Origin of the sequence: Latilactobacillus curvatus JCM 1096 = DSM 20019 (assembly GCF_004101845.1) — a bacterium.
In the GTDB taxonomy this organism is placed as follows: domain Bacteria; phylum Bacillota; class Bacilli; order Lactobacillales; family Lactobacillaceae; genus Latilactobacillus; species Latilactobacillus curvatus.
The window spans coordinates 287,952-1,210,697 of sequence record NZ_CP026116.1 but is presented as its reverse complement, the minus strand read 5'-3'; the positions used below and the strand labels follow the sequence as shown (position 1 = coordinate 1,210,697).

917 protein-coding genes, 13 tRNA genes, 3 rRNA genes, 3 other RNA genes, 24 pseudogenes, 2 CRISPR repeat arrays, 6 riboswitches and 6 other annotated features (1 of these 974 cut by a window edge) are annotated in these 922,746 nt (G+C 41.6%); of the genes and pseudogenes, 584 read left to right on the top strand and 376 right to left on the bottom strand.

From position 1 onward, the window contains the following. Positions 1–182: the beginning of a lipoate--protein ligase family protein gene (locus LCU_RS06300; protein WP_054644393.1), read on the bottom strand. 649 nt of this gene lie to the left of the window's left edge; the window shows 182 of its 831 coding nt (coding positions 1–182); it begins with the start codon at positions 180–182; the stop codon falls past the left edge of the window. Positions 183–347: 165 nt separating this feature from the next. Between LCU_RS06300 and LCU_RS06295 the strand changes: the two genes are divergently transcribed. Then, the gene (locus LCU_RS06295; protein ID WP_004270642.1) at positions 348–788 is read left to right on the top strand and encodes a YwiB family protein; all 441 of its coding nucleotides are present in this window, start codon (positions 348–350) and stop codon (positions 786–788) included. Between the two features lie 88 nt (positions 789–876). Further along, complete coding sequence (gene rpoE, locus LCU_RS06290; protein ID WP_218023510.1) at positions 877–1,437, top strand: DNA-directed RNA polymerase subunit delta; 561 nt, start codon at positions 877–879, stop codon at positions 1,435–1,437. A gap of 82 nt (positions 1,438–1,519) precedes the next feature. Here rpoE and LCU_RS06285 read toward each other — a convergent pair whose 3' ends face one another. Further along, positions 1,520–2,476, bottom strand: coding sequence for an ROK family protein (locus tag LCU_RS06285; protein WP_054644392.1), 957 nt, complete (start codon positions 2,474–2,476; stop codon positions 1,520–1,522). Between the two features lie 270 nt (positions 2,477–2,746). On the opposite strand from LCU_RS06285, the gene LCU_RS06280 reads away from it, so the two are divergent. The 3 genes from LCU_RS06280 to LCU_RS06270 all read left to right on the top strand — a co-directional run bounded on the left by LCU_RS06280 (position 2,747) and on the right by LCU_RS06270 (position 6,519). Further along, positions 2,747–4,339, top strand: coding sequence for a CTP synthase (locus LCU_RS06280; RefSeq protein ID WP_056966663.1), 1,593 nt, complete (start codon positions 2,747–2,749; stop codon positions 4,337–4,339). 504 nt (positions 4,340–4,843) lie between these two features. Further along, the gene (locus LCU_RS06275; RefSeq protein WP_056967017.1) at positions 4,844–6,103 is read left to right on the top strand and encodes a UDP-N-acetylglucosamine 1-carboxyvinyltransferase; all 1,260 of its coding nucleotides are present in this window, start codon (positions 4,844–4,846) and stop codon (positions 6,101–6,103) included. Positions 6,104–6,255: 152 nt separating this feature from the next. Further along, entirely contained in the window at positions 6,256–6,519 is a 264-nt protein-coding gene (locus tag LCU_RS06270; protein WP_004270647.1) for a type B 50S ribosomal protein L31, read from the top strand. Positions 6,520–6,601: 82 nt separating this feature from the next. Here the strand turns inward: LCU_RS06270 and LCU_RS06265 are convergent, their stop codons facing one another. Further along, complete coding sequence (locus LCU_RS06265; protein ID WP_056967019.1) at positions 6,602–7,831, bottom strand: chloride channel protein; 1,230 nt, start codon at positions 7,829–7,831, stop codon at positions 6,602–6,604. An 88-nt stretch (positions 7,832–7,919) separates the two neighbouring features. Between LCU_RS06265 and LCU_RS06260 the strand changes: the two genes are divergently transcribed. Both LCU_RS06260 and LCU_RS06255 read left to right on the top strand, forming a co-directional pair. Further along, the gene (locus LCU_RS06260) at positions 7,920–8,561 is read left to right on the top strand and encodes a TMEM175 family protein (RefSeq protein ID WP_056967020.1); all 642 of its coding nucleotides are present in this window, start codon (positions 7,920–7,922) and stop codon (positions 8,559–8,561) included. Position 8,562: 1 nt separating this feature from the next. After that, on the top strand, positions 8,563–9,240 hold the full coding sequence (locus LCU_RS06255; protein WP_056967022.1) for a DUF2238 domain-containing protein: 678 nt from the start codon (positions 8,563–8,565) through the stop codon (positions 9,238–9,240). 166 nt (positions 9,241–9,406) lie between these two features. Here the strand turns inward: LCU_RS06255 and LCU_RS06250 are convergent, their stop codons facing one another. Together LCU_RS06250 and LCU_RS06245 are read right to left on the bottom strand one after the other, a co-directional pair. Then, entirely contained in the window at positions 9,407–10,648 is a 1,242-nt protein-coding gene (locus tag LCU_RS06250; RefSeq protein ID WP_039099179.1) for a multidrug efflux MFS transporter, read from the bottom strand. A 26-nt stretch (positions 10,649–10,674) separates the two neighbouring features. After that, positions 10,675–11,409, bottom strand: coding sequence for an SMI1/KNR4 family protein (locus LCU_RS06245; RefSeq protein WP_004270631.1), 735 nt, complete (start codon positions 11,407–11,409; stop codon positions 10,675–10,677). 145 nt (positions 11,410–11,554) lie between these two features. Between LCU_RS06245 and LCU_RS06240 the strand changes: the two genes are divergently transcribed. The 10 genes from LCU_RS06240 (at position 11,555) to LCU_RS06195 (ending at position 20,772) form a co-directional block, all read left to right on the top strand. Beyond that, the gene (locus LCU_RS06240; protein WP_054644389.1) at positions 11,555–12,118 is read left to right on the top strand and encodes a LemA family protein; all 564 of its coding nucleotides are present in this window, start codon (positions 11,555–11,557) and stop codon (positions 12,116–12,118) included. A gap of 13 nt (positions 12,119–12,131) precedes the next feature. Beyond that, complete coding sequence (gene htpX / locus LCU_RS06235) at positions 12,132–13,031, top strand: zinc metalloprotease HtpX (protein WP_004270645.1); 900 nt, start codon at positions 12,132–12,134, stop codon at positions 13,029–13,031. Positions 13,032–13,158: 127 nt separating this feature from the next. Next, entirely contained in the window at positions 13,159–14,397 is a 1,239-nt protein-coding gene (locus LCU_RS06230; RefSeq protein ID WP_056966360.1) for a DUF3114 domain-containing protein, read from the top strand. Between the two features lie 122 nt (positions 14,398–14,519). Continuing rightward, the gene (locus LCU_RS06225; RefSeq protein WP_056966363.1) at positions 14,520–15,899 is read left to right on the top strand and encodes a UDP-N-acetylmuramoyl-tripeptide--D-alanyl-D-alanine ligase; all 1,380 of its coding nucleotides are present in this window, start codon (positions 14,520–14,522) and stop codon (positions 15,897–15,899) included. A gap of 250 nt (positions 15,900–16,149) precedes the next feature. Next, a complete protein-coding gene (gene cshA / locus LCU_RS06220; RefSeq protein WP_004270638.1) occupies positions 16,150–17,721 on the top strand; it encodes a degradosome RNA helicase CshA in 1,572 nt (523 codons plus the stop codon). Positions 17,722–17,856: 135 nt separating this feature from the next. Then, the gene (gene acpS / locus LCU_RS06215) at positions 17,857–18,210 is read left to right on the top strand and encodes a holo-ACP synthase (protein ID WP_004270646.1); all 354 of its coding nucleotides are present in this window, start codon (positions 17,857–17,859) and stop codon (positions 18,208–18,210) included. A gap of 4 nt (positions 18,211–18,214) precedes the next feature. Then, positions 18,215–19,357, top strand: coding sequence for an alanine racemase (gene alr / locus LCU_RS06210; RefSeq protein WP_054644386.1), 1,143 nt, complete (start codon positions 18,215–18,217; stop codon positions 19,355–19,357). Between the two features lie 77 nt (positions 19,358–19,434). Further along, positions 19,435–19,695, top strand: coding sequence for a hypothetical protein (locus LCU_RS06205; RefSeq protein ID WP_054644385.1), 261 nt, complete (start codon positions 19,435–19,437; stop codon positions 19,693–19,695). Positions 19,696–19,716: 21 nt separating this feature from the next. After that, positions 19,717–20,082 (top strand): type II toxin-antitoxin system PemK/MazF family toxin, encoded by a 366-nt coding sequence (locus LCU_RS06200; RefSeq protein ID WP_056966366.1) that lies wholly within the window; start codon positions 19,717–19,719, stop codon positions 20,080–20,082. A gap of 111 nt (positions 20,083–20,193) precedes the next feature. Further along, positions 20,194–20,238: riboswitch (PreQ1 riboswitch) on the top strand. Between the two features lie 6 nt (positions 20,239–20,244). Then, entirely contained in the window at positions 20,245–20,772 is a 528-nt protein-coding gene (locus LCU_RS06195; RefSeq protein ID WP_004270765.1) for a QueT transporter family protein, read from the top strand. A 43-nt stretch (positions 20,773–20,815) separates the two neighbouring features. Here LCU_RS06195 and cbpA read toward each other — a convergent pair whose 3' ends face one another. The 3 genes from cbpA to LCU_RS06180 all read right to left on the bottom strand — a co-directional run bounded on the left by cbpA (position 20,816) and on the right by LCU_RS06180 (position 24,339). Beyond that, positions 20,816–21,493 (bottom strand): cyclic di-AMP binding protein CbpA, encoded by a 678-nt coding sequence (gene cbpA, locus LCU_RS06190; RefSeq protein WP_004270771.1) that lies wholly within the window; start codon positions 21,491–21,493, stop codon positions 20,816–20,818. Positions 21,494–21,767: 274 nt separating this feature from the next. Beyond that, on the bottom strand, positions 21,768–23,147 hold the full coding sequence (locus LCU_RS06185; RefSeq protein WP_056966369.1) for a L,D-transpeptidase family protein: 1,380 nt from the start codon (positions 23,145–23,147) through the stop codon (positions 21,768–21,770). A gap of 208 nt (positions 23,148–23,355) precedes the next feature. Continuing rightward, entirely contained in the window at positions 23,356–24,339 is a 984-nt protein-coding gene (locus LCU_RS06180) for an L-lactate dehydrogenase (protein ID WP_371857635.1), read from the bottom strand. A 223-nt stretch (positions 24,340–24,562) separates the two neighbouring features. On the opposite strand from LCU_RS06180, the gene pth reads away from it, so the two are divergent. From pth to LCU_RS06090, 18 genes are all read left to right on the top strand, one after another. After that, positions 24,563–25,120 (top strand): aminoacyl-tRNA hydrolase, encoded by a 558-nt coding sequence (gene pth, locus LCU_RS06175; protein WP_004270761.1) that lies wholly within the window; start codon positions 24,563–24,565, stop codon positions 25,118–25,120. A 201-nt stretch (positions 25,121–25,321) separates the two neighbouring features. After that, positions 25,322–28,846 (top strand): transcription-repair coupling factor, encoded by a 3,525-nt coding sequence (gene mfd, locus LCU_RS06170; RefSeq protein ID WP_056966371.1) that lies wholly within the window; start codon positions 25,322–25,324, stop codon positions 28,844–28,846. A 22-nt stretch (positions 28,847–28,868) separates the two neighbouring features. Further along, positions 28,869–30,461 carry a polysaccharide biosynthesis protein gene (locus LCU_RS06165; RefSeq protein ID WP_128486113.1) on the top strand — a complete coding sequence of 531 codons (1,593 nt, stop codon included), beginning with the start codon at positions 28,869–28,871 and terminating at the stop codon, positions 30,459–30,461. Continuing rightward, complete coding sequence (locus LCU_RS06160) at positions 30,461–30,727, top strand: RNA-binding S4 domain-containing protein (RefSeq protein WP_004270760.1); 267 nt, start codon at positions 30,461–30,463, stop codon at positions 30,725–30,727. Before LCU_RS06165 ends, LCU_RS06160 begins: the two co-directional genes overlap by 1 nt. A 155-nt stretch (positions 30,728–30,882) precedes the next feature. Next, on the top strand, positions 30,883–31,269 hold the full coding sequence (locus LCU_RS06155) for an FtsB family cell division protein (protein ID WP_004270764.1): 387 nt from the start codon (positions 30,883–30,885) through the stop codon (positions 31,267–31,269). A 131-nt stretch (positions 31,270–31,400) separates the two neighbouring features. After that, positions 31,401–31,841, top strand: a complete 441-nt coding sequence (locus LCU_RS06150) for a S1 domain-containing RNA-binding protein (RefSeq protein ID WP_004270775.1) — start codon at positions 31,401–31,403, stop codon at positions 31,839–31,841. Positions 31,842–31,936: 95 nt separating this feature from the next. Next, positions 31,937–33,307, top strand: a complete 1,371-nt coding sequence (gene tilS / locus LCU_RS06145) for a tRNA lysidine(34) synthetase TilS (RefSeq protein WP_056966726.1) — start codon at positions 31,937–31,939, stop codon at positions 33,305–33,307. Positions 33,308–33,329: 22 nt separating this feature from the next. Further along, complete coding sequence (hpt, locus tag LCU_RS06140) at positions 33,330–33,875, top strand: hypoxanthine phosphoribosyltransferase (RefSeq protein ID WP_004270773.1); 546 nt, start codon at positions 33,330–33,332, stop codon at positions 33,873–33,875. A gap of 88 nt (positions 33,876–33,963) precedes the next feature. Beyond that, positions 33,964–36,060, top strand: a complete 2,097-nt coding sequence (gene ftsH / locus LCU_RS06135) for an ATP-dependent zinc metalloprotease FtsH (RefSeq protein ID WP_056966724.1) — start codon at positions 33,964–33,966, stop codon at positions 36,058–36,060. Between the two features lie 73 nt (positions 36,061–36,133). After that, entirely contained in the window at positions 36,134–37,012 is an 879-nt protein-coding gene (gene hslO / locus LCU_RS06130; RefSeq protein WP_004270767.1) for an Hsp33 family molecular chaperone HslO, read from the top strand. Between the two features lie 88 nt (positions 37,013–37,100). Beyond that, positions 37,101–38,090, top strand: coding sequence for a tRNA dihydrouridine synthase DusB (gene dusB / locus LCU_RS06125; RefSeq protein ID WP_004270768.1), 990 nt, complete (start codon positions 37,101–37,103; stop codon positions 38,088–38,090). A 71-nt stretch (positions 38,091–38,161) separates the two neighbouring features. Further along, complete coding sequence (lysS, locus tag LCU_RS06120) at positions 38,162–39,673, top strand: lysine--tRNA ligase (RefSeq protein WP_162255691.1); 1,512 nt, start codon at positions 38,162–38,164, stop codon at positions 39,671–39,673. Positions 39,674–40,208: 535 nt separating this feature from the next. After that, positions 40,209–41,778 (top strand): 16S ribosomal RNA (locus LCU_RS06115). A 222-nt stretch (positions 41,779–42,000) separates the two neighbouring features. Next, a 23S ribosomal RNA gene (locus tag LCU_RS06110) occupies positions 42,001–44,919 on the top strand. Positions 44,920–45,009: 90 nt separating this feature from the next. Then, positions 45,010–45,126: ribosomal RNA gene (gene rrf, locus LCU_RS06105) — 5S ribosomal RNA — on the top strand. Together the 16S, 23S and 5S rRNA genes with 3 tRNA genes alongside form the textbook arrangement of a ribosomal RNA operon. 8 nt (positions 45,127–45,134) lie before the next feature. Next, positions 45,135–45,207: transfer RNA gene (locus tag LCU_RS06100), tRNA-Asn, on the top strand. Positions 45,208–45,246: 39 nt separating this feature from the next. Then, positions 45,247–45,318: transfer RNA gene (locus LCU_RS06095), tRNA-Glu, on the top strand. An 8-nt stretch (positions 45,319–45,326) separates the two neighbouring features. Continuing rightward, positions 45,327–45,399, top strand: a tRNA-Thr gene (locus tag LCU_RS06090). 144 nt (positions 45,400–45,543) lie between these two features. On the opposite strand, the gene LCU_RS06085 is transcribed toward LCU_RS06090, so the two are convergent. Further along, positions 45,544–46,122 carry an NUDIX hydrolase gene (locus LCU_RS06085; RefSeq protein ID WP_235805455.1) on the bottom strand — a complete coding sequence of 193 codons (579 nt, stop codon included), beginning with the start codon at positions 46,120–46,122 and terminating at the stop codon, positions 45,544–45,546. Positions 46,123–46,460: 338 nt separating this feature from the next. Between LCU_RS06085 and LCU_RS06080 the strand changes: the two genes are divergently transcribed. The 4 genes from LCU_RS06080 to proC all read left to right on the top strand — a co-directional run bounded on the left by LCU_RS06080 (position 46,461) and on the right by proC (position 49,104). Beyond that, positions 46,461–47,921 (top strand): peptide MFS transporter, encoded by a 1,461-nt coding sequence (locus tag LCU_RS06080; protein WP_056967110.1) that lies wholly within the window; start codon positions 46,461–46,463, stop codon positions 47,919–47,921. 119 nt (positions 47,922–48,040) lie between these two features. Then, positions 48,041–48,121 (top strand) — tRNA-Tyr (locus LCU_RS06075). 6 nt (positions 48,122–48,127) lie between these two features. Next, positions 48,128–48,199 (top strand) — tRNA-Gln (locus LCU_RS06070). Between the two features lie 101 nt (positions 48,200–48,300). Beyond that, positions 48,301–49,104 carry a pyrroline-5-carboxylate reductase gene (proC, locus tag LCU_RS06065; RefSeq protein ID WP_056966783.1) on the top strand — a complete coding sequence of 268 codons (804 nt, stop codon included), beginning with the start codon at positions 48,301–48,303 and terminating at the stop codon, positions 49,102–49,104. Positions 49,105–49,170: 66 nt separating this feature from the next. Here proC and LCU_RS06060 read toward each other — a convergent pair whose 3' ends face one another. Further along, the gene (locus LCU_RS06060) at positions 49,171–50,085 is read right to left on the bottom strand and encodes a Gfo/Idh/MocA family protein (RefSeq protein WP_056966780.1); all 915 of its coding nucleotides are present in this window, start codon (positions 50,083–50,085) and stop codon (positions 49,171–49,173) included. Between the two features lie 141 nt (positions 50,086–50,226). On the opposite strand from LCU_RS06060, the gene nagA reads away from it, so the two are divergent. The 8 genes from nagA to LCU_RS06010 all read left to right on the top strand — a co-directional run bounded on the left by nagA (position 50,227) and on the right by LCU_RS06010 (position 60,214). Next, complete coding sequence (gene nagA / locus LCU_RS06055; RefSeq protein WP_035187159.1) at positions 50,227–51,366, top strand: N-acetylglucosamine-6-phosphate deacetylase; 1,140 nt, start codon at positions 50,227–50,229, stop codon at positions 51,364–51,366. Between the two features lie 18 nt (positions 51,367–51,384). Beyond that, positions 51,385–52,086: a GntR family transcriptional regulator gene (locus tag LCU_RS06050; protein ID WP_039099505.1), complete on the top strand. Its 702-nt coding sequence runs from the start codon at positions 51,385–51,387 to the stop codon at positions 52,084–52,086. A gap of 106 nt (positions 52,087–52,192) precedes the next feature. After that, positions 52,193–53,824, top strand: a complete 1,632-nt coding sequence (locus LCU_RS06045) for a glycosyltransferase family protein (RefSeq protein WP_056966778.1) — start codon at positions 52,193–52,195, stop codon at positions 53,822–53,824. A gap of 94 nt (positions 53,825–53,918) precedes the next feature. Beyond that, on the top strand, positions 53,919–54,380 hold the full coding sequence (locus tag LCU_RS06040) for a hypothetical protein (RefSeq protein WP_056966777.1): 462 nt from the start codon (positions 53,919–53,921) through the stop codon (positions 54,378–54,380). Between the two features lie 12 nt (positions 54,381–54,392). After that, positions 54,393–56,312, top strand: a complete 1,920-nt coding sequence (locus tag LCU_RS06035) for a peptidoglycan recognition protein family protein (RefSeq protein ID WP_056966775.1) — start codon at positions 54,393–54,395, stop codon at positions 56,310–56,312. 1,296 nt (positions 56,313–57,608) lie between these two features. After that, entirely contained in the window at positions 57,609–59,051 is a 1,443-nt protein-coding gene (locus LCU_RS06025) for an ArnT family glycosyltransferase (RefSeq protein WP_056966539.1), read from the top strand. 434 nt (positions 59,052–59,485) lie between these two features. Beyond that, a complete protein-coding gene (locus LCU_RS06015; protein ID WP_056966544.1) occupies positions 59,486–59,812 on the top strand; it encodes a sulfatase-like hydrolase/transferase in 327 nt (108 codons plus the stop codon). Between the two features lie 150 nt (positions 59,813–59,962). Beyond that, positions 59,963–60,214 (top strand): hypothetical protein, encoded by a 252-nt coding sequence (locus LCU_RS06010; protein ID WP_056966546.1) that lies wholly within the window; start codon positions 59,963–59,965, stop codon positions 60,212–60,214. Between the two features lie 80 nt (positions 60,215–60,294). Here LCU_RS06010 and tagD read toward each other — a convergent pair whose 3' ends face one another. Further along, on the bottom strand, positions 60,295–60,684 hold the full coding sequence (gene tagD / locus LCU_RS06005; RefSeq protein WP_056966548.1) for a glycerol-3-phosphate cytidylyltransferase: 390 nt from the start codon (positions 60,682–60,684) through the stop codon (positions 60,295–60,297). Between the two features lie 161 nt (positions 60,685–60,845). Here tagD and LCU_RS06000 point away from each other — a divergent pair, with 161 nt between their 5' ends. The 12 genes from LCU_RS06000 to LCU_RS05945 all read left to right on the top strand — a co-directional run bounded on the left by LCU_RS06000 (position 60,846) and on the right by LCU_RS05945 (position 77,773). After that, a complete protein-coding gene (locus LCU_RS06000) occupies positions 60,846–62,024 on the top strand; it encodes a CDP-glycerol glycerophosphotransferase family protein (RefSeq protein ID WP_128486111.1) in 1,179 nt (392 codons plus the stop codon). 22 nt (positions 62,025–62,046) lie between these two features. Beyond that, on the top strand, positions 62,047–63,483 hold the full coding sequence (locus LCU_RS05995) for an oligosaccharide flippase family protein (RefSeq protein ID WP_056966552.1): 1,437 nt from the start codon (positions 62,047–62,049) through the stop codon (positions 63,481–63,483). A gap of 24 nt (positions 63,484–63,507) precedes the next feature. Then, positions 63,508–64,209 carry a WecB/TagA/CpsF family glycosyltransferase gene (locus LCU_RS05990; RefSeq protein WP_054644167.1) on the top strand — a complete coding sequence of 234 codons (702 nt, stop codon included), beginning with the start codon at positions 63,508–63,510 and terminating at the stop codon, positions 64,207–64,209. A 5-nt stretch (positions 64,210–64,214) separates the two neighbouring features. Continuing rightward, a complete protein-coding gene (locus LCU_RS05985) occupies positions 64,215–65,300 on the top strand; it encodes a glycosyltransferase family 4 protein (protein WP_056966553.1) in 1,086 nt (361 codons plus the stop codon). 22 nt (positions 65,301–65,322) lie between these two features. After that, a complete protein-coding gene (locus LCU_RS05980; RefSeq protein ID WP_056966556.1) occupies positions 65,323–68,022 on the top strand; it encodes an O-antigen ligase family protein in 2,700 nt (899 codons plus the stop codon). A 2-nt stretch (positions 68,023–68,024) separates the two neighbouring features. After that, the gene (locus LCU_RS05975) at positions 68,025–68,723 is read left to right on the top strand and encodes a glycosyltransferase family 32 protein (protein ID WP_056966558.1); all 699 of its coding nucleotides are present in this window, start codon (positions 68,025–68,027) and stop codon (positions 68,721–68,723) included. Between the two features lie 94 nt (positions 68,724–68,817). Next, on the top strand, positions 68,818–70,281 hold the full coding sequence (locus LCU_RS05970) for a nicotinate phosphoribosyltransferase (protein WP_056966560.1): 1,464 nt from the start codon (positions 68,818–68,820) through the stop codon (positions 70,279–70,281). Positions 70,282–70,312: 31 nt separating this feature from the next. Further along, a complete protein-coding gene (nadE, locus tag LCU_RS05965) occupies positions 70,313–71,140 on the top strand; it encodes an ammonia-dependent NAD(+) synthetase (RefSeq protein WP_056966561.1) in 828 nt (275 codons plus the stop codon). A 393-nt stretch (positions 71,141–71,533) separates the two neighbouring features. Continuing rightward, entirely contained in the window at positions 71,534–74,197 is a 2,664-nt protein-coding gene (locus LCU_RS05960) for a cation-translocating P-type ATPase (RefSeq protein ID WP_056966804.1), read from the top strand. 443 nt (positions 74,198–74,640) lie between these two features. Then, entirely contained in the window at positions 74,641–75,075 is a 435-nt protein-coding gene (locus LCU_RS05955; protein WP_054644173.1) for a hypothetical protein, read from the top strand. 66 nt (positions 75,076–75,141) lie between these two features. Further along, positions 75,142–77,319, top strand: a complete 2,178-nt coding sequence (locus LCU_RS05950; protein WP_056966802.1) for a Tex family protein — start codon at positions 75,142–75,144, stop codon at positions 77,317–77,319. Continuing rightward, a complete protein-coding gene (locus tag LCU_RS05945) occupies positions 77,312–77,773 on the top strand; it encodes a SprT family protein (RefSeq protein ID WP_056966800.1) in 462 nt (153 codons plus the stop codon). The genes LCU_RS05950 and LCU_RS05945 overlap by 8 nt, the downstream gene beginning before the upstream one ends. A gap of 36 nt (positions 77,774–77,809) precedes the next feature. Here LCU_RS05945 and LCU_RS05940 read toward each other — a convergent pair whose 3' ends face one another. Then, positions 77,810–78,274, bottom strand: a complete 465-nt coding sequence (locus tag LCU_RS05940; protein WP_004270164.1) for a GNAT family N-acetyltransferase — start codon at positions 78,272–78,274, stop codon at positions 77,810–77,812. Positions 78,275–78,364: 90 nt separating this feature from the next. On the opposite strand from LCU_RS05940, the gene LCU_RS05935 reads away from it, so the two are divergent. After that, positions 78,365–78,449 (top strand) — tRNA-Leu (locus tag LCU_RS05935). A gap of 122 nt (positions 78,450–78,571) precedes the next feature. Further along, a complete protein-coding gene (locus LCU_RS05930) occupies positions 78,572–79,171 on the top strand; it encodes an ECF transporter S component (RefSeq protein ID WP_056966798.1) in 600 nt (199 codons plus the stop codon). A 107-nt stretch (positions 79,172–79,278) separates the two neighbouring features. On the opposite strand, the gene LCU_RS05925 is transcribed toward LCU_RS05930, so the two are convergent. After that, positions 79,279–79,917, bottom strand: a complete 639-nt coding sequence (locus LCU_RS05925; protein ID WP_056966795.1) for a hypothetical protein — start codon at positions 79,915–79,917, stop codon at positions 79,279–79,281. A gap of 310 nt (positions 79,918–80,227) precedes the next feature. Here LCU_RS05925 and LCU_RS05920 point away from each other — a divergent pair, with 310 nt between their 5' ends. Next, positions 80,228–80,428 carry a cold-shock protein gene (locus LCU_RS05920; protein WP_004270163.1) on the top strand — a complete coding sequence of 67 codons (201 nt, stop codon included), beginning with the start codon at positions 80,228–80,230 and terminating at the stop codon, positions 80,426–80,428. Between the two features lie 77 nt (positions 80,429–80,505). Next, positions 80,506–80,961, top strand: coding sequence for a GNAT family N-acetyltransferase (locus LCU_RS05915; RefSeq protein ID WP_054644174.1), 456 nt, complete (start codon positions 80,506–80,508; stop codon positions 80,959–80,961). Positions 80,962–80,998: 37 nt separating this feature from the next. Here the strand turns inward: LCU_RS05915 and LCU_RS05910 are convergent, their stop codons facing one another. Then, a complete protein-coding gene (locus tag LCU_RS05910; RefSeq protein ID WP_056967028.1) occupies positions 80,999–81,985 on the bottom strand; it encodes a Gfo/Idh/MocA family protein in 987 nt (328 codons plus the stop codon). Between the two features lie 157 nt (positions 81,986–82,142). Here LCU_RS05910 and LCU_RS05905 point away from each other — a divergent pair, with 157 nt between their 5' ends. From LCU_RS05905 to purB, 4 genes are all read left to right on the top strand, one after another. Continuing rightward, positions 82,143–82,820, top strand: a complete 678-nt coding sequence (locus LCU_RS05905; RefSeq protein ID WP_004270158.1) for a glycoside hydrolase family 73 protein — start codon at positions 82,143–82,145, stop codon at positions 82,818–82,820. A 230-nt stretch (positions 82,821–83,050) separates the two neighbouring features. After that, a complete protein-coding gene (locus LCU_RS05900) occupies positions 83,051–83,632 on the top strand; it encodes a xanthine phosphoribosyltransferase (protein WP_056967026.1) in 582 nt (193 codons plus the stop codon). A gap of 140 nt (positions 83,633–83,772) precedes the next feature. Further along, a complete protein-coding gene (locus LCU_RS05895) occupies positions 83,773–84,885 on the top strand; it encodes an ATP-grasp domain-containing protein (RefSeq protein ID WP_235805446.1) in 1,113 nt (370 codons plus the stop codon). 280 nt (positions 84,886–85,165) lie between these two features. Continuing rightward, positions 85,166–86,458, top strand: coding sequence for an adenylosuccinate lyase (gene purB / locus LCU_RS05890; RefSeq protein ID WP_004270142.1), 1,293 nt, complete (start codon positions 85,166–85,168; stop codon positions 86,456–86,458). Between the two features lie 53 nt (positions 86,459–86,511). Here the strand turns inward: purB and LCU_RS05885 are convergent, their stop codons facing one another. Together LCU_RS05885 and LCU_RS05880 are read right to left on the bottom strand one after the other, a co-directional pair. After that, positions 86,512–87,450, bottom strand: coding sequence for a LacI family DNA-binding transcriptional regulator (locus LCU_RS05885; protein ID WP_056967037.1), 939 nt, complete (start codon positions 87,448–87,450; stop codon positions 86,512–86,514). A gap of 4 nt (positions 87,451–87,454) precedes the next feature. Continuing rightward, the gene (locus LCU_RS05880; protein ID WP_004270166.1) at positions 87,455–88,279 is read right to left on the bottom strand and encodes an HAD-IIB family hydrolase; all 825 of its coding nucleotides are present in this window, start codon (positions 88,277–88,279) and stop codon (positions 87,455–87,457) included. Between the two features lie 200 nt (positions 88,280–88,479). Between LCU_RS05880 and pcrA the strand changes: the two genes are divergently transcribed. The 5 genes from pcrA (at position 88,480) to LCU_RS05855 (ending at position 95,433) form a co-directional block, all read left to right on the top strand. Beyond that, the gene (gene pcrA, locus LCU_RS05875) at positions 88,480–90,702 is read left to right on the top strand and encodes a DNA helicase PcrA (protein WP_371857631.1); all 2,223 of its coding nucleotides are present in this window, start codon (positions 88,480–88,482) and stop codon (positions 90,700–90,702) included. A 269-nt stretch (positions 90,703–90,971) separates the two neighbouring features. Then, on the top strand, positions 90,972–93,005 hold the full coding sequence (gene ligA, locus LCU_RS05870) for an NAD-dependent DNA ligase LigA (RefSeq protein WP_056966634.1): 2,034 nt from the start codon (positions 90,972–90,974) through the stop codon (positions 93,003–93,005). A 36-nt stretch (positions 93,006–93,041) separates the two neighbouring features. Continuing rightward, positions 93,042–94,172: a CamS family sex pheromone protein gene (locus tag LCU_RS05865; protein ID WP_056966636.1), complete on the top strand. Its 1,131-nt coding sequence runs from the start codon at positions 93,042–93,044 to the stop codon at positions 94,170–94,172. A 213-nt stretch (positions 94,173–94,385) separates the two neighbouring features. Beyond that, complete coding sequence (locus tag LCU_RS05860; RefSeq protein WP_174795736.1) at positions 94,386–94,658, top strand: hypothetical protein; 273 nt, start codon at positions 94,386–94,388, stop codon at positions 94,656–94,658. Next, entirely contained in the window at positions 94,651–95,433 is a 783-nt protein-coding gene (locus LCU_RS05855; RefSeq protein WP_056966638.1) for an SIR2 family NAD-dependent protein deacylase, read from the top strand. The genes LCU_RS05860 and LCU_RS05855 overlap by 8 nt, the downstream gene beginning before the upstream one ends. A gap of 166 nt (positions 95,434–95,599) precedes the next feature. Here LCU_RS05855 and LCU_RS05850 read toward each other — a convergent pair whose 3' ends face one another. Both LCU_RS05850 and LCU_RS05845 read right to left on the bottom strand, forming a co-directional pair. Continuing rightward, positions 95,600–96,049, bottom strand: a complete 450-nt coding sequence (locus tag LCU_RS05850; protein ID WP_004271312.1) for an Rrf2 family transcriptional regulator — start codon at positions 96,047–96,049, stop codon at positions 95,600–95,602. Positions 96,050–96,532: 483 nt separating this feature from the next. After that, positions 96,533–97,066 carry a hypothetical protein gene (locus LCU_RS05845; protein WP_056966640.1) on the bottom strand — a complete coding sequence of 178 codons (534 nt, stop codon included), beginning with the start codon at positions 97,064–97,066 and terminating at the stop codon, positions 96,533–96,535. A gap of 314 nt (positions 97,067–97,380) precedes the next feature. Here LCU_RS05845 and gatC point away from each other — a divergent pair, with 314 nt between their 5' ends. The 7 genes from gatC to LCU_RS05810 all read left to right on the top strand — a co-directional run bounded on the left by gatC (position 97,381) and on the right by LCU_RS05810 (position 105,757). Beyond that, the gene (gatC, locus tag LCU_RS05840) at positions 97,381–97,677 is read left to right on the top strand and encodes an Asp-tRNA(Asn)/Glu-tRNA(Gln) amidotransferase subunit GatC (RefSeq protein WP_004270869.1); all 297 of its coding nucleotides are present in this window, start codon (positions 97,381–97,383) and stop codon (positions 97,675–97,677) included. A 2-nt stretch (positions 97,678–97,679) separates the two neighbouring features. Further along, positions 97,680–99,146 carry an Asp-tRNA(Asn)/Glu-tRNA(Gln) amidotransferase subunit GatA gene (gene gatA, locus LCU_RS05835; RefSeq protein WP_056966642.1) on the top strand — a complete coding sequence of 489 codons (1,467 nt, stop codon included), beginning with the start codon at positions 97,680–97,682 and terminating at the stop codon, positions 99,144–99,146. Further along, complete coding sequence (gene gatB, locus LCU_RS05830) at positions 99,146–100,576, top strand: Asp-tRNA(Asn)/Glu-tRNA(Gln) amidotransferase subunit GatB (RefSeq protein WP_056966643.1); 1,431 nt, start codon at positions 99,146–99,148, stop codon at positions 100,574–100,576. The genes gatA and gatB overlap by 1 nt, the downstream gene beginning before the upstream one ends. Positions 100,577–100,597: 21 nt before the next feature. Continuing rightward, complete coding sequence (locus LCU_RS05825; RefSeq protein WP_054644181.1) at positions 100,598–101,626, top strand: diacylglycerol kinase; 1,029 nt, start codon at positions 100,598–100,600, stop codon at positions 101,624–101,626. Positions 101,627–101,742: 116 nt separating this feature from the next. Then, entirely contained in the window at positions 101,743–103,107 is a 1,365-nt protein-coding gene (rlmD, locus tag LCU_RS05820) for a 23S rRNA (uracil(1939)-C(5))-methyltransferase RlmD (RefSeq protein ID WP_056966645.1), read from the top strand. A 474-nt stretch (positions 103,108–103,581) separates the two neighbouring features. Continuing rightward, complete coding sequence (locus tag LCU_RS05815; protein ID WP_056966695.1) at positions 103,582–104,874, top strand: PTS transporter subunit EIIC; 1,293 nt, start codon at positions 103,582–103,584, stop codon at positions 104,872–104,874. 67 nt (positions 104,875–104,941) lie between these two features. Further along, positions 104,942–105,757, top strand: a complete 816-nt coding sequence (locus LCU_RS05810; protein ID WP_080563413.1) for an alpha/beta hydrolase — start codon at positions 104,942–104,944, stop codon at positions 105,755–105,757. 58 nt (positions 105,758–105,815) lie between these two features. Here the strand turns inward: LCU_RS05810 and LCU_RS05805 are convergent, their stop codons facing one another. Together LCU_RS05805 and LCU_RS05800 are read right to left on the bottom strand one after the other, a co-directional pair. Continuing rightward, positions 105,816–106,739: an SPFH domain-containing protein gene (locus LCU_RS05805; protein ID WP_004270863.1), complete on the bottom strand. Its 924-nt coding sequence runs from the start codon at positions 106,737–106,739 to the stop codon at positions 105,816–105,818. A 24-nt stretch (positions 106,740–106,763) separates the two neighbouring features. Then, positions 106,764–106,958 carry a hypothetical protein gene (locus LCU_RS05800; RefSeq protein ID WP_056966697.1) on the bottom strand — a complete coding sequence of 65 codons (195 nt, stop codon included), beginning with the start codon at positions 106,956–106,958 and terminating at the stop codon, positions 106,764–106,766. A 149-nt stretch (positions 106,959–107,107) separates the two neighbouring features. Between LCU_RS05800 and LCU_RS05795 the strand changes: the two genes are divergently transcribed. Further along, entirely contained in the window at positions 107,108–107,857 is a 750-nt protein-coding gene (locus LCU_RS05795; protein WP_004270871.1) for a GH25 family lysozyme, read from the top strand. Positions 107,858–107,873: 16 nt separating this feature from the next. Beyond that, a complete protein-coding gene (locus tag LCU_RS05790) occupies positions 107,874–108,239 on the top strand; it encodes a YxeA family protein (RefSeq protein WP_056966700.1) in 366 nt (121 codons plus the stop codon). 52 nt (positions 108,240–108,291) lie between these two features. On the opposite strand, the gene LCU_RS05785 is transcribed toward LCU_RS05790, so the two are convergent. Beyond that, positions 108,292–108,636, bottom strand: a complete 345-nt coding sequence (locus tag LCU_RS05785; RefSeq protein WP_056966702.1) for a DUF4828 domain-containing protein — start codon at positions 108,634–108,636, stop codon at positions 108,292–108,294. A gap of 201 nt (positions 108,637–108,837) precedes the next feature. On the opposite strand from LCU_RS05785, the gene LCU_RS05780 reads away from it, so the two are divergent. The 10 genes from LCU_RS05780 (at position 108,838) to LCU_RS05735 (ending at position 117,671) form a co-directional block, all read left to right on the top strand. Beyond that, positions 108,838–109,830, top strand: coding sequence for a Gfo/Idh/MocA family protein (locus tag LCU_RS05780; protein ID WP_054644183.1), 993 nt, complete (start codon positions 108,838–108,840; stop codon positions 109,828–109,830). Positions 109,831–109,847: 17 nt separating this feature from the next. Continuing rightward, positions 109,848–111,185, top strand: coding sequence for a DEAD/DEAH box helicase (locus tag LCU_RS05775; RefSeq protein ID WP_056966704.1), 1,338 nt, complete (start codon positions 109,848–109,850; stop codon positions 111,183–111,185). Between the two features lie 302 nt (positions 111,186–111,487). Beyond that, entirely contained in the window at positions 111,488–111,817 is a 330-nt protein-coding gene (locus tag LCU_RS05770) for a PTS lactose/cellobiose transporter subunit IIA (RefSeq protein ID WP_054644184.1), read from the top strand. Between the two features lie 103 nt (positions 111,818–111,920). Further along, the gene (locus tag LCU_RS05765) at positions 111,921–112,340 is read left to right on the top strand and encodes a DUF3284 domain-containing protein (protein ID WP_054644185.1); all 420 of its coding nucleotides are present in this window, start codon (positions 111,921–111,923) and stop codon (positions 112,338–112,340) included. Between the two features lie 37 nt (positions 112,341–112,377). After that, positions 112,378–113,823 (top strand): glycoside hydrolase family 1 protein, encoded by a 1,446-nt coding sequence (locus LCU_RS05760; RefSeq protein ID WP_035186699.1) that lies wholly within the window; start codon positions 112,378–112,380, stop codon positions 113,821–113,823. Positions 113,824–114,256: 433 nt separating this feature from the next. After that, positions 114,257–114,781, top strand: a complete 525-nt coding sequence (locus LCU_RS05755; protein ID WP_039098240.1) for a transcription repressor NadR — start codon at positions 114,257–114,259, stop codon at positions 114,779–114,781. A 71-nt stretch (positions 114,782–114,852) separates the two neighbouring features. Next, positions 114,853–116,046: an MFS transporter gene (locus tag LCU_RS05750; protein WP_004270787.1), complete on the top strand. Its 1,194-nt coding sequence runs from the start codon at positions 114,853–114,855 to the stop codon at positions 116,044–116,046. 58 nt (positions 116,047–116,104) lie between these two features. Continuing rightward, positions 116,105–116,178 (top strand) — tRNA-Arg (locus LCU_RS05745). 199 nt (positions 116,179–116,377) lie between these two features. Next, entirely contained in the window at positions 116,378–117,241 is an 864-nt protein-coding gene (fba, locus tag LCU_RS05740; RefSeq protein ID WP_054644186.1) for a class II fructose-1,6-bisphosphate aldolase, read from the top strand. 85 nt (positions 117,242–117,326) lie between these two features. Next, complete coding sequence (locus LCU_RS05735) at positions 117,327–117,671, top strand: iron chaperone (protein ID WP_054644187.1); 345 nt, start codon at positions 117,327–117,329, stop codon at positions 117,669–117,671. 29 nt (positions 117,672–117,700) lie between these two features. Here the strand turns inward: LCU_RS05735 and LCU_RS05730 are convergent, their stop codons facing one another. The 4 genes from LCU_RS05730 to LCU_RS05715 all read right to left on the bottom strand — a co-directional run bounded on the left by LCU_RS05730 (position 117,701) and on the right by LCU_RS05715 (position 120,508). Continuing rightward, a complete protein-coding gene (locus LCU_RS05730) occupies positions 117,701–118,021 on the bottom strand; it encodes a DMT family transporter (RefSeq protein WP_054644188.1) in 321 nt (106 codons plus the stop codon). Positions 118,022–118,161: 140 nt separating this feature from the next. Further along, on the bottom strand, positions 118,162–118,866 hold the full coding sequence (locus LCU_RS05725) for a VIT1/CCC1 transporter family protein (protein ID WP_004270792.1): 705 nt from the start codon (positions 118,864–118,866) through the stop codon (positions 118,162–118,164). Between the two features lie 227 nt (positions 118,867–119,093). Next, on the bottom strand, positions 119,094–119,276 hold the full coding sequence (locus tag LCU_RS05720) for a hypothetical protein (RefSeq protein ID WP_004270777.1): 183 nt from the start codon (positions 119,274–119,276) through the stop codon (positions 119,094–119,096). Next, entirely contained in the window at positions 119,276–120,508 is a 1,233-nt protein-coding gene (locus LCU_RS05715) for an aminopeptidase (protein WP_054644189.1), read from the bottom strand. Before LCU_RS05715 ends, LCU_RS05720 begins: the two co-directional genes overlap by 1 nt. A 162-nt stretch (positions 120,509–120,670) precedes the next feature. Here LCU_RS05715 and LCU_RS05710 point away from each other — a divergent pair, with 162 nt between their 5' ends. Both LCU_RS05710 and wecB read left to right on the top strand, forming a co-directional pair. Beyond that, complete coding sequence (locus LCU_RS05710; RefSeq protein WP_054644190.1) at positions 120,671–121,213, top strand: TetR/AcrR family transcriptional regulator; 543 nt, start codon at positions 120,671–120,673, stop codon at positions 121,211–121,213. A 146-nt stretch (positions 121,214–121,359) separates the two neighbouring features. Beyond that, on the top strand, positions 121,360–122,502 hold the full coding sequence (gene wecB, locus LCU_RS05705; protein ID WP_056966806.1) for a non-hydrolyzing UDP-N-acetylglucosamine 2-epimerase: 1,143 nt from the start codon (positions 121,360–121,362) through the stop codon (positions 122,500–122,502). Positions 122,503–122,635: 133 nt separating this feature from the next. Here the strand turns inward: wecB and LCU_RS05700 are convergent, their stop codons facing one another. From LCU_RS05700 to LCU_RS05685, 4 genes are all read right to left on the bottom strand, one after another. Then, on the bottom strand, positions 122,636–123,568 hold the full coding sequence (locus LCU_RS05700; protein WP_004270786.1) for a glycosyltransferase family 2 protein: 933 nt from the start codon (positions 123,566–123,568) through the stop codon (positions 122,636–122,638). Between the two features lies 1 nt (position 123,569). Beyond that, entirely contained in the window at positions 123,570–123,992 is a 423-nt protein-coding gene (locus tag LCU_RS05695) for a GtrA family protein (RefSeq protein WP_056966808.1), read from the bottom strand. Then, positions 123,985–124,467, bottom strand: coding sequence for a GtrA family protein (locus LCU_RS05690; RefSeq protein ID WP_056966811.1), 483 nt, complete (start codon positions 124,465–124,467; stop codon positions 123,985–123,987). Before LCU_RS05690 ends, LCU_RS05695 begins: the two co-directional genes overlap by 8 nt. 446 nt (positions 124,468–124,913) lie before the next feature. Further along, complete coding sequence (locus LCU_RS05685) at positions 124,914–125,366, bottom strand: flavodoxin (protein ID WP_004270785.1); 453 nt, start codon at positions 125,364–125,366, stop codon at positions 124,914–124,916. A 224-nt stretch (positions 125,367–125,590) separates the two neighbouring features. Here LCU_RS05685 and map point away from each other — a divergent pair, with 224 nt between their 5' ends. The 17 genes from map (at position 125,591) to rfbD (ending at position 142,500) form a co-directional block, all read left to right on the top strand. Continuing rightward, positions 125,591–126,388: a type I methionyl aminopeptidase gene (gene map / locus LCU_RS05680; protein WP_004270776.1), complete on the top strand. Its 798-nt coding sequence runs from the start codon at positions 125,591–125,593 to the stop codon at positions 126,386–126,388. 169 nt (positions 126,389–126,557) lie between these two features. After that, entirely contained in the window at positions 126,558–127,493 is a 936-nt protein-coding gene (locus LCU_RS05675) for a YihY/virulence factor BrkB family protein (protein ID WP_004270789.1), read from the top strand. 449 nt (positions 127,494–127,942) lie between these two features. Beyond that, a complete protein-coding gene (locus LCU_RS05670; RefSeq protein ID WP_054644499.1) occupies positions 127,943–128,908 on the top strand; it encodes an LCP family glycopolymer transferase in 966 nt (321 codons plus the stop codon). Between the two features lie 86 nt (positions 128,909–128,994). Next, a complete protein-coding gene (locus LCU_RS05665; RefSeq protein WP_056966525.1) occupies positions 128,995–129,741 on the top strand; it encodes a YveK family protein in 747 nt (248 codons plus the stop codon). 4 nt (positions 129,742–129,745) lie between these two features. Next, positions 129,746–130,489 carry a CpsD/CapB family tyrosine-protein kinase gene (locus LCU_RS05660; protein WP_056966524.1) on the top strand — a complete coding sequence of 248 codons (744 nt, stop codon included), beginning with the start codon at positions 129,746–129,748 and terminating at the stop codon, positions 130,487–130,489. 80 nt (positions 130,490–130,569) lie between these two features. Continuing rightward, entirely contained in the window at positions 130,570–131,208 is a 639-nt protein-coding gene (locus LCU_RS05655; RefSeq protein WP_244924714.1) for a sugar transferase, read from the top strand. A gap of 16 nt (positions 131,209–131,224) precedes the next feature. Next, positions 131,225–132,400 (top strand): beta 1-4 rhamnosyltransferase Cps2T, encoded by a 1,176-nt coding sequence (gene cps2T, locus LCU_RS05650; protein WP_056966521.1) that lies wholly within the window; start codon positions 131,225–131,227, stop codon positions 132,398–132,400. A gap of 1 nt (position 132,401) precedes the next feature. Further along, a complete protein-coding gene (locus tag LCU_RS05645; protein WP_056966518.1) occupies positions 132,402–133,553 on the top strand; it encodes a glycosyltransferase family 4 protein in 1,152 nt (383 codons plus the stop codon). Positions 133,554–133,603: 50 nt separating this feature from the next. Continuing rightward, positions 133,604–134,599, top strand: a complete 996-nt coding sequence (locus LCU_RS05640; protein WP_056966516.1) for a glycosyltransferase family 2 protein — start codon at positions 133,604–133,606, stop codon at positions 134,597–134,599. A gap of 22 nt (positions 134,600–134,621) precedes the next feature. Continuing rightward, complete coding sequence (locus LCU_RS05635) at positions 134,622–135,482, top strand: glycosyltransferase family 2 protein (RefSeq protein ID WP_056966514.1); 861 nt, start codon at positions 134,622–134,624, stop codon at positions 135,480–135,482. A gap of 387 nt (positions 135,483–135,869) precedes the next feature. Beyond that, a complete protein-coding gene (locus LCU_RS05630; protein ID WP_128486110.1) occupies positions 135,870–136,760 on the top strand; it encodes a hypothetical protein in 891 nt (296 codons plus the stop codon). After that, on the top strand, positions 136,720–137,649 hold the full coding sequence (locus LCU_RS05625; protein WP_056966509.1) for a glycosyltransferase family 2 protein: 930 nt from the start codon (positions 136,720–136,722) through the stop codon (positions 137,647–137,649). The genes LCU_RS05630 and LCU_RS05625 overlap by 41 nt, the downstream gene beginning before the upstream one ends. A 28-nt stretch (positions 137,650–137,677) precedes the next feature. Then, positions 137,678–139,075, top strand: a complete 1,398-nt coding sequence (locus LCU_RS05620) for an oligosaccharide flippase family protein (RefSeq protein WP_056966507.1) — start codon at positions 137,678–137,680, stop codon at positions 139,073–139,075. 18 nt (positions 139,076–139,093) lie between these two features. Beyond that, positions 139,094–139,963, top strand: a complete 870-nt coding sequence (gene rfbA / locus LCU_RS05615; protein ID WP_054644491.1) for a glucose-1-phosphate thymidylyltransferase RfbA — start codon at positions 139,094–139,096, stop codon at positions 139,961–139,963. Positions 139,964–139,975: 12 nt separating this feature from the next. Continuing rightward, positions 139,976–140,557, top strand: a complete 582-nt coding sequence (gene rfbC, locus LCU_RS05610) for a dTDP-4-dehydrorhamnose 3,5-epimerase (RefSeq protein WP_054644490.1) — start codon at positions 139,976–139,978, stop codon at positions 140,555–140,557. A 15-nt stretch (positions 140,558–140,572) separates the two neighbouring features. Further along, on the top strand, positions 140,573–141,601 hold the full coding sequence (gene rfbB / locus LCU_RS05605; RefSeq protein WP_054644489.1) for a dTDP-glucose 4,6-dehydratase: 1,029 nt from the start codon (positions 140,573–140,575) through the stop codon (positions 141,599–141,601). A 56-nt stretch (positions 141,602–141,657) separates the two neighbouring features. Then, positions 141,658–142,500: a dTDP-4-dehydrorhamnose reductase gene (gene rfbD / locus LCU_RS05600; RefSeq protein ID WP_111447420.1), complete on the top strand. Its 843-nt coding sequence runs from the start codon at positions 141,658–141,660 to the stop codon at positions 142,498–142,500. A 46-nt stretch (positions 142,501–142,546) separates the two neighbouring features. Here rfbD and LCU_RS05595 read toward each other — a convergent pair whose 3' ends face one another. Both LCU_RS05595 and LCU_RS05590 read right to left on the bottom strand, forming a co-directional pair. Then, entirely contained in the window at positions 142,547–143,095 is a 549-nt protein-coding gene (locus LCU_RS05595; RefSeq protein ID WP_054644487.1) for a sigma-70 family RNA polymerase sigma factor, read from the bottom strand. Between the two features lie 182 nt (positions 143,096–143,277). Beyond that, entirely contained in the window at positions 143,278–144,102 is an 825-nt protein-coding gene (locus LCU_RS05590) for a hypothetical protein (protein ID WP_054644486.1), read from the bottom strand. A gap of 191 nt (positions 144,103–144,293) precedes the next feature. Between LCU_RS05590 and galU the strand changes: the two genes are divergently transcribed. Then, positions 144,294–145,196 carry a UTP--glucose-1-phosphate uridylyltransferase GalU gene (gene galU / locus LCU_RS05585; RefSeq protein ID WP_039098587.1) on the top strand — a complete coding sequence of 301 codons (903 nt, stop codon included), beginning with the start codon at positions 144,294–144,296 and terminating at the stop codon, positions 145,194–145,196. A 58-nt stretch (positions 145,197–145,254) separates the two neighbouring features. On the opposite strand, the gene LCU_RS05580 is transcribed toward galU, so the two are convergent. Continuing rightward, positions 145,255–145,665, bottom strand: coding sequence for a peptide deformylase (locus LCU_RS05580; protein ID WP_054644485.1), 411 nt, complete (start codon positions 145,663–145,665; stop codon positions 145,255–145,257). 268 nt (positions 145,666–145,933) lie between these two features. Between LCU_RS05580 and LCU_RS05575 the strand changes: the two genes are divergently transcribed. The 3 genes from LCU_RS05575 to LCU_RS05565 all read left to right on the top strand — a co-directional run bounded on the left by LCU_RS05575 (position 145,934) and on the right by LCU_RS05565 (position 149,058). Next, positions 145,934–147,370 carry an amino acid ABC transporter substrate-binding protein/permease gene (locus LCU_RS05575; protein ID WP_004270990.1) on the top strand — a complete coding sequence of 479 codons (1,437 nt, stop codon included), beginning with the start codon at positions 145,934–145,936 and terminating at the stop codon, positions 147,368–147,370. Beyond that, positions 147,370–148,104 carry an amino acid ABC transporter ATP-binding protein gene (locus LCU_RS05570; protein WP_004270985.1) on the top strand — a complete coding sequence of 245 codons (735 nt, stop codon included), beginning with the start codon at positions 147,370–147,372 and terminating at the stop codon, positions 148,102–148,104. Before LCU_RS05575 ends, LCU_RS05570 begins: the two co-directional genes overlap by 1 nt. A 135-nt stretch (positions 148,105–148,239) precedes the next feature. Then, entirely contained in the window at positions 148,240–149,058 is an 819-nt protein-coding gene (locus tag LCU_RS05565; protein WP_081038327.1) for a TIM barrel protein, read from the top strand. Here LCU_RS05565 and LCU_RS05560 read toward each other — a convergent pair. From LCU_RS05560 to LCU_RS05545, 4 genes are all read right to left on the bottom strand, one after another. Further along, complete coding sequence (locus LCU_RS05560; protein WP_039098583.1) at positions 149,047–149,346, bottom strand: hypothetical protein; 300 nt, start codon at positions 149,344–149,346, stop codon at positions 149,047–149,049. The two genes, LCU_RS05565 and LCU_RS05560, sit on opposite strands and share 12 nt — an antisense overlap. Continuing rightward, entirely contained in the window at positions 149,333–150,139 is an 807-nt protein-coding gene (locus LCU_RS05555) for a hypothetical protein (RefSeq protein ID WP_054644484.1), read from the bottom strand. The genes LCU_RS05560 and LCU_RS05555 overlap by 14 nt, the downstream gene beginning before the upstream one ends. 134 nt (positions 150,140–150,273) lie before the next feature. Continuing rightward, complete coding sequence (locus tag LCU_RS05550; protein ID WP_004270996.1) at positions 150,274–150,495, bottom strand: DUF2922 domain-containing protein; 222 nt, start codon at positions 150,493–150,495, stop codon at positions 150,274–150,276. A 32-nt stretch (positions 150,496–150,527) separates the two neighbouring features. After that, entirely contained in the window at positions 150,528–150,740 is a 213-nt protein-coding gene (locus LCU_RS05545; RefSeq protein ID WP_004270991.1) for a hypothetical protein, read from the bottom strand. Between the two features lie 204 nt (positions 150,741–150,944). Between LCU_RS05545 and LCU_RS05540 the strand changes: the two genes are divergently transcribed. From LCU_RS05540 to LCU_RS05530, 3 genes are read left to right on the top strand one after another with little or no spacing between them, the layout of a single operon-like run. After that, positions 150,945–152,147, top strand: coding sequence for an acetyl-CoA C-acetyltransferase (locus LCU_RS05540; protein ID WP_054644483.1), 1,203 nt, complete (start codon positions 150,945–150,947; stop codon positions 152,145–152,147). Beyond that, positions 152,134–153,402 (top strand): hydroxymethylglutaryl-CoA reductase, degradative, encoded by a 1,269-nt coding sequence (locus LCU_RS05535; RefSeq protein WP_056966584.1) that lies wholly within the window; start codon positions 152,134–152,136, stop codon positions 153,400–153,402. Before LCU_RS05540 ends, LCU_RS05535 begins: the two co-directional genes overlap by 14 nt. A 14-nt stretch (positions 153,403–153,416) precedes the next feature. Continuing rightward, a complete protein-coding gene (locus LCU_RS05530) occupies positions 153,417–154,583 on the top strand; it encodes a hydroxymethylglutaryl-CoA synthase (protein ID WP_056966587.1) in 1,167 nt (388 codons plus the stop codon). Positions 154,584–155,226: 643 nt separating this feature from the next. Here LCU_RS05530 and LCU_RS05525 read toward each other — a convergent pair. Both LCU_RS05525 and LCU_RS05520 read right to left on the bottom strand, forming a co-directional pair. After that, positions 155,227–156,156 (bottom strand): IS30-like element ISLpl1 family transposase, encoded by a 930-nt coding sequence (locus LCU_RS05525; protein ID WP_065825252.1) that lies wholly within the window; start codon positions 156,154–156,156, stop codon positions 155,227–155,229. A 157-nt stretch (positions 156,157–156,313) separates the two neighbouring features. Next, entirely contained in the window at positions 156,314–156,787 is a 474-nt protein-coding gene (locus LCU_RS05520; protein ID WP_054644691.1) for a nucleoside 2-deoxyribosyltransferase, read from the bottom strand. A 92-nt stretch (positions 156,788–156,879) separates the two neighbouring features. Between LCU_RS05520 and LCU_RS05515 the strand changes: the two genes are divergently transcribed. Beyond that, positions 156,880–157,407 (top strand): DUF805 domain-containing protein, encoded by a 528-nt coding sequence (locus LCU_RS05515; RefSeq protein ID WP_004270988.1) that lies wholly within the window; start codon positions 156,880–156,882, stop codon positions 157,405–157,407. A 147-nt stretch (positions 157,408–157,554) separates the two neighbouring features. On the opposite strand, the gene rlmD (LCU_RS05510) is transcribed toward LCU_RS05515, so the two are convergent. Beyond that, on the bottom strand, positions 157,555–158,940 hold the full coding sequence (gene rlmD / locus LCU_RS05510; protein ID WP_056965951.1) for a 23S rRNA (uracil(1939)-C(5))-methyltransferase RlmD: 1,386 nt from the start codon (positions 158,938–158,940) through the stop codon (positions 157,555–157,557). A 171-nt stretch (positions 158,941–159,111) separates the two neighbouring features. On the opposite strand from rlmD (LCU_RS05510), the gene LCU_RS05505 reads away from it, so the two are divergent. The 4 genes from LCU_RS05505 (at position 159,112) to ntdP (ending at position 161,812) form a co-directional block, all read left to right on the top strand. Further along, positions 159,112–159,291 (top strand): hypothetical protein, encoded by a 180-nt coding sequence (locus LCU_RS05505; RefSeq protein WP_004271245.1) that lies wholly within the window; start codon positions 159,112–159,114, stop codon positions 159,289–159,291. Position 159,292: 1 nt separating this feature from the next. After that, the gene (recX, locus tag LCU_RS05500; protein ID WP_056965949.1) at positions 159,293–160,099 is read left to right on the top strand and encodes a recombination regulator RecX; all 807 of its coding nucleotides are present in this window, start codon (positions 159,293–159,295) and stop codon (positions 160,097–160,099) included. Continuing rightward, positions 160,086–161,189, top strand: coding sequence for an A/G-specific adenine glycosylase (gene mutY / locus LCU_RS05495; RefSeq protein WP_056965955.1), 1,104 nt, complete (start codon positions 160,086–160,088; stop codon positions 161,187–161,189). Before recX ends, mutY begins: the two co-directional genes overlap by 14 nt. Before the next feature lie 80 nt (positions 161,190–161,269). Continuing rightward, on the top strand, positions 161,270–161,812 hold the full coding sequence (ntdP, locus tag LCU_RS05490; protein WP_128486108.1) for a nucleoside tri-diphosphate phosphatase: 543 nt from the start codon (positions 161,270–161,272) through the stop codon (positions 161,810–161,812). A 64-nt stretch (positions 161,813–161,876) separates the two neighbouring features. Here ntdP and LCU_RS05485 read toward each other — a convergent pair whose 3' ends face one another. Further along, positions 161,877–162,350, bottom strand: coding sequence for a hypothetical protein (locus LCU_RS05485; protein WP_004265668.1), 474 nt, complete (start codon positions 162,348–162,350; stop codon positions 161,877–161,879). 62 nt (positions 162,351–162,412) lie between these two features. Then, positions 162,413–162,850 carry a GNAT family N-acetyltransferase gene (locus tag LCU_RS05480; RefSeq protein ID WP_056965947.1) on the bottom strand — a complete coding sequence of 146 codons (438 nt, stop codon included), beginning with the start codon at positions 162,848–162,850 and terminating at the stop codon, positions 162,413–162,415. Positions 162,851–162,981: 131 nt separating this feature from the next. Between LCU_RS05480 and LCU_RS05475 the strand changes: the two genes are divergently transcribed. From LCU_RS05475 to LCU_RS05465, 3 genes are all read left to right on the top strand, one after another. After that, positions 162,982–164,088: an AI-2E family transporter gene (locus LCU_RS05475; RefSeq protein ID WP_056965945.1), complete on the top strand. Its 1,107-nt coding sequence runs from the start codon at positions 162,982–162,984 to the stop codon at positions 164,086–164,088. A gap of 103 nt (positions 164,089–164,191) precedes the next feature. Further along, positions 164,192–165,529: a hemolysin family protein gene (locus tag LCU_RS05470; RefSeq protein WP_056965943.1), complete on the top strand. Its 1,338-nt coding sequence runs from the start codon at positions 164,192–164,194 to the stop codon at positions 165,527–165,529. Positions 165,530–165,627: 98 nt separating this feature from the next. Continuing rightward, a complete protein-coding gene (locus LCU_RS05465; RefSeq protein ID WP_004265653.1) occupies positions 165,628–167,205 on the top strand; it encodes a peptide chain release factor 3 in 1,578 nt (525 codons plus the stop codon). An 87-nt stretch (positions 167,206–167,292) separates the two neighbouring features. Here the strand turns inward: LCU_RS05465 and LCU_RS05460 are convergent, their stop codons facing one another. The 4 genes from LCU_RS05460 to LCU_RS05445 form a co-directional block, all read right to left on the bottom strand. Next, complete coding sequence (locus LCU_RS05460) at positions 167,293–168,384, bottom strand: MucBP domain-containing protein (protein ID WP_004265709.1); 1,092 nt, start codon at positions 168,382–168,384, stop codon at positions 167,293–167,295. Positions 168,385–168,513: 129 nt separating this feature from the next. Then, positions 168,514–168,933 carry a PPC domain-containing DNA-binding protein gene (locus LCU_RS05455; RefSeq protein ID WP_004265759.1) on the bottom strand — a complete coding sequence of 140 codons (420 nt, stop codon included), beginning with the start codon at positions 168,931–168,933 and terminating at the stop codon, positions 168,514–168,516. A 124-nt stretch (positions 168,934–169,057) separates the two neighbouring features. Beyond that, positions 169,058–169,354, bottom strand: a complete 297-nt coding sequence (locus LCU_RS05450; RefSeq protein ID WP_004265700.1) for a DUF1827 family protein — start codon at positions 169,352–169,354, stop codon at positions 169,058–169,060. A 97-nt stretch (positions 169,355–169,451) separates the two neighbouring features. Further along, complete coding sequence (locus LCU_RS05445) at positions 169,452–171,653, bottom strand: ATP-dependent Clp protease ATP-binding subunit (protein WP_056965941.1); 2,202 nt, start codon at positions 171,651–171,653, stop codon at positions 169,452–169,454. A 242-nt stretch (positions 171,654–171,895) separates the two neighbouring features. Between LCU_RS05445 and LCU_RS05440 the strand changes: the two genes are divergently transcribed. The 8 genes and pseudogenes from LCU_RS05440 (at position 171,896) to LCU_RS05405 (ending at position 181,260) form a co-directional block, all read left to right on the top strand. Continuing rightward, entirely contained in the window at positions 171,896–172,084 is a 189-nt protein-coding gene (locus LCU_RS05440) for a hypothetical protein (protein WP_004265745.1), read from the top strand. Between the two features lie 143 nt (positions 172,085–172,227). Continuing rightward, complete coding sequence (locus LCU_RS05435; RefSeq protein WP_004265632.1) at positions 172,228–172,494, top strand: phosphocarrier protein HPr; 267 nt, start codon at positions 172,228–172,230, stop codon at positions 172,492–172,494. After that, positions 172,494–174,218, top strand: coding sequence for a phosphoenolpyruvate--protein phosphotransferase (ptsP, locus tag LCU_RS05430; protein WP_056965939.1), 1,725 nt, complete (start codon positions 172,494–172,496; stop codon positions 174,216–174,218). The genes LCU_RS05435 and ptsP overlap by 1 nt, the downstream gene beginning before the upstream one ends. Before the next feature lie 142 nt (positions 174,219–174,360). Further along, a complete protein-coding gene (locus LCU_RS05425; protein ID WP_056965937.1) occupies positions 174,361–174,807 on the top strand; it encodes a CopY/TcrY family copper transport repressor in 447 nt (148 codons plus the stop codon). Beyond that, positions 174,804–176,972: a heavy metal translocating P-type ATPase gene (locus LCU_RS05420; protein ID WP_371857632.1), complete on the top strand. Its 2,169-nt coding sequence runs from the start codon at positions 174,804–174,806 to the stop codon at positions 176,970–176,972. The genes LCU_RS05425 and LCU_RS05420 overlap by 4 nt, the downstream gene beginning before the upstream one ends. Positions 176,973–177,167: 195 nt before the next feature. Continuing rightward, entirely contained in the window at positions 177,168–179,375 is a 2,208-nt protein-coding gene (nrdD, locus tag LCU_RS05415; RefSeq protein ID WP_056965935.1) for an anaerobic ribonucleoside-triphosphate reductase, read from the top strand. 33 nt (positions 179,376–179,408) lie between these two features. Further along, positions 179,409–179,990, top strand: a complete 582-nt coding sequence (gene nrdG, locus LCU_RS05410) for an anaerobic ribonucleoside-triphosphate reductase activating protein (RefSeq protein WP_004265762.1) — start codon at positions 179,409–179,411, stop codon at positions 179,988–179,990. Positions 179,991–180,257: 267 nt separating this feature from the next. After that, a pseudogene (locus LCU_RS05405) lies at positions 180,258–181,260 on the top strand (PTS sugar transporter subunit IIC). Between the two features lie 51 nt (positions 181,261–181,311). Here the strand turns inward: LCU_RS05405 and LCU_RS05400 are convergent. From LCU_RS05400 to LCU_RS05390, 3 genes are read right to left on the bottom strand one after another with little or no spacing between them, the layout of a single operon-like run. Continuing rightward, positions 181,312–182,529: a hypothetical protein gene (locus LCU_RS05400; protein ID WP_056965933.1), complete on the bottom strand. Its 1,218-nt coding sequence runs from the start codon at positions 182,527–182,529 to the stop codon at positions 181,312–181,314. Positions 182,530–182,543: 14 nt separating this feature from the next. Beyond that, on the bottom strand, positions 182,544–183,614 hold the full coding sequence (locus LCU_RS05395) for a sensor histidine kinase (RefSeq protein ID WP_076787067.1): 1,071 nt from the start codon (positions 183,612–183,614) through the stop codon (positions 182,544–182,546). A gap of 9 nt (positions 183,615–183,623) precedes the next feature. Beyond that, positions 183,624–184,298 carry a response regulator transcription factor gene (locus tag LCU_RS05390; RefSeq protein ID WP_004265750.1) on the bottom strand — a complete coding sequence of 225 codons (675 nt, stop codon included), beginning with the start codon at positions 184,296–184,298 and terminating at the stop codon, positions 183,624–183,626. Positions 184,299–184,440: 142 nt separating this feature from the next. Between LCU_RS05390 and LCU_RS05385 the strand changes: the two genes are divergently transcribed. The 7 genes from LCU_RS05385 (at position 184,441) to LCU_RS05355 (ending at position 191,592) form a co-directional block, all read left to right on the top strand. Next, on the top strand, positions 184,441–185,217 hold the full coding sequence (locus LCU_RS05385; protein ID WP_004265660.1) for an ABC transporter ATP-binding protein: 777 nt from the start codon (positions 184,441–184,443) through the stop codon (positions 185,215–185,217). Next, positions 185,195–187,297, top strand: a complete 2,103-nt coding sequence (locus LCU_RS05380; RefSeq protein WP_056965929.1) for an ABC transporter permease — start codon at positions 185,195–185,197, stop codon at positions 187,295–187,297. The genes LCU_RS05385 and LCU_RS05380 overlap by 23 nt, the downstream gene beginning before the upstream one ends. Before the next feature lie 17 nt (positions 187,298–187,314). Then, positions 187,315–188,100 (top strand): DUF975 family protein, encoded by a 786-nt coding sequence (locus LCU_RS05375; protein WP_054644405.1) that lies wholly within the window; start codon positions 187,315–187,317, stop codon positions 188,098–188,100. Between the two features lie 114 nt (positions 188,101–188,214). Then, positions 188,215–188,994, top strand: a complete 780-nt coding sequence (locus tag LCU_RS05370) for an MBL fold metallo-hydrolase (protein WP_056965927.1) — start codon at positions 188,215–188,217, stop codon at positions 188,992–188,994. A gap of 282 nt (positions 188,995–189,276) precedes the next feature. Further along, positions 189,277–189,675: a transcriptional regulator SpxA gene (spxA, locus tag LCU_RS05365; RefSeq protein ID WP_039098959.1), complete on the top strand. Its 399-nt coding sequence runs from the start codon at positions 189,277–189,279 to the stop codon at positions 189,673–189,675. A 160-nt stretch (positions 189,676–189,835) separates the two neighbouring features. Beyond that, the gene (locus tag LCU_RS05360) at positions 189,836–190,525 is read left to right on the top strand and encodes an adaptor protein MecA (protein WP_004265698.1); all 690 of its coding nucleotides are present in this window, start codon (positions 189,836–189,838) and stop codon (positions 190,523–190,525) included. Between the two features lie 71 nt (positions 190,526–190,596). After that, positions 190,597–191,592: a competence protein CoiA gene (locus LCU_RS05355; protein ID WP_056965925.1), complete on the top strand. Its 996-nt coding sequence runs from the start codon at positions 190,597–190,599 to the stop codon at positions 191,590–191,592. 2 nt (positions 191,593–191,594) lie between these two features. Here the strand turns inward: LCU_RS05355 and LCU_RS05350 are convergent, their stop codons facing one another. After that, a complete protein-coding gene (locus LCU_RS05350; RefSeq protein ID WP_223315742.1) occupies positions 191,595–192,230 on the bottom strand; it encodes a DsbA family protein in 636 nt (211 codons plus the stop codon). 113 nt (positions 192,231–192,343) lie between these two features. Further along, on the bottom strand, positions 192,344–192,925 hold the full coding sequence (locus tag LCU_RS05345) for a CYTH domain-containing protein (protein ID WP_004265767.1): 582 nt from the start codon (positions 192,923–192,925) through the stop codon (positions 192,344–192,346). 153 nt (positions 192,926–193,078) lie between these two features. Between LCU_RS05345 and yjbM the strand changes: the two genes are divergently transcribed. Genes yjbM through LCU_RS05320 form a run of 5 tightly spaced genes read left to right on the top strand, consistent with a single transcriptional unit; the run spans position 193,079 to position 197,055 of the window. After that, positions 193,079–193,753, top strand: coding sequence for a GTP diphosphokinase (gene yjbM, locus LCU_RS05340; protein ID WP_004265740.1), 675 nt, complete (start codon positions 193,079–193,081; stop codon positions 193,751–193,753). Beyond that, on the top strand, positions 193,750–194,556 hold the full coding sequence (locus tag LCU_RS05335) for an NAD kinase (protein WP_056965921.1): 807 nt from the start codon (positions 193,750–193,752) through the stop codon (positions 194,554–194,556). The genes yjbM and LCU_RS05335 overlap by 4 nt, the downstream gene beginning before the upstream one ends. Next, the gene (locus LCU_RS05330) at positions 194,546–195,475 is read left to right on the top strand and encodes an RluA family pseudouridine synthase (protein WP_039098979.1); all 930 of its coding nucleotides are present in this window, start codon (positions 194,546–194,548) and stop codon (positions 195,473–195,475) included. The genes LCU_RS05335 and LCU_RS05330 overlap by 11 nt, the downstream gene beginning before the upstream one ends. A gap of 58 nt (positions 195,476–195,533) precedes the next feature. Beyond that, on the top strand, positions 195,534–196,388 hold the full coding sequence (locus tag LCU_RS05325) for an undecaprenyl-diphosphate phosphatase (RefSeq protein WP_050802262.1): 855 nt from the start codon (positions 195,534–195,536) through the stop codon (positions 196,386–196,388). 31 nt (positions 196,389–196,419) lie between these two features. Beyond that, on the top strand, positions 196,420–197,055 hold the full coding sequence (locus tag LCU_RS05320; protein ID WP_054644401.1) for a copper homeostasis protein CutC: 636 nt from the start codon (positions 196,420–196,422) through the stop codon (positions 197,053–197,055). Positions 197,056–197,370: 315 nt separating this feature from the next. On the opposite strand, the gene mnmM is transcribed toward LCU_RS05320, so the two are convergent. Both mnmM and LCU_RS05310 read right to left on the bottom strand, forming a co-directional pair. After that, a complete protein-coding gene (gene mnmM / locus LCU_RS05315; RefSeq protein WP_056966761.1) occupies positions 197,371–197,931 on the bottom strand; it encodes a tRNA 5-(aminomethyl)-2-thiouridylate-methyltransferase MnmM in 561 nt (186 codons plus the stop codon). Between the two features lie 3 nt (positions 197,932–197,934). After that, positions 197,935–198,573: a phosphatase PAP2 family protein gene (locus tag LCU_RS05310; RefSeq protein ID WP_004265683.1), complete on the bottom strand. Its 639-nt coding sequence runs from the start codon at positions 198,571–198,573 to the stop codon at positions 197,935–197,937. 207 nt (positions 198,574–198,780) lie between these two features. Between LCU_RS05310 and LCU_RS05305 the strand changes: the two genes are divergently transcribed. The 3 genes from LCU_RS05305 to LCU_RS05295 all read left to right on the top strand — a co-directional run bounded on the left by LCU_RS05305 (position 198,781) and on the right by LCU_RS05295 (position 205,319). Continuing rightward, positions 198,781–200,715, top strand: coding sequence for a muramidase family protein (locus LCU_RS05305; protein WP_056966763.1), 1,935 nt, complete (start codon positions 198,781–198,783; stop codon positions 200,713–200,715). 23 nt (positions 200,716–200,738) lie between these two features. Beyond that, positions 200,739–200,947: a binding site (T-box leader), on the top strand. 104 nt (positions 200,948–201,051) lie between these two features. Continuing rightward, positions 201,052–203,475: a leucine--tRNA ligase gene (gene leuS / locus LCU_RS05300; protein ID WP_056966765.1), complete on the top strand. Its 2,424-nt coding sequence runs from the start codon at positions 201,052–201,054 to the stop codon at positions 203,473–203,475. Between the two features lie 491 nt (positions 203,476–203,966). Beyond that, complete coding sequence (locus tag LCU_RS05295; protein WP_039099102.1) at positions 203,967–205,319, top strand: amino acid permease; 1,353 nt, start codon at positions 203,967–203,969, stop codon at positions 205,317–205,319. A gap of 16 nt (positions 205,320–205,335) precedes the next feature. Here the strand turns inward: LCU_RS05295 and LCU_RS05290 are convergent, their stop codons facing one another. Next, on the bottom strand, positions 205,336–205,734 hold the full coding sequence (locus tag LCU_RS05290; protein ID WP_056966767.1) for a winged helix-turn-helix transcriptional regulator: 399 nt from the start codon (positions 205,732–205,734) through the stop codon (positions 205,336–205,338). Positions 205,735–205,884: 150 nt separating this feature from the next. Here LCU_RS05290 and LCU_RS05285 point away from each other — a divergent pair. The 3 genes and pseudogenes from LCU_RS05285 to LCU_RS05275 all read left to right on the top strand — a co-directional run bounded on the left by LCU_RS05285 (position 205,885) and on the right by LCU_RS05275 (position 209,404). Then, positions 205,885–206,674: pseudogene (locus tag LCU_RS05285) on the top strand (MFS transporter). 385 nt (positions 206,675–207,059) lie between these two features. After that, positions 207,060–208,697, top strand: coding sequence for a putative polysaccharide biosynthesis protein (locus LCU_RS05280; RefSeq protein ID WP_004265748.1), 1,638 nt, complete (start codon positions 207,060–207,062; stop codon positions 208,695–208,697). Next, a complete protein-coding gene (locus tag LCU_RS05275; protein ID WP_056967072.1) occupies positions 208,694–209,404 on the top strand; it encodes a pseudouridine synthase in 711 nt (236 codons plus the stop codon). The genes LCU_RS05280 and LCU_RS05275 overlap by 4 nt, the downstream gene beginning before the upstream one ends. Positions 209,405–209,439: 35 nt before the next feature. Here the strand turns inward: LCU_RS05275 and LCU_RS05270 are convergent, their stop codons facing one another. Beyond that, positions 209,440–210,276: an NAD(P)H-hydrate dehydratase gene (locus LCU_RS05270; RefSeq protein WP_056967070.1), complete on the bottom strand. Its 837-nt coding sequence runs from the start codon at positions 210,274–210,276 to the stop codon at positions 209,440–209,442. Positions 210,277–210,376: 100 nt separating this feature from the next. Between LCU_RS05270 and LCU_RS05265 the strand changes: the two genes are divergently transcribed. The 4 genes from LCU_RS05265 to LCU_RS05250 all read left to right on the top strand — a co-directional run bounded on the left by LCU_RS05265 (position 210,377) and on the right by LCU_RS05250 (position 213,806). Next, positions 210,377–210,460: transfer RNA gene (locus LCU_RS05265), tRNA-Leu, on the top strand. Positions 210,461–210,534: 74 nt separating this feature from the next. Then, positions 210,535–211,907 (top strand): IS3 family transposase gene (locus LCU_RS05260; RefSeq protein WP_128486107.1). Its coding sequence is split into 2 segments (ribosomal slippage): positions 210,535–210,988 and positions 210,988–211,907, totalling 1,374 coding nucleotides; the frame shifts between segments, so codons are not numbered across the junction. Between the two features lie 489 nt (positions 211,908–212,396). Beyond that, the gene (locus tag LCU_RS05255) at positions 212,397–212,849 is read left to right on the top strand and encodes a MarR family winged helix-turn-helix transcriptional regulator (RefSeq protein WP_039098849.1); all 453 of its coding nucleotides are present in this window, start codon (positions 212,397–212,399) and stop codon (positions 212,847–212,849) included. 168 nt (positions 212,850–213,017) lie between these two features. Then, positions 213,018–213,806 (top strand): HAD family hydrolase, encoded by a 789-nt coding sequence (locus LCU_RS05250; protein WP_056965978.1) that lies wholly within the window; start codon positions 213,018–213,020, stop codon positions 213,804–213,806. Here LCU_RS05250 and LCU_RS05245 read toward each other — a convergent pair. The 4 genes and pseudogenes from LCU_RS05245 to LCU_RS05235 all read right to left on the bottom strand — a co-directional run bounded on the left by LCU_RS05245 (position 213,760) and on the right by LCU_RS05235 (position 216,789). Next, positions 213,760–214,353: pseudogene (locus tag LCU_RS05245) on the bottom strand (serine aminopeptidase domain-containing protein). The gene LCU_RS05250 and the pseudogene LCU_RS05245 overlap by 47 nt on opposite strands. After that, the gene (locus tag LCU_RS10170; RefSeq protein WP_235805389.1) at positions 214,331–214,699 is read right to left on the bottom strand and encodes an alpha/beta hydrolase; all 369 of its coding nucleotides are present in this window, start codon (positions 214,697–214,699) and stop codon (positions 214,331–214,333) included. The pseudogene LCU_RS05245 and the gene LCU_RS10170 overlap by 23 nt, the downstream one beginning before the upstream one ends. A gap of 121 nt (positions 214,700–214,820) precedes the next feature. Beyond that, a complete protein-coding gene (locus tag LCU_RS05240; protein ID WP_004265676.1) occupies positions 214,821–216,413 on the bottom strand; it encodes an APC family permease in 1,593 nt (530 codons plus the stop codon). Positions 216,414–216,591: 178 nt separating this feature from the next. Then, positions 216,592–216,789: a hypothetical protein gene (locus tag LCU_RS05235; protein ID WP_004265738.1), complete on the bottom strand. Its 198-nt coding sequence runs from the start codon at positions 216,787–216,789 to the stop codon at positions 216,592–216,594. Between the two features lie 130 nt (positions 216,790–216,919). Here LCU_RS05235 and LCU_RS05230 point away from each other — a divergent pair. The 23 genes from LCU_RS05230 to rplT all read left to right on the top strand — a co-directional run bounded on the left by LCU_RS05230 (position 216,920) and on the right by rplT (position 245,241). Then, positions 216,920–216,990, top strand: a tRNA-Gly gene (locus LCU_RS05230). Between the two features lie 228 nt (positions 216,991–217,218). Then, positions 217,219–219,156 carry an ABC transporter ATP-binding protein/permease gene (locus LCU_RS05225; protein WP_039098853.1) on the top strand — a complete coding sequence of 646 codons (1,938 nt, stop codon included), beginning with the start codon at positions 217,219–217,221 and terminating at the stop codon, positions 219,154–219,156. A 264-nt stretch (positions 219,157–219,420) separates the two neighbouring features. After that, positions 219,421–221,112, top strand: a complete 1,692-nt coding sequence (gene argS / locus LCU_RS05220; protein ID WP_056965980.1) for an arginine--tRNA ligase — start codon at positions 219,421–219,423, stop codon at positions 221,110–221,112. Positions 221,113–221,590: 478 nt separating this feature from the next. Next, positions 221,591–222,340, top strand: coding sequence for an alpha/beta fold hydrolase (locus LCU_RS05215; protein WP_056965982.1), 750 nt, complete (start codon positions 221,591–221,593; stop codon positions 222,338–222,340). A gap of 641 nt (positions 222,341–222,981) precedes the next feature. Next, entirely contained in the window at positions 222,982–225,147 is a 2,166-nt protein-coding gene (locus tag LCU_RS10085; protein ID WP_244924700.1) for a M60 family metallopeptidase, read from the top strand. A 191-nt stretch (positions 225,148–225,338) separates the two neighbouring features. Further along, positions 225,339–226,913, top strand: coding sequence for a ClC family H(+)/Cl(-) exchange transporter (locus LCU_RS05205; protein ID WP_056965984.1), 1,575 nt, complete (start codon positions 225,339–225,341; stop codon positions 226,911–226,913). A gap of 79 nt (positions 226,914–226,992) precedes the next feature. After that, positions 226,993–227,229, top strand: coding sequence for a preprotein translocase subunit SecG (gene secG / locus LCU_RS05200; RefSeq protein WP_004265318.1), 237 nt, complete (start codon positions 226,993–226,995; stop codon positions 227,227–227,229). 110 nt (positions 227,230–227,339) lie between these two features. Next, positions 227,340–228,098, top strand: a complete 759-nt coding sequence (locus LCU_RS05195; RefSeq protein ID WP_081038307.1) for an alpha/beta hydrolase — start codon at positions 227,340–227,342, stop codon at positions 228,096–228,098. 15 nt (positions 228,099–228,113) lie between these two features. Next, complete coding sequence (gene rnr, locus LCU_RS05190; protein WP_056965986.1) at positions 228,114–230,468, top strand: ribonuclease R; 2,355 nt, start codon at positions 228,114–228,116, stop codon at positions 230,466–230,468. Positions 230,469–230,476: 8 nt separating this feature from the next. After that, a complete protein-coding gene (gene smpB / locus LCU_RS05185) occupies positions 230,477–230,950 on the top strand; it encodes an SsrA-binding protein SmpB (protein WP_004265281.1) in 474 nt (157 codons plus the stop codon). Positions 230,951–231,180: 230 nt separating this feature from the next. Beyond that, on the top strand, positions 231,181–232,242 hold the full coding sequence (locus LCU_RS05180; protein WP_056965988.1) for a 3D domain-containing protein: 1,062 nt from the start codon (positions 231,181–231,183) through the stop codon (positions 232,240–232,242). Between the two features lie 334 nt (positions 232,243–232,576). After that, complete coding sequence (locus LCU_RS05175; RefSeq protein WP_056965991.1) at positions 232,577–233,068, top strand: transcriptional regulator, SarA/Rot family; 492 nt, start codon at positions 232,577–232,579, stop codon at positions 233,066–233,068. Positions 233,069–233,198: 130 nt separating this feature from the next. Beyond that, positions 233,199–235,859 carry a DNA polymerase I gene (polA, locus tag LCU_RS05170; RefSeq protein WP_039099394.1) on the top strand — a complete coding sequence of 887 codons (2,661 nt, stop codon included), beginning with the start codon at positions 233,199–233,201 and terminating at the stop codon, positions 235,857–235,859. Positions 235,860–235,870: 11 nt separating this feature from the next. Then, positions 235,871–236,710, top strand: a complete 840-nt coding sequence (gene mutM, locus LCU_RS05165) for a DNA-formamidopyrimidine glycosylase (RefSeq protein ID WP_004265356.1) — start codon at positions 235,871–235,873, stop codon at positions 236,708–236,710. Next, the gene (gene coaE / locus LCU_RS05160; protein ID WP_056965993.1) at positions 236,707–237,297 is read left to right on the top strand and encodes a dephospho-CoA kinase; all 591 of its coding nucleotides are present in this window, start codon (positions 236,707–236,709) and stop codon (positions 237,295–237,297) included. The genes mutM and coaE overlap by 4 nt, the downstream gene beginning before the upstream one ends. A gap of 184 nt (positions 237,298–237,481) precedes the next feature. Further along, positions 237,482–237,955, top strand: a complete 474-nt coding sequence (gene nrdR / locus LCU_RS05155; RefSeq protein WP_039099004.1) for a transcriptional regulator NrdR — start codon at positions 237,482–237,484, stop codon at positions 237,953–237,955. A 17-nt stretch (positions 237,956–237,972) separates the two neighbouring features. Then, complete coding sequence (locus LCU_RS05150; protein ID WP_056965995.1) at positions 237,973–239,355, top strand: replication initiation and membrane attachment family protein; 1,383 nt, start codon at positions 237,973–237,975, stop codon at positions 239,353–239,355. Next, positions 239,355–240,275, top strand: a complete 921-nt coding sequence (dnaI, locus tag LCU_RS05145; protein ID WP_056965997.1) for a primosomal protein DnaI — start codon at positions 239,355–239,357, stop codon at positions 240,273–240,275. Before LCU_RS05150 ends, dnaI begins: the two co-directional genes overlap by 1 nt. Before the next feature lie 312 nt (positions 240,276–240,587). Beyond that, positions 240,588–242,555: a threonine--tRNA ligase gene (gene thrS / locus LCU_RS05140; RefSeq protein WP_056965999.1), complete on the top strand. Its 1,968-nt coding sequence runs from the start codon at positions 240,588–240,590 to the stop codon at positions 242,553–242,555. A 134-nt stretch (positions 242,556–242,689) separates the two neighbouring features. Continuing rightward, complete coding sequence (locus tag LCU_RS05135) at positions 242,690–243,796, top strand: lactate oxidase (protein ID WP_302682159.1); 1,107 nt, start codon at positions 242,690–242,692, stop codon at positions 243,794–243,796. A 70-nt stretch (positions 243,797–243,866) separates the two neighbouring features. Next, positions 243,867–244,003, top strand: a sequence feature (ribosomal protein L20 leader region). A gap of 55 nt (positions 244,004–244,058) precedes the next feature. Next, positions 244,059–244,562, top strand: a complete 504-nt coding sequence (infC, locus tag LCU_RS05130; RefSeq protein ID WP_004265288.1) for a translation initiation factor IF-3 — start codon at positions 244,059–244,061, stop codon at positions 244,560–244,562. Between the two features lie 34 nt (positions 244,563–244,596). Beyond that, positions 244,597–244,797, top strand: coding sequence for a 50S ribosomal protein L35 (gene rpmI, locus LCU_RS05125; RefSeq protein ID WP_004265303.1), 201 nt, complete (start codon positions 244,597–244,599; stop codon positions 244,795–244,797). Between the two features lie 84 nt (positions 244,798–244,881). Further along, positions 244,882–245,241 (top strand): 50S ribosomal protein L20, encoded by a 360-nt coding sequence (gene rplT / locus LCU_RS05120; protein ID WP_004265372.1) that lies wholly within the window; start codon positions 244,882–244,884, stop codon positions 245,239–245,241. A 71-nt stretch (positions 245,242–245,312) separates the two neighbouring features. On the opposite strand, the gene LCU_RS05115 is transcribed toward rplT, so the two are convergent. Continuing rightward, complete coding sequence (locus LCU_RS05115; protein ID WP_035185948.1) at positions 245,313–246,248, bottom strand: NADP-dependent oxidoreductase; 936 nt, start codon at positions 246,246–246,248, stop codon at positions 245,313–245,315. Positions 246,249–246,804: 556 nt separating this feature from the next. On the opposite strand from LCU_RS05115, the gene LCU_RS05110 reads away from it, so the two are divergent. The 12 genes from LCU_RS05110 to LCU_RS05055 all read left to right on the top strand — a co-directional run bounded on the left by LCU_RS05110 (position 246,805) and on the right by LCU_RS05055 (position 257,248). Next, the gene (locus LCU_RS05110) at positions 246,805–247,335 is read left to right on the top strand and encodes a YqeG family HAD IIIA-type phosphatase (protein ID WP_039099012.1); all 531 of its coding nucleotides are present in this window, start codon (positions 246,805–246,807) and stop codon (positions 247,333–247,335) included. Next, entirely contained in the window at positions 247,328–248,461 is a 1,134-nt protein-coding gene (gene yqeH, locus LCU_RS05105) for a ribosome biogenesis GTPase YqeH (RefSeq protein ID WP_039099013.1), read from the top strand. Before LCU_RS05110 ends, yqeH begins: the two co-directional genes overlap by 8 nt. Before the next feature lie 21 nt (positions 248,462–248,482). After that, entirely contained in the window at positions 248,483–248,800 is a 318-nt protein-coding gene (locus LCU_RS05100; protein ID WP_004265227.1) for a YhbY family RNA-binding protein, read from the top strand. A 15-nt stretch (positions 248,801–248,815) separates the two neighbouring features. After that, positions 248,816–249,457, top strand: coding sequence for a nicotinate-nucleotide adenylyltransferase (locus LCU_RS05095; RefSeq protein WP_004265265.1), 642 nt, complete (start codon positions 248,816–248,818; stop codon positions 249,455–249,457). Beyond that, the gene (gene yqeK, locus LCU_RS05090; RefSeq protein WP_056966063.1) at positions 249,450–250,052 is read left to right on the top strand and encodes a bis(5'-nucleosyl)-tetraphosphatase (symmetrical) YqeK; all 603 of its coding nucleotides are present in this window, start codon (positions 249,450–249,452) and stop codon (positions 250,050–250,052) included. The genes LCU_RS05095 and yqeK overlap by 8 nt, the downstream gene beginning before the upstream one ends. A 12-nt stretch (positions 250,053–250,064) precedes the next feature. Continuing rightward, on the top strand, positions 250,065–250,424 hold the full coding sequence (rsfS, locus tag LCU_RS05085) for a ribosome silencing factor (protein WP_004265185.1): 360 nt from the start codon (positions 250,065–250,067) through the stop codon (positions 250,422–250,424). After that, complete coding sequence (locus LCU_RS05080; protein WP_004265190.1) at positions 250,421–251,152, top strand: class I SAM-dependent DNA methyltransferase; 732 nt, start codon at positions 250,421–250,423, stop codon at positions 251,150–251,152. The genes rsfS and LCU_RS05080 overlap by 4 nt, the downstream gene beginning before the upstream one ends. Positions 251,153–251,163: 11 nt before the next feature. Further along, a complete protein-coding gene (locus tag LCU_RS05075) occupies positions 251,164–252,339 on the top strand; it encodes a nucleotidyltransferase (RefSeq protein ID WP_056966061.1) in 1,176 nt (391 codons plus the stop codon). After that, on the top strand, positions 252,333–252,893 hold the full coding sequence (locus LCU_RS05070; protein WP_004265358.1) for a DUF177 domain-containing protein: 561 nt from the start codon (positions 252,333–252,335) through the stop codon (positions 252,891–252,893). Before LCU_RS05075 ends, LCU_RS05070 begins: the two co-directional genes overlap by 7 nt. A gap of 162 nt (positions 252,894–253,055) precedes the next feature. Further along, positions 253,056–254,477, top strand: a complete 1,422-nt coding sequence (gene gndA, locus LCU_RS05065; RefSeq protein ID WP_056966059.1) for an NADP-dependent phosphogluconate dehydrogenase — start codon at positions 253,056–253,058, stop codon at positions 254,475–254,477. A gap of 585 nt (positions 254,478–255,062) precedes the next feature. Further along, a complete protein-coding gene (locus LCU_RS05060) occupies positions 255,063–255,749 on the top strand; it encodes a response regulator transcription factor (RefSeq protein ID WP_035185953.1) in 687 nt (228 codons plus the stop codon). Continuing rightward, the gene (locus LCU_RS05055) at positions 255,749–257,248 is read left to right on the top strand and encodes a HAMP domain-containing sensor histidine kinase (RefSeq protein ID WP_004265274.1); all 1,500 of its coding nucleotides are present in this window, start codon (positions 255,749–255,751) and stop codon (positions 257,246–257,248) included. Before LCU_RS05060 ends, LCU_RS05055 begins: the two co-directional genes overlap by 1 nt. A gap of 57 nt (positions 257,249–257,305) precedes the next feature. Here the strand turns inward: LCU_RS05055 and yidC are convergent, their stop codons facing one another. Further along, complete coding sequence (gene yidC / locus LCU_RS05050; RefSeq protein ID WP_004265351.1) at positions 257,306–258,298, bottom strand: membrane protein insertase YidC; 993 nt, start codon at positions 258,296–258,298, stop codon at positions 257,306–257,308. A gap of 62 nt (positions 258,299–258,360) precedes the next feature. Beyond that, the gene (locus tag LCU_RS05045; protein ID WP_054644053.1) at positions 258,361–258,639 is read right to left on the bottom strand and encodes an acylphosphatase; all 279 of its coding nucleotides are present in this window, start codon (positions 258,637–258,639) and stop codon (positions 258,361–258,363) included. A 123-nt stretch (positions 258,640–258,762) separates the two neighbouring features. Here LCU_RS05045 and LCU_RS05040 point away from each other — a divergent pair, with 123 nt between their 5' ends. The 12 genes from LCU_RS05040 (at position 258,763) to LCU_RS04985 (ending at position 269,978) form a co-directional block, all read left to right on the top strand. Next, a complete protein-coding gene (locus LCU_RS05040) occupies positions 258,763–259,524 on the top strand; it encodes a TrmH family RNA methyltransferase (RefSeq protein ID WP_039099024.1) in 762 nt (253 codons plus the stop codon). Between the two features lie 114 nt (positions 259,525–259,638). Continuing rightward, complete coding sequence (locus LCU_RS05035) at positions 259,639–260,145, top strand: HD domain-containing protein (RefSeq protein ID WP_004265191.1); 507 nt, start codon at positions 259,639–259,641, stop codon at positions 260,143–260,145. A 77-nt stretch (positions 260,146–260,222) separates the two neighbouring features. Beyond that, complete coding sequence (locus LCU_RS05030; RefSeq protein WP_004265207.1) at positions 260,223–260,579, top strand: winged helix-turn-helix transcriptional regulator; 357 nt, start codon at positions 260,223–260,225, stop codon at positions 260,577–260,579. Positions 260,580–260,613: 34 nt separating this feature from the next. Then, positions 260,614–260,815: a binding site (T-box leader), on the top strand. A gap of 45 nt (positions 260,816–260,860) precedes the next feature. Beyond that, positions 260,861–261,907, top strand: a complete 1,047-nt coding sequence (gene pheS / locus LCU_RS05025) for a phenylalanine--tRNA ligase subunit alpha (RefSeq protein ID WP_004265294.1) — start codon at positions 260,861–260,863, stop codon at positions 261,905–261,907. A 3-nt stretch (positions 261,908–261,910) separates the two neighbouring features. Then, on the top strand, positions 261,911–264,331 hold the full coding sequence (gene pheT / locus LCU_RS05020; RefSeq protein ID WP_056966057.1) for a phenylalanine--tRNA ligase subunit beta: 2,421 nt from the start codon (positions 261,911–261,913) through the stop codon (positions 264,329–264,331). An 84-nt stretch (positions 264,332–264,415) separates the two neighbouring features. Then, positions 264,416–265,567 (top strand): endolytic transglycosylase MltG, encoded by a 1,152-nt coding sequence (mltG, locus tag LCU_RS05015; RefSeq protein WP_081038309.1) that lies wholly within the window; start codon positions 264,416–264,418, stop codon positions 265,565–265,567. 86 nt (positions 265,568–265,653) lie between these two features. After that, the gene (gene udk / locus LCU_RS05010) at positions 265,654–266,286 is read left to right on the top strand and encodes a uridine kinase (protein WP_056966054.1); all 633 of its coding nucleotides are present in this window, start codon (positions 265,654–265,656) and stop codon (positions 266,284–266,286) included. Positions 266,287–266,362: 76 nt separating this feature from the next. Next, on the top strand, positions 266,363–266,836 hold the full coding sequence (greA, locus tag LCU_RS05005; RefSeq protein ID WP_004265286.1) for a transcription elongation factor GreA: 474 nt from the start codon (positions 266,363–266,365) through the stop codon (positions 266,834–266,836). A 379-nt stretch (positions 266,837–267,215) separates the two neighbouring features. Next, on the top strand, positions 267,216–267,974 hold the full coding sequence (gene liaF / locus LCU_RS05000; protein WP_004265216.1) for a cell wall-active antibiotics response protein LiaF: 759 nt from the start codon (positions 267,216–267,218) through the stop codon (positions 267,972–267,974). Continuing rightward, a complete protein-coding gene (locus LCU_RS04995; RefSeq protein ID WP_056966052.1) occupies positions 267,971–269,035 on the top strand; it encodes a sensor histidine kinase in 1,065 nt (354 codons plus the stop codon). Before liaF ends, LCU_RS04995 begins: the two co-directional genes overlap by 4 nt. After that, on the top strand, positions 269,036–269,668 hold the full coding sequence (locus LCU_RS04990; protein ID WP_035185961.1) for a response regulator: 633 nt from the start codon (positions 269,036–269,038) through the stop codon (positions 269,666–269,668). It abuts the gene before it with no gap. Positions 269,669–269,684: 16 nt separating this feature from the next. After that, a complete protein-coding gene (locus tag LCU_RS04985) occupies positions 269,685–269,978 on the top strand; it encodes a HesB/YadR/YfhF family protein (RefSeq protein WP_056966050.1) in 294 nt (97 codons plus the stop codon). Here the strand turns inward: LCU_RS04985 and LCU_RS04980 are convergent. After that, a complete protein-coding gene (locus tag LCU_RS04980) occupies positions 269,953–270,966 on the bottom strand; it encodes a YhdH/YhfP family quinone oxidoreductase (RefSeq protein WP_054644051.1) in 1,014 nt (337 codons plus the stop codon). The genes LCU_RS04985 and LCU_RS04980 overlap by 26 nt on opposite strands. A 158-nt stretch (positions 270,967–271,124) precedes the next feature. Here LCU_RS04980 and LCU_RS04975 point away from each other — a divergent pair, with 158 nt between their 5' ends. The 7 genes from LCU_RS04975 to glmM all read left to right on the top strand — a co-directional run bounded on the left by LCU_RS04975 (position 271,125) and on the right by glmM (position 278,330). Then, positions 271,125–272,216, top strand: a complete 1,092-nt coding sequence (locus LCU_RS04975) for an ABC transporter ATP-binding protein (RefSeq protein ID WP_004265322.1) — start codon at positions 271,125–271,127, stop codon at positions 272,214–272,216. Between the two features lie 5 nt (positions 272,217–272,221). Next, a complete protein-coding gene (locus LCU_RS04970; protein WP_004265260.1) occupies positions 272,222–273,037 on the top strand; it encodes an ABC transporter permease in 816 nt (271 codons plus the stop codon). Further along, entirely contained in the window at positions 273,034–273,843 is an 810-nt protein-coding gene (locus LCU_RS04965) for an ABC transporter permease (RefSeq protein ID WP_056966048.1), read from the top strand. Before LCU_RS04970 ends, LCU_RS04965 begins: the two co-directional genes overlap by 4 nt. A 1-nt stretch (position 273,844) precedes the next feature. After that, complete coding sequence (locus LCU_RS04960) at positions 273,845–274,912, top strand: ABC transporter substrate-binding protein (protein ID WP_004265347.1); 1,068 nt, start codon at positions 273,845–273,847, stop codon at positions 274,910–274,912. A gap of 70 nt (positions 274,913–274,982) precedes the next feature. Then, a complete protein-coding gene (gene cdaA, locus LCU_RS04955; protein WP_004265257.1) occupies positions 274,983–275,822 on the top strand; it encodes a diadenylate cyclase CdaA in 840 nt (279 codons plus the stop codon). After that, the gene (locus LCU_RS04950) at positions 275,819–276,934 is read left to right on the top strand and encodes a CdaR family protein (protein WP_081395394.1); all 1,116 of its coding nucleotides are present in this window, start codon (positions 275,819–275,821) and stop codon (positions 276,932–276,934) included. The genes cdaA and LCU_RS04950 overlap by 4 nt, the downstream gene beginning before the upstream one ends. A gap of 43 nt (positions 276,935–276,977) precedes the next feature. Next, on the top strand, positions 276,978–278,330 hold the full coding sequence (gene glmM / locus LCU_RS04945; protein WP_004265339.1) for a phosphoglucosamine mutase: 1,353 nt from the start codon (positions 276,978–276,980) through the stop codon (positions 278,328–278,330). Between the two features lie 142 nt (positions 278,331–278,472). Here glmM and LCU_RS04940 read toward each other — a convergent pair whose 3' ends face one another. Next, the gene (locus LCU_RS04940) at positions 278,473–278,808 is read right to left on the bottom strand and encodes a hypothetical protein (RefSeq protein ID WP_004265305.1); all 336 of its coding nucleotides are present in this window, start codon (positions 278,806–278,808) and stop codon (positions 278,473–278,475) included. 205 nt (positions 278,809–279,013) lie between these two features. On the opposite strand from LCU_RS04940, the gene glmS reads away from it, so the two are divergent. Then, positions 279,014–280,828 (top strand): glutamine--fructose-6-phosphate transaminase (isomerizing), encoded by a 1,815-nt coding sequence (glmS, locus tag LCU_RS04935; protein WP_054644050.1) that lies wholly within the window; start codon positions 279,014–279,016, stop codon positions 280,826–280,828. Between the two features lie 46 nt (positions 280,829–280,874). On the opposite strand, the gene LCU_RS04930 is transcribed toward glmS, so the two are convergent. The 3 genes from LCU_RS04930 to thiD (LCU_RS04920) are packed head-to-tail and all read right to left on the bottom strand — an operon-like array spanning position 280,875 to position 282,741. Next, complete coding sequence (locus tag LCU_RS04930; protein ID WP_039099117.1) at positions 280,875–281,438, bottom strand: TIGR01440 family protein; 564 nt, start codon at positions 281,436–281,438, stop codon at positions 280,875–280,877. 12 nt (positions 281,439–281,450) lie between these two features. Then, positions 281,451–281,954 carry an ECF transporter S component gene (locus LCU_RS04925; protein ID WP_039099118.1) on the bottom strand — a complete coding sequence of 168 codons (504 nt, stop codon included), beginning with the start codon at positions 281,952–281,954 and terminating at the stop codon, positions 281,451–281,453. Beyond that, positions 281,944–282,741: a bifunctional hydroxymethylpyrimidine kinase/phosphomethylpyrimidine kinase gene (thiD, locus tag LCU_RS04920; RefSeq protein ID WP_056966493.1), complete on the bottom strand. Its 798-nt coding sequence runs from the start codon at positions 282,739–282,741 to the stop codon at positions 281,944–281,946. Before thiD (LCU_RS04920) ends, LCU_RS04925 begins: the two co-directional genes overlap by 11 nt. A 117-nt stretch (positions 282,742–282,858) precedes the next feature. Between thiD (LCU_RS04920) and LCU_RS04915 the strand changes: the two genes are divergently transcribed. The 3 genes from LCU_RS04915 to LCU_RS04905 all read left to right on the top strand — a co-directional run bounded on the left by LCU_RS04915 (position 282,859) and on the right by LCU_RS04905 (position 285,592). Next, positions 282,859–284,280, top strand: coding sequence for an aminotransferase-like domain-containing protein (locus LCU_RS04915; RefSeq protein WP_056966495.1), 1,422 nt, complete (start codon positions 282,859–282,861; stop codon positions 284,278–284,280). 14 nt (positions 284,281–284,294) lie between these two features. Then, on the top strand, positions 284,295–284,966 hold the full coding sequence (locus LCU_RS04910; protein WP_004265199.1) for a beta/alpha barrel domain-containing protein: 672 nt from the start codon (positions 284,295–284,297) through the stop codon (positions 284,964–284,966). Between the two features lie 62 nt (positions 284,967–285,028). After that, positions 285,029–285,592, top strand: coding sequence for a GNAT family N-acetyltransferase (locus LCU_RS04905; RefSeq protein WP_004265201.1), 564 nt, complete (start codon positions 285,029–285,031; stop codon positions 285,590–285,592). A gap of 42 nt (positions 285,593–285,634) precedes the next feature. Here LCU_RS04905 and LCU_RS04900 read toward each other — a convergent pair. From LCU_RS04900 to LCU_RS04890, 3 genes and pseudogenes are all read right to left on the bottom strand, one after another. Continuing rightward, positions 285,635–286,362, bottom strand: a pseudogene (locus LCU_RS04900) (DUF554 domain-containing protein). 160 nt (positions 286,363–286,522) lie between these two features. Continuing rightward, entirely contained in the window at positions 286,523–287,038 is a 516-nt protein-coding gene (locus tag LCU_RS04895) for an LURP-one-related/scramblase family protein (RefSeq protein ID WP_004265205.1), read from the bottom strand. Between the two features lie 6 nt (positions 287,039–287,044). Further along, the gene (locus LCU_RS04890) at positions 287,045–287,932 is read right to left on the bottom strand and encodes a Cof-type HAD-IIB family hydrolase (RefSeq protein ID WP_054644049.1); all 888 of its coding nucleotides are present in this window, start codon (positions 287,930–287,932) and stop codon (positions 287,045–287,047) included. A 115-nt stretch (positions 287,933–288,047) separates the two neighbouring features. Here LCU_RS04890 and LCU_RS04885 point away from each other — a divergent pair, with 115 nt between their 5' ends. The 5 genes from LCU_RS04885 (at position 288,048) to LCU_RS04865 (ending at position 291,817) form a co-directional block, all read left to right on the top strand. Then, positions 288,048–288,734 (top strand): uracil-DNA glycosylase, encoded by a 687-nt coding sequence (locus tag LCU_RS04885; protein WP_054644048.1) that lies wholly within the window; start codon positions 288,048–288,050, stop codon positions 288,732–288,734. A 90-nt stretch (positions 288,735–288,824) separates the two neighbouring features. Further along, positions 288,825–289,811: a phosphate acetyltransferase gene (pta, locus tag LCU_RS04880; protein WP_056965866.1), complete on the top strand. Its 987-nt coding sequence runs from the start codon at positions 288,825–288,827 to the stop codon at positions 289,809–289,811. A gap of 114 nt (positions 289,812–289,925) precedes the next feature. Beyond that, positions 289,926–290,390, top strand: coding sequence for a tRNA (adenosine(37)-N6)-threonylcarbamoyltransferase complex ATPase subunit type 1 TsaE (gene tsaE, locus LCU_RS04875; protein WP_004265209.1), 465 nt, complete (start codon positions 289,926–289,928; stop codon positions 290,388–290,390). Beyond that, a complete protein-coding gene (locus LCU_RS04870; RefSeq protein WP_054644047.1) occupies positions 290,380–290,916 on the top strand; it encodes a GNAT family N-acetyltransferase in 537 nt (178 codons plus the stop codon). Before tsaE ends, LCU_RS04870 begins: the two co-directional genes overlap by 11 nt. Before the next feature lies 1 nt (position 290,917). After that, complete coding sequence (locus tag LCU_RS04865) at positions 290,918–291,817, top strand: DMT family transporter (protein ID WP_054644046.1); 900 nt, start codon at positions 290,918–290,920, stop codon at positions 291,815–291,817. Positions 291,818–292,008: 191 nt separating this feature from the next. On the opposite strand, the gene LCU_RS04860 is transcribed toward LCU_RS04865, so the two are convergent. Together LCU_RS04860 and LCU_RS04855 are read right to left on the bottom strand one after the other, a co-directional pair. Beyond that, on the bottom strand, positions 292,009–292,545 hold the full coding sequence (locus LCU_RS04860) for a 3'-5' exonuclease (protein WP_054644045.1): 537 nt from the start codon (positions 292,543–292,545) through the stop codon (positions 292,009–292,011). Between the two features lie 36 nt (positions 292,546–292,581). Next, positions 292,582–293,346, bottom strand: coding sequence for an exodeoxyribonuclease III (locus LCU_RS04855; RefSeq protein ID WP_056965868.1), 765 nt, complete (start codon positions 293,344–293,346; stop codon positions 292,582–292,584). A 130-nt stretch (positions 293,347–293,476) separates the two neighbouring features. Here LCU_RS04855 and murB point away from each other — a divergent pair, with 130 nt between their 5' ends. After that, positions 293,477–294,391, top strand: a complete 915-nt coding sequence (gene murB / locus LCU_RS04850; RefSeq protein ID WP_056965870.1) for a UDP-N-acetylmuramate dehydrogenase — start codon at positions 293,477–293,479, stop codon at positions 294,389–294,391. 85 nt (positions 294,392–294,476) lie between these two features. Beyond that, the gene (locus tag LCU_RS04845; protein ID WP_056965872.1) at positions 294,477–296,591 is read left to right on the top strand and encodes a cation:proton antiporter; all 2,115 of its coding nucleotides are present in this window, start codon (positions 294,477–294,479) and stop codon (positions 296,589–296,591) included. 58 nt (positions 296,592–296,649) lie between these two features. Here LCU_RS04845 and LCU_RS04840 read toward each other — a convergent pair whose 3' ends face one another. Continuing rightward, the gene (locus LCU_RS04840; RefSeq protein ID WP_056965875.1) at positions 296,650–299,262 is read right to left on the bottom strand and encodes a YfhO family protein; all 2,613 of its coding nucleotides are present in this window, start codon (positions 299,260–299,262) and stop codon (positions 296,650–296,652) included. A 276-nt stretch (positions 299,263–299,538) separates the two neighbouring features. On the opposite strand from LCU_RS04840, the gene LCU_RS04835 reads away from it, so the two are divergent. The 7 genes from LCU_RS04835 to LCU_RS04805 all read left to right on the top strand — a co-directional run bounded on the left by LCU_RS04835 (position 299,539) and on the right by LCU_RS04805 (position 304,864). Further along, a complete protein-coding gene (locus LCU_RS04835; protein ID WP_056965876.1) occupies positions 299,539–301,644 on the top strand; it encodes a peptidoglycan D,D-transpeptidase FtsI family protein in 2,106 nt (701 codons plus the stop codon). A 108-nt stretch (positions 301,645–301,752) separates the two neighbouring features. After that, a complete protein-coding gene (gene rpmG / locus LCU_RS04830; protein ID WP_011375028.1) occupies positions 301,753–301,902 on the top strand; it encodes a 50S ribosomal protein L33 in 150 nt (49 codons plus the stop codon). 66 nt (positions 301,903–301,968) lie between these two features. Continuing rightward, on the top strand, positions 301,969–302,514 hold the full coding sequence (locus tag LCU_RS04825; protein WP_054644044.1) for a 5-formyltetrahydrofolate cyclo-ligase: 546 nt from the start codon (positions 301,969–301,971) through the stop codon (positions 302,512–302,514). 10 nt (positions 302,515–302,524) lie between these two features. Beyond that, entirely contained in the window at positions 302,525–303,184 is a 660-nt protein-coding gene (locus tag LCU_RS04820) for a rhomboid family intramembrane serine protease (RefSeq protein ID WP_056965878.1), read from the top strand. 32 nt (positions 303,185–303,216) lie between these two features. Continuing rightward, the gene (locus LCU_RS04815) at positions 303,217–303,450 is read left to right on the top strand and encodes a YqgQ family protein (RefSeq protein ID WP_035185973.1); all 234 of its coding nucleotides are present in this window, start codon (positions 303,217–303,219) and stop codon (positions 303,448–303,450) included. Beyond that, positions 303,447–304,418: an ROK family glucokinase gene (locus LCU_RS04810; RefSeq protein ID WP_054644041.1), complete on the top strand. Its 972-nt coding sequence runs from the start codon at positions 303,447–303,449 to the stop codon at positions 304,416–304,418. The genes LCU_RS04815 and LCU_RS04810 overlap by 4 nt, the downstream gene beginning before the upstream one ends. 23 nt (positions 304,419–304,441) lie before the next feature. Beyond that, positions 304,442–304,864, top strand: coding sequence for a rhodanese-like domain-containing protein (locus tag LCU_RS04805; protein WP_004265272.1), 423 nt, complete (start codon positions 304,442–304,444; stop codon positions 304,862–304,864). 353 nt (positions 304,865–305,217) lie between these two features. Here the strand turns inward: LCU_RS04805 and LCU_RS04800 are convergent, their stop codons facing one another. Beyond that, positions 305,218–305,397, bottom strand: coding sequence for a DUF3042 family protein (locus tag LCU_RS04800; RefSeq protein ID WP_004265196.1), 180 nt, complete (start codon positions 305,395–305,397; stop codon positions 305,218–305,220). 102 nt (positions 305,398–305,499) lie between these two features. On the opposite strand from LCU_RS04800, the gene miaA reads away from it, so the two are divergent. The 8 genes from miaA to LCU_RS09960 all read left to right on the top strand — a co-directional run bounded on the left by miaA (position 305,500) and on the right by LCU_RS09960 (position 312,052). Further along, positions 305,500–306,432: a tRNA (adenosine(37)-N6)-dimethylallyltransferase MiaA gene (gene miaA / locus LCU_RS04795; RefSeq protein WP_056965879.1), complete on the top strand. Its 933-nt coding sequence runs from the start codon at positions 305,500–305,502 to the stop codon at positions 306,430–306,432. A gap of 21 nt (positions 306,433–306,453) precedes the next feature. Continuing rightward, a complete protein-coding gene (locus tag LCU_RS04790) occupies positions 306,454–307,710 on the top strand; it encodes a methionine gamma-lyase family protein (RefSeq protein WP_004265189.1) in 1,257 nt (418 codons plus the stop codon). 168 nt (positions 307,711–307,878) lie between these two features. Further along, on the top strand, positions 307,879–308,739 hold the full coding sequence (locus tag LCU_RS04785) for a helix-turn-helix domain-containing protein (protein ID WP_054644040.1): 861 nt from the start codon (positions 307,879–307,881) through the stop codon (positions 308,737–308,739). Further along, the gene (locus LCU_RS04780) at positions 308,733–309,278 is read left to right on the top strand and encodes a DNA-3-methyladenine glycosylase I (RefSeq protein WP_056965881.1); all 546 of its coding nucleotides are present in this window, start codon (positions 308,733–308,735) and stop codon (positions 309,276–309,278) included. Before LCU_RS04785 ends, LCU_RS04780 begins: the two co-directional genes overlap by 7 nt. A gap of 122 nt (positions 309,279–309,400) precedes the next feature. Beyond that, a complete protein-coding gene (locus tag LCU_RS04775) occupies positions 309,401–309,772 on the top strand; it encodes a MerR family transcriptional regulator (RefSeq protein ID WP_004265234.1) in 372 nt (123 codons plus the stop codon). Positions 309,773–309,786: 14 nt separating this feature from the next. After that, a complete protein-coding gene (glnA, locus tag LCU_RS04770; protein ID WP_054644038.1) occupies positions 309,787–311,130 on the top strand; it encodes a type I glutamate--ammonia ligase in 1,344 nt (447 codons plus the stop codon). Between the two features lie 59 nt (positions 311,131–311,189). After that, positions 311,190–311,885 (top strand): NAD(P)H-dependent oxidoreductase, encoded by a 696-nt coding sequence (locus LCU_RS04765; RefSeq protein ID WP_039098816.1) that lies wholly within the window; start codon positions 311,190–311,192, stop codon positions 311,883–311,885. Further along, positions 311,885–312,052 carry a hypothetical protein gene (locus LCU_RS09960; protein WP_004265345.1) on the top strand — a complete coding sequence of 56 codons (168 nt, stop codon included), beginning with the start codon at positions 311,885–311,887 and terminating at the stop codon, positions 312,050–312,052. Before LCU_RS04765 ends, LCU_RS09960 begins: the two co-directional genes overlap by 1 nt. A 58-nt stretch (positions 312,053–312,110) precedes the next feature. Here LCU_RS09960 and LCU_RS04760 read toward each other — a convergent pair whose 3' ends face one another. Beyond that, positions 312,111–312,662: an NADPH-dependent FMN reductase gene (locus tag LCU_RS04760; RefSeq protein WP_004265197.1), complete on the bottom strand. Its 552-nt coding sequence runs from the start codon at positions 312,660–312,662 to the stop codon at positions 312,111–312,113. Between the two features lie 206 nt (positions 312,663–312,868). On the opposite strand from LCU_RS04760, the gene LCU_RS04755 reads away from it, so the two are divergent. Together LCU_RS04755 and LCU_RS04750 are read left to right on the top strand one after the other, a co-directional pair. Next, positions 312,869–313,762, top strand: coding sequence for an RluA family pseudouridine synthase (locus LCU_RS04755; RefSeq protein ID WP_004265292.1), 894 nt, complete (start codon positions 312,869–312,871; stop codon positions 313,760–313,762). 18 nt (positions 313,763–313,780) lie between these two features. Beyond that, positions 313,781–314,581, top strand: a complete 801-nt coding sequence (locus LCU_RS04750) for an alpha/beta hydrolase (RefSeq protein WP_004265186.1) — start codon at positions 313,781–313,783, stop codon at positions 314,579–314,581. Between the two features lie 47 nt (positions 314,582–314,628). Here the strand turns inward: LCU_RS04750 and LCU_RS04745 are convergent, their stop codons facing one another. Beyond that, the gene (locus LCU_RS04745) at positions 314,629–315,945 is read right to left on the bottom strand and encodes an MATE family efflux transporter (RefSeq protein ID WP_056965883.1); all 1,317 of its coding nucleotides are present in this window, start codon (positions 315,943–315,945) and stop codon (positions 314,629–314,631) included. Between the two features lie 10 nt (positions 315,946–315,955). Next, a complete protein-coding gene (locus tag LCU_RS04740) occupies positions 315,956–316,783 on the bottom strand; it encodes a LysR family transcriptional regulator (RefSeq protein WP_054644033.1) in 828 nt (275 codons plus the stop codon). A gap of 108 nt (positions 316,784–316,891) precedes the next feature. On the opposite strand from LCU_RS04740, the gene LCU_RS04735 reads away from it, so the two are divergent. Next, positions 316,892–317,905, top strand: a complete 1,014-nt coding sequence (locus LCU_RS04735; protein WP_004265264.1) for a YeiH family protein — start codon at positions 316,892–316,894, stop codon at positions 317,903–317,905. A gap of 90 nt (positions 317,906–317,995) precedes the next feature. Here LCU_RS04735 and LCU_RS04730 read toward each other — a convergent pair whose 3' ends face one another. Then, complete coding sequence (locus LCU_RS04730; protein WP_004270892.1) at positions 317,996–318,235, bottom strand: cytochrome b5 domain-containing protein; 240 nt, start codon at positions 318,233–318,235, stop codon at positions 317,996–317,998. Between the two features lie 194 nt (positions 318,236–318,429). On the opposite strand from LCU_RS04730, the gene LCU_RS04725 reads away from it, so the two are divergent. After that, positions 318,430–318,765, top strand: coding sequence for a hypothetical protein (locus LCU_RS04725; RefSeq protein ID WP_056965886.1), 336 nt, complete (start codon positions 318,430–318,432; stop codon positions 318,763–318,765). Positions 318,766–318,822: 57 nt separating this feature from the next. Here the strand turns inward: LCU_RS04725 and LCU_RS04720 are convergent. Beyond that, positions 318,823–318,895 (bottom strand) — tRNA-Ala (locus tag LCU_RS04720). 50 nt (positions 318,896–318,945) lie between these two features. Continuing rightward, positions 318,946–319,323 carry a hypothetical protein gene (locus LCU_RS04715; RefSeq protein ID WP_056965888.1) on the bottom strand — a complete coding sequence of 126 codons (378 nt, stop codon included), beginning with the start codon at positions 319,321–319,323 and terminating at the stop codon, positions 318,946–318,948. 102 nt (positions 319,324–319,425) lie between these two features. Here LCU_RS04715 and LCU_RS04710 point away from each other — a divergent pair, with 102 nt between their 5' ends. The 14 genes and pseudogenes from LCU_RS04710 (at position 319,426) to ssrA (ending at position 327,775) form a co-directional block, all read left to right on the top strand. Beyond that, positions 319,426–319,926, top strand: coding sequence for a VanZ family protein (locus LCU_RS04710; protein ID WP_056965890.1), 501 nt, complete (start codon positions 319,426–319,428; stop codon positions 319,924–319,926). An 89-nt stretch (positions 319,927–320,015) separates the two neighbouring features. Then, positions 320,016–320,747: a YebC/PmpR family DNA-binding transcriptional regulator gene (locus LCU_RS04705; protein WP_004270897.1), complete on the top strand. Its 732-nt coding sequence runs from the start codon at positions 320,016–320,018 to the stop codon at positions 320,745–320,747. A 103-nt stretch (positions 320,748–320,850) separates the two neighbouring features. Continuing rightward, the gene (gene comGA, locus LCU_RS04700; protein ID WP_039099523.1) at positions 320,851–321,726 is read left to right on the top strand and encodes a competence type IV pilus ATPase ComGA; all 876 of its coding nucleotides are present in this window, start codon (positions 320,851–320,853) and stop codon (positions 321,724–321,726) included. After that, a complete protein-coding gene (locus tag LCU_RS04695) occupies positions 321,716–322,717 on the top strand; it encodes a type II secretion system F family protein (protein ID WP_056965892.1) in 1,002 nt (333 codons plus the stop codon). Before comGA ends, LCU_RS04695 begins: the two co-directional genes overlap by 11 nt. Next, a complete protein-coding gene (locus LCU_RS04690) occupies positions 322,714–323,022 on the top strand; it encodes a competence type IV pilus major pilin ComGC (RefSeq protein ID WP_004270901.1) in 309 nt (102 codons plus the stop codon). The genes LCU_RS04695 and LCU_RS04690 overlap by 4 nt, the downstream gene beginning before the upstream one ends. 31 nt (positions 323,023–323,053) lie before the next feature. Beyond that, positions 323,054–323,446 carry a hypothetical protein gene (locus tag LCU_RS04685; RefSeq protein ID WP_004270899.1) on the top strand — a complete coding sequence of 131 codons (393 nt, stop codon included), beginning with the start codon at positions 323,054–323,056 and terminating at the stop codon, positions 323,444–323,446. Next, positions 323,433–323,738, top strand: a complete 306-nt coding sequence (locus tag LCU_RS09955) for a hypothetical protein (RefSeq protein WP_056965894.1) — start codon at positions 323,433–323,435, stop codon at positions 323,736–323,738. Before LCU_RS04685 ends, LCU_RS09955 begins: the two co-directional genes overlap by 14 nt. Then, positions 323,704–323,787 (top strand): annotated as a pseudogene (locus tag LCU_RS10235) (type II secretion system protein); the annotation flags it as partial. The gene LCU_RS09955 and the pseudogene LCU_RS10235, both read left to right, overlap by 35 nt. A gap of 21 nt (positions 323,788–323,808) precedes the next feature. Then, on the top strand, positions 323,809–324,189 hold the full coding sequence (locus LCU_RS04680; RefSeq protein WP_004270914.1) for a ComGF family competence protein: 381 nt from the start codon (positions 323,809–323,811) through the stop codon (positions 324,187–324,189). After that, entirely contained in the window at positions 324,167–324,490 is a 324-nt protein-coding gene (locus LCU_RS04675) for a hypothetical protein (protein WP_039099486.1), read from the top strand. The genes LCU_RS04680 and LCU_RS04675 overlap by 23 nt, the downstream gene beginning before the upstream one ends. Positions 324,491–324,614: 124 nt before the next feature. After that, entirely contained in the window at positions 324,615–325,625 is a 1,011-nt protein-coding gene (locus LCU_RS04670) for a class I SAM-dependent methyltransferase (RefSeq protein WP_054644024.1), read from the top strand. Between the two features lie 21 nt (positions 325,626–325,646). After that, complete coding sequence (locus LCU_RS04665; protein ID WP_004270911.1) at positions 325,647–326,840, top strand: acetate/propionate family kinase; 1,194 nt, start codon at positions 325,647–325,649, stop codon at positions 326,838–326,840. A 59-nt stretch (positions 326,841–326,899) separates the two neighbouring features. After that, positions 326,900–327,352, top strand: a complete 453-nt coding sequence (locus LCU_RS04660) for a hypothetical protein (protein WP_056967146.1) — start codon at positions 326,900–326,902, stop codon at positions 327,350–327,352. A 53-nt stretch (positions 327,353–327,405) separates the two neighbouring features. Next, positions 327,406–327,775, top strand: a transfer-messenger RNA (tmRNA) gene (ssrA, locus tag LCU_RS04655). A 126-nt stretch (positions 327,776–327,901) separates the two neighbouring features. Here the strand turns inward: ssrA and LCU_RS04650 are convergent. From LCU_RS04650 to LCU_RS04630, 5 genes are all read right to left on the bottom strand, one after another. After that, a complete protein-coding gene (locus LCU_RS04650; protein WP_004270896.1) occupies positions 327,902–328,267 on the bottom strand; it encodes a DUF805 domain-containing protein in 366 nt (121 codons plus the stop codon). A 154-nt stretch (positions 328,268–328,421) separates the two neighbouring features. Next, a complete protein-coding gene (locus tag LCU_RS04645) occupies positions 328,422–329,237 on the bottom strand; it encodes a TraX family protein (protein ID WP_056966943.1) in 816 nt (271 codons plus the stop codon). Positions 329,238–329,368: 131 nt separating this feature from the next. Continuing rightward, entirely contained in the window at positions 329,369–330,196 is an 828-nt protein-coding gene (locus LCU_RS04640; protein WP_035186727.1) for a DNA/RNA non-specific endonuclease, read from the bottom strand. Positions 330,197–330,199: 3 nt separating this feature from the next. Next, a complete protein-coding gene (locus LCU_RS04635) occupies positions 330,200–330,799 on the bottom strand; it encodes a hypothetical protein (RefSeq protein WP_004270898.1) in 600 nt (199 codons plus the stop codon). A gap of 101 nt (positions 330,800–330,900) precedes the next feature. Continuing rightward, positions 330,901–331,209 (bottom strand): hypothetical protein, encoded by a 309-nt coding sequence (locus LCU_RS04630; protein ID WP_004270905.1) that lies wholly within the window; start codon positions 331,207–331,209, stop codon positions 330,901–330,903. A gap of 151 nt (positions 331,210–331,360) precedes the next feature. Here LCU_RS04630 and LCU_RS10165 point away from each other — a divergent pair, with 151 nt between their 5' ends. Together LCU_RS10165 and lepA are read left to right on the top strand one after the other, a co-directional pair. After that, positions 331,361–331,486: a hypothetical protein gene (locus LCU_RS10165; protein WP_004270909.1), complete on the top strand. Its 126-nt coding sequence runs from the start codon at positions 331,361–331,363 to the stop codon at positions 331,484–331,486. 136 nt (positions 331,487–331,622) lie between these two features. Then, positions 331,623–333,461, top strand: a complete 1,839-nt coding sequence (gene lepA, locus LCU_RS04625; RefSeq protein WP_004270915.1) for a translation elongation factor 4 — start codon at positions 331,623–331,625, stop codon at positions 333,459–333,461. 130 nt (positions 333,462–333,591) lie between these two features. On the opposite strand, the pseudogene LCU_RS04620 reads toward lepA, so the two are convergent. Beyond that, a pseudogene (locus LCU_RS04620) lies at positions 333,592–333,870 on the bottom strand (tyrosine-type recombinase/integrase); the annotation flags it as partial. Between the two features lie 66 nt (positions 333,871–333,936). On the opposite strand from LCU_RS04620, the gene LCU_RS04615 reads away from it, so the two are divergent. The 6 genes from LCU_RS04615 (at position 333,937) to LCU_RS04595 (ending at position 338,207) form a co-directional block, all read left to right on the top strand. Beyond that, positions 333,937–335,006, top strand: a protein-coding gene (locus LCU_RS04615; protein WP_128486106.1) for an IS3-like element IS1520 family transposase whose coding sequence is annotated in 2 segments (ribosomal slippage) — positions 333,937–334,153 and positions 334,153–335,006 — 1,071 coding nt in all. Because the reading frame shifts where the segments join, the coding sequence is not laid out codon by codon here. A gap of 836 nt (positions 335,007–335,842) precedes the next feature. After that, positions 335,843–336,649, top strand: a complete 807-nt coding sequence (locus LCU_RS04610) for a hypothetical protein (protein WP_004271278.1) — start codon at positions 335,843–335,845, stop codon at positions 336,647–336,649. 95 nt (positions 336,650–336,744) lie between these two features. Beyond that, positions 336,745–336,873 (top strand): hypothetical protein, encoded by a 129-nt coding sequence (locus tag LCU_RS10160; protein ID WP_004271280.1) that lies wholly within the window; start codon positions 336,745–336,747, stop codon positions 336,871–336,873. A 172-nt stretch (positions 336,874–337,045) separates the two neighbouring features. Further along, positions 337,046–337,357: a bacteriocin immunity protein gene (locus tag LCU_RS04605; RefSeq protein ID WP_004271277.1), complete on the top strand. Its 312-nt coding sequence runs from the start codon at positions 337,046–337,048 to the stop codon at positions 337,355–337,357. 68 nt (positions 337,358–337,425) lie between these two features. After that, positions 337,426–337,599, top strand: a complete 174-nt coding sequence (locus LCU_RS04600) for a hypothetical protein (RefSeq protein ID WP_004271279.1) — start codon at positions 337,426–337,428, stop codon at positions 337,597–337,599. Further along, positions 337,599–338,207: a terminase small subunit gene (locus LCU_RS04595; protein ID WP_128486105.1), complete on the top strand. Its 609-nt coding sequence runs from the start codon at positions 337,599–337,601 to the stop codon at positions 338,205–338,207. Before LCU_RS04600 ends, LCU_RS04595 begins: the two co-directional genes overlap by 1 nt. A 46-nt stretch (positions 338,208–338,253) precedes the next feature. On the opposite strand, the gene LCU_RS04590 is transcribed toward LCU_RS04595, so the two are convergent. The 5 genes from LCU_RS04590 to LCU_RS04565 form a co-directional block, all read right to left on the bottom strand. Next, a protein-coding gene (locus tag LCU_RS04590; RefSeq protein WP_128486104.1) for an IS3-like element IS1520 family transposase occupies positions 338,254–339,323 on the bottom strand; the annotation gives its coding sequence in 2 pieces (ribosomal slippage) (positions 338,254–339,107 and positions 339,107–339,323; 1,071 coding nt in all). Positions 339,324–339,464: 141 nt separating this feature from the next. Beyond that, positions 339,465–340,394 carry an IS30-like element ISLpl1 family transposase gene (locus tag LCU_RS04585; RefSeq protein ID WP_003592463.1) on the bottom strand — a complete coding sequence of 310 codons (930 nt, stop codon included), beginning with the start codon at positions 340,392–340,394 and terminating at the stop codon, positions 339,465–339,467. 246 nt (positions 340,395–340,640) lie between these two features. After that, on the bottom strand, positions 340,641–340,850 hold the full coding sequence (locus LCU_RS04575) for a DUF378 domain-containing protein (protein ID WP_054644718.1): 210 nt from the start codon (positions 340,848–340,850) through the stop codon (positions 340,641–340,643). Positions 340,851–341,017: 167 nt separating this feature from the next. Then, positions 341,018–341,212 (bottom strand): hypothetical protein, encoded by a 195-nt coding sequence (locus LCU_RS04570; protein WP_054644717.1) that lies wholly within the window; start codon positions 341,210–341,212, stop codon positions 341,018–341,020. 87 nt (positions 341,213–341,299) lie between these two features. Further along, positions 341,300–342,211, bottom strand: a complete 912-nt coding sequence (locus tag LCU_RS04565) for a tyrosine-protein phosphatase (RefSeq protein ID WP_056967003.1) — start codon at positions 342,209–342,211, stop codon at positions 341,300–341,302. A 190-nt stretch (positions 342,212–342,401) separates the two neighbouring features. Here LCU_RS04565 and LCU_RS04560 point away from each other — a divergent pair, with 190 nt between their 5' ends. The 3 genes from LCU_RS04560 (at position 342,402) to LCU_RS04550 (ending at position 344,676) form a co-directional block, all read left to right on the top strand. Further along, on the top strand, positions 342,402–342,911 hold the full coding sequence (locus LCU_RS04560; RefSeq protein ID WP_039099494.1) for a DinB family protein: 510 nt from the start codon (positions 342,402–342,404) through the stop codon (positions 342,909–342,911). Between the two features lie 147 nt (positions 342,912–343,058). Continuing rightward, positions 343,059–343,667: a WxL domain-containing protein gene (locus LCU_RS04555; RefSeq protein ID WP_054644716.1), complete on the top strand. Its 609-nt coding sequence runs from the start codon at positions 343,059–343,061 to the stop codon at positions 343,665–343,667. A 28-nt stretch (positions 343,668–343,695) separates the two neighbouring features. After that, complete coding sequence (locus tag LCU_RS04550; RefSeq protein WP_056967005.1) at positions 343,696–344,676, top strand: WxL domain-containing protein; 981 nt, start codon at positions 343,696–343,698, stop codon at positions 344,674–344,676. A gap of 79 nt (positions 344,677–344,755) precedes the next feature. On the opposite strand, the gene LCU_RS04545 is transcribed toward LCU_RS04550, so the two are convergent. The 3 genes from LCU_RS04545 to galE all read right to left on the bottom strand — a co-directional run bounded on the left by LCU_RS04545 (position 344,756) and on the right by galE (position 346,568). After that, entirely contained in the window at positions 344,756–345,082 is a 327-nt protein-coding gene (locus LCU_RS04545; RefSeq protein ID WP_039099495.1) for a heavy metal-binding domain-containing protein, read from the bottom strand. Between the two features lie 15 nt (positions 345,083–345,097). Beyond that, complete coding sequence (locus LCU_RS04540; RefSeq protein ID WP_054644713.1) at positions 345,098–345,463, bottom strand: DUF1304 domain-containing protein; 366 nt, start codon at positions 345,461–345,463, stop codon at positions 345,098–345,100. 109 nt (positions 345,464–345,572) lie between these two features. Next, on the bottom strand, positions 345,573–346,568 hold the full coding sequence (gene galE / locus LCU_RS04535) for a UDP-glucose 4-epimerase GalE (protein ID WP_111447570.1): 996 nt from the start codon (positions 346,566–346,568) through the stop codon (positions 345,573–345,575). Positions 346,569–346,720: 152 nt separating this feature from the next. Between galE and recJ the strand changes: the two genes are divergently transcribed. Together recJ and LCU_RS04525 are read left to right on the top strand one after the other, a co-directional pair. Further along, positions 346,721–349,015 carry a single-stranded-DNA-specific exonuclease RecJ gene (gene recJ / locus LCU_RS04530; protein ID WP_056966771.1) on the top strand — a complete coding sequence of 765 codons (2,295 nt, stop codon included), beginning with the start codon at positions 346,721–346,723 and terminating at the stop codon, positions 349,013–349,015. Between the two features lie 34 nt (positions 349,016–349,049). Beyond that, positions 349,050–349,568 carry an adenine phosphoribosyltransferase gene (locus LCU_RS04525; protein ID WP_004270038.1) on the top strand — a complete coding sequence of 173 codons (519 nt, stop codon included), beginning with the start codon at positions 349,050–349,052 and terminating at the stop codon, positions 349,566–349,568. A 218-nt stretch (positions 349,569–349,786) separates the two neighbouring features. Here LCU_RS04525 and lexA read toward each other — a convergent pair whose 3' ends face one another. Further along, on the bottom strand, positions 349,787–350,401 hold the full coding sequence (lexA, locus tag LCU_RS04520; RefSeq protein WP_039098729.1) for a transcriptional repressor LexA: 615 nt from the start codon (positions 350,399–350,401) through the stop codon (positions 349,787–349,789). A 135-nt stretch (positions 350,402–350,536) separates the two neighbouring features. Here lexA and LCU_RS04515 point away from each other — a divergent pair, with 135 nt between their 5' ends. From LCU_RS04515 to LCU_RS10070, 10 genes and pseudogenes are all read left to right on the top strand, one after another. Beyond that, positions 350,537–350,779 (top strand): DUF896 domain-containing protein, encoded by a 243-nt coding sequence (locus LCU_RS04515; RefSeq protein WP_004270057.1) that lies wholly within the window; start codon positions 350,537–350,539, stop codon positions 350,777–350,779. Between the two features lie 80 nt (positions 350,780–350,859). Next, positions 350,860–351,087, top strand: coding sequence for a YneF family protein (locus tag LCU_RS04510; RefSeq protein ID WP_004270078.1), 228 nt, complete (start codon positions 350,860–350,862; stop codon positions 351,085–351,087). Between the two features lie 156 nt (positions 351,088–351,243). Continuing rightward, positions 351,244–352,989, top strand: coding sequence for an ABC transporter ATP-binding protein (locus tag LCU_RS04505; RefSeq protein WP_054644335.1), 1,746 nt, complete (start codon positions 351,244–351,246; stop codon positions 352,987–352,989). Between the two features lies 1 nt (position 352,990). Then, complete coding sequence (locus LCU_RS04500) at positions 352,991–354,781, top strand: ABC transporter ATP-binding protein (RefSeq protein WP_004270058.1); 1,791 nt, start codon at positions 352,991–352,993, stop codon at positions 354,779–354,781. Between the two features lie 59 nt (positions 354,782–354,840). Then, positions 354,841–355,773, top strand: coding sequence for an alpha/beta hydrolase (locus LCU_RS04495; protein WP_056966773.1), 933 nt, complete (start codon positions 354,841–354,843; stop codon positions 355,771–355,773). Positions 355,774–355,832: 59 nt separating this feature from the next. Beyond that, positions 355,833–355,996, top strand: a riboswitch (M-box (ykoK) riboswitch). A 74-nt stretch (positions 355,997–356,070) separates the two neighbouring features. Next, positions 356,071–356,631 carry a P-type ATPase actuator domain-containing protein gene (locus LCU_RS10255; RefSeq protein ID WP_054644336.1) on the top strand — a complete coding sequence of 187 codons (561 nt, stop codon included), beginning with the start codon at positions 356,071–356,073 and terminating at the stop codon, positions 356,629–356,631. Positions 356,632–356,658: 27 nt separating this feature from the next. After that, positions 356,659–357,258 (top strand): HAD-IC family P-type ATPase, encoded by a 600-nt coding sequence (locus LCU_RS10250; protein ID WP_004270054.1) that lies wholly within the window; start codon positions 356,659–356,661, stop codon positions 357,256–357,258. Between the two features lie 3 nt (positions 357,259–357,261). After that, positions 357,262–357,831: an HAD family hydrolase gene (locus LCU_RS10075; protein WP_054644338.1), complete on the top strand. Its 570-nt coding sequence runs from the start codon at positions 357,262–357,264 to the stop codon at positions 357,829–357,831. Between the two features lie 15 nt (positions 357,832–357,846). Further along, a pseudogene (locus tag LCU_RS10155) lies at positions 357,847–358,110 on the top strand (HAD-IC family P-type ATPase); the annotation flags it as partial. 3 nt (positions 358,111–358,113) lie between these two features. Next, a complete protein-coding gene (locus LCU_RS10070) occupies positions 358,114–358,617 on the top strand; it encodes a cation transporting ATPase C-terminal domain-containing protein (protein ID WP_255313584.1) in 504 nt (167 codons plus the stop codon). Between the two features lie 39 nt (positions 358,618–358,656). Here the strand turns inward: LCU_RS10070 and LCU_RS04485 are convergent, their stop codons facing one another. Beyond that, on the bottom strand, positions 358,657–359,280 hold the full coding sequence (locus LCU_RS04485; RefSeq protein ID WP_056966576.1) for a lysophospholipid acyltransferase family protein: 624 nt from the start codon (positions 359,278–359,280) through the stop codon (positions 358,657–358,659). Positions 359,281–359,384: 104 nt separating this feature from the next. Between LCU_RS04485 and LCU_RS04480 the strand changes: the two genes are divergently transcribed. The 7 genes from LCU_RS04480 (at position 359,385) to frr (ending at position 364,310) form a co-directional block, all read left to right on the top strand. Further along, positions 359,385–360,128: a tRNA1(Val) (adenine(37)-N6)-methyltransferase gene (locus tag LCU_RS04480; RefSeq protein WP_004270062.1), complete on the top strand. Its 744-nt coding sequence runs from the start codon at positions 359,385–359,387 to the stop codon at positions 360,126–360,128. Continuing rightward, complete coding sequence (locus LCU_RS04475; protein WP_004265409.1) at positions 360,121–360,396, top strand: GIY-YIG nuclease family protein; 276 nt, start codon at positions 360,121–360,123, stop codon at positions 360,394–360,396. The genes LCU_RS04480 and LCU_RS04475 overlap by 8 nt, the downstream gene beginning before the upstream one ends. Positions 360,397–360,411: 15 nt before the next feature. Next, on the top strand, positions 360,412–360,951 hold the full coding sequence (locus LCU_RS04470; RefSeq protein ID WP_054644341.1) for a GNAT family N-acetyltransferase: 540 nt from the start codon (positions 360,412–360,414) through the stop codon (positions 360,949–360,951). Positions 360,952–361,112: 161 nt separating this feature from the next. Further along, the gene (gene rpsB, locus LCU_RS04465) at positions 361,113–361,907 is read left to right on the top strand and encodes a 30S ribosomal protein S2 (protein ID WP_054644342.1); all 795 of its coding nucleotides are present in this window, start codon (positions 361,113–361,115) and stop codon (positions 361,905–361,907) included. A 106-nt stretch (positions 361,908–362,013) separates the two neighbouring features. Beyond that, positions 362,014–362,889 carry a translation elongation factor Ts gene (tsf, locus tag LCU_RS04460; protein WP_004270050.1) on the top strand — a complete coding sequence of 292 codons (876 nt, stop codon included), beginning with the start codon at positions 362,014–362,016 and terminating at the stop codon, positions 362,887–362,889. 136 nt (positions 362,890–363,025) lie between these two features. Then, positions 363,026–363,751, top strand: coding sequence for a UMP kinase (pyrH, locus tag LCU_RS04455; protein WP_004265421.1), 726 nt, complete (start codon positions 363,026–363,028; stop codon positions 363,749–363,751). A gap of 1 nt (position 363,752) precedes the next feature. Next, on the top strand, positions 363,753–364,310 hold the full coding sequence (frr, locus tag LCU_RS04450) for a ribosome recycling factor (protein WP_004265410.1): 558 nt from the start codon (positions 363,753–363,755) through the stop codon (positions 364,308–364,310). 53 nt (positions 364,311–364,363) lie between these two features. Here the strand turns inward: frr and LCU_RS04445 are convergent, their stop codons facing one another. Next, positions 364,364–367,111: a YhgE/Pip domain-containing protein gene (locus LCU_RS04445; protein WP_056966578.1), complete on the bottom strand. Its 2,748-nt coding sequence runs from the start codon at positions 367,109–367,111 to the stop codon at positions 364,364–364,366. A gap of 313 nt (positions 367,112–367,424) precedes the next feature. Here LCU_RS04445 and LCU_RS04440 point away from each other — a divergent pair, with 313 nt between their 5' ends. From LCU_RS04440 to pglX (LCU_RS04400), 9 genes are all read left to right on the top strand, one after another. Continuing rightward, positions 367,425–368,177: an undecaprenyl pyrophosphate synthase gene (locus LCU_RS04440; protein WP_004265407.1), complete on the top strand. Its 753-nt coding sequence runs from the start codon at positions 367,425–367,427 to the stop codon at positions 368,175–368,177. A gap of 14 nt (positions 368,178–368,191) precedes the next feature. Then, positions 368,192–368,980: a phosphatidate cytidylyltransferase gene (locus LCU_RS04435; RefSeq protein ID WP_004270081.1), complete on the top strand. Its 789-nt coding sequence runs from the start codon at positions 368,192–368,194 to the stop codon at positions 368,978–368,980. A gap of 264 nt (positions 368,981–369,244) precedes the next feature. Beyond that, entirely contained in the window at positions 369,245–370,516 is a 1,272-nt protein-coding gene (gene rseP, locus LCU_RS04430; RefSeq protein WP_056966581.1) for an RIP metalloprotease RseP, read from the top strand. 25 nt (positions 370,517–370,541) lie between these two features. Continuing rightward, on the top strand, positions 370,542–372,263 hold the full coding sequence (locus LCU_RS04425; RefSeq protein WP_039098737.1) for a proline--tRNA ligase: 1,722 nt from the start codon (positions 370,542–370,544) through the stop codon (positions 372,261–372,263). A 336-nt stretch (positions 372,264–372,599) separates the two neighbouring features. Further along, complete coding sequence (locus LCU_RS04420; protein WP_056966686.1) at positions 372,600–376,940, top strand: PolC-type DNA polymerase III; 4,341 nt, start codon at positions 372,600–372,602, stop codon at positions 376,938–376,940. Between the two features lie 441 nt (positions 376,941–377,381). Further along, positions 377,382–377,987 (top strand): DUF1819 family protein, encoded by a 606-nt coding sequence (locus tag LCU_RS04415; protein ID WP_056966684.1) that lies wholly within the window; start codon positions 377,382–377,384, stop codon positions 377,985–377,987. Next, complete coding sequence (locus tag LCU_RS04410) at positions 377,988–378,575, top strand: DUF1788 domain-containing protein (RefSeq protein ID WP_056966682.1); 588 nt, start codon at positions 377,988–377,990, stop codon at positions 378,573–378,575. Between the two features lie 11 nt (positions 378,576–378,586). Continuing rightward, positions 378,587–382,234, top strand: coding sequence for a BREX system P-loop protein BrxC (gene brxC / locus LCU_RS04405; RefSeq protein WP_056966680.1), 3,648 nt, complete (start codon positions 378,587–378,589; stop codon positions 382,232–382,234). Between the two features lie 17 nt (positions 382,235–382,251). Beyond that, positions 382,252–384,909, top strand: coding sequence for a BREX-1 system adenine-specific DNA-methyltransferase PglX (gene pglX / locus LCU_RS04400; protein ID WP_128486103.1), 2,658 nt, complete (start codon positions 382,252–382,254; stop codon positions 384,907–384,909). A gap of 2 nt (positions 384,910–384,911) precedes the next feature. On the opposite strand, the gene LCU_RS04395 is transcribed toward pglX (LCU_RS04400), so the two are convergent. The 3 genes from LCU_RS04395 to LCU_RS04385 are packed head-to-tail and all read right to left on the bottom strand — an operon-like array spanning position 384,912 to position 388,211. Then, complete coding sequence (locus tag LCU_RS04395) at positions 384,912–385,589, bottom strand: hypothetical protein (protein ID WP_056967053.1); 678 nt, start codon at positions 385,587–385,589, stop codon at positions 384,912–384,914. Next, complete coding sequence (pglX, locus tag LCU_RS04390; protein WP_056967056.1) at positions 385,571–387,238, bottom strand: BREX-1 system adenine-specific DNA-methyltransferase PglX; 1,668 nt, start codon at positions 387,236–387,238, stop codon at positions 385,571–385,573. Before pglX (LCU_RS04390) ends, LCU_RS04395 begins: the two co-directional genes overlap by 19 nt. A gap of 37 nt (positions 387,239–387,275) precedes the next feature. Then, positions 387,276–388,211 (bottom strand): tyrosine-type recombinase/integrase, encoded by a 936-nt coding sequence (locus LCU_RS04385; protein ID WP_056966489.1) that lies wholly within the window; start codon positions 388,209–388,211, stop codon positions 387,276–387,278. Positions 388,212–388,337: 126 nt separating this feature from the next. Between LCU_RS04385 and LCU_RS04380 the strand changes: the two genes are divergently transcribed. The 4 genes from LCU_RS04380 to LCU_RS04365 are packed head-to-tail and all read left to right on the top strand — an operon-like array spanning position 388,338 to position 394,883. Next, complete coding sequence (locus LCU_RS04380) at positions 388,338–389,273, top strand: BREX-1 system adenine-specific DNA-methyltransferase PglX (protein ID WP_056966487.1); 936 nt, start codon at positions 388,338–388,340, stop codon at positions 389,271–389,273. Positions 389,274–389,287: 14 nt separating this feature from the next. Further along, positions 389,288–391,825, top strand: coding sequence for a BREX-1 system phosphatase PglZ type A (gene pglZ / locus LCU_RS04375; RefSeq protein WP_056966485.1), 2,538 nt, complete (start codon positions 389,288–389,290; stop codon positions 391,823–391,825). A gap of 12 nt (positions 391,826–391,837) precedes the next feature. Then, on the top strand, positions 391,838–393,871 hold the full coding sequence (gene brxL / locus LCU_RS04370) for a protease Lon-related BREX system protein BrxL (protein ID WP_056966481.1): 2,034 nt from the start codon (positions 391,838–391,840) through the stop codon (positions 393,869–393,871). Positions 393,872–393,917: 46 nt separating this feature from the next. After that, a complete protein-coding gene (locus tag LCU_RS04365; protein ID WP_056966479.1) occupies positions 393,918–394,883 on the top strand; it encodes a restriction endonuclease in 966 nt (321 codons plus the stop codon). Positions 394,884–395,119: 236 nt separating this feature from the next. Here LCU_RS04365 and LCU_RS04360 read toward each other — a convergent pair whose 3' ends face one another. After that, positions 395,120–395,470, bottom strand: coding sequence for a DUF2200 domain-containing protein (locus LCU_RS04360; RefSeq protein ID WP_056966477.1), 351 nt, complete (start codon positions 395,468–395,470; stop codon positions 395,120–395,122). Positions 395,471–395,675: 205 nt separating this feature from the next. Between LCU_RS04360 and LCU_RS04355 the strand changes: the two genes are divergently transcribed. From LCU_RS04355 to LCU_RS09950, 10 genes and pseudogenes are all read left to right on the top strand, one after another. Continuing rightward, a complete protein-coding gene (locus tag LCU_RS04355; RefSeq protein ID WP_054644350.1) occupies positions 395,676–396,716 on the top strand; it encodes an AEC family transporter in 1,041 nt (346 codons plus the stop codon). A gap of 15 nt (positions 396,717–396,731) precedes the next feature. Next, entirely contained in the window at positions 396,732–397,742 is a 1,011-nt protein-coding gene (locus LCU_RS04350) for a 2-hydroxyacid dehydrogenase (RefSeq protein ID WP_004270060.1), read from the top strand. A gap of 141 nt (positions 397,743–397,883) precedes the next feature. Then, complete coding sequence (gene rimP / locus LCU_RS04345; RefSeq protein ID WP_004270055.1) at positions 397,884–398,357, top strand: ribosome maturation factor RimP; 474 nt, start codon at positions 397,884–397,886, stop codon at positions 398,355–398,357. Between the two features lie 18 nt (positions 398,358–398,375). Then, the gene (nusA, locus tag LCU_RS04340; RefSeq protein WP_056966475.1) at positions 398,376–399,548 is read left to right on the top strand and encodes a transcription termination factor NusA; all 1,173 of its coding nucleotides are present in this window, start codon (positions 398,376–398,378) and stop codon (positions 399,546–399,548) included. A 14-nt stretch (positions 399,549–399,562) separates the two neighbouring features. Further along, positions 399,563–399,862: an RNase P modulator RnpM gene (gene rnpM, locus LCU_RS04335; protein ID WP_035186055.1), complete on the top strand. Its 300-nt coding sequence runs from the start codon at positions 399,563–399,565 to the stop codon at positions 399,860–399,862. Further along, positions 399,859–400,164, top strand: a complete 306-nt coding sequence (locus tag LCU_RS04330) for a L7Ae/L30e/S12e/Gadd45 family ribosomal protein (RefSeq protein WP_004265406.1) — start codon at positions 399,859–399,861, stop codon at positions 400,162–400,164. The genes rnpM and LCU_RS04330 overlap by 4 nt, the downstream gene beginning before the upstream one ends. Positions 400,165–400,181: 17 nt before the next feature. Next, positions 400,182–402,968, top strand: coding sequence for a translation initiation factor IF-2 (infB, locus tag LCU_RS04325; protein ID WP_056966473.1), 2,787 nt, complete (start codon positions 400,182–400,184; stop codon positions 402,966–402,968). Between the two features lie 22 nt (positions 402,969–402,990). Continuing rightward, entirely contained in the window at positions 402,991–403,347 is a 357-nt protein-coding gene (rbfA, locus tag LCU_RS04320; protein WP_004270040.1) for a 30S ribosome-binding factor RbfA, read from the top strand. Positions 403,348–403,571: 224 nt separating this feature from the next. Then, positions 403,572–404,875 (top strand): annotated as a pseudogene (locus LCU_RS04315) (glycosyltransferase family 2 protein). Further along, on the top strand, positions 404,868–405,023 hold the full coding sequence (locus LCU_RS09950; RefSeq protein ID WP_164905609.1) for a hypothetical protein: 156 nt from the start codon (positions 404,868–404,870) through the stop codon (positions 405,021–405,023). The pseudogene LCU_RS04315 and the gene LCU_RS09950 overlap by 8 nt, the downstream one beginning before the upstream one ends. Here LCU_RS09950 and LCU_RS04310 read toward each other — a convergent pair. Then, positions 404,953–405,873: pseudogene (locus LCU_RS04310) on the bottom strand (IS30-like element ISLsa1 family transposase). The gene LCU_RS09950 and the pseudogene LCU_RS04310 sit on opposite strands and share 71 nt — an antisense overlap. A 270-nt stretch (positions 405,874–406,143) precedes the next feature. On the opposite strand from LCU_RS04310, the gene truB reads away from it, so the two are divergent. The 8 genes from truB (at position 406,144) to LCU_RS04270 (ending at position 415,088) form a co-directional block, all read left to right on the top strand. After that, positions 406,144–407,061, top strand: coding sequence for a tRNA pseudouridine(55) synthase TruB (gene truB / locus LCU_RS04305; protein ID WP_054644699.1), 918 nt, complete (start codon positions 406,144–406,146; stop codon positions 407,059–407,061). A gap of 19 nt (positions 407,062–407,080) precedes the next feature. Further along, positions 407,081–408,034: a riboflavin biosynthesis protein RibF gene (gene ribF, locus LCU_RS04300; protein ID WP_056966838.1), complete on the top strand. Its 954-nt coding sequence runs from the start codon at positions 407,081–407,083 to the stop codon at positions 408,032–408,034. Then, the gene (hemW, locus tag LCU_RS04295) at positions 408,034–409,173 is read left to right on the top strand and encodes a radical SAM family heme chaperone HemW (protein WP_004265424.1); all 1,140 of its coding nucleotides are present in this window, start codon (positions 408,034–408,036) and stop codon (positions 409,171–409,173) included. The genes ribF and hemW overlap by 1 nt, the downstream gene beginning before the upstream one ends. A 293-nt stretch (positions 409,174–409,466) precedes the next feature. Continuing rightward, the gene (gene hrcA / locus LCU_RS04290) at positions 409,467–410,525 is read left to right on the top strand and encodes a heat-inducible transcriptional repressor HrcA (RefSeq protein WP_004270039.1); all 1,059 of its coding nucleotides are present in this window, start codon (positions 409,467–409,469) and stop codon (positions 410,523–410,525) included. Between the two features lie 15 nt (positions 410,526–410,540). Beyond that, positions 410,541–411,152, top strand: coding sequence for a nucleotide exchange factor GrpE (grpE, locus tag LCU_RS04285; RefSeq protein ID WP_081038336.1), 612 nt, complete (start codon positions 410,541–410,543; stop codon positions 411,150–411,152). Positions 411,153–411,188: 36 nt separating this feature from the next. Next, positions 411,189–413,024: a molecular chaperone DnaK gene (dnaK, locus tag LCU_RS04280; protein ID WP_039098750.1), complete on the top strand. Its 1,836-nt coding sequence runs from the start codon at positions 411,189–411,191 to the stop codon at positions 413,022–413,024. 123 nt (positions 413,025–413,147) lie between these two features. After that, positions 413,148–414,296: a molecular chaperone DnaJ gene (gene dnaJ / locus LCU_RS04275; RefSeq protein ID WP_056966840.1), complete on the top strand. Its 1,149-nt coding sequence runs from the start codon at positions 413,148–413,150 to the stop codon at positions 414,294–414,296. A gap of 600 nt (positions 414,297–414,896) precedes the next feature. After that, on the top strand, positions 414,897–415,088 hold the full coding sequence (locus LCU_RS04270) for a hypothetical protein (RefSeq protein WP_056965807.1): 192 nt from the start codon (positions 414,897–414,899) through the stop codon (positions 415,086–415,088). Between the two features lie 64 nt (positions 415,089–415,152). Here the strand turns inward: LCU_RS04270 and LCU_RS04265 are convergent, their stop codons facing one another. Next, positions 415,153–416,538, bottom strand: a complete 1,386-nt coding sequence (locus LCU_RS04265; RefSeq protein WP_004271196.1) for an APC family permease — start codon at positions 416,536–416,538, stop codon at positions 415,153–415,155. Positions 416,539–416,655: 117 nt separating this feature from the next. After that, entirely contained in the window at positions 416,656–417,429 is a 774-nt protein-coding gene (locus LCU_RS04260) for a Cof-type HAD-IIB family hydrolase (RefSeq protein ID WP_056965804.1), read from the bottom strand. 176 nt (positions 417,430–417,605) lie between these two features. Between LCU_RS04260 and LCU_RS04255 the strand changes: the two genes are divergently transcribed. Together LCU_RS04255 and LCU_RS04250 are read left to right on the top strand one after the other, a co-directional pair. Then, positions 417,606–418,349 (top strand): response regulator transcription factor, encoded by a 744-nt coding sequence (locus LCU_RS04255; protein ID WP_004271200.1) that lies wholly within the window; start codon positions 417,606–417,608, stop codon positions 418,347–418,349. Then, the gene (locus LCU_RS04250; protein WP_056965802.1) at positions 418,346–419,785 is read left to right on the top strand and encodes a sensor histidine kinase; all 1,440 of its coding nucleotides are present in this window, start codon (positions 418,346–418,348) and stop codon (positions 419,783–419,785) included. Before LCU_RS04255 ends, LCU_RS04250 begins: the two co-directional genes overlap by 4 nt. A gap of 58 nt (positions 419,786–419,843) precedes the next feature. Here LCU_RS04250 and codA read toward each other — a convergent pair whose 3' ends face one another. Then, on the bottom strand, positions 419,844–421,079 hold the full coding sequence (codA, locus tag LCU_RS04245; protein ID WP_035187053.1) for a cytosine deaminase: 1,236 nt from the start codon (positions 421,077–421,079) through the stop codon (positions 419,844–419,846). 210 nt (positions 421,080–421,289) lie between these two features. Here codA and LCU_RS04240 point away from each other — a divergent pair, with 210 nt between their 5' ends. The 3 genes from LCU_RS04240 to LCU_RS04230 all read left to right on the top strand — a co-directional run bounded on the left by LCU_RS04240 (position 421,290) and on the right by LCU_RS04230 (position 423,948). After that, a complete protein-coding gene (locus LCU_RS04240) occupies positions 421,290–422,645 on the top strand; it encodes a cytosine permease (RefSeq protein WP_056965799.1) in 1,356 nt (451 codons plus the stop codon). A 107-nt stretch (positions 422,646–422,752) separates the two neighbouring features. Then, on the top strand, positions 422,753–423,484 hold the full coding sequence (locus tag LCU_RS04235; protein ID WP_054644355.1) for a hypothetical protein: 732 nt from the start codon (positions 422,753–422,755) through the stop codon (positions 423,482–423,484). Positions 423,485–423,489: 5 nt separating this feature from the next. Continuing rightward, positions 423,490–423,948 (top strand): hypothetical protein, encoded by a 459-nt coding sequence (locus LCU_RS04230; RefSeq protein ID WP_056965809.1) that lies wholly within the window; start codon positions 423,490–423,492, stop codon positions 423,946–423,948. 54 nt (positions 423,949–424,002) lie between these two features. Here LCU_RS04230 and LCU_RS04225 read toward each other — a convergent pair whose 3' ends face one another. Both LCU_RS04225 and LCU_RS04220 read right to left on the bottom strand, forming a co-directional pair. Next, a complete protein-coding gene (locus tag LCU_RS04225; RefSeq protein WP_164905621.1) occupies positions 424,003–426,171 on the bottom strand; it encodes an LTA synthase family protein in 2,169 nt (722 codons plus the stop codon). Between the two features lie 94 nt (positions 426,172–426,265). Further along, entirely contained in the window at positions 426,266–427,321 is a 1,056-nt protein-coding gene (locus LCU_RS04220) for an LTA glycolipid anchor biosynthesis glycosyltransferase, IagA/BgsA family (protein ID WP_054644356.1), read from the bottom strand. A gap of 372 nt (positions 427,322–427,693) precedes the next feature. On the opposite strand from LCU_RS04220, the gene LCU_RS04215 reads away from it, so the two are divergent. From LCU_RS04215 to LCU_RS04205, 3 genes are all read left to right on the top strand, one after another. Further along, positions 427,694–428,155: a VanZ family protein gene (locus tag LCU_RS04215; protein WP_232505292.1), complete on the top strand. Its 462-nt coding sequence runs from the start codon at positions 427,694–427,696 to the stop codon at positions 428,153–428,155. Between the two features lie 219 nt (positions 428,156–428,374). Continuing rightward, positions 428,375–429,241, top strand: a complete 867-nt coding sequence (locus LCU_RS04210; protein WP_004270033.1) for a GRP family sugar transporter — start codon at positions 428,375–428,377, stop codon at positions 429,239–429,241. A 97-nt stretch (positions 429,242–429,338) separates the two neighbouring features. Further along, complete coding sequence (locus LCU_RS04205) at positions 429,339–431,867, top strand: YfhO family protein (protein WP_056965793.1); 2,529 nt, start codon at positions 429,339–429,341, stop codon at positions 431,865–431,867. Positions 431,868–431,920: 53 nt separating this feature from the next. On the opposite strand, the gene LCU_RS04200 is transcribed toward LCU_RS04205, so the two are convergent. After that, positions 431,921–433,261, bottom strand: coding sequence for an MFS transporter (locus LCU_RS04200; protein ID WP_056965791.1), 1,341 nt, complete (start codon positions 433,259–433,261; stop codon positions 431,921–431,923). A gap of 193 nt (positions 433,262–433,454) precedes the next feature. Here LCU_RS04200 and LCU_RS04195 point away from each other — a divergent pair, with 193 nt between their 5' ends. Further along, the gene (locus tag LCU_RS04195) at positions 433,455–433,904 is read left to right on the top strand and encodes a hypothetical protein (RefSeq protein WP_054644360.1); all 450 of its coding nucleotides are present in this window, start codon (positions 433,455–433,457) and stop codon (positions 433,902–433,904) included. Between the two features lie 50 nt (positions 433,905–433,954). Here LCU_RS04195 and treR read toward each other — a convergent pair whose 3' ends face one another. Further along, positions 433,955–434,668 carry a trehalose operon repressor gene (gene treR / locus LCU_RS04190; protein ID WP_056965789.1) on the bottom strand — a complete coding sequence of 238 codons (714 nt, stop codon included), beginning with the start codon at positions 434,666–434,668 and terminating at the stop codon, positions 433,955–433,957. A gap of 199 nt (positions 434,669–434,867) precedes the next feature. Here treR and LCU_RS10230 point away from each other — a divergent pair. The 5 genes and pseudogenes from LCU_RS10230 (at position 434,868) to LCU_RS04165 (ending at position 439,921) form a co-directional block, all read left to right on the top strand. Beyond that, positions 434,868–436,330: pseudogene (locus LCU_RS10230) on the top strand (PTS transporter subunit EIIC). Between the two features lie 25 nt (positions 436,331–436,355). Beyond that, positions 436,356–438,002: an alpha,alpha-phosphotrehalase gene (locus LCU_RS04180; RefSeq protein ID WP_056965787.1), complete on the top strand. Its 1,647-nt coding sequence runs from the start codon at positions 436,356–436,358 to the stop codon at positions 438,000–438,002. Between the two features lie 16 nt (positions 438,003–438,018). Beyond that, on the top strand, positions 438,019–438,507 hold the full coding sequence (locus LCU_RS04175) for a PTS sugar transporter subunit IIA (protein WP_056965785.1): 489 nt from the start codon (positions 438,019–438,021) through the stop codon (positions 438,505–438,507). A 10-nt stretch (positions 438,508–438,517) separates the two neighbouring features. Then, on the top strand, positions 438,518–439,312 hold the full coding sequence (locus tag LCU_RS04170; protein WP_054644365.1) for a ChbG/HpnK family deacetylase: 795 nt from the start codon (positions 438,518–438,520) through the stop codon (positions 439,310–439,312). A gap of 3 nt (positions 439,313–439,315) precedes the next feature. Then, on the top strand, positions 439,316–439,921 hold the full coding sequence (locus LCU_RS04165) for an SGNH/GDSL hydrolase family protein (protein ID WP_056965783.1): 606 nt from the start codon (positions 439,316–439,318) through the stop codon (positions 439,919–439,921). A 94-nt stretch (positions 439,922–440,015) separates the two neighbouring features. On the opposite strand, the gene LCU_RS04160 is transcribed toward LCU_RS04165, so the two are convergent. Further along, positions 440,016–440,723 (bottom strand): VIT1/CCC1 transporter family protein, encoded by a 708-nt coding sequence (locus tag LCU_RS04160; protein WP_004270030.1) that lies wholly within the window; start codon positions 440,721–440,723, stop codon positions 440,016–440,018. A 21-nt stretch (positions 440,724–440,744) separates the two neighbouring features. Continuing rightward, positions 440,745–441,425, bottom strand: coding sequence for a VIT1/CCC1 transporter family protein (locus LCU_RS04155; protein ID WP_004269989.1), 681 nt, complete (start codon positions 441,423–441,425; stop codon positions 440,745–440,747). A gap of 116 nt (positions 441,426–441,541) precedes the next feature. Between LCU_RS04155 and LCU_RS04150 the strand changes: the two genes are divergently transcribed. The 7 genes and pseudogenes from LCU_RS04150 (at position 441,542) to pnuC (ending at position 445,910) form a co-directional block, all read left to right on the top strand. After that, positions 441,542–442,243, top strand: coding sequence for an NAD(P)H-binding protein (locus LCU_RS04150; RefSeq protein WP_076786894.1), 702 nt, complete (start codon positions 441,542–441,544; stop codon positions 442,241–442,243). Between the two features lie 57 nt (positions 442,244–442,300). Further along, positions 442,301–442,720 carry a MerR family transcriptional regulator gene (locus tag LCU_RS04145; protein ID WP_004270020.1) on the top strand — a complete coding sequence of 140 codons (420 nt, stop codon included), beginning with the start codon at positions 442,301–442,303 and terminating at the stop codon, positions 442,718–442,720. An 18-nt stretch (positions 442,721–442,738) separates the two neighbouring features. Continuing rightward, positions 442,739–443,146: a cupin domain-containing protein gene (locus LCU_RS04140; RefSeq protein WP_039098772.1), complete on the top strand. Its 408-nt coding sequence runs from the start codon at positions 442,739–442,741 to the stop codon at positions 443,144–443,146. Between the two features lie 20 nt (positions 443,147–443,166). After that, positions 443,167–443,490: pseudogene (locus tag LCU_RS04135) on the top strand (carboxymuconolactone decarboxylase family protein). 94 nt (positions 443,491–443,584) lie between these two features. Next, positions 443,585–443,965 (top strand): winged helix-turn-helix transcriptional regulator, encoded by a 381-nt coding sequence (locus LCU_RS04130; protein ID WP_081038301.1) that lies wholly within the window; start codon positions 443,585–443,587, stop codon positions 443,963–443,965. Between the two features lie 158 nt (positions 443,966–444,123). Continuing rightward, the gene (locus tag LCU_RS04125) at positions 444,124–444,870 is read left to right on the top strand and encodes an SDR family oxidoreductase (protein WP_054644368.1); all 747 of its coding nucleotides are present in this window, start codon (positions 444,124–444,126) and stop codon (positions 444,868–444,870) included. 281 nt (positions 444,871–445,151) lie between these two features. Further along, positions 445,152–445,910: a nicotinamide riboside transporter PnuC gene (gene pnuC / locus LCU_RS04120; RefSeq protein ID WP_004270003.1), complete on the top strand. Its 759-nt coding sequence runs from the start codon at positions 445,152–445,154 to the stop codon at positions 445,908–445,910. A 69-nt stretch (positions 445,911–445,979) separates the two neighbouring features. Here the strand turns inward: pnuC and spxB are convergent, their stop codons facing one another. The 4 genes from spxB to trpX all read right to left on the bottom strand — a co-directional run bounded on the left by spxB (position 445,980) and on the right by trpX (position 450,624). Beyond that, the gene (spxB, locus tag LCU_RS04115) at positions 445,980–447,806 is read right to left on the bottom strand and encodes a pyruvate oxidase (protein WP_056965781.1); all 1,827 of its coding nucleotides are present in this window, start codon (positions 447,804–447,806) and stop codon (positions 445,980–445,982) included. Positions 447,807–448,010: 204 nt separating this feature from the next. After that, the gene (locus LCU_RS04110; RefSeq protein WP_056965779.1) at positions 448,011–448,766 is read right to left on the bottom strand and encodes an ABC transporter ATP-binding protein; all 756 of its coding nucleotides are present in this window, start codon (positions 448,764–448,766) and stop codon (positions 448,011–448,013) included. Continuing rightward, positions 448,763–449,626: an ABC transporter permease gene (locus LCU_RS04105; protein WP_004269968.1), complete on the bottom strand. Its 864-nt coding sequence runs from the start codon at positions 449,624–449,626 to the stop codon at positions 448,763–448,765. Before LCU_RS04105 ends, LCU_RS04110 begins: the two co-directional genes overlap by 4 nt. Beyond that, positions 449,623–450,624, bottom strand: coding sequence for a tryptophan ABC transporter substrate-binding protein (gene trpX / locus LCU_RS04100; RefSeq protein WP_056965778.1), 1,002 nt, complete (start codon positions 450,622–450,624; stop codon positions 449,623–449,625). Before trpX ends, LCU_RS04105 begins: the two co-directional genes overlap by 4 nt. A gap of 554 nt (positions 450,625–451,178) precedes the next feature. On the opposite strand from trpX, the gene LCU_RS04095 reads away from it, so the two are divergent. Then, positions 451,179–452,525, top strand: coding sequence for a glucose-6-phosphate isomerase (locus tag LCU_RS04095; RefSeq protein ID WP_004265399.1), 1,347 nt, complete (start codon positions 451,179–451,181; stop codon positions 452,523–452,525). Positions 452,526–452,762: 237 nt separating this feature from the next. Continuing rightward, a complete protein-coding gene (locus tag LCU_RS04090) occupies positions 452,763–452,963 on the top strand; it encodes a hypothetical protein (protein WP_035186022.1) in 201 nt (66 codons plus the stop codon). A gap of 86 nt (positions 452,964–453,049) precedes the next feature. Here LCU_RS04090 and LCU_RS04085 read toward each other — a convergent pair whose 3' ends face one another. The 9 genes and pseudogenes from LCU_RS04085 to LCU_RS04050 all read right to left on the bottom strand — a co-directional run bounded on the left by LCU_RS04085 (position 453,050) and on the right by LCU_RS04050 (position 458,062). After that, positions 453,050–453,286, bottom strand: coding sequence for a hypothetical protein (locus LCU_RS04085; RefSeq protein WP_004269975.1), 237 nt, complete (start codon positions 453,284–453,286; stop codon positions 453,050–453,052). A gap of 138 nt (positions 453,287–453,424) precedes the next feature. Beyond that, positions 453,425–453,739, bottom strand: coding sequence for a hypothetical protein (locus tag LCU_RS04080; RefSeq protein ID WP_004265405.1), 315 nt, complete (start codon positions 453,737–453,739; stop codon positions 453,425–453,427). Positions 453,740–453,758: 19 nt separating this feature from the next. After that, entirely contained in the window at positions 453,759–454,556 is a 798-nt protein-coding gene (locus LCU_RS04075) for a hypothetical protein (protein WP_056965776.1), read from the bottom strand. 22 nt (positions 454,557–454,578) lie between these two features. Then, complete coding sequence (locus LCU_RS04070; RefSeq protein ID WP_056965774.1) at positions 454,579–455,220, bottom strand: C39 family peptidase; 642 nt, start codon at positions 455,218–455,220, stop codon at positions 454,579–454,581. 75 nt (positions 455,221–455,295) lie between these two features. Further along, positions 455,296–455,589, bottom strand: a pseudogene (locus LCU_RS04065) (DUF1905 domain-containing protein). Positions 455,590–455,661: 72 nt separating this feature from the next. Further along, entirely contained in the window at positions 455,662–455,805 is a 144-nt protein-coding gene (locus LCU_RS09945) for a hypothetical protein (protein ID WP_164905620.1), read from the bottom strand. Between the two features lie 90 nt (positions 455,806–455,895). Beyond that, positions 455,896–456,333 (bottom strand): universal stress protein, encoded by a 438-nt coding sequence (locus LCU_RS04060; RefSeq protein ID WP_052202729.1) that lies wholly within the window; start codon positions 456,331–456,333, stop codon positions 455,896–455,898. A 253-nt stretch (positions 456,334–456,586) separates the two neighbouring features. Continuing rightward, on the bottom strand, positions 456,587–457,276 hold the full coding sequence (locus LCU_RS04055; protein ID WP_054644372.1) for a hypothetical protein: 690 nt from the start codon (positions 457,274–457,276) through the stop codon (positions 456,587–456,589). 114 nt (positions 457,277–457,390) lie between these two features. Beyond that, positions 457,391–458,062 carry a hypothetical protein gene (locus LCU_RS04050; RefSeq protein ID WP_004270031.1) on the bottom strand — a complete coding sequence of 224 codons (672 nt, stop codon included), beginning with the start codon at positions 458,060–458,062 and terminating at the stop codon, positions 457,391–457,393. Positions 458,063–458,290: 228 nt separating this feature from the next. Here LCU_RS04050 and LCU_RS04045 point away from each other — a divergent pair, with 228 nt between their 5' ends. Continuing rightward, positions 458,291–459,010, top strand: coding sequence for an MIP/aquaporin family protein (locus tag LCU_RS04045; RefSeq protein ID WP_004269980.1), 720 nt, complete (start codon positions 458,291–458,293; stop codon positions 459,008–459,010). Positions 459,011–459,396: 386 nt separating this feature from the next. Further along, a complete protein-coding gene (locus LCU_RS04040) occupies positions 459,397–460,770 on the top strand; it encodes a glycoside hydrolase family 1 protein (RefSeq protein WP_056967041.1) in 1,374 nt (457 codons plus the stop codon). Positions 460,771–460,813: 43 nt separating this feature from the next. On the opposite strand, the gene LCU_RS04035 is transcribed toward LCU_RS04040, so the two are convergent. Both LCU_RS04035 and LCU_RS09940 read right to left on the bottom strand, forming a co-directional pair. Beyond that, entirely contained in the window at positions 460,814–461,293 is a 480-nt protein-coding gene (locus LCU_RS04035; RefSeq protein WP_004270037.1) for a nucleoside 2-deoxyribosyltransferase, read from the bottom strand. A gap of 144 nt (positions 461,294–461,437) precedes the next feature. Next, on the bottom strand, positions 461,438–461,605 hold the full coding sequence (locus LCU_RS09940) for a hypothetical protein (RefSeq protein ID WP_004270002.1): 168 nt from the start codon (positions 461,603–461,605) through the stop codon (positions 461,438–461,440). Between the two features lie 138 nt (positions 461,606–461,743). Between LCU_RS09940 and LCU_RS04030 the strand changes: the two genes are divergently transcribed. From LCU_RS04030 to LCU_RS04010, 5 genes are all read left to right on the top strand, one after another. Next, positions 461,744–463,777 carry a KUP/HAK/KT family potassium transporter gene (locus tag LCU_RS04030; protein ID WP_004269996.1) on the top strand — a complete coding sequence of 678 codons (2,034 nt, stop codon included), beginning with the start codon at positions 461,744–461,746 and terminating at the stop codon, positions 463,775–463,777. 225 nt (positions 463,778–464,002) lie between these two features. Then, positions 464,003–464,611: an aggregation-promoting factor gene (gene apf / locus LCU_RS04025; RefSeq protein WP_054644374.1), complete on the top strand. Its 609-nt coding sequence runs from the start codon at positions 464,003–464,005 to the stop codon at positions 464,609–464,611. Positions 464,612–464,749: 138 nt separating this feature from the next. Beyond that, a complete protein-coding gene (locus LCU_RS04020; RefSeq protein WP_004270016.1) occupies positions 464,750–465,019 on the top strand; it encodes a hypothetical protein in 270 nt (89 codons plus the stop codon). Between the two features lie 31 nt (positions 465,020–465,050). After that, the gene (locus LCU_RS04015) at positions 465,051–466,316 is read left to right on the top strand and encodes a Y-family DNA polymerase (protein ID WP_050802251.1); all 1,266 of its coding nucleotides are present in this window, start codon (positions 465,051–465,053) and stop codon (positions 466,314–466,316) included. Beyond that, complete coding sequence (locus LCU_RS04010) at positions 466,309–466,689, top strand: hypothetical protein (protein WP_004269998.1); 381 nt, start codon at positions 466,309–466,311, stop codon at positions 466,687–466,689. The genes LCU_RS04015 and LCU_RS04010 overlap by 8 nt, the downstream gene beginning before the upstream one ends. A 102-nt stretch (positions 466,690–466,791) precedes the next feature. Here the strand turns inward: LCU_RS04010 and LCU_RS04005 are convergent. After that, positions 466,792–466,864, bottom strand: a tRNA-Glu gene (locus tag LCU_RS04005). A 69-nt stretch (positions 466,865–466,933) separates the two neighbouring features. Continuing rightward, positions 466,934–467,188, bottom strand: a complete 255-nt coding sequence (locus tag LCU_RS04000; RefSeq protein ID WP_235805445.1) for a hypothetical protein — start codon at positions 467,186–467,188, stop codon at positions 466,934–466,936. A 104-nt stretch (positions 467,189–467,292) separates the two neighbouring features. On the opposite strand from LCU_RS04000, the gene LCU_RS03995 reads away from it, so the two are divergent. Further along, a tRNA-Gln gene (locus tag LCU_RS03995) sits at positions 467,293–467,365 on the top strand. Positions 467,366–467,445: 80 nt separating this feature from the next. Here LCU_RS03995 and LCU_RS03990 read toward each other — a convergent pair. From LCU_RS03990 to LCU_RS03975, 4 genes are all read right to left on the bottom strand, one after another. Next, positions 467,446–468,624: a tyrosine-type recombinase/integrase gene (locus LCU_RS03990; protein WP_056967011.1), complete on the bottom strand. Its 1,179-nt coding sequence runs from the start codon at positions 468,622–468,624 to the stop codon at positions 467,446–467,448. A 182-nt stretch (positions 468,625–468,806) separates the two neighbouring features. Beyond that, entirely contained in the window at positions 468,807–469,691 is an 885-nt protein-coding gene (locus LCU_RS03985) for a toxin Cry1Ac domain D-VI-related protein (protein ID WP_128486101.1), read from the bottom strand. 127 nt (positions 469,692–469,818) lie between these two features. After that, positions 469,819–470,976, bottom strand: a complete 1,158-nt coding sequence (locus LCU_RS03980; protein ID WP_056967156.1) for an ImmA/IrrE family metallo-endopeptidase — start codon at positions 470,974–470,976, stop codon at positions 469,819–469,821. Positions 470,977–470,987: 11 nt separating this feature from the next. Next, a complete protein-coding gene (locus LCU_RS03975) occupies positions 470,988–471,311 on the bottom strand; it encodes a helix-turn-helix domain-containing protein (protein ID WP_056967154.1) in 324 nt (107 codons plus the stop codon). A 288-nt stretch (positions 471,312–471,599) separates the two neighbouring features. On the opposite strand from LCU_RS03975, the gene LCU_RS03970 reads away from it, so the two are divergent. From LCU_RS03970 to LCU_RS03750, 49 genes are all read left to right on the top strand, one after another. Then, the gene (locus LCU_RS03970) at positions 471,600–471,788 is read left to right on the top strand and encodes a hypothetical protein (protein WP_056967152.1); all 189 of its coding nucleotides are present in this window, start codon (positions 471,600–471,602) and stop codon (positions 471,786–471,788) included. Between the two features lie 13 nt (positions 471,789–471,801). Further along, positions 471,802–472,554 carry a Rha family transcriptional regulator gene (locus tag LCU_RS03965; protein ID WP_128486100.1) on the top strand — a complete coding sequence of 251 codons (753 nt, stop codon included), beginning with the start codon at positions 471,802–471,804 and terminating at the stop codon, positions 472,552–472,554. Positions 472,555–472,579: 25 nt separating this feature from the next. Continuing rightward, positions 472,580–472,768, top strand: coding sequence for a hypothetical protein (locus LCU_RS03960; protein ID WP_054644643.1), 189 nt, complete (start codon positions 472,580–472,582; stop codon positions 472,766–472,768). 186 nt (positions 472,769–472,954) lie between these two features. Continuing rightward, complete coding sequence (locus LCU_RS03955; RefSeq protein WP_054644642.1) at positions 472,955–473,221, top strand: hypothetical protein; 267 nt, start codon at positions 472,955–472,957, stop codon at positions 473,219–473,221. Positions 473,222–473,662: 441 nt separating this feature from the next. Beyond that, on the top strand, positions 473,663–474,148 hold the full coding sequence (locus LCU_RS03950; protein WP_056966825.1) for a siphovirus Gp157 family protein: 486 nt from the start codon (positions 473,663–473,665) through the stop codon (positions 474,146–474,148). After that, a complete protein-coding gene (locus tag LCU_RS03945) occupies positions 474,139–475,518 on the top strand; it encodes a DEAD/DEAH box helicase (RefSeq protein WP_081038335.1) in 1,380 nt (459 codons plus the stop codon). The genes LCU_RS03950 and LCU_RS03945 overlap by 10 nt, the downstream gene beginning before the upstream one ends. After that, a complete protein-coding gene (locus LCU_RS03940) occupies positions 475,515–476,240 on the top strand; it encodes an AAA family ATPase (protein ID WP_056966822.1) in 726 nt (241 codons plus the stop codon). Before LCU_RS03945 ends, LCU_RS03940 begins: the two co-directional genes overlap by 4 nt. Before the next feature lie 2 nt (positions 476,241–476,242). Next, a complete protein-coding gene (locus LCU_RS03935) occupies positions 476,243–476,755 on the top strand; it encodes a hypothetical protein (RefSeq protein ID WP_056966820.1) in 513 nt (170 codons plus the stop codon). Between the two features lie 80 nt (positions 476,756–476,835). Next, positions 476,836–477,030, top strand: coding sequence for a helix-turn-helix transcriptional regulator (locus LCU_RS03930; RefSeq protein ID WP_056966818.1), 195 nt, complete (start codon positions 476,836–476,838; stop codon positions 477,028–477,030). Next, positions 477,027–477,869 (top strand): bifunctional DNA primase/polymerase, encoded by an 843-nt coding sequence (locus LCU_RS03925; RefSeq protein WP_056966816.1) that lies wholly within the window; start codon positions 477,027–477,029, stop codon positions 477,867–477,869. Before LCU_RS03930 ends, LCU_RS03925 begins: the two co-directional genes overlap by 4 nt. Beyond that, positions 477,817–479,052, top strand: coding sequence for a VapE domain-containing protein (locus tag LCU_RS03920; RefSeq protein WP_056966814.1), 1,236 nt, complete (start codon positions 477,817–477,819; stop codon positions 479,050–479,052). Before LCU_RS03925 ends, LCU_RS03920 begins: the two co-directional genes overlap by 53 nt. Before the next feature lie 294 nt (positions 479,053–479,346). Then, positions 479,347–479,667 carry a VRR-NUC domain-containing protein gene (locus tag LCU_RS03915; RefSeq protein ID WP_054644636.1) on the top strand — a complete coding sequence of 107 codons (321 nt, stop codon included), beginning with the start codon at positions 479,347–479,349 and terminating at the stop codon, positions 479,665–479,667. Positions 479,668–479,672: 5 nt separating this feature from the next. After that, a complete protein-coding gene (locus LCU_RS03910) occupies positions 479,673–479,870 on the top strand; it encodes a hypothetical protein (RefSeq protein WP_054644635.1) in 198 nt (65 codons plus the stop codon). Next, positions 479,867–480,298 (top strand): hypothetical protein, encoded by a 432-nt coding sequence (locus LCU_RS03905; RefSeq protein ID WP_128486099.1) that lies wholly within the window; start codon positions 479,867–479,869, stop codon positions 480,296–480,298. The genes LCU_RS03910 and LCU_RS03905 overlap by 4 nt, the downstream gene beginning before the upstream one ends. Beyond that, a complete protein-coding gene (locus LCU_RS03900; protein WP_056966812.1) occupies positions 480,288–480,695 on the top strand; it encodes a hypothetical protein in 408 nt (135 codons plus the stop codon). The genes LCU_RS03905 and LCU_RS03900 overlap by 11 nt, the downstream gene beginning before the upstream one ends. Further along, positions 480,688–480,933: a hypothetical protein gene (locus LCU_RS03895; RefSeq protein ID WP_056967166.1), complete on the top strand. Its 246-nt coding sequence runs from the start codon at positions 480,688–480,690 to the stop codon at positions 480,931–480,933. The genes LCU_RS03900 and LCU_RS03895 overlap by 8 nt, the downstream gene beginning before the upstream one ends. After that, positions 480,884–482,173 carry a DNA cytosine methyltransferase gene (locus tag LCU_RS03890; RefSeq protein ID WP_174795743.1) on the top strand — a complete coding sequence of 430 codons (1,290 nt, stop codon included), beginning with the start codon at positions 480,884–480,886 and terminating at the stop codon, positions 482,171–482,173. Before LCU_RS03895 ends, LCU_RS03890 begins: the two co-directional genes overlap by 50 nt. Positions 482,174–482,328: 155 nt before the next feature. Beyond that, positions 482,329–482,505, top strand: a complete 177-nt coding sequence (locus LCU_RS09930; protein WP_155519280.1) for a hypothetical protein — start codon at positions 482,329–482,331, stop codon at positions 482,503–482,505. Beyond that, positions 482,492–482,854 (top strand): YopX family protein, encoded by a 363-nt coding sequence (locus LCU_RS10225; RefSeq protein ID WP_054644630.1) that lies wholly within the window; start codon positions 482,492–482,494, stop codon positions 482,852–482,854. The genes LCU_RS09930 and LCU_RS10225 overlap by 14 nt, the downstream gene beginning before the upstream one ends. Next, complete coding sequence (locus tag LCU_RS03880; protein ID WP_054644629.1) at positions 482,844–483,197, top strand: hypothetical protein; 354 nt, start codon at positions 482,844–482,846, stop codon at positions 483,195–483,197. Before LCU_RS10225 ends, LCU_RS03880 begins: the two co-directional genes overlap by 11 nt. A gap of 169 nt (positions 483,198–483,366) precedes the next feature. Further along, complete coding sequence (locus LCU_RS03875; protein ID WP_056967162.1) at positions 483,367–483,831, top strand: kinetochore Spc7 family protein; 465 nt, start codon at positions 483,367–483,369, stop codon at positions 483,829–483,831. 11 nt (positions 483,832–483,842) lie between these two features. Then, entirely contained in the window at positions 483,843–484,001 is a 159-nt protein-coding gene (locus LCU_RS09925; protein ID WP_164905619.1) for a hypothetical protein, read from the top strand. Beyond that, positions 483,982–484,395 (top strand): hypothetical protein, encoded by a 414-nt coding sequence (locus LCU_RS03870; RefSeq protein ID WP_054644628.1) that lies wholly within the window; start codon positions 483,982–483,984, stop codon positions 484,393–484,395. Before LCU_RS09925 ends, LCU_RS03870 begins: the two co-directional genes overlap by 20 nt. Before the next feature lie 661 nt (positions 484,396–485,056). Next, positions 485,057–485,320 carry a DUF6275 family protein gene (locus tag LCU_RS03865; RefSeq protein WP_054644737.1) on the top strand — a complete coding sequence of 88 codons (264 nt, stop codon included), beginning with the start codon at positions 485,057–485,059 and terminating at the stop codon, positions 485,318–485,320. 9 nt (positions 485,321–485,329) lie between these two features. After that, positions 485,330–485,485, top strand: coding sequence for a hypothetical protein (locus tag LCU_RS09920; RefSeq protein ID WP_164905618.1), 156 nt, complete (start codon positions 485,330–485,332; stop codon positions 485,483–485,485). 5 nt (positions 485,486–485,490) lie between these two features. Next, positions 485,491–486,078, top strand: a complete 588-nt coding sequence (locus LCU_RS03860) for a polysaccharide deacetylase family protein (protein ID WP_128486098.1) — start codon at positions 485,491–485,493, stop codon at positions 486,076–486,078. Further along, complete coding sequence (locus tag LCU_RS03855; RefSeq protein ID WP_054644626.1) at positions 486,068–486,313, top strand: hypothetical protein; 246 nt, start codon at positions 486,068–486,070, stop codon at positions 486,311–486,313. The genes LCU_RS03860 and LCU_RS03855 overlap by 11 nt, the downstream gene beginning before the upstream one ends. Positions 486,314–486,432: 119 nt before the next feature. Then, a complete protein-coding gene (locus tag LCU_RS10220) occupies positions 486,433–486,798 on the top strand; it encodes an HNH endonuclease (protein WP_056966328.1) in 366 nt (121 codons plus the stop codon). A gap of 124 nt (positions 486,799–486,922) precedes the next feature. Next, positions 486,923–487,384, top strand: a complete 462-nt coding sequence (locus tag LCU_RS03845) for a phage terminase small subunit P27 family (protein ID WP_054644624.1) — start codon at positions 486,923–486,925, stop codon at positions 487,382–487,384. Then, positions 487,377–489,086 (top strand): terminase large subunit, encoded by a 1,710-nt coding sequence (locus LCU_RS03840; protein WP_056966330.1) that lies wholly within the window; start codon positions 487,377–487,379, stop codon positions 489,084–489,086. The genes LCU_RS03845 and LCU_RS03840 overlap by 8 nt, the downstream gene beginning before the upstream one ends. A gap of 182 nt (positions 489,087–489,268) precedes the next feature. Further along, positions 489,269–490,459, top strand: coding sequence for a phage portal protein (locus tag LCU_RS03835; protein ID WP_056966332.1), 1,191 nt, complete (start codon positions 489,269–489,271; stop codon positions 490,457–490,459). Beyond that, on the top strand, positions 490,431–490,982 hold the full coding sequence (locus LCU_RS03830; protein ID WP_054644621.1) for an HK97 family phage prohead protease: 552 nt from the start codon (positions 490,431–490,433) through the stop codon (positions 490,980–490,982). The genes LCU_RS03835 and LCU_RS03830 overlap by 29 nt, the downstream gene beginning before the upstream one ends. A gap of 36 nt (positions 490,983–491,018) precedes the next feature. Further along, positions 491,019–492,143 (top strand): phage major capsid protein, encoded by a 1,125-nt coding sequence (locus LCU_RS03825; protein WP_056966334.1) that lies wholly within the window; start codon positions 491,019–491,021, stop codon positions 492,141–492,143. Positions 492,144–492,175: 32 nt separating this feature from the next. Continuing rightward, positions 492,176–492,394 carry an Ig-like domain-containing protein gene (locus LCU_RS03820; protein WP_056966336.1) on the top strand — a complete coding sequence of 73 codons (219 nt, stop codon included), beginning with the start codon at positions 492,176–492,178 and terminating at the stop codon, positions 492,392–492,394. A 13-nt stretch (positions 492,395–492,407) separates the two neighbouring features. Then, positions 492,408–492,737, top strand: coding sequence for a head-tail connector protein (locus LCU_RS03815; protein ID WP_054644617.1), 330 nt, complete (start codon positions 492,408–492,410; stop codon positions 492,735–492,737). Continuing rightward, positions 492,715–493,029, top strand: a complete 315-nt coding sequence (locus LCU_RS03810; protein ID WP_056966338.1) for a phage head closure protein — start codon at positions 492,715–492,717, stop codon at positions 493,027–493,029. The genes LCU_RS03815 and LCU_RS03810 overlap by 23 nt, the downstream gene beginning before the upstream one ends. Next, positions 493,026–493,382, top strand: coding sequence for an HK97-gp10 family putative phage morphogenesis protein (locus tag LCU_RS03805; protein WP_056966340.1), 357 nt, complete (start codon positions 493,026–493,028; stop codon positions 493,380–493,382). Before LCU_RS03810 ends, LCU_RS03805 begins: the two co-directional genes overlap by 4 nt. Then, the gene (locus tag LCU_RS03800; RefSeq protein ID WP_056966342.1) at positions 493,375–493,797 is read left to right on the top strand and encodes a hypothetical protein; all 423 of its coding nucleotides are present in this window, start codon (positions 493,375–493,377) and stop codon (positions 493,795–493,797) included. The genes LCU_RS03805 and LCU_RS03800 overlap by 8 nt, the downstream gene beginning before the upstream one ends. After that, positions 493,784–494,353 carry a major tail protein gene (locus LCU_RS03795; RefSeq protein WP_056966344.1) on the top strand — a complete coding sequence of 190 codons (570 nt, stop codon included), beginning with the start codon at positions 493,784–493,786 and terminating at the stop codon, positions 494,351–494,353. The genes LCU_RS03800 and LCU_RS03795 overlap by 14 nt, the downstream gene beginning before the upstream one ends. Before the next feature lie 90 nt (positions 494,354–494,443). Further along, the gene (gpG, locus tag LCU_RS03790; RefSeq protein ID WP_056966346.1) at positions 494,444–494,746 is read left to right on the top strand and encodes a phage tail assembly chaperone G; all 303 of its coding nucleotides are present in this window, start codon (positions 494,444–494,446) and stop codon (positions 494,744–494,746) included. Positions 494,747–494,796: 50 nt separating this feature from the next. Next, entirely contained in the window at positions 494,797–494,949 is a 153-nt protein-coding gene (locus LCU_RS09915) for a hypothetical protein (RefSeq protein ID WP_155519249.1), read from the top strand. 17 nt (positions 494,950–494,966) lie between these two features. Next, positions 494,967–499,271, top strand: coding sequence for a phage tail tape measure protein (locus LCU_RS03785; protein ID WP_056966349.1), 4,305 nt, complete (start codon positions 494,967–494,969; stop codon positions 499,269–499,271). Next, the gene (locus LCU_RS03780) at positions 499,264–499,980 is read left to right on the top strand and encodes a distal tail protein Dit (protein ID WP_056966351.1); all 717 of its coding nucleotides are present in this window, start codon (positions 499,264–499,266) and stop codon (positions 499,978–499,980) included. The genes LCU_RS03785 and LCU_RS03780 overlap by 8 nt, the downstream gene beginning before the upstream one ends. Beyond that, entirely contained in the window at positions 499,962–503,993 is a 4,032-nt protein-coding gene (locus LCU_RS03775) for a phage tail spike protein (protein WP_081038318.1), read from the top strand. Before LCU_RS03780 ends, LCU_RS03775 begins: the two co-directional genes overlap by 19 nt. Next, positions 503,990–504,421, top strand: a complete 432-nt coding sequence (locus LCU_RS03770; RefSeq protein WP_056966355.1) for a DUF1617 family protein — start codon at positions 503,990–503,992, stop codon at positions 504,419–504,421. Before LCU_RS03775 ends, LCU_RS03770 begins: the two co-directional genes overlap by 4 nt. Next, positions 504,421–504,648: a hypothetical protein gene (locus tag LCU_RS03765; RefSeq protein WP_054644603.1), complete on the top strand. Its 228-nt coding sequence runs from the start codon at positions 504,421–504,423 to the stop codon at positions 504,646–504,648. The genes LCU_RS03770 and LCU_RS03765 overlap by 1 nt, the downstream gene beginning before the upstream one ends. Positions 504,649–504,666: 18 nt before the next feature. Beyond that, complete coding sequence (locus tag LCU_RS03760; protein ID WP_056966357.1) at positions 504,667–505,140, top strand: phage holin family protein; 474 nt, start codon at positions 504,667–504,669, stop codon at positions 505,138–505,140. Next, the gene (locus LCU_RS03755; RefSeq protein WP_056966358.1) at positions 505,137–505,415 is read left to right on the top strand and encodes a phage holin family protein; all 279 of its coding nucleotides are present in this window, start codon (positions 505,137–505,139) and stop codon (positions 505,413–505,415) included. The genes LCU_RS03760 and LCU_RS03755 overlap by 4 nt, the downstream gene beginning before the upstream one ends. After that, positions 505,415–506,224, top strand: coding sequence for an N-acetylmuramoyl-L-alanine amidase (locus LCU_RS03750; protein WP_081038319.1), 810 nt, complete (start codon positions 505,415–505,417; stop codon positions 506,222–506,224). Before LCU_RS03755 ends, LCU_RS03750 begins: the two co-directional genes overlap by 1 nt. Positions 506,225–506,279: 55 nt before the next feature. Here the strand turns inward: LCU_RS03750 and LCU_RS03745 are convergent, their stop codons facing one another. From LCU_RS03745 to LCU_RS03730, 5 genes are all read right to left on the bottom strand, one after another. After that, positions 506,280–506,819: a helix-turn-helix transcriptional regulator gene (locus LCU_RS03745; RefSeq protein ID WP_128486097.1), complete on the bottom strand. Its 540-nt coding sequence runs from the start codon at positions 506,817–506,819 to the stop codon at positions 506,280–506,282. A gap of 14 nt (positions 506,820–506,833) precedes the next feature. Continuing rightward, positions 506,834–507,268 carry a hypothetical protein gene (locus LCU_RS03740; RefSeq protein ID WP_128486096.1) on the bottom strand — a complete coding sequence of 145 codons (435 nt, stop codon included), beginning with the start codon at positions 507,266–507,268 and terminating at the stop codon, positions 506,834–506,836. Positions 507,269–507,389: 121 nt separating this feature from the next. Beyond that, entirely contained in the window at positions 507,390–507,845 is a 456-nt protein-coding gene (locus tag LCU_RS03735; protein WP_056967185.1) for a hypothetical protein, read from the bottom strand. Positions 507,846–507,873: 28 nt separating this feature from the next. Then, positions 507,874–508,047, bottom strand: a complete 174-nt coding sequence (locus LCU_RS09910) for a hypothetical protein (protein WP_164905617.1) — start codon at positions 508,045–508,047, stop codon at positions 507,874–507,876. Positions 508,048–508,290: 243 nt separating this feature from the next. Then, positions 508,291–508,494 carry a hypothetical protein gene (locus LCU_RS03730; protein ID WP_054644438.1) on the bottom strand — a complete coding sequence of 68 codons (204 nt, stop codon included), beginning with the start codon at positions 508,492–508,494 and terminating at the stop codon, positions 508,291–508,293. A 310-nt stretch (positions 508,495–508,804) separates the two neighbouring features. Here LCU_RS03730 and apf (LCU_RS03725) point away from each other — a divergent pair, with 310 nt between their 5' ends. The 4 genes from apf (LCU_RS03725) (at position 508,805) to LCU_RS03710 (ending at position 511,526) form a co-directional block, all read left to right on the top strand. After that, the gene (apf, locus tag LCU_RS03725) at positions 508,805–509,422 is read left to right on the top strand and encodes an aggregation-promoting factor (RefSeq protein ID WP_054644439.1); all 618 of its coding nucleotides are present in this window, start codon (positions 508,805–508,807) and stop codon (positions 509,420–509,422) included. A gap of 107 nt (positions 509,423–509,529) precedes the next feature. After that, positions 509,530–510,291, top strand: coding sequence for a flavodoxin family protein (locus LCU_RS03720; RefSeq protein WP_056965833.1), 762 nt, complete (start codon positions 509,530–509,532; stop codon positions 510,289–510,291). Between the two features lie 11 nt (positions 510,292–510,302). Beyond that, the gene (gene mgsA, locus LCU_RS03715; protein WP_004269993.1) at positions 510,303–510,725 is read left to right on the top strand and encodes a methylglyoxal synthase; all 423 of its coding nucleotides are present in this window, start codon (positions 510,303–510,305) and stop codon (positions 510,723–510,725) included. A 105-nt stretch (positions 510,726–510,830) separates the two neighbouring features. After that, positions 510,831–511,526, top strand: coding sequence for a YoaK family protein (locus LCU_RS03710; protein WP_223315678.1), 696 nt, complete (start codon positions 510,831–510,833; stop codon positions 511,524–511,526). Between the two features lie 171 nt (positions 511,527–511,697). Here the strand turns inward: LCU_RS03710 and LCU_RS03700 are convergent, their stop codons facing one another. Both LCU_RS03700 and LCU_RS03695 read right to left on the bottom strand, forming a co-directional pair. Further along, a complete protein-coding gene (locus LCU_RS03700; protein WP_004265400.1) occupies positions 511,698–512,018 on the bottom strand; it encodes a hypothetical protein in 321 nt (106 codons plus the stop codon). 23 nt (positions 512,019–512,041) lie between these two features. Then, entirely contained in the window at positions 512,042–512,692 is a 651-nt protein-coding gene (locus LCU_RS03695; protein WP_235805381.1) for a CPBP family intramembrane glutamic endopeptidase, read from the bottom strand. A 115-nt stretch (positions 512,693–512,807) separates the two neighbouring features. Between LCU_RS03695 and LCU_RS03690 the strand changes: the two genes are divergently transcribed. From LCU_RS03690 to LCU_RS03650, 9 genes are all read left to right on the top strand, one after another. After that, on the top strand, positions 512,808–513,866 hold the full coding sequence (locus tag LCU_RS03690; RefSeq protein WP_056965834.1) for an ABC transporter permease: 1,059 nt from the start codon (positions 512,808–512,810) through the stop codon (positions 513,864–513,866). 1 nt (position 513,867) lies between these two features. Further along, positions 513,868–514,527, top strand: coding sequence for an ABC transporter ATP-binding protein (locus tag LCU_RS03685; protein WP_004269986.1), 660 nt, complete (start codon positions 513,868–513,870; stop codon positions 514,525–514,527). Positions 514,528–514,610: 83 nt separating this feature from the next. Continuing rightward, positions 514,611–514,838 (top strand): CsbD family protein, encoded by a 228-nt coding sequence (locus LCU_RS03680; protein ID WP_004269974.1) that lies wholly within the window; start codon positions 514,611–514,613, stop codon positions 514,836–514,838. Positions 514,839–514,984: 146 nt separating this feature from the next. Then, entirely contained in the window at positions 514,985–515,623 is a 639-nt protein-coding gene (locus LCU_RS03675) for a TetR/AcrR family transcriptional regulator (RefSeq protein WP_004270032.1), read from the top strand. 20 nt (positions 515,624–515,643) lie between these two features. Further along, a complete protein-coding gene (locus LCU_RS03670) occupies positions 515,644–517,374 on the top strand; it encodes an ABC transporter ATP-binding protein (RefSeq protein ID WP_056965836.1) in 1,731 nt (576 codons plus the stop codon). Then, on the top strand, positions 517,374–519,251 hold the full coding sequence (locus tag LCU_RS03665) for an ABC transporter ATP-binding protein (RefSeq protein ID WP_056965838.1): 1,878 nt from the start codon (positions 517,374–517,376) through the stop codon (positions 519,249–519,251). Before LCU_RS03670 ends, LCU_RS03665 begins: the two co-directional genes overlap by 1 nt. A 101-nt stretch (positions 519,252–519,352) precedes the next feature. Next, positions 519,353–520,378, top strand: a complete 1,026-nt coding sequence (locus LCU_RS03660; RefSeq protein ID WP_004269990.1) for a serine hydrolase domain-containing protein — start codon at positions 519,353–519,355, stop codon at positions 520,376–520,378. Between the two features lie 86 nt (positions 520,379–520,464). Next, the gene (gene manA, locus LCU_RS03655; protein ID WP_004270017.1) at positions 520,465–521,439 is read left to right on the top strand and encodes a mannose-6-phosphate isomerase, class I; all 975 of its coding nucleotides are present in this window, start codon (positions 520,465–520,467) and stop codon (positions 521,437–521,439) included. A gap of 74 nt (positions 521,440–521,513) precedes the next feature. Continuing rightward, positions 521,514–522,158: an HD domain-containing protein gene (locus LCU_RS03650; protein ID WP_004269994.1), complete on the top strand. Its 645-nt coding sequence runs from the start codon at positions 521,514–521,516 to the stop codon at positions 522,156–522,158. Between the two features lie 119 nt (positions 522,159–522,277). Here the strand turns inward: LCU_RS03650 and LCU_RS03645 are convergent, their stop codons facing one another. The 3 genes from LCU_RS03645 to LCU_RS03635 form a co-directional block, all read right to left on the bottom strand. Then, positions 522,278–522,517: a hypothetical protein gene (locus tag LCU_RS03645; protein ID WP_004270001.1), complete on the bottom strand. Its 240-nt coding sequence runs from the start codon at positions 522,515–522,517 to the stop codon at positions 522,278–522,280. A 151-nt stretch (positions 522,518–522,668) separates the two neighbouring features. Beyond that, the gene (locus tag LCU_RS03640) at positions 522,669–523,412 is read right to left on the bottom strand and encodes a type 1 glutamine amidotransferase (protein ID WP_056965840.1); all 744 of its coding nucleotides are present in this window, start codon (positions 523,410–523,412) and stop codon (positions 522,669–522,671) included. Next, positions 523,409–524,758 (bottom strand): Mur ligase family protein, encoded by a 1,350-nt coding sequence (locus tag LCU_RS03635; protein ID WP_004270013.1) that lies wholly within the window; start codon positions 524,756–524,758, stop codon positions 523,409–523,411. Before LCU_RS03635 ends, LCU_RS03640 begins: the two co-directional genes overlap by 4 nt. A gap of 177 nt (positions 524,759–524,935) precedes the next feature. Here LCU_RS03635 and LCU_RS03630 point away from each other — a divergent pair, with 177 nt between their 5' ends. The 28 genes and pseudogenes from LCU_RS03630 to cas2 (LCU_RS03495) form a co-directional block, all read left to right on the top strand. Continuing rightward, positions 524,936–525,529, top strand: coding sequence for a thymidine kinase (locus LCU_RS03630; protein WP_056965842.1), 594 nt, complete (start codon positions 524,936–524,938; stop codon positions 525,527–525,529). 6 nt (positions 525,530–525,535) lie between these two features. After that, the gene (gene prfA / locus LCU_RS03625) at positions 525,536–526,633 is read left to right on the top strand and encodes a peptide chain release factor 1 (protein ID WP_004265393.1); all 1,098 of its coding nucleotides are present in this window, start codon (positions 525,536–525,538) and stop codon (positions 526,631–526,633) included. Beyond that, on the top strand, positions 526,611–527,477 hold the full coding sequence (gene prmC / locus LCU_RS03620) for a peptide chain release factor N(5)-glutamine methyltransferase (RefSeq protein WP_004269973.1): 867 nt from the start codon (positions 526,611–526,613) through the stop codon (positions 527,475–527,477). The genes prfA and prmC overlap by 23 nt, the downstream gene beginning before the upstream one ends. A 33-nt stretch (positions 527,478–527,510) precedes the next feature. Continuing rightward, positions 527,511–528,530: an L-threonylcarbamoyladenylate synthase gene (locus LCU_RS03615; RefSeq protein ID WP_056965844.1), complete on the top strand. Its 1,020-nt coding sequence runs from the start codon at positions 527,511–527,513 to the stop codon at positions 528,528–528,530. 33 nt (positions 528,531–528,563) lie between these two features. Next, the gene (locus LCU_RS03610; RefSeq protein WP_056965845.1) at positions 528,564–529,811 is read left to right on the top strand and encodes a serine hydroxymethyltransferase; all 1,248 of its coding nucleotides are present in this window, start codon (positions 528,564–528,566) and stop codon (positions 529,809–529,811) included. Between the two features lie 161 nt (positions 529,812–529,972). Further along, on the top strand, positions 529,973–530,602 hold the full coding sequence (gene upp / locus LCU_RS03605; protein WP_004269972.1) for a uracil phosphoribosyltransferase: 630 nt from the start codon (positions 529,973–529,975) through the stop codon (positions 530,600–530,602). A gap of 339 nt (positions 530,603–530,941) precedes the next feature. After that, complete coding sequence (atpB, locus tag LCU_RS03600) at positions 530,942–531,655, top strand: F0F1 ATP synthase subunit A (RefSeq protein WP_004270012.1); 714 nt, start codon at positions 530,942–530,944, stop codon at positions 531,653–531,655. An 18-nt stretch (positions 531,656–531,673) separates the two neighbouring features. Then, on the top strand, positions 531,674–531,886 hold the full coding sequence (gene atpE, locus LCU_RS03595; protein ID WP_004269983.1) for a F0F1 ATP synthase subunit C: 213 nt from the start codon (positions 531,674–531,676) through the stop codon (positions 531,884–531,886). 64 nt (positions 531,887–531,950) lie between these two features. After that, complete coding sequence (gene atpF / locus LCU_RS03590) at positions 531,951–532,472, top strand: F0F1 ATP synthase subunit B (protein ID WP_056965847.1); 522 nt, start codon at positions 531,951–531,953, stop codon at positions 532,470–532,472. Continuing rightward, entirely contained in the window at positions 532,459–533,001 is a 543-nt protein-coding gene (gene atpH / locus LCU_RS03585; RefSeq protein WP_039099365.1) for an ATP synthase F1 subunit delta, read from the top strand. The genes atpF and atpH overlap by 14 nt, the downstream gene beginning before the upstream one ends. 27 nt (positions 533,002–533,028) lie before the next feature. Continuing rightward, positions 533,029–534,567, top strand: a complete 1,539-nt coding sequence (atpA, locus tag LCU_RS03580; protein WP_054644444.1) for a F0F1 ATP synthase subunit alpha — start codon at positions 533,029–533,031, stop codon at positions 534,565–534,567. Positions 534,568–534,579: 12 nt separating this feature from the next. Beyond that, complete coding sequence (locus tag LCU_RS03575; RefSeq protein ID WP_004270029.1) at positions 534,580–535,530, top strand: F0F1 ATP synthase subunit gamma; 951 nt, start codon at positions 534,580–534,582, stop codon at positions 535,528–535,530. Between the two features lie 25 nt (positions 535,531–535,555). Continuing rightward, the gene (gene atpD / locus LCU_RS03570; RefSeq protein ID WP_056965849.1) at positions 535,556–536,986 is read left to right on the top strand and encodes a F0F1 ATP synthase subunit beta; all 1,431 of its coding nucleotides are present in this window, start codon (positions 535,556–535,558) and stop codon (positions 536,984–536,986) included. A 15-nt stretch (positions 536,987–537,001) separates the two neighbouring features. After that, on the top strand, positions 537,002–537,436 hold the full coding sequence (locus LCU_RS03565; RefSeq protein ID WP_056965851.1) for a F0F1 ATP synthase subunit epsilon: 435 nt from the start codon (positions 537,002–537,004) through the stop codon (positions 537,434–537,436). A gap of 128 nt (positions 537,437–537,564) precedes the next feature. Further along, positions 537,565–537,798 carry a DUF1146 family protein gene (locus tag LCU_RS03560; RefSeq protein WP_004270934.1) on the top strand — a complete coding sequence of 78 codons (234 nt, stop codon included), beginning with the start codon at positions 537,565–537,567 and terminating at the stop codon, positions 537,796–537,798. Between the two features lie 28 nt (positions 537,799–537,826). Beyond that, positions 537,827–539,128: a UDP-N-acetylglucosamine 1-carboxyvinyltransferase gene (murA, locus tag LCU_RS03555; protein ID WP_056965853.1), complete on the top strand. Its 1,302-nt coding sequence runs from the start codon at positions 537,827–537,829 to the stop codon at positions 539,126–539,128. A 128-nt stretch (positions 539,129–539,256) separates the two neighbouring features. Continuing rightward, a complete protein-coding gene (gene mreB / locus LCU_RS03550) occupies positions 539,257–540,246 on the top strand; it encodes a rod shape-determining protein (protein ID WP_056965855.1) in 990 nt (329 codons plus the stop codon). Between the two features lie 32 nt (positions 540,247–540,278). After that, positions 540,279–540,461 carry a DNA-directed RNA polymerase subunit beta gene (locus LCU_RS03545; protein ID WP_004270937.1) on the top strand — a complete coding sequence of 61 codons (183 nt, stop codon included), beginning with the start codon at positions 540,279–540,281 and terminating at the stop codon, positions 540,459–540,461. A 25-nt stretch (positions 540,462–540,486) separates the two neighbouring features. Then, positions 540,487–540,744 (top strand): membrane protein insertion efficiency factor YidD, encoded by a 258-nt coding sequence (gene yidD / locus LCU_RS03540; protein ID WP_039099359.1) that lies wholly within the window; start codon positions 540,487–540,489, stop codon positions 540,742–540,744. A 29-nt stretch (positions 540,745–540,773) separates the two neighbouring features. Then, positions 540,774–541,004, top strand: coding sequence for a DUF2969 domain-containing protein (locus LCU_RS03535; protein ID WP_004270939.1), 231 nt, complete (start codon positions 540,774–540,776; stop codon positions 541,002–541,004). Between the two features lie 93 nt (positions 541,005–541,097). Next, a complete protein-coding gene (locus LCU_RS03530; protein WP_056965858.1) occupies positions 541,098–542,297 on the top strand; it encodes an FtsW/RodA/SpoVE family cell cycle protein in 1,200 nt (399 codons plus the stop codon). Positions 542,298–542,310: 13 nt separating this feature from the next. Continuing rightward, positions 542,311–542,619: a glycine cleavage system H family protein gene (locus LCU_RS03525; protein WP_004270931.1), complete on the top strand. Its 309-nt coding sequence runs from the start codon at positions 542,311–542,313 to the stop codon at positions 542,617–542,619. Positions 542,620–542,703: 84 nt separating this feature from the next. Further along, positions 542,704–542,947: a binding site (T-box leader), on the top strand. 63 nt (positions 542,948–543,010) lie between these two features. Next, the gene (locus LCU_RS03520) at positions 543,011–544,045 is read left to right on the top strand and encodes a methionine ABC transporter ATP-binding protein (RefSeq protein ID WP_004270940.1); all 1,035 of its coding nucleotides are present in this window, start codon (positions 543,011–543,013) and stop codon (positions 544,043–544,045) included. Next, positions 544,038–544,727, top strand: coding sequence for a methionine ABC transporter permease (locus tag LCU_RS03515; RefSeq protein ID WP_035186770.1), 690 nt, complete (start codon positions 544,038–544,040; stop codon positions 544,725–544,727). Before LCU_RS03520 ends, LCU_RS03515 begins: the two co-directional genes overlap by 8 nt. Positions 544,728–544,746: 19 nt before the next feature. Then, positions 544,747–545,568: a MetQ/NlpA family ABC transporter substrate-binding protein gene (locus LCU_RS03510; protein ID WP_004270942.1), complete on the top strand. Its 822-nt coding sequence runs from the start codon at positions 544,747–544,749 to the stop codon at positions 545,566–545,568. A gap of 128 nt (positions 545,569–545,696) precedes the next feature. Then, complete coding sequence (gene cas9, locus LCU_RS03505) at positions 545,697–549,803, top strand: type II CRISPR RNA-guided endonuclease Cas9 (protein ID WP_056965860.1); 4,107 nt, start codon at positions 545,697–545,699, stop codon at positions 549,801–549,803. A gap of 230 nt (positions 549,804–550,033) precedes the next feature. Further along, positions 550,034–550,939 carry a type II CRISPR-associated endonuclease Cas1 gene (cas1, locus tag LCU_RS03500; RefSeq protein WP_004270938.1) on the top strand — a complete coding sequence of 302 codons (906 nt, stop codon included), beginning with the start codon at positions 550,034–550,036 and terminating at the stop codon, positions 550,937–550,939. Further along, positions 550,917–551,024 (top strand): annotated as a pseudogene (cas2, locus tag LCU_RS03495) (CRISPR-associated endonuclease Cas2); the annotation flags it as partial. The gene cas1 and the pseudogene cas2 (LCU_RS03495), both read left to right, overlap by 23 nt. A gap of 12 nt (positions 551,025–551,036) precedes the next feature. On the opposite strand, the gene LCU_RS03490 reads toward cas2 (LCU_RS03495), so the two are convergent. Beyond that, complete coding sequence (locus tag LCU_RS03490; protein WP_003592463.1) at positions 551,037–551,966, bottom strand: IS30-like element ISLpl1 family transposase; 930 nt, start codon at positions 551,964–551,966, stop codon at positions 551,037–551,039. A gap of 99 nt (positions 551,967–552,065) precedes the next feature. Here LCU_RS03490 and cas2 (LCU_RS03485) point away from each other — a divergent pair. Together cas2 (LCU_RS03485) and csn2 are read left to right on the top strand one after the other, a co-directional pair. Continuing rightward, positions 552,066–552,269: pseudogene (gene cas2, locus LCU_RS03485) on the top strand (CRISPR-associated endonuclease Cas2); the annotation flags it as partial. Beyond that, the gene (csn2, locus tag LCU_RS03480; RefSeq protein WP_056967177.1) at positions 552,266–552,937 is read left to right on the top strand and encodes a type II-A CRISPR-associated protein Csn2; all 672 of its coding nucleotides are present in this window, start codon (positions 552,266–552,268) and stop codon (positions 552,935–552,937) included. The pseudogene cas2 (LCU_RS03485) and the gene csn2, both read left to right, overlap by 4 nt. Before the next feature lie 26 nt (positions 552,938–552,963). Continuing rightward, a CRISPR array of direct repeats spans positions 552,964–553,857; the repeat unit is 36 nt; unit sequence GTTTTAGAAGAGTATCAAATCAATGAGTAGTTCAAC. Between the two features lie 88 nt (positions 553,858–553,945). On the opposite strand, the gene LCU_RS03475 is transcribed toward csn2, so the two are convergent. Beyond that, a protein-coding gene (locus tag LCU_RS03475) for an IS3-like element IS1163 family transposase (protein WP_112234043.1) occupies positions 553,946–555,015 on the bottom strand; the annotation gives its coding sequence in 2 pieces (ribosomal slippage) (positions 553,946–554,787 and positions 554,787–555,015; 1,071 coding nt in all). A gap of 120 nt (positions 555,016–555,135) precedes the next feature. Then, a CRISPR array of direct repeats spans positions 555,136–556,097; the repeat unit is 36 nt; unit sequence GTTTTAGAAGAGTATCAAATCAATGAGTAGTTCAAC. 147 nt (positions 556,098–556,244) lie between these two features. On the opposite strand from LCU_RS03475, the gene sufC reads away from it, so the two are divergent. The 6 genes from sufC (at position 556,245) to LCU_RS03445 (ending at position 561,904) form a co-directional block, all read left to right on the top strand. Next, entirely contained in the window at positions 556,245–557,027 is a 783-nt protein-coding gene (sufC, locus tag LCU_RS03470) for a Fe-S cluster assembly ATPase SufC (protein WP_056966921.1), read from the top strand. 12 nt (positions 557,028–557,039) lie between these two features. After that, positions 557,040–558,341: a Fe-S cluster assembly protein SufD gene (sufD, locus tag LCU_RS03465; RefSeq protein WP_004271204.1), complete on the top strand. Its 1,302-nt coding sequence runs from the start codon at positions 557,040–557,042 to the stop codon at positions 558,339–558,341. Further along, positions 558,322–559,560, top strand: a complete 1,239-nt coding sequence (locus tag LCU_RS03460) for a cysteine desulfurase (RefSeq protein WP_004271203.1) — start codon at positions 558,322–558,324, stop codon at positions 559,558–559,560. Before sufD ends, LCU_RS03460 begins: the two co-directional genes overlap by 20 nt. After that, positions 559,547–560,038, top strand: coding sequence for a Fe-S cluster assembly sulfur transfer protein SufU (gene sufU, locus LCU_RS03455; protein ID WP_054644705.1), 492 nt, complete (start codon positions 559,547–559,549; stop codon positions 560,036–560,038). Before LCU_RS03460 ends, sufU begins: the two co-directional genes overlap by 14 nt. Continuing rightward, positions 560,035–561,438, top strand: coding sequence for a Fe-S cluster assembly protein SufB (gene sufB / locus LCU_RS03450; RefSeq protein WP_035187061.1), 1,404 nt, complete (start codon positions 560,035–560,037; stop codon positions 561,436–561,438). The genes sufU and sufB overlap by 4 nt, the downstream gene beginning before the upstream one ends. 175 nt (positions 561,439–561,613) lie before the next feature. Then, the gene (locus LCU_RS03445) at positions 561,614–561,904 is read left to right on the top strand and encodes a hypothetical protein (RefSeq protein ID WP_016619706.1); all 291 of its coding nucleotides are present in this window, start codon (positions 561,614–561,616) and stop codon (positions 561,902–561,904) included. A gap of 69 nt (positions 561,905–561,973) precedes the next feature. Here LCU_RS03445 and LCU_RS03440 read toward each other — a convergent pair whose 3' ends face one another. The 4 genes from LCU_RS03440 to LCU_RS03425 form a co-directional block, all read right to left on the bottom strand. Further along, a complete protein-coding gene (locus LCU_RS03440; RefSeq protein WP_011373852.1) occupies positions 561,974–562,894 on the bottom strand; it encodes an IS30-like element ISLsa1 family transposase in 921 nt (306 codons plus the stop codon). Positions 562,895–563,139: 245 nt separating this feature from the next. After that, positions 563,140–564,018, bottom strand: coding sequence for an IS3 family transposase (locus tag LCU_RS03435; RefSeq protein WP_280525414.1), 879 nt, complete (start codon positions 564,016–564,018; stop codon positions 563,140–563,142). A gap of 17 nt (positions 564,019–564,035) precedes the next feature. Then, positions 564,036–564,287 (bottom strand): IS3 family transposase, encoded by a 252-nt coding sequence (locus tag LCU_RS03430; protein WP_002816285.1) that lies wholly within the window; start codon positions 564,285–564,287, stop codon positions 564,036–564,038. Positions 564,288–564,406: 119 nt separating this feature from the next. Then, positions 564,407–565,237 (bottom strand): helix-turn-helix domain-containing protein, encoded by an 831-nt coding sequence (locus LCU_RS03425; protein ID WP_004271273.1) that lies wholly within the window; start codon positions 565,235–565,237, stop codon positions 564,407–564,409. Positions 565,238–565,474: 237 nt separating this feature from the next. Between LCU_RS03425 and LCU_RS03420 the strand changes: the two genes are divergently transcribed. From LCU_RS03420 to LCU_RS03405, 4 genes are all read left to right on the top strand, one after another. Next, complete coding sequence (locus LCU_RS03420) at positions 565,475–566,851, top strand: GHKL domain-containing protein (RefSeq protein ID WP_054644681.1); 1,377 nt, start codon at positions 565,475–565,477, stop codon at positions 566,849–566,851. Continuing rightward, on the top strand, positions 566,844–567,602 hold the full coding sequence (locus LCU_RS03415; RefSeq protein ID WP_056966746.1) for a LytR/AlgR family response regulator transcription factor: 759 nt from the start codon (positions 566,844–566,846) through the stop codon (positions 567,600–567,602). Before LCU_RS03420 ends, LCU_RS03415 begins: the two co-directional genes overlap by 8 nt. An 81-nt stretch (positions 567,603–567,683) precedes the next feature. Further along, positions 567,684–568,238, top strand: a complete 555-nt coding sequence (locus tag LCU_RS03410) for a cob(I)yrinic acid a,c-diamide adenosyltransferase (protein ID WP_039099163.1) — start codon at positions 567,684–567,686, stop codon at positions 568,236–568,238. Between the two features lie 107 nt (positions 568,239–568,345). Then, positions 568,346–568,813: a GAF domain-containing protein gene (locus LCU_RS03405; RefSeq protein WP_302682543.1), complete on the top strand. Its 468-nt coding sequence runs from the start codon at positions 568,346–568,348 to the stop codon at positions 568,811–568,813. 57 nt (positions 568,814–568,870) lie between these two features. Here the strand turns inward: LCU_RS03405 and LCU_RS03400 are convergent, their stop codons facing one another. After that, positions 568,871–569,416 carry an ECF transporter S component gene (locus LCU_RS03400; protein WP_004271027.1) on the bottom strand — a complete coding sequence of 182 codons (546 nt, stop codon included), beginning with the start codon at positions 569,414–569,416 and terminating at the stop codon, positions 568,871–568,873. A 10-nt stretch (positions 569,417–569,426) separates the two neighbouring features. Then, complete coding sequence (locus LCU_RS03395; RefSeq protein ID WP_056966744.1) at positions 569,427–570,401, bottom strand: nucleoside hydrolase; 975 nt, start codon at positions 570,399–570,401, stop codon at positions 569,427–569,429. An 18-nt stretch (positions 570,402–570,419) separates the two neighbouring features. Continuing rightward, positions 570,420–570,464, bottom strand: a riboswitch (PreQ1 riboswitch). Between the two features lie 138 nt (positions 570,465–570,602). Here LCU_RS03395 and LCU_RS03390 point away from each other — a divergent pair. Continuing rightward, positions 570,603–570,693: transfer RNA gene (locus LCU_RS03390), tRNA-Ser, on the top strand. Positions 570,694–570,789: 96 nt separating this feature from the next. Here LCU_RS03390 and LCU_RS03385 read toward each other — a convergent pair. Continuing rightward, entirely contained in the window at positions 570,790–571,392 is a 603-nt protein-coding gene (locus LCU_RS03385; RefSeq protein ID WP_056966742.1) for a nitroreductase family protein, read from the bottom strand. 141 nt (positions 571,393–571,533) lie between these two features. Continuing rightward, entirely contained in the window at positions 571,534–571,914 is a 381-nt protein-coding gene (locus LCU_RS03380; protein ID WP_004271025.1) for a YxeA family protein, read from the bottom strand. Between the two features lie 205 nt (positions 571,915–572,119). Between LCU_RS03380 and LCU_RS03375 the strand changes: the two genes are divergently transcribed. Together LCU_RS03375 and LCU_RS03370 are read left to right on the top strand one after the other, a co-directional pair. Next, entirely contained in the window at positions 572,120–573,094 is a 975-nt protein-coding gene (locus tag LCU_RS03375) for a DUF2785 domain-containing protein (protein WP_004271014.1), read from the top strand. Positions 573,095–573,118: 24 nt separating this feature from the next. Next, positions 573,119–573,766, top strand: a complete 648-nt coding sequence (locus LCU_RS03370; protein WP_004271015.1) for an HAD family hydrolase — start codon at positions 573,119–573,121, stop codon at positions 573,764–573,766. Between the two features lie 254 nt (positions 573,767–574,020). Here the strand turns inward: LCU_RS03370 and LCU_RS03365 are convergent, their stop codons facing one another. Then, entirely contained in the window at positions 574,021–574,941 is a 921-nt protein-coding gene (locus LCU_RS03365; RefSeq protein WP_011373852.1) for an IS30-like element ISLsa1 family transposase, read from the bottom strand. A 131-nt stretch (positions 574,942–575,072) separates the two neighbouring features. Between LCU_RS03365 and LCU_RS03360 the strand changes: the two genes are divergently transcribed. Further along, the gene (locus LCU_RS03360; RefSeq protein WP_056967180.1) at positions 575,073–575,915 is read left to right on the top strand and encodes a helix-turn-helix domain-containing protein; all 843 of its coding nucleotides are present in this window, start codon (positions 575,073–575,075) and stop codon (positions 575,913–575,915) included. 57 nt (positions 575,916–575,972) lie between these two features. Here LCU_RS03360 and LCU_RS03355 read toward each other — a convergent pair whose 3' ends face one another. The 4 genes from LCU_RS03355 to LCU_RS03345 form a co-directional block, all read right to left on the bottom strand. Continuing rightward, complete coding sequence (locus LCU_RS03355) at positions 575,973–576,470, bottom strand: universal stress protein (protein WP_039098570.1); 498 nt, start codon at positions 576,468–576,470, stop codon at positions 575,973–575,975. 62 nt (positions 576,471–576,532) lie between these two features. Then, positions 576,533–576,808 carry a hypothetical protein gene (locus LCU_RS03350; protein ID WP_004271026.1) on the bottom strand — a complete coding sequence of 92 codons (276 nt, stop codon included), beginning with the start codon at positions 576,806–576,808 and terminating at the stop codon, positions 576,533–576,535. 73 nt (positions 576,809–576,881) lie between these two features. Then, a non-coding RNA gene (gene ssrS / locus LCU_RS10215) (6S RNA) lies at positions 576,882–577,070 on the bottom strand. A 51-nt stretch (positions 577,071–577,121) separates the two neighbouring features. After that, entirely contained in the window at positions 577,122–578,402 is a 1,281-nt protein-coding gene (locus LCU_RS03345; RefSeq protein ID WP_035186837.1) for a replication-associated recombination protein A, read from the bottom strand. A 133-nt stretch (positions 578,403–578,535) separates the two neighbouring features. Between LCU_RS03345 and gshAB the strand changes: the two genes are divergently transcribed. Then, positions 578,536–580,833 carry a bifunctional glutamate--cysteine ligase GshA/glutathione synthetase GshB gene (gshAB, locus tag LCU_RS03340; RefSeq protein WP_054644554.1) on the top strand — a complete coding sequence of 766 codons (2,298 nt, stop codon included), beginning with the start codon at positions 578,536–578,538 and terminating at the stop codon, positions 580,831–580,833. Positions 580,834–580,883: 50 nt separating this feature from the next. On the opposite strand, the gene LCU_RS03335 is transcribed toward gshAB, so the two are convergent. After that, the gene (locus LCU_RS03335; RefSeq protein ID WP_056966611.1) at positions 580,884–581,327 is read right to left on the bottom strand and encodes a YueI family protein; all 444 of its coding nucleotides are present in this window, start codon (positions 581,325–581,327) and stop codon (positions 580,884–580,886) included. Between the two features lie 70 nt (positions 581,328–581,397). On the opposite strand from LCU_RS03335, the gene LCU_RS03330 reads away from it, so the two are divergent. Then, positions 581,398–582,003 (top strand): DUF1054 domain-containing protein, encoded by a 606-nt coding sequence (locus LCU_RS03330; RefSeq protein WP_056966613.1) that lies wholly within the window; start codon positions 581,398–581,400, stop codon positions 582,001–582,003. 98 nt (positions 582,004–582,101) lie between these two features. On the opposite strand, the gene rpsD is transcribed toward LCU_RS03330, so the two are convergent. Beyond that, positions 582,102–582,707 carry a 30S ribosomal protein S4 gene (gene rpsD / locus LCU_RS03325; RefSeq protein ID WP_054644552.1) on the bottom strand — a complete coding sequence of 202 codons (606 nt, stop codon included), beginning with the start codon at positions 582,705–582,707 and terminating at the stop codon, positions 582,102–582,104. A 371-nt stretch (positions 582,708–583,078) separates the two neighbouring features. Here rpsD and ezrA point away from each other — a divergent pair, with 371 nt between their 5' ends. The 16 genes from ezrA (at position 583,079) to cls (LCU_RS03245) (ending at position 601,718) form a co-directional block, all read left to right on the top strand. Continuing rightward, positions 583,079–584,791 (top strand): septation ring formation regulator EzrA, encoded by a 1,713-nt coding sequence (gene ezrA, locus LCU_RS03320; RefSeq protein WP_056966616.1) that lies wholly within the window; start codon positions 583,079–583,081, stop codon positions 584,789–584,791. A 140-nt stretch (positions 584,792–584,931) separates the two neighbouring features. Continuing rightward, positions 584,932–586,080 (top strand): cysteine desulfurase family protein, encoded by a 1,149-nt coding sequence (locus LCU_RS03315; RefSeq protein WP_056966618.1) that lies wholly within the window; start codon positions 584,932–584,934, stop codon positions 586,078–586,080. Between the two features lie 24 nt (positions 586,081–586,104). Then, entirely contained in the window at positions 586,105–587,322 is a 1,218-nt protein-coding gene (gene thiI, locus LCU_RS03310; RefSeq protein ID WP_004270694.1) for a tRNA uracil 4-sulfurtransferase ThiI, read from the top strand. Positions 587,323–587,448: 126 nt separating this feature from the next. Continuing rightward, positions 587,449–587,666 (top strand) — a binding site (T-box leader). 55 nt (positions 587,667–587,721) lie between these two features. Continuing rightward, positions 587,722–590,367 (top strand): valine--tRNA ligase, encoded by a 2,646-nt coding sequence (locus LCU_RS03305; RefSeq protein ID WP_004270689.1) that lies wholly within the window; start codon positions 587,722–587,724, stop codon positions 590,365–590,367. A 471-nt stretch (positions 590,368–590,838) separates the two neighbouring features. Then, positions 590,839–592,140: a bifunctional folylpolyglutamate synthase/dihydrofolate synthase gene (locus tag LCU_RS03300; RefSeq protein WP_004270682.1), complete on the top strand. Its 1,302-nt coding sequence runs from the start codon at positions 590,839–590,841 to the stop codon at positions 592,138–592,140. Between the two features lie 3 nt (positions 592,141–592,143). After that, the gene (locus LCU_RS03295; RefSeq protein ID WP_004270678.1) at positions 592,144–592,794 is read left to right on the top strand and encodes an HAD family hydrolase; all 651 of its coding nucleotides are present in this window, start codon (positions 592,144–592,146) and stop codon (positions 592,792–592,794) included. A gap of 72 nt (positions 592,795–592,866) precedes the next feature. Then, positions 592,867–593,541, top strand: coding sequence for a RadC family protein (radC, locus tag LCU_RS03290; protein ID WP_004270679.1), 675 nt, complete (start codon positions 592,867–592,869; stop codon positions 593,539–593,541). A gap of 165 nt (positions 593,542–593,706) precedes the next feature. Next, a complete protein-coding gene (locus tag LCU_RS03285) occupies positions 593,707–594,711 on the top strand; it encodes a rod shape-determining protein (RefSeq protein ID WP_004270676.1) in 1,005 nt (334 codons plus the stop codon). 158 nt (positions 594,712–594,869) lie between these two features. Continuing rightward, complete coding sequence (mreC, locus tag LCU_RS03280) at positions 594,870–595,730, top strand: rod shape-determining protein MreC (RefSeq protein WP_035186589.1); 861 nt, start codon at positions 594,870–594,872, stop codon at positions 595,728–595,730. Position 595,731: 1 nt separating this feature from the next. Then, positions 595,732–596,262 (top strand): rod shape-determining protein MreD, encoded by a 531-nt coding sequence (mreD, locus tag LCU_RS03275; RefSeq protein WP_004270677.1) that lies wholly within the window; start codon positions 595,732–595,734, stop codon positions 596,260–596,262. 16 nt (positions 596,263–596,278) lie between these two features. Then, positions 596,279–596,950 carry a septum site-determining protein MinC gene (locus LCU_RS03270; RefSeq protein WP_004270692.1) on the top strand — a complete coding sequence of 224 codons (672 nt, stop codon included), beginning with the start codon at positions 596,279–596,281 and terminating at the stop codon, positions 596,948–596,950. 2 nt (positions 596,951–596,952) lie between these two features. Beyond that, positions 596,953–597,747 (top strand): septum site-determining protein MinD, encoded by a 795-nt coding sequence (gene minD, locus LCU_RS03265; RefSeq protein WP_004270675.1) that lies wholly within the window; start codon positions 596,953–596,955, stop codon positions 597,745–597,747. 424 nt (positions 597,748–598,171) lie between these two features. Further along, positions 598,172–598,816 (top strand): amino acid ABC transporter permease, encoded by a 645-nt coding sequence (locus LCU_RS03260; protein ID WP_039098561.1) that lies wholly within the window; start codon positions 598,172–598,174, stop codon positions 598,814–598,816. A 12-nt stretch (positions 598,817–598,828) separates the two neighbouring features. Beyond that, the gene (locus LCU_RS03255; RefSeq protein ID WP_056966678.1) at positions 598,829–599,482 is read left to right on the top strand and encodes an amino acid ABC transporter ATP-binding protein; all 654 of its coding nucleotides are present in this window, start codon (positions 598,829–598,831) and stop codon (positions 599,480–599,482) included. Beyond that, the gene (locus LCU_RS03250; protein WP_056966676.1) at positions 599,469–600,275 is read left to right on the top strand and encodes an amino acid ABC transporter substrate-binding protein; all 807 of its coding nucleotides are present in this window, start codon (positions 599,469–599,471) and stop codon (positions 600,273–600,275) included. Before LCU_RS03255 ends, LCU_RS03250 begins: the two co-directional genes overlap by 14 nt. Before the next feature lie 12 nt (positions 600,276–600,287). After that, entirely contained in the window at positions 600,288–601,718 is a 1,431-nt protein-coding gene (gene cls / locus LCU_RS03245; RefSeq protein WP_056966675.1) for a cardiolipin synthase, read from the top strand. A 58-nt stretch (positions 601,719–601,776) separates the two neighbouring features. On the opposite strand, the gene LCU_RS03240 is transcribed toward cls (LCU_RS03245), so the two are convergent. Both LCU_RS03240 and LCU_RS03235 read right to left on the bottom strand, forming a co-directional pair. Continuing rightward, positions 601,777–603,149, bottom strand: a protein-coding gene (locus LCU_RS03240; RefSeq protein ID WP_128486093.1) for an IS3 family transposase whose coding sequence is annotated in 2 segments (ribosomal slippage) — positions 601,777–602,696 and positions 602,696–603,149 — 1,374 coding nt in all. Because the reading frame shifts where the segments join, the coding sequence is not laid out codon by codon here. Positions 603,150–603,215: 66 nt separating this feature from the next. Beyond that, positions 603,216–604,547, bottom strand: a complete 1,332-nt coding sequence (locus LCU_RS03235) for an N-acetylmuramoyl-L-alanine amidase family protein (protein ID WP_035186956.1) — start codon at positions 604,545–604,547, stop codon at positions 603,216–603,218. A 383-nt stretch (positions 604,548–604,930) separates the two neighbouring features. Between LCU_RS03235 and hisS the strand changes: the two genes are divergently transcribed. The 7 genes from hisS to LCU_RS03200 all read left to right on the top strand — a co-directional run bounded on the left by hisS (position 604,931) and on the right by LCU_RS03200 (position 611,917). Beyond that, positions 604,931–606,223 carry a histidine--tRNA ligase gene (gene hisS / locus LCU_RS03230; protein WP_054644543.1) on the top strand — a complete coding sequence of 431 codons (1,293 nt, stop codon included), beginning with the start codon at positions 604,931–604,933 and terminating at the stop codon, positions 606,221–606,223. A gap of 165 nt (positions 606,224–606,388) precedes the next feature. Continuing rightward, a complete protein-coding gene (msrB, locus tag LCU_RS03225; RefSeq protein WP_004271139.1) occupies positions 606,389–606,820 on the top strand; it encodes a peptide-methionine (R)-S-oxide reductase MsrB in 432 nt (143 codons plus the stop codon). Then, positions 606,820–607,338, top strand: coding sequence for a peptide-methionine (S)-S-oxide reductase MsrA (msrA, locus tag LCU_RS03220; RefSeq protein ID WP_004271144.1), 519 nt, complete (start codon positions 606,820–606,822; stop codon positions 607,336–607,338). Before msrB ends, msrA begins: the two co-directional genes overlap by 1 nt. A gap of 107 nt (positions 607,339–607,445) precedes the next feature. Continuing rightward, a complete protein-coding gene (locus LCU_RS03215; protein ID WP_174795741.1) occupies positions 607,446–608,294 on the top strand; it encodes a YitT family protein in 849 nt (282 codons plus the stop codon). A gap of 114 nt (positions 608,295–608,408) precedes the next feature. Further along, entirely contained in the window at positions 608,409–609,311 is a 903-nt protein-coding gene (locus LCU_RS03210; protein ID WP_056966123.1) for a deoxyribonuclease IV, read from the top strand. Then, positions 609,308–611,173 (top strand): DUF2207 domain-containing protein, encoded by a 1,866-nt coding sequence (locus LCU_RS03205; RefSeq protein WP_056966120.1) that lies wholly within the window; start codon positions 609,308–609,310, stop codon positions 611,171–611,173. The genes LCU_RS03210 and LCU_RS03205 overlap by 4 nt, the downstream gene beginning before the upstream one ends. 102 nt (positions 611,174–611,275) lie before the next feature. Then, positions 611,276–611,917 (top strand): nitroreductase, encoded by a 642-nt coding sequence (locus LCU_RS03200; protein ID WP_056966118.1) that lies wholly within the window; start codon positions 611,276–611,278, stop codon positions 611,915–611,917. Positions 611,918–611,963: 46 nt separating this feature from the next. On the opposite strand, the gene LCU_RS03195 is transcribed toward LCU_RS03200, so the two are convergent. Beyond that, positions 611,964–612,806, bottom strand: a complete 843-nt coding sequence (locus tag LCU_RS03195; protein ID WP_056966117.1) for a pyruvate, water dikinase regulatory protein — start codon at positions 612,804–612,806, stop codon at positions 611,964–611,966. 209 nt (positions 612,807–613,015) lie between these two features. On the opposite strand from LCU_RS03195, the gene rpsU reads away from it, so the two are divergent. From rpsU to rpoD, 12 genes are all read left to right on the top strand, one after another. Further along, the gene (gene rpsU, locus LCU_RS03190; RefSeq protein WP_004270806.1) at positions 613,016–613,192 is read left to right on the top strand and encodes a 30S ribosomal protein S21; all 177 of its coding nucleotides are present in this window, start codon (positions 613,016–613,018) and stop codon (positions 613,190–613,192) included. Positions 613,193–613,217: 25 nt separating this feature from the next. Continuing rightward, positions 613,218–613,661 carry a GatB/YqeY domain-containing protein gene (locus LCU_RS03185; protein ID WP_004270808.1) on the top strand — a complete coding sequence of 148 codons (444 nt, stop codon included), beginning with the start codon at positions 613,218–613,220 and terminating at the stop codon, positions 613,659–613,661. Positions 613,662–613,954: 293 nt separating this feature from the next. Further along, complete coding sequence (locus tag LCU_RS03180) at positions 613,955–614,926, top strand: PhoH family protein (RefSeq protein ID WP_174795740.1); 972 nt, start codon at positions 613,955–613,957, stop codon at positions 614,924–614,926. Between the two features lie 10 nt (positions 614,927–614,936). Then, positions 614,937–615,413 carry an rRNA maturation RNase YbeY gene (gene ybeY / locus LCU_RS03175; protein ID WP_004270819.1) on the top strand — a complete coding sequence of 159 codons (477 nt, stop codon included), beginning with the start codon at positions 614,937–614,939 and terminating at the stop codon, positions 615,411–615,413. Next, entirely contained in the window at positions 615,391–615,786 is a 396-nt protein-coding gene (locus LCU_RS03170; protein WP_056966115.1) for a diacylglycerol kinase family protein, read from the top strand. The genes ybeY and LCU_RS03170 overlap by 23 nt, the downstream gene beginning before the upstream one ends. 13 nt (positions 615,787–615,799) lie before the next feature. Further along, positions 615,800–616,702 carry a GTPase Era gene (gene era / locus LCU_RS03165; protein ID WP_056966113.1) on the top strand — a complete coding sequence of 301 codons (903 nt, stop codon included), beginning with the start codon at positions 615,800–615,802 and terminating at the stop codon, positions 616,700–616,702. 9 nt (positions 616,703–616,711) lie between these two features. Beyond that, a complete protein-coding gene (gene recO, locus LCU_RS03160) occupies positions 616,712–617,530 on the top strand; it encodes a DNA repair protein RecO (RefSeq protein ID WP_004270817.1) in 819 nt (272 codons plus the stop codon). A gap of 238 nt (positions 617,531–617,768) precedes the next feature. After that, a complete protein-coding gene (glyQ, locus tag LCU_RS03155) occupies positions 617,769–618,686 on the top strand; it encodes a glycine--tRNA ligase subunit alpha (RefSeq protein WP_004270813.1) in 918 nt (305 codons plus the stop codon). After that, entirely contained in the window at positions 618,679–620,760 is a 2,082-nt protein-coding gene (gene glyS, locus LCU_RS03150; RefSeq protein WP_054644536.1) for a glycine--tRNA ligase subunit beta, read from the top strand. Before glyQ ends, glyS begins: the two co-directional genes overlap by 8 nt. A 23-nt stretch (positions 620,761–620,783) precedes the next feature. Further along, positions 620,784–621,149 (top strand): DUF488 domain-containing protein, encoded by a 366-nt coding sequence (locus tag LCU_RS03145; RefSeq protein ID WP_004270800.1) that lies wholly within the window; start codon positions 620,784–620,786, stop codon positions 621,147–621,149. A gap of 153 nt (positions 621,150–621,302) precedes the next feature. Beyond that, the gene (gene dnaG / locus LCU_RS03140; protein ID WP_004270801.1) at positions 621,303–623,183 is read left to right on the top strand and encodes a DNA primase; all 1,881 of its coding nucleotides are present in this window, start codon (positions 621,303–621,305) and stop codon (positions 623,181–623,183) included. Positions 623,184–623,200: 17 nt separating this feature from the next. Continuing rightward, positions 623,201–624,310, top strand: coding sequence for an RNA polymerase sigma factor RpoD (gene rpoD, locus LCU_RS03135; RefSeq protein WP_039099449.1), 1,110 nt, complete (start codon positions 623,201–623,203; stop codon positions 624,308–624,310). 299 nt (positions 624,311–624,609) lie between these two features. Here rpoD and LCU_RS03130 read toward each other — a convergent pair whose 3' ends face one another. Together LCU_RS03130 and LCU_RS03125 are read right to left on the bottom strand one after the other, a co-directional pair. Continuing rightward, a complete protein-coding gene (locus LCU_RS03130; RefSeq protein ID WP_054644534.1) occupies positions 624,610–624,807 on the bottom strand; it encodes a hypothetical protein in 198 nt (65 codons plus the stop codon). 92 nt (positions 624,808–624,899) lie between these two features. Then, a complete protein-coding gene (locus tag LCU_RS03125; protein ID WP_004270816.1) occupies positions 624,900–625,103 on the bottom strand; it encodes a hypothetical protein in 204 nt (67 codons plus the stop codon). 175 nt (positions 625,104–625,278) lie between these two features. On the opposite strand from LCU_RS03125, the gene LCU_RS03120 reads away from it, so the two are divergent. Genes LCU_RS03120 through pepT form a run of 3 tightly spaced genes read left to right on the top strand, consistent with a single transcriptional unit; the run spans position 625,279 to position 628,393 of the window. After that, the gene (locus tag LCU_RS03120) at positions 625,279–625,986 is read left to right on the top strand and encodes a tRNA (adenine(22)-N(1))-methyltransferase (protein WP_056966111.1); all 708 of its coding nucleotides are present in this window, start codon (positions 625,279–625,281) and stop codon (positions 625,984–625,986) included. Continuing rightward, positions 625,974–627,107, top strand: coding sequence for a Nif3-like dinuclear metal center hexameric protein (locus LCU_RS03115; RefSeq protein WP_056966109.1), 1,134 nt, complete (start codon positions 625,974–625,976; stop codon positions 627,105–627,107). Before LCU_RS03120 ends, LCU_RS03115 begins: the two co-directional genes overlap by 13 nt. Before the next feature lie 44 nt (positions 627,108–627,151). Next, entirely contained in the window at positions 627,152–628,393 is a 1,242-nt protein-coding gene (pepT, locus tag LCU_RS03110) for a peptidase T (RefSeq protein WP_056966107.1), read from the top strand. Between the two features lie 57 nt (positions 628,394–628,450). Here pepT and aroD read toward each other — a convergent pair whose 3' ends face one another. Further along, complete coding sequence (gene aroD, locus LCU_RS03105; RefSeq protein ID WP_054644533.1) at positions 628,451–629,170, bottom strand: type I 3-dehydroquinate dehydratase; 720 nt, start codon at positions 629,168–629,170, stop codon at positions 628,451–628,453. Positions 629,171–629,363: 193 nt separating this feature from the next. Further along, positions 629,364–629,771, bottom strand: coding sequence for a Tim44 domain-containing protein (locus LCU_RS03100; protein ID WP_004270815.1), 408 nt, complete (start codon positions 629,769–629,771; stop codon positions 629,364–629,366). Between the two features lie 324 nt (positions 629,772–630,095). Between LCU_RS03100 and LCU_RS03095 the strand changes: the two genes are divergently transcribed. Then, positions 630,096–631,025, top strand: a complete 930-nt coding sequence (locus LCU_RS03095; RefSeq protein ID WP_128486092.1) for an IS30-like element ISLpl1 family transposase — start codon at positions 630,096–630,098, stop codon at positions 631,023–631,025. A 2-nt stretch (positions 631,026–631,027) separates the two neighbouring features. Further along, the gene (gene rpoN / locus LCU_RS03090; RefSeq protein ID WP_081038340.1) at positions 631,028–632,251 is read left to right on the top strand and encodes an RNA polymerase factor sigma-54; all 1,224 of its coding nucleotides are present in this window, start codon (positions 631,028–631,030) and stop codon (positions 632,249–632,251) included. Between the two features lie 54 nt (positions 632,252–632,305). Here the strand turns inward: rpoN and LCU_RS03085 are convergent, their stop codons facing one another. Next, entirely contained in the window at positions 632,306–633,124 is an 819-nt protein-coding gene (locus tag LCU_RS03085) for an alpha/beta hydrolase (RefSeq protein WP_056966888.1), read from the bottom strand. A gap of 154 nt (positions 633,125–633,278) precedes the next feature. Here LCU_RS03085 and aroE point away from each other — a divergent pair, with 154 nt between their 5' ends. The 8 genes from aroE (at position 633,279) to LCU_RS03045 (ending at position 640,486) form a co-directional block, all read left to right on the top strand. After that, positions 633,279–634,142 carry a shikimate dehydrogenase gene (aroE, locus tag LCU_RS03080; RefSeq protein WP_056966886.1) on the top strand — a complete coding sequence of 288 codons (864 nt, stop codon included), beginning with the start codon at positions 633,279–633,281 and terminating at the stop codon, positions 634,140–634,142. Between the two features lie 6 nt (positions 634,143–634,148). Continuing rightward, positions 634,149–635,150 (top strand): 3-deoxy-7-phosphoheptulonate synthase, encoded by a 1,002-nt coding sequence (gene aroF, locus LCU_RS03075; protein WP_054644702.1) that lies wholly within the window; start codon positions 634,149–634,151, stop codon positions 635,148–635,150. Further along, positions 635,150–636,250, top strand: coding sequence for a 3-dehydroquinate synthase (gene aroB, locus LCU_RS03070; RefSeq protein ID WP_004270919.1), 1,101 nt, complete (start codon positions 635,150–635,152; stop codon positions 636,248–636,250). The genes aroF and aroB overlap by 1 nt, the downstream gene beginning before the upstream one ends. A 97-nt stretch (positions 636,251–636,347) precedes the next feature. Further along, positions 636,348–636,875, top strand: coding sequence for a shikimate kinase (locus LCU_RS03065; protein WP_004270923.1), 528 nt, complete (start codon positions 636,348–636,350; stop codon positions 636,873–636,875). Positions 636,876–636,964: 89 nt separating this feature from the next. Beyond that, a complete protein-coding gene (locus LCU_RS03060; RefSeq protein WP_004270927.1) occupies positions 636,965–637,564 on the top strand; it encodes a superoxide dismutase in 600 nt (199 codons plus the stop codon). A 455-nt stretch (positions 637,565–638,019) separates the two neighbouring features. Next, on the top strand, positions 638,020–638,277 hold the full coding sequence (locus LCU_RS03055; RefSeq protein ID WP_128486090.1) for a M60 family peptidase N-terminal accessory domain-containing protein: 258 nt from the start codon (positions 638,020–638,022) through the stop codon (positions 638,275–638,277). Between the two features lie 53 nt (positions 638,278–638,330). Continuing rightward, a protein-coding gene (locus tag LCU_RS03050; RefSeq protein ID WP_128486089.1) for an IS3-like element IS1520 family transposase occupies positions 638,331–639,400 on the top strand; the annotation gives its coding sequence in 2 pieces (ribosomal slippage) (positions 638,331–638,547 and positions 638,547–639,400; 1,071 coding nt in all). Positions 639,401–639,649: 249 nt separating this feature from the next. Further along, on the top strand, positions 639,650–640,486 hold the full coding sequence (locus LCU_RS03045) for a hypothetical protein (protein WP_054644456.1): 837 nt from the start codon (positions 639,650–639,652) through the stop codon (positions 640,484–640,486). 44 nt (positions 640,487–640,530) lie between these two features. Here LCU_RS03045 and LCU_RS03040 read toward each other — a convergent pair whose 3' ends face one another. Next, a complete protein-coding gene (locus LCU_RS03040; protein ID WP_054644457.1) occupies positions 640,531–641,967 on the bottom strand; it encodes a C69 family dipeptidase in 1,437 nt (478 codons plus the stop codon). A 109-nt stretch (positions 641,968–642,076) separates the two neighbouring features. Here LCU_RS03040 and LCU_RS03035 point away from each other — a divergent pair, with 109 nt between their 5' ends. Next, a complete protein-coding gene (locus LCU_RS03035) occupies positions 642,077–642,289 on the top strand; it encodes a 2-hydroxymuconate tautomerase (RefSeq protein ID WP_301289936.1) in 213 nt (70 codons plus the stop codon). A gap of 290 nt (positions 642,290–642,579) precedes the next feature. Here LCU_RS03035 and LCU_RS03030 read toward each other — a convergent pair whose 3' ends face one another. After that, positions 642,580–643,386 (bottom strand): Cof-type HAD-IIB family hydrolase, encoded by an 807-nt coding sequence (locus LCU_RS03030; RefSeq protein ID WP_004270926.1) that lies wholly within the window; start codon positions 643,384–643,386, stop codon positions 642,580–642,582. Between the two features lie 152 nt (positions 643,387–643,538). Between LCU_RS03030 and LCU_RS03025 the strand changes: the two genes are divergently transcribed. The 3 genes from LCU_RS03025 (at position 643,539) to LCU_RS03015 (ending at position 645,727) form a co-directional block, all read left to right on the top strand. Beyond that, complete coding sequence (locus LCU_RS03025; RefSeq protein WP_004270916.1) at positions 643,539–643,874, top strand: metal-sulfur cluster assembly factor; 336 nt, start codon at positions 643,539–643,541, stop codon at positions 643,872–643,874. Between the two features lie 78 nt (positions 643,875–643,952). Next, positions 643,953–644,735, top strand: coding sequence for a class I SAM-dependent methyltransferase (locus tag LCU_RS03020; protein WP_056966192.1), 783 nt, complete (start codon positions 643,953–643,955; stop codon positions 644,733–644,735). Positions 644,736–644,758: 23 nt separating this feature from the next. Continuing rightward, the gene (locus LCU_RS03015; protein WP_056966190.1) at positions 644,759–645,727 is read left to right on the top strand and encodes a hypothetical protein; all 969 of its coding nucleotides are present in this window, start codon (positions 644,759–644,761) and stop codon (positions 645,725–645,727) included. Positions 645,728–646,091: 364 nt separating this feature from the next. Here the strand turns inward: LCU_RS03015 and LCU_RS03005 are convergent, their stop codons facing one another. Together LCU_RS03005 and LCU_RS03000 are read right to left on the bottom strand one after the other, a co-directional pair. Further along, on the bottom strand, positions 646,092–646,307 hold the full coding sequence (locus tag LCU_RS03005; RefSeq protein WP_004271286.1) for a helix-turn-helix transcriptional regulator: 216 nt from the start codon (positions 646,305–646,307) through the stop codon (positions 646,092–646,094). A gap of 106 nt (positions 646,308–646,413) precedes the next feature. Further along, on the bottom strand, positions 646,414–646,782 hold the full coding sequence (locus tag LCU_RS03000; RefSeq protein ID WP_004271289.1) for a winged helix-turn-helix transcriptional regulator: 369 nt from the start codon (positions 646,780–646,782) through the stop codon (positions 646,414–646,416). 147 nt (positions 646,783–646,929) lie between these two features. Here LCU_RS03000 and LCU_RS02995 point away from each other — a divergent pair, with 147 nt between their 5' ends. Further along, positions 646,930–647,946: a zinc-binding alcohol dehydrogenase family protein gene (locus tag LCU_RS02995; RefSeq protein ID WP_004271287.1), complete on the top strand. Its 1,017-nt coding sequence runs from the start codon at positions 646,930–646,932 to the stop codon at positions 647,944–647,946. 51 nt (positions 647,947–647,997) lie between these two features. Here LCU_RS02995 and fni read toward each other — a convergent pair whose 3' ends face one another. The 4 genes from fni to mvk are packed head-to-tail and all read right to left on the bottom strand — an operon-like array spanning position 647,998 to position 652,098. Further along, entirely contained in the window at positions 647,998–649,047 is a 1,050-nt protein-coding gene (gene fni / locus LCU_RS02990) for a type 2 isopentenyl-diphosphate Delta-isomerase (protein WP_054644462.1), read from the bottom strand. Positions 649,048–649,057: 10 nt separating this feature from the next. Beyond that, a complete protein-coding gene (locus LCU_RS02985; protein ID WP_056966195.1) occupies positions 649,058–650,128 on the bottom strand; it encodes a phosphomevalonate kinase in 1,071 nt (356 codons plus the stop codon). Between the two features lie 36 nt (positions 650,129–650,164). Next, a complete protein-coding gene (gene mvaD / locus LCU_RS02980) occupies positions 650,165–651,139 on the bottom strand; it encodes a diphosphomevalonate decarboxylase (RefSeq protein ID WP_056966188.1) in 975 nt (324 codons plus the stop codon). A 20-nt stretch (positions 651,140–651,159) separates the two neighbouring features. Further along, the gene (mvk, locus tag LCU_RS02975; protein WP_035186511.1) at positions 651,160–652,098 is read right to left on the bottom strand and encodes a mevalonate kinase; all 939 of its coding nucleotides are present in this window, start codon (positions 652,096–652,098) and stop codon (positions 651,160–651,162) included. Positions 652,099–652,300: 202 nt separating this feature from the next. Here mvk and LCU_RS02970 point away from each other — a divergent pair, with 202 nt between their 5' ends. From LCU_RS02970 to nth, 7 genes are all read left to right on the top strand, one after another. Continuing rightward, on the top strand, positions 652,301–655,840 hold the full coding sequence (locus tag LCU_RS02970; RefSeq protein ID WP_056966186.1) for a PD-(D/E)XK nuclease family protein: 3,540 nt from the start codon (positions 652,301–652,303) through the stop codon (positions 655,838–655,840). Continuing rightward, complete coding sequence (addA, locus tag LCU_RS02965) at positions 655,833–659,549, top strand: helicase-exonuclease AddAB subunit AddA (RefSeq protein WP_056966184.1); 3,717 nt, start codon at positions 655,833–655,835, stop codon at positions 659,547–659,549. The genes LCU_RS02970 and addA overlap by 8 nt, the downstream gene beginning before the upstream one ends. A gap of 64 nt (positions 659,550–659,613) precedes the next feature. Next, entirely contained in the window at positions 659,614–662,451 is a 2,838-nt protein-coding gene (locus LCU_RS02960) for a helicase C-terminal domain-containing protein (RefSeq protein ID WP_056966182.1), read from the top strand. 78 nt (positions 662,452–662,529) lie between these two features. After that, positions 662,530–663,006 carry a cell wall elongation regulator TseB-like domain-containing protein gene (locus LCU_RS02955; protein ID WP_004270558.1) on the top strand — a complete coding sequence of 159 codons (477 nt, stop codon included), beginning with the start codon at positions 662,530–662,532 and terminating at the stop codon, positions 663,004–663,006. Positions 663,007–663,114: 108 nt separating this feature from the next. Next, the gene (gene asnS / locus LCU_RS02950) at positions 663,115–664,413 is read left to right on the top strand and encodes an asparagine--tRNA ligase (RefSeq protein WP_039099577.1); all 1,299 of its coding nucleotides are present in this window, start codon (positions 663,115–663,117) and stop codon (positions 664,411–664,413) included. Positions 664,414–664,801: 388 nt separating this feature from the next. Beyond that, positions 664,802–665,425, top strand: a complete 624-nt coding sequence (locus LCU_RS02945) for a DnaD domain protein (RefSeq protein ID WP_056966872.1) — start codon at positions 664,802–664,804, stop codon at positions 665,423–665,425. A 20-nt stretch (positions 665,426–665,445) separates the two neighbouring features. Continuing rightward, positions 665,446–666,096 (top strand): endonuclease III, encoded by a 651-nt coding sequence (gene nth, locus LCU_RS02940; RefSeq protein WP_054644465.1) that lies wholly within the window; start codon positions 665,446–665,448, stop codon positions 666,094–666,096. A 59-nt stretch (positions 666,097–666,155) separates the two neighbouring features. On the opposite strand, the gene LCU_RS02935 is transcribed toward nth, so the two are convergent. Further along, complete coding sequence (locus LCU_RS02935; RefSeq protein ID WP_056966874.1) at positions 666,156–668,441, bottom strand: transglycosylase domain-containing protein; 2,286 nt, start codon at positions 668,439–668,441, stop codon at positions 666,156–666,158. A 6-nt stretch (positions 668,442–668,447) separates the two neighbouring features. Then, positions 668,448–669,080: a Holliday junction resolvase RecU gene (gene recU / locus LCU_RS02930; protein ID WP_039099581.1), complete on the bottom strand. Its 633-nt coding sequence runs from the start codon at positions 669,078–669,080 to the stop codon at positions 668,448–668,450. A 73-nt stretch (positions 669,081–669,153) separates the two neighbouring features. On the opposite strand from recU, the gene LCU_RS02925 reads away from it, so the two are divergent. The 5 genes from LCU_RS02925 to LCU_RS02905 all read left to right on the top strand — a co-directional run bounded on the left by LCU_RS02925 (position 669,154) and on the right by LCU_RS02905 (position 672,846). After that, entirely contained in the window at positions 669,154–669,714 is a 561-nt protein-coding gene (locus LCU_RS02925; RefSeq protein ID WP_035186509.1) for an SLOG family protein, read from the top strand. A gap of 61 nt (positions 669,715–669,775) precedes the next feature. Next, complete coding sequence (gpsB, locus tag LCU_RS02920; protein WP_004270560.1) at positions 669,776–670,168, top strand: cell division regulator GpsB; 393 nt, start codon at positions 669,776–669,778, stop codon at positions 670,166–670,168. A 39-nt stretch (positions 670,169–670,207) separates the two neighbouring features. Further along, an RNA gene (gene rnpB, locus LCU_RS02915) (RNase P RNA component class B) lies at positions 670,208–670,568 on the top strand. 79 nt (positions 670,569–670,647) lie between these two features. Then, positions 670,648–671,790: a THUMP domain-containing class I SAM-dependent RNA methyltransferase gene (locus LCU_RS02910; RefSeq protein ID WP_056966876.1), complete on the top strand. Its 1,143-nt coding sequence runs from the start codon at positions 670,648–670,650 to the stop codon at positions 671,788–671,790. Positions 671,791–671,892: 102 nt separating this feature from the next. Continuing rightward, on the top strand, positions 671,893–672,846 hold the full coding sequence (locus LCU_RS02905) for a phosphoglycerate dehydrogenase (protein ID WP_056967175.1): 954 nt from the start codon (positions 671,893–671,895) through the stop codon (positions 672,844–672,846). A 53-nt stretch (positions 672,847–672,899) separates the two neighbouring features. Here LCU_RS02905 and LCU_RS02900 read toward each other — a convergent pair. The 3 genes and pseudogenes from LCU_RS02900 to LCU_RS02890 form a co-directional block, all read right to left on the bottom strand. Continuing rightward, positions 672,900–673,067: pseudogene (locus LCU_RS02900) on the bottom strand (IS3 family transposase); the annotation flags it as partial. Between the two features lie 11 nt (positions 673,068–673,078). Continuing rightward, positions 673,079–674,008 carry an IS30-like element ISLpl1 family transposase gene (locus tag LCU_RS02895; protein ID WP_003592463.1) on the bottom strand — a complete coding sequence of 310 codons (930 nt, stop codon included), beginning with the start codon at positions 674,006–674,008 and terminating at the stop codon, positions 673,079–673,081. A gap of 97 nt (positions 674,009–674,105) precedes the next feature. Further along, positions 674,106–675,307, bottom strand: a pseudogene (locus LCU_RS02890) (IS3 family transposase); the annotation flags it as partial. Positions 675,308–675,682: 375 nt separating this feature from the next. Between LCU_RS02890 and LCU_RS02885 the strand changes: the two are divergent. Both LCU_RS02885 and LCU_RS02880 read left to right on the top strand, forming a co-directional pair. Continuing rightward, on the top strand, positions 675,683–676,267 hold the full coding sequence (locus LCU_RS02885; RefSeq protein ID WP_056967050.1) for a tyrosine-type recombinase/integrase: 585 nt from the start codon (positions 675,683–675,685) through the stop codon (positions 676,265–676,267). 76 nt (positions 676,268–676,343) lie between these two features. After that, the gene (locus tag LCU_RS02880) at positions 676,344–677,381 is read left to right on the top strand and encodes a zinc-binding dehydrogenase (RefSeq protein ID WP_004270825.1); all 1,038 of its coding nucleotides are present in this window, start codon (positions 676,344–676,346) and stop codon (positions 677,379–677,381) included. A gap of 49 nt (positions 677,382–677,430) precedes the next feature. Here LCU_RS02880 and LCU_RS02875 read toward each other — a convergent pair whose 3' ends face one another. Beyond that, on the bottom strand, positions 677,431–678,192 hold the full coding sequence (locus LCU_RS02875; protein WP_056967052.1) for a DUF3307 domain-containing protein: 762 nt from the start codon (positions 678,190–678,192) through the stop codon (positions 677,431–677,433). Beyond that, complete coding sequence (locus tag LCU_RS02870) at positions 678,189–678,986, bottom strand: hypothetical protein (RefSeq protein WP_004270833.1); 798 nt, start codon at positions 678,984–678,986, stop codon at positions 678,189–678,191. Before LCU_RS02870 ends, LCU_RS02875 begins: the two co-directional genes overlap by 4 nt. Before the next feature lie 159 nt (positions 678,987–679,145). On the opposite strand from LCU_RS02870, the gene LCU_RS02865 reads away from it, so the two are divergent. The 3 genes from LCU_RS02865 to LCU_RS02855 are packed head-to-tail and all read left to right on the top strand — an operon-like array spanning position 679,146 to position 681,121. Then, positions 679,146–679,517: a GntR family transcriptional regulator gene (locus LCU_RS02865; RefSeq protein WP_076790321.1), complete on the top strand. Its 372-nt coding sequence runs from the start codon at positions 679,146–679,148 to the stop codon at positions 679,515–679,517. Then, positions 679,510–680,382, top strand: a complete 873-nt coding sequence (locus LCU_RS02860) for an ATP-binding cassette domain-containing protein (RefSeq protein ID WP_056967064.1) — start codon at positions 679,510–679,512, stop codon at positions 680,380–680,382. Before LCU_RS02865 ends, LCU_RS02860 begins: the two co-directional genes overlap by 8 nt. Continuing rightward, positions 680,375–681,121, top strand: coding sequence for a hypothetical protein (locus LCU_RS02855; protein WP_004270831.1), 747 nt, complete (start codon positions 680,375–680,377; stop codon positions 681,119–681,121). Before LCU_RS02860 ends, LCU_RS02855 begins: the two co-directional genes overlap by 8 nt. A gap of 54 nt (positions 681,122–681,175) precedes the next feature. Here the strand turns inward: LCU_RS02855 and lplA are convergent, their stop codons facing one another. From lplA to LCU_RS02840, 3 genes are all read right to left on the bottom strand, one after another. After that, complete coding sequence (lplA, locus tag LCU_RS02850) at positions 681,176–682,189, bottom strand: lipoate--protein ligase (RefSeq protein WP_056967062.1); 1,014 nt, start codon at positions 682,187–682,189, stop codon at positions 681,176–681,178. A 110-nt stretch (positions 682,190–682,299) separates the two neighbouring features. Beyond that, positions 682,300–682,506 carry a helix-turn-helix domain-containing protein gene (locus tag LCU_RS02845; protein ID WP_004270834.1) on the bottom strand — a complete coding sequence of 69 codons (207 nt, stop codon included), beginning with the start codon at positions 682,504–682,506 and terminating at the stop codon, positions 682,300–682,302. A gap of 11 nt (positions 682,507–682,517) precedes the next feature. Then, on the bottom strand, positions 682,518–682,985 hold the full coding sequence (locus LCU_RS02840; RefSeq protein ID WP_004270821.1) for a DUF2975 domain-containing protein: 468 nt from the start codon (positions 682,983–682,985) through the stop codon (positions 682,518–682,520). A 165-nt stretch (positions 682,986–683,150) separates the two neighbouring features. On the opposite strand from LCU_RS02840, the gene LCU_RS02835 reads away from it, so the two are divergent. The 3 genes from LCU_RS02835 (at position 683,151) to LCU_RS02825 (ending at position 685,471) form a co-directional block, all read left to right on the top strand. Continuing rightward, the gene (locus LCU_RS02835; RefSeq protein WP_004270835.1) at positions 683,151–683,633 is read left to right on the top strand and encodes a hypothetical protein; all 483 of its coding nucleotides are present in this window, start codon (positions 683,151–683,153) and stop codon (positions 683,631–683,633) included. A gap of 232 nt (positions 683,634–683,865) precedes the next feature. Next, positions 683,866–684,935, top strand: a protein-coding gene (locus LCU_RS02830) for an IS3-like element IS1520 family transposase (protein ID WP_128486087.1) whose coding sequence is annotated in 2 segments (ribosomal slippage) — positions 683,866–684,082 and positions 684,082–684,935 — 1,071 coding nt in all. Because the reading frame shifts where the segments join, the coding sequence is not laid out codon by codon here. Between the two features lie 284 nt (positions 684,936–685,219). Further along, entirely contained in the window at positions 685,220–685,471 is a 252-nt protein-coding gene (locus LCU_RS02825) for a hypothetical protein (protein ID WP_004270840.1), read from the top strand. Positions 685,472–685,521: 50 nt separating this feature from the next. Here the strand turns inward: LCU_RS02825 and LCU_RS02820 are convergent. Beyond that, positions 685,522–686,288, bottom strand: a pseudogene (locus tag LCU_RS02820) (ABC transporter permease). A 21-nt stretch (positions 686,289–686,309) separates the two neighbouring features. Then, positions 686,310–687,245: an ATP-binding cassette domain-containing protein gene (locus LCU_RS02815; protein ID WP_056967060.1), complete on the bottom strand. Its 936-nt coding sequence runs from the start codon at positions 687,243–687,245 to the stop codon at positions 686,310–686,312. 138 nt (positions 687,246–687,383) lie between these two features. On the opposite strand from LCU_RS02815, the gene LCU_RS02810 reads away from it, so the two are divergent. Further along, positions 687,384–687,890: a MarR family winged helix-turn-helix transcriptional regulator gene (locus LCU_RS02810; protein ID WP_004270828.1), complete on the top strand. Its 507-nt coding sequence runs from the start codon at positions 687,384–687,386 to the stop codon at positions 687,888–687,890. A 53-nt stretch (positions 687,891–687,943) separates the two neighbouring features. On the opposite strand, the gene nrdF is transcribed toward LCU_RS02810, so the two are convergent. The 5 genes from nrdF to LCU_RS02785 form a co-directional block, all read right to left on the bottom strand. Then, the gene (gene nrdF / locus LCU_RS02805) at positions 687,944–688,900 is read right to left on the bottom strand and encodes a class 1b ribonucleoside-diphosphate reductase subunit beta (RefSeq protein WP_004270820.1); all 957 of its coding nucleotides are present in this window, start codon (positions 688,898–688,900) and stop codon (positions 687,944–687,946) included. 326 nt (positions 688,901–689,226) lie between these two features. Continuing rightward, positions 689,227–691,398 carry a class 1b ribonucleoside-diphosphate reductase subunit alpha gene (gene nrdE, locus LCU_RS02800; protein WP_056966989.1) on the bottom strand — a complete coding sequence of 724 codons (2,172 nt, stop codon included), beginning with the start codon at positions 691,396–691,398 and terminating at the stop codon, positions 689,227–689,229. Positions 691,399–691,512: 114 nt separating this feature from the next. Further along, a complete protein-coding gene (nrdH, locus tag LCU_RS02795) occupies positions 691,513–691,743 on the bottom strand; it encodes a glutaredoxin-like protein NrdH (RefSeq protein ID WP_004270829.1) in 231 nt (76 codons plus the stop codon). Positions 691,744–692,064: 321 nt separating this feature from the next. Beyond that, positions 692,065–693,522 carry a cardiolipin synthase gene (gene cls, locus LCU_RS02790; RefSeq protein ID WP_056966991.1) on the bottom strand — a complete coding sequence of 486 codons (1,458 nt, stop codon included), beginning with the start codon at positions 693,520–693,522 and terminating at the stop codon, positions 692,065–692,067. 73 nt (positions 693,523–693,595) lie between these two features. Continuing rightward, a complete protein-coding gene (locus LCU_RS02785) occupies positions 693,596–693,991 on the bottom strand; it encodes a ribonuclease HI family protein (protein ID WP_004270838.1) in 396 nt (131 codons plus the stop codon). A 77-nt stretch (positions 693,992–694,068) separates the two neighbouring features. On the opposite strand from LCU_RS02785, the gene LCU_RS02780 reads away from it, so the two are divergent. After that, a complete protein-coding gene (locus LCU_RS02780; RefSeq protein WP_054644481.1) occupies positions 694,069–694,479 on the top strand; it encodes an EbsA family protein in 411 nt (136 codons plus the stop codon). Between the two features lie 68 nt (positions 694,480–694,547). Here the strand turns inward: LCU_RS02780 and LCU_RS02775 are convergent, their stop codons facing one another. After that, a complete protein-coding gene (locus LCU_RS02775; RefSeq protein WP_004270420.1) occupies positions 694,548–694,754 on the bottom strand; it encodes a cold-shock protein in 207 nt (68 codons plus the stop codon). Between the two features lie 160 nt (positions 694,755–694,914). Here LCU_RS02775 and LCU_RS02770 point away from each other — a divergent pair, with 160 nt between their 5' ends. From LCU_RS02770 to pyrE, 13 genes are all read left to right on the top strand, one after another. Further along, complete coding sequence (locus LCU_RS02770) at positions 694,915–696,588, top strand: formate--tetrahydrofolate ligase (RefSeq protein WP_056967149.1); 1,674 nt, start codon at positions 694,915–694,917, stop codon at positions 696,586–696,588. A gap of 203 nt (positions 696,589–696,791) precedes the next feature. Continuing rightward, on the top strand, positions 696,792–697,247 hold the full coding sequence (lspA, locus tag LCU_RS02765; RefSeq protein ID WP_054644480.1) for a signal peptidase II: 456 nt from the start codon (positions 696,792–696,794) through the stop codon (positions 697,245–697,247). After that, positions 697,240–698,145 carry an RluA family pseudouridine synthase gene (locus LCU_RS02760; protein WP_004270422.1) on the top strand — a complete coding sequence of 302 codons (906 nt, stop codon included), beginning with the start codon at positions 697,240–697,242 and terminating at the stop codon, positions 698,143–698,145. Before lspA ends, LCU_RS02760 begins: the two co-directional genes overlap by 8 nt. A gap of 169 nt (positions 698,146–698,314) precedes the next feature. After that, complete coding sequence (gene pyrR / locus LCU_RS02755) at positions 698,315–698,857, top strand: bifunctional pyr operon transcriptional regulator/uracil phosphoribosyltransferase PyrR (RefSeq protein WP_004270432.1); 543 nt, start codon at positions 698,315–698,317, stop codon at positions 698,855–698,857. A 163-nt stretch (positions 698,858–699,020) separates the two neighbouring features. Continuing rightward, positions 699,021–700,328, top strand: coding sequence for a uracil-xanthine permease family protein (locus tag LCU_RS02750; protein ID WP_004270434.1), 1,308 nt, complete (start codon positions 699,021–699,023; stop codon positions 700,326–700,328). Beyond that, complete coding sequence (locus tag LCU_RS02745; RefSeq protein WP_054644479.1) at positions 700,315–701,232, top strand: aspartate carbamoyltransferase catalytic subunit; 918 nt, start codon at positions 700,315–700,317, stop codon at positions 701,230–701,232. Before LCU_RS02750 ends, LCU_RS02745 begins: the two co-directional genes overlap by 14 nt. A 14-nt stretch (positions 701,233–701,246) precedes the next feature. Continuing rightward, positions 701,247–702,548 (top strand): dihydroorotase, encoded by a 1,302-nt coding sequence (locus LCU_RS02740; RefSeq protein ID WP_056966421.1) that lies wholly within the window; start codon positions 701,247–701,249, stop codon positions 702,546–702,548. 116 nt (positions 702,549–702,664) lie between these two features. Beyond that, entirely contained in the window at positions 702,665–703,741 is a 1,077-nt protein-coding gene (locus LCU_RS02735; RefSeq protein WP_004270433.1) for a carbamoyl phosphate synthase small subunit, read from the top strand. Positions 703,742–703,759: 18 nt separating this feature from the next. Beyond that, entirely contained in the window at positions 703,760–706,942 is a 3,183-nt protein-coding gene (gene carB, locus LCU_RS02730) for a carbamoyl-phosphate synthase large subunit (RefSeq protein WP_056966418.1), read from the top strand. Between the two features lie 72 nt (positions 706,943–707,014). Continuing rightward, positions 707,015–707,803: a dihydroorotate dehydrogenase electron transfer subunit gene (locus LCU_RS02725; protein ID WP_054644478.1), complete on the top strand. Its 789-nt coding sequence runs from the start codon at positions 707,015–707,017 to the stop codon at positions 707,801–707,803. Then, a complete protein-coding gene (locus LCU_RS02720; RefSeq protein ID WP_056966416.1) occupies positions 707,803–708,729 on the top strand; it encodes a dihydroorotate dehydrogenase in 927 nt (308 codons plus the stop codon). The genes LCU_RS02725 and LCU_RS02720 overlap by 1 nt, the downstream gene beginning before the upstream one ends. Continuing rightward, positions 708,722–709,441 (top strand): orotidine-5'-phosphate decarboxylase, encoded by a 720-nt coding sequence (gene pyrF / locus LCU_RS02715; protein ID WP_056966414.1) that lies wholly within the window; start codon positions 708,722–708,724, stop codon positions 709,439–709,441. The genes LCU_RS02720 and pyrF overlap by 8 nt, the downstream gene beginning before the upstream one ends. Further along, the gene (pyrE, locus tag LCU_RS02710; protein ID WP_004270431.1) at positions 709,438–710,076 is read left to right on the top strand and encodes an orotate phosphoribosyltransferase; all 639 of its coding nucleotides are present in this window, start codon (positions 709,438–709,440) and stop codon (positions 710,074–710,076) included. Before pyrF ends, pyrE begins: the two co-directional genes overlap by 4 nt. Before the next feature lie 111 nt (positions 710,077–710,187). Here pyrE and LCU_RS02705 read toward each other — a convergent pair whose 3' ends face one another. After that, a complete protein-coding gene (locus LCU_RS02705; protein WP_004270426.1) occupies positions 710,188–711,903 on the bottom strand; it encodes an NFACT RNA binding domain-containing protein in 1,716 nt (571 codons plus the stop codon). 151 nt (positions 711,904–712,054) lie between these two features. Between LCU_RS02705 and LCU_RS02700 the strand changes: the two genes are divergently transcribed. Further along, complete coding sequence (locus LCU_RS02700) at positions 712,055–712,477, top strand: MarR family winged helix-turn-helix transcriptional regulator (RefSeq protein ID WP_056966412.1); 423 nt, start codon at positions 712,055–712,057, stop codon at positions 712,475–712,477. A 99-nt stretch (positions 712,478–712,576) separates the two neighbouring features. Then, on the top strand, positions 712,577–713,446 hold the full coding sequence (locus LCU_RS02695) for a DegV family protein (RefSeq protein WP_004270417.1): 870 nt from the start codon (positions 712,577–712,579) through the stop codon (positions 713,444–713,446). 42 nt (positions 713,447–713,488) lie between these two features. Here the strand turns inward: LCU_RS02695 and LCU_RS02690 are convergent, their stop codons facing one another. After that, positions 713,489–714,007: a DUF1836 domain-containing protein gene (locus LCU_RS02690; protein ID WP_035186420.1), complete on the bottom strand. Its 519-nt coding sequence runs from the start codon at positions 714,005–714,007 to the stop codon at positions 713,489–713,491. A gap of 154 nt (positions 714,008–714,161) precedes the next feature. Here LCU_RS02690 and trhA point away from each other — a divergent pair, with 154 nt between their 5' ends. From trhA to thiT, 11 genes and pseudogenes are all read left to right on the top strand, one after another. Next, positions 714,162–714,806 (top strand): PAQR family membrane homeostasis protein TrhA, encoded by a 645-nt coding sequence (trhA, locus tag LCU_RS02685; protein ID WP_004270416.1) that lies wholly within the window; start codon positions 714,162–714,164, stop codon positions 714,804–714,806. 20 nt (positions 714,807–714,826) lie between these two features. Beyond that, complete coding sequence (locus LCU_RS02680; RefSeq protein WP_054644475.1) at positions 714,827–715,669, top strand: DegV family protein; 843 nt, start codon at positions 714,827–714,829, stop codon at positions 715,667–715,669. Between the two features lie 130 nt (positions 715,670–715,799). Beyond that, positions 715,800–716,381 carry a TetR/AcrR family transcriptional regulator gene (locus LCU_RS02675; RefSeq protein WP_004270413.1) on the top strand — a complete coding sequence of 194 codons (582 nt, stop codon included), beginning with the start codon at positions 715,800–715,802 and terminating at the stop codon, positions 716,379–716,381. A 1-nt stretch (position 716,382) separates the two neighbouring features. Continuing rightward, a complete protein-coding gene (locus LCU_RS02670; RefSeq protein WP_056966410.1) occupies positions 716,383–716,562 on the top strand; it encodes a zinc-binding alcohol dehydrogenase family protein in 180 nt (59 codons plus the stop codon). Positions 716,563–716,656: 94 nt separating this feature from the next. Next, positions 716,657–717,040, top strand: a pseudogene (locus LCU_RS02665) (IS30-like element ISLpl1 family transposase); the annotation flags it as partial. A gap of 79 nt (positions 717,041–717,119) precedes the next feature. Next, positions 717,120–718,189 (top strand): IS3-like element IS1163 family transposase gene (locus LCU_RS02660; protein WP_112234043.1). Its coding sequence is split into 2 segments (ribosomal slippage): positions 717,120–717,348 and positions 717,348–718,189, totalling 1,071 coding nucleotides; the frame shifts between segments, so codons are not numbered across the junction. Positions 718,190–718,218: 29 nt separating this feature from the next. Next, positions 718,219–718,515, top strand: a pseudogene (locus LCU_RS02655) (IS30 family transposase); the annotation flags it as partial. A gap of 2 nt (positions 718,516–718,517) precedes the next feature. Further along, on the top strand, positions 718,518–719,369 hold the full coding sequence (locus tag LCU_RS02650; RefSeq protein WP_244924710.1) for an NADP-dependent oxidoreductase: 852 nt from the start codon (positions 718,518–718,520) through the stop codon (positions 719,367–719,369). Between the two features lie 5 nt (positions 719,370–719,374). Continuing rightward, a complete protein-coding gene (locus LCU_RS02645; protein WP_054644474.1) occupies positions 719,375–720,208 on the top strand; it encodes an alpha/beta fold hydrolase in 834 nt (277 codons plus the stop codon). A 645-nt stretch (positions 720,209–720,853) separates the two neighbouring features. Next, complete coding sequence (xerS, locus tag LCU_RS02640) at positions 720,854–721,915, top strand: tyrosine recombinase XerS (protein ID WP_004270419.1); 1,062 nt, start codon at positions 720,854–720,856, stop codon at positions 721,913–721,915. 142 nt (positions 721,916–722,057) lie between these two features. Next, a riboswitch (TPP riboswitch) is annotated at positions 722,058–722,154 on the top strand. Between the two features lie 48 nt (positions 722,155–722,202). Further along, complete coding sequence (thiT, locus tag LCU_RS02635; protein ID WP_004270421.1) at positions 722,203–722,805, top strand: energy-coupled thiamine transporter ThiT; 603 nt, start codon at positions 722,203–722,205, stop codon at positions 722,803–722,805. Positions 722,806–722,863: 58 nt separating this feature from the next. Here thiT and LCU_RS02630 read toward each other — a convergent pair whose 3' ends face one another. From LCU_RS02630 to parE, 8 genes are all read right to left on the bottom strand, one after another. Beyond that, the gene (locus LCU_RS02630) at positions 722,864–724,657 is read right to left on the bottom strand and encodes a heavy metal translocating P-type ATPase (RefSeq protein ID WP_004270430.1); all 1,794 of its coding nucleotides are present in this window, start codon (positions 724,655–724,657) and stop codon (positions 722,864–722,866) included. Positions 724,658–724,755: 98 nt separating this feature from the next. Continuing rightward, positions 724,756–725,109 (bottom strand): hypothetical protein, encoded by a 354-nt coding sequence (locus LCU_RS02625; RefSeq protein WP_056966140.1) that lies wholly within the window; start codon positions 725,107–725,109, stop codon positions 724,756–724,758. A 57-nt stretch (positions 725,110–725,166) separates the two neighbouring features. After that, entirely contained in the window at positions 725,167–726,090 is a 924-nt protein-coding gene (locus tag LCU_RS02620) for a manganese-dependent inorganic pyrophosphatase (protein WP_004271208.1), read from the bottom strand. Positions 726,091–726,143: 53 nt separating this feature from the next. Continuing rightward, entirely contained in the window at positions 726,144–727,109 is a 966-nt protein-coding gene (locus LCU_RS02615) for a LysR family transcriptional regulator (RefSeq protein WP_056966137.1), read from the bottom strand. Positions 727,110–727,220: 111 nt separating this feature from the next. Beyond that, entirely contained in the window at positions 727,221–728,039 is an 819-nt protein-coding gene (gene pflA, locus LCU_RS02610; RefSeq protein WP_089556762.1) for a pyruvate formate-lyase-activating protein, read from the bottom strand. A 104-nt stretch (positions 728,040–728,143) separates the two neighbouring features. Continuing rightward, positions 728,144–730,405, bottom strand: a complete 2,262-nt coding sequence (gene pflB / locus LCU_RS02605) for a formate C-acetyltransferase (protein ID WP_004271209.1) — start codon at positions 730,403–730,405, stop codon at positions 728,144–728,146. A gap of 282 nt (positions 730,406–730,687) precedes the next feature. Beyond that, positions 730,688–733,150, bottom strand: coding sequence for a DNA topoisomerase IV subunit A (gene parC / locus LCU_RS02600; RefSeq protein WP_081038310.1), 2,463 nt, complete (start codon positions 733,148–733,150; stop codon positions 730,688–730,690). A gap of 18 nt (positions 733,151–733,168) precedes the next feature. Then, on the bottom strand, positions 733,169–735,181 hold the full coding sequence (gene parE, locus LCU_RS02595) for a DNA topoisomerase IV subunit B (RefSeq protein WP_004270294.1): 2,013 nt from the start codon (positions 735,179–735,181) through the stop codon (positions 733,169–733,171). Positions 735,182–735,382: 201 nt separating this feature from the next. On the opposite strand from parE, the gene plsY reads away from it, so the two are divergent. Beyond that, on the top strand, positions 735,383–736,000 hold the full coding sequence (gene plsY / locus LCU_RS02590) for a glycerol-3-phosphate 1-O-acyltransferase PlsY (protein WP_004270300.1): 618 nt from the start codon (positions 735,383–735,385) through the stop codon (positions 735,998–736,000). 39 nt (positions 736,001–736,039) lie between these two features. Here plsY and LCU_RS02585 read toward each other — a convergent pair whose 3' ends face one another. Together LCU_RS02585 and LCU_RS02580 are read right to left on the bottom strand one after the other, a co-directional pair. After that, the gene (locus tag LCU_RS02585; RefSeq protein ID WP_056966135.1) at positions 736,040–736,801 is read right to left on the bottom strand and encodes an ABC transporter permease; all 762 of its coding nucleotides are present in this window, start codon (positions 736,799–736,801) and stop codon (positions 736,040–736,042) included. Beyond that, the gene (locus LCU_RS02580; protein WP_056966133.1) at positions 736,785–737,444 is read right to left on the bottom strand and encodes an ABC transporter ATP-binding protein; all 660 of its coding nucleotides are present in this window, start codon (positions 737,442–737,444) and stop codon (positions 736,785–736,787) included. Before LCU_RS02580 ends, LCU_RS02585 begins: the two co-directional genes overlap by 17 nt. Positions 737,445–737,601: 157 nt before the next feature. Between LCU_RS02580 and thiD (LCU_RS02575) the strand changes: the two genes are divergently transcribed. Further along, on the top strand, positions 737,602–738,396 hold the full coding sequence (gene thiD / locus LCU_RS02575) for a bifunctional hydroxymethylpyrimidine kinase/phosphomethylpyrimidine kinase (protein WP_056966130.1): 795 nt from the start codon (positions 737,602–737,604) through the stop codon (positions 738,394–738,396). 44 nt (positions 738,397–738,440) lie between these two features. Here the strand turns inward: thiD (LCU_RS02575) and budA are convergent, their stop codons facing one another. The 11 genes and pseudogenes from budA to LCU_RS02520 form a co-directional block, all read right to left on the bottom strand. After that, positions 738,441–739,160, bottom strand: a complete 720-nt coding sequence (gene budA / locus LCU_RS02570; RefSeq protein WP_004270316.1) for an acetolactate decarboxylase — start codon at positions 739,158–739,160, stop codon at positions 738,441–738,443. Positions 739,161–739,177: 17 nt separating this feature from the next. Then, complete coding sequence (gene alsS / locus LCU_RS02565) at positions 739,178–740,860, bottom strand: acetolactate synthase AlsS (protein ID WP_004270314.1); 1,683 nt, start codon at positions 740,858–740,860, stop codon at positions 739,178–739,180. A gap of 158 nt (positions 740,861–741,018) precedes the next feature. Further along, positions 741,019–741,897 carry an aldose 1-epimerase family protein gene (locus LCU_RS02560; RefSeq protein WP_056966128.1) on the bottom strand — a complete coding sequence of 293 codons (879 nt, stop codon included), beginning with the start codon at positions 741,895–741,897 and terminating at the stop codon, positions 741,019–741,021. Between the two features lie 23 nt (positions 741,898–741,920). Further along, complete coding sequence (gene hslU, locus LCU_RS02555; RefSeq protein ID WP_004270302.1) at positions 741,921–743,339, bottom strand: ATP-dependent protease ATPase subunit HslU; 1,419 nt, start codon at positions 743,337–743,339, stop codon at positions 741,921–741,923. Between the two features lie 11 nt (positions 743,340–743,350). Then, on the bottom strand, positions 743,351–743,896 hold the full coding sequence (hslV, locus tag LCU_RS02550; protein WP_004270318.1) for an ATP-dependent protease subunit HslV: 546 nt from the start codon (positions 743,894–743,896) through the stop codon (positions 743,351–743,353). 483 nt (positions 743,897–744,379) lie between these two features. Next, positions 744,380–745,285 carry a tyrosine recombinase XerC gene (gene xerC / locus LCU_RS02545; RefSeq protein ID WP_056966859.1) on the bottom strand — a complete coding sequence of 302 codons (906 nt, stop codon included), beginning with the start codon at positions 745,283–745,285 and terminating at the stop codon, positions 744,380–744,382. A 66-nt stretch (positions 745,286–745,351) separates the two neighbouring features. Next, on the bottom strand, positions 745,352–746,662 hold the full coding sequence (gene trmFO, locus LCU_RS02540; protein WP_004270308.1) for an FADH(2)-oxidizing methylenetetrahydrofolate--tRNA-(uracil(54)-C(5))-methyltransferase TrmFO: 1,311 nt from the start codon (positions 746,660–746,662) through the stop codon (positions 745,352–745,354). Positions 746,663–746,684: 22 nt separating this feature from the next. Next, complete coding sequence (topA, locus tag LCU_RS02535; RefSeq protein ID WP_056966857.1) at positions 746,685–748,769, bottom strand: type I DNA topoisomerase; 2,085 nt, start codon at positions 748,767–748,769, stop codon at positions 746,685–746,687. A 234-nt stretch (positions 748,770–749,003) separates the two neighbouring features. Beyond that, positions 749,004–749,447, bottom strand: a complete 444-nt coding sequence (locus LCU_RS02530) for an Rrf2 family transcriptional regulator (RefSeq protein WP_056966855.1) — start codon at positions 749,445–749,447, stop codon at positions 749,004–749,006. 32 nt (positions 749,448–749,479) lie between these two features. Further along, a complete protein-coding gene (locus tag LCU_RS02525) occupies positions 749,480–750,334 on the bottom strand; it encodes an SDR family oxidoreductase (protein ID WP_054644470.1) in 855 nt (284 codons plus the stop codon). Between the two features lie 94 nt (positions 750,335–750,428). Then, a pseudogene (locus LCU_RS02520) lies at positions 750,429–750,668 on the bottom strand (DNA-processing protein DprA); the annotation flags it as partial. A 228-nt stretch (positions 750,669–750,896) separates the two neighbouring features. Here LCU_RS02520 and LCU_RS09900 point away from each other — a divergent pair. Further along, on the top strand, positions 750,897–751,070 hold the full coding sequence (locus LCU_RS09900) for a hypothetical protein (protein WP_164905615.1): 174 nt from the start codon (positions 750,897–750,899) through the stop codon (positions 751,068–751,070). A gap of 30 nt (positions 751,071–751,100) precedes the next feature. Here LCU_RS09900 and LCU_RS10010 read toward each other — a convergent pair whose 3' ends face one another. Together LCU_RS10010 and LCU_RS02510 are read right to left on the bottom strand one after the other, a co-directional pair. Beyond that, positions 751,101–751,643 carry a hypothetical protein gene (locus LCU_RS10010; protein WP_056966851.1) on the bottom strand — a complete coding sequence of 181 codons (543 nt, stop codon included), beginning with the start codon at positions 751,641–751,643 and terminating at the stop codon, positions 751,101–751,103. Between the two features lie 15 nt (positions 751,644–751,658). Next, entirely contained in the window at positions 751,659–752,147 is a 489-nt protein-coding gene (locus LCU_RS02510; RefSeq protein WP_201779017.1) for a hypothetical protein, read from the bottom strand. A 200-nt stretch (positions 752,148–752,347) separates the two neighbouring features. Between LCU_RS02510 and LCU_RS02505 the strand changes: the two genes are divergently transcribed. Together LCU_RS02505 and LCU_RS02500 are read left to right on the top strand one after the other, a co-directional pair. After that, entirely contained in the window at positions 752,348–752,782 is a 435-nt protein-coding gene (locus LCU_RS02505) for a hypothetical protein (protein ID WP_128486086.1), read from the top strand. A gap of 13 nt (positions 752,783–752,795) precedes the next feature. Next, positions 752,796–753,335 carry a helix-turn-helix transcriptional regulator gene (locus tag LCU_RS02500; protein ID WP_128486085.1) on the top strand — a complete coding sequence of 180 codons (540 nt, stop codon included), beginning with the start codon at positions 752,796–752,798 and terminating at the stop codon, positions 753,333–753,335. Positions 753,336–753,551: 216 nt separating this feature from the next. Here the strand turns inward: LCU_RS02500 and LCU_RS10060 are convergent, their stop codons facing one another. The 46 genes and pseudogenes from LCU_RS10060 to LCU_RS02285 form a co-directional block, all read right to left on the bottom strand. Further along, the gene (locus LCU_RS10060) at positions 753,552–753,986 is read right to left on the bottom strand and encodes a hypothetical protein (RefSeq protein ID WP_056966373.1); all 435 of its coding nucleotides are present in this window, start codon (positions 753,984–753,986) and stop codon (positions 753,552–753,554) included. Between the two features lie 3 nt (positions 753,987–753,989). Next, positions 753,990–754,451 carry a Panacea domain-containing protein gene (locus LCU_RS02490; RefSeq protein WP_054644574.1) on the bottom strand — a complete coding sequence of 154 codons (462 nt, stop codon included), beginning with the start codon at positions 754,449–754,451 and terminating at the stop codon, positions 753,990–753,992. A 266-nt stretch (positions 754,452–754,717) separates the two neighbouring features. Continuing rightward, positions 754,718–755,626 (bottom strand): SH3 domain-containing protein, encoded by a 909-nt coding sequence (locus LCU_RS09895; protein ID WP_056966376.1) that lies wholly within the window; start codon positions 755,624–755,626, stop codon positions 754,718–754,720. Further along, the gene (locus LCU_RS02480) at positions 755,623–755,832 is read right to left on the bottom strand and encodes a phage holin (protein ID WP_056966378.1); all 210 of its coding nucleotides are present in this window, start codon (positions 755,830–755,832) and stop codon (positions 755,623–755,625) included. Before LCU_RS02480 ends, LCU_RS09895 begins: the two co-directional genes overlap by 4 nt. Then, positions 755,829–756,104 (bottom strand): hypothetical protein, encoded by a 276-nt coding sequence (locus LCU_RS02475; RefSeq protein ID WP_232325280.1) that lies wholly within the window; start codon positions 756,102–756,104, stop codon positions 755,829–755,831. Before LCU_RS02475 ends, LCU_RS02480 begins: the two co-directional genes overlap by 4 nt. Positions 756,105–756,219: 115 nt before the next feature. Then, positions 756,220–756,357 (bottom strand): XkdX family protein, encoded by a 138-nt coding sequence (locus LCU_RS02470; RefSeq protein ID WP_235805406.1) that lies wholly within the window; start codon positions 756,355–756,357, stop codon positions 756,220–756,222. Beyond that, a complete protein-coding gene (locus LCU_RS02465) occupies positions 756,354–756,671 on the bottom strand; it encodes a DUF2977 domain-containing protein (RefSeq protein ID WP_056966380.1) in 318 nt (105 codons plus the stop codon). Before LCU_RS02465 ends, LCU_RS02470 begins: the two co-directional genes overlap by 4 nt. A 2-nt stretch (positions 756,672–756,673) precedes the next feature. Then, entirely contained in the window at positions 756,674–757,693 is a 1,020-nt protein-coding gene (locus tag LCU_RS02460; RefSeq protein WP_056966383.1) for a hypothetical protein, read from the bottom strand. Continuing rightward, on the bottom strand, positions 757,693–759,138 hold the full coding sequence (locus LCU_RS02455; protein ID WP_056966385.1) for a glycoside hydrolase family 113: 1,446 nt from the start codon (positions 759,136–759,138) through the stop codon (positions 757,693–757,695). The genes LCU_RS02460 and LCU_RS02455 overlap by 1 nt, the downstream gene beginning before the upstream one ends. Positions 759,139–759,170: 32 nt before the next feature. Next, positions 759,171–760,691 (bottom strand): phage tail protein, encoded by a 1,521-nt coding sequence (locus LCU_RS02450; RefSeq protein ID WP_056966388.1) that lies wholly within the window; start codon positions 760,689–760,691, stop codon positions 759,171–759,173. Further along, positions 760,691–761,416 carry a phage tail domain-containing protein gene (locus LCU_RS02445; protein ID WP_056966390.1) on the bottom strand — a complete coding sequence of 242 codons (726 nt, stop codon included), beginning with the start codon at positions 761,414–761,416 and terminating at the stop codon, positions 760,691–760,693. Before LCU_RS02445 ends, LCU_RS02450 begins: the two co-directional genes overlap by 1 nt. After that, positions 761,400–763,724: a phage tail protein gene (locus LCU_RS02440; RefSeq protein ID WP_056966392.1), complete on the bottom strand. Its 2,325-nt coding sequence runs from the start codon at positions 763,722–763,724 to the stop codon at positions 761,400–761,402. The genes LCU_RS02445 and LCU_RS02440 overlap by 17 nt, the downstream gene beginning before the upstream one ends. Then, entirely contained in the window at positions 763,717–764,325 is a 609-nt protein-coding gene (locus LCU_RS02435; protein ID WP_054644587.1) for a Gp15 family bacteriophage protein, read from the bottom strand. Before LCU_RS02435 ends, LCU_RS02440 begins: the two co-directional genes overlap by 8 nt. Before the next feature lie 11 nt (positions 764,326–764,336). After that, positions 764,337–764,801 carry a hypothetical protein gene (locus tag LCU_RS02430; protein WP_056966394.1) on the bottom strand — a complete coding sequence of 155 codons (465 nt, stop codon included), beginning with the start codon at positions 764,799–764,801 and terminating at the stop codon, positions 764,337–764,339. Between the two features lie 139 nt (positions 764,802–764,940). Next, positions 764,941–765,393: a phage tail tube protein gene (locus LCU_RS02425; protein WP_056966396.1), complete on the bottom strand. Its 453-nt coding sequence runs from the start codon at positions 765,391–765,393 to the stop codon at positions 764,941–764,943. 10 nt (positions 765,394–765,403) lie between these two features. Further along, entirely contained in the window at positions 765,404–765,796 is a 393-nt protein-coding gene (locus LCU_RS02420; protein WP_056966398.1) for a minor capsid protein, read from the bottom strand. Next, positions 765,796–766,122 carry a minor capsid protein gene (locus LCU_RS02415; protein ID WP_054644598.1) on the bottom strand — a complete coding sequence of 109 codons (327 nt, stop codon included), beginning with the start codon at positions 766,120–766,122 and terminating at the stop codon, positions 765,796–765,798. Before LCU_RS02415 ends, LCU_RS02420 begins: the two co-directional genes overlap by 1 nt. 8 nt (positions 766,123–766,130) lie before the next feature. After that, complete coding sequence (locus LCU_RS02410) at positions 766,131–766,475, bottom strand: putative minor capsid protein (protein WP_054644589.1); 345 nt, start codon at positions 766,473–766,475, stop codon at positions 766,131–766,133. Continuing rightward, on the bottom strand, positions 766,468–766,872 hold the full coding sequence (locus tag LCU_RS02405; protein ID WP_056966400.1) for a hypothetical protein: 405 nt from the start codon (positions 766,870–766,872) through the stop codon (positions 766,468–766,470). Before LCU_RS02405 ends, LCU_RS02410 begins: the two co-directional genes overlap by 8 nt. A gap of 8 nt (positions 766,873–766,880) precedes the next feature. Next, positions 766,881–767,102 carry a hypothetical protein gene (locus LCU_RS02400; RefSeq protein ID WP_054644591.1) on the bottom strand — a complete coding sequence of 74 codons (222 nt, stop codon included), beginning with the start codon at positions 767,100–767,102 and terminating at the stop codon, positions 766,881–766,883. A gap of 67 nt (positions 767,103–767,169) precedes the next feature. Continuing rightward, positions 767,170–768,036 carry a hypothetical protein gene (locus tag LCU_RS02395; RefSeq protein ID WP_056966403.1) on the bottom strand — a complete coding sequence of 289 codons (867 nt, stop codon included), beginning with the start codon at positions 768,034–768,036 and terminating at the stop codon, positions 767,170–767,172. A 1-nt stretch (position 768,037) separates the two neighbouring features. Then, the gene (locus tag LCU_RS02390) at positions 768,038–768,610 is read right to left on the bottom strand and encodes a phage scaffolding protein (RefSeq protein ID WP_056966405.1); all 573 of its coding nucleotides are present in this window, start codon (positions 768,608–768,610) and stop codon (positions 768,038–768,040) included. Positions 768,611–768,703: 93 nt separating this feature from the next. After that, on the bottom strand, positions 768,704–769,828 hold the full coding sequence (locus LCU_RS02385) for a phage minor capsid protein (RefSeq protein WP_054644593.1): 1,125 nt from the start codon (positions 769,826–769,828) through the stop codon (positions 768,704–768,706). Next, the gene (locus LCU_RS02380; RefSeq protein ID WP_054644594.1) at positions 769,828–771,300 is read right to left on the bottom strand and encodes a phage portal protein; all 1,473 of its coding nucleotides are present in this window, start codon (positions 771,298–771,300) and stop codon (positions 769,828–769,830) included. Before LCU_RS02380 ends, LCU_RS02385 begins: the two co-directional genes overlap by 1 nt. Positions 771,301–771,359: 59 nt before the next feature. Continuing rightward, entirely contained in the window at positions 771,360–772,670 is a 1,311-nt protein-coding gene (locus LCU_RS02375; protein WP_056966408.1) for a PBSX family phage terminase large subunit, read from the bottom strand. Continuing rightward, positions 772,654–773,160 carry a phBC6A51 family helix-turn-helix protein gene (locus LCU_RS02370; protein WP_054644595.1) on the bottom strand — a complete coding sequence of 169 codons (507 nt, stop codon included), beginning with the start codon at positions 773,158–773,160 and terminating at the stop codon, positions 772,654–772,656. Before LCU_RS02370 ends, LCU_RS02375 begins: the two co-directional genes overlap by 17 nt. A 38-nt stretch (positions 773,161–773,198) precedes the next feature. Continuing rightward, positions 773,199–773,426 carry a hypothetical protein gene (locus LCU_RS02365; protein ID WP_054644596.1) on the bottom strand — a complete coding sequence of 76 codons (228 nt, stop codon included), beginning with the start codon at positions 773,424–773,426 and terminating at the stop codon, positions 773,199–773,201. Continuing rightward, entirely contained in the window at positions 773,407–773,577 is a 171-nt protein-coding gene (locus tag LCU_RS09890; protein ID WP_164905614.1) for a hypothetical protein, read from the bottom strand. The genes LCU_RS02365 and LCU_RS09890 overlap by 20 nt, the downstream gene beginning before the upstream one ends. A 9-nt stretch (positions 773,578–773,586) precedes the next feature. Beyond that, complete coding sequence (locus LCU_RS02360; RefSeq protein WP_054644737.1) at positions 773,587–773,850, bottom strand: DUF6275 family protein; 264 nt, start codon at positions 773,848–773,850, stop codon at positions 773,587–773,589. A gap of 460 nt (positions 773,851–774,310) precedes the next feature. After that, positions 774,311–774,387 (bottom strand): annotated as a pseudogene (locus LCU_RS09885). 79 nt (positions 774,388–774,466) lie between these two features. After that, entirely contained in the window at positions 774,467–774,898 is a 432-nt protein-coding gene (locus LCU_RS02355; protein WP_056967183.1) for an ArpU family phage packaging/lysis transcriptional regulator, read from the bottom strand. A gap of 77 nt (positions 774,899–774,975) precedes the next feature. Continuing rightward, positions 774,976–775,128, bottom strand: coding sequence for a hypothetical protein (locus LCU_RS09880; RefSeq protein ID WP_164905613.1), 153 nt, complete (start codon positions 775,126–775,128; stop codon positions 774,976–774,978). A 292-nt stretch (positions 775,129–775,420) separates the two neighbouring features. Next, positions 775,421–776,416 carry a DNA cytosine methyltransferase gene (locus tag LCU_RS02350; RefSeq protein ID WP_056967173.1) on the bottom strand — a complete coding sequence of 332 codons (996 nt, stop codon included), beginning with the start codon at positions 776,414–776,416 and terminating at the stop codon, positions 775,421–775,423. 74 nt (positions 776,417–776,490) lie between these two features. Beyond that, positions 776,491–777,201, bottom strand: a complete 711-nt coding sequence (locus LCU_RS02345) for a hypothetical protein (protein WP_054644661.1) — start codon at positions 777,199–777,201, stop codon at positions 776,491–776,493. A gap of 11 nt (positions 777,202–777,212) precedes the next feature. Beyond that, on the bottom strand, positions 777,213–777,653 hold the full coding sequence (gene ssb / locus LCU_RS02340) for a single-stranded DNA-binding protein (RefSeq protein WP_056966940.1): 441 nt from the start codon (positions 777,651–777,653) through the stop codon (positions 777,213–777,215). Between the two features lie 11 nt (positions 777,654–777,664). Beyond that, positions 777,665–777,877, bottom strand: coding sequence for a hypothetical protein (locus LCU_RS02335; RefSeq protein WP_054644662.1), 213 nt, complete (start codon positions 777,875–777,877; stop codon positions 777,665–777,667). Further along, the gene (locus LCU_RS02330) at positions 777,867–778,280 is read right to left on the bottom strand and encodes a RusA family crossover junction endodeoxyribonuclease (RefSeq protein ID WP_056966938.1); all 414 of its coding nucleotides are present in this window, start codon (positions 778,278–778,280) and stop codon (positions 777,867–777,869) included. The genes LCU_RS02335 and LCU_RS02330 overlap by 11 nt, the downstream gene beginning before the upstream one ends. Before the next feature lie 108 nt (positions 778,281–778,388). Next, positions 778,389–779,225, bottom strand: coding sequence for an ATP-binding protein (locus LCU_RS02325; RefSeq protein ID WP_054644663.1), 837 nt, complete (start codon positions 779,223–779,225; stop codon positions 778,389–778,391). Continuing rightward, positions 779,206–779,910 (bottom strand): conserved phage C-terminal domain-containing protein, encoded by a 705-nt coding sequence (locus LCU_RS02320; protein ID WP_056966936.1) that lies wholly within the window; start codon positions 779,908–779,910, stop codon positions 779,206–779,208. The genes LCU_RS02325 and LCU_RS02320 overlap by 20 nt, the downstream gene beginning before the upstream one ends. Then, positions 779,900–780,586 carry a putative HNHc nuclease gene (locus LCU_RS02315; protein WP_054644666.1) on the bottom strand — a complete coding sequence of 229 codons (687 nt, stop codon included), beginning with the start codon at positions 780,584–780,586 and terminating at the stop codon, positions 779,900–779,902. The genes LCU_RS02320 and LCU_RS02315 overlap by 11 nt, the downstream gene beginning before the upstream one ends. A 2-nt stretch (positions 780,587–780,588) precedes the next feature. Continuing rightward, positions 780,589–781,221 carry an ERF family protein gene (locus LCU_RS02310; protein WP_056966934.1) on the bottom strand — a complete coding sequence of 211 codons (633 nt, stop codon included), beginning with the start codon at positions 781,219–781,221 and terminating at the stop codon, positions 780,589–780,591. Between the two features lie 2 nt (positions 781,222–781,223). After that, complete coding sequence (locus tag LCU_RS02305; RefSeq protein ID WP_128486084.1) at positions 781,224–781,496, bottom strand: hypothetical protein; 273 nt, start codon at positions 781,494–781,496, stop codon at positions 781,224–781,226. Between the two features lie 62 nt (positions 781,497–781,558). Next, positions 781,559–781,750: a hypothetical protein gene (locus LCU_RS02300; protein WP_056966932.1), complete on the bottom strand. Its 192-nt coding sequence runs from the start codon at positions 781,748–781,750 to the stop codon at positions 781,559–781,561. A gap of 95 nt (positions 781,751–781,845) precedes the next feature. Then, entirely contained in the window at positions 781,846–782,127 is a 282-nt protein-coding gene (locus tag LCU_RS02295; protein ID WP_056966931.1) for a hypothetical protein, read from the bottom strand. Positions 782,128–782,129: 2 nt separating this feature from the next. Further along, on the bottom strand, positions 782,130–782,834 hold the full coding sequence (locus LCU_RS02290) for a Rha family transcriptional regulator (RefSeq protein WP_128486083.1): 705 nt from the start codon (positions 782,832–782,834) through the stop codon (positions 782,130–782,132). Positions 782,835–782,846: 12 nt separating this feature from the next. Continuing rightward, a complete protein-coding gene (locus LCU_RS02285; RefSeq protein ID WP_056967170.1) occupies positions 782,847–783,077 on the bottom strand; it encodes a helix-turn-helix transcriptional regulator in 231 nt (76 codons plus the stop codon). A gap of 165 nt (positions 783,078–783,242) precedes the next feature. On the opposite strand from LCU_RS02285, the gene LCU_RS02280 reads away from it, so the two are divergent. The 3 genes from LCU_RS02280 to LCU_RS02270 all read left to right on the top strand — a co-directional run bounded on the left by LCU_RS02280 (position 783,243) and on the right by LCU_RS02270 (position 786,322). After that, positions 783,243–783,914 (top strand): XRE family transcriptional regulator, encoded by a 672-nt coding sequence (locus LCU_RS02280; RefSeq protein WP_056967171.1) that lies wholly within the window; start codon positions 783,243–783,245, stop codon positions 783,912–783,914. Positions 783,915–784,049: 135 nt separating this feature from the next. Beyond that, positions 784,050–784,979: a YPYG domain-containing protein gene (locus LCU_RS02275; protein WP_056966228.1), complete on the top strand. Its 930-nt coding sequence runs from the start codon at positions 784,050–784,052 to the stop codon at positions 784,977–784,979. Positions 784,980–785,167: 188 nt separating this feature from the next. Continuing rightward, a complete protein-coding gene (locus LCU_RS02270; protein WP_056966229.1) occupies positions 785,168–786,322 on the top strand; it encodes a tyrosine-type recombinase/integrase in 1,155 nt (384 codons plus the stop codon). A gap of 85 nt (positions 786,323–786,407) precedes the next feature. Here the strand turns inward: LCU_RS02270 and LCU_RS02265 are convergent, their stop codons facing one another. From LCU_RS02265 to LCU_RS02205, 13 genes are all read right to left on the bottom strand, one after another. After that, entirely contained in the window at positions 786,408–787,055 is a 648-nt protein-coding gene (locus LCU_RS02265) for a DNA-processing protein DprA (RefSeq protein ID WP_235805399.1), read from the bottom strand. Between the two features lie 50 nt (positions 787,056–787,105). After that, entirely contained in the window at positions 787,106–787,867 is a 762-nt protein-coding gene (locus LCU_RS02260) for a ribonuclease HII (protein WP_039099416.1), read from the bottom strand. After that, positions 787,867–788,718, bottom strand: a complete 852-nt coding sequence (gene ylqF / locus LCU_RS02255) for a ribosome biogenesis GTPase YlqF (protein ID WP_162145192.1) — start codon at positions 788,716–788,718, stop codon at positions 787,867–787,869. The genes LCU_RS02260 and ylqF overlap by 1 nt, the downstream gene beginning before the upstream one ends. Positions 788,719–788,962: 244 nt before the next feature. After that, complete coding sequence (gene lepB, locus LCU_RS02250; RefSeq protein WP_004270310.1) at positions 788,963–789,517, bottom strand: signal peptidase I; 555 nt, start codon at positions 789,515–789,517, stop codon at positions 788,963–788,965. Continuing rightward, complete coding sequence (locus LCU_RS02245; protein WP_004270292.1) at positions 789,517–789,741, bottom strand: YozE family protein; 225 nt, start codon at positions 789,739–789,741, stop codon at positions 789,517–789,519. The genes lepB and LCU_RS02245 overlap by 1 nt, the downstream gene beginning before the upstream one ends. Before the next feature lie 9 nt (positions 789,742–789,750). After that, the gene (locus tag LCU_RS02240) at positions 789,751–790,383 is read right to left on the bottom strand and encodes a YpmS family protein (protein WP_004270315.1); all 633 of its coding nucleotides are present in this window, start codon (positions 790,381–790,383) and stop codon (positions 789,751–789,753) included. Positions 790,384–790,397: 14 nt separating this feature from the next. Beyond that, complete coding sequence (locus tag LCU_RS02235; protein WP_065825696.1) at positions 790,398–791,303, bottom strand: SGNH/GDSL hydrolase family protein; 906 nt, start codon at positions 791,301–791,303, stop codon at positions 790,398–790,400. 94 nt (positions 791,304–791,397) lie between these two features. Next, on the bottom strand, positions 791,398–792,240 hold the full coding sequence (locus tag LCU_RS02230; RefSeq protein WP_056966233.1) for a DegV family protein: 843 nt from the start codon (positions 792,238–792,240) through the stop codon (positions 791,398–791,400). 200 nt (positions 792,241–792,440) lie between these two features. Then, entirely contained in the window at positions 792,441–792,935 is a 495-nt protein-coding gene (locus LCU_RS02225) for a dihydrofolate reductase (protein ID WP_004270296.1), read from the bottom strand. A gap of 15 nt (positions 792,936–792,950) precedes the next feature. Next, positions 792,951–793,901: a thymidylate synthase gene (locus LCU_RS02220; protein WP_056966235.1), complete on the bottom strand. Its 951-nt coding sequence runs from the start codon at positions 793,899–793,901 to the stop codon at positions 792,951–792,953. Positions 793,902–794,281: 380 nt separating this feature from the next. Beyond that, positions 794,282–796,165, bottom strand: coding sequence for an ABC-F family ATP-binding cassette domain-containing protein (locus LCU_RS02215; protein ID WP_128486160.1), 1,884 nt, complete (start codon positions 796,163–796,165; stop codon positions 794,282–794,284). Positions 796,166–796,307: 142 nt separating this feature from the next. Then, complete coding sequence (locus LCU_RS02210; protein WP_004270303.1) at positions 796,308–796,769, bottom strand: hypothetical protein; 462 nt, start codon at positions 796,767–796,769, stop codon at positions 796,308–796,310. Positions 796,770–796,832: 63 nt separating this feature from the next. After that, positions 796,833–798,032: a CCA tRNA nucleotidyltransferase gene (locus LCU_RS02205; RefSeq protein ID WP_054644422.1), complete on the bottom strand. Its 1,200-nt coding sequence runs from the start codon at positions 798,030–798,032 to the stop codon at positions 796,833–796,835. A gap of 147 nt (positions 798,033–798,179) precedes the next feature. On the opposite strand from LCU_RS02205, the gene LCU_RS02200 reads away from it, so the two are divergent. Next, the gene (locus tag LCU_RS02200; RefSeq protein ID WP_056966673.1) at positions 798,180–799,037 is read left to right on the top strand and encodes a YitT family protein; all 858 of its coding nucleotides are present in this window, start codon (positions 798,180–798,182) and stop codon (positions 799,035–799,037) included. Between the two features lie 45 nt (positions 799,038–799,082). Here LCU_RS02200 and LCU_RS02195 read toward each other — a convergent pair whose 3' ends face one another. Further along, positions 799,083–800,291, bottom strand: a complete 1,209-nt coding sequence (locus LCU_RS02195) for an MFS transporter (protein ID WP_056966671.1) — start codon at positions 800,289–800,291, stop codon at positions 799,083–799,085. Between the two features lie 147 nt (positions 800,292–800,438). Here LCU_RS02195 and LCU_RS02190 point away from each other — a divergent pair, with 147 nt between their 5' ends. Continuing rightward, positions 800,439–800,972: a PadR family transcriptional regulator gene (locus LCU_RS02190; RefSeq protein ID WP_056966669.1), complete on the top strand. Its 534-nt coding sequence runs from the start codon at positions 800,439–800,441 to the stop codon at positions 800,970–800,972. Between the two features lie 42 nt (positions 800,973–801,014). Here the strand turns inward: LCU_RS02190 and LCU_RS02185 are convergent, their stop codons facing one another. The 11 genes from LCU_RS02185 to LCU_RS02135 form a co-directional block, all read right to left on the bottom strand. Next, positions 801,015–802,016 carry a hypothetical protein gene (locus LCU_RS02185; RefSeq protein ID WP_054644420.1) on the bottom strand — a complete coding sequence of 334 codons (1,002 nt, stop codon included), beginning with the start codon at positions 802,014–802,016 and terminating at the stop codon, positions 801,015–801,017. A gap of 48 nt (positions 802,017–802,064) precedes the next feature. Continuing rightward, positions 802,065–802,388, bottom strand: coding sequence for a hypothetical protein (locus LCU_RS02180; protein WP_056966666.1), 324 nt, complete (start codon positions 802,386–802,388; stop codon positions 802,065–802,067). A 3-nt stretch (positions 802,389–802,391) separates the two neighbouring features. Further along, positions 802,392–803,120 carry an ABC transporter ATP-binding protein gene (locus tag LCU_RS02175; RefSeq protein ID WP_054644418.1) on the bottom strand — a complete coding sequence of 243 codons (729 nt, stop codon included), beginning with the start codon at positions 803,118–803,120 and terminating at the stop codon, positions 802,392–802,394. A gap of 131 nt (positions 803,121–803,251) precedes the next feature. Then, a complete protein-coding gene (locus LCU_RS02170; protein WP_056966665.1) occupies positions 803,252–804,517 on the bottom strand; it encodes a tetratricopeptide repeat protein in 1,266 nt (421 codons plus the stop codon). A 95-nt stretch (positions 804,518–804,612) separates the two neighbouring features. Further along, positions 804,613–804,888 (bottom strand): HU family DNA-binding protein, encoded by a 276-nt coding sequence (locus tag LCU_RS02165; protein ID WP_004270407.1) that lies wholly within the window; start codon positions 804,886–804,888, stop codon positions 804,613–804,615. A 205-nt stretch (positions 804,889–805,093) separates the two neighbouring features. After that, complete coding sequence (gene der / locus LCU_RS02160; RefSeq protein ID WP_004270389.1) at positions 805,094–806,404, bottom strand: ribosome biogenesis GTPase Der; 1,311 nt, start codon at positions 806,402–806,404, stop codon at positions 805,094–805,096. Between the two features lie 188 nt (positions 806,405–806,592). Then, entirely contained in the window at positions 806,593–807,804 is a 1,212-nt protein-coding gene (gene rpsA, locus LCU_RS02155; RefSeq protein WP_004270399.1) for a 30S ribosomal protein S1, read from the bottom strand. Between the two features lie 94 nt (positions 807,805–807,898). After that, positions 807,899–808,558 carry a (d)CMP kinase gene (gene cmk / locus LCU_RS02150; protein ID WP_004270391.1) on the bottom strand — a complete coding sequence of 220 codons (660 nt, stop codon included), beginning with the start codon at positions 808,556–808,558 and terminating at the stop codon, positions 807,899–807,901. A 66-nt stretch (positions 808,559–808,624) separates the two neighbouring features. Beyond that, entirely contained in the window at positions 808,625–809,290 is a 666-nt protein-coding gene (locus LCU_RS02145; protein ID WP_056966211.1) for a LysM peptidoglycan-binding domain-containing protein, read from the bottom strand. A 68-nt stretch (positions 809,291–809,358) separates the two neighbouring features. Then, on the bottom strand, positions 809,359–810,804 hold the full coding sequence (locus LCU_RS02140; RefSeq protein ID WP_056966209.1) for a RecQ family ATP-dependent DNA helicase: 1,446 nt from the start codon (positions 810,802–810,804) through the stop codon (positions 809,359–809,361). Further along, positions 810,801–811,832, bottom strand: a complete 1,032-nt coding sequence (locus tag LCU_RS02135; RefSeq protein WP_004270409.1) for a YpbB family protein — start codon at positions 811,830–811,832, stop codon at positions 810,801–810,803. Before LCU_RS02135 ends, LCU_RS02140 begins: the two co-directional genes overlap by 4 nt. Before the next feature lie 34 nt (positions 811,833–811,866). On the opposite strand from LCU_RS02135, the gene LCU_RS02130 reads away from it, so the two are divergent. Further along, a complete protein-coding gene (locus LCU_RS02130) occupies positions 811,867–812,097 on the top strand; it encodes a ferredoxin (RefSeq protein ID WP_035186399.1) in 231 nt (76 codons plus the stop codon). A 60-nt stretch (positions 812,098–812,157) separates the two neighbouring features. Here LCU_RS02130 and LCU_RS02125 read toward each other — a convergent pair whose 3' ends face one another. The 12 genes from LCU_RS02125 to dnaE all read right to left on the bottom strand — a co-directional run bounded on the left by LCU_RS02125 (position 812,158) and on the right by dnaE (position 824,891). Next, positions 812,158–812,739 carry an ECF transporter S component gene (locus LCU_RS02125; RefSeq protein WP_056966207.1) on the bottom strand — a complete coding sequence of 194 codons (582 nt, stop codon included), beginning with the start codon at positions 812,737–812,739 and terminating at the stop codon, positions 812,158–812,160. Positions 812,740–812,863: 124 nt separating this feature from the next. Then, a riboswitch (FMN riboswitch) is annotated at positions 812,864–812,999 on the bottom strand. A gap of 55 nt (positions 813,000–813,054) precedes the next feature. Then, entirely contained in the window at positions 813,055–813,825 is a 771-nt protein-coding gene (locus tag LCU_RS02120; RefSeq protein ID WP_004270400.1) for a pseudouridine synthase, read from the bottom strand. Then, the gene (scpB, locus tag LCU_RS02115) at positions 813,826–814,455 is read right to left on the bottom strand and encodes an SMC-Scp complex subunit ScpB (protein ID WP_004270387.1); all 630 of its coding nucleotides are present in this window, start codon (positions 814,453–814,455) and stop codon (positions 813,826–813,828) included. Next, a complete protein-coding gene (locus LCU_RS02110; protein WP_004270404.1) occupies positions 814,439–815,191 on the bottom strand; it encodes a segregation and condensation protein A in 753 nt (250 codons plus the stop codon). Before LCU_RS02110 ends, scpB begins: the two co-directional genes overlap by 17 nt. An 8-nt stretch (positions 815,192–815,199) precedes the next feature. Further along, a complete protein-coding gene (locus tag LCU_RS02105) occupies positions 815,200–815,568 on the bottom strand; it encodes a hypothetical protein (protein ID WP_004270408.1) in 369 nt (122 codons plus the stop codon). Between the two features lie 75 nt (positions 815,569–815,643). After that, positions 815,644–816,528: a site-specific tyrosine recombinase XerD gene (gene xerD / locus LCU_RS02100; RefSeq protein WP_004270410.1), complete on the bottom strand. Its 885-nt coding sequence runs from the start codon at positions 816,526–816,528 to the stop codon at positions 815,644–815,646. Positions 816,529–816,540: 12 nt separating this feature from the next. After that, positions 816,541–817,059 (bottom strand): Fur family transcriptional regulator, encoded by a 519-nt coding sequence (locus tag LCU_RS02095; RefSeq protein ID WP_004270398.1) that lies wholly within the window; start codon positions 817,057–817,059, stop codon positions 816,541–816,543. A gap of 33 nt (positions 817,060–817,092) precedes the next feature. Continuing rightward, a complete protein-coding gene (locus LCU_RS02090; protein ID WP_004270403.1) occupies positions 817,093–818,001 on the bottom strand; it encodes a CvfB family protein in 909 nt (302 codons plus the stop codon). Positions 818,002–818,026: 25 nt separating this feature from the next. Next, complete coding sequence (locus LCU_RS02085) at positions 818,027–818,488, bottom strand: DUF441 domain-containing protein (protein WP_004270392.1); 462 nt, start codon at positions 818,486–818,488, stop codon at positions 818,027–818,029. Between the two features lie 135 nt (positions 818,489–818,623). Continuing rightward, positions 818,624–820,384 carry a pyruvate kinase gene (gene pyk / locus LCU_RS02080; protein WP_056966205.1) on the bottom strand — a complete coding sequence of 587 codons (1,761 nt, stop codon included), beginning with the start codon at positions 820,382–820,384 and terminating at the stop codon, positions 818,624–818,626. A gap of 80 nt (positions 820,385–820,464) precedes the next feature. Continuing rightward, positions 820,465–821,424 carry a 6-phosphofructokinase gene (pfkA, locus tag LCU_RS02075; RefSeq protein WP_004270386.1) on the bottom strand — a complete coding sequence of 320 codons (960 nt, stop codon included), beginning with the start codon at positions 821,422–821,424 and terminating at the stop codon, positions 820,465–820,467. A 128-nt stretch (positions 821,425–821,552) separates the two neighbouring features. Further along, positions 821,553–824,891 (bottom strand): DNA polymerase III subunit alpha, encoded by a 3,339-nt coding sequence (gene dnaE / locus LCU_RS02070; protein ID WP_056966202.1) that lies wholly within the window; start codon positions 824,889–824,891, stop codon positions 821,553–821,555. A gap of 121 nt (positions 824,892–825,012) precedes the next feature. Here dnaE and LCU_RS02065 point away from each other — a divergent pair, with 121 nt between their 5' ends. Then, positions 825,013–825,189: a YjzD family protein gene (locus LCU_RS02065; RefSeq protein WP_004270393.1), complete on the top strand. Its 177-nt coding sequence runs from the start codon at positions 825,013–825,015 to the stop codon at positions 825,187–825,189. 45 nt (positions 825,190–825,234) lie between these two features. Here LCU_RS02065 and LCU_RS02060 read toward each other — a convergent pair whose 3' ends face one another. The 5 genes from LCU_RS02060 to clpB all read right to left on the bottom strand — a co-directional run bounded on the left by LCU_RS02060 (position 825,235) and on the right by clpB (position 831,773). Further along, on the bottom strand, positions 825,235–826,110 hold the full coding sequence (locus tag LCU_RS02060) for a hypothetical protein (RefSeq protein WP_056966199.1): 876 nt from the start codon (positions 826,108–826,110) through the stop codon (positions 825,235–825,237). 146 nt (positions 826,111–826,256) lie between these two features. Further along, positions 826,257–827,789: a glutamate/gamma-aminobutyrate family transporter YjeM gene (yjeM, locus tag LCU_RS02055; RefSeq protein WP_056966197.1), complete on the bottom strand. Its 1,533-nt coding sequence runs from the start codon at positions 827,787–827,789 to the stop codon at positions 826,257–826,259. Between the two features lie 197 nt (positions 827,790–827,986). Beyond that, on the bottom strand, positions 827,987–828,538 hold the full coding sequence (locus LCU_RS02050; protein WP_004270388.1) for a DUF1836 domain-containing protein: 552 nt from the start codon (positions 828,536–828,538) through the stop codon (positions 827,987–827,989). 107 nt (positions 828,539–828,645) lie between these two features. Beyond that, positions 828,646–828,828: a 50S ribosomal protein L32 gene (gene rpmF / locus LCU_RS02045; protein ID WP_004270395.1), complete on the bottom strand. Its 183-nt coding sequence runs from the start codon at positions 828,826–828,828 to the stop codon at positions 828,646–828,648. 359 nt (positions 828,829–829,187) lie between these two features. Further along, entirely contained in the window at positions 829,188–831,773 is a 2,586-nt protein-coding gene (gene clpB / locus LCU_RS02040; protein WP_004270385.1) for an ATP-dependent chaperone ClpB, read from the bottom strand. A 238-nt stretch (positions 831,774–832,011) separates the two neighbouring features. Between clpB and LCU_RS02035 the strand changes: the two are divergent. After that, positions 832,012–833,380, top strand: a pseudogene (locus LCU_RS02035) (IS3 family transposase). Between the two features lie 44 nt (positions 833,381–833,424). Here the strand turns inward: LCU_RS02035 and LCU_RS02030 are convergent. The 6 genes from LCU_RS02030 to LCU_RS02005 form a co-directional block, all read right to left on the bottom strand. Continuing rightward, entirely contained in the window at positions 833,425–833,829 is a 405-nt protein-coding gene (locus LCU_RS02030) for a LapA family protein (RefSeq protein ID WP_039099451.1), read from the bottom strand. 12 nt (positions 833,830–833,841) lie between these two features. Next, positions 833,842–834,651: an SDR family NAD(P)-dependent oxidoreductase gene (locus LCU_RS02025; protein WP_054644652.1), complete on the bottom strand. Its 810-nt coding sequence runs from the start codon at positions 834,649–834,651 to the stop codon at positions 833,842–833,844. A gap of 4 nt (positions 834,652–834,655) precedes the next feature. Beyond that, positions 834,656–835,594: a ribonuclease Z gene (gene rnz / locus LCU_RS02020; protein ID WP_054644651.1), complete on the bottom strand. Its 939-nt coding sequence runs from the start codon at positions 835,592–835,594 to the stop codon at positions 834,656–834,658. A gap of 33 nt (positions 835,595–835,627) precedes the next feature. Then, positions 835,628–837,556 carry an acyltransferase family protein gene (locus LCU_RS02015; protein ID WP_056966498.1) on the bottom strand — a complete coding sequence of 643 codons (1,929 nt, stop codon included), beginning with the start codon at positions 837,554–837,556 and terminating at the stop codon, positions 835,628–835,630. 142 nt (positions 837,557–837,698) lie between these two features. Further along, a complete protein-coding gene (gene obgE, locus LCU_RS02010) occupies positions 837,699–838,991 on the bottom strand; it encodes a GTPase ObgE (protein ID WP_054644650.1) in 1,293 nt (430 codons plus the stop codon). A gap of 156 nt (positions 838,992–839,147) precedes the next feature. Further along, the gene (locus tag LCU_RS02005; protein ID WP_056966500.1) at positions 839,148–840,242 is read right to left on the bottom strand and encodes a DUF871 domain-containing protein; all 1,095 of its coding nucleotides are present in this window, start codon (positions 840,240–840,242) and stop codon (positions 839,148–839,150) included. A gap of 251 nt (positions 840,243–840,493) precedes the next feature. Here LCU_RS02005 and LCU_RS02000 point away from each other — a divergent pair, with 251 nt between their 5' ends. The 3 genes from LCU_RS02000 to LCU_RS01990 are packed head-to-tail and all read left to right on the top strand — an operon-like array spanning position 840,494 to position 844,122. Then, a complete protein-coding gene (locus tag LCU_RS02000; RefSeq protein WP_004270879.1) occupies positions 840,494–841,249 on the top strand; it encodes a DeoR/GlpR family DNA-binding transcription regulator in 756 nt (251 codons plus the stop codon). Then, a complete protein-coding gene (gene pfkB / locus LCU_RS01995) occupies positions 841,246–842,163 on the top strand; it encodes a 1-phosphofructokinase (protein ID WP_054644649.1) in 918 nt (305 codons plus the stop codon). The genes LCU_RS02000 and pfkB overlap by 4 nt, the downstream gene beginning before the upstream one ends. 24 nt (positions 842,164–842,187) lie before the next feature. Beyond that, the gene (locus tag LCU_RS01990) at positions 842,188–844,122 is read left to right on the top strand and encodes a PTS fructose transporter subunit IIABC (RefSeq protein WP_056966501.1); all 1,935 of its coding nucleotides are present in this window, start codon (positions 842,188–842,190) and stop codon (positions 844,120–844,122) included. Between the two features lie 33 nt (positions 844,123–844,155). On the opposite strand, the gene LCU_RS01985 is transcribed toward LCU_RS01990, so the two are convergent. The 5 genes and pseudogenes from LCU_RS01985 to LCU_RS10200 form a co-directional block, all read right to left on the bottom strand. Further along, positions 844,156–845,496 (bottom strand): replication-associated recombination protein A, encoded by a 1,341-nt coding sequence (locus LCU_RS01985; protein WP_056966503.1) that lies wholly within the window; start codon positions 845,494–845,496, stop codon positions 844,156–844,158. 4 nt (positions 845,497–845,500) lie between these two features. Further along, positions 845,501–848,011, bottom strand: a pseudogene (locus LCU_RS01980) (excinuclease ABC subunit UvrA). Between the two features lie 13 nt (positions 848,012–848,024). After that, positions 848,025–848,507: a MarR family winged helix-turn-helix transcriptional regulator gene (locus LCU_RS01975; protein ID WP_056966505.1), complete on the bottom strand. Its 483-nt coding sequence runs from the start codon at positions 848,505–848,507 to the stop codon at positions 848,025–848,027. 101 nt (positions 848,508–848,608) lie between these two features. Continuing rightward, positions 848,609–849,448 (bottom strand): YitT family protein, encoded by an 840-nt coding sequence (locus LCU_RS01970; protein WP_004270886.1) that lies wholly within the window; start codon positions 849,446–849,448, stop codon positions 848,609–848,611. A gap of 129 nt (positions 849,449–849,577) precedes the next feature. Further along, entirely contained in the window at positions 849,578–849,655 is a 78-nt protein-coding gene (locus LCU_RS10200; RefSeq protein ID WP_336275717.1) for a GH32 C-terminal domain-containing protein, read from the bottom strand. A 222-nt stretch (positions 849,656–849,877) separates the two neighbouring features. Here LCU_RS10200 and LCU_RS10145 point away from each other — a divergent pair. Next, a pseudogene (locus tag LCU_RS10145) lies at positions 849,878–850,201 on the top strand (helix-turn-helix domain-containing protein); the annotation flags it as partial. 121 nt (positions 850,202–850,322) lie between these two features. Here the strand turns inward: LCU_RS10145 and LCU_RS01960 are convergent. From LCU_RS01960 to LCU_RS01930, 7 genes are all read right to left on the bottom strand, one after another. Then, positions 850,323–850,754: an IS3 family transposase gene (locus LCU_RS01960; protein ID WP_280525411.1), complete on the bottom strand. Its 432-nt coding sequence runs from the start codon at positions 850,752–850,754 to the stop codon at positions 850,323–850,325. A 24-nt stretch (positions 850,755–850,778) separates the two neighbouring features. Beyond that, positions 850,779–851,708, bottom strand: coding sequence for an IS30-like element ISLpl1 family transposase (locus tag LCU_RS01955; RefSeq protein WP_003592463.1), 930 nt, complete (start codon positions 851,706–851,708; stop codon positions 850,779–850,781). 87 nt (positions 851,709–851,795) lie between these two features. Then, a complete protein-coding gene (locus LCU_RS10050; RefSeq protein WP_244924708.1) occupies positions 851,796–852,212 on the bottom strand; it encodes an IS3 family transposase in 417 nt (138 codons plus the stop codon). Between the two features lie 53 nt (positions 852,213–852,265). Beyond that, positions 852,266–852,517, bottom strand: a complete 252-nt coding sequence (locus tag LCU_RS10045) for an IS3 family transposase (protein ID WP_002816285.1) — start codon at positions 852,515–852,517, stop codon at positions 852,266–852,268. A 176-nt stretch (positions 852,518–852,693) separates the two neighbouring features. Beyond that, positions 852,694–854,472 (bottom strand): excinuclease ABC subunit UvrC, encoded by a 1,779-nt coding sequence (gene uvrC, locus LCU_RS01940; RefSeq protein WP_056966001.1) that lies wholly within the window; start codon positions 854,470–854,472, stop codon positions 852,694–852,696. A gap of 69 nt (positions 854,473–854,541) precedes the next feature. After that, positions 854,542–855,273, bottom strand: coding sequence for an amino acid ABC transporter ATP-binding protein (locus LCU_RS01935; RefSeq protein ID WP_056966004.1), 732 nt, complete (start codon positions 855,271–855,273; stop codon positions 854,542–854,544). After that, entirely contained in the window at positions 855,266–856,687 is a 1,422-nt protein-coding gene (locus LCU_RS01930; RefSeq protein ID WP_371857630.1) for an ABC transporter substrate-binding protein/permease, read from the bottom strand. Before LCU_RS01930 ends, LCU_RS01935 begins: the two co-directional genes overlap by 8 nt. Positions 856,688–856,864: 177 nt before the next feature. On the opposite strand from LCU_RS01930, the gene LCU_RS09870 reads away from it, so the two are divergent. Next, positions 856,865–857,017, top strand: coding sequence for an SPJ_0845 family protein (locus LCU_RS09870; protein ID WP_004271218.1), 153 nt, complete (start codon positions 856,865–856,867; stop codon positions 857,015–857,017). A gap of 112 nt (positions 857,018–857,129) precedes the next feature. Here LCU_RS09870 and LCU_RS01925 read toward each other — a convergent pair whose 3' ends face one another. From LCU_RS01925 to rpsO, 8 genes are all read right to left on the bottom strand, one after another. Further along, a complete protein-coding gene (locus LCU_RS01925; RefSeq protein WP_004271114.1) occupies positions 857,130–857,423 on the bottom strand; it encodes a nucleoside triphosphate pyrophosphohydrolase family protein in 294 nt (97 codons plus the stop codon). Beyond that, positions 857,423–858,022 carry a ribosome biogenesis GTP-binding protein YihA/YsxC gene (gene yihA / locus LCU_RS01920; RefSeq protein WP_004271111.1) on the bottom strand — a complete coding sequence of 200 codons (600 nt, stop codon included), beginning with the start codon at positions 858,020–858,022 and terminating at the stop codon, positions 857,423–857,425. The genes LCU_RS01925 and yihA overlap by 1 nt, the downstream gene beginning before the upstream one ends. A 197-nt stretch (positions 858,023–858,219) precedes the next feature. Beyond that, the gene (gene clpX / locus LCU_RS01915) at positions 858,220–859,473 is read right to left on the bottom strand and encodes an ATP-dependent Clp protease ATP-binding subunit ClpX (protein ID WP_039099649.1); all 1,254 of its coding nucleotides are present in this window, start codon (positions 859,471–859,473) and stop codon (positions 858,220–858,222) included. 207 nt (positions 859,474–859,680) lie between these two features. Continuing rightward, positions 859,681–860,976: a trigger factor gene (gene tig, locus LCU_RS01910; RefSeq protein WP_056966007.1), complete on the bottom strand. Its 1,296-nt coding sequence runs from the start codon at positions 860,974–860,976 to the stop codon at positions 859,681–859,683. A gap of 208 nt (positions 860,977–861,184) precedes the next feature. Beyond that, positions 861,185–862,375, bottom strand: a complete 1,191-nt coding sequence (tuf, locus tag LCU_RS01905; RefSeq protein WP_039099648.1) for an elongation factor Tu — start codon at positions 862,373–862,375, stop codon at positions 861,185–861,187. A gap of 220 nt (positions 862,376–862,595) precedes the next feature. Continuing rightward, positions 862,596–863,540, bottom strand: a complete 945-nt coding sequence (locus LCU_RS01900; protein WP_056966010.1) for a hypothetical protein — start codon at positions 863,538–863,540, stop codon at positions 862,596–862,598. An 82-nt stretch (positions 863,541–863,622) separates the two neighbouring features. Beyond that, entirely contained in the window at positions 863,623–865,341 is a 1,719-nt protein-coding gene (locus LCU_RS01895) for a ribonuclease J (protein WP_056966011.1), read from the bottom strand. Between the two features lie 202 nt (positions 865,342–865,543). Then, the gene (gene rpsO, locus LCU_RS01890) at positions 865,544–865,813 is read right to left on the bottom strand and encodes a 30S ribosomal protein S15 (protein WP_004271112.1); all 270 of its coding nucleotides are present in this window, start codon (positions 865,811–865,813) and stop codon (positions 865,544–865,546) included. 276 nt (positions 865,814–866,089) lie between these two features. Here rpsO and rpsT point away from each other — a divergent pair, with 276 nt between their 5' ends. Further along, a complete protein-coding gene (rpsT, locus tag LCU_RS01885) occupies positions 866,090–866,344 on the top strand; it encodes a 30S ribosomal protein S20 (protein ID WP_004271117.1) in 255 nt (84 codons plus the stop codon). A 54-nt stretch (positions 866,345–866,398) separates the two neighbouring features. On the opposite strand, the gene holA is transcribed toward rpsT, so the two are convergent. The 19 genes from holA to LCU_RS01790 form a co-directional block, all read right to left on the bottom strand. Beyond that, positions 866,399–867,427: a DNA polymerase III subunit delta gene (gene holA, locus LCU_RS01880; RefSeq protein ID WP_004270758.1), complete on the bottom strand. Its 1,029-nt coding sequence runs from the start codon at positions 867,425–867,427 to the stop codon at positions 866,399–866,401. Beyond that, positions 867,428–869,542 (bottom strand): DNA internalization-related competence protein ComEC/Rec2, encoded by a 2,115-nt coding sequence (locus tag LCU_RS01875; RefSeq protein ID WP_235805391.1) that lies wholly within the window; start codon positions 869,540–869,542, stop codon positions 867,428–867,430. A gap of 140 nt (positions 869,543–869,682) precedes the next feature. After that, positions 869,683–870,171 (bottom strand): ComE operon protein 2, encoded by a 489-nt coding sequence (locus LCU_RS01870; protein WP_111447701.1) that lies wholly within the window; start codon positions 870,169–870,171, stop codon positions 869,683–869,685. Positions 870,172–870,229: 58 nt separating this feature from the next. Next, positions 870,230–870,901 carry a helix-hairpin-helix domain-containing protein gene (locus LCU_RS01865; protein WP_056966017.1) on the bottom strand — a complete coding sequence of 224 codons (672 nt, stop codon included), beginning with the start codon at positions 870,899–870,901 and terminating at the stop codon, positions 870,230–870,232. A 76-nt stretch (positions 870,902–870,977) separates the two neighbouring features. After that, positions 870,978–872,024, bottom strand: a complete 1,047-nt coding sequence (locus LCU_RS01860; protein ID WP_080563410.1) for a SepM family pheromone-processing serine protease — start codon at positions 872,022–872,024, stop codon at positions 870,978–870,980. Position 872,025: 1 nt separating this feature from the next. Further along, positions 872,026–872,520, bottom strand: coding sequence for a pantetheine-phosphate adenylyltransferase (gene coaD, locus LCU_RS01855; protein WP_004270756.1), 495 nt, complete (start codon positions 872,518–872,520; stop codon positions 872,026–872,028). Positions 872,521–872,531: 11 nt separating this feature from the next. Continuing rightward, complete coding sequence (rsmD, locus tag LCU_RS01850) at positions 872,532–873,086, bottom strand: 16S rRNA (guanine(966)-N(2))-methyltransferase RsmD (protein WP_004270750.1); 555 nt, start codon at positions 873,084–873,086, stop codon at positions 872,532–872,534. A gap of 5 nt (positions 873,087–873,091) precedes the next feature. Then, complete coding sequence (locus LCU_RS01845; RefSeq protein ID WP_004270748.1) at positions 873,092–873,382, bottom strand: YlbG family protein; 291 nt, start codon at positions 873,380–873,382, stop codon at positions 873,092–873,094. A 19-nt stretch (positions 873,383–873,401) separates the two neighbouring features. After that, the gene (locus LCU_RS01840; protein ID WP_004270757.1) at positions 873,402–874,490 is read right to left on the bottom strand and encodes a CAP-associated domain-containing protein; all 1,089 of its coding nucleotides are present in this window, start codon (positions 874,488–874,490) and stop codon (positions 873,402–873,404) included. A 12-nt stretch (positions 874,491–874,502) separates the two neighbouring features. Next, positions 874,503–875,690 (bottom strand): FtsW/RodA/SpoVE family cell cycle protein, encoded by a 1,188-nt coding sequence (locus LCU_RS01835; RefSeq protein WP_004270744.1) that lies wholly within the window; start codon positions 875,688–875,690, stop codon positions 874,503–874,505. A gap of 8 nt (positions 875,691–875,698) precedes the next feature. Next, positions 875,699–875,992 (bottom strand): DUF1507 family protein, encoded by a 294-nt coding sequence (locus tag LCU_RS01830; RefSeq protein WP_004270743.1) that lies wholly within the window; start codon positions 875,990–875,992, stop codon positions 875,699–875,701. A 109-nt stretch (positions 875,993–876,101) separates the two neighbouring features. Further along, positions 876,102–877,937 (bottom strand): translational GTPase TypA, encoded by a 1,836-nt coding sequence (gene typA / locus LCU_RS01825; protein WP_004270745.1) that lies wholly within the window; start codon positions 877,935–877,937, stop codon positions 876,102–876,104. Positions 877,938–878,088: 151 nt separating this feature from the next. Continuing rightward, positions 878,089–878,880 carry an inositol monophosphatase family protein gene (locus LCU_RS01820; RefSeq protein ID WP_056966028.1) on the bottom strand — a complete coding sequence of 264 codons (792 nt, stop codon included), beginning with the start codon at positions 878,878–878,880 and terminating at the stop codon, positions 878,089–878,091. A gap of 17 nt (positions 878,881–878,897) precedes the next feature. Then, a complete protein-coding gene (locus LCU_RS01815) occupies positions 878,898–879,200 on the bottom strand; it encodes a UPF0223 family protein (protein ID WP_235601711.1) in 303 nt (100 codons plus the stop codon). 144 nt (positions 879,201–879,344) lie between these two features. After that, entirely contained in the window at positions 879,345–880,751 is a 1,407-nt protein-coding gene (gene lpdA, locus LCU_RS01810) for a dihydrolipoyl dehydrogenase (RefSeq protein ID WP_056966019.1), read from the bottom strand. A 7-nt stretch (positions 880,752–880,758) separates the two neighbouring features. Beyond that, complete coding sequence (locus LCU_RS01805) at positions 880,759–882,378, bottom strand: dihydrolipoyllysine-residue acetyltransferase (protein WP_056966022.1); 1,620 nt, start codon at positions 882,376–882,378, stop codon at positions 880,759–880,761. Between the two features lie 29 nt (positions 882,379–882,407). Beyond that, positions 882,408–883,385, bottom strand: coding sequence for an alpha-ketoacid dehydrogenase subunit beta (locus tag LCU_RS01800; protein ID WP_004270755.1), 978 nt, complete (start codon positions 883,383–883,385; stop codon positions 882,408–882,410). Position 883,386: 1 nt separating this feature from the next. Further along, entirely contained in the window at positions 883,387–884,496 is a 1,110-nt protein-coding gene (gene pdhA / locus LCU_RS01795) for a pyruvate dehydrogenase (acetyl-transferring) E1 component subunit alpha (RefSeq protein ID WP_056966025.1), read from the bottom strand. Positions 884,497–884,804: 308 nt separating this feature from the next. Beyond that, complete coding sequence (locus LCU_RS01790; RefSeq protein ID WP_056966027.1) at positions 884,805–885,467, bottom strand: hypothetical protein; 663 nt, start codon at positions 885,465–885,467, stop codon at positions 884,805–884,807. A 224-nt stretch (positions 885,468–885,691) separates the two neighbouring features. Then, positions 885,692–885,857: riboswitch (M-box (ykoK) riboswitch) on the bottom strand. Positions 885,858–885,970: 113 nt separating this feature from the next. Here LCU_RS01790 and def point away from each other — a divergent pair. Next, positions 885,971–886,522: a peptide deformylase gene (gene def / locus LCU_RS01785; RefSeq protein WP_004270742.1), complete on the top strand. Its 552-nt coding sequence runs from the start codon at positions 885,971–885,973 to the stop codon at positions 886,520–886,522. A 241-nt stretch (positions 886,523–886,763) separates the two neighbouring features. Here the strand turns inward: def and LCU_RS01780 are convergent, their stop codons facing one another. The 3 genes from LCU_RS01780 to LCU_RS01770 are packed head-to-tail and all read right to left on the bottom strand — an operon-like array spanning position 886,764 to position 890,773. Next, positions 886,764–888,533, bottom strand: coding sequence for an ABC transporter ATP-binding protein (locus LCU_RS01780; protein WP_056966086.1), 1,770 nt, complete (start codon positions 888,531–888,533; stop codon positions 886,764–886,766). Next, positions 888,520–890,259: an ABC transporter ATP-binding protein gene (locus LCU_RS01775; protein ID WP_056966088.1), complete on the bottom strand. Its 1,740-nt coding sequence runs from the start codon at positions 890,257–890,259 to the stop codon at positions 888,520–888,522. The genes LCU_RS01780 and LCU_RS01775 overlap by 14 nt, the downstream gene beginning before the upstream one ends. Before the next feature lie 28 nt (positions 890,260–890,287). Further along, the gene (locus LCU_RS01770) at positions 890,288–890,773 is read right to left on the bottom strand and encodes a hypothetical protein (protein ID WP_039098717.1); all 486 of its coding nucleotides are present in this window, start codon (positions 890,771–890,773) and stop codon (positions 890,288–890,290) included. 196 nt (positions 890,774–890,969) lie between these two features. Between LCU_RS01770 and LCU_RS01765 the strand changes: the two genes are divergently transcribed. The 3 genes from LCU_RS01765 (at position 890,970) to LCU_RS01755 (ending at position 893,956) form a co-directional block, all read left to right on the top strand. Beyond that, the gene (locus tag LCU_RS01765) at positions 890,970–891,182 is read left to right on the top strand and encodes a DNA-directed RNA polymerase subunit epsilon (protein ID WP_004270493.1); all 213 of its coding nucleotides are present in this window, start codon (positions 890,970–890,972) and stop codon (positions 891,180–891,182) included. Between the two features lie 4 nt (positions 891,183–891,186). After that, complete coding sequence (gene rnjA, locus LCU_RS01760; RefSeq protein WP_004270489.1) at positions 891,187–892,875, top strand: ribonuclease J1; 1,689 nt, start codon at positions 891,187–891,189, stop codon at positions 892,873–892,875. Positions 892,876–893,005: 130 nt separating this feature from the next. Next, positions 893,006–893,956: a diacylglycerol/lipid kinase family protein gene (locus LCU_RS01755; protein WP_054644295.1), complete on the top strand. Its 951-nt coding sequence runs from the start codon at positions 893,006–893,008 to the stop codon at positions 893,954–893,956. A gap of 161 nt (positions 893,957–894,117) precedes the next feature. On the opposite strand, the gene LCU_RS01750 is transcribed toward LCU_RS01755, so the two are convergent. The 15 genes from LCU_RS01750 to larA form a co-directional block, all read right to left on the bottom strand. Further along, the gene (locus LCU_RS01750) at positions 894,118–895,329 is read right to left on the bottom strand and encodes a GNAT family N-acetyltransferase (RefSeq protein ID WP_056966091.1); all 1,212 of its coding nucleotides are present in this window, start codon (positions 895,327–895,329) and stop codon (positions 894,118–894,120) included. A 42-nt stretch (positions 895,330–895,371) separates the two neighbouring features. Then, positions 895,372–897,903, bottom strand: a complete 2,532-nt coding sequence (recD2, locus tag LCU_RS01745; protein ID WP_056966093.1) for an SF1B family DNA helicase RecD2 — start codon at positions 897,901–897,903, stop codon at positions 895,372–895,374. Positions 897,904–897,906: 3 nt separating this feature from the next. Next, the gene (locus LCU_RS01740) at positions 897,907–898,566 is read right to left on the bottom strand and encodes a tetratricopeptide repeat protein (RefSeq protein ID WP_004270488.1); all 660 of its coding nucleotides are present in this window, start codon (positions 898,564–898,566) and stop codon (positions 897,907–897,909) included. An 11-nt stretch (positions 898,567–898,577) separates the two neighbouring features. Next, positions 898,578–899,237 (bottom strand): histidine phosphatase family protein, encoded by a 660-nt coding sequence (locus tag LCU_RS01735; protein WP_004270482.1) that lies wholly within the window; start codon positions 899,235–899,237, stop codon positions 898,578–898,580. A 255-nt stretch (positions 899,238–899,492) separates the two neighbouring features. Further along, the gene (locus tag LCU_RS01730) at positions 899,493–900,827 is read right to left on the bottom strand and encodes an FAD-dependent oxidoreductase (RefSeq protein ID WP_004270480.1); all 1,335 of its coding nucleotides are present in this window, start codon (positions 900,825–900,827) and stop codon (positions 899,493–899,495) included. A 280-nt stretch (positions 900,828–901,107) separates the two neighbouring features. Continuing rightward, complete coding sequence (gene mnmA / locus LCU_RS01725) at positions 901,108–902,247, bottom strand: tRNA 2-thiouridine(34) synthase MnmA (protein ID WP_107504406.1); 1,140 nt, start codon at positions 902,245–902,247, stop codon at positions 901,108–901,110. A 182-nt stretch (positions 902,248–902,429) separates the two neighbouring features. Continuing rightward, a complete protein-coding gene (locus tag LCU_RS01720) occupies positions 902,430–902,777 on the bottom strand; it encodes a DUF1831 domain-containing protein (RefSeq protein WP_056966094.1) in 348 nt (115 codons plus the stop codon). A 57-nt stretch (positions 902,778–902,834) separates the two neighbouring features. After that, the gene (locus LCU_RS01715; RefSeq protein ID WP_039098712.1) at positions 902,835–903,998 is read right to left on the bottom strand and encodes a cysteine desulfurase family protein; all 1,164 of its coding nucleotides are present in this window, start codon (positions 903,996–903,998) and stop codon (positions 902,835–902,837) included. 139 nt (positions 903,999–904,137) lie between these two features. Continuing rightward, positions 904,138–904,974, bottom strand: coding sequence for an ATP-dependent sacrificial sulfur transferase LarE (gene larE / locus LCU_RS01710; protein WP_056966096.1), 837 nt, complete (start codon positions 904,972–904,974; stop codon positions 904,138–904,140). 24 nt (positions 904,975–904,998) lie between these two features. Next, positions 904,999–905,304 (bottom strand): hypothetical protein, encoded by a 306-nt coding sequence (locus LCU_RS01705; protein ID WP_004270481.1) that lies wholly within the window; start codon positions 905,302–905,304, stop codon positions 904,999–905,001. 20 nt (positions 905,305–905,324) lie between these two features. Further along, positions 905,325–906,038, bottom strand: a complete 714-nt coding sequence (larD, locus tag LCU_RS01700; RefSeq protein ID WP_004270477.1) for a D/L-lactic acid transporter LarD — start codon at positions 906,036–906,038, stop codon at positions 905,325–905,327. 63 nt (positions 906,039–906,101) lie between these two features. Further along, positions 906,102–906,587 (bottom strand): nickel pincer cofactor biosynthesis protein LarC2, encoded by a 486-nt coding sequence (gene larC2, locus LCU_RS10140; protein ID WP_056966098.1) that lies wholly within the window; start codon positions 906,585–906,587, stop codon positions 906,102–906,104. Beyond that, on the bottom strand, positions 906,569–907,420 hold the full coding sequence (larC, locus tag LCU_RS10135) for a nickel pincer cofactor biosynthesis protein LarC (RefSeq protein WP_056966100.1): 852 nt from the start codon (positions 907,418–907,420) through the stop codon (positions 906,569–906,571). The genes larC2 and larC overlap by 19 nt, the downstream gene beginning before the upstream one ends. Then, positions 907,417–908,199: a nickel pincer cofactor biosynthesis protein LarB gene (gene larB / locus LCU_RS01685; protein ID WP_056966102.1), complete on the bottom strand. Its 783-nt coding sequence runs from the start codon at positions 908,197–908,199 to the stop codon at positions 907,417–907,419. Before larB ends, larC begins: the two co-directional genes overlap by 4 nt. An 11-nt stretch (positions 908,200–908,210) precedes the next feature. Continuing rightward, positions 908,211–909,485, bottom strand: a complete 1,275-nt coding sequence (gene larA / locus LCU_RS01680; RefSeq protein ID WP_056966104.1) for a nickel-dependent lactate racemase — start codon at positions 909,483–909,485, stop codon at positions 908,211–908,213. A gap of 232 nt (positions 909,486–909,717) precedes the next feature. Here larA and LCU_RS01675 point away from each other — a divergent pair, with 232 nt between their 5' ends. From LCU_RS01675 to LCU_RS01660, 4 genes are all read left to right on the top strand, one after another. Beyond that, positions 909,718–910,383, top strand: a complete 666-nt coding sequence (locus LCU_RS01675) for a Crp/Fnr family transcriptional regulator (protein WP_004270499.1) — start codon at positions 909,718–909,720, stop codon at positions 910,381–910,383. A gap of 97 nt (positions 910,384–910,480) precedes the next feature. Beyond that, entirely contained in the window at positions 910,481–911,488 is a 1,008-nt protein-coding gene (cbiM, locus tag LCU_RS01670; RefSeq protein ID WP_056966105.1) for a cobalt transporter CbiM, read from the top strand. 76 nt (positions 911,489–911,564) lie between these two features. Next, positions 911,565–912,281: an energy-coupling factor transporter transmembrane component T gene (locus LCU_RS01665; RefSeq protein ID WP_054644310.1), complete on the top strand. Its 717-nt coding sequence runs from the start codon at positions 911,565–911,567 to the stop codon at positions 912,279–912,281. Between the two features lie 4 nt (positions 912,282–912,285). Further along, the gene (locus tag LCU_RS01660) at positions 912,286–913,011 is read left to right on the top strand and encodes an energy-coupling factor ABC transporter ATP-binding protein (RefSeq protein ID WP_004270501.1); all 726 of its coding nucleotides are present in this window, start codon (positions 912,286–912,288) and stop codon (positions 913,009–913,011) included. A 119-nt stretch (positions 913,012–913,130) separates the two neighbouring features. Here the strand turns inward: LCU_RS01660 and LCU_RS01655 are convergent, their stop codons facing one another. The 6 genes from LCU_RS01655 to LCU_RS01630 form a co-directional block, all read right to left on the bottom strand. Beyond that, positions 913,131–913,478, bottom strand: coding sequence for an LD-carboxypeptidase (locus tag LCU_RS01655; RefSeq protein WP_054644292.1), 348 nt, complete (start codon positions 913,476–913,478; stop codon positions 913,131–913,133). After that, positions 913,475–913,945, bottom strand: a complete 471-nt coding sequence (locus LCU_RS01650; protein WP_004270498.1) for an ASCH domain-containing protein — start codon at positions 913,943–913,945, stop codon at positions 913,475–913,477. The genes LCU_RS01655 and LCU_RS01650 overlap by 4 nt, the downstream gene beginning before the upstream one ends. A 104-nt stretch (positions 913,946–914,049) precedes the next feature. Then, positions 914,050–914,310 carry a zinc ribbon domain-containing protein gene (locus LCU_RS01645; protein WP_004271133.1) on the bottom strand — a complete coding sequence of 87 codons (261 nt, stop codon included), beginning with the start codon at positions 914,308–914,310 and terminating at the stop codon, positions 914,050–914,052. Positions 914,311–914,715: 405 nt separating this feature from the next. After that, positions 914,716–915,408: a 5'-methylthioadenosine/adenosylhomocysteine nucleosidase gene (locus LCU_RS01640; protein WP_054644291.1), complete on the bottom strand. Its 693-nt coding sequence runs from the start codon at positions 915,406–915,408 to the stop codon at positions 914,716–914,718. 41 nt (positions 915,409–915,449) lie between these two features. After that, positions 915,450–915,740: a hypothetical protein gene (locus tag LCU_RS01635; RefSeq protein ID WP_004271135.1), complete on the bottom strand. Its 291-nt coding sequence runs from the start codon at positions 915,738–915,740 to the stop codon at positions 915,450–915,452. 11 nt (positions 915,741–915,751) lie between these two features. Then, positions 915,752–916,294, bottom strand: coding sequence for an NUDIX hydrolase (locus LCU_RS01630; protein ID WP_039099553.1), 543 nt, complete (start codon positions 916,292–916,294; stop codon positions 915,752–915,754). Positions 916,295–916,470: 176 nt separating this feature from the next. Here LCU_RS01630 and LCU_RS01625 point away from each other — a divergent pair, with 176 nt between their 5' ends. Both LCU_RS01625 and LCU_RS01620 read left to right on the top strand, forming a co-directional pair. Next, the gene (locus LCU_RS01625; RefSeq protein ID WP_004271132.1) at positions 916,471–917,151 is read left to right on the top strand and encodes a 5-bromo-4-chloroindolyl phosphate hydrolysis family protein; all 681 of its coding nucleotides are present in this window, start codon (positions 916,471–916,473) and stop codon (positions 917,149–917,151) included. Continuing rightward, positions 917,151–918,344 carry a toxic anion resistance protein gene (locus LCU_RS01620; protein ID WP_004271134.1) on the top strand — a complete coding sequence of 398 codons (1,194 nt, stop codon included), beginning with the start codon at positions 917,151–917,153 and terminating at the stop codon, positions 918,342–918,344. The genes LCU_RS01625 and LCU_RS01620 overlap by 1 nt, the downstream gene beginning before the upstream one ends. Positions 918,345–918,399: 55 nt before the next feature. Here the strand turns inward: LCU_RS01620 and LCU_RS01615 are convergent, their stop codons facing one another. Then, positions 918,400–919,833, bottom strand: coding sequence for an MFS transporter (locus tag LCU_RS01615; RefSeq protein WP_056966999.1), 1,434 nt, complete (start codon positions 919,831–919,833; stop codon positions 918,400–918,402). 168 nt (positions 919,834–920,001) lie between these two features. On the opposite strand from LCU_RS01615, the gene LCU_RS01610 reads away from it, so the two are divergent. Beyond that, complete coding sequence (locus LCU_RS01610; protein ID WP_128486080.1) at positions 920,002–920,922, top strand: IS30-like element ISLpl1 family transposase; 921 nt, start codon at positions 920,002–920,004, stop codon at positions 920,920–920,922. 234 nt (positions 920,923–921,156) lie between these two features. Here the strand turns inward: LCU_RS01610 and tyrS are convergent, their stop codons facing one another. Continuing rightward, a complete protein-coding gene (gene tyrS, locus LCU_RS01605; RefSeq protein ID WP_056967161.1) occupies positions 921,157–922,419 on the bottom strand; it encodes a tyrosine--tRNA ligase in 1,263 nt (420 codons plus the stop codon). Between the two features lie 54 nt (positions 922,420–922,473). Next, positions 922,474–922,688, bottom strand: a binding site (T-box leader). Between the last annotated feature and the right edge of the window lie 58 nt (positions 922,689–922,746).

The following is a 922,746-nucleotide window of genomic DNA, read 5'->3' as shown; positions in this document are numbered from 1 at the left end:
ATCATGCCCAAAATAACATTGTCAGCAAGCGTCCAAAAATGAATAATAGGTTGTTGTAATTCGCGGCTCAAAGCTAAGAGGCTATTAGCATGAGCAAAAGCGAGTGGTCCAGCCGCTTTTTCAAAATGTTGGGTTAAAATAGCCCATTCTTGATTGGCAGATAAAGTCGCTAAATCATCCATGGTAATCACCTCCGAAAATTAAAAACTCTTCTTAATTATAGCGTAAATTCTAGGCGCTGTCTGCAATCGGTACGTTGGTCAAAGAGAATTGGCGGATTATTCTGGCGCTCAAATTTTGAATGGCTTATAATAGAACTACTTAATTAAAATTAAAGGAAGTTATTTATGGCAAGTCAAAGCGGAATTCCGGTCAAGGTACACCTTGAAACGCAAATTCAACAAGATGGGCAACTTGAAAAACACGTTTTCGATGAGGATGGTCAAGTTGTCAAAATGGGAGAGTCACTTTACTTACGTTATCTGGAACACGGTGGTGAACAAGCCACCGCGGTACGGTTTAAATTGGCTGCTGACGGTCAAATTCAATTAACGCGGGGCACAGAAGAAGACGAGACGCAATTGCGGTTGTACTTTAAGCAAGGCGAAGACCTCGGATCAATTTACCAAACAAAATATGGCAACATGCCAGTGCTCACAACGACAACCCATTTATTATCGATGGTGAAGGAACAACCGTTATCAGGTGAAATTACGGTTCATTACCAACTTGCCATCAATAATCAAGCCGTGGGGGATTACAAATTACGATTGATTTTTACAGCTTAAGCTAGTATGATTAAGGATAGACTGTTGAAAGGACGTGTACTGGTTGAAATTAGACGTTTTTAAAGGCCAAAATAAAGAAGAACTATCAATGATTGAAGTCGCACATGCAATTTTAGAAGAAAAAGGCGACACGATTGCATTCGCTGACTTAACGAATGAAATTCAAAACTATTTAGGCAAAAGTGATGAAGAAGTGCGTGCACGCTTATCACAATTTTATACGGATTTAAATGAAGATGGTAGTTTCATTTCTTTAGGCGAAAACGTTTGGGGCCTCCGTTCTTGGTACCCATATGAATCTGTCGATGAAGAAGTTAACCATCCAGAAGATGAAGAAGACCAACCAACTAAGAAGAAACGTCGTAAGAAGGTTAATGCATTCTTAGCAGATGTTACCGACGATGACGATGTGATTGATTACAGTGACGATGATCCAGAAGACGAAGACTTAGATGCTGATGATGGTGTTGATTTAGCAGCTACAGATGACGTTGCTGGTGATGACTTAACTGAATACAAAGCTGACTTACAAAACATCGGTGACGATGACGATGATGAAGACGACGATGCCTTAGAAGACGGTATCGAAGGTCAATTATCTGAATTTAGCGATGATGAAGACGAAGAAGACGAAGATGACGAGCTTTAATTAGACGTTTCCGATTCGTTGCCATAAAAAAAGACGTCAAAGTTAACTTTGGCGTCTTTTTTTTGCGTTTAATATTTTTAAGCTAATCCTCGTCGGATACCCGACTTACGACACACTCTCGTTCAAGAAAATGGTAAACCGCGCCGATTAAGTTGGCGTCTTGGTTGAAGTGACAAATTTCGATGTGTGGCACAGGAATAGGGGTGGTTGCCCCTGCACGGCGTTGCCAGTAACGATTAATACTACTATTGTCATCGGCTAAAAGTGCGTCAATCGCAGCGTTTAATTTTGGTAGTAGGTCAGTTCGCTGACTAATGCCACCACCGACACCAATAATCTCGGGCGTGTAAGCAACGTTTAAAAAGAGCATGATTTCCGCAAGGGCAGCATACATCTGTGCGACTTCTAGGGTGGCAATCGGATCCCCTTGATCGGCAAGTTCGAAGACGGTTTTGCCGTCGATTGTATTGGGGAGTTTAAAATTACGGAGGGAGACAGTCTTGCCAATTTGGACGGGTGAGACTTTTGAATTATTGAGTGTTTTAATGGCATCTGCGATGAATTTTTCGAAGTTATCGATTTTATCAGCAGTCGTTTTGAGAATGGTCCCATTTTCGATAATGGATAAGCCAATCCCAGAACCAATTATTGTGAATAAGGCGCTCAGATGACCTTGACCAATCCCAGCTGTCATCTCGGCGAATGCTGCACTGTCGGCATCATTTTGGAGAGAGACGGGCAGACCAAGGCGCGTTGCAAATTCAGTTTGAAATTCACCGAGGTGCAAAAATGGCACATAACTCATGCCATGGATGATGCCAGTCTGTTCATCTGGATCACCAGGACAACTCACCGCAATTCCAGTTAAATGAAAGTCGGTCGCAAATTGATCACGTAATTGTTCAACTTCGGAATAGAAGCGATTGCGTGTTAGCGGTGTAGGGAATTGCGCTTGGTTAATTAGTTGGTGTTTCGTCCAAATCCCATATTTGACGGCAGAACCGCCGATATCTAAAGCTAGTAACGCGTCTTGTAGCATGGTGGGCCATCCTTTCAAAGTAGGTCATGCAAATAGTGTAGCATAGGCGATTTAAAATCGGCGCAGAAATGACTAATTTTTTTGCTTGACGCTAATTGCCATTTCTTGTATTATATTCTTTGGGCGCTTTGCAGTTACTTTAATTGCGAAGCCAGAATCGGTTAACAGGCTCCCTGTTCATTTTGAATAGGGAGCTTGTTTTTGTTTTTGGTTGTTTCCCAAAAGCATGAATGTTTAGCGTAATGCTAAGAAGAAAAGGAGAATATTTATATGACCAAATATGTTTTTGTAACAGGTGGCGTTGTTTCTTCACTTGGTAAAGGGATTGTTGCGGCTTCACTTGGTCGTTTGTTAAAGAATCGTGGATTAAAGGTGACGATTCAAAAATTCGATCCATATATCAACGTGGATCCCGGTACAATGAGTCCTTACCAACATGGTGAAGTTTTCGTAACAGATGATGGTACTGAAACTGATTTAGATCTTGGCCATTACGAACGTTTTATCGACAATAATTTAAATAAATATTCTAACGTGACGACAGGTAAAATTTATTCAGAAGTTTTACGTAAAGAACGTAAAGGTGAATACCTTGGCGCAACTGTTCAAGTCATTCCACACATCACAAACATGATTAAAGAAAAAATCATGCGTGCTGCTACAACGACTGATTCAGATATCGTGATTACTGAAATCGGTGGGACTGTTGGTGATATTGAATCACTACCATTCTTAGAAGCACTTCGTCAAATGAAGGCGGATGTTGGCGCAGAAAACTGCATCTACATTCATACGACATTAGTCCCTTACTTGAAGGCTGCCGGTGAAATGAAGACCAAACCAACACAACACAGTGTTAAAGAATTACGGAGCATCGGGATTCAACCAAACGTCTTGGTTTGTCGGACTGAAAAACCAATTCCTGATGACATGCGGAACAAGATTGCCCAATTCTGTGACGTTGAACCAGAAGCCGTTGTTGAATCGCGCGATGCTGAATCAATCTACGATATTCCATTGTTATTGAAGAACCAAGGCTTAGACGACTTTGTCTTGAACCACTTCAAGATGACAGCACCAGAAGCTGACATGACAGAATGGATTGATATGTTACACACCATCAAGAATCTTCAAGGTACAAAGAAGATTGCCTTGGTTGGTAAATATATCGAATTACAAGATGCTTATATCTCAGTGAACGAAGCATTACGTCATGCTGGTTATGCTTATAACACCGACGTTAAAGTAACACCAATCCAATCAGAAGACATTACGAAAGAAAATGTTGCTGAAACATTAGCTGGCTTTGATGGGATTATCGTCCCTGGTGGTTTCGGTGATCGTGGTTTAGAAGGGATGATCCTTTCAATTCAATATGCGCGTGAAAATGATGTACCATATCTTGGTATTTGTTTAGGGATGCAAATGGCAAGTATTGAATTTGCCCGCAACGTTGCTGGGATTACAGATGCCACAACTGGTGAAGTGCACCCAGAAGCAAAACATAAATTAATCGACATCATGTCAGATCAAAAAGATCTTGAAAACATGGGTGGGACACAACGTCTTGGCTTGTATCCATGTAAATTAAAACCAGGTACAAAGACTGCTGCTGCTTATGATAACCAAAGTGTTATCCAACAACGTCACCGTCACCGTTATGAATTCAATAACGAATACCGTGAATTGTTGACAGACAAAGGCTTAGTCTTTGCCGGGACTTCACCTGACAATCGTTTAGTTGAAGTGATCGAAATTCCAGAAAACAAATTCTTCGTGGCAGCTCAATATCACCCAGAATTCCTATCACGCCCAAACAAACCAGAAGGCTTGTTCAAGGCATTTATTGGCGCAACAATGTAGAGTGCTGACTCGAACGGGTTGGCTTTGAGGATTAGCCACATCAGGCGGATTATCGACAAGGTCGGTAGTATGACTGATGTGGCTAACCGGAATATGGAGCACGTCTCATAAAAGACGCTACTAGTCAGCACGACAAAGTAGCGTCTTTTTGTATGCCGAAAAATAGTTGTGAAAATGGAGATGATCCGTTTTGAAAAGCCTTACATTTTTAGACTTCTACAGCCCAATTGAATGCGATGATTAGCTTTTACTAAGTATGAAAATTAAAAAGTAAATGTTATCCCTAAATGCCTTGTAATTTATGTGCTGATTAATTATTATTATACATGTATGACTAATTATCAACGGCATTGAGTAGATTGGAGCCGTTTTTCAATTTTAAAAAATAAAACTAAAAAATTAAAAAACTTAAAAATATCAAAAGCGCCTTCTGGTTTAAACCACAGGAGAAGTGGGAAACTGAAGGCGGTTCTTTTGTTGCAGAGCGAACGGGGAAATCTAAAAATGAAAAAAATGTTAATTCAAGGTGGCAATCTCTTATCTGGAGAGGTCACAATTGGCGGTGCAAAGAATAGCACGGTTGCGATTATTCCCGCTGCTATTTTGGCGGAGTCGAAAGTCGTTTTAGACTGTGTGCCGCACATTAAAGACGTCAACAGCCTACTATCCATTCTAGAAGATATGTCTGTCTCATCTACTTTTGTTGATGACACGGTTGAAATTGATCCAACCCACATTATTTCGACACCACTTCCAAGCGGGAAGATTCAAAGTTTACGCGCCTCATATTATTTCATGGGGGCTTTATTAGGTCGTTTTGGGGAAGCAATCGTTGGGTTGCCAGGTGGCGATGATATTGGTCCACGACCAATTGATCAACATATTAAAGGGTTTGAAGCACTTGGTGCGACAGTGACTAATAACCACGGTGCTATCCTAATTAAGGCACCAAACGGCTTACACGGTGCTAAAATTTATCTTGATATGGCATCAGTTGGCGCAACGATTAATTTATTATTAGCCGCTGTCCGTGCTGAAGGACAAACTGTCATTGAAAATGCAGCACGCGAACCCGAAATTGTGGATATCGCGACATTCTTGAACAATATGGGTGCTAAGATCCGCGGTGCTGGGACTGACATTATCCGCATTGATGGGGTTGAACATCTGTATGGGCGCAATACACACACCATTATTCCTGATCGGATTGAAGCGGGAACTTATTTAAGTATGGCTGCAGCCATCGGGGATGGTGTGAACGTCAAGAACATCATCAGTGAACACATGGACGCTTACCTCGCTAAGTTAGAGGAAATGGGCGTTAAGATGGATGTTAAGGAAGATAGTATCTTCGTTTATCCATCACCTAATTTAAAAATGGTTCAAATTAAAACTATGCCATATCCTGGCTTTGCAACGGATTTGCAACAACCACTAACGCCGCTCTTATTAAAAGCGCAAGGTGAAGGCATTGTGGTTGATACCCTTTATCCTAAACGAACACGCCACGTCCCAGAATTAATTCGGATGGGTGCAGATATCTCAATCGAAAATGATGTGATTATTTTACATCATGCCGACAAGTTACAAGGTGCCGAAGTATCCGCCGATGAAATTCGGGGCGGTGCTTGTTTAATGATCGCTGGCTTAATGGCCAATGGTGTGACAACGATTGATAACGCAAGTAATATTTTGCGGGGCTATGACCGCGTTGTTGATAAACTAACGGGTCTGGGCGCAATCGTCAAAATGGTTGAAGAATAAGTTAACCATCTATTGTTTTTTGTTAGCATTCATGCTAATATTTAATGGTTATGTAAACAAATATCTCTGACATAGCAAATATCTCAGGGCAAGACTTAAGTTGTGCATCTGAATTGATGCAGATAACTTTAGCAAAAAGGAGCGGAAAAGACATGAAACAAGGTATTCATCCAGATTATCACAAGGTAGTATTTATGGATTCATCAACTGGCTTCAAGTTCATCTCAGGTTCAACTGCTAACTCAGCTGAAACTGTTGAATGGGAAGACGGTAACACATATCCATTAATCCGTGTTGAAATTTCATCAGATTCACATCCATTCTACACAGGTAAACAAAAGTTTACTCAAGCAGATGGTCGTGTCGATCGTTTCAACAAAAAATATGGTTTTGCAGACAAGAACGCTGCCAAATAATTATTTTGAAACCGGGGAATTTTTCCCTGGTTTTTTTTTGCCTTTTTTTCCATAAAAATAGCCAATTGCAAACGGCAATCAGCTATTTAATCAACATTTTTTGAATTCGATGACTAGCGAGACACGCTAGCAAAATGACTGGGAAAAATTGAATCGGGAAAAGAAAGAGTAACAAAGTAGCAGTGACGTACGGTTGTGCCACAATCACCGTACAACTGACAGCGACAACCGTGGCAACCAGGAGGCCGGGAGTGTATGGCAACACAACGGCGAGACTTAAACCGATTGCCGCACTTGCAAAAATGGCTGGGAAAATTTTACCGCCCCGCCAACCAAAGGCAAATAGCAGATTGGTTAGAACGGTTTTTCCAAGTCCGATTAAGAGTAAATAAATGAATGATTGATCTAAACCGGATTTGGTAAAGGTGAACAAGTAGTGTTCTCCAGAAAAGAGTAAATAAGGCGACAATAGACCACAAGCACCCAAGAACACACCAGCGACCATTGCAAGTAAGACCGGCCGCTGAATCGTATCAAAGAGCCACTGGCACCATTGTTCTATTTTTAAGAATAGATTGCCAAAAACTAAACCGACAATTAATGCTAAAATAAGAAGTGGCCAAACTATTAATGTCCAATGAATGATTGGTGTGTGCAGTGTAAATGGACTTTCTTTGGGGAAGAGTTGGTTGACCAAGGCGAAACCAAGAATCCCAGTTGCGGTTGTGAGAATGTATAATAGAACTTGATTGAAGTGTGATTTGAAATGATCGCGCAAGGAGGTTGTCTCAATCGCCTCACCAACACCGGCTAGCGGTGCGTGGAAGATGGCCGCTAGCATGGCACCAATCCCCATCGTCAAAAACGTTTCTTTTTGCTGAGCGGTTAGTTTAAGTCGATCGCCCAACCAAGTGATTAGGCCGCCGACGTTGGTCGAGAGCGCGGCTTCAGGGCCAAGGCTAGCGCCGCAGGCTAATACAACTAAGGCGGCGATAATGTTTTTACCGACTTGCTGTTGGTAGGCAACGGACCCGGTTTGTTTAAATTCGCTGAGTGTTTCATGCATTGTTTTAGGATAAGGCCCCCAATAACGTTGCATTAAGCCGACGAGTAATCCGCCAAATAGACCAACAAGCAACGGATAAAATGGCTGGTTGAAATGCGAATAACCGACTTGCCAAATTAAGTGTGTACTGAAATTAATGAGGGCTAAAAAGGCGGCCGCTATGCCACCAATCAACAATCCTAAAAGTAAGCTATATAAAACAAAAATAATTTTAAACTGCGTGGTTTTAGTGGTAGGTGATGACATAGAGCCTCCTAGTTAAGGGAATTATTTATGAACTATTATGCACTACCCACGCTAGTTTGACCATAGTCGAATTGTGAGGGAAAGAATAATGAAAATCGATCGATTACAAGCATTTAGCGATGGCGTTTTTGCCATTTTATTAACACTATTAGTGTTAGACTTTAAAGTGCCGGACTATCAAGCAGGGCATTTGAGTCAAGCGGTGATTGCACAGTGGCCAACTTTGGCTGCCTATGTACTATCCTTTTTTTATGTGGGGACATTATGGTTGTTTCATCACGATTATTTTGCGAAAATAAAACAAACTAACTGGCAGTTAAACGTGATCAATCTCAGTATTTTATTTGCAGTGACACTGATTAATTACCCAACTAGTTTGTTGTCGGAATCGATTGCTCAACAAAATGGCGCTGATATTCGATTTGCTTTTACATCGTATGCGATTGTTGCATTAGTCATCTCAGCTTTGTTTTGGGTATTATATCGGTATATGGCACTGCATCATGAACTAATGCGTCAGTATGAACAGCGACACGAGGAATTTTATCAAACGATTAAAAATGATCCCTTACGAAGTGTCTTGATTTACGCCATTGCCATTGTCGGAATTCAGATTAATAGCTGGCTAGGGGCACTGTTGATTTTGCTGGGCAATATCTTTCATTTCATCGCATACTTGCGACTTAGTCGGAGTGTCACGCTGTATCATTTGAATGGAAAGGATGAATAACATGGCAAAACAAAAAACAAATTGGCGGTGGGTAGATTGGCTTTATGTCTTCACCATTGTGAGTCAATTAATCTATATTGGTTATTACTTAGAACAAATGCTGACTAACCCCAAAGACAACGGAACATTGTCTTTTGCCGTTTTACAAGTGGTTGCAGGCCTGGTGATTGCGACCTTACCTATTATCATTGAACGCTTTATGCCATACCGGTTTCCAGAGATTCTATATGCAGTTTATTTAATCTTTGTATACTGTTCGATTTTATTGGGGACGGGATTACATTTTTATAGTCGCTTATACTACTGGGATAAATTCTTGCATGTCTTGAGTGCCGGGTTATTGGCGGGCTTAGGGTATACGGTCTTTAACGTATTGATTTCAAAACAACTCCGTCAAACCATTTCAGCCTTACTCATGAGTTTGTTTGCGGCAACGTTTGGGAGTACGATTGGTGTGTTGTGGGAATTCTATGAATTTACCGGCGATAGTTTGTTAGGCTTAAACATGCAACGTTATATGGCAAAAGGTCACCTTTTATTAGGCCAAGCAGCCTTGTTAGACACGATGGGGGACTTACTAGCGGATGTCTTGGGATCATGTTTAATCGCCATTATCGGCTATTTCTGTATTAAACATAACCGGGACTGGTTAGATAAACTGACGTTTACCAAAAAATAGAGTGCGTTTGTGGCGCTTATATTTTGAGCATTAACTGGATTTGACGAATTGGCGATTGTAATCACCGATTTGGCAAATTCTGTTAAGCGCAGAAATATGCCACAAAAAGCACGTTTCAACAAAAAAGTGGTGTCGCTCTGAAAATGAGCGACACCACTTTTTTGTATTATTTTTGTATTTCATGTTCTTCGCGTAAGACTTTTGTATTCTGACGCACCCAGAAGAGGTTGACGATTACTAAAACGGTTGTCGATAGGAAAACCCCGCTGTAACCGAATAGGCCAGAAACGCTGGAACCAATTAAAGGTCCGGCGACATTCCCCATTGCTTGGAAGGATTGGTTATAACTGAAAATCCGTCCGGCGGAACTATGGGGTGAGTACTTCGCAAGAATCGTTTGAACTTGCGGTAACAATGCGGCATCGGCGACCCCAACCAGCAGACGCAGGGCACCGAGTTGCCAAACATTTTGAACGAAAGCTTGCGGAACGTAAACGAAGACGGCGAAGATCAAGCCACCGAGTAAAATTTTCTCGGAACCGATCCGATCGCCAAGTGCACCAAAACGCGGCGCGGCAATTAAGGTTGCGATCCCTGGAGTAGCCGCGACAACTCCGCTGACTAACGCTACGTTATTGCCATGATGCATTAATTGACGGACATATAAACTCAACAGCGGGCTAATTGAGTTGTTGGAGGCTTGAATAATCATTGTGGTGACGAACATGCCGATAATTAAATGCGGGTATTTCAATTCATGAATCAGTTGCCGACCGGGTACTTGATCGCCTTTTTCTACTGGCGTGAAGTCTTCGTGAACGAAAACCAGACAGAGGATAAAGACGATGAACAAGATGGTACCGGTAATGAAGAAGGTTGTTCGATAGCCGGTTGCTTGGGCGATAATCCCACCCAACAACGGGCCTAATAAGGTTCCGGAAACACTTCCGGTGGTCAGGGTGCCTAAAGCTTGACCACTTTTTTCTTGTGGTGCTGAAGTGGCAATTAAGGCGTTTGAATTACTGATATAACCCGAGAAGAAGCCTTGTAATAGTCGCAAACCAATTAATTCATAAATATTTTGGACTAAGCCCATCGCACCCAGGACAATCGCTAGTCCTAATGAGGCGCGGAGTAACATTAATTTGCGACCACGGCGGTCAGCAATTTTGCCCCACCATGGTGAAATCAGAGCGGTAACCAAGAAGGTAATAGAATAGGTCACCCCACTCCATAAACTCAGTTGGGCCGTTGTAAAGTTGCCAAGTGTGTCAATGTATAACGACATAAATGGCATAATCAAACTAAAAGCAACCCCGGCCATGAAATTACCAAACCATAAAACGACGAGGTTCTGTTCCCATTGTGCGCGGCGTCTGAATAAACGTTGACGAATGTTAGTCAACATGGTGTCATCATCTCGATTCTAAAAAGTTAAAGCGGCGACCACGCTTGCTGATGTGCGTGGTAGGCGTCTTTTAAGTGTGGGAGTTGTTCAAAGAGGGCAGTCAGTTGCGCATCTTTAGCTCGTGGCAGCTGGCGTTTAAAGTACAACCGCTGAGTGTCGTAGGCAGTCAATGCGCTTGCTTGTTGGGCTGGTGTACCGTGTTCGGCAAAATAGAGTAGCCAATCAAACAGCCATTCTTTATCAGCATCGGCTTCATAACGGGCTAGCAAAGTGTCTAGCTGTGCTCCCTGTGCCACTAACAAGTAATGGTTACGCTGCAAAGGGGTTAACTCATTATCTGGATTTAGATCAATTACTTTGGGACCTAATTGTTCGAGAAAACTATCCAGCGAATCAGCAACGGTTAACCATTGATCGACCTCAGTATCTATGTAGCGAATCGGTGGTTCAGCTGAGGCTTGTTGGCAATCAAATACAAAGTACTGCTGTTGATGCTGACTAAAAGGGACTAAGTAATCGGGCAAGTCGGGGGCTTGGATGACTGCTTCACCGTTGTGAGCAATGCCAGCTAAATAATGACACTCAACGTCGGCGAGACCATCACTTGTTGGCTCACTCGTAGGAAGGCTAAAGTTAGTCAAAAAACCGCCATTGGTTGTTTGACAAAGTGCCTGATAACTCATGGGAATCCGAGGGTCATCGACAATCATCCGTGGTGCAGTTAAATCAACATTCGCAATTGCTGGCTGTGCAGTAAACATGCAAGTATCCCTCCCAAAATTGGTAACTCTTTAATTTTACCATTTATGTCAAACCAAGGTTTTGTTAAGGTTGGCAACCTATTCTTTATTTGTTGTAGCGAGTCTGATAATATGAAGACAACATTAAAGAAAAGAGGATACGCGTATGTTATGGTTTATTATTATCATTATTTTGTTAGTGGTTGGCGCAGTTGGCTTCTATATCAGCACCTACAATAACATGGTCAAGAGTCGGAACTGGACAGATGAAGCATGGAGCCAAATCGATGTACAACTCAAACGGCGGAATGACTTGATTCCAAACTTAGTATCGACCGTGAAAGGTTATGCTAAGCATGAACAAGACACGTTGGAAAAAGTCATCAAGATGCGGAATCAATTGGTTGAAATGCCAGCTGATAATCGGCAAGCAACAATGGAGGCTTCTAATCAATTAACGGATTCATTGAAAAGCGTTTTCGCCTTGTCAGAAAGCTATCCAGATTTAAAAGCGGACGCAGAATTTACGAAGTTAATGGAAGAATTGACGAATACGGAAAATAAAATTGCGTATGCACGTCAATTGTTTAACTCAAGTGCTACCCGTTACAACAACCAAATTCAAACTTTCCCTGGTAATATTTTGGCAGGTGCTCACAATTTCCAAAAGACAGCTTACTTAGAAACGCCAGTTGAGGAAAAAGTAGCACCTAAAGTTTCCTTTGAATAGGGTGTGATTGGGAATGTTATTTGAACAAATTCAACAGAACAAACGTAAAACGGTATATGTGATGATTGGCTTTTTTGCTTTAGTATTGGCAATTGGGGCTGCATTAGGGTATCTGTTTATGCGTAATTTGATTAGTGGTGTCGTGGTGGCGGCTATTTTAGCCGCCGTTTATATGGCGATGATGATTGGAAACTCAACCAACGTTGTTATGCAGATGAATCATGCGACCGAAGTCCATGATGCTAGCGAATATCCTGATTTATGGCACATTGTTGAAGACATGGCGATGGTCGCCCAAGTACCGATACCCCGGGTTTTCATTGTTGACGATCCTAGCCCAAACGCGTTTGCAACAGGCAATGATCCACAACACGCTGCGGTGGCGGTCACGACTGGCATCATGGCGCGTTTGAATCGGGAGGAACTCGAGGGGGTAATTGCTCACGAAGTCTCCCATATTCGCAATTACGATATTCGGTTACAAACGATTGCCTTGGCACTTTCTGCGGTGATTTCAATGCTCGTGAACATCGGCAGCAACATGTTATGGTGGGGCGGCGGCCGCAGTCGTGATAACGACCGTGAAGAAGGTGCAAGTAATATCATCGGTTTGGTTTTTTCGATCCTATTGTTGATATTGGGACCTTTGGCGGCTAGTATTGCACAGATGGCGTTGTCGCGAAATCGGGAATACTTGGCTGATGCATCTGGTGTCGAATTAACGCGGAACCCACAAGGTTTGATCAATGCGTTATTAAAGATTTCTGACAGTGAGCCAATGCAAGCTGCGGATCCATCAAGCGCAGCTTTGTATATCTCAGATCCATTTAAAGGACTTAGTCGGTCGGGTGCTCATTTATTTGATAGTCATCCACCGATTGAAGAACGAGTCGCTAAATTAAGAGCGATGTAATGTTTTAAAGACATAACGCATCAGCTGTAGGTAATAGTTGATAGAACACGTTTTATATAGAGGGAGGCAAAATTCATTTTTGTCCCTCTCTTTTTTTGTATAATAAAGGAAAAGAGGAGTGATCAGTGTGCGATTATCCCCAATCCAGCAGTTAATGGCGTTACAATCTACTCTAATAATGCAATTGAATGAGACACCGAGCAAACAGATTACCATGATTGATTTACCGGTTGTGCGTGGGCAATTATTATTGGCATTGCATGCGCGTCACCAGCTAACATTATCGACGCAACAACGCACAATGATTCAACGCGCCATCATCACAACGCTGGCAACTAAAACGGATGGCACTCAATTAATGGATCTTTGGCGGCAAACACTACCGCAGCGGTATCGGATTGTTGATCAGGTAGAGGTGGTGGCCCATTTTGAACAGTTAGAACGCGCTAATTGGGACGTTGCGAGTTTACGCGCTTATGCAACCCATTTAACGGGACAACTTGCTGCGCAACCAACAGCGCTTAAAAGGATTTTGCAACACAATTGGCAAGCATTACATCAAGTAGGCTCAGCACTTTATCAAATGCTTTTTGAAGCATACGGGGACCGAACTGCACAACCAGTAATTAATTACCAGCGGATCAATTTAGTGCTCACGCATTTAGGGGCGCAGTTGGATGAGCATGCGTTTTTGCAATTAACAGCACGTGATTATCAACTTGACCCGCAATTAGCACCAGATGCGCCTTTTTTAGCAACCTTTGCGCAAAGTGTGCAACGTGCATTTGTCGGTCGAGTTTTAACCGATAAACGGATTCATCAATTCAGAATGTATTTAGATCGGCAGAATCTACGCTATATCCGCCATTATTTTCAACACTCTGGTGAAACAGATGAACAAGCCTTAGCGCGGTTTGTGCGAAAACGACAAGCGACCCAGCCACATTATTGGCTGCGGCGTGAACCAGCTCGGCTCCATAATAAATACCGCAACGGACAGCGCCCAACAACGCATTGGAATCGAAAACGACTCACGCCGGATTTTCATAGTGAATTTATTCTAGCACCATCTGGAGCATTTATCAGTCAATGGCAAGTGCTTAAATTAAAGGCTGATGGTCTGATTGATAGTAATCCTGACCATTACCAGCTAGATGATGGCACACTCCGGCAACTACTAAACGGTGAATCGTTTAATTATGCTAATCGGAATGATCGGCAACACGCCCGGTTAGATAGCCAACCACCGCTGCAAAATGATCATGCACTACGCAAAACAGCTTTTAAAGGGTGGCGGAGTCCGACTAAGCAACAATATCGACCAAATGATAAACAGGTTGATGACTATTCACGGTGGTACTCTTAATTGGTGGTCAATCATTTTTGGGGCTTTTTTGAAACTATGGTACAATATTGCGTAGTATTTTAAGCCATAACTAAAAAAAGCGTGCGTAAAAATGCACACAGAGTAATAGGAGTTATTGAGATATGAAAATGCAGTTGGGTGAAATTGCACGAGTCACTGGGGCTAAAAACGATATTGAACAATGGGCAACCATTGAAGTGACGAATGTTGCGTTTGACGCACGTCAATTAAATGCGGGCGCTTTGTTTGTACCGTTAGCTGGTATGCGTGATGGTCACGACTTTGTTGGACAAGCTAAGGAAAATGGGGCAGTGGCAACTTTTTGGGCTGCCAATCATGATGCACAGCCAACTGATTTTCCTGTATTAGTGGTTACAGACCCACTAGCGGCTTATCAGAAGTTAGCCATGCATTATCTCCAAAAAATTAATCCCAAAGTGGTTGCGATTACCGGTAGTAATGGTAAAACAACGACGAAAGATATGACAGCTGCTGTTTTAGGTAGTCAGTACAATATGCACAAGACACAAGCTAACTTTAATAATGAAATTGGTGTGCCACAAACGATTTTATCGATGGAAGCTAATACTGAAATTTTAGTGATTGAGATGGGGATGGATCGCCCAGGTCAATTAAAAGCGCTCAGTGAATTAGCCATGCCAGATGTCGCAGTCATTACGATGATCGGGGAAGCCCATATCGAATTTTTCAAGACGCGTGATAAGATTGCCGATGCTAAGATGGAAATCACAGATGGGCTCAAAGAAGATGGTCTATTAATTTACGCTGGCGACGAACCGCTATTGACTGAACGGGTTGGCGAACTCACAACCGAGACATTCGGTAATTTGACGACCAATGACTTATATCCCTTACAAGTCCGTGCAGGTGAAACTGAAACGTCATTCAAGTTGAATGCTTGGCCAGAGATGACGTTTACGATTCCAATGATGGGTGCTTATAATGTCAATAATGCGTTGGCCGCAATTTTGGTTGGGCAACGGTTCCATATTAAACCAGAATTAATGAAAAAAGCCTTGGCGAATTTTGAAGTCACAAGTAATCGGACAGAGTGGCTTGTTGGTCAAAAGGGTGAACGGATGTTGAGTGATGTTTACAATTCAAACCCAACGGCTGCCAAAGAAGTTTTACACAATTTCAGCCATTTTGAGACTGACGGGCGGCGGATTGCCGTCTTAGGCGACATGTTGGAACTTGGTACTGCCAGCAAGAAATTACACGAAAGTTTGGCCCAAGAATTAGATCCCACGATGATTCAAGAGGTCTTCTTGTTCGGGGATGAAATTGAACCATTATATGTGACGTTAAAAGAGCGTTATGCACCAGAACGCCTCCATTACTTTAACCGCCATGAACAAACGCAATTAATTGCTGGCTTGCAAGCGCAGGTACAACCTGACGATTTAATCGTTTTAAAGGCAAGTCATGGCTTACATTTAGAAAAAGTAGTCGCTGCTTTACAAGATACTGAAGTTAATTAATGATTAGCAATTGACAGACAACTGCACAGGCACGCTGTTTAGCGATTGAAGCTATGGAATTAGATTAACAATTGGAGCAATTCCGTTTGCTAATTAAGTTGTGGCATGATAAGCTATTAAGGAGCTTTTTTAATGAAAAAGGCTTTTGAAAACAATTATATTACAAGACAGATTTTTGAAAATGGTGCAATTGACGAAGTGGACCTGTTTTGTAATGGCATGTTTTTTACAAAACAAGGAGGAACACTATTTGAAATTCGCAGAATTAGGTTTATCAGAACCAATTATGAAAGCCATCGAACGCGCTGGCTTTGAAGAAGCAACACCCATCCAAGGCGAAACAATCCCATTGGCATTAGCTGGTAAGGATGTTATCGGTCAAGCACAAACTGGTACCGGTAAGACAGCCGCTTTTGGTTTACCAATCTTACAAAACTTAGACTTAGACAATCCTAACATTCAAGCATTGATCATTTCACCAACGCGTGAATTGGCAATCCAAACACAAGAAGAACTCTATCGCTTAGGTCGCGACCGTAAAGCGAAAGTACAAGTTGTATACGGTGGGGCTGACATTCGTCGCCAAATCCGCTCATTAAAAGATCACCCACAAATTCTTGTTGGGACACCGGGTCGTTTATTGGATCATATCAACCGTCGCACAGTTAAATTAGACCACGTGAAAACATTGGTCTTAGATGAAGCTGACGAAATGTTAGACATGGGCTTCGTTGATGATATCGAAAGCATCATCAAACAAGTGCCAGACCAACGTCAAACACTTTTATTCTCAGCAACATTACCAGCACCAATCATGAAAATCGGTAAGAGCTTCATGACTAACCCTGAAATGATCAAAGTGAAGTCAAAAGAATTAACGGCTGACTTAATTGATCAATACTATGTGCGGGCAAAGGACTTCGAAAAATTCGACATTATGACGCGTTTATTCGATGTTCAATCACCTGAATTAACATTAATCTTTGGTCGGACAAAACGGCGTGTTGATGAATTAACACGCGGTTTGAAGGCTCGTGGTTACAATGCTGAAGGGATTCACGGTGATTTATCACAACAAAAACGGATGAGCGTCTTGAAATCATTTAAGGCTGGCCGTTTAGATATCTTAGTGGCAACAGACGTTGCTGCTCGTGGTCTTGATATCTCAGGTGTGACCCATGTTTATAACTACGATATTCCTCAAGATCCTGATAGTTATGTTCACCGGATTGGCCGGACAGGTCGTGCCGGTAAGTCAGGCGTTTCAGTTACTTTTGTAACACCAAACGAAATGGAATACTTACACATCATCGAAAACTTAACGAAGAAACGGATGTTACCATTACAACCACCTACAGAAAAAGAAGCCTTCAAGGGCCAATTAGCTGCAGCGGTTGCAGACATCAACTCAATGATTGAAAAAGGCCAATTGGCTAAATTCAGCGAAGAAGCTGAAGAATTATTGAAACAATTCTCTGACGTTGAATTAGCTTCAGTGCTTTTGAAGACAATCAGCAAGGAATCAGTTCCTGTTAAGATAACACCAGAACGTCCATTGCCTTCACGTAAAAAAGGTGGCAATCGTAGCGGCAACCGGAATGGCGGCGGCAATCGTCGTGGCGGTAACGGTGGCGGCTATCGCGGTGGCAATCGTCGTGGTAATGGCGATGGCAAACGTCGTGGTAATGACAACAAAGACGGTCGTCGCAACAGTGGCAACGGCGATAGCAGCAAACGTCGTAGCAATGACAATCGTGACAACCGTAAGAAGACTGATGGCCGTTCAAAACGGAACTTCACAATTCGTACAAACGATAAATAAGACTTTTTAAAAACAGCGGGCGGCCAACTTGGTCGGCCGCTGTTTTCATATAGTCAATTGTGACAGAGATGTAAGTTCAGTCTCTGTCTTTTTTGTGGTAAACTAATTAAAAATAGGGTACTAGGGGCGAAGACGATGATTGCTGGATTAGGCATTGATTTAGCCGAAATTGATCGATTTGAAAAAGCACAGAGTAAGAATAGTCATTTTGCTGAAAAAGTATTAACAGCTAAGGAATATGAACTGTTTAAACGGTATACGGGGCGCCGTGCGTTAGAATTTTTAGCGGGGCGCTTTGCAGTGAAGGAAGCTTTTAGTAAAGCTTATGGGACTGGTATTGGACAGGTACAACTGCAAGCGATTGAAACGTTAAATGATGCAAAGGGCAAACCCTACATCAAACAAGATTTATTTGAGGGAACTGTCCACGTATCACTTTCGCATACAACGACGTTAGTGATGGCAGAAGTTATTTTGGAAAGAGGTTGAGACGATGACAGTCGGCTACTTACGACCAACACGCATTCTAGTTGATCAAAACGCAATTTATGAAAATATTCAAAATGAACTAAAGGATTTAAAAGGCACAGATGCAGTGATTTTCCCTGTCTTAAAAGCAAATGCTTATGGGCATGGCATGATTCCTGTTGCAGAAGCGGCCCAAGCGGCTGGTGCTGCAGGATTTTGTGTGGCTATTTTAGATGAGGCCTTAGCTTTACGGCGTGCTAACTTTACGGAACCCATTTTGGTGCTAGGGATTACACAGCCCACCGAAATCGAATTGGTGATTGCCAACCAAATCTCCATTACGGTCGGATCACTCGAATGGTTGCAAGCTGCTTACGAAATTGCCCAACAAATACCTTATCCACAACCAATGCACATTCATTTGAGTGTGGATAGTGGTATGGGGCGAATTGGTTTTAGAAATGCGACTGAATTACTAGCAGCAGCCACATTTATCAAAGCACATGCGAAATATTTTGATTTAGAAGGGATTTTTACCCATTTCGCAACTGCGGATGATCCCGATGATACTTATTTTAAAGAACAAAGTGCCCGGTTTAATGAACTAGTAGCCGTGTTACCAGAATGTCCACGATTTGTGCATGTTTCGAATTCAGCCACGAGTTTATGGCACTCAGCTTGCAATGAGAATTTAATTCGAATGGGAATTAGTATGTACGGATTGAATCCTTCAGGGAATGCGATTCCTGAATTGCCTTATGCATTGAAACCGGCGCTAAGTCTTGAATCAGAATTGGTCTTTGTTAAGCAAGTTGAAGCCGGAAGTAAGATTGGTTACGGTGCGACTTATGAAGCGAGTGAATCTGAATGGATTGGGACGATTCCAATCGGTTACGCCGATGGTTGGTCTAGACGGATGCAAGGCTCAACCGTTTTGGTGGATGGACATCGGTGTGAAATTGTCGGTCGGGTCTGCATGGATCAATTGATGATTCGGTTACCTAAGCAATATCCAGTGGGGACCAAAGTAGTTTTTGTTGGTAAAAGTGGTGATGACGAAATTACTTTACAAGAGATCGCAGATTATGCAGGGACGATTCACTATGAAATTATCTGTGGTTTATCTGATCGGTTACCACGGGTTTACAGTGGAATTGATGAACATTAAGGATTAAGAATTTGATTATCGCCAGTTCTGTGGTAGGATGAATAAAGGTTAAAGTGTTGATTCGGAGGTTGATGCAGATGAAAGCTAACCGTGAACAACTATCCGTTAAATTAGACGTTGAGTTGGTCCAAGCAATTAAGCAGTATTGTGAGGTGTATGCCCTTGATGAGAGTGATTTGATTCAAGATGCGCTTCACGAATTCATGGCGACCAGACAGTCAAAAGTAGATAACGTCATTAACGGGTACGCTGAGATGGCTAGCATCAACAGTCAAATTGCGGCTGAATTTAACGCTTGCGAAAGTGAGGCGTACGCACACATTCGCGTAGTTGATTGATCCTAATTGGAGGGAGAACAAGTGGGAGAATTAATACAGCGTGGCGATATTTTTTATGCGGATTTATCACCAGTGGTCGGTTCAGAACAAGGGGGCATGCGTCCTGTTTTAATCATTCAAAATGATGTGGGTAATCACCATAGTCCAACCGTAATCGTTGCCGCGATTACAGCAAAGATTCAAAAACCGAAATTACCAACACACGTTGGGATTACGGCCAAGGATAATGGTGTCGAACGCGACTCCGTGATTTTATTAGAACAGGTACGAACGATTGATAAACAACGCTTGAAAGATCGCGTCACACATTTAGTGGCGGATAAGATGGCACAAGTCGATCGGGCGCTCACCATTAGTGTTGGACTTAAAGCGGTCTTAAATCCTTAATACATAAATACCAAAAAGAAAGAATGAAGAGAACCCGCTTATAAAAGCGGGTTCTCTTTTTTTTGACCTTTATCAACAGCCGGTAAATATGATATGATGGTAGCTGTTCGAAAAAACGTGGTTCGTAACCATCCCACGCAAAAAAACTAGGAGGATTCAAAGATGACGAATCAAAGTCGATTAAAAACGGTGATTCTAAACGGGTTAGTGGCAGCATTATACGTTGTTTTATCGTTATTCCCAGGTATGTTGGGATTTGCTTCAGGAGCCATTCAATTTAGAATTTCGGAAGGCTTAAACCATTTAGTGGTCTTCAATAAGAAATATCTATGGGGTGTTTTCGGTGGGGTATTAGTGTTCAATTTCTTTTTCAGTTCTGAAAACAAGTTACTCGATACGCTTTTTGGTGGCGGGCAAACTTTATTGGCGCTGCTTGTATTAACGCTTGTGATGCCCTATTTAAAACAAACTTGGCAAAAAATGGTGGTCAATATTCTCTTGTTCACCGTTTCGATGTGTATGATTGCGTGGATGATTGTGTTAACCGGTTCTACTGCTAGCACACACATTCCATTCTGGCCAACGTATATTTCGTTGGCACTTTCAGAAGCAGTCATCATGGTGATTACCGCACCAGTAATGTATGCTGTGGATAAAGTTGTGCACTTTGATGCACAAATGAAATCATAAAGATTAAAAAGGGCAGTCCTAATTAGGACTGCCCTTTTTTGCGTTAAACTAAATCATCAAGTTTGGAGTCATCACGGAGCGCCTTATCAGATTGTAAATCATCGATTTCAGGAACACGATAGCCTTTTTTCTCGAGCTTATAAACAATCTTTTTCAAAATCTCAAGATCAAGTCCAGCAGGCAAGGTGAAAAGGGTGCGTCGTACGAATTCATCTTGCTTAGCATCTAAGGTGATGCAGCTGGCGATTGAGGTATATTTAGCGATAATCTTCGACATGGCAACCAAATCACCTTGTTCACCAGAAGAAAGCACAGTGAGTACATAGCTACTTAATTCGAGATTCCACGCTTCAGAAAGCATATTTAATAACGTGCTATGCGTGAGAATTCCGTAAAAATTGCTATCTTCGTCTAATACGGCGATGTATGGCAAATCTTTAATGTTGAAGAATACTTTGAAAAACGGTGCGTCAACTGGAATATACTTGGTCATATTCTTCAATAAGCTGGTCACGGGAAGCTGCATATCGCCCCCTTGAGACTTATGACGGTAGATGTGCATCTTATAGATGTTACCGCGGAAAATCTTGCCGCTAGCATCTAGGACGGGCACACAACGGTAACCAGACTCTTCTAGTAGCTGTAATGCTTCTTCTAAGGTCACCGATTCAACAATTGTGGTGAGACGTTCTTTAGGTAAAACTAGGGATTTAATGAGCATAGGCTTTCTCCTTAGATTAAAATTCTCTCATATACTAATGTAATCATAGCATACCACCAAGCAGATTAAAATAACTAGTTTTTCGACTCAGCGAAAACTTGATTAGTAATCGATGAGAAAGAACGTGAAATCTAAGCAATAAAAAAGCAGGGATAAAAGTTAATTTTATTCCTACTTTGTATTTAATCGTTGAGCTTACTTTTTCTAAACGAATTCTGTAGGTCAGCTACCTCTGGTTAATCCGTAGAGGAGAGGTGTTGCTAGTACACTACGTCTAAATCACTACAACTGGAATGCCTTCGCTAACAGTATCGTAGAGTTTAGCCATTGTGCCAGGTGGGGTATTGATACAGCCGTGTGAGCCGTGTTCTTTATACCAGTCACCACCGTACTTAGGTTGCCATGGCGAATCATGAATCCCAACGCCAGTTTCATCGATTGGCATCCAGTAATTAACTGGGCTTGCGTATTCGCTGACCCCATCAAAGTTCTTCCCCTTCAATGTGGCATTGCGTTCTTTCTTCCAAACGCTCCAAACACCGGTTGGGGTGACTTGTGGTGGACGTGCTGAAACGATATCAGTGTCAATTGTGACCTTACCATCTTGATAGAGCCACATATGTTGGGCTTTTAAATCAATTTCGATGTAGGTTGAACCGACACTACGCGTTTTCTGATCAGTTCCGGAACCACGGATAACAGCTGTTCTTGAGAAATCTTTGCCCTTAGGCACTTCTGTCATTAAGGCGTGGATTTCATCGGCAGGAGAGATACTCCACCCATAAATTCCAGCTGGGACAGCGACTGTGCCTTCTTTTGTAGAATTGAAGGTCAAATCTTTGTCAAAAGTATCATACTTTGCCTTTAATTGATAAACGTATTTGGTAACGGCAGCTTTATCTAGACTAATTGTACCGTTGTTATACGTTAACCAACTTTGGATGTCTTCTTTAGGAACTTGGAAATCATTACCATTAACTGAATAGCTGATTTTTTCATTAGCAATCGTCTTCAATTGATCGGCAGTTTTTTTCAATTGCTTGTCCGTAGATTTCACTTCAGGTTGCGCATAATCGTTTTTTAAGTCGATTGTTGCTTGACCTTGGTTAATACCGTGGGCAACTGCTTTTTTGAACTTAGCGGCATCAATTGTGTTCCCGTAGACTTCTTTTACGAGATCGAACTGATGATTCTCGAGGTTAATATGGGCATTCTCTGAAGGTTTGCGATCAGCGTTGACCTTTTCGAGGGTTTCCGTTGAGAATTTGTCAAAATCAGCGGCATTTAAAATGAGTGCGTCTTCTGATTTAGTTGTTTGTTCACTGGCAAAAACGTGGCCTAGCCAAGACCAACCGTTTTGGCTTTTTTCAATCTTTTCCAATAACGGTTTAAAATTATGGCTAAAGCCAGCTTCTTGACCGCTAAAAGTTAGCAATGTTTGATTGTTATCCTTTAGCGTATATTTTTGACGATTCACTTTTTTTAAGAGTTCTGTGTTAGCGTCTGCGACTGATTGGCCACTAATGTTGACACCGGCAACGGTCGTATGTGGCAAGAATGCTTTTTGATAATGAAGACTGACTGCCGAGTAACCTCCAACAAGGATAACGGCTGCTACGCCAAGGGCGACGTAGGCTTTCTTCGTAAGTTTCACAACCTCAACTCCAATCTCTGCATAGGTTAATCATACCCCAGTATCACATAAAATACAAAGGCGTTAACTAATAGTTAGCATACAAGATATGCACCCAAAAAGAAATAAAAAAGTATTATTTTTAATAAAAAATATGTAGTTGATAATATTAACACCATAAAAAAACGACTCTCATTAAATGAGAGTCGTTTGACCAACAGCAAAGAGCTTATTGGCGAGTTTCGATATCTAATTCAGCAAATGCTTTTGTAACGATATCTTTTAATTGTTTTGCAGAACTGTGCATGCTTTCCATTTCGTGGTCTGTCAATGGAATTTCAAGGATGCTTGTGATACCTGAGCGGTTAATAACAGCAGGTGAACCGATAAAGATATCGTTCAAGCCGTATTGGCCTTCCATGTATACAGATAATGGTAAGACAGCATTTTCGTCGTCTAAGATAGCCTTAGTAATACGAGCTAATGCAGTACCGATACCGTAGAATGTAGCACCTTTTAAGTTAATGATTGTGTAAGCAGCGTCACGAACACTTTCGAAGATCTTAACAAGTTCTTCTTCTTTAATTTCTGGATGAGCTTTAACCCATTCAGAAATCTTGATACCACCGATGTTAGCGTGTGACCATACAGGGAATTCTGTATCACCATGTTCACCCATGATATAAGCATGGACCGAACGTGCGTCAACGTTAACCATTTCAGCGATGTCTTTACGGAAACGAGCTGAGTCAAGTGATGTACCTGAACCGATAACGCGTTCTTTAGGGAAACCTGATAATTTCCATGTAGCGTATGTCAAGATATCAACTGGGTTAGCAGCAACTAAGAAGATACCGTTAAAGCCAGATTCAACGATTGGGTCAACGATTGTCTTCAAGATTTTAAGGTTTTTACTTACTAAGTCTAAACGTGTCTCACCTGGTTTTTGTGGTGCGCCAGCTGTGATAACAACAACGTCAGCATCTTTTGCATCTGAGTATTCAGCAGCATAGATTTTCTTAGGAGAAGTGAAAGCTAATGCATCAGATAAATCGATTGCATCACCTTGTGTTTTTTCTTTAAAGATATCTACGATACCAACTTCTTGTGCAATACCTTGTAAAGTTAATGCATAAGCGTAACTAGAACCTACAGCGCCGTCGCCGACGAGGATAACTTTTTGGTGATCTTTTTCAATGTTTGCCAATATAATGACGTCCTTTCTGTAAATCAATTCTTCATTTCGAAAACCAGTATAGCATAATTTACACCAAAGTTCGCGATTTTTGGTTAAATTTTCAGAAAACTATTTCTTTCACAAAGAGAGAAATAAACTGAATATGGTATAATGGTTCTTAATATCAACTGGCGACTGGGGAGAATTAACTGCTCAGAATTTTTGCGTGATAGCGCCAGTCAAAAAGAGGACGTTAATAATGAAAATGATTGTTGGCTTGGGAAACCCAGGCAGTAAGTATGCAAAGACAAAACACAACATTGGTTTTATGGTGATTGATCAATTATGCGAACGGTTTAATGTGACCTTAAACAAGCATGATTTTGAAGCTGAATACGGGAGCTTTAAATATGAAGGGGAAACGATTTTCTTAGTGAAACCACTAACGTTTATGAATGATTCCGGTCGTTCAGTCGGGCCTTTAATGAAATACTACCAAGTTAACCTAGATGAATTAGTAGTTATCCAAGATGATATGGACTTAACGCTAGGCAAGTTGCGCTTACGGCAAAAAGGTTCAGCGGGAGGCCACAACGGCATTAAGAGTATCATCGCAAGTGTCCAAAGCTCAGAATTTAAGCGTGTCAAAGTTGGGATTCAACATCCACAAAAAAGTACAGTCGTTAACTGGGTCTTAACGCCGTTTGACAAAGACAGCGCACCAATTATCAATCAAGCACTAGACCAGGCATGCGAAGCACTAGAAGACTGGTGCCAAAACGACGACTTCATGAAAACGATGAATAAATTTAATTAGAGTGTCGTTGGCAGTTGGTCAGATTCTGAGCATTTGCCTAACTTGGCGAATTGACGCTGCAAGCGGCGATTTGAAAAGTGTAGCAAAGCGCAGGAATCTACTGCCAATGACACGTTTCAAAAACAGAGTGCGTTTGGTTGCGGTTAGCAACAGAGCACGTTTCTTCGCGCCATCATAATAAGAAAGTAAAGGAACTTTTACATGGATTTAATGACAATGCTGGGGCAGACCAAACAGGTGCAATTCGTTTTAAAGAATCAACGACCAGGGATTAAACAACTACTTACAGGGCTTTCGGGATCAGCGAAAACCCTGTTTTTGGCGACGATTTATAAACAACAACCCTTATTGATTATTGAGAGTAATACGTTCCAAGCCAATCAAGTTGCTGATGATTTGAGTAATTTACTCAATAGTGATCAGATTTACACTTTCCCAGTTGAAGAAGTGATGGCGGCTGAAATGGCAGTTAGTTCACCTGAGTCCAGAGCGGAACGTGTGCGAACGTTGAGTTTTTTAGCAACAGGCAAAAAAGGAATTGTGATTACATCGGTCGCGGGCATGCGGCGGTTATTACCTACAGCGCGTCAGTGGCAAGATAGTCAACTCACAATCAATACAGATAGTGAAGTTGATCCCCAGGCACTTGCTGCGCAACTTGGTGAAATGGGTTATTTCCGAGATAAGTTGGTTGGTAAACCTGGTGAGTTCGCAATGCGGGGGGATATTATTGACATTTTTCCACTGGACGCGGAAAATCCGGTCCGGATTGAACTCTTTGATACTGAAGTGGATTCACTGCGTTCTTTTGAAGCAGATACGCAACGGAGTATTGAGAATTTAGATAGTGTTCAAATTATGCCGGCGACTGACTTATTGGCCAACACAGCACAATTGGAAATGGCTGGTGAGGCATTACAAGCAGCTTATGAGGCGGTTGCGGCCAAAATAACGGATAAAACTGAACAAAAACAATTGGCGACAAACTTTGAAACACCGATTGAACGGTTGTTGGCCGGTGAACGCGTTGAGAATTTAGCGTTGTTTGTTGATTATCTGTATCCAGATCAATCAAGTCTGATTGATTACTTTAAAAAGAGTGGCTTAGTGATTTTTGATGACTATCCGCGCATTTTAGAAACGCAGCGGATTTTGACTGAAGAAGCGGCCAACTGGCAAACCGATATGTTGGAAACCCACCGCATGTTGCCAGACCAACGACTCATGATGGATGCCCAAGCGCTCATCAAAAAAGATACACATGCGCATCTCTATCTATCACTGTTCCAAAAGGGAATGGGGAAGTTAAAACTCGATGCACTCAACAATTTACCCACGCGGACGGTGCAACAATTCTTTAGCCAAATGCCGCTTTTGAAAACCGAGATTGCGCATTGGCAAAAGCAAAAACAAACGGTCATTGTGCTCGTGTCTGATCCTAAACGGGTCAAGAAGATTGATCAGACGTTCCACGACTTTGAAATTGATGCCGTCATCGCCAATAAGACTCAGTTGGAGACGGGGCGGACACAAATCATTCAAGGGTCACTTCAAAATGGCTTTGAATTACCGGATTTAAAACTGGTGGTCTTAACTGAAAAGGAACTGTTCAATACGGCGCCGAAGAAAAAAGTCCGGCGGCAAACCTTGGCCAATGCAGAACGGTTAAAGAGTTATAACGAATTAAAACCAGGTGATTACGTGGTCCACGTCAATCATGGGATTGGCGAATACGTCGGCATGGAAACCTTGGAAGTCGATGGGGTTCATCAAGACTACATCACCATCTTGTATCGGGATAATGGGAAGTTATTTATCCCAGTCACTCAACTCAATATGGTGCAAAAATACGTCTCTGCCGAGGCCAAAACACCGAAGATTAATAAGCTTGGCGGTGGCGAGTGGCAAAAGACTAAGAGTAAAGTTTCGGCAAAGATTGAAGATATCGCCGATGATTTAATCGAACTTTATGCGCAACGGGAGGCTGAAAAGGGATTTGCCTTTCCAAAAGATGATCGATTACAGGCTGAATTTGAAGGCCAGTTCCCCTATCCTGAAACAGATGATCAATTACGCAGTACCGCTGAAATCAAGCATGATATGGAACGCGTCCGTCCAATGGATCGATTATTAGTCGGCGACGTTGGCTTTGGGAAAACGGAAGTCGCCTTGCGGGCGGCTTTTAAGGCTGTTGAAGCCGGTAAACAGGTGGCCTTTTTAGTGCCAACAACGATTCTGGCGCAACAACATTATGAAAACATGCTGACACGCTTCGCGGATTTTGCGGTCGAAATTGGTTTACTGTCACGGTTTAAAACGCGCAAAGAAGTGACGGCAACGCTCAAAGGCTTAGCAGAGGGCAAAGTCGACATCGTGATTGGCACCCACCGCTTGTTATCGCAAGACATCAAGTTTAAAGATCTTGGCTTGTTGATTGTCGATGAAGAGCAACGCTTTGGTGTAAAACACAAAGAACGACTTAAGCAGTTGAAGGCACAAGTTGACGTGTTAACGTTGACGGCAACGCCGATTCCACGGACGTTACACATGTCGATGCTCGGTGTGCGTGATTTATCTGTGATTGAAACGCCACCGACTAACCGCTATCCTATCCAAACGTATGTCATGGAACAAAATGCCGGTGCGATGCGCGAAGCGATTGAACGGGAATTAGAACGGAATGGTCAAGTGTTTTACCTCCATAATCGAGTGAGTGACATTGAACGCACGGTCGATGAGATTCAAGCGCTGGTTCCTGAAGCAACGGTTGGGTTCGCACATGGTCAGATGACCGAGGCACAACTAGAAGGTGTCATCTACGACTTTGTCCAAGGTAAATACGACGTCTTGGTGACAACCACGATTATTGAAACCGGGGTTGACATGCCTAACGTCAATACGATGATTGTTGAAGATGCTGATCATTACGGTCTTTCACAGCTCTATCAATTACGCGGCCGGATTGGACGTAGTAGCCGGATTGCTTACGGTTACTTTATGTATAAACCCGATAAGGTTTTAACGGAAGTTAGTGAGAAACGACTTCAGGCCATCAAGGACTTTACCGAATTAGGGTCCGGGTTTAAAATTGCGATGCGTGATTTATCGATTCGGGGAGCTGGTAATTTATTAGGTAAGCAACAACATGGTTTTATCGATTCTGTTGGGTTTGACCTATACTCGCAAATGTTGGGTGAGGCCGTCGCTAAGAAACAAGGGAAGCAAGTCGTTGCTAAAACGAATGCCGAAATTGATCTTAAACTGGAAGCTTACTTACCAGACGCGTATATTAATGATCAACGCCAAAAAATTGAAATTTATAAACGGATTCGCCAGATGGATTCAGAAGCGGCCTTTGATGAAATTCAGGCCGATTTAATTGACCGGTTCGGTGATTATCCAGATCAAGTCGCTAATTTATTAGCGATTGGTCAGTTGAAGATGAATGCAGATGACGCGTTAATCGAAACCATCAAACAAACGAAAGAAATCATTCAAGTCACCTTATCGGCGAAGGGCAGTCGCCTTGTTTCAGGTGAACAAATTTTTGAAGCGTTATCGACAACCCGCTTGAAAGCAACGGTCGGGTTTGAACAAGAACAATTAAGCGTGAAACTCGTAATCCAGCCGAAGATGCAACCGGCAGATTGGTTGAGTGAAGTGGCAACTTTTGTTACAAGTCTCTTGAAGATAGAACAAAAGCACACGGAACAACCAACGGATTAGGCACGCTAAGTGGAGGCCAGGCATGCAAAATAAACAGATGCAACATCTGATGAAAGGCGCGGTCATTTTATCAATTGCGTCGTTTATCGCGAAGGTATTAAGTGCCGTTTATCGGATTCCATTTCAAAATATGGTCGGTAACACCGGCTTTTACGTGTATCAACAAGTCTATCCAATCTATGGCATTGGCATGACGTTTGCACTTAGTGGCTTTCCAGTTTATATTTCGAAACTGGTTGCTGAACAAGTCAATCCGGAGGAACAAACGCAGCTGTTAAGACGCTCATTTGCACTGTTAGGCATCTTTGGTGCTGCAATCTTCATTTATTTACAGTATCAAGCGCCGAAAATTGCGGGGGCGATGGCGGATCCAGCATTAACACCGCTGATTGAAATGGTATCGTTTATGTTTTTATTGATGCCGTTTCTAGCGGTGACGCGGGGGTACTTCCAAGGAATTTTCAATATGGTACCGACGGCGGTTTCACAAGTTGCTGAGCAACTCGTGCGGGTCGTGGTCATCTTGGCGGCAGCGTGGCTATCTTTGAAACTGCACTGGTCAGTGTATGAAATGGGCACATGGGCGATGTCAGGCGCCTTCTTTGGCGGCTTGGTTGCAACCTATATTTTATTACGGCCAGCAGAAACCGCCTTTCAACTCAAGGCGCCACACCGTGGTGGCATCGATTTTAAGGCGTATCAACAATTGGCAAAACGCTTAGCGATTGAAGGCGGGTCAATTTGCCTCTTTGCTTCATTAATTGTGTTATTACAGCTGGTTGATTCCTTCACAGTTAAAAAAGGGTTGGTCCTCAGTGGATTATCGGAAGAACTTGCTAAGAATATGAAGGGGATTTTTGACCGTGGGCAACCACTTGTCCAGCTGGGATTAGTCGTGTCACTTGCCTTCTCATCAACGTTGATTCCGAGTCTGTCACAAGCGCGGCAACGGCGGCAACAATATCAATTTCAACAAGTTGCTGAAGCGCTGATTCATATCAGTTTAGGTTTATCGGCAGCAGCAACCACCGGCCTAATGGTTTTGATGCCGCAGATTAATTATTTCTTATTCGGGGATGCTGATGGTAATCAGGCATTGGTTTGGTATATGTTGAGTATCGCAATCATCGCGCTGATCAATGCTTGCAACTCGGTGCTCCAAAGTCTTGATCAGTTCCATAAAACAACGGCAGCCTTAATTGTTGGGTTAATCGTTAAAGTAGCAATCAATCAATGGCTTGTGCAACACTATCAAATTGTTGGCGCGAGTGTCGGGACTGTTATCAGCCTCGGTGTTGTGTTAGCCTTAATTTTACGGCAATCACCAGTGATTGTACGGCAAGCGCTTGGTTTGCAACGCTTTACCGGTAAGTTACTTGCGATTTGTGCAGTGATGTGGCTGGGTGTTAAGATTGCGCTACAGTTTGCACCACAATCACTTAGTTCCAGAGGACATGCGATTTTAGGGACGGGCCTTGGCGTACTCGTTGGTGTGCTCCTATTTGGCGGATTAGCATTACGGTGGCAATTATTCTCGATTCGAGAATGGCTGACGATGCCAGGTGGCCGGCAACTATTGCGCCTTTCGAAAAAAATAAAAGGTAGGACAAAATAATGCGCTTAGATAAATTTTTGAAAGTATCACGAATCATTAAACGACGTTCAGTTGCGAAAGAAATTGCAGACAAGGGTCGAATCATGATTAATGATCGCCCTGCAAAATCTTCAAGCAATGTCATCGTGGGTGATAAACTGGAAATCGGATTTGGTAATAAAACGATGGTCGTACGCATCACACAGATCATCGAAACTACGAAGAAAAGCGATGCAGCTGAAATGTATGAAATTTTGGAAACAAGACAAGCTGAAAACTTTGATTAAGGAAAAAGCGCTGGCCGAATTAATATGGGCCGGTGCTTTTTTTTGTGACTTTGTTGAGCATCTTAATAAAAGTCATTAAGAATCTGGGATCTTAGTTGACGACCTTTTTGTGAAATTGCTATAATGAACTTAATTCCGAGATGGGGGGCTTCTAAGTGAGTCGAAAAATTGCGAAAATCGAGAATGCATTTACCCAGCAACAAGCAGCCCAGAAAATCGTGCAAGACAAGGCAGCCCATGTTAAGCGTGTTCATAAACGCCGCTTATGTGGCTTGGGGATTGTTGCAGTATTAGTCGTCTTAATTTGTGGTGTGCAGATTTTCCAAACCCATCATTCATTGGCCGAGATTAGAGAAACAACGGCAGCTAAAGAAAAGACATTAAAAAAAGCTAAAGCAACTGAATCTGATTTAAAGATTCAAGTGCAACAGCTGCATGATAATGATTACTTGGCCAAATACATTCGGTACAAGTATTACTATTCTAAAGACGGTGAAACCATCTTCAGTTTGCCCCAGGACAAGGCGCCTAATTTAAATTAGCAACAAAAATAATTCAGAATACGACCTTGTTTCAAGGGCAAAGCGTGCTATACTTATTTTATTAAATATCACGCTTAAGTGATTAAAAGTTTGACGAGTTCAAACGACCATTTAGGAGGACGTAGTTTTATATGGCAGTTGAAGTTGGTTCAAAAGTTGCTGGTAAAGTAACGGGCATTACGAATTTTGGTGCTTTTGTAGATTTAGGTGAAGGCAAAACCGGGTTGGTACATATTAGTGAAGTGTCCGATAGTTATATCAAAGATATTCATGATGTTTTAACCGTTGGTGATGAAGTCACGGTGAAGGTTATGTCAGATCAAAACGGTAAGATTGGTTTATCAATCCGCAAAGCCGTTGATCAACCTAAAGTGCAAGAACATCCGCGCCCTCAAAGTCGTCCAAATAATAATCGCGGTGGATATCGCAAACCAGAGCATTCAAGCGCACCTAAAAAAGAAGGCTTTGATGATTTATTATCAGGGTTCTTAAAAGATAGTGAAGATCGCTTATCAACGATTAAACGGAATACAGAAGGTAAACGTGGTGGCCGTGGCGGCCGTCGCAGTTAATAGAACAAATTGATAAAGGTTGGCTTGAAAGTTTAGTGATAGACTTTCGGGGCAACCTTTATTTCATTTCAAGTCTGTGTTGGAGAGGAATCGGTATGTTAGAACAAGCATTTCAAATACATCTTCAAAAAGAGCAGTTCTGGCAAGCCGGCGACAAGGTTGTGGTGGCAACGTCAACGGGAGTCGATTCAATGGTTTTATTGTGGTTATTGACTCATCTGCCCCAAAAACAACGACCCCAAGTCGTTGTGGCTCACGTTAATCATGAATTGCGTGCGCAAAGTACGGCTGAAGAAAAATATTTAACCCAGTTTTGCCGATTGCATGCCATCCCGTTACGCATTCAACATTGGCCAAAAGCGAGTCATCCTGAAACAGGGGTTGAAGCGGCGGCACGTCAATTTCGCTATGCTTTTTTTGATCAAGTCATGCGAACCGAATCGGCGCATTACTTGGTGACCGCGCATCACGGCGACGATCAACTAGAAACCTTGCTCATGAAATTAGTTCGTAGCGGTGAATTGCATGAAATGCGGGGGATTCGGCAAGTCAGACCGTTTAAAACGGGGACGTTAATTCGCCCGCTATTACCTTTTAGTAAGCAACAACTGCGTGATTACGCTGATCAGATTGGTTTGAGGTATTACGAAGATCAAACCAATCAGGAACAAACTGTTCTTCGTAATCGGATGCGACATGCGGTGGTGCCACTTTTAAAACGAGAAAATCCACACTTGATTCAAAATGCCAATCGGTTCAGTCAAAGTCTGACCCAAATGGTGGCACACCAAGATGATCTAACCGCGGCGTTACTGCCATTGTTGGCAATCAAAAAACAGCCGGCGGCAATTGAAGGGCGTTTAGACCAACTCGATGGCTTGAACCAGACACAACAAAGGGCGCTCTGGCAATTGGTGTGGCAACGATATTTCAAGACTTTACCGGCGTTAAAGGCAGCCCAGTTAATGCAAGTGCAACAATTGTTGGCGAACCCGCAGAAACCGCAAGGCCAAGTGGCATTGAACAATGGCATCATTTTTGAAAAGCAGTATCGGTGTTTTCGGATTGGTGTCCACCAAATAGTGGATTCTTTGGTCAAAACACGAACATTAGCGATTAATGAATGGCTGCGGTTAAAAAATGGCGAACAAGTTGGTGTTTTCGATATCGACCATCTACCTAATCAAGTTCAACGGCAACAGGTCGTTTGGTTAGCACCAGAGGAATGGCCACTGCAACTCAGGGCGCTACAAGCAACAGATCGAATAATGCTTGATAAGGCACACCACAAAACCATTCAACGGTTATGGATTGATACTAAAACCCCACAGGCAAAGCGCCAAAATGCATGGGCGGTTTGGACCCCAAATCAATTGCTTGGCCGGCCGGATTTACGGATTTCGGCGTTGTTTAATCGCGAACAAACTGGTAAAATACGGTACATACTATGTTATTTAGATGATTAAGCAAATTACGGAGGCTGGCACAATGTTAGAAAAAGATATTGAACGCGTATTATATTCAAGAGAAGACATTCAAAAGGTTAATCAGCGCTTAGGAAAACAAATTACAGCGGATTATCAAGGTAAAAACCCGTTATTAATTGGTATTTTAAAGGGTGCGATCGTCTTCATGACAGATTTGATTCGCGAAATTGACCTCCATGTTGAAATCGACTTTATGGATGTGTCAAGTTATGGTGCTGAGACCATCTCGTCAGGTGAAGTTAAAATCATCAAAGATTTAGATACGAGTGTTAAAGGCCGCGACATTATCATTATCGAAGATATTGTAGATACTGGGCGCACGTTGAATTACTTAATGGCAATTCTTAAAACACGTCAAGCAAACTCAATTAAAGTCTGCACGTTAATGGACAAACCAAGCCGTCGAATTGTGCCAGTTCATTCGGATTATGTTGGGATGGAAGTCCCAAATGAATTCGTTGTGGGGTACGGATTGGACTATGCCGAACGATACAGAAATATGGGAACAATTGGCGTTTTGAAACCTGAAATTTATTCGGGTAAATAAATGGTCAATAAAAGTCAGATATGTTATAGTTTAACAGTGTCAAAAGGACACTGTGTCACAAATGATGAGAAGCTTCAGGAGGTCACGTATGAACAACAAAAAGAATGGACTGTTTAGTAATAGTCTGTTTTACATTATTATCTTAGTGGCTTTAGTCGGTGTGTTCTCGTTCTTCATGAACGGTAACGCTGGATCAGAGTCTAAGGAAGTTCAATCAAGTACATTTTTAAGTGAATTGAAGACCAATAAGGTCAAGTCATTCTCAATTCAACCAACGAATGGTATTTATAAAATTTCTGGAGAATATCGTAAAGCACAAAAAACAGAACAGCCTAAAAAGAATCTTTTAGGACAAAAAACAAAAGCAAGATCAGTTAAACACTTCACAACAACCTTATTACAAAGTGATTCACAAGTTGGGGCAATGACCAAGTTAGCTGACAAATCAGCAACCAAGGTTGAAACCCTTCAAGAACCACAATCTGGTTGGTGGGTAAGTATTTTAAGTCTTGTATTGCCATTGATCATCATGTTTGGTTTATTCTACATGATGATGGGCCAAGCGGGTCAAGGTGGCGGTCAAGGCGGTCGGATGATGAACTTTGGTAAGTCCAAAGCTCAAAAAGCCGACAAGAAAGCTAATAAAGTACGTTTCTCTGATGTCGCTGGTGCGGAAGAAGAAAAACAAGAATTAGTCGAAGTTGTTGAATTCTTAAAAGATCCACGGAAGTTTGCTGCATTAGGGGCTAGAATTCCAGCGGGTGTTCTTTTAGAAGGACCTCCAGGTACTGGTAAAACCTTATTAGCTAAAGCCGTTGCCGGAGAAGCAGGTGTGCCATTCTTCTCAATCTCTGGTTCTGACTTCGTTGAAATGTTTGTCGGTGTCGGTGCAAGCCGTGTCCGTGATTTATTCGAACAAGCCAAAAAAGCAGCCCCATCAATTATCTTTATTGATGAAATTGATGCTGTTGGTCGCCAACGTGGTGCCGGCATGGGCGGTGGGCACGATGAACGTGAACAAACATTGAACCAAATGTTAGTTGAAATGGATGGGTTTACGGGGAACGAAGGCGTCATCGTCATCGCTGCTACTAACCGTTCAGATGTCTTAGATCCAGCGCTTTTACGTCCAGGTCGTTTTGACCGGAAGATCCTAGTTGGTCGTCCAGATGTTAAGGGCCGTGAAGCCATCTTGAAAGTCCATGCTAAGAACAAACCTTTAGCCGATGATGTTGATTTGAAAGAAATTGCGCAACAAACCCCAGGGTTCGTTGGTGCTGATCTTGAAAACTTATTGAACGAAGCTGCTCTAGTAGCCGCTCGTCGTAGCAAGACCGATATCGATGCTTCTGATGTTGATGAAGCTGAAGATCGTGTGATTGCGGGTCCTGCTAAGCGGGATCGCGTGATTAATCCTAAAGAACGTGAAACCGTGGCTTACCACGAAGCTGGTCATGCGATCATTGGTTTAGTTCTTAGTGATTCTCGTGTTGTTCGGAAGGTAACAATTGTCCCTCGTGGCCGTGCTGGCGGATATGCCATCATGTTACCGAAGAATGATCAGTTCTTAATGAGTAAGAAAGAATTAACAGAACAAATTGTTGGGTTACTTGGTGGTCGGACAGCTGAAGAAATTATTTTCAACTCTCAATCAACTGGTGCTTCTAACGATTTCGAACAAGCAACGGATATTGCCCGCGGGATGGTTACTCAATATGGGATGACTGATAAGCTCGGGACAGTGGCCCTTGAAAAAGAAGGTCAACCATTCGTTGGGGCAGCTTACGGTCAAGGCCCAGCCTTCTCCGAAACAACTGCGGCTGCAATTGATAGTGAAATTCGTCGGATTATTGACGAAGCACATCAACAAGCACACGAAATTATTGAAGCGCACCGTGAACAACATAAGTTAATTGCGGAAATGCTCTTGAAGTACGAAACATTAAACGAAAAAGAAATCTTGAGCTTGTTCAATGATGGTAAGATGCCAGAAAAGAACGCTGAAGAATTCCCAAGCGAAAAAGCAGCTACTTTTGAAGAAGCTAAGAAGGCGCTTGAAGCAAAAGAAGCCGCAAAAGAAGATTCAGAAAAAGAAACTGATAAAAAGGATGTGACAATCACACCTGATGAAGATGATCAATCGACACCAGCTGAGGATAATCAACATCCAGACGATGAAGCATAAATTGTTACACCAAAAAGGTCGACACGATTAGTGGTCGACCTTTTTGCATCAATCCATAAAAGAGGTTATTTAGATGACAGATTATTTAATTAAACAAATTTCAGAAGATGGCCAACTTCGTGCTTATGCAGTGAACGCAACTGATGTTGTAACGGATGCGCAAGAAAAACATGACACATGGTCAACTTCATCAGCAGCGTTTGGGCGGACGATTGTCGGCACCCTTTTATTGAGTGCCGCTGGCTTAAAAGGTGATACGAAGATGACAGTCAGAGTTGAAGGTGACGGCCCAGTCGGGAAGATTGTTGTCGATGGGAATGCGCAAGGCACAGTTAAAGGGTATGTGACGAATCCACACGTTAACCTACCATTGAACGACAAAAATAAAATTGACGTTAAAGGTGGCGTTGGGACAACTGGTACGTTGAGTGTCACGAAAGATCTTGGCTTAAAAGAACCGTTTACCGGTCAAGTACCATTGGTATCAGGAGAATTAGGTGAAGACTTTACTTACTACCTTGCTAAATCAGAACAAACACCATCTGCAGTTGGCGTTTCAGTCTTCGTTAATGAAGATAACTCAATTGGTGTCGCTGGGGGCTTCATGATTCAAATTCTCCCAGGGGCGGATGACCGGTTAATCGATATCTTAGAAGCGCGGCTGAAAGAAATGCCGCTGGTGTCTGAATTACTCCAACAAGGGATGAGCCCAGAGGAAATTATCACTGAAATTGTGGGCGAACTCCCAATGAAGACGTTAGAAAAAATACCTGTTAAATACGAATGTGATTGTTCAAAGGATCGGTTTGCAAAGGCACTCAGTTCTGTTGCGCCAGCGGATTTACAACAATTAATCGATGAAGACCACGGTGCTGAAGCGGTTTGTCGTTTCTGTGGCAAGCAATATCAATTTACAGAAGCAGAACTAAAGGCAATTTTAGCCGCGCAATAGAATAGTCGCAAATTTTTGCCTGAATACTATTTTTTTGCTATGATAATTTGGATATTGTCGGAAGACACGAAGGGAATGGGTTGGCATTATGACATGGCAAATAGGAGACGTGACGATTCCAAATCAAGTAGTCGTCGCACCAATGGCTGGTATTACAAACGCAGCATTTCGCGTAACTGCAAAGGAATTTGGCGCAGGTTTAGTGGTCTGTGAAATGATCAGTGATCGCGGAATTATGCACAATAATCAAAAGACAATGGGGATGATGTTTGTTGATCCGAACGAACATCCAGTTAGCATCCAAATTTTTGGTGGTTCAAAAGACACCTTAGTGGAAGCCGCTAAATTTGTGGATCAACATACACAAGCTGATATTATTGATATCAACATGGGTTGTCCAGTGAATAAAGTCGTTAAGACAGATGCTGGCGCGCGTTGGTTATTAGATCCAAATAAGGTTTATGAAATGGTCTCATACGTGACAGACGCCGTGAAGAAGCCAGTAACGGTTAAGATGCGGACAGGCTGGGATGAAGATCATATTTTCGCTGTTGAAAATGCACTTGCTGCCGAACGTGCTGGTGCTTCAGCACTTGCAATGCACGGTCGGACACGGAAACAAATGTACACCGGGCAAGCAGACTGGGACATTTTAAAACAGGTTAAATCTGAATTAACGATTCCATTTATGGGTAACGGTGATGTCCGGACACCACAAGATGCTAAACGTATGCTAGACGAAGTGGGTGCTGATGCTGTCATGATTGGCCGGGCTGCGCTCGGTAATCCATGGATTTTAAGCCAAGTGGAAACCTACTTACGAACAGGTGAATTGATTGCTGAACCAACCCCATGGGAAAAAATTGCAACGGCCAAGTTACAATTACACCGTTTAGTCGAACTTAAAGGTGAAAATGTGGCTTGTCGTGAATTCAGACAACAAGCTGCCTATTACTTGAAAGGGATTCCTCGTGCGGCTAAGACCAAAGCGGCGGTTAACGAAGTGGAAACGGAACAAGCCGTTGGCGATATTTTAGACCGCTTTGTAGAAGAAACCGAAGCGAGAATGGCAAATTAGGTTCCTTATGTTGGTGTTTTCGTGTTAAAATCAACATTAGTAGATAATTGAATGTATGGAGGAATTGTCAGTTGGGACAAAAAGATAATCAAAGAGAAATGAACGACCAACTAAAGGTCCGGCGTGAAAAGTTACAATTGTTAAAAGATGAAGGAATTGATCCTTTTGGTAGTCGTTTTGATAGAACACATATGGCTGCGGAATTACACAGTGAATTCGAAGCAATTGAAAAAGACGATTTAGATGCTAAGAATCTAGAAGTCACAATTGCAGGGCGGATGATGTCTAAACGGGGGAAAGGGAAAGTTGGCTTTGCTGACATCCGTGACCGTTCAGGTAAAATCCAAATTTACGTGCGTAAAGATGAAGTTGGCGAAGAAAACTATTTAATTTTCAAAAAGGCTGACTTAGGTGATCATTTAGGGATTACTGGGCAAATTATGAAGACTGACATGGGTGAGTTAACTGTTAAAGCAACGCACCTGACTTTCCTATCAAAAGCATTACGACCATTGCCAGATAAGTTCCATGGTTTAACCAACGTGGAACAAATCTATCGTCAACGTTACTTAGATTTAATCGCAAATCCAGAGAGCTTGGATCGGTTCACGAAACGCAGCAAGATTATTTCTGCTGTCCGTGAATATTTAGATAACAATGGCTTTACTGAAGTTGAAACACCTGTCTTGCATGGTCAAGCTGGTGGTGCATCAGCACGGCCATTTATTACCCATCACAATGCGCTAGACATAAACTTGTACTTGCGGATTGCGCTTGAACTTCATTTGAAACGATTAATCGTTGGTGGGATGGAACGTGTCTATGAAATTGGCCGCGTATTCCGGAATGAGGGGATTGATACGAAACACAATCCTGAATTTACGATGCTAGAAACATATGCTGCATACTTTGATTATAAAGACGTTATGGATGAAACAGAAGGGATCATCCGATTTGCAGCGCACAAGGTTTTAGGAACTGGTCAGATTTCATATCAAGGACAAGCGATTGATCTTGATGGTGATTTTGGACGGGTTCACATGGTCGATGCAATTAAGGAAAAGACGGGTGTCGATTTCTGGCAACCAATGACGGTTGAAGCAGCGCGTGAATTAGCTGATCAACACCACGTGAAGTATGAATCATACTGGCAAGTGGGGCACATCATTAATGCGTTCTTTGAAGAATTCGTGGAAGATACATTGGTACAACCAACCTTCATCTATGGTCATCCAGTTGAAATCTCACCATTGGCTAAGAAGAATGCTGAAGATGATCGTTTCACAGACCGTTGGGAATTATTTATGCACGGTAACGAATATGCAAATGCCTTTACTGAATTAAACGACCCTATCGATCAACGTGAACGGTTTGAAGCACAAGCTAAAGAACGTGAAAATGGGAACGATGAAGCCGAAGGAATCGATGAAGATTACATCGAAGCATTGGAATACGGAATGCCACCGACTGGCGGACTTGGAATTGGGATTGATCGGTTAGTCATGTTACTGACAGATGCCGCATCAATTCGAGATGTCTTATTATTCCCAACAATGCGTCCAGACAACAATAATAACGATTAAGATTAACTAAAGCCCGCAAACAGACGATTTGCTTGCGGGCTTTTTTTATTGAAAAAAATTGGGATTATAAAAAGTTTTTTTAGTGTATTTTGTGGGTGAATAAGCTTCAACTTTCGGTATATTATGTTGTTTGCGCGAGTTGTTCGTTTAATAGTTCATTTATTTGCATAAATTGCGGATACTAGCGACTGTTTAGATTATGAAAGTTCATAAATAACAGTTGAGATTAATAGTTGACGAAAGGCTGTAGAGCTGATATAGTAGTCTATGTTGTCAGCGAGATAAAACATTGTTGCTAACGAGTCAGGTAATTAAATCAGTTTGAATATTTATTCAAAAAGTATTTAAAAACGCTTGACAGTGTTCGTTAGAAATGGTATATTAATTAAGCTGTTTCAACACAGTAGATCTTTGAAAACTGAACAAAGTTTCGACAAACCAAATGTGTAGGGTCGCCCTTCGGGGCACAAAACATATTTGCAAAGTCAATTTCGCTAGCAAATAAATTAAGTAACAAAACAAGAGCTACAAACTTTTAATCGAGAGTTTGATCCTGGCTCAGGACGAACGCTGGCGGCGTGCCTAATACATGCAAGTCGAACGCACTCTCGTTAGATTGAAGAAGCTTGCTTCTGATTGATAACATTTGAGTGAGTGGCGGACGGGTGAGTAACACGTGGGTAACCTGCCCTAAAGTGGGGGATAACATTTGGAAACAGATGCTAATACCGCATAAAACCTAGCACCGCATGGTGCAAGGTTGAAAGATGGTTTCGGCTATCACTTTAGGATGGACCCGCGGTGCATTAGTTAGTTGGTGAGGTAAAGGCTCACCAAGACCGTGATGCATAGCCGACCTGAGAGGGTAATCGGCCACACTGGGACTGAGACACGGCCCAGACTCCTACGGGAGGCAGCAGTAGGGAATCTTCCACAATGGACGAAAGTCTGATGGAGCAACGCCGCGTGAGTGAAGAAGGTTTTCGGATCGTAAAACTCTGTTGTTGGAGAAGAACGTATTTGATAGTAACTGATCAGGTAGTGACGGTATCCAACCAGAAAGCCACGGCTAACTACGTGCCAGCAGCCGCGGTAATACGTAGGTGGCAAGCGTTGTCCGGATTTATTGGGCGTAAAGCGAGCGCAGGCGGTTTCTTAAGTCTGATGTGAAAGCCTTCGGCTCAACCGAAGAAGTGCATCGGAAACTGGGAAACTTGAGTGCAGAAGAGGACAGTGGAACTCCATGTGTAGCGGTGAAATGCGTAGATATATGGAAGAACACCAGTGGCGAAGGCGGCTGTCTGGTCTGTAACTGACGCTGAGGCTCGAAAGCATGGGTAGCAAACAGGATTAGATACCCTGGTAGTCCATGCCGTAAACGATGAGTGCTAGGTGTTGGAGGGTTTCCGCCCTTCAGTGCCGCAGCTAACGCATTAAGCACTCCGCCTGGGGAGTACGACCGCAAGGTTGAAACTCAAAGGAATTGACGGGGGCCCGCACAAGCGGTGGAGCATGTGGTTTAATTCGAAGCAACGCGAAGAACCTTACCAGGTCTTGACATCCTTTGACCACTCTAGAGATAGAGCTTTCCCTTCGGGGACAAAGTGACAGGTGGTGCATGGTTGTCGTCAGCTCGTGTCGTGAGATGTTGGGTTAAGTCCCGCAACGAGCGCAACCCTTATTACTAGTTGCCAGCATTTAGTTGGGCACTCTAGTGAGACTGCCGGTGACAAACCGGAGGAAGGTGGGGACGACGTCAAATCATCATGCCCCTTATGACCTGGGCTACACACGTGCTACAATGGATGGTACAACGAGTCGCGAGACCGCGAGGTTTAGCTAATCTCTTAAAACCATTCTCAGTTCGGATTGTAGGCTGCAACTCGCCTACATGAAGCCGGAATCGCTAGTAATCGCGGATCAGCATGCCGCGGTGAATACGTTCCCGGGCCTTGTACACACCGCCCGTCACACCATGAGAGTTTGTAACACCCAAAGCCGGTGAGGTAACCTTCGGGAGCCAGCCGTCTAAGGTGGGACAGATGATTAGGGTGAAGTCGTAACAAGGTAGCCGTAGGAGAACCTGCGGCTGGATCACCTCCTTTCTAAGGAATAATACGGAAAACCTTGTACATTTGCGAAGTCGAAACTTTGTTTAGTTTTGAGAGGTCTACTCTCAAACTTTGTTCTTTGAAAACTGGATAATAAGTAATATATTAGTTTTAAAAGCCGAGAAAACATTGCGTTTTAAAGAGTTTTTTAATAGAAATATGAATTAGTTCATATCGCTAAACTCAAATAATAACCCTTTACCGTAGGTAAAGTTAGGTTAAGTTATAAAGGGCGCACGGTGGATGCCTTGGCACTAGGAGCCGATGAAGGACGGTACTAACACCGATATGCTTCGGGGAGCTGTAAGTAAGCTTTGATCCGGAGATTTCCGAATGGGGGAACCCAATACCTTTAGTCGGGTATTATCATTAAGTGAATACATAGCTTAATGAAGGTAGACGCGGGGAACTGAAACATCTAAGTACCTGCAGGAAGAGAAAGAAAAATCGATTCCCTAAGTAGCGGCGAGCGAACGGGGAAGAGCCCAAACCAAGAAGCTTGCTTCTTGGGGTTGTAGGACAGAACATTGGAGTTACCAAGTTAAGTTGTAATCGAATCAGCTGGGAAGCTGAGTCAAAGAGTGTGATAACCACGTAGATTAAACAACTTAACCTCCGTTCTGGATCCTGAGTACGGCGGAACACGTGAAATTCCGTCGGAATCCGGGAGGACCATCTCCCAAGGCTAAATACTCCCTAGTGACCGATAGTGAACCAGTACCGTGAGGGAAAGGTGAAAAGCACCCCGGAAGGGGAGTGAAATAGATCCTGAAACCGTGTGCCTACAATTAGTCAAAGCTCGTTAATGAGTGATGGCGTGCCTTTTGTAGAATGAACCGGCGAGTTACGTTTATATGCGAGGTTAAAGTGAAAAGCTGGAGCCGTAGCGAAAGCGAGTCTGAAATGGGCGAGTGAGTATATAGATGTAGACCCGAAACCAAGTGACCTACCCATGTCCAGGTTGAAGGTGTGGTAAAACACACTGGAGGACCGAACCCACGTCAGTTGAAAATGGCGGGGATGAGGTGTGGGTAGCGGTGAAATTCCAATCGAACTTGGAGATAGCTGGTTCTCTCCGAAATAGCTTTAGGGCTAGCCTCGGAATATTGGATCATGGAGGTAGAGCACTGTTTGGACTAGGGGCCCGTCATGGGTTACTGAATTCAGATAAACTCCGAATACCATTGATTTAGTTCCGGGAGTCAGACTGCGAGTGATAAGATCCGTAGTCGAAAGGGAAACAGCCCAGATCACCAGTTAAGGTCCCAAAATTTATGTTAAGTGGAAAAGGATGTGGCGGTGCACAGACAACTAGGATGTTGGCTCAGAAGCAGCCACCATTTAAAGAGTGCGTAATAGCTCACTAGTCGAGTGCCGCTGCGCCGAAAATGTACCGGGGCTAAACATAATACCGAAACTGTGGGTGGACACGTAAGTGTCCGCGGTAGGAGAGCGTTCTAAGGGCGATGAAGCTAGATCGTAAGGACTAGTGGAGCGCTTAGAAGTGAGAATGCCGGCATGAGTAGCGAAAGATCAGTGAGAATCTGATCCACCGTATGACTAAGGTTTCCTGGGGAAGGCTCGTCCTCCCAGGGTTAGTCGGGACCTAAGGCGAGGCCGAAAGGCGTAGTCGATGGCCAACAGGTTGAGATTCCTGTACTAGTTTATTTTGTTTGAACGATGGAGGGACGCAGGAAGCTAAGGAATGCACACGACTGGAAATGTGTGTCTAAGCAACAAGTCTTGAGTTGAGTGAAATGCTTGATTCTTTAAGGACAAGTTGTGATGGGGAGCGAAATTAAGTAGCGAAGTTCCTGATGTTACACTGCCAAGAAAAGCTTCTAGTGAGAAATAAACTACCCGTACCGTAAACCGACACAGGTGGTCGAGGAGAATATCCTAAGGTGAGCGAGTGAACTCTCGTTAAGGAACTCGGCAAAATGACCCCGTAACTTCGGGAGAAGGGGTGCTGACCGTCAGGTCAGCCGCAGTGAATAGGCCCAAACAACTGTTTATCAAAAACACAGGTCTCTGCAAAATCGAAAGATGACGTATAGGGGCTGACGCCTGCCCGGTGCTGGAAGGTTAAGAGGATGAGTTAGCGTAAGCGAAGCCCAGAATTGAAGCCCCAGTAAACGGCGGCCGTAACTATAACGGTCCTAAGGTAGCGAAATTCCTTGTCGGGTAAGTTCCGACCCGCACGAAAGGCGTAATGATTTGGGCACTGTCTCAACGAGAGACTCGGTGAAATTATAATACCCGTGAAGATGCGGGTTACCCGCGACAGGACGGAAAGACCCCATGGAGCTTTACTGTAGCTTGATATTGAGTGTTTGTACAGTTTGTACAGGATAGGTAGGAGCCGTAGAAATCGGAACGCTAGTTTCGATGGAGGCGTTGGTGGGATACTACCCTAACTGTATGACCACTCTAACCCGCGCCACTTAGCGTGGCGGGAGACAGTGTCAGGTGGGCAGTTTGACTGGGGCGGTCGCCTCCTAAAGTGTAACGGAGGCGCTCAAAGGTTCTCTCAGAATGGTTGGAAATCATTCGTAGAGTGTAAAGGTATAAGAGAGCTTGACTGTGAGATTGACAAATCGAGCAGGGACGAAAGTCGGACTTAGTGATCCGGTGGTTCCGTATGGAAGGGCCATCGCTCAACGGATAAAAGCTACCCTGGGGATAACAGGCTTATCTCCCCCAAGAGTCCACATCGACGGGGAGGTTTGGCACCTCGATGTCGGCTCATCGCATCCTGGGGCTGTAGTCGGTCCCAAGGGTTGGGCTGTTCGCCCATTAAAGCGGTACGCGAGCTGGGTTCAGAACGTCGTGAGACAGTTCGGTCCCTATCCGTCGCGGGCGCAGGAAATTTGAGAGGAGCTGTCCTTAGTACGAGAGGACCGGGATGGACATACCTCTGGTGTACCAGTTGTGCCGCCAGGCGCATCGCTGGGTAGCTATGTATGGACGGGATAAACGCTGAAAGCATCTAAGTGTGAAGCCCCCCTCGAGATGAGATTTCCCATTCCTTTATGGAAGTAAGACCCCTGAAAGATGATCAGGTAGATAGGCTAGGAGTGGAAGTACAGCGATGTATGGAGCGGACTAGTACTAATCGGTCGAGGACTTAACCAAAGGTGCAATGTTAGGCTTTTGAAATGAAATATTACTTATTATGCAGTTTTGAGAGAACGAAGTTCTTCTCAGTGCGCAAGCACAAAATAGTGTGGTGGCGATAGCAAGAAGGATACACCTGTTCCCATGTCGAACACAGAAGTTAAGCTTCTTAGCGCCGATAGTAGTTGGTGGGAAACTACCTGCGAGGATAGGACGTTGCCGCGCTTTTTCATTCCGGTTTAGCTCAGTTGGTAGAGCGCATGACTGTTAATCATGATGTCGTCAGTTCGAGCCTGACAACCGGAGTCATTGAACGGTTGAGAATTTTCAATCGTTTTTTATTTCGGCCCGTTGGTCAAGTGGTTAAGACACCGCCCTTTCACGGCGGTATCATGGGTTCAAATCCCGTACGGGTCATCAATAATGCCGGCTTAGCTCAGTTGGTAGAGCATCGGTATCGTAAACCGAGGGTCACAGGTTCGACTCCTGCAGCCGGCATCAATAGCATGTTTCTACCAAGTGCTAATCGGGATAATCAGCATTGTACTGACGTTTTGTTAGTATAATGCTTTTTTAATATTCAATTTGATTGAAAAGCAACCACTAAAATAGCCAGTTACGATTTTCGTAACTGGCTATTACTTATTGTTCATTTGCCCATTGCCATAATAGAATCTGAGTGCGTCCAGTCATTTTTTCATTGGCTAAGATCGTCTGTGCTTCAGCACGATTAACCCACAGGATACTTAAGGCTTCATCCACTTCAAGTGTACGGTCTGTTTGTTTAGCTTGATCAAGAGTACAGATTGCTAGACTAACGGCGCCATCAGTAAGGCCTGGTGAGGAATAACTTGGCGCAAAGCAATGTTCAACCTCAATAAGAGAGTAACCTGTTTCCGCCATTAACTCACGGGAAATGGCTTGTTTAATCGACTCAGTTGGTTCAACTAAACCGGCGGGATTACCATAGACAAAATCATTAAGGGGCTGTCTAAATTGTTTAGTCAGTAAGACCTGTGAGTGATTTTGATTGTAGCAGAACATTGCAACCGCTGAGGCATTAGCTGGTCGTTTTAAAGTCTCGATGGTTAAGTTAGAGTCACGACTGACAAAATGATAAGGCATTAAATCGCCGTGTTCATTTTGATACATTGCTTCGTAGTAAGTTAGCCAACGATCAGGTCGTAATGGAATAAGAGATGTTAGTGTAAAAGGGTTCATCGGAATCAGCTCGCTTTCTATTAGTTCATTGTACTACTGTTTAAAGGCAACAAACCAGTTTTCTAAGAACATGTTAGGTATCATGAGCATTTTCTCATTTAAGAATAAGCATTAGTCATTTTGAATCATAAAATAACTTATTTTAATGAAAAAATCAGTGCAAACAATGCAGTTAATGTTGAAAAAAGAATTGATTTAAGATTAAAATAAGATTATAATAGCCCTTATAGATTCTAAGCGAATGATAAGAGACTTCTTGTATAGATGAGTCGATTCAATTTAATAACTATCAAATTCTTAGTTTCCGTAATAATAAAGTTTTAAAGTGGGGTATTACAATGGAAGAGAAACAAGAAAAAACATTCTTTGGGCAACCGCATGGGCTATCAACACTGTTCTTCACTGAAATGTGGGAACGGTTTAGCTACTACGGGATGCGTGCAATTCTATTATTCTATATGTATTTTGCTTTAGATAAGGGTGGTCTTGGCTTTGACAAGACGACTGCAATGTCTGTGATGGCAATCTATGGTTCGATGGTTTACCTAGCCAGCGTTGTTGGTGGTTGGTTAAGTGATCGGATCTGGGGGAGCTTCAAAACCGTCTTCATCGGTGGTGTCTTGATTATGTTAGGCCATATTGCCTTAGCAATGCCGATGGGTGCGACAGCTTTATTTATTTCAATTGCTTTGATTGTTGCAGGGACTGGGTTATTAAAACCTAACGTTTCTGAAATGGTTGGTAGTTTGTATAGTGAAAATGATCGTCGCCGTGATGCTGGTTTCAGTATGTTCGTCTTCGGGATTAACTTGGGCTCATTTGTCGCTCCAATTCTTGTTGGGGCTGTCGGTCAAAAAATTGATTTTCACTTAGGCTTCTCATTAGCCGCTGTCGGGATGTTCTTTGGTTTAATCCAATACTACCGCGGTCGTTCTCAATTCAGTAAAGAAAATTCAAAACCTAATGATCCAATTGCGCCAGAAGAATTATCAAGCGTTATTCGTAAAATTGTGATTGGTGTTGTGGTCGTCGTTGCCGTAGTATTAGGTATGCAATTTACAGGCAACTTAAACATTGATAACATTGTCTTGATGATTTCAATCATTGCGATTGCATTACCAATTGTGTACTTCTCACGGATGTTGGGCAGCAAGAAAGTGACTAAGAAGGAACGTTCACGCGTTATAGCTTATATTCCACTCTTTATTGCAGCTGCTATTTTCTGGGGAATTGAAGAATCTGGCTCCGTTGTTCTGGCTTTATTTGCAGAAGATCGGACAATTCTAAACATTGGTGGGCATAGCTTAGCTGCATCAAATTTCCAATCATTGAATCCATTATTTATTATGCTTCTAACGCCATTCTTTGTATGGTTATGGAGTGCTTGGAAGAAACAACCATCTGCACCTGGTAAGTTTGCTGTTGGTTTAATCTTCGCTGGTTTATCATACATGTTTATGGCACTTCCTGGATTATTACACGGTACCGCTGGCCGAGTTAGCCCATTCTGGTTAATCGGTTCATGGTTCATCGTTGAAATTGCTGAAATGTTAATTTCACCAATTGGGTTGTCAATTACAACAAAATTAGCGCCAAAGGCATTCCAATCACAAATGATGAGTATGTGGTTCTTAGCAGATGCTGCGGGCCAAGCAATTAATGCACAGCTTGTGCGTTTATATTCACCACAAACAGAAATTAGATATTTCTTAGGGATTGGGATTGTGAGTGCAATCTTCGGGATCGTCTTAATCTTCTTCGTTAAACCAATTCATAAGTTAATGGAAGGCGTTAACTAAATATTAGAAAAAATCTTGATTATTTATGCAATAATCAAGATTTTTTTTGCATTTTGGGGTTGATTTTTCTGTCAGAATTTTGTAAACTAATATAGTTGAATCGATGAGATGAAACGTATGGAGGAGTAGCGAAGTGGCTAAACGCGGCGGACTGTAAATCCGCTCCTTCGGGTTCGGTGGTTCGAATCCACTCTCCTCCACTTGATTGGGCTATGGCCAAGCGGTAAGGCAACAGGTTTTGATCCTGTCATGCGCTGGTTCGAATCCAGCTAGCCCAATACTTTAAAGACATCTTGCTAAGATGTCTTTTTTTGTGTCCTGGATTGACTTTCCTCCGCTCGTTCGGTATCCTTGGATAAATAAAAAAAGGGGTGGCAGAATGAAAATTGGATTTATTGGTGTCGGTAACATGGCACAAGCAATGATTAAAGGCTTAGTGAAAGCTAATCAAGTCGCAACAACGGATATTTTAGTGCATGGCGGACATCCGGCGAACTATGCGGATTTTGTGGCTGAACAACGGATTACAGCTGTTGCGGATAACAATTCAGTGGTTGAACAAGCCGATATCGTTTTTTTAGCGGTAAAACCATATATTGTGCCACAGGTTTTAGCAGAAACAAATGCAGCCTTTAAAGCACATCAACCATTGATGGTTTCAATGGCAGCAGGTTTATCACTTGATAAATTAGCAGAACAATCTGCCGCAGATTTACCAATTCTACGCATCATGCCAAATGTTAACGTGGCCAACCGTGCAGGGATTGCAGCTGTTGTTGGTAACGAACAAGTCAATGCAGACCAATTGGCTCGTGTGAAAGATGTCCTTGCACAACTGGGGGGCGTGGTTGAAATCGGCGAAAAAGATTTCACAACTTTCAGTGCGCTTGCCGGTAGTTCACCAGCATTTGTTTACCTATTCATTGATTCAATGGCGCGGGCCGGCGTTAAACACGGTTTAACAAAGAAAGCCGCAACTGAAATTGCAGCCCAAGCTGTTTTAGGGAGTGCCCAAAACGTGCTTATGAGTGATGATTCACCTTGGGACTTAGTGGATCAAGTTTCATCACCAGGTGGCACAACCGTTGCTGGCTTGTTAGCAATGGAAGAAGCCGGCTTAATGACAGCAGTGGTTAAAGGCATCGACGCAACAATTGCGAAGGATTTAGAAAGCCAAAAATAGAGTGCTCTCAAGCATGTAAAAAGCGTAACCTGATACAAATACTGTATTGGGTTACGCTTTTTTATATTATTTTGTAAAGTGGACCATCTCATGACAGAGTTGGTGGGTGAGTAAGCTACTTTCTAGTGGGATAGGATTTGCGCCGTTAGTTTCAAGGGCAGTAATAAACGCATCAATCATTGGCGCAAAGCCCCGCGTTTCAAGCGTAGGCGTCCAGTCAGCTGCAGTTTGAATACGACTGTCTTCTGCCGCTTGTGTTGTGTAGCGCGTTAGATTATCGACAGTGAATAACCCGTGTGGTGTCTGGAGACTTGCAATTTCTTGATTGGTACCACTTTGCATATTTAAAGTCGCGCTGATTAATTGGCGCGGTGTTTCAATGGTTAATTGCGCGAGTTGTAAATTGCCGTTTGCATCCTGCTGACAGTATGGACGGATTTTGTAATTGGTACCTAGTGAATCAGCCAAGAAAAGCGCCGTATCAATGGTATGAATCATCAGGTCATAAATGGCAAAGGGCGTTGGTTGGCTCGTTGCCACGCGTGTTTTAGTGATGTTGATCAGTTGTTTATCGGGTAAGTGATTTAATTTTTGCAAAAATGGGGCAAAACGGCGGTTGAAGCCGACCGTTAAGAGCCGTTCTTTGCTAGCCGCGAGTTTGTATAATTCGGCGACTTCCAGTGGATTTTCACTTAAGGGTTTATCGACAAAAACGTGTAAACCATGGAGCAAGGCCTGTTTAACATATTGATAGTGGGTTGCAGTTGGGGTGTGAATGAAAACTGCGTCGAGTGGTTGTTCGAGTAATGTGTCAAATGATAGGCAGCCACTTTCTAAATGATATTGCGCTTGAAGCTGCGCTAATTTAGCCGGTTGGCGCGTACATAAGACCCAATCGACCCGGTCTTGCATCTGCGCCATTACAGGTAAATATGCTTTTTGTGCAATGTTTCCTAGTCCAATAACACCGATTTTTAACATCGTTAAACTCCTTAATATGAATGGATAAATATAGTATAGCAAATTAACAAGAAAACGGTTCAAAGTTTAGTCGGAATCCCTTGTTATTTTGGTCTATACCATTTATACTAGAGGTAATTTAAAGATAGAGGTGGATGGATAATGGCAGTAAAAGTATTAAAACATGCGGTAATCTATACAGGTGACGACGTTATCGAAGACGGTTATATTCGTTTCGATGATAAAATTTTGGCAGTGGGCCCAATGTTCGACTACAAGGCACAAGCTGGCGAAGAAATTCAAGACGTTAAAGGCAAGACAATCATTCCTGGCTTTATTGACGTTCACTGTCACGGTGGTTATGGTTTTGATGCAATGGACGGCGATGCTGACCAAATCGACGAAATGGCAACTAAGATGATGCAAAATGAAGGGGTCACAACCTTATTTGCAACAACGATGACGCAATCAAACGAAAACATTGCTAATGCTATGCGCGGTGTTAAAGCAGCGGCTGAAAAGAACCCATTAATTCAAGGTGTTCATTTGGAAGGCCCATTCATCGCACCAATCTTCAAGGGTGCTCAACCAGAACAATTCATTAAAGATCCAGACGTTGACTTATTGGACGAATGGAATAAGTTATCAGGTAACCGCGTGCGTTTAATTACTTATGCACCAGAAGATCCTGGTTCAAAAGCATTCGAAGACTACTGCTTAGCACACAACATCGTGCCTTCAGTTGGTCATAGTAATGCAACGCGTGAACAAATGCTTGAAAGTAAAGCAACGCATGTTACCCATTTATACAATGCCCAACGTGAATTCAAGCACCGCGAACCTGGTGTTACAGGTCACGCAATGTTAGAAGACAACATGTACGCTGAATTAATCGCTGATGGTTTCCATATCGTGCCTGACATGATTAAATTAGCTTACGAACAAAAAGGTGCAGAACGGATCGACCTTGTGACTGATTCAATGCGGGCTAAAGGGATTGCTGAAGGCGAAAGTGAATTAGGCGGCCAAAAAGTCATTGTTAAAGACAAACAAGCTCGCTTAGAAGATGGCACTTTAGCCGGATCAGTGTTAACATATATCGATGCCTTCAAGAACATCCAAACATTCACAGGTTGTGAAACGTTTGAAGCCGTTATGATGTCAAGTGTCAACCAAGCCGAAGAATTTGGCTTAACACAAAAAGGTAAATTAGAAGAAGGTCGGGATGCTGATTTCAACATCTTAGATCATCAACAAAACTTAGTCGCAACTTACAGCTTTGGGAACGGCTATCAACATTAATATTTAGGAGTGTGTCCCATGGAATCACCTGTTTATATTCAAATTCATAATCAACTCAAAAAGGATATTGAAGCCGGCAAGTGGTCGATTGGAGATCGAATTCCTTCAGAACGGGAGCTTGCTTTAAATTTCGAAGTGTCGCGAATGACGTTACGACAAGCCGTTCAAACATTAGTCGACGAAGGAATTTTGGAACGCCGCATCGGGGCCGGGACATATGTCGCTAACCAAAAGGTGCAAGAAAAAATGTCCGGCGTCACTAGTTTTACCGATCTAATGACTGCCCAAGGTAAGCAGCCATCTAGTAAAACCATTTCGTTCCACATTGCCAACCCATCACTTAGCGAAGCTGAAAAGCTCCAGTTAAAAGATGGCGAGCAGGTGCTCCGCATGGAACGGATTCGCTATGCCGACAATGTGCCCATCTGTTTTGAAGTGGCAACCGTGCCACAAAGCTTAGTTGCAGATTTCAGTAAAGCTGAAATCACGTCTTCCTTCTATAAAGCATTAGCCGAAAAAGGGGGCTACGAAATGGGCGGCGCACAACAAACCGTCTCAGCCCAACTCGCCTCAGAACGAATTGCCGAATATCTCGACATTAAGCGTAATGGCCCAATCTTGAAATTACGACAAGTTTCCTTCTTATCAAACGGCGAACCTTTCGAGTATGTCCGCACCCAATATGTGGGCGAACGATTTGAATTTTATTTGGAAAGATAACTACGGAAAAGCACAAGATGTTACCCATTAAATCGGGGTGCATTTTGTGCTTTTTTTGGGTATAATTAGACTGAAAATAAATTGGTAGATAAAAAAAGGTGACTGAATGGTTAAAGTTATTAAGAAAAATAATAAATTAATAGGTATTATCATTTTATTCGTTGTACTAAGTATTTTTTATACTTATTTGATGGCACCCCAGCATACATTAATTGCTCGCGATAGTTTAGATGGTTATTTTCATCTGAATCGCGCTTTATCATTAAGACATATTTGGTATTCTCCAATCAATTTTAATGATTGGGGCGGTGTTGGAAATGCCACAGCATTATTCTATCCATGGTTGACAATTTACCCGATGCATTTATTGACAGTAATATTCGGACCGGTGTCTGGATTTTTACTATTTCTAACCTTAGTAACTTTTTTAACACTAGTTTCTAGTTATATATCAGCAATTAAATTCTCAGGGGAACAGTTATTTGGCATATTATTTGCATTGATTTATACTTTTTCTTTCATTCGTAATTCTAGTGTAATGTACCGTTGGGGGTTAGGTGAATACATTGCTTACATATTTATACCGCCGTTATTTTTGTGCTTTTATAATTTATTACGACAACAGCCAAAACAGTTACGTTGGGTGATTATTTTCTTTAGTCTTATTTTGTATTCTCATGTACTTTCTATTGTAACGACTAGTTTTGGTTTATGCTGTGTTTTATTCAGCTTTTTAGTTCAAAAAAAATTTAATCGTACTTACTTAATCTATATAACGAAAAAATTTTTGTTATTTGTAGCTGGTTGTTTGACTATGACAATGGCTTATTGGGGACCAATGTTGGAACAAAAAAGATTTCAAACGATTAATATGCCTCAACCATTTGATTTTAAGCAAGTAACCAAGAGCTTAGAACAATTAATTAGGTATTCATTTTCATTAGATTTTAGAACCTATACGATAGGGATTGTTTTTCTGAGCACGGTGGTAATAATACTTATGACAGTCTGGTTAGAAAAAACATTATATCGAACGATAGGGATAATTTCACTAGTGATTTTAATAATGACTACGACGGTTATACCGTGGTGGGCATTGCAGCAAACACCAGTCAGCATTATTCAATATCCTGGTCGTTTTTTAAATATTTTTTGCTTTTTTGTAGCACTTTATTTAGCGCATTTATGTTCAGTTGGGGCTAAATATATGGGAAAGTTCTGGAGATTAGTTCCGTCGTTAGTCATAATCATTTTGATGATAACGTTGATTTCAGGTGCTAGAATTCTTTGGCATGCCCAGACATCAGTTCCCCCTGAATTATCAGTAATCAGAAATAATGATTTAAATAAAATCAAACGCTTTAGACAAAAAGATTACTATCCTAAAGCGGCTCTTTTAAATACAGAACATCTAATAGTTAAAAAAGAATACAATGGTGGTCAGATTAAACCAATGAGAATCATTAGTAAGGATCATTTTAAAATGACGGTTAAGTCAACTAAGAATAGTAAAATTAAATTACCAATTCTTTATTATAAAGGAATTATTACTAGAATTAATAATCAAAATACCGTACCTGATAGAACAAAATTTGGGACAGTAAGTCTTAATTTGAAAAAAGGGATTAATCAAATTGATGTCAGTTATGGATATACAGTGGTCGCTAAAATTAGTTTTTTAATCAGTTTTTTGACAGTATTTTGTTTATTTTCAAACCAGTTTATTATCGAAGAGTAACTGCCTAAATAATTAAAGATGTGAAGGAAAATATTTAAATATTTCTTAAGATATGCTATATTTTTATAGGAACTGAAAAAGTGGGGGGATTTATTTGAAGAAAAGAAGCGTGGGGGTCACTATTATTTTAATGAGCTTACTGTTGGTTGCTTGTGGGAATAAAACTGATCAGGCCAAGGTAAGTTCTAGTAAAAAAAGTGTAACGGTACAAAAAAACGAAAAGAGCAGTACTAAAAAATCGGCGACAAGTTCAAGTGCTCAATCGACAACTTCTGGGAAAAATACGGATGGAAAATTTCAATATTCAATACTTGGTACCTGGTATAGTAACGATACTAAAGTTACATATAATGAAGATGGCACAATTGTTCAGGTATCGGATGCGAGTGGTATGACTAACCGGGGGACCTATCAAATTTTAAAGGAAACGAAAGATAGTTTGATTATTGAACAAATACTTAAGGTTAAAAATGCTGGTAAAGACAAGCAGCAAGAAACATTTAAGTTTACCGATAAAAATCATTTTAATGACGGGCTAGTCGATTGGAAAAAATAGGGAGTTTACGTATTGAATAAAAAGAAAATTTCACTAATAATGGTCAGTTCCATTGCTTTATTGCAGGTGATCAGTGCGCATTCTGCTGAAGCAGCTACTCAAAATGTGAGTCAAGCCAACGTTGTATCTAAGCAGCTGACGAGTACAAGTCAATCAGAGCTTACTACGAGTGCTAGTAATCAAGTATCAAGTTCAGACCAGTCGAGTGCTTTAACTCAGTCTGACACACAGAGTAACACTCAAGCTGCTAGTAGTAGCTCTGCTCAATCGGTACAGGAGACCCTAAAGGGTGAAACAAAAGCGGCACAAGTGTCTGGATTGACGCAGATTACAAATATTCAAGGTAAAATTAGAGTTAAGAATAAACAGGGAACAACATTAATGGATGAGAAAACCGGTGCTAGAACTAGAGTACTGGGATTTAAGTCAGCCTGGTTAATCAGTAAAAAAGCAATCGATAAATCTGGTCAGGTTTGGTATAAAGTTAGTGGCACAGAATATATTTTAGCAAAAGATGTCTTTTTATACGGAACCAATATGATGGTTTCAACCTCAAATATTAAAGGCATTGTAAAAGTCAAAGCAGCCCAGGGAACTGCTATGGTTTCTAATTCTGGCGAGATGTTCCGCTACTTAGGCATGAATTCCAGATGGCAAACTTTCCGAAAAGGGACTGATGTCTTTGGGGATGTTTGGTATATGGTCTCAACAAATGCTTATATCCGTGCTAGTGACTGTTATTTAGAGGGTCAATCAGTATTTCATAATCCCCAAAAAATTGGAACGGTAACGCTGTCAATCACTAACGGTGCTGGTGGTAATCTTATGACAAATAATGGACAAATCACTCGTAAGTTACCTTATAAGTCCAATTGGTTAGCTTCTTCAACAGTCCAAGCCGCTGATGGGACAGTTTATTATAAGGTTAGCGGAGAAGAATATCTTTCTTCAAAAGATGTGAGAGTGTTAGATGGTACCGAAAAACACATTAATAACATTCAAGACCAAAAGGGAATTGTTACTGTTTTAAATAATAAAGGAACAGATACTAGAAATTCAGTTGGTAAAGTCAATGGTCATTTGAAGTATCAAACCCGCTGGCAAGTTAGCGGTATTGGTACAGATGGTTATGGAACTAAGTGGTACAAAGTTAGTTCAGATCAATTTGTCAATGCTAACGAAGTCACAAATCAACAAGAAAGTATGTTTCAACGTTTTGAAGGATATTCTGGTGTGCTGATGGTTTCAAACTATAATGGCGCTGTTACGCGCGATAGCCTCAATAATAAAGTTAAAAATCTACCAGTATATTCTAGTTGGGTGATCACTCAAAAGGCAATTGATAAGACTGGTGCCATTTGGTATAGAGTTGGAACTAATCAATACGTTTCAGCTGCTGATATGCATGCTAAAACGATTACAGTTAATAAAGATATGATTAGTGGACTACCTAATAATACTAGTTCCAATGAATTTATTGTTGCACATGAATCTGGTACACCAGCTGAAGCAAGTAACCCTAATGCATTAGAAAATGAAGTTGCTTACATGAAAGATCACTGGACCAGTGCATACGTTACTCATTGGGTTGGTCACGGTGGTCGGATTATTCAGACAGCACCAGTAGGACGGATGAGCTGGGGATGTGGTCCAACAGGAAATGGTAAGGCTTTTGCTCAAGTAGAGTTAGCGAGAACTAACGACCAAGCAACGTTTGCAAAGGATTATCAGGCATATGTACGGTTGCTAAGATTCCTGGCTGACCAAGCAGGAATATCATATAAGCTTGACCAAGATGGAAAAGGCATTAAAACACATCTTTGGATTTCTAATGCTTATCATGAAGTTGATCATGTTGATCCTTATGGGTATCTGCAATCTATGGGTGTTTCTAAGGCAAAATTCGCACGTGATTTAGCTAATGGTATTTAAGTAAATATCATGTTAATGTATTTTAGAAATATCAATAGAGCTTGAAGTTAAAGGGCCTCATAATTGTTGGACAAAGAGTCTAATAATTATGAGGTTTTTTTTGCAAGTTCTAAAATTAATTCGAACAGAAAAAGCCCAAAGTAATCTCTTAGTAATGATTGTAATTTAATCCAATCATAAAGGAGGATATTACTTTGGGCACTCTTAACACAATTCTAACGTGGACGATTAGGACAACTTGACTTTGAAGGTAGTATTAAGTTATGGGCGCTGCTAAATCAACTATTCACTATGAATTACAACGTATTCACTCTTATAATGCTGAATTAGGCAGCTTGATGTCAAATTAAAACGAAAAGCTTACGGTCGCTATCCAATTTTAAACCCTGATAAACAACACTTGATTGAAAATTAAGATTTACCTGATCACTTGAAATGATTGCTAATATGTTTAATTTTGGATTGGTTTCATTTATCATCGGCTTAATACTGATCAACTCAAATTTGACTTAACCAATTTACCGAACCGTAATATTTATCAGAAACTCACTAAAGAAAAACGATTGATATTTATGACTGGTAAATCAATTAAATAACGTCCAATCAATGTTAATAATCGTTATGATTTTGGGTATTGAGAAGTTGACACTGTTTTATAAAGACGAGGTGAGTCTAAAGCTTATTTGGGCACATTTATTGAATGTAAATCATGTTTATTACGGCACTTAAAGTGACAAATCCTACTTCAGAGGCATCAAATACTGTATTTGATAGTATTATGGAAGTCTTTGGTTCGCAAGTGAAATCGATCACCGTTGACCATGGAAAAGAGTTTTCAAACCACCAAGTACTTGAGGATAAATGTAACGTGATGTTTATTTCTGGCATGCCTATTTACCATGGAACGTGGTTGTAACCGGTATTTTAACTGTAGGTTACGCTGGTTCTTGTCAAAGTGTACAAACTTCAGTTACTTTACTGGACTTGATTAATAATTACCCATTAAAGATTAACCAGAGACAAAATGTTATTGAGAAATTCCGAGCTTGTTCGGATTAAACTTGTAATTTACCTTATGATTAAATATAAATCCAACTTTAAATAATTTAGACTATCAGTGAAGGCCTGAGGACTTTTTTTTAAACAGTAGGATTAATAACGACATAGAAATCAATACTAATTAATACATTTAGAAAGTGTTAAAAAGAGAGAGATTCTCGAAAAATATAAAAGGTTCCAATGATTATTGGTATAATGGTGGATATATAGTCAATTATTTGATAGGGAGACAGGTTAATGAATTTTGAAAAAATAAACCAACTTATTACAAATAAAGTGTTGGTAATAATTACCCTAGTGTTGTGGGGAAGTGTAGCATTGGGTGCAATATGGTTTGAGGGAAAGGAAGTTGCAAGTCGGTCCCTTAAGCTCAATATATTTGTAATTACAATGGTAATTATTGGAATAGTAATCATTTTTCTACTACAGCGCTTTTTTACGATTAAGCAGGCGATGTTAATTGTTTTGGTAGCCAGCTTTATTATTAAGTTGATTTGGGTTCTAAGAATCGATACCCAACCAACATCTGATTTTTTGGTATTACATAATGCTGCATTAAAAGCTGCCAGTGGTGATTTTTCATTCATGAAGAATAATTATTTTTTGAATTGGCCTTATCAATTAGGTTTTGTATTATATGAAGCAGGTATTATTCGAATATTTGGAACCAGTGTTATGATCATCAAATTTATAAATATTATATTGTCATTGTTCATAGCCCTAATAATCTATCTGCTGGGTAAGCAATTGTTTAATCAGAAAATTGGTCTGATTGGATTAACCCTAGTTGCGTTTTATCCGCCGTTTATTTTTTACACTAATGTACTGACAAACCAGTATATTGCGACTCTATTTTTTTATATTGGTTTTTATTTACTGATTAAATATGATACCTGGGGAATGGTATTTTGTAGCGGGTTATTCTTAGGGTTAGGGAATATTGTCCGACCATTAGGGCCATTTATAATCCTTGCGGTTTTATTATTTATTATTTTTTATAAAAACCATGCTAAATATCATAGTCACTGGCTAACTAAATTAATATTGATAATTGCAATTTTAAGTGGTTATCAGTTAGTTGTTAGTGGTGTAAATGTCAGTGTTCAAGCAACACAGATTAGTCAATATAAATTAGAAAACCGGTCAAATACTTGGAAATTCGTAACGGGGCTTAATTATGAAACCAACGGAATGTATTCGAATAAAGACTTACAATTATTGGATAAATACCCGATTGGTCGGCAACGCGATAAGGTTGGGAGAAAAATAATTAAGGAGCGGCTTTCTGATGAGACACAATTAATGAAATTATTTGTAAAAAAGAGTTTTATCATGTGGTCCTATCAGGATTCTGCATTAAGTTGGAGTGGTGCACGGCAAAAAGTGACAGAAAAAAATTATCAAGTGTTACTAGCCGTGCAGATGCTTTTTTATACGTTGATGATTTGTCTATCGGTAGTGGGCGTATTTAGGTTATTATTTCAGAAACGGCAATCAGGACAACTTTTTATGATTTTAATGATTGGTTATTTTCTAGTTCATTTATTGATTGAGATTCAAACGCGGTATCGATTCTTTATTGTACCAACTTTATTATTATTTAGCGCAATTGAATTAAACAGTATTCTTAGTCGAAATAATCGAAAAAGAAGTAGCATAAGTAATGAAGGGGAAAAGTAAAAATCATCAAAAATTGATAGTGTTAATGATTGTTTTTTTAATCGTTTTGGGTAACTTAATTATGTTTTCTGGGTGGGTTATCCCTAATAAACTAGTACCAAGTACGCTAGGAATAATGGCATTGGGAAGTACTAAGGAGCTAGGAATCGATTTGCTAGTGATCGTTAGTGCTCATTTTCTAATTAACAAGTCGTTAGAGTTAAAGTATTTAAAGAAATTATGGTTAAAATCATGGATTTATTCATTTTCACTAACGCTATTGGCGATAGCGCTACTAATTTCGGTATATAGTAATCGAGTGCTGTTTCAATCATTATTACCTAACCTATTAAATAGTAACCCAATTATGACCACTATTTTATTATTAGTTCTCTTAAATCCAGTTTTAAAAAAGGGCTTGGGAGCGGTTGACGAGAGTAACCTACTGATAATAAATGGTAGATTGTAAAGATAAATTGGCTTATACGAATAAAATTCAAAACTCAAATTATATTTCCGATGATTCTGCTTTTAAAGAGACATTGAAGCAGGTTGATCGAACCAAAAAAGGGCAATTTATTCAGTTAACAACAATGCAAAATCACATGCCTTATTTGACAAACGACTATCAAAACACAATAAAAGTTTCAGGGGATCTAACGAAGAATAGCAAGTCAGAATTAGAAACCTATACACAAGGAATTAATTTTACTGATAAAGCTTTAAAAAGGTTTATCAGTGAAATTAATAAAATAGATAAAAAAATCACGGTTGTTTTTTAGGGGGATCATCTACCATCCGTTTATGATTTCAAAACAGATAATGATGTAAAACAGGCAAAATATGATCAAATATTGCATCAAACAGATTTCTTTATCTATAGTAATTTTAAAAGCTCAGTAGTATCTCAAAATAAAGTAGTGAGTCCATATATGTTTACACCGATGATGTTGGCTCAAACTAATAGTCAGGTTTCACCATATTATGCATTATTAACTGATGTTTGGGAGGAGACACCGGCAGCAGAACGAGAAAAAATTATGGGTGACGATGGCAATTATTTATCGACTAAGACTTTAAATAAAAATACTAAGCAAATAATGTCGGATTATAAAATGATCCAGTATGATATTACGAGTGGTAATCAATATACGTATCAAACCGATTTTTATAAAACTAAATAACACATAAAAAAACCTAAATCAAAAAATTAGAGAACAGACCTCTAATTTTCATAATTTAGGTTTTTTGGATGGATGCATTATTAATTATTTTCTAAATCTGTCTTAATTTGGGTAGTAGAAATACCACTTGTTCTAGGGAGGTAGATAACTTCACAGTAACTCTTTAAAAAGTCGAATTTTCCTGCCCAATCATCACCCATAACAAAAATATCAATATCGTACTTTTGGACATCTTCAATTTTTTGATTCCAATCACTTTCAGGGATGACTTGATCAACATAACGAATAGCTTCTAAGATATATTTCCGATGTTCGTAACTATGATAAGATTCTTTATGTTTGATAGCGTTAAATTCGTCGGTTGAAAGACCAACGATTAGTTCGTCACCTAGCGATTTAGCGCGTTCCAAGAGTCGGATATGACCCCAATGTAGTAAATCAAAAGTACCATACGTTAAAATTCGTGTCATTAGAAATCTCCTCGTTAGTAGTAATGGTAAAAGCATAGTTGATTTTATATACGAATTCAAGTAAATAGTAACTTTTATTAAAAATATGAAATAAGATAACGAAGTTTTATAATATTTGCTATAATTAGGAACATATCAATAGAATGGGGTGAGTGGTGCTTGTGTTGAAAAATAAACTTTTTACATTATACATAAAAATTTTAAGTACTCTTTTAAAGTTAATACCTGTAAAAAAAGGTAGAATATGCATTCTGAATGGTTCGGGATACTCAGGCTCAAATGGCTTAGCTATGTACAAATATTTAAAAGAGGAACAAGATTATGAAGATGTATGGTTGATTGAAAACTTTCCAAGCAGCCACTTACCATTTAAAGTATGGTTCAAAATTGCCTCGGCAGAAGTAATTTTAGGAACGCATGATCCGTATAAGGTTTCAAAAAAACAGGCCTATATTCAACTATGGCATGGTGTACCTTTAAAAAGAATGGGTTTCTTAGCTAAAAATATTGAGAAAAGTTCAATAGAAGTCAGCCATAAGCACTGGGGTAAAACAGTTAATTATATCACTTCATCTTCAGATACTTATGATACTTTAATGAGTGCGTGTGAGGGGATAACTAATGATAAGTTTATTCATCTCGGCTTTCCAAGAAATGACTTTTTTAATATTGATGAAGCCAAAAAAACAAGACGCCGACAAGAACTTGAACGTTTATTTGAACCAATAATTATAGAAAATAAGCCACGAATCTTATTTTATTTACCAACATTTAGAATGGAAGATAACAATGAGCTGTTATCAGAAATGTTAAAAGCTGGTAATATTTTCGGCTTGTCTGATTTTGATCAAGACGATTTTGAAGCGGTCCTTGAACGAGAGAATATCATTATTGTAGCTAAGTTACATCCTGTTGAAGAGAAAAAAGTTAATACCGAAGCGTTAAATAAGCTAAAGCATATGAAAATTATCGATGGCGATTGGTTACGAGGGAACGAGCACGATTTATATGAATATTTAGCTGTAACTGATGCTTTAATTACAGATTATTCAAGTGTTTACTTTGACTACCTATTAATGAACAAGCCATTATTATTTTTAGTTAATGATTTACAAAACTATAACACAAATCGGGGTTTCTTATTGAATCCCTATAGAACTTTTGCACCTGGGTTAGTTGCTGAAGATTGGCATACCTTTGAGAGGGCACTTATACAAGTATTCAGAGTGAATTTACAAGATGAGCGTAATCGTGTAAAAGAAATCATTTATCAAGATGAATACTTAGAAAGCAGTGCCTCTGAGCAAATCTGGGAACAACTGATTCAAAAATTAATTTAAGATAGTAAATAATGAGGTTGAAATGCGAAAATTATTTAAAGATTTCTTTTATAATGCAATCTATCAGGTTTTCTTAGTAATTATCCCCTTAATTACAGCACCATACTTATCTCGAGTGCTAGGTCCGGGGCCACTAGGGATTAACAGTTCGGTTAATTTTACAATTCAATTTATTATGGTATTTTGTGCATCCGCAATGGGACAAATTGGGACAAGAACGATTGCTAGAGCGCGGGCAGCGAAGAATCAGTCAGAGTTTGAATCTGCATTTTGGGGGTTATGGTTAATTCAAGTAACTCTTAGTGCAATAACAATCGTTTTATTCATTACAGTTTGTTTAGTTTTTAAACCAAAGTATTATATTTATTTCTTATTACAATTACCATTTCTTTTAGGCACAATGATAGATATTTCGTGGTTCTTCCAAGGAATCGCTGAATTTGGAAAGGTTGTTGTCCGTAATACAATTATTAAATTATTTAGTGTGGTCTTAATTTTTATTTTTGTCCATCGTCCAGAGGATTTAGGATTGTACATGCTGATAATGTCTATGGGTAATCTATTAGGAAATTCAGTATTTTGGTTACAAATACGAAAATATGTCCCACACTTCGTAGGACACTACTACCATTTTAAAGCTTCTATTGTTATGATTGCGACGTTAATATTGCCACAGATAGCAACTCAAGTGTACACTTCTTTAGATAAACCAATTTTGGGATTGTTTCACAGTACAACGCAAGTTTCATATTATGACCAATCGCAGCGAATTGCGAATATTATTTTAGGGGTAATTACATCGATTACTATTGTTATGATGCCTAAGATGGCTGCCAGTTCGGAAAAAAATCAACAATTATTTCTAAAAAAATCTTATGAAACGACACTTGCTTTAGGCTTAGCATTCATGATAACGGTAATGTGTAACACAAATCAGTTTGTGCCGTGGTTCTTTGGAGAGAAATTTATTCCAATGGAACATTTAATGTTTCTAATCAGCTTTTCGATTATTCTTATTCCAATCGGTGGTGTTTTTTCGAATCAGTTTGCATTGGCAATTCGAAAAGATAAAGAATTTGCAATTCCGTTACTAATTGGGGCTATTTTGAGTTTGATTTTAAACTTTACAATAGATCCTATTCTCGGTGCGCTTGGCGCGACGATTAATATTCTGACAGTTGAAGCAGTTGTTTGCTTATTACGAATCTGGATCGTCAGGGAGTATTACGATGCGCGTTATATTTTCAAAGATACACCGAAGTATTTTATTCTTGCAGCAATAACTTTTATTATCGGATTCTTGATGCCAAATTTGATACCAAATGTGTTTATCAATATGGTATTTAAATCAATTCTGATTTTAGCAATCTATATTGGGTTGTTTTTACTAGGCAGATTCGAATTAGCGACTGACGTAAAACAGATAGCCAGAAATATGATAAATAGAGGGAGAAAATAACGAGTGAAAGTAAATATTTTAAATATGGCGTTTGATAATTATACAAAGGCTGAGTTTATTGAGAAATTTGAGAATAGAATTCATCAACAAGAGAAGACATTAGTTGTGACGGCTAATCCTGAAATTGTGATGTATGCAAAGGATAATCCAAAATACAAAACATTACTGTCAAATGAAGCGGATTACATTACAGCTGATGGTATCGGTGTTGTTAAGGCAGGAGAAATATTAAAGACGCCAATTAAAGAACGCGTAACAGGATATGATTTATTTTTAGATTTACTCAACATGGCGAATCAAAAGCACCTTAGTATATATTTAATTGGGGCTAAACAGGAAATTATTGAATTAGCTGTCAAAAGAGTTCAAGAAGAATATCCTAATATCAGTTTAGTAGGGTACCGCAATGGTTATTTTGATTTGGATGATCAAACGGTACAACAAGCGATTATTGATAAAGCACCAGATATGGTTTTTGCAGCATTAGGATTCCCAAGACAGGAATATTTCTTAGCTGATTTAAAGCATAAGTTAAATAAAGGCTATTTAATGGGTATTGGTGGGAGTTTTGACGTATTTTCAGGGATAACGAAACGTGCACCAGTATGGATGCAAGATTTACATTTAGAATGGTTTTATAGACTTTTAAAAGAACCAACAAGATTTAAGCGAATGTTGGTATTACCAAAATTTATCCAAGAAGTTAAAAGAGTTGGAAAGAGGTAAGACTTGTGAAAGTACTACATATTAATGCCGGATTGGAAAACGGTGGTGGATTAAGCCATATTATTGGACTGTTAAGTCACTTACCTGAAGATGATGTTGAATTATTGACGTTTGCAGACGGACCGGTTGCTAAAGCTGCGAAGGACAAAGGCATTAAAGTTAAGATTCTTGGTAAAAATAGTCGGTATGATTTTAGCTTATTGAAGGTACTAGCGAAATATATTAATGATGGAAATTTTGATTTAGTGCATACACATGGTGCTCGCGCCAATCTGTTCATTAGTTTGATCAAGCGTAAAATTAAAGCAAGATGGATAATAACCGTGCATAGTGATCCAAGGTTAGATTTTATGAATAGGGGAATGCTGGGCCGAATTTTTACTAATCTAAACGTTAAAAGTTTGAAGAAGTCCGATGGTATTTTTGCGGTCACTAATAACTTTAAAGAGATTTTATTGGCATTAGGCCTTCCAGATAGTAAAATTAAGGTCATTTATAACGGTATTGCGTTCAGCAAAAAGGCACCTCAACTACAAGAACATAAAAACTTTGAAATCGTAATTGTTGGTCGCTTGCATCCCATTAAGGGACATGCGGTATTACTTGAAGCTTTTCAGGCCGCTAATATGACCAGTGCGCACTTAACAATTATTGGTGACGGCGAATTAAAATCAGAATTGCAGGCCGATGTTAAGAAATTAGGTTTGGATAATCAGGTTCTGTTTACTGGATTACTAACACAAGATGAGATTAACCTACGCTATCTAAAAACAGATTTGGCAGTTCTTAGTTCCTTTAGTGAGAGTTTTCCGTTAGTCTTGCTAGAAGCTGCAAACTTTGCAATCCCAGTTATCGCTACTGATGTTGGTGATATGCGGCAATTAATTCCCAATAGTTCTTATGGCTGGATAGTACCGACCCACAATGTTAAGGCAATGAGTTTAGCGCTAGAAGAAGCATATGGTAAATGGCAATCTGGGGATTTGAAAAAGACAGGCTTTGCGTTAGAAACACATGCAAAAAAATATTTTTCAATAGATAGACTTTGTAAAACAACGATGGATGGTTATCGATATTTCTTGAGTAAATAATGCAATAATGGGAGGAAGTACTGTGTATTCAAAATTAAAAACAACTATTCTTTGGTTTATTATTATCCAACCTTTTTTAGATATTTTTTATTTGTATCAACCGCCAATATCGACAATTCTAAAGTTTTCACCAGCGACTATGCTTAGAATAATCTTAGTAGGAATTATAAGCATTTTATTTTTATGGTCTAATAAAAATAAAAAAATGAAACTCTTTCTTGGAATTTATATGGGTTTACTGATAGTGTATTTCATTGGGCATCATTTAAATGCAATGCAATTTCATTCATTAGTTGATGGCAACTTTGGTTATTCAATTACAGGAGAAATTTTTTATCTGATTAGAATGGTGCTACCATTAATTATTCTAGTTGTTTCTTATAATGTTAAATTCACCGATAATCAATTGGAATCAATTATTTCATGGTTAGTTGCCTTAATATCAGGGAGTATTGTGGTAACCAACTTATTCAAAATTAGTTTAGCTTCATATACAAATCAACGAATTACGGGTAGCATCATTAATTGGTTCTTTGACAATAGACATGGTAGTTATTTTCAGTTAGCATCGAAAGGATTCTTTAACTTTGCTAATTCAACAGCAGCTGTAGAGGTTCTATTGCTACCAGTAATGTTGTATTACTTAATTAAACATACAAACGTGAAGAATTTCATCTTAAGTTTAGTACAAGTCTTAGCGATGTTTATGTTAGGGACAAAGGTATCGACGTTAGGCTGTATTGGGATGGTTATTTTAATGACAGGGATGTACTTATTCTTCACACTTATTAAGCAAGATCTTGTTTTAAAAAAATCGGTGCTAGGTATTTTATTACTATTTATTGTGCTATGTGGCATTATTTATCCCGTCTCACCAGCAATTAATAGAACCAACTTTGATGCACAGATTCAACAAGAACGTGATGGGGATAAAGCGGAGGTAGAGAAACGTGAAAAGAAATTAGAGGAAAAAAGTAAAAAAGGCGATTCAAAGAAAGAAATAAATAAGCATGAAACACCATTAATCCGGTATATTAGAAAACATTATAGCGAATACTCGATTAATGCCAGATTTATTGAGGTTTCGTACCCATACTATGATGATCCTGGATTTTGGAAAGAGATTATGAAGTGGCCTATTCAAGATCGGATTAGTTTCCGGAAAATCGAAATTGCGATGCTTAATCGTGTCAAAGAAGTGAACGACAATCCAAAAGATGAGTTATTTGGAATTACGTATACACGAATGAATAATATCTTTAATGTTGAAAGAGATTTTATTTCTCAATACTATTCAATGGGGATACTGGGCGTTATATTATTAGTATTGCCTTACATTCTAGGTGTTATCTATTTAATTTATACAATATTAAGATATTTTAGAACAAAATTTACTTTTAGAAATATGTCATTTTTATTAGGCATTCTTGGTATTCTAAGTGTGTCATTGTATAGTGGTAATGTGATGGATTTTCTAACAGCAACTTTTATTTTAGCTTTTATTGAAGGCCAGTTATTAGCAAGAGTTAAGACTCAAACATTTAGTGAACAGGAAAAAATCAGTTTATTGATGCCAACCTACAATGATCAAGAAACAATTTTAGAGTCACTAGAATCAATTAGAAATCAAACCTACACAAACTGGGAATTAATAATTATTGATGATGGTTCAACTGATAATACCAAACAAGTTGTCAATGATTATATTAATTGCTTTAATTTAGAGCATAAGGTGCGGTATCTCTACGAATCAAATAGCGATCAATTGAACGCATTGAAATTAGGGGTAAAATACTTATCGGGAACAATTGTCTATATTATTCATTCCGACGATATTTTTAGTAATAGAAAAGTATTATCGCGTGCAATTCATATTTTGGAGAGTGATGATATTGATGGGATTTTGGCAGATATTAGTATTGATAATGGTAACCATACAAAAATAAGGAAACAGTCCACACTAGATTATCTGGGTAATAGTAGGCAGTTAAAAATACAGACCTTATGGTTGGGCCGTAACTTATATTTAGATTTTGCTTTTTGGCGAACGCCAGTTTTTGAAAATCAAGTTCATCGTAATTATTTATCTTGGAATACGCCTAACTGGATCAATCTACAGGATGAATTAATAAATTCATTAAATCTTGAGAATGCTAATTTTAGTGTCATAAATTATCGTGTTCATGATGGGAATTATATTAACTCCGAAGTAGGAAATTTAAATGTATTGAATGGCGAGTTACGAACACTGGTTAGTCTGTTGAGTCGGTATCAAATTCCTAATTATCAATTTCAGTATCGTATTTTCAGGATATTTAATAAGCTTAACTTACTATCAATTTATTGGCCAGTTGCTTTTAAAGGGCAAACGGCGAAAAAAGCGGTTGGTGAGATTGTAGGATTCGCCATCAGTAAAAGAGTGCCTGATTTTAATAATCAGCCTTACTTAAAAGCATTGATTGCATTTTATAAAGCGGACCAAGATCGTACTGTAGATTTGAAGATACCGGTAGAATTGCCAATTTATTACGGCTCTGATATGCGCCAGTTTAACCAAAAAATGATTAATGGTACTTTAGAACCGTTTTATGGTGAGCTTTTTGAAGAAATGCAAAAGGGATTTACTAAGATTAAGGTTTCAAAGGAGGATCTTGTTAAATGGCAAGTAATCATCCAATTCTTGAATATAAAACCATATGTTGACTTAGAGGTGAGAAATTAATTATGATTCCAAAAAAAATTCATTATGTATGGGTAGGCGGCCACGAAAAAACAGCGGATATTGAGCGATGTATGAAAACGTGGCGATCAAATCTTAAGGATTATGAAATTATTGAGTGGAATGAAGAAAATTTTGATATGAACATGAATGAATATATCAAAGTTGCATATGAACAAAAAAAATGGGCTTATGTGAGTGATTATATTCGAGCATATGTTATCTATCATGAAGGCGGTATTTATTTAGATACCGATGTGCTTGTTTTAGATAATTTAGATCAATTCTTGGATAATCGCGCGTTTGTAGGATTTGAAAATCCACAATATCCTTTTACAGCTGCATTTGGTGCAGAACCTAAGCATCCGTTTGTGAAAGACATGTTAGATTTTTTTGAAGGCGAATCATTTACATTTGATAGAGAAAATCAAATGAAAAACGTAAATACTAAAACAGTTTCCGATATTTTAATTGACAAATATCATTGTCAATTAGGTAATAAGGAACAAATATTAGATGAGGGTATTCATGTTTACCCATCCGGTATTTTATGTAATCCATCGGGAGATTCATCAACTATCCATGTTTTTACTGGTACTTGGATGGAAGGGCAAAAGCCACTAAAACGAAAGTTAAATAAATGGTTCAAAATACGAACAACTTCTAAGAAAAAAGCTAAGTTGTATCAAAAGTTATTTGGATAGTAGTAAAAAGGACGGTAAAAACCGTCTTTTTTTGATTGCTTGTTTTATTTTATGATATAGTTATACCAAATATATCTCTAATTAGGAGTGCGACATGCAAAAATTATATCCTGATGATAGTTTGTTGTTACATACAGACTTGTATCAGCTCAATATGATGTTAACTTATTTTAAAAAGGGACTCCATAATCGGACAGCGGTTTTCGAATGCTATTTCAGAAAACTACCTTTTGAAAATGGGTATGCTATTTTTGCTGGCTTAGAACATATCGTTAATTATCTTGAGAATCTCCGCTTTACCGAGAGTGATTTAGCTTATTTACGGGATGAAGTCGGCTATCCTGAGGATTTTTTGACGTATCTAGCAGAATTAGATTTTGATTTAACGATTCGTTCAGCCGTTGAAGGTGAGCTTGTTTTTGGTAATGAACCGATTATTCAAGTAGAAGGCCCATTAGCTCAATGTCAGTTAATCGAAACGGCGCTATTAAACATTGTTAATTATCAAACCTTAATTGCAACTAAGGCTGCGCGGATTAAATCAGTCGTTGGCAAAGATCCAGTGCTAGAATTTGGCACGCGCCGGGCACAAGAATTAGATGCGGCATTATGGGGCACCCGGGCGGCTTATATTGGTGGTTTTGATGCGACGAGTAATGTGCGAGCTTCTAAAATTTTTGGAATCCCAGCAAGTGGGACGCATGCGCATTCATTAGTCCAAGCCTATCGTAACGATTACGAATCGTTCCGGGCCTATGCTGAAACACATCGGGACTGTGTCTTCCTTGTGGATACTTATGATACTTTGAAAAGTGGTGTGCCGAGTGCGATTCGGGTTGCGCGCGAATTCGGTAGCCGGATTAATTTCCAAGGCGTGCGGATTGATAGTGGCGATATGGCCTATATTTCTAAGCGTGTGCGCCAACAATTGGATGAAGCGGGCTTCACGGATGCTAAAATCTACGCTTCTAACGATTTAGATGAAAAGACAATCCAAAACTTGAAGATGCAAGAAGCTAAAATCGATGTTTGGGGCGTTGGGACGAAGTTAATTACCGCTTACGACCAACCAGCTTTGGGCGCGGTTTATAAACTCGTTTCAATTGAAAATTCAGATGGCAAGATGGTCGATACGATTAAATTATCAAGTAATGCTGAAAAAGTCTCAACACCAGGCCGCAAGCAAGTTTGGCGAATTACCAAACAAGTTGACGGTAAATCAGAAGGGGACTACATCACGTTATGGGATGAAGATCCACTTGAACAAGATACGATTTACATGTTCCACCCTAATTACACGTACATCAATAAGACCGTGACCGACTTCAATGCCCGACCAATTTTACGGACTATTTTTGAAAATGGTAAACGGGTCTATACGTTGCCTGAATTAGCGGCGATTAAGAAGTTCTGTGCTGAAAACCTTGATTCACTCTGGGATGAATACAAACGGGACTTGAATCCACAAGATTATCCAGTCGATTTATCACAACGGACTTGGGATAATAAGATGAATTCAATTCGCAAAGTCAGAGAAGACGTTAATTTAATGCACTAGAATCGATTATTTTTGAAGGAGTATCTGGCAAATGAACGCTTTACAAGCAGAAATTATTGCAGCCTTAAAAACACAACCAACGATTGACCCCGCCAAAGAGATCCGCCGCTCGGTTGATTTTATGAAGGCTTATCTAAAGAAAAATACATTTTTAAAAACCTATGTCTTAGGCATTTCAGGCGGCCAAGATTCAACTTTAGTGGGCGCACTTGCTGAAAAAGCCATGCAAGAAATGCGGGCTGAAACTGGCGATGAAAGTTATCAATTTATCGCAATGCGATTGCCTTACGGCGAACAAGCTGATGAATCGGATGCAATGGCGGCGATTGAATTTATGGCAGCTGATCAAGTCAAACGGGTCAACATTAAAGGCTCAGTGGATGCAATGGTCCAATCCCTTGCGGAAACCGGTGTAACCGTTAGCGATTTTAATAAGGGTAATATTAAAGCCCGCGTGCGGATGATTGCCCAATATGGGATTGCTGGTGAAAATAGTGGCGCTGTTTTAGGAACGGATCACTCAGCCGAATCCATCACTGGTTTTTATACGAAGTTTGGGGATGGCGGCGCAGATTTAGTGCCAATCTTCAGACTTAATAAGCGTCAAGGCAAGGCCATGTTAGCCGAACTCGGTGCGCCTAAACACCTCTATAAAAAAGTACCAACGGCGGATCTTGAAGAAGACCGTCCAGCATTACCAGATGAATTAGCATTGGGCGTCACGTACGATCAAATTGACGACTATTTAGAAGGTCGTCAGGTCAGTGAAGAAGCCGCAACGAAGATTGAAAACTGGTACAAGAAAACGGCCCACAAGCGTCATTTACCAATAACAATCTACGATACGTTCTGGCAATAAAACCGAGTGCGTTTCAGGCGGTTATATTGTGGCGGCTTAGCCTAGGCTCGTGAAATAAGCGACGCAGTCGATTGTTTGCTAGACGTAGCTAACTGCAACAATATACCTGAAAGAGCACGTTTAAAAAACAGAGTGCGTTGTCAGTGGTTAGCTTTCGAGCCTAGTTTCGTAAACTAATTTAGTTATTAAAATAACTATTTACTTGCCTTTTAGATTGTCTATACCTTATAATGAGGTTAACGATAAGGGAGTAACTGGCAGCTTGTCTGCGATAACGCCACCAACAAGGCAATATTCTGGTGTTATCTTAATTAGTGAGACTTATGGGGGATTCTTTGAATTCTCTATAGGTCTCTTTTTTTACCCCGAAATCTATCTATAGGAGGCACGACAATGACAGATCAACCAAGTTCATTCTTTACCCAATCAACGGATGAGACTTTAAAAAGTTTAGCCACAACAACTGATGGGCTAACGCAAGACCAAGTTGCTGAACGACTCGCTAAATACGGGCGTAATCAGTTGACTGAGACTAAACGAAAAAGCTTGTTCGTTCGTTTTTTAGAACAGTTCAAAGATTTCATGATTATCGTCTTATTAGTAGCGGCAATGATTGCCGGCTTTTTAGCACATGAATGGCCAGATGCGATTATTATTCTCGCCGTTGTTATCTTGAATGCCGTTTTTGGTGTTTTCCAAGAAGCCAAAGCGGAACAAGCAATTGATGCTTTAAAAGAGATGGCAACCCCGGACGCACATGTACGCCGTAACGGGCAGATTGTTAAAATCAAGAGTGAAGAACTGGTTGTCGGTGATATCGTGCTATTAGAAGCGGGCGATATCGTCCCAGCTGATTTACGCTTGTTAGAATCAGCGGCTTTGAAGATTGAGGAATCGGCTTTGACGGGTGAATCGGTACCGGTTGATAAGACTGTTGCAACGTTAACCGATCCTGAAAGTGGGATTGGCGATCGGACCAACATGGCATTCATGAATAGTAATGTGACTTACGGTCGTGGTGTCGGGGTTGTGACGGGCACTGGGATGCAAACTGAAGTTGGTAAAATTGCTGGGATGTTAAATCAAGCTGGTGAAACCACAACACCATTGCAAATGAATTTAAGTCAACTTGGTAAGAGTTTAACGATTATGATTTTAATCATTGCGGCTGTTGTATTTGTGGTCGGCTACTTACGCCACGCGCAATCACCAATTAACATGTTATTAACCTCAATCTCATTAGCGGTTGCCGCAATTCCAGAAGGATTACCGGCAATTGTGACGGTTATTTTAGCCCTTGGGACACAGAAGATGGTTAAACGAAATGCGTTGGTACGGAAGTTACCTGCTGTGGAAACACTGGGGAGTACCGACATTATTGCGTCCGATAAAACTGGGACGTTAACGATGAATCAAATGACGGTAGAAAAGATTTTTACCAATAATCAGTTGCAAGAAGCATCAGCCGACTTGGCAGGCGATGATTTAGCGTTAAGCATTATGAACCTTGCCAACGATACGAAAATCACAGAGGATGGCCAGTTAATTGGTGATCCAACGGAAACGGCTTTAATTGCTTATGGGCGTGATAAAGGTTTCGTGATCCAAGATGCCCTAGCAGCAGCACCACGCGTGGGTGAAGTACCGTTTGATTCAGAACGGAAGCTGATGACAACGATTCATCAAGCCAAAGATGGTCAATTATTAATGACCACTAAGGGTGCACCGGATGAATTACTCAAACGCGTGAGTCATTTTATTGATGCCAATGGCGATGTTCAACCGTTAGATGAAGATGAACGGCAATTTTTACTCAAAACAAACCACGATTTAGCTAAACAAGCGTTACGTGTCTTGGCATTAGCGTATAAACCGTTAGATAGCTTACCAGCAACAATTGATCCGACGATTGAAGATGAGTTAATCTTTGCTGGTTTAGTCGGGATGATTGATCCAGAACGACCAGAAGCCAAACAAGCTGTAACTGATGCGCATTCAGCAGGGATTCGGACGTTAATGATTACCGGTGATCACCGGGATACTGCAGAAGCCATCGCCCTTCGTTTAGGGATTATTACACCTGAACAAGATGCGGATGCGGCCGTTGTGACAGGTGCCGAACTGGATCAAATGGATGACGAGACATTTGCTAAAAAAGTCAGTCAGTACGCAGTTTATGCGCGAGTTGCGCCAGAACATAAGGTGCGGATTGTTAAAGCTTGGCAAAAACATGGTAAAGTCGTTGCGATGACCGGGGATGGTGTCAATGATGCGCCAGCCTTGAAGTCCGCAGATATCGGGATTGGGATGGGGATTACCGGGACAGAAGTATCAAAAGGCGCCAGTGATATGGTGCTTGCCGATGATAACTTCTCAACGATTGTCGTGGCTGTTAAAGAAGGTCGTAAAGTCTTTGCCAACATTCAAAAATCAATTCAATATTTATTGTCAGCTAACCTAGGTGAAGTCCTTACCTTATTCATGATGACGATTTTAGGCTGGCAAATTCTGCAACCGGTGCACATCTTATGGATTAACTTAGTGACGGATACATTCCCAGCGATTGCGTTGGGGGTTGAGCCCACTGAACCGGGGATTATGAATCAAAAACCACGTGGGCGCAAGTCAAACTTCTTCTCCGGCGGTGTCTTCCAAGCGATTATCTATCAAGGTCTCTTAGAAGGTGGGATTACGCTTGGTGTGTATGCCTTAGCGATTACGTACCCAGTGCATCAAGCGAGCGGCTTAGCACATGCTGATGCGTTAACGATGGCCTATGCAACGTTAGGGATGATTCAACTCTTCCACGCGTTTAACGTGAAGTCAGTGCACCAATCAATCTTTACAGTTGGTTTTTTCAAGAATAAAGCTTTCAACTGGGCTGTCTTAGCTTCATTCCTCCTGTTAGCCGCAACGATTATGGTACCTGGCTTAAACGGCCTATTCCACGTGTCACATCTCGATATTCACCAATGGGGAATTGTCCTAGCAGCCTCATTCTCATTGATTGTGATTGTGGAAATTGTGAAGTTCTTCCAGCGGAGAATGGCTAAATAATTTGTTGCCGACCTTGTAAAGTGCTTGTCAATTAAACTATAATAAAGGTGATTAAATAACTTTTATGTTAGTGAGTTTTGTAGGGAGGATTACGTATGCAAATATTCTTACAGTTTCTGATATCACTTTTCATCTTTGGTGGTCTGGAACGGATTACTCACGTTCAAAATAATTAGTTGTTGAGTTTCTTACTTTATTTAGTTATTTTCGCTTGTATCGACTTATTGACAAAGTTAATGTTTGGTCAGTCGTGGACGAGTAGAATGTTGAAGAGAAGATAGGTAATAATCGACGCTAGTGACAAACGAGATTTTGTCGCTAGCGTTTTTTTAATGAGGTAAATGTCCTTTGATGAACTAAGCATGCCTTTTCGCTTTAATATTTTAATTGCAAGCCGATTGGGAAATTAGTATACTAAACCATAGGAAACTAGGAGGATGGACATGAATAAAACGCAACAAAAGCTTGCCAAATACGGCCAAGCTGTCAACGATTTAATCGATAATACTGAAAAAGTACAAGAAGGGATGAGTAAGTATTTCACCCCTTTAAAAGCAGCCGTTGCTGATGGTAAGTTAGCCGAAATGAGCGAACAAGACTATCAAAAGACAGCACAAATCTTCAGAGATGGTGTTGATCAATATCACGAATTCTTAGCACAATTCAAAACAGTTGTTGCGCCCGCTCGTTTGATGGGGAACAACCAACGTTTAATCGGTGCTTACGCTGATTTCATTCAAGGCTGTGAAGATTTAATTACAAGCATGCATGATGATGAAACCGTTGATATGCAAGCTTTTGCAGCTTCAGAAATGAATCAAGACAAAGCAACGGAACGGATTTCTAAATACATCCAAAATATTTCAAGAATCGCTTAGGGCGAAAGTTGACAGTTCCCAAGTCGGGGGCTGTTTTTTTAATTGAAGCAAAAGGAGTGCAATCAGATGCCTGATATTCAAAATCTTGTGATTCAACAATTAACACAGTATCGACCACAACAAATCAAAGCAACGTTAGGTCTTTTAGAAGAAGGCAATACCGTACCGTTTGTTGCGCGGTATCGAAAAGAACGAACGGGAAGCCTCGATGAAGTTCAAATTCGTGAAATTGAAAGCACATTTCAATACTTAACGACGCTCGAAAAACGTAAAACCGATATTTTGAAAAATATCGCTGAACAAGAAAAATTAACGCCAAAACTCAAACAACAAATTGAAACGGCAACGCAACTGCAAGCTTTAGAGGATCTGTACTTACCCTATAAACAAAAACGACGGACCAAAGCAACCATCGCTAAAGAAGCCGGCTTGGAACCTTTTGCGCAGTTTATCGCAGGGTTACCTAGCTTAACCGAACAAGCATTATTGGCAAAAGCTGAAGCTTACCTCAATCCAGATCAAAAAATCAATGATACAGCTGCTGTTTTAGCTGGTGTTCATGAAATATTGGCGGAAAATATTAGTGAAACAGCAAAATATCGGAATTGGGTGCGCCAATATACTTGGCAAAATGGTCAGTTGGCCAGTCAAGTTAAAGACGAAGCAGCCGATGAGAAGCAAGTTTATCAAATCTATTATGATTTCACTGCCGATTTAACGAAGGTAGCGGAACATCAATATTTAGCGATTAATCGTGGTGAAAACGAAGGTATTTTGAAAGCTAAAATTATGATTGACGATCAAGTAATTGCCAGTCGGATCAGCCAAGATCTGTTGTATGGACAAGATTCAGCGTCAGCAATGGTCATCAAGTCTGCGGTTGAAGATGCCTATAAGCGGTTTATTGGACCGGCAATTGAGCGTGAATTACGCAAGCAATTAAAGGAAAAAGCTGATCAACAAGCGATTAGTGTCTTTGGTGATAACTTGAAGCATCTCTTGTTGCAACCACCATTGAAGGGTAAAGTTGTATTAGGCTTTGATCCCGCTTATCGGACTGGGTGTAAATTAGCCGTTGTCGATGGTACTGGAAAATTCTTGGATAAGTTAGTCATTTACCCACACAAACCAGCTTCAGCTGACAAACGATCAAAAGCGGCGGATGAATTCACTGCTTTACTCGAGAAATATCAAGTTGAAATGATTGCAATCGGTAATGGGACTGCGAGTCGTGAATCAGAAGAATTCGTAACGACGTGTTTGAAATCTATTTCCCGGGAAATTTTCTATGTGATTGTCAATGAAGCGGGGGCTTCTGTTTATTCTGCGAGTGATGCAGCACGGGCAGAATTTCCAGATTTACACGTTGAAGAACGAAGTGCGATTAGTATTGCCCGTCGTTTGCAAGATCCGTTAGCTGAATTGATCAAGATTGATCCACAAGCAGTGGGGGTTGGACAATATCAACACGATGTGGCGCAAAAAGAGCTCACTGTGCAACTCGATACAGTGATTGAGGATGTCGTGAATAGTGTGGGAGTCAACCTGAATACGGCTAGCCCTCAGCTGCTACAACATATCTCAGGGTTGTCAGCAACTACTGCTCAAAACATTGTGCAATATCGCAATGAAAACGGCCTTTATCAAAAGCGGAGTGCTTTGAAGAAAGTACCACGCTTAGGGCCTAAAGCTTATGAACAATCGGTCGGATTCTTGCGGATTATTAATGGGGACAATCCACTCGATAATACTGATATTCATCCAGAAAGTTATCCAACGGCTAAAGCCATTTTGAAATCATTTGGGTTAACCGTTGCTGCTTTAGGAAGCGATGCGTTGAAGACGGCGATTGCACAAATGCAAGTACCGGCTCTAGCGGCTGAATTAGAGGTCGGGATTGAAACAATCACCGACATCTTAAGTAGTTTGCAAAAACCAGGGCGTGATTTACGGGATCAGATGACGGCGCCATTGTTACGTCATGATGTCTTAACCTTGGCGGATTTGAAACCGAATATGGCGTTAGAAGGCACAGTCCGCAACGTGATTGATTTTGGGGCCTTTGTCGATATTGGTGTGAAACACGATGGCTTAGTGCACATTTCTCAACTGGCAAACCACTTTGTTAAACATCCTTCTGATGAAGTGGCAGTTGGCGACGTCGTTCAGGTTTGGGTGATGAGTGTTGATCAAGAACGTGAACGCGTACAACTGACAATGAAAGCGCCAAAGGCAAATGACTGATCAAGCCTTAACTGAATTGATTGAACGGTTATCGTTGCAGTTTTTTAATCGGCCGTTTGTGCATCAAGCAAATCTCAATCGGCGTTTAAAAACAACCGGCGGGCGCTATCATTTACAGGATCATCATATCGATATCAATCCAAAGATGTTGACCGAACATGATACACAGACCTTAGAAGGGGTGATTAAGCATGAGCTTTGCCATTATCACCTGCATCTGTTGCATCGCGGTTACCGTCATCGAGACGCAGAGTTTAAACAATTACTTGCACAAGTCGGGGGTGCGCGCTATGCACCAGCTGCACAAAAGACAGCTAAATCGAGCAAAATTGTGATTTATAAATGTTCAGACTGTGGACAAGTCTATCCACGTCGCCGTCGAATGAATACGGCTCGCTATGTTTGTCGGCGGTGTCATGGACGACTGATTTATCAAACCACACAAATTCAATGAAAAAAGGCCACCCCTATGTTTAGGGGTGGCCTTTTTTTAGTTGGCGCGTAAAGTTTGATTCTGAGTGGTGTAGCCCAGCTTCTGATAGAGGGCCAACGCAGCCGGATTATTCCCTAACACGGTTAGTTCTAAATAATCGAGCGCTTGTGTTTGTTGCCATTGCTTTGCGGACGATAGCAGTTGTGTAGCGACGTGGTGGCGGCGTGCCTCTGGTGCAACATACAGTGTTGTGAGATAAGCAAAGCGGTGTGCGATAAACAAGGGTGAGGGACTTGTTTGGGCTGTTGTAACGTGACAAAAGGCATCGATTTGCGCATCTTGGTTTTGATGAACAAAGACTGCTTGTAGTGGATCAGTTATCATTTGTTGCCAGTCAAAGAACTCAGGCGTGTAATCAGCTTGGTAATTAGTGGGTTGTAGCACATGCATTTCAGTCGTTAATTGTTGATACAGGGTGGTTAATTTGGCAATATCGGTTAGTTTAGCGGGGATAATGGGCATGTAATCGTCTCCAAAGTAAAATTTTAATTGACTTCAATCATCGTTTCTCTTATACTAATGTACGTGGCTTAAAGTGATAAAGCAAGTTACGCGGGTGTGGCGGAATGGCAGACGCGCAAGATTAAGGATCTTGTCGGGAATTTTCCCGGTGGAAGTTCGAGTCTTCTCACCCGCATCATAATTCAGTTAGGTAATTCCAATTGGAATTACCTTTTTTTGTCCCTTGATGTAAATGATTGAAACTAGGGTGACAAATCGCTATAATGAGCAATAAATTCAGTTTAGGAGTCAGTTAGGATGACACATAAAAATTCAGCAGCTTATACGATTAGTATTATGGCGATTTTAACCGCTTTTTTAATCATTCAAAGTTTTATTCCGATGGTCGGTTATATTAATATCATTCCTGGGCTACCAGCCGTAACAACAATTCATTTAACGGTCATTATTGGGGCCGTGATCCTGGGCACACGCCAAGGGGCGATTCTAGGATTAATTTGGGGTTTGATTTCATTATTTAGAGCCTATACCTCTCCAGGCGATCCGCTTTCACTTTTAATCTTTCAAAATCCAATTATCGCTATTTTACCGCGGTTGATGGCTGGGATGATTGCTGGCTTTACGTTCCAACACTTATATCAAACTAAAATTCGTAAAACCGGTGCAATGGCTTTAGCTGGGATTTTCGGGGCTTTAATCAATACCATTTTAGTGATTGGCTTAACGCGTGTGCTTTACGGACACCAAGCGGCAGGGATGTATCATACTGATCCGACCCATTTAATCATCGTGATGCTTGGCGTTGTTGCGTTAAATGCTGTAATGGAAGCAACCTTAGCAGCTGTGGTGACACCACTAGTCGCAACACCACTCATGCGGTTTAAACGGACGCAATAACAAGTGCGGGTAGCTACAGCCGACGATTGTGGTCCGCCACGGGTTGAATAATTAAAGATTGAAAAAAGGAGTTGGACAAACGTGACTTTGTCCAACTCCTTTTTTGTTTATTCCAGTTGTTTTTGCACTTTCTTAGCATGCGCAGCAACTGTGTTCATGTTGACCTTAGCAATTTCGGCTTGTTGATAAACTGAACTGTAATATTGATTTAAACGATTGATTGGTGATTTAAGACTGTCTTCGTCTGCATCAGCATCTGTATGGTCGCTGTAAAATTCATCAGATGCTTTAGTGGCCGCGTTGTAGAAGGTGGCCAAGGTTGTATAATCAAGTGTCGAAATCTTAAGACTTTGATTTAAATCTTTGACTTGTTCAATCGGCAATTCATCGTTTTCTTGCTTGACCAGTTTGGTGAGGCGTTTAATGACCGGTTTGAGCACAGCTTGTTGTTCTTTAAGACTTTGAAAGGCTGCTTCGCGCTTGGCCGCAGTCGTCGCAATCTTAGTATCTTCAATCGTTAATAGATTTTCGTCGGGATATTTTTTTTGAATCGTGAGATAGTTATCAGGAACTGGATCGCCGATTGTTTCGAGGGTTGAAAGAGCTGTTCGTTGTTGCTTAGTCGCATCTTCAACGGTTTGCATATCGGCTTGGAGTTGATGTTTAGTATCCATCGGTTTTTGGCAAGCGGCTAGGCTCACCCCGATGAAGATAATTGGTAATAGCCGTTTCAATAGTTTTAGCATAAGCAAGTACTCCAATGAGAAAAAGTTATACTGCTATCTTAACGTAATTAAAGCAAAAAGCCAAATCATTTGGGGCATGATTCAACATATAAAATAACACTTGTCTAAAAACACGGATGCTGATTGTCCGTGATAGAAAACGGTTTATTTTTATTGCCAAATGGTTGCCAATGGTTGTTGCCTGTGTTACACTATGTTTGTACTTTTTGAATGGTTGCGGTACGAATGTTTCCAAAAGAACTTTCTTCCATCGGACCACCAGAAATACACAAATTTATAATGTGTCATCGACACAAGGAGGATTTTTCTCATGGAAAACGGAACTGTAAAATGGTTTAACGCAGAAAAAGGTTACGGCTTTGTAACTCGCGAAGATGGTAGTGATGTATTCGTACATTTCTCAGCTATCCAAGGTGAAGGCTACAAGACTCTTGAAGAAGGTCAAAGCGTTTCTTTCGATATCGAAGAAAGCGACCGCGGCCCACAAGCTGTTAACGTAAACAAAAACTAATTTAAAAATTAACCTAGGGGTCGCGGCAAAAGCAATTTTGTCGCGACCCCTTTTTTTGATTGGGTGGTGAGCTGGAGATGTTAACGTATCAATTGATTGAGGGCGCAGCACGGCGACAGTGGCTGGATGATCTATTGTTAGCGGATGAAGAAGTCGGCATGATTGAACGCTATTTGATGCATGGGCAATTTTACACCGTAAGCGATCAGCAGCAAGTCATCGGGGTCTTCCATCTGATGGCACTCAACAATCAGCAGGTAGAACTTAAAAATATTGCGGTACGGCCAGAATGGCAGCATCGAGGATTCGGTGGGCAAATGATGACTCAAATTCAGACGATTGCAATTGACCAAGGGTTTCAATCATTGCTAGTTGGCACTGGGGACGGCAGTTTGGCAGCAATTGGTTGTTATTTGCGTCAAGGCTTTCGGTTCGAACAAATTCGCAAAAACTTCTTCGACCAATATCAAACGCCAATCTATGAAAATGGGATTCGCCTAAAAGATATGGTGGTTCTCGCTAAAATACTCTAAAAAAACCTGACCAAATTGGCCAGGTTTTTTGAATGGATTAATCGAGATCAGTGCGTTTTTCAAATGGATAGACAAAGCCCCATTCAGCACGTGCGTCTGACATGATGTCCATGACATCGCTTGATAATTCGAGGGTATCGTTTGATTGATTTCCGCGCACTGTTTCTTGGAAATCATGGAGTTCATAGTTCATTGCGTTGGTTGCGTCACCCGCTTGAATGGTCTCAACGCGACCATCTGGGAAAGTGAGGGTGGCTTTGTCAGGCCGTGGATAATCGTCAACGGTGACATAGCCATTTTCATAAACGAGAACACCTTGTTTAGGCATCTTCGCATGAATGTTTAAGGTAACAGTCACCATTTCATGCTTGGCATTATTTAAAAGTAATGTTGATTGCTGATCAACACCGGATTCTGATGGCACCCATTGCGTCGCTACAAGTTCTGGTTTAGCAGTTAACATCCGACGTGCAAATGAGAGGGCATAAACACCAATATCAAGCATTGCACCGCCGGCAAGTGCGGGACTGAAGAAGCGATTGTTTGGATCAAGCTCTTTATAACTTCCAAAAGAGACTTGAATTGATTTTAAAGCGCCCAAGTGATTAGCGACTTGTTGGCGTTCAATCTCAGCAAACAATGGCATGTGATAAATGGTCATTGCTTCAGCTAATATCAAGTGCTTTTCGTTAGCAAGAGCCTTTGCTACATTGAGTTCGCGGCGGTTCATCGTAATCGCTTTTTCACAGAAGACGTGTTTACCGGCTTCAAGACTCGCCATAATGCTTTCGAAGTGATAATTGTGGGGGGTTGCAATGTAGACGATGTCGATGTTGTCATCACCGAGCATGTCGGCATAACTACCGAATGCATGTGGAATATTGTATTGGTCGGCAAAGGCTTGTGCCTTATCGAGTGAACGAGAAGCAGCCCCATAAATGTGACCATCAGGTTGGTTAAAATAAGTTGCGAAACTATTGGCGATATTGCCTAAGCCGATAATTCCCCAGTTAAGCGTTGTCAATAAAATCAGTCCTTTACTATCGTAATCGGTTACAGCCAATATTATAGCAATAAAAGCGCTAAATAGAAATTAAAGGGGGGTTACAAATTAAAGATTGGTGTTCTGAATGAATTTGTGTACAATATAGAATAGATTCAGATAAAGTTGAGGCAGAGGATTGGCAAAAAAACGTAAACGCAAGACGACAAAACGCAAACCAACAGCTAACTACTATTCTAAGAAGAGACGCCACCCAACCGATTGGCTAGTGGTCGTTTTAGTGAGTCTATTTATTCTCGGAATTGGGCTCGTTTTATTAGTTCGGTATAATGGACAAAAGGCCCAAGAAGAACTTGCCGATCAAGCCAGACAGGAACAACAATCGCGCCAAGCTAAGAAGCAAGCGTTTATTAAAAAAATGGTGCCATATGCCCAAGAATTACAGACGAAATATCATGTTTTACCAAGTATTACTTTAGCGCAAGCTATTTTAGAAAGTGATTGGGGGAAGAGCTCACTTGCTGCGCAATACCATAATTATTTCGGTATTAAGGGTGATAATGAGGCCAACACTAAGGAAATGACGACCAAGGAATATTTAAATGGTCAGTGGGTAACGACAACAGCGCGTTTTAGAGTATATAACAATTATCAAGAATCGATGCTTGACCATGTACAATTGTTTGCTTATGGGACCTCTTGGAACCGGACGCAGTATGCACACGTAATCGCGGCCACTAATTATGAGCAAGCTGCCCATGCTTTACAGCAAGACGGCTATGCGACTGACCCTGATTATCCAGCGAAGTTAATTGAGCTCGTTAAGGCTTACCACCTCGACCAATATGATCAATAAAGAATGCTATGAAACAAATCATGGGAAATCTGCTACTAATTAATCTCAAAAGAGATTGCCACAAATTCCGGTTTGTGACAGGCTCTTTTCAAATCGCTGAATAACTGGATTTGAGCTTGTTGTGTTGCTTTTTTTGTGGTAATCTATTTTTAATTCAATTTCAGAAAACATTATTAGTCGTTACTACTATCGGTAGTGATGTTTAACGATGCTACAAAGGAGAGCTCAGCGTGCGACTATTAGAGGAACGCATTAAAAAAGATGGTCAAGTATTAGGTCAAGACGTATTGAAGGTCGATAACTTCTTAAATCACCAAGTGGATCCAGATTTAATGGCTGCAATGGGTGAAGAATTCCAACGCTTATTTAAGGATAAGAAGATTACTAAAATCCTAACGGTTGAATCATCTGGCATTGCGCCCGCTGTTTTCGCGGGCTTAGCATTCCACGTTCCCGTTGTTTTTGCAAGAAAGCACAAGAGTTTGACGTTACAAGATAACATGTACAGTGCAACGGTTTATTCATATACGAAGAAAGTGAATAACCACATTTCAATTTCGAAGAAGTTTCTGAATGCAGACGATCGCGTTTTAGTGATTGATGATTTCTTAGCCAACGGGCAAGCGGTTGAAGGCTTACTTTCTATTATTGAAGAAGCCGGCGCACAACTTGAAGGTGTCGGGATTGTCATCGAAAAGACTTTCCAAAAAGGTCGCGAATTGTTAGATCAACGCGGCATTCAAGTGGAATCTTTAGCACGAATTGCAGCGTTTGAAGACGGTCAAGTCGTCTTTTTAGACGAAAATAAATAAATGTTATTTAACGGAGTGCTGATAGGCACTCTTTTTTTGTCTAAAAATTTGTTATCATGGAGGAAAGTATTAGGCAGACAACGCTTAAATTCGCTATAATAAGGGTATACAGTTTGGTGAACAGGAAAGCAGGTAATATGATGCCAGTTATTTATCCAGGACAAACCATCGGAATTATTGGAAATGATCAACGGGCCTATATGTTGGCGCTCAAAGCAAAAGAAATGGGGTATCGGGCAGCCGCGATTGTGACCCCGCAGATGCAAAATACCTCATTTGCACGTTTAATTGATAGTCAGATCGATGGTGAATTCAATGATTATCAAACATTAGTCCAACTCGGTGAAGTCAGTCAAGTGTTGACCTATACGAATGAATTATTAGATGAGACAGTGCTCGAACAACTGGCACAACATTATTATCTACCTCAAGGCAGTAGTGTGTTGTCTGTGACGCAAGATCGGTACCTCGAAAAAGTCTTTTTGAGTGATTTAAATATCAATATTCCGCCCTATGCGACAGTTGTTGATGTAGATGATATTCAAGATGCAATCGATTCAATCGGATATCCATGTATCTTAAAACCCATTCAAAAAGGTTACGGTAAGCAGTATCAACGTTTTATTCAACAACCGAGTGACCTTGAAAACATTGAAGCTGCCCTTGAGTTGGGGACTTATATTTTAGAATCTTGGATTCCCGACGCACAAGAACTATCAGTGATGGTCGTTAAAACTGAAGATGGTAAGTGTGTGACACTGCCAGTCATCGAAAATGAGTTTGAAGATCATCGCTTGAAAATGTCGCTTGTGCCAGCACGGATTAATCAAGATGTTGCGACTGAAATTAATCGATTAGCCCACTTAATTGGGGAAAAATTAGACTATACAGGTGTTTTTGGGGTTGAATTCTTTTTAACACCCGCTATGAATATTTATGTGAAACGAATTATGCCAACACCGCACGCAACGGGCGATGTCTTGACACATACCTTGAATTTCTCGCAATATGAATATCATTTGAAGGCCATCTGTCAGTTGGCAGTCGGCCCATCACGCCTCAATAATGCGGGGATGACCTTAGGGATTCAAGAAGCACAACGGTCATTAATTCAAACACAGATGAAGATCAAACCGGATTGGTACTTTAATTTGCACAACGTCACGACCAATCAACAGATTGGATCGGTCACAGCAACCGGACAAGCCATCCAACCCTTAATCGATAATTACGAAGCGGCAGACTTATATTAGAGTGCGACAGCGGGCGGTTATCTTTTGAGGACTAGCATAGGCCGGCGAATGAGCGACGCAGTCGATCGTTGGACGGACGTAGCTAGCCGCAGAAAGATGCCCGATGGAGCACGTTTCAAAACAGAGTGCATTTGTGGCGGTTATCTTTTGAGCATTAACTGGATTTGACGAGTTGGTGATGCAATCGCGAATTTGGCAAATTTGGTTAAGCACAGAAAGATGCCACAAAAAGCACGTTTTACCATCACCAGCATTTAGGTATTATTTGGAGGAGAAGTTTATGTTAGAACGTTATACACGTCCCGAAATGGGCGCCATTTGGACAACGGAAAATCGGTATCAAGCTTGGTTGGAAGTTGAAATTCTAGCTGTCGAAGCGTGGGCAAAATTAGGCGATATTCCCACAGAGGATGCGCAGAAAATTCGCGCGAATGCTAGCTTTGATTTGGCAGAAGTCAATCGCTTAGAAGCCATCACACACCATGATGTGGTCGCATTCACCCGTGCCGTTTCAGAATCCTTAGCGGATGAAAAAAAGTGGGTCCACTATGGTCTAACTTCAACGGACGTTGTTGATACAGCACAAGGGTATATTTTGAAACAAGCGAACGATTTAATCCGGGCTGATATCGCCAATTTTATGGCTGTTCTAAAAGATAAAGCTTACGAATACCAAAATACCGTGATGATTGGGCGGACGCATGGCGTGCATGCTGAACCAACGACGTTTGGGTTAAAACTAGCAACCTGGTATGCTGAAATGAAACGCAATCAAGACCGTTTCGAACGCGCAGCAAAAGGCGTTGAAGCCGGTAAAATCAGTGGTGCAGTTGGGACTTTCGCCAATATTCCGCCTGAAATTGAAGCCTATGTGACAGAACACTTAGGGATCCGGGCCCAAGATATTTCAACGCAAGTGCTCCCACGAGATCTACATGCTGATTACATTAACACGATGGCGGTCGTGGCGACCTCAATCGAACATTTTGCGACTGAAATCCGGCATTTACAACGAACAGAAGTCCGCGAAGTGGAAGAATTCTTTGCTAAAGGTCAAAAAGGCTCATCAGCGATGCCGCATAAACGCAATCCAATTAGTTCTGAAAACGTTAGTGGCTTAGCCCGTGTGATTCGCGGTCATGTGATTACCGGGATGGAAGATGTGTCATTATGGCACGAACGCGATATCTCACATAGCTCAGCTGAACGGATTATTTTACCCGATACTACGATTTTATTGGACTACATCTTGAATCGCTTCACGCGGATTGTGAAGACGTTGACGGTCTTCCCTGAAAAGATGAAGGCTGACATGAACATCACCCATGGTTTAATTTACAGCCAACGTGTCTTGTTGAAGTTAGTGGATGCGGGTCTGAGCCGTGAAGCAGCCTATGATTTGGTCCAACCGAAGACAGCCTTAGCATGGGATGAACAAAAAGATTTCCGCCAATTATTAGAAGCCGATCCGAAAGTGACGAGTGAACTTTCAAAAGCCGATTTAGACGACGCCTTTGATTACCAATGGCACTTAAAACAAGTTCAAACAATTTTTGATCGGGTGTTTGCATAAGCATCCGACATAAAAAGCCACCTTAGCCTAAAAGTTAGGTTAAGGTGGCTTTTTTATGGCAAAATAAATTCTGATTCGAAACGACAAACTTGGTGATGGTTACTGAGGGCGACTTCAAACGCTTTTTGCCCTAGGGTGAAGAAGTGATGGTCAATTGTTGGCAGTTGCAATAAAAAACTGGATAATTGTTTTTCTTGACCAATTAAAAGCGGGGTCGGCAGTTGATGATCCAGATGATATTGGCGGACACCAGCGGCAATGTCGTCGCCATTTGTAAAATAGCAAGCGAGGGTTGGCTGTTTTTCAACCAGTTGTTCAGCGGCGCGATAGCCATCTTCAAATGAGCGCATGCCACCGACCATTAACTCGGAATCAGGTTGGCAGTTGAAAACTTGTTGATAAGCGTTCGTGACGGCAATCCAGGTCGGGCTTTGCGCTAAATTACGACTTAATAGTAGACCAATTTGCTGTGCTTTGTGGGCTTTAAGGTACTTGAATGCCGCTAAATAGGCGGGCTCACGGTGAGAATAAACGGCCGAGATATGATGGGTCCCCGGGTCTTCACAACAGACAATTTGACCATAACGCGTGTACTCTGCTAAGACTGAGAGTGCAATACCATGTGAAGTAAAAATGAGTGCGGTAAAATTCTTACGTTTTAATTGTTCGAGATAATCTAGTTCGACTGCTTGATTATATTCGGAAGGTAGGAGCACAACGTGATAGCCGCTTGAAAACGCAGCATCCATAATCCCGTTTAAGAGTTGGTTGAAATACGGATGGTCATTGTGCGGTAGGACGACCCCAATATTTTTATTTTGACCGAAGCTTAAATCGCGCGCTAAGCTATTAGGCACGTAATCGAGTTGTTTAATGACCGCTTCGATTGCCGTTTTGGCAGGTTCAGAGACGTATTTTTGATGATTTAACACACGGGAGACGGTCGAAACCGAATAGCCGCTTTTGCGGGCAATATCACGAATTGTTGGCATAATCCTAACCTACTTTTTGATTAACTTTAGTAATGTATTTCTTTAGACCATAGCTGAAGCCACTGTGATGATTAGTCTTCGTAATGAATTGACCCGCCATCTGGATTTGATCACTGGCATTGCCCATGACGATGGGGTGGCCAACTAGCGATAACATGGCTAAGTCGTTTTGACCTTCACCAAACGCGGCGCAATCAGCGACTGTTAGTCCAGTGTTTTCTAAGATGGTGGTTAATGCGTTAGCTTTAGTGGCTTCATGACTCGTAATTTCTAAGGTCATTGTACCTGATTGTTGTACTGAAAGACCAGGCAAGTGGCATTGGTTGATGAAATCAGCAACAGTTGCCCGTTGTTGTGTCGTTTGCATAATCAGTTGAATTTTGAAAAGCTTGAGAAATGGATTTTGCAATTGATCACTAAAATTGATGAGCGTCGGCAATTGACCGGTTTGCTTAGCGATTGCCTCAATACCAGCGTCAATTGTCTGCGTGTACCAGTGGTGTAAGTCATACGCACTTAAACTGATGTCACTAAATTCAGATTGTAATGCGGCAATTAATGTTGCGACAGCAGAGGTTGCAAGTGGATATTCTGCTAAAACCATTGGGAAAAGATCTGTCGGTTGATAAATTAACCCCCCGTTAAAAGCGACTTGGGGTGTCGTTAACGCTAACTGATCAATCGTAGCTTGCATTTCTTGTGGTGAACGCGCAGAAATCAAGGAAATTGGGAGTGGGCTTGCTTTGACAGCCGCAATATCTTTTTCAGAAAGCTGTCCGTCTTGGTTTAACAATGTACCATCTAAGTTAGAAAAAATGTATTTAATCATGATGCATACCACCTTTCTTGGATTAAGGTGAGTATAATTTATGAAACGCGTCCCAGGTCAAGGCAGAAGATTGCGAAAAATTAGAATCCGTTTTACTAGGTCGTGTTCGCTTTTTTCTACCTATCTAGTTTGGTATAATATAGGCTGATTGCATTTACGGAAGGATGACTAATTTGTCTGAAAAAGAATTGTTACAAGGGATGAACGATAAGCAAGCTGAAGCGGTCCTCACAACAGAAGGCCCACTTTTAATCATGGCGGGTGCTGGTAGTGGGAAGACCCGGGTGTTAACGCATCGGGTCGCTTATTTAATTGAAGAAAAGCACGTTTTACCATGGCGCGTGCTGGCGATTACGTTTACGAATAAAGCGGCGCGTGAAATGCGTGAACGGGTCGGTAACTTACTCGGCGAAGGGGCTCAAGATGTTTGGGTATCTACCTTCCATGCCCTTTGTGTGCGGATTTTACGTCGGGAGATTGAACAAATTGGCTACAATCGCGCGTTTACAATCGCGGATCCTTCTGAACAATTGACGTTAATGCGCCATGTTTGTCGGGATTTAAACATCGACACGAAGAAGTTTGAACCAAAGGCGATTTTAGGCACGATTAGTAACGCCAAAAATGAACTCCAAACACCAAGCGACTATGCGGGTCTAGCAAACGGACCATTCGAAAAAATTGTGGCCCAATGCTACACCGAATATCAAAAACGACTCCAACAAAATCAAGCGCTCGATTTCGATGATTTAATCATGCAAACGATCCGCTTATTTAAAGAAAACAAACCAACGCTTGAACATTATCAAGAAAAATTCCAATACATCCACGTTGATGAATACCAAGATACCAATGAAGCGCAATACACATTGGTTAACATGTTAGCTGATAAATACAAGAATCTCTGTGTTGTTGGGGATGCCGATCAGAGTATTTATGGTTGGCGGGGCGCTAACATGGACAACATCATGAACTTCGAACATGATTATCCAGATGCTAAATCAGTGATGTTGGAACAAAATTACCGTTCAACCAAAACGATTCTAGAAGCAGCCAACGGTGTGATTAACAATAATCAATATCGTAAACCTAAGGAATTGTGGACTGAAAATAACGAAGGACAACCAATTACTTATTATCGGGGTCAAAGTGAACGTGACGAAGCACTCTTTGTCATTACGAAGATCCAAGAAGAAATGCAAAAGAACCAACGTAAATTCGGCGACTTTGCCGTTTTATACCGGACAAATGCCCAATCACGGTCAATTGAAGAAGCGTTTGTCAAAGCCAACATGCCATACAAGATGGTCGGCGGGCATAAGTTCTACGATCGTAAAGAAATCAAGGATATCTTGGCTTACTTACGCCTAGTCGTGAATGCGTCTGATTCAATGAGTTTTGAACGGGTTGTTAACAGTCCGAAACGGGGAATTGGCCCCGGCACTCTCGAAAAATTAACGCAATTCGCGGATGATCATCAATGGTCATTACTTGAAGCAGCGCAAAATGCGGAACTCTCAACCATTCCAGGTAAGAGTCGCAAGACGTTGATCGATTTTGGCAACGTCATTGGTGACTTAGCGAAGATGCGCGAATTTTTAAACGTGACGGAATTAACGGAACAATTATTGGATAAGACTGGCTACAAAAAAGCGCTCGAAGTTGAAAACACCCTCGAAGCGCAAAGTCGTTTAGAAAATATTGAAGAATTACTCTCAGTTACCAAACAATTCGACGAACATTATGAACCAGAAGAAGATGACAGTGATTTATTTGTGGACTTCTTAGCCGAATTATCATTGGTCTCTGATTTAGATTCAGTCGAAGAAGAAGCCAGTGAAGTGACCATGATGACCTTGCATGCTGCTAAAGGACTTGAATTCCCAGTTGTTTTCTTGATGGGGATGGAAGAAGGCATCTTCCCACTATCACGTGCTTTATTAGAAGAAGACGAACTGGAAGAAGAACGCCGTTTGGCATATGTTGGGATTACCCGTGCTGAAAGCAAATTGTACTTAACCAACGCTTATTCACGGATGTTATACGGCCGTCAACAAAGTAACCAAGCGTCCCGATTTGTCGGCGAAATCGATGATAAATTATTGGATTACGCAAATGGCAATGCTGGCAGTATTCCAGAACGCAATGTGCCATTTGGTAAGAGCAATCGTTATGCACGCGCAACGGCTACAACGTATAATGCAAATAAAACAACGACGAGTCACAAGATTGCCGACACAACTGGCGGCGATAACAGCGGTGCTTGGACAGCCGGCCAAAAAGTCCAACACAAGAAGTGGGGCATTGGCACAGTTGTCAAGGTCAACGGGACCGGCAACGACCAAGAACTAGATATCGCCTTCAAAGAACAAGGCGTTAAAAGACTACTAGCAAGCTTCGCACCAATTGAAAAAGTAGAATAGAGTGCGTTTCCGACGGTTATCTTCTGAGGATTAGCACAACTCGGCGAATAACTGCTGCAAGCAGTTGTTTGACGAGTAGCGCTAAGCGGAAGTTGTTGCAACCAAAAAGCACGTTTCAAAACAGAGTGTGTTTAAAGCGGATTTGACTCTGAGCATTAGCACAGTGTTGTGAATGACCGACAAAGTCGGTCGTTTGCAATACGAAGCTAAGCACAAGAGTCAGCTTTAAAAAGCACGTTTCAAATCATAAACAGTGAGGAGTCTTCATTATGGGATTAGCTAAACCGATCGATCAATATACGCAAACTGAAGCGGCAGCGGCGGCCCAAGAACTCCGCCAGACATTAGCTGAATACAGCGAAGCCTATTACACCAAAGATGCCCCAGTTGTCGAAGATCACGTGTACGATGAATTGTATCGCGACTTAGAAACGTTAGAAGCGGCCTTTCCAATCATTGTTACTAATGACTCGCCCACTCAAAAAGTCGGTGATCAAGTTCTGCCTGGCTTTAAGAAAGTGACGCATGAAGTACCGATGTTATCAATGGGCGATGTTTTTTCTGAGGAAGAACTCGCGACTTTTGATAATCGACTTCAAAAAAACGTTGAGCATGCCATCGAATATAATGTCGAATTAAAAATTGATGGACTCGCGATTGACTTGATCTATGAAAAAGGGCAATTTGTCCGTGGTGCGACGCGAGGCAATGGGACGATTGGGGAGGACATTACCCAGAATCTTAAGACCATCAAGGCGATTCCGCAAACATTAACCAAGCCAGTCTCTATTGAGGTCCGTGGTGAATGTTACATGCCCAAAGCCTCTTTTGCGGCATTAAATGAAAAACGGGAAGCAGAAGGCCAACCGCCATTTGCAAACCCGCGGAATGCGGCTGCTGGTAGTTTACGGCAATTAGATGCCAAAATAGCGGCTGAGCGAAATTTGAGTGCCTTTATGTACACGATTGTCACCTTTGACGATGTGCAAGCGACAACCCAGTACGAAGCGCTTGAAGTGCTTGCAGAACTCGGCTTTAACGTCAATCCAACCGCTGAAGTTTGTCATAATATGACAGAGGTAAAGACCTTTATCGAGCGCTATCAAGCAACGCGGGATGACTTAGAATACGGCATCGATGGGGTTGTGTTAAAAGTTAACGACTTAGCTTTACAACGCCAACTCGGTAATACGGTTAAAGTGCCACGGTGGGAGATTGCTTATAAATTCCCGCCTGAAGAAGCGGCAACCATTGTTCGTGACATCGAATGGACAATTGGTCGGACAGGGGTTGTCACGCCAACCGCTGTGATGGATCCTGTCCAGTTGGCTGGTACAACAGTCGCGCGCGCTTCATTGCATAACGCTGATATGTTACGTGATAAAGATGTCCGTTTGTTGGACACGGTTTTATTACACAAAGCGGGCGACATCATTCCAGAAATTTCACAAGTAGTACTGGCTAAACGGCCGGCTGACAGTCAACCGTATGTGATTCCGACAGAATGTCCTTCGTGTGGTCATGAATTGGTTCATTTGGATGAAGAAGTTGCATTGCGGTGTATTAACCCAATGTGTCCGGCACAAGTGAAGGAACAGTTAACGCATTTTGCTTCCAGAAATGCGATGAATATTGACGGCTTAGGTCCACGGATTATTGCCCAATTATTGGATCAAGGATTGGTCCATGATGTTGCCGATTTATACCGCTTAACGGCCGATCAACTTGCGCAACTGGATAAGTTTAAAGAAAAATCTATTAATAATTTGTTAAATGCAATTGAAGCTAGTCGCCAGAATTCGCTAGAAAGGTTATTATTTGGATTAGGGATTCGCCATGTTGGTGCCAAAGCAGCCCGTTTATTAGCGGAACATTTCTTGACGATGGAGGCTTTGATGGTCAGTGATCAAGAAGAAATTATGTCGGTTGATACGATTGGCGAGACGATTGCGGATAGCTTAGCGACTTATTTTGCTGATGATCAAGTACAAACTTTAATTCGTGAATTGGCTGAAGTGCAAGTCAACCTGACCTATACTGGGGTGACAAAGGCACAAGCTGAAAATAGTGATAGTTACTTTAACGGAAAAACGGTTGTCTTGACCGGTAAACTATCGCAATATACCCGCGGTGAGTTGAAACAACAACTTGAAGATAACGGCGCTAAAGTGACCGGCTCAGTTTCGAAAAAAACAGATATTTTGATTGCTGGAGAAGATGCCGGCAGTAAATTAACCAAGGCGCAAGCATTGGAGATTCCAATTATCAACGAAGCAGACCTAGATAGTTATTTGGCGCAATAAGCGAATCAATTAGGACTTATAAGGAGGCCATTTTCAGTGGCAAAGTATAAATTATGGGTAGTTGCAGCCGCAACGGTTTTATTGTTGGCAGGTTGTACAAGTTTACAAAGCAATTCGAGTTCGTCATCATCAACTAAGTCGACTAAAAAGCTACAAACGACCGGGAAAGTGACTGACAGCATGTATGAAGGGGTTATTGATAATAACCAATACAAGACAAGTCAGACACGTGGATTAACCACACAACAAAGTAACACGGCATTTGATGTGAAGAGTTTGGAAAGTGGCTTATTAAACATTTCTAAAAAACAATTCCCTACTGATAAATACCTCTACCAAGAAGGTCAAACCATCAAAACGGCGGAAGCGCAAAAATGGTTGGCACGTCAATCAAAAGATAATACACTTGGCTTAAATCCAGAAGATAATGGTGAAAAAGAACCGGATAAGCGGAATCCACTGTATCTCCAACAAATCTTAGAACAAGACTTCTTAGGGGCAGATGGTGCGCTTGAAGGGATGAGTATTGGTCTTGGGATGAATCAAGTGGATTACTATACCAAGGAACAATATGGTGCTACTTTTGAAACCAAAATTTCTAGTGCCATGATGGCGCAACAAGGTAAACAAATGGCCAATAAGGTCTTAACGCGTTTACGGCAGAAAAAAGGTTTGAGTAAGACAACCATCGTGGTGGGGCTTTACAAACAAGCGCCTAAGGATAGTTTAGTGGGCGGAACCTTCTTCGCTTATGGGGTCAGCAAAAACGGTAGTACAACGATTGATTCATGGCACAAAATGAACCAAGCCAACCAAGTTTTCCCACTCGTTAATGATGAAAAAGCGGTCAATCAAAGTGATGCGGACGCGTTTACTAGTTTTAAAGAACAAGTCCAAACCTTCTTCCCGAACTTGAGTGGTGTCACGGCTCAAGCACACTATGAAGATGGTGTATTGGCTGGGATGAACATCACCGTTAATACACAATTCTACAGTGAAACAGAAATCATGAGTTTCACACAATACATTGCAACCGCTGCTGATAAATATTTACCACAAAATATTCCATTAGATATTTCAATCTCGTCTGCAGAGGGGATGCAAGCTTACGTAGGCCGAGCAGCCGGCAGTAAAAGGTTCTCAACCCACGTATTCGGGAGTTATTAATTAAAGAGTGCGACAACAGTCAGTTATGACTGATAGGCAAAAAAATAGCGTCGACAACTAACGCAGTTGTCGACGCTATTTTTTTGGACCTTTAAAAGTCAGTGGTTGTAATAAATAAAATAACAACAATATCGCATATTGTTGTTATTTTATTTATTACACCAAAGGAGAGCATCATGAACGAGTTTAAAACAGCACGGAATTGGCTAGACAATGCCGATGATTCAAAAGCAACAAGCTAAGTTTAACGCATTTGTTCAAAAGTATCGTTCACAAAACGTGGTGATTCTGGAATTAGGAATTGGTGCTAATAATCAGTTAATTAAGGCGCTCCTCATGCAATTGGTGGCGCAAAGTCTAAGTTACCGTTACATCACGTTGAATTTACCGCACGAAATCAATATTCCCGCAGCCATTGAACAACGGTCAATCGGCCTTGCTGGATCAATCGATGATAATTTTAAGGAGCTCCTCAAAAATGACTAATTCAGACTATCAAGCAACACTACAAAAAATGGCTACGACGATTAAAGAGGCGGACTACGTCATCGTGGGAGGCGCAGCCGGTATGTCGGCTGCGGCTGGCCCTGATTGGTATAATCCCGGCGATTTATGGGGCTTTAAGCTGTCTTTAATTCATTTTGTTTTACATGAACCAGTTTACCAACCGTATCAGGACTTGAAAGCCATTTTAAAGGATAGAGACTATGATTTGATAACGACGAATCAAGACGTGCAATTCTCGAAAGCTTTTCCAGATAAAGATGTCGCCACGATTCAGGGTGACTGGTCCTATTTTCAATGTGCCGATAAATGTCATGATCAAGTCTATCCTAATCAGACAGTTGTTGATCAATTATTTCCGCAAATTGAAAATGGCCATTTACCCGAAAACTTAATTCCGCGGTGCCCTAAATGTGGTGCTGAAATGTTGGAATGGGTCCGTGGTTATGAATTCCTTGAAGGACAGCACTACAACAAGCAATACGCAAAGTATCGTCAATTTATTCAAAAAGCTGAAGGTAAAAAAACGGTCTACTTAGAACTAGGTGTGGGTATGATGACACCGATGTTTATTAAGGAACCGTTTATGAATCTGACGTACCAAAATCCACAAGCAACATATATCACCGTTAATCCCAAAGATGCGATTGTGCCACGTGAATTAATGGACCGCGGTATTGCAGTTAAGTATGACTTAGTAAAGGTACTAGCAAATCTAAAAGAGTGCGGCATCAGCCGGGTATCCGCTGAAGATTAACACAGAATGGTGAATAACCGGGTTAGCGATTGTTTGCCATTCAGGGTTAACCGGAAGCGGTTGGCTGATAGAGCACGTTTAAAAGAAAAGAGTGCGGCATCAGCCGGGTATCCGCTGAGGATTAACACACAAAAAGGTTGGGCAATTTACCCAACCTTTTTGTGTGTTAGTTTTCGTAAAGTTTTAATTCTGGATTTTCAACGAGACGTTGTTGATATTGTTCGATAATGTCGGCTAGTTTGATGGCTTGCATTTGCTGTTCAGCAGTTTCTTGGATTTGATCGTAATAGGTAGCAAGCGATAATTGAATATTTTGTCCGGGGCCGCAACTAGGATCAATTTGGGTATCGATGTTCAATAACCGGGTATCATCGACGGCTTTATAGATATCACAGAGCGAAATTTGGTCAGGAGCTTTCGTTAGTTTGGGTTCGGCATGGCCCTTAACGCTCGTCAATAGGCCAGCTGTCTTAAGTTGCCCCATGATTTGGCGAATAAAAGAGGGGTTAGTATTGATGCTTTTAGCAATGCGCTGACTAGAAAGGTTATCAAACGGGTTTAAAGCAATCAGGGTCATCAGGTGGACGGCATTGCTTAAACGGACTGATTTTTTCATGATAGACTCCTTTTAAAAAGATGTTATTAAGAGTATAACACCTATTGAGGTGTTCTGCTGTAATCAGGCTAGCCAGAGTCTGCCGTAAATGAAAATTACATGAAGGGAGTTCAGACTGGATACCGATAATACAGCCCGATAATCAATTAAGTTGCTTCTATCAGTAGGTTTGGGTTCTTTTATGAGCATGAAATAAGTTGTGAAATGTCTATTAAAATTAGACTTATTTTTGAAAAATAATTAAGCAATAAAAAAATTCACCCAAAATTTTGGGTGAACGCATCAAACTTTAATGAAATTATTTTAGCAGTGGAGTGGTTATAAACGTTTAAAATAGGAAAAAAACAATTCTAAATAGTTTAGTAACTTCTAGTATGGGTAAATCCGTAAGTTACACCGACAGACTATTGAGTGTTGCTTTTGAAACTACTCAAAACTGGGGACGCTTGGTTACGATACTTGCCGCTTAGCTAATACTGAGTGTTATTTGTTAAGTTGGAAAGCCTTAGTGATTAAGTCTTCCAATGATGACATGATTTGATTGCTAGCCCAATCTGTTGTGAGTTGTTTGAAAGCAATTGCTTTTTGATCGATGTCATGTTTCTTAGGCATTGGTTTGAAGTTTTCGGCTGGTTGGTCTTCTTCAACTGCTGTTTCTTCAAATTGTTCAGGTGCTACTTCCGGTGCGGCTACTGTTTCGTCTTGAACTTCTGCGGGGGCAGTTGTGCTTCGTGAGCCATCTGCTGATTCCCAGTAGTGAGTTGTTTGACCGCCAATTGTTTCGGTAACTTCTACAGGTTCGCTGTCATCGATTTCTGTTTGTAACCATGCTTCTTCTAAAGCGGCTTGTTCTGCGGCTGCTTCTTTGGCTTTAGCGGCCATTCCAGGTGTTACACCAGTGATAGTTACACCAACCGAAGTGGCCGCTGCTGAAACGGTCGTACTTTGTAAGACAATGCCACCCATTAAACTTAAAACTGCTACTGCTACAAGGTGTTCCGAGATATTGATTTTCATATTATAACACTCATCTATAAGTTAATGATAATCTTGTACATTATTCACAACTTATTATCTGTACTCGGTATATAATATTAAACGAATGCTTATCTATGATAAACTCTTATAAATCATATCGTCTTCTAATGAATTGCATAACATTCAATTACGCTTTTAAAAAGAAAGTAAAAATATATTTCAATATCTGCTGAAACCGGTAAAGATTAGGAAAAACTGGTAAATTCCAAGGGATGTCACTTTCTTATACGTTAATATATGGTAAAATTAATCAGAATGGATAAAAGTGACAGAATTAGAAGAGGGGTTTACTCATGATTGATAAAACACAAGTTCAGCATGTCGCAGAACTTTCAAAACTAGCTTTTAGCGATGCTGAGTTAGAACAATTTACTGAACAACTTGCAGACATCATGAAAATGACTGATGAATTAAATAAAGTTGATACAACGGGTGTCCCAGTGACGACCCACGTGAATAACCTTCAAAATATTGTCCGCGAAGATGTGGCTCAAGCTGGCACAGATCGCGAGATTTTAATGAAGAATGCACCAGATTCAGCGGACGGCTTATTGAAAGTCCCTGCCATTATGGATAAGGAGGAAGACTAGCCGTGAACTACTTATATGAAGATTTACAAAGTATCCATGCCAAATTAGTGGCTGGTGACTTAACTGCTAGCCAATTGGTAACTGAAACAGTTGCTGAAATTGACAAGAGAGAACCACAAGTTGATGCTTTTTTAGTAATCGATGAAGCTGGTGCACAAGCTGCGGCTGCCAAAGTGGACGCCCAACCAATTGATGCAGATAACTTATTAGCTGGGATGCCAATTGGGATTAAAGATAACTTATTAACAGATGGCTTAACAACTACTGCTGCCAGCAAGATGCTTGAAAATTTCACGCCGGTTTTTGATGCAACGGTTGTTGAAAAATTAAAAGCTAAAGATGCAATTGTGATCGGTAAAAACAACATGGATGAATTCGCAATGGGTTCATCAACAGAAACATCAGCCTTCAAGAAGACAAAGAACCCTTGGAACTTAGACAAAGTACCTGGTGGTTCATCAGGTGGTTCTGCAGCAGCAGTTGCGGCCGGTGAAGTCGTTGCTTCTTTAGGGACAGATACGGGTGGCTCAATTCGCCAACCAGCTGCATTTAATGGGATTGTCGGCATCAAACCAACATACGGTCGTGTGTCACGCTGGGGTGCGATCGCTTTTGCTTCAAGTCTTGATCAAGTTGGGGTCTTTAGTCGGACAGTTGCTGATAATGCGACTGTTTTACAAGCCATCAGTGGTCATGATGAAAAAGATAGTACGAGTGCTGATATCCCAGTGCCTGATTTCCGTGCCGCTTTAAATGGTGACATCAAAGGCATGAAGATTGCTGTTGCCAAAGAATACATGGCAGAAGGTGTCGAACCAGGCGTTAAAGCCCAAATCGAAACAGCCATTGAAACTTTGAAATCATTAGGGGCAACCGTTGACGAAGTCAGCTTGCCAAATTCTAAGTATGCCGTCCAAACTTACTACATTATGGCTTCAAGTGAAGCTTCATCTAACTTGTCACGTTTTGACGGGATTCGTTATGGTTATCGTTCACCTGAAGCCAAGACACTTGAAGATGTGTATGTTAAATCACGTTCTGAAGGTTTCGGTGATGAAGTGAAACGGCGGATTATGTTAGGGACGTTTGCCCTTTCATCAGGCTTTTACGATGCTTACTTCAAGAAGGCTGGTCAAGTGCGGACATTAATCGTGCGCGACTTTGAAAAAGTTTTCGCAGACTACGACTTAGTGGTTGGACCAACAACACCAACCACCGCTTTTGACTTGGGTCGCAAAGTATCAGATCCAGTGACAATGTATATGAACGATATCTTAACAATTCCTGCTAACATGGCTGGCTTACCAGCAATGTCAGTGCCTGCCGGCTTAGTAGATGGCATGCCAGTTGGTTTACAAATTATTGGGAAAGCATTTGATGAAGAATCTGTTTATCGCGCAGGTTATGCCTTTGAACAAGCAACTCAATTTAACAAGAACGTTCCAAGCTTCAAAGGAGGAAAAGCCTAATGAATTTCGAAACAACAATCGGACTTGAAGTGCATATTGAATTAAAAACCAATTCAAAAATGTACAGTCCATCTCCTGTAAACTATGGTGCAGAACCGAATACTAACACGAATGTGATTGACTGGGGTTATCCTGGGACATTGCCAACCTTGAATAAAGGGGCATACACACTTGGGATGATGGTTGCGACTGCCTTGCACGCTGATATTGCGCGCGATACGCATTTCGACCGGAAGAATTACTTCTATCCAGATAATCCAAAAGCTTACCAAATCACACAATACGAACAACCCCTTGGTAAAGATGGCTATATCGAAGTCGAAGTCGATGGCCATGCAAAGCAAATCGGGATTGCCGAATTGCACGTTGAAGAAGATGCCGGGAAGAATACCCATGGCTCTGACGGCTATTCATATGTCGATTTAAACCGTCAAGGGACTGCCTTGATTGAAATTGTTTCAAAACCTGATATGTCAACGCCTGAAGAAGCCTATGCTTACCTTGAAACGTTACGCCAAATTGTTCAATTTACTGGCGCATCTGACGTTAAGATGGAAGAAGGTTCAATGCGGGTAGATACTAACATTTCTGTGCGACCAATCGGTGCGAAGCAATATGGTGTGAAATCAGAATTGAAGAACTTGAACTCCTTTAATCACGTCCGTTTGGGGTTAGCTTATGAAATCAAGCGTCAATCACAACTTTTGATTGCTGGCGAAACAGTGCGCCCTGAAACCCGTCGTTTTGACGAAAAAACGGGCGAAACATTCCTCATGCGGGTTAAGACCGGTGCGGATGACTATCGTTATTTCCCAGAACCAGATCTACCACCATTACACATTGGTGATGATTGGTTACAAGAAGTTCAAGACAATATGCCTGAAATGCCGGCTAAACGGCGTGCACGCTATGTGGATGAATTGGGCTTGCCTGAATACGATGCGGGTGTCTTGACGAACACCAAGGAAATGTCTGACTTCTTTGAAGCAGCTGTTGCTGATGGCGCCGCACCAAAACAAGTTTCTAACTGGTTGATGGGTGAAGTGAATGCTTACTTGAACGACAAACAAATTGACCTTCAAGAAACAGCCCTCACACCTGCCCACTTAGCCCAAATGATCAATTTAATTAAAGACGGGATTATTTCATCGAAGATTGCTAAGAAAGTCTTCCAAGAAATTATCCAAAATGACACGGATCCAAAAGCCTGGGTTGAAGCTAAAGGCATGGTCCAATTATCAGACCCTGCTAAGTTGACACCAATCATCACAGGTATTTTAGATGACAACCAACAATCAATTGATGATTTCAAGAACGGTAAAGACCGCGCAGTTGGGTTCTTAGTCGGTAAGATTATGAAGGAAACACGGGGTCAAGCTAATCCGAAAGTTGTCAATGACTTGTTGATGGCCGAATTGAACAAACGATAATTGATATTTTAGGAGATTCGAATGCAAAAACGTGCACGGTTAATTTATAATCCAACTTCAGGACATGAAGTGATGAAACGTAGTGTCGCTGATATTCTGGATATTTTGGAACAAGCGGGTTATGAAGCGAGTGCTTTTCAAACAACGCCTGAAGAAGCTTCAGCGCAAAAAGAGGCCACAAGAGCAGCAAAGGCGGACTTCGATTTAATCGTTGCCGCTGGCGGTGATGGGACAATTAATGAAGTCGTCAACGGCATTGCCGGCTTGGAAAAACGCCCAATGATGGCCGTCATTCCGGCTGGGACAACAAACGATTATGCTCGGGCTTTGAAGATTCCGCGTGATAATCCGGTTGAAGCAGCCCGCGTGATTTTGAAGAACCAAACGCTTAAGATGGATATCGGTCAAGCCAATGACAATTACTTCATGAACATTGCTGGTGGTGGTTTGCTAACCGAATTGACCTATGAAGTCCCCTCAGACTTTAAGTCAATTTTTGGCTATCTCGCGTATGTCGTAAAAGGTGCTGAGATGTTACCCCAAATTAAACCGATTAAGATGCATCTGGAATATGATGAAGGTACGTATGATGGGGAAGCTTCCCTATTCTTACTCGGTTTAACCAATTCAGTTGGTGGATTTGAACAGATTGCGCCGGATGCACAACTGAATGATGGTAATTTCTCATTGATTGTGGTTAAGACAGCCAACATGGCCGAATTAGTCCATTTAATCGCACTCGTCATTAAAGGTGGCAAACACGTTAATGATCCACGGGTCATTTATACCAAGACGTCAAAACTAGTTGCGCGTCCTGGTGATGATGACGTTAAGATGATGATTAATTTAGATGGCGAATACGGTGGCGATGCACCAATGACCTTTACTAACTTGCAACAACATATCGAGATGTATGTGAATAAGGAAGATATTCCAGATCACGCTATTACATCAGAAACCCCTACTCAGCAGTCTGCCGAAGATTTATTCGTAAAGGAAGTCGAAGCAATTTCTGAAGAAGACATAGACGGCGATGGTAAAATAGGTTAAACTGGAACATTGGATAACGTGGGCGGATTGACCGCACACTTGTAGCTAAGAAAAGAGTCCGAAGCAAAACTCAGTTTTGTCTCAGACTCTTTTTACACAATTAAAAAGAGGTAACTATGAAAATACAAGCACCTGTAAGAAAAAATGAAACATTGACGGTTGATATTATGGATTTAACCTATGAAGGCATGGGTGTCGCTAAAGTCGACAACTATCCGTTGTTTATCGAAGGCGTTTTGCCCGATGAACAAGCAGAAATCCAAGTCACAAAGGTCAATAAACAATATGGTTTTGCGCGCTTAGTTAATTTATTGAAGAAAAGCCCAGACCGCGTTGAATCAAAAGCTAACATTTACTCACAAACTGGGATTGCGCCATTACAACACTTGGCATACCCAGCCCAATTAGATTTCAAGCGTAACCAAGTCTTGAACGTCTTCCAAAAAGCCCATTTAGATATTCCAGTGCAACCTGTTTTAGGGATGGATGATCCAACAGGTTACCGGAACAAGGCGCAAGTTCCTGTTCGGTTTATCGATGGTGCTTTAACAACTGGTTTCTACCGGAAACACAGTCATCAAGTGATGCCAATGGAAGACTTCTACATTCAAGATCCTAAGATTGATGAAGCTATCAAGGTCATTCGTGATATCTTGCGTCGTTTCTACATTGATCCATACAACGAAGATACGCATAAGGGTGTTTTGAAGACCATTATGGTTCGCCGCGGTTATTACAGCCACGAAATGATGATTGTCTTCATCACGCGGAGTAAGAAATTACCGGCTGCCCGTGAAATCGCCGTTGAAATCAAAAAAGCTTTACCAGAAGTGGTCAGCATCATGCAAAACGTCAATGCTGCTCAAACGAACGTCATCTTTGGTGACGAAACAAAATTAATCGCTGGCCGCGACTTTATTCGTGATGAATTAATGGGCTTGAAGTTCGAAATTTCAGCCCAATCATTCTACCAAGTGAACCCAGTGCAAACGGAAGTCTTGTATAATAAGGCAATCGAAGCTGCTGAATTAACGGGGAACGAAACAGTCATTGATGCTTATTCAGGGATTGGGACGATTTCATTAGCAGTCGCTAAACATGCTAAGCAAGTTTACGGTGTTGAAGTTGTTGAATCAGCTGTTATGGATGCGCGGCACAATGCCAAGATTAACGGCATCGAAAACGTTGAATTTACACTCGGTAAAGCCGAAGAAGTGATGGCGCAATGGCAAGCAGATGACTTAAAAGTCGATGCTTTGATTGTTGACCCACCACGTAAAGGGTTGGAAACTAGCTTCATTGAAGCCGTTGGTCAATTAAAACCAGCCAAGATGGTCTATGTCAGCTGTAATCCAGCAACATTGGCGCGTGATTTAGAACTATTGGCAGCCCAAGGCTACCAAGCAGAAAGCACACAACCAGTCGACATGTTCCCACAAACGCTACACGTCGAAAGTGTCACTAAATTAGTATTAAAATAAAGTGCGTTTGTGGCGGTTAACTTCTGAGTATAGCCTAGGCTGGCGAATAACCAACAAGTTGGTGATTTGACAGACGTAGCTAGACGGAAGAAGTTGCCACAAAAAGCACGTTTCAAAATAAAGTGCGTTTGTGGCGGTTAACTTCTGAGTATAGCCTAGGCTGGCGAATAACCAACAAGTTGGTGATTTGACAGACGTAGCTAGACGGAAGAAGTTGCCACAAAAAGCACGTTTCAAAATAGAGTGCGTTTGTGGCGGTTAACTTCTGAGTATAGCCTAGGCTGGCGAATAACCAACAAGTTGGTGATTTGACAGACGTAGCTAACCGGAAGAAGATGGTTTATGGCGCACGTTTTAGCGGGTCGTTATTATCCAGAGATGGAAAGTAGCGACCCGTTTTTTGCGTTCAGACGTGCATTTAAGCGGAAGGTCGGCTAGAATGAAATTATCAAAACATGTTTAGAGGGTTAACGCATGAATGTCAAAAAACAATCTATAATGATGCGCTTAGCGCAACATTTTAACCGATTCCAATCCGCGGCGGTCTATCAGATTATGCAGCGAAGTTTAACGTTGTTATTTCCATTTGTCTTGATTGGGAGTATCAGCCAACTCATCCAGCTAGCACTTTTTAACCGGAATAGTTTTGTTGTGAATGTATTTCATCTTTCGAATTGGTTGAGTAAACGGAATATCTTTCAGATGATGTTTGACAGCATTACGAGTTTGACGTTAGGAATCGTTGCGGCATTAGCAGCGATGTGTGCGGCGCGCTATACAGCCAAACACTATAAGCGTGATGAACAATTAGCCAGCATTACGGGGCTTATTGCCTATTTAATCTTAGCGTTACGGTTGACGCCAAATGAGGGCTTATCTTTCAACAGCCAGATGTTGGGAATGGGGGGCTTATTTTTTGGCCTATTAGTCGGCTATCTGACTGGATTAGCCTTCAAAAAATTAGGACGACCTCATCGGCGCGATTTACCGTTGAATGGGTCAGCAGTAGGACGTTCATTGGATTCTATGTGGGCGATTTTATTGGTGCTCGGCGTCATTTTAGGGCTGAGTGTCCTGCTAAATTGGTTGGCGATTTCAATCTTGCCAGATCAAGTCATCTTACGATTACAATCACTAAAAGCAAATCAAACGGGTCTGCTTTTCACGTTGGGGACTGGTTTAGCGGCCACTAGCTTAACTTTTTTTGGATTAACGAGTATGCCAACATTGGCCCAATTTGGGCGTGAGGGAATCGCATCCTCGGCCAACTTAAACTATGCATTTAGTCATCACACGGCTTGGCACGTTCCATATCCGTTCACGTTAGGGACTTTGTATGAACCCTTTGGTGCGATTGGCGGGACGGGTGGGACATTAGCCTTAGTGATTGCCGTTTTCATCTTCAGCAAACAAAGGGATTATCATTTGATTGGTCGATGGTCGTTGTTGCCCGTTTTATTTAACTTTAATAGCGCGGTCCTTGTGGGAATGCCTGTCATTGGAAATGGCTTGTATGTGATTCCATTCTTATTGGTACCACTGGTAAACATGGGGATTGCATCGGCAGCAGTTGCATTGAATCTCATGCCGTCGGTAGTCTTCACGGTTCCACTTGGGACCCCCGGCTTATTGCAAGCGTTCATGGGCACCAACGGTGATTTAGTCGCGCTGGCGGTGACGGTATTAAACGTTGTCGTCGGCGTGATGATCTACAAGCCGTTTGTCCAATTGGCAGATCAATTAGCACTCGTAAAGGAGGCGGCATAAATTGGCCAAATTAAGAAAAAAAAGCCTCTGGTTGTTAGTCATTAGTTTGGCCTTGATCGGCGGATTAATGTGGCCAGCTGCTCAATGGAGTCGCCAGAGCGTGATGACCTTAGCTAAGCGCCATGATTCACGAATGTCACCGGTAATTTTTATTCCAGGGAGTAGTGCAACCCAAAATCGGTTTGATGAATTAGTGGCTAAATTGAACGCTAACCGCGGGAATCGGCACAGCTTGTTAAAACTAACTGTGCATGAAAATAATCAGATTAGCTATTCAGGGGAAATTAAACCGCGGGATAATGAACCGTTTATCGTGGTTGGTTTTGAAAATAATAAGGACGGTTACAGTAATATTCAAAAGCAAGCTAAATGGTTTTCGCTGGCGTTTACCGCGTTGACTAAGAAGTATCAATTTAATAACTTTAAAGCGGTTGGCCATTCCAATGGTGGCTTAATTTATACAGCTTTTTTAGAAGATTATTTTAATCGCGATGATATTACAGTGAAGAAGTTGATGACGATTGGTTCGCCGTATAACTTTTCCGAAACGTCGATTACGCATAAGTCACAGATGCTGACGGATTTCATTAAGAAACGTAAAAATATTCCGACGAACTTATCGATGTATTCAATTGCGGGAACGGAAAACTTTGAAAATGATGGGATTGTACCCGCGCGTAGTGTAGAGGCGGGGAAGTACATTTATCAAGGGCAAGTCAAGCACTACACCGAAATTACAGTGACAGGTGACCAAGCACAACACTCTGATCTACCACAGAATCAACAGATTGTGGCCTTGTTAGAACAGTACATTCTCAGCAAAAAGAACACCCGCAATGCACAACCAACACCTAAGGATTCAACACCTTCAGAAGACCAATAAAAAAAGCCCCAGAATAGCAGTAAGGTTGTTATTCTGGGGCCTTTTTTATTGGCACTCATTAATTAGAATGCTTGGTACTTTCTTTTTGAACTAGAGCACCAATTGCTGGCAAATTACCCAAGCTATCGATTGACTTATTTGGCAAGACAATGGTGTTATTTTGACCGTCTGCGATGTGTTCCATCGCTTCAATATTCTTATATTGAAGATAGAGTTCGCCGTTATTGACTAAGCTGGCGTTGATCAAATTAATTTGATCTTTAACAGCTTCGGCAATTGTTCGTTCACTTTGAGCTTTCCCTTCAGCTTCCAAAATTTGTGTTTGTTTATTGGCTTCGGCTTCTAGAATATTCGCTTCTTTTAACCCTTCAGCTTTACGGATTGCGGCGGCTTTGAGCCCTTCGGCTTCCATAATGTTGGCTTCTTTTTCACGCGAAGCACGGAGCAATTTATTCATTGATTCTTGGATATCGTGGGCCACTTGAATTGAATCGATATTGACCCGATCAACGTTTAAGCCGTAGCCGGCTGTTACTTCGCTAAGTTGTTCAAAAAGGGTTTGGTTAATTTTTTCGGTGCCATTTAAAACATCGTTCAAGTCCATGTTCCCAATAATCCCACGTAATTGTGCACGGGTGTCTTGGACCATACTTAGAACGGAATCTTTATTTTTATAAACGTACGCATTGACGTCAGTGATGTGATATTTAATCGTTTCCGAAATCATAACAACCACGTTGTCTTTGGTAATGACTTCTTGTTCAGCGACTTTTAAGGGGATTTGTTTCATATTAACGATTTCTGTGATGTGATAAATGAATGGAATGACCAAATGGAAACCAGGATCAAGCGTTTTAACGTAGACCCCTAAGCGTTCCAAAATCCCAACTTCCCCGGTATGAATCAAGGCAAATGATGAAAAGAGGGTGACTGCAACAATAACTAAAACAAGAATGACTAAAATACTGATGAAAATACCCATAATAAAAACTCCCTTTTGTCTGGCTTAATACGCCAGAATATTGTGGTGCGCTGTCACGATTAAAGCTAAAGGTGTGACGGCCGTTACCATGACGAGTAAGCCAGCGCTAGCTGGTCCTTCGACACGGTAATGATATAAGATGCCAAAAAAATTAACGGCGCCGGTTGATTTAGCATCCTGTAAAGTAAACGTTAACCCCACTAAGCGTTCATCTAACATATTCCGCCTCCCTTTGTTCACATTGTATCTGATTACCAATAAAAGGCAACTCTAAGTGACAGTAACGAACAAAATTGTTAGGTGGCTTGTCTCGAATGCATGAAGATAGTAAACTAAGCGTACTAAGGCTGGAAATGGAGGAACCGTGGATGAGACGAAAAGTGACGCCGATTTTTCAAGACAGTTTCCAAAAGCGCTATTGGCGACAAATAATTATCGGCATTATCGCGGTAGCTCTGTGTCTTGGTGGTGCTATCTGGTGGTTGAAACACCGTTCGGATCGACCAAGCGCGACGCAATATCCGATTCTAGGGATGCAATTAAGTCAGTCAGATGGTTACCAAGATTTTGACGGGTTAAAAAAGGACGGTATTCAGTTTGTTTATTTAAAAGCAACTGAAGGGGCCAGTTACAAGGATGATAATTTCGACACCAATTACAGTCGAGCAAGTGGCACTGGCTTACGCGTGGGCATCTTTCATTTTTTTAGTTTTGATAGTTCGCCTGAACGCCAAGCTGACCAACTTTTTAAAGCAGTTGGCAGCCAGACGGGTGATTTACCAATTATGATCTATTTGGATTATTATAACGACTATGCACAACAACCGCCCGCACAAAAGAAAACGCAAATGGCACTGGCGCAGCTAGTGACCTTGATTAATCAACATTATCATCAAAATTGTCTCATTGGTGGTGCACCCAGCTTATTAAAACGGTATGTGCCACACAAAGGAGACTATCCATTGTGGCAAACTACGCGGGAACAGCCAACATTGGCGACTAAGAACGGGTTCTGGCAATACACAATGGCTAGTCAGATTCCAAACAGTGATAATCAGACGAACTATCAGTTAGCAGTTTTTACTGGCACCAAGCAACAATGGCAGACTATTAAATAGAAACGGAGAGAAAATAATGATTAAACACAAAGGCTGGTTATTATTAATCGCAATCGTGGTGATTTTCATCGGTGGTAGTTGGGGAATTCATAGCTATTATTACGGTGGGGAAGCCTACTATACACAGATTGTTTCAAACGGAACACGAATGGAAGAAAAGGATTCAGCAGGGGAAACGGTTATCGATTATAACTATCAACAAGCAGCCTACAATGAAGATGGTGTTACCAAAAAAGTTGATTTTAATGGTAATAAATCAACGCCGCTTAAACGAAATGCGTACCTCAAATTAATCGTCAATAAAAATAAGGGTGTGGTTTCATGGGAAAAGGTTGCCAAAAACGAAGTCCCAGATAAAGCTCAAAAAATGTTGAACAAATAAAGAATAACTAAAAAGGCCCATAACGCTAAGCGTTATGGGCCTTTTTTAATAGCTATTCGATTGGATAATCCATATCTTCGGCTTCATCGTAAACTGAAACGGGCCGTTGATTTTCACAAGTAATTTTTAATTGATAGCCGTAGTGATCGAGAAAGACCAATTCGTTTTCCGTGAGGGAGATGACTTGACCACTCAATGGCTTATGATCGATTTGCACCAACAAGTTCGGAGTAATTTCTAATGTGTGTTTTTTTCGGGTTTGGTTGTCATTAAAAGACCAGTGTCCAGCATAAAAAGTCGCTACTTTACTCGCTTGAGTCGTCCGAACTTTTTGCTGATACTGGTGAATGGTTCGATTTAAAATTGCTTGTGGTTTTTGAAATTTAAAAAATCGCATAAGTCACACCCCAACTTACTATTATTCTACCACGAAATAGTTAGTTTGCGGACAATTAATTATCGGACTCACGACTGTTTTTTTAAGGAATGGTTAAAGAAGTGAATAGTGGCGGAATTCTTATCAGTAGAAAAACTTTTCGATAGGCTTCTAGATCTAAATCCCGTATACTGGCAGTATTAAATAAGGGAGCTGATTATAATGCAAACACTTGGGATTATTGGGACTAACTGGATTACGGGACAATTTGTTGATGCGGCCCGGGAATCTGAATCATTTAAGTTAACAGCTGTTTATTCACGGACGGCAGATAAAGCTGACCAATTTAAAACGAAGTATCACGCACCAGAAGCCACAAGTTACACTGACTTAGACGGGTTTATGAATGCCAATGAATTTGAAACCGTCTACATTGCATCACCTAATAGTCTGCACTTTGAACAAGCGAAGCAAGCAATTTTAGCGGGTAAAAATGTCATCGTGGAAAAACCTGCCTTCAGTAATCCGGCTGAAATGGCAGCCATGCAAACATTATTAAAGCAACATCCAGACCAATTCTTATTCGAAGCAGCACGTCATATTCATGAGGCCAACTTTAAGATTGTACAACAAGCCATCAACGCATTACCGGCGATCAATGGCGCGACCTTGAGCTATATGAAATATTCATCACGCTATGACGCTGTTTTAGCGGGTGGAGAACCGAATATTTTCTCACCACATTTTTCTGGAGGAGCTTTACAAGATCTCGGCGTGTATGTCGTCTATGATGCCGTCAGCTGGTTTGGTGTGCCCGATTCAGTCGATTATCAAGCTGAATTGTTACCAACTGGAGTGGATGGTAAAGGGGTCGCAACACTGCGTTATCCAACCTTTAACGTCACGTTGATTTTTGGCAAAACCGTTGATTCCTATCTAACGTCTGAAATTTATGGTGGCCAAACGACGATTGTCCTCGATAATGCCGGCACAATCGGCAGTGTTGACCGCTACAGCGAAGGTGGGCAAAAGATTGAGTCACTAGGGGAACAATCACTTGCTAATCCAATGGTTGCTGAGGCAGAAAATTTCGCGGCGATGATTGCTAATCGTGACACAAAACGGTATCATGAATTATTACAGCTAAGTGAATCGGTCAACCAAGTTTTATATCAATTAAGACAGTCGGCCGGAATAACATTTGATGCAGATTAACATGACGGAGGCAATACATGAGCGTTTCACCACTATTTCAAGCACTATGGGATGAACAAGGATTTACAGAAATGTCACCCATCCAAGAGGCAGTTTATCAACCACTGAAAAAAGACCAATCAATTCTAGGACTGGCACCCACGGGTTCTGGGAAAACCCTCGCGTTTTCATTGCCGTTATTAGAAAAAATTATGCCGGGCGAAGGGCTACAAGTCTTAATTTTGGCCCCTTCACAGGAATTGGTGATCCAAACACGGGACGTCATTCAACCTTATGCCAAGGCAATCGACTGTAATGTCCAAGCGATTACGGGGAAGGCGAATGTTAAACGCCAAATCGAACGGCTTAAGGCCAAACCAGAGATTATCGTGGCAACGACTGGTCGGTTATTAGAATTGAGCGAACAACGGAAAGTGAAATTCCATACACTCCAAGCGATTATTATGGACGAAGCTGACGAATTATTGACGGATAGCGGGCTTTCAGAAACCCGCCATATCGTGCAAGAATCACCTGCCGATGTGCAACTTGGCTTCTTTTCAGCGACATCAACCGATATCTTATTAGAGTTGGAAACATGGTTCGGCGTGCCAATCGAAACAATCGACGTGCGTGGGATTGATAAGACGGGTGGGGAAGTGTTGCATGCATTTATCCCAACTGGTAACGCTCAAAAAGTGAACGTCTTACGCCATTTAGCACATCAAAAGAATTTTAGAGGTTTGGTCATTTTTAACCAATCCGCGCAACTCTTACAAGCTGCACAAACGTTAAAACATCAAAAAGTAACGTATGCCGCACTCTCAGGGCAAGGTCGCCAAACAGAACGCCAAAAAGCGCTCAAAGATTTCCGTGAAGGTAAGATTCAACTCTTACTAGCAACGGACGTGGCTGGCCGTGGCTTGGATATCACCGACTTACCTTATGTGATTAATTTTGATGTACCAAACGCAAAAATCACTTACATTCATCGTGCTGGTCGGACTGGTCGGATGGGACGCACCGGGACTGTTTTGACGTTGGGCAATCAACACGATGGGCGGAATTTGCGTAAGTTATTGGCGCCTGAATATGATCTTGTGACCCGTTATTTGGTTGGTGATCATTTGGAAGCCGAAAAACCAGTGACGCCTAAAGTAGCACCAGTTGCTGCAACGAAAGCAACATCTGCTGTACCAACTACTGGTGAAGCAACAGAAGGACAAGTACAAAAGGCTACGCCGACGACAAGCGCGCGCAAAGCCAAATTAGTACCAGTTCGCCAACAGCCAGCTGCACCATTAAAACCAAAACATAAGAAAAACCGTAAACGAAATCAAAAGAATAAGGGCTACCATAAGAAAAATAATGACTAGTGGTCTAATCCAGATTGAGCGAGAAACCTTAACAACCTGTTAAGGTTTCTTTTTTTTGGACTAGTCCGTTTGTGAAAAGGTTATCAGTAATTAATTGACAAATCTTAGGAAGCGATTACAATATAAGTAAGGGTTTTCTTTCGCTTCGTAAAATGCGATAGTGGCGAACTCTCACAATCAGGAACTAATTTTTGAAAGCCTTTTAATGGATTGGTTAGTCATTCTCGAAGAAATATCTAGACCAATTAATGAATGGTTACGAAAGTGGTTCACGATGAGATGATCATAGGAGGTGCCATACTATGGCAGAAGAACAGAACTTAGAAGCAATCATGGGCTTAATTATCAACGGTGGGAACGCCAAGAGTAGCTCAATGGAAGCAATCATGGCCGCTAAGAAAGGTGACTTCGAAACAGCAGCTGCCAAACTTGCAGAAGCGGATGCTGCTTTATCAGAAGCCCATAATTCACAAACAGATATGTTAACCAAAGAAGCAAGTGGCGATCACATGCAAGTGACATTATTGACGGTTCACTCACAAGATCACTTGATGAACGCAATTACTTTCCGCGATTTAGCAGGCGAAGTCGTTGACGTTTACAAGAAGATGGCCGGTGTACCAGTCGATTAAAGTTTGGCTAATGAACAAAAGGGCTAAGACAAAATGACTTTTGTTCGAGCCCTTTTTAGTTAAAAGCAACAAATGGCACATTGAAGAGAAGAGTGGGAACGGGATGGAAATTAAATTAAATTTAAAAATGCCAGCTAGTTATTTTTATCAGAAGATTCTGGAATCAGTGTTGTTTGATATTAAGCAACAAACTGGGGATAAACTAACTGAAGCGCAGTTGCCTAATTATTCGTACGACAAGCAATTTGGCAAGAATCGGGCGACATTGAAGATTACGCAACTGATTAAAGATCAGAGTTATCACTACGAAACGACTTCTACCCGGGGGAGCTATCAATCAAGTTACGATATTTTCGCGAATGGACCGCAGTCTATTGAAGTTATCTATCGCGCAAATGCCAAAGCAAATGGTAAATTACAACAAACCAATGATATGTTGATGGCCTTTGTCATGGGTTTCATGCGTAAACGCGGCTTTAAGAAAATGTTGAAACAAATCGAAAAAGCATATCAAGCAGAATAATAAGCAATGACTTTGAGAGAAAGTAGGATGACCAGTAATGGAATACCATCAATTAGCACCATTTCCTAAAGATTTTTTGTGGGGTTCAGCTTCTGCGGCCTATCAAATTGAAGGGGCCTACCAAGAAGATGGTAAGGGCCGTTCTGTGTGGGATGAATTTGTCCGCATTCCAGGCAAAACGTTCAAAGCCACGAATGGTGATGTAGCGGTGGATCACTATCACCGTTTCGAAGAAGACGTGGCGCTAATGGCACGCGCTGGGCTCAAAGCCTATCGTTTTTCGATTTCATGGCCACGGGTCTTACCAAATGGTAAAGGCGCTGTGAATGAGGCGGGCTTAGCCTTTTATGATCGTTTAATTAATACATTAATTGCCAATGATATTGAACCAATCGTGACGATTTATCATTGGGACTTACCGCAAGCGTTGCAAGCCGAATATGGCGGTTGGGAATCGCGTCAAATTATTGAAGATTTTACCAACTACGCAGGCTTATTGTTCGAACGCTTCGGCGATCGTGTGCAACATTGGGTTACCTTGAACGAACAAAATGTCTTCATCACTCACGGCTATTTAACAGCGGAGCATCCGCCAGCAGTGACTGATGCTAAGCGAACTTATCAAGCTAATCATATGGCAAACCTTGCCAATGCTAGTGCGATTAAATTATTCCATGAAAAAGGCTATCAAGGGGGCATCGGACCTAGTTTTGCCTACAGCCCAACTTATGCGCTGAATGCGGACCCAGAAAATCAAATTGCGGCTGATAATGCCGAACAAATTAACGCTGATTTGTGGATGGACGTTTATGCTTGGGGCCGTTATCCGAAATTAGTGATGACTTATCTCGAACGAAACGGGATTGCACCCGAAATTACTGAAGCGGACCAAGCTTTATTAGCCGATCCACTCGCACATCCCGATTTTATGGGGTTGAATTACTATCAGACGATGACAGTTACGACTAACCCACTAGAAGGTGGCGTTGGTTTGACCAAGCAAAATACTTCCGGTAAAAAGGGCACTAGCCAAGCAAGTGGGTTGCCAGGCGTCTACAAGACCGCTGATAACCCCTATATGCAACAAACTGACTGGGATTGGAATATTGACCCCGAAGGACTTCGAATCGCACTCAGACGTATTGAGAGCCGTTATGGACTGCCGGTCTTAATTACTGAGAACGGTTTAGGGGCTTATGACACCTTGAAAGAAGGCGGGCAAGTGCACGACGACTACCGGATTGCCTTTTTAAAGGCGCACGTTCAAGCCATCCACGAAGCTATTACCGATGGCGTTTCGGTCATCGGTTACACGACATGGAGCTTCACAGATTTATTAAGTTGGACAAACGGCTATCAAAAACGCTATGGCTTCGTCTACGTGGATCGCGACGAAACAGAAGAAAGAGAACTAAACCGCTATCCAAAAGACAGTTTCTACTGGTACCAAAAAGTCATTAAAAGCAACGGGGAAATACTATAGAGTGCGCAGTCGAACGGGTTGGCTTTGAGGATTAACAGAAAAATACATATTATGGCGGGTTTAAGCCATAGTATGTATTTTTAGGTTAACCGGAAAAGGCAGTTCGAAGCAGCACGTTTAAAACAAGAGTGCGTAGTCGAACGGGTTGGCTTTGAGGATTAACAGAAAAATACATATTATGGCGGGTTTAAGCCATAGTATGTATTTTTAGGTTAACCGGAAAAGGCAGTTCGAAGCAGCACGTTTAAAACAAGAGTGCGCAGTCGAACGGGTTGGCTTTGAGGATTAACAAAAAATACATATTATGGCGGGTTTAAGCCATAATATGTATTTTTAGGTTATCCGGAAAAACGAGTTCGTTTCAACCCTCCACTTTCTTTTTGCCTTTAGAACGCTTAGAATATAGCGTAAGAAATCAAGACGAGGTGGCAATATGACAACGCAAGAACGACGTACAGCAATTCTGAATGCAATTCAAAAGAGTGCGCAACCCATCAGTGCCAAAGTATTAGCGCAACAATATAAAGTTAGCCGGCAGACAATTGTTGGGGATATCGCCTTACTTCGCGCACAAGGGGCCCAAATTATTGCGACAGTTAGCGGTTATTACGACCAAACGCAGACGCAACAAACAATGCCATATCAGGCACAAGTTGCCTGTCAGCATAATCAGGGGCAGACTGAACTCGAATTGACAACGATTGTTGAAAATGGGGGGCGCGTGATCGACGTGACCGTTGATCATCCATTGTATGGTGAACTGACCGGTCAACTGGGAATCGGCACCTTGACAGATGTCAAAGGCTTTATGCAAAAAATGGCCACAATGCCCCATCAGAAATTACTTTCAACATTAACCGACGGCATTCATTTACACACGATTGAATGCGCGTCAGAACAACGATTTAAGCAAATTGTCGCAGCGCTTAAACAGATAAATATTTATTATAATGCATAATTAGGTGTCTTGACATCTGTAAACTCTTTTTGTATGATAGGACCATTCATAACATAAGGGAGTAATGCGGGATGACAAAAGAACATAGGACACTTTTATGGGCTGCAGGTGGTGCATGGTTGTTCGATGCAATGGATGTGGGGATGCTATCGTTTGTGATTGCTGCGCTTGCCAAAGAGTGGCAACTCAGTAGCGCACAAATGGGATTAATTGGGAGTGTCAGTTCAATTGGAATGGTTTTTGGCGCCGTTATTTTCGGCATTTTAGCTGATAAAATTGGTCGAAAAAACAGTTTACTTTGTTCCTTATTAGTATTTTCGATTGGCAATGGGATATCTGCCTTTAGTACATCGTTGAGTCTATTTCTAGTACTCCGGTTATTGGTCGGTGCTGGGTTGGGTGGCGAGCTACCGGTAGCCTCGACATTAATCTCGGAGAATACGCCAACGGCATCGCGCGGTCGGGCTGTCGTATTGTTAGAAAGTTTTTGGGCAGCCGGGTGGTTAGTTGCCAGTTTACTCGCCTATTTTGTCATTCCAGTTTGGGGCTGGCGAGTGGTCTTATTGATCACGTCATTGCCCGCCATCTACACACTTGTGTTACGGAAACATGTTAAACAAGAGCATGAACCGACGACGATTAACCGTAAGGTACCATTCATGCAACGATTGCGTGTTTTATTTGAACCAGCGTATCGCCAAAGAACAATTATGTTATGGCTCGTATGGTTTTTAGTGGTCTTTTCATACTATGGGATGTTTTTATGGCTCCCCAGTGTGATGGTCTTAAAAGGGTTCAGCTTGGTTAAAAGTTTTGAATATGTGCTGATTATGACCTTGGCACAATTACCAGGCTACTTTGTAGCAGCATGGTTGATTGAAAAATGGGGGCGGAAACGTGTTTTAGGTGGCTTTCTAATCGGAACAGCACTCAGTGCATTATTGTTTGGCAATGCAAACTCAGTTGCCATGTTACTCGTGGCCGGTGCGCTGTTATCCTTTTTCAATCTTGGTGCATGGGGGGCGCTATATGCTTATACCCCAGAACAATATCCTGCACTTGTCCGTGGAAGTGGGAGTGGTTTAGCAGCTGGCATCGGGCGAATTGGCGGTGTGGTTGGGCCATTTTTAGTTGGTGCGCTAATTCAGCAGGGGGTATCAGTAGCCGTGATTTTTACACTTTTTACGGGTGCGATACTATTAGCGGCTGGTGCCGTGTTCTTTTTAGGTCAAGAAACGATGAACGCCGTTTTAACGGATGAATAAAGATTTATTAAAATCAACTTTACAATTAAAACAACAGATGCGACAATATGACTCATAGGCGCTCGTGGCTCAACTGGATAGAGCAATCGCCTCCTAAGCGATAGGTTGCGAGTTCGATTCTCGCCGGGCGCACTTTGAAGCAATTGTCGTAAAAGCACACTAGATTAACTAGTGTGCTTTTTAATTGGTGTAAAATAATCAAGCGGAATGATTACGCTTTCACTTTCAGAAAGTTACGGATTTATGATTTATATTAGGTGAAAATATGTTAAAATAGATTCGTATTCAAAAATCGCAACGCAAAAGTTGCAATTAATCTGGAGGCTTTTTCATGTCATTAGTTAATGGTACAGAAATCTTTAAAGCTGCTCGTGAAGGTCATTACGCTGTTGGTGCTTTCAACACAAACAACCTTGAATGGACACGTGCTATCTTAGGTGCTGCTCAAGAAACTAACACACCAATCTTGATCCAAACATCAATGGGTGCTGCTAAATATATGGGTGGTTACGAATTATGCAAGAACTTGGTTGAACAAACAATCAAGTCAATGAACATCACAGTTCCTGTTATCATGCATTTAGATCACGGTAACTACGAAGCTGCTAAAGAATGTATCGAAGTTGGTTACAACTCAGTTATGTTCGATGGTCATGATTTACCATTCGAAGAAAACTTAGCAAAGACAAAAGAAATCGTTGCTTTAGCACATGCTAAAGGCATCTCAGTTGAAGCCGAAGTTGGTTCAATTGGTGGCGAAGAAGACGGTATCATCGGTGCTGGCGAATTAGCTGACGTTGAAGAAGCTAAACAATTAGCAGCTGCTGGTCCTGACTACTTAGCAGTTGGTATTGGTAATATTCATGGTGTATACCCTGAAAACTGGCAAGGTTTAAGCTTTGACCGTTTACAAGAATTAGCTGACGTTATTGACTTACCACTTGTATTACATGGTGGTTCAGGTATTCCTAAGGAACAAATCCTTAAAGCAATCGAAATGGGTATCTCAAAAGTTAACGTTAATACAGAACAACAAATCGCATGGTCAAACGCTGTTAAAGAATACTATGCAGAAAACAAAGATCAAGCTGAAAAAGGCTTCGATCCTCGTAAAGTTCTTGCACCAGGTACAAAAGCAATCAAAGACACAGTTGAATCACGTATCGAATGGTTCGGTACACCAGCTGTTAAATAATTATTGTTTTTCAAGAGTCCAACTTCGGTTGGGCTTTTTTTGTGGTTTCATGCTAGAATGAGAGCAAAATAAAGGTGGGGATAAGATGACAGTTATTGAGCAATATAATGCAGGCCTTACAACTGATGCTGATCGAACACTCGCACTGGCAATGCACACCATTCTTTGGGCAGTGTTACCGGACGCAGAGATGAAGCTGGCTTATGGTTTGGTTGGGTATTATCAGCCTAAAGCAGTTTGCTATTTTGGCATTAATAAACGGCACATTGGGTTTTATCCCACTAATCAACCGATGGCCCATTTTGCAAAAGCTGTCGCACCATGTCAGACCGGCAAAGGGACACTACAATTCGAAAAAGATGTAACGGCATTACCAATCGAGTTGATTCAAACTATCGCGAGTTGGCAATTAGAACACGTTAATAAATAAGGCTTACCCAAAATGGGTAAGCCTATTTTTTAATGACCACTCGTCATTTTAATGCCGAGAATTCCGATTACTAATAAAATAACGAATAGCCAGGTTAATAAAGAAATGTGTTCATTGAATAAGATGATGCCGACTAAAATAGCTCCCACTGCGCCAATTCCGGTCCAAACCGGATAAGCAATGCTCAATGGTAATCCCTTCGTCGCACGAATTAGAAAACCGAAGCTGACGAGCATGCTAGCAATCGTCAGTAATGTGTAATTGAGCTTAGTGAACCCACTACTCATTTTCATAGTCGTTGCCCACCAAACTTCTGCCAATCCTGCAATCAATAAATCAACCCATGCCACACAATAGAACCTCCTAATAATATCGGCCACAAAAAAAGGACAGCCAATCACTTCTTCTTTGACCTAATGAAGTGATTAACTGCCCGGTGGCGACGATTAAATTAGTTATAGCATAGCAAATTTTAGGTTAAAAGTGAAGCTTAGCCGATAGAACCACCAATTAAATAGGTGACGACCATGGTTAAGACGCCGGTTAAGACGTTGCGCAAAACACCTTTGAGTCGGTTTGCCTTGCCTAACGTTGCACTCGTGTAACCGGTCGCGATAAGGGCAAGGACAATTGAACCAATAGTTCCACTGACTTTGTAAGGGTATGGAATTGCTAGGATGGCGATGATTGGCAGCAATGAGCCTAACATGAATGAGAAAAATGATGAAAAGGCGGCATGCCACGGGTTGAAGTAATGGTGTAATTCAATATTGTATTTTTCGCGGAGTGTGATGTCAAGACTGTCTTTTTGCATGAACGCTGAAGCTACCTGATGTGCAAGTGGAGTGGGTAAGCCTTTTGATTCGTAAGTCCGTTGTAGACTGGCCACTTCAGCAGCGTATTCGTTTTGGATGGCTTCTTTTTGAAGCCGCATCATGGATTTCTGCGTATCACGTTGCGTGCTGACCGAGACGTATTCACCGCCACCCATTGAAAAGGCGCCAGCAAGCATGCCAGAAATACCAGCAAGAAAAATCGTGTACTGACTTTGGTGGGCGCTCGCGACACCGACTACGATTCCAGCTACAGAGATAATGCCATCATTTGCACCTAAAACGCCGGCGCGGATAATGTTCAAACGTTCTGATAAATGGAAACGATGTTCGAGTGGTGCACTGGCGGATAATTCTTTCATAATGGCGGACTCCTCTGGTTGATTTAACTTCATTATAGCTAATTGAGAAGGATTATCAATTATTTTTGAGCAATTGTTCACAACAAAAACATTGTATAAAACCTGTTATACCAGTACATACGAATCATTATTACTAACGAATAATGATATAGTGAACAAAAAGTATGCCAACAGTCTAGCACATCAAAAAGGGTCGCAACAAAAAATTTTGTCGCGACCCTTTCGAATTATAAATGTGTCAGTGCTTGGTAGTAGAAGAATGCCGTGATTGCGGTTAAGACTAAACCGGCAACGCACACAATGATTAGACCACCAATCGCTTGTTTCTGGTAGGCGCTATAGGCGGTTAGTCCAATGAAGAAGGTGGTTAGACAAACGCAGACGCCAAGGAGCATGAGCCATGTAATCATTAGTCAGCCCAGTCACCGTTTCTGAAAATGGGGACAATCTGACCGTCGTGTGTTAAGCCATCGATGTTCATTTGACTGGAACCGACCATGAAGTCAACGTGGGCTTGACTTCGGTTTAAACCAGCTGCTTTTAATTCCTCTTCAGACATATCTGTGCCGCCTTCAATTGAAAAGGCGTAAGCAGAGCCGAGTGCCAAATGGTTTGAAGCATTTTCGTCAAATAAGGTATTGTAGAAGGTGATCTTTGATTGTGAAATTGGTGAAGGATCTGGTACAAGTGCGACTTCACCTAAGCTCTTGACCCCAGCATCGGTTTGTAAGAGTTTTTGTAAGACATCGTTGCCTTCTTCAGCGGTGGCTTTGACCACTTTACCGTTTTCAAAAGTAAATTGCATGTTGTTGAGTGTGTTACCAGCGTAACTCAATGGTTTCGTAGAAGAAATGTAGCCATCGATGTTGTTGGCATCAGCTGCTGAGAAAACTTCCTCAGTAGGCATGTTAGCGACGAATGAACGACCATCACTACTACGGCTAGGACCACCCATCCAGATGTGGTTTTCAGGTAACCCAATTGTGAGATCAGTGCCAGGGGCTGTGTAATGGAGTGCTTTGTATTGCGCAGCGTTTAATTCAGCGGCTTTGGCTTGCAGTTTCTTACCATGTTGTTCCCAAGCAAGGATTGGGTCTTCTTTATCTACTCGGGTTGTTTTGAAAATCTCTGTCCATAACTTATCAGTTGCGACTTGTTCGTCCATATCAGGAAAGACTTTCTTTGCCCAAGCGGGACTAGCTGCGGCAATTACAATCCAACTATTTTTGTTGGCTTGTGTTGCTTGGCGAACTTTAAGCATTGCTTGACCGTTTGCCTTTTGAACAGCAGCGACCCGATCACCATCGAGGCCCTTAAGGTTATCAGGATTGCTCGACATCACCGAAATCCGTTTGGCGTTATTTGCTAACCAGTAATCGTATTCTTGTTTCTGGAAGTCTGGCACGTTAACGAGGCGATCTTCGGCTTTGTGTTGCATATTGATTCGATCGATGTCATCATCTTGCCATTTAATGATCACTTCTGCTGCTCCGAGATCGTAGCAAGCAGCTGTCATATCACGGGCGAATTCAGCTTGCGTAACAGCGATTTGGAGCACCACTGTATCACCAGGTTGGACGTTAATTCCTGTTTTAGCGACTAAAGCGGCGTATTTTTCAAGATTATGTTGGAAAGTAGTCATCAAAAATTCCTCCTTAAGGGCGATTTAATATGTTTATCATAGCACATGGCGATTTAAAAAACTCGTAAAACAGATAAAAACGTTTTCATGTTATTTAATTTTGTGGTAGAGTGACAGTAGATAATATTGAAAAACGGATTGATCGGTTAAGGAGTGGGAACGATGGCACGGACAAAACGGATTAAAGCGGAGCAAATTCTGGATAAAGCATACGAAATGGTATTAGCGGATGGTTTAAAAGCAATTACAGCGCGCAGCCTTGCCAAGGCACTAGACTGTTCGACACAACCCATCTATTTAGAATTCGGTAATATGGCCAATCTCAAGCAAGCCATTTTGGAACAAGCCAAGGCGCGTTTGGTGTGGTATGTCAGTGAAGAACAACGAACAGATGATGCCTTAGTCAATCTCGGGATTGGCTATATTCATTTTGCTACAATCGAACCAGAACTTTACCGTGCGTTATTTATTGATAACCACTTTGGTAAGGATGAAGCACAACTTTTCATGGGGCAATTGACGCAAACTAGATTGCAGGACTATCAACCGTTAAAAACGGTTAGTGAGTCAGAACACGAACGCATTATTAACGAAGCGTGGATCATTATTACGGGTTTGGCGACCCTAACGAATGCGAAGTTGGTACACTATAGTGACGCAGAAATAGACGCGATGCTCAAACGAATGTTGAAGCGATGTTTTTAAAAAGAGACGCCTAAAAAGGCGTCCTTTTTAATATTCAGACTGTTATTCATTTGACTCAAGGGAATAAGACTGCAATGGATTGGCAAACCCTTATAAAACGTGTAATATAGGAGGTGTTAACTTATTAAATGGTAGGAGGCAAATTTGTGTCTAAAATTAAAGTAATGACTGTTTTTGGGACACGACCAGAAGCAATTAAGATGGCGCCGCTAGTATTAGCATTGAAAGAACGCGCAGATGAATTCGAAGCTGTGACGGTGGTAACTGCCCAACATCGTCAAATGTTAGATCAAGTGCTTGAAATTTTTAAAATTAAACCAGATTACGATTTGGACGTTATGAAACAACGACAAACACTTAGTGAAATTACTAGTAACGTATTAATGAACCTTGATAAAGTGATTGCAACTGAAAAACCGGATATCGTATTGGTTCATGGGGATACAACCACTACTTTCGCAGCAAGCATTAGTGCATTCTACAATCAAACAGCGATTGGCCATGTTGAAGCAGGACTAAGAACTTGGGATAAGTATTCACCATTCCCAGAAGAAATGAATCGCCAATTAACAGATGTACTCAGTGATCTTTATTTTGCACCAACCAGTCAAAGTGAAGCCAACTTATTACAAGAAAATCATCCACAAAAGGCTATTTATATTACAGGGAATACTGCAATTGATGCATTGAAGCAAACGGTTCAAAGCGACTACAATCATTCAATCTTGGATGTTGTTGATGCTGACAAACGAATGATTCTAGTAACAATGCATCGACGTGAAAACCAAGGTGAACCAATGAAACGGGTCTTCAAGGTAATGCGCCAAGTTGTTGAAACCCATGATGATGTTGAAATCGTCTATCCAGTGCATTTGAACCCTGTTGTGCAAGAAGCAGCGCAAGATATCTTAGGCAATCACCCACGGATTCATTTAATCGATCCATTGGATGTTGTTGATTTCCACAACTTAGCTGCACGGAGTTTCTTCATCATGTCTGATTCTGGTGGTGTGCAAGAAGAAGCACCGTCATTAGGCAAACCTGTGTTGGTCTTACGGGACACAACTGAACGCCCTGAAGGGGTTGAAGCAGGCACGTTGAAGTTGGTTGGGACACAACCAGAACAAGTTCATGATGCGATGGTTGAACTGTTAGATGACCAAGCTGTGTATGATGCAATGGCCCATGCCAAGAATCCATATGGTGATGGACAAGCATCTCAACGGATTTTAGATGCAATTGCTTATCATTTTGGTCAATCAAAAGAAAAACCAGAAGCGTTTAAATAATGAGCATTGAAAAAGCCCTCGACCATTATCATTTTGACTGATAATGGCGAGGGCTTTTTTTGATGAGATAAACGTGCGGATTCAAACTGTTTTTTGTCTTAATACTCAGTTGCTAAGTGCAACCAAACGCACTTTATTTCTTTTCTTTCACAATATACACTGGTCTGTTTTTAACTTCTAGGTAGATTTTGCCGATGTATTTGCCGACAATCCCTAGGCATAGGAGTTGTAAACCGCCGACCATTAGGATAACTGAAATGAGTGATGGCCAACCGTTTGTTGGATCACCAAAAATCAAAGCACGAATAACGATGAAGATTAATGCAAGCAGGGCAATCACGAATGAGAAAAAGCCGACGAAGGACGCAATGGCTAATGGTGTTTCTGAGAAAGTTACAATCCCATCCAATGAATATTTGAAGAGTCCCCAGAATGACCAACTGGTTTGACCAGCAACGCGGTCTTGGTTCTTATATTCTAAGTACTTGGTGTCAAAGCCGACCCAACTGAAAATCCCTTTTGAAAAGCGGTTGTATTCAGACATCTCTAAGATGGCATTGACCATCTGCCGAGTCATCAAGCGATAATCACGAGCGCCATCCACGATTTCAGTTTGTGAAATTCGGTTGATAATCTTGTAAAATTGTTTAGCGAAGAACGAACGAACGGGGGGTTCGCCCGCACGTGTTGTCCGGCGAGTGCCGACACAGTCGTAGCCTTCGACTTCAATGCCGTGAATCATTTCGGGTAATAGTTCAGGCGGATCTTGTAAGTCAACATCCATCACTGAAACGTAGTCGCCAGTTGCGGCTTGTAAGCCAGCATACAAGGCAGCCTCTTTACCGAAGTTCCGAGAGAATGAAATGTAGTGAACGTGTTCAGGGTCTTGTGCCTGTAACGCGCGCATTTCCGCCAGGCTTTCATCAGCAGAACCATCGTTAACGAAGATGTATTCGATGCGGTGGTCGGCTAGAGTAGCCGCTACTTTCTCAACTGCTGCGTAGAAAAGCGGAATTGATTCTTGCTCGTTATAACAGGGTACAATAATTGAAATCGTCTTAGTCATCTTAATCCTCCGAAGTATCTTTGAAAATCCATTTGCTAAATACATAGTTCGCTAAAATCACGATAATCTGATCTAGCACTTTAACAAGCATGTTGGGCCATACCAATAAGGAAATCCCAACAAACATCATTGCTGTATCCATTATAAATGATATACCACGGAAGAAAAAGAAACTAGCCATCTCGCGGGAAAAGTCCTTTAAAGTTGTATATTTTGACTGAAAGACCCACGTTTTATTGGTGAAAAAGGCAAATAGCACGGATAAGAACCAGGCAATCGTGTTGCTGACGAGATAATTGATAGTTGTATAGTGGTCTAATCCGAAGAAAACGACCATGTTGACCAGAGTCGTTAAGACACCAAAGACCAAGTACATTAATTGTTCCCAGTATTTTTGAATGAGTTGTTGAATGGCTTTAATCATTGTGACCTCTTTTCAAAATGGCATTGTATCGCCGGAGAATCCGCCCCCGGAGTACCATTTGTTGTTCTGTTCTTTTGAAAGTGTAGCGGGTGGTGATGTAGTTGACAATGCCGACAATTAACTGATCGATAATCTTGGCGGTCATACTCTGCCACCCTAAGAAGGAGATGGCGACAATCATCAAACCGTTATCCAAGAAAAAGGATACACCACGGAAAAAGAAAAACGAAAGCACTTCACGACACACAGCGCCAAACGTGGTGTATTTGGATTGGAATACAAGCGACTTATTGGTAAAAAAGCCAAATAAATTCGCGACAAACCACGCCATTGTATTGGCGAGTAAATACGGCCAAATAATGGTGTGGCGAAATACCCAGTAAGTAAAAATATTAACCAACGATGCTAAAAAACCAAAAATCGTATAGGTCAAAAAATCGCGGTATTTAAACACTAACCGTTTAATGAAAGCCATAAAGACAGCTCCTAGTTTGATTTATTAAGGTCTAAAAGACCAAAAGAAGGGCCGCGGTAAAAAGGGACGTAACCGCGGCCCAGGGAAGATTGGTTGAAACGTGCTTGTTGAAACATACTTCTGCGCTTAACCAAATTTACCAAATAGGTGATTGCATCACCTATTCGGCAAATCCAGTTAATGCTCAAAGCATAACCGTTTCAAACGCACTCTGACTTGAAACGTGCTTGTTGAAACATACTTCTGCGCTTAACCAAATTTACCAAATAGGTGATTGCATCACCTATTCGGCAAATCCAGTTAATGCTCAAAGCATAACCGTTTCAAACGCACTCTGACTTGAAACGTGCTTTATAAGCTAGTATCCTGTGCCTAGCTACGTCCGGCAAATAGCCAACAAGTTGGCTGTTTGCCAGACTAGGTTAGTGCTCGGATACTGACCGAGCTTATAGTGCACTTTGTTTTGCAACAATCTCTGATACGAATTTTTCAAGATGTTCAATATCTTCTGCTTCTGCTGATAGATCGACTTTGACAACGTCTGAACCCTTTGTTGCGCCGGTTTGTTCGAAGACGGCTGCAAAATCATCAACCACTTTACAGAAGTCATCGTAGAACGTATCACCGGAGCCACAGACACCGTAGACTTTACCAGTTAAATCAATATCCTTGAGATCTTCGTAGAAATCAACGGCTTCATCGGGGAGATCGCCATCATCGCCATAGGTGTAGCTGCAGACGATACAGATATCGCTGTCTTCAAAATCGGCAGGATCTGCTTGAGAGATTTCAGTGGTTTCAACGTCGACGTTCAAACTTTCGAGGGCTTCTTCAACGATTTCGGCAATTTCCTCGTTATTGCCGGTCATACTTGCATAGACTACTTTAGCAGTTGCCATTATTGGGACATCCTTTCACGTACGCGGCGCTCAGTGGCCGCAATTAACGAATTATACTATAAGGCATTATAGCAAAAGCCCCTTATTAAGAAAAGGTGCAACGGCTCTTTCACGGTTAATTGAACTAAAAAGCGACGATTCGTCCATTTTAATGGCAGATAGCGTATAATATAGAAATAGATACAATTAAAGGCTACAATGGTAACAATATTGGAGGTTTCATTTTGATTACATTAAAATCTGAACGAGAAATTAAAGGGATGGCTGCTTCTGGCGCCATTATTGCCGGCGTTCATCGCGGTTTGCGCGACATCATCAAACCAGGTATTTCGAGCTGGGTAATTGAAGAATTCGCAAACGACTACATCGAACAACACGGTGCCAAAGCATCTGAAAAAGGCTTTGAAGGCTACAAGTACGCAACTTGTGTCTGCGTGAATGAAGAAGTGGCACATGCCATTCCACGGAAGAACTTAATTCTAAAAGAAGGCGACATTGTCAGTGTCGACATGACCGTTAACTTGGACGGTTATGAAAGTGATTCTTGCTGGACTTATGCGGTTGGCGAAATCGCACCAGAATTACAAAAATTAATGGACGATACGCGCAAAGCACTTTACTTAGGCATTGATCAAGCCGTTGTCGGCAATCGCCTAGGTGATATCGGCCACGCCATCCAACAATATACCGAAGTTGAAAACAGCTACGGTGACGTCCGTGAATTGATTGGACATGGTATTCAACCAACGATGCACGAACAACCAAACGTGCCTTCATACGGTGAAGCGGGCAAGGGCTTGCGCCTTAAAGAAGGGATGACCATCACAATTGAACCAATGGTCATCTTAGGTGGCACATGGCACATCAAGTCAAAAGAAGTCCCTGGCGAAGACTGGGAATATTACGTCTCAGCAGATGGCACACCATGTGCGCAATATGAACACACAATTGCGATTACCAAAGATGGTCCTAAGATTCTAACCTCACAAGATCCAGAAATGGATGCTAAATATTTACTATAAAATCACGAACCTTCTCTAAAATGAGAAGGTTTCTTTTTTTGCTTTCAGAAAACTATTAGCCCATAGTTAATTCGTGTATAATAGAAATGATAAACATGCCTTAAGAAGTCGGGAAAATAAGCCTTTCAGGTAGAACGACTAATGTGTAAAAGAGAATTTGGAGTGACATATGACAGTAGACAATCAAAACCAGTTACCGGTGGTAAAACAGGACTTATCCAGACGGCAGAAGTTGATTGCTGTGGTGAAGTTAATGATGTTGCGTTCATCAGAAGCAAGCATTACTGATAATTCGAAGGTAATCGCATATTATTCGTTATTATCAATCTTCCCACTATTAATCGTTATCGGGAACATCTTACCGTACTTCCAGTTAGATGTAATGAGTGTGGCGGATTACGTCCAAACGGCGGTGCCGCCCACGATATTCGACAAGATTATGCCAGTTCTGCAGTCCCTATTGAAGAAACGCAATGATGGCTTATTGTCCGTCGGGATCTTGGGGACGTTGTGGGCAGCGAGCATGGGGATTAATGCCTTAAAAAATAGTATTAACCGCGCGTATCGTGTTGAAAAAGTTCAGAACTTTGTTTTAAAACGCCTGATTTCTTTGGGGAGTACATTATTATTACTTCTATTATTAGTCGGTTTAATTGTTGTTTTTACATTCGGGCAACAAGTTTTGGAATTATTAGTCCCAATCTTTAACATTCCTAAGACATACGTTAATATTTTTAGTAGTTTAAAATGGCCAGTGACGGGGATCGCCTTGTTCCTACTGCTGATTTTCATCTATTTCTTCGTTCCGAATGTGAAAATGCGATTGCGAAGTGTTCTGCCAGGGGCAGCACTGACAACGGTTGGCTGGTTAATTCTTGCACAAGCCTTCTCATTGTATATTCGTTACTTCGGCACGTCATGGAATAGTTACGGTGCAATCGGTGCGGTGATTATCTTACTCTTGTGGCTGAATTATTCCGCAACGATTCTGATGGTTGGGGCTGTCTTGAATGTTGTGATTGAAGAAGCACTGCATGGGCATGTTAACGCCAGTCGCGGTAAGGTTCATGACTTCATTGCGCGTCGGCGCGATCAAAATGAATGACAGCCGAAAAATTAATGAGACAAAGCACAAATATGAATTGAAACGTTAACCAATTATATAGGTTGTAAGAATTCGGGAATCAACCGGATGATTACAACCTATTTTTAGTCTCTAAAATTAAAATTATTTATCTCAACCGATATGTCAAACTAATGTTTTTACATATCGGTTTTTTGATGGACTTAGATTTCGTAAACCACTTTCACTTTCGATACTTTAAAAATATTTAATTATTTAAAAATCTTGAATATTGAATTACCGCCCAATGTTAAGGGAGTTGTGCACAATCTAGTGTGAAAACTAAGTGTTTTTTATTAAGGTGTATTCCAGAAAAGGATTTCTTTTTAATAAAAGTTATACTATGATAGAATAGAAATATCGTGATTATAAATAGTAAATAATGTGATTGATTATTTTTTTGTTTAGTTTTCGAGGGGGATACGAAACGGATGACTGCAGAAGAACAGAAGCGACACCATCATCATAAACACCGGCGTAGAGGCTGGACATTAACAAAAGTGATTTTAGTTGTTCTTGGGGTATTGATTCTTGCCGGAGGTGCATTCGCAGCTAAGGTCTATATGGATGTTAATCAAACCGCCAAGACAGTATATAAACCTAAAGGTAAGACACAAAATAAGCGCAAAGTTTCAGAAAAAGTCGAACTAAATAAGAAGACGCCTTTCTCGATCCTCTTACTCGGTACAGATACAGGGGAACTAGGCCGAACCGAAAAAGGCCGGACTGATACAATGATGCTCGCAACGGTCAATCCAACGACTAAGGAAACCAACATGTTGAGTATCGCCCGGGATTCACGGGTACCAATCGTTGGCTATGATCAAACGGCTAAGGTTAATGCCGCGTATGCCTATGGCGGCATTCCGATGGCAGTTAATACTGTCCAAGCCTTCTTAAACGTACCGGTCGATTATTACGTACTAGTTAACATGAAGGGCTTAGAACAATTGGTGGATGCTGTTGGTGGCGTGACTGTGGAAAATGATTTGGACTTTACCTACGAAGGTCACCATTTCGAAAAGGGAACAGTCAGTCTTGATGGACCAACTGCTTTGAAATTCTCACGGATGCGCTACGACGATCCACGCGGAGACTTTGGTCGGCAACTTCGCCAACAAGCAATTGTTCAAGCTGTTTTGAAGAAAGCAACTTCATTAAATATGGTGACAAACTATAACCAAATCTTACAGGTGCTAGCGAATAATATGCAAACTAATATCACCTTGAAGGATGTCTTGAACATTCAACAAAATTATGGGGATGCGATGAACTTCAAGACATTACAATTGAAAGGGACTGGGCAGATGATTGACGGGCAATCGTTCCAAGTCATGAATCCAACTGAGGTATCAAAGATGTCGACACTTCTAAGAAAACAACTAGATTTAAAATAACCACGGAAGAAGCTAACCAGTATTGGTTAACTTCTTTTCGTATGGACAAAGTAGTTATAACTGTTAATTAATTTCTGGAGGGTATCATGGAACAAACAATTAATATTGAACAGATTTTCGGCATCTTGCGCAAGTATCGCCGCCTTATTCTATCATCAACGGTTGTATGTACGCTGTTAGCAATCATTGTTACGTTTTTCTTGATTACACCACAATATAGTGCTTCAGCAGAGTTATTGGTTAACCGTAAACAAAGCACTGATGCTGGTGCACAATGGAACCAAGTACAAACTGATGTTCAAATGATTAACACCTACAAGGATTTAATTACAAAACCGGTCATTATGGATTCAGTGGTAAGTAAGATGAATAAGGGAAATGGCCACAAACTTACTGCTGGTGAACTTGCTAGCATGATTAGTGTTGCTAATAATCAAAATTCGCAAGTCTTCTCAATTACAGCTAAGTCTGATAATGCCTATACTGCGGCAGATATTGTCAATACAACGGCACAAACATTTCAGAAAAAAGTACCGAAAATTATGAGTGGGACTGACAACGTCTCAATCATTTCAGAAGCCAAACCGAATTTAACACCAGTGTCACCCAAAAAGAACTTGAACGTCTTAATTGGTCTGGTGCTAGGGTTGTTATTAGGAATTGGGTTTGCCTTTGTACGGGAATTAATGGATAAGACGGTTAAAGAAGAAAGTTTCTTAACAGAAGAACTTGGTTTAACCAGTTTAGGAATCGTCAATAACATTGCTGATAAAGATTTGATTAAAAAAGCGATTATCAATGTAAGTAGTAGTCGCTTATCGAGAAGAGGATAGGAAAATGAGCTTATTTAGAAAAGAAAAGGGTTTAGACCAAGCAAGTATGAAAGAAGGGGTTGGCTTAATTACGTTAACGGAACCGACTTCAGTCATTGCGGAACAATTCAGAACGGTTCGAACGAATATTCAATTCTCATCAATTGATCAAAAATTACGGAGTGTTGTCTTTACATCTGCTGGCCCATCACAAGGCAAGTCCACGGTTAGTGCGAACGTCGCAGTTACTTGGGCTGATCAAGGGGTTGATGTGTTACTAGTTGATGCTGATATGCGGCGGCCAACAGTGCATCAAACCTTTCAAGTACCGAACAAACGTGGACTAACATCACTCTTAACCGACGAAACCTTTGATTTAACTAATACGATTCAAAAAACACCAGTTGATCATTTATTTGTTCTACCATGCGGGGTTGTACCACCTAATCCATCTGAATTACTGAATACGAAGAAGATGGATAAATTAATCCAAGAGTTAACAAAGCATTTTGATTTAGTGATTTTTGATGTACCGCCTGTAATATCGGTGACGGATGCACAAATCCTTGCTAGCAAAGTTGATGGGACAATTTTGGTGGTACCACAAGGGATTGTTGAAAAGGGTTCGGTTGCCAAGGCAAAAGAGTTGTTAGAAGTCGTTAATGCCCGAATTTTAGGAACCATTATGAACCGCGTGAAGGCTGAGAATACGGGCGGCTATTATGGCGGTTATTATGGTGGGTACTATGGAGCAGAGGAAATAAAGTAATAAACCTGGGGGGTATAAATATGGAAGTACAAAAGCAGAACCTTGATAAAGCGATAGAGGTCGAGAATACACGCCAAGTCATGCTTTTTAACCAAGCTGTTATTGATCAACGGTATGGTTATCGTATTATCAAAAGACTTTTCGATATCATAGCGAGTTTGGTAGGACTAATCCTACTGAGCCCGCTTTTTCTTGTGCTTGCGATTTTGATCAAAATGGATGATCCTGCAGGCGGCGTTTTTTATTCGCAAACGCGCTTAGGATTAAAACAGCGAACGTTCAAAATGTACAAATTCCGCTCAATGTGTACGGATGCAGATGAAAAATTAAAGAATCTGTTGAAGTACAACGAGGTCGAAGGTGCGATGTTTAAAATGAAGGAAGACCCGCGCATTACTAAGGTTGGTAAGTTCATTCGTAAATATAGTATTGATGAGTTACCGCAACTGTGGAATGTCCTAATTGGTAACATGACATTGGTTGGCCCACGACCACCATTAGAACGGGAAATCAAGGATTATACGGATTATGACTGGCAACGACTCATGGTTAAACCTGGTTGTACAGGTTTATGGCAGGTTAGTGGTCGGAATAGTATTGGTTTCCATGAGATGGTTGAAATTGATTTAAAATATATTAAAAAAAGTAGTTTGGTTTATGATTTGGGTATTCTCTTCAGAACAGTCAAAATTATGATTATGCCAAATGATGCATACTAAGCTGGGGAGAATAGAAATGACTAAAAATATATTTATCATCGGGGCAAAAGGAATCCCTGCTAATTATGGTGGGTTTGAATCCTTTGTGGAACAGTTGACTGCACGTAAAGAGAGTCAAGATATTCGTTATTATGTTGCTTGTCGACGGGATTTATCTGAGAATAAGGCTGATACATTTGAGTATAATGATGCGACTTGTTTCAATGTGGATGTACCAGATGTTGGCCCAGCTAAGGCAATTTTATATGATGTTAATGCATTCAAATGGACAATGAAATATATTAAGAAAAATAACATTCAAAATGCGATTGTATATGTACTCGCATGCCGAATGGGCCCATTTATTAAGCATTTTAAAAATCAATTGCAACAATACAACGGTACGTTATTTGTCAATCCAGATGGTCATGAATGGTTACGTGCTAAATGGAGTGTACCTGTTCGTAAATACTGGAAATATTCAGAACGTTTAATGGTAAAACATGCTGACTTATTAATTTGTGATAGCCAAAATATTGAGAAGTATATCCAAAACGATTATAAGCAATATTCACCTAAGACAACGTATATTGCCTATGGATCAGATATTGTTAAAACCACTTTATCAACAACTGATCAAGTGGTAACTGATTGGTATGGGAAACATAATGTACGGTTAAATGAATATTATTTAATCGTTGGACGGTTTGTACCAGAAAATAACTATGAAACAATGATTAGAGAATTTATGAATTCTAACACTGATAAAGATCTAGTTATCATTACCAATGTCGAAAAAAATAAATTTTATTCTGAATTACAAGCTAAGACTAAATTTGAAGCAGACAAAAGAATTAAGTTTGTTGGAACTGTGTATAACGGAGAACTATTAAAATTTATTCGTGAAAATGCATTTGCGTACCTACATGGACATGAAGTTGGTGGAACGAATCCGTCATTGTTGGAAGCCTTAGGAAGTACAAAAATTAACTTATTACTTAATGTTGGCTTTAATCAAGAAGTTGGTAAAGATGGTGCAGTTTATTGGGATAAAACACATGGTAATTTGTCAAACGTGTTAAATCATGCAGATTTATTTTCTAGTTTAGAGATTGAGGATTTAAATAATAAATCAAATTTACGAATTACAAACCAGTTTGATTGGAAATTAATTATCGATGCTTATGAGAATCAGTTTCTGAAGGAGAATTAAAATGAAAACAATTTTATATTTGCATGCTGGCTCTGAGATGTACGGGGCTGATAAAATTCTTTTGGAAATAGTAACTGGAATTGATAAGAAAAAATATATGCCAATCGTTGTATTGCCAAGTGAAGGGATTTTAGCGGAAAAGTTAAGAGAAAATGAAATTGAAACATATATCATAGATTATCCTATTCTACGAAGAAAGTATTTTAATCCAAAAGGTATATTACAATATATTAGTCAGTATCGTCACAAAAGTAATGAAATTGAAAAAATAGTTAAAAAAAGGAATATTTCGATAATACATGTAAATACCGCTGCTGTACTTGAGGGTATTACCTTAAAACGAAAGCTCAGTACAAAAATCATATGGCATATTCATGAAATTATTTTGAAGCCTAAAATAATAAATTACCTTTTAAGCTATCTAATCGGAAAGTATTCAGATGAAGTTCTTGTCGTTTCAAAAGCGGTAAAAAAACATTTGCTGTCAACTAATTTAATAAAGGAAGATAAAATTAAGGTTTTATACAATGGCGTTGAGAACAATGAGGTATCTTTAGAGGATACAGAGTATCTGTATGATGAATTTAATATTGAAGAAGATACTCTGAAAATTGGAATGGTTGGTAGAATCAATGCTTGGAAGGGACAAGATGATTTTTTAAAAGCGGTTGAACCTGTCTTGCGATTTAATCCTAAAGCACACGCCTTTCTAGTTGGTGGAGTTTTCAGTGGTGAAGAGTGGCGAAAAGAGGAATTGAAAAAGGCTATTTCAGAATCGAGTGTGAAAAATAGAATCCATTTTTCCGATTTTAGAAATGATACACAAGAGTTGTTTGAATTTTTTGATATTTTCGTATTACCAAGTACTAATCCAGATCCGTTACCGACAGTGGTCCTAGAAGCTATGTCTGCTGGGAAACCTGTAATTGGTTACAGGCATGGTGGCGTAAAAGAAATGGTTATTGATGAATTTAATGGACTTTTGGTTAACGTTAAAAATACCAAATTACTTAGTGAAGCGATTTGCATATTGTCAGATGATTCTGATAAAAGAAAATTGTATGGTGACCGTTCTTTACAAAGACAAAGGGAGCTTTATTCTATAAGCGGATTTATTACAAATGTAGAAGAACTTTATTCTCAGTGGGATTAAGTATGATGTGTAATCGACAGTTATCTGCTCTAAAAATTTAAGGAGTTAATATGAAAGAAAAATTAAAAAACAACTTAAAAAAAATCGTGTTCCAAACAAAATTTCAAGGGTACAGTAATCCAAAATTTTTAGATAAAGCAGTAAATAAGACTCTAAAGTTTATGATTGGATTCCCCATACTTATAAAAAACAATTTAAAATTTCGTAAATCTAGTAATACTAATTTTAACTCAAAGAATCGACCTATATATATACTCGCAATTATGAAAGATGAGGGAGAGTACCTATCTGAGTGGATACAATATCATATTGATAGAGGGATAACCAAATTTATTCTCTATGATAATGAGTCGTCAGATGATACTAAGTCAATAATAGAAGAGTTCCAAAAAAAGGTAGATATCGACTATCGTTATTGGCCGGGGAAGAATCAACAAAAAAAAGCTTATAATGATGCAGTAAATCGATATAAAACTGAACATGTTTGGATACTAACGATTGATATTGACGAGTTTTTATTTCCGATAAATAGTTTAGACATTTTTACATGGTTAGATAAATTGCCTAGTAATGTTGCACAGGTATTAGTTGGTTGGCGTATTTTTGGTTCAAATCATCACATTAATAAGCCGAAAGGGCTTGTAATTCAGAATTATATCAGGAGAGCTCAAGATTCATATGTAGCTGATTATAAGCCAATCATTAAACCAGATATGACCGTTGGTGCAAGAAATCCACATATCTTTGATACGATTGGGAAAACAATAAATACATCGAAAGAACGTCAATGGTATTATCCTTATATGGCATTGATAGGTAGCGAGGCCGCTCCAAAAGATAAAATCGTTATAAATCACTACTACAACAAATCATTAGAAGACTATAAAGCTAAAATTAAGAAGGGCGATGCATTCGATGTAACTAAGCAGACTAGAAAAATGGATAACTTTACTATGCAGGATCGTAATGAGGTTTTTGATGATAGTATGGCTCCCTTTGGGGAAAAAATATTAGTCGAATTGAAGAGTAATCAAATGAATATTTAAGTTTAAGATGAGGTTTAACATAGTGAAAATTGCGATATTAATATTAAATTACAATAATTATGAAGATACAAAGGAATGCATAGAGCGTTTAACTAAATTATCTATAGATAATAGTAGGATAATCGTTATTGATAATCATTCATCTGACGATTCCCTCGTCAAACTTCGTAAACTATCAAATAGTAAGAGTTTTGAATTGTTGTCTGCAAAAAGAAATAAGGGCTTTGCTGCTGGCAATAATATGGGTATTAAATATGCAATTAAAAAAGGGATGGACTATGTTGTCATTCTGAATAACGATTTTATTCTAAATGAGGACATAATTTCTCCAATGACGGAATATCTTAATCAAAACAGAAATGTTGGAGTTGTTGGACCAAGTATTTGGAGTCAAAATGTACTTATAAATATCGGAAATAAAGTGAATTTTAGAAATGTGAAGTATGATAATTCTATAAGTTTGGATAACGCTAGTAATATAATCGATGCTGATTATATTGTAGGGGCCTGTATGGTTAGTCGAGTTGAAGCAATAAAGAAAGTTGGACTACTTCCAGAAGAATATTTTTTGAATTTTGAAGAAACTAGTTGGTGTTTAATGTTCAAACGAAAGGGATACAGAATTGAATGTTTGACTCAATTTAGTGGGAATCATCTTGGTAATGGAACAATTGGGAAAATTAGTGGTATGCAGGTGTATTTTTTAAGAAGAAACATTGTACTTTTTGTACGACGTAATGCAGATCCATTGAATAAAATATTGTTTTTTTTAAAATTAATTCCATATGGAATACTGCAGAGTATCCACGCTAAGAGTTTTTTACCATTAAGGAGCTATATTGACGGTATTACTGAACGTAACCGATATGACTATCTTGAATAGTTAGGAGAATGAAGATTGAACAGAATAACTAAAATACTGCTATATACCTTAATAGTTATGCAAACAAATTTCTTTTCACTGCAACCAAGTTGGGAATTTGGTCGATTACTAAATTCATACACCTCTAAATATTTATCGTTAATAATTGTGATTAGCATTATAATTATTAACCTCAGCTCAATTACAAAAAATATATTAAAAAGACGAGTAACTTTTTTTATTCCGATAGCGTTTCTTTTAATTAGTAACTTATGTATTGAGTTTTGGAGTTCAATTTCCTACCAACAAAGTTTTTTTTCATCGTTTACAGCATCGTATTATTATTATTTAATAATCTTATATTATTATCTAGTAACGTTAATTACAGATAAAAGCGAAACTCTAAGAATGTTTACATTTATTATTACGTTAAGTGGGATATATTCTTTTTTATTAATTCTTCAGGATCTTCTTCTAAATAAAGAAATTGAATTTATGAATATTGGGGATACAGGTCTGGGAGTCGAAGTAGGAAATAATTTACTGGGATTTTTAAGAATAAAAGCACCATCAGATTTTATTGCATTTGGAACAATGGTTATAATAGTTTATATGTTAATCGATTCAAAAAAAACGAAACAAAATCTTATTCCGTTAACGATTAATACCGTTTACTTAGTGGTTGTTTCTCAAACTAGAATGTATATTATTACAATCTTGATACTAGAAATTTTTATGGTTTTATATAAGGTTAATAAAATCAATAAAGTCTTCACTGTTGTATTTATGTACATAGTTGGATTTTTTGGAATAGCAATGATTCCTAAAATTTTCTCTACTTTCATAAATGGTGAAAGAAAAACAAGTTATACGGTGAGGATTGAAGCTATAAATTTTTATTTTAATGAAATATCTTTGAGAAAAATAGTAGGAATAGGGTTTCCAAATACTTTTTCAACCGAGTACTTGTTACATGGTGGCATGCTGAATATTTTAGGATATCAATACTATTTGGATGATATTGGGATACTTGGATTTATAGTAACTTTTGGAGTAGTAGGTTATATCATTTTGGGAATATTTATTATTCAATTAATAAGAGAATTTATGAGAACCCCAAATAAATTAGTGTCATTAGTTCCAATAAGTTATATATTATTAACTTCTATTTCATTATCACTAGTGAACGTTCAGAGAATTATATATCTGCCATTTATTCTTTTTATCATTAGCTTTATAAGAAATGAGGGTGATAAACATGGAAAAGAAAGAAATAACAATTATTATTCCAACTTATAATAATGCGGCAATAATTGAAGTTTGTTTAAAAAGTATTAGAGAGCAAACCTATTCAAATTTTAAAGTATTTATAGTAGATGACGGATCGACAGATAATACAAAGGAGGTTTGTCAAAACTATTGTGATTATGACATTAGGTTTAAATACTACAATCAAAAAAATAAAGGGGTTAGTGCAGCCCGTAATTTTGGTATAGATAATTGTGATTCTGAATTTATTACTTTTATTGATGCAGATGATTACGTTGATAAAAATCATCTGCAATGTTTAGTGACATCCTTCGATATGGATATTGAGTTGAGTGCATGTGGATTAATATATGAAGATGGAAAGCAGTCAGAGATGAAATCCAGTAGTAAAGAAAAACTTTACTACTCTAAAAGCACAGTAGAGGCCTCGTTTGAAAGATTTGGTATGCAGGGGCTTGTTACAAATAAATTATTTAAATTTGAAATTATTAAGAAAAATAATATCAGATTTTCAGAGGATATAAAAAAATTCGAGGATCATTTATTTTGTATTGAATATATGCTGCATGTAAATCAAAGCTTTTATACGGGGAAATTAACTTATCATTATGTTAAGCGTCAAAATAGTGCATTACAAAAATCAGTAGGAATAAATATTACGGAAGATATGCGCGCATATAATCGTTTAGATCAGTACGATTTATCACAGCAAGTAATAAGTCTTATAGGAATTACAAAAAATAATATTGCTATTAATGTTTTTGTGAATTCTATTGATAAAGATAATAAGCGAGATGCGTTTAATTATTTAAAAATGAATTATAAATTTAAAGACTTATTGAGTAGTTATTCTTTAAAGAACTTTTTAAAAAAAACCACTATTTATCTGTTAATTAAAACTTCTTTAGTTGGCAACTAAAAAAGTTTTAAAACCTGAGGGGGGAATTATGAAAGCTAAACAGTTTTTTAAGAATTTTGCATATGCAATTTCATCAAATTTAGTATCCTTATTAATATCTACGATTGTTGTTTTCATTGTTCCTAAAATAATTTCTATAGAACAATACGGCTTCTTTCAGTTGTATATATTTTATACCTCGTATGTTGGAGTACTACATTTCGGGTGGTTTGATGGAATCTACTTGCGATATGGTGGAACTGAGTATCGGGAGATAAATTACAGTAAGTTTAATTCTCAATTTGTTATGTCATTCATATTAGAAATTATTGTGGCGTTAGTAATTTGGAGTATTGCCCTATTTAAAGGGGGAGCAAATAACCAATTTATTTTAGAAATGTGTGCGATTGCTGTAGTTTTAGTGAATATGCAGCAAATGTTACTATATATTCTGCAAGGAACTAATCGTATAAAGGAATATGTAATTGTAACAGTGACTAATAGATTTATATATCTAGGTGGAATACTGTTATGTTTAATATTTAGTTGGACTGATTATCGTTACTTTGTTGTAAGTGACTTATTGGGGAAACTTGTTACTTTTGGATTAGCAATTTATTTCTGTCGAGAGATTGTATTTGCTAAATTTAGTGGTTTTGATTTTGAAGAAATGCGAGAGAATATAGTTGTGGGTTCGAAACTAGTGTTCGCAAACTTTACAAGTATGTTGATTATTGGGATTGTTCGATACGGGGTTCAATACAGATGGGGAGTTAAAGAATTTGGAAAACTATCGCTGACAATGAATATTTCTAATATGATGATGGTTTTTGTAACGGCAATTAGTTTGGTTCTATTTCCTGTGTTAAGAAGAGTTTCGTCTGAAAAATATAGACTAATTTATGGTCATATGAGAACGATTATAATGCTTGTTTTGTTCACGGGGTTACTGATTTACTACCCTGTTGCGACAGGACTTGAGATTTGGCTTCCAAAGTATAAGGAAAGTTTAATTTATATGGGATTGTTATTTCCAATATGTATATTTGACGGGAAATTTGAACTGCTGGTAAATACGTTTATGAAAACTTTAAGAATGGAGAAGATATTATTAAACGTTAATATGATTTCTCTAATCATATCTATTTTGTTAACTATTTTGAATACGTTTGTATTTAAAAGCTTTTCTTTCATTATGATTTCTATTGTTATTATCTTAGGTGTACGAAGCACTATTGGCGAATATTATTTGCAAAGTAAATTAAATATTAATTTAACAGCAAGAATGATTGAAGAATGGGTGATGGTTGGTTTATTTATGTTAATTAGTTGGAGCGTAAGTTTCCCATTCAGCATGATTATCTATGCTGCTGTACTAATGATTTATGTATTAATAAATATACGAAATATCAAGGATGGGTATTATTACATTAAAAAAATTGTTTAACTCTGGGGTGTTTTTATTATGAAAGGTATTATTTTAGCAGGCGGTTCTGGGACACGTTTGTATCCCATCACACGCGCTTTATCAAAACAATTGATTCCAATCTATGACAAACCAATGATTTACTATCCAATGTCAGTGCTGATGTTGGCCGGGATTCAAGAGATTATGATTATCTCAACCCCAACTGACACACCACGGTTTAAAGAGTTATTTGGCAACGGCAATGACTTAGGGTTAAATATTGAATACGCCGTTCAAGAACAACCCAATGGTTTGGCAGAAGCTTTCGTGATTGGGGCGGATTTCATCGGCGATGATTCAGTATGCTTAATCTTGGGCGACAACATCTATTATGGTGATAATTTGTCAGAAATGCTTCAAAGAACAGCTCAAAAAGAATCAGGCGCAACCGTTTTTGGTTATCATGTGAATGATCCAGAACGCTTTGGCGTTGTTGATTTTGATGAAAATATGCATGCTAAATCAATCGTTGAAAAGCCAGAACATCCGGCAAGTAACTATGCGGTGACGGGGTTATACTTCTACGACAACCAAGTTGTCGACATTGCGAAGAATATTAAACCTTCACCACGTGGCGAACTAGAAATTACAGACATCAACAAAGCGTATCTTGAAAAAGGCCAGCTAGATGTTGAATTAATGGGCCGTGGGTTTGCTTGGTTAGATACTGGGACTCACGATTCATTACAAGAAGCAAGTAGTTTCATTGCGACCGTTCAAAAGCGGCAAAACTTGAAGGTGGCGTGTTTAGAAGAAATTGCTTACCGCATGCATTACATCGATAAGGCAAAAGTCATTGAATTAGCGCAACCACTCAAGAAAAACGACTACGGTCAATATTTATTGCGATTAGTAAAAGAAGATTAGGGGTAGGCAATCATGGGTAAGTTAAAAGTCACAACAACTAAATTACAAGACGTTAAAATTATTGAACCAGCTGTCTTTGGCGATCATCGTGGATTCTTCACAGAATCTTATTCAGAACGCGATTTTAAAGAAGCGGGCATTGATGTTGATTTCATTCAAGATAATCACTCACTTTCAACGCAAGCAGGCGTTTTACGAGGTTTACATTTCCAACGTGGCAAAGCTGCGCAAACGAAATTAATTCGCGTAGTGACTGGGGCTGTCTTAGATGTCATCGTTGACGTTCGTGCAGGTTCACCAACTTACAAACAATGGGAAGGGTACATCCTTTCTGCCAGCAATCACCGTCAATTACTTGTTCCAAAGGGCTTCGCCCATGGCTTTGTCACTTTGACGGATAACGTTAACTTCTTGTATAAATGTGATGGCTACTACGATGCAGAAGCCGACGGCGGCATTTCATTCAAGTCGCCAGAATTAAATATTGATTGGCCAATCGATTTTGATCAAGCCATTACGTCTGAAAAAGATGCCAACCAACCAACCTTTACTGAATTTGAAAAAGATAATCCGTTTGTTTACGGTGAAATTTAAGGAGATCAACACACTATGAAAAATATTATTGTTACTGGTGGGGCCGGCTTTATCGGTTCTAACTTCGTGCACTATGTGGTCAATAACCACCCAGAAGTTCACGTGACGGTTTTAGATAAATTAACTTACGCTGGGAACCGTGCGAACTTGGCCGGTTTACCCGCAGACCGTGTGGAATTAGTTGTTGGCGATATCTGTGACGCTGAATTAGTCGATAAGTTAGTTCAAAAGACAGACGCAGTGGTACACTATGCTGCCGAAAGTCACAATGATAACTCTCTAAAGGATCCTTCACCTTTTATTCAAACGAACATTATCGGTTCATATACGTTGATCGAAGCTTGTCGGAAGTATAATGTGCGTTATCATCACGTTTCAACCGATGAAGTATACGGTGATTTACCATTGCGTGAAGACTTACCAGGACACGGCGAAGGCGTTGGTGAAAAATTCACGCCTGAAACGCGTTATAACCCAAGTAGCCCTTATTCATCATCAAAGGCGAGCTCAGACTTGTTAGTCCGAGCTTGGGTCCGTTCATTCGGCTTACAAGCAACCATTTCAAACTGTTCAAATAACTACGGTCCTTATCAACACATTGAAAAATTCATTCCCCGTCAAATTACCAATATTTTAAGTGGGATTCGACCAAAACTTTACGGTTCAGGTCAAAATGTGCGTGATTGGATTCATACGAATGATCATTCAAGTGCCGTTTGGGCAATTTTAACCAAAGGCAAAATCGGTGAAACTTATTTAATCGGTGCCGACGGCGAACAAAACAACAAAGATGTTTTGGAATTAATCTTAGAATTAATGGGGCAACCCAAAGATGCTTACGATCAGGTGAAAGACCGTCCAGGTCATGACTTACGGTATGCCATCGATTCAACGAAATTACGGGAAGAATTAGGCTGGCAACCAGAATTCACTGATTTTAAATCAGGCTTACAACATACCATCGACTGGTATCGTAAACATGAAGACTGGTGGCAAGCAGAAAAATCAGCCGTGGAAGCCAACTACGCTAAAAACGGTCAATAAATATAATTAAATGAAAGTAGGCGAGTGCCTACTTTTTTTAAGGAGAATAGTTAATGATGAAAATTTTAATCACTGGTGCTAATGGTCAATTAGGGACCGAATTACGACATTTATTAGACGAAAACCAAATCGAATATGTGGGGACAGATGCTACTGAGTTAGATATTACTGATTCAGCGGCAGTCACAACTTACTTCGAAAAGAATAAGCCGGAATTGGTTTATCACTGCGCAGCTTATACAGCTGTCGATGCTGCTGAAGAAGAACCTGGCAAGTCAATCAATTACAAAGTGAACGTGGTTGGAACGCAAAACATTGCCAATGCTGCTGAAGCAATCGGCGCAACGCTTGTTTACATTAGTACGGATTATGTCTTTGATGGTACAAATGATCAAATGTACACAGAAGAAACCCCAGCTGCACCTAAGAATGAATATGGTCGCACAAAATTGGCTGGTGAAGAAGCCGTTGCAAATACAATGAGCAAATACTACATCATCCGGACTTCATGGGTCTTTGGTGAATATGGTAAGAACTTCGTTTACACGATGTTAAATCTTGCGAAGACGCATGATCATTTAACGGTTGTGAGTGATCAAGTCGGTCGTCCAACTTGGACCCGGACGTTGGCTGAATTCATGTTATACGCTGTTCAAAACGACGTACCGTATGGCTTGTATCAACTTTCAAATGACAATTCATGTACTTGGTATGAATTTGCGAGCGAAATCTTGAAGGATAAAGACGTAGAAGTGAGTCCAGTAACATCCGACGAGTATCCACAAAAAGCATTCCGTCCAAGACATTCAATCATGGATTTAACGAAGGTTAAGGCAACTGGATTTGAAGTACCAACCTGGCAAGATGCATTACAAAAATTTATGGCAAAAATCGATTAGTATAATTAAAAAGGTGAGTAATCATATGATTGCTCACCTTTTTTAATTATACTAATAACGCACTAAACTTCTTCTGCACCTTAAACTTAATATTATTGGCTGTTCGCCGTGTGATGTTTAAGTCTGCGGCGATTTCTTTTAGGCTGGCGTTGTAGAAGTAGCGGAGGACTAAGAAGCGTTTTTCGCGTGGGGTACAGACTTGATAGAGACGCTCGAAGAGGTCGTTACAGATGGCGGCCTCTTCTGGGTTACAGTATGGATCTGCGACTTGGTCGAGGTAGTCCATCACGGAATCATCATCGTTTGTACGGTTAACGAAGCCGATTCGCTTGTCATGGTTATTATCCTTGCGGAAGGTCATCATAATCGCCCATTTAACGGCCTGATACGCGTAAACCATGAAGTGGTGGGTTTCGACTTCAATATTGCCTGGGAAATGATCGTAGGCTTCGACAAAGGCAATCACGCCAATTTGGTAGAGATCGGCGAAGTTGCTACGCTGTCTTGGAACGTGGAGATCTTTGAGAACGCCATAGATGAGGGTGTCGTCTTGTATAATAAAATCAAAGGCAGTTTGTAAATCTGATTGGGTCATTGTAAAGCATCCTGTCTACTATGAGCTCACAGTGTGAATTACCGGTAAGTTCACTATAGCGGGTTTGCATAAGGAAGGGTAATCGCCGATTTTAGCGGTAAATCAATCCGTTTCAGCTTTAATTTGCGCAAATGCATTGAAATACAAATGAAAACTATTGTAAATAGCGACTTCGGGTTAATTTATAATTGGCGTAATTTTTGAATTAGTGCTTTAACACTTTTGATATAGCACTGAATGTCAAATACGCTGAATTCGGGGTATTCATGGATTACGGCTTGGTAAATGAAATTTTCCTTATGCATTTTAAGTGCGTTGAGTAATCCGAGTAGTTCAGTAGCTGTTTTCGGAACATTCGAGCACAGATGGCAATGGCAATCATCGAAGCGATGGACGATGCTTGGCTTGAAACAAGTTTTGAGCTTGATTTGATAGCCGAAATTAGTGGCACACACAGTGAGACAGCCAAGTTGGACTTTGCCAATGGCTGCACATTGGTGGATTTCAGTATCGATTTGACGGCCTTTATAAGGGAGGATACAGGTACAGTCATTTAGCAATGTCACGTAGAGATGGTTATCGCTAACTTCGTAATCACGGACGTAGTGGAGCGCTAACCACGGTGCGTTTTGATGAGCCGTGCCACTTAATGGTAAATACTGATATTCGCCATTGATGTGTGGAATCTTACGATACCAATTGAAACAATGGCAAAGGTACCGGGGTTGTGAGAAGTCCATGATCTGATGGCGATTATAAGCGCGCATTAGTTGCCGGGTAGAACGCGGACTAATCTGGAGACCGGTTATGCGGCCTAACACAAGACTTTGCGATCTTTTATAGGGAATAATCACCATTGTGTCACTCGTAATACTAGTTTGGTAAGAACGGGGAATTGACGATTGATCCAGCTCACAGAAGTTATAATCAATACCACGTTTGATGATGAGTGGCACGGGAAGACATTCATGGGATGTATTGACATGTTTGGGATGTAGTAGAAACATCGAAGACCTCCTTTATTGTTAACATCTTGAGAATACCAATGATGGGAATCGCTTACAAAACAATTGTGAAAAGATTGATAAAATCCTAAGTGCTTGTTAATCTTTTCCTCATTTTCGGCATATAATTGGTGCAAATCCACTTTTTTATGGCATACTGTTATTAGACTATAAGTTATGGGGGATTTTAGCAGATGAAAGTACGTAAAGCAGTTATTCCAGCAGCCGGATTGGGCACTCGTTTTTTACCAGCTACCAAAGCGATGGCGAAGGAAATGTTGCCAATTGTTGATAAACCAACGATTCAATTTATCGTGGAAGAAGCGAAGGCTTCAGGGATCGAAGATATCTTAATTATTACTGGTAAGGGCAAACGCCCAATTGAAGATCACTTTGATTCAGCACCAGAGTTGGAACAAAACTTGAAAGCCAAGAATAAGACCGCTATGTTGAAGATGGTCAACGAAACGACTGATATGGGTGTTAACTTGTACTTCATTCGCCAATCACATCCAAACGGATTAGGGGATGCAGTGCGCCTTGCAAAATCATTCGTTGCTGACGAACCTTTTGTCGTTATGTTAGGTGATGACTTGATGGAAGATAAGGTGCCATTGAGTAAACAACTAATCAATGAATATGAAGAAACACATGCATCACAATTAGCCGTTATGAAGGTGCCACATAATGAAGTGGACAAATACGGTGTGATTAACCCAGAAAACAAAGTTAAAGACGATTTATACAACGTTAAGAACTTCGTTGAAAAACCAGCTGTTGATAAGGCACCTAGTGATTTAGCAATCATTGGTCGTTACCTGTTAACGCCTGAAATTTTTGATATTTTAGAAAACCAAAAACCAGGGCTTGGTGGTGAAATTCAATTAACCGATGCGATCGATGAATTGAACAAGACCCAACGCGTCTTCGCTCACGAATTCAAAGGCCGTCGTTACGATGTTGGTAACAAATTCGGTTATTTAGAAACAAGTATTGAATATGGGTTAAAACACCCAGAAGTGAAAGATGATTTGAAGAAATACATCATCGACTTAGCAGAAGAATTAAAAAAAGACACTAAAAAAGAAAATAAATAACCTGTAAAAAACGTTCAACCACTCCGTACATTGGAGTGGTTGAACGTTTTTTGTTGTTTTAAATGATAAGCCCTTCACAGTGATCCACCTCATGTTGAATAATCTGTGCAATCCAGCCTGAGAAAGCCTGCTTGTGCGGCTTAAAGGATTGGTCTTGGTAAGTGACCTCAATTGTTTCATAACGCGTTGTCGGGCGTTCTCCGTTTAATGAGAGGCAGCCTTCAGTCGTTTGATAAGGTTTGGCTTGGCGCACAATCTGTGGATTCACAAGAATCACAGGTAAGACGCCCATTTGAACGATGATAATCCGTTTATTGATGCCAATCATGTTGGCAGCCATTCCGACGCAACGTTCTGTGTTGGCTTGTAAAGTATCACGTAAATCGGTCAGCACATCGGTATCAGCTGGTGTTGCTGGAACTGCTTTTTGAGCTAAGAATTGCGTGTCACGCATAATGGGTTTAATCATAGTAGACTCCTTGAGTAGTAGTTCTTCCATTATAGCAGAAAATAAACTCATTCAATTCTCATTTAGTGAAAGTCCGCCTTATCTGCGGGCTTTTTTAATGCGATTATTTAGGGATTAGAGTCTGCTTTTCAATATTGTGGTAAAAAATTCGACAAATTTGGATTTTATGCTTATAATTATTAACATACTATTATAAAACGTCTAATCTAATCTTAATAACGCGTTAAGAGCGATGAGAGAAGTTGGTCAGGCATTAGGGGAGGATCACATGAAGAAATTACTCGTATTTTTAGGCAGCTGTTTACTCGCAGGCTTATTTGTATTTGGGAGTCAAGTGAATAATCAGGTTCAAGCCGCTGAAAAAACTTATGAAATCGGTACGGATGTGACCTATCCACCATTCGAGTTTGCGAATGAGAAGAATCAATATGTCGGTATTGATATTGATATCATGAAGGCAGTTGCGAAGTCCGAGGGCTTTAAAGTGAATATTAAACCGTTGGGGTTCAACGCAGCGGTTCAAGCCGTTCAATCGGAACAAATTGACGGCGTGATTGCTGGGATGACAATTACACCTGAACGGCAAGCAAAATTCGATTTCGCTGATCCTTACTACAAGACCGGGGTTGTAATGGCCGTTCAAAAGGACAGTAAGATTAAAGGCTTAGAAGGGTTGCGCGGTAAACGTGTTGCGATTAAAACAGGGACTGCCGCTGGGGCCTATGCGACGGCCAAAGCGAAAGAATATGGCTTTACCACCGTTACGTTTGATGATTCAGATAATATGTATAATGATGTTGTGAATGGTAATTCGGCAGCTTGTTTTGAAGACGAACCCGTTATGCAATATGGGATTAAGACGGGCTTGAAACTCAAGATTGTCACCAAACCTGCTCAAGGTGGCGAATATGGATTTGCCGTTAAGAAAGGGAGCAATCCTGAACTCATCGCTAAATTCAATAAAGGTCTTGCTAAATTAAAAGCAAATGGTCAATACGACAAAATTAAAGCAAAATATTTAAGTACAGAATCAACTAAAAAAGCAACCGTTGATCACAGCTTTTTTGGATTATTGAAAGAAAATAAAGATGCGTTGTTGAGCGGTTTAGGCCAGACGTTATTATTAACAGTCATTGCGATTTTCTTCGCAACGATTTTCGGGGTTTTCTTCGGATTACTCGGCGTATTACCTAACCGGTTTGCGCGTGGCGTTTCAGATACGGTCATCTATATTTTCCGTGGGTTACCCCTCTTGGTGCTTGCATTATTCATCTATACTGGGATTCCAAGTTTAACTGGGCAGAAGATTCCAGCGATTGTGGCTGGGGTCATCACGCTGATGTTCAATGAAGGGGCTTATACTGCAGCCTTTGTCAAAGGGGGCATTGGCGCGGTTAGCACCGGACAAATGGAAGCAGCGCGGAGTTTAGGGTTACCATATGGTAAAGCAATGCGGCGCGTTGTGTTACCACAAGGGATCCGCATTATGATTCCATCCTTCATTAACCAATTCATCATCACATTGAAAGATACGTCAATTTTATCAATCATCGGGATTCTCGAATTGACACAGACGGGTAAAATTATCATCGCCCGCAACCTTGAAGGGTTCAAAATCTGGGCAATGATTGCCTTAATCTATCTGATCGTTATCACGTTACTCACGTGGTTATCGAAGTACATTGAGGGGAGAATAGATAACTAATGAATAGAATTGAAGTGTCTCATCTTATTAAGAATTACGGCAGTAACGAAGTGTTAAAAGATTTGGACTTAACGGTCGGTGATAATGAAGTGGTTGTCATGATCGGCCCCTCAGGTTCAGGAAAGAGCACGTTCTTGCGCTGCTTGAATCGCTTAGAAGAACCCACGAGTGGTGAGATTATCGTTGATGGGTACAACCTCAGTGATCCCAAGAGTGATTTGAATCAAATTCGCGAAAAAATCGGGATGGTATTCCAACACTTTAATCTTTTCAAAAATCTAACGGTCGCTGAAAATATTACACTCGCACCAGTGGAACTCGGTAAAATGACGCCGGCAGAAGCAAAAGAAACCGCCAAGAAACTACTTGAAACGGTTGGTTTATCAGAGAAATTCGATGCAAAACCACAATCGCTATCAGGTGGTCAAAAACAACGGGTCGCCATTGCGCGTGCCTTAGCGATGAAACCTGATATTCTCTTGTTCGACGAACCAACATCAGCGCTCGATCCTGAAATGGTCGGCGACGTGTTGGCCGTTATGAAGCGGTTAGCCAAAGAAGGGATGACGATGGTTGTCGTGACTCACGAAATGGGCTTTGCCAAAGAAGTGGCAGACCGCGTCATCTTCATGGCAGATGGACACATTGTCGAACAAGGCACACCACAGGAAATCTTTGACACCCCACAAAACGAAAGAACAAAAGACTTCCTGAACAAGGTACTAAATGCATAGCGTGCGTTTCAAAAAGCACGTTTAACGCCAACCAAAAAAGCGGCCCACCATTACTTGGTGAGCCGCTTTTACGATTCTTAGGTCTTTAGAATGTTAGAATAGAAATAGGAACTAGTAGAGAAAAGAGGGATGACGATGCGATTAGGCTTAAAAGCAGGGATTAACGATCAGCAAATTGCTGATCGAATGCAGTATCAGCCAACGTATTTTGAATTTCATCTAACAGCCGAAGATGTCACGCCAACTGGGCTAGTACGTTTACGCGAAAAAATTCGTTATGTACGCAGTCAGCAGGTTGAACGGATTATTTTACACCACCCAATGAGTTTCGAAGGGCATCATATTGAACTGTCGATGAATGAAGCAAGTTCGCCAGCCCGATACCGCTTTTTATGGCAATCAACACTCGATTTATTGCAGTTAGCGAAAGCTGAAGATGTCCAACTATTGGTGCATGGCTCTTATGATGATCCAATTGAAGAATTGACGACGGGTTACAGTAATATTACGGATGCCATTCGTGTTTTGTTCAAGCGCCTCGATTATTTACAGCGGATTGGCGGACAAAATATTATGTTCGAAAATTCAATTTCACCGATTTTCTATTATGGCAATCCGATTTTTGATCAGGCCATCTTTGATAAAGGTTACCGCTTAGCGTTTGATACGAGTCACTGTTTTATCAAGTTGCAGGGTGATCAGAATGCTTTCTTGCAGAGTCTGGCAACTTTGCGTGAGCACGTCGTTCATTATCATCTGGTTGATTCGATGGGTTTGAAGCATGATGGGTTGCAATTAGGGACTGGCAAAATTGACTGGGCCCGCGTATTGCCATTGTTAAATCCTGATGCCAGTTCGATCTATGAGATTCAATTAGCCGATCAAAATGATGCACGAGAAATGATTGCGAGTCATCGTTATTTAACGCAACTTGAACAAACATTATCCGAGTAGAATTTTGTCAGCAGCAACGCGAAAACCAAACAAAGGATAGTCACCCGTCTTTGTTTGGACATACATATAATGTTGGTAGTAGTTTTTTTGATTTAATAATAGGCTAAATTCCCACTGCTTCAGCGGCTTTTTGTCTGCGGCCTTTAACTGCAGTAATAGTCGTGGCTGTTCGTCAACGACGGTGAGCTCAAAGTGGGCGATAGGTTGGAGCTCTTCAGGGCCTTCGAAGTAGATGCCATCGTTTTTGGGTGTATCAGCTAATAGCTGTAGTAAGTCAATGACGCGCATGATAAGTCGTCCTTTCTAATAGTGCGAAAATCCCGGCAATGATCAGCCAACAAACACCCGACAAGCTAACGGCGATGGTTAGGGTAATTGCCATTGGTGTTAGAACACCAATGAGCCAAGTCGTGGTGTTGACTGTTGGCACAAATGAAAACAGACCAGTAACGAGGCAGACCGCGATGACTGTGGCAATAATCCCTGGAATCGTGCCTTTAAAATCAGCTGCGGATAAGTCATAACCACCGATGGCAATCATGCTAGTTAAGATTAACCAGAGCAAGAGAGCACCCGGTTGCGTCGTCCAGAGCTGGCTGAACAAGGGGCCGATGGCGTTTAACTGCCAAGTGGGATGTTCAGCAAAGGTCATCCACGTTGCAAAAGTGGGCCGTGCTAATAACCAAGTCAGTCCGAAAATGGCGGCTGAACAACCAAAAATCGGGGCAATCCCAATCCAGAGATTACCAATTGTTGGCCAAAGACGGCCGGAATGGTATCGGTGATTGACATGGCCAAGCGAGTGATCGGGGTTATCCCGTAAATTTAATTTTAAGAGTTGCATATCGATAATTTGGTGTTGGAAGATTAAACAGGCAACAGCATGGCTGAGTTCATGAATCACAGTGCCTAGGCCGCCAATTAAAAGTTGTGAGTAATCCCACCAATGGGCTAAGCGCCGTTTAGTTGAACGATTGATTAGTGTTAGAATCCCGGCAAAAGCTAGTGGCAGCGCAATTACCAGTAAACAATTAAGCAACATTGATTGCAATATTTGCGATAAGTTAAATGAATTGGGCATGATAACTCCTTTGAACGACTTTATGTAAGCCTACACCAAAGTTTATCGCGGAAACAAGGGGTGTTAATCAATTTATGTAAAACGCAAAAAAAGCCCCCAAATCAGATTCGATTTGGGGGCTGTATGCTGCTTAATTATTTGTCAGAAAAGATTGGTGTTTCAATCCGTTCAACGTATTTGGCACCAACTGGTTCTTTGTAGAGTTCAATCCCTTTTTTAATAAACATATTGGCTGCTGCGATTTTAGTCATCGCACTTCTAACTGTTTCGGCGTCTAAGTTGTCATCAATATTGTTTAAGCGCAATACACGACTCTTAGCATCACTGTTTTTAAATTCTAAGCAAAGTTGTTTCATCTTGAATTCCTCCTCAAAGATTGGTATGTTTTTTATTTAGCGATATAAGCGGATTTAGTGGTTAGAGTAGCTGTTGCAAATGTGTCACCTGCGTGGAGACTTGCGAGGGCTTCGCCAACTGCTTGGATTTCCGTGGCTTGAACGTCTTCTTTTACGGCGGTCATACGACGTTGTAAACTTTCATTTGGATAGTCTGTATTTTGTAATTCAAAAGCGATCGATGTTGCTAACCATGATGTTTGCATGTGGATTCCTCCTAAAGATTAGTTGTAAGCGTCACCGGTGAATGACTTACGCTAATGAGTAATGCACGATGCCGATAAAATGGTAAAATAATCTCAGCTTACCAAGCGGATTTCTAAAAAAAGTTAAAGAAATTATGAATTACCAGACGTTTCATGAAAATTTAGTTATAGTAATAATTAGACTTATAGATGAAGAGGGATATTATGCAAGAAGTGGTTATTATCAGTGCAAAGCGGACACCGATTGGTAAATTGGGGGGCCAACTTGCAAGTTTAAGCGCGGTTGAATTGGGGACAGTTGCTGCTAAAGCGGCGATTGAAGCAGCCGGGATTGATCCAACTCAGATTGATCAAGCAATTTTCGGGAATGTCTTACAAGCCGGTTCTGGGCAAAACGTTGCACGGCAAATTGCTTTGAAGAGTGGGATGACACAATCAAGCACAGCAATGACAGTTAATGAAGTTTGTGGCTCCGGCCTAAAAGCAATTCGGTTGGCGCAGAGTGCAATCGTCATGGGCGATGCTGACATCGTCTTAGTTGGCGGTACAGAAAGTATGTCACAAGCGCCTTATTTGAATAAACAAATGCGTTTTGGGAGTAAATTTGGGGATCAAACAATGATTGATAGCATCAGTAGCGAAGGGTTAAACGATGCGTTTACGCACCAGCCAATGGGGATTACAGGCGAAAATGTAGCAGCTAAATACGGCATTACGCGTGAAATGCAAGACGCTTTTGCACTCGCTTCTCATCAAAAAGCCGCGCAAGCGACCCAAGCTGGTTGGTTTAATGAAGAAATTGTGCCTGTAACGGTGCAACAACGCAAAGCAACGCTTGAAGTGCAACAAGATGAAGGTATCCGCCCAACGACAACCATCGAAGCAATGGCGAAGTTGCGCCCAGCTTTTCAACAAGATGGGACTGTAACACCTGCCAATGCTTCCGGCATTAACGATGGCGCTTCTGCCATGATCGTTATGAGCAAGGAAAAAGCTGCTGCACTCGGATTAGTTTACCAAGCCACTTTGGTCGGCTATCAAGAAGTCGGTGCTGATCCAGATTACATGGGGTACACGCCGGTCGATGCAATTCAAAAATTATTAGCGCAACAAAATCAAACATTAGCCGATATCGATTTATTGGAAATTAACGAAGCGTTTGCCGCTTCAAGTGTGGCCGTTCAAAATGGGTTACAAGTCGATCCTGCTAAAGTTAATGTGGCCGGTGGCGCTATTGCGTTGGGCCATCCAATCGGTGCTTCAGGCACGCGCATCATGACAACGTTAATGCACCAATTGAAACGGACGCACCAAACAACAGGGATTGCTTCGTTATGTATTGGTGGCGGGTTAGGAATTGCTTTTGAAATTCAATTAAATGAGGCATGGTGTAATGAAAAAGCCTAAGTTCTATCAATTAACGAAGGATGAACGTTTAGCAACGCTTGTTGAACAAGGTCACCTAAGTCAGACGGATGCTGATTGTTTAGCAGCTGCAGAACCCTTGTCAGATGAGATCGCTGGTAATATGATTGAAAACCAAATTGGCCAGTACCAAGTACCGCTTGGTGTGGTGCAAGATTTATTAGTCAATCAGCAAGTCTATCAAGTCCCGTTTGCGATCGAAGAACCATCCGTTATTGCGGCGGCTAATAATGCGGCTAAGATGGCACGAGCTAATGGCGGCTTTGTGACTGAACAACTGACGCGGCTGATGACTGGTGAAGTCGTGTTAGAGAAGCTAGTTGACTTAGTAGCGGCTAAAGCTTGGATTAGTGGCAACAATGACCATTTATTTGAAGTTGCGCGGGCTGCGCATCCATCAATTGTTAAACGCGGTGGTGGTCTTCAAAAAATCACGCCGACGATTATTGACGACCGCTTTTTGAAACTTGAATTGCAAATTGATACCAAAGAAGCGATGGGTGCCAACATTGTGAACACAATCTGTGAAGCCATCGCACATGCTGTGCAAGAACAGTTGGGCGGCAACCTTTTATTGAGTGTTTTGACCAATGCCGCGTTTGAATCCGTGGTGACCGCAAGTGTGACGATTGATCCAGCTACCTTAACAACTGCGACGCTTGCTGGCGAAACAATTGCCGAAAAGATGATTGCGGCGAGTGACTTTGCCAAAGTGGATGTGGCGCGCGCAGCAACCCACAATAAAGGGATTATGAACGGCATCGATGCAGTGGTGTTAGCGACGGGCAACGATTGGCGCGCAATTGAAGCCGGCGTGCATAGTTATGCTGCTAGAAAGGGTGCTTACCAACCGCTTTCGAGTTGGGAATGGACAACTGATCAGCAACTACGCGGTCGAATCGAACTACCACTGCCAGTTGGGATGGTTGGCGGATCGATTGGTATTCTACCAACCGTGCAGATTAATCAGCGCTTGTTAAAAGTTCAGAATGCGCGTGAATTAGCCGGCATTATCGCAGCTGTTGGCTTAGCACAAAATTTTGCCGCGCTCAAAGCACTTGTGTCAGACGGGATTCAAAAAGGACACATGGCGCTTCAAGCGAAGTCGTTGGCGATTGCTGCTGGCGCAAGCGAGACTGAATTAACGCAATTATTACCATTATTATTGAAAGCGACACATTTAAATACAGCAACAGCCACCGAGCTGTTAGCGCAACTGCGTGCTGAAAACAAATAGATTGGAAGTTTATTATGCAAATCGGAATTGATAAGATGGGCCTTTTTACGCCTAATACCTACTTAGATTTAGTGATGCTAGCTAACGCGCGAGGCGTTGATCCTGACAAATACACAATTGGAATTGGTCAAGATCAAATGGCAATTGCCCCCCTCAGTCAAGACAGTGTCACAATGGCGGCTAACGCGGCTCTTGAAGTGTTGGATGATGATAATCGTGATTCAATTGGTTTATTAATTTTAGGCACTGAATCAGGAATCGATCAGTCAAAAGCCGGTGCCCTTTATGTACAACGCTTATTAGGATTAAAAAATGCCCGTGCTTTTGAAATTAAAGAAGCTTGTTACGGGGCAACCGCTGGTTTGATGACCGCTTATGACTTTGTAGCGGCGCATCCAGAGCAAAAAGCATTAGTCATCGGTTCCGATATCGCCCGTTATGGGCTGGATACACCAGGTGAAGTGACACAAGGTGCCGGCGCGGTTGCAATGATCGTTAGTGCAGCACCACGTTTGTTGGCGTTAGAACCGGCAACGGCCATTCACAGTGATGACATTCAAGATTTCTGGCGCCCTAATTATTCAAAAGAAGCTTTTGCGCGTGGCAAATATTCAACTGAACAATACATCGAATTTTTCCAAGCAACTTGGGCAGACTATCGCGCTCAAACTGGCCGCACAATCTCAGATTTCAAAGCCTTAACGTTCCATTTACCATACACAAAGATGGGGTTGAAGGCATTGCGGACAATCTTGCCAGAAGCAACGGAAACAGAACAAGCATATTTATTAGACCGTTATCAAGAAAGTACATTGTATAGCCGTCAAATTGGTAATATCTATACTGGCGCGTTATACCTAGGCTTCCTTTCATTGTTGGAACAATCAACGCAATTGGCAGCCGGCGATCGAATTGGTTTATTCAGTTACGGTTCAGGTGCAATCAGTGAATTCTTCACCGGTATTTTGCAACCCGGATTTGAAAAACAATTAGCCGGTGCGGACCACAAAGCAATGCTTGCTGCACGACGTCAATTGACGATGGCTGAATACGAAAATCAATTCCAAGCAGAACTACCAGAAGACGGTAGCGAATATGAAATTGATTTGGCAATGGACAACGCGCCAATCATTTTAAAAGGTGTTAAGGAACACGAACGCAATTATCAAGTTAGAGATTAATAAAAAAACAGCTATGTATCCTAAAAACTGCCATTAACAGTATTGTTAATGGCAGTTTTTTTAGCTATTTCTGATAAAAATAACAAGTCAGAAATGATGGAAAAACTTTTTTAAATTTAAGAGCATTTTGATTGTATCCGGTCACAGAAGGTGCTATATTAATGGTGAGGAAAGATAGCTTGGTAAGTGAAACCAAGTTAGCTTTAAATAGATTTACCACTTTAAAACACAAGCACCAGATTTGAATGTACGACACATCAAGATTTAAAGTACGAAAAAGAAATTGCAAGGCGTGGTTCCAATGGAAACATAAGTGTAACTCTTCGTAGTATTAAGATCTAAGTATATCGGAGGCTGATGTCTGTTAAAGAATATCGCTCAAGTAGTAAACACGAATTTAATCGTCATCGCTAAAACTGCACATGCGGGTCAAAGATAGACGACCAAACTAGATCGAGTGAAACGATTAGCAGTGGGCTAGACCAACGATTAAAAACAATTGAATAAAAGTATGAGGTGTAACATTATCCAGAATGTAAAACAGAATCAGCTCGTAACAACCAAGCTATCAACCTCAACCTAGGGGATTCAAGCATATCAAAGCTTGAATCCTTTTTTTATGCTCAAAAGGTAGATTGCAAATTTAATCCGAATTTTCGGACAAATTTGTCAGCATAACCTGATACGGTGTTTGCCAGTCGAGTATTTTAAGCGGTCGCTGGTTAATTTGGAGTAACGTCGTCGTTAAATCTTGAGCACTAATGTGCTCAAAACGAGTCCCTTTAGGATAAAAATAACGTAAATTCCGATTAAAGCGTTCATTACTACCACGTTCAGCTGGCGTATAAGCATGGCAGTAATAGGTCTTAATACCATATTGTGATTCAAGTGATACTAGCCCACTAAACTCAGTGCCACGGTCCACAGTAAAGCTGTGCACCGGACCATTAAAAGTGGTTAGGAACTTAGTTAGTGCTTCATTAACAGTCGCTGTCGTCCGATCTTTTAACCGGTATGCCCAAAGGAACCGTGATTTGCGATCGATTAAAGTTAATAAAACTGCCTTACTATGCCCACGAGGACCAACGACTGTATCTAGTTCAAAATCGCCGATGCGCTTACGTTGATTAATCATCATGGGACGCTGTTCAATTGATCGCCCCAAAGATTGATTATATTTGGATCGTTGGTCAACGTTACGCCGTTGGCGTACGCCATGTTCAGGTAGATCATTCAAGGAGAAACCAATTCTCCCCTGATTTAGCCAATTATAAATAGATTTAGTAGCTAGTTTAAATTCGTGAGCAATCATTCCTGGTGACCAGCTTAGACGTAAATGGTTGAGAATTTTTTGCTTTAACTCATCGCTCAGCTTAGTTTTCCGACCACATCGTGATCGCTTGTATTCGGCATCTGTTTGTGCTAATTCAGCCTGATAAGGTTGACATCGAGATAATTCATAAGAAATTGTTGACGGTGATCGGTTCAGCCGAACGCCCATTTGGATATTGGACAGCCCTAGTTCACAAAAGGTTTCGATTTTAATTCGTTCGGAATAGGTTATACTAGACAAAAGATCAGCTCCTAAAAGATGGGTTTGTGGTAAACACCATTTTAAAGGAAGCTGATCTTTTTTGTCCGAACAGCGTTCGGATTAATTTTACAATCTACCAAAATACAATATAAATAGCCATTCACTATAGATAACAAAAGAATGGCTTTATTTTTAATTAGGCATGGGCTTGCACTGCCTCAATCAACGCGTCTACATTATTCACAATCGTGCCGTTTTGTTTAATTAAGCCGGTTGTGTAAAGGTTTAAGTAATGGAATTGGTTTTCGGCGATCTCTTGTAAAGCCGCTAGTTTTTGTGGATTTGTAGCACCTTGTTGGCGGCTGTCGGTGTATAATCCGATCATTGGAATTTGGCGACCGTATGCCACACCGATTTCACTAGCAACGCCAACATCGATGGTAGGACCATCCAAAACAGCAATGACGAGATCGCTAGCAACGAGTTCGTCTGTATCGGCTTGTGCGATCATTTCAGAGCTGGCATAAGCATTTTTGGCGTTAATTGCGGCGTTTTCTTGTGGAAGATAGATATCGATACCATGAATTGCTTGGCGCAGTTGAGCAACAACCTTAGCATTATAATCAAAGTCTGCTGCTGAGAATAGAGCGTTTGCGAAATAAATTTTCATAGGAATTCCTCCAAGTTGATTTCCTTTATTGTATCAAATTAGTGGTGAAATGCGGTACAATTAAGTTAATCAGTTTTGGAAGGGGATTCACAATGCGCGAGATTCAAGAAACACCAGGGCAAGTAACGTTTAAGTCAGCTTGGCGAGATTATTTTAAAGGTTATTTTGATTTTACGGGGCGAACAACACGTGCGGGTTATTGGTGGGCGATGTTGATTTTAATGATTGTTTGGTTCATGCCATTTTTCGCTTTGCTATTTGCACAAGCTGCAAAGGTGCAACTGAAGATGAGCGGTGCATTAGTGCTGTACATAATCGTTATCGGGTTGCTTGGGGTACTCACGTTTATTCCAACGTTGGCGCTTAGTGTACGGCGTTATCGGGATGCTGGGTTAAATGGTCGCGGAGCAGTTGTATTGTGGTTATTGAACGGGTTTGCATCCCGTTTTACATCGGGCAATCAGGGGCGCGCATGGACGTTAATTTCGGCGTTGATCGGTTTAACTTTATTTATAATCACGTTATTGAAAACAGACACGATTACAACCAACAGCGACAATCCACTAGTTGCTTTCTTCTTAAGAAAGAGTGCGTCACAACCGAAACGGTCTGAGCATTAACGAAGTTTGGCGAATGATTGTGAAGCAATCGTTTGCCATTCAGGGTTAACCGGAAGGATATGACTTATAGAACACGTTTAGGCGATTAAAGTCCAAATAAAAAAGCGGTCCATCAACAAACACATGTTGATGGACCGCTTTTTTGCGTTATAGGTCGCGTTTTAGTGTTAATGTCACAACTGCTTCAACTCGTGCCGTTTGGGGGAACATGTCCAATGGTTGGATTTTTTCCACTTGGTACGTATGCACAAGGGCTTTTAAATCCCGTGCAAGGGTTGATGGATTACATGAGACGTAGACAAATTTCAATGGCCGACTGTCTAAAATGGCATCAATTAATTTTTGATCTAAGCCAGTGCGTGGTGGGTCAACCACCAAGGCAGTTGGGACAAAGCCATTATCCAACCATTCTGGGAGGAGGTCTTCGGCAGCCCCTACGGCATATTCAACGTTTTGAATGTCATTGATGGCTGCGTTGTGTTTAGCCGCTTCAATTGAATCGGCAATCGTGTCCATGCCGCGTACTTCTGCGACTTGATTGGCAAGACTCAAGCCAATTGTACCCACCCCACAATAAGCATCGACGAGACGATCTTCAGGTGTGAGATCAAGTGCATCTTGAACTAAGTTATACATCTTAGCCGTTTGAACTGGGTTCAATTGGAAAAAGGCGCGGGCAGTCAATTCGAAGTGAACGCCGTTTAAAGTTTCCATAATCGTTTCTTGACCAGCCAGATGAATCGTTTGGTCGCCCCAAACGAGCACGTTTTTCCCTTTGTTGATATTTTGCATGATTGAAACCACTTCGGGCAATTCAGCTTGGATGGCTGTAATCAAGGCGTGCTTTTGCGGTAGTTTAGGGGAGTTGGTAATGAAGGTCAGTTGCGCTTCACCGGTTGAAAAAGATTCGCGAACGACCAATGTTTTTAAAATCCCAGCATTCTTAGTTTCATCAAAGACGGGAATTCCGAGTGATTCGACTAATTTCAAGACGGTTCGGATGATTTTCATTGTTAAATCGGTTTGGGTTGCGAATTCAGGCAAATCAATTAAAGTATGGCTACTTGGAGCGTATAAGCCAGCTGCTAAATGACCGTCGATTTCGCGGACTTGGAATTGTGCTTTGTTGCGATAATGCCAGGGGTTTTCCATTCCGACTGTATCGGTAATATTGTATTTGGCGTAGCCTTGTGGTTTGAATTTTTCAAGCGCTTGGACGACGACGTCTTTTTTGAAGGCAAGTTGGCCAGGATAGCTTAAGTGTTCAAGCTCAATCCCACCGACTTGGCCGTAAGTGGCATCCTTAGGGGTAACCCGTTGTGGTGAAGCTTGGCGAAGTTTGTGGACTTTTGCTTCAATGAAACGAGGGGCAACGTTGGTGACTTCTGCGACAACCACTTCTTCAGGAAGTGCGCCTGGAATAAAGACAATTTTGCGTTTGTAATAGCCAATCCCTTCACCATTGATGCCGATTCGTTTAATCGTCAATGGAAAACGTTGGCCGACTTCGACTTGGTTTGTTTGTTCTGGCATTTAATCCGCTCCTATTAATATAAAATAATGATACTCGTTTTTCTCATTGCATTCAGTATAACAGACTTAGCACTGAAAAATCGCTTCAATAGTGGGAATTAAGCAGTGACTTTTGTCCGGGTGCGCCATTTATGCTATGCTACAGGAAGTCAAAGTAAGGAGCGAAGCCACATGAATTTTTGGGAACGAAATCAATTTTTAATCGCCATGCTGATTGTACTCGGAATTGGCGTTTATGCCTTCCAACACAAGAGCTTACCACTGATCATCGGGACTTTAGTGCTCGCCGTCGTGGTCATTGGATTTAAAGTCTATTTAAACATCAAAGCAACACGTAACAAGGGAGAATAACATGCCGAAGATTACCAAAATAACGGCACAGAAAAAATCAGGCCGCTATAATATTTTTATCGATGAGCAATTCGCTTTCGGCGTGACCGAGAGTGTCTTGATTAAATACCGTTTAGCGAAGGATTTAGAGATTGATAGTCAACTGCAACGCGACATTCAAAAAGACGATGATAATGCCAAAGCGTATCAATTGGCGCTCAATTATCTGAGTCACCAATTGCGGACGGAAAAGGAACTAACGCAATATTTACGCGAACACGAGATCACTCCAGAAGGGATCCAGACTAGCTTGGCAAAACTACGCGAGTTACATTATATCGACGATCAGGATTACGCCGATAGCTACGTTCGTACTGTGATTAATACCGCTGATAAGGGCCCCAAAGTAGTCCGCCAGAAATTAATCCAAAAAGGTGTTAGTGCTGCCCATATCGATCAAGCACTTAGTCATTATTCAGTGGATGATCAAGTTGCGGTTGGGTTAGCAGCTGCTAAGAAGTTGGCGAAGAAATACCGTCATAGTTCATTCTTTGAACAGCAGCAAAAAGTCAAACAAGGTTTAATGCAAAAAGGGTTTGGCGGTGACAGCCTTAGTTTAATTATTGAAGTGTTGGCCCTTGAAGCCGATGAAGATAGTGAAGCTGACGCGCTTGCTGAACTTGGTGCAAAAAAATGGCGCCGTTATCGATTACTCGAACCACGAGAACGCCGGATGAAGATGCAACAAGCGTTGTATCGGAAAGGATTTAATATTGATGCAATCAACCACTTCATCGACGAACAAGAACTATCAGATGGCACCGAGTGAACGGGACGCGTTTCAAACCGCGTTTATGACTTGGTATGATGAAAACCGCCGGGACTTGCCTTGGCGCCAGAATCAAGAGCCCTATCGTGTCTGGCTATCTGAAATTATGCTTCAGCAAACGCAGGTTCAAACAGTGATTCCGTACTATGAACGGTTCTTGGCGACTTTTCCAACGGTGGCAGACTTAGCGGCCGCTCCAGAGGACTTATTAATGAAAACGTGGGAGGGACTTGGTTATTATTCGCGCGCGCGTAACTTACAAAAAGCAGCGCGCCAAGTCGTCGACGACTACAATGGCCAGTGGCCAACAACCGCGGCTGAATTAGAAAAGTTAGCCGGGATTGGACCGTACACAGCGGGCGCTATCGCCAGTATTTGTTTTGGCGAAGTTGTCCCAGCAATCGATGGCAATGCTTTTCGGGTGTTCAGTCGGTTATTGAAAATCGATGCTGATATTGCCAATCCAAAGAACCGCCACATTTTTTACGATGCGATTTTACCGCTGATTCCCAAAGATCGCCCAGGTGACTTTAACCAAGCCGTGATGGATTTTGGCTCGCAAGTTTGTACGGCAAAGAATCCAACGGTTGGTGAGACGGCGTTAGCACCGTTTTTCCGGAGTTATCAAGATGGCACCTTATTGGATTATCCAGTCAAGACGAAGAAAGCAAAACAAAAACCAGTTGCGATGTTTGCAGTTGTGATTCGCTCGCAAAGGGGCTTATTATTTCAAAAACGACCGAGTACCGGTTTATTAGCGAACCTGTCCACTTATCCACTAGTCGCTGCGGAAGACTTGCAAGCAACCGACGATGAATTATTGACACCGGAAGAACAACTAGCTCGTATCGAAGCTTATTTTAAAGAGGCTTTTGCGCTAGAATTGCAGCAATTACATGAATCAGGTTTAAAACCTGTGGTGCACGTTTTTACGCATCTTAAATGGACAATTACCCTTTTAGAAGCACAACTTGCAGCAGATGCCGACCTCGCCTTTTTCCCAGGCCAATGGTATACCGAGGCACAATTAGCTGACGTTGCATTACCGACTGTGCAAAAGAAGTTAGCGGCACGTTTGTCAACCAATTAATGGTAGAAAGTTTTAGGTAAATTTGCGAGTCTTTGCTATAATGATAGGTGATTATGAATAATAACCTTGGAAAGCTGGGTATGTCGATGAGTATTCCCAAAGAAGGCGACTATATAGCGATTCAAAGTTATAAACACGATGGGAGTTTACACCGCACTTGGCGCGATACGATGGTTTTAAAAACCAGCGAGAACGCAGTCATTGGTTGTAACGATCATACCTTAGTTACAGAGTCAGACGGCAGAAAGTGGGTCACGCGGGAGCCGGCACTTATTTATTTCCATAAGAAGTATTGGTTTAACGTGGTGACAATGATTCGTGAAGGCGGCGTTTCTTATTATTGTAATTTGGCATCGCCGCATGTCATGGATCAAGAGGCGCTTAAGTATATCGATTATGATTTAGATGTGAAGGTTTTCCCCAATGGCGAAAAACGGCTTCTAGATGTCGATGAATATGAAGCGCACAGTGCGAAATGGCATTATTCCGCCGAAACTGATCGGATTTTAAAAGCCAACGTTAAGGTTTTGGTTGATTGGATCAACAATGGCAAAGGGCCCTTTTCGAAGGAATACATTGATATTTGGTATAACCGGTATCAAGAATTGGCGCACCGTCGTTAGAACACTATTTAGTCTCAAGCAAAAAAGCCCCAGTCATTGATTGACTGGAGCTTTTTTGTATGGGTTAATCGTTTTCGACTGAAGTATCTTGTTGAATCGTTAATGTTTTAAAGCCGATGCCAGCACCGATGCTGATGGATAGCAAAAGCGCGAAGACGCACCAGCCGAGTAAACTACCAGCAATGATGTTGAGTGGCAAGAAGTGGCGTAATAGATAAGTTGCAAGGCAGAAAAGGATGCCATCAAAAATGAAGTTAGCAATCTTAATACCAAGTGAACGTTCTACTAGGAAGAAACTTGTTACCATTTTAAGTGTTTGGTTAGGGGCTAAGTCAGCCATAATCGTCAACGGTCGTTCGATTGGAACTTTAATAAATAACATTAGGGTGCTGCTGATTAGAGCACTGAACAAGGTGCGATCCCAAGTGGCACTGTGAATCACAAGACTGTCGTAAGCCGTTGCGGCAATCGTAATGACGAGTAGATAAGGGATAATGAAGAAAAATAAGTGGACAAGAAGTGATTTTTGCTTAGGCATGGTAACGTCCTTTCTGTTATTAAGCTGTGTTCATTATAAGTCATTTAGTGGTGAAATGACAATTAGTCAGTTAATTTTTTAACCATTTCTTGATGCATAATCCCGGCATCTAGGAACTGTGGTTTGGCGGTTGCTTGAAAATTAAGTTGCGTATAGAACGGTACTGCACTTAATTGAGCATTTAAAGTGAGCGTTGCTTTGCCTGATTCCCGAGCAAAAACTTCAGCGGCACGCATCAGTTCTTGACCATAACCATGATGCCGTGCTGAACGGCTAACTGCGACACGTTGAACATGATAATCTGAGTCCGCTTCGATGAGCCGCAACGTCACAACGGCTTGATCAGCAACGTAGCCGACAAAATAAATCGATTGGTCTTCGAATTCATCAATCTCAAGTTCAGCAGGCACGTGTTGTTCAACAATGAATACGGCTTGCCGAATTGCCAAACTATCTTGATAAACCGTACTTTTTAAATCACGAGTTTGTTTCACTAACATTAAAAAACCACCTCTTCAAAAGGAATAATCAATGTGTATCACTATAAAATTTGGTACAATAACAATAATCGTTACACTATGATAGCATAAAATGCGTTTTGTGTGACATAGGCACACTGGGGGGATACTGCATGTTTGATCGTTTACGCCAATCAAAACTATTATTTTGGTCAATTGAGCTTTTGATTTTGGCTGTGTTAATCTTTGTTTGCACCAAAATTAGCTTCTTATTTGATCCAATTGGCACCTTTATTTCAACTTTATTTGGGCCAATTATTGGCGCGGGATTATTATTTTACCTGTTTAACCCGCTAATCAATCTGTTAGGTAAACTCAAAATATCACGCAACTGGGCGATTACGATTATCTTCATCGTCTTTTTTGGCGGTTTAATTTTCATTGTAGCCACTGTGATTCCTAACTTGATTAAACAAATCACACAACTTGTGACGAACCTACCAGATTTTGCTCATCGACTGCAAAAAGTAGCGGATGATTTATCTAGCAATCCGCGCTTGAAAAACATTGACTTCAATAAATACGTCAATCAGTTAGATTTAAAACCATCGAAGATTGCTGAAAAAGTTATGAAGAGTTTCACATCTGGTTTTGGTAGTATGATTGGTGCGATTACGAGCGTTACAGTTAGTGTCTTCACGATTCCAATTATGTTGTTCTATATGTTAAAAGACGGACACCGTTTAGTGCCTAATATTCAAAAGATGTTACCTGATCGTTATAACGACCAAGTGGCGGACTTGCTTCGGAAGATGGGGGCGACGATTTCAGCTTATATCGGTGGTCAAGCTCTAGAGTGTTTATTCGTTGGCGTCTTTACATTTATTGGTTATCTCATTATCGGGATGCCATACGCTTATTTGTTAGGATTTATTGCTGGCGTTTCTAACGTAATTCCATACTTAGGGCCTTATATTGGGATTGCGCCCGCGTTGATTATCAGTTTATCAATTTCGATTCCCAAAACAATCATGGTGATTGTTGTCGTCATTGTTGTTCAACAAATCGATGGGAACTTGATTTATCCTAACGTGATTGGCCGTTCATTAGATATTCATCCGCTAACCATCATCATTATCTTATTGGTTGCTGGGAATATTTATGGGATTTTAGGCATGATTTTAGCGATTCCGTTTTATGCTGTTACCAAGACAGTGATTACTTATTTATATGATATTCAAGCGTTACGGACTAAAGCTAAAAAAGGGACCGACCTTTAAAAGATGCAGGTTGAATTTCCATTTTTGACTATGCTATACTGCAAGGTAGGCCATATTCGGCTAAATGTACTTATTTAGATAATGAAAGGTAGTGGATGTGACGATGAATCCTGACCCTGGAAGTTCGGTGTGGGGACAGTTACTGTTGATATTAATTTTGACCTTAGTGAATGCTTTTTTTGCTGCGGCAGAAATTGCACTTGTGTCACTAAGTCGTGTGAAGATGGAGGAGCAAGCCAATAAAGGTGACAAGAAGGCGCGAGTATTAGTTCAAGTCTTAGGTCATTCCAATCAGTTTTTAGCAACAATTCAAGTTGCGATTACGTTTGCGGGCTTCTTATCTTCAGCGAGTGCTGCCACAACCATTGCGGGTAGATTAGCACCCCTTTTAGGAAATGCGGCTTGGACAAAGGAAGCGGCCGTATTAATTGTGACGATTGTCTTATCCTATGTATCCCTGGTTTTTGGGGAATTATATCCTAAGCAAGTTGCACTGCATCGTGCAGAAGCAATTGCTAAAATAACGGTGCAACCCGTGCGGATCGTCGGTATCTTACTGCGACCATTCGTGTGGTTGCTATCAATGTCGACCTCGCTCTTAATGAAGTTGACACCAATTGATTTTTCAGAAACAGAACCGAAGCTCACCCGAGAAGAAATGGTCCACATGATTGAATCTGGGAAGAGTGCCGGTGTTCTGGAAACCGATGAATACGAAATGTTAGAGGGGATTATTACCCTCAATAAGAAGATGGCGCGCGAAGTCATGGTACCGCGGACTGATGCATTTATGATTGATATTTGTGCAGACAACGATCAAAACATCGATGCCATCTTAGCCCAACCATTCTCCCGCATTCCGGTTTATCGGGATGATAAGGATCAAGTGGTGGGGGTCGTGCATATCAAGAATCTCTTGAAAGAAGCACGCCAAAAAGGTTTTCAGGCCATGCAAATCGAAGCGGTAATGAAAGAACCTCTTTTTGTTCCCGAAACGATTACAATTGATGATTTATTATTTGAAATGAAACGCACACAGCAACAAATGGCAATTCTGTTGGATGAATACGGTGGCGTTGTTGGCTTAGCCACGATTGAAGATTTATTGGAAGAAATTGTTGGTGAAATCGATGATGAATCTGATAAAGCTGAAGAATTGTACCAAAAAATTGATGCGCAGCATTACACCGTTATGGGAAGTATGCCAATCAATGAATTTAACAGTGCCTTCAATACAGATATTCAAGTCACTGATGTGGATACAATTGCCGGGTTCGTGATTACTGAAATTGGTGCCATTCCAGTCAGTGGTCATCCGGAAACAATTGAGCTGCCAGGTGGCATGAGCTTAACGACGGGGTCGGTTTCCGGTTCACGGTTGATTGATTTACAATTAACGTTACCAGAACCAGAGACCGATGCACCAGAAGAAGTCGACTAAATTAAATGAGCACAATCAATGGGACAAAGGGTGACGCAATGGTTGCGCAATTCTTTGTCCCAAGCGCATTATATTGGAATAACGGAAAGGATTTTATAATGACACCTACTGAATTAAAAACGGCGGTTGATCGTCGTCGTACTTTTGCAATTATTTCTCATCCGGATGCTGGTAAAACAACGATTACGGAACAACTCTTACTTTTCGGGGGCGTGATTCGTCAAGCCGGAACAGTTAAAGGGAAAAAGAGTGGCCAATTTGCCAAGTCCGATTGGATGGAAATTGAAAAGCAACGTGGGATTTCCGTTACCAGTTCTGTGATGCAATTTGATTATGACGACAAGCGGATTAATATTTTGGATACACCGGGACATGAAGATTTCTCAGAAGATACGTATCGGACTTTGATGGCTGTTGATGCGGCGGTCATGGTCATTGATTCTGCTAAAGGGATTGAACCACAGACCAAGAAATTATTCAAAGTCTGCAAAATGCGGGGGATTCCGATTTTCACCTTCATGAATAAGTTGGATCGCGATGGTCGTGAACCACTTGATTTGATTGCTGAATTGGAAGAACTATTGGACATCGAAGGCTGTGCTATGAACTGGCCAATCGGGATGGGAAAAGACCTCCGTGGCCTTTATGATATCGCCAACCGTCGAATCGAACTTTATCGACCAGAAGACGAAGCCAACCCTTATTTGGCCCTTGATGAAGCAGGTCGGATTGCCGGTGATAATCCATTGAAAGAAGATTCTGTTTACACACAAGCCCTTGATGATATCGAATTGATCGGTGAAGCAGGCAATGCCTATGATGCTGATAAGATTGCAACGGGTGAACAAACACCAATCTTCTTTGGCTCTGCTTTGACTAACTTTGGGGTTAAGACGTTCTTAGAATCATTCGTTAACTTAGCGCCTGCCCCAGAAGCACACAAAACACAAGAAGAAACGTTGGTTGAACCAACCTCTCCTGATTTCTCAGGGTTCATCTTCAAGATTCAAGCCAATATGAATCCAGCTCATCGTGACCGGATTGCGTTCGTACGAATTTGTTCGGGTGAATTCCAACGCGGAATTGATGTCACATTGACGCGAACAGGCAAGAAGATGCGGTTGAACAATTCAACTGAATTCATGGCCGACACACGGGAACAAGTGACAAGCGCTGTTGCTGGCGATATTGTTGGATTATATGATACCGGGAATTTCCAAATTGGGGATACGATTCACACGGGTAAAGAGGCTGTTTCATTTGAGAAACTCCCTCAATTTACCCCTGAATTATTCATGCGCGTCACTGCCAAGAACGTGATGAAACAAAAGTCCTTCCATAAAGGGATTCAACAGTTGGTTCAAGAAGGGGCGATTCAGTTGTATAAGACTTACACAACTGGCGATTATATCTTAGGCGCCGTTGGTCAATTACAATTTGAAGTGTTCCAATATCGGATGCAACACGAATATAATTCTGAAGTATTGATGGATCCAATCGGTTCAAGAACTGCGCGGTGGATCAATCCAGAACAATTGGATGAACGGATGTCATCCTCACGAAATCTATTGGTAAAAGATATTCATGACGAACCATTGTTCTTATTTGAAAATCAATTTGCAGAACGTTGGTTCCAAGATAAGTATCCAGACGTTGAATTAACCGCAAAACTATAATATAAAGAGTCAAACAAAAATAAGCCGCCGATTCAGACACACTAACTGTTGTCTGAATCGGCGGCTTATTTTTTTTAGGGGGGGTATTTAGTCAAAAGTTAGGAGGCCTTCCATTAACCATTGACCTGTTTTAAGTTGACACCAGCGACTTTGATTATCGAGTACAACGACTTGCTTAACGACTACCCGTGTTTTAGGCACTATCTGATATGTTGTGGGTTGGTCATACGGTGCTTGCCAAAATGTTACGGTATTGTTGTTCAGACTTGCACTGAGGTTTAGAGGGGTTGTTTCGATAACTGCGTAATGGTAGGTGAACTTTGGTACTTGGTATGATTCATCACTGCCTTTAGGATTAGTGGCATGTAATTGATAACGCGTAGGGGTAATCCAAGAACTGCCAAGATTGAACCATTGTTTGCCAGATGGAGCAGTTGCACAGCTATAAATCTTCCAAACCGCGTGCTTTGGCAAGCGAGCAGCAGTCAGCGCTTCTTCACTTGGTTGCTGATAGGTATCCGTTGGCTCAAGAAGTTCGATGAAGGGCTGTTCAGGTGCATCGCTGTGTTTTAAATTCAGCGGATCATATTTAAAATGGACAAACTGTGTCTTAGTTGTAAAGCGACCAGTCTGATTAGCTGAGGTGTGGTGCACGAAGTTAGCACCACCTTCTAGTGGATTGGCTTGATAGTGTTCGTTCAAAGCACCTGATAAAAATTGGGGCTTAATCAACAAGCCACCTTCTAAATTCTGGTGTAACACCATTACTGGTGCTGCGAGTTGCGGTTTATAAAAAAGCCAGATAGTGGTGTTTTCTTCAGGAAACTGTTGTTTTAAATTGGTAATAGCTGCCAAGTAATAACCGGCAAATTTTAGCCATGGCAAATTGAGCACGGTACCCACTTCACCTGTCAGGGTCATCGTTGGTCGTAAAGGGACCCGATGATGATCGAGGTAGTGAATGGTAACTGTGCTATGGCGCGGTTGTGTGGACATCGTAGCCAGCAGTGGCGTTGCGTCCTGACTAACGGGAACGACCGGCTGTTTCTGTGACGATTGAGGCGCTTGACGGATGGGCTCTTGCTCAGAGACAGTTTGGCGTACATGACTGTTCGGTAGAGGAGCTGCTTTTTTCGGGCGCCATTTCAATAACGATTGAAGCAGGTTAATCAGATTCATACGGACTCCTTGTAGCGCATTACTTATTACTACTAGTCTATCATAAATTACAAAAAGTGTGGTTGATAATTAACGCGTCAAGTGGGCATAAAAAAGAACCCCTGCAAAAATAGCAGTGATTCTAATCGTTTAAATATCTAATACTTGTAATTTAGTTGCAGTATGGGTGACGCGGCCGATGGAAACGGGAATTAAGGAAACGATTAATTCTCCTGTACGTGAAATGACGGCGCGTTCTAGATGCCCACCAAAAACGCTTGTATCTAAACGGGCAAAGCTTGCATGTAGATGGACATCAATCGTGCCATTTGCATTTTCGACATTCCCACTAAGGGCCAGCAGTTCTACTTGCTCTTGACTGGAAGTGGCAATATATTGATCCGTTTCTGGTGAATAAACGCTGACGGTAACTTCATCACAGGCACCAATCCCCGTGATAGTTCCCAGTTGGTTGGGGAAGGTCGCGGCCAAATATTTAAGTTCTGTTAGGATTTCGTCGCCCACTTCTAACCGGCAAATAATTTGGTGCTCTTTTTGAAAAGTCTTCATCGCGTCATTAATCCTCCTAAATTAGGTTGAAAGTTATTATACGGTACGACCTATTCAATTGCCATTATTTTGCCTATGTAAAAAACCGCCCCAACAAAATGAAATGTCGGGGCGGTTCGAATGATTAACTCACTGTTTTTGAAGGTGTTGGAATTGTAATTTCGACTAATGGACCATCATTCAAGACTTCAAGGCCATCTGTGGAATCTAAACCGGCGAGTTCCTTCAATACAAAATCGATCTCGGCTTGTTGGACATGTCGATGATCATTTTTTAAAAGGAGCTCACGTTCCTTCGATGAACGCGAGTCAAGAACCGTTGTTTTACCAAGTGAATAAACCTTAACGTAGGTTGCGGCTGTTGCAGCGAGTTGTTGTGAAACAAGTCGCTTATAAGAATTGGTTACATTGATTAAGCGCATCTAAATCACTCCCTGGATGTTTAAGTCTTACCACTAGTATAACTGAAAACGCTTCATTTGGCACGTAATTCGTTTTAACTTGAGATAATAAAGCCTTTTAATCTGTGACCTGTGAATCTTTAGCATCGGTGATTTGAATCTGATCTTCCACCAACCGAGCCGTCAATTGTTTATGTTCTGGGTGATCGAGATAATAGTCAGCCACGCGATCTTCAATTTGTTCTTGAATAACACGTCGTAATGGACGCGCACCCATCTCTGGATTGTAACCAAGATCGACAAGCCGTGATTTGACTGGTTCAGTTACGGCAATGTTTAACCCTTGGTCAGCAATCATCGCATTTGTTTGATCGAGCATCAGACTGACAATCTTCAAGAGATTTTCTTTGCTTAATGGTTGGAACTCGATGATATCATCAAACCGGTTTAAAAATTCAGGTTTAAAGTAGTTTTGTAGTTGGTTTAAAATCGAGTGTGTCTGACCAGAAAGGGTTGCCCCGAAACCAACATTGGCTTCGGCATCAGTTTGGCCGGCATTTGAAGTCATGATGATGATGGTGTCTTTGAAGCTGACCGTCCGTCCTTGTGAATCCGTCAGACGACCATCGTCTAAGATTTGTAGGAACATATGCATGACGTCTGGATGTGCTTTTTCAACTTCATCCAGTAAGATCAAGCTGTATGGGTTGCGCCGAACTTGTTCGGTTAATTGACCCGCTTCTTCATAGCCAACATAGCCAGGAGGTGATCCAATCAATTTTGACACACTGAATTTCTCCATATATTCGCTCATATCAAAACGAATCATAGCATCTGTGCTACCGAAAAGTTCTTTGGCGATTTGTTTTGCTAATTCAGTTTTCCCGACCCCGGTTGGTCCAACGAATAGGAAAGAACCGATTGGTCGACCGGATTTGTTGAAACCAATTCGGTTGCGACGAATGGAACGGGCAACCTTATCGACTGCTGAATCTTGACCAATTACGTGCGCTTCAAGATTTTCAGCAAGGTTCTTCAACTGTGCTTGTTCTTGTGCCTTTAACTCACCAACTGGAATGTGGATTTTTTCTTCAACGATTTTTTCCATATCTTTGTCGGTGACGGTTGGCATTTCAGATTGGTCAATGGCACTTGTTTCGCGCATCTTGGTCAATTTTGTGACTTGATCGCGGTAATAAGCGGCCTTTTCGTAATCCTCGTCCTTTAACGCACTTTGCTTTTCAGCTTCCGCATTTTGTAATTTCTTTTCGATTTCTTTTGGATCGACAACGGTAATCGTCAAGTTCTTCTTAGAGCCGGTTTCATCAAGTAAGTCAATGGCCTTATCTGGTAAGAAACGATCCTGGATATAACGATTAGAAAGGGTTGCAGCCGCCTTAAGTGCCTCGTCTGTGTAGTGGACTTGGTGATAGGCTTCGTATTTATCTTGGAGTCCTTTTAGAATTTGGACTGTTTCGTCAACAGAAGGTTCATTGACTGAAACGGGTTGGAGACGACGGGCGAGGGCCGCGTCTTTTTCAATTTGTCGGAATTCATTATTCGTTGTGGCCCCTACTAGTTGGAGTTCACCACGGGCGAGGGCGGGTTTTAACACGTTACCGGCGTCCATGCCACCTTCGGCATTACCGGCGCCCACAATTTCATGAATTTCATCAATGAAGAGAATGTATTGCTTATTCTGCTTCAATTCAGTCATCAGTTGTTGCATCCGTTGTTCGAATTGACCACGAATACCGGTCCCTTGAACAAGTGAAACAACATCTAAGCGAATGACTTGTTTATCCTTAAGTTTGGCAGGAACGTCATCGTCGGCAATTTTTTGAGCTAAGCCTTCGACAACGGCGGTTTTACCGACCCCAGCTTCACCGATTAATACGGGATTGTTTTTTGTTCGACGGTTTAGAATTTCAATAACACGATCGATTTCAGCATCGCGACCGATCACTGGATCAATTTGGCCAGCTTTAGCTAAGTTGGTTAGGTTTACACCGTATTGACTGAGCAGACTTTCGCCGTTTTGCCCGTTGTTGCCGCCACCTTGGCCGCCACTTTGGGTTTGTGGCCCTTGGTTTGCTTGTGATTGATCATCGGGAGTTGCGCCCATTGCTCGGAAGAAACTATCCAGGCTTCCAAAGCCAAATGGATCTGCATATTGCCCTTGTGGTGCTTGGCCATTACTGTTTTGTTGTTTCAAGAGTTGGTAACAGTTTTGACAAAGATCGATTTCTTGTCGTTGACCATTGGTGCTTGTATAGAGATGAATCGTTGCAGGATTCTTCTGGCAGTTTTGACAAAGCATTAATCTGTCACAACCTTTCATTAATAATAGAATCGTCAAAGTGTTCTTGACTATCTTTGACCTTTATCCAAATTATAATCATCTCTAAAAAAAGTTGCAAGTCAGGCAACTCGAAAATAAAAGTTTCTTGTCAGGTATGGGCGGTATGCGGTAGTATGAGGTCATCGTTTTATTTCGCAGATGGAATGAAAACGAATTTTTCAAGCCACGATAAAAGAATTGCAAAGGAGGCAGAATGGCAGATGCGTGATTTTTTAGCAGAGATGGATGCCTTAATAAATAACGAACAAACTGAGATTGAGGTTGCTCAGTCCGAATTTTTAGATTTTCAGAAAGTATGGGTCAACTATGACCATCGAAAAGAAATTGTGGGCGAAGCACAACGAAATGGTGCGGTAATCTACCGCAAGTCTGAAAGCGGTATAGTGTAGACGGCTACTAATTTTGTTAGCGAAACTATTGTAGTATTTTAAAAAAAATGGTAATCTTAAATATCGGAAGGGTAGCCACTACTAGTGACCACTCATTTCGTTAAAAACTAAATCTATAATTAGATAAAAGGGGATCGATTAATATGGAAAAACGCGATTTTCACGTAGTAGCAGACACAGGTATCCACGCACGTCCAGCTACATTATTAGTACAAACAGCAAGCAAATTTAACTCAGATGTTAACTTAGAATACAAAGGTAAATCTGTAAACTTGAAGTCAATCATGGGTGTTATGTCACTCGGTGTTGGCCAAGGTGCTGACGTTACTATCTCAGCTGAAGGTGCTGACGAAGCAGACGCAATCAACGCAATTGAAGAAACAATGAAAAAGGAAGGTTTATCTGAATAATGACAAAACTAAGAGGGATTGCTGCCAGTGATGGTATCGCTACGGCGAAAGCCTATATGTTAGTGCAACCCGATTTGTCATTTTCGAAATCAACTATTTCAGATTCAGAAAAAGAGATTAATCGTTTGCATAATGCCTTACAAGCTTCCACGAGTGATCTAGAGACCATTCGGAAGATTGCTGCTGGATCATTAGGGGAAGAAGAAGCACAAGTTTTTGATGCCCACATGATGATTTTAGCAGACCCAGAATTTACCGGCGCTATCGAAGGTAAAATCAATGATGACAAGGTTAATGCTGAGCAAGCGCTCAAAGAGATCGCGGATTTATTCGTGGCCACTTTTGAGGCTATGACTGATAACGCATACATGCAAGAACGCGCTGCTGACATCAAGGATGTTACTAAGCGAGTTCTCAGTCATTTATTAGGGGTAACACTCCCTAACCCAGCGTTAATTGATGAAGAAGTAATTGTGATTGCTCATGACTTGACACCAAGTGACACAGCCCAATTAAACGGTAAATTCGTTAAGGCTTTTGTGACTGATATTGGTGGTCGGACTTCTCACTCTGCTATTATGGCTCGTTCTTTAGAAATTCCTGCAATTGTTGGGACTGAAAATATCACAACTTCTGTTAAAGCCGGCGAACAATTAATTGTCGACGGGATTAACGGGGATGTTATTATCAATCCTACAGATGCAGACATTGCTGAATACGATAAGAAGGCGCAAGCTTTCGCTGATCAAAAAGCAGAATGGGAAAAGTTAAAGAATGAAAAATCCGTTACAAAAGACGGAAAAACATTCACAGTTGCTGCAAATATCGGGACACCTAAAGATTTAGATGGTGTTATCGATAACGGTGCTGAAGCAATCGGCTTATACCGGACAGAATTCTTATACATGGACTCATCTGAATTACCTAGTGAAGATGATCAGTTCGAAGCTTATAAGACTGTTTTGGAAGGTATGGCTGGTAAACCAGTTGTTGTGCGGACAATGGACATTGGTGGGGATAAGAAATTACCTTACTTGCCATTACCCGAAGAAATGAATCCATTCTTAGGCTACCGTGCTGTGCGGATTAGTTTAGATCGTGATGATATTTTCAGAACACAATTGCGTGCTTTACTCCGTGCTTCAAACTACGGTAAGTTACGTATCATGTTCCCAATGATCGCAACTGTCGCAGAATTCCGTCAAGCAAAAGGCATTCTTGAAGAAGAAAAAGCTAAATTAATTGCTGATGGTCAAACTGTTTCTGATGATTTACAAGTTGGGATGATGGTTGAAATTCCAGCCAGCGCCGTCTTGGCAAATCAATTCGCTAAGGAAGTTGACTTCTTTAGTATCGGAACAAACGACTTGATTCAATACACAATGGCTGCTGATCGGATGAATGAACGTGTATCATACCTTTATCAACCATACAATCCAGCAATCTTACGTTTAATTAAGAACGTTATTGACGCTTCTCATAAAGAAGGTAAGTGGACTGGAATGTGTGGGGAAGCCGCTGGCGATTCAGTCATGGCACCACTCCTTGTTGGAATGGGCTTAGATGAATTTTCAATGAGCGCAACTTCGGTCCTTCGGGTTCGGAGCTTGATGAAACGTTTAGATACAACTCAATTAACTGATCTAGTTGAAACCGCTGTTAATGTGAATATAAGTAATGAAGAAAACCAAAAATTAGTTGAAGATTTTATGCAAAATCTTTAATTAAATGGTAAAAGACCGCCCACTGTGGCGGTCTTTTTTTGTGCGTAAAATTTGGATGAGCAAAAAAGATTGACAGTTATCGATTACAAATGTAAACTGTAACTAATGATTACAAATGTAAACGAAAGGGAGAAAACCGCGAATGACTGAAAAAATAGGGGTTGTTACGGATGCGGAATGGGAAATTATGCGGATGGTTTGGTCACTTGGGCAAGTCAACAGCAGTCATTTAATTGAACTCGTTCAGCAAAAGCGTGATTGGCAAGCGTCGACTGTTAAGACTTTGCTAGGTCGGTTGGTAAAAAAAGACTATCTAATTGCCACTAAAGAAGGACGCCGATTTATATATACGGCCAATATCGCAGAAGATGAAGCGATGAACCATGCCACGCAGTCGCTGTTTAACCAATTATGTGGGATGAAAAAAGGCTGCACATTAGCCACTTTAATCGAGCAAACAACGCTCAGTCAAAATGATATTCAGACGTTACAAACGGTGTTAGCGGCTAAATTACCTAGTGCACCAACAATGATTGAATGTGATTGTTTACCAGCCAATTGTGATTGCATAGAGGAGGAAGTAAAATGAAACACGATGAAATGCACCATGAACATGAAGGACACGATATGAAAGAGATGCATCACGAGCACCAAATGGATCACAGCATGCACGACATGCATCATGACCATGAGATGATGGATCATGATATGGGGCATATGAATCACGATATGCATGGGATGCACCATGACATGGGCGACGGCGATATGATGATGCATGGTGGTCATATGATGCACATGGGAAATCTAAAACAAAAATTCTGGATTTCATTAATTGCAACGGTACCAATTCTAATTCTCTCACCATTTATGGGCATGCAGTTACCTTTTCAAACGACTTTCCCAGGTTCAGATTGGCTAGTATTGATTTTAGCAACATTTCTCTTCTTTTACGGTGGGGCACCGTTTTTAAAGGGCGCTCAAGGAGAATTATCTGCTAAGAGCCCAGCGATGATGACCTTAATTGCAATGGGGATCAGTGTTTCTTATCTATATAGTTTATACGCCTTTGTTGCGAACCATTTCTTGAACCCACAAGGCCACGTGATGGACTTTTTCTGGGAGCTTGCAACGTTAATCGTTATTATGTTGTTGGGACACTGGATTGAAATGAATGCGGTAATGAGTGCAGGGAGTGCTTTAGAAAAAATGGCTGCTTTGTTACCCGGCCAAGCACAAGTAATTGATCAAGCAGGGCATCAACACGCGGTTGATTTAAAGGACTTGAAAAAAGGACAAACTGTATTAGTCGCAGCTGGTGAAAAAGTACCCGCGGATGGGTTAATTATCGCCGGTCAAAGCCAAGTCAATGAATCCTTAGTGACAGGTGAATCAAAGGCTGTTGCGAAGGCTGAAGGCGATCAAGTAATCGGTGGGACAGTCAACGGAAATGGGACGTTAACCGTGCAAGTGACCGGGACTGGCGAAAGTGGTTACTTAGCGCAAGTCATGAAATTAATTAAACAAGCACAACAAGAAAAATCAAAAGTTGAAGGGTTAGCAGATAAAGTTGCGAAGTATCTTTTCTATGCTGCATTGGTTGCTGGGATTATCGCCTTCATTAGTTGGGTGTTCTTGGCCAATCTGAATACGGCTTTTGAACGGATGGTAACCGTCTTTATTATTGCTTGTCCGCATGCACTTGGATTGGCCATTCCATTGGTGGTTGCCAGAAGTACAGCGATTGCGGCTACAAACGGCTTGCTCATTCGTAACCGTGAAGCAATCGAATTGTCAGATAAGGTTACTGTTGTTTTGATGGATAAGACGGGGACTTTGACACAAGGCGCATTCAAAGTGAATGCTGTCGAAGTTTTCGATACAGCACTTGATGAACAACGACTCATGCAACTCTTTGGTGCGTTAGAACGCCATTCAAGTCATCCATTGGCCACTGGGATTCTAGAGTATAACCAAGCACAAACTATTCCTGATTTACAGGCAGACAATGTTCAAACGATTCAAGGCGTCGGTTTGTCTGGAACGGTTGCAGGGCAAAGTTATCAAATAGTGACGGCAACTTATTTACAAGCCCAGCATATTAAATTTGATCAAGCTCTTTTCCAAACTTTAGCAGAAAAAGGGAATTCCATCAGTTATCTATTACAAGATCAAACGGTTTTAGGACTAGTCGCACAAGGTGATCAGATTAAACCAGAAGCGCCAGCTTTCATCCAAGCATTAAAGAAACGGCATATCCAACCGGTCATGTTAACCGGTGATAATCAACAAGTTGCCGAAAAAGTGGCTGCACAATTGGGCGGTATGACGGTTCAAGCGAACTTGAAACCAGAAGATAAAGAAGCAATCGTCAAAGATTACCAAGCTAAAGGCGAAGTCGTCCTGATGGTTGGGGATGGTGTTAATGATGCACCAGGTTTAACGCGGGCTGATATCGGAATCGCAATTGGTGCTGGGACGGATGTTGCAATCGATTCAGCAGATGTGATCCTCGTGAAGAGTAATCCAAACGATATTATGCATTTCTTGAATTTATCGCACGCAACTAACCGCAAAATGACGCAAAATCTCTGGTGGGGCGCTGGTTATAATATTTTAGCGATTCCATTAGCTGGGGGGCTATTTGCCGGAATTGGGTTAGTATTAAGTCCAGCAGTTGGTGCAATCTTAATGTCACTCTCAACAATTGTTGTGGCTATTAATGCAATGACTTTGAAATTAAAACGAGATGCATGATGTCAATCTTTTTTTAAGCAGTATGAAGTAGATTTCGATAAGGACGGGCGAAAGAAAATATCGCACACAATTAGACGCACACAACATATAGTTGTAGTGCGTCTTTTTGTTGGTTTATCTACTATATATAGGTTGAATCCGAATTTTTAATCCGCTATGATGGGGTTACTGATTCAAAAGGAGACTGGTGCTAAGATGGATATGAAAATTGCTTCAGAAGCAGACTTGCAAATTAAAGTGATTAAAAGAGATGGGCGAATCATGCCTTTTTCTGCGGATAAAATCGAACAAGCAATTATTAAAGCCGCTAAAAATGTGAAGACGGAATTAGAGCCATTAGACTATCAAGTGTTAAACACAGTCGCACTAGATGTTGTGAGTGAAGTCGGCAGCCGATTTGATAAAGATGTTAAAATCTATGAACTGCAAAATATTGTGGAACATAAACTTTTAGAACATCACCAATATGATATTGCCCAAGAATACATTAACTACCGGACGCAACGGGACTTTGCCCGGAATAAGGCAACTGATATCAACTTTACCATTCAAAAATTATTGAAAAAAGACCAAACTGTGGTCAATGAAAATGCGAATAAAGATAGTCATGTTTTTAATACACAGCGGGACCTAACGGCAGGGACAGTTGCTAAAGCGATGGGGCTTAAGATGTTGCCTGATAAAGTGGCGAACGCCCATTTAAAAGGCGAGATTCATTGGCACGATTTGGATTACCAACCATATAGTCCAATGACCAATTGTTGTTTAATCGATTTTAAAGAAATGTTGAATCATGGCTTTAAGATTGGGAATGCCGAAGTTGAAGCGCCACATTCGATTCAAACTGCTACGGCACAAATGTCACAAATTATTGCTAACATTGCTTCTAGTCAATATGGTGGTTGTTCCGCTGATCGGGTGGATGAATTATTGGCACCATTTGCCGAAAAGAATTATGCCAAACATTTAGCAGATGCCAAGAATTGGATTGATGGCGAAGCAAAACAAAAGGATTATGCGCAAACCAAGACTGAAAAAGATATTTATGACGCCATGCAAGCGTTGGAATATGAAATCAATACTTTATATTCATCCCAAGGCCAAACACCATTTACAACGCTTGGTTTTGGATTAGGCAGTAACTGGATTGAACGTGCGATTCAAAAAGCAATTCTTTCAATTCGAATTGAAGGATTAGGTAAAGAAAAACGGACTGCCATCTTCCCTAAATTAGTTTTTGCAGTAAAACGCGGCTTAAACTTAAATCCAACTGATCCAAATTATGACATCAAACAATTAGCTGTTGAATGTGCCACAAAACGGATGTATCCCGATGTTTTAATGTATGACAAGTTGGTGGAATTAACGGGTTCTTTCAAAGCACCAATGGGTTGTCGAAGCTTCTTACAAGGCTGGAAAAACGAACATGGTGAAGAAGTGAATAGTGGCCGGATGAATCTCGGCGTGGTGACAATCAATTTACCACGGATTGCACTTGAAGCTGATGGCAACCAAGCTAAGTTCTGGGAAATTCTAGAACAACGGTTGCAAGTCTGCAAGGAAGCCCTGGTCTTTAAAGTGGAACGCGCTAAAGAAGCGAAGCCAGAAAATGCGCCGATTCTTTATGAATATGGTGCCTTTGGCAAGCGTTTGAAGAAAACCGATAGTGTTGATGAAGTCTTTAAAAATTCACGCGCAACTGTTTCATTGGGCTATATTGGCCTTTATGAAGTCGGTACAGCCTTCTTTGGGCCAGACTGGGAAAAGGATGCCAAGGCAAAAGCCTTTACGGTAGACGTCGTTAAAGACCTCTATAATCACTGCGTTGATTGGGAAAAGGAATACGGCTATCACTTCTCTGTTTACAGCACACCAGCAGAAAGTTTAACAAATACGTTCTGTCAAAAAGATACGCAAAAATTTGGCATTGTCGAAAATATTACAGACAAAGAATACTACACAAATAGTTTCCACTACGATGTGCGTAAGGCACCAACCCCATTTGAAAAATTAGATTTTGAAAAAGATTATCCAAAATACTGTTCTGGTGGGTTCATTCATTACTGTGAATACCCAAATCTGCGTCAAAATCCAAAGGCTTTAGAAGCTGTCTGGGATTATGCTTACGATCGTGTCGGCTACTTAGGCACGAATACGCCAATTGATCAATGCTTCAAATGTGGGTTTAAAGGGGACTTTAAGCCGACAGAACGCGGGTTCCAATGCCCACAATGTGGGAACACGGATGCTGCTACATGTGACGTCGTTAAGCGGACTTGTGGTTATCTAGGTAATCCACAACAACGTCCAATGGTGCATGGTCGGCATAAGGAAATCGCCAGTCGAGTTAAGCACATGCATATTACCATTGGCAACGATAATAACAACGTTGCACGGCAGTAATTGTGAATACGGGATTTGAAGGAGTTTTTGAAGATGGCAGTAAAACAACAAGGCCCGAAGAATCCGGCGCCCAAAGAATGGCTTTCTGAAACACTAAGCCAGGATTATATTGCAGATTATAAACCGTTTAACTTTGTTGATGGCGAAGGGGTGCGCTGTAGCCTATATGTGAGTGGTTGCATGTTTGCTTGCCCCGGTTGTTACAATCGAGTGGCGCAGAATTTTCGCTATGGCCGCCCTTATACAACTGAATTAGAAGACCAAATTATTGCTGATTTAGGGCAATCTTATGTCCAAGGACTGACGTTATTAGGTGGCGAACCGTTCTTGAATACCAAGACTTGTTTATCGCTAGTAGACCGAATTCGCGCCACTTATGGGCAGACAAAGGACGTCTGGTCATGGACGGGATATACGTGGGAAGAACTGATGCAAGAATCAGATGATAAACTCGAGTTGCTGTCTAAGATTGATATCTTAGTTGATGGGCGCTTCATGAAGGACCAAATGGATCTGACATTGCAGTTCAGAGGGAGTGCCAATCAACGGATTATCGATGTCAAAAAATCATTAGCCGCTAAAAAGCCCGTTATATGGGCAAAGCTTGTTCATTGAAAGTAATATGTAAAATAAAGTTATTAAAAATTTAATTTTCATTTTCCGTCATTGGTATATACCTAACACGGATAAAAAAGAGCGTCAATCCATGATTAGAATGGGTTGGCGCTTTTTTTAGTTTTTGTGAAAAACTGGACATTCATAGGTAATGAACGGGGTTATCGTTTGACAACGCTTTCTGTAACATAATACTTGTAATAGCAATTATTTTTTAATTATGATTCAGGAAAAGGAGTGAGGTTAATGGATTCATTTATCAGTTTCATGGAGAAACGCTTTTTACCAGTTGTGGCAAAAGTTGGGAATCAACGACATTTACCATTCGTGACGCCTTCGTAACAACGATGCCATTGATGATCTTGGGGGCTTTTGCAACCTTGATTAATAATTTACCAATTCCGGCATATACCAATTTCATGGATAGTGTGTTCTCAAAGACAGTTGGTAAGGGCGCTGAAAAGGCTTATATCTGGACTAAATTCGGGGGCAATGCTTGGAGCGGGATATTTGCGATTCTTTCTGTGTTTATCGTCTTCCTAGTTGCTTACAATTTAGGTAAGTCATATAATATCAATCCACTAGCAGCCGGCGTAACAGCATTAGGGTCATTCTTTGCTGCTGGCGGTCTTGCAGGGATGGACTCAATGGGCTTGTTCGTTGCTTTAATCGTTGCGATGATTTCAATAGAAATTCTCAGACGTTTATTGGGTAATAAACACTTAGTCATTAAGATGCCTGATGGGGTACCACCTGCAATTACAGCTAACTTAAATGCGATTAAAGCTGGTAAAGCAGCACCATATATTGTTAACAAACCATTCTTTGATTCATCTGTTAACTTAGGTGGGACTGGTGCTACTTTAGGCTTAATCATTGCAATCTGGTTAGTGGGTCGAAAGAATAAACAATATTCAATCGTTGGGAATTTGAGTGCCGCTCCTGGGGTCTTCAATATTAACGAACCATTAACATTTGGCTTGCAATCGTATTGAACCCAATTTTATTCATCCCATATATTGCCACACCAATGGTGATCGTTACAATTGCATACTTTGCAACTAGCACCGGGTTAGTGCCCGCTGCAACGGTTATACCACCTTGGGTAACACCACCAATTATCGGTAGGGTCATCGCAACGGTTAGTTGGCAAGGTGGGGTATTAGCAGCAGTGAACTTACTTGTTTCAGTGCTCATTTACCTACCATTCATCAAGATCGCCACAGACATGGCTTTAAAAGAAGAAGCAGCCCGCGATCAAGCGGCTTAAGCACAAAAAAAGGTCCGACATGAATGTCGGACCTTTTTTTTGTGCCTATAATTAATGAGTTGACTCACTTGCAATGGTGACGTGCCCGTTTTGAACGCTACCAATGACGATATTGTTCGAAATCTGGTCAGCGGTTGCATCGGTTAGATAGTTGACACTATCACTCATCCCGACAACAGCGGGACTTGCTTTGACCGTAATGGTTGAAGCTGATTCACCAGGCTTTTGTTGATCAAGTTGCTCAAAAATGGTTTGATCAGTCTGTGATAAATCGGCAGCAGCTACTAGTGAATCCGTCTTTTGATAGCTTGTTACTTGACCAGCACCGATGCGTAGCAGTTCATGATCATTCATGAAGAGGTAGAGATAACCGATACTATCACCACTAGCAATCGACTTAGGGGTTAATTGATAACCAGCTTGTGCTGCATCCCTTTTTTGAGCAGCATAGATTGTGTTTTGATTGAGCGTTACTAAAGTGTATTTGGCAAGATCTTGAATGGCAGAGCGTTCAATACTATCATAACATTTTTGGTACATGAAGCCATCTTTGACCATCAGTTTTCCGGTGTCATTAGCACTCGTCGTTGTTGCGGCCGCAATCCAAGTGCCATTGAGTTGGTCGAGGGCAACAGGACTGGCGGTTGTTTTGGCGGTTGCTTTTTGACTGACGAATAACTGTCGGCGGTCAAAATTGGTGGGTTCTTGTAGATCTCTGTAATGAGCTGTAATTGCGTATAGATGATTTCCTTTGGCAACGAATCCTTGGTCAATTGTATTTTTCCCAGTCTTAGTCTCAAGAAAGACGAGATCTGAGAGGTGTTTAATCTTAAAGTCAGCCCCCAATTTGTGTAATGCAGCGTTGACTTGTGCCACAGTCATCAGATGGAGTGTCTTTTGATAGCTCTTCATCAGATGACTGCGGCTATCTTGTTGCCATTTTTTAAACGAAATTTGTTGATAATTAATCGGCTGACTTGTGAAGGTGCCTTTAGAGGTCAGCCAACTTTTAGGAGTGGTCATTTGAGCAATATTTGAAACGGTGATGTCATCAGAAAGACCGTTTTTAGTTTGCTTAGAAAGGAGTTGTTTGTTAAACAACCAAGTCTGTGAATCGGCCGCGAGGGCTTTTTTAGTTGTTGTCCGGTTGGCGTAGGTCGTCGTAGTTGGCTGCGCGCGGGATGTGGTTGATGAAACCGGTTTTTTAGCTTGGCAACCTGCTAGGAGTGTTATTGTTAAAAGTGTAGTGATTAAAAGTGTTTTACGCATTTTGAAGCTCCGCTTTATTTGTCTGCAGGATGGGTTTTGCCGAATAAGCCGTCATCGTCATCCGTGTTGTAGTAACTTAAAAAAGGAAAGAGTAATTTAAAAGTGGAACCACTGCCTTGTTGGGAGCTAACGGTGAGTTCGTGACCGAGCTTTTCACTTAAGACACGTGCAAGGTAGAGCCCTAAACCGGTTGAACGTTGGTTAGAATAGCGCCCATTTTGACCGGTGAACCCTTTATCAAAAATCCGGGGTAGGTCTTCAGCCGGAATCCCAATCCCTGTATCGATGACACTTAACCAAACGCCTTGTTCGTCACGTTCAATCTGTACCGTAATTTGTGCGCCGTCGGGGGTATACTTTAACGCATTGGAAATGATTTGATTCAAAATAAAAGCCAGCCATTTAGCGTCGGTTAAGACGGTTTGATCGGCACCAAGCAGTTTAAATTGGATGTGTTTTTGAATAAAATAATTGCGATTTTGGCGGATGATTTGGTTGACTAAAGGTTTTAAATCGTATTCCTGCACCAAGTAATCCTTAGAAAAACTATCGAGACGCGAGTAGTAGAGCACTTGTTCAACGTAGTGTTCAATTTGAATCAGTTCATCGGTTAATTGATTGAATTTGTCTTCTGGAATCTGGTCTTCGATGGATTCAATGAGCAATTGAGTAGCTGCCAGGGGGACCTTGCTTTCGTGCACCCAGCCATCAATGAAATTCTTTTGATCTTGTTGCGCTGAGATTAGTCGGTCGATGCTTTGTTGATGGTAGGCTAGCAGTTGATTCACGTAGTGTTGAATGAATTGTTTTTCAGCCGAGGTAGCGCCTGTAAGTGGCCAGTTGAGGCTATCTTCTTTAGCATCTAAGCGTGTTTGGATTGTGCGGTACCACTTGAGATGGTAGACGTATAAGCCAACCAAAAAGGCGCAGAAAAAAAGCGCCAGCAATAAATCGAGGTATAAAAGTGTCGCCTTAGCAAAGCGCATACTAGGGTCGAGCCATAGGACGATATCCAGAACAATCATACCGCTGAAGAAAAAAGCGATATGAAATAAATGATCACGTAAGAATTTTTTAAACGTCATAATAACTCCTTAGGGGATGATATAGCCTTGGCCAATTTTCGTCTGAATGTAGTCTTCTAAACCAGCACTTTCAATTTTTTTGCGAAGCCGATTGATGTTAACGGTTAGTGTGTTGTCGTCGACAAACCGTTCATCGTCCCAGAGGGCACGCAATAACTTTTCGCGACTGACAATCTGGCCGTGTTGACGCATCAGAAATTGGAGGAGCTTATATTCGTTTTTGGAAAGATCAATGGTAGTCTCACCCACCTGAGCTCCGCCGCTTTGGAGGTTAATCATTAGGCCGTTATGTTCGATGATATCGGCATTTTGGTCGACGTAGTTGTAAGTCCGTCGTAAGAGGGCGTTAATTTTGGCAATTAAAACTTCCATCGAAAAAGGTTTATTGACGAAGTCATCGCCGCCCATGTTCATCGACATCACCATGTCCATGTTGGTACTGCGACTAGAAATGAAAATTATGGGGACTTTAGATACTTCACGAATTTTGCGACACCAGTAGAACCCGTCATAAACGGGCAGGTTGATATCGAGTAAAATCAGATGGGGTTTATTGGTTAAAAATTGGTCGAAAATGGTATCGAAATCGGTCGTAATATTTGCGTGTAATTGCCACTTATTTAAGTTCTCAGCGATTAAGTTGGCAATCGTTGGATCGTCTTCAACAATCATAATTTCAAACATAATGAATTCTCCTCATACATAGATAGACTAATATTAACCACTTTCACTAGAAAAGACAACCAACTAAGGTCGTAGTTATAAAATGGGCTTTTGCGGTCAACTCTGCTAAAATGAATACCAATTAGTTAAGGGATGTGAAAAAATGGCAGTCGTATCAGTCCAACAAGTTTCGAAAGTCTACGGGCATCGGTTTAGTCTGGTCAATGCGCTTAATAATATTTCATTTGATATTGAACCGTGGGAGTTTGTCGGTATTATGGGCCCTTCAGGCGCTGGGAAAACGACCTTATTAAATATGATTGCGACCATTGATCGGCCGACGCATGGTCAAGTGTTAATTAAAGATCAAGTTGTGAGTCGGATGCGGGAAGCTAAGCTTGCTAATTTTAGGCGGCAAGATTTGGGCTTTATTTTTCAAGATTTTAACTTACTAGATTCACTGACGGTTCGCGAAAACATGTTACTGCCATTAGCGCTTGATAAGTTAAGTGTGCCAGTGATTGAAAAACGGTTGGATAAAGTTAGCCGAGTCTTGGGCATTAGTAGTTTGTTGGATCGTTATCCGGATGAAGTTTCAATTGGACAGCGCCAACGAGTGGCATGTGGGCGCGCAATGATTACCAATCCCACTTTGTTATTGGCCGACGAACCAACTGGAAGTTTAGATTCAAAATCAGCTACGGAGCTTTTACAATATTTAACCGTGATTAATCGTCAGGAAAAGACGACAATTTTATTGGTCACGCATGATGCCTTTACAGCTAGTTACTGTCGGCGAATTCTTTTCATTAAAGATGGTCAATTATTCTCGGAAATCGTTCGCAATGGTGATCGGCAACAATTCTTCAATCAAATTATTGATATGCAAGCAACCATAGGTGGAGGAGGCCGTTTCAATGCTGTTACACCTAACCGTTAGAAATGCGATTAATCATGCGCGCGACTATGCGGCTTATGTGATTGCCTGTGTTGCCGCGATTGTGGTTTATTTCTGCTTTACGTCGATTCAAACTGCGCCAATCTTTAGGCACCTCAAGATGGCTGGTGAATCTTTAGCTTTTGGCCGGATGATCCAAGTAGCAAGTTTAATTATTTTGCTGTTTGCCGCTTTTTTCTTGGCATATGCTAATTTATTTTTCATTAAAAGGCGTCGGCGGGAGATTGGTGTTTTAAGTGTCATCGGGGTGACTAAATTTCAGATTAGCTTACTCTTCTTCTTTGAAAGTTTGATTATCGGTGTGATTGCCCTGATTATCGGGTTGTTATTCGGGATTCTTTTTTCGAAATTATTCGCGATGTTATTATTACGCATGATGGGGATTGCGGTTGCCATGCCGTTTTTAATATCATGGCGGGCCATTGAACAAACGACATTCACCTTTGGCGGGTTGTTCCTATTAACTGGTTTTTTAAACAGTACGATGATTTATCGGTATCAATTAGTGACATTGCTGCAACCATCTGCAGTCAGTCGGAAAGTGCGCCGACCGAACTGGCTGACTTATTTATGGGGGATTATTGCACCTGTATTGATTATCAGCGGCTATTATTTGGCAGACCAAACACTGGTTTTGATGCCGAGCTTAGAGCGGCGCTATGGTTTTGGGATTGATTTGGTTTATTTACTAACCATTTTATTACTTGAAATTTTTGGCACACTGGCTTTTTTTCAGGCCTATACGCAAATTTGGCTACAGTTAGAACGGCACTGGAAACGGCTTTATTATCGTGGGACACATTTGTTAAACGTTACGAATTTGAGTTTTCGTTTTAAAAAGAATGCAAAGATGTTGTGGATGATTACGATTTTAAGTGCAGTCACTATTACCGCAATCGGAAGTGCGGCGATGATTTATACGCACGGTCAAGATACATTACGGCAGAACATTCCGGTGGATTTGGTTTATACACAAAGTCAAAAAGCAGCGGTCGACAAAATTTTAACGCAATATCATGTTCAGCCGGTTAGTCAAACAATGTCTTCGTTTAAATTGGTGGATGCTCGATTTAAGGTCAATTCACCGTTAAATCGGGAAGGCATCAAAATGGATGGAGCAGCTGTTGTCATGCCATTATCCCAATACAACCAAGTAATGGCGCAACAATTTAAGTTACCAGCAACTAAATTGAAGAAAAATACTGTGGTGACCATCATTAACTTGCCATTAACAATGCTGAAGATGCCTCGCAGAGCAGGTGCAGGTTTGCCACCGAAAAGAGCTGGAATCCCGTTGCAATTAAAACAGTCTGGGCTTTCAGATTTTCGGATTGTACACATTCGTAAGCTATTTCCAAACGGTTCTGATGTCTTCTTTGATGGTAACTTAAACGTGATTGTGGCCAATGATGCTGAATATCAACAAGTCCAAGCAACTTCAGTTGATCAAATCTATGCAGTTCAGCTCTCCGCTGCCCAACAAAAGCAAAAACGATTAATGCGCGATTTATTCCGTCTATCTCAAAAGCCCAAACAATGGGATTATTTAATGACGCACAAAAAAGCCGGGCAAACCCATTATGAAATTAAAACCACTGATCAACGGCTAGAAGAGTTAAGCCGCTATTCTGTGCTTTTAAAAAAACCTAACCGAGATATTGCTAACGCAAACTTCGGATTTTATATGTATGTCGCCATTTTTATTGGGTTAATCTTCATGTTAGCCACTGGTAGTATCATCATGTTGAAACAATTGTCAGAAGCACAAGAAGAGATTTTGCAGTATAAAACATTGAAAAAAATTGGGATGAGTGACGGTGAGATTAAGCGCACGATTTATTTCCAAATTTTGATGCTCTTTTTACTGCCAATTATTTTGGGATCGATGCACGCCTTCTTTGCAATTCGGTTATTGGGTTTGTTTTTAGATAATCCTGGGTTACAATTAGCCTATATCGTTTGCGGCCTGTTTATCATCATTTACTTTGTTTTCTATCTAATTACGGCCAATATCTACAATCGAATTGTGAATGCACCGCTCAATAGTGATGTGTTCTACTAAACTCGGAGGGAAAGTTTTTGCAATTAGCTATGTACCGCGCAAAAGCGCGTCAATTATTAAAAGGAAACTGGCAGAAAATGGCCGCTTTAGTCGCGCTTTGGTTGTTAGTTGAGATAGTAGTCGACTCAATGATTGAAGGCGTGTTTGGCGCCAGTTCATTTGGTTATCAAATGCTCAACACCTTTGCCAATTATTTCTTATACTTTATCTTTTTAAATGCTGTTTTCTTAGGTGTTTATAAAGTTAGCCAGAATAAGCCCAGCTATTACCGGGATACCTTATTGTTATTCCGGCAACCGTTGTATACCCATCTTGTGGTATTGAATCTTGTTCAACAAGTGTTAAACTGGATCTTACTATTAATTGGGTTGGCGCCGTTTTATCGGTTACTCGGTTGGGATCGTGTATTTCAATTCACTTTTAATGGATTAGATTCCGTTGCGCCTTATTTGCTAAACATTAGCCAGCAGGGGACAATTTCTGAAACTGTCTTATTGTTTGTGACGGTGATGTTGGTTTTGTCACTGTTGCAACCCGTGATTTTAACGTATTATCAGATTTTAGTACTGTTGAAGTTTGATTTACCACAAGCACCACTCAAATTAATCTTTAGCCTTTCATGGGTGATTTTAAAAGGGAACTGGCTGAAATTACTCGGGCTTACTTTATCATTTATTGGATGGGAACTGGTCGTCTATATGACTGCTGGACTAGGTCTCTTGTGGTTCTATCCATACTTAATTATGAGCGTTACGATTTTCTATCAAGAAGTTAAAGCTAAGAAAGTCCAAGTCATTCAATAGCATTAGGGCCGTCATCCATTTGGGTGGCGGTCTTTTTTTATTTAGTTAGTAAATATAGTGCGCGCGATACCCGGAATGCGCTACTATAGAAATTAGAAAGGTGGTCATTTAAAAATGCAATTAACAGTCTTAGGTTATTACGGTGGATATCCATACGCCGGTGTTGGGACTAGTAGTTATTTATTAACAAGTGGGGCGTATCATTTATTGCTAGATTGTGGGAGTGGCGCTTTATTAGCGCTTGAGAAACAATTTGACCCATTGCAACTAGATGTGGTCCTTCTCACGCACTATCATCACGATCACATTGCTGATGTGGGGGTTTTACAATATTATTGGCAACTGCATCAAGGAACCAAAAAGGAACCCATTTTACCTATTTACGGGCATCTGCAAGATCCACTCCACTTTGGCAGTTTGACACAACCGGGTGTGACGCAGGGCTTTGGTTATCAAGAAGACACAGAGCTGACCCTGGGGCCGTTGAAAGTAACTTTCAAACGGACAGTGCATCCTGTCCCAGCATTCGCTGTTCGAATTGAAGAACAAACGACGGGGCAGGTCTTGGTCTTTACTGCAGATACGGCGTATTTCCCAGAATTAGCTGCTTTTTGTCAGTCTGCAGATTTACTGATGACTGATACGAATTTTCTTGAAGATCGCACTGGTAAAATGGCGCATATGACAACAACGCAATCCGGTAACTTGGCACAAGAAAGTGGCGCAGCTAAAATTCTATTAACGCATTTACCACAAGGGGTTTCGGCAGAAACGCTACAGGCACAAGCACAAGCGACTGTTGGGGACGTACCCGTGATAGTTGCCCAACAGGATTTGACAATTGATGTCGGAGCGTGTAATATAGGCGGCGTTGATGGAACTTACAAAAAATAAGTGAATTTTCATTAGAAAGTAGAAACTACTATAATTTTTTTGAATGATAAATATAAATGTAAAAACATAAAAATTAATGGTGAGTGGGAAAATTTAACAATAAACCGTTTTAATTAGACGTTTTATGTCCAAATGTCTATTTATTAATTATTAAAAAATAATTAATAAATTTAATTTTAGGGTAGTTTTCTAGTGCTGACTCGCGTATAATAAAATTTGTAAGAGAGAAAATGATTGTCTTATTGTTAAGTAAGGTGTCATGTTAATAAAGGAGAGAGACATATGGTTACGTTATATACATCACCAAGTTGTACATCTTGTCGTAAAGCCCGGGCGTGGTTAGAAGAACACAATATTCCATACCAAGAACGCAATATCTTTTCGGAGCCTCTCAATAAAAATGAAATTAAAACAATCTTACGCATGACCGAAGATGGCACGGAAGAAATTATCTCAACGCGTTCTAAGGTTTTCCAAGAATTAAACATTAAAATTGATGACTTATCAATCAACGAATTATTAGATTTAGTTCAAAAGAACCCAGGGCTATTACGTCGTCCAATTATTTTGGATGAAAAACGACTTCAGGTTGGTTATAACGAAGATGAAATTCGTCGTTTCTTACCACGTGAAGTACGGGCATTGGAATTACAACAAGCACAATTACTAGCAGGATTCTAGAGGAGAGTCGGGGCTGTTAACAGCCTCGACTTTTTTGATGGGTTAAAAAATTAATTGCTGCGATGTAGATACTTGAATGTTACGCCAGATACTGGTATGGTAGGTCAAAGAAAGTGAATTACGACGCTATAAGAAGCGCGTTAGAAAGGGGCGTTGTCCCATGAGAATGGAAAAAATCGACGAGAACACAATTCGGGTTCTATTAGAAAATGATGATTTAGAAGAACGCGGGATTACTGGACTTGATTTGTTGAGCAATCATAAAAAGATTGAGCGGTTCTTCTATTCAATTCTGGAAGAAGTGGACAGTGAACACACATTTGCGAACAACGATGCAGTAACGTTCCAAGTGTTGCCTAACGATCAAGGGTTAGAATTACTGATTAGTAAGAATATGCCAAACTTTGACGGTGGTAAAGGTCAATCAGAAATGGTGCAAGGCAAAGACGGTATTACTGAATACATTAAAGAACAACTGTTGAAACGAGATACGGTCCAAGATGATGCGACTGAGGAAGAGGATGAAATGACCGCTTATATGAATCAAGCGGACAATCCAATGAAACAGATTGTGTTATCGTTTAAGTCATTTGACGATTGGATTGCTTTGGCACAACAGCTACACATCGAAAGTGGTGTGTCGAACCTATTTCTTTACAAACATCAGTACTATGCACAGATTATTATTTTTATGGAGAATACGACCGAAGCGTTTGCACGGGATGATTTAGCGGTCGCTAATGAATACGGGCAGAAGTCAGAATACACAGCAGCTTTTTTAAGTGAATTCGGTGAAAAAGTCATGGATAATAGTGCGCTTGAGTTAACACGCTACTACTTCAAACATTAAAAATAACGGGTTTTCCTAAATTTAGGAGAACCCGTTATTTTTTTGCGTATTTTCGGTGGGGGTGATAAATAATGAAAGTTGCACAGACCACTAACGGGTGCTTAATTCGCGCCGATCAAGCAGCCAAACAACAGCAAGTAGCGCGGTATTTCTGTCCACATTGTCAACAACTGGTTCAGTTGCATCGTGGGGTGCATAAAGCACCATATTTCGCACATATCGCAGAACGTGTATCTGGTGGTGGTGAGAGTCCAGCCCATCTGGCGGGAAAACAGGCGATTGCTGAATTAGCACATGTGTTGGGCTGGCATGCTACCTTTGAAGTACCTGTCGGCGAGACACAGCGCGCTGATGTATGGTTAACGCGGAATCAGCAACCATTAATTATTGAATACCAATGCAGCCCATTGACGCCAGATAAGTTAAACCAACGAACAATCGGCTATCAGCAGCGCCGATTACCTGTATTATGGGTGGTTGGTGAACGGTATTGTTTTACTAACCATTATTTAAGCCAGCAACAGTTGGGGTTTATCAACTATCGGCGGCAGTGGGGCTTTTATGTGGTAAGTTATTTGCCAAAGTGGGGGAAATGGGTGTTATATCACCATATTGTCGCCCGTGATTTTGCTGGTTATGCTTGGCAAACCCTGCGATTGACAACTAAGGCGTTTGTGCGCTTGCTTGTAGCACAAACAAGACTGCCAGCCAATCATTATAAGGGCAAGTCACAGCCTATGCAGCAACAAATTATTGACCGTCGATTAGGGCTGCAAGACGCACATTATGTTGCGTTACAGGCGGATTGTTATGCCCACCATGAACGCTTGCAAGCCGTTCCGGACTGGTGTTACTGCACACGTAATGTACCACCCATTTATCAGCTCAGTCAGTTTGAAAGTCGGGTAACGTGGTGGTTGAGTGCCCAACCAATTGATCTTTTTTTAGCGGTAACGCCCTTACTCCAACAACCACTACTAAAGCAATCCTTATTTGCACAATGGGGGCAAATAGCTTTGAAACAAGCATTAAAAAAGAACCGGGGGTCGGTTGACCACCGGTTCTAAGATTAAGAAATAACATGCAAAGCAACCCGTGAGAGGGTGCTTTTTTGTTTTTGAAGTGCTTGGAAAGTCTGTTCAGGTGTTGTTTCAGCACAACAGGCTTGTTTCAAGAGTTCATAGGAATCGCAATTTTCAATCAATAAGCCTGATTCGCTTTCACCTTTTGAATAGTTGAAGACTACTGCTGAAGGGGTCATCTGAATGTTCATCTCACAAGATAATTGTTGATCTGAATCAAATGCCTGTTTAGTAAGTGGACTGTGCCAATCTTCAAGTAACATTTCGGTATCAAGTCCTACGCGTTTAGCAATTGTAAGGACTAATTCGTTGTTAAGTTCCATATCTGGTTCACGGAATGCTTGTTGCAGTTGCATTAAAAATGATTGGCTCTTCTTGCCCCCCTGGAACGTTGCTGCCTTATAAGCGAGTACTGCTTCATAAATGGTGCTGAAAACGTGATTACGTAAGTTTAAATCATGACTATTTTGTTGCTGAAACTGCATGTAATGCTCGACGTTTTTTAAGTTTAAGACTGGAATAAACTTAAAATGAATATTTGCATCGGTTTCGCCGATAATCTTTAAAAGTGCCTCTTCGGAACGTAAACAAAGTTGCCCGATTGGGTTGATAAATAAAAACACTTCTAACAAGTTGGTTCCTCCAAACTTTCTATATTGTATATACTGCTCGACGCGCTTGTACTGTCTACTCTAACAAAATTTTAAAATTATGCAATAAGTTAGCTTGACAGAGTTTAAGCTTGATGGATAAGGGCGCGCATAATTTTATTGGGTGGTATTTGTTCACTTAATTGATAGCGGGTGACAAATGATTTAAACCAAGTTGCCCCTTCTTGGACGTTGGTGACTTCAATTTCGACTTCATAATCCTGGGTTTCGTCAGGGTATTGGGTAACATCAAGCGTTAACAGGCCAGCAACTAAAGACGCGGTCTGGCGGTGCGTTGTTGCCTGTCCCCAGATGAACAATTCTTTGATAATCACGGCTTGTGCTGCAAAATAGACAGCGATCTGACCAGACGATAATACGGTTTGGTGCTCAATTAAGTGAGTAGCCTGCTCAAGTGTTAGGCGATCAGTGATTTCAATCAGACTATGAGCATTTTCTACGGTTGGCACCTTTAGCGTCTGTTCGGCATAGGTGTCAAAGAGTCGAATACGCAACCCCCAGTGACGTTTAGCCAATCCCTGGTTAGGCAGTTCGAAGTAATAATTAGTTTGCACAAACGGCGCTGCAAATGGATAGTCCGCTTTTAGTTGCGAAAATTGCGCCGCCGTTAGCATCGTCTTAAATTCGCGTTCAATCGTTTGTGACATCGGTTGAGCTCCTTTTTAAAAAAGCAATGTTATTATCCTAGCACAAAAAAGCAGACTTGTAATGAAATTTGTATTTCAGACGATTATTATTTATTCAATTCTAATCTATGTTAAAATAGTGCTGTATGTGACAGAGTGAATGAGGGGTTTATAATGGTCGAAAATTGGAAGAAGTTTTTAATGCCTTATGAACAGGCCGTTAGCGAATTAAAAATTAAATTACGTGGGATGCGCAAGCAATACCAACAAAATAATGAACATGCACCCATCGAATTTGTAACTGGGCGCGTTAAACCAATCGATAGTATCAAAGAAAAGATGCAACGCCGCTACATTACAGAAGATTTACTCGAACAAGATATGCAAGATATCGCTGGTTTGCGGATTATGTGTCAGTTTGTGGAAGATATCCATGAAATTGTGGGCCTTTTGCACCAACGGACTGATATGAAAATTGTTGAAGAACGGGATTACGTTTCAAATGTTAAACCAAGTGGTTACCGGTCATATCATATTGTAATTGAATATCCAGTCCAACTAATCAGTGGTGAAAAATTGATTTTGGCCGAGATTCAGATTCGAACAATGTCGATGAACTTTTGGGCAACCATTGAACATTCATTAAATTATAAATATCAAGGGGAATTTCCTGAAACGCTGAAGGCGCGGCTTAAAAGAGCGGCCGAAGCATCCTTTATGTTAGATAAAGAAATGTCTGAAATTCGTGAAGAAATTCAAGAAGCACAACAACTCTTCTCATATGGAAAATGGCAAAACGCACTTGAAAAGGCAACTGAAAATGATTCTGAAGGAGAGACGCCAGATTGAAAGTAACGGTATTTAGCAATGACGGTAGTTCTTCCGTTCAAGTTGCCAATCGCTTAACGCAAAAATTGATCAATACGGGGTTTGTCATTGATGATCAAACGCCCGATGTGGTCATTTCAGTTGGTGGAGATGGGACGCTTTTATCTGCCTTTCATCGGTACGCCCACGATTTAGCGCACATCCGGTTTATTGGCGTGCACACGGGACATTTAGGGTTTTACACTGACTGGCGCGATTTTGAAGTCGATGATCTAGTCGTCGCCTTGCAAGAAGATCTCGGGCAGAGTATTAGCTATCCGTTATTAGAAGTTAAAATCGAATATGCGGATACGCACGAAATCAGTCGCAGTTTGGCGCTCAATGAAGTGACGTTACGTCGGTATGCAGCGACTTTGCGGACGGACGTTTACATTAAAGAGAATTTTTTTGAAAGTTTTAGGGGCGATGGGCTCTGTATTTCCACACCAACTGGGTCGACAGCTTATAGTAAGTCGATTGGTGGCGCGGTTTTACATCCACGCTTAGACGCGATGCAGATGACCGAAATTGCGTCGATTAATAATCGCGTATATCGAACACTATCGGCACCAATCGTGTTACCATCGGATGAATGGTTGCTCCTGAAGCCTTCTAAGACAAGTGATTACGTTGTGACAATTGATCAATTCACATTTAAGGATCGACCAATTGCCTCGATGCAATTTAAAATTGCAAAGGAAAGAATACAGTTTGCACGTTATCGACACACCCATTTCTGGAACCGTGTCGAAGATGCATTTATTGGGTCAAAACATGAAATTTGAATGGCAATATCAAGATGCAGAAGGCTGTGTGTTGCGGAATTTTTTACGGCGGCATAAGCTTTCTCGCAGTCAGTTAACTAAAATTAAATTTGCAGGTGGCACAATCCTCGTCAACGGCCAGGAGGCACATACCAATGCCCAACTGGTTCAAAACGATGTGGTGACTGTTTACCTCGCACCGGAAGTGGCCGTCGAACACGTCATCCCAGTTAAAGGGGACTTGAAAGTGGTTTTTGAAGACGACCATTTTTTAGTGGTCGATAAACCGGCGTTTGTGGCGTCGTTACCGGCACCGAACCATCCGCACAACACAATGGCCAATTTCGTCAAACAATACTTGATTGACCAAAATGCTGAGAGCCAGGCAGTGCACGTAGTAACGCGCCTCGATCGCGATACAAGTGGTTTGATGATGTTCACCAAGCACGGCTTCGCGCATAGTTTGTTGGATAAGCAACTCCAATCTAAAGAATTGCAAAAAACATATGTTGCGATTGCCAGTGGTGATATGCGGTTAGATTATCCGCAACATGCGTGGATTGATCGGCCAATCAAACGGTCGGATGATTTTTACATGCGGCGGGTCGTTGGGGTTGGTGGCAAACGCTCATTAACGGAATATTGGCAAGAAGCCCATGGCACCGATGCCACGTTAGTTAAGTTGAAGTTACTAACAGGTCGGACACATCAGATTCGGGTTCATTTTGCATCACTGGGGCATCCCTTAATTGGTGATAATTTATACGGTGTGGCCGATGATTTATTACCGCGTCAAGCATTGCACTGTCGCGAGTTAACGTTCTATCATCCATTTGAAGAACGGTATGTCACGGTTCAAAGCGAACTACCAGCCGATTTTCAAGCAGTGATGGATCAACGTCATTTGGCTTTTCCTGCGGGCGAATTGAATAAAATTTGATTAAGCTTTCAATTTGAGTCGCAATCTAACTTTAGAATGAGTATACTAATAAACGATTATGGATTACGGAGGGATTAGTATTGTGTTAACTTTAAATATGATTAAGACAATCATTTTAGGGATTGTCGAAGGTTTTACAGAATGGCTACCAATTAGTTCAACCGGCCATTTAGTGTTGGTCGGTAGTGTTTTGAAACTTGATGAATCAAAAGCATTCATCGATATGTTTAATTATGTGATTCAATTTGGAGCGATTATGGCGGTTGTGATTCTATACTTCCATAAATTGAATCCTTTCTCACCACGTAAGAACCAGCTCGAACAAAAACAAACGTGGACGTTATGGTTTAAGGTAATTGTGGCGGTGATTCCATCAGTCATTATTGGATTCCCATTGAATGACTGGATGGATGAACATCTGATGAAAAACTGGATTGTGGCCAGCATGTTGATTTTATACGGGGTTTTGTTCATCGTCATCGAAAATCGCAACAAGCATACCACACCGAAATTTGCTGATTTAAATACGTTACCTTGGTTGACGGCCTTTTGGATTGGCTGTTTCCAAGCCTTATCAATTATTCCTGGGACATCCCGTTCAGGCGCTACGATTTTAGGGGCAATTATTTTAGGGACATCACGGTTTGTGGGTGCGGAATTCTCGTTCTTCATGGCGATTCCAACGATGGTCGGCGTGGCAATCTTGAAGATTGGTAAATTCTTGTACCAAGGCAATACGTTTACGGGCGATCAATCAATCATTTTATTAGTCGGGATGTTGGTTTCATTCATCGTTTCAATTATTTCAATCAAATTCTTGATGGATTACATCAAGAAACATGATTTCAAGGTCTTCGGTTGGTACCGGATTATCTTGGGCCTACTTGTCTTAGGTGCAATGCTATTTGCATAAAGGATTAAATTAAAATTTGGAGGGTTCATCCATGTTAATCAAAGAAGTTTGTGTTGAAAATTTCACTAAAATTCCGGCAGCAATCCGCAATGGTGCTAAACGAATTGAGTTGAACGACAACTTGGCTGTCGGAGGCACAACGGTTAGCCGGGGTGTGATGGCTGAATCAGTGCGTTATGCGCATGAACACGATGTACCAGTGATGGTCATGATTCGTCCGCGTGGCGGCAACTTTGTTTATAACGATCAAGAATTAAAAATTATGGAAGCTGATATCTTTTCAGCGCAAGAATTAGGCGCTGACGGCATCGTCCTTGGTTGCCTAACACCTGACAATCAAATCGACGAAGAAGCGATGGAAATGTTGATTGGTGCTGCCAATGGGATGCAAGTTGTTTTCCATATGGCTTTCGATGAAATTGCGGCTGATCAACAAGCTGCAGCAATGGAATGGCTGATTGATCATGATGTTAAACGGATTTTAACGCATGGGGGGCCGTTAGACGCGCCCATCGACGAAGCCCGTTTAAAAACGTTAATCCAAGCTGCTGATGGGCGGATTGTGATTTTACCTGGCGGTGGCATTACAGCCGACAATGTCGACGCGTTAACAGAACGTTTACAAATTTCCGAAGCACACGGTACAAAAGTGGTCGGGACATTATAAGATAGTAAAAGGCCCAGTCATCAATGATGACTGGGCCTTTTTTTAATGTTTGAATAGGAGATAATCGACTGACGACGCACTCTAAACGTGCTCTGTAAGGCATCCGCCTCCGGTTAACCCTGAGCCGCAAACGATTGCTTTCAGCAATCATTCGCCAGTCTAGGCTAATCCTCAAGAGATACCCGACTGGGATCACACTCTAAACGTGCTTTGTAAGTCATCCGCTTCCGGTTAACCCTGAGCCGCAAACGATTACGTTGTAATCATTCACGACGCTGTGTTAATCCTCAGCGGATATTCGCCTTACGACGCACTCTAAATTTTTTCTATCGCTAGGACTTGTCCTTGGTCGACGTTGATTGCCTTGTAGTGGGTTACTTGGTAATTGGTTGGTTCTAGGCGACTTAAGTCGGCGATTAGATAGTCGATTTCTTCTTGAGTTTCATTGAACCGAGGATCAACAACGAATACCAGTAAGCCACCGCGATTAAGCCGTGAGAGAATTTGATGATAGGCAGAGATTGTCGTGTTAGGCAATGTCACGTGTTCAAAAGAATCAGGACTGAGTGCGCCTAAGCTAAAAATGGCGGCTTGCACTTTTAACTCGGGTGGTAAGGCAGTGATAATCCGCTCGTGTCCTTGATTAAGCAAAGTAACCTGGTTTGCTTGGTTTGCTTTTGTAAGACGATCCGCGCAGGTTTCGATGGCTTCTTTTTGAATTTCGAAACCGTAAACCTGACCAAAATCAGCAACGCGTTCTGCTAAAAATAAGGTATCATCGCCATGCCCCACGGTGGCATCAATTACGACATCGCCGGGCCGAATTGCCTGGTCTAATAGAAAATGTGCAAATTTAGTGGGATGATCAAGTATCATGTGTTAGGACTCCTTCAGATGCAATAATTTAAAATGAATAAAACAGTACCATGAACCGCCGAGACACGCCGTTGCTAATAAAAAGCCAGCTAAGACATCACTCGGATAATGAACAAGTACGTAAATCCGACTAAGGCCGATGCATAGTGCCAATATTAAACAGGTGCCAATCGCTATTTTTCGCCAAACGCGTTGACGAATTAAGTAGTAAACTAGGATGCTTAAAGTTCCGAAAAAAAGAAGCGCCCCCGAAGCATGACCGCTAGGGAAGCTGTAGCCGCCTGCGTAGACAAGATGGTGAAATGGGGGCCGTGGTCGTTGGACGCTCATCTTAATAAAGTGGTTAAGCGTTGAAAAAAGGACCATGTTAATGACTAAAAAGCTAGCTGCTGACCACTGTTTAAAGCCCAGCAAACCAAGCGTTACAATGGTGGTCAAAGTCATTATACTATAGGGATTGCCGATCGACGTAATCGCAATGCTTACAGTATCCATCAATGGGGAGGAAAGCGACCGGATGCCAGTTCTGATAAGGGTATCAAAATGTATAACCCAAGTGGCATGGTGCACAACGCTGATTAAAATGATTAGAAAACTGATTGTGCCAAGAATGAATAAACTAGCCGAAAATCGTTTGGTCATTTTTAAGAAATCCTTTCAAAATAAGCTGTAATTAAAGACAAAGAAGATTATTAAATGATACAATAATTATTAAGCATAAGACAACTAATAAAAGTAGTTGCGTGATAGGATTGTTTTCCCCATTTATTAATATTATAATAAAGTTCAGGTGAAGCTCAAGTTAATTGTGCCACAGACAATAATAATGGAAATTCGGAGGCGTTAGAATTGAAAGAGACTAGAAAACAGCGAATTGCAGCTCAAAAGGTAAGCTTACATAAGCAGAAGCGGGAAATTAGAATTAAGAAAGTTCGTAATGTGACGACTTTTGCAGGGGCAACCGTCTTGATGGGTTCAGCAATTGCACCTAGTTTTTCGAATCGGGCCAAAGCAGCCACTGAAGATGTGTTAAATAGTGCAAACAATGATGACCAAGCTACAACAGCTAATACAGCAAGTAGTGCAACATCATCAACAACTAGTTCAAGCACAACGACAACTGAATCCCAATCAACACAACAACCTGTTGTAAAACCTCAATTGACTGAAAATGAAGCGACAAAGGTGGCTACGCCACAACCGGCACCATCTCAAGCGCAACCAATTTCTGGAGTGCAAAGTACGAGTGCCAATATCGCAACCGCTGGCGTTGTTATGGCAGCAGCTAATTCAAGCGCACAAAATTTCATCAATTCAATTGCTAGTTCAGCTCAACAATTAGCGGGTGATAACGATTTGTACGCCTCTGTTATGATTGCCCAAGCATCATTAGAATCAGGATTTGGGAGCAGTGGTTTAGGTTCTGCCCCTAATTATAACTTGTTTGGGGTAAAAGGGACTTACAATGGTAGTTCTGTTTATATGTGGACTTGGGAAGATGATGGTCATGGGAACATGTATCAGATCCAAGCTGCATTTAGAAAATATCCTTCATACTACCAATCGTTACAAGATTATGTGCATGTGCTACGGAATACTTCATTTGGTGCAACGCCTTATTATCAAGGGGCATTTAAGAGCCATACAAGTAGCTATCAACAAGCCACACAATACTTACAAGGACGTTATGCAACAGCAACCAATTATGCGTCAAGTTTGAACCGTTTGATTCAACAATACAATTTAACGCAATATGACACGCCAGGGACCAATACTGGTAACAATAATGGGGGAACAACGACTCCAACCACGCCAACGACTCCAACGACACCTGAAAATGGGACAAAATACACCGTTAGAGCCGGCGATTCTGTTTGGGGGATTGCTAATCGGTATGGTATTTCAATGAATGACTTGATTAGCTGGAATAACATCAAGAACAATATGATTCACCCAGGCCAAGTCTTGATTGTTTCAAGTAGTGCAGCTGGCAACAACAATGGTGGGACGACAAACCCAACAGACCCTACAACACCAACGAATCCAACAACACCAGCTAATGGTGATAAGTATACCGTTAAAGCCGGCGACTCTGTTTGGGCGATTGCCAACAAATATGGGATTTCAATGAACGATTTAATTAGTTGGAATAACATCAAGAATAATATGATTCACCCTGGCGATGTTCTAACAGTTTCAAAAACCGCAACTGGCAATACAAATAACAATAATTCAAACAGCAATAACGGTAATCAGACTTCAAACAAGACGTATACGGTTAAATCAGGGGATTCTGTCTGGGCAATTTCAAACCGTTACGGCATCTCAATGGCTGACTTGGTTAAATGGAATAATATCCGGAACAACTTTATCTATCCTGGTCAAAAATTAGTGGTTAGCCAAGGTGCAACAACTGGTAATTCAAACAACAATAATACAAATAGTACAAATCCAGGGCAAACTTCTGGGAAGACTTATACGGTTAAGGCCGGTGATTCTGTCTGGGGAATTGCTAACCGTAACGGTATTTCGATGGCGCAATTAATCAAGGCTAATAATATTAAGAATAACTTTATCTACCCAGGTCAAGTCTTAAAATTAACGGCTGGCGCTACAACGCCAACGACGCCCAATACGAATTCTGGGAAGACTTATACGGTTAAATCAGGCGATAGTCTTTGGTCAATCGCACAAAAAAATAATACCAGTATCGCACAATTAAAATCAGCGAACAATTTACATTCTGATTTAATCTTAGTCGGTCAAGTCTTGAAATTGAAGTAAGAGTTTGGTATGCTAAGAACAATTATTTAACGTTGAGAAGGATTAGTAGTTATCGTTAAGCGTTTAGAGAGCGTGTGGTTAGTGTGAACACGTCGTTTAACATAACGAACTCACCTTTGAGTTTTCTATTGAACTGATAGTAGATAGAAACGTCTGCCGCGTTAAGGCCAGAGAGTTGTCCAATATAGATTGGACAGAACTTAGGTGGCATCGCGGTCAATTCGTCCTATGGTATTTATACCATAGGACTTTTTTATTGGCGTTAAGTGAATTAAAAAAGAGTGTGTCAAAAGTGTCCATGCTTTTGAAAGCACGTTAAAAAAAGGAGTGTTTGATATGACTTACGATCATCGCGCAGTTGAACAAAAGTGGCAAGCTTACTGGCAATCACACAAATCGTTCAAAACAACAGAAGATAAAAATAAGAAAAATTTCTATGCATTAGATATGTTCCCATATCCGTCAGGTCAAGGCTTACACGTTGGCCATCCTGAAGGTTATACGGCAACTGATATCTTGGCCCGGATGAAACGGATGCAAGGCTTCAACGTGTTGCACCCAATGGGTTGGGATGCATTCGGCTTACCTGCTGAACAATATGCGTTGGATACTGGGAATAATCCTGCTGATTTCACGCAAACCAATATTAATACGTTCAAACGCCAAATCAATTCATTAGGCTTCTCATACGATTGGGATCGTGAAGTGAATACAACGGATCCTGATTTCTACAAATGGACCCAATGGATTTTTGAAAAAATGTACGAAAAGGGCTTAGCTTATGAAGCTGAAGTGGCTGTTAACTGGAGCCCTGATTTAGGGACCGTTGTCGCAAACGAAGAAGTCATTGACGGCAAAACAGAACGCGGTGGCTATCCTGTTTACCGGAAACCAATGCGTCAATGGATGTTGAAGATTACGGCTTATGCTGATCGTTTAATCGACGACTTAGACCTAGTTGATTGGCCTGAAAGTGTCAAGGATATGCAACGCAACTGGATTGGCCGCTCAAAAGGCGCTGAAGTATCATTTGCTGTTGAAAACCACGACGCTCAGATTGATGTCTTCACCACGCGTGCCGACACAATGTTTGGTGTCAGCTATATCGTGATGGCCCCAGAACATAAATTAGTGGCCGATATCACAACGCCTGAACAAAAAGCAGCTGTTGATGCTTATTTAAAAGAAATCGAACACAAGAGTGATCTTGAACGGACTGATTTGGCGAAAGATAAAACAGGGGCCTTTACAGGTGCTTACGCCATTAATCCAGTCAATGGCGAACGGTTACCAATCTGGATTTCAGATTACGTTCTAGCCTCATACGGGACTGGTGCTGTGATGGCTGTCCCTGCACATGACCCTCGTGATTGGGAATTTGCGAAGAAATTTGGTTTACCATTGAAACCAGTTGTGGCTGGTGGTAATCCTGAAGAAGCTGTTCACACAGAACCTGGTGTGATGATTAATTCAGATTTCCTTGATGGTTTAGACAAACAAGCAGCAATCGACAAGATGATTGATTGGTTAGTAGCGCATAATGCTGGTCATGAACAAGTGAGCTACAAGTTGCGTGACTGGTTATTCTCACGTCAACGCTACTGGGGTGAACCGATTCCAATTATTCATTGGGAAGATGGCACAACATCAGTGGTGCCAGAAGCTCAATTACCACTTGAATTACCATTAACAAGTGATATCAAGCCTTCAGGGACTGGTGAAAGTCCACTTGCGAACTTAGCGGACTGGTTAAACGTAACCGACGAAAATGGGCGCAAAGGCCGTCGTGAAACGAATACAATGCCACAATGGGCTGGTAGCTCATGGTATTACCTTCGTTATATCGATCCTAAGAACCCTGATAAATTGGCTGACTTTGATAAGTTGAAAGACTGGTTACCAGTTGATATGTACATCGGTGGTGCGGAACATGCTGTGCTTCATTTATTATATGTTCGTTTCTGGCACAAGTTCTTGTATGATATCGGGGTCGTGCCAACGAAGGAACCATTCCAACACCTATATAACCAAGGTATGATTTTAGGCGATAACCACGAAAAAATGTCGAAATCAAAAGGGAACGTTGTTAACCCTGATGATGTTGTCGATCGCTTTGGCGCTGATACATTACGTTTATACGAAATGTTCATGGGCCCATTAGATGCTTCCATTTCATGGAGTGAAAAGGGCTTAGCCGGCGCGCGTAAATTCTTGGACCGGGTATGGCGTCTATACACAGAAGAAGATACCGACGAAAACGACCAACTTTCAAGCAAGATTGTCGCTGAAAATGATGAACAATTGAAGAAGAGTTACAACGAAACTGTTAAGAAAGTGACAGAAGACTTCGAAAGCATGCACTTTAACGTGGCCATTTCACAATTGATGGTCTTCATCAATGATGCTTATAAAGTTGACACACTACCACGTGAATACGCTGAAGGCTTCGTGAAGTTATTAGCGCCAATTGCACCACACATGATGGAAGAATTATGGGCAATGCTTGGCCATGATGACTCAATCAGTTACGTGGACTGGCCAACATTTGACCCAGCAGCATTGGTCGCTAACGAAGTAGAAGTGATCTTCCAAGTTAACGGTAAGTTAAAGGCCAAAGTAACAGTAGCTAAAGACACACCGAAGGAAGAATTAGAAGCGATGGCTAAGGCAAATGAAAAAGTAGCTGAATTCATTGCTGACAAGACGGTGCGCAAAGTGATTGCCATTCCAAATAAATTGGTCAATATCGTCGCCAATTAGAGTGCGTTTCAAAAAGAGTGGGTTCAAGCTCGGTCAACTTTTGAGCATTATCAGAGGGAAGCGAATAAGCGACGTAGTCGATTGTTTGATTCACTGGGATAAGCGCAGAAAGTTAGCTTGAAAAGCACGTTTCAGACAAGAGTGCGTTTGGTTGCGGTTAGCAACTGAGCATTAATAAAAAATTTCAAATAATCCAGGTTTTAGGATTATTTGAAATTTTAGATTAAGCGGAAGTTGTTGCAACCAAAAAGCATGTTTCAAAAAAGCAGTTACTGTTTCTCGCAGTAACTGCTTTTTCTTATTTAAAATTAATATTTAGGGGCCTAATTATCCTTCAATTAATATAAGGGTTATTCTAAAGCGCTTTTAAGATGATAAAAAGATGAGAGCGACTATTGCTTTTGGGTGTTTTTTATTATACGATGATAAGTAAATTTAGATTCTGGGGTTAACCAATAATGATGATGCTAAAATAGAGGGGTTTGAGGACTATGAAACGAAATTTAACTGCCCGTCAGATGCAGATGATTGCACTTGGCGGGACAATTGGGGTTGGGCTTTTTATGGGGGCCAACACGACAATTAAATGGACGGGGCCGTCTGTGCTGATTGCGTATGGGATTGCTGGTTTATTGCTGTATCTCATTATGCGTGCACTTGGAGAAATGCTGTATGTTGATCCAGATACGGGGTCCTTTGCCAAGTTTGCAACGGAATATATGCATCCAATTTTTGGTTACTTAACAGCTTGGAGCAATGTCTTCCAATTCGTTGTCGTGGGGATGAGTGAAATGATTGCCATCGGCGGTTACTTAGAATTCTGGTGGCCGAACTTGCCGGGCTGGGTACCGGGACTGGTCGCGATTACGTTCTTATGTGCGGCCAACTTAATTTCAGTCAGCATGTTTGGTGAATTGGAATTCTGGTTTGCGTTGATTAAAGTCGTCACGATTATTCTGATGATCGTGGCAGGCCTTGGACTCATTGTTTTTGGGATTGGAAACCATATGCATCCAGTCGGCATTAGTAATTTGTGGACGCACGGCTTCTTTACGGGTGGCTTTAAAGGCTTCATCTTCGCCTTGGCAATTGTCTTGGCATCATATCAAGGGATTGAATTGATTGGGATTACGGCTGGCGAGGCTGAAAATCCACAATCAACATTGGTTAAAGCAATTCAATCCACTGTTGCGCGGATTTTGATTTTCTATATTGGGGCGATTTTCGTAATCTTGAGCATTTATCCTTGGAATGAATTGAGTCAGGTCGGTTCACCGTTTGTGCAAACCTTTGCTAAAATTGGGATTACCGCTGCAGCATCAATCATTAACTTTGTAGTGATTACAGCAGCCTTATCGGGTGCTAACTCAGGGATTTACAGTGCCAGTCGAATGACGTTCACATTAGCCAATAATGGGCAGTTACCAAAACGATTCTTGAAATTAAACCGCCACGGTGTCCCATTTTATGCGGTCGGGGCGATTTCATTAGGGATTTTAATCGGGGTGATTTTAAACGCCATTTTACCACTTGTTTATCCAAAAGCTGGCAATGTCTTCGTGCTCGTTTATAGTTCAAGTGTCTTACCAGGGATGGTGCCATGGTTCGTCATTTTGATCAGCCAAATTGCCTTTAGAAAACAACACGCTGACAAGATGGCACAACATCCATTTAAGATGCCTTGGTCACCTTATTCGAACTACATTACATTGGCGATGCTAGCCATCACCTTAATCTTCATGTTCATTAATCCGGAAACGCGGATTTCAATCATTGTTGGTTTAATTTTCTTAATGATCATGGTGGTTATTTATTTCGTGAAATTTGGTCGGCAAAAATCATGACAAGCAAAAAGGCAGCCTAGTTGGCTGTCTTTTTTTTATTCGATTCGATTGGATTGATTTGATCGCGATGTAAAACAGTGATTGATTCACCCGCTGTTTGGCGGCGATCAATGTTATCTTCGCCCCATAAACAGAGGAGATTTAAGATTTTATTGAGTGACTGACCGTATTCAGAGAGGCTGTATTCAACGCGGGGCGGAATTTCTTGATAAATTTTACGATTGATGATGCCATCGTTTTCGAGTTCACGTAACTGTGCGGTGAGTACCTTTTGCGAAATCTTAGGGATGCGTTGTAAGAGCTCGCTTGATCGCCGTGGTTGGTTGCGCAAATGACAAAGAATAACGGGTTTCCATTTACCGCCGATAATTTCCATCGTAGCTTCAACGCCAATGTTATATGTTTTCTCATTCATTTCTAATTTTGATTCACCTTTTCATTGTGATAAGACTCAATTATTACTTTTCAGTAACCTACTGACTAAAAAGTGCGTGATTGTGAAAATCACGCTCCTATTGAATAATATAGTACATCAGTAAAAAAAGTCTAATAGGAGTGTGGCAGTATGAGTAGTAAACAACGGGCGAACCTCACATTACTAGCATTGGCAATCAGTGCTTTTGCGATTGGTTCGACAGAATTCATCAGTGTCGGCTTAATGCCATTGATGATTAAGGATTTTGGGATTACGATGAGTCAAGCAGGACTAACCGTATCGATGTATGCTTTGGGAATTACGATTGGGGCACCGATTTTGGCGATTTTAACAAGTCGTTGGCCACGGAAAAATTTATTGTTGGGGATTATGGTTGTCTTTATCATTGGTAACTTGACGGTCGCTTTTGCGCCAGTCTTCGCCTGTAACGCCGATTTTAGAATCAAAAATGGGTTGGTCACCAAGGGCCGTTGTGATCATCTTAATTATTTATGGTCTGATGGTGGCTTTTGGAAATACGTTGGGTGGCAAATGGTCAAATCACCAACCGTTGATGGCGCTATTGAAAATGTTTGTTGGCTTGTTAGTGACCTTGTTGCTATTCATGTTAACGTTAAATGCCCATTGGTTCGGTTTAATTAACGTTTTATTGATGGGCTTTTTCGCCTTCATGAACGTTCCAGGGCTCCAATTATACATTGTGCAGTTGGCTGAAAAAATCACGCCAAATGATATTCCATTGGCTTCGGCTTTGAATATCTCAGCCTTTAATATCGGGATTACGATAGGCTCATTAGTTGGCGGGCAAGCATCGGCAGCTTGGGGCTTAGACAGTACACCAATCTTTGGCGGTATCATGGTTTTTGTCAGCATTCTGTTGACGTGGTATTTGATTCAACAAAGTAAACAAGCTAAATAATGAGATGGCAGAGAGCTCCGCGAAGGCGGGGCTCTTTTTTTGAAACGTGCTATTGGCGCTAGATTTCTGCGCCTAACTACAAAACGGGAATCATGGCCGAGTACGCCATAATTCCCGTTTTTAGGTTAGTGCTCAAAATCTGGGCAAGCGCTAATAGCACTCTTATTGAAACGTGCTTCTGATGACAACAACTTCCGCTTAATCTAAAATTCCCAATAATCTTAAAACCTGGATTATTGGGAATTTTGTATTAATGCTCAGTTGCTAACCGTCATCAGAAGCACTCTTTTTCATAAAGTTTTGTTAAAGGAATTGCAAGGCTTGGGGCAATCCTCTAAAATGGTAGGAAGATGCTTTTTGACGTTTAATAAGGGAGTTATGGGAAATGACCAATTCACCTGAAACAAAGGCGACGGATAGATCTTCACAAAGTAAGATGTTACGGGGCTCCGCTTGGATGACCGCTGGGAGTATTTTCTCGCGAATTCTGGGCGCCGTCTATGTAATTCCGTGGCCAATCTGGTTTGGCGCGAATTTCTTACAAGCCAACACATTATTTGCAAAAGGATACCAAATTTATAGTGTCTTTTTAGTGATCTCGACGGCTGGGATTCCAGGGGCGCTATCGAAACAAATTGCACGCTATAACGAAATGAATGAGTATGGCATTGGTCAGCGTCTTTTCAGAAAGTCGCTGATTTTAATGTTGGCAATGGGTGTTTTATCAGCGCTCGCACTCTTTGCGTTAGCGCCCGTTCTAGCAGCGGGTGATCCGCGGATGGTACCGGTCTTCCGGTCATTAAGCTGGCCGCTATTGATTATTCCATTGCTCAGTATTATGCGGGGCTTTTTCCAAGGCTATGCCGAAATGGCGCCGTCTGCGATTTCGCAATTTATTGAACAAGCAGCCCGCGTGCTGTACATGACCGTGACCGCTTTTATGATTATGCAAGTGTTTAAAGGCAGCTACGTGGATGCTGTGACGCAGGCGACATTTGCCGCATTCATTGGGGCTGCTGCCGGCTTGTTATTACTGATTTTCTATTATTTGAAACAACGCGGTCGCATTTCAGAGTTAGTGGCCAATAGTAACAACGAATTAGAAGTGTCAACGACTGACTTGTTAAAAGGGATTGTGCGCCAATCAATTCCATTCATCGTAATCGACGCAAGTGTCAACTTGGTCTATATCATCGACCAATACACGTTTAATCCGATGATGCATGATTTCGTGGTTGCCAGTGATCATCAGTTGTATAACTTGTATGCTTTATTTGCAGCTAATGCGAATAAACTGATTTCAATCACCGTTTCACTCGCTGCTGCCATGGCGGTCACGGCGATTCCATTGATGTCAGCTGCGCATGTGCGGGGCAATCAAAAAGAATTGCAACATCAAATCGGCAGTACTTTGCAATTATTCAACTTAGTGATGATTCCAGCGGCATTTGGGATGGCGGCGGTTGCCGGTCCGCTTTACACGTTATTCTACGCGCATGATACGCTTGGGATTAGTGTCTTACAATTTTCATCTTACATTTCTATTATGCTCGGCCTCTTTACGGTTTTAGGCGCTGTCTTACAAGGCCTCTATCAGAACCGCTTGGCATTGTTTTACTTATTCATCGGATTCATCGTCAAAATTGTGGCGCAGTACCCAGCGATTTATTTTTTCCGTGTCTATGGCCCGCTAGTATCGACCGGCTTAGCCTTTGCGACAAGTTCGGTTTTAATGATTGCAGCACTGCATCGCTATTATCACTTTGCATTACGCAAAACCATTCGGCGCTTAATCGGCGTTTTAGGCTTCTCATTGGTGATGTATTTGGTAACGGCGGGGGCAGTCAAGGGGTTATACCTTGTCTTTAACCCGTACAGCCGTCTTCAGAGCGTTCTAGTCTTAATGATTAGCGTTGGCCTAGGTGTGGCTGTTTACGCCGCATTGGTGCTTAAATCGCGCTTAGCGGACTATGTCATTGGGAGTAACTTGGATCGGTTTAGAAGAAAGTTGAGAATCAAATGAGAATTGATCGCTTTTTAAGTCATATGAATGTGGCTTCACGCAAAGAATTAAAGGTACTTTTTAAAGCGGGACGCGTGCGCGTTGATGGGACTGTGGTCAAAGATGCGAAGTTCAAAGTGAACGAGGCGACCGTTGTCTATGTTGACGACGAACCCAAGCGTTATCAAACCTATTTTTATTGGCTGATGAACAAACCGGCGGGTGTGATTTCGGCGACGACTGATCCCCAGAAAACAGTGCTTGATTTATTGGCACCAGCGGACTTGCGGGATGATCTGTTTCCAGTGGGGCGATTGGATAAAGATACAACCGGCTTATTATTGTTGACGAATGACGGCGATTTAAGCCATGCCTTGTTGAGTCCTAAAAAACACGTCAGCAAGGTTTATCGCGCCACGATTGCCGGGATTGTCACGGCAGAGGATCAAGCGCGGTTTGAAGCGGGGCTCGTGTTGAGTGATTTTACTGCACAACCAGCACAGCTTGAAATTCTGAGTGTTGATGAGGCGCAACAAGAAAGTCAGATTACCGTTGAGATTCATGAAGGTAAATTCCATCAAGTGAAGCGGATGTTTCATGCGGTCGGCAAGGAAGTCTTGACGCTAGAACGGCTTAAGATGGGACCACTGGCATTGCCAGATGATTTAGACCGTGGCCAATACCGTGCGTTGACAGATGCAGAATTTGCATTACTTAAAGCGAATTAATAAACAGCAGCCCTTTCAAAAGGACTGCTGTTTTTTTAAGATTGATGAATCATTTTAGCCATATAGTGTGGTAAGGTCTGAATCACTTGGCTAGGAAGTGTGACGTATTGGGTTTTGGCGAGTTCATCAGCAATCGCACTGTGGGTATAAACAGCGGCACAAATCGTCTGATAGTGGGTGCCAAATTGACCACAGAATGCGGCAATAATACCAGTCAGTGTATCGCCGCTACCGCCAGTTGCCATGGAAGGCCCACCGATGGTTAGTTGCTGAACCTGTTGCTGATGATAGACCTCAGTGTGATGTTTTTTAAGCACTAAAGTCGCGTTTGGATAAGCAGCGAGTGCGGCTTGATTAGTAGCAACCGTTTGCTGCTCGATTGCAACACCGCTGAGGCGCGCCCATTCCATTTGATGCGGGGTTAAAATGAGTTGCGTATTCGGGATCTTCAGTTTTTCATGTGCGATGATTGATAGTGCTGAACCATCGATAATCAGTGTTTGTGTTGGTTGGATGGTTTGTAAGATTTTTCTCAGCAGTTCAACGGCAAACGAAGTAATGCCAAGACCAGGTCCGACAACAACGACATCAGCAGCCTGGACTGCAGACGACCACTGCACGAAGGGTTGTTGATAATCAATGAACATGGCTTCTGGTAAGCGCGCGTGCAGTCCGCTGAGAACACTTAAGTCACTAGCAACGGAAACTAATCCAGCACCAGCATAAACAGCCGCAGAGGCACTCATAATCGCAGCACCGCCGTATTGCTGACTACCACCAATGATTAAGACGCGGCCAAAATCGCCTTTATGACTGATGGCAGGCCGTGCCTGCAGGACCGCACGAACGGTTGAATTTGTGATGACTTGCATCTGAATCCCTCCCTTATCAACTATTATTATAAGCGAAATATTAATAAATGGGTATTGGCAGGGCTCTGTAACACTGGTACAATAGTCTTGTAGCACAATCGCCCGTGTGGCGGAACTGGCAGACGCGCAGCGTTCAGGTCGCTGTTTGGGTAACCAAGTACAGGTTCGAATCCTGCCACGGGCATTATGGATTAAAAAAGGATCGCTTGAAGTGAACCCCCGATATTGGACCAAAATCCAATATCGGGGGGTTTTATATTGACCAAATATTCTAAAACATTAAAAATAAAAGTTGTTCAGGATTATCTAACGTCATCCTTAGGTTATGAATTAATAGCGAGAAAATATGGTATTAAGAGTAACTCACTAGTTGTCTCGTGGGTTCAACGTTATAAGGCCTTTGGCCCAAAAGGACTAGATGTCCTATCACCCGAAAAAACATTTGATGGCTCATTTAAGATGAATGTTTTAAAATGGATGAAAACGAATAAGGCTTCTTATCCGAAAACCGCACTTCATTTTAATATCTCAAATGTCGGGACCATCTGGCAATGGCAACATATTTGGGAGACTGAGGGCGCTGATGCCTTATATCGTTCCAAAGGACGGCAAACAATTATGTCAGCTGATAAACAATCAAAAAAACGGCAACAAACAGAGTTAGAACGTCTTAGAGAAGAAAATGAATTGCTACAAATCGAGAATGAATACCTAAAAAAATTAAGAGCCTTAGTCCAGGAAGAAGAAAACAACAAGCGCAAGTTATCCAAGAGCTAAGGCTTAAACACAAACTAGTAAAAATTCTAAAAATAGTTGGTATGGCCAAAAGTACGTATGAATACATTATTAGTCATGAACCGAACGGTTCATCTGACCAATCTGTTAAACAAACCATCCAAATAATCAAGAAGAATCATCCAGCGTACGGTTATCGTCGTGTAACTGGTGAATTACATCGTATGAATATCTTAGTAAATCATAAAAAAGTACTTGTCTTAATGCGAGAACTGCAATTACTATCAACTGCATTTAACAAACGTACTCGTAAATATAATTCATATAGAGGCAATGTTGGCACCGTTGCTAAGAACTTGATCAACCGTCGTTTCTTCACTGATCGTCCTTATCAAAAACTAGTAACAGACGTTACTGAAGTTCGCTGGGGAACCAAGACAATTGATGAACGCGCCTATTTCACATGTATTTATGATTTATTCTCAGGTGAAATTCTCAGCCATCAAGTTAGTAAACACCCTACTGTTGAATTTACTACAACTGTTTTGAATCGAGCAGTTAAGAAAATCCCTAAGAATTTAAAATACCGGACAACAGTTCACTCAGATCAAGGATTTCAATACCAGCATCAAGATTGGACTCATATCTTGAAAGAACATCGCATTTTTCAAAGTATGTCTCGCAAAGCAACATGTTTAGATAATGCAGCAATGGAGAGCTTTTTCCATATTATGAAAGCCGAAGCTTTCTACCAAAAAGAAACCGATACTTATGAAACACTAGTTTCACAAATATCGGTTTGGATTGATGAGTATAATTTTTCAAGAATTAAAACAAAACTGGGTTGTAAAAGTCCGATTGAATATCGAATTTTTACAACCCAGAAAGCTGCTTAAAGTTTCGTCCAATATTTGGGGTTCACTTCAAGCGGTCTTTTTTTGTTCAAAAAGTACATCGATTATTGATTATTTACCTCATTATGACTGGTTTAGCCAATGGATTAGCGACAATTATTAGCACTATTCAAAAAAAGTTGCATCAATTTTAAGGAATTAAACCATTAGTAGAAAACGATAGCTTTAAATAAATATTTTCTTATCAATATAATTATTATTTGAACTATAAAAACGGCTGAAAGCTACAAGCTGTAAACTGCATCGCGATTAAAAGGTCATTTAATAAATAAAAACATCACAAACTTGGCGAATTTCAATAAAAAAATATTAATAGGGTTAAAACTTATTAAAATATTTTTTTGTCAATACCGTTAATTTCAGCTATTTACATTTAATTAATTTATATAATATAATGCCTGTGGAGCAGAGCAGGATTACTAGTTCGCATATTGTAGGTCCTCAAAATAGATAGAAGGAGTAATGCTTATTATGAATAATCAATTATTAATGCTCATTAAATATCGTAATATTTTGGATCAATTATTTGTCACAGTTTTGCAAAATGTTGACTTATCACTCGAACAATATTTGTTGATGGAAAAAATGGATCGTGAAAAAGAAGAAACGCCCGGCAACCTTGCTGCTTGTATGGGCGTTTCTCGACCAGCTATTTCCCGCCAATGCCAATCGTTGGGTGAAAAAGGATTAATTGAACGGGCTAATGTGGGGAGTTTTATTGGTGATAGTCGTAAAGTATACTATCGACTTACAACCAAGGGGAAACAGTTATTATTAAAGATTAGACTAAACAGTAATGACATGATTGATAGTTTGGATTCTGGATTTGTTACTACCAATTGGGATGAAATTGATAACCAAATTGCGCTAATGTCCGACGCGGTTAAAAGAACATTCAATATCAATGAGATTCAAATCTTTTAGAGAGACTATCGGAATCTGAACGGGGGAGTTATTTAGTTTAGCGCGTGTTAATGGGCAGGATCGAAGCGATGGATGTCGAGTATGATTATTTTTGAATGTAACCGGTTGCGATGAATTGGCATAAACGGTATATTATTAAGGTATCTAAGGGATAGGAGAGAACTAAGCATGACAATTAAATTAATCGCATCCGATATGGATCATACCTTATTAACTGAGAGTGGCCAGTTGCCACCAAACTTTATACCAACCATTCAGCAATTACATGCTAAAGGGGTTCAATTCGCAGCTGCCAGCGGTCGACCAATGTACACGTTAAAGCAAATGTTTCCCGAACTTGCTGACACAATGGTTTACGTCAGCGATAACGGGGGTGCAATTGGTTATCAAGGTGAAACTTTATTCAAAAGTTTATTGCCGTTAGCTGATTACCAACGGATGGTCCAATTCGTTAATCAAACGCCAGATGGGATTGGCGTGATTTGTGGGATGGACGCGGCGTACGTTGAAACACAATATCGAGATTATGACGCGACTTTGCGGCAATTCTATGCCAACATTGAATATGTACCTGATTTAACGCAGGTTAGTGTTGAAGCCAACAAGTTTACGATTTATTTCCCGGGAAAAGATAGTCAAGCACAGTATGAAGCTGTTTTCGCACCCGAATTTGAACCGGCTTATTCAGTAACGGTTGCTGGTGTTGAATGGATCGATATTATGAATCAAGGCATCGACAAAGGCCATGCAATGCGCTTTTTGGCGGATTATTTCAACATCACGCCGGCGCAAATGATGGCCTTCGGGGATACTTATAATGATAAAGAAATGCTGCAAACCGTTGAACATAGTTATTTGATGGGGAATGCTGCCGACGATATGATCCAATATGCGACTTATCGTGCCGACACTAATGAGAACTATGGTGTGTTAAAGGAGATTCAGAAATTACTTTAGTCAACCAATCGTAGATGAATTGGTAATGCTGGGTAGCATCTGTTTCTAATAAAATTTCATGCGCTGTATGAGGTAGAATGCGCACCGTTGCGTTGTTAACGGTGCGCTTTTTGAATTGGTTCGTTAAATGCCGCGCGCGGCGACCATAACCGCCAGCTGGATCGTCGGCGCCACTCATTACGAGAACTGGGCGGGATTGTAAGGCAAGTTGCCAATCAGCATGCCGAGTTAACTCAGTGAGGGTGAAGAGCATTGCAAAACCGCTATTTGAAAAGACGTAGCCACACAATGGATGCTGTTCGTAGGCCGCCACGTTTGCTTGATTGTAACTTAACTATGAAAAAGGTCGGTGAGCATCAAATCGTTTAGGATAGACCCCAAACGCCAAGTTATTCCAGACAGTACCGGGGCGCTTAGCTGCAATGGCGCCGATTAATTTAACGATTGGTAAGGCGGGTTTAAGAATGAAGGGTACATCGATAACGCCCATGAAGATGGCTCCAGTAATCGGCACTTCAGTTTGCTTAACATATTGTGTCGCTAGCATTGAGCCCATTGAGTGTCCGAGCACAAATAATGGTAGGCTCTGGGTATTCCTCGTGGACAATGCGACCGATTAAGGTACAATCGTTGACTAGCGTCTGGAGCCCGTTTGGCCCGAAATAACCGAGCTCATCGTTGGACTGAACGGAGTGGCCTTGCCCAATATGATCGTGTCCGATGACGATAATCCCACGATCTGCTAAGAATTGAGCGAAAGCATCATAACGTTCGATATATTCGGCCATCCCAGTTAGAATTTGGACAACTGCGACCGGTTTTTGGATTGGAAACCAAGTCACGACATTTAAAGTATGGATTCGATCAGTAGATTGAACGGTCAATTTTTGCATTGGTTAGCGCCTCCCGAAAAAGATAACGTACTTTACGATTCATTTTAGCAGAAACAATCTAGAGATACCAAAAGGACGCCAAACAACTTTAACCGTTGTTTGGCGTCCTTTTTAGTCATACTTAAAGTTGCACATCATCGTTAATTCGTGTTGCGCGTGAGAAGTATTTCGAATAGAAGCGACTGATAATTCCCCAATAGTAAAAGATGAGGGCTAATGCGCTAATTAAGACGAAATCGAGTGGGTAAGGAATCAGGTTAATTCCGTTGAATTCCCGACTGCCCAAGAATGAAATCAGCGAAAGCAATGCGAGATAGATAATTAACCATAAGCTTCCTTTGAATTGGGCCCAAGTATTTTCCCAGTGAATCCGATACTCATAGTAGAAATAAAATGGTAAGCCAAGCATAATGACGCCAATCACCTTAATGGTTGTTGGCCACATTGCCCAGTAAGTTGCCAAACTGGCAAGGATAAAGGATAATGGCGACATGATTTTCATCCAAGGTGACTGAACAGGGCGGTTCATATCAGGGGCCATTTTACGTAATGACATGACGGTGACCGGGCCGGTTAAATAGGCAATCAACGTTGCGGTTGAAATCACGCTGGCTAACGTTCCCCAACTTCTAAAAATTGAAACGAGTAGCATGCTGACGATGGCGTTAATGACCATCGCAATGCGAGGAATATTATATTGTTCGTTCATGCGGCCGACAATCGGTGGCATGTGTTTGTTCTGCTTTAATGCTGCTAATGTCCGTGCACATGAAGCGACAAAGGAAACGCCGGTCCCAAAGGGTGAAACAAACGCATCTAAGTAAAGTAAGACGGCTAACCAATGGATTCCAAGTAAAATGGCTAAGTCGGCAAAGGGTGATTGGAAGTTTAAACCGTGCCAACCGACTTTGGCGAGCAAGGTGGGTGAAACAGAACCGATAAAGGTAATTTGCAAGAGTAGATAAATCACAATACTGATCCCAAGTGAAATTGCAATTCCACGTCCAATATTCCGTTTAGAATCACGGATTTCACTGCCGACATTGATTACTGTTTGAAAGGCATTGTATGAAAAGATAATCCCAGAAATCGAAGTGGCTGCAAAAATTTTGGCGGAACCATAGGGCATAAACGTCGCCATTGAATGCCCGAAGTTGCCAGTATGGAAACCAGTTGAGACTAACATAATAATGGTTAATAATGGCACACCTAATTTAAAGATTGCAATGAAGCTGGTAAAACGGGTCAAGAATTTAACGGACCAGAAATTTAAAAGGGTGAAGACGATGATAAAGGCAAAGACGACGAGCAAGCCACGATTCGAAATTTCAGCGTGGTGCATAAAGTGATTCGTCCAGTTAGCCCACGCCCATGGCCAAGAACTCATATACTGGACAGCAGCGACGGCTTCGATTGGGATAATCGTGACTAATGATACCCAATTGGCCCACGCTGCGATGAAGCCGAGTAATGAACCGTGACTATATTGGGCATAGTGACTCATCCCGCCACTTTCAGGAAACATCGTCCCGAGTTCAACGTAATTAAAGGCAATTGCACCAATCACAATTGCGCCAACAATCCAAGAGATGATGGCTGCTGGGCCTGCCACGGTCGTTGCCTCCCATGCACCAAACAGCCAACCGGAACCGATGATGGAACTTAAACCTAGCATCACTAGGCTAAATAAACTCATTTTGTTCTTCTCTATCATAAAGACCTCCTGTGTATGGTGTGCCATTATAGCAACCATCACCGTTGGTTTCAAATTAAAAATGCGGCTAAAATGAGTCGTGAAGTCTATCAAATTAACAATGGTAACGCCTTCTGAATTAATTATTAACAATTAAAAAAACCGTCACAAAAAGTGACGGTTGAATAGTTAATTTAAGTCAATTGCCCCGTTGAATGGCATCCGTTTGTTTAAAAAGATTTAATTTACGATCGTTCCAGAATGTTTCAGACATATCGCGATAGAAGATCGCAGTCTGACAGCCTGGGCAACGTTTGATACCATATTCAATTGGCGCCTGACATGCAGGGCAATGAAATGCGGTTGATTCAGGAATTGTATTTTGCGAATCGGCCATTAAAAGGACTCCAATCAAGTTGTTATCAATAGTATACCGCATACATACGCTATTTGTTAAGCGTTTAAACCTTTTTTTTTCAAAAAATATGCACAAATCGGAAATAATATGCTATACTATATCAAGTAATGCGAGTGTAGTTTAGTGGTAAAACTCAAGCTTCCCAAGCTTGCGTCGCGGGTCCGATTCCCGTCACTCGCTTAAAGATTCATGCAAAAGAGGTTGCAACAGAAGAAATTTTGTTGCAACCTCTTTTTTATTCTCTGAAATTTAATCCTCGGCGGATACCCGACTTACATCACACTCTTTTCGTTATCAGACCTAAGGCCGATTGTTTGTTTAAAGGCGCTCTGATAAAGTATATTTATTATCTATCGACTAAAAACTCGTGACACTTACGAGCAATCTAAGTAGTGGGAGCGTACGACATTGACATTATTAGAGATTAAAGATATTCACAAGTCCTATTATATGAACAAGGCTGAATTTAAAGTCTTAAAAGGCATCAATTTAAGCTTTGACCGTGGCGAATTTGTTTCAATCCTCGGGGAATCAGGCGGCGGTAAATCGACGTTGCTGAACATCATCGGTGGGTTAGATCACCAATACGATGGGGAGCTCATCGTTGATGGGACATCTTTAAAGAATGCATCCGAAAAGAAATTTGATGCTTATCGGAGTCAAACGATTGGCTTTATTTTCCAGAGCTTTAATTTAATTAGTCATTTGACTAACTTGGAAAATGTGATGGTGCCACTTGAAATGACTGATCTATCACATAAGGAACGGGTTGCCAAAGCGACCGCCTTATTGGAACAAGTTGGCTTGAAGGAACATATCCATAAACATCCCAACCAATTGTCAGGTGGACAAAAGCAACGGGTTGCTATTGCCAGAGCCTTGGCTGCTGATCCAGATGTCATCATTGCCGATGAACCAACGGGTGCGTTAGATAGCCAGAATACGGCCGAGATTCTCGAAATCTTACAAAAGATTGCCGAAGATGGCAAACTCGTCATCGCCGTAACCCATTCACAAGCCGTTGCTGACCACGGAACACGGGTTGTCCACATGGTTGATGGGCAGATTGATTATGACAAGCAATTAAAACCAGCTTACCCAGCTCCAACTGGTCCGGTAATTAAGAAGAGTAGTCCATTAAGTTTTATGTCTGCTTTCAAAATGGCAATGCAACACATGCGCTACGATATTAAACGGAATTTGCTCATTATTTTTGGCGCGTCCATTGGGATTTTCTCCGTCATTTTAATGCTAGGCTTGGGTCAAGGGGTGACTGGCTATATTAATGATCAGATTTCATCGCAAGTTAATCCAAATACGATTCAGATTGCAAGAAACCTCACGCGCAAACAGATTGAAGCCGGTGAACAAGGTAACTTAGCTGATAAGGATATCAACCGCCTTAATAAGGTCAAAAACGTGACGAAGGTTGAAAAGGGCTACTACATGAATGGTGTCCAAGTGCACTATCAAAAGAAGAGTGAAACAGTCCAAATGTTCCAAACGTTTAATAAAACCGAACGTGTCCAAGATATTAAGACCGGGACTAAACCTGGGGCCAACGAAATTATTTTAACGAAGGCAATGGCTAAGAAGTTAGATAAAAATTACAAGAAGATGGTTGGTCGGACAGTAACCATTTACGTCAATGCCATTAGTAAGGATCAACGTCCAGTTCAAATGCGCCAAGATGTGAAAGTTTCAGGGATCATCAATTCTGGGACTGAAGCCGTCACATATGGCACATTAGCCAAGATGTACCAAGCGCAAGGATTAGAGTTTGCACCCAACTTTGCAGCAGTCACGGTTAATAAGACCCAAAATGTTAAAGCCGTTCAAAATAAAATCAAAACCTACACTAGCAAAGTCAACGGTAAGACACAAAAGGATTACCAAATCACAGGGGTTGGTGCGATCCTCGATTCAATTAACACTTACTTGATGTTAGCCTTCTACGTCTTAGCTGGGATTGCCGGGATTTCATTATTGGTTTCAGCAATCATGATTATCGTGGTGCTCTACATCAGTGTGTCAGAACGGACGAAGGAAATCGGGATTCTACGCGCAATCGGCGCCCGAAAGAAAGATATTCGGCACTTATTCGTCTCAGAAGCCTTCTTGATTGGGTTATTATCAAGTGTTCTTGGTGCCGGCATTGCTGGCCTTGGACAATTGCTTGTCAATACGTTGGCCCAACCATTAACGCATATGCCAATTGTGGCAATTACCAGTGGCTACGTCCTATTCGGGATAATCATCAGCATTATCATCAGTCTCTTAGCGGCACTAGCACCTTCTCGTAAGGCAGCTAAGTTAGATCCAATTGAAGCCCTCGCGGCAGAATAATTGCGCTTGAAAAGTGCAGCTAAGTTCTATATACTAGTTATCAAGTTCGAACAGTCAAAAGAATAGCATCAACAGCGATTTATAGCGAGCTCACAGACGGTGTAAGGTGGGTAATCAAGTTGACGCGGCGCGCTTTTGGTTGAACAATTGCATACTATTGAGTGGATCGATTGATCAATCAGAGTGGTACCGCGGGAATTCTCGTCTCTTTCATTTATTTGGAAGGGACTTTTTTTTGTTCACAAATATTAGGAGGCTATCAACATGGATTTTAAACAACAAGTCACCACTGCCTTAATGGGCGTTTTAGGGGACAGTTTACCAGCAGATAAAGTAGCACAACTCATTGAAACACCAAAAACATCAGACTTAGGGGACTATGCTTTTCCAACGTTTATCTTAGCGAAAACATTACGGAAAGCACCCCAACAAATCGCCCAAGACTTAGTCGCAGAAATGGATCAAGCCGGCTTTGAAAAAGTGATTGCCAACGGGCCATACATCAACTTCTTCTTGGATAAGGCTACGTTTAGCGACCAAATCCTCAAAACCGTCTTAACGCAAGCCGCTAATTACGGCCAAAGTGACCTCGGTAAAGGGGGCAACGTGCCAATCGACATGTCATCACCCAACATCGCTAAACCCATCTCAATGGGCCATTTACGGTCAACAGTGATTGGGAACTCAATCGCCAAGATTTTGACAAAAGTGGGCTTCAACCCAATTAAAATCAATCACTTGGGTGACTGGGGTACTCAATTCGGTAAATTAATCGTAGCTTATAAAAAATGGGGGAGTGAAGAAGAAGTTAAAGAAGACCCAATCACGAACCTTTTGAAATATTACGTTAAGTTCCATCAAGAAGACGTTGAACATCCAGAATTAGACGATGAAGCACGGGCATGGTTCCGTAAGCTTGAAGCCGGGGATGAAGAAGCAACGAAGTTATGGTCATGGTTTAGAACTGAATCATTAAAGGAATTCCAAAAGATCTATACGATGTTAGGGGTCGAATTCGACTCATTTAATGGTGAAGCCTTCTATAACGACAAGATGGACGGTGTGGTCAACGCACTTGAAGCAAAAGGGCTCTTACAAGAAAGTCGCGGTGCTGAAATCGTCGACTTAACAGCTTACAACTTGAACCCAGCCTTGATTAAAAAATCAGACGGCGCAACACTCTACATGACACGTGATTTAGCCGCTGCGATGTATCGGCATGACACATACGACTTCGTGCAATCATTGTACGTTGTTGGTGGCGAACAACGGGAACATTTCAACCAAATGAAGGCCGTTTTAAAAGAAATGGGCAACGATTGGTCGGACGAAATTCACCATATTCCATTCGGCTTAATTACTCAAGGTGGTAAGAAATTATCAACGCGTAGCGGTCGTGTGATCTTATTGGAAGAAGTTTTAAATGACGCCGTTAACCTAGCACAACAACAAATTGAAACCAAAAACCCTGATTTACCAAACAAAGAAGAAGTTGCAAAACAAGTCGGCATCGGTGCGGTTATTTTCCATGATTTGAAGAATGATCGTTTAGATAATTTTGACTTTGACTTAGAAGAAGTTGTGCGTTTCGAAGGTGAGACAGGTCCATACGTGCAATACACAAATGCCCGTGCCCAAAGTATCTTGCGCAAGGCCAACCAAGAAGTCGCAATGGACGCTGACTTAGTCGTTTCAGATGCCAACGCTTGGGATGTCTTGAAGATGCTCGGCAACTTCCCAGATGTGATTGTCAAAGCCAGCCAAGAATACGAACCATCAGTGATTGCCAAATACGCATTACGCTTGGCAAAAGCCTTCAACAAGTATTACGCAAACTCAAAAATTTTGGCAGACGACGATCAAAAAAATGCGCGTCTTTCATTAGTGAAGAGTGTCAGCACAGTCCTAGAAGCCTCACTAGACTTATTAGGCGTACAAGCACCAAAAGCAATGTAGAGTGCGTTTAAAGCGGTTTGACTCTGAGCATTTGCCTAATATCGTGAATAAGCGACGCAGTCGATTGTTTGCGATATGTAGCAAAGCACAAGAGTCAGCTTTAAAAAGCATGTTTAAAAACAGAGTGCGTTTGAAACGGTTTGACCTTGAGGATTAACAAAAAAATAGCGATTATGGCGGGTTTTAGCCATAACCGCTATTTTTAGGTTAACCGGAAAGGTCAGTTTCAAAAAGCACGTTTCAGATCAGAGTGTGCAAGCAGGCGGTTATATTTGAGCATTAACTGGATTTGGCGAATTGACGATGTCATCGTCGATTTGATAAATTTGGTTAAGCGCAGGAATATGCCTGGAGCACATTTAAGCCACCCGATTAAATCAATCTGGTGGCTTTTTTATTTTTCGAAAAATTCTAATTCGATGACAACCCCGCCAACTTCCGTTATAGTAATCTTGAAATAGTGGGGGAGGGTTCACTAATGGTATTAGTCTTAAAACGCCAGATTAAAGGGATTCCGGTTTTGGAAGTGGTCGCTGACGAACAACGTCATCAGCCATTACCACTCGTGATTTACTATCATGGCTGGCGGTCAGCAAAAGAATTGGTTTTAACGCAAGCGCGTAAACTGGCTGAAGCTGGGATGCGCGTGGTATTACCGGATGCACTGAATCATGGTGAACGGCTGCAACCTGTTTCAGAGATTCCGTCATGGACTTTTTGGCAAAGTATTCAAACCAACCTTGCCGAATTCAGTTTGATTGTTGATTACTGGCACCAACTTAATTTAATTCAAGCTGACCGCATCGGCGTCGGGGGTGTTTCCATGGGTGGGATGACAACGGCGGCACTCTTAACCAAGCATCCAGAAATTAAAGTGGCGGCTTGTATCATGGGCTCGCCGGCACCGCTAGCCTATGCGCGCTTAGTTCGTGAAAATATCCGTGCGCATCAGTTAGCACAACCTGACGATCTAGGGTTATTGACAAGTTGGTTAACGGCCTACGATTTAACTGAACAGCCGCAGGCAATTGCTCAACGGCCTGTTTTATTCTGGCATGGGACAGCAGATGAACGAATTCCCTATGAACAAGTAGCAGCTTTTGAACAGCAGATTAAAGGTCAAACTTATGCCAAAAACGTGACATTTTTAACAGCAAATGGTGAACGCCATCTGGTGAAGCCAGCGCTGATGAACATAATTACAGATTTTTTTAATACGCAACTATAAAATAAATCATTTTTAAAAAGCCAACGTTAAATTCTTAGCGTTGGCCTTTTTGACGTGTTTTATTTCTTGGAATATTAAAAAAATAATGATTTATAATGGGGATTAAAATACGAATTTAGACGACTTTTTCATTGGTTTGGTATAGCGGGAAGAATGCTTTTTATTATTTGTATAATACGTGTTGTATGCTTATCGGTCTAATTGTTTATCGCAGTAATATGGATTTTATGTGTCGCTAATATTTATGGAAACCATTATCTGTTTATTATAGACGGAGTTGATGAAGCGTGTTAAGTTAAATGTGTTCCAAAAATAATTTTTTAGGAGATGAGACTATCAAAAAAGTAGTAGGTATTTTAGCGTTCGGCATTTTAACGACCAGTTGCATGAGTATTTTACAAGAAGCAAGGGCTACGACCAGTTCTAATTACCAAAGTAAGCAAAGTGAGGTGCTTGATGATAGCCTCCAACCTAAGGTGAGGCACCAGAAGGGTGTAACACGTTCAGAAAAGGCGCCATATTCAAAACTGTATATTGGCCGCGGTGATGTTAATAAAGAATTGGCTCGGCAACAAAGGGCCTTGAGTTATTCAAGCTTAGAGCCTTCCGGATTATACGCCAAAAAAGGGGACGTGCTGACGGTGAGCAAAACGGGTCAAGACTTGATGTCGCTGACGATTGGCTCGCCTGAGCGAGATGTTCAGAAACGATATCCGCTCGTAAATGGGGTGACGACTATTACAGTTGAAAATGATGGCCCTATTTATGTGACGAATCCAAATGATTCAGGCGGTACTAGGGTGTCAATCTTTGACGCCAGTGGTGAAATGCCGTTCTTTGATGCAAACAAGACGAGTGTCGAAGATTTTAAGAAACAAATGACTGAAATGACAGACGCAAAAGATGTTCAACTTGTTAGTGATCGTGCTTTAATTACTGTGAGTTATGAGATGGCAAAGAAATATTTGGGGGATCCCAAAGCGTTAATGGCTAATTATGACCGATTCCTGGTCGCTCAAGATCGAGTTTCAGGGATCAGTAATGAAGGTCGGCCGGTTAACTTTTCAGATCGCCATTTACAACATTTCTTAGAATCGCCATCGTATTATATGTATGCGACAAACGAATACATGGGTTTTAAAGACGATGCAGCTATGAAAAGTTTATTAGAACTTCAGGATCCTTGGGAAATCTGGCATGAAAGTGGTCATCAGAGACAACAAAAACCATGGACATGGAGAGAAGTTGTCGAATCGAGTGTTAATATTTATTCGTTAGCAGCGCAAAAAGAAATGACGGGTGCGATGCCTGATTTAGATAAGTATTATCCAGAAATGTACGCCTATCTAAATTCTGATCATAAAAACTTCAATCAACAAGGGGACTTTGTCAAAATGACAATGTTTGCCCAACTAGCAAACACATTTGGCGATGATTTCTACCCGATCTTACATCAGTATTATCGCGAAAATCAGTTAGCCTATGATTCAAATGAAGATCGAATGCAGCATTTTTTGTTACATGTCTCTGAAGTAACGGGCTATAATATGCTCCCTTATTATGAACAATGGGGATTTAAAGTTTCTGAAGAAGTACAGAAGAAAATCAGCAACTACACAACGTTGGCTGACCCAATTTGGTTAAATGACAATCAAACTAAAAAACAATTGCCAATGAGCTTAATGAAGGCTGTGTCGCTCAGTAAACAAGGGATTAAAGTTGACTTAACAAACTATCAAATTAATATCTTTAAGGATCAGAAATTAATTGTTAAGAAAAATGGCAAGGTGATCGCGGAGTTGGCTGATAAGAAACCAGCTAATGGGATAGTTATTAATGATATTTGGCAGATTGATGAACCACTTGATGTAACCGATATGATTATCATTGAACAACAAAATGCCAATGGGACTTATAATCGGTTTAATCAATCGATCAGTGGGACTTCGCTTAGGGAACAATTGGAAAACTATTTAAACACAACAAAACCAATCGAGACGATTCTAACGCAAGATAAATTAAACAATCTACGCCGACAGGTTGATGCACTACAACCTAATACTGATAAAGAAGAATTAATGGAGATGGTTAAAAAGCTCCAACAAAGATATTTAGACGTATTAGTTGGTGAAATTGAACTGAATTCAGAATCAGAACTTGTGGTGACATTTGCTGATGGAAAACTTAAGGAATATGACGATTTAAAAGTTCAAGCAGATACACATACGATTGCTCAAGTAACGAATGGTAAGCCGAATGTTGGTCGTGTTGAAGGAAATCAATTGATTATTCCAAACCAAAAAGATGCCACTGCGATCTCGATAGCGGTGACTTTACCGCATGGCACTTATCTAGTGAAAGTGATTAGCCAAGAGGTGCTTGTTGCTAGAAAGTTAGTATCGGATTTATTTGAACAGGACGGTAAGTTGAAACCAAATGTGACGCAAGAAGTGTTAGATCGAGCATGGCAGCAAGTAAATCAGTTACCACAAGACAGCAAAGAAGCGCTAGCGAAAAAAATGAAGGAGGCACAACAGTTATTCTTGAATGCGCTTATTGCGGATGTAACGCTTAAAGATGCCAAAATGATGGTGACTTTTGCAAATGACCTATTTAAAAAATATACGATTCTTGTCATGGAAGAAGACCACAGCATAGGGACAATAGTGTTTGGCCAGGCCTTTGAGGGAGAATTAAGCGGCAATGTCTTTACACCAATGCGTTTAACAGTTTCGGGTAAAACGTATCGGGTAAACGTTATGCACAATAGCGGTACCTATCAAGTTAAAACGTTGGTAGCTGATTGATGGGTTATAGCGAAACCAGATAAACTAATCTAAAGGCTTTTTTATGAAATTAAATTGAAATACAAAATTGATATCTATCAATGAAAGGCTGAGCAATAGTGCTCGCCTTTTTATTTGGTTTCAACATTTGATAATCCCCATTTCCGTGGTAGTCTGTATATAAAGCATTATCAGATGGAGGTTAGGCAAACGTGGAAAATGGACGACTTAGACGTGCTAGTCAGTTTAATAAGACACGGTTTCGCTTTGTGGGCAAAGGGTTATTAGTTGGGGCGTTCACTGGATTGGTGGTCAGTTTATTTCGCTTAGCGATTGAAAAAGGACTGGCCTTTGTTATCACTATCTATCAAGGGTTAAATGCACACCCGTGGTATTGGGTGCCATTGGTTGGTGCCAATTTATTGATCGGCCTGCTTGTGGCACAATTATTAAAAAAGGAACCGAATATAAGTGGTTCGGGGATTCCACAAGTTGAAGGACAATTGGAAGGTGAGTTTGATTTCAATTGGTGGTCAATCCTGTGGCGTAAATTTGTTGGGGGCATTTTAAGTATTGCACCTGGCTTATTCTTGGGACGAGAAGGCCCATCGATTCAGCTGGGGGCTGCCGTTGGACAGGGGGTCGCCGCTAAGTTGTTAAATCGCGGTGCTGATCGTCGGATTTTAATCGCTAGTGGGGCTGCCGCGGGCTTATCGGCTGCGTTTAATGCACCAATTGCCGGGACCTTTTTCGTACTAGAAGAAATCTACCATAACTTTTCACCGTTAGTTTGGGTGACGTCGCTTGCTAGCGCAATTGCAGCGAACTTCATTTCATTAAATTTTTTTGGTTTGACACCGACATTACATATTACGTACTCCCAAAGTTTGCCAATTAATCAGTATTGGCATTTGTTGATACTTGGTGTCGTATTAGGACTGTTGGGATACGTTTATCAGAAGGTATTATTGTGGTTACCACAACTTTATGCGAAGCTCCCGCTGCCAAAAGCGTATACCGGATTAGTGCCATTATTATGTGTTTTGCCGATTGGTTATTTCTGGCCCGAAATTTTGGGTGGTGGCAATGGATTGATTGCACACCTTGGACAAAATTTACCGACAACCAGTGTGGTGGCCGGTCTATTCCTATTACGGTTTGTTTTTTCAATGATTTCATACGGTTCAGGATTACCTGGTGGGATTTTTCTACCGATTTTATCACTAGGAGCTTTAATCGGTGCCCTTTATGGACTCATAATGGTTCAACTTGGTTGGTTAGCACCAGTTTATGTTCCCAACTTAATTATTTTTGCGATGGGTGGTTACTTTGCCGGAATCGGGAAGGCGCCATTTACGGCCATTCTACTAGTGACCGAGATGGTAGGTTCGCTCGTGCACTTGATGCCATTAGCAATTTTATCGTTGGTGGCCTACATCGTCGTTGACTTAATGGGGGGCGCGCCAATTTACGCATCATTATTGCAACGCGCACTTGGCAAACCACATCGTAAGTTAGCAACATTCTCTGATCGCTTGGAGGTACCAGTGTTTGCGGGCGCACCGTTAGAGGATCGCCAAGTCCGTGAAGTGGACTGGCCAAAGACATGTTTGTTAATCGCGATTGTTCGTGGCGAATCCGAACTGATTCCGCATGGTGATACGTTGATCCGTGCTGGTGACACGTTGATTGTGTTAACGGATCATCAGCTACGGGCGACGGTGCGGCGGCAAATTGAAGACGCTGCCCAAGCCTTGCGAAATACGGATGAGAATCTCGTGAAATAATCGATAAAAAAGTGGTGATTAACTACTTTTTATGCTAAAGTATTAAAAGACAGTGTAGATAGAAAGGTAGGGAATTAGGTTGGAAAATCTTATCCTGAACTTATTATTAATCGATTCAATCTTGATTGTGATTGCAGTCATGATGCAACCAAGTAAACAACAGGATGCTTTGAGTGCGTTATCAGGTGGTTCTGGTGATTTATTTGGCAAGCAAAAGGCCCGTGGTTTCGAAGCTTTCATGCAGAAAGTAACCGTTGTTTTAGGGGCTTTATTCTTCGTCTTTGCATTAGCTTTAGTGTACTTATCATCACACTAATACATGTGAGACGGGTCGAATTCTAATAAGAACGTTGATGCGGTCTCCTGTTGAATGGCAGGAGACCTTTTTAAATGAATTCAAGCAGTAAGGACTTTGGGGGTGAGCGCATGTCTTATCGGTTGCCGCAACCGTTTTATTTTGACGGTGGTTCAGTCGGGGTTGTGTTGTTACATGCTTATACAGGTAGTGCGAATGATGTCCGTATGATGGGCCGCTTTTTGGAGAAAAATCAGCTGGCGGTTAGTGCACCACAGTTTGCAGGGCATGCAACGGCTGATCCAACCGAGGTTTTAACGCGCGGTTCTGTCGATGCATGGTGGGCCGATACGGTGGCTGCGATTGAGCAGTTATCCGCGGCTAACAAACAACCGTTATTTGTTTTCGGATTGTCATTAGGCGGATTGTTTGCCATGCGGGCATTAGAAGAACTACCACAAGTTTGTGGTGGTGGGATTTTTAGTGCGCCAGTACTCGAAGGACCGACTGCTAAATTGACGCCGCTCTTTGGCCAATATGCTAATCGAATCATGCAGTTAATGGGCGTCCCAGCTGCGCAACAGACAGCACGTTTGGCGACTATTAATCAGCAATTACCACAACAACTTGCATCAATTGATATTTTCAGTCGACAAGTTGTGGCTGACTTGAAGCAAATCGGAGATAAACCGGTCTTCATCGGCCAAGGCGGACAAGATCAAGTTATTGATCCAACACAAGCCCAAGTCTTACACCAGCAATTAACGCAACAAAACATAACAGTTGATTATCATTGGTATCCACAAGCCGGCCACGTCATTACGGTCGATAGTGCGCATCACCAATTAGAAACAGATGTCCTAGAATTTATAAACCGTTTTAAGAAATGAGAAAGAGGTGTTGATGTGACACAAGTTGAACAGATGAAAGCAGCGATTCTTGCAATTTTTGAAGCAGATGCAACGCAACAATTAAACGTATCCGAAATTAGTGAACGAATCGGCGTTGCCGGTTCACAAGGGTTCAAAGACCTAGTGAAAGTATTAGCAGAATTAGAAGGGGATAAGACATTGAATATGGACGATGCCGGTAAGTTCAGATTACCAGCCAGCAACCGCCTTGTTGAAGGGGTCTTCCATGCTAACGATCGTGGCTTTGGCTTCGTTTCAATCGTTGATAAGGAACCTAATGATCCAGATATCTTTATCGCCCCACCCAATACGAATTTTGCGATGAATGGTGACACGGTTGAAGTGGCCATCATTAAAGAAGCCGAAGAAAACAGCCGTCGCGGTCCTGAAGGAAAAGTGGCGAAAGTGATTACGCGGGGGATTGAAGAAATCGTCGGCGAATTCATGCCTTATTCAGATATCCAAAAAGAAAAAACAGGCTGGATTGGATACATCCAAAGTCATGCCAAAAAATTAAGTAATTACCGAATTTATTTAACGGATAATGGGTTACATCCACAAAAGGGTGACATGGTCCAAGTTGACGTTACCGGTTACCCAAGTGTTGAGGCGCCAGGTCAAATGCTGGGGATTGCCAAACAAGTACTTGGTAACAAGAATGATCCCGGCGTTGACGTTTTATCAATCGTGTATCAACATGATATTAAGACGGACTTCCCAGAAGAAGTTCGGCTTCAATCAGAAGTGATTCCAGATACGGTTTTAGAATCTGATAAACTAGGTCGTAAAGATTTAACGGATCAAGACGTTGTGACAATTGACGGCGACGATTCTAAAGATTTTGATGATGCAGTTAACGTTAAAAAGTTGGCAAACGGCAACTACTACTTAGGGGTCCACATTGCTGACGTGAGTTACTACGTCACTGAAGGTTCACCATTAGACGTTGAAGCCTTAGAACGTGGGACTAGTACTTATTTAACTGATCGCGTGATTCCAATGTTGCCATTCCGCTTATCAAACGGGATTTGCTCATTAAATCCAGACGTTGAACGCCTTGCTTTAACGTGTGAAATGGAAATCAATGAACACGGCGTGGTAGTGGATCACAAGATTTTCCCAAGTGTGATTAAGTCAACAGCGCGGATGACATACAAAAACGTCAATAAGATCTTAACAGATCAAGATGCTGACTTACGGGCGCAATACGAACGGCTCGTGCCAATGTTTGAAACGATGTCAGAATTACATGAAATTCTCTTGAAGAAGCGTCATAACCGTGGTGCAATTGATTTCGAAGAAGACGAAGCTAAGATTATCGTTGATGAAAATGGCAAGGCCATCGACATCGAATTACGCCAACGCGGTCTTTCAGAACGCATGATTGAATCATTTATGTTGGCTGCTAATGAAACGGTTGCAGAACATTACAGTACTGCTAATGCACCTTTCTTATACCGGATTCATGAAACACCAGATGCTGATAAGATGAAGAATTTCTTTGAATTTATCACGGCTTATGGGATTCAAGCACACGGTTCAAGTAAGAAAGTGACGCCAATGATGCTCCAAGAAGTCTTGACGCAAATTGAAGGTCAACCTGAACAACCGATTATTACAACGATGTTATTAAGAAGTATGCAACAAGCACATTATTCTGATGAATCCCTTGGTCACTTTGGTTTGGGTGCGGAATTCTACACGCATTTCACGTCTCCAATCCGTCGTTACCCTGATTTGATGGTTCATCGTTTGATTCATAGTTATGCCACAAATGGGATGACGATTGAAGAAAAAGAAAAATGGGCACCTAAGTTACAACCAATCGCAGAACAAACATCCCTTGAAGAACGTCGCTCAATCGATACTGAACGGGAAGTCGTTGATCTTAAGAAGGCTGAATACATGCTTGATAAGGTCGGTAATGAATACGACGCTGTGATTAGTTCTGTTACCAGCTTTGGGATGTTTATCGCATTACCAAGCACGGTTGAAGGCCTCGTCCACATCTCACAGATGAAAGATGACTACTATAGCTTTGTTGAAAGCCAATTAGCCCTTGTCGGTGAAAGAACGCATAAGATGTTCCGCATTGGCCAACCAGTACGGGTCAAGGTCGCGAATGTTGATTTAGATGCCCACTCAGTGGACTTTGAATTATTAGCCGGTGAAGAAGTGCCATTGGCTTCGGCTGAAATCTTAAGCAAGATTGAAGCACGACCAAAGCGTCCAGCACGCCCACGTGATCATGAAAAAGGCGGTCAACGTCGTGGTGATCAAAAGAAAAACAATCATCCAAGACGCCCAGCTGCGAACAAGGACTCACAAAAACGTACTTTTAAAAAGTAGGTGATTGAATGGCAAAGAAACATCCTCAAAAACCAGCAAATTTAATTGCACAGAATAAAAAAGCTGGTCACGATTATAATATTTTGGAAACATTCGAAGCAGGCTTAGTGCTCACTGGTACCGAGATTAAATCGGTCCGTAAGGGCAAAATCAACTTACGTGATGGGTTCGCCCGCGTCCGTAAAGGAGAAGCCTATCTCGAAAATGTCCATATCAGCCCTTATGAACAAGGCAATCAGTTTAATCATGACCCATTGCGCAACCGGAAGCTATTGTTGCACAAGAAGGAAATTACCAAGATTGGTGCTTTAACGAAGAATAAGGGGATTACGATTGTGCCGTTACGGGTTTATTTGAAACACGGCTTTGCCAAAGTTTTAATCGGCGTTGGTGAAGGGAAACGGGAATACGATAAGCGCGAAACACTGAAACGAAAAGAACAAGATCGTGAAATGGCCCGCGCGGTTCGGATTAAAGGTTAGTCCTTTAATTAAAATCTAAGTATAAAGTCAAAAAGCTATCACAAAATTTACTTTTGTGGTAGCTTTTTCTATTGGAAGTATTTGGTTTGTCGGCGGTTACAAGTGGGTTTTTATTACACAAAAATTATAAATGTCTTCAAACTGTAATATAACGTCATTAATCTGCAATCTTCTTGCGGGGATTGTTGCGTATAATCAAGTCTGAGTTATGAATGGAGGAGTTTAACAAGATGCGATTTAGAAAACTAGCGTTAGCTGTTGTTACCTGTTTAGTTGCAATGGTTACGATGGGCACATCTGTTAGTGCTGCCAGTTTGAGCGAATTACAAGCCCAAGAAAGCAGTACCCAAAAAAGTATTGATGATACAAATTCGAAGATTCAAGCCACTTTAACGAGCGTGAATGCGAAGTATCAAGAAATTAATGCCTTAAAGGAAAAGATTAAGGATAACGAAAAAAATATCGAACAAGCACAAACGCTTTTGAAAAAGCAACAAGCCACTTTAGCAAAACGTAAAAGCTATGCTAAGGAACGCTTGCAATCACTTCAACGAACAGCCGATGACCGCAACGTTGTCAACGCACTATTGTCAGCTGATTCTTTGAGTGATTTCTTCAACCGGGCTTACACATTGACGGTTCTTCAAAGTGCTGACAACCATAATATGGATGAATTAGCACAGAGTTACCGTGATACACAAGCCATTCAAGATAAGTTACAAGCTAGCAAGACAGAACTTGATGAACAACGAAGCAGTTTGGATCAACAATCTGTCGAACTGGAACAACAAGTGGCTGGCTTAAAGAATAATTTAAGTCAAAGCCAAGCGGATCTTGCAAAAATTGCTAAAGAAAAAGCAGAAGAACAAGCACGTGAAGAAGCTGAAGCCAAAGCGGCTGAAGCAGCTAAAAAAGCGGCCGACGAAGCAACACAAGCGCCAATTGCACCAGTTGTGGACACAAATGCCCAGCAAGCCGATTTAGCAAGCGCTGCTGATGGCAAGGCCGGACAAGCGATTCAAGTGCAAGCAACGGCTTATTCAACTGCCGAACCTGGTTTGAGCCATTTTGGTGCAACTGGAATTGATTTAACTAAAAACCCAAATTGTATCGCCGTTGATCCTAGTGTCATTCCATTAGGCTCACTTGTTTTGGTACCTGGTTACGGGTATGCAATTGCTGGTGACATGGGTAGCGCGATTAAAGGTCACATTATTGATGTTCATTTTCCAACTGTTGCGGCATGTAAGAGTTGGGGGCGTCGTCATATTACAATCACAATTATTAAGTAATTTTAAATACAGCCTTTTTTGAGGCTGTATTTTTTACTTCGTGGATTGTTTTGGTAAAATAAATAATAAATTATATTTAATAAAGGTTGTCAGGGCAACTCATAATGAACGTTGTTGATGATTATTAGTGAAAGTTAGTTGAAATATATAATTTAATACTATAGACTATTTATATTGCTTTAAATCGAAGTACGGTTAAGATTAGCTGACTAAGTATTATTTAGATCGGCTATCTTAGAACACGGAAGAATTGAAGTACTGAATAGTGTGAGTATGAAACTTATCGATGGTTAACTATTGATACTGAAAGTTTCAGCATGTAGGAGGAATAGAAATGGATACGAGTAATAACACCGATTTACTCGGTAGCACATCAGCAGATTTTATGGAATTCGCAGGTTTATACCGGTGGTTGATTAACAACCTTAGCGAATCAATGAGTCGTGAAAGCCAAAAATACGGTTTATCTTTCGACCAATTTTTAGTGATGCACGAGATTCAAAATGCGAATAATGAAACAACTAACAGTGCATTGGCAGATAAGATGCAAGTGAGTCGTTCAGCGATTTCACGTCAATGTCGTTCATTACGTAAGATGGCTTTTATCGCAGAACAATCTGATGAAAATGACCAACGCATTCGTCGTGTTCATTTGACGGAAAAGGGTTTGGAAGTTTATCGTCATCTCTTGTTCTATTACGTAGACTTGTACAAAGATTTACAAAATGAAATCGGCCAAGATACTGTTGGCGCAACAATCGACCAAAGCAAAAAAATCTTTGGTCGCATGGCATCAATGAACATGGATCGCCCAGAAGCAAAATAAACGTTAAAAAAGGCCGCAACCATTTGTTGCGGCCTTTTTTTGTGCGATTAGCAACGGTCGCGCATAATGACGCGCGTCACTTTCTTTGTTAGAATAGAGCTAGTCACTTTACGAATGTAGGAGGAACAACATGGGTTCTCAAAAAAAATTATTATTAGTCGACGGCAATAGTGTTGCATTTCGTGCTTTTTTTGCAATGCACCAAGCTTTAGACCATTTCACCAATCAGGCAGGACTGCACACTAATGCGATTTATGCTTTCAAGAATATGTTGGATATTATTCTGAAAAAGATTGAACCAACACACGTGTTAGTTGCTTTTGATGCGGGCAAAACCACTTTTAGAACCGAACAATTTGCCGACTACAAAGGGGGCCGTTCAAAAACGCCACCTGAATTAACGGAACAATTTCCTTATATTAGAGAACTCTTAACAGCATATGGTATTCAGTCTTATGAACTCGCTAATTTCGAAGCGGACGATATCATTGGTACACTTGCTAAACAAGCAGAAGCTGATGGTTTCACGGTCGATATCGTCACTGGTGATCGCGATTTAACTCAATTGACGACTAGTCAGACAACCGTTAACATCACTGTTAAAGGGGTCAATGAAATTGAAGCGTATACCCCTGAACACGTTCAAGAAAAACTCGGTTTAGAACCAAGCCAAATTATCGATTTAAAAGGATTGATGGGCGATACCTCTGATAATTATCCCGGGGTGACAAAGGTCGGGGAAAAGACTGCGCTTAAATTGATTACGGAATTTGGAAACATTGAAGGTGTCTATGAACATGTCGATGAAATGAAAAAGAGTAAATTGAAAGAACATTTGATTGAAGATCGCGACCTAGCTTTCACGAGTAAGACACTGGCAACCATTAAACGTGACGCGCCAATTACGATTGGCTTAGACGATGTGGTGTACAACGGACCTGATATGGCAGCTTTGGTTGCTTTTTACCAAGAAATGAACTTCAAGTCGTTTCTAAATCAATTAGATGTTGCACCAGTTGAACCCACGGCTACTGAAGACTATCAATTTACAGTATTAACCCTTGATAACATCGCCGATGTCGTGACAACCACTGAAAACGTTGCGTTTGGCATCGAAATGTTAACCGACAATTACCATACAGCAGACTTGATTGGCTTTTACATTGGCCGACCAGACCACTGGTATGTCAGCGACGACGTAACACTCTTGACAGAATCGGTTTTAAAAACGTGGTTAGAAGATGCTAAACGTCCGAAAGCAGTTTTTGACGTGAAACGCAATCAGGTTGCGGTGAATCGCTTAGGGATTCACTTAGCGGGGGTTCAATTTGACTTACTATTAGCGTCTTATTTGTTGAATACAACGAATAACAGTAATGATCTTGGAACGGTTGCAAATTTACATCAGTATCAAAATGTCCAAACAGATGAAGCTGTTTATGGCAAGGGGGCTAAACGTGCAGTCCCTGTCGATCCAACCGTGCTTTATCAACATCTGATTCAAAAAGCAGCAGCTATTTACAAATTAGCACCACAATTGACAGAACAATTAAAAAAACATCAACAATTCGATTTATTCACGGATATGGAATTGCCATTAGCGCTAGTTTTAGCGGATATGGAAATCACCGGGATTCGAGTTGATGCAAGTCGCCTACAACAAATGGGGGGCGAGTTCAGTCAAACGCTGAAGATTTTGGAAGAAAAGATTTATGCGGAAGCTGGCGAAACGTTTAACATCAATTCGCCTAAGCAACTGGGCGTCATTCTATTCGAAAAGATGGGGTTACCAGTGATTAAGAAGACCAAGACCGGCTATTCAACGGCGGTGGATGTCTTGGAACAACTTAAAAAAGACGCACCAATTGTCCAAACCATCTTGGATTATCGCCAAATCGCTAAGATTCAGTCAACGTATGTCGAAGGATTATTGAAGTCAATTCATCAAGATAATAAGGTGCATACGCGTTACTTGCAAACCTTAACGCAGACTGGTCGCTTGTCATCGGTTGATCCCAACTTACAAAATATTCCAGTCCGTCTAGCGGAAGGCCGTAAGATTCGCCAAGCGTTTGTCCCAAGTCAACCGGGTTGGCAGATGTTTGCTTCTGATTACTCCCAAATTGAATTACGAGTTTTAGCCCACATTTCGGGGGATGCCAATATGCAAGAGGCATTCAAGGAAGACCGCGATATCCATGCGAATACTGCGATGAAGATTTTTGGCTTATCGAGCGCTGATGAAGTGACACCAGATATGCGGCGCCAAGCGAAAGCAACTAATTTCGGGATTGTTTACGGGATTAGTGACTATGGCTTATCACAAAATATTGGGATCACAAGGGCTGAAGCTAAACGCTTTATTGAAGCGTATTTTGAACAGTATCCAGGTGTTCATCAATTCATGCAAGATATCGTGAAGAAGGCGCGCGAAGAAGGCTACGTTGAAACGCTCTTCCATCGGCGTCGCTATTTACCAGATATTCACGCTAAAAACTTCAATTTGCGCTCATTTGCAGAACGCACGGCAATGAATACCCCAATTCAAGGGAGTGCCGCTGATATTATTAAGATGGCAATGATCTTGATGCAAGCGGAACTGAAGAAGGCAGGATTACAAGCCAAGATGCTTTTACAAGTACATGATGAATTGATTTTTGAAGCACCAGAATCAGAAATACCAATGTTAGAAAAATTAGTACCAAGTGTCATGGATTCTGCGGTTTCATTAGCGGTGCCGCTGAAAGTTGAAAGTGGCTTTGGACCAACTTGGTACGATATTAAGAAATAAGGGGACACACAATGCCAGAATTACCAGAAGTTGAAAATGTGCGCCGCGGATTGGAACAATTAGTGGTCGGTAAGACGGTTCAAGCAATTGAGATTCGCTGGTCGAAAATTATCAGTAATCCAGACGATGTTTTTGTTGAAGGTCTTGTTGGACGCCAAATTATCGGTGTTGATCGACGCGGTAAGTATTTATTGATTCGTTTCGATCAAAACTTAACTGTTGTGAGTCATTTGCGGATGGAAGGCAAATACGAAGTTGATGATCAATCCGTACCAATGACTAAGCACACGCATGTGATTTGGACATTTACAGATGGACAACAGTTACGTTATCTTGATTCACGTAAGTTTGGCCGAATGTTATTAATTGAAACGGGTCAAGAAAACACTGTTTCTGGATTGAAGGACTTAGGGGTTGAACCAACCCCAACAACGTTTAAGAAAACCGCCTTCTATCAGGCGTTACAGAAACATAAAAAAGCGATTAAACCACTGTTGCTGGATCAAAAAATTGTAACGGGTCTTGGGAATATCTATGTGGACGAAACGTTGTGGTTGAGCCAGATTCACCCAGAAACACCGGCGAATTTATTGACGAAAGCTGAAACAGATCGTTTGCATGATGAAATCATCACAGAGTTAGAACTGGCAACCAATAACGGTGGGACAACAGTCAATACGTTCTTAAACGCGGCGGGTCACGCTGGGGCCTTTCAGGATATGTTGCACGTCTATGGTAAGAAAGGGCAACCGTGTGATCGGTGCCAGACTCCGATTGAGAAAATTAAAGTAGCACAGCGTGGCACGCATTTCTGTCCGCGGTGTCAGATTAAGAGAGAAGCGGTTCAATGACGTATTTTCTAGGTTTAACGGGTGGCATTGCCAGTGGGAAGTCGACTGTTGCGGCATTGTTTAAAGAACAGGGAATCCCGGTGATTGATGCTGATCAAGTTGCTCATCAGGTATTAGCGACTAATAAATCGGTACAGGCACAATTGCAAGCAGCCTTTGGCGAAGCAGTTGTCAAAAATGGTCAAGTTGATCGGCCTATGTTGGGCCAGCAAGTCTTCGGTAACCCAGAGGCTTTGACTCAGTTAAATGCGATTACTGGGCCCGCTATTTTGACAGCCATTAAACAACAGATGCAAGCAGCAGATGCACCGCTGGTTGTGTTGGATGTGCCACTGTTATATGAACAACACTACGAGCAATATTGCGATGGTGTTGCAGTTGTCTACGTTGAACGTAAAACACAATTGCAACGTTTGATGGCGCGTAACCAATTGACTATAGAACAGGCAAATGCGCGAATTGATAGTCAAAGTGATTTGGCGACCAAAAAAGCGCGAGCGGATTTCGTGATTGATAATCAAGGCACACCTGCAATGTTGCGGCAACGTGTTTTGGCGTTGTTACAACAGTTGTGTCATAACAAGTAATACAAGCGGTCGAACAGATTATTCTGTTCGACCGCTTTTTTGTTTGGAAAAGGCGAAATGCCTTGAGACTGATACATTTTTTGTTTAGCCTGCTTGCCTGGCATGTTATACTACTGTTATACTAATTGTTTTAAAATTGGATTGAATTTGAAACGAATTAATCAAAAGATAAGAAGGTGTCATTATGCTATGTCCACATTGTCATCAGAATAGTTCGCGGGTAATTGATAGTCGTCCCACGGATGAAGGGCGAGTGATTCGTCGTCGCCGTGAGTGTGAGAATTGTCGTTTCCGGTTTACAACGTTCGAACGAGTGGAACAAACCCCATTGTTGGTAATCAAGAAAAACGGAACGCGCGAAGAATTCAACCGTGATAAATTATTGCGCGGGCTAATTCGTGCTGCTGAAAAACGCCCCGTTACAATGGAGCAAATGACTGAAGTAGTTGATGAAGTTGAGAATAAGATTCGCTCATTGGGTGAAAACGAAGTCTCTTCACAAGCCGTCGGAGAATACGTGATGCGCTTGTTACCAGATATTGATCAGATTGCCTACATTCGCTTTGCCAGTGTTTATCGCGAATTCAAGGATATGAATGTCTTTATGAGTGAATTACAAGAAATGATGAATAAAGAAAAGACGAAGAAATCGAATTAAGGAAGAGGGGTTAGCCGATGTCAGATGCATTTGATTTTTTGAGTCCAAAAGACGGCTTTTCAGTGACAAAAGCTAACTATTTGACCGATTTCGATCAAACAGTCGTCACTTACTTATATCAACCATTGATGGGGGCTGTTGCTTACAGTCTCTATCTTTTGTTATGGAGTCAAACCAAGAAAGAAACGGAACAACATTTTCAAACACATGCGACTTTGTTAAATCTGTTGAGTGTTGATTTACCTGCTTTTTATGACAGCCGCAGCAAATTGGAAGCACTTGGTTTAATGCGGACGTATCAAAAAAATGAGGGAACTGGCCGCAAGTTGGTGTATGAACTGTATGCGCCATTGCAACCACAAGCTTTTTTTAACGATGATTTGTTAAGTGTGGCATTGTTCGAAGCGGTCCGCGAAACACGGTTTGTGGAACTCCGTGACTATTTCAAGCTACGACCGGTTTACGCCAAGGATTATCAAGAGGTCACTAAGAATTTCTTGACCGTTTTCCATGTGCAAAACGATTTATTGACGAACGTGCCAAGCAGTGTGGCTGAAACTAAGGCAATGTATCAACAAAAAGCAGCTAGCACACCGCAGTTTACCTCGGTTGAGTTGCGGACTTTTGATTGGGACCTATTACAAGATGCAACGGCGCAATACCAGATTGATACGGATCAAATTCTCAAAAATGAACAGGGCTTGTTTAATCTCCATTATTTCTATGGTCTAGATGAGATGGACTTAGCGCGTTTGATTGGCTTGACGATGAATGTTGCTGACAGTACGATTAATATGGCAGCGCTCGAACAGAACGTCTTGAACAATTACACACGACGTCAGAGTAACCGGCAAACGCCAGCTGCTACAACAACGCAAAAACCGTTAGCCGAGTTACAAAAAGAATGGCAAAAAGCCGGCTTTAACGAACAGGAATTGCAGTGGCTAACAGAAAGTCAGGGCTACTTGCCAGTTGATTATCTCGAATACTTGAAACAAAAGAACCACGGCTTTGTCGCTAAAAATGAAATCCGGGCGTTAAAGGACTTGCAAAACCGCTATATCTTTAACAATGATGTGCTCAATATTTTGGTCGTTTATATCATTACGCAATATGATGGGCTCACTCAGGCGCTAGTCGATCGGATTGCGAACCAGTGGGCTCAACAAGGGGTTAAGACGGCAGCGGATGCGATTTTGCAGATTCGCGATTTCCAAACCAAACAGACGGCAAAGGTGCAAAACAATCGCCAAACGCGTTATCAGAATAAAACTAAAAAAGAACCAGTACCTAAATGGGCTAAACCAGATTATCAAGCGCCAAAAGAAACAACCACACCTGAGCATCAGCATGAACTAGAAGCGGCGTTGAAAAAAATTCGTGAGGGGCGGGAATCGTAATGGAAAATATGGGTAAAGATTTGACGGATTACATGAATCGGCAAAAGTTAAACCAACAGTTTAATAAATTGGTCGAAGATGCCTTGAACGATTCCGATGTCCAAGCATTTATACAAGCTAACAAAGACCGCTTATCACAAGAAACGGTCACGCGTAGTGCCGCTAAAATTTACGAATACGTCATCGAAAAGAAGAAGTTAGCTAATGGGCAAACCACTTTGGCACCGGGTTATGCGCCAAAGTTAGTCTTAAATAACCATTTTATCGATGTCAGTTATGAGCCTACGGTAAGTTTATTACAAGAGCGCGAACAAGCTGCCTTGCATGCACGAGTGAAGTCAATTAATATGCCGCGCGATATTGAACAGGCCAAGATTGATTCATACGATCCAACCAATCGGTTTGACGCATTGATCAAAGCTACCGCGTTTATCGGGGCTTATCGGCAAGCACCCCATGATTTTCACCAAGCCTTGTACCTTAGCGGGCAATTCGGGGTTGGCAAGACTTACTTGTTAGGTGCGATTGCAAACGAACTGGCGTTATCCGGGTTTGAAACCACGTTGATTCATTTCCCGACATTTGCAGTGGAGATGAAGAATGCAATTGGGCAAAACAATGTGTTAGAAAAGGTCAACGTGATAAAAAAAGCACCGATTCTGATGATTGATGATATCGGTGCTGATGCAATGAGTGCGTGGGTTCGGGATGAAGTACTTGGCATTATTTTGCAATATCGAATGCAAGAACAACTCGCCACCTTCTTCAGTTCAAACTTCACAATGACTGAATTAGAGACGCATTTGACAACTAGCAACCAAGGAGACGAACCGGTTAAAGCGGCCCGCATCATGCAACGTGTGCGCTATTTAGCGCAAGAAATTGAAGTTGGTGGTCAAAATCGCCGCTTACAACCTTAGTAATTTAGGCTTGCTAAAAAAGCAATTAAGTGTTTTAATAGAATCAATCAATGATGAAAGACACCTTTTAAATGAACCATCGCAGAGAGAAAAACATAGCTGAAAGTTTTTCACCCCCATTTAATTGACCACTTTCAAAGGCAATACAACTGATCGGGTCGTTTCCGTTATAGACGCTTAAAGTTGGAGAACCAAATGTTGGGGTCTCAATCTGGGTGGAACCGCGAAATTAATTCGTCCCTGAGCTGCACAATTCGTGCGTCTCAGGGACTTTTTTTATTGTTGATGACAAATTAGAAGGAGTGAATAGTAATGGCAGAGATTCAATTAACTTTTCCAGATGGTGCTCAAAAGGCATTTGAACAAGCAACAAGTCTTTTAGATGTTGCTAAATCAATTAGTACAAGCTTAGCTAAAAAGGCAATTGCCGGTAAATTGAACGGTGAATTAGTTGATTTACAGCAACCAATTTTAGAAGATGGGGCAATTGAAATCATCACTAAAGACGACAAAGCAACCGATTTGATGGCAATTTGGAATACGGCAGCCTTTGTTTTAGCTGCAACGTTGAACCGTGCTTATCCCGAGATGCAATTCGGCGAAGTACATGCAACTGAAGATGGCTTCTTCTATGATACCGAAAACGAAGCTGGTCAAGTAGCTGTGACCGACTTACCAGACATTAAAAAAGCAATGAGCAAGTTAATCCAAGCTGGCGGGGCAATCGAACGTGTCAGCTTAGACAAAGCTGCTGCTAAAACACTATTTGCTGGGCAAACTTACAAATTAGCATTATTAGATGAAATGGAAACAGACCAAGTCTTAGTTTACAAATTAGGCGATTTTGCTGATTTTGGGTTAGCACCAATGCTAGCTAAAGTGAGCGACGTTAAGGTCTTTGAACTCTTATCGGTTGCCGGCGCTTATTGGCAAGGTAAATCAAGTAATAAGATGTTACAACGGATTTACGGAACAGCTTACAACAAACAAGCTGACTTAGATGCTGACTTACAGCGTCGTCAAGAAGCTAAAGAACGTGATCACCGTGTGATTGGGAACCAATTAGACTTATTCTTTGTTGATCCTAAGGTTGGTGCGGGCTTGCCTTATTGGTTGCCAAATGGTGCTACCATCCGACGTTCAATCGAACGGTACATCATTGATAAAGAAGTTGCCAATGGTTATGAACATGTTTACACACCAATTCTAGCGAACTTAGATTTGTACAAACAATCAGGTCACTGGGATCACTACCGTGAGGACATGTTCCCACCAATGGATATGGGCGATGGCGAAATGCTTGAATTACGCCCAATGAACTGCCCATCACATATCCAAGTTTACAAACACCACCCACGTTCATATCGTGAATTACCAATTCGGTTAGCTGAACTAGGGATGATGCACCGCTATGAAAAATCAGGTGCGCTTTCAGGGTTACAACGGGTGCGTGAAATGACTTTAAATGATGGACATACATTCGTTCGTCCTGACCAAATTCAAGATGAATTCAAGTCAATTTTGAAATTAATGATTGAAGTGTACTCAGACTTCAATATCAACGATTATACATTCCGTTTGAGCTACCGCGATCCTGCTAATACCGAAAAGTACTATGCTGATGATAAAATGTGGAACAAAGCACAAACGATGTTAAAAGGTGCTATGGATGATCTTGGTTTAGATTACGTTGAAGCTGAAGGCGAAGCTGCTTTCTACGGTCCTAAGTTGGATGTTCAAACGAAGACAGCTATGGGCAATGAAGAAACACTTTCAACAATCCAATTAGACTTCATGTTGCCAGAACGGTTTGAATTACAATATGTTGGCGAAGATGGCGAAATGCACCGTCCAGTTATGATTCACCGTGGTTTAGTATCAACGATGGAACGTTTCACAGCTTACTTAACAGAAATCTACAAGGGCGCTTTCCCAACATGGTTAGCACCAACTCAAGCTGTGATTATTCCCGTTAAGAATGAATTACATTATGATTATGCAAAGAACGTCAAAGATGCGATGATCAAACATGGTTTACGTGTGCGCATTGATGATCGTAATGAAAAGATGGGTTATAAGATTCGTGAAGCCCAAACAAGCAAGATTCCTTATACATTAGTTGTTGGGGATCAAGAAGTTGCTGACGCAACGGTTTCTGTCCGTAAATACGGTGAAGAAAACGCTGCTGAAGAAGCTTCAGACATGTTTGTAGATGCAATCGTTGCTGAAGTTGGTAACTACAGTCGCGATGGTAAAGATCACAAAACAATCAACCTATAAGCGGTTATTAAAACGTCCGAAATGTTATTTTGACATTTCGGACTTTTTTTTGTTTTTTTAATTGCGCACAACTAAAAAAGCGGTATAATAAATATGTAAACGATTCCAATCGTTGATTAATGGGAGGCGTTATTATGACGATAGAAAAATATCAAGCAGGTTCAGCAGAGCAACCATTGGACATTATTAACCTCTATGACTTGGAAAAAGAAGCCGGCGAAGTTGTTCCCAAGGGTGGCTTTGGGTATATTTACAGTGGCGCGGGTGATCTTTATACCATTAACGAAAATATTACGGCATTTAATCACAAATACATCGCACCACGGGTTTTACAAGATATCGAAAATCCAGATACAACTACCGAAATCTTTGGCGATCACTTAACATCACCAATCATTATGGCACCTGTTGCAGCTCATAAGTTAGTGAATACTAAAGGGGAAGCGGCAACCGCTAAAGGTGTGGCTGATTACGGTTCAATCTTAACCATGAGTTCATTTGCGTCAGCAAGTATCGATGATATGGCAACCGCAGCAGATGGCGCACCGCAATGGTTCCAACTCTATATGAGTAAGGACAACGATATCAATCGTAAGATTTTAGATGAAGCGATGGCGCATAACGTTAAAGCGATTGTCTTAACAGCTGATGCCACAGTTGGTGGTAACCGCGAAACCGATAAACGCAATCATTTTACATTCCCAGTCGGGTTACCAATCGTTGAAGCTTACCAAACAGGTGTGGGCCAAACAATGGATGCCGTCTACAAATCAGCTAAACAACGTTTGAACCCTAAAGATGTTGAATTCATTTCTGAATACACACATTTACCAGTCTTTGTTAAAGGGATTCAAACAGCAGAAGACGTTGAAATTGCACTTCAAGCCGGTGCTAAAGGGATTTGGGTATCCAACCACGGTGGTCGTCAATTAGACGGTGGCCCTGCAGCCTTTGATTCATTACACGTCGTTGCTAAGGCAGTTAATAAACGGGTACCAATCGTCTTTGATAGTGGTGTGCGTCGTGGTCAACACGTCTTTAAAGCATTGGCTGAAGGGGCAGACATCGTTGCAATCGGGCGCCCAGTCATTTACGGATTAGCACTTGGCGGTGCACAAGGGGTACAAAGTGTCTTTAACTACTTGCAAAAAGAATTAGAATTAGTCATGCAATTAGCTGGTACACACAACATTGACGAAGTAAAAGCCACGCACTTAGTGGACAATCATTACGGCAACTAAGTACACGTAAATTTAAATGCGGGATTTCCTTGACTTTAAATTCCTAACCGAGTATACTTATTTTCGTTGAGAAATAAAGCAGAAGTTCCCGCTTCTCGCCTTAGTAGACACTTGATGTCTCTGGGCTGATAGTTTCTAATTCGGACGAACTAAGTAACCGAACAAGCGGGCCTTTCTGTTATGAGAGGGCCGCTTTTTTTATTACTTAGCTGCATTTTCTCTCTAAACTTTATGGAGGTGAAGAGTCATAGCAAAAGATTTGATGGTTAACGATGGTATTCGTGCACGAGAATTGCGTTTGATTGCTCAAGATGGCGAACAACTTGGTATTAAGAGTACTCAAGATGCAATTGCATTAGCTGATCAAGCTAATATGGATGTTGTTTTGGTTTCACCAAACGCAAAACCACCCGTTGCTCGTATTATGGACTATGGTAAGTACCGTTTCGAGCTTCAAAAGAAACAACGTGACGCTCGTAAGAAGCAGAAAACCATTAACCTCAAAGAGGTTCGTCTTAGTCCCACAATTGAACAAAATGATTTTAATACTAAGTTGAACAATGCACGTAAGTTCCTTGGCAAAGGCGATAAAGTGAAAGCTTCTATTCGTTTCAAGGGGCGCGCAATTACGCATAAAGAAATTGGGCAACGTGTATTGGAAAGACTTGCTAAAGAAACAGAGGACATCGCTAAAGTTACAGCACGTCCTAAAATGGATGGCCGTAGCATGTTCTTAATGTTAGAACCGCTAAAGGACCAAAAATAAAAAATCTGTTTCTGATTTATTAGGAGGAAATATCATGCCAAAATTTAAGACACACCGTGCTTCAGCAAAACGTTTTAAACGTACAGGTAATGGCGGCCTAAAACGCAGCCACGCCTACACAAGTCACCGTTTCCACGGCAAGACTAAGAAACAACGTCGTCAATTAAGAAAATCTGGAATGGTTTCAAATAGCGATATGAGACGTATCCGTCAAATGTTATCAGGCCTTAAATAAGCCATAGCATTTTCGGATTCAAGCAAAAATTAGATCAGTACAGCAACGCTTTGACGTTGTTTGTTATTCAAGGAGGAAATTCTTATGCCACGTGTTAAAGGTGGAACAGTGACGCGCAAACGTCGTAAAAAGATTTTAAAATTAGCCAAGGGTTATCGCGGCGCTAAACATTTATTATTCAAATCAGCAAATACTCAAGTAATGGTTTCATACCGTTATGCATTCCGTGATCGTCGTCAACGTAAACGTGACTTCCGTAAGTTATGGATTGCTCGTATCAATGCTGCTGCTCGTATGAACAACATCTCATACAGCCAATTAATGCACGGTTTAAGAGTCGCTGAAATCGACATGAACCGTAAGATGTTAGCTGACTTAGCTGTTAACGATGCTGCTGCATTTACATCAGTTGTTGAAGCTGCTAAAGCTGCATTAAACAAATAATTAAAGATCAAAAAAAGAGTCTGGGACAAAACTTCGTTTTGTTCTAGACTCTTTCTTTTATCATTATAAAATTAGTGGCTAATAACAATCTTACCTGGGGCATGATGACTCTCAAGGAGCTTGTGGCCTTCAATAATGCCTTCCAAAGTAAATGGGAGCGTCTTGAAGACGGTATTGTGTAGTAAACCTTGATCGATCAATTCATTTAAATCTTGTAAGGCGGTTAAATCTGCATAATCCTTACGCGGATAGACAGATTGGTAATTGATGTCAGCGCGTTGTTGATCGTCTGTTGGTAAGATGGTCGTTGAAGTGAATGTGCCACCTGGTGCAACTAAGTTATTGAGGCGTTCAGTTGATTCTGGATCGCGACTTAAGTTGATACCGATTTTAGCGGTCTGCGCAAGTCGTTCGAAGTCAGATGGCTGATCATAAGCAATTACTTCTTGGACACCGAATGAGCGCAGATAGTCTAGGTTAGCACTATTGGCAATTGCAATCACGTTTAAATGAGCTGCTAAGCTTAATTGAACGAGTAAACTACCAACGGCACCACTGGCACCCATAATAGCGATTGTATCGCCGTGTTTAAAGTTTGTGAAGTGCATCAGCGTATTGTAAGCAGTGATGCCGGCACTGGGTAAACCGGCTGCTTCAGCGATACTCATGCTGGCTGGCTTACGGAGAATCTTCGCAGTACTAGCCGTTACGTATTCGCTATAAGCACCCATTGATCGGTGATTGATGACGATTTCGCCAACGCGGTAATCATCGACGTCAGCACCAAGTTCAACGATTTCACCAACCACATCTGTACCAGGAAAGATTGGGAAGGGTAATGGGCGCACTGAATCTTGTGAACCATTCCGTAGTGCAACATCGTATGGATTCAATCCAGCAGCGAGCACTTTAATGAGGACTTGGTTGTCCTTTGGAGTTGGTTGAGGCTGATCGAAACGTTCGAAAACGTCAGGGCCGCCAAAGTGATTAAAACCGAATTTTTCCATAACAAACACATCCTCTCAATTTCTTTAAACGTACCAGAGTTGGGGCTAAAAGTCGATTAGTTTGACTTATGGATTTAAATGGATTAGGAATTAGTTGGAAATTATGGAAATTAACCGCGTAAAGGTGCAATTTGGTGTCAAATACCCTATAATTAATCAGTGACTAGATTAAAAAGAAGTGCGTCAGTAGGCGGTTATATTTCGAGGACTAGCCTAGTCTGGCGAATGACCAACTTGTTGGTCGTTTGACGGACGTCGCTAGCCGCAAAAATACGCCTACTGAGGCACGTTAGAAAAGAAGTGCGTTCAAACCTGGTATACTCCGAGCACTAGTCTAACAAGGCGAATGATTGCTGCAAGCAATCGTTTGACTTGTGTCGCTAGGCACAGGAATATGGTTTGAAAAGCACGTTAAAGAAAAGAAGTGCGTCATCCACGGTTAGCTTCCGAGCATTTGCCTAACTTAGCGAGTTGGCGCTGCAAGCGCCGATTTGATAAGTGTAGCAAAGCGCAAGAAGCTGTTGATGAAAGCACATTAAAGTCGAGGGGACAGTACATGCTAAAGAATTTCAAGCCAACTTGGATGGTCAATGCCATCTACGACTTAACACCAGAACAACTTAAGGCAAAAGGGATTAAGGCCGTTTTAACGGATTTAGATAATACGTTAATTGCGTGGAATAACCCCGATGGCACACCACAGTTAAAAGCTTGGTTAGCACAGATGCAAGCTGCCGAAATCACCGTGATGGTTGTTTCAAATAACAACCATGATCGCGTGCAACGCGCGCTCAGTGAATTGCAATTACCATTCATTGCTCGGGCGAACAAGCCATTGGCAACTGGGATTACCAAAGCGAAGAAGCAGCTTGGCCTTTCGCGACATGAAGTGGTGATGGTCGGCGATCAATTGATTACCGATATGCATGCCGGTAATGTGGCTGGCGTCCGGACGATATTGGTCAAACCCATTATTGACAGTGATGCCTGGAATACATCGATTAATCGATTCTTTGAAAAATATATTATGCAACAACTACTAAAAAAACACGCAGATTTAACTTGGCGGGAGGATTTAAATGACTGAAACACAACAAACTGAGGAAGAACTATTTTGTATTGGCTGTGGCGCTCGCATCCAAACAACGGACAAAGAAGCACTCGGCTATACGCCTAATTCAGCGCTTAAAAAAGGCTTGGAAACGGGTCAATTGTATTGCCAACGTTGTTTTAGATTACGACACTACAACGAAATCAGTGATATCAAATTAAATGATGATGATTTCTTAGCCTTATTGAACCAAATTGGCGACAGTGACGCGTTGATCGTGAACGTCGTCGATATCTTCGATTTTAACGGGAGTTTAATTCCAGGGTTACATCGTTTTATCGGCGATAACCCCGTGATTTTAGTGGGGAATAAGGTTGATATCTTACCATCTGCTCTTAACCCAAATAAAGTGATCAATTGGATTCAAAAAGAAGCGAAAGAACATGGCTTACATCCGGTTGAAACGATGTTGGTCAGTGCTAAAAAAGGGAATTCAGTTGATGAATTATTGGCCGTGATTGAACGCGAACGTAAAGGCCGCGATGTCTATGTTGTTGGGGTGACGAACGTTGGTAAATCAACGTTGATTAACCGCATTATCAAGCAAACTGGGATTTTAGATAGCGACGTGATTACGACGTCACAATTCCCAGGAACGACTTTAGATCGCATCGATATTCCATTGTATGAAGATGATCATGCATTGATTGATACACCAGGGATTATGCATGCCCAACAAATGGCGCATTATTTACATGATAAAGACTTACGGTTGATTGCGCCGCAAAAGCGGATTAAACCAAAAGTATACCAATTAAATGAACAACAAACATTGTTCTTGGGTGGGTTAGCTCGTTTTGATTTCATTCAAGGTGCACGGCATGGCTTTGTCGGTTATTTTGACAATGAACTTTACATTCACCGGACTAAACTTGAAAATGCAGATCAATTCTACGCTAAGCAATTAGGGGACATGCTACAGCCACCACATCCAGAAGATTTAGCTGATTTTCCAGAACTCCAACGGTATGAATTCTCAACAAAGCAAAAGAGTGATTTAGTGTTTGCTGGGTTAGGCTGGATTACGTTACCAGAAAATGTCGTGGTTGCGGGATATGCGCCTAAAGGTGTCTCAGTCATGATTCGGAAAGCATTAATTTAATTAGGGAAGGAAGTATCGCACGTGTTAACAGGCAAACAAAAACATTACTTACGCGGTTTAGCGCAAACCACTAAACCACTTTTTCAACTAGGCAAAAACGGCTTAAGCCAAACTTATTTCGAACAAATTGAAGAGGCCATCGAAAAACGAGAACTCGTTAAGATTAACTTGTTACAAACAACAGAAGTGACCGTTGATGAATTAGCCAACTTCTTAAAACAACATGACAGTCGCATCGAAATTGCGCAAAAAATTGGACGCACATTGGTGATTTATAAAGCTTCACGGAAAGAAAAATACCAAAAGATTTCAACGATTGTTACTAAGCTCGGACGCTAATAAGGCGGTGATCAGATGCAAAGTGCAACGCTAAAGCAGACAAATCATGTGACTGAACCGGACGTGTTGGTTGTAGAAGATGGCCATCGCTTGCAAGTCGGCATTATGGGGGGCACATTTAACCCGCCACACATCGGTCATTTAGTGATGGCAGAACAAGTTCGTAGCCAACTCGGTCTCGATAAAATTTTGTTTATGCCAGATGCCAATCCACCGCACGTTGATGAGAAAAAAACATTACCAGCAAAACACCGTGTTGCAATGGTAGAACGTGCCATCGCTGACAATTCGCATTTTGAACTCGATTTAACGGAGATTGAACGTGGCGGTGTCAGTTACACCTACGATACGATCGTGGCATTAAAACAACAACACCCTGAAATCGATTATTATTTCATCATTGGCGGTGATATGGTCGACTACTTACCTACTTGGTATCGAATTGATGATTTAGTGCAGTTAGTCCAATTTGTTGGTGTTAAACGAACAGGGTATGCTCAACAAACGCCGTATCCAGTCTTATGGGTGGACGCACCGGTAATTGATGTCAGTTCAACGCAAATTCGCAATAAGATTCAACAAGGCTGTTCAGTGCGGTACTTGTTACCGGACCCAGTCTTTGAATACATTCAAAAAGAGGGCCTCTATCATGAGTGATTTTGTTTATCAAGAAAACATCGTGCCGTATACACGGGCTGAGTTAGTGGCTAAAGTTGCCGCTAACTTATCTGAAAGCCGATTTGAACATTGTTTGCGTGTGGAAGCCACCGCGATTCAATTAGCACAAAAAAATGGCGCAGATGTTGAACGCGCGGCAATTGCTGGTTTAGTGCATGACTATACTAAGCAATTACCAGATGAAACGTTCATTGAAGCGATTAAAACGCAAGGCTTTGATCCAGAACTACTCAATTACGGTAATGCCATCTGGCACGGTGTTGTTGGTGCTTATTTCATTGAACGTGATTTAGAAATCCATGATGAAACGATTTTAAATGCTGTGCGTCGTCATACGATTGGTGCGCCAGAAATGACCTTGATTGATCAGATTTTATTTGTGGCGGATTTTGTCGAACCTGGGCGCAATTTTCCGGGCGCAGAAGCTGCTCGTGAGACAGCAATGGCTGATTTAGCAGCCGGCGTGCGGTATGAAATCTTAAATACATTGACCTTTTTAATTCAGGGCAAGAAGCAGATTTATCCGAAAACAATCGACACATACAATGCTTGGGTACCGACTCAAGCCAAATAAAGGAGAACTTTAGTGAAAAGTTTAGATATTTTAAAAATTGCTGTGCAAGCAGCTGATAGCAAACGAGCAGAAGACATCGTCGCAATGAACATGGAAGGCATCAGTTTATTAGCTGATTACTTCGTGATGTTAACTGGGACGTCAGAACGTCAATTAGGCGCAATTATTGACGCCATTGAAGACGCAGAAGAAGAAAATGGCGTTTTCGTAAAACACATCGAAGGTAAAAAGGGTTCACGTTGGATCTTGATGGACTTTGGCGATATCGTTGTCAATGCCTTCATGCCAGAAGAACGTGCCTTATACAACCTTGAAAAACTTTGGGATCAAGCACCACTTGTTGATGTTTCCGAATGGTTGGATGAAGAATGATTTACCAAAGCTTTGCAACCGTCTATGACCGTTTGATGGACCATTCATTATATGGTCAATGGCGGGATTACACGTTGCAGACGTTACAAAATAAACATCGAGTCCTAGAACTAGCTTGTGGGGCTGGTGATTTAGCCATCTTGCTAAAACAAGCAGGGCTAGAGGTTGTCGGCTTAGATTTATCGGCCGAGATGTTGAGTATCGCTTCTGAAAAGGCTTCTGAAGCCGAGGTCGAGTTACCTTTATTACAAGGCGACATGCTTGACTTAGGCGAAATTGGGACGTTTGAAGCGGTCACTTGTTTTGACGACTCGATCTGTTACATGCCAGATTTAGCGCATGTCCAACAAGTTTTTGAACAAGTTTATCGAACTTTAGAGCCAGGTGGTCAATTTCTATTTGATGCCCATTCACTTTATCAAATGGATGAGCTTTTCCCAGGTTTTATGTATAACGATAAGACGGCAGAAACGGCCTTCATGTGGACGAGTTACGCAGGTGAAGTACCACATTCAGTTGAACATGATCTCAGCTTTTTTATCTGGGATGACGAGATTGACGGTTATCAAGAACTTAATGAATTACACCATGAACGAACTTATCCGGTGGTAGATTATGTTGCAGCATTAGAAGCTGCTGGGTTCAAGAATGTATCAGTCAGTGCTGATTTTGGCCAAGAAGCCGTTCAAGAAGATAGTGTGCGTTGGTTCTTTAGCGCAGTGAAATAGGCGGAGGACGCATGAGAATTACGGGGATTATTGCGGAATATAATCCGCTACATAATGGACATCGGTATCAATTGCAACAGGCGCGGGCAGCTTCGCACGCAGATTTAGTGATTGTCTGCATGAGCGGTAACTATGTGCAAAGAGGTGAACCCGCGATTTTGGACAAATGGACGCGCGCACAACTTGCTTTGAGCAATGGTGCTGATATGGTCGTTGAATTGCCGTTTGCCAGTGCTGTCCAACCTGCAGACCGTTTTGCTGATGGGGCCGTCAAGTTATTGGCGGCGCTTGGTTGTCAGACCTTAGCGTTTGGCAGTGAATATCCAACGTTTGACTATCAGCAAGTCGGGCAACAGATTTTAGCTTTAAAGGCCAAGTCACAGACGTTTATTGATTATCAAAAAACTTATGCGACGCAGCTCAATGAGTTTTATCAAGCAGAATTAAATTTAAATTTAGATCAACCCAATCACCTCTTAGGGGTCAGTTATGCGGTTGCCAACGCGCAACTTGAAGTGCCAATGCAGTTGCTTGCGATTAAGCGTGAGCAGGCACAACACGGCGATCAAACGATTGGCGCGGGACAATTTGCTAGTGCCAGTGCTATCCGACAGGCGGCAACAAAGGGTGATGACTGGGCACAGTTAGCCCCAGTGATGCCGCATTCGACTTTAACAGCGCTCCAGACTCAATCGCATCTGGATTGGGACCAACTATGGCCGCTATTGAAATACCGAATTGAAAGTACACCCCTTGCCCAACTTCGGCAGATTTATCAGATGTCAGAGGGCTTGGAGTACCGTTTCAAAAAGGTGATTCATTCAGTCAATCGGTATGCCGAGTTGTTACAGGCACTTAAAACAAAGCGATATACGTATGCACGCTTGCAACGGGTTTGTTTATACGTCCTGTTGAATATTCAACAAACGGATATTGAACAATCATTAGCGCAGCGGCCCATCCATTTGCTTGGCTTTAACCAAGTCGGCCAGGCGCATTTGCACACGTTGAAAAAAACGCTCGATCACCCACTTATCAGTAAGGTCTCAGCTAAATTGGGTGCCGAAGAGGGCCCACTGGGGTTAGAGGTGCGAGTTGATCGATTACAAGAACAGTTTGGCTGGCAATCACAGAATTTTGCCCGCCAACCGATTTTTAACCAAAGAAAGGATGACGAGCATTGTTAAAATGGACAGTCCAATCATTATTAAAACATCGTGATCATCCATTGATGTTTAAAGAAACATTGATGTTAAAAGAAAGTTTACAAAAAAGAGAAGCTGATGTCCTAGATGCTACACCATTTGTAGTAGACGGTGAATTAACGGTTGACCAGCGCGCTGTAATTGCACGCGTACATGTGGTCGGGACATTAACAGTGCCTTCAACGCGGAGTTTAGATCCAGTAGCCTTGCCAATGGATTTTGAATTCACTGAAATCTACGTTGATCCAGAAGACGAGCAGTTGGGACGATTTACGGACGAAGATATTTTGTTCCCAATCGAAGGCGAAGCCCTAGAGCTACAGGTAGCTGTTGAAGATCACATTCTCTTGCACATTCCAAGTCACATCCTAACACCAGAAGAAGAACAAGATGATGTGATGCCAGCCGGACAGTCGTGGTCAGTCATTTCTGAAGAAGCCTATGCTAAGCAACAGGCTGAAGAAGAAACGGCACCCAATCCTGAATTTGCTAAGCTTAAACAATTATTAGAAGAACAAAACAATGACGCCGACTAAGTTTGGCGTTTTTTTATACCCAATTTGTTAAATGGACCGGACCAAATCAGTTAAAATGCTTTTATTTAAAGCGTAATTCTGCTAACATAAACACAGTAGACGCGTTGTCGTTTTGATAGTCAACAACGCTTAAATTTAGAAATCATTTAGGAGGCCTTTTACATGAGTCAACCACAAATCGGTGTCATCGGGATGGCAGTTATGGGCAAGAACTTAGCATTAAACATTGAAAGTCGCGGTTACACCGTTGCGATTTATAACCGAACAGGTGCTAAGACAGAAGCAGTGATGCAAGATCACAGCGAAAAGAAATTGGTACCAAGCTATACAATTGAAGAATTTGTTCAATCATTAGAAAAACCACGGCGAATCATCTTAATGGTTAAAGCCGGCGCTGGTACAGATGCTGTCATCAACGAATTGTTACCTTTATTAGATAAAGGTGATATTTTAATCGATGGCGGGAACACCTTCTTTGGCGATACAATTCGTCGGAATGCTGAACTAGATAAGTCAGGCATTAACTTTATCGGAATGGGTGTTTCTGGTGGTGAATTAGGCGCATTAGAAGGCCCTTCAATGATGCCAGGCGGTCAAAAAGAAGCTTATGAATTAGTTGCACCAATCTTAGAACAAATGTCAGCAAAGGCTGAAGATGGCCAACCATGTGTCACATACATCGGGCCAAACGGTGCTGGTCACTATGTTAAGATGGTCCACAACGGGATCGAATATGGTGATATGGAACTCATCTCAGAAAGTTATAATTTATTGAGAAACGTTGTTGGTTTATCTGTTGAAGAAATCGCTGATGTCTTCAAAGAATGGAACCACGGCGAATTAGACAGTTATTTAATGGAAATCACAGCGGACATCTTAACGCGAAAAGATGATTTAGAAACGGATAAACCAATTGTCGACGTCATCTTAGATGCTGCTGGTAACAAAGGAACTGGTAAGTGGAGTTCACAAAGCGCCCTTGAATTGGGTGTGCCACAATCATTGATTACAGAATCTGTTTATGCACGTTATATTTCAGCAATGAAAGACGAACGGGTGGCTGCAAGCAAGATTTTACCAGCCCCAACCGTTGCTAAATTAACAGAAGATAAAAAAGAATTAATCGAAAAGATTCGCCAAGCATTGTACTTCAGCAAGATCATGAGCTATGCGCAAGGCTTTGAACAAATGCGGGTTGCTTCAGATCAATATGACTGGTCATTAAACTATGGCGAAATCGCTAAGATCTGGCGTGAAGGCTGTATCATTCGGGCCCGTTTCTTACAAAAGATTACGGATGCCTTTGATAAAAAAGCTGATTTAAACAACTTATTGTTGGATGATTACTTCTTAGATATTACAAAGAATTATCAAGGCGCTGTTCGTGACGTAGCTGCAATGGCCATCCAACAAGGTGTGCCAGCACCTGGTTTCTCAGCTGCTATCACATATTTTGATTCATATCGTTCAGAAGTATTACCAGCAAACTTAATCCAAGCACAACGCGACTACTTTGGTGCGCACACATACCAAAGAACAGACCGCGAAGGCACATTCCATTATACTTGGTATAAAGAACAATAGAGTGCGCAAGTAGACGGGGATGCGCTGAGGATTAGTGGAATATCGTAAATGAGCGGTGAAACCGATCGTTTGCGGTATGCAACTAACCGGAAGCGGATGTCTACTGGAGCACGTTTTAGTACAAGAGTGCTGACTATTGCATTTAGTCATTGAGCATTAATAAAAAATTGCCATTAATCCCGGTTTTAGGATTAATGGCAATTTTAGATTAAGCGGAAATGGCTGCGACGGGATGCGCGTTTTAAAATAGAGTGATGAGTCGAACGTTTTTGGCTTTAAGGATTAACAGAAAAATGATGCTTATGGCGGTTCTTAGCCATAAGCATCATTTTACGGTTAACCGGAAAAGACAGTTCGAGGAAGCACGTTTCTCTAAACACCCGAGCCGATTATTAAGGCGCAGGTGTTTTTTCGATTATTACTAAATCGCCATCAGATGAGAGTCAGATTAGTTAGTTATTTAATTGGAACTATGCTAGAATGGAAAGGTAAGCCGATTTTGGCGCTTGAGGTTTCTTAGAGAATTCTTATCATTGATTAGAATTTAGAGAGTCCATTAAAAATTCTTTTTTGGGGAGTGACTAAATGAGTCGCATATTGATTATTGAAGATGAGAAAAATTTAGCTCGATTTGTGGAACTTGAATTAAAGCATGAGGGTTATGAGACAGAGGTCCATTTCAATGGGCGTACTGGTTTAGAAGCTGCCTTGAATGAAGAATGGGACGCGATTTTATTAGACTTGATGTTACCTGAATTAAACGGGTTAGAAGTCTGCCGTCGGGTCCGCCAAGTTAAGAATACGCCAATCATTATGATGACGGCTCGTGATTCAGTGATTGACCGTGTTTCTGGGTTAGATCATGGCGCAGACGATTATATCGTTAAGCCTTTTGCCATTGAAGAATTATTAGCGCGTTTACGGGCATTGCTACGGCGAATTGATATCGAAGGCGAACATAACGCTGCTAAACAAACGACGGTTACTTACCGTGATTTAACGGTTGAAAAAGAAAACCGAGTTGTTCGGCGTGGTGATGATGTGATTGAACTAACGAAACGTGAATATGAATTATTATTAACATTGATGGAAAACGTCAACGTTGTTTTGGCACGCGATGTCTTACTCAGCAAAGTTTGGGGTTACGATTCGGATGTTGAAACCAATGTTGTCGATGTTTATATCCGTTACTTACGAAATAAAATTGATCGTTCTGGCGAACAAAGTTACATTCAAACGGTTCGTGGAATGGGTTATGTGATGCGCTCGTGATGCAGGACGAAACGGTAGCATCAACAACAAATAAGGGTCGTAAAATATCGTTAAAGGTGAAATGGGCAGCTGCGGTTGGGTTGGCCATTTTTATCACCTTTGCGATTTTTTCAATTGTGATCTTTAGTAGTATCTCTAATATCTTGCTACACAGAGAAGTCGATAATGTGCACGATACGGTGACCGTCGTACAAGCGAGATTGTCCAGCAATGGGCCACATCTTACAGAAGGCTTTGTCACCAATCAATTGGATCCGAACCGTCACAGCCCTAAAGCCATCTATCAAGATGCGGTTTTAACGCGGTTAGCACAACAGGATGTTACAGTTAAGATTTATGATGCAAACAAGAAGGGTTTGTTTGCATCGCGCGGGGCGATTGGTCCGTTTCCAAAAGGCGATACGGATACATTAAAGCGCAAAGCTATTTTTGGTAAGATGCGGCTGATTGGCATTAGTCCGATTAAGACAAGTCAAAACCGTGTAATTGGTTATGTAGAGGTGGTCAATAACGTCCGTGATTATAACCACGCTATGACTGAATTAAGAATTGTGTTAGTTGTGGTTGTCTTTTTTGCTATGTTATTTAGTGCATTGATTGGCTATTTATTAGCCAACCAATTCTTGCGACCAATCGAAGTTATGAAAAAAACGATAGAAGCCATTAATTCAGAGCCTAATTCAGATGTCCGAATTCCTGAGACTGGGCATAGTCAAGATGAATTATCTGATCTGGTCAGTGCGTTTAATGGTATGTTGAATCGAATTCAGCATTATTTCGAACAGCAAGACCAGTTCGTCAGTGATGTTTCGCATGAGTTGCGGACACCAGTTGCGATTATTGAAGGGCATCTACAACTGCTCAATCGATGGGGGAAAGATGATCCAGAGGTACTGGAAGAATCTTTAGCGGCTTCGTTACAAGAAATCTTGCGGATGAAAAATTTAATTCAAGAAATGCTTGATTTAACACGGGCAGATAAAGTCGTGACTGAAGGAACGACTGAAGTGACCGATGTCGGGGAAGTTGTTCTTCAGAATTACCATAACTTCGAGATGTTATATCCAGAATTTAATTTTATGCTCGACAATGATTTGCACCAACCAGCGCTAGTGCATGTTAATCGAAATCACTTAGAACAAATTATGATTATTCTGTTGGATAATGCGATTAAATATTCAACGATACGTAAAGAAGTTCATATTGCCGTCGCTAGTGATGAGCGGTATGCGCAAGTGGCCGTGCAAGACTTTGGTGAAGGTATTTCGGAAGAAGATAAGAAGAAAGTCTTTCACCGGTTCTATCGCGTTGACAAAGCACGAAGTCGGGAAAAAGGTGGCAATGGATTGGGATTAGCAATTGCCCAACAACTCGTTGAAGGCTATGACGGGAATGTGTCGCTAGAAAGTAGCGTTGGCTACGGTTCTGTTTTTAGAGTTGAGTTACCACTGATTCGTGAAGTAGAACCAAAATCAGAAGAACCAGTTAATACGGATTAAAAAAGCGGTGCGCTTCAATCATCTAATTGATTGAGGCGCACCGCTTTTTTTTGTTGGTTAAGCTTGTGGCTTATGCCGTTGCTTACCTGAGTTGCGTTTGCCAGCTACTTTAGGTGTAGCGACAGTTGGGTTGCTTGTTTCTGTTGGTGTTTCTGTGACGTCGGCAGCTGGTTTGACTGCTGCTTTTTGAGTGAACATTTCTTTTGTGACAACCGTGACGATTGGTTTTTCCTTAATTTCTTGATCGATCCGTTTTTTAACACGAGGCATGATGATGAATGTCGTGATTAATTGTTGAATCACCATGATAATCCCACCGGCTAAGAAATAAAGTGCTAAACCGGCTGGTGCAAATAACGAAATGAAGAATGTAATCGCAGGACTCATTAGGACGGTTGTTTGCATTTGTTTCTTTTGTTCAGCAGGCATCCCGACTAATGAAAGTGCACTTTGACCGACATATAAGAGGGTCGCAATCACAGTAATGATAATGTTTGGGCTCCCAAGACCGATCCCAAAGAAGTGGCTACTTGAAATTTCAGGTGAGTATTGGATGGCTTGATACAAACCAGAGAAGATTGGTAATTGAATTAATAAGGTCAAACAACCAAGACTTGGCATCATGCTTGAATCATTTTCCTTATAAACCTTCATCATCAACTGGCTAAGTTCAGCCTTTTCTTCAGGGGTTGTTGCCGCTTTTTGTTGTTCTTGGATAATATCTAATTGCGGTTTCAAGCGACGGGTCTTTTCTTGTTGGGCCGTCATCTTATTCGATTGGTTCAACATTAATGGGAGTAAAATCATCCGCACAACGAATGTGATGATGATAATTGCCCAGCCGTAACCATTGATGCCACCGAAAACATCAGCAATGCGTTCCATAATATGTTGGAGCGGCACGGCGATGTATTTATAGGATGAACCATAGATTAAGCCGGTTGGGACTTTGGGATGGCTGCTCATTTTTTGTGGAACACAGCCAGCGAGAAAGAATGTAACGGTCATTGTAAGCATCGCGAGTGTCGCGAAGCGTTTAGAATTTTTCATAAATTTAGCCCTTTCAAGATAAGTTTCAACAAGTGTAACTATACTTGAAGGGGCTAGGTTTTTCAACTGACAACCGAAAATTTATGACACGCTGACACATTTTCGAGCGGTGTTTGAATGACACGGTCGACGCGCCCACTAGGGGTGGGAGAAGCTTTGACAGCACCGATAAATTTTTCGAGTGCGTCTGCTGGGCCCATCGCAATAATTTTAACGGAGCCGTCGTCACGATTGGCAACGGTACCTGTGATATGGAGTTTATCGGCGACCAATTTGGTCATCCAGCGAAATCCGACGCCTTGCACGCGGCCATAGACTTCAAGTTGAATTGCATTTTGCATTGTCATCACCTCCTCTTCATTGTAAGCTGTTCAACCCGATTTGGCGATTAAAAAGCGACCCTTGATAGAATTTACCCACTAAGTCGCGTATAATAGAAAGTACTAAATAGACTGGAGCACAACATGGAATACATTCAATCGAATCAAAACACTAAAATTAAGGCGGCTAAGAAATTAACCGTTAAGAAAAACCAACGTAAAGAAAATACGTATCTACTAGAGGGCTGGCATTTAGTCCAAGAAGCAATCCAAAATAAGGCCGTCATCCGCCAAGTTTTCGCCACTGAAAAATATGTGGACGAACGCGCATTGCGCGGTCTTTACGATGAAACTTTTGAAATTGCACCAGAAGTGGCGCAACACTTGAGTGAAACTAAAGCACCCCAAGGCATTTTTGCCGTTGTTGAAATGTCTGAAACACCGGTACCAGAAAAATTAACGGGTCGTTACTTATTATTAGATGCTGTTCAAGATCCTGGTAATATCGGCACAATGATTCGGACAGCCGACGCAGCAGACTTTGCCGGCGTTGTTTTAGGCAATGGCAGTGTTGACTTGTATAATCCAAAACTCTTGCGGTCAATGCAAGGCAGTCACTTCCATTTACCAATTTATCAAGGTAACTTGATGGACTGGATGAAGAAATTCAATTCGCAAGACGTCCCAGTTTATGGAACGGAATTAAATCCAGAGGCCATCAGTTATCAAGATGTGCCTAAAGCAAATGACATGGCCTTGATTCTAGGTAATGAAGGGAACGGCGTGAATGAAAACGTCTTAGCAGCCACAACGCAAAATATTTACATCCCAATTCCAGGGAATGCTGAATCATTAAACGTGGCAGTCGCAGCTGGGATTTTAATGTTCAAGTTGATTGAAGCTTAATTCTTAATTTTTTCTAACAAATGTAACTTTTTAAGGCGTTTAACTTCTTTTTTGAACGAAAAGCTGTTATCCTTGTGGCAGAATTTGAATTTAAAAAATGTCAGGAGTCTTTGAATGAATTCAACAGCAAAATGGTACGATGACGCGGATTACATGGCTCTAATTGCCGATTTATTAGCTAAAGATGAAGTCCAAAAATTAGCGAACTATACGCAACATCATCATTCAGATCGTTTGGAACATTCGCTAAGCGTCTCTTATCGCAGTTATGAACTTGCCAAGAAGTGGCATCTTGATACGCGAGCAATTGCACGCGCGGGCTTATTACATGATTTATTCTATTATGACTGGCGTGATACGAAGTTCGATTTAGGCACACATGCTTATATCCATCCGCGCATTGCGCTTCGGAATGCCGAAAAATTAACAGAACTCTCACCTAAAGAAAAAGACATCATCGTTAAACACATGTGGGGCGCAACTGTTAGTCGTCCGAAATATAAGGAAAGTTACATTGTATCGATAGTCGATGATTATTGTGCTGTGACGGAATTTTGTACACCAATGTGGACGAAATTTAAACAAAAAGTTCTCCGCCAAACACCGGCAATTAACAAGTAAAGATGCTTCAAGCTGATAGGTTGCTTTTTGCAGCCTTTTTCAGTACACTTCTTATTAATAAGTGTGAGGTGAAAATAATGGTGATTGTAAAAGAAAACGCAAATGCTGACTGTCAAGAGGCCTTCCAACTGTGTCCTAAATTTGAAAAGACTTTTTCAATTCTAGGTAAGAAGTGGAACGGCCTGATTATCGATGTCCTATTAGAAAACGGGGCACAACGGTTTAAAAACTTAGTGCACAGTGTGCCTAAGTGCAGTGATCGCGTATTGGTTGAACGATTGAAGGAACTAGAACAAGAAGGCATTGTTGCGCGGATTACCAGTGATGATTCTGCGTTGATTGAATATCGATTGACCACTAAAGGTGAAGAATTAGCGCCAGTAATGGCTGCTATTCACGATTGGTCAAACGACTGGTATGCGACAGAAGCCTAGTTGCTAATTGCGGTTATTTACGTTAAAATACAATTATTAAACAAAGACGAAAAAGAGTAACCTAATCATTAGTTTTCAGGGAGAATAATCAGTTGACTGCAAGTTATTCAACTAAGTTTAGGTGAAGTTCACTTTCTGAGTTGACCATTGGTCCGGTATTGCCCGTTAGCGCAAACTTGAGTGTATGACTGGAATGGTCGTAAACTAGGGTGGTACCGCGAAGCTTCGTCCCTTTTTGAGGGACGGGCTTTTTTTGTTGAAAAAAATAAGGAGGAATTGCAATGTCATTGAAGGAACAATTAGAAAACTTACAGCAAAAGAGTCTGCAAGAAATTCAAAGAGTTGTTGATTTAGAGGCGTTAAATCAAATTCGAGTGGAAGTGCTCGGTAAAAAAGGACCGATTACAGAAGTTTTACGCGGCATGCGTGATTTAAGTAATGAAGAACGACCTAAGGTGGGGGCATTTGCTAATGAAATCAAGAGTGATTTGGCAGAAGCAATCGAAACCCGGAAGGCAGAATTAGAAGCCAAGAAGGCAGCAGCCCAACTGGCTCACGAAACATTAGATGTTACATTACCTGGCCAACCGGTCAAAAAAGGGACCCCGCATGTCTTAACTCAAGTGATTGATGATTTAGAAGATTTATTTATCGGAATGGGTTATCAAGTCGTTGCTGGCTATGAAGTGGAAGATGAAAAACATAACTTTGAAATGTTAAACATGCCAGCTAATCATCCAGCCCGTGATATGCAAGATACGTTCTATATTACTAATGATTTATTGATGCGCACGCACATGTCACCCAATGAAGCACGTGACTTGGAAAACCATGACTTTGCTAATGGTCCCATTAAGATGATTAGTCCCGGCCGTGTTTACCGCCGTGATACAGATGATGCAACGCATTCGCATCAATTCTATCAAATGGAAGGCCAAGTGATTGATAAAAACATTACAATGGCAGACTTAAAGGGAACCTTAGAATATACGATTCACCATATTTTTGGTGAAGACCGTGATTTACGTTTCCGGCCAAGTTACTTTCCATTCACGGAACCATCTGTTGAAGTGGATATTTCTTGTTTCCGTTGTGATGGTAAAGGCTGTAATGTCTGCAAGCAAACTGGCTGGATTGAAGTTTTAGGGGCTGGGATGACACATCCGAACGTCTTAAAAGCCGGCGGTGTCGACTCAGATGTCTATGGTGGATTCGCCTTTGGGCTCGGGGTTGATCGCTTTGCAATGTTGAAATATGGTGTGGATGATATCCGGAACTTCTACTTAAATGACGTTCGATTCTTAAATCAATTCACACAGGAGGGCTAGACCATGAAAGTTTCTTACAACTGGTTAAAAGATTATTTAGATTTAACAACTGCCCCAGAGGCATTGGCTGAAAAAATTACCCGAACAGGGATTGAAGTGGCTGATGTCGCGCAAAAGAGCGCGGGCTTGAAAAAAATTGTGGTGGGACATATTTTAAGTTGTGAACCCCATCCGGATTCTGATCACTTGAATGTTTGCCAAGTGGATGTTGGTGAAGATGAACCCTTCCAAATTGTTTGTGGTGCACCCAATGTCGCTGCTGGCCAATATGTAGTCGTTGCATTACCTAATTCTCGGATTGCTGACAACGTTAAGATTAAAAAAGGCAAGATGCGCGGCGTGGTTTCAATGGGGATGATTTGTGGCTTACAAGAAATTGGCTTTGCCGATAGCGTTGTGCCTAAGGAATATGTTGATGGCATCTTTGTCTTCCCAGAAGCAATTGAACCTGGGACAGAAGTTTATGAAGCTCTTGGGATGACTGATTACATTCTCGATCTTGACCTCACCGCTAACCGAGCCGATACGCTTGGCATCCACGGTGTGGCCCATGAAGTGGCCGCCATTGAATCATTGACACCTCATTTTGAAGATATCGTAGTGACTGAAAGCAACGTTCAAACAGCTGATCAATTGACTGCTCAAGTTGCTGATGAACAATTAGCACCAAGTTATCACTTGCGTATGTTGCAAAACGTGACCGTCCAACCAAGTCCAATGTGGCTACAGACGCGTTTATGGAATGCTGGCATTCGCCCCATTAATAACCTTGTTGATGTGACGAACTACATGATGTTAACGTATGGGCAACCTTTACACGCGTTTGATGCGGATGCTCTAACGGGTGATCACAAACAAATCGAAGTTCGTTTAGCCAAGACGGGCGAAAAATTAACGACCCTTGATGAAGGCAAACATGACTTAACAAATGAAGATATCGTCATTACAGATGGTCATCGACCAATTGCGCTAGCAGGGGTCATGGGTGGTTTGAACTCACAAATTACTGCTGATACGAAAAATGTGATTATCGAAGCCGCAGTTTTTGCACCAACTGCAGTTCGTAAAACGGCTCAACGCCATAACTTGCGTTCAGATGCGTCATCACGGTTTGAAAAAGGCGTGAATGTTGCTGATGTTCAAACAGCCTTAGATGCTGCTGCTATGATGATGGCAGACCTTGGTAATGGGCAAGTGACTGCTGGTACGGTTAGCCCAACTAACTTAGTGCCAACTGACAAAGTGATTGAAATCGAAGCTGACCGGATTAATCGCGTCTTAGGCACAGAGATTGCAACGCAAACAATTGTTGAATTATTAGAACGATTTGGTTTTAGTGTGGTCAATACTGATAATCATTTAACAGTAACCATTCCACCACGGCGTTGGGATATTGAAATCCAAGCGGATATCATTGAAGAAGTCGCTCGTTTATACGGTTACGATAACTTACCAAGCACATTGCCAACTGGCGATATGACAACCGGGGCATTAACGACTGAACAAAAGGCACTCCGTAAAACCCGGCATACACTTGAAGGTGCTGGTTTAACGCAAGCAATTAGTTATGCATTAACGACCCCTGAAAAAGCGCGTCAATTTACGCTTGTTGATTCGGTGCTGACAGCACTTGATTGGCCAATGACGCAAGATCATGCGCACTTACGCATGAACTTGATTACTGGTTTATTGGACGATGCTGCTTACAATGTGGCACGTAAACAAACTGATCTTGCACTATACGAACAAGGACGGGTATTTTTAAAACAAGCAGACGACCAAGTTCGGCCAACAGAAATTGAATATGTGGCTGGCTTAATGAGTGGCAATCGCCAAATGAAGACTTGGCAAGCTGCCGCAGCACCAGTTGATTTCTACACAATCAAAGGTGTGGTTGAAATGTTGATGGCAAGTTACAACTTAGCGGATGCAATCAGTTATCAACCAACACAAGCTTATCCAGAAATGCATCCTGGCCGAACGGCAGCCATTTACGTTGGTGAACAACTGGTTGGATTTGTTGGTCAAATTCATCCAGCAGTTGCGAAAGCTAATCATTTAAAAGAAACTTATGTTTTCCAATTAGATTTAGCACAAATCCTAGCCTTGCCAACCCAAACAGTGATTGCTAAACCAGCACCTAAATTCCCTGAAGTAACGCGGGATATTGCAATTCAGGTGTCTGATCAAGTTTCAAATGCCGCAATTGTTGAAGCCATCAAAGCAAAGGGTGGCGCCCACTTAGTTTCAGTTGAACTTTTCGATGTTTACGCAGGGAGTCATATTGAGGCTGGTGAGAAGTCAATGGCTTACACCTTAACGTACCTCAATGAGGCAGCTACTTTAACAGAAGAAGAAGTTAACGCTGCTTTTGAAAAAGTAGTCGCTGAATTAGTTGCTACTTTTGATGCCAAAATCCGTTAATCTCGAATCTTTAATGCAATTTTTGAATAATTTGGTATAATGTTTTAAGGATTGTATTTAAAAGAGCAATTAGGAGGTCATCCTTTGAAGAAAGTTGATCAAAAGGAGCCAGTAAATCAAGAAAAAGCGGCACAATCATTGTACGAAGAACGCCGTGCAGAAAAAAAAGCAGCAAATAAAATTGTCTATTGGATTATCGGTATTCTGTTAGCGCTTGTTGTCATTATTGGATTCATGGGATATCGCTACGTACAAGCATCTCTTAAACCATACGACACCAAAGCAAAACAAGAAATTACCGTGCGCATTCCCAACGGCTCAACGAATAAACAAATCGCTGCTATTTTGCAGGATAAAAAATTAATTCGAAGCGCGCCAGTCTTTAATTATTATGTGAAGACTCATAATTTCTCGGATTTCCAAGCCGGTTATCATGTGTTGAAACAATCAATGGGGTTAGATAAGATCATCTCTAACTTACAAAAAGAAGGCACACCAACCCGTCCTCGCGATGTGAAGGGCAAATTGTTAGTTAAAGAAGGGGTCACTTTAGAAGAAATTGCGGCCGAAGTTGGTAAACAAACAAAATTCTCTAAAGCAGCCTTCATCAAACAAGCGAATGATAAGCAATTCTTAGCAAGTTTAGAGAAGAAATACCCTGCATTATTGTCATCAACAATGGCTCAAAAGGATGTCCGCTATCACTTAGAAGGGTACCTTTTCCCAGCCACTTACGAAGTTTATAAAGATAGTACATTAAAAGAAATTATCACCGAAATGGTTTCAACGATGGATCAAAAGATGCAACCTTATTATGCAACCATTAAGGATAAGAAGTTAACCGTTCAACAAACGTTAACGCTAGCTTCATTGGTTGAACGTGAAGGGGTCACAGCCGTCGATCGCCAAAAGATTGCCGGTGTCTTCTTTAACCGTTTAGACATCGATATGCCAATTCAATCTGATATTTCAGTAATGTATGCATTAAATACCCACAAGACACACCTTTATAACAAAGATACTAAAGTCGATTCACCATATAACTTATATATCAATAAAGGTTATGGCCCAGGACCGTTTAACTCACCTAGTTTACAGTCTGTCACAGCCGTCTTGAATCCAGCTGATCGTGATCAAAATTATCTCTACTTTGTTGCTAACTTGAAGACAGGTAAAGTATATTACTCAAGAACCTTCGAACAACATAACGATACAACAGATTCGATTGAAGATTAGGTTCATTTAGGATTATCGAAGTCGACCGCTATTGGAGGTCGACTTCTGTTTGCCCAAAAAGAAGTTGAGAATAAAAGGAGCGTCCCATGTCCAGTCAAAAAAAAGCACCCATCATTATCGGCGTTACAGGCGGGTCCGGTAGCGGGAAAACAACCGTTAGCCAGGCTATCGCCCAAAAATTTGCGAATCACTCAGTGATGTTATTACCACAAGATGCGTATTACAAACGGCAAGATGTTCCGTTTGAACAACGCCAACAAACGAATTATGATCATCCAGATGCTTTTGACAACGATTTATTAATCGAACAAGCATTAATGTTAAAAAATCATCAAGCCATTGAACAACCGGTCTATGATTATAAAATTCATAATCGGACGGAGGAAATTCAACGGGTTGAACCGCAAGATGTTATTATCTTGGAGGGGATTCTTGTATTGGCTGATGCCCGGTTACGGGATTTGATGGATATTAAGGTTTATGTGGATACTGATGATGATATTCGGTTATTAAGACGGATGCATCGCGATATGGAAAGCCGTGGTCGAACGTTTGATGATGTGGTTGGCCAATATCTTAAGACGGTAAAACCCATGTTCCATGAATTCATTGAACCAACCAAGCGTTACGCTGATTTAATTGTCCCAGAAGGTGGCAATAATCGCGTGGCCATTGATTTACTTGTAACAAAGATTCAATCAATCCTAAATGCCGATTAAAGATTGAGATTTGACAAGGACGTACACAGTAATTAAGATAGTCAGTATTATTAATTAAAATAAAGAGGTGGATAAAATGGTACAAAAAACTTATCCAATGACTGCAGAAGGCAAAGAAAAGTTAGCCGAAGAACTAGAAACACTCAAAATGGTAAAACGACCAGAAGTCATTGACCGGATTAAAATTGCACGGAGCTTTGGTGATTTATCAGAAAACTCTGAATATGAATCAGCTAAAGATGAACAAAGCTCATTGGAAACACGCATCGCAGAAGTTGAGAATATGTTACGCTTTGCAGAAGTAATCGATGTTGATAGCATCGCAGCTGATGAAATTGCTGTTGGTAAAACAGTTAGCTTTACAGACGACGAAGATGGTGAAGAAGAAACTTACCAAATCGTTGGTGCTGCAGAATCAGACCCATTCAGTGGTAAAATTTCAAATGATTCACCAATTGCCCAAGCATTACTTGGCAAACACGTTGGTGATAAAGTAGCTGTGCAAACACCAGGCGGCGACATGCACGTCACAATTACAGAAGTTAAATAAAGTGCGTTTCGAACGGGTTAGTCTTTGAGGATTAACGTAAAAACGGGTGTTATGGTCGAATTTTGACCATGACGCCCGTTTTGTAGTTAACCGGAAAAGGTTGTTCGAAAAAGCACGTTTAAGAATAGAGTGCTTTTGGGTGCGGTTAGCAACTGAGCATTAATACAAAATTGGCAGTCATCCAGATTTTAGGATGACTGCCAATTTTAGATTAAGCAGAAGTTGTTGCAGCCAAAAAGCACGTTTCAAAAAAGCCACGGAAATCAATCCCGTGGCTTTTTTATTTTGCCGTTAATTCGTTAATCAGCCTTGAGACGGATTGGTGTTTATCTGGTTTGCTTGTATAATAATATTAATCAGTTGAAAGGAGACCGTAAATATGCCGTTTATCTGGCGCGTTTTTTTAATAATAGAAGCGATTATCTTCGGGACGTTCATTTGGCAGATGATTACGATACCCGCAAATTTAGTGTTCATCATTGCAGGTATTTTACTCTTAGTCTGGGCCAACAAACGTCGTAGTAAAGGTAAAATCGGTGTCTGGACGACTTTGTTAACGATGGTCGGTTGCGTAGCTGTTACGGTACCACTGTTAATTAATTTCTCGTTATGGTTAATGATTATTGTTGCGGTCGTCTTTTTAGCCTTAAATCATAGCCGAATGGGACAGTTTAGCAGCCGCAATATGAATCAGTTGTTTGATAATGCCCCTTGGCGCAAGAAAAAATTTATTCCCGTTAATACGACGGAACCCACCGCGAAAAAGACAACAGTCAAGCGGCATAGTTGGTTTGGTCATCAGACAATTGGCAATAACATTTTTGAATGGGATGATATTAACTTCGCGGTCGCTGCCGGTGATACAATTATCGATTTAGGGAGCACCATTTTACCCAAGAATGACAACCATATTGTCATCCGTAAGGGGTTTGGAAAGACACGGATTTTAGTGCCTGTCGGGACCGGTGTCTATCTTGATCACTCTGCAATGTTAGGGAGTGTGACAATCGACAATCAGCACTATAATTTGAAAAATGAGTCGATTCAGTTGTATAGTACAAACTATGATGAAGAAAGTCGCCACCTTAAAATCATTACCAACGTAATGATTGGTGATCTTGAGGTGATCTTAGTATGAGCAAGTTAACGCGGAGCTTTATATGGATCAGCACGAGTTTGTTGACGCTTCTGTTTTCAGTGGCGTTATTTTTTGCGTATTTCTACAGTACGCATCAGGAACAATGGCTGATTAGTTTGGCCACGAAGCAATTATTCTATGTACCACTGATTGTTTATATTGTGGTGGCCGCAATGGCAGTAGGCTTTTTAGTTACCGCAATCGTCTATCTTGTCGTACGTAAGCAATTATCCCATACTGAAAGCCAGTTACAATTTTTACTTTCTGGACAGTATGAATCGCCTGTTTTTCAGATTAGACAGAGCGAAACCAATGACTACGCGATGTCAATCGAGCAAACAGTTGAACAATTACGCCAAAAAATGATACGCTTACAACAAGAGATTCAAAGTTATAGTGATCGGCCGACCGTGATTGCTGGTGAAACCAAGGAAGAAATTCTAGCGCAAGAACGGCATCGTTTAGCACGCGAGTTACATGATTCAGTGAGTCAGCAACTATTTGCGGCGACGATGATGTTGTCGGCACTCAGTGAAGTTGCGCAAAAACAAGCTGATAACGCGCAGATGTTGCAGTCCTTAACGACAGTTGAACGGGTGTTAAATGAGGCTCAATCAGAAATGCGGGCCTTACTCTTGCATCTACGACCAGTTAATTTGGAAGGCAAGAGTTTACGCGATGGGATCATTCAGTTATTGAACGAATTGAAGACCAAAATTGCGATTCAGATTACATGGGACATTGATAGCATAACGTTACCAAGTGGCATCGAAGATAATTTATTTAGAATTGTCCAAGAGTTGCTGTCAAACACACTACGGCATGCGAAGGCCCAAGAGATTGAAGTATACTTGAAACAACTCGGTCAGAGTGTTTTACTAAAGGTAATTGATGACGGGACCGGGTTTGATACGAATGCTGAGCAAAAAGCCGGCAGTTATGGGTTAAACAACATTGTCGAACGGGCCCATAGTGTTGGAGGGACGGCAAAAATTATTAGTTTGCCTAACCAGGGAACGAGTGTTGAAATTCGAGTGCCACTATTAAAGGAGACCAATTAAGTGATTAATGTATTGATAGTAGACGACCATGAAATGGTGCGATTAGGCATCTCAACGTATTTAGGGGTTCAAGACGATATTCATGTCGTCGATCAAGCCGTCAATGGTAAAGAAGGTGTCGAAAAGGCGCTTGCATTACGTCCTGATGCGATTTTAATGGACTTAGTGATGCCTGAGATGGATGGCATTGAGGCCACCAAAACGATTTTAAAGGCGTGGCCTGAAGCCAAAATCATTATCTTAACGAGTTTTATCGATGATGAGAAAGTTTATCCGGCGATTGAAGCCGGTGCGGCCAGTTACATATTAAAAACTTCTACAGCCGAGGAAATTGCCAATACGATTCGTAAAACGGCGCAAGGACAATCGGTTTTAGAGCCAGAAGTGACGAATAAGATGATGAATCGCTTAACACATCCGGCTGAACCTAAGCTATATGAAGACTTAACTAATCGCGAACGTGAAGTCTTAGGCTTGATTGCCAAAGGCCGTAGTAATCAAGAGATTGCGGATGAATTATTCATTACGTTAAAAACGGTCAAGACGCACGTTTCAAATATTTTGGCGAAGTTACAAGTGGATGATCGCACCCAAGCGGCAATTTATGCGATTAAGAACCAACTAGTCGATTAATCAGGAGGAGTTCAACATGCAAATTCAGGTGTCAGATGCAGCAAGTCAATGGTTTCGCGACGAATTAGCCTTACAATCGGGGGATGCAGTCCGCTTTTTTGGCAAAGTGTATGGTCAAACGGCCGTGCATGATGGCTTTTCATTGGGCATGGAACGCGCTACTGTTGAGCAGCCAATTGGTTCGGCTGTTAAAGATGGTATCACCTATTTTGCGAGTCAATCGGACGAATGGTTTTTTGCCGATTATGATTTACAGGTTGATTACGATCCAGAGCTTGAAGAACCTAAGTATCAATTTGAACGTCGTTAGACGATAAAAAGGCGACCAGTACGCGCCCAGTTTTATGCGTCTTTTGGCTAAGTTCTCGGGCTAAATCAGAAAAGGCGACCAAGTTAACTGTTGGCCAAATTTCCGGTTTAAACGTCGTGGCGAGTAATTGCCAGAGTTCTTTACGGTCTTTGCGCGGGTAATAGACTGAATCAATTCCGGCTAAGGTAATCCCACGTAGAATAAACGGCATCACCGTTGTTTCTAGGGTTGCACCAGCGGCATTGCCACAAGTTGCTACGAATCCGCCGGCACAAACTTGCGGTAAGATGTGGGCTAAAACAGGACCGCCAAGCGTATCAATAACCCCGGTGAATGTCTGATGGCTGAGCGCTTTAAGCGGACCAGCAGTTAGGTCAGCTGTATTAATAACATGGGTCGCACCAAGGTGCAATAAATAATCGGTTTGTTGCAAGTCACGCGTAGTTGCGGTTAGATTTGTGAAGCCAAGCTGCGCGAGGATGGTAAGTGCGAAACTTCCGACTCCGCCAGTGGCACCCGTAATTAAGAGTGGGGTGTCATGATCGGCTGTAAAGGCTTGGCGTAATAATTTGCTGAGCGCAATTGCGGCGGTGAAACCGGCCGTCCCAAACTGCATCGTTTCAGCAAGACTAAGATTTTCGGGCAACTTAAAGAGCCATTCACTAGGGACTTTGACATATTCAGCGTAGCCCCCAGCGATTGTAATGCCAGTTTCATAACCCGTACATAACACCTGATCGCCCGCTTCAAAGAACGGATTATCCGATTCGACAACTTCGCCAGCAAAATCAACGCCAGGTGTCATGGGGTAGTGACGTAAGACGCCACTTTTAGGATTCATAGCGAGCCGGTCTTTGTAGTTAATATCAGAATAGGCGACTTTGACTAACACCCCGTCTTTAGCGAGGTCTGGCGTTAACTTAGTTTGATAAGTGGCACTGACAGTAGTATCGGTTTGTTCTAAAACGAGTGCTTGATAGGCGACCATATGATTACAACCTCATTTCTAAATAATTATTTAACTTCATTATACAACAATGTTCGCTTTGAATTGGCATTGCGTCTCGGAAACGGTATAATTAATAGGATATTAGTCAACTAATAACGAGTCTGAGAGTGCTAAAGATAAAGGGGACGAAGAAGAAGATGCAACAACCAATGGTGGAATTTAAAAATGTCATTAAAGAATACGACGATGTCCAAATTTTAAAGGGCATCGACATTGCGTTGGAAAAAGGTAAGTTTTATACCTTACTTGGGCCGTCTGGCTGTGGTAAGACAACTATTTTAAGAATTATCGCCGGATTTACCAATGCGTCTGCCGGGGATGTTTTATTTGAAGGGCAGAAGATGAACGATTTACCGGCCAATAAGCGCCAAGTCAATACGGTTTTTCAAGATTATGCCTTGTTTCCCCATCTAAATGTCTTTGAGAATGTTGCATTTGGGTTAAATCTACGTAAAGTTAAAAAAGCAGCGATTAAAGAAAAAGTGATTGAAGCCCTTAAATTGGTGCGCCTTGCCGGATATGAGAATCGCGAAATTAGTGAGTTATCAGGTGGGCAACAACAACGAGTAGCGATTGCGCGCGCTTTGGCCAATGAACCAAAAGTCTTGCTACTAGATGAACCTCTATCAGCACTCGATATGAAATTACGAAAAGATATGCAATATGAACTACGCGATTTACAACAACGATTAGGGATTACGTTCTTATTTGTAACGCATGATCAAGAAGAAGCCTTAGCGATGAGTGATGAAATTTTTGTTATGAACGAAGGGCGCGTGTTGCAAAGTGGGACACCTGTCGACATTTATGACGAACCGATCAACCATTTCGTAGCCGATTTTATCGGGGAAAGTAACATTCTGCCAGGTAAAATGGTTGCTGATTATCAAGTTGAAATGGTCGGCAAGCAGTTCGAATGTGCCGATGCCGGGATGCGGGTCAACGAAGCAGTTGAAGTGGTGCTTCGTCCTGAAGATCTAGACATTGTTGCCGTTGACCAAGGCCAATTAGTGGTAACGGTTGATACGCAGCTATTTCGTGGTGACTATTATGAAATTACGGCCTATGATGCGGATCAAAACCGGTGGTTGATTCATTCAACTAACCCAGCTAAAGATGGTCAACGAGTCGGCTTATTCTTTGAACCAGAAGACGTGCACATCATGCGTTTTGGGGAATCAGAAGAAGATTTCGATGCACGACTTGAAAGTTACGAAGAGGAGGACTAAGGCAATTGCGTAAAAAACAATGGTTATATTACTTACCATATGCCCTCTGGCTAATTTTGTTCGTCCTCGCACCAGTCGCATTGATTGTGTACCAGTCCTTCTTTGATATCAATGGGCATGCGACATTGGTCAACTACACGACCTATTTCCAGTCAGGCACTTACTTGAAGATGACATTAAATTCGTTATGGTACGCCTTTTTAATTACGCTGATTACGCTATTAATCAGTTATCCGACGGCGTATTGGCTTCATCAAACGAAACATAAACAACTTTGGCTATTATTAATTATTTTACCGACATGGATTAACTTATTACTGAAAGCTTATGCGTTTATCGGGATTTTTAGTCAAGATGGTGCCATTAATCATTTTTTGGGGTGGTTCGGGATTGGGCCACAACAGATTTTATTTACGAATTTCAGTTTCTTAGTGGTGGCGACCTATATTGAAATTCCGTTTATGATTTTGCCGATATTTAATAGTTTAGAAGAATTGAATCCATCATTGGTCAATGCAAGTCGTGATCTTGGCGCAAGTAATTGGCAAACCTTTACGAAAGTCATCTTACCGTTAACAATGGCTGGGGTTAAAGCCGGGATACAGGCCATCTTTATTCCATCGTTATCCTTATTCATGTTGACGCGTCTAATCGGGGGTAACCGCGTGATTACGCTGGGGACTGCGATTGAAGAACACTTCCTCACAACAATGAACTGGGGAATGGGCTCGACCATCGGGGTGGTCTTAATCGTCGCCATGGGCTTAATCATGCTGGTAACCGGGGAGCAAAAAGCAAAGAAGAAGGTGACTAACAAATGAAAAAAATGAAATGGCAAAACGTTTGGTTAGTGCTTGTCTCTGTCTTATTGTACGCACCGATTTTCTATTTGATTTTCTATTCATTTAGCAGTGGGGATAATATGAATGGCTTCAAGGCATTTACCTGGGCAAATTATCAGGCCTTGTTTGAAGATACTCGGATGATTGAAATTGTGTTACAAACGTTATTAATCGCGATTCTATCATCTTTATGTGCGACGATTGTGGGGACGTTTGGGGCGTTAGGGATTTATTCAACGAAGCAACGGCGTGTGCGCAATATGATTTTATCGCTGAACAATATTTTAATGGTTTCACCCGATGTCATTATCGGGGCAAGTTTTTTAATTTTCTTCACGTTCTTAGGTTTTGGTTTGGGCTTTGGTTCAGTTTTACTGAGCCATATCGCTTTTTCAATTCCGATTGTTGTCTTGATGGTTTTGCCGAAGTTAAATGAAATGCGGCCAGCATTAGTTGATGCGGCACGTGATTTAGGTGCGACTGACTGGCAAGTCCTGAGTAAAGTTATTTTACCGTACATTAGTTCCGGCATTTTTGCAGGCTTTTTCATGGCGTTCACCTATTCGCTAGATGATTTTGCTGTGACCTTCTTTGTCACTGGGAACGGGTTTGAAACGCTCTCCGTTGAAATTTACTCCAGAGCGCGTCAAGGAATTAGTCTAGAAATCAACGCATTATCTGCCTTGATGTTTGTCTTCTCCTTAATCCTTGTGGCCGGCTACTATTTATTGAATCAAAGAAGCCAAGCCCAAAAAGCACGGCGTAAACGGAAAGCGGGGGCTTAAAATGAATAAATTAGGACGCATCACTTTAGCGATTTTAGTGGTCTGTGCAGCCCTTTGGTTTGGGACGGTTGAATTACAAAAATCACAAGGTTATACGAAAAATAATACATTAACATTATATAACTGGGGCGATTATATCGACCCAGCACTTATTAAAAAGTTTGAAAAGCAAACTGGTTATCACGTTTCGGTTGAGACGTTTGATAGCAACGAAGCGATGTACACGAAGATTAAGCAGGGTGGGACTGCTTACGATTTAGCGGTGCCAAGTGAGTACATGATTGAAAAGATGCGCAAAGCACACTTACTTAAACCGATTGATCATCGTCGCTTAACCGGCTATCAAAATATTGGCAAGGATTTTTTGAATCAATCATTTGATCCTGGGAATAAGTATTCATTGCCTTATTTCTGGGGCACACTCGGGATTATCTACAACGATCAATTGGTTAAAAAACCACTGACACATTGGTCAGATCTATGGTCACCAGATTATCGCGGCCAAATTATGGTAGTCGATAGTGCTCGGGATATGATGGCCGTGGGCTTGATCGAAAATGGCCAGTCAGTCAATAGCACGAATCCGGCGGTTTTAAAGGCGGCTAAGGACAAGCTTGATCAGATGGCACCAAATGTCAAAGCGATTGTAGCTGACGAAATTAAGATGTATATGGTTCAAAATGAAGCGAGTGTTGCTGTGACTTGGTCCGGTGAAGCTGCCGAGATGTTGGATAATAATCCCCATTTGCACTATGTAATTCCAGAAGAGGGCAGCAATCTATGGTTTGATAATCTAGTGATTCCCAAGACGGCAAAACATGAAAAGGCGGCCTATGCCTTCTTAAACTTTATGTTAGAGCCCAAAAACGCGGCTCAAAATGCTGAATATATTGGTTATTCAACGCCCAATATACCGGCCAAAGCACTCTTGCCAGCAGCAACACGGAATAACCCAGGCTATTATCCAAGTCAAAAGGTGATCGATCGCTTGCAAGTTTATAGTGATTTATCACCAACTGCGGTTGGCCGTTATAATGATTTATTTTTAGAGTTTAAAATGCAACATTAAAAGTACAATGAGCAGATTGAAATGGTTCATGGTATAATAGATACAGAATTTTTTTGGATGGAGGTTACCTATGTCATTTGAATGGTCACAGTTATTAACGTGGCGGATGCTCGCAAATGTGCTAGACATCATCGTTGTCTGGTATTTTGTGTATAAATTAATCATGTTGATTCGCGGTACCAAAGCCGTCCAATTGTTTAAAGGCATTATAGTCATTGCGCTGATTAAGGTTATCAGTTGGTACATTGGTCTACGAACTGTTTCGTACATTATGGATCAATTTATCAGCTGGATTGTGATTGCGTTGATCGTTATTTTTCAACCCGAAATTAGACGTGGTTTGGAACATATCGGACGTGGATCGCTACTACGACGCGGCGTTAATCCCAAAATTGAACAAGAAAATAATTTAATTAAAGCCCTCGATAAGTCGATTCAGTATATGTCGAAACGGCGTATCGGGGCGCTGATTACAATTCAAATGAATACCGGTTTGGAAGATTATATCGAAACTGGGATTGATTTGGATGCGGATGTGACGGGGGAGTTATTAATTAACATCTTTATCCCGAATACACCATTGCATGATGGGGCGGTCATAATTCGCGATGATAAGATTGCCGTTGCGGCCGCTTATCTACCACTTTCAGAGAGTAATTTAATTCCCAAAGAATTAGGGACCAGACATCGGGCAGCCGTTGGGATTAGTGAAGTAACGGATGCTTTGACGATTGTTGTTTCTGAAGAAACCGGTGGTGTCACATTAACGCGCAATAACGAGTTAATGCGTGATTTAAGCCGTGATGATTATATGAAGTACTTCAACTCGCATTTGATTACCCAAGAGGAAAACAAAACGAGTCTCTTACAAGAATTTGTTGATGGCTTCAAAAAAGGAGGCCAGAAATGATGAAAAAGTTTGTTGAAGGCCCATGGCTCTATCGAATTTTAGCGTTATTTCTAGCGTTGTTACTGTTTGGTTATGTCAATTTGGATGAAATTAACACGACGCGCCAGACGAATAACAATGATACACAGATGCTAGCAACCCGCACGGAAACCGTAAAAGTGCCGCTCCAGATTAATGCGGATACTGATCGGTATTTCATTACCGGCTATCCACAAAAGGTCAAAGTGAAATTATCCGGGCCGAATGCGCTAGTCACATCAGCAGTTAACACATTAAATTTCCGCGTGATTGGCGATTTAACGAAGCTGGGTCCTGGTGATCACACCGTCAAGTTAAAACAGACGGGGATTAATAAAGATATCAAAGTCACGATTGAACCTAAAGAAATTAAGGTCCACATTGAGCACAAAGTGACAAAGCAATTCCCTGTGCAGGTCAATGTTAAGAAAGAAAACTTAGCGGCCGGGTATAGTCTAGGAAATCCAAAACTAAGTCAAGACGTGGTTGAAGTCAGTGGTGCAAAATCAGCAGTGAATGCTGTGTCGCAAGTAGTAGCCACTGTTGATCCCGATGAAGGCACCAAAAAAGACATCAATGAAGAAGTCTTGTTGCAAGCTGTTGATCGCAATGGGAAAGCGTTAAATGTTTTAATTTCACCACAAACCGTTAACGTTAAGATATTGGTTCAAATGAGTAAGAAAACACTCCCGATTAGTTTGGAAAAGACCGGTGAAAAAAGTGGCTACAGCTACAGTCTGTCATCAACAACTGATTCAGTGACCGTGTATGGTCGTCAAACAGCTTTAGCCAAGTTGACGTCGTTACCAGTGAGTGTCGATTTATCGTCAATCACGAGTTCAACTTCAAAGACGGTTAAAGTGGCTTTACCACACAACATTTATGAGAGTACGCCAAGTGCCATTAAGGTGACAATTACGGTGACTCCAGATACGACCAATACGAGTGCTACTAATACTGTTGAAGCGCCGTCTGAAAGTACGGCACAAACATCAAGTAGTGCGCCCGTTGAGTCAAGTTCAAGTAACAGCCAATCAAGTAGTCAATCAAGCTCAAGTGAAAGTAGTAAAGCAAATACCGATGTAAATCAATAATCAACGCTAAAGATTTTAGCAGGATGAATGGAGATAATTAAATATGACAAAGTATTTTGGAACTGATGGTGTACGTGGCGTTGCCAACTTAGAATTAAGCCCAGAAATGGCTTTTAAATTAGGACGTGCGGGTGGTTACGTTTTGACCAAGCACGCTGATAAGGATCAACGGCCAAAGGTTTTGGTGGCTCGTGACACACGTATTTCAGGCCAAATGTTAGAACAATCTTTGATTTCCGGCTTATTATCAGTTGGGATTGAAGTCTTATCATTAGGCGTGGTGACAACACCTGCGGTTGCCTATTTAATTAAGGTTCAAGAAGCAAGTGCCGGCATTATGATTTCAGCCTCACATAACCCCGCTATCTATAATGGGATTAAATTCTTCGGCGCAGATGGTTACAAATTACCAGACGCAACTGAAGAAGAAATTGAAGCAATTATTGATGCCGAAGAAGATACTTTACCACGTCCAGAAGGCGCTGGTCTGGGGACGGTGGAAGAATATCCAGAAGGTGCTTTGAAGTATACCCAATTCTTAGAACACACGATTCCTGATGATTTAGCTGGGATTAAAGTGGCACTGGATGGCGCAAACGGTTCAACCAGTGGTTTAATTAGCCGCGTATTTGCTGATCTAGAAACAGAATTTACAACAACGGCAACCCATCCAGATGGTTTGAATATCAACGATGGTGTCGGTTCAACACACCCAGAAAATGTTGCTAAAAGAGTGCTTGAAACAGGCGCGCAAGTTGGACTAGCATTTGATGGTGACGGGGATCGGTGTATCGCAGTTGACGAATTAGGTAATATTATTGATGGGGACAAGATTATGTTCATTCTCGGTCAATATTTATCTGATAAGGGTCGTTTAAAACAAGATACGATTGTCACAACTGTTATGAGTAATATCGGCTTGTATAAAGCGATTGAAGCCAACAACATGCAATCAGTCCAAACAGACGTTGGGGATCGTCACGTCGTTGAAGAAATGCGTGAAAAAGGCTATAACCTTGGTGGCGAACAATCAGGACACATCATCATCTTTGATTACCACAATACAGGTGATGGGATGTTAACCGGGATTCAACTCTTAAACGTCATGAAACAAACTGGTAAGAAGTTATCTGAATTAGCAGCCCCTGTTCAAACTTACCCACAAAAACTCGTTAACTTAACAGTTAAGGACAAGGATGCTTGGTTAACAAATGACAAGATCCAAGCTGCCATTGATACCGTTGAAAAAGAAATGAATGGTGATGGCCGCGTCTTGGTTCGTCCAAGTGGGACAGAACCATTGCTACGAGTAATGTGTGAAGCTGCAACAGAAGAAAAAGTAAATCAATATGCTGATCAAATCGCAGCGGTTGTTAAAGCTGAAATTGGCGCATAATTAAAGGGAGTGCTGACGCGAGTTGGTCAACTTTTGAGCACTAGCTTGAAAAGCACGTTCTCACTTGAATCAAACTAAAAAAGCCCGTCAACATTGTGTTGACGGGCTTTTTTGGTGCAATTTTATTTAAGAGCACATTCTTCTAACGCAATGTCACTTGTTCGTACATCAGAAAACCAAAGACAACCAATAAGACAACAGCAGCGGATATCAGATACCATTCTTTGACAAGTATGATAGGTGCATCAGTCAAATGATAATTTTTTCGGTAACGTTTGAGATTGAAAACACTGACTTCATTCACGATGATTAATAAAGCGGGTTCTAATAGTAGCATGTATTTACTACCGGTTGAATCGACAATGTTATTGGCGGCAATATGTAAGGCGATTGTTTTAGGTGCAACGACGATAAAGCTCAGTCCGACTAATAGGCCAAGAAGAGAAATACTTCGAATTAACAAGATGCTCTTTTTCATTACAGAAACTCCTTTTCTAAAATTGACTGGTCTTAGTATAGCATAAAAGCGCTAGATAGCGGAAAATATTTGGACTATACCAAAATTATAAATTTATATATACCAATAAAAATGTTGACATTAAAATCGTTGGTGCTATTATATTTAAGTGTTGTACCAATTGATTAAAGAATATTAAACCAAAGTTGAAAAGAGGATTTTTATAATGTGTGGAATCGTAGGCGTAATTGGCAATGAAAAGACAACTGAAATTTTATTAAACGGATTAGAGAAGTTGGCGTATCGTGGTTACGATTCAGCGGGCATTTACGTGAACAGCAAAACTGGGCATGACTACTTAGTTAAAGAACCCGGTAAAATTAGCGTTCTAGAAGCAGCGGTTGGGCCTGAAGTACAAGGAACAATCGGTGTTGGTCATACGCGTTGGGCAACGCATGGTGTTGCGAGTCGTGATAATGCGCATCCGCATGTTTCTGAAGATGGTCGTTTTTACTTGGTTCACAACGGCGTGTTAACTAACTATTTAGCTTTAAAAGAAACATACTTGGAGGATGTCCATTTTGTCAGTCAAACCGATACGGAAGTCGCTGTTCAGTTGATTGCTTACCTTGCTAAGACAGAACAATTATCAGCTAAGGAAGCCTTCCGGAAGGCTTTAACGTTGATTGAAGGCTCATACGCATTTGTCATGGTCGATCGTGATGATCCTGACACCTTATACGTTGCTAAGAATAAATCGCCATTGTTAATCGGTGTAGGTGATGGCTTTAACGTTGTGTGCTCGGATGCATTAGCGATGTTGAATGAAACAAAAGATTTTATTGAAATCCATGATCGTGAAATGGTGACACTCACGAAACAAAGTGTTCAAATTGAAGATTTAGACGGCACTTTTATTCACCGCGAAAGCTACCATGTTGAAATGGATGCTGATGCAGTGGGCAAGGGCACATACCCACACTACATGTTAAAAGAAATCGACGAACAACCAGCTGTTATGCGGCGTTTATTGAACGAATACGTTGCTGTTGATGGAGAGCTTAAAATCGACTCAGCGTTACTCAGTGCAATGAATGATGCAGATCGCCTCTACATCGTGGCGGCTGGGACAAGTTATCATGCCGGTTTAATCGGGAAGACCTTGTTTGAAACATTAACGCACAAGCCTGTCGAAGTACATGTTGCTAGTGAATTCGGCTATCACATGCCGCTATTATCTGAAAAGCCATTCTTTATCTTTTTAACACAAAGTGGCGAAACTGCTGATAGTCGCCAAGTGTTGGTACAAACTAATGCCTTGCATTATCCAAGCTTAACCATCACTAACAGCCAAGGGTCAACACTTTCACGGGAAGCTGATTATACATTATTATTGCATGCAGGCCCCGAAATTGCGGTTGCTTCAACGAAAGCCTACACTGCACAAATTGCAGTTGAATTATTCTTAGCTGTTGCACTCGGACGCCACAATCAACTGGTGCTAGCAGAACAATTCGATGTACATCATGAATTAGGCTTAGTCGCTGCTGGCATGGAAGCTTTATTGAGCGAAAAAGAACAGATTGAAACCTTGACGACTGATTACTTACAAACAACACGCAATGCCTTTTATATTGGTCGTGGTGAAGATTACGCCTTGAGTTTAGAAGCTGCTTTGAAGTTAAAAGAAATTTCATACATCCAAGCTGAAGGATTTGCAGCCGGCGAATTAAAACATGGCACCATCGCTTTGATTGAAGAGGGGACACCCGTTATTGCATTCTTAATGGATGCTAAAACGATTGCGCACACGCGTGGTAACTTACAAGAAGTGACTGCGCGTGGGGCAAAAGCCTTGACGATTGTCAGCGAAGAATCTGCTGAAGCAGATGATCAGATCATTTTACCAACCGTAAACGACTTATTGACACCATTATTGGGGATCATTCCTGGTCAATTAATTGCTTACTATGCAAGTTTGCATAGAGGGTATGATGTAGATCAGCCAAGAAACCTAGCTAAGAGTGTCACGGTTGAATAAATAATATTCAAAAAGCCTCGTTCAAAGAACGAGGCTTTTTTTGCGTTTAATGAGTTGGTGCATATGTTGCTCGAGGACCGCCAACGTATTTTGGTCGTGACCGTAAAGCTGTGACATGTGCACTACCCAATGTATCAAGGGTTGGGCGGACAGGGACTTGAACGAATTTCACGTGCATCCCAATCGCCGTATCACCGATATCTAATCCAGCTTGTGCAACGATATGTTCAACTTCAACCGGATCACTGAATTGTTCAAATGCAGCGACGGAGCAGGCGCCTCCAGCGTGCATAGCAGGAACAACTGAGACAATTTCAAAGTCGTGTGCGCGGGCAACCTGACGTTCAATCACCAAACTACGGTTAATATGTTCACAGCCTTGCACGGCTAAATGAATCCCCAATGGATTGAGAATGCCACGAAGTGTTGCGATGATGACTTCACCGACTTCTTTGCTAGAAGCCTTACCGATATGACCACCGACGACTTCACTCGTTGAACACCCGAGGACGAACAAATCACCATTTCCTAAGTGTGCTTCGTTTAGAACATCCTGAGTCATCTTTGTTAAGTCTTGTTGAATTTGGTTTAATTGTAATTCGTTTGTCATTTAAAAAATCTCCTAGTGGTTAAATAATTGTGGTCGAATACGGGATAAACTAGTGACTAACGGGATGGTAACCACGATACCAAGTCCATTTTGAACAATATTACTGAAAATCGAAGCGATTCCGGCAGCCCAGCCGAAAAGTAAACTGGTAGCTAAAAAGTAACCGGCAACCATGACGATACTACCGCAAATGAGGGGGATAATCAGCTGCTTTGGTCGCATTGAATCATTACGAGTCAGGTGACCTACAACGAAGCCTTGCCCCCCATGAATGATGAGTGAGAAGAGACACCACTCAGGGTAACCAGATAATAGATCGATTAATAGGCCACTCAGGGCTCCGACAGTGAGTCCGCCAGGATTTCGCAGCATGATCGCCGTTGTATAAATACCGACCTCACAGAGCGTCACAAAGCCCTTCGTCGCCGGAATCGGGATGATGATTAACAAAGAGAGTGCCACGGTCAATGCGGTGAGCATCGCGAGTAATGGTAATTGACGTTTATTAAAGTGCACGTTTAGTAGCCCCCTGCCAGACATTCCCCAGGCCATGGCGTAGATGAATACCATCTTTTAAACCGGCATAAACAAATTTCTTTGCGCGTGCCACGGCAACTTCAATCGATTTTCCTTGTGCTAATTCCGCCGCAATCGCTGCCGAAAGCGTACAACCGGCGCCATCAATGGTAGTTGTTTCCAATCGTGGAGCTTCTAAATAATGAGTTGTTGCGCCCGATTTTAATAAATCAACGGCCTGCTCACCAGGGAATCGTTGACCACCTTTGATAATGACGTGCTTGGGGCCAAATGATTGGATAATTGTAGCAGCTTCGACCATTTCCTCACGCGTGGTAATTGACGAAAGACCACTGAGTTGTTGGGCCTCCAACAAGTTTGGGGTGACAACGCTCGTCAAAGGCAGTAGTTCTTTTTTTAACGTGTCGAGGTACGCTTGCTGCGCAAGAATGGCGCCTTCTTTAAAGACGAGGACCGGGTCAGCGATGATGGTTAATTCAGGATGCTGTCGTAGTCGCTCACAGATGGCTTTTAAAGTTTCCGTTTGATGAACCAAACCAATTTTAACGTGCGTTAGTGGCACGTAGTTTAAAATGGCATCAAGCTGGTCCAAAATGGTATCCTCAGGTAAGTTGTGGATTTTCAAGTGACCGTCTGGTAGCAATGTAGCGATGCAAGTTAAGGCACTGACCCCAAACGTTTCTAAGGCTTCGAACGTTTTTAAATCGGCCTGGATGCCACCACCACCCAGAGTATCAGAGCCGGCAATGGTTAGAATGTTTTGCATAGTTGTCCTCCAAAATTCTATTCTTAACTATCATAGAGAAGAATAGAATGTTCAACAACAGCCAATTGGCTTGTTTTTTTACCATCCAATTTGTAAACTAAATAAGAGGTGTTAAAAATGATTGAATGGTTACAATATTTACCTGAACAAAAGCCAAAGTATATGGCAATTAAAAAAATGATTATTAGCTTGATAGATAAAGGACAATTAAGTTCAGGTGACCAATTACCGCCAGAGCGTCAGTTAGCTAAATTATTGAGTGTCAATCGTTCAACGGTGACACGTGCGTCTGATGAATTGGTTGCAGATGGCGTGATTGAACGTCGCGTTGGTAGCGGGACGTTTGTCAGCCAGCAAGCGCGACCACAGGCAAGGCGGGTCAATTGGCATACTTATTTGATCAGCCAACGTCAGTCACAAAGTCAAAATGAACGGCGCCAATTACAACAACTGATTAGACGAAAACCTGAAAAGTTAATTGATGTTTATTCAAGTGACTTACCATTAGAATTAGTCCCACAATTTCAATTTCCTGCATTGACGTGGCAAGATTTTATTACTGCACAAGCATTAGAGACACCACGAGGCTATCAACCACTTATTACGGCAATTAATCAATTGGATCAACACAATAAACGGCTATTTTTTACCGAAGAGCAGTTATTAATGACTGCCGGTGTGCAACAATCACTCTTTTTAATATTACAGGGTTTATTGACGCCAGGTGATGCTGTTGCAATTGAATCACCCTCCTTTTTTCATGACTCAACTTTGTTTGAAGCGACGGGTGTCCGTGTCTATGAAGCTTCAGTTGATGCTGATGGGATTTATTTGACTGCTTTAGAAGAGCTAATCATTAAGCACCGTGTTAAGTTGGTTATTCTCAATCCAGATTATCAAAATCCAACGGGGCACGTAATGAGTTTTCAAAAAAGAAAAGCAGTTGTTCATTTATGCCAGATGCATCAAATACCAATCGTAGAAGATGATGTCTTTGGTTGGTTAGGATTTGATACGACTAGGCCAATCCCAACGTTAAAGCAACTTGATCCGGATAATGTTATTTATATTAGTTCGTTGTCCAAAATTATGGGGGCTAGTAGCCGAATCGGGTGGGTAGCTGCTACTCCGCAAGTCATCGAACAGTTGACCCGCGTGCAACATGAAATGGATTTAGTGCCAAGCATTATGGCGCAAGTCATGGTGACCTTAGCGATGGGGGATCCGCAATTTCAAACGCAGTTGGATCAACTTAAGGGGACGCTTCAAGAACGTGCACAAGCAACCTATAAGATGCTTGAAAGGGTATTACCCGATTGGCACGTTTACTTACCAGCGGGAGGTTATTATATTTGGGTGACCCATCCGAACCATAAATTACGCTTAAAAACCTTTATTGATCATCAGCTTGCTGTCGCACCAGGATCATTATTTGGGCTTAAAACAGATGCGTTGCGCATCAATTTTGCGCGATTAAATGCAATTGATTTGGTCGTGCTAGAACAACGATTAGTAGCCATTATTAAAGCAACAGAATAAAGAGGGGGATTCGGATGACAGAGCAATTCGTACCAGAGATTTATACACCATTAAAAACCAGTGTTGTCGGACCACCTGCTGTGGCGCGACAAGTTGGGGGGATTAAGATCCTCGGTAAGAAGATTAAAACAATTATTTTTACCACCGATGTTGCGATTGTGAATAATACAAATGCTGACGCTGTTTTGGCAGTTTATCCATTTACACCACACCCAGCTGTCATGAATGCCATCAGCAATGTGGCGACGATCCCCGTTTTTAATGGGATTGGTGGGGGCTTAACGGCCGGCAGCCGGTCCGCGTACATGGGATTATTGGCAGAGGCCGCCGGTTCGATTGGCGTGGTGGTTAACGCACCGACCTCGGTGGAGACGATTAAAATGATTAACCGCGTTGTTGACGTTCCGATTATTTGTACTGTTGTGTCAGAACGACAGGATTACGCCGCGCAGATTGAAGCTGGAGTTTCAATTTTAAACGTTAGTGGCGCGGCTAAAACCCCAGCAATTGTTAGTGCAATTCGCCAACAATATCCCGAAATTCCGATTATGGCAACTGGGGGTAAAAACGAAGCTAGTATATTAGCGACGATTGAAGCGGGTGCGAATGCATTGACGTACACGCCACCGACCAATGGTGAGTTATTTGCTAAGAAAATGGCCGACTACCGGTCTGATTTAGCATGATAACAGTTGACGTGCTATGCAATCCTCCGTATGATAAAAAGATTACTAGAGGAGGTCTTTGAATGATTCGTCAAGCAACAGTTGCAGATGCCAAGAGTGTCTTACCAATCATTAACATTGTTTTTGAAGAAATGGAAATGCCACTCTTCCAAAAGATTCCGTTGGAGGATTTATTTGGTATTTTAGAACAGGCCTTTGCAATGCCTGAATATCGGTATAGTTATGCTAACACACTAGTTTATGAAGAAGACGGCCAAGTATTGGGGATTGTTGTAGGCTTCCCAGAAGAAAAGGAAGCCCATATCGACGATGCATTAGCACCGTTATTCCCACAAATCGGCTTACCTGAGACAACGCGTTTCTTTACCGATAAGGAAGCACAACCGGGGGAATGGTATTTAGATACACTTGCCGTCGCTGAACATGCACAGGGGCATGGTGTAGGGACAAAGTTACTTAAGGCCTTACCAGATTATTTAAAAGCACGTGGTGAAAAAAAGATTAGCTTAAGTGTGGATTTACAAAATCCTGGCGCTAAAAAACTTTATGAACGAATGGGTTTTGTTAAACAAGGAGATTTAATGATTGGTGATCATCAATATGATCATATGATTAAACAGCTTTAACACGAAAAGAGCCGACAACAATTGTTGTCGGCTCTTTTCAGATTAAAGTAATGGCATAATCATTGTCGTCCATAGCCAGCTCAGTGGCATGACTAAGATCATTGCTGGTATCATGTCTGCAATTGGAAATTCGCGAATTTTAGCAATTCTAAAGCCAGTGGCGAGCATCAAGAGGCCGCCGCAAGCTTTGAAATCTGCAAGCATTGTTGGATTCGTTAGTGGGAAAATGAGTTTGGCAAGTAAGAAAATGATGTAAAAGATAATGAATTGCGGAATCGCAATGGTTGAAACGACGGGGCCAAGATTGCAGGCAAAGATGGCAGCAGTAAAGAAATCTAGAATTGATTTAGAAATTAGAATCGTATTGTTGCCTGTCATACCAGCATCTAATGTCCCATAAATACCGGTCCCACCGGCACAAAAGAGGACAATCACTGTCACGAGTGCTGAAATAAATTCGGTATCTGATAGCGTATTGTTTTTACGCGGAAAAATTTAGAAATTGGCCGTTCCATCAAGACGGCACCGCGATCAATCCAGCGACCGAAGTGAATGAGTAGGCCAATCCCAGTACCGAGAACAACTGCGAAGATGACTGCAGGCATGTTCTTCATTTGAATAATGGCATTGATGCCCATTCCCATCGAAGCAACACCGAAGATTAAGGTGAGTTCTGTTTTAAATTTAGTTGATAATTTATCTCCCAATAAACTACCGAATAGACCGCCAAATAAGACGGATAATGAATTAATAATCACGCCAGTTGGCATTGAGAAGACCCCTTTAATTTTAAGTTTGCATATTCAACCATACCAATTTAAAAGAAAAGAATCAATTTAATTTTAAATGTTAGCGCTTATATATATTCGATGGGAGTCTTGAGCTAGACCAAAAAACGACTAATCATTTGATTAGTCGTTTTTTTACTGACTATTCGAATCGCAAACTAGGCTTAAAACGCCGAATCAGTGCCTTGGGTTGGTTATAGGCCCAATGATTTAAAACGGCGGCAATCAAAATACAGGGGACGATATCCTTTTCTTGGTTGACAGTCAATTGAAAGGCTGGACCGCTGCTTGCTAGAATGGTGGTCGCTTGCATGATGGGTTGTGTATGGTAGATAATGCGATATTGATTTTGCGTTAAATCTCCCATAATTAACCAATTAAGTTGTTTGACATAGATAAACTCATGCCAGACGCCCCAGATCTTTTTGAGTTGACCAATCCGTTCATCGTTTTGGAAAAGGTCAAAGTCAGGTGAGGGGCTAATTGTGACTTGGCGAATTTCACCGAGTAAGTCGCCGGTGAGTGAGTAAAGGCTGAATACGTCATGCCGAATCCCACGCTTTCCAATAAGTAAATAACGCGGTTGTTCTTGATCGTCAATCACGGTTGAGACACCACGTGAAGCACTAGCCTGGTGTTTAATGTAGAAAATAGGCATCAAAGATCACTTCTTTTCAGCTGTACGATTCAAGTCAATCGCGTGATAAATCGCTTGTGCGACGCCGTCTTGAATGTTAGTTGCAGTTTGATAGTTCGCAAGTTCCTTAATTGTTGGGACAGCATTGCCCATGGCGACACCAATGCCAGCTGTTTTGATCATTGAAAAATCGTTTAAGTTATCACCAATTGCCATTGTTTGCTCAACTGGAATCCCTCTTTGTTCAGCATAGGCGGCCAAAGCGATACCTTTTTGAGCGTCAATGTGGTTTATTTCGATGTTATTACTTGAAGAGGAAGTTACAACTAAATCCCCGCGGGCTTCACAAAATGCCTTAATTGGTGCTAATTCGGTCATTCCCTGTGTGCTAAAAGCGATGATTTTAAGAATCTTAACCGTTGGATCGTTAATAATCCCTTGATAGTGATCATCGACGTAGTTAATATTCATTAATTCCAAACGGGCTGCTGCTAAAGCAACCGCAATTTTATAACTCGTATCGGGATTGAGGTTGACGAGTAAATCAGCGACATTTTGGATGCGACTGACTTTGCTATCTGAATAATTACCGGCAGTCGTCATGAGTTCGAAGTAAATATTATTTTCGCGTAAATTTTCTGTGACGGCTGTCACCGTTTCGGAATCAATCGGCACATTCAAAACTTCATTACCTAAAGAATCAAAAATTTGGGCACCATTCATCGTAATTAAAGTAGGTTGGATGTCATCACTGTCAATTAGGGGGAGGGCTTCAGAACGACTGCGGCCGGTAGCCACCACGAATTCGATGCCGGCGTCTTGGGCAGCTTTAATGGCGGTCATGTTACCGTCTGAAACCTGCATTTTGTCGTTTAATAAGGTACCGTCCATATCAGATGCAATAATTGAAATCAAAGGAATTCCTCCTGAAAACGTATTATTAGAAACTTACCTCTATCTTAGCATGCAAGCTACTTTTCTTCTAGCAACTTATGTTAAAACACGATAAACTAGTTAATGAGGTGAGCAGATGAAAGCAATTATTCACAATGAGTGGCAAACGATTCTCGCACCAGAGTTTGCCAAACCCTATTATGGTCAGCTCCATACCTTTTTGAAACAGGAATACCAAACGACCACGGTTTATCCAGAGATGCACCATATTTTCCAAGCCTTTGAATGGACACCGTTTGAACAGGTTAAAGTCGTCATTTTAGGACAAGATCCTTATCATGGCCCGAACCAAGCCCATGGGTGTAGTTTTTCCGTTTTACCAGGGGTCAAAGTCCCACCATCATTGCAAAATATTTATAAAGAATTGCAGACGGATGTTGGCTTTCAACCGGTTCAGCATGGCTATTTAAAGAGTTGGGCGGATCAAGGCGTGTTCTTGTTGAACACCGTATTGACCGTGCGGGCAGGTCAATCAAATTCGCATCGTAAACAAGGTTGGGAACAGCTAACGGATGCGGCGATTGCTGCATTGTCAAATCGGGGACATGTGGTCTTCATTTTATGGGGAAACGCGGCAAAGGATAAACGGCGGTTAATTGATGAGACGCAAAATGCGGTCATTACTGCAGTACATCCCAGTCCCTTGTCAGCCTATCATGGTTTCTTTGGCTCTAAACCTTTCTCACAGACGAATACTGCCCTTGAGCAATGGGGCATGGCGCCAATTAATTGGCAATTACCACAAACAGTCACGGTAGAATAATGAAGCGTTACCATTGTTGACTTGTCGCGGTATTAGAAACGTTGTATGATTACATTAGCAATAATAAAATGCTTACTGGAGGTTGCAATTGTGGATTTATTTGAAAGCTTAAAAGCAAAGATTACCAATCGGCAATTTAAAATTGTTTTTCCGGAAGGAACAGAACCAAGAATTATTGGTGCAGCAGCACGGTTGAATGCTGATCGGATTTTGAAACCCATTTTAATTGGGGCAACGAATGATATTCAACAAATCGCTGCTGCTAAAGGATTTAACTTGGACGGGATAACGATTATTGATCCACAAGAATATCCAACAGCTGACTTTGAAAAAATGGTTGCCGCTTTTGTCGAACGCCGCAAGGGCAAGGCAACCCCTGAACAAGCACAAACAATTTTACAAGATCCTAATTATTTTGGCACCATGCTGGTTTATTTAAACTTAGCCGACGGGATGGTTTCAGGTGCCGTGCATTCAACAGGCGATACTGTTCGACCAGCATTACAAATTATTAAAACAAAACCAGGTGTCCAACGCACAAGCGGGGCCTTCATTATGCAACGCGGTCGCGATAACGAACGTTACTTATTCTCAGATTGCGCCATCAATATTAACCCGAATGCGCAAGAATTGGCTGAAGTTGCTGTGGAATCTGCAAAGACGGCTGAGTTGTTCGATATCGATCCGAAAGTTGCGCTGTTGAGCTTTTCAACGATGGGGTCTGCGAAAGCAGACGAAGTCACGAAGGTTCAAGAAGCAGCACGGATTGCACATGAAATTGCGCCAGAATTAGACATTGATGGTGACCTACAATTTGATGCCGCATACGTACCAGTTGTTGCGAACCAAAAAGCACCAGATTCAAAAGTGGCGGGTCAAGCCACTGTGTTTGTTTTCCCAGAATTACAATCAGGGAACATTGGCTACAAGATTGCCCAACGTTTTGGGAATTTCGAAGCCATCGGACCAATTTTACAAGGTTTGAATCAACCCATTTCTGATTTATCACGTGGGAGCAACGAAGAAGATGTTTACAAGTTAGCCATCATTACGGCTGCTCAAGCATTACAAAACTAATTGACCGACAACAAAGACGCCAGCACAGAAAAATTGTGCTGGCGTCTTTGACTTTGCGAACAGGGCTTTTTTCGGTATAATGACACACAGATAACAATTAGAATGAGGCAGAACATGTTAGAATTTAAAACAACTGATCCAGAACAAACAATTGCGATTGCCAAACAGTTGGGCCAACAAGTCCAAGCCGGTGATGTCTTGTTGTTGGATGGTGATTTAGGCGCTGGTAAAACAACGTTTACGAAAGGCTTGGCAGCTGGTCTGGGAATTGACCGCTATATTAAGAGTCCGACATTTACGTTAATTCGTGAGTATCAAGACGGTCGGTTACCACTCTATCATATGGATGTGTATCGATTGGAAGAAACGGGCGCCAGTGATTTAGGCTTAGAAGAGTATTTCGATGGGGACGGGGTTTCGGTGGTTGAATGGAGTCAATTTATTGCTGAAGAACTACCGAGCGATTATTTGACGATTCATTTTAATAAGGATGTTAGCGATGATCAAGTTCGGACGTTAGTACTTGATCCGCACGGCGCTCACTACGAAGCATTGGTGCGTACTAGTTTTGCAGACTAGTGTAATTGACATTCGGCCCGCGCAAGCAGCAGATGCGCGGGCTTATTTATGCTTTCTAAAGGCGGTCGCTAAAGAAACACGGTATGTTGCGTTACCAGCGGAGTTAGCCACTTTAACACCATTATTTACTGAATTTTTGATAGCAAGTATTCTTGAATCGCAACAAGATGTATTATTGCTTGCTTTTGATCAACAGCAAATTGTCGGGGCAATTCGTGTGAATAGTCCGACAGAACAGGGGCTAACACATATCAGTGAAGTTAGTATCGCTGTTTTAAAAGCGAAGTGGCATCGCGGAATTGGCTCTGATTTGATGGCGCACCTTTTAGCGTCGGTTCGAGAAATAGGAAATCCGCGACGGCTTGAGTTAACAGTACAAGCCCGTAATCACCGTGCAATTGCACTTTACAAACGGTTTGGTTTTGTGACCGAAGCACAATTAGCAGCCGGATTTTATGCGCCAGAAACGGGCTATATTCCGGTTGTGCAAATGTGCCAATTAATGAATATGGATGAGGAGATTTAAGATGCAACAACAACGAGGACGCGGAATTTACTTAGCCGTATTAGGATCAATATTTTGGGGGATTCAAGGGCCAGTATCACAGTGGCTATTCACTGACACGGCAATTAAGCCAGAATGGCTAATGGGGGTTAAGATGGGGCTTTCAGGCCTATTTCTATTAGGTTATGCGCTCATTAAACAACCGAACGATGTTTTTACAGTGTGGCGGCAACCGCGGGACTTTACGCGGATGTTATTATTTGCAGTATTAGGGTTATCGGCCGTTCAGTATTTTTATTTTCTAACGATTCAAGCCAGCAATGCACCAACGACTACGATTTTACAACAGCTAGGCACCATCATGATCATCTTAATTAGCTTGGTGATTTATCGTAGAGCACCTAGCCGCGTTGAACTAATTGCAGTGACTGTTGCATTGTTGGGGACGTGGTTGTTAGTGACAAAAGGACAACTGACACATTTGGCGATTTCACACGCGGCATTCGGACTTAGTTTATGCCTTGGCTTTTCTGGCGCTTTAAACACATTAATTCCGGTTAAGTTATTCCAAAAATATCCAACATTAGTGATTGTGGGCTGGGCGATGTTAATCGGTGGGGTGGTCTTCACATTTGTTCATCCATTTTGGGTCGGTGTTCCACCGTTGAATGTGGCAACAATCAGCAGTGTCTTATTCATTGCTTTGTTTGGGACCGCGCTCGCCAATCTTTGTTTCTTGGGGAGTTTACGGTATATCACACCGACAACGGCTGGTTTATTGAATACCTTTGAACCATTAGCTGCGACTATCGGTACTGTTTTATTCTTGAAAACGAGTTTCAACACCTGGGAAGTCGTGGGTGGGATTCTCGTGATCAGTACGGTGTTTATCTTGAGTCTTGGTCAATCTAAGTCAAAATAAGTTAACACGATGAACCGAATTGTGGTATAATTAACAGCGAAACAAAGCTCGTACATTAGTCAAAACAAATTAATGATTATGATGAAGTTGTTAATCTTGTCGAAGCCCTAATGACAATTTAGCTTTAATCCACCATTCGCTAAAAGAGCGGTTAGCCTGTCTGCATAGACAAGTTAACCGCTCTTTTTTTGTTAGCCGATTAATTTGGTGGCCGCTTTTAGCGGTTCAACGCCAAAATCGTTGGCTTCTTTAATCAGAATCTTGGCACAAGCGATACTATCAGCCAGTGCATTGTGGTGATTGTCGAGTGGAATCGCTAGGTTATCACACAAGGTGTTTAACTTATGATTCTCAAATTGCGGATACAACCGCCGACTCGTCTTGAGAGTATCCAACGCTAAATAATGGGGTTCTGGAATGTCGTAGTGTTGGAGTGTACTTTTCAACACACCAATATCAAAATTCGCATTGTGGGCGACCACTAACTTGTTTGGCGTGAAAAATGGTGCGATGTGCGGCCAGACTTGATTGAACTTGGGCGCTTGAGCCACATCGGCTTCATGAATGCCATGAATTTGCGTATTGCGACTGCTAAAATAAGTTTCAGGTTTAATTAACGTATAAAAACTATCAACGATTTGATCGTTGCGCACAACAACAAGGGCAAGTGAGCAAGCACTATGCCATTGACCGTTGGCGGTTTCAAAATCCATTGCGACAAAATTCATTATTTTGAACCTCGCTTTTTATAAAGTTTGCTTATTCTAAGCGAATAAATCTTGCGTGTCAAGTTCGACGGGGCAGTGGTCGGAACCAAAAATTTCCGTGTGAATCTTGGCATCGACTAATTTAGGTTGGAGATCATTGGAAGTAATGAAATAATCAATGCGCCAGCCGGCATTATTGTCGCGGGCGTGGAATCGATAACTCCACCAAGAATAAATATCGGGTTGATCAGGATAGAAATAACGGAAGGTATCGGTGAAGCCGCGATTTAAGAGGGTTGTCATTTGCCCTCGTTCTTCATCTGAAAAGCCGGCGTTATGATGATTGGTCTTATCATTTTTCAGATCAATTGGTTCATGGGCAACGTTTAAATCACCGCAGAAAATGACGGGTTTTTGAGTCGATAAATTAGCGATATAAGTTTGAAAGGTATTCTCCCAACGCATGCGATAGTCTAATCGTTTCAACTTATCCTGTGAATTGGGTGTGTAGCAAGTGATTAAATAAAAAGTAGGGTATTCAAGTGTAATCACGCGTCCTTCTTGATCGTGTTCAGGTTGGCCGATACCATAAGTTGCAGTGAGCGGTTTATGCTTAGTGAAGATGGCAGTACCGGAATAGCCCTTTTTTTCAGCGTAATTAAAGTATTGATGATAACCTGGTAAATCTAATTCAACTTGGCCGGCTTGCATCTTAGTTTCTTGCAGACAGAAAAAATCGGCATCTAGTTGATTAAAAGTGATCATAAAGTCTTTTTTTAAAACGGCGCGTAAGCCATTAACGTTCCAAGAAATAAATTTCATTGTCGATTCCTCATTTCTAAATTCCATTTTAACGGTCTAGTCAATAATACGCAAAAAAAGTGTTGGCTGTTCAATTCAAGCCGTCTTTGTTAAACTAGGAGTAGATTATTTTTTGAGGGGAACGACAATTGTGACAAGTCAAGTTGAAGTATTTTTACAAGCAAACCAAGCAATCGAGATTCATCAAGCAGAACCATTGAGCTTATACACCTTTACCAAAACAGGTGGACCGGCAGATTTACTCGCACTCCCCAAATCTGTTGCAGAAGTGCGGCAATTAGTGGCCAGTGCCAATGAACTGACATTACCCATCACAATTATCGGTAATGCTAGTAATCTAATTGTTCGTGACGGTGGCATTAAAGGCTTAGTCATCATCTTAACGGCGATGAATCAGATTAAAGTTGAAGGTAACTTGGTGACTGCGCAAGCTGGAGCAGGGATTATTCAAACCTCTGAAGCAGCTTATAGCGGTAGTTTGACCGGCTTAGAATTTGCTGCCGGCATTCCTGGTAGTGTTGGCGGTGCGGTCTTTATGAACGCCGGCGCATATGGTGGCGAAATTAGTGATGTACTGACCCGCGTTGATGTTTTAATGCGCGATAATCAAGTACAGACGTTAACGGCCGCTGACTTAGACTTCAGTTACCGGCATAGTTTAATTCAAGATAACGGCAGTATTGTGTTGGTTGCCTATTTTGAAATGGCAACGGGTGCGGCACCAACAATTCGCGCCCGGATGGATGAGGTCAACGCTTTGCGGGCTGCCAAACAGCCGCTAGAATATCCCTCATGTGGGAGTGTCTTTAAACGACCAGTCGGTCATTTTGTCGGACCGTTGATTCAAAAAGCGGGCTTGCAAGGGCATCAAATTGGGGGCGCACAAGTTTCTAAAAAACATGCCGGGTTCATCGTGAATATTGATCACGCAACGGCAACGGATTATTTGACGTTGATCGAATACATTCAAAAAACGATCTGGGCGAAGTTTAATGTGCGCTTAGAACCAGAAGTCCGGATTATTGGGCAACATAAGCAAGGTTAAATCAATGATGAAAAGCTATGGTAAAAGATGATTTTATCAGGGCTTTTTTATCAGGATGAGCGTTTTAAAAAGAAAGGGTGTTGGGATGGCAATTATTGAAGCTGTTATTTTGTTAATTACGTTGGTGATTATTGCCAATATCATCGGGCATTATTTGCCAAATTTACCGGTTAGTTTAATTGAGATCGGGTTGGGATTAATGGTGGCGTTAGTATTTGCCGTCAAGATTCCACTAAAAACAGATTGGTTCATGTTGGTGTTTGTTGCACCATTATTGTTTAACGATGGCCGTCGTTTTCCTAAGAAGGAACTATGGGCGTTGCGCGGACCAATTATTGGGAATGCGATTTTCCTCGTCTTTGCAACGACGTTAATTGGCGGCTTGGCCATTCATTGGTTAGTCCCGGCGTTACCGCTGGCTGCAAGTTTTGCGTTAGCGGCAATCTTGTCGCCAACGGATCCGGTGGCGGTACAATCGATTTCAGAACAGGCCGATTTACCGCCCCGGGTTTTGCACTTAGTGAGTGGTGAAAGTTTAATTAACGATGCCAGTGGCTTGATTAGCTTTAAATATGGGATTGCTGCCGCTGTTACCGGCTATTTCTCATGGCAACAAGCCGCGGGCGATTTTCTGTATATTAGTATTGTTGGCGCACTAGCGGGGATGATTATCATGTTAATCATTCATTTTATTCGCCTATTTATGCTACAAGAAGGCTTTGAAGATGTGATGTTCCATACGATTTTACAGTTGGTGACACCGTTTATCATCTATCTAATTGTTGAAGATCTATTCCACGCATCCGGTGTGATTGCGGTGGTGGTAGCTGGGATCATCAGTCATTCATCACGGAATATCTTCCTCGATTTTTTACCGGAGTTGAAGTTAGTGACCGAACAAACTTGGTCAATCAGTGTTTACTTATTAAACGGGATTGTCTTTTTAATTTTAGGGATTGAATTACCTGTCGCTATGCATAATACCGTGCATAATCCGCTGATTAATACGAGTGAAGAAATTCTCCTCGTCTTAGCGGTTTGGTTGATTCTGGTGATTGTGCGGGGACTCTGGACACTAGCTTACTTGCTCTACACCAACCAGACGAATCCCAAAACATTCCGCGAAAACATTAAAATTGCAGTGCTCTCTGGACTTTCTGGGGTTCGTGGAGCGATTACGATGGCCGGGGTATTATCGGTGCCAACTGTTTTAGCGGATGGTTCACCGTTTCCTCAACGCGGCTTAATGCTCTTTATTGCGGCCGGCGTGATTATTGTCAGTCTGGTGATGGCCGTTGTCTTAATTCCTAAGCTGACAAAAGTCAAAGCACCAATCGAGATGCGAGGGATGCAACGAGATCTTGAAGCCGAAGCAGCCGCAGAAGATGAAGCAGCTGCTGATTTATTGGATGAAACAAACGCTAAGATTTACATGTACAAAGTAGCAGCGAGCATGGTCGAATCCCAACGGCATATTGATAATAACCGGGCTGCTTTAGATTTATTGGCAGAGTATCAGTTGATGATCCGCCGGTTGGAGAGTCAACAAAGCGAAGCAAGCACAAGTGACGAACTACCACCGTTAATTGCTGAAGAGTTGATTTTGCGACAAGTGGCATTTGACGGAGAACGTCAGAAGTTAGAGTTATTATGGGCTGAAAAGGCCATTAGTGCTAAAAGCTATCGGCATGGTAAACGTAAGTTACGGCAAAAACAAGTAATGTTATCGGTTATTGGGACGAGTTTTAATTGGCATCATGTGCAACTACAAGTCTATCGTGCTTGGTCAATCAGCAAACGCTTTTTGACGCATCTCTGGCCGCGGCATACCAAATCACCAAGTGAAACCGAGTGGCAATTGACTGAACGTGAAATGGCTAAGGCGGGAATTAAACAATTGTCGTATTTCCTAAAACAGCCTGAAAATCGCCAACGTCATTATAATCGTCAGGTTATTTATCAAATTATTGTGCGGTATCGGAATCAGATTGAAAACATGAAAAATGGGGGGCGGAGTAAGACTGCTATCTATGAACGTCAATTACAAAAATTAAGAATCAAAGCGCTCACGAGTGAACGAGTGGCGATTCAAGAGTTATTGGAACAACATAAAATTTCATGGCAACTTGCAGATGAATTACGCAAAAACATTAACTATTCCGAAAATACACTGATCTTAGCACGAACGGATACTGAATAGATTCAAAAAAGCCCCACGCACTCATTTTAAATTGAGTGCGTGGGGCTTTTTTTGATGGTTAGAATAAGTGGCGGCGGCGGTAGTATTTGTAGCTGTAATAACCACCAATTGCAAAGCCGGCGCTGATTAGTGAAATCGTCAAACCCCAATAGAAATAAGGTGGCCAGTATTTAAGGGTAACGGTATGGTGACCTTTTTTCAGCGGGATGGCGATGAAGTTCTTCAAGCCGCGTTTGATTTTAACCGGATGGCCGTCAACCGTTGCATGCCAACCAGCAGCATAGGGGACGGTTGTCATGAGGACTTGGTTTTGTTGAGGAATGGTGATCGTTCCTTTGATGGTTGTGTTTGAGAAAGTATTCAGTTTCAATGCATGTGCACGAAGTTGCTGCGTTAGGTGCGTCAATGCTTGATAATTCAAACTATATAAATTAATATTTTGGAGCCAAATTTCCTTTTTAGAGAAGCTAAGGTCAACGGTTTGTTGTTGGCCGATTGCGTTACTTGTCAGGTTTAAGACGACAGTATCGCGGAAAGTATCGTATTGTTGTAGCGTGTGACCGTTTAATGAGACCTGAACCGCATTTTTTTCGAGGTTTGAGCCTAATGTGAGGTAATAGGGGTCACTCGTTGTGGGTGTGAAGGTATAGATGACGTGAGCTGGATTCTTCGGATCAACCCGGAGGAAAGTTTCGTTGAGTTTTGGTTTTTGTTTAGCATTCTTGTAAGTGACAGTATTGAAAAATTGAAGTGTGAAGAGTGGCTGTTCTGTCGCTGAATTGACTAAGTCTGCCGCAATCTGGTTCTGTTCAAGGATGGGATAATTGGCAACCACATGATGTTTAAGCACTTTTTCAGAGGCCGCAAAGCCTAAATCAAGTGCGTTGGGGTTTTGATAAATTGCAATTTGATCTTTTTTTTTGAGTAAGTTATAACGTGCTAAGTCCGGCTTATTCGTACTGAGTGGAATTGTTGCTTGCCCACTAGTATTGTTAAGGTAGTAGCGATAACCTAATAACGCATCGGTGAACAGGGTCTGATTAGTATCGGCAACGGCGCCATCGCCAGCTGGTTCGCCAATGCTGCCCATGAATTTCGGATAGCTCAGTTCGAGCATCGAATTAAAATGAGATCCGCCGAAATAATCAGCTTGCATCGGGTCATTTTTTGTCCGCATAAAGGTTTTGCCAATTCGTTGAAACGCGGTTTTATTTGGAATTGCGCTAATGGCTGATTGTAAATGAGCTGTATAATCTGCGTAATCTTTTTGTGAGACATAGCTAATTTGATTAAGACTCATTGTCGCGTTGGTGACCATCTCACCACCGACGCATAGAACTAAGAGCAAAGGATAATAGTGCTTGAGCGGCTTTTTCAGGAGTAAAAGCAAGCATGTCATCAGTAAGAAAGCGATGCTTAAGTTAATCTGATTAGGACTTAGCGCGGTGAAGCTCTTGAGATGTTTGGCAGTATAACCAAAAGCCGCCATCAACATTAAAAACGGCAACAAGAGTTGATACCAACTAAATCGAAGGTGCTGGTGGAGCCGTTGAACCGCGAGCACGATTAGCCAAAAGCTAACCACATATGAAAAGCGGTAAGGATACCAAACTGGAAATTGCATGCCGTGCCATAATAAATCAAGGGGTTCATAACACATTGAAACACCTAAGAAAATGGTGACTAATAAGGCAACTAACCGTTCTTGCCAGGCGATCTTGCGTGTTCCAAAATACAAGATGGCACAAATCAATACGAGACTGCCGACGAATATATTCGGTTCGCCTTTTGGCATTTGGTCGAAGTTAAAATTGCCAATCACAAGTTTAGAAAGCATCTTAAGCGGATTATATTCGAACTTCCAATGAATCTTTTGAATGGTGTACTGCCCTTTGCTCTGCGTCAATTGGAAAAAAGTTGGCAATAGGAGCCAGGCTGAGAGTAAACCGGCCAAGAGTGAGCCACTGATGAAGCGGACAGCGCGTTGCCATAGATGGCGCCAAGTTTGCCAATAATGAGCACAAGCCCACGCAAAATAAGCAATGACAAACAGGCAAACCATATAGCCCATATAATAGTTACTCATTAAGAGTGCGGCAAGACTCAATGGATAAAGCCAAAAGTGACGGCCTGTAAAGAGCCGGTCGATGCCTAAGACAACTAGTGGAAGCCAGACGAGTGCATCCAACCACATAACGTTAAACTGGTTGGCAATTGCAAACCCGGATAAGGCGTAGACAACACTAAGTGTCGGTAACCACCAGCTATGGAGTAGTTTGTTAGATTTTAAGTAGTACGCAAAGCTAAGACCACTGGCGCCTGTTTTGAAAAGGACAAGCAGCCAAACACCAAAACTCAACCAAGTTCCTGGTGTCAATAGGACGATTAGATTGAATGGACTCATCAAATAGTAAGCCCAGACCCCAAGCATGTCGCCCCCTAAGCCCTTAGCAAAGGAATAAAAAAAAGTTTCGGGATGGTGCAATAGCGTACTTCTGAAAAAAGCGTAAAAATCGATGTATTGTTGGCCTAGATCAACAGTCAGGATTGTTTGCCCTCCAAAAGGGAACACTTGTCGAAGTAGTCCGTAGATAAATAAAATGCCAAATGGTAGTAAGAAACTAAGGCCTAATGTATAATGACGACGTGCAAAAGCGTAAAATCGACTCACGGTAATCCTCCAATTAATAAAAAAATCTAAAAATTAGGTTGCTAGTCCGTTTTTAACTGAGAAAAGCTGTAAAATATAACCAGTTAATGACTATGCTTAAGCATACCATAATCTCGTTTGAATTTAGAGATTTGGCATAGCTTGTTTAAGATAATTTTGCTAAACTTAAACAATACAGCACAAAATCGCTCAAAAGGTCGCTTGGCGACTTTTTGAAGCATAGAGCGGCGCCATCTTTTACTAGAGCGGCGCTAAATAAGGAGTATCTGACCGTCTGTGAAAATCATTAAGAGAAAAAACAAACAAAATCGTGAAAAATCACTGATTCCATTCCGCTTAAATTTCCTATTATTCGTTGTCTTCGCGTTATTTGCCGCGTTGATTATGCAATTGGGACGCCTGCAAGTGATGGAGGGCGCTAATTTTCAAGCGATGGTCAACAGTACTGATAAGAAAATCGTTACAGGTAACGTGCCTCGAGGGATGATTCTGGATTCAAAGGGCCGTGTCTTAGTTGGGAATACTGCTAAACCGGCGATTACTTATACGAAGAATATGAATGTCTTGGCAGACAAAATGTATGCAGAGGCCAATAAGTTAACCCAATATTTAACGGTCCCGACGGATAAGTTAACTGAACGTGATCAGATTGACTACTACCTCAGTAACCCCAAGAATCTTAAAAAATGGAACGCAAAACTGCCTAAATCTGCGAAGGTTGCCAGTGATGGTTCTGAGTTGCCAGAAAAGAAGGTTTATCAATCAACAATCGAATTGGTTAAAAAGTCGTTTAAAGGGTTAAACGAGCAACAAAAACAAGCCGCTGCGATTTTCAAAATTATGAGTGGGGCTTATCAATTATCGACAGTTTATATTAAAAATACGGATGTGACTGATAAGGAAATTGCTGAAATCAGTGAACATCTAACGAGTTTGCCAGGGATTAATGTCAGCACCGATTGGGAACGGGCTTATCCTAATGGCGATTCAATGCGCAGTATTATTGGGCATGTTTCAACTGAAGAGCAAGGGTTACCAGAAGATGGCGTCAACTCCTTGCTAGCACAGGGCTATTCGCGTAATGATCGCGTTGGGACCAGTTATTTAGAAAAGCAATACGAAAGTGTCTTGCATGGTTCTAAGTCGCAATCACAAGTTGAAGTTGGTGCGAATAATCAGATTCTCTCAAGTAATGTCTTATTTAAAGGGCAAAAAGGGAGTAATTTAAATTTAACAATTGACCAAGCTTATCAAACGCAAGTGGAAGCGGCTTTGAAGAAAGTCTATGATCAGGCAAAAGCAGCGGGAGCCACTCAGTATTCTGATGGTGCCTATGCCGTGGCGATGAATCCGAAAACAGGTGCTATTTTAGCAATGGCTGGCGAATCCAACGATCGTAAGTCAGGTGAAATTGCCGATGATGCGCTCGGGGTGATTAATCACACCTTCGTCATGGGGTCTGCTATTAAAGGGGCGACCGTTATGGGGGGCTTAATGGATGGTGTGATTACGCCAACCAATAATACCTTACCGGATACACCAATCTATTTAAGAGGAACGCCGGTTAAGAAATCTGTTTACCCAGTTGGGACGTTTGGATCATTGAACGCTGAATCAGCGTTGGAAGTTTCTTCTAATATTTACATGATGCAATTAGCGATGTTAGAAGGGCATGCCAAATATGTACCCAATTCTTCGTTAACGATGGATTCAGATATCTTTACGAAGATGCGTGGCTACTTCAGTCAATTTGGCTTAGGACAAAAGACTGGGATTGATTTGCCAGGTGAAGCCACCGGGATCGAAGGGCCAACCGTCAATGAATATGGCGAGCCAGCCAATGGTTCATTACTTGATTTATCTTATGGTAACTACGATGCCTACACCTTAATTCAATTGGCACAATACATTTCAACCATCGCAAACGGTGGTCAACGAATGAAACCATACCTTGTGGATTCGATTCAACAAACTGGTAACGATGGGTCAGCTGGCCAAGTTGGTACCAAGACCACGCCGACAGTGCTTAGCACAGTTGATGCGCCCGAAAGTTACTTTAATGTCGTTAAAAAAGGGATGTACAACGTTGTCAATGGGACCAACGCTTGGGGGACAGCACACACCTTGAAAGATATTAAACCAACGCTTGGCGCTAAAACCGGGACGGCACAATCATTTGCCCGTGAAGATCCAAACGATTCGACAAGTAAGCAAGTCGAAACCGTTACTTCTAGTTTGGTTGGCTTTGCTCCATACGATAATCCGCAAGTGGCAATCGCCATTGTGTTCCCGAACTTAAACTCTGATAAAGGGCACTACAATACGTTACTAGCCCGTGAAATGATTACGAGTTTCTATAAATTAAATAACATTACTGAATGAAATATTCCAAAATAACCTTTTCAGATACCATAAAAAATGGTATGATACTAAGAGTCTAAGAATTAAACAGTTTTTTAGAAATTTACTTACAGCTTGGAGGCTATATCAATGCGTGTTCACATTACAATGGAATGTACAGAATGTCACGAACGTAGTTACTTATCAAACAAAAATAAACGTAACAATCCAGATCGCTTGGAATTAAAGAAATATTGCCCACGCGAACGCAAAGTAACTTTACACCGCGAAACTAAATAATAGTGACGCACATCAAAAGTCGGGGCGCTTCGCGCTCGGGCTTTTTTTTATTAAGGAGGCTTTTGAATGCGGACTAAAAAGCAAATTCGGCAACAACAAATTGCGGCATTACAAACGCTTGCGCAGACGCCTGCGCTTAAACATGCCCAAGAAGCACAACTTTTGGAATTGTTAATGACAACCGAGGTGTTTCAAAAGGCAACAATCATCGGTGTCACGTTGAGTCAGCCAATTGAAATGGCGACCCAGCCGGTAATTGATGCCATTCGTTTGGCCGGTAAAGAAGTTGTAGTGCCCAAGACATTGCCAGAGCGACAAATGGCTTTTTACCCGTTAACGGCAACCACTGAATTAACAACGAGTTCCTATGGTGCTTTAGAACCAGTGGTTACAGCTGGTAGCCAGGTGTTAATCCCTGATTTAATGATTGTGCCGGGACTAGCATTTAGTCCAGAAGGTTGGCGGGTTGGTTTTGGTGGCGGTTATTATGATCGTTATCTTGCCAAATATCCAATGCCAACTGTTGCACTAGCGCTTAAACCACAACAACGAAGTGCTGATTGGGCCATTGATGAATTCGATATCCAACTCGATCAGGTTCTTCAGGTCTAAAGGAGAAAAGATGACTAATTTTAAAGAACGTTGGCAAGACGCACCGATTGTGGTGTATGCCTTGATGTTACTAACGATTTTGATGTTTGCAATGATGTTTTTGAATCCGGTTGTATGGTTGAACGGCTTTACATCGGTTAACATGCTAATGAATGGCCGGATTATTGGGTTTATGATGGCATCTGTCAATCATGGCCGGTTTATGAATCTCTTCGTAGATTTGGTTATTTTGTTTTTTGTTGGTGGACAACTTGAACGATTATTAGGACACTGGCGCCTATTAGCTATCTATATACTGAGCAGTTTGGCGAGTTTGTTTACAACGGGCGCTTTTTTTGGTCTCGATACACCAACCGTGACTGCTGGAACAGCTATCTTAGGGCTATTCGGTGGCTTCTTGATGTTAGGTGATGCCTTTAAAGAAGAATCCGTGCTAGGACAAGTGGCACGCCAGTATTGGCTGTTTTTATTTTTAACAATCGGATTACAATTTATTGTCGATCACAATGCATTGTACGCAATGGTAGGTGGGGTACTTGGCGGCTTTTTAAGTAGTATGGCGCTGGGTGCACCTAAAGTGGGTAAGATTGACCCGCTGAACCGTGTGGTGAGTGGGTTAATTTATGTTGCAACGATGATTTTATTTGGTTTTCTGGGTATGAATCATTAATCAATTTATGTATAATGTTAAAGGTGAAGTTGATGAGAACTCTATATGATGTACAACAACTTTTAAAACAATTTGGCGTTTACGTCCATCTTGGTAAACGACTTTGGGATATCGAGCTCACCAGTATCGAATTACGGCACGTTTATGATGCGGGGTTAATCGATGGCAAAGTGTATCGTGATGCTAAGATGGTTTTAGTGCGTGAACATCGGTTGGAGAAAAATGAAGCGTTTAATCACAATTTATTGGAGGAGAAGTTTAAATGACAGACAAGAAGTTAATCGGCGTTGATTTAGGCGGGACAACTGCTAAATTTGCAATTATGACAATGGATGGCGAAATCCAACAACGCTGGAGTATCGATACGGATATTTTAGATGAAGGTAGCCACATTACACCGGATATCATTGAATCGATTAATCATCATTTAGATTTATATAACATGACACCTGCTGATTTCATCGGGATTGGTATGGGCACACCTGGTAGTGTTAACAGTAAAGAAGGGACCGTTATTGGTGCTTACAACTTAAACTGGAAGACAACCCAATACTTACGTCGCGATATCGAAGCTGGCACACACATGAAGCTTGCAATTGATAATGATGCCAACGTTGCTGCTTTAGGTGAACGTTGGAAGGGTGCTGGTGAAAACCAACCCGATGTTGCTTTTGTCACACTTGGCACTGGAGTTGGCGGCGGGATCGTTGCTGATGGCCATTTATTACACGGTGTTGCTGGTTCTGCAGGTGAATTAGGCCACGTAACAGTTGAACCACATGGTTATGAATGTACGTGTGGCAAACAAGGTTGTTTAGAAACTTATGCTTCAGCAACCGGTGTTGTGCGCGTTGCACGTGACATGGCTGAAGAATACGCTGGTAATTCAAAATTAAAGACAATGTTGGATGATGGTGAAGAAATCAGCTCTAAATTAGTTTTTGACATGGCTAAAGAATCAGATGCATTGGCTGTTAAGGTTGTTGATCGTGTTTCTTACTACCTTGGTTTAGCATTAGCTAACGTTGGGAACATGTTGAATCCCGCTTACATCGTTATCGGTGGTGGTGTTTCAGCTGCTGGGGAATTTTTACGTAAACAAGTTGAAGCTTACTTTGAAGAATTTACATTCCCAAATGTTAAAAATACGACTAAGATTCGTTTAGCAAACTTAGGAAACGTAGCCGGTGTTATCGGGGCTGCTTCACTTGCACTTCAATTTGATCAACAATAATTTGTTATAAGGGAGTCTTATCGATGCTTGTATTAGGGACAATTAATGTATGGGTAGTAATTAATATTATTCTGATCGCCATTTTACTTTGGTTCTTGGGCGATTGGGCATATTATCAAATTCAACGCAAACGCTTAGGCGGCGAATTAACGGAAGCGGCGTTTGAAGAAACAATGCGCAAGGCCCAAATTGTCGACTTACGGGATAAAAAAGATTTTGATGCAGGCCACATTTTAGGCGCCCGCAACTTACCTTATCCAATGTTGAAACAAAATATGGGTGAACTACGGATGGACTTACCAGTCTACTTATATGATGCAGGCATTACGCTCAGTATCCGAGCAGCACTGAAGTTAAGAAAAGCTGGTTTCACCGACATTAAATGGTTGAAAAAGGGTTATGCTGGTTGGACCGGCAAAACAAAGCGTAAAAAGAAATTAAATTAAACCAAAAAAGCCCAAGAGTTACTAGCGAAAAAAACTAGTCAACTGTTGGGCTTTTTATAGAGTGCGCAGGCAGATGGTCATACTCTGAGGATTAGTGGCATACCGTAAATGAGCGGCAGAGCCGATCGTTTGCGGTATGTAACTAACCGAAAGAGTATATCTGGCGGCGCACGTTTCAAAACAGAGTGCGTTTAAAGCGGTTTGACTCTGAGCATTAGCATAGTGTTGTTAATGACCGACAAAGTCGGTCGTTTGCAATACGAAGCTAATCCCAAGAGTCAGCTTTAAAAAGCACGTTTCCACAAAAAAAGTCCGTCGCCAATCAGGCAACGGACGCAGTCTTTTCAAAGCGCTTAGCCTTGGTGAGCTGAATGGCTCTTACGGTTAGCACGTCGACGACTTTCTTCAATTTGATTTTCTTTTTCTTCGATTGGATCAACGACGGTCTTCTTAAATGCCAAGAGTGAACCGGCAATCGCGCCGACTGTTGAAACGGTTCCGATTACGAAACCTTTTAGAAATTTATGTTTCATAGGTAAAGCCTCCTCAAGTCTCAATTCATTCAAGTACAACTTTATTATCGCGTATTTAAGCGCGAATAGCTAGTAAAATACGTTAATTAATGTGGTGAAAATATGGAAAAAGAAAAGCTAATCGTCATTGTTGGTCCGACAGGCGTTGGTAAAACAGCGTTAAGTCTACAACTCGCACAACAGTTGCAAGGTGAGATTATTTCCGGGGATGCGATGCAGGTTTATCGCCAGTTAGACATCGGTACGGCCAAAGTCACACCAAAAGAGCAGGCGCTTGCGCCGCACCACTTAATTGATGTGGCGGATATCGATCAACGCTTCACTGCCTTTGACTTTCAACAGCAAGGACAACAACTCGTCACTGAAATCGTCAGCCGGCAACACATGCCCTTGGTTGTTGGTGGAACGGGACTTTATTTGCAGGCGTTACTGTACGATATGACCCTGGGTAGTGCGCAAGATGCGGAACAGAATTTTACGATTCGTCAAAAATGGCAAACTTTTTTGGATCAGCATTCTGAAGAAGCTTTGTGGCAGATGCTTAATCAAATTGATCCGCAAGCAGCCGCTAAAATTCCGAGTGCGAATCCACGGCGTGTGGTTCGCGCATTAGAGGTTTATGAAACAACGGGAACTTTGTTTTCACAACAAAAGCCAAAAGAATTACGTTATGATACGTTTATTATTGGATTGAATTGTGACCGTGCATTATTATACGAGCGAATCAACCAGCGGGTGGATCAAATGATCGATGCTGGACTTTTAGAAGAAGCGCGGTTGGCTTATGCACATCGTGAAACGAGTCCGCAAGCCGTGCGGGGGATTGGGTATAAAGAGTTCTTCCCATACTTTGATAGTGACTGTTCATTAGACGTGGCAATTGCTCAAGTAAAACAAAATTCACGGCACTACGCAAAACGACAACTAACGTGGTTTAGAAACCAGATTCCGGTCAATTGGTATAATCTGGTTGAACAACCTGAAGCCGATTTGGCTCGGATTCAAACCGATTTACAACAATGGTTACAGCAATAATAGAAATGGAGTGGTTAAAAAATGGATTGGCAAGCAAACTTAGCACCAGAATTACAAGCTAAAATCGCAGCAGTTGATACGCAAATCGCACCGCGTTTACAAGCACTGGATGAACAAATCATCAATAATCAAGCAAAGGTGCTCGAAGCGTTTCAAGCAGAAAATATTTCTGAATCGCATTTAAACGGGACAACCGGTTACGGCAACGATGATCAAGGACGCGATAAGTTAGAGGCCGTCTATAGTCACGTTTTCAAAACTGAAGATGCGCTTGTGCGGCCGCAATTGGTTTCCGGCACACACGCGATTGGAACGGCCTTATTGGGGATGTTGCGGCCTGGCGATGATCTTTTATATCTTACGGGCGAACCATATGATACGTTGCAAGAAGTCATCGGGATGGCCGGTAACGGGATTGGTTCACTAAAAGAATTCCAAATCGGATTCGATTTTGTGCCATTATTAGCTGATGGTGCCGTGGATTTTGAAACGGCCCGGACCAAAATTACAGCTAAGACAAAAGTGGTCGCTATCCAACGTTCACGTGGCTATGCTGATCGGGATAGTTTCACGGTTGATAAAATCAAGGAAATGATTGCCTTTGTCAAAAACATTAACCCTGAATTGATTGTCTTTGTCGATAATGCTTACGGTGAATTCTCTGAAACAACGGAACCAACAGAATTCGGGGCCGACGTAATGGCCGGTTCTTTAATCAAAAATGCTGGTGGTGGGATTGCGCAAACGGGTGGTTACATCGTCGGGACTGAAAAATTAATCGAAATGATTGGTTATCGCCTGACTGTGCCAGGTGTTGGTGCCAGTGAAGGCGCCACACAAGGCAATCTGCAATTGATGTTTGAAGGTTTCTTCTTAGCACCAAGTGTGACTGGTAATGCGATTAAAGGGGCTGTTTTTGAAGCAGCGCTTTTGGAACAAATGGGCTTGAGTGTCTCACCTAAATGGGATGCCCCTAGAACAGACTTGATTCAAACGGTGAACTTCGGTAATCCGGATGATATGGTTAAGTTCGCTGGTTGTGTTCAAGCGCAATCACCAATCGATTCATTTGTGACCCCCATTCCAAGTGATTTTGCCGGTTACGAAGATCAAATCGTAATGGCTGCCGGGACCTTTATCCAAGGTGCCAGCATCGAATTTTCAGCAGACGGCCCATTGCGCGCCCCATATACACTTTACTTACAAGGTGGGTTAACTTACGCGCACGTTAAACTCGCGATTAGTCGGGCAGTCCAAACAACCTTCTTTGAAAAATAAATGCCAAGCGGTCAATCAAATTCGCGTTTGATTGACCGCTTTTTTTGTGCGTTAAGCATGGTATGATAAGGGTGCAACGAATCGTAGCGGTCGGTTTTAAGAGATGCTTTGGATTGTTGCTAGTATAAATGTGTCATTCTCGCTACGGTAAGTCTTGGAGGTGGTTAGATGTTAATTGGTCAACAATTAAAACAATTTCGTTTGGATGCGGGCTACTCTCAACAGACACTCGCAGAGCAGATTAATGTGTCACGACAAGTCATTTCTAAATGGGAGACGGATAAAAGTGCACCAGACTTGAATACATTGGTTGTTCTTGCCAAATTGTATAATGTAAGTTTGAATACTTTGCTCGGGGTTGAAACGGTCACTAAACCGAATTCATTCTTTGGGCGGTTGCGGCAACATTGGCATTTGGCAGAAAGCGAAAATACAAAACCGCTGTCCGATTTAGGACGGATTATGCAACAACCCGAACAACACTATGTGGATTTAGCACAACAGTTCAGTGCCACTTTGACGGATGTAACTGTTACTAGTGATGGCCAAACAATGCCAGCGAATTGGCGGCAAGCACGGAGTCCTTATTTAATTGTATTAGAACCGCGCCAAATTTGTTTAAAGCAGACAGATGTTTTAAAAGTCATGCCCGCAAAAGTTGTTAAGCAACTTGCGACAACGGAAATTCGAACAATTCATTATGCGGTCATGCAGACTGCTGGACCATCAACCATTGGCGGGTTACAAGGTATCGGGCACGCTTATCGGGCCATCGTGACGGTTGATACAAAGCAATCCGTAGCACCATACTATATTACCAACCAGGATTTTCTTCAGTTGGCAAAAGTTCTGAAAGCTTATGCACAACAGGAACACGTTCAATTTGATGATCAGATGGCTTTGCTGCCTTATTTTATGACGCATGACACAACTGACTGCTTTAATTATTTAGAGGTACATTACAGCGAATTAGCGGAAAAAGTTGGGGTTCCAGCAGAAAGCGCAGGACAGGCGGTTTATCGATGGTAGATGAAACAGCAAAAAACAACTTTGAAACGGCGACAGATGGGGTTCAGGCTTATCACAATTATTTTGGCACGCCAACGCACGATGATCGTATTTGGTTTGAACTCTTAACAGTTGGGGTCTTCCAAGTGGGGTTGAGCTGGAAAGTAGCTGCAAGTAAAATACCAGTTCTGCGACAACAAATGGTGGGGATGGTGATTGATCAAGTCGCACAATTTGATGAAATGGATGTTGAACGCCTGCAAAAAGAACCAGATATGATTCGTAATACGCGTAAGATTCGGGCAACGATTCAAAATGCGCGGGCAATTCAAGCCATCCAAACTGAATATGGCAGTTTTTCAGCGTATTTGTGGGCGTTTGTTGATGGTCAGCCGCAATTGCTTGATTCACAAATGGCTGGCGTGTCCGATAAATCAGCGCCGATCAGTACGCAACTTGCGAAAGAGTTAAAGAAGCGCCAGTTTAAATTTGTTGGACCGGTGGTAACGCATTTGTTTATGCTTGCAGGTGGTTTGATTCAAATCATCGATGAAGACTAATGCCTAAAAGGTAAACCAAATTGGTTTACCTTTTTTTGTTGGCTGATGTTAGAAAATCTGACATCAAATGTTGACCGTTTGAAAGGCGACTGGTAAGATAAAACGCAAGTGAGGTGAAATGGATGGCTGAAAAACACTTAAGGCGCAACTTAGCAGTTTTACCAATTGGTACGGTAATGAAATTGACGGGACAAACTGCGCGTCAAATTCGTTATTATGAAGCACAGGCGCTTGTTTTTCCTGAACGGACAACGGGCCATCAACGGTTGTTTTCGTTGAACGATGTTGATCGTTTGTTGGAAATCAAGGATTACCTAGCTGAAGGCACCACGATGGCACAGATTCGCCAGATTTATCAGAAGAAGGCGGATCGGCAGCGTGATAAACAATTATCAGACGAAAAAGCGCGGCGGTTATTGGCCAATGAATTATTATCGGTCGGCGGCTTAGTTGGACAACAGTCAACCATTTCACAATCATCTAAATTATATTAAGGGGCGACGGATTAATGGCACGTAAAGTATTGACAGCAGAAGCAATCAAGCAATTAGTGGATCAAGAAAACGTTAAGTTCTTACGTTTAATGTTTACGGATATCAACGGGATTATCAAGAATGTGGAAGTACCAATTAGTCAATTAGATAAAGTTTTAAGTAACAAAATGATGTTTGACGGTTCTTCAATCGACGGTTTTGTCCGGATTGAAGAAAGTGATATGTATTTGCGGCCTGATTTAAGTACATGGCTCATTTTCCCATGGGAAGCGGAACATGGAAAAGTCGCGCGGTTAATCTGTTCTGTCTATACCGCAGATGGAGAACCATTCTTAGGCGATCCACGGAATAATTTGAAGAAATTAGTGCGCGAAATGCAAGATAAAGGGTTCAAAGACTTTAACATTGGACCGGAACCAGAATTTTTCCTCTTTAAATTAGATGAATACGGCAAACCAACGTTGAAACTCAACGACCAAGGCGGCTACTTTGATTTTGCCCCCGTTGATTTAGGCGAAAACTGTCGGCGTGATATTGTTTTGGAACTTGAAAAGATGGGCTTTGAAGTTGAAGCCAGTCATCACGAAGTCGCACCCGGACAACACGAAATCGATTTTAAATACGCTGATGCAGTCGATGCAGCGGATAACATCCAAACCTTTAAATTAGTCGTTAAAACAATCGCTCGGAAACATGGATTACATGCAACCTTCATGCCAAAACCATTACACGGTGTCAACGGCTCTGGGATGCACATTAATATGTCACTCTTTAATCAAGATGGTACGAATGCCTTCTACGATGAAAAAGGTACAGAACAACTTTCAAAAACGGCTTATCATTTCTTAGCTGGCTTATTGCAACACGCACGCGCCATCACGGCAATCAACAACCCAACAGTTAACTCTTACAAACGATTAGTCCCTGGTTTTGAGGCACCGGTTTATGTTGCATGGTCTGGTCATAACCGGTCACCATTGATTCGGGTCCCACAATCACGCGGGTTATCAACGCGTCTCGAACTACGGAGTGTTGATCCAAGTGCCAATCCTTATTTAGCAATCGGGTCGATTTTGGCAGCCGGTTTATCTGGCTTAGATCAAGGGCTCTTGCCTGATGCTGGTGTGGATCGCAACATCTATAGCATGGACGAAACAGAACGGAAGGAAAATCACATCACTGACCTACCATCCACATTGCACAATGCATTGAAGGAACTAGCCAAGGATGAGATTATCAAAGATTCAATGGGGCCTTATCTCTACCAGAGCTTCATGGATTCTAAATCATTGGAATGGGCAGCTTATCGTCAACAAGTTTCCGAATGGGAACGCGAACAATATTTGGAACTCTATTAGTCGCAATTTACGCCATGTTTTTGTACAATTAAACTTTAGAAATAGAAAGTTGGCAGAGTATGAAAACATTGGTGATTATCAGCCATCCCGAAATTGAGACGTCGATGGTCCAAAACTTTTTAAAAGCGAGTGCAGCACCACTGGAAGCCATCACTTGGCACCACTTAGATGCGCTTGAGACGTTAGATGTGGCTGCTGAACAAGCATTGTTACGCAACCATGAGCGGATTATTTTTCAATTTCCGCTCTATTGGTATGCTGCTCCAGCGAGCTTAAAAATGTGGTTGGACACCGTTTTAACGGGGCAATTTGCCTTTAATGGCCGCCAACCATTAGCCGGGAAAACACTCGGGGTTGTCGTTTCAACTGGTACGGCGGCTAAACATTTTCAAGCTGGCGGCAGTGAACAAGCAACGCTGTCTGAAATTTTGCGCCCATATGAATTGGTGGCTCGTAAGCTAGGGATGACCTATTTACCACCACTTGCGATTCATCAATTGGGTTATTGGCAAGAAACTGATAAACAATGCTTGGTCATCGATTATCAACGGTATTTGACGCAATCCGAGTTCAATTTTGATCAGCAATTAGCGTGGTTTGAAGCGATGCTGACTAAAAAGGCTGCTGAAGCCACATCGCCTGAAGCGCAACAACGTTTAATGCTTTTAAGCGAACAATTCGCCGACAAACGATCGGAATTAACCGATTTGAATTGGCAAGTCCAACTGATTCGCGAAGAAGAGGGGGAAGGCTAATGGATTGGTTAACAGAACAAATTCAACTACAAAAAGAACAAGCCACAACGTATGAAGAGCAAGCTTTTTATACGGCGCTTCAACAAACGAGTGATGAACTAGCATTACGGATTGAACAACGCCAAGGTGAACTTGATGGGCGAATCTGGAATGCAACGAATTGGTAAACTAATACAAAATAAAAAACGCCGCGACGAAAGTCGGGGCGTTTTTTGTGTAATTCGATTAATAGCGTTTGATTAATGTATCGAAAGCATCAACGATTGCTTGGAAGAAACCAAGTGTATCTGGGTTTGTGATTTCTTGATTGTCATCTAATAAGTTCATGACATTGCCGATATAAGCTTCTGGTTGTTGAACCGTTGGCATGTTCAAGAAAACAAGTGATTGACGTAAGTGGTGGTTAGCACCGAAACCACTGATTGCACCAGGTGAAACGCTGACGATTTCAGCTGGTTTGTTATCCCAGATGCTTGCACCATAAGGACGTGAACCAACGTCTAAAGCATTTTTCAATACGGCTGGTACTGAACGGTTGTATTCTGGTGTGACGAATAAAACGGCGTCCATTGTCTTCATTTTATTTCTGAAAGTTGTGTAAGCTTCTGGTACTTGATCTAAATCATCATAATCTTGGTTGTACAATGGTAAGTCACCAATTTCAACAATTTCTAGATTATAATCTGATGGGAATAATGGCATCAATGATTTAGCAACTGATTTGCTAAATGAATCTTTCCGTAAACTACCAATTAAAACTGCGATATTTTTTGTCATAGTGAAACCTCCAATTGTTTTACTTATTATTAGTAAGTAACTTTAGTATAGCACGTTCCCCTGAAAAGGCAACCACTTTTACTTACTAATTTAAGCATAGCGAATTGGTGAAGCTTTTAGCAAACAATATGGTCGGCCATTGATTGGCATTGGCAAGCTATAAATCGTATAATAGCAGTAAGTAGAACAAAGATGGGAAATGAATAATGGAAATTAAATGGCACGTCAATCAACCACAATCTGTTAAACAATTCTTGCTAGCAAGTGGCATCAGTCAACGATTGTACGCCAAAATTAAGGCGTTAGGCCAACCGATTCTAGTAAACGGGCAAAAAAGTGCGCCTAGTGATCAGGTACAATGCGGCGATGTGGTCACATTGCAGTTACCAGCTGAACCGGCCGATGAATCAGTTGCTGTTAGTCACGAACCAATCACTATTTGTTATGAGAACGAGTATTGGTTGGCGGTCAATAAACCAGCTGGCTTGGCAACGATTCCGGGTCCCACTAATCAAACGGATACTTTGTTGAATCGCATTAAGGGTTACTGGCAAGCGCAGGGTGCAACAGATTTAGTACCGCATATCATTACGCGCTTGGATTTTGATACAAGTGGAATTGTTTTAGTCGGCAAACACCAAATTGCACAAAGTCTATTGCAACCGCAGATTGAACAGCATCAATTACAAAAATTCTATTTAGCAGTTGTTTCAGGAACGGGTTTACCAGCATCAGGGGATATTCGTGAACCGATTGGACAAATCGACCATCAACCGCGGCGTGCGGTGTTGGCGGATGGTCAGTCAGCTTGGACGAGTTATTGGCGCTTGGGTGCATCGGGTCAGTTGACGGCGGTTAAAGTTCAGATTCATACTGGGCGGACGCATCAGATTCGGGTTCACTTCAGCGCGTTAGGCTATCCATTGGTGGGTGATCAGCTCTATGATGGGCCGCTTGATTTAGGGATAACGCGACAAGCATTGCACGCGTATCGACTGCAATTTCAAGATCCATTCAGTCAACAATCAATCTCGATTACAGCACCGATTGCAGCCGATATCCAAGCGATTCTACCTACAGAACGATTACCAATTGATTGATTCAAAGGAAGATGACAAATGAAAAAATGGCAATGGTTACTAATTTGTATCTTGTGTTTCGGCATTGGTGGGGTTATCGGTCATGTAGCGACTGGTCCAACAACGGTGCCATCGATTATTCAGCCAACTTCGGCCACCGCAAACCAGCCCGTTATTTTCGTACCGGGGAGTAATGGAACAGTTGAAGGGTTTAATGGCACCTTTGCTAAATTGAACCGTCAAGCCACACGCCATGTTTTAAAAGTAACGGTATTAAAAAATGGTCACTTGAAAACCAGTGGTCGCTTTGATCAAAAAACACAACACCCCGTGATTGTGGTTGCGTTTGAAAACAATGCAGATGGTGATGAGAACGTCTTTAAACAATCCGAATGGTTTAAATTGGCAGCAGGTAAATTAGCTAAACAATACCACTTTACGCATTTTGGTGGGGTTGGTTATTCCAACGGTGGGCTTGTATTAACGCGGTATGCTGAGCGTAGTGGAAGTGGACCGAAGATTACACGATTACTGACGTTGGGAACGCCATATAATGGCATGTCGGAGCACATCACTCAGGAAACACCGATGTTAGCTGATTTAAAGAGCCGCCGGCAACATTTATCCAAAGACTTAGTGGTCTATTCAGTCGGCGGCACAATTAACGATAAGAATGATGGGATTGTCCCAGCAGCGAGTGTTGCGGCTGGTCGGCTCATTTTTCAAAAGCAAGTTGCTGATTATATGACAATTTCGGTGAGCCAGCACCATGCAGCCCATACTGAATTGCCGGATAATCCAACCGTCATTTCACTGATTCAACAATTGATGTTTAAATAAAAAAAGGTGTGTCGCAGCAAGTTGAGCTGTGACACACCTTTTTAATACTATTGATCGATTGTTTTCAAGAGATTCCGCGTGATGAGCATTCCCATGATGAAGATTAAAATTTCTGTTAATGGGACACTCACCCAAACACCGGTTAATCCGAAAAGGCTAGAAAGAACCAAGACGCTCGCAATCAAAACGATGTAGCCCCGCATGATGGCCACGAAAAATGACAATCGAGGTTGCGCAATGGCGGTCATGAATAAGTTATTGACGATGTTCATGCTTGAGAAGAAAAAACTAATGAAAATCAAGGGAATGCCAGCAGACGCGTAGCGAATCAGTTGTTGGTTGTGTTCATGGTTAAAAATTTCGATGATCGGTAATTTAAGACCAATCAAAACGAGATATAATCCTACCGCAATCCCGAGTGCGGAAAGCAAACCGATTTTGAGACTCGTTTTGACATTATCCCAATGATGTTTCCCAAATTCGCGACTAACGATTGGCTGAACCCCGACTGCAACACCGTTGAATAGGGATAGACCAACTAGTAAGATGTTGGCGATAATGCCGTAAGCGGCGATGGCATAGTTATTACTGAGATGGAGAATAACAATGTTAAAGACGAAAATGCTGACCCCAGTACTCATTTCAGTTAAGAAAGATGGGAAACCGAGTTGAATTGTTTTGAACGTCGGTTTAAAACGTAAGGTTAAGTGCTGCAAAGTTAGTAACCGTTGTGGGTGATGCCGGTGTTGTGTCAAAATGAGTAGGCTGACGATTGGCGAACAAATCGTGGCCATCGCAGCACCCATCATGCCCATGTGTAGGGGGAACATTAAGAGGTAATCGAAGATAATGACGAATAAGCTTTGTGAAAGTGTCGCAATCATTGTCAAATGTGGATTACTATCGTTACGTACGAAACTTAAGACTAAGTTATTGATGATAAATAAGGGACTGCCAATTAAAATAATTCGTAAATAGGTCAAGCTTGGGGCGAGCGTTTCATGATTGGCACCTAGTAAGTGGAGTAGTGGGTGAATAAAAATTAAGCCGAGCGCCATGATGATGAGGCCTAATAAAATCCCAAAAGAAAGAACTTGAGTGAAAATCGAGCGACTCTTTTCGGGATGCTTGCTCTTGTTAATTGAGAAAATCGTGGCGCCCCCAATCCCGAGCATCAGACCTAAACCGTTAAATAAGTTAAAAATGGGCAGATCAATATTCAAAGCGGCCAAGCCAATTGGTCCGACTGCGTAAGCGATAAAATATGTGTCCGCTAAAATATAGATGGATAAGCCTAACGAGCTGAAAACGTCACGGATGATGTAGCCCGTTAATTCTTTTTTGATATGTGGTGAGTTTTCCAAAATAACACTCCTATTCGATTGGTAGTGGGGTCGCCATTAATAACGCAATAAATGATTGGATTGGTGCTGGTAAATTCTTCCGGGCGACAAGGTAGAATTGGCGTTGATATTGTTGGGACAATGGTCGATAGGGAATTTCTGGGTAATCAAGTAAGGCTGCGCTAGAAACTAATGATTGGCCGATACCCTGTCTTAATAGTTGGATAATCATCGCATTGCTTTTGATGGTCATCACGTTTTCGAGTGGTAAATTATTTTCTTTGACGTAATTCATCGTGTAGTGATAGACGCCAGAACCCTGTTCACGAAGTAACCAAGGTTCATTCGGGCGACCTGCTAGGACCAGTTGATCGGTCTGTAGTGGCGTCCGAATCAAGTCTTTTTCGGTTAATGGTTTTTCAATGAAACCAAAGTCTAGTTTGTGCTGCGTCAATTCTTGAACAATCTGCGATGAGTTGAGTGTACTGATATCTAAGGCGAGTGTTTCAAGGGCTGGCCGATGCGCTTTAAGCAGGGTTGGCAATAAGTAGGTTGCAGTGGTGTGCGAGGCGCCAATTCGGCACGGTGTTTTTGGCTGGCCATCTTGATGATGGAGTGCGTGCAAATCTTGGTCCCATAAATCAAGAAGTTGTTGTGCTTGTTGGTAGAAGAGATCAGCACTCTTAGTCGGCGTCATCTGCTGGCGCCCATTGCGTTCAAATAGTGTGACCCCCAGCGCATCTTCCAATTGTTTAATTTGCACAGAAACGGTCGGCTGCGATAGAAAAAGCAGTTGCGCAGCCGTTGTAAAATTCTTGGTTTCATAAACGGTTTTAAAAGTTGTTAAAATTTTAAACATATCATCACTTCTATTCGTTATCTTAATAACAACTATTATAAAGATTTATTTTATTAATTGAAAGAGTTTCGGTATAGTTTAAGATAACAAGTGAGAAGGAGTAAAGCAATGGACAATATAACAAAAAAAATACCTGGCTTTGCGTTATCGTTAGCGATTGCGATTGCCAGTTATTACATCGCTAAATTATGGTTACCAATGTTAGGCGGCGCAACGATTGCGCTTTTTGTCGGCATCGTACTTGGCAATACTTGGTTGCAACAACCGGTATTAGCAGCCGGAACTAAGTTTTCCGAGAAAAAATTATTGGAATATTCAGTCATGTTACTGGGTGCGACAATTACATTCCAAAGTATTCAACAAATCGGCTGGCATGGTGTGCTGTTTACCGTGTTACAAATGAGTTGTACGATTGGATTTGCCATCTGGTTTGGCCGCCGGTTGCAATTTAGCGAAGGTACCTATTTATTGATGGCCGGTGGGAATGCCGTTTGTGGCTCGAGTGCGATTGGGGCAATTGCGCCCGTCATCGATGCCGATAACGAAGATACCGGCATTGCGATTACATTGGTAAATCTAATGGGGACCATCTTGATGTTACTCTTGCCAGTTATTGGAACGTTGATGTGGGGACATAATAATGAACTCCGTGGCGTGTTAATTGGTGGAACAGTGCAGTCAGTTGGTCAAGTGGTTGCCAGTGCGACGATGATTAACCAAGGAACGGTTGTCACAGCGACCTTATTCAAAATTTTACGGATCATCTGTTTGGTTTTTGTTGTCAGCGGTTTTGGTTACTTACATCAAAAGAAACAAAGTAAAGTCAGTGATACAAAACTGAGCGAACAATTATTAGCGAAGAAGAGTAGCTTAGTGCCATGGTACGTGATTGGCTTCCTATTATTCTGCGTCTTAAATAGCTTACGGGTTTTTCCAAGCCAATTTGGTACACTGTGCCATTTCTTGAGTACATGGTGTGAAACAACGGCGTTAGCAGCCATTGGGTTACGCTTGAACTTAAAGGCACTCTTCAGCCAAGGTAAACGTTTATTAGCATATGCCGGCGGATTAGTGACCGTACAGGTAGTCCTCGCGATTTTATTAATTACACTATTATTCTAGGGCGTGTCAGCAGCTAGGATGTTTCTAGGAATATTGAATTATTAAAAAATCTGCCATCAACAATTTTGTTGATGGCAGATTTTTTTGTTATTAAGCTTGGTAAGTGCCGACTTGAACGGCTTGTTTTAAAGTGGCTGGTGTGTGATGTGACTTGGCGAAAAATTCGCTTAAATCACGTCCGGCTGTTAAACCTTTAAAATGTTTGCCGCCTTGCCAAGGGGCGATTGCGGAAAGGTCATAAACGACGCCATCAACGGCAACGTATGCGGGTTGACCATCTTGACCGTTATATTGAGCGAGTGTTTCTTTTGTAAAGACTTTATCTGTCATGATTAAAAATCTCCTTCGAATTGTGAATGGGTTACCAATAATATAGCGCTAGATGCAGAAGTTGGCAACGATTAAGTTGTGCACTTTGAAAATGAATAATGTTGAGGCTAGCGAATTAGAGAATTATTCGTGACCTTAAATACTGTTCTTCAAATAATAATTTGTTAAAATAATCATAATTGGGGGGGATGAAAATGGACAATAAAAAAGACTGGTTGATGCGACAAGTTGATTCTTTTGCGGAAGGAATGGGTTATTTGTTATCGAAACAAAGTGGTAATTCACAGTCGGAGGTTGCCTTTCCGCAAGAAAATGCTAAAAAATTGCCTTTTCAAAAGGAATTGACAAGTTTAATTGCTGCCAACGATACTAGAGGGGCCGCCCAACGATTATTAAAATTACAATACGCAATGCCTGAAGAACAATTTCTACAGTTAGGTACATGGTTGTTATTAGAAATGAAGCAGGACAGTTTTCCTAATCCTTTAACCCGTGAAGCGCTGACAGACGTTTTAAATAAGATTAATTAAATAATTGAACGAAAAAACCACCCTAATAAATAATAGGGTGGTTTTATTTAATATTGATGGACCCGACCAGATTCGAACTGGCGACCTCCTACATGCGAAGCAGGCGCTCTCCCAACTGAGCTACGGGCCCAAACGCTTACAAAAATATTTTAGCACTTTTAGCTAAAATAGCAAGGCGAATTAGTGACGGGCAGATGTTCTGAGGTTATTTGCTTTTTTGCCACCTTTAATCGTGCGGGTTTTGAAGTGGGCTTGTTGGCTATCAGGAACGAACTTGAAGTGTTGCATTTTCCCGGCATATGGTTGGCCACTGAGGCGAATCTTCAACCAATCTTGCATGGCTTCAATCATTCCAGTCAGTTTTTCGGCTTGTTCAGAATTTGCTTGTTTTTGGACTTCGGTTGTAACATCGTTAGTGAGATAAGCCAATAATTTTTGATGATAGGCAATTAGTTCTTCTGTGAGTGGCGCTTGGTTATATTGATTGAAAAGTTTTTGAACAAAACGCATTGCATCTTTAGCGTTTTGTGGTTGGTACAAGCGATCTTGATCAGACATAGAATTTCCCTCTTTCTTCAGAGTAGTATAACGAATAATAGTGCTCGTCACAACCGTGTGCTTTGGTATAATAGAGAAATACTAGTTTTTCGGAGGTCAGCAATGTTTAAACGTAAAAGTGATTGGTTCTTAGTGGCTGCACTGGTGATGATGGCGATCTTATTTTACAGTTCTTCAATGACGTATCATGAACAAACATCGGTGCCCACTTTGGAACGATTTCTCAAGAATGAACCACTTAAGGCTTGGTTAAGTCAATTTTCGTTCCATTATGCAGGCAGTGAACAGAGTGTAAAAGCATCTGGGTATTTCAAATTTGTGGAGTTTTTCGTGCGAAAAGGCGCCCATTTTGGGACGTATTTCTTATTGGCGGCTTTTGGTTATTTAGGGCTACGGCCACGCGTAGCCGGTGGTTTTTTAGCAGTTATCTTTAGTTGGCTGGCAGCAACCGGGTATGCGGCCACGGACGAATTTCACCAAATGTTGACTGGTGATCGGACGCCACTTTTTCAAGATGTGATGTTGGACAGTGTTGGCGCATTAACGGGGATTGTGATTGTTTGCGCACTACAGTGGATTTTTACACAAAAAAAGAGACGATAGCCCGACTATCATTGCTTTTAGCATGGTAATTTGCTATCATAGAAAACGACTTAGTACCAGAATTCTATAATCGAAAAGAGGAGTTAGATATGTCAGGACATTCAAAATGGCATAATATTCAGGGTCGTAAAAACGCACAAGATGCAAAACGCGGCAAGATTTTCCAAAAACTATCCCGTGAGCTTTTCATGGCTGCGAGAAGTGGCGGTCCTGACCCAAGTTCTAACGCCGCATTACGTTTAATTATGGATAAAGCACGTTCAGCTAACATGCCTAAAGATAATATCAAACGGGCAATTGATAAAGCTGACGGTAGCGATGGCGCGAACTACGATGAAATTACTTATGAAGGCTATGCACCAGGTGGTGTTGCCGTTTTAGTACACGCTTTAACTGACAATAAGAACCGGACAAGTTCAGACGTTCGTGTTGCATTTACTCGTAATGGCGGGACAATGGGTGCTTCTGGCTCAGTTGCTTACATGTTTGATCGTCGTGGTTATATTGCGATTGCACGTGAAGGATTAGATGTTGATGAAGATCAAATGTTTGAAGACATTCTAGAAGCTGGCGCGGATGATTTACAAACTGAAGAAGACGTGTTTGAAATTTACACAGATCCTAAGGAATTAGCAAATGTCCGTGATATTCTTGAAAAGAAATACACATTGGCAAATGCTGAATTAACAATGATTCCACAAAATACAACACCGGTTGATCCTGAAAAAGCAGAACAATTCCAACGTTTAATTGATGCTTTGGAAGACAACGATGATGTTCAAGAAGTTTATACAGCTGGCGAACTACCAGAAGAAGACTAATTTGTTTGATAAGTGCGTTGCAAGTAATTGCAACGCACTTTTTTTGTGCAGAAAATTATCCGGTTATTTGCGTATCTTTGGTTAGTCAGGAAGGAGGGACGAGATGACCGAAGTATTAACAACCCTTTTGCAAAAGTGCGCAACGGAAAAAGCGCAGGATCTTTATTTTCGACCACTATCGACGGGTTGGGCAATTATTGAACGCTTAGCGACAGGACTAAAGCCGTTACAAAAAGTTACTCTGTCAGAAGGCAATCAATGGCTCAATCAAATGAAGTATCAAGCGGGGATGGATATCAGTGAAACTCGGCGTCCACAGACCGGCCGTTCAGCGATCGAGGTGGCAGGCGAATTGATTTATTTACGGTTGGCAACCGTGGGGGATTTTTTGAATCGGGAAAGTTTAGTTGTTCGTTTCATTTATCCCATTGGGCAGACTTATCATTGCGACGACTCGCAGATTTTAAGTCGTTTAATGCAGTTAATTCAGCAACCAGGATTATTGCTATTTGCCGGTCCAACTGGTTCAGGGAAGACAACAAGTTTGTACTATCTTGCGGAACAAGTCATGCAAGATAAGATGGTGGTTGCGATTGAAGATCCGATAGAGATTCAACAGCCAGCTTTCTTACAGTTACAGGTGAATGAAGCCGCAGGGTTAACCTATGCAGCATTGTTGAAAATCAGTTTGCGATTACGGCCTGATACCTTAATTATTGGTGAGATTCGCGACTTACAGACGGCCCAACACGCGGTTTCTGCGGCGTTGAGCGGTCACTTGGTACTAAGTACGATTCACGCGCGAAGTACAACGGGGGTGATGGACCGTCTATTAGATCTTGGAATTAGCCACTCACAATTAACCGCTTGTTTAGCGGGTGTTGCCTATCAATCACTAGTGGTCGACGGCCACAATGTAGCGGCCCACTATGAGTTAGCAACTGCACAACAATTGGAGGAGGCTGTTCATGAAGACTAAAACCACTGTTCAATTCAATACTGAATTTATGTTGCTGTTAGGGCGCTTACTGCAAAATGGTTTTTCTTTACAACAAGCGCTTGAGTTCATGCCGATTGTTTTTCCGACACAAAAGCAGTGGCTGCATCAGGTGCAAACTGGGTTAGAAGCAGGAAAACGACTAGCACCAAGCTTAGCGGCGGTTTCGTTTCCAACACACCTTGTTGCACAGATTGAATTGACTGAGTTGCAGGGAAACTTAGGCGAGTGTTTGTTACATCTTGGCCAATTACAGCGAATTCAACAGAAACGGCGTAGAGAGTTAGTTGGCGTAATTGCCTATCCCTGTTTTCTACTCCTTTTTCTCGGGGCGTTGATTGGGATGATGCAGATTTATCTTTTTCCGGAAATCGCGCAGTTTAACCCAACAACTTCGGCGACATCACCATTACAACTATTTTTTAGAGTGATGGGGACATTCGTTATTATGGTTGGTGGTCTGATTAGTGTGTATTTATTCCGTTGGCATCGGCGACCGCTATTACAACGATTGGCGGCGGCATTTAGATGGCCGTTCATCGGTAAAACGTTGCAGGCTTACTATCAGTATTGCTTATTATTTGATTTAGCGACTTGCCTGAATAACGGCTTAAACTTGGCCGAAATGCATCAGCTTACACATCGTTTGGCGAAAACATCGTGGCTTGTACAATTAATGCAACAACTTGAAACGGCTGTCCAAAAGGGGGGCACGCTATTAGCGAACTTAGCGGATGGCGTTTTTTATCCACCTGAGCTGCAATTAGTGCTCGCTAAGGGAAGTCCGTTACAACAGATGGCCAAGGAGGTTGATCTGCTTGCAGTCATTAAATACGATGAACTGCAACGGCAATTGAAACAGAAGGTGAATTGGCTACAACCGCTCTTGTTTATCCTAATTGGGATCATCATTATTTGTACCTATCTCAGTATTTTATTACCGCTATATCATACAATGGAGGGAATTTCATGAAGAAGAAAAGAAATGCATTTACATTGATCGAAATGGTCGTTGTGCTAGCTGTGATAGCAATGTTAGTCTTGTTAATTGCACCTAATTTAATGCATCAGAAAGAGACAGCTGAGCAAAAAACGGATACGGCTCTAGTGGCAACGATTCAAACACAAGTTGAATTAGCTGAGGATGACGGTAAAACGGTGTCGAGTCTAGCCGATTTAGCATCAGGTGAAAAATATTTAACCAATAATCAGGTTAAACAAGCTGAAAAACGCGGCATAACAATTAAGGATAATAAAGTTGTTCAAAATACAAAATAAGGCGTTCACTTTAATCGAGAGCTGTCTTGTTTTGTTCATTGTTGGAGTAGTCAGTTTATTTGCGTTGCAACATATTCGAGATTATCGTGCACGGCAGGCGGAGCGTTTATTTTTTGAACAATTTGAAGCGTCTTGGCATGCGACTCGTGAATATGTCGCTGTTGAGCCGCATAATGTGCACTTATCTTGGGATCAAACCAACCACACGTTGCATTACACAAGTGCGGATCCACAATACCAAAGTATGGATATCCCGATTCCAGAAACATTGATGTGCGTCGATCCAGAAACATGGTTTAGGATTCAATTTAATCATGACTCAGCTGCTAGACCGCGGTCATTGATTTGTCGGTCTAAAATTGATGGGCACCGTTATGAATATCGGGTCCAGATGATGTGGGGGATGTTACATGTTAAGAAGTAGACCGGCATTTCTATTAATAGAACAAATCGTGGCGTTAAGTCTTCTCCTGATGGGAGGCTTGACCTTGACAATGAGTCTACGGCAGTTTAAAGCACATCAAGTTCAACGGCGGTGTGCTGCTACAGAATATGCTGTAATGGCAATGGCTGCCAATCGATTGGCAAATGAGCAGCCGCCACAAGCACAATGGCAGTTGCAACGGGAAACATACCAAGTCGTCACCAAAAAACAGGCCATTTATGTCACAAATAAAGCGGGTGAGCGAGTTGCACTTCAATGGTATTGTTACTAAACGCTCTGGATTTACACTGATTGAAATGGTTATAGCTCTCGTTATTCTGATATTGAGCAGTCAATTAATATTGGCAACCACTAAAACACTAACGCACACAACGCAATTAACCCAGATGGAACGTCAGAATATTAATTGGCACATTAGTATGATTGAACTTGATCGTTTTCTGGATGACGCTCAATTTATTTCAATTGAACAGGCGAATTATGAACAGCAATTAACCGTCGCTAAAGATTCGAAACGACGCTATACCTTAACGAAAACTAAGAAGGAACTGGTGGTTTCGAGTACGAAGAATGGTTATATGCCTCTGTTTGATGGGGTCTCGCGGTTAAAAATGGTGTATCATGAACCTTTTTTAGAACTCGAAGCGCGCTTAAGCGATGGGACAGCCTATCAACATGAATGTTTTTTGGAGGCGCAACATGACACGAAAAATACAGATTAAACGCTCTGCAGTCGCGCTCTTGAATGCAGTTTTGATGTTGAGCTTGGTGACAAGTGCGTTGTTGATTGTGACCCACAGTTACCAACAGCAACAACAGAGTTACGTCAGTTTGACTAACTATTACCAAACGCAAATCTTGCTTAAATTAACAAATAAAGCGCGGCAAACTCAGTCAATTCAAGGTATAAAGACTAACATCGGTAAGAGTCGTATCGACCAGCAACACAAGTTAATCATCATTGAGTTAAACAATGGTTATCGAAAACAGTTTCCAGATCAGAATGAAACAGATCAAGGATAAATTTTCTATTTGATAAAGCGCTTACTATGATTTATAATTCTAGGTATACCCACCTGTATTACTTGCTTTGCCGTTAGAATACCGATAGAATATAACAGGAATCTAATGAATAGAGGTGGCTATTTTGCCTAAGAGTGCTGTAGAAACGTTGTTTGATCAACTCGATCAAACAACACAATTAATTGAAAAGAATTTAGAAACAACCTATTTGGATGCACTCACCGAGACCATTGCTAATATTGCAGATGGTGGCCGCGTAAAGGTTGAAGACGGCTTACCAGATGCTGCCACTGTTGCACAACTAGAACCGCTTTATGCGGCGGTTAATCTCAACCAATTTGAAGCAGAAGAAATTCGCCAAGCATTACAGTTGGCAACGCTCAAGGGTTTGCGTCAAGTTAAAGTGGAACCAAACAAGCAAATGACACCAGATGCGATCGGCTATCTTGTAGCTTATTTGGCAGAGGTTTTTGGTGGTGCTGACCAAATCAAGACAATTTTGGACCCAGTTGTTGGAACGGGGAACTTATTGGCAACCGTAATCAATCATATCCAAAAACTAACGGGGAATACCGTGCAAGGTTTTGGGGTTGATAATGATGATAGTTTGTTGGAAATTGCGGGCATCAGTAGTGAATTGCAGAAGCATTCAACAACCTTTTTCCATCAGGATGCGATTGAACCGCTACTGGTTAAACCAGTTGATATCGCCGTTGCGGATCTACCAATTGGTTTTTATCCATTAGATGAACGGGCGGCTGATTTTGAAACCCACGCTGCCAGTGGTCATTCATATGCACATCACTTGTTGATTGAACAAACGATGCATTATGTGAAAGAAGGCGGCTATGGCTTTTTCCTAGTACCAAATGTGATTTTGGAAACGGATGAAGCTAAGCAACTGATTAAATGGGTGACAAAACATGTCTATTTGCAAGGCTTATTGAGTTTACCAGCAAACTTGTTTAAGACTAAGGAAGGTCAAAAAGCAATTTTAGTCCTTCAAAAACAAGGTGCCGGGGCTAAACAAGTGGACCAAATTTTATTAGGTGAATTTCCAAATTCTAACGATCAAAAGGCGTTTGCAACGTATCTACAGAAGATCCGGACTTGGCATAAAGATAATTTACAATAATCGAATAGAAAAGGTGATTAGATGTCAAAAGTATTAGCAATTAACGCTGGTAGTTCTACCCTTAAATGGAAGTTATTTATCATGCCTGAAGAACAAGTTGTCGCACAAGGGATGGTTGATCGTTTAGGATTATCCGATTCAGTCTTTACCGTTAAATACGGGGATGGTCAAAAATTCTCAATGACCCAGGATATTAAGACGCAAGATGTTGCGGTTGATTTGTTATTGAAGAAGTTAATCGAATTTAAAATCATCAATGAATATAGTGAAATTAGTGGGATTGGTCATCGGGTCGTTGCCGGTGGGGAAGACTTTAAGTCATCCGCATTAATTGATGAAGCGTCATTAAAACGGATTGAAGAATTGTCAGAATACGCACCATTACACAATCCTGCTGAAGCAGGTGTTATCCGTGCTTTCCGCAAGATTTTACATGATGTACCACAGGTTGCTGTTTTTGATACATCTTTCCATACAACGATGCCTGAAGAAAATTATCTTTACAGTTTGCCGTTGGAATATTATCACAAGTATGGAGCACGAAAATACGGTGCCCACGGGACTAGTCATCGGTATGTTTCCCACCGTGCTGCTGAAATGTTAGGCAAACCATTGGAAGAATTAAAGATGATTACCATGCATCTTGGTAGTGGTGTTTCAGTGACTGCTATTAAAGACGGTAAATCGTTGGATACATCCATGGGCTTTACACCACTTGCAGGGGTGACAATGAGTACGCGTTCAGGGGACATTGACGCATCACTCGTTGCATTTTTAATGGAAAAATTAAACATTAAAGATCCAGCAGAAATGATCGATATTTTGAATACTAAATCAGGTATTTATGGGATTTCTGGATTATCTCCTGATATGCGCGATCTTGAAAAAACGCGTGAAGAACGTCCAGAATCACAATTGGCAATTGATATCTTCGTCAATCGTTTAATCAAGTATGTTGGTTCATACGTTGCCATTATGGGTGGTCTTGATGTCCTAGTGATTACAGCCGGAATGGGTGAAGGTGACATCTTAATGCGCCAACGCATCGCCGATCGCTTGAGTTTCTTTGGCGTTAAAGTTGATCCAGAACGCAATAACGTGATGGCTCAAGAACGCGTCATCAGCGCTGACGATTCTCGCGTTAAAGTATTATTAGTACCAACTAATGAAGAAGTAATGATTGCCAGAGACGTTGTTGAAATTGGCCACGTCTAAGGCATCAGTGAAAATGACCAGCGCATGGCTGGTCATTTTTTAGTGGAGGGAATGGGAATATGACAGGTTTTACATTATTTTATGGCTTATTGGCAATTGCCTTGCTCATTATCTGGCTGATTGTTGAAACGAAAATGGTTTGGCGCGCAAAACGGAATCGACTATGGACGATTTTTTTATGTTGTGCTGGAATCCTCTTACTAGGTTTAACGTTAGTGATGGGCAGAACGCTCAGCGATCAAATCACAGGTATCGGCTCTGTTGTAATTTTAATTGTGATTGCTTTTTGGCCTCGTGGTTTAACCAAAACAAGTTTGATTGCAAACTTAAATACTATTCATCAATTTGCAGCGATTTCTAAGATTGAATTACTAACACAAGGTGACTTAGTCGAAGCTTGTTTTTATGTCGGTGAAATTCGGATTGCCAAGTTGCGCTTTAAAACGACGGTAGAAAAATTACAAACCTTTTTAAAAGACCGGTTTCCTAAGAAACGCTTAGTGGTGAAATAGGGTTAAAGTCTTTCATATTACTGGCTGATATGCTAAACTAGTATTTGCATATCGGGGCCGTTACGGATTCGACATGTGTAGGTGAGCGTGAGTTGCACTTCGTAGGTTACGTCTACGTTAACAACGTTACAGTTAATTATAACTGCAAACAATAACAATTCTTACGCTGTAGCTGCCTAAACACCAGCATAGCGTGATCCGCCTGACTTCACCCAAGGGTTAGATCCGGGTCTCAAATTAATTGGGTTACGTTAAACGCTGCCGTTTGAGGTGTTTAAAAGAGATTTGCAAACTAGCTAGTTCATCCGAGCTTCTGTCGGACGGCGTTTTGGACTAGCGAACTCCTAAATCGTTCGACTATGAGTGTAGAGATTGACGTGGCAATGCGCATGGACGCGGGTTCAACCCCCGCCGGCTCCATTAGATAACAAGGTGTTAAGCAGAATTAGGCGCTTAACAAAAGGCGATTAACACTACCGTAACGGTGTTAATCGCCTTTTTTGTTTGCAAAAAAATAACAGCCACACGTGTGACTGTTACATTAATTGCTTATGCCCAACGGTTTGTTTTTGTTGGTAAGAGCATTAGGATATAGAACCAAATTGTCCCGATAAGCGGTATGAATTCAATGAGTACCCACCAGCCTGAGCGGTCTGTATCGTGAAGTCGGCGCATTTTAACGGATAAAGTTGCAATCCAAACAATGAAGACGACGATGTTACGACCCATTGAGATGCCTAAATCCCCAATATTATAGATTTCTGAAATTGGATGGCCGGTTATTGTTTGAATAATACCGATGATAATACCACCTAGAATGTAGTTAATGATGATTGGCCACCAGAAATCAGGTCGGTTTGAAGTGCCTGAGAAATCAAAAATCCGGGACCAAAAACTTTGATATGATTTAACCATGATGTAAAACCCCCTTCTCCTTATCAGCTTTTCGCGTCGTCAGTTCTGGACGAGATGAAAAGTTATGATAAATTTAATAACTTCCTACCAAAGATATTATGACATACTTAAACGAGTTTTTTACAGTTTTTAGCTTACATAGAGAATCAATAATTTATTCGCCAACGCCCATTAATGAAGCAAGAATGAATAATAACCAAATGTGAATTGGGTAGAACAAGTAGAAGAAATACTTCATGCTACGTCCTTTTTGTCCGTTGTACAAGAGGATTGGGATAATCGCGAAGATCATCATCCATTGCGTATTGCTAGTGAAGAGTCCAGTGAAGGCAAATCCGGAGTTGATTCCAGCGTCAAGGAATGCGAAAACAAGAACGGTAAGACATTGTAAGAGCCGGTTGTTTCGGAAAAGATAAAAAAATACTCCTATGTAGAGGAGAAGGCCATTTTCCGCAAGCATAATGGTTGGAATAACCATTGCGAGATTGGCAGCAAACATCATTGTCTTAGGGTTAGCAATTAGACCAAGCGCCAATAATGATAAGAGGATAGGAGCAATAATTGCCAGTCCACCAAGCAAAATTTGTTTGGAATGGTGCGTGCGGCGACCGACACTAATTTCTTGAATCCCATACATTGCTAAAACGGCAATGTATAAATCGGTAAAAATATTGTTTGACAGTGCGAGGTTACCGACTTCGAAGAAGTGTTGGACAATGGGGCTTCCCAAGTTCATAATCCAAAAACCAACGAGTAATTGGAACATGTAACGTTTTTGATTCCGCGTATGTATGAATCCTTCAACTGCCATAAAGAAGAAGATGGTGGCAACTGGTCGTCCGAACCAATCAACCCAGCCAGGGACCCCAGCCCCGGCGAACATTTGGTGCACGTGATCAATAAACATGAGGATAATTCCAATTACCTTGACGTCGAAGTTATTTAAAACTTGATATGATTTAGTCTGCATAATAGCCTCCCTAAAAGTTAAGTAAGTACATTATCGTATGTTTAGCTCATATTATTAAGTTTTAAATGGCTAGTGACAATAATGTTAGATAGCAAAAACCACGATAAAAGGAATTTATCGTGGTTCTGAGCTTATTTAGCAATTTGGCTTGTGCCATCTGCGTAATTTAATGTAACGCCGTCTTGGACGTTAAAAATGTAAGTGTTAAATTGAATGCTGTTATCCCCGACGGATTGGCCTTCCATTTGAACGCCGCGGGCTAGCAGCTCATTATCGTTAAAAATAGGTGTGACACGGTAACGAACAAAACGATTAGGGTGTTTTTTGAGATAATAAGCAATATCTGATTCATGGGCCAGCATTTCGGGTGCGTTTAGCTGGCGTGTTCCTGTCATCAGATTCTTTGGATTATTATTTTCACCGGTTAGTTGATAGCCAATTAAATGACTCCGATTATACAGCCAGCCAGATTTAATCCGCTTATTATGCCAACCGGTCGGATTCCAAGTGAGTCCTTCGCGCTTGGCAGTAGGCATCATCGATTGATTTAAAAGAACATTTGCAGCACCAACGCGATTTAGTGCGTCGAGATTACTAAAGGTTTGCCAACCACCGTGATCGGTAGCCAAATCAGTAGCACTGAAGCTTGGTTGGTTATTATTGACGAGTACCTCGTTTTCACCACGGTAGGTGAGGGCCGCGAGCTCTGATGTGTTATGACGCTCAGGACTAGTCGTTTGCATTTGTTGCTGATAGTTAGTGAGTTTTTTGTTTAACTGGTTAATTTTACGTTGAAGCGCATTAATTTGACGTTCGGTTTTTTTGTTGTGCGCATTAATGCGCTTGGTTTCTTGACGTAAGGTGGTAGCGTGAACGGTAGTTGGTTGTTGCAAAAGGGTTCCGACACCAGCAAGTGAAATTGTTACCACCACGCGACTTATCAAACGGGTTGCTTTCATTGGCTAATCCTCCCATCCGCAAAGGGTATAGCCTTCTGCTTGTGCTTGTGACAATGGCATGGTTGTAGTACTGTTGGCACGACTTAAGCCACGGCAATTGGGATCAAGATGGTATTTTTTACCAGAATTAGGGGCAATTGTCACCATTTGTTCAACTTGTTGAGCACTAGCAGCTTGTTGTGCTTGTTGGCTTGCCTGAATTGCAGCCTGTTGCTGAGCGGCCTCGCTAGCTTGACTAGTAGCGGCGATTGAGGCTGAAGCCGCACGGACTCTTTCTGACTCAGACGCTTTTTGCTGCTTTTTAACAAGTCGTGATTGACTGGCAACTTGTTTTGTCAGTTGGCTAGCCTCTGTTTTCTTTGTAGCTAGTTGTTTTTTTAAAGCGCTCGAGTTAGCACGGGCCGCCTTGTTTTCGCGTACATCAACTTGATGTTGGCTGGTCTTCTTGGAATTCGCAGCAGCCACCGGCATTAATGAACCGCCTAAGCCGATTAAGGCGATGATGATAATCAGTACGCGACGCCATTTTCTGGGTCGTTGCCGGTTAAAGAATAGTAGTGAAATCAGTGCGCTCCCCAAGAACGCTAAAAATAAATAGGACATAATAACCTCCAAAGTAATGAATAACAGTTCTTAACGATTGTATATTGTACATAATATGAAAGCAATTATAAAAAGCCTAGGCGTACCTAGGCTTTTAGCGGTTAATCTTTGGTTGTGAGTGAAACAATTGCTTTTGTTTGATAGTATTTTTCAGGATTGGTTTCAAAAGTTAACCAATCTGCATCAGCGAATAGACCAGCCAATGCAAGAATTGGGCGTTCTTTAGCGAGTTGTTGTTCGCTAGAAGTTGCAATGGCGTCTTGGTAGCTACCATTGAAGATTTCATCTAGATAAAAGGCTTGATCATCACCAACGTTTAAATAGGTAGTATCATTCTTCCAAGCATGTAGCAAATCCGTTTCCGAAAAAGTAACGGTTTCGTTATTTGAAAAAGTCATGATAAATTGCATATGGGTCAACTCCAATCAATTAATTAAGCAACAATCTATTTGGTTGCCTGCCTAAATTATAGCATTTAGATAATAAAAGGCGAACCTTTTGACAGTCATTGTGGTTAAAAAGTAGAATGAAGGTGAACAAAATAGAAAGGAAGTCATTGATATGGCAAACGAAGAACGATTAGATAGTTTGAAAAATGTAATTGAAGGCACAGTTAAGAAGGTTGTCAGTGAGGTGACACCTAATAAAGATAAGAAAGAAAAGGCGCAAAAAGCTGACAAAAAATAGGACTTAGTAATGAAGTAAAGGTCAAAATCATCCGTTTGGTTTTGGCTTTTTTATTGGAAAGCCGTTAAATGCGTTCGCTTTTACGAGGCAGGCTTGGTATAATTTAAAGGATAGTCAGAGGAAGTAGGTACAATTAATGGATTACGCAGAAATGTTAGACCGGCAAAAGCACATTCGTAATTTTTCGATCATCGCGCATATTGATCATGGTAAATCAACATTAGCTGATCGGATTCTCGAGATGACGGATACTATTGCCAAGCGCGATATGCAAGCGCAAGTCTTAGATGACATGGAATTAGAACGTGAACGTGGGATTACCATCAAGTTAAACGCGGTGGAATTACACTACCATGCCAAAGATGGCGAAACTTATATTTTCCATTTAATCGATACACCTGGACACGTCGATTTTTCATACGAAGTGTCACGAAGTTTGGCAGCTTGCGAAGGCGCCTTATTAGTCGTCGATGCGGCCCAAGGGGTTGAAGCACAAACGTTAGCCAACGTTTATTTAGCGGTCGACGATGATTTAGAAATCGTCCCTGTCATTAATAAAATCGATTTACCATCTGCACAACCAGACGTTGTTAAAGCAGAAATCGAAGAGATGATTGGTTTGGATGCTTCAGAAGCCGTGCTTGCTAGTGCTAAGAGCGGGATTGGGATTGAAGAAATCCTAGAAAAACTGGTAACGGACGTGCCAGCACCAACGGGTGATTTAAAAGCACCATTGAAGGCGTTGATTTTTGATTCGATCTACGATAGTTATCGGGGTGTTGTGTTAAACGTGCGGGTTTTTGATGGCACTGTTAAAGTCGGCGATAAGATTCGCTTGATGAATAACGGGAAAGAATTCGAAGTCACTGAAGTCGGTGTGATGTCGCCTAAAGCCGTTAAACGCGACTTCTTAATGGTTGGTGATGTGGGTTATATTACGGCCAGCATCAAGACCATTCAAGATACGCGGGTTGGGGATACGGTCACCCTTGCTGACAATCCGGCAGCAGAAGCCCTTGATGGTTATCGGCATATTCAACCAATGGTTTATTCTGGGATGTATCCCGTGGATAACGCGAAGTTTAACGACTTGCGTGAAGCCCTTGAAAAATTACAATTAAATGATGCCGCGTTGGAATTCGAACCTGAATCGTCACAAGCATTGGGCTTTGGGTTCCGTTGTGGCTTCTTAGGCCTCTTGCATATGGATGTCGTACAAGAACGGCTTGAACGGGAATTCAATCTTGACCTGATCATGACCGCACCATCAGTGGATTATCATGTCGATTTAACCGACGGCACAGAAGAAGTGATTGATAACCCATCAGAAATGCCAGAAACATCAAATATTTCAGAAGTTAAAGAACCGTACGTTAAAGCATCTATCATGGTACCGAACGATTATGTGGGGGCTGTGATGGAACTTGCACAACGTAAACGCGGCGAATTCGTCACGATGGATTACTTAGATACCTATCGGGTTAATGTCATCTACAACATGCCACTGTCTGAAATCATTTTCGATTTCTTCGATGACTTGAAGTCCAATACCAAGGGTTATGCCTCATTCGATTATGAAGTGACTGGCTATCGTGCGAGTGATCTGGTGAAGATGGATATTCTATTGAACGGTGAATCCGTTGATGCCTTGAGTTTTATCGTGCACCGTGACTTTGCCTTTGAACGAGGCAAAGCGATTGTTGGTAAGTTGAAAGAAACCATTCCACGTCAACAATTCGAAGTGCCGATTCAAGCAGCTATCGGGAATAAAGTGATTGCCCGTTCAACAGTCAAGGCCTACCGGAAAAACGTGCTCGCCAAGTGTTATGGTGGGGATATTACCCGGAAGCGTAAGTTGTTAGAAAAACAAAAAGCCGGTAAGAAACGGATGAAATCCGTGGGTTCGGTGGAAGTCCCACAAGAGGCGTTCATGTCCATTTTGAAGATGAATGATGAAGATAAAGCCGGTAAATAAGGATTCTTAAAAATTTAATAGTGATAAAATAGCAGTTTTGCCAACATTTTGCCAACGTCAATTTTCGTTGGTTGGCAAAACTGCTATTTTTTTGTGTTTCGAATTATTCAAGATAGTGCTCTTGCCAACATTACTCGTTCTGAATTTGTTCGATCAGACTAACTGTATTTTTGCGCATTTTATGAGTGACATGAGAATAAGTGTCCATTGTAGTGCTGATTCGAGAATGGCCTAAACGTTCACTAACGACTTTCATTTTTTCTCCGGCTTCTAGCAGCATAGTAGCGTGAGTGTGACGTAGTGAATGGAAATTAAAATTCTTATGCAATTTGTCTTGGACTAATTGCGCCTTATATTTAATCGAGTTAGGAAGGACGGGGGTACCATTTTCTTCGGTGCACACAAAGTTACGGCTCCTATGATGGAATTACGGACAAACTGTTCGATATAATACATCATAAAGGAGCTTTTTATTATGGCAATTAAATATTCAAATGAATTTAAAGAATCGATTGTTAGCTTAAGTCAGACTGGCCGTTCGGCCAACTCACTGGCTAAAGAATACAACGTCAGTGTTTCAACGGTCACTAAGTGGATTAAACAAGCTGATCCTAACAACACTAAAGTGCTATCATCAAATGAACGTGCTCTGATTAAAGAAAATAAACGGTTAAAAGAAGAACTTGATATTTTAAAACGAGCAGCGGTGCTCATGGCAAAAAGCTAATTATTAAAGGGCGTGCCCTCGTGTTAGAAGTCGTCAACGCTAATTTACTTGCTGGGCACCGCATTACGCGTATCTTATCAGTACTCAAAATTCCGCGCTCAACCTACTATGATTATCTACATTGGCAGCCAAGTAGAACTGAACGCCGCCGGCATTTAATTAAACAAGAAGTGTTAACGGCTTGGTTAAGATATCCAATGTATGGCTACCCACGATTAACGATCTTACTAAATCAACAGTCTGATATTCACGTTAGTCAGCGTCTGGTCTATCAACAAATGTGTGAATTAGGGATTAGATCTAGAATGGTTAAACGAATCAATAAGCCAACCACTCAGACTGATTATGATCAGCGACCAAACTTGATTAAGCAGTTAACTGATCAATCTGGTATTTTATTGACTGATATTACGTACATTCCCCTTAACCATACTTGGTGTTACCTAGCTAGTGTCTATAATCCAGTAACCCGACGGGTTATTGCTTACCAACTTAATACGCAGATGACTAAAGAACTAGCGACTAACGTTATTACCCAAGTCATGGCGCAAGCAGTTAAACCACAAATTATTCATAGTGATATGGGAAGCCAATACACAAGTGACTTATTTGAAAACACTTTATCGAAGTATGGTATCAAGCATTCTTACTCCCGAAAGGGTCAGCCCGGCGATAACGCGCGAATTGAAAGTTTTCATTCAATTTTGAAACGTGAATACGTTAATTTCCAAGATTTTAAGACAATTCATGAAGCAATCGCCGGAATTGATAACTATATTCGTTGGTATAACAGTGATCGTATTTCACTTGTAGCGTAGCTACAGGCTATTAAATTCAATAATGTTGGGGCTTATTTAATATACTCTAAAGCGTTTTTAAAATCTGAACGGGACTAAAACTTCGGCCTCTGAAAATTAAATTAAGTAATTTAAATTGAAAGTCAAATTTGTTCGTACTTTTATGTCCGGATTCTTGACATAGGAGCCGAAGATTCTATGGAGTATCTATGTAAAAGAAAACACTGTAACAGCAGCTCAGCTTGAAAGCGGGTATGGTGAAACTCGATTCAGATATTATAAGAATCGGGCATGCCTGCAATTTGCAGATGCATTCATGATTGAAGACTTGCACGAGTTCAAGAAATAAAAAGTGCGGTTTTTGTGCGGATTGTCTGTGGTTATTAGCCGGATTTCCGTGATAAATTAGTATTATGGATTATTAGTAAAGCGCGCTTAAACTGTGGCCAGTAATCACCGGCGGAAAACGGTGGTCGCGCTGTTGCCAAAAATACGATCTGTTATACCCGGCAATTAGCGTTAATCAAACTTTGTTAGGTTAATCGACTTCAATTCTAATTGCTGGAAGCGTGGGGTTAGCACGTTGTTGCCGTGGATGATCGCGGACCTAACCATTCCTAGTAGCTTAAATAGAGCAGCGCGGAAGTGCACCTGCGGTCACGATTCGGGTTCGAGTCCCGGCTAGGATATTATCGCAGTGGCGGAATAGGTAAAGCGTCTTTACGCCTTAAAACGGCAATTGTGTGGTGCAAATCCACACCTGCGATATTGCCAGTAATGGCACATACTTCACCTCCAATAGTCCTAGCCTTTATGGCTGGGGTTTTGTATTATAGATTTATTGGAGGGTGAAAATTATGGATAGAGAAAGTTTGTTAGAAATGATCAATAATCCAGAATCAATTTTAAAGGCTGATAAAAAAACGCTTAAGCAAAGAATAGAGCAACAGAGGTTAACAGCTGATGAGTATGCAGAGGCTGCAATCGATACAGGAAAATCTAAAGGTCGAGAATTGGTTGTTGATATATTAAATGGGTCTTTAGGGAGTCTTATTTTTGATGTGATTGAAACTGGCGATGAACTAGGCCAAAACATATCTGATATGAAAAAATCTTTGGTCGTTGCTTCTTATGTACAAAAATCAGACGACCACGATAAAGCGTTACAATGTATTGTTGACTTAATTACGGATCCCTATGGTCTGACATTGTATTCAAAATTAATAGAAATACTTAATGATTCACCGGCAGATGATGATACCTTAAATGTTTTAGCCAACGTTCTAAGGAATATAAGTAATGATAGTGATTTAAAAGAACACTTTTCAAATAAGAGAGTTGTGTTGTCTATGATTGCCAAACTATCACCACAGGCACTCTTAGTATTGCAGAAAGCTAATAGATGGCCGATTATGAAAGCTCCCAATAAAGCAAGCATCACTGTTGGAGGAATAATGAACGGTGATAACAGTGAGTATATTGCACAAGGATTATTAAAAACTGAAATATTTAATGACATTTCAATAACATCATTAGGACTAGCAATCAAGGAGTTAGAAGTAAATGGACTATGTTTCACGGCGTCTGGCACGTTTGGCGGTAAAAATGCAGTACAAGAAACTTTAACAGATTCGGGCAAAGAGGTATATAAATTAATCTATTAATATTATCAAGGCAGCCTAGGCTGTCTTTTTTAATCCCGAATATTTGTAGTACTGTAAGATTGAGTCTACAATTAAAGTAAGAAAGAAGGGATATCATGGTAGTTTATGTATTTGGGCTTCCTAGTCCCAAAGATGTTTATAAGCGCGCAAAGGATAAAATTCGGAAACAGAAGAAAGATAAAGAGAAGAAAGCAGAAGAAGGACCAGTTGCAACAACTGCTTAAGGTAATGAAGGATGTCAATACGACGTGTAATTGATGTGATGATGCATCACGAAAATCAATAAAGAGATATTTGAAAACTTTTTTAATAAAGTGAAATGCAATTACAATCATTAGGGAAGTAGCGACATAAACATGAAGTTGTGGTATATTCTGGTTAACGGAAGGTGATATAATGTCAAAGACTATTAATGAGCAAGTTTTCGAAATAATTGATGAAATGTATAATGATTTGGCCCACAAAGAAATTGATCAGCATATTAAGGATATTCTTTTAATTGCAGCAAAACATTTATCTACAGAAGATATGCCAGCTCAAGTGGTAGCAGCTAAAACCGTAAATGGAATTACAATTTGGACCATGAATGGTAAGAACTTATTGGGTAATGAAAACGCTGAACGAATCCGAAAATTGATGCGGATTGCTCGCTCCGAGGGATACAAATGGAATGCGACTGGCTTAGGTTCATTAGGCGTACAATTTTAAAAGAGTTTATCTTGAGACAGCTTAGGCTGTCTTTTTTTGTACATAAAATTAAAGGAGTGATAGGCATTGTGAAACTAATACATTCAAAGTACGGCTACGAAACACCTGAATGGACGGCAGCAGATGCCCGTTTAGAGAAGTGGCTTAAACAGAAGAAGATAGATGAGAAACGTCGTTCAGATAATGAGCGGCGTATTTTATTGGAGAAAAACAATTATAAGAAGGAGGGCGGTGCTATGTAATGCATGATGAATCAAGAAATGATGCAAAGGAAGACTATTTATCTGGGATGAAGTACAAAGACATCGCTGATAAATATGATGTGTCGATTAATACCGTGAAATCATGGAAACAGCGTAATGGATGGGAACGTGGGCCAAATAAAAAAGCGGTGCACCCCAAAAGCAAAAAGGGTGCACACAAAGTTGAAAAGGTTGCACCCAAAATAGTGAAGGAATTATCTGCTAATGATGGGTTAAACGATCAACAGAAAATGTTCTGCTTGTACTATCTGCAACGATTCAATGCCACATGGGCTTATATGCAAGCTTATGACGTTGATTACAAGACCGCTAATGTAAATGGCCCAAGGTTGCTAGTAAATGCTAGTGTGCGTGAGCAAATTGATAAGCTGCGTAACGAGATTGCTAACGACCTATTCGTTACAGCTGATGATATCGCTAAAGAGTACGCTAAACAAGCATTCGCTGATATTGGCGATTACGTAGGGCTCCTATGTCAAGAATCCGGACATAAAAGTACGAACAAATTTGACTTTCAATTTAAATTACTTAATTTAATTTTCAGAGGCCGAAGTTTTAGTCCCGTTCAGATTTTAAAAACGCTTTAGAGTATATTAAATAAGCCCCAACATTATTGAATTTAATAGCCTGTAGCTACGCTACAAGTGAAATACGATCACTGTTATACCAACGAATATAGTTATCAATTCCGGCGATTGCTTCATGAATTGTCTTAAAATCTTGGAAATTAACGTATTCACGTTTCAAAATTGAATGAAAACTTTCAATTCGCGCGTTATCGCCGGGCTGACCCTTTCGGGAGTAAGAATGCTTGATACCATACTTCGATAAAGTGTTTTCAAATAAGTCACTTGTGTATTGGCTTCCCATATCACTATGAATAATTTGTGGTTTAACTGCTTGCGCCATGACTTGGGTAATAACGTTAGTCGCTAGTTCTTTAGTCATCTGCGTATTAAGTTGGTAAGCAATAACCCGTCGGGTTACTGGATTATAGACACTAGCTAGGTAACACCAAGTATGGTTAAGGGGAATGTACGTAATATCAGTCAATAAAATACCAGATTGATCAGTTAACTGCTTAATCAAGTTTGGTCGCTGATCATAATCAGTCTGAGTGGTTGGCTTATTGATTCGTTTAACCATTCTAGATCTAATCCCTAATTCACACATTTGTTGATAGACCAGACGCTGACTAACGTGAATATCAGACTGTTGATTTAGTAAGATCGTTAATCGTGGGTAGCCATACATTAGATATCTTAACCAAGCCGTTAACACTTCTTGTTTAATTAAATGCCGGCGGCGTTCAGTTCTACTTGGCTGCCAATGTAGATAATCATAGTAGGTTGAGCGCGGAATTTTGAGTACTGATAAGATACGCGTAATGCGGTGCCCAGCAAGTAAATTAGCGTTGACGACTTCTAACACGAGGGCACGCCCTTTAATAATTAGCTTTTTGCCATGAGCACCGCTGCTCGTTTTAAAATATCAAGTTCTTCTTTTAACCGTTTATTTTCTTTAATCAGAGCACGTTCATTTGATGATAGCACTTTAGTGTTGTTAGGATCAGCTTGTTTAATCCACTTAGTGACCGTTGAAACACTGACGTTGTATTCTTTAGCCAGTGAGTTGGCCGAACGGCCAGTCTGACTTAAGCTAACAATCGATTCTTTAAATTCATTTGAATATTTAATTGCCATAATAAAAAGCTCCTTTATGATGTATTATATCGAACAGTTTGTCCGTAATTCCATCATAGGAGCCCGTGTCTATTAGAGGCGTTCATGTCCATTTTGAAGATGAATGATGAAGATACCAAAGGTAAATGGTAGATTGCAAATTTAATCCGAATTTTTGGACAAATTTGTCAGCATAACCTGATACGGTGTTTGCCAGTCGAGTATTTTAAGCGGTCGCTGGTTAATTTGGAGTAACGTCGTCGTTAAATCTTGAGCACTAATGTGCTCAAAACGAGTCCCTTTAGGATAAAAATAACGTAAATTCCGATTAAAGCGTTCATTACTACCACGTTCAGCTGGCGTATAAGCATGGCAGTAATAGGTCTTAATACCATATTGTGATTCAAGTGATACTAGCCCACTAAACTCAGTGCCACGGTCCACAGTAAAGCTGTGCACCGGACCATTAAAAGTGGTTAGGAACTTAGTTAGTGCTTCATTAACAGTCGCTGTCGTCCGATCTTTTAACCGGTATGCCCAAAGGAACCGTGATTTGCGATCGATTAAAGTTAATAAAACTGCCTTACTATGCCCACGAGGACCAACGACTGTATCTAGTTCAAAATCGCCGATGCGCTTACGTTGATTAATCATCATGGGACGCTGTTCAATTGATCGCCCCAAAGATTGATTATATTTGGATCGTTGGTCAACGTTACGCCGTTGGCGTACGCCATGTTCAGGTAGATCATTCAAGGAGAAACCAATTCTCCCCTGATTTAGCCAATTATAAATAGATTTAGTAGCTAGTTTAAATTCGTGAGCAATCATTCCTGGTGACCAGCTTAGACGTAAATGGTTGAGAATTTTTTGCTTTAACTCATCGCTCAGCTTAGTTTTCCGACCACATCGTGATCGCTTGTATTCGGCATCTGTTTGTGCTAATTCAGCCTGATAAGGTTGACATCGAGATAATTCATAAGAAATTGTTGACGGTGATCGGTTCAGCCGAACGCCCATTTGGATATTGGACAGCCCTAGTTCACAAAAGGTTTCGATTTTAATTCGTTCGGAATAGGTTATACTAGACAAAAGATCAGCTCCTAAAAGATGGGTTTGTGGTAAACACCATTTTAAGGGAAGCTGATCTTTTTTGTCCGAACAGCGTCGGATTAATTTTACAATCTACCAAATAAAAAAATAAAAGCGTGCTAGTCGAGGCTGACTAGCACGCTTTTTTGCGTTATTGAAAAGAAATAACAGTTTTACCAACACGTTAATGGATAGCGATTGAGACGAGCAGGATGTTTGGTCCCTATAAAAAGCCGCTCCAGAAAGCTATTCATGCTGCGCGCTGTTGATGGGTGCAAATAGCTTAATGCAATATAATGCGCTAAGTCCAACAAGGACATATACGATGCGCGAAATAATAGCTGCTTGACCGCCAAATAACATAGCGACTAGGTCGAATTTGAATAGACCGACAAGTAGCCAGTTCAAACCACCAACGATTAATAAAGTAAGCGCGATATTGTCTAAGGTTTTCATAGTGACACCTCCTTTAGTAGCTTTAAGATAACATCCTAAAAGGTGGGGAACAATAAAATTGCTTAGACCAAGTTTTGTAACTTAGCAAAGAATTAAGGGTGGTTTTTTAGAAGATAGATTGCAAAAAAAGCATGCTAGTCAAATTTGACTGGCATGCTTTTTGGTGTTTATTGAAGCATATCGATTAGTTTCAGAAAGATCATCATCACGAGGATGCTGACCCAAAAGAGCACATTCGATTTCTTCTTAAGTTGGTCATTTTTCTTTTGTTGGGCGATGAATAAGATGACTGATGAACTTAAGACGCCGATTGCAGCAATGATCACGATCAATAATAAAATGAGATGTTGAGCAGGTAACATGATGAGGCTCCTTTAACTGATTGATTCTAAGGAGCAGTATACCAAAAAAATGGAGAGACGAGAATAGTGAATCTACCTGATGAAGCATTAACTCTTGGTAAGATACATCGTTTTTAATTGGTTGAGATCCGCCTTAGTCAAACCCAGCCCGTGTTTCAAATAACCATTAACGCCACCATATTCTTTGTTCATTGTGTCATATGCGGCCTGTAGATAGGGTTTACGGACGGCCATCATTGCAGTGATCGTTTTAACGGCTTTGGGGTTATTGTGAGTTGCCACCTTAATTTGTTCAATTGTCTTTTCATTTTCGGCGCGGCGATATTTATTAGAGGCGAGGTAGTCGTCCATGATGCTCTTTTGATCAACCCCGAGGGCACTGAGGACTAACATAGTACCGAATCCGGCACGATCTTTACCGGCTGTACAATGCCAAAGTGTCGCACCACTTTTATTATTCAATAAGACATTAAAGAACTGTTTATAGTTCGTGCGTGCTGCGGGATCAGTAACCAATTTTTGGTTAATATCAATCATGAAAGCTTCACCATCAACCTTATCGAGATTCTTGAAAAAGTCAGCTTGACTTGCCGAAGTCCCTAAAGACTTGGTGACATCATAGTGATTGTAGTGGACGTTGCTTAAAGCGGGATCGGGTTTAGCCGCAACTTCGCTACTAGTCCGTAAATCAACGATGTTATTTAATTGTTTTCCAACGGTTAACTTCTGTTTATCCTTCGTTGTTAAACCAGCTAATTCACCAGAACGAATTAACCGATTGGCTTTAATTTTGGCACCTGTTTTCGTGACAATTCCACCTAGATCACGAGTATTAATCGCACCGGCTAATTGAATGTGGCGACTCATGTTTTGTTTAGGGACAAGGGTGGATTGATGAGCTGTCGATTGTTTAGTATTTTTTTGTGGGGTACAGCCGGCTGCCAAAAGTAATAAAGTTGTTGTTGCCACGTAAGGGATGATTGTTTGGCTCATGCGCATATTGATTGCTTCTTGTAAAACGATTTTTTATTCTTTACAAGGTTAAGCATAAACAATAATGTAAAGTGTTTGTTGTTCTAGTGAAAATAAAGTGTAAAGCTTCGTAATGGTTTGGTAAATTCATAAAAAAAGGCCTAGTAGTGGTTTAATGATACAATGGGGTTAACTTTTAGATATGGAGGATGATAAGATGCATGCAACGCAACTATTAAGTGCAACGGTCGAACGCGCTCAAGAACGATTACTCGATACATTGGAACAAATGACAGTGGCTGAGGCCAATACAATGCCGCAGCCACTAATTAAATCGGTGACCTGGTTAGTATGGCATACTGCCCGTGAAATGGATTATCAGATTGCGGATTTGAAAGGGATACAACCATTGTGGATACGTGCAGGTTGGTCACAAAAATTTGCATTAGATCTACCCGATGAAACGCAAGATTGGTCGCATTCACCAGAAGAAGCAGCCAAAGTGATTATCATCGATAAAGCATTATTAATTGGTTACTTAGCAGACGCATTGCAATTGACGCTTGATTACCTGGCTGAAGTTACTGACGAGTCTTTATTAGAGATAATTGATGAAAATTGGACACCGGCAGTTACCCGTGAAGCACGCTTAGTCTCAATCGTGGATGATGCGGTCATGCATTCCGGGCAAGCTGTTTACACTAGAAGAATGGTAATGGGGAAATAACTGCTAGGACAGGATTGGAATCGGTTTAACGAATAATTAGTGAAGGGTAAAAATAGATACCGTATGGTATCTATTTTTTGTTATCCGGCAATTGAATTGCGTGCTACTATATTAAATGTAATTAATAATAATTTGGAGGAATTATCAATGAAGACAAAATTATTTTCAGCATTAGCAACAATGGTAGCACCAACAGCAATGACAGTGGGGTCAGTATCAGCTGACGCAGTTGCTCCGCAAACATCAAAAGCCGACTTTAGTGTTGTTGCTAAGGATCCAACAAACCCAACAGATCCTGAAAATGTGACATTAGTATTAAAATCAGTACCAAGTTTCAGCTTTGGGACAATTGAAGCTAGTGCGATTTATGCTGGCTTTACTGGTAAAGTTGCTAAAACAGCTGGCGCTTTAGAAATTGCTGATATACGTTTAGGCAAATCTGACTGGTCGTTGACAGCTGACATGGCTCAATTCACAGATGATGCTAATAAACTAACAGGCGCAATATTGAATTTAGATTCTACTGGTTCACTTGGTGAAACTTTAACAGGTGCTGTTAAGGACGATTCTCCTGCCGTTGAAGTGGTTAAAGGTAACGGGAAACATGGTGTCGATAATTTCAAGATGGAAGCAGCTACGTTAACATTAGCAGCAAATCCAGCAGCCGATTTAGCTAAAGATGAGAGTTTCACAACAACAATTAATTGGAATCTTTCATCAACAACACCAACTGCACCAACTGCACCAACTGCTTAATCATTTTACTATTAAACGCACGAAATAAGTGAATAAAGTTAACGAAGCGATTGATGTGGAGGGTGAAAAGTATAAGCCAGATTCGTATTATACTGGAAAATTGAATAAAGATCCGAATACACCAGGGATTCCAGCTAAATATAAAATTGCTGCAGGGAATGTCTCTAAAGAGAAAACGGTTTATGTTGGTGGGTTAGCAGCCTACAAGAAAGCGGCGGATCTCGGTGGGACTTGGTCAGTTGATGGTTTGTCAGACCTAGCTAAGGCATCTGGTGCAACGAGTAATTGGCATTATGAATGGCAATTTACAGATGGTGAGGATAAGACAATAACCCCCGCTACTAATAGTGGTGTTTCTAATCTTAAGGGTGACATTACAAATTTAGCGAACTTAAATACGGAACAACCACTAACCTTTAGTAAAGATAGTACTTTCATGAAAGATGCTGCAGCTGCAACTACGGCTGGAAAGAGTTATCGAGCACAGCTAACATTAACGACTAACGTAACGGAAGAATCAAGTGGAAGTTCAAAAAAAGTTACGATTGTTTCTAACGAAGCTGAATTACAAGCGCAACCAGCAGTTGGTAAGTTGTCATTGGATCAAGTGCCTAGCTTTAGATTTGGGAACGTCTTGTCAAAAGATATTTATGTTGGTACAACTGCTCAGGACAAGCAATATCAGGTCAGTGATGGGTTGAAAATCACGGATACCAGAGCAACGCCAGGTTGGAAATTGACAGCAAAGATGAGTAAAATGGCATCAACCACAGGCAAACAATTAAGCAGCACAGCCATTAATATGACTGGCTTGCCAACGAACGTAGGATTATCTGATAATGGTACTGAAATACCGATTATGACGGATAAGATGTCGAAAACATGGCAAGTTGCTGGGAAATTAGCATTAAGTGCCAATCCAAGTATTCAACTTGCGGCTGGTGATACATTCTCGAGCAACATTACGTGGACTTTAAATAGCGCACAACCCGCAGCACCAGCGGCTTAAGTTGTTGATTAGAATTAATAAGTAAATTAAAAAAGATGAATGATTTCCTGAATATCAGGGAACCGTTCATCTTTTTTTGTTAGTCGATATATTTAACAGCCGTGCCATAAGCGGCAACTGATTGCATATCTGTTCCGATTGAACCGGAATCAAAGCGCATCATGACAACCGCATCTGCGCCCATTTCAAGTGCATTTTGGCGAAGCCGGTCGATGGCTACATCGCGTGATTCAGTCATCATTTCAGTATAGGCTTTGATTTCGCCACCGACGACATTTTTCAATGAAGCGCCGATGTTTTTGAAGACGTTCTTGGATTGAGTGGTTAAACCGAAAACTTCACCGAGCACTTCATATTTTTTACCAGGAATAGTTTCGGTGGTGGTGATGAGAATTGGATTTGTCATGATTAAAGCTCTTTTTTAGAAGAATAAGATTAACAATAATGTGATTAAAGCGGGTAAGCCTTGTAAGAAGAAAATTTTCTTGGTGGCGGTAAATGTCCCGTAAAGGGCAACGATGAAGATGTAGAGCATTAATAGGGCGAGGACAATCTTGAGCGTTTGGCCGGCTAATAACAGGTTGACCATGATAATTACGGCGCCCAACATTCCGTTATAAATGCCTTGGTTGGCCAGTGCCACGCGGGCATTTGGTAGTTTGACAAAGTCTAGCGGCATGTCAAAAGCTTTCGCCTTTGTTTCAGCACTGGCAAACATTTCCAGCCCCATGATACCGATGTGTTCAACGGCGATTAGATAAGTTAAAACAAGAATCAATACTTGCATAAGTTAGTGCCTCCTCAATGGTGGTTTCATTATAACAAAAACAATGACGCATGTCCAAATTAGGCCATAAAAAAACACGCCAGAGAATTTCTGGCGTGTTCCTTCATCATTAACCGCGGTCTGTATAACCGTTGGGATGATTTAAATGCCAATTCCAGGCAGTTTCAATAATTGCTTCCATATTGTCATACTGTGGCGTCCAACCTAAGACTTCGCGTGCTTTGTCACTTGCGGCAATCAAAGTACTTGGATCACCAGCACGACGCGGTGCCATTGTCACAGGAATTGCCTTGCCAGTCACTTTGCGAGCGGCTTCGACAATTTCCATATTTGAAAAACCAGTTGATGAGCCTAAGTTAAAGGCGTTACTATCATGGCCTTCTTCGAGGTAACCGAGGGCCAAAATATGGGCGTCGGCTAAGTCTAACGCGTGGACATAGTCGCGGACGTTAGTGCCATCTGGTGTATCATAATCATCACCAAAGATGGAGAGTTGTTCACGTTTGCCAGCAGCCACTTGTAACACGATTGGTAACAAGTGGGTTTCTGGGTGATGATCTTCGCCGATTGAACCATCTGGTTTGGCACCAGCGACATTGAAGTACCGTAATGCAACGAATTTAATACCGTAAGCTCTGTCAGCCCATTTCATCATCGTTTCCATCATTAATTTACTTTCACCATACGGGTTAGTTGGGACTTGTGGGTCGGATTCCTTAATTGGAATTGATTTCGGTTCCCCATAAGTGGCCGCTGTTGATGAAAAGACGATGTGTTTGACGTCGAATTCATTCATCACTTCGAGTAAGGCAGTCATGCCGTATGTGTTATTGTCGAAATATTTAAGTGGTGCTTGCATCGATTCGGGCACGATTGAGAAAGCGGCGAAATGAATCACACCGCTGACTTTTTCTTGTTGGAAGACGCTGCGCATGAAATCTTTGTCGCGAATATCGCCTTGATAAAAGCGCGCTTGTGAATTAATGGCGGCTTGATGGCCGGTGACGAGACTGTCGACAACGGCCACATCCGTGCCGCGTTGAATTAATTGATCAACGGTGTGCGAGCCGATGTAGCCGGCGCCACCTAATACTAAAACTGTCATGGTTGTTTCCCCCTATGTAATAACCTTGTGTATCAATTAACAGTATATCATTTGGACTGATAAACAAAAGCATTGATTGGATTATTAAACGAAATATAATAATCTTTGCTATAATGGGTAAGTTAATGATTTGGAAGTAGCGAGGGATTAATGTGGAAGCACAATATGAATGGCAATTAAAAGCAACACCAACTGACCAAGACTTACAAGCAATAATGGCAGTTGAAGCACTCCCGAAAGCCGCAGCCCAATTGTTGTGGCAACGAGGAATCAAAACACCTGAGGCAATCAGTGCGTTTATGCATCCGAATGTCGGTCAATTACATGATCCATACGCTTTGTATGATATGCAAACGGCAGTCGATCGAATCCAAGCGGCTGTGATGGGCGGCGAAAAAATTACAGTCTACGGCGATTACGATGCCGATGGGATTACAAGTACCGCTTTGATGCAAGAGACGCTCGAAAGTTTAGGCGCCGATGTGGAAGTATATGTGCCCAACCGGTTTAAAGATGGCTACGGGCCCAATTTAGATGTCTATAAGCAACTCGTTGAAAATGGGACCCAGTTGATTGTGACCGTTGATAACGGGGTGAGTGGCTTAGAGCCAATCGCCTACGCGCAAGAACACGGTGTCGATGTAGTGGTCACAGATCACCATGAACTACCAAGTACATTGCCAAATGCGACAGCAATCATTCACCCCCGTCATCCAGAGGGACAGTATCCCTTTAGTGATTTATGTGGGGTTGGGGTGGCATTTAAAGTCGCTACGGCATTATTGGAAGAAATCCCTTACGAGAGTTTGGACCTAGTGGCGATTGGGACGGTCTGTGATTTAGTGTCACTGACTGATGAAAATCGCGTTTTAGTTAGCTTAGGCTTACAACAATTACAAAATACCAGTCGTCCCGGTTTAGTGGCTCTTTGCCAGTCAGCGGGTATTGAACAAGAAACGCTTGACGCCACATCGATTGGATTTGGGATTGGGCCACGTTTGAATGCGATTGGTCGCTTAGGTGATGCCAACTTAGGTGTTAATCTATTAACGACTTTCGATGAAGAACAAGCGGTGGAACAGGCCCAATTTGTGGAACAACAAAATAAAAAGCGCCAGGGTCTTGTGCAAGAAATTACTGCGCTAGCTAGCGAAATGGCACAAACACCTGAGAACCAAGCTAGTGCGACCTTAGTGTTGGCACATGAAGGCTGGCATGAAGGTGTGCTGGGGATTGTGGCGAGTCATATCGTTGAACAAACCGGTAAGCCAACTTTAGTGCTAGCAATTGATCTAGCAACTGGCCAAGCCAAGGGATCGGGACGAAGTGTTGAAGCATATCATCTCTTTAAAGCGCTTGATGCCCAACGCACATTGTTGACGCACTTTGGTGGGCATCATATGGCTGTTGGCTTAACGATGCCAGTCGATCAATTGGCTGCTTTACAAACGGCGATGAATACTTATGCCGCTGATAATCAGATTGATTTAACAACGAAACCCACATTGGCGGTTGATTTACAGCTCGCATTAGCTGATGTGACGCCCGATGTTTATCAAGCCATCAGTCAATTAGCTCCTTATGGCACGGATAACCCAGAACCTTTGATTGAAATGACGGTGCCATCCGTCACCAATGTGAAGCAGATCGGTGCGGATCAGAAGCATTTGAAATTTACGGCGGTTGATCAAGAAGCGCAGTTAGCAGTCTTAGCATTTAACCGTGGTGCGTTGTACGACGATTTACAAGCGGTGGAACAGTTGAAATTAGTTGGTCAACTAAGTGAGAATACTTGGCGCGGCAATACGACGTTGCAATTGATGCTGAAAGATTTACAAACGAGTGGGCAAGTGTTAATCGATCAACGGAGTAATCGGTTGACGCAACAGTTGTTTAAAGCTAGTGGCACCTATGTCTTTTTCAATGAGAAGCATCTGGCACAGCTACAAAGTTATATCCCAGCCGGCAGCCAAGCCATCTTAGCAGCCGATGTCGCACAGCAAGCAGAATTGATTGTGGTTGATGAACCAACTGATTTAGATGAATTTGAAGCCTTTTATCGCCAACAACAGGCCACTAAAATCAGCTTTATCTTCTATAGTAAGTATTCGGCATATCTTGATGGTATTCCTGATAAGAAACAGTTTGCGACTTTCTTGGTTTACCTACGTCAACATCCAGGAATTGAAAAAGCACGGTTAGGGGAATTAGCGACTTATCTAAAAATTAAATTGCCGCTATTAATTTTTATGTTGCAGGTGTTTTTTGACTTAGGATTTGTTAAAATAGAATGTGGTCTCATTTCGGCCGCGGAACAACCGGAAAAGCACGCATTAGAAAGTGCACCGAGTTATCAACAACGATTAGCTAAAATTGACATGGAAAAGCAGCTTGTTTACTCAACCTTCGCGGAGATGAAAGACTGGCTGGCAGGATTCAATCAGTAGCAAACTGTTGAAAGAGTTAAGGAGCGAATTTAAAATGGCAATCAACTTTAAAGATTACGTTGCAAGTGTGCCCAACTTCCCTGAAGAAGGTGTCACATTCCGTGACATCTCACCTTTGATGTCTGATGGTGAAGCATATGCAGCAGCAACCGACAAGATCGTCGAATACGCAAAGAGTAAAGGGGTCGAAATGATCGTTGGCCCTGAAGCCCGCGGATTCATCGTCGGCTGCCCAGTAGCTTACAAATTAGGCGTTGGTTTTGCACCAGCCCGTAAAAAAGGGAAGTTACCACGCGAAACCGTCTCAGCAAGTTACGGCTTGGAATACGGCGAATCAACATTATACATGCACAAAGACGCGGTCAAACCCGGTCAAAAAGTGTTGGTCACAGATGATTTACTCGCAACAGGCGGCACAATCGCCGCAACCATCAAAATGGTTGAAGAATTAGGTGGGATTGTTGTCGGAACAGCCTTTTTAATCGAACTAAACGATTTAAACGGTCGCGAAAAAATTAAAGACTACGATATCTTCAAATTAATGGATTATTAATGGATGTCTTTCTAAGCTGGGAGAGTCTGAGCATTAACTTAGGTTGGTGAATAACCGATGCAATCGGGTTGTTTGCGAGACGTGGCTAGACGGAAGAAATTGCATCAGAAAGCACGTTAAGAAAAAATGTAACGTCAGTCAGTCGCTAAACGTAAGGACCTGGCTGAAGGAACATGCTAAAAAAGGATTCGCCATAACGGCGAATCCTTTTTTGATAGCTACATTCTGTCGCGGTATAGGCCAACGACCTTACCTAAGATGCTAACTTCATTCAAAATAATGGGTTCAAATGTATCGTTTTCTGGTTGTAGCCGATAATGATCAGGTTCCTTGAAGAATCGTTTGCAAGTTGCTTCATCTTCAGCAGTCATTGCAATCACGATGTCACCGTTATCGGCAGTCGCTTGTTTACGAACGATCACTTCATCGCCGTCTAAAATTCCGGCATTAATCATACTTTCACCGCGAATCGTCAACATGAACAAATCTTGTTCAGTTTGTAGACTTGGTGGAATCGGGAAATAATCGGTCGCTTCTTCAACCGCTAAAATGGGCACCCCAGCTGTAACAACACCGAGAACCGGAATCTTCTTCTGTGATGCACCAATTGCTGTCAAACCAGCTGCTGTTAATTCAATGGCACGTGGTTTAGTCGGATCTTTTTGTAAAAAGCCTTTTTTCTCAAGGCGTGCTAAATGGCCATGAACGGTAGAAGTAGAGGATAAATTAACGGCTTCGCAAATTTCACGAACCGTTGGCGGATAACCTTTATCTTGAACGCGGTCATGGATAAAACGCAAGACCTCTAATTGCTTGGATTCTGTTCTCGTCATAAGAGCACCTCATTTGTTCTAATAGCTATATGTTAGCATACCTATAGCGGGATTTCAAACAAGCGTTCGTGTTTTTTGACATTTTACGGATTTTAGTCCAAAATAGACAAATAGGTTGAATTGGAGGGCAACAAGATGGCAATGGATCAAAAACGATTAGACCGAATTAATGAATTAGCACACAAAGCAAAAGCTGAAGGACTAACTGAAGCTGAAACAGCAGAACGTCAAACACTGCGCGATGCCTATTTAAAGGATTTCCGCGAAAGTTTCCGCTCACAAGTTGAGATGCTACAAGTGTATGACAAAGAAGGTAAGGAAGTCACTCCTGAAAAAGTGAAGGATATCCAACGGGAAAAAGGCTTGCGTGACGATTAATCTTAGAATTCCGCTTTCTTTTTAGGTTAATTATGTGTAAACTATTTAAGTGAACTGAATTAGGAAGGGGTGCATAAGATATGGGATTAGGCATTTTATTATTTGTCATTGGGGCTTTATTAGGCGCAGTCGCTGGTTTCTTTGGCGCACGTGCTTACATGAAGAAGTATTTCCAAGACAATCCACCAATTAACGAAGAAATGTTAAAGGCTATGATGATGCAAATGGGTCAAAAACCATCTGAAAAGAAATTAAATCAGATGATGAGCTCAATGAAAGCACAACAAAAACGTAGCAACAAAAAATAAAACAGTCAAGTCGGTTTTAAAAGGGTTTCTAACGAACAAGTCGTTTGTTAGAAGCTCTTTTTTTATCATAATAAGAACGGAAATACAAATGATTGTCCGGCTTAATTAAGATTGTTATAATAGGACTTATCGAATTTTAGAGGATAGGAGCACAACATGGGAATTTTTAAAAAACTAGGGTGGTATTTTAAACAAGAATACCGCCGCTATTTATGGGGCGTCATCTTTTTAGTCCTCGTGGCGATTGTCCAAATTGTGCCACCAAAAGTGATTGGGACCCTGGTTGATTTAATGGACGCCAAACAATTAACGGCCCAAAAATTAATCATGTGGCTCGGCGTCTTGTTAAGCGCAGCGATTTTACAATATATTTTTCGCTATGGTTGGCGGACCCGGATTTGGGGTGGCGCGGCTAAACTGGAACGGACATTGCGGAGTCGATTGTTCTGGCATTTCATGAAGATGGACACGACCTTCTTCCAAAAACATCGGACAGGTGACTTGATGGCACATGCCACGAATGATTTAACCGCGATTCAACAAGTGGCTGGTGCCGGTATTTTAACCTTTGCCGATTCAATCATCACTGGTGGGACAACGATTATTGCGATGGTGATTTTCGTTGACTGGCGCTTAACGTTGATGGCCTTGATTCCAATGCCCTTGTTGGCCGTTGCGTCACGACGGTTAGGTGCACATTTACACACAGCGTTTGGGCAATCACAGGCGGCTTTTTCACGGTTGAATGATAAAACCCAAGAGAGTGTCTCTGGGATTAAAGTCTTAAAAACGTTTGGCCAAGAAGAAGCTGATATTAAAGATTTCAACGAGATTGTCACGAAGACAATTGCGATTAATAAACGTGTGAATATGATTGATGGTTTATTTGATCCCGCCATCAGTTTGATTATCGGGTTAACGTACATTGTAACAATCATTTATGGCGGGACGTTGGTTATGAATCACAGCATTTCGATTGGTCAATTGATTTCGTTCATTAGTTATATCGCGGCGCTTGTTTGGCCAATGTTTGCGATTGGGCGCTTGTTCAACGTCTTGGAACGGGGCAATGCGAGTTATGATCGGGTTGATCAACTTTTGAAAGAAACCAGCACCATTGTCGAAGCACCGGATGCGATTCAAACACCAGCAACTGGCGATATTCATTATGCTGTTCAAAAATTTACGTACCCTGGCGACAAACAACCAACGCTCAAACAGGTGGCGTTCACTCTGCCACAAGGTAAAACGTTGGGCATTGTCGGAAAAGTTGGTTCGGGTAAAACCACACTGATTAAATTATTATTGCGTGAATATGATCAGTATCAAGGCGAGATTCAAATTGATGGTCACGATATCCGGGATTATTCGCTGGATGCGTTACTTGATAGTATCGGCTATGTGCCACAAGATAATTTCTTATTTTCAACGGATGTCCGCGACAATATTCGGTTTGCTGATTTTGACCGAAATCAAGCGGCGGTTGAAGATGCCGCGATTTCGAGTGCGGTGCATGATGATATTTTAACGTTTGTCCAAGGTTATGAAACGGTCGTTGGTGAACGTGGTGTGTCGTTATCTGGTGGGCAAAAACAACGAATTGCGATTGCGCGAGCGATTATGACTGATCCAGAAATTCTGATCTTAGATGATTCGCTATCAGCCGTTGATGCAAAGACTGAAGAAGCGATTTTAATGAATTTGAAAACGATGCGGGCTGATCAAACCACCATTATCACTGCTAATCGCTTGAGTAGTGTGATGCACGCCGATGAAATCATTGTCATGGATGACGGTCAAATCACCGAACGTGGGACACACGAAGCACTCCTTGCCGCAGATGGCTGGTACGCAGAGATGTGGTTGAAGCAACAATTAAGTCAAGCCTTAGGAGGTGCATAAGATGGCCAAGCAATATCAATCAGAATGGTCCAAGAAAGTTCCATTGAAAGAGCAATTGCACATCATGAAACGCCTCTTTGGTTATACGAAACGCTATAAACGCCAATTTATCGGCGCAATTGTGGCCGCCGCAGGTTTAGCGACCATCAATATTTTATTACCACGATTACTACAAGTCTTTATGGATCGTTACTTAACCAATCAGAGTGCGACCACCCAAGTTTTAATGGGGGTTGCGGCGTTGTACGGTTTAGGCGTGATTCTCAAAGCCATTACACAATTTTTCCAATCTTTCCTTTTTGGAATGGGTTCGGAACGCGCGATGGAAGATGTCCGGCGCGATTTATTTCAGAAGCTCCATCAACTCGGGATGCGTTATTTCGATCAGACGCCAGCAGGCTCGATTGTATCGCGGGTCACGAATGATACGATGACTTTGATTGATTATTGGAATGTTTTCTTATCCTTGTTAGTCGGTTCATTTTCAATCATTTCAGCGTTCATTGCGATGTGGTTAATTTCACCAAAAATTGCCCTTGCAACGGCAGCGTTTCTACCAATATTGTTAATTGTTATCTGGTATTACAGTAGTTACAGTGCGCGGGTTTACCGGCATATGCGTGAAAAATTGAGTCAGTTGAATACGAAACTCAACGAATCAATCGAAGGGATTACGATTATCCAACAATTCCGCCAGGAAAAACGGTTGACCGACGAATTCGAACAAGTTAACGCGGACTATTTAAAAACGCGCGAAGCGATGATTCGAACGAACTCGTTGTTGCTCGCACCAATTGTGAATTTACTCTATACACTGGCATTGGTCGTTGTCTTGAGCTTGTTTGGTGTCTCAGCCCTGCATAGCTTTGTCACGGCGGGTTTGGTTTATGCGTTCACAACCTATGTTGGGAACTTCTTTAATCCGATGACCAATATGATGGATTCTTTATCATCATTACAAGATGGAATGGTCGCTGGTCGCCGAATTTTCAGAATTCTCGATCAAGAAGAATATGCGCCAGCTCAAAATGCCGATGCTGCAAATGAAATTACTGAGGGTCGCGTCGAATTCAAGCATGTTTCGTTTTCATACGATGGGAAAAATGAAATTTTGCATGACATCTCATTTGTTGTTGAACCTGGACAAACTGTCGCCTTAGTTGGGCATACCGGTTCTGGGAAAAGTTCAATTATTAATGTCATGATGCGGTTCTATGAATTTTATGAAGGTCAGATTCTAATCGACGGACATGATATTCGGAGTCTTCAGACAGCAGAACTGCGCCGCAAGATGGGGCTTGTTCTACAAGATGCATTCATGTTTTATGGTGATGTCGCATCAAATATTCGATTATTTAATCAAGAGATTACAGATGCCCAAATTCGCGCAGCGGCTGAATTCGTGCAAGCTGATGACTTTATCGAACAATTACCTGGTCAATATCATGCTCGTGTAATTGAAGGTGGCGCTCAATTTTCAAGTGGACAACGCCAATTAATTTCGTTTGCGCGAACATTGGTTACAAATCCTAAAATCTTGGTCTTGGACGAAGCGACGGCTAATATCGATACGGAAACGGAATCGATGATTCAAACTGGTCTCGCTCGGTTACGTCAAGGACGTACAAGTATTGCCATCGCGCACCGTCTATCGACGATTCGCGATGCTGAATTAATCTTGGTTTTAGATCAAGGGCAGATTGTCGAACGGGGTAATCATGATAGCTTAGTGGCTCAAAAAGGACGTTATTATGAAATGTATCAACTCCAAAATGGTGGCAGTGAAGAATAAGCAGTTTCAAAAAAACACGACTATTATTATTGCGGAGTAAATCGGGAGGAATTTAGCACATGAAGAAAAGACGCTGGCTGAAATGGTCGTTAATTAGCGTTGTTGTCTTAGTGGTGGTAGCACTATTTGGTGCCACTATGTATATGTATCAATACGCATTTGTACCGGGGCAAAAATCATTTTTAAATGGTGGTAAGCCAACGAAAGTCTATCAAGACAATCAACGTTGGTTAAAAAATGTTAAACAATCAAAGTGGCATCAACAATCTGCCACAGATGATTTAAAATTGGCGGCAATTTATGTGCCAGCAACAAAACCTACGAACAAAATAATTTTAGTTGCGCACGGCTATATGGGTAAAAAAGAGGATATGGCACGCTATATTCACATGTATCACGATCTTGGCTACAACGTTCTCGCGCCGGATGACCGTGCAGCAGGTGAATCGGAAGGCGATGCCATTGGCTATGGTTGGACGGATCGCTTGGATTACGTCAAGTGGGCCCAAAAAATTGTCGCTACCAACGGACAGGATAGTCAAATTGCCCTTTTCGGGGTCAGCATGGGTGGCGCGACCGTCATGTTTACCGCGGGTGAAAAATTACCTAAGCAGGTGAAAGCGGTGATTGAAGATTGTGGGTATAATAGCATCGCTGACGAACTCGCTTACCAACTAAACGATCTCTTTGGATTGCCGAAATTCCCGTTATTTTACACAACGAATTGGATGGCACGGGTTCGCGCCGGCTATAACTTTAATGATGGCGATACTGCTAAGAGTTTAGCTAACTCGAAATTGCCAATCTTCATGATCCATGGCGATCAAGATAAATTTGTACCAACCAAAATGGTGTATACAAATTACAAAGCGGCGCATGCACCTAAACAACTCTGGGTGGTTCCGGGGGCAGCTCATGGTGAAGCCTTGGCTACAGATCCAACAACCTATCGTAATAAAGTTGCGCAATTTTTAAATGAATATCTTCAATAAGTCTGTTTAATTGTATTTTGAAGTCGATTTGGTGTGATAGATATATAAATATATTGATATCGCTAATCCGTTAGGTGAGGCTCCTATATGAACAAACGCTGCTACTCAGAAACATCGAGAGATGCCAATTGAGTCAACAGAAACTGCCCTGAAGGCTTTTTCTAATGTAGCTGAACAAAGTTCTACGTCATATAGTGCTAAAGCTCAACGATTGGAATGGCTTGTTTTTCTTGTGAGGCATCCTTTCTTTGAGGATGCCTTTTTTATGCGGATCAGCTGCGAATGGGAGGGATTACGATGGCTAAGACAATTAAAATGACACTCAATCAGATTAATCAATTAACGCCAAAAGCGAGTTTAGAACATTTCGAAACTGACAAGAAGGGGTTATCACGGCAGCAACGAACAGCACGGTTACAAACCTATGGGGAAAATACGATTCAAAAGCGGCAACAGCGTTCGTTATTGCGAGCTAGTTGGCAGAGCGTGCAAGATCCGTTTATCGGCGTATTAGCCGTCTTAATGATCATCTCCTGGCTCAGTCGAGATATTGATGGCGCGATAGTTATGTTAATCATGATTGTTGTGTCTAGTAGCATTCGATTCGTGCAAGAGCGCAAGTCCGAGCAAGCGAGCATTGCTTTACAAGCGATGTTGGCAAAGACCAGCCGGGTTGTAATTGAGGGTCAACCAACTGAAGTTGCCGCACAAAGTCTGGTACCTGGGGATATTGTGCAGCTGCAGACGGGGGATTTGGTGAATGCTGATTTAAAAATTCTGGCGAGCCATGATTTACAAATTAATCAATCTTCTTTGACGGGTGAATCAAAACCCGTGAGCAAACGCATAACAGCGTAAGCAACTGACGTAATGAATGCGGCGGATATGGCGAGTTTATTGCTGATGGGCAGCACCGTTGTCAATGGGCAAGCTACCGCGTTAGTGATTGCCACGGGTCAAGCGACTTGCTTTAGCGCAATTGTGACTACTGAACCTAAGTCGCGACCGAATCAATTTGATGCAGGGTTAAAACACATCAGTTGGTTATTAATTCGCATGATGCTCGTTTTGGTGCCCTTTGTATTTGTGATTAATGGTGTGACTAAGGGAGATTGGCAACAGTCGTTTTTCTTTGCGATTGCAGTGGCAGTTGGTTTGACACCGGAGATGTTACCGATGATCGTCAATAGTAATCTGGCGAAAGGCAGTGTCGTTTTAAGTCAACAACAGGTCATCGTAAAGCAGTTAAAAGCCATTCAGAATCTCGGGGCGATGTCGGTTTTATGTACGGATAAAACGGGGACGTTGACGGAAGATCATATTAAATTGATGTACTATGCAGATATTTTAGGAAAGCGGGATGTGCAAGTTTTGCGATTAGCATATTTGAACGCCAAGGGTCAATCCGGCTGGCAGAACCTTCTGGATGAAGCGATTATTCATTACTATGAACAAGACCAAACCAATGATGACTTTCCATATTAAAAATTGGGCGAGATTCCATTTAATTTCGAGCGGCGGCGGCTAACGGTCTGGCTCAAAAACCATGCAGGTAATCAATTAGTGCCAAAAGGGGCCTTTGAAGAAGTGCTAGCAATGTGTTCCCAAGTCAGGTTAGCGGATCAGATTGAGCCGTTGACTGAAGTGCAAAAGCAGAACCTAGTGGCAGTGCATGATCGTTTGGCACAACAAGGGATGCGGATGCTGGCGGTTGCTTATCAAGATGAGTTAGCAGAGACGGCATCAATTGACCGCGTTGGTAATCAAGGTTTGATTTTCGCCGGCTTTTTGGGCTTTTTGGACCCACCAAAACAATCAGCTATCTCGGCAATTCAACAACTACAAGCTCATCAAGTGGCGGTCAAAATTTTAACGGGTGACAGTGCTTTAACGACGCAGCAAGTTGCCCAAAAAGTGGGCATTCAGAATCTAGCTGTGACCACTGGTGAGATGTTAGAGACGTTAACGGATGCACAAGTCAGTGAGCTATTAACCGAGCAAGCATTATTTGCCAAATTGGCTCCACTTCAAAAAGCGCGTTTAATCCGTTTATTATAAGCACAAGGGGAAGTCGTCGGTTTCATAGGCGATGGCATTAATGATACGACAGCTTTGAAACAAGCAGATGTCGGGATTTCAGTTGATAATGCCGCAGACCTCACAAAGGATGCTAGCGATGTAATCCTACTGGAAAAAGATTTGAATGTTTTAGAACACGGGGTGCTTGAAGGACGGAGAGTCTTTATCAATATGTATAAGTACATTCGGATTACGTTAGCTTCTAATCTAGGAAATGTTTTGAGCGTGCTGGTTGCCAGCATCTGTTTACCATTTTTACCAATGTTGTCACTGCAAATTCTTGTCCAGAATTTACTGTATGATGTCGCCCAACTCTGGTTACCTTGGGATCGGGTTGCTGAAGATCAATTGCGCCAACCAACACAGTGGGCAACTAAAGGCTTACTGAAGAGTGCGTTTATTCTAGGACCGTTGAGCTCAATGGTTGATATTTTAACGTTTGCGATTCTCTGGTTTGGATTTGGCCTGCAAACATCAGCTCAACAGGGGGCTTTCCAAGCGAGTTGGTTCGTCGTTGGTTTATTGACGCAGATGCTAGTGGTTTATGTATTACGGACACCAGCATCACCGTTCAAGGATCACGCAAATTGGCGTGTTTACTTGGGGAGTTTAATCAGTTTGTTAATTGGAGGTATTCTGGTATTGACACCGCTTAGACAAGCCGTTGATTTCCAAGCGATTCCAACACAATTTGGCTGGATTGCAGTGGCATTAGTTACGGTCTATCTATTGGTGACGAATGCGGTTAAGAATTTAACGCGTTAAAAAAACTGCTAGATGATATCATCTAGCAGTTTTTTGTTATTATTTTTTATCAGGTAGTTCATATTTAAAATCAGGGTTAATTTCGTGGTCAATTTGGTCAAATGCAGCTTGCATTTGATGATTGACGATTTCTAAGTTTTCTTCGTTGAGTTTTAATTTCGGATCGATTGGGATTGGTTCACCAAAACGAATCGTAATCTTTTTCCGTTTTAAAACATCAGAGAATTTTAATGGTCCTTGGTAGACTGCTGGTACGAGTGGGACCCGCGCCATCTTGGCAATTACGACCGCGCCGCCTTTAAGTTCGCTTGAATAGCGGCTACCAGTGGGGAACATGATTAACGAAAGTTCTTTTGAGCGAAGGGCTTTTACTGGCGTTTTAATCGCCGATGGACCAGGATTTGTTCGGTTCACAGGAAATGCGTTTGCGTGGGTTAAGATGAAGCGTAAAATTGGGTTTTTAAAGAGTTCTTCTTTAGCCATGAACGTGAACTTTCGGGGACTAGCAGCAAGTGCGAAGAAGATTGGATCCCACCAAGTCCGGTGCGGGCCAACTAAAACATAAGTCCCTTCGGGCAGGGCTTCTTTATTTTCGACCTTCAAATTGCCATTCAATAACCAGGCTAAAATGCGGACGATAAAACGTGCAAATGAGAAAAACATAGTTTAGATTCCTTTCAAACGTGACTAGTATCTGCTCATTATACCAAATAATGATACTCTTTGTTATAATATGCCTAAATACAAATGAGGTTGAAGGTAGAACGATGTTAAAAGCAGATGAGCGAATTGACCAATTATTTCGCTTAGATATTCAGATTATTCAAAGCCCATCCGTCTTTTCCTATTCGATGGATGCGGTGTTGTTAGCCGACTTTGCCCAGTTACCAAAACGCGGGACGATTGTCGATTTGTGCGCAGGCAATGGGGCGGTTGGATTATTCATGAGTCCCAAAACAAATGGTCAAATTATCGGTGTTGAACTTCAAGAACGGTTGGCCGACATGGCACAACGGTCAATTGAATTAAATGACTTAACCGACCAGGTGACAATGCTCAATATGGATTTGAAAGACGTTAACACTAAGATTCATAAGGACAGCGTCGATATTGTGACCTGTAATCCACCATATTTTAAGGTTGAACCCAATAGTCAAAAAAATCCCAATCAACATCTGGCACTGGCGCGGCATGAGATTGCAACGGACTTACGCACTGTGGTTCAAACCATGAGTGGCCTGTTAAAGATGAATGGTAAAGGGTATTTAGTCCACCGTCCCGAACGGTTCTTAGAAATCTGTGACGAACTACGCGCCGCACGCATGGAACCCAAACGCGTCCGGTTTGTTTATCCCAAAGCAGGCAAAGAAGCGAATATGGTGTTAATTGAAGCGGTCAAAGATGGTAAAAAAGGGGGCTTACGAATGCTTCCGGAACTGACGATTTATGACCAAGACAGCCACTATACACCAGAGATGCGCACGAAGTTATTCATGGCTGACAATGACTGAGAAGGCTTATTATTTTTACGTATTAGTCTGCGCCGATCATAGTTTTTATGGGGGGTTCACGACCGACGTTACCAAACGCGTTGCCACGCACAATGCTGGCAAAGGTGCGAAGTACACAAAATTGCGCCGACCAGTGCGGTTATTATATTTTGAAACGTTTAGTGATAAATCGGCGGCGCTTAAAGCAGAGTATGCGTTCAAACATCAACCCCGCCGCAAAAAAGAACAATATTTAATGGAACATGGCATTTCAAGAACTCAATTTTAGAATGGAGAGACCAATATGCAACCTAAGTTAGTTGTCGATCAACACATTCATTTACAACCTGTGACGGAAGCGGATGCGCCGGCGTTATTTCAGTTAGTGGATCAAAATCGCGTCAATCTCGATACTTGGTTACCATGGGTGGGCGATATCGAATCAGTGGCCGATGAACTTGGCTTTTTAAAATATGCGCAACAACAAATGGCAAACCAGGAACTTTGGATGGCAACGATTTGGGATGACCACCAGTTAGTTGGTACGATTGATGTCCACAATATTGACGACTTGAATCGTGCGGGTGAAGTTGGCTATTGGTTAGATGAAGCTTTCCGCGGACGAGGTGTCATGCATCGCGCACTAGCCGCCATTGAACAATACGCGGCCAGTGAATTGGAACTTGACCAGTTGAGTATCATTGCTGCACACGAAAACGTGGCGAGTCAGCAAGTCGCGCTAAAAGCGGGCTATCGAGCGGTTGAAACAGTGAGTGGCGTTACCTCAGTGAGCCACCAACCACAAGATGCAACCCGTTATCAGAAACAATTGGGCGGCATGTAAGTTCTTGTTGACGCGCCTTGTTATTTTTAGTATACTTTTAAACGGTATTTCAATACCAAAAAATAATTCACACTGGTTGATTTCTAGAGAGGTGCTTGGCGACAAGTTCTCTAAAAAAGTGAAACCAGTGGTCGAAAAAAACCATATGGAGGTCTGTTGACATGGCTGTATTGTCAATGAAACAATTATTAGAAGCGGGTGTTCACTTCGGTCACCAAACACGTCGTTGGAACCCAAAAATGAAGAAATTTATCTTTACTGAAAGAAATGGTATCTACATCATCGACTTGCAAAAGACAGTTCGCATGGTTGACGATGCTTATGACTTCGTTAAAGAAGAAGCTGCTAATGAAGGTGTATTCTTATTCGTTGGTACTAAGAAACAAGCACAAGATGCAATTGCTGAAGAATCAGTACGTGCAGGCCAATACTTTGTAAACCACCGTTGGTTAGGTGGGACTTTGACTAACTGGGACACAATCCAAAAACGGATCAAACGTCTTAAAGAAATCAAAGCAATGGACGAAGATGGTACATTCGATCGTTTACCTAAGAAAGAAGTTGCCTTGTTGAAGAAACAACAAGAAAAACTCGAAAAATTCTTAGGCGGTATCGAAGATATGCCTCGCATCCCAGACGTAATGTTCGTTGTTGATCCTCGTAAAGAACGCATTGCTATCAAGGAAGCACAAAAATTAAATATCCCAGTCGTTGCTATGGTTGATACTAACTCAGATCCTGATGATATTGATGTTATTATCCCATCAAACGATGACGCTATCCGCGCTGTTCGTTTAATCACAGCTAAAATGGCTGATGCTATCATCGAAGGCCGTCAAGGTGAAGATGATGTTGAAGAAGCTACATTTGCTGCAGAAAACAAATCAGTAGACTCAATGGAAGAAATCGTTGAAGCAGTTGAAGGCGACAACGATACTAACACTGACGCTAAATAGTAGATTCAAATAAGCTGTCTTAGAGGTTTCGCAAATACTGCCTGACTTGTGGGACAGCTTTTTTTAAACCAATTATATTGAATATAAATTGTCGGAGGTATGAATTATGGCTGAAATTAAAGCTGCTCAAGTAATGGAATTACGTAAGAAAACTGGCGTTGGGATCATGGACGCTAAAAAAGCCCTTGTAGAAAGTAACGGCGACGTTGCTCAAGCAATCGATGCTTTACGTGAAAAAGGGATGGCAAAGGCTGCTAAGAAGAGCGACCGCATTGCTGCTGAAGGTTTAGCAGGCATCGCCATCGATGGTAACACTGCTGCAATCGTTGAAGTGAACTCAGAAACTGACTTCGTTGCTTCAAACGATCAATTCAAAGCTTTATTGAAAGATATTGCTGAAACAATCGCTAAAAACAAACCAGCTGACATGGCAGCTGCAGAAGCATTACCAATGGGCGAAGGCACAATTGCTAGCTCAGTAATCAACTTAACTGCTGTTATCGGCGAAAAGATCAGCTTCCGTCGTTTCGAATTAGTTGAAAAAAATGATGGCGATCACTTTGGCGCATACCTACACAATGGTGGCCAAATCGCTTCATTAGTTACTTTAGAAGGTGCTGACGATGAAGCAGCTCATGACGTTGCAATGCACGTTTCAGCTGTTAACCCTCAATACGTTTCTCGTGAAGATGTTCCTGCTGAAACATTGGATCACGAACGTGAAGTATTAACTGAAGAAACAAAGAACGAAGGCAAACCAGAAAACATCATTCCTAAGATCGTTGAAGGCCGTGTTAACAAGTTCTTGTCAGAAATCAGCTTGAACGACCAAGCTTTCATCAAAGACTCAGATCAAACTGTTGCACAATTTGTTGCATCTAAGAACGGTAGCGTTAAAGGTTTCGTTCGTTTCACAGTTGGTGAAGGGATCGAGAAAAAAGAAAATAACTTTGTTGATGAAGTCATGGGCCAAATCAAATAAGCTTATTTTGCTTCAAAAAGGGAACGCAATTTGCGCTCCTTTTTTTTGCAGTTTTACGATAATTCAGAATCGCATACCCAAATAACTTATTAAATATGGTAAAATGAGCCTAGTAATCAACGGAGGGATATCAATCATGTCAAATACAAAATACAAACGCATCGTCTTAAAAGTGAGTGGTGAAGCACTTGCTGGCGACCAAGGTTTCGGAATTAACCCTGAAATTGTTAAAGTAGTCGCAAACGAAATCAAATCAGTTCACGATTTAGGGGTTCAAATTGCCATTGTCTGTGGCGGTGGGAACATCTGGCGTGGTGTGACTGGTGAACAAATGGGCATGGAACGTGCGCAAGCCGATTATATGGGCATGATGGCAACGGTCATGAATGCTTTAGCTTTACAAGATAACTTAGAGAGCATTGGTGTCCCAACGCGTGTGCAAACATCAATTGAAATGCGTCAAATCGCAGAACCTTATATCCGTCGGAAGGCTGTTCGTCATTTAGAAAAAGGCCGCGTTGTGATTTTTGCTGGTGGGACAGGGAACCCTTACTTCTCAACAGATACAACGGCTGCATTACGAGCTGCTGAAATTGATGCAGATGTGATCTTGATGGCTAAGAACAACGTTGATGGTGTTTACTCTGCTGATCCTAACACTGATTCAAGTGCCGTTAAATTCGACACATTAACACATTTAGATATTATCAACAAAGGCTTGCAAGTGATGGATTCAACTGCAAGTACTTTATCAATGGACAATGATATCCCATTGGTAGTCTTCAACTTAAACGAACCAAACAATATCAAAAAAGTTGTTGAAGGTGCCAACATCGGGACAACGATCGAAGGAGGAGAATAATATGGCAAATCCAATTTTAGATGAAGCAAAAGCAAGCATGGAAAAAGCAGAAGCTTCATTACAAAGAACATTAGGCCAAATTCGTGCTGGTCGCGCGAATGCAAGCTTGGTCAACCGCGTGAATGTTGAGTATTACGGTGCAATGACACCACTTAACCAAATCGCCGCAATTACAGTCCCAGAAGCACGGGTCTTGTTGATTACCCCTTATGACAAGGGTGCGCTTGAAGATATCGAAAAAGCTCTTTATACAGCTGATTTAGGGATTTCACCAGCCAACGATGGCTCAGTAATCCGTTTAGTAATTCCACAATTAACTGGTGAACGTCGGAAGGAAATTGCTAAAGAAGTTGGTAAAGAAGCTGAAATCGGCAAAGTTGCCATCAGAAATGCACGTCGTGATGCAATGGACAGCTTGAAAAAAGCTGAAAAAGCAAGCGAGATTAGTGAAGATGAAATGCATGATTTAGAAGAACAAGTTCAAAAATTGACGAATGAAGCAACGAAGAAGATTGACGAAATCGCCAAGAACAAAGAAAAAGAAATCACAGAAGGTTAATCCCTAATGGATGCAAAAAGCCCCGCCACAACAGTGGCGGGGCTTTTTTTGCGTTAATGAATAATTTTACTCTTCGTCGCTTCTTTGTGGAGTTTTTCAAAGAATGGATTGATTCGATCTTTCAGGAAGAGGCCAATTAGGAAGAAAACAACCGCAAAGAGCGCTAGGATGATAAAGTTATGCCAGAGGTTCGGTGCGTAAATCCCACCAGTTGGTTCGCGTAAGAGGTTGACCCCGTATGTGAACGGTAAAATGGGGTTAATAAACTGGAAGAATTGATCGGAGAGGACAACTGGGAAGTTCCCGCCACCGCCAGAGATGGAAAGCACCAAGACAATCATCGCAATTCCTTTACCAACGTTCCCGAACATCGCGGCGAGAACGTAAACAATTGTCATGAAGACCATGCTCAGGAAGACGGCTAATAAGATTAGCGGTAGTTTATCAACGATGTAGGCCTTCAATAAGAAAATATTACCAAGCGTCACAATCACGGCTTGGGCGACACCAATGACGATGTAGGTTAGCCAGCGAGCAATAAATTGCTGTTTCTTAGTGTACTGATTCTTTTGTTTGTCGTCTAACGCGAAGTTGGTTAAGACGATGTTACTCAAAAGAAGTGCACCAACCCAGAGACAAAGGGCTGTGTAGAACGGCGCACTTGCTGAGCCATAGGTCTTAATCGGGTAGACGTGTTTTTCTTTCAGTTCAACCGGTTTGGCTAAGAAATTACTTTCCTTAGTTGCATCGCGGCGAAGTAATTTAATCAGATCTTTGAGATCGACCGTCTTTTGTTGTTTGCGAATCGCCTCAGCGCCTTTTTGGATCCCGCTACGTAAGAATGGCCAATCATTGTTGATGAGGTTGGTCGCATCATTTAAGGCGGTTTTAACGAGTGGGAATTTCTCGTTGGCCATGTTGAGCGTCGTTGTTAAGTCGTTTTCGATGCCTGGTAAGTCATTGTTGATGAAACTGGTTGCCAGTTGCAGTTTATTTTTGAGTAGTGGGTAATCATTCTGGTAAACGTCAGAAGCGGTGTTTAATCCAGAGATAATCGTGCCCATATTGCCATTTAATAATGTATTCGCGTCATGAATTTCTTGTTTCAACGCTGGTAACTGCTGAGCATATTTTTGCAGATAGTCGATGGCTTGTTGGAGCGTCTTTTGTGTGTTGAATAAGAGTGCGGGGAGTTTCGGTAAAACTTCGCCGTTAAGCTGTGTTAAGACGGCGTTACCGCTAGCAATTAATGTTGAAAAGCGGTCGAGCATATTTTTGACGCTGTCACCGATATGGGCCGCTTGAATCTTAGCGACGCTGTCTTCGACTTGGTCGGCGTATTGAATCAAACCATTAATCTTGGTTTGCAAATCGTCAATTGATAAATCATCGTAATGGGCGAGAAGGTCATCAACTTGGCCTTTAAAAACGCCGAGTTGGGTCGCCAACGTATTTAAATGTTTAATCGGTGTATCAAGTGCATGTGATTCCGGTTGACCATTCGCCACTGCTGACTGATTGTAGCTGTCTTGCAAGTTTTGGAGGGTTGTCGCAAGTTGAGTCGCATGGGTTTGCAAGGTAGCGGTGTGATCATATAAGTTCTGGAGCGCTTCTTTGAGCGCTTGCTTGAGTTCAGCATTATTGGGATCCTCTTTGAGTTGACTCAGCAAACTATTGACGGCCGTTAAATTAGTTGAAATGTTAGTTGCCAATTGATTGGTAATGGCTAACCCTTGATCCACCGTTTTTTGAATGACCGGTAAAGCAGCTTGGAGTTTAGGGATTAAGTCTGATTGTAATTGACCCGCGACACCTTGGGCCGTTTGGCTAAAAGTCATTAAGTCCGGTAAGACTTTTTGTGTTTTGTTTAACACATCTAAACCAGTTTGAGCTTCGTTAATGCCGTTCGTTAAAGTATTGGCGATGCCATCGAAATCAGAATCGAGTGTGGCAACTTGTTTGCCAGCACTTTGGATTTCTGGAATCTTAGCCTGAACTTTCGTTGCGAGCTGACCGGCTGCTTCAACTTGTGGTAAGTATTGATTGATGCCGACTACTTTTTGCGCCATGGCATTTGCTTGTGGTAAAAAGGCCGCGAACTCGTTGGCTTGGGTAAGCTTTAATGCCATTTCCGGTAGTTTCTTTTGTAGATTAAGCACTTGTTCTGCGTATTGGTTAATTTCTGGAATTTGTTGGCCTGTTTTGAGAATGAGGCTCGAGAAACGATTAATGACGGGGAGATTTGTATCGAGATCAATCCCGGCCTTGTTTAGGGTACTCATCAATGTTTTACCAACGGTTGAGACGAATTCTTCTGAAATGGTGGACTGAAGCGTAGTTGCACCCGCACTGGTAATTTTAGGCGCAATCGCGTTAATCTTATCATTAGATGAGTAGACTATCTTTGGCTTTTGAATCTTGCCATCGACGAAACTAACGAGATCCTTTGAGAAGTTTTTGGGCACGTAAATTCCGGCGTAGTATTTCCCCGTTTTTACGCCGTCATCTAATTCTTTTTTGCTCGAAGTAAATTGCCAGCCTAATTTGTCGTTTTTCTTTAATTGGCTAATTAGTTCGGCGCCAATCTCGACTTTTTTGTCAGCAATGACAACACTTTGATCGGCTGAGTAAACAGCGACTTTTAAGTCTTGCGTTTTACTATAAGGGTCCCATAACGCCCAGATATTAAACCACGCGTAGAGCGATGGAATGATAATGAGGGCAATAATTAATAGAAGAGCGATCGGGCTTTTTAAGATTCGACGCCAATCAAGTCGAAAGAGTTCGAAGGTTTTTCGCATAATAAACTCCCTTTTTCTGTTTAAGGTATGTATTAGTTTATCATATTTAACCTGTTACATGCCAATAACTATAGGAATCTACTAATATTTAACAATAAATTTCAATGTGATAGCGGCAACAGTACGTTGTGGCGGGAATCGTTGGTATTAAAGGCTTAATCGTGGATAAAAATCATCTGGGAAGAACTCAAAAAGTGCAGAATGGGCGGTTCAGTTTGTACAATGCCGGTGACAATCGGTTGATTTTAAATAGTCACTTCCTGTGATTTTTGGTACAATCATATGAGAGTTATTGAAACTGGAGGAGTATGTGGTGTTTACAAATAAAAAAACAGACGCACAACAACTAGATCCCACCAATATCCCCAACCACGTTGCCATCATCATGGATGGTAACGGTCGGTGGGCGAAGAAACGCTTAATGCCAAGAATCGCTGGGCATAAAGCAGGAATGGAAAACGTTAAGACGATTACCAAAACGGCCAGTCGAATGGGTGTTAAAGTCTTAACGTTGTACGCTTTTTCAACTGAAAACTGGAAGCGTCCAAATGACGAAGTGAACTTCTTGATGCAGTTACCGGTCGATTTTTTTGATACGTTCATGCCGGAATTGATTGCTGAAAACGTCCGTGTGAAAGTCATGGGTAATATTCAAGAATTACCAGAAAAGACGCAAAAAGCGGCTAACAATGCGATGGCCGATACGGCTGATAACACAGGGATGATTTTGAACTTTGCACTCAATTATGGGTCGCGTGACGAAATCCAACAAGCGGTTAAGCAAATTGCTAAAGATGCGGTAAATGGTACAATTGAGGTCGATGCAATCGACGATGCGTTGATTAGTGATTACTTGATGACTGGCTTTTTAGGGGAATATGCTGACCCAGAATTATTGATTCGGACGAGTGGCGAAGAGCGAATTTCGAACTTCTTACTCTGGCAAATTGCTTACAGCGAACTTGTTTTCGTAGATGAATTCTGGCCAGACTTTACCCCAGCAGTGTTTGAACGCTCAATCGGCGCTTACCAAAAACGTAATCGTCGTTTTGGCGGTCTTAAATAGGAGGAAATACAATTATGAAACAACGTGTCATTACAGCAACAATTGCTTTAATCATCTTTATCCCCATCATTTTCTTTGGTGGTATTTACATTGATATCGCGGCAGCCGTTTTAGCACTCGTTGCCTTATCAGAAGTTTTCATCATGCGTAAACGAATTATTGTCTCACCTGATGCAACCATCGCCGGACTAGCGGTGTTAAGTTTAGCCTCACCCAAAGGCGCCTTTAACTGGTTACCAGCAGGTGTGTCACAATTTGATTTATTCTACTTCTTCGTTGCCATTTTATTAGCCATCACAGTCTTCACGAAAAACCGGGTTAACTTCGATGATATGGGTGTCACAACCTTAGCCAGTCTCTATATCGGCTTAGGCTTCCATTATTTAGCCGCAACGCGAAATATTGGTGGTTTTGACACTGTGATGTATATCTTATTGGTCATCTGGATGACAGATATCGGTGCCTACACATTCGGACGGATGTTTGGTAAGAATAAAATGTGGCCAGCTATCAGCCCCAATAAAACTTGGGAAGGTTCAATTGGCGGGACATTATCAGCATTAGTGGTCGCAGCTATTTATTTAAACTTCTTCCCACAAGCTTATTCAATGCCTGTCATGTTAGGTTTAACGTTGATCTTCTCAATTGCCGGTCAATTAGGCGATTTAGTCGAATCAGCTTACAAACGCTATTATGGCGTTAAAGACTCAGGTAAAATCTTACCAGGTCACGGCGGCATCTTAGATCGCTTTGACAGCATGTTGTTTGTCTTACCGCTACTACACTTGTTTGGCATGATTTAGAGTGCGTTTGTGGCGGTTAGCAACTGAGCATTAATACAAAAATTCGAATAATCCCGGTTTTAGGATTATTTGAATTTTTAGATTAAGCGGAAGTTGTTGCAACCAAAAAGCACGTTTTTAAAAGTCAATATTATCTAGCGTTTAGCGCAACTTTTTGGTTTGCGCTAAACGCTTTTCTTGTTTCTAAGGAATTCGTGATATAATATAACAGTTCATATCAAATGAGAGTATTGAAATACGCATTTAGAAGGGAGTCGTACTCTATTGGCGGCGATTATTGCGTTTATTATCATATTTGGCATTTTAGTAGTGGTGCATGAATTTGGCCACTTTTACATGGCGAAACGTTCTGGTATTTTGGTGCGTGAATTTTCAATTGGCATGGGGCCAAAATTATTTGCAACGCGCAAAAATGGCACGACTTATACGATTCGTTGGTTACCACTTGGCGGCTATGTCCGCATGGCAGGGATGGCGGATGATGAATCTGAAATCGAAGCCGGCACGCAAGCAACCTTGCTGTTAGACGAACAAGAAACTGTTCAAAAAATTAATACAAGTGACAAAGTAACCACGTTAAACGGTGTCCCATTTCAAATTGCAAAAACTGACTTGCAAAAAGAATTATGGATTGAAGGCTATGAAAGTGGTGACGAATCCGAATTAAAACGTTATTCGGTCAGTCACGATGCAACGATTGTTGAATCAGACGGAACGGAAGTGCAAATCGCACCCGTGGATGTTCAATTCCAGTCGGCTAGTTTAATCAATCGGATGTTGACCAACTTCGCAGGACCGTTCAACAACTTTATCCTTGCGATTGTGGCGTTTGCGCTCTTTGCTTTTTTAAACGGTGGCGTCCCACAAAACAAAGCGATTGTTGGCACAGTGATGCCAAACTCGCCAGCACAAAAAGCCGGGCTTAAAATGGATGACCGGTTAGTGAAAGTTGCTGGCAAAAAAGTCACGACGTTTACTGATTTCAGCTCGGTGATTGCAAAATATCCGAATAAACCAGTGAATGTCCAGGTTAAACGGGCAAAGCAAACTAAGTCACTCGAAATCACACCTAAAGCGGTGAAAGTCGAGGGACAAAAGGGGAAAGTCGGCCAAATTGGTGTGACAGCTGGACTCAACCATAGCGTGGGGGCTAAGTTGAAATATGGCTTCACCCAATCATGGGCGAATGCGACCCAGATTTTTAAAATTCTCGGGTCATTCTTAACGGGTGGTTTTTCACTCAATAAACTAGCCGGACCAGTCGGCATGTATTCAATGACGACGCAATTCGCGAGTCAAGGCTTTACAATGCTCGTCTACTTCTTAGCGTTCTTATCCGTCAACTTGGGGATTATGAACCTGATTCCAATTCCAGCCCTCGATGGTGGTAAGCTCGTGATCAACGTGATTGAAGCGATTCGCGGTAAACCCATCTCACCGGAAAAAGAAGGCATTGTCACCCTTGTCGGGGTCGGCATCATGGTCGTCTTAATGGTCTTGGTTACATGGAACGATATTCAACGCTTTTTCTTTTAGATTATTTTTGGAGGCATAACAGATTATGAAACAGTCAAAATTATTTATCCCAACTTTAAAGGAAGTGCCTAACTCGGCCGAGGCTAAGAGCCATCGGATGATGTTACGGGCCGGCTATATTCACCAAGTATCTGCTGGTGTTTACAGTTACTTACCTTTAGCATTCCGCGTCTTGGAAAACATCCAAGCCATCATCAAAGATGAAATGAGCAAGATTGACGCCGTTCAAATGCAAATGCCAGGGATTTTACCTGCTGAATTGTGGGAAGAATCAGGTCGTTACGAAACCTATGGCGATAACTTATTCAAGTTCAAGGACCGTCATGGCCGCGACTTCATCTTAGGCCCAACACACGAAGAAACTTTCGCTGACTTGGTGCGCAATGAAATCAAATCATACAAAAAATTACCATTAACGTTATATCAAATCCAAACGAAGTATCGTGACGAAGATCGTCCACGTTACGGTTTATTACGCGGCCGTGAATTCATCATGCAAGATGCTTATTCATTCTCAGCCAATGAAACTGATTTGGATACAACTTTCCGCCAAATGTACCAAGCTTACACCAACATTTTTGAACGCTGTGGGTTAGACTTCCGCGCAATCGTTGGGGATGCCGGTGCCATGGGTGGTAAGGATTCAATGGAATTTTCTGCGATTGCTGAAATTGGGGAAGATACGATTGTTTATTCAGACCAAAGTGATTATGCTGCCAACCTTGAAATGGCAACGAGTGTCCGTCCTAAGCAAAACTCAAGTGATGTGCAATTAGAGCTTGAAAAAGTAGCGACTGGCGATGCCCACACAATTGAAGAAGTGGCTGCTAAATTAGACGTCCCAGCACAACAAATCATCAAGAGTGTTCTCTTTATCGCTGACGACCAACCGGTCTTGGTCTTAGTGCGTGGCGATTTTGAAGTTAATGATGTGAAGTTGAAGAACTTCTTAGATGCTGATTTCTTAGAAATGGCAACCCCAGAACAAGTCTTAGCAACAATGAACGCACCAATGGGTTCAATCGGACCAGTTAACGCGCCAGAAGACTTACAAATCGTTGCTGATTACAGTGTCGAAGCCATGGTGAATGCCGTGGTTGGGGCGAATGAAGCCGATCACCATTTCACGAATGTCAACAGCAAGCGCGACTTTACCGTAGCTGATTATTCAGACCTACGTTTCGTTCAAGAAGGCGAAACATCACCTGATGGTCAAGGGAACTTGCACTTTACAAAGGGGATTGAAATTGGGCATATCTTCAAACTAGGCACACGTTACACTGAACAATTCGGTGCCACTTTCTTAGATGAAAATGGCCGTGCGAAACCAATTATCATGGGTTCTTACGGAATCGGTGTGAGTCGCCTCTTATCAGCGATTACGGAACAACAAGCTGATGAAAACGGCTTAGTTTGGCCAAGCGCGATTGCCCCTTATGACTTGCATGTCGTACCGGTCAATGTCAAAGATGCTGACCAAGTCTTATTAGCTGAACAGATCGAAAACTTACTTGAAGAAGCAGGTTACTCAGTCTTAGTTGATGATCGTAAAGAACGGGCTGGCGTTAAGTTTGCCGACAGTGACTTAATCGGCTTACCAATCCGCATCACAGTTGGTAAAAAAGCAGCAGAAGAAATCGTCGAAGTTAAATTACGTAAGACGGGTGAAACCCTAGAAGTGAAGAAGGATGAATTGATTAATTCATTAAGTATCCTATTGGCTTCAGAGACAACAGAAGCTGAATAGAGTGCGTTCAAGCTCGGTCAACTTTTGAGCATTAGCACAGGGAAGCGAATTAACGACGCAGTCGATAATTTGATTCCCAGCGCTAAGCGCAGAAAGTTAGCTTGAAAAGCACGTTTAGGAATAGAGTGCGTTTGAAACCGTTTGGCTCCAAGCATTAACTTAAATTCGTGAATGAGCGACAACGTCGATCGTTCGCGGATTGTAGTTAAGCGCAAGAGGCAGTTTCAAAAAGCACGTTTACATTATAAATGTTCGGACATCTAAAAAGGGCTGAGACAGAATCATATTTGTCCTAGCCCCTTTTATTTAACTTTCTGAATATGAGGAGGCCCTTTTGTGGCATTAGATCAAACCGCACTGTTTCAAAAATTATTAGAACAAATTGATTTACCCGCGGATGTTGCGAATTATCCTGGCTTCAAAACTGGCCAAGTAGAACAAGTCGTTGTCCACGAAACATCCAAACGGTGGACTTTTAAATTACATTTCGAATCCGTTTTGCCATATGCTGTTTACACAACGTTTGAACAGTATCTAGAAGCAGCATTCAAAGCGATTGCGGGTGTTTCAGTGGAAATCACCACCGATGCAACCGAATTAGACGGTGGCGTTTTAGCAGCTTATTGGGAATACGTCATTAACCATAGTGGGATTCAATCTTCAATGTTGCACGAATTGTGTGAAAAAGAGACCCCCTATATCGACGGTCACAACGTCTTTTTAGTTGTCGAAAACGACATCGTGAAGACGTTCTTCTTAAATCAAGCGCAAACGACAATCCAAGCTGGTTATCAACGGCTTGGTTTTCCCAAGTTTGCGATTCAACCCTTGATTGACGAATCCGCCTCACAAAAGGCAATCGAAGATTTTCAAGCGAAGAAGGCTGAACAAGATGCAGCCCGCGCACAAGCGGCAGCCGAAGCGATCAAGAAAAATGAAGCACTTAAAGAAAAACGTCAATCAGAAGGCAAACCAGTCGATGGCCCGATTTCAATGGGTCGCGGCTTAAATCCTGCTGAACCAACCCGTCAGATGATTACAATCAATGAAGAAGAACGTTCCGTTGTCATTGAAGGGTTTGTATTTGATAAAGAAGTCCGCGTTTTACGTTCTGGCCGCCAGCTCTTAATCTTGAAGATGACGGATTACTCATCATCATTTACGGTCAAGAAATTCTCCCGGGATAACGGCGACGAAAGTATCTTCGCAGCCATCGATAAAGGCATGTGGTTCAAGGTGCGCGGGAGTGTTCAAGAAGATAACTTCATGCGCGATCTCGTGGTCAATGCCAATGATTTGGTCGAAGTTAGCCATCCCAAACGCCAAGATACCGCTGAAAATGGCAAGCGCGTCGAACTGCATTTGCACACCAATATGTCACAAATGGATGCGACCAACAAGATTGGCGACTTCGTTCAACAAGCCGCTAAATGGGGCCAATCCGCGATTGCGGTGACCGATCATTATAACTTACAAGCTTTCCCAGATGCTTATGCAGCAGGGAAGAAGAACGGCGTTAAGATTTTGTACGGTGTCGAAGTCAATTTAGTCAACGATGGCACGCCAGTCGCGTATAACTTGCGCGATGAAGCACTCGACCATGCTGAATACGTGATTTTCGATGTGGAAACGACTGGATTGTCAGCCGTTTACGATTCGATTATCGAATTGGCCGCTGTCAAAATGAAAGATGGCGAAGTGATTGGCTCGTTCGATGAATTTATTGATCCCGGTCACCCGTTATCAGCTTTCACCACGCAATTGACGAGTATCACCAATGAAATGGTGCACGGTGCTAAGAAAGAAGCCGAAGTCCTAGCGCTGTTTAAAAAATTCGCGGGCGACGCCGTCTTAGCTGGGCATAACGTGACGTTTGATATGGGCTTTATCAATGCTGGCTATGGGCGCAACGACCTCGGTCAGATTGAAAATCCCGTCATCGATACGTTGGAAGTTTCCCGGATGCTTCATCCAGAATATAAAAATCATAAACTCGATACGTTAACCAAGCGGTATAAAATTAACTTGGAACACCATCATCGTGCTAACGCCGATGCTGAATCAACTGGTTATTTGTTATACAAATTAGAAGCCGAAGCGGCCGACATGTATGGGATGGTCAACGTCAATCAACTAAATGATCGCGTTGGGATTGGCGATGCGTATAAACAAGCACGGCCAGCGCATGCGATTTTAATGGCGCAAACCCAAGCTGGGTTGAAGAACTTATTTAAACTGGTTTCAGCATCGATGACCGAATACTATTATCGCACGCCGCGTTTGCCAAAGAGTCGCTTGGATGCCTTACGTGAAGGGATCTTAGTCGGTTCAGCTTGTGCCAGCGGTGAAGTCTTCGAAGCGATGATGCAAAAAGGGTACCAAGAAGCACGCGATCGCGCGAAGTATTACGATTACCTCGAAGTAATGCCAAAAGCCGTTTACGCACCATTATTAGAACGTGAATTAGTTCGCGATAATCGGGCGCTTGAAGAAATCATTCGCAACATGGTCAAACTCGGTGCTGAATTGGATAAACCAGTTGTCGCAACTGGGGATACACATTATTTGAATCCAGAAGATTCAATCTATCGTAAGATTTTGATTCACTCAATGGGTGGGGCTAATCCATTGAACCGGTCACAATTACCGGATGTTCATTTCCGATCAACCGATGAAATGTTGACGGCGTTCGATTTTCTTGGTGCCGATATTGCCCAAGAACTCGTGGTGACGAACCCGAACCAAATCGCCGATATGATTGATGAAATCACACCGGTCAAAGATAAGTTGTACACGCCGAAGATGGCGGGTGCCGAAGATGAAATTCAAACCTTAACGATGAATCGTGCGCATGAATTATACGGGGATGAACTCCCTGAAATCGTGCAGGCCCGCCTTGATAAGGAATTGAAGAGTATCATCGGGAACGGTTTCTCCGTTATCTACCTGATTTCGCAAAAGCTCGTGTATAAGAGTGGTAAGGATGGGTACTTGGTTGGTTCCCGGGGGTCCGTTGGGTCGAGTTTAGTCGCAACGATGACCGGGATTACCGAAGTTAATCCATTGCCGCCACATTATCGCTGTCCCAACTGTCATTACTCCGAATTTTATACCAAAGGGGAAGTCGGTTCGGGTTACGATTTAGCCGATAAGGACTGCCCTGAATGTGGGACACCACTTGATAAAGACGGCCATGATATTCCATTTGAAACCTTCCTTGGCTTCCACGGGGATAAAGTGCCCGATATCGATTTGAACTTCTCCGGTGATTACCAACCGGTTGCGCATAACTACACCAAAGTCTTGTTCGGGGAAAATAACGTGTTCCGCGCTGGGACGATCGGGACGGTTGCTGATAAAACCGCCTACGGCTATGTCAAAGCCTACGAACGTGATACCGAACAAACTTTCCGCGGCGCAGAAGTCGATCGTCTTGCCAAAGGCTCAACAGGCGTTAAACGAACGACGGGTCAACATCCGGCCGGAATCATTGTTGTGCCGGATTACATGGACATCTATGATTTCACACCAATCCAATTCCCAGCTGACGATCAAGATGCAGCCTGGAAGACAACCCATTTTGATTTCCATTCGATCCATGATAATATCTTAAAACTCGATATCCTGGGCCATGATGATCCGACCATGATCCGGATGCTGCAAGATTTATCGGGGATTGATCCCAAGACGATTCCAACCGATGATCCTGGTGTGATGGCCTTGTTCTCCGGCACTGATTCACTCGGGGTAACGCCAGAACAGATTAATTCGAAAATGGGCACGCTCGGTGTACCAGAATTCGGGACGCGGTTTGTCCGCGGAATGCTCGAAGAAACGCACCCCACGACGTTCTCAGAATTACTGCAAATTTCTGGTCTTTCTCATGGGACTGACGTGTGGTTGGGCAATGCCGAAGAACTGATTAACAAAGGCGTTGTCACCCTAAAAGACGTTATCGGTTGTCGTGATAACATCATGATGGATTTAATTCACTGGGGTATGGATGATAGCATGTCGTTTAACATCATGGAACGCGTTCGTAAGGGTAAAGGGATTCCGGATGACTGGCAACAAGCCATGCGCGACAATGAAAATGTGCCAGACTGGTACATTGATTCCTGCCTAAAAATTAAGTACATGTTCCCCAAGGCCCATGCGACCGCCTATATTTTGATGGCGTTGCGGATTGCCTACTTCAAAGTTTACTTTCCAATTATCTATTACTGTGCTTACTTCAGTGTGCGTGCCGAAGATTTCGACCTCGTGGCCATGGCCCAAGGTAAAGAAGGCGTCAAAGCGCGCATGAAGGAAATCACCGATAAAGGGATGGAAGCCAGCACCAAGGAAAAGAATTTGTTGACGGTTCTCGAAATCGCCAACGAATGTTTGGAACGCGGGATTAACATCAAGATGGTCGACATCGAAAAATCAGATTCATCTGACTTCTTGATCCAAGACGACCACACCTTGCTTGCGCCATTCCGTGCCGTCCCAAGTCTGGGCGGTAACGTCGCCAAACAAATCGTTTCCGCCCGCGAAGAAAAACCATTCTTATCTAAAGAAGACTTATCCAACCGTGGGAAAGTTTCCAAGACACTGATCGAATACCTAACAGAAAATAACGTATTGAATGACCTCCCTGATGAAAATCAGTTATCGTTGTTTGATATGATGTAAATAAAATAGCCCTCATGCACCTGCCAAGAATTGTTTGGCGGTGGGTGAGGGCTTTTTTGTTGCAGAGGATTTTTGTCATTGGTTTTTCTTTTTTATGAAATGAATAGTATTTAGCTAGCTCCAAATAATTTATTTAGTTTGTTTAACATATGCTATAATTAAAGCATTATTTAAAGGTTAATAGCGAAGAAATATGGGAGAGAGAAGTGTGTTATACCAGTGAGTTATCAGAAACTCTGGACGCTTCTCATTGACCAAAATATGAATGAAAAGTAGTTAAGTGAAATTACTAATTTGAGTCAATATATAATTAATAAATTGACATGAACAGAGATAATCATAACGGAAACGCTGAAAAAATACACCAATCGTTAAAGATCGATATTGATGATATTGGGGTAATCACGTTTGAGCGTAATGACTTCCGAAAGGAGCATGATCATGGACGGTAAAAACTACAGCGCGAGCCTTGTTTCAAAGCGGTTCTGGTTTTACGAAACGAAACAATACATAGAAATGCTTAATGATGGAATGACTAGTGATGAAATTCAAAGGCTTAGTGAAAATGAAAATATTTTTGGTGCAGCAAGTAACAGTCGTGCGAAAGAAATATTCAATACAGTACGCCGACGCGTTAATATTTTAGATGAAGAAATTCAAGCCATATTTCCTAAACTTAACATTGATAATCAAAAAATTATAATCTTTATTTCAGTTTTATTGCTGAACGATCTAATACTTGAATTTATGCTAGAGGTTTATCAAGTGCAGTTGCAAAAGGGACAAATGCAGCTAACGGTGACGGATTATAAAGCTTTCTTCTCTGAAAAACAACGAACTAACGAAACTGTGGCAAGTTGGAAGCCGTATACTTATAATCGTTTAGGCAGTGCATATAAGAAGTACTTGCTAGAGGCGGGGTTGATCCGAGAAGATGGTGAGGCAGATTTAATGACGTTAAAGGTAATCGATCCCAAGGTTTTGCAGTGGCTAAGAGTGATTGGTCGGCCGGATATTATAAGAGCCATTACAGGGGGATTGCAATAAATGGATAAGAATATTGAAGATCGATTTAAAGTATTAGAACAGACTTTAAACTCGGATGACTTTTTGAAAAGCCGTGGCCTCGGTAATGAGGTAGGCTATTATATTTTTGATTACAATCCTAGAGATGAATTAGTTGTTCGAGAATATGTTAGAAATTTAAAAAATCAGAACGCTCCAGAAACGAATGGTTATACCCTACAAGTATTCAACTTATATGAGATTATGATGGAGTTTATTGAGCAAAAAGGCTATCTATCAAAAATCGTTCAAATGGAGCAAAAACACGGAATCAAATTTGTCGCAAGTCGAATTAATCGATTGCTGAAGATGGAAGAGTTTGATGACGCACAGATGTACTTTACAAAGTATATCGGAGAACGCGTAGTAGATGATGCCGTTGTGATTCTAACCGGTATTGGCGAAATCTACCCCATTATTAGAGCTCATTCGGTGTTGAATAAGATGCATTTGGTCTATACTAAACGGCCAGTTATTATGATGTATCCAGGAGAATATGATCGTTTAAGACTAACTATTTTAGATACTAATCGGGATGCTAATTATTATCGAGCATTCAGAATCAACTAGGGGAGATAAAAATGAAAATTAATGATATGTTTTTAAAAGATATTCATCGCAATATTGAAGGTGTTATTACCGCAACACAAGCATCTGATGAACAAGTTTACCAGGAATTAGACGAGTATGTTGTCACTAAGGAATTACAGGGGCATTTTAAGACCTTCTTTGATGCTTACAAAAAAGGGATTCTTGGCGATACAAGTTCAATGGGGGTTTGGATTCAAGGGTTCTTCGGTTCTGGTAAGTCACACTTCTTAAAAATACTATCGTATATTCTTGAAAATAAAGAGATTAATGGCAAAACAGCCTTTGATTTCTTTACTGAAGGGGACGAAACGACTCGTAAGATTAAAGATGACATGACGATCGCTGATATGAAACTAGCAGCTGATACGCCAACTAATGTCATCTTATTTAACGTTGAGTCGAAGCATGCTGCTGGAATTGAAGAGAAGAGTAGTTTAGTAAATGTCTTTTTAAAAGTATTCAATAACAGTATTGGGTATTCAACTATTCCACAACTAGCCGATTTAGAACGGGCATTAGATAAGAAAGACAAGTTTACTGAATTTAAGGCAGCCTTTGAAGCTATTCAAGGAGAAAGCTGGGAGAAATCACGTAATGAAGTTGATTTCTTAGAAGATGAGGTTGTTGAGGCGCTTGTTAAAATTGACTACTTTTCAGAATCGGCGGCACGTAATTGGTTTGCTAAGTATGACAAAGAATATCAAATCAGTATTGAAGATTTTGCGGTTCTAGTTGAAGAATACTTACAGGCAAAAGGTAATAATGAACACATTGTTTTTCTTGTTGATGAAATTGGGCAATACATTGGTGGTAACAGCTCACTAACGTTACAATTACAGACCATCGTTGAAGAATTAGGTAACAAAACGCGTGGGAAGGCCTGGGTCATTGTAACTAGTCAACAAGCAATTGATAAGATCACAGATATTGCTGGTTCAGCTGCACTCGATTTTTCTAAAATCAAAGGGCGCTTTGAAACAACACTTTCATTATCATCTGCAAATGCGGATGAAGTTATTCAAAAGCGAATTCTAGCTAAAAATAATGGGGCTCAAGATTTCTTAGAAGCGGACTATCCAAATCATGAGAATGATATTGACTCAATGTTGGTTTTTGAAGATAGCCCAGAGCTACGTTTATATAATAGTGCGCAAAACTACGCAGATGTTTATCCATTCGTTCCTTATCAATTTAATCTATTGGCGAACATCTTAACGCAAATCTCTAAGCATTCGATCCAGGGTGCTAATTTATCGCGTGGTGAACGTTCTTTACTAGCTTTTTTCAAGGAAACGGCAGAACGAAATGCAGATAAGGAAAGTGATGCGTTGGTTTCTTTAGATCAATTCTATCCTTCCCTAGAAAAATGGTTGAATGAAACTGACAATGCTAAAGTGATCAAACAAGCTGAAGAAAACTCACGGATTGTACCTGATCCTGATGATCAATTTAATATTGCAGTTCTGAAAGTATTGTTCATGATTAAATACGTGGATCAAAATATTAAACCTACGTTGAATAACATTACTAATTTATTAATTCGTTCAGTGAATGAAGATAAGCTAGCTTTACGTAAACAGGTCGAAATGGCACTTAAAATTTTGATTAGTGAAAATTTAATTCGGCAAAATCTTAAAAGCTTTGTCTTCCAGACGGATGAAGAACAAGAAGTGACACGGCTAATTAATAATATCGATTTAAATGAAACGGATGTTGATAATAAATTAGCAGTTGATATTTTTGATGCGAATGTTGGTCGGAACAGTTTTTCTTATAAGAATATTCATGCCAGCGGACGTGCTTTTGATAACCGGTACAACTTCAGTTATAACTTGTATGTTGATGACTATGCTTATCGGAAGAACAGTAACCCCAACCTAGAAGTTAAAGTGATTACACCAGACTATGATGGATTATGGAATGATGAAGCACAATTAGTTATTCAAAGTACTAAGAATCAAATGTTAATTAACTTACCGGTTGATGCGGAATTCATGAATCATATTAAAACGTACTTGCGAGTTGAAAAGTATATTACCACAGCGAATGTCTCAAGTGCCATCAAAAACTTTGCTGCTGTGAAAGCTGAGAAGACAACTGAGAATCAAGATTTAGGGGATTCAATCAATCAACAATTAGTGGACTTTCTGAAACAAGCGACATTCTATTTTAATAACAGTCAACTCGATGTTTCAGGCGGGGACTTTAAGACCCGCTTGAATGATGCGCTACAGCAAATGGCGAAGTTGGTTTATCATAAAAATGACTTAGTCGATGCTGCTATATCCGAAGCCGATATTAATAACTACTTAAAAGAAGGCGCCGATAATTTAGTCGCTCATAATGAGAATCAGAATTTAATCGATGAAGTGAAACGTTATCTACAATTGCAAGAAAGCAAGAAATTAACAACGACAATGCGAACGTTGCGTGATAATTTTGTTAACAAAGAACCATATGGCTTAGTTAACGAAGATATTGAGTGGGCGATTGCGCGATTGTTTAAAGAAGGCGATATTAATTTATTTAAAAACGCGATTCCATTATCGACGACACAAGATTTAACAGAAATTTCAAAAGTTATTTTCGAACGTAAAGCGCCTGAAAAGATCCGTGTTGAGTTACGAATTAGATCTAATCTGCAACAGAAAAAAATGGTAAAAGAACTTGGTGATGCGCTATTTGAAAGTCGGAACATTGTTGACGAGAATAGTGACGATAGAACAAGAGCTAAATTTATTGAGCGTGCAGATCGATTGAAAGACGAGTTTAAAACTTATCAGGATACACCAGGTAGAAACTATCCTCAAGCAGAAATCGTAACTGAGGTAATTAAAGTAATGGAACGTGTGGTTGATGCCAGAGATACACAATCGTTCTTTGAAGTACTTAAGAATAAGGAAGATGATCTTCTAGATTTAGCGGAAGATATTAACGATATTCGTAACTTCCATAAAAGTAAGCAAAAGGCAATTTGGGATAAATCACGAGATTACATCAGTCGAATTCAAGATAACACTGTTAAAGAATCAACAGCAGAGCTTGATGAAATTATTACTGAAATGACAAGCATCATGAAGCAAGTGGTACCTTATAAAGAATTACCTAAACTAGGGAATTTAAATGAGCAATTTGAGAATAAGTATCTTGAATTTATTGAAATTAAATCAAAATCCGCTGCCGAAAAGGTTAATAATGATAAAGAAGAAACATTAGCCGATTTGGATAGTCGTGATTTAGATGATCGCTTTAAAGTCAAAGTGATTAGTCGGTTTGATCAATTACTCAATGAACTAGAAAGCTATCAAAAATTAGATCCAATAGAGTTAATACCAGTCCGTTCAGCAGCTGACAAGCGTTCATTTATTAGTCAGTTCACAGCGGAAGAAAATCGTATACGGCATGAAAAAGCCAAGGCAACTATCGAAGTGATTACTCAACCGACTGTTGGGGAAAAAGGTGCATCTTATACTGCAGAGAAACCAGTTAAAGTAATTGAATCTATTCAGCTAGATTCACTGGTTGATTCAAGAACACGGGTTAAAACACCTGAAGATATTGATACTTATGTTAATAAAATAAAACAAGAACTACTAAACAAACTAAATGATGGCAATGAAATAGATATTCTATTGTAATCGAATGGAGTCACCAAATGGATAAGAAATTAATAAAGACCTTTGCGATTGAGGCACGGGTAAAGTTACGTGAAAGCGTGATGAGTAAACTTGCAAAGTTAGGGATTACTGACGAACAAATTAGTGAAATTACCGAAATTGGAAATGATACGATTGAAATTAAAGATAATCATGAACGATTCACTGGAAATGATGTTAAGAATCGCGCTAAGCTCGTTGAGGAACTAAATAAACGCGAGCAACAAACCGGAAATCGTCAAATTGCTTATGATACATTAGTTGAGGAAGTTGCTTATACATGGTTTAATCGCTTGATTGCGATCCGTTTCATGGAAGTTAATGACTACTTACCAGAGCGGGAAAGAGTCCTTTCAAGTGAATCTGGGATTAAGCAGCCCGATATCATTACGCATTTACTAGATACAGAAATGTATGCTGAATTTGATTTGGCCACAAAAGAACGTGTAACAGAACTATTATCTGATAGTTCTGCAGATGCAGTTGACGAGTTGTATCAATTGGTCTTTATCAAACAATGTAATAGCTTGAACCAACAACTACCGGATTTATTTGAAAAGATTGATGATTATACCGAACTATTATTTACAGTCTCTTACATTAATGATAATGGCGTTATCGCATCATTATTAAATATCCCAGAAGATGCCTTTAATGTTGATGAAGGCGGTCAAGTTGAGATTATTGGTTGGATGTATCAATACTATAATACAGAACCGAAGGATAAAGTATTTGCACGCGGTAGTCGAAAAATTCGAGCAGATGAAATTCCAGCCGCTACACAATTGTTTACGCCGGATTGGATTGTGCGCTACATGGTTGAAAACTCTCTAGGGCGTTACTATATCGATCAAAAGATGGCTAATCCGAATGAAACACGAACTGAAAAAGAAATTGCGGATGAATTTGGTTGGCAATATTATTTACCAACTGCAGAACAACCAGAGGATGTGCAGTTACAAATTCAGGATGAACGAAAAGCTAAAAGTGATTTCGCTTTACAAGAGTTAAAACTGATCGATCCTTCAATGGGCAGTGGTCATATTCTGGTTTATGCTTTTGATGTTTTCATGCAACTTTATGAAGCTGAGGGTCAATCACCACGAACCGCGGCTGAACTAATTCTTGAAAACAATCTATTCGGGTTAGATATCGATCAACGCGCCTTCCAACTCGCTTATTTCGCCTTGATGATGAAAGGTCGCCAGTATTCACGGCGTATTCTATCTAAGCAGCTTCGACCAAATGTGTACGCAGTACCTAATAATGCAGAGATTGGTGAAGCAGAATTACAATTAGTTCAAATGCAATTCAACGATCAAAAAAAAGCCCAACAAGATTTACTAACACTTGTTGAAGGCTTTAAAAATGGTGATGAATTAGGTTCTTTAATTAAGTTTGAAGGTCTAGATTTTGAAAATCTAAAATCCGGATTAAACAACACAAACGTTTCTTTCTTTGATCAATCGATCAAAGAAATGATTCTTGTGGGCGAACTCCTGCAACAACAATACGAGATTGGGATTACTAATCCACCGTATATGGGTTCTTCTGGATTTGGATCGGTGCTATCTAAATTTTCAAAAAAACAATATCCCAATTCAAAAAATGATCTCTTTGCAATGTTCATGGAACGTTGGAATAATTCTATTTCCTTTACTGGATATAATACAATGGTGACTATGCAGTCTTGGATGTTCCTATCTAGTTATGAAGTAATGCGTAAAAATATTCTGGCAAAAAATACAATTACCAACATGATGCATATGGAAAATATGGTCATGGGAATTGCATTTGGAACTGCGGTTACAATTATTAAGAATAATTATGTTAAAGGATTTAAGGGAACCTACCATCAAATTAAAACAGTTGACGTTTCAAGTAATTTAGAACCCTCGATTATTCCAATACCAGGCAATCGATTTAATCAAATTACTCAAGATGAGTTTAGTAAGATCCCTGGCTCACCAATTGCATACTGGGTAAGTGAAAAATTACTTCATGCTTTTGTTGTAGGGAAACGATTCGGAGACTTACTATTAAGTGCACAAGGAATGACGACAGGTGATAATAACACTTTTTTAAAGTATTGGTATGAAGTTAAGGTTAATGAAATAAGCTTCAATTCAGATTATATAAATATGACTTCAAAATGGTATCCAATGAATAAAGGTGGAGAATATCGTAAGTGGTATGGTAATAATGATTATATCATTTGGTATAACCAAGAAAGTCTGGAATTACTTAAGACTAAAAGTGGATTTCGTCATGATGGTAAAGAGTACTACCTTAAAGAATCTATTACTTGGTCAAGTATAACAAGTGGAAGTCTCTCCATGAGATATCGTCCTTCAGGCAGTATATTTTCAAATGCTAGCCGAGAGGCATTTAATACAAAAATAAATTATCTTAATAGTAAAAATACAATGTTATATGTGCTTGCTATAATGAATACCAAACTTGGAGATTTATTTCTTAAAATTCTAAATCCGACAATAAATACACCAACCGGTGATATTCAAAAAGTTCCAATAATATTTAATCAAAGTATCGACAGAATCGTAATAGATTTTGTTAAGGACTGTATTGGGATAGTAAGTAAAGATTGGAATTCTTTTGAAGTCTCTTGGGACTTCAAAAAACATCCATTAATATAATGCTATAGTAGTACGTTGCTCTTAAAATTCCATGATAATTCAGTGGAATCCCAGTCTTCTTTACAAATTTGGATATTAAGGGCAATGTTATCCATTATTGCAATACTATCTTCATACAATACTGGAAAATTCTGCAAATCACCTGTTTGTAGATTTATTGTTGGATTAAGTATAGAAAAAATATAGTCAGCGAGTTTTGTATTTGTTAACCCGATTAAATAAATTAAAATATCATGATTGCTAGAAAACGCTTCATTACCAGCACTTTCGTGAATACTTCCAGGCTCTCTGTAACGTGAGGAAAATCCACCACTAGTTATTTTAGGAAATGAAAGTGCCTCCTTGAAATAATATGGTATATTCTTGATGGTTCTTGTATATGATTTCCATTTCTCTTTTGCTTCTAATTTGACTTCTTCTCCATCATTTTTCCAATTAATGATAAAATCGTAATTTCCGTACCACTTACGATAAGGACCACCTTTATCAATGGGGACCCATGTTAACTTATTTTTTAATGAAATATTATTATTATATACAGTAAAATTTATATTTATATAACTTACTTCAAACCACTGACGTAAAAAGTAGTCGTTATTTCCAGTCGTTAATCCACCGCGAGGTTCGGCAAAGTCTCCGAATCGTTTCCCTACAGAAAAATTTAAATCAGTGGATGACATTTAAAATCCCAAGATATTTCTGAAGAATCTACTTCTTTTTTGGTTTCCTTTATATTCTGATTAACTAACTCAGTAATTACTTTTTTTTCATTTAAATTGTTGCTTTCAATTATTGGTATGTTCGAAAGATTCCCAGCTGTTAAATTTAATGTTGGTGCAATATATGCTAAAAATTTTTCTGCTACAGGGGAATTAAGAAAACCAAGTATAAATTGATAATGCATATTAGAAATAGGAAACATTGAATCCCCGGACTGATCAAAAATTAAGTTTTTTGGTAAATATTTAAACTTCATTTCACTTGAGCCTATTCTTTTCCAGGAAATTCCTTCTAAGTAGTAATAATTCTCGTTACGTATAACAGAACCTTTATTATTTTTGATTTTATAACCATTATTCTCCCAAAGAATTACATCACTGAGATTACCATACCATTTAATAGATTCTCCCCCGGTGTTAATCTTTTGGTATTTTGCATAATGAGTATTATTCTGTATATTAGTATGAAAAAAATCCACTTCACTCCAATGCCTTAGAAAGGTATAATTATCACCTGTTTGCAGACCTGTTTTCGGTGAGTAATAATCTTGAAGAGGATTTCCATGAATAAATGCACTAAGCTCATTTTCACTTACCCAATACGAAATGGGTGATCCCGGAATTTTAATAAATTTTCTTTGATTTGTTCTATAATAATAATTAGTATCAATTTTTTGGATTGCTTCCAAAACTTTTTCTTTCTGAACAGTCATGCCCCCTTTAAAATCAGATAGCTTAAGATAATTTCCAACAGGCTCAGTTTTAGCATTCTTTATCATAAAACAACAAACCGGAACAGTGGCTTCTTCAAATGCCGAATATTCCATCTGTATAAGACTTGAGATACTCTTATTAGTAATCAAGAATGATCTTAATTCTTCATATGATTTAATAAACATCCAAACAAATGGTGTCATAAAGCCGGCATAACCGCCCTCGGTCAATATGTTACTATTCATTTTAATAAATACTGAGAAAAGATCTGTTTTGACATCTGGATAATTCTTTTTAACATATTTATCTAAATTAGAGCTCATCTTATTCAAATACGGCGGATTTGTTGTCACTGCTGTGTATTTGGTCATCAGTACTCTTGTAATATTAAGAATACTGATGACCTTTGTTTGTATTTCAGGTAGCTGATAAAGAATATCCATATCTGAGAAAAATTCAAATGACCCGATAAACTGTTCAAGCTGATCTAGCTCTGATTGTCGAAGTTCTTCAATCTTTAGAATAGAGCCAATTTCTGTTGCATTTTTAAATTGATCTAGAAGTCTAGTAAGTTGATTTAATAGAGTTGTTGTTAATTCATAAGAGTATGGGGATACTTCGGCTAATCGTTCGAAGTACTCATTTGGTATCTCAGGCGAATCAATAAACTGATGTAAATTTAGTTTTATTTCTTTAGATAAGATTCGTCGATTGTATTCTCGCCCCTTCATCATGATGGCAAAATATGCTAGTTGGTAGGCCCGTTTGTCAATTTCCAAACCAAATAGGTTGTTAGTCATAATCAATTCAGCTGCATCACGTTCTCTAAATCCTTCAGCTGTATAGAGCTGCATGAAGACATCGAAGGCATAAGCCAAAACATGTCCCGATCCCATAGCATTGTCTAAAAGTTTTAACTCTTGTAAAGCGAAACTAGTCGGCTAATGCTGTATTCATGATTTTCATAATCAGTTTTGTTTCGCGTTCTTCCATTTCTTTTATCACATGGAGGTAGACGCTTTGTGTTGTGGTGACATCTTTATGGCCAAGTCGGCGACTAACACTGAGAATGTTGACACCTTTGAATAGCAGGATTGAGGCATGGGTGTGCCGAAGTCCATGAAATGAGATTGGCGGAATATTAAGTTGATAACATAAGTTTTCTAGATAGCGATTAATCGTGGCACTGACGGGTAGTTTCCCCTGGAGATCGATACAAATTCTGTCATGACTTTTAAAACGGCGCTGGCGGATAACCTGTTTAATGACGACTAATGTACTTTTATCAACGTCGACAGTTCGTACTGAACTCGCATTTTTTGTTGTTTTAAAACCAGTATGGTATTTATAGTCCCAAGTCTTATTGACTGAGATGAGTTTATGCTTAAAGTCAATATCATCTACTGTAAGACCGAGAACTTCTGCATAGCGTAGGCCAGTCATCGCAGACAAATAGACGATAAAGGCATGTGAATCAGATGAATGGCTGCCGGTATAGTGAATGAGTTCTTGCCAATCCGAGTAGGAATGAAACATTACCTTTGCTTTCTTTTTCTTGCGACCAGTAACAATCGCTTTACGTGTAAAGTCGGTATTAAGCGTGCCTTCTTCAAGAATATCAAGAACGGCCGCGCGGATTTGTTTGTGAAATCCAGCGGTCGTTCTTTTTGCATGGGTTTTAGCAAATTGATTAAGCGCTTGTTGATAAGTTTGACGATCAAGTTGATCAAGATTGGTTGCGCCAAAGTAGGTCAGAATATGTTTATGAGTATTTTCATATTTGATATAAGTAACCGGTGAGATTGCTGGTTTTTTGAAAGTTTCCATCCATTCTTTAAAGTAAGCAGCAAGGGTAATTTTTCTGTTCATAATGATTCTTCCTTTCATATTTGGGATTAATATGATTTTAGCGAAGAATCGATACTAAGCGTAGGGTGCAAATCATAAAAAAAGACGGTATAATGTTGACTAGACGGATACTGGAGGAGTTAGTTCATGGCAACGTTAATTAAAGATAAATTTGATGCTTGGGAAAAAGAAGCACAAGCGCGATTTGACCAATTGAAATCAAACGAAGAAGAACTAAATAAAATTTTTATCGATCTCTATGGGTTACAAGATGAGCTTGACTATCATGTTAAGGATGACGAAATATCGGTGTCGCCTGCAGATAAGGGACGAGACATTAAATCCTTGATTAGCTATGCAGTAGGTTGTATGTTTGGCCGTTATTCACTTGATGAAGAGGGATTAGTATTTGCTGGTGGTGAATTCGATCTTTCACGCTACAAGAAATTTAAGCCAGATGCTGATAATATTCTATTACTAACTGATGATGAATATTCTCAAGATGATGAAAGTGATATTGTCATTAAATTTGTTAAATTCATTGCGACTGTTTACGGACAAGAAACACTTGAAGAAAATCTAGATTATATTGCGGATGTTTTACCTGGTAGTGGTAAGAGTCGCGATAAAATTCGGAAGTATTTTGTCTCGAAGTTCTATACCGATCATCTTAAAACTTATAAGAAACGACCGATTTATTGGCAATTTGATTCAGGTAAAGCGAACGGCGCTAAAGCACTAATGTATCTACATCGTTATGATGCCGATTTATTGGGGCATTTACGAACTGATTATATTACTAAATTAAAGCAAGCTTATCATTCTCGAATTGAATTACGCGAAAGTCAAAAATTAGCAGCATCTAATGCGGCTGAAATAACGCGATATGAAAAAGAAATGACGAAGATTAACAAGCAATTAAAAGAATTAAATGTGTTTGATGAAAAAATCGGCCATTTAGCTTTAAAGAAAATTGAGCTGGATTTAGATGACGGTGTAATTGTTAACTATGATAAGCTACAGCGTGATCCTGATACTGGTGAGAAATATGTTATTTTATCAAAAGGGGTTAAAGAACCCTAAGGAGTAGTGAATATATGTCAGATCTAAATCTGAGTCAAATTCAAACTCGCTTGAATGAGCTTTTCGTGACTTATGGGGAACGTAAGCTCATTTTTTGGTTTGATCCTAAGAAGGAATTTGAAGAAGACATTGATAATGGACAAATTGTATTAAATGGTGCGCAGATTTATAAACTGGCACCAGACAATCAATTTGAAACAAAACGTTTTTTTGAATTGGAAGACAAAGACAACAGTTACTTAATTTATGCGCCTTTTGAACGAATGAGTGATGATGACGAAAATAACTTTTTACTAAGTCTACTAAAATACTCGGGGACTTTTAATGCTGATCGAATCTCATTGATTATGACACAGCTTAACATTCCAGCAGAACTACATGCTGTTATGGAAACATATGCAAAATTCTTTGGCGCCAAGAGCCGAGTTGCATCTTTTGAAAAGATGATGACCGGTGAAATCAAATCCAGAGAAGAGCTTGAAATGTCGTTAATGGCGGTGTTAACAAGAGCCAACACTGCACAGTTTTATAGTGTCATTCAAGCGCTATTTGTTGAATACTCAGCAGATTTAAGTGATTCATATGACCAGTTGGTCCGGTTTGATTTAGCACCTGCGTTTTGGCAATATGTGGCCCATTATTATGGCTATACAACGACAGAACCAACGATTCAAAGTTTAGTGATTGCTTTTTTTGCAAATACTTATTTTGGACAATTGGGTTATCAAGAATTACCCGTAGGTTTAAAAGATTATGAAGTATTAGATCAAACAATGGCAATCGTTTCATTTATGGACGGTGTGATGAATGATTCTCGTTATTCGGAGCCAATTGATCGTCTAAGTGCAGATATTTATCGATTAATTAATGGTGATAAGTTACTTGATAAAGCGCCAATTGAAGAATTAATTGATGCTGATGTTTTTGAAGCAATTCATTCAAAGATTATTGAATATTATATTGCTCAACTTACAAATGATGATTTGACACCGCTGATTAATGGGATGTCATTGGAAGAGATTGTGGTTCGAAAGCAAAGAGCACATTTTGGATTCCGTTATGAACATCAATACCAAGCAATTTTAAATGCTCAAAAGTTATTGAATAGTGTGACAATCTTTAACATGAATCGCTTTAGTGACCTAGTGAAGGACTACGAAGATGAATTATATCTAATTGATCAATACTATCGAAAATTTACATTACATTTAGATCAGATTGATGAACACGCAAACTTTGCATCATTACAAAATGTTGTTGAAAAACATTATAAGCAGTTCTTAGATGAAATTGGTCGAACTTGGAATGAATTATTTTCATTAGATGAACGGCCATCGGTTCTAGATTTTTATGACAATTATGCAAAGAGTAAAACGAAAACGGTGGTCATTATTTCGGACGCACTACGCTATGAAATTGCTAAGGAAATTCAACAGTCAGTGGAAAACGAGAAGAAGTTTTCCACTAAGATGACGACGATCTTTTCTGTGCTACCTTCAGTGACTGAGTTTGGTAAAGCTGCTTCGTTGCGTTCTGGACAAGAAAGCTATGAATATCTCAGTGGAAATGACGTTCATGTTAATGGTTTGCCGACACAAGGAACAAAAGCACGGGATAAGGTGCTAAAAGTGAAAAATCCTAATGCACTCGCGATCACTTATTCTGATGTTGTTGATAGAAGTAATGCAAAAGAATTACGGGATCTGTTCAATGGCAAGGAGATCATTTATTTATATCATGATCAAATTGATAGGACCGGAGATCATGGACAAGAAATGCAGGTTTTTGATGCGGCAGAGCGAACGGTTAAAGAACTAAAAGCTGTAATTCCATATATTGCTAATGGGGCTAATGTGCAACGCTTTGTTATCACAGGAGATCATGGCTTTATTTATACACGCTCAGCGATTGAAGAGTACGAAAAAATTGAGAATCCATCTAACTTAGAAAATGATCGAGTTGAACGACGTTTTATTATTAGTGATCACCAATATGATGAAATTGGGATTAAGTCAATGAGATTGGGGACTGCGCTAAGAAATAATGATCAACGGTACATTCATTTCTCTGAAACATCAACAATCTTTAAAAAAGCGGGTGGCGGACAAAATTATTCCCATGGGGGTTCTTCTCCACAAGAAATGATGATTCCTGTTCTAGAAGTAAATGTTGCAAGGGGATCTGCACAAAAAGAACCAGTATCGGTTCAATTAATGACGGCTAAACGAAAAGTGGTAGGACTATCAATTTCACTTGAATTTTATCAAACAGAAGCAATTAGTGATTCTATTACGAAGGCCCAATATGCACTGTACTTTGAAGATAAACACGGTGTTCGAATTAGTAATGAAAATACTTACTATGCAGATTCAACAGCTGGTGCTTCAAGTGAGCGATTCACTAATTTTGCTTTTGAATTCGTTAACCGAAACTATGAAACCAATGAAGACATTTATTTAGTTATCAAGAACGAAGAAACGAAGGTTGAGTTAGATCGTGTTGATTTCGTGATTGATAATCCATTTGCCGGTGGATTTGGATTTGATATTTAGGAGGTGAGATTTGTGGATCAAGTTATTTTAGATAAACTCGTCGCAAATTTCCCTGGGAAGTTTGTTCGTAAGGATCTGACTAAGAAAATTAAGGAAGGGGCTAATGTTCCAGTATACGTATTAGAGTATTTATTGGGAATGTATGCCTCTTCTTTGGACGAAGAATTAGTCGAAAAAGGTGTTGAAAATGTTAAGAATATCTTAGCGCGTAATTATGTTCGCCCGGATGAAGCGGAAAAAGTTAAAGCTAAGATTCGTGAAAATGGTGGCTACACAGTTATTGACAAAGTAACTGTTTCCCTAAATGAGCACAAGGATCAATATGAAGCTGAATTCTCTAACTTAGGGTTAGCTGGCGTGCAGATTAGTGATGAATATCCTAAAAAATATGATCGCTTATTAGGCGGTGGTATTTGGTGTATTGTTCAAATGGAGTACTGGTTTAACGAAAATGATCAAAGAAATTCGCCATTTATTGCTAAAAAAGTAGATCCAATTCAAATGCCAGGATTAGATATTGAGGAATTAAAAAGAGGACGTGCTGCATTCACAGAAGACGAATGGATCGATTTAGTTTTGCGGTCAATTGGAATGGAACCAACACAGTTTGATGAACGTGTAAAATGGCTTCATTTAGCAAGATTGGTTCCCTTAATTGAAAATAATTTTAACCTATGTGAATTGGGTCCGCGTGGAACAGGAAAATCACATGTCTATAAAGAAATATCACCCAATTCTATTTTAGTTTCTGGTGGTCAAACTACAGTCGCTAATCTTTTTTACAATATGGCACGTCGATCAATGGGGCTAGTGGGTATGTGGGATACTGTGGCCTTCGACGAGGTTGCTGGCATTAATGTCAAAGACGGTGATCTTGTTCAAATTATGAAGGATTATATGGCCTCGGGTTCATTTGCTCGTGGTAAAGAAGAAAAGAATGCGTCGGCGTCCATGGTATTTGTCGGGAATATTAACCAAAGTGTTGATGTGATTTTAAAAACATCCAACCTTTTTGAACCATTTCCCGAAAAGATGGGAACTGATTCAGCGTTCTTAGATCGGATGCATTGCTATTTACCAGGGTGGGAGATTCCTAAATATCGTCCGGAATTCTTTACAAATGATTATGGCTTTATTACTGATTATTTTTCGGAGGTAATGCGAGAACTAAGAAAAACAACCTATAGTGACGCAATTGATAAGTATTTTAAATTAGGAACACAGTTAAATCAAAGAGATACGATTGCAGTTAAGAAGATGGTCTCAGGTTTAATTAAATTAGTTTATCCAGATGGTAAATTTGGTAAAGCAGAAGTAGAAAAAATCCTGAGTTTCTCAATTGAGATGCGGCGCCGTGTTAAGGAGCAACTTAAGAAAATTGGTGGTATGGAATTTTTCGATGTCAATCTTTCTTATATTGATCTGGAAGAAAATCGTGAAGAATATGTTGCAGTTCCTGAGCAGGGGAGTGGGACGTTAATTCCAGAAGGGATTGGGAAACCAGGACATATCTATTCTGTTTCGACAGGCGCTAGTGGTAGAATTGGGACTTTTACGTTTGAAACTCAAATGGTTGCTGGAAATGGTAAATTTAAAGCGACCGGCCTTGGTGGAGATGGTCAAGCTAAAGAAAAAGCCGATTCAGCTTATAAGTATCTAAATGCGAATGCGAGCTCTATAAGTGCTAGCATCTCAACAACAACCCACGATTATGTGTTTAATACACAAGACTTAAACGGTGTTGGAAATCCGGAAATGCTATCGCTACCTGCATTGATAGCACTTTGTTCAGTAACTTTAAATCGCCCACTTGTTGCTAGCACTGTCATTTTAGGAGACGTAACAATTGGCGGAACTTTAGTCAAAGTGACGAATTTAGCTGATATGATGCAAGTAGCAAGAGATTCAGGTGCTAAAAAGATTTTAGTACCGATGATGAATGCGGCGGATTTATCAACTGTACCGCCAGAATTAATGGCAACGTTTAACATCATTTTTTATCAAACACCGGAAGATGCAGTTTATAAGGTATTAGGCGTTGAATGAGATTCAATATATAGAAATCCAGTGTTTTCTAGCGGGGGATATTTAGATGGCAATTACAACTAATTATAAAGAACTAAAACTATGTAAACATGGGTTACCTACATGGGATGCGATGTTACCAGTTGTTTTATTGGTAGCAAGTGAGCATGCCGAGCCAATCAAAAGAAGTACGATTAAAGATGAAGCTATCAAAAAAATGGAATTACCTAAATCACTTCAGCAATTGAAATCAGATAGAGGCGAAAGTATTATTTATAGTCGGATTGGGTGGCCCATATCTGAATTGGCGGTTAGTGGCTTATTAGAACGACCCAAACGAGGCCTTTATCAAATTACAAACTTAGGTAAGCAGTTACTATTTGAAAAGGGTAATAAATTGACTTCTGAATTTATTCGTCAGCAACCCCAATATATCCAACATCAAAAAGAACTAGTACAAAAAGGCAACAATGAGATTGTAGAATCGGCGAACATTGCAAATGATGATGCCGATACTAACCCACTTCAATTGGTGGATTCAGTAGTGAAAAAATATAATGATTCAGTTAGCATTGAGTTACTTGAACGTATTCGGAAAGGCTCTCCTTATTTTTTCGAGAAATTAGTTATTGAACTCCTTAGCAATATGGGCTATAAAGGCGAAAATGGACATGCAATGGTCACACAGAAAAGTAACGATAAAGGTATCGACGGGATTATTAATCAAGACGCTTTAGGAACAAGTACGGTCTACTTGCAAGCTAAGAAGTACCAAGTTGGTAATAATGTTCAGCGTAATGAAATGCAGGCATTTTTTGGCGCTTTGAGTGGCTATGGTTCGGATCGTGGTGTTTTTATAACAACATCTGATTTTTCGGACGGTGCAGTTGAGTACGCGAAAAATCAGCATATCGTGTTAATTAATGGGTTACAATTGAGCGATCTAATGCTGCAGTATCAGGTTGGTGTGAACGTTAAGAAGCAATATACAACATTTGATATTGATGAAGATTTCTTTATTGAAGATGATTAATTGATGAATAGAAGATAGCTTTCTATACGTAATGGTCAGTAACCGCGACCTATGCAGACGGAACAGTGATTGAGTCTGGTGGCTCTAATGATTATCCGCCTCGCTTTGGGACAGTTAGAAATTTGTTTAAACCAGTTCAACAACAGTTTTTAAAAGATTAGATGTGTAATGAATAAAGCCTTAGGGATTAGTTTTTTAAGCTAATCCCTAAGGCTTTATTTTTATGAGTGCTTTAGTTATTCTCGTAGTATCTTCTCCATCGTCTTCTCCTTCGCCAATTCATCCACCAACTTATCGAGCCAGCAAATTTTTTGCATCAGTGGGTCTTCAATGGCTTCAACGCGGACGCCGCAAACCACGCCGGTGATTAGATTACAGTTTGGGTTCATCTGCGGTGCTTCTTCGAAGAACGTTTGGTAGGTGACGTCTTTTGAGAGTTGGGTTTCGAGTTCAGTTTGGGTGTAGCCGGCTAGCCAGCGGATAATCTGATTGACTTCGGCTTGGGTGCGGTTTTTGCGTTCGGCTTTTTGGACGAGCATGGGGTAGATTTTGGAAAGAGACATGTTGAAGATGCTTTGTCTGGGCATGAGAAGGCCTCCTTGGCAGTTTAGATAATTAATATATAGCATGTAATGAAAATGAATACAAAATTTAGGTCTGAGAAAGAGTGAAGTTATTTTTCACTCTTTTTCTTTTGCCCTATTTCTTTTCCGTTACTTTCTTGTTATAATCGATACCAGTTGTCCGTGTTATAATACAGCGGACTAAATGTTATAACAGAGGAGAGTACAGATGAGTATTGGCGATATTTTAACGAAGACGTTTACGAACATGGATATTGTGAGTTCGATCACGTCGACAGTGTTTATTATTTTATTAGGATTCTACTGCCGCAAACGCGAGATCTTCACGGATAAATTTGGGAAGATTCTGTCAAAAGTCGTTTTAACGGTTGCTTTACCAGCACTAGCATTCAACTCATTCATGCAAGATATTAATGGGAAGACTTTAAAAGAAGGTATCAACGTTTTAGTTTGGGGCTTCTTGATCTATATTATTTTAATTTTAATTTCAAAACCGTTATACTTACGTTTTAAGGGTGATCAACAAGATACATTACGCGTGTTGACCATCTTTGGTTCAACAACGTTCTTCGGGATTCCAATTGTTGGCGCCGTTTTCGGAGCTAAAGGGGTTATGTATAGCTCAATTTTCAACATTGGTTATCGCGTGTTCTTATACTCATATGGGTACATCAAGATGAGTGGCTTGAAGATGGAATCGAAGAACTTGAAAAACATGTTCTTAAATCCAATCGTGATCGCCACATTTGCGGGGTTAATCATCTGGTTAATCCAAGGCGTATTACCACAAGTGGCGGTTGCTGGGCATTCAGTGGCTTTCTTACGAATTGATCAAACAGCGCCGTGGTTGTTCAAACCAATGACGTACTTAGCTGGTTTATGTTCACCATTAGCTTGGTTAGCAATTGGGACAACACTTGGCGAAATCAGCTTCAAAGAAGCTGCTTCGGACAAGACATCATGGATTTATAGTATTAACAAAGTGATTTTAGTACCTGCTTTAAACATCGTGTTATTGGCCATCTTAACAATGACCCACATTTTACCAGTTAGCTATATCAGTTTGGCAACGATTGTCATCATGATGGCAACGCCAACGGCAACGGTCGCCGCTGCTTACGCGATTAGTTTTGACAAGGATGCGGTCTTAGCATCGAACGCGTCATTACTATCAACGGTCTTAGCTGTTGTGATGACGCCAGTCTGGTTAGTGATTTTAGAAGTGATTAACCAAATCGGGATTTTCTAGGAAGAGGGAAATTAAATGTTTAAAATTGCTTGTTACGGCGTTCGTCCGAATGAAGTGGCGACGTTCAATAAATATAACAACTACGATTATGATTTAACGTTAATTGAAGACTTATTGACTCACGACAATATCGAAACGGCTAAGGGGCATGACGCGGTCTTGTTACGTGCCAACTGTACCGCTGATGCGCAAAACTTAGCGAAGTTGAATGAATACGGGATTCGTTACGTGTTTACCCGGACAGTCGGTTACGGTCATATCGATTTGGCCGCAGCAGGCAAGTACAACATGGAAGTTGCTCGCGTGCCAGCCTACTCGCCAAACGCGATTGCTGAATTGGCATTGACGCTAGGGATGTCATTGTTGCGTCACACCACTTACACAACGAATCGGACAGCCCATCATGATTTCCGTGTGAGCCCAGTGATGTTCAGTAAAGAAGTCCGCAACTGTACGGTTGGGATTATCGGGACTGGCAAGATTGGCTACACCGAAGCGAAGTTATACAAAGGCTTAGGTGCCAAGGTTGTGGGTTATGACTTATATCCATCAGAAATCGCTAAGGAAGTGCTTGATTTTGTCAGCTTGGATGAATTATTAGCCCAAAGTGACATTGTCAGCTTGCACATTCCATACTTCGCTGGTCAAAACGACCAATTCATCAATGCAGACTTAATCGCAAAGATGAAGAACGATGCAATCTTGGTGAATACAGCCCGCGGTCAATTGCAAGATAACCGTGCGATTATCGACGCCTTGAAAGCTAATCAACTGGGAGCTTTTGCCGCTGACGTATTACCAGCTGAAGGCGAAATCTTCTTCAAGCAATTCCCGGCAGACCAACCTGTGCCAGATGCAACCACCCAAGAATTGATTGATTTATACCCCCGTGTCTTGTTGACGCCACACGTTGGTTCAAATACTGACGAAGCCCTCAAGAACATGGTCGAGATTAGTTTTGAAAACTTCCATGAAATCTTGACGACGGGTAAGACGCAAAATAGCGTCGCAACCACTGAAAATTAAAGCGGTTGTTTGTATTTTCATGAAAAATATGGTATATTGTTATCAGTAATTAGATACTTCAGAGCGAGTGAGCAGAAATGCTCACTCTTTTTATTGGAGCACGTCTAATCTGAAATATAAAAATGAATTGGAGGGAATCATTTGAGTACCGTTGTGGAAACAGTTCACGATCTGATCGTGCCGATTCTTGATCAACACCATTTTGAATTAGTGGACATTGAATTTGTTAAAGAAGGTAGCAGTTGGTATCTGCGCGTCTTCATTGACAAACCAAATGGCATTGACCTTGAAGATTGTGCCTTAGTAAACGATGCGTTAAGTGAGAAACTGGATTCAATCGACCCGGATCCAATTCCGCAGGCTTATTTCTTAGATGTTTCATCACCTGGTGCAGAGCGTCCTTTAAAGAAGGAAGCCGATTTCCAAAAAGCACTTGGCGAATACATTCATATCTCGTTATACCAAGCTGTTGATGGCGAGAAAATCTATCAAGGTACACTAAAAGCCCTTGATGATGACACTTTAACTTTAGTGATTAAAATTAAAACGCGTCAAAAAGAAGTAACGTTTAATCGTAAGGAAATTGCCAAAGCTCGCTTAGCAATTGAATTTTAGTAAAGGTAGGCTAGTTACATGAGCAAGGAAATGTTAGGTGCACTTGATGCGCTAGAACAAGAAAAAGGCGTTAAAAAAGAGATTGTTATTGAAGCCCTTGAAGCAGCACTTGTTTCTGCTTATAAGCGGAATTACGGTCAAGCACAAAACGTGGAAGTTGAATTCGATCAAAAGAAGGGTAACATCCACGTCTATGCTGTCAAAGAAGTCACTGACGAAGTGTTTGATTCACGTCTTGAAGTGAGCTACCAAGATGCTTTGGAAATTAACAAGGCATACGAAGTGGGCGATACAATTCGTTTTGAAGTCACACCAAAAGACTTCGGCCGAATTGCAGCCCAAACTGCTAAACAAGTGATTATGCAACGGGTTCGTGAAGCTGAAAGAAGTATCATTTACAATGAATACAGCCAATACGAAAACGAAATTATGCAAGGGGTCGTTGAACGCCGCGATAACAAGTTCATCTATGTCAACTTAGGCAAGATCGAAGCTGTTTTAAGCAAGCAAGACCAAATTCCAAACGAGGAATACCAAGCACATGATCGGATTAAGGTTTACGTTTCAAAAGTGGAAAATACAACTAAAGGCCCACAAGTCTTTGTTAGTCGGACACACCCTGATTTAGTGAAACGTTTATTCGAACAAGAAGTTCCAGAGATTTATGACGGCACCGTTGAAATTGTCTCAATCGCTCGCGAAGCTGGTGATCGGACAAAGATGGCTGTTCGTTCAACAGACCCCAACGTCGACCCAGTCGGCACCTGTGTTGGGCCTAAGGGACAACGGGTTCAACTAGTTGTTAATGAATTACACGGCGAAAACATGGACATTGTGAAGTGGGAAGAAGATCCTTCAGACTACATCGCCAATGCCTTGAATCCTGCCGAAGTCATCGCTGTTCAATTTAACGGTGATAGCGAACATACATGTACAGTCATCGTCCCTGATTATCAATTGTCATTGGCAATTGGTAAAAAAGGTCAAAATGCACGGTTAGCTGCGAAGCTAACGGGCTACAAGATTGACATCAAACCTGAATCTGAAGTCGAATTCGTTGATGAAGACGATAGTCAAGATGAAGGTGCAGTCGTTGAAGGTTTTGAAGAAGAAACAACAGAAGCTGTTGAAGGCTTCGAAGACCAAGCAACGGATTCTGCTGTTGATTCTGAAGAACAACCACAAGAATAAGTGAGGTGTTCATGATGAAACAAAGAAAAGTACCAATGAGAAAAGACGTTATTTCGCAAGAAATGAAGCCTAAAAAAGAAATGGTGCGGATTGTAAAGACTGCCGAAGGTGAGATTAGTATTGACCCAACTGGTAAGAAATCAGGTCGTGGCGCTTATGTTTCACTAGAACCTGATGCAATCAAGACCGCCCAAAGCAAGAAAATTTTAGAAAAGACGTTTGGGATTGACGTTGCAGAATCATTTTATACAGAATTATTCGAATATGTTGATCATCAAAAGGCTCGGCTAGAATTATTTGGAGAACGAAAATGAGTGAACAACCAGACCGTTTATTACAACTCTTAGGTATTTGCATGAGAGCACGGCAACTGGTCAGTGGTGAAGAACAAGTCCTAAAAGCCATTCAACAGCAAAAAGCGAAATTGGTTTTTATCGGCTCAGACATTAGCCAACTGACACAGAAGAAATTGACTGATAAGAGTCATTTCTACGAAATCCCGGAAACAAAAGCGTATACCGCGGCCCAGCTAACCCAAGCAATTGGATTACATAGAGCCACCATCGCGGTTGTTGATGCCGGGTTTGCCAAAAAGATGATAACGCTACTGGGATAATAAAGGAGCGTGAAGATATGGGTAAAAAACGTATCTATGAATTAGCAAAAGAAATTAACGTTGCCAGCAAGGATCTTTTAGAAACTGCCGTTAAAAAAGGTTACGATCTAAAAAATCACATGGCAACTATCGATGACAATCAAGAAAAAGCTTTGAGAGCCATCTTCCATAAGGAAACAAAACCAGCTGCAACGACAACTGACAGCAAGCCAGCCGCAGCACCTGCTGCACCAAAGGCAAGCGAAAAAACAGATAACGGTAAGATTAAGATTAACAAAGCCGCTATCCGTCGTCGTCCAGAAGCTAGCAGCAAACCAGCACCTCGTTCAAACAACCAACGCCCACAAGGCAACCGGAATGGCCAAGCATCAAATGGTCAAAACCGCAACAATGCCAATGGTCGTCCTAACAACAATAACGCCCGTCCTAATAATGGTCGCCCTAACAATAATGCGGCTAACCGGACAAACGGCAATACGCGTCCAGCTGGGTCAAACCAACCATTGAGCTTGCAAGAACAAATCTCACAAGCTAATGCACGTCGTCAAAGAACGCAAGAACGCATTCAACAACAACGTGAACAACGCGAAGCAGACGAAAAGAAACGCCGTCAACAAAGTAACCGCCCACGGCCAGCTGCTAAACCAAACGGTAATAACAGCAGTCGTCCAGCCGGCAACAAGCCAGCCGGCGCACGCCCAACGACAACAAATAATCGTCCTGCAAACAGCAATAACAACGGCCGTCCAGCAAACAATACAAACAGCCGTCCTAATAACAACTCGAACCAAAGTCGGCCAGTTTCGGCACAAGAAATGCAACAAAAAATGCAAGCTAATACGGTGAGTGCTGCTAAACCAGCATCAAACAATACAGCAAGCAAGCCAAAGAACTTTGGCCCAGATAAGAAACGTGGCGGCGGGTATAACAGCTACGGTAACAATCAACAACGTTTCAATAAGAAACGTAAGAAGACCCGTAAGCAACAATTAGCTGAACAAAATGCTGCTAAGAAGGAAATGCCACAACGTAAAGAACGGCCATTACCAGAAGTATTAGTTTACTCTGAAGGCATGAACGTTGCGGACATCGCTAAGAAGATTCACCGTGAACCAGCTGAAATTATCAAGAAGTTATTCATGTTAGGGATTATGGTTAACATGAACCAATCACTTGATAAGGATACAATCGAATTATTAGCAACGGATTACGGCATCGAAGCAGAACAAAAAGTGGAAGTGGATATTGCTGATATCGATTCAGTATTTGAAACAGAAGCTAAGAGTGATGCCAACCTTGTGAGCCGTCCACCAGTTGTCACAATCATGGGTCACGTTGATCATGGTAAGACAACCTTATTGGATAACTTACGTAACAGTCACGTGACTGATGGTGAAGCCGGTGGGATTACGCAACATATCGGTGCTTACCAAACGGAGTTAAACGATCGTTTAATCACATTCTTAGATACACCTGGACATGCGGCCTTCAGTAACATGCGTGCGCGTGGTGCTGATATCACTGATATCATCATCTTAGTTGTTGCTGCTGATGACGGTGTGATGCCACAAACAATCGAAGCCATCAACCATGCCAAGGCTGCTAAAGCCCCAATCATCGTTGCGGTGAATAAGATTGATAAACCAGGCGCAAACCCAGATCACGTCATGGAACAATTGATGGGTTACGGCCTTGTTCCTGAAGACTGGGGTGGCGATACCATCTTTGTTAAGATCTCAGCTAAGACTGGTGAAAACATTGATGAATTACTTGAAATGGTGCTTCTTGAAGCCGACGTGCTTGAATTGAAGGCTAACCCAGATCAAAAAGCAGTTGGGACAGTTATCGAAGCCCGTCTTGATAAGGGTAAAGGACCTGTTGCATCACTCTTGATCCAACAAGGGACATTGAAGATTGGTGATCCAATCGTTGTTGGGAATACCTTTGGTCGTGTCCGTGTCATGACAAATGATCGCGGTCGTCGTGTGAAGGAAGTCTTCCCATCAGAACCAGTTGAAATTACTGGGTTAAATGATGTGCCACAAGCAGCTGACCGTTTTGTTGTCTTTGAAGACGAAAAAACAGCTCGTGCTGCTGGTGAAGAACGTGCCAAACGTGCGCTCTTGAAGGAACGTAGCCGTTCAAACCCTGTCACATTAGATAACTTGTTCGAAACTATGAAACAAGGCGAATTAAAAGAAGTTGGCGTTATTATCAAAGCCGACGTACAAGGTTCAACAGAAGCCTTGGCTGGTAGTTTACGGAAGATTGAAGTCGAAGGCGTGCGCGTGAATATTATTCATGAAGCCGTTGGTGCGATTAACGAAAGTGACGTCACATTAGCTGCTGCAAGTAACGCCATCATCATCGGGTTCAATGTTCGCCCAACACCACAAGCTAAGATTCAAGCCGATGCTGAACAAGTTGATATTCGTTTACACCGAATCATCTACAAGGCAATCGAAGAAATCGAAGCTGCTATGAAGGGTATGTTAGAACCAGTTTACGAAGAAAAAGTAACGGGTCAATTAACTGTTCGTGAAACATACAATGTTTCTAAGATCGGGACAATTGCCGGTTGTATCGTTGACACTGGCGTTATCCAACGTGATAGTGGTGTCCGCTTAATTCGTGACGGTATCGTGATTTATGAAGGTAAACTTTCAAGCTTGAAACGTTTCAAAGATGACGTTAAAGAAGTCAAAACTGGCTTTGAATGTGGTGTGACAATCGAAGATTACAATGATATTAAGATTGATGATCAAATTGAAGCCTACGTGATGGAAGAAGTACCTGTTAAATAATTAATTTACAGGAGGACAAGCAATGAAACATCGTGTTGGTCGGGTTGAACAAGAAATTCAACGCGAAATAAATGACATTTTATTAAAAAGAGTGCGTGATCCCCGAGTTGAAGGGGTCACAATCACTGATATTAATCTCAGTGGTGACTTACAACATGTTAAAGTTTATTACAGCATTTTATCTGGCTTAGCAAGTGACGCTGAAAAGACACAAGCTGGCTTAGATAAAGCTAAAGGATTGATTCGCAGCGAACTTGGCCAACGGATTAAGTTGTACAAGATTCCAGAAATCACCTTTGAACAAGACGGTTCAGTGCGTTATGGTGAACATATCGACGAACTTTTACGTAAGTTACACGAAGATGAAGCACAGCGTTAAACTGTGAAAAAGAGCCCCGCGAAAGCGGGGCTCTTTTTTTGTTTGAATGACCTTATGGAAACGATAATCTATTAAATTGACTTAGTCGTTTGCACCATATTACTATTGAAGTAATGAAACTATTGTTATTGGCAGATATTTTATGGTTTAGCGCGGCAAGTGAGTTATATGATGTGAATTCATTGTTAACTGATTAAAATCCAATCTGAAATGAGGGCGCGTACATGTTGTTGACAGACTCTTTAACTCAAATATTAATCTATACGCTCGTTTCGTATCCGATTATTGGGGGCTTATCGTTTATTGTCTCTAGTTTATATTATTGGTTATTGATGGAAAAGGCTGATCAACCACGCTATCTTAAAAAGGGGACGCCATTTATTACGATTTTAGTGCCAGCCCACAATGAAGAGGCGTCAATTCAGGCGACGATTGATCATTTAGCGACACAAATGAATTATCCAACTGACCGCTACGAAATCATTGTCGTTAATGACGGCTCGACAGATAGAACTGGCATTATTTTAAATATGGGCAGCGCTTGCGAACGCTCACGATTATTAATAATCGCGGGAAAGCGGCGGGTTTTAATAGTGCTTTAGGATTTGCTAAAGGTGAATTTATTCTGTCCAACGATGCTGATTCGAAACCCGAAGTGGATGCCTTATGGAAGTATATGTATTATCTTGAGCGGGAAGGGGGCGCTCAATTAGGCGCCGTGACTGGTAATATGTTGTCGATTAATAAGACAACGCTAGTCGCAGAAGCTCAACAAAATGAATTAAATTCAATTATTGGCTTAATTAAACGGTCGCAACTTTCTTACGGTGGGCTGTTTGCCTTTTCTGGAGCGAATACGATGTACCGTAAGGCAGCGGTGATCGATGTCGGTGGTTGGCAGGCAGAACAACCAACTGAAGATATTGCGATTTCTTGGGATATGCAGACTGCAGGGTGGCAAGCATATTTTGCACCGCACATTCGCTTTTTTATGGATGTGCCAGAAACATTACCAGAACTCGTTAAGCAACGGCGAAGATGGACTTCCGGTGGGATTTACGTGCTCTTAACAAAATCGTTTAGCATTTTACGGCACCCGATTAAGCACTTTTCGATGGTGCCAAGTATTATCGATTATGGTTTGAGTATTATTTGGTCGTTATTTTACTGGATGAGTATGGTGACCTTTGTAGTGCTTCAAATGGGTTATCTGATTAATCATGATTGGCATCGGCTACTCTCAAATCTGTCATTTTCAGGGATTTTCATCACAATCGAGATATTGGTAGGGTTGATTCAGCTGGTACAAGCGTCTTACTTTAACGATGGCGGCCGTTCGTTGAAGTATATCGCCTTTGCGCCTTGGTATATCTTGATTTATTGGATGGTTAATACATATACCGTAGCAGTCGAAATTGTGCCAACGATTCGCCAAATCATTCGAGGTAAAGATGCGGGTGTATGGAAATCACCAAAACGGTCGACTGAAGTCACTGGAAAACCAGAAGGGAAGGATTCAAATGAGTAAACCAGATTATATTCGTCATCAGCTAAGCGAAGATCAGATTACAATTGATTGGTTTTTTACCACGGCAAATTACAAGTTTAATCCGAACAAGCCCGGAATCTTTCAATGGCAGTCTGTTGATGATGTATTTTTAATGGTCGTTGATTAATTAGTTCAAGTGCTGCTAGGATCTCATCAGTCGTTACTTGGCTAAAATTGGTCTTTTTCGGGAAGAACCAGCGTAACCGTCTATTAAAATATTCATTGGAACCTCGCTCCCATGGTGAATATGGATGGCAAAAATAAACTTTGATCTGATAATCCTATTCTAAGGCCTGATAATTGGCAAACTCTTTACCATGATCAACAGTAATGGATTTTACTTGGGGACCGAAGGCCCCCATAAACTTGCCAAAGGCGGTGTTTAGAGCCTTAGCCGTTCTATTAGGGGCTTTGATGGCCCATAGAAGTCGGGTCTTACGTTCTACGAATGTAACCAGACATGATCGTGACTCACTTCGACTAGAAAGCACCGTATCTACTTCCCAATGACCAAAAGCTAACCGTTGATTAACAGTTGTTGGCCGTTGTTCGATGGAAGTCCCACTTGTAAATTTCCCACGATTTTCGCTCACTCGGTGCTGGCGGACATTCCGATTGGGTAGATCAGTCAATTTGAAGGGGAGCCAGCCACGATTAAGCCAATTATAAATTGACGCAGTGCTCAAGTTATAAGCGGCCGCAATGGTTTCTGGTGACCAGGTTAATCGTAAGTGATTGGTAATTAAAGTCGCTAATGCTGCCGTCAGCATCGAACGACGACCGCAATTCCGCCTTTTGCGATCTGCATCTTGCTGAGCTAATTCTGGATCATAAGGTTTAACTCGGTCCAACTCATAGCTAATCGTAGCTTTGGCGACGCCTAAGGCGTCAGCCATTACTTGGTAAGATTTATTCCCCTCATTGACCAGTTGTGCTAGTGCGCCACGTTGAAAACGTGATAAAGTAGATGTACCCAAAGTAATCACTCCCTATATTGGTTGGAATTAGCTACTACCATTGTAAGTGATTGCTTTGGGCTTTTTAATTTCTGTTCGGATTAATTATAGAATTTGCCGAGTAAAAAAGGTTACTAATAAAACAACATTGAGCGAGGATGGGCAAGAGTTTCTTTTGTCCCATCTTTTTTTGTGCTTTGATAATAAATTGAGCAGCATCATAAAGCTAATCCCGTTCGACTTCACACTCTATGCTATAATAGTTTAGTTAATACTTAAAGGAGATTACTTATGGACGGCATTGTACCCTTATATAAAGAACGCGGCATGACGAGTAACGATTGTGTGTTTAAAGTGCGCCGCATTTTACACATGAAGAAAGTGGGCCATTCTGGCACGTTGGATCCCAACGTCGATGGGGTGTTACCAATCTGTATCGGTCAAGCAACGAAGGTTGTTGATCAATTGGTGCATTCTGGTAAAGTCTACACGGGTGAAATCACCCTTGGCTTATCAACAACGACTGAAGACTTAGATGGTGAAGTCGTTGAAGAGGCGCGCTTAACAGAACCTTTTTCAACTGAGAGAATCAAAGAGACCCTCGCTAGTTTTCTGGGCGATTCAATTCAGATTCCCCCCATGTTTTCAGCGGTGAAAGTCAATGGGCGGCGTTTATACGACTATGCGCGCGCTGGTGATCCAGTCGAACGGCCACAACGTTCAATCACGATTACGCAGTTTGATTTGGATGGTGAACCACAATTTGACGCAGAATCTGGGCGCCAAACATTCCGGTTCATTGTCAGTTGCTCAAAGGGGACTTATATCCGCACATTAGCTGTTGATTTCGGTCGTAAACTCGGTTTACCCGCAGTGATGTCCGATTTGACACGTCTTAAGAGTGGCGGCATTCAAATTGGTAACTGTATCACGTTGGAACAATTGGCGCAAAAAGCTGAAGCGGGCGAACTGGCAGACGTTTTATTGCCAATTGACCATGTATTTGAAGATTACAAGAAGATTGCTTTAGACGACGATCAATGGGCCAAGCTTTTAAACGGTGTGTTCTTGACATTGCCAGAACAAACCGATGAGATTGTGGCGTTGACCTATCAAGGGCATATCAAGGCGCTCTATCAAGTTGAAAAAGCAGCGCAACATCTTTATCGCCCTTATAAAATGTATTTACAAAATCAAGGGACTCATTAAAAAAAACTAGGTGAAAAATATGCGTGTCATTGAATTAATTCATCCATATTCAAAAGAACAAGTGCCAGCTGACCAAGTGGTCTTGGCGCTTGGCTTTTTTGATGGCGTACATCGAGGCCATCAAGCTGTAATTCGGAAAGCAAAACAAATTGCAGTTCAAAAAGGTTTACTATTAGCTGTGATGACGTTTGATATCCATCCTGCCATTGTTTATCGCAATGCCGATCGGGAGTCATTCCGTTATTTATCAACGGTTGAGCGCAAGCAAGAATTGATGGCGGAGTTAGGCGTTGATGTTTTCTACATCGTGCACTTTAATGAAGCATTTGCACAACTAGCCCCACAAACATTTGTCGATCAATACTTAGTCGCTTTACATGCGGATACAGTGGTGGCTGGCTTTGATTACACTTATGGTAAAAAAGAGATTGCGAATATGACGACATTGTCAGACTATGCCAAAGGGCGCTTTGCCATTGTGACAGTTGCAGAACATGACCATAATGGTGTCAAAATCGGCTCGACATTAGTACGAGAGGATTTAGATGCTGGTAAGATTGCGGAAGCTAATGAATTACTCGGTTATGTTTACCAAACGACCGGTGAAGTAGTGCATGGTGAAGCACGCGGGCGAGAATTAGGGTTTCCAACTGCTAACATCGAATCGCAACGACCAGAACGATTACCAGGAATTGGGATTTATGCGGTCCGCTTTTTAGTGCGCGGTCAATGGTATATTGGCATGGCTTCAATTGGTCGGAATGTGACGTTCCACAGCAATAACCCGGTAACGGTGGAGATTAACTTATTAGATTTCAATGGCGATATTTACGGTGAACAAGTGAAAGTGGATTGGTATCACTACTTACGCGGCGAAGTGAAGTTTGACTCCGCGGAAGCCTTGATTGACCAACTCCACCAAGACGAAGCCGATACCCGAACTTATTTTGAGAAATTAGAGGCACAACATTAATGGCAGGCGCTTATATTCACATCCCATTTTGCGAGCATATTTGTTACTACTGCGATTTCAATAAGGTTTTCATTGAAGGTCAACCGGTCGATGATTATGTCGATATGTTGATTCGCGAGTTTCAATTAGTGATGGCAGAATACCCAGACGAACCAATTGATACGATCTATGTCGGTGGGGGGACACCAACTACTTTATCACCAGCACAACTCCAACGTTTAACCGATGGGATTCATCAATACTTACCTTATGAGGGTGGTGAGTTTACGTTTGAAGCCAATCCTAATGACTTACAAGATACTGAAAAATTGCAAGTTCTGAAGGACAACGGCGTCAACCGGTTAAGTATTGGCGTGCAGTCGTTTAATGATCAGATTTTAAAACAGATCGGGCGGATTCACCGAAGTGCGGATGTTTATCGGGCAATCGATAACGCGCGCAAGGTCGGCTTCGAAAATATGAGTATCGATTTGATTTTCCGCTTACCACAACAAAGTGAAGCGGATTTCATGGATAGTTTGAATAAGGCAATTGAACTCGACTTACCGCATTATTCGACGTACTCATTGATTCTCGAACGCAAAACAATCTTCTATAACTTGATGCGCCAAGGCAAGTTGCATTTACCATCGCAAGATGTTGAAGCACATATGTATCAAGCCGCGATTGATAGTTTCAAGCGGGCTGGTTTAGATCAATATGAAATCAGTAATTTTGCCAAGCCAGGCTTTCAATCTGCGCATAATCTAACTTACTGGCGCAATGAAAAGTATTTTGGCTTTGGTGCCGGTGCTTACGGCTATTTAGGTAAGGATCGTTACCATAACTTCGGCCCAATCCAACAATACCTAGAACCCTTAAAAGAAAATAAGGTGCCAGTCATTGAACGCCATGTTCTGCCACTGACCGAACAAATGGAGGAAGAACTCTTCCTCGGGTTACGGACGATGCAAGGCGTATCCATCAGTCATTTTCAAGATAAATTCAATTATCCATTACAAAATGTTTACGGCGAAACAGTTGCCACCCAAATTGCAAAGGGCTACCTCAAACAAGAAGGCGATTGGTTAAGACTAACTGAATCAGGTAAGTTCTTAGGCAATGAAGTCTTCCAAGAGTTTCTGCTAGATAGTTATTGAGTGCGTTCAAACCGGGGGATATTCTGAGCATTCGCCTTGTGTCGCTAGGCACAGGAATATGGTTTGAAAAGCACGTTATAAATATTCCACTTCATAAAGCGAGTCTCTTCCATCTAAGAAGCGGCTCGTTTTTTATTTTGTCCTTTGGTCCAGTAAGGCCCTCCGTCTAAGGACCGATTTTCAGTAAATCCGTAAAAAAGCCGGTACGTTTCTTGACTTTATTTGACGTTCTTGCTATATTAATAATTGTAATTAGCACTCATGATATTCAAGTGCTAAAAAGAGGTGATGACATGCTGACCGAAAGGCAATTAATGATTTTGAAAGAAATTATTCGTCTTTTTACAGAGAGTGGTCAGCCAGTGGGTTCTAAGAAGTTAATGGCAGAATTGCCGGTACACGTTAGTTCTGCAACAATTCGTAATGATATGGCTGATTTGGAAAGTGTCGGTTTAATTGAGAAGACGCATTCGTCATCTGGACGGGTACCGTCGATGCAAGGCTATCGCTACTATCTAGACCATCTCATGCAACCAGCAACCCTCAATCCGGTTGATGTGGCAACGGTCCAACAATCATTTGGACAGCACTATCATAAGATTGATGAAATCGTCTCACAATCGGCTAATATCTTATCGAACCTAACGAGCTATACAGCAATCGCGTTAGGACCGGAAGTGGCTGAGATTCGGTTAACTGGTTTTCGTCTAGTACCGTTGAGTAATCACCAAGTGATGGCGATTATCGTGACGAGTGCAGGGACAGTTGATAATCAGGTATTTACCATTCCACAAGCGATTTCGGGTGATGAACTCGAAAAAGCCATTCGAATCATTAATGATCACCTAATTGGCTTACCGTTAACCGTGGTTAGTCAGAAGTTAAAGACGGATGTACCGGCGCTATTAGCCCAGTACATGGCTTCTCCGACCGGCTTTTTAGACATCTTCGACGATGTTTTGAAAAAGGCGAGTCAAGAGCGCTTATTTGTTGGCGGTCAGATGAACTTGTTGAATTTTTCAGAGTTCTCCGATGTCACCCAGCTGAAGTCGTTGTATAACATGATTAATCGTTCAGATGATTTAGCCAAGTTGCTAGATTTGTCCCCTGGAGGCGCCAATAGCCAAGTTCAGGTTCGCCTGGGCACCGAGATGGCCAACGATCTGTTGAAACATTATAGTCTAATGACTGTTAATTATGACGTTGGTGAACACGGACAGGGAGTCATTGCACTACTGGGCCCCACTAGCATGCCCTATTCGCGGATGATTGGGTTACTCGATTTATTCCGTGAAGAGTTAGCGAAGAAATTAATTGATTATTATGCGAATTTCGATGATGATCAATCTTAAAAGGAGCGTGTTTGTTTGACCAAGCAAGAAAAGGCTGAGAAACAAGAAAAGCCAGTAGCAGAAATGCCAGAAACAGAAACACCTAAAGAAGAAACGCCATTTGAACCTGAATTAGAAGCAGATGAAGTGATCGAAGAGGCTGCACCTGACGAAGATGCAGCTAAGCCAGATTTAGCGGCTCAACTTGCTGAACTCCAAAAGAAATATGATGATTTAGAAGATAGTTTCTTACGGTCACAAGCTGAAATTAAAAACATTCAAACCCGTCATCAAAAAGAACAAGCTAGCTTGTTAAAATATGATGGGCAATCACTTGCAAAAGATGTCTTACCCGTTTTGGATAATCTAGAACGTGCGTTGGCAACTGAAGCAACTGATGATAGTGCTGAGAGTCTTAAAAAGGGTGTTCAAATGACATACGATCATATGAAACATGCTTTAGAAGATCATGGCGTTAAGGAAATTGAGGCGCAAGGACAAGCCTTTGATCCGACCATTCATCAGGCCGTGCAAACGGTCGCTGTTGATGGTGATCAAAAAGCGGATACTGTTGTACAAGTCTTCCAAAAAGGCTACTACTTGAAGGACCGCGTCTTAAGACCAGCAATGGTCGTTGTTGCACAATAAATTAAACTAAAAATCTAAAAAAAGAGGGTATTTTTTATGAGTAAAGTAATCGGTATTGACTTAGGGACAACCAACTCAGCTGTTGCCGTATTAGAAGGCGGACAACCAAAAATTATCACAAATCCAGAAGGCGCACGGACAACACCATCTGTTGTGTCATTTAAAAACGGCGAAATCCAAGTTGGTGAAGTGGCAAAACGCCAAGCAATCACTAACCCTGATACAATCGCATCAATCAAACGTCACATCGGCGAAGCAGGTTACAAAGTAACTGTTGGCGACAAATCATACACACCACAAGAAGTTTCAGCAATGATCTTACAATACATCAAGAAATTCGCTGAAGATTATCTTGGTGAAGAAGTCACAGAAGCTGTTATCACAGTACCTGCTTACTTCAATGATTCACAACGCCAAGCCACTAAAGATGCTGGTAAGATTGCCGGCTTAGATGTTAAACGGATTATCAACGAACCAACAGCTTCAGCATTAGCTTACGGTTTGGACAAGACAGAAACAGACGAAAAAGTCTTAGTTTATGACCTTGGTGGTGGGACTTTCGACGTTTCTGTTCTTGAATTAGGCGACGGTGTCTTCCAAGTATTATCAACAAACGGTGATACACATTTAGGTGGGGATGACTTTGATGAAGCCATCATGAACTGGTTAGTTGAAAACTTCAAATCAGACAACGGTATTGACTTGTCAAAAGACAAGATGGCTATGCAACGTCTAAAAGATGCTGCTGAAAAAGCTAAAAAAGATTTATCTGGTGTGACAAGCACCCAAATCAGCTTGCCATTTATCTCAGCCGGCGAAAACGGTCCTTTACATTTGGAAATGACTTTATCACGTGCTGAATTCGATAAGTTAACATCAGACTTAGTTGACCGGACAAAAGCACCTGTTATGAATGCTTTGAAAGATGCTGGTCTAGAATCAGGCGACATCGACAAAGTCATCTTAAACGGTGGTTCAACACGAATTCCTGCTGTTCAAGAAGCTGTTAAGAACTGGACAGGCAAGGAACCTGATCACTCAATCAACCCTGACGAAGCTGTTGCTCTTGGTGCTGCTGTTCAAGGTGGTGTTATCTCAGGTGACGTTAAAGATGTTGTTTTACTTGATGTGACACCATTATCATTAGGGATTGAAACAATGGGCGGTGTCTTCACGAAGTTAATCGACCGGAACACAACAATTCCTACAAGCAAAGCCCAAACATTCTCAACAGCTGCCGACAACCAACCTGCCGTAGACATCCATGTCTTACAAGGTGAACGTCCAATGGCTGCTGATAACAAGACTTTAGGCCGTTTCCAATTAACAGATATTCCTGCTGCACCTCGTGGTGTGCCACAAATCGAAGTTAAATTCGATATTGATAAGAACGGGATTGTTAATGTTTCTGCTAAAGACCTTGGCACAAATAAAGAACAAAAAATCACTATCAAGAGTAACTCTGGTTTATCAGACGAAGAAATCGATCGCATGATGAAAGAAGCTCAAGAAAATGAAGAAGCCGACAACAAACGTAAAGAAGAAGTTGATTTGAAGAACGATGTTGATCAATTAATCTTCCAAACAGATAAGACTTTGAAAGAACTTGAAGGTAAAGTTTCTGACGAAGAATTACAAAAGGCTAAAGATGCTAAAGAAGAATTAGTCAAAGCACAACAAGAAAACAACCTTGAAGACATGAAGACAAAACGCGATGCGTTGAGTGAAATCGTTCAAGAATTAACAGTTAAGTTATATCAACAAGCACAAGAAGCACAACAAGCTGCTGGTGCTGAAGGTAATGCAACTGACGGTAAGTCTGACGATGGTACTGTTGACGGCGACTTCGAAGAAGTTAAAGACGACAAATAATAATGCGTTTTAAAAAAAGCCAAAACCTAGTATGGTCTAGGGCCTTGGCTTTTTTTAATCAGTCAATTATGCTATCCTTGATAGGATAGATTTAACGCGTAAGTATATGAATGGAGGCCCACAATGGCTGATAAAAGAGATTACTATGACGTCTTAGGGATAAGTAAAGACGCCTCAGATGATGAGATTAAAAAGGCCTATCGTAAACTTTCAAAGAAGTACCATCCAGATATTAACAAAGCCCCAGATGCAGAAGCCAAGTTCAAGGAAGTCACAGAAGCGTATGAAGCATTAAGTGACCCACAAAAACGGGCAGCTTATGACCAATACGGTCATGCTGGTATGAACGGTGGTTTCGGCGGCGGCGCAGGCCAAGGCTTCGGTGGCGGCTTTGGTGGTGCTGAAGGCTTCGGCGGTTTCGAAGATATCTTTAGTTCATTCTTCGGTGGCGGCGGTGCTCGGCAACAACCAAACGCTCCTCGTCAAGGTTCAGATTTACAATATCGGATGGATTTGAAGTTCGATGAAGCCATTTTCGGCAAAGAAACCAAGATTTCTTATAACCGTGAATCAGAATGTCACACGTGTCATGGCTCTGGTGCTAAACCAGGAACAAGCGCCCAAACGTGTCACAAATGTCACGGTGCAGGTCAAGTCCAAGTTGAACGACAAACAGCTTTCGGCCGCATGATGGCTCAAGAAGTCTGTGATGTCTGTGGCGGGACTGGTAAAGAAATTAAAGACAAGTGTGAAACATGTCATGGAACAGGTCACGAAGATGAACGGCATACTGTTAAGGTTAAAGTGCCAGCAGGTGTTGAAGATGGTCAACAAATGCGTCTTCAAGGCCAAGGTGAAGCCGGCACAAACGGTGGCCCTTATGGCGATTTATTCATCGTCTTCCGCGTGGCACCAAGTGCTGAATTCAAGCGCGATGGCGCACAAATTTATTCAGAAGTCCCAATTAGCTTTGTCCAAGCTGCTCTAGGGGATGAAATTGAAGTCAACACAGTCCATGGTCCTGTTAAACTAAAAGTGCCAGCGGGGACTCAAACGAATACCGTCTTCCGTCTACGTGGTAAGGGTGCGCCTAAGCTCCACGGGACAGGTAATGGGGATCAAAACGTTACAGTTAACATCGTGACACCAAAGACCCTCAACAGTAAACAACGTGATGCGCTAAAAGCATTTGCAGTCGCAAGTGGTGACTCAGTTAACCCACAAGACAACAACTTGTTCGACAAGATTCTGAACAAGAAACACAAAAAATAGAAGTGCGTCAAAAGTGGTTATCCTGTGAGGATTAGCCTAACAGGGCGAATGATTGCTGTAAGCAATCGTTTGACTTGTGTAGCTAACCGGAATAGGATGCTTTTGAAAGCACGTTAAAAATAGAAGTGCGTTCAAGCCGGTTATACTTTGAGGACTAGCCTAGTTTCGTGAATGAGCGACGGAGTCGATCGTTTGCGGGACGTAGCTAGCCGCAGAAGTATGGTTTGAAAAGCACGTTAAAAATAGAAGTGCGTTCAAGCCGGTTATACTTTGAGGACTAGCCTAGTTTCGTGAATGAGCGACGGAGTCGATCGTTTGCGGGACGTAGCTAGCCGCAGAAGTATGGTTTGAAAAGCACGTTAAAAATAGAAGTGCGTTCAAGCCGGTTATACTTTGAGGACTAGCCTAGTTTCGTGAATGAGCGACGGAGTCGATCGTTTGCGGGACGTAGCTAGCCGCAGAAGTATGGTTTGAAAAGCACGTTAAAGCCCCTCTAATCCACAAGATTAGAGGGCTTTTTTTGTTGGAGTGGATAGGTGGGAGATTTTTGAAAAATTCTGTTATAATGGCGGTAATAAATTAGGACGGAAGGTGAGTTGCATGGATGACAAAGATAAATTAGAACTTGAAATTGCACGCCTTAAGATGGAAAATGAGAATTTACGGTTGAAAGCTGAGGTTGAACAGCGGAAGAATAATAAGTACTGGTTGTGGGCATTAGTGCCAATTGTCGCGATTCTTGCTGGCAACATGACCTCATTTTCACGGATGTTCATGCATTTTTGTAGATAGTTCACGATAGATTGCATAGAAATAGGCGTTAAGCAGATTATGAAAACTGCTTAACGCCTATTTTTTATTGGCGACTGTGACGGTAGCCGTAACTGAAGTAAATTGTTAGGCCAATCACCAACCAGATTAAGAAGACAATCCAAGTTGTTAGTTGTAACTGGGTCATGAGTAGTAAGCATAAGCCGCATGAAAGTAAAGGAATCCATGGGAATAGTGGCACTTTAAACCCTTGTGGCAATTCATTATAAAATGGTAACTTGCGCAGGAAGATCACACCGAGAGAAACAGTTGCAAAGGCGAATAACGTGCCAATGTTGACCAATTCAGCAATCTTATCAAGTGGCACTACCATTGCGACGATGCTTGTGACGATGGCGAAAATCCATGTATTCGCAACTGGCACATGTGTTTTTGAACTGACTTTGGCAAAAACGGGTGGCAATAGCCCATCGCGACTAATGGCGAAGATCAGACGTGTTCCGCCGTAGGTCATAACGAGTAGGACAGTTGTCATACCGGCAACTGCTCCCAGGGCAACAATCCCAGCAACCCAGTTTTGATGCATCAATTGAAGCGCAAAAGCAACGGGGTCACCAACGTTGAGTTTTGTATAGTGCACGACGCCAACGAGGACGGTGGCAACTGCGGCATACAATAATGAAGCAATCAATAATGAAGCGATAATCCCGATTGGCATATCACGTTGCGGATTGACAACTTCTTCTGATGCGGTTGAAACGGCATCAAAGCCGATGTAGGCGTAAAATGCTAATGCTGCCCCAGAAAGAATGCCACCAGCACCAAATGGTAAGAACGGTTTGAAGTTGGCTGGTTTCACATAGAAAATGGCAACGCCAAGGAAAATTACGATGACAGCGACTTTCACACCAACCATAATCGTATTAATCCGTGTTGATTCGCGTAAGCCATTTGATAGTAAGAACCCAATCAATAACGTAATTAAACCGGCAATTAAATTAATACCACCAGGGTGGCCAGGCGTCCATGCAGTCGATAAGAAGGTAGGTAAGTGTAATCCAAAGCCAGCAATTAGATTTTGGAAGTAGGCTGACCAACTGACGGCCACTGAGGCGACTGCGAAGAGATATTCGGAAATAAGTGCCCAACCTAGAATCCACGCGATTAATTCACCGAAGACGGTGTAGACGTATGTGTAGGCACTACCGGCCAAGGGAATTGTAGAAGCGAATTCTGAATAACAAAGGGCAGCCATTGCGCAGACGACTGCAGCGAGCAGGTAAGACAGCATCGCACCGGGTCCAGCATATTTAGCGGCGATAATCCCTGGTGTGATAAAAATACCGGCGCCGACGACTGCACCAACCCCCATGGCGGTTAAACCAAAGGCGGTTAAATGGCGTTCTAGTGTACTATTTTTAAATTGGTTCACGTCGATTTGTTTTTTGGCAAAGAGTGAATGTTGTGTCATTAGTAACTCCTTTTTAAGTGAGATGATTCTAATTTTAATCGGTCTACTGAGAAGCGTCAAGATAAAAAAAGCGCCATGACAGTGATTGAGCCGTTATGGCGCGGATTAGTTAAGTGATTAAATTAAGCCCCAGTGGCGTAAACCCTCAATAATGCCACCTTCAGTATTCTTAGAAGTAATGTATTTTGCCTTGGCTTTAGCTTCCGGAATACCATTGCCCATAACGGTGGGATAGTCTACGAAGTCGAGCATTGGTAAGTCGTTTGTACCATCGCCAAACGCATAAGTTGGGATGCCCATTAAGTTTTGTGAGCGAATCAATTCTTTAATACCGGTTTGTTTTGAACAATCTTTTTCAACCGTATCAATTGAGTTCGGTGTGTTGCGGTAGAATGTTAAGTCGGTACTTAGTGTTTCTGTATAGGCCTTGTCATTGTCGTTTGTGAGAATCAACATCATGTAGACTGAATGATTCAAGTAATAGTCTGGATCAACTTCGGGGACGGGGGCGTTGACAAACTTGTAGGCATCTTTGCCGGGTTGAGTTACAGCCGTAATCCGGATTGCTTCTTCATTATAAAAAGCGATGGCTTCGTCAGCAGCATTAGCAATTGCGACGGTTTTTTCAATCACGGGCGTTGGAATAGTGCCTTTATAAACAGGTTGACCTTCATATTGAATGAAGCTCCCATTTAAACAAATGAATGAATCGATGCCGGTTTTTGCAAGTGCATCTTGAATTTCAAGCGGTGAGCGACCGGTCGCAATGATTGGTAAGTAGTTGTTGGCGCGTAATTGGCGGAGTGCAATCGCAACAGCTGCAACTACTTCAGAATGTTCGTTGTAAAGTGTACCGTCAAGGTCGAAAAATACTAGTCCTTTATAAGTCAAAATGGGGCCTCCTAAATAATGATATCTGCTTAACATGCTATCATGCTTAGCGATACCATGCAAACGGGAACCGTGATGTGTTTGATTTTCATCACTTCTTCATATATTATTCATCCGTAATTGGTTTATCTACTGTATAATATAGACATAGCAACGTAAAAAGAGAAGGAATTCTAATGAAAATTTTAATGGTAGAAGATAACAAATCCGTATCAGAAATGATGAGTATGTTTTTCCAAAAAGAAGCTTGGGATGCCCATTTCGCTTACGACGGCAATGAAGCAGTGGAAGCCTTTAGTGTCGATCCAGAGAGTTGGGACATTATCACGCTTGATTTAAATTTACCGGGTTTAGACGGAATGCAAGTCGCCCAAAAAATCCGCGAGTTGTCGAAGACAGTACCAATTATTATGTTGACGGCGCGCGATTCTGAAAGTGATCAAGTGCTTGGCCTTGAACTCGGTGCTGATGATTATGTGACAAAACCCTTTAGTCCAATCACACTGATTGCACGGATTAAAGCCTTACATCGCCGTGCTGAGTTGATTGATGAACAAGTCGAAGCAGCTGAAGAAAACTTACAACAAGCGGCTGAAAATTCAGATTTTGATGTACAAACAACACACTTTAAGTTGAGTTCTAAAACGCGTGAGACTTATTTATTGGACAAACCAATTTTAGATTTAACGCCAAAAGAATTCGATTTATTGAAGACGTTAGCTAAAAATCCCCGTCAAGTTTTCTCACGGGAACAATTATTAGAACTTGTGTGGGATTACCAATACTTCGGTGACGAACGAACAGTTGATGCGCATATCAAGAAGTTACGTCAAAAGATTGAAAAAGTAGGACCACAAGTGATTCAGACCGTTTGGGGTGTCGGTTATAAATTTGATGATTCAGACGCAGCGCGCGAATGAAGCTTATTTATCAATGGATGTTGGCATTTTTCGGCGTCATTATGACGACCATTATTATTGTGGGGATTGCGTTTACGCAATATTCGACAAGGACCGCTTATGAGAGCACCTGGGATCAACTAGAAGGTTACGCGGATGTGATTGAACGTGAAGCTTTCAAACAGGGGTCTCAAGCGGCCTTGTCGACCCAATTCATTATTGATAGTCAACAAATCCTTTCCCAACAACACGTTGGGTTTAATTTCTTTAACGCCGAAAACGAGATGGTGTATCCTACCCCGGATCCTAAAGTTTCGGTCAAGAAACAATATTGGAAACATTTAAAGAATGGCCAGATTCAACGGCTGAGCTTAAGTCGTGATTCGCACCAAGTGAATAACAATAAGCAAGAACAGTTAGTGGTCTTCAAACCCGTTTTTTACAATAACAAACTGATTTACGTGATTGGGGTGGCAGCACCACTACAAACCGTTAAATCTGGTTTGACAACGATGCGCAAGAACCTCTTGATTGCCTTTTTACTATCGACAATCGGTGGGATTCTGTTGAGTTACGTCTTAGCACGGTATCAAATTTATCGGATTAATCGCTTACGAAATGCGACCCACCTAGTTGCTGAAGGAGATTTTAATGTTCAGATTAAGAATCCTGGTAAAGATGAATTGGATGATTTGGCCACCGATTTTAATGAGATGGTGCATTCGTTGAATGAATCTGAAAAGGAAATTAAGCGGCAAGAAGATCGCCGGCGGCAATTCATGGCCGACGCTGCTCACGAAATGCGGACGCCTTTAACGACCGTTAAGGGTCTGTTAGAAGGGTTGCAATATGATGCGATTCCAGAAGAGATGCGCGCCAAGAGTATTTCATTAATGCAAAATGAAACCAACCGACTCATTCGCTTAGTCAACGAGAACCTGGATTATGAAAAGATTCGGACTAACCAAATTAAATTGAACCCGCAAACGTTTAATGCGGTGGAAGCTATCCAGAATATTCAAGAGCAACTCGAGAAGAAGGCGACTGAAGCCGGTGATACGCTCATCTTGGACGCCCAAGAGAATGTCCCAATCTATGCCGACTATGACCGTTTTGTCCAAGTGATGTTTAACATCATGCAAAATGCCATTCAGTTTACAGAAAATGGGCAAATTACGGTGACTGCGGAAGCTGGTTTCCACGAAACAATCTTAACGATTAGCGATACCGGTATCGGAATGACGGACGAACAAGTCAAAAATATTTGGGAACGGTATTACAAAGCAGATCCATCACGTAAGAATACCAAATATGGTGAATCTGGTTTAGGGTTGGCGATTGTCCACCAACTCGTCCAGTTACATTATGGGATGATTGAGGTCCAAAGTATTCCTGAACAAGGGACCACTTTTACCTTAACTTTCCCAGATGAAACGATTGTGACAAGTGAAAGCTAAACCAATTTAAATAGGCGTCACGACAAGGATTAAATTGTCGTGACGCCTATTTTTTAGATTAAATATGCAATTGCGTTTGAGCTGGTTGGGTTTCACTGATGATTTCGCCAGCGTGCATTGAGAGGGTAACAGCGGCGCGCTTGTTGAGAGCCTCGTAGAAGTTGTCGCTATCCATTAGAATCAGGTGGGCGGGTTTACCCACTTCGAGACCATATTGGTCAAGGACGTGCATTGTACGAGCACCATTGTAAGTAATGAAGCGATAGGCATTCATGATTTCAGTATGGCCCATGATTTGGGTTGCCAGTAGGCCACTATACAACACATCAAGCATGTTGCCATCGCCCATTGGGTACCATGGATCTTGAATATCATCTTCACCAAAAGCGACGTTTAGCCCGTTGGCAGTCAGTTCTTTTACGCGCGTCAAACCACGGCGCTTCGGATAAGTGTCAAAACGGCCACCGAGAAATAGGTTGACAAGTGGGTTGGCGATGAAGTTTAAATCCGCCATTTTTAACAGCCGCATCAATTTGTACATATAGGCATCGTTGTAACAGCCCATGGCAGTTGTGTGTGAAGCCGTCACTTTGTCTTTCATCCCCGTTTCAAGGGCGAGAGTCGCGACTGTTTCAAGACTACGTGAATTGGGATCATCAATTTCATCGGTATGTGCGTCGAATAGTAAATCATATTCTTGAGCGAGTTCAAAAGCAAACTTCAAGGATTCGACGGCATATTCGCGATTAAATTCGAAATGTGGAATAGCACCGATTGCATCAACCCCTAATTGGGCAGCTTTGGTCATTAATGCTTTGCCATTTGGAAAAGAAAGAATCCCTTCTTGAGGAAAGGCTACCAGTTGCAACGTCATCCAATCCTTGACTTCTTCGCGAACCTCGATTAAGGCTTTGAGCGCAACTAAGTCTGGATCAGTCACGTCAACGTGTGAGCGGACGAATTGAATCCCATGGCTGGCTTGTAATTTCAGTGCTTGAATTGCGCGGTGTTTGACGTCGTCGTGGGTTAAATCCTTTTTGCGTTCGGACCAAATCCGAATGCCATCAAACAAGGTTCCAGATTCATTCCATTCAGGCTGGCCGGCGGTGAGAGTTGAATCGAGATGGACGTGAGGATCAACAAATGGCGGTAATGCCAATTGACCATGTCCGTCGATGACTTGCTCATTAGGATGCGGTATTAGCTGTGCCTCAATTGCTGTAATGATCCCGTTTTCAATTCTGATTGACTGCAATGATTCTTGATTCTCAATGTGCACGTTTTGAATGAGCATTTTATCCAACCTCGCTTTTTTTATTAGTGAGTATAACAATCATGAGTTGACTTTGGCAAGTAAGTTTAATACAATGCTTATAAATATAAATCCTTTTAAGGGCAGTCCAGTGAGGCTGACAAAGGAGCGGTTAACAAGTACATTAGTGGACCTGCTCTGTCTAGGAGTAGGTCTTTTTTTAATGCAATTAACCAAGTGGAGGGTATCAAAATGACAAAGCAACAAACAATTCATGCAGTATCCAAGGACGCACGAACGATGGGCAGTTGGGATTTGTTCGCAACTTGGATTGGTGCAAATGCGAATAACGGCACTTGGTTTATCGGCGGCATTATTGCGGCAACTGGCTTGATTCAAGGGTCTACGTTGTTACTAGTTGTTGGCTGTTTATCGTACGTCTTGCTTGCACTGGCCTCCTACATGGGGTATCAAACTGGTGTGGGGGCGATGGGGCTAACGCGGGCCTCATTTGGCGTGAAGGGATCCGTCTTGCCATCGATTATCAATGTGGTACAATTCATCGGTTGGGCTGCGGTGAATACGTATATTGCAGCAACTTCAGTGAGCTTCATCATCAAGGAAATCATGGGCTGGTCAGGCAACGATGCAGCCACTAACCGGATGAGCTTGATTGTTGGGATTCTAATTATGTCTGTCCTGCATTTAATCAGTATTTCGCTCGGTGAAAAATCCGTCCGCTGGATTGAACGAATTGGCATCATCTTAGTGATTATCTTAGTCACTTGGGAATCAATCATTGTCTTCAAAATGGTACCGTTCAAAGACTTAGCGGCGTGGCGGCCAGCCAGTAACTTGCGGCTTGAATTTGGGAAGGCGGTCGATATCCTAGCAGCGTTTAACCTTGCATGGGTAACCGCTGCTGCGGACTTCAGTCGTTTTTCAAAGAACAAGAAAGCAGCCACTGGCTATTCATTCTTAGGCGCCAATATTGGCTTGTTCTGGTTTGCTTTCATCGGGTTAACGGCGACAATTGCCACAGCGATTACGTTAAATCATTTTGACCCGAACAATGCGGATCCAAGTACCATTGCGGCCAAATTAGGGTTAGGTGTTTTAGCGTTATTAGTGATCGTGATTACCAGTACGACAGCTAACGCGGTGAATCTAATGGCTGCGGGATCGGCTTTAACCAATATTTTTCCGAAATTTAAATTAACGCCGGCATTGTGGGTCGTGACGTTATTGGCAACGGTGATGACCTTTATCCCAGTCTATGTTGCCTCATTTTTAACCACTTTCGAAACCTTCCTTGATAGTATTGGGATGTTCTTAGGGCCTGAAATCGCAGTTTTCTTGGTGGATTACTTCATTATTAGACGGCGGCACTACAATGTTGGTGCGCTCAATGAAGTTGCTGGACCATACTGGTACACCAAAGGATATCATCTGACAGCCATGATTGCATGGGTCATTGGGGTGGTCAGCTACTTGGTCTTAAATCAATTCGCGATTATTCACGCTTATACGGGGGCAACGTTTATCGCAATGGGGCTGACAGCACTTGTTTATTGGTTAATGGTTCAAAGAAAGGAAAAGACAATTTAAGGGAACTAAAAAAACGTCTTAATTAAGGCGTTTTTTTTAATTTTTACCACAGAGTTCATATAATTTTCATACTTTAGTTTTACACTATCTTTATTAGGAGGTGGGTCATGTTCTCCATTAAATCAATTCCAGCTAATATTCGGTATTATTTACGCCAATCTTTGTTAATCTATCTCGTGGATTGCCTCTTTTTAGGCGTCATGCTGATTGCGCTGAGCTTGATCAGTTTAGAACGACATGACCTCAACCAGTTGAAAAAGCAATTAGCCAACTTTAACACAACTAAAGAGGGGACTAACCCCCTGACACATCTGGTTCAAAGTAAAGAAGTCTTACTGGGACGCTATCAATTTATCGCGGTAGTGCTGACTATCGTTATCGCACTTGTGATTGGTATTTTGACTTGGCAAGCGTTTAAGAAGATGCGTCAGGATATCGATACTTTCACTAGTGCGAATTGGTCGCGACATACAATTGTCAATTATTATACGTTAACGGCGCTTTGCTTACTAATCAGCGCAAGCGTGACAGTGATTTTAGGTTGGTTATTAGTCAATTCCTACTATTGGCGCGGATTAGAGCTGATTAATCAACAGTGGCTACAAAAGCCGTTGCGACCAATACAAGGTCCCCGAGCATTTCAACCGTTATTTAAAAATCATCTGACTGACTTTAGTAGTCATTCGTTATTGAATCCGATTTTGCATGAGAGTACCAAGCAGAATTTAACCAATCAAGTATTCGCCCAACTATGGGCACCATTTATCAGTCTAATTGCACCAGTTTACATTATTGGTTGGTGCCAAGTTACTCGCTTTAGGAAAATGAGAAAGGCGTGATTGAAATGCTAAATAAACAACCCTTAGCACTTGGACAGGTCTATTTTAGTCAACCGGAGATGATTCAGCAGAACCTTGAATCACCTGAACCCCCATATGTCATTGATTATGAGGCGCCTAAGATTCTCCCCTTTATGTCCGGTTGGGATAACTTGTTGCTTCCTAAAAAGCAGCTTGCACCAACGTTAAAAATGTTGATTGAACAGCATTTAAAGCGCAGTCGGAGTTTATTGGGCACCGAATTACCGCCAGTCGATCAGTTCTGGATTCAATTGATTCGCGGTTTAGCAAGCCACCAGCAACTCGTGGTGGTCAAGCATTTCTTAGATGAACTTCCACCAACGGATGCTCGCCAATTATTAAATGATGTCAGAGCGGTAGCAGCGCAGTTTCAAATTATCGTAATCATGACAACGACTCAGGAATCCGTTTTTAATAGTTTTCAATCGCAGGTGATTAGCTAACGTCAAAAAAACGCAAGGACAATATATGTTGTCCTTGCGTTTTTTTTTTGACGATTATTCCGCATCGTTAGTTGCTGTTGCATCAGACTCTTTTTTCAGGGCCTTTGATTTTGGCACTTCCGTGAGGCTTGATTGATCATCCGCTAATTCTGGAGCATCGGTTTTAAAGAGCCCAACAGTCGATTGATCACCATTTTGCGAGAATAAACTGGTTGAATTAGCCCCTAATTTATTTTGAATATCGACAAGCTGTTGATAGCCAGTCAGATAGTTATAATCGGCAGGGTTCACTGGTTTAAAACCTTGTGGTGTATAGAAACGTAATAGGTTCTTTTCGTTAACTGAATCCGACAAACTCAATTCGCGGTTCACTTGTTTCTGCCAAACAGCGACTTGTTTTTGCAACCTAGCTGTTGGTTCAGTTACTTCTGTCCCATCCTGATTATTGTAGATGGTGCCATCGAGTACTGTGTAATCAGGGGTGACAAAGTTATGGTTTCGGAAAGCCACGACTTGATCATGTTGTGGTGATAATAAATCGGTGCCGAATTGGACGTAATTTTTATTATCAATCCCGAGTAAGTGAAGCATTGTTGGTAACGCATCGATTTCGCCACCATATTGTTTTTGGATACCGCCTTTTAAACCGTTCATGTGAATCATGTAAGGCACACGCTGTAGTTGGGCGTTATCGTAGTCGGTCCACGTTTCTGGGTCGCGGCCTAGTACACTGAGTAAGGCCTTATTATCAGAATTCGAAAGACCGTAGTGATCACCATAGAGGACAATCATTGAATTATCATAGAGCCCAGAGGCTTTAAGATAATTGAAGAACTCTTCTAGGGATTGGTCAAGATAATGGGCGGTCGCAAAATAGTTGTTGACCGCTGTATTATCAGTTGTGGCACGGGGGAAGTCACCGTCTTTTTCGGGTAATGGGAATGGAAAATGGTTGGTGACGGTGATGAATTTCGTGTAGAACGGCTGTTGTAGCTGTTCGAGATACTTAATCGATTCACCGAATAATAATTTGTCCTTCAAGCCGTATTGTAAGACGTTATCAGGATCGGTGTTAAAGTAGGAAGAATCGAAGAAGTAGTTGTAGCCAAAGTTCTTGTAGACGTTATTGCGGTTCCAGAAGGTGCCCACATTACCATGGAAAACGGCACTCGTATAGTCACCGTTTTGCTTGAGGATTGATGGGGCAGCTTGGAAGGTGTTATCCGAACCAAGCGTTGTAAAGACTGAGCCTTGTGGTAGACCGTAGACGCCGGTTTCCATCATGTTTTCGGCATCACTGGTTTTACCTTGGCCAACTTGATGGAAGAAGTTTTCAAAACCTAATGTATTTTGATCATGATAGAGGCTATTTAAAAATGGCGTTACTTCGCGGCCTTCGAACTTAAAGTCGATTAGGAATTGTTGAAAACTCTCTAAATGAATGACAATGACGTTCTTGCCCTTCGCAACGCCTGCGTATTCAGCGTTCGGTGCAGCGTAATGCTCTTTCATAAAGTCGAGCACCGGATCTAAGTCGTAACTCTCAGCTTGGGCACGCACTTGATTATTCTGAGTAGTCTTGAAAGCATCGTAGACGGTGAAGGTGTCGATGCCGAGGTACTTAACGATGTAGTTCCGATCAAACGTCCGTGATAAAATTTGAGGTCGGCTGATTTCACTTAAGCCAAGGTTGATGCCAAATAATAAGACGGCCAGTGAGGTAATACTGAAGGCCCACCACCGATTAAATGCGTGTTTGTCGATCTTGATGACCTTGGTTAAAATCAGCAAGGCTAAGACAATAATATCAATCCAATACAGCGCATCATGCCAGTTCATGAGGGCCAGTGAACTTTTGCTGAGCCCAGCCGAAACTTTTGAATACCCTAAGATGGTGTTGATGGTCATGTAATCGGTGAATTGCCGGTAATAGATGACATTAAAATATAAAAGAGCGGTGTTGGCGGCATAGATAATCAAGCCCAACCAATAACTGAGATGCGGCTGGCGAACATAAAGAATGATGCCGAATAAAAGGAGCGTCGTCGCGACCGGATTAAAGATTAAAATAGCAATTTGTAAGAAGCCACTAGCTGCGAGGTTAAAATCGGTGAAGTACCCGAATAACGTTTTTAGCCAAAATAAAAAGACTAACAAACTCATGAAGCCTAATCTCGTGGATAGGAATGATTTAATTTTTGTGAGTTTCAAATAATGTGACATCCTTTCAAAAAACAGAACTAAAAGAGCGCTAATGCCTTATTTTAACCCGAGGGCGGCATTAGCGCAAATAGCAGTTTAAAGTTTAAACAGAAACTTAACGTTTCGCGGGCCGCATGATGGCATCGTACTTTGGATTCAGTTGATCTGGCGCCAAAACATGTTGATAAACGGCTTGTAATTCATGGCCGATTTCTGTAATACTCTTAGACTGCGCAGTTTGGTAGCCTTGAGCTGTTAAATCGGGAACGGCATTAGTGACCATTGCTTGGATGAGTTGACTGAATTCTGCGTTAGTGTGGCCCATGTAGCAGTTTTGTTGATCGGCAAGCCAGCCATGGTAAACCGGAATATCGCGCACCAACACTTTTTGATGACTTGCAAGGGCTTCTAAGACGACAATCCCTTCAGTCTCTTCATAAGAAGGGAAGAAAAATAAGTCAGCATTGGCATACGCGCCTTCGATAATATCGCCTTTGATATAACCAGGGAAGATGACGTTGTCGGGATGATCCTGTTTGACAATCCGGCGAATATTGGCTGGAATACTGTACATGGGTACATCTCCAAACCAGATAAAGGTGTATTCGGGTAGACCTTTGGCGATTTCGACAAAATCGAGAAGCCCTTTGCGTTTAAAGAAGAGGCCGACGCAGATAATCACTTTTTGATCAGGCTTTAAATGGAAGAAATTCCGAAAAGCAGCTTCTTTAGCTGGTGTGGCTTGATACTTAGCTAAATCAATGCCGTTTGAAATGGGAGCGATAGGGTTGGTTAGACCATAGCTTTCCAATAATGATTTTGAATAAGGGGTGGGGGTAATTAAGTGGTCGGCTTGTTGATAGAGGCTAACGAGGTACCGTTTAACAAATGGAGCGAGTTGATTGGAACCAACAAAGGAGTTGCGAAAATCTTCTTCGGTCGAATGTGCATGATAAATGACGGGTTTCCCCATTTTACGCGCCTTTTTGATGACACTGCGGCTTTTGAGTCCGTATGTATTGATATGTAAGATATCGTAATCTTGATCATTCGGATCAAGCGTATAGTCAATCCCCATTTTGGTTAACGCGCGTTTTTGATGATCCAACGCCCGCCCAATTCCAGATTTAGCGAGTAGTTTTTCACTTTCAAAATATAATAGAACTTTCATAAAAGGCTCCTGTTTCAATTTATAGTAACTTCTATTATAGCATAGCACAGTAGGCACACATCGGGCTAAAGTTGGGCAGTCGATACCTAATAGTTTAAGATTCACTTTAGTCGAGTAATTAAGCGTTATTTATTGAAAAAAAACAGCTATAATGGACTTAATTACTCATTGAGTAATGAACAGATAGGTTAAATTAGTGGAATAAGTGAGGTTGGTTTTTTGGTATTTCTTGGGCGTATTTATGAACAATGGATCCTCCCTTGGGGGGAACAGTATAATCATTTACCACTCATCAAATTGACGGTGGAGAGTTTAGATAAGACGATTTTGTATTGTTTGGTTTTTATTGTGTGCCGGTTGGGGTACTTATTAATGAAACGACGCAAAATACAGCTTCTCCCAGAACTGAAACTATTGTTATTTGTGTTTTATATTGCCTTATTGGTCTCATTAACGGTTTTACGGCATATTTATTATCCGTGGCAAATGCAGCTCCATTTGCAACGACCACTTAGCCAAATTAATTTGACACCGTTTGTTGAGACTTTCAAGTTACGGCAAGCGCCCGCCCAGATTGATTATTGGTATAACTTCTACGGGAACATTGCGTGGTTTATCCCGTTTGGTTTATTGCGACGGTCATTGACACAGCGCAAAGGGGATTGGTTGATTACGATTATTGAAGGGGCTCTGTTATCCCTGTGTATTGAATCCGCCCAGTTTGTTTTAGGGACTGGCATGGCAGATATTGATGATCTCATGTTTAATACATTAGGGGTGATGATTGGCGTCCTGTTATATCAAGTCCTACAACATGCAAAGCGAAAACATTAAGGTTATCAACGGTAAGAAAACGCTTATCGTTGATTTTTTTACTAAAAAAACGCTTTTTTACGTAAAATTTACGTAAGCGCAATCACGACTGGGACAGTTGCTTACATGACGGTAGTGAAGGCTGGTAACGATTGAATGGTGCCGTTTTCCTACTAGCCAGCGGATATAAAACTATGTATAATGGATTCTTGTACTTTAGAGAAGAAGAGGAATTTATAAATGGCTATTTTAATTGCATTAATCCCTGCACTTGCATGGGGTAGTATCGGGTTAGTGAGTGGCAAACTTGGCGGGAATGCCTATCAACAAACCTTAGGAATGACAATTGGTGCGCTGGTTTTTGGAATCGGTACCTTTTTAGTATTACAACCCGCTTTAAACTTACGGATTATGGTAATCGGTATCATTTCCGGTTTATTCTGGAGCATTGGTCAAGGACAACAGTTCCAATCAATGCAAGCGATGGGTGTTTCTAAGACAGTCCCATTATCAACCGGGATGCAATTGATTGTAAACACTTTAGCAGGTGCTTTGTTATTCCATGAATGGAAGACAACGCACGATTACATCTTCGGGATTACTGCATTAGTGATCTTAATCGCTGGTGCCACATTAACTTCAATGAAGGATCCGAAGAGCAGTGTTGCTGCTAAAGAAGATACACAATTTGCACGTGGTTTTAGAGCATTAATCTTATCAACAATCGGTTATGGTGGTTACACAATCATCGTTAACTGGTCACACATTGGCGCAACATCAATTGTTTTACCACAAGCAATTGGGATGTTCGTCGGTGCTGCAATTTTTGCCGGTGTTGGCATTGGGACAGCAGTCTTCAATAAGAAAACAGCACTCAACATTAGTACTGGTTTATTATGGGGTCTTGGGAACTTATTTATGTTGATTTCAATGAATGATATTGGTCTAGCAATTAGCTATTCATTATCACAATGTGGCATTATCATCTCAACAATCGGTAGTATTTACCTATTGGGTGAACAAAAAACGAAAAAAGAAATGGTTTACGTCACACTTGGCTGTTTATTAGTCATTGTCGGTGGGGTCACCCTCGGTATGATGAAGTAAGCAACTTACTAATAAGTCACCTAGACAAATTGTCTGGGTGGCTTATTTTGTTTAGAGTGTGTATTATTCTATAGAAAAGGCAAAAGAAGTGAGTCAGATGAAGAGAACAAATAAAACAGCTGTCAGTTACTATTTATTGAGTGTGCTAGTTCCCATGTTATTAATGGTGGGGCTATATGCAATGCTCCAAATTGTGCCGTTTGGACGGCATAATTTATTGATTAGTGATCTCGGTACCCAATATATGCCCTTTTTGGCAGAGTTTAAACGGCAAATGGCCCAGATGAATTTCAGTACGTATTCATTTTCACTTTCACTGGGTGGCGATATATTACCGCTAGCGGCTTATTATTTAATCAGTCCTTTTAATTTACTGCTCCTATTTTGGTCGAATAGCCAGTTGCCAGTGGTGGTTGGGTATGTCATTATTTTGAAGATTGGGGCAATGGGTTTAACGATGGCCCATTTTCTAAAGACGCGTCAGCCTGAATATCATTTTTCCGCGCTAATTTTTGCAACAGCTTATAGTTTAAGTGGCTTTGTGGCAATGAACTTTTATAACCTAATGTGGTTAGACGCTCTGATTTTCCTCCCACTGGTCATCTTAGGATTAGAACGGCTATTTTTAAAAGGGCGTCCTGGCTTATATATCTGGATGTTGGTTGCCACTATCTTTACCAACTATTACTTGGGTTATATGTCATGTCTATTTGCCGTTTTGTATGCAATTAGTTTGTTAATCAAATGGAAACAACCCCAACAGTCTTGGTGGCAACTAGTGGTTCACTGGCGGCAGGCTATCTGGCAGTTTTGTTGGGCCTCATTGATTGCGGGGGGCACAACAGCAGTTGTATTATTGCCGTCGTTACTTGGAATGTTGAAGACTGGGAAAAAGACAATCGCTGCAACCAGTTTTTATCCAACCCCGCAGTTTGGCTGGGAAGTTTTGAGCCAATTTCAAGTCGGCGGCAGCCATTATACGCAACGCTTAATTCATGAACCAACTTTATTTATCAGTACATTAGCGCTGTTATTTGCGGTCTATTATTTCTGTCTACCAACCATTCGACGGCAAGCAAAGTGGTCGAACGGCTTTTTAATTGTTAGTTTAGCGTTAAGTTTCTGGGTAACGACATTTAATACGATGTGGCACATGTTCCAGCAACCAGAAGGGTTTCCATATCGGAATACCTATTTGATGGCATTTGTTCTCATCAAGATTGCCTATGAAGCAAGTATTGAACCAATCGGTAAACGTCAAACGAAACGCCTGGTTATTTTGATAGTCGGTGGCTTGCTCAGCATTGGCCAGTTGGCGCTCTACTATGGGCCACATGTACGTGGTGTGCAGAAACAATCGCTCTGGTTGTTAATCGGACTAATGGTTTTGGCTAGCGTTATTTTTGCAGCGTGGCAAAAAGGAGCACGTTGGCAACCATGGGTGATTGGTCTGGGAGCCGTATTGACGTTTAGTGAACTGGTGATTAATGGCCGCTTGACGACCACTAAGTTACCGATGGGCGATCAAGTTGTTTATGCGCAACAATACCAACGCCAAGCAGCACTCTTTGAACAGCTTGAACGGCAAACACCTGATTTCTATCGCGTTAATAACCAAGCGATTCTCTTAAAAAAAGCGTTTAAGGAACCGTATTATGGGTACAATGATGCGTTGACCTTTGGACAGTATACATTAAACAATTATTCTTCGACACTTGATGAGCGGATGCGGACGATGTTGGTTAATCTCGGTTTTTATAGTAAGAATGCCCGGCGGATTAACGGGATTGGGCATACTGTGCTGACTGACCTACTATTTGCCAATCAATATGACCTAATTGCTAAGCAAGGACAGGTTGTGACACAACCCCATAAAACGTTAGGCTTAGGGTTTGCGGTTAATGACCAGCTAGCACACGTGGCTTTGAAAGCACATGAGCCGTTTGAAAATCAAGATCGAATTATGCAAGCGATGACGGGACAAACGACACCATTTTATCAATATAATCAATTAGATTTACAAGCGCAAAAACGTCGGCAAATTACGTTTACAACGCAAGTTAAGACAAGTGGATATGCTTATCTATACTTGCCGCAACAAAACTTATCAAAGCTCAAAGTGAAAATTAATGGCCGAACACATAAAGCACCGATTGAATTGAATGGGACCACGATTATTGGTTTGGGTCGCTATCAAAAAGGGCAACAACTAACGCTGACAATTACCAGTCGGCAACCTAAAGCCTTTCGTAAGATTCAGGTGGCTAGTTTAGACCAGGTTCATTTCGATCAAGCTTTTGATCAGTTGGCACAACAACGCTTAAAGATCGACCTAAAACAACTGTCGGCAGATAATGGTCGGATTGCTGGTGTAGTACCAGCTAAGACCGCTGATCAATTACTTTATCTAAGTGTGCCGTATGACAGTGGTTGGCATGCGCAAGTCAATCATCAAACAGTTCGTACACGACGAGTGATGGGCAATATGCTTGCAGTGCCACTTGAGAAAGGGACTAACCAAGTTCGCTTAGTCTATCGTGCGCCGGGACTAATTATCGGCGCGATCATTTCAACATTTAGTTTAATGACATGGGGACTTATCTTAATTAAGCAACGCTGGCATTAAAAAAGCAGGTTAACGATGACAATCATCATCGCTAACCTGCTTTTTATTGTGGCTTATTTGGGGTGTAGTTGAGTGGCTAAGCCGAGACCAATTAAGGTCAGGCCGAGCAAACTAACAAATACGACTTGGTAACCGGCGACACTTAAAAGGAGAGTTGCAAGGGTGACGCCCAGCGCGCCCGCAATTTGACGAATCGTGGTTGTGACGGCAGTGCCGTCAGCGAGCACTTGATCCGGCAGGCTATTAGCACCAAGTGTAACAGCAGGCATCATGACAAATGCGTTGCCGCCTTCGATGAAACAGGCACACAGGATCATCAATGGTAATGACAGCCATTGGTAGAAGCCAATCAAAGCTAGCCATCCAATGCTAATCATGGTTAGGCCAACGAGTAAGGTCGGTTTAAAGCCAATTTTATCAGCTAACCGGCCCGCGAGTGGATTCAAAAGGCTTAACACAACGGCAGCAGGGACCAATGCTAATCCTGAAAGAAGCGGCGTCAACTTCAATTGAGCTTGAAAATATAATGGGTAGATGACTGTGGTGACAATCAATGAAATATAGGAAATAGCAGTCAATCCGACCGCAATATCGTAGTTAAGGTAACTGAGAATATGTAAATTAAGAAGTGGCGTTGTCTGGGTGAGTTGCCGGTAGACAAAATAACCCAGTGCTAGGCAGCTCACTAATCCGATACCCCAGAGTCCGATTGGGTTGATAGTAGGATGATTAGCGCTACTGATGACATATAATAAACCGATTAATCCAGTTGTACATAAAACGGAAAGACCATCAAGGTGATAGGGCTTAGCCGGCATAACATCAGAAATAGTGAAGTTAGCTGTTGCTAACACGGTTAAGATAATCAGAATAAAGGCGATGAATAGTCCTCGCCAGCTGAAGTAGTTGAGAATAATCCCTGAAATAATCGGCCCACAAGCTAGTGCAGAGCCCATTACTAAACCAGCCAGGCCCATAATTTGGCCCCGTTGATTTTCAGCAGTAATGGTTAATAAGACAGTTTGAAACGATGGAAATAAAACACCTACTGCGATGGCTTCCAACGCCCGCCCGAACAATACCCAACCGAACTGATTAGCGAAGACAATTAATAGCGTTCCAATAGTAAATAAACTTAAAATCCCCATGTAGAGTCGTTTGAATGGGATGTTGTTTAATAACCAAGGACTAATCGGCATCATGACACACATTACGAGCATAAAACCGGTTGTCAGCCATTGAACAGTTGTGGCTGATAAATCAAAATAGGCCATTAAAGTTGGATAAGCAGTTGAAAGGGCAGATTGGCTGATAGACATTGTGAACGTGCCGGCTAGTAGGGTGAATGTAAATAGTTTTAGTGCTGTTCCAGATAGATAACGTTGGTTGGACAAGTAATCAGATCCCTTTTTTGGCTTACCTTAACTATAGGACGTCATGTTTTATTTGTAAAATGAAACGCAATTTGAAATCGTTATCGGTAACAAAGGCTAATAATTAGCTTTTTATCTATATTTAGTATATATTTAGTATATATTTATACTCATGATGAGTATTTAGATATTATATTAAAGGGGGGGAACGACCATGAGTGTCAAAGCGGATCAACTATCGACTCAGGAATACATCGTACGGTGGAATCAATTTTTAGAACGGTTCATCGTGTTTGAAACAGTATTTAGTGAGTACACCCGGACCAGCAAGAACATCATCAAGGGGCGCTGTCTGGTGGACGAAAATTTGGAATCGTTAAACGAATATTTTCAACGTAACTTACGGGTTTTTAAACAATTTATTGATCAAGCCACATTACTAAACCCGCCAAAAGAATTACGAGAAATTAACCGTCAGTTACAATTAGTAATGACTGATTACGTCTCGTCCGCTGAAGCCATGGTCACCGCCTTCAACGAGGGTGATGAGTTAAACTTATATCAGAAACTCACAACGAGCCGTCAACAACAAAAGAGTCTTCGAATACGCATTAGTGAACTTTTAAATCAAATCGCTGTTTTTAAAACACAGGCGGTCAAATAAAAAAAAGACACCCATCTGGCAACTCTCAGCCGGTGGGTGTCTTTTTTTGACTAGATAATTTTACGCCGAGCATGTTCGATAAATTTAAACTTATCGGCACGGTGAATCGATTCGGTGAATTGAAGGAGGGTATTATCTTGTAGATGGGTGACACCTTTAACACTGACTACGGAGCTGTTAGGCGGTAGGTTCAGTATCTGACACTGTCCTTCAGTGGCGGGAATCACCGTGAACTCCTTACTGCCATACCCAATTTCGAGTTTGAGTGTTTCTTCAAAGTAACGATAGAGTGAGTCTTGTGCAACCCCTTTTGAAATGTGGGGGACTATGCTAGTTAAGACGTAGTCGTTATCGATTACCAGGGGCTGACCGTTAACGACGCGCAGCCGTTGAATGTAAGTGGCAGGTAACTGCTCTTCGGATTCAAGATGGAAAAGGGTTTGGGGAACGGTCGTCTGTGTTAATTGCAAGACTTGAGTGTCAGTATGCATATCGAAAAGACTATCTAATTCACGATAACTGGTCAATCCTGAAATCGGAAAAGCATACTTGTCTAGACCGAGAACCAAAGAGCCTTTCCCTTTAATTTTATGGATAAAGCCATTTTCAAGTAGACTACCTAATGCTTTGCGGACGGTTTCACGCGACGCACCGTAGAGTTCAGTGAGTTCATTTTCACTTGGTAAGAAAGTGCCGCTTTGATAGAGTTGGTGCGTAATCTTGCGCACGAGATCTCGATAAATCATTTCATATTTTTTAGCCATTCGATATTCTCCAATTTGTTTTCTCATTCCTATCATAACGGGGATTCGGTGAAGTTGCAAGGTTAGATTAAGCGCTAACAAGAAAACGGTTTTAAAAAGTTTTGAAAACTTGTACGTACATTATATATGATTACGGTGTACTGAGAAAGCGCTTTTATTCATGCTACTTTTAATTCAATAAGATTCGGGAGGAATTATTATGGCTCAAAAGGATTATTCACAACTCGCACAGGCAATTGTCGCCGGTGTCGGGGGTAAAGAAAATATCGATAGTTTAATTCACTGTATTACACGGCTTCGTTTTTATCTAAAGGACGAATCAAAAGCGAAGACCGAAGAAATTAAAGCATTAGATGGGGTCATTAACGTTCAAAAGGCCTCTGGGCAATACCAAGTGGTCATTGGCAACCAAGTCACTGCCGTTTATGATGCCGTGATTGCAGAAATCGGGACAGAGTTTGCTGGCGAAGATGAAACGGCCCAAGTTGTGGCTGCAACAACGCGCCAACAAAATTTAACGCCATGGGGCCATGTTAAAGAAGCCTTTAATCAATTAATCGGCGTGATTACCGGTGCGATGAGTCCGATTGTCGGTATCTTAGCTGCTGGCGGGATTTTAAAAGGTGTCTTGGCGATGCTAACGATGCCACAACTTGGCGCGTTATTAAGTGCTAAGAGTGAAGCGTACATTGTCTTAAGTACGATGGGTGATTCTGTTTTCTACTTCTTACCCATGTTGGTTGGGTTCACTGCCGCTAAGAAATTAAAAGGTGATCCAGTTTTAACCGCTGTCATCGGTGGTGTTCTGGTGCATCCTTAATTAGTGGCTTTAAACGGGAAATCATTGCTTGAAATCGGGTCATTAAACTTCCCAATGGTCAACTACACATATTCGATTTTCCCAATGATTCTCGCTGCTTGGTTGCTAAATTAACCAAATGGGTTAAAGGCTGGTTACCAGGCTACTTACAAATTATCTTTACACCATTGATTGTGATTGCAGTCGTTTCTGCCATTACGCTTTACATCACAGGGCCTGCTATTATTTGGTTATCAAATGGTTTAGCATTCGGGATTCAATTCTTATTATTAAAGAGTGGTTGGTTATCTGGGTTATTAATCGGTGGATTCTATCAAGTGCTTGTTATCTTCGGATTACACTGGGGGATTTTACCAATTATTGCCAACGATGTTGCCGCAACGGGTCACAGTTACTTTAACGCGATTTTAAGCACAACAATGATTGCACAAGGGGCCGCTGTTTTAGCTGTTGCGATTAAGACCCGTAAAACAGCTTTAAAAGAATTATCATTTGCTGGTGCGATTTCAGCATTCTGTGGGGTTACAGAACCTGCTATTTATGGGGTCAACTTGAAGTTCCGACGCGTCTTCATTGCCGGTTTACTTGGTTCAGCCGCTGGCGGATTTGTCAGTGGGTTATTCCACGGTAATATGTTCGGTTTCGCGGGGTCGTGGATCGGCTTTGCATTATTCTTAGATCCAAAACACCTAGCAGATTTATCAAACTTATGGATTTTCATCGCGTCATCAGCGGTTGCAACGATTGTGCCATTTATTGTAACGCTCGTTTGGGGTTATAACGATCAAATGACAGCTGGTGAAGCAATGGCTAAACCACAAAAACCAGGAACAGCAAAATAAACGACTGAAATAGGAGAGATATCGCATGGCATGGTGGCAAAAAGCAACAGTTTATCAAATTTATCCGCGGAGCTTTCAAGATTCCAACGGTGACGGAATCGGGGATATCAACGGCATTATTCAACGGTTAGATTATTTACAAAATCTTGGGATTGAATTGATTTGGTTGACGCCAATGTATGTTTCCCCCGGTCGTGATAACGGTTATGATATTGCGGACTATTACCACATTGATCCCATTTTTGGTGATTTAACCGATTTTGAACGACTCTTAAATGAAGCCCACAAACGTGGGATTAAAATCATGATGGATATGGTGGTCAACCATACTTCTGATCAACACCGCTGGTTCCAAGAGAGTCTCAAAGGCAAGGATAATCCGTACCATGATTATTATTTGTGGCGTGATCCAGTGGATGGACACGAACCAAATAATTGGTTATCCAAGTTTAGTGGCAGTGCTTGGGAATATGTGCCAGTACTTGATCAATATTATCTTCACCTATACGAAAAGAGCATGCCAGATTTGAACTGGCGGAATGAACACTTGCGGGCCGATATTTTTAAAATGATGCAATTCTGGGCAGACCTTGGGATTGATGGGCTACGGTTAGACGTAATTAACAATATCTCGAAGGATAAAGACTTCCCGAATGATACGTTTAAAACGCCAAGCGACGATGGGCGCAATTTCTATACGAATGGACCACATGTGCACGAATACATTCATGAAATGTACGAAAAGATCTTTGGCCCGAACCAATTTGTCACGGTTGGGGAACTTTCCTCAACCCCAATTGATGAAGCGATTCGTTATACCAATCCAGCCCGTGAAGAGTTATCGATGGCGTTTACCTTCCATCATGTGAAGGTTGATTATACCGGTGGCAAAAAATGGACACTAGGCGATTATCGGCTGTCTGATCTAAAACGGGTGCTTAGTGATTGGCAAACGGGGATGGCTGCCGGTGGTGGTTGGAACGCATTATTCTGGTCAAATCATGATCAGCCGCGTGCCGTTTCGCGCTTCTTGGATGACGGTCAATACCGCGATCAATCCGCTAAATTATTAGCATTAGTCGAATTTGGCTTACAAGGCACACCGTATATTTATCAAGGGGAAGAAATTGCGATGAAGAACGCGAACTTCACCGCCGTTGACCAATATCAAGATGCTGAATCCATCAATGCTTACCAGCAAATGTTGAGCGACGGGATTGATGAAGCGTTAGCGATTAAGATTTTACAGCAGAAATCACGCGAGAACTGTCGAATTCCGATGCAATGGGATCAAACGGCGCATCACGGGTTTACGACTGGGACACCATGGTTAATGCCGGTTGAGCACGATGATTACTCAGTTGCCGCTAAGATTCATGAACCCAATAGTGTCTTTGCATTCTATCAAGAATTAGTGCGAATGCGTAAGCTTATGCCAGTTTTAATTGAAGGGGACTACCAATTATTTGAACCAGAGGACGAAGCGGTTTACACTTATCAACGACACCTAGATACTGAAACGATTCGCGTGATGGCTAATTTTACTGGTCAAACACAAGTCCGTTCAATACCACACGTCAAGGACGTGCTCATGGATAATTACGAACAACCGCAGTTTGATGGTCAGCAAATCACTTTACGACCTTATGAAGCTATCATGATGCGGGTTTAAGAAAAGAGGAAGAACGATGTTTAATTTTTTGAAAAAAGGACCAGTTGGACAGGTAACAGCCCCCGTTGCTGGCAGTTATTTACCAATTGAACAAGTTACCGATGAAGTATTTGCAAGCAAGACAGTTGGCGATGGCTTTGCCATTACCCCTGATGAACGGCAAACAACGATTAGCGCACCAATTGACGGTGTTGTTAGTTCGATTTTCCCCACTAAACACGCCATCATGATTACAACAAAGCAAAATGTTGAGATTCTGATTCATATGGGGATTGATACCGTTGAATTGAAGGGCGCGCCATTTACGATGCACGTTGAAGCGGGTGATCGTGTCAAGGCTGGCGAAGCGATTGTTGATATTGACTGGCAACAACTAGCAGCCGCCCAAAAGGCAACGACTATCATGGTCGTCAGCAGTAACGCCACCTTTGCACCAGCAGAGCCACTACCAACAACAGTTACGACTGACACCATTATTGGACAGTTCGACTTAGCGGCAGAATAGGTGGGTTAAGATGCAACCAATCATTATTGAATCTGATGATTTCGGGATGACCATACCGATTTCGCGCGCAATCATTACTGGCTTAAAAACTGGCGTGATTTCTACCACTAATGCGCAAGTGACATCGCCTCATTTTGAAATGAGTGCGGTACTCGCCCAGCAACATGGGATTACGGCAATGGGATTGCACTTGGTTTTCGACAAAGACCGCCCAATTAGTCAGCCACTGACGATTCCCAGCTTGGTAACCCCGGCTGGGTTTTGTCATGCTTATCAAACCTTACAAACTCATCCAAAACAGTTGGCCATTACTGATGTTAAGCGTGAGTTTCAAGCGCAGATTGACCGCTTTTTGGCGAGTGGGTTACAACTCACGCATTTGACATCGCACCATTTTGTGGCAACGTTAACGCCTGAAATCTATGCAATTGTTCTAGAACTAGCGCAAACGTATCATGTCCCTGTTCGCAATGAAACGGCGCATTTAAGACCGACAGAACAAGCGTCCTACCTGCTATTAATATCGGAATATGCCGTTTTAACGACTGGGACGTTGATAACGGCGCAACAAACACCGTATTTAACGCCACAGGAAATCAAACGGCAACTGACACAGAAAAATTTGGTAGGTACGCCGGTGATCTTAAGCCATATTGGGTATTTATCGGCAGAGTTACGGCATAAGAGTCGTCTGACGACGAATCGGATAGCCGAATTCAATGCGCTTAAAACATTAAAGCAAACCAATTATTGGGATCAATTTAGTTGGCAACTGACGGATTACTCAGAATTAGGAGCGAAGTAGCAAATGACACAATATCAACATTTAACGGTACTTGGTGATAGCATCACGGATCAACGTAATCATTACGCACACAAATGGTACTACCAGTGGTTAGCAGAATGGCTCACGATTCCCACAATCACCAATCTCGGAATTTCGGGGTCGACGATTGCCCAACCGTATGATCCGATGGTTGAACGCTGGCAAGCCATTCCTGAATCAACGGATTTATTATTGATTTATGCGGGTGTGAATGACTTTGGTCGTGATGTACCACTTGGTCAATTTGGTGATCAGTCCACAGTAACATTCTACGGCGCACTACAAAAATTACTTGGGCAGATTACGAAACGTTACCCACAAGCGACGGTTTATTTTATCTCGCACGTTCACATTGGGACTGACTTCTTTTCGGCCGTTAATCAAGGCGGTTATCAGCAACAAGATTATGAACAAGCGATTGCGCAAGTGACGGACTTGTTTGGCGTTCAGCATATCAGTTTGTTTAACGAATCAGCGTTGTCATTTGCGGATGCACAACAAGCGGCTGAGCTGAGTTTAGACAGTCTCCATCCCAATGATGCTGGCCATGAAAAAATTGCCCAGTTCTTGAGAACTAAAATTAGATAAGCAAAAAGGCGTCGAGCTAAAAGTTAATTTAAGCTCGACGCCTTTTTTTGTGGCTGAATTTAAGTTAGATTAGAACAAATGATGACGGATTTCTTTAGAAGAGTTGGCCAATCCCGTAGTGAATGGCCATTGTAATTAAACCAATTAGGATGTTCCGAATAATGGAGACTTTGACTTTGCCATCGCCCAGTTTAGCGCTGATAAACGCGGTAATGGAAACCGCGATGGTGACGGCAATGATTGTGCCGGTCATCTTGTAGGCTTCAGGCAGTAGAATCATTGTCACAAGGGGGAAGACGCCACCGAAAGCGGCTGAGAAGAGGGATGCAAACGCTGCGGCCCACGGGTTCATATAATGGCCAAGCTCTAGGTCATATTTAACATTAACAATTGTTGCTAAAGGCTTCTTATGCATTAAGTCCTTAGCGATTGCGAGTGCCGTTTCAGAAGTGACACCTTTGGCTTCGTAAAAAGCTTGGACTTCTTTAATTTGATCATCTTTAGCTGTTTTTAAGCGTGCTTGTTCAATGGCAACAGCGGCTTTTTCCGTGTCACTTTGCGAACTAACTGAAGCATATTCACCCGCCGCCATTGAAAAAGCACAGGCTAATAAATCAGCAAGTCCAGCGATAAAAATGGTGAAATTATTGGTTGTTGCGGCGGCAACACTAAAGAGCACACCGACAACGGTTAGAATCCCGTCATTAGAACCTAGAACGCCGGCTCGAAGGGTATTCATCTTTTCTTCCATCGTTTGATGGGGTTTTTCAGTTGTTTTGAGTGGGGCTTTAAGAGGGGTCATAAAAAAATCCTTTCTAAGCGATTATTGTTTGAATAATGTCCCAATAGCGTAAGTGACTACCATGGTTAATAATCCGGAAATCACATTGCGCAACATGGCTTTTGAACGATTCGCTTTGCCGAGAGCGGCTGCACTGTAGCCGGTTAGCGCAAGGGCAATCATCACTGCAATGATGGTGGCTTGCACGCGAATGGTTTGGGGTAATAAGGTGATTGCGGCTAGTGGCAAAATAGAACCGATTGGAAATGAGATGAATGACGCAACAGCGGCTGCGTAAGGACTGGTAAAAGCAGTCGGGACAAACCCATATTTTTCACGTACGACAGTCGTCAACGGATCAGCAGTCATCATTTCGTGTGTAGCCCGATCGGCAAGTTCAGGATCAATCCCAGTGTTGACGTATTTTTGCCGAACAAAAGCCATCTGAGACGCATAATTACTGTTTAAATTCAATTTCGTATTAATGATTGCCATTTCCTGTGCGTCTTTTTGCGTGCTGACAGAGACGTATTCGCCCATCGCCATTGAGATCGTTCCAGCAATCATTCCGGCAATTCCCGAAATGAAGATGGCGAAGCTATTGCTTGTAGCGCCGGCAACACCGATAACAATTCCGGCGACGGATAAAATCCCATCATTGGCACCCATGACGCTAGCCCGCATCACGTTAATTTTTTGGGCGAGTGATAATTTTTTTGACAAGGTGAAGCCTCCAATACTTTTTATTACTTTATAATGATTATAATTAATAACAACTTTCATTTTAGTCAATTTAATTTGAAAGTCAAGTAGCAACCTAGACCAATTAAATTTGAAAAATGGCTTGCCTTCGAGTGTACTTTAAGGAATATGCTAAAGACATTGAAGAAGGGGTGATTAAAATGAGTCGCATTTTAGTATTAGGGGCAGCCGGACAAGTGGCCCAGTTAGTTATTGAGCAACTGTTGAAAGAAAATCAACATGAGCTCGTGCTATATTTACGGCACGCTGAACGGCTAAGCGCATTAGCACAAAATCCACATGTCACGGTTATTGAAGGTGATGTGTTGGATCAAGAGCTGTTGGCAGACAGTTTAGCTGGGGTCGATATCGTTTACGCAAATTTAGGCGGGCAGTTCGAACCATTAATGCAAAACGTTGTCGCGACAATGACTGCAGCGGGCATCAAACGATTAATCTATATCAGTGGATTAGGCTTGTATCATGAAGTGCCAGGTGCTTTTGGTGAGTGGAATGAACAAGCAGTCGGCCATGAAGTCATGGAAGACACGCGGCGGGCGGCGAAGATTGTTGAACAATCTTCGCTTAACTATACCATTTTACGTTGTGCCTATATGACCAATGAAGATCGGATTGATTACGAATTAACTGAAAAGGGAACACCGTTTAAAGGGACGATTATTTCACGACGGAGTATCGCGCAAGTTGTTGTTGATTTAGTTAATCATCCTGAAAAAGGAATTGGGGCAAGTTGGGGCATTAATCAGCCGAATATTGATGGCGATCGTCCTATTTATTAAAAAACTTGCCTTATAGTATACTCTAAGGTATAAGCTATTTTTGTAGGAGGGATGTCGATGGCACAAGAGCAGTACAAAATCGGCGAGTTTGCTAAATTGGTTGGTTTGTCGACTTACACATTACGTTACTATGAAGACCAAGGCTTGATTATGCCACAACGCGATGCGGCCGGTGTCCGCTTTTATACATTAGAGGACGTTAAGTGGGTCGGGTTTATACTCCATCTAAAAGGGACCGGTATGCGGATTACAGAATTAAAGCAATATGTTGCATTGCGGGCTCAAGGAGACGCGACGATTGAAGCGCGCAAAGCTTTATTGCAAAAAACAAAGGCTCAAGCTGAAGCCGAATTGGCTGAGCGCCAAGCAAATTTACAGATCCTAACGCGTAAAATTGATTGGTATGATGGTAAATTGGATCAGAGTATCGATCAAGCAGAGAGTTTTGAAACGTATTTACAACGATTTGAATCCTAATAAAGTGAGGTTATTAGAATGGTTAAGAATGAACAATTAAAAGAAAAACAATTATTCCCAGTTGGAGAAGCTAATGTGGCTTATCAAGACTTCTTCGTCGGTCAAAGTTATTTATCAATGTTAGTGAACGAACCAGACGTGAATGTCGGTGTCGGGAATGTCACGTTTGAACCTGGTTGTCGGAACAATTGGCACATCCATCATGCTGGGTACCAAATTCTATTGGTGACTGGTGGCGAAGGCTGGTATCAAGAAGAAGGTAAAGCAGCACAACACTTAGTCCCAGGAGATGTGATTGTTACTAAAGACGGCATCAAACACTGGCATGGGGCCACTAAGGATAGCTGGTTTAGTCATGTCGCCATCACTGCCGGCACACCAGAATGGTTAGAAGCTGTTTCAAATGCGCTTTATGACGCACTTTAATTCAGAAAGGGGTTTTTAAAATGGCAAAGAAACAAACAGCAGGCCGCGATCTATTGGGTGATTTTGCACCTAAATTCGCTGAATTAAACGACGATGTTTTATTCGGGCAAGTTTGGTCGCGTGAATCAGAGTTACCAGCACATCAACGGAGTTTAATCACCATCAGTGCCTTGATTTCAGGTGGTAATTTTGAATAATTACCAGCGCATTTAAAGATTGATAAGGAAAACGGCATTACTGAAGCTGAAATTGTCGAAGTGATTACGCATTTATCATTTTATGTCGGCTGGCCTAAGGCATGGTCGGCGATGAACGCTACTAAAGCGGCTTATCGACCAGAATAATTAATCAGGGATTAGGACAGATAAGATTGTCCTGATCCTTTTTTTGATGGTATGATAGACAAACAAATCAGCATCAAGAAGTGGAGGAAAGGCCTTGAACGAGCCACAAAAAAATTATACCAACGGTGTTTTAATGACTTTATCAGTGATTGGAATGAAATGGAAACCGTTGATTCTCTGTCATCTTGTGGCAGGACCTCAAAGACCGGCCGAACTTAAAAGCGTCGTTCAGGGAATTCCAGCCAAAGTTTTAACCGATCAATTACGTGAATTGGAACGAGATGGCATCATTACTCGAAAAGTTTTTAACGAAGTACCCCCACACGTGGAGTATGCGATTTCTGCGTACGGCAAATCATTGGTTTCCGTCCTAGGAATGATGGCCAAGTGGGGCGAAGATAGAATCGACTTTTTACAGAGCAATGGTGATGATGTGCAGTTGGATTATCGAGACCATGAGAAATACGATATTTAAAGAAGGCGATAACATTTATTCAAAAAGAATGTTGTCGTCTTTTTAGTGATTTCACAAAACTTACTTTGAGGTGCGTTAGTTAGTTGAAAGTGCGTAATTGTTTATTGCGAAGTACCCGATATACTAACCTTATCAACTAAAAAGTGAGGGGAAAAGAAATGAATGATATTCAAAATAAAGTCGTTGTGATTACCGGTGCATCAAGTGGGATTGGTAAAGAGACGGCCACCTTATTAGCAGCCAAAGGTGCAAAACTTGTTTTAGCAGCTCGACGAACAAGTGCGTTGGCGGCGTTGGCGGCGTTAACCGCTCAATACGACACTGAGGTTATTTATCAGCAAACGGATGTGACGCAATTAGCAGACATGCAAGCCTTAATCGAATTGACAATCGCTAAATTTGGTAGAATTGATGTGCTATTCAATAATGCTGGCTTAATGCCCGTCTCAATGCTACGCGATGGTAAAGTCGATGAGTGGGAGGCTATGATTGATATTAATATCAAAGGTGCGCTATATGGTATTAAATATGCCTTACCTTTAATGGAACAGCAAAAGAGTGGTCATATCATTACCACGGATTCAGTTGCCGGTCATTTCACTGGTGAAGGCTTATCCGTTTATTCAGCCACTAAATATGCAATGCGCGCGGTGATGGAAGGGTTACGTGTGGAAGAAGTTGGAATGGGCATTAAATCAACGTTAATCTCTCCAGGACATGCACAAACCGAATTAGCCAGCCGGATTAGTGATCCGCAATTACGAGCAGCTGTTCTCAAGAGTGAAACTGAAACTGGATTAACAGCAACCGATGTCGCTAATGCCGTAATGAACGCCATCGATACACCAGATAATGTGGGCATTAATGAAGTCATTCTCCGGTCAATTGATCAAAGAGACTATTAAGCCATTGGTCAAAGATTGAATTGAGTCTTGACAACGAACGCTAAAAATAAAAAATATTTTCGAATGGTCTAGTTCAGCGCTTGCAATCGTAAGTTAACGGCACTTTCAAAAAGGCTTTAAAATCAGCTACCACAAATTGAATTAAATACAAGAGTTTAAATTAGAATGCTTAGCGTGTACCATATATAGTGTTGTTTCGTCAGATGGTACATCAATATATGGAAAATGGTGTTGACAATCTGGAGTGATAACTAAATTCATATAAAGAGGGTTTCAGTTCAATGCAAGACAATCGTGCAATCACCAGTGTATTTAATCCTAAGTGGTACATTCAACAGATGAAAGGGTGGACAACATCCAGTTATGGTTTGTTGATGTTTGGGTTAGGCTTTATTTTAGCTGCTACTATTTCCGGTGGTCCAATGACTGGCGTGTCGTTTTTAACGATGCTCGCGGGGATGTTAGGCTTCACCTGTACTATTAGTATTACGAATACGAAACCTTTAAACGGTGTCTTTGGTGTCATCTCTGCATTAATCTACATTATTGTGGCTTATAATGCTAAAAACTATAACGATATGTTATTACAAACCGTCTACATTATTATGTTAGACATCCCAGTCTTATTAATGCCAGATTGGGCGCAAAACGTTGATAAAAAAGTCCGGGGGCTTGCTACTCGTGGTAAAGGACTTCGTAATTGGGCGTTGACGCTATTGTTCTTTGCTATATCAGTCGGGTTATTATATCTCTGGGAAAGCAATATGACGGACAGTCCACGACCATTGATCGATAGTATCGCCACTTCAGTTGGGTTTACTGGCGCACTGTTGACCACATTACGGTTTAAAGAAAGCTATTACTTCTGGTTCATCCAAAGTATCGTATCAATCACGTTGTGGGGCATTACAGCAATGCAGGGTGGCTCAAATTGGGTCTTATTCTTCACCTATATCTTGTACTTATCAAACGACTTAGTCTCATTCTTCGACAAGAACGTCGTTTGGTTCCATCCTAAAGAAGCCATTACCAAAAATTAAATCAATAAAAATAGCGTCCCATCACACCGCAATGTGTTGAGACGCTATTTTTATGATGGCCGGGTTGTTTTATAGTTCAACACCGTTTTCTTCAAATAATTCTGGTAATGTCTTCAGTGATTGACCATCGTATTCTGCGAAGAAATCAGCCACGCTGTATTCTTTGCCAGCAGGACGAGAAGCATCATAGTTTGCGCTAATTGTTTCTGTTATCTTACCATCTTTAATAGTTAGTTCTAATTCTTCAACTGGAATACTCCGTTTGTCAGTGATCTTAGCATCAATTAAGAATGGTCGGCCAGCTTTTGTGACTTCAAGGGCTTTGTCAAAGGCAGCGGGTAATTCTTTAGAAGAACGAACGGTGATTGATTCAATGCCCATTGCTTGCGCAATCATGGCAAAATCTTGATCTTCAATGAAGATTCCTGAGTAATCCATTGGAATATCATCTTGTTCACTCTTGATGAAGTTTAATGCGGCATTTGATGTGATGATATTAATGATTGGTAATTGGTATTTCTTTTCAGTGATCAAGTCTTGCATGACCATTGAAAAGGCACCATCACCCGAGATGTTGAAGACTTGGCGATCTGGGTAGCTCAATTGACCAGCTAAGGCACCAGGAACGCCTGAACCCATTGAAGCAAAGAGGGCAGAAATCACCCATTTGTTCTTAGGCGTTAAGTTCAAGTGACGGAAACTGTTGATGATATTATCACCAACATCGATTGAAAAGACAGCATCGTCTTCAGCAATCCGGTTGATTTCTTTGTAGATTGGTTCGAATTCAAGCGGATCAGAGTCGCGGTTCGTTAAAACATCAAGGTAGGCTTGCCAGTTTGCCATATCAGCAACAGCAGCTTTGAAGAATGGTGTTGGGGCAACCGTTTCGCTTCTGGCGATTACTTTTTCAACAAAAGCAGTTGCATCTGACCAGATTCCGAAGTCTAAGAAATGGTGACGGCCAAATTGTGCTTCATCGTTATCGATTTGGATAAACTTGAAGTCATGTGTCCGATAAATTAAGTTGGCAAATGGGAAGTCAGCACCGATGGCAATCACAAGATCACTAACGGCCATGATTTCATCAGCCGCTTTAGAAGCAGCCCGGTTAGCCATGCCTAAGTTACCTTCATAACTATCAGGCACTAACCCTTTAGCAAGCCCAGTCATGACGATTGGAATTTGAAGTTTCTTTGATAATTCAACGAGCTTGTCGCCGCCGTCTTTAATCCCACGACCAACGTGAATTACAGGGCGTTTAGCGTCTTTAACCATTGCTAAGAATTGATCAACTTCTTCGTCTGTTGCGACTGGACCAGCCACTTTTTTACGATCTGAAGGTGAGCTTGAGCTATATGGTGTATCTGGAATTTCAACGTAGCCGAAGTCATTTGGAATAACAACCACTGCGACGCCATTGTGTTTGTAAGCTTCACGGATTGCTTTATCAACAACGTATGGCAAGCTTTCAGGTGTCATAACGAGGCGGTTATAAACAGCAACGTCAGAGAACATTGGGTTTTCAGCGAATTCTTGGAAGTAGTTGTAGTTCATGTTCTTGCTTGGTACTTGACCAATCAAGGCTAAAACTGGTGCATGATCTTCTTTTGCATCATATAAACCAGTTAAAAGGTTAGTTGCACCAGGGCCAGCTGAACCAAAAGCAACCCCGATTTTACCAGTTAATTTAGCGTCAGCAGCTGCGGCAAGGGCCCCAACTTGTTCGTGACGAATTTGAATATATTTTAAACGATCCTTTTCAATATTAAGAGCATTCATTGTTGAGTTAAATGAGCCACCAGGGTAACCAAAGATATGATCAACGCCCCAAGATTCGATAACTCTAAGCATAGCAACACTAGCTGGAATAGTTTTTTGAGTAGTAACTGTCATTATACAGATCTCCCTTAAATCAATAATTAGGTTGCGCACAACCTTATGGGAATAATTTAGCATACTTAGAAAACGATTACAAGTGTTAAACGTAGGTTAATCATATCCTTAATTAATTAACCGCTGATAAATTGGTGCTTGATAAGATTGAATGGATTTAAGCAGCAAAAACCGCGCTATCCGAAAATGGTTAGCGCGGTTTGATTAGTTTAAATAGTCTAGTAAAGTATCGACAGTTAATGCTTGCTTTTCAGTCGCGTTCAAGTCGGCAATCAGTTTACCGGCTTTTAACACCAAGAGTCGATTGCCATATTGCAACGCATCCTCTAAATCATGCGTAATCATTAGGCAGGTGAGTTGGTTATCGCGAATTGTTTGATTGGTAAAAGTCATCAATGCTTGGCTGGAAACTGCATCTAAAGCAGATGTGTGTTCATCTAATAACAGCAATTCAGGTTTTTGAATCGTCGCCATCAAGAAGTTTAACGTTTGTCGTTGGCCACCCGACAAGTTACTAACCGGGCGATTGAGTTGTTGATCCAAGTGATTCGGGAGTGTCTTGGCGAGCGCTTTGATTTGTGGGAGTTGTTGCTTGAGACGCCGGGGAAATAAGCGGCGGCGTTGGCCACGGCGCATCGCCAACAAAATATTTTCGGCAACGGTCATATCAGCTGCGGTGCCCAACTTAGGATCTTGGTAGACACGACTAATGAGCCGTGTGCGTTGTTGGGCGGATTGCTTCGTAATGTCGTGGTCGTTGAATAGTAGTTGCCCACTTGTGGGGGTTAAATCACCCGCAATGGTATTAAAAAAAGTCGATTTACCCGCACCGTTTGCGCCAAGGAGGACGACAAATTCACCAGGATTAATCGTGAGATTTAAATCATTTAAGAGTTGTTTAGGTTCATTATTATCAGTAACTTCAAAATTGAGGTGGTTTAAAGTCATACGCGGGGTCATTTGGTAGTCAGTCCTTTCTTTTGTTGTGGTGCGATGATGAAGATGGCCAAAATGACGGCCGAGAAGAGTTTGAAATCATTGGCGTTAAAGCCGAGTTGTAAGACAAGGAGTAAGATGAGGCGGTAGACGACGCTTCCTAGGATAATGCTAATTAGTTTGGCGATGAAATGCTTGCCGACAAGGAGCCGTTCACCAATGATGATCGCGGATAACCCAATGACCATCACACCGATGCCCATGTTGACATCAGCAAAGCCGTTATATTGTGCAACGAGCCCACCTGCAAGGGCGATCAAGCCGTTTGACAGCACGATCCCAATCGTTTTCGTCCGCTTTACGGCAATCCCTTGTGAGAGGGCCATCGTGGGATTATCACCAGCTGCAATCAGGGATTGACCGAATTCGGTGTAGAGTAAGCCAGCCAGTAATAATAGGGCGATCAGCATGATGACTAGGTTAATGACTAAGAGCCGTTGATCGAGCGTTAATTGATGGAATAGCGGTAGTTGATATAGGTTGTGTTGATCACCAATTGCCATGTTGGCTTGGCCTAAAATCCGCAAGTTGACGGAATACAAACCGGTTAGCGTTAAAATCCCGGCTAACAAACTCTGGACATGGAAGTAGTTGTATAAAATTGCCGTCACGAGTCCGGCTAAACAGCCACCGATGAATGCGACTAATAGGGAAAAGGCAATGTTATGTTGTTGCAACATTAAAGCGCTGAGGGCTGCACCTAACGGGAAACTGCCTTCAACGGTCATGTCAGGGAATTTTAAGATTCGAAAGGTGATGAAAACGCCTAGGCTTAGTAGGCTCCATAATAATCCTTGGTCAATGGTTGAGATAATAAGATTCATTTGAGAACAGCTCCTTTTTGATTAGCGATTTGCATTAAACTCTGCGGAATTGTGATGTGGAGGGCTTTTGCTTTTTTGAGGTTTAAGACTAAATGTCCTTTGCGTAAATACCGAATTGGAGTGGTTGCGGGTTTTGAACGACCACTTAAAACGGCGGCGGTCATCTTACCGGTTTCAACGCCTAAGTCGTATTGGCTTAGGCCGACGGTTGCGAGCCCGCCATCTTTAACCATCGTTTCAGCGGATGGAAAGACTGGCGTTTTGGTTTTGTCGGTCACATGGACGAGGGTGCCCATTGCACTAGCAATCGTATTATCGGTGGGAACGTAAATTGCATCGACTTTTGGGACTAGATTCTGGCTGACTTGTTCCAGATCGTTGACTGAACTAAGACTGGCCTCAACAACGGTCAGCCCTTTTTGTTCAGCAAGTTGTTTGAATAAGTGCATTTGACTGGTGGCAGAGTTATCACTGCTTGAATAGAGAATGCCGACGGTTTTCAGTTGCGGCATGATGGTTTGCATTAATGCCAATTGCTTTTGAATCGGGGCTTGATCGGATACGCCGGTGATATTGGCACCAGGATGGGCGTTGTTCTTAACGAGATTGGCACTCGCCGGATCAGTCACGGCGCCTAAGATAATCGGTAATTGCTTAGTGGCATTGGCTAAGCTTTGTGCGGCAGGGGTGGCAATGCCGACCGTTACTTTGGCTTTTTCAGTGACGAATTGATTGCTCATCAGACGTAAATTACTTTGATCGTTCTGCGCATTTTGAAAATCAATTTTGATATTACGGTTGTTATGATAGCCTTCGCTTGCTAGACCAGCGACAATCCCGCGATGAATTTCATCAAGTGCGGGATGAGATAAGGGTTGTAAAATCCCGACAATTGGCAATTTAGGTTGGTTGGCTTCTTTGATTTTTTTGATACCAAGTAGGGTGAGCAAACTCCCAAAAATTAGAATGAGGGGTAAAAAACGTTTGAGTTTAGACATGGCGAAAGCTCCTTTAACGTGCTTTTCAAACCGTATTCCTGTGCCTAGCTACGTCGCACAAACGACCGACTGCGTCGTTCATTCGCACCACTAGGCTAGTGTTCGAAATATACCCGGTTTGAACGCACTCATTATTATCAAACAAAAAAGTCCCCCACATGACAGTCATGTAGGGGACAGAAAAAGCCTACATGGATTTCCTCGAGTTAAAATCCATGTAGGCTTAAAATTCAATCGATTACTGATGAATGGCCGCATGGATACAATCAAAAGACTGTATCCATAACGGCATACAATCTCACTTAGCGGCTTTGCCAACGAATATTCAATTGTACTAAGTGAGTGTTTGTCATTTTCAGTAACCTCCGTTTTATTTGATGATTTGAAGTATAGCGGGATGGGTGAAACAAGTCAAGGACTTTGAGTAATTTTCTTTTGAAAATAAAGGTGGGTCTAGTCTGAAAAAGCGGTCGATCTGGCTTGCTTTTTAGCGCTAAAAAAGCTAAAGTTATTAACGTATACTTGTGTTTAAAAACAGGAGGAATAAGACAAATATGGCACATATTTCATTTGATGCATCCCGTTTGGACAAATTTGTCCAATCAAACGAACTTGCAGAAATGCAAGCAATGGTTAATGCTGCAGACTCACAATTACGTGAAGGCACTGGTGCAGGCAACGACTTCCGTGGTTTCTTAGATTTACCAGTGAACTACGATAAGGACGAATTCGCCCGCATTAAGAAAGCTGCTGCTAAAATTAAGAGCGATTCAGAAATTTTCATCGCAATTGGTATCGGTGGCTCATACCTCGGTGCCAAAGCTGCAATTGATTTCTTGAATAACACGTTCTACAACATGTTACCAGCAGAACAACGTGACTTCCCACAAGTATTATTCGCCGGGAACTCAATCAGTTCAAGTTACTTAAACGACTTAGTTAACTTGATCGGCGATCGCGATTTCTCAATCAACGTTATCTCAAAATCAGGAACAACAACTGAACCCTCAATTGCTTTCCGTGTTTTGAAAGACAAGTTGATCAAGAAATATGGTAAAGAAGAAGCTAAGAGCCGGATCTACGCAACAACTGACCGTGCTAAAGGCGCTTTGAAGACAGAATCAGATGCAGAAGGCTACGAAGAATTCGTTGTGCCTGATGACATCGGTGGCCGTTTCTCAGTATTAACAGCCGTTGGTTTATTACCAATCGCCGTTGCTGGTGGGGATATCGACCAATTGATGAAAGGTGCAGCTGATGCCCGCACTGAATACACAGATACAGACGTTATGAAAAACGATGCATACAAATATGCTGCTTTACGTAACATTCTTTATCGCAAAGGTTACACAACCGAATTATTAGAAAACTACGAACCAACATTGCAATATTTCTCAGAATGGTGGAAGCAATTGATGGGCGAATCTGAAGGTAAAGACCAAAAAGGGATTTATCCTTCAAGTGCTAACTTCTCAACTGACTTGCATTCATTAGGTCAATACATCCAAGAAGGTCGTCGTAACTTGATGGAAACAGTTGTCAACGTTGTGAACCCTAACAGCGACATTGATATTCCAACTGATGAAAAGAACTTGGACGGTTTAGGCTACTTAGAAGGCCACACAATGGACTTCGTTAACAAGAAAGCTTACCAAGGTGTTGTCTTAGCACATACTGATGGCGGCGTCCCTGTTATGTCAGTTAACATCCCAGATCAAACAGCCTACACATTAGGCTACATGATCTACTTCTTCGAAATGGCTGTCTCAATCTCAGGTTACTTGAATGGTATCAACCCATTCAACCAACCAGGTGTTGAAGCTTACAAGAAGAACATGTTTGCTTTATTAGGCAAACCCGGCTTTGAAGAATTAGGCAAAGAATTAAACGAACGCCTATAATTCAACGTTTATAAAGATAAAATTCGACTTTTATTAAAGCATTTAGTCTATTGATTTTATGAAATGGTGCAGTATTTGGTGCATTGTTCTAAAATAAATGGATTAAATGCTTTTTGTTTAATACGGATAAAGAATAAAATATATAAATTGCTTATTTTTAGTAAGCGAAGTATAATGACCTTATCAAAGATGACCAATTCATCAATAATATTAAAAGTAAAAATGGAGATGATGGCAATGTTAGTCATTCAATATGTCAACGGTCAAACGAACGCTGAAAAGGTTTATCAAAAAGCGGCTGAATTTGTCGCAAATCAACAACTGGAAGTACCCGATTTCGAAGATTACGTCGCAATTAAGCAGGTGACGTTGGATGGGCAGCCATTAACGTTGGCGGATGCGACCATGCGCGGCTTATATAATTATTTAAATCAATAAAGTTAATCTGAAAGAAAAACGTCGCTCAAGAGAGCGGCGTTTTTGAGTTATAAAATAAAAAAGACCAGCCAACGGCAGTCTTTTAATTAACGTGTAGTAATCATAATGAGATTTGAGCTGTGATAAGTTTCGCTAGGACTATTTTCGAGGATAAAAGCCGGCGTGTCCTTAACAAAGTGCGAGATTTTTGCGACGATATCTGCAGCAGCACAGTCTTTGATGGTCAACTTATGGCGTGAACCATTCGTAGAACCAAAGGCAGATAATGTGTCATTTTGTTGGAGCGCAATTTTTGAGCCCTCGTTAAAGAATAACTTAACCATAATTTAAAACCACCTTTCGTAAGTAAATCATATAATATTGATAAGAAAATCACAAGGATAATTAACAATTCAATACCCTTAATATTATCCAGTGCAATTACTTTTCGGAAAATTATTCGTTAAAAGAAACTACTTTTTCTAATATTCAAACGCCATTTCATTAACCGATTCTTCCAAGCCTTCGACAACTTCATTTTGTTCAATGAACGTTAACCAAGTTTGATATTCTTTGGCGTGTTCACCACGAATGTTGAATGCCATTTTCACTTGAATACTAGCGATAAATTCGGCGACCATTTTATCAACGGCCCGATCGACCTTATTCTCGTTCCAACGTTTGGCAGGTTGGCGTTTTTGGTTCTTTTCATTTTGGTAGTCTAAACCTTTGGCTCGAAATGTATCGATGATGCGGGAATGTTCTTCAAGATAGGCCTGTAGTTCGGCATTGTTCATAGTCGTGCTCCTTTAAACTCTAATAGTTAGCAAGTAAAGATTTTAGTTCAGCTTGGGCAGCGGTGTCTTCAGAAACGGCAAAGACAAGTGGTTCTGAGTAAGCTTGTTTGCCGTCATCTTTTAGTTCGCTGAAACCATCATTAGTTGATGTGAGGTGACCATTACCTAATTTAAGTTCATACACGACGCCGTTATCACCAAGTAGGTATTTGCTAACCGGTTTGTCCATTGCCATGTTAAGGCTGTAATTATCCGCGAATGATCCACGATCTAAATTGTCTTTACCGACTGTTCCATCCAAAGCGGTATAAAAGACACAGCCACCAATTGCATGAACAGGGTAGGCATTAAACCCTGGGCTTGCTGTCCCAGGTTGAACTAAAATACGGCCATCAGGTGAATTGGCAAACCAATCGCCAAATCCGGCAGCACCGTGGTCAAAATACCAATCACTGACGGCCATGTTTCCGATTGTGGCGCGTTCAGCCGCCCACGCTAGAAAAGCTTGATTAACAGAAGTTTGTTTGTCGGCAGTGAGCGCTTTTTTGGCACTTGTTGACTGATTAGATTGTTGTTTTGCTTGTTCAATAGATTCTGAAGCTGCAACGATACTTTCTGATTGTTGTTTAATAGAAGCTTCTTTCGAGCTAGTGATTGATCGACGCTGATTGCTTTCTTTTGCTTCTGATGAGGCGCGATAGCGTGCTAAACTTTCGGAGTGGGTTGCGGCTTGTTGATCAGGTTTAATTGACCGACAACTAGCTAATGAAAGACTACTTAAAGTAATGAACGTGACTGCAATGGTTCGTTTATGCATGTTAAATCCCCCAAGTTAATGATTAATAAGTCATTGCACGGTGTCCCTGTGGTGCAGCAATTTTCCAGAATTTATCAAATGAGATTTTTTTTCGTTTGCCGGTATATGGATCGTTAAAGGTAAATGAATTTTGATCATAGCCAATTAATAAGACGGAATGCGCTGGTTGTTTATGGTAGTTAATCCAAGCGACAATTGGTTTCTTTTGTTTTAAAGTAGCTTTGAGCGTGCTAATCGGTTCGTCCGATAAATCGGTGAAACTGCCGAGATATTGATAGAAGAATCCTGTCCAAGCAGGAGGATACATAGTGTAGCCAGTATCATCGTATGGATTCCCCCAAAAGCCGACCTCCATATCGCCATCATTGACATAAGGGATACTATCGGCCACTTCTGTTTTGCTCATGTCAACGCCACGGTAATCTAACAGCATGGCAACAGCCGTAATTTCACAACCGGTTGGTAATTCAGGAAATTGTGAAATGGGTGTGATGTCGAGCATCGTTTTTTTGGGTGTTTTTTTCTTAACAATTTTTTGGGGTGTGGTTTTATGGAAGAACCAAATCCCGGCCTCACTTCTGGTCGGTCCTGTGAAAAGCCATAAAAAAAGGGTGGTAATCAGTATTAAAACGACTGCCACGCGCTTGTAAAAGTGTTTTGGCATTTGATAATCCTCATTCTAAATTTAGTCGACGAAATAAATATTTAAAATAGTATAGCATTTAAAGGGGCGCAATAGCTATAGCCACTCACGGATTTCAACTGTGATGGAATCGCCAATTTCTTTTTTGAGTTGTGCACGGATGTCTTTGCGGACCCCAAGAATGTAACAAATGTTGCCATCTGGATTTTTAAGTCCCATATTGACAATACTGCCATCATAGGGAATTTGTTGGTCGAAAAGGGCGTGGACTTTTACACGACCCTTCCCGAAGATTGCGCGGATATCGCCAGGAAATTAGACATATGCACCGCCTTTACCAATCGTCGCGGCTTGGATTGAGGCTGTAAAAGTATAAGTTTGCTCGGTCACCGGTCAGAACTCCTTAAAAAAAACGTCATTAAAAAAAGTGACCACGGCAAATTCAGTCGTCACTTTTAGTGATTATTGGAAAAAGCGCATTAATTGGCGATTAAAACTTGCCCACCAAGTGTTTGGGTGCAAAAGGGTTGCAACGATTGCTTGGTGATGTTGTAAGAACCAGCGCTTAATATTTTGATCAGACAATTTAGTGATATCAAACGGCATTTCGAACCACTCCTAAACTACCTTTATTATATATTAGAAATGGGACACGTCAAAAACAAAGCATTAAACTTAACCAATCTTTAAACCGGCTTAAGGCTTAATTAATAAGACGTTGGTGTTAGAATGAACACTGATGAATTGTGCAACAGAACCGATTAAGAGCCGCTCAAAGGCGCCCTTACCACTGACACCGAGAACTGTTAAATCAATATGAGCTTCTTCTGGGATGGTAAAGGCTAATTCACGACGTGGCGAACCCACTTTAAGGATGGCTCGTACGTTAGGGACACCGTGTTCTTTAGCGAATTGCACCTTTTGATCAAGATACGATTGAACGAAATGTTTTTCAGATGTCGTTGTTTCAGCAGGGTAAGTCATGCGTGCATTTGTGTAAAGGGTATCTGGAATAATTTGAGCCACAACTAATTCGGCATTATTGCGTTTAGCAATTTCAATCGCCTCACTGAAAGCGCGTTCTGATAACTCAGAACCATCTAAACCGATAAGAATATGCTGATAATTAAACATAAAAAAGGCCTCCTTTATTTACCTTCAGTATAGCATTTTAAACGAAGAAACGCCGTAAATAAGCACTTTAAATTCGATAGGGGATAGCTGGTTGAGTGACTATAACAATTTGGCACCACTAATTTGTGCCGACCGTATCGTTTACTTTGATTGAACTGCGCCCTATAACAAGAATGTGAATAATTTCTCCCGAAATTTTTTAACCACTATATAAAAAAAGAGCCGTCGAATCGTAGATTCGGCGGCTTTCTTTTTATAAATGATTAATTGAAAGTTGTGTGACTTGTTGCTTGTTGTTATTGGTCGTCATAACGGTATAGCGAACTTCGCGATCCGTCAGTTGCATTAATGACCCAGGTTTCTTAAGTGAGCGGTCGACCAATTCAGTAATCTGGGTTGGTTTGGTTCCGATACTTGTTGAAAAGGCGAGGACGTAGTTTTTAAACGTTAGATTCTTACCTGCGTTGAGAGCTTTAATTGAGATCCCCAGTACTTTGCTATCACTGACGTTCATGGCAATCACGTTGTTGCTGTCAACTTGATCAGTGCGAATGCCTTCAAGTGGATTCGCTTCGAAAACGCCCAGTCCTTTTTGTTGGGCAATCGGATTATAAATCTGAATAAAGTTCGGCCATTGCACAATTTCTTTTGCGACAGGGCCTTCAACATAAGTTGGATTACGCATTTCTTCATTATCAGCAAGTGTAATCCGGTACTGCTTAGCTTTGTAAGGGACTTCGAATGCGAAAGCATCATCGGTTGTTTTAGTCGTATGAATGGTATCACCGATTTGCCAATAAACCTTTTTATGCTTAGTCTTACCAGTGATTTGCGCATTGAAGCCACTGTTTGTTTCGTGGAGCTTTGCTTTAACAGGATTCCCACAAGCGGTTAAAATAAAAGTTAGACCTAAAATCATGAATAATAATTTGACGTGACGCATTTCTCACACTCCAAATCGATAATAGGGTTAACTATGAATCAAAAAATAAAAGACTCCCCAGTCTTCTACTTCATTGTAACCCATTTCATCTTTTTTTCAAAATCACCATATTCACTATTTAATACTACTGTAAGAAAATTTCAACTTCTGAATTGCGCGGACATGTCGTTGATTAGCCTTGTAAACATCATCAGTGTATTCTTGGAAAGTTCCGTTTGGACGGGTTGCAACAGAGACGAACGACCCAGTCTTGGATAAGACATCTTTGGCGTAAACGAGTTCTTGGCGATTGTTATCAGTCGCGTAGTCTTTCATTTTTTGGTAGTCACCTTGAGCACTGACATAGTAATCATCAGCGTCATCGAGTTTTCCTTGTGCTAGTAAACGCCGACCTTCAGCAGCAACAGCACTATCATGATCGTTATAATCAACATTTGCGACGTTAACTGTTCCGTTTTCTGTTAACTCGCCCCAAACTTTATTATACTTTTGAGCGATGAATTCAGTGGCAACAGTCGATTTTTTAATATGTTTGATGAATTGGCGTTCAGCTTTATCGAATTTTTTATCTTTCTTTTCAATCTTCGCTAGTTCTTCGCGGTGTTCTTTCTGAGCCATGTAGAAGTTATAGCCAACAGGAGATGCCGCGATAATCAAACCAATCAAGCAAATAATTAGAGGGGCTTTAAGCCGTTTTTTAAAAATTAAGAAAAATAGGAGTAGGATAATGCCAAATGCAAAGACAGCAAGGCCTGCATAAAGAACGATGGCGAGTATTAAGTTCATATAGTAACCTCCAAAACAGTAATCGGATAATCAGGGTTAATATGGTTAATCAATGAATATTATCCCATTTTATGAGATATTAGCAAGTCAAATTTACAGAAAGGTCTGTAAAAATATGAATCTTCTCATGAAAGGGATTTAAACAGAAAAGTCAATTGTTTTTCCTTGCATTTTCCCGTATTATAATATGATACGTAAAAATATGAATCATTTATAGGAGGAATAGTAGTGGACGCTTCTTTGACAACCCGTTTGGCTGCCGAATTTATTGGAACTGCAATTATGATTATTTTTGGTAACGGGGCAGTAGCCAACGTTGAATTAAAAGGAACAAAAGGTTTTAGTAGTGATTGGTTTTTAATCGCTTTTGGATATGGTTGTGGGGTTATGATTCCTGCCGTTATGTTTGGGAGCATTTCCGGTAACCATCTTAATCCAGCTGTTACATTAAGTTTTGCAGTGATGGGCTTATTCCCTTGGGAAAATGTTTTACCATACATCATTGTTCAATTCTTGGGTGCAATGGTTGGTCAATTATTATTGGTTGCTGCTTACAAACCATATTATGATCGCACAACAAACCAAGAAGGCATCTTGGGCTCATTCGTAACAATCGATGCTGCTCATAGCCGGATGAATGGTTTTGTAAATGAATTTTTAGGCACATTGATCTTAGTTTTCGGTGCTTTAGCAATTGGTGCAGGTAAGTTTGGCGCTGCCGGCCATATTGTTGTTGGTTTATTGGTGATGACATTAGTTGCTTCATTAGGTGGCCCAACAGGACCAGCTTTAAATCCTGCTCGTGATTTAGGCCCACGTTTGGTGCATATGTTCACACCGCTTAAGAACAAAGGCGACTCACAATGGAGTTACGCTTGGGTGCCAGTTGTTGCACCAATTATCGGTGCCATCTGTGGCGCAGGTATTTTCCAAATGATTTTTGCATAACAAACCGCTTCTAAAAATAGTCCGTCAGGACTATTTTTTTTGCTTTCAAATCAAAAAATACCCGGCATAAACCTTAATTGGAAAAGGCCTATACCGAGTATCTTCTGAATATTGAAATGATCTTACTTGGGGGAGTATTAATCATTTCTGTTATTGAATATATCATAAAATAACGGGAGTTTACAACCCTTTTACGTGTAAAACCCTAAAAAAATAAATTATTTTATAATAATGCATATTATTAATCTCAGTCTGCAATTTATTTAACGTGTATAATATTTCGGAGGTACGCATATTAAATAATCGACTGAGAAAGGTGTGCGACCACTTTAGAGAAATGGTACAATATAAAATGTTGGCGATTACATTTAAGGAGAGTAGCGTTTATGATTAAATTTCCAGAGCATTTTATGTGGGGAGCAGCAACATCCGCACCTCAATCAGAAGGATACTCCCTAAGTTATGGTAAGTCCCCATCAACCTGGGACAAATGGTTTGAGATGCAACCTGATAAGTTTAATAGCGATCAAGGGCCTGACACGGCTAGTGATACTTATCGGTTGTATCGTGAAGACGTTGAAAATATGCAAAAGATTGGTTTGAACTCATTTCGGACATCGATTGCTTGGACGCGATTAATGCCCGATGGCAAACATGTTAATCAAGTAGCGGTTGATTTTTATCGGGATTATTTTAAGCGCTTACGTGATGCAGACATTACACCGATCATTAATCTGTTCCATTTCGATATGCCTTGGTGGCTAATGGAAAAGGGCGGTTGGGAGACACGCGAATCAGTTGATGCCTTTGCATTCTACGCAAAAACTGCGTTTGAATTGTTTGGTGACTTGGTTGATCGCTGGACGACTTTTAATGAGCCTATCGTGCATATCGAATGTGGTTACTTAACGGGCTATCATTATCCAGACATTGTTGACTTCAAGAAGGCTGTTCAGGTTGGCTACCATACCTTGATGGCGCATACAGCAGCTGTTGCTGAATTTAGAAAAGTGAAGCCGGATGGTCAGATCGGCATTATTTTAAATATCACGCCAGCTTACGCTAAGAGTGATGCACCAGAGGATTTAATGGCTAAACAAAATGCTGACTTACTACTCGCTAAGAGTTTTCTAGACCCAACTGTTTTGGGCGTTATTCCAGAAGAATTAATTAACCTCTTAACAAAACATGAGTTATTACCAATGACGAAAAAAGGCGACCGGCAATTGATTGCCGATCATTGTGTCGATTTTATCGGCGTGAACTACTATCAACCAATGCGGGTTCAAGCACCAGAGAATCCGAAGTTCCCAGCACAAACACCGGAAGACTTATATGCTAATTATATTTGGCCAGAACAGAAGATTAATCCATATCGTGGATGGGAGATTTATCCAGAAGCATTGTACGATGTGGCAATGATGATGAAAAATGATTATCACAACATTCCGTGGTACGTTTCTGAAAACGGAATGGGTGTTGCCGATGAAGAACGCTTTATGGGTGAAGATGGGCAAATTCAAGATGATTATCGGATTGAATTTATGCAAGAACATCTGACACAGCTACATCGCGCAATTGAAGCCGGCAGCAGTTGTTTTGGGTACCATACTTGGACCTTCAATGATTGTTGGTCTTGGTTAAATGGTTATCGGAATCGTTATGGTTTCTACCGTGTTGATTTGGACCATGAGGCAAAGCGCACGATGAAGAAGAGTGGTCGATGGTACCGTGAATTGAGCGAGAATAACGGCTTTTAGGCCAAAGAAAAAGAACCGACGCATCAGTCGGTTCTTTTTTGAGTTAAAAGATATCTGTTTGGACATATTTATTGTGTAATTCAAAGAAATCATAAGTCGCTAAGTTTTCAATATCCGCTTCACCATTGAAGATGGCCGTTGCAGAACCAGCCAACATCAGGTTAATTGGTAAATTATCACGAAAACGAGCGAGAATCACTGGTTTATTGTGGGCAAAAGCATAACCACATTCCCACATGGTACCGGAATCAGGTTCGAATTCGCCTTCTTCAGATTTAAAATCCATAACAGCGACTACGACATCTGCTTGGTCAATTTGACGCGTATCAACATTAAAAGTAGCGACTTGCCATTCGAAAGTACCGAATTCTGCATCAGGATAAGGGTGTTGGCCTGGTTTGAAAAGTGAATCAGCATCAATCGTTGGGTTTTTAATGAGTAAATCAGCCACTTGATCTAACCGATCGTTTTGTTCGGGGCTAAAAAATGGGCCAGCGAGATAAACTTGTTTTTTTGAGGGCATGAGAGCCGCCTTTCTCGATAATGTTCGCGTTTTTTGTAGTAATTTAAGCTTAAAAAGCTATTTATTTAATTATATACGTACGAAAAATAATATTCAATATATGTTCTGCAAAAAAATACGAAAAAAAAAACTGCTTACGCAGTTTTAGTGAACGAACAAGTAAATAACCAATAGAATAAAGGCCACAACTAAGATTGTGAACATGTAAGTTGAAGCGGTACTAACAGCTTTCTTACGTTCCTTTGATAGTGGTCGGTTCGCTAGTTTCTTGTATTGCTTCTTAGCAATTTCAAATTGACGTTTATCTTTCATTTGTATCCCTCGCTTGTTTCAGTGTCCCTATTATAGCATGGAATACAGTGGATTGATAATTATTGATGATAAGACTGGACTTTCAATCTGGAACAAGCTACGATAATGCTATATTGGAGTATAAGGAAGTAACAAATCATGAAATTAAAGACAACTAAACAAACAACTGGACATAAATTATCAGTTGCAGGGATTTTGATTACGATGGGCGTCGTTTACGGTGATATTGGAACGTCGCCATTATATGTTATGAAATCAATTGTTGAGGGGAATGGCGGTTTGGCAAACATCAGCCGCGATTTTATCATCGGCAGTATTTCGCTTGTCTTTTGGACGTTAATGTTGATGACGACCGTCAAGTACGTCATGATTGCATTGCGTGCGGATAATAATGGTGAAGGTGGGATTTTTGCACTGTACACTTTGATTCGTAAGCAAGCTAAGTGGCTCGTGATTCCCGCGATTATTGGTGGGGCGACGTTATTAGCGGATGGGATGTTAACACCTGCTGTGACAGTCACGACGGCGATTGAAGGGTTAAAGGGTTTGCCAATTAATGGGAACGTTTTAATTAATAATCAAGATCAGGTGATTTTATTGACGGTCTCGATCTTATCGGTCTTATTTTTCATTCAGAAATTTGGGACTGATCTAATCGGTAAATCTTTTGGTCCCATTATGTTAATTTGGTTTACCTTTATTGGTGGCATTGGTTTGGTTAACTTAATGGGGGATCTAACGATGCTCAAGGCACTCAATCCGTATTATGCGATTGAACTACTGTTTAGCCCTGAGAATAAGGTGGGGATTCTAATTTTAGGCAGTGTTTTCTTGGCAACTACGGGGGCTGAAGCACTTTATTCGGATATGGGGCACGTTGGGCGGTTGAATATCTATGGTAGTTGGCCATACATTGCGCTTTGTTTAGTGTTGAATTACTTTGGACAAGGTGTTTGGTTATTACAACATAAAGATATTGCGGCATATCAACATATTTCTGATTTCAATCCATTCTTTGAAGTGATGCCAGCCCAATTAAAGGTCCCAGCGATTTTACTGGCTACAATTGCGGCGATTATTGCATCACAAGCCTTAATTTCAGGGTCATATACCTTAGTATCAGAAGCAATCAAGTTGCGCCTCTTACCACGAATTAAGGTCGATTATCCGGCTAAGTTAAAAGGGCAACTCTATATTTCAATCGTTAACTGGATTCTATGGGCGGTTTGTTTAATGGTTGTTTTCTATTTTAAGAACTCAGCGCACATGGAAGCTGCCTACGGTTTGGCGATTACGATTACAATGTTAATGACAACTATCTTGCTATTCCATTACTTGGGACGCCGCGAGAAGAAATGGGTATTGGCTTATTTGGTACTCATCTTCTTCGGGACAATTGAAGTTATTTTCTTCATCTCAAGTGCTGCTAAATTCATGCATGGTGGTTACGTGACAGTCTTAATTGCGGCGTTTATTCTATCGATCATGTTTGTTTGGTATCGTAGTAATACGATTAAGGAAAGTAATACTTTCAAGGCAAGTACGGTTTCATTACTAGCTTATAAACAACAACTACATGATTTGCGAGACGATACAGCGTTAGCTATGTATACGACTAATTTGGTTTATCTTTCAAAACCACAGAATAAACCATATGAAAAGAATATGGTTAAGAAGAATATTCTTTATTCTATTTTGGATAAACGACCAAAACGGGCGCAAGTTTACTGGTTTGTTGCGGTCAATGTTACTGATGAACCGTATACGGCAGAATATACCGCAGATACGCTTGGGACGGACTACATTGTCAACGTTCAGTTGTATCTAGGCTTTAAGATGGAACAAAAAGTGAACATCTTTATTCGTCAAATCATTCAAGAAATGATTCATCGGGGAGAATTACCAGCACAACCACAACGCTACACAACAATTCCAAATCGGAACGTTGGCGATTTCTCGTTTGTGATCATGCAAGAAGATTTATCACCAGCAACTCAAATTCGAGCAATGGATAAAGGGATTGTTCAAATGCGTTTATGGTTAGAAAAATTCACTGATACACCGGCTTCATGGTTTGGATTGGACTATAGTGATGTGTTCGTGGAACGTATTCCGCTAGTTCTTGGCCGCCAAAAATCGGTCTCTAAGTATCATTTAAAACGTCGTGAATAACATCAATAAATTAGTTTATAACGCCTAGGACAGAAGATTGTCCTAGGCGTTATTTGTGTAATAGCAGTCAAGTAAGCGGTGTGCATTACAATTAGCGCGGGAATTGCCGTCATTTTGTTACCTGTTTGTCATCAATTGTTATGGTTTTGACATGTACAAGCGAATATAAGATGGTATATTAGTCCCACGTTAATAAATCAAAACAACAAGGAGCACATCTATTACATGAAATCTTTTAAGACATTATTGCTTAGCGCTACATTGACAACGGCTGCAACAGCAGGATTACTTTTCGTTGGTCAATCAAAAGCAAGTGCCGCTACTACTTATACCGTTGCAACTGGGGATACGTTATCAACAATCGCCCAAAAATTTGCCGGTAACACAGATTTAGTCAATCAAATTGCCACAACAAACAACATTCAAGATATCAACATGATTTTTGTCGGGGAACAATTAACAATCGACACTGACCAAACAGCAACCCCTGTTCAAACGACAACGCCAGTAGTTGTTGCACAACCAGCCGCTGTTCAAACACCAGCACCAGTTGTTCAAGCACAACCTACAGTGCAAGCTGCACCAGTTCAACAAACAGCTGCTGTTGCACCGACAACTAGTTCAGCGAAAGAATGGATTGCGCAAAAAGAATCTGGTGGTTCATACTCAGCGCGTAACGGTCAAATGATTGGCCGTTATCAATTAACCGCATCATATTTAAATGGTGACTATTCAGCAGCCAATCAAGACCGCGTCGCAGATCAATACGTAACAAGTCGTTACGGTTCATGGGATGCCGCTAAGAGTTTCTGGTTAAGTAACGGTTGGTATTAAAATTTAAGGTTCCTTTAACGCTCAATCAAATTTAATTTGATTGAGCGTTTTTTGTTCTCTGAGAAATCACACTTGACTAAATCGAATGTATGTTCGTATAATTAAGAGGACATAAGATGAATTAAAGAGGTGTGCCTGATGCATACGAATAAAGAAGTGATTACGCTAGATCAAACAGGATTGAGTTTATATTTAAATGGCTTTGGAGTTTTAGAATTGCGGCGATTAGCGGTGAATCATAGTGATGATTTGATTGACTCAATGAATTATTACTACAACCGCGATAAGTTTCCGCAATTTATTTATCGTCATCTATCAGCCGTCACCTTGATTGAGATTAATCGGTGGCAACGCGAATTAGATGAACAAGTGCGTCAGATTCAAGTTGGGGTGAAGAGTCGTGTATGACTATCAGAATGAACTACGCCGCGTGATTTTAATGATTGATTCGAAATCTTTTTACGCATCAGTAGAGGCCGTTCGGTTGAAACTGAATCCGTTAAAGGCTATTTTGGTGGTGATGTCCACGGAGAAAAACACGGGCAGTGGTTTAGTATTGGCAGCCAGTCCCATGGCTAAGAAATTATTTGGTATCAGTAACGTAACGCGTGCCCGGGATGTTCCAATTCATGATAAGCGGTTAATCATTGAGCCACCCAAGATGAATTTGTACATCCAAGTGAACCAGAAGATTAACCGTATTTTTCAGCAATTTACGGCAGAAGAAGATATTCAACCGTATTCCATTGATGAATCGTTACTTGATGTCACGGATAGTTGGCAACTCTTTGGAGCGACGCCGTACGAAGTCGCACGTAAAATTCAGCTGGCTGTAAAAAAAGAAACGGGCATTTATTTAACGGTGGGGATTGGCGATAATCCGCTACTTGCCAAGCTCGCATTGGATCTTGAGGCCAAACGGAATCACAGTTTGATTGCAGAATGGCATTATGAAGATGTCCCAGATAAACTGTGGCCAGTGACCCAGTTAGATGATGTCTGGTCAATTGGGCATCGTACGGCAGAGAAACTGAATCAGAAACACATTCATTCGATGTACGATATTGCGCATACAAATCCCTATCGGTTAAAACAAGAAATGGGTGTCATGGGCGCGCAGTTGTTTGCGTTTAGTTGGGGGATTGATCGGGCCGTTGTACGGCATAAATATAAGGCCAAAGAGAAGTCTTATGGGAATAGTCAGGTATTACCACGCGATTATTTTATCCAAGCTGAGATTGAAGTTGTGATTCGGGAAATTGCAGAGCAAGTGGCTGCACGTCTCAGGGCGCATCACAAGGCGACCACGGTTATCAGTCTGGGGATTGGCTTTTCATTTGCTGCAAAAGAGGATGCATCGCGTGGTGGTTTTGGGCGTTCAATGAAGATTGATGCGACTAATGCTAATCAGCAACTCACAAAACATGCCATCCAACTTTTTCGTGAAGAATGGCAACACGAATCGATTCGGCATATTAGTATTGCGTGCAGCAATTTGGTTGACGATAGTGCGGAACAATTAGATATGTTCGACACACAGTTTATTAATTTGAAAAAGCAGAAATTAGATAGCACGGTCGATGAAATTCGCAAGCGCTACGGTTTTACATCGGTGGTCAAATTGTCTAGCAAAGTAAAAGGTGCGACTGCAATTGAGCGTGCTGGCTTAGTCGGTGGGCATGCTGGAGGGAACGCCTATGAATAATGATGAATATGATCCCAATTTGGTTAATCAATTTTTGAAGTATGATTATTATGATCGTGGCATGATGAAATGGCAAGGGTTCTATTTAAGCGATCATACGGCAGTGTTAGATAAGAATAACCGCGTACAAGATCGTAAGCGCAATGAAAAACACATTGAGGCGATGACTGCTGAGATGATTGCTAATACCATCAATGACGCAATTGTTAAATGTTATCCGGTTCAAATCGACAAAGCAGAACGTTCAATAGAAGGTATTGTACCCAGTAAGGTGGAAGGTTTAATCAGTGGCTGGTTTGGTAGCCAAATAATTGTGGCAAATGAAGCCATTTTAATAGAAGAAATCTACGCAATAAAAAAACTAGCCCCCTAACTAAAGCGTCAGGAGGCTAGCTTTTTTACACGTTTTAAACAAACAAAAAAGCCGCTAAACCTTAGTTTAACGGCTTTTCTGGGTTCTAGGCTGTTTTAAATATCACCCGTACGGGGATCGAACCCGTAACTCCGCCTTGAGAGGGCGACGTCTTAACCGATTTGACCAACGGGCAATGTTCGGAACAACTAATATCTTAGCGAATAAAGCCTGTAATGTCAATGGTTAATTGACTCTAGCGAGGCTAAATGAAGATTTTATAGTTACGACGATTAATGTTAATAATTTCCTTGGTCATAGTGCGATTTGTTTGTCTCTTTAAATGTTTCAAGATATTCCGAATATAGTCCTGATGGTTTATCAGTAGATTTAGAATATCTTTATCAATTGTGACTTCAAGCGTCCTGCGTGAATCTATCCAATCAATCACAACGTGGTCTTGATCATATACGGCAACTTTCCCGTCAAATAATTTTTCGATTTCTGCTTTTTTCATCATTGGAACCACCTCCAAGAATAGTATAGTCCTCTTTTAAAGATTTGTTAAAAATCATAATTGACAACGTCTGGAGTGTGCAGTATCATAGTATTCGTTGATGATATTGGGTATTCGCCAAATTGGTAAGGCACCGGACTCTGAATCCGGAATTTATAGGTTCGAGCCCTATATACCCAATCATAATTTATAAAAGCCTGATTTATCGGGCTTTTTTTGTGCCATTTTTTAATTTTGATTACGTATTGATTACGTATAGACTATTTAGCTAGATATTCGGCGAATTTTGTTGACGTTTCAATCTTTTGTTTTTGAGTAACGGCCGTGTAAATGTCCATCGTTGTTTTGAAGTTGAGATGGCCAAGTTGCTCTTGTACTTCCTTAATCGATGCACCAGCTTCAAAAGCTAGCGTAGCATAAGTGTGTCGCAAACCGTGGACTGTGATTCGTTTTAATTGCTCGTTAGGTTCTTTATCCTTATTATATTTTTTTATGATCCAGTCCATCCATTTACCGGGATAGTTCGGTTGTAAAAACTCGTTGTCCTCGTTTGAAAATACCAGCTGCTCTTTCGATTTGACAGTAGTTCCAAAAGCTAATAGTTGCTCTTTTTGGACGACTTTCCACTTTTTAAGTCGTTTGACCGTATTGTCATCTAAATTCAACGTACGGTGGCTATTTTTAGTTTTAGGTGTCTGTGTGATTAACTTGAAGCCGGCACCTAAAGTTTGTGTCTTATTGATGTCTAAAGTGGCAGCTTTTAAGTCGATATCATCCCACGTTAGGGCAAGTAATTCACCTTTACGCATTCCGGTAAAGGCTAGTAGATGGAAACACATCGCTGCTTGCTGATCACCGAATTCATCGACGGCTTTGAAAAAGGTTAGTAGCTCTTGTTTATCAAAAAAATTAATCTTAGAATCATCAAGTTTATTAGGATTTTTAGGGATGAATATTTTCTTGGTTGGATCAGATTGAACAATATCCATCTTAAAAGCATATTGAAATACGTTACCAGTGTAGTTCATAAACACTTTATATTTCTTTTTACCAGACTCGTACCAACTGTTAATAGCCGTTTGACAATCCATGGGGGTAATATCTGTAATTATCTTATCCCCAAAAACTGGTAAGATATGCAATTTAAAAATGCTTTCTGTTTTAGCCCAGGTCGATTCTTTAACAGTATTTTTATATTGTTTAAACCAATTTAAATAGATTTCTTCAAAGGAATACTTATTTGCAACTTCAAGCAGAGAATCGCGTTCAGCTTCAAGGGCTATTAGAGCTAATCTAGCTTCGCGTGGTGTTCTAAAACCACGTCTAGTTATTCGTTTATCCTTCCCATTGACGCGGCCTAGATAGGCATTAAACATATATGCGATAGTACCATCTTTTTTAGTGTATTCTTTTATACGTTTATCGGTGATCCGTGCCATGTTGTAATATCCTCCTATTATCTGTTAAAATAGAGTACGCAAATAGCGTGCGCTAATGCGTACCTTTTTTTGTTAGGCACATCCATCCGTTTGGCGACGGGGGATGTGTCTTTTTTTATTGCAAATCAACCAGCAAGACTTGCACTTGCTGTCGGCTTATCCGATGGTTGAACAGGGAGTAATTAATTAACTATTTTATCGTAGATCGCATTCCAATCATTTAGCTTGCTATTGATCTCTTTACCAAAGTTTTTCGAGTCATCGTTTTTACCAATTTGATAGTTCAAATAATCTTTCTCAATATTAAGTAGGTCAGACGATGCCTGCCAATAGTCATTCAGATTATTAATTAATGACTTATCATCACTTGAATATTCAGATTCAAATACATAATGATCATCACATTCTTTAATTACGTTATTAATGACTTTAATCTCTTTTTTAATTCTTTTGACATCCAAAGATTGAGCTGCATCATACATTTTTTTCGAAATTCCTTGGGTACCGTCAATACGTTCATGCATCTCTTTTACGAGGTAAATATTATTATCCTTATCTAAACGTTCTTTTCCGTCTTCGTTATTAGATGTAGATTGTGGCTGACTTTGACTTGCACTAGCGGCGGATTGTGACTTAGAAGTTGCTTCTTTTTTTGATTCAGAAGCAGATTCTTTAGCTGCAGATTCACTTTCGGATTTTACTTTTTCCGACTCGCTTTTTGAATTAGCTTTTGATTCAGAAGCTTTAATGGATTCAGAATTCTTTTTATTGGTTTGATTAACAAAGTCAGGCCATAATTTTTGAGCTGTTAAAATATCTTTTAGTAGTTTTTCTTTTTCCTTTGAGTTAGGTAGTTTTGATACTTCTTTAGATACAGATTTGATTTGTTGGTAGGTTGTGCCTTCTAATAACTTAGTATGCTTTGAATCTGAAAACAATCCATCAACGTTCATTTTTGCGTTTTCAAGCGACGATGTTTTCTTCACTGTTTGTTCGCTGCTTGAATCATTGCGTTCGTTTTGATTACCACAGGCAGTAAGTAGCCCTAAGCTTGCCATAACAACCATAAATAAATACCTCTTCTTAACCACAAATACTCCTCCAATATGATAAAATAATATTTGGACGTAGCAATAATATACCGGCCCTATTGAATCCCCACGATTCTTTAGGGCTTTTTTAGTGTTGCATCTTTTAGAAAGGAAGTGCTTCTGTTTCTATTTTCAATAATGTTTTTTCTTCTTTTGCTTTTTTCCAATCTGATAATAAATCTTGCACAAAGAAAGTGGATTCACATCCGCAAATAGGACAGTATCTTGATTCGCCAGAGAGAACGGTCCCACACCCCTTTGTCCCATTTATAAAATCAGGATCGAAGTAACTATTGTTGTAGTTTCTGTCATAACCACTACATTTATTAACTATATGACTTCCGCAAATTTGACAATAACTTCCGTCTACAATATTTTCATTATTGCAAGTTGGACACTTTGTTGCTTTTCCTTGTGAGTCAACATCAATACCTTTATAAATCATAGTATAGGGCACCACTCTTTCGTAAAAATTAAAATTAATACTCGTAATATCATGTACATGGATATTACTAGAACCACAATAGCTACAATATAGTAACGGTTTATTATAGCTAAAAGTGCTAAGCCCATTGCAATCTTTGCAATGGATGGCGTAAGAAGATGATAAATAAAATCCATTAAATAAGGAAAAGTGAGTTGGCAATCTTGTGAACGAGTAGATTGAAAAATCTATTTTTGGCCTATATGTTGGTAGACGATATTGATAGTGAGTTTGCTCTATAGCTATCCTAGCAGCCGTCTTACTAACATCGTGAAGTTTGATAATATCATCAACGTTTTCTCCGTAGTAGAGCGAAGAGGGGGGGATTAGTAGAGTTTGCGCAAAGGCCTCGGCCTCCTTTTCCATGATATTATAGTTTTCTTCTGTAATCCCATTCCTACCAAGCGAATCGCTAAAAGAATGTTTCAAAAAATAATGTCCAAGTTCATGTGCAATAGTGAAACGTATTCTTTCAGGGATAATATTTGAAGCTTTGTCATGATATAAAATTATTTTTTGCTCAGAATCACTCATCTTAATTATTGCTGCATCTTGTGATCCGTCAGCGAGGTTATTTATCACCCAATTCACATTGACGTGAAGTTCTGGCTTACGATTATTTATTTCTTTAACCATTTCATTATAAGTAATAACACGTAAATCTGGAATCTTATCAATAAATTCTAGTATCGCTAATCGAGTTGTATTTAAGTTATATATTTCTCGAACCTTTAAAGCCATATTCCTGGCAAAATCCCAACGTACTTTGTCTTTCATGTAGTTCCTCACTATTCGTCAAATTTATCCTTAAAAATAGCAGCCATGACATCATTTAATTTATCTAAATCATTATCGGATAGATGGCTAGCATTGCGCGCAATTTTTTGAACTTTTGGTCGAAAAGTATTTTCACCAAACTTATCTGAGCGTCCTAATAAGTAGTCCGTAGATACATTAAAATAGTCTGCAACCTTTTGAAGCGTGTCTGAATTTGGTGAGTTCTTTTTCCATTTGTATAAGTAATTTTTACCTAATCCAAGGTCTTCTTCTAGTCGCGAAATAGAAATCTTTTGTTTTTCTGCAAGATATTTAACTCTGTCAAAGAGCGTCATAACAGTATTCCTCACAATCTGACCACAATTTCTGTCATTTTAGATAGAAAAATATGTTGACTTCTAACTATTATGGCAATATACTGTAGTCATAAGCTTAATTGATAGCTAACTAAGACAAAAAAACAATTGCGATATATCCGTTCCCCAACGTATTCGCTATGTCATGAAGTGGCTTATTTAACTATGTCTACATTCTATCATAATAGTTAGAATTATCAATAGGATTTAGATGAAAAAGTTAAAAAAATAGCTTATTAAATTTACATTTAGTTTGGAGGTGATGACATGACTGTGACAGAAAGAGCTCTTTTGATTGCGCAAATGAAAATTAAAAAAATCAAATTTAAAGAACTGTCAGAAGTGTTCGGTATTTCTGCGGTTTATGTTTCTGACATATTGAACGGGCGGAAAGATGGACCCAAAGCAACACAATGGATTAATAAATTCGACAAGTATGTAAACTCAAGAAAATAAGGAGATGCAAGAAATGAATAACTTAGTAATCATGAAGAACCAGCAAGCAGTAACGAGCAGTTTACAAGTAGCGGAGGTTTTTGATAAGAACCATAAGCACGTTTTAGAAGCAATTGATTCCTTAAGAGAAGGGGTGGCCGAAAATTGGGCAAACCTATTCTACGAAGATGTTTATACACATCCCCAAAATAAACAACAATACCGAGTTATCTATATGAATCGGGATGGATTTACACTGCTAGGGATGGGTTTTACCGGCAAAAAAGCTTTGGAATTTAAATTGAAATACATTGAAGCATTCAATCAAATGGAAGCTCAAATCAAAATCGACACTAAGAACTTAAGCCCAGAATTACAAATGTTCAAAGGTTTGTTTGATTCATTGGCTAAGCAAGAATTAGCGACTAATCAACTTGATAAAAAGGTAGACAGCATTTCAGAAATTGTGGCTTTGAACACAACGGACTGGCGGAAAGATTCTCGCACATTAATCAATAAGATTGCACAAGCTCAAGGCGGATATGGTGCTTATAAAGAAATTCAAAGTGCAATTTATACAGAATTAGAACGTCGTGGCAAAGTAAATTTAAAGACTCGACAAACAAATAAACGTCGTCGCATGGCTGATGAAGGTGTATGTAAATCCACTCGAGATAAGTTATCGAAACTAGATGTAATCAATGATGACAACAAGTTGATTGAAATCTATACAGCGATTGTTAAGGAATTTGCTATTAAGTATGGTGTTTGGAACGAAGAACATTAATAGAAGATAAACGGAGGTTTTTAAAATGGATAGATTAGATGGTGAATTAATGGAATTACTTGATGAAATTAAATTTGATTTTGAAGCAATTGACGGTGGCGGGTCGGTAACCGAAAACGGGAAATATATCCCTAATAGTCAGGTTGCGTTAAATCTTGCTAAAAATTCGTTACGAGTATCTGAAATTCTATATAAGTTTGAATCAGAAGAATAAGTGAAGTACAGGAGGACAAGGCATGGAGAAGAATGTTAAGCGAGAAAGTGACTACTGTCATTATCTAGCTAATCAGTATTCTAAGGAAACTTTACAAAATGGTTTAGACAAAGTTACACAATTGTCTATGTATTTGAAGGGCGCATTGAAACTTATTAAATAAATATTTATCCAGGAGGCCTAACCATGCAATCACTAATAAGTGAAGAAGCATCACGGATGATCGCAGCCGAAGTGATTGAATTGGCACATCAAATGGCTGATGAAATAATCAGCAGACAGCAACGACCCATGAACCGTGCAGATGCTGTCAAACATGCGAACATCGACCAGAAAGACTTCGACGAATTGATTATTCGCGGTGGATTACAGCCGGTTTATATCAGCAAAACTAAGCGACGTTACCTTCCTAAAGACGTCGATGCGGCGCTGGAAAGAATGAAAAATATTTAAAAAGGAGTGTTAAGCAATGAATAAGAATCTTTACATGACTTGTATCATTAGCGTCACTTTGGGCTTGTATATCCCACGCTTTATACAATTTCCAGTGACACTTTTAATTATCGGATCATTTGCAACATATGTAGGAGTTAACCATAAGGAGTTTTTCAAATGAAAGACAACTTTAGTAACCAAAACGAACGCGATCGTTTAACGCCCACAAATAGGGTGAATAAACTAATCGGTTATGACTACGCAGGTCGGTCAGTTTTCGAATCAGACTCACGTATGACATATAACGGTTATATTATCTGCGACGGAGATGAGCGAGATTTCCTGTTAACTATGGGAGGTATTACGGTTGATTGAGCACAAAAAAAGCGCTAATCGCGACAACGATTAACGCAGAGAACAAAACAAATTATACAAAAATTATAACACTGGAGGCGCAATATGGCTAGCATTTATAAATTAACAGGTGACTTCGCACAGCTTCAACAATTAGTTGAGAATGGCGAAATCGATGAAACACAAGCAGCAGACACATTCGACGCAATTAAAGCCGATTTAGAATCTAAGGCCGTTAATTCAGGCTATGTGGTTAAAAACCTTGAAGCCGATGTGGAAGCACGAGCAGAAGCAATTAAACAGCTATCTGAACGCAACAAAAGAACTAAAAAAGCAATCCTTGCAATCAAGCAACGTGCTATGTATGCAATGGACACAGCTGACATCAAAAAAGTAGCTGATCCAATCATGCCAGTACGAATTCAGAATAATCCGGCATCGGTTAATGTGCTTGATGAAAAGGATATTCCAGCTTTCTACTTTAGACAAAAATATGAATTGGACAAAGCTAAGTTAAAGGCTGATTTAAAAGCCGGTAAGCCAGTAACAGGCGCGGAATTAACACAAGGTACTTCAATTCGATGGGGGTAAAAAAGCTACGCGATTACCAGGTTGAAACGATTGATAACATCACAGAATCAATCAAACGGGGCAACCATTCAATAATTGTTCAGCAACCGCCTCGCACTGGGAAGACAGTAATAATGGCAGAAATCGCACGCAGGGCAACTCAAAAAGGTAGTCGGATTTTATTTGTTGTCCACCGAAAAGAAATCGTAGATCAGGTTAAACGCTCGTTTGCAGAGCAAAACGTCAATATGGATTTAACCACTATCGGAATGGTTCAAACCATTACAAGACGGGTTGCGAAGATGTCTGAGCCACAAATAATATTCGTTGACGAGGCACACCACTCGCTCGCTAAATCATACATCAGAATTTTAGAGCAATTTCCAAACGCATTAAAACTATTGTTTACCGCCACACCTATTCGCTTAAACGGTAAGGGGTTCGAAGATGTAGCAACAGATTTAATACAAGGTAAACCGATACCAGAACTAATTGACAAGGGATTTCTAGCGCCGGTTGATTATTATGCACCGGATGATTTCGATGCCACTAACATTCTTGTGGATCGAACCGGTGAATTTAATGACAAAAGTATTCAAGCAGCGTTTAAACCAAAAATATATGGTAATGCTGTTAAGATTTACCAAAAATTAGCAAGTGGTAAGCAAGCCATCGCATACACTTACAATGTTGCTAGTGCTGAACGATTGGCAAAAGAGTTCAACGGTCATGGCATTGTTGCTAAAGCTGTATCGGGCAAAACGCCAAAAGCGGAGCGCAATCAAATCATCAAGGATTATCGCGAAGGAACCGTGCAGATAGTGACCAACGCGGAGCTGTTTACCGAAGGGCTTGATTTACCGAATGTTGATTGTGTGATCATGCTGCGGCCGACTCAATCGTTATCGTTATTCTTGCAGTTCGCTATGCGCTCTATGAATCCGCGAGAAGGTAAACGTGCGGTCATTATTGACCACGTTGGCAATGTTCAACGGTTCGGGCTACCGACGATTGACCGGCAATGGAGTTTAAAAGGAACCGGTGGCAAAACATCAAATGATAATAATGGCACGATTAAATCGACAACTACGTGTGAATTTTGCTTTGGGACCTTTTACAAAACTGATGATAAATGCCCTTATTGTGGACACGAAATCGCAATCAACGTGCAAGAAATTGAAGTAGTTGAAGATGCTGAATTAAAAAAGATAGCAACGACCAGATCGGAACGAGCCAAAGAAATTCTGGCAGATAGCGCTACTAATAATATTGCTGGTAAAAGACCGGCGGATTTACAAAATATGGCAGAAGTCAAAGCCTATCAAAAGTTTATGAATTATAAGAAAGGTTGGGTCTTCTTCTACGGAAAGAAAAGAGGTTTCATTAAATGAGTATTTTACCAGAAAATAAACCGCATAAGCCAAATGGGACGCCGAGAAATTTCTTCATTTGGGGCGACACTATGAGTGGCAAAAGTTTTTTAGCAACCAGATTCCCAGAAACGATTGTGTTAAGTACGGATGACAATGAGAAGAACTCGGGAACGCGCCCTACAATCCCGTTGGCGAACGTTAGAGACAGTCGGGGCAAATTAACCACGTCTGTTATAGACACGCTAGACGAGTCGATTCTCGCACTTAAAACGGAAGCCAATTCATATAAGACAGTCGTCATTGATGTTATTGAAGATGTTTGCACATTAATTGAGCAATCAATCTGTATTGAGAATGGCGTCAAAACGATTGGCGATATTCCGTTTGGGAAAGGTTGGTCACTGTTCAATACGACGTTACAGCAGTTAATTCTGGATTTAAAAGGATTGCCAATGAATATCGTTTATATTTCGCGAGAGGATTCAAGAACCGAAGACAATGTTACAAAGCCAGTTCCGGCGTTAAAACAAAAATATTATAACGTCGTTAACGGGAATTGTGACTTAGTTATTCGAACGCAACACATTGGCAAGAATTATATTCGTACAGCAACTGATATTCGTAAGCAATACAAAGCGTCAGAAATTAGTGATGAGCATATTTTACGAATTTTGCAGGCAATTCCGGGTGCATTGGTTAAAGAAACAGTTACAACAACAAATAATAAGGATGGTAAATAAATATGAGTATTAGAGATAGAGTAAACAGCGTAAAAGAATCATGGAATGTTGCAAGCGACGGGATCAATGACGGATACCAAGGTTTAGAAAGCGGCGAATATTTAGTGATGGCTGCTAAAATTACTCGTTCAGATTGGGATACAGTCAATGTTAGAGCAGAGGTAATTGAAGGAGAAAATACCGGTACAAACGATTTTATTAGCCTAGGTGTTGATGAACTCAAAAAAGATGGCACACCACTCCCTGATTTCGTTATCGACCGCAATATTAAAACGATTAGCAAGCTAGCATATGTTTTAGGTGTCGATATTCCTGATGAAGCATGGGACGATGTTGGCGATTTAGTTGAGGTCTTTAAACCCGCAGAAGGTGGCATGTTTAAGATGATTTTAACCGTCAAACCAAATAAGAAACGACCAGAATATCCGTTTAAAGAATATGATTTTGAAAAAGTTGACGCTAACGAACTTCCTAACACGGAAATTGATGTTGCTGACGAAGATATACCATTTTAAAAACAGTGATACGCCGTTTTTAATAAACGCAGTCTGGACTGCCGAATGGGGTGAGAAGCCCGTTAACCGGAGGTTAATTTATGAAAAATAGAATTAAAAAATTACGGTTAGAACGAGACGTATCACAGACCGAGCTTGCCGAAGCTCTAAAAACATCTAGACAAGCTATTAGTAACTACGAAAAAGGATTACGTGAACCTAAAATTGATACTTTTGTAATTTTAGCAGATTACTTAAACGTTTCTGCGCCTTACTTAATGGGCTTTGATGAATGAAAAACCTAGTTAACTATGCCATTAAATATGCCGAAAAAGGTATGTATGTTCTACCAATGGTTAATAAGCAACCACTAATTAAGTTTGCTGATCAGCCAGCTTTGACAGTTGATGAAATTAAACGTATTTGGAAAAGATATCCGTATGCGCAGATTGCCTTTAGAACAGTTGATTTTTTTGTGATTGATATTGATACAGAGACGGCGCACGGGAAAAACGGCTTCAAGTCAATCGATGAATTTGAACACAAAGATTTATTGGTAGATACGTTAACCCAGCAGACGGCCAGCGGTGGTAAACAACTGTTTTATCTTAAAAGGAGCGATATTGATATTCAGCAAAATATCGGCTGGCTTCCTGGTGTGGACGTTAAAGCCCACATCAATAACTACGTTTTAGTAGCGCCCAGCGAGCACAAAAATAAGCAGTATCAATGGCTTAATCATAATCCGATTGTTACGCCTAGCCGCGAACTTATAAAACTAATCAACAAACGCGAAACTAAATCAGATTATGATCCTAGCAAATTTACAGTAAGCGACACAAAAACAGCTACTTCTGAGCTTTTCGAACAAATCGTTAAGGGGCTAGGTGAAACAGGTGGCAGAAATAACGCTCTAGCGAGTTTTATCGGTGGTTTGTTGTTCCGCAACGTCGATTTAGAAACGGCTTACGAATTGGCAAAAATGGCCAACAACAACACAGTAAAAAGTTTACCAATCAATGAATTTGACAGAACGTTCGATTCAATGGTCAAAAAGGAAATCAGAAGAAGGGAGGTAGCTAATGGAATCAGTCGAAAAGTTGAAAAAGATGCAGCAAGAAAAGAAAGTCGTTAAAATGCCGATCCCGTTCATCTTAACGAAGGACGACAACATTAAAGCAAACAGCCTTAAAAACGCTGGTTTGATATTAGAACACGACAAGGTGTTAATTCATACATTTGCATTTAATGAATTCACACACGAAATAGCAGTTATTAAGGATATACCAGAGTTAAGAATCAAAAAAGGCAGAATGATTGACGATTATACGCCACTTATTATGCGCTATATAGAAGACGTCTACGGTGTTTTATTTAACCGGAACATCATCGAAATGGCAGTAGTCAACGAAGCTAGAAAACACACTTACAATCCCGTTAAGGACTATTTTAATGCTTGCCATCAAGCATGGGATGGTGTAAAGCGGGCGCCAGATTTTCTACCCACTTATTTAGGGGCTGAGAAATCAAGAATCACAACATTGCAGACCAAATTGTTTTTTGTAGGAGCAGTCGCGAAGGCCTTTAAGCCAGATACTAAATTTGACTTTGTCCTTGACTTAGTAGGAGGACAAGGCGCTGGGAAGACAACGCTACTAAAAAAGATGGCCGTTGATTGGTACACTGATCAATTTACGGATTTCAAAGACAAAGATAGCTATTCGAATATGTTACGGGCTTTGATTGTCAATGACGATGAAATGACCGCAACTAATAATTCTGATTTCGCTAACTTGAAAAAATTTATTTCAATGGAACGTTTAGAATTTAGAAAATCATATGGGCACAATTCGGAACTCTACGATAAAAATTTTGTTTTAGCGCGAACAACTAATGAATTGACTTACCTTAAGGATAAAACCGGCGAACGTCGATTTTTACCGATTTTGGTCAATAAAGATAATCAGATTAAACACCCGGTTACCGATTTGAAGCAGGACGAAGTTATTCAGCTTTGGGGCGAATTTACAAATTATTATTTCGATGGGTTTGATTTCGGATTAACTGATTATCAAAATAAACTGCTTGAAAAAAATCGAAGTAATTTTATGTATGTGGATGAAATCGAAGAACAGATTGAAATATTTCTTGATGCATATAAGCGAGATTTTGTATCGAGTAATCAAATCGCTAAATTTTTAGGCATCGCTGATCTGATAAAAAATCGAAAAATTGCTAAGAAAATTAAGTACATTATGGATAATGAAAATGAATGGGTCTATACCAATTATCCTAAAAGAGGTTATAAGCGAAAATAATCATACACTTCGTACACTAATCGTACACTAAAAAAGGGCTTAGTGTACGACGGATAATCCATAGAGCGAGTAAGTGTAAAGAGATAAATCATACACTAAGACACTAATATATATATACATTATTTTATATACCTATTATTACCCTATATAGGGTAGAAGGATTTTAAATTAGTGTCAGAGTGTATTAAGTGTATGATTCCTTGGGAGAGTAAGCATCTAGCGATTGTGGTTAGTGTACGTTAGTGTACGATTTCGACAAAAAGGTTGATATATCAATGTTTAGGGAGTGTCTAAGTGTCTAATCCGGAAACAAAAATTCAAAACGAAATACGAATTGCATTGTCAAAACATGATTGTACCGTTTTTAGAGCGAATGTCGGGAAGGTAATGATGAATAATGGGCGATGGTTTGATACAGGATTGCCTAAAGGACATCCTGATTTATATGGATTCCGACATTCGGACGGAAAATGTTTTTATGTTGAAGTTAAGACGAAAACAGGCAGACTGCGTGAAGATCAGAAACGCTTCGCAGAATATGTTACACAGTTTCCAATCATTTACGGTGTTGCACGCAGCGCAGAAGATGCCATCAAAATAATTGAAGGGGAGTAACTAATATGTATGTGTTAGTTGGTGCAGTTTCTGGTAAAGAATACACACGTTATCACGAAAAAGAATATTTGTATCGATTGTTGATTAAAGAATGGCCGACTAAAAGTCGTAATAGAAAAGGTGAAATAAACAGTAAATCAAAAGGGGTAGCAATGTTAGAAAACGCAATGCCGGAACCGATGATCATTAGGAGGGTTAAATGATGGAACATGAAAAAGTGAAGTTACCACGACCTATATACAACGTATTAAAGGCGCAGGGTTTTAGTATACATGGTATTAAGCGTGATAAGGGCTCATTCTTCCCAATCACAACACTCTGGGGTATGGCAACAGTGTCAGATAAATCAGAACCATCGGAATATGAAGTGTTAACTAAGTTTTTGTATAGCAACAGCGAAACCCAATGGCTACTAATTGACGCCTTGCGATACGGCTATGAGCCTGAACCAGAACCACGATGGGGGATTAAAGCTGGGCACAGCTATTTGTATGAACCTAATGATAAATCTTTTGGGCCTGACGAAGAACCGTTTGCATATAGCTTACGAGAACGAGCCGAAGAAGTTGTGGCTACGTTAGGCTTCGGCGAAGTGGTTGATTTGAATAAGGAGGGCGAGGATGATGATTAGATTAACTTTAGATGATAAGTATAGAGAAATGGTAGAAGATATTAGAAGTGTTAATAATCCTAATTGTGGCTATTACGTGGATAATTACACAGGAAAAATAGAGGCTTTAACACGAAGCTGGTTTGACTCTGGAGAGATATACGAATATCAAATTAAAGTCATCGAACGCATCCACAGTGCAGATGAAATTGAATTTATCGAGACTAAATATAAGTGGCGTTTGAAATCTGAGAAGGTTTTTAATCGATACGTTTGGGTCGACTGTGATGGGCTTAACTTTTGCTCTGCCGATTGCGCTTATTTAGAGGATGTTATGACAGAATCAGAGTTTAAAAAACTACTAGATGGCACAGGCTTGCCATTTGAAGCTTTCGAAAGGGTGAGTGCTGATGACTGAATGTAAGTATTGCGATTTCGCACAAGAATATGGGATTTGGTCAGTTAAGTCATCTACCGATTCGTTTGACGGTGGCTACACAATTTGCACCCTTGTAGAGGCAACAAGAGATGATAATTCAGGCGACAAGATTGAACACATCAAAAAAGGACATTACTATCTTGAGATTGATGGCGAAGTGACGGGATATGCCGAAATTAACTATTGCCCAATATGCGGCAGGAAGCTGGGTGATTAATATTAAATTCTTAGATCTATTCGCCGGGATTGGCGGATTCAGAAGTGGACTAGAGATGGCAGGGCATGAGTGTGTTGGATTTGTTGAAATCGATAAGTTTGCCCGAAAGTCATACAGAGCCATATATAACACAGAAGGAGAATGGACAGCACATGACATCAGAGCAGTTAGAGCTAGTGAATTACCCAGAGCAGACATCTGGACGTTTGGATTCCCGTGTCAAGACATCAGTGTTGCCGGGAAGCAAAAAGGATTTGCCGGCAAACGTAGTTCTCTCTTTTTCACAGTTACAAGCATTATTAGAGACCTCGAAGAAGAAGATAGACCCAGCATCTTACTCATTGAAAACGTTAAAAACTTACTTAGCATTAATGGGGGATGGGACTTTCTCAAGCTTCAAATTGAGTTGGACGAAATCGGGTATGACGTCGAATGGGACGTTCTCGACACAGCCGAAGTCTTGCCTCAGCACAGGGAACGCGTCTACATTGTCGGACATCTTAGAGGACGAGGTACCAGAAACGTTTTTCCTATCAAAAGAGAAGGCAAACCAGCTAGTGATGAACGACAAAAAATAAATATCATCGGATCGACTAAACCCGCGAATTCGACAAGGTTGGGTCAAAGAGATGTCGTCTACGATGCAAATGGATTGATGGGAACCTTGGGGGCAACTGATTATAAACAGCCTAAGCAGGTCGGTATAATCCAACGTGCTCGAGGAAATAATCGTGGGGGTGTACACGACATTGCGCCAACTTTGTCGGTCAATTCTTACGTGGATAATAACGTCTTAGCAATAAAAGAAGCCACTATAAAGGGTTATGCGGAGGCTTATGTCGGTGACTCGGTTAATATTAGCCAACCTAACTCAAAAACACGTCGCGGTAGAGTCGGTAAGCAAGTTGCTAATACATTAGAGACCGGGTTAAATCAAGGTGTGGTTGTTCCAGTATTAACGCCTGACCGTTTAGTAAAACGCCAAAATGGACGAAGATTTAAAACGAATGGTGAACCAATGTTTACATTGAATACACAAGATAGGCATGGGATCACGGACTGGTTACGAATCCGCAAGTTAACACCGCTAGAATGCTGGCGTCTACAAGGTTTCACAGATGAGCAATTCTACAAGGCACAAGCAGTCAATAGTAATAGTCAACTATACAAACAAGCAGGCAACAGCGTGAGCGTGCCAGTCGTCTATGCGGTGGCTAAACATTTGAAGATTAATTCATAATCATCAAACATGAACGAATAATCAAATGTAAGTGGTTGTTACATTATCCGTAATAACCACTAATCGAATTGTTGCAAAAAATGCAACAGTTTCCAAAATGGAAATAGTTCAAAAGTAAACCAAATGAAAAAACCACGTCAGGAGGAAATAGAATAATGAAAATTAAAGAACTGCTAATTACAAATGAAGAACAGGACGGTAACAACGTAATACTAACGTTAGAATCAGGGGACAAAATTACAATGTCAGACGACGAATATGAATCCATGATTACCTCTGGTTTAGATGAAATGCTAGGTGATATGTTTCCTGAGTCACATGCGAGAGATTAAGTTTAGGGCGTGGCACAAAAATAGAAAGACGTTTCTTGATTTTGATTGGGCGGTAGACAAGTTAGGGAGAGTTTTCTCGATATTAGACAAGTGTGTGTATGACGAGTTTACGGACGAGGTTGAACTCATGCAATACACCGGCTTAAAAGACGTTAATGGCGTTGAGATTTATGAATGGGATATTGTCGAGGGTGGTATTGAAGGGAGAAGGAGTTTAATCGAAATGAGCTCATACGAGTGGCTAAAACAAGCGTTAGAGGACGAATTTAATAAAACGTACTGCAATTATAAAATAATTGGCAACAAATTTCAGAATCCGGAATTGTTGGAGGTGTGCGATGAACTATGAGGCGAAGCGGGACGTATTCGAGGACGCATTGAGAGCATTGGAAGAGTTCGGCGAGCAGGGTAGTAGTTGGGAGATGGCCTATGATGACCTAAGCGCCCGTTACTCTGCGGCCAGTGACGACGCATTGCCAGATAATATGCCACTGATTCCGAAAGCGGTGGGAGAGATATTGCGATCAGCATACGGGCAAACTAATTTGCTGGGCGTCTTAGACACGGCCAGAAACGGATATAAGGTTAGCGAGACCTTGGCATGGATAATTGCCAATCAGAACACTTTCGCTCGTGCATGGGTGCTAGGTGTCTGGCGTGTTGAGGAAACAGGGAAAATCGTGAAATTATAGGTAACGGAATGATTTAAACCTACAGAAAACAGCAACCATTAAAGATTTAATCTTGGATGTAGAACTTAGTACGTTAGGACTAGGAATTAATTTAAAAATAATCATTGTATATGCAGACAGGCTACTTTCTGGAAAGACAAATAAATTTAAAAATTGAGGAGAAAAAATAATGAATAAAAAATTAACATTGACAGTAACTATTGTAGTAGGAATTATGTTAGGTGCCGGCACGACTGTCCTTGCAGATAATATTTGGCAGGGACATCAAAATATCGTGGAAACCAAAAATAATATCGACAAACTAGTGGCTAAGATTAACGCTTCGCAATCTAGCCTGTCAGATTTGCAACATCAGTTATCCGACGCTAAGGCACAGTATGCTTCCCTAAAACAGCAATATGGAAACGACGTGGCAAACAAAGATGCCCAGATTCAGCAAAAGATTGCAGAAGGTCAACGAGCAGTCGCTCAAAAACAAGCTGAGGTCGATGCTAAGCAGCAGACAATTAATGACCTTACATCTCAGTTAGAAGCCGCCAAACAGACAAACAATGAATTGTCACAGGCAATCAAAGACGCACAGAGCATTAGAGATTATTCCGATAATGCTGTGAAGTCAGTTAGTGCGAAGTGAGAGGAACATTAATGGACAACTATGAGCAACTAAAGGCTGATAATAAGCGGCTTAAAAAGCAGGTGGAACAGTTGGCAACTTACAACTCATACTTAGAGAAAGAACTAGAATTCGCGCAGGCAACAATTCAAAGATTGAAGGAGGCTAATCGTGAGACGATCAACATTTAATCGAATCGAAGACATTCTAAGGGATTATCCACACTATGATGATTATATCTATGAGCGTGAACAAGAAATTCGCTATCCATATACTGAGAGTGACAAGAATATCGGTGGTGGTTCCTCGCCTATGCAACAGGAACACGCCACAGCAACGCTTATCAGAATCGAAGATGACCGGTATATCAATCAGATGCGTAGACAGCAGATTGTAATCAGGGATTGTTTAAGCACCACTCGCTCTAATGTGGTCAACGAGATGTGTGACGAGCTTTACTTTAAGTCTAACCAGACTCTTACGCTAGATGGCGTTGCTCAGAAACTTCATGTAAGCAAGGCAAAGTTAAGCCGAGACCGCAAGCGACTATTTGAAGACATTTCAAAGAAATTGGCAATTTACTAAATGTGGAACAAATGTGCAACCACAGGAGTGAAAAAAGTTTTATTATAGTATTATCAAATAGTTGCCCGTAAGAATACACGAGGAAGGAGATTCCTTGTGTTTCGCTTATCGAATGCGGGCATGGTCCTAGTAGCTTAATTGATAGAGCGGCGCGGAAGTGCACCTGCGGTCACGATTCGGGTTCGAGTCCCGGCTAGGATATTGGTCCGAGAAGCTAGCAAGTTTAAACCAAGACTATCTGGTCTAACCTCGGTTGAGATAGTTAAAAGCGTCGCAAAAACTTAACATTTGGATCACCTTTGTTTTGTTTAACGGCGTAATCCTAGTAGCTTAACGGTAAAGCATGCAAATCCTCCTTTAGGCGCAACTGGTAATCCACCGTTCGAGTCGGTGGCTAGGATATTGACAAATGTCAAGCCCACCACACCGTTAAATCGGCAGGTACGTCCTGATGTGGTGATTTTATTTATGGGTTATCAGTATTCTAGATCATGCTGATTATAAAACCCCAACCTATCGCAGTGGCGGAATAGGTAGACGCAATGAGCCGGCCGGGGTCGTCGGTAGTTGTGTGGTGCAAATCCACACCTGCGATATTAATAGTTAAGTCATAGCCAGTTGGTTATGGCTTTTTTAATGCATAAATTAAGGAGTGAGTTAGATGGACAACCAAAAGTTTATTAGCTATTGCAAAACAGCTGTAGTAAATAGAACCAATCTGCACGTGCTCAAAAACGGAGAAGATAAAATTGGTATCAACGATGTTTATGTAGTTTGGTTGGCAAAGGCGCTACAAAACAACAAGGCTTTATTAAGTACAACTCTTGATGACGGATTGTATTACGAAATCACGTTTAACGGAGATAAGACAGAATTGTACGTTGACACTTACAAGAAGCAGAGCAATGAAGCTCTTATTATCTAGGAGGTCAACATGTATTATATGAATCAAGGCAGCTACAAGAAAGAGCCTGATTGGCAATCTCAAGCCGATGCTAGGTTAGAGAAGTGGCTTAAACAGAAGAAGAAAGATGAGAAACGTCGTTCAGATAATGAGCGGCGTATTTTATTGCAATTAAATAAGGAGTGATGCTGATGTTTAATTTGTTTAAACGTAACAAAGAACCATTGAATACTGTTGGTCACTGTGGAGGAAATCGTGGTGTGATTCCTGAACGGGGACATGCACCATCACCTGTGCAACCCAAGAAGCAGCCGTATGTACGAATTGAGTTTGATGATATTAATAACCCTACAGTTTGGATTGATGGTGATGAGGTTAAGGGATTAGAAACTTTAGATATTAGCTGCGTAGCGGACGCTAATCGACAAAACAAAGGAAAATTTGAAGTGTCCTATTTAAATAACCATGATGGTCAACTCATGAAACAAGGGCAAACTAACATGCAATCAAGTAGTGTCGATAATGCTGATGGTAAACGTGCTCTCTTTGGATCCACTAAAGATATTGAAAAAGTAATTGAATGTATCAACGAAGCTAAAAAGGATGGCGCAATTGTTTTATTTCTAGACGAGCTCATGTTTGATACAAATGTAAACACACTGGAGATTGTTGTTAAATCATTAGGATACAGATGTACAACTGCTAAATTAGCATTTGAAGGCGAACAGGTATCCGAACGTTTAATAATTACCATTGAGGAGGGCTCACATGAAGACTAGAAACATACTAACCGCCAATGAAATTATCAAGCGTGGCATTGACCCACAGATTAATATCAATGTGCCGAAGGGCGTTGAGACTAACGAGCTTGAGTTCGTCATCATACGATTGCTTTACTTTATGACCAGCAACTATGCTGAGGTCAATAAGATTAGCTTTGAAGAAGCCTTGGAACAATATGGTAAAGCAATCATTACACAGATTGGAGTGATGCGTGATGTATCGAAAGGTTAGAGGCATCAACTGGCTGGCTGATATGGTAACTATCTATGCCAACGATAAAGCATTTATGCGTATGATTAACGGACACGAGGTAACCCAGTCTACAGTTAATATGGTTGAGGCACGCAAGCATGTTAAGTCATGAGTGTGGTAAAGCTGGTTGTCATACTTTAATCAGCATTAATGATAAGTATTGTGATGCGCATCGTGACTACGCTTCGAAAGAGTACAACAAATACAGACAGATTAATCAACACGATTACTTGAAGTTCTATCACTCGAAAGAGTGGAAGCATGCACGCGAGCTACAATTGATTAGACAACCTTTGTGCGAGATATGTTTGTCTAACGATCATGTGACACAAGCAACAACAGTTCATCACAAGATAGAAACTAAAGTTGATTGGTCTCTTAGACTTTCAGAAAACAACTTAGAATCTGTGTGCAAAAGTTGTCACGAAAAAATTTACAAAGGCAGATGGTACGGGGGAAAGTAGCCGGACTGTATTTCAGGTACCCCGTCAACCCTTGGGGCTGTAGGGTTCAAAAACGAAAATGAACGGACTCCCCCTTTCTTCGCGTAAATATCCCTAAATCAAAACTTTTCGAAAGGAGAAAATTATGGCTGGAAGACCTAGAAAACCTACTGGAAACAATAAGAAACACCTAACTAACGATGAGAAAGACGTTAGAAATGAATCAGAATTAATGGCAAGCGACTTCCCGGCATTATCGACAACACCGCCAAAGTGGCTGGACGACGATGCTAAGCGCGAATATAAGCGTGTTGTTGTGGATTTAAAGAGATTACACATCACTAAGTTAGATCAGACGCAATTAAGCTTGTACTGCAATGCCTATTCAAAATACATTATGGCATCTCAAGATGTTGACAATCGCGGCTTGTTAATCGAAGACAAGAAGAACCCATCGGTTAACATTATGACCGATATGTCGAAAGAGATTAGAGCAACTGCTGGCAGTTTGGGCATGACGCTCGATTCGCGTATGAAGCTTGTGGTGCCACAGATTGACAAACAACCTGATGACCCGTTTGCGAAGTTCGGTGATTTAAGTGATTGATTATACGACAGAATATGCGCAAGCAATTGTTGACGGCAAAATTATAGCTGGTAAGAAAACAATTCAAGCCTGCGCACGACATTTAAAGAATCTGACAGATAGTAAGGATAGCGATTATCCTTATTTTTTTGACGTTAAAAAAGCAAATCGTGTGATTGAATTCATCGAAATGTTACCTAATCCAGATGATGGTAAACCATTAAAACTGGTTAACTTTCAGAAGTTTATCGTCGGCTCTCTCTTTGGCTGGAAAAACAAAGAAACCGGCTTTAGACGGTTTAAAAAAGCAGTAATATCAATGGGACGTAAGCAAGGTAAGTCACTTGTTGTGTCTGGAATTGCGCTTTACATGCTGCTTTACGAAGAGATACCTAAGTATGATCGTCAGATTTATTGCGCAGCCAATACACGGCAACAAGCTAAGGTTGTTTATAACATGATTGTTAACTTCTTGAAACAACTTAGAAGTAAGTCAAAAATCATTAAGAAAGCCACTAGTGTACTTAAATCTGAAATACGTCAAGATGGTTCTGGTAGCTATATTATGCCGTTATCGAGCGATTACAACAGCTTAGACGGGCTGAACGTATTATTGGGCATCATTGATGAACAATCACGTTCGACAGATTACGGGCTTGTAGACGTATTAGAAACGTCCCAAGGTCAACAAAGCCAAGCGTTATTAATGATTATCTCGACAGTATCAGAGAAGGTTAACGCATGGTTCTGTACACAAGAATATCCGTATGTGACTGATATTCTAAGTGGCAAAATTACTAATGAAAGCTATTTCTGTGTGTGGTATGAGCAAGATAACGAAGCAGAAATTGCCGATGAAGCCAATTGGATTAAAAGCAATCCGATTTTATTTGATGAAAAAGTTAAGGAGAAACTCTTGCCTAATATTCGCGCTAAATGGCAAGAAGCTACGGATAAGGATAATCAACCACCAGCATTAATCAAATACTTCAATATGTGGCAACAAGAGTCATCTGAAAGCTACATCAAGATTAAAGACTGGAAAGACACCGAGATTGAAATCGAACCAGATTTAATGAACAAGGATGTTTATATTGGCATGGATTTAGCTCGCGTTGGGGACTTATCTGCGGTTAGCTGGATTGTGCCACTAGAAGAGGAAAACAAGTTCTTCATTGACTCTCATGCGTTCGTAGGGACTCGTGGCGGCCTTCAAAACAAGATTGACAGGGATAAGATTCCATACGACCGACTCGCTAATAAAGGGCTTGTGACGCTATCAGAGGCAGAAACTGGAAATATTGATGATCAGCAGATTATTGATTTTGTTTATCAGTTAGTGGACAAATATCAATTTAATGTTAAATATATTTGCTTCGACCGTTATTCTGCCAATAATATCATCAATAATTTAGTGAAAGATTTTGAAATGGTAGACGTTGCGCAAGGCTACGCAACGCTGTCCGAACCAACAAAACAGTTTAGGAAATACGTGCAAGACAGAAATATTATCCATACAAGCAATCAGCTGCTAGAAATTGCGGTTAATAATGCGGTGCTGAAACAGCTTAATGATGCTGTACAGATTGATAAAGCAATGTACCGCAATAAGATTGACCCGTTAGCTGCAGGTATGGATGCATGGACACGAGCGGTATTACACGATTTCAAAAATTCAGATGTTGCTGACAATGATTTTTACATTAATGAATTCACGTTCTAGGGGAGGTGTCTTAGTGAGTTTTCTAGACAATTATGCGCACGTCATTATGTTTATTGTTGGCGTGCTATTTTTATGCATTGGTTACTTCTCAATCTCCCTATCTGTGGGATTGATTGGAACCGGTGCAACCCTACTGACACTCTCTCTATTGCTTTTTAAAATGCGGGAAAGGGGGTGATTAAATGGGATTTTTTAAACCAGTGAACAACGAAAACTATAATACGATGCAATCCATTATTGCGGGTAAACAATCGCCAAACTATGTATCAATTTCTTGTCTAAGAAATAGTGATGTGTTTACCGCCGTTAAAGTCGTTTCGCAGGACATCGCAACGAATCCGATTAAGTTAATCCGAGATGATGACAACGTTATTTCTGATGACTTGAATTACTTATTGAACGTTAAGCCAAATGAGACGATGACAGCTTGGACGTTTAAGTTCGCGCTAGCTGCCAACTTATTGTTATCAGGGAATGCCTATGCACGTGTTTACCGAGATAAACAGGGTAAGCCACTTGAATTGCGGTTGATTAAGCCGTCATGGGTCACTATTTACCGAGATGAAAACGATGTTCTAACTTACAAGATTAATGATGATGACGCTCGAGAGTACGAATTAGCGGCTGCCGATATTCTGCACTATAAATACTTCTCAACTAATGGGATTGTTGGTATCTCACCACTCCACTCACTTAGAAATGAAGTTGAAGTGCAAGACTCTGGTAACCGGATGCTAATGAATTTTTTCAATTCCGGGCTACACAGTCGGGGAACCTTAAAGATTGATAAGGCCGATCTAGCACCAGAAGCAGCTAAAGCCATTAAAAATAAGTTCATTGCGTCAAATAATGACGACACAGGTGTGACTGTTTTAGATACTACGATGGACTACACACAAATTGAAGTTGACACGTCTGTTTTAAAGCTTATTAATTCGAACCAATATTCTACTAAGCAGATTGCTAAGGCATTTTCTATCCCTACGTCAAAACTAGGAATCGAGTCAGCTCATACTTCGGTGGTTCAAGAGAATTTGGATTACATTCAAAATTCATTAGATCATTATTTTTCAGTTTTTAACTCGGAAAATAACGTAAAACTGCTCGACTTTAAAGACAGGTTGAAACTTCACTTTGAATTCGATGTAAGTCGCTTACTCAAATTGGATACGAAGACAAATATTGAAGAATCAATCAAAATGTGGCAAAACGGCGGGATTAATCATGACGAATATCGCAAACGTTTAGGCTATCAGCCTGATTCCGACCAGCATCACTACTATGTGATGAGCAACTATATCCCACTTGATGAGGCACATTTAACATTGAAAGGGGGTGATACGAATGCCAAAACTGGAAACAAGAGCGATTAATACTGACCTAACCGCTAGTGATGATGAAACAAGAACAGTAAGTGGTACGGCGGTAGTTTTTAACCGTGACAGCGAAGATTTGGGCGGCTTTATTGAAAAAGTAGACCCACACGCTTTTGATGGTGTGGATTTAAGAGACGTGTTCATGCTATTTAACCATGATTATAACGCGGTACTTTGCCGAACAATCGCTAATACGCTTGAGTTAACGCTAGATGATGCTGGCTTACATTTTAAGGCAAGTTTGCCAGATACCAGTATTGGACGTGATACCTACGAGAATGTGCGCAATGGTAATATTCAAGGCTGTTCTTTTGGATTTACAGTTAACGAAGATAAGTGGGACACATCAAGCACTGTGTATCGGCGCGATGTTTTAAAAATTGGGGAATTGTATGAAATTACTCTTACTCCAATTCCTGCATACAAAGACACAGATGTGTCGGTTGCACAGCGATTTATTAAACAAAAGACATCAGAATTAGACAAATTAAAAGCAGAACTGGAGCTTATGACTATTTAAGCTCTTTTTTTGTACAAAAAATTAGGAGGCATTTAAATGCTAAACGAAAAAATTAAAGCACTCGAAGCAGAAATTCGAGACTTAGAAACAAAATTCAATACTGATCTAGAATCAGCCAACAAATTTGCGGAAGACGGCAAACTTGAAGAAGTTCGATCACTCAAGAAAACGTTAGACGACGGTAAGAAAGCATTAGCTGAAAAGCGTGACACACTTACAGATTTAAAGAGTATTGCTGAACAACGCAAGATTGAAACAGGCGCTAAAAAAGAAGTTAAAACAGATGAACCAACAGAACAACGCGACTTATTACGCCACTATATCGCATCAAAAGGCGAAATTCGCGCAGGTTTAACAACTGTAGATAATGAAGCAATTCTACCAAAAGATATTGTTTACTCTGCTGAAAAAGAACTCAAAACAGTTGTTGATTTACGACAATTCGTTGATGTGATTCCAGTAACAACTATGAGTGGGACTTACCCAGTTTTAGAAAACGTTAGTGAAGTATTCCCAACAGTTGAAGAATTAGAAAAGAATCCAGAATTAGCTAAGCCTAAATTCAATAAAGTTGATTATAAGATTCAAACTCGTCGTGGCGCCTTAGCAATCTCACAAGAAGACATTGACGATGCAGTTAACGTTGACGGTATTGTGGCTGACCAAATGGCACAACGGGATATTAATACTTCTAACGCCGCTATTTTAGAAAAAACTAAGACAATGACGGCTAAAACGATTAGTTCTTTCGACGACATCAAAAAAATGCTTAACGTTGATTTAGATCCAGCTTACTCAAAAGTAATTATTGCTTCTCAAACTTTCTTCAACTGGTTAGACACCTTAAAAGACAATAATGGACGTTACTTATTGCAAGATTCAATTACTAGCGCGTCTGGCAAAGTATTAAGTGGTAATGTCCCAGTAGCAGTTGTTCCTGACACACAATTAGGCAAACAAGGCGATTCAGTAGCGTTTGTTGGCGATTTAAAACGTGCTGTTAAGTTCTTTGACCGCAAACAATTATCACTACGCTGGATGGACAATGACATCTATGGCCAATATTTAGCAGGTGTTATGCGCTTTGATACACAAGTTGCGGATACCAAAGCTGGTTTCTTTGTAACACAAGGAGACGGTGAACCGTCCCCAAAAGCGTAATCGGTGTTACTTTAAATCAGAAAACAGCTTCAATGAAAGTTGGCGACGTTAAGCCGCTAACCGCAACTGTAGCACCGGATGATGCAACTGATAAGACTGTCACTTGGTCGAGTTCAGATGAAAAAATCGTAACTGTTGATGCTAATGGTTCAACAACCGCAGTAGCTGTCGGTGCTGCAACCGTGACTGTTAAGACCAAAGATGGTGAGTTTACAGCAGATTGCGTTGTAATGGTCACCGCTAAAGAATAGACGGTGATTGCCTATGACGACCGAAGAGATTAAAAACTATTTGCGCATCGATCACACGCTTGATGATAATTTAATCGACAATCTATACCAGTCAGCGCGGGAATACGTCAAGAATGCCATTGATGTGGGAGTAGACGTTGAAACGTTTGCCAAATATAAACTTTTCGAGCGTGCAGCATTGCTTTTAACCGCTCACTGGTACGAGAACCGCTTAGCAAGTGTTCAGACTGGCGGCGGTACTACAAGTATTCCTTACGGGGTGACGCCACTGATTCAGCAGCTGCGCGGGCAATATTATTACGACAAGGAGCGTGAAGCGAATGATAATCAGTCGGTTGAATAACCGCATCACATTTTTCAGCTTAGCGCCTAGTGTCAACGATGACGGCGTTCCAATCGAAAATGTTCGTACTGATGAATATAGCTGTTGGGCTGAGGTTGCTAAGTCGACTAATAAGGAATTCAAAGAAGTCGCCAAAGAAACGACTGATTTCTATATTCGTTACCGTCAAAATAAGTTGATTGACCAGACTTGGAAGATTGACTTCGATGGTCGGATCTATGAAATTGTCCAAGTTGAAGAAGATTTCTTAAACCACGACCTTACAAAGGTTAAGGGAGTGTTAGTGAAATGAAGGGCATGGATGCAATGTTGGCGAACGTCACAAGACTTGAAGTTGAGGCGCCTAAAAAGGCACGTAAGAGCATCAATAAGGGCGCTGAAATCTTTGCTAAGCATCTTAAGGCCGATACGCCAGTAGATTCTGGTGCACTTGCAAGTGACGTTCAAACCGGCCCAATGAAAGCTTCAACTGGACGTTTTGAAAAACAAGTCGGCTACGGCGGTAAAAGTGCTTGGCGGGCCCATTTTCCAGACAAAGGAACAAAAAAGCAACGAGCGCAGAATTTTTCAATTAGAGCGCAGGAAGAATCACGCGATGAGATTCTGGAAGTTTACGCTGAAGAAATGAGGCTTCTAGATGACTAATCTACCTGAAGTTAATGTTAGAAATATTTTAAAAAATTCTAAAGCGCTAGTCAGCTTAATGGATAATATTCGTGGTCAATCATTAGCTATTGTGCCGATTTATACGTTTGCTATCCCAGAAGATTATCAAAAAAACGAGTCTAATCCAGTTATTAGAGTGACTCCAGTACCCAAAGAAGACGCCCATTATGCAGATAATGAGCGTTTTTTAGTGGAAACGTTTGTCCAAGTTGATTTCTGGATAAACAGAAAAGACACAAGCGGTCTAGCTCTTATGCAAGACCTGATTTATCAAGAATTACACAAAAATGGTTATGAACGTTACCAACCTGAACGTTCGATTGACCCTGATTACACAGAACAAATTATGGTAACAGGGCTATTTAGAGGGAGGATTTACAATGAGCAAAGCTAAAATTGGTTTATCACAATTTCAATATGCAACAGTAGAAAACGAAAAAACGAAAAGTGAGATTTTTAAAATTCCGGGGATGCGTTCAGCAAAACTGGATATCACTAACGAATTAGAAACGATCTATGCAGATGACGGTCCATACTTGGTTATTCCAGCCGGTATCACTGAATTGAAACTTGAATTAGGATTGGTTGATTTACCAACAATTGATAAGCAACAAATGTTAGGCGTCACGGTCGAAAACGGAATCGAACGTTACACAAAGACGATTAAAGTCCCTGATGTGGCAGTTATGTTCCGCGCTTTAATGGACGACAACAAATACTGCTACGTTGGTTTGGCAAAGGGTAAATTTAACTTGCCTGGTATGGATTTGAAGACCAAAGAAGACAAGATTGAAGTTGCCGAAGATTCCATTACTGGTAACTTCGTTGCGCGTGGTGAAGAAGAAGATATGTTATTCATCGGGCGTGAAGATAACGAAGACTTCAAGCTTGACGCCTTTACTAAGATGGTATTTAACGGGCAAGCACCAACACCACCTGTTGGAGGGTAAGTGCTTAAAACAGCTAGTAAATAGGAATTAAGAGCACACTCACTCTCTTGAGTTGGTTGGTGGATGGATTAATTAACGGAGGTTCTACACATGGAAATTGAATTAAATATTAATGGTGAAACTAAAAAATTTACACGTACGAAACCGCTCAGCTTGGCGGACACGCTTTTAGCATTGGAACTTCAATTAAAACAGCAAAAACGTGCTGAAAAAGATTCAGAAACAGCTAAAGATTTAAAGGACAACTTAAGTGACATCTGCGAATTCTTGTCTAAATTTTTCGACAATCAATTTTCTTTGAAAGAAGCTTACGAGGGATTAGACCCCAAGAATATCGCCACTGTTAATAGATTTGTTGAACAAGCGCTAGGTGGTGAAGACGAAAATTTATAGAGAGCGTAACCAGCAAGGATATTCAAGAAGCTATTAATAGCTACTTTTCAATGATGAAAAGTTTACAGAATAACGCTGGTTACAAAATCAAAGAAATTTTAAACCTCTCACTTGACGATCTAGATTTAATCGTTAAGTTAAATGAACCAGAAGAAGATAAGGAAAAGCCAATTGATAAGGCCTTTCCTTTTTTATTTCATTAGAAAGGAGGAAATAATAAATGGCAGGAAGTTTAGGACACATCTCGGGTACTGTTTCGCTTGATATTAATCCTTTTAAGCAATCGACACGTGTTTTGCAACAACAGATTAAAGCTACTGGTAATGCGGTTAAAGCGCAAGAAACGGCTATTAAATCGAGCGGCAAAAGTATTAATGATTTAAAAGCTAACTATGCCACAATGGGCAAACAGTTACAGCAGTATAACGCCTTACTTTCCCAACAAAAAGGTCAGTTTGAAAGTTATAAATCGAGCATTAAAGACGTAAACGGCGCGACTGATGAGCAAAAAAATAAGCTCTCTCGATTGGAAAACGAGTACAACAAAACAGCGGCGTCTACTTCAAGATTAGAATCTAAGATGCAAGCTACCGCTAGAACGATTGCTATTCAAGACAGTGGCTGGACTAAAGCTGGCGAAAAGCTAACTAAGTTTGGCAATGCCACCACCACAGCAGGTGAGAAGCTTACTTCGTTAGGTCGAAAAGCGACAATTGGCATCACCACACCAATCATAGGTGGCTTTACAGTTGCTGCTAAATCTGCAATTGATTTCAACTCACAGATTAGTGCGCTTGGCCCGTTATTAACCAACGGCGGTAAGATTACGGCTTCTGTTCGTGGAGAGTTAGACCAGATGAGTAGCTCGTCTAAAAAGTGGGCGATGCAGTTCGGTGTTTCAACCGACAAGATTAATGATGGCATGACCGAAATGGTAAAGCGTGGTTATACAGCTCAACAGACAATGGGCGCTATGCCTGCTGTATTGAACGCTGCTAAGGCATCTGGCGATGACTTTAATGACGTTATGCACGTATCGACATCTGTTCTTGAACAATTCGGGTTAAAAACAAAGTCAACAACTGGGATGCTTAAGAATACAAGCCGTGTAACCGATAGTTTAACGTATGTCGCCAATGCTACAGCTGCAGGTTTCCAAGATATGGGTGAAGCCATGACTTATGTCGGACCATCCGCTCATGCCGCCGGAATTAGCTTGGAAGAAACGGCTGCTGCGATTGGGATTATGAGTAATAAAGGTATTGAAGGTTCGGTTGCTGGTACAGCTTTACGTGGTGCTTTAACTCGGTTAATGAAACCATCTAAACAAAACGTTGCTGGATTTAAAGCAATGGGTATTTCAGTTGAAGACTTTAAAAAAGGTACATTAACCTTACCTGAGATTATCGATAAGATTAAAACCAATACTGCCGGTTGGACTGACCAACAACGCGCATCATCAATTGCAATGGCATTTGGTACTGAAGCGCAAGCCGGAATGAACGCTTTAATTTCTGCTGGCGGTGACGAATTACGCAAATACACCAAGGGTGCACAGGATTCAGCCGGCACCACCAAAAAAATTGCTGATCAATTGAATGATACGCAAGCTGCCAAGGTAGCACGGTTTAAAGAGTCAATCCATGTTTTAGGAATTGAATTTGGTGAGAAATTATTGCCAACATTGACGCCTCTAATCGAAAAAGCAACCGATATGGTACAAGCGTTCTCAAACATGGACAGTGCGACACAACAATCCATTATTAAGTGGGCGTTGTTTGCAGCTGCGATTGGGCCAGTTGCAGGTACTTTAGGAAATGTTTTTACAGTAACTGGTGCTGTTAATTCGAAACTCGGTAAATTATTTACAATGCTTGGCCGTGTTTCAGGAACTTCTAAAGCGGCTGAGTCGGGTATTGAAGGCGCTGGGACAGCTTTAAATAGTGCCGGTAAGGGTGCAGGATTGTTTAGTAGTGGATTGTCGTTATTAAATCCATATGTATTAGGAACAATTGCAGTCGTCGGCGCTGGTGTGGCTGTTTGGGAACTTTGGGGCAAGAAAGCTGTGGAATCTGCTAATAGAACTTCACGTTGGGGGACTGATGTTGGCAAGTCTGCTGATAAATCGCTAACTAAAATGCAAGGATTCTCAACGCAAGCTTCTACCGCGCTCGAAGGCTTTAACGGGAAAACAAAAACAACAACTAAACAAGTAGCTTCTAATTTTTCTGACATGTATGAGCAGATGGTCACAGATTCAAATAACTCCATTAAAAAAATGGAAGATGATATTAATGACCTACCTGGTTTTGCCAAGAAAGATGCGCAGGCAAATGTTTTACAACGCAAAAAAGCAAATGCAGAAATTTTAGCGGACGCAAGGAAACAAAACGAGTTAATCCAAACTGTACTCAAAAAACATAATGGCGATGTTTCAAAACTAACCGATGATGAACGTACCATCGTACTTAATGGGCGTACACGTATGAATGCTGATGAAGTTAAGCTTCTACAAATTAGTGGCAAGGCTAAGAAATCTGTAATAGCTGCTTTAAATGGCGATATTGATACGATGAATCATCAACAACGTGGTAAAGCGATTGATGATTTAACAAGTCAATTTAGATCAGAAGAAAAAGCTTATCAAAAACAAGCAGCGACAATTAAAAAGGCATATTCAGACAATACAATTTCTGCCAAACAGTACGGTGCGTACATGAAGCAATTAAAAGCAGAGCACAACGCTTCTACAGAAAGTATGGTTGCGTCTGTATTCAAACTTGCCAAGGCTAATGGCGAGTCAAAAGACCAAATTACTCAAGATTTATTAAATTTTGGGTATACGTACGAACAAGCGGCTAAAATTGTTAAAACTCAAAGCCAAAACATGTCCGATAGTACCGGGATAGTTGCAGCAGATACTGCTAACATGTCAAAATCAACCGCTAAAGCAAATGAACAATGGAATAAGTTAATCTTTGACCCTAAAACTGGCAAGGTCAAAACCAACGCCCAAGAGGAAGTTAACAAAGCTGCCCAATCGCAAAAAGGTTGGAACCAACTCACCTATGATTTGAAACATGCTAACTTAAGCAGCAATGCTAAGTTAATGATTGGTGAAGCCGCGCTCGCGAATGGTAAGTGGGATGATCTGACGTGGAAAGAACAACAAGCCATTGTTGCTGTTAAGGGTAATAAGGAAATGGCTGATATCATTCAACAGTTCGGTATTTGGGACCAATTCACACCAGAGCAAAAAGAAGCTATCTTGCACGGCGATGCGTCACCGATTGCTAATTTACTTTTAAAGGGTGGTCAATGGAACATGTTGACGCTCAAAGAGCAGCAAGCGTTGGTTAAAGATAAGGCAACTGTACCTTTAGTTAATATTTTAGATAAATATGGTGTATGGCAAGGTCTATCTGACGCTGAAAAGAACGCTATTTTAAACACTAAAGGTGCACCAGCACTTGCGGATATGGTTGTTAAGTATGGCGCTTGGAACAATCTTCCACAAAAACAAAAAGATCTATTAATTAATAATACAGATGCTCGGCAGAAATTAATTGATGCTGGCATCTTATTGGACAACTACAAGACAAACAATCCTGCAAGTAAACCACTGCAAGCTCATGATGGCGGATTAGCAGGGGCAGTTGCTGCTGGCAACGCACAAGTTGACGGCTTGAAGGGTAACAACCCACCAAGCAAAGGGCTGAAGGGTCATGATGCCGGCTTAGCGGCAGCAATTAATGCGGGTAATGACAAAATCAATGGCTTGAAAGGTAACAACCCACCAAGCAAGGGATTAAAAGGCCATGATGCTGGACTAGGTAGTGTAGTAGCCGCTAGCAATACTCAATTGAACGGGTTTAGCTCGAATAATCCGGGGGCGAAATATCTTAAAGCGCATGATAATGCATCAGGTCCAGCAGATGCTGCATCATCTGCTGTAGATAGATTTAGCTGGAAACGAGATCATAAAGTGACGTTAACAACTGTTTTTGAAACGGTTGAAAAGAAGATTAAAAGCTTCTTTGCTAACGGGACAAATAATGCACCTGGGGGCCCAGCAGTTGTCAATGACCAGAATGGCGCAAACTTTCAAGAGTTGGTCATTCCAAAAGGCGGCAATCCGTTGCTTTTTTCCGGTAGAAATGTATTCCTGCCTAATTTAAAAAAGGGCTCAACGGTTATTCCGGCTAATAAGACAAAACGGATTCTAAGCTCAATACCACATTTTAAAAATGGTACTGCTAATAATACTCGTGCTTTGGGTACTTTATTGAAAGCCAGTGCTATAAATCAAGATACAAATGTTGTTATTAATAACAACTCTCAAGCGGCAGATTTAAAAAATGTTGAAGTTAAACTTGACAAGATGATCATGTTGTTAAGTGGCAAGCTAACGGTTGATGTTGATAGTGATAATAGATTAATTGTAAAAAACGACAACATTCGAACTACAATGCAAGAAATTGGTTGGCAGACTCAAATTAATCAAAGGGGGCGTTTAAATGGTTAAAAATTATTTTGAATATCTCAAAAAGAAGTCAAACGATTATGGTTTGGCTTTTTTAAAAGGACAAACCATAAATTCTGCCACATTCGATGATGCCAATGTAGAAATCCCTGGGCGCGATGGTTTTCTAACAATGAGTAATAAAAGATATAAAAGCGCAAATTTAGTTTTTAAATGCAACGTCTATTCAAAAACAGGTATACAAGAGGCTGAAAGCGAAATAGCGAATTGGTTATTATCAGACGTTGGTTGGCATAACTTGACTTGGTCAGAAGACCCAGGGTTTACCTATATCGCTAAAATTGATGGAGGACTGAGCATTGAAAGATTAGGTAAAACCTACGGCAACGTAGATATAAACTTTCTAATTCAACCGAATAAGTTTTTGGACGAAGGACAATCAACCTTAGCAATTAAAAACGGACAAACGCTAACAAATAAAGGTACATTATCAGCAAAACCATTGATTAAAATTACTGGTTCTGGCGATATTAAGCTTACGATTGGCAGTACGGAATTTGATTTACGTAAGGTTGATCAAGGAATCATTCTAGACTGTGAATCACAGACAGCAACTAGTCTCGATGGTAAGCGAACGCAGTTTGATAAATTGTACTCGAACTTTAGCACTATTCCTGTGGGTAACAATAAAATCAGTTGGACGGGTTCGGCTACCGTTGAGATTACGCCAAGATGGGCGGTGATAGCTTGAGTGTACCTATTCTATATGAAGCTAACGCTACTGATTTTAACAATTTAGGGCTCGGACCATTAGTTGATACCACAGTTGCGACAGTAACTGAAGAACGAAATGGACAGTTTATTCTAGAAATGCAATATCCGGTTGATGGGATTCGGGCTAGTTTAATCGCTAAGAATCGTATTCTTAAAGTAGATGCTGGACATAAATTAAAGGACCAGCGCTTTGTAATCAAGCGGATTAATCGCATCATGGGGAACGACGGATTATCTTACTCTATTTATGCTGAACATATTAGTTATATAACTGCTGATTATGCCCTCAAACCAAATTTAACGGTTAATGGTAGCGGAAATGTAGCTATGACTCAATGGCTAAACGGCATCATAGACTCTAATAGAATTCACGTTGATAGTGATATCACCACCGAGAATACGACAAGTTGGACGATTGACAAGGTGCAGAATGCACGCCAAGCATTAGGCGGTGTTCAAGGTTCAATTCTTGACGTTTGGGGCGGCGAATATCGCTTTGACAATCTGAACATTAGTTTATTAAGACATCGTGGAACTGTTTCAAATACGCTGCTATCATATGGGCGTAATATTACAGATTTTGACCAAGAAGAGAATATTACAAACACTTATACTTCAATATATCCATTTGCTAGCTACTCCGTACAAAATGGCGACACTTCGGAGCAGAAGATTTTAACTATTCCCGATCTAGTTGTAGATTCCGAATATGTAAATAATTTTCCAAATCGAAAAATTCAAGTTGTAGATTTCAGCGATAAGTTTAGTACCGATGAAAAGCCCACTGTTGAACGCTTAGCAGAATTTGCTAAAAGCTATATCAAAAGCAATAACGTAGGTGTACCGACTGTTTCTACTAAAATTAGTTTTGTTGACTTATCTAAAACTGAAAATTATAAAGAATTTGCACCGCTAGAAGAGCTCGATTTATGCGATGAAGTTCCTTTCGCTTTTGAAAAATTTGGGATAAAAACAACTGCTAAAATTAGTAGAATTGTGTGGAATGTTTTACTTGATAGCTACGATTCATTAGAACTAGGCGAGTTAAAGACGAATTTAAGCGATGTTATTAATAACACTAATAATGCTGCTCTTGATGCAAAAGATGCCGCTAATGATGCAAAAAACAGCGCAGACAATGCAGCATTATCTGCCAATGGGAAAAATAGAAATTGGTACGGGGCAGATGACCCGACTTTTGGTCATCTTAGTGAACTTCGCGAGGGTGATTCCTGGTATATGCCTAACGGCGAAGATACCGAACTATATCATTGGATTAACGGCCAGTGGGTCTTTATTTTGTCGACCAAGGATGCCCATGACGCGGCAGACGCAGCGGACAAAGCATCAAAAGAAGCCGAAGAAGCCAAAAAAACGGCTAACAAGGCAGTAGATGGTGCCAATGACGCAGTAGCCAAAGCGGGATTTGCGAACGACACGGCGACACAAGCTAAATCAGATGCGGCGGCTGCCACTCAGAATGCAACGACAGCCCTAACTAATGCGGGCACAGCTTTAACCAATGCTAAAAATGCCTTGGATAACGTTACTAAGTTAGACCAAACGGTTAAAACCGAAGTCACTAACATTAATGGGCAGCTTGCACAAAAGGTTAGCCAGACTACGTTTGATACGTTAAAAGGCACTGTTACAAGCCAAGGTACACTTATCAATCAAAATAAAGATGCTATTAAATTAAAGGCTGATCAGACTTACGTCGACACGATTAAGGGTACGGTGGCAAATAATACTGCTGCCATTGACCTTAACAGCAAAGAAATCAAGCTAAAGGCTAGCCAATCAGACGTCGATAAGCTAGGCGGGCGAGTAACCAACGCGGAAGCTCAAATCAAACTGCAAGCTGACCAGATTAAGTTGACGGTAAGTAAGACAGAACTAACCAACGTTTTGGGCGACTATGCCACACAAACATGGACGCAGTCGCAGATTAAAAGCACTGCTGACCAGATTAATTTAAGTGTTGAGCAATCGATCACGACCTCAGAAAATACGTTAAATAATAACATTGCAAACGCCACAAACGATATGGCCACAAAAACGTGGACAAAAGGACAACTTGATTTAACGGATAGCAGCCTAACGAGCCAGATATCAAGTGTTAAAGATGGGTTAACAACCCAATATACTCAGTTACAGCAAACGCTAAATGGCGTGCAAGTGACGGCCAATAACGCGGTCACACAAACTCAATACACTCAACTGTCAGATCAATTTACGACAACAATCGCCAATGTGGGTAATGGAGGTACAAACCTTTTATACGATGGAGGGTTTGAGAGCGGCAAATTAAATGGTCTACCGGAATTTTATAATAATAGTCTCGGTAATCGGCCGTTACCACGAGGTAATTATGCTGTTTACTTATATGCTATGCCGGCTGAGGTCAATGACGATAAAGTATGGTATTGGTCATTGCCAAACCCGATTGTGATTAAAGCAAATCAATATTATGTTATCTCTTATGATTATTCTGCGGCAGGATCAGCGACAACTGCTAGTGATTATGCGGTCGATAATGCCGGTAACATAATTTTTGGTATTATGATGGAACATACCGCACATGACATGTCAGATCAGAGTGCCTGGAAACGGTATAAAAAGGTGTTTAGATTAAGCACTGATACCACAATTACAAAGTTGAGATTTGGTTGGGTTGCTAACAGCTTATCGGGAGGCTGGAAAGTAATAGACAATGTGCAGATTGAGGACGGTTCAATTGCACATCCGTATAGTCCATCGCAAAACGATTTAGCAACATCTAGTCAGTTTACTCAGCTCCAAAACGACATTAATCTCCGCGTTAAAGCGGGCGACGTAGTCAACCAAATTAACATCAGTCCAGAAAGCATTTTAATTGACGGCAAGAAGGTCCACATCACGGGGCAAACGTCAATTGATAACGCAGTGATTAAAGATGCCATGATTGCAGACATTAAAGCCGATAAGATTACCGCTGGGACGCTTAATGCTGCTAACGTGAATGTGATTAACCTTAATGCGGATAACATTACGACGGGGACTTTAAAGGGCGCTAATTTAAGCTTGAATCTTAATACCGGGGAAGTTGTATTCCAGAAAGGTTCGATTAAATCAACCAATGGCAATCTAAACATCGACATCAGCAAGGGTACAATGGCGGTTATCAACCAGTACAAAAGTGGTTTTTATTTTGAAGATGGCAAGCTTGTTTTAAATGACGGCTGGTTGGAAGGTACTTCGAACCAGCCTAAATATGGGTCGCTTGAATACAACGCCAATTTCTTCACTGTTAACGGCTTAGCTGTTAAAGGAACAGAAGGCGTGACGATTGGGACACCAGGTTACAATCCATTAGCAATGTTCTCGTCAGTTAAGGAATCCGGGATTGCAATTGACAAAAAACATCTAGAAATAGGAAGTGTTGGCCCAACAATAATTAGTTCTGGCAATGAATTCTTTATGAATTTATGGACACAGCCGCCTTTTATTGCCGTTGGGACAACAGCGGATGGTAATCATATGACTACTAGTGATCCTGGCTCTCGAATTTCTTTATACGCCGAGTATGTACACATTAAATCGGCATACTCAAAGACAGCCAGTGGTTCGGCGAATGTTATCGTTTCCGAAGATGGCGCGCTTGTCCGTTCCACGTCAGCCTCTAAATATAAAACCGATATTGTTCGAACTAACATCTCTAATTACGGAGAGAAGTTGCTAGAGTTGCCAACTGCGACATGGACTGATATTGCTGAAACTAAACGTTATCGAGATGATCCAGTTAATCAGATTAAACCGACGCGCAACTTCGGGATGATTGCCGAAGATTTGGCGGAAGCTGGGCTTGAAATGCTGGTTGTCCGCGGAACAGATGGCGAACTTGAAGGAATTAATTACGACCGTATCGGGCCAGCTTTAATCCCGGTAATTGCGAAACTTAAAAATGAAGTTGAAACACTAAAACAACAATTGGAGGAAAAAACAGCATGACTAAAACACTTACATTTAAAAATAAAGACATGGTAGCAGTAGGTAATTTTTTAGGGACATTAAATCTAAAGAGCAAAGCCAGCCGCGGACGCTCAAAACTAGTTAAGTTATTAATGGTAAAAATCGACGAATATAATGACGACCGTAAAGAAGCGTTAGATCCTTATTTCAAAGATGGCGAACTTTTAAAAGACAAAGACGGTAAAAACTTGCCTGAAAATGAGGAAAATGCTAAGAAAATCGCTGAAGAAATGGAATCCGAAACCGCAGTGATTGAATTCACGGAATATTCCGAAAAATTAAAGGCGCTCTATGAAGCCATTATCGACTATCCTAGCGAATTTAACGGTGTCGATGGCATGGCCTACGATTTATTGATGGACCAACTAGAGATGGTTTTCGAAACTGAAAAGGATGGCGAAAAATAATGGATATTAGAACAACAAGTTTATCTTATAACTTTGATAGTGAAGGCAATACAACATCGGTGACGGTCAGTCTAAGTGGACAAGGTGGTTCAGATTACATCAACGCAAATATGGCGGTTACCGCCGAAGATTTAACTAAGGATCAGACTTTTGATGACTTAACTAAGAAAGACATTACAACGATTGCGCGGGCTAAGTTAGCTAAGGCAACGGCGGTTAAAGAATAGAAGGAGGAATAGCATGGTTTGCAAAGATTAATAGACAAAATGGTGAATGATCATAGTTTCTTGGTCGGTGTGTCCGTTGCAATCCCCACATGGGTGTTGAGTGATACGCCAACGATTGACCATGCTGTTATGATTGGAATTTTAATTCTGGTGTTCGTACTAGATTGGTTAACAGGTACGACTTTGGCTAGACAGTCGCCGGTAAAAAATAGAACGAGCCACGCCGGTATTGATGCTTTAATGCGAGACTTTATTATTGTAGTAATATGTGCATGCTCAATTTTTCTGGACTTTGTCTTCGAGACTGAGTCTTTTATTTTTGCCTTTTTTACGGGCGCGTTTATTTGGCAAAACTTTTATTCATTTTTAGGAAATATAGCTGCATTGGGCTGGTCGAAATACTTTCCGATGTGGCTATTTAACTTGGTTCAAGATGAAATGGTAGCAAAATTACACAAATATTTTCCACACGGAAAGGGTGACAAAAAATGATTGAAATTATTCAAGCAGCAATGGCAAGCGCTATTGCAATGGTGGCCGTATTAGTCGGCCTAGTAACATGGGGGATTAAACAAACAAAGATTGATAATCGGTGGCTTCCACTGATTGATATGGTAGTCGGCTTTATTATTGGAATTGCCGCGTTCTACGCAATGCCGGGTCAATTCGAAACATTATTAATCGCTGGACTTGGTGGCGCGATTGCTGGATTAGTAAGTGCCGGCGGCTATGATGCAATTAAATCTATTTTAGGAGGTTCAAAATAATGGCGAGACGTTTTAGCAATTTAATTACGGGCGAAAACCCAAATCCAATGTATGGAGGCAGTCGCAATGGTGTTGGTATTGATCGGATTGTTATCCATCACAACGCGACAACCAACAAGAATGTGGCTATGAGCACATGGTATACTAGTTCGGGCAATTGGACTTCGGCGCACTATGAAGTTACTCCAACCGAGATTATTGGTTGTGTTGAAGAAACATATGCAGCTTATCACTGTGGCGGTACAGGTGGTTCTGACGTACCTAAGATGAGCAATCCCAACGAACGTTCAATCGGGATTGAAAACGTCAATTCTACTGGCGCACCTAGTTGGTCAGTTGACCCTAGAACAGTGGCGAATACCGCTAAATTAGTACGTGATATCTGCGACTACTATGGTATTCCTTGTGACCGTCAGCACGTGTTAGCCCACAACGAAGTGACGTCTACGGCGTGTCCTGGCGGGTTAGACGTTAATGAAGTTGTACGCTTAGCTAATGGTGGTTCAGCATCGACGCCAACACAACCTGTAGCACCAGCTCCAAAGCCGGCAGCAAGCAATATTCCATCAGGATTTACACCCGAAAACGGCACATTCGTTAATGGTGACACCCGAATCATGAATCGTGTCGGCGCGCCAAGCACAAGCGCACAGCAAGGCGGTTATTTACCAGCTTATGGTGAATGGCCATACGATTCATGGGCAAAAGTTGGTAACTATACATGGATCCATCACGTATACAATGGCCAGCATATTTACTTGCCAGTACGTGAGTGGCCAAGTGGTAATGCGTGGGGAGCATTTAAATAAGCAACTAAATAAGCCTAACTCCTTAATTGGGGTTAGGCTTATTTTTTATGGCTTTTTAAGCAACGTTAATTTCATATTTTTGGGCTACTTTTAAAAGAGCGGGTTTAATTTCGGATGGTAATAAGTTTAAATTGTCCGTGTATTTGTCTGTAATTTCGTCCTTGTTTTGAAGGGTGATGCTCATGACAATGTCGTCATCGACAGATAAATCAAAGGTGGTTTTTTCGTCAAGTCTGTTAATTTTGATTAAATCTTCAAACGCTACGCATGCTTCTTCAAATTCATCGTATTCATATACCTCGTCGCTAAATAATGAGTCGTCGTCGTTCCAGATCGTTGTTAAAATTGTGAATGTGTGTTCTTCGTTGAATGCCATGCTTAATCCCTCCAATTTAATTAATTCGTTTAAAATGTCGCCAGGCGTTTTGCCTAGAATATCGGCAATAGCTCTAATCGCCTTAATGTTATTTTGTTCTGTAATATCGACTTTTGAGTTAATAATTGCTGCCACTGATGATGATGGTTTGTTCATTAATTTAGCGATCATGGCTTGTGTAATACGGTTATCTTTTAAGTAGTTGTCTAATAGTGTCATTTTGCGTTCTCCTTTTATTTTGAAAATCCAACATAGTTAATATCTGCGATTGTGTCAGTTAATTGTTTCTTAATTTTGAAATCAATTGTGTATACTTGGCCTTCTTGTAATTTAGAAGCAACAAAGCCATTCAATTTTGTTGACCATAAAAAAATATTGCCTTTAACATCTTCAAAGATGAATTCTGCTACACGGCCATAGAATGTATCACGGATGCTGTCTAAGCGTTTGAAAGTAACCGTTTTGCCCATGACATCTTTATCGCCGTCAAACTTACGTGAGCTTGAATTTAATGAGCTTTGAACGTCTGCGACTGCTTGTTTAGCGCTCTTCCAAGCACGTTTTAAACTATCTGATAAGTATTCAGCAGCATTACCGCCTAAACGTTTTGCTGATCCTTTAGCCATTTGCCAAGCTGTTTTGAATAGCTTTGATTTGTTGATTGTCATGATTAAAACTTCCTTCCCTTAACTTATGTACTAAGTATAACGTAATTACGTAATCTTGTCAACGTAATAACGTAAAAAAATACGTAATATTTTAATTAAATAAAAAAGCCCTCGAAAGGGCTCAGTCGTTTAAATCATTCAAAAGTGCATCAACTGCCGCTCGTCTCGCTTGAGCAGCTTCTTCAACAGTTGGGAAGGTGCCAATACGGTGTCGTTTACCTTTAACAGTAACTTCAGCGGCGTAGTGAATCGAGCCATCGCGGTATTTAACCACCTTTACCCCAGTTATACCAGTTGAGCTATCCGATCTAACCTTACGTTTCGAATCTAACAGGAAGGTGGCGACGCCTTTTTTCTTCTTATTCTGATATCCACGCCTTAATCCTGTGTGGTTTACATCGCGCTTTAAGTGCCCACAGCTCACAATAGCACCAGATTTAAGCTTGTTACTCGGAACAGTGGTTTGATTGCCACATGAACATTGACACAGCCACGCATCGTGGTTTCCAATATTGCCATCTCTGACGATTACTTTTAGTTCACCAAACTTTTGCCCAGTTAAATCTAAAGCGACCATCTTCATTCCTCCTTGATACCCAACTAGATTATAGCGTAAACTCGGGCAGTGTCTCCACTAAATCGAGTAACGTCTGAAACCAGATGCCAGCTAGTATTTCGTTTTGGAATTCTAATCCAAAATGTTCAGTTCCTACTATATTAATAGTTGAATTTTCTAGTTCAACAAAAAGACCAAGTTCTTCTATTCCGATTACTTGCATATTAATCACCTCGTATTAAGATACGTAAAAAGTGACGTTATTTTTGATTACGTTTTTGATTACGTAATCAGTAAATTATAGCCAATTGTAGCAAGTGCTTTTAACCTAAAAACCCCGGTTTACCAATATTGCTAACCATAACTAACTGTGGCAAATCATGTTTAAACAACCTATATACCCAATTAAGATAGAAAGAGCTGAGTAATCAGCTCTTTTTTTGTGGCTTTATATCGATAGGGCAGATTATTTGTAGTTCTCTGTCTCAAACATGATTTGGATCGCATAGCGATCCGCAATCTTAGCTAAAGCCCGTAAATTGAAGAACCAATAGTGTGCTAATAGCTTACTTTTGAAAATTAATGTTGTGTCCTGAGCACCAGAAATTTGAATCATTCGATCATCCAATGCGACGTTTAAATCTAAATCATTTAATTTTAAAACTTTCATTTTGATCACCTCGTCTTATTATTACGTTAAATAGGGCGGTTATTTTTGAAAGAGGGTTAATTAATTCAAAATAGCATATTTAGCATTTTTATGGACTGTAATCCTTGGTGTTATAACCTTTTAGGCCGATTACAAGTCAATTAAATTGTGGGCTTCATTACAAAGTTAGGTGAAATTGCCGTCATTTTGTTACGGATTTGTCATCAATTGTTATGGTTTTGATATTTACTAACGGATTTAAGATGGTATATTAGTCCCACGTTAAACAGATAGAAAAATCAATTTAAACAATAAGGAGTCCATTCAAAATATGAAATCTTTAAAAACTTTACTTTACAGTGCCGCTTTAACAACAGTCGCAACAACCGGGTTACTTTTCGTTAACCAATCACAAGCCAGTGCCGCAACAACTTATACCGTTGCAAATGGTGATACGCTTTCAACCATTGCGCAAAAATTCAATGGTAGTACCGAGCTTGTTAACCAAATCGCAACAACTAATAATATCGCTGATATTAATATGATCTTTGTTGGTGAACAATTAACAATTGATGCTGATCAAGTGGCACAAACACCAGCCCCTGTTGTAACTCAACAAGTAGCTGCACCTGTTCAAACACCAGCCCCTGTAGTTCAAGCACGACCTGCAGTTCAAGCTGCACCAGTACAACAAGCACCTGTAGCTGCACAAATAACAACTACAACTACAACGAGTTCATCTAAGGAATGGATTGCACAAAAAGAATCAGGCGGTTCATATTCAGCACGTAACGGTCAATTAATCGGCCGTTATCAATTATCAGCTTCATACTTAAATGGTGATTATTCAGCAGCTAACCAAGACCGCGTTGCAGATCAATATGTAACAAGTCGTTATGGTTCATGGGATGCCGCTAAGAGCTTCTGGTTAAGTAATGGTTGGTACTAAACTAAAATAATGACAACGTCTAGGCCATTGGTCTGGGCGTTTTTTTATGGTAAGTTAGTGATTGGAAGTGTAAACTGAAAGTAGTATAAAGAGTGAGGCTTGATCAGATGAAGATTTTAGGAGTGTTAGGCAGTCATCAACGAGATGGGGTCAATGGGCAACTTTTAGATGCCGTTTTAGCAGGTGTAAAACCGGAAGATGACGTTGAAGTGATCTTTTTAAATGATTATCAAATATTACCAGATGCTGGCAAAGCCAATCCGGTATTAGATGAACTGGAAGCTAAGTTATTGGCAGCCGATGTTTGGATACTGGCTGCGCCAACTTATTGGGGCGCAATGTCTGGTGTGATGAAGAACTTTTTGGATTGTATGCGGCAACGCTTAGTGCGCTTCAATCGGGCGGGCGATGCGTTACCGGATCGGTTCAAAGGCAAGAGCTACATCACAATCAGTAGTTGTTATGCCAGTCCAGCTGAGGAATTGGTTACTGGTGTGACTGACGGGACTTTTAGAACTTTTGATAAAGTCTTGGGGGCAGCTGGACTTTTAAAAATCCGGGAAATTGTCCAGACAAAAACGTATGGTTTAAAGACACTTTCAGCGCAGAAACAAGCGGAATGTCGCCAAGTCGGCGCAAGCATTCAATCTAAAGCAAAGAGGACGGATGATACAGTGAAACGATATATACAACTATTTTGCATGGTCGCCTGTGCAACCTTGATTACGATGTTACTGCAACAATTAGTGAACTTAGTGTTGCCAATTGGCCAGTTTTGGCTTAATTATGTGTCATTCGTTTTAATCTTCTTCATTCTATTGGCAAGTGTGTTACACTTTTTTACGGTGGTTAAACACCGCAGACATTAGGAGGGATTCAGATGAAAATTGCATTGATTGCACATGATCGTCAGAAACCAACGATTGTGAAACTGGCGACGGCTTATAAACCTATTTTGGCGCAACACGAATTATTTGCGACTGGAACGACTGGCCAAAAAATTATTGAAGCAACTGGCTTGCCGATTACACGGTTTAAGTCAGGTCCTTTAGGGGGCGATCAGCAAATTGGCGCGTTGATTTCAGAAAATAAGATGGACCTGGTAATCTTTTTGAGAGATCCATTGACTGCTCAACCTCACGAACCGGATGTGAATGCATTAATTCGATTATCTGACGTTTATGAAGTACCGTTGGCAACCAACGTCGGGACGGCTGAAGTATTGCTGCGCGGTTTGGACTTAGGACTAGTCGACTTTAGAAAAGTGGTCCATGGTCAAGATGTCAATTCAATTAATTTATAGTGTAGAGCGGATTGTACCTTATTTCGACTGTGAAATAGTGCAATCCGTTTTTTGATTTCAATTTTAATTTGCGTATAATAAGAGTATTGATTTGGAGGGATTGGGTTGCAAAAAGAAATAGGGTTTCATGATCGGCTAAGCACGGCGATGTTTTTAACGTTTCTTGGTGGCTTCTTAGATGCGTATTGTGTGATTTTACGTGGTGGCGTCTTTGCGAGTGCACAGACCGGTAATATCGTGTTCATCGGCTTAGACATCGCAACGAACCAGTGGGCACAACTTCCTGAAAAGATATTACCCATTATTTCATTTGGGTTTGGGGTTATTATTGTGCAACTGGCGAAGCGGCATTTTAACACTGGTGGGTTGAATGCTTGGCGGTTGTGGTTATTAGGGTTTCAAATTATTGCTTTAGTAGTAGTTGGTTTTTTATCAACCGCGATTCCCAACATGTTTGTGACACCGATTCTGTCGATGTCGATGGCCATGCAATTAGCGAGTTATTCAACGGTTAATGGCTATCCATATGCGAATGCTTTTACGACCGGCAATTATAAGAAATTAATCGAGAATACTTATCTATATTTAGCGACCAAAGAAAAAAACTACCAACAAAAAGCCCGGTACTTCGGGTTAATTGTTGGTAGCTTCTTCATTGGTACTATTAGCTCAGGGTTAATTGTTAAGTTAATCAATGTGCGCACTGCATGGGTAGCTGCGATTATGTTGACGGTGTTCTTCGGTTTTCAATTGTATTTTACAGAAGAAGTGATTGCTGAGACCAAACATATGCAACGTTAGCCGTAATAATAAACAATTAACATGGCAATGAAATATGCGCCGCAAACAGCAGTGCTAATCCAACTGGCAATCAGAATGATGGGATGCGCAATAAAGGCACGCATGACAAAGAGAAACAAGGTTAAAATAGCATACTTAATACAGCTGACCTTTAGCTGTTCAAAATGAGGCTTATTCAAAAGAAAGATCCACTAAATAAAGTTGACGGTCACTAAGATGGGCGGTAGTAATCCACACATCTTGGAAGCCGTCTTTTTGTTTTTCTTCGGTTTGTTGATAAAAAGTCGTCAATAAGTCATGGTGTTCTTTGACGTACTCGGGGTCAATCCGGTTAACGTGTAGCCGCATATCAGGGAACAGTTTCTCGGCATCTGGCAGATCGACTTGGTCACTAATGCCAAAGCGAATCACGTTCGCATATTGAAACGGTTCTAGAACCACTTCATCAGGATGTTCTTGGATGTAAGTTAAGATGGTTGTTAATGCAGACATAGTCATGCTTCCTTTCTAGTCGTTTAAAAAATCGTAAAGCCAGCAGTAATGTTATTCAACATGTGTAAGGCAATATTACTCTTAATATTATGGGTGCGATAGTAGACGATAGCCAGAATTAGTCCAAGCAGTGCTTTTGAAATGAAATAAATCGGATCAGTTGCGCCGTGCATCAATCCGAATAAGATAGCACTTAACCCGATTGAGATGATTGGTGTGCCTGGGAAAAACCAATTCATTAGGAACCCTCTGAAAAGTAATTCCTCCATAATCGGACCTAAGAATAGGGCGTATGGTAGCATGAAAATACCAATCGTCTGAAAGACTGAGGTTAGTGCATCAACATTGGCATTACCGGTAGCATGCATAAACGGGATCGTACCGTTATTGACAGCAACCATCGCGATAAAGCCAATCAACATTGTCCACCAAGTCTGTTTGGTGAAGGGTTGGTCATAACGCGTTGATTTAATTTTTTGGTAGTAATACCACATCAGGGCAGTAATGCCGATAGTCGTGATTAGAAAAAGCCAACCAAAGACTAAAATTAGATGGGTTGTCTGTTGAGCCTTAGGGAGCAATGTTAAGCCACTGACAATCATTAAAGGAACTTGTTGGATGATAATCAGAAGCAAAAAGGCAATCCCATGTTTGACGTGTTTGATAAGCGCCACCTCCGTGTGCTTATCATAGCATATTCCCGTGAATGAATAAAAGATTGAATGCGGATTGCTGTTCAAGGCGTGATGCTTTATGTTAGATTAAAACAGTTAAGAAAGGGGTGTTTGGATGTATTTAGCAATTAAAGAAATTAAACATGCTAAATTACGTTATTCGTTGATCATTTTTACGATTTTTCTAATTGCATATTTAATCTATTTTTTAACGGGGTTGGCATATGGACTAGCCAATAATAACCGTTCGGCAATTGATCAATGGCACGCCAAAGAAGTTGTTATTAGTCAGTATGCGAATAAAAACTTGGCAGCTTCTGAATTAGATGTTGATCAATTACCCTCTATTAAAGGTGCACAGAAAAATCATGTGCAACTTGCTCAGATGATGGGTGTTGTGAGTGGTTCAGGTTTAAGTAAGCAAAATACGAGTGTTTTTGGTATCGATTTTGATGCTTTTTTGAAGCCTAAGTTGCAAAAAGGACGGTATCCTAAAAAAGCAAATGAGATTGTGGTCGACGACGGCTTACAAGGAATTGCTTTAAACCAACAAATTAAATTGAATGGGCGTCAACAAAAGTACAAAATTGTTGGGATTACGACGAACCACCGCTATAATACGCAACCGGTGACTTATTTGCGGTTGACCGATTTTAGCCGAATGCGCTACGGCACTGATCAGATTACGCGCATTAATGCTTTAGTATTAAAGGGAAACGCGCGGATTAAGACAACGGATCAGCTGACCAAACTGACAATTCCAGAATTAATCGATAAGATTCCGGGGTATGGTCCACAGGTTAAGACGTTTGGTTTGATGATTGGCGCATTGCTAGTCATCGTCGCCTTTATCGTTGGGATTTTCATGTATATTATTACTATTGAAAAAACGGCCGTATACGGGGTGATGCGAGCACAAGGGATTTCAGGTGGCCAATTAGTTGGTAGTTTAATGTGGCAATCTGTATTCTTAGGGGTGATTGGGATTGGCCTTGGTTTGTTGTGTAACGCATTGACAACATTGGTATTACCAGCGGCGGTGCCGTATACAAATAATCCTTTACTAATTGGGGCCTTTTCTGCTGTTTTACTTGTGATGACAGTCATTGGTGCTTTATTCTCAATTTGGCGGATTCTGAAGATTGATCCGCTTGATGCGATTGGAGGGGCATAGGATGGCTTTAATGCGTTTAGAAAAAATCGTCAAAAAATTTGGCGCAGGTGACCAGCAAACCACGGCTTTAGATCAAATCGATTTAACGATTGAAAAGGGCCAGTTCATTGGTTTAACCGGACCATCCGGTTCGGGGAAGACGACCTTATTAACGATTATGGGTAGTTTACAAGGCCCAACGAGTGGGAAGCTCTTTTTTAAAGATCAAGAGATTAGTCAATTAAGCGAAAAACAGCGGTCTGCATTACGGTTTAACGATTTCGGCTTTATATTACAAAGTTCGAATCTGGTTCCATTTTTAACGGTTGAAGAACAATTCGAACTAGTCGATCGATTACGTGAAAAGCAAGCGCCACAATCAGCTGAACAACTATTAACCAATTTAGGTGTTTGGGATCAACGACGTCAGTACCCAACGAGCTTATCTGGTGGTCAGCGTCAACGAGTTGCGATTGCTCGGGCATTGTATGGTCAGCCAGATTTGATTTTTGCGGATGAACCAACCGCTAGTTTAGATAGTAAACGGGCCTTACAGGTTGCTGAGCAGCTGGCTAAAATCACGAAAGAGACAGGACAGACGATTGTGATGGTTTCCCATGATGAACGCGTCTTGGATTATACAGATCATCAATATGTGATGCGCGATGGTAAACTGACATAATGCGACTCATAATCATAAATTTTGACTAATGTTGGTTAGCTATCCTATCATATAGGTAGACCAATAAGAAGGAGTGATTTTGAATGACAGATAAAGAAAAGTTAGATGGCATGAAAGACCAAGTAACCGGTAAAGTACAAGAAACAGCCGGTAAGGTGACTGGTGATCGCGAAACTGAGGCCAAAGGTAAAGCAAAGGGCTTTATGGGTGAAGCTAAAGAAAAATTAGCGGATGCCAAAGACAAAGTTGCTGAAAAAGCCAATGACGTGATGGATGATATTAAAGAAAAAATGGACAAAGACGATAAATAGCGCCTTTTAAAGGGAACCGGCAGACGATAGCCTGCCGGTTCTTTTTTTGTGGATTTAATGCTTGCATGAGTGCCTAAGTTGGCGTATTATGACATTACGTCACAATTATGACGCTCTGTCATTAATTTTCAGAAAGGAGTATCGAAATGCCGAAGAAAACATTTTTTAGATTACCTGAGGAAAAGCAACAACGACTGATTCAAGCTGCGCATGCTGAGTTTTCACGGGTACCGTTTAATGAAGCATCTGTCAGCAACATTATTAAAACGGCGGAGATTCCGCGAGGCAGTTTTTATCAGTACTTTGAAGATAAGGCGGATATTTTTTTCTACGACCTTAGCTTATTACGCGACAGTTCAAAGCAGGATTTAGAAAAGAGTCTGTTGGCTGTTCATGGTGATCTATTCAAGGCAATTCGCCAATTCTTTGCTGAAATGGCAGAAGAGATTATTAATGGTGAAAATGCACAATTTTACAAGCACCTCTTCTTACATATGGATTATAAGAACCAGCGCAAGATGTCACCAGAATTAATGCATGCCAAACAAGTAGATGGGATGCGCTTTTTAGAAGAAAACGTCAATTACGACTTGCTCAAGATTAACGCAGATCAACCCGAAGCGCTTAGAATTTTATTTCATGAGTTGATGACGACGGTCTTTCAAAGTATTGCAGCGTATTATCTGCAACAAGAAAGTGACCATGCGATTACAATTGAACAGGTCCAAGAACGCTTCGAATTAGTATTAGGCTGGTTAGAAACAGGGGCCAGCAAACAAGGATAAGGAAAGAAGGGACACACAACATGCTTAAACTTGCAAAGAAAAGAATGTCAGGTTGGGCCGTCTTTGGTGCGGTTTTATTCATGACGATTCAGGTTGTCAGTAACCTTTATTTACCCAATTTAACCTCCGACATTGTCAATGACGGGATTGCTAAGGGGAATATTGATTATATCTGGCAAGCAGGCTTTAAAATGTTAGGTTTTTCATTAATTAGTATTATCGCGGCCGTCTGCAACGTTTATCTTGCGGCACGGACGTCACAAGGCTTAGGCCAAAAATTACGTTCAGATATCTACCGGAAGGTCATCAACTTCTCACACGATGAAATGGATCAAGTTGGGACGTCTTCACTAATTACGCGGACGACTAACGATGTGGTGCAGATTCAAAATGTGGCAATGATGTTCTTACGGATGATGATTATGGCACCTATCATGTTGATTGGCGCAAGTTTCTTAGCGTATCAAAAAGATGCGCAACTTACATCCATTTTCTTGGTTGTCTTACCAATCATGGCACTCTTCATTGGTGGGGTGATGTACTTCGCTGTGCCATTATTCAAGGCAATGCAGAAAAAGACAGACCGGATTAACTTAGTTTTCCGGGAAGGTTTAACCGGGGTTCGGGTCATTCGAGCATTCCGGCGCGACAAGTTCGAACAAGAACGTTTTGATGAAGCTAATACTGACTACACGCAAAATGCGAAGAAAGTTTATAGTATTATGTCAGTGATGTTCCCAGCCATGACGTTAATCATGAGTGGGACTAACATTGCGATTACTTGGATGGGTGGACACTTAATCGCCAATCAAGCAATGCAAGTCGGGAATTTATTAGCGTTCGTGACTTATGCGATGCAAATCCTCATGAGTTTCATGATGCTTTCAATGGTCTTCGTCTTTATCCCGCGGGCGCAAGCTTCAGCAGTGCGGATTAATGAAGTGCTTGATTTACACACGCCGATTGAAGATCCAGCGACGCCTAAAACGTTTGGTGATCAACCAGCAAGCTTGGCTTTCAACCAGGTCAACTTCCGTTATCAAAATGCGGAACACTTAGCGCTTGAAAACGTTGATTTCCAAATGACAGCGGGCCAAACAGTCGCCGTGATTGGAGGCACTGGCTCAGGGAAGACCACGTTAGTCAACTTGATTCCTCGTTTTTACGATGTTGAAACGGGTGAAGTGACAGTCAAAGGGTTAAACGTGAAAGATGTGACCCTCCATGACATTCACCAACAAGTTGCATTTGTCCCTCAAAAAGCGAACTTATTTACCGGGACGATTCGGGAAAATATGCAATATGGGAATCCGAATGCGACCGATGATGAAATCTGGCACGCACTTGAAATTGCACAATCTAAAGATTTCGTCAGCGAACTTGAAGGTGGCTTAGATAGTCACGTTGAACAAGGTGGGGGCAACTTCTCTGGTGGTCAACGTCAACGGCTTGCCATCGCACGGGCGTTGGTTAAAAAAGCGGCTGTTTATGTCTTTGATGATTCTTTCTCAGCGTTGGACTTTAAGACGGATGCCTTATTACGGAAAGCCTTAAAAGAAGATGCTGAAATTCAAAAGAGTGTCGTTGTGATTGTTGGTCAACGGGTATCAACCGTTGCCGATGCCGACACCATCTTGGTCTTGGATGAAGGCCAGCTGGTCGGTAAAGGCTCACATGCTGAATTGAAGGCTAATAACGCCACATATCAAGAAATTATTAACTCACAAATCAGAGAGGGGGATGAAGACTAATGGCTGAAAAAACAACAACCAATCGACCCCAAGGTGGACATGGCCCAGGCCGTGGCATGGGTGGTGTCGTTGAAAAACCGAAGAATTTTTGGGGCACAACCAAACGATTATTAACCTACATGTCTAGCCGGTTAATCGGATTAGTGATTGTGTTAGCCTTAGCAATCATCTCCGTTATTTTCCAAATTAGAACACCAAAAGTATTAGGACAAGCAACGACCGAAATCTTCAAGGGTGTTATGAAGGGCAATGCCATGCAAAAAGCGGGCATGCCGATGAATGGCTTACCAATTGATTTCGATAAGATTCAACACATTATTATGACGGTGATTTTGATGTACTTAGCATCAGCGGTTTTCAGTTTCTTACAACAATTCATCATGACGCGGATTTCCCAACAAACCGTCTATGAATTACGGAAAGAATTAAAAGACAAGATGCAACGGGTACCGATTAATTACTACGACACACACTCAAACGGCGATATCATGAGTCGTGCGATTAATGATATGGACAACATTGCAAGTACCTTGCAACAAAGTTTAACGCAAATGGTAACCAGTGCTGTGACATTTATTGGCGTTATGTGGATGATGCTCTCGATTAGTTGGCAATTGACTTTAATTGCCTTAGTCACGATTCCACTCAGTTTAGTCGTCGTCGGGATTGTCGCACCGAAATCACAGAAATTCTTCGCAGCGCAACAAAAAAGTTTGGGGTTGTTGAACAACCAAATTGAAGAAAATTTCTCTGGTCAAGTGGTCTTAAAGACCTTCAACCGCGAACAAGTCACAATTGATGCCTTTGAAGAACAAAATGCATTACTCTATAAAGCAGCTTGGAAGGCACAATTTATTTCTGGGGTCATCATGCCGTTAATGACGTTCGTCAATAACATTGGTTACGTCTTCGTAGCAATTGTTGGGGGGATTCGTGTTTCTCACGGCCAAGTTACTTTAGGGGATATGCAAGCGTTCATGCAATATACGCAACAATTCTCACAACCAATCACGCAATTGGCCAACTTAGCGAATACAATCCAATCAACGATTGCCTCAGCTGAACGGGTCTTTGAAGTCTTAGATGAAGATGACATGAGTGACGACCCATCAGAAGTGCCAGCGATTGTTGATGACCAAAATCTACTTGAATTAGAACATGTCGAATTCGGTTATCAAGGTAAAGATATCTTGATGAAGGATTACAACTTGCAAGTCAAACCAGGTCAAATGATTGCGATTGTCGGCCCAACAGGTGCTGGTAAAACAACCATCATTAACTTGTTGGAACGCTTCTACGACGTGAGTGGCGGTTCAATCAAGCTTAAAGGTGTCGATACGCGCGATATGACTCGGGAACAATTACGGCGTCACTTCGCGATGGTTTTACAAGATACTTGGTTATTTACTGGAACGATTTGGGATAATTTGAAATATGGGAACGCTGATGCTTCAGATGAAGCCATTTTAGCAGCCGCCAAAGCAGCGCACGTTGACGGTTTTGTCCGTCAATTACCTGATGGCTATGAGACGGTCTTGAATGAAGAAGCTTCGAATATCTCCCAAGGTCAACGCCAATTATTGACGATTGCGCGGGCCTTTGTTGCCGATCCAGAGATTTTGATCTTGGATGAAGCAACCAGTTCAGTGGATACACGGACTGAAATTCATATTCAACACGCCATGGAACGCTTGTTGCAAAATCGGACCAGTTTCGTGGTTGCCCATCGTTTATCGACGATTCGCGATGCCGATAACATCATCGTGATGAATCACGGTTCGATTATTGAAACCGGGACCCATGATAGTTTGATGGCACAAGATGGTTTCTACGCTGACTTGTACAATAGTCAATTCTCAGGCAACGTTAAAATTTAATCATGAATGACGCAAATAAGGCCGCAGATAAAATCTGCGGCCTTATTTTTGTCCGTGTTTGGCGTATACTAGTGATATTGATGTAGTAGGAGGAATTTAACATGCGATTTGAACAAACCATCCGGCAAATTGAAGCGCTAGTTGATGAAGGGATTGTCCCTGGTGTTTCTTATGCCATCATCGAAGGCCCTGAAGTGATGACTAATGTAATCGGGCAGGCCGAATTAGTGCCCCAAAAAGTGCCGTTAAAAGCTGATCAGTTGTATGATTTAGCGTCATTAACGAAAGTGATTGGGACGACGACCATTATTTTACGGCTATTGGAAAAAGGGCGGCTTTCTTTACGAACAAAAGTGCATAGTTTGTTGCCGGCCTTTAAAGATCGACGGGTGACGGTCTTGCATCTATTGACGCACACGTCCGGTTTAACAGGCTACATTCCGAATCGGAATCAATTATCGGCTGCCGAATTAAAAACGGCGCTTTTGACGCAATTAACGGTCGGCCCAAATTTTGGTGAAAAGGTTGTTTACACGGACATTGGTATGTTGTATTTGGGCTGGATGATTGAAGCCATCTATCAAAAACCGATTCAGGATTTGATTCAAGAACTCGTTTTAACCCCACTCGGTATGCAAGCCAGTACGTTTAATCCGGACAAAAGTTTGGCGGTCCCGACTGAATTGAGTGCCGAACGCGGCTTAATCCAAGGCACGGTCCACGATCCGAAAAGTGCGATCTTACAAAATCATAGTGGTGCAGCCGGCTTGTTTGCCCCATTAAAAGACGTTGTCCGCTTTGCCCAGTTCCAATTAGGGCAGTTGAAGGTTGAACAGCCACCAATCAGTCAGGCGAGTGTTAAGAGTCTCTATCGTGATTGGACACCAAAACATCTCGGGCGCTCACTGGGCTGGGATTTGCGCTTTGAGCCGCAAGAACACCAGCCACTGATTTATCACACCGGTTTTACCGGCACGTTCATGCTATTGGATCGCAAGCGGCAAACGGGGCTGATTGTCCTGAGTAATCGCATTCATCCAACGGCTGATAATCCGGTCTTTTTGGAACGACGAGATGCGATTGTGGCACAATTTTTAGCGGATAATCACCTAGAAACAAAAGCCTAGTCAAATTCGCAAATTTGCGTATTATCCGCTTACATTTGTGGTAAAATGGGACTATTGATAAATAAAGCGCATTAGGAGTGAGTGAATTGACAGAACCTTTATTTCTAAAACCTGTTTTTCAAGAAAAAATTTGGGGTGGTCGCAAATTAGCTGAAGCCTTCGATTATGATTTACCAGACGGCGATATTGGTGAATGTTGGGCCATTTCAGCCCATCCCCATGGTCCTAGTACCATCGAAAATGGCCCATTAAAAGGGCTCACATTAGATCAAGCATGGGCAACCCACCGCGAATATTTCGGTAATGCAGAAGGTAAAGTATTCCCATTGTTAACTAAGATTTTGGATGCTGAAGCAAGTCTTTCTGTCCAAGTGCACCCAGATGACGCTTATGCTGCTGCTCATGAAGGTCCAACCGAACTCGGTAAGACGGAATGTTGGTATATTTTGGATGCTGAACCAGGTGCTTATTTAATCTATGGCCACCATGCCAAGACCAAAGCGGAATTAACAGCAATGATTGAAGCAGGCAAGTGGGATGATTTACTCCGCAAAGTGCCCGTTAAGACTGGTGACTTTTTCTACGTCCCAAGTGGCACGATTCACGCATTGAACAAAGGGATTATGGCGCTTGAAACCCAACAAAGTAGTGATACAACATATCGGTTATACGATTATGATCGGGTTGATGCTAAGACGGGCGAAAAACGCGAACTACACTTGAAGCAATCAATTGATACGACGATTGTGCCGCATCAAGATCCCGTTTTGAATATTCAAACAGAACATGTTGGAGATTCAACAATCACGACTTATGTGCAACCACCAATGTCACCATTTTTCAGTGTTTACCAATGGTTAGTGAAGGGCGACTTACACTTTGATCGGACAACGGCACCCTATACTTTAGTCTCCGTGGTCGATGGTGAAGGCGAACTGATTGCCGATGGGCAAACTTACCCAATTCACAAGAATATGCATTTTGTGTTACCATTTGATATTAAGTCATGGGACTTAAAAGGTGACATGCAAATTATTGCGTCAGAACCGGGTAATAAGTAAACTGAATATAACCAATTGCAACCGCAGCCGTGGTTGCAATTTTTTTTAATGATTAAAAGAGTAGGATGACAAGTATGCAAAGACAAATCGAAGCAATTGAACAATTTGTACGAACGGAATTGGCAGCAGAACACAGCGGTCATGGATTCGATCACATTCAACGGGTCGTGAATAATGCCCGTTTAATTCAGCAAAAAGAGTTAGCTGCGGACCTAACAACGATTATCTTGGCGGCCTTATTGCATGATGTGATTGATGAAAAAATCGCGACTGATGTTGAACAGGCTCGACAAAAGGTAAAAACTAAACTAACCGAAAACGGCATACAAGATGGCCAACAAACGGCAATTTTTGATATTATCGACCACATGTCCTTTTCGAAAAATCTCAATCAACACCAAACGCTAAGTTTAGAAGGGCAAATCGTTCAAGATGCGGATCGGTTAGATGCAATCGGCGCGATTGGGATTGGGCGGACCTTCATGTATGGTGGCGCACACGATGGGGTTGCTTATGATCCTGAGATTCAACCACGGGCGGAATTGACAAAGGAAAACTATCGCGAACCGTCTACCGTGATTAACCATTTTTATGAGAAATTATTTAAATTGGCAGCAACGATGAACACACAGGCAGCGCGCGAAATCGCGCAAGCGCGAACGGATTTCATGCACCAGTTTGTGGATCAGTATTTAGCGGAGTGGACAGGGCAACGCTAAAAAACGAAACATTGATATGCAAAAGGGCGGTAACAATATTTTTGTTAGCGCCCTTTTGGATAGTTGTATTCTGATCGTTTAAACGTGTTCTGTAAGTCATCCGAACCCAGAGCCACACGTTAGCCATCGACCGTTAGCCAGTCGTTTTGGAGTAGTTCGTGGGTTCTCTTTTGCAGGGGTAACCACAATTCAGCGCGGAGGATATTGATGAGGGATTCCCAGAAGAGGCGGTCCTTTTTTTGTTGGTCGGTAATATGTAATTCGATTTCTTGACCACTTTCAGTGGTTGCGAAAACTTTATCATGATTTTCAATCCGATTAATTTGAACGGACTCGACTGCTGGCATTTGATTTAACATAATGATTCGCTCCTTTTTATAGGTTAAAGTCAGTATACCGAGCAAGTATTGTGAAACGATTATCATTTTATGAATAAAAAGTGTATTTTTTCTTGCGAAATGATTAAGACATCAAAAAAGTCGACCGCATAATGGTCGACTTTTTGATTTGTTAATTTTGGACGCGTTTGACGCCGGCTGCATCGACTTGGTAACGTGATTCTTCGAGTGGTAAGTCAGCGATTTGTTGTAAATCAAATTCTGGAAAACGCCGGCTAACCGCAATCGATAAAAGTCGTTTGGCTAAAACACCGTTGTGCGTGAGAATTGGACCATGGAAGTATGAACCAAATGTGTTTTTATAAACACAACCTTCGGTGCCGTCATCACCATTGTTGCCGTGACCACGTTTGATGTAACCAAGTGGTTTTTCATCCTTGCCCAAGAAAGTCCTGCCGTTGTGATTTTCAAAACCGAGGTAGGTTTCGTTAAACTCACGGTTTTCGATGACAATATCACCGATAAAACGATTGTTATCTTGGCTCAATGTGTAATGATCAAGTGCGCCGATTCCAGGAATCTTGTCGCCGTTTGCGCCAATATAGTAGTGACCTAATAATTGATAACCACCACAGATGGCAAGCATAACACCACAGTTTTCAATGTATTCGGTGAGGGCTGCTTTTTTGTCGTTGAGGTCTTCTGAGATGATTTTTTGTTCGAAGTCTTGGCCACCGCCGAAGAGAACGATATCGTAACGACTTGCATCGAAATCTTGACCGATACTAATGACTTCTGTTTCAGTTTGAATGCCAACTTTTTTGGCATAGTAATCAAGGACTAAAATATTACCAAGATCACCATATGTGTTCATTAAATTGCCGTATAGATGACAAATTCTTAATGTCTGGGTCATACTGATAGTCCTTTCTTAATATAATTGGCAGCTGCCAGCTTCTTACGTAGTTGTAAAACAGCGGTATAAGTTGCTAATACATAAACATGTTTGGTTGGGGCTGCTTCAATGGCTGCCATCGTTGCATCGAGTTCTTTAGTTTCGTGTAATTGATCTGCCGTGACACCAGCTACTTTTAGCCGGAAAGCGATATCGTCACCGCGTTCGCCACCGGTAATCACGGTTGGAATGTTGTGTTTGAGTAAGTCTTCAAACTCGCCATCCCAAATCCAACTCGTATCAATTCCATCGGCATAGTTAGCATTAAGCAACATTGCGAGTGAAAAGTCTTCTGGATCAGAACTGATCATTTGTAAGACTTGGTTTAAGCCAACCGGATTTTTAACGAGTACCAATGTGACCGCTTTGTCTTTTAATTGAATGACTTCTTGACGGCCAAAGATTCGTTTGTCTTCAGTGAAGGCCTTTTGAATTGCTTTCACTGGAATATCAAAGAATCGACCGACACTATAGGCTGCAAGTGCGTTATAGATGTTGTACATGCCGCCAATTGAAATTTCAAACGGTTCGTTGTTAATTTCAAAGTGTGAATTTGTGGGGTGCATCTGATTGATGGCAGTGACTGCTTCGTCTAATTCAGGTCGTTGGTAGCCACAATTAGGGCAGTAAAACTTCCCTTGGCTGGCATAACTGATGAATTTGTAATGAATGATGTGATCACAAACGGGGCACAAAACGCCGTCTGTGTTGCTTGGAGCCATCATTTCGCCATCTGGTAAGTGGTTGAATCCGTAATAAATCTTTGGATTAGGAAGTTCAACCGATGAAAAGAGAGGCAAGTCAGCGTTCATAATGAGGGTTGCCTCAGGAACGAGTTTGACGCCCGCTAGAATCATATTATAAGTCGTGTAGATTTCGCCGAAACGATCCATCTGATCACGGAAAATATTCGTCATCACAATCGCTTTGGGCTTGATGTAGTGACAAAGGGGTTCCACATTGGCTTCATCGACTTCGAGGACGGCCAATTGCCGTTGTCCTTTTTGAGGATGATCTGCTAAAAAGGCGGTGGTCAACCCTTGCATCATGTTCGAGCCACTCGAATTGGTCATGATATGATCGTATTTTTGCTTCAACGTCTGCACAGTGAGTGCGGTCGTTAATGTTTTACCATTGGTACCGGTAATGATAATCACGTCGTAGTTCTTGGTTAACTGCTTTAACACAGCAGGATCGAACTTGGTTGCGATTTTCCCGGGGAGGGAGCTGCCACCTTTCATAAAGGTATGTAAATACCAATATGAAAAACGTCCTGCTGTAATTGCAAATGAGCTTTTAATTGTCATGCTTGCCACCCTTTCAATGTTCATAATCATAGCATAAATTCTCAATTTGGACGATATAAAAACGCATCTGCAAATAAAATAAGGGAAACTTTAGAATTTAATAGTGGCGAATATTGTTGCCTCGCTGATTTTCAGGTATACTAGATTAAAATGTGCTTAACATAGGGGTGTTTGAGAGTGGCGCAATTATTTTTTAGATATGGTGCAATGAATAGTGGTAAGTCGGTTGAAATTTTAAAAGTCGCACACAATTATGAAGAGCAGAATAAATCAGTGATCATCCTGACGAGTGGGATTGATAATCGCGACGGGGTGGGGATTGTTTCAAGTCGGATTGGGCTCAAACGTGAGGCGACACCGATTTTCTCGGATACGAATATCTTTGAGTTGGTACAATCGACTAATCCGGATGCAGCGTGTGTCTTGATTGATGAATCACAATTTTTAGAACGGCATCACGTAATCGAAGCGGCGCAGGTCGTTGATGATTTGAATATCCCAGTGATGGCGTTTGGGTTGAAGAATGATTTTAAGAATGAATTATTCGAAGGCTCGAAATACTTATTGCTATTTGCCAATAAGATTGAAGAAATGAAGACCATCTGTTGGTTCTGTCGCAAAAAAGCGATTATGAACTTGCGAATGAACGATGGCAAACCGGTTTATACGGGTGAACAGATTCAAATCGGGGGCAACGAAGCATACTACCCCGTTTGTCGGAAACACTATTTTAACCCACCGGTAACACAAGAGAGTGAAAAGGAAGGCTAGTCATTCATGGATAAAATGTTTGAACAACTTGATAGTTTGTTAGACCGCTATGCGGAATTACAGGAATTAATGTCTGATCCAGAAGTGATCAACGAAACCAGTCGGTATATGGAATTGTCTAAAGAAGAAGCGGGTTTACGGGAAATTGTTGGTAAATACACGCGTTTGAAGACTGTCTTAAACGACATTGCAGAAAGCGAAGAATTGTTACGCGAATCTAATGACCCAGAAATGGAAGAATTAGCTAAAGCGGATTTAAGTGAGTTACAAGATGAAAAGGAACAATTAGAACAAGACATCAAGATTTTGATGTTACCAACGGATCCTAACGATGAAAAGAATATCATCATGGAAATTCGTGGGGCTGCTGGTGGCGACGAAGCCAGTCTCTTTGCAGGTGATTTGTTGAATATGTATCAACGCTACGCTGAATCACAAAACTGGCAAACTGAAATCATCGATGAAACGGCTACAGAAGTGGGTGGCTTCAAAGAAGTTGCGATGATGATTACCGGTAAAAATGTTTATTCGAAGTTAAAATATGAAAATGGTGCGCACCGTGTCCAACGGATCCCAAAGACCGAATCACAAGGTCGTGTTCATACCTCAACAGCGACTGTTGCAGTTATGCCTGAATATGATGGGGTTGACGTGCAGCTCGATCCTAAGGATATTCGGACTGACGTTTATCGTGCCTCAGGTGCTGGTGGTCAACATATCAATAAAACCTCTTCAGCCGTGCGGATGACGCATATTCCAACCGGGATTGTGGTTGCGATGCAAGATCAACGGTCACAACAACAAAACCGAGTGAAGGCAATGCAAATCTTACAGTCACGGGTTTATGATTTCTATGAATCACAAAATCAAAGTGAATACGATTCAAGCCGGAAGTCAGCGGTTGGGTCTGGGGATCGTTCTGAACGGATTAGAACATATAACTATCCACAAAACCGAGTGACGGATCATCGAATTGGTTTAACGTTAAACAAATTAGATCGGATTATGAACGGGGAATTAGGCGACGTCATTGATGCGTTAATTCTTTACGATCAAACCGAAAAATTGGAGCAATTACAAGATGGCACAGCTCACTTATCTTAAAGCCCTGAATTGGGCTTTTTTATTTTTAGAAGAACACGCTAAAGAACGTGAAGCAGCGCGCTTTTTACTACTCGGTCGTAAACATTGGACGACGACCCAACTGGTCTTGCATTATCACGATGAAATGCCGACTGCCGAATACGATCAGTATCAAGCAGACTTAAACGCGTTTATCGCTGATCAACCGGCACAATACATTTTGGGATATGCTAATTTTTACGGACGCGATTTTAAGGTGACGCCGGCAACGCTTATTCCACGACTTGAGACGGAAGAATTGGTAGAATGGATATTAGATGCTACACAACCAAAGAACCGACCACTTAAAGTGTTGGATGTTGGGACAGGAACGGGCGCCATTGCAATTACCCTTGCCTGTGAGCATCCAGAATGGGAAGTGACCGCAATTGATATTTCACTAGAAGCGATTGCTGTTGCACAAGCAAATGCGCGCCAATTAAACGCGCATGTTAACTTTATCGTGGGTGATTTTCTAACCCCAGTGATGGGCCAACAGTTTGATGTGATTGTGTCTAATCCGCCATATATTGCACAAGATGAACGGCATGTGATGGATGCGTCCGTTTTGAAATACGAACCCGACTTGGCCCTATTTGCAGATAATAACGGCTTAGCGTTTTATGAACGGTTTGCTAAAGAAGTGCGTGCGTATTTAAAACCAGATGGGCAGCTTTATTTAGAGTTCGGTTATCAGCAAAAAGAGGCGATCGTTCGGTTATTCGAACATGAATCGACCGATGTAGCGGTTACAATCAAAAAAGATATGGCTAATTGGTCTAGAATGGCCCGTGTGGGTTACGATTTCAATCGGAATTTGGTATGATGTAAATCAGAAGTAGAGTAAGGAAGGCCTATAATGGAAACCAAGAGATACACAGTAGAACAGATTGAACAAGCAGCAGCAGATTTAAAAGCGGGCGAATTGATTTCATTTCCAACTGAGACCGTCTATGGTCTTGGGGCAGATGCGACGAATCCTGAAGCGGTTAAGAAAGTTTATGCCGCTAAGGGGCGCCCAAGTGATAATCCGCTAATCGTGCATGTAGCAAGTGTTGCGACGGTTGAGCATTACGCAGCCGAAGTTAGTGATCGATTTAAGCAATTAGTCGACGCTTTTTGGCCCGGTTCATTGACAATTATTTTGCCGCTAAAACATGCGGCACTAGATTCAGTTGTGACGGGTGGTTTAAAGACCGCTGCCTTTAGAATGCCGAACAATGCGGTGACGTTAGACTTGATTAAAGCGGCCGGTGTCCCACTTGTGGGGCCTTCAGCCAATACATCAGGCAAGCCCAGTCCAACCACTGCCGATCACGTTTTACATGATCTAAATGGAAAGATTGCCGGTGTCATTGATGATGGTCCAACTGGTGTTGGGTTGGAATCAACGGTGATTGATTTAAGTGTTGCGACACCCGTTATTTTACGACCCGGTGTTGTGACTCAAGAAGCCATTGAACGTGTGATTGGGCCGATTATGACAAACCACCATAAAGTTGGCGCAGCTGAAACGCCAAAGGCACCAGGCATGAAATACAAACACTATGCTCCAAATGCACAGGTTTACATAGTGCCAACGCCAGATGAATTTCCGGCGGCGGTTAAATGGGCCAGTCAACAAAGTGTGCCATTTGGTGTTATGGCGGTTGATACGGTGTTAGGGCAGTTATCTGACGTTAGGTTTAAAGATCAGTTCTCTTTAGGTGATTCTGTAGTGACTGCTAGTCAACACTTGTTTGAAGGATTACGGTATTTTGATTTGAATCCTGAGGTTAAAATTATATTAGTGCAAGGCTTCGCAAAAGAGGGTGTCGGATTAGCGTATATGAATCGCCTCGAGAAGTCTGCCGGCCAACAATACTTTACTTCGAAATAGGCACTATTTTAATAGGAAGAGGAGTGATTGTAAATGATTGAACAAACTGATCCAGAAATTTACGAATTGATTAAAAAAGAGGAACAACGCCAGGTGCATAATATTGAACTAATTGCTTCTGAAAACATTGTTTCCGGAGCTGTTCAAGAAGCACAAGGTAGCGTATTAACCAATAAATATGCCGAGGGTTATCCGGGCAAACGGTTTTACGGTGGTTGTGAATTTATCGATCAAATTGAATCACTCGCGATTGAACGTGCTAAACAACTTTTTAATGCAGAACATGCCAATGTACAACCGCACTCCGGTTCGCAGGCTAATATGGCAGTTTACCAAGCGCTTTTAGAACCCGGTGATAAGATTTTAGGGATGAACCTCACAGATGGCGGTCATTTAACCCATGGGTCACCGTTTAACTTCAGTGGGCAACTTTATCACTTCTATAGTTATGGCGTTGCTGACGATAACGAACGAATCGATTATGATGCGCTCGCTGCTAAAGCGGATGAAATTCATCCTAAAATGATTGTTGCAGGGGCATCAGCATACAGTCGGACAATTGACTTCCCAAGATTACGCGCCATTGCCGATCATGTCGGTGCCTATTTAATGGTCGATATGGCACACATTGCTGGTTTAGTGGCAACTGGTGTTCATCCAAGTCCAGTGCCATATGCCGATGTGGTGACCACAACAACGCATAAAACGTTGCGTGGACCTCGTGGTGGAATGATTTTGTGTAAAGCAGAATATGCCAAAGCAATTGACTCTGCCATCTTCCCTGGTATTCAAGGTGGACCGCTCGAACATGTCATTGCGGCGAAAGCTGTTGCATTTGGTGAAGATTTACAACCTGAATTTACAGCATATACAAAACAAATTGTGGCCAATGCGCAAGCGATGGCTGCCGTTTTCGAACAATCTGACTTAGTACGTATGGTTTCAGGCGGGACTGACAATCATTTAATGTTACTCGATTTAACGCAGAGTGGCTTAAATGGGAAGGAAGTCCAAGCATTTTTAGATAGTGTCCACATTACCGTTAATAAGAATACCATTCCTTTTGAAAAATTAAGTCCATTTAAGGCAAGTGGGATTCGAATTGGGACCCCAGCAATCACATCGCGCGGGTTTAAAGAAGCGGATTGTGAATTGATTGCGCAATTAATTTTAGAAGTGATTGAAAAACACGATCAATTAGACGCCATGACGCGCATTAGTGCAGATGTTTTAGCGTTGACGGATCGTTTTCCAATCACACAAGCTAAATTTTTAGATTAATTAATGAATACCGCTAGTTTTTTGATGCTATTTACGCTACAATAGTAAACAGAATTTTACGCGGAAGGGAGAGTGACTCGGAGAAGGTTTTCTTTGGAGTCACTCTTTTTTTGCGAAAAAAATTTGGACTAAATTCATTGAATAGAATAGGGGCAAAGTAAATGGCAAAATTCACAGTATTAAATCATCCGTTAATTCAACACAAATTAACGATTATCCGGAATAAGGATACGGGTACTAAAGTTTTCCGCGAAGTCGCAAACGAAATCGCAGAATTAATGGTTTATGAAATCACGCGCGATTTAGCAATGGAAGACGTAGAAGTTGAAACACCAATGGGGCCTGCAATTGAAAAACAATTGAGCGGTAAAAAATTAGCCGTTGTGCCAATTCTGCGTGCAGGTCTTGGGATGGTTGATGGCGTTTTAGAATTAATCCCAGCCGCTAAAGTTGGTCACATTGGTATGTACCGTGACGAAAAAACATTACAACCCCACGAATACTTTGTTAAATTACCAACAGATATCGATCAACGACAACTATTCATCGTTGATCCAATGCTTGCAACTGGTGGCTCAGCAATCATGGCCATCGATGCCCTTAAAAAACGCGGCGCAACGTCAATGCGCCTTGTTGTACTAGTGGCTGCACCTGAAGGCGTTAAAGCTGTTCAAGAAGCCCATCCAGATGTTGACATCTATGCAGCTGGTCTTGATGATCATTTAAACGAGGATGGATACATTGTTCCTGGTTTAGGGGATGCAGGCGACCGTCTTTTCGGGACTAAATAGCCATTAATTAGGTACCGATAATAAAAGCGCGCAACACTTGATTTTCCTGTGTTACGCGTTTTTTTTGCCAAAAAAGCAACCGTTAATAAGTTTAATCTTTTGATATGATAATATTTATGGTATTTGAGTGCATTGACAAAAAAATAATTAGAAATTAGTTAGTATTTGCTTTGTACTTTTAATTTAATGGTGGTATTATCATACTTGTATTGCGGTGATGATTTATGCTTAATTTTTCTACATAAATATTGCTGTTTTTAGGTTCGTTGTGCAACTCGCGTAGACGTAGTCGTTGATAGAGTGGAATCAACAAATAAGCCTAAGGGAGGAGGGAATTTTGTGGATGATAAATATCCCATTATTAGCATTTTGGGAATTCGTTTTAATTTAGCAAACTGTCTATCGGTCTTAGTAAGTGCAGTTTTGGTTTTTGCACTCGTTTTCTTTTTATCAAGAAAAATTGCGCTTAAACCGACTAAACGGCAGAATATTTTGGAGTGGATCATTGATTTTACGAACGGAATCGTTAAAAGTGCGATGCCCGGTGAAGAAGGTAAACAATTTTACTTATTTGCATTCGTCATGTTCATGTTCGTATTTATCAGTAATCAACTTGGTTTGATTCTTCAAATTAAGGTACATGATGTAACTTGGTTGAAGAGTCCAACGGCCAATCCGATTATCACTATGTCGCTTGCGATGATCGTCTTAGTGATTGCGCACTACTTTAGTGTTGAACGGTTAGGGTTTGGTAATTACATGAAGAGTTATATTAAACCGGTAGGATTTTTCTTACCAATTAATATCATCGAACAATTTACCAATTTCTTAACGTTGTCCTTGCGTTTGTACGGGAACATTTTTGCGGGTGAAGTTTTACTAAGTTTATTAGTTAAAATGGCCTTCTCACATGGACCAGCAACGATGCTTGTGACGGCACCGATCCAAATGGTTTGGCAAGGATTCTCCGTCTTTATCGGGGCAATCCAAGCATATGTATTTGTAACATTATCGATAGTCTATATTTCAGAAAAAGTTGAAATGGAAGACTAAAAATTAGGAGGAAAAAACATGAACTATTTAGCAGCAGCTATCGCAGCTGGTTTAGCAGCATTCGCAGCATCATATGGTAACGGTAAGGTTATCTCAAAAACAATCGAAAGTATGGCACGCCAACCAGAATTATCAGCAGAATTACGCTCAACAATGTTTATCGGTGTTGGGTTGATTGAAGCTGTTCCAATTCTTTCTATCGTCGTTTCTTTCTTGATCTTATTTAGTTAATCCGAGTGAATCTAAATTTTCGCTTTAAAAATTAGTCAGTAAGTCAAGGAAGGAGTGTCAATAGATGTTTAGTAATTTAATCGTTGGTGCTTCTGAAGCCTACCTTGGAGATTCACTTTTCGTATTAGTTGTCTTTATTATTTTAGTCGCTTTAGTTGGTAAATTTGCGTTCGGACCTGTTTCAAAAATGATGCAAGCTCGTTCTGACAAAATTACAAACGACTTAGATAACGCCGCTCAATCACGTGAAGATGCTGCCAAATTAGCAGCACAACGCGCAACAGAGTTGAAGAATTCTAAGTCAGAAGCAGTTGAAATTGTGAATACAGCCAAGCGAAATGGTGAAAAACAACGCGAAGGCATGGTCACACTTGCTCAAGAAGAAGTCCAAACTTTAAAACAAAATGCTAAAAAAGACATCGAACAATCTCGTTTAGATGCGTTAAACAGTGCGAGAGATGATGTTGCTCAACTATCTATTGAAATTGCTTCTAAACTCATTAAGAAAGAATTGTCAGTTACTGATCAAAAGTCATTGATCAATTCCTATATTGAAGGGTTGGACAAGCAAAATGAAACTAGATAAATATGCAGTCGGACAACGCTATGCAAAGGCATTATTTTCCCTTGCAGAACAAGAGCAACAATTTGAAAGTATCCATGAAGAGATACAAGCACTCGAGACTATTTTCAATGACAACCCAAGATTGGGTGCAGTTCTGACTGATACGACTTTATCTGGATTGAAACAACGTGAGCTTCTAAAGAGCCTTTCCGGTGAATTTAGTACACTCATGCAACACTTTTTAAGCCTTGTTTTTGACTATCAAAGAATGGCTGAGATGCCATACATTATTGCGGCCTACGAAGATCTTTATGATCAAAAGATGGGGATTGCACACGCTAAGGTAACGTCAGCCGTTGCTTTAGATGGTGATCAAATCGCAAAGATTAGCCAAAGCTACGCTAAACGCGAAGGTCTCAATCAGGTCTTAGTGGAAAGTATCGTTGATCCAGATATTATTGGTGGGATTGTACTGGAATCGAATCACAAGGTGATCGATGGCAGTGTTAAACATGGCTTAGATCAAATTAAGTCATTACTATTGAAATAGTCAATCGTTGATAAAGAGGTGAACCTGATGAGCATCAAAACTGAGGAAATCAGTGCATTAATTAAACAACAACTTGCAAATTATAATGAAGATTTAGCCGTTGAAGAAGTCGGTACTGTCACTTATGTTGGTGATGGGATTGCACGTGCTCACGGTTTAGAAAACGCCCTTTCAAGTGAATTGCTAGAATTTTCTAACGGTTCATACGGGGTTGCGCAAAACTTGGAAACCAACGATGTTGGGATTATCATCTTAGGTGAATATGAAAACATTCGTGAAGGTGACCAAGTTAAACGAACAGGCCGGATTATGGAAGTGCCTGTTGGCGATGCTTTAATTGGTCGTGTTGTTAATCCATTGGGTCAACCCGTGGACGGCAAAGGCGAAATTAAAACGGACAAAACTCGTCCAATCGAAAAGAAGGCCCCTGGCGTTATGGCACGTCAATCTGTTTCAGAACCTTTACAAACAGGTTTGAAAGCCATTGATGCTTTGGTACCAATCGGTCGTGGTCAACGTGAATTAATTATCGGGGATCGTAAGACTGGTAAAACATCTGTTGCGATTGATACGATTATTAATCAAAAAGATCAAGACATGATTTGTATTTACGTTGCGATCGGTCAAAAAGAATCGACCGTTAGAGCGCAAGTGGAAACCTTACGTCGTTACGGCGCTATGGATTATACCATCGTTGTCGAAGCTGGTCCTAGTCAACCAGCACCATTACTCTACATTGCACCATATGCTGGTGCAGCGATGGGTGAAGAATTCATGTATAACGGCAAGCACGTCTTAATCGTCTATGATGATTTAAGTAAACAAGCTGCTGCTTATCGTGAAATTTCATTACTTTTGAGAAGACCTCCAGGCCGTGAAGCTTACCCTGGTGATATCTTCTACTTACATTCACGTTTATTGGAACGGGCTGCTAAGTTAAGTGATGAATTAGGTGGCGGTTCAATGACTGCTTTACCAATCATCGAAACACAAGCTGGGGACATCTCAGCTTATATCCCAACTAACGTTATTTCCATCACTGATGGTCAGATCTTCTTGGAAAGTGATTTATTCTATTCAGGAACACGTCCAGCGATTGATGCTGGGTCATCTGTTTCTCGTGTTGGGGGCGCAGCGCAAACGAAGGCGATGAAGAAGGTTTCTGGGACATTACGTCTTGATCTTTCATCATACCGTGAACTTGAAGCCTTTACGCAATTCGGTTCAGACTTGGATGCGGCAACACAAGCGAAATTAAATCGTGGTAAACGGACTGTTGAAGTTTTGAAACAACCACTTCACAAACCATTACCATTCGAACAACAAACAACGATTCTTTATGCATTAACACACGGCTTTATTGATGACGTTCCAGTTGACGATATCATGCAATATGAAAGTCAATTGAGCGATTATCTTGAAAGTAACGCAAAGGACTTGATGGACACTATCCGTCAAACCGCTGCATTGCCAGATACAGATAAGTTAGATGCTGCTATCAAATCCTTCACAGAAGGTTTTGTCGGCGCTGAAGCTACTGCTGACAATCAAGACTCAGGACAGTAAGGGGTGAATTAATTGGCTGAATCTTTAATGGATATCAAACGAAGAATCGCCTCTACTAAAAAAACTGGGCAAATTACGAGTGCTATGCAAATGGTCTCTGGTGCAAAACTTTCTCAGATTGAAAAAAATTCAATCGCTTATCAACAATATACGAATAAGATTCGAGAAATCGTCACGCATTTGGCTGCAAGTCAATTAATTGCAAGTGCACGTCAAAAAAGTACCGCTAAAGCAGCAGAAGCTACTAACGGTACTTCACAGAAATCATTGCGGCATGACATTACGTTAAGTAATTTGTTAGTGGAAAGACCAATCAAAAAGACCGGTTATTTGGTCATCACGAGTGATCGTGGATTGGTTGGCGCTTATAACAGCTCAATCTTAAAAGCAATGGTTGAAATGATTTCAGAAAACCACAAGTCTGCCGATGAATATGCTATTTTAGCCGTTGGTGGCACTGGTGCTGATTTCTTTAAAGCACGGCAAATGAACTTATCCTACGAATATCGTGGTGTAAGTGATGTGCCATCATTTAATGAAGTCCGTGAAATCATCAAAACAGCTGTTGCAATGTATGATAGCGGCGTGTTTGACGAGTTGTACGTTTGTTACAACCACCATGTCAACTCACTGACATCTGCTTTTCGAGCTGAAAAAATGCTACCTATTACCGACTTGGATGTTTCAGAAGTCACTGATAAAGATCAAGAATACATCACAGAACCTTCTGTTGATGATGCCTTAGATGCCATTCTACCGCAATACGCTGAAAGTTTGATTTACGGCGCACTACTTGATTCTAAAACAGCTGAACATTCTGCTTCCATGACGGCGATGAAGAGTGCCACTGATAATGCTAATAATTTAATTTCTGATTTATCAATTAAATTTAACCGGGCACGTCAAGCACAGATTACTACAGAAATCACCGAAATTGTCGGTGGTGCGGCAGCATTAGAATAAGAAACGCGGGAGGAAAATAACAACTATGAGTATGGGAAAAGTTGTCCAAGTTATTGGTCCCGTTGTCGATGTCGAATTTTCTTTAGATACGACTTTACCAGATATCAATAATGCCTTGGTTGTCAACAAAGGGAACGACGAATCTGTCGTCTTAGAAGTGGCACTTGAATTAGGTGATGGGGTAATGCGTACTATTTCAATGGAATCAACTGACGGTTTACGTCGGGGGATGGCTGTTGAAGACACTGGTCGTGCAATTAACGTACCAGTTGGTAAAGAAACTTTAGGACGGGTATTTAACGTTCTTGGTGAAACAATCGATGGCGGCGAAGAATTTCCTGCAGATTTTAGACGGGACAGTATCCACCGTTCTGCACCTAAATTTGAGGAATTAAATACAAGTTCAGAAATTCTTGAAACAGGGATTAAGGTTATCGATTTACTTGCCCCTTATTTACGAGGTGGGAAAATTGGTTTGTTTGGTGGTGCCGGTGTTGGTAAAACCGTTTTAATCCAAGAATTAATCCATAATATCGCTGAAGAACATGGTGGTATTTCTGTCTTTACTGGTGTTGGTGAACGAACACGTGAAGGTAATGACTTATACTTTGAAATGAAAGAATCAGGCGTTTTGGAAAAGACAGCGATGGTTTTCGGTCAAATGAATGAATCACCCGGCGCTCGTATGCGAGTTGCCTTGACTGGTTTAACAATTGCTGAATACTTTCGTGATGTTGAAGGCCAAGATGTGTTATTGTTCATCGATAACATTTTCCGATTCACTCAAGCTGGTTCAGAAGTTTCTGCCTTATTAGGACGGATGCCTTCTGCCGTTGGTTACCAACCAACATTGGCAACAGAAATGGGCCAATTGCAAGAACGAATCACGTCTACTAAAAAAGGTTCAGTTACATCAATCCAAGCCATTTATGTGCCTGCTGATGATTATACTGATCCTGCGCCTGCAACAACTTTCGCGCATTTGGATGCTACAACTAACTTGGATCGTAAATTAACACAACAGGGGATTTATCCTGCTGTTAACCCACTAGAATCAACTTCTAGTGCTTTGGATCCAGAAATTGTTGGCGAAGAACATTACGAAGTTGCTTCAGAAGTGCAACACGTCTTACAACGGTATCGTGAATTACAAGATATCATCTCGATCTTAGGGATGGATGAATTATCTGATGATGAAAAGATTATCGTTGCGCGTGCTCGTCGGATTCAATTCTTCTTATCACAAAACTTCCACGTTGCCGAAGCCTTCACAGGCCAAGCCGGCTCATACGTGCCAGTAAAAGATACAGTGGCAGGCTTCAAAGGCATCTTAGCGGGTGACTATGATGATGTCCCTGAAGAAGCATTCCGGCTTGTCGGGAATATTGATGCTGCATTAGCAAAAGCTAAAGAATTGGGTTATACACCATCCGAACAAGAAACGAAACAAGCTTAGAAAGGGGCGTTAATGATGGCAGAAGAACAAAAGGTATTAACCGTTAATATCGTGACCCCAAGTGGGATTGTCTATGATCACCACGCAACATTGTTGGTTGTACCAGCGATGGCCGGGCAACTTGGTATTATGGCTAATCATGAGCCAATTATTACCCCTTTAGAAATTGGTGAGATTCGCGTTAAACGGACTGATGATCCAGCACGTGAAGACGCAATTGCGGTCAATGGTGGGTTCATGGAAGTGAGCCATAACGTTGCTTCAATCGTTGCCGATAGTGCTGAACGGGCGCGTGATATTGATATTAGGCGTGCGCAAAGTGCCAAGGAACGTGCTCAAAACGCAATTAAAACAGCGTCCGAACATAATGATACTGACGAATTACGCCGGGCTCAAATTGCACTGCAACGTGCGATAAACCGGATTAACGTTAAGAATCACTTATTGTAGGATTCAAAAAGCCTTAAACCTGAATGGTTTAAGGCTTTTTTTGTTTCTTAAGATTCAGTCTGGTGGGCAGACAAATCCTATTTCGGTATGTTACAATGTTTGCATATCACAAAAGGGGCGTTATTTAAGTGCAATCAATCGGGTTACAGGCAGTTATTTCAATTATTAGCCATATTGGTTTTATTTTAATCAGTTTTTATGGCTTACAATCAATCCGGTTTGAGCAATTTTTCAAACCGAATCATATCCGTCAAGTACAGATTGTCATAGTATTTCTCGCTATTGTGATGGGCTACACCGTTAGCCAATTCTTTTTAGAAATAATCGCGCAGGCTAAAAATGTGATTTTTTTAGTCCCATAAACTAGCAGTCTTATTCGGAGGGAAACTCTTGGAAAAATTGATTATACAAGGCGGTCAACGATTAGTTGGTGAAGTTCAAATCGAAGGCGCCAAAAACGCAGTATTACCAATTATGGCGGCTGCCTTACTAGCAACCGACGGACCCGTTCAATTAACGAACGTTCCTATTTTATCTGATGTCTTCATGATGCAAGATGTATTAAAGAGTTTAGATGCTAAAGTTGAGTTTGATGAACAACGGAACCAATTAACAATCGATGCCAGTGGTGATTTGAATTTTGAAGCAGCTTTTGAATATGTTTCAAAAATGCGTGCTTCCATCGTTGTGATGGGGCCGTTATTAGCGCGCTTAGGTCACGCACGAGTTGCGATGCCAGGTGGTTGTGCTATCGGTTCGCGGCCTGTTGATTTACATTTGAAGGGTTTTGAAGCACTTGGTGCAACCATTCATCAAAATCATGGTTACATTGAAGCTAAAGTAGAACGCCTAGTGGGAACTAATATTTACTTAGATTTTCCTAGTGTTGGTGCGACACAAAACATCATGATGGCTGCGACAATGGCTGAAGGGACAACGGTGATTGAAAACGTTGCTCGTGAACCTGAAATTGTGGATCTTGCTAATGTCTTAAACAAGATGGGTGCGAACGTTTTTGGCGCCGGAACTGAGACAATTCGGGTGGAAGGCGTAACCGCTTTACACGGGACGGATCACAGTATCGTGCAAGATCGGATTGAAGCCGGAACCTTCATGGTAGCCGCTGCGGCAACACAAGGAAATGTCTTGATTAAAGAAGCGATTGCTGAACACAATAAACCACTCCTATCAAAATTAGTGGAAATGGGTGCGGAAGTGATTGACGAAGAAGCTGGTGTTCGAATTATTGGTCCCGCTGAATTAAAGGCATGTAATATCAAGACGCTACCTTATCCAGGCTTTCCAACTGATATGCAAGCACAAATGACGACACTTCAATTACTTGCTAAGAAGACGAGTGTTATGACCGAAACGGTATTTGAAAATCGTTTCATGCATTTGGAAGAACTCCGCCGAATGAATGCGGATTATCAAATTGAAGGTCAATCAGTTGTGCTTTATGGCGATACACATTTCAATGGGGCTGAAGTGGCTGCAACCGATTTAAGAGCTGCCGCAGCACTTGTCATTGCTGGGTTAGTAGCTAATGGTGAAACGTTGGTTACGAACCTTCAATACATGGACCGGGGTTACTATCATTTCCATCAAAAATTACGGGCACTTGGGGCACATATTAGTCGAGCTGATTTTGATGCTGCCGGTCACCGGATTAAACAAGCAAAACGTGCATAAAACAGACTGGCGGCGCCTGCTATTTCAGCGGACGTCGCTTTTTTATTTTGCCAAATCAGGATACTAAAGGTACCTGTCTTATGGTATAATGATTTACTGAATATAGTTCTCGGAAGGAGCAACACCAAATGGCTAAAGATATCGGGATTGACTTGGGAACTGCCAACGTCTTAATTAACGTTAAGGGAAAAGGCATTGTCTTAAACGAACCTTCAGTTGTTGCGATTGATACCCAAACCAAAAAAGTTTTAGCAGTTGGCTCAGAAGCGTATCGGATGGTTGGCCGGACACCTGGCAATATCCACGCTGTCCGTCCATTAAAGGATGGGGTCATCGCTGATTTCGACATTACAGAAGAAATGTTAGCGTATTTTATTAATAAATTAAATGTAAAGGGCTTCCTATCAAAACCTAATATTTTGATTTGCTGCCCAACAAATATTACATCAATTGAACAAAAAGCAATTGTTGAAGCTGCTGAAAAATCAGGTGGCGGCAAAGTCTTCTTGGAATTAGAACCAAAAGTCGCGGCTGTAGGTGCTGGCATGGATATTTTTCAACCACGCGGTAACATGGTTATTGATATCGGTGGTGGGACCAGTGACGTCGCTGTGCTTTCAATGGGTGAAGTGGTCACAAGTCGTTCATTGCGTCTTGCAGGCGATAAGATGAATAGTGAAATTGCCGCATACGTTAAGAAGAAACATAATCTATTAATCGGCGAACATACGGCTGAAACAATTAAGTTAACAATTGGTAACGTTTGGCATGCTGATGCGAGTGAGTCACTTGAGATTCGTGGCCGGGACATGGTAAGTGGGTTGCCACAATCTGTCTCAATTAGTGCAGATGAAGTTGAATCAGCCTTGCATGAAACAATGATGGAAATTATTGCGGCTGCCAAAGAAGTGTTAGAAGTGACACCACCAGAATTATCTGCAGATATTATTGATCGGGGAATCATGTTAACGGGTGGCGGTGCTTTATTACGCAATATCGCTAGCTTATTCTCAGAACATTTGAAGGTTCCGGTGGTCTTAGCAGAAAATCCATTGGATGCTGTTGCTTTAGGGACTGGCATCTTATTAGATAATATTGAACATAAACGGGCTTATTAAGCCGCATTCTATTAAAGAAGGATTGTGATTGTGTGTATCAATCAAATTTTGACGAACACGTCAAACCCGTTTTAAAGAAAATTTTATTGGTTTTCGTGCTCATAATTATTGCGTTATTAGTTGGTCAGATGATTGGTTTTGCAATTGGCGGCCAGAATCCATTTGCCGTTTTCTTGCCTAGCACATGGAGTCATATTATTAATTTCTTGCAGTAGCATGCGCTAAAGTGAGGCAGATAAATTGCGGAAAATATTGATTGGATTGGTCCGTTTCTATCAGAAGGGAATTTCACCATTATTACCACCGAGTTGCCGATATTACCCAACATGTTCGAGTTACATGATTCAAGCAATCCAAAAACATGGTGCTATTTTGGGTTTAATCATGGGCATCGGTCGTATATTGCGTTGTCACCCGTTTGTACGGGGCGGCTATGATCCAGTACCAGATCATTTCACCGTTTTGCGCAATCGACAGCAAGACGAGTCACAAAAGTAAGTCAAAGAAGTTAGGGGTTCAACATAACTATGTCAAAAAAAGAACAAAAAATTACTGTCACAATTGATGACATCAAACGTAATGGCCAAGAAATGACAAGCGTCATGGTCGGCAAAAATGAAATTGGCGTGATTGTAGAAGATAGCGCTAAGAAACGTTTTGAAGCAACTGTTGAAGGGACTGGTCAAAGTATCATTACTAAGACCCACGACGATGCAGTTAACGAATTACTACGGGAGTACCACTTACACCAAGGTTAATTCTTAAGAATTAATTAGAATTACAGTAACCCGGCAGAATTCTGGCCGGGTTATTTATATAATGAGAGCAGAATTGATTGAAGGAGACTTAGCATGCCAAAGGAAGTAGAAACAACAGAAGATTCCTCGCGAGTTGATTATGGAATCGTCTTTTCAGTCTTTATGCTAGCGTTGATTGGCTTGATGTCAATCTATGTGGCAACGTCACATGATACATCAGGTGCGAGTTCAACTCGAGCCGTTATTATGCAAGCTGCATGGTACGTGATTGGTGGAATTGCGATTGTCGCAATTATGCAGTTTGATTCAGAACAACTATGGCGGATTGCACCACTGGCTTATGGGTTAGGGATTTTCCTCTTGATTGCCGTTTTAATCTTTTATAATCGGGCAGTCGCCTTGCAAACTGGGGCAAAGAGTTGGTTCTCTCTTGGACCAATCTCATTTCAACCATCTGAAGTCATGAAACCGGCATATATTTTGATGTTGGGCAGGGTCGTTACTCAACACAATACGGCTTATCCAGAACACACGGTTAAGACGGATTGGATGTTACTTGGACGAATGTTACTATGGACACTTCCAGTGATGGTCCTATTGAAATTACAAAATGACTTTGGGACCTTATTAGTGTTCGTTGCCATCTTAGGTGGGATTGTGCTTGTCTCAGGTGTGACCTGGAAGATTTTAGCCCCAGCCATTGCTGTCTTAGTCGCTGTTGGGGGCACGGCCCTTACACTAGCGGCGACGACCCCTGGCCGGGTAATCTTGACGCATCTGGGCTTTAAAACGTACCAATTCAATCGAATTGATGCTTGGCTGCATCCTTTTGATAATACTGCCAGTACCAGTTTACAATTATCGCAGAGTTTAAAAGCGATTGGGTCTGGTCAGCTATTTGGGAAAGGCTTCAATCAAGTGCAAGTCCATGTGCCAGTACGTGAATCCGATATGATTTTCTCTGTCATTGGTGAGAACTTCGGCTTTGTCGGTTCATGTTTTGTGATTCTTTTGTACTTCTTGTTGATTTACCAAATGATTCGGGTCACATTTGATACGAAGAATGAATTTTACGCGTATGTCTCAACTGGGGTCATCATGATGATCTTATTCCATGTTTTCGAAAACATTGGGATGAGCGTTGGTTTATTACCATTGACAGGGATTCCATTGCCGTTCATCTCACAAGGAGGCTCGTCATTATTGGGGAACCTAATTGGCGTTGGGTTTATCATGTCGATGCGGTACCATTATAAGAGTTACATGTTCAGTGAAGCTGAAGATACTTTCTAGGAGTGAATGACGGATGACGATGAATAATAATGATTATTTTTGGACAGAGGAAATTGCAGCATCGATTAGAAGAATTGGGATCACCAAAGCCGCACAAAATGAGTTTGGGTTAATCAAGTTTGTTGATGTTCCAATCGTGGGGCAAAAATTGACGGCTAATGAAACCTTAGTGGCCATTGAAGCTGAGAAGATGGTACAAGATCTTGACAGTCCACTAGCTGGTGAATTAGTAAACGTCAACACACCGTTAGCTGATAATCCGGAATTATTAAATGCAGATAACGAAAAAGATGCGTGGATTGCTGACATTCGGGTCGATTAGGCCATTACTTAAACAATAATCTGATTTTTTTGAATAGTCTTGCTTGACTTTTAATTGAACTTTAATTATGATAGGTACTACTTAATACAAGCGATGAAAAGATGAGTAATTTAGTCAGTAGCATTTTAAGAGAGTCCGGTCAGGTGCAAGCGGATAATGTGAAAGCTAGATGAATATGGTCTTTGAGCAATTCATTTGGTAAGGTTTAACTGAGCCGAATGCGGGGGTTGCCCGATATAGCGAACGAGTATCAATCGGGTACTTTGTAAGGCGATTACTGTGAGGTAATCGTAAATTAAGGTGGTAACACGCATTTAGCGTCCTTTCTCTCATTTATTTGAGAGGAAGGATTTTTTTTTGGCATTTTTTAAAAGAAGAGGGAGCGATTAGTATGTTGACATTAAAACAAGTGGGTAAAACCTTTGAGCGAGAACAAAAAACATTCGCCGCACTAACGGATGTCTCGTTGAACATTGAAGCGGGCGAAATCTACGGGATTATCGGTTATTCCGGCGCTGGTAAGAGTACGTTGATCCGACTCTTGAATGGACTTGAAAAGCCAACGACTGGGGATGTGCTCGTTGAGGGCCAGTCAATTGTGGGGTTGAGCGAACAAGCAATGCGGCCGATTCGGCAGAAAATTGGCATGATTTTCCAACACTTTAACTTACTCTGGTCAAAGACAGTGTTAGAAAACATCATGTTGCCACTAAAATTAGCCGGGGTACCTAAGGCAGAACGACAAATCAAAGCCCGCGCATTATTAAAGATTGTTGAATTGACCCATTTAGAAGCGGCCTATCCAAGCGAACTATCGGGCGGTCAGAAACAACGGGTCGCAATTGCACGAGCCTTGATTAGTGACCCGAAGATTCTGTTATGTGATGAAGCGACTAGCGCCCTTGATCCGAAAACAACGAATTCAATCTTAACGTTACTGGCTAAGATTAATCGTGAAATGGGGATTACAATCGTTCTTGTCACCCATGAAATGGATGCGGTGCGGCGGATTTGCCAACGAATTGCGGTCATGGAAAATGGGCGGTTAATCGAAGAAGGGACTGTGCACGAAATCTTTGAAAAACCACAAATGGCTGCAACCAAGGCATTTGTTGCTGAATCCTTAGTGGTGTCGCCAAGTGAAACGGCCGCTTCGATTGATCAACTGTTAGAACGGGTTCCAAATGGCACAATCGTCCAACTGCGATTTAACGAAGAACAATCGAGTCAACCGGTGATCGGTCGCTTGATGCGTCAATACCCAGCAGTCGAAATCAGTGTCATCAGTGGGAGTTTACAACAAACCATTAATGGCGCACTTGGCTATTTATACATTCAAATTCAAGCTAATCCAAGTGATTTAAAGGCAGTCCTTGCAGAATTAGCACAACAAACAATCGAAGTTGAGGTGGTACGTCATGGATAACGTAAACGGATTTCAATCCTATTTTCAATTTAAGCAAGTGAACTGGCCAAGTATGTGGCAAGCAACTTTTGAAACAGTTTGGTTAACAATTGTCAGTGTTTTATTGGTGGCAGTTCTTGGATTCGCACTCGGGTTAGTTCTTTATCAAACAAACGCGAGTGGTGGTCGAGTGAATCGGCTGTTGAATGGTATTGTGGCTTTATTAGTGAACGTCTTTCGTTCCATTCCATTCATCATTTTAATCGTCTTGTTGATTCCATTGACAAAAGGCTTGATGGGCACGATGATTGGCCCGAAAGCTGCGATTCCAGCGTTAATCATCTCAGCCGCGCCCTTTTATGCACGACTCGTTGAATTAGCTTTTCGGGAAGTCGATGGCGGTGTGCTTGAAGCCACCCGTTCAATGGGCGCTTCAAAAGTCCAAATCGTCTGGCAAGTCCTTTTACCAGAAAGCATGCCGGCGCTTGTTTCCGGCTTAACTGTCACCGCAATTTCACTTGTTGGTTATACCGCAATGGCGGGGGTGATTGGTGCCGGTGGGCTGGGAAATCTTGCTTACCAAGATGGGTTCCAAGCTAACCAAAATGCGATTACGTTAGTCGCAACCGTCATTATTTTAATCATCGTCTTCATTTGTCAAAAAACGGGCGACTTGGTTGTTCAACACATTGATCATCGTTAATTTAAAAGGAGGAGTTTTCATGAAAAAACACAGTTTAGGATTATTAGCAGCAGTCTTCTTATTAGCGGGCGCACTTGCCGCTTGTGGTAACAAAGAAGCGAAGTCAGACAGCAACACAATCGTCGTTGGGGCATCCGCAATTCCACACGCCGCGATTTTGAAACACGTTCAACCGGAGTTGAAAAAAGAAGGCATCAACCTCAAAGTAAAAGTCTTCAGCGATTATGTTTTACCCAATAAAGCTTTAGCGAGTGGCGAATTAGATGCGAACTACTACCAACACAAACCCTTTTTGAAGAAGGCCAATAAAGATAACGGCTACGACTTAGTCAGTGTTGGCAGTATTCACTTAGAACCGCTCGGCTTATACAGTAAACAAGTTAAAAAATTGAGTGATGTGAAATCAGGTGCGAAAGTATTAGTTTCAAGCAGCCAGCCAGACTGGGGCCGTGTTTTAACAATTTTAAAAGACGGTGGCTTAATCACCTTGAAATCGGGCGTAAATGCTGAAAACGCAACGTTTAAAGACATCGCTAGCAATCCCAAACACCTCAAGTTTGAGTACACATTCGAACCAAAACTCATGCCTGAACTTTTGAAGAATGATGAAGGCACCTTAGTGGCGATTAACTCGAACTATGCTGTGCAAGCCGGTCTCAACCCTGAAAAGGATGCTGTGGCCCTTGAAAAGCAATCTTCGCCATTTGCCAACATTGTTGTGACAAATAAAAAAGACCGCAATAACCCAGCTATCAAGAAGCTCGTTAAAGCGCTCAAATCAAAATCAACGCAAGAATGGATTAAGAATAAATGGCACGGCGCAGTGTTACCAGTTGAATAATGATCAAAGACAAGTCATTAAGACTTGTCTTTTTTTGCTGTTAGCATGTGTAATTCTTAATTTAATTGGAAAAAGCGGGTTAAATTGGATATACTATCATTGAATATAAACTTTTAGGGGGAGTAAGAATGAGTCGTCCGTATAATATTGGTTTAGATATTGGTACTAGTTCAATTGGGTGGTCAGTGGTTGATGACCAAAGTAAGTTGGTCAGTGTAAGAGGTAAATATGGTTATGGGGTTCGTTTATACGATGAAGGACAAACAGCCGCAGAACGGCGCAGCTTTAGAACAACACGTCGCCGATTAAAACGACGTAAATGGCGGTTAGGATTGTTAAGAGAAATCTTTGAACCCTATATCACGCCGGTTGATGATACTTTTTTCTTGCGGCAAAAACAATCAAACCTAAGTCCGAAGGATCAGCGAAAGTTATATCCACAGACAAGTTTATTTAATGATCGAACAGATCGGGCATTCTATGACGATTATCCAACGATTTACCATTTAAGATATAAGCTAATGACCGAGAAACGTCAATTTGATATTCGCGAGATTTATTTAGCGATGCATCATATTGTGAAGTATCGCGGGCACTTTTTAAATGAAGCGCCCGTCTCATCCTTTAAGAGTAGCGAAATTAATTTAGTGGCTCATTTTGACAGACTAAACACGATTTTTGCTGACTTGTTCAGTGAATCTGGCTTTCAACTAGAGACGGATAAATTGGCGGAGGTCAAAGCGCTCTTATTGGATAATCAACAAAGTGCTAGCAATCGGCAAAGACAAGCATTATCACTGATTTATACGCCAAGTACGAATAAGGCAGTTGAAAAGCAGAATAAGGCGATTGCGACAGAATTATTAAAAGCAATCTTGGGGTTAAAAGCGAAGTTTAATGTGCTTACTGGGATCGAAGCCGAAGATGTTAAAGCATGGACACTCACTTTTAATGCAGAAAACTTTGATGAAGAAATGGTCAAGTTAGAGAGTAGTCTTGATGATAATGCCCACCAAATTATCGAAAGCCTACAGGAACTTTATTCTGGTGTTCTATTGGCGGGAATCGTTCCCGAAAATCAATCATTGTCGCAAGCGATGATCACGAAGTATGACGATCATCAAAAGCATTTAAAAATGCTAAAAGCGGTACGGGAAGCGTTAGCACCTGAAGACCGACAGAGATTAAAGCAGGCTTATGACCAATATGTTGATGGTCAAGAAAATACGAAGGCCTATTCGAAGGAAGATTTTTATGGAGATATCACAAAAGCCTTAAAGAACAACCCAGATCATCCGATTGTGAGTGAAATTAAAAAATTAATTGAACTTGATCAATTTATGCCAAAACAACGGACCAAAGATAATGGGGCAATCCCGCATCAACTACATCAACAGGAATTAGACCGGATTATCGAGAACCAACAACAATATTACCCCTGGTTAGCGGAACTTAATCCCAATTCTAAACGGCAAACAGTCGCTAAATATAAATTGGACGAATTAGTGGCCTTTAGAGTGCCGTACTATGTGGGGCCCCTGATTACGGCTGAGCAGCAACGACAAAGCTCCGATGCGAAATTTGCGTGGCTGATTCGTAAAGCAGAAGGCCGGATTACACCGTGGAACTTCGATGATAAAGTGGACCGTCAAGCATCCGCTAATGAATTCATTAAGCGCATGACAACGACTGATACTTATTTATTGGCTGAAGATGTACTCCCTAAACAGAGCTTAATTTATCAACGGTTTGAAGTGTTGAATGAATTAAACGGACTTAAGATTGATGACCAACCGATTACGACGGAGTTGAAACAAGCAATATTTACGGATTTATTTATGCAAAAAATAAGTGTAACAGTGAAAAATATTCAGGATTACTTGGTATCAGAAAAGCGCTATGCAAGTCGTCCCGCAATTACTGGTCTATCCGATGAGAACAAATTTAATAGTCGATTAAGCACGTATCATGACTTAAAGATGATTGTTGGAGATGCGGTTGATGATGTTGATAAACAAGCCGATTTGGAAAAATGTATTGAATGGTCAACGATTTTTGAAGACGGCAAAATATATAGCGCCAAATTGAATGAAATCGATTGGTTAACGGATCAGCAACGTGTGCAATTAGCTGCTAAACGCTACCGCGGTTGGGGTCGTTTGTCGGCTAAATTATTAACGCAAATCGTCAATGCGAATGGACAACGAATTATGGACTTACTCTGGGATACAACGGATAACTTCATGCGGATTGTGCACTCTGAAGACTTTGATAAATTAATTACTGAAGCTAATCAAATGATGCTAGCTGAAAATGATGTACAAGATGTTATCAATGATTTATATACGTCACCACAGAATAAAAAAGCGCTCCGCCAGATTCTGCTTGTTGTCAATGACATTCAAAAGGCCATGAAAGGCCAGGCGCCAGAACGGATATTGATTGAATTTGCGCGCGAAGATGAAGTGAATCCACGACTTTCGGTGCAACGTAAGCGCCAAGTTGAACAAGTCTATCAAAATATCAGCAATGAATTGCTAAATAATACTGAAATCAGAAATGAACTTAAGGATTTATCGAATTCTGCATTGAGCAATACGCGCTTATTCTTGTACTTCATGCAGGGTGGTCGGGATATGTATACGGGTGATTCGTTGAATATTGATCGTTTATCGACGTACGATATTGATCATATCTTGCCACAGTCGTTTGTGAAGGATAATTCGTTAGATAACCGAGTTTTAGTTTCTCAAAAAATGAACCGTAGCAAAGCAGATCAAGTACCGACCGACTTTACAAGCGTTGAACTTGGTAAGAAGATGCAGCTTCAGTGGGAACAAATGTTGCGTGCTGGGTTAATTACTAAGAAGAAATACGATAACTTAACGTTAAATCCTGATCACATCAGTAAATACGCCATGAAGGGCTTTATTAATCGGCAATTAGTAGAAACACGTCAAGTCATTAAGTTAGCAACGAATTTATTGATGGAACAGTATGGTGAAGATAACATTGAGTTAATTACTGTTAAGAGTGGGTTAACCCATCAAATGCGAACAGAATTCGATTTTCCGAAGAATCGTAATCTAAATAACCATCATCATGCATTCGATGCTTATCTGACCGCATTCGTTGGTCTGTATCTATTGAAGCGCTATCCTAAATTAAAACCTTATTTTGTATACGGTGAGTATCAGAAGGCAAGTCAGCAAGATAAGTGGCGTAACTTTAATTTTTTAAATGGTCTAAAGAAAGACGAATTGGTTGATGAAAATACTGAAGCGGTTATTTGGGATAAAGAATCCGGTCTAGCTTACTTGAATAAAATTTATCAGTTTAAGAAGATTCTAGTGACTCGCGAAGTGCATGAAAATTCGGGAGCGCTATTTAATCAAACGCTCTATGCGGCTAAAGATGATAAAGCAAGTGGGCAGGGCGGCAAGCAATTGATTCCCGCTAAACAAGATCGACCAACTGCGCTCTATGGTGGGTACTCGGGGAAGACGTCTGCATACTTATGTCTAGTTAAAATTAAAAATAAGAGTGAGTATATTTACAGAATATTTGGAGTAAATACATCGTGGAGTAGCGAATTAAAGCAAATACAAGATCCTGCTGAGAGACTTGTAAGATTAGAGAAGTTGTTAACACCTCAGCTTACGATTAATAAAAAGAAAAAAGGAGAGCCAGTCCCTGTTACTAAGGATTTCAAGATTATCTTACCAAGGATTTTGATTAACCAGAAATTTTATAGCAGAGGGCAGGATATTTCTATTGCTTCCGAATTCTACCTTCATAATGAACAAGAACTAGTATTGGATAAGTCTGACATTAAAATATTGAATGGGGCTATCAAAGTTAATAATTCTAATAAGCAGGTAATTAACCTGTTTAATCATATATTAGAGCAGGTCAATCAATACTTTCCAGTGTACGATATTTACAAGTCTAGAGAAGTGCTAAATAGTTCGAAGGAGATTTTTGAGAATTTAACGTGGAATGATCAATGGCGGAATAGAAAGCTGATAAATGTAGGTCAAAAGACGATCCTAAACAGAATATTAATAGGATTACATGCTAACGCTGCCAGAATTAAAATTTCAGAACTAGGCTTTAAGAATGATTTTGGACTGTTAACGCAAACATCGGGCATTACATTCACACCTGACACCCAAATTATCTATCAATCTCCAACCGGTTTATTCGAACGACGAGTAGCTTTAAGGGATTTATAAATAAATAAAGCTAGCCTGTCATTAGTGTAATGATGGGCTAGCTTTTTGGTTTGAAGGCATAAAAAAAGGCCTCATAAGAGGCTCAGAATAGAAAACTTGGTCCGAAGACCTTGTTTGATTTTAACTCAGAGTATCAAATCAATGAGTATTTCGATTGAGTGTATCAAGCTCAACAACAGCATTATAGCATGTTATCATTTTGAAAACAAGGATGTAGGGGGTAAATTTTTATGAGTTGGCGAACAGTTGTGATTTCACAACATGCAAAGGTTTCTTATTCTGGACGGAAGATTATTGTCCAGACAAAAGATGCAACACACCAAGTACCAATTGATGATATCCAAATTTTGTTAGTTGCGACTACACAGGCCGTTTTAACGGCATCGGCGATTACTGAGTTGAGTGAAGCTGGCGCTAAGATTATTTTTACAGGCAAAGACGGTAATCCAACTTGCGAAACAATTGCGGATTATCCAGGAAATCGTAGTCTCGCGTCGATCCAGCAACAGGTTGAATGGGGAACGGGGTTGAAAGAAACCTTATGGACGGCGATTATTCAAGCCAAAATAGCGATGCAAATTCAATGTGCACAATTGTTAGGAAAGGATATTGAAGACTTAACAACAGAAGCTGATGCAATGGTATTTGCTGATCGAACAAATCGAGAAGCCGTGATTGCGCGCAAGTATTTTCAGTTAGTTTTTGATAAAGACTTTGTTCGAACGGAGTACAGTCCCATTAATGCAGCCCTTAATTATGGTTATAGTTTGTTGTTATCAGCCGTTAATCGCGAAATTGTTTGTAATGGCTATTTAACACAGTTTGGCATTCATCATCACAATGGCGTCAGTGATTTTAATTTGGGTTCCGATCTAATGGAACCTTTTCGACCAGTGATTGATTATTGGGTGGCACATCAAAAGTTTAATGAATTAACCCCTGATGTTAAATTTGGTTTAGTGGAGTTACTGAATCTTGAGCTAGAATATAATGGACAGATCACAATTCTTAGAAACGCACTCACTAAACACGTACAGAATTGTTTGAAATTCATGACAACTCCGAAAGAAGAGTTTGAAGTAAAGGTGGTAATGACTCACGAGGTACCGAATAATGCGCTTATTAGTCATGTTTGATTTACCAGTTGAAACGAGCGAGGATCGCAAGGCATACCGTCATTTTAGAAAAGCGCTGCTTAACGAAGGTTTTTTAATGATTCGGTAGATTGCAAATTTAATCCGAATTTTTGGACAAATTTGTCAGCATAACCTGATACGGTGTTTGCCAGTCGAGTATTTTAAGCGGTCGCTGGTTAATTTGGAGTAACGTCGTCGTTAAATCTTGAGCACTAATGTGCTCAAAACGAGTCCCTTTAGGATAAAAATAACGTAAATTCCGATTAAAGCGTTCATTACTACCACGTTCAGCTGGAGTATAAGCATGGCAGTAATAGGTCTTAATACCATATTGTGATTCAAGTGATACTAGCCCACTAAACTCAGTGCCACGGTCCACAGTAAAGCTGTGCACCGGACCATTAAAAGTGGTTAGGAACTTAGTTAGTGCTTCATTAACAGTCGCTGTCGTCCGATCTTTTAACCGGTATGCCCAAAGGAACCGTGATTTGCGATCGATTAAAGTTAATAAAACTGCCTTACTATGCCCACGAGGACCAACGACTGTATCTAGTTCAAAATCGCCGATGCGCTTACGTTGATTAATCATCATGGGACGCTGTTCAATTGATCGCCCCAAGGATTGATTATATTTGGATCGTTGGTCAACGTTACGCCGTTGGCGTACGCCATGTTCAGGTAGATCATTCAAGGAGAAACCAATTCTCCCCTGATTTAGCCAATTATAAATAGATTTAGTAGCTAGTTTAAATTCGTGAGCAATCATTCCTGGTGACCAGCTTAGACGTAAATGGTTGAGAATTTTTTGCTTTAACTCATCGCTCAGCTTAGTTTTCCGACCACATCGTGATCGCTTGTATTCGGCATCTGTTTGTGCTAATTCAGCCTGATAAGGTTGACATCGAGATAATTCATAAGAAATTGTTGACGGTGATCGGTTCAGCCGAACGCCCATTTGGATATTGGACAGCCCTAGTTCACAAAAGGTTTCGATTTTAATTCGTTCGGAATAGGTTATACTAGACAAAAGATCAGCTCCTAAAAGATGGGTTTGTGGTAAACACCATTTTAAAGGAAGCTGATCTTTTTTGTCCGAACAGCGTTCGGATTAATTTTACAATCTACCATTCAATATTCTGTTTATGTTCGAGTTTGTGTCAGCAAACAATCGGCGCAGTTTATCGAGAACCGAATTGCTGGCTTTACTCCGCCTGCAGGCTTAGTACAAACGTTGATGGTTACTGAGCAACAATATAATAAAATGCATTTCTTAGTGGGCGAATCGAGTGATGACGTCCGTAATTCTGCTGAGAGGACGTTAATTTTATGAACATTACTTTTTATCCATACCAACCCTTTAGCGTTCAGAATAAGAAAATAACGGTTTGCAGTACAAGTAGTCCAGAAGTGTATACCAAACTCATTATTGGAATGTCCGGCGCACAAGAGACCGTTAAATTTAGCAATGATCAATACGAATTAATGGATTATTCAAAGGCTGTTATTTGGGGTGGGGATGTGGCAGCAATTAATTTGAATCATCTATTTCAAAATCGGTTGATTAAAAAATTCGCCGCCGACTTAACGGATCAGCAGCGCCAGAAATTAACTCAGTTAGATAGTGAGATTCGTTTAACGATTTTGGATGCGGCCTTTATGTATGAATTGACCTTAGATGTCAATCAGGAATGGGATCTTCAAAGAATGATTAAGTTCTATAATTTACAATTTTCGACTGTCGTCCAACATGACCCATATGGTATAATTGAGAGTATAGTACAGACAGCAGTAGAGTTAAATGAATCAAAAATAATCACGTTGATCAACGTTTCGCACTATCTCAGTATCAACCAATTTAATGAATTGGTGAGGTTGGTGGCGACATTGAATGTGAAACTCTTTCTCATTGAATTTTCAGAAGAGGTTAAATCTGATCAGTACCAGAAATGTTATTATTATCACATCGATAATGATTATGTCGAATGGCGCTATGAATAAAATGAAATTCTGATGAAAAAACGATGGTTTTAGAAGAGTATCAAATCAATGAGTAGTTCAACATCCTTATAGCTGGTATTGATTGCTGGTGCGTTTTAGAAGAGTATCAAATCAATGAGTAGTTCAACAAGGTGTATGTCGACAGCAACCGGCTATGGGTTTTAGAAGAGTATCAAATCAATGAGTAGTTCAACCTTTAGCAGACTGGGTGGCGTTACCCGTTTGTTTTAGAAGAGTATCAAATCAATGAGTAGTTCAACGTGTAACCAATACCAGCAAACAAAGCGTCAGTTTTAGAAGAGTATCAAATCAATGAGTAGTTCAACCTTAATATGCTCATTAACTGCTTTTACCATGTTTTAGAAGAGTATCAAATCAATGAGTAGTTCAACACACGGTTAAAAATGCCATTGCTCCAGCAGGTTTTAGAAGAGTATCAAATCAATGAGTAGTTCAACTGAAGATTTGTCATTTGGTACACCTTCATTGTTTTAGAAGAGTATCAAATCAATGAGTAGTTCAACTGACTGTACTGCTAGTCTGATTGACTGTACGTTTTAGAAGAGTATCAAATCAATGAGTAGTTCAACATTCCGCTGTTTTCTTCGCACTTTCAAATTGTTTTAGAAGAGTATCAAATCAATGAGTAGTTCAACGGAATATGATAGTTGGGATAAGGGATTAGTGTTTTAGAAGAGTATCAAATCAATGAGTAGTTCAACACACAAAGACAGGTTGAAGAGTCGGTAGCGGTTTTAGAAGAGTATCAAATCAATGAGTAGTTCAACTTATTACACTCAACGAATCATCTTTACAAAGTTTTAGAAGAGTATCAAATCAATGAGTAGTTCAACTTTTTCTTTTTCCTTTGAGTTAGGTAGTTTGTTTTAGAAGAGTATCAAATCAATGAGTAGTTCAACTGAAAAAGCAGGCGAGTTTGCAGATGGCTCGTTTTAGAAGAGTATCAAATCAATGATGCTCCTATGTCAATAAATGGCACATCTTTTTCTAAACACTCGTTCTAATTCTGTCGGAATTAAACCAACTGATGTAATTTGAGGTTCGGATTACCAAGTCCTCAAAATTGGAAAAAGTTGTTTGAAAGGCAAACTCTCTCTTCAACAATGAGTGAAAAGCTTCAATTGGCCCATTATCATAAGGATAACCTTGTTTTGAGTATGAGTGGCTAATCTGATGCCGTTCAAGTAAAGTTTCAACTTCGTTGCTGGTGTACTGTGAACCCATGTCAGAGTGAAAATATTGTGGCTTTTGATGATATTCAAGCGCCTGATTAATCGTTTCTACAACTAACGTCGCCTCCATCTGACGACCAATCTTGAAAGCAAGAACTTGATGAACCTTTGGTTCGTAAATAGAACTGAGATAAACCCAGGTTCCTGGACGTAATTCCAAATAAGTAATGTCAGCACGCCATATCCTTGCATTGGGCTGGTGCTTGATTAAATTGGGGCGTTGTGAATGATCCACATGAGTGCCAGGTTTTTTAAATCGCCGATTCATTAAAGAGTGAATCTCCATTTCCCTCATTAATCGTAAAATTCGTTTTGACCCAACACAGATGCCTGACTTGCGAAGCACCATCGTTATTCGTGGATAACCATAGGCACGATAATTATTTTCCCAAATCAATTTAATTTTTTCTTTGAGTTGATTATCAACACGTTCGTGTTGACTAGGTTGATATCTTTTCCAATGGTAATAGGTGCTGCGCGGTAATTTCAGTGCCGAAAGAATAATTGATAAGCGGTGTCGCAATAACTGATCTTCTATGAAGACAAGGCAATTAATTCGTCCTAATGCTTTCCCAGTAACACCGCCGCAGCTTTTAAAATTTCGAGTTCCTCCTTTAATCGCTGATTTTCCTTTTGAAGTTGTTTGAATTCTTTGGACGTTACTTCAGTACCGTCTTCTAGCTCAACTGATTTAGCGCCTTTAACCCAGTTATGAATTGCGGCTGGAGAAACACCGTATTCCTCGGAAAGCGAGCGAATAGATCTTTTCTCTTCACGATGCATCTTCACAATGCTGGCTTTAAAATCATCTTGATATCGTTTCATTGGAATGCTCCTATCTTGTTTTATTAATTATGGCACAACTGTTCAGAAATTTATGTACCAAATACTAGGATAGGAGCATGAGTAGTTCAACGATTTTCTTGAATCCTCAATATGTTTGCCTGTTTTAGAAGAGTATCAAATCAATGAGTAGTTCAACTCAGCCAGCCAGTTGATGCCTCTAGCCTTTGTTTTAGAAGAGTATCAAATCAATGAGTAGTTCAACGCTTGCAACTAACCACAAACCTATTATTCGGTTTTAGAAGAGTATCAAATCAATGAGTAGTTCAACAAAAGTCGCGATTTTAGGAGGATCATTCTAGTTTTAGAAGAGTATCAAATCAATGAGTAGTTCAACTCATCGACTGTCGAAACAATCAAACCATGTGTTTTAGAAGAGTATCAAATCAATGAGTAGTTCAACTCTAACCAACCGCCACCAAGAGTATGAACGGTTTTAGAAGAGTATCAAATCAATGAGTAGTTCAACTACTGGATTCCTTGGGAAGAATTAAAACGTGTTTTAGAAGAGTATCAAATCAATGAGTAGTTCAACAAAAATTACCCTTGATTTATCTGTCGATGAGTTTTAGAAGAGTATCAAATCAATGAGTAGTTCAACTGGTAAGCCAGTATTGTTAAGATATGATGGGTTTTAGAAGAGTATCAAATCAATGAGTAGTTCAACTAACCATTATCAGACAAGGCCAACAGCTGGGTTTTAGAAGAGTATCAAATCAATGAGTAGTTCAACATGCTTTCCAAACCAACGTCGCCAGTTAGGGTTTTAGAAGAGTATCAAATCAATGAGTAGTTCAACTTATCCAGCAATGTTTGGCTATGGTGTTGTGTTTTAGAAGAGTATCAAATCAATGAGTAGTTCAACCCAATTACTTATACAAGTATTCAATGCCATCGTTTTAGAAGAGTATCAAATCAATGAGTAGTTCAACTGTTTAGATAGTAGTTTTGAATTTCATCGGGTTTTAGAAGAGTATCAAATCAATGAGTAGTTCAACCGCATTAACTGCTATGGGTGCTCTTAGCATGTTTTAGAAGAGTATCAAATCAATAAGTTATTTTTTACCTATTTCCCCAGGAAAGCTATTGATAAAGATCACGTCGCCTGCGTGGTCTTTTTTCATGCATTCAAGCATTGAAAACAGTTCTCAATTAGCATAGAATTAAGAGCGTATAATAATTGCTAGAATGCGATTCTTGGAGGGTCATCTATGTCTAAATTAGAGATTATCGATTTGCACGTCGGCATCGACGGTAAGGAAATTTTAAAAGGTGTTAACCTGGAAATGAACACGGGTGAAATTCACGCGATCATGGGACCTAACGGGACTGGGAAGTCGACGCTTTCGGAAACGATTATGGGCAATCCCAAGTATGAGGTACTGCAAGGTCAGATCAAACTAGATGGCCAAAATATTTTAGAAATGCCGGTTGATGAACGCGCCCGCGCGGGGGTATTTTTGGCGATGCAATACCCTGCTGAAATTCAAGGGGTAACGAACGCTGAATTCATGCGCGCTGCGATTAATGCACGTCGGGCTGAAGATGATCAGATTTCAGTGATGGCTTTCTTGAAAAAATTAGATCAACGGATGGCATTCTTGGATATGACGGAAGAAATGTCAGAACGTTACTTAAACGAAGGATTTTCTGGGGGTGAAAAGAAACGGAATGAAATTCTGCAATTGATGATGATTGAACCCAAATTCGCCATCCTAGACGAAATTGATTCCGGACTTGATATTGATGCCTTGCAAGTCGTTTCAAAAGGCGTGAACGAAATGCGCGGGGCTGATTTTGGCTCATTAATCATCACACATTATCAACGGCTCTTAAACTACATCGTGCCAGATTATGTGCACATCATGATGGGTGGCAAAATCGTCACGACTGGTGATGCGTCACTTGCAAAACGTTTGGAAGACGAAGGTTATGTCGGGATTCGTGACGAATTAGGCTTGGATATCAAACTGACTGACGACGAAAGTAAATAGGGGGCGATTCTGATGAAGAAAACATTAGCCATCACGCCTGAACAAATCGCGTCATTCTCACAATTGCATCAAGAACCGGCCTGGTTTGCTGAAATGCGTCAAGCAGCGTTTGCGCAAATTGAGCAACTCGAACTGCCTATCTTTGAAAAAATTAACTATAAACATTGGCCAGTGATGGCAGCAAATGCGCCAACAGCCGTTAAATCCGATTTGAGTTTAATGCCATCTGCGGCAGCGAATCTTTCAGCTGATCAACCGTACGCAGTACAGATTGGTCAGACAACTGCCAAGTTAAATTTACCGGCAGAATTGGCAGAACAAGGTGTCATTTTTACCGACATTTTCACCGCGTTACAAGAACATCCTGATTTGGTACAACAATACTACATGCAAGTCACAGTGAAACCGAACGAGGATCGCTTAACGGCTTTTCACACAGCTTTGATGAACAGTGGGCTCTTCTTGTATGTGCCGAAAAATGTGGTGATTAAGCAACCCATTACGGCTTATTATGTACAGGACAGCACTCAACCCGCTGATTTTATTCATCACGTCCTCGTAGTAGCCGAACAAAACAGTGAATTTAGTTATCTTGAAAATCTCCAAACAGCGGGTGACCACAAGAACTTAGCAAATGTTGTCGTGGAAGTGATTGCTAAAGATAACAGTCACGTTCATTTTTCAGCGGTTGATGCCTTTGGAAAATCCGTGACGACTTACTTGAATCGCCGGGGCCACTTGATGCGCGATGCGCGGATTGATTGGGCATTGGGATCAATGAATGATGGCAATATCATCGGTGACTTTGATTCTGATTTAGTGGGTGCTGGATCACATGCTGAAACGAAAGTGGTCGCCATCTCAACTGGTAAACAGATTCAAGGGATTGATACGCGTGTGACGAATATTGGGCCGCGTTCAATTGGGCACATCTTGCAACATGGCGTCATTTTAGAAGATGCGACGTTAACGTTTAACGGGATCGGGCATATTTTAAAAGGGGCTAAGGGTGCCGATGCCCAACAAGAAAATCGCGTCTTGATGTTATCGCGGACAGCACGCGGGGATGCGAACCCACTCTTATTAATTGATGAAAATGACGTGCAAGCTGGCCATGCTGCCAGTGTCGGGCGCGTTGATGAACAACAAATGTATTATTTAATGAGTCGCGGTCTTTCAAAAGAAGTCGCGCAACGACTTGTAATTCGTGGTTTCTTAGGCGCTGTTCTAAGTGAAATTCCGGATAAAAACGTGCGCCAACAATTAACGGACACGATTGAAAGGAAGTTAATCGATGGTCAACCAGTTAAATGATTATCGGTGCGACTTTCCGATTTTAGACCAAATCGTCAATGATGAACCACTTGTTTATTTAGACAATGCGGCGACCACCCAAAAACCACAAGCCGTGATTGACCGGTTGGTGGCTTATTACCAAAATGACAATGCGAACGTGCATCGTGGTGTGCATACTTTAGCTGAACGAGCAACCGCCCAGTATGAAGCCGCGCGCACGAAGGTCCAAACCTTCATCCATGCCGCTGCGAGTGCCGAAGTGATTTTCACAAAAGGGACGACGCAAAGTTTGAACTGGGTTGCAGGCAGTTTCGGCCCAACCGTGGTTGAAGCCGGCGATGAAATCGTGATTAGTGTGATGGAACATCATAGTAATCTCGTGCCGTGGCAACAACTGGCGCAGAAAACGGGCGCGAAATTGCGTTACATCGACTTATTACCGGATGGGCAACTCGATTTAGAGTCAGCACGCCAGGTGATTGGGCCTAAGACGAAAATTGTTAGTTTGGCGCATGCTTCCAACGTACTTGGGGTTGTCAATCCGATTAAAACAATTGCGGCTTTAGTCCATGCACAAGGCGGTTACATGGTGGTCGATGGGGCACAAGCCGTGCCGCACATGATGGTTGATGTGCAGGCACTTGATGCGGACTTTTACGCCTTTTCAGGGCATAAGATGCTTGGACCAACCGGCATTGGTGTGCTTTATGGCAAGCAAGCATTACTTGAACAGATGCCACCCGTGGAATACGGCGGCGAGATGATCGACTTTGTGGGCTTACAATCTTCAACGTTTAAAGAATTACCGTGGCGCCTTGAAGGTGGAACGCCAAACATTGCGGGGGCAATTGGCTTAGGGGCCGCCATTGATTATTTAACGCAAATTGGGATGGATCATATCCAAGCCCATGAACAAGCGCTAGTCACAATGGCTTTACCGCAGCTCCAAGCAATCGACGGCCTCACGATTTATGGCCCACAAGATGCCGCCCAACGCACCGGTGTGATTGCCTTTAATCTCGACAATTTACATCCACATGATTTAGCGACCGCCCTCGATATGGAAGGCGTTGCCGTACGTGCTGGTCATCACTGCGCACAACCGTTGATGCAATGGTTGAACGTTGCCGCAACCGCGCGCGCTAGTTTTTACCTCTACAATACCGAAGCGGACGTGAAAACGTTTGTGACCGCCATTCAAGCAGCAAAGGAGTTTTTCCAAAATGGCACTCTCTAAATTAGATAACTTATATCGGCAGGTCATTCTTGACCATTCGCAACATCCGCATCATCATGGTCACTTGACGACTGCCGATCATGAAATTGAATTACGCAACCCCACCTGTGGCGATGTGTTACAACTTGAACTGGTGCTCGAAGACGGGCAGATTAGTCAGATTGCTTTTTCAGGGGAAGGCTGTACGATTAGCCAGGCTTCTGCCAGCATGATGACCGATGCCGTGATGCATAAGACACCGGCGCAAGCGGAGGCGATGATCGAACGCTTTTCGGATATGATGATTGGTGATCGTGACGAAGACTGGTCATTGTTAGAAGATGCCGCGATTTTACAAGGGGTGCAACAATTCCCTGCGCGGATTAAATGCGCGACTTTAGCTTGGAAGGCGCTCCACAAAGCCTTAAATAGCGATGACCGACGTGCAACAACCGGTCAAATGATGAACCACGCAGAAACGGAGGAAACTAACGAATGACAGAAGAGACAACGATGCCCCAATTTGAAGAGTACGACTACGGCTTTAGCGACGATGTAGAGCCCGTCTTTTCAACTGGGCGCGGTTTAACGGAAGACGTTGTGCGCGCCATCTCGCGTGAGAAAAAGGAACCACAATGGATGTTAGATTTCCGCTTAAAATCATTTCACGCTTATGAAAAAATGCCAATGCCAGATTTCGGACCGGACTTATCCGATCTTGATTTAGAACACATGTTGTATTATCAAAAGGCAACGGACAAGCAATACCGCGATTGGGAAGATGTTCCCGACAAAATCAAAGAAACGTTTGATCGCTTAGGTGTGCCTGAAGCCGAACGTAAGTATTTAGCAGGTTCCAGTGCGCAATATGAATCAGAAGTGGTTTATCACAACATGCGTGAAGAATTCGAAAAACTTGGGATCATTTTTACCGATATGGATACCGGTTTACGCGAATACCCTGAAATTGTGAAGGAATACTTCAGTACGTTGGTCAAACCAACTGATAATAAATTCTCAGCGCTTAACTCGGCCGTTTGGTCAGGTGGCACGTTCATCTACGTTCCAAAAGGCGTGCGGACGGATATTCCAATCCAATCGTACTTCCGGATTAACGCCGAAAATTCAGGTCAATTCGAACGGACATTGATTATTGTCGATGAAGGCGCCAGCGTGAACTACGTTGAAGGCTGTACTGCACCAAGCTATTCAAGTGATAGCTTGCACGCAGCGGTCGTTGAAGTCTTTGTGAAACGGGATGGCTATTGCCGTTACACGACCATTCAAAACTGGTCAAAGAACGTTTATAGTTTGGAAACTAAACGGGCCCAAGCCATGGAAAATGCGACAATGGAATGGGTCGACGGGAATCTCGGTTCAAAAATGACCATGAAATACCCAAGTGTCTACCTCGATGGTGAAGGTGCACGGGGGACAATGCTCTCAATCGCCGTCGCCGGCGAAGGCGTTGACCAAGACAGTGGCGCGCGGATGATTCACGCCGCACCGAATACGTCATCCTCAATCGTTTCAAAATCGATTGCCAAAGATGGCGGGGCCGTTGATTACCGCGGGACTGTTCGTTTTGAACGCGACAGTGACGGTTCGTTTGCCCATGTCGAATGTGATACGATTATTATGGATGACCGCTCCAGCTCTGATACGATTCCGTACAACACAATTCTAAACGGCAACGTCTCAATGGAACATGAAGCCAAAGTCTCTAAAATTTCTGAAGAACAACTCTATTATCTGATGAGCCGTGGCATCTCGGAAGCCAAAGCAACCGAAATGATCATCATGGGCTTCGTCGAACCATTCACCAAGGAACTCCCAATGGAATACGCGGTGGAATTAAATCGACTGATTAGTTATGAAATGGAAGGCAGTGTGGGGTAATTGAATTGCATAAGCTAGAAATGCTTATTTGAAGGCGTTTCTGGCTTTTTTTGTTTGTGCATGTAGAAAGTAACACCAAAAGTAACACCATTTGGATAGAAATTTTTAGAGAGATTTAACTAGTATGCAGTATTAAATGGTATGATAAAATAAAAATTATAGAAGGTATTGAAAAGTGAATAGAGATGCAGTTTTAAAAGCTTTAAACAATAATGAATTTGATGGTGTGAATCATTCTTACCAACCTGTTGATGGATATGGAAAACATGAAACATATCAAACTAAAATGAAAGTTTTAGGTAGTGAAATCGAGGTTACGACTATTTATAGAAATAAGTTTTTCGATGGTAAGGAAAATGAATGGGAAACTGACGAAAAAGTAGAAATCTTAACAGGATCTGATGCGATTGATTTTATTGAAAGAAGACCCTATTACTTCAGCCAAGTACGACCTGATTTATTTTAATTTGTATTTTCGATAGGAAAAGATTCTTTGGGAGAGAAGGTGTGTTTTTGCATTGGGTAAATTACAAGTTTAATCCGAACAAGCCCGGAATCTTTCAATGGCAGTCTGTTGATGATGTATTTTTAATGGTCGTTGATTAATTAGTTCAAGTGCTGCTAGGATCTCATCAGTCGTTACTTGGCTAAAATTGGTCTTTTTCGGGAAGAACCAGCGTAACCGTCTATTAAAATATTCATTGGAACCTCGCTCCCATGGTGAATATGGATGGCAAAAATAAACTTTGATCTGATAATCCTGTTCTAAGGCCTGATAATTGGCAAACTCTTTACCATGATCAACAGTAATGGATTTTACTTGGGGACCGAAGGCCCCCATAAACTTGCCAAAGGCGGTGTTTAGAGCCTTAGCCGTTCTATTAGGGGCTTTGATGGCCCATAGAAGTCGGGTCTTACGTTCTACGAATGTAACCAGACATGATCGTGACTCACTTCGACTAGAAAGCACCGTATCTACTTCCCAATGACCAAAAGCTAACCGTTGATTAACAGTTGTTGGCCGTTGTTCGATGGAAGTCCCACTTGTAAATTTCCCACGATTTTCGCTCACTCGGTGCTGGCGGACATTCCGATTGGGTAGATCAGTCAATTTGAAGGGGAGCCAGCCACGATTAAGCCAATTATAAATTGACGCAGTGCTCAAGTTATAAGCGGCCGCAATGGTTTCTGGTGACCAGGTTAATCGTAAGTGATTGGTAATTAAAGTCGCTAATGCTGCCGTCAGCATCGAACGACGACCGCAATTCCGCCTTTTGCGATCTGCATCTTGCTGAGCTAATTCTGGATCATAAGGTTTAACTCGGTCCAACTCATAGCTAATCGTAGCTTTGGCGACGCCTAAGGCGTCAGCCATTACTTGGTAAGATTTATTCCCCTCATTGACCAGTTGTGCTAGTGCGCCACGTTGAAAACGTGATAAAGTAGATGTACCCAAAGTAATCACTCCCTATATTGGTTGGAATTAGCTACTACCATTGTAAGTGATTGCTTTGGGCTTTTTAATTTCTGTTCGGATTAATTATAGAATTTGCCATTGTTAAACCTAAATAAAATAATTTGGATTGAAGTCAATATTTGAGACAGATTTTAAGAGACATTCAGAACCGCGTTTACCTTCCACAGCTCAAATAAATCATTAATCGCGATTAATAACTTATTTGAACCCTGGAAAGCATTAAATCAGGCGGCCATTTGGCTCGTAAGTGTTGCAATTTCAACTTGTAAGGGGGTCTGGTAGCCCAGTGAACTATGAATTCTCTTCTTATTGTAGAAAGCATGCACATATTCAAAAAGGACGGCAGCGGCAGTTTCATAATCTTCAAAGACCGGCACTGGATAAACACATTCCTTTTTGAGGGAAGCGTGAAAGGATTCCATTGGCGCATTATCATACGGACAACCCTTACGGCTGTATGAGTGGCGGATATGTAGCTCAGTTAAACGTTGATTGTAATCATCGCTGGTATACTGTGATCCTAAATCCGTATGGATAATCAGGTCCCCAGTAATGGTTCGATTTTTAACCGCGCTTTCAAGGGGCTTTAAGACTAAATCAGTAGCCATCTTTTTTGAGAACGAATAGCCGATAATCCGTCGTGAGTGCAGGTCCATGATGGTTGATAAGTAACACCAGCCATTACCCTTCGTTTGAATATAGGTCATATCAGCGGTCCATTTTTGATTTAAACCAGTGGTCGAGAAATCCTGCTTAAGTAAGTTGGGACGCTGTTCAACCTTGGTTTTGGAAGCCGAAGCCGCTTTCCACTTATTGACGGTAACGGAGTGGCTATCCAGTTCCTTCATGAGCCGGGAAATCCGTCGTGGACTGCACCGAAGCTGCAGTGGTTGAAGTTCCAGATTCAATTCATGGTGGATCTTCATAACACCGTATCGCTGCTTAAATTCCGCAAAGATCCGCAGAATCCGTTGTTTCAAGCCCGCATCTTCGGCCCGGCGTTTTGAAGGTTTGGGGGATCGATAACGATAATACTGAGCTCTGGAAACACCGAGGATTCGGCACATCTTGGTTACCTGGTGGTGATGGCTTTCTTGGTGAATGTAATCAAAGATATTGGTTACTTCTGCGCAAGGAAGCCCAGGGCTTTTTTTAGGATTTCGTTCTCCTCAGACAGCGAAGCCAGTCGCTTTTCCATCGCTTTGATTTCGTCTGGCGATTTACCGGATTGAGTTTTGGCCTGGCCCTGGATCCACTTATGAACTGTTGAATAGCCAATGCCATATTCTCTGGCCAGTTGGGCAGCTGATTCGCCTTGCTTATATAGGTTGATAATGTTTTGTTTGAATTCTTTGTCGTAACGAGTTGGCATGTAAAAATTCCTTCCTTTTGAGAGATGATTTATTCATTATACCCTCTCTTAAAAGTTGTCTCAGGAATCAGCTTACATCCAATTAGTTAAAAAAACACTATCCAATCGGATAGTGTTTTTTAGTTTAACGCTTTAATTTTCGCGATTAACGCGTTATTTTTAAGGTATTTGGCAAAAACTAACGCGGTTTCGCGATCTTCTGCATAGTCTCGACCGCTTTGTTGGCGTGCCCGAGCACGGAGGTAATACAAATGATCGACTTGTTTGATGATTTGATTTTTTTGACTCAGTTTGAGGGCTTTCGTCAAAAACTCGATAGCTGCATCAATGCGGTGTTGGTTAATCATATAGGCTGCTGTGTGACGCGAAGCAAATAGGACGCGTTGAACATCAATGACATTGATGTGATCAAGTTGGTTGATGAAATTGATATTATTATTGAAATAAAAATCAGCTAATTCCTCGCCAGCTTCTTGGTAAATTAAACCCATACCGGTATTTAGAAGTAACTTCAACGTTGAAGTGTCGTCACCGATGGCCGCTGTGAACGAGTTATAAGCGGAAAAAATCTGTAATTCAGATTGATGGTCAAGGTAACTTAAATAGCCATTGAAAAAGAAGAAGATGGCGGGATAAGGATGTTCGGTTGCCTTGAAGTCGATATCGGTAATTAATGCGGCAGCAGGGCCAGAATCGCCTGCTAATAAAGCAACTTCCGCAGAAATCACGCCTTCGTCACTGGCAGTGTCGAGCGCGTTAAATTCGGTGAAAAGTTCATTTAATGTCAATCCAAGCCGTGTACAAATCTTAATTAGAATTGGGATTGTGGGGGGCAGATTTTTCTTTTCAATTTTGCTGATTGTATTTTGCGTGCAAATCCCCGCTGCTAATTCAGACTGTGTCAGTTGCTTGTTGAGTCGCTGTTGATGGATCAATTGGCCTAAAAACATTTTTAGCCTCCAAATAGTAATTATTTATCTATATTTATGATTAATTATATACGTTTAATGCAGACAAGTATACGTTTATGACATTTAATCCTTTTAAAAAAATTACGTGATAAAATCGAAATGAGTCACCAATCATGGGTATTCATAATATGAAAGGAGGGGTATGATAATGATGAGTAACATTCAAAATTTAATTTTCTGGTTTTGGAATTAAGGTTCGAGTAGGGAGTTTTATGCATGGCAATGAAAATGCCGCTGGCAATGCAGATTATCATTAATCTAAGTACGTTTAGTTCGTTTCTACTATTAGTATTATTTTTGACGGGGAAGTTGAAACGAACGAACAGATTTCAACTACTATTATCAGTTGGAGTCGGCATTGCTTTTATTCAGGGAATGGATTTATTAATTGGAAATTTTCTTGAAGAGCTATGGCTGATTTTGGCAACTGTTGGATTATATGGTTGGTTAAATGGCTTTAAAAATCTGCGTAAATTAAAGACAAGTTATGCGTTAATTATCGCAACCATCTTTAGTTACATCATCGTGATGCTATCATCGGTTCTGACAACGGTGGGGTTAATTGGGTATACTCACTTAAAGGGCCTTGATAATCTGATGAGTAGCCAGTTTAATTGGCAAATGGTGTGTTTAATTATGTTGAGTCAATTATTGATTGCAGCCGGATTAGGATTAATTGTCCAACGGTTAGATCAGCTTATTAAAGCATCCATTGCTTCATACGGTATGTGCGTGGCCGGCACGATTTTAGCCGGTCTCGCGTTATTTGTGGTGGCAGTGATGGTGCTTTTTGATAGCTTTAAGCATGCGAATCTGCCGGTTGAATATTTGTACCTTGTGTTAGGACTTGTGCTATTACTATTAGTTTTGGTGATTGTGGGAATGCTTTTGTATACGAAAGCTGTGATTCGCCAAAATAGAATCAACGTAGAACAAGAAAGTCAGCGAAATCTAACGCTGTATGTTGAACAGTTAGAGCGTAACTACCGTGAAATACGCAAGTTTCGCCACGATATCGCCAATGCTTTATTGGCTTTAGAGACAATTATCAATGAACAAGGGAGCCCAGTTTTAATGCAGGATTTTCATGATTTACTAACGCATTATAACTTTGACACGATTCAAGATCAGGCAATTGGACGGTTTCAAGAGATTAATAATGCTTATATTAAAGGCATTATTTTTAGCAAGTATATTGAAGCACATAATAATCGGATTCCCTTTAATTTAGAGGTTCAACCGGATTTATTTAAGCAACAACAACAGTATTTTGATGAATTACGGATTCTGGGAATCTTTTTGGATAATGCAATTGACGCGGTAAATGATATTAAAGATGGTTCAATCAGTGTCAGTTTATTCGAGCAAAAGGGTAAGATGGTCTATTGTGTCAAAAATACGATTAATACACCAGTAGAATTTGGTCAGCTTTATCAGGCTGGTTATTCAACGAAGGGGATTAATCGCGGGCTTGGGCTCACAACTGCTAAAGAAATCACGGATATGCGCTCAGATTTTAGCTTAATGTTAAAACAAGATGGAGACTATTTCGTTGCAATGCTTGTTGTTGAACAGGAGGAGACCCATGGTTGATATTTTTTTATGTGATGATAAACAGGTTTTACTAGATAGTTATGAAGAGATTATAACGGCATATATTCAACAAAATATATTGGATGCTCAGGTGCGTTTGAAGACTAAGAATGGCTATGACCTATTAATTTTTTTACAAGAAAGTCAAACGCAAGGGGGCGTTTACTTTCTTGATATTGATTTAGAGAATGACGTGCTGGATGGGATGGAATTGGCGCTTAAAATTCGTGAATTGGATCCATATGCACAGATTGTGTTCGTTTCAACACATGACGAACTTTTAATGGAAACCATTCAACGCCGAATTAATGTTTTGAATTTTATTTTGAAGGATCGCGGGTTAGCACAGGTTCGTGCAGATATTCAAGCAACCATTAACGATGCCATTAAGTTACGACAACAACAGGTGCCATTAGCTGAAGAACCAGCTCATTTTGAATATGATGATGGATTATCGTTTGAAAAAGTGGCAATTCAAGAGATTAATTATTTCGAAACAGCGTATAAAGCACGGCACGTCTTCTTACACAGTGATCATCGGTTAAGTGAATTTGTAGGGAAAATCGTGACGATTCAAGCGCAATTGCCACAATTTTTCAGAGCCCATAAGAGTATCCTAGTGAATCCGGACAAAGTCGTACGGATTGATAAGGAGACGCATCAAGTGATATTTGCAAATGGCGATACATGTGATGTTTCGTACCGTCGAATTGAGGCATTACTTAAATTGATACAAGCAGACAAGTGTTAAAAATTAAGCAACGCCAAAAATTCGCTTTCAAACGTGGTACACTAAAATTGATAATGGATGACAGTTTTAGGAGGCTACGGATTGAAACTATATACAAAGACCGGTGACAAGGGATTAACCAGAATTATCGGCGGTCAAAAAGTGCGCAAAAACGCAATTCGTGTGGAAGCATACGGGGGTGTTGATGAGTTAAATTCATACTTAGGTGTCGTCATCAGTGATTTACCTGATTATCCGGCATTGAGAATGGAATTGGTTGAGATTCAACAAATTCTGTTTGACTGTGGGACAGATTTAGCGACGCCGGATGATTCGCGGGGGTATCGGACAGACAACGCATACACGAAATGGTTAGAAGCTAAGATTGATCAGTATGCAGATGTTCCACCTGCTTTAAAAGAATTTATTTTACCTGGGGGAGTACCATCAGCAGCGAAACTACAATATTGTCGGACAATTGCGCGGCGTGTTGAACGCCAAGTCGTCGCCTTGCAGGAAGTAGAACCGATTAACGAAGCTGTATTAACTTTCTTGAATCGGCTCTCTGATTATTTATACGCGATTGCGCGGTACGTCAATCATGAAGAGGGCGAACCAGAGACAGTTTATCGAAGAAATAAAACAATTTTTCATTAAAAAAACCGCCGATGTGCGGTTTTTTTAATGTCGAAATTAAGGGATGTTTTGAATTGCTAACGCAGCAAGCTTCCACTATAATAGCTTGAAAAGAGGAAGTGATTGTGATGTTTAAATCAAAAGAAGCTAAAGTCGAGGCTTACGAAATGCTCTTAAAACAACAAGCTGCTTTGCTGGCAGGTGAAACGAATTTAATTGCTAATCTAGCAAATTCTTCGGCGTTATTAAATCAAATATTACCGGAGACTGTTTTTGCGGGTTATTATCTGTATCAAGATGCTGAGCTGATTTTAGGCCCATTTCAAGGAAACGTCTCGTGTATGCACATTGCACTAGGTAAAGGGGTGTGTGGTGAAGCCGCCGCAAAGCACACAACGTTAATTGTAGAAGACACGGCGCAACATCAGAATTATATCGCTTGTGATTCGGCTGCACGTTCTGAGATTGTTGTGCCAATGATCAAGGCTAATCAACTAATCGGTGTTTTGGATCTTGATAACCGCGTCGTTGGCGCTTACGATGAGGTCGACCGAGATTATCTAGAACAGTATGTCACGTTACTGATGCAAAACTAAAAAAAGCAAATGCGTTTCTAATTGATGTTAGAAGCACACTTGCTTTTTTTTAATTAATTAGAGTGTCTTGATTTTTTGTTTGAGGTGGACGCAAACCTGTGTCACCACAATGATTGCCAAGAGCCGGTCCAGATAATCCGTACCGGCTTGAACCAGTGTAATGCTGACAAACTGATTTAGTCCCAAGCCGCTTAGTAGTTGTACAATTAAACTTGACCCTGAAGAGGTGATACCGTGGAACAAGAAGTAAGTGATTAATGAACTGACAATTGTGCCGGGAATGGCGACACCTAAAGCAACAAGGGGTAACTCGCGTTTCGTCCGTTGGTGGTGGTATAAGAGCCATCCAGCGAGTAAGCCGGTTAATAGACCGTCTGGCAAGTAATAAAGCGCAAATAAGTCGGTCGTGACACCGCTGATGATGCTACTACAAGTGGCAGTTAATGCGCCTGCCAGAGGACCTAATAGGGTGCTGGCTAAAATGGTGCCGACGCTATCGAGATAGATTGGTAACCGTAAAAATAGGGCAATGTTAGCGCCTACGTAATTGAGTGCAATGGCAAGTGCCAGAATGGTTAAGTGTTGTGTTTTAAATTTTCGCATAATAGGTTCCTTATCTAAGTTTTGGTAAGTCCGTTTTAATGAGGGTTGCTTGTGCATTTAAAACGACGGTCAAAAACTGTTCAAAGAAACGATTGGTGTCCACCTTAGTTAAGATGAGGCTATTGGCAGGACGGTGCCAGAAATCGAACCGGTCAACCAGTGTTTGGCCAATGCTGATGCCGGTTGTTTCGACGGTGGTATAACTTTCAAAGCCGTGACAAAGGGTTGGATCGATAAAATAGGCGACTGCTAATGGATCATTGATCACACAGCCGATAATGTGTTCATATTGCCAATGAAAATCAAAATAAAACTGGGTGATGGCTTTTAGATAGTCGCCGACTTCAGGATTGACACGCTGACAATAAGCCAGCAATGTTGGCGTGAAGACAATTTCGCGGGTCACGTCTAAGCCAACCATTTCAATCTTTTGATCGAGTTGGTCGAATACCAACAGTGCGGCATCCGGATCGCTCCAGTAGTTGAATTCAGCAACGGGTGAGCAGTTACCGTGACTCTTATAGGTCCCACCCATTGAAACAAAGCGGGCACAGTGCCGACCTAAATCTGGATTTCGCTGGAGCGCAGTCGCAATATTGGTCAATGGTCCGAGTGCGATAATACTGATATCGCTCGGTTGACTAAAAGTGGCTGCTAAAAAATCAGCGGCGGATTGTTGTGCCGGTTGAATAGTGGATAGGCGCGGGATATGGCTGTCACCTAAACCATCCATGCCATGCGTATCCTGCGCACTGACAAATGGTTTATGGAGCGGTTTATCCGCACCAACATAAACGGGAATGTCGAGCCGCCCGAGGCGTTCAAGACACTTAAAGGCATTGTCCACGCCGATTTGGACGGGAACGTTGCCGCAAACAATGGTGATTGCAACGACTTCCACGGCTGGCGATTGAATGGCCAAATTCAAAGCGAGCGTGTCATCGATGCCTGGATCGCAATCGATAATGATTTTGCGAGTTTGCATTTATTTCTAACCTCCTTGAGATCCTTAGTTTTTTATTCTGGGAAGTTTCCGAACCAGTCCAAGTAGTTTTACTTGATTTTAAATGCACCCCTTTATGATACCGAGTTGGTGGGCGGGTGTAAATAGCAGTTATTTTTAAAAAACAGGCTTGACAGTGATTAGCGAACTTGATATTATAATAAACGTTGTAAGATTTGATATGGAGAATTACCCAAGTCTGGCTGAAGGGAACGGTCTTGAAAACCGTCAGGTGGGTTCTGCCCACGCGAGAGTTCGAATCTCTCATTCTCCTTAAAGTAAAAAGCGGTTCGCGGATGCGAGTCGCTTTTTTTGTTGGGTAAAATAAAAAACCAGAGTGCATGCGCACTCTGGTCGATTCGGTTTAAAATTAGTTTGTGTAGGTTTGGAAACGACTTGCATCGGTATTGTAGTCTTTAGCATCGGCTGGATTTTCGATTGAACCAAATGGCATTTGCGCACGAAGTTTCCAGTTTGATGGAATGTTCCATTTTGCAGTAACGGCTTCATCAATTACTGGGTTATAATGTTGCAAGCTAGCACCCACATTTTTTTCTGCGAGGGCTAACCAAGTGGCATATTGTGCCATGCCTGAAGCTTGTTCTGACCATGTTGGGAAGTTTTCGGCATATAATGGCACGTTTTCTTGAAGATTCTTAACAACGTCTTGATCTTCAAAGAACAAGATTGTCCCGACACCAGCGGTGAATGAAGCCAATTTAGCTTGTGTACTTGGGAAGTTTTCCGCAGGTGTTAATGGTTTTAAGGCAGTTGCTGTAATATCGTTCCAAAGTGTTTCATTTGCTTTTCCAAAGAGAATAATGGCGCGTGAACCTTGGGCGTTAAAAGCAGTTGGTGTTTCTTTAATGGTGTTGAAGATTAATTCTGATAATTCAGCTTCGCTCATTGAAACGTTTTTGCCAAGTGCATAAATTGTCCGGCGTGTTTGTTGTAAATCGAATAATTCTGTCATGTTCATTACTCCCTTGTGAAATCGTTTTTATCAGTGCATGCGAATAATATAGCATACTTATTAAATGTAAGCAATGAAAAAAGCGAAATCCCTCGTTTGTATTTCGCAATTAACAGCATTTAGTTCGATTGTATTTTACAATTATAGACTAGACTGCAGTTTAACGGGCAATTCAGATTTTGAAACGACAGTCCAAGAATTGACGAAGCGCCCCTTGGCATCTAATTTTAAGTAGTGATTAGGTTTTAGTGCGCGCGGCGCTTGGAAAACGACTTCGTAATGACTGCCATCAGCACGGTAAGCAGGTTGCCGGTAAAGGTAATCGCCATGTGCTTGTTGTGTCCCGTATTGGTGTGCTGTTTTAACATAGACGGCTTCTCTGGGAATTAAGAGGTTGAACCGGTCCCACTGTTGGGCAAGGTCATTGCCGTCCGTCATATTCTGAGTTGTGGCTGATCCGATAATTGGACCGCCGATAACAATTAGTCCAAGTGAGAACAGTAATAGAATGATTTTTTTCATGATTGACACTCCTTGTGAATTGATGTCTTAATCGTATCAAGCTAGAAGTTACATTGATTCAGTCTAAAGGTGGAATTTATTCTAAGCGAGGTGACGATTTTGTCATATCGTGGGCCTGTTTAAGGATTGATAGTTTATGTCTGTGGCCGAATGCATTATAATAGTTAGTTATGAGATGTTTTCAGTAGAGAGTGGGTGATGATTGATGAAGGAAGTTCAAAATGTGATGCAACAGTTAGACGCGATTCGTAGTGCATTGATTAAAGGGGACATCTATCAATCAATTCCGGAAAAAGTATTGGTCGTCATGGATGGCGTCCAATATAAGACGCGGCGGACACATGTCGTAGTACCTGAGGACAACGAGTCAGTCTTGCAACGAATCACAGCAATTGATGAGCGAATTAAAACCAAAGGCAAAGAAGCGACCATCAGCGATGAAGAGCTCGATGATTTATTAAGGCATCTTGCAAGCCCAGATTCGCAAGTGCGCGATAAAGGTGTTTTTTACTTATTCAATCGATTATTACGGCAGACGGTTTTAACCCCAGCCCAATTGATTTGGGTCAAGGACCGCTTATTGCAAGATGATTATTTATTCGCGCATATTTTAGAACCTGAAAATGACGCTGTTTTTTTACGTTCGTTTAGCGCGATGTTTTTGGCCGGGATTTTATATGCTAACCGCACTTTTTATCATGTATTAAGTACGGCCGAATTATTGGCAATTGAACGGCGAGTAATGGCTTATACAGTCATCGAATTAGATTCACGAGGATACGTTGATGGTAAAGGCTGGGCGCATGCGATGACGCATATCATCAATGTCTGGTCAGAACTTAACGAAACACCTGAAATCCAACGTGCGGATAAGATTTTGATGATGGCAATTGTGCTACAGGCGTATCGCTTCTCTGATAACGCACTCGCATATGGTGAAGATAGTCATCTGACGAACGTTCTAATCAGTTTAATGAACAAGCATCAACTCTATGTCGATTATTGTTTAATCGTCTTACAGGAGTGGCAGCGTTCATTGTTGACTATGGCACCACAGGAGACCGTTGGTTTTTGGAATCGGTGGTATAACCGCAATCGCTTTTTACAGTCATTGTTGCTACAACCTGAATTACCTGATAAAATTGCGGATTACTTACGGAAGATTTCAGATTTATTTTAATTAACCAGATAGGATTGAGAGAAGATGACAGTAAAAGGGATTATTTTTGACGTCGATGGCGTTTTAGTGGATAGTGAACCGTACTATTTTGAACAACGCTTAGCATTTTTGAATGCAATTGGCGCACGACTAACGGCAGAGGAAAGTCGTAAACAAATTGGTTCCAATATGAATGCCGTTTTAAAACAGTTGTTTCCAAACCATACTGTTTTGGAACGAGCGGCAATTAAAAACGGCTATACGTCGTATAAAGCGGCTCATCCAATCGTTTTTAAAAATATCATGAACCCAGACGCGCAACCGTTATTAGCAACCGTTGCACCGACATATCAAATCGGTTTGGCGTCCGCTGGTGAGCGCGGAATTATTCAACAAATGTTGTTGGAAACCGCGTTAGAACCTTATTTTGAAACGGTTGTTAGTGGTGCAGAGATTGCGCATAATAAACCAGCACCAGATGTGTATCTAGAAGCGCTTAAAAGAATGCATTTAGAACCAACCGAGGCGGTTGCGATTGAAGACTCTGCACTGGGGATTCAAGCGGGGAAGGCGGCTGGTTTAACCGTCATCGCATTAAAACCATTTGATCCACTTTTCGCGATTGATCAATCGGCAGCGGATTATCAAATTGAATCATTAAAAGAAGTTCCGGCAATATTAGCAACGTTATAAAAAACGGCTTCCGCTGCAGGAAGCCGTTTTTTTGTCGTACTATCGAACAACACCTTAACAATTAATTAAAGATAAATGTTTGGTAATGTTTAGTATGTAGTGTAAAATACTTATTGGATAAAAAAATAAGTAATGCCACATAACTAGTTCATAGTGTATAATAAACGCAACTAGTAGCGTCATTGCTAATTGATGTAAATTACTTAATTGGGTTATATTTTCCGGAAATTAATTTTAAATGGCAAATTACAAGTTTAATCCGAACAAGCCCGGAATCTTTCAATGGCAGTCTGTTGATGATGTATTTTTAATGGTCGTTGATTAATTAGTTCAAGTGCTGCTAGGATCTCATCAGTCGTTACTTGGCTAAAATTGGTCTTTTTCGGGAAGAACCAGCGTAACCGTCTATTAAAATATTCATTGGAACCTCGCTCCCATGGTGAATATGGATGGCAAAAATAAACTTTGATCTGATAATCCTGTTCTAAGGCCTGATAATTGGCAAACTCTTTACCATGATCAACAGTAATGGATTTTACTTGGGGACCGAAGGCCCCCATAAACTTGCCAAAGGCGGTGTTTAGAGCCTTAGCCGTTCTATTAGGGGCTTTGATGGCCCATAGAAGTCGGGTCTTACGTTCTACGAATGTAACCAGACATGATCGTGACTCACTTCGACTAGAAAGCACCGTATCTACTTCCCAATGACCAAAAGCTAACCGTTGATTAACAGTTGTTGGCCGTTGTTCGATGGAAGTCCCACTTGTAAATTTCCCACGATTTTCGCTCACTCGGTGCTGGCGGACATTCCGATTGGGTAGATCAGTCAATTTGAAGGGGAGCCAGCCACGATTAAGCCAATTATAAATTGACGCAGTGCTCAAGTTATAAGCGGCCGCAATGGTTTCTGGTGACCAGGTTAATCGTAAGTGATTGGTAATTAAAGTCGCTAATGCTGCCGTCAGCATCGAACGACGACCGCAATTCCGCCTTTTGCGATCTGCATCTTGCTGAGCTAATTCTGGATCATAAGGTTTAACTCGGTCCAACTCATAGCTAATCGTAGCTTTGGCGACGCCTAAGGCGTCAGCCATTACTTGGTAAGATTTATTCCCCTCATTGACCAGTTGTGCTAGTGCGCCACGTTGAAAACGTGATAAAGTAGATGTACCCAAAGTAATCACTCCCTATATTGGTTGGAATTAGCTACTACCATTGTAAGTGATTGCTTTGGGCTTTTTAATTTCTGTTCGGATTAATTATAGAATTTGCCAAATTAAATAATGATGTAATTGGAGTATTTAAAATGAGAATATTAGGGGATAAACTAAAACAAATCCGTAAAGCACGGGGGATGTCTCAAGCGGAGTTAGCTAAGGGGATTTGTACGCAAGCAACAATTAGCTTAATTGAGAAAAAAGAACAGGTGCCAAGCACAAAGATTCTCTTGGAAATTTGTAAGCGGCTTGAAATTACGTTGGACTCAGTGATTGTGCAAGAAGATGATCAATTACACGTCTTGTTGAGTCGTGTGCAAGCATTGTTATTTACCAATGAATTCAAAAAAGCACGTGATTTGATTCAGCAGATCTACACAGATCAACTGGTCAAAGCAGATGATTACAAACGGTATTATTATTTCCAAGGTCAAATTAAGTTATTGCTGGAGAATAAACCGGACGATGCACTTTTCTTTTTCAATCGTGCCTTCAATCAATACGTTGTTTCTCAGACGGATGTTTACGGTATTCTATGTATTATCGGCATTAGCAAGTCCTATTTGATGAAGGGCGCTTTAGAGCGTGTACGGATTTATGCAGAACAAGCCGTTGAAATGTTGGAGAATTCTGATCCACTTGCTATGGCCGATTTCCAAGTTGAGTTGCAGATTTATAATCACTTAGCGGGAATTCTTTTTGAATTGAAGGATTATGAAGGTGCGATTAAGTACGCTCAGCTTGCGATTGACGAAGCAATCGATAAGCAAAGTCTTTACTTACTTGATGCATTGTATTTCATTCTTGGTCGTGCAGAACATGTGCTTCATCGAGAGAACGCCTTACAGGATTTAACGGTTGCTAAAACATTGGCGTTAATCCGGCATCATCCAGAGATTATTGTGCAAGTTGATCAACAATTGGCTGAATAAGTGGTTAACCACTAAAAAAAGCCGGGACATAAGCGTCCCGGCTTTTTGATTGCTAATTTATGCTTCTTCGTGACCAATGCTACTGCGTTTCTTGTTGAGTGCGTGTTTATTATCTAAATCTGTCCGCACAACGAGCACGTCGCAAACGGCGGTCCGAGTAACGTATTCCGTTACAGAACCAATCAAGAGACGTTCAACAGCGTTTAAACCAGTTGCACCAATCATGATGAGATCGATATTTTTCTTTTCGGGTACTTCGCGGGCAATTAAACTCTTTGGTGCGCCATATTCAATGCTATAGTCAACATCTTTTAAGCCAAGTTCATTGGCAGTCACGATGTATTCGTCCATTGTTTTCTTAGCTGTTTCTGTGACTTGTTCAACCATTGCGGAATCAAAACTAGAGATATTTTGGAAGGCGCGGGTATCGATAACGTGAATCAAGTGGAGTTGTCCGTTATTCCGAAGGGCAACTTCAACTGCTTTACGGAAAGCGAGTTCAGCTTCATAAGAACCATCGATTGCGACCAAAATGTGCTTGTATTGTTGTAACATTGTCATCACCTCATTTAATTTTACATCTTTATTATACGCTAGTTCAGTGCCAAAAGTAAATCTTAAAGGTTAGTTGCAAAGCTAAGGCCGACTAAGCCGGCGATTAAACTGGCAGCAACGAGCGTCACCAATGTCCAGACTAGTGGCAATAGCCAGTAAATCAAAGCCCCGCAGATCGCTACACCGATGAGTGCAATCCCTGAAAAGTACATCAATCGACCTAAATGCCGGTTTTCAGTTAAATCAAAGAGTAGGAACTTCTTGTCTTGGTAGTAACATAAAATCGCACCAAGTAGGGCGATAATGATTAAAAAAACGATTATGGCGATTTGAATCAATGTGCAACCTCCTAAAATAATCAACAAAAAAGGACCAACGTAAACGTTAGCCCGGTCAAAGTCGTTGGACTTTGGGAAATCTAGTGGTGCCGTAGATGCTTCCCGATAGTTGAGCCCGCTAGAAAATGCAGGTGGGTCAGATTATTATTAGACTTGGTTCCTTCGCGAAAAAGTCTACACTCGCTAATAACTCATCCGTCCCATTAACGAATTACTTGATCGGTCAACATAAGGTGGGAAGACGCGCACACCTTAGAAATCCTACTATTATAGTAGCACGCTCGTGATGTTAACACAACACTTTTGTAACCGTTCACTTATGCGGACTGGCTTGGCGCAAGCGTTCTAGCTGTTGTTTGAGGACTTGCTCGTATTTACCAGTTGCTTTTGCTTCGTAATAATGACTACCTAAGAGCTTATCTGGTAGGTAATCTTGCGCGACCCAGTCGTTGGGATAATTATGAGGATATTTGTAGTCGACACCGTGGCCAAGTTTTTCAGCCCCTGCATAATGGGCATCACGGAGATGATCGGGGACTTCACCGGCTTTGCCAGCGCGAATATCAGCTAACGCGTTATCAATTGCGGTGATGGCCGAATTTGATTTTGGAGATAAGCAGAGATCAATCACTGCTACGGCCAGTGGAATCCGGGCTTCGGGAAAACCAAGTTGTTTAGCCGCAGCAATTGCCTCGACTGTACGGGCACAGGCTTGAGGGTTGGCGAGGCCGATATCTTCGTAGGCCATTGTCATCAAGCGCCGACTAATCGACATTAAATCACCGGCTTCAATCAAACGGCCCATATAATGGAGCGCAGCATCAACGTCACTGCCACGGACTGATTTTTGAAAGGCGGAGATGACATCGTAATGGGCATCGCCATCTTTATCATGAGTAATGGCTTTTTTCTGCACGCATTCTTCAATAACGTCAATATCGATGTCGATGACGTTGGTGTCTGGATTCGCTGGTGTTGAACGAGCAGCGAGTTCGAGGGCGTTTAAAGCACTCCGTAAATCACCGTTTGTGACGCGGGCAAGGTATTGTTCAGCCGTTTCATCGAGATTGATGGCTAGTGCACCTAAGCCTTTTTCTTTATCTGTCAGTGCCCGTTGAATGGCAACATGAATGTCGGCTTCAGTGAGGGGCTTGACTTCAAAAATTTGGGCCCGACTCCGAATGGCAGGGTTGATACTGATATATGGATTTTCGGTAGTTGCACCAATTAAGATAATGCGGCCACTTTCTAGATGTGGTAAGAGAAAATCCTGTTTGGTTTTATCCAAGCGGTGAATTTCATCGAGGAGTAAAATCACGGTGCCACTCATTTTGGCTTCTTCAGCGACAATCTGTAAATCTTTTTTACTATCAGTGGCAGCATTCAGCATGCGAAAAGCGTACTGGGTACTACCGGCGATGGCACTAGCGATACTCGTTTTACCAGTACCAGGCGGTCCGTAGAGAATCATTGATGAGAGGAGTTTGGCATCAACCATTCGGCGAATGATTTTTTGCGGCCCCACTAAGTGCGTCTGACCGACAACTTCATCGATGTTAGTCGGACGCATGCGAAATGCGAGAGGTTGTTGCATAGCGTTCATCCTTTAATGTTTAGGTTGTTCCTAGTATAACATGTCGCGCAAATTCGTAGTGATTATCGTTTTAAAAGGTTTTAGGGATGTGTATAATGAGTTGTATAAGACTGAATTAAGAAGAGGTTTCAAAATGCCTAATCAATTATTTGAGAACATTAAACAATTACGCTTAACACCTTTATTGAACCAAGGTGCTTTTGGGGTCGAAAAAGAGGGGCAGCGAGTGACCGGATTGGGCGCATTGAGTCAACAACCGCACCCCAGTGAGTTAGGATCGCGAACGTTTCATCCATACATTGCGACTGATTTTGCAGAGATGCAAACGGAACTGGTTACGGATACCTTCGAACAGACCGTAGATGTCCAACAACAATTATTAGCGCTCGAACAAGTATTGCAATCAAGTATGGCCGATTCGGAATATATTTGGCCCCTCAGCATGCCACCGTTGTTACCAGACGATGAATTAACCATTCCAATTTCAGAATACACACCGGCGGTAAAAGCCTATCGTGACTATTTGACGAAGCGCTACGGTCGACGTCTACAGATGGTCTCTGGCATCCATTATAATTTTAGCCTGTCATCGACGTTAATTGTGCGTTTATTTGATGAATACTATCATGATCACTATGTGAGTCTAAAAGATTTTAGCGATGCGTTGTACATCCAGATTGCGCAAAATTACGTGCGTTATCACTATGTTTTAACGTATTTATTTGGTGCGAGTCCGATAGCGGAACCAGGCTTTTTAGAAGATATGACGAAATTACCAGAACACCCTGTACGGAGTTTACGCTCGAGTGAATTATTCGGCTACAGCAATAAGCAATTATTAATTCATTTTGATTCAGTTGCCGCATATGTTGATTCAATGCGCCAAGCGATTGCTAATGGCGACTTAATTTCGGAACGCGAATTTTACGGAACTGTGCGGTTACGGAGTCACTCATTGGATCAGATGTTAGAGACTGGTGTGGATTATTTAGAATTTCGGGGGTTTGATATTAACCCGTATACTGCGACGGGGATTGATCAACAACAGCTAGACTTCTTACACTTATTCTTTATGTACTTATTATCCTTGCCGAAATTATCCGGTGATTTAGCCACTCAGATTCAGACGGGTCGTCAGTTAAATGACACAGTAGCATTAGAGAATCCGCTGCAGCCATCGCAGCTCCAAACACAATTGGAAACTGTGATGGCCGATTTGGCCCAATTCATTACGGATTATCATCTGAATGAGCGTTTTAAACAAGCTTGGACAGTGATGAATGAGCGTGTTCAGGACCATCGACAAACCTTGAGTTATCGCTTAACACAAGCGATTGAAGAGGACTCGCTAAAGGCATTTGCCCTCAAACAGGCAAAACGTTTTAAATGTGAGCTGACAGAGACTCCCTATCAGTTACAGGGATACACGGATATGGAATTATCAACACAAATGCTGATGTTTGACGCTTTCCAAAAAGGGCTGCATGTGGCTGTTTTGGATCGCGATGAACAATTTATTGAGCTGACCTATCAACATCATCATGAATTAGTCAAAAATGGGAATATAACGAGTTTAGATCAGCTAATTAGTGGGCCGTTAGTGGATAATAAGGTAGTGACTAAAATTTTATTGGCAAGTCATGGTATGCGGGTGCCAGCGGGTGCCGAATATACCGCTTTAGAGACGGCAGTAGCAGATTATCAAGCGGCGTTTGGTCAGCGCGCGATTGTCATTAAACCAAAACACAGTAACATGGGGGCGGGCATTACCACATTTTTAACGCGTCCAAGTGAAGCGGACTTCATTGCTGCTTTTAAACTGGCACAAACGTACGATCAGCAAATTTTAGTTGAAGAATTCATTGCGGGTTCGGAATACCGTTTCTTAGTGATGAATCATAAGGTCCAGGCTGTTTTAGAACGGATTCCAGCCAATGTCGTGGGGGATGGTCGTTCAACAATCGCCCAACTTGTTGCTAAGAAAAACGACAACCCATTACGCGGCGAAGCGCACCTGACACCGTTGCAAAACATTCGCCTCGGTGAACGGGAATTGCTCATGTTGAAACAACAAGGTTACCGCCCTGAAGATGTGCCATTGCGTGGTTCACAGGTCTTCTTACTACAAAATTCCAACGTCTCAAATGGTGGTGATTCGGTTGACGTGACCGATGAGATGGATCAAAGTTACTTTGCGATTGCTGAACAGGTTGCTGAAATTTTGAACCTCAATATCACGGGAATCGATATCATTGTGCCAAACTTATACCAACCATATGATCCGGAGCACCCTGAGATGACGGTTGTGCTAGAAGCAAACTACAATCCAGCGATGTTGATGCACTTGTTCCCAATGATGGGTCAAGCGCGGCGCGTTTCAATGACTGTCTTACAATTACTTTTCCCAGAATTAGCGATTGAAACCGACTAAAGTAATGCAAAAAGGCCCGCACAAGTTAAACTGTGCGGGCCTTTTTAGTGTTAATCGAAAAGATGTTTTAAGAAACCACCTTTTTTGGTGGGTGCATCTTGCGTTGTGGTTTTTGGATCAGGGTATAGTGTATCGAGCGTAATTGCCTCATGGTTAATCGCGTCTTTGGCAACCACTAACAAACCGAAGGCCGTTGGTTCGGTTTTGACTGTTTCGTTGTTAACGAGCGTGAACGGAATCCCGTGTGCTGAAAGGGCCACTAAATAATCGGTAGCAGCGGGGTTCTTGCCGTTTAATAAGACGGAATAGGGCTTATAATCCGTAAGATGCGCTTCGAATTTAGCTTGCGCAGTGGCGAGTTCCTGGTTAGTAATGCCTAAGAAGACGCGTTCACGTAATGAGCCGAGGTAGCGGCGGCGTTCATCGGGATTGGTTTGTGGTGCGCCGTGCATGGCACTATCCAAGTGTTGTTGTAATTGATCATTATCTGACAAAATAGTCGCCTCATTTCTGAATTGTGCTATATTAGAATTAAACCTAAGTATACCATGTTGGAGGAAAAAGATGTTTACACGTGCTGATTTTGATATTTTTGATGACCAAACCTTAAAGGGCCGGTTAGACAAGATTTATACGCAACTTGATCCAAAGTTTGAAGTATTTGGTACGCAATTGCAAGCAGAACTCGTAGTAGAAACAAAACGCGAATTCTCGTTGCATATTGCCAAGCATTTACGCCGCTTCAAAAATCCACCAATGAATACTTGGATGGCACTTAGTGAGAGCTCACGCGGGTATAAGATGATACCGCACTTTGAAGTCGGTTTTTGGGATGATCGGATCTTCGTTTGGTTTGCTTTAATGGCTGAGATGCCAGATAAGACGGATTACGCACCGTTATTGGCAAGCCAAACAGAAAGCCTCTTAAGGGACTTTGCCGACTATGATTTAAGCTACGATCACATGACCAAGCAAAAATTCCCAATGTCATCGGAGAACTTGAAACTGATTCAAGATAAGTTTGCTAAGACCAAAAAAGGGGAGTGGCTCCTCGGAAAAGTTTATCTGAAAGACAACCCATTATTCGACCAACCCGAAGCTCTCATGGCCGATATTCAAACGACCTTGATGAAGATGGTGCCTTTATATGAGTTGGTACAGACTAAATAGATTAAATCAGACGCGTGTGCTAAGTAGGCACGCGTCTTTAAATGCGCAAAAAAAGAGCCAGACCTAAGTCTGACTCTTTTAATTGAACAGATAACTGCTTATCTGTTGTAGAATTCAACGATTAAGGCTTCGTCGATTTCTGGTTCTAATTCTGAACGTTCTGGTAAACGAACAAGTGAACCTTTCATTGTGTCAGCATCAAAGCTAACGAATGAAGGGCGACCAACTGTGCCTTCGATTGCAGCCTTAACGATTACAAGGTTCTTAGATTTTTCACGGATTGAAATTTCTTGACCAGGTTTTACTTCGTATGAAGGAATATCAACACGTTTGCCATCGACAGTTACGTGACCATGGTTTACTAATTGACGAGCTTGTGCACGAGTGCTTGCTAAACCTAAACGATAAACAATGTTGTCTAAACGTTGTTCTAGCAAGATCATCAAGTTAACACCATGCTTGCCTTCGCGGATTTTACCAGCGCGAGCAAATAAGTTCCGGAATTGGCGTTCTGTTAAACCATACATTAAACGAAGTTTTTGTTTTTCGCTCAATTGCATACCATATTCTGAAATCTTACCGCGACGGTCGTTACCGTGTTGGCCTGGAGCGTAAGGGCGACGAGCAAGTTCTTTACCTGTGCCTGATAGTGAAATTCCTAAACGACGTGAAAGTTTCCACTTTGGACCTGTATAACGTGACATAAAAAAATCCTCCAATAAATGTTTTGGAGTAAAATAATCCGATGTAAACTTAGTAATCGTTCAGTTCACTTATTAACAATCTTCACCTTTGCAGCCGCAAGGTTACACAATTGAACCAAAACTCTGGGCAAATGAACTGTTGACGGCTTTACCGTTTACTGCTGCATTATTTTACACAATGGCTAGTATAGCGTACGGTGTGCGGCAACGTCAAGCAAATTCAGATTAAAATTGTAGCTTTTCTAAAGTTTATCGCTAATTATTGCTGAACCGTTATCTTATTCATGCTATAATCAAACATAGTTTAATGAATTGAAGTGGATGAACGGACTAACAAATCTGATTTAAATTGTAAAAGGGTGTGTCTTTGAATGTTTTACATTCTCATTGGAATCGTAGTCGTCGCACTGATTGGCTACCTAAGTGTTGTTTTTTATCAACGTTATTTTATCAAACAAATTAAACAACTAGAAGCACATAAAGGCGACTTAATGGCGTTGCCGATTCCGGAACGCTTAACGAAGTTACGGTCGTTACATTTGACGGGCGAAAGTTTGCAAAACTTTGATCGTTGGGAAAAACAATATGAGCAGATTACCAACCATAACTTCAGCACGATTGAAGGCTATCTTTTTGATGCGGAAACGGCCAATGCCAAATACCAATTCATTCAGGTTGCACGGATTCTCAAACAATTGCGGGCGTACTTGACTGAAACGGATCAAGATTTACTGGATGTTCAAGATGCTTTAGAAAATCTACTTGCCAATGAAGCCGATACACGTCAAAAAATTCAGCGTCTACGAGAACAATATCAACAACTACGTAAACGTTTGTTGACTAAGAGTTTTTCGTTTGGACCTGCATTAGATGTGCTTGAAGCAACGTTAGGTCGCTTAGAGGTGGATTTTGACGAAGCCAACGAACTAACAACAGCCGGCGACCATCTAGGGGCTAAGGCCATTTTGCAGAAATTAATTACTGAAACAACGCAATTAGAAGACCAGATGGAACGGATTCCAAAGCGCTATAACGAATTAGCTAACGAGTTTCCCGAACAACTGGTTGAAATTAATGATACCTACCATCAAATGTTAAAAGAACATTATCAATTTGATGATCGGCAGATTGAAGTCAAACAACAACAACTAATGGATCAACTTGATAAGAGCACTACCTTGTTAAGTGATTTGGCCATTGAGTCGGTTGAAGCCAATAACGATGAAATTGCACGTGGCATTGATCAATTATATGATCAATTAGAAGCTGAGATGACTGCCAAGAAGGCAGTCGCGACGCAATTGCCAACCACCGCGACATTCGTGCAACATGCTGAACGTCAGAACCATGAGCTATTATTGGAACTCGATCATCTCAATCAGAGTTATGCACTCACACATGGTGAGTTGGCAAGCGCCAAACAATTACAAAAGCAAATTGGTGAAGAACAGGCGTTAGTTGAAGGGCACCAAGCGAAGATTGCCAACCACGAAGCGGTTTACACGGCGATTGCTGAAGATTTGACCGGGATTGACGAACGGCTAACTGTCATCGAAGAAAAACAACAAGCAATTCATGATCAGGTTGCTAGTTTGCATCAAGGCGAAGTCGTCGCTAATGAAAACTTACGCCAGTTTGAACTTGAACTACGTAACTTGAAGCGCGCTGTTGAAAAGGTTAATTTACCTGGTTTACAACAGAAATATTTGGATTTCTTCTTCGTTGTTTCTGATGAGATTCAAAAACTTGATCATGATTTGAATCAAATTAAGATTAATTTAGACGATATCGCGAAGCAATTAATTCTCGTTCAAGAGGATTTAGATGAATTGAAGGCCAAGACGGATACCTTAATTGACAGTGCATTGATTACGGAGCAATTGTTACAATATGCCAACCGATATCGTGCAGATTTTCCCGCCATCCAGGAAGCCTGTGTGACGGTCCAAACCATTTTTAATGAAGAATACGACTATGCTAAAGCTGTCGACTTATTGGCAACGGCCCTTGAAAAGGTTGATCCAGGTGCTTACACACAAGTTGAAAAGGCCTATTACGACCAAAAGTCAGACGCAACTAATTAGTCACTTAGATGCTCACCAGTCCGAGACAAGACGCATTTTGTCTCGGATTTGTTTTGTTAAAGATTAATTGGTTGTCTTTAATAACCAATTTGCTATAATGTACAACGTTAAAACACTAATTTTTAGTAAGAAGGATCGATATGATTTATTTTGACAATAGTGCCACCACTAAAATCGCGCCAGGCGCACTTCAGACCTATCAAGCGGTTAGTGAACAGTTCTTCGGCAACCCCTCTAGTTTACATGTGATTGGGGAAAAAGCCTTTCATATTTTAGAACAATCACGCCAACAAATCGCTGATTTATTAGGCGTAGACCACGATGAAATCTTCTTTACCAGCGGTGGAACAGAAGGCGATAACTGGGTCTTAAAAGGCACGGCAATTGAAAAACGGGCGTTTGGGAAACATTTAATTACGACATCGGTTGAACATCCAGCCATCATTAAATCCATGCAGCAACTGGAAAAATTAGGCTTTGATGTGACTTATCTACCCGTTGATCAGTTTGGTCGAATTGATCCGGCTGACTTAAAAGCAGCATTGCGGCCTGATACCATTTTAGTTTCGATCATGGCCATTAATAACGAAATCGGAACGTGTCAGCCACTTGAAGCCATTGCTGATATTTTGAAGGATTATCCTAATATTCATTTCCACGTTGATGCCGTTCAAGGGATTGGCAAAGGCATTCAAGAGGCGATTTTCAACGAACGCGTTGATTTTGTGACCTTATCAGGGCATAAGTTCCACGGCCCACGGGGGACTGGGATTTTGTATAAGAAACGCGGGCGTCATTTAGCGCCGCTTTTAACCGGTGGGGGCCAAGAGCATGATTTACGTTCTGGAACCGAAAATGTGCCAGCCATCGCGGCAATGGCCAAAGCCTTACGTTTGTTATTGACCGATGAGACTGAAAAAGTACACCGCCAAGCAGCTATTCGAGAACGACTCTTTAACCATATCAGTCAATCGGATAAAACGGTTATGTTTTCACAACTGACGCCTGATTTTGCGCCGCATATTTTGTGCTTCGCAATTAAAGGTGTTCGCGGTGAAACAACGGTTCATGCGTTTGAAGAACACGAAATCTATATTTCAACGACAAGTGCTTGCTCTTCGAAGAAAGGGACTGAATCTAGTACCTTAAAGGCAATGCACGTCAATGAAAAAATTGCGCCAAGCGCCATTCGGGTATCCCTCGATGAATACAATACGCTAGAAGAAGCGGATGCATTCATCAAAGCGTTCGATCAAATTAACGAACGCTTCAAAAAAATTAATTCGTAAACTACCATCTAAAAGGAGATAGGCATGCAATACACTGAAATTATGGTTCGCTACGGCGAACTTTCGACAAAGGGTAAAAACCGGAACGATTTTATCGGTCGGTTAAACGGGAACGTCACAAAGGCGCTTCACGAGTATAAACAACTCCGGATTCACCCTAAACGTGACCGGATGCATATCGTTTTAAACGGCGACGATGCAGAAGGCGTTATCGAACGTCTCCGTCACGTCTTCGGCATCCAAAACTTCTCACCAAGTATCCAAGTTGATCGTGATTTAGATTCTGTTAAAGAAATGGCGCTTGCCATGATGAAAGAAATCGGCAAACCTGGGATGTCTTTCAAAGTTAACACACGTCGTTCTGATCACAATTTCTTCTTGGATACGAATGATATGAACCGCGAATTAGGTGGTTACTTATCAGATGAATTACCTGAATTAGAAGTGCAAATGAAAAAACCTGACATTACTTTGCGGGTTGAAATTCGCCAAGATGCGATTTACTTAACCAACCAAGTGATTCAAGGGGCTGGTGGCTTACCAGTCGGTTCTGCCGGTAAAGGAATGTTGATGTTATCTGGTGGGATTGATTCACCAGTAGCAGGTTACTTAACGCTCAAACGGGGTGTCGACATTGAAATGGTGCATTTCTTTAGCCCACCATACACAAGCGACAATGCCTTGAATAAGGCCAAAGAATTAACGGCGAAATTGGTGCCATACGTTGGTGGGATTAAGTTTATCGAAGTCCCATTCACGGAAATTCAAGAAGAAGTGAAGCATTCTGTGCCAGAAGGTTACTTAATGACCATTCAACGGCGGATGATGTTGCGTTTAACGGATCAAATCCGTGCTAAGCGCCAAGGTTTAGCCATTTTTAATGGGGAATCTGTCGGTCAAGTGGCCTCACAAACACTTGAAAGTATGATGGCTATCAATGATGTCACAACAACGCCAATCGTGCGGCCAGTTGCGACAATGGATAAGAATGAAATCATTGAAATTGCGAAGGATATTGATACGTACGAATTATCAATCATGCCATTCGAAGATTGCTGTACCATTTTTGCACCACCAGCACCGAAGACCCGGCCTAACTTAGATAAGACCCGGTTCTACGAACAACGCATCGATGTGGATGCCTTGATTGAACGCTCACTTGCTGGAATTAAAGTGACAGAAATCAAAGCTGGCGATCAATTCTTAAATCAAGACGAAGAAATCATTGCTGAACTATTGTAAACTATAAAAATCCTGAGAATAACAGTATGTTGTTCTCAGGATTTTTTTGGGGAGAAGATTCGGGATTTATTTTCAGAATGAACGCCGGTGACGCTTGACCTTTGGCGTTCACTCAGCTAAACTATTAACAACGCGTTGAACAAGAGCGATTAAGATTGGGCTAGTTTAGAGAGAAGATGCATGGCTGAGACGTCTTCCAATGACCAATTAATCGGTAGCTTGTGAGCTGTTAACCTGAAATTAAGTAGGGCTAACCGGACAATTTCGTTCGTTAACAAATCATGAGTTGGGGACTAGTCTAGTCCTAATTTAGGTGGTACCGCGAAAAAGCATTCGTCCTATTGTGAGGAATGCTTTTTTGTTTGCCATTAAACGCAATATTTTAAAGGAGTGAACAAGATGACTGATCACAAAGAAATGTCAACCAAATATGATCCAAATCAAGTTGAAGCCGGTCGTTATCAAGATTGGTTAGACGCTGATTTATTCAAGCCAAATGCCAATCCAGATGCCAAACCTTATTCAATCGTTATTCCACCGCCAAATGTTACGGGTAAACTCCATTTAGGCCATGCCTGGGATACGACCTTACAAGATATGTTAATCCGGCAAAAACGGATGCAAGGGTATGATGTACTCTGGTTGCCAGGGATGGATCATGCCGGGATTGCAACTCAAGCTAAAGTGGAAGCAAAATTAGCTGAACAAGGGATTTCACGTTATGACTTAGGTCGTGAAAAATTCATCGAACAAGTCTGGGACTGGAAAGATGAATATGCCGCAACCATCCACGCACAATGGGCTAAGATGGGCTTATCACTTGATTATTCACGTGAACGGTTCACATTAGACGATGGCTTATCAGACGCTGTTCGTAAAGTCTTTGTTACCTTATACAACAAGGGCTTAATCTATCGTGGCGAATACATCATCAATTGGGATCCAAAAGCACGGACGGCTTTATCAGATATCGAAGTGTTGCATCAAGATGATGAAGGGGCCTTCTATCATGTTAACTATCCATTGACCGATGGTTCTGGGAGCATCGAAATTGCCACAACACGTCCTGAAACATTACCTGGTGATACTGCTATCGCTGTACATCCAGATGATGAACGGTATGCGGACCTTGTTGGCAAGACGGTCACATTACCATTAATGAATCGTGAAATTCCGATTATCGCTGATCACTATGTCGATAAGGATTTCGGTACTGGTGCTTTGAAGATTACACCAGCACACGACCCTAACGATTTTGAAGTCGGTAATCGGCATGACTTACCACGGATCAATGTCATGAACGAAGATGCCAGCATGAATGAAAGTGCCGGCAAGTATAACGGCATGGATCGTTTTGAAGCACGTAAAGCGATTGTTGCTGACTTGAAGGAACAAGGTTATTTGATTAAAGTCGACCCAATGACACATAGTGTTGGTCATTCTGAACGGACCGGTGTACAAGTTGAAGCCCGGCTTTCAACGCAATGGTTTGTTAAGATGAAGCCACTTGCTGAAATGGCTTTGAAGAACCAAGCAACCGATCAAAAGGTGAACTTTGTGCCAGAACGATTCGAAAATACCTTCACACAATGGATGGAAAACGTTCATGATTGGGTTATTTCGCGTCAATTATGGTGGGGGCACCAAATCCCAGCTTGGTACCATAAACAAACTGGTGAAATGTATGTCGGCGAAGAAGCACCAAAAGATATCGAAAACTGGACTCAAGATTCTGATGTCCTAGACACATGGTTCAGTAGTGCCTTATGGCCATTTTCAACAATGGGTTGGCCAAACACTGAAGCGCCTGACTTCAAACGCTACTTCCCAACCAATACGTTGGTAACTGGCTACGATATCATCTTCTTCTGGGTCTCACGGATGATTTTCCAAAGTCTCGAATTTACAGAACAACGCCCATTCGAACACGTCCTCATTCACGGTTTAATCCGCGATGAACAAGGCCGTAAGATGAGTAAATCACTTGGTAATGGGATTGACCCAATGGAAGTCATTGAAAAATACGGTGCCGATGCATTGCGTTGGTTCTTAACGAGTGGCTCAACACCAGGCCAAGATGTTCGTTTCAGTTACACGAAGATGGATGCTGCCTGGAACTTCATCAATAAGATTTGGAACGCAAGTCGTTTCGTCATCATGAACCTTGAAGACACACCAGCGCCAACGAAGATGCCAGATGCCGCTAACCTTGATTTAACGGACAAATGGATCTTAAGCCAATTGAACCAAACGGTGGCAGATGTTACACGGCTTTATGAAAGCTTCGAATTTGGTGAAGCGGGCCGGACATTGTATAACTTTATCTGGAACGATTTCTGTGACTGGTATATTGAAATGGCGAAGGAAGTCCTTTACGGAGACGACCAAGCAGCCATTGCCAATAAACGTTATAACTTGGCTTATGTTTTAGACCAAACATTGCGTCTATTACACCCAGTGATGCCATTTGTCACGGAAGAAATCTGGCAAAGTATGCCACATACTGGCGATTCAATCGTCAATGCGGCTTATCCAGAAGTGCACGCTGAATTAGACGATCCAGAAGCAACAACGCAAATGAATGCGTTAATCGATCTAATTAGAAGTGTCCGGAATATCCGTTCCGAAGCCAATGCACCACTAAGCAAGCCAATTGATGTCTTGGTCAACATTCAAGATGCGCCATTAATGACGATCTTCAAACAAAACCAAGACTTCATCGAACGCTTCGTACATCCTAAGTCACTTGAAATTGCTGAAGGTTTAACAGCACCAGCATTGGCGAAGACAGCCATTATCAGTGGTGCAGAAGTTTATGTGCCATTGGCTGAATTGCTCGACTTAGACGAAGAAATCGCCCGTTTAGAAGGCGAATTGAAACGTTTAGACGGTGAAATCAAACGTGCTAAAGGCAAGTTGTCAAACAAGGGCTTCACAGACCGCGCACCAGAAAAAGTGGTCCAAGAAGAACGCGACAAACAAGCAGACTACGAACAACAATACCAATCAGTCGAAAAACGAGTAGCAGAATTAAAAAATGCATAAGTGCATCATCAACGGTTAGCTTCTGAGCATTTGCCTAACTTAGCGAATTGGCGCTGTAAGCGCCGATTTGATAAGTGTAGCAAAGCACAGGAAGCTGTTGATGAAAACACGTTAAAAAAGAAGTGCGACTCGAGCTGGTTAGGCTTTGAGGATTAACAGTAAAATGGGCATTGTGGCGTTTTTTGCCATGATGCCCATTTTGCAGTTAACCGGAAAAGGCTGCTCGAGGAGCACGTTAGTGAAAGAAGTGTGATTGGTTGCGGGTAGCAACTGAGCATCAATACAAAAATTCCGTTAATTCAGGTTTTAGGATTAACGGAATTTTTAGATTAAGCGGAAGTTGTTGCAACCAAAAGCACGTTAAGGCCACCTTAAAAACTGAGGTGGTCTTTTTGTGTGCGCCAGTTTTTAAGCATCGATTCGCGTGCAATCTATGCTAAAATAGAGACAGTTTGTTAAAGGAGATTGGCGATGTTAGTGACAGATTACGAAACAGCTTTGGCGTATATTCATTCGCGCCCCAGATTACATAAAGAAGCGAACCTGAACCGAATGACGCAATTGTTGGCAGGTCTCGGTAATCCGCAAGAAAACCAACAATTCATTCATGTGACTGGCACTAATGGCAAGGGATCCGTTGTCAAAATGGTCAGTTGTTTGATTGAAGAGTTAGGTTTAAAAGTCGGTCGTTACACATCGCCGTTTATTATGCGGTTCAACGAGCGAATTGTTATCAATCAGGAACCAATCAGTGATGCCGATTTAGTAACTGTTACGCAACAAATTCAGACAACGGTTGCCCAGATTCAAACAACTGACCCCGAATTTGAAGTGACCGAGTTTGAATGGATCACAGCAATGATGTTTCTATATTTCAAACAACAGCAGGTTGATGTCGCCGTTGTGGAAGTCGGAATTGGCGGTTTGTATGACTCGACTAATGTGTTGACGCCGCTGATATCAGTTATTACGTCGATTGGTCTTGATCATCAGGCTCTATTAGGCAAGACATTTGCAGAAATTGCGACTCAAAAAGCCGGGATCATTAAGGCTGGTCATCCAGTCGTGATTGGTCAATTACCAAAAGAAGCACTGACGGTGGTTGAGGAAACGGCAACTCGTTTGAATAGTTCGTTAGCCATTAGTGGCTGTGATTTTTCGAGTGCTGCGGTCAAAACGTTACCTACTTGGGGGCAACAGTTAACTTTCCAAAATGACGCGGTAACGTATCGACAATTACAGATTCCGCTGATGGGGGATTATCAAATTGAAAACGCCGCGGTTGCATTACAAGTATTTTGGTGTTACTTACAGTTGACGCAACAAAAACTAGAGGTTCGAGACATCAAACGTGCTTTAAAACGGGTTAACTGGCCTGGGCGCTTCGAAAAAATCAACGATGAGCCGTTAATTATCTTGGATGGTGCACATAATCCGGAAGGGGTGGCGCAATTGGTTCAGACAACGCGGCATCAATTTAAAAATCGTGACATTTACCTGTTATTCGGAGCGCTTGGTGATAAAAATCTGGATGAGATGTTACCACAGCTCAAAAAAATAGCGACGCGGATGGTGCTGACTACGGTTCCTGATAATCCACGCGCGGCAACAGCGGCCCAATATGCAGCAGTTGATGAGACGATTACATTTGAACCGGACTGGCCGGTTGCATTAACCGAATTATTAGCGGATGTGTCGGCTGATGATGTATTACTCGTAACGGGTTCGCTATATTTAATTAGTACGATTCGCCAATATTTTAAAGGAGAATAGTCAATGACAACTAGAGGAATTATTTTTGATATGGACGGTCTATTGGTTGATTCGGAGAAGATTTATTACCAAGCCAATATTCGGGCCGCTAAAGAAATGGGCTTTGATTTTACACCTGAAGATCACCATGCCATCTTAGGGACCACTGATACGTATTTACGCAATTATTTTAAAGCAAAGCTTGGTTCGGCAACGGCCGCAACAGAATTTATTGATCGTTCATACCGTAACGTAGCAACGGTTGTTGAAGCAGATGGTGTTGCAATTAAGCCAGGGTTAGTCGATTTACTAGATTACTGTGATAATCAGGGGATTAGTCGGGTGATTGCATCGAGCAATTTCCGCAGCATGGTCGATGACTTTATGCAAAGTACTGGCCTACAATCACGGTTTAGTCAAATTGTTGCGGGAGACGAAGTGACTCACGGCAAACCGAACCCCGAAATCTTTTTAAAAGCGTTGGATAGATTAGCCTTACCAGCGCCTAGTGCCCTAGTATTAGAAGACTCACCTAATGGTGTGATGGCCGCTAGTAAAGCTGCCATTCCGGTGATTATGGTCCCTGATTTAATTGCACCAACTGCGATAACCAATCAGCAAACACTTGCGACCGTTGGGGATTTGGCTCAAGTGATTCCGTATTTAGAAAAATAAGCCCGTTAATTAACGTATTGTTAGTTAAACCAAGAAGACGCGTCATGCGTCTTTTTTTGTGGGAGGCAAACAATGGCGGGGAATACAGGACAATTACAACCAAGAGAACAATTAATGCAGTACGGCGCAGCAAGTTTATCGAACGAGCAATTGGCAATCGTCATTTTGCGTTCTGGTAATAGTCACCTATCTGTTGGTGAGGTGGCGCGCAAATTGCTAGCGCATTATCCTGACTTTCGGGATTTAGAACAAGCAAGTTTAACGCAGTTGGAAACACTGGCAGGAATTGGACCAGTCAAAGCGATTGAAATCCAAGCCATCTGTGAATTGAGTCACCGATTGCAAACGCAACGAACTCTCCGGTTTGGTGTGGTCGCATCGAGCCAAATGGTTGGCCGTCGCATGATTGAAACACTAGCGGGCGAAACGCAAGAACAACTGCTAGCTGTTTTTTTAGACGTTAAAAATCAAATTATTCAGATGAAACAGATTTATATTGGCACACTCGATAGTTCAGTTGCGCATCCGCGGGAAGTCTTTAAATTAGCGGTCCGTTATTCTGCAGCAAAATTTATTTTGGTGCATAATCATCCAAGCGGCCAGTTGACGCCGTCAACGCAAGATATTGCCTTCACTAAACGAATTGTCGCCTGTGGTGAACTGATGGGCATTGTATGCCTAGACCACTTGATTATTGGAAGCCAGCAGTATCTCAGTTTGCGAGAAGAGGGTTACTTAGTGGAGTAAAAGAGAACGCTTTTTTCTTTAAGAATCTGTTAATTTTAGGCGAGACCTGTCAAATTTTCTGAAAATCCGTTAACATAGTAGTTACATTGCGTTTTTTATTACGTAAAATTATGATATAATGCCAATGACTATAAAAACGTTTGGTAACTGAAGGAGAGAAAAATAGTGTTCGGATTAGGGACTAGAAATATCGGTATTGACTTAGGTACCGCAAACACACTCGTATACATGGACGGTAAAGACATTGTCTTGAGAGAACCCTCTGTTGTCGCTAAAAATACACAAACTGGTGACGTGATTGCTGTTGGCTCAGAAGCCCGCGACATGATCGGCCGGACACCTGGTAGTATTGTGGCAATTCGCCCAATGAAAGATGGCGTGATCGCAGATTACGATACAACTGCTGCCATGCTTAAATATTTTATCGAAAAATCATTAGGTCGCTCATCTAGCAAGCCATTTGTAATGGTCTGCGTACCAAGTGGTGTGACTGAAGTTGAAAAACGTGCTGTAATCGATGCAACTAAGGTGGCAGGCGCTCGTGATGCATACGTCATTGAAGAACCATTTGCAGCTGCAATTGGTGCCGGTCTTCCTGTGATGGATCCAACTGGTAGCATGGTCGTTGATATCGGTGGCGGGACAACAGACGTTGCCACAATCTCATTAGGTGGGATTGTTTCAAGCCGTTCAATTCGAATGGCTGGCGACAAGTTAGATGACGCGATCATTTCTTACATCCGTCAAAACAATAACTTGTTGATTGGTGAAAGAACAGCCGAACAAATCAAATTCCAAATCGCTTCAGCATCACCAGAACGCGCTAAGGAAATTGAAGCGATGAGCATTCGTGGTCGCGATTTAGTAACTGGGCTACCTAAGACAGTGGACATTCAAGCTGTTGATATTGCTGAAGCCATCAAAGAAGTTGTCACAGCCATTATCGAAGCCATCAAAGAAACACTTGAAGAAACATCACCAGAAATTGCAGCCGACGTGATTGATCACGGGATTGTCTTAACTGGTGGCGGCGCATTGTTGAAACACTTACCAGAAGTGATTTCAGATGCTACTAAAGTGCCAGTCTTTATCGCTCAAGATCCTTTAGACTGTGTTGCAGTCGGAACTGGCGAATCATTAAAGAATATCGATGTTATGAAGAAAAATTAATCGTTCAGTAGAAGTGGGACAAGAAGCGGTCAGCGTTGACGTAGCGCCTAAATTAGTGACAGATTCGGGTTGTGAATCGATTGCTATAGGAAGGACTACTGATCACCGGTTTTTGTCCCACCTTTACGATATTAAGGATGGATGGTGGCGAAGAAACCATGCAAAAATTTTTTTCAAATAAGAAGTTAATTGTGTTATTAATCATGCTAATCGTCTGCATGGGCTTCATCGCAATGTCAGTTGGTTTACGCAATAACAAAAAGAGTCCGAGTTTCGTACGCCAATTTGGCAACGACGTAACGGGCATCACTAACCAAGTCATTAGCGTGCCGGCCAATGGGATTGGTCGAGGGGTAGATGCCTTAACAGACTTGATTAATACGTACCAGGAAAACAAAGAACTTAAAGCACAACTTGATGATTTAGCTCAAACCAAGGTTCAAACCCAAACCCTCAAAGAAGAAAATGCAAGTTTGAAAAAGGAACTCGGCTTAAAAGGCACCTTGACGGATTATACAACCGTTAATGCGTCTGTTTTATCCCGGAATCCTGATAATTGGCAAAATGCATTGGTTATCAATAAAGGGGCCTTAGCTGGACTTAAAAAAGATATGCCCGTCATGTCTGAGTCTGGGATTATTGGACGGATTGTTGAAGTCAACAAGACTAATTCGAAGGTTGAACTCGTTTCAAGTACGGATCAAAGTAGTAACGGATTTGCTGCTGTGGTGAATACCAAAGATGGTAAGCAAGTTAATGGGATCATGTCCGGTTACAATGCTGACCGGAAACAATTGAAGCTCGGGCAGATTAAGACCGATGCGGCAATCGAAAAAGGTGACAAAGTAATCACGTCTGGTTTAGGTGGATTAACCCCTAAAGGCTTGTACCTTGGTAAGGTAGCAGCAGTTAAGAAAGACGATTTTGGGTTAGCATTAACTGTTTATGTGACCCCAGCTGCTGATTTAAACAATTTAACCGTTGTGACTGTCATCAAACGAACGATTGAAGGTGAGTAGCATGGGTGTGACGCGATTACAACGGCGCTATTTATTACCAATCTACTTACTCGTTGCGTTTTATTTGGATGGCGCCATCAGTCATTTATGTGAACAATGGTTATATACACCAGATCATACGTTGATTAGCCGGCTATTTATGCTCGTGTTAGTGGTAACGGCCTTTGTTTTACCAGAGGAACGCCAACTTACGTGGTATGCAGCAGGGATTGGTCTTTTATACGATTTGTATTATACGGGGATGATCGGGATGTACACTTTTGCAGTGCCGCTCATTATCTATACAGTGCGTTATTTAAAACAATATTTACCTGACTCAGCCTTTTTCATTGGGCTAATCGATGTCTTGTGTTTAACATTACTCGAGAGTACGATTTACATCATGAATCGCTTGATTGGTTATGCAACAGTAACACCAGTCGAATTTATTAGTAATGTTTTAGCACCGACAATTGCATTAAATTTGGTTTATTTTGTCTTTTTGTATTTGCCTTTAAAATATTTATTGCTAAAATTAAAATCAGAACGGTAAGGGGTTTGATTTTTCTATGGATGCAGTCACGTTACGAGGACGCAAAGAAGGTTTTGAATTAAACATTGATGCGGGTGCGGATTTCGATCAAGCATTAGTTGCACTAGCGGAATTATTGAATAAGATTCGCTTAGAGCAACCGCAGTTGGGGAGCGATCAGATTGAACTGGAGCTGACCACTGGTAGACGCTTGTTGAATGATGCGCAAAAGCAAGCACTGGCGACCGTCTTTGAGCAGTTTCCAGAATTTAATGGGACAAGCATTCAATCGGAAGTCATGACGATTGAACAGGCTGAGATTGATCGGCGGGAAAATAGTATTCACGTTGAACCCAATGTTTTACGAAGCGGCCAAGAGGTCAATTATGTTGGCGATGTCTTATTCGTCGGTAATTTACACCAAGGCGCAACGTTAAAAGCAACGGGCAGTATCTTCGTACTTGGTGAAGTTGCCGGGATTGTGCACGCTGGTTTTCCAGATAATGCAGAAGCAGTTGTTGCAGGTGATTTATCACACGCGTTACAATTGCGGATAGCAGACGCAGTTGAGATTCTCGATCACAAGAAGACGCCATTTACGGCACAGAGTGTAAGTTTCATCAATGATTTACATGTTATCGACTACGGTGAGTTAACGGATTTGAAACAGATTAATCCAAAATTATATCGTAAAATGAAGGAGCAATAAAAATGGGAACAGCTTTGGTTATTACATCCGGTAAAGGCGGCGTTGGTAAAACAACATCAAGCGCCAATATTGGGACGGCGCTTGCGCTTTTAGATAAGAAGGTTTGCTTGTTAGATTTAGACATTGGTCTGCGTAATTTAGATGTTGTCTTAGGATTGAGCAACCGCATTATTTATGATATCGTGGATGTCGCCCAAGGCCGTGCTAAGTTGCACCAAGCACTGATTAAAGATAAACGTTTTGATGAAAAAATTTACTTATTGCCAGCCGCTCAAAATGCGGATAAAGAAGCGTTAACGCCTGATGAAGTCACCGCCATCGTGAATGAATTAAAAGAAGAATTCGATTTTGTGATTCTTGATTGTCCTGCTGGGATTGAATCTGGCTTTAAAAATGCGATTGCCGGTGCAGACGGTGCAATTGTGGTTGCAACTCCCGAAATTTCTTCTGTTAGTGATGCTGACCGCGTTGTCGGCTTGCTAGAAGAAGAAGAAATGCGGATTGCGCCACGCTTAGTAATTAACCGGATTCGGCGTCATATGATGAATGAAGGCGAAACGATGGATGTTGATGAAATTACCAAACATCTTTCAATTTCATTGTTAGGCATTATTTTTGATGATGATGCGGTTATCAAGACGTCCAATGCCGGCGAACCAATTGTGATGGATCCGAAAAACCCAGCAAGCCAAGGCTATCGGAATATTGCCCGTCGTTTACTAGGCGAAACAGTTCCATTGATGACTTTGAAACAACACAAGGTTGGTTTCTGGGCCCGTCTTTTCGGTAAGCAATAAACATTAACCATTGACTTTTGATGCAATATTGAATAGAATGAATAACAATACATTAAACGTTGAACGGTCCAAATTAATTCTTGAGGTTCAGAGAGCTGATGCGTGGTGGAAGTCGGCCCTTGAGATTAATGGCACAACCGTGAGTTTGATCATCGAATAAAGATGATCCGTTAGCCCGTTATCGCTGTAGTTTTAGAAACTACATAAGTTTAAGCTGCGTGAGCAGTTTATTAAACTGAGGTGGCACCGCGATAAATTCGTCCTCTTGGAGAAATCCAGGGGACTTTTTTTATTGGTCTAAAACTAACTGAGTTGTTTGTTGTGAGGCAAACAAAAATTTGAGGTGGCACCGCGAAATTTAGCCCTCTTTGTGTTTTAAACGCAAAGAGGGCTTTTTATTTTGGACAAATGAGAGGAGTCTGTCATGATTGACTATAGTTTATCGATTTTACCAGCATTATTAAGTGGGGCGCAGATGACGTTGGCTGTTTTTGGCCTAACGATTATTGGCGCGATTCCACTTGGTTTATTATTAAGTTTAGGGTTATTAGCTAAGTTTAAACCACTGCATTATCTTTTAGATTTATATGTGTGGCTGATGCGTGGGACACCGTTATTATTACAACTAATTTTTGTATTTTATGGTTTACCCGTGGTCGGAATTGTTTTTAACCGGTTCGATGCTGCTTTAATCGCTTTTATTTTGAATTATGCTGCGTATTTTGCCGAAATTTTCCGGGGCGGCTTTCAAGCCGTTGATAATGGTCAGATCGAAGCAGCTGAGGTCTTAGGCTTAACTTACCCACAAACAATCGCTAAAATTATCGTGCCCCAAACGGTTAAAATTGTCTTACCGTCTGTCGGTAACGAAGTGATCAACTTGATTAAAGATTCATCGTTAGTGTATGTTATCGGCATTGGGGATTTACTGCGGGCTGGCAATGTCGCAAGTGCGCGTGATGTCAATCTCTTACCACTTTTGCTAGTCGGGATTATTTATTTATTGTTAACAGCCATTTGTACATGGGCATTACGGCGTTTGGAACGCTATTATCGTTATTATCGCTAAGGAGGCGGCAACATGTTTCAATTAGAAAATATCAATCAATCCTTCAAAGGTCGGCAAATTTTGAACGACTTAAATTTATCAGTTGAATCAGGGAGTATTTTAGCGATTGTCGGTCCAAGTGGTGCTGGCAAATCAACTTTATTACGGTTAATGAGTGGGCTTGATCAACCCGATAGCGGACGGTTTATTATTGATGGTAAACCTTACGAACCTAGTAATCGGGAACAAGGGGCGCGCATTGGCGTTGTCTTCCAAGATTTTCGGTTATTCCCACATCTTTCTGTCCTTGAGAATGTGACGCTGGCACCCATCATGGTCAAAAAACAACCCGCTAAAAAGGCTAAAGCAGATGGCGCAAAATTATTACAGCAACTAGGGTTAAGTGCTCAGGCGATGGCTTATCCGTTCCAACTATCAGGCGGTCAACGTCAACGAGTCGCAATTGCCCGCGCATTGGCGATGCAACCGGAGATTCTCTGTTATGACGAACCAACCAGCGCACTTGATCCATCGTTAGTGGCAAGTGTCGCACAACTCATTTTAGATTTGAAACAGCAGGGAATGACACAAATTGTTGTCACCCATGATATTCAATTTGCCAACCAGATTGCTGATCAAATCTTTGAATTACAACCAAACGGGGTTCAACAAAATGATGAAGCTTAAAAAAACAGCATTAATAGCGGCTTTATTGATGAGCATGATTGGTTTAGCAGGGTGCGCACAACGCAATCAGCAGGCTGATCAATGGGCAACGATTCAAAAACGCCAAAAAATAGTCGTCGGGATTGATGATAGTTTTGTGCCAATGACTTACCGTGAGAAGAATGGTCAATTAACCGGTTTTGATGTTGATTTGGCACGGGCGATTTTTAAGGGGAGTGGCATTCGGGTTGACTTTCAGTCGATTGATTGGGATATGAAAGAAACGGAATTGAATAATCAAACGATTGATTTAATTTGGAGTGGTTATTCTAAAACGGCGCAACGGGCAAAACGGGTTGCGTTTAGTGACCCGTATCTGACTAATCGGCAAATGATTGTGTCGCTCAAGAAACACCCTGTTAATCAAATGGCTGATTTAGCCAACCAACCATTAGGCGTTCAAACGGGCTCATCTGGGATGGAACAACTAGAGCGTTATCCTAAACGATTACAGCAAAGAATTGCCAACCATGCACCAATCCTATATGATACTTATAACAATGCGTTTATCGACTTACAGGCCGATCGGATTAAGGGGCTCTTAATTGATGAAGTCTACGCGCAATTTGAAATTAAGTCACGCCACAACGGCAGCGATTTTCAAGCCATCGACAGTCCTTTTGCAGCAGAACAGTTTGCTGTTGGGATGCGTCCGCAAGATCAACAATTACGTCAATTTATCAACCGACGTTATCGGGTCTTACAAGCAAATGGTACGCTAGCCAAATTAAAAGCAAAGTGGTTTAAAGAATAGGATGAATGAAGAATGACAGCAATCATTATCTGGGGGATAGCACTGATTTGGATTGCAAATACAATCGGGGCTGTTATCACCGTATTTCGCCAACAACGTGATATTGCAGCAACCTGGGCCTGGCTCTTGGTATTGATTTTCTTACCAATTATCGGCTTTGTTTTGTATCTATTTTTCGGAAAAAAATTACCGGAAGATCATATGGTCGATTTGAAAACACAAGAACGGCTCGGCATTGATGCCTTGGTGACCTCCCAAAAAGCAGCGTTACGCCAAGCGCAGAAGCAACACACGTTACCGCCAGAAACGCAGAGCTTAATCAACCTCTTCTTAGTATCAAATACCGCGGTTGTGACCCAGGAAAACAATGTAACAATTTTAACGGATTTGAAGGCGGCGTATCAACAGTTGTTAACGGATGTCAATCGGGCGCAAGATCATATCCATCTTGAATACTATGCTTTTTATGACAACGAACACGGGCGTCAACTGGTCAATCTATTGGCTTACAAGGCACTGCGGGGGGTAAAAGTGCGTGTGATGTATGATGCATTTGGGTCGCAACATTTATCCCGGCAGTTCTTTAAGCCATTGGAAGCAGCCGGCGGCCAAGTTGTCCCGTTTTTTAGTTCTCGGTTCCGGTTCGTTAATCTACGCTTTAACTTTCGTAACCACCGGCAATTGGCAGTAATTGATGGCAATACCGCCTACCTTGGCGATTTTAACCAGAATAATCATCACGTTAATATTCCTGCACGAGATACGCGGATTCGGATTACCGGCGATGGTGTGTTATCGTTTCAAGCTCGCTTTTTCATGGACTGGAATGCGGCTACGCGTCAGGAAAAGGTGTATTACAGTCCGCAATATTTTCCTAACTCAGATGAACACGGGCAGACTAGCATGCAACTGGTATCAAGTGGACCTGATCGAGAACTCGATGAGATTAAGTTAGGCTTTTTGAAGATGATTGCTGCCGCTAAAAAACGGCTGTGGATTCAGACCCCATATTTTATTCCGGATGATTCTGTATTGGCGGCGTTAGTGTTAGCCATTAATTCTGGGGTGACTGTGAAGATCATGATGGCCAAACGTGCAAAACATAAAATGATTCATCATGCGAGTTTGTATTACGCTAGACAAATCGTGAAGGCGGGCGGTCAGATTTACTTCTCTGAATCAACCGGATTTAAATCACGCGTAATGTTAGTTGATGGGCAACTAGCAGCGGTTGGGACGGCTAATTTAGATATTCGCAGTTTTAGATTGAATTTTGAAACGACCGCTTTTTTATATGATGCACAACTCGCAACTGAACTTGAACAATCTTTTACGGCTGATTTAAAAGAATGCTTACCATTTACGAAACAACGGATACAAGAGCAAAGCAATCAAGAACGTTGGTCACAGAACTTAGCGCGTTTGTTTGCCCCAATTATGTAAAAAAAGAACCGTCAGATTTAATCTGACGTGAAGTGAACCCCAAATATTGGACGAAACTTTAAGCAGCTTTCTGGGTTGTAAAAATTCGATATTCAATCGGACTTTTACAACCCAGTTTTGTTTTAATTCTTGAAAAATTATAATCATCAATCCAAACCGATATTTGTGAAACTAGCGTTTCATAAGTATCGGTTTCTTTTTGGTAGAAAGCTTCGGCTTTCATAATATGGAAAAAGCTCTCCATTGCTGCATTATCTAAACATGTTGCTTTGCGAGACATACTTTGAAAAATGCGATGTTCTTTCAAGATATGAGTCCAATCTTGATGCTGGTATTGAAATCCTTGATCTGAGTGGACTGTTGTCCGGTATTTTAAATTCTTAGGGATTTTCTTAACTGCTCGATTCAAAACAGTTGTAGTAAATTCAACAGTAGGGTGTTTACTAACTTGATGGCTGAGAATTTCACCTGAGAATAAATCATAAATACATGTGAAATAGGCGCGTTCATCAATTGTCTTGGTTCCCCAGCGAACTTCAGTAACGTCTGTTACTAGTTTTTGATAAGGACGATCAGTGAAGAAACGACGGTTGATCAAGTTCTTAGCAACGGTGCCAACATTGCCTCTATATGAATTATATTTACGAGTACGTTTGTTAAATGCAGTTGATAGTAATTGCAGTTCTCGCATTAAGACAAGTACTTTTTTATGATTTACTAAGATATTCATACGATGTAATTCACCAGTTACACGACGATAACCGTACGCTGGATGATTCTTCTTGATTATTTGGATGGTTTGTTTAACAGATTGGTCAGATGAACCGTTCGGTTCATGACTAATAATGTATTCATACGTACTTTTGGCCATACCAACTATTTTTAGAATTTTTACTAGTTTGTGTTTAAGCCTTAGCTCTTGGATAACTTGCGCTTGTTGTTTTCTTCTTCCTGGACTAAGGCTCTTAATTTTTTTAGGTATTCATTCTCGATTTGTAGCAATTCATTTTCTTCTCTAAGACGTTCTAACTCTGTTTGTTGCCGTTTTTTTGATTGTTTATCAGCTGACATAATTGTTTGCCGTCCTTTGAAACGATATAAGGCATCAGCACCCTCAGTCTCCCAAATATGTTGCCATTGCCAGATGGTCCCGACATTTGAGATATTAAAATGAAGTGCGGTTTTCGGATAAGAAGCCTTATTCGTTTTCATCCATTTTAAAACATTCATCTTAAATGAGCCATCAAATGTTTTTTCGGGTGATAGGACATCTAGTCCTTTTGGGCCAAAGGCCTTATAACGTTGAACCCACGAGACAACTAGTGAGTTACTCTTAATACCATATTTTCTCGCTATTAATTCATAACCTAAGGATGACGTTAGATAATCCTGAACAACTTTTATTTTTAATGTTTTAGAATATTTAGTCAATATAAAAACCCCCGATATTGGATTTTGGTCCAATATCGGGGGTTCACTTCAACGGTTCTTTTTTAGTTATTTGAAATAGTCGGTTAAGCCGGTATAAACGGCATCAGCGACTTTAGCTTGGTAATTAGCACTGCTAATATAACTAAAGTCTTTATCAGAATTGATGTAGCCGAGTTCTAAGAGAACAGCAGGCCGTTGATTATCGCGAAGGACTTGATAATTGCCGTATTCAATGCCGCGATTGTTAAGCGGTAATGTCTTAGTCTGATTGTTGATGGCCTTCGCGAGGCTCATATCCTTACTGCTTGAATAGTAGTAGGTTGTTGTCCCGGATGCTTCATTGGCTTCATTGCTTGAATCAAAATGAACGCTGATAAAGGCATCAGCCTTTAATTTATTGGCAAGAGCAGGTCGCGGTTCGAGATCGACAAAACTATCATTTGAACGCGTTAGCACGACGTTAGCACCAGCCGCTTTTAATTTTTTAGCAATCGCATCGACGGTCGCTAATGTGTAGTCTTTTTCATACTTAGACTTAGTTGAAAGTGCACCGACGTCGGTGCCACCATGACCAGCATCTAAAACAATGGTGGCTTCAGAAAGGGAAGTAGCGCTAGTCTTAACAACTTCATTCTTCTCAGAAGGAGTGACAACCCAACTTGCGACGTAACCGGTATTACCATCGGCATCTTTAACTTGATACCAAGTACCACTCTTATTGATATAAGTTAGCTTGGTATTGGCCGGGTAGCTTTGGGTATATTGATACGAAACATCAGGACCAGTGCGTAGCTTGGTATTATCCAGTTGGGTGGTCACTGATTTAATCGCGGAGCTACTTGTATCAGTATCCGTAGACTCAGATTCAGCGGTTGTCGTTTTTTGAACAGTCGCCGGAGCTTGGTCGGAAACTTCGATTAAATCACTTTGTACCCAACCAACTGCTGAGTTGTATTTAATCTGGCTCCAACCGTTTTGTTGGTATAAGACTGTAATTTCGTCACCTTGATTTAACTTACCGAGTAGTTGACTATCGGCACTACTGCTTTGGCGGACATTGGCAAAACTGTTGGTGACCTTAGCGACTCGGTTTGAAGTGGCACTGACTTCGGTGTTATCGACTAACCAGCTAGCAACCCAGCCAATCTTATCACCACTTAAGCGCACTTGGTACCAATTATTCTTTTGTGAGATAACATTCATTGTTTCGCCTTTATTGGCTTGACTCATGACATCATAAGATAATCCAGGGCCTTGGCGAACGTTTACGACGTTCGCTTTAATCGTAATTTGTTGGTAAGCAGCCAGCGCGTGGGTCACAAAGAGACCGACAAAAACGAGTAATGCTAATATAATAACGGCCGGATAGTGTTTAAACCAGCTCAAAGGTTTCTGCATTTTTTTCAACACCTTTGTTATGTTTTATTAATTTATAAGGTTAATTATAGCAAAAAACTCAACTTTCTAAAGAGTTTCAGCGAAAAAGTTACAAAAAATTCAAGATTGATTGACTTTTTTTTGAAATAACGTTAATCTTATAACAATAAGAATAAGTGATGACCAGTGATAAAGTAAAGGCTAAGCCCCCTACGACAGAGATGATTTCACAGCTGCAAGAAATCAATGGCACGCCGAGACTGCTTTTGAGGTCTGTGTGGTCGCACACCGTTGGCAACAACGTTATATAATTAAGCTAAAATTAAGGTGGTACCGTGCATTTAAGCACCCTTGTTCAACGACAGGGGTGTTTTTTTATTTGGTATCCATTTGGAGGAATGATCATGGGCTATCAAAAGCCAAAAGGAACTGCGGATATTTTACCTGGAGATTCAAACCAGTGGCAATTAGTGGAGAAAACGGCACGCGACGTTTTTGCCCGCTATCAATTCAACGAAATTAGAACACCATTATTTGAAAGCTATGATGTCTTTTCACGGAGTTCAGGCGATACATCTGATATTGTCAGCAAAGAAATGTATGATTTCATGGATAAAGGGGATCGGCATATCGCGCTGCGTCCAGAGGGCACAGCTGGAGTTGTACGGGCGTTCGTAGAAAATAAACTTTATGGGCCAGAACATCAAAAACCTTATAAGGTGTATTACATGGGACCAATGTTCCGTTATGAACGGCCACAATCAGGCCGGCAACGCCAGTTCCATCAAATTGGGGTCGAAGCATTTGGTTCTGAGAATCCAGCGGTCGATATTGAAGTCATTAGCATGGCGATGCGTTTATTACGTGAATGCCATATTACGGATTTAAAACTGGCCATCAATACCTTAGGGGATGCGGAAAGTCGCGCGGCTTATCATGAAGCCCTTGTCAGCTATCTTGAACCACATTTTGATGAATTAAGTGACGATTCTAAAGTTCGTCTACACAAGAACCCATTGCGCGTCTTAGATAGTAAAGATGCTAAGGACCAAGAAATTGTGAAGGATGCACCTGTTATTTTGGATTACTTAACACCAGAAGCAACGGCGCACTTTGAAACGGTTAAGCACTTACTTGAAACATTGCACATTCCATATGAAGTGGATACTGAAATGGTGCGCGGACTCGATTATTACAATCACACAATTTTTGAAATTATGACAAATAATAAGGTGCTTGGTCGCGGCTACACAACCGTCTTAGCCGGTGGCCGTTATAATGGGTTAGTTGAACAACTTGGTGGCCCAGACATGCCAGGGGTTGGTTTTGGTTTAGGCGTTGAACGATTATTATTATTAATGAATGCGCAAAACGAAGCGTTGGTTCCAGAATCTAAACTCGATGTGTATGTCGTTGGAATTGGCGCTGAAACAAGTGCGACAACTCTCCAAATCGTTGAAAAGATTCGTGATACAGGTTTAACCGCTGATCGAGACTATCTTGATCGTAAACCAAAAGCGCAATTTAAAACAGCTAATAAGTTAAACGCCCAAATGGTGATTACAATCGGTGAATCAGAATTAGCTGATCAAACAGCACATGTTAAAGACATGATTAGTGGTGTTGAAATTACGGTACCACTTGCTGAAGTCTATGCTGACTTTAAAGCAGTGCAACAACAGTTAAATCAAAATTAACGCATATAAGATGCCTCAAAAGTAAATTTGAGGCATCTTTTTTATTTGATGGCAGTCAATTCACTTTAATCCTCAGGAAATCCCAGACTGTCAGAACACTCTGAGCATATTTGTCGCTATCTGTTTGTATCTGCTTATAATAATAAACACGAAGGAGTGATGGATATGACAGATGATTTAGAACAACGGTTAACGACGGAACAATATGCGGTAACCCAACAAAATGCGACGGAGGCCCCATTTACCGGTGAGTATGATGATTTTGATGAACAAGGCATCTACGTGGATGTTGTCAGTCATGAACCATTATTTAGTTCGTTAGATAAATATGATGCAGGCTGTGGTTGGCCCTCATTTACAAAGCCAATTGCGCCTTTGACGGAACGCCGGGACCAATCTTATGGGATGGAACGCGTTGAAGTCCGTAGTGAAGAAGCTAATTCGCATTTAGGGCACGTTTTTAATGATGGACCGCAAGAAGCTGGTGGATTACGCTATTGCATCAACTCAGCAGCTTTAAAATTTATTCCAGTCGAACAACTCGAAAATGAAGGTTACGGTCAATATCTAAGCTTATTTGAAGAGGGGGCACAATAATGGCAACTGATACAGCAATTTTTGCCGGTGGGTGTTTTTGGTGCATGGTTCATCCGTTTGATCAGCAACCGGGGATTATCAAGGTTGTTTCTGGTTATACCGGTGGGCATGTTCCTAATCCAACTTATGAGGAAGTTTGCTCGCATACGACGGGGCACACTGAAGCAGTTGAAATTACATTTGATCCCGCGATTATTTCTTATGCGGAATTAGTTGAAATTTATTGGCGCCAAACAGATCCAACCGATGCCATGGGGCAGTTCCAAGATCGTGGCGATAGTTACCGGCCGGTGATTTTCGTTAACTCGCCTGAGCAACGTGCAATCGCGGAAGCTTCCAAACAAGCATTAATCGATAGTGGTCGCTTCAACGAACCGATTGTCACGCAAATTGAGGCTGCCAAACCGTTCTATCCAGCCGAAGAATATCACCAAGATTTCTATAAAAAAGAACCATTTAGAGCAGAATTGGTCGAGGGGACACGCCGTGCTTTCATTCGTGAAAATTGGGCGCATTAATTCCAAGAAATCCTTTAGTATTCACAAATGGTATGCTAGAATGAAAGACATCAAAAGTGGATAGGTGTGATATTCAAGTGGACGATTTAGCTCGGAAACATCAAAATATGGCGAAGATTTCGGCAGCCATTTTATACGGAATTTGTGTGTCGATTGCATTGAACTTTTTCTGGGAAGAAGGTGGCATTTACGCCTCTGGGATTACCGGGTTCGCGCAATTCATTCATACAGTGACGTCGAAATTTATGCCGTTTCTACCATTTCCATTATCAACGTCATTGATGTTATTCGTGTTAAATGTGCCATTATTTATTCTTGCGTGGTTCAAAATTGGCCACCATTTCACCATTTATACGTTTATTGCAGTTGTTTTTTCAAGTGTTATGGTACAGATTATGCCCTTTACACAGCTAACGGCTAATCCGATTATCTGTGCGATTTTTGGGGCGGTAATTAACGGTTTTGGGACCGGGATGGCCTTGAAAAACGATATTTCCACTGGTGGCTTAGATATCATTGGGATTGTACTGCGCAAAAAAACCGGCCGTTCAGTCGGTTCAATCAATATCATGTTTAATGTGGCGCTCGTTTTTGCCGCTGGGTTCCTCTTTGGTTGGGAACATGCGCTCTATAGTATCTTGAGTATTTTTGTCAACGGCAAAGTCATCGATATGGTTTACACGCGCCAACAAAAACTGCAAGTGATGATTATTACCGATAAGTCCAAAGTTGTGATTCAAATGATTCAAGACGAAATGCGGCGTGGGATTACGATTGTCCACGACGTAGAAGGGGCATATAACCGTGAAGAAAAGACGATGTTATTTACCGTTATTTCTCGCTTTGAAATGCATGATTTAGAAATGGTCATGAAACAAGCGGATGACCACGCATTCGTCAGCATGACGGAAGCTGTCAAAATTCTCGGGCATTTCTATGAACCTAAGATTAAATAAGATAACCCGCCATTCAATTGAATGGCGGGCTTTTTTTATGGGTTAGGTTTCGTCTTGCTTTTTGTTGCGCTTTCTGTGACAATCTAGGTAATCAAAATGCATGGAGGTAGTGGAATGTTATTAGGGAGTCACGTTAGTATGAAGGGCAAGCAGATGTTACTAGGGTCAGCGGAGAGTGCAGTTGATTTTGGTGCAAATGCCTTCATGATATATACCGGCGCGCCACAAAATACGCGCCGCAAACCAATCGAAGAATTAAATATTGAAGCAGCAAAACCCTATATTGAAGCTCACAACTTAGGTCCAATTGTTGTTCATGCACCATACATCGTTAATTTAGGGAATACAGTGAAGCCTGAGAACTTCAAGTTTGCGGTCTCTTTTTTACAAGAAGAAGTGTTACGCGCTGAAGCATTAGGGGCCACTCAAATCGTCTTGCATCCAGGTGCACACGTTGGGGCGGGTGCAGATGCTGGTATTCAACAAATTATCAAAGGATTAAACGAAATTTTACGACCTGATCAAACCGCCCAAATTGCCTTAGAAACCATGGCAGGTAAAGGAACCGAAGTCGGGCGGTCATTTGAAGAACTTGCACAGATGATCGATGGCGTGACTTACAATGAAAAGTTATCAGTGACGTTTGATACTTGTCATACAAATGATGCCGGATATAATGTGCGTGAAGATTTTGACGGCGTTTTGAATGAATTCGATCACATTATCGGTTTGGACCGCTTAAAAGTTGTTCATTTAAACGATTCTAAGAACCCACAAGGCGCACACAAAGATCGTCATGCCAATATTGGTTTTGGTGAAATCGGATTTGATGCGCTAAACCATGTCTTACAGCATGAACAACTCGTTAATGTGCCTAAAATTCTAGAAACCCCATATGTTGGCGAAGATAAGAAGCATAACTTTGCACCATATGCGTATGAAATTGCGATGCTCAAAGCGGGGCAATTCGACCCTGATTTATTAACGAAGGTTGAGCAGAACGAAGGCAAACTATGAATTTAAAACGAACTAAGTTTGGTATTTTTATCTTAATAGCGGCGTTTTGGACCTTTATTTTTAGCCAGCCAGTCCAGGCTGCCGATACCTATGACATCAGTCGTTATCAGGTAAACGTTGATGTACAACCTGATGGGAGTGCTCAGGTCGAACAAAAAACGGTGTTTGATATCCAAGATGATATCCATGGGGTCTATATCAACCAGAATCTCCAAACAAACGTTGGTCAACCAAAGAAGTTGGTTAACCCGCAAGTCGCAGTTAATGGTCATCCGTTTAGTCAAAGTGAATCAGGTACTGAAGGCACCTATAGCTTAACTGATGCACAACAAAATTATCGGTTCAAACTATACCAAACTGCACAAGATGGCAATCAATTAGCGGTTACTTTGAAATATCAGTTACAAAATCTGATTATTAATTATCGTGATACGGCGGAATTGAATTGGAAAGTGATTGGCGATGCGTGGGATAGTGACTTACAAAACGTTCAAGTGGTAATACAATTACCTACCACATTCAAAAAAGCAGACCTCAAATCATGGACGCACGGCAATTTAGATGGGCAACAAGTCGTTGAACCCGATAAAGGCCGGGTAACAATTAAACTCGCTAATAATCCAGCAAACCAATTTGTCGAAAGCCATATTATTTTTCCAACGGCGGTGACTGCGGCGAATCCGAATCAGATTGATCAATCACGTCGGGAAGCCATTATCAAACAAGAAGCGCGTTTGGCGCAACAAGCTAATCAAGAACGCAAAGCACAAAAACGCCGTTATTGGCTTTTATCTATAGGAGCAGTGGTCTTAGCGCCCGGCATGTTCTTGTTAATTTTACGTAAAATTCGAAAAACGCTTCCTGTGATGACTTATACTGGACAGGCACCAGAACACGTCTATGATTTACCAGATGAAAATGGGCCTGCGGTTGTGCGTCAGTTGTTGGCATTACCAATTACGGAGACAGCAGGGGCGGAGAGCTTATCCGCAACGATTCTAGACTTAGTTGCTCGAAAGAATCTAACAATTGATGTTCAGGAACCAAAGAAGGAACTATTCCATAAAAAAACGCCGCAATTTTCATTAACGCTCGTCAATCGCAATCAGTTATCACATTCAGAAAAGAAGTTAGTTAGCTGGCTATTTGATGTGATTGGTGATGGGCAGCATGTCAGTCTATTTGAGATTGAGAAATATCCAAAACGGCATAGTGCAAAACTGTTCAATCAACATTACCATGGGTGGCAAACAGCAGTGGCGACTGAAGCAAGTCGTAGCGGGTGGTTACGAGAACACATCGCTGAGTTAATGACCAGTTTGAATTATTGGTTAATCGGCCTTGGCGCCCTATTTTTAATTTTGATTTTTGGTGCTTTGATTGGCTTAGTTGCTTGGTGGACGCTCATTCCGATGGGGCTTGTCTTCATTTTAACCGTCTGGCGTAGATTTAATTTGCAACTATGGACGCAATTGGGTTACGAAAAACGGGGCGAATGGCAAGGCTTTAAACAAATGCTAAAGGATATTTCGACACTCGATATGGCGAATGTCCCAGATGTACTATTGTGGGATCGATATTTGAGTTATGCAACGGCCTTCGGGATTGCTGATAAGGTCGTTAAAGCTTTGAAGATTCGATTGACGCCGGAACAACTTCAAACAATGCCTCTGGGTTATTATTATTACTACGGGTATACTGGGGGGTTGAACATCGGTCAATCCTTTACAACAGCTCTCAATAGTAGTGTTGGCAGTGCGGTCAGTGCTGCTAATCCAACAAGTGTTAGTGGTGGTTCTGGCGGCTTTTCAGGCGGCTCATCAGGCGGTTTCGGTGGCGGTTCCGGTGGTGGGACTTTCTAGTCCAATCAAATGATTAGGTGAAACGCCAACACACTGGTATTATGAGCGTTATTAAAATGTAATTAACGCGCTAAATAAGTGTTAGTTGGAGGAGGAAAGCACATGGAGTTTAACGATGTGGTTAATCACCGCAAGGCAATTCGGTCATTTGACCCAAACAAACCGATCTCGGATGAATTAATCGAAAAAATAATGGTGTCCGCCCAACGAACACCGTCGTGGACGAATTCACAACCTTGGAAAGTCTATGTAGCGACGGGTGAAACGTTAGCCGATCATTTAGAACGAACGGGAAACCGGATGAAAGGCTACTCTGATTTAAACGTGATTCACCGGACAGACTGGGGACCGTTAATGGCTGAGAACAGTCGCGTGTGGAATGATGAAATCAGTGCCTATCTTGGCGAAGACGGGTTAGCGAATTTTAGCGATTTACAACGCCATCTGTTCAACGCGCCCGCCGTGACTTACTTGACGGTTGAGCGCAAAGTTTCGCCATGGATGATTTATGACATGGGGGCTTTTAGTCAGTCGATTCTGTTAGCCGCGGCTAACGAACAAGTTGATACAATTCCTGCCTATGAAACGGCCAAGTATCCAGATGCGGTCCGCAAAGCAATGGGTATTCCGGAAAATGAACTGTTGATTGGTGGGATTGCCATGGGGTACCGTAGTGAAGGGATGATTAATGCGTTTCATTCGCAGCGTAGTTCGGTTGCGAGTTTTTTAACGATTAAACATTAACAAATTAAAAAAGCGTTCAAATCGATTTCAGATTTGAACGCTTTTTTTAATTGACGTGATCGTTCGCACTGCCCGCAAAATCGAGGCCCATGCGTTCAAGAATAATTGTGGCAGTTTCTTCGATCGAACGGTTGGCAACATTAATCACTTGGCAACCAATCTTATCATACAGGTCTTGGGCGAAAGCCAATTCAGCTTTAATTTCGCCCATGTCTGAATAAGTGGTATCAGGATTTAACCCATAAGCAATCATCCGTTCCCGGCGAATGTTATTGAGGACTTCTGGTGTATTCATCAGGCCGATAATTTTCTTAGGATCAACCCGCCAGATTTCGTCTGGAATGTGCGCTTGTGGCACGATTGGTAAGTTGGCAACCTTGATATTCCGATTGGCTAAAAAGAGCGACAGCGGCGTCTTAGACGTTCTAGAAACACCGAGCAACACGATATCTGCTTCTAAGAAACCGTGGGGGTCTTTACCATCATCGTACATAACAGCAAATTCCATCGCTGAAATGCGATCAAAATAACGATCGTTCAAATGATGTAGTGCCCCAGCTTCACCAGTTGGCGTGCTGTTGGTTTTAGCAGTAATCATTTGTGTCATTGGTGACATCATGTCGAAACTGGCAATTTTTTTCGCTTGGCAATAGGTTTCGGCGATTTCAGAAAGACCGTTAGTGGCTAATGTATGGACCACAATTGTTTCTTCAGGAACCGCTTTGCTTAAGACGTCCATGAGTTTCTCTTGCGTGTGAACGAAGGGGAAGCGGACGAGATCAGGTTTAACGTCCGGAAATTGGGCGAGCGCTGCTTGTGCTAATTGGAGGGCGGTTTGGCCGACTGAGTCCGAAAGCACAAAAACGGTTAATGGTTTAGATTCTGGCATAAGGCATGCTCCTTTATTCACTTTTATAGCGCTATCATACCATAATTATCGAAAAAATCGCTAGATTTGAAAAAATATTCAATTAATTCCCTGTGGGTTATTGACCGTATTTTCAACATTCGCTATAATAGCAAAGAACGGTTCACGTGAAGTTAAATTTTTAACGAACGTAAACGGTTATACTTAGCACGCGAGGGGAGGGATATCATATGGGCAAGACAGTCGTTCGCAGTAACGAATCTCTAGATGATGCTCTTCGTCGCTTCAAGCGTTCCGTATCAAAAGCTGGTACAATACAAGAATATCGTAAACGTGAATTTTACGAGAAACCAAGTGTAAAACGTAAGTTGAAATCAGAAGCTGCAAGAAAACGTAAGAAGTTCTAATTTCTTAGATAAAGGAAATGATTGAATGAGTTTACTTGAACAACTAAGTTCTGATTTGAAAACGGCGATGAAGGCCAAAGATAAGTTGCGATTAGCTGTTATTCGGAGTTTAAAGACCGCTTTAACTAACGCCAAAATTAGTGCGGGGCAAGACTTATCTTCTGACGAAGAATTAAGTGTACTATCATCACAACTTAAGCAACGTAAGGATTCATTAGCTGAGTTTGAAAAGGGCGATCGTGCAGATCTCGCTGAACAAACAAAAGCAGAAATTGAAATCGTACAAGCTTATTTACCAGAGCAGCTAGATGAAGCAGCAGTGGTCACCATTGTTGACGAAGCAATGCAGGCTACTGGTGCGACAAGTAAGGCTGACTTTGGCAAGGTGATGCAATATGTCATGCCTAAGGTCAAAGGACGAGCTGATGGCGCTATGGTCAATCAAGTCGTTAAATCAAAATTAAGTTAATTTTAGGCGGGACTTCCTCTGGGGAGTCCCGCTTTTTTTTTATGGTCGTTAATTCAGATTTTGATAATTGACCATAAATTCGTGAATTAGCGCGGCTGGCTACTTTTAAAACGGTTGTTGTTTGTGATAGAATGATGGTAGTTTTCATTCTAAAACAAATGAAGTTGAAACGTGCGGTTGCAACTTGATTCTTCACTTTACGACGTGTAGTTAATAATCGACTAAAGTCGTTTATTTTCTGGGCTAGATAATACTCAGAATCAGTTGCAGTCACACTCTGGAAGGAGTTATCTTTGTTGGCTGAAACAGATGAGCGTTTATTTCAATTGGCAACGCCAAATTTAGCGGCCGCTTTAATGGGCACACACGATACTTTTTTAAAAATCATCGAGGAAAGCTTATCTGTCGAACTGATTGCGTTTGACGAGCATATTACCATTCGCGGCGAACAACCAGCAGTTGACCAAGCCGCTTCTGTTTTAGAAAACTTAGTGGCGCTGTTACAACATGGCATTAAGCTCAATAGTAGTGATGTGGTGAGTGCGACGAAGATGGCCCAAAAAGGCACGATTGCTGGTTTCCAAGAACTTTACACGGAGCCATTAATCAAGGATCGTAAAGGGCAGCATATTCGCGTGAAGACATTCGGTCAACGTCAATACGTGAATGCGATTCGTCAAAACGATGTCACGTTTGGGATTGGCCCCGCCGGAACGGGGAAAACATTCTTAGCCGTTGTCATGGCCGTTGCGGCGTTGAAACAAGGATTAGTCGAACGGATCATTTTAACGCGTCCTGCGGTTGAAGCTGGTGAGAGTTTAGGCTTTTTACCAGGTGATCTAAAGGAAAAGGTGGACCCTTATTTACGACCGATTTATGATGCATTGTATGCCGTTTTGGGTAAAGAACATACTGAACGTTTGTTAGAGCGTGGTGTCATTGAGATTGCACCGCTTGCGTATATGCGTGGCCGAACACTAGAAGAAGCTTTCGTTATTTTGGACGAAGCCCAGAATACAACGCCTGCTCAGATGAAGATGTTCTTAACGCGACTTGGGTTTAACTCGAAGATGATTGTCAACGGCGATATTAGCCAGATTGACTTACCTAAGAAAACAATGAGCGGCTTGGTGCAAGCTGAACATATTTTGCACGATATTCCTAAGATTGCTTTCGTACAGTTCAGTTCAGAAGATGTGGTACGGCACCCAGTTGTTGCTAAGATTATTAACGCCTATGCGGCGATTGAAAAGATGAGAAAGTAGGAACACTTGAATGGATATCCAAATTATCGATGAAACAAAAGTAGTTGCAGAAGCAAACGTAAAACTGGTCACGGATATTTTAGAATATGCCGGGCAACAATTAGATTTACCTGAAGACACAGAAATGTCTGTCACGTTTGTGACGAACGAACGCATTCGCCAAATTAACAAGGAATACCGCGATACTGACCGTGCGACTGATGTCATCAGTTTTGCAATCGAAGAAGATCCTGAAGAAGAAGGATTACCAGCCAACTTTGAAGAACTATTCGACATTCCCAAGAATATCGGTGATTTGTTTGTTTCATTAGAAAAAGCAGCTGAACAAGCTGAAACTTATGGACATTCATTTGAACGTGAATTAGGGTACACAATGGTTCACGGCTTCTTACACTTAAATGGTTATGATCACATTCATAGTGAAGATGAAGCACAAATGATTCCATTACAGGAGAAGATCCTCGATGAATTTGGATTACAACGGTAAAAAACCACAAACGGGCAAGAATAAACATTTTTGGCAGTCACTACGCCACGCACTCGGTGGATTATGGACCGCCTTTAAAACTGAGGCTAATTTACGGCGTGATGCCTGGTTTGCACTCGTTGCGATTGCTTTCGGTATTTATTGTCAGTTACATTATTTAGATTGGTTAGCGATTATTTTCGCGATTTTTATCGTTTTTATGGCTGAATTTTGGAATACAGTTATGGAACATCTCGTGGACTTATTAGTCGATCACCAGTACCATCCATTGGCTAAGCAGATTAAAGATATCAGTGCAGCCAGTGTCTTAATCAGCGCAATTTTAGCGCTATTGATTGGCGCCATTGTCTTTGGACACGCCATATTTAACTAAAAAGGGGACTATTATGTCAGAAACATATCGCTCAGGCTTTGTGGCCATTGTTGGCCGACCAAATGTTGGAAAATCAACTTTTATGAATCGAATGATCGGTGAAAAAATTGCCATCATGTCATCAAAAGCACAAACGACTCGCAATAAAATTCAAGGGATCTACACGGATGACAACGCGCAAATCGTGTTCGTTGATACACCAGGGATTCATAAACCACATAATGAATTAGATGAATACATGGATCAAGCAGCGCTATCGACGTTTAACGAAGTTGATGCCATTTTATTCATGATTAGTGGGATTGATAAAAAAGGGCCTGGGGATCAATACATCATGGACCAATTGAAGAACGTCAAAAAACCCGTTTATTTGGTTGTTAACAAAATTGACGCGATTCATCCAGACGATTTATTACCAATGATTGAACAATATCGGCATGAATTAGATTTCAAGGGGGTTTACCCAATCTCTGCATTAGAAGGTAACAATGTCCCTGAAATGTTAAAAGAATTGGAACAAATACTCCCAGAAGGCCCTCAATACTACCCAGAAGATCAATTAACGGATCACCCAGAATATTTCGTTGTTGGTGAATTGATTCGGGAAAAAATTCTTGAATTAACGCATGAAGAAGTGCCCCATTCTGTTGCCGTGGTTGTGGAACGGATGAAAGACCGCGTCAATAGTAAGCTCCAGATTGAAGCGAATATCATTGTTGAACGTGATGGTCAAAAACGGATTATCATCGGTCAAAAGGGCTCCATTATCAAAGAAATCGGGATTCGGTCACGTCGCGAAATTGAAGCTTTACTTGGCGAAAAAGTCAACTTGAAGCTCTGGGTTAAGATTCAAAAGAATTGGCGTGACAATAACCAATACCTCCGTGAATTTGGTTACAATAAAAAGAGATTGTAGGCTTAAGCAATGGCGGAACATCGATTCGAAGACTTTAATGGTCTAGTGATGTATCGGAAGAACTATAAAGAAAAAGATATGCTGGTCAAGATTTTGACCGATCGCTTTGGCAAAAAGATGTTTTACTTACGCGGTGCGAATAAACCGAAGTTTCGCTTGAGTGCGGCTATTTTGCCATTTACCCAAGCTGAGTACGGTGGCGACATTCGCGATGATGGCTTATCCTTTTTAAATAATGTCAAGTCGGCGAGTCAGTTTCAATCGATTAGCAATGACTTGTTTTTAAATGCCTATGCGACCTATATCTTAGGCTTAGTCGATGTTGGTTTTCCGGATAGCGAACCGCTCGGCAGTTGGTATCCGAAGATTGAACAGGCACTCTCATTAATCGATGAAGGCTTTGACGCGGCGATGATTACGCACATTATCGAGATTCAGATGTTACAAGTCTTCGGGGTGCAGCCACAACTGCAAGTCTGTGCGGTTTGTGGGCGTTCTGATTTGCCGTTTGATTATTCTGAGAGTTATGGCGGGCTGCTTTGTCAACGCCACTGGCACTTGGATGTTAATCGATTCCACGGTAGTCAACGGGCTATCTATTATCTGCGTCTTTTTTCAGTGATTGATTTATTCAAGATTCAATCGGTCAACGTCAAACAGACAACGCAGATGGAGCTTAAGACGATGATCGACCGGATTTATCAAGACACGGTTGGCCTATCGCTCAAGAGTAAGCAATTCATCGATAAGATGTACAGTTTCGATAGTCAATTACCACAATTAAAAAAAGTGTCGTCAGAAATTGACAGCACGCCAAAAGACGACTAAAATAGTAATCAACTTAATAGACGTTGAAGAAAAGGGTCCCTTAAGACGGTCAGACAGTGATTCTAGGTGAGTGAGAACTAGAACAAGACTTGAGTGGATTGGCGTTTCGGAGTCATACCAATGAAGCAGCAGCTCGCTTTGAGCTGAAGTAGGGTGGAACCGCGAGTAATCGTCCCTATGTGACTTAACAGTCGCATAGGCTTTTTTTATGCGCAAAATACGGAAAAGAGGAATTGAAATGGTTAAAAAGTTAAATGTGCAAGAAATGATTTTAACCTTACAGCGTTTTTGGTCTGAAAAAGGCTGTATGCTAATGCAATCTTACGATACAGAAAAAGGGGCCGGCACAATGAGCCCATACACGTTCTTACGGGCAATTGGACCAGAACCTTGGAACGCCGCTTACGTAGAACCTTCACGGCGCCCAGCAGATGGTCGGTATGGCGAAAACCCCAACCGTTTATTCCAACATCACCAATTCCAAGTGGTCATGAAACCAGCCCCATTAAACATCCAAGAATTTTACTTGGATAGTTTACGGGCTCTAGGCATCGATCCTTTGGAACATGACATTCGCTTCGTCGAAGATAACTGGGAGAACCCATCAATGGGTTGTGCCGGTGTTGGTTGGGAAGTTTGGTTAGACGGGATGGAAGTGACTCAATTTACCTACTTCCAACAAGTTGGTGGTTTGCAATGCGATCCTGTGACAAGTGAAATCACATATGGCGTTGAACGGCTTGCTTCATACATTCAAGATGTCGACAACGTGTTCGAACTTGAATGGGGCAATGGCGTGTTATATGGCGATATTTTTAAAGAACCTGAATATGAACATTCAAAATATGCTTTTGAAGACAGTAACCAAGACATGCTTTTGAAATTCTTCGATGAATACGAAACAGAAGCAAAACGTTTAATTGACTTAGGCCTTGTTCATCCAGCATATGACTATGTCTTGAAATGTAGCCACACATTCAACCTATTGGATGCCCATGGTGCCGTTTCCGTTACAGAACGGGCCGGTTACTTGTCACGGATTCGCCGGATGGCGCACTCAATCGCGCAAGCATTCGTTGCTGAACGTGAGAAACGTGGCTTCCCGCTCTTAAAACATGCTCAAGAATCAAACACGGAGGTCGTTAACAATGACTAAACCATTCTTATTAGAAATTGGCTTGGAAGAAATGCCAGCCCACGTTGTGATGCCTAGCATCCAACAACTAGAAAAGCGCGTACGCGACTTTTTAGAAGAACAACACTTAACATTCGGGACCATCAAAACTTACGCAACACCACGCCGGTTAGCCGTCTTGATCGAAGACCTAGCGGACAAGCAAGCTGACATTCACGAAGAAGCGAAAGGCCCCGCTAAGAAAATTGCGCTTGATGCTGAAGGTAACTGGAGTAAAGCAGCGCAAGGTTTTGTTCGCGGCCAAGGTTTAACGACCGACGACATTACTTTTAAAGCACTAAAAGGCGTTGAATACGTCTATGTTGAAAAATCAATCATCGGCAAACCTGTTGAAACAATTTTGCCAGAACTAAAAGCCGTGATTATGGCGATGACCTTCCCAACGCGGATGCACTGGGCCGATTACGACTTCGAATATATCCGTCCAATTCACTGGATTGTTGCTCTATTAGACGATGAAATTATCGATTTCAGTATTTTAAACGTTACGACTGGTTGCACAACACAAGGGCACCGTTTCTTAGGTCAAGCCGTGATATTGGCAAAAGCAACTGATTACGAAGCAACGCTGGAAGCACAATTCGTAATTGCGGATGAAGCTAAACGCCAAAACTTAATTCAAACTCAGATTGAAACAATGGCCCAAGAAAACGATTGGCAAGTCGATTTAGACGCAAACTTGTTAGAAGAAGTGACGAACTTAGTTGAATGGCCAACTGCTTTTTATGGGCAATTCGATCCTAAGTATCTTGAAATTCCAGAAGAAGTGTTGATTACCTCAATGAAGGATAACCAACGTTACTTCTACGCACGCAGCCAAGCGGGTGATTTATTACCTGTTTTCATCGGTGTTCGCAACGGGAACACCGACTTCATGGAAAATGTCATTGCTGGGAACGAAAAAGTCCTCACAGCGCGTTTGGAAGATGCCGATTTCTTCTACCATGAAGATCAAAAGGTAACGATTGAACAAAACGTTGCGAAGTTACAAAACGTGTCATTCCACGACAAGATTGGTAGTCTGGCTGAAAAGATGACCCGTGTTGGTTTAATCGCGCAATTCTTAGGCCAAAAATTTGGTTTATCAGAAGCAGAATTAGTTGATTTGCAACGGGCAAGTGATATTTATAAATTTGACTTAGTGACTGGCATGGTCGGTGAATTTGCCGAATTGCAAGGGGTCATGGGTGAAAAATATGCCTTATTACAAGGTGAAACACCAGCCGTTGCCACAGCGATTCGCGAACACTACATGCCAATTAGTGCTGAAGGTGCACTCCCTGCAACAAAGGTCGGCGCGGTTTTAGCAATCGCTGATAAGTTCGATAGTATGGCTGATTTCTTTGCAGTGGGCATGATTCCAAGTGGTTCAAACGATCCTTATGCATTGCGTCGTCAAGCTTATGGGATTATCCGCATCTTAGAAAACCAAAACTGGCACTTCCCAATGGCCGATTATCAAGCTGCGATGAGTGACATTGTTAAGCAACAAGCTGATTTCAACCTTGATTGGTCAACCAATGCTGACGCGATCAGCGATTTCTTAACGGATCGTGTTCGCCAACGCTTTAACGGCATGCGGCCTAAAGTCCGGCGTGATATCGTAGATGCCGTCTTGAAGAATCAAAGTCAAGATCCAGTCGTGATGTTCGAAGCTGCCAAAGTGCTTTCAGACCATCAAGATGATGCAGATTTCAAGGCAACGGTTGAAGCCGTGACACGTGTGTTACGACTCGCTGAAAAAGTTGACTTTGCAACAACTGATTTAACGGTTGATCCTGCATTATTCGAAAATGAAGCTGAAAAAGCACTTTACACAGCGGTCGAAGACTTACGTGGTACAATTGCTACGAACCCATTAGCTGATAATTACGGCATCTTACAAACACTACGACCATTAATCGAAGCTTACTTTGATGCCACAATGGTCATGGCTGAAGATGAAGCTGTTCGTCGAAATCGCTTAACACAGTTGATGATTATCGCTCAAATCGCCCTTACCTTAGGTGATTTAAACGAATTGATTGTTAAATAAACAATTCAAAAGGGGATAATAGCATGTTACAAATGAAACGGGTTTATGAAGCAGCGACAGACTCAGATGGGTACCGAATTCTAGTCGATCGGATTTGGCCCCGCGGCATTTCAAAAGAACGTGCCGCTATTGAGACCTGGGCGAAAGAAATTACCCCAACGACTGACTTACGCAAGTGGTTTGGTCATGAGCCAGCTAAGTTTCCCGTTTTTAAAGAAAAGTACCTTGCTGAAATTGCAGCTAATCCAGCTTGGCCGGCGTTTGAAAAGGTAGTGCACGAGCACCTTGAGCTGGGCAACGTCACGTTAGTCTATGCGGCAAAGGACCTGCAATATAATCACGTTGTCATCTTAATGGGACTTTTGAAAAAGGACCTTGACAACGAATGAGATAGTTTGCTATATTTATTTGCAACTGTACCTAAATGGTGCTATGATATATAGTGTATTTTTGTGCTGATAATCCTTAAAAGTCGCATTTCATTGTGAGGTGCGGCTTTTACAGTCTTAGTACAATTTGAATTGAATAGTGAGGTGAGACCAATGGCGGGAAAGATTCCGAATGACGTGATTGATGATGTTCGGAGCCAAACTAACATAGTGGATGTTGTTGGTCAGTATGTCCAGCTCAAGAAGAGCGGCAATAACCTATTTGGGATTTGTCCGTTTCACGATGAGAAGACCCCATCATTCTCCGTTAGTGAAGAGAAACAGATTTTTCATTGTTTCTCTTGCGGACGGGGTGGGAATGTCTTCAAGTTCTTGATGGAACTGGAACAGATTAGTTTTCCAGAAGCTGTTACAAAAATCGCTGACTTTGTCGGCTTCAGTTTAGCGGAGACTTATCGACCCACTCAAAATGTTCAAGAATCAAGTGAAGTGACGCAGTTTAAGCAACTCTATCGTCAGGCCAATGAACTCTTTACGCATATTTTAATGAGTACTGAAGCGGGCCAACCAGCGTTAGATTACTTACACGAACGGGGCTTGACGGATCAATTAATTGAGACGTTTAGTATTGGCTATTTACCGGATCAAACCGATTTAATGCTTTCATTCTTCCAGAATAAAGAAGTTCCGTACCAGACACTACGTCAATCCGGCTTATTTATTGAAACTCAGACCGGCAAGCTGCATGATCGTTTTTCCGGCCGAGTGATGTTTCCGATTCGGAATGCGCAAGGTGAAGTGATTGCTTTTTCTGGCCGGGTTTTGGTGAAACAACCAGATCAACCCAAATATTTGAACAGTCCTGAAACCGTGATTTTTAACAAGCGGAAGGTTTTGTTCAACTATGATTTAGCAAAGACTGCTATTCACCAAGAACGCAAAGTTTACCTGTTTGAAGGGTTTATGGATGTGATTGCAGCGTATTCAGCCGGTGTTTCAAACGGTGTCGCTTCAATGGGGACGAGTTTAACGACTGAGCAGTTGGGAATTTTAGGGCAACAGGCTCGGGAATTAATTGTCTGTTATGATGGTGATCGTCCCGGAATCGAAGCGATGAAACGCGCAATTACCATGTTGCAGCAAAATACCAAGCTTGAATTGAGTGTGGTGGTTTTGCCCAGTGGCGCTGATCCGGATGAATATGTTCGCCAATATGGTGCTGAACAATTTAAGACAACCTTGCAAAATGGTGCTGAAACACCGATTGCATTTGAACTGCGGTATTTGAAGCAAGGGTTAAATCTGGATAACGAGAAGGATCAACTTGATTACGTGCAACAGGCATTGTCCGTCGTTGCGCCAATTGATTCGCCGCTTGAAATCGAGATTTACCTCAAGCAAATTGAAGCCGATAGCGGCATTACCCTTGATACGTTGAAGCGGCAGTTACAAACATTGCGCGTTAAACGGGCAACGCAGCAACCACTTGCACCGGCATCTAGTCAGTATGATTATGACATGCCACCTGAACCGGATGACGCATTTGTGGGTGGACCACCGCCAATCATTGGTGATCCGCGGGCAACAGCGACGCGTCAGCCACAACGGCTAACCCGGGTTGAACACGCGGAGCAAGAAGTGTTGCATATGTTGATGGCTAATGACGATATGCGCCTGCAATTGGAGAACAATGCCGATTTTAGTTTTGTGCATACCCCGTACCAACTGATTTACGAGTTATGGCGCGCCTTTTTAGCTGAAGGTAAGTCGACCTTGGCCGACTTCATGGGTTATATCCCAGATGACTTACAAGCCTTAGTCGTTCAGATTGATGCGCTTGACTTACCAGAAGAGGCAAGTCAAGAGGCGTTAAACGACTGTCTGTTCGTCATTGCGCAAAATAACGTTGAGGAACAATTAAGAGAAGCGAAAATTGCCTTAAAAGAGGCGACCAAATTGGGGAATGCGAGCGAAGAAACGCGCTTAACCCTGGAGGTCATTAGACTTGTTTCGCAAAAGAAATTAGGAAATTGATATTAGGAGGTTTCTGAATGGCTGATAATAAAAAAGCTGACACGAAGAAATTTGATACTGCGGTTAAGGCTTTAATTAAGGAATACAAACCAAAGAAAGAAATCACCAATGATGAACTCGTTGCAAAAATCGTGAAACCATTTGCGCTACAAGCTGATGAAATCAATGAATTAATGCAAAAAGTGGAAGACCAAGGGATTGGGATTGTCGATGAAGATGGGAATCCAAGTGCCGCTACCCTTAAAAAGGAAAAGGTTTCTGCTAAAGAATTAAAAGATATGACTGCACCAACCGGGATTAAGATTAACGATCCTGTGCGGATGTACTTAAAAGAAATTGGGCGGGTATCTCTTTTAAACGCCCAACAAGAAGTTGACTTAGCCTTGAGAATCGAACAAGGTGATCAAGAAGCCAAGCAACGCCTTGCCGAAGCTAACTTGCGTTTGGTGGTTTCAATCGCTAAACGGTATGTTGGCCGTGGCATGCAATTCTTGGATTTAATTCAAGAAGGGAACATGGGCTTAATGAAGGCCGTTGAAAAATTCGATCACCGTAAAGGGTTCAAATTCTCAACATATGCCACATGGTGGATTCGTCAAGCGATTACGCGTGCGATTGCCGATCAAGCCCGGACCATTCGGATTCCTGTCCACATGGTTGAAACGATTAACAAGTTAATCCGGATTCAACGACAATTACTTCAAGATTTGGGCCGCGAACCAACGCCTGAAGAAATTGGTGCTGAAATGGATATGAATACGGATAAGGTGCGCGAAATCTTGAAGATCGCTCAAGAACCTGTTTCCCTTGAAACCCCAATTGGTGAAGAGGACGATTCACACTTAGGCGATTTTATCGAAGATCAAGATGCAACCAGTCCTGAAGAACATGCTTCTTATGAATTGTTGAAAGAACAATTAGAAAGTGTCCTAGATACCTTAACAGACCGTGAAGAAAACGTCTTACGTTTACGTTTCGGCCTTGATGATGGTCGGACACGGACATTAGAAGAAGTGGGTAAGGTGTTCGGCGTTACGCGAGAACGGATTCGTCAAATCGAAGCCAAAGCATTACGGAAACTCCGCCACCCATCACGTTCAAAACAATTAAAAGACTTTTTAGAATAAAAGAGTGCGTAAGCAGGCGGCTATATTTTGAGGGTTAGCATAGTCAGGCGAATAACCAACGATGTTGGTTGTTTGACTGACGTAGCTAGCCGCAGAAATATGCCTGCTAGAGCACGTTTTCGATAAAGTGCGTTTAGTTACGGGAGCAACTGAGCATTAATACAATATTGTCATTAATTCAGATTTTAGAATTAATGGCAATGTTAGATTAAGCGGAAGTTGTTGAACTAAAAAGCACGTTTAGGCAATCAATAAAAAGGCCGCAAGCTAACCTAGCTTGCGGCCTTTTTTGCGTGTATCTAAACAAGCAGAGCACCAATCCCCACTACTAAAAATACAATCCCCATCAATGCACCTGACCATAACGCCATGGGCATGAAGACTGAAGTACTGTGGTTTGCTTCAACCTTCAAAGTCTTGAATGTTTTAATGGTCATTGAAAGTTGGAAAACACCGATGATTAGCATTAAAATCCCAATAATTGGTAACCAGTTCATGTTACCACCCCCTTCACTGTAAATAATTTATCTTATGTTAACTAGGATTTCCGAAAACTAATAAAGCTCAAAAAGAAGGGGCTAATTGACGTTTATAACCAATTCAATAAACTAGCAAGACTAATCCCAATAAAGACAAGCCCCATGAAAGCACTCGAACAGAGCGCTGCTGGCGCAAAGACAGAAGTATTTTGATCTGCGTGTAATTTTAAGTCTTGATAATACTGATACGACTTATAAATTTGAAAAATGCCTAAACCAATCATGAAAACACAGAATAGTTGTAACCAACTCATGAGACCACTCCTTAATGTATAGAAAGCGTTTTCGATTTAATTTCAGTATAAAACTAAATTTTGCCTAAAGCAACTTCTGCTATCCAGAATCAAGTGTTCACTTTGACTGCGTATGCCGTCTAAAATTTGGTATACTAACTATAACAATCAAAGTTTCTAGAATGGAGTTTTATTTTTGTCACCAATTCATTTATCAAAGCGTTTAGCTGCGGTTGCGCAGTTTGTCCCACAAGATAGCATTGTTGCTGATATCGGTTCAGATCATGCATATTTACCAATTTGGCTTACGGAACAAAACCGGTTGAAGGGCGCCATTGCCGGTGAAGTAGTTGCCGGTCCGTTTGAATCAACACAGACTCACGTTAATCAATGGCACTTACAACAACAGATTCAAGTCCGCTTAGGCGATGGCGTCGAGGTATTGAATCCTGAAGAAGACCATGTGAGTTGCATCGTGATTGCCGGCATGGGTGGTTTATTGATCACGGAAATTTTAACCCGTGGATTGGATCATCTGAACGGCCATGAACGACTCGTGTTACAACCCAATATCATGGAAAGTACTGTCCGTGAATGGTTGAATGCACATGACTATGCAATCGTTGATGAAGCGATTGTCGCTGAAGACGGGCATATCTACGAAGTGATTGTCGGCGAACCCCAACCATCAGTTGCACCATTAAGCGAAAGTGATCGAGTGTTTGGCCCTGTTCTCCGCCAAACACAACCTGCTGATTTCCAATTGAAGTGGGGGACAATGTTGAAAAAACGGCGTCATTTATTGCAACAATTACAAAACGCACAAGTCGTACCTACTGATAAAGTCAAAGCAGTTGAACATGAAATTGCATTAATCGAGGAGATGAAAACATGGGAAAATTAGTCGCGAGTGACTTAATTGCTGCGATTGAAGACTACGCACCATTGGCATTAAAAGAAGGCAATGACCCCACCGGTTTTCAAATCGGGCGACGCGATAAAAGCATTGAACGGGTGTTAGTAACCCTTGATGTCCGCCCAGAAACCGTTCAAGAAGCGATTGAACAGAATGTTGATTTTATTTTTGCCCACCATCCAGTAATGTTTCGCCCAGCGCGGAATCTCGATCTAAGTGATCCGCAAAACAAGATGTATGCGGATGTGTTAACGCATGACATCACGGTATATGCCGCCCATACGAATTTGGATAAGACTAACGGCGGCATGAATGATTGGCTAGCTGAAGCTTTACAACTAAACGATGTGCAACCGTTTAACATCACGGACTACCAATCATTAGTAAAATTGGTGGTCTTTGTCCCTGAGTCACATGCTGAACAGATGCGGATGGCATTGAATCAAGCTGATGCGGGACATATTGGCGATTATCAAGCCTGCAGTTTTAGTACGACCGGAATAGGGCGTTTTCAACCAACGGACGCAGCAAATCCTTATATCGGCCAATCAGGTGATCTAGAAGCGGTTACCGAAGTTAAAATCGAAGTTGTTCTGCCAGTGGCCATGCAAACCAAAGTTGTTCAGGCGATGCTTGCGGCGCATCCTTATGAAGAACCCGTTTATGATGTGATTCCATTAGCTAATCAACAACAACCGATTGGTATTGGGCGCATTGGTCAAGTCGCTCAATCAATGACGGTCCGGGATTATGCGCAATTTGTCTGCGAAACATTTGATTTAACAGGTCTGCGCTTAATTTCAAATGAACCGGACAAAATAGTTCAGACAGTCGCCGTTGTCGGTGGCGATGGGGGTAAATTCTTCCCAGCCGCTTTACAAGCTGGTGCGGATGTCTACATTACCGGTGATGTGTATTATCATACTGGTCACGATATGTTGGCAGCTGGTTTGTCAGTAATTGATCCTGGTCATCATGTCGAAAGTATTGTGAAGGATAAGATGACAGGAATTTTTGAAAAGTGGGCCAAACAGCGTGGTTGGTCGGTTACATTCATTAAATCACAGCAAAAAACTGATCCGTTTACATTTATTTTTAATGCGAAGTAGGTTAGAATAGAATTAGTATTAAATAATATCTAGGAGGCTACACCATGGCTAAATATGAAAAATTGATTCCTCGTTTTCTAGAATATATCACAACTGAAACACGTTCAGATGAAAACGCAACAACGAGCCCATCAACCCAAACACAAGTGGTATTTTTACACAAATTGATGGACGACTTGAAGGAAATCGGATTAAGTGATGTGAAATACAACGAAAGTAATGGCTATGTAACAGCGCTATTACCAAGTAATATTGATAAAAAAGTGCCAACAATGGGCTTTTTATCACACGTTGATACTGCCGACTTCAATGCCAAAGGTGTCAATCCACAAATCGTCGAAAACTATGATGGCGAATCAATTATTAAATTAGATGATGCGGGTAAATTCGTATTAGATCCTAAAGAATTCCCAAATATGAAAAATTATAAAGGCCAAACTTTAATCACAACTGACGGCTCAACATTATTAGGTTCAGATGATAAGTCTGGGGTTGCTGAAATCATGACAGCCATGGACTTCTTAGTCCAACATCCTGAAATCAAACATGGCGACATCAAGATTGGTTTTGGCCCCGATGAAGAAATCGGAACTGGCGCTGATCACTTTGATGCCAAAGATTTCGCAACCGACTTTGCTTACACAATGGATGGCGGTCCAATCGGTCAACTTGAATACGAAACATTCAACGCTGCTGCCATGAAAGTCGATATTCAAGGTAAAAACGTGCATCCTAGTGAAGCTAAAAACATCATGATCAATGCCCTTCAAGTGGCTGTTGATTTCCAAAATGCTTTACCAAGCGATGAAGTCCCTGAAAAAACAGACGGTCGTCAAGGTTTCTATCACTTATTAAGCCTTGAAGGCACAGTTGATGAAGCACACATGGCTTACATCATTCGTGATTTCGAACGTGATGGTTTGGAAGAACGCAAAGCATTTGCTGCTAAAGTTGCTGATCAAATGAATGCTAAATACGGTGAAGGCCGCGTTGTTGCAACAATCAAAGATCAATACTACAACATGGCAGAAGTCTTAAAAGATCACATGGACGTTGTTGATCTTGCTAAAGATGCAATGGAAGCCGTTGATATCAAACCATTAATCGAACCTGTTCGTGGTGGGACAGATGGTTCTAAGATTTCATTCATGGGTATTCCAACCCCTAACATCTTTGCTGGTGCTGAAAACATGCACGGTCGCTACGAATTTGTTTCAATCGAAACAATGGAAAAGGCCGTTGATACAATGCTTAAGATGAATGATTTAAACGTTGAACGGAACTAATCAACAATCTAAAAAGCCCCGCACAAATTGAATTTGTGCGGGGCTTTTTTTGTGCGGTTAATTTTGATGCATTGTCAACAAGCCTTTGAGTTGTTCAATGGGTAATTGGCCTGGTGCACTGGGGTGTTCAAGGTAACCGAAACTCACAGCTGAACCGAATTGACCACCAAAAATGCGAGAGGCTAAGCCAAATTCAGACATCGCCATCGTGATCAGTGGGGTTGTGTGATCATGTGTAAAAGACTGGGTAATCGCCATTAACCGAGTAGTATCCTCATTACTTTGAGCGGTAGTTGCTAGTTTTAACATATCTGGGTGCGTCGCATGCATTGCTGCGAGTTGTTTTTGAAGTGTTAGATTATCAGGGGTTGTCTTTAAATCGTGATGGCTTAGTAACACTTGATAGCCATTCGCACGTGCAAGCGCGCTGACGGCTTTTCTAACTGCCTCAGGTAAAGACCACTCAATATCAACCACATCGCCGATTTGAGCCGATAATAGAGCTGTATAGCGGTCTAAATAGTCGGTTGGATCAGACAGGCCGCCATCATGGGTTGTTCTGAGCGTTAAAATAACGGGGTGCTTGCAGGCGGCAATTTGGTGACCAGCCGTTAATAAGGTCGCTGGTGTTTGCCAATAGTCTAAGCGCCATTCTAGAATATCAATCGCAGCTTGCTTTTGCTCAACGAGTGCCATTTCACGCACACAATCGTCTAGGTTACGCGGCATTAAGGAAACGGCCGTTTGTGTCTGGCCAGTGCCAACATGGAGGGTCATCAAATGACCTCACTTTCTAATCAAAATGGATAAACAATTTTTAAATCGATAAGGTCTATTTTAAGAGAAAAAGTTGTTTAACGCAATAAACTTAACCAATTAAATAACAAAAAAGAACCACCAACTGGTAGCTCTTTTATAGGGATTGATTAATATGAGCGACACGATATTGACCATCAATTAATTTAAACGTTCAAATTTCGCTGAAACGTTCAATATAAGCCGCTTCACGACGTTGGTCATTAACCGTGGCTGTCTGCCGCTCATCAGTGAAGTAATCGCGCATTTGCGCTGTCACTAGAATATCTTGGCGGTTCGGTTTTTCAGGTAATAATAACTCAGTTGAAACAATGGCGATACTCTCAAGTTGGTTATGTTTATGGTGCCGTTGATAACGGTTTAAGATGCGTTGTTGTTGGTGCTGAAAATGGGGCGTCATTAAGTCCGCCACGTTGCTTAAGTCATTTGAGGGCCAAGCTGTTTCAATTTGATAGAATGCATTTTCAAAGCGCGCCGCGGTTTCAGCATCTAACGGCATGGTATCAGCCAGTGCCCGTTTTCTACGTCCGGTTAACCAGTCACGCACTTTACGCCAAATCATGATCCCAAGGGAGACGAATACGAAAGGCAGGGTGACTATACTATCGAATAAACGACGCATTGGGGACTTGTAGTAATGCCGACATCCCGCATCATCGTAATAATAATCACGACTACGGCCGCCAACATAACTGGATGTCGGTGAAGACCCACCACCGCTACCACCCGAACCACCAGAGCCACCCGAAGATCCGCCAGCACGCGCAGCAACTGGACTTGGTAATAAGGTAGATTGTAAAATTAATCCGAACGCTGTTCGGACAAAAAAGATCAGCTTCCTTTAAAATGGTGTTTACCACAAACCCATCTTTTAGGAGCTGATCTTTTGTCTAGTATAACCTATTCCGAACGAATTAAAATCGAAACCTTTTGTGAATTAGGGCTGTCCAATATCCAAATGGGCGTTCGGCTGAACCGATCACCGTCAACAATTTCTTATGAATTATCTCGATGTCAACCTTATCAGGCTGAATTAGCACAAACAGATGCCGAATACAAGCGATCACGATGTGGTCGGAAAACTAAGCTGAGCGATGGGTTAAAGCAAAAAATTCTCAACCATTTACGTCTAAGCTGGTCACCAGGAATGATTGCTCACGAATTTAAACTAGCTACTAAATCTATTTATAATTGGCTAAATCAGGGGAGAATTGGTTTCTCCTTGAATGATCTACCTGAACATGGCGTACGCCAACGGCGTAACGTTGACCAACGATCCAAATATAATCAATCTTTGGGGCGATCAATTGAACAGCGTCCCATGATGATTAATCAACGTAAGCGCATCGGCGATTTTGAACTAGATACAGTCGTTGGTCCTCGTGGGCATAGTAAGGCAGTTTTATTAACTTTAATCGATCGAAAATCACGGTTCCTTTGGGCATACCGGTTAAAAGATCGGACGACAGCGACTGTTAATGAAGTACTAACTAAGTTCCTAACCACTTTTAATGGTCCGGTGCACAGCTTTACTGTGGACCGTGGCACTGAGTTTAGTGGGCTAGTATCACTTGAATCACAATATGGTATTAAGACCTATTACTGCCATGCTTATACGCCAGCTGAACGTGGTAGTAATGAACGCTTTAATCGGAATTTACGTTATTTTTATCCTAAAGGGACTCGTTTTGAGCACATTAGTGCTCAAGATTTAACGACGACGTTACTCCAAATTAACCAGCGACCGCTTAAAATACTCGACTGGCAAACACCGTATCAGGTTATGCTGACAAATTTGTCCAAAAATTCGGATTAAATTTGCAATCTACCACATTGCAACAATCCTTAAAAATTTTGCAATCTAATAGTCTCGACCTACTGGATTATTTAAAAGCTCGTAGTTTAGAGAACCCCTTGTTTGAGGTCGGGTCCGTCGAAGCCTGTACAAAAGAATTCAATTTTGATCAGCTAGCGGCTCACGGAACAGGTAATTTATACGATTATTTGTTGGAACAAGTCGGTTATCGGTTTAAAGCAGGTAAATTACAGCAACTTTTGCAACGGCTGATTTTGGAGGTTGAACCAAATGGCTATTTAAAGGTGGATGAAGCCCGTTTTATCCAAGAAAATCAAATTGATCAGACCACTTATCAAGACGTTGTGACGTTACTACAACAACTTGATCCAATCGGGGTTGGTGGTCGTGATGCACAAGAAGTGTTATTACTACAGGCCTCTGCTATTTATCCGGCTGATGATCTTAGTATTTTGGTGATAACTGATTATTTTGAACAATTATTAGCTGGTGATATTAAACAAATTCAAACTCAGTTAGCCATTAGTCAAGATGACATGCAATCGATTTTACACAAAATAGGTGCACTGAGTCTTGAACCAGGAAATATGTTTGATGACTCACCAACTAATTTTCAAGTGCCAGATGTCATTATTAAGATGAATGGCTCACGATATCAGCTACTATTGACTGAATTTGGGCGACCAACGCTGATTTTTGAACATGCAAGTTACGTGCAGTTCCAAAAGGAAGTCGATGTCGCTACCAAACAATACATTCAGCAAAAATATGCCGAGTATCAGATGTTAAACACGAGTTTGCATAAGCGCGGGCAAACATTATTAATGGTTGCTGAAGTCCTAATCAAGGCACAGTGGGATTATATTACTGGAAAACAAGCATATCCTAATCAATTGATTCTACGGGATATCGCAAATCAATTGCAGCTCAGTGAATCAACAATTAGCCGAACGATTAAAGAAAAATCAATTCGGACGCCTAATGGTATCTATCTTCTGCGGAATTTGTTGACCAAACGGAGTACAACTTTAGAGGAAGGTCCCACCTTGACACAGACGCACATTGCAATTCAAACAGTTGTTAAGGAAGAAGAAGCCCATCATCCATTGTCTGATCAAAAAATCGCGGACCAGTTAAAAGTTAAGTATGACATTAAAGTTGCTAGAAGAACCGTCGCTAAATATCGTCAAGAATTAGGTATTGCTAATAAGGCAGACCGTAAATAAGCAAAAAAGCAATGGATGCAGTTAATATTACTGTATCCATTGCTTTTTAGGTTCTTATAAAATTGCCATCAGTTTAAACCAGTCCAATACAAGTGGGACCCACTGAGCTGCTACAGTATTAGCATATTCTGGTTTGCCTGGTGTTTGAGTCACATGATTAGCAAGCGAAAGGCCATGAACACCAGCTCCAAAGAGATGGTATTCAACAGGGATTTTATGTTGCTGTAATGCAAGTGTATATAGAAGTGAATTCGTTGCTGGAACAAGGGCGTCTGTGGCTGTTTGCCAAATAAAAGCTGGTTTAGCTGCTGCTGTGATATTTTTTTGTGCGTGCCATAAAGTTTGGTCCACTGTAATCTGTTGCTTAGTTGCATCATCAATTGGAAAACCAGCGTCAAAATCAATCACAGGATAATTTAAGACAATCGCTGCATGATGACCACGGTAATCGTCTAACCCGTAATCAGCTCGGTGGATTGGATCGGTCGCAATGCCATTATAGGTAGCGACCACATGTCCACCAGCTGAAAAACCAGTCAAAACAATTCGATCCAAATCAATATCATATTCTCCAGCTTGATCAGTCACCCACTCAATTGTCTTAGCAAGCTGATTTAAAGCGAGCGGATAAACGGTTTCAGTCGAACTTATTAATTGGTAGGGGAGAACAATCACGTGAAACCCTTCTGCTAAAAATCGCAACGCGACCGGTGTTGTTTCACGACCTGAATGATACGTAAAACCACCGCCTGGACAAATAATCATGACGGGATGTTTAACTGGATGCTCGAAATCTGGAATGGGTGTTAACCAATATGCATCAACTATAAATGCTTGTTCTTTAACGGATAACGTTTGACGTTCGATCGACATTATTAAGGACCTCTTTCTATTATATTAACCGTTTTCAATCTATGTTAATCTTACCGGATAATGACAAAAAATAACAGTATTAAGCATGACTTTTTGATACCAACCATTTAAAAATCTCATTAAGTAAAGTATGATAGTTTTAGAGGAAAATGTAATGATATCAGGTTATACAGCTCTTTACGGCTTGGTTGCGCATCCAGCGCACCATAGCTTGTCACCCATGATTCATAATCTGGGTTTTAAACAACATCAAATCGACGCGCGGTATCTGGTTTTCGATAGCCAAGCACGGCCGCAAGATGTCGCAAAAGCGATTCGGACGCTTGGTGTGGCAGGCGTTAATCTTTCAATGCCCTATAAACAGTCGCTTGTGCCATTAATGGACGAGTTAATGCCAACTGCGCAACTCGTTGGCGCCATCAATACGGTTGCTTTACGATCGGGTAAATTGGTAGGCACGAATACTGATGGCGATGGTTTTTGGCGCGCTTTGCAGAAAAGATATCCCAATCTAGCTAGTCAGCAAATTGTTATTCTGGGTGGTGGGGGCGCTGCTCTCGCGGTTATCGAAGCCGCCGCTCGTTATGGTGTGGCGACGATTCAGGTCTTCAAACGTCAAAATACGACTTATGCGGCGGTTGAACAACGACTGGCAAAAATTGCTAATCACCATTCGATGTCCATCGTGCTACATAATTATGCCGATGAACAGGCACTCCAACAAGCACTCAGTAATGCTGATTGCGTGATTAACGCCACGAATCTTGGCATGGTCAATACCCCTGGATTACCGCTGGCAGCACCTTTAATTGGTCAAATACCGATGACTTGTTTAGTTGCCGACTTAATATATGCGCCACGTCAGACTGCTTTTTTACAGTTAGCGGCTCGAAGTGGTCATCCAACCCAAAACGGGCTTGGCATGTTAGTTGAACAGGCCGCGTTGAGTTTTCAATTCTGGACGGGCCAGGTCCTACAAACCGATCCCATCTATCATGCTTTAACGAAGGAGTTTTAATAATTTATGATTATTCAATTTAAACCAAATACTGATTCAGCGCTGATTGATGATTTTTGCGCACGACAACGCACGACAAATCCGAATGTCTATCAGATTAAGCACCATGTAGCGGTGATCGGTGCAAAAGCAATTGATTTTACCCCAGCAGAGGAAGAAGTCATTGCGGCAACCACCACGGATGAACCGAGTTACGTGCTTGGCAGTCGGCTATTCCAACCCGAAAACACGGTCATCGAATTAGCACACAGTACGATTGGCGGTGCAGACTTCACGGTGATGGCGGGTCCTTGTTCGGTCGAATCTGCTGACCACATTATGGCGATGGCCAAAGTTGCTAAAGAAGGCGGTGCGACTATTTTGCGGGGTGGCGCGTATAAACCGCGGACATCACCGTATTCCTTTCAAGGGATGGGCGAAGCTGGTTTGAAAGCATTGCGCAAGGCTGCTGATGCTTATCAAATGGACGTTGTGACCGAAGTGATGGATGAAACGCATGTTGATTTAGTGGCGCAATATACCGATATTTTTCAAATCGGGGCGCGCAATATGCAAAACTTTTCATTATTGAAAGCTGTTGGAAAAATCAACGTTCCCGTTGCTTTAAAACGTGGCTTAGCAGCAACTGTTGATGATTTATTAAATGCTGCCGAGTACATTGCTGCCAACGGTAATCAACAAATTATGCTGTTAGAGCGCGGGATTCGGACGTTTGACAATCACTATACGCGCAACACATTTGATTTAAATGCTGTCCCAGTTTTACAAAAATTAACGCACTATCCAGTCTTAATTGATCCGAGTCATGCGACTGGTGAATGGGATCTTGTGACGCCAATGGCTCGGGCTGGAGTCGCAACTGGGGCAAGTGGGTTACAAGTTGAGATTCATGATCATCCAGAAAAAGCCTTTTCTGATGGCGCACAAGCCTTAAAGCCAGCTACTTATCTTGAAATGTGTCATCAAGTGTGGGCCGTTGATGCAGTCGTCAAACAGTGGCGGCACTAATGGTGATAATTGATGTCCACCTCACACAAAAAAATTATCAGATTCGGATCCAATCTGGTTTGTATCACATCTGTGCTGAACAAATCGCGCAAGTTTGGACACCTCGTCAAATCGCATTAATCACAGACACGAATGTTGCCCCGTTGTATTTAGAAACGGTCGAATCTCAATTAATCCAAGTTGGCTATCAAGTCACACCGATTATTATTCCGGCTGGTGAAACGTCGAAATCACTTGACCAAGCAATGGCACTTTATTCCCAACTGGCAGCGGCGAATTTTACCCGTCATGACGGGGTGATTGCTTTAGGTGGTGGGGTTGTCGGTGATTTGGCGGGGTTTATCGCGTCCACCTATATGCGGGGGATTGCATTTATTCAGATGCCAACCTCGCTTTTGGCACAAGTTGACAGTAGTGTCGGTGGAAAGACTGCACTTGATTTACCAGCTGGCAAGAACTTAGTTGGTTCTTTTTACCAGCCGGATTTAGTATTGATTGATCCCGACTTTTTAACGTCGCTGGATCAACGCCAATTACTGGCCGGTTATGCGGAAATCGTTAAAGTGGCTGCACTCAACGGTGGGACATTTTGGCAACAGGTGACAGGGATTCAAAGTGCGCATATGATTCTAGCGCAGGCTGAAACACTAATTCAGCAAAGTGTGCACTACAAGGCACAGATTGTCATGGCCGATGAAAAAGAAAGTAATCAACGCCAATTATTAAATTACGGTCATACGATTGGCCACGCGGTTGAAACCCTGGCCAATGGCAGCCTGATGCACGGTGAAGCGGTCAGCATCGGGTTAGTTGCCATGCAGCACTTAGTCGAACAAAGTGGACTGACTGAAGCGCATTTAACACCAGTGATTACAACTGTTTTAAATGCGGTCGGCTTGCCGACAGATAGCCCGTTACTTATGAGTGATCGACTCTTCACGCAACTTTTACATGATAAGAAGAATCAAGGAGATGCCATTAATCTTGTTTACCTCGATGCAATTGGTGTTCCAAAAATTCAATCCATACCACTAACGACTTTAGCGGCTAATCTATTTTCAAAAAAAACTGGTAACCAACCCACAGATACCTTACAATGAAACTAACTTGTAAAGAGTGTTTAACTGACCGTATGTGCGGAGCAGTCTTGGAACCAACAATATATTTGAAATAGAACCATAGGGGTTGATTGACTAGATGCAACTGATTTTAATCGGTTTTATGGGGTCTGGTAAAACGACCATTGCTCGCAAAGTTGCACATCATTACCATTGTGACTGGATTGATTTGGATCGCTACATCATGCAAGAACAGCAAATGACGATTAACGAAATCTTTGCCGAAAAAGGGCAGGCTGCATTTCGACAAATGGAATTTGAGGCCTTACAGACATTGATCCAACACGATGGGATTATCGCAACCGGCGGCGGGGTCGTGGATGATGCTCAGACGCGCCATTTACTTGAACAGAGTCATATCCCCATTTTTTTCCTAAATGGGAGTTATGAAGCACATTGGCGCCGCGTTTCGCGCAATGATCGGCGGCCACTTGTGAATCAATTGGGCCACGATGGTTTACGCGAACTGTATCACGAACGACGACCAAAGTATTATCGGCTTGCGGACTACACCATTTTTTTCCAACATAAGACACCGAACATGATGTTGGCAGAAATCGATACGCAGCTACCCAGGATTCAAAAAAAGTTGGCTAATAAACATTAGTCAGCTTTTTTCAATGGTCGTAGAATCATATTATTCGCTTTTTAACGCCATAGACTTGTATGATGAGGTTATAACAAGGAGGGTGAACAATGACATTTAAATTACCAACACTACCTTATGAATATGTGGCCTTAGAGCCGTATATCGATTCTGAAACAATGCATCTGCATCATGACAAACATCATAAGACTTATGTAACAAAACTCAACGCGGCGCTAGCCAAGCACCCCGATTTAGCAGGTAAATCATTACATGATTTGTTAACACACATCGATGATTTACCTGAGAATCTTCAAACACCTGTCCGCAATAATGCTGGGGGCCATGCCAATCATAGTTTCTTCTGGCGAATTCTAACACCGAATGCGCCAGAAGCACCAACGGGGGAATTACTCGAACGGATTGAAGCCCGCTTTGGGAAGTTTAAGACGTTCCAAGAAGCATTCACCGAAGCTGCCCTTGGTGTATTTGGCTCTGGCTGGGCATGGCTTGTTATCGATCAAAATGGTGAACTACAAATCATGACAACGCCTAATCAAGATTCACCACTTATGAGTCGTAATCGACCACTACTTGGACTTGACGTTTGGGAACATGCGTACTACCTGAAATACCAGAATAACCGGATTGATTACATCGAAAACTTTTGGAAGATGATCAATTGGCCATTGGTAGCGGAATTACTTTAATAAGGGTGTTCATTATAATACATTTATAACTGAATAAAATAAGACCCATCACTTAATAAGTGGTGGGTCTTATTTTATTTTACACAATTGTAAACACTGTCATCACAATTATAGAGCGATTTATTCTTAAATGTAATAGTTGTAGTTATCATTATTGACATTTTTAATATTAATAGAATAATTATAGAAATCATTAGGGTTTTTTAATAGACAATTTTCAGCAGTCCATGCTAATCTGAATATGTTATAAAAATAATAATACTTTTAGGGGATGAGACTATCAAGAATGTAATCGGAATTTTAGCGTTAGGAATCCTAACAACTAGCACCATCAGTTCTATACAAACAGTTAAGGCTGAACCAAGTGACAATCACCAAAATTTAGCGAGTAGCGTGCTAGCAGATAGCCTCAAATCCAAGGGAGGCACCAGCAAACTCTAAAAGCACCACAAGAAATGAAAACCTATATTGGTCGTGGTGATGTTTTTAAAGAAAAAGACCGGCAACGCAGAACATTACGCTACTCAAGTTTAGAGCCTAGCGGTTTATACGCCCAAAAAGGGGATGTTTTGACAGTTGCTCAGGGGATGCAAGATTCATTATCTATCACAATTGGTTCGCCCGAACGAGAAAATCAAAAACAATATCCATTAACAAAGGGCATTACAACGATTACCGTTGAAAACGAGGGCCCGATTTATGGGCTCCTATGATGGAATTACGGACAAACTGTTCGATATAATACATCATAAAGGAGCTTTTTATTATGGCAATTAAATATTCAAATGAATTTAAAGAATCGATTGTTAGCTTAAGTCAGACTGGCCGTTCGGCCAACTCACTGGCTAAAGAATACAACGTCAGTGTTTCAACGGTCACTAAGTGGATTAAACAAGCTGATCCTAACAACACTAAAGTGCTATCATCAAATGAACGTGCTCTGATTAAAGAAAATAAACGGTTAAAAGAAGAACTTGATATTTTAAAACGAGCGGCGGTGCTCATGGCAAAAAGCTAATTATTAAAGGGCGTGCCCTCGTGTTAGAAGTCGTCAACGCTAATTTACTTGCTGGGCACCGCATTACGCGTATCTTATCAGTACTCAAAATTCCGCGCTCAACCTACTATGATTATCTACATTGGCAGCCAAGTAGAACTGAACGCCGCCGGCATTTAATTAAACAAGAAGTGTTAACGGCTTGGTTAAGATATCCAATGTATGGCTACCCACGATTAACGATCTTACTAAATCAACAGTCTGATATTCACGTTAGTCAGCGTCTGGTCTATCAACAAATGTGTGAATTAGGGATTAGATCTAGAATGGTTAAACGAATCAATAAGCCAACCACTCAGACTGATTATGATCAGCGACCAAACTTGATTAAGCAGTTAACTGATCAATCTGGTATTTTATTGACTGATATTACGTACATTCCCCTTAACCATACTTGGTGTTACCTAGCTAGTGTCTATAATCCAGTAACCCGACGGGTTATTGCTTACCAACTTAATACGCAGATGACTAAAGAACTAGCGACTAACGTTATTACCCAAGTCATGGCGCAAGCAGTTAAATCACAAATTATTCATAGTGATATGGGAAGCCAATACACAAGTGACTTATTTGAAAACACTTTATCGAAGTATGGTATCAAGCATTCTTACTCCCGAAAGGGTCAGCCCGGCGATAACGCGCGAATTGAAAGTTTTCATTCAATTTTGAAACGTGAATACGTTAATTTCCAAGATTTTAAGACAATTCATGAAGCAATCGCCGGAATTGATAACTATATTCGTTGGTATAACAGTGATCGTATTTCACTTGTAGCGTAGCTACAGGCTATTAAATTCAATAATGTTGGGGCTTATTTAGTATACTCTAAAGCGTTTTTAAAATCTGAACGGGACTAAAACTTCGGCCTCCGAAAATTAAATTAAGTAATTTAAATTGAAAGTCAAATTTGTTCGTACTTTTATGTCCGGATTCTTGACATAGGAGCCCAGCAAAATAAAAATGGTACTTTTAAACGATATGAACACTCAATTGATAGTATTGCACTTGAAGAAGAGTTATTAAACTATTTGAATGCATCAGAACCGATTGGTACAATTCTAACCCAAGCTAAACTAGATGCTCTCCGAAATCGAATTGATGCTCTTCCTTCTACTTTTGACTATAAAGAAAAACTCTTAGAACTATTTACAAAATTAGAAGACAAATACCTAGCTACATTAGTCAAAGATATTCAACTGGATTCACAATCAGCATTAGTGGTATCGTTTACTGATGAGAAGTTTAAAGACTATGCGAAAATTAAGGTACTTGTTGACGACCAACCAGTTGCAGAGGTCAAAAATGGTATCAGTAGTGGTGGTCAGCTCGACGATAATGTCTTAACAATTCCTAACCAAGCGGATGCACATGTTGTTACCGTAGTGGCTGAATTACCGCACAAGTCTTACATTCTCAAAATGATTAGTCAGGATATTCTTCTTCTGAAACGTCAAGTTGAAGCGTTATTTGAAACAAACGATCAGTTGAAATCTGAGGTCACACAAGACCTATTAGATCAATTACGAACACAAATTAACGCAGTTAAGGGCTCGGAAAAGACGATATTGACTCAAAGAATTAACCATGCACAGCAACTGTTCTTGAACACTTTAGTTGCTGACATGAGTGTTAAAAATAATAAAATCGTCGTTACCTTTGCTAACGAATTATTTAAGCATTATAAGATAGTCGTATTAGGAAACAACAGCTATCTGGCAGAAGTCACCAATGGCCAAAACTACTATGGTTCCCTAAATGGAAATGTATTTACTCCTTCTAAATCAGTTGTCCATGGACATCCTTATCGGGTAGAAGTTAGATACGCAAGTGGAACTTACAAGATTAGAGAGATGATTGCTGAGTAAATAAAATGGTCCCACATCAAAATACGATGTGGGACCATTTTTATCTATAAATTACTATCCGTTGTAAAGTTGAGTGGTGATAGGTTCGCGCTATCCGTAATCAGTTTTGCGGTGAGGCGTTCCATTTCGTGTTGTGCGAGTTGTGCAGCCTTAGCAGAACCTTTGGTCATCAACAGGGTTCGTTGGTGTGCATCAGTTTCAGCAGCAACCGCTTGATCAGTTGCCACGATGTTTTGAACCATCAAACTATTGATGTGTTTTTGCGTTTGTTCCAAGTCCTTGGCGAACTTGGCGTAGTGTGCATCCACCAAAATACCAGCTAATTTATAGGTCCAGTAGATCGAATCTTGACTGTAATCCTTTGTCCCTTTTTGGTAATTGACTGGGACGTCATCGGCACCGGCATAGAATGGGACGTAAACACTTTGCGCCGTGACACCCATTGATAACCAATGAATACCGCTAACATCAACCGGTAAGTTAGGGCGCATTTGGAGAATGTGTGATTCTTGCGTCTTTGCTAAACTAATTGGGCGGAAAGCATGTTTTTCTTGTGGTGTGCCGTGACCGATTGGATCGTAGACCGTGCCTTCATAATGCGAGCCTAGAATTCGCGCGACATCTTCGACTTGAATGGGCGCATCGGCTTGTCGTAAGAAGGGGAGGTTAAAGTCTTGAGGTTGTTGGGTGACAGATGGCGTTAACAATTTTTGACCGTACCAAACGCGCGGTGTGTTGTAAACAAGGTCACTTTGGTCTTTGGTCCCAAAGATATCGCGGAAGTTAAATGGCGTATCAGCTTGCCATAGGTGATTATCACGCGCAAAATCTTGAATCCCCTCTGAAGTCATGAACCAATCCGGTTGATCGAATTGCACTTCTTGAATCGCAAGTTGATTGGCAACCACGGCATAGCTATCATCCGGAATCCGTTGGGCAACCCAGTGATGTCCACTGCCGATTTCAAGATACCAGACCTCATCGACATCGGAAAAGAGAATCCCGTTACTTTCAGTGGTGCCGTATTCACTAACGATGGCGCCTAGCCGCGCAACACCTTCACGGGCCGTTTTCACGTAAGGTAAGACGACTGTAATCATGGCTTCTTCAGCAATCCCGTTGTCGATGTAGGGGTCAAAGCCGAGAGCGCGACTGTTGCTATAAGCACTTTCGGTGCCGCTCATCGCAACGCCGTATTCGTTAATGCCGTCTTCTTCGAATAGTCCATATTCATCGGTCCATTCGGGTGTCGCCGTGTATTTTGCGGCTTCAAGTGGTAAATCGATTGAAAAACCCGTGTCTTTTGAGACAAAGTGCGGGGCAGTCGTTAACTTTTGATGGGGATGCATGGTTAAATGTTTAGGCCAAGCTGCCTGGCTATCTTCGTTACGTGCGATTAAAGTTGAGCCGTCTGCAGTGGCTTTCTTACCAACTAAAACACTGGTACAGGCCGTCAATTGACGGTAAAGGGGTTCACTCATTGTAATGCCTCCATAGATAAATCAATATTAGCTATTATTATACATTCTTTTGCTTAAAAACACAGTAATTACCGTTGCTCAATTGCGTTAAAACAGGCATAATATAAGTATTCAATTAAAGGAGGCACCACACATGCCATTAGTACACATCGATTTAATCGCTGGCCGGAGCCAAGCACAATTAAAACAACTCTGTGCAGACGTCACAGAAGCAATCACTAAAAACACAGGCGCACCTGCAGAACACGTGCACGTTGTCCTAAACGAAATGCAACCAGACCGCTACTCAGTAGGCGGCGTGCTAAAGAGCGACGAAAAATAGAGTGCGACGTCAGATGGTCATACGCTGAGGATTAGTCTAATACCGTGAATGAGCGGCGTAGCCGATCGTTTGCGGTATGTAACTAACCGGAAGTGTATATCTGACGGAGCACGTTTCAGAATAGAGTGTGCAATAAGCCGGGTATCTTCTGAGGATTAGCCTAATCAGGCAGATTACCGACAAAATCGGTGATTTGACGGATGTAGCTAATCACAGAAAGTTAGCTTGAAAAGCACGTTTCATCCATCAAAAAAATCGATTCGACCAGAAATTGTCGAATCGCTTTTTCATTAATCCATCTTAAAATATTGCCGTAAATAATTGACCACACCATCTTGCGCATTCGTCAGTGGTGTGATGTCGTCTGCAATCGCCTTGATCGGTGCAATTGCGTTTTGCATCGCAACCCCGGTACCGGCATAGGCTAACATATCCAAATCATTACTTTCATCACCAAAGGCAATGATATCTGATTGATCAATGTCGTAGTGTGCCGCTAGTTTTGCGAGGCCGGTTGCTTTGTGAATCCCATGATGCACAATTTCTAAGACGCTAGCAGGACCACCCCAAGTGTTGACGGAAACGTCAGGGAATTGGCGCAGAATTTCAGCACGTAACGCATCTTGATCAGCGCGTTCCACAAAAACCGTGACGGCCGCTGGGTCTTGCCGAAGCGATTCGCGGGTTAAAATTTCATCGGACTTCAACGTTGTGGGGAAGAAAGAAAACGTGTTGGCATAAGCTTGATCAGCTAAAAACATCGTTTTACCTTCGGCGGCAATCATTTGAATCTTAAAGCGTTCTTTTAGTTGGAAGAGACTAAAGACAATGTCTTTATTAATCGTATATTGATATTCACCGGCCCAGGCTTGTCCCGGAATGTGCATTAAAGCCCCATTAAAGTTAACCATTGGCGACGTTAAACCTAATTGTTGGTAGAAAGGTTCACTCAAACGATTTGGGCGCCCTGTGACAATACTGACAATGTGGCCAGCGTTTTGTAATTCAGTTAAAGTTTGTTGCGTTTTAAGTGTAATTTGGGCATCTGAATTGAGGGTAGTCCCATCTAAATCCAGTGCAATCAATTTTTGATGCATAGCGGCGCCTCCTTTTAAAAACGTGTTTGGTTAAAACACGATATGTCTTTTTATTCTAGGGGGTATGCGGATTGTTGTCAATGATCGTCAGTTGTAACTGGTCGGTTGAACCAGTATAATAGAGCTATTAGAGTGACCAGGAGGCAGGACACATGGCAGACCAACCACAAGATGATGCAGCAATTGAAGACTTAAAGGAACGGATTCTAGCCGCGCTCGAGACCGTGATTGATCCAGAACTCGGGATTGACATTGTGAATCTCGGCTTGGTTTACGGTTTAAACCTGGATGAAAATGGCTTATGTACGATTGATATGACCCTTACAACGATGGGCTGTCCCTTAACCGATGTTTTAACGGATTCGATTCATCAAGCAATGGGCAAAATTCCAGAAGTCAATGAAGTTAAAGTCAATCTCGTCTGGTACCCAGCGTGGGATACCAGCAAGATGTCCCGTTATGCACGCATTGCACTCGGGATTCGTTAAAACGTTCGATTTGGCCTTCCGATTGGGAAGGTTTTTCTAATCGTTTAAGAGAAACTTATATTAGAAACGGAATCCATTATGATACAGTTAAGTTATCCAGAGAAATTGCGCCAGAGTCAACGTTTTTTTGCAACCGTCCCAGCCATTCAAGTACAAATTCATGCTGTTTTAACTAGTTTATTGCAGATTGAACAGGACGGCTTGCCCATACATAATTTACCCGTTTTGGGAATTGATGAATCTCTGTATTTAGAAATATTACTCCAGGCTGAACAGGGGGCTTTTAGCGCCGCTAGTGTGGCTGAGGTTCAACGTCAGTTACAGTTAATCGACCACTTACTGCACAATTACCGTGAATATTTGCAAAATCGCTTTGGCATGTGGGCCTATATCACTACAGATTTGACGGCGGCGATTGTCCGCGAGTTTCCCAATTGGCGTTTTCTAGAAGTCATGGCTGGTAACGGCTATTTAAGTGCTGGTTTACGGCAGGCAGGCGCTGATGTGATTTGTACCGATAGTTTAGCCTGGACTGCCGAGAATGAAACAGGGCGCCAATTAGTCACGTCAGTGGCAGCTCTTGACGCCAAACAAGCGGTCCCAAAATATGGTCCGCAAGTCGATGCAGTCTTAATGTCCTGGTCACCCAACGGCGTCCCAGTTGATTATGAATTGCTGCAACAACTTCGTGCAATGCCAAATGCCCCCGTTTTGTTGTGCTTAGGCGAACGTTTTGGCGCCACGAATAGTCACGCCTTTTGGACGGCGGCCCATTATCACAACGACGCCCGTTTATCACGGATTAACCGTTACTTACGCCCATTCGATTTAATGCGTGATCGGTTTTACTGGATTCAATAGTCTGCTTTAAAGGAGGGCCCACTGTGCGCCTGAAAAAAATAATATTAGATTGTTTACTAGTTGGTTTAACAGTTCTAGGCATGTTAACGATTAGCCAACGTGCAAAAACTAACTATAGCCAACGCTTAAATCACAATAGTTTATCAGAAAATGCTGTGATTTTTAATTCTAAGAGTCAACAGTCGATTCAAAAAACCATTCAAAAAATTGATGCCGCGAAATTAAGCCATTTTCAAATTCAATTCAACGTTGATTCCCGGTTCTCATATGTCTATGCGAAAGGGAAGTTATCGAGTGTCCCATTAAAAGACGGCCGGTTCTTCTCCAGTTACGATTTCAAATCACAGATTCCAGTCGTCGTTGCTGGTCAATCACGACTTGCTGAACTCTACAAACCAGCTAGTCAAGCGTATTATCAAGATCATGGTCGCTACTTATCCGTGATTGGCGTTGTCGGTACGAATCAGACAACTACGCTTGATCAGCACATTTTTGTATCCACGTCACCAGAATTTGTATTAAATGATCGCCCACTGAATAAAGTCACCGTATTGGTTGATGGTCCGCAGATGGGAGCGCATCTGAAAACTTACCAAAAGATTTTCAAAACGACTAAGCACAGTTATTTAACACCGAAGACGACGCCGTTAGTCGGCGTCAACTGGCTCCGTCAAAATGCGGGTGTAATCGCGGTAATTGCCGTCCTCATGATCATCGCGGTCGGTTTCACTTATTTATTTAGCCAAGTTATCAATGGTTATCACGCACAAAAAGGGCTCAGCACTGGTTTATATCGTAAATTCCGCGTGGCACAAACCCAAATTTTTGCGCTGCACCTAGTTGTTAGCTCAATCATTGGCTTCTCAATTGGTAGTTGGTTCTTTTACCTAACGGGTCGAACAGCGATTTTTATTGGATTGATGATCATTGATCTCATCTTAATCGGTATCTTTTATTATTTAATTCCAAAAGGACGAAAAACAACATATTAAAAAAACGGTTTAGTCATTAGATTGACTAAACCGTTTTTTTTTAAGGGTTAAACTTTACGCCGTGGTTCAATAAAAACAGCGCATGCGCCACTGATAAATACAAGACTGAATAGAGTTGTAAACCAATCTCGAACTGCTGTTAAGCGGTCTGGCACAAAAGTCATAAATAAAATCATCGATAATAAACACGCTGCAAACATCGTTTTAAAAACGCGATACATAATAAGCTGTGAGCGTTCATCCGAACGTCCAATTCTAGTTATACCATAGTAGAAAAACAGAATTGAAATGATGATTAATCCGATTGCCACACCAGCGATTACATGGGCATTTTGATTTAAAAAGTGTAGTAGGGGCCATATTGTTACGCCTCCCGATAAGTGAATAGAACGTCAATTGGTACATCAAAAAATCGTGCGAGCTTAAAGGCTAAAATCAAACTAGGTGAGTAGTTGCCTTTTTCCATTGCATAGATGGTTTGCTTGGAAACACCAACCGCTTGACCTAATTTTTCTTGAGAAAGATGTTGGAGTACTCGGTATTCATAGACTTTATTTTCGACATAATTCGTTTCTTTCAATATGCACCACTTCATTATCAAAGTTTACTTATACTTTTAACAACTATATTTTTACATTATCCAAGTTAATTTGTCAAGTGCTTTAGCGAATATCCAAATTTAGGCATTACTGCAAATTACAGTATCCAACATCCTGTTGTGCAACCTGATTATAATAAGTTCCCCAAGTTGCCATTGCGTCAATCACGGGACTTAGTGTTTGACCAAATTCAGAGAGTTGATATTCAGTCTTTAACGGCCGGAGACTAATCACCGTTTTAGTAATCACATGATCCGCAATTAATTCTTCCAGCTGTAGGGCTAACATGCGGCGCGAACAATCGGGTAAAGCGCGCGTCAAATCACCAAAATGGAGATCCGAATGTTGCAAAAGTTGATAAATAATCACACTTTTCCATTTACCGGAGATAATTTGAAGCGTGCTTTCAACCGGACAGCCCGCCTGACAATCATAAATGTGCCGTTCTTGAACCATGAAATAGCCTCCTTTGATACCGCCATTATAGTCCGCTAGCAGTCATTTGCCTAGTGAAAACAATGTAACTAGTTACATTCGATACACGATTGTTACGGGGCAATTAATGTTTTAGACTAATGGTGAATAAGAAAGAAGGCATTTTTAATGCAAGCAATTGGTTTTACCAAACATTTACCGATTACAAATGAAGAAAGTTTAATGGCTTTTAATCTCCCCAGTCCCAAACCAAAACCACACGATTTATGCGTACAAGTGACCGCTGTTTCAGTTAACCCTGTAGATGTTGGCGTTCGAAAAGGGGGTAGAGGACAATCAAAAACGCCCCGTATTCTTGGCTGGGACGCTGTTGGGATTGTCACAGGAATTGGCAATGCCGTCACGTTATTTAAACCGGGTGATCGTGTCTTTTATGTTGGGGACTTTAAACGACCAGGTAGTAATAGCGAATATCAATTAGTGGATGAACGAATCGTCGCAAAAGCACCGCAGAATTTAACGGACGCGCAAGCTGCCGCGATGCCGCTCACAGCGCTGACGGCTTGGGAAGCTTTATTTGAGAAATTACACATTGATTTTGAAGATCGAACCACTAATCATGATCAAACCATCCTAATCATTAATGGGGCAGGTGGGGTTGGTTCGATCGCCACCCAACTGGCACATTTGGCCGGATTGCACGTGATTGCGACTGCCTCCCGTCCGGAAACGCAAAAGTGGGCGCTGGCCCATGGTGCGGATCAAGTCGTTAACCATCATCAATCACTCATTGAACAGGTGCACGCACTCGGCTATCAAACGGTCGATTATATATTAGAGTTGAATAACATCGATCAACACTGGGAGAGTATGGCGCGCCTGATTAAGCCCAATGGCCGCATCGCTTCAATCACTGAAAATCATCGCCCGGTCGATTTACAAAAATTAACTAAAAAACGGGTCGAGTTCGCTTGGGAGTGGGTTTTCTCAAAGACCTACTATCAAACAACGGATTTAGCGAGTCAAGGCATTATCTTAGGACAGATTGCAACCTTATTGGAACAAAACAAATTGCAATCAACCCTGACAAAGTGCTTAAGCCCAATTTCAGCAGCCAACTTACGGCAAGCGCATCAACTGGTCGAAACGAACCAAATGATTGGCAAAGTCGTAGTTGCTAATTAAGCAATCAAATAAAGCCCGGTAGAAGAAATCCTTCTACCGGGCTTTTGCTGCTTAAAATGTTATGTGCCGTTCATTCAAATAATGCCGTAATTCAGGCGAGAGAATAATTGGCGCCTTTTGGAGCGCTTGAATATCGCGTGCGCCAAGCATTGCCATAATCTCTTGAATCTGCGCTTGCCAAGTGAGCAAGTTTTCCGCCATTTGTGTCGGGCCTTCTTTTAAAACCATGTGCAAGAATTGACCGGAAATCCCAACAGCACTGGCACCAAGTCGAAGTGCTTTAACGATATCTAGGGGATTCCGAATCCCACCTGAAGCGAGGATATTGACGTCATTTTGGAAAGCGCGTGATTCAAAGAGCGATTCGACCGTTGATTGGCCCCAATCAGCTAAGTAATCGTAGGCTTTATCATGACGCCGTTCGTTTTCGATTGTGACAAAGTTGGTCCCGCCACGGCCAGAAACATCGATGAATTGCACACCGATTTGCTTGAGTTGCGCGATTGTATCAGCACTCATCCCAAAACCAACTTCTTTCACGATAACGGGCACACCAACATTGGCGACAATGTTAGCAATCTCGTCTAACCAGTAGAAATCTTGATCACCTTCAGGCATGACAATTTCTTGTGGCGTGTTGACGTGAATTTCTAGGGCATTGGCTTGGGTCATTGCAACGGCTTGCTTAGCCACATTCAAATCATTACCAGCACCAATATTAGCGAGTACAAACCCGTGGGGATTGAATTCGCGAATCACGCTAAATGTATCCGCTAGTGACGGATCTTTAATGGCTACCGATTGGGAGCCAGTTGCCATTGGTAGGTTGGTAATTTGGGCGACTTGCGCTAATTGTGCGTTAATTTTCTTTGTCTGCTGACTACCACCGGTCATGCCGTTGATATAAAAGGGACTGGCCCGGTTAGTCCCGGCAAAATCGGTACTGATATCCACGTCGGATACCGCAATTTCGGGTAAGCTTTGATGGATAAACCGAATTCCATCAAAGTCATTGATGGCATCACCATGGTGGAATTTTTCCGCTAAAAAGACATGTTCATCTTTCCGATGAGATTGAATGGATTGTTTGGGTCTGACCATGGGTAAGCTCCTAATCTACGAGGTGAACTGCAAGGTTCAATCGTTCAATTTGATTGGCCCGCCATTGTTCAAAGAGGGCCTCTGTTTCGATAGCGCGATCAATAATGACAATCCCACAATCACCACCGCCAGCACCAGATGTTTTGGCAGCACCGCCGATTGTCTCGGCTAATGCGCCCATTTTCTGTAATATTGGCGTTTCAATAGCGACGTGACTGAAGTGAGCGAGATCTTGTAAAATGGCACGATTGTGGCGTAATTCAGCTTGGATCTGGGCTAAATCATTACGACGAAACCCTTCGACCATCGCTTCTAAGCAAGCTTTGCTAGCTGCGAGGAAGTTTTGATAATCGGCTTGCCGTTCTGTTTTAGCAAGGGCAATTTTATCCACCAAGTGCGAGGTTGAAGCGGGCGACCCCGTCCAACCAATCAAGAGTGACAACTCTGCTGGCGGTGTTAATAATTCGATTGAAAGACTAGGCCATGGCATTTCGAGCAGCTCCGTTAGACTAACAGTTGGTCGAATGTCAGCAAGCCATTGTTTATCAAATGACCGATAAGCGACCCAGCCACCAAAAACACTAGCAGCAATGTCGCCTAAAGAACCGTTGCCCTGCACATCTAAATGCGCAATAGCAGCAAGTTTATACAATTGGTCGTTTGATAGTGATAATTCATAAAAGGCGCAGAGAGCTTTTACCGTTGCAACGGTTACGGCGGCTGAACTGCCTAAACCGTATTTTTTACCATCAGCAGAGTCTAAATCACTATTTACCCGTAGGTGGTAGACGCGCAGTGTCTTACCCGCTTGACGTGCGTATTGTTCCGTTAAGCGAATCGCGGACAAAATATAATGGAAGGGATTATCGCGGTTATCAAAAACCATTTCATCACCTTGTCGTTGCCAATAAAGGGAATTTTCTTGGTATTGTTTAGACACAATACTCCCATATTCATGACTCTCTTCAATTGTGACTGTCACAAATTGATTTAAAGCCACGATAATAGCCGGAAAACCTGTTTCTACTACTGCGTATTCGCCAGCAATATACAGCTTTCCGGGCGCTTTAGCCGTTATCAAACCATCAGAACCTTTCACGTTTAACTTAAATTTGCATTATCGATAGCTCACACCAGGACCTGGTTTAGCAACAAGGAGTTGTTCAGGACTAAAATAGGGCGCAAGCGCCGCTAAAATCTGAGGTGTTTCCTGACTGGTACAAATCACTTTCACGTTTGGACCAGCATCCATAGTATAATAGCAAGAAACACCCTGTTGGCGCAAGGTCTGCACGACTTTAATTGCTTGTAGGGTTTCAGGTTCAAAATAGGTGAAAGGTGGGACGGCACTAAGGGTTGTCGCATGCATCTGCATCGCACTTTGTTCTGCTAATTGCCCCACCAAATTTATATCTTTCTTAACGATTGCGGCCTTCATTGCCGGAATTGCGGCTTGAGCGGTTTCAACCCATGCTGGGTAGTAGGGCGACGTGGCCACCGTATTCGCCATCCCAGCACGACTGGCGATGGCTTTTTGACGATCATTTAAGACAATCGCAATCATCTGGATGTCCCAATCAACTGTTTCTTGAACGGGAACAGCGTATGAATCCAAATCATTGGTCCCACGTTGCCATTCCACAAAACCACCATAAATCGAGCGGGTTGCAGAGCCAGAACCACGGCGGGCTAATCTCGAAAGATCCCGATCGTTAAGTTCAAGCCCAGCTGCACGACTACCTGCAGCAGCTAATGCCGCATAACCGGAAGCAGAAGAGGCCAACCCAGCAGCATTGGGGACATGATTAATGGTTTCCACAGCAGCAAATAAAGGCAGATGCGCCTGTTTTCGAATTAAATCGAGAAACTGACTCATCTGCGTACTAGTTTTGGTATCCGCAATGGCACCATTAAAGCTAATTTGGTCAGCAGTCAAATCAGTTGAAAAGCGGACCGTTGTATCTGTATAAAAATGATCTAGCGTCATTGAAAGACTACTGTTATACGGAATAATCAATTCCGGATTTTGTTTTCCCCAATACTTAATGAGCGCAATATTCGTATGTGCTCTGGCTGTAATTGATTGTCCCATAGTAATACTCCTAATTTTTTTTAAAGTGCGTGTAGTGGTTGAATCCAAGTTTTGATGGCACCAGCTGCTGATAAGGCTTGTGCCAAATCATCCGCAGCACTTTGCGTAGCGGCCAGGGCGATAATGCAGCCACCACGGCCACCACCCGTTAACTTAGTGCCCAAACTACCGGTCTGATTAGCCACATCAATCAAATGATCAACACGGGCATTGCTGACACCGAGTGCCCGCAAATCAAGTTGAGCACGGTTGAGGTTCGCGCCAAGTACCGTTAATTCGTTTTGGGCAATATTTCTTGCGACTTGTTGCGTTAGATAACCCAAATGGTCAATTAAGGGTTGCGTTTGTTCTGGATTGGACATCATTTGATTCTGAACGCTTTTGACGGCGGCACCTGTTTGCCCCTTTTGACCGCTGTCGGCGATTACGAGATACCCTTTTAAATTAATGGGTAGGGGTTGAAGCGGCTGCCCTTTGACAAACCATAATGGTGTAGTTGCGCCGGTTGTCGCGGCGTCAATCCCGCTTGGATTACCGTGGATTAAATTTTCGGAGAGCGCGGCTAGCTTTAGCAGCCGTTGTTGACTGAGCTCTTGATGATAAGTCGCAAATAACGCTCGAATGATGGCGACGGCCGTTGCGGCTGAAGAACCCATCCCGCGTTCGGGCGGTAAGTCACTTTCAATCGTCAATTCAAACGGGGTTAAGTTCGGATCTAATGCATGCCACAGTTGTTCAATTAACCGGCGAATGCCTTGCATCTGACCAACAGCCTGTTCTAGAGGACCATTGTAATAAGTACTCTTAATTTGCGGTGTCTGGAGTGCCGGCTCGAGAGTTACCGTTACCCGCGCTTGAACCGCAAAGATGGGGAGGGCAATCGCAGGTTGTCCATAAACGACAGCGTGTTCCCCAATTAAAATAATTTTCGCATGACTTTGGCCAACACCAGTCTGCATACAATCACCCTTAATCTCTTTTTCTGACTTGAAGATACCCTTACTACTATACTGCAAAACAAAAATGACCGCCACATAAATCAAATTGGGCACAGGTTAATGGGTTTCCTATTATACCCGCTTTTTACCAACGGACTAGCCGGATTTTATCCCAATCACTTGTCTATCTATGGTAAAATGACGCCAAAGGAGTGTGGGCGCCATGAGCTTAAAATTTATTATTGGTACAGCTAGTTATGACCACCATCAAACACTAGTCAAGCAACTACAAACAGACCTTAAGGCCACCAACACGGACCGCTTTTTTTATTTGGTCCCGAATCATATCAAATTTGAATCTGAAGTCGCACTTTTAAATGACCTAAAAACCCCTGGAAGTGAGTATGTCGCAACCTCACGCGTCCAAGTCTTCTCATTAAGTCGATTAGCTTGGTATTTCATAAAAAATACCCCGTACTACCAGATTCCGCGGATTTCAACCGCCGGGTTAAACATCCTTGTCTACCGCCTCTTGCAAGAACATGCAGAAGAACTCAGCTTATTTGGTGGGGAAGTCAATCAAACAGGCTTTGTTGCTCAATTAACGAGCCAACTATTGGAACTTAAAGTGGGCTGTATTACACCCGATGAGCTAACTGAGATTGCGGCCCAGCTAGCGCCCGAAGAAGTCGAACTGACTACTAAATTGCGGGAAATAACCATTATTGCCACGGCGTTTGAAGCCGCTATGCAAAAGCAATTCATCGAAAATACGACGTTAATTGATGCCTTAACTGATTATTTAAAAAAACAAGACTTACACGATTGTCATTTCTATATCGAAGGTTTCGCACAATTCACGGCTCAAGAACAAGCGCTAGTCGCCGTCTTAATGCAGCAAGCAAGCTTAACCGTAGCCTTAATTACCGACTATGTTAATTACCAACAACCACCGGAAAAACTCAGCTTCTTTTATCAAGCTGAGCGTACGTATTATCAATTATACCAACAGGCCAAGCAAAATCACATTCCCATCATGACTGATCAGATTGCCACTAACCAGCGGGTTTCACCAACGTTACTCGCGCTTGATCGGTACTGGGTTGCTTCTGAAAACCACGGTCAGATCCCAACAGCACCAGAAATCGATTCGACGCAACTTCAAGTGATCGGTGCCGAAAATCGGTATACCGAATTACGGTATGTTGCCCGTGAAATTCGTCGTTTAGTCCAAACCGGCCACTATCGCTACCGAGACTTCTTGATTATGACTCGGCATTTAGCCCCTTATGAAACAATGATTGCGCCGATTTTTACAGAATACGAAGTGCCGTACTTCTGCGATTTACCGGAAACAATGGCGGCCCATCCACTTGTTGCGATGTTGGCAGCGTTGTTTGATGTGAAAGAGCATTACTACCGCTATGAAGATGTAATGGCGCTTTTGAAGACGGAGCTTTTAATACCAGATGACTATCAATCAGTCGCTGAATTCCGGGCTGATCTTGATTTGTGTGAAAATCTGATTTTAAAAAGTGGGTATGAAGGGTATGATTGGTTAAGCGCAGCCGATTGGCAATATTATCGGTTCGGTTCCTTCCAAGATGGTGTTCGAACAACAGAAGATGAAGTGCTCACGGAACGGATCAATCGGATTCGGCATTATGTTCAATCCGTATTACCACCATTTTATAAACGGTTAGACAGTGCCAAAACAGGGCGCGATGCCGCTAAAGTGCTCTATCAATTCTTAATCGAACAAGGTGTCGATCGACAATTGTTAAATTGGCGGGACCAAGCACTCGCAGCCAATCAAATTGCCTTAGCTGGCCAACCGGAACAGACATGGCAAACATTTATGACGATGTTGGATGAATATGTGACGTTATTAGGCGACCAACCTTTCGAACTAAAGGGCTTTTGGGATTTACTAGCGGCCGGGTTTAATACGGCGCAATATGCGCAAATTCCATCGACACTCGACCAGGTCGTTTTATCTGAATCAGGGATGGTGCAGACTAAACGCCGCAAAATTACCTTTATGATTGGTGCGACCGATCAAGTGATGCCTGATCAGATTGAAACCAGCGCCTTATTATCCGACCATGATCGGCAACTATTAACCGATCGGTTCAATTCAGAACAATTCTTAACTGATCCAAGTGCTAGTCAGATGAGCTTTGAACCTTATCTGAACTACTTGGCCTTTTTAAGTGGTACTGAAGGATTGTATTTCACTTATCCATTGAATAATGGGGAAGGGGCGAACTACACGGTATCCCCCTATGTCGACCGGATTAAAAACTACTTCCATTTAACCGAGCAACGCGTTCTAGCAGAAGTCATTCCGACAAGTACAGCGCCAATTACGGGTTCTTGGCGTAGTTTGTTAAGCGATTTGATTCAAGTTGCGCGACAAGCACAAGCGACGCAAACACTAATTCCTGACCAATGGCAGACTGTTTATCGTTTATTACAACAATTTCCTGTTAGTCACTACTTAACCAATCAACTCCTTCAAAGTCTGGCGTACCATAACCAACCCGTTGCACTGACAAGCGATATTGTCACTGGGTTATATGGCAATGAAATCCATACGTCGATCTCGAAATTAGAAGAGTTCTATCAAAATCAATACGCTTATTTCTTAAAATACGGCTTAAAACTGAACGAGCGCCCAATTTTTGAACTGACACCTGCAAATACCGGTGATTTCTACCACCAAGTCTTAGATCAATTTATCAAGATGATTCAAGCCCAACGCTTAGTCTTACCCGATCTCGATAATCAACAAATCGATGCATTGACGGATGAAATCTTACAAAAAGCGTATGAACAACCAGAATTTAAGATCCTCAATAAATCAGCGCGAATGGGCTACATTCGCCAACAATTGAGTCAAACAATTAAACGCGTCAGCCGGACATTGCGCGATCAGAGTCAACGAACGAACTTAAAACCGTTGGCAACCGAAGTCTTATTCGGCCAAGTTGGTGCCCAACAAGGATTAGCTGGTCTAGAATTCGAATTACCCAATCAACGTCGGGTTAAGGTGCGGGGAAAAATTGACCGGATCGATCAACTGACATTAAACGACCAAGCCTACCTGGGAATTGTTGATTACAAATCCAGTCAACACAGCTTTAGCTTCCGCGATGCATACTATGGTTTGGCATTGCAAATGTTGACATACCTTGAAACTGTCTTGCAAGATCAAGCAGCAATTTTACCAGCGCAAAGCAAGGTAAAACCAGCCGGGGCCTTTTATCTGCACCTTCAAAACCCAACAATGTCATTGAAGCAACTGAACAAACAAAAACTCGCTCAACTACAAAAAGGCGAACTCGATCAATTATTACTGGATCAATTTAAGTATGATGGCTTAATTTTAAACGATGAGACCTTACTCGAAAACTTGGATACAGCTTTAGAAAGTGGCTATTCACCACTGTTTAACTTCAATCGTCCAAAGAGTGGGGCATTCAAATCGAAACAACTGGTCACCCTTGATGAGTTACAGCAATTAATTGCCCATAACGATCAACTAATCAAAGCAGCGGGGGAAGCGATTTTTGCTGGCAAAAATGCTTTGAATCCGATTATGCGGCCCGACCGCACGAATGCACTCACAATGTCGCCATATAAATCGATTTTCCAATTCGATGCGATGTTACCAGAAAATAATTATCGCCAATTAAGTGCGCTTGATAATCAAGCCGTCTTAGCCAAAATTATGAACTCGGAGGAAGAACGACATGAGTGATCGCCGATTTACACCAACCCAACAAGCAGCCGTTGATCACGCGGGGCATGATATCCTCGTTTCTGCCTCGGCGGGCTCCGGGAAGACAACCGTTTTAGTTGAACGCGTGATTCAAAAAATCTTGAATGGCACTGATGTGGATTCACTATTGGTAGTGACGTTTACCGAAGCCGCCGCATCCGAAATGCGCCAACGGATTCAAACGGCACTGCGAAAAAAAGCAAGCGAGGCAACCGACAAAGCGGTGCAACAACGCTTACGGCAGCAACTCAGCCTAGTCCCGACCGCACAAATCAGCACGTTGCATGCGTTTTGCTTACAAGTCATTAAACATTTCTACTACGTGATTAAGTTAGATCCCGCGTTTCGGTTATTAAGTGATACTGCGGAACATCTCTTATTAGAGGATCAAGTTTGGCAACGCGTTCGCGAAGAACATTACCAGTCAAACGACGCCTTATTTTATGATTTAGCGCAAAATTTTTCGAACGATCGCAACGATGATGGGCTAACTAACATTGTTTTCGAACTGTTTAACTTCTCTGGTGCCAATCCAGCGCCCGATGAATGGTTACAATCTCTAACCGCCCCTTACGAGGTACCAGAGACTGGCCTAACAACCAGTGCTTATTTCAAAACAACGATTCTGCCAAAGTTAGAAGCGACCTTGGCAACCTGTTTAAAAGACTTGGCACTCGCCAACGAACTAAGTCAAACAAACGAGAAATTTGCGGTATACTTGCCAACTATCGCAACGGCACAAGCAGCACTAACTGCCATTCAAGCCAACGCGGCCACTTTAAGTTGGGCGCAGTGGCGCACACAATTGACCGACGCCCAATTGGGACCCGCCAAACGAACTAAGAAATTAGAACCCGATGAACAATATGACAAGGACCGGATCAAAAACGCCCTCGATAATGTCAAAGGGGCACTAAACGATCTTTTAACAACCTATTTTGTCTTTGACGAAGCACAAACCAGTCAGATTCAACGGCGCGCTGGTGAGTTAGTCGGTAAGTTAGTGACGGTTACCCGCGATTTTAAGCAAGCCTTCCAAGCTGAGAAGAAACGCCGCTATTTACTAGATTTTGGCGATTTAGAACATTTCTGTTTGGATATTTTGGCCGGTGACACTCCGGAATCAGAGGCAGCACGAACGTTCTATCAAAATAAATTCAGTGAAATCCTGGTTGATGAATATCAAGATACAAACCAGTTACAAGAAACAATCATTCAAACTATCGCTAGTCAAGCACCCCGCAACGTCTTCATGGTGGGGGATGTTAAACAATCCATCTATGCCTTTCGATTAGCTGATCCGAGTTTGTTCCTCGGTAAGTACGACGAATTCACCAAGCCAGATAACGATAGTGAACGCATTATTCTCGCAGAAAACTTCCGTTCACGGCGTAATATCGATGATTTCGTCAACTTAGTCTTTAAACAAATCATGGACCGCCAATTAGGGCAGCTAGATTACGATCACAACGCTGAATTGCAATATGGTGCGACTTATTATCCTGACGATCAACCAACTCAGCCAACTGAATTACTTTTATACGAAACAAAACCGACTGATGAAGAATCAACGGGCAAGCTTGATAAAGCTGAAGGTCAGATTGCATCAGTTGCACAGCGAATTAAACGAATGATTGATAATCAAGAAACCATCTGGGATCGGGATACGCAAGAAATCCGGCCAATTCGCTATCAAGATATTGTCTTATTGACGCCAACGCGCAACAACAACCTAATCATTCTTGATTATTTCCAACGGTTCGGCTTACCGATTGTCATTAGTGATGCGCAGAATTATTTCCAAACAACGGAAATTCAAATCATGCTATCTTTCTTGAAAATTATTGATAATCCCAATCAAGATATTCCACTGGTTAGCGTGCTTCGGTCACCAATTGTCGGTATGAACGAAAATGAACTCGCATTAATCCGGATTAATGATAAAACGGATGACTATTACCAAGCCGTTTTTAATTATCTTGATCAGTTCGAAGCACAAAAATCCGGCCAACTCGGCCAACAAGTCTTCGAAAAATTAACGCATTTCCAAACCTTATTAAATGAGTTACGAGCCATTGCACGTCAACGGCCACTCGTTTATTTAATCTGGACAATTTACCAAAAGACCGGCTTTTTAGATTACGCCGGTGGGATGCCAGCAGGTCGCCAACGCCAAGCAAACTTGCACGCACTCTATGAACGCGCTGCGACTTACGAAGCAAACGGCTTTAAAGGGCTCTTCCAGTTCATCCAATTTATCGAACGTTTGCAAAAACAAGATAAGGATTTAGCCCAACCAACCAGTCTCGCCAATCAAGATGCCATCTCTGTGATGACGATTCATGGGAGTAAAGGCTTAGAATTCCCGGTGGTCTTTCTAATGGATGCCAATCATCAATTTAACGAGCAAGACTTGCGCCAAAATTACGTGCTCGATGATCAATCGGGACTCGGAATTGTTTACTTAGACGCGAAAAAACGGTTAAAGATTCCAACACTACCAGAATTAACCATCACGACCCAAAAACGGCAAAAGTTACGCGCTGAAGAAATGCGAAAACTCTATGTTGCTTTAACGCGTGCCGAGCAACGGCTGATTATCGCGGGCAGTTGTGATAACCAAGCGAAACTATTTGCAACTTGGCAAAAAGGACAGCAAAATCCTGATCTGCGGTTGGACGCTTCTGTTCGTCAAGCTAGCACGAACTTACTAGATTGGATTGGATTGAGCTTAATTCGTCATCCGCAAGCCCGTGATTGGACCGAAGAGGGGACACCATTCCTACCTCTGAGCGATGACGCAACTGAATTTAATTTAACGTTTACAAGTGAAACGCGCCTTGGCGAATTACCAGGTGCTTTACACCATGATCAAGATTGGAGCCAGCAACAACAAGTGGCACTCAAGGCGGTCGATTTAACAACTGATTTAGCCAACGGGATTCAAGACCAGCTAACATTCAGTTATCCAGCAAAAGGCGCCACCGAAACGACAGCTTACCAGTCTGTTTCAGAAGTGAAACGGCTCTTTGAAGATCCCGACAATGATCAGTTGGGGCAATTACGCTTTGACGCTGATACACCGCAACAAACCCATCGTTACGTGACCGATGAACTACCTCAACCACAATTCATGCAGACTGTTCGAAAAGCGAGTCCGGCTGAAATTGGAACGGCGACGCATCTGGTCTTACAAGAAATCGATTTAACCCAACCAGTAACGATCGATCGGGTGCAAAGTGTCATCGACCAACTTGTTTTACAAAAAAGCCTCACTGCCAATGTTGCACAACAAATTAAAGTTGCTGCTATCATGACATTCTTCGAGAGCGAGTTGGGTCAGCAACTGTTAGCTGAACCAGCGCAAGTTCATCGGGAAGTCCCATTTTCACTATTGTTACCGGCTGCATCCTTATTCGCCGGTTTACGCCCAGAAGATCAAGACAATGTCTTAATCCATGGGATTATGGATGGTTATGTAACCACGGATACCGACTGTATTTTGTTCGACTATAAGACTGATTTTGTGAACCCAGCTGATCCAGAAGCTGCCATTGAGGCGATTAAAGCGCGGTATGCCGGCCAAATTAACCTATACAGTGCCGCGTTGACGCAAATTGCTAACCGGCCGGTAACCGCTAAATATCTCTATCTATTGTCGATTGGCCAACTAGTCGCTATTAACTAGACTGGTTTCTACGCGTCATTCATAGTATGATTGATATAATAATGAGTAAAGTATTGGTGACAGCATGAACCAAGAGACAATTTACGCCGTCGTTGATTTAGAAACGACTGGCACAAACATTAAAGAAGGGGACCGCATTATTCAATTCGGATGCGCCCTCATTCAAAACGGCAAAATCATTCAGACGATTTCGCAAGATGTTAATCCGCTTCGCGACGTACCGACTAAAATTCAACATTTGACGCATATCACTGCTGATCAACTCGAATTAGCACCGATTTTCGAAGATTTAGCGCCAACGTTAGTTGAACTCTTATCCGGTACTGTTTTCGTGGCCCATAATATTAACTTTGACTTACCTTTTTTAAATGGCGAATTAGAACGCGTGGGGCAACCGCCACTTGATTTGCCGGGCATCGATACTGTTGAACTGGCTCAGATCGTATTGCCGGAAGCACCGAGCTATCGATTACAAGACCTCACACAGTTACTCGCCATCGAACATGACAATCCTCATCAAGCTGACAGCGATGCCTTGGTAACGGCTAAATTATTCTTAAAATTAATGGCACGGCTGAAGACCCTGCCATTAGTTACCCTAGAACGTCTTAGTGCGTTAGGCGCGGGCTTGTTACGTCAAACAGGGGATTTCTTCACAGCGATTGCCGAGCAGATGCATGCGCAATCGAGACCGCTGCCGAACGATCTCTTAATTCGTGAAAACATTGCCCTACGAAAACCAGCCGAGGAATCATTTGAAATCTATCCGGGATCTAACTTTGCGGCTGATTATCCAGTGGAAGAAGCTGATAAAAAACGATTATTAAAACCCCACTTGAAATGGCGTAAAGCGCAAGCTGCCATGATGGATATGATTCACGATAATTTCGAATCTGAGGCACCTGAACCACTATTAATTGAAGCAGCCACCGGGTTAGGGAAGACCATCGGGTATTTACTCCCCTATAGTTATCGCATGACGCCTGAACACAAATTAGTGGTTGCAACATCGACAACGCTGCTACAGGATCAGATTTTAACGCAGGCCAGACCGCTTCTTGAAAAATTAGTAGGTCGCCAAATTAATGCCGAAATCGTTAAGAGTCCGCGTCACTATTTGGATTTGCATCGCTTTGAATTATCGCTCCGTTTACCACATAAGAATCGGATGGTGCGGTTGCTTCAGATGAAAATCTTAGTTTGGCTAACCCAAACAACAACGGGGGATTTGGATGAACTCAATTTAACGAGTTACCAAACACCATTTTTCAATAACGTGCAACACCGGGGATTAACAAGTCTGCAACCACAAGCGCCGTTTTATCAAGATGATTTCTTACGTCGCCTGCATAAGCGCCAGCAACAAGCCGAATTACTCGTCACCAACCACGCCTACCTGGCAGAGCACGCGAATGATCACCAAACCTGGGGTGCGCGACCATACTTGGTCTTAGATGAAGCACAAAATATGATTTTCAATGTTCAAAAAATTGCGCAACAAGATTGGTCACTTTCACGTTGGCAACTTTGGTCTCAAAAAGGGTTGCAATATACGGATCCGGAACAGGCCAATAATAATTTAGCCCGGCTTTTCCCGAAAAAATCACCGCAAGCCCGCTCGTTACGGTTAGTGCATAAAAACTTAACCAAGTTAGGCCGAACCATCAGTGACTTAGAGACATACCTAACCACAGCGTTTGAACTACCGCAACCAGAAGCGCATCAAGCGTTTAGTGAACGTTATTTGAATCCAGATGAAGTGGTTCAATTTGTCACCGCTTGTCATAATCAATTCGACCAACTGAACCGCCAACTGTTGACCATTCAAGATCATTTTCTCGCGTTGCGTTACTGGCTTGAACAGCGGTTAGAACAATATACAGAGGGGGATTTGGGGATTTGGCAGTCATTTGAAAACGAAATCAACCTATTGTTGGCGGATGTTGAAGCCTATCAACGGTTTGAGCAATTATTCATTGCGACGAAACCGCAGGAACAACACGCGTTAATGATTCAGATGACACAGCCTAAACAACCTAGTCAGTTACCACAGTTTAAGCTCCAGTGGCAATTGCTTTCAGCTGGTCCGCAAATGCAACAGATCCTCGCGCACTTTGAACCAGTCACCTTGACTGGCGCAACCCTTGCGGTTAATGGGCACTTCGATTATTTGAAACGTGAACTTGGTTTTACCGAAGCGCAACCACTAGCGACTAAGAAATTACGCAGTCCATTCCGCTTCAAGCAACAGGCGCGCTTTTTTATCGCTGAAGATGGTCCTAGTCAAAAGAATTTAGCCCCCAATGAGTACCATCATTCAGTTGCTGAACAGCTATTAACGTTATTAGTTGGCAATCCGCATCAGGCGTTAGTCCTCTTTAATTCTAATCAGGCGTTAGAACAAGTGTATTATGCGCTTGGCCGCGCCGGTTTATCGCTTGATCGTGAGATTCTTGCCCAAGGGATTACGGGTAGTGCGGAGAAAATTACCAAGCGCTTTATGCTGGGGCACGATTCAATCTTGTTGGCGACAAGCAGTTTCATTGCTGGTGTTGATTTTCCGGAATCAGCACTGGAATTAGTGGTGCTTGTTCAATTACCATTTGATGCGCCGAATGCACTGCAGACACGAATTCGTTACGCTCAACTTTCTGCCCAAGGAATTAATCCATTTAAAGCAGAGGCTTTACCCAAAGCAACGATTAAACTACGCCAAGCATTTGGGCGCTTAATCAGAACCCCTAACGATCGCGGCGTCTTCATTTGTTTAGATCCCCGGTTATTATCGACCCAATATGGGCAACAAATGCGCCGCGCGTTACCGACAAGTTTGCCCCAAAAAGCAGCGTCGGTTAAAATAATCCGGGAATTAACCGACTTGTTTTGGTTAAATTCCCACTAAGATTCGGTTTTAAGCGCCGATAGCCGTTATTTTTTGCTATAATAAGGCTTATTCAAGCGAACAAGGAGAGAATGCAGCGTGCGCAAATATAAGAGATGGCTCTGGATATTCTTATTGTTGGTAATCATTGGCAGCATGCTGATGATTTATCATCAAGCTCGAAAACCCGAAGCAACGGCTGAAACCAAAGCCGTTAACATTGCTAAAAAATACGCGAAATTAAAAGAGCCTGATGGGTTCTACACGTATCATCGAAATGCAACATATTATACCGTTAGTGGTAAAGACCGTGATAATCACGGCATCTTCGTTTTAATCAACGAAAAAGGCAATCATGCCACTGTCTATCGTCAAAGTGGTGGTATTTCTAAAAACGATGCGTTAGAAAAGACATGGTCAACTAAAAATCCGCAAAAAGTACTGAACATTAACTTCGGTATGTACCGCAACAAGCCTGTTTGGGAAGTTGTCTATAAAAGTGACAAAGGCCGTCTTTGTTATTTAACCCTCGATTTTAAAACCGGGAAGACGATTCAATTGATTGAAAATATCTAGGGTTCTCAATTAGGGGGCTGTGGTTGTCAGGGTTTTGTTATATAATAATAACTATCAGTTATTTTGAACTGTTGTAAATTAAATGTTGCACATAAGGAGACAGAGTTTATGGTTAAAAAAATCAGTATTATCGATGCAAAAAACCATGTCGATGAAGAAGTTAAAATTGGCGTTTGGTTAACCGACAAACGTTCAAGTGGGAAGATTTCATTCCTCCAATTACGTGATGGCACTGCCTTTTTCCAAGGGGTTGTCGTTAAAAGCCAAGTAAGCGAAGCCGTTTTCCAATTGGCAAAAGATGTCAAACAAGAATCAAGTATGTGGGTGACAGGGGTCATTCATGAAGATACTCGTTCACACTTTGGTTATGAAATTGAAATTTCTGACATCGAATTAATTGGTGACAGCAGCGAATACCCAATTACACCTAAAGAACATGGGATCGAATTCTTATTAGATCACCGTCACTTATGGTTACGTTCAAAACGCCCATTTGCGATCATGAAAATCAGAAATGAAATCATCCGCGCTTCTTATGAATTCTTTAACCAAGAAGGCTTCATCAAGATGGATCCACCAATCTTGACGGGTAGTGCCCCTGAAGGGACAACTGAATTATTCCACATCGAATATTTCGACAACGATGCTTATTTAACACAAAGTGGTCAGTTATACGCTGAAGCTGGCGCAATGGCCTTTGGCAAAGTCTTCACTTTTGGCCCTGTTTTCCGTGCTGAAAAATCCAAAACTCGTCGTCATTTGACTGAGTTCTGGATGATTGAACCAGAAATGGCCTTCACAACTCAAGATGAAAGTCTTGAAGTCCAAGAAAAATACGTGGCTTACCTTGTTCAAAACGTCATTGATCACTGTGCCTATGAATTAAAATTATTGGACCGTGATGTTGACCAATTGAAGAAATATACTAAAACACCGTATCCACGTATTTCATACGATAAGGCTGTTGAAATGTTACAAGCAGCTGACTTCGATATTAAATGGGGCGATGATTTTGGCGCACCAGATGAAACTTATTTATCGGATCAATTTGAACAACCAGTCTTCATTTTGAATTATCCAAAAGCCATCAAACCTTTCTATATGAAGCCACATCCAACACGTGATGATGTTTACTTATGTGCTGATTTATTGGCACCAGAAGGTTATGGTGAAATTATCGGTGGTAGTGAACGTGAAACTGACTTTGATAAATTAGAAGCTGAAATTAAAGCAATGGGCTTAGACCTTGAAGAATATCAATGGTACTTAGACTTACGTCGTTACGGATCAGTGCCACATTCTGGTTTCGGATTAGGTCTAGAACGGGCCATTACATGGATCTGTGGTATCGATCATTTACGTGAAACAATTCCATTCCCAAGAATGATTAACAGAATCAAACCATAAAGAGTGCTGACTCGAACGAGTTGACTTTGAGGATTAACAGCAAAACGGGCATTATGGCGCTTCACAGCCATGGTGCCCGTTTTACAGTTAACCGGAAAAGGCAGTTCGAAGAAGCACGTTTCAAATAGAGTGCGTTGAAAGTGGTTAGTTCTCGAGCATTTGTCTAGTCTAGTGAATGAGCGATGCAAGTCGATCGTTTGCTGGACGTAGCAAAGCACCGAGGACTACTTTCAAAAGCATGTTTCAAATCAGAGTGCTGACTCAAACGAGTTGGCTTTGAGGATTAACTAAAGCGCCGTGAACCGAAATCAGGTTCTCGGCGCTTTTTTATTTGTCTAAAATTGGTTACAATAGAACTAATGAAACTTTTAGAAAAGAAGGCTAGAATATGAACGAACTTACCGCGTTTTTACAAGGCGGCCAATTGAGTGTCTCTCGACTGTTACTGCATCACTATCAAACGCTCAAGATGTCTTCTGAAGAATTAGTGGTTTACTTACAGCTCAGTGATTTTGCCAGTCAAAACAATGACTTTCCCGATTTAGCTGTGATTGGTGAACGCATGGGAATTGAATCCAGCCAAATTTACGCATTGATTCATCAACTTTTACAGAAAAAACTAATTACCCTTAAATCATCTGTCAATGAACAAGGTAAGGCTGAAGACCATTACGATCTCACACCAGCCTTAACTAAATTGAGCGTGCTAGCCGTTCAAGACGCACAAGTCACTCAACAAGCACTAGACGGCAACCAACGGAGTGCGGTCTTTAACCAAGTTGAACAAGCTCTTGGCCGCCCATTATCGCCATTGGAATCTGAGATTGTTGCCAACTGGTTAGATTTAGATCATTATCAACCAGAATTGATTCAATTAGCCGTGCGAGAATCCGTTTTAAATCAAGTCTATTCCTTGAAGTACGTTGATAAGATTTTGCTCAACTGGCAGAAACAAAATATTACTGATAAAGAATCCCTACAAGCTTACCAAAAGGCCCATCCAAGACGTTAATCGAATAGGAGATGAAGCGGATGTTATCAAAAGCCAAAACACAGTGGGCCATGCACCAACTATACAATTTAATTCCAGATGCGCAGGGCGCATTAGTTGCTGATTCACCGTTTCAATTGTTGATTGCGGTGATGCTTAGCGCACAAGCCACCGACGTTTCCGTCAATAAGGTCACCCCACAACTATTTGCTGATTTCCCGACACCAGCTAGTTTCGCGAATGCAGAGATTGCCGATATTGAAGCTGATATTCATTCAATCGGGTTATATCATAATAAAGCTAAACACATTAAAACATGCTGCCAGCAACTAATGGCAGATTTTGGTGGGGAAGTGCCGCGCACACATGCCGAATTGGAACAACTTGCTGGTGTTGGCCGTAAGACCGCGAATGTCGTTTTAGGTGACGCCTTTAACGTCCCATCATTTGCCGTCGATACGCATGTCACTCGGATTGCCAAACGGCTCAAAATCAGTGCACAGGATGCCTCGGTGATCCAGATTGAAAAGGACTTTCAAGCGAAGCTTCCTAAGAAAACATGGGTTCAAGCGCACCACACACTCATTCTTTTTGGGCGGCAAGTCTGTACGGCACGTAAGCCGCATTGCGATGAGTGTCCCTTATTAAGGATTTGCCAAGCAGGCCAACAATTTCTTGAAGATCGTGGTTAAAAAACGCAAAAAAAGCACCGTTCAGCCAACGTTTATCGTTGAACTGAACGGTGCTTCTTTTAGTTAGTTGGCGCTGCTGGTGTTTGTGTCGTCGACCCCGTTCCTGGATTAGTTGTTGCCGGAGGGGTTGAGGTCGAAGGTTGCGATTGTGAACTTTCAGTTGGGGTGCTTGAAGATGAGGTCTCCGGCACACTGGAAGATTCACTTGGTGTTTCAACCACGCTACTTGAGCTAGAAATTTCACTGCTTGAGCTGACCGGTGCTTCTGAGCTAGAGTAGAGTACACTACTTGAAGAAGATCGACTGCTTGAAGAACTTGGAATGGTCGTCGTCCCTTTAATATAGAGTTCTCGTACGCCAGCCACGTTTTTAGCAACCACGTTACTTGGCATTGACCAATCTGAGTTGGTTGCGTTTTGAGCGAGGTAGGCCATCATTGCTTTATAGATATAAGCGGCGACGTTCCGCTCACTCATTGTTAATCCATTTTTAAGTGGTTCATCGTATCCAGTCCAAACCGTCACTGAATAGTTCTTGGTATAACCGGCAAACCAGCTATCCTTCGCTAAAGTTGGGTTTAACCCAGATTTGGCAATTTCTTCGCTAGAATAATCGGTTGTCCCAGTCTTACCAGCTTGATGAAGCCCTGGAATTTGGGCTAACGTCCCAGAACCATTTTTAATAACATCTTTTAACATATCAGTAATCATGTAGGCCGTTGAACTCTTCATAGCCTGTGTGCCATCAGAATCATAATTATGCGTAATCCCATCGGCTGTTTCGACTTTATGGATATAAGTTGGTGCATAGTAAGTTCCACCGTTTGCGAAGGCGCCATATGCGGCAGCTTCATCAACAGTTGAAACATTCCCACCAATCCCATAAGAAAGACCAGTATCAGCTGGCACGTTAATGCCTAAGCCTTTCACGAATTCACGGGCTTTAGTCATGCCAACAGCTTCTAACAGTTCGATGGCTGGGACGTTTCGTGAGTTGGCAAGCGCATTACGCGCGGTAATTGTACCGAGATAACGGCCATCAAAGTTATGCAATTGAATATTGGTTCCAGGATAAGTGTAAGGGACATCTTGTAGTTTCTGTGCAGTTGAGTAGTCAAGATATTCGATAGCTGGACCGTAATCCATTAATGGTTTCATTGATGACCCATTACTTCGGCCAGATTGCACGGCCCGGTTATAACCGAGCTGCACATCACCAGTTTTACGACCACCAATCATCGCAACAATTCGACCGTTATTAGGATCTGTAATTGAAACTGCTGTTTGTAGTTGATCATCTGGGAATGGAATACTGCTATCATTATTGACGATATCGTATAACTTACGTTGCGCGTCCATATTGATATTGGTGTAGACTTTCAAACCAGCCGTGTACGGATCATAGCCTTTTTTCTTCAAGTCGGCGAGGACTTCCTTGACGTAAGCGTCGGTTGCTTTAGAATCCGTTGAACTATTCGCTACTGTTTGTTGATCCACTAAGCCGGTATTAATTGGGACTTGTTTAGCTTCGGCAGCTTCAGTTGCTGTAATCTTATTGTTCCGCAAAAGCGCATCAAGAACTAAATCACGGCGCTTCTTCGCTAAATCAGGGTGGAGGTACGGATCGTAATTACTTGGCGATTGCGGCATACCCGCAATCAATGCCAGTTGTGGCAAACTTAATTCCTTCAACGACTTGCCATAATAATACTTAGCAGCCGTCCCCATACCATTGACCCCGTTATTCAGGTACACTTTGTTCATATAATACTCTAAGATTTGGTCTTTTGAATATTGACGTTCGACTTGAACGGCAAGCCACGCTTCTTGTGCTTTTCGTCTGAAAGTCTGATCGCTGTTTTTCGTTGAGAATTTAGACAGTTTAATCAATTGTTGGGTTAAAGTACTCCCACCTTGTAAGCCCAGCGGTGATTTACCAGTAATATTGGCGACTGCAGCAGACGCAATTCGGATTGGATCAATCCCGAATTTTTCTTTATAGAAACGACGATCTTCAATAGAGACTACTGCATCTTTTAATGTTTGCGGGATTTGATCACTCTTGACATAACTCCGATTTTCGCCACCAATTGTTTTGAAAGGTTTCCCTTGATCATCGTATAGAATTGTCGCATTCGGACTTTGCAGGTCCGCTTGCGTTAGGTTTGGTGTATCTTTAACATAGTAGGCAAACAAACCAATCCCAGCCACGAAAGCCACTACAATCAGTAGTAACAGCCATTTTAGAATTCTTAAAAAGAGGGGCCGGCGTTTCTTATTAGCGGGTTTTGCTTCAGCTTTGTGCCTTGCAACTCGCGAATTATTATTGTTTCGATTATCGGACATTGTTCTTTAAACTCCTTTATTTGACCGCTTTAATAACTGATCTACGGCATCTAAGTAGGGAATAATTGGATTAAGTTGGTACTTAATCTCAATCCCATTGTCAATCACATCACTGAGTGAAATCGATTTTCGTGCACCATCAACTTGCGCGTCCCAGCGGCTAATCAGTTCTGTTGCGGGATACAAGAATAGCCGTTGTAGCGGGACAAATTTCATAATGACAAAGCAGATGCCACCTTGATTCAAGCAGGCTCTGAAATGTTCAATCTGATGTTGATGGAAGTTCCGAAACGGAAACGCGGTTTTATTCTTCGTTTCCTTCGCTTCAAAATCGACGTAACGGCCCTGATAAATCCCATTATAGTCAGTTGTTGAGGCTTGTTTAAAATAAGCTTCTTTAATAACCGCTTGGCTGCGGGCAGGGTAGTCGACCTTCACAATCTGAATTGGCGTTGGTTTCTTATACACGACAGCCGTTGCATGTAATCGATAATACTGATTACTATCATTGAGTTCTTCTTCCAACGTCATGCCGCGTTTACCAAATAACGTTGTTGCTTCTGGTTGCCGGGCTTGCTTTTTAGTTGGTTTTGTCTCATTATTTGTATAAGGCTGTCCGTTAGGATAATGAAAGGCCATTGAAAATCACACTCCTGTTTCACTATTATAGCAATGTTTAGTTTAATTGAAAATCATTTGGGAGGGACCTGACTTGAAACGACTATGGGTGAGCGGCTATCGAAGCTATGAACTCGGTGTTTTTGGCGAAACTGACGAGAAACTTAAAGTAATTAAATATTCCTTAAAAAAGCAGTTAACACAATATTTAGATGATGGGCTCGAGTGGGTGATCACTGGTGGCCAAATGGGGATTGAACAGTGGAGTCTGCAAGTTGCTATTGAACTAAAAACGGACTATCCGGATTTAAAATTGGCGATGATGTTGCCGTTTAATGATTTTGGTCAACAATGGAACGAAAATAACCAAGCTCAATTGAGTCAGCTCAAAGCGCGAGTCGATTTTTGCGAACCAGTGGTTAACGCACCGTATTCTGGACCGCAACAATTGCGCCAGTATCAACAATTCATGCTGACCCATACGGATGGTCAACTATTATACTATGATCGTGAATCACCGGGCAAACCAGAATATGATTATCATGCAGCCCGCCAATATCAAGACCAACAAGATTATCCGATTAACTTGGTCGATTTTTTCGAACTACAAGATATCGCGACTGAGTTAGCGGAATTAGATCAGCAAGAGTTTTAATTATCTGATAACTTTGCTATAATGGGAATCATAGTACATTTATTCTAAATGAGGTGTCAAAATGGACAATCAAATTGAAATCGAATTGAACCCAACTGATATATTGAAAAAAGAATTTAAAACAAAAATGCGGGGCTATGAACCTGAAGAAGTCGATGGTTACCTTGATTTAGTTATTAAAGACTATCAAACTTATCAAGAAGCAATCAATCGGCTAACGGCGGAAAATGCCCGCTTATTCAAGAAGGTTGATGAATTAAACCGCCAACTCAGCGCTTCTGATAACGTGAAGGAAAGTGCACCACAACAAGCTTCAGCAGCAACCAACTATGATATTTTGAAACGCTTATCAAACCTTGAACGCCACGTGTTCGGTGCTAAGTTAAGTGAACAAAATCAAGCTCCACAGACAAGAGTTCAAAATCATTCACAATTTGACGAGACAAATCTTTAATCCTGTGCTATACTTATAAACATTGATTCAATATTTGTAAATCTTGAGTAATCGCGGTCTACATCGGTAGGCTGAGGAAGGTCCATGCCCGCACAGGCTGAGATGCTTGTAGTGTTCGTGCCTGGCCCAATAAGCCAGGGTACCTTAACGGTAACGGCGGAAAAAGCGCTAAAACTTCGGTCATGCGTGAATATCCTTAAATAGTGCCACAGTGACGGAGCGTCCTTGGAAACTTGGACGGTGGAACGAGGTAAACCCCGCGAGCGAGTAACCCAAACTTTGGTAGGGGCGTCTCATTTATGGAAATGAACTAAAAATGAGAGTTCGTAAGAACAGATAGATGATTACTGAAGGAACTTTCTTCCTGGGGAAGTTCTGGAACAAAACATGGCCTATAAAGGTTTACAATCAGGTGGCTTGGGCTTTTGCCCAAGCTCTTTTTATTTAAAAAATAATTTCCTAAGGGGATCTTTAAAAACATGACTTACCAACTATACGCAACAATGGCGAGTGGGATTGAATCCATTACGGCCAAAGAATTACAAAATCTCGGTTATGAAACACGTTCAGATAATGGCCGGGTGTATTTCGAAGGCGATGTGGCAGATATTGCAAAAACCAATCTCTGGTTACGCAGTGCTGATCGGGTGAAAATCGCGATTGGTCAATTTGAGGCCAAAACCTTCGATGACCTTTTTGAACAAGTGAAAGCTTTGCCATGGGACAAGTTCCTGCCATTAGACGCCGCTTTTCCAGTTGCTGGTCGCTCAGTCCGTTCAACGCTCCATAGCGAACCAGACGTGCAAGCCATCACTAAAAAAGCGATTGTTGATAAGTTAAGTACTGTCTATCACCGCCGAACACGTTTAGCTGAAACAGGCGCAACGTATCCGCTTGAAGTCAGCATCCTAAAAGATGTCGTGACGATCAGCTTAGATACAACTGGTCCTAGTTTATTCAAGCGGGGCTACCGCCTTGAAAAAGGGGAAGCCCCATTGAAGGAAAACTTCGCGGCATCCTTAATTCTTTTAAGCCGTTGGCAACCTGATATGCCATTTGTTGATCCAACGACTGGTTCTGGGACCATTGCGATCGAAGCAGCTTTAATTGGTCACAACATTGCACCTGGTATGCATCGTAAGTTTGCCTTTGAAGACTTCGATTGGATCGATGCTTCTGTTTTAGAAAATGCCAAAGCCGAAGCGAAAGCAGCCGAAAAAGACCAACCACTTGAAATTTTTGGTTATGATATCGATCAAAACATGATTGATATCGCTAAGTTGAATGCGAACGAAGCTGGTGTTTTACATGATGTCCAGTTCAAACAACTCGCTGTTAAAGATTTCAAGACAGATTTAACCAACGGGGTCATCATCGCCAACCCTCCTTACGGGAAACGATTAAGCGACCAAACACAAGCCCGTGCTTTGTATAAAGAAATGGGTGATACCTATCGGTCATTGAAGACTTGGAGTAAGTATATTTTAACAAGTGACTTACAATTCCAAGAATCATTCGGGCAACGCGCAACTAAACGCCGGAAATTGTATAATGGTCGGATTCAAACTGATTTATTCCAATACTGGGGTCGTCCAGTATGGCCACGTGCAGAAAAAGAATAAAATTTTTTATAAAGCATTGCCGTTTTCAGTCGGTAATGCTTTTTTATTTGCTGAAAATCCCTTATAATAAAGATTACTTCAATAATAAGGTGAGGGATCAACTTGACAGTCATTTTAGCAGCAGAAACAATTCCTGAACAACACGTCAAAGCACTAACTGCAAAAGGTTTAACAATCATCGCTTTAGCTGATTTAAAACCAAGTCAACTGGGTAGTATTGAGATTATGTTTGGTTGGAATAAAGATGTAGGCCCGAAAATTTTAGCAGAGCCCGGTAATCAATTAAAATGGATTCAGACCGCAAGCTCAGGGGTTGATTATTTACCACTAGCCACGTTAGCTAAGCAAGGGGTACTGGTATCAAACGCACGCGGGATGCACGCAAAACCAATCGCACAGACGGCATTAAGTTACATATTACACTTTACCCGTGGGATTTATCAGAGCTTACCCGCACAAGCAGCGCATCAATGGGAGCATCATGCTATTGGTGAACAAATGACAAATTTGGAACACCGCACACTCCTCATTTTTGGAACAGGTCAAATTGGTGAGGAAATTGCAAAGTATGCCCACGTCATGGGTATGCACACAATTGGCGTTAATCGGCACGAGAAACCCGTTGCCAATTTTGATCAGATTCTAACCGACACGGATTACGAACAAGCATTGCCACAAGCAGACTTCGTGATTAATGTGATGCCATTAACACCGGTCACCAATCGGTTCTTCGACACCACCTTTTTTACGCAACTCCATCGAGGGGCTTACTTCTTCAATTTAGGGCGCGGCGCTTCAGTCGACGAAGCAGCTTTGATGCACTATCTACAATCCGGTCATTTGGCAGGAGCAGCAATCGATGTTGCCCAAAACGAACCATTACCAAGTGATTCACCATTATGGGCCACACCAAACCTGATTATCACGCCACATATTTCAGGTTACATCGCTGATATCCATGAACGGCTCTTCAAAATTTTCGATCAAAATTTACCCAGTTATTTAGACAAAGGTGAATTATCCGTCAATCCGGTAGACTTGTCAGCCGGCTATTAAAAAACAGCGTTTGAAGTGAACCCCAAATATTGGACGAAACTTTAAGCAGCTTTCTAGGTTGTAAAAATTCGATATTCAATCGGACTTTTACAACCCAGTTTTGTTTTAATTCTTGAAAAATTATAATCATCAATCCAAACCGATATTTGTGAAACTAGCGTTTCATAAGTATCGGTTTCTTTTTGGTAGAAAGCTTCGGCTTTCATAATATGGAAAAAGGTAGATTGCAAATTTAATCCGAATTTTTGGACAAATTTGTCAGCATAACCTGATACGGTGTTTGCCAGTCGAGTATTTTAAGCGGTCGCTGGTTAATTTGGAGTAACGTCGTCGTTAAATCTTGAGCACTAATGTGCTCAAAACGAGTCCCTTTAGGATAAAAATAACGTAAATTCCGATTAAAGCGTTCATTACTACCACGTTCAGCTGGAGTATAAGCATGGCAGTAATAGGTCTTAATACCATATTGTGATTCAAGTGATACTAGCCCACTAAACTCAGTGCCACGGTCCACAGTAAAGCTGTGCACCGGACCATTAAAAGTGGTTAGGAACTTAGTTAGTGCTTCATTAACAGTCGCTGTCGTCCGATCTTTTAACCGGTATGCCCAAAGGAACCGTGATTTGCGATCGATTAAAGTTAATAAAACTGCCTTACTATGCCCACGAGGACCAACGACTGTATCTAGTTCAAAATCGCCGATGCGCTTACGTTGATTAATCATCATGGGACGCTGTTCAATTGATCGCCCCAAAGATTGATTATATTTGGATCGTTGGTCAACGTTACGCCGTTGGCGTACGCCATGTTCAGGTAGATCATTCAAGGAGAAGCCAATTCTCCCCTGATTTAGCCAATTATAAATAGATTTAGTAGCTAGTTTAAATTCGTGAGCAATCATTCCTGGTGACCAGCTTAGACGTAAATGGTTGAGAATTTTTTGCTTTAACTCATCGCTCAGCTTAGTTTTCCGACCACATCGTGATCGCTTGTATTCGGCATCTGTTTGTGCTAATTCAGCCTGATAAGGTTGACATCGAGATAATTCATAAGAAATTGTTGACGGTGATCGGTTCAGCCGAACGCCCATTTGGATATTGGACAGCCCTAGTTCACAAAAGGTTTCGATTTTAATTCGTTCGGAATAGGTTATACTAGACAAAAGATCAGCTCCTAAAAGATGGGTTTGTGGTAAACACCATTTTAAAGGAAGCTGATCTTTTTTGTCCGAACAGCGTTCGGATTAATTTTACAATCTACCAAAAGCTCTCCATTGCTGCATTATCTAAACATGTTGCTTTGCGAGACATACTTTGAAAAATGCGATGTTCTTTCAAGATATGAGTCCAATCTTGATGCTGGTATTGAAATCCTTGATCTGAGTGGACTGTTGTCCGGTATTTTAAATTCTTAGAGATTTTCTTAACTGCTCGATTCAAAACAGTTGTAGTAAATTCAACAGTAGGGTGTTTACTAACTTGATGGCTGAGAATTTCACCTGAGAATAAATCATAAATACATGTGAAATAGGCGCGTTCATCAATTGTCTTGGTTCCCCAGCGAACTTCAGTAACGTCTGTTACTAGTTTTTGATAAGGACGATCGGTGAAGAAACGACGGTTGATTAAGTTCTTAGCAACGGTGCCAACATTGCCTCTATATGAATTATATTTACGAGTACGTTTGTTAAATGCAGTTGATAGTAATTGCAGTTCTCGCATTAAGACAAGTACTTTTTTATGATTTACTAAGATATTCATACGATGTAATTCACCAGTTACACGACGATAACCGTACGCTGGATGATTCTTCTTGATTATTTGGATGGTTTGTTTAACAGATTGGTCAGATGAACCGTTCGGTTCATGACTAATAATGTATTCATACGTACTTTTGGCCATACCAACTATTTTTAGAATTTTTACTAGTTTGTGTTTAAGCCTTAGCTCTTGGATGACTTGCGCTTGTTGTTTTCTTCTTCCTGGACTAAGGCTCTTAATTTTTTTAGGTATTCATTCTCGATTTGTAGCAACTCATTTTCTTCTCTAAGACGTTCTAACTCTGTTTGTTGCCGTTTTTTTGATTGTTTATCAGCTGACATAATTGTTTGCCGTCCTTTGGAACGATATAAGGCATCAGCACCCTCAGTCTCCCAAATATGTTGCCATTGCCAGATGGTCCCGACGTTTGAGATATTAAAATGAAGTGCGGTTTTCGGATAAGAAGCCTTATTCGTTTTCATCCATTTTAAAACATTCATCTTAAATGAGCCATCAAATGTTTTTTTGGGTGATAGGACATCTAGTCCTTTTGGGCCAAAGGCCTTATGACGTTGAACCCACGAGACAACTAGTGAGTTACTCTTAATACCATATTTTCTCGCTATTAATTCATAACCTAAGGATGACGTTAGATAATCCTGAACAACTTTTATTTTTAATGTTTTAGAATATTTGGTCAATATAAAAACCCCCGATATTGGATTTTGGTCCAATATCGGGGGTTCACTTCATTAGGACTTTTTGTCTTAACGCTGTTTTTTTTGTGACTTTAAGGGGCCTTTTTGAATTCGCATTTTAAGCAAGTTTCGCGACCACTTGTCCACTCACTAATCTGAAACGTCCTTAAAATGCGCCTCTGGTGATTGATCGTTTATAAACGTGATTAGACCGTGATTTAGCCATCAATAGCCTTTAATGTGTTTGAGCGCATTCTTTTGGTAGAAAGAATGCGCTCGGAATCCCTTTAAATCAACGATAATCAAAGGTGCAAAATACCACCGCATGGTTTATAATGATATAGAGAAAAAGAATGCGGTCAAAAAGGCGGAAAAAACATGCGGAAATCGCGCACTAAAAAAGGCAAAAAATTAAATGTTCAACCTTTACGGACAAAAGATGAGATTGAAGACATGAAAGTCATCTTGCGCCATTCACAAATGGGTAGTCGCAATTATTTATTATTTTTACTCGGCATTAATACTGGCTTACGCTGTTCTGATATTGTGCAGTTAAAAGTCAAAGATGTGATCGAAGACAATCCCGTGATTGTTGAACAAAAAACGGGTAAGTGGCGCCAAATTAGTTTGGCGAGTTTACGCCCATACATCAGTCCCTATATTCAAAATAATGAATTGCTAGGCAATGATTGGTTGTTTCCTAGCCGCGTCGGCGATAACCACATCACCGTCAACGGTGTTTACCGCATGTTGACTGAAGCAGGTAAGAAACTTGGGCGTAATGATATTGGCACCCATACGATGCGCAAAACTTACGGCTACTGGTTCTACAAACAATTCGGGGACGTGCGGTCATTGATGATTGATTTTGGTCATTCAACGCAAGAAACGACGCTCCATTATATTGGGATTACCCAAGACGAAGTGTTAAGCAAGAAACAACAACTGGCGATTGGACTTTAAAAAAAGCTTGCATTAAAGTGAGGTCTAAGGTGTATAGTAAAGACAATATAATAGGAAGAGATAGGAGATTATAGTTATGAAAACAGCTACTTTTATGGGTCCTGGTCAAATGACCATTACCGAAGCACCAAAACCAACGATTGAAAAACCAACCGATGCGGTCGTGCGCATTATCCGCGCGTGCGTCTGTGGTTCTGATTTATGGTGGTATCGTGGGATTTCAAAACGAGAAGTAGGCGGTTTCACCGGTCACGAAGCAATTGGCATCGTTGATGCTGTTGGGACTGACGTACAAAATGTTAGTGTCGGTGATTTTGTGATCGTGCCATTTACCCATGGTTGTGGCCACTGTGCCGCTTGTTTAAACGGTTTTGATGGCGATTGTACCAACCGCGAGAATAATCCTGGTGGCTACCAAGCCGAATATCTCCGTTATCACAATGCAAACTGGGGCCTCGTTAAAGTTCCTGGCCAACCAAGCGATTACTCTGATGAAATGCTGAATAATCTATTGACGCTTTCAGACGTCATGGCAACCGGCTATCACGCTGCCGTGTCCGCTGAAGTGAAACCCGGTGACACAGTCGTTGTCATGGGTGATGGCGCCGTTGGTTTATGTGGTGTGATTGGCGCCAAATTACTCGGTGCGAAACGGATTATCGCGATGAGTCGTCATGCGGACCGGCAAAAATTAGCCCTTGAATTCGGCGCAACAGACATTGTTGCTGAACGCGGTGACGAAGGGGTCGCAAAAGTGATGGCGTTAACCGACAACGCTGGGGCCAACGCCGTCTTAGAATGTGTCGGGACCGAACAATCCGTCGCCACTGCCGTCGCCGTTGCTGGCGCAGGGGCTGTCATTGGTCGTGTCGGCATTCCCCAAAAAGCAGAGATGAACACCAATGCCTTATTCCGGAAGAACATCGGTTTGCGTGGGGGAATTGCTGCCGTAACGACTCATGATCGCGCTCGTTTATTGGATGCTGTTTTAAAGGGTGCCATTAATCCTGGTAAAGTCTTTACACAACGCTTTACCTTAGATGATATTCAAGCCGCTTATGAAGCAATGGATCAACGCAAAGCGATTAAATCATTATTAATCATCGCTGAATAATATAAAAAGTGCCGCAGAACAGGAAAAATCCTGATTCTGTGGCACTTTTTTAATGCGCAATAAGACTTAATAGATAACCGCCAAGACAGCCGAAGATCAGACTGAGCAAACTCCCAATGAGGTAATATTCGGCGAAGTGGTGTTCGTTGGATTCAATGGCTTTAAAGCGGGTCAGCGCCTTAATCGCCACAATCACAGCAATACTCGCAACATTGTGCGTGTAAAACAAGATTAAGATGGCAAACCGTTCTAAATGACCAATATGCCGACCCAGTTTTGCACCATCTGGCAGGCGATCCATGTTTAAATCCAGTCCTTTTAAATAGAAGCTAATGAAATAATCGGCAAATAATAACGTGCTCAAAACAATACTGGCAGCCAATAACAATCGGTTCACATGGTTAAACGCCCATTGCTGGCCGAGGAACATGCTCACAAGACCGATCACTATTAAATGGAGTGCTTGATCGATGGTATAACTCATCACTGGTACGCGATTGCTGGTTAAATGTAGCTGTGCTTTTAAAAGTGGCTGGCTATTTTGTTTAAATAGATCAATGAGCCAATGACTCATCACAATGATGACTAAGCCGATTAGTAACGGTTGCCAATGTGGCCAAGTAGGTGGTGCCATTAACCAACCGCCACCCCATAAAATAAGCACTAACGGGACTTGTGTCAGTGCGTGCTTGCATAATGGCCACCATTTCACACCGAGTTTCGTTGATCGTTTGCATTGAGCCATCTGATCAGATTGAAAGACAAAGTCGCAGCCAATATGACTAAGCAAGAAAAGCGCAAAGAGGTTCATTCGACTGCCTCCTTAAAGGTCATCAGTTGCGCGCGCAACGTTGCCAGGGTCTGTTCAATCAAGGGATACTGAATCTGATTCAGTAAGCGACTGACTTTACTAGAGGCTAATGCACGCCCTTTTTGATCACTGTAGTCTAGTTCATAGGAAGCAACGCCGTATTTGGTCCACAACAATTCCGCTAATTCATAGCGTTTCAATGTTGGTTGAAGCACGATTTCAGCAAAAGCGTCCTTGCGCAACTGCGTATTCAAGAGTTGCTCATAAATTAAATAAAAGAGGGCATTAATCCCATTTGCGGCTGGTTGATCTGCCACTAATTGAAATTGAAAGGCCGTCGTCATAAAGGGATAACCTTGTGCTAATTCAGCACCTTGACGCAACAGTTTGGCTTGATCTGCTGCGGCGAGGGCGTTCACAATTGCTGTCCCGTTGACCCGATTGATATCCTGATAGTCACTTGGACTCGGCGTAGTCATCGTTCCTAAGCCAACCCCAAAATAAAAAGTGGGCTCCGCCAGCCCCGCAAAATGTGTCTGCCAGAAAGTTTGAAAAGCGTCACTCTTTAAATAGGCATTACAAAAGGGATAGACATCAACAATCTGTGCCTGGTCATCCGCTGAAAAACCGCCCAATAGACCATCACCATCCTTAATTGCAAATGGTGTTAATAACGCTGGAAAATGGTGATTCAACGTGTCGGCGAAGTGTTGCAATAACTGGAGTGTCTGTGCTTGTTCCGTAAAACGGGTGCGGCTATCCGCTAAATCAATGAAACAATAGGCTGTCTGCATCGTTCTCATCCTCTCTGAAAACATTTGATTATAAGTACATAATAGGTGAATATGAACGAATAATCAAATGTTTTTGAGGAGCGGTTTACATTTCGCAGCCTACGTATTATAGTTAACTACATAAGTAACTAACCAATTAACGAAACGGAGGTGTTCCGGATGCTTTTTGAATTTAATAATGATACACCACTCTACCGGCAGATTGCCGAACAAATTGAAGAGGGTATTTTTACTGGGGTCTTTCCACCTGGTAGTCAAGTCCCATCGACAACTGAAATTTCCAGACAATTCAATATCAATCCAGCCACTGTACTCAAAGGGATGAATCAACTCGTTACCAGCGGCTTAATCGAAAAGAAAAGGGGACTCGGCATGTTCGTCACATCAAGCGCACCCGCACAGATCACTGAAAAACGGCAATCTGAATTTTTTGAACACTATGTTGCCCAATTTATCACTGAAGCACAACAATTAAATCTAACCAAAGACGACCTAATTGCACTGATTGAAAGGGGTTATGACCATGCCTAATTTACAAACCACACAACTGATTAAACAATTTGGGAAACAGGTCGTCCTCGACGACATCAACTTAACACTTAAACCCAATACAATTTACGGCTTACTCGGCCGCAATGGGGTGGGTAAGAGTACCTTATTAAGTATTCTAGCCAATCATCAAACTGCATCCCTAGGTGAGATTAAATGGGGCGATACGGTCTTAACCGGTCGCGATCATCCGTTACAAACGATTTACTTGATGTCGGAAATCAATCTCTTTAATAAAGATGACAAATTGCGGACCATTATTAAAAATACCGCCTTACTGCAAGGTTCATTTGATCATGCACTCGCCAAAGAAATGCTGACTGCATTTGATTTGAATCCAAAAAAGAAACTCAATCAGCTTTCAACTGGGTACCGCACGATTTTTAAAACAATTGTTGCGCTTTGTGTGCCGGCGGAATATGTTTTCCTCGATGAACCAGTCTTAGGCTTAGATGCTAACTACCGTAGCCTCTTATACCGCTACATTTTACAGGCCTATGAAAGTCGGCCACGGACATTTGTCGTTGCGACCCATATCATCGAAGAAATCGCGACCTTAGTCGAACACGTCTTGGTCTTGAACGACGCTCAATTAATTGTCGATGATGATTTGGAAACCGTCCTCGCCAAGAGTTACCGTGTCAGTGGCCCGGAAGAACTTGTTCGCGAGTACTGTACCGACTTAAACGTCTTAGATTCCCAGCAAATGGGGACCTTATACACGGTTTATCTTTATGACGTCTTACCAGAAGAACGGGTTATTCCAGATCGTCTAACGATTGACCATATCGATCTACAAGAAACTTTCATTAAATTAACGAACAAAGGAAGTGAAGCACATGTTTAATGCAATGATGCGGTACCGCCTAGCAGCGATTTGGCGCGGCTTATTAATGGCAATTGCCGTCTTCGTCATCATCACAGGCGGTTCCATTTTAATCTTCTCCAATCAAATGACCTGGAAGGCCTTTTGGTTCACGCTCTTGAGCGGTTCCTTAGTCGTCAGCCAACTCGTTCTGATTTTCCTTTCGTTTGCGACAACCCGCAAGCCGTTTAATTTTGGGATTCTAAATGGCATTCCGCGCAGTATTAGTTATACCACCCAAGTGATTAGCCTCTTCAGCAGTCAATTGATTAGTTTCCTAACACTCTACGGCGGCACATACTTCATTGCTGCCCACCAAAGTGGGATTAATCGCTTCTTTCTTGATAGCCGTTTCGTCCTGCTGGCCATTGTACTCATCTGGACCATCATGGCAGAAGGGATTGCCATTAGCAGTTTCATTACGTTATTTGAACGTAAAGCTTGGCTTTTCTTATTTGCTGCATGGCTAATTCTGTCGACACTCTATCAACACTACATTGAACCAGCGATTGAACGCATGTTACCAAGCTGGGTGGATACTTTTGTCCTGAACATTCCTGGTGATCAACCAATGAACCAACTCGCAAATCTATTCCACCAACCGATTTTCTGGATTAGTGGGGTAATAGGCATCCTCATCCCATTAGTTATTGCTGGTATTTGTCAACACTTCATGCAAACCAGACGCATGGCGATTCGTTTTAAACGATTTGCACGTTAACCTAAAAGAGCTACTACCAAGATTATTCTGGTAGTAGCTCTTTTTAGCTAGTTACTATTGTGCTAATAATTCAACTAATTCTGTTTTTGGAATCCCTGTGAAATAGGACGTGGTGTCGATTGGTTCGAGAGTGCTTGCTAAATGTTCACGGTCATAAACCGTGCCGACTAACTTTTCAGCCAATTCGTTGGCATCGCCGGAACCGAAGAAGTCGCCGTAGAACTTGACGTTGGCAATCTTCCCATTTTCGATTAACAAGCGCGCATCAATCGTCCCGAAATCGAAGTGTTTGCGTTTTTGAATCGTTGATTTAGGTGACTTGCCATAGACCCAGTCCCAATTGCTATAGAGATCGTTAAAAATCTTATCGATGGCTTGTTCGTCTGCGGCCGTTAATTGATATTCGCGGTCGGCAATATCAGCTAGTTGATCGGCGTGCATCAAGTTCAGTAATAAGACGTCTCTGAACTCTTCTGTCGACATGTTTTGGTATTCAGGGTCAACGTGCCCTTTTAGGTTTGTGACGCGTTGTCGAATCGATTTAATGCCTTTTGACGCAATCTTATCTGCAGGGACATTCAAGGCTTGGGTCAAAACATCTAAATCAACATCCCATGAAAGGGTACCGTGGGAGAAGGTTTTACCATTCTTGGTGTACATCGCGTTCCCTGAGAATTTTTTACCGTCCACTAACATATCATTGCGACCAGAAACTTCAGCCGTTGTGGCGCCCATTTGATGGAGTGCATCGACGATTGGTTGCGTGAAGGATTTGAAATCACCGAATTGTTCAGAATCTGCGTTCACCACGAAACTGAAACAAAGGTTACCGAGATCTTGATAAATCCCACCGCCACCAGACAACCGGCGTGTGACTGTAATATCATGGTCTTCCACGTATTTTTGATTGATTTCTTCATACGTATTTTGGTTGCGGCCCACGATAATGCATGGTTTCTCAATGTAGAATAGTAAGAGTGGTTCATCGAAATTTTTTTGATTCATTAAATATTGTTCGGTTGCCAAGTTTCGGCGAATATCATTTGACTTCATCACAACGTAATACATCAGCATAAAACCCCTTTCATAATCACTACGGATTTATTATACTACATATCGCATCAACCAGTGTACTGAAGCATTAAAAAAGCGGTCCCCGATAAAAGGGGGCCGCAGGATTAATCATCGCTATATTCTAAAATATCACCAGGTTGGCAGTCTAATACGCGACATAACTTCTCGAGCGTCGAAAAGCGAATTGCTTTGGCTTTACCGGTTTTTAAATTCGAAAGGTTCGCAATCGTAATATCGACCTGTTCAGCAAGCGCCGTGACACTCATTTTCCGTTGAGCGAGAATTACGTCTAAATTCACACGAATGGCCATTGAATTCCTCCTTAGACCGTTAAATCGACTTCAGATTGAAAGGCGATTGCACTTTTAAAAAGATCTTCAACAATCTGCATCAAAATGAGGATTGCAAACGGAATGAAGACCAGGCCTAACCCCAGCAACATCAAGCCTGGTGCATCTTCGAGTTGCGTAATCCGGTAGAAAAAGGGTAGGGCAAAAAGGGCCGTCAAACTCGCAACCAAAATCGCTTTTCTAATTGCTGATACATATCGTAGCGTCTGAGGGAGAAAAACTTGATGGTGCTCAATTAAGCGGAGAATCTGCGCCAACTTGATTAATGCAAACCAAATACTAGCCGTCACACCATACGCAGCAATCGCCAACATCCAGATTGTCGCTGGGTATTCTAAGTGTTTCGTGGTCACAATTTGGATCGTCACTAACAAACTTAACAGACCAAATACCGCCGCAATTCCGAGTAATGCCATTCTAAGTAGCCATTTTTTTAACATTCATCTGATACCTCGTTTTTAAGAATAGTTTTATTATAATCGTTTTTTATTGAAAAACAATTAATTTTTATCGTTTTTCGATAAAACTTAATATTTAAGACTAGTCAAAGTAGGCGTAACTGTTATAATTATAGGGGGTAAACTAAACTGTGAAGGACTGATCTTATGAAAATCAGGCATCTCTGGCTAACATTGACGCTGACCGTTGCATTATTGGGACTAACAGCCTGTCAGAACCATCCTGCAAAAACAACGACGCCTCAGCATAGTTCGCAGAAAAAAACGGTGCGTCCACAAAACCAACAGACTTACGACAAAAAAGATGTCCAAGCCTATTGGCTGTCTTACCGGCATAAAACCTTTTTCGTCATTGCGCATCAACCGAACGAACAACTGAATACGAAAAATAAGCTCAAAACGTTTTTGAGTCAAACAACTACGCAAACACTAGCGCACGATTCCTATCAAAAACTGGACGAAGACGGCTTCATTTTTATTGCCGATAATCAGTTTAAACCACACCAAGACTTTGGCTATGGGATGGTCACAGTGGGCATTCCACGCGACTTCACACTACAAGCCATTGTTGCCACAGCCAATCTAAACGACCCGCTCTACAATCGCTATCCAATTTATCAAATTCAATGATCAGGGAGAAAACAATCACTATGAAAAAAATAATGCCAGTCTTCATTTTATTACTATCTATCACAATGTTTTTTATGACTGGTTGCAATCGTTCCATTGAAACACATACACCATCCAAAACACAGACTAAAAAAGGGACTAGTTTACCTAAACATGGAACAATCAGATGGCTCCTATGATGGAATTACGGACAAACTGTTCGATATAATACATCATAAAGGAGCTTTTTATTATGGCAATTAAATATTCAAATGAATTTAAAGAATCGATTGTTAGCTTAAGTCAGACTGGCCGTTCGGCCAACTCACTGGCTAAAGAATACAACGTCAGTGTTTCAACGGTCACTAAGTGGATTAAACAAGCTGATCCTAACAACACTAAAGTGCTATCATCAAATGAACGTGCTCTGATTAAAGAAAATAAACGGTTAAAAGAAGAACTTGATATTTTAAAACGAGCGGCGGTGCTCATGGCAAAAAGCTAATTATTAAAGGGCGTGCCCTCGTGTTAGAAGTCGTCAACGCTAATTTACTTGCTGGGCACCGCATTACGCGTATCTTATCAGTACTCAAAATTCCGCGCTCAACCTACTATGATTATCTACATTGGCAGCCAAGTAGAACTGAACGCCGCCGGCATTTAATTAAACAAGAAGTGTTAACGGCTTGGTTAAGATATCCAATGTATGGCTACCCACGATTAACGATCTTACTAAATCAACAGTCTGATATTCACGTTAGTCAGCGTCTGGTCTATCAACAAATGTGTGAATTAGGGATTAGATCTAGAATGGTTAAACGAATCAATAAGCCAACCACTCAGACTGATTATGATCAGCGACCAAACTTGATTAAGCAGTTAACTGATCAATCTGGTATTTTATTGACTGATATTACGTACATTCCCCTTAACCATACTTGGTGTTACCTAGCTAGTGTCTATAATCCAGTAACCCGACGGGTTATTGCTTACCAACTTAATACGCAGATGACTAAAGAACTAGCGACTAACGTTATTACCCAAGTCATGGTGCAAGCAGTTAAACCACAAATTATTCATAGTGATATGGGAAGCCAATACACAAGTGACTTATTTGAAAACACTTTATCGAAGTATGGTATCAAGCATTCTTACTCCCGAAAGGGTCAGCCCGGCGATAACGCGCGAATTGAAAGTTTTCATTCAATTTTGAAACGTGAATACGTTAATTTCCAAGATTTTAAGACAATTCATGAAGCAATCGCCGGAATTGATAACTATATTCGTTGGTATAACAGTGATCGTATTTCACTTGTAGCGTAGCTACAGGCTATTAAATTCAATAATGTTGGGGCTTATTTAATATACTCTAAAGCGTTTTTAAAATCTGAACGGGACTAAAACTTCGGCCTCCGAAAATTAAATTAAGTAATTTAAATTGAAAGTCAAATTTGTTCGTACTTTTATGTCCGGATTCTTGACATAGGAGCCGATTAACAACTACGACTCATTCGAATCAAAAGAAAGTCTCTGGTTATATTTATCGCGTCGGTAACGATTATTTAGTGCTAAACTCTGTAAAAGGGTTCATCAAGGATGCCACTGCTATGAAACACTATCTTGAAGGTGGCAAAGAACAAACTACAAATACGTATTTTGACCAGCCAAATGTGTTTGCAATCGCTAAAGATCAAGTAGGTAAGCATGCTAAGCTGTTTAAACTTGCGTACGGCACGATCACTTACGAAGAGCTTCCTGAAAATGATCGCGCGTATGTCTCTTTCGCTATCATTACAGACAAGAATATTGATGAATTACCCAAAATCAAGATTGATCAAATCGACTACCAAGTAATTTAAACTAAAATAGCGCGTCTCACTATCTTACAAGTGCGGCGCGCTATTTTATTCTAGTCACGCCGTTGATACGCCATGACTGTCAGTGGCATAAACACCAGAATAATCACAGCGCCACTGACGAGGACCATTGTTGCGGTTCCGCTCCAATTACCGGTGTTCAAAATTCCTCTGATTGCCGTAATGGTTGTGGTGACAGGATTAATGCGGACAATGGTTTGTAGAAAATGCGGTAAGGTTTTAACTGGAATAAAGGCGTTCGATAAGAAGGTCAATACCAGAATGATGATCATCGATAAACTACTAATCAGTTCGGCATTTTTAACCAGTAAACCGACTAAGGCGAAAATCCACGACGTTGACCAGCCAATAAAGACAGCTAGGAATAACGCCATCATGAGTGCGCCAAAATTAGCGGTAGGGCGCCAGCCCATTAGTGCCGCGGTGACCATTGCCATCCCACCGGAAAGCAACAATCGTAAGCTATCACCAACTAATTGACCGGCAAGCGGGGCGATTGGCGCAATTGGTAGGTCTTAAAACGGTCGAAGATTCCCTGATTGATATCTTCTCGTAATTGTTGACCGGAACCTGAAGCGGCGTTTAAGATACTCTGTACTAAAATCCCAGAAACCAACATCGGTAAATAGGCGTGGACGCTGCCGGCAATGACACCACCGAATAAATAGCCAAATAACAGCGTGAAAATAATTGGCTGCACCAGCACATCACTGACATTATCAGGATTATGCAAGGTCTTCAGTAAATTCCGATGGGTTAACGTTAAGCTATTGCGCAACACTTGCGTATTTGTTTTCATTTGTAGCATGTTATTATCTCCTTAGTTTTTACCAACGGTCATTTTCAAAAAGACGTCATCTAACGATGGGGCTGTCAATTGTAAATCGCTGATGGTGATGCCTGCCAGCTGACATTGATTTAAAATCGCGGTGATGACGCCCATATCATCGTGCACTAACGGTCCAATGATTGTTTGATCCGTCACACGCACGGGCTGTTGCAAAACGGTCTCGCAAATCGTCTGGACCTGCGCAACTTGTTGTTGATTGGCAACCGTCAACTGCTGACCACCGACTTGCGCTTTCAGCTCACTAGGTGTCCCACTGGCAATCAATTGGCCATGATCAATCAGCGCAATCCGATCCGCATATTGATCGGCCTCCTCTAAGTACTGTGTTGTCAAAAAGACTGTCGAGCCATCCGCGACTAATTTTTGAATCACATGCCACATTTGCGTCCGGGTTCTTGGATCCAGACCAGTGGTAGGTTCATCGAGAAAGAGGATCCTTGGCTTGCCAACTAAGCTGACCGCTAAGTCTAACCGTCGCCGCATCCCACCTGAAAAAGTCGCCAATGTTTGATCCGCTGATTGGTCCAAATCAAAGTCCGTCAGTAACTCGTTAGCTCGGGTTCGACTCGCTTTGGCACTGAGCCCATTTAACCGCCCAAATAAGCGGAGATTCTCGCGCGCACTTAAGTCTTGATCGATTGCCGCTGTTTGATTGGTGACACTAAACTGTTGGCGCACTTGGCGGCTTTGTGTTATCGTATCAAAGCCATTTAATGTGATTGTGCCACTATCTGGTCGTAGGAGGGTGGTCATCATTTTTAAGAGCGTTGTTTTCCCGGCACCATTGGGCCCTAATAATGCGAAAATCTCACCTTTAGAAACGGCTAGCGAAACGGAACGCACCACTTTTTTGGTCCCAAATGCTTTTTGAATATTGTTTACTTCAATGACATGCTCACTGCACATAATATTGCCTCCTCATTTAATAATCAGGTCACCTGATTAATTTATATAGTAAGGTCACCTGATTAAAATGTCAAGGATTGCTACTCTTAGATTTTGGAATGGTGTATACTAATTAAAACAGCGAAGGGAAGATGACGTATGGCAAAGAGTGTCAAGGCCGAATTGGTCGCCGGAAAATTAGCTGAATATGAACAACTCAGTAAGATCTACGATGATATCGTTAAACAAGCACGCCCGCATTTAATCGTCGAAGGCCAGGGGAAGATTCTATTGGCACTTGCTGATGAAGATCACTTATCGCAACGTGAACTAGCAACGCGTTTGGGAATGTCACCTCAATCAACCAGTGAATTTGTCGCTAAACTCGCTAAACGCGAGCTGGTGACGTTAAGTAAGCTCCCAAGTGATCGCCGGGTTAATTTAGTTAACTTAACGGATGCCGGTCGTCAAGAAATTGAAACTGCCAATCAAGAGGTGCCACCGTTTGTGAACGCCTTGACCGAGGCAGAACTCGACCAGTTAGTGCCACTACTCAACAAGATTACAACGGCGATGTATGCCGATATCGATGCCTCAAATCCGACGTTGGGCGTTAAGTTTCATAAATTATTGGCCGGACGATATCTGAAACAATTTAAAAAATAACCAAAAAAATAGCGCGTCTCACTTAAATTAGTGGGGCGCGCTATTGCATTTAATTAATCAAAGTCGTAATCACTATCTTCCATCGCTTCCACATTCCCTAAGCGATAACCATTCCCAACTTGGGAGAAGAAATCGTGGTTGGCAGTTGAAGTCGACATCCCATTCAAGATCACGGGGTTCACATCTTCAGCGCTATCTGGGAAGAGGGCGCCTTGGCCGAGGTTCATTAAGGCTTTGTTGGCGTTATAACGGAGGTAAGTTAATACTTCTTCTGTCCAACCAGTGCCATCATAAACTTCGTGGGTGTATTTTTCTTCGTTGGCATATAAGTCGTACAGTAAATCATACATCCAGTTTTGCAATTCTTCTTGTTCTGACTTATCCAATTCATTGAAGGCTAATTGGAACTTATAGCCGATGTAAGTCCCATGGACTGACTCATCACGGATAATCAATTTAATGATTTCAGCAACGTTGGCCAACTTATTGTTCCCTAAGTAATAGAGTGGGGTATAGAAACCAGAATAGAAGAGGAAGGTTTCTAAAAAGACGCTGGCAATTTTTTGTTGCAATGGTGTGCCGTTTTGATAGATATCGTTAATCTTGTTGGCTTTGTATTGCAAGAATTCATTCGTGTTGGTCCAGTCGAAGATTTCATCAATTTCAGTTGGTGTGTTTAACGTTGAAAAAATGGATGAATAACTCTTCGCATGCACGGATTCCATGAATTGAATGTTGTTTAAAACGGCTTCTTCATGTTGAGTGCGGATATTGGCTTTTAAGCTGGCCATCCCATCTTGTGATTGTAGCGTATCAAGTAGGGTTAAACCGCCAAAGACATGCCCGACGATCCATTTTTCATTGTCTGGTAAACTGCGCCAGTCATCTAAGTCATTGGAAAGGGGAATCCGCGTATCTAACCAAAATTGTTCGGTTAATTTTTCCCAGGTTGCTTTATCAATTTGATCTTCAACTTGGTTCCAGTTAATTGCAATATAATTTTCTGCCATGTTCATGAACTCCTTTTAACGTGCTTCTTTTTTAGGTATGTAGGCCAGCTGACGAGCAGCTGGAGTGGAGATTTGGTGCTTGCTTTGAAACGTGCTTTTCAAGCTAACTTTCTGCGCTTAGCCCAGTGAATCAAATCATCGACTACTTCGCTAATTCGCTTCCCTATGCTAATGCTCAAAATATAAACGCCTGCCGTCGCACTCTGTTTTGAAACGTGCTTTTTGAAACTGACTTCTGCGCTTAGTTACACTCGTCAAACAACTGCTTATAGCAGTTATTCGCCGAGTTAGACTAATGCTCAAAGTCAAACCGTTTCAAACGCACTCTAGATTACACAACTTTCGCATGCGTTTGCGCCGACTTCACTTTCGTCGTCTGTGTAAGTCCGGATGTAGTAGATTGATTTAATCCCTTTGTGGTGGGCGTAGTTTCTTAAGATGTTTAAGTCCCGGGTGGTCATTTTGTCAGTCCGGCCGTTTTTCCATTCGTAAAGGCCTGCTGGAATCGTTGAACGCATGAAGAGTGTCATACTCATCCCTTGGTCGACATGTTTTTGTGCTGCTGCGTAGATGTCGATGACTTTACGCATGTCAATGTCATAAGCTGATTCATAATATGGCATGGTATCGTTTGAAAGACCTGGGGCAGGGTAGTAGATTGTCCCAATTTTCTTTTCTTGCCGATCTTCAATCCGGTTAACAATCGGTTGTAAGCTAGCAGAAGTATCATTGATGTATGAAATTGAACCGTTTGGTGCAACGGCTAAGCGGTTTTGATGGTATAAACCGTCTTGCATGATGGCTAGTTTTAAAGCTTCCCAATCGGCTTTTGTGGGAATCATAATGTCCTTGAAAATCGCTTTGACTTTGTCCGTCTTAGGGGCCCAGTCTTCAGTGAGGTATTGATCGAAGTAACTACCATCAGCATACTTACTCTTTTCAAAGTTGGCAAAGGTCATCTGACGTTCCTTAGCAATCTTATTTGAAGCAACAAGTGTCCAGTAGTTTAAAAGCATGAAATAATTACTGGTAAAGTCGATTGATTCTTCTGACCCATACATCATGTGGTTCTTGGCAAAGAAGGTATGCAGACCCATGCCACCTAAACCAATGGTGTGGGCCAATTCGTTCCCATGAGCCACAGAAGGGACCACATCAATATCAGAATGATCTGTGACGTAGGTTAAAGCACGCACCATGGCTTCGATAGAACCACCAAAGTCAGGTGACGTCATCATGTTCGGAATATTCGTTGAACCCAGGTTACAACTGATATCCGTCCCTAACACGTCATATTCTTGGCGGTTATTAATTTGTGACGGGGTTTGCACTTGGAGGACTTCAGAACAGAGGTTACTCATGATGATCTTCCCATCAATTGGGTTCGCAGCATTGGCTGTGTCCACATTGACGATGTAAGGATAACCTGATTCTTGTTGCAATTTACTAATTTCATTTTCTAAATCACGGGCTTTAATTTTGGTTTTCTTGATGTTATCGTTGGCGATTAAGTTGTCATATTCTTTGGTGATGTCAACATATGAGAAAGGTACGCCGTATTCTTTTTCAACACCGTAAGGGCTGAATAAATACATATCAGCATCAGCTTTCACCAATTCATAGAACTTGTCGGGGACGACTAAGCCTAATGAGAGGGTCTTTAAACGATATTTTTCGTCTGCATTTTCTTTTTTAGCACCTAAGAAAGCAATCACATCTGGATGGAAGGCGTTTAAATAAACCACGCCGGCGCCTTGCCGTTGACCTAATTGGTTTGAGTATGAGAAAGAATCCTCCAATAACTTCATGACAGGGAGGACACCACTTGCTGCACCGTCGATGCCTTTGATTGGATCGCCAGCTCCACGGAGGTTCGACAAGCTAATCCCAACCCCGCCACCAATCCGTGATAATTCAAGTGCCGAGTTAATCGTCCGACCAATTGAATTCATATCATCGGTTGTTTGGAGTAAGAAACATGAAACTAATTCACCACGCCGTGAACGCCCAGCATTCAAAAACGATGGTGTTGCCGGTTGATAACGTTGGTGGATCATTTCATCCGCTAGTTGCAGCGCAAGGGTTTGATCACCATCTGCGAAGTAGAGAGCATTCACAAAAACGCGATCTTTAAAATCTTCAAGATAAAAGCCATTGTCGTTTGTTTTTAATGCGTATTGCGCATAGAACTTATAAGCAGCCATAAATGACTTGAAGTGGAAGTCTTGGTCCTTTAAATATTGATTCAATTCTTCCATGAATGAAAGAGAATAAGCCTTCAAAAAATCTGCTTCATAATAATTTTCCGCGACTAAATAATCTAGACGATCTTGAAGTGATTTAAACGTCACCATATTGGGTTGTACGTTTTGTTCCAAAAAGGCATCGAGTGCTTCTTGATCCTTTTGTAATGGAATTTGACCATTCACTGGAATATTAATTTGGTTATTCAATTCATAGTATGTTACATCTTCGGTTTTAATCTCTTTTAAAGACATCCTTGCCACCACTTTCTAGTCATATTAGCTGTTTTAGGGTTTAAAAAAAGTGAAGACCAACTCTTTAGTAATCAAGAGTCGGCCTCACCCGTTAAAACTGGGAATGCATGGTGCTTAAATCGCCAATTTTTGCAATTCCGCTGGTCTAAAACCTGAGAAGCTTTCTAGGCCATCCGCTTCTAAAACGGGAACGGCTTGGAAACCTTGTTCCTTCAAGTAATCAATATATTGTGGTTCGTCATTGATGTTATGTTCAACAAAAGGAACGTTGTGCGTTTCTAAAAAGTGTTTCGTCATCCGGCATTGTGGGCAGCCGTTCTTAGTATATAATGTGATATTTGCCATAATCGTTAACTCCCTTGTATTTCTCTTATCGATAAAAATAGTATACCGTTTTGAAATGGAAGATGCAATCAATAAACACCACATATTGTAGATAAAACAAAAAACGACCACTAATTATAGTGGTCGTTTACGAATGTTCATTTGATTGTCTTGGGCAACGTCCTGTACTTAAGTTAAACATATTTATGGGTAAAGTCAATCCCTGCTAATGCGCAAAATTTTTCAAAAGCACGCCGGACAAAGCTTAACAGATTTTAAAAAATTTTTTAGATTGGGATTAATTTAATATTGCACCATCATAAAAATGAGTTAACGAACATTTTATAAAATTGGTGAAAGTAACCGTGAAAATTTTTGTTTAAATTTCAACCAAGTTGACTGTTGGGCGATTATTTCGTCTGTTAGTAGGGATGCTTTTTCCATATCAGCCTGATAGATCGCTTCAAGTTGCGCTGCAACTTTCGGATCGTAAATAAACGTATTGGCTTCAAAGTTCAGCTTGAAACTACGGATATCCATATTGGCAGAACCTACAGTGCTGATATGCCCATCCATGACCGCCGTCTTAGCATGTAAGAATCCATCTTCATACCGGTAAATCTTAACGCCAGCTGCATGCAAGAGTTGACTGTAGTATTCTGTTGCACGGTAGATGAAGGGGTGATCCGGCATGTTAGGCGTCATGATACGAACATCCACCCCGGACATTGCCGCAGTCGTCAACGCATCAATAATACTATCATCCGGAACTAGATAGGGCGTTTGAATCCATAAACGCTTCTTAGCGGTACTAATCATCTTCAGATAACCGAGTTTGATTTGTTCATCTAATTTATCGGGACCACTTGAGACAATTTGCATGGCTGCTGATCCACGATTTTGGGATTGGTCCACTGGGAAGAGTTCTTCCGAGTAAGTTAACTTAATCGCAGACTCAACACTCGCGTTCCAGTCCATCATAAAGCGTACTTGTAAGGCTAACACGGCATTGCCGGTAATCCGCATATGGGTATCACGCCAATGTCCGAATTTCTTACTCCGGCCTAGATATTGATCACCAACGTTAAAGCCACCAATATAACCAATCTTACCGTCAATTACCACAATCTTACGGTGATCACGGAAGTTCAAGCGAAAATCGGTAATCGTGTGTTTTGAACTGAAGAACGTTCGCGCGTGGCCACCGACATCTTCAAGTGCGCGCCACCATTTTTGCGTTGCGCCTTGGGAGCCCCAAGCATCGTAGACAACGTTGACTGAAACGCCTTCTTTGGCTTTTTGAATCAATAGTTGTTGTAACTCATTGCCCAATCGGTCATTATAGATCGTATAATATTCGATATGAATACTTTTTTGAGCTTGTTTGATGTCGGCAAAGAGGGCGTCAAACTTTGCTTGCCCGTCAGTATAGATTTTGACATGGTTATTCTTTAAAACGGGTGCATTATTAATATTTAAAAAGAGATTCACCATTTCGGATGCTTCACTGGAAAGCATCTTTTTCGGTAAGAGGTCGTTTTTACGATTTTCCTTACGTTGAATGTCGACCAATGCGGAAAGCCCATCATCGATTTGCGATTGACTTTGGAAAATCTTTTTCCGCGATAAGCCCCGTCCGGTAAACATATATAGGATAAAACCGCCCACGGGTAGTAAAATTAAGACTAGCAGCCACGCCCAGGTGGCCGCAATATCGCGGGGCTGTCTCAAAATTGTAATAATTGCCAATAAGGCATTAATGAAGATGATGAATGACATTATTTCTGTAACTAAAACCATATCGTACTCCTCCAAAATTCTAGCGTTGCTTATTATTTTACTAAAATCACGCTCAAAGCGCTAGTTAAGCCTATCAACAGTCAGTTAAATGAGGTAATCCCTGTTGGGCCAGATGGTGCGCCCCCTGATTCTGACGCTCTGGAATCCATTGGTGGATGACCATTGAATAGGGCGCCTCAAGTGCTAGAATCCGGTCGACGGCAGCTTGATAATGTTTAGCATACCGCTTTTCTAGGCTCTGAAAGACAAGCTTGCTGTCAACGTTAATCTGTAGTATTTTCGTGGTAAGCCCCCGATTGGCTAGTTGTTCTAAGCCAAGAATGACCGCCGCAAATTCTGCATCATGATTGGACTGTTCTGGCAAAGGTGCTTGTAGTTGATATTGTCGCTCTGGTGTCACGATTAAAATTCCCGCCGCACTTGGTCCGGGATTGCCACGAGTTGCTGCGTCCGTATAAAGTTTAATCATTCTTAAAATTTACCGCCTTTCACTGACAGCAGGGTCAGGTTAATGGTATGATACAAAGCGTAAAAAGGAGTGTTCTCATGCAAAAGACAACCACCGCATTCTACCAACCAAATTATGCTTACTTCGTGACGATTTGGTCTTGGATTGGCTTCGTCTATACATTAGCTTTAATTGTACAACTTGAACTCATCAACTTAAACTGGCAATCGTGGGGCATCGGCTTAATTGCCGTTTGGTTGACGCTATGGGTCATTTTCGGGCATCGTGTTTCAATGACGGCAGACGTGATCACGCTTAAACGGCCGGTATTTAAATATAATCGAACCATCAACCGTGAAACGACTACGACCATTATTGTCCAAAAACATGGTTTATTAATTAAAACCAACGAACTTGATTACCAACCCGAACAAATACTCCTTAGTCGCAAAGCCAAGCAGGCATTCGTTAAACAACTGAAACAAAATGGTTGGCCAATTGAAGAATAGTTAAATAAAAAAGAGCCACGACAAACATTAATCTTGTCGTGGCTCTTTTTTAGCGTTTAAACGTATTTTTATTCTGCTATCTTTTGCACGTTAGCTGCCTGCAAACCGCGGGCGCCTTCTTTAATCTCAAATAATACCGGCTCGTCTTTATTCAATGATTTATAGCCGTCGGTTTGGATTGCGGTAAAATGGACGAAAACCTCCTCGTCATCTCCATAACTGATGAAGCCATAACCTTTAGCATTGCTAAACCACTTAACGATTCCTCGTTCCATCACAATCCCTCCTTGAAATGTTAATCAGCGTACGCGCTTATTTTACCACGTACAAAGAAGTGTGTCGAAGAATATCGTTCTTTTTAAGCATCCCATCTGCCAATTCCGTACGTAATCAGCTATACTAGGTAGTATCATAAATAAAAAGGAGCTGGGCGGTATGTCAGATATTCAAATAGCACAGGAAAATGAAGCTAAGGAGATGCAGCCAATCACGGCAATTGCCGAACAAGCTGGTTTAACGGCCGCTGATTTAGAACAATATGGACCGTATAAAGCGAAGGTTAATTTCGCTGCCATTAATCGATTGAAAGAAAAAGAAGATGGCAAACTCATCTTAGTGACCTCAATCAATCCCACACCAGCTGGAGAAGGTAAATCAACCGTGACTGTCGGTCTTGGCGACGCCCTTCGTCAACTAGATCAATCAGCCGTCATTGCTTTACGTGAACCTTCACTAGGCCCCGTCATGGGGATGAAAGGTGGCGCAACTGGTGGGGGCTATGCCCAAGTGGTACCAATGGCAGATATTAACTTACATTTTACAGGGGATATGCACGCATTGACCGCTGCTGTGAATACTTTAGCCGCCCTAATCGATAACCATCTGCAACAGGGAAATGCCCTCAACATTGATCCCCGCCGAATTATTTGGAAACGGGCGCTTGATATTAATGATCGTGCATTACGCCAAGTTGTCATTGGACTTGGTGGTCCAGTGCAAGGGATGCCGCGCCAAGATGGTTTTGACATTACCGTTGCTAGCGAATTAATGGCCATTCTCTGCTTAGCAACTGACATTACTGACTTGAAGCGGCGCATTAGCCAAATCGTCATTGGTTACACTTATGATCGGCAACCCGTCACAGTTGGCGAGCTCGAAATCACCGGTGCAATCGCGATGCTTTTAAAAGATGCCCTCAAACCAAACCTCGTCCAAACGCTTGAACATACACCAGCCTTAATTCACGGTGGACCATTTGCCAATATCGCCCACGGCTGTAACAGTATTTTAGCAACCCAAACGGCCCTAAAAATGGGTGATATTGCGATTACTGAAGCTGGCTTCGGCGCTGACTTAGGTGCTGAAAAGTTCCTAGACATCAAAGTCCCACAACTTGGCAAGACTCCGGATACCATCGTGATTGTTGCCACTGTTCGGGCGTTAAAATACAACGGTGGTGTTGCTTTAGCTGATCTAACCACTGAAAATCTCGGTGCGTTAGACAAAGGGTTTAGTAACTTAGCCAAACATATTGCTAATATGCAACGTTACGGCATTCCCGTAGTCGTTGCCATCAATGAGTTTACAAGTGATACCGAAGCAGAGGTTACAATGCTCCAAGAAAAATGTGCTGAACTGGGTGTCAAAGCCGTTTTAGCTAGTGTTTGGGCACATGGTGGTAAAGGTGGCCTTGATTTAGCCCAGGCCGTCTTAGAAGCACTCGATCAACCTAAAAACTTCCAACCATTATATGATTCAAACGCCGACATTCAATCGAAACTAACCACAATTGTCACTGACATCTATGGCGGTAAAGAGGTTGTTTTCGAGGGCAAAGCTATCAACCAACTGAAAGAAATCGAAAAAAATGGCTGGGACCACTTACCAGTCTGTATCGCCAAAACACAATATTCACTCTCAGACGATCCAAAAGCATTAGGCGCACCAACTGATTTCACCGTTCACGTCCGTGAATTGATTCCAAAGCTTGGCGCAGGCTTCATCGTCGCAATGACCGGCACAGTCCTCACCATGCCAGGTCTACCAAAGAAACCAGCCGCCCTCAACATGGACGTCACAGAAGATGGCCTGATTAGCGGATTATTCTAGAGTGCGTTTGAAACGGTTAGCTTCTGAGCATTAATAGAATTTGACGAATTGCCGATACAATCGGCGATTTGGCAAATTTGGTTAAGCACAGAAAGTTAGCTTGAAAAGCACGTTTTCCAATATCCTAACGCCCATCTCGAAAACTGATTGACAAGTCAGCCGATTTTAAGGACAATGGTAGATTGTATGAATAGGAGGTTCCCATGCTCATCTATATCGTTTTAGCCGCAGTCATTGTACTCGGTGACCAACTTTTAAAATGCTGGATTGTTGCCCATGTTGCCTTTGCAGCAACCCAACCCGTTATTCCGAACGTACTGAGTTTAACGTATGTTCAAAACGATGGGGCTGCGTGGAGTATCTTGGCCGGTCAACAGTGGTTTTTCTACCTCGTCACCATTGTGGCCCTCGGGGTAATTGGCTACTTATTTTATACCTCTGATCGCACTGAAAAATTTTACCGGATCGGTTTAACGTTGCTGTTAGCCGGAACACTTGGTAACTTCATCGATCGGCTCCACCTTAAGTACGTCGTAGACATGTTCCAAATCGAATTTATTAATTTCCCCATCTTTAACGTTGCGGATGTTGCCTTAACAGTAGGCGTCATCTGCGTCTTTATTGCTATTTTGTTGAAAGAGAAAGTGACTCATGACTGAAACTAAACAATTAACGATTACAACTGAAACAGGCCGGATTGATAAGGCGCTCACCCAATTACTACCCGATTACTCACGTTCACAAATCCAGCAATGGTTGAAAAAAGACTTGGTGCAAGTCAATGATCAACCTTGTAAGAGTAACCGCAAAGTCGTAACAGGGGATGTCGTCACCGTCAATATTCCAGACCCTGTCACGCTCGACTTAACCCCAGAAGATATTCCGCTCGATATCGTCTATGAAGACGATCAAGTCCTCGTAGTCAATAAACCACAAGGGATGGTGGTTCATCCATCAGCTGGCCACCCGAATGGGACATTGGTCAACGCTTTATTGGCGCACACCCCATTGTCTGAAATCAACGGCGTCTTCCGGCCGGGGATTGTCCATCGAATTGATAAAGATACCTCTGGTCTTTTGATGGTGGCTAAAACCAACGAAGCCCACGAATCTTTATCCGCCCAACTCAAAGCTAAGGAAAACTTACGTGAATATATCGCGCTAGTCCACGGCAACATCGAAGAAGACGAGGGGACCATTGATGCACCCATTGGTCGTTCAAAAGTCGACCGGATGAAACAAGCAATCGTCGAAGATGGCCGCCCAGCGGTCACGCATTTTACGGTCATGGAACGGTTTGAAGACTTCACATTAATCAAATGTCGACTAGAAACTGGGCGCACCCATCAAATTCGCGTTCACTTAGCCTATATTAACCGGCCAGTTGCTGGCGATCCCGTTTATGGTCCCCGCAAAACTTTAGCTGGGCATGGTCAGTTCTTACATGCTGCTGTATTAGGCTTTAAGCACCCAACGACGGGCGAAATGATGCGCTTTGAAGCCCCATTACCCGCAATCTTCGAGAAAACTTTAACCGAATTACGTGAAAATCATTGACAAATCAAGGATTCTCCGTTAAGCTAGGTTTAACTTAATAGAAGCCTTTAAAATCGGTCCCGTGAGGCCGAGAAGGTACGGTGAAAGCACCACTAGACGCGGAGTCTCTAACTGTAACCTCTCGACCTTATCGGTTTGAGAGGTTTTTTGTTTGGAAGGAGTCTTTACGATGGTCAAAGAAGTGGTCGACAGTAACACAATGAAACGGGTCTTTACTCGGATTACGTACGAAATTATCGAACAGAATAAGGGGATTTCAGATCTCGTCCTCGTCGGCATTAAAACCCGTGGCGTGTTTATTGCCCAACGGATTGCAGAACGCCTCGAACAATTAGAAGGCATCGCATTGCCCGTCGGTACACTAGACATTACGTTATACCGCGATGATCAACATGATCTTGATACACAAAATGAACCACAGATTAACGGGAGCGATATTCCCGTTGATATCACAAATAAGCATGTCATCTTAATCGACGATGTGCTTTACACAGGGCGGACGATTCGGGCCGCGCTTGACGCCTTAATGGACTTAGGCCGGCCAAAGAAAATTTCATTGGCTGTCTTAGTCGATCGTGGTCATCGTGAATTACCAATTCGCCCCGATTTTGTCGGTAAAAATATTCCAACCGCGCTCAACGAACAAATTAGCGTTGCGATGGAAGAAATTGATCAACATGATGGGATTACCATCGAAAAACTAACTAAATAACGACTGAACCGTTTAATTGTCTCCAGAGAGAGCAAAAGGGTTTGTCTTGAACTTAGTGCGCCTAAAAAAAGGGGCCTAAGTCCGTCAAGGGACACACCTACCAATCTGTTGGAGCGTGTGTCTTTTTTTGGTTCAAAAAGTCGTCGACATGGAGGAAATACTTATGGCTACACAATTTAGAAATCCCGATGCGGTCTTAGACGTCAACGAACGACCCAGCACCGGTAAATGGATTGGTTTATCCATTCAACATATGTTTGCAATGTTTGGCTCAACCGTCCTAGTGCCAATCTTAGTCGGTTTAAACCCAGGGATTGCGTTATTCAGTTCCGGGGTCGGCACTTTAATGTACCTCTTGATTACCAAAGGCAAGATTCCAGCATACATGGGGTCGAGTTTCTCATTCATCGTGCCAATGCTCGCTTTAATGAAAACGACTGGCTATCCTGGGATTGCACAAGGGACAATGGCGGTTGGGGCAGTCTACTTAATCGTTTCAATCTTAGTCAGTCTGATTGGTTCCGACTGGATCGACAAAGCCTTACCACCCATTGTTGTCGGCCCAATCGTGATGGTGATTGGCTTATCACTCGCTGGCACAGCTGCCAAACAAGCCACTATCAATGCCCACGGGAATTACGACTTAAAATTCTTCGCAGTCGCTTTACTAACGTTGTTAATCACCATCGGCTTTAATATGTATCTCAAAGGATTCATGAGCTTAGTCCCCATCTTGCTCGGCATCATTGCTGGCTACATCATCGCCGTCTTGTTCGGGATCGTCGATTTTCAACCCGTGATGGACGCCCCTTGGTTTAAAGTACCAGACTTCCAAGTCCCATTTGTCACTTACAAACCCGGTCTGTACTGGGGCGCGATTCTCAGCATGGCACCAATTGCCTTTGTCACAATGACCGAACACATGGGCCACATTATGGTCTTAAACAAACTCACCAAGCGTAACTTCTTTAAAGATCCTGGTCTTCACCGCACGTTAGCCGGGGACGGGACAGCCTCAATCATCGCCGCTTTTGTCGGAGGACCGCCCGTCACAAGTTATGGTGAAAACATCGGTGTCCTCGCCATCACCAAAGTCCACAGTGTCTGGGTCTTAGGTGGCGCCGCATTCTTCGCCATGATCTTCGGCTTCATCGGCAAACTGAGCGCGTTGATTCAAAGCATCCCCACACCCGTAATTGGTGGGATTAGCTTCTTACTCTTCGGGGTCATCGCCTCAAGCGGTTTGCGCGTCTTAATCGACAAACAAGTCGATTTTGATAAGAAACGCAACTTAATGATTGGTTCATCAATCCTCGTCATCGGGATTGGCAATGCCTACTTACAATTAGGCCAATACCAATTCTCAGGGCTAGCCATCGCCACCGTCCTTGGGATTGTCTTAAACCTTGTTTTACCGGATAAAGCAAAGAGCGAACTTGAATTGGAGGCTCAACAAAATGCAAAAGCATAACGCGTTGGTTTCCGTTGATCAACTCACCAATGATTTAGTCGCAGGTCTCATCAACCGCGCTAGCGCCTTTAAAAAGGGCGCGACAAGCAAATTAACTCGGCCGGTCTACGCAATGAACCTATTCTTTGAAAATAGCACACGGACCCATACGAGTTTCGAAATGGCAGAACGCAAACTCGGCATGACCGTCTTAGACTTCAATGCCGATACGAGTTCGACTTCCAAAGGCGAGACCCTCAGCGATACGCTCAAAACGGTACAAGCCATTGGCGTCGATTTCGTTGCTGTCCGCCATTCTCAGAATAATTATTACGACGCCTTACTCGCAGATGATCAATTCCACATGGCACTGGCCAATGCGGGCGATGGGAGTGGGCAACACCCATCCCAATGCTTACTCGATTTAATGACGATTCACGAAGAGTTCGGCCACTTTGTAGGCTTAAAAGTCGTCATCTGTGGTGACTTGCGTCATTCCCGGGTGGCACGGTCAAATATGCAACTGCTCAAACAACTCGGCGCAACATTGTATTTTGCCGGCCCTGAGGAATGGTTCGCCCCTGAATTTGCCCAATACGGACAACCAGCCCAACTCGATGACGTCTTACCAGAAGTTGACGTCGTCATGTTACTCCGGATTCAACACGAACGCTTTGCTGCCGATGAAACCTTATCTGACACTGCATTCCATACTCAGTACGGTTTGACAACTGAGCGGGCAGCACACCTTAAGTCCAGTGCTATCTGGTTGCACCCAGCACCCGTCAATCGTGACGTTGAAATTGCCGACGAACTCGTTGAAGCCCCACAATCGCGAATTTTTAAACAAATGACCAACGGCGTTTTTATGCGGATGGCCATCATTGAACACCTATTAGACCAACAACATCTGATTCAACATTAAGAGGGGGATCTGCTATGTATCAATTGATCAAAAACGGCCAAGTCTTGATTGACGGCCAACTGCAAAAACGCGACATCGCCATCGATGCAACCGGTCAGATTACGGCAATTGAACCAACGATTACCGCAGTCCCAACCGACCCAGAAACGATTTATGACGCACACGGCCATTTCGTCAGTGCCGGCTTAATCGACGGACACGTCCACTTCAGAGATCCAGGCTTCACGACAAAAGAAACACTCAAAACAGGGAGCGCAGCGGTTGCCCACGGTGGTTTTACTAGCGTAATTGCAATGCCGAACTTAAAGCCCGTACCTGATAACTTGCTAGATTTCAAGACACTGGTTGCACGCAATCAGGCAGAAACCAGCGTCCACACATATCAATTTGCACCGATTACCAATGAGTTAACTGAACAAACAATTGTCGACATGTCGGCGTTTAAGGCAGCTGGTGCAGCAGGCTTTACCAACGATGGTCATGGGGTACAAACGGCACAAACAATGTACCAAGCGATGCAGATGGCCGCCCAGATTAACATGCCCATCGTCGCGCACGTCGAAGATGAATCACTCGTCAATGGCGGCGTCATTCACGACGGTCAAGCCGCTAAAAAACTAGGCGTTCTCGGAATTGCGAGTGTCAGTGAATCCGCCCAAGTCGCCCGGGATATCGAGCTAGCGCGGGCGACCGGCGTTCATTATCATATCTGCCACATCTCAACTAAGGAAACCGTCAATCTCGTTCGCCGCGCAAAACAAGATGGCCTCAACGTCACTTGCGAAGTCACCCCACATCATTTGTTACTCGATGATTCAGCGATTACCAGTGACAACGCAATGCTCAAAATGAATCCGCCACTTCGAACACTTGCAGATCGCCAAGCACTCTGGGCGGGCTTAATGGATGGGACGATTGATATTATTGCGACCGATCACGCACCGCATACCACAGAAGAGAAACAACAGGCGTTATTGAAAGCGCCATTTGGTATAGTAGGGAGTGAAACAGCCTTTAGCTTGCTATACACGCATTTAGTTGCCAACGGTCCATTTAGTCTCGCGCAACTGACAAGCTGGCTAACAACCAACCCGGCCCATGTTTTCAACTTACCACACGCCGGCCAGTTAGCGGTTGGCCAACCAGCTGACCTTGCTGTTTTTAATTTAACGGATACCACCACAATCGACGCAAACACTTTCTTATCGAAAGGCCACAACACGCCATTTATCGGCGAAGCAGTGCAAGGTGATACTTTATTAACCTTGGTTGCTGGTCAGATTGCATATCAAAAGGAGTGTGTCATCAACGGGTAACTTCTGAGCATTTACCTGACTTGGCGGATTGGTGTTGCAGACACCGATTTGACAAGTGTCGTAAAGGACAAGAAGTTGTTGATGAAAGCACGTTCAAAAAAGGAGTGAACTAAAAGATGAAACGTTACCTTATTTTAGAAGATGGCACCATCTTCCCCGGCACCGGTTTTGGCGCCCCAATTATCTCGACAGGCGAAATCGTCTTTAACACCGGGATGAGTGGGTACCAAGAAACCATTACTGATCAATCATACAACGGCCAAATCATCGCTTTTACATACCCTTTAATCGGTAATTACGGGGTCAACCGCGACGACTTTGAATCGATTAAACCAACCTGTAAAGGGGTTGTCGTCCATGAAACACCACGCCTAGCAAATAACTGGCGGATGAATATGAGTCTTGATGACTTTTTAAAGCAAAAGAAAATTCCTGGGATTGCCGGCATCGATACGCGGGCACTCACTCGCCGTCTGCGCGATAAAGGGACCATGAAAGCCAGCATCGTTGATGCCGCAGACGATCACGCGTTCGATCAACTCAAGGCATTGGTCTTACCAAAAAACCAAGTCCAACAAGTCTCAACGGCCAAACCTTATCCGAGTCCTGCTAACGGGCGGAACATCGTCGTGATTGACTTTGGCTTAAAACATAGTATCCTTCGTGAACTGTCAAAACGCGACTGTAACATCACTGTCTTACCATACAACACAACAGCTGAAGAAATTCTGAGTCTCGATCCAGACGGCGTCATGTTAACCAACGGCCCTGGTGATCCAGAAGATGTGCCAGAAGCCATTGAAATGATCAAAGGGATTCAAGGTAAAGTGCCGATTTTCGGGATTTGTCTCGGTCACCAACTTTTTGCCCTCGCCAATGGGGCTAAAACCTACAAGATGAAGTTCGGCCACCGTGGTTTCAACCATCCGGTCCGAGAAGTTGCCACCAAACGGATCGACTTCACATCTCAAAATCATGGGTACGCCGTGGATGCCGACTCCATCGACCCACAAAACCTTCTGATTACACACGTTGAAATTAACGATCAAACAGTCGAAGGTCTCCGTCATAGACAATATCCGGCCTTTTCCGTTCAATTCCATCCAGACGCAGCCCCTGGTCCACACGACGCTGCACATCTATTCGATGAATTTATCGACATGATCGATGACTTCAATCGCCGCCAAAAATAGTAAAAAGGGGATTTAGTGATGCCAAAACGTACCGATATTCATAAAATTTTAGTGATTGGCTCTGGCCCAATCGTAATTGGTCAAGCCGCCGAGTTTGATTACTCAGGCACTCAAGCCTGCTTAGCGCTTAAAGAAGAAGGCTACCAAGTCGTTTTAATTAACTCAAATCCTGCGACAATCATGACTGATAAAGCCGTTGCTGATACGGTTTATATCGAACCGATCACGATTGACTTTGTCACGCAAATTCTACGCAAAGAACTCCCAGATGCCATCTTACCAACCCTCGGCGGCCAAACCGGCTTAAATATGGCTTTGGAACTGGCAAACAACGGGATTCTCGCCGAGCTGAACATTGAATTGCTCGGTACCAAGCTCAGCGCGATTGATCAAGCTGAAGACCGCGAACTGTTTAAAAACTTGATGAATCAGTTAAACGAACCGATTCCAGAATCTGCGATTGCCCATTCACTCGTTGAAGCCCAAACATTCGTTAACGAAAACGGATATCCGGTCATTATCCGTCCAGCCTTTACCCTTGGTGGCACTGGTGGCGGGATTGCCGAAAATGCCGGTGAACTGAGCACAATTGTCAAAAACGGGCTTAGCCTATCTCCAGTCGGACAAGTCCTCGTTGAACAAAGTATTGCCGGTTTCAAGGAAATCGAATTCGAAGTCATGCGCGACAAAAATGACAACGCGCTAGTCGTCTGCAACATGGAAAACTTCGACCCAGTCGGGATTCATACTGGCGATTCCATCGTATTTGCACCCGTTCAAACCTTAAGTGACCGTGAAGTCCAAACATTGCGCGATGCCGCACTTAAAATCATTCGCGCCTTGAAGATTGAAGGGGGCTGTAACGTTCAACTCGCCCTTGATCCTAATAGCGACCGCTACTACATTATCGAAGTCAATCCACGGGTGAGTCGTTCATCAGCCCTTGCTTCTAAAGCAACTGGCTATCCAATTGCAAAAATGGCGGCTAAAATCGCCATCGGTTTAACACTTGATGAAATTCATAATCCAATCACCGGGACAACCTATGCGCAATTTGAACCGATGCTCGATTACGTCGTTGCGAAGATTCCCCGTTGGCCATTTGATAAATTCAACAAAGGTGATCGGCAACTCGGCACCCAAATGAAGGCCACCGGTGAAGTGATGGCCATTGGACGCAACATTGAAGAAGCATTACTCAAAGCCGTTCGCTCACTTGAAATTGGCACTGACCATCTCGAAATTCCAGCATTGACGGCAGTCGGTGATAACGACCTTGTCCAACGGATTGTACATCCCCAAGACGACCGACTTTTCTACCTTGCCGAAGCATTGCGCCGCGGTTATTCAATTCAAGAACTTAGTGAATTGACAAAAATTGATCTTTTCTTCCTGGATAAACTCAGCCACATTGTTGAAATTGAAGAACAACTCCGGACCGATAAAGGTGACTTAGAATTACTCGAACTCGCCAAGAAAAATGGCTTTGCCGACGCTAAAATTGCCGCAACTTGGCAAATCATGCCTGCCCAAGTCCGCCAAATGCGCCAAGAAAGTGGCATTCAGCCAGTTTATAAGATGGTCGATACTTGTGCAGCCGAATTCGAATCACAAACACCTTATTACTACGCGACTTACGAACAAGAAAACGAAAGCATTGTCAGCACAAAGCCTTCAATCTTAGTGATTGGTTCCGGTCCAATTCGGATTGGGCAGGGGGTTGAATTCGATTATGCAACCGTCCACTGTGTGCAAGCCATCCAAAAGGCGGGCTACGAAGCAATTATCATGAACAGTAATCCAGAAACAGTTTCGACTGACTTTTCAATTTCAGATAAATTGTACTTCGAACCACTGACACTAGAAGATGTCCTCAACGTCGTTGAACTCGAAAAACCAGAAGGGGTGATTGTGCAATTCGGGGGGCAAACAGCCATCAACCTTGCCGAACCACTGACCGAAAATGGTGTGCAGATTCTCGGGACAAGCGTCGCGAACTTAAACCGCGCTGAAGACCGTGACCAATTCGATCAATTAATCGCCGAACTCGACATTCCACAACCAGTCGGGGCAACCGCAACCAATACGCCAGATGCGTTGAAGATTGCTGAAGAGATTGGTTATCCGGTCTTAATCCGACCTAGTTTCGTTTTAGGCGGGCGGGCAATGGAAATCGTTCATACTGCAGAAGACCTTACACATTACATGAAAGAGGCCGTTAAAGTTTCAGTCGACCAACCGGTCCTAATTGACCGCTACTTAATGGGCAAAGAATGCGAAGTCGATGCCATCTGTGACGGCAAAGATGTCTTAATTCCGGGAATTATGGAACATATCGAACGCGCTGGTGTTCATTCGGGCGATTCAATGGCGGTTTATCCACCACAAAATCTGACGGATGCGGAAAAACAAGCCATCATCACTTACACGACCAAGCTCTGTTTAGCACTTGAATGTCGCGGCTTGTTAAACATCCAATTCATTATCCAAAATGAAGCAGTCTACGTGATTGAAGTCAATCCACGGGCTAGTCGGACCGTTCCATTCTTGAGTAAAGTCACCGGCATCTCGATGGCGCAACTGGCCACCCAAGTCATTTTAGGCAGCACACTAGCTGAATTAAAGAGCCCAACCGGTCTATTACCAGCGGGCCCACTAATTCATATTAAAGCACCTGTCTTCTCATTCTCGAAACTCACGCGGGTTGATAGCTTACTCGGGCCAGAAATGAAATCGACCGGGGAAGTCATGGGAACTGACGTAACGATGCAAAAAGCACTCTATAAAGCGTTCGAAGCTAGTGGGATGCACTTACCAAGTCACGGGAACGTCTTAATGACAATTACTAACCAAGATAAGACACAAGCGCTCGAATTAGCAAAACGCTTCCGCGAAGTTGGCTATCAAATCATTGCCACGCCTGGGACTAGTCAAGAATTCCAAGCAGCAGGTGTGCCAGTGCAATCCGTTGCCAAGATTAATGCTACGAGCGGCGATTTACTTGATAAAATCAAAGCCGGCCACATTCAACTGGTCATCAACACAACCGGCTTGAACGAAGCCCCACAAGTCGCTAAAGACAGCATCGTCATTCGCCAAACCGCCATTGAACACGGCATTCCATTGATGACCTCATTGGATACCGCTGATGCGATCTTAGCGGTCCTAGAATCTCAATCGCTCCTGACCAAACCACTTTAAAACCACTAAAAGAGTCTGAAGCCCTTTGCCTAAGGCTCTTTTATTACATAAAAATCAGAAGGAGTCTGCTAAATGTTGCCATTAGAATACCAATTAACCCTCACTAAGCAAACCGAAATTGCCCCCAGTATCTATGAATTATGCCTCACCGGAGACCTCGCACAGCAACCCATTGCACCGGGACAATTTGTCGATATCAAAATCCCCAGTGACGCCCTTTTATTACGTCGGCCATTTGGGATTGCCAATGTCGACCGCCAAACTAACACGATTACCTTGTTATACCGCGTTGTTGGTGAAGGCACCACGATCTTAAGTGAATCACCGGTGGGCACAAGCTTGTCCGTCTTAGGGCCTCTTGGTAACGGTTATCCAATTGACCAATTAGTAGCCGGACAAAACGCGCTAATCATTGGTGGCGGGACTGGGATTCCACCATTACATGAACTCTCACGGCAACTTAATGCAAAAGGCGTTCACGTTCAACACGTGTTCGGCTTTGCAACTAAAGCAGCCATTTTCTATGAAGATCACTTTCGCAAGCTCGGGCCAGTCGCTTATGCGACAAATGATGGCTCGTACGGCTACCAAGGCCATGTTGGTTTATTACTCGATGCACAGTTTGCTGATGCGACAACCCGATATGATGCCATTTACGCATGCGGACCAAAAGGCTTGTTAATGGCCGTCGATAATCGATTCAGTGAGCATCCCAATGCCTATATCTCATTGGAAGAACGGATGGCTTGTGGGATTGGTGCCTGCTACGCCTGTGTCACCAAACTCAAACGTGATCCAAGCATTCAGCTCAAAATTTGCGATGACGGACCCGTCTTCAAAACAAATGAGGTGCTCATTTAATGACAGACTTAGCAGTAACTTTACCAGGCTTAGCTTTAAAAAATCCGATTATGCCCGCCTCCGGGTGTTTTGGCTTCGGTCAGGAATACGGTCGCTATTATGACCTCAACGAACTTGGCGCAATTATTATCAAAGCGGCAACGAAAGAACCCCGACTTGGCAATGCGACACCACGGGTTGCTGAAACCCCAAGTGGGATGTTGAACGCGATTGGCTTACAAAATCCCGGGATTGAAGTCATTATGCAAGAAAAATTACCCTGGTTAGCCGAGCATTATCCCGAGTTACCAATCATCTCCAATGTCGCCGGCAATACCGAAGCTGATTACGTCGCTGTCTGTGAACAAATCAGCCAAGCGCCCAACGTCCATGCCATCGAACTGAATATCTCGTGCCCAAACGTGGCCCATGGCGGTCTTGAATTTGGCACATCACCAGAAGCCGCTGCCACGTTGACGAAGGCCTGTGTTGCAGTCAGCCAAGTGCCGGTTTACGTGAAGCTCTCACCAAACGTGACGGATATTCGTCCGATTGCGCAAGCAGTTGAAGCAGCGGGGGCAGCCGGCTTCTCATTAATCAATACACTGGTGGGGATGCGGATTGATCCAAAAACACGCCAACCAATTCTCGCTAATCAAACAGGCGGCTTATCTGGACCAGCGATAAAAACCGTTGCCATCCGGCTCATTCATCAAGTCCGTTCAATTTCGAAATTACCGATTATTGGAATGGGCGGTGTCTCAACAGCTGCGGATGCACTTGAATTAATGGCCGCCGGCGCCAATGCCATCGCAGTCGGCACTGCTAATTTCAGCGATCCATTTGCCTGTCCAAAACTAATCGCCGCATTACCAGATGAACTCGCTAAATATCAACTAACCGATTTAAAATCATTCGGTCTACCACAGGAGGGCACTCATGACTAACCCTTTAATTATCGCGCTCGACTTTCCAGACTGGGAAACAACAGATCGTTTTTTAGTGCAATTTCCAACTGATGAATCCTTATTCGTTAAAGTCGGCATGGAACTTTTTTACCAAGAGGGACCACAGCTGATTAAAACGTTAAAAGCGCGCGGCTATCGGATTTTTCTCGACCTAAAACTCTATGACATTCCAAACACCGTTCAAAGCGCGATGACTGTTATCGGCCAACTCGGTGTCGATTACACAACGATTCACGCAGCTGGTGGGCAGGCAATGCTCAAAGCAGGGGCGGCTGGTCTGAAAAAAGGCGCCGCACTTGGCAACGTGCGGCCCGCTAAACTACTAGCGATTACGCAGCTTACGTCGACCAGCGAAGCGCAAATGCAAACCGAACAACTCGTTAATGTCAGCCTACCAGAATCTGTCGCACACTATGCGCAACTCGCACAGAACTCGGATTGCGATGGCGTGGTCTGTTCTGCTCAAGAGGTGCCAACGATTCGCGAACACACCAATGCTGATTTTCTCTGCGTCACACCTGGGATTCGGCCAGCAACAAGCCAAACCAATGATCAAAAACGGGCTGTAACACCACACGAAGCCGCACAAGCTGAGAGCTCGGCGATTGTCGTTGGGCGCCCAATTACGCAAGCTACAAATCCATATCAAGCTTACCAAGCTATCAAATCAGAATGGGAGTCTTTCAAATGACAACAATTGCACACCAAGTCGCACAAGCCTTAATCGATATTCATGCCGTCAGTCTCAGTCCTAACAACCCTTTTACTTGGGCGAGTGGGCTAAGAAGTCCCATCTATTGCGATAACCGTTTAACGATTGGTTATCCCAAAGTCCGCAAGCTCATTGCCAGCAACTTAGCTGCGGCAATCAAAGCGCAATTCCCAGACGTTGAAGTCATCGGCGGAACAGCAACCGCGGGGATTCCCCATGCTGCATGGGTCGCAGCCGAACTCGACTTACCGATGGTTTACATTCGGTCGAAACCGAAAGATCACGGTCAAGGCCGTCAAATCGAAGGACCGTTTAAAGCCGGTCAAAAATTAGTCCTCATTGACGATTTAATTTCAACCGGCGGGAGTGTCTTACAAGCAGCGGCCGCCGCTCAAAAAGAGGGCGCAGAAGTCCTTGGTATTTTTGGCATCTTTTCATACGAACTAGCAGCCGGCCAACAGAATTTCGCAACTGCTAACTTACCACTAACGACCTTATCGAATTTCTCCGCCTTATTAGCGGTCGAAGAAGCCGCTGATAACTTAACTCCAGAACAAGCTACATCACTCAATGAATGGCGCCAAGACCCACAAGCATGGTCAGACGCCCATTAGAATAGAGTGTTAACCGGAAAGTAATGGCTTGCAGAACACGTTTATCGTGTGCCATCAGCCGCACCAATCAAAGAAGCGTTACCCCAATTCACTTTGGAGTAACGCTTTTTATTAGTCTTGCACAGGTTTGTTACGTAGCTTTTGAACGAGTTGCTCGTCTGGTGTCGTATAAAGTGTTTGTTGCCCTTCGTAAATCACAAACCCTGGTCGCGCACCGTTCGGTTTTTTAATCTTCTTAACCTGAATATAATCAACTGGCACGGCCGCTGATAAGCGCGCCTTCGAGAAGTAGGCCGCTAAGTTGCCGGCTTCTTGAAGCGTATCTTCTGATGGATCTGGGCTATCAATAATCACATGAGACCCGGGAATGTTCTTCACATGCAACCAGATATCAGTTTTATGGGCTTTTTTCAAGGTTAATTGATCATTTTGATAGTTATTCTTGCCAACGAAAATCCGGGTACCATCACTCGCATAGAAAACTTCAGGTTCACTAATCTTGTAACGTTTCTGCTTCTTGGCACCGGTTTTCTTAGCCTTTAAATAACCTTCAGCCTGTAATTCAGCTTTGATATCCTCTAAATCTTTGGGTTCAGCAATTTCAATTTGCGCCATAATCGTGTTGAAGTAGGCAAGTTCTGCTTCGGTCTTTGCCATTTGTTCATTGACGTAGGCAATTGAATTCCGGAGCTTCTGATATTTCGAGAAATACTTCTGCGCATTTTTTGAAGGGCTAATCTGGTTCGACAAGGTAATCTTAAGCGGTTCGTTATTGTCGTAGAAATTGGGCAACGTGACTTCAGTCATGCCACGTTCGACTTCCCGCAAATAGGTGGTCAAAATTTCACCCTTAATCCGGTAATCATCAGCACTGTCGGCTGCTTTTAACGTTTTTTGTAGTTTTTTCAGTTTCTTTTCATCCTTTTGAATCTCGTTGCGGATGAAGTGGATGAGCGCACCACCTTGTTGCTGCACTCGGTCACGCTGCGCCTTGTGTAAGTAATATTGGTCTAACAGCTCACTCAACGTGTCAAAATGGCTCAGTGTCCCTGTCAGGCTCTCATATGGGAAGGCCGTGAACCACGACTTCTTTTCACCAACTGTTAACGTTGGTGTCACTTGGTCGAATTGCTTGAAGAAATCAGTCACAACCGCCAAATAATTGTCATGATCCATTAAACGGGTTTGTAGTTCAACGGCACTTTCACGACTCATCCCTTGGAAGTGTTGTTGTAACCATTTGACTTGTTCATCAGCAGCTTCGTTATAATAACTTAACCAATCAAGCGTCTTTAAATCAGTCGTAAAACCATCAACCCCGGTTGCAGCCGGTGGACTAACATAATCGGCACCAGGCATTAAGAACCGATAACGGTTTTGCGAAACACCGACGTGCCGGATTAAATCTAGAATCTTATTGGTCGCTTGATTAATCAAAATCACATTACTATGGCGGCCCATCAATTCAACGATTAAGCATAGTTGTTGTAAGTCCCCCAGTTCATTCCGTGATTTAAATGTGAATCTTAGAATCCGATCACTTTCAATTTGCTTGATGTTTTCTAAAATGGCGCCATCTAAATACTTCCGTAAAGACATCGCGAAGTTCGGTGGCGTTGCGGGGTTTGCATAAGGCACCCGCGTCACTTGCACTCGCGCATAAGATGGGTGGGCTGATAGGAGAAGGGGATAGGTCTTACGATTTGCCCGAATCGTTAAGATTACTTCGTTTGGATAAGGTTGTTGAATTTTCGTAATTTTGCCGTCTGCTAAAGTTGTATTTAGCTCATTTACAACGGCGTGGGTCATTAAACCATCAAAGGTCATTATTACTCACACTCTCTATAATTGAATTGTCTTACTTATTGTAACGGTTTTGCAGTGGAACCTCAAAGAAATTAGTTGTTTGCAATCGCTAACACGACTATTGTATAATACAATTATCAAATTGCTTTATACAATTAAAGGGGGATTTACCGTGCGCTCAACCTTAGCAACGTTTAATCAACTGAATCTATTGTATCAAGAACAAAAGAAACACTGGGCGCTACGACTCAACTTGAAGTTAGCCCAAGTCAATATTCTAATGGCCATTGAACCCGATCAAGAACGCATTTCGCACGCAGAATTAACCACGTTAACCAAACTCGATGCATCGACACTCAGTCGGCAGTTAAATACGATGGCTCAAGAAGGGCTGTTAACAAAAGTGACCGGGGCTGATCCGCGCCAACGCGTTTACGCATTAACACCGACCGCCAAAACGGCATTAAGTACGTTGCAACAACTTCAAACTGAACTTGAAAATCACATTCAACAAAACTGGAGTACCGATGAACAGCAACTTTTAAAAATCCTACTGAACCGTTATTATCAAAGCTTTAATCGACCATTAAAATGAGACGCCCTATACATTTTTCGGAAAATCGGCATTTTTAGGGGAATTAACCTACCATTTATGATATAGTTATTACCGAATAATAAAAAAGTAGGTGTCACCATGAAAATTGCTGTAGTCACTGATAGTACCGCTTATCTCACAGAACAGCAAGTGAAAGACCATCATCTCTTCGTCGTACCTATTCCGGTTATCCTTGATGGCCAGGTCTATGATGAAGGCGTTGATATAACCACTGAAGAGTTCTATCAAAAATTAAAAACATCCGAAACATTCCCCAGTACATCACAACCACCACTGGGTGAAATGTTAAAACTATACGAAGACCTCGGCAACGAAGGGTATGATGCTGTCATCAGCATCCACCTTGCTAGTACCATCTCTGGGTTTGTCACGACATTGAAAAATGCGGCAAGCACCATCGATAACATCCAGGTTGTCCCATACGATTCAGGGATTACTGTGATGTTAATGGGCTACTTAGCAATGGAAGCGGCCAGAATGGCACGCGACCCAGAAGTGACCGTCGACCAGATTATCGCACGCCTTGACGATCTAAAAAGCACAATGGATGAATGTTTCATTGTTAACGACTTACAAAACTTAGTGCGTGGTGGTCGTTTATCAAACGCATCTGCTTTTATTGGTAGCATGTTGAAGATTAAACCGCTTTTAACGTTTGACGCTGACACTAACAAAATTACGGCATTTGAGAAGGTTCGTTCATTGAAGAAGGCTTACGCCCGCGCTGAACAAATTTTTGCTGAAACAGCCGAACGTGTTGACTATCCATTACGCGCACTAATCATTCACGCTAACGATGAACCAGCAGCGATTGCATGGCGTGATAAGCTTCAAGCAAACTATCCAGACTTACCAATTGATATCAGCTACTTTGGCCCAGTTATCGGGACCCATCTTGGTGAAAAAGCCATTGCACTTGCTTGGATTAAAGATTTTGATAAAGCCTAATTTAAAAGCCTGTCGAACAATTCGACAGGCTTTTTTTGTGACTTATAAGATAGAAACGGGTTCTTCTAAGGTAACCAACTTCGTCCCAATTAGCTTATAAATAACGGATTTAACGGCTACTTTTTGAACAATGTTGAGCGGTTCCTCGTTTAAATTGAATTCATTAACCGTTGATTGCGCGTTAATATTCGCAATTTCGGCATTAAATAACCGCACAAACTGATCATATGCCTTACCAGCGGTGTCGTTTGCCAACGATTGCGAAATCCCTTGTTTAATGACATCGAGCGGGAAGACTAATTTCATAATGCTGACCACAATCAATTCGGCTAAATGATCCCGATTATAGCGTTTCTTTTCCGGTCGTTCAATAATCGCCATTTTGACATAGCTATTAATCATTGTTTTCGTTATTTTAACGTCCAACAAAGGACTCAGTCGTTTATTGACCTCACTAATGACTTGGTCCATATAGAGGTCTAAATCTGGAAATTCAGACCATAATGGTAACCGCAATTGTTGAAAGTCACCCAACCATTTTTCAAATTCTTGTGATTGCATACTGATTAACGCCACCAATCTGTTGATAGTATATTTATTATGCCATAGCAATTATCATTTGTCACTAACATAGAATCGAATTCTATTATCTATTGACTTATAATCTACATTCGCGCTATAATACTCGGCAAATAGAGAAAAAGAGGCGAGAACCATGCAACTTTCCACGATTAAACGACAACAACTGATTTATGAAATATGGAATGCCATTACCCACGGGATTGGTTTTTTCGGTAGTTTAACGTTAGTCATCATGCTCCTGGTCAAAAGCATTCATAAAACACTCTCACCAGTCGCGATTGCTAGTCTAGCAGTGTATGGCGCCACATTACTGCTACTGTATCTCGCTTCGACTTTATTTCACTGCTTAGCATTTACCAAGGCCAAGCGCGTGTTTCAAATATTCGACCATAGCAATATTTTCTTGCTGATTGCTGGTACCTACACGCCATATTGTTTGATTTTTATTGGCCATGCAACAGGAATTAGCTTACTGATTGCAATCTGGACACTAGCGATTGCCGGTATTATAACGCACATTTTGAGCCACGGTCGGTACCAAAAGATTGAAACAACGATTTACGTTGTGATGGGGTGGTTATGTTTATTAGCTGGTAAGACCCTTTATGTCAACCTCAGTCCAGTTGGTTTTTGGCTGTTAGTCAGTGGTGGCGTAGTCTTTACCGTTGGCGCTCTAATTTATAGTTTTCCTAAAATTCCTGGCTTACATTTGATTTGGCACTTTTTCGTAATGCTCGGAACGACCCTGATGTTTTTTTCAATTTACCTCAACATTTAACTTGAAGGAGTACAACTCATATGACAATTAAAATTGTAACGGACTCATCGATTCAACTGACAGCAGACGAACGCGCCAAATATGACATTCACATCGTCCCCTTAACGATTCAACAAGGAAATGAGTCTTTCATTGATGGACAAACCATTACCCGCGCTGAATTTTTAAGTCGCTTACAAAATGCAACGACCGATTTTCCAACAACAAGTCAGCCAACTGTCGGCAGTTTCGTCGATTTATATGATCAATTAGGGGCTGATGGTAGTACGATTCTATCGATTCATTGTACCGGCTTGTTAAGTGGCACAATCGAAGGGGCACACACAGCAGCCCACCAATCAACAAGTGACGTACACGTGATTGATAGTAAAGCAATCGACCGTGGACTTGCTTATCAAGTGGTTGCTGCCGCCCAAGACGTTGAAGCAGGGAAGCCTCTTGATGATATTATCGCGCATCTCGATGACATCCGTCGTAAAACCGAAACCTACGTCTTTTTAGATTCACTTGACGCGCTTCAACGCGGTGGTCGAATTAGTAGAATGGCCGGGCTATTAACGAAAATCATTAAACTCAAGGTAATTGTGCGCTTAACAGATACGGAATTAGAAGTCGTCGCAAAGGGGCGGGGACTAAAAGCTTTTACAAAAGAAATCAACAATATCCGTGAATACTTAGCCACCCAAGACGTTGCGGAAATCGGCATCTCACACGTCGGAATCACGGATGAACTATCCGCTAAGATCCAAGCAACGCTTGAAGAAACACAGCCCCATGTGCCTTATACAGTCGCACTAACCAGCCCGGTCATTATGAGTCACGTTGGCCTAGGGGCGTTTGGTATTTTCTATCGGACAAAATAACAGCTGACAAGAACGTCTCATTCGAGGCGTTCTTTTTTATTGCCCCTTAAAATTGCGCAAAATCTAGTTGCGTTATTTCAAAGAATCGTTTATATTAGAATGAACGTTCTAATAAGAGAGGAGCATCCAGATGCGGACAAAAACATTTGAAGCACCGGTTGTCTTAGACAAAGCCATGCTTGTCTTTTGGCAACAAGGCTATGAGAATACCTCAATGCAAAACCTAGTTGATGCAATGGGGATTCACCGGCGCAGTATTTACGATACATTCGGCGATAAACATGAACTGTTTATCCAAGTACTAGCACATTATCGTGACCAAATTAACGAGCGTTTCGAGCAAGTACTGGCAACACATACCGATTTAAGGTCGCGCTTAACAGCCATTTTTGAAATATTTATTGACCATCCGGATAACCAACCAGCCGGCTGCTTAGTGGTGAATACCGCGGCAACGTTAAATTCATTAGAACCAGACATCCAAACGCTGATTCAGCATTATTTAACCCAAGAAAAAGCACTGTTGCAGGCATTACTGATTGCCGGCCAGGCCGAACTAGAACCGTCTGTTGCAATTGATCTTTTAGCTGCATCGCTTCAAAGTGCGCTCATTGGTATCCGGGTCATGGCTAAAGTGAACCCAGATTCAACTACGCTAACAGCAATTGTGCAACAAACCCTACAAACACTCCCGTGGAAAGAGGTTTTCTAATATGAAAGCAGCTCAAATTAAAAAATATAATCAAACACTAGCTGTCACGATTCAAGAAATTGATCGCCCACAACCGCTAGCCAATGAAGTACTCGTCAAAGTCGCCTATGCAGCGGTGAATCCATTGGATCCAATGAATATCCGCGGCGATACTAAATTAATGCAAAACTATGCTTGGTAGATTGTAAAATTAATCCGAACGCTGTTCGGACAAAAAAGATCAGCTTCCTTTAAAATGGTGTTTACCACAAACCCATCTTTTAGGAGCTGATCTTTTGTCTAGTATAACCTATTCCGAACGAATTAAAATCGAAACCTTTTGTGAACTAGGGCTGTCCAATATCCAAATGGGCGTTCGGCTGAACCGATCACCGTCAACAATTTCTTATGAATTATCTCGATGTCAACCTTATCAGGCTGAATTAGCACAAACAGATGCCGAATACAAGCGATCACGATGTGGTCGGAAAACTAAGCTGAGCGATGGGTTAAAGCAAAAAATTCTCAACCATTTACGTCTAAGCTGGTCACCAGGAATGATTGCTCACGAATTTAAACTAGCTACTAAATCTATTTATAATTGGCTAAATCAGGGGAGAATTGGTTTCTCCTTGAATGATCTACCTGAACATGGCGTACGCCAACGGCGTAACGTTGACCTGCTCCTATCCTAGTATTTGGTACATAAATTTCTGAACAGTTGTGCCATAATTAATAAAACAAGATAGGAGCATTCCAATGAAACGATATCAAGATGATTTTAAAGCCAGCATTGTGAAGATGCATCGTGAAGAGAAAAGATCTATTCGCTCGCTTTCCGAGGAATACGGTGTTTCTCCAGCCGCAATTCATAACTGGGTTAAAGGCGCTAAATCAGTTGAGCTAGAAGACGGTACTGAAGTAACGTCCAAAGAATTCAAACAACTTCAAAAGGAAAATCAGCGATTAAAGGAGGAACTCGAAATTTTAAAAGCTGCGGCGGTGTTACTGGGAAAGCATTAGGACGAATTAATTGCCTTGTCTTCATAGAAGATCAGTTATTGCGACACCGCTTATCAATTATTCTTTCGGCACTGAAATTACCGCGCAGCACCTATTACCATTGGAAAAGATATCAACCTAGTCAACACGAACGTGTTGATAATCAACTCAAAGAAAAAATTAAATTGATTTGGGAAAATAATTATCGTGCCTATGGTTATCCACGAATAACGATGGTGCTTCGCAAGTCAGGCATCTGTGTTGGGTCAAAACGAATTTTACGATTAATGAGGGAAATGGAGATTCACTCTTTAATGAATCGGCGATTTAAAAAACCTGGCACTCATGTGGATCATTCACAACGCCCCAATTTAATCAAGCACCAGCCCAATGCAAGGATATGGCGTGCTGACATTACTTATTTGGAATTACGTCCAGGAACCTGGGTTTATCTCAGTTCTATTTACGAACCAAAGGTTCATCAAGTTCTTGCTTTCAAGATTGGTCGTCAGATGGAGGCGACGTTAGTTGTAGAAACGATTAATCAGGCGCTTGAATATCATCAAAAGCCACAATATTTTCACTCTGACATGGGTTCACAGTACACCAGCAACGAAGTTGAAACTTTACTTGAACGGCATCAGATTAGCCACTCATACTCAAAACAAGGTTATCCTTATGATAATGGGCCAATTGAAGCTTTTCACTCATTGTTGAAGAGAGAGTTTGCCTTTCAAACAACTTTTTCCAATTTTGAGGACTTGGTAATCCGAACCTCAAATTACATCAGTTGGTTTAATTCCGACAGAATTAGAACGAGTGTTTAGAAAAAGATGTGCCATTTATTGACATAGGAGCACACAGCTTTACTGTGGACCGTGGCACTGAGTTTAGTGGGCTAGTATCACTTGAATCACAATATGGTATTAAGACCTATTACTGCCATGCTTATACTCCAGCTGAACGTGGTAGTAATGAACGCTTTAATCGGAATTTACGTTATTTTTATCCTAAAGGGACTCGTTTTGAGCACATTAGTGCTCAAGATTTAACGACGACGTTACTCCAAATTAACCAGCGACCGCTTAAAATACTCGACTGGCAAACACCGTATCAGGTTATGCTGACAAATTTGTCCAAAAATTCGGATTAAATTTGCAATCTACCGCTTTACCACTGACTTTAGGCAATGAAATTGCCGGTGAAATCACAGCGATTGGAACAGACGTCACTGATTTCAAAGTCGGGGATCAAGTCTATGCGCGTTTACCATTGGCTAAAATCGGTGGCTTTGCTGAATATGTCGCGGTTACCACCGATGCAATCTGGTACACGCCAAAGGATTTATCGCTACGTGAAGCCGTTGCAATCCCACTGACTGGCTTAACGGCTTATCAGGGGCTATTTGAGGAATTGGCAGCCCAACCGAACCGAACGCTGTTTATCCCTGGTGGTTCAGGCGGTTTCGGTCCAATAGCCGTCCCAATCGCAAAATCACTAGGCTTAACCGTGATTGTTTCAGGCAATGCAGCCGCGCGAGATCACATTTTGAATTTGGGTGCTGACCAATATATCGATTACAAAACAACCGATTACTGGGAAGTTTTAGATCAAATCGATTACGTGATTGATACACGCGGTGGAGCAGATATTGAACGTGAAATGGCGATTATGAAGCCGGGCGGGCGGATTTTAAGCTTGATTGCTGGTCCAAACAAACAATTCGCTAAACAATTGCAATTACCATTTTGGAAGCAACTCTTATTCTCGTTGGCCGGGCGGAAATGGGATCGCCTCGCTAAAAAAGCGGGCGTTGAATATCGCTTTATTTTCGTTCGTTCAGATGGTGCCCAACTCAAAAAAATCACTGAAATTGTTGAACAACAAGCGATTGTACCAGCCATCGATCCGCATCAATTCGATTTAGCACACGTTAAAGAGGCACTAGAACTTGTTGCTCACGGCCATCCAACTGGTAAAGTGGTGATTAAGGTTCAAGCGGGCTAATCAAGATGACTTATCTAACAACCCCCAACCAATTTATTCAAGATCAACAAGGCCAACGGTTTGCTTACCGCGAAGTGGGTACCGGTCGCGGCTTACCACTTGTTTTATTGAATCACTTATCAGCCACTTTAGATAACTGGGACCCTGCATTAATTGACCTGATCAGTCAGCAACGACGCGTGATTGTCTTTAATAATCGTGGTGTTGGTTTCTCGGATGGCAAAGTCCCCACGACGATTGAGCAAATGGTAGCTGATTGTTATGCTTTTATAACAGCTATGCAGCTCACTCAATTCGATTTACTTGGATTATCGATGGGTGGTTTTATTGCACAGGCCTTCACTTTAAAATACCCCTCAAGCGTTAATCACTTAATTTTAGTCGGAACAGGTCCCCAGGGTGACTCAGAAATCGCCAAAGTGGGGCGCATAACAACTTTTGACTTAATTCGGTCCTTCTTAACGCATAGAGACGTTAAGGAATACCTCTTCTTCACCAGAACGCCCCAAGGCAAACAGGCTGGTAAAGCGTTCATTAACCGGTTAAAACAGCGTGAAATTGTTGAAGATAAAGCCATTACGTTAGCCACTTATCGTCGTCAATTAATAGCAATTAAACAGTATGCGCACGATCAACCGGCAAACCTGGCACAAATTAACCAACCAACATTGATTGTCAACGGCGATCACGATCGAATGGTACCTGTTAATGGTTCATATGAATTACATGAACGGATTTTAAATTCCCAATTAAAACTTTACCCAGATGCTGGTCATATGGCGTTATTCCAAAATCCAAATGACTTTGCAGCTTTGTTGGCTCAGTTTTTAAATCACTAATTACAGAAGCGTCATTTTAATATGGCGCTTTTTTGCTGCGCTTAAACGCTGGTGACGAGTGGGTAGGCTTAGTTAATTTTTTAAATCTATTTTAGTTTACATAATATATATTATGCGAAGAAACGCTTATCCCTTGAAAGAGCGCTAAAATAACCACTTATTATCCAACATCATTCAATTGATTTGATGAACCGCACTTAACGCGTTTGTTTTTTACACTGCACGATTCATAAACTATTACAAGTTACTCAACGCCAATATGATGAATCAAACTGACTGGCCAACCGATATCGCCAAACTTAACTTTAAATGCAGAATTCATCTAAGCTCAGGCACAAATCCGTGATTAATCTGACGATTATGCCAGATTTTAATTGGTAAATACGCATATTAACACATCTTAGCCTTAAAACTCACATATCAAATCGTTAAAAAAGGCCTTAAACGTTGATATACCAGCTTTTAAACGGAATAAGGATCTTTAGGTTGCTGTGCAGATAGTCGAATAAGACCATCTGATCATCAGTTCGCGGAACGGTTTGCAATACAAGTGTTGTTAAAATTATGGTTTTAACAACACTTGTAGTATTCTCACCTCATTTTTGCTAAACTATCTTTAAACTGCTAATTAAGGAGTCTTCCATCATGGATCAACAACGTTACTTAGAACTCTGCGAAAAGCAACTCGCCAATCTTCCGGATTACATTCGTAAATTCTACATTAACCGCCAGGCAAACGCCTACTCTTCTGCAACGCTCTATCAATACTTACAAGAATACGTTCGCTTTTTCACCTGGTTAGTTGATGAACAGATCGTCGTGGTCCCCTCTATCGACCAGATGCCACTGACCGCACTCGAAAAAATGAAACTCGAAGATATTGAGCTCTACAAGATTTTTCTAATGAATAAGCGTAAACAAAATAACCATAAGCTCTCCTTTCAAGCCGTTAACCGCTCGATTAACGCATTAAATGCGCTCTGGTACTTCTTAACCATTGAAGCCGAACAAGCTGATGGTGAGCCTTATTTTTACCGAAACGTCATGAAGAAGGTGAAACTACTTAAAGCTTCAGAAACAATGGCGACACGTTCACGACACATCAGCAAACAACTGCTGACCGGTGAAAAGAAACACGACTTCATCACCTTCATGCAAGTTGATTACCCTAACTTGCTTTCTAATCGCCAACTGGCATCATACAAGCAAAATTGCGAACGCGATATTGCCATCTGTGTACTGGCGCTGGCAACGGGCATCCGACTATCAGAGTTGGCCCAAGCCAACATCAACGATTTGAATCTTGAACAACTTACAATTACCGTGATCCGTAAAGGCGGACAGCAAGATACTGTCCCAATTGCTCCGTGGAGTTTACCTTTTTTAAGGGATTACTGCCAGATTCGTAAATCACGCTATCTAAAAGAAGATAATGAACAAGCCTTATTTGTCAGTCGCTATCGTGGCAGCGCCAAGCGTATGAGCAACTATGCCATTGAAAAGTTAGTCGCGAAGTATTCTGAAGCATTTGGCGTGCGTCTCACACCACACAAGTTCCGCCATACACTTGCCACTGATCTCATGGCGGCAACTCATAGTGAAACAATTGTTGCGACCCAACTAGGCCAAACGACCACGCAAGCTACTCACTTATATACGCACGTCGTTGCTGATGAACAACGCTCGGCAATGGACCAGCTTGAATAGCCACTATTAGTGCTCTTCTTGGCAACGATTATCAATGTCGTTCTAACAGTCATTTGGTTTACATCAATTCGTCGATTTACACATTGCTTGACTTATACCAGCTATCGAGTATACTGAAAGCGTTCCTAAAAATTAAATGTTAACCATCGCAAAGGGGAGCCATTGGCTGAGAGTGATTTTAATCAGACCCTTCGAACCTGTTTGTTAAGACAAGCGTAGGAATTGTGATGGAGTTGAAATGATAACTCCTTTTTTGTGTTGGTTGAACAAGAAAAGGGGTTATTTTTATGCAACATCAGCGTCTATTGATTCAGATTGAAGGGGCAATCATCGCGGCATTTGCCGTGGCATTGGAATACATCCCCCATACAGTGGGGCCTTCCGCAATCGAAGTCTCCTTTGGGATTATCCCTATTGTAATCTACAGTTTACGCCGTGGTGCCATTCCTGGAATGGTCTCCGGCTTAATCTGGGGTCTACTAGACTTAATCTTACGTGGATTAGGAAACGGTAGTGTCTTGAACGTATGGCAAGGATTGCTAGAATTTACCATTGCCTTCATGGTTGTTGGTTTAGCAGGTATCTTACAACGACCTATTCAAGCAAGTATTCAAAATCATACAAAAGTCAAAACGATGACCCTTTTATGGATGGCCGCATTTTTTGGTACTTTTGCAAAATACTTCTGCCACTTCTTAGCCGGTGCCGTTTATTGGGGCTCATACGCTCCCAAAGGTATGAATGCTTGGCTATACTCACTCACTGTTAACGGTGGCAGCTTTATCGCTAGCTTCATTCTAACCGGCATCGTTCTATGTATTTGTTTAGCCATGGTGCCTAAGTTATATTTACCAAAAGACATGGTTTTACACGTACAATCTGAAAAATAAACAAAAAAAGAGCCGTATTAACACTTGAATGGTGTTAATACGGCTCTTTTTAATTCCCTTAACGATCCGTTCTAGCTCGTAATGCATATAAGATTGAAACTGTATCGACAACCTCTTGGAATAAAGCCCCCACTAATGCTGGAACAATCCCGGTGCTGGCAATCAACATTAACCCAATACAGATTGCAATCCCAATCAAAACCGCCTGGCGAGCAACGCGCATCGTGTCACGCGCGATTTGAACGGCACGACTAACCCGTCCTAAATCATCTTTTAGAATCACCACATCCGCTGATTCACTTGCGGCTGTTGCGCCATGGGCCCCCATCGCAATCCCGACATCAGCACTTGCCAGTGACGGTGCATCGTTGACCCCATCACCAACCATAATTAGTGGGCGTTGGTCTTGCGGTACTTGTTCAATTAAATGAATCTTATCGACTGGCAGACAGCCTGCATGGACGTCATCAATTCCGACTTGTTCCGCAATCTGGTGCGCAGTTGTCGCTTGATCGCCTGTCAACATCATCAAACGCGTAATCCCCAGTTGATGGAGCGTCTGCATCGTGGCCGGTGCTTCTGGTCGTAAATGATCGATAAACGTAATGTACCCCGCATATTGATCATTGATCGCAACGTAAACAGTGGTTTGTTCTTGCAGAGGCTGTTGCGCATCTGGCGTCACGAATTGATGTTTCCCAACACGAACCGTTTGTCCAGACGACAGCGTCGCAACTACCCCAGCGCCCGTTGCTTCTTTTAATGTTTCAATTGGTTGTAATTGTTCTACCTGTGCCGCTTTAACAAGTGACCGTGCTAAAATATGCGAAGATTCTTGCTCCGCACTAGCCGCCAATTGCAATAAATCGGTTGGTGCGATACCAATCACTGGCACAACTTGGTCAACCGTCAATTGACCATTCGTAATTGTTCCAGTTTTATCAAACGCTGCTGATTTAGCAGACGCTAATTTTTCAATTGTTGTGCCAGCCTTGACAATAATCCCGTTTCGACTAGCACGACTCATCCCTGAGATTAACGCGATAGGCGCTGCCAATATTAATGGGCACGGCGAAGCCACGACAAGCACTTCTGCAAACCGTACTGGATCCTTAGATAACCACCAAGCTACTCCAGCAATCACATACGCAACTAATGTAAATGGCACGGCATATCGATCAGCTAAGCGCACAAAATGCGCTGGTTGTGCCGCAGAGGTCTCTACAAGCCGTACAATTGCTTGATATTGGCTATTAACGGCTAATTGGTCAACTTGCATGGTAACCGACGTATCGCCGTTCACAGAGCCTGACATGAGCTCATCATTTAGTGCTTTTTCAACGGGGCGTGATTCACCCGTTAACGATGATTCATCGAATAAAGCACTTCCTGCAATAATATGCCCATCAACAGGGACCAATTCGCCAGGTTTAATAATCACTTGATCACCAACTTGAAGCTTATCGACTGAAACATCTTCGACCGCATCATTAACAAGGCGATGCGCTGTTTGCGGAGAATTATCAAGTAATGTCTTTAACTCACGGCCTGCTTTATGCGCTGCATAGTCTTCCAATGAGTCGCCACCAGTTAACATGACCAAGACCATTAATGCTGCCCAATATTCACCGACCGCTAACGTCGCAATAATAGCGGTAATCGCTAATAGATCCACCCCGTATTGACCAGATTTTAGCGTTTTAATCATCTCAATAAACATCGAGAGCGCTACTAAGCTCCCCGCTAAACTCACTAAAATCTGTGCCCACAATGGCTCATGTAGCAAAAACGCCAAGCATAGCGCAATCACACCCACACTAATTGTTAAGGCAAACTTGATGGTATGTTTCATCGTCAATCGCTCCTTCTTATGAATTCATTTACATTATAACACATTTTTAGTTAGATTAGAATAATTCCAATCTGGTGGCACACAAAAAAGCCCCCAAATTAATGAGGGGTCTTTTTTGCAGATAGTTGGTTTATAATAGCAGTCTGCACGGCAGTCATCGCTGCTAATAATAGAGTCATTCGTTTTATCACGGGTGATGTTTTTTTTTGATTAGAGAGTGCTTTTTCAGTTTTATGAATAATCGATTCAATCGGGGCTTGTGCCTCGACTAAGGGTTCGACTGTTATGTCTGTGTGCCCGTTCAATAAATCACGACCAACTTCTAATGCGTAAAGCCTATTTTTTAATAAAGTAAATTGAGCCGAACCCGCTACAAACTTCAGCTGACTCTTTTGGCAATTTCGAATGGTCGCTTCAATCACTTGAATTGCATCAATGCTTTCCTCGGTCATTTACCTATCCTCCTAATAAAAAAATAAAGCCCCGAAGGACTTTATTATTAATCGTTATTAAAATGCTTCTGTTAATTGTGGAACCACTTGTTTCTTACGTGAAACAACACCGGCTAATTGTGCACGATGGTTGTTCAATTTTACGTTGAAAGCTTTTTCAAAGGCTTCTGCTGGTTCACCGATAACAAGCGCTTCTGAGTTACTGTTTAAGATGTCAGTAATCAAAAGTACGAATAAGTCGTAACCATTAGCTTTGTTGTCTGCTTCGATAGCAGCTTCAAAAGCAGCTTGGCGTTTGAAGACCGCTTCGATATCAACTGTATTCACTTGATCGATACGCACTTTTTTACCAGCCATATCGAATGTTTTAGCATCTGCTTCAATTAATTCAGCTTCGCTCTTATCATCTAAGTTAGTGCCCGCTTTTAACATTTCAAGACCATATGATTCGAAATCAATATCAGCAATTTCAGCCAATGTCTTAATCGCAATCCGATCTTTTTCAGTTGTTGTAGGTGATTTCATCAACAACGTATCTGAAATGATAGCACTCATCATTAAACCAGCTAATTGAGCTGGAATTTCAACTTTGTTTTCGTTGAACATTGATAATAAAATTGTGCTGGTACAGCCAACTGGTTCAGCGCGGTAGAATAATGGGCTGACTGTTTCGAAGTTTGCAATTCGATGATGATCAACAACGTGCGTCACTGTTAAATCTTTGATATCGGCAACACTTTGTTGGCTTTCGTTATGATCAACCAACATCACACTGTCAACTTCACTGCTTGCTTCTTTAATGATGCGAGGGGTTGCTGCTGCAAAATGACGCAATGCATAGCTTGTTTCTTCATTAGGTTCACCTAGCGCAACGGCTTCTACGTCGTTTCCTAGTTGTTGTTGAAGATAAGCAAACGCCATTGCCGCAACAATTGCGTCTGTATCTGGGTTTTGGTGACCGAATACTAATTCTTTACTCATATTTATACAGACCTTCCTTTTAAAAAAATAACATCCTAATTATACCAAAAATATTAGACGATTCTACGGTTTTGCTCTCTAATCCGTGTTAAATAATCTTTTTCTTCTAAATAATGGTCGAATTCACGGAAAAAGCTATTAATCCGTGGAATATCTTCCTTTTCCTTGCGGAAGACAAAAGCTAATTCGAACTGAATGGCCGGATCAAATTGAACCGCGTTTCCCTTAAGTCCCAAATTATGTGCTTCATAAAAACTCTTTGGTAAAGCTGTACTTAATTCAGTTGCTTCAGCAAAACGCATGATTTCAAATGGTGATGTGAATTGAGCCGCACTCACTGGACGATCAACCAATTGATTCTTATAGGCTTCACTGATGAATTGATTTAAATAGTATTCATCTGGGTATGTCACCCATTTATTATCTAATGTATCTTTAAAACGGATCTTCTTACGCGTCTTTAAAGCAGGATCTTGGCTGATAAAGAGTAAGCGTTCATCCACAATCTTATGTGACTTATAAGGTTTCCAGTTCTTAATGCTGTCATCTGGCAAATACATAATGGCAATATCAATTTTATTATTTTCAAGTCGGTCCCAGATTTCTTTCCGAGTCAATAAGTGCATGCTGACTTCGATGTCAGGAAATTGTTTATAGTATTGAATTAAGAAGGATTGGATAACACTGATTTCCATCGATGCTAAAATCCCAATATTAATCTTACCGCGCGTCGCACTCGTTGAACTTTGAATTTCATCCGTCGCAGTATTTAATAAATCATGAATCTGATGGGTAGCATCCAACATCGTCCGACCAGCATCCGAAATATGTAACTTCTTGCCGACTGAATAAAATAAAGGCGCCCCGACTATCCGTTCTAATTTTTTAATCTGTTGGGTTAAAGCAGGTTGCGTGATACCGAGTAGTTGTGCCGCTTGGGTATAATTCATCGTTTCCGCTAACTGTAGGAAATAGGTTAATGTTTTAGAGGAGAAGATATTTTCTTGTCTTGTTTTCATTTTCAAATCTCCGTTCTTTAGTTTACGCCTATCATTATAATAATAAAGATATAAAAAAAGAGCAACCCCTTTCGTTGCTCATTCTTATTAAAGGCTTAAAATTTTCTTATGTTAGCGTTGCTGCTTTGGATAGTCTGCTGTATGCAATAGACGCTCCGCATTGACAACGCGATCGTGGGTCGGTGGTTCAATCCCCGCTAACGGATATTTAATCCCCATCTTTTCGTATTTCACGATTCCCATCGTATGGTAGGGCAACACTTCGACTCGGTCAACATTGTTTAACGTTTGAATATAATCCCCTAGACGAGTGAGATACTCATCGTAATCCGTCCGTTCTGGAATCAAGACGTGCCGAATCCACATATGATGACCATGATTTGACATATATTCAATCATTTCTAAAATATGTTCGTTAGAAAAGCCGGTTAACTTTTTGTGCCCCGCTGGATCAATATGCTTAATATCGACCATTGAAAGATCGGTATATTTCATCAATTCTTTGAATTTACTAAAGAAGGGTTCTTTATACGTAAACGGCTGCCCACAAGTATCCAAACAGGTATTAATCCCTTGTACCTTACACTTTTTAAATAAATCAATTAAAAAATCAATTTGAATTAAGGATTCACCACCGCTACAGGTAATTCCGCCATCTTTACCCCAGAAGGCCTTATATGGCAGTGCCTTTGCGATTAATTCGTCTGCGGTATAAGCTTCTCCGCTACCAATATTCCACGTATCTGGATTATGACAGAATTCGCAACGCATGCGACAGCCTTGTAGAAAGGCGACAAACCGAATTCCGGGACCATCCACTGAACCAAATGTTTCAATCGAATGAACATATCCAATTGGCACCTCTGGTGTTATCGGGGTTTCTGGAACAACATTTTCAGTTGATAACCGTGTTGTAAATTTAATTGCCATTTCACTTTCACCTCTTAAAAGAAAAGCTATGCTTTCTGGTAAAGTCGTTAATTCGCGTTAACGACCTTACCAGAAAGCGGATATTGCTATCCACTTTCGTTAGATTACATTTCGTCAAAGAACGTTCTTGAGATAACGTCGTCTTGTTGTTCCTTCGTTAAATCAGCGAAGTAGACACAATAACCTGAAACCCGAACCGTTAATGTTGGGTATTCTTCTGGATGTTGTTGTGCATCCATTAAGGTTTGCTTATTAAAGACGTTGATATTTAAATGCATCCCTTGATTAATCATGTAACCATCGACCATGTTCACAAGCGCGTCTTTACGTGCTTCATCATCATGCCCTAATGTATTTGGTGTGACACCAAACGTATTTGAAATCCCATCAGTTGCATAACGGTATGGAATCTTCGCAGTTGAAAGTAATGATGCTAAAGCACCGTTCTTTTCAGCACCGTATGCTGGGTTAGCACCTGGTGAGAATGGTTCGCCAGCTTGACGACCATTTGGTGTTGTCCCAGTATTCTTACCATACACAACATTTGATGTGATTGTTAAAACAGATGTTGATAATTTTGAGCCACGATATAAATGATGCGTATTCATCTTCGTATAGAAAGTCTTCACTAACCATTTAGCGATATCGTCAGCGCGGTCGTCATTGTTCCCATAACGTGGATAGTCTGGATTTTGCGCTTCGAAATCGACTGCCATACCGTCTTCATCACGGATAACTTTAACTTGGCCGTATTTAATCGCTGAGATTGAATCAACCGCATGTGATAGACCAGAAATACCAGTCGCAAATGTCCGGTCTAAACGACTATTCTTCAATGCCAATTGTGCTGATTCATAGTAATACTTATCATGCATGTAGTGGATGGTGTTTAAAGCATTAACGTAAACGTCTGCTAACCAATCTAACATCTTATCGTATTTACCCATGAATTCTTTGTAATCAATGATTTCACTTGTAATTGGTTGATAAGCTGGGCCGACTTGAGCTTTGCCTAATTCATCGATCCCGCCGTTAATTGCGTAAAGGATTGTCTTAGCCAAGTTAGCACGCGCACCAAAATATTGAACGCCGTCTGCAATTGGTTGTGCAGAAACACAGCATGCAATCCCATAATAGTCACTCCCCCATTCATTACGCATCAAATCATCGTTTTCGTATTGAATCGTTGAACTCTTAATTGAAACTTCTGTTGCATAGCGCTTGAAACCTTCTGGTAAGCGATCTGACCAAAGTAAGGTGATATTAGGTTCTGGAGCAGCACCCATATTTTCCAATGTCTTCAAGACACGGAAGGCAGTCTTAGTGACATGATGACGACCATCCATACCAATCCCACACATTGATAATGTTGCCCAGATTGGATCACCTGAGAATAATGAATTATAATCTTCTGTCCGAATGAAACGAACCATCCGTAACTTCATGACAAAATGGTCAACCATTTCTTGCGCTTCAGCTTCTGTAATTAAGCCCCGCTCTAAATCACGTTGGATAAAGATATCCATCGTTGTATCAATCCGGCCAACTGACATCGCAGCCCCGTTTTGTGTCTTAATAGCGGCTAAGTAACCGAAGTAAATCCATTGAATTGCTTCTTGGGCATTCTTAGCAGGTCTTGAAATATCAAAGCCATAGCTAGCAGCCATTTTCTTCATATCTTGTAAAGCACGATATTGTTCATTGATTTCTTCACGAAGACGAATGACATCGTCTGTCATTTCACCGTCGCCAACACCATTAAAGTCACGGACTTTTTCTTCAGCTAAACGATCAATCCCATAGACTGCAATCCGTGGTAAGTCAGGAATAATCCGACCACGTGCATAGGCATCTGGAAGGCCCGTAATAATCTTGTAGTGACGTGCTTTACGCATGTCTGGTGTATAAGCATCAAAAACACCTTGATTATGTGTCTTGCGGTATTCGTTAAAAATCTTGTGTTGTTCTGGATCAGTCTTAAAGCCGTATGCTTCCAAGGCATCTTCGGCCATCCGAATCCCACCAAATGGCATGAATGCGCGTTTTAATGGGGCATCAGTTTGTAATCCAACAATCTTTTCAAGATCCTTGTTTAAATAACCAGGGCCGTGTGACGTAACTGTTGCAGGATTATCATTGTCTGCGGCTAAAACGCCACCTGCTTCACGTTCTTGTTTCTTCAATTCCATTAGTTGATCATTTAACGTTGTTGTTGCTTCGGTTGGACCAGCTAAGAAACTTTCATCACCGTCATAGGCAGTAAAGTTTTGTTGGATGAAATCACGAATATCAATTTCATCTTGCCAGTCACCTTTGTTAAAGCCGTCCCAATAGTCGGCTAAGTTAATTTTTTCGGTTTTTACCATGTGGATTACCTCCATTAGTCAAGTGTTGTTTATCACAGTTTTCACAATTTTAGTATAACACATCACATAGTTTATGCAAGCCCTTTCTTTTTGATTGTTTAGAAACTCTTAAACTCTTTTGAAAGATTGATTTATAGCTATTTATCTACTTAAAATATTTTTATAACCCCACCATTTAAATTGTGCAAAACTTATTTTGCTGTTATAGTACAAAACCAAAAAATCCGTATATTATGTATAACAGAAAAAAGCAAGTCATCACATAGATGACTTGCTTTTTTATTATTTTGACTCGTCTTCATTTTTAACTGGAATAGTCGTTTGAACAAATGCCGGTTGTCCAACTTCATCAACATCCATCACAAAACTACCGTTCGAATAACGGTCGGCAGTTGCATGTTGATAAGGGTTAATTGCAATCACTTCTTGCTGATCAGTATGAATCAGTAACTCGCTTGCCTGCTCAACACTAACCATTGCTGCTACCCGATGTGGTTCTTTCTTCAATTCACGGAGAATTAAGACCCCACGACGCGCACGACTTGTTAAACCAACCTCACTTAAGAGCATCCGTTTAAAGGCGCCCCGTTGCGTCACAATGGCAACGGCTGCATGTTTATCTTCTGGATGATATAACGTAAAGCCGGTGACAACATCCCCATCTTTGAGATCCATTAATTTGACCCCACCGGCCTTAGCACCTGATACAGAGACTTCAGATAAGGTAAAACTCAATCCATAACCTTTATAGCTAGCACTAAAGACGGCTAGCCCTTCATCACTTGGAATCCAGTTCACGTTTGTCACATGAGCATCTGCATGCAACTTAATAAAGTCTTGTGCCTTAGAACGATATGTTCGACTTGGCAAGAGGTCAGAGAAGACAGTTTGTTTAATATAGCCATCATCCGTCCCAATCACAAAGTAGCCAGCCTGTTCATTTGGCTTAAAGGCAAATGCTGCAATAATCGCTTCATCAGCCGCCAAACCAATCGATTGCGAAATATGTTCGCCCATTTCCTTCCATTTCAAATCAGCAATTTCATGAACTGGTCGTTGAATTAAATGTCCGTAATTGGTGAACATCATCAATTGATCTAAGGTTTGTAGTGGCTTTTGTAAAATGGCAAAATCGCCGTCTTTCAAACCGCTGTCGGCCCCTTCAGATGCTTGATACGAGCGCAAACTACTACGTTTCAAGTAGCCGTCATGGCTAACTGCAACCATGACGGTTTCGTCAACAACAGTCACACTGGTATCAATTTCAAGCGTCTCAATTTGTGCTTCAATTTCAGTTTTTCGGTCACTCCGATAAGTTTTGACCATTGCTTTTAACTGCGCCTTAATCACCCGTGCAAGTGCTTTTGGATCACCAAGAATCATCCGGTATTCCTTAATCGCTGCATCAAGTTCAGCTGATTCTTGTTCCAAAGCAGTCACATCGGTATTCGTTAACCGGTATAATTGCAGTGAAACAATCGCTTCAGCTTGGGCTTCTGTGAAGGCGTAGCTTGCCACTAAATTATCTTTAGCGTCTTTTTTATTCTTGCTACCACGAATCGTCGCAATCACTTGATCTAGAATCGAGAGCGCCTTGATTAGCCCTGCGACAATGTGCTGACGATCCAATGCCTTTTGTAAGGTATATTTTGTCCGCCGAATCACGACTTCTTCTTGATGTTCCAAGTAGGCATGGAGGATTTCTAATAAGCCAACCTGTTTAGGTTGCATATCCGAGATGGCGACCATATTAAAGTTATATGTGATTTGCAGATCCGTATTTTTGAACAGATAATTCAAGATCCCTTGACTATCCGCTTGCTTTTTCAATTCAACAACGACTGATAAGCCCATCCGATCACTTTCATCTCGTACTTCAGCAATCCCATCGACCTTCTTTAAAACGCGTAATTCATCAATCTTCTTGACCATCATAGCCTTGTTGACTTCATAAGGAATTTCGCTAATCACGATTTGTTCCCGATTGCCGCGTAATTGTTGGATGCTGGTTTTTGCCCGGACGACAACTCGACCGCGACCAGTTTCATAGGCTTTCTTAATCCCATCGACCCCTTGTAAGATCCCACCAGTTGGGAAATCAGGTCCTTTGATGAAGGTCATCATTTTTTCCAACGTTGCATCGGGATGATCTAATAGATAGACTAAACCATCAGTCACTTCACCTAAATTATGTGGCGGAATTTCAGTCGCGTACCCAGCTGAAATCCCAGTTGCCCCATTCACTAAGAGATTTGGGAACCGAGCTGGTAAAACAGTGGGTTCTTCAGCGGTATCATCGAAGTTTAAAACGAAATCAACCGTCTTTTTATCGATGTCCTTGAGCATTTCACCAGCAATCTTACTTAAGCGTGCCTCAGTATACCGCATTGCTGCTGGTGGATCCCCATCCATTGACCCATTATTCCCATGCATTTCAATCAGTGGTTCACGTAATTTCCAGTCCTGACTTAACCGGACCATCGCTTCATAAATTGAACTATCCCCATGCGGATGGAAATTCCCCATGACATTCCCGACAGACTTCGCTGACTTCCGGAACCCTTTATCATAAGTATTCCCATCGATGGACATTGCGTATAAAATTCGCCGTTGAACGGGTTTTAACCCATCGCGAATATCTGGTAACGCCCGCTCTTGAATGATGTATTTTGAATAGCGGCCAAAGCGGTCGCCCATGACTTCTTCAAGCGTTAGCTCTTGAATTTTTTGTGCTTCATCAGCCAAATTTAATCACTCACTTTTCTATTCGTCTAATTGGTCAAATAAATCCACTTCAGCGCTTGAAGTTGTCGGTGCTGGTTGACCATTCGTTGTATCTAAGATGCTACCATCTTCAGCCATTGTGAACTTAACGTTTTCTTCAATCCACTTCCGACGTGGTTCAACTTTATCGCCCATCAACGTTGTGACGCGGCGTTCAGCTAAGGCTGCATCATCAATCCGCACCCGAATTAACGTCCGACTCGTTGGATCCATTGTGGTATCCCAAAGTTGATCAGCATTCATTTCACCCAACCCTTTGAAACGTTGTTGACTGTAGCCTTTACCCATTTCTTTAGCGACGACTTTCAATTCATCATCAGTCCAAGCATAGGCAATCTTCGTTTTTGCCCCAGCACCTTTTTGGAGCTTATACAATGGTGGCAAGGCAATGTAGACTTTTCCGGCTTCAATTAACGGCCGCATATAGCGGTAGAAGAAGGTTAACAACAAAATTTGAATATGGGCCCCATCGGTATCCGCATCGGTCATGATGATGACTTTATCGTAATTGCTGTCTTCAAGTTTGAATTCAGCCCCGACTCCGGCCCCAATCGTGTAAATCATCGTGTTGATTTCTTCATTTTTTAGAATTTCTTGTAATTTCGCTTTTTGGGTATTTAAAACTTTGCCCCGCAATGGCAAAATCGCTTGGAATTTCCGATCGCGCCCTTGCTTAGCAGAACCCCCAGCAGAATCCCCTTCGACCAAGTACAATTCATTCTTCGCCGCATTTTTCGATTGCGCTGGTGTTAGCTTCCCAGATAATAAGCCATCGGATTTCTTCTTTTTCTTACCATTTCGACTTTGTTCACGTGCTTTACGCGCAGCTTCACGTGCTTCGCGTGCTTTTAATGATTTACGCACTAAGGCTTGCGCAAATTCACCATTTTCAAGTAAGAAAAAGCTCATTTGTTCATAAACCAAACTATCGACAGCTGTCCGCGCTTGTGGCGAGCCTAGCTTACCCTTGGTTTGCCCTTCAAATTGCAAGAGTTCTTCTGGAATCCGGACAGACAAGACGGCACTAAGACCTTCACGTACGTCGGAGCCTTCCATGTTTTTATCCCGTTCTTTGAGCAAGTTTACCTTGCGGGCGTAATCGTTAAAAGCTTTGGTTAAGCCGGCTTTCATCCCAGCTTCATGGGTCCCACCATCACCTGTCCGGACATTATTCACAAATGACATGATGTTTTCGGAGTAGCCATCGTTATATTGACCCGCAAATTCGACTTCAATGTCTTCTTTGGTGCCTTCGAAATATAACTTATTACCAATCGTATCTTTATCTTCGTTCAAATAATCGACAAATGATTGAATCCCTTCTGGGTAATGGAAGACATCTTCACGTGCTGGCTCAGCGCGTAAATCGGTCAACGTAATCTTGACATCTTTGAGTAAAAAGGCAGATTCGCGTAATCGTTCTGCTAAGGTATTGTAGTTATAAGTAGTCGTTTGAAAAATTGTCCCATCTGGCTTAAACGTAATTAACGTGCCGTTTGGTTCTTTAGCTTTGCCAACTTTTTTCAAGGTACCAACCGGGTGGCCCCCATTTTCAAAGCGTTCTTCGTAGGCAACACCATCACGCACAACGCGGACGGTCAACCATTCGGATAAGGCATTGACGACACTCGCGCCAACCCCATGCAAACCGCCGGATGTTTTATAACTGTTTTGGGTAAATTTCCCACCTGCGTGAAGCACTGTCAAAATAACTTCAATCGTAGGAATCCCAGATTGGTGCATCCCAGTCGGCATCCCACGACCATGATCACGGACACTAATACTATTATCCGCGCCAATTACGACGTTGATTTCTGAACCAAAACCAGCCAAGGCTTCATCGACAGCGTTATCGACAATTTCGTACACCAAATGGTGCAAGCCGCGACCGTCAGTTGAGCCAATGTACATGCCAGGCCGTTTTCGAACTGCTTCTAGACCTTCTAAGACCTGAATCGAATTATCATTATAATCTTGTTTTTGATTTGGCATTCAAGTATGACTCCTTTGTTTAAAAATGAACAGATAAGGTATATTATCAACAAGTTTGGATGATTTTACAATCAAAAATTTAAAATTTCTTGCCAATACAAATGTATGTTCGTATTCACCTATTCTAACATACAATATTCCTTTTCCCTTGTCAAAATGCTAAAATAGGGGAAACAAATGCCACAAATAGGAGTTTTTGTCATGAAACTTAGTCTTATCTTTATTCTTGCGTACCTGATCGGTTCGTTCCCATCAGGCGTTATTATCGGCCGCGTTTTCTGTCACAAAGATCCCCGAGATGCTGGAAGCCATAATATCGGCACAACTAACTCGTATCGCGTGCTCGGCCCAATCGCTGGGACAGCCGTTTTATTTCTTGATATTTTAAAAGGCACACTTGCTGCTAGCCTACCGATGATTTTTCACATCCCCAATCATGCATTGGTCTTAATCGTCGGCTTAGCGGCCGTTGTCGGTCATGCTTACTCCATCTTTTTACACTTTACGGGGGGAAAAGCCGTTGCAACCAGCGCAGGCATCTTACTGGCATACAATCCACTTTTCTTCGTAATTGCCAGTACCATCTTTATCAGTGTCATCCTGATTACAAGTATGGTTAGCATGGCTAGCATCCTCGGTCCATTGATGATTGCGATTTTATCGTTTTACACGCATGATTGGCTACTCGGTTCGATTGCGACCTTGGTCTTACTTTTCCTGGTCTACCGGCACCGCGAAAATCTACAACGCATTAAAAATGGCACTGAAAACTTAGTGCCATTTGGCCTGTACTATCGCTATAAACAAAAACATCAATAACTAAAAAAACGCCGAACGGGCGTTTTTTTGTGCAATCAGTTAAAGATCAATCAATTGTTCCCGTTCATTGTAAAATGATCGATAAGCTAAGTAACACGCAATCACTGAACCAAGACTCGTTGCCGATAATAACATAAAGGTCACTAATATCTGGTACATAATGGCCTTGACTGGATCAATTCCGGCAAAAATCAGGCCCGACATCATCCCTGGCAGGCTGACAAGCCCCATCGTTTTAGCGGAATCGATCGTGGGTGACATCCCCGTACGAATACTCTCACGAATAATGGCAATTGATGCTTGTTTAGCGGTCGCTCCCAAGGCGAGTCGTTCCAAAACAGGTTGCCGTTCATCCTTAAATTGCGCCAGTAAGCTGCGGTAACTCAAGCCAATGGCGACCATCGAGTTGGAAGCAATCATCCCAGTAATTGGAATAATTTGCGATGGAATAAACTTAATCGCCCCAGATAAAACAAGTAATCCTAACGTGACCCCAGTACTTGTTAAAATTGCGATAAATGAAATTGGAAACCCGTTGCGTAGTTTCCCCGCCCGCTTTTTGGCATTTGCTGCGGCGTTAAAAATAATGATCAGCATCATCAATAACGTTAGCCACACATCGTTAATATGAAAAATGAATTTCAGTAAATAACCAACGATAAGTAATTGAATGATTGCGCGAAAAACACTGATAATCATATCTTTTTCAAGACCGATTTTTTCATGGAAGCTAATGACTAATGCGACAAACACTAATGTCACAGCAAACGTCAGTGAAAGACCATTAACGGCTAAGTTCATCTTGATTTACCAATTCGCCAGCAACAATTTGCACCTGGCGCCCTTTCCGTTGTAATTCTTCTGTATCGTGGGTAATGGCAATAATTGTGAGCCCGCAATCCTCATTGAGGTGCTGGACAAACGCCAATACAATTGCCTTATTAGCGGCATCTAAACCAGTCGTAATTTCATCAAGTAATAAAACTTCCGGTGGAAATAAAACATTACGAATCAAGGCAATTCGTTGCTTTTCACCGCCCGATAACGTGGTAATTTTTTTCGTTAGTGGCATGTTGGCTAACCCAACCGCTGCCAACGCTTTTTCAATTGCTGCCATATCGACCGGTAAATTACGAATCTCGTATGGAAAACGTAAATTATCCCCGATTGTTTCACCAAATAACGTTGCTTGTTGAAAACAATACGAAACCTTTTGTCGATACTGATTGGGACTAAACTGGGTCAGTGGCTGATCATTTAATAAAATGGTGCCACTTGTCGGCGTTAGTAAGTCCGCAATTAACCGTAACAAGGTACTCTTACCACCCCCAGAAGGTCCTGTAATCGTTAAGTAACTGCCTTTTTCAACGGTTAAATTAATGTCGGTTAAAATCACTTGTTGATCAACCTGATAAGATAATCGTTCGATTTTTAATTGAATCATAAGTCCCTCCTGACAATTATTTAATTCATAGTATACACGAAATTCACTTAATTAGTGTCTTCTGCTGATTGAAAAAAGGACACCTAAAAGCTTATACTAATATTAGGATATATTAAGTGATGGACGTTCCGTCCGCTCTGGAAAAGAGATGTTGATAATGTTAAATAGCTTTCCGCAAGTCATGACAATTGCCGGTTCCGATTCTGATGGCAGTGCCGGTGCGCAAGCAGATTTAAATACTTTTTTTGCCCGTAATGTTTATGGTATGAGCATTTTGACAGCCTGTGTTGCTGGAAATTCATATGGGATTCGTGCTAGCCAAGCACTGTCTCCCGACTTTATTGATGCCGAGTTTGAAGCAATTGCAGCCGACTTTCAGGTTCGCGCTTGCAAAACAGGAATGTTAACCGACCGTGAGACCATTCTAACCGTTGCTAATCAGTTGAAAAAACATGACTTTGGTCCCCTAGTGTTAGATCCGGTCATTATTACCAAGCATGAAGCATTGTTGTTGGCAGATGATGCTTTTAACACACTAAAGACAGAATTAATGCCCCTTGCAACTGTCCTAACGCCTAATTTCTACGAAGCGCAAAAATTAACTGGTATTGAACTGAAGACACCTGCTGATTTCCAAGCTGCTGGCCAAGCACTATTGGCAATGGACGCAAAAAACGTCATGATTAAAGGCCATCACGAGGCCGGACAATCAATCGTTACAGACTACGTTTGCCTTGCCGATGGACAAGAATTTTGGCTATCAGAACCTTACGTTGAAACCACCCATATTAATGGGACGGGCGATTCACTTTCAGCTTGCATCTGTGCTGAAATCGCTAAGGGACAGACAATTGAGGCTGCCATTAAGACCGCTAAACAATTTGTTCACCGCGCCATCGCTAACCCGATTGAAGTCGGCCACAAGTACGGTCCAATTAACCACCATGCTTAAAATACAAAAAAGCCCACGGAAAAATCCGTGGGCTTTTTGAATGTTTAGTGTTCTGCTTCTTCAATATCGGCATTGACTTGTTGTAAGTCAAAGTCACTCTTTAAAAAAGCTTCGTTATCACTTGGGAAGTGCTGTTCAAACGTTTCAAACGGTTGGAGCGTCATTTGAGCATCGACCACGGTATAGTCTAGAATATGACCGCCAAAGTCGTGCGTATCGTTTAAGAAGTGTACGTGATAGCCTGCAACAGCTGCGCCTTGATAAAGCGCTGGTGCATAATACCCAATCAACGTGCCCGTTACGTCTGTTTGTTCAAACTCCGGTTGCACTCGGGTTGCAGCAGTCAAATTCGGATAAGGTTCCTGTTGTGTTTGGACGGCCCGCGTATGCATGACTTTGAAAGTCCCAGTCATTTTAACCGCAAAAAACAAGTTTTTTAACGGTGCTTGCGCTAGAATTTGCGTTTCTAACTCAGCCTTTGTGCGTTGATGAACCGCTTGTGTAGGTAATGATGAATCTTGCCAATGCACTGTCGCAAATGGAACTGTCGCATCAGGTGCGAGTTCAGTCACTTGGCCATCCCCATTCACAGTATAAGCATGGCCATCTAATAAGACCAGTTCGCCAGCTAAACCGTGCGCCGTCCCGATTCCAAAATTCCCATGGGTTAATAATTCAGCAACGGTCATTGTCCCTGTAAAGAGCCCCGGAATTAATAGGGCTAACGTTCCGTGTTGATAAACGCGTTTGACATCATTTGTCATTGATTTTCCTCCTCAAATTAAACGAGTTGGTCAGGTAATAATGCTTGGCCTAATAATTGATTATCTTTGTAATCAACGGGCACATCTACAAGGACGGGACCATCAATGGCAAAGGCTTGATCCAATACTTTACCAAGATCTGCGGCTTTTTCGACCCGTAACCCGGTTGCACCAAAACTCTCTGCATATTGGACAAAATCAACGGGACCAAACTTAACGGCCGCTGATTCGCCATATTTCATTTCTTCTTGGAATTTTACCATGTCATAATAACCGTCATTCCAAATAATATGCACGATGTTTAAGTTCAGACGCACCGCAGTTTCTAAGTCTTGACCTGAGAATAAGAAGCCACCATCTCCCGAAACCGACACAATTTGTGTATTTGGCCGCACTAGAGCAGCACTGATCGCCCATGGCAATGCCACACCTAAGGTCTGCATCCCGTTACTAAAGAGCAAGTGCCGTGGTTCGTAACTTCTAAAATGCCGCGCCATCCAGATGTAATGACTACCAACATCGACCGTGACGGTCATTTCGTCGGTGACCCGTGCTTGCAGTTCTGAAATAATGTTCAACGGATGACTAAGTGGATTATCGGTCGTCATTTCAGGTGCCGTGTCACGTTGATTGAGTTCTGCGTGCAATTCAACTAAATAATCACGCACATCGCCCGCTAGTTGATACCCCTTCATATAAGGTAATAAAAAGTCTAGGGTCTGCGCAATATCGCCGACCAATTCTTTTTCAGGTTGGAAATTATGATCGATTTCAGTGCGCATATCATCAATCACCATAATGTGCGCATCACTTTCAGCGTTCCAGTTACGCGGTTCATATTCGATTGGATCATAGCCGACTGCAATAACAAGATCACTGCGTTTTAGAATGCGGTCGCCTGGTTGATTCCGGAATAAACCAACTCGCCCATAAAAATCAGTCTCTAAATCACGCGAAATGACACCGGCTGCTTGGAACGTTTCAACGACCGGAATGTGGGTTTCAGCCACTAAATTGCGAATCGCTGCTGTCACTTCTGGTGAAGAAGCGCGCATACCAACTAAAAGTACTGGTAATTTTGCTTCTTTAATCCGTTGTGCCAAAAGCGTCGTTTCAACGGGACTGGCTGGCCCTAATTTAGGCGCCATTAGCGGTTTAATCACTTTAGAATGAACTTCTGAGTCCGTGACATCTTGTGGGATGCTGACAAACGTTGCGCCCTGTTTAGCGGATTCAGCTTCTTGATAGGCGTTAGCAATCACTTCTGATAAATTCTCAGGTTCTTGGACTTCCGCACTGAATTTTGTGATTGGTGCGAATAAAGCGGCATTACGCATGCTTTGATGCGTTAGTCGCAACAAATCAGCGCGTTTCACTTGACCGGCAATGGCTAAGACTGGATCACCTTCTGCCGTTGCTGTCACGACCCCCGTCGCTAAATTACTGGCACCAGGGCCTGAAGTCGCCATTACAACGCCTGGTTTGCCCGTAATCCGACCAATCCCAGCCGCCATGAAGGCTGCATTTTGTTCATGGCGCGTCAAAATTAATTTGGGCGTCTTTGGATTAACGGGATGTTCTAGTCGTTCAAAAACCCGATCAATCTTCGCACCCGGAATCCCGAACACGTACTCAACATCATGATTTACTAAACTATCGATGATGGCATCCGCGCCGTAATACTTCTTTTCTTCAGTCATGACTTACCCTACCTAACCTATGATTTTATAACTTATATCTTAGCATGGAACTACTGGAAAAACTAGCAGAGTGCGTTTAGAATGCGTTACCCGCCTACAGCCAGTTTACTAAAAAAACGCACTCACCATCTTGGTAAGTGCGTTTTTTTAATCATTCATTAACGAACAGTAATTTCATAACTTGCATTAAACGTTTCACCTGCAGCCAGTTCGTTGACACCAAATTTTTCTGAAAGTTCACCGCTTGCGTCAACGGTATCCGCAATCCCCCACCAAGGTTCAAGGCACACAAGGTTGCCTTCTGTTGGATAAGGTGACCAAACACCGATGAATGGGGCGCCAGCCAATTTCATGGTCACTGAGTGGTCCGTTTTTTCAGAACGAATACTGAATTCATTGGCTTGACCCTTTAATTCGTAGATTAAGGCGTCATTTTTAAATAATTGGTGATTGATATCCGTTGCGACGTCGGTTGGTGCTAACGTCCGGTCGTTCAAATTAATGAAGGCCCCTTGCAATGGGATCTTAACCCGTGATTTTTGTGGGCGGTAGTCTAAGAAATAATCTTCAAATTGCGTGTCATCCGTTAATGGGACTTTAAATCCTGGATGACCCCCAATTGAGAAGTACATTGGCCCGCTTGGCGCAACATTGCGGACGTCATAGCCAACCGTCAAATGCATATCATGAACACGATAGCTCACACGTAATTCAAATTCAAATGGATACACGGCCCGGCTGTCAGCGTCTGCTTTCAACAAGAAAGTCACGGCGTGGTCCGATTGTTCTTCGATACTGAATTCGCGATCACGTGCAAAACCGTGTTGACCCATCGGATAGGTTTGGCCATTATACGTATATTGGTCTGCTTTTGAACGCCCCACGAATGGGAATAAAACGGGTGCGTGCCGGCCCCAAACATCGGGATCAGCTTGCCATAAATATTCAAGCCCCGAAACGGCGCCCTTAATACTTTGTAATTCGGCGCCTTTTGGACTGAGGGTCACCGTTAAAAATTCGTTTGCAATTTGGATCATCTTAAAATACCACCTTTTAAAAATTATAGAATAAAGCGGGTTAAATCTTTATCGGCTGCAATATTACCGATCTTATCGTTGACATATTGTTCTGTGATGGTGATATCCCCCATCTGCATGTCAGGACCTTCAAAGAGAATATCCTCTAATAGCTTCTCTAAGATGGTGGCCAAACGACGCGCACCAATATTATCGGTATCATGGTTAACTTGGAAGGCAATCGCAGCAATGCGGCCAATTGCTTCCATCGTGAAGGTGACGTGCACCCCATCGGCGCCAATCAACGCCATGTATTGTTTTACAAGTGCGTTGTTTGGTTCCGTTAAAATTCGGATGAAGTCTTTTTCAGTTAAATCTTCAAGTTCAACCCGGATTGGGAACCGTCCTTGTAATTCAGCGATTAAATCGCTGGGTTTTGATTCAGCAAACGCCCCTGAACCGATAAATAAGATATGGTCGGTCTTCAAAACACCGTATTTCGTATTGACTTGTGAGCCTTCAACGATTGGTAAAATATCACGTTGAACCCCTTCACGAGAGACTTCACCAGATTGTTTTTTGCCACCAGCCGTAATTTTATCAATTTCATCGATAAAAATAATCCCGGTATTTTCAGCACGTTGGAGCGCATCATGGTAAATATCGGCATGGTTGACTAATTTAGCGGATTCTTCTTGAATGAAAACTTCACGCGCTTCTTTAACCGTTACCGTCCGCGTAATTTTTTTCTTCGGCATAATTGAACCCAGAGTATCGTTTAAATCAATTCCCATCTGGCCCATCATATCGTTCATTGGGGCAACTTTTTTCGGTTCATCAACTTGAATTTCGATTTCCCGGTCATCTAACAAGCCTTTATCTAACTGTTCTTTAACAGATAACCGTTCGTTACGGATATCATCCGTCACTTCTTCTGGTTCAGTTTGTCCGAAACCAGCTGGTGTTTCCCCTTTTTGAAGCGCGTTAAACATGTTCATTAAATCATTCATGTTGTTATTGTTCTTACGTTGTTCCTTTTTAATGCCCGGTACTAGTAGTTTAACCAAGCGCTTGTCTGCTTGACGAGCAGCCTTAGCACGAACGTTTTTAAATTGTTCTGTTTCTTCCATATGCACAGCCACATCAGCTAAGTCGCGGACCATTGATTCAACGTCACGTCCCACATACCCCACTTCGGTAAATTTAGTGGCTTCAACCTTGATAAATGGGGCATCGACAACTTTCGCTAACCGTCGGGCAATTTCTGTTTTCCCGACCCCAGTTGGCCCGATCATTAATAGATTTTTAGGCGTGATTTCTTGTTGCATTTTTGCACTGAGTTGCATCCGGCGATAACGGTTGTATAGTGCAACCGCAACGGCTTTTTTAGCTTGATCTTGGCCAATGACAAATTGATCAAGTTCGGCAACGATTGTTTTGGGTGTTTTATTCATTAAGTCCATTGTGCGACCTCCTAAAATGATTCGACAATCACGTTGTGGTTGGTGTAAACATCGATTCCACCAGCAATATCAACACTGGTTGTGACGATTTTTTCAACGGATAAGTCATCTTTTCCTTCAAGTAATAATGCGGTAGCTGCTGCTTGGGCGAAATTGCCGCCTGAACCCACGGCAATCACTTGATCACCTGATTCCGATAGCGTATCAGGGGTGATGACTTCACCATTCCCTGAAATTAATAAAATATCAGTCGCATTGACCGCAATCAACATCGCTTCTAATTTTTGAAGCGTTGGATCTTTACGCCAGTCTTGCGCTAAAGCAACAGCAGCATGTTGCAGGTCGCCTGAATACTTTTCTAATTTTTGTTCAAACCATTCTTGTAGCGTAAAGGCATCTGCAACACCACCAGCAAAGCCGATTGCGACTTGATTACCATAAATTCGACGGACCTTTTTAGCAGAATCCTTCGTCACAAATTTTTCGCCCATGGTGACTTGACCGTCACCGGCGATAGCTGTTTTACCATTATGTTTAACTGCACAAATTGTTGTCATATGAATTACTCCTAACGTTGTTTGGGGATTGGGCGGGGCTTAACGTGCTTTTCAAACTAACTTTCTGCGCTTAGCGCTGTGAATCAAATCAGCGACTTTATCGCTAATTCGCTTCCCTGTGCTAGTGCTCAAAAGTTGAACAAGCTTGAAAGCACTTACTTTTTTCTTAACGTGCTTTCATCAACTGCTTTCTACGCTTTGCTACATCTGTCATATCACCGGCGTTGCCGGTAATCCGCCTGATTAGGCAAATGCTCAAAAACAACCCGTTGATGACGCACTTCTTTCTTAACGTTCTTTTCAAACCATGTTCTTGCGTTTAGCTACACAAGTCAAACAATTGCTTCCAGTAATCATTCGCCTTGTTAGGCTAATTCTCAGAACATAACCGGTTTGAACGCACTTCTATTTTAGCAGTCTTTAAGACTGTGTGCTAATATTAGTCTATTTTTCGTTGAAAAAAATCAAACTTTAGTCCGAGTTTTACGCGCGGGGAAAGAATTGGCGGTAATCTTTTTGTAAATGGGCTGTGGTGACATGGGTGTAAATCTGTGTGGTTGATAAACTACTGTGGCCTAATAATTCCTGCACCGTTCGCAGATCAGCACCGTGATCCAATAAGTGAGTTGCAAAGGTATGCCGAATCATATGCGGATGAATGTCACTCGTTAAACTTGTTTTCTTGATAATCTGATCTAAAATGTATTCAATTCCCCGACTTGTAATTGGCGCTCCGAGATGATTAACAAAAACGACATCGTGGTCCAATTGTTTTTTGGCCATCAATTGAACACGACCAACTTTTAAATAAGCTTGCAAGGCACGTCCAGCATGGTGCCCGAATGGTACATAGCGATCTTTATTGCCCTTTCCATGAACAAGAATGACGCGTAAGCCGAAATCAATTTGTGCTACCGTCAACTGCGCGCACTCACTCACCCGCATCCCCGTCGCATACAGTAATTCTAAGATGGCGCGATTCCGTTGATCGAGTGGTTGATCCCCATCAATGGCAGCAAATAGCGCGTCCATTTCCTTTTCGTAAAAAAACCGCGGCAGCTTATGCTGTTGCTTTTTTAATTGAACAGCTTCAAAAGGATCGGTTTGCACGAACTCATTTTTCACTAAATACCGGTAAAACGACCGCAAACTCGAAATTCGCCGCGCGACAGTTTCACGACTATATTCTTTTTGATCCATTTCATTCAAGTAAGTTTGCACGTCCAGTGGCGTGACCTGTTTAAACGACGCTAAGCCGCCGTTAGCGGTTAAAAAAGCACTGAACATCTGAATATCAGCTTGATAAGCTTTTTGGGTTTCTGGCGAGTAATGCCGATCGACCACTAAGTACTGTAAAAAAAGATTAAGCCATTCTTGTTCTAACGCCAAAAAAATCCCTCCAAGCTTGATTAGTATTACTTTACCACAAGCCTGGCGGGATTTAAAAGATTCTAATTAAAGTGTCGTCTTAAATTGGTCGATACTTTCAAGTGCGCGATCAGCAAGTGCTTGGTTCCGTTCCTTTTTATCGCGAATCCGTTGTTTCAAAGGTTCGAAAATCCCAAAGTTCGCATTCATCGGTTGGAAATGTTTGGCACTCGTATGGGTAATATAGTGCGCCATTGATCCCATCGCCGTATCCGTTGGGAAAACAGCCGGTGTTTGGTCCAACGCCAGTTTAGCGGCGTTAATCCCAGCCACTAGTCCAGAAGCGGCACTTTCAACGTAGCCTTCAACCCCAGTCATTTGACCAGCGAAGAATAGATCGTCACGTTGTTTTGATTGATAGGTTGGTAATAAAACATCTGGTGATTTCATGAAAGTATTGCGATGCATCACACCATACCGCACAAATTCAGCATTTTCCAAACCAGGAATCATGCGGAAAACCCGTTTTTGTTCGCCCCACTTCAAATGTGTTTGGAAACCAACAATGTTGTACAAACTAGCAGCCGCATTGTCTTGGCGCAATTGCACAACGGCGTATGGTTGTTTGCCAGTATTCGGATCTTCCAATCCAACGGGTTTCAAAGGCCCGAATAACATCGTCTTAATCCCGCGTTTGGCCATCACTTCGATTGGCATACAGCCATCAAAGAACTTTTCTTCTTCAAAGTCATGCATTTCTGCAACTTCAGCGCTAATCAAGGCTTTGTAGAAGTTTTCGAATTCTTCTTCAGTCATTGGACAGTTTAAGTAAGCAGCTTCGCCCTTATCATACCGTGATTTGAGGTAAACTTTATCGAAATCGATACTGTTCTTATCCAAAATGGGCGCTGCAGCATCGTAGAAATACAAGCCATCACTGCCGTTTAAGGCACTGATTTTTTCAGCTAAGCCTTCGGACGTTAATGGACCAGTGGCCACAATCGTAGGACCTTCTGGAAAATCGGTTAATTCTTCATGATGAACTGTGACACGTTCATGATTGGCTAAGCGATCCGTCACCGTTTGTGAAAACGGTGTGCGGTCAACGGCCAATGCGCCACCAGCAGGAACGGCATTTTGATCAGCCGCACTGATGATTAATGAGTCTAAGTGACGCATTTCTTCTTTAATTAAGCCAACCGCATTGGTAATTTGGTTCGCACGGAGCGAATTCGTACACACTAATTCTGCGAATTGTTCTGTATGGTGCGCCGGTGTCATTTTAACGGGACGCATTTCATAGAGGTGCACATTCACACCGCGTTGGGCAATTTGCCATGCTGCTTCTGAACCGGCTAATCCGGCACCAATCACGTTTACAAAAGGTTCTGTGCTCATTTGCTAGTCTCCATTTTTCTAATTATTTTTGGACGGTTTCTTCGTAGTCACCGTTTGGACAAATTACTTGTTTGCCACCTTTAATTTTCTTTTCAACAAGGTAGTGTTCACACTTCGGACAGTTTCTGCCGACGGGTTTATCCCATGTGATAAAATCACAATCTGGGTAACGATCACAACCGTAGAATAAGCGATTCTTCTTCGATTTACGTTCGATGACTTGCCCCTTACCACATTTGGGACAGGTGACGCCGATTTCCTTCACGATTGCCTTGGTATTGCGACAATCTGGGAAGCGACTGCAAGCGAAGAATTTACCATAACGACCCATTTTAACAACCATCGGGGCACCACAGATGTCGCAGTCAAAGCCAGCTGGTTCATCTTTAATTTGTACTTTTTCGATTTGTTCACTCGCTTTTTCGACTTCTTTTTCAAACGGTTTGAAGAAGTTGTCAATCACCTTGACCCAGTCTTCTTTACCCGTTTCGACTTCATCCAAACGATGTTCCAAATCGGCCGTAAAGTCGATGTTAACGATGTCCGGGAAGAATTCGACAATTAAACCATTGACGATTTCCCCTAACTCAGTTGGTTCAAAGCGTTTTGCGTTTAACTTCACGTAATAACGCCGTTGAATCGTTTCGATCGTTGGTGAATACGTTGATGGTCGACCAACACCGTTTTCTTCCAAAGCCTTAACTAAATTGGCTTCAGAATAACGTGCTGGTGGCTGCGTAAAATGTTGCGCTGGATCAGTTTTAACGAGTTTCACCGCATCCCCAACTGCAAGTTCTGGTAAGACATTATCCTTAGCAGAGTCTTCAGTATCACGTGATGACACATAGAGTTTCGTGAATCCTGGGAACTTCATTTGTGAGCCGTTTGCCTTGAATAAGACATCACCTTGAGCAATCTTAACTGCGACCGTATCAAAAATGGCTGGTGTCATCTGACTGGCGACAAACCGTGACCAGATTAAGTTATAGATTTTATATTGATCGTTAGTTAAAACGTCTTTCAAGCTCTTAGGTGTCCGCATCACTGACGTTGGGCGAATCGCTTCATGGGCATCTTGTGCACCTTCAGGATTCTTCGTCTTATGCGCCTTTAATGCCGCATATTCTTCACCATAATTGTCATGGATGAATTGTGACGCTTCATGTTTAGCACCGGTAGAAATCCGGGTTGAATCGGTACGCATATAAGTGATTAACCCGACCGTGCCTTCTTTGCCACCAAGGTTAATCCCTTCATACAATTGTTGGGCTTGCATCATTGTTTTCCGCGTTCTGAAGTTCAACTTACGGTTGGCTTCTTGTTGCAAGGAACTCGTTGTAAATGGTGCGGCTGCAAAACGTTTGCGTTCCCGTTTCTTAACATCTTCAATCGTGAAATCCTTAGTCTTATCGATTTGTTTCAAAATCGCTTGAACCGCATCATTATCGCTAAGGGGTAATTTCTTACCCTTCACGCCGTAGAAACTGGCGTTAAACTTACTGCGACTCTTTTTAAATTCCGCATCCAATGACCAGTATTCTTCTGGAACAAAGGCTTTAATCTCGTTTTCACGATCAATCACGAGTTTTAACGCAACGGATTGAACCCGACCAGCACTCAAGCCTTTTTTAACCTTTTGCCAGAGTAATGGACTGATTGAATACCCGACAATCCGATCAAGCACGCGTCGCGCTTGTTGTGCATCAACGAGTTTCATATCGATACTACGTGGATTTTTAAAAGCACTTTTAACGGTGTCTTTGGTAATTTCGTTAAAGACAACCCGGTTTTTTTCAGTTGGATCGAGTTTTAAAATATGGGAAACATGCCATGCAATCGCTTCGCCTTCGCGATCCGGATCGGCTGCGAGATAGATATGATCAACTTTTTTAGCTTGCTTTTTTAATTCTTTAATCGTTTCGCCTTTACCGCGAATCGAGATATATTTAGGTTCATAATTATTTTCAAAATCAACACCCATTTGACTCTTTGGTAAATCGCGGATGTGACCCTTGCTTGCAACAACCTTATAGTTGCGCCCAAGGTACTTTTCAATTGTTTTGGCCTTTGCAGGTGATTCTACAATGACTAAATTTTTGCCTGCCATGGACAAACCCCTTTCAACAGAACGCTTTGTTCAAATCGTTCATTAGCATAAAACACTACCTTGACGATTGTCAACTGATAGTATGCTTGATATTAACAGCTTAAAGCATAGCATAGGTTTGGCAGTATGCCAAAGAGAAATTGTTTTCAAACGTACAAATCACACCAAAAATCGGGGTTCAACCACTTGGTCGAACCCCGATTTCTTCTATTATATAGTCGCCAGATAAAAAACTTAGACTGACAAACTATTTTTTTGTGCATGGCGTTCAAGAATCCCCGCAATAATTTGATCAAGGGTGATGGTTGCCATCTCCGCTTCCGCAGCTTTTTGCACCTGATCATAAGCCGCATCAAGGGTTGCTTGAATGTTGCTACCAATTAAACAATCTGGATTTGTTTTTTCATCAACGTGTAATAACCGTTGATCTGTATCAAGCGCCTGAAAAACGGCTAACATTGTAATCTGTTCCGCTGGGCGCGCTAATTTAGGGGCAATCGTCCCCGGTTTAGTCGCTAATAAATCCGCCTTCACCAGTAGTGACATTAGCCGCCGCACTAAACTAGGATTAGACTCGATGCTCCCAGCAATCGCTTGGCTTGATAAATCACCATCTTGAAAAATATCGACATAGGCCAAAATATGGATGGCATCACTAAGTTTATGAGAATATTTCATGGTTCAACCGCCTTTTTGAAATCAATTCAGGCTTATTTAATAATCGTCTGTAACGCTTCTTTTAATGAAGGTAATGGTCGGCCTAAGACATCGGGTAAATCAGAAGTGGTTTCATCTAAATCACCATCTTGAATCATTGTTTGAATACCAGTGACAATTTCAGCGACTTCAGCAGGTAAGCCGTTGTCTTCGAGGCTTTGACGATAATCAGCCGCATCTAATGATACTACCTTAAATTCTTGATTAGTCAACTCGCTAATCGCTTGAGCTAAATCCGCATAAGTGGCTGGCGCACCGGAAAATTCATAAATCGCTTTTGGTTGATCGTTGACTAATACCTTAGCCGCAGCTTCAGCATAGTCGTGTTCGAGTGCCCAACCAACATGCCCTTCACCAGCGCCATAAACAAATGGTTGACCTGCTAATGCGCCTTTAATGCTATCCATTTCGTTTTCAAGATACCAGTTATTGCGTAAGAATGTATGATCAATGCCTGATGCTGCCAATGCTTTTTCAGTTTGAATGTGATCACTTGCTAAAGCACCTGTTGCTTGATCAGCGTGTGGGAAACTCGTATAAGCAATCCACTTAACGCCAGCCTTTTTAGCAGCTTCAATCACGTTTAAATGTTGTTGCGCACGGGGCACATCGCCACCAGGTTGTGAGGAGATGAATAATAACCGGTCAACGCCTTTGAGTGATTCCGTTAATGTGGCAACATCGTTATAGTCACCGGGACGAACGGTCACACCAGCTGGGACCATTTTAGTGGCTTTTTCAGTATTCCGTGCTAATCCAATGATTTGTTCTGCTGGCACTAAGTCAGCCAACGTCTTCATTGCGACTTGCCCAAAACGACCTGTCACTGCTGTAATTGCATATTTCATATTAAAAATCCCCTTTGAATTCTATTTGTTACTTTATAAGTAACTTGTGACTTTAATATTAACAACATGCCGCAGAATTGTCAACAATTAACCCTCAATCAAAATAATGCAACTCGTCCAATAACAATTGTTGATTTAAAAGCGGCGTTGCACCGGCTAAAATCAGTTGATTACAGCCTGCCGATAATGAATGATTAACCTGGCCCGGTAAGGCATATACGTTACGATTGGCTTGTAATGCTAAATTAGCGGTGATTAAGCTACCACTTTTTTGGCGGGCTTCTGTGACCACTAAACTATGACAAAGTCCGGCAATAATCCGATTTCGGGCTGGAATGAATTATATTCGTATATGGCTATCATAGACCGTTATAATAGGAAATAAAATTAAAATATATTGTTTTATCCTTTATAAAACATCATTATCCGTGGTAATCTGTGGTAAATTATGTGGTAAGTTTTTTAAGATTTATATTCGTATATTCAACATATATCGTCCCAGAAGTTAAAATAGAGGAAAATTTACGCAGTATTATTTGTACCTTAATGTGAGGTGATTAATATGCAAGTAATCGAAATAGAAGAACTTGGTCTTTTTGTGGAATTGAAAAACTCAACTATTAATATAGAAGGAACCAAACATTTCAGCCTAGAATTTCAAAGCGACATACTAGCTGGCATCTGGTTTCAGACACTATTGGACTTGGTGGAAACTTTGCCCGAATTTACAATTTAACATCAATAATAAAAAGACCCTTTTCAGGGTCTATTCGAGGTTTAAAATCTTCTTGCCTAATCCCGCTAGGTAGTCTGAACTCCCCTTACTAATGGGCATATACTCAGCGGTTACGGGCTCGGGATTAGCAGCTTGATCACTATATATGCTAGGATAGTAGCCGTCTTCTTCTTGTGTGTCAAAGTCTCTCAAGGCTTGTCCCAGATTTTGCAAAACATCATCTTTAGTCGTGATTTCGTCAGTGTAAACTGCGAATCTAACGGGATCATCATCGCCTAGCAAGGCGAATTCAATAATAACGTTCCCGTCATCGGTGTCAATAAATGGCTTAACTCCAATTTTCTTGAAAGCTTCACTTAAAATAATTTGGATTGTTTCCATTGACATGTCTGTCATCTCCTCATCGTAGAATTGACCTAATTTTTCAGCTATGCCGAGCTGCATATTTTCAACTTTTCTTTCTCCGCGTCGCATGGCGCCAATTGATGAAACCGTGACGCCTGTTATTTTGCTGATTCTGTATGATGTAATGCTACTATCAAGTAGCTTTTGGATTTTCTCGCTTAATTTCATGATTATTCTCCTTTATTAGGCAGCTAAGATGCTCTTAGCGACCCAAGTTTTATGATGATCAATAATGTCTTCTTTAGGGTTCTTTGTGTCGAAACTGATTTGAACAGCTTTTTCAGTTTCACCAATAACTTCAGATTTGATAGTAAAGAAAAGGATGTCTTTAGCTCCGGCTCTTGAGAAGTCTTTCTTAATAGCCCATGCAGGAACTCCAGCTACTGATTCTGGCATAAACTCGTCATATGCGGCATCTGTAACACGTTTTAGTTCGAACAATTTAACAGTGTCCTTAGCGGCACGCAATGCTTCAACGTTTTTGTTGTAGTTGTTAACAAATTTTAAAGCAAGGCCCAGAGCAATGCTATAATTGCCAACAGAACTAACGATTACTTTAGCCACTTTGTGAGCATCTTTCATCAACTTACTTTGACGTCTTCTAAATCTATAAGATTTTAACTCTGATTTTGTTAACTCTGATCTTTCTTGACTTGATAAGCGTTTGAACATTTTTAAGACTTCCTTCTTTTTTATCTCTTCTTGACTACAAGTATATTATAACACGTACGTATTATAATTCAAGTGTATTATACAAATAAATGCTATTTATTTTAATTAAAATATTTCGTATTTTTTTACGTAATTACGTTGACAAGATTACGTAATTACGTTATACTTAGTACATAAGTTAAGGAAAGGAAGTTTTAATCATGGCAATTAATAAATCAAAGTTATTCAAAACAGCTTGGCAAATGGCTAAAGGATCAGCAAAACGTTTAGGCGGTAATGCTGTTGAATATTTATCAGATAGCTTAAAACGTGCTTGGAAGAGTGCTAAACAAGCAGTCGCAGACGTTCAAAGTTCATTAAACTCAAGCTCACGTAAGTTTGATGTCGATAAAGATGTCGTGGGCAAAATGGTTACTTTCAAACGCTTAGACAGCATCCGCGATACATTTTATGGACGTGTAGCAGAATTCATCTTTGAAGATGTTAAAGGCAATATTTTTTCATGGTCAACAAAGTTAAATGGCTACGTTGCTTCTAAATTGCAAGAAGGTCAAGTTTACTCAATCGACTTCAAAGTTAAGAAACAATTAACTGACACAATCGCAGATATTAATTATGTTGGACTTTCAAAATAAAGGAGAACTCAAAATGACACTATTAGATAACTACTTAAAAGATAACCGTATTACACAAGCTATGATCGCTAAATTAATGAACAAACCATCGTCATCAGTAGCAGCAATTATTAACTCAAAAATTGATATTACAGAACAAAATAACATTAAGGCAATCAGAGCTATTGCCGATATTCTAGGCAAAACGCCTGGCGACATTTTAAACGAATTAATTAAATTGGAGGAATTAAGCATGACATTCAACGAAGAACACACATTCACAATTTTAACAACGATCTGGAACAACGATGACTCATTATTCAGCGACGAGGTATATGAATACGATGAATTTGAAGAAGCATGCGCAGCGTTTGAAGATTTAATCAAAATTAACAGACTTGACGAAAAAATAACCTTTGATTTATCTGTGGATGACGACATTGTCATGAGCGTCACACTTAAAAATAAGGACGAAATTATAGACAAATACACAGACAATTTAAACGTATTGCCATCCGAAATTAAACCCGCGCTTTTAAAAGTAGCCCAAAAATATGAAATTAACGTTGCTTAAAAAGCCATAAAAAATAAGCCTAACCCACTGATTAGAGTGAGTTAGGCTTATTATAATATAGATATAACTCGGATAGGTGACCAAACCCACCCGAAGGTTCCTGTTATTCATATAAAAATCACAATTTCTTTAAAGATTGTACTTAGCATTTTTGCCACTTAATAGTATAGTATTTTTAGGCTATTAATTCTATGTGTAGCTCTCAAGCTCTGCTGTTTACCCGTGTTTATAACTATCAAATTTGACATCAACACTTAAAATAAAAAATATTTTATCCTTCATTTTTCCGATTACTCTACCCTTTTTCGAAAGTCTAAAAACCCAGAAATCGTTGTTACAGGCATCATCTCGACCGCTACTAATAAATTCTGGATGTTTTCTCAAACTAACGGACGATTCAGGTAATTTTTCAAGTCCAACCTCTTTTGGCAACCCTAGTATTGCAACGTAGTCTTTTTGTGATAGGAACTCTAGACGATCGATTAGTTTTGCTTTTATCTTCTTGTCGACTGACTTTCCATTTAATCCATATTCTCTATTAGGCGTTAGAAAAGAAAAATTAAATGTCATCCTAGTCGGAGTATAAGACTTATCTATTTTTATTTCTGGATTCTTATTAGTATCTATTTTTGTAGTATCTATTTTTACCATAATTTATTCCGTAACTATAGTTTTAAAGTATTCTTTTAATTTTTCGTCAGTAATTACCATACTTTGCTGAGTTGTCTTCCACGGGCTTTCATTATGTGTCTGCTTAACTAAATCCGCTGCTGACATATTGCCAAAAGCGCTATACACTGCATTAAGTACCGCAGCAACTTTAGGGTTAGAATTAAGCGTTTCATAATCCTTTATGTCCTGACTTGTAATGTCTCCAACAATTTCACGTTTTCCAGCATACATATCATGTACGGATTGAACAACTGGTCCATACTTCCATGCCACGATGTCATCTGGGAAAAGCCTTTCCTTCAGTACGACCAAACTAGTTCCTTGAATATAATATAATAATTTCATAGCCTTCATTTGTGTGAGTTCATCTACATAATCATATTCTCTTAAATCAGCATGGTTTTTAACACGTAACCAATTTACGATCTTTTCAACATTATACATATAGATCCCTCCTTCTAGTTAAATATTTATCTCTCCACGACGTCATGTTACAGTAGTTCAATAACTTTATCAAGCTATACCAATTATTTTAATCAATTTTTTGACTATATTTTCTATTGCCTATCTATACCTATATCTGCTTAAATTCGAAAAAACCATAGATAAACCATAGATTTATCGTAAATATCATTATAATGTAAATTGCAATCTATAACTATACCAATTTATGTACAGCCCTCAAACGAGGGCTTTTTTAGTATTCTATGTTAGTCAAATGACACCCAAACATTATTGGCTGTGCCTACTGGATGGACCGGCATCCAAACTGAGTCCCCTCTGTCTGTTGTCCAGTGACACCAAACATAACCGTCTCGGACTGCGACACGATCATAATAGATGGTCGTGTGAGCAGGCAACTTACCAGCGTATGGTGCGCTTAGTGATGGCGTGCCAAGGCGGGCTTGGATTGGTTGGTCGCCGTTAGTAAAGTGCCAGTTTTCAGCCCATTCATTAGAATTGTTTGGCTTTGTCGGCGCATGTACCGCTGGTTTAGGTGTTGATGGCACTGCAGCGGTGCCATCTTCAGGCAATCCAGTCTGTAAGTCATGTGCCAACTTCTGTTTTGTCACCCCGAACCGGGCAAGATAATCGTAGGGATCGGTGTGGTTACCCCAAATATTGTTGGTGACCCATAAGTGCGTCTTAATCCCACGGCCGTTACCATCTAGTATGAGCGGAATACCATATTTGATTGCGCTATTGCGGGCTAAATTGACATAAGCTGCATAATCTTTGGCGAACTGGGCCTTGTCGTACGTATGGGCTAATTCGATTTGAACAGGTGAACCAGCATTGGCAACGGCCCCCGCACCCCATGCTTGATAGCCTTCAGCTCCACCGGCGAAAACCTTGCCGCCATCACCGACATAATATTGAACATAAGCGCCCGCAGATGACCAGGCACGTTTTAAATAACTGGCATTTTCCCACGCTTTTGATTCGGTACCGACATCGTGTAGAATAATATAATTGTTGCTAGTCTTGTACGCAGACCCTTCATTGTCCGCAAGCTTATAAGTATTATCAATCGAATAAGCTTGTACCACCCCCGCCACATTTGTTGCAACTAAAATAGCCGCCCCAAAGGCGACTACTAATTTATTTAGTTTTTTCATTTTAAATCTCCCTTCGTTGTATCGTAAACAACACCAATTAAGCCTAAGATTGTAAGCACCGTATTGACGATGCCTTGCACCTGATTGGCTAAATCGTTGCTGAATTCAATTCCGAAAACTTTGGCCACTTGCTGAACTAACACGATGACTAACGCTGTCAGCGAAGTCCACAGCACCTTTGAGTGCCAATCTACTTTTTTAATCATTTGTACCCTCCTAAACTTTTTAAACGTTCGTGATGCCGATCTAGTCGCCGGTCGTGTTCGTCTGCCCGTTCGTCCAAACGTTTGATGTCTGTTTTTAAGTCAGACAGATTGTTATTGAGCTGTTTAAAATTATGATTAAGCTCTTTAATATCCCCTTGAAACGGCGCGAAAACTGCGTATTTAAAAAGCAGGCTGATTAAGCCTGCAATAAAAGTAATAATCGCAATCAGCGAAGCCCATTCACCCCACGTTAATCCTCCCAATCCGTGCACATGCTATTCCTCCCTCCAGCCAAATAAAAAGCGACTATTGTTTAGCCGCTACAATTTGTTCATATTGTTCTTGAGTGATTGATTAATCCTAACTTAGTGCTGCTAAAAAACGCCTTTACGCGGCGTAATCAACGCCGGTAATCTCTTTATATTCCTCAGCCGTTAAGCCGTAACCAACGAATACCTTATAATAATTCGGGTCTGTTTGACCCCAGCTCTTAAAAATCTTACACTGCTCATAAACTGTCATCATGCTTTAGCAACCCCCTGTTTTAATTTGGCTATATCAGCCGCCTGATACATTAGCATTTGCTGAATAGTAGTCAGGACTGCGGCCTGTGCTGCCAGTGAATTATTCCCGTTTGCCGTATTGATAGATGGATTATCAGGCTTAACAAAATCTGGGTTTTTAATCACTTTATCGTCTTTATAAACATAAAAGCCTGGTACAAACGCCGAAAAAAAGTCGTCAGGTAAGATTGATTCATCGATATCAATTGCTGGTGTTAAAACATCGTTCTTATCAAATAAATAAATCTCATCTGCTTTATTAACTGCAATTCTCATTTTTATTCCTCCAATCCCGCATCTTCTAGAAACCAAGTGGTGCCATATCGTAAAAACTTGTAAACTCGACCATTTCTTAAAGTAATATCCTTGTTTCCTGTGAAAATTCCGTTTTCAGCAACACTATAAGAAAATGTCCCACCACTTTTTATTGTGCAACTCGAACCGATATACAGAAGTTTAATCTCGCAACCCGTGAACCCATTTGAAGATTGTGAAAACGGCACAATTGTAGTTAAAGTTGTACTTCCTGACATAACAATCATTTTAGTATTTTCTGTGAGATTAATAGCGGCAACATCGTTTGCATTTAGAACTGTCTCATCACGCTTAATATCCTTAGAACTAACTGAGGAAAAACCCGAAAATTGAGAGTTAAGACTGGCTTCGTCAATGAAGGCTTTAGAAGGCAAATCTGCGAACAAATAATCTAGTTGCTCTTTTGCCGAGTAATCAGTATTTCCTAATGGAGTGAATGGCGAACCAGTTTCGGAATGCTCAAAAATTCTTGGATATATATATAACGGTGCGTAATAACCTGGCATTCTAGCTAATAAATGGGCTTCAAATTGTGTCGCCGTCGTATTGTCACCAGCTACTTTTGCAACGATTTTTTTATAAAAAATTTTAAATTCATATTGTGAAACATAACTTGATGAATGAATTTGGCTATGAATAAAGTGTTGGTCAAGTTCAACAACGAGGTTTTCTTTATCGTCAATATTCATTGTTAACGAAATGTTTCCAAATTCTTTCATCCCACCATACGCACCTTTAGTGACATCAAAAGATAAACCCAGATAACTTATTTCACGATTTCTGTCACTAATTTGATTCACAGTTTTACCATCAGAGTTAATGAAGCTTCTGCTATTGTCAATTTTTATTGTCGCCATATCACACCATTTCCCAGCTAAGGCTCCTGAAGCAGTTTTGTAACTCAAGAACTGATTATATTGTCTGTGTGGGTCACCGTGCCCGTTTTCATATTGTCTAGGAGTTAAACTACTGTTTTCTGGCATTATACAAGCCCACCTTTCACATATTTTTTCATTACATCTTCAGCAACCGAATCACCAAGCTCATTAAAGAAATGAAATGGATAACCTACCCCCCACCAGTTAAATCCGATAATATTAGGGTTCTGTGCAAGCCCATTAAAAAAAGCTTCCATCGCTAAGGCTGGTGTTTCAAATCTGCCGGTCTGTTGAGTTGGATCACTGGCTTGTGGAAAGTTATTGTCTGTGACCAAATGCACTAGCCCGTCATCCGTTGGCATGACACCGGTTTCGGTGACAAAAGTTGGCACATTATATTTTTTCTTATAAAAATCAACCATTTCGTGATAAGTTCGTGTATTTCCGGTTCCTAGTCTACGTGGATCAGCTGTATAAAAAACTCTTGCTAATTCATCTACGCTAATTCCGCCAGCGTTACCGGGTTGAACAATTTGATAAGTGTAGCTTGGATAAAAATTCGCTCCCATGAAATCAAGATATTGAGCGATCTGAGCATGCTCTTCGTTGAAGTATTCGTCACCCACTGCTGCATAGGTCAATTTCAAATTTGGATATTGAGATCTGATTGCTGCCGTTAGAGCACCCCATTGCTCAATCATCGACGCATCAGTGCACTTATACTGCTCGGTGCCTAAACACAGGATTGGTATTCTATTTGCATCACAAATCCCAGCATAGTGAAGCATTATTTTCCGCCAATTTGTCCAAAAAGCAGACCAGTCTCTCGGCTCATATGTTCCTCTGTCTAGCCAATCCATAAATGAAACTCCGATGTGAGGTTTAATCATCGTTACCGACACTCCTGCTGCAGTAGCCTCGCTAATCGCTTTTGAAATAATTGTATCATCAGGCATCTGAACATTTGGGTCGTTTTTGTCAGCCACGTTTAGCATGACAACAAAAGTAGCTGACAACCCCATATTTGCCAGATGCTTAAATTCAAAATCGGCTGTCGGTACCCGTGCTCCTGCGTGTGGTGTCAAGCCAACCGCTGCGCCTTTATATGTTAGCCGGTGACGGTCGACTAAAACGAGATTCTGTAAATTATTTTTAAGCTCATTAATCTCTTTACCTGTTGGCATTTCGTCCATTCGATTTCCAATTGTTTTGTATGCATTCGCCGCACCAGCAGGCCGTCTAGCATCGACCACTTCTTTCAGAGAATTATCGCCTTCGGTAGCAGCAGCAAGCTGGTCATTAAGCCGGTTCTGTGTGTCAATTGATTTCGAATTAGCGTTTGCCGCCACTCCTTGGGCTTCACCGGCCGTAATTCCGGCAATCTCGACGCCTTGAGCAAGTGCACCTCGAACATCTGCGCCACTCATTGCTTCACGCACTCGTTTGGTCCTGAGCTTGATTTTAGGATCTACGGCATCATAGTCGTAATCATACGGAAAGTTATTGGGCAACGTGTCCTTATAATCTGCTCTTTGTGGTGCTTGAGTCATATCTATCACCTCTCAGTAAATCTGTATTTTTGTTAGTCTTTGTGCTCATTTCTTGTTCCTCCTGTGCTGCCTTCCAACGCACTAATGCGCTGGTCAAGTTTAGCGTCCATTATTTTTAAGTCTGCGATTGCATTCTGATTGGTCAAAACCTCCGCACCGATCTCACCCAAGTTGGCGATCACGGTGGCAGTTTGATTTTTTAACTCGGTCAATTTGGTCATGATTGCCTTAAAATCTGCGTCACCGATGTTCTCAATTAACTTGTCGTACTCGGTTTTGAGGCTAGATAGTTCTTTTTGTGCCGATGACAAGGCTTCATTGGTCGACTCCATTTCTTTCGTAATCGTAACAATTCTAGCGGTTTGACTCGCAACTCTGCCTTTAATCTCATCGATTGCTTCGTTTTGCTTCTTAATAAGCGCCTCGTAATCGGCTTGACCCAGCAACTTATCGCCAATCGATAACGTTGAGTTAAGTGGTTCGCAGATGTCTAACGACTGGCCAACAATCCGCAACCGTTCATTAATTCCCATTAGTGGATTAATCGTTTGGTGGTAATTGCCGCATTCAAAACTGTCGACCGTCATACCGGATAACAGACTCAAATCAACAGCCGTTACTTGAAACTGTTCCTTAATTTCTCGTTGGCTATCCAGCATCGCTTGCCCCTTAGATTTGAGAATAGACGGTACTTTAACGTCGTCCCACACTTCAGCGTGGACAACGTAGCCGATTTTCTGAATCATCGATTGAGACGATAAAAAAAGACTGCCGTTGTTGACAGTCTCAATCGTTAATCTAGGTTGTGAAATATCAGACTCACCTTCTTCGGCTTGAGTCGTTGTTTCAGCTCTAGCCCCCAAAGGTTTAATGACCGAGTAAGCTTCACTTGGATCAACAGCTCGTTTCAAAGATAGCAAGTTGCTTGCTAAACGAATGTTTTGGCCGCTTAATGTAGCAATCTCTGGCATATAGTCTAAATAAAGCCCATCTGGCTCATGCCTTACGCGAATCTCACCGCCATACTTATCGATTAACTTCTCTTTAATCGTGTCATACGTCGTCTTAGAATCGTCAATTGACTTATAGACGTTATCAGACGGGCTAGTCACAGTTACTTGGCCCAACTTAATGCGCTTATATGAATCAACTTGCCTATTATGGACGTCAATCATGTGGCTTAGGAACGCCTTTAAATCGTTGTTAGACAGTGCATAATAGTCTTGAATGGAATCATGCAAGAAAGCCGTTAAACCTTCACAGGTGACTGTTTTGTTAAAAAGACCGCTGCTATCCATTGAATCGGTTGTCGGCAAAACTCGGCCTTCAAACAACACCTTATTGAGTTTTGTGTTGGTAACCTTAACGAATGTTGTCCGGTATTTAAAAGCGTTGTACTGTGGCGATTTAGGGCTGATATTAAAGGCGAAAGAGTCAATCGAATCAACATCTTTGGTGATTTTAGCGGATAGCAATTTGACGCTACTCATATTTTCAGAATGAATAGTCGTTTCTTGCCCGTCCCAACCTTGGCGTACTGTTATGCGATACATCAAATCAACTCCTTATGCCAATTAAAACTTATCTTGCTATTACCCTTGATTGTCATGGTTGTCTCACCTTGATTAAGCACGAAATCAGGGCTTTCAATCGTACCTGCTGGGATTGTGTAATTTTGCCCATTAGCTGTAATTTCAAACGGTGCGGTTGCCACGATCTGTGGGTTAACTTGGTTCTGCCCAACATTGTAGAGTGTTACTGTTCGACTGCCTACGACTGTGTATTCGGTAATTTGAGCGATGTCTAATTCGAAATTAAACGTGTCCCAAATGTCATTGCCTTCGGCCAGTTCATGGATCCGAAATGGGTAGCAGATGAACTCAACGGTAAACTTACCGTACCGAACGTACTCGTCCCATGAAGGCGCCTCTTGAACCTCGCCTAAGTAGTAATAATCGCTCATGACATCATCTTTTAGCTTAACTTTATGATTAACACCCATTAGCCAATTAACTGTCTTTGTCCACTGGGTGTAAAGCGCGTTCTTGTCGAAACGGTCACTTTCAACGATTAGAAACGTAAACTTGAGTTTGCGCTCACCATAACTTTGACCACCATACATTTCGGACAAGTCGATAATCGTATTGCTGAAAGGCAGCGATTGGACAATTTTATTTTTTGATGGGAAACCGATTTCTTTCGGGTTAATAACCATTAGCCCAAAGCTGTCCGATCGTAACCCATTGAATTCAATCCCGTATTTAGAATTTGCTGTCAACTGCCAATCCCCTACCTTTCATTTGGCTACGACGAGCCGTTTCTGTCGAACCATATTGCTCATAAGCTGGCGCAAAACTTGAACCGTCGACGACCGCTACCGGTCTATTATTAGCAATCTTATTCAACGCCTCTAACACCTTGTTATTAGATTCCTTAGCCGTCTGAACCGTCGTGGTAGCAACGTTGCTGTAATTATTAACCACAGAGTTAGTCGGTGTAACACCGCGTCCGATTCCTGTGGCGCTTTCTGCCGTTATACCGGCAAACTCTGAATTAACACCAAAAGTTTTCTTAATCATCGCAGCTTCGGCTAATTTTTTGCTCATTTTTTCAGCAGTAGGAATCATTTCTTCGATCCCGTTCGAAAATCCCATGCCTGTATACATACCTAGTTCGGCCATGACTCTTGATGGAGAGTGAATTTTAAGTGCTTTTCTGATGCCGCTAGTCACAGTGCTTGCTAGTTCGCTAATTTTGTCCCTAACATTACCAATCATTCCGCCAATACCGTTGACAAGCCCTTGGACAATATGCTTTCCTATTGAAAATAGATTTATATCTCTTAATGAATTGAATGTTGATCTGACACTTGAAATTATTCCTCTAACGCCGGAAACCATGCCATTCCATGCACTTATAGCACCGCTAGCAATGCCTTGTGCAATACCTACGACCATTGCTTTTAATCCATTCCAGATACCGACGACAAGACCGGCCATTGCTCTGAATAATCCAGAAACTGAACTGACAAAATTAGAAACAATCCCAGATACCATTGCGGATAATCCGTTCCAGATTTGACCGGCGGCAGCTTTAATGCTATTCCAAATTAGAATGGCGTCGGATTTCATCTGGTCAAAATTGCCAGTCACCAAATCAACGAGCAACAAAATAGGGCCCATAATAACCGCTTTAAGCAGATTAAAGACCCCAGATGCATAAGTTACTAATCCATTCCAAATGCCGCCTAACGATGCGACTAAACTAGTCCATATTGCTGTGGCGAAAGTGGTTATCCCTGTCCATAATCCAGAAAAGAATGTGGCTAAAGCAGTCCAAATAGTTTGGGCAACTGCAACAGTTGCTTGCCACGTTTGTGTTAGAAATGCCGTGAAGTTAGCCCAAATTTCTTTGCCGCTTTCGGTTTGAGTGAAGAAGTAAACCAACCCTGCAACAACCGCTGTAATCCCAACAATGAGTGCCACGAACGGGTTGATTGACATAACGGCATTGAATATTGCCATGGTTGTGGTGGCTATTCTAATCGCTCCATTGATTGCCATAAAAGCGGTAACCCCAGCCGCGATACCTGCCGCGATTGGGCCCAACCAATCAGAGTTTTGCTGAACGTAGCTAACAACTTTCATAATTGAATTATAAACATCCGTCCCAAACTTGACAGCACTTGCAATGATTGCATCGAAGTTGATTGTTTGAATCCAATCCGTCAGTTTGACGATAGCGTTAATTCCGACTTGACCCATTTTATCAAACGCACCTTGTAGCTTGTTGGTGATGGTTTCTTTCAAGCCGTCCGCAGCTTGGCCCACTGTCTTGAACTGTGTGGCCATTTTGCCGAACGTGTCGTTAGTGCCAGCCTTTGCAATCGCATTAAAGAAGTCGTCCGTTTTAACTGATCCGTCTTGGACTTTTTTAACCAAGTCAGTTAAACTCATGCCCATTTCTTTAGCGACCGCAGCCATACCAGCTGGAGTTTGCTCAAGCATGATTTTGAAGTCTTCCCAAGCGACTTGCGGTCTGGCTGCCATTTGCGTCGCTTGTTGGCTCAATGATTTCATAGCTTGTTGTGGGTCTTCTGCGGCAGCTGCTAAGCCCCCGAACCCTTCAACGAGTTTAGTCGTATTCTTAGTTCCGACCGCAGATAATTGAGCGTAGGTTGAAGCCATGTCTGACGCAGAATAAATAGTTGCTTGGGCGTAACTTTGCAATTCCTTTTTAACCTTAGCAATCTCGGCGCCAGACTTACCAAAGCCCTTCATGTTGCCTTCAAAAGTCTTCCACGTGGCGCTAGACTCATTCAAACCTTTAACGATCTCACCAAGTCCGCTTGTCACAAAACCGAAGGCAGCGCTAGCAACCTTAACTAGTCCGAGTGAAGCTGCCAAGTCCATAATGCTGACTCTAGCTTTGCCAGAATGATTAGAAACGTTATCTAAATCATTTGTTAAAGGCTTAGTGGCGTTATTTCGTCCAAGTTGGTTAAAGACGTTTTCTAAATCTTTAGCAGACTTAATTGCCTTATTGCCATCTGCTTCAATCGTGATTTTAACTGTCCCATCAGCCATACGTGTCCCCTCCTTCCTCGTCAGGACTACCTTTACCCTCTAAGCTGAATTGTTGTTTGAGCTTCTTAATCCGTTTCTTTTCGTCTTTGTCCTTGATTTCATTTAAATTGGTTTTTCGAATGTCGATAATCTGTCGCATTAACGTGTTATCGGGCAATGCATTGAGTAGCGCCGAAAACTTCGACCAATGAAGCGAACCTTGTTGTTCGATTAAATCAATGCCATACGCCTGCATAAATGCTGCGTAGATGTATTTAGCGTCTAATGAAAAAGAGACAAGCTGTGGGCCATCTCTTTTGGGTTGGGGCATTGGGTCGCCGTTAAGGTCAACCGGTTGATTTTCGATTGGTTCGCTGTTAATCTGCTCTATAATCTGTTTACCAATGTCAACCTGTGTTTCGAAATCAAACGTATCAAGTAAATCACCGCCGTAATCGTGAAGCATTGTGCCTAGAAACACATACAGTCGGTCAGCTTCGCTCAATTCTTTATCCTCGAACGCCTCTAAAGCATTCATGACGTTATCAAACGCCATGTAAATTGGGTGTTCTTCACCATTAATCGTCACGCGATCATCTAAGGGGTCGTTCAATTTGAACATCTAACCACCTCTTATTTTTGTTTCTTTTTGTTCTTGATAAGTAAATCGGCTCTGCGTTTATTAGCTTTTTTCTGATTTTCAGCAACTTTACTTTCTAATTCTTCGGTCAGTCCGTCCGTTAAATCAGTTAACAATGGGATTAGCTTCAACAAACCTAAACCAGCTTCTGATAACTTATCGTATGCCCCTTCGCCGAACAATTCATTGTAATTAGCTTTGACCAGCTCTGTAGCGCCCTTAACGACTTCTCGGAATCCTTCAACGTCTTCGTCGCCAATTGGCTTATTTAAAGCGGGATATTTAACCTTCAATTCTTCTGCCTTAGCCTTGATTAAATCTGTTTTGTCCATCAAATCGGCAATTGATTCCGCGTCAGTTGAAACAAATAAAGAAACAATCTTATTTGTGCCATCTAATTGTTTGACCGCCACTTCTAGCGGAATACCGTCTACTTCTTGTTGAAATTTCAATACCATAATTAAAAACCTCCGTTAATTTTGTCTAAAAAAATAAAGCCCCGGCGTAATGCCAGGGCTCTAAAATGATTAAGCCCCTATTGAGCTGTGACGTTACCGCCATCTTTGGTACCTGTGACTGCCACGGCTTCTGGGGCTGTTATTTTGACGCTGACGGTGTCACTTCAGGTGCTCGAATATAGTCTAAGTGCCCTGAAAATTCTTCGTAATCGGTAGCGTCACCCGAGCCGGCTTTAATTTCCATCGCCTTAGCAACGCCTTCTACTGTTTCTCCATCTGTTTCGATAATTTTGTGCCATAATTTACGCCCATCGTCAGTTTGAACCCGTTTCATTCCGGCAATTAATGCTTGCGCTTTGTCGTCGGGATCATACGTCCCTTCAAAGTTCCACTTTTCAGAACGTCCATTTAAGATTGTTTCAGTATTACCATCACCGTCGTAATAGCCAACATCATCCGTATCTTCGTCTGAATCATCTTCGATCGTGGGAATCCATTTGGCTAATGGTAAATAATCTTCTTCTGCCGGTTTTTTATCATCGCTTGTCCAAGGTGCGACAAAGTGCCGACGCTTTGCATTTTTTTGACGCATGTAATCACTCCTATTTTTTTAAAGTAGTTAAATCTGCTGTTATGTCTAACAGGTAAATAAAAAAGCCCTGTTCGTCTTGGTCAGACAAAAAAGGCTTGTTGCTTACTCTTAATTTTTGAAATTGGAAACTCGAATCTTTACTAATCAATTCTTCAACCTGTTCGAGGTGTGTCTGAATCTGCCATAGTGTGGCATTAGCTTTCTGCTGGTCTTTAGTTTTGATGCCAATCTCATAGTTCAACGATTGGTCTTTAACGCCGTCGTAATACTCGCGGATAACTTGTCCGCCTGGCAACGCATAGAGGACTAAGCTGTCCTTAGCCGTTAAATAACCAAGCGTTAACTTCATTGGTAAATCTGGCAGACTATTAATGTTATCTTTTAATCGCTCCATAAAGTCCATTACAGCTTAGCCCCCTTTTTAAACGCGTCTACCCATGAATTTAGGTACATGCCTTTAGCTTTTAAATCCCAACGCGGCCCAGTGCCAGGCGTTGTGTAGTTATGAATGCCAACACCGTAGTATTGACGGCCAGCATAAGGCATTTCCCAAACAACAAATTGACCGCCAGAATCAATATGAGCTGAATTTCGCAAATCACCTTCACGCTTTGGAACGAAAATATTCATGTCAGCCAAAGCTTGATTAGCCATCGCGAATTGTCCGCGTTTGAAATTGGCATCTGATAACTTCTTGGTAACGCCACTCAAATCAACCTTAACTTTAATATCGCCCATTAAATCACCTTCAGTTCGACGCTGTACGGCTTGTTAGTCTCGATTCCATGGTTAACAACGTAATCAGTAACCGAATACTCATGACCGTTGTAAACTACCTTAGAATGCAGCCAATCATCATCGGGCACAAAATAACTGCCGGTATATTGGGCAAATAAAAAGACCGTTGCATTAGCTACGATCTCACGATTGTTTCCTGTACCGGCATATTGTTTAGTTAAATCGACGCGCACGTTGTCAAGCGTAATCGGGTCTGGATAAGTGGTGTTTTGCCAATCATCTTCAATAGCCTTGGCAATTGTAATAGAATCAACCAGCCAACTCGCATCGATTAGTTCAGTCATAGTAGATGCCTCGGCTTAACAAGCCAGTGCCGCTTAGCTGATTAAGTGCTTCTAAACTAATAGCGCTTGTTTCTGCGTTGTTTGAACCACCACTCGAACTATTAGACCCGAACGACTTAGAAACGCTTGTAGACCCGATTGATTGTGATACAGAAGTCGGCTTGTTGGCCACATCATCAGCTGTTGAAACGCCTTGTTTGTCCATATAAAGAATCTGGAAAGCAATTGCGCGTTTGTAAGCCTTCTTTCTGAACTCCAAGTCGCTTTCCAAATCATGAAACTCATAGTAACGCCGCACTTTAATGTTTAATTGGATCTCTGCAAACGGGAGTAGCTCATTGAATTTGGTTTCATCAAGTTTGAACCCCATTTTCTTGAATTCGTCATAAGTCAGCATTAAAGCCACTACCCTTCTGCTGGTAATACGTTAAATACTGGAACGTCCACTTTATCCGATTCATTCGTTCCATCGCTAAATGAAGCTTTATAGTCACCAGCTGCAACTTTAGTCCCAGCTGCTAAGCCGGTAATAGTCGCAATGCCTTTGCCTTTTTCGCCGGTAACAATTAGTTTCCCGGTTTTGTCATAGATTTTAAGTGTCTGATTAGAGCGGTCTTCTGCTGCCATTTAATCCCCTACTTCCCTGTGATAGTTGCCCCATCTGCTGTTGGTGCTGCCGACAACGTTGGGGCTGTTATTTTGACGCCGCACCGACTACAGATTTGTAAATAGACTTCTTGGCATTATCGAATACGATTGCGTCATAGTAGTCCAAACCTTTGATTGTGTCGCGATAGCCTGAACGGTCTGTGTCGGCTCCGATTGTGTCGACCGTGCCATACTTAACGATTGGTGCAATAGACGTTAAAGGTGTGATGATGAAATTAATTGAATCTTCAATTGTTTCGCCAGTTAAGCGATCTTTGGCAACTTTAATGATTGGAACGCCTCCGTCCAATTGAGCAACTGTGCGATTAATGCCGTTCATCGACACTTGATTAGTTGTGAATGTTTTGGACACGCCTTCAGCATTCTTCAACAAGCGATAGAACGCAGCCGAAACAAACATCACATACCCACCGGGTACTTCGTTATCGGTCATATATTCTTCTGCAGCGTCATAAGCAGATAATACGTTAGCGGCCGTAATTGTTTCTTTAACTTCTTTTCCTGCATTATCGAATAATGCTTGGATAGCGACTTTATCGCGGTGTGGAACACTGATTAACCGACGGTGTTCGGTAACAATATTATTAATCGTTAAAGCCGCACTTTCTGATTGGTCTAAGCGATCAACATCATATCCGAACCAGTCTTCATGAGTTAATTTAACGGTTTCTTTGTCGATGTTAATTTGATTACGGGCGTTGTCCCCGTTGCGTTTATATTGTGTGGCTTCCATGAACCCTGACATTTTGTTAATTCGGACTTCGTTTGCTCCGACAAAATCAGCGGGTGTAATGCTCTTCGCCCCCTGCGTTAATACGTCCCAAACTTGTGAATCTGCTTTAAATTCTTCGTCGAGTGTTGCTAAATCCTTGCTATCTAATACTACTGTCATACTATTCAGCTCCCTTTGTTAAATTATTTTGAATTGTTTCAAGAATCGAATTACCACCTTGACCGCCACCGGGATTTGAATTTTGCCCCGTAACGATTGCTGGTTTTTTTGTTTCTGGTTCTGTTGGTTGAAATAAGAAATCCTTATCCGCTTGAACTGTCTTTAATTGTTCGTCTAAGCCTGTTACCTTACCGTCTGCTAACTTGATTGTGTCTTTGTCAATGAACGGTAATACAGCTTTGACGTCGCGAGCACCCGCGTCCTTTAAAGCTGATTCAATTGCATAATTCGTTTGAACTTCAACCAACTTAGTTTGGCTGTCAGATTCCAATTGAGCTTTATCGTCTTGCAACTGTTTAATTTGAGCTTGTAACTCGGCGTTATCTGCGTTGTCCTTGCTTAAATCTTCTAATTGCTTGGCTGATTGGCTAACTTGTTCGGTCAACGTTTCCTTTTCAGTGTTCAAAGTATTAATTTGAGCATTCAATCCGTTAACTGTTTGGCCATGCAAGGCCATAACCTTGTCAATTGCTGAATCTTCCAACCCTAGTGCTTTTAATTCCTCACGTTTCATGCGTAAAACTCCTTTACATTGATTTTTAACGTGCTACGAACACGAAAGTTTGCATAAAAATAGACCTTTTAACGACGTATCTAGGTCGGGTTGTTAATTGACTACTTTTTCTCTTGAATAATCACGATGCAGAAACTCATTATCGCCAACAAACTGACGTAAAGCCCCTTGTTGCTTTCTAATTAGCAATTTAAATCTCTCAGCGCCTTCTCGGTCGCCCAATTCGTTAGCAGTGTTCAACTTACGCTTACTATTGCGAATCGCGCGTTCAAGTTGGCGTTGTTTCTGTTGAACCTTACCATTCTCCTGTGCTTCAATCGGATCATATTGCTTTTGATGATTAGTATTTACACCCGGAATGAACGGATACTTCATGTGATGGCAATTGATACCGAAACAACCAGCTGGTTCTCCATATCCGTGGTCGTAGATTGACGGGTAACGCGAATCGTATTTAGGACTGCTAGTAGGGACATCATTAACCACTTTGCCTTGAATAGGCGCACAAGCTGCACGACTAGCCGCATGGCTGCTCATAACGAACGTGTGGACGTCATATTCGTGTGCCTGCTCCATTCTGGTCTCATTCATAACGCGATACTTTGTTGAATCTAAAACGGTACGCGTATAAGCCTCGATGCTCCAATGATGCCCACCTTTGTCAATCAAACCAGATTCCAACCCGCTGTCCACCAGCTTATACATAGCCTTATTAAGCGCCTGTTTAGCCGTTGTCGTTCCTGTGGTAACATTAGCCACCATATTCTCTAAGATGGACTGATAAGCCTTAGAAACAATTCCTTGACCTGTATTAGTCGTAATAAGCGTCTGATTGACATAGTTGTCTAAGTCTAGGAACGTCTGCTTTAGCATGTTACGTAGAATCATATCGACATTAGAGCTGACTGGCTTCTTATCAACGCCCAATCCATTACTTAACGTCTTAGAAGTCGCGTCTGCAATGTCATATCCTGAATCTTTAATCATCTTTTCAATGAGGGGCTTGCTAATCTTAGTCGCTTTAGACACTAACTTAGCGGTTTCCCCATTCAACGCACCTAATTGGTTCAGTCGGTCTAAATGCCAGCTATAAACATTGAAATTATCACCGTCTAAGCCTTTAGTGTTGAGCCACTTAATCAGCATCTTAATGATTTCATCTTCTAAAGCTAAATAAACACGTTGAATCTGACTAGAATAGATGTCTAGCTGTTTCATTATTCGTCACCATCTTCAAAACTAGGGACGTTTGTCACGGCTGGTTCGTTTGGCACTTCCGCATTAATTTCTTTAATCAAATCTTCCGCTTGGTCGTCGGTGTAACCAAACACCTTCTTGATTGCCAGTTTAGTTGACGCAAAACCAGCTGACTTAGCTTGCGTAAAGAAGTCTAGTTGTTGTTGCTTATCAGTAACAACGCCGTCATCGAAATCAACTGAAATGTCGCCCATCGTTGGAATGTCACCGTTATAAGCTTCATAAGCCTTAGCGAGTTCAAGAATGCTGATAATCAACTCTTTAATTGCACGATCAACCATGGTCAATTGACTACTACGAGTCTGTTGAGTCATGCTGTTTTCACTCACAACTTCGGTAGCTGTCTTTAAACCACCTTTAGCATCGAATGAGAACGTGCCAGCCGTTAAACCAACTTGCATTTCTAGCACTTGTAAGGCGTTGTTTAACGCTGCGATGTAAGCCTGTGACCGAATCTCGCTAGTTAAGTCAGTAATCTTGAAGCCGTCTTCTGAATCACCACGCATTTTAATGAACACGTTCTGGCTCGAATCAAACACTTGTTTAGGTTGCTTAATGCCGCGTTCATCAATGCCTAAGCTTGTTAAGTCTTCCGGAACAGCAACACGACGTTGACCCATCTTGATTTCCCAGTTGAATTGGTCGAAGGTGTCGTTAATCTGCTTCAAGGTAGATAATGCGTTGTCGCATACACCAATGCCTAAAGGACTGGTAATGTTGCGGTTGTTAAACCCTTGCGGTTTCAAATAGACAAATTGTGGGCGTGTAATATTTTCCAAAGTTGCTACAGGTTCAAGCCCTGAATATGGTTCGTAGCTTGTTAACGGGACTTGAATGCCAACAATTGACTTATCTTCCGAACGGTAAAGTTCGTTAGTAATTTGATAGTTGCCATTAACCCATTCGTGGAACTCTAACAGTGTGTAATAGATGACCTTGTCATTTTCGATTATCTGATTAACCGAAGCAATCGCGATTTCAGACACGTCGTTTGTATTATTCCGTAATGGATAAATAGTCGGCGCCTGGCACCATGACAATTTAATCTTGCCTTGACCAACATCGAAGTAAGGTCGGATAACTAATCCACCCAAGGCTAAATCAGACTCAAGATAGCGCTCAAAGTTCTTGTTGAAGTCGTTGTCGCTAAATGTTTGCTGAATAAACTCATTAGCATCTTTGAACTTTTCGTCATTGCCAACAATAATCCGACACTGTTCGTTATAAAGTAGCGAAGCCATACGCTTAGCAACAACTTTCATCATGTTAATCGACATGTAAGGGCGCGTCTTCAACTCGTGGTCGCTGTTGTGATACTTCACATCGTCGAACTTGCCTTCAAAATACTGCAATGATTTAGCAATCCTGTCATACTCTGACTGCTCGACGTTAATTTTCGGGTGGTCTACAATCTTCGTTAAACTATTTACCATACCTAGCTCTGCACCTGCCTTCCTGAATAGATTTTTGATTTTTTCGAACATTTACTCACCTACTTTTTGAGTCCTAAGAGCCGCTTGTTGTCAATGCAGAAATACTGGAACGCATCGCAAGTATGATCGTTTTCTTTAATAACTTTAGGGTCGCTAGTTGCGATTGTTTTTTCGTCCCATCGATACTGTTGGTGCTGTGTAATGAAAATTTCGTTTGTCTTTTTGCGCAAAATAAAAACCCGCCCTTGTGCTAGCAATTCTTGCGGGTAATCAATCATTGTTTCTTTACGCATGGCCTTGTTAACACCATGTAGGCGCGTCCCATAATCACTGTAATATTGATTTCTAAGACCGCCTTCTGCCGAATCAATAGTTCTTTTTACAATCGGCGCATTTGGGTATGCACTAGCTGAATCAGCAATAAAGTCATGAATGTCTCTAGCGAGTTCGCCCGGAGACTTCTTTTTAGTTTGTCCTGCTGGTGAGTAGTAATAAGTATCTAGCAAAATAACGTTGTTCTTCCCTGTTAATCCAATACACAGACAAGTTGTGGCGCTTGTTTGATGCCCGACGTCGATTGAATAAGCAAGTTGAGCAATGTAATCATTATCCGGAAGTTGGTTAATTTCAAAAAAAAGATCCATGTTATAGATTGAGTTACCTAATCCAATTACTTTGCCTTTGTACATCCATTGATAGTAATTGTAATCATTCTGCTTAACAGTTTCGATTTCATCTAAGTAATCCTCCGCTAGAATGTCTGGCAAGGTGACGTCTTGATACGTTGAATGGTCAACATACCACTTATCTTTTCCCATCTTTTGGCTTACCCACTCGTTTATCCAGTCATAAGGATTCTTAGGTGGGTTATAAGAATAGTAAGTAACAACGTGTTTGCCCGGTGGCAGCACCTTACGCGTAAACGAAGCTCTAACAGTGTCGACTTCTTCCCAACTGCTAAACTCAGCTAATTCTTCAAACCACAGCTGACAAATGTAGCCTTTAGCAATGATCATTGATTTAAGTTTTGCGGGGTCATCTAACCCGCTAAAATAAAACGATGTACCCGTAGGCTTATGTGTTATTCGATACGGTGATTTAGTAAAAGCGAACTGACTCTGTACACCTATCATATAAATAGCCCATTTGATTTGTTCGTAAACAGAAAGCTCAATTGTATTAGCGACTTTCCTTATAATTAATGCATTCGCATTTTCATCTTGTAAGAAGTCGAGCACTATTTGTAAGCTGATAACCGATGACTTGGTTGAACCACGACCGCCTTTTAACACTTTGTTAAGTGCTGATGAATAAAGAACATAATCAAAATGAGGACTAATCATCTGATCTAAGTTAACTCTTAGTTTCATCTGATTGCCCCCGTCTATCCGTTCTGATGATTTCTAAGGTAATACCGCTACTATCCGTATCCCCGACAGCTTTAGCCTCAGCTTCCTTAATATCAGCCTCAGCTTTGGTCTTACGTACATCGGCTTTAGCTTTTTCTATCTTTGCTTGTTCTAATTCTGGTGAGCTGTCAACAGAACCGAAGCCCGCCATGGATAATATGCTCTGGACTGCTTGGAGGCTAACCATTTCCGATTTAGCACCTATTGCTAATTTGTGAAGCCTTTTAATTGCGTCTGGCACATAACTATCAATTGCAACGCGTCTATATTCTATCTGCGCTTGCTTAAATTTGTTGTCCTTTTTCCAATTAGATAACGTTGTCCTAGATCGGTTTACAGTCTTAGCAATCTGTTCATCGCTCAACTTATCTTCAAACAGCAATATAATAGCTGTTTGCTTCGCTTTATCCAATTCATAAAAAGTCTCATTCTGTACACTTTTGTCAACCATCACATAATCACCACACTCCTATATTCAATTAAACCTAATCAGGCAATTCCGATGTTTGCTAATTCAGCTGTATTAACTATTAAACAAACATCATTTGTTAACCGAATCTGATAAAACTTACCCGGAAGGTTAGCAATCTGCTCAGTTACATCAGATATGTAGCTGATGGTATCGGGATTAAGTAGACATTCCCATTTTTCGCCCAATTCGACCGCATCATCTTTCTCATCACTGAACTCATAGGCTTTAATTTTTATCAGTTTCATCTTTGACACCTTTTTCTTGCACAAAAATACGCCGCTCATCTGAACGACGTTTCTCTTCCTTCTTTTGTTTAAGCCACTTCTCTAACCTAGCATCGGCTTTAGATTGCCAATCAGGTTCTTTCTTGTAGCTGCCTTGATTCATATAATACATGTTGACCTCCTAGATAATAAGAGCTTCATTGCTCTGCTTCTTGTAAGTGTCAACGTACAATTCTGTCTTATCTCCGTTAAACGTGATTTCGTAATACAATCCGTCATCAAGAGTTGTACTTAATAAAGCCTTGTTGTTTTGTAGCGCCTTTGCCAACCAAACTACATAAACATCGTTGATACCAATTTTATCTTCTCCGTTTTTGAGCACGTGCAGATTGGTTCTATTTACTACAGCTGTTTTGCAATAGCTAATAAACTTTTGGTTGTCCATCTAACTCACTCCTTAATTTATGCATTAAAAAAGCCATAACCAACTGGCTATGACTTAACTATTAATATCGCAGGTGTGGATTTGCACCACACAACTACCGACGACCCCGGCCGGCTCATTGCGTCTACCTATTCCGCCACTGCGATAGGTTGGGGTTTTATAATCAGCATGATCTAGAATACTGATAACCCATAAATAAAATCACCACATCAGGACGTACCTGCCGATTTAACGGTGTGGTGGGCTTGACATTTGTCAATATCCTAGCCACCGACTCGAACGGTGGATTACCAGTTGCGCCTAAAGGAGGATTTGCATGCTTTACCGTTAAGCTACTAGGATTACGCCGTTAAACAAAACAAAGGTGATCCAAATGTTAAGTTTTTGCGACGCTTTTAACTATCTCAACCGAGGTTAGACCAGATAGTCTTGGTTTAAACTTGCTAGCTTCTCGGACCAATATCCTAGCCGGGACTCGAACCCGAATCGTGACCGCAGGTGCACTTCCGCGCCGCTTTACCATTAAGCTACTAGGATACTCAATCATATAAGCATTACTCAACTATCGATAATACTACTATAACGCGTATTTAAAGTTATTTGGTTCACTAAAAGTTCACTTTTTGAAAACGTGTAAGTCTTCGAGCATGAACGAGTCGGCAAACTGTAAACAAGCGCGGTTCTTATAAAACTGATACCGTGTTTTTTCATAACCTAATGCTTCCATTTCCAGATAGTCAGGCGTCTTAGAGCTTGAAACGTAAACATCAATTAGTAACTTACGACTAACCACATCACAGCTCTTTAACGCCGTAACCACACTGTTAATTACTTGACCAGCATAAACGCGCTGTGTGATTGTTTCTTCTGCTTGATTGCCCACCGAACCACCCTTAGGCATGTCTGTGATAATAGGTGACTTGATACCGCTGATGTCCTTATGACTATATCTTTGCATTTGGGGCAGTGAGTGTTTTAAAAAGTGTTTAACCTTAGCTACGGTTTTCTTTTCGTCTACTTGTGGGAATAGCTCGTCCATCTTATACATCTGTTTACCCCTTTATGTTATAATTTAGTCAGTCAGTACATCAGCGAAGTCGTCTTGCCGGGCGACTTTTTTTGTGCCTAAAACATCTCTTCAATCTTAATTGTAAGCTGATGAATTCTTTCGTAAGCTGCTTCTATTTCTTTGTTTAAATCGCAGTTAGCTTGTTCTAACCATTCATTTCGTTTCTTTAGCCGCTTATTATCAGCTTTGAGTTGCTCATAGTTGTCCATTAACGTTCCTCCAAGTGGTCTAAAAGCATAGCAACAATCGCAAGTACGGTAACTGCGACTATTGCAGTTGCAGTCACAGCAATCATAGTCCCGCCTCCAACAATTCCGGATTTTCAAACTTATATCTAAAGCTATAATCTTTCACCTGAACTATTTCCATTTTAGCAACAGTTGCATTTTTTGCAACAATTCGATTAGTGGTTGTTTCCAAATTGGAAATAACCACTGGTTATTACGGATAATGTAACAACCACTTGCATTTGATTATTCGTTCATGTTTGACGATTATGCATTAATCTTCAAATGCTAATTCTCCTAACGACTGCCAATATGGTCTTTTTATTTTGGTTTCTAAATCATCTAAAATCACTTCAAATATTGCTTCCAACACGTTAACTACAATGCTATTGCCTGATTGCTTGTACATTGTGCCATTAGTACAGCCTTTGCGTGTTGGGTTGGCCTTTAACGCTGCGTTGTAATCCTCATCATCAAAACCCATCAATCGCCAGCATTCTTTTTCAGTTAGTAAACGATACTGGCCATTTCCGATACTAATGATTCCTGAATTTGGGCAACGGTTCTGTTTAGTAGTGATGGTCCAAGCGTATTGATCAATTGGTTTTAATCGTCCACCGAAACTTGAACCGTTAGAATCATCCCCAATCTTGTTCAACATACTAGGCGATGTGATTATATATTTATCATCCACGTTCGTTTCTAAAAAATTAGCAATGCTTGCCATCGGTTTATGTGCCAACTGGTCAAAATTAAATGGATCTCCGTCTAATTTCGAAATTGTAAATAATCGTTCGCGTTTTTGCGGAATCCCAAAGTCACGCGCATCTAAAACTTGAAAACTACTTGTGTAACCCAGTTCGTTCATTTTATTCAAATACTTCTCAAACGAGTGGACCATATCCTTATCACGAACACCCTTAACATTTTCCCAAACAACGAATTTCGGTTTCCATATACCTAGATTCTTAATGATCCGCAATGTCTCCCACATCAAACTTGATCGCGTTTTATCTTCGTCATTCCCGCCCAGGCGTTTACCGGCGCGAGAAAAGTCCTGGCACGGTGAACCGTGGATTAAGATGTCTGGCCGTAGGTTGTAATCAACCACACTCTGCGCTCGTTGCTCGTTGTCAAAAAGCGCATTGTAAGTCCGGACTGCTTTTTCATCGATTTCGACGTAGTCAATTGATTTAAAGTCGATTCCTAAATTAACCAGCGCTTTTCTTGGGGCACCAATCCCGCCGAACAATTCTAATATCTTAATCATTTAAATTAGTCCCTAACTTTCTCATTTAATAAACACCACGAATTACTACCGTTTCGCAATCGCAATACTTACATTCAGTCATCAGCCTTGCCCACCTTTTCTAACCGAATAACCTTATAGCCTTTAATCTCTCGCCCATTGTCAATGTCATACTTCAATTTGTATGTTGAAATATTAAGAAACTCCGCTGTTTTCTTCGCGCTTTCAAATTCGATGGACTCGCCATTTTTAATCAAGCGATGTGGAATGTCATAATAATGCGATCTTTGACGTGGGATTTTAAAACCGTATACCTTAGCAGCCTCTTGCACCGCGTCAACTGACCGTCCAACGGCTTTGGCAACATCTTGTTTTGACATACCTGACTTTAATAATTCGATCATCTTCTTGCGTCTCTCCACAACTGTGCTGGTTGATCTCTTTTTGAACAGAATGCCATATTCGGTTTGAACGTTGGAGAGCAACCCAGTGTTTATGCCTAACTCAGCCATCACATCGTTACGCTTATAACCTTGCTCAATTAACTGTCTAGTTTTGACCGCAATGCGTGCATGATAAGCCTTTGTAGTCTCATCAAGCTGACGTTGCCAATAATCAACTGCATAATACTTATTACGCAGCTCTTCGACCGATTCTGGTTTTAAAGCTTGTTCTAGCTTGCCCTTCAGGATGATCGTTGTTGGTTCATTCACATCGTTTTGCAAACGCCAATTATTCAACTCTGACTTATGTGGCGCTTCATGCAGAACTTCCTTCGATTTGACACCGACTATTACATAATTCATGCTGTCACCCCCTAGAATGGTAAGTCATCGTCTGCAATATCAATCGCTTGCCCGTTATTTGCGACTGAATCAGCAGGCTTGTTAGTTTTATTGCTTCCGGGTTGCGTCTGATTTACGTTCGAATTATCGGACGCTCTTTTTTCAAGCAAGCTAAAGTTATCCACGACCACCTCAGTCACATAAACACGTTGGCCTTGCTGGTTCTCATAGTTTCTCGTTTGTAGACGTCCGTCAATTCCGACTAGTGAACCCTTGTGAGTGAAGTTTGCGAAGTTTTCCGCTGACTTACGCCAGATAACACAGTTGATAAAGTCCGCTTCACGATCACCATTGGAATTTGTGAACTGACGGTTAACAGCTAAGCTAAACGAGCCAATTGCTGCACCTGACGACGTATATTTAAGCTCTGGGTCTTTTGTCAATCGTCCTATTAAAATTACTCTGTTAATCATTTCTATTCCCCCTAATATGGCAAGCAGTAGTCTGCTATAACTGCTCGTCTGTCTTCTTCTGGCATGTTTTCATATGCGTTACTCAACTCTTTATTGACACGATAATAAATAATGTCTAGAAGTGTCTTGTATCCTGTTGCAAAATCATTCCCTGCAAGTTCCACCGATTTTTCTAAGTTGGTATAGAACAACTGTTGTTCGTCTGTAAAATCTTTATGATCCATTAACTTCAACCTCCACTCTCGGTTTATCTGAATAATATTTGTGTGCTGCTACATCCGTTATCTGGTTATCATCGAGCCATACGAGCCCATTTAAGCCATCTAAAATGATTTTGATGTAATTGTCAGCGTCAGGCTTAACTGTTGGTCTAACCTCATTTGAGAACCTTCTAGCATATTCCTTCTTGCTAACTGATTTCTGAATTGACCGATAGACCTTAATGTCGACCTCAATCGGGCAAGCAAATGGTTCATAATCACTTGGCAGCTGCTGCATGGCTTGCTTTTTAATCATTTTTTTATAATCCCGACTCTTTTTGGGATCATACGCTTTGGCAAAGCCACCGCGGCTACTGAACCTAGGTCGCCCAGCTGCAACTGGCTCACCCATTATTACTAGTTTCATAGCCCTGCGCCTTTCTATAATTGGTATTGCATTGTGGGCACGGCTTAACCGTCGTCCCAAACCCTTGGTTCACATAGATAATTTTCTTGCCGTTACATAATTTGCACATTAGAAAATAACCATCCTTTTATCTGGAGTCGTTTTCGTAAACTTGATGACCCCATTCTGTTTAGCAATCCCCTTATACATCCGGCTCAATAGCTTGGGATTGTATATCTTTGCTAATTCCTCGCTTGTTAAATTCGTTGTAATGATCGTACGATTGCGTTTGTTCAAAATACCAAACAGGACTTGCTGAACCCACTCGCTTGCCTCCCTTGAACTGGATTGAAACGATGCTTCACTTCCTAAATCGTCAAGTACTAGCAAGTTAACACTGCCCAGTAGCTTAACCATTCTAGCTTCGGTAAATTCGCTTCCCTTGGAGTCAAACGAGGCTTTAATCAGTCGCATTAGTTCATTAACTGATACAAACAAGCATGAAGCATCGGGCTGTATCGTTTCATTGACGGCTTTTAGCATTGATACGGCTAAATGTGACTTACCGACACCTGGCACGCCTGTGATAATCGTATTAGCCTTATAATCGCGGTCTAGATACTTCCCGGCAATCTGTCTGGCTTTTAGCAAGTTTCTGGCCGCCTCGGTGTTTGGCTCAGTTTCATAATTATCAAAAGTTGCCTTCTTCAACTCGAAATCGTCAAAGATAGAATCACACTGCAATACGCCGTGAAAGGCTCTCTGATAATTACGCCACGTCCCTTCAAGCACAACGTTGTTATTACGCTCGTCAATGCTTTTCTTGGCACACTTGGGGCAGAAAGGTTCATGCCCTTCTAATTGCACCAAACGGCAATCTGTGTGGATTCTACAGTATGCTGGCAATGCCTTTACTTTCCGCAGCAGGTTAAAGCTGGCGCCAATACTAGAATTCAATTCCACCATATGAGCCCCCTTTCTGTTTAATCGCATTAGTTTGGTTTAGATATTGATCGAACTTGTTGCCAAACAGCGTGCTAGGTTGAAGAAATTTCCCATCGAAATATGATTTAGAATCGTTGGCATCAATCACTTTATTGTCAATAACCTTCTTGAAGTCATCCAGTTGGTAGCCTTCATGCCATCTTGCTTTTATTAACTTTTTGTTGGATTCAACGTTTCTAAAAGTTCTACCCGTTTTTTCATTTAGATAGTCAATGATTTTTTTATAAGGGATAGGGTCGGGTTTGCCCGACAATGGTTTTATATTATTTGTATTATTAACTGTAGTATTAAAAGATGTATTATTATCTGTAACGTTTTTAGGGCTAGGGGTAGCCAAGTTTTCTGGGCTAGGGTAGCCCGAAATTCTGATATACCTAGTATCGATTTCTTGGCTACCCTCCTTGTAAACAACTTCTCTACTTATATAGCCGCAAACTTCAAGTGACTTGAGCCATGATTGGACAGTATTTCTGCTAACTTTATAGAGTTTCATAAAGTAATTGTTGCTTGCCCAGCAGTAACCTTTCTGGTTGCTAAGCGCCGTAATTTCACCGTAAAGCAACTTAGCGCCTTGAATCAGTCGCTTATCATATCGCACGTTTGCTGGAATTATCGCGTAGTAATTTGGCTCTTCCTTATGATCCATTTGAGTCCTCCTTATCTTCGTAGTCGCCTCTGACTTTTAATATTCTCAATGTTTCTAAGTCTGGTTTAACCGGTTTGATGTGATAATAATTAATAAATGAGTTAATCCCTTTGTTATGCTGCTCAGTATGATGATTAACGCAAAGCGGCATAACGAATCGTTTAGTATGGTCAACCTTGTTCCGATTAACACCCATACCGACCGCATTAACATGCGCAAACTGTGCTCGTTTACCGCAGATGACACACTTACGATGTTTCAAACATTGCAGTGTTAAATGGTAATCGGTCGGGATCATGTCCCATGTCTTAGTTCTGAAAGGTATATCCTCTTCAAAACAGAAATCTAAAATAAACGTTAAGTAGCTCGTTGCCAGTGACATGCTGCAGTTGCTTAAGCTGAACCACTCAATGCCTTTATGCTGGATAAACTGATATTTAAACCATGCTTCCATTGCATCATCTGGATAGCCTAAGTAGTCACAGACGTCATGAATCAGCGCGTATGTCTTCTTACGTTGGTCAGGACTAATACGTCTACCGTCTTCAATTTCAACGCTGACGGACACCTGACGACCATTGGCGTACTTGCTAATCTTATAGATGTCTAGCTCATCATCTGTTTCAATTTCTAATTTGTGTTTTGAATACTTACCAAGTTTGCCGTAAACCGTCATAACTAATCAATCTGACCATTTTGCATCTTGAAGTAGCGAACGGCACCAGCAAGTGTTAAGGACTCCATGTATGTTAAATTTGATACTTTTTTATCTTTCGACTTCAAAACTAACCGCAACTGGTCAACGTTTTTTTTATCCATTTGAGCCAATTCAGCAGTCAACCAGTTATTAGTTTTGGTGCGAATTTCATCTTGCTTATCCTTGTACGCGTCTAGCAGTGAAGCGCCCTGACCGTCGTCATCGTCATCGGCTACAATCCCAAAGGCTAAGCAAAGGCTTGTACGTTTAGCATATGTTTCGTTAGCGCCTTGTTTTTGCATGTTTGGATCGTCAGGAAACGAGTCACCGTACAATATTTTTTCTTCACCGCTTGAATGTCGGATAACCGTGTAAATCTTGTGTGATACTTTACCATTAGCGTTCGAGTCATCAACAACGCCTTGCGAGAAGCTGATGCCCGAATCTGATTCTTTAATCGCCTTGCGGATTGCAGCGTCAATGGCGCTTAAATCTGCATACTTGCCGTAGTGGGCCTCTTTATTTTTTGTTGGTTGAATTAGCGCTTGTTGTGTCGCGTAAAGGGCCTTGTTAAGTTCTGGTGTTGGCGTTGTTTCTAAATTTTGAGTTATCATTTTTAAACCTCCGTTGGATTGAATAGATCTAAAATATCTTGTGCAGTGTAATCGCAAGCAGCCATTAACAGGTCTTGAAGTTCATAGCCTCTTAGTAAGTCCTTTAACGCTGATTGAGCGCCTTGTTCAGTGTCCTTATACTGGATACGCTGATAACCACCAGTCGCCAATTTTATAAAGAAATATTTGTTGGCTGGTTCTTCATTGGAAGGTTCATCTGGTTCGGGCGCGTGCCATTCAGCTTGTTTTAAACGTTCAGTATTTTTGCTCATCATTAATACCTCATTTCATTTTTTAATTTGTCGTGGTACAATGAGGTTAATTTAGTTCGTCAAAACTATTTAACCTGGTCGTCAGTGTCTTCAGCACTGTCGGCTTTTTTTGTGCCAAAAAATTCATCGCTCTTGGTAAACATGTAAGTTACCATTGAGGTAATAATCATGAGCGTTACAATCAATTGCAGTGGCTTTGGGATATATAGCCCAGCCATTAAGCTAATCGCAACTGCCATGTACATATGTTTATTCATGATCTCTCTCCTTTTGTTGTTGGATATATAACTTGTGCTTGTAGCCTTCATACCATCGGTCAGCTAGTTGTTTGTATGCGTCCCAGTTCATCATTTCAACCTTCCCACTCATCAATAATCTGGTAAATAACTTGTTTAACTTCATCGGGTTTGTAAAAAATGGTTCGCCCATCCGTACGTCTATGTTGGATTAGCTTGATCCGCAAATCAGTTGCGATGTTTTTCTCAAAAAATGAATCAGACATACACAATTGCTTTTTTAAAGTCGATGTATCAACCAGAATATATTGAGCGGATATCTTTTCGAAAAGAACGTCCATTCTTTTCTTGGCTTCCGCCGTTATTACTCTTTCCGTCATCTCCTCCACAGTTTCCATGGTTATCCCTCCAATTCAAGCGCCATTTGACGTACTAACGTTTTCGTTGCCGTTGATGGTTCCCAATCGTTAATAAATTCGACAACTGCCTTATAGTGTCGTTCACGAAGTTGTGAACGTGATCCGACCCCAGCAATCCGTTTAACCCCTTGGTTGATGTCTTTAAACAGTTCACCACGTTGCTTCTGCGTAAGTTCGCCGTAGCCTCTGCCAACTTCACGAACCCGTTGACTAATGCGACGAGAAATATAGTTGTAGTCACCTGGAGCAACTGGCGTGTTTAATTCTAAATCCGTTAGGCGAGTGCCCAACTCTTCTACTTTCTGGTTTGACTCATCGACGTTTTGCATTACGAGTTTGAGAATTCCTTGTGGCGTCGTTGGTAACTCCAATTGAGTTTTGATGCTGTTTTCCATCTGATTGAATGCTTCGATGTATTTCAATTTAAAGCTCAGAGCCTTCTTTCCAGTAAAGCCCATCGCCAATAATGTGAAGCCATCTCTGTTCATATAGATAACTCTGTATTGTTGTTTATTTTGGGGATGTGTATAAACATCTTCGTAGAATAGGTCTGTCCAATTTTGGACACCCTCTTTTAAGTTGTCGATATCTCGTAGCACATGTTGATGATTCTTATCAAACACCTCTGCTACTTGTAAACTACTCGTTACCGCTTGTTGGTTTTTCATGATTACTAAGTTATTCATTTTGCTTCCTCCTTATTTAATTTTATCGCTTAAAGCGATTGAATTACCAAAAAAAATTCGATCCATAGGATACTTATAAAGTTCTGAAAAAATATACATAAACTTAACCGGCATTGACCCGCTATCTTTTTCCCAACGACCAATAGTTTGTCTATCAACGCCAAGCTTTTCAGCAACAGCCTGTTGTGTCATTCCGATTCTTACTCGCAATGATTTTAAAGTCATCATTTGTTCAATAGGCATTTATTTACCTCCTTTCAATCAATAAACATAGTATATATCGTTTAAAGCGATAATGCAACTAATATATCGCTTAAAGTTTAACGAAAGTTGCATAATGTATTTACAAAATTGCTTAAAGTGATATAATCAATTCATCGACATATATAGGAAGCGAGAACAAATACCATGACTGATGATTTGAAATTAACGTTTGGTAAAAATATGAAAAAATACCGCTCATTAAACAACGAAACCTCAAAAGAGCTTGCTGAAATCATTGGAGTTTCTCAATCTACTATCAGCGATTGGGAAAACGGCAAGAAGATGCCACGTGCTGGTGCTATTGAATCATTAGCAAGTCACTGGAGAATTAACAAATCCCAACTTTTACTTAGTCAAGAAGCTCAAATAGAAGCAACTTTTAACAAGATATCTAACTATAACTTTTTCGACGCTGGTTTATCGGCTGGCGTGCTCAATGACGTTGATCCATTCACAGCTAATGAAGTTGAAACGATTGGCCTTTCAGACGTCATTATGGGTAAATATGCTGGCGATAAAGATATATTCATCACTTACATCAATGGTGAATCAATGAATAGAATCATTCCAGACGGTTCATTGATCGCAATTAAAAAATACAGCGATTTTACAGAACTGTGTGACGGCGATATCGTCGTTTTTCAAGAAGGCGCAGGAATGGCTGTTAAACGGTTCTACAATGATCCTAGAAATAAGATTGTCACATTCACGCCCGACAGCACAAGCGGCGAGTTCCGCCCTATTAATTACTTATACGACTCAATGAGCGACGTTAGAATTATTGGGAAAGTAGTCGTTTATACGGTTACCGTCTAGCCTAGTGGCTTTGGTTGGGTGCGATTCCCAACTAGATAATTGCATTAAAAAAGCCCTAAAGAATCGTGGGGATTCAATAGGGCCTGTCTATTATTACTATGTCCAAATACATTCTATCATATCTGGAGGATTGAAATGAAACAAATTTGGAAATTTTTCATCGGGCTTGTAGTCGCAATTATCGTGATTAGTTTAGCTATGACCGTTGGAGCGGTCATTCTTTTGGGAGTGTCAATTTATTTTGGGGTTAAGTATTATCAAAAATACAAAGCTGATAAAAGCTCTGTAACACCTATTTTCAAGCAATGGTGGATTTATACCGGTGTTTTGTCATTACTACTATTATTAATTGGATTTGGATCAGGCTCAAATAAGGACAACAAGTCTACTAAGTTAACAGTAAACGAAACATTTGTTACTAACGATAAAGGCGTTGCGACGATTTCTGGTAAGACTTCCCCAGACTATGGCGTTAATATCGATAATGTCAAACAAACTGCTGCTGATTCTAACGGGAAATTTTCTTTTGAATATAACCTAAAAGGCAACAGCAAGAAAAGCCTTCGACTCGAAGTCAGCAAAGACTACGACGATAACACCAAAAAGAGCAAACTTATTTACGTAAAACCAAGTAAGAAATTTTTGGCCAATAGAGAAAGTTTAGCGCAAGAAAGCTCACGCGCTGCTGTAGCCTCTGAAAGTCAACGAAAAGCAGCGTCAGAATCATCTGAAAGCCAAAAAAAAGCCGAATCAGAAAAGGCTAAAGTTGAATCAGAACAAGCTAGCGATATTACTCGCCTGAATGAAAAACCAACAGACGAACAATCTGCAATTCTAACTCAGTTAGCAAATCAAACTTTTTCTAAAAAGTACCCTTATAAGGGAAGCAAGATTCACACAATTTTAGGGAATATTCAACCATGGACAAAAGACGGCAATGTTTGGTTCGCCAAATATGAAGCAACCATCGCAAACGCATTTAATGCTAAACGTGACGCTACTCTCGAAATTAGAATCACACCGCTGAGTCGTGATAGTGGTAATGTTTCATTTGAAGATTACTAGAATTATTTCAGTCACCGGTAAAGCCGGCTGTGAGTGCAAGGCTCACTGGCTGATTTGCAACAAAAAAGGCACACCCCTCTCCCGCCAAGAAGTAAGGTGTGTCTCTTATCTATAACGCCCCCTATTTAGGGTACGCTATTTGTATACTCTATTTTAACTAATAATCATAACTGGGACAAGGAGGAAAAATGACAAAATTAAATTATTCAAAAAAATATGATCATGTCTTTTCTTACGAGTCTAAAAAAGGTACCAAATATGGGTATCGATTCCCGTACTTCGATAATTTTCATCGACGAAAAGAAGCCAGCAAACGAGGGTTCGATTCTGAAAAATCTGCTAACCACGCACTTTTAAAAATTCAATTAGATATATCAAATCAAAATTTTACAAAACTGGATACATCTAAAATGACTGTACAACAGTGGGCAACGCAATGGATGGAATCTAAGCAAGGAGAATGGCGTGAAACAACAAGGCGTGGGACTATGAATATAGTAAATAAATACGTAATTCCGCTACTTGGGAAACAAGATCTAAAGTCCTTGAACAAAGCTAAATACGTCTCTCTATTTATCAATCCGCTTAGAGAGAACTTCCACCTTGCACCGACTTCAATCCAATCTTACCACAAGAAAGTTATGGCTTTGATGAACGCTGCTGTTGAAAATGAATTTTTAGACAAAAACAAACTTAATAATATACATTTTGACATCAATATAGATCGTCGACCCTTCTCAGAAAAAGATTTGCAAGTTTTTAACCGCGAACTTAACAATACGACTTTAGATGCCAAAGTATTTTTTTATATCTTGGAATTAACCGGTATGCGCAAGGGAGAATGTCTAGCGTTGACGTGGAATGATATATATTTTGAAAATAACAACATAAGCATCAGCAAGACTCGTGGTGATTACGGTATTGGCAAACCGAAGACGAAAGCGAGCATAAGAGATATTTTAGTTTCTGGCGAGCTTATTGATCTCCTTAAAAAGTATAAAATACACCAAAAGAAAAAATGTTTAAGATTGGGCATCCCTTTTGAAGAAGACAGCTTAGTAATAACTAATTATTACAACCGACCCTTTTCTCCAAGCGGCTGCGGTGCGCGACTAAACACAATCTTAAAACGTTGCAACATCGACCCCAAAAAGTACGTCATACACTCCTTGCGCCATACACACGCAACATATCTATTGACGAATGGCATGGATTTAGAGTCCGTAGCTAAAAGGCTTGGCCACGGGTCATCAAGAACAACGCAACTGCACTATAGCCATGTGCTTAACGATTATGATAAGCGGAATGTGAATGTTATCAGCAATTTGATAAAAATCGTTTAGGTTTATACAAAAATGCTATGTGGTAATTTATGTGGTAACTTTTAAAGATAAGCGCTAGTCGATTAAGTACCAACGGCTTTCGGGATTACATCACTTCCCGGGCTGGGAAGTGGTGCTTCTTAGCCGTTACGTCCAAACCGTATTCTGATATCAATAACCCTTTTTCAGCGACCGCCTGTTGCAAGTGTTCGTTTTGTGGTGGGTAATAACAATTCAAGCCCGTTCCAATCACGCCAATCGGTCGTAACCCTTTTTGGAGTGCAACTTCATGCGCCATCGCATCCGCCCCTTGAGCTAAACCACTGATAATCGTCGTTGTTTGTGGTAATCCCAATAAATGCTGCAGGGCTTGCTTAGTATACTCCGTGGCTTGCCGCGCACCAACCACCGCAACACATGGCTGTTTCAAAACACTTAAATCGCCGCGATAAAATAAAACTGTTGGCGGACAATGGGTTTCTAACAACCGTTGCGGATAATCTGCTTCTAGAATCGTCAGATACTGAACATAACGTTCATGCGTGGCACACTTCTGTTGCAGAGCTAGACTGTCAAAACTAGTCTGAAAGGTCAGCCAATATCGCTCCGGTAAACACGCAATCTGCGCAATCTCCAATGCCGATAAAGCCCAATTGTGACTCGTTACTAACCATGCGGCTAAGCGTAATTCACTGATGGGGCCAAACCCATCTGCCAGGTGTACTTTCAATAATAATTGCTTTTTAGTCAACACAAAAAAACAGCTCCTTTACGTTTATCTTCGTAAAGGAGCTGTTTTATTTTCTATAGGGCGTCTTTAACGGGCGAAAAACTGCGGCGGTGAATTGGCGTAACACCGAATTCAGCTAAACCAGCGAGATGTTTCGCTGTCCCGTAACCCATATTATTAGCAAGATCGTAACCCGGATACTGTTGATCATAATTAATCATCAATTGATCCCGAATCACTTTAGCCACAATACTGGCTGAGGCGATACTAATACTGCGCGCATCCCCCTTAATCAATTTTTCTTGTGGGATGTCTGTCGGCACGGTCATTGCGTCCACCAATAGGTAATCGGGGTGTTCTGCTAAACCAGCGACAGCTTCGCCCATCGCCAGTTCCGTAGCGTGATAGATATTCTCTTGGTCGATCCGTGGTGCATCGGCAATCCCAATGCTGACACTGATGGCTTGTGCCATGATACCGCGATACAGTTCTTGTTTCACCTTAAACGAAAGCTGTTTAGAGTCGTTGACTTGCCATAGGTCAAAATCATGTGGCAAAATGACGGCCGCTGTCACAACTGGACCCGCTAATGGGCCGCGCCCAACTTCATCAATTCCAGCAATCAAGGGATAATCTGGCCATAAACTTTCTTCTAGCTGGCGTCGTTCGATAAACGCCGCTTTTTGCGCCGCTAACTTAGCCATCCGCTTGTCATATTGAACGAGTAACTTCTGCACGCCAGCACGCGCATCACTGCGTAAGAGCGCCACTTCTTCCTCTGAAATGTCGTCTAATAAGCGTGCCTTAATGGCAGCAATTGATTCTGGTTTGGTCATTAGTGCGCCTCCACAGGAACGATATCGAGTGTAAAGCGCCCTAACTTACCCTTACGCGCGTCCGTGATGAATTTCATACAGAAGCGATCGTAGTCTTCTTTAAAACCTAGTCGTTTGGTCAATGCCATGATTAAATCAGGCGCTGGCATTTCAAGTTCAGCCGGCGTCACATGGTATTCTTTTACCAATTGTTGCGGATAGAAATCCTTGAAATAATCGAGAGCATACACCACAACATCATCCGGGTGATAAATTGCATCCGAAATCGCACCAGTTAAGGCCAACTTATTGCCGACAGCTGGATCTTCGAATTTAGGCCATAAAACCCCTGGTGTATCTAACAATTCGAGTGATTGGCCCGCTTTTAACCATTGTTGATTCTTGGTTACACCGGGTCGATTACCTGTTACCGCAATGTTTTTTTGCACCAAGCGATTCAAAATCGTTGATTTACCAACGTTAGGAACCCCAACACACATTGCACGGATCACCGGATTAAGAATCCCTTTTGCCCGTTTTTTAGCAAGTTTGTCTGCCAAAATTTCTTGTGCTACTTTTTCGATTTGCGGTAATTTTGATTTATGTTGCGCATCAAGCGCGATTGCTGTAATCCCCCGTTTTTTAAATGTTTCAATCCATTGTTGTGTGCGTTTGGCATCTGCCATATCCGCTTTGTTCATAATCAAGAGCGTCGGTTTGTTTTGACCAAGTTCTGCAATCATCGGATTAATGGAAGATTCTGGAACCCGTGCATCCACGATTTCGAGAATCAAATCGACTGCTTTGAGCCGTTCTTTAATTTGTTTTTGGGCCTTTGCCATATGGCCTGGATACCATTGAATTGTCATAATAACTCCTTTATTGCTAGTTAAGCGATATACATCATTCTTAATATTTGTCACTGATTGTATTATTCTTAATTCTATCATACCTGATGTCTGGCTGACGGGTTAAATTTAATTCCGGACTACAACATCCACCAATTAAGCGTATCATTTTTTCAATTAAGCATCATATTCAGTACATTTCATACGATCATTAGCACTCGATAATCAAAAAAGCTGACACACTCTAGAGTATGTCAGCTTTTAATTATTATTTTAAAGATTGTATATCTTTAATCGGCCAGTAGACCGCCACTGCTCGGCCTAATATTGTATCGCGGTGGATCGTACCAAACAAGCGGCTATCTTTGCTGATCTGGCGATTGTCACCCAATACAAAGTACTCATCTTTTGGAATCTGCTTTTCGCCGATTAAGGTTTTTAATTCAAAATCTGATGTTAAAATCCCTGGTTTCTTTTTGGCCTGATTCAAGAATGGTTCGTCGACATGCCGTCCATTGATGTACAGCTGGTCATTGCGGTATGCAACGGTTTCACCTGGCAGACCAATCACCCGTTTCACATAAGTTGTTTGATCAGCTCGGGTGAAGACAACAACATCAAAGCGCTTGATGGGCCCACTAGTGCGTAATAAGAGTTGGTCCGCTGACTCAAGCGTCGGGGCCATCGATTGCCCTGACACCGATGCGGGGACCAGAATGAACGACCGTAACACAATCGCTACCGTCCCAGCCAGTAAAAATGCGAGAAGCCAATAGCCGGTAATGGCCCATCCCCGCCACAATTTCTGCTTCGGGGAAGTCATTAGGCTTGTTCGCTTTCCTGATAGGCTTCATACGCCTCATCAAAAATCGTCATACTCGGGAGGTAGCTGCCATTAAGTTCCAAATAGCGCGTTAATGTTTCATAATCGCCGCTTTGTTTAGGGAAAGATTGGTCAAAAAAGGCATTGTTGGCAAATTGGGGAACTGGTTCATAATTATTCGGATCACGTTGGGTCATGAGGTAACGATAAAAACTCTGCTTCATCTGAACACCTTATTTCTTATTTTTTAGCGGGATATAGACGTTTAAATCAATCTTATCATTCTTCAAATCGATATGTTTAGCAGTTACTTGCATCCCGTTTTCGAGCTTGAACTCATTTAGGCGTAATGTAATCCGGCTCTTGTGTGCATCCAAAATAACCCATTTGGGGAATTTGTATTGACGCTTGATGTAATTAAAGACAAACGACATGGGCACCTTCAATTGTCCGACTGCTAATTGTTTGGCGCGTAATTGTACGTCGCCATTTTCTAAAACGTACGGTTCAAAAAAGAGGTTGAATTCGACCGGAAACCCTAAGAACTTGAATTGACCAGATAAAATCGCCTGCTGATCCAGGGTGAGTTGGTATTTAATCTTTGAATCTTCCAAGTAGTTTTGTAAATAATAGGTGACTAAACTATTGATTTGTCTCTTATGCATCTGAATTTCAAAAGTGCTATCAGCTTTGATGATTTTCTCAGTTTTAATCATTTCAGTCTTAGGGGCTGTCACGTTGTAGCCGACAAGACCAACTGTCCCGATCACGACTGCTAATAAGACGATGAAACTGTATTTCCAATAATTGATGGTCCGTTTAGTTGTTGTTTTCTGTGCTGCTTGATGTGCTTGTCTGGTTGTCATAACCTATCCTTTCTCTAATCCCACGTTTGCTTGTGTGCTTTCATCACTTGCCAAAAGGCCTTTGTGACCCATTGATAACCTTTATGATTGGGATGGAAATGATCATCTGGACTGATATAGGGGTTCAAATGCTCGTTAGCCGCTAATGTTTTTTGCAACTGTGCACTATCCATTTTAGCGAGCGATTTAGTCTGTTTGACAAAATGCCCATCGCCCCGTGTCAACATCCGATCACTATTGACATAATACGTATCTTTGAAATCATTAGCAACCGTTTTGGCGGTCTGATTCCACTCAGCAACCGCCTTTGACATCCCAGTGATTTCAGGGAAATAGACATAAAACGGATTGTAGACCCCCATGATGAAAATTGGGGCATCAGGATTATATTTTCTAATTTGCATCATCAGCGTGGTTAAATTCGCTTGATATTTTTGCTGACCAGTCGTAATCCGACGTTGATTCAGCTCAAAAAAATTATTCTGTAAAACTGCCATTAGGTCGTTGCCCCCAACAGTTAGCGTCACAATATCAGCTTTTGCCAATTGCTGCTGTAGCGGCTTTTGTTTCTGCACGCGTTTAGTAATCTGTACACTGGTATCGCCCGTCACACCGAAATTGGCGGTCTTGACGGGATGCTTGGTTGCTTGCTGAATCTGATTGGCAACTAATGACACATAGCCTTCTTTGTTGGTCTCATCACCAACACCATGCGTCAATGAATCGCCAATCGCAACCAACTGCAACGTCTTTTTTGGTTTTGGTTTTGATTTGATCACTTTATCCGCTGAAGACGTTGATGTTACCGTCTTAGGCGCTTGGTTGGGCCGTGGCGTTAATAGTTGCCAGATAATAAAGACCACTAAAATCGCACCAGCAAATAAGCCTAAATCAATTAAAATCTGTCGTGCTTTCTTCAAACGTGACACCTCGGTTATTTCTAGATAATAGTTAAGGCTGGGACAATTAAATGTCAACCAGCCTTAGTGTGTTAATGCATTAATTGTAATCTTGTTAATCCTCTGTGTAGTACATAACGGCAAATGCGCCTGCACCCGCATGCGTTGCAATCACTGGATCAGTTGTCCGGACAAGAATTTCGATGTTTGGGAATACTACTTGCAATTGTGCTTTAATTTTTTCGCTCAATTCTAGCCCATCCGCATGTGAAATCCCGATTGCCCGAATCTTTAAGTCGCGCATATCAGCTTCCATTTCATCGATGAATTTCGTAATGGTCTTCATCCCCCGGCCTTTGCGTAACACTTTTAATTCGCTATCAGCCACTTCAAGGATCACCTTGATATTTAATAAACTTGAAATCACACCAGCCGCATGACTCAACCGGCCCCCCTTAACGAGGTTGGTTAGATCAGTCACACCCATGTATAACTTCGTATGATCGTGTACGTTTTGAATGGCTGCTAAAGCATCATCCATGCTACCGCCGTTTTCAATGACTTCTGCCGCTTTTAACACTTGGAATGCCATTGCACGGTCGGTAAAGTCGCTATCGACAACTGTTACATCTGCTTTCGCCATCTCGCCGGCTTGGCGGGCTGTATCAACAGTGCCACTAATTGCTCGTAGCATGTGAATTGATAAAATCTGGCTGCCATCAGCCGCTAATTGTTCATACGTTTCGACAAAATTCCCGATTGCGGGTTGACTCGTCTTAGGTAAGGTACTCGCACTTGCCATTTCAGTCATAAATTGATCGCGGGTAATGGTTTCACCATCGATATACACCGTATTGTCAATCATAATCGTCAACGGAATAACCGTAATATGATGTTCTTTAATTTCTTCAGGAGTGAGTTGGATGGATGAATCCGTTACAATTTTAATATTAGCCACTATTACTTCAGCCACGCTTTCTATCTTGAAATCTGGGCAATAAACGGCCCCGTGATTTCTATGATTATGTCTATTGACAGTATATCAAACAATCACGCTTTTTTCACCAAAAGTTACTGATTAAAAAAAAAGCCAGTTGTCACTTTTGTAGCAAGCAAAAAGGCGGTTACATCGCTGCGACCGCCCTTAATTGAATCTTTCTAACGGCGTTGATAGATTTCAAACGTATGCGCATAGCGATTACGTTCGTCCACCACACCAGGTGTTTGACTGATCAATTCGAACTGATCCATCGCTAATTTTGGCATATAAACGTTGCCTTCAAACGATTCAGCAATTTTTGTAACGTACAGATAATCGACATCATCGGCGTACATTGCAAAAATATCGGCACCACCAATGATAAAAATCTTTTTCATCGGGTTGGCTTGCTCATATTTAAGCAGTTCCGCTTTGGTGTGCATCACAAACACCCCATCAGCCACAGCTAAATCCGGTTGTCGCGTAATCACAATGTTTTGGCGTCCAGGTAAGGGTTGGACGGGTAAACTATCATACGTTTTCCGGCCCATTACCACCACTTCATGAACCGTTTCGTGTTTAAAATTGGCAAGATCGTTGGGTAATGACCATGGTAAGTGACCATTTTGACCGATTAACCCATTTTGATCTTCAGCCCATAAGAATGCTAACATTGGCGCTCCTCCTCATTAAACCGCAACGGGTGCTTTAATTGCGGGTTCTGCTTCATAGTTTTCAAGTTTAATATCGGCGACATCAAAATCAAAGATGCTTGTTTTATCTGGATTGAGCCACAATTTTGGTGCGGCATGAATTGGGCGTTGAAGCTGTGTCTTCACCTGTTCAATATGATTACTGTAAATATGGGCATCACCCAACGTATGGATGAATTCACCGACTTCAAGGCCGGTTTCATGCGCAATCAAATGTGTCAATAATGCGTAGCTCGCAATGTTAAATGGTACGCCAAGGAAAACATCCCCGCTGCGTTGATACAATTGGCACGATAACCGTCCGTCATTAACGTAGAACTGGAACATCGTATGACAAGGCGGCAACACCATACTTGGCACGTCTTCTGGATTCCAAGCTGAGACAATTAAGCGCCGTGAATCGGGATTGGTTTTAATTTGTTCAATCACGTTTTTAATCTGATCGATTGTGTCCCCAGAACGGGTTTGCCAAGCACGCCATTGTTTACCATAGATATCGCCCAGTTCACCATATTGTTTGGCAAAGGCTTCATCGTCTAAAATCCGTTCGTTAAACTGTTGCATTTGGTCGCGATAAACAGTATTGAAGGCCGCATCAGTTTGGGCACGATGACCAAAATCTGTCATATCCGGGCCTGTGTAATCGGCACTTTGAACGTAACGTTCAAACGCCCATTCATCCCAAATATGATTATTGTGTTGTAGTAAGTAACGAATATTGGAATCACCTTTTAAAAACCACAATAACTCACTTTTAATTAACCCGAATGGCACTTTTTTGGTGGTTAATAAAGGAAACCCTTCGTTTAAATCAAAGCGCATTTGATAGCCAAACAGACTATAGGTGCCAGTGTTGGTACGATCTTCTTTATAATGACCCGTTTCTAAAATGGTACGTTCTAAATCTAAGTAGGTTTGCTCAGACATGATGTGGATTCCTTTCTTTAACGTGCTTTTCAAGCTAACTTTCTGCACTTAGCGACGTATGCCAAATAATCGACTTTGTCGCTTATTCGTCACACTAAGCTAATGCTTAAAAGTTGAACAAGCTTGAACGCACTTCTTTTAACGTGCTTTTTGAAACTGGCGCTTGCGCTTAACGACATTTGTCAAATCAGCGATTACATCGCTAATTCGCCAAATTAAGTTAATGCTCAGCGTCAAACCGTTTCAAACGCACTCAGTTTTTTAACGTGCTTTTAAAACCATGTTCTTGCGTTTAGCTACACAAGTCAAACGATTGCTTTCAGCAATCATTCGCCTTGTTAGGCTAGTGCTCGGAATATACCCGGTTTGAACGCACTCATTTAGTTTGCGTATTCACTTAAGTATTCCCAGCGGGTCATTTTTTCGTCTAGTTGTTGGTTAAGTTGATCCATTTGGGCCTGCCACTCTGCTAATTTACCATAGTCCGCGCCGTTTGCGTTCATTTCTGCTTTGATGGTTTCAATCTGTTCGTCCAATTGTTCCATGTCGGCTTCGATGTGTTCGTATTCCTTTTGTTCGGCGTATGTTAATTTCTGCTTGGTCTTTGCAACTGGTGCTTCTTCAACCGATGCTGTCGCTGCTTTAGGCGCTGACTTAGTTGGTGTTGCTTTTTGTTTTGCCAAGTAATCGCTGAACAGGCCAACTTCGGTGCTAATCTTGCCGGCCCCTTCAAAAATCAAGAGTTTGTCGGCAACTTGATCGAGGAAGTAACGGTCATGCGAAACTGTGATCACAGTCCCGTTAAAGTTTTCCAAGTAATTTTCCAGAATCGTCAACGTGCCAATATCTAAATCGTTAGTTGGTTCATCCAGTAATAAGACGTTTGGTTGTTGCATCAAAATTTTCAACAAGTACAAGCGGCGTTTTTCACCACCAGAAAGTTTGCCAATCAATGTGCCGTGCATTTGACGGCTGAATAGGAATTGTTCTAACAATTGTGTGACACTGATCCGGTCCCCATTTTTACCAATGACTTCTTCGCCGGCTTCTTGCAAGTATGCAATCACTCGTTTGTTAGGATCTAAGTCTTCATTTTGTTGCGTATAGTAGCCGAGGTTGACGGTTTCGCCGACAATTAACTCGCCACTATCAAGTGGGAGGCGTTCAGCCAACACGTTTAACAGTGATGATTTACCGGCCCCGTTGACGCCACTAATCCCAATCCGATCATTCGCTTGAACTAGAATACTAAAGTCATCCAAAATCTGACGATCGCCGAGTTTTAAACTGGCGTTCTTTAATTCGAGTACTTTTTTACCTAACCGCGATTGCCCCATCTGAATATCGACTTCCGAATCGTCTGGTCCAGTGGTTAAATTCGCCTTTAAGTCATTGAAGCGATTAATCCGCGCTTGTTGCTTGGTTGTTCGTGCCTTAGCACCCGCGCGCATCCACGTTAATTCTTGCTTGTAGAGTTGTTGTTGCTTATGGGCAGCTTGTTGTTCACGTTCCAAGCGATCAGCTTTTTGGGTTAAAAATTGTTCATAGTTACCGTTATATGAATAGAGTTGACCACCGTCGAGTTCAAAAATTTGGTTCGCAACACGATCCAAGAAGTAGCGATCATGCGTGACAATTAAAAGCGCGCCTTGATATTGTGCTAAGCGTTTTTCAAGCCATTCAATGGAATCAAAATCCAAGTGGTTCGTTGGTTCGTCCAAAATCAATAAGTCTGGGCTTTCAATTAAGGCTTGTGCCAACCCAACCCGTTTTTGTTGGCCCCCAGATAATGTATTAATCGGTTGATCCAAATCCGTTAGATGTAATTGCGTCAAAATCGTCTTGATATCCGTATCAACCGTCCAAGCATCTTGTTGCGTCATTTGCGCATCAGCTTGTTCGTATTGCGTCTGTAACTTCGAATTAGTGGGATCTTGCGTATATGCCGCCAAGACGCGTTCATAGTTTTGAATCGTCTTGAAAACCGGATTATCGCCGGCAAAAATCGCCGCCATAATACTTAAGTTCGTATCAAAGCTTGGTTTCTGGGCTAAATAACTCATCGCGTATTGGTTAGGCGTTTCAACCTGCCCGCTATCGTATGAATCCGTGCCGGTAATCGCGTTGAGTAACGTCGTTTTCCCGGTCCCATTAATGCCGACTAAACCAATGCGGTCCCCTTCACGGATTAAAAATGAAATGTCTTCAAAAAGCGTTTTTTCGCCGTAAGTCTTCGTTAAATGCGTTGCTGTCAATGTTTGCAATATAGTCACCTTTTTACTTTCGTTACCATCAATCATAGCGAATAATCAGACGACTGACAATCAAAATGACAAAAAGAATGTCGTAAACTGTAAACAAATAAAAAAGCCCCTGACAACGATCAATATTGTCAGGAGCTAACGTTTAAATTTCAGGGTACATATCTGCAATTGTGTGTTCTGCATCAATCACAATGTACAACCGACCATTTTTTTGTGAGATTTGGCTACTTTGATAAATATTATCTAAGCCACTATTATCTTTATTCTTGAATGGGAAATAAATTTGCATTGGTGCGCGGTCTTGATCATCTTCAAAGATTAAATCGAGTTTTTCGATGTCTTGATACTTCGTTGCACGACCGAACATCCCCATTTCAAGAGAACCGGTGTTGATGTCTTCGGACTTCACATGATCCGCTTCAGGTAAGATTTCGGCTTTGAAACTCTTGCAAGGGTGAATCTCTTGCATTGGGCCACCATTAATGCGACCATAACTGGTGGTAACACGGCTAATCCAAATATCATTTAATTCTTTGTGGCTGACGGTCCAAGCGTCACCATTTCTAAAATAAAATTTCAATTCCTTAAAAACATGTTGTGTCATCAATTGTCACCCTTTCTGAATGTGCTTACATGGTTATTTTAACACACCTTCTGAGGGAATGGCTTAGTTTTGTGCAGCCGATTGCAATAATTGGGCTTGATCGTTTGGTAATTGATCTAACACCACGGCTTTTTCGAGTTGCGCCAACATTTTTCCTAGTTGCGGACCAGGTTGATACCCATTTTGCATTAAGACTTGTCCATTGATGGCGAGTTCCGCCTTTTGCTTGATTTGCAGTGCCGCATACTTTGCTTGCCACTGATCAACTGCGACTGATTCGTTGGTCATTAATTGGGCAACAATTAACGTGATGTCTAATACATGTTGCCCCGCTTGATAAAGGGCCCACTGATCGGCTGATTGGTCTAAAATGGCTGGCAATAATCCCAAACCTGCTTTAACCGCATCGATCACATCGTTAGCACTCTTCCAGCGTTTCAATAATTTGCCGGCGGCGGCGGGGGTTTTACCCAATAATGCATTGACTAGTAGCCAAGCCGTATCTTCATCATGAATCTGTTGCGCTGGTAATGCCGCTAATTTGGTCAGTCCCGCTGCTTCAGTCGCGAACGCTGGACAATATTGATACAACCCGGTTTTTAAAAAGGTTTGTAACCCATTTTGCCGCTGAATCCCTTGTAGCAACTTCACAAATTCGACATGAATGCGTTCCACCGCAATTTTCGTTAATAGTTCAGCATGTTTGGCAATCGCAGTTTGTGTTTCTGGTGTAACTGCAAAGCCGAGTTGACTTTCAAAACGGACGGCACGCATCATACGGAGTGCATCTTCGTGGAAACGTTCGTCGGCTTTGCCCACCGCTCTGATTTGTTGCGCTTTTAGATCGGTCAGGCCATCGAATAAATCAATAATTTCACCATCAGCGCGCATCGCAAGCGCATTAATCGTGAAATCCCGCCGTTGTAAATCTTCGTCTAACGACCGCACAAACGTCACTGAATCAGGCCGTCTAAAATCTTGATAGCCACTTTCCGTTCTAAAAGTGGTCACTTCATAGCCAGTCCCATGATCAAGAATCATCACAGTCCCGTGCTGGATTCCGGTATCGACCGTTCGTTTAAAAATTTGCTTCACTTCTGCTGGATACGCCGACGTTGCGATATCAACGTCGTGAATCGGCAAGCCTAATAAATAATCGCGGACACTGCCGCCGACGAAATAGGCTTCAAAACCCGCCGCTTCAATTTGTTTTAAGATTGGTAGGGCCGCTTCAAATTCCGGCGCAAAGGTGGTTACTTTCATGGCTATCCCTCTTATCTAACAATTAACTGTTTCTGATGCTATTTATCATACCACAATCAAGGACCCCACTTCAGCCACCAAAGTGGTTCCAACTGTTTTTAACCCCCATTCCGTGCTATATTTGAGTTATGTAAAGGGGGCGTTGACATGACGAAACAACATACTTGGCAAACGACTAGTCGTGATTTAGCGGTGATTGCGCTGGGCTGTGCGATCTACGCGTTTGGGCTAGTGACCATCAACATTCAAAATCACCTGGCTGAAGGTGGCTTAACCGGGATTACCTTGATTTTACGGTATTGGTTGCATATCGACCCGGCGTATTCAACGGCTTTGTTAAATATCCCGCTAATTATTCTAGGCTATCGTTACCTCGGTAAACGCGCACTCGCCTACACGATTTACGGAACGGCGATGATGTCCGTTTTTCTATGGATTTGGCAACGTGTCCCCATCACAATTGATTTAAACCACGATATTTTAATCGCCGCTATTCTAGCCGGTTTATGTAGTGGCTTCGGCAGTGGGATTATCTACCGCTTCGGTGGCACAACTGGTGGCACCGACGTCATTGCCCGCATTATCGAAAAAGAAAAAGGGATGCCAATGGGCCGCTCCCTCCTTCTTTTTGACGTCGTAGTCTTAACACTCTCACTCAGTTACCTCGATATCGAACATATGATGTATACCTTAATTGCGTCTTACGTCTTCTCCCGGATTGTGAACTTCACACTCGAGGGTGCTTACGCCGCCAAAGGGCTACTCGTAATCAGTGACCACGCGCAAGCAATTGCCGATGACATTCTGGCCGATATGGAACGCGGCGTGACGTTTCTACAGGCCACAGGCGCTTATGCCCATCAAGACCGACCAATGCTGTACTGTGTCGTCAGTCCAAGTGAAATCGCCTATCTTAAACGGTTGATTAACCAACATGACCCGCACGCATTCGTTTCCATTATTGATGTGCACGAAGCACTCGGGGAAGGCTTTACGTACGACTAATCAATAAAAACGCCAGCGATTAATCGCTGGCGTTTTTAAGTGTCTTTATGATAATTCCTGTCCCTCAGTTAACTCAATTTCTTTTTCAACTTCTTCAACCGTCACAAAATATTTTTGATTGCGCAGAACAAAGAAAATCCCAATTAAAATCATTAAGCTCGCAAAATAAAAAGTCCAATGCGCTGACCATTTCTCAGCGATTTTACCAGCAACAAATGGTGCGATTGCCCCGCCAGTAAAGCGAATAAAGCTATACGCCGATGATGCAACACTGCGTTCAATCGAATCATTTTCCATCGCAACCGTCGTTAACAACGTATTCACCAAGCCTTGGAAGAAACCAGCAATGATGACGCCAAAGGCCACTAAGGCTGGTTGATCTGCATAAATACCGATCACCATTAAGCAGATCAAGAAAAAGCTTAACCCAAACAACAACGTCACAAGGGTATTCGTTTTTTGTTCCATCCGTGGTGCAATGAAAACCGATGCAATGGCTAACATCACGCCCCACCCGAAAAAGACAAAACCAACTTGCAATTCAGTTAACCCAACTAATAAGAATGGTGCATACGCTAAAATCGTGAAAAACCCGAAATTATACAATAATGCAATAATCCCGATTGAACGTAAACGATGATTTTTTAACGCGACAGCCCCTGCAAAAAAAAGCGCCCTTTTAGCAGGTTTAGCAATCGGTTCTAATGAAACCATGATGGTCAACGCCGCAATAAACATCAAAATGGCGACACCATAAAACGGAAAACGCCATGAAAGACTCCCTAAGACGCCACCCACAAGTGGTCCAACGGCCATCCCAATTCCTAAAGATCCTTCGTATAACATAATCGCTTGTTCCGTTTTTTCAGGCATCACACTGACAATCGCAGTCAAAGCGGTTGATAGGAACAAGGCGTTCCCAAAGCCCCAACCGGCCCGTAGCGAAATTAATTGCGTAATGGTCTGTGAACGACCAGCTAACGCCGCAAATAAAACAATAATGATCAAACCAATACTAATCGTTTTTTTCGCACCAATTCTAGTGGAAATAAACCCTGTAAATAGCATAATAATCCCTGTGACCAACATATAACTCGTAAATAGTAAGGTCGTTTGCGCTGGTGTGGCATTTAATTTAACCGCAATCGTTTTTAAAATGGGATCAACTAAACCAATCCCCATAAATGCAACCATACACGTAAATGCAACGGCATACGCCGAGCGTAGCCCTTTATTTTGATTCTCCAGCAACATATCACTCTCTTTCTCTTTATATAAACTACATTAGATTGCAAAACATATCAATTTTTACATTAAAATTTGACATAATATAGTGACATGTTTGTTGACTCTAAATATGGTATACTGAGCAATAATTAATCGATTAAAGGGTGAAATAATATGAGTACGCTTAGCTATATTTTATTATGTATGTTAGTTCGCAAACCGTGTAGCGGCTACGAATTAAAGCAGTACATTAATTTATTTTGGGAAGCACACCACAGTCAAATCTACACGGCATTAAATAAACTGCACGAACAAGGCTATGTCACGGTTAAAATTGATCCCGTTCATAAACAAAAGAAGATTTATCATTTAACAGAAGCCGGCCAACTCGTCGTTACTGACTGGTTTCAAGAAGAAACGAATTTACCCACACAACGTGACGAGTTTTTAGCAAAAGTTTACGTTATTTCACTGTTCAATCAAGAACAAGCAGCTGACTTACTCCAAGATCGCCGCCATCATTACCAAAAAATTCAAAAACAATACCAACATAAGATGCAAGAATACAACCTCATAACCGATCCCACCGAAAAGCAAAAAAACTTAGGTCGTTACCTGATTTTGAAACGGCGCTTAATGGTCTGCGCAACAGAATTAGAATGGTGCGCGTGGGCGCAGGACATTCTTAACCGCAATCAAAACCAATAAAAAAGACAGCTAATGCACTTAAAAATGCACTAGCTGTCTTTTTTATGCTTTAGTTAAACATTTCCCACAATAAACACGAGCTAAATTAACTATCGTTAGCAGGCAAAGCATACTAACGGCCATTAAAAACGGTCCAGCGAGCAAAGCCGCCATTGAGATGGGTGCTTGGTACAAAATGGTTCGCCCGACATGAATCGTCAGGCTCCAAACTAAGCCCCCGGCTAGTAGGCTGACTGCAAGACAAACACCAACTAAGATCACTGCATGCGATTGTTGTGTCAGCAATAGTTGCTGTTTTGTTAAACCGAGCAACTGTAATTGGCGCATTTGCTGGGCATTATCCTCTTTTGCGACTAACAGCGTCGCCAATACATTCGCTAATACAATCAGTAACGGCGCGCCCAAATATAAACCAATTGTCAAAATGAAATTCACCAAACGTTCATTGTTGGCACTCGTGGTATTTGTATAGGCCGGTATATTCCACATAATTGCCGACATCCCCGTAATTAAAACCGCAATGACCGTCACTGGCGTATACAACGGCAAATATTTTTCAGCAGTATAGTCAATATCATGGGCTGCCATGTTCAAAAAGAGCGTTCTAGCACCTAACCAATAGAGCACGTGGCTAATTAATTTTAATACCGTGTGTCCGGTAAGCGCAATTAGAATTAATAATAAGAACAACACGAGATTCAGGTTGCCAACCGAATTGCCGAGACTGCCAATTGCTTTCTCGGAATGACCGACATAGGTTAACGCCATGCTTTGCATCGTTAGTTTAATAATTAACCCACTGACGACCATTAACGAAACAATCGTCCTAACTCTACGAACGATCCGCCGTCGGTGACTGAGATGCTTATTCCCATCTTTTAGTTGATGGCGTGCATGCCAAAAACCACCACTACCGGCAATTAGACTAACCAAGACAACCGTTAACAAAAGTGCCAAGAACGAAAAATGAATTGGCATATTCGGCAACATTTGGGGCCCAACAATCTGCTGCAACCACGCATAACAAAAACGCGTTAGTGGCAAGGCAACGACTCCGCCGAGCAGAGCACTCACCCCACTGACAATTCCGATTTAAATCCCCAAAATAGCGGCCAGTGCATTGATCGTTGCCCCTAGAATCGCAAGCATTCGATAGTCCGTTTTAAACTGATCCAAAAGCTGGTGCACGACTTCTTTAATCACGATTACCATTGTAATACCACCAAAAAATACCGGTATGATAAAAATCGGCAACGGTGTATTCGGACCGTATAGATCAACTTGCTGCGACTGTGCCACATTCACAATTCCCGTTAAACAAAAACCGAGGATTAAACCCACTGTTACAAAAACTGGTATTGTTGCTAGCCATTGCCGCCAGGAATGCTTTAACTGTAACCAACTGATTGTCCACATCGCTTACACCACCTGATCCAAGGCGGCATAGATTGTCGCAAGTGTCGGTTCAGTCACAATTTGCTGAACCTGACCGTCTTTTAATACAATCGCACGATCTGTCTGACTAGCCAGCTCAATATCGTGGGTCACCATAATCACCGTTCTCCCTTTAGCAACCATCTCTTTGAAATATGTAAAAATAATCGCTTTGGATGCCGAATCTAGCGCACCCGTTGGCTCATCGGCAAATAGCACATCACAATCAGTTAGAATCGTGCGAGCAATCGCGACTTTTTGTTGCTCACCACCCGATAAAGTCGCAACAGGCCCATCGATTTGTCCCGCAAAGTTCATTTTGGTCAGTAACTGTTTAATCTCAGCACGTTGCGGTTGCTGATGACTCAAGCGCTGTTGTAAGACAACATTTTCAAAGACGGGTAAAGACTGAATCAAGTTGTATTGTTGAAAAATAAAGCCAATCGTCTGTCTGCGAAAAGCCGCTAGTTGATTGGGTTTCAATTGATACGGATTAATCCCCGCAATTGCCACAGTGCCGCCTGTAGGTCGCGTAATCCCTGAAATACAATACAACAACGTACTCTTACCAGCCCCAGAAGGCCCAACAATACTGACCAACTCCCCTTTTTGCACCGTAAACGAAATATTTTTCAATAAGGTTGTCGTCTGGTCAGACTGCCCAATTGACACCACTTGTGTTAGTTGGGCAACCGAAAGTATTGTGTTTGTCATCCTAAAAACCTCCCCAAATAAATCCTGTTCCCGATTCCTCTTCAATGTACCACTTTCATCTGGCGAAGAAACGCGACTAAAGACGCAAAAAAACGCCCGACTAAAGTAATAGTCGGGCGTTTTTTTTTGCATTATTGCATGGCTTGGTAATCGTCATAGAGAGTTTGCATCTCTAAATCGTTTGGCACGAGCTTCAAATATTGTTTGAGGGCCGCTAACATTTCTGGGACCTGTGCCATTTCTTGGAAGAATAAAATTAAATCGTGTAGGAAGTCCGAGTTATCTTTCAAGTCAGGATAAGCTAACAGATAATTTTCGCGCGCTTGGTCAACATCATCCACCGCCATCTGTGATTGCGCCAATGACCAATATAAATCAGCCGTTGGTTTATGATTTTCAATCGCATCTTGTAAGAAAGCAATGTTTTCGGCATGGCGGCCTTGACGGCGATAAACTTGGCTCAAGGCACTAATTTCGCCCATATTATCAGGATCAATCTTGAGGGCCTCGTTTAGCATCTGTTCAGCAACCTCGTTATTACCTAATTGAAGCGCTAGATCGCTCCCCTTTTGATAGAGGACCTCGTTGTAGGCATCGTACCCAATTCCGGTCTGAACGGTCGTTAAGGCGTCTTCTAATTGATTCTGAGCCTCTTGAGCTGCTGCCAAGTAAGTATATAGTGACGTATATTGTGGATCAGTCGTCTGTAACTTGGTTAAGATTTCAATTGCTTTTTGATAATCCTTAATTTGTAAGTACAAAAAGCCCATCTGGAATTGATCGTCTTCTGTTAGAAATTCTGGCGTCAACCCTTCGTAAATCTGCAAAGCTTCTTCAAAAGCCCCACTGCTGGCATAACTAGTTGCCAACCGCTTTTGAATATTCACCTGTCCCAGTTCAACAACGTCTTGGTCGATGAGCGTCTCATAGTAATTGGCGGCCTTCACATATTCACCCATTTCAAAGTACAATTCAGCTAATGCGAATTGCATGACGGGTTCATCTGGATATAAGCGCAACGCCGTCAATAATTTTTGTTCACTAACTTCTGGTAAGCCCATTGTTTGATAGACATCAGCTGCCGTCAGCAGACTTTCGGCGTACGCATTGGATTCTGGCGTAATATCTGCCAACAAGTTCAAGGCGTCGTCGTATTGGCCATCGCTGACCGCAATATCTGCCAGTGTTGTTCTGATTTGATCTTCTTCAGGAAATTGGGCCAACAATTGTTGGTAAATTGTCGTTGCTTGTTCCAAAAAACCCATCGCATATAACTCTTCAGCTAAGCTGTAGAGCGTATCGGGTTCATCAGCAACTAAGGCTTGTTGGAAGTAAGTCTGTGCTTGTTCTAAATTATTATCTTCTAATGCTGTAAGCATTTGTTCTGAATTCGTCATTTAACCACCCTTTTTCGATTGTTCCATTTTAACATATTCGGATTAATTGCCAATAAAAAAAGACTGGGAAAAATCCCAGCCTATAAATTGAATTCTTATTTAACAGAATCCTTTAATGCTTTACCTGGCTTGAATGCAGGTACTTTGCTTGCAGGAATCTTAATTTCTGCACCAGTTTGTGGGTTACGGCCCTTACGAGCTGCACGTTCACGTACTTCAAAAGTACCAAAGCCGATTAGTTGAACTTTGTCACCTTTTTTCAAAGTGTCTTGGATTGAACCAAATACTGCATCAACTGCAGCAGTTGCATCCTTCTTAGTTAAACCAGTCTTTGATGCTACGCCTTCGATCAATTGTGCTTTGTTTGCCATGTTTTTCACCTCCTGCTCATCACAGATAATCAGTAATTAATTACCGAAACCATTTTTGAGTGGTCAAAAATGACGAAACAATGATTTGATCACCATTTCATTTTTTAATTTATCACACAAACCTAGTGATAGCAAGGAATTTCGCTAAAAAACAGCATTCTGAGCAAATTAGTTAATCATATTAGCGGATTTTTGAAAAAACAGCTTATTTTCGTTGACGAGGGATCAAATGGATTGGTGTACCAGTAAAGTCAAAGGTTTTCCGTAATTGATTCTTCAAGAAACGTTGATATGAGAAATGAAGCAAGTTAACATCGTTTACGAAGACCACAAATGTAGGCGGTTGAACCGCTACTTGTGTCATGTAATAAATGCGCAATCGTTTCCCATTAATAGCTGGAGTTGGTGTCACCGTTGTTGCGTCCATCAAGACTTCGTTTAAGAGTGCTGATTGGATGCGCCGGTTTTGGTTTTCACTCACTTGTTCAATCATCGCTGGCAAGTTTTGCAAGCGAACGCCGGTCTTAGCCGATACAAAGATGATTGGCGCATAGTCTAAGTATTGGAATTGATCGCGCACGTGATTTTCGAACTCTTTCATCGTGTGGTTGTCTTTTTTAAGTGTATCCCACTTATTAACCACGATGATAATCCCACGACCAGCTTCATGTGCGTAGCCAGCCACTTTCTTATCTTGTTCACGAATACCTTCTTCAGCATTCAAAACGACTAATACGACGTCTGAACGGTCAATCGCACGTAATGCACGCATTACGGCGTATTTTTCAGTATTTTCGTAGACCTTACCCCGTTTACGGATCCCGGCAGTATCAATCATGGTAAATTCTTGATTATCTTCAGCCGTGAACTTCGTATCGATGGCATCCCGCGTAGTCCCTTCAATTTGAGAGACAATTACCCGGTCTTCTTTTAACATCGCGTTCACAAGTGATGACTTCCCAACATTGGGACGGCCAATCAAACTAAACTTGATGCTATCGTCTTCTTCTTCGTCATCTTCAGCTGGGAACTTAGCAACGGCGGCATCTAAAAGATCACCTAACCCTTGACCATGAGCCCCTGAAACGGCGATGGGTTCGCCAAAGCCAAGACTATAGAAATCAAAAATATCTTGGCGTTGTTCTGGATTATCCGCCTTATTAACCCCAAGTAAGATCGGTTTGTCAGCGCGGTATAAAATTTGTGCAACTCGCTCATCCGCATCAGTAACCCCTTCTCGTGCACTCACTAAGAAGATAATCACGTCTGCTTCATCAATTGCAATTTCTGCTTGTTGTTTAATCTGTTCCATAAATGGTGCGTCACTAATTTCAATCCCACCGGTATCGATTAGGCTAAATTCATGCCCTAACCATTCACTTGTGGTATAAATGCGATCACGCGTAACCCCTGGCGTATCTTCAACAATCGAGATCCGCTCACCGGCAATGCGATTAAAAATCGTCGATTTACCGACATTAGGTCGACCAACAATGGCGATAACTGGTTTTGTCATTGTATTCATTCCCTTCGTTGTTCAGTGTACCCTGTCTGAGCCAAACTGACAAGGTCACTCCGACAAAGTCCGCTGAACTTCCGCTTCCTCTGCGTCGTACTAATCAATCACCGACATAAACGTAGGGTCTGGGACAAAACCTAGTTTTGTCCCAGACCCTACCTTTTTGCATATGACTTTTAAAAAAATTATTTATCGTCTAATGTTTTACCAAGCATGTCGCCGATACTGAAACCTGTTTCTTCTTCTGGCATCACATAGTCAGAAGGCGCCACATCTTCGTGTTCTGAATCCTTAGCACCAGCAGGTTTTTCTTGCAATGCTTTGATTGATAAACCTAAACGTTGTTGTTCAGGATCAACTGATAAGACCTTGACTTGAACCGTTTGGCCTTCTTCTAACACATCGTTTGGTGTGGCGATATGTTGATGTGAGATTTGTGAAATATGCACTAAACCTTCAACCCCAGGGAAGACTTCAACAAAGGCGCCAAATGTTGTTAAACGTTTAACGACCCCTTCTAAAGTGCTACCAACTGGTGCTTTATCAGCGATATCATCCCAAGGACCAGGTTGCGTATCTTTAATTGATAATGAGATCCGGCCTTTTTCTTGGTCTAAGCTCAAGACTTTCACTTGCACTTTTTGACCAACTTCTAAGACATCAGAAGGTTGGTTAATGTGATCATATGAAATTTCAGAAACGTGGACTAAGCCGTCAACGCCACCTAAATCGATGAATGCGCCAAAGTTTGTCAAACGAGCAACTTCACCTTCAACAACATCCCCAGGTAACATTTTTTCAAAAACTGCTTGTAACTTAGCTTGACGTTCTTGTTCCAATAATGCTTTACGTGAAAGAATTAAACGGTTTTCACTTGGTTCAATTTCAATAATTTGTAAGGTTAATTCTTGGCCTTTAAAGCTGCTTAAATCACGTACGAAACGATCAGAAATCATTGAAGCTGGTACGAAGCCACGGACACCAGCATCGACGACTAAGCCGCCTTTAACCACGTCGATGACTTTAGCTGTGATTGTTTCTTGATTAGCAAATTTTTGTTCAATTTCAGACCAAACTTTACGGGCTTCTAAGCGACGTTTAGATAATAAGTAGCTCCCGTTTTCTTTATCGTTACCGATTCTTGAAATGACCACTAAATCTAATTGGTCGCCTACTTTGGCAACGTCTGCGATGTCTTCAATAGGTTGACTTGATAATTCTTTTTGAGGCACAACCCCTTCAACACCAGTTCCTTCGATGCCGACAATCACTTGTCGATCTTCAATTGCTAAAACTTCACCTTTAACAACGTCCCCAATTTTGACTTCGTGGACACTGTCTAAAGCAGCTGCCATTGCATCGCTGCTTTGGGTGTTATTCAAATTAGCTTCACTCATAGCTAAAATCCTCCTTAACGACTATCTATACAGTTACTATTTTAGTTGATATCTATTCGGATTACCAGTTATTTTACCTCGTTCAAAGATAAAATTACATATTTTTCTTTACAATTGCTAATATTGTGTCGACCACCTCATCGATTGTTAACTGAGTTGTATCAATTTCAATGGCGTCGTCAGCTTTTTTTAAGGGTGAAATGGCCCGTGTACTATCTTTTTGATCACGTAATTCAATCTCTGCTTGTAGCGTTGCTAAAGGCGTCATAATCCCCTTAGCTGTATTTTCAGCATAACGGCGTTTAGCTCGTTCTTGGGCACTTGCCACCATAAAAATTTTAACCTTCGCAGCAGGTAACACCGTTGTTCCAATATCGCGTCCATCCATGACGACTTGACCTTGATCTGCAATCTGACGTTGCCGTGCAACCATCTCAGTGCGCACACCAGCTAAAGCTGATACTTGTGAGACATTATTCGTAATTTCAGGGGTTCGAATGGCTAATGTAATATCTTCACCATTCAAGAAGACTTTTTGCCCTGCTTGGTCAGGTTTAAATTGGATATCTGCTTCTTTTAAAGCTGCTAAAATTCCCGCTTCATCCCCGAAGTCTAACCCTAATTTCTGTGCTAACACGGTTGATGCGCGATACATAGCACCCGTATCAACGTATACGAACCCTAATTTAGTAGCCACAATTTTGGCGACCGTACTTTTACCAGATGATGCTGGTCCATCAATTGCAATTTGCATGTTCTGCCTCCTGAAAAAATCATTAAAAAAGGCTGGGAGTTTCCCCAGGCCTTTTGGTAGTACTGATTATTTAACTTTTAGAGCTGTGCCTGGTGCCACTTGTGAATTGGCTGTTAACCCAGGGTTTAATGCAAGTAGTTGATCGAGTGTTAAACCGTTATTAACCGCTGCGCGGTATAAACCTTCGCCGGCTTTCAACGTATAAGAACCACCCGTTGTTTCGCTTGAACTGCTACTTTCAGTTGTTGTTTCTTCGCTACTACTATTTTGAGCGTCTGCTTGAGCTTGGCTTTGACTATTAGCCTTTTCAGCTTCTTCTGCAGCTTGTTTGCTACTTTCAACTGCTTGGCTTTCACTAGCCGCTTTTTCACTTTCAGCCTGTTTAGCTTTACTTTCGCTGGCCGCTTTGGTAGCACTTTCGCTAGCAGACTTCGCTTTTTTAGCTTCTTTCTTAGAAGCACTATCACTATCAGAAGTATTAACGACAATCTTACTAGACTCGACTGGGCGGTTAGCCCGGCTAGAATGAATCGTATAGGCAATAATCGGAAATGCAATCATTAAAACAAGCAATACACCTAGAATAATGGCAAAATATGTATTTCCTTTTTCCTTACTCTTGGAAGCAACACGCGATAAATTCCCGCGATCATCACGATCATCATCAAACTGGCTTTCCCAGGGTTTGTCTTCCGTCTGATTATCTAATTTTTTCTTATCATCTTTGAGCATTGACGGCCCTCCCTATTGGTATTCTTTGATATTGTACCATAGACCCTTTTAAAATACCCAGAAAATCTCTAAAACAATTGCTTCAAAATACCGTCCCAATGGTCTAACCCGTCTATTTTAGGGGATTTATCATCAGTTAACGTTTTTAAATTAAATTTTCCTAAAAAGACCGTTGAATCCTGTTGACCACAACATTGATCAGCATGGGCAACCTGTTGGGGTTGCTCGTCAAAATAGTTCACAATAAATTGCCGCCGACAGCCTTGTAAGTTTAAATAATCAACCATTGTTTGAAGCGCAAAACGCTTTTCTTTTTGCCGATTCTGTAACAGTTCACTAACGGCCTGTTCATCCATCCCAATTTGCTGATACCGCCGTAATAATTCAAACTCGTTGCCTTGGCTTTGTTTAAATAATGTCGGTTCTTGATAGAAACGCCGAATCAATCCAGCTTCAGGAATCCCAAATGACACTAACGACTGTTGCAGATACGTATCTTGCGGTGTTGCTAACAACATTGCATAGGCTGGTTGGCCATCGCGCCCTGCACGACCGACTTCTTGTAGATAACTTTCGATATTTTGCGGTAAATGATAGTGAATCACATAGCGAATATTGGCTTTATTAATCCCCATTCCAAATGCATTCGTTGCGCAGATTACGTCCAACTGCCCTTGCATAAACTGTTGTTGAATAATGAAGCGCTCCTGTGGCGAAAGCGCTGCGTGATAATAGGCAACTCGCATCGCTGTCTTTTGTTGCAAAAAAGCCGCAATCTCGACGGTCTTTTGACGACTTGAAAAATAAATAATCCCGGGCCCCTGACTCTCAGTTACCAATTGTTGCAAAAAGGCGTGCTTACTCGCTTCATCCGCTTGTTGACTCACCCCTAAGTAAATATTAGGACGATCAACCGACGTAATAATCCTATTGGCCGACTGCAAATCTAGCTTGGCTAAAATATCATGCCGAACCTGTGCATCAGCTGTTGCAGTTAGTGCGAGCGTTGCCCCCGGATTTAATTGGTGCTTGATTTGCGCAAGCACTAAATAATCCGGCCGAAAATCAATCCCCCATTGTGAAATACAGTGGGCTTCATCGATGACCAATAAATCAATCTGGCATTGTTGTAGTGCTTGAATGACCGCCGGCTGGCTTATCGTTTCAGGCGCCATAAACACGAAACGATACTGTGGCAATTGTCGCAATAACGCATGCTTTTGCCGCGGTTCCAAATTTGAATTAATCGCGACTGCCTTTTTTTCACCTTGGTAATTCAACTGTGCGACCTGATCTTGCATCAATGCAATTAAAGGTGAAATAATGACAGTGGTATGGCCCAAAAGATAGGCTGGTAATTGATAACATAATGATTTTCCCGTCCCGGTCGGCAAAACCGCCAAAGTCGCTTGGCCCGCCAAAACAGATTGAATCACTTCTAATTGTCCTGGCTTAAATGTCTCATAGCCAAACCGCTCTTTTAGCGTTTTATAAATCAGTTCATCCGTGCTCATTGGGCGTTCACCTGCCTTTGAATTTGATAAAGCCGATACTCAAAGAAATCTAGACCGGGGAGTGCGGTTTGTGCTTCATTATAGCTGAGCGATGGCTGTTCAGTCATCAATCTAGCTAGTTTTTGTGTAGTTGCATCCTTTAAGAATTGTTCAAACGGAAACCGTGGGAGTAACATCGCGGTTTCTAAAAGGTGTTCTTTAATCGTTCCGATCTTAACCCGGCGCTGGCGGCTGATTTTTTCAACACTCGCCCCTTGTTGGATCAATTGCCAGGTCTGTAACGTACTCTGACTCAATTGCGTTTCAGCCTGATCCACTAATTCATTCAATAGCGGATAAGTCGTTTGGTGCGCCAATAAAAGCCCTAAAATTTGAGCAAAGGCGTCGATGGTCCGCACACGAACTGTCAAGGATGGGCTATCTAAGGCTTGCGCCAGTTGTTGGTGGCTTTTGCCCAAGACTTGATGTCCGATCAGTTGATTTGCCACAAGATCGGCTTGTTGCGGATCTAACTGGTCAAGTAATTGCGCCAATTCTAGCTGGAATTGACTGCTAAAATTGATGGTTGCCTTATGCCGCTTAAACCAACTGACCACCAACACGCGGTCCTTCATACTCGTTTCCAATGGATAGTACTGCGTATTTTGATAATGATATTCCGACACAATTTGAACGGCCAACATAAAACGAGCAGTGAATTGGGGTAAGTGACCCATCTGTGGGCCTTCATAGTGCGTCGGCCAAACTAATTGCGGCTGCCATTCAGCTTGTTTTTGTTGCCCGGTAGCAGTCAACCAAACATACCGCTCATCGATTTCAATCCAACCATTTTGCTGAAGTCGTTTTAATTCTGCTTGAAATTGTGCCTGTTCTAGATTAGGATAAATTTGGAGCCATTTTAATAATCCATATGCTAAACCGGCATACAGATTTGAAGTAGTTCGTTTACCAATTAAGGTATAGTAGATTGCTTGATACCGCCTTTTCTCAGGCGCCAACAAGCATAGTAGATACGCCATTAACATCATCAATTAAGTCCTTTATTGAGAAAGTGTGAATTTAATGCTCTATAGTCAAGTCATCCCGGAACGCTGTATCGCCTGCGGTCTCTGCCAGCTAAAGGCGCCCGACTTATTCGATTACGATCAAGAAGGGATCGCCTTTTTTAAACCCGATCATAATCAGGGAACGACGCCAATTGAAGATCCTAAAGAACGAATTGCGTTTAAAACCGCCTACACCGCCTGTCCAACTGGTGCGATTGTACGCCAATCAACGCCATTTTTATCGTAGCATATTTACGTCCTATAAAAAAGGTTGTGCCCGCTTGGACACAACCTTTTTTGCTGCCATTTATTTGGCAATTGGTTTTTGCATATGTTGTTTTAGCCATGGTAAAATCCGTAAATATAAAACGGCAAACACCACCGTTACGAGTGCACCTTTAATTAAATTAAACGGTACTAATCCAAATAGAATGTATTTGGTAGTCGACATTCCTAAGTTCAAACCCATCAATTTAATATAGAGCGGTAAAATGAAAAGCCAGTTAGCAAATGACATGAAGATCGTCATGCTGACAGCCCCCGCAACACCAGCAATTGCTTGACCTACTAAAACGTTCGATTGACGCTTGAATAAATAATAGAATGGTAACAAGTAGCAGATTGACGCCAAGACACCGGCAAAGTCGCCGACCAAACTCGGTAAGCTAGCACCGGTCATAATGAAATGAAGCGTCGAGCGAATCAATGCGACCCCCATTCCTCCAATTGGTCCGTAAACGAACGTCCCTAACAGGATAATCACGTCACTAAAATCAATTTTTAAAAACGGAAATGCGAGAATAATTGGAAATTCGAAAAACATGACGACAAATGAAATTGCCCCTAGCATTGCGACCCCAATCATCGTACGAACTTTTGAAACTTGCATTACTAACACCCTCCAGATGAGGTTGCCTTCGTCAGCGGACTTAGCCAAGTCTGATTGCATCAAAAAGGTCTGTTAATCAGGGAGATTAACAGACCTTACTTGCATACATTCATACCCAAATAAGCCCTATCTTCTTCCATCTAGACTTTCACTATCGGTACTGGAATCACACCAGTTCAGCCACCACAAGAATCAACATTGTAGCAGGTCGCGGACTTTTACCGCCGGTCGGGAATTACACCCTGCCCCTGAAGACGAACCATTAATATTTTGTTCGAAATAAGCATAGCAAATCAACGTGCCAAAAGCAACTAATTAATCATGCCGTGATAATTTTGGTCGATTCTTATGCTGTGGTTTTTCATTTAGTTCAGCAATTTTTTTGAATTCTGCGACTTCGATTGGTTTCAAAGCACGGTATTCGCCAGAAACTAACCCATCTAACGTTAAGAAACCATATGTTTCCCGTTTCAACTTTGTTACGGGTAGGCCAACCGCAGCTAGCATGTTCTTAACCTGATGATTCATCCCTTCGTGAATGGTGATGCTTACAATGGCAGTGTTCTTACGCCGATCAGTTGAAATTACCTTGACCTTGGCTGGTGCTGTTTTGCGTTTTTCTAAGACAATTCCTTTACGCAATTGGCGCAACATATCTGCAGTTGGTAATCCTGAAACCTTCGCAATATAAGTCTTGTCGACTTTATATTTTGGATGCATCATCATGTTGGCAAAATCACCATCATTCGTTAGTAGTAATAAGCCAGATGTATCGTAATCTAATCGGCCGATTGGATAAACCCGTTCAACGATATCGCCAAGGTATTCAGTGACGACCCGGCGTTTCTTATCATCTGTCACTGCTGAAATCACTTGGCGTGGTTTATACAAGACATAATAGACCTTGCGTTCACGCGTTAACGGCACACCGTCAACTTCAATATGATCGCTTGTGCTATCCACCTTGATACCCATTTCCTTCACCACTTCACCATTTAAGGTGACGTGACCAGTTGCAATTAAGGTTTCTGCTTTCCGTCTTGAAGCTACCCCAGCATTTGCAATCACTTTTTGTAATCGTTCCATTTATTGTTCTCCTTTGGACGTCTCTTCCGACGTCGTATCTGTTTCATTTAACGTTTGTTCAAATTGACGGTAATACAAGTCTGCTGTACCACCTTCACTACCATCGACATCAGCGTCAAGTGCCAATTGTTCAAGTGGTGGTAATTCATCGAGCGATTCAAGACCAAAGTAATCTAAGAAATAGGTGCTCGTTCCATATAAAATTGGCCGACCAGGCGCATCCTTACGCCCTTTTTCGCTAATTAATTGGCGGGCTAACAAGGTTTGGATGGCCCCACTACTTTGAACACCTCGGACCTCATCGACTTCAATCCGCGTGATTGGTTGGCGATAGACAATAATTGCCAATACCTCAAGAGCGGCCTGACTAATACTAGTTGACACCGGTCCATCAAAATAGGTCTTCAACAACGTCGCGTATTCTTTTTTGGTGACTAATTTATAGATATCTTCGGCTTGAATCAGGTTCAAACCCGATTCAGTGTTGCCGCGGTAACGATTTGCCAATTTTTCTAATAACTGGCGGACTGCCGGTTCATCGAGATGAATAAGTTGCGCAATTTGCGCAAGCGCAATTCCTTCGTCCCCCGCGACATATAATAAACTCTCAATTTCAGCGAGATGATTCAACTGAAATGCCCTCCTTCAACCGAACCATGATTGGTGCATCATAGTCGGCTTGTTCGCAAATAATTTTTCGATCCTTCATCAATTCTAGTACGGCTAAAAATGTTGTGACGATTTCATCTCGATCTGTTTTAACAACGACCAACGCTTCAAAAGCAACTGGTTGAGCGGCTAAATGACGCACAATCCAACTCATTTTATCCGTAATCGAAATTTCGTCATTTTGGACCGTTTTGAAGACCGGTTGTTTAGCTTGGGCTTCGACCAACATTTTAGAAACTGCGGCCGCTAAATCGCGTGGCTTAATCACGCCGCGCGCCAGTGGGACCACTTTTTCAGCTGGATTACTACTAGCTGGCTTAGCAAAGAGCTGTTGGCGCTCCAATTCGCGCTCTTGCAAAACCGTTGCGACCTTTTGGAAGGCTTGGTACGCCAATAGTTGGTCCACTAATTCCTGCCGTGGATCGACGTATTCTTCTGTTTCTTCTTCAATTAATTCAGGTGCCTTAGGTAAGAGCAACTTACTCTTAATCTTCATCAACGTCGCCGCCATTACTAAATAATCACCTGCAACATCTAGTTTCAATACTTGCATTTGGTGCAAGTAATCAAGATATTGCGCGGTGATTTCAGCAATGGGAATATCATAAATATCAATCTTAGTTTGCTTAATTAAATGTAATAATAAATCGAGTGGTCCTTCAAAATCAGTCAAGACCAACGTTAATTGTTCAGTCATTGGTCAATCTAGTCCATTTCTGTATTCTGATGTTGTTCCCATTTAGCAATCAATGGCGCAGTCTCTAACGAACCCATCACGCGACTTTCAGGATAAAGCGCCGCTAATTCATCCAACATGGTGAAATAGTTCTCGTCGCTACGTTCCGAAGGGTTCAGTGAAATATGGCGCACTAAAATATAGTCCGCACCCAGTTCAATCCCCACAACACCGGCAAAATCGCCGGCTTCATTGCGCCATAAATATAAATTGCGTTGCTCATCCGACGTATAGAGCGCCAATTCAGCTTGTACATGACTGACTTCTTTTAAATCCGGTACGAAGGATAAAAAGCCCATCGCAATCTTTTCATAATCATTTTTATACTTGAATAACATGTTGACCTCCATTGATCAAACAAAGTTCTAATAGCATTAACTCTACCATAGTTTATAAAGCGCGACAAATCTAATTTAATCGCGTGGATGACTCCGTTGGTAAACTTCTGTCAAATGTTTCTTACTAATATGCGTGTAAATTTGAGTCGTTGAAATATCTGAATGCCCCAATAATTCTTGTACAATTCGCAGATCTGCGCCATTTTCAAGTAGCACAGTGGCAAACGAATGCCGCAATGTATGTGGGGTCACGTCTTTTTCAATCCCAGCCGTTTTAACATGTGCCTTCAGGTTCTTCCAAATCCCTTGGCGCGTCAACCCGTTACCATGGAAATTAACAAACAGGTACGGGTTAGCACGCCCCTTCGTTAATTGATTCCGGCTACGATCGAGGTATTGATTAATCCAATCAACCGCTACATCACCAATCGGTATAATCCGTTCCTTATTCCCTTTGCCGAGGGTCTGAATTAAGCCCAGTGATAAATGCAAATCAGCCATCTTTAGATGAATCAGCTCGCTAACTCGTAACCCCGTCGCATATAAAACCTCTAGAATCGCTCGATCTCGTAATCCAAGTGCGGTGCTCGTATCTGGTGCCGCCAATAGTCGCTCAATCTCCGCCGTCGATAAAACAGCCGGTAGATGACGGCCTTGTTTGGGCGAATCGATTTGGAGCATCGGATTTTGTTTAATCTGCTTTTCACGCGCTAAATACTGATAGAATTTACGTAACGTTGAAATGCTCCGTGTAATACTACTTTGTGCCTTATGCGCATCAGTTTGTTCTTGCAAGTAGTTCAAAATTAAAAAGCGGTCTTCAGTAAAATTGGCAACCTGCTGACGTTGTAAAAACGCCGCAAACTGTTGTAAATCCTGCCGATAACTCTGGCGCGTATTCTCCGAAAGACCGCGTTCAACTTTTAAATAATGTAAATAATCTTGAATTAAATCATCCATGTGCTTCCTCTTTTACAACTGCGTCACGTCAATTTGGCGACTAGGATCCAGTTGATTGGCTGGTAACCCATTTTGTTGGTTAATCTGTTGGCAACGTGCACAAATCCCGTGAAATGTTAAACGATGATCTAACACCGTAAATGTGTAATCATCATATACCTGTTGTTCCACGGCAGGCAATAAATCCGTATGAATTTCTTCGATTGCCCCACATTGCAGACACAACAGGTGATGGTGGAAATGATGGTCGTGATCAGTCTCACACAAGTCATAGTGGGTCATCCCATCTTCAATGAACCGAACTTTATTCAACACATGCAGTTCCGTCAACATCTCAAGGGTGCGATACACAGTGGCCAACCCAATTTCAGGGACCACCTCTTTAGTTGCCATAAAAATCTGTTCGGCACTCAGATGCGCTTGGGCATGGTCCAAAATGACCGCCACCGTCGCAGAGCGTTGTGCTGTTAACTTGTAGCCGGCCGCTTGTAGCTGCTCGGATATTCGGTCTAATTGCTCAGCTTTATCCATTTAGCAACTTCCTTTTCAATCATTCAAAAAAGCTTAGTCTTGCTTCTCGTCATCTGTAATTGGGGCAATATCAGCTTGACCTTTTTCAGTTAAACTCGTTAGGCCCTCTGCTTGAGTAATTAAGCCATTTTTCATTAACCGGCCTAATGCCCGCTTAAAACTGCCTTTACTAATCCCAAAGTAACTCTTAATCGCTTCTGGATCGCTCCGGTCAGTGTATGGCATTGCGTAATCAGGTTGCCGTTTTAAGACAGCCATAATCATTTCAGCATCGTCGCCAATTTCTTCATATGCCCGTGGTTTCAAACTGACATTTAAACTACCTTCAGGTCGCACACCAATGACGCGCCCCTTAACCTGTTGACCCAAACGTGGTTCTGCTTCACGTTCAGAAGGATGAATGAACCCAATGTAAAAGTCATCCGTTAAAATAAACGTCCCGGCTAACTTCAAACGGTAGACCGTCCCCATCACGTCTTGGTTCTTCATTTCTGGTTTAGCACCTTTTGAAATTGATCTGAAGATGCTTTCGTCAGCTAGTTGGCCCCACATCCGCCCTTTTTGATCGACTTCAATCGCAATCATTAAACGATCACCTGGTTTAGGCCATAATTTCGTAATGGTTGGTAAAATATCCAGTGATACGACAATATCCTTATCTGGCAAGCCAATATTGACGAAAACGCCTAAATCACGCCGCGTTTCAACCACTTCACCAAAGGCATAATGGCCCACGCGTGATTTAGGAATAAACGTTGATAAGATCAATTCCCGACTTGAGTTTTCATAAGCAAAACCAGTCACCGTTTCACCGATTGTCAATTCTTGTTCTAAAGTTTCTTTTTTTAATTCAAATGTCACGCCGTCTTTTTGGACAAAGAAGGCTGTTTCATTTTCATCTGTTACTAAGGCAGTAATGACTTGCCCGATTAATTCATTCATAGTTAACCTCTTTTATTCTTATTAATTAATGAATTGGTACTAAATTAAAGACCGTTAAAATGGTATAAGTAATCCCCGCTGCAATTACGGGGCCAGCCGCAATCCCTTTTAGAAAAACGACACCCATGATGGTCCCAAAAACCAAGGCCACTGTCATCTCAGGACTAGCGGACAATAGCCCCACACCCTTCGCTGATAGTACAGCAACTAACACGCCACAACCAACTGCAATAAAACCCGCCGGCGTTTTAAAGGCATTGATTAAGTCTTTGACACCAATTTGCCCCGTTGCAATCGGGACTAGGATAGCAACCGAAATCACTGTCACTCCCCAATTAATGCCTTTGGCTTGGATCACAGGCAGCACCTTATTTGAAATCGGGAATACCTTTAATATTAAAACAACCGCGGTCGCAATGATTAAAGATTGATTTTTCGCTAACAATGCAACGATTAAAATCGCTACTAAAAATAACCAACTTTCCATGTAAACCTCCAATAAAGTCTCCCTACTATTGTACCGATAAATGAACGACTTGTCAGTACTTTCAGAAAAGTAATTTTTAAAACAAAAAAAGCCCCCTCTTTTCAGAGGGGGCTTCATTTCATCATTCAGGAATGATTAAAGAGCGTTTGTTGCACCGCGGTAAACAATCCCACGACGTGAATCAACAGTCACAACTTCGCCATCTTTGATAGCTTCTGTTGCGTCTTTAGCACCAACAACAACTGGAATACCCATAGCGATACCAACAACAGCAGCGTGTGATGTTAAACCACCGTTTTCAACAACGATAGCACTTGATTTTTCGATTGCTGGTAAGTAATCTTTGTCAGTTGATTTAACAACTAAGATACCACCATCAATTGCTTTTTCAGCAGCTTCTTTAGCGTTTGAAGCGACAACAGCCTTGCCAACGATTGTTTCATCGCCAACACCTTGGCCTTGTGTTAATTTTGAACCAATTAATTGGATCTTCATAACGTTTGTTGTGCCACGTTCACCAACAGGAACACCAGCAGTGATCAAGATTAGGTCGCCTTCTTTAGCAAAACCATGTTCTTGAGCTGTTTGTGTAGCTAAGTTGAACATATCATCTGTATTAGCAGGTTTCTTAGCGATAACTGGGTATACACCATAGTTAACTGTTAAACCACGACGTGTACGTTCGTCGAATGTAACAGCTAAGATGTCAGCTTGTGGACGGTATTTAGAAATCATACGTGCTGTTGAGCCTGATTCTGTAGCAGCAACGATTGTCTTGATTCCTAAGTTACGTGCAGTGTGAGCAACAGCTTGGCCAATTGATTCTGTCAAGTTAGTCTTGCTGTATGCTTTCAATGCGTATGCATCGCGGTCTGTTAATGATTTTTCTGTTCTTTCATCAATGCGAGCCATTGTTGCAACAGCTTCTACTGGGTAGTCACCGTTAGCACTTTCACCTGAAAGCATTGTTGCGTCAGTACCATCAATAACAGCGTTAGCAACGTCGTTAACTTCAGCACGTGTAGGACGTGGGTTTTCTTGCATTGAGTCCAACATTTGTGTAGCTGTGATAACTGGTTTGCCAATAGCGTTACATTTCTTGATCAAGTTCTTTTGTACAAAAGGAACATTTTCAAATGGAATTTCAACACCCATGTCACCACGAGCAATCATTAAACCATCTGAAACTTTCATGATATCGTCAATGTTGTCGATACCTTCTTGTGATTCAATCTTAGGGAAGATTTGAACATGTTCCATGTGTTTTTCTTCTAATAATTCACGGATATCTAAAACATCTTGAGGTTTACGAACAAAACTTGCAGCGATAAAGTTGATTTCATGATCTAAACCAAAACGAATGTCGCTAGCATCTTTTTCTGTGATACCAGGTAAGTTGATTGAAACACCAGGTGCGTTAACACCTTTACGTGAGCCGACCATACCGTCGTTTTGAACTTCAGTAACAAGTTCTTTGTTTGCTTCGTCTTTTTCAATAATTTTAAGATCCACTAAACCATCATCGATTAAAACGTGTCCGCCGACATGTGTGTCGTCGTATAGACCTGGGTAAGTAACAGCGATTTTTTCAGGTGTTCCTTCAAGTGTATCGTCCATTGAAATACGTACCACTTCACCAGTGTGTAATTCAAATTTCTTACCTTGTTGAACAGTTGTCCGGATTTCAGCACCCTTTGTATCTAACATGATACCAACTGTTTTACCAGTTAATTTTTCAGCTTCGTGAACCATGTTCATCCGGCTTAAATGTTCTTCATGATCACCATGAGAGAAGTTAAAGCGGAATACATTAGCACCTGCTTCGATTAATTTTGTGATAGTTTCAACATTGTTACTTGCGGGTCCAAGTGTACTTACGATTTTGGTTTTCTTCATAAGTGGAATCTCTCCTTTTATGTCTATTTTTTAAAAGACTTTTCAGTCGTTTTAACAATTTTATATATGGAACGATGAATCTAGTAAGCTAAATCTTCGTTTAAATCATAAAGATCTAACATTGCGTGATGCTTGTGATTGAACAAGTCTAACATATCATGTGCGATAATTTCGTTCTTTTCAATCCCAAGTGCAACGCCACCTTTGCCTTCAAGCAATAATTCAACTGCTTTTGAGCCCAAACGACTTGCTAACACACGGTCACTAGCTGTTGGTGCCCCACCACGAACAACGTGTCCTAAAACAGTTGAACGTAAGTGGAAATCGCCGTATTCAGAAAGTTTTTCTGAGAATTCATCAGCGTGCATCACACCTTCAGCCAATACAATGACAGCGTGTTTTTGACCATGTTCACGTGAAGTACGTAGCTTATCAGCAACGGCCTTAACGTCGAAATCATGTTCAGGGATAATAATGTCTTGTGCGCCACCGGCAACACCAGCCCAAAGCGCGATATCACCAGCGCCACGACCCATTACTTCCACAACGAAAGTTCTTTCGTGACTAGCAGCTGTATCACGGATCCGGTCAATTGATTCGAGCACTGTGTTCACAGCTGTATCGAAACCAATTGTTTGATCTGTAAATGGAATATCATTATCAATTGTTCCTGGAAGACCAATTGCGTTATAACCATGTTCAGTTAAACGAAGTGCACCGTGATAAGAACCATCACCACCGATGACAACTAAAGCTTCGATACCAAACTTCTTGAGTTGTTCAATACCTTTCAATTGTCCTTCGACTTGTGCAAATTCTGGATAACGTGCTGAGTACAAGAATGTCCCACCACGTTGAATCTTGTCACCAACCGTAATTGGGTCCATCTTGAAGATATCTCCGGCAACTAAACCAGCGTAACCATAATTGATACCATAGACTTCAAGGCCTTCATGCATTGCTTTTCTTGCAACGGCACGGATGGCAGCGTTCATACCAGGTGCATCCCCACCACTTGTCAAAATACCTATGCGTTTCATCTTTTCACCCCAGGCAAATATTTTACTTAAAAAACCAATTGGTCTTTTAAAGTCACTAATATATTATCACTTTTCAGAAAATAAGTCTTGTCTTTTGCGAAGATTTTCGCAAAGATAGACCAATTTCTTTATTGGTCAAACCCTTTTAAAATCACATTTCCCGTCCCTAAAAGGTTTGTAAGCGCGGTCGTTAGTTTTTCGTTGTTCACAACCCAATAGCGCTCGTTCAATAGAATTGACTGTTTATCGGCCGCATTGTACAAGATAACTGGCGTTGTTCCGTGATTTTGTTGTAACAATTGATACATTTGTTGTTGCGCTTGACTCGTCAACGCCGTTTGAACCCGTAAATAAAGGGTCGCTTTGGGTAGCGTCTTTTGTGCATCTTGTGCCAATTGAATCTGATTAGCAACCACTTGTAAATCGCGACGTTGTTCAACTTTCCCGGTGATAAAAACAACTTGTCCTGTTTGTAGCCATTCACTGACCCGTTGATAAACGCCAGTAAAGAGCGTCACACTAATTTCACCGGTTGCATCTTGCCCCGTTACAAACGCCATTTGATCGCCTTTTTTCGTTCGAATCACCTTAATTCGGCGAATGAATAGCACCAAATGGACCGTTTGCTCGGGTGCCAAATCACTGATATCAGGCACATGGTAGTGTTGGCGTACACAATCATATTTTTCGACCGGATGTCCCGAAACATAGGCCCCAAGATATTCGGCTTCTTTATCCAATCGTTCAGTCAAGGTTAAATTCGGTACGGCACGTTCTTTCGGTGCTAAAACAGCAAATAAATCGACGTTATTCCCTGACAACTTCACACTATCAAGCAGGTCGGCTAAGTTGGTCAACAGCGCATTCCGATTCGGATTAAACTGATCGAAGGCGCCACTATAAATCAAGGCTTCTAATGCCTCTTGCTTGAGAAACTTAGGATCCATACGCTGTAAGAAGGCCAGTAACGATTTAAACGGTCCGTTCGTTGTCCGTTCTTGAATAATCGCCGCCACAAAATCGCGCCGAACTTTTTTAATGCTGAACAAACCAAAGATAATCCCTGAGTCGGCTAATCTGAAATAACTTTGACTGCGGTTAATATCAGGTGGCAGCACTTTAATTTGACGTTTCTTAGCTTCTGCTAAGTAAGTTTTCGTTTTTGTCGGATTGTTCAAAACGGCATTTAATAAAGCTGCAAAAAAGGCTGCTGGCTGATGAACTTTTAAATAAGCCAACCAGAAAGCAATTTTACTATAAGCAACAGCATGTGACCGGTTAAATCCATAATTGGCAAACCGCTCAATATAGTCGTAGACTGTCGTAGCAGCAGTTTCTGTGTGCCCGCGTTCGAGTGCGCCTTGAATAAATTGCGTCCGGCTAGCATCAATCACCGCCTTCTTCTTTTTACTCATTGCTCGCCGCAATAAGTCGGCTTCGCCTAAGCTAAAGCCCCCCATCTTGGACGCAGCCTGCATAACTTGTTCTTGATACACTAAGATCCCATACGTTGGCTCTAAAATATCGGCTAACGACGCGTCCGGATAAGTGACAGGTTCTTGCCCGTTCTTACGAGCGATAAATACGTCGATGTTTTCCATCGGACCTGGTCGATACAACGCATTTGTCGCCACGACGTCTTCAAAAGAACTCGGTGCCAACCGCCGTAAAACATTCTTAATGCCAAGTGATTCAAATTGGAAAATACCATTAGTATCACCTTGTTGGAATAATGCAAGTGTTTTAGGATCATCCAACGGAATTGAGTGTGGGTCAAACGGCTGTCCCGTTTGCTGTCCAACAAGCTTTACAATATTAGCAAGAATCCCTAAATTACGTAATCCTAAAAAGTCAATCTTCAGTAGGCCCAGTTCTTCCACGTTGCCCATTGGCAATTGTGTAAGTTCAATCTCTTCACCGCCACTTTGTAATGCAACCGTATCAGTTAACGGTGCTTGGCTTAACACAATCCCAGCCGCATGCGTTGAGTAGTGTCGTGGCAGTCCTTCAAGTTTCTGTGCTGTCTCGAATAGTAATCGATTTTGAGTGGAATCGGCCACCAAATTTTTCAATGGTTGTGATTGTTGATAAGCTTCTTTTAACGTGATTTTCAGCATGTCCGGAATTACCTTAGCCCAATCATTCATTTCAAACTGACTTAAGCCAAACACACGCCCCACATCACGTAACGCCATTTTAGCTGCCAGTGTGCCAAATGTAATAATTTGCGCCATATGATTCCGACCGTATTTGTGATAGACATAGGCCAGCACTTCATCCCGACGATTATCTGGGATATCCAAATCAATATCTGGCATATTCGCCCGATTGGGGTTCAAAAAACGTTCAAACAACAATTGATATTGAATCGGATCGACATCAGTAATCATTAAAGCATAGGCCACCAACGACCCTGCCGCAGAGCCTCGCCCTGGGCCCGTCATAATATGTTGTTCATGGGCATGCCGCATGACATCGGCAACGATTAAGAAATAATCGGCAAAGCCCATCTCGTTGATCACTCGCAATTCATACTGCAAGCGTTCTTGATATTCTTGCGGAATCGCTTGATCGGCAAACCGAACTTGTAAGCCTTGCTGACTTAACTGTTCTAGATATGCCGTTGCCGACTCTTGATGCGGTGTTTCAAAGCGTGGTAATTGGGCCCGCTTAAAGGTCAACTCAACTTGACAGAGTTGGGCAATCTTATCCGTATTGTGCACGGCCTCGACCAACTGCAATGCTTCAAACTCGGCCGTAATCTGATCAGCAGCTTGTAAATAATAGCCGCCTGGCGTTGTCTGATCACCACTATGGAGATTAACTTGCGTACCAGCTTTAATATGTTGTAAGACTTGCACTGAAAAAGCATCATCTGGTTCTAGATAACGAACATCACCTAATGCAACCAGCGGAACTCCGGTCGTCTGACTCAATGCAATTAACCCGCTAAGTTGGGGGGCTGCTGCTCGCTTGGCACTGATTCCTAAGTACAAGCTCCCCGGATCAACTGCCGCCTGGAGTTGCGTCAAATATGCCGTTGTTTGCTCCTCCGCTTGCAAAAGTAGGCGGACTAATTCGCCATCTTGAGCCGGCGTGATCACTACTAAATGGCTGAACCACTGTGTAATATCAGCAAATGAAACCAGATCAGTTTGAGTCATCACTTTAGAAGAAAGCTTCAAAAGATTCTGATAGCCAACTAAATCTTTCGCCAATACAATTAGCGGAAACCGTTCATCGGTTTGAAGTAATCCGCCAATTTCAAGCGTTAAACCCAAGATTGGATGTAAGTCAGCTGCCTTGGCCGCCTTATAAAAATCGACTAGCCCATAAATCACGTTCTTATCCGTCAGCGCAATACTCTGATAGCCGCGCGCCTTAGCACTTTCAATCAGTGCATCAATTTTAGTGGTACTTTCCAAGAGCGTATAGGTACTCTTAACCTGTAGTTGAACGAATGGCAAGCAACGCCCCTTCTTTCTTCGTTAATTCGATTACTCTTAGTATAACAAATTATTTCAAATGATTCTCTTTGGAAAACGTGTTACAATATCATAGAATTGAATCAAAGAAAGAAGGCCAACTATGAAATACGTTATGAATCTACTTTGGACATTGATTTTTGGGTTTGTCATTGGATTTATCGGTTCTAAACTAACGAAAACCGGCTTTAACATTCAAACAACTGTTATCGTCTCAGTTATTTTTGGGCTTTTGCTCAACTTCTTACCTCTTGTCTTACCAAAAGATCCAGCTAAATAAAGCACAAAAAAGGGCCGCAACTTTATGTTGCGGCCCTTTTTACGTTTATTTTGTAATGTAAATATACAAATCACTTGTTGAAAAACCGGTATTGAACTTCACACCATTTGATTCAATCGTCTTCATCGTGGTTTGACTACCTTTTTTGTTTTTCTTCGTATAATCGCTAAATTCGGACATCACTTTTTTGGAATCAGCGCCCATTGCTTGCGCAATCAATGCAAAACTGGTCCCAAAATCTTTCAATGCCGCTTTATCTTTGAGCGCTTTAACGGGTGTAATGAGCGTCATCCCCATTACATCTTGACTATCAACAGAACCGCGAATGGTGACATGCTTTGTTGCGACCCATTCAGTCACCCCATTTTTAGGTGTGGTTGGTAGCAATTGATCCTTTTGTGTCTGTTGCACCTGTTGCATTGCTGCTTGTACTTCCTGTTGCCGCTGCTTAAGTGTCATCAGATCAGCAGGTGCAAGTTGGCCTGCTTTGGCAGCTGCTGCTTGTTTTTGCAATTCCTGCGCTTTGGTTTGATCTGCCTTAGATAACGCCATCCCAATTAAAGCCTGGTTGTATTGCGCGGCAATCTTGGCATATTGGCCAACTGATGTGCCCGCTGCAATCGTTACCTTCTTTTGAACGGTTTTACCGTTTGCTTTAGCTTGTACCGTTACTGTTTGTTTGTTAGTCGTTGTTGGTACTTGAATCACATAAGTTCCGTCTTTGACCGTTGCTTTTTGGAAATGATTATGATTAATCCGGTATTGTAAATCAGCTTTTTTGGTTGTTGAACCTTTTACGACTGCCACCATTCCATTTTGGCGATAATTTGTTTTAGTCGTTGTTAATTTGGTTGTCCCACAACCAGCCAATAGACCGATTAGCCCTAAGCTGGTCACTAAACCAACAATTGTTTTTTTCATATTCGTCACCTTTTCATTGAAATTTAACTCATTGAAATCTTAGCTTAACCCTTTTAGAATCACAATTCAAGCGAAAACGACGAAGTGTCACATTTTTTAAGACCAATCAAAAAGAGCGACCACTTAACGGCCGCTCTTTTAAAAACTTATTTTAAATTTGTTTTCTTTTCATAACGGTTAAACATATATAATGCAACAATTGTGAAGAAGATAGGGCCAGCAACTGACCAGATTGTTTGACTTAAATTACCATCAATTGCTGGTTGAATAATCGTAAAGACGTTCGCAAAACCAACTGTGAACATGACCATGCAGACACAGAATTTATAGAAGGTCTTCCCTTTATAAATTGTAAATGGTTTTTCGATACTTTCATCCTTTTTAAAGCCAAAGTATGAGTATGCCACAAACATGTATGGCAATGTCATTGAAACGTTTGTCATCGCTGTTAAGATATCGAAGAACTTAGCAGCACTCTTACCACCAAAAGCAACGAAGGCAATAATCACAATTACAATTGCAGCTTGGACCTTCATTGCATTGACCGGCATATTATTACTATTTTTCTTAGTAAATGACTTAGGCCAAAAGGCAGCAGGTGTCCCTTCGATAATTGTTTTTAATGGTGAGAAAATAATTGTAAAGAAAGCCCCACTAAGTGCTAAGAACATTGAAAGCCCCATGTAACGACTGAGCCAAATCCCAACTTGAATAGCAGCATGTTCACTTAAGTGCATTGCTAACCCTAATTGGTAACCCATGTTGTTCATGGCAATATAAGCAACGTTCCCCAAAGTAACGGTTGCGTTTGAACCGGTTGCTTTGGCGAAGCCACCACCATTGGTAAAGACGAAGTTCCAGTTAGTGAAAGTCCCCATCATAAAGATCCCAACAGCATAGCCGACAACAATCACGACAGCAGAAATAGCTAACCCTTTTGGAAAGTTAACCTTAGCGTTTTCAGTTTCATCTACTAATCCACCAACAACTTCAAGACCACCATAAGCGAAGATCGCAAATACAACGAAACTGAAGACTTGAATCATCGATGTATAGCTTTGATTTGGTGATTGGAAGAATGCATGGGTTGTAACAGGTTGTGCCATTACCCCTTTATTTAAAACAAGGATTAACAAACCACCCAAGAATAAAATCACGTTGATTAACGTAATGGCTGAACCACCAATACTGGTGATTCTCTTGATTTTATCAAGGCCTTTTGATGTGACAAAGGTAATGACAATGATCCAAATAATAGCTAAAATTCCTAATGTTTGCACACCATTTGTCAAACCAAAGATTGACCATTCTTGTGTTTTATCAACCCCGAAAAAGGCGTTTGATAATGGAATCCAAATCCCGTTCCCGACGTTAACCATCCAGATAATGTATGAAGCAAACCACATAAATGTGCCGACAAAGGCAAATTTAGCGTTAACGGATTTCTCCATCCAAGAGTAAATCCCCCCCTTTGCTTCACCAAAGGCCGCTCCCATTTCTCCGAGCATAAATGCATAAGGAATAAAGAAGGTAACAGCTGCTAAAACATACCAAAAAATTGATGCATATCCCATCAAGTAGAACGCACGTGGGATATTCGTAAATCCAAAGACTGACGTAAAGACCATTAGAATAAGCGCACCAAGCGTTAACTTATTCGTCTTCTTCTTTTCTGCCACCTAAAACACCTCTTTCATTTTTTTCAGACTTAACCACAATGATTAATCCTCTGAATAAAAATTAGTTAACTAACATTTGTTAATAAACTAATTAGTTACCTTTATTTTACGGCGAAAATAGAAAGAGGTAAACGAATTCATTATTTTTGTAATTGAATTATTTGTGAATCTTAATTCAATTCTCATTTTCTAGTCAATTACTTATTTTTTGCTGGCGTTTTTTCTTCAACTGGTTCTTTCTTCAAAGTAATCCCAATTGCAATCTTATATACCACACTCTGACATGCTAATTTCAGCAATGTTTGTTGGGTTTCAGTGACCAATGTACCTGCTGGATTTTTGCCTTGGTCATAGGGGCTGTAATCCTCATCTAACTGATGAATCGCTGCTAAAAACGTTAAGATAAAGTAATCATAAAGTTGCTTTTCATTTCGGTTAGGTGTTTCCGCTGTCATCAATTGTTTGATTTCTTCAATCGAAAAACTCGTTTTCAATAGTGCAATAATTAAAACTTGAGCAATTTGCGATTTTGTATACCGTTTTTTAATCGGTGCTGCCACAATTTCTTTTTTGACGTAATTATTAATCATTGAAGCGGTGATTTCATCTAAATTTAACGCGTTTAGGTATTGATTGATGTAACTAACCACTTGATCCATATATAGTTCCAAATCGGGCAGGTCTGTCCAACGTGGTAAGCGTACAATTTGTAAACGATCGAGCTTTTGTTTCAAGTGTTCATTTTTCATAATTATCAATCTCCTTTTATTCAATACTCATTATACCACCATCTAGTATTTAAAACTAGGAAACTGCATAAAAAAAGAGTTTCTTATTCAGAAACTCTCGATGACGATTAGTCGTTAGCTTTTGGTGTAACAACTTGTTCGCCTTTATAGAAACCTTTTGGTGATACACGGTGACTTACACGGTATTCGCCATTAGTTGCATCGAATTGTACGTTTGGTGTGTTCAATTTGATATGTCCACGACGCATACGTTTCTTCGTCTTTGATGTTCTTCTTGCTGGAACTGCCATTATTTTCAGACTCCTTTATATCTTAGATTCATTAATGATATACCGAACTCGGGGAATTTGGCAAGGATTATCTCAATCCCATTCAAATTGATTTTAAATCATCACGTGTCCCGCTACTTTTGTCCGCGACTTCTATAATACTATGTTTATCCGCTAAGAGCAAGTCAATTACAGAAAAACAATTGATTAACGACTCTTAATGACACCACTTTCAAAGTGGAATCGTCCTTAATCGTCACTAACATTCTGTACATCATCCCTAATAAGTGTACCATACAAACATCAATCTGACAGTAATAATCCCTGATTGATGTCCAAAAAAAGCGCCGCAAATTAAATTTGCAGCGCTTTTTCAATCGTTAGCGATTTTCAAAAACTAACTGGTTATCTTTTAAGTTAATTTCAACCGTGGTTCCTGGTAACATATGCCCGGCAATAATTTCTTTAGCCAATGGGGTTTCGATATGGTTCGTAATAAAACGCCGTAATGGCCGCGCCCCAAATGCAGGATCGTAACCTTCTTCTGCCACCCATTGTTTAGCAGCATCTGAAATCGTCAATGTCAATTCTTGATCTGACAAACGGTCTGATAGATCATGAAGCATTTTGACCACAATCGCTTGAATATCGTTCAAGCTCAATGGTGTAAACATAATTGTATCATCAATTCGATTCAAGAATTCTGGCTTGAATTTCGTCTGAATTAAGGCTTGAACACTTTCCTTAGCCGTTTGTGAAACTTGACCTTCTTCATCTACACCGTCCAGTAGGATTTCAGAACCCAAGTTAGAAGTCATAATGATGATTGTATTCTTAAAGTCAACCGTCCGTCCTTGTGAATCTGTCAAACGACCGTCATCCAACACTTGTAATAAAATGTTAAAGACATCTGGATGGGCTTTTTCAATTTCATCCAATAACACAATTGTGTATGGATTCCGCCGAACTGCTTCAGTTAATTGGCCACCTTCTTCATAGCCAACATAGCCCGGTGCGGCACCGACCAATCGTGATACAGAATATTTTTCCATATATTCACTCATATCAATGCGGACCATATGCCGTTCAGAATCAAATAAATCCTCAGCTAAAGCTTTTGCTAATTCGGTCTTCCCAACCCCTGTTGGTCCTAAGAAGAGGAATGAGCCAAGCGGACGGTCTGGATTTTGTAAGCCAGCCCGTGAACGTAATACAGCATCTGTCACAGCATTGACAGCTTGATCTTGACCAATTACCCGTTCATGCAGAACATCGGCAAGACGCAGTAATTTTTGTCGATCACCGGCAACTAATTTGGCGACTGGAATCCCAGTTTGGGAACTAACCACCGTTGCAATTTCATTTTCAGTAACGGATTCCTGAACCATCCAGTCCTCTGGCTTTTCAGCCTTTTCAAGGTCGGCAAGGTCTTCTTCTAATTGTGGAATTGTGCCGTGTTGCAACTTAGCAGCCGTTTCTAAATCATAATTTCCCTGTGCTTCTTCTAATTGCCGTTTAGCAGCATCAATTTCCGCTTTTTTATCATTAATGCGGTTCAAATCTTCTTTTTCAGTTTCCCACCGCATCTTTAAATTATTCGTTGTTTCGCGTAAATCAGCTAATTGTTTTTGCGTCTCAGCCAATCGTTTTTGCGAAGCGGCGTCGGTTTCTTTCTTTAACGCTTCTTCTTCAATTTCAAGTTGCATTAATTGCCGCGTTGCTTGATCCAATTCCGTTGGTTGTGAATTCATTTCGACGTTAATGTTGGCACTGGCTTCATCTACTAAGTCGATTGCCTTATCCGGTAAGAATCGATCCGTAATGTAGCGATTTGACAACGTCGCAGCTGCGACTAAGGCATTATCGTGAATCCGGACACCGTGGAAAATTTCAAACCGTTCCTTCAAACCACGTAAAATACTGATGGTATCTTCAACGGATGGTTCTTGAACTAGCACTTTTTGGAAACGCCGTTCAAGCGCCTTATCTTTTTCGATATTTTGCCGGTATTCATCCAACGTTGTCGCACCAATCATGTGTAATTCACCACGCGCTAACATTGGTTTCAAGAGGTTCCCAGCATCCATGCTACCTTCAGTCTTACCAGCACCAACAATCGTGTGAATTTCATCAATGAAGACCAGAATCCGACCTTCACTCTTCTTAACTTCCTTTAACACAGCTTTAAGTCGTTCTTCAAATTCACCCCGGTATTTGGCCCCGGCGATTAAAGTCCCCATATCCAGTGAAATAATTGTCTTATCTTTTAAATTATCGGGCACATCTTTACGGACGATTCGTTGCGCTAATCCTTCAACAATCGCCGTTTTCCCGACACCAGGTTCCCCAATTAAAACGGGGTTATTCTTGGTTTTCCGTGACAAAATCCGAATAACATCTCGAATTTCTTCGTCCCGGCCAATAACTGGATCCATTTTGCCAGAACGGACCGCTTTGATTAAATCCGTTCCGTATTTTTCAAGCGCTTGGTAATTATCTTCTTGGTTTTTAGATGTCACACGCTCGCCTCCTCGTAAATCAGTAATGACTTTCTTTAATTTTTGTTCAGTGACATTTTGTTTCTGTAAATATTGAACAAGTGCCTGGTATTTCAAACCCATTAAGCCCAAGATGACCGTCTCAGTTGATAAAAATTCATCTTGGAATTCTGTTTTGTATTTTTCAGCAGCAGTTAATACTTGGTACAAGTTTTGTGAGATGTTTTGACCGTAATTCGTTTGACCTTCAACCGTTGGAATTGCGTCAATTTCACGATCAATCTCCGCCTCAAGAGCATCGATATCTGCACCGGCTTCTTGGTAAATTTGCCGTCCTAGTTGTTGTGGTTGGACTAAATATTTAAAGAGGTGTGGAATATCAATTTCAGTTTGATGACGCGTCATCGCGATTTTCTGCGCTTCTGCAAGTGCATCTTGGACAGCTTGTGTCATTTGTTCTGGATTCATAGACGTCATTCCTTTTTCAGTTATTTTTTAAATTAAGTGTCAGATTATTCTGACTAATTCTATAATAGTCAAAATAGGTCAAACTTTCAAGTAATTCGCTTATAAATCAGACTTAAGACGGAGAGCTGGTAGGCGAGTTCTTCCTGAAAAGTAACACAAAAAAAGAGGCTAAGACAAAATCTGTCTCTGAAGTGAACCCCCGATATTGGACCAAAATCCAATATCGGGGGTTTTTATATTGACCAAATATTCTAAAACATTAAAAATAAAAGTTGTTCAGGATTATCTAACGTCATCCTTAGGTTATGAATTAATAGCGAGAAAATATGGTATTAAGAGTAACTCACTAGTTGTCTCGTGGGTTCAACGTTATAAGGCCTTTGGCCCAAAAGGACTAGATGTCCTATCACCCGAAAAAACATTTGATGGCTCATTTAAGATGAATGTTTTAAAATGGATGAAAACGAATAAGGTTTCTTATCCGAAAACCGCACTTCATTTTAATATCTCAAACGTCGGGACCATCTGGCAATGGCAACATATTTGGGAGACTGAGGGTGCTGATGCCTTAGTTCCAAAGGACGGCAAACAATTATGTCAGCTGATAAACAATCAAAAAAACGGCAACAAACAGAGTTAGAACGTCTTAGAGAAGAAAATGAATTACTACAAATCGAGAATGAATACCTAAAAAAATTAAGAGCCTTAGTCCAGGAAGAAGAAAACAACAAGCGCAAGTCATCCAAGAGCTAAAGCTTAAACACAAACTAGTAAAAATTCTAAAAATAGTTGGTATGGCCAAAAGTACGTATGAATACATTATTAGTCATGAACCGAACGGTTCATCTGACCAATCTGTTAAACAAACCATCCAAATAATCAAGAAGAATCATCCAGCGTACGGTTATCGTCGTGTAACTGGTGAATTACATCGTATGAATATCTTAGTAAATCATAAAAAAGTACTTGTCTTAATGCGAGAACTGCAATTACTATCAACTGCGTTTAACAAACGTACTCGTAAATATAATTCATATAGAGGCAATGTTGGTACCGTTGCTAAGAACTTAATCAACCGTCGTTTCTTCACTGATCGTCCTTATCAAAAACTAGTAACAGACGTTACTGAAGTTCGCTGGGGAACCAAGACAATTGATGAACGCGCCTATTTCACATGTATTTATGATTTATTCTCAGGTGAAATTCTCAGCCATCAAGTTAGTAAACACCCTACTGTTGAATTTACTACAACTGTTTTGAATTGAGCAGTTAAGAAAATCCCTAAGAATTTAAAATACCGGACAACAGTCCACTCAGATCAAGGATTTCAATACCAGCATCAAGATTGGACTCATATCTTGAAAGAACATCGCATTTTTCAAAGTATGTCTCGCAAAGCAACATGTTTAGATAATGCAGCAATGGAGAGCTTTTTCCATATTATGAAAGCCGAAGCTTTCTACCAAAAAGAAACCGATACTTATGAAACACTAGTTTCACAAATATCGGTTTGGATTGATGATTATAATTTTTCAAGAATTAAAACAAAACTGGGTTGTAAAAGTCCGATTGAATATCGAATTTTTACAACCCAGAAAGCTGCTTAAAGTTTCGTCCAATATTTGGGGTTCACTTCACTCAACCTCTTTTTCTATGCATTATGATGATCACTTGTTTGTGTGATTTGATTAATTTTCGCGTGTAATTCATGGACTTCAGCTTCCTTATCCGCTAACGCTTTATCAAATGCTTTTTGATTCTTTATTTTTTCTGCTTCAACCGCTGCTTTAATTTGAGCAGCTTGATTGTCGCGTAATTCAGTGACTTCTTTGGTCATTTCCTTTTGTGCTTTCCGTTGGCTCAACGTGCTGCCAGTCGCTGCCAAGAAGGTAATGATGGCGCCAATCAATAATGACACCAAAATAACGATGATTAATGGCCATTTAACATGGGTGAATCCAAAGTTAATGGCGACTGGTTCAACGTTTAAAACAGCAAAAATTACGACAATTAATGCTAGGACCAATACTGTAATTAATCGACCTTGTTTTTTCATAAAACTGCCCCCCTACTTCTTATTCAATAAGTTACCGGCAACATAGTCTCCGATATGTGGTGCCAGTTGATAGAATTGTGCACCGATCGCCATCAACCATGGTGCATTAATTTCACGTTTTGCATGCCCGATTGTTTTCACAATCCGATAAGCTAGTTGATCAGGATCTAAAACAACCCAATCGACCGATTTCAAATAATTACCGGTCTTATCCGCAATATCAAAGAAAGCTGTATCAATCGGCCCAGGATTAACGGTAGTCACTTGAACCCCAAATGGTTTTAATTCTAAGCGTAGACCATTTGAATAGCCAACAACCGCGAACTTAGTTGCCGAATAGATGGCCGACTTAGGTGTTGCCATCTTGCCCGCCATTGAAGCAATGTTAATGATGTGGCCGCTACCTTGTTCAATCATCATCCGCCCAAAAGCGCGCGTCATGTACATTAAACCTAGCACATTAACCCGGAACATCTGCTCCACAACGGTCATGGATGTGTCGAATGCATTTTCAAAACTTCCAAAACCAGCAGCATTGACTAACACATCTGGAATCCCGACTTCAGTTTGCACCTGAGCCACAATGGTTTCAATCGCTGCTGGATCACTGACATCGAGGACATATGCATACGCCGGCTGTCCTGAAAGCCGGTGTGCTTCTTCGCGAACCGCCGCCAATTCAGCTTCTCGACGGGCCAAAACGACGATAATTGCCCCTTTACTAGCGGCTTCATAGGCAATCGCTCGTCCTAAACCAGACGAGCCGCCGGTAATCACCACAATTTTACGGTTTAAATCTCTCAATGCTGCTAATTTAGTCATCTGTTTACTCCTTTCGACCATGAAACGGAATGTCATAGATATCTAAGTCACTAACTACTTTTGTGTTTTTAAAAATATCGCGGGCATCATTTTGTAAATCACGCACTGCTTGCCCGAGGTACCGGGCAGAAATATGGGTCAATAATAACCGCTTCACATGCGCGGCTTTTGCGACCTTTGCTGCATTAATGTTAGTTGAATGGAAATATTGACGCGCAATCTTTTGTTCTTGCTTACCGAAGGTCCCTTCATGCACTAATACATCTGCATTAGCCGCTAAGCGTTCAATTGGTGGACATTGGCGGGTATCCCCAATAATGGTCACAATCCGTCCTTTTTGAGCATGTCCAATGTAATCTTTGCCATCAATTTGGCGCCCATCAGCGAGTGTAACCACTTCTCCCTTTTTAATCTTTGCGTATACAGGACCAGCCGGAACACCATCTGCATGCAGTTTCTCAACTTGCAGTTCCCCCGGATGGTCCTTTTCAATAATCCGAAAACCATAACTGGCAATCCGATGATCCAATTTAGCACATTCAACCCGGAAAGTCGCATCATCAATCAAAACACCTTCTTCAGGAAGAATGACAAAGTTCAATGGATACGTTAAATGACTTTCAGAGATTTTTAAACTCGTGCGCACGTATTCTTCAGTTCCCTTAGGGCCGTAAATCGTAAGTGGTTCGTCGCCACCTTGGAAAGATCGGCTTGATAAAAAGCCTGGTAACCCGAATAAATGATCCCCATGTAAATGTGTGAGAAAGATCTTTTTAACTTTGCGCGGTTTTAATGTCGTTTTTAAGATTTGATGTTGCGTTGCTTCACCGACGTCAAACAACCACACTTCATTTCGTTCATCCAATAATTTCAATGCGACACTTGTGACGTTTCGTTGTCGTGCTGGAACTCCAGCGCCTGTTCCTAAAAATTCTAATTCCATTTAGCTCTTCCAATCTGTCTTTAATTCAACGCTTTATTTTGCCGCGAGGGCTTTGGTAATAATGGCGGCATATTCATTGACCCCAGTTGGGTTCGGATGCACCTTATCTTGGTAGAACCAGTCACTGTGTTTGGCAGCCTGTGAATACCAATCAATCACCGTTAAGTTTGGATACTGTTTAGTTGCATTTTTAAGCGCCTGGTTAACATCATTTTGCCAAGGACGCGTTGGGACAAACGCGTTGAGCCAATAGACTTTTCGCTTAGTCCCAATGGCTGCCATAAATTGCGCCATCTGTTCTTGCGTAAAGGCGCCATTTGTTCCTAGACTGACCAGTACAGTATCGCTAAGGGCTTGTTTTTGATCATAATCTTTTATAATTTGAATACTTTGATAGAGTTGGCGCCCAACAGCCGCATCAACCAACATATTCGGGAATAACTTCTGTAAAGCTTGACTACCGTCGAGTAGGACGGAATCACCAATTGCAGTCACCGAGATATTCTGGGCCCGTTGAATCGTCACTTGACTCAAGCCATATTTTTCAAATTCTTGGTTGATTGGATGCTTTTGCGCAGCCGCCTCAGCCGCTTTTTCAGCTTTTGAAGTTGGACCATTTGCTTGTCCAGCTTTATTCTGGGCTTTTGCTTTTTTAATCAACGCATCTTTACGCTTTTGGTTAGCTTTTTGATTTTGCTTAATATTGACCGCTAATGCCGATTTATGCGTATCTGGCGCCGGTTGGAATGGCGCTTGAAACGCCCCGACTAACCCGATTAAAAAGACAATTGCGAGTCCAGTCACTCGACCAACCACCCGATTCCAATGTGGTTGGTGCATAAATTGCTTCAATTGGTGCCATAACTGCTTGTACGGATAGTGTGCTAGTGGCTGTTCAATAAACCGGTAGGATAATTCGGTCAATCCGAAAATAATCGCCACTTCAATCACTGGATATAAAACCGGGTGATCAGCGATATTTTTGAAGATTGTTTCAAAGAAAATCATCACCGGAAATTGATACAGATAAATCCCGTAACTCCGTTTACCTAACCAGTTAAAGACCGGATTCGTCAATAACCGATTCCAATCAGCGCCTGGATGAGCGACAACTGCCACTAAAACACAGACTAAAGCACTAAACAGAAATAGTCCCCCGCGATAGACAAGACTACTCTCGGCATTCAACTTAACCATTAACCAAACCAAACTGAGGACACTCACTAACCCGATGCCATCGAGGACGAGGCGTTGTTTAGGCACAATCTTTTGCTTAAGGGCTGTTGATGGCCAAACAAACGCCAGCGCTGCTCCTAGTAAAATTGAAAAGACCCGCGTATCCGTTCCATAATACAAACGACTAGGGTCAGCATTGGGTTGGTACAAAATGGCCATCCAGATTGCTGAAACAACACTGACTGCTAGTAATACTTGGGCAATTCGATTTTTATTCTTAAGACCAATAATCAAGGCCACAACGATAAAAGGCCAAATTAGATAGAACTGCCCTTCAATCGATAGTGTCCACAGATGGGTAAACGGCGACTCATTATTGGCAAACCGATCGAAATACGACTGACCATGTCCAATTTGCCACCAGTTATAAACGTATAAAATGTTCGTGATAATAATCTGATTAAGTTGATGTAACATTTCCCGCTGAAAAAGCGTGATGTACGCGCCCGTTGCAAACAGCATCGTTATCAGCCCAGGGTACAATCGTTTTACCCGGCGTAAGTAAAAACTTTTTAAATTAATCCATTGATTTTGTTCCCACTCTTGAACCAATAAATCGGTGATTAGATACCCCGAAACCACCATAAAGATCGGGACCCCTAAATAACCACCGGTAAAAGTATATGGCATCAGATGGTATAAAATAACACCAATCACGCCGATTGCGCGTAAACCATCAAAGCCAGTAATGTAACGACTATTCTTTAAACGCTTCTTGCCCGCCATTTTTTCAACCTACTCTACATTCTAATAACTGCTATTATAACAATATTTTAGTGATGTGCCTACATTAAGCCCTGTTATTTTATGCATCCCATAGAAAAAGGAAGCATTCAAAAATGAATGTCTTCCTTTCTTGACGTGCCTATTATTCGACAAATTCAAACGTAAAGTTATCAATTGCCACTAAATCACCATCATGTGCGCCACTTTCGCGTAAGGCTTCGTCAATCCCCATTGAACGTAATTGACGGGCAAAACGCATGACACCATCTTGATGATCCAAGTTACTCATCTTGAAGAGTTTTTCAACCTTGTCACCAGACACAATAAACGTGCCGTATTCATCTTGTTCAATGATGAAGGCTGGTGCTTCTGGTTGATATTGATAAAGTTTTTGCGTTTGAACTTCTTCGACGTCTCCCATTGGGAATTCAGTCGTTTCAGCTAATAAGTCAGCTGTCTTGTTCATCAATGGTTGCACCCCTTGATGCGTGATACTTGAAATTTCAAAAATCTCATGTGTATCGCCGGCAGCTGCTAATTTCTGTTTAAACTCGGCTAATAATTCAGAAGAACCTGGTAAATCCATCTTAGTCGCTACAATCACTTGTGGTCGTTCTAAGATTTTTGGATCATAGGTCTCTAATTCGTGATTAATTTGTTGGTAATCTTCAAATGGGTCGCGACCCGTTTGATCGTCCATTTCGATTAAATGCAAGACAACCCGTGTTCGTTCAACGTGCCGTAAGAATTGAATCCCTAAACCAACACCGTCTGAAGCCCCTTCGATTAACCCCGGTAAATCGGCTAAGACAAAGTCCCGACCGTCATCGAGTTGCACCATCCCTAAGTTAGGGACCAATGTTGTAAATTGGTAACTAGCAATCTTAGGTTTCGCACTTGTCACCACTGACAACAACGTTGATTTCCCAACAGATGGGAAACCAACCAACCCAACATCAGCAAGCACTTTTAATTCAAGTTGAATGCTGCGTTCTTCACCAGGTTCACCGTTTTCGGCAACTTCCGGCGCACTATTACGGGCATTTGCGAAATGCATATTCCCGCGACCACCACGACCGCCCTTAGCAATCACTAATTGTTGGCCATCTTCGGTTAAATCACCGAGTAATTCATTGGTTTCAGCATCGCGCACCGTTGTACCAGGTGGCACTTGAACAAATGTATCCTCGGCACCGCGGCCGTACATTTGTTTATTCTGACCATTACCACCACTATTGGCTTTAAAGTGATGACGGTAACGAAAGTCCATTAATGTTCGTAGACCTTCATCTACCACTAAAATGACACTTCCGCCCCGACCACCATCGCCACCGGCTGGTCCGCCAAGTGGCACAAACTTTTCACGGCGAAATGCAACTGCACCATCGCCGCCTTTACCAGCTTTCACATCAATTTTGACTTGATCTACAAACATATTTTGACTCCTTCTCATCGTTAAACAGTACCTTATATACTACCGAAAAAAAGATTAAAAGTAAACAGATAACTGGTTAAACACTGAATTGGCTCTATCATCGATAAAAAGCGCACTGAGTGAGTGACCTCAATCAGTACGCTTTTTATTCGTTAATTAATGGCTAGCTGGCACCAATTTAAATTGGCTCCATGGTTTCAAATAGTCTAATAGGAATAATTCTGTAGGCGTAATACGGCCAACCACATTCACGCGCCCGTCATTTGGCATGGCTTTGAGGGCAATTTGGGTTTCCCCTTTATACTGACCGTAACCGACGTTATCGATTAAAATATCACCGTGTTGGATGTCAACTGTATGGTGGGCTGGGAAAGGCAGGTCTTTAAAAATGACCCGTGTCATCGTTGACCGTAGAAGATATTCTGAACGATCGCCACGATAACTATGCAGACTTTCAAAGAGGACCTTGCGTTCATCAGCCGTAATGTCATCTGCGACGTCGATTGCGATTGCTGGGAATTCAGCGTTAAAGACGTCATGCATCGTCTTCAATTCTGCTTCCGAAGCATACGCATTACCGACAATAATGTCATCAATGTTATCCATTAAAACGTAATGTTTCATCTGCGTTGCCATCATTAAATCGCGATCAACTTCCATCGTGGGCAACCCATCTTGTGTTGGCCATGGTCCGAAAGTCGCTTCATGTGAATTGACAAACGCTGCTGTATTCAAATTGTATTTTGCAAATTGCGCCGTACATTGTTTGAAGAAGTCTTCACCTAATCCTGAGAACCGATGTGGATAGAAGTTATGACAGCCTAACAAGTTTTCCCGTTTGGGTGAATAACTCATAATGTTATCAACGTAACTTGTCCCTTGACTCATATTAATTTCAATTTTTAAATTAAACGGATTGCGCGTCATTTCCGCTTCTTCTTGGCCGGTAAAACCGTTGTCCAACCGAATTCCCCAAGCACCAAGTTCATGGAAAAAACTTAAATTATCATATGAAATACCGAGTTGCTTGAACAAACCCGGATTGATATCAATCATGACTTGCATTCCTAATTGGTTGGCATGGGCTACAACCCGTTTAAAGTTGCCTAACACGGCTTCTTGATCGCCAGACACTTCCAATAATGATGTAAAGACGCGTTGGAACCCATATTGATGCGCTAAATCTAAGTAAGCCGCATCCTTTTCAAAAGTTGATCGTTCTGGATAAATTGAAACGCCTAGTTTTCCCATGAATAGAACCTCCTAATAATTGGGCTATACCACTCTGTCATCTATTAGTCTAGCATACCTTAAGCACTTTTGAAAACTCTTACATTACTTTTAAACTGGTCTATTTCTGGCATTGTCCGCAGTTTGCTCACTAACGCACCAATCTTTTTTTCGGTCTATATCAGCGTTTTGATGGTTTTTGAACGTTTTTGAAATATTTCGATTGCTTTTGAATGGAAACGATGTCATAATGATGCTACGGAGGTTTTGTCATGTTAACAGAAGAACGTCACCAAGCGATATTACAACTTTTAAAGCAACAAGACGTCGTTAAGATGCAATCTTTGTGCCAGTTATTGAACGCTTCTGAATCAACTGTCCGTCGTGACTTGCAATTGCTCGAAGAACAAGGGCTTGCTACTCGAATTCACGGTGGTGCTAAGCGCATCAACACGTTACAAGAAGAACTTGGCCAGATTGAAAAAAACGGCAAGAACGTTCATGAAAAAAACGCGATTGCTAAGTTTGCCGCAGCACAAATCCAACAAGGCTGCGTCATTTACTTAGATGCCGGCACAACGACCCAGGCAATCATCCCCTACTTAAGACCTGAAATGAATTTGACGGTCGTCACCAATGGGGTTGATACCGCTTCTCTCTTAGCCGATCACCAAATTCAAACCTTTCTATTAGGTGGGCGTGTTAAGAGCAAAACCAAAGCGATGGTCGGTGCGGCTGCTTTAGAAACCCTTTTGCAATTCCAATTCAATCAGGCGATTCTTGGCACAAACGGTATCGATGTTGAAGCTGGGCTAACCACCCCTGATCCAGAAGAAGCCACTCTAAAGCGCTTTGCGATTCAACAAGCGAACCAAACGATGGTTTTGGCGGATCACACAAAATTCGACGCTGTTTCGTTCAGTAAGTTTGCCCCATTGGCACAAGTCCAATTGATTACTGATCAATTGTCACCATCTGTTTACAAACACTATCATTCACACACAGAAATCCAGGAGGTTTTATCTTGATTTATACGATTACGGCGAATCCATCAATCGATTACGTCATTCAACTTGAAAAACTAAATACCGGTAACGTGAACCGCGTCCAATCTGACGTTAAGCTCCCCGGTGGCAAAGGGATTAACGTTTCACGCATCCTTGCCGAATTAGCATTACCAAGCGTTGCCCTCGGCTTTGTCGGTGGCTTCACTGGTCAATTCATTCAAAGCAAACTCAACAACGCTTCGATCGACTGTCGATTCACTGAAGTCGAAGAAGACACCCGGATTAACGTGAAGTTAAAAGACAATACTGAAGAAACTGAAATTAACGGTCAAGGCCCACACATTTCAGCAGAAGCCGTTGCCAACTTGAAACAACAACTGGCTAAGCTAGAAGCTGGCGATATTGTCTTCATGTCTGGGAGTTTGCCACCTAATTTACCGGCTAGTTTCTACAAAGACTTAATCCCATTGATTCAAGCGCACAACGCTGAATTTGTAATTGATACAACCGGTCAAGCTTTGTTAGACACATTGGCTGAAAAACCATTGGTCATCAAACCCAACCATCACGAATTGGCCGAACTGTTCGACACACACTTTGCCAACCAAAGTGAAATCATCGCCGCTGGTCGCAAATTATTAGACCAAGGTGCCCAACATGTCTTGGTCTCAATGGCCGGTGACGGTGCCCTTTTAATCACACCAGACCACGCTTACCTCGGTGGTACACCTAAAGGGACAGTGATTAATTCCGTTGGGGCTGGTGATTCAATGATCGCCGGTTTTGTCGGCACATTCGCACAACATCACGATGCACTCGCCGCTTTTAAAACAAGTCTTGCTTGTGGTAGTGCCACCGCCTTTTCTGAAGATTTAGCCACTAGCGCTAAGATTAACGAACTCTTACCTCAAATTGAAATCACACAAGTTGATTAATTTTAAATACAAAGGAGATTTATTATGAACATCCAAGATTTACTCTTAAAAGATGCGATGATCATGGATTTACAAGCAACGACTAAAGAAGCCGCTGTTGATGAAATGGTTGCCCGCTATAAAGACATCGGTGTTATCACAGATGACGCCCTCTATCGTAAAGATATTTTGGCTCGTGAAGCCCAATCATCAACTGGAATTGGCGAAGGGATTGCAATGCCCCATGCAAAAGACAGTGCCGTTCAACGCGCAACTGTGCTATTCGCTAAAAGTCAAAACGGTGTTGAATATGACGCACTAGACGGCCAACCCGTTTACTTGTTCTTCATGATTGCCGCTCCAGAAGGCGCTAACGATACGCATTTACAAGCCTTGGCTGGTCTTTCATCCCTTTTAATCAACCCACAATTAGTCGCTGATTTGAAACAAGCCCAAACACCAGAAGACGTGCAAACGCTCTTTGCTAAGGCTCAAGCTGCTAAAGACGCAGAAGATGCGAAGGAAGAAGCTGAAGAAGCCGCTAAAGTACAAGCCGCAGCCGCAACGCCAGCTGATGATCAAAAACCATTCATCGTTGCTGTCACAGCCTGCCCAACTGGGATTGCCCACACTTACATGGCCGAAGCTGCCTTGAAAGAAACAGCTGCTAAAATGGGCATCGACATTAAAGTTGAAACAAACGGTTCTGAAGGCGTTAAACACCAATTAACCGCTGACGATATTAACCGCGCAACAGGGGTTATCATCGCTGCCGACAAGAAAGTCGATATGCCTCGTTTTGATGGTAAACATCTCTTGAACCGTCCCGTGATCGACGGCATCAAGAAACCAGCTGAATTGATTCAAAAAACATTGGATGAAGAAGGCTCAATCTATCACGCAACTGAAAGCCAATCAAGCGAAGAAGCTTCAGCTGACAAGAAAACCCTTTGGAGTCGCATCTACCAAGATTTAATGAATGGTGTTTCAAACATGTTACCATTCGTTGTCGGTGGTGGGATCTTGATGGCCATCTCATTCCTTTTGGAACAAACCGTTGGCGCACATTCAACCACTTTTATTTTCTTGAACTCATTAGGCAATAATGCCTTTAACTTCTTAATTCCGGTCCTTGCTGCTTACATCGCGATTTCAATCGGTGATCGGCCTGCCTTAATGCCCGGATTTGTCGGGGGCTACATGGCTAGCCAAGCAACAGCCAGTGTCCTTGCTTCAAAGAGTCCAGCCGGATTCCTTGGCGGTTTAGCTGCTGGGTTCATCGCTGGTTGGGTGATCGTTGGTTTGAAGAAAGTCTTCAAAAACTTGCCACAAACCCTTGATGGTTTAAAACCAATCTTAATATTCCCTGTATTAGGACTATTGATTGTTGGCTTTATTATGTACTTCATGATCAACCCAGTCTTTGCTCAAATTAACCTCTGGTTGAGTACCTTCTTAACACACTTAGGGGCTGGTAACGCATTACTACTTGGTGCGATTTTAGGTGGCATGATGTCCGTTGATATGGGCGGTCCTTTCAACAAGGCTGCTTATACCTTCGCAATCGGTGTCTTCACAACCACCAAAGATGGTTCATTGATGGCCGCTGTCATGGCTGGTGGGATGGTCCCACCATTGGCAATCGCGGTTGCTGCTACTATTTTCAAAAACAAATTTACCGGTAGTGAACGGAAACAAGCCTTCGCAAACTATGTATTAGGGATTTCATTCATTACTGAAGGTGCCATTCCATTTGCTGCATCAGATCCGTTACACGTGATTGTTTCAAGTGTTATCGGTTCAGCAATCGGTGGTGGTTTAACCCAATTATGGCAAATCACTGTCCCTGCACCACATGGTGGGATCTTCGTGGCACCACTTGCCAACCACGGCCTACTCTTTGTGCTTGCCGTGTTAATCGGAACATTTGTCAGTGCCCTAATCTTAGGCCTCTGGCGTCCAGTGGCAAAAGAAGCTTAATTTAAAAAGTCGTAGTCAAATGACTGCGACTTTTTATTTATCTTGAAAATCAGTATTGTGCTTTTGTTTCCATTCATTAATGTAATTCAAACGTTGTTTCATCCGCGTTTCATTGCCTTGTTCGGTCGGCCGGTAATAAATATGGTCGGCGATACTCTCTGGTCTAGTTGGCATCGTGGTCAATCTATCATCGTAGAAATGTGCGAGTTGATATCCTTTGCCGTAACCGACTTCCTTCATCAATTTCGTCGCCGCATTACGCAAGTGCAATGGCACGGGTTCATCAATCGTCTTTTTAATATCCTTTTGCACCGCTGTCCGCGCCTTATAAGTGGCGTTTGATTTCGGCGCAAGCGATAGATAAATCACGCACTGTGTTAAATGCACGTCGCATTCCGGTAAGCCAATCGCCTGACAAGCTTGAAAGACGTTCATTGCTAAATTCAATGCATTGTTATCGGCCAGACCAATGTCCTCACTCGCAAAACGAACGAGCCGCCGAGCAATATAAATCGGGTCTTCGCCACCGTCAATCATCCGCCCCAACCAATAAATCGCTGAGTCGACATCACTATTGCGCATCGACTTATGCAAAGCCGAAATAATATTATAGTGTTCCTCACCGTCTTTATCATAATAGGCGGTTTTTTTATTTAGCAGTTCCCCCAATAGATCGCCATCGACGGTCACTTGATGGTCTTGCACATCACTATTAATAACTAACATTTCTAAAATATTCAGCGCCGTCCGTGCATCCCCATTCGAAAAGATGACGACTTGCTTCAATAATTCATCACTGATATGAACCGTTAAATCCGGGAAGGCTTGGGGCGCCTTTAAAACCCGTTGTAGCAACTCAATAATGTCCGCTTCCGTCAATTGCTTTAGCACAAAAACGCGTGAACGCGACAGCAACGCTGAATTGATTTCAAACGACGGATTTTCGGTTGTCGCACCAATTAGGATAATGCTGCCTTTTTCAACATACGGTAAAAAAGCATCCTGTTGCGCCTTGTTAAACCGGTGAATTTCATCAATAAAGACAATCGTTCGCTCACCCAGTTGGCGGTTTTCTTCGGCTTCATTCATAATCTTCCGAATCTCTTTGATCCCATTCATCGCGGCACTAAACGTGATAAATTTCGAAGCCGTCTTGCGCGCGATAATCTCCGCCAACGTGGTCTTCCCAACGCCGGGTGGTCCCCAGAAAATCATCGAAGTCACTTGATCTTTATCAATCATTTCGCGTAAAAACTTGCCTGGTCCGACTAAATGCTTCTGACCGACAAAACTGTCTAAATCAGACGGTCGGACCCGATTAGCAAGCGGCGCATTCATCGCCATCTCTTGATCAAACAAAGAGGTTTGTCCCATTTTTTCACCCCACTTTAGTTGTTGTTAATTGAAACTTCTTAAAATGTGCCCGTAAATAACTTAAGGTTAAACTCTCCGCGTCTGAGGCAACAAGCTCAAATGGTGCACCCATCGCCATCACTTGGCCCCCTTGACTACCACCTTTAGGCCCCAAGTCGATCAGGTAATCGGCATTGGTCATCAAATCAAGGTCGTGGGTAATCATCATAATGGAGGCACCCTTGGATTTTAGCTGGTTGATGACGCCTACTAAGGTTTCAACATCGCGCGGATGCAAGCCAACAGAAGGTTCATCGAAGACGAATAAAGTGCCCGCCCGTTTTTTATTCAAATGCGTTGCGAGTTTTAAGCGCTGTGCTTCGCCACCCGAAAGACTCGGTGTACTTTCACCAAGGTGTAAATAAGCTAAGCCAATTTCTTTGAGAATCTTAAGTTCCTTTTGAATTGCTGGCACATCTGCAAAGACCGGGATTGCTTCTTCCACCGATAAAGCCAATAGATCAACGATGCTATAGCCTTGCCACTTGATGGCTTCAATATCTGGTTTGTAGCGGTTACCATGACATTCTGGACAGGTTTCTTCCATGTCTGGCAAATATTGAATATCCAAAATAATGCTGCCTAACCCACCACAGTTCGGACAGGCGCCTTCTTTATTGTTATACGAAAAGTGCGCGATCCCATAATGATGCACTTGTGATTCTGGTAAACCAGCAAATAATTTCCGCAGATTGTTCATGATACTCGTATAAGTCGCGAGTGTTGAGCGTGTATTCTTACCAACCGGCTTGGCATCAATGCTGACGACTGACGTTAAATCGGTCGTCAACTGGGTGACCTGCTCGGGTAATTGCTCATGTTGGTGGTGCGCTTCAATTGCTGGCACTAAACTATCTAGAATCAAACTCGTCTTCCCGGCGCCGGAAAACCCAGAAACCGCCGTAATTTGGTTATCTGGCACTTTGATTGTGACATCATGCAGATTAAAATATTGGCCAACCGTCATCGTTGTCTGCTCACCAGTCGTTGCGGCAGTGACTTTAGGATATAAGATGTTCGCTCGACCAGCGATATAGTGGCCAATCAGGGACTGTGGATTCTGGATCAAATCCGCGGGTTTCCCTTGGGCAATCACTTGTCCCCCTTTGCGCCCAGCTTCTGGCCCAATTTCAATCACCCAATCCGCTTTACTGATGATATTCACTTCATGATCAACTACCACTAACGAATTGCCTTGTGCCACTAGCTGCCGGAAAATATGAATTAGCCGTTCGACGTTGTCAGGATGCAGCCCAATCGATGGTTCATCTAAAACGTACAACACACCAGTTGTCGCTGTTCGCAACGTCCGCGCCAATTGAATCCGTTAGAGCTCGCCAGTTGACAATGTATTCCCATTGCGCGACAACGTTAAATAATCCAACCCTAATTCTAGTAACGGTTGCAGTGTTTCTAATAGGTTCTTAAATAAAATTGTCGCCATTTGCTACATTTCATCCGGTAAGTCGGCCTTAGTAGCACGCACCCAATCTTCTAATGCGCCTAACGTCAAATTAGAAACTGCTGCAATGTTTTGTCCGCCAACTGTTTGGGTCAGTAATGCCGGATTTAACCGGGTCCCATGACACGTTGGACAGGTTGAAAAATGGAAAAATGAATTGACTTTAGCCATTGCCCGATCACTTTTAACCGATTTTAGCGATTCATAAACAGCGTCATAAGCATTTTCATAGAGGGTATTCTCCGTACTAAACACACGGCCCGTTGAGGTATGGAAATCAACCGCATACTTCGCCCGTTTACCATGCAGGACAATTTCTTTTTCCTTGGCCGTCAAGTCCTTGTAAGGGACATCAATTCGGACCCCAATGTGGGCAGCAACGGTTGGCATGAAATTCCGGCCCGGCAATCGCCATGAGGCAATCGCTCCGTCTTCAATACTGAGATTTTCATCCGCGATGATTTTGCGATCATCTAACGTTTGAATCTGCCCCGTCCCATGACATTCTGGGCAGGCGCCAGCTGAATTAAAGGCAAAGTCTTCGGCCGATTTAGCCATAAACTGCACTTGGCAAGTAGGGCACGTAATAATCCCCATTTTATCGCCAGCTAAGTCCATCGCTTGGGCAATTTTTAGACTTGGTTGAATCACGTGCCCATTTGGACAACGTGTCGTCCCTAACCGTGAAAAAATCAATCTGACGACATTAAAAATCTCACTCATCGAACCAACAGTTGACCGTTCTGATGGCATACTTGGTCGTTGCCGAAGTGCAATCGCTGATGGAATATGCCGCACTTCTTGGACTTGTGAGCGTTTATTCTGCGTGATTCGGCGCCGCGTGTACGTCGACAACGCCTCTAAATAACGCCGTGAGCCTTCTGCATATAAAATCCCCATCGCAAGCGAACTTTTTCCTGAACCAGACGGTCCCGAAATCGCCACAAATTGGTTCAACGGAATATCGACGTTAATATTTTTCAAGTTATTGACGTTCCCGCCACGCACTTCAATCTACGTTGGTTGTTCAATTGTCATTATTGGTTCGCTCCCCTTTTGCTTGACGGTTAAAAACAGCCGCCTCTGCTTCTAAATTCGCTAAAATTCGTTCTAAATAGCCGTCAACAGCTGCCACTTCAGCATCCGAAAAGCCCTTGTAAAAAACGGCGCTCAATCGTTGACTAACGTCATCACCGACCTGTTGCTGATTAGCGCCTTGTTCAGTTAAGTCAAAGACCCGCTTGCGCTTATCAAGTGGCGATTGCTCACTCATCAATAATCCCTGTTCTTCTAAGCGCCGTAACATCAACGATAAACTACTATTGGCTAAGCCAGTCACTTGTGCCAATTCCGTAGCAGTTTGCGGATGATGATCCCACAATGCTGACAAAATTTTCCCCTGTTCAGCGTTATAGCACGCGCGTGGATCAGCCGTTAAATAACGATTAAAAAGTCGGGTATTTAATAAGCGAATCTTCAAAGTTAAATAACCACCCTTTTTGGTTTTCATCCCGTCCACTCCTAAATTGTTTTTATATCAGCATTAATTATATCTTACTATATAAAACTAATTTTAGCGAGTAAAAAACACCATGGTCAACCACGGTGTTTCTAAAGAAGCTGTTTCAATTGTTCTGCTTGGACACTGCGGACTTCTTCGACTACTACTAGCGCCTGCTTGTCAATCGTTGAGACCACCGGTACGAGCGTCGCGAGTTGTTTGGCCGTACAAATGACATACAGCATCGGCCGGTCATTTTGACTATAGTACCCTTGCGCTTTAATGATCGTGATGCCCTGGTGGAATTGCGTCGACAATGTTTGGGCAATCGTTGCATATTGATCCGAAATAATCGTCACCGCGCGTTTTGCCCCAAATTTAGCCAACAATTTATTCAAAACGACTGCTGATAAATACAATTCAATAATCGTTAAGAGCATATTTTGGAAGCCGATAATGAAGCCGGATGGAATGGCGACAATTAAATCAAAAAAAAGCATCGCAGAGCCGTTTTGGATCCCTAAATAGCGATTGGCAATCTTCGCTAAGATCGTACTACCAGCAATCGTCCCTTGGCAATGAATAATAATCGCCATTGCAATCCCCATCAAGACGCCACCAATTATCGTCGGAATGATCGTCTGTGTCGTATGGTAGCCGATAAAATGCGGGAGCCGCAAGAAGATAGAAATCCAGAGTACCGCCCAGACCGAATACCAGATGGTTTGCTTCTCTAAATACTTAAAGCCGACAATCACTAATAAACCGTTTAGAACCAAATTCGTAGCAGCTGGCGGAATTGCTAACGCATAGTAGCCAATCGCCGTTAAGCCAGTCACGCCACCTTCACCAATATGATGAGGAATCAGGAAATCATTAATCGCCACCGCATAAATCAAGGCGCCAATGATAATCCCGAGACCATTTTTAAAAAGTGCTTTTTTCTGCATCCCACTCACGTCCTCGTTCAAACTAACATAAGCGTACCATATTTAGGGTGGGAGATTAAAGAACAATTGATTAACTATTAATTTACAATACTCTATATTTTTCCTGTGCTAAGAAACCATTTACTTACTTTAGAACACTCTGCCAGTCATTACTTGAAGCCCATCCATTGTATATACTTCCACAATGTCCCTATCAACAATCAGCAATACATCATCAATATTTCCTGTAATTTGACGCCTTTCAATTTTTGATGTTGCCCATTGACGTCTTTCAAAATATAACCGGTCCTGATACTTTTTCAAGACAACATTTTGATAGATTTTTATTCGCGCGTTTTATAATCAAGTTAGCCAAATACTTTTAGCTAATTGATAAAATAAAAAACACCAAGACAAATCTCTGTTATCATTGATGTTCCTACACAAACAATGAAAGAGGTTATTGTCTTGATGCAAGAACAGAATACCACAGTCAGAAAAAAAGGTCAGCACCTAACTTCGTTTGAACGAGGCAGAATTGCTACGCTGCACAGCCAAGGCTATTCCAATCGTGCAATTGCCAGAGCGCTTAATGTTTGTCATCAAACAATCAATAATGAATTGTGCCGCGGCGAGATCGACCAAGTAAAAAAAGTGAATGGTCAACGCCAATATTACGCTGTATACTCACCAGAAACAGCACAAGCTAAGTACGAAGCTAATCGAGCCCACTGTCATCGACCTTTGAAACTCGTCGGTGTCGCTGATTTTATCGGATTGAAGTCAATATTTGAGACAGATTTTAAGAGACATTCAGAACCGCGTTTACCTTCCACAGCTCAAATAAATCATTAATCGCGATTAATAACTTATTTGAACCCTGGAAAGCATTAAATCAGGCGGCCATTTGGCTCGTAAGTGTTGCAATTTCAACTTGTAAGGGGGTCTGGTAGCCCAGTGAACTATGAATTCTCTTCCTATTGTAGAAAGCATGCACATATTCAAAAAGGACGGCAGCGGCAGTTTCATAATCTTCAAAGACCGGCACTGGATAAACACATTCCTTTTTGAGGGAAGCGTGAAAGGATTCCATTGGCGCATTATCATACGGATAACCCTTACGGCTGTATGAGTGGCGGATATGTAGCTCAGTTAAACGTTGATTGTAATCATCGCTGGTATACTGTGATCCTAAATCCGTATGGATAATCAGGTCCCCAGTAATGGTTCGATTTTTAACCGCGCTTTCAAGGGTCTTTAAGACTAAATCAGTATCCATCTTTTTTGAGAACGAATAGCCGATAATCCGTCGTGAGTGCAGGTCCATGATGGTTGATGGTAGATTGCAAATTTAATCCGAATTTTTGGACAAATTTGTCAGCATAACCTGATACGGTGTTTGCCAGTCGAGTATTTTAAGCGGTCGCTGGTTAATTTGGAGTAACGTCGTCGTTAAATCTTGAGCACTAATGTGCTCAAAACGAGTCCCTTTAGGATAAAAATAACGTAAATTCCGATTAAAGCGTTCATTACTACCACGTTCAGCTGGAGTATAAGCATGGCAGTAATAGGTCTTAATACCATATTGTGATTCAAGTGATACTAGCCCACTAAACTCAGTGCCACGGTCCACAGTAAAGCTGTGCACCGGACCATTAAAAGTGGTTAGGAACTTAGTTAGTGCTTCATTAACAGTCGCTGTCGTCCGATCTTTTAACCGGTATGCCCAAAGGAACCGTGATTTGCGATCGATTAAAGTTAATAAAACTGCCTTACTATGCCCACGAGGACCAACGACTGTATCTAGTTCAAAATCGCCGATGCGCTTACGTTGATTAATCATCATGGGACGCTGTTCAATTGATCGCCCCAAAGATTGATTATATTTGGATCGTTGGTCAACGTTACGCCGTTGGCGTACGCCATGTTCAGGTAGATCATTCAAGGAGAAGCCAATTCTCCCCTGATTTAGCCAATTATAAATAGATTTAGTAGCTAGTTTAAATTCGTGAGCAATCATTCCTGGTGACCAGCTTAGACGTAAATGGTTGAGAATTTTTTGCTTTAACTCATCGCTCAGCTTAGTTTTCCGACCACATCGTGATCGCTTGTATTCGGCATCTGTTTGTGCTAATTCAGCCTGATAAGGTTGACATCGAGATAATTCATAAGAAATTGTTGACGGTGATCGGTTCAGCCGAACGCCCATTTGGATATTGGACAGCCCTAGTTCACAAAAGGTTTCGATTTTAATTCGTTCGGAATAGGTTATACTAGACAAAAGATCAGCTCCTAAAAGATGGGTTTGTGGTAAACACCATTTTAAAGGAAGCTGATCTTTTTTGTCCGAACAGCGTTCGGATTAATTTTACAATCTACCTGATAAGTAACACCAGCCATTACCCTTCGTTTGAATACAGGTCATATCAGCGGTCCATTTTTGATTTAAACCAGTGGTCGAGAAATCCTGCTTAAGCAAGTTGGGACGCTGTTCAACCTTGGTTTTGGAAGCCGAAGCCGTTTTCCACTTATTGACGGTAACGGAGTGGCTATCCAGTTCCTTCATGAGCCGGGAAATCCGTCGTGGACTGCACCGAAGCTGCAGTGGTTGAAGTTCCAGATTCAATTCATGGTGGATCTTCATAACACCGTATCGCTGCTTAAATTCCGCAAAGATCCGCAGAATCCGTTGTTTCAAGCCCGCATCTTCGGCCCGGCGTTTTGAAGGTTTGGGGGATCGATAACGATAATACTGAGCTCTGGAAACACCGAGGATCCGGCACATCTTGGTTACCTGGTGGTGATGGCTTTCTTGGTGAATGTAATCAAAGATATTGGTTACTTCTGCGCAAGGAAGCCCAGGGCTTTTTTTAGGATTTCGTTCTCCTCAGACAGCGAAGCCAGTCGCTTTTCCATCGCTTTGATTTCGTCTGGCGATTTACCGGATTGAGTTTTGGCCTGGCCCTGGATCCACTTATGAACTGTTGAATAGCCAATGCCATATTCTCTGGCCAGTTGGGCAGCTGATTCGCCTTGCTTATATAGGTTGATAATGTTTTGTTTGAATTCTTTGTCGTAACGAGTTGGCATGTAAAAATTCCTTCCTTTTGAGAGATGATTTATTCATTATACCCTCTCTTAAAAGTTGTCTCAGGAATCAGCTTACATCCAATTGGCTACTAAGTGGGTAAAAAAAACCGTTAACCAACCATTAGCACCCTAAAAAAACCTAGGTCAGACAAATAATAGTTGTCTGACCTAGGCTTTTAAAGTGATAATTTAATCGTTTGCGCCACAGTCTTAGGAATCCCGAGTGCTTCGAGTTCCGCCACTGAAGCTTCTTTGATATGTTTCATCGAACCAAAATTCTTCAAGAGTTTCGTCCGCGTCTTAGGACCAACCCCCTTGATGTCATCGAGTTTAGAACTCAACGAATTCTTCCCGCGTAATTGGCGGTGGAAACTGATGGCAAAGCGATGCACTTCGTCTTGAATTCGCGTTAACAAGTAGAAGCCTTGGCTCTTTGGATCCAACTGAATGGTTTGATCAACTTCCCCATATAACAACGAGGCGGTTTTGTGATGATTATCCTTGACCATCCCTGCAACGGGAATTGATAGCCCTAATTCGTTCTCTAAGACGTCTTTAGCCGCATTGAGCTCCACAATTCCACCATCCATTAAAATCAAATCAGGCAGTGGTTTATCCTCTTTGAGCAATCGCGAATACCGCCGGAAAATGACTTCCCGCGTATTGGCATCTTCGTTGGCGCCTGCACGATCTGTCGTTTGCGTTAACTTATACTTGCGATAGAGTTTCTTCTCGGCACGACCATCAACAAACGTGACCATCGCTGAGACAGGATCAGTCCCTTGAATATGCGAATGATCAAATGCTTCAATCACGTGGCCATGTGGTAAGCCAAGCGCGTCCATAATCTCATCTTGCGCCCCAACGGTCTTGCGGTTGTCGAGTTCCAATAAACGGAACTTCTCTTCCAACACAAGCCGACTATTTTTCTGCGCCATTTCCATCAAAGCTTTTTTCTCACCACGTTGCGGCGTGCGAATCGGCACATTCAAAATTTCGGTGAGGACTTTCTTTTCGACCCCTTCTGGAACCAGAATTTCGCGGGGTAACACATTATTCTTGCGGTTGTACCATTGTAAAATAAAGGTTGCCAATTCTTCTTCAGGTGTGCTGACACACGGGAAGAGCCGCTTTTCACGCCGAATCAACCGTGCTTGGCGGATGAAGAAGATTTGAATCGATAACCAGCCCTTATCCAAATAAAAGGCAAATAAATCGCGCGGGGTATTATCGTTAGAAATAATTTTCTGCTTTTCAACGGTGGCTTCAATGTAGTGGAGCTGATCGCGCAATTCTGCGGCGCGTTCAAACTGCATCTCTTCAGCAGCCGTAGTCATCTTGGCCGTCAGTTCTTTTTTAACCGGATCAACTTGCCCATTCAAGAAACGTTTAATCTCCTTGATTTGGGCCGCATAGACACTCTCAGGCACTTCTTTGAAACACGCGCCCAAACATTGACCCATATGATAATACAAACAGGGCCGCCCTTGATGTCCCTGACAGCGTCGTAAAGGATAAACCCGTTGTAAGAATCGCAATGTTTCTTGGGCGGCATACACGTCCGGATAAGGGCCAAAATAAAAGCCGCCATCTTTTTTGACATCCCCCGTGATCAGTAGGCGCGGATCGCGTTCATTCGTAATTTTAATGTAGGGGTAGCCTGTGCCCCGCTTAAGTTTAATATTAAAGTAAGGTTGGTGTTTCTGGATTAACGTAATTTCCAACAAAAAGGCCTCTTTATTTGTCGATGTGATGATTGTTTCAAAATCGACAATTTCAGAGACCAATTTGGCCGTTTTTCCTTCGTGACTACTCTTGAAATACGAGCGCACGCGGTTTTTAAGATTTTTTGCTTTACCCACATAGATAATCTTGGCATTGATATCCTTCATGATATAACAACCAGGTAATGCGGGTAAGAGTGCTAATTTATGTTCAATGTGTTCGCTTGCCAAAAACACCACTCCTTTAATTAAAAACAAGTGTTCGTCTTTCTATTTTACGTGTTTTTGGCTAAATTGCAACTATTGTGCTAGGACCTTGGCTAAAAATTGTTGCGTCCGTTCTTCTTGCGGATGGTCAAAAATGGCTTCGGGGTCCCCTTTTTCAACAATTTGACTATCTGCCATGAACCAGACTTCATCCGCCACTTCGCGCGCAAACCCCATTTCGTGGGTGACAACAACCATTGTCATCCCTTCTTGTGCTAAGTCTTGCATTACCTTGAGGACTTCGCCGACCATTTCTGGATCGAGCGCAGATGTCGGTTCATCAAATAACAATACGTCGGGTGACATCGCTAATGCCCGCGCAATTGCAATCCGTTGTTTCTGCCCACCAGAGAGTTGATCACTATAAGCATCCGCCTTATCCGCTAAACCAACGCGTTCAAGCAACGCTTTTGCTTTAGCCGTTGTTTCGGCCGCTGATTCTTTCTTCACTTTTTGTGGCGCCAACGTTAAGTTATCGAGGACAGTTAAATTGGGGAAAAGGTTAAAGTTTTGGAAAACCATCCCCATCTTTGTCCGAATCTGATCAAGCTGTTTTTCAGATAACGTCATCAAATCGGTGCCTTCAAACAGAACTTGGCCACTCGTTGGGTCCTCTAAACGGTTCAAGCACCGCAATAACGTACTCTTACCCCCACCGGAAGGGCCGATGACAACAATCACTTGACCAGCTTGGACTTCACCACTAACACCATTTAACACGAGGTTGTCCCCATATTTTTTAACCAATTGATTAATCTTAAGCATGTTGCATCTTCCTTTCCACATAGTTCAAAAGTTTCGAGAGACTAAAGGTCATGATAAAGTAGATCACCATCGCAACAAAAATCGGTGCAACGCCTTTATAAGTTGCTGATTGAACCACTTTGAGTTGATAAATTAAATCAGTGACCCCGATAATGGAAACGATTGAACTTTCCTTGATTAAAGAAATGAATTCGTTCCCTAAAGCAGGCCAGATATTCTTCAGGGCTTGTGGTAAAACAATGTAACGCATTGTATCGCGTTGTGACAAGCCTAAACTTCTTGAAGCTTCAGTTTGCCCAGCATCGATCGCATTGATCCCTGAACGGATAATTTCAGCAACATACGCCGCACTATTTAAGGAAACGGCAATTACCCCTGCCAAAAGTGCTGGAATGTTGACCCATAAGCCAATCCCGAAGTAGACAAACATGATTTGAATCATCAACGGTGTGCCCCGAACAAATTCGATATACATGACTGCCAGCGCACGCACCAACTTATTCTTGGCCAAACGCCCAAAGGCTAGGAGGACCCCAATTAAAATCCCAATTGCAATTGAAACAATCGTAATGAATAATGTGTAGCCAATCCCTTTAGCGAAGTATGACCAATAGTGCCACATGCTAGTGTTGTGCGTATTGACCTTCATGAGTTGGCCCGCGTTCTTTAAGTATTGCGGAATTAATTTTTGCTTTTTAATTTGCCCGATACTCTTATTAGCAGCAGCGACTAAGGTTGGCGAATCCTTTGGAAAGGCAATCGCTGATCCTTGCATGTCTGCGCCTAAATCAAATTTCCCATTAATTTGAACGAGTTCTGGATCATTACTTGCATAGGCGGTTGCGACTGGTTCTTCCGCCACAATCCCGTCGATTTTATGACTCTTTAATGCAAGGACGAGATCTGGGACTTTGGCCAAGCCCGTAATCTGCGCATCTTTAATTTGCTTTTTAGCGAGTGTTTGTTGGAGACTCCCCGTTTGGACCCCCACTTTTTTCCCGTTAAAACTATTTTTGGAGTGGTAAATCTTCGCATCAGCTTTATTGACTAAGATTGATTGACCACCGAGATAATAAACATCAGAAAAATCAACACTCTTGCTTCGTTCATCCGTTGGTGACATCGCCGAAATAACCATATCGACTTTACCGGTTTCCAAACCAACCAATAACGCATCAAAGTCCATCGACTTCACCACTAACTTAACGCCTAAATCATCAGCTAGCTTCTGTGCGACTTGAATATCCATACCGACAATCTTGTTCTTACCGTTTTTATTCACTAAAAATTCATAAGGTGCATAATCGGGGCTGGTCCCCAAAACCAACGTTTTTTTAGCTTGCACTTGGCTAACCGTCTGTCCAGCTGCCAAAACGGGCTGCTGCTGAATCATGAAAAACGTTAACATTACCATGAATGGTAACCCAACAAAAGTGAGTAATTTTTTAATCGTCATATTATCTCCTCCTCTGATTAGGACTATCATACAACCAATTAAATAATTATGCAATATTTATTTATAAAAAGTGAATCATTGGCGAAACCGTTATTATCTGGTATGATAGATGCAAATTAGAAAAGAGGGATTACGATGGGCTTAAAAGTCACTAACAAGACCGATTTAACCGGTTTATTCGATAAATTCGCATCACTACCAGAAGAACGCCAAAAAGTTGAAGCACAAGTTGAAGAAACAGCTGATAAATTAAAAAAGGTAGATGCAGAACAAAAAGAAAAGCATTAAACAAAGACAGCAAAAAAGGCGGTAAGACAAATTCATTTTTGTCTTACCGCCTTTTTGCTGGTTTAAACGTGCGTCATTTGCAATCGCCTTTCGGTTAACGCGATTGTACGCTTTATTCTGCGTGTCTTTCTGGGTAGCGTTGTTTTAATTGTTCAATGTTTTCGCGCGCGACTTTATCAAAGTCGAGGTTATTCCATTCCGCAATTTGTGATAAATACCAAAGCACATCGCCGATTTTCTTAGACATCATTTTTTCATCTAGTTCGTGGCCTTGGAACGCATATTTTTTAACGATATCAACCACTTCACCACTTTCACTTGCTAAGCCCAAAGCTAAGTTAGTTAACACTTGTTCGTTACCATATAACGTTCGGTTGGCTAACTTTTGATAGTCATTAAATTCCATTATGCTTGTCCCCCTATTGCACATTGCTTTTCAATCCATTCCCAAACTGTCTCTTTACCAGCACCAGTCAGTGCGCTAAAGCAGACAAATTGATCGACTGGATTAAAATCAAGCGCTTCTTTGATGATTTTTTCTTGACGATTCCATTTTCCCGTTGAGATCTTATCCATCTTAGTAGCAACCACTAAAACAGGGATATCATAATACTTCGCAAAAACGTACATCGCGATATCATCATCGGTTGGTTCGTGACGGCCGTCAATTAATGAAATAAGCCCCTTTAGATTTGAGCGGCTGGTTAAATAAGCCTCGATAATTTGCCCAAACTTCTCACGTTGCTTCTTTGAAACTTTGGCATACCCATAACCAGGGACATCGACAAAGTAAAGTTCGTTTTCAACGCGGTAAAAGTTTAAAGTCTGTGTCTTACCTGGCTTGCTAGATGTCCGGGCATAACTCTTACGATTGATTAATTTATTAATCAATGAAGACTTACCGACATTCGAGCGACCAGATAACGCAATTTCAGGTAATTGATCAGTTGGGTACTGCGAAGCAGCTACCGCACTCATCACCATTTCAACATCATGTACTTCCATAATAACCTCCGATTATTTCCTTCGAATGTTAGTTTAGCATAAATAAATAATTATTGCGCCGTTGACATCTCTCTAGTTTCATGGTTAACACATCTTCTTAACCCCGTTAAATCGCGTCATTGTACCGTTTCAAAAGTCCCTTAACGCAAAAAAACTGCCGCGACAAAATCTAATTTGTCCCGGCAGTCTTTTAATTTTTATGACGCTTCTTGTCCGTCAGCTAAAAAGAGTTGTGGGTTGGCTGTGCCATCCACCGCTTCTTTCGTTACAACAACTTTAGCCACGTCTTCACGACTTGGAATATCAAACATCATATCCATCATGACTTCTTCAATGATCGAACGTAAACCACGGGCCCCCGTGTTTCGTTCAATCGCTAGATGTGCAATCGCATGGAGTGCTTCTGGTGTAAATTCTAATTCAACATTATCCAAGGCCATCAACTTGCTGTATTGCTTAACGAGCGCGTTCTTAGGTTCAGTTAAAATATGCACCAAATCATCTTCAGTCAGTTTTTCCAATGCAGCGGTAATCGGAATCCGACCAATGAATTCAGGAATAATCCCAAATTTCATTAAATCTTCCGTTACAATTTGTTGCATTAAGCTTTGATCTTCATTGGTAGTTTGACCATTCTTGCTTCCAAAACCAATTGTCTTTTCACCTAAGCGGTTTTTAACAATCGTTTCGATGCCGTCAAAGGCGCCACCAATGATGAATAAAATATTGGTCGTATCAATTTGGATTAACTCTTGTTGTGGATGCTTGCGACCGCCTTGAGGTGGCACACTAGCAATCGTTCCTTCAAGAATCTTCAAGAGGGCTTGTTGGACCCCTTCACCAGAAACATCACGCGTGATCGAGACGTTTTCACTCTTCTTGGCAATCTTGTCGATTTCATCGATGTAAATGATCCCGCGTTCAGCACGATCAACATCGAAGTCTGCATTTTGCAACAGCTTCAAGAGGATATTTTCGACATCTTCACCCACGTAACCCGCTTCAGTTAAAGTCGTGGCATCTGCAATCGCAAATGGCACATTTAAAATCCGCGCTAAGGTTTGCGCAAGGAATGTCTTCCCGGAACCAGTTGGTCCAATTAACGCAATATTACTCTTTTGTAATTCAGTATCGCCTTCTTCGGCCACTGACATTTGGTTGACCCGCTTGTAATGGTTGTAGACTGCGACAGATAAAGCTTTTTTCGCTTCTGTTTGACCAATCACATAATCATTTAAAATGGCTAAAATTTCTTTTGGCTTTGGCACTTCTAGTAAATCACTGAAGGCCTCATCTTTAAACTCTTCATCAATAATCTCTTTGCAAAGGTCGATACATTCGTTACAGATATAAACACCAGGGCCAGCCACGATCTTTTTCACTTGATCTTGCGACTTCCCACAAAACGAACACGTTACGGGTCCGTTAGTTGTTTCTGTATCATCTAGCATACTGGGATTCTCCCCTTTCTCGATATACGCTTACCGCTGTGAGTCGTTAAAATACACCCCTACAACGTAATTCAGACTATAGCATAACTATGGTCTAGAATAAAGTAAAGTTACTCGCACACCGTCAATGACACAAAAGCGGGTCCAAAGTAAACACCTTGAACCCGCTTTTTAGCATCATTTAAAGCTTGGATTGATCAGACGACCTTATTTAGCGTCTTTCACTTCTACAGCTGAATCAGCAATGATTTCGATTGCTTTCTTAACACCGATATCATGTTTTAACATGTCATCTGATAAGACGCTACGAACAGCAGCTTCTTCCATATTGTATTGTTCAGCTAAACTCTTAAGTTCTGCAGCAACTTCTTCGTCTGTTGCTTCGATGTTTTCAGCTTCCACAACGGCTTCAAGTACAAGACTTGTCTTAACGCGTTTGTCAGCATCACCAGCGAATTGTTTCTTCAAATCATCTTCAGTTGTACCAGTGATTTGATAGTACATTTCCGGGTTGATACCTTGTTGTTGCATGTTACCTAAGTATTGTTGTAATTGACTGTTGATTTCTTCGTCAATCATTGCTTGAGGTAATTCAGCGATTGTTGCATTTTCAGTTGCTTTAGCAACGGCTGTATCTTGGATAGCAGCATCTGCAGCATCATTTTTTTGTTGTTTTAATTCTTCACGAATTTTTTCTTTTAATTCGTCTAATGTATCAACACTTTCGTCGATATCTTTAGCAAATTCGTCATCTAATTCAGGTAATTCCTTAGCTTTCACTTCATGGATTGTTACCTTGAAGATGGCTTCTTTACCAGCTAATTCTTCTGCTTGGTAATCTTCAGGGAAGGTTACTTTAACATCAACGTTGTCGTCTGCTTTGTGACCGACTAATTGATCTTCGAAACCTGGAATGAATGAATTTGAGCCAAGTTCTAATGAATAGTTGTCTGCTTGACCACCATCAAAAGGTACGCCATCTACAGAACCAGCATAATCGATGACAACAGTATCACCCTTTTCAGCAGCTGCGTCTTCTTTTAATACCAATTCAGCTTGACGTTCGCGACGGTTTTCAATTTCTTGATCAACGTCTTTGATTGTAATGCGACGGCTTTGTTTTGGTACTTCTAAGCCTTTATAGTCGCCTAAAGTTACTTCTGGTTTAACGGTGACTTGAGCAGTAATCACCCAAGGTTCGCCTTTTTCCATTTTTTCAACATTAATTTGTGGTTGATCAACTGGTTGAATAGCAGCTTCTTTAACAGCAGCATCATAAGCTTCTGGTAAGATTGCATTTAAAGCATCTTCATAAAGGGCTTCTTCACCATACATCTTGTTAAAGATTTGGCGAGGCATTTTACCTTTACGGAAACCTGGTGTGTTGATATTTTTACGTACACGTTTGAACGCAACGTCCAAACCTTCACTAATTTTACTTAAATCAATTTCAAAGGTTAGTTCACCATCATTGGTGCCCTTTTTTTCCCATTTTGCTGACATAATTTCCCTCCGACAGTTATATTCACAATCTATCAATTGCATACTTAATCAGCATAAACTATTTAACCTAAATTGTAAATATTTATTGGTCTAAAAAGCGATAAAATCCGATATTTTAGTCGTTTCAGGCCAACTTTTATCGAATTTAATGCACAAAAAAACTCGCAGTTTTTACACTACGAGTTTTTCGATTCAACTAGGTTGAATATTAGTCGATAATTTCACTAACGACACCGGCACCAACAGTACGGCCACCTTCACGAACAGTGAACTTAAGACCTTTTTCAATAGCAACTGGTGAGATTAATTCAACAGTAAATGTTACGTTATCACCAGGCATAACCATTTCTACACCTTCTGGTAATTCGATAACACCTGTAACATCAGTTGTATGGAAGAAGAATTGAGGACGATAGTTTGAGAAGAATGGTGTATGACGACCACCTTCATCCTTGCTCAAGATATAAACTTCACCCTTGAAGTTCTTGTGAGTTTGGATTGAACCTGGTTTAGCTAAAACTTGGCCACGTTCGATGCTATCGCGGTCGATACCACGTAATAAAGCACCAACGTTATCGCCGGCTTGACCTTGATCCAATGTCTTACGGAACATTTCCAAACCAGTAACAGTTGTCTTAGCAACTTCGTCTTTCAAACCAACGATTTCAACTTCGTCACCGACAGTAACTTGGCCACGATCGATACGACCTGAAGCAACAGTACCACGACCAGTGATCGTAAATACGTCTTCAACAGGCATCAAGAATGGTTTGTCTGTGTCACGTTCTGGAGTTGGGATATATTCGTCAACAGTAGCCATTAATTCTTCAACAGCTTTAACGTCGTCAGCATTGCCGTTCAATGCACCAAGTGCTGAACCGCGGATAACTGGAATATCGTCACCAGGGAAATCGTATTCTGATAATAATTCACGAACTTCCATTTCAACTAAGTCCGTTAATTCGTCATCATCAACTAAATCAGTCTTGTTTAAGAAGACGATGATGTAGTCAACACCAACTTGGTGAGCAAGTAAGATATGTTCACGTGTTTGTGGCATAGGGCCATCAGTTGCGGCAACAACTAAGATAGCACCGTCCATTTGAGCAGCACCAGTGATCATGTTCTTAACGTAATCAGCATGTCCTGGGGCGTCAATATGTGCATAATGACGGTTTTCTGTTTCGTATTCAACGTGGGCTGTATTGATAGTGATACCACGTTCTCTTTCTTCTGGAGCAGCATCGATGTTTGCATAGTCTTGAGCTTCAGCCAAGCCTTTGTCTGCCAACATCTTTGTGATTGCTGCTGTTAAAGTTGTTTTCCCATGATCAACATGTCCGATAGTACCGATGTTAACGTGGGGTTTTGTTCTTTCGTAATGTGCTTTTTCTGCCATTAAAACGAACCTCCTGTATTTTTCGCAAGAAAAAATCAGTGTTTAGATTTACTAAACTGATAATCCTTTACATAATATTATAATACTTCAAGCGCTAAAATCAAAGTGTTTTTTTACACTTGAAGAATTCAAAAATGATTATATCTGCTATGAGCGCGTTTGTAAACACTTAATGCTCAAAAAAAGTCAGTTTTGAAACGATATTTAGGTGTTTTCTACTCTAAAAATCAAGTTTCCCTGTCATTTCTTGCAACTTTTTCACCCAGTCCTGTATCTTTTCTGAAATAACCACTGACGCGGTATAATCCGGACCCAGTAACTGTTTGAGCCATGCTTGCGCCCACTCCGTAGGATTATACATGATTTCAGCTTCAAAAGGATATAAATATGCAAATCCCATCTCAACATCCGCCATCACTTGTGCTAACAAAGTCGGATCTTCAGTGGCTAACTGCTCATTTAACGCCGCTAACACCGCATTAAACGTCGGGCTCTCCTCCATCAGTTGGATATCGGCAGGTACAAAAGTTTTTGTCTGTTCAAACCATTGCATCGTGACTAATTGTTCAATATTCAGCTGGACGAGCGTTTCAATGACAGTCGTCTTCACGAAAGCATGACTGTAAGGATTCGTTAAAATGGGCGCAATACTGGTGACATAAACATTACGTGGTAATTGTTCAGCCTGCGTCAACATTGCTAGCTGTTCAGCTAATGGGTGCGCAGTGAGGTTATAGAGGCCCTCTGCTTGCTTTTGAATCGCTGCTTGGTGATTCGCTTGGTATTCTAATTCCGCAGCCGTAATCATCATTCTAAGCGTCTTAATGACTTGCGGGGCAATCGTCGCATGGCGTAATGCCTCCCACACTTGATTTGCCGTAATAAAACGGTGGTTATTCAGTAATAATGCAAGATAAAACCGCACTAAATCTGTTTGTTGTAAGTAGTCCGCTTGTTGTTCTTCGACGATTGTCAATGCTGTTTGCGGATCACCAGCTTCAATCAGCGCACTGGACCACAATAAATTCGCCGACAACGTCTGTTCTAGTTGATACGCAGCTTCAAAATGGTCGCATGCTTGCTGCCAATTTTGTTGATTTAACGCTACTTTCCCCATCCGTATCAGCCGATCATACTGATCTGGAAATTGCGTAATGTCACCCATTCAATCACTTCCTTTTGACAATTAATAAAACAATAGCGCCTAGAATCAACTGACCTGATCCAGACGCTATTGTTTCTAAATGTTATTCAGCGGCTTTTTCAGCCTTTGGTTTATTATCTTTTCTTTGACGACGATGATTTTGATTAATTTCCATAATCACTGGTAGAATCACTGGCCGACGTTTCGTTTGTTCATACAAGTAATGACTTAAGTTTTCCCGGACATCTTGTTTCAAATGACTCCAGTCAAATTCTTTGTTGTCCAGATTATTTTGCACCGCATTTTTGATAATTTCGGCACTCTCAGCCATTAAATCTTTGCTAGTCTTCACGTAAACAAAACCACGTGCGGTGACTTTCGGTTCCGCGATAATCTTCTTATTCTTGCGGTCAATCGTAACAACAGCGATAAAAATCCCGTCTTCTGATAATAATTTCCGATCGCGTAAAACGATATTCCCGATATCGCCGACACCGCTACCGTCAATCATGACGTCAGTTGCGTCAACTTGTCCGCCAACATGCATCTTCCCTTTTTCGTAAGCGACAATATCGCCTTTACCAACGATGAAAATATCTTTGTAATCCATTCCTGTTTCATGAGCAATATCAGCGTGTGCTGCTAGTTGCCGGTATTCGCCTTGAACAGGCATTAAGAATTTTGGTTGCATTAAATTCAACATTAATTGCAAGTCATTCTTATTGGCATGGCCTGAAGCATGTAAATCATCGCCAACCGCCTTAACTTCGCCACCCGCACGATAAATCATATCTTTGGTCTTCGCTAAAATCGTTTCCATCGCGTGTGAAGGAGATGTCGTTAAATAAACCAAGTCGCCTTCTTCGATGTGAATTAAACGATGATGACTAGTTGCCATCTTTTGAAGCGCCTTGATTGGTTCGCCCATCCGACCTGTTTCTAAGATCACTGTTTGTTCTGGTGCAAGTGTGCTTAAATCTTTAGGTTGGACCAAGATATCGTCATCTGGCAAAATAATCATCGATAATTTCATTGCTGTCCGGACGATTTTTTCTAAATCACGACCCGTTAAAACCACTTTACGGCCTGTTTTATAAGCCGCATCAATGACTTGTTGAATCCGCATAATATTTGAAGCCACTGAAGCCACAATGATCCGACCCGTTTGATACTTGAACGTTTCTAAGATGGATTCAGCAATATCGCGTTCGTTAGCCGTTGCAAATGGTGATTCCGCATTAGCAGAATCACTCAAGAGTGCTAAAACACCTTGTTTGCCAATTTCAGCTAAGCGTGCATAATCCGTTTGATACATTGGCATTGCTGATTGATCAAACTTAAAGTCCCCAGTATAAACGACTTGTCCTTCATCCGTCTTAACGACAATCCCTAATGAACCTGGAATTGTATGCGTTGTCTTGAAGAATGAAACGGTTGCGCGTTCAAAATCGATTGCTGTATTCGCATCGATGACGTGGAAGTTTTGGAACTTACGTAATTTTGGTTCGCTGCTAACCGTAATTTTAGCTAAAGCAATCGTTAATTCAGACCCAAAGACTGGTACATCATGTTCCTTTAAGAAATAAGGAAGCGCTCCAATCGCATCAGCATGACCATGTGTTAGGAAAATCCCAGCAACACGGTCTGCATTTTCTTCTAAATAGGTCATATCAGGAATAACGATATCGATCCCCAATAATTCAGTTTCTGGATATTTCAACCCACAATCTAATACATAAATTTCGTCGTCCACTTCAACAATGTTCAAATTCTTACCGTTTTCACGAACACCGCCAAGTGGCATAATCTTAATGTTACTCATTCTTTCACCTCTAGCACTTGAGGAATTTATTCCCCAAACTATTTTGTTTGTTTTAGTCGTTCATTCGTTTAAAACTCATCCGCCTTAAAGTCTAACTCATATTTTATCACAATTTAAACAAACTAACAGCTTTTGATTACTAAAAGCCTTTTGAGCACAAAAAAAGCGGGTCCGCATAACGGACCCGCTTTTTGAAAATGAATTAACGACGTAAGCCAAGGCTCTTGATTAATTCACGGTAACGTTGAACATCGCTTTCACGTAGGTAACGTAATAAGTTACGACGGTGACCGATCTTCTTCATTTGACCAACATATGAATGGTGATCTTTCTTGTGAACAGATAAATGTTCGTTTAATGAGTTGATTTCTGCAGTCAATACAGCGATTTGTACTTCTGCTGAACCTGTGTCGCCTTCGTGACGAGCAAATTGGTTAATGATTTCGTTCTTTTTTTCTTGTGAAATAGCCATGCTAATTTCCACCCTTCTGGTATAATAGCCTAGAACAACGTAAAGCGTCGGGTGAACGTCGCTAAACAGAGTAGTAGGCCTGTGCAATAAGCACTTTTCAAGTTTACTAAATATTAGCGTCAAAAGCAAGGCACAGTTTCAAACTATTTAAGCAGTCAAGTTGAAATACTTTACAAGTTTTTATTGCAATCACTCTCACTATTTTGGTATAATAACGACTGTTGAAATTAAAAATCTTTTTTATAAAGATAGTGAAACCCATCGGAGGTGAACAACATGCCACAAATTAAATCTGCTATGAAACGTGTGAAAACAATTGAAAAAGCTAACCAACGTAACGCTTCTCAATTAAGCACAATGCGTTCAGCAATCAAAAAGTTCAAAGCTGCTAAAACAGCAGGCAACGAAGAAGCTGCAGACCTATTGAAAGCTGCTACACGCGCAATCGATATGGCCTCAACAAAAGGCTTAATCCATGCCAACAAAGCTGGCCGTGACAAGTCACGCTTAAACAAAATGATGGCTAAATAATTTAACCACAAAAAAGCCCCCACAACCATTTGGTTTGTGGGGGCTTTTTTTGCTTTAAGCAACATCATCTGTCGCAAATTGTAACATAAACAGTTCAAACAATAAGGTTGCTTCACCTTGCCCAGTCTTTATTTTTTCTTCAATGCCCTCTAAACCTAGATAGGCTTGGGCAAGCGTCGCCTTAGAAAAGTGCCGAATTTGTTGCAATGCTAATTTGATGCGGTATGGGTGAATTTTTAAGACGCTCGCCAAATTACCTTGGCTATACCCTTTTTCAAAAAGAATTTTCACTTGGAGTAACAAGCGAAATTGGCCCAACAAGATGGCGTTAATTTTCAGCGGTTCTTCTTTTTGTAGCAATAAATCGTGATACATCTCTAAAACCGGACCGACCTTTTTTTGTAAAACTAACGGCACCAATTCAAAAACATTATCTTCAATACTACTTGCCACTAATGCACTAACGGCCGTTTCAGTAATCACCCGGCTTTGTTGCGCGTAAAGCAGTAATTTGGGTAATTCAGCCATAATCTGACTGTAATCACCATTAGTCTTGCTTAACAATAACGTCATTGCCGCTGGTTCAATCGTGACTTGTTCACTTTGCAGTTGCGCTGTCACTAACTGCTGGACCTGGCGCTCATTAATCTTTTGAACGTCAATGACAGTTGCCATCTTCTTCAGTTGTTTAACAATCTTCTTGCGTTCATCCAACTTCGCGTATGGCGCGAAGATAACGAGTGCCGTTGTCGGTTGTGGCTGTTCTAAATAAGCTTGGAATCCTTTTAAATCATGATCAAGTTTAGTTTTAACTTTTTCACCTGTTAAGAAGAATGGATTCTGCATAAAAACAATTCGTCGCTCACCGAAAAAGGGGGCCGATTCCGCATCTTCTAATGCCCGCGCCACCTCCGTCTGGGCGAGATCATAACTCGCAAAGTTCATCGTCATTTCTTCTGTCGAAAGCGTTGCTTTAAATAACGCTCTAACCTCTTCAATCAGCGCTGACTCTTGTCCTAATACGAGATACACCGGTGCAAACGTTCCTCGATTCAGTGCTGTTTTTAGTTGTTCTGTCTTCATTTAGTCACAATCCTTTAGTGTTGTTTTAATCATTGGCACTTGGCCAAAACCATAGCGCCATTCCAGCATCCCACAGTCAGCCGTATTCCAAAATGGGACGTTCGCACGTTTTAAAGTCTGCAACGTTGCGGCATGTGGATGACCATAACGATTATGGCGTCCCGCAGAAATCAACGCCCCTTTTACCTGCCACGTCGCAATTGACTGGGGATCACTCGCCGTTTGACTGCCATGGTGACCCACCTTTAGGTAATCAACGCGTAATTGTGGGTAGCGATCAACGATTGCCACTTCACCCGCTTTTTCTAAATCACCAGTAAATAACCAACTCGCACCACCAATTTGCGTTTGCAAAACGAGTGAGTCAGCATTCCCGCCTGGTCCGGCCACCACTGGCGCTAACACATTGATTTGTTGGTGACCAATCATAAAATGTTGGTCCGCCAAATAAGGCTCAATTGCAACTTTTGTAAGATGCGGCCGCACTTGCCGTTGAAACTGCCGGTTTTGCGGTAAGCCCGCAGCACAAATCAACCGTTTAACTCGGATATGTTGCATAATTTCATTTAAGTCCCCTATATGATCAGCATCCTGATGCGATAATGCGATTGCCTCTAAATGATCAATGCCACAGCTGTAGAGGTAATTAACTGTTACTTTTTCCGCCCGACTCACAATTTGCCGCCGTTGCCACTTTTCTTGCGGTAAAGCTAGTCGGCCGCCGGTGTCAATTAACAGGTTATGTCGATTGAAGGGTTGTTGAATCAACAGGCTATCGCCTTGCCCGATATCAAACATAATCACGCGGCCAACCGGATTAAAGTGGATACCAATAAAACTAATGACATACAGGCTGATAACAGCCCCCCAGCCCCACTTTGCTCGCCGACCAGTACTTGCCATCAACCATAGTGTGCCTATCACAATTAAAAAGAGTGGTATTAGCTGGATTTTACCGAAAGTAATTGTCGCATATGGGAACGTTGCAATCCAAGCTAATCCTTTATACAGCGTCGTTAGCAGGCCTTCTTCTAACCAAACTATCATATGACTAACAGGCCATAAGCAAATCGCTACCATAATCAAACCCAACATGACTGGTAAGAAAATCGGCGCGACAATCCCATTAATCAAAATCGTCAAGATATGCCAACGATAATTAAACCGCAAGCACACCGGTAAACTTAACAAGCCTAGCCAAAATGCCGTTGTAAAAGTACCATGGCGCCGCTGATAAATCAATCCAAAAGCCATCAGATAGCTCAGCAATCCCCCCATACTGATTAATAAATACGGCTGCCATAAAAGATTGACCAGCAATACCCAACTCCAACTATCTAAACGCGATTGCTGAAAATGACTTACTTCGCAGATTAATCGTAGTAAGATCAGCCCGATAGCGCGTGTAATACTCGTGCCTCCCCCCACAAACAACGCATAAAGGGGTAGCAAACAAAACAAGCTAACATTCACCCATTCACGCGGGACTCGACACAGCGTTGCCAATCGACGAATGATTGTCACAAAGTAGAATACATGCAATCCGGATAAACTCAATAAATGAATAATCCCCAATTGACCTAACACATTCTGGTAGGCCAGGCCATCTGACTCTCGAACACCACATAACAACGCCTCTGCATGAAAACTCAACGCTGGTGGCAATTGTCGGAGATAAATCAGCCCCTGTTGGCGCCGTTGGTGGAACCAATCTAGCCAACCTTGTGGTGGAATGCGTCTAAAGACCGTTCCGTCAATTATATTTGCTTGATAAAAACAATGCTTTTGCTGCCCCATAAAGCGCGCATAGTCGAACTCATTCCGGTTAGTAGCACCTTGGATACGCTCTAATTCAATATCACCCGCTAATAATAACGGCTGATTCGTCGTTTGCCAACGGCGTTTTTCCGCTGAACTCTGGCAGCGATAGTAGCAAACAACACGTTGGTCATCATTCTGCCCCTGCGCCATTAATTGAATCTGATCGCCAGCCACTTTGATCGTATCGGGTTGAATCTTATATACTTGATTATTTGGTCTAACCGGCTGTTCGTAGGTGCGCCGTGCCAGCCAAAAATGGCAACCGCCTAAACACAGTACCAGTCCACTGACCATTAACACAGCTGGTTGGCGTAAGCACCACAGTCGCAGTAGACACACTATCAAAAGACAGCTAAAAAAAAGTGGTGCTTGTCCTAGTAATAACGCATTTAAACTTGCTAAACAAATAACTGGATAAACCCAGTTATTCTTAATCACTCAGCAGTTTGTTCATTCTCCAAAAAGTTAACGAGGGTGTTGGCGTCATTCGCCGTTAAATCGACTTGGTCCAATTCAATACTAGATTTTTCAATCAATTCATACGCATATTCGTCGTTATGATAATCCTTTTGATAATGGATTTTACTGATCCCAGCTTGAATAATTAATTTAGTACACTGAAGACATGGAAAATGTGTGACATAAATTTCGGCCCCTTCCGTCTGCACACCAAACTTAGCGCATTGAGTCAAGGCGTTCATCTCGGCATGAATTGTTCGTAAACAATGCCCGTCCCGTAATAAACAGCCAACATCGATACAGTGACTTTCATGTGCCACCGAACCGTTGTAGCCTCCCGCAATAATTCGCCGATTACGAACCACCAACGCACCCACAAACAATCTTGGACAGGTGCTACGCATCGACAACAAGACCGATTGAAGCATAAAATATTGATTCCACGGCATTCTCTTTTCTGACACACGAATTCCCCCTTTAAAGTTAATAGTTTTAGTATAGCAAAAAAATACCATTCACAAACTAATTAACACAAATTTGTGGCCGTAATTGTTCAAACGTTTTCGGCCCAATTCCCCCAACTTTTTGAAGATCTTCGATTTGTTTAAACTGCCCTTGCTCATCCCGATATGCAATTATTTGTTCAGCTTTTTTAGGACCGATGCCATTTAGCGTTTGCAATTGTGTCGCATCCGCTTGGTTTAGGTTGATTTTAGCATCAGTTGATATCGGACCGGCTCCCGCTTGATTGTCAGTCGCAGCCTGTGGCTCGTCTGCCGCTTTCACTAATTCTTCGGCTTGCACCGCTTCTCCCTTAGTTGGCACATAGATAATAAGTTGGTCACTCAATGTTTGCGCTAAGTTCAACTGACTCGTATCCGCTGCTTCGGTCACATCCCCCGCTTGTTTCAGCACCTCAAATAAACGCGTCTTTGCAACACAAATCGGATAAATCCCTGGATGTGCCACAGCGCCTTTGATATCGACAAACCCACCTTTTGAGACGCTTTTCTTCTGTTTGACGGGTTTTGCCTTCACTTTTCGCTTAGTTGATTGCGCCATCAATTGTTGATTGGTTGATAGAAAACGTTGTTGCCGACTATGCTGCCAAAACACACCACCACCAAGTAAAATTATCACCAAACAAGGTACCCACCAGAATCGACGATACCGTTGCCAATAGTCGCGCCACATTTTTCGCCACCTCCTTATTCCTAATTACCCCAAAACGCAAAAAAAATTTGCCGATTCTTTCGAACCGACAAATTTTTTAATGTTTGGCTAAATAATCCAATGCGTCGTCCAAGTTTTTGACAGGAACGATTTTCATCTTAGTACCAATTTTTTTAGCGGCTGCTTTGGCAATCGCATAATTATTTTGATAATGGGGTTCTACCTTTAGTATGGCTTTTGTCACGGGATCATCAGGTGCAAAAAAGACTTTGGCGCCTTCTTGACTCGCAATCAGTACCTTCTTATCAATTCCGCCGATTGGTCCCACTGTCCCATCAGGATCCATTGTCCCCGTTCCAGAAATCTTGCGACCACCCGTTAAGTTTTGTTTCGTTAATTGGTTATAAATCTGTAACGTAAACATCAAGCCAGCAGAAGGACCACCAATTTCACCCGCATCAATCTTAACCGGCACTTTTGTCACAATTTTTGAGTGATCTGTCAGCGTAATTCCCAAACCAGCGTAGCGCGATTTAGGTAATTTAATCAATTTACGGGTCGCAGTCTTACGCTGGCCATTATGTTCATAGCTAATCGTGACTTTTTGATTCACTTTAAGCCCTTGAACATACTTGACGAACTTATTTGCACTCTTAAATTGATGCTGATCAATTGCCGTAATTGTGTCACCAATAGCCAGATCTTTTTTAAAAGCTGAATTATCTAAAATTGACATCACATAGACACCCAGATATTGAGTGTGGTATTCCTGATGTGCCTTTTGATAAGCCGCCTCAATCGCAAAATTAATCGAGCTTTCCATGTAGTATTTTTGAATCTGATCATACGCTTCAGTATCATCGTCACCCATTAGTTCATCACGACTAATAATCTCCGTAAAAGGTTGTGTTTTAGACAGTAATAGCTGTAACCCCGTCACTGGTCCTTGAATCCCGACGGTTGTTAACATAAAGTGGCCCTTATGTTGATCTCGTTGACCGTTAACTTTAACAAACTGGTTGGTATTTTCGGCCGAACCGACCCCTTCGACGTAATAATGCGTTGGGATAAAGCAAAAAGCAAACACGACGATCAAGCCAACAATCCATAGGAGATGCTTCAATAGACGTTTATTCTTATTCATATTAATCACTTTCAGGTCCTAATTTTTGTGCAAGCGCAGACGCGACAACCGGCGGCACCAATTGTTCAACCTGCCCACCAAACGTTGCAATTTCCTTCACCATACTTGATGAAATAAAAGCAAATTCTTGCTTTGCTAATAATAACACCGTTTCTAAATCAGCATCTTGTGTCTGATTCAACGCCGCAATATCACGTTCATGCTCAAAATCATTGGCATTCCGAATACCACGAATCAAATATCGCGCACCGACTTCTTTAGCAAAGGTTGCCGTCAACGTCTTCGATTGTGCGATTACCTTAACGTTATCCAAGTGTTGCGTCGCCGCTTCAATCAGTTCAACCTTAGTAGTTGCGTCAAATAACGGTTGTTTAGCAGCGTTAGTCATTACCGCGATAATCACTTGGTCAAACAAGTGACTTGCCCGTTCAACAGTATCGAGATGCCCATTTGTAAACGGGTCAAAACTTCCCGGAAATAATGCAATTTTCGGCATATAGCTGCCTCCTAACCAATAAATTTAAAGATTGCTACTTCTGTAATCCCATAATTCTGTTGCCGTTTCAGTATGTAATGCGGAATGTCAGTTGGATAATCAACCGTCGTATCGGTTTCGCAAAGAATCGTCGCGTCTGGTGCTAATAACCCCATTTCGACGAATTGTTGTAACTGAAGCAACATCTGTTGTTCCTTGTAGGGTGGATCTAATAAAATTAAATCGAATTGAACACCAGCATCCGCTAGTTTCACCAACGCTTTTTCAGCTGGCATCTTCCAGATTGTAAAGCATTCTGGCATTTTAGTAACCGCAACGTTTTCTTCAATCGTTTGAATCGCTGCATATTGGCGATCAACTAAATAAGCATGATCCATACCGCGTGAAACGGCTTCAATTGCGAGACCACCGCTACCGGCATATAAATCAAGCGCCTGCCCACCGTCAAAAAATTGCCCCAACATACTAAACATTGCTTCTTTAACCTTGTCCGTTGTTGGCCGTGTTTTCATCCCAGGGACAGCTTTTAACTTGCGACCCCCAAATTCTCCTGCAATAATCCGCATCTCTATTACTCCTCTAATTCTGCCGCATCGGCAATTTCTTGATCTGAGCGTCCTACTCGATTACTGAAATCCATATCAATAGCTGGTCTTTCAGAAGGGGTCACTCGTTTGACGTAGTGTAATTTTTTTAACCGTTGCATAACAGTTTCGGCATCTGCCATATCTACGTATAGATAAACATATTTCATTCGCTTCGAGGTGTAATACACAAGTCCGTAACGGCGTAATTGCTTTACTTGTCGTAATGAATAGAGCCAGACGACAATTCCTTGGCGTTGTGTGATTTCCAATGTCATTTAATCAGTCCTTTTACATTTAGTCAAAAATCATCATTGTTTGTTCATCGGTACACAGAAGCGTTAAGTGCTGATAGCTTGGATTATTAATCGTAAGTTGCAACGCTAGATTCTGTTGTTGCGCAAGCACCAGCCCTTGGGAATTGAGCCCTTGTGGCCAATAAAAAAGTTGCTCGCGCTGCGGAAAACCCGCTGCTCTTAACGGAGCCTGTTTAAAGTCGGTTGCTGTTAAAAAGGCGTCCGTCTCTTGTGTCGCTTGTTTGCGCACTTGGTGCAGCTTTTGCAGTCCCTTTTTAGTCAACCACTGCGTTGGTGTACTTGTTAATTCACTCACCAAATTCTGTGTATTTTGCAATGGTAGTTGATTTATCGTGAGCGCAGGTTGGTCATTATTTTGGCGTAATGTCTGCAACGTTTGCACCAAAGCGAGTTGTCGTTGACTATCTGTTTGCGGTTGTTGCGACTTTGCTAGCTCATCCACTGGGACTGGTGTTTTTGAAACAACTCGATATAAATCAGTTTGTAGCAGTCGGTTCGCATTTAAATACATCACAGCTGTCAATCGTTCTTGCTGCATCACTAAAGTTGCAAACGTCTGGTTTTTAAACATCACTAACGGCGTTTGTTGGTGTTGCTCCGGCGTTAACCGCAACTTAAATTGTTGCTCGTGTAACGTCACTAAGAGCGAAGTTGGTAACGCCGTCTTCTTAGTTAATGTAGCCCGCTTTTGAAAAAAATGAAACGGCGCCACATCGTTGTCCGCACCAACAACCATGATTTGTTGTGTTTGATTGGATTGGTTATCAATCAGCGCTTCGACATACTGTCGGCTATCTAAGTGAAATAACCACCGTCGTTGATTTTCATCAGTCAGCTGTTGCTCGACCGGTTGCCCATAGGTTGCAATTAATTGTTCAGCTGGTTGATTAATCAGTTTCGCCGGCCCTTGTGTTTTCGTCAGTGGCGTTTGTTTTATTGACCGTTCAGTCGACGGGGCTTGTGCAACCTTAGGCTGATTAACCGCTGGTGTTTGGATAATCGGCCAACCATAAAGGATGACCAACCAGACAATCAATGCAACGATTAATCGGCGTGCCCCTTTTATCATGCTTTCACCTCACTAATTCGCTGCCGCAGCTTTTTTCTCTTGTGCGCTGATGTTCAACACGATTCCCAGTGCAATCGCTAGAACCATCATACTTGATCCCCCATAACTGATGAACGGTAACGTCACCCCAGTAATCGGTAAGATTCCTAGCAACCCACCAACATTGAATAGGGTTTGCACGAAAATGATAGTGCCAATTCCGTAACATAATAAAGTGTGATACATCTTAGTCGCATGAATCCCTAGGTAAAAAATCCGTGCTAGTAGCGCAAATAGTAACGCGATAATCACGAGGGTCCCAATCACACCTAATTCTTCAGTGGTAATCGATAAAATAAAATCGGTATACGGTTCTGGTAAGTAACCGCGCTTTTGGATACTATTGCCAAGCCCCAAGCCAAACCAACCACCATTATTAATCGCATAGTAGGAATTCACTAACTGACTCCCACCCATATTTTCCAATTCAAATGGATGTAAAAACGATAAAATCCGGTTGAACTTATAAGAATTAACGTTCGTTGAAAAGTTAAAGTGCCGTAAAATACTAAATAAAATCATAACCGTTGTTGTGACCGCTGTAATCAGCGAAAAACCATACCAATATGACATACCGGTGCCAAAAAACATGACTACCATCACAGCAGCCAAGATACTAGCGCCCCCTAAATCAGGTTGAATAAACACCAGTAGGATGATTCCAGCGACTAATACAACCGGACTAAAGAATAATTTTAAATTATCAACAAATCCGTCGGCCAGTTCATTTTCCTTACGCGAGAGCATATTAGCAAGGTAAATAACAATCAATAACTTCGCAAATTCTGACGGTTGAATGGTCAGTGGTCCCAATTGAATCCACGCGGTAGCCCCATTAATCGCTGCGCTTGGTCTGAAACGACTTAACAGCAATAAATAAATGAGCGCCAAGAAAACCACAATCGTCATTGCTTTTAGAAAAGTGCGATTTTTTAAAACGGATAACTTAAGAAAATATGTGATCATCATCAAGATAAAGCCTAATGCGATAAACACTAATTGCTTGGTAAAATACGCATCTGGTTTCATTCCGCGAATTGACATTAAATCCGAACTCGCCGAATAGACCATTAAAGCACCAAATGCACATAAGATAACATATGGTAGCAATAACCAATAGTCTAAATACTGAATTTTACTTTTTTGAAACTTTTTCCACACAGTTACACCTAATTTCTATTTCGTTCGTATTCAGCCTGTCCTTGCCCAACTTGCATGCCAATTTGATTGACCCGTTCTTCTAACTCACGCATCAAAGTTGCACCCTGTGGCGCACTAATAAGTTGCATCCGTTTTGCAAAATCAACCTCGCGCGAGAAACCAAATAATTGGGTATCAATTACCTCTTCAATAATTGGACATTGACTCATACAAAGCGCATCAATTTGAGCACGCAATAGTTGCTCAATGCGTAGCGCATCCGCTTCTAAAGTGAGATAAGCTGTTGTTTTTTGTTCAATCATAATTTACGCCTACCTATTCGTTATTAAAAAGCATACTCTGTTCGTTATTATACCATATTTATGCACAAAAAAAGGTAGCCAAGCGGCTACCTCTAATGGTTTTTAATGATTAACCTTTTTTACGTTTCTTATCAGCTTTTTGACGCATACTTGTGTCAAGAATCTTCTTACGTAAACGAACAGAAGTAGGTGTTACTTCACAGTATTCGTCATCGTTTAAGAATTCAATTGATTCTTCAAGTGACATTTCTTTAGGTGTCTTGATGGCAGCTGAGTGATCTTTACCAGAAGCACGTGTATTCGTTAAGTTTTTACCCTTAGTAACGTTTACGGCGATATCTGTATCACGGCTGTTTTGACCAACAATCATGCCTTCATAAACATCAACGCCAGCGCCGATGAATAATTGGCCACGATCTTCAACTGATTGTAAACTATAAGTTGTTGATGAACCCGCATTGATTGAAACTAATGCACCGTTACGACGGCCTGGTTCCCAGTTCTTAATCACTGGCATGTATTTTTCGAAGGTATGGTTCATAATTCCGTATCCACCAGTCATCGTTAAGAATTCTGTTGAATAACCGATTAAACCACGTGAAGGTGCTAAGAAAGTCATCCGTGTTTGGTTATTAGCATCACTTTCCATGTTTTGCATTTCACCCTTACGTTGGGCCATTGAGTCGATTACTGAGCCTGTATATTGGTCAGGTGTGTCGATTTGAACCATTTCGAAAGGTTCGCATGTAACGCCATCAATATCGCGATAGATAACTTCTGGACGTGACAATTGTAATTCGAAACCTTCACGACGCATTTCTTCAACTAAGATTGAAAGATGCAATTCCCCACGACCTGAAACAATCCAAGCGCCGGCTTTGTCGGTATCTTCAACACGAAGTGAAACGTCAGTGTGTAATTGGTGACGTAAACGTTCTTCGATCTTACGACCAGTAACGAAATCACCTTCACGGCCAACAAATGGTGAATCATTAGCAGCAAATGTCATTTGTAAGGTTGGTTCATCAATCCGTAAGATTGGTAAAGCCTCTTGATGGTCAACTGGTGTAACAGTTTCCCCAACATAGATATCTTCCATCCCAGAAACAGCGATTAAATCGCCCGCTTTGGCTTCTTGGATTTCAACACGGTCTAAACCGATGAAACCAAAAATCTTAGTTACGCGGAAGTTCTTAGCAGAACCGTCAAGTTTAAGAACAGAAACTTGATCACCGATCTTGATTGTCCCACGAGAAACGCGGCCAATCCCAATACGGCCAACATAGTCGTTATAATCTAACATTGCCACTTGGAATTGAAGTGGTTCGTCACTATTATCAACTGGTGCTGGGATTGTATCTAAGATTGTGTCAAAGATAGGGTTCATTGTATGGGCTTGTGTATCTAAATCTGATTCAAGACTTGATGTCCCGTTGATGGCACTTGCGTACACAACTGGGAATTCAAGTTGATCTTCATCAGCACCAAGTTCGATGAATAATTCAAGCACTTCATCAACGACTTCTTCAGGACGAGCGCCTGGGCGGTCAATTTTGTTAATCACAACGATTGGTGTTAAATGTTGATCTAAAGCCTTCTTCAAAACAAAACGTGTTTGTGGCATTGTGCCTTCAAAAGCATCAACGACTAATAACACACCATCAACCATCTTCATGATCCGTTCCACTTCACCACCGAAATCGGCATGTCCTGGTGTATCTAAGATGTTGATTTGTTTGCCGTTATATTTAACAGCAGTATTCTTTGAAAGAATTGTGATCCCACGTTCTTTTTCGATATCATTTGTATCCATTGCACGGTCAGAAATTTCTGCGTGACCATCCAATGTATCTGATTGTTTTAACATTTCGTTAACTAAAGTTGTTTTACCGTGGTCAACGTGGGCGATAATTGCGATATTGCGAATGTCTTCTCTTTTTTTCAAGTGTTTCAGCTTCCTCTCGCTAGTGACTTGACTAGTGTTGTTTGTCTCATGTATACAAGCTATTATTTTACCATAAAAAAATGGGCTGTGCTTCATATATTAGCGTTTTTTTGAAAATACGCAAGTTTTTTTCATGAAAATTTAATTATCTTTAATCATTTGAACCATTCATAATCGTGACAATTTCTTGTGTTGCTTGCTTTGGCGCGATAATCATCCCTTCTTTTCGCATCATGGAAATTGGTTGACCATCAAATTGTAAAACTTGAAAACCTAACGTCTCAGCTAAAACCCGACCTGCAGCAATGTCCCATGGCGCTAATTTGGAGATGTAAGCTTGCACTTGCCCCTTCAACAAATGGGCGAAAGTGATACCGGCGCTACCGTAAATCCGCACACCCGAACATTGATACAACACCTCTTGCAAGTGTGCTTCATTGGTGACCAGCATCCGTGTATTGACACAGATTAACCCTTCTTGCAACGGCTCGTCGACAGCATTTTTGAGGGCAGCTTCGTTTTCGAATATTCCCAACTGTGGACCGCCCCAGAACAATTGATCGGCCATCACATCATAAATAATCCCGAATAGCGGCTGACCGTCTTCATAAACGCCGATCATAATGGCGAAATTTGCCCGTTGCTTCACGAAATTCATCGTGCCATCAATGGGATCAATAAAAAAAGTTAGTCCCTGTTGCCAATCATCAGGCACCTCACCGGCACCTTCTTCCCCCACTAATTGCGCGTTCGGATAAGCCGTCTTAATCTTTTCAGCTAAGAAAGCTTGATTAGCACAATCGACATTAGTCACTAAATCATTAGGCCCAGACTTAGTACTAACCGTTAATGGTTGTTTAATTTGTGTGCGGGTATAGGCAGCTGCTTCAAGGATCCACTTTTGCAGCGAACGACTTAACCGATACAATGCTTCTTGTTCCATTTTTTCATCCACTTTCACTAATTAAGCGTCATTTTGATTTGGGTTCGACTACTCCTCTTTGCAGCCTGCATACACCGATATATTGAATAGCCTGACGCTTCTGAAAAGGCCTTATCAATTTTTTTTTCTTGCATCTTACTTTGAACAACCACTTTGAAGTCACGATAAGCAGCTTGTAAATCCGCAACTTTCGCACCAAATTCATAAGCTTGTTCAACAAGATTATATAATTTCATGACTTGGACAACTTCAGCTGGCGTCCAGTCTGGTTCTAAAGGATAACTATAGTTCGTTTGCATAAAGGCTCCTAAAATTTGCATAAATTTGCGCCAGTTTCAATTCAACTGATGCCATTAATCTCTCATATTATAACGCACTTTTTTAGAAGCTGTCGAATCCTTTTAGAAATAGCGGAATCAAAAAACGACGCACTCAACTGGTGCGTCGTCATTCTAAACTATTTATTAAATATGAATTGGCAATCCTAATGCTAATTCGGCATCATCCATAATCGCTTCACTTAACGTTGGATGTGGATGAATGGTTAGAGCAAGGTCTTCTGCATTCATGCCTGATTCAAGGGCTAACGTCAATTCAGAAATTAAATCACTCGCGCCAACGCCAGCAACTTGAGCGCCCAGAACTGTGTTATCATCCGTATTCGTCACTAACCGCACGAAACCTTCTGTATCTGCTAATGATAAAGCACGGCCATTAGCTGCAAATGGGAACTTAAATCCTTTAGCGTTCATTCCTTTTACCTTGGCTTCTGCAACCGTTAAACCGGTCGTTGCCAACTCAGGATCTGTATAACAAACAGCTGGCATTGCGTGGTAATCAACCGTTAATTTCTTACCGGCAATGGCTTCTGCAGCCACTTTAGCTTCATAACTTGCTTTATGCGCCAAAGCTGCTCCAGCAACGATATCGCCAATCGCATAGATGCCCTTAACGTTAGTTTGGCCTTGTTGATCAACTTCAATCAAACCACGATCAGCCATCTTAATACCGGCTTGTTCGAGTCCCATTTCGTCGGTATTTGGCCGCCGACCAACAGTCACCATCACGTAATCGGCAACAAGTTGTTCTTCTTTGCCGCCGACTTCATATTTAACCGTCACATTTTGATCAGTTTCAACAGCTTCTTTTGCCATTGCGCCAGTAATCACATCGACCCCTTTAGCTTTGAAGTTCTTTGTCACCAATTGCACCATATCTTTTTCGAAGTTAGGTAAAATCGAGTCTGTCCCTTCGAGAATCGTCACATGTGCACCTAAGTTGGCATAGGCCCCTGCTAATTCAGAGCCGATATAGCCACCACCAATGACCACTAATTCTTTTGGTACTTCCGTTAAGCTTAAACCACCAGTTGAATCAATAACCCGTTTATTAAATTTGAAGCCTTTAATTTCAATTGGACGACTACCAGTAGCAATGATTAAATTTTTAAAACTGTACGTTTGTGCACTCTCTTCTTTAATCACGCGTAAGCTATGTTCGTCCACTAAAAAGGCTGAACCGTCTAACACATCAATCTTGTGTTTTTTGAACAACATTGAAATGCCACCAGTTAGTTTTTCAACAACCTCATGTTGTTTCCAGTCTTGCGTTTTCGCAAAATCCAATGTTGCTCCAGTAGTCGTCACACCAAAGACAGATGAATCTTTTGCCTCTTGTAGTCGATGACCAGCTGAAATCAAAGCCTTGGAAGGAATACAGCCGACGTTTAAACAAACACCGCCAATTGTTTCACGTTCAATCACAGTTACTTTTTGACCCATTTCGGCCGCGCGAATTGCCGCAACATAGCCCCCAGGACCTGAACCGATGACTACTGTGTCTAATTCAATTGCAAAATCACCTACAACCATTTTAAAATCATCCTTCCATCAATAATAGCTCTGGATCAGCTAATAATTCTTTTAATTCGTTCATCGCACGTTGCGCAGTTCCACCATCAATTAAACGATGATCAAATGATAGTGATAATTTCAAGACTTTGCCAACAGCCAACTCACCATCAGCGTTGACGATTGGTTCTGTCCCAATTCGGCCAACCCCTAAGATTGCAACTTCAGGGTAGTTAACAACCGGTGTAAACCAACCGCCACCAATTGATCCGATATTACTGATTGTCATTGAACCACCACTCATTTCAGCTGGTTTCAATTTGTTATCCAATGCTTTTTGCGTATTTTCGCCAATTTCTTTAGCGATGGCAAAAATACTCTTGCTGTCGGCATCCTTGATATTTGGGACATAGAGCCCGTGATCAGTATCCGTTGCAATTCCGACATTAATGTAGTGTTTATAAACAATTTCGTTAGTTGCATCATCAATTGACGCGTTCAAAGTTGGGAAGTCACGTAAGACCGTTACCAAAGCTTTAACGATGTATGGTAAGAAGGTTAACTTAATGTCCTTCTTAGCCGCTACATCCTTGAATTTCTTACGATGGGTCATCAATTTAGAAACTTCCACTTCATCGAATAAAGTAACGTGTGGTGCCGTATGCTTGCTTGTCACCATTGCTTTAGCAATTGCTTTACGCGTTGGTGACATTTTTTCACGTGTTTCCCGTTCTGGTGTAACAGAGGTGTATGGTGTCGCAGCAACTGGTTGTGCAGCTGGTGTTGCTGGCGACGTTGGTTGTTCTGCTGTCTCTACAGCAGGTGCTGTCGTTGTTGCAGCGCCATTTTGCATGAAGATTTGCACGTCTTCTTTAGTAATCCGACCATGTTTACCGGTGGCTGGCACTTGACTGATATCAACATCGTTTTCACGTGCGAATTTTCGAACAGATGGCATAGCTAAAATCGTCCGATTTTGGTCACTAATCGCAACTACTGCTTGACTGCTTGGCGCCGTTGTTTTAGCTGGTGTTGATTCTGACGCCGTAGCTGGTGCTTGTTCAGCAGATGTTGCCGTTGCCGAATTGTGACCTGGAGCATCAATTTCGACCAATACTTGACCGACAGTCGCCACTTCGCCTTCACCGACTAAAATTTTAACGACTTTCCCACTAACAGGTGATGGGATTTCTTCAACTGATTTATCATTTTGAACTTCTAATAAAGTGTCATCTTCTTGAATGGTATCGCCTTCTGCGACCGCCCATTTTTGAATTTCACCTTCGGCAATCCCTTCACCAATATCTGGTAATTTAAATTGGTAAACACCACCTGCATCGGTTGCAGTCGGTGCTGCTTCGGGTGTAGCAGCTGGTGTTGCCGTACTTGGTGTATCGTTACCTTCAACACCTGGTGCGTCAATTTCAACCAGTACTTGGCCAACTGTTGCCACTTCACCCTCACCGACTAAAATTTTAACGACTTTCCCACTAACGGGTGATGGGATTTCTTCAACTGATTTATCATTTTGAACTTCAAGTAAGACATCATCTTCTTGAATCGTGTCACCTTCTGCGACTGCCCATTTTTGAATTTCGCCTTCTGCGATCCCTTCACCAATATCCGGTAATTTAAATTGATATGCCATACGTCTAACGTCCCTTCTTTCGTTATCGACTAAAAGTTAATAACTTCTTTAACCTTATTTTCAATATCAGTTGCATTTGGTAACCAAGTTGCTTCAGCTTGTCCAAATGGGAATGGCGTATCAGGAGCTGAAACACGTGCAATTGGAGCTTCCAATGAAAGAACAGCACGTTCTGAAATTTCAGAAGCAACTTGTGCCCCAACGCCTGCTTGTTTTTGTGCTTCTTGAACAATAACGACCCGCCCTGTTTTTTCGACAGAGGCGATAATTGTTGCAACATCTAATGGTGCAATTGTTCGTAAATCAATTACTTCAGCTTTAATATTCTCTTTAGCTAGGTTTTCGGCCGCTTTAATCGCTTCTCTCACCATTGCACCGTAAGTGATGATTGAAACATCTGTCCCTTCAGTAACCACAGCTGCTTTATCAAGCGGCACTGTATAAGATTCATCAGGTACTTCTTCGCGGAACGACCGGTATAATTTCATGTGTTCAAGATACAAAACAGGATCGTTTGAACGAATCGCAGAAATCAATAAGCCTTTGGCATCATATGGATTACTTGGCACAACCACGCGAATCCCTGGAATTTGCGTGATCATTCCTTCAAAGTTATCTGAATGTAATTCTGGGGTATGCACGCCACCACCAAATGGTGCACGAATCGTGATTGGCATGTTGCGTGTGCCACCCATCCGATAACGTGTCCGTGACATCTGGCCAGCAATCGAATCCATTGTTTCGAAAACGAAACCAAAGAATTGAATTTCAGGTACAGGGCGGAAGCCTTCTAGTGCTAAACCGATTGATAAACCACCAATCCCAGATTCAGCTAACGGTGTATCAAAAACGCGGTCTTCACCATGTTTAGCTTGCAACCCTTCAGTTGCTCGGAAAACCCCACCGTTCTTCCCAACATCTTCCCCGAAAATCAAGACGTTCTTATCATCTGCAAGTTCTAAATCCAGCGCATTTGTAATTGCTTGAATCATCGTTTTTTGTGCCATCTTAATTCGACTCCTTTGCACTGTACTCTGCGATTTGTTCTTTAATGTTTTGTGGTTGGTCTTCAAATGTAACATTCAAGAAATCTGTGACTTTTTGTTTTGGCGCAGCATCCGCTTCGTTGATGGCTGCTTTAATGTCTGTTTTAACTTGTTCGATCAATTGGTCTTCTTGATCTTGTGACCAAAGTCCCTTATCAGTTAAGAAACGACGCATTCTAACGAGTGGATCACGTTTCAACCAAATATCGTCTGTTTCTTTGGTCCGATAACGAGTCGGATCATCCCCTGATAATGTATGTGGTCCATAACGATAGGTTAATGTTTCAATTAAGACCGGTCCGTTGCCAGCAGTTGTAAATTCACGCGCTTCTTTCATCACTTCATAAACTGCTAGTGGATCCATCCCATCGACTTGAATGGCAGAAATCCCAGCTGCGACCCCTTTTTGAGCCAACGTTACAGCAGCTGTTTGTTTTTCACGTGGGACCGAAATCGCAAAGCCGTTATTTTGAACAACGAAAATGGCTGGTGCTTTAAAAGCACCCGCAAAGTTCAAGCCTTCATAGAAATCCCCCTGTGAAGTCCCACCGTCACCGGTATAAACGTAAACAGCATTTTCTGATTGGCGCTTCTTCATCCCAACCGCAACACCCATTGCTTGAATGTATTGCGCGCCGATAATGATTTGTGGTGGCATCGCCTTCAAAGATTCTGGATACTTGTTACCGTCAATATGGCCTCGTGACCATAGGAATGCTTGTGATAAAGGTAGCCCATGTTGCACTAATTGTGGCACATCCCGGTAACCAGGGAATAAAAAGTCGTCTTTAGTCATCGCAAAGTTACTTGCTAATTGGCTGGCTTCTTGCCCAGCAGTTGGTGCATAAAATCCTAACCGGCCTTGACGGTTCAAAGCAGTTGCTCGTTGATCAAGCACACGCGACCAAACCATTTGTTTCATCAGTTCAACCAATTGGTCATCACTGAGATCCGGCATCAATTCCGGATTAACAACCTGGCCAGTCTCATCTAAAATTTGAACGGTCTTAAAATCTTGGCTCTCATCGCTCAATAACTTCTCAAAATTAACTGCAGCTTTATTATTGACCATAGTATCCATATCTCCTCTTTAAAAAACTGTTTTAATGACTGCTTATATCTGTATTACTTAAGCATCTTTACAAGACTAATTTAGCATTTCACATCACTAAATGCAAGCGTTTTATAAGCTATATTAGTCAGTTTACGCTTTCATTAGTTTTTATTATATGTGAATCTAATCACTAGTTAGCTAGTTTTCACGTCTGTTCTATATCTGTTATAATTTAATTTCGTTTTCTGTTATATAATAGCAAATAATAGGCACAAAAAAAGAGTCCGCCGTAGCAGACTCATCGTTAAATTTAAGTTGGGGTAGTTCTATGCCAAGACCGGTTGGGGTATCTCAGCGTTGCCAGCATGCACTAAGAGCTCTTGAAACACTCTGACTACTGGTTTAATTTGTTGACTGACTTGCACGCACCGTTCACTTACCCGCAAATCATTTAAATCAATCGCAACCTTAATTTGACCAAGGTTGACTAACTTAATCATTGTTAGCAGGATTGCCCCGACAACCAACGTTGCCAAGCCCATGAAAGCGAATTGATTAACCATTAATACTGCACAAAACGAAACCAATGCAGCTACCGCCATCATAAAAGTGCTTCCCACTCTAACTTTAGGTGTTTGTGCTTTAGCACCAACCGTTGCATCTAGCACAACGCCGTGCACCATTTCAGTCACTGCTTCGCCCGCTTCAATAACGTTAACATCTTTGTTAACTGTTGCGATTGTAACGGGTGTCTTTTCGCTAGCAGCCAATACCAAAATATCACCGGGCACAATTTGATCTGCACCGATTAAGCGTAAAAAGCCATCACGCATAACGCTAACCCGTGCTTGTGAATTTTCTAATACTGTTTCTCTTTTAGCAGCTTCGACAGTTGTTAAGCCACTTGGCCGAGTTGCCAATAAACGCATTAACATCCCACTGCTTGTAATGCCAGTGATGTTAACGTCTTTTTTTAATTTCTTGTGCATCGCGTTCGACACTCCTTCCCTTTTGAGGAAGTCGTCGTAAACCGCTAGCCTAATGCTGGCAGTAAAATGACAGACCACCTCGAATGATCACCATCGCTACTACTTACAGGTCCTTCAGCTGTTTTCATCATTTTACTCACCAGACTTTCTCTACTTTAAATTTAGTCATACCGCTTTATCCGACAAAAAAAGACGCACAACAATTGAGCGTCATCCATTTATCATGGCGTTCCCAATCGTTCAGTTTTAGCACTATATGACGTAGAAACCATGTTCAGCTACGTTAGAAAAAGCCTTCATTGGCAGTTTCAGTTGACTCAATTGGCATCTCTCGATGTTTCTGAGTAGCAGCGTTTGTTCATATAGGAGCCTCACCTAACGGAAAAGCAATATATCTATACTCTTATACTACCCGTTTCACTTTAGCAGGTCAAGCAATTCATTCCGTTTTAACTTGAATTGTGCTAGAATAATGAATGACGAATTAATCGGAGGTCTTAACTGTGATATTAATGAAAGATATTATCCGCGAGGGTAACCCAACACTTAGAAAGATAGCTGAACCTGTTACTTTTCCGCTATCAGATGAAGATCGGCAACTTGCTGCTGACATGATGGCATTTTTAGAAAATAGCCAAGATCCTGAACTTGCTGAAAAGTACCACTTGCGCGCTGGCGTCGGTTTAGCTGCACCCCAAGTAGATGTTTCAAAACAAATGTCTGCTGTCTTGGTCCCTGGACCAGACGAACCCATCTTCAAAGATGTGATTATCAATCCTAAAATTATCAGCCACTCTGTTCAAAACGCAGCACTTGCTGAAGGTGAAGGTTGCTTATCAGTTGACCGCGAAGTGCCCGGCTTTGTGCCCCGCCCTGACCGTATTACACTACGTTACCAAGATTTAGATGGTGAAAGCCACAAGATTCGCTTAAAAAACTACCCAGCTATTGTGTGCCAACACGAAATCGATCATCTAAATGGCATCTTGTTCTTCGATCACATCAACAAACAAGACCCATTCGCAGCACCAGATGACATGATTATTATTGAATAGAAGTGCGATTGGTTGTGCTTAGCAACTGAGCATTAATACAGAATTGGCAGTTATCCCGAATTGTGGGATAACTGCCAATTTTAGATTAAACGGGAGTTGTTGCACCCAAGAGCACGTTAAAGAAGAAGAAGTGCTAATTCGAGTTGGTCAGGCTTTGAGGCTTAACGGTAAAGACTACTCAAGAAGCACATAAAAAAAAGCGTGATTGAAATCTTCTAATGAGATTTCAATCACGCTTTTTTTATGCTTCCGCCGCTTCAGGCGTATCGGCAAATTGACTGTTATATAAATTAGCGTACACACCACCGGCCGCTAATAGCGAATCGTGCGTCCCTTGTTCAACAATTTGACCATGGTCCATCACTAAAATCAAATCCGCGTCGCGAATCGTTGAGAGTCGATGGGCAATGACGAAACTCGTTCGCCCTTGCATGACTTTTTCCATGGCTTTTTGCAATAAACCTTCCAATCGGGTATCCACCGAACTAGTTGCTTCGTCCAAGATTAAAATCTTAGGATCCGCAATCACGGCTCGGGCAATCGTCAATAGTTGTTTTTGCCCAAGCGAAACGTTGCTTGCTTCTTCATCAATCGTCATTTGATAGCCGTTTGGCAGCGTATGGATAAAATGATCGACATTAGCGGTTTTAGCCGCATCAACGACTTCATACTCTGTCGCATCGAGTTTCCCGAAACGGATATTATCGGTGATTGAAGCATGATATAACCAAGCATCTTGAAGTACCATCCCAAATTGGGAACGGACTTGTTGCTTGCTTAATTGCTTCGTGTCAACCCCATCAATCCGAATCGTTCCAGATGTCACATCATAAAAACGCATCAACAGGTTAATCATCGTTGTCTTCCCAGCACCGGTTGGCCCGACAATCGCCACTTTATCACCTGGGTTAGCAGTAAAGCTCAAATGGCGAATCAATAGTTTGTCTGGGTTATAGCTGAAACTGACATCATCAAATTCAACTTTACCTTGAACGATTGCTGGCAACGATGCTGTTTCATTATCGGTTGCTTCAACTGGCTCATCTAAGATTTCAAATACACGACCAGTTGCAGCAGCAGCTGATTGAATCACACCAGACAACTGTGTAATCTGTGAGATTGGTTGGTTCACTTGCCAAATATATTGAATGAAGGCTTGTAAATTACCAACTGAAATCACACCGTGCAAGACATAATAACCACCTAACGTTGCCATCCCGGCATACGTCATGTTTGTCGTTAAACCAACTAACGGCATCATCAAGCCAGAAACAAAGGCTGCCTTAAAGCCATAGTCAGTTAACCGATCCGTAATTTCTGCAAAAGCAGCAATTGCGCGTTCTTCTTGTCCGTAAAGTTTCAAGACACTGAAGCCGCCATAATTTTCCTGTACAAAGCCGTTCATTTCGCCCAACGTGTCTTGTTGGCCTCTAAAGTACGGCTGCGATTTCTGAATGACCCGTCTTGAAATCAATAACGATGCTGGAATCATTATTAATGATAAGAGCGCCATCCAAATATTAATCGTAATCATCATGATCACGGCCGTGATGATCCCTAAGATCGATGTCACAACTTGAATTAAACTCTGTTGTAAAGCGTTCGTAATCGCGTCCACATCGTTGGTTACCCGTGACAAGATATTCCCTTGTTGTTGTGAATCAAAAAAACGAACGGGTAGCGCATTGATTTGCAAATCAATGTCGCGCCGTAAATCACGCATCGCCCGTTGAACAGCCCGCGTCATCCAAAACGAGCCTAAAAACATCGTCACTTGATATAGCAACGCAAAGCTCAAAATCATCGCAATCACCTTCGCGATATAACTAAAATTAATCGCAACGTGTTGTGCTAAACTCCGACTGATTTCAGTAATGGCTAGTCCCATGATCACTGGCCACAGTGCATTAGCGAGCACCGAAATAACAGTTGCGGTAATCGCAAGCCAAAATGTCACTTGATACGGCCCAATGTAGCGCATTAGCCGTTTAAGTTCTCTAATATTCTTCATTGAGTTCCTCCTGTGATAACTGTGATGCCGCAATCGCACGATAAATCTCGTTATCTTTTAATAAGTCGCGGTGAGTCCCAATACCAACCACTTGACCTTCGTTTAAGACGACAATCCGATCAGCATTCATGATAGTCCCAACTCGTTGTGCCACAATCAGCACTGTTGCCTCTTTGGTGATTGACTTCAATGCACCTCGTAACGCCGCATCCGTTTTATAATCCAATGCTGAAAAACTATCATCAAAGATATAAAGCGCGGGGCGGCGGACAATCGCTCTGGCAATCGCCAAACGTTGCTTTTGACCACCAGATAAATTGCTCCCACCTTCGGCTAAATAAGTTTGTAAGCCGTCTGGTTTTTCAGCGACAAAGGTATCTGATTGTGCAATTTTCAAAGCTGTCCATAATTCTTCATCAGTCGCATTCGGATTACCATAACGCAAGTTTTCCGCGATTGTTCCGGTAAATAACACCGCTTTTTGTGGAATAAAACCGATCTTTTGGCGCAACGCCTTAAGTTGATAGTCGCGCACATCATGACCGTCAAGCTTAATCGATCCACGTGTTACGTCAAAAAAGCGTGGAATCAATTGAATCAACGTTGACTTACCACTCCCGGTACTCCCAATAAAGGCAACCGTTTCACCCGGATGCGCTTGGAACGTGACATCCCGAACGACTGGACTTTCAGTCGGACCTGGATAAGCAAAGGAGACATTATCAAACACCAATTCACCTTGTGTGTCGGTTGTTGTTACCCCGTCTTCTTTTTCGGTAATATTAATTGGCGCATTCAGAATTTTTTCAATTCGTTCTGCTGAAACAGCGGCCCGTGGATACATCATGAAGACACTGGCAAATAACATAAATGAAAACAGTACGTGGAAAATATATTCAATAAACGCAATCAACGTCCCAACCGCTAAGTGACCACCATCAATCTGAACAGCCCCTTGCCAAATGATTAGAACGAATACGATATTAAAGATGAACGAAAAGCCCGGTTGTGCTAAAGCCACCAACGTAAACAGCCGGATAGAACTATGACTGTAGTCATCATTCACTTTTCTAAAGCGTAATTTCTGGAATTGTTCCCGCACAAAAGCACGGACAACACGAATCCCAGTCAAGTTCTCACGCAGATTCAGATTAATCGCATCCAGATTTTTTTGTTGTTCCGTCGACATCGGTTCAGAAACGCGACCAATCAAGACAACCCCCGTTAGCAGGATTGGAATTGCCGCAAATACAATCCATGAGAGCGATTGACTTGTCCGTACAATCATGAAAGCACTCGCGACGATCATCATCGGGGTCATAAACCCTGTCCGCAACACTTGGGTCATAAATTGCATCACCTGGAAAGCATCATTAGTGGTCCGAGTAATCAAAGAAGACACACCAAATTCGCCATACTCACTATGGGAAAACTGCATGGTTTGTTTAAAAATATCGTTACGAATGTCACGGACGATATTGGTGGTTAATTTGCTACCAGTATAAGCCAAGCCAATTAAGCCAATTAGTCCGATTAAACAGATTCCAACCATCAATAACCCAAATTGCCACACAGGACCAAAGGTATGTTGATTAATTCCTTTATCAATAATTTGTCCTAATAACGTTGGTAATCCCAATTCGATTAGAATAAATCCAAATACGCAAATAAAGTTCCAAAATAGTAATTTCTTATATCGGATCGTATAGCGCCACATTAATTTCATCGGTGCAAACTCCTTCTAGACTTCAAATTTAATCTTCTACCTGTGCCATATCTTTAACATACTCGATTGTTTCGCGATTGACAATAAAAGCAACGTCAAAATGCAATTGTTCTTCCAAAAACCACACATCAGTGACTAGCAAAGCCGGATAACGCGGACTGACGGAGGCAATCCGCCGTTCGTAAGCCACTTCATTGAGTTGTTCCTCAATTGCGGCTGCCACATCCTTTAGTGCAGACGATGTTTGTCGGATGGGCACTTGGTACTCGAAGACCATCACATTATTGCCCCAAATTTCAGTGGGCAGGTTCGAAACCAGTTTGGCTTGCGGTGCATAAAAATCCGGCTGACTCGCTTGCATTTTTTGATAAGCCACCGTTGCAATTTCATCCGCAATTTCTTGACTACTGTGTTGTAAAATCCGCGTCGCTCTTTGTCGGCGTAACCGTTTAATCAACCAGGTTAAAAAAAGCGCTAACGCGACAATGATAACGACTGACAACCAAATTAACATAACAATCCCCCACTTCTATTGCTCACTAATATGATAATTATAACCGAATCGAGGCAAACACGCTATTTAGAGCACGTCGCTCAATGTATACTTTACCGAAAAGATATGCTAAAATATTCTTAAATGTTGAGTAATCAACCCCTGGACGGTTAATCTTTCGTTTAAAACTATGATGAATAATAAAGGAGTTTTACAATTGATTTATAAAGTACTTTTCCAAGCAGACAAAACCCAAAGCCCTCTACGCGAGGCAACTAAATCGATCTATTTAGAAGCAGACAGTGCCGTTGAAGCACGCCAACTTGTTGAAGACAATACTCCCTACAATATTGAATTTGTACAAGAATTATCTGGTAAGCACCTTGCTTTTGAACAAGAATCAGAAGATTTTAAATTAACGGAGTTTTAATTAAATGAAACTCGATATTAAGAATAACGAAACCGCCGTTTTCGCCGTAGGGGGACTTGGTGAAATCGGTAAAAATATGTATGGTGTTCAATTCCAAGACGAAATTATTGTGATTGATGCCGGCATTAAATTCCCCGAAGATGAACTCTTAGGGATCGATTATGTTATTTCAGACTATCAATACCTTCAAAAGAACCAACAAAAGATCAAAGCCCTCGTCATTACCCATGGGCATGAAGATCACATTGGTGGTTTACCTTACTTCTTGCAACAAGTCCCTAATGTACCCGTCTACGCTGGTCCATTGGCACTTGCCTTGATTCGCGGTAAGTTAGAAGAACACGGCCTTTTGCGGTCAACAGAATTACACGAACTAAACGAAGATACCGTCCTTAAATTCCGCAAAACAAGTGTTGATTTCTTCCGGACTACCCATTCAATTCCTGATACTTTAGGGGTTGCGATTCATACACCTCAAGGGGTAATCGTTGAAACTGGGGATTTCAAGTTTGACTTGACCCCGGTTGGTAATCAACCTTCCCCTAATCTTCAAAAAATGGCACGTTTAGGTGAAGAAGGCGTTTTATGTTTAATGTCTGATAGTACCAATGCCGAAGTACCAAACTTTACAAAGTCAGAACGTTTCGTCGGCACTTCAATCCGCCATATTGTGGAACGCATTGAAGGTCGCATTATTTTCGCAACGTTTGCTTCTAATATTTCACGGGTCTCACAAGCCACTGATGCTGCGATTGCTAACGGTCGTAAAATTGCCGTCTTTGGTCGCAGTATGGAAGCAGCGGTTGTCAACGGTCGTGAACTCGGTTATTTAAATATTCCCGATGAAGCTTTAGTTGATGCCAATGAATTAAATTCGTTGCCCGCCGACAAAGTGATGATTCTATGTACAGGATCTCAAGGTGAACCAATGGCTGCTCTAAGCCGGATCGCCAATGGGACTCACCGTCAAATTTCAATTCAACCTGGCGACACCGTTGTTTTCTCAAGTAATCCAATTCCTGGGAATACAATGAGCGTTAACCACGTGATTAATAAGCTTTCAGAAGCTGGTGCTGAAGTTATTCACGGTAAAGTGAATAACATTCATACGTCAGGTCACGGTGGTCAAGAAGAACAAAAATTAATGCTCCGGTTAATCAAACCGAAGTACTTCATGCCTTGCCATGGTGAATACCGGATGCAAAAAATCCATACGGAACTCGCTCAACAATGTGGTGTGGAACCTGATAACTGCTTCATCCTTGAAAACGGTGACGTCTTAGCACTCACTTCTGACTCAGCACGGGTTGCTGGTCACTTTAGCGCCGAAGACGTTTACGTTGATGGCAACGGAATTGGCGATATTGGCAATGTCGTGCTCCGCGATCGTAAAATGCTCTCAGAAGAAGGTTTGGTTGTTGTTGTGGCAACTATCAATCTTGGTGAAAAGAACATTCTCGCTGGTCCAGATATCCTCTCCCGTGGTTTCGTCTACATGCGTGAATCAGGTGAATTGATTAGCGAAGCCCAACGCCGAGTTTTCCGAATGATCGTCAATACGTTTAACGCTAACGACAAGGTCACTGAAAACCAAGTCCGCGAAGCAATCATTGATGGCTTACAAGACTTCTTGTTTGAAAAAACAGAACGCCGCCCAATGATTTTACCAATGATCATTCAAAGTACAGAATAATAAGTTTTGCGCCAGGTCAATATATGACCTGGCGCTTTTTTTATTGTTTAATGCAAGTTTTTATTGTCAACATTTGGTAAAAACCGCTATAATATACAACAGATTACTTTTTCTGAAAGGCGGCTTGTTCATGCCCTCCAATCCCCATTTTTACATCATTTTAAACCAAGTTGCCGGTACCGGTCAGGCAGCGAGTATCTGGCCTAAAATTGAAACTCAATTAAAACAAAAACAAATTCACTATGACCTTCAACTCTCCCACTACGCAGGTCACACGACCCAATTGGCCTTCCAATTTGCAAAGTTTAAGTACACGGATCAAATTTTATTAATTATTGGTGGAGACGGCACGCTCAATCAAGCCATCAATGGTCTCCAGAATGCTCAGCGCGGCGATATTCCGATTGCTTACATTCCTTGTGGATCGGGTAATGACTTCGCCCGTGGTGTCGGGATTAGTCGTGATCCATTGACCGCACTCGAACAAATCTTGTCGGCCACAATGCCAACTGCCATCGATTTAGGTTATTATCATGACACAACGAAGAACGACCATGGCTACTTCGTTAACAATGTGGGGATTGGTTTTGATGCCAACGTGGTCAGCACCACCAATCATTCAAATCATAAACGACTTTTAAATCGATTGCACTTAGGCTCATTAGCTTACATCAGCTCATTGGTTAAAGTTTTTATGCACCAAGATGCGTTTGAAGTCACCGTCACGGCTGATCACCAAAATCATTATTTTAAACGTGGCTTTTTAGTGACCACCACTAACCATCCCTACTTTGGCGGAGGGGTCCCCATCATGCCTAGCGCAACGGTCGACAACCATCAACTTGATTTAATTGTGATTGAAAAATTGAATCCCTTTTTCTTTTGCTATCTTTTTGTGATGATGTTGTTTGGTCGGCACACACGCTATCAAGCGGTGCATCACTTTGAAGGAACCAACTTAGCGATTCAAACAAAAACATTAGAATTCGGGCAAATGGACGGTGAAGAACTTGGTAGCCGGACATTTGATATTCACTACAGTCTTAAAAGCCAGGCATTTTGGCTAAAGAAGCAAGCATAAATAAAAGGCGCTGCCTCCAAGTTGGGGGCAGCGCCTTTTAACGCGCTCTTCAAATCATGTTCCTGTGCCTAGCAACACAAGTCAACCGATTGCTTTCAGCAATCATTCGCATTGTTAGGCTAGTGCTCAAAAGTTGACCAAACTTGATTGCACTCATTTCTTTAGAAGTAATCCGAGAAGTATGGTTGGTCCATTGGAATAATATTCTCGAGATTTTTTAGTGCTTGTCGGTTGGCTTGGAGTCTTTCAATCTTTGCCAAGTATGATGGGCGTCGATAGCTCATCAGCATTGTTGTTAGTGTCTGGATGTCGCATTGAATTCGTTCACCGACTGGGCGACTTGTGACCTGCACTTTTCCTTGTTCATCCCAATAAACGCCAAACGTACCGTTATTCCATTCAGCTAATGGATCGGTCAATTCAATGTGGAATGCTTGCCCGTCCGTTTCAAACGGATAAGCCAACAAGAATTCACGCACATCAACAATCCGCGCCATAAAATATGGCTTAATCGTCTGGTCAATATCACCATCTTCTAATAAGAATGAAATCGGTTCATCCTGATATTGATTACCCTTGACATGTTCAATCATTGAATAATGCGCGCCAATGAAGTTCCACAGACCAATCCGGGCTTCTTGATTAAGATAAATCATTTCTTTAATATGGAAGACTTCGTTGGCAATCCAGTATAAAACATAGCCGGTGGGTTGTTCATTTTCATCATAATAAACACCAGCAATCCGTTCTTCTTCATTTTCCCAACGCCAATATTCATCCCAGTTCAGTTCGTTACGAATCATTGCACCGTGATTTTTTAGTGCAAACCGTTGATACGTTTTAATCACGTCTTCATCGTCAATATCAAGGCGTTCAACGTGCCCATTTACCGGCCGTTGCTTAGGTAATTGGCTATCACGAATATCATAAGTTAGGTGATCAGACATGATCTCCCACCCTTTCTTACGATAAAACGGAATGCTGTATGGATATAAATACGATATCCACTGCTTATTCTCACGCATCTTGTTCAAGCCGACTTTAACCAAGTCATGCATCAAACCATGACCGGCATATTCCGGGTAAGTCCCGACACCAGTCAAACCACCCATGTTAAATACCTGGCCATGAATGTTCACGCAGCAATGATAGATGGCTAATTGTGAAATCAGTTCGTCCCCATTAAACCATCCGATTACGTCAGATTTTTCTAATACGGGACGTTTGGCGCGTTCTAATTCGCCCTCTTCGTAGCCACTATCAGAAACTTCCTGATCGGTGACTTGAAAAACATACCGTAATAAGTCATTAAATTGTTCTAAATGTTCAATTGTCACGGGTCTAATCTCTAAATTAGATCGCTGGTCAACCATTGTTTCGCCTCATTTTTCGTTAGTTGTTTACCCTATTATACACTATTTTGATTTCGGCATAAAATCGTACGGTGTCACCCCGGTCATCCCAATCATTGGATCCACTTGCTGTTGCGTTAGAACAGTCGGTGTTAAGACATAACTGATTGGCGTTTCTTGTATTGCGTCGTCGTCTTCTGGCACTAAGTTCAGTTGTTCATCAACAGCCGTTTCTGGCGCACTTGGTGGTGCCGGCTGGTCAACAATTGTTTTGGCTTCTGCCTGCCCCACACTGGCCGTCTTAATGGCGGTGCTGAGTTGTTCACCGTTAAAGACACTTTGAATCCGTTCTTTTAACGTCGTTTGCCGATTGGCCGAAAGTTCCTGAGCTGCTTTTTGGAAAGCACTCGGTTCACCAATCAGAATCAACAATGATTTAGCCCGCGTGACTGCTGTGTACAGTAAGTTTCGCTTGAGCATTCGTTGGTATTGATTGACCAATGGTAGAATCACCATTTCAAATTCAGAACCTTGCGCCTTATGAATCGACGTACAGTAAGCCAATGTAATCTTGTGCCACTCACTCCGCTTATAGGTCACTTCTGCACTATCAAAAGCAATGGTGATCTCGTCAACCTTGTCCGCACTCTTTTTAGCATAGGTAATCCCCGTAATCTGCCCGATTTCACCATTAAACACATTTTGTTCCGGACTATTGACCAGATGGAGTACTTTATCGCCAATGCGGTAGTGAACGTTACCAATGCTAACTTGTTTTTTGCGGTCATCTAGCTTTGGATTCATGATATTTTGAATCATCGGGTTTAACTGATCAATTCCGGCTGCTCCTTTGTACATCGGCGCTAGCACTTGAATGTCCTTAGTTTCAAAACCACGCGCTTTGGCCTTAGTAACGACTTGTTCAATCACCGATTCAATTTGATACGGATTACATTGAATGAAACTGCGGTCTTTTTGCGGCTTCAACAAATCCGCTGGCAGTTGGCCTTGATTAATTTCATGCGCCAACGGAATAATCGTTGACTGGTCATCTTGCCGATAAATACGTTGTAATTCAACCGCTGGAATAACCTTACTCTGCAATAAATCAAAGAAAACTTGCCCTGCCCCGACGGATGGTAATTGATCCTTATCCCCAACCAATACAACCTGCATATGACTGGGCACCGCCCGTAGTAATGAGCGAAACAAGTAAGTATCGACCATCGACATTTCATCAATAATCAATAGGCCGCCTTCCAATTCTTTGTTACCGGAAACATCTGGATTATTTTCGCGGCCAGTGATTCCGAGTAAGCGATGAATTGTACTAGCAGGCAAACCCGTTGTTTCACTCATTCGTTTTGCGGCCCGACCTGTTGGAGCGGCCAATAAAATCGGAAACGGCGTGTCTTTGTACTCATTAATATCTAATGACAGCCCGTTTAATTCAGCGTATAATGTCACGATTCCGTTAATAATCGTCGTTTTCCCAGTACCAGGTCCTCCGGTTAATAAGAACGCCCGGTGAGTCATCGCAAGCTTAATCGCCTCTTGTTGTACGTCATCGTATGTCATCTTAAACCGTTTTTCGAGGTGGCGAATTTCTTGATCTAGATCATGTTTAGGATAGCTAAGTTGATCGCGTTCATTTTCAATTCGCATTAAATGGTTCGCAATTTGCCACTCCGCATTAAATAACCCATTCGGATAAATCCGATTCTCATCACCAACGACTTTCCCATCATGTGCAAGTGCCATCAGTTGTTCAGCCACCAAGTTCGGATCAATAGCAACATTGCGTGCTTTTTCCATCAACTCAATACTAGCTGCCAATAACGGCTGGGCCTGGGTATAGGTATCCCCAGCTTGATTGGTCAACTCATTTAACGCTTGCATTAAAGCCCCTTGCACCCGCACGGCTGAATCAGCGGCAAACCCGAGGGTCTCCGCTAAATTATCTGCACGTTTAAAGCCAATCCCAGCAATGTCAGCCACGAGTTGGTACGGATTTTCTTGGATAATCTTCAGCGTATCTTCATGGTAGGTCTGATAGATGTTATAGGCCATCGAGCTCCCGAAACCATAGTTGTTTAAGCCAATAATAATCTGTTCCATCCCATTATTAATCGTCAGCGTTTCAACGAGTTGTGCTTGTTTCTTCGCATTTAGCCCCAATGGTTCTAACGCCGTCGGATCCTCTAATATTTTATCAATCGCGTCAATTCCAAGAGTATCCACGATTTTTTCGGCCGTTTTCTGCCCAATGCCTGTGAATTTTTCGCCAGACAAATAAGCGACTAAGCCGGCCTTAGTCGTTGGTTGATCCACTTGGTAATTATCGGCTTGAAACTGTTTGCCATATTTAGGATGAGTGACCACTTTGCCATAGAAGGTATATCGTTCATCTTCTTTAATGTCGCCAAAACTCCCGGTCACCACAATTTCTGTTTCGTGCCAGTCAATTGTCTTATGTGCTACTTTAACGAGTAGAATTTTAAAAAAATTATCCGGACTCTCATAGAAAATACTCTGGACGGTTCCGGTGACTGTTGGTTTGGTTTCGTCTGTCTTTGTTATATCCACAATCGCCATCCCTTATTCTTTTTGCTTTTTAGCCTGCATGAAACCTTCAATATCAATTAACTGTTGTTTGTTCTTTTTAAAATAATCCGGTGCATAGTGCTTGGCTTGTTCGAAATAAGGCTCACTATCAGCGCCTAAGACCAGTTGCGTCAAGCCATACTTAAATAATACTTCACCATTTTGAGGTGCAATGGTCAATGCCTTTTTAAGGTAGGTCTGTGCTTGATCAAAATCACCCAAGCTCGTTAAAATATCGCCCACTAAAAGATTGGCGTCTAGTTGGTCTGGTTCTTGCTCTTGAACGGTCAACGCAAACGCCAATGCCCGTGGATTCTGTTCGAGTTGATGATATGTCTGCGCAAGCATATACTGCGCATCTGTTGATTGTGAGTCTTGCACCAACTGCATGAACAATGGTACCGCTTGTTGATAAGCTTCCGCTTGATAATAGAGTGTTCCTAATGCGTAAGTCAGTGCAGCTTCATTAGGAAATTGCGTCAACGCTTTTTGCAAAAGTGCTTCAGCTTGTTCAAAATCTTTAAGCGTCGTTAAAAATGTCGCAAGGGTAACGTAAGCTTCAATGTCTTCTGAGTGATCTTGTAAATATTGTACGAGATCTTTAACAGCGGCTTCGTGGTCGCCAGCGGCCCATTTTGCTAGAATTGCTTGCACGTGATCATCTCCTATATCGTATCTGTTGCGGATAATTGCTTGCTGAGGAAGTGTGTATCATTCCACTTAATTAGTTTGAAAGATGCTCCTTGATCGTCAGTTGTCATCGTGGTCACAGATGAATTTGTCACACCGCCGTCTTTGCGGACCTGAGCCAATGGTGTCTTGAGTAAGGACTGCATCATCGCCACCATCGCTGCCCCATGGCTGACAATAATAATATGATCAGTCGGTTTAGCAGCCTTCACAATCGCGTCAATTGCTTGCGTTGTCCGTTCAATCACTTGTTCAAAGGTTTCCCCTTTAATTTCAGTTGGATCATACTCCGCTGGTGCTTCACGAAAGGCCTTCACGATTGTCGGATATTGTTTTTCGACTTCCGTAAAGCGCATCCCTTCCATTAGACCGAGATTAAATTCGTGGAGTGCATCAACAACCGTAATCGGAAAATCCTGCCCTAAGTCTCGTTTTAGCGCCGCAGACGTTACCTGTGTGCGTTTTAACGGACTCGTATATAAATGATCAAAATGAATGGGCTTTAAAAATGTGGCTAATTCTTCAATTTCAACGTAACTACTGTCTAATAATGGTGAATCACCACGTGCACCTTGATAGCGGCCTTCCAAATTCCATTCAGTCTTACCGTGGCGGATAAAATATAAGGTTGTCATGCGTTCTCTCCTTAAAATAACTTACTTTTCATTATGAAAGAGTTACGCCCTAAATTCAAGTCAATCGACTAATAAAGCAAGCATTTTTCCTGTAAAACGCCATCAAAAAAACCGCTAGGATAAAAATACTTTTTATCCTAGCGGTTTCATCTATTAGTTGCTCTAAACGTGTTTCAGTAGGCATATTTCTGCGGTTAACCCTATTTGCCAAATCCAGTTAATCCTCAAAATATGAACGCTTACTTACACACTCTTTTATTTACTTTCTGCGACAGCTTGCATTGCAATTGCGTTGACGTAGTTGACTGGTTGATCGTAGTTTGGTTGGAAGAACATGTCAACCATTGCTAATTGATCAATCGTCATCTTCGTTTGAATGGCCATTGAAATGACGTTCGCTGCTTGAGCAATATCATACATACTTGTGAATGAACCACCCAATACTTGACGCGTCTTAGGATCCCACATTAAGTTCATCAAAACCGGTGTCGTTGATGGCATGAAATCAGGGCGGTAATCTTGTTCTAACGTTGTTGTAGCGACTTCAATCCCACGCACTTTCGCGCCTTCAACTGTTAGGCCACTCCCTGAATAGGTGCGACCAAATAATTCAACGGCAGAAGTTGCTTGCGTGCCCATGTACTTTTCAGTTGGTGTTTCGATGTTGCGGCCGATTAAAAGGCCTTGGCGAACAGCGTTGGTTGCCAATGGAATGTAATCTGCTTTTTGTGTTGGATTGTAATGAACAGCTGCTGAATCGCCGGCTGCATAAACATCCTTAACAGACGTTTGCATGTATTCATCCGTCAAAATCGCACCGTTACCTAACATATCAACTTGCCCTTTGAAAAGGCCAGTATTTGGGCGGAAGCCAACACATAAAATTGCAATGTCGGCTGTGTATTCGTTCTTATCAGTTTTAACAGTGACTTGATCCGTCCCTGAGAAACTGACCACTTTTTCGCTAAGCGCGAGGGTTACACCGTGGTCACGGTAATCTTGTTCCACGATTTCTGAGATATTAGGATCGAAATTCTTGCCGAGTGCGTGTGGTAATGCATCGATTAATGTCACTTGCTTATCAGTTGTTGCATAGGCTTCTGCCAATTCGGCACCGATGTAACCTGAACCAATCACGATAACACTCTTCACATCTGGGGCGCTCTTCTTCAATTCATTGGCATGCGCCCAGTTTTTGCAGAGCTTAACGTTCGGATTGTCAATGCCTTCAATTGGTGGAATCACAGGTGATGAGCCTGTTGTGACGATGATTTTATCAAATTTTTCGGTTGTTTCTTCTTCCGTTACTAGGTTCTTAACGCGTAATATTTTTTGATCTAAGTCAGCTTCTAAAACAGTGTGTTGCATCTTCATGTGAGCGCCCGCTTGCGCTAACATTTCTGGATTTGAATAGAACATTTTCTGAGGATCGGCTACATGGCCGCCCACCCAAAGGGCAATCCCGCATGATAAGAATGATAAATTATCGTGTGTTTCATAAACCGTTACATCCCAATCAGGATGTTCTGCCAATGTTGCTTGTGTTGCAAATGTCCCTGCGTGTGTACAACCAATAACTGCTACTTTCATCATGTTACCTCCTAGAAATATCCAAAAAACGACGGTTAATCGTTGAGAATTTGTGAAATATTACTCAAATAGAACGTAACTATATTGTACGCCACTTAGTTTCGAAAAGTCAATTGCCTCCAGCTATTAAATTAATTTCACAATCTAAAACGAATAACCACTTATGTTTTAAACGTTATATTGTGATTTTATTCTAAAAAAGGTCGTTGACCACTTATTGAACAAACCCACAAAAAAAGTGCTGATAAATATAAATTCATCAGCACTTTTAACGATTAAATTAGATATATTGTAATACTTTCATGTCAGCATCATCGTTCGCAGCCTTATAAGCCACGTCAATCGTGCCGCCACCTAAACATTCTGCGCCGTCATAAAAGACAACCGCTTGACCAGGAGTAATCGCACGCACTGGATCATCAAAGACAACCGTTGCAGTTGTGTCAGATGTCATGTGGACGGTTACGCCGACGTCTTGTTGACGGTAACGGAACTTAGCCGTCACGTGGAAATCTGTCCCATGATCAACTGGTGTGATCCAAGAAATATTACTTGCATCTAATTGATCAGCATAGAGTAATTCATTATGGTAGCCTTGACCAACATATAAAATGTTTTTGTCTAAATCTTTACCAACAACGAACCATGGATCATTGGATTCGCCACCGCCACCGATTCCAAGACCGGAGCGTTGACCAATCGTGTAGTACATTAGACCGTCATGGGTGCCTTTTTCAAGACCGTCGACCGTCATCATCTTACCGGGTTGTGCTGGTAAGTATTCGCCTAAGAATTGCTTGAAGTTCCGTTCACCGATGAAACAAATCCCGGTTGAGTCCTTCTTCTTAGCAGTTGCTAAGCCAGCCTCTTCAGCTAACCGACGCACTTCTGCTTTTTGCATGTGACCGATTGGGAACATTGATTTTTGTAATTGATCTTGAGAAAGAGCGCTCAAGAAATAAGTTTGATCTTTATTGCTATCACCGCCACGCAACATGTGCGCGATGCCGTTATCATCGCGTTCAATCTGAGCATAGTGGCCCATTGCGATGAAGTCAGCGTCTAATTCCATTGCGTAATCTAAGAAAGCCTTGAATTTCACTTCTTTGTTACACATGACGTCTGGATTAGGCGTTCTGCCGTGTTTGTATTCGTCTAAGAAATATTCGAACACGCGGTCCCAATATTCTTTTTCGAAGTTGACGGAATAATAAGGAATGCCAATTTTAGAAGCAACCTTGGCAACATCCTCATAATCTTCCGTTGCGGTACAGACACCATTTTCATCTGTATCGTCCCAATTTTTCATGAAAACACCAATCACATCGTATCCTTGTTGCTTTAACAACAATGCTGTGACAGATGAATCCACCCCGCCGCTCATACCAACGACGACTCGTGTATTACTGTGGTCAACCACAATATCACCATCATTTCAAATAGATTCTAGTTTTCTACGATTTGAAGGTCGTGAATTCCAGTACTTAACATTATAGCAATCTTGGTTAATATTTCAAACTAAAACACTCACTTTTCATAAGTTAAACGTAAAAAAAGCAGTTTACCTATCAAACTCCTGGTAAACCGCTCTTAAAACGTTATTTAGCCTTCTTTAATTAACACTTCATGTGCCACTAAGTTAGCAATAATAAAATTAAATTGTTCGACGTTTTCAGCATTCTTTTCACTCTTGAAAATATCGACTGGATGTAAGCCATCTGGAGAGGTGACAGACATCTTCAACGTCTGTAACTCTTTACCAATTGTCATCTTCAACTTAATCGCACTGTTAAATGGTGAATTAGGATCTAATGGCCGTTCCATCTGGAAGTTACCATTGTTTGTGGGCACAAAGCCAACATCTCTTAATGTGTATTTTTTAACGGCGGGATTGAGTCGATATTGCACCGTACTCCCCAAAACCGTTGCTGTTGTTTTTAATAAAGCCATCTGCCTAACCTCCATACACTGAATAAGTCTATTTTAGCACAAGCACGTAAACGCTGCCTACCCCTTAGCGGCTTGCTTTGCTAAATTGCGTTTCACAATCTTCGTGAGCGCTTCGGCAAAAGCAGCGACGTCTTCGCTCGATGTTTCGTGACCAAAACTAATCCGGATGCTTTCGGCAACGCGCGGGCTATCCTCACCATACATCGCGATCAACACGTGTGAGGGTTCCAAATCGCCAGCAGTACATGCCGAACCACCTGAAATTGCAAAGCCTGCTAAATCAAGATTCATCTGCAAGACATAGGTTGAAACACCTTTAATCCAGAGGTTCACAACATGCCCGACTTGATCAGCTCCTTCTGCGTTCAGCGCAAAATCAATGTCGTTGGCTTTTAAATCAGCTAGTAATTGCTGTTTGAATCCAGCATACCGTGCTTGTAGGTCTGCTTTAACCGCTGGGGTCAATAATTCAACTGCTTTCGCAAAACCAGCTACAGCGGGCACATTTTCAGTCCCTGCGCGGCGCTTCTTTTCTTGTTCGCCACCTAGGACAAATGATGGTAAATGAATCGCGTCGTTGACATAGAGGAAGCCGATTTGCTTAGGTCCATTGATCTTGTGGGCTGAAACTGCCAGTAAATCGATATTGTCAGCTTGCACATCGATATCTAATAGGCCATACGTTTGCGTAGCATCTGTGTGGAACCAGGCGTTTGAGTCGCGGACAAGTTCACCAATTTCGTGAATTGGCATATGACTGCCGACTTCGTTATTGCCCATCATAATCGATACTAGAATCGTTTCGGGCGTTAAAGCCGCCTTCAAATCTGCGAGATCAATCACCCCTTGTTCGTTGACGGGTAAGTAAATCACATCAAACCCTTGCGTTTCTAAATAGGCCATCGGTTTTAAAACGGAATGATGTTCAATTGCCGTTGTAATAATCCGCTTGCCTTCTTTAGCACGCAGTTTGGCTGTCTGAAGGATTGCCGTGTTATTACTTTCGGTTGCCCCACTCGTTAAGATAAGCTCGTTATCTTTCGCATGAATGCTCTGTGCCAAAGTATGGCGGCTGGTATCCAACACCGTGTGGGCTTGGCGCCCAAAATAATGGGTGCTCGATGCATTCCCGAAATCGGCCTGCATCTGTTCGGTCATCGTCGCAATGACCTCTGGGGCCATGGGTGTCGTTGCCGCGTTATCTAAATAAATATGTTTCACAATTTTTCGCCTCATTTTAAAAAGTATCTATAATAGTTTAACATAGTTCGCTTTTAAAGCACGGATAAACACTTTTCGCTACCAAAAAAGGCTGGGACAAAGATACCTTGTCCCAGCCTTTAAAACACTTAATCTCAGATTAAGCAGTCATTAAAGCTGCTTTTTGATCTGCTGTTAATGATTCATTCATCCGGCCACTCTTGAAACCAGCTAAATCAACCGTTACAAATTCAAAACCAGCTTGTTGTAATGCTTGGTTGATTTGTTCGCTGTGGGTTAAGAAGTCAGCAATTTGTGCTTCTGGGACTTCAACCCGGGCGATTGATTCGTGGTAACGAACACGAACCGTTGCAAAACCTAAATCACGCAAGAATTTTTCAGATTGCATCACTTGAGCAATTTTGGCTTCAGTTAAGGCTGTGTTATATGGAAAGCGTGAAGAAACTGAACAGCTCGCTACTTTATTCCAGTTATTTAAGTTTAATGCCTTTGCTAATTGACGGACATCAATCTTATAAAAACCAGCTGTTTGAAGGACACTTTCTGCGCCAGCTTCGTCACGGGCCCGTAAACCTGGACGGAAGTCGCTGTTATCATCCATGATCATCCCATCTAAAACGTGGTCAAAGCCTTTTTCAGCAGCAATTTGGTTCAATTGTGTATAGAACATCTTCTTGCTGTAATACCATGTTTCTGGTGTGTTGTTGGCAATGTGTTCGTCAGATAAGTAGTTCAATGTTGTTGTTTCGACATTCGCGCCCATATCATGTGCCAAGTCGATGGCTTTGTTAAATTCTTCGTCTGTGAATAATTCTGAGTTAGCAACGACTGCTAAGACGTTTTCTTTGCCGAGTGTTTCTAAAGCCATTTTTAAAACTAATGTGCTATCAATCCCACCAGAAAAGGCAACAATCACTTTTTCCATTTGTTGTAAACTGACAGTTAACATTGCTTTTTTTTCAGATAATGTATTCATTGTTAAAGACTTCTTTCTATATCATTAGATTAATTGTTTTAAAGCTGTTAATTCATTTTGAATCCGATCGGCATACACCAAATCGTTGTTATCTAAACTCTTGACGATCATCAAGTTTAAATGCGCGGCACTATCAACAAAGTTTTTGAAAGTTGATTGACTAGCGGTTTGTTGCGCGTCATCAAGGCTACCATAAAGTTGTTCTGCTGTTAAAAGCGCTTGTTGCGCTTCAATTAAACTGGTTGAGATTGTCCCCGGTTGTGAGGCATGAGCAGCGACTTCGAATAAGTCGACCATCATGTTTTGCGTTTGTTTAATTTGTTCACGCATGGTTGATTCCTCCGATTAAATTAGATGCCAAAGAAACTCCGCATAAAGAGTGCGGCACATAGACCACCAACAAATGGTGCAATTCCGGGCACGATAATCCCGTATTGCCAATCTGAGTTGGCTTTATTTTTAATTGGTAAAAGCGCGTGAGCAATTCTAGGACCCATATCACGCGCAAGGTTCATTGCGAATCCGGTAGGACCGCCCATCCCCATCCCAATTGCCCAAACAAGTAACCCAACTGCGATTGGTGCAATCCCAGGTGTCTTGATTTGTGTAATGGCGATAATTGATGAAATGAAAACAAATGTTGCGAAAAATTCAACGAAGAAGTTCCGTGGTAAATTCCGGATACCAGGTGCTGTTGAGAAGATGTTACGAACCGCAACAGGATCGACATTGCCTTCTGATGCTTTAAATTCATCAGCGTACATGATATAGACGATAACTGCACCGACAACCCCGCCCAAGACTTCAGCAACTGAGTAAGGGATAAACATTGCCCATGAAACGTTGCCTAAGATACATTGTGCTAACACCATGGCTGGGTTAATTGAAACATCTCCGAAGATGAATAATGAAACTGTAATCCCAAACCCCCATGTTGTAATGGCAAATAAATGACCTGAGCCACGATACTTTGAACCTTTGAGGACTTCATCACTGTGAACCCCAACCCCGAAAATGATCATGAGCGCTGTGCCCATGAATTCTGCTAATAACTGATGAATCATGAATAAATTCCTCCAAATAATAACGATTTAATATCTAAATTTTGATAGCTTTAACGCGTTACATCAGGATAGACCCGACTCGGGCATAGTCTGATAAACAGCAAGATAAACTTGATTAAGTGCCACGTCATGCGCCTTGGCGGCAGCTAGACAATCGTCGAACTCTGGACTATATTTTTCGAGATCGTCATAGTTCACGATTTTGACCCGAATATCGCCGAAGCGCGTGGCTACAGTGATAAAATGACGTGGCATAATGGTGCGCCCCATCGTCTGGTAACGCACACCAACAGTTGCTGTGTGTTTTAAGATCAGATAAGTCATGGCTTGTTGATCGGCTGGATGAATCATGACCGTTAGCTTAATTGCGGGCCGATTTTTCTTCATTTGAATTGGACTGAAAAAGGCATCGAGCGCCCCATTGTCCATCAATAAATCCAAAACCGGCGCTAAACTTTCTGCTGACTGGTCATCAATGTTGGCCTCCAACACTAAAATCTGATCGGTATCGGTTTTAACAACCTGTTGGCTTAGTTTTTTTTTTCGCACAACATCACGCGTAATGCATTGAGTTGCGGTGTTTCCCGATTACCAAAACCATAGCCGACTTTAATGATCGTTTGATCGTCTGGGATTGGACAGAATTGGTCGACAATCGTTTTGACAATCCCCATCCCAGTTGGCGTGATCAATTCGGTCTGCAAGTCTGGGTTTTGTTTAATTGGAATCGCACTACCGACGCGCATTTGCATCACAGCGGGGACTGGTACGGGCATCATGCCATGCGCGACTTTGATAAAGCCACTCCCATCCGTTAATTCGGATGAATAGACTTGATTAACTGCCAATAATTCGAGGGCGACAAACGCTCCAACAATATCGACGATTGAATCAAGCGCCCCAACTTCATGAAAATGAACATCACTTAATGGTAGGTCATGAACGACCGCTTCTGATTGCGCAATTTCTGTAAAAACTTGTTTGGCGTTCGTTTTAACATAATCGCTTAAATCACTGTGATCGATGATGGCTTCAATGTCTTTTAAATGTCGGACGTCATCACCATGGCTGTGCGTGTGTCCATTTGCGTGTTGATGCGTGTGTGCATGGCCAGCTGCGTGTGTATGCGGATGTTGATGCTGTGCCGGTGTTGTTTCAATAAAACCTTCATCCTTGTGCATGGCTTCTGGCAAATGGACGTCAAAATCGGTGCCATAAATACTACTTTTAGCAATCCGTTCTGCATGTAGGTGGTAGCCAGGGACATTCAACTTAGCTAATTCTGTTTCAAACTGTTTGAAATCAACCCCTAAATCGAGCAAAGCGCCGATGAACATGTCCCCACTAATTCCTGAAAATGCGTCTAAATAAAGAGTTCTCATTTGTCATCCTCCGTGTCACTTAAATGATTGATCATACTTGCTGAGTAGCCCGCACCAAAGCCGTTATCGACATTGACGACGGTAATCCCGGACGCACAACTATTGAGCATGGTCATCAGCGCTGTTAGTCCGCCAAAGTTAGTGCCATAGCCAATACTGGTTGGCACGGCAATCAAAGGTTTTTCGATCAACCCACCAACCACACTGGCTAAGGCCCCTTCCATACCGGCGACCACGATGACAACTTGGGCTTGGCGAATTTCATCCAAATGTTCAAACAAGCGATGAATGCCCGCCACACCAACATCATAGATTCGTTTAACTTGATTACCGTATACTTCTGCAGTGACCGCCGCTTCTTCGGCCACTGCCATGTCGGAAGTCCCCGCTGTGACAACGGCGATATAGTGATCCGTGGTTGGTAGTGGGTCAACCATCAGCACTACACATTGCGCCATTTCATAGTACATTGCTGTCGGTTCCGCTTCTTGAATCGCAGCGTACTTTTCTGGGGAAACTCGCGTACATAAAATATTTTCGGCATGTCGTTTTAACGAACCAATGATGCCAATGATTTGGTCCGCCGTTTTACCGGCGCCATAAATCACTTCCGGATAGCCATTGCGCTTTTGCCGACTTAAATCAACCTTGGCAAAGCCTAAATCATCAATGGTCTGCGCATGTGCCAGTTGCTTTGTTGCTTCTGTCACACTGACTTTTTGGTTTGCAACAGCTTCTAAAAGCTGTTGTAGCTCATTTGTTGTGTCCAAACTACTCATTCTTTCTATTGTTATTTCACAATAACCCCTAAACCATCAGGGATCACTGTCACTTTGGCATCTGCCCCTTCAATCTCGTAGGCCCGTTCTAACGCTGCATCTAAACTGGTTGCCAATTCCATATGCATGTCTGTAATTAATTGTGGATCAACCAAATCTGACACGAAAATCACATGATGTTGGACCAGAATCCGAGCCAAGATTTGTGATGTCCATTGATCAGGGACCGTTTCAAGCCGTGGTGTATTGATTGCTTGGTCTAAGAATTCTTTAGGATCCTTAACGTCAGCAATATTGTGATAGAACCCATCACCACCATGCCCGTCACGTGCACCAGCGACCATGATAATCACGCCACCTTGTTTGTTCGTCGCTTCAGCAGCAGTCATCCCTTTAACGGCTTGGTAAATATTTTGATCAAGTGGATAGCCACCATTTGTTGAAATGGCGATATCACAATCGATCTTGTCGACTTCTGATAAACTTTCAACGAAGTCACAGCCTTTTTTGTGCGCTGTTTCTAAATTACCGGCGAATGAACCGATGATGTGCTTGTCTTCATCTAAAACAACGTTCAAGATGAATTCAAGCCCAGCTTGTTTAGCGGCATAAACCATATCTTTGTGGACTGGGTTATGCATTAAATTCCCGGTTCTTGAATAGTGGGAATTGATGAATTCACCTGAGTGGTTGGCCATAATTGTTTTGTATGAAGCCACACCCGGTAAAACAGACTTCCGCCCGCCTGAGAAACCAGCGAAGAAATGGGATTCAATGAAGCCTTCAGAAATCAATAAGTCAGCTTCAACAGCGACTTTATTGATAATGCAATCGCCACCTGATGGCAATTGACCGATTTTCACAACTGAGCTGTCATCGGTTGAAACATGCATGACGATTTCTTCATTTGCAACGATTTCTTCACCATATTTGTTAACCAATTCTTCGTGCGTTGATGGTCGATGGAACCCAGTCGCAACTAAAATCCGAATCCGTGCATCTGGTGCTACAGAACGAATCCGGCTTAGTAAAATCGGCGTGATGATATGTGAAGGAACTGGTCGTGTATGATCAGAACTGATAATCACGATATTCTTTTTCCCTTTAGCCAACTCTTCTAACTTAGGGCTATCAATGGGATTGTCCAATGATTTTTCAACCGTTTCGGCTTCGCTCATTGGATTTTGATACGTAGCAGCTTGTGAAACAAGCTTCCCGGCAAAATTCGCGTCTGCAATATTAGCCGTGATAATTTTTTGATCGTAAGGTAATTTAATGGCTACCAAACTATAGGACTTCCTTTCTCAATGCTGATTGAATGCTTTTTTAAAGCTACGTCCATAGTTATACAGATTTTCTGAAAAGGATGCGGTATAATTTATGAACAACATTTCATTATTACTTTTAGGTGTAACAAATGATAACAACTTTATAGTCTTCAAGACGTATAATTTAGATTAAAGTTATTTAATGATTAGCAGATATAATAAATCAGCACAAAGGGTAGGCAGATGCATTATGGTTTTAACAGACATTGAATTTTTAATTAACTTTTTAGAGGAACGTCACGTCCCAGTGATTACCAAAAAGAAGCACACATACTTGACGTACCACGGTTTGGAAGAACGGTATACTTATATTCTGAAAAAAGGCGTGATTAAAAACTCGATCATTTTACAAGACGGTCGTGAATTCAATCTCTCTTACATTACCCAGCCGGATGTCATTTCACTTTTACGGGATGAAATTTCAAAATATACGGATCAACCGTTTAACGTTCGCGTTGAAACAGAGGAAGCAACTTTCTATCAGATTGACCGCGTGACCTTCTGGAACTACGTGAATGCCACCCCCGAGTTACAGAATTACGTTAAAAATTACTATCGTAAAAAATTATCCGAGAATATTTATCGCTTGCAAAAAATGGTAATGAACGGTAAAAACGGCGGGCTGTGTGCCTTCTTATACAGCTTAATTGATCTCTTTGGTAAGAAACGCCGCGATGGCATCCTGATTGACTTCGTCGTTACAAACGAAGACATTGCCGGCTTCTGCGGAATTAGCTCGCGCAGTAGTGTCAATCGCATGCTCAACCAACTCAAAAAAGACGGCGTGATTGAAACCACCGAGCATAAATTCTTAATCAAAGATGTCAGTTACTTGCTTGATAATATCGCCAATTAGCGATTTGTTAACATATGTAAACATGATTCGTGATTGAAAACGGCTATGAGACGCGTAGCCTTAATAGTCGAGAACAAATCAGCGGAGGTTTTTATGTATGCATATTCCAGATAATTATTTAAGTCCCCAAACGTGTGCCGTGCTTGCAGCGGCCGCTATTCCAGTCATTGGCTTGGCACTCAAGAAAGTTAAATACCAAGTCACCGAAAAAAAAGAAACGGTACCCATGTTAGGGATTTCCGCTTCACTATCGTTTCTGATGATGATGTTTAACGTGCCAATTCCTGGCGGTACAACCGCCCATGCTGTTGGTGCAACCCTATTAGCGATTCTCATTGGGCCGTACGCCGCTAGTCTAGCGGTAACGATTGCACTCATCATGCAGGCCTTTTTATTTGGTGATGGTGGGATTCTCGCACTCGGTGCCAATATTTTCAACATGGCCATTATCATGCCATTTGTCGGCTATAGTCTCTATCGACTATTCCAAAAAGCACACCAGCCCAAAGTGGGAGTCGTAGTTGGCGCATATCTCGGGATTAATGCCGCCGCATTAATGGCCGGTATTGAACTTGGTCTGCAACCACTCGTTGCGCATAACGCAGCTGGCCAACCCATGTATGCCCCTTATCCGTTACACATTGCAATTCCAGCCATGTTGTTCGCTCATTTATTAGTCGCTGGTTGGGTTGAAGCCGGCTTTACCCTCGCCGTTTATCAATTCATTTGCCGGGTTGCACCTAACGAACTGTTCGTTGCACCACGTCAAACAGTTGATCCACAAACCAGCCGTCGTTTACATCGCGCGCTTTACAGTTTCATCGGCCTATTGATTATCTTATCGCCGATTGGCCTATTAGCTAGTGGTACTGCTTGGGGCGAATGGAGCGCAAGCGAACTCGTTACACAACTCAAACATGATCACCTAGGTCACAGTCTACCAAGTGGTATGGCCCATGGCTTAAACTTTAATGCCCTCTTTAGTGACTACACAGTTGCTGGCGTTCCATTATCACTTGGCTACATCTTATCAGCGGTAACAGCCGTCATTGTTTTTTATCTTATCGGAAAACTGGTGATGAATCATTATTCAACTCAATCCTAAATTACCAACTTGGCTTCAAACAACGGAAGCTACGCCCAAAACGGTCGCGCAATTCGACCGTTTTTTAATTCAAAATTTGTGCTTTAGTGATCGTTTGCTGCGGCGCTTTAATCAAACAAAGCCTCAACCTTTAACCGCCCATCAAACGCCTGGTATTCAACTGATTAGTTTATTGGTGACACTCATCATTCTCGTGTTAACCCATAGTCTACTTTTAATTTGGTTGATTGGTTTATTGACGTTAATTCGAATTTGCCGCTTACCAAGCCAGCATTTATGGCCGCTTTTTAAACGCGTCGGTGATATCAGTATCATTGCGATTTTATTAATTCTACCGAATTTTTGGCTCGGCCAAGTCGCCACAACGCTTTTATTTATCGTACGGACTGAAATCATGTTATTAAATATTGCTTTCTTTCTCGAGACGATCACTTGGCCCGCTTTTATTGTTGCTTTACGTCAATTAAGACTCCCCAGTCTGCTCATTTTGACACTCGAAATTAGTCTGAAATACAGCCACTTGCTCGCCCAATTTTTACAAGAATCCCTCTGGGCAATTCGGCTACGCTCAACTGGTAAAAGCCACCAACGACAAAATTTAGTCGGTTCACTGATTGGCCGCCTCTACTTAAGTTCCCGCAACTACATTACCGCTTTATACGATGCGATGATTCTCCGGGGCTACACCGGACAAGTCACCCGACGGACGCCGCTAACAGTGAATCGCTACGACTGGCGCTTAATCAGCTGGGATCTAGGGCTATTTTGCCTATTCTATTTCATTCGGAGGTAATCAGATGCTGAATTTGCAACACATTCACTACGCCTATACGCAAACCGACAGCCTTAACGATATTTCTCTTACCATCGATGCAGGCGAGGCCGTCGCGTTTATGGGGCCTAATGGTTCCGGAAAATCGACGCTGTTTAAATTAATTAACGGTTTGATTCAGCCCAGCGCAGGCCAATATTATTTTAAAGACCAACTTGTCGATGCCCGCTTCCTCAAAAAGCCTGCACAGGCGACTGCCCTCCACCGCGCAATCGGCTTTGTGTTCCAAAATAGTGACGTTCAATTATTTAACGAAACGGTGCGCGCCGAACTCGCTTTTGGTCCAGAACAGATGGGCTTAGCCCCAGATGAAGTGCAAACCCGCGTTGACGATTGCCTCGCGTTGTTACAAATCGAACACTTAGCTGATCGCGTCCCTTATCAACTTTCCGGTGGCGAAAAAAAACTCGTCGCTTTGGGCAGTGTGCTAACGATGAATCCTGAAATAATTGTGCTCGATGAACCATTCAACGGCCTATCAGCCGCCTACCAAACGCTGATTATCCACTTGCTCCAACAACTCAATCAAGCCGGCAAAGGGATTTTAATTGCAAGCCACAACCTGGCTCAAGTCAAACAAGTCGCTAAACGGGTGGTCGTCTTTAATGAAGACCATCAAGTGACCCATGACTTACCACTCGCAAAACTTGAACAAGAACCGGAACTGCAACGAACTTTAGCATTACTCTAAAGAGAGTGTGTTGTAGTTACTGTTAATCGCAGGCATATAACTGATAGCACAAATATGCGGATATCAAAAGCGGCGGATGGCACAAAAATAATTTTTGTGTCATCCGCCGCTTTTGCATTTTATATTAATCGCCTTCGATTTGTAACCATCCCTCTGTCGCATTGACCGTGATTGACTGTCCAATCGGGAAGTAGTTCATTGCTGTTATAACCACCAGTCACCGCTAAAATCGCTTTGACATTGTCATCTATGAAAGCAGCGTGCAAATCGGCAATCCGCGCTTCAATTGGACTAGAATTGAATTGGTCCATTACCAAGACATGCTGCCCAAACGTCACCTGATAACCAAGTGCACTCAATCGATCATTCGCCGGTTGATTAGCCACATATCCGCCAACACTTTGCAAACTATTACTAGGCGCGATGACCCGAATCTCATCACCTTCTGACAATCGTGTAGGAATCATCTTAATTCACGCCTCTCCGTTACCACTTCAAAACGCTCACATAAACAGGCAATTGTCGGCGTAAACACCTGCCCTGCCTCTGCATATTCAGCTTTAAAAAAAGGCTCGTGAACTGAACGCCAATAAGCAAGGGTTCGATCACCCTCGCCCTCTAAAAAGGCATGTTCAGCGTCGACTTGATTATACTTAACAATCGTGCACATTATCGTTTTCGTAATTGCAACCGGCCGGTCTCGTCCATCTAAAATAACATTATAATCCCCCACTTGTGGGACATGCTCATCGGGTTCATACAACTCAATCGCAGAAGTGGTGGCCGTTTTTTGACCGATTATTACCAATCGTGCCAATTCATTGGCCATTTGTTCTGTATTCCCAAATGAATAAATCTCCGCTGGTTGTAAATCAGGTGGTAACTGCTGTTGTTCTATAAAATGTTGCCAATACTGGCTCACTTCTGGTGTCATTGACATCCCCTCTTCCATTCGTAACGTTGTTGTTAGTTTAGCAGAATTTAACCATTTAACCAAAAAAAGAAACTTACCCATTAGGATAAGTTTCTTTTGATATTTTATGCCCACCGACGCATCTTTTTAAGCATCATCGGATAGCTTTTAATTAGGAACCATTGTTTCATCTTACCGGTTGTTTGGTCGGCACGAATCCCAGCAATCCCTTTTTCAAGCATCTGTTCAAAAGTGATTGTTGGTTCTGTCCACTGACCATCAACGTAACACAGTTGGCAATACTGATTTGACTTGGTGCCATCTTGTTCACTACCTTGGTTTTGTGCAGTCAGTGGCATGCCACAACTTTGACAGAATTTTTCCATGGGTGGACTCCTTTAACGTGCTTTTCAAACCATGTTCCTACGTTTAGCCTAATTAGCCAAACAATCGGCTTCGCCGCTTATTCGTCTAATTTTGCTAATCCTCAGAACATAACCAGTTTGAACACACTTATTTTCTTAACGTGCTTTCATCAACAGTTTCCTGCGCTTTGCTACACTTATCAAATCATCGACTATGTCGCTAATTCGTTAAGTTATGCAAATGCTCAGAAGCTAACCGTTGATGACGCACTTCTTTTATTTAACGTGCTTTTCAAACCATATGCCTGTGCCTAGCGACACAAGTCAAACGATTGCTTGCAGCAATCATTCACCTTGTTGGACTAGTGCTCGGAATATACCCGGTTTGAACGCACTTCTTCTTTAACGAGCTTGAACGCACCCATTTTATTTAATATTCTTCAAGAAGTTAAGCAACATCGCTGCTGATTTTTGGCCTGCTTCTACGATGAATTCGTCAAACGTTACGCCGGCTTCTTCGTTGCCGACGTCGCTCATTGCGCGAATGACAACGAATGGAATCTTGAATTGCGTTGCGACTTGACCAATTGCAGCGCCTTCCATTTCACAAGAGAGCGCTTCGGGGTAAATTTCTTTGATTGCCTTGATTTTATCTTGGCTCGCAACAAATTGATCACCGGTGACAATTAAACCAACACGTGGTTGTATGTCAACCGCTTTAGCCGCCGCTTCGATTTGTTGAACAATCTTAGCATCACTTTCAAATCGTTGGGGTTGTTGTGGTAATTGACCTGGTAAGTAACCAAAGGCAGTTGCTTCTGCATCGTGATAAGCGACTTCGCTTGAAATCACGACGTCGCCGATATGAAGGCCTTCACCAATCCCACCAGCTGAACCGGTATTAATCACAACATCTGGTTTTTCTTCGGCTAATAAAATCGCCGTCGTCATCCCAGCTTGCACTTTACCAATTCCTGATTCAACCAACGTCACTTCATGACCGTACAATTGACCTTTATAAAAGGTATTGCCAGCAACCGTGTGTTGTTGCACATCTTCTAATTTTGTTAAAAGCGTCCGAATTTCTTCTTCCATGGCGCAAATGACACTAATTTTCATACTAATTCTCTCCATTCTAAAAAAACATTAACTTTACCATTCTATAGGAAAAAAAGAATCAAGTAAACGATAATAATTAAGCCAAAGGTAATCCCAATCGCCCAATTCAACCGTTTCTTCATTCGTTTAACCGCTGGTGGATCGACTTTCTTAGTCCGACGCGTTGCTGTTTCTGGTTCGTCTTCAGTCACCGCTTTAAGGGCTTCTTTTTGTTGTTCACGTGCATATTCACGTTCTGTCCTGAGGCGCTCTTGATCGCGCTGTTTAAAGGCGGCTTCTTCAGCCTCTTTTTGTTGTCGATATTCTTCGCGCGTCTTAGGTTCATTCGTCATTTCTACCGCTCCTATTTTGCTTGTAATTGCCAGTAATACAACGCCATAATCGTTTTGGCATCACAGATTAAACCATCTGCAACGGCTGCTTGTGCTTCTTCTAACGTCAACTTTTCGACGTTCAAGAACTCATCGTCATCTAGCGAGCGCTTATGCGTGACCGGCGTTAGTGTATCAGTGTAGTATAAAGTCATTAATTCATTTGAAAAACCGGGTGATGAAAAGAAATCCGTCACGTGCACGAGCTTTTGCGTCGTCAAACCCGTTTCTTCATTCAATTCACGTAGTGCGACCTGATCTAAGTTCTTTTCACCTGGATCAATCTTTCCAGCAGGAATTTCTAACGTTTCACGTTGCATGGGGGCGCGCCATTGTCGCACTAAAAGGATGCTGTTATCCGCCGTAATCGGAATAATGCCAACCGCCCCATGATGATAGACAATCTCGCGACTTGCGGTTTGTCCATTTGGCAGTGCCACTTGTTGAACGGCAAGATCAATGATCTGGCCTTTGAATAATGTTTCTTCCGAGAGGACCTTTTCTGTATAATCCATCTGCTAATGCCACCTTTACCGTTTAATCGCTATTATACGCGCATTTAAAATCGTCCGCCATCGTCAATGCTAAATTCAGGTTCACGGCCGAATTAAAAATCCATCCTTAGGCGGATACTCTTTTACCTTAATTCCTGTTAGAATGAAGGCATCAATTAAATCAGGAGCTGACAATTATGTTTAAAAAAATAACGATTTGGTGCACAGGCATGCTCATTACACTTGTCTCAATCCCAATTTTGGCAACATGCTTTGATATTTATGGTGATTGGGATAATTTCATCTGGTTCAGCCTTGGTTTATTATTAGGGCTGATCTACGTTACAATCAGCCTCAAACGGCTTAAACGACAACCAGAATATAAAAAAGATCAGCATATTTCACCACAAATGCTGAAACACTACCAAGATGCTGGCATGAGTGATGACGAAATTGACTTTTTCAGACAAACGATGCAACAAGCCGAAGCGCAAATTAAGGTACTTGCAACCAACATGCAAGCTCTTCCTAAATTACGGGCAATCGATTTAAATCACGATACAACCAAGGTCAGCCAATCGCTTTTTCGTGCGATTGTGAAAGATCCAAAGCGGCTTCACAATGCTGGCGACTTTTTATACCGGCACTTACCATCAATCAATGAACTGACTAGCAAATACATCGAAATTAACCATCATGAAGTCAAGACAGCCGATACCTATCTCGTTTTAGATAAATCGGCTGCGGCAATTGATGCGCTTAGTCAACAGATTCAACAAGACTACGCGGATTTCGTGGCCGAAGACGTCGATGACTTAGACACAGAAGTCTCCGTCGCTCAACAACAAATCACCCCAGATCACAAGGAGGAAGACTAATGTCTGAAACGCCCAATCCAACAAACGATTTAATGAATGATTTATTAAAAGATCCTTTCGACCAAAGTGCGCCAGTTGTCACTGAGGAAGCAGCCCCCCAGGCAGAGGCCTCAATTATCAATAAGCTCTCCCCTGAACAACAAGCACAGGCCGAACAATTGGCACAACAGCTGGACGTCAACGACCAACAAGCCGTCTTGAATTACGGCGCTCAAGCCCAAAAGAAACTCGGCGCTTTCTCCCAAACAATGCTCAACCAAGTCCAAAGCCAAGAAACAGGCGAAATTGGTGACGCATTAACGTCATTGATGTACCGTTTAAACGAAGCCAATCCTGACGAATTACGCGCCGAAGACAGCAACGTTTTCAAGCGGATGTTTGGCAAGATTAAGAAGTCGGTCTATGAAATCACTGCGAAATATCAAAAAATTGGCGCCCAAATTGATGGGATTGCCGTTAAATTGGACAAAGAAAAAAATGCATTAATGCGCGACAATGAGACGCTTGAAACGTTGTATGCGAAGAATAAAGCCTACTTCGATGCACTCAATATTTATATTGCTGCTGGTCAGTTGAAGATTCAAGAATTAGAAACAACGACGATTCCAGAAGCCATGGAACGCGCCAAAAATGACGATAATCAAATGGTCGTGCAAGAAGTTAATGATCTCAATCAATTCAAGAACCGCTTGGAAAAACGAACTTATGATTTAGAATTAGCACGGCAAATCACGTTGCAACAAGCACCACAGATTCGCTTGATTCAAAATACCAACCAAGCATTAGCTGAAAAGATTCAGGCTTCCATTAACACGGCGATTCCACTCTGGAAAAACCAAGTTGCCATCGCCCTCACCCTGCTCCGTCAAAAAGATGCGGTCACTGCACAACGACAAGTGTCTGAAACGACCAATGACCTCTTGAAGAAAAATAGTGCGATGTTGAAGATGTCTTCAATCGAAACCGCCAAAGAAAATGAACGCGGCGTCGTTGATATCGAAACCTTACAGAAAACACAAAATGATCTTGTTGAAACCTTACAAGAAACCCTCAAGATTCAACAAGAAGGCCGCGAAAAACGCCAAGTGGCTGAAAAAGAACTCAACCACATGGAAAATGATCTGCGCGAACACTTATTGGCCTATACCCAAGGTCAAACCGCTGCTAACAGCGGACCAAAAGAAGTTAATTAAATCCACAAAAATAGCGCCGCCCATCTTTTTGATGAGCGGCGCTATTTTTGAATAGTTAAGCTATTTTGCGATGTTTCAACATCCGCCAACCGGTTAGAGCCGTTGCGATTAAACAAATCACTAGCGCAACCATAAAGGCATCATGCATCCCAGCGATGAACACATTCGCGTGACCTGGAATATACCCCGTCACTTTTTGCCCGTAATTGCGACTCATTGCGGCATATAAAACCGTCGTTGACAATGAAATCCCAAAGACCATCCCAAGATTCCGCGCGAGGGCGTTAATCCCGCCAGCAATCCCTAGATCTTCAACACCGACGGAACTCATGACAATCGTGTTATTCGGTGCTTGGAAAATCCCATTCCCAAGCCCAACTAAGCCAACGAAGAACATGAATAACCAGATCGGTGTTTGTAGATTCATCAACATATAACCGACCTGACTGATCGAAATCAACACTAACCCGATAAAGGTTAACATTTCTGGCCCAATTCGATCCGAGATACTCCCGGCAATCGGTGCGACCACCACTTGAACAATTGGGAAAATCATTAAACTGTAACCGGCAAGATTAGGCGCTAAGCCTAGCGCATTTTCCAGATAGAATGGTGAAATCACATTGAAGAAGAAGTTAACGATGAAAATTAAGAACGCACAGAGTAAACTCAAACTAAAATCGATATTTTTAAACAATCTAAACGATAATAATGGCTGTTCTACATGTTGTTCAATCCAAACAAAGATGCCAGCACTAATTAAGGCAACGACAAAGGCCGCTAAAATAATTGGTGAGGTAAATCCAATTTGTTGGCCGATGAAAATGCCGAGGAATAAACTAACAATTAAAACTACAAAACTGGCAAACCCAGCATAGTCAATTTTTTCATGTGTTTTAACAATATCCTTCGGTAAAATAAAATGCCCAAAAATAATGGTTAAAATTCCAATTGGCACGTTAATCCAGAAAATATAGCCCCAACTAAAATGCGCTAAGATTAGCCCACCAATCCCGGGCCCGGCAATGCTACCTAACGCAACGAATGATCCGGTTAACCCCAACGCTCGCCCACGCTCTTTCAGTGGGAAAACCTCGGTAATAATCCCATTATTATTGCTCATCGTCATTGATGCCCCTAAAGCCTGAAGAACGCGTGCACCTAATAACAATGGTAAGCCGCCATTAAAGCCACACAACAAGGAACCAATCACGAATAAGAAGGTTCCAATTTTAAACACTTTGACCTTCCCAAAAGCATCGCCAATTTTACCGAATAATAATAATAAGGCACAAATCATAATCAGATAAATCGACACAATCCATTCCGCTTGATTCATCGGAATCTTTAAATCACGGCTCATGACTGGAAGTGCAATATTAACGATACTGCCATCAAGCGTCGACATGAAGGTAAATAGTCCGACAGCCGTCAATATTCGCCAACGATTTTTTTGAACCTGCGGATTATCCACATAACTTAATGCCATCTGTGAGTCACTTTCTTTCTTTTAAGTTTACTCCGTCTATTATACCGTGGTTTTAGTTAAGGTAGATTGTAAAATTAATCCGAACGCTGTTCGGACAAAAAAGATCAGCTTCCTTTAAAATGGTGTTTACCACAAACCCATCTTTTAGGAGCTGATCTTTTATCTAGTATAACCTATTCCGAACGAATTAAAATCGAAACCTTTTGTGAACTAGGGCTGTCCAATATCCAAATGGGCGTTCGGCTGAACCGATCACCGTCAACAATTTCTTATGAATTATCTCGATGTCAACCTTATCAGGCTGAATTAGCACAAACAGATGCCGAATACAAGCGATCACGATGTGGTCGGAAAACTAAGCTGAGCGATGAGTTAAAGCAAAAAATTCTCAACCATTTACGTCTAAGCTGGTCACCAGGAATGATTGCTCACGAATTTAAACTAGCTACTAAATCTATTTATAATTGGCTAAATCAGGGGAGAATTGGTTTCTCCTTGAATGATCTACCTGAACATGGCGTACGCCAACGGCGTAACGTTGACCAACGATCCAAATATAATCAATCTTTGGGGCGATCAATTGAACAGCGTCCCATGATGATTAATCAACGTAAGCGCATCGGCGATTTTGAACTAGATACAGTCGTTGGTCCTCGTGGGCATAGTAAGGCAGTTTTATTAACTTTAATCGATCGCAAATCACGGTTCCTTTGGGCATACCGGTTAAAAGATCGGACGACAGCGACTGTTAATGAAGCACTAACTAAGTTCCTAACCACTTTTAATGGTCCGGTGCACAGCTTTACTGTGGACCGTGGCACTGAGTTTAGTGGGCTAGTATCACTTGAATCACAATATGGTATTAAGACCTATTACTGCCATGCTTATACGCCAGCTGAACGTGGTAGTAATGAACGCTTTAATCGGAATTTACGTTATTTTTATCCTAAAGGGACTCGTTTTGAGCACATTAGTGCTCAAGATTTAACGACGACGTTACTCCAAATTAACCAGCGACCGCTTAAAATACTCGACTGGCAAACACCGTATCAGGTTATGCTGACAAATTTGTCCAAAAATTCGGATTAAATTTGCAATCTACCATAGTATAACCCCAATCAATAGAATACGCTCATTGTCCATAAAAGCAAACATATGAAAGCGATTCCGATTTTTTAGAGTACGAAAAATAGCCGTCAAACAACGTTTGACGGCTACCTTTGCAGTTGTATTTTGGGGTTATACTATATGATCTACATTCACGAAGAACCCAGTAACATTCAGTATAGATACAAAAGCCTTCATTTAATTTTTGGAACGTCTCTAGTCAGTAACACGTGCTAAGAAGTAATTCTTCTTCCCACGGCGAATAATCACAAACTTGCCATCAAAGCTAGTCATCGGGTCAATCATCGCATCAGTTTCTTGGATACGGTCACCATTAATTGTAATGGCACCATTTTGAACATCTTCACGTGCTTGACGTTTTGAAGATTCAATACCTGTATCCACTAAGAAGTCAACAATGTTTTTAGCTTCTTTACTAATTTCAACTGATGGTGCTTTACCAAAAGCTTGTTCTGCTTCAACAACATCTAAAGCTTTGATATTACCTTCAAAAAGTAATTCAGTAATATGTTCCGCTTCATCTAATGCTTCTTGACCGTGAACAAAACGTGTCACTTCTTGTGCTAAACGTTTTTGTGCTTCACGTTTTTCAGGTTCTGTTGCAACTTTTTGTGCCAATTCTTCAATTTCGTCTTCTTCTAAGAATGTGAAGAATTTAAGGTATTTAATAACATCACGATCATCTTGATTTACCCAGAATTGGTAGAATTCGTATGGTGAAGTCTTTTCAGCATCAAGCCAGATTGCACCACCTGCTGTCTTACCAAACTTAGTTCCGTCAGCTTTCAACATTAATGGAATTGTTAAACCGTATACGGGTTCGTCGCTACCTTCAAGTTTATGAATCATATCAATCCCTGAAGTAATATTGCCCCATTGATCAGCCCCACCAATTTGCAGTTGGATGTTATGTTCATCATGTAAGTGTTTGAAATCAATTGATTGTAGAATTTGGTATGTGAATTCAGTAAATGAAATCCCCACTTCCAAACGACTAGCAACAATATCTTTAGCTAACATTGTATTGATGTTGAAATTCTTACCGTAATCTCTTAAAAAGTCCAACAATGAGATTTTTGATAACCAATCGTAGTTATTAACAAAAGTAACATTGGCATCTTTACCAAATAATTTCCGCATTTGGTTTGATAAAGCTTCAACATTTTTTTGAACCTTTTCCATTGTTTGTAACTGGCGTTCTGAATTACGACCACTTGGATCACCAATTGATCCTGTCCCACCACCGATTAAGATGTATGGGTGATGTCCAGCTAATTGGAATCGCTTCATCATCATGAATGGAATCAAATGACCGATGTGTAAACTATCACCAGTTGGATCAGTCCCACAGTATAAAGAAATCTTGTTGTTTTCTACTAATTCACGCAATCCTTCAGCATCTGTTTGTTGGTTAATCGCATCACGCCATGTTAATTCATCAATAATATTTTTTCTCATCAAAATTTCCTCCTAAATTAAAAAAGTCCCAGCAATCTTTAATAAAATAAAGATTACTGGGACGAAATGTCATTTTTTCGCGGTACCACCCGTGTTATATTTTGAAAGTGCACTTTCAAAATATCACTCTAGATTTTAACGTAAATTCAACGTACGATTTGATAAAACAAAAAGTGTAATTCGACTTAGAAACATATGTCAGGTCTCACCAAATCCCGACTCTCTGTAATAGTGGTTACTAATTCTACTGCGCTTTTCAATCGCTTTATTAACTTATGTGCTTATCATAGTTCACATGATAAATGAAGTCAACACTTTTATGCTATT

Bases quoted from the DNA above. Each gene is read 5' to 3' on its own strand.
- LCU_RS03305 (WP_004270689.1), top strand. From the start codon at position 587,722: ATGACTGATCACAAAGAAATGTCAACCAAATATGATCCAAATCAAGTT.
- LCU_RS04050 (WP_004270031.1), bottom strand. From the start codon at position 458,062: ATGAACTTAATACTCGCCATCGTTCTTTATGCAGGCCTTGCTGTCTTT.
- lepA (WP_004270915.1), top strand. From the start codon at position 331,623: ATGGATTACGCAGAAATGTTAGACCGGCAAAAGCACATTCGTAATTTT.
- LCU_RS04075 (WP_056965776.1), bottom strand. From the start codon at position 454,556: ATGCATAAACGAACCATTGCAGTCACGTTCATTACTTTAAGTAGTCTT.
- LCU_RS03745 (WP_128486097.1), bottom strand. From the start codon at position 506,819: ATGACACTATTAGACAACTACTTAAAAGATAACCGTATTACACAAGCC.
- LCU_RS05960 (WP_056966804.1), top strand. From the start codon at position 71,534: ATGACAGATCAACCAAGTTCATTCTTTACCCAATCAACGGATGAGACT.
- LCU_RS03890 (WP_174795743.1), top strand. From the start codon at position 480,884: ATGCCGAAATTAACTATTGCCCAATATGCGGCAGGAAGCTGGGTGATT.
- LCU_RS05320 (WP_054644401.1), top strand. From the start codon at position 196,420: ATGTTAATCAAAGAAGTTTGTGTTGAAAATTTCACTAAAATTCCGGCA.
- LCU_RS05485 (WP_004265668.1), bottom strand. From the start codon at position 162,350: ATGCCTAAGCAAAAATCACTTCTTGTCCACTTATTTTTCTTCATTATC.
- LCU_RS04215 (WP_232505292.1), top strand. From the start codon at position 427,694: ATGAAACGACGCAAAATACAGCTTCTCCCAGAACTGAAACTATTGTTA.
- mfd (WP_056966371.1), top strand. From the start codon at position 25,322: ATGGATTTAATGACAATGCTGGGGCAGACCAAACAGGTGCAATTCGTT.
- cas1 (WP_004270938.1), top strand. From the start codon at position 550,034: ATGAGTTGGCGAACAGTTGTGATTTCACAACATGCAAAGGTTTCTTAT.
- LCU_RS02120 (WP_004270400.1), bottom strand. From the start codon at position 813,825: ATGGAACGATTACAAAAAGTGATTGCAAATGCTGGGGTAGCTTCAAGA.
- LCU_RS01840 (WP_004270757.1), bottom strand. From the start codon at position 874,490: ATGATAAAAGGGGCACGCCGATTAATCGTTGCATTGATTGTCTGGTTG.
- LCU_RS05255 (WP_039098849.1), top strand. From the start codon at position 212,397: ATGAATAATCAATTATTAATGCTCATTAAATATCGTAATATTTTGGAT.
- LCU_RS02885 (WP_056967050.1), top strand. From the start codon at position 675,683: ATGCGGAAATCGCGCACTAAAAAAGGCAAAAAATTAAATGTTCAACCT.
- clpX (WP_039099649.1), bottom strand. From the start codon at position 859,473: ATGCTAGATGATACAGAAACAACTAACGGACCCGTAACGTGTTCGTTT.
- LCU_RS03300 (WP_004270682.1), top strand. From the start codon at position 590,839: ATGTTAGTGACAGATTACGAAACAGCTTTGGCGTATATTCATTCGCGC.
- LCU_RS02780 (WP_054644481.1), top strand. From the start codon at position 694,069: ATGCAAAAGACAACCACCGCATTCTACCAACCAAATTATGCTTACTTC.
- LCU_RS10070 (WP_255313584.1), top strand. From the start codon at position 358,114: ATGTTGTCACTGCAAATTCTTGTCCAGAATTTACTGTATGATGTCGCC.
- LCU_RS05750 (WP_004270787.1), top strand. From the start codon at position 114,853: ATGACAAAAGAACATAGGACACTTTTATGGGCTGCAGGTGGTGCATGG.
- LCU_RS06080 (WP_056967110.1), top strand. From the start codon at position 46,461: ATGGAAGAGAAACAAGAAAAAACATTCTTTGGGCAACCGCATGGGCTA.
- dusB (WP_004270768.1), top strand. From the start codon at position 37,101: ATGACATGGCAAATAGGAGACGTGACGATTCCAAATCAAGTAGTCGTC.
- LCU_RS05075 (WP_056966061.1), top strand. From the start codon at position 251,164: ATGAGAATTACGGGGATTATTGCGGAATATAATCCGCTACATAATGGA.
- LCU_RS10250 (WP_004270054.1), top strand. From the start codon at position 356,659: ATGGCGAGTTTATTGCTGATGGGCAGCACCGTTGTCAATGGGCAAGCT.
- aroF (WP_054644702.1), top strand. From the start codon at position 634,149: ATGATTATTCAATTTAAACCAAATACTGATTCAGCGCTGATTGATGAT.
- LCU_RS02365 (WP_054644596.1), bottom strand. From the start codon at position 773,426: ATGAAACTGATAAAAATTAAAGCCTATGAGTTCAGTGATGAGAAAGAT.
- LCU_RS03835 (WP_056966332.1), top strand. From the start codon at position 489,269: ATGGGATTTTTTAAACCAGTGAACAACGAAAACTATAATACGATGCAA.
- lspA (WP_054644480.1), top strand. From the start codon at position 696,792: ATGCTCATCTATATCGTTTTAGCCGCAGTCATTGTACTCGGTGACCAA.
- LCU_RS05355 (WP_056965925.1), top strand. From the start codon at position 190,597: ATGAAAGTTGCACAGACCACTAACGGGTGCTTAATTCGCGCCGATCAA.
- LCU_RS05800 (WP_056966697.1), bottom strand. From the start codon at position 106,958: ATGTTAGATGAACGCTTAGTGGGGTTAACGTTTACTTTACAGGATGCT.
- LCU_RS02855 (WP_004270831.1), top strand. From the start codon at position 680,375: ATGTTTAATGCAATGATGCGGTACCGCCTAGCAGCGATTTGGCGCGGC.
- LCU_RS06060 (WP_056966780.1), bottom strand. From the start codon at position 50,085: ATGTTAAAAATCGGTGTTATTGGACTAGGAAACATTGCACAAAAAGCA.
- LCU_RS02670 (WP_056966410.1), top strand. From the start codon at position 716,383: ATGAAAGCAGCTCAAATTAAAAAATATAATCAAACACTAGCTGTCACG.
- LCU_RS02405 (WP_056966400.1), bottom strand. From the start codon at position 766,872: ATGCTGACTTATGACGAATTCAAGAAAATGGGGTTCAAACTTGATGAA.
- LCU_RS04605 (WP_004271277.1), top strand. From the start codon at position 337,046: ATGTCAAAGACTATTAATGAGCAAGTTTTCGAAATAATTGATGAAATG.
- LCU_RS02745 (WP_054644479.1), top strand. From the start codon at position 700,315: ATGCAAAAGCATAACGCGTTGGTTTCCGTTGATCAACTCACCAATGAT.
- nrdF (WP_004270820.1), bottom strand. From the start codon at position 688,900: ATGGCAGAAAATTATATTGCAATTAACTGGAACCAAGTTGAAGATCAA.
- LCU_RS05250 (WP_056965978.1), top strand. From the start codon at position 213,018: ATGACAATTAAATTAATCGCATCCGATATGGATCATACCTTATTAACT.
- pyrR (WP_004270432.1), top strand. From the start codon at position 698,315: ATGGTCAAAGAAGTGGTCGACAGTAACACAATGAAACGGGTCTTTACT.
- LCU_RS03065 (WP_004270923.1), top strand. From the start codon at position 636,348: ATGCAACTGATTTTAATCGGTTTTATGGGGTCTGGTAAAACGACCATT.
- LCU_RS03345 (WP_035186837.1), bottom strand. From the start codon at position 578,402: ATGCAACAACCTCTCGCATTTCGCATGCGTCCGACTAACATCGATGAA.
- LCU_RS02065 (WP_004270393.1), top strand. From the start codon at position 825,013: ATGAAATACGTTATGAATCTACTTTGGACATTGATTTTTGGGTTTGTC.
- LCU_RS04665 (WP_004270911.1), top strand. From the start codon at position 325,647: ATGTCAAAAGTATTAGCAATTAACGCTGGTAGTTCTACCCTTAAATGG.
- LCU_RS04705 (WP_004270897.1), top strand. From the start codon at position 320,016: ATGTCAGGACATTCAAAATGGCATAATATTCAGGGTCGTAAAAACGCA.
- LCU_RS02000 (WP_004270879.1), top strand. From the start codon at position 840,494: ATGTTAACAGAAGAACGTCACCAAGCGATATTACAACTTTTAAAGCAA.
- LCU_RS03125 (WP_004270816.1), bottom strand. From the start codon at position 625,103: ATGAGTTGGTTACAACTATTCTGTGTTTTCATGATTGGTTTAGGCATT.
- recD2 (WP_056966093.1), bottom strand. From the start codon at position 897,903: ATGGCGATTGTGGATATAACAAAGACAGACGAAACCAAACCAACAGTC.
- LCU_RS03820 (WP_056966336.1), top strand. From the start codon at position 492,176: ATGAAAGTTGGCGACGTTAAGCCGCTAACCGCAACTGTAGCACCGGAT.
- LCU_RS02125 (WP_056966207.1), bottom strand. From the start codon at position 812,739: ATGCAAGTTTCAAAAGTTCGTACGATGATTGGGGTCGCAATGCTAGGG.
- LCU_RS05725 (WP_004270792.1), bottom strand. From the start codon at position 118,866: ATGAAAGAATTATCCGCCAGTGCACCACTCGAACATCGTTTCCATTTA.
- LCU_RS05950 (WP_056966802.1), top strand. From the start codon at position 75,142: ATGCCTGATATTCAAAATCTTGTGATTCAACAATTAACACAGTATCGA.
- LCU_RS02775 (WP_004270420.1), bottom strand. From the start codon at position 694,754: ATGGAACGAGGAATCGTTAAGTGGTTTAGCAATGCTAAAGGTTATGGC.
- rfbC (WP_054644490.1), top strand. From the start codon at position 139,976: ATGGGTAAGTTAAAAGTCACAACAACTAAATTACAAGACGTTAAAATT.
- rpsB (WP_054644342.1), top strand. From the start codon at position 361,113: ATGGCTGTATTGTCAATGAAACAATTATTAGAAGCGGGTGTTCACTTC.
- LCU_RS04055 (WP_054644372.1), bottom strand. From the start codon at position 457,276: ATGCGTCACGTCAAATTATTATTCATGATTTTAGGTCTAACTTTTATT.
- trhA (WP_004270416.1), top strand. From the start codon at position 714,162: ATGCAACTTTCCACGATTAAACGACAACAACTGATTTATGAAATATGG.
- LCU_RS04940 (WP_004265305.1), bottom strand. From the start codon at position 278,808: ATGAAAAAGAGCATCTTGTTAATTCGAAGTATTTCTCTTCTTGGCCTA.
- ftsH (WP_056966724.1), top strand. From the start codon at position 33,964: ATGAACAACAAAAAGAATGGACTGTTTAGTAATAGTCTGTTTTACATT.
- LCU_RS04435 (WP_004270081.1), top strand. From the start codon at position 368,192: ATGAAACAACGTGTCATTACAGCAACAATTGCTTTAATCATCTTTATC.
- LCU_RS04445 (WP_056966578.1), bottom strand. From the start codon at position 367,111: ATGCGAAAAACCTTCGAACTCTTTCGACTTGATTGGCGTCGAATCTTA.
- LCU_RS02465 (WP_056966380.1), bottom strand. From the start codon at position 756,671: ATGAGAATTGCAGTTAATAAAGCAGATGAGATTTATTTATTTGATAAG.
- LCU_RS04725 (WP_056965886.1), top strand. From the start codon at position 318,430: ATGGACAATAAAAAAGACTGGTTGATGCGACAAGTTGATTCTTTTGCG.
- pth (WP_004270761.1), top strand. From the start codon at position 24,563: ATGAAAATGATTGTTGGCTTGGGAAACCCAGGCAGTAAGTATGCAAAG.
- LCU_RS06015 (WP_056966544.1), top strand. From the start codon at position 59,486: ATGGTAGATTGTAAAGATAAATTGGCTTATACGAATAAAATTCAAAAC.
- nrdG (WP_004265762.1), top strand. From the start codon at position 179,409: ATGGCAGTAAAACAACAAGGCCCGAAGAATCCGGCGCCCAAAGAATGG.
- LCU_RS05795 (WP_004270871.1), top strand. From the start codon at position 107,108: ATGAGACGAAAAGTGACGCCGATTTTTCAAGACAGTTTCCAAAAGCGC.
- LCU_RS02190 (WP_056966669.1), top strand. From the start codon at position 800,439: ATGAGTACGCTTAGCTATATTTTATTATGTATGTTAGTTCGCAAACCG.
- mnmM (WP_056966761.1), bottom strand. From the start codon at position 197,931: ATGATACTTGATCATCCCACTAAATTTGCACATTTTCTATTAGACCAG.
- cmk (WP_004270391.1), bottom strand. From the start codon at position 808,558: ATGCAAATTGCAATTGATGGACCAGCATCATCTGGTAAAAGTACGGTC.
- LCU_RS05295 (WP_039099102.1), top strand. From the start codon at position 203,967: ATGAAACGAAATTTAACTGCCCGTCAGATGCAGATGATTGCACTTGGC.
- LCU_RS09955 (WP_056965894.1), top strand. From the start codon at position 323,433: ATGTTAAGAAGTAGACCGGCATTTCTATTAATAGAACAAATCGTGGCG.
- LCU_RS03960 (WP_054644643.1), top strand. From the start codon at position 472,580: ATGGATAGATTAGATGGTGAATTAATGGAATTACTTGATGAAATTAAA.
- LCU_RS01755 (WP_054644295.1), top strand. From the start codon at position 893,006: ATGCCCTCCAATCCCCATTTTTACATCATTTTAAACCAAGTTGCCGGT.
- LCU_RS05885 (WP_056967037.1), bottom strand. From the start codon at position 87,450: ATGCCAACAATTCGTGATATTGCCCGCAAAAGCGGCTATTCGGTTTCG.
- LCU_RS03970 (WP_056967152.1), top strand. From the start codon at position 471,600: ATGACTGTGACAGAAAGAGCTCTTTTGATTGCGCAAATGAAAATTAAA.
- LCU_RS04765 (WP_039098816.1), top strand. From the start codon at position 311,190: ATGAAAACATTGGTGATTATCAGCCATCCCGAAATTGAGACGTCGATG.
- LCU_RS04125 (WP_054644368.1), top strand. From the start codon at position 444,124: ATGAATGATATTCAAAATAAAGTCGTTGTGATTACCGGTGCATCAAGT.
- carB (WP_056966418.1), top strand. From the start codon at position 703,760: ATGCCAAAACGTACCGATATTCATAAAATTTTAGTGATTGGCTCTGGC.
- ntdP (WP_128486108.1), top strand. From the start codon at position 161,270: ATGTCGATGAGTATTCCCAAAGAAGGCGACTATATAGCGATTCAAAGT.
- LCU_RS05760 (WP_035186699.1), top strand. From the start codon at position 112,378: ATGGAATACCATCAATTAGCACCATTTCCTAAAGATTTTTTGTGGGGT.
- yjbM (WP_004265740.1), top strand. From the start codon at position 193,079: ATGGTCGAAAATTGGAAGAAGTTTTTAATGCCTTATGAACAGGCCGTT.
- LCU_RS05385 (WP_004265660.1), top strand. From the start codon at position 184,441: ATGGCAGTCGTATCAGTCCAACAAGTTTCGAAAGTCTACGGGCATCGG.
- LCU_RS03405 (WP_302682543.1), top strand. From the start codon at position 568,346: ATGTTTAAATCAAAAGAAGCTAAAGTCGAGGCTTACGAAATGCTCTTA.
- LCU_RS04525 (WP_004270038.1), top strand. From the start codon at position 349,050: ATGGCAATCAACTTTAAAGATTACGTTGCAAGTGTGCCCAACTTCCCT.
- glyS (WP_054644536.1), top strand. From the start codon at position 618,679: ATGACTAAACCATTCTTATTAGAAATTGGCTTGGAAGAAATGCCAGCC.
- LCU_RS03930 (WP_056966818.1), top strand. From the start codon at position 476,836: ATGAAAAATAGAATTAAAAAATTACGGTTAGAACGAGACGTATCACAG.
- LCU_RS03945 (WP_081038335.1), top strand. From the start codon at position 474,139: ATGGGGGTAAAAAAGCTACGCGATTACCAGGTTGAAACGATTGATAAC.
- LCU_RS02870 (WP_004270833.1), bottom strand. From the start codon at position 678,986: ATGCAGACAGCCTATTGTTTCATTGATTTAGCGGATAGCCGCACCCGT.
- LCU_RS03905 (WP_128486099.1), top strand. From the start codon at position 479,867: ATGATGGAACATGAAAAAGTGAAGTTACCACGACCTATATACAACGTA.
- LCU_RS06240 (WP_054644389.1), top strand. From the start codon at position 11,555: ATGTTATGGTTTATTATTATCATTATTTTGTTAGTGGTTGGCGCAGTT.
- LCU_RS05785 (WP_056966702.1), bottom strand. From the start codon at position 108,636: ATGCGATTTTTTAAATTTCAAAAACCACAAGCAATTTTAAATCGAACC.
- hslV (WP_004270318.1), bottom strand. From the start codon at position 743,896: ATGACAACAATTTGTGCAGTTAAACATAATGGTAAAACAGCTATCGCC.
- LCU_RS05400 (WP_056965933.1), bottom strand. From the start codon at position 182,529: ATGCGTAAAACACTTTTAATCACTACACTTTTAACAATAACACTCCTA.
- LCU_RS04505 (WP_054644335.1), top strand. From the start codon at position 351,244: ATGGGAATTTTTAAAAAACTAGGGTGGTATTTTAAACAAGAATACCGC.
- LCU_RS02865 (WP_076790321.1), top strand. From the start codon at position 679,146: ATGCTTTTTGAATTTAATAATGATACACCACTCTACCGGCAGATTGCC.
- LCU_RS02110 (WP_004270404.1), bottom strand. From the start codon at position 815,191: ATGACTGAACAATTAACGTTGGTCTTGACTGATTTTGAAGGACCACTC.
- LCU_RS01675 (WP_004270499.1), top strand. From the start codon at position 909,718: ATGGTTTTAACAGACATTGAATTTTTAATTAACTTTTTAGAGGAACGT.
- LCU_RS09910 (WP_164905617.1), bottom strand. From the start codon at position 508,047: ATGCAAGTAATCGGAATAGAAGAACTTGGTCTTTTTGTTGAACTAGAA.
- LCU_RS02645 (WP_054644474.1), top strand. From the start codon at position 719,375: ATGACTTATCTAACAACCCCCAACCAATTTATTCAAGATCAACAAGGC.
- LCU_RS02470 (WP_235805406.1), bottom strand. From the start codon at position 756,357: ATGATGACAGTTTATGAGCAGTGTAAGATTTTTAAGAGCTGGGGTCAA.
- LCU_RS05665 (WP_056966525.1), top strand. From the start codon at position 128,995: ATGGAACAAACAATTAATATTGAACAGATTTTCGGCATCTTGCGCAAG.
- liaF (WP_004265216.1), top strand. From the start codon at position 267,216: ATGCCGTTTATCTGGCGCGTTTTTTTAATAATAGAAGCGATTATCTTC.
- rpsA (WP_004270399.1), bottom strand. From the start codon at position 807,804: ATGAGTGAAGCTAATTTGAATAACACCCAAAGCAGCGATGCAATGGCA.
- LCU_RS09915 (WP_155519249.1), top strand. From the start codon at position 494,797: ATGATGAAAAGTTTACAGAATAACGCTGGTTACAAAATCAAAGAAATT.
- prfA (WP_004265393.1), top strand. From the start codon at position 525,536: ATGGATAAAATGTTTGAACAACTTGATAGTTTGTTAGACCGCTATGCG.
- LCU_RS03170 (WP_056966115.1), top strand. From the start codon at position 615,391: ATGAATTTGGATTACAACGGTAAAAAACCACAAACGGGCAAGAATAAA.
- LCU_RS06160 (WP_004270760.1), top strand. From the start codon at position 30,461: ATGCGCTTAGATAAATTTTTGAAAGTATCACGAATCATTAAACGACGT.
- gatB (WP_056966643.1), top strand. From the start codon at position 99,146: ATGAATTTCGAAACAACAATCGGACTTGAAGTGCATATTGAATTAAAA.
- LCU_RS02585 (WP_056966135.1), bottom strand. From the start codon at position 736,801: ATGAACTTAGCCGTTAATGGTCTTTCACTGACGTTTGCTGTGACATTA.
- LCU_RS02130 (WP_035186399.1), top strand. From the start codon at position 811,867: ATGCTCTATAGTCAAGTCATCCCGGAACGCTGTATCGCCTGCGGTCTC.
- sufB (WP_035187061.1), top strand. From the start codon at position 560,035: ATGACAGAAGAGACAACGATGCCCCAATTTGAAGAGTACGACTACGGC.
- galU (WP_039098587.1), top strand. From the start codon at position 144,294: ATGAAAGTACGTAAAGCAGTTATTCCAGCAGCCGGATTGGGCACTCGT.
- LCU_RS04905 (WP_004265201.1), top strand. From the start codon at position 285,029: ATGATTCGTCAAGCAACAGTTGCAGATGCCAAGAGTGTCTTACCAATC.
- obgE (WP_054644650.1), bottom strand. From the start codon at position 838,991: ATGTTTGTAGATCAAGTCAAAATTGATGTGAAAGCTGGTAAAGGCGGC.
- galE (WP_111447570.1), bottom strand. From the start codon at position 346,568: ATGACAGTTTTAGTATTAGGTGGCGCCGGCTACATCGGCTCGCACACC.
- LCU_RS04810 (WP_054644041.1), top strand. From the start codon at position 303,447: ATGACAGACAAGAAGTTAATCGGCGTTGATTTAGGCGGGACAACTGCT.
- LCU_RS09945 (WP_164905620.1), bottom strand. From the start codon at position 455,805: ATGCCGTTTGATATCACTAAATTGTCTGATCAAAATATTAAGCGCTGG.
- argS (WP_056965980.1), top strand. From the start codon at position 219,421: ATGGATTTTAAACAACAAGTCACCACTGCCTTAATGGGCGTTTTAGGG.
- LCU_RS05465 (WP_004265653.1), top strand. From the start codon at position 165,628: ATGACACCTACTGAATTAAAAACGGCGGTTGATCGTCGTCGTACTTTT.
- LCU_RS06045 (WP_056966778.1), top strand. From the start codon at position 52,193: ATGGTTAAAGTTATTAAGAAAAATAATAAATTAATAGGTATTATCATT.
- LCU_RS02440 (WP_056966392.1), bottom strand. From the start codon at position 763,724: ATGGCTGATGGGACAGTTAAAATCACGATTGAAGCAGATGGCAATAAG.
- LCU_RS04480 (WP_004270062.1), top strand. From the start codon at position 359,385: ATGTTAAAAGCAGATGAGCGAATTGACCAATTATTTCGCTTAGATATT.
- LCU_RS03990 (WP_056967011.1), bottom strand. From the start codon at position 468,624: ATGGCACGGATCACCGATAAACGTATAAAAGAATACACTAAAAAAGAT.
- gpsB (WP_004270560.1), top strand. From the start codon at position 669,776: ATGGACAATCAAATTGAAATCGAATTGAACCCAACTGATATATTGAAA.
- LCU_RS02410 (WP_054644589.1), bottom strand. From the start codon at position 766,475: ATGACTGAACTAATCGATGCGAGTTGGCTGGTTGATTCTATTACAATT.
- LCU_RS02015 (WP_056966498.1), bottom strand. From the start codon at position 837,556: ATGGCGGGCAAGAAGCGTTTAAAGAATAGTCGTTACATTACTGGCTTT.
- mvk (WP_035186511.1), bottom strand. From the start codon at position 652,098: ATGCAGACTGGTGTTGGCCAAAGTCATGCGAAAATTATTTTAATTGGG.
- sufC (WP_056966921.1), top strand. From the start codon at position 556,245: ATGTCTAAATTAGAGATTATCGATTTGCACGTCGGCATCGACGGTAAG.
- larD (WP_004270477.1), bottom strand. From the start codon at position 906,038: ATGATTCATCAGTTATTAGCAGAATTCATGGGCACAGCGCTCATGATC.
- LCU_RS01720 (WP_056966094.1), bottom strand. From the start codon at position 902,777: ATGGCTTTATTAAAAACAACAGCAACGGTTTTGGGGAGTACGGTGCAA.
- LCU_RS04360 (WP_056966477.1), bottom strand. From the start codon at position 395,470: ATGCCCAGACAAAGCATCTTCAACATGTCTCTTTCCAAAATCTACCCC.
- LCU_RS04800 (WP_004265196.1), bottom strand. From the start codon at position 305,397: ATGAAACATAAATTTCTAAAAGGTTTCGTAATCGGAACCGTTTCAACA.
- LCU_RS05035 (WP_004265191.1), top strand. From the start codon at position 259,639: ATGAATTCAACAGCAAAATGGTACGATGACGCGGATTACATGGCTCTA.
- LCU_RS05380 (WP_056965929.1), top strand. From the start codon at position 185,195: ATGCTGTTACACCTAACCGTTAGAAATGCGATTAATCATGCGCGCGAC.
- LCU_RS03950 (WP_056966825.1), top strand. From the start codon at position 473,663: ATGGCTAGCATTTATAAATTAACAGGTGACTTCGCACAGCTTCAACAA.
- LCU_RS03515 (WP_035186770.1), top strand. From the start codon at position 544,038: ATGGATAACGTAAACGGATTTCAATCCTATTTTCAATTTAAGCAAGTG.
- LCU_RS06225 (WP_056966363.1), top strand. From the start codon at position 14,520: ATGAAAATGCAGTTGGGTGAAATTGCACGAGTCACTGGGGCTAAAAAC.
- LCU_RS02835 (WP_004270835.1), top strand. From the start codon at position 683,151: ATGAAAATCAGGCATCTCTGGCTAACATTGACGCTGACCGTTGCATTA.
- LCU_RS05720 (WP_004270777.1), bottom strand. From the start codon at position 119,276: ATGATTACATGGCTCATGCTCCTTGGCGTCTGCGTTTGTCTAACCACC.
- LCU_RS03525 (WP_004270931.1), top strand. From the start codon at position 542,311: ATGACGATGAATAATAATGATTATTTTTGGACAGAGGAAATTGCAGCA.
- LCU_RS03270 (WP_004270692.1), top strand. From the start codon at position 596,279: ATGGATGCAGTCACGTTACGAGGACGCAAAGAAGGTTTTGAATTAAAC.
- tsaE (WP_004265209.1), top strand. From the start codon at position 289,926: ATGTTAGAATTTAAAACAACTGATCCAGAACAAACAATTGCGATTGCC.
- LCU_RS03865 (WP_054644737.1), top strand. From the start codon at position 485,057: ATGGACAACCAAAAGTTTATTAGCTATTGCAAAACAGCTGTAGTAAAT.
- pyrF (WP_056966414.1), top strand. From the start codon at position 708,722: ATGACTAACCCTTTAATTATCGCGCTCGACTTTCCAGACTGGGAAACA.
- LCU_RS02735 (WP_004270433.1), top strand. From the start codon at position 702,665: ATGAAACGTTACCTTATTTTAGAAGATGGCACCATCTTCCCCGGCACC.
- LCU_RS04265 (WP_004271196.1), bottom strand. From the start codon at position 416,538: ATGACACAACATTCACTCTTTGCCAAAAAACAAATCGACGTGAACCAA.
- pcrA (WP_371857631.1), top strand. From the start codon at position 88,480: ATGAACGATAAGCAAGCTGAAGCGGTCCTCACAACAGAAGGCCCACTT.
- yqeK (WP_056966063.1), top strand. From the start codon at position 249,450: ATGAGTGATTTTGTTTATCAAGAAAACATCGTGCCGTATACACGGGCT.
- LCU_RS05280 (WP_004265748.1), top strand. From the start codon at position 207,060: ATGACCAATTCACCTGAAACAAAGGCGACGGATAGATCTTCACAAAGT.
- LCU_RS05455 (WP_004265759.1), bottom strand. From the start codon at position 168,933: ATGAAGACTTTTCAAAAAGAGCACCAAATTATTTGCCGGTTAGAAGTG.
- LCU_RS04695 (WP_056965892.1), top strand. From the start codon at position 321,716: ATGAAGACTAAAACCACTGTTCAATTCAATACTGAATTTATGTTGCTG.
- LCU_RS05915 (WP_054644174.1), top strand. From the start codon at position 80,506: ATGTTAACGTATCAATTGATTGAGGGCGCAGCACGGCGACAGTGGCTG.
- LCU_RS02260 (WP_039099416.1), bottom strand. From the start codon at position 787,867: ATGACCAAACCAGAATCAATTGCTGCCATTAAGGCACGCTTATTAGAC.
- lexA (WP_039098729.1), bottom strand. From the start codon at position 350,401: ATGACGAGAACAGAATCCAAGCAATTAGAGGTCTTGCGTTTTATCCAT.
- der (WP_004270389.1), bottom strand. From the start codon at position 806,404: ATGACAAAACCAGTTATCGCCATTGTTGGTCGACCTAATGTCGGTAAA.
- LCU_RS03315 (WP_056966618.1), top strand. From the start codon at position 584,932: ATGATTTATTTTGACAATAGTGCCACCACTAAAATCGCGCCAGGCGCA.
- LCU_RS05975 (WP_056966558.1), top strand. From the start codon at position 68,025: ATGATTCCAAAAAAAATTCATTATGTATGGGTAGGCGGCCACGAAAAA.
- frr (WP_004265410.1), top strand. From the start codon at position 363,753: ATGGCAAATCCAATTTTAGATGAAGCAAAAGCAAGCATGGAAAAAGCA.
- LCU_RS02725 (WP_054644478.1), top strand. From the start codon at position 707,015: ATGTTGCCATTAGAATACCAATTAACCCTCACTAAGCAAACCGAAATT.
- LCU_RS04070 (WP_056965774.1), bottom strand. From the start codon at position 455,220: ATGCCAAAACACTTTTACAAGCGCGTGGCAGTCGTTTTAATACTGATT.
- LCU_RS03975 (WP_056967154.1), bottom strand. From the start codon at position 471,311: ATGACGCTCTTTGACAGAGTTAAATATCTTGCAGAAAAACAAAAGATT.
- LCU_RS01790 (WP_056966027.1), bottom strand. From the start codon at position 885,467: ATGCACAAGAAATTAAAAAAAGACGTTAACATCACTGGCATTACAAGC.
- asnS (WP_039099577.1), top strand. From the start codon at position 663,115: ATGGTTAAAAAAATCAGTATTATCGATGCAAAAAACCATGTCGATGAA.
- LCU_RS05550 (WP_004270996.1), bottom strand. From the start codon at position 150,495: ATGAAACAACTTTGCTTAGAATTTAAAAACAGTGATGCTAAGAGTCGT.
- glmS (WP_054644050.1), top strand. From the start codon at position 279,014: ATGTGTGGAATCGTAGGCGTAATTGGCAATGAAAAGACAACTGAAATT.
- LCU_RS05520 (WP_054644691.1), bottom strand. From the start codon at position 156,787: ATGAAAATTTATTTCGCAAACGCTCTATTCTCAGCAGCAGACTTTGAT.
- LCU_RS04645 (WP_056966943.1), bottom strand. From the start codon at position 329,237: ATGCAGACTAAATCATATCAAGTTTTAAATAACTTCGACGTCAAGGTA.
- holA (WP_004270758.1), bottom strand. From the start codon at position 867,427: ATGAAGACAGAACAACTAAAAACAGCACTGAATCGAGGAACGTTTGCA.
- LCU_RS03805 (WP_056966340.1), top strand. From the start codon at position 493,026: ATGAAGGGCATGGATGCAATGTTGGCGAACGTCACAAGACTTGAAGTT.
- LCU_RS05235 (WP_004265738.1), bottom strand. From the start codon at position 216,789: ATGGCCGATTCGCAAAATACAATTCCTGAATCAACCGCATTTCATTGC.
- LCU_RS05095 (WP_004265265.1), top strand. From the start codon at position 248,816: ATGCAAAGTGCAACGCTAAAGCAGACAAATCATGTGACTGAACCGGAC.
- LCU_RS05715 (WP_054644189.1), bottom strand. From the start codon at position 120,508: ATGACTACTTTCCAACATAATCTTGAAAAATACGCCGCTTTAGTCGCT.
- LCU_RS04015 (WP_050802251.1), top strand. From the start codon at position 465,051: ATGATTGATTCGAAATCTTTTTACGCATCAGTAGAGGCCGTTCGGTTG.
- LCU_RS01705 (WP_004270481.1), bottom strand. From the start codon at position 905,304: ATGCGTGAACAAATTAAACAAACGCAAAACATGATGGTCGACTTATTC.
- LCU_RS04475 (WP_004265409.1), top strand. From the start codon at position 360,121: ATGACTGAGAAGGCTTATTATTTTTACGTATTAGTCTGCGCCGATCAT.
- atpD (WP_056965849.1), top strand. From the start codon at position 535,556: ATGAGTATGGGAAAAGTTGTCCAAGTTATTGGTCCCGTTGTCGATGTC.
- LCU_RS02450 (WP_056966388.1), bottom strand. From the start codon at position 760,691: ATGTATCGCATAACAGTACGCCAAGGTTGGGACGGGCAAGAAACGACT.
- apf (WP_054644439.1), top strand. From the start codon at position 508,805: ATGAAATCTTTAAAAACTTTACTTTACAGTGCCGCTTTAACAACAGTC.
- minD (WP_004270675.1), top strand. From the start codon at position 596,953: ATGGGAACAGCTTTGGTTATTACATCCGGTAAAGGCGGCGTTGGTAAA.
- LCU_RS03255 (WP_056966678.1), top strand. From the start codon at position 598,829: ATGTTTCAATTAGAAAATATCAATCAATCCTTCAAAGGTCGGCAAATT.
- larE (WP_056966096.1), bottom strand. From the start codon at position 904,974: ATGAATACATTATCTGAAAAAAAAGCAATGTTAACTGTCAGTTTACAA.
- mutM (WP_004265356.1), top strand. From the start codon at position 235,871: ATGCCAGAATTACCAGAAGTTGAAAATGTGCGCCGCGGATTGGAACAA.
- nadE (WP_056966561.1), top strand. From the start codon at position 70,313: ATGAACGCTTTACAAGCAGAAATTATTGCAGCCTTAAAAACACAACCA.
- LCU_RS05640 (WP_056966516.1), top strand. From the start codon at position 133,604: ATGAAAGAAAAATTAAAAAACAACTTAAAAAAAATCGTGTTCCAAACA.
- comGA (WP_039099523.1), top strand. From the start codon at position 320,851: ATGACCGAAGTATTAACAACCCTTTTGCAAAAGTGCGCAACGGAAAAA.
- thiD (WP_056966493.1), bottom strand. From the start codon at position 282,741: ATGCAAAACATTCTAACCATTGCCGGCTCTGATACTCTGGGTGGTGGT.
- LCU_RS05685 (WP_004270785.1), bottom strand. From the start codon at position 125,366: ATGGCAACTGCTAAAGTAGTCTATGCAAGTATGACCGGCAATAACGAG.
- recX (WP_056965949.1), top strand. From the start codon at position 159,293: ATGCCGAAGATTACCAAAATAACGGCACAGAAAAAATCAGGCCGCTAT.
- LCU_RS05370 (WP_056965927.1), top strand. From the start codon at position 188,215: ATGCAATTAACAGTCTTAGGTTATTACGGTGGATATCCATACGCCGGT.
- LCU_RS05595 (WP_054644487.1), bottom strand. From the start codon at position 143,095: ATGACCCAATCAGATTTACAAACTGCCTTTGATTTTATTATACAAGAC.
- LCU_RS04140 (WP_039098772.1), top strand. From the start codon at position 442,739: ATGGTTAAGAATGAACAATTAAAAGAAAAACAATTATTCCCAGTTGGA.
- LCU_RS05420 (WP_371857632.1), top strand. From the start codon at position 174,804: ATGAAACACGATGAAATGCACCATGAACATGAAGGACACGATATGAAA.
- LCU_RS10255 (WP_054644336.1), top strand. From the start codon at position 356,071: ATGGCTAAGACAATTAAAATGACACTCAATCAGATTAATCAATTAACG.
- LCU_RS01900 (WP_056966010.1), bottom strand. From the start codon at position 863,540: ATGGGTGACATTACGCAATTTCCAGATCAGTATGATCGGCTGATACGG.
- LCU_RS03400 (WP_004271027.1), bottom strand. From the start codon at position 569,416: ATGCGAAAATTTAAAACACAACACTTAACCATTCTGGCACTTGCCATT.
- LCU_RS05850 (WP_004271312.1), bottom strand. From the start codon at position 96,049: ATGAAAAAATCAGTCCGTTTAAGCAATGCCGTCCACCTGATGACCCTG.
- LCU_RS09920 (WP_164905618.1), top strand. From the start codon at position 485,330: ATGTATTATATGAATCAAGGCAGCTACAAGAAAGAGCCTGATTGGCAA.
- hisS (WP_054644543.1), top strand. From the start codon at position 604,931: ATGGGCTATCAAAAGCCAAAAGGAACTGCGGATATTTTACCTGGAGAT.
- LCU_RS09940 (WP_004270002.1), bottom strand. From the start codon at position 461,605: ATGAAAGATAAACGTCAATTTGAAATTGCTAAGAAGCAATACAAGAAA.
- LCU_RS03200 (WP_056966118.1), top strand. From the start codon at position 611,276: ATGGAGTTTAACGATGTGGTTAATCACCGCAAGGCAATTCGGTCATTT.
- trmFO (WP_004270308.1), bottom strand. From the start codon at position 746,662: ATGAGCACAGAACCTTTTGTAAACGTGATTGGTGCCGGATTAGCCGGT.
- LCU_RS01815 (WP_235601711.1), bottom strand. From the start codon at position 879,200: ATGCAAATTTTAGGAGCCTTTATGCAAACGAACTATAGTTATCCTTTA.
- LCU_RS05925 (WP_056966795.1), bottom strand. From the start codon at position 79,917: ATGCTAAAACTATTGAAACGGCTATTACCAATTATCTTCATCGGGGTG.
- LCU_RS02460 (WP_056966383.1), bottom strand. From the start codon at position 757,693: ATGCCAGAAAACAGTAGTTTAACTCCTAGACAATATGAAAACGGGCAC.
- LCU_RS03770 (WP_056966355.1), top strand. From the start codon at position 503,990: ATGACTAAAACACTTACATTTAAAAATAAAGACATGGTAGCAGTAGGT.
- LCU_RS04415 (WP_056966684.1), top strand. From the start codon at position 377,382: ATGGACGGTAAAAACTACAGCGCGAGCCTTGTTTCAAAGCGGTTCTGG.
- LCU_RS02525 (WP_054644470.1), bottom strand. From the start codon at position 750,334: ATGAAATATGCAATTACAGCAGTGACAGGTCGTTTTGGGCAAGTCGCA.
- LCU_RS03130 (WP_054644534.1), bottom strand. From the start codon at position 624,807: ATGAACTGGTTACCAATTATTGGGATTTTAATGCTAATCATCGGTGTT.
- LCU_RS03100 (WP_004270815.1), bottom strand. From the start codon at position 629,771: ATGATTTGGCGTAAAGTGCGTGACTGGTTAACCGGACGTAGAAAACGG.
- LCU_RS04975 (WP_004265322.1), top strand. From the start codon at position 271,125: ATGCAACAACCAATGGTGGAATTTAAAAATGTCATTAAAGAATACGAC.
- LCU_RS01640 (WP_054644291.1), bottom strand. From the start codon at position 915,408: ATGAAAATTAGTGTCATTTGCGCCATGGAAGAAGAAATTCGGACGCTT.
- LCU_RS10060 (WP_056966373.1), bottom strand. From the start codon at position 753,986: ATGGTAAAAATAGATACTACAAAAATAGATACTAATAAGAATCCAGAA.
- LCU_RS04105 (WP_004269968.1), bottom strand. From the start codon at position 449,626: ATGAATCTTATTATCTCAACCATTGACCAAGGATTATTATGGAGCCTA.
- LCU_RS03460 (WP_004271203.1), top strand. From the start codon at position 558,322: ATGGTCAACCAGTTAAATGATTATCGGTGCGACTTTCCGATTTTAGAC.
- LCU_RS02880 (WP_004270825.1), top strand. From the start codon at position 676,344: ATGAAAACAGCTACTTTTATGGGTCCTGGTCAAATGACCATTACCGAA.
- LCU_RS02350 (WP_056967173.1), bottom strand. From the start codon at position 776,416: ATGATTAAGATATTAGAATTGTTCGGCGGGATTGGTGCCCCAAGAAAA.
- LCU_RS03115 (WP_056966109.1), top strand. From the start codon at position 625,974: ATGGGAAAATTAGTCGCGAGTGACTTAATTGCTGCGATTGAAGACTAC.
- LCU_RS09960 (WP_004265345.1), top strand. From the start codon at position 311,885: ATGGATTGGTTAACAGAACAAATTCAACTACAAAAAGAACAAGCCACA.
- LCU_RS05110 (WP_039099012.1), top strand. From the start codon at position 246,805: ATGCTAAAGAATTTCAAGCCAACTTGGATGGTCAATGCCATCTACGAC.
- LCU_RS04095 (WP_004265399.1), top strand. From the start codon at position 451,179: ATGGCACATATTTCATTTGATGCATCCCGTTTGGACAAATTTGTCCAA.
- LCU_RS02810 (WP_004270828.1), top strand. From the start codon at position 687,384: ATGGCAAAGAGTGTCAAGGCCGAATTGGTCGCCGGAAAATTAGCTGAA.
- LCU_RS06260 (WP_056967020.1), top strand. From the start codon at position 7,920: ATGAAAATCGATCGATTACAAGCATTTAGCGATGGCGTTTTTGCCATT.
- LCU_RS02825 (WP_004270840.1), top strand. From the start codon at position 685,220: ATGAAACACTATCTTGAAGGTGGCAAAGAACAAACTACAAATACGTAT.
- LCU_RS02840 (WP_004270821.1), bottom strand. From the start codon at position 682,985: ATGTTAAAAAAATGGCTACTTAGAATGGCATTACTCGGAATTGCGGCG.
- LCU_RS05475 (WP_056965945.1), top strand. From the start codon at position 162,982: ATGTTTGATCGTTTACGCCAATCAAAACTATTATTTTGGTCAATTGAG.
- rbfA (WP_004270040.1), top strand. From the start codon at position 402,991: ATGAAACATCGTGTTGGTCGGGTTGAACAAGAAATTCAACGCGAAATA.
- LCU_RS03940 (WP_056966822.1), top strand. From the start codon at position 475,515: ATGAGTATTTTACCAGAAAATAAACCGCATAAGCCAAATGGGACGCCG.
- nagA (WP_035187159.1), top strand. From the start codon at position 50,227: ATGGCAGTAAAAGTATTAAAACATGCGGTAATCTATACAGGTGACGAC.
- LCU_RS02195 (WP_056966671.1), bottom strand. From the start codon at position 800,291: ATGTTGCTGGAGAATCAAAATAAAGGGCTACGCTCGGCGTATGCCGTT.
- treR (WP_056965789.1), bottom strand. From the start codon at position 434,668: ATGGCTAAAAAATATGAAATGATTTATCGAGATCTCGTGCGCAAGATT.
- LCU_RS04255 (WP_004271200.1), top strand. From the start codon at position 417,606: ATGAAAATTTTAATGGTAGAAGATAACAAATCCGTATCAGAAATGATG.
- msrA (WP_004271144.1), top strand. From the start codon at position 606,820: ATGGCAACTGATACAGCAATTTTTGCCGGTGGGTGTTTTTGGTGCATG.
- LCU_RS01875 (WP_235805391.1), bottom strand. From the start codon at position 869,542: ATGGTCAGTGGACTGGTACTGTGTTTAGGCGGTTGCCATTTTTGGCTG.
- LCU_RS02390 (WP_056966405.1), bottom strand. From the start codon at position 768,610: ATGAAACGTGAGGAATTAAAAGCACTAGGGTTGGAAGATTCAGCAATT.
- LCU_RS09930 (WP_155519280.1), top strand. From the start codon at position 482,329: ATGAAAATTAAAGAACTGCTAATTACAAATGAAGAACAGGACGGTAAC.
- LCU_RS01775 (WP_056966088.1), bottom strand. From the start codon at position 890,259: ATGAAATTAATGTGGCGCTATACGATCCGATATAAGAAATTACTATTT.
- pfkA (WP_004270386.1), bottom strand. From the start codon at position 821,424: ATGAAACGCATAGGTATTTTGACAAGTGGTGGGGATGCACCTGGTATG.
- mreD (WP_004270677.1), top strand. From the start codon at position 595,732: ATGGGTGTGACGCGATTACAACGGCGCTATTTATTACCAATCTACTTA.
- LCU_RS10165 (WP_004270909.1), top strand. From the start codon at position 331,361: ATGGCAAACGAAGAACGATTAGATAGTTTGAAAAATGTAATTGAAGGC.
- LCU_RS04165 (WP_056965783.1), top strand. From the start codon at position 439,316: ATGACACAATATCAACATTTAACGGTACTTGGTGATAGCATCACGGAT.
- LCU_RS05590 (WP_054644486.1), bottom strand. From the start codon at position 144,102: ATGTTTCTACTACATCCCAAACATGTCAATACATCCCATGAATGTCTT.
- gpG (WP_056966346.1), top strand. From the start codon at position 494,444: ATGGAAATTGAATTAAATATTAATGGTGAAACTAAAAAATTTACACGT.
- LCU_RS05115 (WP_035185948.1), bottom strand. From the start codon at position 246,248: ATGGAAAAATTCGGTTTTAATCACTTTGGCGGCCCTGACGTTTTCGAA.
- LCU_RS02285 (WP_056967170.1), bottom strand. From the start codon at position 783,077: ATGCCTATTGAACAAATGATGACTTTAAAATCATTGCGAGTAAGAATC.
- LCU_RS04250 (WP_056965802.1), top strand. From the start codon at position 418,346: ATGAAGCTTATTTATCAATGGATGTTGGCATTTTTCGGCGTCATTATG.
- LCU_RS02770 (WP_056967149.1), top strand. From the start codon at position 694,915: ATGTCAGATATTCAAATAGCACAGGAAAATGAAGCTAAGGAGATGCAG.
- LCU_RS05560 (WP_039098583.1), bottom strand. From the start codon at position 149,346: ATGCGCGTCATTGACTTACTACAGCTATTAGCTGATACACCCAAAAAC.
- LCU_RS02620 (WP_004271208.1), bottom strand. From the start codon at position 726,090: ATGAGTAAAGAATTAGTATTCGGTCACCAAAACCCAGATACAGACGCA.
- LCU_RS04930 (WP_039099117.1), bottom strand. From the start codon at position 281,438: ATGACAAACGAATTACAATTAAACCAAATTCAACAAGACTTAACAAAG.
- LCU_RS04660 (WP_056967146.1), top strand. From the start codon at position 326,900: ATGACAGGTTTTACATTATTTTATGGCTTATTGGCAATTGCCTTGCTC.
- codA (WP_035187053.1), bottom strand. From the start codon at position 421,079: ATGCTCATTCAAAACGTGCACATTGAGAATCAAGAATCATTGCAGTCA.
- LCU_RS03765 (WP_054644603.1), top strand. From the start codon at position 504,421: ATGGATATTAGAACAACAAGTTTATCTTATAACTTTGATAGTGAAGGC.
- LCU_RS05080 (WP_004265190.1), top strand. From the start codon at position 250,421: ATGATTTACCAAAGCTTTGCAACCGTCTATGACCGTTTGATGGACCAT.
- LCU_RS05505 (WP_004271245.1), top strand. From the start codon at position 159,112: ATGAATTTTTGGGAACGAAATCAATTTTTAATCGCCATGCTGATTGTA.
- LCU_RS01860 (WP_080563410.1), bottom strand. From the start codon at position 872,024: ATGAATAAGAATAAACGTCTATTGAAGCATCTCCTATGGATTGTTGGC.
- addA (WP_056966184.1), top strand. From the start codon at position 655,833: ATGAGTGATCGCCGATTTACACCAACCCAACAAGCAGCCGTTGATCAC.
- LCU_RS05450 (WP_004265700.1), bottom strand. From the start codon at position 169,354: ATGCGCTTAATCAATGTAACCAATTCTTATAAGCGACTTGTTTCACAA.
- LCU_RS05805 (WP_004270863.1), bottom strand. From the start codon at position 106,739: ATGGGTATTTTCATCAGTATTTTAGTCATTCTTGTTTTAGTTATTGTT.
- LCU_RS05945 (WP_056966800.1), top strand. From the start codon at position 77,312: ATGACTGATCAAGCCTTAACTGAATTGATTGAACGGTTATCGTTGCAG.
- LCU_RS04170 (WP_054644365.1), top strand. From the start codon at position 438,518: ATGCAACCAATCATTATTGAATCTGATGATTTCGGGATGACCATACCG.
- LCU_RS05270 (WP_056967070.1), bottom strand. From the start codon at position 210,276: ATGCAAGTCATCACAAATTCAACCGTTCGTGCGGTCCTGCAGGCACGG.
- aroD (WP_054644533.1), bottom strand. From the start codon at position 629,170: ATGACCCTCCATGTTGGCACTGGCCAGACACAAACGGCCGTTTCCTTA.
- LCU_RS03810 (WP_056966338.1), top strand. From the start codon at position 492,715: ATGATAATCAGTCGGTTGAATAACCGCATCACATTTTTCAGCTTAGCG.
- thiI (WP_004270694.1), top strand. From the start codon at position 586,105: ATGCAATACACTGAAATTATGGTTCGCTACGGCGAACTTTCGACAAAG.
- LCU_RS03250 (WP_056966676.1), top strand. From the start codon at position 599,469: ATGATGAAGCTTAAAAAAACAGCATTAATAGCGGCTTTATTGATGAGC.
- rfbD (WP_111447420.1), top strand. From the start codon at position 141,658: ATGAAAATTTTAATCACTGGTGCTAATGGTCAATTAGGGACCGAATTA.
- LCU_RS06165 (WP_128486113.1), top strand. From the start codon at position 28,869: ATGCAAAATAAACAGATGCAACATCTGATGAAAGGCGCGGTCATTTTA.
- pyk (WP_056966205.1), bottom strand. From the start codon at position 820,384: ATGAAGAAAACCAAAATCGTAAGTACACTTGGACCCGCAAGTAACAAT.
- era (WP_056966113.1), top strand. From the start codon at position 615,800: ATGTCAGAAACATATCGCTCAGGCTTTGTGGCCATTGTTGGCCGACCA.
- LCU_RS04485 (WP_056966576.1), bottom strand. From the start codon at position 359,280: ATGTTTTTCTCATTTGCACGTTTTATCGTCCGCATTTTAGCCTGGTTA.
- LCU_RS05710 (WP_054644190.1), top strand. From the start codon at position 120,671: ATGGCACGGACAAAACGGATTAAAGCGGAGCAAATTCTGGATAAAGCA.
- LCU_RS09870 (WP_004271218.1), top strand. From the start codon at position 856,865: ATGGGCTTAAAAGTCACTAACAAGACCGATTTAACCGGTTTATTCGAT.
- LCU_RS04330 (WP_004265406.1), top strand. From the start codon at position 399,859: ATGAGTGAACAACCAGACCGTTTATTACAACTCTTAGGTATTTGCATG.
- LCU_RS05395 (WP_076787067.1), bottom strand. From the start codon at position 183,614: ATGACGTTTAAAAAATTCTTACGTGATCATTTATTTCATATCGCTTTT.
- LCU_RS02510 (WP_201779017.1), bottom strand. From the start codon at position 752,147: ATGTTCAAACGCTTATCAAGTCAAGAAAGATCAGAGTTAACAAAATCA.
- fba (WP_054644186.1), top strand. From the start codon at position 116,378: ATGTCATTAGTTAATGGTACAGAAATCTTTAAAGCTGCTCGTGAAGGT.
- LCU_RS01805 (WP_056966022.1), bottom strand. From the start codon at position 882,378: ATGGCATATCAATTTAAATTACCGGATATTGGTGAAGGGATCGCAGAA.
- LCU_RS03825 (WP_056966334.1), top strand. From the start codon at position 491,019: ATGCTAAACGAAAAAATTAAAGCACTCGAAGCAGAAATTCGAGACTTA.
- LCU_RS04885 (WP_054644048.1), top strand. From the start codon at position 288,048: ATGAAAGCAATTATTCACAATGAGTGGCAAACGATTCTCGCACCAGAG.
- LCU_RS03185 (WP_004270808.1), top strand. From the start codon at position 613,218: ATGAGTTTACTTGAACAACTAAGTTCTGATTTGAAAACGGCGATGAAG.
- LCU_RS02425 (WP_056966396.1), bottom strand. From the start codon at position 765,393: ATGCGTCAAAAAAATGCAAAGCGTCGGCACTTTGTCGCACCTTGGACA.
- LCU_RS04085 (WP_004269975.1), bottom strand. From the start codon at position 453,286: ATGGTTAAGTTATTCTTTAACGAGGGCTCAAAAATTGCGCTCCAACAA.
- LCU_RS04240 (WP_056965799.1), top strand. From the start codon at position 421,290: ATGACAAAGCAACAAACAATTCATGCAGTATCCAAGGACGCACGAACG.
- LCU_RS03195 (WP_056966117.1), bottom strand. From the start codon at position 612,806: ATGCCAGAATCTAAACCATTAACCGTTTTTGTGCTTTCGGACTCAGTC.
- LCU_RS01830 (WP_004270743.1), bottom strand. From the start codon at position 875,992: ATGATTGAACAAAAAACAACAGCTTATCTCACTTTAGAAGCGGATGCG.
- LCU_RS05765 (WP_054644185.1), top strand. From the start codon at position 111,921: ATGGAAATTAAATTAAATTTAAAAATGCCAGCTAGTTATTTTTATCAG.
- pepT (WP_056966107.1), top strand. From the start codon at position 627,152: ATGGCTAAATATGAAAAATTGATTCCTCGTTTTCTAGAATATATCACA.
- LCU_RS04040 (WP_056967041.1), top strand. From the start codon at position 459,397: ATGATTAAATTTCCAGAGCATTTTATGTGGGGAGCAGCAACATCCGCA.
- LCU_RS02105 (WP_004270408.1), bottom strand. From the start codon at position 815,568: ATGTTATTCAAGTATAAAAATGATTATGAAAAGATTGCGATGGGCTTT.
- ssb (WP_056966940.1), bottom strand. From the start codon at position 777,653: ATGATTAACAGAGTAATTTTAATAGGACGATTGACAAAAGACCCAGAG.
- fni (WP_054644462.1), bottom strand. From the start codon at position 649,047: ATGGTCAGACCCAAACAATCCATTCAATCTCATCGGAAAGATGAACAT.
- LCU_RS03415 (WP_056966746.1), top strand. From the start codon at position 566,844: ATGGTTGATATTTTTTTATGTGATGATAAACAGGTTTTACTAGATAGT.
- LCU_RS04595 (WP_128486105.1), top strand. From the start codon at position 337,599: ATGCATGATGAATCAAGAAATGATGCAAAGGAAGACTATTTATCTGGG.
- LCU_RS03785 (WP_056966349.1), top strand. From the start codon at position 494,967: ATGGCAGGAAGTTTAGGACACATCTCGGGTACTGTTTCGCTTGATATT.
- LCU_RS09900 (WP_164905615.1), top strand. From the start codon at position 750,897: ATGCAAGTAATCGAAATAGAAGAACTTGGTCTTTTTGTGGAATTGAAA.
- prmC (WP_004269973.1), top strand. From the start codon at position 526,611: ATGGCACAGCTCACTTATCTTAAAGCCCTGAATTGGGCTTTTTTATTT.
- LCU_RS05990 (WP_054644167.1), top strand. From the start codon at position 63,508: ATGGCGTTTGATAATTATACAAAGGCTGAGTTTATTGAGAAATTTGAG.
- LCU_RS03425 (WP_004271273.1), bottom strand. From the start codon at position 565,237: ATGTTTTTAGGCCAATTGATCCATCAACAGCGACTCAACAAGCAACTG.
- purB (WP_004270142.1), top strand. From the start codon at position 85,166: ATGTTAGAACGTTATACACGTCCCGAAATGGGCGCCATTTGGACAACG.
- LCU_RS02705 (WP_004270426.1), bottom strand. From the start codon at position 711,903: ATGACCTTTGATGGTTTAATGACCCACGCCGTTGTAAATGAGCTAAAT.
- LCU_RS02090 (WP_004270403.1), bottom strand. From the start codon at position 818,001: ATGAATGAATTAATCGGGCAAGTCATTACTGCCTTAGTAACAGATGAA.
- LCU_RS02360 (WP_054644737.1), bottom strand. From the start codon at position 773,850: ATGGACAACCAAAAGTTTATTAGCTATTGCAAAACAGCTGTAGTAAAT.
- LCU_RS06050 (WP_039099505.1), top strand. From the start codon at position 51,385: ATGGAATCACCTGTTTATATTCAAATTCATAATCAACTCAAAAAGGAT.
- LCU_RS04220 (WP_054644356.1), bottom strand. From the start codon at position 427,321: ATGAAAGTTCTATTATATTTTGAAAGTGAAAAACTACTCGCTAAATCT.
- LCU_RS05630 (WP_128486110.1), top strand. From the start codon at position 135,870: ATGTTTACATTTATTATTACGTTAAGTGGGATATATTCTTTTTTATTA.
- alr (WP_054644386.1), top strand. From the start codon at position 18,215: ATGACAGTCGGCTACTTACGACCAACACGCATTCTAGTTGATCAAAAC.
- LCU_RS05360 (WP_004265698.1), top strand. From the start codon at position 189,836: ATGAGAATGGAAAAAATCGACGAGAACACAATTCGGGTTCTATTAGAA.
- LCU_RS09925 (WP_164905619.1), top strand. From the start codon at position 483,843: ATGGACAACTATGAGCAACTAAAGGCTGATAATAAGCGGCTTAAAAAG.
- LCU_RS05570 (WP_004270985.1), top strand. From the start codon at position 147,370: ATGAATAGAATTGAAGTGTCTCATCTTATTAAGAATTACGGCAGTAAC.
- yihA (WP_004271111.1), bottom strand. From the start codon at position 858,022: ATGGAAGTACATGATGTTGAAATGGTGATGAGTGCGGTAGCTGCTTCG.
- budA (WP_004270316.1), bottom strand. From the start codon at position 739,160: ATGACAAATGATGTCAAACGCGTTTATCAACACGGAACGTTAGCCCTA.
- LCU_RS03610 (WP_056965845.1), top strand. From the start codon at position 528,564: ATGATTGAACAAACTGATCCAGAAATTTACGAATTGATTAAAAAAGAG.
- LCU_RS04965 (WP_056966048.1), top strand. From the start codon at position 273,034: ATGAAAAAAATGAAATGGCAAAACGTTTGGTTAGTGCTTGTCTCTGTC.
- LCU_RS04715 (WP_056965888.1), bottom strand. From the start codon at position 319,323: ATGTCTGATCAAGATCGCTTGTACCAACCACAAAACGCTAAAGATGCA.
- LCU_RS01800 (WP_004270755.1), bottom strand. From the start codon at position 883,385: ATGGCACAAAAAACGATGATTCAAGCAATTACAAATGCGCTGGATTTA.
- yidC (WP_004265351.1), bottom strand. From the start codon at position 258,298: ATGAAAAATTCTAAACGCTTCGCGACACTCGCGATGCTTACAATGACC.
- LCU_RS02270 (WP_056966229.1), top strand. From the start codon at position 785,168: ATGACAAAATTAAATTATTCAAAAAAATATGATCATGTCTTTTCTTAC.
- LCU_RS05845 (WP_056966640.1), bottom strand. From the start codon at position 97,066: ATGAAAATCAATATCTCGGAACACCTTGTAGCAGTAGCAGTTTTAAGT.
- LCU_RS02625 (WP_056966140.1), bottom strand. From the start codon at position 725,109: ATGACCGAGGAAAGCATTGATGCAATTCAAGTGATTGAAGCGACCATT.
- LCU_RS04500 (WP_004270058.1), top strand. From the start codon at position 352,991: ATGGCCAAGCAATATCAATCAGAATGGTCCAAGAAAGTTCCATTGAAA.
- LCU_RS05645 (WP_056966518.1), top strand. From the start codon at position 132,402: ATGAAAACAATTTTATATTTGCATGCTGGCTCTGAGATGTACGGGGCT.
- LCU_RS05575 (WP_004270990.1), top strand. From the start codon at position 145,934: ATGAAGAAATTACTCGTATTTTTAGGCAGCTGTTTACTCGCAGGCTTA.
- nrdR (WP_039099004.1), top strand. From the start codon at position 237,482: ATGCTATGTCCACATTGTCATCAGAATAGTTCGCGGGTAATTGATAGT.
- LCU_RS01655 (WP_054644292.1), bottom strand. From the start codon at position 913,478: ATGATTCCTACACGATTGTCAGAAGGTGATGAGATTCGGGTCATCGCG.
- LCU_RS03680 (WP_004269974.1), top strand. From the start codon at position 514,611: ATGACAGATAAAGAAAAGTTAGATGGCATGAAAGACCAAGTAACCGGT.
- LCU_RS06205 (WP_054644385.1), top strand. From the start codon at position 19,435: ATGAAAGCTAACCGTGAACAACTATCCGTTAAATTAGACGTTGAGTTG.
- LCU_RS04985 (WP_056966050.1), top strand. From the start codon at position 269,685: ATGCAAATTCAGGTGTCAGATGCAGCAAGTCAATGGTTTCGCGACGAA.
- LCU_RS05620 (WP_056966507.1), top strand. From the start codon at position 137,678: ATGAAAGCTAAACAGTTTTTTAAGAATTTTGCATATGCAATTTCATCA.
- LCU_RS05860 (WP_174795736.1), top strand. From the start codon at position 94,386: ATGCCGATGATTCAAAAGCAACAAGCTAAGTTTAACGCATTTGTTCAA.
- LCU_RS03370 (WP_004271015.1), top strand. From the start codon at position 573,119: ATGACAGTAAAAGGGATTATTTTTGACGTCGATGGCGTTTTAGTGGAT.
- LCU_RS03430 (WP_002816285.1), bottom strand. From the start codon at position 564,287: ATGCCAACTCGTTACGACAAAGAATTCAAACAAAACATTATCAACCTA.
- LCU_RS02970 (WP_056966186.1), top strand. From the start codon at position 652,301: ATGAGCTTAAAATTTATTATTGGTACAGCTAGTTATGACCACCATCAA.
- LCU_RS03755 (WP_056966358.1), top strand. From the start codon at position 505,137: ATGATTGAAATTATTCAAGCAGCAATGGCAAGCGCTATTGCAATGGTG.
- LCU_RS03020 (WP_056966192.1), top strand. From the start codon at position 643,953: ATGATACAGTTAAGTTATCCAGAGAAATTGCGCCAGAGTCAACGTTTT.
- LCU_RS01750 (WP_056966091.1), bottom strand. From the start codon at position 895,329: ATGGTTGACCAGCGATCTAATTTAGAGATTAGACCCGTGACAATTGAA.
- LCU_RS02200 (WP_056966673.1), top strand. From the start codon at position 798,180: ATGACGAAACAACATACTTGGCAAACGACTAGTCGTGATTTAGCGGTG.
- LCU_RS05135 (WP_302682159.1), top strand. From the start codon at position 242,690: ATGACGATAGAAAAATATCAAGCAGGTTCAGCAGAGCAACCATTGGAC.
- LCU_RS03740 (WP_128486096.1), bottom strand. From the start codon at position 507,268: ATGACAATCAACAAATCAAAGCTATTCAAAACAGCTTGGCAAATGGCT.
- rpmI (WP_004265303.1), top strand. From the start codon at position 244,597: ATGCCAAAATTTAAGACACACCGTGCTTCAGCAAAACGTTTTAAACGT.
- cls (WP_056966991.1), bottom strand. From the start codon at position 693,522: ATGGTTTTAGTTACAGAAATAATGTCATTCATCATCTTCATTAATGCC.
- LCU_RS03205 (WP_056966120.1), top strand. From the start codon at position 609,308: ATGAATTTAAAACGAACTAAGTTTGGTATTTTTATCTTAATAGCGGCG.
- LCU_RS03025 (WP_004270916.1), top strand. From the start codon at position 643,539: ATGGCAGACCAACCACAAGATGATGCAGCAATTGAAGACTTAAAGGAA.
- LCU_RS05930 (WP_056966798.1), top strand. From the start codon at position 78,572: ATGACACATAAAAATTCAGCAGCTTATACGATTAGTATTATGGCGATT.
- LCU_RS04570 (WP_054644717.1), bottom strand. From the start codon at position 341,212: ATGTTACCTGCTCAACATCTCATTTTATTATTGATCGTGATCATTGCT.
- LCU_RS10050 (WP_244924708.1), bottom strand. From the start codon at position 852,212: ATGTGCCGGATCCTCGGTGTTTCCAGAGCTCAGTATTATCGTTATCGA.
- tilS (WP_056966726.1), top strand. From the start codon at position 31,937: ATGTTAGAACAAGCATTTCAAATACATCTTCAAAAAGAGCAGTTCTGG.
- LCU_RS05275 (WP_056967072.1), top strand. From the start codon at position 208,694: ATGAGAATTGATCGCTTTTTAAGTCATATGAATGTGGCTTCACGCAAA.
- LCU_RS04035 (WP_004270037.1), bottom strand. From the start codon at position 461,293: ATGCCCTCAAAAAAACAAGTTTATCTCGCTGGCCCATTTTTTAGCCCC.
- miaA (WP_056965879.1), top strand. From the start codon at position 305,500: ATGGAAAAAGAAAAGCTAATCGTCATTGTTGGTCCGACAGGCGTTGGT.
- LCU_RS03000 (WP_004271289.1), bottom strand. From the start codon at position 646,782: ATGGTTCAAGAACGGCACATTTATGATTGTCAGGCGGGCTGTCCGGTT.
- LCU_RS02140 (WP_056966209.1), bottom strand. From the start codon at position 810,804: ATGAGCACGGATGAACTGATTTATAAAACGCTAAAAGAGCGGTTTGGC.
- LCU_RS05955 (WP_054644173.1), top strand. From the start codon at position 74,641: ATGAATAAAACGCAACAAAAGCTTGCCAAATACGGCCAAGCTGTCAAC.
- LCU_RS01650 (WP_004270498.1), bottom strand. From the start codon at position 913,945: ATGACACCAGAAGTGAGCCAGTATTGGCAACATTTTATAGAACAACAG.
- LCU_RS02995 (WP_004271287.1), top strand. From the start codon at position 646,930: ATGCAAGCAATTGGTTTTACCAAACATTTACCGATTACAAATGAAGAA.
- rnpM (WP_035186055.1), top strand. From the start codon at position 399,563: ATGAAACAAAGAAAAGTACCAATGAGAAAAGACGTTATTTCGCAAGAA.
- LCU_RS05215 (WP_056965982.1), top strand. From the start codon at position 221,591: ATGGTATTAGTCTTAAAACGCCAGATTAAAGGGATTCCGGTTTTGGAA.
- LCU_RS02690 (WP_035186420.1), bottom strand. From the start codon at position 714,007: ATGCAATCACAAGAATTTGAAAAATGGTTGGGTGACTTTCAACAATTG.
- LCU_RS05440 (WP_004265745.1), top strand. From the start codon at position 171,896: ATGCGTGATTTTTTAGCAGAGATGGATGCCTTAATAAATAACGAACAA.
- LCU_RS04785 (WP_054644040.1), top strand. From the start codon at position 307,879: ATGTTAATTGGTCAACAATTAAAACAATTTCGTTTGGATGCGGGCTAC.
- LCU_RS05995 (WP_056966552.1), top strand. From the start codon at position 62,047: ATGCGAAAATTATTTAAAGATTTCTTTTATAATGCAATCTATCAGGTT.
- LCU_RS05345 (WP_004265767.1), bottom strand. From the start codon at position 192,925: ATGTCACAAACGATTGAACGCGAATTTAAGACGATGCTAACGGCGGCG.
- LCU_RS02095 (WP_004270398.1), bottom strand. From the start codon at position 817,059: ATGGATAAAGCTGAGCAATTAGACCGAATATCCGAGCAGCTACAAGCG.
- LCU_RS10045 (WP_002816285.1), bottom strand. From the start codon at position 852,517: ATGCCAACTCGTTACGACAAAGAATTCAAACAAAACATTATCAACCTA.
- LCU_RS04755 (WP_004265292.1), top strand. From the start codon at position 312,869: ATGGAAATTAAATGGCACGTCAATCAACCACAATCTGTTAAACAATTC.
- recU (WP_039099581.1), bottom strand. From the start codon at position 669,080: ATGGCCTTTCATTATCCTAACGGACAGCCTTATACAAATAATGAGACA.
- LCU_RS01770 (WP_039098717.1), bottom strand. From the start codon at position 890,773: ATGTTAATTTGGTTGTCAGTCGTTATCATTGTCGCGTTAGCGCTTTTT.
- LCU_RS02345 (WP_054644661.1), bottom strand. From the start codon at position 777,201: ATGAATTATGTAATAGTCGGTGTCAAATCGAAGGAAGTTCTGCATGAA.
- LCU_RS06010 (WP_056966546.1), top strand. From the start codon at position 59,963: ATGTTTACACCGATGATGTTGGCTCAAACTAATAGTCAGGTTTCACCA.
- LCU_RS05515 (WP_004270988.1), top strand. From the start codon at position 156,880: ATGCGCGAGATTCAAGAAACACCAGGGCAAGTAACGTTTAAGTCAGCT.
- LCU_RS03815 (WP_054644617.1), top strand. From the start codon at position 492,408: ATGACGACCGAAGAGATTAAAAACTATTTGCGCATCGATCACACGCTT.
- LCU_RS03720 (WP_056965833.1), top strand. From the start codon at position 509,530: ATGAAGATTTTAGGAGTGTTAGGCAGTCATCAACGAGATGGGGTCAAT.
- LCU_RS04395 (WP_056967053.1), bottom strand. From the start codon at position 385,589: ATGTCATCCACTGATTTAAATTTTTCTGTAGGGAAACGATTCGGAGAC.
- LCU_RS02815 (WP_056967060.1), bottom strand. From the start codon at position 687,245: ATGTGCAGTGAGCATGTCATTGAAGTAAACAATATTCAAAAAGCATTT.
- LCU_RS02385 (WP_054644593.1), bottom strand. From the start codon at position 769,828: ATGAAACAGCTAGACATCTATTCTAGTCAGATTCAACGTGTTTATTTA.
- LCU_RS03145 (WP_004270800.1), top strand. From the start codon at position 620,784: ATGTTACAAATGAAACGGGTTTATGAAGCAGCGACAGACTCAGATGGG.
- atpE (WP_004269983.1), top strand. From the start codon at position 531,674: ATGAACTATTTAGCAGCAGCTATCGCAGCTGGTTTAGCAGCATTCGCA.
- LCU_RS04640 (WP_035186727.1), bottom strand. From the start codon at position 330,196: ATGAAAGCAACCCGTTTGATAAGTCGCGTGGTGGTAACAATTTCACTT.
- LCU_RS05895 (WP_235805446.1), top strand. From the start codon at position 83,773: ATGCCAGTTATTTATCCAGGACAAACCATCGGAATTATTGGAAATGAT.
- LCU_RS03795 (WP_056966344.1), top strand. From the start codon at position 493,784: ATGAGCAAAGCTAAAATTGGTTTATCACAATTTCAATATGCAACAGTA.
- hslO (WP_004270767.1), top strand. From the start codon at position 36,134: ATGACAGATTATTTAATTAAACAAATTTCAGAAGATGGCCAACTTCGT.
- LCU_RS02960 (WP_056966182.1), top strand. From the start codon at position 659,614: ATGAACCAAGAGACAATTTACGCCGTCGTTGATTTAGAAACGACTGGC.
- LCU_RS06025 (WP_056966539.1), top strand. From the start codon at position 57,609: ATGAATTTTGAAAAAATAAACCAACTTATTACAAATAAAGTGTTGGTA.
- LCU_RS01615 (WP_056966999.1), bottom strand. From the start codon at position 919,833: ATGGCATTAAGTTATGTGGATAATCCGCAGGTTCAAAAAAATCGTTGG.
- LCU_RS04230 (WP_056965809.1), top strand. From the start codon at position 423,490: ATGCTAAATAAACAACCCTTAGCACTTGGACAGGTCTATTTTAGTCAA.
- LCU_RS05670 (WP_054644499.1), top strand. From the start codon at position 127,943: ATGACTGCAGAAGAACAGAAGCGACACCATCATCATAAACACCGGCGT.
- LCU_RS04710 (WP_056965890.1), top strand. From the start codon at position 319,426: ATGTTTAAACGTAAAAGTGATTGGTTCTTAGTGGCTGCACTGGTGATG.
- LCU_RS04630 (WP_004270905.1), bottom strand. From the start codon at position 331,209: ATGCAATTTATCATGACTTTTTCAAATAACGAAACCGTTACTTTTTCG.
- LCU_RS03355 (WP_039098570.1), bottom strand. From the start codon at position 576,470: ATGTTACAACAATACAAGCACATTTTGGTCGCAATCGATGGTTCTTAT.
- LCU_RS03385 (WP_056966742.1), bottom strand. From the start codon at position 571,392: ATGACAGAATTATTCGATTTACAACAAACACGCCGGACAATTTATGCA.
- LCU_RS02720 (WP_056966416.1), top strand. From the start codon at position 707,803: ATGACAGACTTAGCAGTAACTTTACCAGGCTTAGCTTTAAAAAATCCG.
- radC (WP_004270679.1), top strand. From the start codon at position 592,867: ATGGCGGGGAATACAGGACAATTACAACCAAGAGAACAATTAATGCAG.
- LCU_RS02500 (WP_128486085.1), top strand. From the start codon at position 752,796: ATGACACTATTAGATAACTACTTAAAAGATAACCGTATTACACAAGCT.
- LCU_RS02560 (WP_056966128.1), bottom strand. From the start codon at position 741,897: ATGATCCAAATTGCAAACGAATTTTTAACGGTGACCCTCAGTCCAAAA.
- LCU_RS02295 (WP_056966931.1), bottom strand. From the start codon at position 782,127: ATGGAAACTGTGGAGGAGATGACGGAAAGAGTAATAACGGCGGAAGCC.
- LCU_RS02205 (WP_054644422.1), bottom strand. From the start codon at position 798,032: ATGAAAGTAACCACCTTTGCGCCGGAATTTGAAGCGGCCCTACCAATC.
- LCU_RS04020 (WP_004270016.1), top strand. From the start codon at position 464,750: ATGCATACGAATAAAGAAGTGATTACGCTAGATCAAACAGGATTGAGT.
- LCU_RS05330 (WP_039098979.1), top strand. From the start codon at position 194,546: ATGAAATTTGAATGGCAATATCAAGATGCAGAAGGCTGTGTGTTGCGG.
- LCU_RS01625 (WP_004271132.1), top strand. From the start codon at position 916,471: ATGTTTAAAAAAATAACGATTTGGTGCACAGGCATGCTCATTACACTT.
- LCU_RS02025 (WP_054644652.1), bottom strand. From the start codon at position 834,651: ATGACTAAATTAGCAGCATTGAGAGATTTAAACCGTAAAATTGTGGTG.
- LCU_RS05470 (WP_056965943.1), top strand. From the start codon at position 164,192: ATGAATCCTGACCCTGGAAGTTCGGTGTGGGGACAGTTACTGTTGATA.
- larB (WP_056966102.1), bottom strand. From the start codon at position 908,199: ATGAGTAGTTTGGACACAACAAATGAGCTACAACAGCTTTTAGAAGCT.
- LCU_RS09895 (WP_056966376.1), bottom strand. From the start codon at position 755,626: ATGAAAAAACTAAATAAATTAGTAGTCGCCTTTGGGGCGGCTATTTTA.
- LCU_RS02785 (WP_004270838.1), bottom strand. From the start codon at position 693,991: ATGATTAAACTTTATACGGACGCAGCAACTCGTGGCAATCCCGGACCA.
- LCU_RS02240 (WP_004270315.1), bottom strand. From the start codon at position 790,383: ATGACAACCAGACAAGCACATCAAGCAGCACAGAAAACAACAACTAAA.
- LCU_RS10160 (WP_004271280.1), top strand. From the start codon at position 336,745: ATGGTAGTTTATGTATTTGGGCTTCCTAGTCCCAAAGATGTTTATAAG.
- LCU_RS02455 (WP_056966385.1), bottom strand. From the start codon at position 759,138: ATGACTCAAGCACCACAAAGAGCAGATTATAAGGACACGTTGCCCAAT.
- LCU_RS03730 (WP_054644438.1), bottom strand. From the start codon at position 508,494: ATGAAAGTTTTAAAATTAAATGATTTAGATTTAAACGTCGCATTGGAT.
- LCU_RS04750 (WP_004265186.1), top strand. From the start codon at position 313,781: ATGAAAAAATGGCAATGGTTACTAATTTGTATCTTGTGTTTCGGCATT.
- LCU_RS10225 (WP_054644630.1), top strand. From the start codon at position 482,492: ATGCGAGAGATTAAGTTTAGGGCGTGGCACAAAAATAGAAAGACGTTT.
- cas9 (WP_056965860.1), top strand. From the start codon at position 545,697: ATGAGTCGTCCGTATAATATTGGTTTAGATATTGGTACTAGTTCAATT.
- LCU_RS03040 (WP_054644457.1), bottom strand. From the start codon at position 641,967: ATGAGTGAACCCCTTTACCGTCAATTGACGGCCTGTACCAGTGTTTTA.
- rlmD (WP_056965951.1), bottom strand. From the start codon at position 158,940: ATGCCAGAACAAACAAACCAAGTCGAAGTCGGCCAACGTTTTCCATTG.
- LCU_RS05810 (WP_080563413.1), top strand. From the start codon at position 104,942: ATGTGGCCAGCTGCTCAATGGAGTCGCCAGAGCGTGATGACCTTAGCT.
- LCU_RS04635 (WP_004270898.1), bottom strand. From the start codon at position 330,799: ATGTCCTATTTATTTTTAGCGTTCTTGGGGAGCGCACTGATTTCACTA.
- LCU_RS04575 (WP_054644718.1), bottom strand. From the start codon at position 340,850: ATGAAAACCTTAGACAATATCGCGCTTACTTTATTAATCGTTGGTGGT.
- LCU_RS05460 (WP_004265709.1), bottom strand. From the start codon at position 168,384: ATGAATCTGATTAACCTGCTTCAATCGTTATTGAAATGGCGCCCGAAA.
- LCU_RS06195 (WP_004270765.1), top strand. From the start codon at position 20,245: ATGACGAATCAAAGTCGATTAAAAACGGTGATTCTAAACGGGTTAGTG.
- greA (WP_004265286.1), top strand. From the start codon at position 266,363: ATGGTACAAAAAACTTATCCAATGACTGCAGAAGGCAAAGAAAAGTTA.
- LCU_RS03830 (WP_054644621.1), top strand. From the start codon at position 490,431: ATGCCAAAACTGGAAACAAGAGCGATTAATACTGACCTAACCGCTAGT.
- cbiM (WP_056966105.1), top strand. From the start codon at position 910,481: ATGCATATTCCAGATAATTATTTAAGTCCCCAAACGTGTGCCGTGCTT.
- LCU_RS04195 (WP_054644360.1), top strand. From the start codon at position 433,455: ATGAGTGTCAAAGCGGATCAACTATCGACTCAGGAATACATCGTACGG.
- LCU_RS01930 (WP_371857630.1), bottom strand. From the start codon at position 856,687: ATGGTAATGTTAACGTTTTTCATGATTCAGCAGCAGCCCGTTTTGGCA.
- LCU_RS02430 (WP_056966394.1), bottom strand. From the start codon at position 764,801: ATGGTATTGAAATTTCAACAAGAAGTAGACGGTATTCCGCTAGAAGTG.
- mgsA (WP_004269993.1), top strand. From the start codon at position 510,303: ATGAAAATTGCATTGATTGCACATGATCGTCAGAAACCAACGATTGTG.
- upp (WP_004269972.1), top strand. From the start codon at position 529,973: ATGGCAAAATTCACAGTATTAAATCATCCGTTAATTCAACACAAATTA.
- larC (WP_056966100.1), bottom strand. From the start codon at position 907,420: ATGAGAACTCTTTATTTAGACGCATTTTCAGGAATTAGTGGGGACATG.
- LCU_RS01645 (WP_004271133.1), bottom strand. From the start codon at position 914,310: ATGGAAAAATTCTGTCAAAGTTGTGGCATGCCACTGACTGCACAAAAC.
- LCU_RS04000 (WP_235805445.1), bottom strand. From the start codon at position 467,188: ATGATGAAAAAAGCAGAAATCGAAAAATTATTTGACGGGAAAGTTGCC.
- LCU_RS04270 (WP_056965807.1), top strand. From the start codon at position 414,897: ATGGATGACAAAGATAAATTAGAACTTGAAATTGCACGCCTTAAGATG.
- LCU_RS03420 (WP_054644681.1), top strand. From the start codon at position 565,475: ATGGCAATGAAAATGCCGCTGGCAATGCAGATTATCATTAATCTAAGT.
- yqeH (WP_039099013.1), top strand. From the start codon at position 247,328: ATGACTGAAACACAACAAACTGAGGAAGAACTATTTTGTATTGGCTGT.
- recO (WP_004270817.1), top strand. From the start codon at position 616,712: ATGGCGGAACATCGATTCGAAGACTTTAATGGTCTAGTGATGTATCGG.
- LCU_RS05240 (WP_004265676.1), bottom strand. From the start codon at position 216,413: ATGATAGAGAAGAACAAAATGAGTTTATTTAGCCTAGTGATGCTAGGT.
- LCU_RS02275 (WP_056966228.1), top strand. From the start codon at position 784,050: ATGAAACAAATTTGGAAATTTTTCATCGGGCTTGTAGTCGCAATTATC.
- tagD (WP_056966548.1), bottom strand. From the start codon at position 60,684: ATGACACGAATTTTAACGTATGGTACTTTTGATTTACTACATTGGGGT.
- LCU_RS02315 (WP_054644666.1), bottom strand. From the start codon at position 780,586: ATGACGGTTTACGGCAAACTTGGTAAGTATTCAAAACACAAATTAGAA.
- LCU_RS04960 (WP_004265347.1), top strand. From the start codon at position 273,845: ATGAATAAATTAGGACGCATCACTTTAGCGATTTTAGTGGTCTGTGCA.
- csn2 (WP_056967177.1), top strand. From the start codon at position 552,266: ATGAACATTACTTTTTATCCATACCAACCCTTTAGCGTTCAGAATAAG.
- LCU_RS01780 (WP_056966086.1), bottom strand. From the start codon at position 888,533: ATGAAGAATATTAGAGAACTTAAACGGCTAATGCGCTACATTGGGCCG.
- LCU_RS05390 (WP_004265750.1), bottom strand. From the start codon at position 184,298: ATGTTTGAAATTATGATTGTTGAAGACGATCCAACGATTGCCAACTTA.
- rpoE (WP_218023510.1), top strand. From the start codon at position 877: ATGATTGAAGTCGCACATGCAATTTTAGAAGAAAAAGGCGACACGATT.
- rfbB (WP_054644489.1), top strand. From the start codon at position 140,573: ATGAAAAATATTATTGTTACTGGTGGGGCCGGCTTTATCGGTTCTAAC.
- LCU_RS02165 (WP_004270407.1), bottom strand. From the start codon at position 804,888: ATGGCAAACAAAGCACAATTGATCGAAGGCGTAGCATCAAAGACTGGT.
- LCU_RS06285 (WP_054644392.1), bottom strand. From the start codon at position 2,476: ATGCTACAAGACGCGTTACTAGCTTTAGATATCGGCGGTTCTGCCGTC.
- LCU_RS05660 (WP_056966524.1), top strand. From the start codon at position 129,746: ATGAGCTTATTTAGAAAAGAAAAGGGTTTAGACCAAGCAAGTATGAAA.
- LCU_RS03895 (WP_056967166.1), top strand. From the start codon at position 480,688: ATGACTGAATGTAAGTATTGCGATTTCGCACAAGAATATGGGATTTGG.
- LCU_RS02505 (WP_128486086.1), top strand. From the start codon at position 752,348: ATGGCAATTAATAAATCAAAGTTATTCAAAACAGCTTGGCAAATGGCT.
- LCU_RS05555 (WP_054644484.1), bottom strand. From the start codon at position 150,139: ATGCCCAATTCATTTAACTTATCGCAAATATTGCAATCAATGTTGCTT.
- LCU_RS01635 (WP_004271135.1), bottom strand. From the start codon at position 915,740: ATGACGAATGAACCTAAGACGCGCGAAGAATATCGACAACAAAAAGAG.
- LCU_RS04895 (WP_004265205.1), bottom strand. From the start codon at position 287,038: ATGCCTATTTTCTACATTAAACACCAGGCTAGTGCTTCACGTGGTGTC.
- LCU_RS04545 (WP_039099495.1), bottom strand. From the start codon at position 345,082: ATGACAAATCCAATTCTCATCACCACCACCGAAACTATTCCTGGTAAA.
- LCU_RS03775 (WP_081038318.1), top strand. From the start codon at position 499,962: ATGGGCGGTGATAGCTTGAGTGTACCTATTCTATATGAAGCTAACGCT.
- LCU_RS04730 (WP_004270892.1), bottom strand. From the start codon at position 318,235: ATGACAGATAAAGTCTTTACAAAAGAAACACTCGCTCAATATAACGGT.
- trpX (WP_056965778.1), bottom strand. From the start codon at position 450,624: ATGTCTAAACTCAAACGTTTTTTACCCCTCATTCTAATTTTTGGGAGT.
- LCU_RS02300 (WP_056966932.1), bottom strand. From the start codon at position 781,750: ATGAATAAACATATGTACATGGCAGTTGCGATTAGCTTAATGGCTGGG.
- LCU_RS04515 (WP_004270057.1), top strand. From the start codon at position 350,537: ATGGCAATGGATCAAAAACGATTAGACCGAATTAATGAATTAGCACAC.
- LCU_RS05675 (WP_004270789.1), top strand. From the start codon at position 126,558: ATGACAGTAGACAATCAAAACCAGTTACCGGTGGTAAAACAGGACTTA.
- LCU_RS02695 (WP_004270417.1), top strand. From the start codon at position 712,577: ATGAAAATTGCTGTAGTCACTGATAGTACCGCTTATCTCACAGAACAG.
- thiT (WP_004270421.1), top strand. From the start codon at position 722,203: ATGCAACATCAGCGTCTATTGATTCAGATTGAAGGGGCAATCATCGCG.
- pdhA (WP_056966025.1), bottom strand. From the start codon at position 884,496: ATGGTCAATAATAAAGCTGCAGTTAATTTTGAGAAGTTATTGAGCGAT.
- LCU_RS05180 (WP_056965988.1), top strand. From the start codon at position 231,181: ATGCGATTTAGAAAACTAGCGTTAGCTGTTGTTACCTGTTTAGTTGCA.
- LCU_RS04060 (WP_052202729.1), bottom strand. From the start codon at position 456,333: ATGTTTAATTATCAGCATATTCTTATCGGTTTAGATGGTTCTGAGTTA.
- pglX (WP_128486103.1), top strand. From the start codon at position 382,252: ATGGATAAGAAATTAATAAAGACCTTTGCGATTGAGGCACGGGTAAAG.
- LCU_RS05780 (WP_054644183.1), top strand. From the start codon at position 108,838: ATGCAAACACTTGGGATTATTGGGACTAACTGGATTACGGGACAATTT.
- LCU_RS04610 (WP_004271278.1), top strand. From the start codon at position 335,843: ATGGATAGAGAAAGTTTGTTAGAAATGATCAATAATCCAGAATCAATT.
- LCU_RS04080 (WP_004265405.1), bottom strand. From the start codon at position 453,739: ATGAACAATGCCGAACTACAGGCCTATCTTGAAGAACATTCCCGCATC.
- LCU_RS03735 (WP_056967185.1), bottom strand. From the start codon at position 507,845: ATGGTCGCTTTAGATTTAACTGGGCAAAAGTTTGGTGAACTAAAAGTA.
- LCU_RS02145 (WP_056966211.1), bottom strand. From the start codon at position 809,290: ATGCTCAAAGATGATAAGAAAAAATTAGATAATCAGACGGAAGACAAA.
- nrdD (WP_056965935.1), top strand. From the start codon at position 177,168: ATGGATATGAAAATTGCTTCAGAAGCAGACTTGCAAATTAAAGTGATT.
- LCU_RS03395 (WP_056966744.1), bottom strand. From the start codon at position 570,401: ATGCAAACTCGCAAAATCATTATCGATTGCGATCCAGGCATCGATGAC.
- LCU_RS05175 (WP_056965991.1), top strand. From the start codon at position 232,577: ATGGATACGAGTAATAACACCGATTTACTCGGTAGCACATCAGCAGAT.
- LCU_RS03675 (WP_004270032.1), top strand. From the start codon at position 514,985: ATGCCGAAGAAAACATTTTTTAGATTACCTGAGGAAAAGCAACAACGA.
- parE (WP_004270294.1), bottom strand. From the start codon at position 735,181: ATGCCAAATCAAAAACAAGATTATAATGATAATTCGATTCAGGTCTTA.
- lepB (WP_004270310.1), bottom strand. From the start codon at position 789,517: ATGACTTCCCCGAAGCAGAAATTGTGGCGGGGATGGGCCATTACCGGC.
- LCU_RS04805 (WP_004265272.1), top strand. From the start codon at position 304,442: ATGCTTGTATTAGGGACAATTAATGTATGGGTAGTAATTAATATTATT.
- LCU_RS02630 (WP_004270430.1), bottom strand. From the start codon at position 724,657: ATGAAACATACCATCAAGTTTGCCTTAACAATTAGTGTGGGTGTGATT.
- LCU_RS04995 (WP_056966052.1), top strand. From the start codon at position 267,971: ATGAGCAAGTTAACGCGGAGCTTTATATGGATCAGCACGAGTTTGTTG.
- tyrS (WP_056967161.1), bottom strand. From the start codon at position 922,419: ATGAGAAAAAATATTATTGATGAATTAACATGGCGTGATGCGATTAAC.
- glnA (WP_054644038.1), top strand. From the start codon at position 309,787: ATGGCACGTAAAGTATTGACAGCAGAAGCAATCAAGCAATTAGTGGAT.
- xerD (WP_004270410.1), bottom strand. From the start codon at position 816,528: ATGGATGATTTAATTCAAGATTATTTACATTATTTAAAAGTTGAACGC.
- LCU_RS01865 (WP_056966017.1), bottom strand. From the start codon at position 870,901: ATGTGGCGCGACTATTGGCAACGGTATCGTCGATTCTGGTGGGTACCT.
- LCU_RS02490 (WP_054644574.1), bottom strand. From the start codon at position 754,451: ATGTATAATGTTGAAAAGATCGTAAATTGGTTACGTGTTAAAAACCAT.
- LCU_RS04690 (WP_004270901.1), top strand. From the start codon at position 322,714: ATGAAGAAGAAAAGAAATGCATTTACATTGATCGAAATGGTCGTTGTG.
- LCU_RS03640 (WP_056965840.1), bottom strand. From the start codon at position 523,412: ATGACCCAGACATTAAGAATTTGTCATCTATACGGCAATTTAATGAAC.
- LCU_RS05920 (WP_004270163.1), top strand. From the start codon at position 80,228: ATGGAAAACGGAACTGTAAAATGGTTTAACGCAGAAAAAGGTTACGGC.
- LCU_RS03215 (WP_174795741.1), top strand. From the start codon at position 607,446: ATGGCGAAGATTTCGGCAGCCATTTTATACGGAATTTGTGTGTCGATT.
- LCU_RS05530 (WP_056966587.1), top strand. From the start codon at position 153,417: ATGCAAATCGGAATTGATAAGATGGGCCTTTTTACGCCTAATACCTAC.
- LCU_RS01845 (WP_004270748.1), bottom strand. From the start codon at position 873,382: ATGACATTGGAAATCACACAACGCCAAGGAATTGTCGTCTGGCTCTAT.
- LCU_RS05700 (WP_004270786.1), bottom strand. From the start codon at position 123,568: ATGACTAAGACGATTTCAATTATTGTACCCTGTTATAACGAGCAAGAA.
- atpF (WP_056965847.1), top strand. From the start codon at position 531,951: ATGTTTAGTAATTTAATCGTTGGTGCTTCTGAAGCCTACCTTGGAGAT.
- rnz (WP_054644651.1), bottom strand. From the start codon at position 835,594: ATGGAATTAGAATTTTTAGGAACAGGCGCTGGAGTTCCAGCACGACAA.
- LCU_RS06150 (WP_004270775.1), top strand. From the start codon at position 31,401: ATGGCAGTTGAAGTTGGTTCAAAAGTTGCTGGTAAAGTAACGGGCATT.
- LCU_RS02935 (WP_056966874.1), bottom strand. From the start codon at position 668,441: ATGTCCGATAATCGAAACAATAATAATTCGCGAGTTGCAAGGCACAAA.
- LCU_RS03935 (WP_056966820.1), top strand. From the start codon at position 476,243: ATGAGTATTAGAGATAGAGTAAACAGCGTAAAAGAATCATGGAATGTT.
- LCU_RS05535 (WP_056966584.1), top strand. From the start codon at position 152,134: ATGAAAAAGCCTAAGTTCTATCAATTAACGAAGGATGAACGTTTAGCA.
- hemW (WP_004265424.1), top strand. From the start codon at position 408,034: ATGGCAGGCGCTTATATTCACATCCCATTTTGCGAGCATATTTGTTAC.
- LCU_RS09950 (WP_164905609.1), top strand. From the start codon at position 404,868: ATGAGTAAACCAGATTATATTCGTCATCAGCTAAGCGAAGATCAGATT.
- tsf (WP_004270050.1), top strand. From the start codon at position 362,014: ATGGCTGAAATTAAAGCTGCTCAAGTAATGGAATTACGTAAGAAAACT.
- LCU_RS02290 (WP_128486083.1), bottom strand. From the start codon at position 782,834: ATGAATAACTTAGTAATCATGAAAAACCAACAAGCGGTAACGAGTAGT.
- aroE (WP_056966886.1), top strand. From the start codon at position 633,279: ATGATATCAGGTTATACAGCTCTTTACGGCTTGGTTGCGCATCCAGCG.
- pglZ (WP_056966485.1), top strand. From the start codon at position 389,288: ATGTCAGATCTAAATCTGAGTCAAATTCAAACTCGCTTGAATGAGCTT.
- LCU_RS04760 (WP_004265197.1), bottom strand. From the start codon at position 312,662: ATGACAAAAAATATCGCAGTTTTAATTGGTAGTTTACGGAAAGATTCA.
- coaD (WP_004270756.1), bottom strand. From the start codon at position 872,520: ATGCCGAAAATTGCATTATTTCCGGGAAGTTTTGACCCGTTTACAAAT.
- nrdE (WP_056966989.1), bottom strand. From the start codon at position 691,398: ATGTCTTTAAAAGAGATTAAAACCGAAGATGTAACATACTATGAATTG.
- LCU_RS09880 (WP_164905613.1), bottom strand. From the start codon at position 775,128: ATGGACAACTATGAGCAACTCAAAGCTGATAATAAGCGGCTAAAGAAA.
- LCU_RS03530 (WP_056965858.1), top strand. From the start codon at position 541,098: ATGCCAAAGGAAGTAGAAACAACAGAAGATTCCTCGCGAGTTGATTAT.
- LCU_RS03615 (WP_056965844.1), top strand. From the start codon at position 527,511: ATGGAAACCAAGAGATACACAGTAGAACAGATTGAACAAGCAGCAGCA.
- plsY (WP_004270300.1), top strand. From the start codon at position 735,383: ATGAAACTTAGTCTTATCTTTATTCTTGCGTACCTGATCGGTTCGTTC.
- LCU_RS04205 (WP_056965793.1), top strand. From the start codon at position 429,339: ATGAAGAGAACAAATAAAACAGCTGTCAGTTACTATTTATTGAGTGTG.
- LCU_RS01620 (WP_004271134.1), top strand. From the start codon at position 917,151: ATGTCTGAAACGCCCAATCCAACAAACGATTTAATGAATGATTTATTA.
- LCU_RS01730 (WP_004270480.1), bottom strand. From the start codon at position 900,827: ATGAAAGTAGCAGTTATTGGTTGTACACACGCAGGGACATTTGCAACA.
- LCU_RS03260 (WP_039098561.1), top strand. From the start codon at position 598,172: ATGATTGACTATAGTTTATCGATTTTACCAGCATTATTAAGTGGGGCG.
- rpmG (WP_011375028.1), top strand. From the start codon at position 301,753: ATGCGTGTTCACATTACAATGGAATGTACAGAATGTCACGAACGTAGT.
- LCU_RS02760 (WP_004270422.1), top strand. From the start codon at position 697,240: ATGACTGAAACTAAACAATTAACGATTACAACTGAAACAGGCCGGATT.
- LCU_RS04915 (WP_056966495.1), top strand. From the start codon at position 282,859: ATGATTGAATGGTTACAATATTTACCTGAACAAAAGCCAAAGTATATG.
- LCU_RS01630 (WP_039099553.1), bottom strand. From the start codon at position 916,294: ATGGATTATACAGAAAAGGTCCTCTCGGAAGAAACATTATTCAAAGGC.
- LCU_RS03665 (WP_056965838.1), top strand. From the start codon at position 517,374: ATGGCTGAAAAAACAACAACCAATCGACCCCAAGGTGGACATGGCCCA.
- LCU_RS02480 (WP_056966378.1), bottom strand. From the start codon at position 755,832: ATGATTAAAAAAGTAGATTGGCACTCAAAGGTGCTGTGGACTTCGCTG.
- spxB (WP_056965781.1), bottom strand. From the start codon at position 447,806: ATGACAGTTACTACTCAAAAAACTATTCCAGCTAGTGTTGCTATGCTT.
- atpA (WP_054644444.1), top strand. From the start codon at position 533,029: ATGAGCATCAAAACTGAGGAAATCAGTGCATTAATTAAACAACAACTT.
- LCU_RS04110 (WP_056965779.1), bottom strand. From the start codon at position 448,766: ATGACCCCGCGTATGACTTTAAACCACCTCAATTTTGAAGTTACTGAT.
- LCU_RS03645 (WP_004270001.1), bottom strand. From the start codon at position 522,517: ATGTTAAATCAAATGCCAGCAGTCGAGTCCGTTCAAATTAATCGGATT.
- LCU_RS03955 (WP_054644642.1), top strand. From the start codon at position 472,955: ATGCAATCACTAATAAGTGAAGAAGCATCACGGATGATCGCAGCCGAA.
- LCU_RS03295 (WP_004270678.1), top strand. From the start codon at position 592,144: ATGACAACTAGAGGAATTATTTTTGATATGGACGGTCTATTGGTTGAT.
- pflA (WP_089556762.1), bottom strand. From the start codon at position 728,039: ATGGCAATTAAATTTACAACACGGTTATCAACTGAAAATGTTGTTCCA.
- LCU_RS04555 (WP_054644716.1), top strand. From the start codon at position 343,059: ATGAAGACAAAATTATTTTCAGCATTAGCAACAATGGTAGCACCAACA.
- LCU_RS04175 (WP_056965785.1), top strand. From the start codon at position 438,019: ATGTTTAATTTTTTGAAAAAAGGACCAGTTGGACAGGTAACAGCCCCC.
- rpsU (WP_004270806.1), top strand. From the start codon at position 613,016: ATGGGCAAGACAGTCGTTCGCAGTAACGAATCTCTAGATGATGCTCTT.
- LCU_RS02175 (WP_054644418.1), bottom strand. From the start codon at position 803,120: ATGACAAACACAATACTTTCGGTTGCCCAACTAACACAAGTGGTGTCA.
- LCU_RS05695 (WP_056966808.1), bottom strand. From the start codon at position 123,992: ATGATTAAAGCCATTCAACAACTCATTCAAAAATACTGGGAACAATTA.
- LCU_RS02225 (WP_004270296.1), bottom strand. From the start codon at position 792,935: ATGTTAGCATTCTTATGGGCTGAAGATCAAAATGGGTTAATCGGTCAA.
- glyQ (WP_004270813.1), top strand. From the start codon at position 617,769: ATGGTTAAAAAGTTAAATGTGCAAGAAATGATTTTAACCTTACAGCGT.
- LCU_RS02170 (WP_056966665.1), bottom strand. From the start codon at position 804,517: ATGACGAATTCAGAACAAATGCTTACAGCATTAGAAGATAATAATTTA.
- truB (WP_054644699.1), top strand. From the start codon at position 406,144: ATGGACGGCATTGTACCCTTATATAAAGAACGCGGCATGACGAGTAAC.
- LCU_RS02060 (WP_056966199.1), bottom strand. From the start codon at position 826,110: ATGAAAAAAACAATTGTTGGTTTAGTGACCAGCTTAGGGCTAATCGGT.
- LCU_RS03780 (WP_056966351.1), top strand. From the start codon at position 499,264: ATGGTTAAAAATTATTTTGAATATCTCAAAAAGAAGTCAAACGATTAT.
- clpB (WP_004270385.1), bottom strand. From the start codon at position 831,773: ATGAATCCAGAACAAATGACACAAGCTGTCCAAGATGCACTTGCAGAA.
- LCU_RS05735 (WP_054644187.1), top strand. From the start codon at position 117,327: ATGACAGTTATTGAGCAATATAATGCAGGCCTTACAACTGATGCTGAT.
- LCU_RS04365 (WP_056966479.1), top strand. From the start codon at position 393,918: ATGGCAATTACAACTAATTATAAAGAACTAAAACTATGTAAACATGGG.
- LCU_RS04380 (WP_056966487.1), top strand. From the start codon at position 388,338: ATGGCAACGTTAATTAAAGATAAATTTGATGCTTGGGAAAAAGAAGCA.
- hslU (WP_004270302.1), bottom strand. From the start codon at position 743,339: ATGGACTTAATGAATAAAACACCCAAAACAATCGTTGCCGAACTTGAT.
- proC (WP_056966783.1), top strand. From the start codon at position 48,301: ATGAAAATTGGATTTATTGGTGTCGGTAACATGGCACAAGCAATGATT.
- LCU_RS05030 (WP_004265207.1), top strand. From the start codon at position 260,223: ATGGTGATTGTAAAAGAAAACGCAAATGCTGACTGTCAAGAGGCCTTC.
- LCU_RS05565 (WP_081038327.1), top strand. From the start codon at position 148,240: ATGCGATTAGGCTTAAAAGCAGGGATTAACGATCAGCAAATTGCTGAT.
- mvaD (WP_056966188.1), bottom strand. From the start codon at position 651,139: ATGGGACAATCAATTACAGCCAGAGCACATACGAATATTGCGCTCATT.
- LCU_RS04865 (WP_054644046.1), top strand. From the start codon at position 290,918: ATGCAACAACAACGAGGACGCGGAATTTACTTAGCCGTATTAGGATCA.
- hrcA (WP_004270039.1), top strand. From the start codon at position 409,467: ATGCTGACCGAAAGGCAATTAATGATTTTGAAAGAAATTATTCGTCTT.
- cps2T (WP_056966521.1), top strand. From the start codon at position 131,225: ATGACTAAAAATATATTTATCATCGGGGCAAAAGGAATCCCTGCTAAT.
- LCU_RS05290 (WP_056966767.1), bottom strand. From the start codon at position 205,734: ATGAATGAGAAAACATATAACATTGGCGTTGAAGCTACGATGGAAATT.
- LCU_RS05425 (WP_056965937.1), top strand. From the start codon at position 174,361: ATGACTGAAAAAATAGGGGTTGTTACGGATGCGGAATGGGAAATTATG.
- rpsD (WP_054644552.1), bottom strand. From the start codon at position 582,707: ATGTCACGTTATACAGGTCCAAAGTGGAAACTTTCACGTCGTTTAGGA.
- LCU_RS02355 (WP_056967183.1), bottom strand. From the start codon at position 774,898: ATGTATAAGATGGACGAGCTATTCCCACAAGTAGACGAAAAGAAAACC.
- LCU_RS05310 (WP_004265683.1), bottom strand. From the start codon at position 198,573: ATGACCAAACGATTTTCGGCTAGTTTATTCATTCTTGGCACAATCAGT.
- LCU_RS04225 (WP_164905621.1), bottom strand. From the start codon at position 426,171: ATGTCACATTATTTGAAACTCACAAAAATTAAATCATTCCTATCCACG.
- LCU_RS03985 (WP_128486101.1), bottom strand. From the start codon at position 469,691: ATGGTTGTTATGGCAAGCTTAGGGCTACTTACTGCCTGTGGTAATCAA.
- LCU_RS04565 (WP_056967003.1), bottom strand. From the start codon at position 342,211: ATGCGCATGAGCCAAACAATCATCCCTTACGTGGCAACAACAACTTTA.
- rpsO (WP_004271112.1), bottom strand. From the start codon at position 865,813: ATGGCTATTTCACAAGAAAAAAAGAACGAAATCATTAACCAATTTGCT.
- LCU_RS05060 (WP_035185953.1), top strand. From the start codon at position 255,063: ATGAGTCGCATATTGATTATTGAAGATGAGAAAAATTTAGCTCGATTT.
- infC (WP_004265288.1), top strand. From the start codon at position 244,059: ATGGTTAACGATGGTATTCGTGCACGAGAATTGCGTTTGATTGCTCAA.
- LCU_RS03565 (WP_056965851.1), top strand. From the start codon at position 537,002: ATGGCAGAAGAACAAAAGGTATTAACCGTTAATATCGTGACCCCAAGT.
- pglX (WP_056967056.1), bottom strand. From the start codon at position 387,238: ATGGGATCGGGACATGTTTTGGCTTATGCCTTCGATGTCTTCATGCAG.
- nusA (WP_056966475.1), top strand. From the start codon at position 398,376: ATGAGCAAGGAAATGTTAGGTGCACTTGATGCGCTAGAACAAGAAAAA.
- LCU_RS01660 (WP_004270501.1), top strand. From the start codon at position 912,286: ATGCTGAATTTGCAACACATTCACTACGCCTATACGCAAACCGACAGC.
- LCU_RS03030 (WP_004270926.1), bottom strand. From the start codon at position 643,386: ATGCATCAAAAATTGATTGCACTGGATTTAGATGGGACTACCCTCAAT.
- LCU_RS02875 (WP_056967052.1), bottom strand. From the start codon at position 678,192: ATGAACCTCTTTGCGCTTTTCTTGCTTAGTCATATTGGCTGCGACTTT.
- LCU_RS03360 (WP_056967180.1), top strand. From the start codon at position 575,073: ATGAGAATATTAGGGGATAAACTAAAACAAATCCGTAAAGCACGGGGG.
- LCU_RS04825 (WP_054644044.1), top strand. From the start codon at position 301,969: ATGCGGACTAAAAAGCAAATTCGGCAACAACAAATTGCGGCATTACAA.
- LCU_RS02945 (WP_056966872.1), top strand. From the start codon at position 664,802: ATGAACGAACTTACCGCGTTTTTACAAGGCGGCCAATTGAGTGTCTCT.
- LCU_RS02085 (WP_004270392.1), bottom strand. From the start codon at position 818,488: ATGGAAAGTTGGTTATTTTTAGTAGCGATTTTAATCGTTGCATTGTTA.
- LCU_RS03800 (WP_056966342.1), top strand. From the start codon at position 493,375: ATGACTAATCTACCTGAAGTTAATGTTAGAAATATTTTAAAAAATTCT.
- LCU_RS02740 (WP_056966421.1), top strand. From the start codon at position 701,247: ATGTATCAATTGATCAAAAACGGCCAAGTCTTGATTGACGGCCAACTG.
- LCU_RS02675 (WP_004270413.1), top strand. From the start codon at position 715,800: ATGCGGACAAAAACATTTGAAGCACCGGTTGTCTTAGACAAAGCCATG.
- topA (WP_056966857.1), bottom strand. From the start codon at position 748,769: ATGGCAGGCAAAAATTTAGTCATTGTAGAATCACCTGCAAAGGCCAAA.
- LCU_RS04650 (WP_004270896.1), bottom strand. From the start codon at position 328,267: ATGGTTAAATCATATCAAAGTTTTTGGTCCCGGATTTTTGATTTCTCA.
- LCU_RS06265 (WP_056967019.1), bottom strand. From the start codon at position 7,831: ATGTCATCACCTACCACTAAAACCACGCAGTTTAAAATTATTTTTGTT.
- LCU_RS04385 (WP_056966489.1), bottom strand. From the start codon at position 388,211: ATGAACAGAAAAATTACCCTTGCTGCTTACTTTAAAGAATGGATGGAA.
- LCU_RS05825 (WP_054644181.1), top strand. From the start codon at position 100,598: ATGCAAAAACGTGCACGGTTAATTTATAATCCAACTTCAGGACATGAA.
- LCU_RS05940 (WP_004270164.1), bottom strand. From the start codon at position 78,274: ATGCCCATTATCCCCGCTAAACTAACCGATATTGCCAAATTAACCACC.
- alsS (WP_004270314.1), bottom strand. From the start codon at position 740,860: ATGACTGAAGAAAAGAAGTATTACGGCGCGGATGCCATCATCGATAGT.
- pflB (WP_004271209.1), bottom strand. From the start codon at position 730,405: ATGGTAAAAACCGAAAAAATTAACTTAGCCGACTATTGGGACGGCTTT.
- LCU_RS01735 (WP_004270482.1), bottom strand. From the start codon at position 899,237: ATGACAACCTTATATTTTATCCGCCACGGTAAGACTGAATGGAATTTG.
- LCU_RS03670 (WP_056965836.1), top strand. From the start codon at position 515,644: ATGCTTAAACTTGCAAAGAAAAGAATGTCAGGTTGGGCCGTCTTTGGT.
- LCU_RS05040 (WP_039099024.1), top strand. From the start codon at position 258,763: ATGGAATACATTCAATCGAATCAAAACACTAAAATTAAGGCGGCTAAG.
- rpoD (WP_039099449.1), top strand. From the start codon at position 623,201: ATGGCTGATAATAAAAAAGCTGACACGAAGAAATTTGATACTGCGGTT.
- smpB (WP_004265281.1), top strand. From the start codon at position 230,477: ATGGCAAAGAAACATCCTCAAAAACCAGCAAATTTAATTGCACAGAAT.
- LCU_RS04030 (WP_004269996.1), top strand. From the start codon at position 461,744: ATGAAATTAAAGACAACTAAACAAACAACTGGACATAAATTATCAGTT.
- thrS (WP_056965999.1), top strand. From the start codon at position 240,588: ATGGCAGAGATTCAATTAACTTTTCCAGATGGTGCTCAAAAGGCATTT.
- LCU_RS04740 (WP_054644033.1), bottom strand. From the start codon at position 316,783: ATGTTTAAAATTTTAACAACTTTTAAAACCGTTTATGAAACCAAGAAT.
- pnuC (WP_004270003.1), top strand. From the start codon at position 445,152: ATGCAAGACAATCGTGCAATCACCAGTGTATTTAATCCTAAGTGGTAC.
- pyrE (WP_004270431.1), top strand. From the start codon at position 709,438: ATGACAACAATTGCACACCAAGTCGCACAAGCCTTAATCGATATTCAT.
- LCU_RS01960 (WP_280525411.1), bottom strand. From the start codon at position 850,754: ATGGACCTGCACTCACGACGGATTATCGGCTATTCGTTCTCAAAAAAG.
- LCU_RS02280 (WP_056967171.1), top strand. From the start codon at position 783,243: ATGACTGATGATTTGAAATTAACGTTTGGTAAAAATATGAAAAAATAC.
- ybeY (WP_004270819.1), top strand. From the start codon at position 614,937: ATGGATATCCAAATTATCGATGAAACAAAAGTAGTTGCAGAAGCAAAC.
- LCU_RS01975 (WP_056966505.1), bottom strand. From the start codon at position 848,507: ATGAAAACCAAAAAGGGTGGTTATTTAACTTTGAAGATTCGCTTATTA.
- rplT (WP_004265372.1), top strand. From the start codon at position 244,882: ATGCCACGTGTTAAAGGTGGAACAGTGACGCGCAAACGTCGTAAAAAG.
- LCU_RS02435 (WP_054644587.1), bottom strand. From the start codon at position 764,325: ATGTTCAAATTGAACGACCCCTTAGATGATCGCGTGACGATTAATGGT.
- udk (WP_056966054.1), top strand. From the start codon at position 265,654: ATGTCCAGTCAAAAAAAAGCACCCATCATTATCGGCGTTACAGGCGGG.
- LCU_RS05055 (WP_004265274.1), top strand. From the start codon at position 255,749: ATGCAGGACGAAACGGTAGCATCAACAACAAATAAGGGTCGTAAAATA.
- LCU_RS03520 (WP_004270940.1), top strand. From the start codon at position 543,011: ATGTTGACATTAAAACAAGTGGGTAAAACCTTTGAGCGAGAACAAAAA.
- coaE (WP_056965993.1), top strand. From the start codon at position 236,707: ATGACGTATTTTCTAGGTTTAACGGGTGGCATTGCCAGTGGGAAGTCG.
- LCU_RS03210 (WP_056966123.1), top strand. From the start codon at position 608,409: ATGTTATTAGGGAGTCACGTTAGTATGAAGGGCAAGCAGATGTTACTA.
- LCU_RS02050 (WP_004270388.1), bottom strand. From the start codon at position 828,538: ATGAAAAATGAACACTTGAAACAAAAGCTCGATCGTTTACAAATTGTA.
- LCU_RS03660 (WP_004269990.1), top strand. From the start codon at position 519,353: ATGCGATTTGAACAAACCATCCGGCAAATTGAAGCGCTAGTTGATGAA.
- LCU_RS04210 (WP_004270033.1), top strand. From the start codon at position 428,375: ATGGCTATTTTAATTGCATTAATCCCTGCACTTGCATGGGGTAGTATC.
- LCU_RS02135 (WP_004270409.1), bottom strand. From the start codon at position 811,832: ATGATGTTAATGGCGTATCTACTATGCTTGTTGGCGCCTGAGAAAAGG.
- cls (WP_056966675.1), top strand. From the start codon at position 600,288: ATGACAGCAATCATTATCTGGGGGATAGCACTGATTTGGATTGCAAAT.
- LCU_RS02335 (WP_054644662.1), bottom strand. From the start codon at position 777,877: ATGGATCATAAAGATTTTACAGACGAACAACAGTTGTTCTATACCAAC.
- LCU_RS06085 (WP_235805455.1), bottom strand. From the start codon at position 46,122: ATGAACCCTTTTACACTAACATCTCTTATTCCATTACGACCTGATCGT.
- brxC (WP_056966680.1), top strand. From the start codon at position 378,587: ATGAAAATTAATGATATGTTTTTAAAAGATATTCATCGCAATATTGAA.
- sufU (WP_054644705.1), top strand. From the start codon at position 559,547: ATGGCACTCTCTAAATTAGATAACTTATATCGGCAGGTCATTCTTGAC.
- msrB (WP_004271139.1), top strand. From the start codon at position 606,389: ATGACAGATGATTTAGAACAACGGTTAACGACGGAACAATATGCGGTA.
- LCU_RS06295 (WP_004270642.1), top strand. From the start codon at position 348: ATGGCAAGTCAAAGCGGAATTCCGGTCAAGGTACACCTTGAAACGCAA.
- apf (WP_054644374.1), top strand. From the start codon at position 464,003: ATGAAATCTTTTAAGACATTATTGCTTAGCGCTACATTGACAACGGCT.
- dnaJ (WP_056966840.1), top strand. From the start codon at position 413,148: ATGGCTGATAAAAGAGATTACTATGACGTCTTAGGGATAAGTAAAGAC.
- LCU_RS04510 (WP_004270078.1), top strand. From the start codon at position 350,860: ATGGGATTAGGCATTTTATTATTTGTCATTGGGGCTTTATTAGGCGCA.
- aroB (WP_004270919.1), top strand. From the start codon at position 635,150: ATGGTGATAATTGATGTCCACCTCACACAAAAAAATTATCAGATTCGG.
- LCU_RS05435 (WP_004265632.1), top strand. From the start codon at position 172,228: ATGGAAAAACGCGATTTTCACGTAGTAGCAGACACAGGTATCCACGCA.
- LCU_RS04540 (WP_054644713.1), bottom strand. From the start codon at position 345,463: ATGCAAGTATTGATTCTTGTTTTAACTTATCTAATCGCCGTTGAACAC.
- LCU_RS05775 (WP_056966704.1), top strand. From the start codon at position 109,848: ATGAGCGTTTCACCACTATTTCAAGCACTATGGGATGAACAAGGATTT.
- LCU_RS06245 (WP_004270631.1), bottom strand. From the start codon at position 11,409: ATGTTTACTGCACAGCCAGCAATTGCGAATGTTGATTTAACTGCACCA.
- LCU_RS04090 (WP_035186022.1), top strand. From the start codon at position 452,763: ATGTTAGTCATTCAATATGTCAACGGTCAAACGAACGCTGAAAAGGTT.
- ezrA (WP_056966616.1), top strand. From the start codon at position 583,079: ATGTTTTACATTCTCATTGGAATCGTAGTCGTCGCACTGATTGGCTAC.
- spxA (WP_039098959.1), top strand. From the start codon at position 189,277: ATGGTTACGTTATATACATCACCAAGTTGTACATCTTGTCGTAAAGCC.
- LCU_RS01970 (WP_004270886.1), bottom strand. From the start codon at position 849,448: ATGCAGAAAAAAGCACTTTTTAAAAATGGTCTCGGGATTATCATTGGC.
- mreC (WP_035186589.1), top strand. From the start codon at position 594,870: ATGCAAAAATTTTTTTCAAATAAGAAGTTAATTGTGTTATTAATCATG.
- LCU_RS04560 (WP_039099494.1), top strand. From the start codon at position 342,402: ATGCATGCAACGCAACTATTAAGTGCAACGGTCGAACGCGCTCAAGAA.
- LCU_RS02180 (WP_056966666.1), bottom strand. From the start codon at position 802,388: ATGTGGACAATCAGTTGGTTACAGTTAAAGCATTCCTGGCGGCAATGG.
- LCU_RS03085 (WP_056966888.1), bottom strand. From the start codon at position 633,124: ATGTCGATCGAACGTCAAACGTTATCCGTTAAAGAACAAGCATTTATA.
- mutY (WP_056965955.1), top strand. From the start codon at position 160,086: ATGGCACCGAGTGAACGGGACGCGTTTCAAACCGCGTTTATGACTTGG.
- LCU_RS03910 (WP_054644635.1), top strand. From the start codon at position 479,673: ATGTATGTGTTAGTTGGTGCAGTTTCTGGTAAAGAATACACACGTTAT.
- LCU_RS05815 (WP_056966695.1), top strand. From the start codon at position 103,582: ATGAATGTCAAAAAACAATCTATAATGATGCGCTTAGCGCAACATTTT.
- LCU_RS05790 (WP_056966700.1), top strand. From the start codon at position 107,874: ATGATTAAACACAAAGGCTGGTTATTATTAATCGCAATCGTGGTGATT.
- LCU_RS04145 (WP_004270020.1), top strand. From the start codon at position 442,301: ATGGCACAAGAGCAGTACAAAATCGGCGAGTTTGCTAAATTGGTTGGT.
- LCU_RS05150 (WP_056965995.1), top strand. From the start codon at position 237,973: ATGTCAGATGCATTTGATTTTTTGAGTCCAAAAGACGGCTTTTCAGTG.
- dnaI (WP_056965997.1), top strand. From the start codon at position 239,355: ATGGAAAATATGGGTAAAGATTTGACGGATTACATGAATCGGCAAAAG.
- LCU_RS02325 (WP_054644663.1), bottom strand. From the start codon at position 779,225: ATGGTGGAATTGAATTCTAGTATTGGCGCCAGCTTTAACCTGCTGCGG.
- rnjA (WP_004270489.1), top strand. From the start codon at position 891,187: ATGAAACTCGATATTAAGAATAACGAAACCGCCGTTTTCGCCGTAGGG.
- LCU_RS03980 (WP_056967156.1), bottom strand. From the start codon at position 470,976: ATGAAAGACAAAGTACGTTGGGATTTTGCCAGGAATATGGCTTTAAAG.
- LCU_RS03380 (WP_004271025.1), bottom strand. From the start codon at position 571,914: ATGAAAAAAATCATTCTATTACTGTTCTCACTTGGACTAATTGTTATC.
- rsmD (WP_004270750.1), bottom strand. From the start codon at position 873,086: ATGCGGATTATTGCAGGAGAATTTGGGGGTCGCAAGTTAAAAGCTGTC.
- LCU_RS03060 (WP_004270927.1), top strand. From the start codon at position 636,965: ATGACATTTAAATTACCAACACTACCTTATGAATATGTGGCCTTAGAG.
- gatC (WP_004270869.1), top strand. From the start codon at position 97,381: ATGATTGATAAAACACAAGTTCAGCATGTCGCAGAACTTTCAAAACTA.
- LCU_RS01990 (WP_056966501.1), top strand. From the start codon at position 842,188: ATGAACATCCAAGATTTACTCTTAAAAGATGCGATGATCATGGATTTA.
- LCU_RS04010 (WP_004269998.1), top strand. From the start codon at position 466,309: ATGAATAATGATGAATATGATCCCAATTTGGTTAATCAATTTTTGAAG.
- LCU_RS04815 (WP_035185973.1), top strand. From the start codon at position 303,217: ATGAGAACTCTATATGATGTACAACAACTTTTAAAACAATTTGGCGTT.
- LCU_RS04425 (WP_039098737.1), top strand. From the start codon at position 370,542: ATGAAACAGTCAAAATTATTTATCCCAACTTTAAAGGAAGTGCCTAAC.
- LCU_RS02680 (WP_054644475.1), top strand. From the start codon at position 714,827: ATGACAATTAAAATTGTAACGGACTCATCGATTCAACTGACAGCAGAC.
- LCU_RS05325 (WP_050802262.1), top strand. From the start codon at position 195,534: ATGGATTACGGAGGGATTAGTATTGTGTTAACTTTAAATATGATTAAG.
- LCU_RS03965 (WP_128486100.1), top strand. From the start codon at position 471,802: ATGAATAACTTAGTAATCATGAAGAACCAGCAAGCAGTAACGAGCAGT.
- LCU_RS03650 (WP_004269994.1), top strand. From the start codon at position 521,514: ATGCAAAGACAAATCGAAGCAATTGAACAATTTGTACGAACGGAATTG.
- LCU_RS04470 (WP_054644341.1), top strand. From the start codon at position 360,412: ATGCAACCTAAGTTAGTTGTCGATCAACACATTCATTTACAACCTGTG.
- LCU_RS05580 (WP_054644485.1), bottom strand. From the start codon at position 145,665: ATGATTAAACCCATTATGCGTGACACGCAATTCTTAGCTCAAAAAGCA.
- LCU_RS02005 (WP_056966500.1), bottom strand. From the start codon at position 840,242: ATGGGAAAACTAGGCGTTTCAATTTATCCAGAACGATCAACTTTTGAA.
- LCU_RS02530 (WP_056966855.1), bottom strand. From the start codon at position 749,447: ATGAAATATTCTCATAAACTTAGTGATGCCATCCATATTTTGGCCTAT.
- LCU_RS10220 (WP_056966328.1), top strand. From the start codon at position 486,433: ATGTTAAGTCATGAGTGTGGTAAAGCTGGTTGTCATACTTTAATCAGC.
- LCU_RS05690 (WP_056966811.1), bottom strand. From the start codon at position 124,467: ATGGCTTTCATTAAACGGTTAGTGTTTAAATACCGCGATTTTTTGACC.
- LCU_RS03685 (WP_004269986.1), top strand. From the start codon at position 513,868: ATGGCTTTAATGCGTTTAGAAAAAATCGTCAAAAAATTTGGCGCAGGT.
- atpH (WP_039099365.1), top strand. From the start codon at position 532,459: ATGAAACTAGATAAATATGCAGTCGGACAACGCTATGCAAAGGCATTA.
- nrdH (WP_004270829.1), bottom strand. From the start codon at position 691,743: ATGGCAAATATCACATTATATACTAAGAACGGCTGCCCACAATGCCGG.
- LCU_RS02580 (WP_056966133.1), bottom strand. From the start codon at position 737,444: ATGATTCAATTAAAAATCGAACGATTATCTTATCAGGTTGATCAACAA.
- LCU_RS05855 (WP_056966638.1), top strand. From the start codon at position 94,651: ATGACTAATTCAGACTATCAAGCAACACTACAAAAAATGGCTACGACG.
- LCU_RS04160 (WP_004270030.1), bottom strand. From the start codon at position 440,723: ATGACCCCTCTTAAAGCCCCACTCAAAACAACTGAAAAACCCCATCAA.
- LCU_RS04980 (WP_054644051.1), bottom strand. From the start codon at position 270,966: ATGGTCGCCTATCAAGCACTCGTTTTAGAACAAACCGATACTACTGTC.
- LCU_RS06275 (WP_056967017.1), top strand. From the start codon at position 4,844: ATGAAAAAAATGTTAATTCAAGGTGGCAATCTCTTATCTGGAGAGGTC.
- LCU_RS04855 (WP_056965868.1), bottom strand. From the start codon at position 293,346: ATGAAATTTATTTCTTGGAACGTTAATGGCTTACGCGCCGTTTTAAAA.
- tuf (WP_039099648.1), bottom strand. From the start codon at position 862,375: ATGGCAGAAAAAGCACATTACGAAAGAACAAAACCCCACGTTAACATC.
- acpS (WP_004270646.1), top strand. From the start codon at position 17,857: ATGATTGCTGGATTAGGCATTGATTTAGCCGAAATTGATCGATTTGAA.
- LCU_RS04845 (WP_056965872.1), top strand. From the start codon at position 294,477: ATGGCAATTATTGAAGCTGTTATTTTGTTAATTACGTTGGTGATTATT.
- LCU_RS04355 (WP_054644350.1), top strand. From the start codon at position 395,676: ATGAGTATTGGCGATATTTTAACGAAGACGTTTACGAACATGGATATT.
- LCU_RS04735 (WP_004265264.1), top strand. From the start codon at position 316,892: ATGGACAATATAACAAAAAAAATACCTGGCTTTGCGTTATCGTTAGCG.
- rlmD (WP_056966645.1), top strand. From the start codon at position 101,743: ATGAAAATACAAGCACCTGTAAGAAAAAATGAAACATTGACGGTTGAT.
- LCU_RS06255 (WP_056967022.1), top strand. From the start codon at position 8,563: ATGGCAAAACAAAAAACAAATTGGCGGTGGGTAGATTGGCTTTATGTC.
- LCU_RS03845 (WP_054644624.1), top strand. From the start codon at position 486,923: ATGGCTGGAAGACCTAGAAAACCTACTGGAAACAATAAGAAACACCTA.
- lplA (WP_056967062.1), bottom strand. From the start codon at position 682,189: ATGTATTACGTTGTGATGAAGTCAAATGATATTCGCCGAAACTTGGCA.
- sufD (WP_004271204.1), top strand. From the start codon at position 557,040: ATGAAGAAAACATTAGCCATCACGCCTGAACAAATCGCGTCATTCTCA.
- LCU_RS03700 (WP_004265400.1), bottom strand. From the start codon at position 512,018: ATGTCTGCATTAACAACCATCTTAACTTACATCCAAGAACATCCTGAT.
- LCU_RS04820 (WP_056965878.1), top strand. From the start codon at position 302,525: ATGACTAATTTTAAAGAACGTTGGCAAGACGCACCGATTGTGGTGTAT.
- LCU_RS05445 (WP_056965941.1), bottom strand. From the start codon at position 171,653: ATGCTTTGTCAAAACTGCCAGAAGAATCCTGCAACGATTCATCTCTAT.
- LCU_RS01895 (WP_056966011.1), bottom strand. From the start codon at position 865,341: ATGAGTAACATTAAGATTATGCCACTTGGCGGTGTTCGTGAAAACGGT.
- LCU_RS03860 (WP_128486098.1), top strand. From the start codon at position 485,491: ATGTTTAATTTGTTTAAACGTAACAAAGAACCATTGAATACTGTTGGT.
- infB (WP_056966473.1), top strand. From the start codon at position 400,182: ATGGGTAAAAAACGTATCTATGAATTAGCAAAAGAAATTAACGTTGCC.
- gndA (WP_056966059.1), top strand. From the start codon at position 253,056: ATGAGTCAACCACAAATCGGTGTCATCGGGATGGCAGTTATGGGCAAG.
- LCU_RS03235 (WP_035186956.1), bottom strand. From the start codon at position 604,547: ATGCAGAAACCTTTGAGCTGGTTTAAACACTATCCGGCCGTTATTATA.
- mreB (WP_056965855.1), top strand. From the start codon at position 539,257: ATGGCTAAAGATATCGGGATTGACTTGGGAACTGCCAACGTCTTAATT.
- ligA (WP_056966634.1), top strand. From the start codon at position 90,972: ATGGGATTAGCTAAACCGATCGATCAATATACGCAAACTGAAGCGGCA.
- LCU_RS02395 (WP_056966403.1), bottom strand. From the start codon at position 768,036: ATGACAGTAGTATTAGATAGCAAGGATTTAGCAACACTCGACGAAGAA.
- LCU_RS03690 (WP_056965834.1), top strand. From the start codon at position 512,808: ATGTATTTAGCAATTAAAGAAATTAAACATGCTAAATTACGTTATTCG.
- LCU_RS04350 (WP_004270060.1), top strand. From the start codon at position 396,732: ATGTTTAAAATTGCTTGTTACGGCGTTCGTCCGAATGAAGTGGCGACG.
- tig (WP_056966007.1), bottom strand. From the start codon at position 860,976: ATGTCAGCAAAATGGGAAAAAAAGGGCACCAATGATGGTGAACTAACC.
- LCU_RS03055 (WP_128486090.1), top strand. From the start codon at position 638,020: ATGAAAACCTATATTGGTCGTGGTGATGTTTTTAAAGAAAAAGACCGG.
- LCU_RS02220 (WP_056966235.1), bottom strand. From the start codon at position 793,901: ATGTCTGAGCAAACCTACTTAGATTTAGAACGTACCATTTTAGAAACG.
- LCU_RS03900 (WP_056966812.1), top strand. From the start codon at position 480,288: ATGATGATTAGATTAACTTTAGATGATAAGTATAGAGAAATGGTAGAA.
- ptsP (WP_056965939.1), top strand. From the start codon at position 172,494: ATGACAAAACTAAGAGGGATTGCTGCCAGTGATGGTATCGCTACGGCG.
- LCU_RS04950 (WP_081395394.1), top strand. From the start codon at position 275,819: ATGATGAAAAAGTTTGTTGAAGGCCCATGGCTCTATCGAATTTTAGCG.
- pyrH (WP_004265421.1), top strand. From the start codon at position 363,026: ATGTCAAATACAAAATACAAACGCATCGTCTTAAAAGTGAGTGGTGAA.
- LCU_RS04180 (WP_056965787.1), top strand. From the start codon at position 436,356: ATGGCATGGTGGCAAAAAGCAACAGTTTATCAAATTTATCCGCGGAGC.
- LCU_RS04235 (WP_054644355.1), top strand. From the start codon at position 422,753: ATGTTCTCCATTAAATCAATTCCAGCTAATATTCGGTATTATTTACGC.
- dnaK (WP_039098750.1), top strand. From the start codon at position 411,189: ATGAGTAAAGTAATCGGTATTGACTTAGGGACAACCAACTCAGCTGTT.
- LCU_RS05195 (WP_081038307.1), top strand. From the start codon at position 227,340: ATGTCTTATCGGTTGCCGCAACCGTTTTATTTTGACGGTGGTTCAGTC.
- LCU_RS03510 (WP_004270942.1), top strand. From the start codon at position 544,747: ATGAAAAAACACAGTTTAGGATTATTAGCAGCAGTCTTCTTATTAGCG.
- LCU_RS02860 (WP_056967064.1), top strand. From the start codon at position 679,510: ATGCCTAATTTACAAACCACACAACTGATTAAACAATTTGGGAAACAG.
- LCU_RS05625 (WP_056966509.1), top strand. From the start codon at position 136,720: ATGGAAAAGAAAGAAATAACAATTATTATTCCAACTTATAATAATGCG.
- LCU_RS02400 (WP_054644591.1), bottom strand. From the start codon at position 767,102: ATGGCAGCAGAAGACCGCTCTAATCAGACACTTAAAATCTATGACAAA.
- leuS (WP_056966765.1), top strand. From the start codon at position 201,052: ATGACTTACGATCATCGCGCAGTTGAACAAAAGTGGCAAGCTTACTGG.
- lpdA (WP_056966019.1), bottom strand. From the start codon at position 880,751: ATGGTTGTAGGTGATTTTGCAATTGAATTAGACACAGTAGTCATCGGT.
- LCU_RS06250 (WP_039099179.1), bottom strand. From the start codon at position 10,648: ATGTTGACTAACATTCGTCAACGTTTATTCAGACGCCGCGCACAATGG.
- LCU_RS04675 (WP_039099486.1), top strand. From the start codon at position 324,167: ATGACACGAAAAATACAGATTAAACGCTCTGCAGTCGCGCTCTTGAAT.
- htpX (WP_004270645.1), top strand. From the start codon at position 12,132: ATGTTATTTGAACAAATTCAACAGAACAAACGTAAAACGGTATATGTG.
- LCU_RS02615 (WP_056966137.1), bottom strand. From the start codon at position 727,109: ATGAAAACAAGACAAGAAAATATCTTCTCCTCTAAAACATTAACCTAT.
- LCU_RS05755 (WP_039098240.1), top strand. From the start codon at position 114,257: ATGACAACGCAAGAACGACGTACAGCAATTCTGAATGCAATTCAAAAG.
- LCU_RS02750 (WP_004270434.1), top strand. From the start codon at position 699,021: ATGGCTACACAATTTAGAAATCCCGATGCGGTCTTAGACGTCAACGAA.
- LCU_RS04910 (WP_004265199.1), top strand. From the start codon at position 284,295: ATGACAGAGCAATTCGTACCAGAGATTTATACACCATTAAAAACCAGT.
- gshAB (WP_054644554.1), top strand. From the start codon at position 578,536: ATGCCTAATCAATTATTTGAGAACATTAAACAATTACGCTTAACACCT.
- LCU_RS01935 (WP_056966004.1), bottom strand. From the start codon at position 855,273: ATGCTTAAGATTAATCAATTGGTTAAAAAATATGGGGACAACCTCGTG.
- LCU_RS04780 (WP_056965881.1), top strand. From the start codon at position 308,733: ATGGTAGATGAAACAGCAAAAAACAACTTTGAAACGGCGACAGATGGG.
- LCU_RS03880 (WP_054644629.1), top strand. From the start codon at position 482,844: ATGAACTATGAGGCGAAGCGGGACGTATTCGAGGACGCATTGAGAGCA.
- LCU_RS04790 (WP_004265189.1), top strand. From the start codon at position 306,454: ATGGATTGGCAAGCAAACTTAGCACCAGAATTACAAGCTAAAATCGCA.
- LCU_RS01985 (WP_056966503.1), bottom strand. From the start codon at position 845,496: ATGGGACAAACCTCTTTGTTTGATCAAGAGATGGCGATGAATGCGCCG.
- LCU_RS10010 (WP_056966851.1), bottom strand. From the start codon at position 751,643: ATGAAATTAAGCGAGAAAATCCAAAAGCTACTTGATAGTAGCATTACA.
- LCU_RS02370 (WP_054644595.1), bottom strand. From the start codon at position 773,160: ATGGTTGACAAAAGTGTACAGAATGAGACTTTTTATGAATTGGATAAA.
- LCU_RS02310 (WP_056966934.1), bottom strand. From the start codon at position 781,221: ATGATAACTCAAAATTTAGAAACAACGCCAACACCAGAACTTAACAAG.
- LCU_RS04775 (WP_004265234.1), top strand. From the start codon at position 309,401: ATGGCTGAAAAACACTTAAGGCGCAACTTAGCAGTTTTACCAATTGGT.
- rpsT (WP_004271117.1), top strand. From the start codon at position 866,090: ATGCCACAAATTAAATCTGCTATGAAACGTGTGAAAACAATTGAAAAA.
- LCU_RS03375 (WP_004271014.1), top strand. From the start codon at position 572,120: ATGAAGGAAGTTCAAAATGTGATGCAACAGTTAGACGCGATTCGTAGT.
- LCU_RS02245 (WP_004270292.1), bottom strand. From the start codon at position 789,741: ATGAAGCAGAGTTTTTATCGTTACCTCATGACCCAACGTGATCCGAAT.
- LCU_RS03635 (WP_004270013.1), bottom strand. From the start codon at position 524,758: ATGACAATTAAAAGCTCATTTGCAATTACAGCAGGACGTTTTTCATAT.
- LCU_RS02910 (WP_056966876.1), top strand. From the start codon at position 670,648: ATGACTTACCAACTATACGCAACAATGGCGAGTGGGATTGAATCCATT.
- LCU_RS05770 (WP_054644184.1), top strand. From the start codon at position 111,488: ATGGCAGAAGAACAGAACTTAGAAGCAATCATGGGCTTAATTATCAAC.
- LCU_RS10170 (WP_235805389.1), bottom strand. From the start codon at position 214,699: ATGCAAAAATTGACCGTTCAATCTACTGATCGAATCCATACTTTAAAT.
- dnaG (WP_004270801.1), top strand. From the start codon at position 621,303: ATGGCGGGAAAGATTCCGAATGACGTGATTGATGATGTTCGGAGCCAA.
- pheS (WP_004265294.1), top strand. From the start codon at position 260,861: ATGTCATTGAAGGAACAATTAGAAAACTTACAGCAAAAGAGTCTGCAA.
- LCU_RS01925 (WP_004271114.1), bottom strand. From the start codon at position 857,423: ATGGAATTTAATGACTATCAAAAGTTAGCCAACCGAACGTTATATGGT.
- LCU_RS02375 (WP_056966408.1), bottom strand. From the start codon at position 772,670: ATGAAACTAAGAGTTAACTTAGATCAGATGATTAGTCCTCATTTTGAT.
- LCU_RS06280 (WP_056966663.1), top strand. From the start codon at position 2,747: ATGACCAAATATGTTTTTGTAACAGGTGGCGTTGTTTCTTCACTTGGT.
- LCU_RS03875 (WP_056967162.1), top strand. From the start codon at position 483,367: ATGAATAAAAAATTAACATTGACAGTAACTATTGTAGTAGGAATTATG.
- LCU_RS03855 (WP_054644626.1), top strand. From the start codon at position 486,068: ATGAAGACTAGAAACATACTAACCGCCAATGAAATTATCAAGCGTGGC.
- LCU_RS05540 (WP_054644483.1), top strand. From the start codon at position 150,945: ATGCAAGAAGTGGTTATTATCAGTGCAAAGCGGACACCGATTGGTAAA.
- LCU_RS05970 (WP_056966560.1), top strand. From the start codon at position 68,818: ATGCAAAAATTATATCCTGATGATAGTTTGTTGTTACATACAGACTTG.
- LCU_RS04495 (WP_056966773.1), top strand. From the start codon at position 354,841: ATGAAGAAAAGACGCTGGCTGAAATGGTCGTTAATTAGCGTTGTTGTC.
- LCU_RS04860 (WP_054644045.1), bottom strand. From the start codon at position 292,545: ATGAATTTTGTCGCAATGGATTTTGAAACCGCCAACGGTCAATGGCAT.
- LCU_RS05480 (WP_056965947.1), bottom strand. From the start codon at position 162,850: ATGTTAGTGAAACAAACTCGTGATTTAAAAAGTACGGTTTATCAAGAT.
- cbpA (WP_004270771.1), bottom strand. From the start codon at position 21,493: ATGCTCATTAAATCCCTAGTTTTACCTAAAGAACGTCTCACCACAATT.
- glmM (WP_004265339.1), top strand. From the start codon at position 276,978: ATGACAAAGTATTTTGGAACTGATGGTGTACGTGGCGTTGCCAACTTA.
- LCU_RS03925 (WP_056966816.1), top strand. From the start codon at position 477,027: ATGAAAAACCTAGTTAACTATGCCATTAAATATGCCGAAAAAGGTATG.
- LCU_RS05545 (WP_004270991.1), bottom strand. From the start codon at position 150,740: ATGCAAACATCATGGTTAGCAACATCGATCGCTTTTGAATTACAAAAT.
- LCU_RS03920 (WP_056966814.1), top strand. From the start codon at position 477,817: ATGGAATCAGTCGAAAAGTTGAAAAAGATGCAGCAAGAAAAGAAAGTC.
- LCU_RS06270 (WP_004270647.1), top strand. From the start codon at position 6,256: ATGAAACAAGGTATTCATCCAGATTATCACAAGGTAGTATTTATGGAT.
- LCU_RS04410 (WP_056966682.1), top strand. From the start codon at position 377,988: ATGGATAAGAATATTGAAGATCGATTTAAAGTATTAGAACAGACTTTA.
- LCU_RS02305 (WP_128486084.1), bottom strand. From the start codon at position 781,496: ATGATGAGCAAAAATACTGAACGTTTAAAACAAGCTGAATGGCACGCG.
- LCU_RS02420 (WP_056966398.1), bottom strand. From the start codon at position 765,796: ATGGACTTTATGGAGCGATTAAAAGATAACATTAATAGTCTGCCAGAT.
- rfbA (WP_054644491.1), top strand. From the start codon at position 139,094: ATGAAAGGTATTATTTTAGCAGGCGGTTCTGGGACACGTTTGTATCCC.
- hpt (WP_004270773.1), top strand. From the start codon at position 33,330: ATGTTAGAAAAAGATATTGAACGCGTATTATATTCAAGAGAAGACATT.
- LCU_RS03330 (WP_056966613.1), top strand. From the start codon at position 581,398: ATGTTTACACGTGCTGATTTTGATATTTTTGATGACCAAACCTTAAAG.
- LCU_RS03750 (WP_081038319.1), top strand. From the start codon at position 505,415: ATGGCGAGACGTTTTAGCAATTTAATTACGGGCGAAAACCCAAATCCA.
- LCU_RS02330 (WP_056966938.1), bottom strand. From the start codon at position 778,280: ATGAAACTAGTAATAATGGGTGAGCCAGTTGCAGCTGGGCGACCTAGG.
- polA (WP_039099394.1), top strand. From the start codon at position 233,199: ATGGGTTCTCAAAAAAAATTATTATTAGTCGACGGCAATAGTGTTGCA.
- LCU_RS05655 (WP_244924714.1), top strand. From the start codon at position 130,570: ATGCTTTTTAACCAAGCTGTTATTGATCAACGGTATGGTTATCGTATT.
- ribF (WP_056966838.1), top strand. From the start codon at position 407,081: ATGCGTGTCATTGAATTAATTCATCCATATTCAAAAGAACAAGTGCCA.
- LCU_RS02320 (WP_056966936.1), bottom strand. From the start codon at position 779,910: ATGGATCATAAGGAAGAGCCAAATTACTACGCGATAATTCCAGCAAAC.
- xerS (WP_004270419.1), top strand. From the start codon at position 720,854: ATGGATCAACAACGTTACTTAGAACTCTGCGAAAAGCAACTCGCCAAT.
- LCU_RS04150 (WP_076786894.1), top strand. From the start codon at position 441,542: ATGGCTTGCCTTCGAGTGTACTTTAAGGAATATGCTAAAGACATTGAA.
- cdaA (WP_004265257.1), top strand. From the start codon at position 274,983: ATGTCATTTGAATGGTCACAGTTATTAACGTGGCGGATGCTCGCAAAT.
- rpmF (WP_004270395.1), bottom strand. From the start codon at position 828,828: ATGGCAGTTCCAGCAAGAAGAACATCAAAGACGAAGAAACGTATGCGT.
- LCU_RS02380 (WP_054644594.1), bottom strand. From the start codon at position 771,300: ATGGTAAATAGTTTAACGAAGATTGTAGACCACCCGAAAATTAACGTC.
- LCU_RS05880 (WP_004270166.1), bottom strand. From the start codon at position 88,279: ATGATTAAATACATTTTTTCTAACTTAGATGGTACATTGTTAAACCAA.
- LCU_RS02030 (WP_039099451.1), bottom strand. From the start codon at position 833,829: ATGAAAAAACAAGGTCGATTAATTACAGTATTGGTCCTAGCATTAATT.
- pheT (WP_056966057.1), top strand. From the start codon at position 261,911: ATGAAAGTTTCTTACAACTGGTTAAAAGATTATTTAGATTTAACAACT.
- LCU_RS03535 (WP_004270939.1), top strand. From the start codon at position 540,774: ATGTCAAAAAAAGAACAAAAAATTACTGTCACAATTGATGACATCAAA.
- LCU_RS02845 (WP_004270834.1), bottom strand. From the start codon at position 682,506: ATGGCCATTCGTGTGAATTTAGACGTAATTCTCGCTCAACGGAAAATG.
- LCU_RS09890 (WP_164905614.1), bottom strand. From the start codon at position 773,577: ATGTATTATATGAATCAAGGCAGCTACAAGAAAGAACCTGATTGGCAA.
- LCU_RS01820 (WP_056966028.1), bottom strand. From the start codon at position 878,880: ATGGAACAAGAAGCATTGTATCGGTTAAGTCGTTCGCTGCAAAAGTGG.
- thiD (WP_056966130.1), top strand. From the start codon at position 737,602: ATGTTAAATAGCTTTCCGCAAGTCATGACAATTGCCGGTTCCGATTCT.
- nth (WP_054644465.1), top strand. From the start codon at position 665,446: ATGTTATCAAAAGCCAAAACACAGTGGGCCATGCACCAACTATACAAT.
- LCU_RS05045 (WP_054644053.1), bottom strand. From the start codon at position 258,639: ATGCAAAATGCAATTCAACTTGAAGTCTATGGCCGCGTGCAAGGCGTC.
- LCU_RS02210 (WP_004270303.1), bottom strand. From the start codon at position 796,769: ATGACACAACATGTTTTTAAGGAATTGAAATTTTATTTTAGAAATGGT.